The sequence below is a fragment of the Bacillus sp. FSL W8-0770 genome, assembly GCF_038008705.1.
GTDB lineage: Bacteria > Bacillota > Bacilli > Bacillales > Bacillaceae_G > Bacillus_A > Bacillus_A cereus.
In genome coordinates this window covers 1,464,731-2,387,476 of record NZ_JBBOZR010000001.1, presented here as the reverse complement: position 1 = coordinate 2,387,476, position 922,746 = coordinate 1,464,731, and the positions used below count along the sequence as shown (strand labels likewise).

The following is a 922,746-nucleotide window of genomic DNA, read 5'->3' as shown; positions in this document are numbered from 1 at the left end:
AGGTTAATAAACAAGCAATTTTTTTATTAAAACATAGAATAATATGAACACTATTGAAAGGAGGTAGAAATAAATGTCCTGGAAAAATGATTGCTGGAGTTCTCAGAAAAAGCATTGTAATGATGATTGGTGGAAATCTAAAGAAAAACATCATTGTGATGATAATTGGAGTTCTCAGAAAAAGCATTGTAATGATGATTGGTGGAAATCTAAAGAAAAGTGTCATTGTGATGACGATTGGAGTTCTAAACGAAATAAGTGTCGTTGTAAATGTTTCTTTATTTGTTGCCATTGTAAAAGAAAAAACTGGTAATATTTTTAATGTCAACTTAACGGAAAGAATATGTCTTTTGGAACCAATCGGACTTTTCCGGAAAGTTGATCCCTCACCTACTTCCTTGCTTTCGCTGAATTTTTAGGTGGGGGCATTACTGCCTGACAAATAGCGAGATAAATACTAGAATGTAATATATAAAAAGCTGACTGAGTATAGTCAGCTTTTTATATATGAACACGTAAAGGTTTAAACAGACATATAAGCAGTCACGCTTTGTCACCACCTTGTTGTTGTAAATTAGTATTCCCCCATTGAATAGACATTCTATAATATCGTATTTTGATTAAAACTATAAAACATACTTAACACTAATAGTAGAATTTTTCTTCTTCATCAACTTCACTTCTTCTCTTTTTATAAACATAAAAAAGGATCTCTATTTATATAGAGATCCTTTCTAATTTTATAATTTACTAGACTGTAACCCCTGAATAAACGGAACTACTTCAGGATTTACAAGTGAAGACAAATCACCTAATTCTTTTCCTAAGTAAGCTGCTTTAATAACACGGCGCATTACTTTAGAATTACGTGTTTTCGGTAAATCTTCTACAACGTGGATGTCTTTAGGACACAACGCTTTTCCAATATGAGAGTTTACTAAACTCATTAATTCTTTCTTTAATTCTCCTGTGAATGTTACATGATCTCTTAATACTACAAAACAATGACAAACTTCACCTTTTACTTCGTCAGGTACACCAATTGCAGCAGCTTCAATTACATCGTTATGTTTCACAAGAATAGATTCATATTCAGCAGGTCCAATACGTTTACCTGCAATATTTAACGTATCGTCTGAACGCCCTGTGATGATATATTGTTCACCATCGTAAATGACCCAGTCACCGTGGACCCATTTATTTTCAAAACGTGACCAATATGTGTTCACGTAACGTTCATCATCTTCCCAGAAGCTTTTCGTCATACCTACCCAAGGTTTCTCTAAGCATAATTCTCCGACTTCATCTCGAATTGGTTTACCTTGATCATCCAGTACGACAGCTGCCATTCCTGGTAAAGATGCGTTAAAACTAATCGGTGCGATTGGCTTAATAAGAACATTACCGAAAATCCCACCAGAGATTTCAGTTCCACCTGAGTAGTTACAGATTGGAACATTTCCTTTTCCAACTGTTTCAAACAGCCACATCCATGGATCAGGATTCCAAGGTTCTCCTGTTGATGCGAATACTTCCAAACTCTTTAAAGAATGTTTATTGACATACTCATCACCTTTTGCCATTAATGCTCGGATTAACGTTGGCGAAATACCTAGATGAGTAATCTCATATTTATCAACTGTCTCCCATAACCGGTCTGCTTCTGGGAAGTCTGGAACACCTTCGTACATAACCATCGTTGCTCCATTAATGAGTGAACCGAATAATAGAAACGGCCCCATCATCCAGCCCATATCAGTTACCCATAATACACGATCACCTTGTTTAATATTCATTCCAAATCCTGCATCAAAAGCTGCTTTCAAAGGAAATCCTGCATGCGTGTGTACTGTTCCTTTCGGCTTACCAGTCGTTCCTGATGTATAAATGAGCATCAATGGATCATCACTTTGCATTTCCTCTGCATGTATGAATGGTTTTTCTTTTTCTAGCGTACTCCACGAAAAGTCATAGTTATGTGGTGTAAAATCATTTCCTGCATGACGAACGATAACAACTTTTTCAACAGTTGGGCAATGTTCACAAGCTTTATCTACTTCATCTTTTAAAGAAACAATTTTACCGCGACGTGAAAATCCATCTGCGGTAATAATCATTTTTGAACCTGCCGCTTGCACACGTGTCATAACTGCATCAGACGCAAAGCCTGAGAATATTGGTGAAATAATTGCTCCGATTTTCATTACAGCTAGCATCGCAACAACTGTTTCTGGAATCATCGGCATATAAATTGTTACACGGTCACCTTTCTCAATACCCGCGTGTTTCAAACCATTTGCAACACGGCTTACCCAGTTGTCAAGCTCTTCATATGTAAATGATTTTGAAGTTCCATTTTCCCCTTCGTACTGAAGTGCTGGCTGTATTCTCGTCTCTTCATCCGCAAGCCAGCGGGATAAAGCTGATTCTACAACGTTACATGTTCCGCCATTATACCACTGTGCAAACGGTGTACCATTTTCTAAATCTAACACTTCTGTATAAGGTTTCATCCATTGATAGCCTACTGCTTTTTCTGCCTCTCCCCAAAACCAAGCTGTTTCCTCAATAGATTTATTATAAAAAATTTCATAGTCTTCATATCCCAATGATTTCATCCAACCATATAAACGTGTTTTTTCCTTGTACTCTTCTGTTGGAAACCAAACTGCTTGTTTCAATGTTTTCCCCTCCTTAACTTTTTGAGCAAGAAAGCCCTAAATAGGGCTTTTAAACTGGATATACAGGATGTTTACGATCTGTGAATACTTGATATTTACTCATATACATTTCGAAACGTCCTTTTAACTCTTCACGTAAATTGTTTGGATGAACAATACCATCAATCACCATCTCTGATGCTAAGTGGTATATATCAATATCTTTCTTATACTCTTCACGTTTTTCAGCAATGAAGCTAGCACGCTCTTCTTCTGGTAAAGCTGCAATTTTATTTGCATATACAGCATTAACCGCAGCTTCTGGACCCATTACCGCAATAGAAGCTGTCGGTAATGCCAGACAGCAATCTGGTTCAAATGCTGGACCTGCCATCGCATATAAACCAGCGCCATATGCTTTACGAACAACGATAGAAATCTTCGGTACAGTCGCTTCACTCATTGCAGAAATCATTTTTGCACCGTGGCGAATAATACCAGCACGCTCTACTTTTGTACCGATCATAAATCCTGGTACATCCGCAAGGAATAATAATGGAATATGATATGCGTCGCATAAATTAATAAACTTAGCAGCTTTATCAGCTGAATCATGGAATAATACGCCGCCCTTCATACGCGGCTGATTTGCAATAATACCAACTGGCTTACCATCAATACGTGCTAAGCCTGTAATTAGCTCTTGAGCAAATAATTTTTTTACTTCATAGAATGAACCTTCATCAATAACTCTATTAATGAGATCTTTCATATTGAAAGGAGCATTTTGATTTTCTGGAATGATTTGTTCTAACGTTTTATCGAATTGTTTCGGTTCTTGAGGTGTAACCAATGGAGTCTTTTCTAAGTAGTTATTTGGAAAATATGAAATGTATTGTCTTGCTTGTTTAATCGCATCTTCTTCTGTCTTACATAAAACATCTCCGCATCCTGATACAGAGCAATGCATACGAGCTCCGCCCATCTCTTCTAAAGTTACCTTCTCACCGATAACCATCTCAGCCATACGAGGAGATCCTAAATACATAGATGCATTTCCTTCTACCATCATTACAACGTCACAAAAGGCTGGAATATACGCACCACCAGCTGCAGAAGGTCCAAATAACAAGCATACTTGAGGAACTTTACCTGATAACTTCACTTGATTATAGAAGATTCTTCCTGCACCGCGGCGCCCTGGGAACATTTCTACTTGATCTGTAATACGTGCTCCAGCAGAGTCGACTAAATAAAATAACGGAACACGTAGTTTTTCAGCTGTTTCTTGAATACGTAAAATCTTTTCAACTGTGCGTGATCCCCATGATCCAGCTTTTACAGTAGAATCATTGGCCATTACACACGCAGTACGACCATGTATTTTACCCGTTGCCGTTACAACGCCATCCGCAGGTAAGCCTGTTTGTTCACAGTTAGCAAATAATGCATCTTCTACATATTCGCCATTATCAAATAGAAGCGCTAAACGATCTCGAACAAATAATTTTCCTTTTGCTTTATTTTGCTCATGATATTTCGGTGCCCCGCCTTGTTTAATTGTTTCAACTCGTTCTTCAAATGAATTAGATTGTTGTTTTTGGTCTAACATATTTACTCCCCCTTATACATCGGTTTGCGTTTTTCTTTGAATGCCTGTAATCCTTCTATTCGATCTTTCGTATGGATTACACCTTCATACGCTTGTTTTTCCATTTGTAATCCGGTATGTAAATCAACTTGAATACCATTTGAAATTGCCTCTTTTGCTAATCGAACAGCAATAGGTCCATTACTAGCAATTTTCTCTGCTATTTCAATCGCTTTCTCTTCAAGTAAATTAGCTGGTACAACAAATTCTACTAAACCGTATTCTTTTGCTTCTTGCGCTGAAATACGTCTACCTGTATAAATTAATTCTTTCGCTCTACCAACACCAATTAATCTCGGTAAGCGCTGTGTACCACCTGCTCCTGGTATAATTGCAAGTGTCGTTTCAGTAAGACCAAGACTTGCAGATTCAGCAGCAATTCTAAAATCACAAGCTAAACTTAATTCCGTACCACCACCAAGTGCAATTCCATTTATAGCAGCAATAACTGGCTGTGGTAATTGTTCAACCATCTCCATAGTAGTGCGAATCATACTAACAGCATGGCGAACTTGTTCTTCATTCATACCGGCACGCTCTTTTAAATCTGCACCAGCACAAAATGCTTTTTCACCAGCACCAGTCAAAATAACTACACGTGCGTTTGAATCTTCACTTATTTGAGTTAATATCGTTTGTATTTCATCTAATAATGCCAAAGATAATGAGTTTGCTTGTCTTGCACGATTTAACGAAATCTTTACTACGTGAGGTGTTACATAATCAACTGAAATGTTTTGTAATTGTAGCATCTTCTCACCTACTTATCGTTTTATGTTGAAGCGCTCTATACACATGACTCGGTAATTGGATATTCAACTTACTTTGAATAAATTGACTAGCTCTCAATAACTTTTCTTCGTCTATATTCGTTTGGACTCCTAATTTATGGAGCATATGTACTAGGTCATCAGTGGCAACATTACCTGATGCTCCTGGTGCATAAGGGCAGCCCCCGAGTCCACCACAAGAACTATCAAACGTTGTAATACCGTATTCTAATGATTTAACTACATTCGCTAGAGCCATTCCATACGTATTATGAAAATGCATGGCAAACTGCGAAGCATCATACTTCTTTAATAGATGTTCTAATACTTGTTCTACTTGTAATGGATTCGCTACACCGATTGTATCCCCAAGAGAAACTTCATAAATGCCGTATGAAAATAGTTGATTACATAATTCGTCAACTGCTGCGACACTTATATCCCCTTCATAAGGACATCCAAATACAGTAGAAACATAGCCTCTTACCTTTTTCCCTTCGAATAATGCCTGTTTTGTTATATCTTCAATTACAACTAATGCTTCTTTAATCGATTTATTAATATTACTTTTATTATGAGATTCACTTGCTGATAAAAAAACATTCACCTCATCTACATTTTGCAAAAAAGCTCGTTCCAAACCATTTTGATTCGGAACAAGCGCAGCATATGTAACATTTGGATCCCTTTTCAGCTCAGAAAATACATCATTTGCATCCGCTAATGCAGGGACCCATTTTGGGTGAACGAATGAGGAAACTTCAACATACGACAATCCTGCTTCTGTAAGTAGTTGAATCCATTTTACTTTATCTTTTGTGCCAACAATCTTTTTTTCATTTTGTAAGCCATCACGTGGCCCGACTTCTTTAATGACAGCAAAATTAGGTAGTTTCAATTCGCTTCCCCCTATATCTCCCTATTCAATTTCTAATAATACATCTCCTTCATTTACAAAATCGCCTTCTTGCACATTAATTTTCATAACTGTGCCAGCTTCTTCTGAAATGATTGGAATTTCCATTTTCATAGATTCCAAAATGACGACATCCTGCTCTTCCTCTACTGTATCTCCTACTCCTACAACAATCTTCCAAACGTTTCCTGCCATCGATGCGTATACTTTCGTCATCATTTTTTCCCCCTTAATATTGTTAAATCTTATTTTTTAACGAGTTGTTTCGTTACAAAGCCTGTTGTATAAATACCCTCTTTGAACACTTCGTCTTCCAAAACTTGCAGTAGCATTGGTGTGTTCGTTTTAATACCTTCTACTTTTAATTCCTCTAGAGCATCATGTAATTTTGAAATTGCTTCTTCACGAGTCTCGCCATGTGCAATGACTTTCGCAATCATTGGATCATAGAAAGGTGTAATCGTTACATGATTTTCTAAGAAGTGATCAATCCGTACATTTGACGGTAATGTTAAATCTGTAATTTTCCCAGGTGACGGGAAGAATGTTTTCGGATCCTCTGCATAAATACGAGCTTCAATGGCATGACCACTACGTTTTACATCATCCTGAGTAAATGATAGTTTCTCTCCACTTGCAATCAGAAGTTGTTGTTCTACAAGGTCTAATCCCGTAATTTCTTCTGTCACTGGATGCTCTACTTGTAATCTCGTATTCATCTCTAAGAAATAGAAGTTCTTCTGATCATCTACAAGAAACTCAACTGTACCTGCATTTGTATAACCAAGTGCTTTGGCAGCTTGTACAGCAACTTCTCCCATCGCCTTTCGTGTACCTTCATCTAAAAATGGTGAAGGTGCTTCTTCGATTACTTTTTGATTTCGGCGCTGTACCGAACATTCACGCTCCCATAAATACACTGTGTTACCATGTGTATCTGCTAAAAGCTGAATTTCAATATGATGCGCGTCTGCTATATATCGCTCTAAATACATTTCTCCGTTACCAAAGAAGTTTTGCGCTCTTGTTTTATTACTTTCGAACGCTTTGGTGAGCGTTTGCTCAGTTTCCATCAACTGCATACCAATGCCTCCGCCGCCTGCGGATGCCTTAAGCATTAATGGATAACCAATTTGTTTTGCAATTTCAATTGCTTCTTCAGCAGTTTCAATATTTGTAGTAATACCTGGGACTACTGGGACATCTGCTGCTTGCATTGCGATACGTGATTCGATTTTACTTCCCATCTTCGTAATGATTTCTTCTGAAGGACCGATAAATACGATTCCTTCTTCTTTGCAGCGAACCGGAAAAGACGGATTCTCTGATAATAAACCATAACCCGGATGAATCGCTTCTGCATTTGTCTTCTTAGCTATTTCAATAATTTTTTCAAGGTTTAAATAACTTTCTTGAACACGCGGTCCACCTACTAAGTAAGCTTCATTTGCCATTTTCACATGAAGGGCATTTTCATCTGCTTCAGAATAAATAGCAACAGTGCGAATGCCAAGTTTTTGACAAGTTTTCATAATACGAACAGCGATTTCCCCGCGATTCGCAATTAATATTTTTTGAAACATAGTGATTCCTCCCTTTTATCTACATCCTAAATGTCTAGCAATTACGAGACGTTGAATTTCAGAAGTTCCTTCACCAATTTCTAATAGTTTCGCATCACGAATATGTCGTTCAACTTCATATTCACGCATATAGCCATATCCACCATGAATCTGTACTGCTTGATTCGCAATACGGCTTGCCGCTTCCGATGCAAATAGTTTTGCCATTGCCGCTTCTTTACCGAAAGGTTTATCGTTATCTTTTAACCAAGCTGCTTTATGTACTAAATTGCGTGCTAGCTCTACTTCAGTCGCCATATCAGCTAATTTAAATTGAATCGCTTGGAAATTAGAGATTGACTTTCCAAATTGTTGACGTTCTTTCGCATATTGCAATGCACGTTCAAAGGCTGATTGCGCAATACCAACTGCCAATGCTGCGATTGAAATACGTCCTCCATCAAGTGTATATAAAAATTGTTTAAAACCTTTATTTACATCACCAAGAATATTTTCTTTCGGTACACGAACACCATCAAGTACGATTTCACAAGTATTAGAAGCGCGAACGCCCATTTTATCGTAAGGACTAGAAATCGTTAATCCTTCACTAGTAGTAGGTACGATAAATGCTGAAATGCGTTTTCTACCATTCTCTTCAACACCGTTGACAGCGGTTACAATAATGGTATTTGCATACTCTGCGTTTGTAATCCAACACTTCTCACCACTGATTACATACTCATCGCCATCTAGTACCGCTTTCGTTTGAGTACCACCTGCATCTGATCCAGCATTCGGCTCCGTTAATCCGAAGGCACCTAATGTTTTACCTGACGCCATTGGAACTAAATACTTTTGTTTTTGTTCTTCTGTACCGAAATAATAAATTGGAGAAGCACCTAATGAAATTGTTGCAGCATAGCTTAAACCAGTGCCACCACAAGCGCGACCAATTTCTTCAACTGCTAACGCATACGATACAGTATCGCCACCTGAACCTCCATACTCTTCTGGGAATGGGATGCCTAATAATCCTAGTTCGCCCATTTTTTGAAATGTTTCATATGGAAACTCTGCAGTTTTGTCATAATATACAGCTTTCGGTGCGATTTCCTTTTCAGCAAAGTCACGTACCATTTCTTTAATCATTTGTTTTTCGCGAGTTAGAGTAAATTCCATTCCGCTACACACCCCTTATCGAATATTGAGTTTCGACAGCGTGCGAGTTTCTACTACAAACATAACAACTTAAAAGACAAGAATATTAGTTAGACAATTGCTATAATTCTGTCATAACTTAATTTTAAAACAGATTCTGTACTAATGCACAAAAAAATTCCTACATTGTTCTACAACAACATAGGATATTTTGTGTCGAATTATGTAATTTATTGTTTAATAATCTCTACCTTTTCCCGAATCAGAAATTTCTACTAATGCTTCAGGGTATGGTTCGAAATACGTTTGTCTTAATAAATACTTTTCATCAAATCGAATGGCCCATGATTTTAAAATTGTAAGTAAACTACTAAGTGGTATTTTCTTTTCTGCATACTTTTGTAACAGTTCTATAAAATGATCTTTTTCTTGTTTTTTTAGCTTTGTTTTAAAGTATCCAAAAATGTGCTCGCATACATTTACATTCGATGTATAGCGGGGGGTGCGCATAAATAATTCATATAAAGTCTTCTCATAGTTTTCAAATACAACTTCAATCTTTTCATTTTTGTGATTTGCAATTATACGCCCTAATTCCTTTTGTTTCACTTGATTATATGCCATAAATAAATATTTATTGTCCGACTGAAACGATACAAGGTCTTTCATATTTTTATTATGTTTAATCATTTTGTAATATGCGATTGTAAATAGTCTTGTAAAGAAATGCTCTCTAATAATAAAATTCGACAATCTGCCTTCCTCTTCAATAGGAAGATGCGAAAATTTTTTTACTACTGCTCCGCCAAATAAGCCCGATCCTTTTCCCTTTGCTGGCGCTTTTTCAAAACCAGAATAAATTTTCACATCACGCGTACCACAACTTGGTGAACGATTCTTTAAAATAAAACCATCCACATCCGATATCGTTTGTAAAAAGTCATTTGAAAACTGCTCCATTTTTTCAGTTACATCTTCTCGTGTCGACGGTTGCACAAGTCTGTTCTCACCATTTTCTTCTACAATTCGTATCGTTTCACGAGGAGTTCCCAATCCAATCTCCACTTCTGGACAAACAGGTATAAATGTAACAAATGGCTGCAAATTTCGTATTGTTACATCTGGAATCATCTCTCCATTATATCGACAAGCATCAAATTCTAAACATTTACTTACGACGATTGTAGGTTTTGCAAATTGTCGCATCTCATTACCTCCTTAGTGCTAGTCCGTATACTATAAATTGTACTAAGATTAACATTTTAAGCAAAGTTTGATTCATTTATTTTTATGAGAAATATATATCCAATAATATATTAACAATCATTCAACTCTATTTTCAATAAATGTGCGCCCTATTATACTGGTTTAGATATTGTGAAATGAATAATACACAGATGCTCCGGAGAAATTAATGATTAAGAAAGGAGGGAATTGTTATGAAAAAGAAATTATCATCTATTTTAAGTGTTTTAGCACTCTCTATTATGTTTTTAGGTACATCTGCGCAAGCTGAATACGATGGAAATAATATGAATAGAGTGAATAACACTGATATTTCAACTCGAGTAAATGACAATAATTTAGACAGAGTTAATAATGATGTAAGAACTCGAAATGTAAATACAACAAATGATTTAAATGATAATCGTGATAGAAATAATAATTGGGCTTGGCTTGGTTTATTAGGACTAGCAGGATTATTAGGTCTTAGAAGAAGAGACAAAGAAACACGCTGATTTAGAATGTTTTTAATAAACAAGTACTTATTTATCAAAAATATATAACGAAAATAAATCGCCTTTTTAAAGGCGATTTATTTTTACTTAAAAAGTAATATATGTAATTCACACTTCGACGATTAAATTCGTGGAGTTAATCCATACAATATAAATTGAATCGTATTTTCAATTTCTGCTTCATCATTCCATTTTTCTTCAGGTAATAATAAAAATCGTGTTAATAATAAACCTAATACAGCTGATAAAGTAAGACGTAGTACGGAAGATGGTGGTATCTCAATAATCTCTCCTTCTTCTTGAAATTTCACAATCAACTTTTTGAAATGTGAAAACAGTTCTGTTTCTACTAATTGCTGTATTTCATTTTTTAGTTCTGGTTGAAATGGTACTTCTTGAATTAATATTTTTATCATAGGAAAGTGTTTTTGAGCAAATTTAAATCTATTATGAATTACAACCCTTAAAAGTCCTTCATACGATTCATACTCTGATTTAAATATTTCTTTTGCAAAGGTTTGTACGAAAAATGGTGCAACGAACTTAGTTAAAGTTGGCATTACGACCGCTAGTAATAAATCTTTTTTCGTCTTATAGTAGCGGAAGATGGTTCCTTCCGCTACACCAGCACGCTTTGCAATTTCACTTGTTGAAGTTGAAGCGTATCCTTTTTCTCCAAACATATCAACAGCCGCCTCTAATATTCGCATTTGACGTTCATTTCGTTTATCCGTATTAGTTGCAGCTATTAATTCCTCCAGCCAATCCTTCTGCATTTATAAAGCTCCTTTTTTTCATTATTATATTTTGCGATGTTTCTTTAAAGCAAATACATTTCCTACTGCAAATAATAGTGAAAAAAGTAATAATACAGTAAGATCTAATGCAATCTCTGTAAACCCTTGATTCCGAATCATCACTTGTCTCATTGCGTCAGCGCCGTATGTGAGTGGAAATACTTTCCCTAACATTTGTAGCCACTTATTCATAGATTCCATTGGAAACAATCCAGAAAAGAAGATTTGTGGCACAATAACAAGCGGTATAAATTGAATCATTTGAAATTCATTATTTGCGTATGCTGATAAAAACGTACCTAATGTTAGTGCAGTTAAAGAGAGCATACATGTAATAAGTAGCGTTAGCCATATGGAGCCAGCTACGTATAAATCTAAAATATAAACGGAAAAGCTTACGATAATAATGGATTGTATAAAGGCAAAGATTCCAAAACCAATAATATAACCTGCGACTATTTCCCATCTTCTTACTGGGGTGGATAATAACCTTTCTAGCGTACCACTTAAACGTTCTCTTACGAAAGATACACCTGATAATATAAATACAAAGAAAAATGTAAAGAAACCAATTAATACAGGACCAAGCCCATCAAACATCGTAAAGTCTTTAGAGCCATGTAAATAATTTACTTCAGGTTTCATAATCGATACATCATTCTTCTCTGTGCTTTTTTGCAATACTTGAAGTACAGCACGATTTTTTGACGAATCACTACCTTCCAACAGAAGTTTCATTTTTCCATTCTCTATACGAAATACTGCATCTACTTTTTGTTTTTCCAACTCAGAAATCGCCTTTTCCTTACTGTATTCATAAATTGACGCTTCTTGATTTTTCATCATTTTTACTATTTGAGCGGGCATATCAACAACAGCAATTTGCGGTATATAGTCTTTCTGTGTAAACACTAGTGACAAAAGCCAAAGTAATAACATCGGTGCTCCAAACATCATTGCTAACGAACGCTTATCTCGAAAAAATTGACGAATAATACGTATAATTACACCAGTAACTCTCATGATGGCACCACCTCTTCTAGCAAAAAGACATCTTCAATCCGTCCAGATGACACGCGTTTTTTCAATTCTTCAGTTGTTCCAACCGCAACTAGTTTCCCTTCTCTAATTAACCCTAGACGCTCACAAAATTCAGCTTCATCCATAATGTGCGTCGTTACAATAATCGTTGTGCCTTTCTTTTTAAGATCATAAAATTTTTCCCAAATCGTTTTTCTAAGAAGCGGATCTATCCCCACTGTAGGCTCATCTAAAATTAATATTTCTGGTTCGTGAAGGAGCGCTATTGCTAATGATAAGCGTTTTTTCATTCCACCTGAAAATTGTTGTACTTGCTTTTTCATATACTGAGACAATTGTACAAGTTCAAAAACCTCTGCAATTCTTGTCTTTTTACGTTTTCCCTTTAGTCCATACATCGTTGCTATAAAATCTGCATTTTCATATGCTGACAATTCTTCGTATAATGCATCCGCCTGGGCCATATAACCAATTCTTTTCATTTCATTTAAATTAGGCATATTAGTATTATTAACAAGCACTTCACCTTTCGTTGCCTCATTAATACCTGCAATCATTTTAATGAGCGTTGTTTTCCCCGATCCAGAAGGTCCAACAAAACCAAAAATTTCTGCTTTTTCAACTTGCAATGAAAGATTGTGTAACACTTCTTTTTTCCCAAAACTTTTTGATACAGTCCGTAAAATAATGGAAGGTTGTTGCACGTTTCATCCTCCTTTTCCAATAAAATGAGTGAGTACTCACTTTTATTTTACCCTTGCTTAATTATATGTCAAACTTCATTGATTAGTATGTTCAATCAACGATATTAAACAATGAAACAGAGTCGACATTAGAATTTCATTTCCTAAAGTCGACTCTGTTTCATTTAAACTATAAATTTCACTTTACGTTTTTAAATTCATATACTTCCGAATTCTAGCAACATCTAAAGAATATTCAATAACTAATTGCTGTAACGGTAAAATAACTGTGTCAGGATATAAATGTGCATATTGTAATGTTTCTGCATATTTTTCTAACCTTTTTTCTAAATACTTTATTATTTGATCAGGATGACTTACTAATAAACATTTACAATAATAATGTATTTGTTCCTCAATCGCTGTGTATTCTTCAATTTCATATTCTTTATGCATGTGTACACCCCTTTAAGTTTTTTACATGAATTACTTATCACAATTTTCACTCGACAAATTTTAAGTTTTTTGATTATTTACACTATAACAAACAATCAGGGTCAAATTTTGTTACTTTATGTAACGTAGAAAATTTTTAACAAAATTGTAATGTTAACTCCTGCAAAATACATAAAATCTCTTTACTCACTTTTGTATAAAAAAATCGTACAGCTTAATTTAACTGCACGACTACAATCTCTGGCCTATTCAAAATTCTTTGCGGAATGATACTATTTCCTAATCCTCTACTCACTACCATTGATGTATTTTGTTCTACATATAAACCTGCTGTATATTTAGGTAAAACACCTTGATTTGGAGCAACTAATCCACCGATAAATGGCAATCTAACTTGCCCTCCATGAGCATGTCCCGATAAAACCAAATCCAACCTCTCATTCGTATATTCCTTTATAAATTCAGGCCTATGGGATAATAATACATTATATCTATCTGGCTGCATTTCAATTTTTGCTTTTTTAATTTCATCTATTATAATATTTCCTTCATCACGGTTTCCAGTAACAAACTCTGGATCATCAATACCTAGCAAGTTTATTTCTTGCTCACCCTTTCGAATGCCTACATGTTCATTCCTTAAAACATTGACACCATATTTCTTCAACTCTTTTTCTAAACTGTTATACTTTCCAGACCATTGTTCATGGTTTCCTGTCACAAAATATACAGGATACTTATTTACCATTTTTTGTATTAATTGCATACTCAATTCTGCATCGTATGATTTACTGTCAATTAAATCACCCGTAATCGCAATAATATCTGGGTCTATACTTTTTATTTTTTGAATTAACACATCTTGATTATCGCCAAATTTTTTATTGTGTAAGTCTGAAATTTGTAGAATTTTATACCCTTTAAAAGAGGATGGTATTTTACTAGAGGTTATTTTAACCTCAGTTATACTTATTAAATTGTTCTGTAAATATAAAAAGATTGTAAAACCTACTAATATACAAATAATCATTACAATTCTATTAATTTTCTTTTTCATATTTTCTCCTTTACATTCTCATCAAACACTTCTATATGCTAACTGAATTATATTATACTTTCTTGAAATTTATTTAAATCAATATAATAATACAGTACATGAAATTTCGTATGAGATATGTCATATATATTCGTTATATTTTTACTTTTACCTTTTTAATAATAAGAATACAAAAACGACTCTTATCACAAGAAAAGAGTCGTTTTCTAACTTTATACTTTTAATACTTTCATGTTAAAAATGCGAAAACTAAAATACTATTTAAGAGCCTTAACTATAACTTTAGTTGCCTCTGCAATGAGTTGATTATCATAGGTTGCCTCTTTCTCATCTTTACTAGATAAAATTGCGATGATAATTGGTGCTCTATTTGGAGGCCAAACGATAGCAATATCATTTCTTGTCCCGTAACTACCAGCACCTGATTTATCTCCAACTACCCATTCAGTTGGTACGCCTGCACGAATAAGTTTGTCCCCTGTAGCATTTCCTTTCATCCACTCTGTAAGAATTTTACGTTTTTCAGCTGGAAGTGCATTTCCGACCGTAAAAGCTTTAAGATTCGTAGCAATAGCTTTCGCTGTACTAGTGTCACGAATGTCTCCTGGAATAGCTTCGTTTAATTCTGTTTCAAAGCGATCAGACATAGTAATCCGATCCCCCATATGCCTAAGCGCTTTTTCATATCCTTTCGGTCCTCCTATTTTATTAAATAAAATGTTCCCTGCAGTATTATCGCTTGAACGAACAGCAGCCTCAGCAATTTCTCCTAGTTTCATTCCAGTATCTACATGTTTCTCTGTAACAGGTGAATAATCCACTAAGTCTTCTTTCGTAAATGTGATTACTTCATTTAATGTATCAATTGAGTTTTGCTGTAGTAATACTCCTGCTGCTAAAGCCTTGTAGGTTGATGCGAAGGCAAATCTTTCGTTAGATCGATAAGAGATTGTTTGATTTGTACCAGTATCAATCGCATATACACCTACTCGAGCATCAAATTTTTTCTCAAGTTGTGAGAACTCTTTATGCGTCGCCTGATTTTTATGTTTCACTTGTCCAGTCTTTTCTTTCGCTTCAACTTGCAGTGCCCCTCCTGTAAAAGCTTCTAGGCTTGTAATACTTAAACCTAATATACCAACGCATATTCCTATTTTTAGCATCCTCTTATTTTTCAAAATCATCATTCCTTCCAAATTTTTAGCACCTTTTTATACGTACACATAATAGACAATCACCGAACCAAATTTGTTCCACAAACTAAAAAAATTATAGCTAGTATGAGAGTTATTAACAAAATAAGAGATAGTAGCTACGACGCCTCTATCTCTTATTTCACATTTCATTTTTTTACTTATAAATGGCTTTATATGAACAGGGTCTCTTCCCTGAGAAAAGTACTCTAATTTTGCTTAGAACTACCTGTACTAGTAGCTTCACCATGTATACGTTGCTGTTTCAAATCAAAGTATACATCTAATACTTCCTTTCCAATTATAGAATTAATTCCATTTTTATCATCATGAAGCCATGGAACTACTACGGAAAATGCTACTTCTGGATTATCATATGGAGCATATCCAACTAACGTTAAGTTGTAACATTCCATACGTTCTCCTTTTGCATTTCTACCAATCGGGTCATCTCCACCATATACAGTTTGGGCTGTTCCTGTCTTTCCTGCTGGTTTATATGGCGCGTTTTTGAAATATTTCACGCCAGTTCCATCACCTTCTTGGAATACCCATCTAAACCCTTCTTTTATCCGATCAATATGTTCTTTCTTCATATCAATTCGATTTAATACGACAGGCTCTATGGAACGTATAACTTTGCCAACCTCTTCTTTTATTGATTGTTCTCGTATTTCTTGTACAATTTGAGGTTGCATTCTATAACCACCATTCGCAATCGTTGAAATATATTGCGCTAATTGCAACGGCGTATACGTATCATACTGACCGATAGAAAAATCTAGTAAAAACCCAGGTTGACTATCTACTTTTCTCGTTTGTCCAATTATTTCATTCGGTAAATCAATACCTGTTGGGACACCTAAACCAAATTGCTTGAAATAATAGCGCATCGTATCAAATGCTCCTTGTTTAATATCCAATGAGCCATTTGGTACGTAATTGACTCCCGCAATTTTTAAAGCTGTCTGGAACATGTATACATTCGAAGATACTTGTAAAGCCCGTAAATCATTAATATTACCAAATCCGGATACATTCCACGATTTCTTAGCTTGTGTACCTTTAAATTTCATCGGCGCGTCATAAAATTGATCTCCTGGATGTATTGCCCCTGTCTCATATCCAGTTAATAAAGTAGCACCTTTTACAGCTGACCCTAGCTCATACGAAGTTGTCATGTTACCTAATGCCAAATCCTCAACTTCTATTCTTCCTTCTTTTTCTACAATCTTTTTGCCTGCCATTGATAAAATTTGTCCGTTATTTGGATTCGTCATGACAACAAAAGCTCGATCGAGCAGTGGCTCTGAACTCTTAAAAGCTCTCAAGTTTTTCTCTATACTTTCTTCCACTTTCTTTTGTAATTCCATATCAATCGTTAATGTTAAACTATTACCACTTTTTCCTTTAGAGATTATTTCTGTGCTAACAATGTTTCCTGATTTATCAGTAATATTTTTCACTTCTTCTTTTGTTCCGTGTAATACATCTTCATATCGTTGTTCAATATAACTTTTTCCAACACGATCATTACGGTTATATCCACGTACTAAATAAGAATCTAAATTTTCTTTCGGTAATCCTTCTTCACTACTCGTAATATTTCCTAATACAGAACGAAATAAATTACCATTTACATAATTACGTTCCCAATCAACAGTTGCATCTACTCCTGGAAAATTCGCAAGATTTTCACTTATCCGCGCATACTCTTCATCTGTTACATCTTTTTTAATAATTTGTGGTGTTAGTTGATAACCTGAACTCATTTTACTTTTAATAGCTAACACCTTTAAATCTTGTGCTGTTAATTCTGCTAATTCTACCTCTGTAACACGACCTCGTCTTAAGTCTTCTATTTTTTTATCTAACTCTTTTCCCTCTATACCCTTTTCTTTAAACTTTTCTATATCTTTCTTAGTAATCTTTGTCTCCGCACGTTTCAAATTCAACTGCATCCAAAAATCTTTTTTATCGATATCTGTTAATTTATTTATATCTTGTTCAGGCATTTCAAGTACTTTCGCCAAGTCTTTTGCTGTTTTTAAAATATCTTCACTCGTAATTCCCTTCACCCTTGTATACGTAATTGTGCGAAGAGATTTATTATTAACAACTGTTTTCCCTTCTCGATCTAAAATTTGTCCACGTGGAACTGGAATACTAGTTATTGCATTTTGACTACTTTCCACTTGGTTCTTATAAGCCTCTCCCTCAACGATTTGTACCTTTCCTAGCTGCATAATAATAGCTGAGAATAGTACAAATATGCAAAGGAACATTATATTTAATCGAATAGATATATATGTCTTCTGCTTCTTGCCTTTTTGTCCTTTCATAAATCCTCCATTTAATCCTTTCAGGAATTGCTACAAATACTAAAAGCATTCCTTATATATTAGATACCGATAATCGGTTATAAATATCGCCTCAATTTTTTGCTTAATCCTTGTAAGCAACCATTCCTTTTCGTTTAGCTACGGAATTAATAACTCTCCCTTCTTGTTTTCTCTCTATTTTTTTTGCCACTTGCATTAGAAGTGCTAAACTGTATAATAACTCTTATTAAACTTACCTATAAACTTGCTAGTAAATTTTCATGCTAATTATTCCTTTCTTCATGCTGTAATACTTAATAGACAACCTAAACAATAAAGTTGTTCCACATTTACAAAAAAAATAATTAAATATAAGATGAAATAGGCTACATAAGGGAGGGTTATATGTTACATACAAGAAGATGGAGATTTTTTGCGGTTCTTTCTATTGTAGGTTTGATTTTACTAATTTTATTAAAAATCAACTTCATTTCAATTACTATCGCAACTTCTTCAGCTGAAAGAGGAAAGATTTTTGATAAAAATGGTGTAATGCTAGCTACAAATAAGAAAGTTAAGTCTCTATATTGCACTTCTAATGATGAAAAGCTATCGAAACAAGATACATCAAACACATTAGCTTTTTTTAACCAATTTTCAAGCGAGTTTCAACATGATATTTCTACAGAGAACATAAAATCTCAATTACAACAATCTTGTAAAAAGAAGACTATGAATGATATACCGTTATACTCTGATATAAATGAGAATGAACTTGCATTCATAAACAAAAGCAAACCCAATAATGTAATAATTAAAGATGAATGGATTCGATATTACCCTAAACACGAAATTGGTTCACAAGTAATTGGGTATGTAGAAAATGACCTTAAGTCCAAGCATATGGCTGTTGGAAAAAGCGGGATTGAGCTGCAATATGAAAATGATTTAAAAGGAAAACCAGGCAAAACTCTTATTTTTAAATTGAATAATAAAAAGTTCTTATGGAACATTCAAAAAGTACAAAAAGGAAAAGATGTGCGGCTAGCTTTAGACTCTGAGTTGCAGCAAAAGACAGAAGAAGCATTAAAATCTCAAATTAAGAAAACACCTGATGCTAAAGCTGGTTATGCTATAGTGAGCGATGCAAAAACTGGCGCAATTTTAACTATGGCCAACTCGGTAGCTTTTAATCCAAATATATTAAATACACATGTATCTTCTAGAAAAGAAAACATTAAATCTCTTTCGCAAAATAAAGCAATTCAAAAATTAAAGTATGGTGAATCTTATGTAAATATGGCTTCTACTATAAAACCACTCACTATTTTAATTGGATTAAATGAAAAGCTTTTCCAACCAGAAGATACTTATTTAGATAAAGGTACTTTTCAGTATGATAATCAAAATAACATTACGAATGCGCCTGGAACACCAACAGGGGAGATTACACCGAGGCAGGCTATCATTAATTCATCTAACACATTTATGACAGCAAAAGTAGCTCTGCCCTTATTCAACCAAAATAATGGAAATATAGAAAAAGTGGCACATATATGGACAGATTATTTAATGCAATTCGGCCTACGTTCTAAAACTGGGATTGATTTACCCTTTGAAGAAGACGGACAATATGAATTCCATCCATCTAATAAATTTGAAAATGGGATTTCAGCTTTATTAAATGCCTCTTGGGGAGGAAATGAAGTGCATACTCCTCTTCAACTCGCTCAATATGCAGCAACTTTGGCAAGTAAAGGCGACAAATATAAACCTCAAATCGTAAGTGCGATTATTGGTCAAGATGGTAAGGAAACCAAAAAGTTTAAACCCATTTTAGAAAGTTCAAATCGTTACCCGATGAACTTTTGGAGTGTCGTGCAAGGCGGGATGAGTCAAAATATAGAGGAAATTAAAAAGTTGCCCTTTGACGTCGCAGGTAAAACAGGTATTACAGGTTTTCCAAATGAGCAAGCAAGAATGATAAATCACTCTCTTTTCATTGCGTATGCTCCTACGGAAGATCCACAAATTGCCGTTTCTGTCGTTATCCCTGGTAGTAATTCAGAAAAAAACATTGCCGCTCTCGTTACATCAGAAATTTTAGAGTACTGGAATACTCTTCAAAACGAAAATAAAAATAAAGAGGAAGGTTCACTTTAATGAACCTTCCTCTTTTACCATATAGAATCTATATTTATTATTTTCCATATACCTTCATTATTCTTTTCGAACATAAATGAATATTTAATATCAGTTAAAACATACTCTTTCTGTACATATCCAGTATTACCGTTAATTGTAGATATTTTTATATATCCATTATTCTGTACTTTTTCTGGAATCCAAGCTTTTACCATTTCATTAGATACTTCATATAAAACTTGTGATTCTCGCTTTGGTTCAGCTAAAATTTTCGTTTTATTTCCAGTAACAGTTGCATATATAAAATGCGCTTGGTTTGGTTGGTTACTTTCTGTCAATCCACTTGGTACTTTATATACTTGCTTTGTATCTTTTGCAAACTCTCCTCCCATTGTAAGGGCGACTTGCAACTCATGAAAGATATCTTCATCAAACTTCAATTCATCCTTCCTATAACTCTTTCCTTTAAATAGAACTTCATCATTTAACGCTTTGTACAAGTTATTTTCATTTTTTGAGTTCGTACTTTGATATAGTTCATTCATAAATTGTTTTAATGATGGATCTTGAGCAGACTCATCTTTTGTTTTAGGCTTAATTTGAGTACTACTTTGTACCGGCGATTTATTATCATCAAGCCAAGGTTGTTGAACAATGAAAAATAACATTGTACAAACCAAAACAACTACAATAGGTAATGCTTTTTTACGAAATGGTCTTTTATGTTTTTCAAAATCCACTTCATTATTTTCATATATAGACTGCTTTATTTTAGAAATAAATTCTTCTTCATCTTTACGATTCTCCATTGGGCCTTTTTTTATTTTTCTATACCAGTCAGGATTTTGTTTATTGTTCATCACTACTACCCTCCCCTATTAATTTTGAAACCTTACTTCTCGCTCTACTTAATCTCGATTTTACAGTTCCAATGGATACTCCTAATGTTTCAGCCATTTCTTCATAAGATAATTCATATTTTGCATCCAATATAATTATTTCACGGTGCTTTTTAGGTAGTTTTAATACCACCTTCCACACATCATTCATTTCTTCTTGCTTAAAAAATTCTTGTTCTGCTGACAGGGATTGCTTATCGTCACTAAAAAATCCTATTAAAGATATCCTTTTAAAATAGGAGGATTTCAAATAGTTTATTGCCGTATTTCTTGTGATTTTTAAAATCCACGTTTTAATAGATGACTCCTTTCGAAATGAATTCCAATTTTTAAACACCTTTATAAATACATCTTGCGTGATATCATCTGATAAGTGTGGATCTTTCGTAATAATAAATGAATAATTCCATACATCTTGCCAATAGTCTTTTATAACATAGTCCAGCTCATCATGATTACACTTTTCAATAAACGTCTGTTCCATTTCCACACCTCAAACTTATTTGAATAAACATAAAAACTGCCCTCACTTTTTTATTATGGTTTCAATATATAGACAAAATACAAGTTTCATTTGTTCCATTGTTTATCTTTTTTCAAGCAGAATAATACTACTAAAAAACAAGTAAAGCATACAATGATAAAAATCCACTCACAATAATCTATTTTTTGAATTTAACGTAACACTCTACTTGTCCATTTCAATTTGCTATTCCCTTCTATTTACCATTAACAATGTCAACTTTTCTAGAATGACAGCAAAAAAGCATTCTCGATTAGAAAGAATGCTTTTTTGAAATTTAATTGTTCTATATTTCCCCCAATTTATATCTTTGAGTTAAGCAAACATATAATAAATGTAGTGAAAAATTCACCTTATAATTAAGTATTATTTCTGAAATACATGTTTTATTTTTTCACCTGGAACGTTACTTCCTCCTCTTCCTTTTACATCTTCAATCATCATTGTAACAATCATGTCTGGCGCATTTGCATCGAAAGCTGCGAACCATCCCAGTTCTTTTCCGTCTGCTTCTTTCGACTCTTTCAGTTCTGCTGTACCAGTTTTACCAGCAAGCGTCACACCATCAACCTGTGCAATTCTCCCTGCGCCATCAGGGTCATTAATGACTTTGATTAATGCACTCTTTAATATCTCTTGATTCTTTTTAGAAACCACATTTTCTTTCCAATTCCCCGCTACTTTTGCTTCTTTTAAAAGATGTGGCGACGGAATATTCCCTTCATTTACAATCGGTGCATATGTTAATGCTAAATGAAGTGGTGTCATTAATACTTGTCCTTGTCCATAGCCCGTGTCTGCAAGTTGAATATCGTTTTTTATCCCATCTTTTGCAATGATTGAAATAGGAAGTTCGTATTCGATTGGTAATTTTTCATGAAATCCGTACTTTTTAAATTCATTTACATACTGATCTTTTCCCATTTTCAAAGCTTGTTGAGCAAAATAAATATTATCAGAGTACTTCATTGCCTTATCAAAATCAATTGGACTTGCATCCTTTACACGCGTTACATAGTAATTTCCCCAAGACGAATCTTTTGTCCACTTCAATCCTTGAATTTTAAATTCTTCCTTCGGATTTATTGTGTTTGTTTCCAAACCAATTGCACCTGTGATCGTTTTAAATACGGAACCTGGTACAAATGCTTGTGTAAAGCGATTCGTCATTGGTAGTTTCGAGTCGTTACTCCATGCTTCTCGTTGGGCTTTCGATGCTCCTCTAACTATTATATTTGGATTATAAGCAGGGCTACTTACAAGTGCGATTGTTTCACCCGTTTTAGGATTGACCGCTGCACTAGACCCTGCTTCAGTTTTCATCTCATTAAAGATTTTTTCTTGAATTGCAGCATCAATTGTTAACGTAACAGTTTCTCCCTCTTTTGCTTCTTTTTTTGCTACGTTTTTAATCTCTTTCCCCTTCTCATCTTCTATAAATACGCGTCCACCCTTTTCACCACGCAATTTATTTTCTAACACTTTCTCTAAACCGGTCTTACCTACTAAATCATCTGCTTGATAACCTTGTTTTTGAAGTGATTTTAACTCCTCCGCATTCACCTTTCCTATGTATCCAGTTAAGTGTGCCGCTGCTTCACCTAATGGATACGTACGAATATTTACTGGGTGAGATGAAACTCCTTCTAATTCAATATAATCATTCTGTCTGGTTCCCTCTTTTAAAATACCAATTGGTACAAAGGAGTCTGGTTTTATCCATTTTGCTGTGAGCTTTTGTTCGACCTCTTCTATAGACATATCAAGTAATTGTGCTATTATTGCTTTCGTTTGCGCTGCTGTTTCGCCTAGTTTCTCTGGAATAATTCCAACCTCAGTTGCTTTACCATTCGTTGCAAGCCCTTTTCCATTGAGATCATATATTTCTCCGCGTTTTCCTTGCTCTACTTGCATACGTACTTTGTAATCTTTTTTCATTCCTGGAAAAATGAAGTCCGGTGTCCAATCTATTTTCCAAGATTCTTTATCTTTCACAAGTTTTGCTTCGTGGATGAATGAAACTGGTCCTACATCCGTATCCATCTTAACTTCATAAAGAAAAAGCTCTTTATCTTTCGTATTCTCTCCTTTCATTTTAACTTTTAAATTCTTAGCTCCAATCCCCTCATAGATTTTTTGATATTTTTCTGTGAATTCTTTTTTAGAAATCGATTTTTTTGCATGATCTGATAAATGATCATACATATTTGCAAATTTTCTATCATTCCATACATTGATATATTCTTCAAATGCTTGTTTTGGCGGTTCGTTTTTATTACATCCTACCAACATAACCGCGAAACAAACGAAAAGCAGCATCCATAATTTTTTCAATTCAATCTTCTCCCTTAGTTAAAAATGATGATTCCTTTCTTAATTTATTTAATAAAAAATGTTTTAACGCTTAATAGACAGTGAAAGTAATGATATTGTTCCATATTTACAAAAAACTAAAAAAGAGTGATAAGAATTCCGTAAATTTGGAATCCTCATCACTCTCGTTTGATATTGTGCAAATCATGAATATGAAATAAGAATTTCTAGTTTTTAAAAATAATCTCAATTTTCTAACTAACGGGATAAAAATCATGTATTTGTTCTATTTTTAATAATTCATAAATTCGTTGAAATGTTCGCATCAAATTCATCTGATGTTTTGGTATCTATTTTTCTCCCATCAATTGTCATCTTTATTTTTTGTTTTTGGTTTGCTGTTACCACCCAAGCGTTCGGTAAATAACGATCTTCATGGGATAATGTAGACGGTGAATTTATAACCTTTCCTCCTAAATATAGCGTAGCAGAAGAACCTCCATCCATTGCCATTGCATTTATAGCTCCTTTTTCATATAGAATATCTTGACACTCTTTCAACGTAGCTCCTATACTATGTGTCTGTCTACCGTCAATAACTAGAAACATAATTGTACCATCTTCTTTTTGGGCCATAGTACTTCTTGGAGCCGACCCCCAACCGCCGTCTCCTTCTGTAATCATTTTTTCTCCATTTACAATTAACTGTGGCATAAATCCAGCTGCGGAAACGACTTGTTTATCCAACAGTTGTTGGGTAGAATAATTTCCTGTTATCATTTGACCAAACTTTGTTAATCCCGTAATAATTGTAGGGGCATTTCTATCCATATTTGTATCAATAGCTTTCCCATTTTCTATCACAATTCCAGTAGCAACATTTCCTCCACCCCTTCCTGTTTCGTCAGCAAATCCACTTGCATTCACAGCAACAAGTGCATGATTACGCTTTGCCATTACGCTAATTTTTTCTCCCCTGTTAGCGCCCTGTGTTCCTTGATGGCTAACAAGTTTAACATTGAAGGGATTGCTAATAGTAACTAATTTTCCTTCAAAAAGAAAGCGACTATCTTTGTTACTTTTAATCGTTTCTACATCAATTTCTAATGGCTGATTTTTAAATTCTTCTAATCTTTTTCCTGCTATTTTTTTATAAATATGCTCATCACTATTTGACCATTTCGGATGATTAATTCTATCTTGCAATTTATCTAGTTCCTTTTGGGATAGGAATGTATATTTCGCATATTGTGGATGCTGAGAAGTTAATATACTCCCAGCGATTGTTATACGAAGCTCTCGGCCATAGCTAGTACCAAATAGTATTCCTACGCCAATAATCATTAAAATAGAAAATAGAAGCAAAATTCGTTTGAAGATTTTTCTTAGATGTTTCATAGTTTTATCCTCCAGCATTCATTACATTCAATAAATCCATTAAAATATTATTTATCTAAAGACAAAAGTGTTTGATTTCCCCATGCCTGAATTCCCCACTATGTTTTAGCAATTAAGGCAACATACTTATTCCGGATTTCGTTTTTTCAGTGTATATTTATAAATTTAATAACGTTTTTGCAACCATGAAGTAAATTACTAATCCTGTTCCGTCAACAAATGTTGTAATAAATGGACCTGAAACAACTGCAGGATCTAGTTTTAATTTTCTTAGAATTAAAGGTAAAACAGCTGCTACAAGAGAGGCCCAAATAACAATAAATAATAAAGTAATTGCTACAACTTGCGCAACTTCTGTTCCAACTCCTAACATATAAGCACGAGTGAGGCCAGCTATCCCAAGTGCAAGTCCAAGAAGCATACCAATTGCAAATTCTTTTTTCATTACACGGAAAATGTCTTTAAATTTCACCTCTCCAATACCAATTGCACGAGTAATTGTTGCTACAACCTGTGTTCCTGTATTCCCTCCAGTACCTACTAATAATGGAACAAAGAAAGCAAGGGCAACTACAGTTTCAATTTCGTCTTCAAAATACTTTAATACTGTACCTGTATATGCCTCAGCAACAAAAAGAAGTAATAACCATGGTAGACGTTTTAGGAAAATGCTCCAAATACTAGCTTCAAAGTAAGATTGATTCAATGGTTCACTTCCGCCTAACTTTTGAATATCTTCTGTAGCTTCTGCTTCCATAACATTCATTACGTCATCAAATGTTATAATACCAATCATTTTATTATTTGCTGTTGTGACAGGTATTGCTGCTAAATTATAATTCAGTAGCTTTTTTACAACTTCTTGCTGGTCAACTTCAGCGTGTACTGAAATTACCTCTGGCATCATGATAGTAGATAACATCTCTTCATCTGTTGCTAGTAATAACTCATGTATGGAAACGATTCCCTCAAGATAACCATGACTATCAAGAACATAACTATAAGATATTGATTCTACATTTTCAGAATGTTCCCTAATATACTTCAATGTCATTTTTACTGACCAATTTCCTCTAACTGCAACAAAATCACTTGTAACAAGACTTCCTGCCGTTTCAGGTTTGAAAGTCATTAATTTTTTTACGTTATGTTTTGTAATTTTATCTAGATACGCCATTAATTTAGCCTGTTTTTCCGGATGAACCGCTAGAAGTAAATCTACTAATTCATCAATCGGTTGTAAATTCAGTAACTTTTTAGCTTTATTTTCAGATAAGTGAATTAAGATATTATATTTTTCTTCTGCACTCATATATTGAAGAACTTTAGAGCTTTTTAATACAGGAATCGTATTTAGTAATATGACTTGATCTTCAATTGAAAACTGTTTTACTTCTTGCGCAATATCATACGACGGAAGACGTAAAACTTTCTCTGCATCCAAGTTATTTTTGGTTATAAGTAATTCCTTTAATAATTTCTTCATGTTAACTCCTCCTCATATTGCTAAGGGAGACTCTAGAGTTTCATGAGTGGTTTTGTTTTATTTTATCTGTCTTAAATTTTTTATTAGAGCAATAATAGTTACATTGCAATCAATTCATTAGTTAGAATTACCTCCTTTTTGAATATAGACAAGATAAAAATAAATAACATTAAACAGAAAAACCTTTACTCAAAAAGGAGTAAAGGTTTTTTCACAATACAAATAAATGATTATTAAGACAGCTCTGCCGAAATCACAGAGGTGCCTTTCTATCAAATCGTATACCACTCCCTCGTTGAGTTTTAGCACTGTATAGCATAGGTTTTTATAACCAGCTACATTAAGAAGGGCCTTAATCCGACCGTTCCTGTTGACCCATTGGCGTCTCTCGACATTTTTGGGCAGCAGCGTTTCTCTATACAGGAGCCTCACCTAACAAAGTTTATTGAATTACTTCAAAATTTAAACCAGAATTTAATATTTGTCAACTGACTTTCAATTCCATTTATAAAAAAATCTTTTATAGAAAATGAAATTATATTTTATTATAAATTTAAAATTCCCCTTAAAAAACATAGAATTCAAATAGATTTAATTCGAATAAACGTAATAAAACATATGAAACTTATTGTTTTTAATCAAATTCCAACTTTATAACAAAAGATGAATAATTAGTCATTCTGTATATGAAAAGAACATTCACAAAAAAATCTTTTTTTATGATTAAAATCTTCTTTACTGTTTATCAAATTTATATGGTTAAACTACTTAATCAAACGATACACTACAAGTCAAAAATATGTACTTATACAGAATGATTACAGACATTTTTTCATATCATTTCTCAAAGGACTATAAAGCAAGAAAACAAATAAAATTAGCAATATGGTTGCTTGACAAGCAAAAAAAATATATTTATGCTTGCTACACGAAACAAACACATAAAATTTATATTGCTTAACCTGTTAGGTGAGGCTCCTATGCAAACACAGGCTATTGCCCAAAAATGTCGAAAGACGCCAATGGGTAGAACAGGAATTGTCGGATTAAGGCTCTTCTTAAGATAGCTAAGTAATGAATTTTCATTACTTTACGTTGTATAGTGCCAAAGCTCTACTAGAGGGAAAAAAGCCTTATTTAGTCATGCCATTTTGAATCCCTCTAGTTACATACTAGGGGGATTTTTTGCGTAAAGAACAGGGAATAAGCGATAGAATCTTCCTAAACAAAAGTCATATTTAGTAATTAACGAGAACAAGATTCTATTCATTAGCAAATGTAATATTATGTTTTGTTTTAAATCAGGAGGATATTAAAATGAAAAAAATATTAAAACTCGATTATCTATTGCTCCTTCCTCTATTCATAACATGTACTTTAGGTATTATCATGATGTATAGTGCAAGCTCCATTGTCGCTGTTCAACATTACGGTTATAACAGTAGACATTTTGTTGATTCTCAATTAACAAAGCTACTTTTAGGAACAATAGGATTAATAATTTGTGCTTTACTCCCATATGAAATATGGAAAAAACGAATAGTCTCAATCTGTATTATGGTTGGGGGGATTTTTTTATTAATTATGGTTTTATGGAAAGGAAAAGTGGTAAATAATGCTCAATCATGGATCTTTGGAATACAGCCAGCTGAATTTCTTAAGTTAGGAACAATCCTTGTAACAGCCCGTTTTTTTGCATTGCGACAAGAACAAGCTAAAAATAACTGGAGTGGTATCGGAAAACTTTTATTTTTTTTAGCTACAATTTTTTTTCTTATCTTTAAACAACCAAATTTAGGATCTGCACTTTTAATATTAGGTATAGGTTTTAGCATATTTCTTTGTTCAGGAATAAATATAAATCTACTAATCAAAAGAACTACCATCGGTTCTATTTTATGGTTACCTATTTTATATTATTTGATTCAATATAGTTTATCAGAAGTTCAAAAGACACGTATTACTACGATTTTCAATCCCTTTCTTGATGCGCAAGGAAATGGATACCAGCTTGTAAACTCTTTTATTGCCATGGGCTCTGGAGGAATCACTGGTCGTGGATTTGGAAATAGCATACAAAAAACAGGTTATCTTCCAGAACCACACACTGATTTTATAATGGCAATAGTTTCTGAAGAACTAGGATTTATTGGTGTATTTATTCTATTGGTTGGAGTTTTGACTATAGTACTTCGCTCCTTAAAAATTGCACAATTATGTGTAGATCCATTCGGCAGTTTTATAGCAATTGGTATAGGATGTATGATTGGTATGCAATCAGTTGTAAATTTAGGTGGTATTACGGGACTATTTCCTCTTACAGGTACTCCATTTCCATTTGTAAGTTTTGGTGGAAGTTCTTTAATGGTGAATTTAATAGCAATAGGAATATTGCTTAATATCTCAATTTTCAATAAAATAAGACTTTCTCCTTTTTAAAATCTATTGTACTATAGTCATTTTTGTTACATTTAGAGAGATTATACAGGCTTTCATAATGATTTGATCAAACTGTAGATTTATTAATTTTAAACGAACATTTAAAATATTTTATAGCATAGAATAGACAGTATACAGTAGACACCACTAATATCTACTAGGTGAATAAAAAGAAGGAGAAAATAAATGACTCTAAATATAAATAGAGTATTCCCACGTAATTGGTATGCTGTGAGTTATGTAAAAGATATAAAAAAGATTCCAGTAAAAAAAAGAGTTGCTGGCAAAGATTTTGTATTATATCGGGATGAAAAAGGCGAAGTTCAGGCTCTATCACCTTACTGCCCTCATCGTGGCGCTGACTTATCACTGGGACAAGTAGTAAATGGTAAACTAGTCTGTCCCTACCATGGTTGGGAGTTCGATAGTTGTGGTACTTGTGTAAGAATTCCATCCCAACCCAATAAACCTATCCCGAAATTTGCTCATACCTTCTCATACCCTGTAAAAGAAAAGATTGGGTTGATTTGGATATACCCTGATAGTGAGGAAAATCCACCTGAATGGCAAACTTTTCATGTAATGGAGAACACTCCTTTTAAACTCTCTTTCTTCCACGCCACTTGGAATGCACACCTTACTCGATCAATCGAATCTGTGCTGGATATTGCTCATCTTGCTTATGTACATAAAAAAACGATTGGTAGAAAAACAAAAGCCGAATCAACCAATTATAAGCTGGAGGGAACACTGGATCAGTTTATATTCTCAAATGGTGATGCTTACCTTGAATACAAATTCCCACATCAGTGGATGCTTCACAGTGGCAAACAGGAGAATGAGTCATTTATTCAGTATATTACGTTTACACCAATTGATGAAGAAGAGACATTAATTATGGGATATACCGGAAGGACATTTTTAAAGTACTTCCCTTTACTAGACCAAATTTTAGCTAAATTTAGTTTAAGAGTACTAAAAGAGGATCAAATTATTGTAGAAAGTCAACATCCTAGACCTATACCAGAAGCTTTAAAAATGGAGGCCCATGTTCATGCAGATATGGCTCAAGTTCAGTTTAGAAAACGTTGGTTTCAGTTTTTACAAAATGGGTCTTGTTTTTCACTTGATTAAAGGCACGTAACGCAGTATTAAATATAGGTGTAGTGATGTTGATAGACGGTGGATGCTACCCCATCGCCATCAAGCTAAAATTTTATAGTACCCCCTGAACCCAATTTTGTACTAACTCGTAACAAAAAATCCCTTCAAAAAAGAAAGGCGCCTATGCACCTTTCTTTTGTAATGCATTCTCACTCTCTTAGCATTCAGAATCCCTTATGAATCACTTTAATGCATCATTGTACGAACCTAATTACCCTTTAGAAAAGTAATAATTTGTCTCCTTACTTTTCAGTAACATATTTCCTCTTATTATTAAAAATAAGTCGTTTCTACTTAATATTTTTACTATAACTCTAACTAGTGCTAACCAAAGGATCATAATAAGCCAAATATAATTTATTAATCACGTTTAAAGTACATAAGTCTGCACTGATTGAAAATGCAGAACCAGCATTAATATCGTTTAGCGTATTTGTAATCCGCTAACGACTTAAATCACCTTATTTCACTCTCTTCGGTAAAGCTGAGCCTGAATGTTCAATTACTGGATGAACATAAACATTAATGTCAGCATTACTAAAATAATTTTCACCTTGATCCCAATTCTTACTTATTTTCTTTCATTCTTTATAATTATTCCGCTTATATACTTCTCCTAATGCTAATACATCCACCTTATATTTTTTTGAACAAGCTTTATTGATTTTTGAATCCTTTGCTCCATCTCTTTTGAAATATCCTTCGTTAAGCGTTTTTCATCCATAACTTGTTTATAATCGCTAAAATGCAACTCCGCCAAAGTACCTTCGAGAAACAAATGAGTATCAAACTTCGGTTTTGTAGTATTTTCAGTAAAAACCTTTATTTTTCGGTGTAATTTATGAATTTCATATGTAATAAGCTGATTCTTTTCACGTATGGTAAAATAGCCCCCTAATTTCTCACCAATTACAAAGTTCATTCCCAGTGTTTGTTCTCCGTTTAACATTCCAACACACTTGTTATCTTTCCCACGAAACAATGCAGCCCCATCCATTTCTATCCCTTGTTTTGTTGGACTTAAGATAGGTAATACAAAACTGCGTTTTGAAATTATCTTTTCCTGCACATCACCAATTCTTGCCGCCTCCACCATTTGAGCGTTTTTGGGAGGATGTTCAGCTAGCATATCAATATACTGTGCCGGTAAATTTTCTGGTTTTGCACTTTGTTTCAAGATAGCTTCTGCATTTTTTTTCAGAAACAAATAGACGGATGTTTCTTCTCATTTCATGATCACGAATATATACATCTAGCGTATTCTGTAAAGCATTAGGATTCGAGAGTAATTTTTCAGAAAAAATAATTCACGACTAATTTTTTTTAGCAATAATTCGTATTTGTTCAAATACACTATCTGCTTTTGCACTCACATTAATATAATTATTCCCTGCCCCTTTTCCACCTTGCTGCGCTAACTTACTGGGAAGTACCATCTGATACGTCCCTTTCATAATTGGATTTGATTTCTTTTCCTTAACAATATCGTAAGACGCACCTACTACAAATCCTCTTTCTTCTATCTCCACTAACTCAGAGCAACCACTGTATTTTTCTGTTTAACTGTTGGGCTTCAGTTCATAATGAAACATATTTTTACATAAAAGACTTTCGTATATAAATTTTTCAAATGATTTATTAGCGAATTGTTGACCAATATCACTTTTTTGAGTGAGTAATTTTTTAGATTGATGATGTAATGAATTTTGTTCGTTTCTTTTATGTAAAATATTCTAGTTTTGCATTAGGAAAGAACTGTTTCATATAGGAATACAGATAGTTTTTTATATCCTCTTCTTCTTCTTTTTGATAAATGTATTTTCCGATTCCATATTTCCCCCATTTATACCTCCTTTTCTCTTCATCTAATTCTAGTTTTGTCATCGGGTAGTTTTTTTCAATTACTCTCTTAGCTGGCTTTGTAAAACGATGTTGAATAAATTCAAATGTAATATCATCCCGTGCATCAAGAGGTAATTCAGCATTTAGGCGTTCAAACATATGATAGTATCCTTCCTTCCAGCCTTCATGCAGGTAAATAGGAGCTACAATGAAACCAAGAGGATATCCAGCTCTAGCTACTTTTCCTGCTGCCTCAATTCGTTTAGCTAAGGGAGAAGTTCCTGGTTCAAAGTTTTTAATCACATAATCAGCATTTACACTAAAGCGAAATCTTGTTTTTCCATTATGTTTAGCATCAAGTAAATGATCTACATGGTGGAATTTCGTAACAAACCTCAATTTCCCATATTCAGATTCTCCAAAATGCTCAATGGCCCGTTTAAGGGTATGCGTTAAATAATCGATTCCTACAATATCTGAAGTACACGACGCTTCAAATCTTGTTACTTCAGGTGCACGCTCTTTCATGTATTTATCAGCAGCATCTAAAATTTCTTCAACATTTACATACGTTCGTATATAAGGCTTACTTCCCATCGTTGTTTGTAAATAACAATAATGACAATGCCCCATACATCCCGTTGCAAAAGGAATTGCATACTCTGCTGAAGGCTTGGAAGTATCAAATTTCAGTGTTTTTCTAACACCAACAACCAGCGTGGATTTTGCTACTCGATACTTTTGAAAATCGTTATCTCCTGGCAAATCTCTTACTTGATTATGGGAAGTAGTATGTCGAATTTCAACATCCATCTTTGAAAACTTCTCAAACAGCTCTTTCCCCAAAGGATAATCTAATGCTTTCGGTTCAAAATATACGAGCTTAGGCATAAATGGCTTATTCATTCAAACATCCCCTCTGAAATATCACCATAATAGTAAGTGTAAGCTTGGTTTGCCTCATCTTCGGTAGCATATATAGCCATCTCATTTGTTAGTGGATAATACGTTTCGTAAAGAAATAGTGCTAATTCATTAGGTCTTTCAGGATTATTTACAACTGCTGCAGCTTGTATGTTAGCTACGTCTTGAGTATGAGGATTTCGGTAAAAAATATAAACAATGTCACCAGCATGATACGTATTACTTTCAGAAGAAAATTCCATTCCATCACCATCTCATTTCATAAAATTCAATGCTCACAGTTTTACTTTCTAATTTCCTTGTAGTGTAACTATTTAATTACATTGATAATGATTACGCCATACAAACATATTTTGAAAAATGAATAATAAATGTATTCCCAAAAAGGCAAGCATATATCAATGCTTGCCTTTCGTTCTAACGACGATGTTCAACAAGATCGATTACACCTAAAACGACGTGTGCTAAACCAAAACCAAATACTGTATTTGCAATCATTTTATTAGTTCCACGAGTTTGTTTAAGAGCATAACCTGCTGCTGTCACTGCTGTACCTAAAGCTGTTGGAATTAATCCTTCACGAATGTCCACAGTGATGCCTCCTTGTTTCGTAGTTAGTAAATTTGTTTTAATGACTCGAAGTAAAGTATTAAAACAAGTATTAGTATTTTTCTTTTTAATAAAATTATGTGAAATTCTTATGAATAATATTTTAAATCCATAACAGCTATAAAGATTGAAAAAATTATTAATTAACAAATAAGAAAATATCTTCAAAACGTATTTTTATATGAAAATTTTATACCTCAGACAAAAAAATATTTGCGAAAATTCTCTTCATAAAAAGTGCTCCTAAATTTATATATATAGGAGCACTTTTTATGAAACACTATTCTTTATTTGCTTATGAACCACTTTATTATAATAACCATGCTTTACAACTTGCCTAAAATCATCTACCTCGATATTCATTCTTTCCGCAATATCTACAACAATTGTATTTTGTAAAACATTCACCACAAATCCCATTAATTTCAAATTATGATTTTTACGATATGAAAATTGAACGTAATCCCCAAGTGTTACTTCTTTATTATGTTTCATTTGGCGCCCCCTAAATTATCGATAATTATACAATAGTTTCCCCCTTTTTTACTTCTACATACGGGGTCACCAGTTTATCATTTTAGCCAATTCATCTCCCACCTACTTATTTTGCGTTCCTTGAGGAAGGGGTCTTCTTGGCTAAAATGATAAAAAAAGACAAACTCTCGAATGTGAGGAGTTTGTCCAAAACCATGATTCCTTTAGTTTAACAATATAGAATTCAGTTCCGATAAGAATCTTTTTTTCATATCCCACGGTTTTTGCATCGATACTAACAATAGTGGATTAGAATAATGACTTAATACTTGCTAGGACAGTAAGAATACCTATAATAATGACAAATACATTGCTAGATTTCCCTTTGTATTTAGCAAGTACTGATACTTTATGGATTGCATACATTGGTAGTATACATAAGATAGCAGCAACTAGCGGACCGCTAAGGGCATCAATGATTCCAAGAATACTTGGATTTGTATAAGCAACATACCAGCATGTTAATACGACAAAAGTAAGAATCATTGTCTTAACTGTTTTTTCTCCTATATCTTTCCCACGTTTTTTACTGGACTTGATAATCATGTCACGCATTACCTCATACGCTCCTATATAATGACCAAGGAAAGACTTTGTAATAGCCACAAATGCAATGATAGGAGCTGCAATAGTGATTACTGGCGAATTAAGCTCATTAGCAAGATATGATAGGATTGACAAGTTCTGTTCTTTTGCCACCTTAAGATCATTTGGAGTCAAACTTAAGGTACTGCTCCAAACAAAGAACATAACAACTACGAATGTCATAATATAACAAACTTTTTGTATTTGAGCACATTTAGCATCAGTAGCATCTATTCCATACGTAGCTCTCTGTTTCATAACAAATGACGAAATCATAGGCGAATGATTAAACGAGAATACTATAATTGGAAGTATCATCCATATCGTTCCTAAATATCCTGTTCCTGTTGAAGCAGTAGAAACAGCTGAAAAACTAAGCATTGACGTATTCCACTGTGGAATCAAAGATATTGCGATAAAAAGTAGAGAAGCTATAAAAGGATACACTAGCATGCTCATGATCTTTACAGTTATATCTTGACCAAAATTTAGTATAGTGATAAGACCGAGTACTAAAACAAGCGATAAAATGGACCTTGGAGGCTCCGACATGTGCAATTGATGCACGATAAAGCTACTAGCGGTATTTGTAAGTGCGACCGAGTACATCAGCACGATCGTATAAATGGAGACAAAATATACAAGATTAAAAATGATACTTGCCTTATTTCCAAAATACTCTCTTATTGTACCTGTAATCCCCTCATCGGCAGAGTTCGAAGCGTAAATCATTTTAGCAAGCGCCCTATGTGAATAATACATAACAGGATATGCAAGTAATGTAATTAACAGCAATGATAATAAACCACCTGAACCTGCATTAATCGGTAAAAAGAGTACTCCTGCTCCAATTGCTGTTCCAAAAAGGCTCAATGCCCAGGTAGTATCCTGTTTATGCCACTTTTTAGGGTCTAAATATTTCTCATTTTTTACTGCAGTGTTATCAGCTTGAAATTCTATGTTTTTTGCAGTATTCCCATCCATATAATAATTCCTCCTTGTGTCCTATTCTTAATTCTCTTTTTAAGATATAGGAATATAGACCGTTCTTGAAAAATGAATAGCTTATATAGTGCCCCACAACGAATATCCCCCTTCTAGGTTAATAAAAATCAAAAAATTAGCGAAGCATCAACCTGAAGAGTTTGTTACCACTTATAAAATATTTTAATTATATAGTAGTATATTTTATTGATAACTCCCCCAATATACAGACATCCTTAGGCGAACAATAGAGTAAAGATTGTTAAAAACTTCACAATGTATTCGATAACTTATTGATTTGATTGTTTCTCCCCAAAGATTTTATTTTTAATGGAAATTCCTGTAGGTGTAGCTGCAATACCACCTAAACCTGTCTCTCTTAATTCGCGAGGCATCTGTCTTCCAACTCTATACATGGCTTCAATCACTTCGTCAGCATTGATGAGATTGTTTACGCCGGCTAATGCGATGTCCGCTCCTGCTAAAGCATTTGCCGTTCCAATGGCGTTTCTCTTTACACAAGGAATTTCTACCAAACCAGCGACCGGATCACAAACTAAACCGAGTAAATTTTGTAATGCAATCGAAAAAGCTTCAGAAGATTGCTGTGGCGTTCCACCCGCAGCTTCTACCGCAGCTGCAGCCGCCATCGCTGAGGCACTTCCTACTTCAGCTTGACATCCTCCATACGCTCCTGAAATACAAGCGTTGTTTGCGACTATCGTTCCAAATAACGCTGAAGTGAATAGAAAATGAATCATATCTTCATGACTTAACTGCAACGTATCTTTAATACTAAATAGGACTCCTGGAATCGTCCCACTCGCACCTGCTGTTGGAGTTGCACAAATAGCTCCTAATGCAGCATTTACTTCATTAACACCGATAGCACTTTGAATCCCTAACACCATCAAATCTCCAGAAAGAGTTTTCCTATTTTCTCGATAGTTTTTAATTTTCACAGCATCCCCTCCGGTCAAACCTGTTGGAGAAAATACACCGTCGCCCTCGATACTTTTATTTATTGCATGTTGCATAGTCGCTAAATTTCGTTCCATTTTACTCCATACTTCTTCATAAGAAGTTTTAGTTTGTTTGATTTCCTGTTCGATTGCTAATTCATAAATTTGCTTTTGGCTTTTATTAGCTGCATCCACAATTTCTTTTATGGCCATATACATATTTTTCACTCCTTAATGTGACTAAAGAATAATAAGATTAGCTATATTGCTTAAATCTCCTAATTCCTTCTGAGCATTACCTGGCAATATCGAATCCAAAGCGAATGCATATAAATATTTTGTTTTATCTTCCAAACTATGAAAGTTGTTAATTTCCACATCATATTGTTTAAAGATCCTGCGTAAAACAAATTCAAAGTCAGCTCTTTCTGAAATCGCAATAACAACTGGCAATGGCCCCTGCAGATTTAAGCTAAATCCATCAATTTCAACATTTTTGACTTCAATCAACCCACCACCGACCGAAATACCCATTACTCTAATACTTCGACTTTCATCCTCTGCATATACATCTGCCGTATTTGGATGACCAGCAGGACTATTACCCAATTGTTCAATAAAGGTAATGTCAATTCCCTTAGACTCTGCTATTTTAATAGCATCTGGCACTTTGCTGTCATCAGCAGCTAAGCCTAATATACCAGCAATAATTGCAAAATCAGTTCCGTGACCTTTATGGGTTTCAGCAAATGATTCATAATACTTTACCACAACTTTTTTGGGAAGACCTTGAAATAATTTATTAGCAACTGTTCCAATAGCCAAAGCACCTGCAGTATGTGAACTTGAAGGGCCTATCATTATGGGCCCAATCACATCAAAACAACTTTTGTATTTAACAATCTTTTTTTCTTTAATAGATGCTACATTCATGTTCATATAAGCACCCCCATAATTTATTATTTTTAGCTGTAGTTGAATCTAAGTTATTAGAATGATCGATTCAAAACAAATTTCGTTTGATAACGCTTTCTTTATTGAGTTGAATAAACTTCCCTTCTAATCCGCTATCCTCCGTATAGTAATCATATCAGTATGTCCAATTTTAAAAAATTACTGGCAAGTTCTTTAGAATTTTTAATCCAAAACGAGGTTTGATATTTTCTCTAGAGGTAATAAATTGTGTCTCGACGCCCTCATTATAACTTGTATATTTATAAGTTTAATCTTTTTTTATTTTTAGAAAGATTGAATAGACAGAATTTTGAATAGGTAATAAATTACACTTAGTATGTAGCAATTGTGTCCTTTGTTTGAAGCTGTATTAGTTAGTAAAAAAGCAAAAATAACACAGAGTTCCTTTCATAAACACATTGATTATATTGAAAAATCATTATAAAGATACTTATATTGTCTTTTGTTTGAACATCTTATTTTGAAAGGGAAACCTGTTGCAATAAATAATTCATTCATATGAAAAGGAATACATTAATAAAATTTAAAAACGTTTTAGTATATTAATTATATATTTTGTATAAATATTAATTATCAAAAAAAACTAACTTCTTATTAGGATCTTAACATAAAGGATACATTCCAAATAACAATGGAGATTCTGCTTTATCAATTTCTTTATACGTTATATTTCCCTCTTTACCTGCAACAGCAACTTGTACTTTTTCATTTGTTTTCACATCTTCTGCACCTATTGCACCACCCGCCAATAATCCTGTACTTAACAGACTATCGTGAACGAAAGTTAGAGAGTTATGGAACAAAATATAATGTGTATGTACATACATTTCTTTTAAAAGAAGTTTTGTAGTATGCAACTGAATTAAAAAAATATAGATTTTTATGACTCTTTTTAGGGGATATAGCAAAGTGAGATCTTTTATATGCACATTGCTATACCGAACTAGATTTCAGCATAGTATTTTTTTTGCAACTCATTGATTTTTACCAAACACGTATAAAAATCAACAATATGAAAATAAACGACTGGCTAAAATTTTACTTTCAATAAAATAAAAAAGAACCTGCAAATTTGCAGATTCTCCTGATAATGATTTATATGAGTAAGACTCGGAAATATAATACAATGATTCAAAAATAAGTTCAAGTAAATTCAAAGAACCGGCTAGAGTTCGAGTTCTTTCAGAAGTGATGATGTTTTCTAGGCTTCGCAAAGTGAGAAAATACAAGAATATAATACATCGAGATTTAGAGAATTTCAATACTTAAATTAGAGGTTATTTTAATGTGATGTAACATCAGCATTTTGAAGGAATAGCAATGAATATCTTATACATCCCCAGTCTACATAACGCTTTATTATCAGTAGAAAGAAAAAGGAAAATCCCTACTTCCACAATAAATCCGCCTTGCTACTCTATTCATTTTTTGATACATTCCTATCCACCGTTTTAAGGTTCTCTTTTGTACTGTGTTAGCCAAAAAATTGTATAAATCATAATTCGTTTTTCTTCCACCTGTTTCACCCTTTCTACACCCTAGTTTTACAAAATAAGAAGTCATCAAAACTTATATTTATTACTTTCTGTTATCTCCTCTCTCTTGCTCTATGCATAGCTACTAAAAAAAGAATTTACAGGACGATAAAAAAAAGCCAAGTGCATTGCACTCGGCTTTATGGTCGATTAAACAATTTCACTTCAGACGTATTAAACTGATGTAGATAGTCTTTAGTAGAAGTATAACCTGAATTCATGAGTGTTTTCTTTTCTTCTTCTGTGATATCAAAATTAAACGCCGACGTAAAGAATGTATTAATAAATACAGTGCGGGCAGCATCTTCTTTGGTGGTTTTTCCGCTCTCATGACCTTTGATCATGGTTTGAGACAAATTCCATGCAAAATGAATAAGAGAATGGCCAATATGATGTTCTGTTGAGGTTGCGATATGTTTTAACATGGCAACCTCCGCCTGAGATTCTAAACGGAAACCAAGTGTTTCTTTGTTGTAGACAATTTCATCTGTAGGATCAAAGAAAGATGCATTGTATTTCGTGTGTAAGCTTCTTAATGTAAAATGATCCTCTATATTGCTTATCAGTTTATTAACCTCGTCAATCGTATCTGTGGTCGTGAAGTGTTCTTCTTTATTCACAAAACTTTTTCGATCAAATAAACGAATTGGGTAGTTATCGAGTACACCTCCGTCTACATAATAATCTTTATCCCATTCCACAGATTTAAAAAAGAATGGGATGGACATCGAAATCCGCACAGCAACTACTAATGGGACATCAGGTGTCGTTTCGCGTGAAAACGTACGAAGCTGGTGTGTAGAAATGTTCGTTCCTTGGAAAAACACGTCTTTTCCTGTTTTGTCATACAACTGCTGAAAAGTTGTGTCCTTACTCCCTGTCCACTTTTCAACAATCTTTCCTACCCACTCAGTGAAGAAATCCCCTTTATAGATACCAAAACCATCAAAAAATAAACGAATGTTATCTTGTACAATCGAAAAATCATCATCTTTAAACGCTTTGAAATTCATGTCTTTGTGGATTTTTACAAGATCTGCGAATGGAATGGAAAGACCTAAAAGTAATGCAGTAATCGCTCCTGCTGAAGTCCCTCCAAATCGTTGTATTTCTGGTAAAATCCCTTCTTCATTTAGTGCACGGATGGCACCTATATAAGCGCTTCCCTTTACCCCGCCACCTTCAAATACTAAGTTACGAAATGGATATGCCATTATATACCTCCAATAAAGAAATTTTCGATCTGTTATAGTATCGGAAGTATATTGAAATATATTCCAAATGGTATTAAGAAAGTTTCATGTCCTCCGATACGTATGGCCGAATTATCTTTATTCAATGGATGAATTGTTTGAAAGAGAAGAAATTTGCTTGGAATGGTAATTTAGTAGGATAGGAAACAGGAAACGGAGCGCATCTTTGGATGCACTGAATAATATCCCCTTTTGAAATCGTATATAACGTAACTTCTTTTCCGATGTCCAAGTAAAATCACGAGTAAGAAATCAAGGAATAATCTACATTTCATAAATCCCTCACTCTCTTTAACATACAATTCAGTGAAATAATTTGTTTCAAATACGTAGAAATATGGTTTAACCAGCAATCAATGATCAGGTCTTCTTACCCTAAGTAAACCTAAATCTATTTGTCTCCATACAGAAAGGAATAAATAGTTTTGTTCCTATTCATGAAATAGTACAATATATGCAAAATTACATATCTAATTAATTGCTTTTAATGTTATATTTTAATAGCGATGAATGCTATTATTTCATAAGTTGTCAACAAGCGTTATGTATGTATGAGAAAAGGGAAGGAGCCAAATAGGCCCCTTCCTTTTTCTACTAATTAACTAAATTACTCTCTGGTAAAAATTTAAATAGTAATGCTCATTTACAGGCGTCTGATTATGCATTAAACATGCTAACTTTGCTTGCTGTCGGAAAAATTAAAAACGATAGCATTAAGCTATTAAGAGACAAAAATTCATCAACACGAAGACAGATTTGTCTTGGCTAGATAAATTTGGTGATAAATACAGGAAATAAATCTTACGATTCAATGATTCTTTTTCCTGCCTTCTACCCTTGCCACTTCTGTTTCATGACTTGTAAATAGAGATCTTCAAACTCGTTAAAATGGATGCGAAAAACATCTAATGTATCGATATAAGCAGAAATCACATCTTTTTCATTAAAATGGATACCTTCCTGTGCTAAGTCATAGCTATCATTAAGGCTGTATAAATCAAAATATTCTTCTTCCCAATACAGGCCTCTATTTACTAGTAATCGAGTAGAGCAAGTAATCGCTTGTTTAATATTCCATTTCTGAGCTACTAACTTTTCATTTAAGACTGAAAGAAGGATGTTTACCAAGGGTTTTTCATCAACTATGCGGCTATATGACAGTAAAGCCGATTCTATATATATCAGCTTTGCTTTAGACATTAAAGATATCTCCATAATTTCATATGGCGGGTGATCACTTGCTTCAATCAACCTATCGCACCATGAAATAACCTCCTCTCTATTCCAAAGTCCGCAGCCTAGTCCTAATGCATACAAGTGGGCTAAAGTTTGATAAGATTTCAATATGTTTGACCTTCAATTTAACTGTATAGTGGTATTGCATTCATTTTGGAAATAATCACGCTTAGTAATAAATATAATAAGCTGCCCAAACGGACAGCTTATTTGCATTAAAAACACTATACATGAACTTTTACTTTTTTTCGACGCACAAGCCACCAAACTAAAGATAGCAGTACTAGGGGAAACGGAAATACCTGAATAAAGAAAAATACTTCCCAAAAATCGTGCATCGTACTACCAGGAGAATCTGTTGCCATCCCGCCAATAAAAAAAGACAATGGAATGACAAGTATATTTATACCTAAACTAATCATTAGGAATGATAGATTCTTCTTCCAGATTACTGGTAATGCAGCTACGATTAATAAAACCAATGCAGTACCCAGTATAAGAAACAGTGCTCCAAATAAAAATACAAAGTATAGAATAGCATTGATTAAAGGTTCCACAATAGCCCTCCTAAGGATTCATTCTATAGAAACACTCATGTTATTTAGAAAGTCAGAATGCTATACCTCTTAGTTGTCTTTCAATTTCTTCATCGCGATAGTCTTCATTTATCTGCTTAGAATACTTAATCTACTTGCTTATATTCTGGACTGCGTTAGGACATATGTTTCTATTGTACAACCAGCTAGCAAGAAACCCACACTTATCCCTGCTAATACGGTACCTTTAAAGGCTCTGTTCATATTCATTTGCCCCTTTTATCTTTTCGTATTTTTTCTCCATCCATAGACAGTCCATTATGAACGTTTTCATTATAAGTATTGTCTGCTGTTACTGTTTTACTTTCCTTACTATCTGTTTCGGCACTGATTCTTCTCGTTTACCGTTTCAGTATTACGCTTCAATTCGCATTATCATCACATAAAAAGGACATACCTATTCATATATACCCCTTTATTATTTTATATTGAAATAAATAATGGTTCAAAGTTATTTTGTGAAAATCATACAAAAATTAATAATTCATCGATTACCCAACAATAGATAATATGGATAAAGAAAAAATACTAGAGAATATCACATTGTAGTAGTCTCTAGTATTTTTTCATAGTATTTTAGCGGCTATGCAATACGGAGGGATAAAAAAGGACCTCTTACGGAAAGATAAGAGGTCATCAAGAAGATAAAAATGTTGTATTTGAAACACGCGAGTTTCTAATTCACATCATAACACAATATATCCATATATTCAATATATACATTTAAGATAAAGAATATTACATCATTAAAGATTACGGTGAACCAGGAGATAGTGCTGAAAATGAACCTACTTTGCGCAACATTTTCCCGAAAAAGCATGCGGATGTCGCACCTGCTAAGACATTTTGAATAATCTTTGCAGCTGCTACATCAACGGGTAATTTACTGTATTTCCAATCTAGAGAATCAATTGTCCAATCCCATACTTTTAAAACTAGTGCAATAGATCTTTTTAATTACATACTTAATTTATTTTTTAATGTCCAATATTTTTCTCCATTAGCTTCAAAAGAGAATTCTACCCATCCATTTGGATCTTCACGATAAATAAAGATGGTTGTTCCAGGAGTTACTGTACCAACTTTATTTTCCTCGACAGCTACATCTGGTCTACTTTTAATTTTCAAATTAAATGGATAAGGTACCTGGTAGTAAGTAGCTGATGATACAACATTTGTGCTTGAACCGTCTGCATACATTTTATACGGAATTTCATTTGATAACGCTTCGACATCTAATGTTTCAGGATTCTTTGATAATTTTTTTTCATATGTATAGTCTTCTACACGAAACGGTTTAATACGTTCCATAATGCCTGCAATTTTCTTAGCCCAGCCTTTATCTGATGCATATTTCACATTCATGCCAGTTAATGTTGGCCCGTTATAATACATACCATTTTCTTCTAAATATCTTTCTCGTACATAATTAGCATTATAAGCAATGCTATCGCCGTAGCTTGGTAAATATTTCGCATATTTAAACGGATCTCCATCATATGCACGTAGACCGAATAAATTATGTTTTTGATATGCGATTTCTGATTTTCCGTATCCAGATTCTAAAATCGCATGCGCCGCTAAATAATGAGCACTCACGCCATATTGATTTTGCGCATTGATAAAATCTTGTCCATGTCCAACTAAGGGACTATCTGAATGATATTTTGCAATAAAACTATCAATCTCTTGAGCTGTAATTTTCGAAGCCACTGTTAAATTTAAATCTTTATATGAGGTAGCAGTAATAACCTCTTTTTCATCGTTTAAATTTTGTTGTAACATATCTGTTTTTGCAGTAAGTTGAGCAGCTTCAGCACGTGTTATAAATCTATTTGGTTGCCAACCGTTCTCGGTACCATTAGAAATTTTTAAATCTATTAAAATATTGGCATGTTTTTCTCCCCAATGCCCTTTTAAATCTTCAAATCTAACCTGCTCGTTATGATTTGCTGTGCTTTGTAGTTTATATGCATTTACTAGCATGGTAGCCATAGCAGCACGAGTTACTTTTCCGGATGGATTAAAGATTCCATTACCTTCACCTTTAACAATACCAGCTTTTTCAGCAGCAGCAATATAAGGAGTAGCCCAGTGATTTTGTGAATCTGTAAAAGATGGTTTTGCATTAGGATCAATTTGTATCCCTAAAACTTTTGTCATAATTTTTGTAGCCGAAGCTCTGTCTAAGGAGTCATTTGAACCAAAAGTTCCATCTGGATAACCATTTAATACCTGTTTATCAACTAAATAGTTAACGGATTTATCAGCCCATGTAGGAACATCTGGGAATTTATGAGTATCTGCTAAAATATTAGAAGAATAGGATAATATAGCTCCTGCAAGGATACCTGTTGCAATTAATTTGTGCTTCATTAAAATAAACACCTCTACCATTGTATTTATCAAATTGAAATTTTCTATTTTTATATTTACATGTTTGTAATAATAATAAAATCGTATTATCACGCATTCAATTTGATGTAACGAGTATAGTTACTTATATACACAAGTGTCAATGAATTTCTTTTACAAAAATGCATAATTTTTACATTATTTTGTAATTGAATTATGTATAAATTTTGTAAAGGACCTTTTGATAGATTTTACCTGAATAAATCTCTTTAATTGTTAATTTGCCAATCTTTCTTGTTTACTATTAATCAATTAAAAAAAGAATTTTTTTTGTTTAAGAGCTACTTTAAAATCTTAAGTTGATGGATGTGTGAACGTACCGCTACTAAAATTCTTGCTTTTAAATCATTATTACTGTATTATATTTACGTATCAATATAAGGATTATATTATATAAAAAGGAATCAAATCTATAAGTAAGATTAAAATCCTTTTCGAAATCAAAAAGACTTTGTCAAAATCTAATATAATTTATGCTTGTCTTTTTAATATGTATCTAGTAAAAACATATTTTTTATCCATAGAATTCTGTTTTCAATGATAGGAATTAGTGTTCTAAACAAGAAACCGTACAAAGTGATCTGAAAAACCTGAGAGATATTGTATGTAGTTTGCTCATCTCCAGGTACTACAATAAAAGAGCCTTACCTTTCTAGGCAAGACTCTACTAGTTAAGTTGTATACTATTTACATGATAACTAAGAAACAGAAAACATATAACACCAAATAACAGCACCCTATTACTCCTCCTACAGCTAATACCTGTTTAACCCAACTCTTAAATTTTTGATTACTGTAAATCGCTTGCACTCTTTCCATATTTCCTCCTATTAAGCAGAACCCTTAAAGACTCTCACCTCGCTATAGTACCATTAAAAAATGAATAATAGAGATCTAATGTATAAATATGCAATATTGCATACGAAAATGTATTGTTATAATTGTAAGCGCTTACTATAATAAGGTTATAAAGATTTATTACATCTTAATACGAAAAAGAGGAGAGAATAATATGGAAATCGCAATGGCAGTTTTAAAATTTATAGGTGGAGCAATCCCATTAATTCAAGAACTACTAAAAGCATTTATGTAAATTCACTATTTAGCAATTATTTATAAAAATTATCATACAAATGATCTGTATATAAAAAATGAATTGGTTTACAGATCATTTGCGTGATCAAGGTCCCTTTAACATGACTAAGGGGACTTTTTAAAATTTTTAAATAATTAAGGTTACGTCACATCACGATCAAGTTAGCAAAATAAAATGAAACTTTAACTTGATGGTGATGGGGTAACAGTTGTGATTTAGAGATAAGATCAGATTATACAAAGTTTTGCACGTCAGCGATACTGAAAATAAACTTCGCCTTTAGTAGCAAGAATCCCCAATAAAGATAGTCAACTTGCCTATTTAGGAATAAGAGTGTCAATTTAAATGATGCATTCTGAAACACTACTCTTCTTCTAAAATAGCGTAATAATATTCATCCCACCATTCATTCCCATGTGGTATACACTTCCTGAAATAGCCTTCTCTTCTCATTCCAATCTTCTCCATTACTCGATATGATGGGGTATTTTGTGGCTGACATGTAGCTATAATCCTATGTAATTTCATTTCCTTAAAGCCATATTTCAATGTAGCTTGTGCTGCTTCAGAAGCATATCCTTTATTGAAATATTTAGGATTGAACACCCAACCAATCTCATATGTATGCTCACCAAAATATTTATGAAAAACTATATGACCAATCAGGATATCCCTATCTATTAATACTACAGGAAAGTTCTTAGCATTTTCACCAATGTTTTCATTCACAAAGTTTCTTGTATTTTCTTCAGTAAAAACCCCTTCAGGTATGTATTTCATAACATTGATATCTGATGTATACTCATGAACAGCTTGCCAATCTTTGAACTCAAATCTCCGTATTAATAACCTTTCTGTTTTTATAAACATTTACTTTTCCCCCTCAAAAAATTACAACTATATTTGAAATTCACATTTAACCCTTAAAACAAAAAAACTTGTAGGAATCTCTACAAGTTCTTTTTAGTTTAAGGCGAATATAAGGACCAAACAAACTATCTTACAAATTGACCGTAGAAACTTCAAGGGTAATGCTTTGACAAATATATTATATAACAAATATTAACATCTACAGAATTTATTTTTGAAAATTATGTGAATTAATAAATAAAATAGTTTTTTTTTAGATATTATTGTTAATAACTGGGTATCATTATATTTCATTCTGCAACTTATTTAGAAGAGCTATGTACATTTCGAAGAAGTTCTTCAATAAGTTTTGTTTTTTCATTTACCTTTGTGGCATATTTGAAATCACCATAACAATATGGATACCTAAAATTATTTTTATTTCCACCACAAGTGTACATTGCTGGATTTTGATCAACTTTCATCTTAGAAAATATTTTGGCCGAATCCTCCGAGTGTTGTTTAACTTCTTGACTAGCAATAAAATCAATATACCCTGGCCCCATATTATAGCTTTGAATAATTGTATCCATGCTAACATCTTTTTCCGTTCCATACTTGTACATTTTAACAAAGTGCTTTACCCCTTGTTTAATGCTCAAGCTTGTCTCTTGAATTTCATTTGGCTTTAATCCAAGTGATTCGGATGACTGCATAGGGTCGTTTCCCTCACCTCTACTCTCTTGATACATAATTCCTAATAAAATTGGTGTTTTCTCTCCTAAATTATATTTTTCTAATTCTTTTTTTAAGGTAGACTCATATTGCAATACACGTTTTTCGGTGGCTAGCGCTTTATTTTGTTGAATATTGGTTTTATGATTAAAATATAGCATTCCAAGTATTGTTCCTAAGCCTAAAATGCTAATAAGGAACACTTTTATAATTTGTTTTTTACTTGTATCCTTCATATATTCCTCCTCGTATAAGAAATGCAATTTTTCAAAGGTAATTGGTTATATATAAACTATGTAATGAACATCTATCTCCCACCCTTTTAGACTCATACATCAATACTTTAAGGTTTCAAGTTTAATATAAAAATTTAAAGATAAGGTAAAGATAAGATAAAGATAAAATAAAGGGTATTTTTTAGCGTACTTTAAAAGATATTGCTACAAAGGGATATATGGGACAACTTGTTGATATGAATGGATTTAGTGATAATTGAAAGGTTATTGTACAAGTTATTAATTATGGAGACATCATTCCAGAAGATTTAATCCATCTTTTCAATATGCTTTATATAAAAACCACAACATAACATATAATAAAAAACGGCGAACCCTCCACCTAGGAGAATCCACCATCACAAATAACTGATTATTTCACACCTAGTTTTTTTGCTTTCTTAGGGATTCCGTCTTCCAGCACTTTCTCCCAAGCTGTTACACACCTGGAATATGATGTGATTGCATTTGAAACAGGGCTTTTGGAAGCAGCAGCTGTTCAGCAAAATTTTGATAACTCAACCGCTACAGAAGCGATGAAACAATCCTTATACTCTGTATGGAAAACTGAGGAACTTGAACAATTATTTACCTATATGAAAGAACAAAAAGAAAAAGGAAAGCCACTCACATTAGCTGGTTTTGATATGAATTTGTTTTATAAATCTTCATTCCGCTCTTATGCAAAAGAATGGTTGCAAAAAGTAAATCCTGAAGTAAAGAGTGAATTTGATACAGCAGTGTCAGAGTTGATTGAACCGGATAGGTATTACAATAAAAATAAAACATATCCCTATGATCGGTTTAAAATGGAGATACAGCCCGTAATTAACAAGTTTGAAAAGGTTAGAATGTTTATTCAGAATCATAAATCTGAATTGATTCAAGTTACACCACATCCTACGTATGATGTGAAAGTCAGAGGTGGCATCTCCTCACCTAACCTGACAGACTATTCTTTTTATATCCGAGATCAAAAAATGGCACAAAACTTCGCATGGCTAACTGAAATGCAGTATGGAAACAAACTGGCCCCCCTTTAACAAGTAATAATTTGTTCTGCACCCATGTTGATAATTCTTCTGGTAATCGGAATATAACGGAACCATGTTGCTCTTTTATAATGACATAGGGATTGCGGAATTCTTCTTGAATGCCGATTCCAATCACTTGATACAATTTCCTGCACTGACTCGGAAACAATATATTTGGAATGTCTAATGATTCAATTTCATGAAAAGAATGACGGAATCTCACATCCATTGCAAATACCATCACACCAACTCCCAGCTATACGTAAAACACAATTAGTATACCGATGAGATCTATGTTACGTGCAGAAATCCCCGTTTTCTCCCCAGACTTATCTACAAGAATAAAAAAGGAAACACAAGATATGTTCCCTTTTCACTATTTGTTTTCTACACTTTTAATTCCAATATTTCTAGATGCTGAATAGATCCGCCCCCTGGCAGGTAGACATCTTCCTCCTTCAGCAGAGATACGGAACTTTCCGTTTCTACTAGTGATGGAAGATTGCGCACGCCAAATAATAATACTTTCCCCCTATTGCCCAAATGACGTGGGGTATGCATGGAAATCGTAAGGTTGTTTATGCATGTAATTGTTCCTGTTCTTAAACATTTTCGGGTATCTATTTTTATTATGTTTTGCTTTTGTAGTATTTCTTATTTTTATTGTTTGATTGTTATGACTGGCACTTGCTCGTTTGCGGAAATTTCACTGTAACCATAATAAAGTAGAAAAAACAATAAAATAATTGTGCAAATAAATATAAACACTTTATAACTATACTTCATATGAAAAACCTCATTTTCCCTATATAAGTGAATGTACATACACCCTATAAATCTAATTACATAAATTATCGGATGTTTTAGTAGTAGAGAATCATTAAGTATTAGGAATTGTTATTCATAAACATATCCAAGAATTCTTCAAAAAAAATATCATCTAGGCATTTTAACATTTCATCAAAATGCACAGATGATATTTTGTACGTTTAGCTTGGTAATGCTTTTTATGTAATGAATTCTTATCTCTATTTCACCTCAATGTTTATATGTACAAGAGTCTGTGTAGCAATTAGGCTGTACTTTAAATATGTACTCAATTGTGTGTGGGAAAGGAAGCACATTTTATTTAAAGTGGTTACTTTAAAGCCCTTAATTAGTTGGTAGTCTTCTTCATTCAGACAAAAAGGAAATTTAAAGTGTGCACGTACTTTCAACTCAGACTTTTTACTACACACACTCCTATACACATAACAACATTTATAGTTTTTTGTAACATTACAGAAATAACAAGAAACAAAAACGAAACATTTATAATAAAATGTAACAACTTAGTAACATTAATGTAACATAACGTGTGTAATCGCACAATACTTTTTTAACTGAAAATCAATAAATTTATGTAAGTACCCATAACGTATTACATATTGTTTGTGAAACCTTTTAATGAACAAGTATAAGTGGATGGCGGGAATCGAACCCGCGGTTGTCGCCGTAAAAGGGCGATGTGTTTGGCCGCTTCACCAATGCGCTGTATTAAATATGTACCGAATGTATCCCTTTGGTACATAAATAGACCTGTAGATAGGAAATGTTCGCTACGTTTATACACTTATGGTCAGAGGTTCTGGAGGCCCCTGTCTCGCCCTTAAATTATACCCCCTCGCGGTCGGAATGACAGGACTTGAACCCGCACATTCAACAGAATACTAGATCCACAATCTAGCAAGTCTACCATTTCGCCAAAAACTCCATGAAAATAGAAAAAGACCACCGAATGTACTCGATTGTCTTTTTGCCATGCATATCTGCACAAGAAGTGTATACTTCAAACCCTTTAATATTTTTAGCTATGAGCATACTTATAAAACTCTAAAAACTATTTGAAAATCTTTTAGAATCTAACTTTCTTTTAATACTATTTGCTATTTCTTCAATATTTTCATTTAGAAAGAAATGATTACCTTCAAAAGAATGAAAAGTACACGTTTTACTTGTGTATCGTTTCCATTTTATTACTTGATCATATGTAGTAAATTCATCATTTTCCCCATTAAATATAAGAAAATCAATATCACATGGTTGTGTATTTTTGTCATGAATATACGTCTCAACGATTTTAAAATCTGCTCTTAGAATAGGGAGAAAAATCTCCATCAATTCTTCTGATTGCAGTACCCCAGATGGTGTACCTCCCATTGCAATAACTTCTCTTTTGAATTGCTCATTAGAAAGATTATGTCGGATATTTTTTATTTTACTATTTGGATGATTTCTACCGGACAAAACAAGAAATTCAGGCGATACGTTTTTAGAATCTTTTATTTTTCTGGCTACTTCATAGGCGATCAAACTTCCCATGCTATGCCCGAATAGAATGTAGGGCGAATCATCTATCTGCATAACTATTTTATTGTAGACATCATTTACTGCCTCTTCCATACTTTGGTACAAGTTTTCTTCAATTCTATATCCTCTGCCAGCTAACTCTATCGGGACTACCTCAATAGATGGATTAAAGTGATTTTTCCATTTTGCGTAACTAAACGCAGATCCCCCAGCATGTGGAAAGCAAAAAAGTTTAGTCTTCTGCATTGATTTTCTCCTTACTTTCAAATTTGTATATATTTTGGCAAATTGCATAAATGTCTTTAATTATTATCTCTTGCGGAAATTCATCCCTTGTTGCACAAGCAGATAACTTATAATTTGGATCAATGTTATATTGTTTAAAGTAAAAGTTTTTAGGTATATTCTTGTATGAAATTAAAGTTCGTGATTCTTTTTTTATAGAGAATGAATTTAATGGGGTATAAAGCCCTTTTCCAATCGTTTTTATATAGCTTTCTTTTAATGTCCATAAATCAAAAAAACAATTAATTTGTTCATCAGAATTCATATTAGATATATCATAAAATTCATCCGCTGAAAAAAATTCTTTTGCTAATTTACGCGCCTCTATCTCTGAAATCTTTTCTATATCAATACCCACATTAAAATTAGCAGTAGTACAAACCACCCATTCTCCTGAATGTGACAGATTAAAATGAAAGTCAGAAAAATTTTCAACAAAAGGTTTTCCATACTCATTATATTTAAATCTAATTTCTTCATTATTAATTTTATACTTTTGGCAGATTAGAGATCGGATTAGTAAATCCCCTATCAGGGTCCTATTAACGTCGCATGAGTTTAATAAACGCTTCATTCGTTCTTTCTTCTCATTTGAAACCAAGTTACTAAGTTGCTTAAACAAATGACTTTCAATATTCTTTGGTATTTTCACAGCTTGAATGTGTATGATAAATCACTTCCTTTTTTAAAAGATGGCTTCATATATGTGCGTTACATAAATTCAAATTAACTTTATTAAATTGCAAATACAATAGAAAAGGTGCATATTTACATATCAATGAAAATATGCACCTTTCCTCAGTAATATCATCAGGCATTCGCTTCTATTACAAAGATTTCTATGTCTCTACCAATTACTTTTTACATTATCCTCTTAAAAATTAATACTCTTGATATATTCATTATTGCCTACACTTTATTTGCAGTTATTGGGCTGCCCTTTTCGTTCATAGCGTTGCATCTTTTGCACTCTCTACTTTTCGGTTAATGAAAGGGATGTTTCTTTTATCCCTTCAAATTCATTTAATAGGTACTTAGCTATCTTTTCAACTGCGGGGAAGTCTACTATTTCCTCATGTGATCCAGGGACTGAATACCTATTTACTCTACCTTTTAATAAAGGTACCCAATCTGTAAACAACTCTTTTCCTTCCTCAGCACTAAAGTAGAGAACTTCTCCAGAGTATGGTATTAAATCATGCTCTGCCATTAAGTTCAGGCATTTCCTATGAGCATTGATAACTTGCTTCAAATTCATAAGATCTGCATCAGGCGGGAGTACTCCCTCCATAATTAGTCGCTCTACAAGCATATCTTGCTTATGAACGAGCCCTTCTTCCTGCTCAGTAAGATCTCTAGGAATGAAATGTTCAGATATATATGAGAGCATATCCTCCCTTGTTTTACGATCTTGCTCTGAAGGTACTTTAGTATCCATTAGTATCAACAACTCAACTTCCTCACCTTGATTCTTTAGCACAGTTGCGATTTCATAAGCAATTGCACCGCCTAAAGACCATCCTCCAAGGCGATATGGGCCTTCTGGCTGAACACGTTTGATTTCTTCAATGTAAAGTTGAATTAGTTCCGGCAAGGTCAATTCATCAATTTCTCCCTTTTCTATAAGAGGATTCTGTAAACCATAAAATGAACAATGGTTCTTAAGTAATCTTGCTAGTTGAATGTAACAGAATACATTCCCCATAAACGGATGAACACAGAAGAAAGGGCTTTTTTCTGATTCTTGTAGTGGAATTAGCGCTGCTACTGATTTCGTCATATCATGCTTATCACGAATAAGGCATGCGATTCCTTCCAATGTTGGATTCTTAATCAATGTTGAAACCTTAATCTCTTTTCCAAACTTCTCCCTAATTTTTGAAACTAATTTAATTACAAGGAGAGAGTGTCCTCCTCTATTAAAGAAATCATCATTTACATAGACATCTTCTATCTGTAACACATCCTGCCAGATTTTAATCAACTGATATTCAATTTCATCCCTTGGAATGATTGGTGTAGAGAAGTTACTTTCTCTATGAATAGTTAAATTGTTCAATGCCTTTCGATCAACTTTGCCATTTGTTGTAAGAGGAATCTCGTCTACCTTAATAAAGTGTGCGGGAACCATATAATTTGGTACTTGTGTCTTGAGATACTCACGCCACTCATGCATACTACCATCTCCAACTACATAAGCAACCAATCTCTGCTCTCCTAATTTATCCTCTGTTACCAAAACTACTGCTTCTTTTACCAGTGGATGCCTCTCTATACTCGCTTCAATCTCTTCAAGCTCAATACGAAAGCCCCTAATTTTTACTTGATTATCAATTCTTCTCAAGTAATCTAAATTACCATCAGGTAAATAACGAACCAAATCTCCCGTACGATATAAACGCTCTTCTTCATTAAATGGATGACGGATGAATCGCTCTGCTGTTAATTCTGGGCGATTCAAGTATCCTCTCGCTATACCTGCACCCCCAATGTATAGCTCACCTGTTACACCAACTGGAACAGGTAACAAATTTTTATCCAATACATAAGTTTGAACGTTCGGCAACGGACGTCCAATTGTTACTCTCTTACTATCTTTTTTGATATGATAGCATGTTGCATCAACCGTACATTCTGTAGGACCGTATACGTTATAAAAATCAATTTTTTCGGTCTCTACTAGCTGTTCCCATAATGACGGCATGATTGCTTCACCACCGACTAATATCTTACTTGGTACATGAACATCAGCACTTATTTCTAGCAATCCTCCATCTATTAGTAATTGAAGTAATGAAGGTGTCATATCAAACATTTCCAATTTATTCTCCCTAATATAGGACACAAATTGTTCTGGATTAGTGCGAACTTCACTTGGAATAATATATAAACTTGAACCATAAAGCAGCATTTGTAATTGCTGAATAGATACATCAAAGGCAATTGATGCATTCAAACCAACGCGCATATTACTAGGTATCTCATGTGAGAAAACTTCTTTTTGTAAACCATATGATAGGTTTATTACAGAATGGTGCTGTACTAAAGCCCCCTTTGGATTCCCTGTCGAACCAGAAGTGTAGATAACATACGCTAAGTTTCCCCCTGTTACCTCACATATTGGTGAAAGTTTGCTTTCTTGAGAAAGCATTGCTTGGTCCCTATCTAGGCAAACTGTCTTAATGTCTTTAGGTATCCAGCCTAGTAATACTTCATTTGTAACTAACACTTTAATTCCTGTGTCTTCTAAAATATATTGTAGGCGGCTTTCCGGATTCGATGGATCTAATGGAACATAGGCTGCTCCAGCCTTCCAAATTCCCATGAGACCAACAACCATCTCAACTGAACGCTCAAAGCAAAGGCCAACTAATGACTCTGTCCCAATTCCACATTTCTGTAAATGATGGGCTAATTGATTAGCTCTTTCATTCAGCTCTCGATATGTTAGTTGCTGTTTTTCATCTACCACTGCCAACGCGTCAGGCGTACGATTTACTTGCTCTTCGAATAGTTGATGGATTGCATTCTCACGTGGATAGGATATAGTATTATTATTCCATTCTTCCAATAGCTTTCTTTGTTCAGCTTCCGTAATATATACTAGCTCCGATAGATTTTGATCAATGTTTTTGAGCATTTGCATTAACACTTGGTGTAAATGACCCAGCATTCGTTCAATGGTTACTCTATTAAACTTACTACGGTCATACATTAACTTTAACGATAACTGGATTCCTGGAACTACAGCTAACCCTAATGGATAGTGGGTTTGTTCTACCCCTTCCAATTCACCAATTTCCAGATTTTCTGAAGACTCCTCTTTCACTGGATAATTTTCAAACACATATAAACTATTGAACAGCGGTATTCCTCTAGGAACTTCACTCCACCCCTGAATCTCTGTCAAAGAAGCATACTCATATTGTCTTCTTTCTATCTCTTCCTCTTGTATCTTCTGCAACCAATCTATTAATTTTATATCATCCATCAATTGAATTCGCGTCGGTGACGTTGTAATGAAAGGACCTACGATGTTTTCAACATCAATAATCTCCGTAGAACGCCCTGAGCTTGTTACACCAAAAACAATGTCATTTTCTCCACTATATCGGCTCATGATATATGCCCATGCACCTTGAATTACTGTACTCAAAGTAAGTTTATTGCGTTTCGCCCATCCTTGTAACGCTTGAGTCTGCTCTTCTGATAAATACGTAACCTTCTCTGTGTAACCTTTTTCTTCCTCTTTACTTTCTAAGCCCAGCAAAGTTGGCGCAGTAAAACCTTTTAGCTTCTCTCTCCAGAATTGTTCCGCCTGCTCCTTATCTTGCTCTCTTAACCATTGGATATATTTCTTATATGGTGAGGACTTAGGTAACTTCACAGCTTCTCCATTCATTCTCTTCTGATAGACTGTAAGTAATTCATTAAATACTAATGGTAAACTCCATCCATCCAGTAAAATATGGTGATGGGTCCAAACAATCCGATATTCTTCCTCACCTTCTTGAATGACTGTTACCCGCATCAATGGTGCTTCATCAAATTGGAAGGCTTGTTTTCGATCTAATGCCAAAAAGACTTTTCTTTTTTCCTCTATCTCTTCACTTGTCATTGTACGCCAGTCTTCTTTATTCACTTTAAATGGGATATTTTCATACACCACTTGTACAGGTTCTTCAATTTCGTCCCATACAAATGCTGTACGAAAAATTTCATGCCGCTGAATTACAGATTTCCACGCCTGCTCAAATGTAGGAATATTCATTTTTCCTCGAATCATAAAACTCAATTGCACTATATACGGTGCAACATGTTCATCCCCTTGGTCATGCAATGTGTGGAAAATCATACCTTCTTGCAAAGGTGATAGTGGATATAAATCAGTAATCTGATTGTTCTTTCCGCGATGCATTTTGTTTAGTACATTTGTCAAACCTTCTTGGCTAAGATTAGCCATTGCAAAATCCGAAATGGTCAGTGCAGATTCTCTATCTGAAAATTGAATCAATGTACTCAGTTGATATAGCATATTCTGTGCAATACTTTGAATCGTTGATTTGGCAAATTGTCCAACATTGTATACCCAAGTGAATTGAAGTTTTCCATCCGTTACAACGCCAATTACATCAATTACATGCGATCGCTTGGAACCGGCTGCATGATCTAAACGCTTAAATTCGTTCTCCGGAATAAACATTGCATCGCTAGAAAACATTTGGTCAAATTGTCCAAGATAGTTAAAACTAATAGACGGTGTATATTGGGAGCTTAATTGCTCACACATTGTTGCGTTCATGTAACGCAACACCCCATAATCAACACCCTTATTAGGAATTTTGCGAACTTGTTCTTTAACTGCTTTTAATGCTTCAATTGGCGTATTAGCACTAGTAATATTTAAATGAACTGGGTAAATACTTGTAAACCATCCCACAGTTCTCGATAAATCAACATCTTCAATAATCTCTTCTCGACCATGTCCCTCTAAATCTACGCTCAATATCGGCTGCCCCGTACATGCTGCCGTAGCTTGTACTAATGCTGCTAATAATACTTCATTGATTTGGACACGGTGAGTGCTTAAAGTCTCTTGCAATAACATACGGGTCTCATTCTCATTTAACACCACAGTAATTTCCTCAGTTACTGCGCTTACTGGATTACTTATAGTACCATCTACCGGCAATTTAACTACGTCTTGTTCAGCCTGCTCCTCCCAGTAATGTAGCACTTCTTTTGATAGTCCAGTTTCAGCGTAATGATGTAATTTCTCCGACCATTCTTTAAAAGATGTACTCTTCATAGGTAATTGAATTTTCTGCCCTTGGACTACTTGCGTATATGCTGTTTGCAAATCTTCCAATAAAATTCGCCAAGAAACACCATCCACGGCTAAATGATGAATTGTCCAAAATAATCGGCCAGCGTGCTCACCTTCATCAAAATACACCATTCTCATTAGCGGACCATCATGCAAATTCAAACTTTCTTGTGCAACATTAATCTCTTTTTGAATAACCTGATGCCAATCAGCTTCCGGCACTTCGTCTAATGAAATGACAGTAAGCATCAATTGTTCTTCTATTCCTTCATTCCACTGTTTCCAAACCCCATTAGGCAAACGTTCATATCTTAAACGCAGAGCATCATGATGAAGTAGAAGGTTACCTGCCGCCTTTTCCAGTGATCCTATGTCCAATTTCTCTTTCGTTCTAAAGAACATGGATTGATTCCAATGATGTGGGTTAGGATGATTTTGTGCAAAAAACCTTTGCTGAATAGGTGTAAGTATCGTCTCTCCAGTTATAATTCCCTGTTCAGCTTGTACACCTTGTTCTTCTTTGACTACTTGCGCCAACTCAGCAATCGTTTGGTGTTCAAATATTTGTTTTGGTGTCAATTGTAAACCAACTTGCTTCGCGCGCGAGACAATCTGAATGCTAAGAATTGAATCTCCACCAATTTCAAAGAAGTTATCATTCATACCAATACGTTTTGAACCTAGCACACGTTCCCAAATGATAGAAAGCTTATGTTCACGTTCATTTCTTGGGGCCACGTATCCTTCTTTTGTTCCTTGATAATCTGGTATAGGTAACGATTTCCGATCAACCTTTCCATTTATGGTTAGCGGTAATTCTTTCATTTCGACAAAGTAGGAAGGTATCATATGGATTGGCAGTTTTGTTTTAAGGTACTCTCGCCATTCTTCTAAACTGCCTTCGCCCACTACATAAGCTACCAGCCTCTTATCTCCCGACTGATTTTCCCTAACCATTACAACTGCCTCTTTTACTAAGTAATGCTCCTGTAAGGTCGACTCAATCTCTCCAAGTTCAATTCGAAATCCTCTAATCTTCACTTGATTATCCATTCTTCCTAAGTAGGCTATATTACCATCAGGAAGATATCTCACAAGATCACCTGTTCTATATAACCTCTCGCCTTCTTTGAATGGATGAGAAATAAATCGTTCGGATGTTAACTCTGGACGATTCAAGTACCCCCTTGCTAGACCTGCTCCTCCGATATAAAGTTCCCCCATTACACCAACTGGAACTGGCAACCTATTTCTATCTAATACATAAGTTTGGATGTTAGGCAATGGACGTCCAATTGTTACTCTCTTACTACCTTTCTTGATATGATAGCATGTTGCATCAACCGTACATTCTGTAGGACCATATACATTATAAAACTGGATTTTATCAGTCTCTACTAGCTGTTCCCATAATGACGGCATAATTGCTTCACCACCAACCAGTACCTTACTTGGAACATGAACGCCATCGCACGTTTCTAACAATCCGACATCTATAAGTAATTGAAGCAATGAAGGTGTTATATCAAAGATTTCTAACTTGTTCTCCCTAATATAAGCTACAAACTGCTCCGGATCACTTCGTACTTCGCTTGGAATAATATACAAACTTGAACCATAAAGCAGCATTTGTAATTGCTGGATAGATGCATCAAAGGCAATTGACGCATTTAAACCGACATGCATGTTAGATGGTATCTCATGTTCGAAAACCTCTTTTTGTAAACCATACGACAAGTTTAGTACAGAATGATGCTGTATCGAGACACCCTTTGGATTCCCCGTTGATCCTGAAGTATAGATAACATACGCTAAGTCTTCTCCTGTTACTTCACATTTTGGTGAAAGAATGCTTTCTTGTGAAATCATTATTTGATCCCTGTCTAGACAAACTATCTTGATTTCTTTAGGTATCCAATCTTCCAATGACTCGTTCGTAACTAATACTTGAATTCCAGTGTCCTCCAAAATATATCGTAGGCGACTTTCTGGATATGATGGATCCAATGGAACATAGGCTGCTCCAGCCTTCCAGATCCCCATAATACTAACAATCATCTCAACTGAACGCTCAAAGCAAATTCCAACTAATGATTCAGTCCCAATCCCACATTGCTGAAGATAGTGGGCCAATTGATTAGCTTTTTCATTCAGCTCTCGATATGTTAACTGCTGTTTTTCATCTACCACTGCTACCGCATCAGGTGTACGATTTACTCGCTCTTCAAACAGCTGATGAATCGTACTTTCCTGTGGATATGCTACAGTATTATTATTCCACTCCTCCAACTGTTTTTGCTGTAATCCTGATAATATAGGCAACTTAGCTAATGATTTATCAGGATTCTCCACGATTACATTCAACCAGTTCCCAAAATGTTCAGCCATGGATTCAATAGTTAAGCTGTCAAATAAATCAGTTCTATAAACAAAAGTAAGTAATAAACCCTCTTCCACTTCTGCAGCAGTTAAACTTAAATCAAACTTAGCGATCGGAGCATTACTTTCCATTACTTCTATATTTCTTCCATGTAGTTCTGGTAGCTTCTGTCCCGTATTTTGCAAAGTAAACATGGTTTGGAAAATCGGAGAATGACTTGTATTTCGTTCAGGTTGGATAACCTCTACAATTTTCTCAAACGGAACATCTTGATACTCATACGCCTTCAATGCTTTTATCCGTACTTGAGATAACAACTCTTGAAATGCCGGTGCATTACTTAAATCAGCTCGATAAACCAAGGTGTTGACAAAGAAACCAATTAGCCCCTCAATTTCTCGATAATTTCGATTTGCAATTGGGCTGCCGACAATAATATCCGTTTGTCCCGTATAACGAGCAAGGAAACTTTGATACGATGCCAATAAGGTCATGAAAAGTGTGGCCCCTTCTTGACGACTTAGTTCGTTTAATTTATCCAGTAATGAGCGTGACAACAAAACATTATGAGTTAATCCATGGTGGGTTTGCACTGGCGGACGCGGACGATCCATTGGCAACATTAAGACTGGTAACTCACCAGATAATTCTTCCTTCCAATATGCAAGTTGTTGATATAGTACTTCATCTTTCAACCAGTCTCTTTGCCACTGAGCAAAATCGGCATATTGAACTGGTAGTGGTTCCAGCTCTGCTTGTTTTTCACCAATCGCATTCTCATAAAATGCCATCCATTCTTGAAGCAAGATTTCCATCGACCACCCATCCGAGATAATATGATGCATATTACACAGAAGAATCCATTCTTCTTCTGAAATTCTTATGAGTTTCCCACGGAATAATGGCCCTTGTTCTAAATCAAATGGAGATTCGACTTCAGTTTGAATCCATTGCTCCAACTTTCTTTCTCGCTCCTCTAATGAAAGCTTAGTTAAGTCCATTTGTAGAAGCGGACGGAAAACGTACGGTTGAATCTGCTGCACAGGATGGCCATCCTCTTCATAAAATACAGTCCGCAAAGATTCATGACGCTCTATCAACTGATTCCATCCCAACTCCAATGCCTCAGGTAACCAATTCCCTGTAAGACGGCATGCCATCGGCATATTATAAAGTGCACTATTAGGTGCAAATTGATCAATAAACCATAAGCGCTGTTGGGCATAAGACAGTGGAATATTTCCCCCTCGTTCCATCGGCATCAATGGTGGAATTTCTCGTTTTTCGCTCCCCTTACGTAACTGATCTATTCGTTTCGATAATGCCTCGACCGTTGAATATTCGAACAGTTCACGTACTGGCAATTTGATTTGAAAGACTTCCTGTAAGCGTGAGACCACTTGTGTAGCAAGTAGAGAGTGACCACCGAGCTCAAAGAAAGAATCCTGAACATCAATGTCTCTTATTCCTAGCACTTGACTCCACACTGAAGCAATAAGTTCTTCCAGTGGAGTTCTTGGGTATACAGTATTTTCAGCGAATTGTTCACTAAGTATAGGCAATGCCTTCAAATCAAGTTTTCCATTCGGTGTAAGTGGTAAAAATTCCATCTCAATAAAGTTTGTTGGAACCATGTAATTAGGTAAATGTGTTTGTAGATGTTCTCGCCATTCATGGACACTTCCTTCACCAACTACATAAGCTACTAATCTCTTATCACCTTGATTATCCTCTCGCACCAATACAACAGCTTCTTTCACAGAAGAATGCGCCTGCAAAACAGCTTCTATTTCTCCCAATTCAATCCGGAAACCACGAATTTTCACTTGGTCATCTATACGTCCATGGAACTGGAGATTACCATCAGAAAGATAACTTGCTTTGTCTCCTGTATAATAGAGACGTTCTCCTGACTTGAAAGGATGTGGAATAAATTTTTCCTTTGTAAGATCCGGACGATTAGCATATCCACGTGCAAGACTCTTCCCTCCGATATAGAGATCTCCAATTACACCAATTGGTACTAGCTGAAGATGAGAATCTAACACATAAACTTCTGTATTCGCAATCGGTCGACCAATCGATGGCGTACCTGTTGTCACTCCTACAGGTACATAACAATCTGTGGTAACAACGGTATTCTCCGATGGACCATACTGATTAATTACCGCAAAAGGAATATCGTTAGATGGATACTGCGTTAATTGATCCCCACCAGTAATGATAAAACGAAGATCCGTTTTATCTGGCCAAGATAATTTCAAGAGTCTTTCCAGAATAGGCGTAGGTGCAAAGCTAGCTGTTATTCGTGAATCAATGAGCCAGTCCCTTAGTGCTTCTGGATTAATTCTCAGTTCCTCTGTTGACAAGTAGAGTGCTGCGCCAGCAGTTAGATACGGCCAGATCTCCTGGACAGCCGAATCAAAAGCAACCCCTGCAATTTGAGTCGCACGATCCTCTGCTGAAATATGATAAACTTCCTGATGCCAAGAAACCATATTCATTAGTGAGCGATATTCAACCATTACACCCTTCGGTTTTCCTGTAGAACCAGAGGTATAAACAATATAGGCTAAGTTCTCTGGATTTATTTGACGTGTAGGTGCGATTACGCTTTCCACCGTTAATTCTTCTAACCTCACCATTTCGACGTGTGCGAAATGTCCTTCTTGTCCTTCCGCCGTCACTACAAATTGAATTCCTGCATCTTCAATCATGTATTCTAACCTTGATTTTGGATACAACGGATCTAAAACGACATAAGCTCCACCAGCTTTTAAAATGCCTAGTAAACTTACCATCAGCTCAGCTGATCTCGGAAGATAAACCCCTACCACTGACTCTGGGGCTACTCCCTTTCGCTGTAAAACATTTGCCAACTGATTTGCTTGTGTATCCAATTCACCATAAGTCCACTGTTTTGTTTGATCAACTATCGCAATCGCATCAGGACGCCTTGCTACTTGCTCCTCAAATTTGTCGCAAATAAGACCCTGATGAGACATTTCCATTACAGTGTCATTCCATGTTTCTAATAACAAAGTACGCTCGGTTTCTGATAGCATGCTCAGGTCATGCAACGGATTTTGTGGGCGATGAGAAACTTCATGTAGCCATTTCTCAAAGTGTCCTGCCATCCGTTCAATAGTAGTAGCATTGAATAAATCCTTATTGTACTCAAAAGTAAAAAGTAATCCCTCTTCCGTCTCAACTGCCATTACACTTAAATCAAACTTTGCAATTGGACTATGGCTTTCTATCATTTCAATACTTCTACTAGATAACACCGGTAACTCTTGTTTCATATTTTGCAAGATGAACATAGTCTGGAAAATTGGCGAATGACTTGTACTTCGCTCCGGTTGCACAACTTCTACAATTTTTTCAAATGGAATATCTTGATATTCATACGCCTTCAATGCCTTTTGACGAACCTGATACAGTACATCTTGAAATGTCGGTCTACCACTCAAATTAGCTCGATAAACCAGCGTGTTAACGAAGAAACCAATTAGTCCTTCAATTTCTCTATAATTCCGATTCGCAATTGGGCTTCCGACCAGAATATCTTCTTGTCCCGTATAACGAGATAGAAAGCTTTGATATGCAGCTAAAAGCGTCATGAAGAGCGTAGCCCCTTCTTTTCGACTAAGTTCATTCAATTTATCATGTAGCGTGCTTGGCAGAACCATAGTGTATGTCGACCCGTGATGAGTTTGTATTGCGGGACGCGGGCGATCCACAGGAAGTTGGAGTACAGGAAGCTCCCCAGACAATTCTTCCCTCCAATATTGGAGTTGTTGATCAAGCACCTCCTCCTTTAACCATCCTTTTTGCCACTGAGCAAAGTCGGCATATTGAACCGGTAATGGTTCAAGTTCCGCTACCTTTCCATCCGTTGCTTTCTCATAAAATGCCATCCATTCTTCAAGTAGGATTCCCATTGACCATCCATCTGAAATGATATGATGTAGAGTACAAAGGAGTATCCATTCTTCCTCTCCCACGTGCAAAATACTTGTCCTGATTAATGGACCCTCTGTTAAATCAAATGGTACTTCTGTTTCTTGTTGAATTAAACGTTTAACTTCTTCTTCTTGATCTTCAGAAGAAAGCATAGTTAAATCCGTTTTCGGAATTGATTGAAAAGCATACGGTTCAATTTGCTGTACGGGTTGACCATTCACCTCTTGAAAGACCGTCCGCAGTGATTCATGACGTTCTATTAGTTGATTCCATCCCGTTTCCAATGCTTCAAGTAGCCAATTCCCTGTAAGACGGCATACCATTGGCATATTGTAAAGGGCACTATTAGGTGTAAATTGATCAATAAACCATAAACGTTGTTGGGCATAAGATAGTGGAATAGCTTCTCCTCGTTTCATTGGTATTAGTGGCGGAATCTCTCGTTTTTTATCTCCTTTACGTAACTGTACTAATCGCTTTGCCAGTGACTCCACCGTTGTATATTCAAATAGTTCACGTACTGGTAATTCGATTTGAAAAATTCTCTGTAAACGTGACACTACTTGAGTAGCTAGTAGTGAATGACCACCGATTTCAAAAAAGGAATCCTGAACACTAATATTTTTTATTCCTAACACTTGGCTCCAAACGGAAACGATGAGCTCCTCCACTGGTGTTCGTGATGAAGTAATATCTTCACTTATGAACTGTTCTTCTAATTCCAATAATGCTTTCCGATTCACTTTACCATTTGGAGTGAGTGGCATACCTTCAATTTGGAAAAAGTATGCCGGAACCATATAATGTGGTAATTGCTTCTTGAGATATTCACGCCATTCTCCAGCATCCCCTTCACCCACTACATAAGCTACTAACTGCTTATCTCCTGGTCGTTCTTCCTTCACCAACACGACTGCCTCTTTTACAGATGAGTGATCATGTAAAGCTGCTTCAATTTCTCCCAATTCAATTCGGAATCCTCTAATTTTAACTTGGTTATCTATTCTTCCAATATATTCTAAGTTACGATCATTCATATATCTCACCAAGTCACCCGTTCGATATAATCGTTCCCCGTCCTTAAAAGGATGCGGAATAAAACGTTCAGTAGTTAAATCCGGTCGATTGAAGTAGCCACGTGCCAATCCTACTCCTCCAAGGTAAAGTTCCCCTGCCACACCAATCGGGACCACTTGTTGATATTGATCTAACACATACAACTCTGTATTATCAATTGGACGACCAATCGGAATAATCATTGCTTCTTTTTCTAAATCACAATCGTAATAAGTCACATCCACAGTCGCTTCAGTAGGACCATACAAGTTAATTAACTTTGTTTGCTGAACATTGTAAAAGATCCCCTTAAACCGGCGAACATGCTCAGTGTTTAACGCTTCTCCACTAGTAAAAACTTGAATTAAAGACGATACATCCCTTTTCGAATTATATAGTTCCATATAATCTAAGAAAGTAGATAACATCGACGGAACAAAGTGTATGGTGGACACGCGATATCGTTCAATATACTCCTCAATCACCGCAGGATCTTTCTCTCCTCCTGGTGGAAGTAAACAAACACGTGCTCCAACAAATGACCACCAAAATAATTCCCATACAGAAACATCAAATGAAAACGGTGTCTTTTGTAGGATTGTATCCTCCTCGGACAATGGGTATTTTTTCTGCATCCACTGTAGGCGGTTGATAACGGAATGATGTTCAATCATTACCCCCTTTGGATTTCCCGTCGAACCCGAAGTGTATATAATATAGGCTAAGTTATTTGCTGTTACTCCACTTACCGGAGCTAAATTACTCTCTTTAGAAATCATCACTTGATCCCGGTCTAAACAAATTGCTTGAATATCTTTAGGTAACCAGTCCTGTAGTGCCTCTTTTGTTAACAGCACTTGAATTTGTGAATTCTCCAAAATATATCTCAGGCGGTTTTCAGGATAACTTGGGTCCAGTGGGACATAAGCCCCACCTGCCTTCAAAATCCCAAAGAGACCGATAATCATATCAGGAGAACGTTCAATACATATACCAACTAATGATTCGGGTCCGATACCTCGTTTTTGTAGAAAATGTGCCAATTGATTCGATTTTTCATTTAGTTCTTGATACGTTAGCTTTCCACCCTCATAAACTACCGCCACTGCGTCAGGTGTCCGTGCAACTTGCTGCTCAAATAGCTCATGAATCATACAATCATGACCATAAACTACGTCCGTATCATTCCATTCTTCTAGGAGTTGTTTTTGCTCAGTATCCGATAACATTGACAGCTTTGTATATGATTCATCTGGATGATACGTGATTTCATTTAGCCAGTTCTCAAAATGTCCTGCCATACGTGCAATGGTACTACTATCAAATAAATCCGTGTTGTATTCAAATGAGACGAATAGACCTTCTTCCACTTCGTAGGCAGTTAAGCTCAAATCAAATTTAGCAATAGACATATTACTTTCTACCATTTCAATACTTCTATCAGGCAAATCTAGTCGTTCTTGTTTTATATTCTGTAGCGTAAACATGGTCTGAAATATAGGGGAATGACTCATGCTTCGTTCAGGTTGCACAGCTTCTACCACTTTTTCAAATGGTATATCTTGATATTCGTAAGCTTTTAACGCCTTTTTCTTTGTTTGGTTCAAAATCTCCCGAAAAGTAGGGGTGCCACTCAAATCTGATCGATAAACCAACGTATTAACAAAGAAACCAATTAATCCTTCTACTCCCTTATGGTTCCGATTTGCAATCGGGCTACCAACTAGAATATCTTTTTGTCCCGTATAACGAGCAAGAAAGCTCTGGTATGCGGCCATTAAAGTCATAAATAAAGTGGACCCTTCTTGTCGACTTATATCCTTCAATTGACTGAGCAATTTATAAGGAAAAATCACATGATGCGCAGCCCCAGAGTAAGTCTGCTTAACCGGTCGAGGTCGATCCACTGGCAGTTGTAAGATAGGAAGCTCACCAGACAATTCTTCCTGCCAATACGTAAGCTGACGATTTAGCACATCACCTTGTAACCACCCCTTTTGCCACTTCGCAAAGTCTGCATATTGAATAGATAATGAACTTAATTTAGCAGGATTTCCGCCCGTTTCTTCTTCATAGAAAGCAAGGCATTCATTCATGAATATACCAATGGACCAAGCATCAGAAATAATATGATGCATCGTACACAGTAATAACCATTCATCCTTCTCTAATTGAACAAGCTGATTACGAATTAAAGGACCATTCATTAAATCAAATGGTTCTTGCGCTTCTCTCGCAATTAAACTATCTACCTCTTTTTCTTTTACTTCTAGAGGAAGTTGAGAGTAATCCCTTACAGGTAATGCTCTAGGAAGGAATTCGACAATTTGTTGCACAGGCTGTTCTCCTATTTCTTTAAAAACAGTTCGTAATGATTCATGACGTTCAATGAGTCGATTGAATCCCTTCTCTAATGCTTCAGGTATCCAATTTCCTTTTAGATGCCATACGGTTGGAATATTATATAAAGAACTGTTTGGGTTAAATCTGTCCATAAACCACAAACGTTGTTGTGCATAAGACAACGGGAGTGCTTCTTTATTCTCCTTTTTTTGCATTTGCTTCTGAAGCCATGCTCTCTTCTCAGGAGAAAGTGAACTCAGCTTTGCAAGTAAATCACTTCTCATTTTTTTACCCCTTCCTCAATCAAATTACTCTCAAATATCCCTTGTGCTTCTTCCTCTGATAACTCTTCTAATTGCTTAAGCAGTTCCAGTAATTCTTCATCATTACTCACTTCTGCTTCTTTTTGAATATAATCTTGAAGGCTTATATTCTCCTTACTATCATTCTGCATTTCTTGATTTTTGTTATCGAGCAATTGATCAATCTGTTCTGCCAATTGCTGCACCGTATGAAACATAAATAAATCATGCAATGGTATCTCGATTCCAAAAGCCTCTTTAAGATTGGAAACAGCTTGCGTAGCAAGTAATGAATGTCCACCAATTTCAAAAAACGAATCTTGAATTCCGATGTTTTCCATGCCTAAAACTTCATGCCATATCGAAACAATTGTTTTTTCCGTAGACGTACGAGGAGCAATATAACAACTCGCTATCTCCTGCTTCTCTGGTGCTGGTAAAGCCTTCCTATCAATTTTTCCATTAGGAGTGAGTGGAAATGCATTTAATCCAACAAAATAGGATGGAATCATATAATTTGGTAGTTGGTCCTTGAGATAATCACGCCACTTTTGAGAATCACCGTCTCCTACAACATAGGCAATCAAACGTGGATCGCCAGGATAATCTTCCCGCACCATCACAATAGCTTCGTTAACTAATGTATGCTTTTGTAATACCGCTTCGATTTCTCCTAGTTCAATCCGGAACCCACGAATTTTCACCTGATGATCAATTCGTCCAACATACTCCAAATTTCCATCCGGCAAATACCTTACTAGATCTCCAGTCCGGTATACTCGCTCGTCTTCTTTAAACGGATGCGGTATAAATCGATTTTTCGTTAAGTCAGGGCGTTTTAAATATCCACGTGCTAACCCTGATCCACCAATGTACAACTCACCAACTACACCAATTGGAACCATTTTTTGTTCAGCACTCAATACATATACTTCTGTATTGAAGATTGGTTTACCAATTGGTGGTACCCTATGCATGACACCCTTTTCTAATTCCAGATACGTGGAATACGTAGTATCTTCAGACGGTCCATATAAGTTGAACACCTTCTCAATCGTACTTCTCTCGTATAAATCTTGAACAAGCGGATATGGTAACGGTTCTCCAGCCAAATTCATTACCTTTACTGAAGAAGGAATTGTTTTTGCTCGAACCAGTTCCTTTGCTGCCGATGGCACAGTATTAACCAAAGTCACACCTTTGGTAGACAACTTGTCTAGATGTAGAGCATTTTCAGCGACAATCACCTTACCACCCATCGTTAAGGGAACAAATACTTCAAAAACGGATAAATCAAAAGATAGTGAAGTTGAAGCTAATACTCCCGCTAATTCCTTTCGAGAATACGTATGATGCGCCCAATGAATCATTGTTACTGTATTCCTGTGCTCAATCATTACTCCCTTTGGATTTCCCGTGGAACCTGAAGTATAGATAATATAGGCTAAGTTATCACCCGTCACTTCACTCGTGCATACCGTAGTAACTTCTTGTTCTATTTCTGCTCGATTACGATCAATACAAATGACGTTAACGAATGTAGGTATAACCATTTTTTGTTGTAACTTTTCCTGTGTCACCAGTACCTTTATTTGAGCATCTTCTAAAATGTACTGCAGTCGACTTTCCGGATACGCTGGATCAATTGGGACATATGCTCCTCCCGCCTTCATAATTCCTAAGAGACCGACAATCATCTCGGATGAACGTGTAACGCAAATCCCAACCAATGTTTCGCATGTTACACCATTTTTTTGTAAATAATGTGCCAACTGATTCGAGCGTTCGTCCAACTCTCGATATGTTAGTTCTTCATCTTCGCACACTACTGCAATTGCTTCTGGTGTTTTTTCCACTTGTTCTTCAAACATTGTATGAATCGTACTATCTTCTATATCTATAACGGCTGATTCATTCCATTCCTCTAGTAGTTGCTTATATTCCACTTTCGATAACATATTCAATTCTGATAATAAACATTTTGGATAAGAGGCAATTTGATTTAACCAATGTTCAAAATGATTTACCATACGTTTAATGGTTGTATCATTAAACAAATCAGTATTATATTCAAAGGTTAGTGATAATCCTTCTTCCGTCTCAGAAGCAAATAAACTCAAATCAAATTTGGCAACAGAAACATGGCTTTCCATGAGTTCCATTTGTCTTTCGGATAGCTGAAGAAACTCTTGTTTCGTATTCTGTAAAGTAAACATAGTTTGGAATATTGGTGAATGACTTGTATTCCGTTCAGGTTTTACGGATTCTACCACTTTCTCAAATGGGATGTCCTGATACTCGTATGCTTTTAGTGCTTTTTTTCTTATCTGCGACAATAGTTCTTGGAACGTCGGATTTCCACTGAAATCAGCTCGATAAACTAACGTATTTGCAAAGAATCCTATTAATCCCTCAATCTCTTTCACATTTCGATTAGCGATGGGGCTTCCAACTATAATGTCGTCCTGTCCTGTATAACGAGAAAGGAAGCTTTGATACGCTGCCATCAATGTCATAAATAAAGTGCATCCTTCTTGCAAACTTAAATCTTTGAGCTTTTCCTGTAAGGAATTCGCCACTATTAAGGACTGACTTGCACCACGATGGGTTTGAACTGCAGGTCGAGGACGATCCATCGGTAATTGTAAAACCGGTAGTTCCCCAGATAATTCTTCCTTCCAATATTGAAGATGCTGATTCAAACTCTCCTCTTTTTGCCATTCCTTCTGCCACATAACAAAATCTGCATATTGGATAGATAACTCCTTCAATTCCACTGGTTTTCCGGTTAGTGCTCCTTCATAAAAAGCCATCCATTCTTCAAGTAAGATTCCCATTGACCATCCATCTGAAATAATATGATGCATCGTACAAATGAGAACCCATTCTTCCCTGTCCACTTTCAATATTCGTGTTCGAATCAGAGGACCTTGTCCAAAATGAAATGGTTCCTCCGCCTCGTTTTGAATAAGGCGTTTCATTTCTCTTTCCCTATCTTCCAAAGAAAGATCTGTTAGATTCGTTTGAGGAATATGCCTGAACACATGAGATTGAACTTGTTGAAAAGGTTCACCCTCTTGTTCTAGAATTGTCGTCCTTAATGATTCATGACGCTCCAACAATTGATTCCATCCGACCTCCAATGCTTCAATTGACCATTCACCTGTTAAGCGACACGCTGCATGGATATTGTACATAGCACTATTTGGCATTAATTGATCAATAAACCATAGACGTTTCTGCGCATAGGAAAGTGGGATAACTTCTTCTCGTTTCATAGGTACAAGAGGAGCAACCTCTCGTTTTTTATCTTCTTTTCGTAACTGATCCACTCGTTTCGCCAATGCTTCCACTGTATCGTGCTTGAAAAGTTCACGTAATGGAATTTTAATTTGGAACAGTTCTTGCAATCGAGAGACAATTTGAGTAGCAAGTAGTGAGTGCCCACCACGTTCAAAGAAGGAATCCTGAATGCCAATATTTTCTGTTCCTAATACTTGACTCCAAACCGAGGCAATAAGCTCTTCCGATGGCGTCCGAGGTAGCACATTTAAATCTTCAATAGCTTGCTCATCAGGTGCTGGCAAGGCCTTTCGGTCAATTTTCCCATTTGGAGTAAGCGGGAAGTGTTCTAACTCTATAAAGTGCGCTGGAATCATATGATTCGGTAATTGTTTTTGTAAATACTCTCTCCACTCCTCGGTATTTCCATCGCTTATTACATATGCAACCAATCGTTGATCACCTGGACGATCTTCTCTAACTAATACGACAGCCTCTTTAATAAACGAACATTTTTCTAAAGTCGCTTCAATTTCTCCTAATTCAATCCTAAAACCACGCATTTTGACTTGGTGGTCCATTCTACCTATAAATTCTAAATTTCCATCAGTTAAATATCTTACTGAATCTCCTGTTCGATATAGTCGTTCCCCAAATCGATATGGATGCGAAACGAATTTTTCAGCAGTAAGATTCGGACGATTTAAGTATCCACGTGCTAAACCAGCACCACCAATATATAACTCACCCTCAATTCCTATTGATTGCAAGCGTTGATTTTGGTCTAATACATATAATTGCGTGTTCTGTATTGGCTGCCCAATAGAAACAAATTCTTGATTAGGCTGAATATCAAATGCATTCACATAAATAGTGGCTTCAGTTGGTCCATAAAAGTTGGTTAATTTCACTTGTCCACTATAATTCCATTTCTGTTGAAATCGTCTAACCAACCCTGAACTTAGTTCTTCTCCACCAGAAAATACATGGCGTACGGACGAACAATTCATGTTCAATTCAATATGATTGAAGTGGTCTAAGAAAACAGATAACATCGAAGGTACAAATTGAACTATAGTAACCTGATGTTGTTTAATCACTTCAGCTATAATAGAAGGATCTTTTTCTCCACCTGGAGGTAGGAAAGATACACTTGCACCAACGTGAATGCCCCAAAACAATTCCCAAACAGAGACATCAAATGAGAATGGCGTTTTCTGCAAGACCACATCCTTTTCAGAAAGCGGATATTTATGTTGCATCCATTCTAGATAATTAATTACTGAATGATGCTCAATCATTACTCCCTTTGGATTCCCTGTAGATCCTGAAGTATACATAACATACGCTAAATTTTCTCCTGTTACACCACTTATGCATGGGGTTGATTCTTCTTTTTCAATTGCAGTATAATCTTTATTCATACAAATCGTTTCTATTTTTTCAGATACAAACAAATTTTTAGAATTTTCTTCCGTCACTAGTACTTCGATTCCAGCATCCTCTAATATATATCGAAGTCGACTCTCTGGATAAGTAGGGTCAAGTGGAACATACGCTGCTCCTGATTTTAGAATACCTAATAACGCTATCATCATTTGTAATGAACGTTCCATATATACCCCAACTAGAGACTCTGGGCCTACACCATGCTTTTGTAGATAATGAGCTAGCTGATTTGCACGCTTCTCCAACTCTTTATAGGTAATTTGTTCATTTTCGTAACTAGCCGCGATTGCTTCCGGTGTTTTTTTAACTTGCTCCTCAAACATCGTATGAATCATGCCTTCAGCCGAATAATTAAATTGAGTATGATTCCATTCCTCTAGTAACTGTATCTGTTCTTCTTCTGTTAAATGAGTAATTTCAAATAGTTTTGAATCTAGGCTCTTCGTCATCTGAATTAATATTTGCAATAAGTGATTCTGAATCAGATTTATTGTTTCTTCATTAAAATAGCTTCGATCATACATCAACTTTAAAGTAATTTTCTTACCGGGCATTACAATGAGTGTTAAAGGATAATTTGTTTGTTCCGTGCTTGTAACATCTAGTAATCTTAAATCATCATTTCTCTCACCTTGAATTGGATAATTTTCAAACACATACAAGGTATGAAATAAGGAGCTATTTCGCGGAACCTCACTCCAGCCTTGAATATCTATCAACGAATTATACTCATACTGTCTTCGTTCCATTTCTTTCATTTGTATTTTACGAAGCCAATCTACTACTGATGTATTATCCGTTAATCGAATTCTGGTAGGTAATGTGTTAATAAATAGCCCCACCATATTCTCTGCTCCCATTAAATCAGTAGGACGTCCAGCGCTAGTTACGCCAAATACGACGTCACTGTCACCGCTATACCTACTCATCAAATAAGCCCATGCACCTTGTACTAACGTATTCAACGTTAATCGACTATTTCGTACCCACTCTTGTAACTTCTCAGTAAGTTTCTCAGATACTTGATAAACACACTCTCCATAGCCCTTCTCTTGTCCTTGATCCTTTCTTTCCATTGCTAATGGCGTAGGTGCATAGAACCCTTTTAATTCTTCTTTCCAAAATTCCTCTGCTTGACTTTGATCTTGTTTATTTATCCACTGGATATATTTTTTATAAGGAAGAGATTTAGGAAGAGTCAATAATTCTCCCTTTATCATCTTGAGATAAACTTCCATCACTTCACTAAAGACCAATGACACACTCCATCCATCTAGCAAAATATGATGATGTGTCCAAATAATTCTCGTTTCCTCTTTTGCTTCTTTAATCGCAGTGACTCTCATCAATGGTGCTTCATCCAATAAAAATCCTTTTCTACGATCTACATTCAAAAACTGTTGTAGTTTCTTCACCCTTTCCTCATGTGGATAGGTGCTCCAATCCTCTTGATGAATAGTAAAAGGAAGACGTTGGTAAACCGCTTGTAGTGGCTTTTCTACTTCCTCCCATACAAATACTGAACGTAAAACCTCATGTCGATTAATAACATATTCCCAAGCCTTTTCAAAAGTATCAACATCCAATTGCCCCCCGAGCAAGAAACCTACTTGTACAATATAGGAAAAAGAATGTTCATCATCTTGATCGTATAAAGTATGAAACAGTATTCCTTTTTGCAAAGGTGATAAACCATATATATCAATAACGTCTCCCATTTTTACACCCTCTTCTTTGTTAATTTAAGTAATACTTTGCTCAAGCTTTCTTCCGTAAGATCCTCTGCATCAGCAAAATCTGATACCGTAAAAGCAGACTCTGTTGTTGGTTTATTTATAAGTTGACGAAGATGCCTCAACATACCATCTGCTATCACTTGAATTTTTAATTTAGAAAACTGTTCCCTACTATACATCCAAATAAAATGTAACTTTTCATCTTTCACCATTCCGATAACATCAATTAGATGAGATGGTTTGGAATCTGGAGCATGATCTAAAAATGTAAATCCTGTCTCTTGCATAAACAAAGAGTCCCTTGAAAACACCTGATCAAATTGGCCCAAATAGTTAAAGCTTATTGAAGGCTTTTGCTGATAAAACGGAAGTAATCCTTTATTCAAGTAACGTAAAATACCATAGTCAACTCCGCGATTTGGGATTCGACGCAATTGCTCTTTGACTGCCTTTAACCCTTCAATAGGTGTCTGAGTTCCTTGAAAATTGAGATGAACGGGATAAATACTCGTGAACCAGCCCACTGTCCTTGATAAATCAATACCTTCAATCATCTCTTCTCTCCCGTGTCCTTCTAGATGAATAGAAACGGTTTGCTGATTTGTACAATCGACGATAGCTTGTCCTAATGCTGTTAATAGTACCTCATCAATCCTTGTCTTATGAGTGACTAGAACTTCGTGAAACAATGCTTGTGTTTCTTCTATTCCTAAAGTCCTCGTCACTTGATCAATCGATTCTTCTGTCGTTTCTTGTATTGGATAGTCCATTGGAATTTTCATCGTTTCTTTTTCTACTTGTTCATTCCAATAATCCTTTACTTCTTTTGAAATACCCGAATCACTGTATGTCTGAAGTCGTTCAGACCATTCTTTAAAAGATGTACTTTTCGCAGGTAAGCGAATTTCTTGACCTTGTTTCATTTGGTTATATACCACCTGTAAATCTTCCAATAGAATCCTCCATGACACTCCATCTACTACTAAATGATGTATCACCCAGAATATCCGATCATTTCCAGTCAAGTTATCTTCAAAGTACACTACTTTCATTAACGGACCAGTAACTATATTGAAACTAGCTTGATGAATGTTCATCTCTTCTTGTATTATTTTATTCCACTCTTTTTCATTAACTTGATTCCGTTTTACAACATGGAGTACTGACAGCTCATCAGTCTCTTCATTTCTCTGCCTCCACGTTCCGTTTGGTAACTGTTCGTACCGGAAACGTAAAGCATCATGATGTTTCAGTAAATTTAATATCGCTCTCTCTAGTAATTTCACATCCAATCTTTCTTTTACTCTTAAAAGCATTGATTGATTCCAATGCTCTGTATGTGGATGTTCTTGCTCGAAGAACCAGCACTGAATTGGAGTAAGAGGCACATCACCTATCACAATTCCCTGCTCCGCTTGTACTCCCTGCGTTTCTATAGCCACTTGTGCCAGCTCAGCGATAGTTGGGCATTCAAACATTTGCTTTGGAGTAAGTTTTAACCCCACTTGACTTGCTTGAGATATGATTTGAATACTGAGAATCGAGTCGCCACCAATTTCAAAGAAATTATCATAGATTCCCACCTTTTTAACACCTAATACTCTCTTCCAAATGGTAGTTAGTATCTGTTCGTTACTATTCCGAGGGCCAACACATTCACTATTAATCTGCGTTTCCTCCGGCATAGGTAAGGCCTCACGATCAACTTTACCGTTAGCTGTAAGTGGAATAGCTTCCATCGCCACAAATCCCGAAGGAACCATATAACTTGGTAGTTTCGCTTTAAGATACTCTCTCCACGCATCTACATTTCCATCTCCTACAACATATGCTACTAATCGTTTATCGCCTGGCTGATCTTCTCTTACAATTACAACTACCTCTTTTACATATGCATATGTATGTAAAGTAGACTCAATTTCCCCAATCTCAATTCGGAAACCACGTATTTTAACCTGATGATCAATTCTTCCACGATAATCTAGATTCCCATCTGGCAAATACCTCGCTAAGTCTCCTGTCCGGTATAATCTTGCTTTCAGATCACTACTAAATGGATGAGATATAAAACGCTCTGCTGTTAATTCAGGTCTATTTAAATACCCACGTGCAAGCCCTGCCCCGCCAATATAAAGTTCACCATCAACACCTATAGGAACAGGTTGTTGATAAGCGTCTAATATATACACTTCTAAATCGGGAATCCGCTTTCCAATATTACTTCTTGAAGCCTGCTGCACATCATCTAAAGTAATTGGATAATATGTAACATGAACTGTAGTTTCTGTAATTCCATACATATTAATTAACTGTGGGTTTTTCTCCCCATACCTTTGAAACCACGGTAACAAGCTAGTAGGTTCTAACGCTTCTCCGCCAAATATGACATAACGCAGCTGCAAATTTTTATTCTTATCTTCTTGTTCACACACTTGTATTAATTGTCGAAATGCGGAAGGTGTCTGATTTAGAACTGTGACTTCTTCCTCCACCAATAATTGATAAAAATCCTTAGGTGATCGACTAATCCAGTACGGAACAACAACTAATTTTCCACCATATAATAATGCTCCCCAAATTTCCCATACTGAGAAATCAAATGCATACGAATGAAAAAGCGTCCAAGTATCTTTTTCATTAAACTGATACCAACAATCCGTCGATTTAAATAACCGAATGACATTGTGATGCTCTATCATAACGCCCTTTGGATTTCCCGTTGATCCCGAAGTATAGATTACATATGCCAGATTTTGGGGACCGACACTAGAAACCGGCAAAGTCTTACTTTCTTTCCCAATCTCATCTTGATCACGATCCAGGCAAATCGACTCAACATTTTCTGGTAACCAGTTCAATTCTTTTAAACTTTCTTGCGTTACGAATAACTGAATGCTAGCATCTTCTAAAATATATTGAAGTCGTTGCTCTGGATATGTTGGATCAAGTGGGACATAAGCCCCACCAGCCTTCAAAATCCCTAAAATACCTACAATCATCTCGTGGGAACGTTCAACGCACAGTCCAACTAAAGTATCAGGTCCTACTCCTTTTTTCTGCAGATAATGAGCTAACTGGTTTGCACGTTCATTAAGCTCCTTATAAGTAATTTTTTCTTTTTCATACGTAACTGCAATAGCATTTGGATAAATCATCGCTTGCCGTTCGAACATTTCATGAATAGTTGCTTGAGGCGGGACATCCAGTTTAGGATTGTTGAACTCAACTAAACTTTTTCTTTTATCTTCCTCAGAAATGATTTCTATTTCAGCAACCTTCTGCTTTGGGTTTTCAAAAATATTTTCCAGTATCACTAGCATAACGTTAAAGAATCGTTCTATCTCTTCCTTAGAAAATAGCTCCTCACGATAATCAATATGTACATGTAAAGAGTCTATATCAATTAGATTTTCAATATGCACTGCAAAATCTTGTACTTCTTCACGGTTTGGAATCCATAGTGAGTCACCACTTTCATCACGATCCCTATAATCAATCGTAGTTCCGAAAAGTCTCACATTACTGTTACTCTCTTTATTAATCTGCTTTAATAACAAATCAAATGGATATTTCTGGTGTCTTAATGATTTACTTTGTTTTCTGGACACCCTACTAATAAATGAAAGTACTTCTTCTTCTGGATCAATATCCATTCTTAAAGGAACTGTACTCACCATCATTCCAATCAATTTTCGTTCCATTTTAGTCATACGGTTGCCGTAAGCCATTCCTAAACCAATATCAAGCGATGAGGTCCACCGATACATGGACAACGAGAAAGCAGCAACAAAAAGAGTATATAAACTAATTTTGTAATCTTCAGAAAATTTTTCTATCTTTCTCTTCAAATGTTCCGTTAATATAAACGTCTCACGTGATGCTTTGGTACTAACTTGGTACGTATTATAAGGCTTCAACCCGGTCACAGATGGCAGTGTTTTAAATTCCTCTAACCAGAATTTTTGATCTTTTTGAAAACGACTACTATTCAAGTATGTTTGTTCATTAGTCAGAAATTGAACATATGAATTTTTAATTTCGCCTTCCTCATTCTCGTTATGCATGTCATAATAATATTTTGCAATCTGCTCAGTAAATATTTGAATTGATAAACCATCCATAATAATATGATGAACATTTCCAAAGACCGCACATTCATTATCGTTTAATTTTATTAAAGCGAAATAGTATAAATTCGAATTAAATAATGTAAACGTTTCTTTTGTTTTCTGCTCAATCCATTCCTCAAGCAAATTTGTATTCTCCACATTACTGAAATCAAAAAACTCAAATTCTTGTTCTTCATGTTTAATAAAATATTGTTTAGGTTCTTGATGCCCATTTTCTTTTAACCTAATGCACAGACCGTCATTTTCACTGATAACGCGATTCACAACTTGGTTTAATTTTGAATAGTTCATTTTTCGATGAAGTTTAAATAAAAATCTTAAATTACATATTCCTTTATCAGAATGAATAACTTCTGTATACCATATTCTTCGCTGCGGATGGCTTAATGGATAACATTCCTCATTGGTCATAAAAATCTTCCCTTCAAAAATTATTTGCTCTTATAGGTTCGTGTTTATGTTTAGCCCATAAATATTTCTGCAGTGAAACTCCAATTACTCCAATAATAACAAGCCCAATCCCTCCATAAACATAGAGTTGAGTTACTCCAAACAAATGCACTAATGGACCACTCATAGCAGGAGAAATAATTAAAACTGCGTTTGTTAAACTGCTTTGTATACCAAATACTCTTCCTACTTGATCTTGATCCGATTCTATTTGTAAAATGACTTGATTAGATACAAGCATCAGCCCACTTCCGATACCAGCGATAAAACTAATTAAATAGGCTAAAACGAAGACCGTACCGGGCGTTATCAAACCAATCCCCCCAAAACCAATTCCCATTAAAACCATACCTCCACATACTACCCAGCCATATTGAAATTGTTTTAATTTCTGAGTTAGTAATGCACCAAGTATTCCGCCAAGACCAATAATAGAAATGATATATCCCATTTTACTTTTATCATGTGGGAATAAGCTCTTAAATAAAGTTGGAAATTGTGAGTCTACTAATTGTAATACCGCCATGGCTATTGTAACGAAAATCATGGTTGATAATATTATCCGATTAGATAACACATAACCCCACCCTTGTACCCAAGCGGTCCAAGTACTTTGTTTTTGCTTTTCAACAAATTCTTTCGATATAGTTTCTTTAAATTTTATTGTGGGTATGAGAACTAAGGTAGCTAATAAACAACTTATAGCTCTTATAATGAGGCAGAACTCTGGTTGAAACCAACTCAGCAACATGCCCCCTATAAGTGGGCCTACTATCTTTGTACCCTGCTCTACTATTCCGTTGATACTTACTGCTTTAGTAAGCAAGTCCGGGGATACAATCTGTCTTGTTAGTGTTTGCTGTGCAGGATAATAGAAAACAATAAAAATGGAACGAATCATTAATGCCACTAAGAGCCAGTGGATATCTTGTACAAATAAAAGAGCAATTGTTATTAGACCAACCATTAGATTACAGAACATCATAATTGGAATTTTTCTAAAACGATCTGCAATAACACCTGCCCATGAGCCAAAAATAATTCCAGGAAGTGCATATGCAACAGGAATCAATCCAATCATAGTAGGATCTACTTCCCATTCAAACCCAACTATAGTCATAATCGCTAACATATCAATAAAAACACCAAGCATAAGCAATGAATAGGCAGAGAAAACTTGTAAATAAACCCTATTTCCTAATAGGCCTTTTGAATCAGTAGTTTTCATAAAAGCAAGCTCCTTAGGTTACTAATATAAACGCTTTTGCGTATAAGGTACCTCTTTATTAAACTTAATTAATCATTATTGACATCTCACCTAGAATTTAACTTCGTCAAAACTCAAACCGCTCTTATTTTTCATATATTTAAAATAGTCAGACAAGCGAAAGCGTACCTATTTCTTCATTTTTATATCAACTGTTACAAAATATATCTTTACCTTACACTAATAACAGCTAAACGTTGCCTTAATATAACCCTTTACAGTCGTTTGCACATTCAATTCACATCCTTTTTAAAGTTGGCTTTTTTCTATCTCAAATACTATCACACAAATATTTCACCTACTATATTCATAAAGTTGAAATATTTGAATCAGAAAATTCGGATAAAAAAACCAAATCCACAAATCATAACAAAACTATTATTTGGTTATATTTTCATTTTATAGATAGCTTTAACCATAGGAATATTAAGAATAAAGTTTTTTAATTTTATTAATATAATAATTTATAGAGACTATAAATCCTACTAAATAAAAAGGTACATATACATTAAAGTATATGTACCTTTCCCTATCCTACATATTTTCTATTCAAATTAATTCCAATAACTAAAGTTGATAATAAAAATATAATATTACTAATCACTAATGTACTCATAACAATAATTGAATAATATAGTATTAATACTTCTGCACCTACTACCTATTTTATTTATTGGATATTTATACTTCAAAAAAATTACACATCATTCACAATTAGGATACATACCCAAAATATCATTTGAACATGTTATTATATTTTAAGATAATATAAAATCAGTTTTTCTATAAGAGAACTTAATTTTTATGTAGTACGAAATTGTTAGTAATACAGTATATACTAATTTAGTTATAAAAACATTTAAAGACCACCTATTTCCATAAGTGATCTTTCTTTGTGATTCTGTATTTGTGCACTACTGTAGAAATATATCGTAGAAACGCTTTGTTTGCTAAATGTTTAGTTCTTTCCATTTACTAAAAAACATAGCTTCATACACTTAATATCATATTCGTTACATTGCAAACTATTATTTTGTCTTCTGTACAGGCAAACTACTAAAAATCAATTCAGCAACTTTTACATATCCTTTTGAGTTTGGATGAATTAAATCCTTAGACCAAAGCGTATTGTCATTAACTAAATGATGATTCCAAAAATCAACATGATGAAGCTTATACTCTCTGCTCAGTGAATGTATAACTTCATTTGCCTCTAATAATTGTTCTTTTATTTCTTGTTTTTTTTCAGAAGCAAAAGGAAGCCTAACTGTAAAATCAGGAAGGTTTGCTATAATAATATCAGCCCCTGCTTTACTTAATGTATCTATCATAAATTCCATATCGTTCTTATATGCATCATGATTCCAACGTCCTTTTAAAACATCGTTTGCCCCTGCAATGAGACTAACCAAATCTGGATTAAAAGTTAACGCCTTTTCCAATTGCTGCAAGCGAATTTCTTCAGTTACTAACCCACGCTTTGCAAAATTGGCATATTCTATATCTTTTTCACACAGTTGAACAAAATGATCTACCCAGCTTTTTAATGCAATTCCCTCAACTTCATCCCCTATCCCCTCTGTAAAACTATCACCAATTGCTACAAATCGCTTCCACATATGTATTCCCCCTTTATTTTTAAACATATCTATACTATACAATAGCTCACACCGTAATTGTTATTTCTAAGTGGTTTTCGATTTCAATTATATTCCACTTTACTATATTTACATTTAGAATCCAAAATTGACCGATTCCCAAGTATACTAAGGAATCGGTCATATTCGTATATTTACTAAAGAAATAAAATCCCTCTAGGACTTATACTTTTTTCAAAAAATTTGTTGTTCTTTGTTTTGCCCAGTTGATACATTTCTTTTCGATTACATGATACGAAACTATAGAAAAAAGTAGTGTCATTGCAATGCACAAAGTAAGAAGAAAAAATTACACCCTGACATTCCAAGCTATCCACATAAGAATCTATAGTGCTTTGAAACCTTTTGTTTCAAACTAATATTTAGTTGTATCCTATAAAATTAGCTTTTTACTATATCAATCGTACGATCCCACATACCACTAAAAAAAGATCCTGTTTTACGTATAAAACGTGTAAGCCAATTTGCTTGTTCCACATCAGATTTTGTTACAAGGTCTATTTGTAATGAATTACCTGATAAGAACCCAGGATCTGTATTATCTTTAGACGAGATAATCATTTTACTAATTGTTACACCTTTTTTAATAGGCGCTTCTTGTTCCGTATTCGATACTTTAAATTCTTTTTTATAAATGTCTTTATTGCCCTTCGGCATTGGAAGTGAAACAGCTTGCTTCGTTTGAACTACTACATCTTTGTCTTTTGCATTTGCCACTCGAACTGTTTCATGTCCTTTTATTACTGAATCTTTTCCGTAGACATTCTTCACTTCAAAATTCGCAAATCCATAATCGTATAATTTCTTTGTTTCATCAAAACGTGCCGTATGAGATTTTGCTTTTATCACTACAGAAATTAGGCGCATACCATTTCTTTCTACTGTACCAGTGAAACAATCTCCCGCTTCTGGAGTCGTTCCTGTTTTCAAACCATCTACACCTTCATATTGCTTAATTAAACCTTTTAACATCCAGTTAAAGTTCGCCATATCAATTGGATATTTACCACCCTCTTGGAATGTTTTTTTAGGAATTTTTGCTGTATTTAATATTTGGGGAAAATCTTGAATAAGACGTTGTGCTAAAATTGCACAATCCCTTGCAGACATTTTATTTTTCTCGTCTAGAGTTGTCCCTTCTAGGTGATATCCTTTTAAATCTTGATTTGTTAAGCCGGTAGAGTTTACAAACTTATAGTCTTTCATACCAAACTCTTTTGACTTATCGTTCATCATTTTTACAAAATTGACCTCTTTACCAGCAATCTGTTCAACTAAAGCAATTGTTGCACCATTTGCAGAGTAAATTGCCATTGCCTCATATAACTCTTTTACCGTATAAGAGCCACCATTTTCTAATGGAACATTTGATAGTGAACGATCTTGCGAAATCTTATGTGCATATTCAGAGATTTTAACTTTTTGATCCCATTTAAGTTTTCCTTTATCCACCGCTTCATGAACTAAGTATTCGCTCATCATTTTTGTCATACTAGCAATTGCCAATGATTCATCTGCATTTTTTTCATATAAAATTTTTCCAGAATTTGCTTCTATTAAAATTGCTGACCCTGCTTCAACGTCTATAGCAGGATCTGTTTCCGCTGCTGCTTTTCCAATTGTAACGACCATGCTACAAAATATTGTAAGTACTGTTACTATTGCAATAACTCTATTGCAAAACATACCTTTCACTTCTGTTACCTCCAATTTCTTTGTACTTAAAAAAAGCGTTATTCTAACATAATCCCGCAAAAAAATAGAAAGTGTTCTCAAATTGTATATACATATAAAACGTTAGAATCGCTTTCATATAGACCATCTCATCCGACATTTTCAGGTGCGCTAATACTTTGTATTCCCACACATATCCTTATTTTTAATCCCCTTATATTTTTCAAAATGATTCACACTTTCATATTTTTTTAGGATTACAGTTAATAGACAATCTAAATAATACATTTGTTCCACATTTACAAAAAATAAAAAACTACACCCTATACTGGATGTAGTTTTTCTAACTGATTTATTTATTTTTCACTTCATTTTTATAAAAAGCAAATAATGGTTCGATGGATGGACTAGATAACAGCGGAATTGCCTTCTCAATCAATTTCCTATCCCAATCAAACCAACGCATTTCCATTAACATGTTTATTTCTGTATCAGTGAATCGTTTCTTTATTTCCTTAGCAGGATTTCCACCAACTATTGTATACGGCGGAACATCTTTACTTACGACTGATCCTGCAGCAACAATTGCACCTTCACCAATAGTAACGCTAGGCATTATTATAGCATTCATTCCAATCCAAGCATCACTTTTAATGACTGTATCTCCCTTAGGTTCATATGATTGTTTAATTTGCTCAGCGAATGGATATACTGTAATCCATTCTGAGTGATGATTATGATTACCACCCATTAAAATGACTACCCCGCTTGCTATGCAAACATAATTCCCAATAATGAGTTTGTCAAGGTGCCATCCCATCTGTTCAATTGGATTGAACAGTGCTTGGGACTTAGCATCTCCCCACAAATACCTTACACAGCCATCTTCAAAATTTTGATGACTATAATAGCCTGAATAATAGGAGTACTCTCCTACTTCAATGAGTGGATTTGTTACTATATCTTTTATATACTTTGTTTCTGACCAATGATTAAATAATGGATGCTTCATAACTTTATTCCTCGCTTCTAAGTATTATATATATTGCTATTTACTTAGAAGCTTACTACGACTGCTACATTTTTTAGCTTTCTCAAACGACGAATCATTATCTTCAAGCCTTTCTTTTATACTATAAAAAAGCATAACGCAATACATTACACTAGTCAAATTGTGTAATTTTGAACACATCTTAAACAGTGTAATACTGCAATAGGAACATGAAAACACTCTAACTTTGATACAAATAATATATTGATTACATTTAGTTCATATTTTGTAAAAAAATCTTAATTGCCATGACAAAGCAAACAATAACCACTATTGGTCGTATTAATGCCGTCCCTTTTGTAAGCACCATCTTCGCCCCAATATATGATCCTATTATTTGACCAAGCATCATAATCAATCCAATTGTCCAATCGATTTGGCCAAAAATAATAAAATACAACAAAGCAGCGAAATTACTTGTAAAGTTCAAAATCTTAGCATTTGCAGTCGCCCGTGTAGCACTATATCCACATAAGAGAATGAATGCTAAAGCAATTAAACTACCTGTTCCTGGGCCGAAGAAACCATCATAAAATCCCAGTAACGGAGCCACTGTTAACGCAAACAACAACATACTTATTTTTCTCGGTCGATCTTCGTTTGCTATATTTGGAGATAATAGAAAATAAATGCCAATAAAAACAAGTAAAAAAGGTAATATCATAATTAGATATTCTGCTCGTATCTGTAAAACAAGCCATCCACCGAAAACTGATCCAAAAAAGGTCATTAAGATGGACAAACGCATTTCTTTAAGATTAATTTCTTTCTTCTTAATAAAAAACACTGTTGCCATGAGAGTTCCGCTACTCCCTTGCAGTTTATTAGTTGCTATCGCTACAGAAGGAGACATACCTACTAATAACATTATCGGGATAGTTATCATACCACCGCCTCCAGCAATCGTATCTATCCATCCTGCTAATACAGCTACTAAAAATAGTAGTATGAGTAATTCAATAGTAAAATCCATACAAAGAATATGGGAAGGCTTGAGCTATTATACCCCAAACCTCCCCATCTTCCCTCCTCTCTTTAAACTAGTTAATTAAATCTTTAAAGTAACTTTCTTTCTGATCACGTAATCGGCTGGAAACGTATTGCCTGCAAACAATTCTTCTTCCGTATTTATTATTTCCAATCGGGATTTTATATTCTTCCTCAGATAACCTTTCTCTACCATGAGTTACATTTGTTTGTTTACCATAGTATGAATTTGGTATAAGTAATAAATCTTCAGATGTAAGTGGAACCTTATAAGTAGGCGTTGTTCGTAAGAGTTCTAAAAACATGTCAAATTTCAATTTTTCTTCTTCACTTTCTCCCACATAAATCAATCTATTTTCTGCTCCATTTAAACAAGTTGCAATAATATCGCCATTATCATCCAAAAATATAATTTGGTTTATTTCCCCTACAAATCCAGATATTTCACCATCAGCCATTCCTGCGATATGAGCAATAGGCATTTTACTTATCGCCAATATGTCATCTTTACTGAAGTGATTTTCTTCAAGATGCTTTTGAAGTAATTTTGGCGTTCCAATATGAGTTTGAGTTTTTAAATTTAACACTCCTTTTAATAAAAGAGCATCAACTCTAGTAAATTTGCCACAAGTAATTTCAGACACTATTCGTTCCACGGATTTATTAAGTCTATTTGATACAATTTCTAAATTTGTATTGAATGTATTCAATCTCGCTTCAATATCTGACTGGTCTTTCATATCTGTATACACTGTGGCATCGTTATGTTGATAAAAGTTCCCGCCACCGGTGCTTGCACCGACATTTCGCAAAACTTCATCGTTATTTAAAGGCGAAATAAGATGAAATCTATTTTTCCCAGCATGTTCGGATGGGTGAATTAAAGCATCATAATTAAAAAGTGTGGCAAAAAGCCAGGTGACCCATTCTGCATAAAAATATTTTTTCATTCTATCGTGTTCGTCTTCACCATAATTAAAACCTCTGCGATTTTCCCCAGGTAATAGTGTTTCTATAGGATCACATGGAGTATTTTTAATAAGGATAGGCGGTACGTTCCCGCCACAATTCGCTATTTTTATCATATGTAGTAGGTTTTTCATATCTGAATTCGGATTTTTCTTTGAATAGTCAATCAAACAATTAAGCCACTCTTTTGAAAAATATGCTGCTATTTCTTGATCACAAGTATAAGGATTATGAGTTTTTAATTCATTTTCTATCAGATTCTTCATTTTATCCTTCAATAGATTCGGAATAGTAATTTCCTCAATTTCTGTAATCTGCAGTATTCCTTTATTCATTATAAAACCTCCGTTGTTTTATTTTTTACACCCTATCTTCATTAAACAAACTATCCACTTCTTTTTTACTCCTTTACTTTTCGTCAGAGCTATTAGAATTACCGATTTACAAATAAAAAACATGGAGTATAAGAGATTTGTTCTTAGCTACATTTCCCCCACGAACCTCTATTGAATTGACAAATTTAATTTGAAAATCTGATTCATTTTCATACTTTACTTTCAAACTATGTTTATATGATTTTCAATTCAAGTAAGAGTATTTCATTTTCTAAAGTTTTCCTAATTTTAAAATCAGAATTTTCAATACAACTATGTTAACATTAAAAATATAACACGAAACCAAAAAATGTAAATGAATAGTTTTTTCTAAAAAATAGTCAGACTATTTACAAGGTAATTCGTATTCCATTGAACCAACTACGGCCCCTCAATTTTATTGATAACAATAAAAAAGCCCCCTAAATGAATAGAGGACTTTGTCCAAGTATATTCTATTTTAAAGTTCTTACTTATCTTTTACTTTAAAAGATATTGCTGTAACTTCTTTATTAACAGTTCCATCCCGTTTGGACTTACAATAATCTTCCCATTCGCTAACGAAATATTGCTGTCTGAAATATCTCCTGTAAGTGCACAAGCTCTTGGAGATTGATATTTTCGTAAAATAATCTGATCCTCTTCTATAAACATTTCAAGAGAATCTTTTTCTACAATTCCTAAACTCCGTCTTATTTCCATTGGAATAACAATACGCCCCATACTATCTGCTTTACGAGTAATTCCTCTTGATTTCATAAAATGCCACCCTTTATATTTATCTAATATTACGGTATTCATTTTAGCAATAAACAACAATTAGGAATAGTTCGTATTACAGTACTTTTTTTAGAAATAAATAACAATTAGGAATAGTTTATGTTAAAATTCTTTCTTGTTTATTCTTGATTTTTAATATATTTTTCCTTGATCATTTTTATATATTGTTTTCTTTCAGTTAGTTCAAATATAAATAATGCTTTTTTTATGTCTGTTAAACCAACTTCATTAGAGTGCTGAACTTTCAATAAAATTGCACCTTTTTCAAAAAACAATTCACCTAATAAGTATAAAGTATTCATATTTATGGCTAATTTTATACCTATTTCACTATACTTTATTGCTTCTTCATATTGATTTGCAAGGTGTAAACATTTTGTTAACGTATGAATGAGTCTTAATTTGATTTCTTTTTCTCTAGGAAATTCTATCTTATTAAAATTAATTAAACTTTGTTTTAATATATTTATACTTTTCTCATACTCTTCATTTTCTGCATGTATTATAGCAATTGAATTCATTATGCTTATTTCTTTTTCTGATAAAAAGTTAGTACTACTTAAGGTTTGTTTTAGTGCTCTATTTAAAATGTCAAAAGCATTACTTGTTGCTCCATTTACATAATATATAGCAATCGCTTCATGCCATAATAAAAATTGTTTATCCTCTTTCGATTGGAAATTATTATCATTTTTCTCTTTTTTTACTATTTCATAAAGCTCATTATATTGTTTTTGTTTTACACAATCTCTCATTACACATTTTACATTTTCAATATATTTTATTTTTTTATTTTTGGTTAGTGCGAATATATAATTTGGATCAATACCAAGTCTTTCAGATAATTGATACAACAATATGCTAGATGGATAAATAATACCTTTTTCTATCTTACTAATTTGACTTTGTGAACATATTCCATGACATAATTCAGATTGTGACATGTTTTTTTTCTTTCTAAGTTCTTTAATAATAATACCAAGATTGTAGAATTCCATCTTTCCTCCCTCAAATGTAACACTTTATGAGTATAAGAATATTTTCCAACTTTTAATGTAATGTAAAATTGATATAGTTACAATTACTAATTATATGGATTTATAGTTTCTTTTACAAACTTGTATCACAATACGAGAAATTATTAAAATATGGTTCACTAATAATCAATGTGCGTTTTATTCACCCCCACTGATTATTAGTCCACCCCAGGCAGGCTTTTACAGGGAGTCCGACTTCTTTGCCACATCTAAATTTTGAGGTCGGAGTCTTACTACCCGCAAATAGCTGGATTAAAATAAATATGATTTTTCACCTTTATTTCTTTTAATAGTTTCTTTTGATTTTTATATAAATAATTTCGAAGGAGCGTATTTTATGAAAAGAATGTTGACCGAAAGAGAGTTAGAAGTGGCTATTTATGTAGCAAAAGGATACACAGATGCAGAAATTTCAAAAAAAATATATGTTACCCCTCGAAGAATTTCAACGATAATTAATCATATTAAAGAAAAATGGCATATTAATTCTAGAGTGGAATTAGGTATTTTAGTTTATCATTATGGTTTTATAGATGCACCCTTATTTTCAAATAAAAAAATTCAGCTATGTAAAAAGGTTGTACAATAGATAGCTGAATATAACGAGTTTAAATTGCAAATAAAAATAGAAGAGCAGACAAACTTTTATTATTTGGTTTACTCCATCACTTTTTAAATTTCAGACATTAATATAAAAAGGTTAGAGAATTAACTTCTCTAACCTTTTTATATACACTATTAGGTTTCAAACAGTAAAGATGCCCTAATGCTACCATTGATCCTGTTCCCTATTCAACCTTGTATAAACAAAAAAAATCAGATATTACCACTATTCAAAACCAGTTACAATTCTCTCTTTCATTTTCTGTATTACTTCACTGCTCAATACTTTTTGACCAGCAGGAAGTTTTAATATGGCAGCGGCACCTTTACTAAGGTATATTTCTTGATCATTATTTTGATTTACTACCAATATTCCTTGCCCTTCAAATTCGAAATAACTAATATCTTTTGTTTCATTTGTATTATTTTTTATTGCTTTATATAATCCATATAAATCTTTACTTCTATTTTCTCCGCCCGTTCGAATCGGTTCAGTATCATTCGCAACAATTAGTCCTTCTGGCTGCTCACCCTTCATAATAAACCACAGCTTTTCATTTGTTGGTAATAGTAAATTCTTAAATTCAGAGCTATTTAAAATTTGCTGTGCTGGAATTGTTTCATAGATTGGTAACGAAAATGGAGATGTTGTTATTTTTTCAAAACTTAAATTTTCAGAAGAACTTCCCTTACTATATTGATAATCTTTTAATGCGATCGATTGTACTGATTCACTTTTATTTTTTGATGCATAACTAATTTTACTAGCGAAAATAATAACGGTCATTAAGCACATGCACAGTATCACAAGCTTAAGTAGTTTTCCCATTTATGAACCCCCGCTTTTAATATTATTAGTTTGCATGGATATTATAAACAGTTTCACTCCACCAAAAATTATTATTGTTATGGAACGTACTGAAATTATGATTATAATGATCACCATACCAAGGGTCCATGTATGTTATATAATCTGTTCCATTTGTCCCTTTATAAAATCCATCAAGTACTAGAAAGTGTCCGATGTTAGCTCCATTTTGCCACATAATGAGTGCAATCATCGGCTGATTACTATTAATTTGACTTTTGAACCAATCATAAGATTTTGCTCCAGAACTTATAGCTGAGCTAACACCATATCCCGATAATCCATATTGTATTTCACGTGAAGTTGCAGGATTATTATATGATCCACCTTTAACATACCTAACGTACTGATCTTGTGAAGGAGTTTTCCCAAAATAATTTAAAACTGAAACCGAAGTGCCTGCCCAACACCAATTTGATCTTTCTTGTAATATGTTAGGTACAGATAATTTACGGTCTGTTGGTGTACTTGGGGGATTTCCATTAATATACGCTGACGTTACATATACTTTTTTTTCATCTTTAAAATAATAAAACCAACGATTATCTAAATATCCTGTCCAGTAATCTTTAACCGCTTCACCATACTCCCATCCTTTAAAAGATACTTTTGTATTTCCGGGAATCACATCTACAATATTTGCATTTAAACTTTTTGCCTCTCTAACATTTACATTCAATGGAGCTGTTGTTCCTGAAAATTCAACTTCTTCTGCTATTATTTTCTGAACACCAATAAAACTAAATGTGAAAAACAATAAAAACATACAAACAATAAAATGATTTCTTCCCTTCATTTCTCCACCTCTTTATCAGTACTAAAAAACATCAACAATTCATCCTTATTAATTGTTCAAGCTTAATATTACATACTAACGAAAAATGACTTCTCATAAAGTGAAACTTTAATCAGTAGTGGTTTTATTCATCCCCCACTGATTATTAGTTGAACCAATCGGGCTGCCCGGCAAATAGTGGGATAAATTCCAACACAAAAAAGGAGCCTATAAATTTTTATAGACTCCTTTTTATTTCGTCGTTATTACTTAGCTAATTCTTTCGTACCCTTCATTACATCAATGAAGAATCCCCAGTTATTCACTACAGAAGAGATACTGATATGTTCATCTGGAGTGTGGACGTTGAAAATGTCTGGTCCGAATGAAATTGCATCTAATTCAGGCATCTTTTGAACGAATGCGCTACACTCAATCCCCGCATGTACAGCGAAGATTTCAATTTCTTTATTGTATTTTTCTTGATGTACTTTTTCAAATAAATTACGAATTTGTGAGTTTGGATTGTATGGCCATTCTGGATACTCTGACTCTATTTCAAATGTAGCACCAACTAATTCAGCAATATATTTGATTTCTTCTGCAACATGTTGTTTTAAACTACTTACAGAACTTCGCACTTCGTTACGTAATTTAATTTCATCTTGCAACGTTTCAATAACGCCTAAATTTGTTGAACTTTCTACAAGACCTTTAATATCCATGCTCATACTTTGAATGCCATTTGGAATTAAGAATAATGATGAAATAAGCTGCTTTTGTGTCTCTTTAGCAAATACTTTTTCAACTTTTTCATCCAATTTTGTCAGTGTAACATGAACATCTGGATCAACAGCACGCATTTCTTCTTGTAATACACGTGTCCATGATTCTAGTTTTTCTTCTACTTGTCCTACATCTTCTGTACGAATTAAAATTGTAGCTACACTTTCACGCGGAATTGCATTCGTTTTTAATCCGCCGTGAACTTCACTTATGTAAAACTCCGTATGTACTGATAAATCACGTAATACTCGTCCTAATACTTTGTTCGCATTACCGCGTTGTTTATCAATTTCCATACCAGAATGGCCGCCTTTTAGACCACCAACATATATACGGTATGCATCCATATTCGCTGGCGTTTCATCCCAAATTACTTGAATTGTTTCAACAGCTTTCGCACCACCTGCACTACTTACAAGTAATTTATGATCTTCTTCAGAATCAATATTTATAAATATCTTTCCTTCAAAATGATTTGGATCAATAGCAAAAGCTCCGCCCATTGTCGTTTCTTCTTCAGTAGTGATAACGACTTCAAGTGCTGGATGCGGAATTTCTTTTGAATCTAATAAAGCTAATGCATACGCAACTGCAATACCATTATCAGCACCTAAAGTTGTTTGATTTGCATATAACATGTCCCCAATGATTCGTAATTCAATTGGATCTTTTTCAAAATCATGTACTGTTGCTTGATTTTTTTCGCAAACCATATCCATATGACCTTGAATAATAATAGCTGGTACATTTTCATAACCAGCTGTTGCTTCTTTTTTAATAATGACATTTAATGCTTCATCTTGAATGACTTCTAAGTTACGCTCTTTTGCAAAGCCCACTAAATAATCACTAATTTCCTTTTCATTACCTGATCCTCTAGGAATCTTTGAAATTTCTGCAAAATGAAAAAATACAGGGTGCTTTGTTAATTGTTCTAAAGTAGAATACATTTTTCAAGCTCCTCTCAAAATGAAAAAATAATATGTAAGTCTCATATCATTATACCATGATTCATTATTTTATCTTTCTTTTAACTTTTATTGTTCATTTTATGTACAACACTCTTACAACATTGTAAGGGCGTTGTAATCTACATCGATTTTTCTCATTTAATAATAGTCGTATACTTTTTAAAGAAACACATTAAAGGAGATAAAGAAAATGAAAAAGTTTTTAGCAATTATTACACTATGTTTATTATTTTTTAGTTTTACTATTGGCTGTGAGAGAGCGTCACTAAATAGAATTGGTAAAGATGTATATTACATGCAGATAAAAGGCGAAGGAACTATCGAAAAAGTAGATCATAGAAACTTACGAAACTATACGCTGTCCGCATATGATGAAGATGGCGTCAAAAAACAAATTACATTTAGAAGTACAAAAAAAGAAAACAATCATAAATTAAATGAAGACGCGTTTTTACGCCTTTATGTAGATCAAGATGATAATAGCAACAATGAAATATCATCAATTGAAGTAAAGTCCTATGAAGAGATTCAGAAAACAGATTTACCTAAAAAAGTAAAAGATAAGTTTACTATTAAATAAAAAACAAAAGAAAATGCTCTATGCATTTTCTTTTGTTCTTTTCACCTGTATATATTTTGAACTACTATTATTCATCAGTTTCTCTAACCGATTTATATTCTCCGTTAATGCACCTTTTACAAGAGAGAAATCTGTATTGGATTCTTCTTTTTTTTCTTTAAAAAACGAAGACTTTTGTACATTGACTTCAGCCATCTCTTCTCCCCCTTTTCAAAAAGATACAACCTTTTATTTATATTATATAGCAAATGTAGAAAGAGTGTACACTTATGATTTTCTTTTTAATTCTTCTTCTAATTCTTCTACTTGCTGCAACGTATCCCCTTTTATTAAAGAGAAATCTGTTGTATCTTCGTTATCTTCTTTAAAAAAATCATTGTCATAATCTTTTACCACTACAATCACCTCTACATGCTAGTGTAGGAATGATTGTCCAATTTTATTCAACTTTGTCGGATTTTGTTTTTAATTTATGTATAGAAGAAAAGGACAGAAAAAGATTCTGTCCTTATTTACTAAAATAACTATGATGTATTGTTAAATTATATACATTTTCAAAATCCCGATCTTGCAGGTTATTTTTCTTTCCATCAATAACAATGAAAACGTCACTTACTATTTTTGCTGGTATAATCCCGACATTTTCTACTTGCACCGCTTTCTGCTCATTCAATTGCTCGATATGTTCTAACGGGACGATAATACTAAATTGTGAGCGAATACCACGAAAGTTTGTATTTAATTCCTTCGCAGCTTCAAAAACAACAATTTTCGCGCCAATCTTTTCCCCATATGAATCTAAAAATGCATTTAAGCTCTTTGTATATTCCTCTTCCGTATGCCATTCCATCGTACCGAATACTGCTGGATTAACATTTTGAATAATTGTCGTGTATATTTCTCCTCTTGCTTTAGATGCAATTAATGATCGTTTTATGGATTGAACTGTCTTGCCAATATCGCTAAATTTTGCACCCCATATTTCTGAAATATTAGGCGTTAAAATGAACGCAATATCAACAAAAATAACCATTGCAGTAAACATTAAAAGATTTTTCCAGAGGGTTAAATCGATTCCTTTTATAATGAAATACACGGTGACAGATATGATAAACAAACCATACCAAGTCTTTCTAATACGTTGCTTCTTCTCCTCGTACAACTCTTCATTTTTCCAATAAAAGAAAACAAGGACTACAAAGACAATCGCTAAAACAAATAAGCCAATTCGAATGTTAGAGATCATTAATCACATCACCCTCCATTCAAAAACTACTCACGATATCATTACATGCGCAAGCTGCTCTCTTTATGACAAAAGACGTGGACAAGCTTCTAAAATTAGCTACATCGCATATATATTAGAAGGTACCACGTCTTTTATCCTGCTATTTGTGGGCAGTAAGACCCCACTGATTAAAATTTCACTTTACCATGAGTCTATATTGTATATGTAGACAAGCATTCATTTCAAATTTTCGTATTAAAAAGAAATATGTTTCGGAATTTCCCCTTCAGGTACTTCTCCATCCATACTTAAATAATAATGACGAATCGGACGTAAGTTTTCGTCTAATTCATAAACAAGCGGAATGCTAGTTGGAATATTTAATGAAACTACACCATCACTTGAAAGGTTGTCTAAATATTTTACTAGCGAGCGAATTGTGTTACCGTGTGATGAAATAATTACTTTATTACCACTTTTTAATGTCGGCGCAATTTCTGAATGCCAATAAGCAAGTACTCTCTTCTCCGTATCCTCTAAACATTCAGTAAATGGAAATTCACCTTTTTTGAGTGTTTTATATCTTGGATCGGTCGCTTCATATCGAGGATCGTCTTCAGTAAGAGCCGGTGGTCTTACATCAACACTTCTTCTCCAAATATGAACTTGCTCCTCACCATACTTTTGAGCAGTTTCATCTTTATTCAGCCCTTGCAATGCACCATAATGTCTTTCATTTAGCTTCCAAGATTTATGTATTGGAACCCAAGTAAGATCCATCTCATGAAGTACAATCCATAACGTCCGAATTGCGCGTTTTAATACAGATGTATAAGCCACATCAAAAGTATATCCGTTTTTCTTTAATATTGCTCCTGCTTCTCTCGCTTCACTTAATCCATTCTCTGATAGATCAACATCTGTCCATCCAGTAAAGCGATTTTCAAGATTCCATAAGCTTTGTCCGTGACGAATAAGTACAAGTTTTATCATTATAATTCCCCTTTCGGAAATGTGAATTTTATTGTTCCATTGCGTACACGTATAAAGTATCTAGTAATGTATCTTTTTATCCATTCACTCTATGACCAATCGATAGTTGCCAAATGTATGGATAAAATTTGTTCTTTTTCAAACGATAAAAACAGAAGTTTTTTCATTATTTTTGATCGACTGGTATTTCACGTTTCGATATCCAAGCATCAAAACCTGATCGGCTATTTGCCATTTCATTCATAACTTGGTGCCAATTGTCCTCACATGATTCACCAAATTTTGAAAAAATAGCACCCATTTGTTGTCTTTGTACATCACTCAGTTTTTTCTCTAAATCTGTACCTTTTTCTGTTAAAGACAACTGTTTCACACGTCGATCATGCATAGCTTCATTACTCTCAATTAAGCCCTTTTCCACAAGTTGACGTAGCGGTCCGTGGAGCGCTTGCTTACTTATTTCTAATAGTGATAATAACTCATTTACACTTATCCCTGGAAAACGTGCGATGAAAAATAAAATTCGATGATGTACTCGTTGAATGCCATATTCTTTTATAATTTCATCTGGCTTTTCAGTAAATGTTTTATATGCAAAATAAAATAATGCTAATGCCTCATTCATCTGTTCTTCTTTATGTTGTGTCATCTACTTTCCCCCTGTATGTAAATTATACCACAATCTAGTAATGAATATTTTAATCAACGCATTAGAACTTGTTCAGTCTATTGAAACATTCATTGCATAATTAGGAGATGATTCATTTGAAAAAACAATATACTGTAAGTACATATTTATTGGATAGACTACACGAATTAGGAATTGAACATATATTTGGGGTTCCTGGTGATTATAATCTTGCCTTTTTAGATGATGTGGTAGCACATAAAAATTTAAAGTGGATTGGCAATTGTAATGAATTAAATGCTGCATATGCAGCAGATGGGTACGCTCGCATAAAAGGAATCGCCGCTCTTATTACTACTTTCGGTGTCGGAGAATTAAGCGCTATTAACGGTATTGCTGGCTCATATGCGGAAAACGTGCCAGTTATAAAAATTACAGGTACGCCACCAACAAAAGTAATGGAAAATGGAGCAATCGTCCATCATACGTTAGGAGATGGAAAGTTCGATCACTTTTCCAATATGTATCGAGAAATCACTATAGCACAAACAAATGTAACACCTGAGCATGCTGCTGAGGAAATTGACCGTGTTTTACGTGCATGTTGGAATGAAAAACGCCCTGTTCATATTAATTTGCCGATTGATGTGTATAATAAACCAATTAATAAACCGACAGAACCTATTATAAATAAACCTATTTTAAGTAATAAAGAAGCATTAAATAAAATGCTTCTACATGCCATTTCAAAAATAAATAGTGCCAAAAAACCTGTTATTTTAGCTGATTTTGAAGTAGATCGATTTCATGCTAAAGAAAGTTTACATCAATTCGTAGAAAAAACTGGGTTTCCCATCGCGACGTTCAGTATGGGAAAAGGAATATTCCCAGAAAAACACCCTCAATTTATAGGTGTTTATACTGGTGATGTAAGTTCGCCGTACTTGCGAAAAAGAATTGATGAATCTGATTGTATTATTAGTATTGGTGTGAAGTTAACTGATACTATTACAGGCGGCTTCACACAAGGTTTTACAAAAGAACAAGTTATAGAAATCCATCCCTACACTGTGAAAATTATAGATAAAAAATACGGTCCAGTTGTAATGCAGGATGTTTTACAACATTTAAGTGATTCAATTGAGCATCGTAATAAAGATACCCTTGACGTTAAGCCATTTATTTTAGAATCATCACCTTTTACTGAAGAGTTCAATCCAAAAGCACAAATGGTCACACAAAAACGTTTTTGGCAGCAAATGTACCATTTCTTACAAGAAAACGACGTCTTAGTTGTAGAGCAAGGAACACCTTTCTTTGGTAGTGCCGCTATCCCTCTACCTAATAACACTGCATATGTAGGTCAACCGTTATGGGGATCTATCGGATATACACTGCCCGCTCTACTTGGTACACAGCTCGCCAATTTATCACGGCGCAACATTTTAATTATTGGTGATGGTTCTTTCCAAGTAACTGCCCAAGAGTTATCAACTATACTACGTCAAAATTTAAAACCGATTATATTTTTAATCAATAACAACGGATACACTGTTGAACGTGCCATTCACGGCCAAAACCAACTTTATAATGACATACAGATGTGGGATTACAATAAACTATCAATGGTATTTGGATCCGAAGAAAAAAGTCTAACATTTAAAGTAGAAAATGAAGCAGAATTAGCAGAAGTCTTAACAAATATAACTTTTAATAAGAATCAACTTATCTTTATTGAAGTTATAATGAGCCAAAGCGATCAACCTGAATTGTTAGCTAAACTCGGGAAAAGATTCGGTCAGCAAAATTCTTAATATAAAAGCATAACCTAATTATACAACTAGTAGTGTAAAACTTGTTTTGAGAATAGTTTCGACACTCAAAATACATAAGGAAAAGGATGGAAAGTACCATCCTTTTCTATTTTAAGAGCCTTCTTCGACTAACGCCCCGTGCGACAAGCAAAAATTCTTAATCCATCTTTAATTTTATAGCTTTTGTCGCAATAAATGTTTTAATATGCTTATCCAATATCCTTGTTCCACCAAAATCATCCTCATAAAAACCTGTTATAGCAAAACCAGCATCAATTTGGCCTTGGATTTGGTCTTCTAAAGTATGCGCATATTCTATTGTTTGATTTGAATCGATGTAATCTTGAACTTCATCCTCTGGTAAATAATCCAATGTTGATGAAGGAATTGAATGTTTAACATCCAGAATACCTTTTTGCTCTTGGTTATCATCAAAAATCCATAGTAACGGATTTGTAAATCCAGCAATAAGAACACCTTTATTCTTTAAAACCCTAGAAACTTCATTCCATACAAGATGAACATCTTTTACAAACAAATAAGCTACGCTTTTTCTTTTTTATTCAGCAAGAGTTAACTGCCAAGATACACCATACTTATCATTTAACCAGCCAAACTTTTTACTAAACGGATAAGAACCTAAAGGCATAAGAATCGCTCCATCCTGCGCTAGTTTATGAAAGACCGTTTCAATTTCTTCTTCTGTCTCACAAGTTACATAAAGAGACATAGCTGGAGTGAATGTAAAATTATGATTTACATAACTATCAATACACATAAACTCTTGGCCATTTAGCGTAAAAGTTGCATGAATTACAGTTCCCTCTTTACCAGGTCCATTTTCATCGTAGCGAGAAATACTTACAATTTCTGATTGATCAAATAGCGACGTATAAAAATTCATCGCTTCCTCAGCTTTGCCCTCAAACATTAAAAACGTAGTAATTTTTTGATTTGCGTTACTCATATGGAGACAGCCCCTTGTTATGTATTTATGTAAAACATACGTCACTCAAAAACCGAACGTATATTCCTATGAACATATAGTCTATAAAAACGATGAGTTTGTCAATTATCTACTTTATTATTTCTTCTTAAATAATGCTGTCCAAAGAAATGATTCTCCAAACATTTCTTTCGGTTGTTTCATTTGTTTCATTCTTCTAATCTCAATTACCTCAAATTCTTTAAATATCTCTCTTAACTTTTCTTCCGAGTATGCAAGACCACCTTGTAGACTCCACCCTCTATATACGTCCCAATCTGTTATTTCCGATCCATTTCGCTCATCTAAATCACCTGCCGCAAAACATGTTAATCCGAAATAACCACCCGATTTTAATGAGTTTTTAATTAAATCCACATAATTTATTCTTCTATGCGGTGGAATGTGATGCAAACAGCCCGAATCGTATACAAAATCAAATTCGTTTTGAACCTCTAAATTAAAAATTGAATCACAAATAAAATGAATTGCTACCTCTTTTGCCAATGCCCTTTCTTTAGCCCAATTAATGCCTTCTACAGATAAATCCACTGCTGTTACATCAAATCCTTGAGTCGCTAAATAAATGGCATTTCTACCTGGACCACATCCAAGTTCTAATACCTTCCCTTTTGAAACTCTCTCTTTTTGTATATACGAAACTAGATTCTCATCTGGAACATTTTCAAAAAACGGAACATCCTTTTCTCTATTCTCATAAAACTCATTCCAAAATGGTTCTGCAGGTCTTAATAATGAATCAAGCATTTTTAAAATGTCTTCTTGTGTGTGTAACGTTTCATTTTTCATTAACACCCCTCCATAAATTAATAGTCAGAAAATTATTATATATCTTTTTGAACTTTCAAACAAAGAAAAAACTCCTACATTCAATAGGAGTTTTTGTCTTTAAAATCCGAGTACAGCTAACCATTTTAACAATTTCTCTTCTCACGCTTTTAAATCATCATTCCTAAACTTGCCTAGTTGTATTTCACTAACAACTTCTCCGTCCGCCATAAAAAGAACTCTTCCTGTTTTCGCTGCTACCTATACAACATGAGTCACTTAATAAGGTTACTTTGCTGAAAAATAAAGCCAATTTCGTTAAGGTATATTTTTGCTAACGCCTCTTCTTTCATACATGATATTTCATACAATCATACTTTTCTAATAAAATAACGTTTTTGTTCACTTTTTTGATACATTTACGAAACATTCATGTGTTATCTTCATTAAGTTCTTTTCTTTTTATAATGTCGTGTGAGATATACCAACAGAGGAAGCCCTAGATCCCCTAATCCTAGGGCTTTTTTTATAAGAATTTTATACATTTTATTATTTCCATCAACTTTTCAAATTGTATAAACATAATATATTTTTTTATGTTGTTATATTTTTTGATGGCCTCTTATCTTTCCTTAAAAGGCCCTTTTTTCAAATAACGCTTTTGTTTAATTTATATTTAAAAAGTTCCTTTTCATAAAGACTTCCCTTATATGCTATACTCATTCTTAAATAATTGTATAAGGAATGTTAAAAATGGATGATAGATCGTCAAGACAATGGAAATTGCAACAAAAGTTAAGAGCACTGAAAACCAAAAACAACAATGACATAAACCCTTTGTTTAGTGAATGCCTTGAATCCCTAGGAAACGAAACTCTCATTTTCTCCCAAGAAAAAAGCCAGCAGATTGCTACTATTTTAATGAATTCATTTCCTATAACTGTCTCGGGAAGAATAGATTGGGAACAGATAGATAATCAATTCATAGCTTCGAACAAAGAACAACTAATTTCCCTTATTAGAGCAAACCAACTAGATTTTGACGAACAGATTTTTATAATATGGGATAACTATGAAATCCCTGTAGTAAGTACAAATCTTGATAAAGTATTCCAATCACTAGTTGACGTTGATGCAGTCAGTTTTTATTACTGGCTATTGGACAAAGAATATAGATTCGTAATTGAAATAAATGATGAAGAATTGATTAGGGTTGGGTTTCGCTAATACTCTAAGCATATTTCCTCATTCTACTGATCTGCAAAATTTAAATTGTATTATTTATCAAAGACTTAAAATATACGAATGTCACGTAAACCGATTGGTGTTAATCATGTTTATGTTTATAATTACGTTGATTTGGATAACTTGCATTTATAAAATGTAAATGTTTTACAAATTAAAGTTAAACAAACATTGTTATATCAAGGTTTGTTTGACCTAACATGTTATATTCTTGATACTAAGACGGTTTTTATGAGCATTTCGTATAAGTGTGATTTAACTGATTAAGACTATTTTTAAAAACGACATATCAGCGATAATTTATGTCTATTCTGTATAAGTGTTAGCAAGATCGCTTGCAAACTTGTTAGCACTTTTTTAAAACTTAAACCAGAGGAGATTCATACAATTTAGTAACAATGTAAAATTGAATTTATCAAGGATAAACCATTTAACAAATAGTTTGCAGCACTGAATGATTTACAAAAGAATACCCATCGATACACTACGAATAAAAATAATCAGCTAATCGAGGGAATATAATTATTTTTATTTAATTCGCACTTGTACTTCTTGTTCTTGTATTACTTGAATGATTAACTCCAATACAATATTTTGTATTAACTGATGCTCATTATCATGAAGTTTACTTTGTTCTGATATGTATTCAATACATTGATATATATACCCTTCTACCAATAAGCTCCCTTTTTCAACTGTAAGTGTATTTTGCTCATTCTTTTTTACCTTTGGTATTAAAAATTCGGTTTTTGTCAAAATAATCTCCTGTTCAACCTCTTTTATTCCTATGACTTTTTCTTTAAATACAACCTTTTCTCGTAAACTAATTTCACCTTTATATCTTCCTATTTCTATTGGTAGTTTCGCTGTAATAAAATTATTTACGTCTCCCCCATTTTCACTCTCTAATATTATACTGTGAATAGGAATCCATGAAGATGCCTCTACCTTATTCTCTTCTTTATTCCCTTTATTTTTTTGGTTATATAATTCAAAATGAATTCTCTTCTCATGAAGATTTAAAGAAACTAATTTACAATAACTATCCGAATAATATTGTTGCACTGTAGTTAATAACTTACAATCTAATTCACGCCCTTCTACACCTTTTTCATTCCTAAATACAAATGCTTCTTGATTTTTAACATTTATTTTTGGAAATATTTTAAAACTAGTTACTTCTGAAAAAATAGAAAATGGAGTTTTGACCACCAGTGAGCGTATTAAAGGCCCTATTTGTGATCCAGACGCTTTACCTTCTTTCTCTAATTTTGATGCTACATATTCTCCCTTTAATTCAGGTGGTATTTCTTCTTTTCCCCCTCTTTTTTCGTGTAAATTATCTTGTATATTCAGTTTTTTATACTTGTAAATTTCATCCCATATCCCCTTACCAATCCATGGATTTTTCATCACCATCCCCCCGTCTGATGAAATTCAAAAAATTTGTTTTTTGTATGTGACCATTTCATCATTATATATGTTGTATAAAAATAAAAAAGAAATTGTCTTTTTAACAAAGACAATTTCTTTTTATTTTTATAGTGCTACTTGTACTTGTTGTACTTGTAAAACTTTTAAAGTAAGATCTAGTACAATTTTTTCACGAAGCGTATCAAATGGTTCGTTTAGGTTTGTAGGACAAGGTGAAAAGTCTAATTCAAAAAATTGAGCGCTTACTAATTCACAATATGGTTGTTCGTTATAAAAAACTGCATTTTCAAAGAAATATTTGTCTAGACGTGGTAAATCACCGTTTTTAGGATTTATAAAATGAGAAGTAGTGTCCGAAGAAGAAGCTACTAAAGCTAATGATAGAAAATCACCTTCTGTCAGATCTGCAAAACCAGAAAATGGAACATTTGCAATACGATCATATAGAACTCCATTACACTCGTCATTTGCATATTCAATATTTTTACGAATATAGCCTTGTACAAATAATTTCGCTCTTGTAACTCGTCGGTAAGGTGTACCTGGTACTGGTACGAATGCTACAGGCACTAACTTACATTGTGTTAAAAATACGTTTTTTAAGATGCGTTTAATTTCGACTGCTGGAGGCTCTAATGAAATATCGGACTCTACAACAATTTGAAGCGTTCTTTCAGCTAATACAACTGGAATCTTTACAATAGGTGCTCCTGGAGTAACAATTGGTGTTGCAGTCTCATCACTTAATGGTGTTTGGGTTTGTCCCGCTACCTGACATGGTACATTAATTGGACATTGTTCGCTCATGTTTTATGCTCCTCTTTTTATAAGATTTTAGAGTTTATGAAATTTTCAAACTCATAATACTTGTATATGTCTTTCTTCTACTAATGTTTGGGTTCTATAGTAGCCTTTTTAATCATTATCATTAAGTTAGTATAATCTAATCATTTTTATTGAAAATTCTGAAAATTAATATTTTTAGAGGAATACAAATTCTGTTTTCAACGTATCTCGCAGATTCGGTAAAATTATGAAGTCTTTATTACATGAGTTATCTTGAATTTAATTTTGGATATCACGATATGAACATGGTTACCAAATGATGATTTTTATTTTTATCAAGCTATATATTCGTAAAAAATCGCTTTACATATACTGAAGTTTTATTTGTTGTTACATAAAATCTTTTACCTATTCAATTTTGAAATATACATTCAAAACAGTATACTCCAAAATAAGAAATTATTTTAAATTAGAATATTTTCTTTGATAAATGTGTGTTGATTAATTTCATAATCAGTAGTTCTATCCACTCTCCCTTAAAAATTAGCATAGTTTTTATGAATTCTATATCTAGTAGAAAGCTCTCTATCATATAAAAGTATAATAATAGGTTAATAAACAAGCAGTTTTTTTACTAAAACATAGAATAATACTGACCCTAATTGAAGGGAGGCATAAAAGATTTCCTGGAATAATGATTGCTGAAAATTTAAAGACAAGCACCATTGTGATAACGATAAATTTAGATATATTATTTAAATAATTTGTGTTATAGTTTCAAATGTTAATTAATTACAATATTTTTCAAAAAGAGTATACATAGTCATATAAATCATGTTATTTTGGATAGTTTGTTCTTTAAATTAGGAATTAAATAAAGAATTATAAAAACGCGCTAGGTACAACTAAGAAAGAAACAGGATAAAGAATAAGTCATATTACCTGTAGTAATAACACTAAGTGAATTGCACCTCTTATAAGTGACTTGTGTATCTCTTACTGCGTTTGAAGTTAATTGCCAATATTTCGTGTCGTTCTTCTACAAGACATTGTGTAAAACCGTTTGGTTACCAATTCCACCAACGTAATCTTCAACATCTTTCATTCACTTCATTAAATTGTCCTGTTGCTTGATTTTGTGCTTCTTGAACTTTTTTATTCAACTCTGTTTTTGTGGTTTCAATATCTTTGTTGACTTGCTCTAAGGTATCTTCCTTTACTTTGTCCATATCAGGAACAACCGACTCCCAATTGCCATTCTTCCATAATTTGAGGATGCCAGGCTTGCCGTTTGAAATATCTAACCATAAGGTTTTTCCATTTTCTAAACCGATTGTCGGTGGTTTTGCGCTTTCAATAATTTTTGTTTGATAATTTTTAAGGTTTTCTTGTACTTTTTCTGCTAACTTTTTTGCTGCTTCTGATTCCTTTTTCACAACATCAACTTGTTCATTTGTCTCTTTCACAAGTTCTTCCAACTTATCTAACAAGCCTTTATTTGCTTTTCCAGCTAGACTGCCCATAACTTGGGCATACATGTGATCTAACAGACTTCTCGTATCTTCTACTTCTTTAAAATCACCAAAATAATATTTATCATTTGCCGCATTTGTATCACATTCATCCGCTGCGATAAGACGTGCTTCTAAAAACAAAGGTGGCGTAAATTTTGTATCTTTGAAATGGACAATATCGCCCTTATTTACTTTTTCATGAGATAAACCAAATATCTTTTCTAATGCAATTGGAGTTACTTCATACTGTACAGTGCTATTAATACGTTTCTTTAGTTCCGCTTCCGTTAGTTGTTTTAATCTTTCGGCTGACATATTTTGATCTTCTGTTTGTGGACTATAGATGTCATATTTGTGTGAACCATCTTCTGTCCAACGTTGTAAGGCATCTGCATCAGCGACGTATAACTTCCCACCGTTAATCTTTTCAAAAGTTAGATACTCACCTGTTTCTTCGTTTGCTTCAACAGTAAAATCCTGTAGCGGTTCTTTTAAACTTTTCCTAGCCACTCCGCCATGCCATGTACTACCTGCACCAAAGTTATCTATAACAAAGCGCTCACTATCTGACTTTAGAGTTCCTGTGTTTTCACCTTCGTTAGTGTTTGGACCATTTTGATTCCAACCAACCATTGTTTTCATTTCATCGTGCATAACAAGCTGTTCTTTCTCGACTGTTCGTTCTTCCACAGAAACAGGGTATCCCATACGAAAATGTTGAATTTCTTCTTCCTTTTTTCGTGAAATATCAATAAAAGTAGAGGGAGTTTCTACCTTAACTATGAACGTAGGATCAGAATATTTACTCTCATTATTCGATATATTTGTAATTAATCTACTTCCTTGTAATTTGAAATCTATTTTTCTCCTTGGGCCTAGTTTATAAGGCATTGGACAAATGAATTTTAAGGTGCCTTTTCCTAAACTCATAAAATTATCAACATTAAAATCTTCATCAATAACAGCTATATATGTTCTATCTAGTTTTGTATCAAAAGTTAGCTCGGTTGCTTGTTCAGTAATTAACCATGTCGCTATTTCTTCTTTTAACGTTTCTAAATCTGTTCCATCTGGAACGATAATTCCCACAGGGACAGAAAGTCGACGAGGATCTGTTTCCATTCCTAATAATCTTGCGCCTGGATATCCAGGCGTGTTTAAGAATTTACGTTTTAGAGGTTCCCATGTTGGCGGGCTCCATCCTCTTTCTAGTTGGATATATTCTTTTCGTTGATTGTTGAATGTAAAAGAGCTCATTTTGACACTCCGTTTTTTTATAAAATAAAAGAAACCCAAACCTAAAAGGCTGAGTTTCTCTTTTCTTCTCTTTCTTGATACTCGGTTGTATAGCCGATAAGTACCGCGTGCCACGTCTCTTCCTTCTAAATTTACGGGTACTTCAATAAATCTCCACCAAGCATTGGAATAACTCCACCGCCAGATGATCCGAAAGAATTATTAATGACTTGATTTGATACACTATTTGTCATGGCTTGTCTACTGTTTGACATACTTCCATATACACCACTCATGACGGTCTTTAATCCTCCTAATTGGCTTGCGGAAGTAGCCATCATACGGCTCATATTATCCATTAATTGATTTTATAGATTATAAAGGTATATTATGAGTTGTGTTTTCCGCCACTTCTCACAATACAAATATATCACGTTAACTCCAAAAAGACCGGCACATTTCCTGCCAAAAAACGGCCATAACCCTTTCACTTTTTATTATCTGATTTACATATAATTACAATGAAAAATGCAATTATGCTCACAAAAGAAGGGATTATTTTTAATCCCTATCTTTTGTGATTGTAGTATTTATGAAATTAGAGCTATCAAAGAGATGTATATCAATAAAGGCTGATGTTAGTTTTCATCTTTATCATTTTCTGATTTCGTAGCAGTATCTTTAAAAAAATCACCTGCTAAATTAAGTAGTTTCTTTCCACCTTCACTATTCAAAAGATTCATTAAAAATACCGGATCTTGAACCTTTTGAATAAGAGCTTGCATAAATACGGATTTAGCAACACCTAATATCTCTGTCGAAGTTATTTTTATATTAAAATAAGGAATATTAATTTGGAATGGCGAATAATCAGATGAATTATTTTTCTGTTTTTTTAATGTTTCATCAGTCGTTCCATTGATTGCTTCATTGGTTGTTTCATTATTCGTTTTGGAAAGTGTAACAGCTTCGGCCGCTATTATTCGACTTTTCTTCTGAGTTACTTCGGTTATTGGAATAGATGAAGTTTGATACGAAACATTTTTATTAAAATATGGGCTAGATCCCATTTTTTTCTCCTTTCATAACGAACACATTATATATTCTAAACATATATTAAACTATATCAATGAAGGATTACTTCACACTACGTGAAGCAACCCTTTATTTATTCTTGGTGATATAAGAAGGTTGTTACTTAAAAACCACCATATCCGCACCAGCTTGCACCAACGATAATAAGCAAGATAAACAATACGATTAGTAATGCAAATCCTCCGCCATAACCACCACAACCACTTCCATATCCTTTTTCTGCAGCCAAGATACACTCCTCCTCTCTAGAAAAAAATGAAGTTCATAAACTAGCAAAAACAAGCAGCGCCAACGATAATAAGCAAGATAAACAATACGACTAGTAATGCAAATCCTCCGCCATAACCACAACCACTTCTATATCCTTTTTCTGCAGCCAAGATATTCCCCCCCGATCCTATAACAAAGATGCGTTTCATAATAACTAACAGAAGTTCTATTAATTTAACTCGTAATAAAAACAAGCTAACAGAAAAATAATTTTTCATTGCAGTCATGTTGTACTTGCTTATCACTACACTGACACTATATGTATTGGGCTGTAAACGGTTATGTGCTTTTATATCAACTTTTCCATTTTTGAGGAAAATGTCATTGACCATTTTTAAAATCGTTATATTTATATTAATAATTTTATAACCCACATTTAAATTTAATCATTCGTATCTTTTTCTCTACTTTGACGATTTGAAATCATTATCTTCTTAATCCATACTATTTTCACTAAGTAATTAATATATTATTTCAAGTTCTCTATGACTTACCCATATCTTATATTGTGTGTAACTGAACTCTTCGTTGAATCCCTTGATATCATTGATTTCATTTCACTTTCTCTTTTGAGTTACACAGTGCGAAAATTATGAGTAACCGTATAGAGATACCACTAACATTTTGAAAAACAAGCTAAGACAAAAATAAAATAAACTGCCCATGTGGACAGCTTATTTACATAATTATCGTTATCAGTAGTCAATACTGCATAGAATTTTTGTTATGGAGAGATTTTATTACTTGGAGATAAGCTAATATATGTTCACCTGTGTTTTTAAGAAATAGCCTATTCTTGGTCCATTGGGGAAGTAATATTATCTTTATATGTGTCAATATAAATGTTTCCATTTGCTGCAAGTACAGCATACGTAACATCTTTGTAGCTAAGGTTACGTTTTTTTAGCTCACATTGTAATTCTAACTCCGTGTGATTGTTTTGCCTTAGGTTTTCTGTCATAATTTCTCCATCCATAATTAGCTCGATGGGAAGTTTACACTCTTTTTTTGTTGGTATATTTAAATCTTGTTGTGTAACAGTACGATATTCAGGTTTTTTCAAAACAGATATTTTTCCATTTGTTTCAACTACGACATAAAGAACTTCTTCAATATTAAAAATACCATTCTCTCTTAATTGTTGGTTTAAATAATCTAGAGAATAGCGCATTTTCCGCATATTATTTTCTAAAATTTTTCCGTTTTCCATAATGACTGTTGGATTTCCAGCAAATACCTTTCTGCCTATCCGACTTTTCATGGATATATAGCTAACCATTAAAATGACAAATACTAAAATAAGAAAAGCTATAACTGCATGATGAGTTTTTACATTTAAATTAAATGCTAAATTTGCAATAATACTTCCGATAGAGATAGCACCAATAAAATCAAAGGTATTCATTTCAGCGATAATCTGCTTTCCTAATATTTTAGCTCCGATAAATAAAATCGAGAAAGATAACAGTGTTCTCAAAATAATCTCTATATGTTCAGACATAAGTAGCTCCTCCTCTTAAGATTGCGTGTTAGTATTATAACGATTTACATAAGGATAGTATGTATCATTGTAAAAGAATATATTTTGTTCAATGACATTAAATAGTTCTTGTAGATGAATTAATCTCGGTTCTGTTGTCAAGTTTCTCAAGAACTAAAAAGAGACATGAATGTAAGAGGAAATATAATGATAGAGTTACTTAAATTACTTATATAAAAGCTAATGGACGAGTATTAATACTTATATAGTAACTTTTATCTGATAAGAAAGGGGTATAAGATTTATGAACAACCTTAATTTTCTTTGTGAACAATTTGCTAAAATTCTTAATGGAAAAAGCAACATAAATCAAGGTGTTTGTTCTGTCTCCTTGCGTCGTAATATTAAAGTGCTGGTTCAAGGACGACCAAGCACCTCAGTGATACCGGTTGGGATATCTTTTGAATCGCTAGATCAAAATGGCAATGCGTTGAACCTTGGAGAAATCGCTATTTTACAAGAAGAAATTCCTTTATTTATGCAATCAATTGTTCAACAAGGGATTATTGTTAGCGCCTTACATAATCATTGGTTATATATGAAACCATTGATTATGTATATTCATATCCAATCTATTGAACCACCATTGAGTTTTGCAAAAAAATTGGCAAATTCCTTTTTGGTTTTAAGTAGTTATCCAATAACTGATAACGGGAGCTAATGTTAAGTAGATCCTATTTATTGACTTTCTATATCGAGAATCATGAGAATAAAAAAAGCCCTCCAGTTAAGCAATCTGGAAAGCATTTTTATAAATTTCTAGATACATTGAATTGCGACTTATTGTATTTTTTGCTTAGCGTGAGGGGTTCCGAAATGCTGGAGGTAGCCCCTCACCACATAGTTATCAAGTTAAAATTTTTTAGTAACCCAAAAACGAATTTTTGTGCTAGCTTGTAACAAAATAGCTTATTTTTTGGTTTTGGGGTAATCCTGAATTCTTAAGTTGATAGGAATGTGGCGATACCCCTAGATTTAAAAAGAAATAAGCAGTGATTAGATTTTAAACTTAGTCATTGCTTTATCCATTGCATCTTGGTTTACCCCTATATAACGTAACGTGACCTTCTCTGACGAGTGATTGAATATCTCCATAAGTAATGCTATGTTTTTCGTTTGCATGTACATGTGATACCCGTACGTTTTTCTTAACGTATGTGTGCCTATTTCATCTAATCCAAACTCTGCTGCAGCTCCACTTAATATCTTATATGCCATACTACGACCAATCGGACGATTCCTACCTTGTCTACTTTGCAATAAGTACTCATTATCTTCTCTTTTTTCGACAAAGCATTTAAGCTCTCTTTTCAATGCTGCAGTAATTTGTATTCGTTTCTGTTTCCCTGTTTTCTTTTCTCGCATAGATATATGACTGCCTTTAACATCTCCTACCTTCAGTTTCAAAATATCCGAGATTCTCAGGCCTGTATTAATTCCCATAATGAAGAGAATGTAATTACGTAAACTCTTTTCCTTAAAATATTCTTTTAACTGCTGTATTTGCTCTGGATCACGTATCGGCTGAACAAAATTCATTATTCATTACCTCCAGTTTCATAAACTTCTAATCTAAGAGCAAAAGCAAGTTTATAAAACACCCTAGCCTTAACACGTCGATAAGTACGCTCACTCATGCCGATTTCGTTATATACCATATAATCACATACATCTTCATCTTCTAAATAACGCTTAATGATGATGTTTCTTTGATCCTTTCCTGCACGTCCATTACCCAAACGACTAAGAAACTGATCAATACGAAATGACGTTTGCTTAACCCACTCTTCTCGCTTACTTTGCTGTATATTAGCCATCGCTACATTTTCTAATGGCTTTCCTACATCATTTGTAGGTCCGTGATATTTAATTTCATAAGAAGGAGTGACTTTCATTTCTTCACGCATCATTCCAAACCGTCTATATAAACGTACGCTTTCAAGAACACCTTCTAATTTTTCTGCGTTGCTACTCTATCGATTTTTGGCAAGAAAGATAATTGTTTAGTCATGTAAGACCACTCCTTTTTATTTTTAGATTACTTTTGTCTTAATGCTCCACGTCTACGTTCATAACGAGGTCCATGAATACCCATTAAACCTTCAATCTCACGAGTATTTAACTTCTCTTTCCGTTTTTTCTTACTTTTCTTTTTTGCTTTATTCGATTGCTTTTTCCACTCGCGTAATTGGTCCTTAAGTACTTTCATAATTCCCCATCTCCCTTTTCAAAATAAAAAGGACACCTATTCCTAAAACAGCATTAATTGCTGCTTTAATGAATTGGTGTCCTCTAGTTTTCTAGCCGGACTATATTCGAATGTTATTTTAAATATCCCAATAGTCATTATTAACATCATTAGTATATTTGCTGATTTCCTTCTCTTTCCCACACTTTTCACATTTATAATAACTAACTATCCCCATCTTACCAGTTTTAAAATCTTCATTGTCATGACTTTTAATAAGTTTATATCTATGTATACATTTAGGTTCTTTTAATTTATCAAACCACTTTCCTAACATAAATTAATCCCTTTCCTCTCGAAAATATTCTTTTTATTCCCATCCCCTTAAGCATACATCGGAAAAGATTCCCAATTAATGAAACGTGGTAACTTGTTTTTTTATAAACAAAAGGATTATTTTATTAAAAAATTCATTTCAATTTATAATCGCTATCTTTTCCTTTAATTTTCCAGTAAAATCAAATGTAAATATTTTAATTACATAGGAGAAAGCAATGAAACATAACATTAATCTATGGTCCTTTATTTTTTCTTTTATTTGCATTGGTTTATTCCTCTTATATCTTGAAATTGGTTCGATAGCCTCATCTGAAACGAAATTGTTTATTATGAATTCGCTACCTATCCATCCTTTATTTTTTTTACTAGTTTTAACAATAGGAACTTTTTTTGCTGGTATGAAAGGATTTTCTAAAATAGATAATTGGGTTGCTATGCTTAGAAGCATAGCGACAGTTCTACTAACACTTTTATTATCAGTGTTTTTAACACTAACTTTGATCATTGGCTATGCATTAAGTTAAACGTCATTCCTTGTGAATAAAACTAAATATTACGTCAATACTATATTTGAAATCAGATTTTCTCCTTGTTCCCCCTTGGAGAACCTAACAGTTAGCTTTTGCTAGCTGCTTTTTACTTGTAAGAAGCACTCAATTAACTGGACTCACATATAATATTCTGAGTTCCTTTCTCTATAAAATAGTCGTTATAAAATGAGACTCGTCACGAGAGCACTTTACTAAGTGCTCTTTTTTGGTTTTAAAATAAAAATGCTTGTCCACTTCAACCCATTCACCATTGAATATTATCTAACTACTATAATCGTATAATTCTTCTTACATTTTCCATTCACTTCGATATATTCTTTAATTCGCCTTAACAATCCTTACACTTCTATATAATTGCTTTTTGCTACCTTTACCTCCTATGACGAGCAATCATAAGAGGTAAAGGTATGAATGAAGAAAATATTGTTTTACATGGTACTGCTATTAAATCAAGTTTAATCGATTCAATACTCCTATCTATTTTTCATCATTCACTTTACCAGCAGAAGCAACAGGAGCAACAGGTTCAACGGTATTGATTTAGGAAGCGGACTTCCTTATATATTAAAAGCTTTTTGGAGTGAACCCATGTTCCTTATATATTATGGAATGGGTTTATATTTGTGACATAAGGGCTTATTTTTTTATTTATTTTAATTTTCAAGGGCCTTTTTCTTATACTTGTTTGTTAACCAATTCATAAGTTGTAGTGTGTAAGTGGGTGAATGATAAGGATGGTGTAAAAATGAGTGAATTTAAAAAGAAATTTCATATTCCATGTGATTGTTTTCTCCCCCCTGTACCTCCACCTCAAGTTGGACCGACTGGGCCGACCGGAGCGACTGGGCCGACCGGACCAACCGGGGCTACAGGAGTTACAGGACCTACGGGACCAGCTGCTACGGCATGTTGCCCATGTACGAATGTTCTTGATAACCCTGGATTCGATGAACCTGTAACACCAGGTACTCCAGTTCCAGGATGGATTGTAACGGGAAATGTTTCAGAAGTAGGATTTCCAAATGCGCACAGCGGTCGTTTTCTTCCAAATGGAATCTTGAGTGCTTTAGCTGTTTCTATTGGACCTGGAGGAATTATGACCCAATCTGTTGATGTGGGCGCAGGTTGTTGCTTTACCCTTTCTTTTGCTGGGGATATAAGAGATGGAGCACTCCTTGTTGCTTCTGTATCGTTTCCAGAACTTGGTCAAGGATGTCCTCCTAACCCTACAACACTTGGACCATTAAACATTCCGCACATTGTACCTGTTGCAAATCAACAACAAGCTGGCTTCCAACATTATACCCTTGTTGTGTGTATACCTGCTGATGTAACTACAGCATGTATTAGTTTCCAAAACTTAGCTACGGGTGGAGAAGGCGCAACAGCTTTTGTTGATAATGTTGTATTCCAACCTACTGGTGGACCTTGCACTTCATGTTCACAAAATTTTTAATATATTAATGTATTTAAAGATTTTCGTTTACTGGCGAATTCAATAACTATTAAAGAGAGCATTCTAGCTCTCTTTTCATATTTGAAATCACCATAATCTGCCCCTCAACCTTGACTCCACTCACTATATATTCATTAATAATCCGTTGTTTACTCTTCATTTCATTCCAATGACTATTTTATTTTAAATCCGCACACCCCTTAGAAGCATACATACGATATCATGTGGTATTCTTTTTCAATATTAGTTTTTATCCGTGAGTGCCTTGGATGGCGCTCTTTATATTTGAAATAAATAACCCTTTTGTTCAAACATACTTACGATTTATATAAACTAAGCATATATTTAAATAGACAAAACATAGCTTTTTCTTATACATACACAATTTTTGTTTAATAAAATAACGATTTTGTTCACTTTTTTGATACATTTATGAAACATTCACATGTTATCTTCAATATGTTCTATTCTTTTTGAAAAACCATGTGAGAATACCAAAACAAGAAGCCCTAGAGCCCTAAATCTAGGGCTTCTTGTTTTCAAATAAGGATTTTGTTTAAATTTCTTTAACCTTATTAATTCCCTTGCATACAATATTATCACAAGAAATTCAATAAGTGCTCCGGTCTAGTTGCCTTGAATTTCTTGCAAACCTTGTGGGAAGAATCCGTTTAAAACAAACGGGTTCTTTTATCTATTCACCTTTTAACTGGACAAGCATATGTTATTGTATAGAGGCATCCACTCATAGTAATCTACCTTTCTTTTCATTAACACGAAATAACAATGTTATTAAAACAAAAGTGCAAAGGTAGTTATTTGCTGATTCCAAAATTAATTAAACTAATAATATATAAATGAAACATTAATAAAAAAGATTATGCTACTATTTTTCTAAACACAAAGATGAGGTGATTTTGATAGAATATAAAAATAAAGATATATTCAATACATTTTCTTTTTCAGATATTAAACCTATTATCATCCCCCACCATCCAACTGGACCGACTGGTGTTACTGGAAGGACTGGTATTACTGGGCCGACTGGCGTTACTGGAAGGACTGGTGTTACTGGACCGACTGGCGTTACTGGAAAGACTGGTGTTACTGGACCAACTGGTGTTACTGGACCGACTGGTGACACTGGATCTACTGGCATTACTGGACCGACTGGTGTTACTGGTCCTGCTGGTGTAGGTTTAACAAACTATCTATATATTTTTGATACTACCAACCAGTCAATTGTAGTAGGTGGCAGTGTCACTTTTAATACCAATGGACCTATAATAGGTAGCGCTTTTACCCATATAGCGGGCACTGGAAATATTACAATTAACACCAGAGGAACATATGTAGCAGAATTCCAGTTAGAAGCTGCTCGTGAAAACCAATTTTCCTTTGCACTAAACGGTACACCGATTCCTGGCGGTCGTTATGGAACTGGGTCTCCACATTCTATAAATCAAGGTACTGTTGCTTTCACAGTAACAACTGTTCCTTCAACATTAACTTTAATAAATAATACTTCTTCAGCAGGTACTATCACCCTATCTAATAATGATGGGGGCTCTTTAACAAATGTATCTGCAAGTATAAGTATTTTTCAGGTAGGGTAATTACTTAGGTTAAAGAGTAATCATTTATAAAGCAACTATACTTTATCCTTATAAGTCACTTTTTAATCGTTTAATTTTTTAAAATTTCGATTTGTGATAGAATAAGCACATATCAATCTTTTTACTTTCACTTTAAAGATGATACTTCGATTTTGGTCCTAGTTTCCTAGGGCCTCTTTTTAACTAAATAAAAATTTTTGTTGAACCCATTCACCAATTTCATACTTTTACATACTTTAATACTACCTTTCTGCATAATGTGAGTTTGTCACTTTCGTTATAATGAGGTATAAGGAGCGCTCTCCATCAGCGCTCTTTTTATTTGTTGTTAAATAAGAATTTTGTTTAAAAATTAATAACATTCTCTAGCAGCTTGGTGCACCCTATATCTAAAAGGAGCATTTATGAAAATTTTAAAATACATATCCCTTACTATTGGATGGATTGCATTATTATCAATTTGGTATGTGATTTTCTTTCCTTAACCCACAAGTTAATTTGTACAGTATGCGTTTCTTTTATCGCACTATTTATTAGCAACAACATATACTTATACGGACTATAAAAAATATAGTTCTTGGTCGAAGAGCACCCTTAGGGCAAATGGTGCTCTTTTTGATTAAAATAACTATTTTGTTATAAAGTAACTGCTTCTGCTGTAGGTTTATTTTTCTCTAATTGCTCAATTGCCATTTGCAATCCTAACCAGTAACCAATTAAACGATACGGTAACCTCATGTTTTACCGAATATGCAAGAAGAAGCAGTTAAAAACTTCGGTAAAAGTATCTTTGGATAACCTATGTTTGCAAAATGTTTGCATTTCATCAAAAAAAGTCAAAAAAACGTTGTCATATCAAGGTTTGTTTGACCTATCATCTTATATTCTTGATATAACGCCCTTAAATCGTTGCTCTATATTTTCAGATTGCTGTAAATCTATCCGTATATCACTTTTTCCTGCCCCCATATAAAGAGCGATATTTGAGGTGAATACTTTTGTAACAAATCGTGAAAGAATATATCCACATATACATCCGCCAGCTGAAATAACAACATATTTTGTTACATATAGTTTTTGAATATCTTTACTTGTAATGCCGATAGCTTTCATAACACTAATTTCCCGATAGTATTCTTCCATCAGTTAATGAATTAAGTGTTTTAAAAAGAGGATAAGTAATAGAGGGACCTTTTTGAGGTAAGTTCGATGACTGGTATAAATCTTCAAATTCATTTATCTAATTTACATCTGTTAACTGAAATTCAATAAGATATTCTCTTTCTCCCAAATTTCGTTTTAATCTTTCTAAGTCTTCATTGCTTATTACAAATCGCTTTGAACTAACGATTGATGGATTCATTTGAACATCACGAACACATGCTGATATCGTAAATTCTTGTTCTATATTATTTTTTATAATCCATATTTCATCTCCAATATGCAGATTGTATTTTTGCATAAAATAAATCGGTACACCTATTTCCCCTTTACTAATCTGTATCACTTTATTATTTAAATCTAATAAAAAATTAAAATTAGCGTTTTGTTTCACGGAACTAATATCTATTACGCTATTATGTTCGCCTTATTTTTATTTTGTATAAAAATGTTATACCCGTTTACTTGTACTTGGATCATCTCTGCCGTTTGCTACTTTTTTACAAAAGGAGTTTTTTCTACAAATGAATCCATTGACTTTTGATTTATTTCTCCGGTATGAATCTGTACGACGTGCGGTGCGCTTGATACTTTAAACAATCGATCATAGATTTATAACGTTACTTGAAGCACTAGCCATTAAAAACTTGATAACTTGATAAACATAAATAAAATGATAATTATCATTTTATTTTTAGAGAAATCTCTTTTTAACATTCTCCTAATCATATGAAGCTAGTTCCCTTCATTTCTTAATATTTTCTTCGTCACTATAGCTATTAATATCATTATGAAACTAATAGCAAATATAGGTAAATAAATTTTCGTACTGAATCCTTCAAACATAAAACCATATACGACTTGCCCAATTGGTGCCATACATTGAGATACCGCTGTTATAAATGCCATCACTTTTCCTAGATTTTCATTTGGTGTTTTCTTTTGGACTACAGTAATCACATAAATGGATACAATTGTCATAATCATTGCGATTAGAAGAGAAGAAAGTATAAAGAGGATAAATGGTGGATAGTATCCTAAATTAAGAATAAACGGTGTAACTGATAGTGCCACTGGCATTACTAATAAAGCTATGATAAGCATCCAATTATATAATGTTTTCATCTGTAACTTTTTAGCAAAGAAACCGATTGACAATGCCCCTAATATGGTTGCAAAATCAATTAATCCCATTCCAATTCCATACATCGTATCGCTACTCTGCATAGTTACTCGTAACATAATAGGTCCTCCAACAACAAATAACGGTGTCAAAATTAAGTTTAGTAAAGCTGCAAGTAACATAGCCTTCAAAATAAAAGGTTGCTTTAAAACATAAAGAAAACCTTTTTTCATATCTTTTACAATTGCCGGTATGATATGGCTTTCTTGCGCTCTTTTTATAAAAGGTATTGTAATAAACATTTCTAAAATTGCAGATAAAAAGAAAGCAAGACAACTTGTTATTACGAGCATTTTCAAACCAATTATGCCATATAATATTCCTCCTAGTACAGGTGCAACTATATTAGATAATGCTTGCACACCATTTATGATACCGTTTGCTTGTTCTAACTTTTTCTCTGGAACTAATTGCGGAATACTTGCCATAACAACTGGTGAGTACATTGCACTAATGACTGCTAGTAAAAACATAATTGCTCCAATCAATAAAATAGATACCGATTCAGTTAATAACAAAACTATAAAACTTAATACAATAGCAGCGTTTATAAAATCCAAAATGACCATTACATTACGGCGGTTGAAACGATCTGCTATCGCTCCGCCAAGAGGAGCTAACAAAAACGGGATACTCGTTATGGCATATAACCCTGCAAATATATCGGCACGTCCTGTTATATCTAGCACATATAAAGACAGTGCAAAACGTAATAGTGTTGAACCTAAAATAGTAATAATTTGACCACTTACCATTAAGTGAAAATCTTTCAAGGAAGATTGAATACTTGCTGGCATCTTCATCACATCCTTCATTTAGTCTAGACCGACTGCCGGTCTATAACACTCAAACAGAAAAAAGCTATTTCTGTTTCATTAAAACCTCGATCATATAATCAAAGGACCCTTCTTTCGCTCCAACAGATACTTCCATCATTTTAATATAAGCCTTAGCTCTTCTCATCATTTCTTCCGGTTTCCACTGGAATAAACCATCATCAAATATGACTTGTGCTGAAGAGAGTAATAATTCAATTGTTTCTTGTGGGTATGCAGTAGAAAATATGCCTTCTTCTATTCCTTGCTCTAAAACTTCCGTTAATACAGGAGATAAATGTATAATGGATTGCACTAAACTTTTCTGATGCATTTCTGCATTATTTGGTTGATGGAATTGTTCAATCATTTTTTCTTTGACATCTCCTGATTTTGGTGATTGTTCCATTAAAATTTTAAATAACTTATCTAAAACGGGGATATCGGGATTGGAGACAATCCTTTTCGCCTTAGTGACATCCTCTTTAATAATCCTCATAATGATTTCATCCATTACTTCCTCCTTCGACTTAAAATAATGATAAAACGTCCCCTTTGCTATACCAATTTCTTTTAAAATATCATTCACGGTTGTTTTCGTATAACCTTTCGTAAGAAACAAACGCTCAGCTGTTTCTAAAATTTCCTTTCTACGCTCCTCATACTCCTTTACAATTCGCATTCAAGTTCTCCTTCCCATCAGACCGACTGTCGGTCTATTAAAATTATATGTTTAGTTTGCAAAAAGTTTCCTATTATCGTACATATACAACACCATACTTTCTATTTCCTTTATAAATTTTTATTTTTTAACGTCCGCTCAATTTGTTTAAAACGTATCTCATGTTTCTTATCGTCACCTTTCATTTTAGGAAAAGAACGATGCCTCCGTTCGATCTATGTACTTATCAATGGAGTATTTTGTTGAGTTCCAATATGTAATATTGTATATTTCGCACTTTTAATTTTTGTATATGTGATAATTTATTTATAAAAATATAAATTATTAATAAGGGTGATTTATATGAGCAAGTTCCGAAAGAAGATGATTAAATATTTGCAAACATTTTGGGGATGCTTAGCATTTGGTGTATTAATGTTTGCTATCTTCTTAATTACGGATTTAACAGATGCATCTTTAAATACATTAGGCTGGAGAGACTGGCTAGGTTCTGTAGCAGGCGCAACCATTTTATCTGTTGGGATGTTTACTTTAAATAAATTGAATTTAAAATAAATATTCGGTCAATACTGTATGTAGGCTGTATGCCAACATTCATTTAAAGTAGTCTTCTCTGTATCTCCTTGTATTGAGCAGTTAGCTTTTGCTAGCCGCTCTTTTATTTTGTTCCGGTTCTTGCCTTTTAAAGAACTCTTTATCTACTTTCCCCCAATAAGTACACATATCTATTCTCCATTGCTACAAAATGAAATCTTTATTTTGTTTTACGCGTCGCTTTTTCAATCAGCCAAGATACAATATTAAAATCATTAGCTTCACCCTTTAAAGATGTTCCGTTCCAAAAGCATTCTTTCATCACTTCAAGTAATTCTTCAACAGCTTCAATTCATCTCATATTCATTTTCCCTTTCTCCCAAATAACTATTTTGTTTTATTAATTAACTGATTAATAAAACAAACAACTTTATTAAACATTCCATGTTTCTTCACCCCTTGAATATTTTTCAAATAAAAATACATACTATTTTCAAGCCGCCGTGTCCACGGCTAATACCTCTTATCTTTTGTTACAGCAAAAGCAGGTAGGCTCTTCACTTATCTGCTTTCTCTGTATATTTTTTAAGAAATCGAAAATAATACCAACAAGCTGTTTGAACTAGCAGCTTCACTCTTCTCGCAATGGGGATGCAAATTATCACAATTAGCTAACTCATTGAGCTCACTGGCAGACAACCAAAATCGTTGTCTGCTTTTTGTATGAGATTTTTCGTTTTACATATACTACTTTTGAACCTGCAGACCAATACGAGCCATTTTGGTGCTTGGGATTTCCCTTCCGGGGATAAGTATCTTTTACTTATCCCTTTTTTGTATAGACATGTATATTTAGGGTAAAACTAATTACAAGCAGATTTTCTGTTTATGCGTAGTTCTAAACAAGATTACTTTTTCTCCTATTAAAGGACGGCAGGTACGACTGCTAGTCCTTTTTTCTTATTTCGCATATTATCACTACATTACCTTCATCGTCATAAGCAATTTCCCCATAAGGATGGCAGTGGTGCTTCTCGAGTTCCTCATTGATCAAAACTAATAAATTAGTTTTCCAGTTTCCAACGATCGTACACCAATACGAGTTTAATCCTTCATAAACTTCTCTTGTTCTATTTCGATAATTGCGGAATATGTAATGAAAATACTCGCTCGCTTCAATACCTTTTCTTTTAATCAAAGTGTTCTGCTGAATGATTGTAATACCCTTGCTCTAATGGTTTTGGACTATAAAATTTCCTTTATAAATTTCAAATACGGTGAATGAAATTTTTGTTTTTTCTTGCCATCATCCTTGTTGTATACAAACAAAAAAAGAGCCACAATATTTTGCGACTCTTTTACAATTATAACTATTTAACGACCACGTCTTTGCTGACCTTGCTTTGTACTACCTTTTTTATTACTTGGCTTATTAAATGATCGGTTATTTTCATTTCTCGAACTATTTCTCGAACTATTTCTTGAATCACTTCTTGAGCTATTTCTGGAATCACGTCTTGAATCACTTCTTGAACCTTCGCGGCTATCTCTTTGACGATTTTGACCTGATTTCTTCGGAGCCGGCTTTGGTACCGGTTTTCCATTTTCATCTACACGTTTTATCTTCGGTTGTTCGATTATTTCTCTTTGTATTGGTGCACCAAGCGTTTTTTCAATTTCTTCTAAATGTTTTTCATCTTTCGCTGCAACGAACGTAATTGCAAGACCTGATCCACCTGCACGTCCTGTTCGGCCAATGCGGTGAATGTAACTTTCTACATCTTCAGGGATATCAAAGTTAAATACGTGCGTTACACCATCTACATCAAGTCCACGAGCTGCTACATCCGTTGCGATTAAGTACTGAATTTTAGCTTCGCGGAAACTCTTCATAACTCTTTCACGTTTCGCTTGAGGTATATCACCATGAAGTTCAGCACAATTATAACCTAATCCTTTTAAATTATCATAAAGCTTACTTGCTCTAACCTTTGTACGACAGAAAATAACAGCTAAAAATGGCTGATCACGATCCATAATAAAACGAAGTGCATCTGGCTTTGCACGGTCTGTCGTCTCAATGACACGCTGCTCAATTGTATCAACCGTTACTTCTTCACTTTGTACTTGAATCATTTGCGGCTCATCCATATAACGCTTCGCCAATTTTTTAATATCTTTTGGCATCGTTGCTGAGAATAACATCGTTTGTTTACTATCAGGTGTCTCATCTAAAATATCTTCAATATCATATAAGAAACCGAAATAAAGCATTTGATCCGCTTCATCTAATACAATCGTTGAAAGATTACTTAAATCAATTGTTTCACGTCGTATATGATCTAATAATCGCCCCGGTGTCGCTACAACAATATGTGTATTACCTTTTAATTTTCTCAATTGTTGTGCTACATCTTGCCCACCATAAATCGCTAGTACATTAATATCTTCTCTTTGAACAAGCATTTTTTTAATTTCAGTTGTAATTTGCAGAGCTAGTTCCCTTGTTGGTGCAACAATTAAAGCCTGAACATCACTAGACTCTGGATCGATTTTTTCTAAAATCGGTAACACGAATGCTAACGTTTTACCCGTTCCTGTTTTCGCCTGCCCAATAATATCTTTACCTGACATAATAACAGGAATTGCCTTCTCTTGAATTGGTGTTGCTTCTGTAATTCCATTTTCACGTAATGTATGATTAAAAGTTTCACTAATTCCTAATTCTAAAAAGTTTTTCAAATAGACCACTTCTTTTCCTTATTTTTCACATTAGCTTTCATTGTACCATTTGTTTCGCCAAATATGAAAAATAAAAAAATTCTTATCTTCTTTTTTTATATTCATCCTGTACTAGATGAACAAAATCTTTTTGCTTTTTCTCAGATTTTATTAATGCTTCCATGTTAGTAGAAGACAAAATGAACTTCTTAATTTTGCTATTACATCAAATAACGAACCCATCTTCTCCCCCCTATACCCTTGCTCAAATTATATATATTCTTCTTTACATATATATTTCAATTTTACCGAAATATAATGTTACTGATTTGGTTGAAATCGCAAAATATATGAACTAAAAAACCGATCTTTTCGATTTAGGAAAGACCGGTTTTCATTAATTTATACAGTAAGCTTTCCTCCATGATAGCAATAATACTCTGCTGCTTTAAAACTTTTAATCCTGTTTAAAGACTGTTTCGCTTTTTCTATATCCAAACAAAAATTCGGATTAGCTATTACTAACTCACGATTCTCTTGAACAGCCGCATCTCCCGTAATTACACAATCTAAATTCGGAAAATATAATGAAATATGCCCCGAAGTATGTCCTGGCGTCGCTACTATTTGACATTCATTATTCAAAATCATTTGACCATCATGCACTTTTTCATCGACGGAAATATGTTTTATATTTTTTAACTGTTGTATAAACCATTTACCAAATTCTTTTTCTTCATTTGGCATACGTTCTAACATTTCTTCAGCTTGAACTAACCTCTCTGATTTTATATCACCACTAATATAGTTAGATTCAATTTCACTAGCAATAACATTAATTTGAGGATATTTCACTTTAAAATCGTATACAGACCCTAGATGATCATCATCATAATGAGTAATAATTATATTTTTTAAGTTTTTCATCTCATATCCATGTTTTAATATTGCATTTTCAATTAAAGGTAAAAAACTTGGATATCCTGTATCGACTAACGTTAATTCATTATGTACTATAATTAAACTTGGATAAACACATTGTTTTTGCCCGTTAAATTCGAATTCAATTGGTAGTTCTATTATTTTCATTTTGCTTCCCCCATACGGCTTATAAAATGCATAATAATAACTAAATCATCCACATACATTTTACAATATATATACTATGTAACGGAACACTATGAATCGTTGCATAATCCACATTATATTATTTTAAACAGGTAATCCCCTATTTTTATGGAAATATATAATTAAGAAAAACAATAAAATTGATTAATCTCTCACTTCTTTGTCCACCCTTTTAAAAAATCTATGTTTTTGTAAAAGGAGCGTTCATATGGAGAAACAGACACTTTGGAAAAAGTTCAAAAAAAGCTCTGTAAACCTCGGTAAATCTAGCGTATATGAAAGTATTATTTTATTCTACACAATGAAAAAGAAAGAATTACCTACTAAAGCGAAATTCATAATATTAGCCGCTTTATCTTATTACGTATTAACAATCGACTTCATTCCAGATATAGCTGCTATTATTGGGATTGGCTTATTAGATGATGTTTTAGCAATCGCTGTAGCGCATAAATACGTTATGAGACACGCAGATGCTGAAATTCGAGAAAAGAGCAAAGTAAAGATGGAGTCATTATTTACTTCAGCACAAGCATAATGAAATTATCTAGTCATTTACCTACCTTTTTACTTTCAAATAAAGCTAACTGTAATTAATAATAGTTCCACCTCACTGAATATTACCCTTCACCATGAGAGCATAGCAGAATAAATTCCTAAACAAAAGCATTTCTCTTAGCTCTCAAACCGTAAACAAATAGGGAATCAGCACTTGTTCCTAAGTTCTGACTCCCTTTTATTTGTTCTTATATCTATCTGTTATACAGTTTCATACGTTCCCTTATACAAAACTGCTATTGCCGCTACTATAAGAATCATACCCATAAAAGCAGGTGCGGCATGACCAAGTGATACATAGATTTGTCCTCCAATAATCGGACCAATCATTCTTGCTAAAGCTTGAATAGATTGGCTTCCACCTTGAATCCTTCCTTGTTCATTAGAACTGACAGACTTTGAAAGCATCCCGTTGAATGAAGGCCCGAAAATTGAATCCCCAAAACCAAACATTAGCATTCCAACGATAAGTAGTGGAGAGAGTGAAAATACAGCTGATGCTGCAATAAAACTGTATCCTATAATCTCCGAAACCATCCCAAGAATTGCTATTTGTTTATCACTAAGCTTGATTAAAAGCTTTGGCATTATAAAACTTTGTGAAACAATGTCTTGAAAGCCCAAAATTGAAAACATAAGTCCGATTAATGCAGGTTTCCAACTGAAAGTATCCATTGTAAATTGCGTGAAAATTGCTTGTAAAGATCCGTTAGGTATCCAAAGTAAAAACGCTGAGATAAGTAACCATTTTAAATTTTTCATGGAAAGTATATTTGCTAGCTGTGCAAAAGGATTTAACCTTACAAAAGTAATCTCTTTTAACCTGTTATTTTTGTCAAGGCTCTCAGGCATGTATTTCATACCATATAAAACATTTAATAAAGTTATGAACGCTCCAAAGTATAAAGGTACAGAATGACCAAACTTTGCAAGTAAGCCCCCAAGAGTTGGTCCAATAATAGTTCCCGCACCTACAACTGCACTCACCCATCCAAAGTATTTCGTTCTCTGCTCTTTCGGAATGATGTCTGCAAAATATGCGAAGATAGTACTTATGCTTCCGCCTGTTATTCCTTCTATTATCCGTCCAGCAAATAATACCCATAAAGCTCCTCCTATGCCAAAAACCAAGTACCCAATTGCAGAACCAAATAAGCATATTAAAAGTAATGGACGACGGCCATACTTATCGCTTAAAACCCCGAGTGCTGGAGCAGCTAAAAACACGCAGGCCGCATATACGGAAGTTAGTAGTGTAACAACTAATGCTTGTTCTTCCGGATTACTTGTATATGGCTGTACTAAGAATGGGACTACAGGCATGATGATACTGAAACCTATACCACAAAGAAATACAGAAATAAGTCCGAATAGTAACGCATGTTTATCTATGCTTTTTTCAGTTTCCCTTTCATTTTGTGATCTAAATATAGACATTTAACTTCTCTCCTTAAAATGTTTTGTTGCTTTGTCAACAAAATGATAACCCTGTTTTGTTGATTAGTCAACAAAGATGAAATAATAAAAAAGCAGCCTATTCTCATATTAGAGTAAGGCTGCCATTTTATTATTAAAATGTATTACGATTTAATATGTATACCTTGTTTCTTTATTTCTGCATCCAAATGTCTACTATACTTTTCCACAAAGCTAATTATACTGTCGAATTCTTCTTCAGTTACTTGTTCAAATACAGCTTTATCCCGCTCTTGAAACTCTTTGTGCAGATTTTCATGGATTTTATAAATTTCTTTCCCTTGTTCGGTAAGCTTAAAATAAATTTCTTTCTTATTTTCTGACTTTTGGTAACTTTCAACAAGGCCTTTTTGTATGAGCTTCTTAGTCATTCTACTTATAGCACCGCGAGTCACATAAAAAGCCTCTGCGAGTTGCGTCACGTTAGAATCTGCATTGTTTTCAATATATTCAATGCAGTGAACTTCAGAAGACTTAAAACCTTTAAGACCTTCTTCCATCTTATCTTTATTAAGCCAAACCAGCTTATTATATAATTCCCTGAAACCGTTCATGACCTGTTCTTCTTTATTCATGACCTGCCCTCCTCACCGCTCATTAGCACATTAAAACTATTATATTAAATTTCTGCTTACGTTTCGACAATATTGAAATAATTATTGTAACATTAAAGATATGGGTAAAAATAGGCGCTTAAATAAAATAATTTTTAAACAGCAAATTTTGCAAGCTTATTGCTACTTACAGTAAATGGTAGACAAAAAGTAAGAGCTAAGATCATTTCTCTTCGCTCTTCTTTCATAAAACTAATTCACTTCATTAGCGACAAAAAAGTGCTCACATACACTTGATATGCGCTGTAAGTCTACGTTCCCACCAGATATAACCGCTACTACTTTTTTTCCTTTTATATAGCTATCAACTTTTCCTGCAAGAAGTGCAGCAGTTGCTAATGCACCTGCACCTTCTACAACAGCTTTCCCACGTTGTAATAAATCTTTCATCGCTACTTCCAGCTCTTTTTCTGATACAGTTACAATATCATCTACTAATTCTTTTACAATTTCAAATGTTAATTTTCCTGGTATTTTAACTGCGCAACCATCTGCAATAGTAGGCGCCTCATAATGTTCTACGATTGCTCCTTTATCGTAAGATGCCTTCATTCCATGAACATTATCTGCTTGGACACCAATTATATTAATCGATGGATTAAAAGATTTTAATGCTACAGAAATACCAGAAATAATTCCGCCTCCACCTATTGGTACAATGACAGTATCTACATCCCACATATCATCAAGAATGTCTAATCCAATTGTACCTTGACCAGCCATTACCTCTACATCATCATATGGATGTAAATATGTTTCACCTGTTTCCCTTATAATTTCTTCACATTTTACCTTTGCATCATCAAAGGTTTCACCATGTAAAATCACTTCAGATCCATATCCTTTAGTTGCTTCAACTTTCGCCTGCGGTGCAGAAATTGGCATGACAATTTTACTCTTAATACCGAGTAAATGAGCAGATAATGCAACTCCTTGTGCATGATTACCTGCTGAACATGCGATTACACCTCTTTCTTTTTCTTGATCCGTGAGCCGCGACATTTTATTAAATGCGCCACGAAATTTAAAAGAACCCGTTAATTGCATATTTTCTAATTTCAAATGAATTTCTCCGCCCGTTTTACTAGTCAAGTAAAAAGATTTTACTAATGGCGTTTTACGAGCATTTCTATCTAGAATTTTGTGAGCTTTTTTAATATCGTCTATATGTAATGGTAGTTTTCTAGTTATCATACTGACACCTCTTCCAAAGTTCTATTTCTAAGTTTTCGTAAGTCGTAGCTCCTTTATACGAAAAGAAAAAATCTTTATATATGTACCCCACTCTGAAATAAACACATTTGCAAACAATTTAACATCCTCTTCATATCGCGTTCTTTATAATGATTTAAACATGCAATTTGGATCCAATTATTCTTTTGTAAATAAGATGACTCATAATGAACGATGTATCCTTGTAATGCTAATGCATCGCCTACTACTTTAGAAGAATGGTCTTCGCTTAATACAATAGTAAGTATAATTGGCGCGGCATGTTCTTTAGGTGAAACAAGCTTTAAGCCCATATCAGTAATAACTTCTTCAACATACTCGTATGTCTCTTTAATTTTTACAAATACCTTTTCATCTTCAAATCTCTTCAACGCTTCTTGTAATGCATAAATTAAATTCCATGATTGTGAGTATGGAATGCTTTCATTTTCTTCATACATACCAATGTCCATATAGGCCGGCACAGCCTCGTTTATTTTTACAATGTGGTTATGAAAAACGAAAGAAATTCCTGTATATGATTTAATCGCTTTACCGCTAACACCACTTGCAAAATACACATCCTTCAAGTCTAATGGTATTGCTCCAATTGAGCTTATGCAATCTACACATAGTTTTATTTGATTCTCGTTACAAAGAGTATTTAGCTCGTTTAAATCGTTTAACATTCCAGTAGATGTTTCATGATGAACAAACCAAATCCATTCATAATTTCCAGTTGTCATGATTTCTTCTAATTCGGTATAAATAAATGGATCTCCCATTTCCTTTTTATACGTATCAAAATGTAACCGTGCTCGTTTTGCATGTCCAACTAATCTATTACCAAATTCCCCATTTGTTAATACTAGTCCTTTCCCTTTTAAAGAACGTAACTGTAAAGCAATCGCATCATTTGCTAACGTCCCTGTTCCTAACATAAGCTGTACATGTTTTGCTTTTGTCATGTAAAGTAACCGTTTTTTTACATTGCCCATCATCACTTGAAATGACTTAGAGCGATGCGAAATAGGCCGCGTAGAAAATGCCTTTCGAACGTTCTCTTCAATATCTACTGGACCAGGTAAAAACGTATATTCTTTCGTCATAATCCCCCCAACACTCGACTCTTCAAACATAGCAGGGGTAACATACATTGGCTGGAAGGCTGCTTCTTCTGTACCAACTAACGTATGGAAAGATTTGAATCCCATTTGCTCATATAAAGCTAGTTCACGTGTTGTTGCAGAAATGAGTGCTAATTCATATCCATTTAGAAGCAAATAACGATGTAGAAAACGAATTAATCCTAACAACGCTCTTCCATTTCTATATTCACGTTCTACTGAAAGCAAACGAATTTCATACATTTTTTCTCCATGCTCTTGCAAATAAACATCTAAATTTGAGATTTTATAATCTAACGAGAATGGTCGTTTTCCCCGCACTGCGACCATACCTACTAATCTATCCTCATCTAAACAAATTAAATATGTATTTTCTTTATGAAACCGATCTATACGAAACCGGTCTTTCGTTTCTTCATGTTGTGGTATCTCTTCCACAAAAGTTTTATAATTTAATTTATGTATACTTTCAAATTCCCAATCTTGATCAGCAACTTTATAAATTAACCCCATGCCTTATCTCCTTTATCTATTTAATAAAAAATGATAAGTGGAGATTATCCCCACTTATTAAACATTCATTTTATTCTCGATTCACATATAGAATAAGTACAATAATCATTCCACTTAATATAGTGGTAACAATAGAATAAGAATAAAGAATCATACAAATTGGTAAACAAGCAATTGTAATTAGTCCTGGCTTCGTAAACCCTTTAAATATTAAATAAAATACAATAAAAATGCCTAAGAGGGTAAGCGCTATCAAATAATCAAATGCGATTAGTCCTCCTATAAATGTTGAAATACCTTTACCGCCCTTGCCTTTAAATAAAACTGGATAAATATGTCCAATAATAACGGCCAATAATGTTAACATTACGAATGTAGGATCTTCAAAAAGATATTTTGCTACAGCAACAACGATTGCCCCTTTAATCGCATCACCTAAAAATGTAGCGATGAAATACCCTTTTCCATATACGCGCCCCATATTTCTTGCGCCAGGATTTCCGCTTCCTTCATCCCTAATATCAACGTTATGTCTCAATTTTGTTACTATATAAGCGGTCAATATGTTTCCAATTAAATAAGAAGCCACCAAATATAAAAACTGCATACTATTAATCATGTAATCATTCACTTTCTACATGGGATTACATATACAATATTCAATTACTACGTATATTGTACGTTTTTAACATACATCCCTTTATACATTTTAACATCATATTTTTACAAATCATACAAAAATTCTCATACACTATTTTTAAAAATATATATCCCTCATTAAATAATATGTTCCTTTCACTGCCATTTCTGCTTGTGATACGAATGTAATTTCTTTCATACTATCTTCACAGCATTTCTTAAATACAGCAAATATTTCAGGAACTAAACGCAATATACTGCCACTTACTGCAATTGGCGTTGAGTGCTTAAAGTTCAACTTGTTATAAACACTTACTGTAATCCTTGCCAATTCCTTTCCAGCTTGCATCATAATTTCATGCGCATCATCATTGCCATTTCTCGCTTCCTGAATAACTAATGGCGCGATTGCTGCAATTTTATCTTTAGAAGAAGTATATACTAAGCTTTTTATATGAGACGGTGTCAAAAGTTGAAACTGCCTTTGAATGTTCAAACTCAATGGACAAAGACTGATTCCTTGATCGAACTGAATTGCCATTTTCTTTAAAGCTTGTAATGCAATCCAATATCCGCTCCCCTCATCTCCTAAAATATGTCCCCATCCACCGCTATACTGATATACTTCCCCTTTCTTTCCTATACAAATTGCACCTGTACCACCTATAGTTAATATTCCCTCCTTACCTTTTAAAGCAGCTGCATGCGCGATCATTGCATCATTAAAAATTTCAATTTTTGTTCCGTATTTCTTTTTTAAACGTAATATTAATTCATTTGTATTCCCTCCGCTTATACCAGCTAATCCTAAACAAATACAAACGCAATGCTCATTCATTAAACTCTTCTGGCATTGATTAATTGCTTCCATAATATGCAAAAGTGCCTGATCAAAATCTATTAATACATTTCCAAATCTGCTCGTACCTCTTACAACTTCATTTCCATCTTGATCAAATGCAATTGCCTCTGTCTTCGTTCCCCCGCCATCTACTCCAATCATATACTTCATATGTTCGCCTCATTTTCATCTGCGTATGGAGGGAATGTTATATTCCCTAAAATTACGGAATTCTTAGCACCTGTTGCGCTCGGCACATTACTTGAATTACGATGATACGTTTCGTTTGCTAAAATAGCAAACGCAATTGCTTCTTTCGCTGCTGAAGAGTGACCAATATCTTCTTGTATACATATGCTACATTTCTCTTCTCTTAATCCATTCCGTAACATTTCAACAAGTGTATTATTATAACTTCCACCACCACCTAAAATCACCTCATCAATTTCATAATACGGCAAAATAAACGCCTTATAATGATGAACAATTGAACATGCTGTAAACATCGTGACAGTTGCCAATATATTTTCTTTACTATGCTTTTTAAATCGATTCAATAATCCAGTCACAAACGCTTCTCCAAACTGTTCTCTACCAGTTGATTTCGGTGGATTCATTTTCAAAAATGGATGATTCATACAATATGTCAAAACCTCTTCTACAACTACTCCTTGTTTTGCAATGTTACCATTTTGATCATATGACAACTGAAACAACCTTTGACATACTTCATCCATTACTATATTACCTGGACCTGTATCAAATGCTATAACGCTTTTCTCACTTAGTTGACTTGGTATTACAGTCACATTACCAATCCCGCCGATATTTTGTAGTAGTCTATTTTTAGTTTGGTGACGATATAAAATAATCTCTGAATATGGTACAAGTGGTGCTCCTTGTCCTCCAGCTGCCATGTCCATCGTTCGAAAATTAGAAATAACCGTCGTATTCGTTTCATACGCTATAATTGCTGGTTCTCCAATTTGTAATGTAGAAGGAATCATACCTCCATCTTGCTGTGGCTGATGATAAATCGTTTGTCCGTGAGAACCAATTAAATCTAATTGTCTCAAAGGAAAATTGGCCTCTTTACAAACTTCCTTTACAGCGTTTGCGAAGCGTAAACCGAGTTTAAAATTCAAACTGCATATAAGTTGTACATTTGAATTTTCTATTGATAATGCCTGCTGGATATCATTTTTCATATCATTACAAAATGGCACAGTAGTAAAATGGATGAGTTCAACTTTAGAATCTACACCGCTTCCATCTATATGAACGAGTGCTACATCTATTCCGTCTAACGAAGTACCGGACATTACCCCTGCAACATACATAACATGCATGACCTCCTATTTACTAAAAAACAATCATGTAAGTAACGAACGTACAACCAATCGAAAACAATATAAATCTAAAAAACAACTGAGCTTTCGATGCAAACGATCCATCAATGAAAGAAACAACTACCGTAAGCAAAACGCTTGCCGCAATACTTGTAACGAGCCAAATACTATGCATTTGTGATAAATTTAGCATGCCTAATAAAGGGACAAAAAGTAAATTTGCACAAATCACTCCAAATAGTAATAAAAACACACCTTTATAACTAAATTTTATATTCATTCTATTTCCCCCTTTCTAGTTTTAATGTGAAAGAAGTGATAGACAAAAAGTCTATCACTCAAAATAACAGCATGTAGATTAAGGATTAACCGACTCTCCGTCACCATTCTTTTCGATTTCAAGCATATTTTTGTCGTACATTTTAAAGAATGGTAAATAAATAAGGAACGATATTGTTATATTTATAAAAACTAATACAATCGCACGCCAATCTCCACCTGTTGCTAAATATGCACCAATTGGAGCAGGTAATGTCCATGGCGGCATAATATGCGTTGGTGTTACAAATCCCATTGCGGTTGCAGCATACGCTATAGTAGCTGTTACTAACGGGGTAATGACGAAAGGAATAATTAAAATTGGATTTAATACAATCGGCAAACCGAATATAACCGGTTCATTTATATTAAAAATCCCAGGGACAATACATGTTCTCGATAATGCTTTTGAATATTTTGATCGACCAAATATAATCATAGCTAACACAAGCCCTAACGTTGCACCCGAACCACCAATCCAAATAAACCATTGATAAAACGGTTCTGGTGCAATAAACGGAAAATGACTCGCTCCACTTGCTACAGCTTCACCGTTCTTTCCTAAATACACATCCCAAAGTGGCCTTGCCACAGTACCTACAACTGATACTCCGTGTATCCCGAAAGACCAGAAAAACGTAATTAAAAATACAGGTATAATAACGCCAAAGTAACTATCACCAGCTTTTACTAACGGTGCGGCTAGTTTATCTACAACGTAATGTAAATCAACTTTAAAAACGACTGTAATAAGACTCATCATAATAATAACGAATGCTGCAGGTATAAGTGCTTCAAATGAACGTGATACTGACGGTGGTACTTGTTCTGGCATTTTTATCGTTACGTTATTCTTCTTACAAAACCTTAAAATCTCAACTGATAAAATAGAGACGATCATCGTCACAAATAATCCATGACCTCCAAGATTTGTCATCGGAAGCATGAATCCTTTTTTATCAATTAACTCAGGCGTTAATGTTAAAAGTAGTGAACATACCGCAAGCTGTGCTCCTGATAAAGCATCTAATTTATAACTTTTCGCTAAATTATATCCTATTCCAAATGCTATATATAAGGACATAATAAACATAGTTAAACGATATGGTATCAATATACTTGTTTGATTCTTTAATGCCCAAACCGATATGAAACTATCTTTCGGCAGTGGTGGAAATGCTACTATTAAAAAAAAGCTTCCTACTATAATAAATGGTAACGCCGAAATAACTCCATCACGGATTGCTTGTAGATGCCTCTGCTCAGAAAGCCTTGCCATCGGGCCAGATAAGTTTTTATCAAGAAACGTGACAAACTTATTCATAACGCTTCCTCCTAACTAATTAATTCATTTACAGTTTTTAATAAAGTCGGGCCTCCAAGTGGCGTGTATGCTTGCGGTGGAATGATGCCACACGGAATAGATTCCTCCTCTGCAAATTTTTTTACAGAGTCAAATCGGTGTCTTATTTGAGGTGCCACCATTACGACATCCCAGCCATTCTTTACTTCTTCCTCTACCTCATTCGTTCCAATTGCATGCACTTCCATGTTCACACCATTTTTCTCCGCTTCTTTTTTTAAAGCGTTTACAACAATTGCACTGGACATTCCTCCAGAACAGACGAACAAAACTTTCATTTATTAATCCTCCTATACTTATAATTTATTACCCTTCAAATGAAAGGAAGTTTCACTTTACTAACAAGCATATGAAGTAGTAAATGAATTTAGTTATAATGAAAGTAAATTTCATTAAAAATATTTTTCCTATTAAATTAATGTTTCAATATGCAATTTTCTCTATTGCAAAGTCAACCTCGCCTCCTATATTATTTTAAATAATCATATGATAGGGAGGCGTATAAATGATCGTTAAACGTTTATTAATGATATGTTGTATCGTCATCTTGTTCATCCCTTTCTCTTTCATTCCCCCTCACTCTACTTATGCTGAAGTAAATACTGCATACAAAAAACATGAATTACGTGCTGTATGGATTGCATCTGTTCTGAATATTGATTGGCCCTCAAAAACTGGCTTACCCATTGAAAAACAGAAACAAGAATTTATAAGATTATTAGACGATGTAAAAAGCACTGGTATGAATGCAGTTGTTGTACAAATTAAACCAACCGCTGATGCTTTCTATCCTTCAAATTACGGTCCTTGGTCTGAATACATTACAGGAACACAAGGAAAAGATCCTGGTTATGACCCGCTTGCATTTATGATTGAAGAAACTCATAAAAGAAATATAGAATTCCACGCTTGGATTAACCCATACCGAATAACGATGAATCACACCGATATAAATCGATTATCAAATAATCACCCTGCAAGGCAACATCCCAATTGGGTTGTCCCTTATGGCGGAAAGTTATATTACAATCCCGGTATTCCAGAAGTGAAAAAATTTATAACAGAAGGTGCTTTAGAAATCGTGCAAAATTACGATATTGATGCGCTGCATATGGATGATTATTTTTATCCATATAAAGTGGCCGGTGAAGAATTTCCAGATCAGAAAACGTACGAAACATATAATAACGGTAGATTTACAAATATAGAAGATTGGCGACGTAACAATGTAAATGAACTTGTAAAAGATTTAAATACTGCTATAAAACAAGAAAAATCATATGTAAAGTTTGGCATTAGTCCGTTCGGCGTATGGAGAAATGTAGCTGACGATCCGACTGGCTCTAACACAACCGCAGGCCAAAGAAACTATGATGACCTTTATGCTGACACACGTGAGTGGATACAAAAAGGATATATTGACTACATTACACCGCAAATATATTGGAATATAGGTTTCACCCCAGCTGCATATGACATATTAGTAGATTGGTGGGTTAAAGAAACAAATAACAAACCGATTCACCTATACATCGGTCAAGCGGCCTATAAAATTAATAATAACTCCGTCCCTGCTTGGTCTGATCCAGAAGAATATCCAAGACAAATTGCATTAAACCGGCTATATCCCGAAATAAAAGGTAGTATGCATTTTAGCTTAAAAGATATTAATAACAATCCACTTGGAGCTAAAGATAGACTCTCAAAAGACATATATAAATATCCTGCATTAATTCCGCCTATGCCTTGGCTTGATCATGATCCACCAAAACAACCGACTTTAAAAGGTGCCATTCCAAGAGATGAAGGTATTGCAATCGGTATCATTGACAATAGAGATAATGATTCTACTTATTACGCTATTTACCGCGCGAATGGGAAAAATGAAGTGGATATACAAAATCCGAAAAATTTACTTACTACTGTAAGAAAAACAAAACTTGGAGAAATTTATGTAGATAAAACCGTTATTTCTGGAGAAACGTATACGTATGTCGTAACTGCAGTTGATCGATTGCATAATGAAAGTGTGGCTTCTAGTCATACTACCGTTAGTGCAAAATAAAATCTCATAACAAAAAGCGCCCTAAAGCTGTGATACTTAGCTTTTAAGGCGCTTTTTGTTATTTATTCTTAAACTTCTCAGTCGCTGCTCTCATCTTCACATTTAAATCGTGATCAATTGAGTCGCGAATATCTCGCTCTACTACTTCCATTTCTTTTTGGAAATTTTCCAAGTAGATTTTCAGTTCTTCTTCTTTCTCTGGTCTTTGTGAAGGTGGTAATTGTACTACCAACGATAACATGGCCGTTAAATCTTTCATTAAGAACGTTTCAAGTTTATGTTGTTGCTCAAACATGCGTTGTTCTTGATAATACGGCAAAGCATTTAATACTGAAATTGTAATATCATCAACCGTTCGTTGTAATGAAGGATTTATTGAGCGTTTATACGCTTGAATTGTATTTAATGCATCTGGATATCGATCATAAAAATACAATTTATAAAACGATAAATCTGTCGGTTTTACAGTTTGCTGCGTTTCTTGTCTTAAAAAATCTTTTACTTTCATCGCCGCTACATCAATATCTTCATTCGTAAGCTTTTTCGTTGTTTTTGCCATTACATGTACTTTTTTCTGTTTTTCTTTCGGTAACATCGAGAATACTTGCTCTCTCGTACGTTGACCCGATGCACAGAAAAGAGTGTTTAATGTATGTTGTTCTTTCTTTCCTTCCGTACGAATCCAACGATAAAAGAGAGGGTGTTGTGTAAATTCTTGTAGAAACGGTAATGATTTATTCGATAACTTATCTAAAGAATCGTGTGCTCTTTTATATGGCTTCGTCCATGAAAAATACAGTTTACGTCCGAAATATACAACTAATACAACGACAGTAAATGCGATTAAAAGCAATGTACCTAATAGTACTAATACAGTTTGAATGAAACTCATTTTTTCACCTCCTCTAAAAGTCTGCTATTTTCTTGGGCGCTGAATGAGTTTTTGTTTCATTTCATCATTAAATGTGTCTAGTTCAATAACAAACTTCTTACTTGACTCGATAATACGTTCTGACGATTTCTCAGAAGCTTCAATTGCAGCGAATACGTTTTGGAATGACTCGCGTAATTTATCCATGCTAATTGCAGGATTTTCAAGCAGTTTTGTTGTTTCTTCTGTATTTTGTTTTAATGCTTGAGAATTGCTTAATACCATTGATTCAATTGCTTCATTTGTCGCATTCACTGCATCGATTGTTTTCCGTTGATTTGTTAACGCTAGCTGAATAGCAACTGAAACCGTTACAACGTTTTGCGTCATCGTAATTGCATTACGAATTGCCTCCGTTAACTTTTCATTATTTTTCTTAATAATGTCTACAGATGCGATAGATTGTAATAACACACTTTTCGCTTGCTGCATATTACGTGTACGTACAAGTATCTTTTCTAACGCATCGTTAATTAATGGAATATCTCTTTGACGTTCTGGATTTTGTTTCTCAGCTTCCAGCATGCCAGCAAGTTTTCTCCCTAAGTATACTTGCTTATCAAGAGCGTGAATTTTATCATGCGATTGCTCTTTAAGCATTTCAAGACCAACTGTATCTTCTTGTAAGTTGTCACGACCAATTAGAAGGGATCTTATAATCTCCTCAATTTGCTTATCTATAGATTGATATTTATGCACGTATGTTTCAAGTGGGTTTTTCTTGAATACTTTAAACATAATTTTCTTCATACCACTTGCTTTTAATGAATTCGGATCAAGTTCTGATACCACTTTTCGTAATTCTAACAATGTATTTGGAATTTCTTCGTTTTTTCCATTCATCATCGCTGTTACAGGACGTTTTAATGCTGACAACGTTTGTCCTGCTGCTTGTTGCTCTTTATCTCCTAAATCTCCTAGCTGAGACAATACTTTTGATAAATCTGTATTTTGCTCGCTATTTAACTTTTGTACATAAAGATCAGCTTCTTTATTCAGTTCCTCTAATTCTGCATCTTTTATAACTGTATCAACCACTACTTCTACATTATTATCTTTCACGATCGATACAGGTTCTTTTTTCTCGAGTTCAGTCAACAAAATCGCTCCTTTATTTATATGTGCGAATTTATATGCACTATATTTCATCTATTATATCGTATTTCATATACATTCTGATTGCTTGAAATCGATTTTTTTAGAAATGCCTGTTTATGCAGTCATTCCCTGTTTCTTACTATAAGTATACCTGTAAACAACATAATTTTCCTCAGACTTAAGACCTAGAGAACGACATGCTGAAGGCGGATTCTTCGTATGTTACGTATATAAATTATGTTCTTCTATCCTTCTGTACTCAATCTTTTGACATACACCCTTTTTCAATGTGATAATTATATTGCGCTCACTCCTATTTCTTCTTGCGCGCTACGAATGCTCCATTTTGAAATGCCAATAACACCGTTTCAAACATTTCATCTTCTTCTATCATTTTTTTAAACTCGGCTAATTCATTTGCATGAGAGGTTGCGTTATCAACAACAAGAAAACCCTTTGGTTGTAAAATGCGTTTTATATGCTCAAGCCACCACATGTATTGCGTACGCTCTGAATCTAGGAAAATAAAATCAAATGAATGATCTAATTGCGCATCTAAAAATGCCCCTGCTTCTTGATTATGAACATCAATCCTTTGTAAAAGGTTTGCCTTTTCAAAATTGACAAGTGCCTCTCCAACTCGTTCTGAAGAAAGCTCTACAGTTGTTACATTTCCATTTGTTTCTTCTACCGCATTAGCTAACCACAATGTAGAATAGCCATTAGAAGTTCCGATTTCTAAAATGTTTTTTGCGCTACACCCTTTTACTAAAATTGATAAAAATTGCCCCATCTCACGAGTAATATTCCGTAATTTTTCTTCCCGTGTTTTTTTATTTCGATCATGCTCTTCTCCATATTGTTCAAGTTGAAATAATAATGAATCTAACGTATCCATTTTTTTCATCGCCTTTCCAAAGCAATATGATGAAAAAGCTCTTGCTGCCCGTCTACTTTTTATTATATGCGAAACAAAAACCTTTTTCCTGTTATATGACAAAGATTTATAATTTTTTATAGCATATTGTTTCGTTTTTTGGTAAAGTTAATTTCTACGTGCAATTATTCCATTCATATTATTTCATATTAAAATTGCAGTTATTAAATTATATAAACCCCATTTAAATGAATCGGTATTTCAAATTCAATTAAGCGCCCTTTTCGGACGCATTTTCTTTGTTTATATATTTCCAGAAGAAAGGATGCTTACAAATGAACGTGATTAGCTTAGATGCTGCTCGAAAACGAAAGCAGCATAAAAAATTAATGATTACTATACCGATTATTACACGTATTTATGAAGAAGACGGGGAAATTAAATTTGAGGTAGCTGGCGAAAAAGATGTACCTCTTGAAATGTTAGAAAAATAATAAAAAAACGCATTTCTGAAGAAATGCGCTTTTTTATATTTTTACATTTAAATGCATAAGTTTTTCAGGGTTAACCATCATATAAATATTTGAAATTTTCTCATCCTCAAATGCAAACGAAAGAACATAAGTTACTTTATTATTTATTGTAACTATAACTCCTGGTATACCATTGACCATTTTGAAATCAACAGTGTACTCTTCTGTCAATCGTTGTGCAATCCCAAAGAACAAACGTATAATTCGATCCGCAGAATAAATCGGGTTAATAGCAGTCGTAACTTTACCACCACCATCAGCTTTGAGTATAGCATCTGTTTTTAATACTTCTAACATACCTTCCGCATCCCCACACTGTAATGATGATACAAACTTTTCAACATAAGAAGCCATTTTCTCCGTGCTTAATTTTGATTGCTTCGGTTTCTCCAACATGCTTTTTCGAGCACGTTGAAAGATTTTCCTGCAGTTCACACTACTCTTATCAACAATTGAAGCTATTTCTTCGTATTCATAACTGAAAACCTCTCTTAATATGAAAACAATCCTTTCTACCTCAGATAATTGTTGTAAAAGTAATAAATATGCGGTGGAAAGGGATTCTTTCATTATAAATGACTTTGATGGCTCATCACTCTCTTCTACAATTGGCTCTGGCAACCACATCCCTACATACACGTTACGTTTATGCGCTGCCGATCGTAATTTATCAATTGAACGATTTGTCGCCATCTTACATAAATATGCTTTCATATTTTCTATAGATTGAGGATCTTCTATATTATTTAGCGAGATAAATACATCCTGAACGATATCCTCAGCATCCATAACACTCCCAAGGATTCTGTATGCTAACGAAAATAATAATGGTTGATACGCTTCATATAACTGCTCCGTTTCCATGATGAACTGCCTCACTTTCATATTGCTTTAAAATGTGTAACGCTGCACGTTTCCCGCTTGCTACCGCAGCATCAGCTAATATTTCATCATGACCTGCCCAATCTCCTGCAACATAAACACCTGGCATTTCAGGTATATTAGGACCCGGCTTTTCAACACGGTCAATATGAGGAAAATCATGTACTACTGTTATTTTCGGTAAATATTGCTGTGCAACAACTTCTCTTTTCCAATTTGGATGTAACAACTCCATCGTACTTTCCAACTGTTCTTTATCTTCATGAATATGATTCATCTCTAGCATAGGATTATGGTACTTAATTAGACTCACTGCAATTGATCCATCTTCACTTAATTTAGCTGCTCTCGATTGATTTGTGAAAAATATAGGTTGATCTAATCCTAATACAAATTGATGTGTAGGATTGGGTAATTGTCTCAAGCCAATATCTAATGCAGCAACAGTAACCGGTACCGATTGTTCACTCCATCTATGCAAACTTGTTCCTTCTGCACCTTTTATTATTTTACAAGCCTCTTTTGGCGGAGTCGTCACGATGACTGTACCTACTTCAAAAACCTCATCATCAACACAATGTATTCTTTGTTTATCTTCATAATGCTCTATTTCCAAAACATGCTTTTTAGCCAAAAATTTTACCCCGACATCATTCGCTAAATCTCTTAATTTTGTTATTATCGTCTCCCAACCACCATCTACATAAAGCACTCCTGCTTTTATAGAAAGCTGTATTTGCTTTAGTACAGATGATGCTAATTGTATTGTAGGAGCAAACGTATATGTTGTTGTCCGGCATAGCGCATAAAATATATTGCGAACCATTGGATCTTTTATTTCATTTTCTGCCCATGTAGTTAGACTCATTTTCGGAACTTCTCCTACATCTAAATTTCCTAAACGAATCATAAGACGTGAGAATTGTACTTTTGCAGACCACGAAAGTAGTGGTGTTGATAAAATTGAGCGAAAATCTGTTGGGATAGTGAATATATCCCCTTTCCATATTCCATGTGCTTTTGTAGATGGTATTCCACCTGGAAGATTCAAACCGAGCTCATTAAAAGTTATAAACGCTGCTCCGCCTCTATATAAAGCATGTGCACCAAGATTCATGCAGATTCCATTTTTATTTATAGTCATCCCTCGGCCACCGAATTGACTGGATTTTTCTAATACAATCACTTTCTTTCCAGCTTTCGCTAAATATATAGATGCTGTTAATCCAGCAAGCCCACCGCCAATAATTGCTACATCAAATGTATTCATAATAAAATCCCTCCTTATCGTTCTACATACAAGACGAACGATTAAGGAGGGATGTGACATGAAAATAAATTTTTATTACCCTACTTTATTTCATTACTTTTTAATTCGGTCATATTGCATACGAAATAACTCAATTGCAAATGGAATATCCTCTTCACTCTTTATATAATAACTGATCCATCCTGATTCAGGTAATACGTGATGTGGTTTTACCAATCCTTGCTTCACTAATTCATCTCGCTTTAACTTCGGAAATGGTAAATCAGCTAATTTATCACCATGAAGATGGCCAAGTTCTTTCTTACTATAATTTATTTCAATACCACCAAATCGATGCGGTTTTTCAGAAACACCCGCCCAACTGAGTACTTCATTTCTAATCATTTCACTAAATGACATGAACATTCACTCCTTATAAATGATTGATGTACTTTTAAATTAACATTTTCATTACTTTTTTCCATCAATCCAAAGTATGAATGGGAATACGAATATAGTTTAGTATTAACACCTTATTCTTTATGAAATAAGTGAATTTATTAAGCTGCCGACAACAGCACAAAACAAAGACTAGACTCATATCCTAATTTTGTAACCTAACTTCCCTATAGAAAGGCGGGTAATACAATTGACTGCCAACATCGACTATACCTCTCCCTCAACCAATTTTACTTATGATGTAAATAAAAGTAATTTTTTTCGGAAAGATGCCCAAAATTATATAAATGTACTCGGTATTAAACAATTAAATACTTTAGAAAATACTTCTTTATTAGATATTTATTTAAGTACAGGAAATGTTGTAGAACCACATATTCATCAAAATGCAGCTGAACTTGTTTATTGTATTTCAGGGTCTGCTGTTGTTTCTTTACTTAATCCATTTACGAATCAAATTTTAAACTTACCGATAAAACCGGGGCAAGTTGCCAACATTCCACAAGCGTGGTGGCATTATGAAATTGCTACAGCAGATAATACTCATTTATTAGCTATTTTCAATGCCCCAGCGCCAGAAGTTATTTTCGGTTCTGATATTTTAAGATTAACTCCGGCTCATATGATGGCCCATACTTACTGCCTCAATGAACAACAATGGAAACAAGCGGTTTCCCCTATTCAATCAACTACTGTAATTGGTCCTCCGGCAAACTGCAATCAAAACCGTGAAACGAAAAATTATCCAACCCAGCCCCTCGCTCAACAACATAATCCGCATCACCAAGATTCTTATTACTTTCCTCTTTACTGGGGCTATTAATTTGTAAATTTTCAAAAAAACATAGTTTATCTCCTAGGAAAATACCGAGGAGATTTTTTTATTGTATCTTCTCTTCCTATTAAAAATAGTAACAATTGATAGTGTACATACATATAATATTTATATATTAAATTGGAGGTGATAGTACTATGAGTAATTATAACTATCGAAAAAACTACTCTTATAATAAAAATAGTAGCTCTTCAGCATCCTCTCAATCTTCCAATTCTCAATCTTCCAATTCTCAATCTTCCAATTCCCAATCGCAAAGAGACTTAGCCGAGCAAGGCTATGTAAAGAAAAAAGGATGTAACTGCAATAAAAATAAATAGTTTATTTTATGGATGAATTCTTTTTTAAAAGAATTCATCTTTTTTTGCTGATCGGAAATTTTTAAAGTTACATAACTTATGCCTTAAATGAGAAAGGGTAAATTATACTTTTTTATACGAACTTAATAAAGAGTAATTATTCAATTGATTTATTACTTATTTCCTCAAAAAATATAGTCCTTCCTAAATTTATTAGGAAGGACTATATACAAACCCCTGTTTAATTTCCTACTAAACATTGTAACAAATTAAACGATATTAATACCTGCACTTACAAATCCAGCAACTGCAGCTATTGGACTTGCTGCTGTTAATGAAACATATAACAGTATTTTATCCCCAGCTGCTACTGGAATAGCTTCAGGTATGATTCCTGATGCTGTAGAACCAATCGCTATTGCGGCAAATGCTGGTGTTAATAAAAGAGGTGCGCCTTGTACTGTAAACGTATTGCTTGCTGCAGGTGCAGTTAATATTTGTATTTGCACTTGAACAGGTGATAATGGAGCTAATGCAGCTGTTGCACTAAAGAAACCAGCTAATGACGTAATAACCCCTGCGCGTGGTGCTACAAATGCATAATCACCTACACCTAATGCTAATGTGATACTTGTTCCACCAGTTAAAGCTACACCAGGCTGACTAAATCCAAATCCAAGAAGAGTTCCTGTATTAGCTATTAACGCGTTAACTAACGCAGATGGTGTTGTACCTGAAGCAAATGGAATAATAGCTCCGCCACCAGTTGCACCAGTTGCTCCTGTTAAACCTGTTGCTCCTGTTAAACCTGTTGCTCCTGTTGGACCTGTTGCTCCTGTTGGACCTGTCGCTCCTGTTAAGCCTGTTGCTCCTGTTAAACCTGTTGCTCCTGTTAAACCTGTTGCTCCCGTTGGGCCTGTCGCTCCTGTTAAGCCTGTTGCTCCTGTTAAACCTGTTGCTCCTGTTAAACCTGTTGCTCCACCAGTACCTGCTGGACCTGTCGCTCCTGTTGGGCCTGTTGGACCTGTCGCTCCGCCTCCTGGACCTGTTGGACCTGTTGGACCTGTTGCTCCGCCTCCTGGACCTGTTGGACCTGTTGGACCTGTTGCTCCGCCTCCTGGAGTAGCACCAATTAATTGAGTTAATAAGTTTAATAAAAGTTGTAAACTTGCAGGGTCAATAATTAAAGAGAAGAAGAATGGTGCAAGAGCACTGTAGAATTGTTGTAATAAAGAAAGTAATTGACTTAGATTTGGGTTAGGAGATTGTAGTAAATTAATAATACTTTGAATTAATTGTTTTAAGAAATTCCCTTCTGGGGAAGGTGCTAATTCATTTAGTAAGTTCAATAGTTGAGTAAACAAATTGAGTAAAGCTAATCTGTTTGCATCACTTGGATTTGCAAAAAACGCTGCAATAGCCGCTATTAAAGAGTTTAGTAAAGTAATTAATCTACCTAATTGCTCACTAGTAATCGGAACTGTTTGTGGATTGTTACAGCAATCTGGAGTGAAAACAATCGGATTATTGCAGTGGTTATGACCAAAACAATTATTGTTTGTCATTTATGTCCTCCTTACTTGTTTTATATTTGAGTTTTTCCTATTATAAGGATCATAAAGTTGTAAAAAAATATGTTATATATTCACTTAAAATAGGAAACATGAAATATAATTAAACTTACAAACGCTATTTAATTATGTTCATGACTCACATATTAATTATATGTTTTTAATAATTGACTGCTTAGATTAAATACCTAAACTTACGGGTTTATTTTATTTTTCCACGTTTATCTCTTAGGTTTAAATACACATATTAATTTGAATATACTCAACAATTAACAGTGCTATTTTTTTATATAAATATACATTATTTCTTTACTAAGATTGTGTTCTCTTTTTAAACATGAAGCCGTTTGTATTATAGAGAACTCTCATATAATATATTGAAAAATTCATTTTATATTTTATTCCAATACACTGTGAAAAGGATTGAAGTTAAAATTCCTATCATTCAACCATTTATGACAGCTAGAAATTGAATGTACCTTCACTTAATTTTAACTATTTAAATATAAAACAAAAAAAGACAGATTCCTTTTCATTAAGGATCTGTCCTTTTAATTAATAATGATAAATTGTAATATAATTGAAGATCCTTGCGATGGAGGTTGAGTATCCAATAAAGTTAATTTACCAGTACTCACCTCATATAATGGCTGTGGTTGCATTATTCCATTAATAAATAAATTAATATATGAAACTTCACTAGGCGATAATATATTCGTTGTACCATATTGAGGTATCCCATCGGCATCTGTATATATAAGTTTCTCTCCATCTGCAAAAGTATAATATAACAAATTGGTTGTTGTGATAGGACCAATACCCCCAGTAGGGCCTGTTGCTCCGGTCGGTCCCGTTTCTCCGGTTAGCCCGGTTAGCCCGGTTACTCCTGTTGGTCCCGTTATTCCAGTCGGTCCCGTTTCTCCTGTTGGTCCCGTTATTCCAATTGGGCCCGTTTCTCCGGTCGGGCCTGTTGCTCCGGTTGGGCCTGTTATTCCGGTCGGCCCCGTTTCTCCGGTCGGCCCCGTTATTCCAGTCGGGCCTGTTGCTCCGGTCGGCCCCGTTTCTCCGGTTGGGCCTGTTATTCCGGTTGGGCCTGTTGCTCCAGTCGGGCCCGTTTCTCCGGTTGGGCCTGTTATTCCGGTTGGGCCTGTTGCTCCGGTCGAGCCTGTTTCTCCGGTTGGGCCCGTTATTCCAGTCGGGCCTGTTATTCCGGTCGGCCCCGTTATTCCAGTCGGGCCTGTTATTCCAGTCGGGCCTGTTGCTCCGGTTGCTCCCGTTATTCCGGTTAGCCCGGTTACTCCAGTTGCTCCCGTTATTCCGGTCGGTCCCGTTATTCCGGTTGCTCCTGTTATCCCCGTCGCTCCGGTCGGTCCCGTTATTCCAGTTGGTCCTGTTGCTCCGGTTGGAATATAAATTGGTGGAAGAATCGGAAATGTAGGTCCAATATTTTCTGGTCCTATCATCCCCTTATTCAATGATAATTTGTCATTGCGTTTCAAGTTAATACCTCATTCCACATGTTTTTTAACTCATACATATCATTTAGACCTTATCATTAAAGAATAACTTTATAACTATTCTCTTTTCTTCTCATAATAATTATTACATGTATTAAACATTTTACCGTTGCTATAGCCACTATTATTAATATAATAAATTGATCATTCTATTTAAAAAGTAGTAAATCTATAACATTCTTATTTAAAAAGATGAGGTGATTTATATTCAAGATAATAATGAAATTAGAAAAAAGGAACTAATGTCAATGGCTCTTGACATTATTTTCCCTTACAGGCTTACTGGGCCTACCGGAAGTACTGGATCTACCGGGAGTACTGGGCCTACCGGGAGTACTGGATCTACCGGGAGTACTGGGCCTACCGGGAATACTGGATCTACCGGGAGTACTGGGCCTACCGGGAATACTGGATCTACCGGGAGTACTGGGCCTACCGGGAGTACTGGTTCAATCGTTACAACAAACTCTATGTTCGCTAATAATACATCAGGTGGTTCTGTTTCAGTCGTATTAGGAGGAACAAACATTCCACTTGCAAATAACCAAAGTCTCGGTAATTTTACAGTTAACGCTTCAAATGACGTATTTACAATTCCTGTAACTGGAAGATATCATTTAACCTATCAAGTTAATACGACAACCGCTCTACTTGCTGGAACTAGACTACTATTAAACGCTTCTACGCCAATTCCTGGCTCTATTTTTTCTCCCACTTTATCTACTTCAAATTATAGTAATAACTTAATTACTAATTTAAATGCTGGTAATACAATCTCACTACAATTATTTGGTATATTATCCGTCGTGAATTTAGTTGGAGGCGGATCAACAGGTGCCTCTCTTACAATTATACGAATTGATTAAAAAATGATTCATTCTTTTTATAATAAACAATCTAAATACTCAATTGATAAATATTACGATAGTGATTAAGTAATAAAAATAAATTTTACTATATCCATAGTAGAAAACATCTATACTAAATTTTCCGTATATATATTATCAATTTACACTTCACCCATGTCGATGTTACATTAAAGATGAAGATTGTTTCTTCTTTACAGACCATCTCAATATGTATTTGAGGAACATCTCCAATCCTATACGCGAGAGCAATACTATATTGACACTCAATTGAGTGTCTTTTTTTATATTCAAAAAATAAAAATCAGACTACTTTATATACTAATCCATCCACATACCCTATGTGGTTTAAAACTTTTAAGAGGAAACCTTCTAACAATAGGTTTCCTTCCATATCATATTAAATAAGAAGCAGGTTAAATACGGAGGTGATTTTGATTAAGACTACTTTAATTTCTCATTTTTACAATGAAGAATATTTACTTCCATGGTGGTTAATGCACCATACAAAGCTATTTGATCATGGCATTCTTATTAATCGTGGATCCACTGATCGTTCAGTTGAAATCTGTAAAACATTCGCTCCTAATTGGGAAATACGAAACTCAAAATCACTCGAATTTGATGCTTATTTAGTTGATCAAGAAGTTATGGAAATTGAAAGAGAAATTACAGGATGGAAAATGGTATTGAATACGACAGAATTCCTGTGCTGTTATAATAAAGAACAATTTTTTAAATCACTTAGCACTATGGGCGGCAATATGTTTTCAATAAGAATGATTATGATGATTGATGAACCGACTTATGGCTACACTAATCCAAGATATAGCTCTCCGCTTGTTAAACAACGTTATCACGGCATAATAATTCAACCTAATCCAAATCAACTATATCTTAACGGTAGATTAATTCACAATAATTCGCACGGCAACTATAGAGTCGGGAGACATGGCTCGCATTATCCTTATAGCATTTACATGGAACCTGCTTTTATTTTTAAATTTTTTTACAGTCCATGGAACGATCCAATGAAAAAACGAAAATTACAAATTGGGCCGACTCTTTCTCAACATAGTGTACGACGTGGATTAGGTTCTCATCACTTAACAACAATTGAAAAATTAGAAAAAAAATACAAATACTATGCAACCTTAACTACGGATCTCCGGTTATTCCCAGAATACCAAATTATATTTCCTGATCTTTGTCCTTAATGTCATGAATATTTAGTTTCGACATCTATCCGTTTTTTATTAACATACCAACTCCAACTAAATACTTTTCTCTAGTAGAAATCTGAGCTAGAACTCTTGCTGTACGCAAATTCCTCTTATTTAATCTCGTATCACTAGCCTATAATCTTTCATACCATTTCATTAAGCACTTGATGTTGGATCAGAAATAAAAAATGGTAATTCATTTGGAAAATTTTCAAATTCAGATTATATACCTTCTAAAACAAAGAATTCAAACAATAGAACCTAAACTAATGTTTTAAGTTATGGCTTTATTTTTTTTTATTATTCACTTTAAAATCTTTTTATAATAATATTGAAAAATACGGTATAATATAAATTACTGTTCTTTAGGAGGATTACAATGGCTGATAAGTATAAATTTTTCATTCTCATTGTTACCACATTTTTTTCATTCTTTTCTTTAATAAAAGATTTTCGCAACACTTCAAAAAGTTTCTTTTGGGGTAGTTTTATCATTCTTACAAGCTTCATGATACTATTAATACATGCTCTAGATTTAACTCAAATACTTTTTTATCCAAAGCAAATTGCGCTTGAATTTATTACAATACCACGGAAATTATTTTTACCATCTGTCACTGAGGCCGCCAGTCTCCCTCCAACACTAAGATAATAATTTGATTAAGAGCTCTTTCTAAAAGAGCTCTCTTTTTTTTACATAAACATACCATATACAAAATCCAACCTTAACCACTTAATTACTAATTACTTATAAGAACCTAACTTATAAAACGCATAATAATTATACTTATTTACTAGTATACAAGCCGTATCTCTTAGTAGAAGCACAGCATATTATACGATACAGGACAAAACTTTCAAAACACTTGTCCGAGTTAATTTTCAAAAAGGGGTGAACATAAATGCCTATCGTTAAACCTTTTATAGCTGGAAGACGATTTGTAAGTACAGCAGCAACAGGAACTGCTGCTGGAGCAGATTTAACTTTTGCTAACACAGACTTCACTGATGACACTGGTGCTGTAACAACATTCCCTGCTTCTTATGCCTTTTTAACACTTTATATTAATGGTGTTATTCAAACAGGTGATACTATTACTGGTGTGACTACTACAGCTGCTACTATTGTAGGAGGAGCAGTCCTAGATGGAGGCACTCCTATCGCAATTGAATTTACTATAACGTAACTTTAGTTGTCTTTTTAGAGGTTTCATTAAAAGAAACCTCTAATTTTAAAAATTCACATCAATTTTAGTAGCAACTACATAATACAGTGCAAATACTAGATAGAATGATAGAAATTTATACTCACTCTCAAAAAGAGCACTTATCTATAGTGATCTTTTATATAGCGCAATAATTTTTCGTCTATTTGCTCTTGGAGAATCGACTAAGCAGTTAGCTAAATTAGCTAACTGCTTTTTCCATATTGTATTTATTATTATTCATAGCTTTATCCGTAATAGTAACGCTTGTGCACTATCTACTATAAATTTTCATATATTGTATTATGCTTGTCCAAAATGTGAAGTTAATACTCACGAAATCTAAATACAAGAAAGGAGTGAAAATATGCGCTCATCCATTCGTAAATTCGCTAATTTTAATTGTGAAGCACAAGCACCTAGTACACTACCTGCCCTAGGTTTTGCCTTCAATGCTACTTCACCTCAATTTGCAACATTATTTACACCACTACTATTACCTAGTACAGGCCCAAATCCTAACATTACTGTCCCTGTAATCAATGATACAATTAGTACTGGAACTGGTATTAAAATTCAAGTAGCTGGTATTTATCAAATTAGCTATACATTAACGATTAGTCTTGATAACGTTCCAGTAGCCCCAGAAGCAGCACGCTTTTTCTTGACATTAAATTCATCGACTAATGTTATTGCAGGATCCGGAACCGCAGTCCGTTCTAATATTATTGGAACTGGTGAAGTCGATGTATCAAGTGGCGTCATTCTAATTAACTTAAACCCAGGTGATCTAATTCAAATTGTCCCCGTTGAAGTAATAGGTACAGTAGATATTCGTTCTGCAGCGTTAACAGTTGCACAAATTCGTTAATAAGGTGAAACTTTAATCATTGGGGTTTAGTTCATCCCCCCATGATTATTAGCCCTCACCAATTGGGTTGCCCGTTAATGCGGGATAAAAACAAAAGACTTGGCTAACTAACATTTAATGTTCCTTATACACACTAAAATATATTTTTATAGATTTGACACACATTTATATCAAACAAGCATATTTTATTGTATGTTGACTATATAGTCATACAAATCTAAAGCGTTCATAAAAGCACACTTATATGTGTGCTTTATTTTTAATTAAAACCTACAACATTCTCAAACAATATCCATATATTATCTTGATTCCTCTCTAAATATATAGTTTGTCTCAGAGCGCTTTTAACAGCGCTCTTTTTATTTAAATTCCGATTTTTAAGGTTCGATTTTATGATTTACGTTATACACATGCTACGCTACTTTTGAAACAAGGTATACATCTAAAGACTGTAAGTGAACAATTCAGTTATAAAGATATGTTCATAACATTAAATCGCTATTCACATGTTTTGCCTGGAATGCAGGAGGATGCTGTTAAAATATGTAGTGAAAAACCATTTGAATAGTAATATTTACAAATATAAAAAATGCGGTTTCTCCTCTCAAGAGAAACCGCAACATATCAATGTTTTTACTATATTTTAAACTGACTCGTATACAGATCAAAATAAAACCCTCTATCTTCCATAAGAGACTCATGATTCCCTCTTTCTAAAATTCTTCCATCCTTTATAACAAGGATTTGATCTGCTTTTTCAATTGTTTTAAGTCGGTGAGCGATCACAAAACTTGTGCGACCTCTCATTAAATTATTTAGCCCTGCTTGTATTTGTAATTCTGTTCTTGTGTCAATATTAGATGTCGCTTCATCGAGAATTAATATATCTGCATCTGCTAAAATTGCTCGTGCAATCGCAAGAAGTTGTTTTTGTCCTTGACTTAAATTCGATCCTTCTGAAGCAATTTCTGTTTCATATTGATTTGGCAAATGCTTAATAAAAGAATGTGCAGATGCTGCCTTAGCTGCAGTGATAACTTCTTCATCAGTAGCATCTAAGCGTCCATAACGGATATTGTCCATAATCGAACCAGCAAATAAATACGTATCCTGTAAAACTACTCCTATTTTACTTCGTAAAGAATTAATATCATAATCTTTTATATCTTTTCCATCAATATGAATTTGTCCTTGTTGTATATCGTAAAAGCGAGTTAACAAATTAATGATTGTTGTTTTCCCTGATCCAGTCGGGCCAACTAAAGCAATTGTCTCTCCTGGCTGCGCTTTAAGACTCACTTCTTTTAAAATCGTTTTATTCTCTGCATAGCCAAATGAAACATTCTCAAGTGCAACATGCCCTTGTAAATTTTGTACAACAAATGCGTCTTTTTTATTTTGAATTTCTGGTACCTCATCCATAATCTCAAAAACACGTTCTCCACCAGCAACTGCCGCTTGAATTGTATTCATTAAAGTCGCAAATTGACTTAACGGTCTTGAGAATTGACGAGAATAATTAATAAAAGCCGCAATAACACCTACTGTTGTCATTCCGTTTAAGACCATAACTGATCCAGTCCCAATGACAAGCCCCATACCTAAGTTATTAATAAAGTTCATACTTGGAAAAATAAAAGCTGAAAATGTATCAGCCTTCGTAGCTGAAACTCTTAGCTGTTCATTAATTTTATTGAAATTTTGTACAGTTTCTTTTTCTTTTCCATACAACGTCGTAACATCCGCACCTGTAATTGCTTCCTCAATAAATCCATTTAATTCACCTAAATCTTTTTGACGCTTCGCAAAGTTTTTACCACTATATGCAACTAGTTTTTTTGTAACGTAAAACATAATAGGTACTGTAATTAAAGTTACAATTGCTAAAATCCAATTTAAGGCGAACATCGCAATCGTTACACCTATAAAAGTTAGCGCTGATGAAATAATTTGTACAACACTTTGTGTCAAAGCTTGGTTCAAATTATCTATATCATTTGTCACACGGCTCATTAAATCACCTTGAGAACGCACATCAAAGAACCGTAAAGAAAGCGTTTGGATTTTCTCAAAAATATCTTGTCGTATTTTTTGAATTGTTTTTAATGCAACGTTAATCATGACAAATGTTTGTAACCATGTTAAAAGTACAGTTACACCGTAAATCGCGATAAGTAACATACACATTCTTGCTGTACCACTTAAATCTTTCGGTACAATATATTGATCTATAATGACTCCCATAAAATAGGGACCTAATAATCCAAGTAAAGTAGTAACAACGACTAGAAATATAACAAACATTAGAGCAGCTTTTTGATAGCCCATATAGTTCCATATCCGCATTACAGTTCCTTGGGCATTTTTAGCTTTTCCCATCTTCGGTGTGTTTCGTCCACCTTTATTAGCAAATTGCCCTTGAAAATTACGCATGTTCTTCCCCACCTTCTTTATGCAAATTACCACCTTGGGAAAGATAAATTTCCTGATAAACCTCACTTCGTTCTAACAATTGTTCATGTGTACCATTGCCAACTAATTCACCATTATCTAATACAAGTATTTTATCCGCATCCATTATGGAAGAAATTTTGGACGCGATTAATAATGTCGTTGTGCCTTTATATTTTGTTTTTAAAGCTGTTTGAATAGTAGCCTCTGATTTTGCATCAACTGCTGATGTAGAATCATCTAATATGAGAATCGGTGGTTTTCTCACAAGTGCCCTTGCAATTGATACACGTTGTTTTTGTCCACCTGATAGATTTGTCGCACCTTGTGTTAAATTATATCGATAAGATTCTTCCAGCTTATTGATAAACTCAGTCGCACAAGCTGATGCAGCTGCTACTTCCAGCTCATCATGTGTTGCATTTTCTTTACCATAACGTAAATTCTCTTCTATACTACCTGAGAACAACAAAGCCTTCTGAGGTACAAACCCTATTGAAGCACGGAGTTTTTGCAAATCATATGTTTTAACATCTATTCCATCTATACATATTTCACCTTGATCCACATCATATAGACGTGGTAACAGTTTCGCTAAGGTAGATTTACCACTTCCAGTTGATCCAATAATCCCTACTTTTTCACCTTTTTGTATGCTAAACGAAATATCCTTTAAAACGTATTCATTATTTTTCGTATAGCTATAACTAACATTTTTAAATTCGATATTCCCCTCGATTTTCTCAGGTTCGATTGCATTAGCTGCGCTTATAATATCAACCTCGGTATTTAACACTTGCTGTACACGATCCGCAGATGGAAAAGCTCGCGCAATTTGAATAAATACCATGCTAATCGACATAAGTGACATTAAAATGATATTCAAGTAATTAATAAATGCCAAAATCGCTCCTACTTGAAGCGTTCCATTGAATACTTTTTCTCCACCAATCCATAATGTTGCGACAATCCCGCCACTTACAACTAGCATAATGATTGGCATCATTAAAGAAATAAGTTGCACAGCTCGAATATTTATCTTCGTTAAATTTGTATTTACATTTCCAAATTGGGCGATTTCGTATTTTTGTCTTACATACGCTTTTATAACACGTACACCAGATAAATTTTCTTGTAACTTTGTATTCACTTTGTCCAATGCCTCTTGCACCTTTTTAAATGTACCACTTGCTTTACTTGCAATTAAAATAATCGCAAGTAATAAAATCGGAACAACTACAAGTAATATTGGAAATAACTCTCTTGCTGTTACAAAAACAATAATTATACTTCCCATAAATAACAGTGGACCACGAACGAGAACACGTAATGTCATTGTCATTGCTGATTGAATGGAAGTGATATCATTCGTCACGATCGTTAATAATTTACCTGTTCCAAATGAATCACGATTATTACTAGAAAATGTTTCTATTTTCGCAAACACATCTTTTCGTATGTCAGTAGCGAAATTAACAGCTGCTTTTGTAGAATACATCATACACCCAAGCCCTCCAACTAAACCGAGTGCTGCTGCTCCTATCATAAGAAGCCCCATTTTTATTACATAATTTAAATCCCGATTTGCAATCCCAACATCAATGATATGTTGCATAATAGTCGGTTGAATTAAGTCCATCGCAACCTCAAGTACCATAAATAGCGGTCCAATAATAGCGAAGAACATGTATGGTTTTAAATACTGTAATAACTTACGAAATGATTTCATACATAATCTCCTTTTCCCATGAAATTACCACTGAATAATTCATATCCCTCCTTATTTAAGCGATATTTTTTGTAATTTCTTCATTACTTTTATTATATTATGCAAATTAATATTTAACATTATTAAATGATAAGTATTAATGACTTTCTGGTCAATACATATGCTTTATATTATGTAAATACAAAAACCGCATTCTTAATGAAAAGAATACGGTTTTTCATCTATAATTCTTCAATTGTAAAATTTAAAAACTCAGTCTCAAATCCATTATTTTTAGAAGGACTACACGTGTAAAAACCTATTTTAATAGGCTCACTCCCTATATCCTCCATTAAATGAGCGATTCTTATTTGTTCCCATTGATGGCTCTTTTTCACATATATTGTATAATCACCGCGTTTTCGAATAATTCGAAAACGAAGTTGTTGCTTAGCTGCTTCTGTTGGATAATCTTGCGTTGACCAATCAGAATATCCATTATTCGTTACGACAGCACCTAAGTGAGATGGCCCTTCAGGGATATATTCTAAAGATGTTTTTAGCCAACAGTTCTCCGAAATCATAACAAAAAGACCTGCTTGATCGAATTTTGAATTTGGATTCATACGTAACTGAACTTCAGCTTGAAAGTCTGTCATCATCTCATTATAAAATACATGACCATTCATTACTTCAAAACCATAATGTGTTTTAAGCCAAAAATCGGTTTCTGCTTTCGAACGGACAATAAACGCATGATTATCATTAATTTTATAGTATTCAGGTACATTCATTATAGTGAGTTGCTCAATACGTTCTGGTATATATGATATATTCATAGCTCCTCCATAATAAAGCATTTATATAGACATTTAAAACTCCGCTAATACTGGGAATTTATAACCTTTAAAATCTAACTCTTTATCACTTCGAACCATTAAATACTTGCTAGACTGTAATTCTGTAAACTGTACATCCTCAACCCCTAATTGATCCGGTGAAAAATAAAATTCGATTTCCGTAAACCTTTCATTGATTTCTCCACATAATTCATCTAAAACCGGAAGTACTGGCGCAAATACTCCAAATAATTTCAACTTTTCATTGTCTACTTCATAAACGATTAAAGCATCTAGTTTCTCTGAATAATACAATTTCTCATTCCATTCCGAATCATACATATTCAAATAAAATGAAGGATGGAAGTTTAAAGTTGAAAAACTATTTGAAAGTCTTTGGCTACTATCAATCGTTTCATGTATTAACTGTCTATTCTCTATATTATAGAAATCTAACTTTTTAAGTAGTGAATGGTTATTATTAATATTTTTATCATATGGTATAGTCATCAAATATTCCTGCACAACTTTAAATCCAAATGCTGTATATAGTTCAGGTTTTTCCGTAAACAATAATGCACATTCACATTTCTTATCAATTTCTTCTATCATTTTACTCATTAATTGTGTCATTAGCCCTTGTCTACGGAAATTAGGGTGTGTCATTACTGATTGAATACCCGCCGCATTTATTTTTTCACCATTAATTAATAATGGGAGTGAAAATGCCGCAACATTTGCAATCACTTTATCTTCTTGTAAAAATGATAAAGCTTTATATGTATCATCCCAATATCCTTTATCCGAAAAATCATTCAATGTTTGAGTTGTAATTCCAAACACTTCTTCAAATAAAGGAAATAACTGCTCTCTTTTCGGTTCTTCTATTAGAAGACTTGCCAATTTTTCAACATTCCCCATGTTGTACCTCCAAATGTTAAATTCCATTAAATTAGATATACTTATATGACCTACTCTTAAAAATAGAGGTCTTACCAATCAATATACTATCATAAAACATAAAAAAAAAGTCTAATTAATTTTATGTTTCGACTATTTGAAAATAAGTCGAATAAAAAAATATTAAGATTTTCGGATATTAATTAGTTTATTTTATAAAAATAGCGCTTTCTAATTAGCTTTTACTAATAGAAATACACTATTTATAATAAAATATTTTTATTCTTTTATCCCTTCAAGTCTTTCCTTCGTATTAATTTCTTCTCCACTTATACGCTTTTCAAAAGACTTTCTCCAACTATTTGAAAGTGCATTTACTTCTAATATCCTTTTTACCCCTTCAATATTTTGTTTTTCCTTATGCATAATACGGTTAGCGAATGCTACTGAAACACCTTTTGGATCAGACTGTAGTCTTTTTAAGGTGTCGACTGATGATACCCATCCTTCTTTTAATACACGAAAATAAAATCCTGTATATCCTGTTTCTTGAAAATATAGTGGTAACTTTGGAATATTATATTTTTTTGCTAATTTAAAACAAGGTTGCCTTGGTTGTGTTACCTGTACGATTGCCTGTCCTAGCTCAAACGTATCACCAATACAAACATCCTCTTCGCTCATACCACTAACTGTTATATTTTCTCCGAAAGCCCCATATACAAGATCTTGATTCAATTCTTTTTCCCAGTATGGATAGTGATCACCAGTATAAACACAAACTGCTTTATCTACTCCTCCATGATGAACTAAGTCAGCTTGTCCATCCCCATTAAATTTTACAAAGGATAAATATACCGGTTCCTTTACTTGTTTCTTATTTATGCCTGTATGAATTACCTTTCCACCGTATGTAACCTCTTTTGGTAATCCTATATTTAAAGATAATAATTGATATTCATTAGCCATTCTATTTCCTCCTTTAAAGGTGTTACATGTATTTTCTCTCAATTAATTTTTACAACCCTCTCTGCTATATAAAGATGATTATAAAACCTTTAAAATCATTGTTCAATTCAATTATTTATATAATAATGATAGGTATAACCTATTATTATACTTGAGGTGATTCCAATCGAATTACGACAACTTGAATACTTTTTAGCTGTTTCAAAAGAATTACATTTCACAAAAGCAGCTGAGAAATTAAATATTTCACAGCCTTCACTAAGTCAACAAATACGTGCATTAGAGCATGAAGTAGGAATGCCACTTTTCGATCGAATTGGTAAAAAAATATCTTTAACTGAAGCAGGGAAGATTTTATTATCACATAGTAAAACCATTTTTCATGAAGTCGAACAAGCTCGTTCAGCTATTCAAGATCTAAACGGATTACAGCAAGGTTCCTTAACAATAGGGGCTTTGTTAACCGTCGTAAATTATTTACTACCACCAGCTATTTTAAATTTCAATAATTTATATCCCAATATAGAGCTTTCTGTATTAGGGCTTCGCACAGGAGATATTCGTGAAAAATTATTACGAAACGAACTAGATATTGGAATTACATTTCTGCCGGTGCAAGATAAAGAGATTATCTCTATCCCTCTATACAAAAGCGATCTTACATTAGTCGTGCCAACTGGTCATCGATTAGCTGAACGTAATCATGTATCTATTGCTGAATTACAGAACTACCCTTTAATTCTTTTACCTAAAAATTTCTTTTTAACCGAACTAATTACATCTCATTGTCAAAAATTCAACTTTAAACCAAGACCAATTTTAGAAATTAGCACGATGGAATCTTTAATCCAAATGGTTTCCAAAGGAATGGGAATTACAGTGTTACCCAAACCATATATAGACTTTTTACAAAATAAAAACATTCAAGCTATTAAAATAGAAAACCCTACTCCAACAATTGAAATAGGGCTAATTTATAGAAAAGATAAATATATGTGTGCTGCAACTCGAGAATTTATTGAGCAACTAAAAAGTACAGTACGTTCTTTCCAAAACTAAACAAAAGAGATTATCCTATGAAACCGTTTCACAACGATCTAGTAGAATAATCTCTTTTCAAAACAAAGTAAACATTATATTAAACTCTTATAAATTTTAATGTACCTTTTTAGATATTGGAATATATTTTGTAAAATATGCACCAACTAGCAATAATACAATTGAAAATAACCAAGTAAAAGCACCGCCAAAATGAAACCAATATGCAAACATATTTAAGATTGCGAGTAAAAAGAAGCAAATAGAAGTTAACGCACTTTTCAATCCTTTTATCCCAGATTTTTTTCTCTTTTGATAAGCAATATACATCGCAATAACAAGAAAAAAGATAAGAACAAATGGTAACATAACTTTTAGCATTGGTAATCCCTCCTGTATAAACGCACTCTTTACACTACCATATTATACCACATAGTACTAAAGAACTTTTATTCATTCCTGTTGTTTTTCACTATCTTTCCTTCACATCAGACCTCATCAAAACTCTCAACTAATGATTATTTGCTAACTGATAATTGCCTTGTTAAGATTATGGTAATAATAGAGTTCCAAAATAAAGTGATTTGACATCCGATAAACAAAAACAATACATTGTCCCCACTTATAAGCAATCATCTAATTCATGAAACTAAGAAACTTATTTATCAAAGCAAAAGGAGAATTTATGTATGAGCAATTGCAAACCAATTGATGAATTAACTATTGAAGACCTAAAACAAAACCCCATTTGGGAATGGGCAATAGATGAAGAGGAAAACGAAGAACATGACGAAACATGGGTAAAACCAGCAGCAACTACTAATTTTACAGAGGAGCTAAACGGTTCAATCGTACTAGGCAAACTATTCTTACATAATGGTGAAAAATTCCCTATGATGTTTGAAATTGACATTGAAAATAACGAGGCAGTAATTCGTTCTGTTGTTTATTATAACGAAGCAGAAAATGAGTATATTGCTATAGAAGATATTGTGAAAATGGGCGAAATGCCGTTATCGATTATTATTAACCTAACAATTCATGCAGAATCCAAAACCTTACGCTTCACTGCACATAAAGTAGATATTTGTAAAAGTTCAATAACGACTAATTTAAATTAAAGTTGGGCGAAATAAAGAAAACAATTATTAAATAAAGTGAAGCTTTAATCAGTGGGGGTCTTACTGCCCAGCAAATAGCGGGATAAAAACCGGAAAATGATTATCGATTCCCCGGTTTTTCAAACTAGATTAAAGTATTCCCTTTTCTACTAAAGTCTCTGCGATTTGAACTGAATTCCAAGCCGCACCTTTTAATAGGTTATCAGAAACAATCCAGAGGTGGAATCCGTTTGGCATATCAGGATCTTTACGTATTCTTCCGACAAATGTATCTATTTTCCCTTCTGCATATAATGGCATTGGATACAGCTGTTTACTAGGGTTATCCTGCAAAATAACACCTGGTGCATCCATTAATACTTCCTTAATTTCCGTAACGGTTGCGTCTTTTTCCAGTTCTATATAAACCGATTCTGAATGCCCTGATACAACTGGAACACGTACACAAGTAGCTGCCATTTTCAGGTTTTCATCTTCTAATATTTTCTTCGTTTCTTGAATCATTTTTACTTCTTCAAAAGTAAAATCATTGTCTGTAAATATATCTACTTGAGGCAGTACATTAAACGCTATTGGGTAATGTTTTTTATCTTTTTTCGCCGGTAATATATTACTTTTCACTTCTTCACCAGCAAGCATAGACTTAGCCTGCTCTTGTAATTCATGAATCGCATGAATGCCAGAACCCGATACGGCTTGATATGTTGAAACGATAATTCTTTCTAAACCGAATGATTTTCGAATCGGCTGAAGTGCTGTTACCATCTGTAATGCTGAACAATTTGGAACTGCAATGATACCTTTATGCTGCTTTAAAGTATGCGCATTCACTTCCGGAACAACGAGCGGTACACCTTGTGCCATTCGGTACTCACTTGTGTTATCAATTACAATCGCACCACTAGAAACTGCATGAGTTACAAATTGTCTAGATACTTCTCCCCCAGCGCTAAAAAAGGCAATATCTACACCTTCAAAGCTAGTTGTTTTTGCCTCTTTTATAATTATCTCTCGTCCTTTGAATCTTACTTTCTTACCAGCGGATCGTTTTGACGAAAGCAATGTAACTTCAACTATATTAAACTTCATTTCATTCTCTAACAGTTCAATAATTTTTTGCCCTACCGCACCTGTAGCCCCAACAACAGCTACATGATAGCCCTTTTTTTTCATCTTTTCTCCTCCAATATCACCTGAATGAATATTTCTACAATTTAATTTTATACAGAATTTAATCATTTGGAAAATTAAAATACATGATATAATCATTCACAAATCATGATAATAAAAGAGGGATCGCTTATGGAAATGAGACATGTTAAAACATTTTGCGCCATTGTGAAGTATGGTAATTTTTCTAAGGCTGCGCATGCGCTAGGTTATGCGCAATCTACTGTTACAGCACATATGAAAGCTTTAGAGAACGATTTACATATTCCTCTTTTCGATCGGTTAGGGAAAAAAGTGCTACTTACAAAAGCAGGTCATCAATTTCATCCTTATGCATTAGAATTACTTTCAATATATGAAAAAGCGCGAGAAATCCCCCAAAATAAAGATTATTTAGAAGGTACATTAAGTATTACATCTAATGAATCATTAGCGGTATACCGATTACCACAATTATTACGTACTTACAAACAGAAAAATCCAAAAGTAAATATCGTACTTGAAACAAACACAAATGAACAAGCATTACAAAAATTACGTGAAGGAGAAACAGACGTTGTCTTCATAATTGGAGAAAGTATAGAACATAATGATTTTATTACGCGTACTTTTAGTAATGAAACATTTGGATGGATTTTACCATCTTATTCCTCTGCGCATACAAATCCATTCCAGTTATTACAAGACACCCAGTTCATTTTTACAGAACAAAGCTGCGGCTATAGGCCAATGGTAGATCGTTTTTTACGTCAAAGTGGAAATATTCCAGCTAAAACATTTGAAACTTCCAATGTTGAAGTTATTAAACAATCCGTTATGTGTGAGTTAGGCATTTCAATTCTTCCTTATATCGTTGTACAAGAAAGTTGCCAAAAAGGACAACTATGTTTTCAACCTATCGAAACTCCAACAGTTATTCAAAGTTATGTAATCTATCATAAATCTAGATGGATTTCCCCGGTATTACAATCGTTCCTTTCCTTACTTGAACGAGACTAAAATATTAAGACGTACATAGAAAAAGAGTAATTGCCTAATAAGCAATTACTCTCTTTCATTAATTAGTATACTATTTATTAGTCTGTCCCCCACCTGCAATTAATTTACTACCTGAATATGTACCTTTGTTCATAAACACTTGATTAATTAATTCTTTTTGCTCAGCTTCCGACATTACTCCTTTTCCTTCTCCTAAATTCCCACTTTGTAATTTCCAAATCTTATTATGATCCCCATCAACCTTTTCATATTTCCCTTGTTTCCATCGTTCTAAAATTTCTACATATGTACTTCCCTGTACAAGATCATTACTCTTTACAATATCAATTAAGCTTTCAATCCGCTCTTGTGTAATAAAAATATAGCCCCACTTTTGATCAGCTTTCGCTTTTTGATGTGCCATTTCATGTAATGCTGTCTGTATGTTCTCATCTGTCCATTTAAAATTTTTATTAAAACCACTATTCGGCAATGAATAATTTCCATTTTCTAAAAGCTTTGCATCTTCTGCTTTTACGTTACTATCAGCTAATACTTCTACTGCTGGAGCAGCTGGTGATGCCTTTTTCGCAGCTGGTTTACTATTATTTAAATAATGCAGCATACCATATGTTAAACCTACTCCAATTACCGCCATACCAGCTATAACACCTATTATTTTCAAAAATGTTTTCATCTCGCTTGTTTCCTCCCAAATATCTCCGTTCTGACTACCTAATTATTTCTTATATAAAAACTGTTACTTCATTCAAAATATCGCATCCCATCCCCTATCATATTATTTATATATACTTCCTCATATTGTATTTCTTTTTCTTTAAAATTGAAAGATTATTCTGTTAAATAATGAAAATATTCTACAAATTTTTCCTTTATATTTATAAAGAAACAAAAAAACAACGAGCGCGTTCTACAACACTCGTTGTTTTTACTTTATGCACGATTTTCTTTTAACCACTTCGTAATAGCATCTAACTTCGAAACATCAAAACGTCTTTCTTCACACACGTTCAAATTTTGTGAGTTTCTCACTATTTCTAATTCATTATTTCTTACACTTTTTGCCTCAATTAATTTACAATACCCATCTGTAACAGTATTTAAATTTTCATAATAACGCTGAAACGATTTTGATATATGTAAATGTTTTTCAAAGTTTCTCCTTCTTTTCGTTTCATCAGATACTTTCCGTTTTCTAAGTTCTTCATCGTTCGTATATAAATAAAAATATTGATCTGGAAAACCAATTTCCCTATTTATCATCTTTTCTTTATAAAAATTTTCTATTAAAGATAATGGCTGATTAAATATATCAAAATGAAAACACCAATTATAACTAAGTGGCTGATATATATCGCCATCGAGTATTACTAATTCATATTGCTTTGACTTCTGAACAGCTATATTCCAGCGCTCAACTTGTTTTTCAAAATACCATGTTCTATGTTCATTTTTTGGTCTTTCAAATAAAGAATTCACTTCAGGTATTATATAAGCACCATAATTCTTTTCTAATTCACGGCACGTGGTACTTTTACCAACAGCGCTTGCTCCCTCAAATGCTATTATCCCCATAGTTTCTCCCTCTTTCATTAACTAAAATTTCGTTGTTTCGCTTTTCTTCCCCATAACTTTCTCCATAAAACAATTGAAGCGACAGTGAGCATGATTGTTGTAATGATACTACCTTCAATTCCGAACGTGCCTCCATGCAATGTTTCTGGTCCATTTGTTATAGACTTAAAAATTGGAGTAGAATATACAGTTGTGCCACTAACTGCAAAACCATATACATTATATTGAGCCCAGTTCCAAATTGAGTGCCATGCACATATTCCCCACAGACCGTCTTCTTTCAATACATATAAAGCTGCGAAAACACCCACTAATATTATATTCGATATAGATAATATTGTAATTCCTGGATTAAGTAGATGAAGAAATCCAAATAAAAATGAAGTTACAATTATTCCAACCCATATACGACTTCTAACAGAAAGAACCGGGAATAACCAACCTCGTACAATAATTTCTTCCGTTGCCCCTTGTATTAAAAATGCAACTAGAGATCCTACTATTCCTACTATCACTGTTGAGGTAATATGTTGTACTTGCAATTTCACACTCCCCATTAATAATAGTAGAATAACTGGCGTTGAAATAAATAAAAACCCTATTAACGCACCTTTTAAATACTTTCTCATCCATTTCTCTTTCCAAAAGCCAATGGATGAAAAAGGTCTTTTTTCTACAAAACGAACCCATATAAATAAAATAAATATAGCTCCGCCAAACGTTAACACCATTCTAACATTGTCATAAATACCTTTCATGAATATCGTTTCAGCTTTCGGTAAAAATAACATAAATAACATAAAAAGTTCGCCTAAAGTCAAAAATATAATGGCTAATATTACAGCAAAGACTGGATGGACCTTTTTTCTCCCTGCTTTTGCTGCTTCAATTATTATAAATGAATTATTTTTCACTTTCTTTTCTCCTTTTATAATATTTAACTACCAACAGTAACCAACCATATTTTACCACGAAAAATATATTATTAATATTTACTCTAAGTTTTTCTTACATGATTTTGCATAAATCCCAATTAGGAATAATATATAAATAAAAGAGGTTCCTTTGTGCCTTTACTATTATCACCCAGATTACTCAGTGGTATTACCAGCACTTGCTATTTCCCACCATTTGTTGTAAGATAGTAATTAAGGTCAATTTAACACTATATTTTCTTTGCATATTATCAAGTATCAATCAGGGACAGTTTGTACTCCTTATGGGTTTTTGATAATATGTGAAATTTTATTTTCATTCAAATAAGGCCGATCATATTGTAATTTTTCTACTTTTAGGAGGCATTACCATGACATTAACAGGTAAAGTAAAATGGTTTAACAGCGAAAAAGGTTTCGGTTTCATCGAAGTTGCAGACGGTAACGATGTATTCGTTCACTTCTCAGCTATCACTGGCGACGGCTTCAAGTCTCTTGACGAAGGTCAAGAAGTTAGCTTTGAAGTTGAAGAAGGTAACCGCGGACCTCAAGCTAAAAACGTTGTAAAGCTATAATTCAAACAATAAAAAGGTTGTTACCAGCAAGGTTAACAACCTTTTTAATATATAACTAAAATTTTTTACATAAAAGGAGTGGTTACATGTATCGCAATCGAAAGAACGATGTAGCAGAAGTACCACCAGAACAAACCCCTGTTTGGGAATGTGAATCAGAGGATTGTTTAGGATGGATGAGAAAGAACTTTTCATTTGAAGAAGAGCCTAAATGCCCTTTATGTAAAAGTAGCATGAAAAGCGGAGAACGTTTATTACCTAAATTAGGTTAATTTATAATAAAAAAAACCTCTTTTAATTAAGAGGTTTTTTTTATTATAAATTTATGTCCTCAACATCAGTTCGCACTATAGAATACAATAATGCATCGTGTTGCTTATTTCCTTGATGAATATATCCGCGCAATAGCCCTTCCTTTTGGAAGCCAATTTTAGATAACATTCTACAAGAAGTAACATTTTCAGGATATGTAATAGCTCCAATTCTAAACAAACCTAAATCTTTAAATCCATAATTAATAATTTCTCCAGCTGCTTCTGAAGCATAACCATTTCCCCAATAGCGAGGATGCAGATCATATCCAATCTCAGATCGTTTACTCCATAATTGTAAATTGTTTAGTCCAATTGTTCCTATTAAAACGTTCGTTTCTTTTAACACAATTCCCCATCGTATTGCCTTTTTCTCAAAGTAATTTTTTGAAAAAGATTCGATCATACGTGAAGCTTGTCCAAACTCCGTAAAAGAATTCATACCGTAATAACACGTCACTTCATCCAATGAAAAGATTTCATATATTTTTTGACAATAAGATTGTTCTATTTCAACTAAACGTAAGCGTTCTGTTTCTAATATAGGAAATGCCATAGGATCACTCCTTTCTCTCTACTCATTCATTATATCAGAAAAAATATGTATAATTAGTAAAGTCCTTATTGTTCCATAAGTCAAACATTTCTAATGGCGCATTCCCTCTTTATTCTATATACACGAATTGGATACCTTCTGATTGCGACTCAAACATGACACTATAATTTTCATAAATCAAATTTTAAATTATCAAGAACTGTAAAGAATTTGTTCCTTCATTTTTTCCTTCTAAACAACCACCCTAACCCATACATTTATGGTAAAATATAGTTAATCCATTTTGCGCTATGGAGGTGTAAAAATCTATGTATATATTCATCGGCTTATCCCTCTTACTCATATTACTTATTTTTTTATTCGCAAAAAAATTCACACCAAACTCATTCATGATGACTAGCTTTAAAGGTAATAGCTTTAGGACATTTTCAATCGGTATTTTAATCGCTGCCATACTCTCACTTTCATATGGAACTTATCATGCGGTAACATATCAACCTAGTTATTTAGATATTAAATTAAAAAATCAAAACTATACTGTTTTCGGTAATGTAGGCGAATTCGGTTATTTCTCCGAAGAATTATTAAAAAAAGATACAGAAGTACAACTATATTTTGTCTCTTGGAAAACAATACAGTTAAAAAATCCGGTAATACTTATAGAATATCCTTCAGGAAAACAAGAAACATGGAAGCCAAATATCATATCAATACCGGTAAATAAATTACAAGAAAAACATGATATAAAAGATATTTATCAACTATCACCGTATTCATTTAAAGAGTCTGGAGAAATAACATTAACATTAAAAGAAAACAATGTAAAAAACAATACAATTTCCATTCAAATAAAATAAATAAAAACTGTTCCTCCATTTTGCTGAAGGAACAGTTTTTATTTATTCTACAGTATTATTCATTTAATGTAGCCATTATTTCATTGGCTATATTCTTTCCATTTCCAATACACGCACCAATTCCGACACCATAATATGAGGCACCAGCTAAATATATATTTGGATAAAGATTCGTCATTTTTTCTTGCAATGCTTGAACCGCTTGATTATGTTCTAAATGATATTTCGGCATTAAATCTTTCCAATTTGTAACTTCGACTACTTCTGGTTCACCTTTAATTCCGAGACTCTTTTCAATATCATATAAAGCTACTCGTACTAATTCTTCTTCACTATAATTTTTGATTGTTTCATATACCGGATTGGTGCTCTTATAAAACATTCTTACTAATAATTTTTGTTTACCCGATGTATGTTTCCACTTTCGACTTGTCCATGTACAAGCATCACAATGTAAATCACTGTTTTCCGTTACAATAAACCCTGTGCCGTCAGCTGGTAGTTGTTCATCTAGTATGTCAAATCCTAAGTAAATACTTATAAGAGATGAGTTTTTAAATGTATTAAACTGCTCATTTAACTCATTAGACTGTAATAAAGTTTGTGCTATATCATGCGGAGCTGCTAAAACAACATAATCAGCTTGTATTGTTTCATGATTTACAAAAGAAATCTCATATCGATCTTCTTGTTTACTTACAGCCGTCGTTATAGCACCTTTTTTTACGACAGTTTCAGTGAGCACTTCTTCTAAGCGATTAATTATCGTAGATAGTCCACCTTTAAATGATACGAATTTTTTATTTCCTGCTGATTGAAATTGTTTTTTATTCTCTTCAAAACCTTTAATAATACTTCCATACTTATTTTTATAATCCAGTAAATACGGTAATGTAGATGCCATTGTAAGCTCATTCAATTTACCAGAATATACGCCTGAAAGTACAGGAGCAATTTGTCTTTCCACTAACTCTTTCCCTAAGAAACTTTCTAAAAATAGAGCAAGTGATGTATCTTTCGTAAACTCTTTATTTTTCGTTATGAAATCTTTTAAAGCTACGATTTTCCCTTTCGTTGAGACTAGCGTACTGCTAAACAAAGACTGGGCGCTCATCGGTATCCCAAATATAGTATCAGAAGGAATCGGATGTAACATGTTTTCAGAATATATGTAAGAAATACCCGTTTCATTATATACCATTTCATCTTCTAAATTTAAATCTTTTACAAGTGGCATAACATATTCATTACGAGCAACGATTGAATCCGCTCCTGACTCCATAATGAAATCCTTTTCTTCCACACTATGGATTTTACCACCTAAATACTCTTCTTTCTCAATAAGAATTAAATTTAAATCGATATTATAATCCTTTTTTAATTTTTCTAAATAAAACATAGTAGAAAGTCCCGTTATACCTCCACCGATAACAACAACTGTTTTCATATGTGCTGCGCTCCTAACCGATACAATTAATAATTCCTTTTTATTATAACCAAAAGTCCTTATATTCGACTAGCAAGTTGCGCATTCTGTAAGAAATTAGACAATATATTTGAATATATTTTCAAATTACCTAATAAAAAAGAACTATAACATTTACAAACCCCGTCATAGTTCTCTTTATTTTAAAAACATAAAGTAATTGATTAATTTGTCTAGTTCTTGACTCAATGCCAATACTTTTTCATGTTGAATTCCATAATCCGATACTAAATATAAAAGTTCTTCTTTTTTTATTTCAATTACTTTTTCCAATTTCGCTAGTTCCATGTCGTTTTACATCTCTCCAAAAATAAAATGTATGTATTTCAGTATAGCCTACTTACATAATTAGTAAAAGTAAAATACACATGTAAAATCTTACATATTTGAAAAAATAATATACTACTAACAAAAAAAGAAACTAGATTAAACATCCTTTTACAGATCATTAACGTTCATTAAGAATGAATAACATAACGGAATTTTTCTAATGTGATATCTTTATAATTTGGAGCTCTCTGTATATGATTAAAATAACTATATGAGAATTTAAATACATGACCAAAATCCCAATCGAATTCACTATAGTCTTTTATCCAAAATATATTTTCAGTTGGTAAAATATTTGCACGTTTAGATTGAATTAAAGGTAATCGATCTATAGGTGAGTGTAAAGTTATTTCCGTATTCAGCTTGAGCTTTTGGCTAGCTCTTAGTACGTATACTAGTTTTAACAGCGGACGTATCCCTCGTTGAAATATATCTATATGTCCTAAATCGTACATTATATTAATTGCGTGGGAGTATGTAAGCAAATGCCCAATTAAATCATGATGTGATTCCGCTCGATAAATACTATTAAATTTCGATAACTCATTTAAAATGAACTGAGATACTTGTGTTGGATTACTCAATTCACTTTGTATCTCCTCTTCAAAACTTAATTGTTTTACTTCTTTCGTCGTATAACCAATCCACGATCTACCTGGAATTGTTTTTCGAAATGATAAAATAAGAGTAGTAATCCCTTCAATTGCTTGATTATCACCCCATTTTTGTAGCTCTTTCATAGCTAATAAACTTAATGACGCATAAATGACGTTATGCCCCACCCAATGAAGCTCATCAATCGTTTGTTCTAAAGATTTTATAATCATATTTTCCGCAATTTTAAAATCTATTTCTTTTTTATCATCAATCATCTCACCAATTTTTTTCTTGTTCAGCATCATCCTTGTTTGCGAATACATATTACGAGCTGTTTCTTCATCAATATTATTATCTTTCATAAAAAAATAACTAGCAATTGCAGCTGCTCCAAAATGCGCATGCCAAATATCATTTGTTTCTTTTTTACATTGAGAAATAATTGAAAGGCCGCCTTTTAAAATACTTTTGTTTTCCATTTTCTTTCTCCTCTAGTTAAAATCACTATATTTTCATCCTAAAGATGGTGTCAGTACAAATAAAATGTGATTCGATTCATCACTTTTATTCAAAAATCGATGCTTCACATTTGGTGGAATACGTACAACATCGCCTTCTTCTAAAAAATATTCTTTTCCCTCCAATTCTACGTACACTTCCCCTTTCATAATAACAGCAATCTCTTCCTTATCTTCATGGGAATAATGACTTTCTGTTGTGTTTGCTTGTTTATTTAAATCCATCATTAACATTTCAATACGTGCTTTCATAAAATCAGGTGTTAATACATCATATACAATATGATCATTGTTTTCCCGATATACTTTTTTTCGATCTTTTTTCTTAGAAATGAGCGAATCTGTATCGATATCATTAATAAAAAGTGTAAATAGCGGTACATTTAATGCTTTTGCAATTAACTCCAAAACATTTAAAGAAGGATTAGCATGTCCTCTTTCAATTTGGCTAATTAGTGATGTACTAATCCCTGCATAATCAGCGAATTCACGAATTGTCATATTATTTTTCTTACGATAACTTAATACTGTTTGTCCAAGCCTATCATGTATCATAGTAAAACTTCCTTTCGTCCATCATAATGCATATTTCATTGTCTTTGTGCTGACATACTAAACAAAGGCAAATAATCCTTTCCTATTATCTCCGGGACTTATATACTTACTTTTGTACATTATATCGCATTAAGTTTATTATAATAAACATTCTATCGGAGGGACAAACTTTGAAATCACCTATTCTTTCATATTTCATCTTATTTTTTGGTGTATTCGCCTTATCAACTTCAGCAATTTTTGTAAAATTGGCAGATGCTCCTGCGACAATCATTGCTTTTTACCGATTATTCTTTGCCACACTGATCCTGTTACCGTTATTACTATTTAATAAAAATAGTCGAAATGAGCTAAAAACTTTAACGAAAAAACAATGGACATTCGGATTCACATCTGGGCTATTTTTAGCTGCACATTATGTACTATGGTTTGAATCATTACAATATACTTCTGTAGCAAGCTCTACAGTTATCGTAACGTTACAACCTTTGTTCTCAATGATTGGTGGTTATTTTTTATTTAAGGAGAGATTTACGAAAGGAGCGGTTATTGGTTGCCTCATCGCTATTTCAGGTAGTATCATCATTGGCTGGCAAGATTTCAAAATTAGTGGAGAAGCTTTATATGGAGATATTTTAGCATTTATCGCTGCCGGTATCATTACTGCTTATTTTTTCATTAGCCAACACGTTCGTAAAGATTTGTCACTTATACCCTATTCGGTAATTAGTTATGGAAGTAGTGCTGGCTTTCTTAGCATATTTGCTTTCATGCAACAAGAATCTTTCATCCATTACTCTACACAAACTTGGTTGTGCTTTATTGGATTAGCTTTCATTGCTACAATTTTAGGACAAACCATTTTTAATTGGTTATTAAAATGGATGAGTGCTACTGTAATTTCAATGAGTATTTTAGGTGAAACAATTGGCACTTGTATGCTAGCGTACTTTATATTACATGAGACTATTTCTTTACAACAAGGACTAGGAATTACTGTTATTTTTATTGGTTTAGTATTATTTTTATTACAGCCAAATTCTAATGAAAAAGCATGACAGTATACTGTCATGCTTTTAACTATTAATTATGTACAATTAAACCATTCGGTCTAAAACGACTCATCATAATTTCATTAATAAACTTTCCGTGAGCTTTCAAATTCCCTATCTTTACTCCCTCTTCTACAAATCCAAATTTTTCATATAAAGCTTTTGCTTTTGGATTCGTTTCTAACACACCTAGTTCTACTCTCTCTAACATTAACCAATTATCAGCCAGATCAAGCATCTTCATAAGAAGTGCTTTCCCAATTCCTTTATTATGATATTCACTGTCTACCCCAATGAATAAATCGCCTGAATGAGATCTTCGGCCCGGACTTTGTGTTAAACCTACAAATCCAACAACTTCTCCATCATATTCTGCAACAAATTCAAATTGATTTGGTGCTAAATTTCGAATTCTATTTTCCATAGCTTCTACACGCATGCTAGGTAAGAAAACCATATACGGTAAAACGTCATCCTGTATACATATACGATGAATTGCTCTAGCATCTTGTATTTCTACTGCTCTAACGTTGATCCCCATCTTTCTCTCCTCCGTATAAATAACAATATATTTGTTTGTGTGTATTCTAGAAACGTGTATGAATGACCTTCTCACTCGTATTTCTTTATGTCATTTTTACATAATTATTTTGATATAACACTTAATTTTCAAAAAGATTAACGACATAAATGGATTTGGTTAACTTTTCACCTTGTTATATAAATCAAGAAAATTTTCAATTGAAATACCATTTAGTTTCATGCCGACTATATCACAATTTTCTATTTCAATATTTTTCAGATTACTATTACTTATAGTGCTACCTTCCAAATCACATTTATCGAATACAATAGGTTCCTTCTCATCTCCGAGACTTGTATTTTTAAATTGCACTCCACCTAAAGTCACCAAATTAAATTTACTGCCAGAAAGATTTAAATCTGCATATGATGACCATCTAAAATTTATATTTCTAAACTTTGATTGACTTACATTACAATTACTCATATTCATATTCATTATATTGCTACCAACAAATGAACTGTTTTTTAAATTCACTTGATAATACTCTGTATTTGCTAAATTACAGTTTTCGTATTGACTATTTTTCATATCTTTATTTGTAACTACACTCTCTTTGTTTGAGCTTGTTTTTATTCTTTTCACGTAACAATACTCATCTTCCGATTCAAAAATCATTTGGTAGCCCATCTTTTTATAAAAGTGATGATTATTAATTTGTCTACTAGATGTTTCGAGATCCCAAATCTTTATGTTTGGATATTCCTTTTCTATTAATTTCATAACATGTGATCCAATTCCTTTTCCTTGATAAACAGGATCTACAAAAATACGATCAATTCGACCGTACGACTTACCAGAAATCGTAACTATTATCCCTCCAATTATTTCTTTATCCATTACAACTTTGAAAGAATCCAATTCTTCAATGGAATATTCCATCATTTCAACTGAAGAATACCCTGGCGGTTGAATGTTATAATCAATGACATCATCTTGGCCGTATAGCCATTGTTTTGCTTCTGCATCAAATGTTCTTTTCATTATTTCTGTTAATTTCTCAGCATCTAAAATTGTAGCTTTTTCTATAGATATTCTCTTCATTTTCGTTTTCCCCTTCATTATTACAAACCAACCATTTTTGTGAATGCCATAATTATCAATTCACTTTTGTTTTTAATGCTTTTCCCATTATTACATATGGAACATCATTTGTACTTGGATGAAATGGCTCCAATATATTTATCCAATCTAATCTTTCATATAACGAACGTGCTTTTTCATTGTTTATTTGTGTTGTTAAAACACTTGTTCTATTTGGAATCCCTTCTAGTAATTCATTATGTAATTTCGTTCCAAGACCTTCATTTTGATATTGTGGGTGGACTGCTAACTCTACAAATTCAAAACAATCTTGTAACCATTCGTCTACTTGCTCTAGATGTAACGCTTCTCTCATTAATTGATTATAGTACTGTCCCTCCATTGAGCGATAACCATAAGTAAAGCCAACTACTTCATTTTCATCATTTATTGCTACTATACCTTTAAAACCTGTATATTCTATATGCCTATTCATTCGCTCGATTATTTCATTGAAATTTATTTTCTCAAATACTTTACAATACAATTTTGCCATATCCCCAATTAAGATTTCATCTTTTTCAATGCTTACGAATTTCACTTTATCCCCCCCTGTTAAACATTTACATACTTAAAATTTTAAAAACAAAGAAAATTAATACTAATCACTCTCTTTACTATTAAACTACAAATCACCCTATATTTTCCACAATTACTTAGTATTAATGAATAAAAGAAGAGACCATGTAATATCAACATGGTCTCTTCTTTTATTCATTTTCAATTTTATTCCGCTATTTGCCGGGCAGTAAGACCCCCATCTCAAAATTCAGCGAAAGCAAAGAAGTTAGGTGGGGGTTGGGCTAATAATCAGCGGGGCTGACACCCCACTGATTAAAGTTTCACTTTATATAATTAAAAATTAGATATTACTTAAGCCAATCGTTGCAAGTGTTACTTAACTGCTGTAAATCTTCTATAAATTGACTCGCATCATATCCATCACAAACCGAATGATGTACTTGCAATGAAACTGGTAGCATAACCTTATTTCCTTCGTTAAAATATTTCCCACAAGTTATAATTGGCAATAGAAAATTTTCATCATTATTAATATTAAGATTAAATCCAGTAAAACTAGTCCAAGGTATGCTAGAAATCGGAAATACATTAGGAGGAATATTTTCTTTCGTGAAAAGACCATGAACACTAGCATAGCATCTCATATCGTCTTCATAATTTTTATAGAAAGTGCGGAAATCACTTGAATAATCCGTCCATATACTTGAAAAAGACTTATCATCTTTATGAAAGATTGTATAACTCGGTATCATTTCCTCCCAATAGCCTAAAACTCCTTCATCGTTAAAACATGTTCGAAATTTTTTATGATTATTTACTACTCTAGAAATTAAATATATAAAAACGGGATAAAATTTTATTCCCTTTTGATATACTTCCTCTAATAACATCGTGATATCAACATTAACAGTCATACTAAATGTACATTTCAACTTTAAATAATGCTCAAAATACTGCTCTCTATTCCAATCTTCTCTATCAATTACATGAAACTTCATTCTAATAGCCTCCTAAAATTTTCTTTTTATTTTAGAAGGCTATTTCCCTTGCTTTCACCATAATTGTTCACTCCTAACAGTTTACATTTCACCCTAATTATTTATTTAATTATATAACATATGTAAGAATCAATTCACATATTTCTTGAAATCCATCCACATACTATAGATAAATCAAATGAAATTTGGAGGATACATACATGAATAACAAAAATATGAATAAAAAAGAAAATGTTACTGAAAATACTACATCTATTCAAAATAATAATACTGCAAACCTTACTATTGAAGAACAAGCAATGAACGGCTTATACGGAATGCCCGAAACAACAATTGAAGATGCTGATCACGCTGCAGCTAATGATTTGACTTCAAAAAATTAATTAACTACATTGAAAAAAGCCAAGGAAAATACCCTTGGCTTTTTTCACTATGCATCCACCTTTTGTATTTCTTCACTCTTTCTTGAAAGTTTACCTGGCCAAAAAGCAAATCGGCCTAACACAACTGTAATTGCGGGTACAAGTAACGGTCTTACGATAAACGTATCTAGTAATACGCCAATTGCAGTTACAATACCAAATTGAACTAATACTTGAATTGGAAGTGTACCTAACACTGCAAAAGTTCCTGCTAAAATTAAACCTGCCGATGTAATAACACTACCTGTTTGTATTACACCATTTTTTACTGCATCCAAGTGATTTTGTGTCTTTCTGTTTTTCCATATTTCTGAAACCATAAAGATATTATAATCTTCACCTAAAGCAACTAAAAATACGAATGCGTACAACGGTATCGCACCTTGAATGGCCGGCGCTCCCATACCGTAATGAAGCAATATCCATCCTGCTCCTAACGCTGAGAAGAATGATAAAACGACAGTTACAATTAAATAAACCATCGCAACAACCGATCGTAAGTAGACAAGTAATAGTAAAGCGATAATGCTAATCATTACTGGAATAATTACTGATTCATCACGTTCAGTAATTTGCTTTGTATCATATAATGAAGCTGTTTCTCCACCAATCCACAATTGCTCTTCAGCATTACTAATCACAGCATCTTTTAATACTTTTTCTACATTACTTTTCAATTTAGGAATTTGATCTAACGCTTCAATTGAGTATGGATTTTCCGCTAAAGAAACTTCATACATTTGTATTTGCTTATTTTCTTTTCCCTCTTTTGGCTCTTTCACTGTATTTACGAAAGAAAATTTCTCTAGTTCTTGTTTAATAGGAAGCTCTTTTCCTTTCGTATCAACAACCACTTTTACTGGTGCTAGTTCACCAGCCGAGAAATGATCACTAATTAACGTAAACCCTTCGCGAGAAGGCATATCCTTTGGAAACGATTCTAATAAGTCATATGTGTATTGAATACGTGGTACGAACGAAGCCAATCCACCTAATACAAACACAGTTAGCATAATTATTGTCCAAGGTCTTCGTACTACTACATCTCCAAGTTTTTTACTAAAGGAGCCTTTTGATTTTTCAACTTTTACAGCCCTCTTTTTCTTTCTTGCAAACTCCTCATTCATTGAAGTTGTTCTCGGTATAAACGGGAAAAATGCAATCCTACCGAAAATTAATAATAGTGCTGGTAAAATCGTTAAAGCCGCGATTCCCATTATAAATACAGCAACACTAAATGGTACTGCAAATCGATGAAAGGCACCATAATGAGCAAGTAATAATGTCCCTAATCCAAGTACAACAGTTAACGCACTCATTATTATTGCACCGCCAGAAGCTTTAATCGCAAGTTGTAATGCTTTATATTTACTTTCTTCTTCTAACAAGTACTCTCTATATCTCGAAATTAAAAATAGACAATAGTCCGTTCCAGCACCAAACAATAATACTGTCATAATTGATATTGCTTGGGCATCTACTTTAATCCATCCATGATCAGCTAAAAAACCGAGTGTAGGACTAATGATACCATATGCAAAGCCAACAACAAGTATAGGTAAAATTGCTAAAATTGGCGAACGGTAAAGCAAAATTAATAGGACCAAGACTAATAATACAGTAGCCACTAACAATTTCACATCTGCTTGACTAAATAAACTAACTGCATCCGTTTGAATACCTACAGGTCCAGATAATCGAACATGTAAACCAGATTCACTTATTTTTTGTTTAAATGGATCTTCATCCACCTTACTATTCACTATTTTTCTAAACTCTTCAAGATTTCCTTTTAATATATCCGTACCAGCAGATTTATTAAAGAATACCGGTGTAACAAATGATGTACCATCTTTTGATGCACTTTTTGATAATACTTGCTCTGGAATTGTATCAAATGGCGGTAACGTTGATTGTTCTTTTAAAGGACTAGCTTTTAACTCTTTATAAACGTCTTGTATGAGTTTATAATCCTGTGACTGTAATCCACCATCTCTATACCATACTACTAACAACGGATTCCCTGCATTATTCGGAAACTCTTTTTTCATAAGCGCTTCCGCTTGCTGTGACATAGCTGTTTCAGGTAAATTTTTTGGATTCGGTTCTTTCGTACTGTTTACTTGTGGTAACGTAAATGAAAGTAATAATGTAATAAGAACCCATACCGATAAAGTGATCCATTGCGTATTTTTTCCTGCTACAAGCCTCCCTAACATATGTAACGGGTGCTTTTTCATAAAAACCCACCTTCCTTTTTTCCTTCATTATTAATTATATATACTGGTAGGTTAATTAATCAAGAATGATTGAAAATTATGTTATAATTATCTCAAGAATAAATGTCAGGAGCGAATGGATTTGGAACAAAAACAACGTCCTCTCGGAAGGCCACGGCAAAATAAAAATACAAAATCTACAAAAGAAACCATTTTAGAAGTGGCAACTCGCTTATTTCTTACACAAAATTATCAAGTCGTTTCTATGGGTGAAGTCGCAAAAGTTTGTGGTGTTACGAAAGCAACCGTCTACTATTACTATTCAACAAAAGCCGATTTATTTACCGCTACTATGACCCAAATGATGATACGTATACGAGAGAATATGTCTCAAATACTCTCTACAAACAAAACTTTAGAAGAAAGATTATTAGACTTCGCCAAAGTTTACTTACACGCAACGATGGATATTGATATGAAAAATTTTATGAAAGATGCTAAAATGTCGTTATCTGAAGAACAATTGAAGGAATTAAAAAATGCTGAAAATAATATGTATGAAGTGCTAGAAAAAGCACTCGATACTGCGATGCACATGGGAGAAATTCCGAAAGGAAACGCTAAATTTGTGGCTCATGCTTTCGTATCTTTATTATCAATTGGGAATTTTAAAGATGAAAATCACAATCCTATTCTGGCAAATATAGATGAATTAGCACAAGAAATCGTTTCTTTTTATTGGAATGGGTTAGGTCATTCATATTAAACTGATTTACTTTAATAAAAGAGCATGTTTAATTTTTTCAAACATGCTCTTTTATAATTTATTTATATACTAATAATCAGATTATACTTCAACGCCACTTAACAAAAAACTCCATTTTAACTTTACAAATTTTGAAGTTGAACATTTATATTCTCCTTACTTAATCCCCCATGGTAACAAACTACAGATTCAATATGTAAATTTAAATACTTCTTCAAAGACTGCTTTGCTTCCTTAATATTTATAGTTGTTGGGGCGTGAATTCCTCCTAACATCCCATTCACACTATACATAGAGTCTCCTGCAATAAGAATTTTGCTTTGTTTCAAATATAAACTAATATGACCCGGAGTATGCCCTGGAGTATGAAGAATTAGTATTCCACCGCAATACGGAAGTTCTTGCACGTCAATCACAGTATCACTCACTTTTCCTTTTGGGCGGTTCTCTACATTTCCGTCCTTCAATAAAGGTAAATCCCCCTCGATATATGGCTTATCTAGTTCGTGCGCATAAACTTTAATATTACTTCGACAGCGCTGCAACAACTCCGGAAGACTACCTATATGATCAATATCCTGATGCGTCAAAATCACGACTTTTAACTTATCAAATGATACCCCAACCTTTTCCATCTCTACTTGTATATCTTCAATTTGTCCTGGGAAACCCGTATCTATTAATACTGCCATTTCATCATCCCATAAAAGAATTGGATGAATAACAAATTCTTGAAATTCAAGTTGTAACATTTCTACTCCTTTAGCAATCTCCATACAGCCATTCTCCTTTATGTTGAAGTTTGAAAATATGTACAAGTAAACTGAAAATATAAAGTGAAACTTTAATCCGTGGGGTTTTACTACCCGACAAATAGCAAGATAAAGCACCTCTATCTTATAATATGTTTTGTCATCCCAATAGAGAATGCTTCAAAACCTATAGATTCATAGTAAGATTGCAATTTTTCTACACACATAAGTTGTGGAATAACCTTGTTTTGTTCACAGTGCTGGATTAATCGTTTCACTATTTCTTTTCCGATGCCACTAGACTGATATTTTGGCAATACACCAACTCCACAAATAATACCTGTTATGACTCCATCTGATATGACACGCCCCATCCCTACTAACCTCTTATCATCAAAAACATAAATTGCATACCAACTTTGCTTACACATTCGTTCTAACTCGTTAACCGTTAATTTAAGAGAATTCCATCCTAAAGATTCGTATAAGGATAATAATCCATTAAAATCTGTAGGGTGTTCACTTGTGTAGCGTATACTATTTTCCATGTAAACACTCCCTATTCTCTGGCTTGTTTATATTTCATAAAATTCCCTTTACACAAATGTAATCGATGTAAAAATAACTAGAACAAACTTCAATAAGAAAGATAGAATTCCTTCTCAATATAAAATAAAAAGAAGTTACCTCACTTAAGATAACTTCTTTTATATAAGACTCTCATTATATTATCAACCAAAAAATATACAACTGCATACGATTAGCACAAACAAAACTAATAACCCATTTGAGAAATAACCCATTGAATACTACCCCTTTATTAAATTATGTAAAAGATTTTATCATAAAATGATTTACAACTTAATAACTGAAAAAGACATTGTATTCATTAGTTACGTATATTTAGTAATATTTTAATTTCCAGTCATATTCTCCTTATCTAAAAACACTTCTCATAATCCTATACTTAAATTCTTATAATCTCAAAACAATAAATAAAGAAGACCTCGACATATCGATGTTTTCCTTTCAACTATGCTAATTGCTAACTCACGTTTTTTTATTAAATAGATACAAATCTTTCACAAACAGGGCATATAAGAAAAGCATTCCCTACTGCATAAATATATAATCTGAACATTAACACATTTCCTTTATATTCTTTAAATCTCATCTTCAGTTATTTTAATAGCTTTCTTATTCAAAAATAGATTTTTAAAAATTCCTACTCCCACAATTAATAAACCTATACCAACTAATTTATTTACTTGTAATGGAATACTCTCCATTCCAAATAATCCAAATGTATCAATGCATAACGCAACGACCAATTGAGTAATAAGACTAATTAGCACCGTATATGCTGGACCTAGACTCTTTATTGCACCCATTATACAAATAATTAACCCGATACCAAACAGTCCACTTACATAAAACAAATAATTTGCAGTATACACTTTAATGTTAATACTGTTTTCTGTAATGATATAAAATAGAATAGAACTAATGAGACCTATTCCAAGGACACATGTAGTCGTTAACCACTGTCCTACATTTTCATTTACTTTTGCATTAAAAACAGATTGTACGCTAATTAATATTCCTGCTAATATAGCTAAACTAAATCCAATCAAAATCTTCCTCTCCCTTTCATTGCTCATATATATTATCTTTAGCGACTTCCTTCATTCTAGAAAAATCTTTAATTACAATAACTCCATTACTCTTTTCAATTAGCTTTTCATTATAAAATCTTTGTAATACCCGAATTACGTGCCTATAACTTACCCCTATAAAATCTGCAATACTCGTTACTGAAGTTGCATCCAAATCCCCTTTATACATATTCCCGTTACTATCTGTTGAAATTGAAAGCAAATAACTAGCTACACGTACTTCTACAGGATAAAGTAAATTAAGAGCAGTAAAACGAGTCGATATTTTTAACGTGTTCGCAATGTTTTCAAGCAAGAACTTTATAAATATAGGATCATGTAATAACTTGTTTCTAATAACCGTATTAGAAATAGAGATTGCTACAACATCTGAACAAGCCTCAACGACATTATGTGCTTTGCTATTTTGAATTAGTTCAATATCACCAACAATGGCCAATGGATTGATAAAGCGAAGAATTAGTTTCTTCCCTTCAGGTGTAATCGTATAAACTTTTACTTTACCTTTAACAACAAAATATAAACGATCCATTTCGTCATCTATATTGCAAATGAGCTCGCCTTTTTCAAAGTGATTTAATTGAAAATAAGCTGTATCTATTTCTGAAAAAACCTCGAGCGTTTTATTGGTTTTCAAATAATGCGTAATTAAACCTGATCTATCCTCCATATTCATTTCTCCTTTCATTTACATATTAAATACAACAATACCTATAATCATTATTATTGTTCCCACAATATGATATCTCTCCATCTGTATCTTTTTCATTTGAAATAATCCTTTCATCTCAATAAAAGTTGCTGTTAATAATTGAGCAACCATAAGTGTTCCCGCTGTTACTGTAACTCCCATTGCATGTATCGCTACTGTTTCTGCACAAATGATTAACCCACCAAGTGCACCAGCTACTAAATATATTTTTTTCACACTCTTTAAATCCGTTATTTTCTCTTCTTTCTTTAACAAAAATACAGTTGTTGCAATAATGAATCCAATTAAATGGGTTATAATACTCGTCGACCATATACCGATATGTGAACTAAGTTTCGCATTAAAGGTTCCTTGAAGTGTTATAAATATCCCCGCAAAAATAGCAAATATAATACCTTTCAAAAAATCATCTCCTCCTCCTTTATTTCTGACTTAATTAAAAACCATCATCCTATAATGGCAAAAGGACAAATGTCACATCACTATGAAAATAACTTGGAATGAACAAAAAAACACACCTCAAAAATGCGAGATGTGTTTTTTATTATTTATATATAATGTTTTATAAATGAAAATTACGCTACATTAAAAGATTTCTTTTTCATAACAAACTTTGCAAATAAGAAACGTACAAGCGGTCCCATAATAATTAATTGTAATGGATATGCCATTATGAAATTTTTAATAAAAATCGTAAAATAAATGGAAACAAATGAATCTCCTTGTAGTCCATCATGTAAATACATCATAGCCATACCGAAAAATGACATAAAGAACACCATTCCAATTACCATAGTTGTCGCCATTGCAACGATAATATTTATTTTTTTAGATTTATCAAATGGCAATATGAATACAATTTTTTTCGCACAAGGTCCAACGATACATATTTCAATTAATAGTGCAATAATAAAGCCAATTAATAGTTCTAATGCAATCTCTTTAATATAAATTGGTCCTCCTGTTTCATTCATTAGTAAATTGTAAAACGTCATTACGATAACCATCCCAAGGCACATCATCATGCCAAATTGGAGGTTTTCCTTTCTTGTTGTTGGCAAATTTCATCATCCTTTCTCTTTGAGTCTTTGTCATTATATCGACATTGGAAACCCCTTCGTAAGTGAACATTTTGTGAACAAATTTAAAACGTTTTCATTTTTTCCTTTCTACTCAAATTCTCACTTTTACTTATAGAGGATATATATATCGCAATGTTGAATTACTAAATTTAAACATTGCATTACACTATTACTAGGAGGATAACCATGAATGAAGCAGAATTTTACGCATATCACATCGTAACAAGGAAAAAAATGCATATCGGACAAATCATTCCTTTTAACAAAAATCAACACAATACTCTATATCACTTCTTTTTTGAAAGAGAACAATTAAATGCTAGTGGTGAAGATGGCATACAAATTTTAAATAAACACTATAAAAATAACGAATTACATATAAACAATGAAAATACTAAAGTAGTTATGAGTTATATGGATCAAACAATTAGAGCAGTTAGAGAAACAATTGTAGAAATGGTTAGACTACAAGAATTCCCTGAATACCCTTCCAGGTTATCTTGCTTATATGCTGCTAAAAGCTATGAGGATGCTTTGAAATGGAGAGCGCTATTTGATTCTTACAATCGAGAAGTTTTACAGATTGTTAAACTACGAGTGATCGGAAATTATTTTGAAGGTGACGGGAATCTTTTACCGAAAGAAGATGGAATTCCTTTTTCTCAAAAAATCGAACAAGCTAGAGAGTATTGGGAAGGAAATATTAGAAATGATCTTCCTGAGCTACTGATTAATGGAGAAATTGAAGTGGTGGAAATTATTGATGACTTTTCCTCAATTCATATTTAATTTCTAACTAAATCATATAGGATGGAGATTACAATGAAGAAAAAAGTGTACTTCAATCATGATGGCGGTGTAGATGATTTAATTTCATTATTTTTATTACTTCAAATGGAAAACGTTGAGCTTATCGGTGTATCTGTTATCCCAGCAGACTGCTATTTAGAACCCGCAATGTCTGCCAGTCGTAAAATTATCGATCGCTTCGGCAAAGGTAATATTGCCGTAGCCGCTTCAAACTCTCGCGGGCAAAACCCGTTTCCGAAAGACTGGCGGATGCATGCATTTTATGTAGATGCTCTACCAATTTTAAATGAGTCTGGAAAAGTTGTAACACCCGTGGTGGCAAAACCCGCGCATCATCATTTAATAGAAACGCTTCTACAAACGGAAGGAAAAACAACTTTATTATTTACTGGGCCCCTAACTGACCTTGCTCGTGCATTATATGAAGCTCCCATAATCGAAGATAAAATTGAACGCCTCGTTTGGATGGGTGGTACATTTCTTAAAGCTGGCAATGTACATGAACCAGAGCATGATGGAACAGCTGAGTGGAATTCGTTTTGGGACCCTGAAGCAGTGGCTCGTGTATGGGATGCAAAAATTAAAATCGACTTAGTGACACTAGAAAGTACAAACCAAGTTCCGTTAACTATAAACATACGTGAACAGTGGGCAAAAGAGCGAAAGTATATTGGTATGGATTTCCTTGGTCAATGCTATGCAATGGTCCCTCCTCTCGTTCACTTCTCAACGAACTCTACTTACTATTTATGGGATGTACTAACTACCGCTTTTGTCGGAAACACTAGCCTTGCAAAAACTGAAACGATTAATAGTATCGTTCATACATACGGACCAAGCCAAGGACGTACAGAAGAAACTACTGATGGACGACCTGTAAATGTCGTTTATGATGTAAAACATGATGTTTTCTTTGAATATATTACTGAATTAGCAAAGAAAGCTTCTATCTGAACCCCTATAAAGTGATATAACTTCAGATAACGAGCCCCAATTTTAGAAATTGGTTGTAACTAGATATTTAACTATTAAAAAGAGTATTGAATTAAATTTCAATACTCTTTTTGTGCAATTTAATTATATTTGATTAATGTAGTGTCTTACAGATTATTCATTTCATAACCATTGACAAAATACGTTATTGTTTCTAACTCATCTGCATTTAATTCTCTATCTAGCTCTTGTTTATACGCTGCCTTTATCTTCTCTTCATCGCCTTTATGAGCTTCTGTATATGTTCCTACTGTTTTTATCAAATGAATTTCTTGTAAAAACTCGTCTCGATTTATAGCTGTCCCATGAGAAAGAATATATGTCTCAGCATCAAATTTCTCTAATTCATCTATCAATTTAAACGTTCTTTTCGTCGTATAGTTCCACTTTGAAGAAAAAATATCTGCATATATACAATCTCCTACAAACAATATCTTTTCTTCTTTTATATACATAACAACTGAATCATGCGCATGATCTCCGCCCACATGTTTTAACACGCATGTCACTTCACCAAGGTCTAATTCCATTTGATCCTGGAACGTTAAGGTTGGAGGAATAATGTTAATATTTCTCGCTTTTTCTTCAAACTCTTTCTTGATACAATCCGCACAAAATGCAATTTCAGTACCCTCTTTTACGCGTGCGTCCAACGCTTCATCTGTCCATTCATAAGATACTATTGCCTGCATTTCTTTTTTCGTTTCAGCGTGCGAAATAGTTAATGCATTCTGTAATACAGATAATCCAAAAATATGATCCCAATGCCAATGCGTTAATGCTACAAAATCAGGATTCGATATATTTTGTTCTTTTAACATTTCTAAAAATAATTGTGCATGTTCTTCTGAATTTCCTGCATCAATCATTAACGTTTTTTCTTGTCCAACGACCATTCCTAAGATAGGTCTATCTGTTTCAGAAACAGGTGTCATATACCAAAATGAGTTTCCTATTTTTTTAATTTGTTGCATAACCAATTCCCCTTTTCATTTTCTCACTTAAAATTAATATATAAATTATAACGAATCACTACTTTTTTCTCTATAATCAAACACAATTACTTGGACTAATCTAACTTTCCTTTTCGTAAGCTAAAAATAAGGGAATAGAATCGGAGTGTGATACTATGGAACGTTTATGGATTCCAATGATTGTAACATTTTTTTCGTTCGGTGGATTACTATTAGGAGGTGCTGTTGGAGTAGCAACACGCCAACTCATTGAAGAAAAGATGCAGCGTTTATACGCATTATGTGGTGGTATTTTATTCGGATTATTATCACTTGAAATTATTCCTGAAACATTTTCAAGCTACGAAATGATTGGGCCTATACTTGGTATAGCTATCGGTATTTTAGTTATGAGCTTATTAGATAACTATTGTCACCATCCAATGATACATAAAAAAGATCAACAAGCATGGCAAACCTTCCTTTTTCTCTCTTTCGCTATATTTATTCATAATATACCTAGTGGATTTGCGTTAGGTACAGCTTTTATAAATCATAATGACTCTGCCATTCCCTTTTTAATAGCAATCGTCGTTCACCATATTCCAGAAGGATTAGCTTTAATTATTCCATTTCTTTTTACAAAACATAAATATATTTCCTTTTTATTAACGACTTTATTACTTTCTCTTATTCTCGGTACTGGCACAGTTTTTGGCATTTTGATGGAAGGAAAAGCTCTTCACCTGCAAGGCCTCATTATGGGAAGTGCTATTGGTTCACTTGGATATGTCACAATTCATGAAATGCTTTGGAAAGCTAAGAAACAGCTCTCTTTCCTTACATTTCTAATGTGGGCAACTAGTGGTTTTTTACTAATAACATTGTTCACTTTATTCGCTGGTCATCATTAAAGTTGCTAAAGTGAAACTTTTGTTCCTCCCACACTGATTCTTGGATTACAAATAACTAGATAAATTTCTTACTTGTATATTTTTCCTTTTTATTCAAAACATAATGTTATCTACCTATTATAAGGAGGAACAATTATGTTTGGGAAAACAGCAGGTGAAGCATTAGTTGATTTATTAATTGATTGGGGAGTAGAACACATATACGGTATGCCTGGAGATTCCATCAATTCTATCATTGAAGCTTTAAGAAAAAAACAAGATAAAATTAAATTCATTCAAGTTCGCCATGAAGAAGCTGGTGCATTAGCAGCGGCCGCCTATGCGAAATTAACAGGAAAACTTGGCGTTTGTATGGCAATTGCAGGACCTGGTGCTATTCATTTATTAAATGGTTTATATGATGCGAAACTCGATAAAGCCCCTGTTCTAGCAATTTCAGGTCAAGTAGAAACCGATTTACTTGGAACGGACTTTTTCCAAGAAGTAAATTTAGAAAGAATGTTTGATGATGTTGCGGTTTATAACCAGCGTATTATGTCAGCAGAGCAACTACCTGCCGTAGTGAATCAAGCAATTCGAATGGCTTATACGAAAAAAGGTGTATCCGTTCTTACTATTCCAGATGATGTCCCAAAATTCGAAGTGAAAAATGGTGCCCGTGTTACAAATACTTCTTTTACTTTGCCTGAATTATTTCCACAAAAAGAAGATTTAGATGCAGCGAAACTCGCAATAAATGAAGCGAAAAAGCCTGTGATTTTAGCTGGAAAAGGAACAAAACATGCGAGAGAATCTTTACTTGCATTAGCAGAACATATTGGTGCTCCAATCGTACTTACATTACCTGCTAAAGGAATTATTCCTGATGAGCATCCTCTTTGTATCGGTGGATTGGGATTAATTGGAACGAAACCTTCTTATGAAGCAATGAAGCATGCAGATACTTTAATTATGGTCGGTACTTCTTATCCGTTCACCGGCTTCTTACCTGAAAAAGCAAAAACAATTCATATCGATACAGATCCTGCCCAAATTGGGAAACGTTATGCGACAGATATTGGTTTAGCTGGTGATGCTGATAAAACATTACGATGGTTAATTGAAAATGTTGAAGAACACACAGATCATTCCTTCTTAGAACAGCACCAAGAAATGATGAAAAAGTGGGAAGATAAATTACACGATCAAGAAGAAGACTCTTCCATTCCAATTAAACCACAACGCGTTATGCATGCTCTGCAGCAAGTAGCACATGATGACGCAATTCTATCAGTCGATGTTGGAAATGTAACAGTATGGACCGCAAGACACTTCCGTATGACAAACCAACAATTTATCATTTCTAGCTGGCTCGCAACACTTGGCTGCGGTTTACCTGGTGCACTTGCTGGAAAAATTGCTTTCCCGGATAAACAAGTATTTGCAGTTTGTGGTGATGGTGGATTTGGAATGACGATGAATGACTTCGTAACAGCTGTAAAATATAAATTACCAATCGTTGTCGTCGTATTAAACAATAATAAAATTGCGATGATTAAATTCGAGCAAGAAGTCATGGGTAATATCGAATTCGAAACAGACTTAACGAACCCAGATTTCGCAAAATATGCAGAGGCTTGTGGAGGTATTGGATACCGTGTTGAGAATTTAGATGAACTACTTCCCGCTTTCGAAAATGCAGTAAAACAAAATAAACCATGTATTATTGATGTAGTTGTAGATGCTAACGAAGCACCAATGCCAGCAAAAATCACATTTGGTCAAGCCGCTGGTTATACGAAGCATATGATAAAAGAATTATTTGAAGAAGGTAAGATTGATTTACCTCCACTTTAAACGAAAAAAGATAGCTGAAAACAATTTGTCTTCAGCTATCTTTTTTTATTTTTGTATCTCTTTATAAAAAGAAAAGTCATTCATAGTTGGTTGTACTTGTTTCTCTACTTGTAATTCTTTACTTTCCCTCTCTAGCTTTCTCACCTTTCCTAACTTAATCGCATCTTGCATGCTATTACTAATTAGATTTCCAGCTAAAATTGTCATACTATAAAAAGCAATCGGTATAAGTACAATCCATGTATGAGTAGTTAAATGACGGAAGTTTTGACCAATTAGGCCGGTCCATTCTTTTGTTACACTATCTGCCTCTGTACCAAAGATAATTGTTCCACCAAAAAATAACTCTAACAAGCTAAGATGCAAGAGAAGTAATAAAGTACTCACAAATTGTTGAGCAACAAGTAAAAAAAATGATGGTAATACGTGTGGCCATACGTGATTTTTCACTCTATGCCATTTACTGCCCCCAAGCACAGTTGCTGCCATCATAAATTCTTCTCTTTTTATCCGACGGACTTCCTGCGCTGTATATAACATAATTGTTGGTAGCGCTAAACATGTAAGGATAACCATTTGAAATATTACCCTTAAATGAAACGGCTCTGGTACTGTCCCATTTTCAAACACTAAAACTTCCTTTAACACAAAAAAAGAAATCATAACCATAGGTACAATGCTGAATGGATCAAAAAAAGATGCTATAACTGGAAAAGAACGTTTGCTATACATACCAAGAAGTAAACCAATACCTCCTCCAACTATAACTCGTAGAATCGCTATAATTACGCTCGCACCAACTGTCCATTTCGCTCCTTCTATTATTAGCTAGAAAAGATCGCGTCCTTTCTCATCACTACCGAACCAAAATTTATTCGACGGTGAAAACGGAGCAGCCTCTAGTTCTCCTTTTTCGTTATACATCATCGTAAGTTCACGGATATTCCCATCGAAAAATAAAGTATTTCCAATACTAACAATTATAAGTGCGCTTAAAAAAGTAACACCAAACCAAAATCTCACATCTCTTTTTACAACTTGCCACATGCTAAACACGCTCCTTTATTACATTTTGTAAAAACGTATGTAATAAACGAAATAGTATAAAAAGCGGTACGTATAATATAATTAAACTTACTGTAAATATTTCTAATTTCGAATTTTCTTTTACAAAAACAAACATACCGTACGTATTAAATATCCATTCAATAATATATAAATTTGATAACATAAATAAAATATTTGTTTTTACATAATAGATTGTTGTTAACAAAACATTTCTTGAAATATGATTTGTTAAAATATGTCGTAAACTAAGCCCTTTACTTTTAGCAAATATACTATAATCTTTCTCTAATTCTTCTCTGAAACGTAATAGTAGTAGCTTAATAAATAATAGTGTTGTAGGCAAAGTTAGACATATTATTGGCAATAGGCGAGCCTTTTCCTCCCCAATCCCCGCTAGTTTCACTGGCATAAATCCTGTCTTTTGAAAGATTATTACGACTAGAAGTTGCGATAATAAAATTATTAAAATATCTGGGATGCTTTCAAGTACAACAAAAATCCCATTCCACATTCGTTGCTTTGATTGAGACCGTTGTAATACCCACACAACGAGAACATACGCAATAAGTAATGACAGTAAAAATGCCGAAATAAATACAAACATTGTCTCTAAATAATGAATCCATATTTGCGGAAATAATTTCCTTGAATCTCGAAATCCATATGTAATTTCCCAAGGTTGGAGTAACTTTCCTCCAATAAACACAATCGTGTTCCAAAAACCAATTAAATCAATTTGTAATCCCTTAAATAATCGAGGGAGCGCACCTAAACAGATTATACATAGAATTGCGGTGAATAATTGTAAACAAGTAATCCCACACCACTTAGCAGTTCGCATCAACATAACTACTACCCCTTTAAAAGGAATATTCAGAAAAAACAAACCTCTTCAACCACACCTTGAATTCGCTTTTTCCCACTTAGTAAAATAGCTTGGAATAAACACGTAACAAAAAATAATCAACCAAACACGATAAATCCCAAAAGTAATTTTTTAAAGTTTCATTTTGGTATATATACCTAATCCCTTCTTTAAACTCTGTTATTAACATCTTCAAATTAACTTCTTTCCATTTTGTTCTACCATTTGGTAAACGAACTTTTTCTGGAATGGAGATTGTTTGAATCAAAATACCACTCGTAATAAAAGTAAGTATATTTACTAAAATGCTCCCGTAAATTCCAAAAGTCCAGTACACCATCGTTGCAATTCCTACACCAAATAAAGCATACAAACTATTTACCATTTGATTAATCCCTGCTGATTCAACTACTCCCTGTATCATCGACTGTTCTGATGGAGAGAAAAATTGTATACATGCATTTTCCAAAAATAAAAATATAAAGACGAGTATAATCATCCCGTAATAAAGCGAAATTAGAATTCCAATATTACAGAGCGAACAACATATGTTACTTACCGTGCATATACGCTGTCTATCAAAACGATCTACTACTGTCCCTACTAATAGAAAAAAGATTAATGCAGGTAATGCAATCATAATTTGTGTCATCGTTGCATAAACTGGTTGTTTTCCGTATTGATCTAGCAAATAAAACATTAAAGAAACTCCAGCTATCATAGAACCAAGTCGCTCTAAAATATTTGCTAGAAAAAAACGTGCATACACTTTGTTGCGAAATAACTGTAGCATTTCTTTCATACTTTGTATCCTTTCTCTCGACAAAATAGTATTATTTTAGTCATTTATTGGAAGTTACATTAATATTTTTTGACCATTATCCAACCTTTTCCTTCTGCATAGAGAACATTATAAAAAAGACACTTGTTTTTATACAAGTGTCTTTTTTATTTAACTTCGCTTTTTGTAATGATATATCTCGCAACTTTTTTAATTCTCTATAGTTTGGATACACTTTATTTATTTTACAAATGTATCGCACATCCACTCATAAAATTTTTCTTTCTCTTCAAGTTGCGGATAATGCGCGGATTTTTCAAAAGTAATAAATTCTTTTTTCTCTGCTTCAATCGTATTAAAATATGTTTTTGCCGCATGTAATGAAGTGTTATAATCATATTTCCCCATAAGGAAATACAATGGTAGCTTCATTTTAGTCACCTTATTAGGCAATGGATTCTTTAAATCCTTTTCTAATAAGACCGTTTGAGAATGTGATAATCCAACGTTATAACGAATTACGTCTAACAAGTTATATTCATTACTGAGTAACATTCCGATGTTATCACCATCTGGGTTTTCAATGAGTCTTGATGTTCCACCATATTTCGCAACATAATTTCTCGGAGTATATGTATCACCATTTTTTATTTTTTCAGTCAACCCATTTAAATAGGAAACCTCATCTGTATTCCGAGCATTTTGTGCCCGTTCAATCACATAGTTTAAACTATCCATTTCACTTTCTACTGTATCACTCATTTGCCCAATGCCAACATAAGATTCATATTTTTCAGGAGCTTTATTGGCAGCTTGCATTCCAATATATGTACCGTAAGAATGACCAACCAATATTACTTTTTCTTTACCTAGACGTTTTGAAACATAATCTGTCAAAGCTAATAAATCTACTACAAGAAGTTCTGATGTAAGATTCGAATAGTCTTCAAAGAAATGATACGACTTCCCGCTCGCTCTTTGATCGTAATTAACAACTGTGAAATTTTCTTCCAATAAGTTTTGGTATTTTTGAGCATATGGTATTTCTGAAGTACCTGGTCCACCATGTACAAAAATAATAACCGGATTATTCTTATCTTTACCGCGTATCATAATTTCATGACCACTTCCATTTAACTCTACTTGCTCTAATGTACTTATACTGTTTTTTCCTTTTATTTGCGAGGTCCATGTAGGAAATATTAGTGCTACGATTAATAATAGTATAGTGATGACACCAATGAGTTTAATTAATTTTTTCATCTTCTTCATAAGTAGTCTCCTTTCTTTTAAATTTATAAAAACATCAATTTAATTTTGCAAAACTACCTCAAAAAATATAAATGTACAACAATTACACTTTCCGATTTCACCTTGATCTTTTGCACATTCTTAATATCCCATACACTTCTTAACTTTCCGCTATATAAACTCTTAATATTTTCTTAATTTTCAATACGCGATTCAAAGAAATACTCAATCATAATGTATTACAAATATAGAAAAGAGCCCTTGCTTTCAACACAAGGACTCTTTTCATAAACTATTTAGCTACCTCTTCTTTCGGCATTACCATACCTTTATAAAGTTGAACAGTTATCCAGTAATACATGAAATAAATGACTAAGAAGATTCCTATTGGCACCCACACTTTCACAAACGGGTCAACTAATATAAAGCTGAATAAGTTAAGCCCAACTAAAACGTGAGAAATGCCAATGATCGCTGGGAAGATAAATAAATACGAAATTTCTTTATATATACTTTTCGTTAACATACTACGTCTCACACCAATTTTTCGTAACATTTCATAACGCCGTACGTCGCGAGAAGCACCTGTTAATATTTTGAACATAAGGGAACTTGCCATCATTGCTAAAAAGGCAATTCCGAGGAAAAATCCCATAAACATTGTTCCGCTCATGAAGCTGTTCATAAACTGATAAATTGTCATTTTCGTAAATAAGTCTACCTTTTCACCTGTTGCTTTTTCAATTTGTGCTTTTTGTCTCTTGTCTATTTCAATCAATAACGGTTTATATTTTTTCATATCATCTACTTTTGCTAATGTTACAGTATGTTCTGTTCCTTGAATCCCTTTATAATGCTCTTCGTCTGCAATTCTTACTGGTTTTCCGCTAAATTGATTATGCGTAATTTGTATCTCTCTTACAACTGCGTCTTCCCAATCCTTTGGCATTTGAGGGAATTTTGCTAATTCAGGAGCCTCTAAAGCTGAATATACAGGTTCAGTTAAAGGTTCAGTCACACGTTTGCGAACAGGCTCTTTTAAAGTTTTTGTATCAAAATGGTCTGAAACAAGTGGCGGTTTCGCAGTTAAGTCGTTACGTAAATAATAAACCGCTTCTCCATCTACTTTATATTTGTACTTGCTTTCTTCAACAATTTCCATTTCTTTTAAGGCAGCTTTGTCTTGATCATTCGGATCATGAATTACAACATCATATACACGAGAAAAGTCTGTCATAATACCTACATTTTTTTGGAACGCCATACCTGCCGTCATCGCACCTGCGCCTAATGCAATTAACATTGCTACAGTACCTAATACTCTCGATAAACTATTTACTCGAAAGCGTAGCTGTGCATATGTAAAACTATTTAGACCAGTTTCATTTCGTTTTTTATTCCCCTTAATTTTCATCACAAAAAATGGGAGTAATGAACTAAAGATAAAATATGTTCCAAGTGTTGTAACGATGGTTGCTATAATAAAACCTAATTCAGCATAAATTTTTACATTGATCATAAAATAGTACCCTGTACTTACTAGTAATACACCAAGTACTGTCATTATAATAATGCGAGTTTTACTTTTCTTCACTTCATCTAGTGTTTCATCTTCACGAATTAACTCTAGTTCAGTTTTTCGTAACAATCGGACACTGTTCATTATGCCAGTAATGAAAAATAATATTAAGAAGAAAATAGCTGTAACTAAAATTGCTGGTGTGTATACGGATGCGTAACTACCTTTTGCTGAAATTTCCATTCCATTCATTAAAAAGTTCCCTGCTACACTTGCAAGTAACATCCCTACTAAAATACCGATAATAATACTGACAATACCCATACCGAATGTTTCAATAAATAATAACTGTGCTACTTTTTTCTTTTTCGCACCAAGCATCATGTACATACCGAGTTCTTTTCTTCTTAACGTGAGCAAGAAAGAGTTGGCATATATAATATAAAATACAGTAATGAAGGATAATAGTATTGCACCTACCCAGAAGACGAGCCTTATACTACTAATTAGACTATTATCTTTTGTAAATTCACTATTCATCGCCATCGTTTGGAACATGTAGAAAATACTAATACTAATAACGAGGCCAATAAGTAAAACCATATAATCTTTTAACATCTTTTTCATACTATGACGTGATAATTTAAATAACATAGTTTCACCCCCTACTTAGACTCAGCAGCTGAGCCCATATGAGCGAGCACACCTAAAATGTCTTGATAGAAATTCTCTCGAGTACCTTGACGGTTTAATTCTTTATAAAGAAGACCATCTTGAATAAATAAAATACGCTCACAATAACTTGCACTAAATGCATCGTGTGTAACCATCAAAATACTTACATTGTGATTTTCATGTAAATCTTGCATCGCTTCTAATAAACTTTTTGCGTTTTTACTATCAAGCGCACCTGTCGGTTCATCTGCTAATACAATTGCTGGATTATGTACTAAAGCTCTTGCCGCCGCTGTTCTTTGCTTTTGTCCTCCAGAAACAGCCGTCGGATATTTTGTTAAAATTTCGGTGATGCCTAATTTCTTCGCAACGTCATTTACCTTTCCAGTAATCTCACTTGACGGTACGCCTTGCAAAGAAAGTGGTAAAGCTATATTTTCATAAATTGATAAGTTTTCTAGAAGATTAAAATCTTGAAAAATGAAACCTAATTTTTGAGAGCGAAAATCAGATAAGGCATTGCCCTTCATAGAAGTAATATTTGTACCAGCTATCGTCACACTACCACCTGTCGCTTGGTCAAGTGTACTTATCACATTAAGTAAAGTCGTTTTTCCAGACCCAGAAGGTCCCATGATCCCGACAAATTCTCCTTCTTTAATACTTAACGATACACCCCTTAATGCTTTTGACTGATTCTCATTTCTTTTCCCATACGTTTTTTCTACACTTTCTACAGTAACTACATTTGTTGACATCTCTTTCACTCCATCCCTTTTGTATAAAATTAATTTCTCACATATTTCTTATTATTTTGTCATGTGAATTCTTAAGAATTTTTTAATTATTCATTCAAGAAGAGTTACACCTGTAACATGAACCTTTTTCCTACTTCATATTCTCATTTTTCTACAACTCGTTCCCTCGATTTCGCTTACATTTACCTTACATTTTTGTAAGATAAAAAAGAAAACACACTAATTGCTAATAGTGTGTTTTCTTTACAATCAATATTTTCTATTCTTTATTTCCTCTTCAATAGTTGCCACAAATACGTCTAGCGCAATAACTTCTGACTTCTCTTCCCCATATTTACGTACATTTACAGCTCCGTTTTCCATTTCCTTATCACCAATAACAAGAACATACGGTACTTTTTGCATTTGTGCTTCTCTTATTTTATATCCTAATTTTTCATCTCGTGCATCTTGTTCAACACGAACTCCAGCTTGTGCTAATTTATGTGCAATCTCATTGGCATATTGTTCATGTACTGCATTTGAAACTGGAATTACTTTCACTTGAACTGGTGCCACCCATGCCGGGAACGCACCTCCAAAGTGCTCAATTAATATTGCTAAGAAGCGATCTAATGACCCTAAAACTGCCCTGTGAATAACAACTGGTCTTTTCTTTTCATTATTTTCATCTATATAATTTAAATCAAATTTCTCTGGCATTTGGAAATCAAGCTGGATTGTTCCGCACTGGTGGCTTCTATTTAAAGCATCTTTAATATGAAAATCAATTTTCGGCCCGTAAAATGCACCGTCACCTTCATTTAGTCTATATTTATAATTTAGCGATTGTAATACATTTTCTAATGCCGCTTCTGCTTGCTCCCATAATTTATCATCACCCATTGAATCTTCTGGACGAGTAGAAAGCTCTACTTCATATTCGAATCCAAAAGTTTTATATACGTAATCAATTTGCGCCATTACTGATTTAATTTCATCTTCAATTTGTTTTGGAGTTACAAATAAATGTGCATCATCTTGGCAGAAAGTACGTACTCTTAATAATCCGTTTAACGCACCACTAAATTCATGACGATGTACTTGACCAAATTCACACATACGAATCGGTAATTCACGATAAGAATGCAATTTATTTTTAAACATAAGCATGTGCCCTGGGCAGTTCATCGGTTTTAATGCAAAACTTTTATTATCTACTTCAGAGAAATACATATTATCTTTATAATGTCCCCAGTGCCCTGATCTCTCCCATACTTCTTGGTTCATCATGAACGGAGTGCGTACTTCTTGATACTTATACTCTTTTTGAATTTCTCTTAAAAATGCTTCCAATTCGTTACGAATCATTTGTCCTTTCGGTAAATAAAACGGCATTCCCGGAGCCTCTTCAGAAAACATAAATAACTCAAGCTCACTGCCTAACTTACGATGATTTCTTTTTGCTGCTTCTTCAACGAAATGTAAATACTCTTCTAATTCTTTTTGAGAAGAGAATGCAACACCATATATGCGCTGAAGCACTTGGTTATTACTATCACCTCGCCAATATGCACCGGAAACGTGAGTTAATTGAAATGCTTTCAAATAACCTGTAGATGGTAAATGTGGTCCTCTACATAAATCTACAAATTCACCTTGTTTATATAGTGTTACACTTTCCCCACTAGGAATTGCTTCTAAAAGTTCTAATTTCAAGCGGTCGTTCATTTCTTGAAACAGTTTAGCTGCTTCTTCTCGAGAAACCTCAACTCGTTCTATCTTTATATTTTCATTTATGATCTTTTTCATTTCTTTTTCGATTTTTCGTAAATCTTCTATGTTTACACTACTTGGAAGATCCATATCATAATAAAATCCATTTTCAATAACAGGTCCTACTCCAAGATTTATATCACCATACAATCTTTTTACAGCTTGCGCTAAAATATGTGCCGCGGAGTGTCTTGCAATTTCTACCCCTTCATTTGAATCTATAGTAATGATTTCCACTTCCGCATTTTCTTCAATATTTCGGCGTAAATCATATAATCCATCATTTACTTTCCCCGCAACTGCTTTCTTTTTCAAACTACTGCTAATGGATCCAGCAATTTCTTCTAAAGTAACTCCATTTACAAATTCTTTAACGCTACCATCTGGAAATTTAATTTCAATCATTTGTTCTTTCATTTTTCATCTCTCCATTTCATAATAAAAAGCACACTCATCCCTAAAATAGGGACGAGCGTGCTTTTACCCGTGGTTCCACCCAGATTCCCATTGTAAACAAACAATGGCTTCTTTTACGGTAACGTCGTTTATACGGCACTAGATACTTAATTTCCCCAGTGCAGCTCTAAGGTGGTAAGTTATTTTTCTGCGTTAGGAAGTTCTCAGCTTTCCTTCCTTCTCTGTATAACCGGGTAAAATAACTCGTGTCCTTTTCTTCGCTTATTATGAAATTGAATGCAAAAAAGCATATTCATCCCTAAATATAGGGACGAATATGCTTATATCCGTGGTTCCACCCAGATTCCCATCACAAAAAAACATAATGGCTTCTTTTGCGATAACGTCGCATACACGGCACTAGATACTTCATTTCCCTAGTGCAGCTCTAAGGTGGTAAGTTATTTTTCTGCGTTAGGAAGTTCTCAGCTTTCCTTCCTTCTCTGTATAACCGGGTAAAATAACTCGTGTCCTTTTCTTTGCTTTTTATAAAACATCCATTTATTGTTATTTAATATATCTTATTCATTTTATTTTTGCAAGTGTTTAAAAAAATTATTTATTTAATTTAAAAAAGTGAAACCAAATTTTTTTGGTTTCACTTCACAATTTTACCAATCTTGTGGTTCGTAATTTAAGTCTGCAAATAGACGTCTTTTCTCTTTCTTCGTTAAATCTCTCCACTGCCCAACTGGTAAATTATTCAATTCAATATTCATAATTCTCGTACGTTTTAACGTGTATACTTGATAACCTAAAGCTTCACACATACGGCGAATTTGACGATTTAGCCCTTGTGTTAAAATAATTTGGAACTCATATTTTGATAACTGTGTAATCTCACAAGGAAGCGTTTTTGTTCCTAAAATTTTAACACCCGCTGCCATTTTCTCTAAGAAATCAGGTGTAATTGGCTTATCTACTGAAACGATATATTCTTTCTCATGTTTGTTTTCAGCACGTAAAATCTCATTAACAATATCGCCATCATTCGTTAACAAAATTAAACCGTCAGAGTCTTTATCAAGACGTCCAATGTGACTAATTCGTAAAGGATGATTCACTAAATCAATAATATTACCTTTTACTGATTTTTCACTCGTACATGTAATACCTACTGGTTTATTTAAAGCGATATATACGTGATCTCGAGCAATTCGAAGCTGCTCTCCATTTACTCGTACATCATCACCTGGGTTCACTTGGTCACCAATTTTTGCAACCTTACCGTTAATAATTACTCTTCTCTCATTAATTAGTTTATCCGCTCCACGTCGAGACGCTTTTCCAGCTTCACTAATAAATTTATTGATACGCAAATTAGGCACATCCTTTTCTAAAAAAATTTCAAGCTCACACTGCTTCTACCGTACAATACAAAAGGGTAAGCCTCCTATTATAACTTAAATATATTAACATGAAAGGGTATATAACGTCTTCTATTAATTACTTGTTTATAAGAAAATCTCTTTATTATACATTCATTTATGCACTTTTTCAGCGTTTAATATACAAGCCATTCTTCCTTACATACAGCTTGTTTTCCTTTTATCTCTTCTATCTCTTCATGAATATTAGCTAATTTATATAAATCTGTGAAAATCTCTTCCACATAATGTTGGTGCGTCTTTTCATCTTTCCAATACGTTAACACTATGTAACGATTTTTATTTTTTAAAGACTTCCCAACTACTCCACCTAACATTCCTTTTGCTTTTTCCATTCCTTTATTCCAAATTGTTTCTTGCTTATGTAAAAAATGATTTTCCTTTTCCATCTTTACATCACATATAGCAACTCTTACGAATGATCCTTCTGTAACAACGTCTTTCAAATGCGTATCAGTTATATCATACAACGTTTGAAATAATTCAATTTCACATGCAAGAAACGTATCCTCTTGATTACTATTTAAATAAATTGTATCGTGAGCACCATTCATAAATGATTGATATGTACTTCTATCTTCCCATAAAGTAAATACACATGCCTCATCTTCATACCATCCACCAAATTGTCCATGAAAACCATCTAGGTGCCGTATATCACGCCATTTTCCTTGCGCATTTGAAAACAATTCCTTTTTCTCTTCTTCCACCTTACAGTAGATTGTTTTTAGTAGCATTTTTAATTTCCCCTTTAGCATATAATTTATCTTCTTCTCACAATAATTAGTTCACATAATATTTTTATAATCACCCTAATACTTTTTATAGACATATAGAACTAATCATATTTATCACTACATCTATCAAAACATCTATCGAATTTAATTTCAAATGATTCAGAATAAAAAAAGATGTAACTCTTAATGAATTACATCTTTAGCTAATCTCCCTTATTCATCTTTTTCTCAAATAAATAATACGTAATTTCTCCCGGATAATGTACTACTGCTACCTTCCGCTCCCCTTTTTTAAAACTAACAGTATGCCCATTTCCCCCTAAGTTCTCCCATCCACTCGCCTTTGTAATTGGCATTACACTTATATATTGATAGTCCTCTTCCTTATCATCGTTAATATGGATTGCTGACATTGGCACTGGAAAATCTTTAATTTTAGATTCTTTATTCATAAATATGAATGCAATTAAACCAACTAATAACATAACCATTGAAATACTTGAAACTAGTTTTCTTCTATTCATTTTCACTAAAAACCCTCTTTTCTCGCATACAACTTTCATCATTTTACTAACTTTAATTATTTATGTATAAAAAAGAAATAATTAAAATTATTTCTAACCTATTTTCTCTACTTTAAACAACATTATTGTTATATATTATAATTATAAGTTTTTAAATTTTGGAGGCGTTACATATTGCGGAAATTACTTTTTACTAAATGGACAGTTATTATTTCTATTTTCATCATTTTTGGTACAATTTTCTACGTTACTAATGTTAAAAATAACCACAAAAAAGCAACTGTAGAAACAGCGGAGACAAAAACTTTCAAAACTAAATTACAACCTAAAATTAATGAATTGACTACTCATTATAATGACATCATCGAAAAAGATTGGTTACCTGCCTGGGAAGAGATTAACACGAATGGAGATTCAGTAGATCGAAATAAACTATTAGTTACAATGAGCGCTGTTTCCAAGCAGTACGAAACAATTATGAACGAAATAGACACGCTTAAAATTGAAGAAAACATAACAGATATAGATATACAAAAACAACTACTTCAGTTCACAACTCAGTTTAAATCCGCATCAAATTTCATGAAAAATGCAGCAAATTTAATTATAGACGGAGCAAATAACTCTACTCCAACCGATGAAACTATTGAAAAAACAAAACAAGCTTTAGGACTTGCGGATCAACATATTGTCATCGCTTTATCTACTTTAAATGAAGTTGAGGATAAATTAGGACTTACAAAAAAATAAAACTATTTACTATTTTAAAATAAAAAATGATTGCAATTCACAATTTGTATGTCTATAATGTTTTTATTGATTTACAATCAATGTGTTTATAAATTTTATAATTCGGATGAACCATTCAGGAGAAGGTCTATTGATCTACCGACGGGGCAAAAAGTTGTTATACCAGCTTTGAAACTCTCAGGTCTTGGTTACAAGTAGAACTGCATGGGGACGAATCTCTGGAGAGACTCCCTCTCGCTTTCATAGAGCGCGGAGGAAAACGAGCACCGAAGGAGCAAATCCGCTACTATAGCGGATAATCTCTCAGGTAAAAGGACAGAGACAAGCGAAAGAAAATGCCGATTTGTATCGGTTTATTTTTCTATCCCTTGTTTCTCCAGAGACCATTTCATTTACTTGAAGTGGTTTTTATTTTTTCTAAATAAAGGAGAATAAAGATGGAGACAGTAAGTAAAGTATTAGAACAAATGAATCAATACGTGTGGGGATTACCAACTTTGTTGCTACTCGTTGGAACAGGTATCATTCTCACAGTGCGTTTGAAAGGTTTACAGTTTAGTAAACTATTATACGCTCACAAACTAGCGTTTAAAAAATCAGAAGATACTTCTTCTTCTGGAGATATTAGTCACTTCCAAGCACTCATGACAGCTATGGCCGCAACGATTGGTATGGGAAATATAGCCGGTGTTGCAACAGCGGTTACAATTGGTGGTCCTGGTGCAATATTTTGGATGTGGATTACCGCTTTATTCGGTATGGCAACAAAGTATGCCGAGGCAATACTTGCAGTAAAATACCGTGTTAGTAATGAAAATGGTGAATATTCAGGTGGACCAATGTATTATTTAGAGCGTGGTTTAGGTAAGAAATGGCTGGCAGTATTATTCGCTATATTCGGCACAACTGCTTCTTTCGGTATTGGTAATATGGTGCAATCTAACTCAGTTGCAGAGGCAATGCGAATTAATTTCTCTTTCCCTCCTGCTTTAACTGGTATAGTAATGTCATTTTTAATCGCAATTGTTATTTTAGGCGGTGTAAAAAAAATTGGGAAAGTGACGGGATATGTCGTTCCTATTAAAGCTTTCTTTTATATAATTGCTGGTCTTATAATTATTTTCTATCACTACGACCAAATTCCAGAAGCATTTTCACTTATTTTTTCTGGTGCATTTAATGGTACAGCAGCTGCTGGTGGTTTTATTGGGGCAACAGTTGCATCAGCTATTCAAATCGGAATGGCGCGTGGTGTATTTGCGAACGAAGCTGGTTTAGGGAGTGCCCCTATTGCCGCGGCGGCGGCAAAAACTGATTCGCCTGCAAAGCAAGCTTTAGTTTCAATGACTGGTACTTTTCTAGATACGTTTATTGTATGTACAATTACAGGACTAGTATTAATTACTACAGGTGCTTGGAGATCTGGTAAAACTGGCGTTGAAGCTACAACACTTGCATTCCAATCTGTATTTGGTACTGCTGGTAGTATGATTCTCGGTATCGCAATTATTTTATTTGCCTACTCTACTATTTTAGGCTGGTCGTATTATGGGGAAAAATGTGTAGCTTATTTATTCGGAGAAAGTGCAGTTAAATATTATAAAGCAATCTTTATTGTTATGATTGCAATTGGTGCTAATTTAAAGCTAGGAATCGTATGGACATTTGCTGATATTGCAAATGGACTTATGGCAATTCCAAACTTGATTGGTCTAATTGGATTAAGTAGTATTGTTGTTGCTGAAACGAATCGCTTTTTACAAGCAGAGAAATTGAAAGAAAATAATAAAAACCAGGCAAGTTAATCTATGAAAAAGGAATGACTCATACATGATGAGCGTTCCTTTTTTCATCCCCTCTTTTACTTAATTACTATCATTAAAAATATATTTATATCAATATTTACTCCTTTTTATTCCTCCAAAAGTTTTTCACATAAATGTCATAAATCGTATGGTCTAACTATATAGTTGAAAAGGAATGTGACATTAAAGTGTCACTGAAAAACTCATCCAAGAAAAGGGAGGAAAAATCTTTTGAAAAACAAAATCATCGTTTTCCTATCTGTTTTGTCATTTATTATTGGTGGTTTCTTCTTTAACACGAATACTTCAAGCGCTGAAACATCATCTACTGATTACGTTCCTAACCAATTAATCGTTAAGTTCAAACAAAATGCATCTTTAAGTAATGTGCAATCTTTTCATAAATCTGTCGGAGCTAATGTCTTATCTAAAGATGATAAGTTAGGTTTTGAAGTCGTACAATTTTCAAAAGGTACTGTAAAAGAAAAAATAAAGAGCTATAAAAATAATCCAGATGTGGAATATGCAGAACCGAATTATTACGTTCACGCCTTTTGGACTCCAAACGACCCATATTTTAATAATCAATACGGGTTACAAAAGATTCAAGCTCCACAAGCTTGGGATAGCCAACGAAGTGATCCTGGTGTAAAAGTAGCTATTATTGATACAGGAGTTCAAGGCTCACACCCTGATCTGGCTTCGAAAGTAATTTACGGGCATGATTATGTTGATAACGACAATACATCTGATGATGGTAATGGTCATGGTACACATTGCGCTGGAATTACTGGAGCACTTACGAATAACAGCGTCGGAATTGCTGGTGTTGCCCCACAAACTTCAATTTATGCTGTCCGCGTATTAGATAATCAAGGAAGTGGTACTCTTGATGCTGTAGCGCAAGGTATTCGAGAAGCTGCTGATTCGGGTGCAAAAGTAATTAGTTTAAGTTTAGGAGCTCCAAATGGTGGTACTGCATTACAACAAGCCGTTCAATATGCATGGAATAAAGGCTCTGTTATAGTTGCAGCTGCTGGAAATGCTGGAAATACAAAAGCTAATTACCCTGCTTATTACAGCGAAGTAATTGCAGTTGCTTCTACAGATCAATCAGATAGAAAATCTTCATTCTCTACTTATGGTAGCTGGGTAGATGTTGCAGCACCAGGTTCAAATATATATTCAACATATAAAGGAAGCACGTATCAATCATTAAGTGGTACATCTATGGCAACACCTCATGTTGCAGGAGTGGCAGCTCTTTTAGCAAATCAAGGATATAGCAATACACAAATCCGCCAAATTATTGAGTCTACTACTGATAAAATTAGTGGTACAGGTACGTACTGGAAAAACGGTAGAGTCAATGCATATAAGGCTGTACAATACGCTAAGCAATTACAAGAAAATAAAGCTTCTTAAGAAAACTTTAATCAGTCGATCTACCATGAATGCAGAATAAAATAGAAGGAGAGACTTCTATAATTAAAGCCTCTCCTTCTTACAAACTATATTACTCTCTCTGCTTTTTAACCATATGTAAATACAGTACAAAATCCATCATTGTCGATGAATGACCAAGTTGACGGATCATCGCTGTTATATTTCCTCTATGATATGTACCATGATTTACAACATGTTGCACTAATTCTAAAATCGAAGTTTCTAATTTCCCTACGTATGGATTCTCAATAACAAATACAGCATTCACATCTTGTATTGTAATTAAAAACTCTTTATATTGATTTGCCATGTTTTCAAACATTTTTTCTAATTCATGTAACGATTTAGTTTCAATTTGTTTTCGTAAATCTTCTCGGTCTTGTATTGCTTCATTCATACTTTTACCATGCAATATATGTAACCACACTTGATCTGTAATATAAATATGCACAAAAGTATCCTTAATGGATGGGAATACACTCTGTATCTGCTCATTAAAAATTTTCTCATAGTTTGGTAACTCTTTTAATCGATTGAATAATCTAGTATTAGCCCAAGCATGGTAATCACACTGTTTTAATATATAATCTTTCAATTTATATTACCTCCTTATTATATGAAACGAATGGCTTGTTTCTTCATTTCTGATTCTCTATCAGCCTTTGCAATCCCTTTTTCTTTCATTTCATGCTTATTTATCGTTTTATATTTTACATACGTATAAAATTCCGTTTGAAATGGAAATGGTGTAATCCGAATTGTTTCCTCGTCCACCCATTCAGCTTGAATAAGTTTCTCCTCTTTACTATTAAACATTTCTGTTCCTTCAAAACCATCTTTAAATAAATCAATTTCATCTTTCTTTTTGACACCAGGCTTATTCATACATACGTATAAAGAAAGTTCATCACAAAACTTTAATAATCTATAATGCTTATCGAACATCGCAAACTGTTCCTTTGTTAACGTTTTCAAAATTCTTTTTTGTCGTTCTAATTCATGTTTATAAAATGACATCATCTCTTCATCTTCCTCGTTTAGTGGAAATGATAAAAAATGTTTACTACAAAGCAATGCCCCGTATGGATTAGAATTTTCAATTTCATTCAATCCAATCGTATAAAAAACAAAACGTAATGGGCTTGGACAATCCATAAATGTATATGGAATATTTTTAGCATCATTCAAAATTGGTACTTTATCAAGCTCTATCCATCCTCTGTCATGCTCATATATTGCATCAACTGTTTCTTTTAAATATGTTTTATCTTCAAAAAAGTCTTCTTTTATATGCTTTGCAATCTCTCCAGCTAAAAAACCATGATCATGTTGACGAATTAAAATACTTTCCTTCTCATTTTTTTCACGAAAAATCATTCGTATACTCCCCCTCATCCTCATATTAAAGCTTTTTATATGCATCGATTCTTAATTAATCCCTAAATAATAGAAGGGATTCAGTCTCTTGCAACGAAATTAACATAATTATATAGTATTCTTTCTAATCATGGTGATAGCTTTATCTTTACTATCTATTATACTAAAACATTCATTCCAAAAATTTTTTTATGAGGTGAAAACATGAACAAAACAGAATTGATTAAAAACGTAGCTCAATCAGCTGATATTTCTCAAAAGGACGCTTCTGCAGCTGTACAATCCGTATTTGACACAATTGCTAATGCATTACAATCTGGAGATAAAGTTCAACTAATCGGGTTTGGAACTTTTGAAGTACGCGAAAGATCTGCTCGTACAGGACGTAATCCGCAAACTGGCGAAGAAATTCAAATCGCCGCTGGTAAAGTTCCTGCATTTAAAGCGGGTAAAGAATTAAAAGAAGCTGTTAAATAAAAACAAGAAACCAGCCATTTTATAGGCTGGTTTCTTGTTTTTATTTAAGCAATTGCTTTATATTCTCTGCATGATACACTTCACAAATATAAAATACACATTTGCAGTTACTTACAATTTGATACTTTCTAGTTGGATACACATTCGCTGTAACAGAACATCCATCAAACAATTCAATAATATTTCCAGATGGCTGATATCCTTCATATAATACATTTCTTCTTACTTCCATCTTTTCTATAAGCTTTTCAACAGGAATATTTCCACTCTCTAATTCACTCTTTATTGCGTCCGGTAAAAACGAAGTGTCTGCAAAAATTAGATTTTCAGATAACACCTTTCCTTTATAACTAACATTAGATACACGGTAAAGAAATGTTCCATCTTTATCAAAGAAATTCTTTGCTTCTTTCGGAATGTACTGTCTACCAAGTGCCTCTTGTTCAAGAACATCAAACTGAACTGTATCATTTAAAAGCTTTTCTAAAGCATGAATGGATGATGTATCTCCAGAAAATAAAATATTTTTAATTGCTTGTACATTATAAATGAATTCATTCTTTCTATTTTCCGCTACTAACATGAGGAACACCTCTTCTGTAATTTTTTTATTTAAGATTTAAAAGTGCTGCCGCGTCTAATTGCGTAATTTCAGTCACTTCCTTACTGAATATTGCAACAGAAGCCCTATAATCTAAACTAGGCCTTACATCTTCCATCATTGTATTACTTGCTAACTCTTGTCTATCCTTAAAAACCAACAAGTTTGGAGGATCATTTGGAGCTGATACTGTAATATGTACTGGTGGAATCATTAGTCCTTCACCTGTCGCTTTCAGCACCGCTTCTTTTCGAGTCCAATATGTTAAAAAACCTTCTATTTTCTGTTCATTTGGCAGTTTCATAACTTGCGCTATTTCAATTTCTGTTAATACACCTTCTGCCATTTTCATAACATCTATACTTGGATTCATTTGTTCTACATCTATGCCAACAGGTACAGATTTTGTAAATGCAACGACAACCCACTCACCTGAATGCGAAACGGATAATTGCGGCATACCTTCTGGTAATTGTGGTCTTCCATGCTGCAATTTACATACTGAGCACATTCGATCAATTGGTACTTGGACTGGTGACATAGAAAGTATCTTGCCGAGAACTAATCTACTTATTACGCAACCTATTATAAAACGAGCTCGATCTGCCGAATGATGATACGAATTTGCTTTCTCTCGCTCTATATCATTTAGTAAATTGTAATGCCATGATTGTAAATCCGAAATTCTTGCCCACCATATTTGACAATCATTCTCATTCAAAGTTGGAATAGAATCTACAACTTTACTTTCTATCATGTAAACTCTCCTTTATTCAACAAATATCAATTTTCATAAAAAAGCATACGTATATTGTTATTCATTGACAAGTACTTTCTCTTTTTCTGATACAGATAATGTTTTTTCTTTCTTCTTTGACATTACCTCTTTATCGGAAATACGTAAAGAAAATAGTAGTGCTATGAGCAAAAATATTGCTGACCCAATTAATGCTGCTTGATATGGTAAAAAATCGGATTGAACGTTATTACCTCCAAAACCAGCTAGTATACTAGCTAAAACCGCTACTCCTATTGCTGAACCTAGTCGATTTTGCACATTGAATATAGTAGTCGCTCTCCCCATAGAAGGCGGCGTGATATTGTTAAAGGCAGAAAATTGAACCGCACCGACAGATTGACCTAAGAAAATACCGATACCAAACAATAATGCCCGGATTTGCCACGGATTCGTATCATGATTTACAAAACTCAATAAAACAAATATAACCGCCGTACATATTAATCCAATAGAAATTACCTTTCGAGCTCCTAATTTCTTATATGACCATGGTACAATTTGTGAAGAAATCATTAATCCAATCGCCTCTGGAAATGTCGTAAGTCCTGATTCCAGTGCAGAAACTCCTATCACATTTTGATACATAAGAGGAAAAACAAATAACATTCCTAATAAACCAGCTGATGAAAATAATGATATAATGCTCATCTTTCTAAAGACTGGTTCTTTTAATAAGCGTAAATCTAACATCGGTTGCTTTACTTTCAGTTCTACAATTATAAACAATGTAATGAATACAACCCCAGCTATCCCAGTACTCATAATTTCTGAAGAAATCCACCCTTTTGATGGTCCCTGGCTGAGTGCATATATGAGCATCGCAAATCCTGGTGCTGATAAAATAAAGCCGAGCGAATCAAAGCGACCAGCTGATTTTTCAACATGTTCTGCTAAAAATAGAAGTCCAAATAGCAATGCAACGATTCCAAACGGTAGATTAATATAAAATGCCCAACGCCAAGACATTTGATCTACAAAGAAACCACCGATGATAGGACCAATTGCTGGTGCTACAGCAATTGGAAGTATAATGAACCGGGAAATCTTCGGTCTTTCCTCTGGTGAAAATGTTCGAAATAACATCGCCATTCCAACCGGTGTTAAAAGCCCTCCGCCAGCACCTTGAATAATACGGAAAATATTCAATGAAGTAATATCGTTAGCCATTCCGCATAAAGCAGATGCAATTGTAAATACGAAAAGAGCAATTAAAAATACTCTTTTCGTACCAAAACGATCTCCTAACCAACCAGAAATCGGAAGGAAAACAGCTAAACTAACTAAATACCCAACATTCACCGTCCCCATTGCAGATGGAGGTACTTGTAGTTCTCTACTTATCGTTTGCAGTGCTACATTTACAATCGTTGCGTCCATCGCAGCCATAAACATCGCAGTTATATAAACGATACTTACAACTACTTTTGGATTTAGTTTTTCTTTCATTATCGTTTTCCTACTAATGTTTTTTCGCAAACTTGATTACCTTGTGGATTCAAATCTTCCCAGTTATATTCAACATATTCTAAGCAACTCTGCCTACTAGCTTCTTCATATACGACATTCCAGCCAATAGGTACATCGAGAAAAGCAGGCCAGAGAGAATACTGGCCCTCCTCATTTATTAATACTTTATATGTGTAATTATCATTTTCAAATGGATTCGTCATACTCTACTTACCCCTTTCTTATTCTGCAAATATTTCGCTAATACTTGCCCAATTTCCGTAAGTGGACCTGGCTGACATAGATCTTTATGTCTACAATCAATATCGTGCTGCACAATTTGCCCGTCTAAATAATTTAGCCACGTATTTGGAGAAATAGGATCAAACCAGTCTGGTATAACAGTAGATCTAAAGAATAAGATATCTCCGTTATAAACTTTTGGTACATATTTCCCTAACAACCCTACTGAATTTACATATGTTTCTTTCAAGTTCAATATAGTCTCTTCTTCAAGACTTGCTAATGCACTTCCATCTTTACGAAGGATTTCAACTGCACTTTCCATTGTAAGTGGTTTACCATCCATGTTATCTGGGTCATATCCGCCTAAAGCAAGTAATGCAATTAACGCTTCCTCTTCAGTAGGCGCTTCCGTATTTGGTAAGAAGTGTCCAGGATAAGAATCAAGCATAACGAGTAATTCTACTTCTTCCCCTTCATTTTGTAGTTGCGCCGCCATTGCATGCACAACATTTCCTCCAAGCGACCAACCTAATAAACGATATGGTCCATAAGGCTGTACTTCACGAACATGTTTCAAGTAATCCGCCGCCATCTCCTCTAAACTTTTTGGAAGTTCTTCATTTTTAGCAATACCACGTGCTTGTACACCATAGATTGGATAATCTTTTCCTAAAGATTTCATAAGTCCTGCATAGCACCAACTTAATCCACCTGCTGGATGTACACAAAATAGTGGTAATTGATCCCCGCTTGCTCGTAATGGAAGCAACACATCAAGTGCACTTTGACCATTCCCCATCTCAAGTCTTTCAGCTAACCCTGCAACAGTCGGTGCTGCAAATAAAGTGCCAATGTTTAGTTCCACTCCAAGCGCCTCTTTCATGCGGCTCATAAGCTGCACTGCAAGGAGTGAATGGCCACCAAGATCAAAGAATCCGTCATCAATTCCAATTTGAGGTACACTTAGCACTTCTGTAAACAAGTCACATAACATTTCTTCTTGCGGTGTTCTTGGACCACGACTAGAAGATGATGCGATAAATTCTGGAGCTGGCAATGCCTTTCTATCTAATTTACCGTTTGGAGTTAAAGGTAACTCATTTACTACTACAAAAGCGTATGGAACCATATAATCTGGTAAACTACCACTAGCAAACTGACGCATTTCATTCGTATCAATCGCTTCATTATTTGATGCAACGATATAAGAAACTAACCGTTTATCCCCTGGTTGATCTTCCCGTACAATAACGGCTACTTGCTCAACTTTAGGGTGCTTCATTATGACTGCTTCTATTTCTCCTAATTCAATTCGGAACCCACGAATTTTGATTTGATGATCTGCACGTCCTATATAATCTAGCGTCCCATCTTTACGCCAGCGAGCTAAGTCTCCTGTACGATACATTCTTGTACCTGGCTTGCCAAATGGATCTGCGATAAAGCGTTCAGCCGTTAATCCTGCTCTTCCTAAATATCCACGCGCAAGCCCTGCACCTGCAACATACATTTCTCCAACTACTCCAGGTGGCACTGGTTGTAAATAGTTGTCTAACACATACACTTTAAGGTCAGGTATACTGCACCCAATTAAACTATTTGCTCGTAAAGAGACGATAGTTTCATCTATTTCAATATAACTAACATGTACTGTCGTCTCCGTAATACCGTACATATTAATAAGCTTTGGTGCGTTATGAGGATGTCGACTATACCAATCTTCTAAGCGACTTAGCTCAAGTGCTTCTCCTCCAAAAACAACATATCGTAAAGATAATTTTTGGCCAATCTCTGCATTTTCACGATCTGCTTGCATCAATTGATAGAAAGCTGATGGAGTTTGGTTTAAAACCGTAACCTTTTCTTTAACAAGAAGCTGTAAAAATTCTTTCGGCGAGCGACTTACAGTATGTGGCACTACAACTAAACGCCCTCCATATAATAAAGGTCCCCAAATTTCCCAAACCGAGAAATCAAAAGCATATGAATGGAACATCGTCCAAACATCGTTTTCGTCAAACTGGAACCAATGATCAGTTGCTCCTAAAAGTCTTACTACATTTTGATGAGGTATCATAACGCCTTTCGGTCTACCCGTTGACCCTGACGTATAAATAACGTAAGCAATATGTGATGGAGATAATGGCTTAATTCGTTCCACTTCATCAATATTGTCTTCACTATATTTCTCAACTTCTGCTATTACTTTTACATTATCAATTAAAACTTTTAGTGCCTCATTACATTCAATTTCCACTTCTGAATTCATTAAAACACATGATGGTTTCGCATCGTGTAGCATAAATGAAATACGGTCTGCTGGGTAATCTGGATCTAACGGAAGGTATCCAGCACCAGCTTTAAGAACAGCTAATAAGCTTACAACCATGTTTAATGATCTTGGCATCGCTAAAGCAACGAGTTGATCAGGACCAATCCCTTTTGCTATTAGGAATCGAGCTATTTTATTTGCTTTTCTATTTAACTCTTCATAAGTTAATTTCTTATCTTCAAAGACAACAGCAATAGAATTTGGATTTATATGAGCCTGCTTTTCAAATAATTGTGGCAATGTCATTTCTGGTGCAATTTGAAAACCACCATTCCACTTTTCTAACACTGTATTTTTCTCTGCTACAGTTAATATTTCTAATCTACCAATTGATTGATCCGGATTTGTAACTGCATCATCTAATAACAAAATGAATCGTTCTATTAGTTTTTGAACCGTTTCACGTTTATATAAATCGGTACTAAACTCTAGTAATCCATGTAAACCGTTCGGAGTACCATCAACCCCGTTACTCTCACTAATTTCAAATGTTAAATCAAATTTTGCAGAACCGACGCTTTGAATTTCAAGGCTCGCTTCTAAACCTGGTACATGAAACGTTGCTTCTGGTGTATTTTGAAAAGCTAACATAACTTGAAACAACGGGTGGCTGTTTCGAGTACGTACTGGATTTAACACTTCAACAAGCCTTTCAAATGGAACATCTTGATTTTCATAAGCTGCAAGATTTACCTGCTTCACTCTATTTAATAATTCTTTAAAACTTGGATCTCCTGACGTATTTGTACGTAACACTAATGTATTTACAAATAAACCAACAATATCTGAAAGTACATCATCATTTCTTCCAGCAATCGGACTTCCAATTGGTATATCAGTGCCTGCACCTAATCTTGTAAATAGTGCACTAAGCCCTGCTTGCAATACCATAAACAAACTAACTCCATTTTTACGTGCAAGCTCTACTAACCTACTATGCATACCTTCATCTATATGAAAATGAATTGTTTCCCCGCGGTAACTCGTCTCAATTGGACGCTGGAAATCTGTAGGTAACTCCATTTGGTCTGGTAAACCTTTAAGTTCTTCTTTCCAAAAATCTAATTGTGTTGAAATAAGACTCTCTGGTGTCGTTTCATCACCTAGCAATTGCTGTTGCCAAAGTGCATAATCTGCGTATTGAACTGGAAGTGACTCCAGCTGAACTCTGTCACCTTGACATCGCGCTTTATACGCCGCTGTAAAATCTCTCGTTAACGGCTGTAATGACCAGCCATCACCTACAATATGATGTAATAGAATTAATAATACATGTTCGTTTTCACTCACTGTAAAAAGTTGCAAACGAACTGCCGGCTCAAAATCGAGGTTAAAGCTATATCTTACCGCCTCTGAAAGTACACTTTCTAATTCATCTTTACATGTATTAGTTATAACCATTTCTAGATTTAAGTTTTCCATATCTAAAATTTTCTGATAGGAACTACCTAATACGTTAGGGAAAATTGTTCTAAGTGTTTCATGTTTCTCAACTACATCATAAAAAGCACCTTGTAATGCTTCCCGATTCAATATTCCATTCATACGAATGACTAGCGGAATATTATAAGTAGGACTTGGACCTTCTAAACAATTTAAGAACCATAACCTGCGCTGTGCAAATGAAAGTGGAACTTCATTTGGCCTACTTGCTTTCTGAATAGCTGGTCTTGCGCTTTTTGCATGGTTTAATTGTTTCGCCAGTTCGGCAACAGTTGGTGATTCAAATAGTTTCCCAATTCCTAATTCCACACTTAACGTTTCACGAATTCTTGCCATTAAACGAGATGCAATAAGTGAATGTCCACCCATTTCAAAGAAATTATCATCAATGCTAATTCGAGAAACACCAAGTACTTCTGCAAATAAATCACATAATATTTCTTCTTTCGGATTTCTAGCAACTCTCTCATTGTGCATTCCATTAAAATCAGGAGCAGGTAATTTCTTTCTGTCAACCTTACCATTTGGCGTTAATGGTAGTTCTTCTAGCACAACAAATGCCGATGGTATCATATAATTCGCTAAACTTTCTGAAACATAAGAACGAATTTCTGAAAGATTAATCGGTTCCTTTTCTTCTGCAACGATATACGCAATGATGCGTTTATCATTTGGACGATCTTCTCGTACCATTACTATCGCTTGTTGAATATTTTCATGTCGTTGTAATACCGTTTCAATTTCAGCTAATTCAATTCGGAATCCACGAATTTTAATTTGATGATCTGCGCGACTAATGTACTCTAACGCACCATCACTACGCCATTTCACGAGATCTCCTGTACGGTACATGCGCTTCCCTGATTCTCCATAAGGATTTGCAATAAACCGTTCAGCTGTTAACTCCGGTTTTCCTAAATATCCGCTTGCAAGTCCCTCCCCTGCAATATATAATTCCCCAATAACTCCAGGTGGAACTGGTTGTAACCCTGCATCCAATACATACACTTCTGTATTGCAAATTGGCTTTCCAATAGGAGGTATACCCTTTTCACCTTCATCAATGTTCATGAAAGTAGACCAAATCGTCGTTTCAGTTGGTCCATATAAATTAGTTATTGAGCAACCTAATTCTTTTAATTTATTTGCTAAATGCTCTGGAAGAGCTTCACCACCAACAAGTATATTTAGCCCTTGTAGCTTCTCTGGATAATCAGTTACTAACGCCTGCCAAAGCGTCGGTGTAGCCTGCATAATGGTCACTCTTTCTTCTTGTAAAAGTGTCGTTAATGCTGATGGCTCTTGTATGTCTTCTTTTTGCGCAATTGTTAAACTTGCACCACTAATAAGAGGTAAATAAATTTCTAGAGCAGAAATATCAAACGCAAACGTTGTAACTGCTAATAAATGATCATTTTCATTTAATGAAAACTTTTGTTGCATAGCCATTAAAAAGTTACTTAAACCTCTCATAGGAACAATTACACCTTTTGGGTTTCCTGTTGAGCCTGAAGTATATATTGTATAGGCTGGGTTTAAAAGTGATACATCATTCTTACATGCTATATTCATACGAGAATATGTATGTAACGCTAGTTTCGTTTCTTCTTCATCTAATACAATTTTTTTCATATCATTTTCTATAACTAACTTAGATGAAACAGATGAATGTGTTATGATACAAACTGGTTTTGCATCATTTACTATATAATTAATTCTTTCTGCTGGGTATTCTGGATCTATTGGTAAATACGCTGCACCAGCCTTTAAGACTGCTAGCATACTAACTACCATTTCTATTGATCTAGGGAATACTAAAGCTACAAACTGGTTTGGTCGTATTCCTTCTTCTACTAAATAATGTGCTAGTTCATTCGCTCGTTCATTTAGCTCTTTATACGTAAGGTTTACACCGTCACAAGTAATGGCTAGTTTATTGGGATTTTTTTGCACTTGTTTTTCAAATGATATAGGCAGACTGATTAACTCATCGTCTTCCTTCGTTTCATTCCATTCCAATAAAACTTTATGATTTTCTTCAGGCAGAGTAATGTTTATTTTTCCAATCGACTCGTTTTTCTCATAATTATTTACTACTAATTCAAACAGATTCATAAATCTTTCTTTATGCAATGCTAGCTCCGCGCCATTATATACTTCAGGATTTGCATCAAAATGAATCATTAGCTCATTTTGATCAAAACGTTTATATACATTTATTGATAAATCATCGACAGGTCCTGCTGATAAATTATGCGTAATACCACGATTTCCAGCAAAATTTAGCCCGTAATCAAAAGGCATAACATTCACTAACGGTCCAAACAACCTTTGATTTTCACCTAGTAACTTTAAGTCTCTTCTTAATTCCTCATGACGGTATTTATAATGGCGACGTACATCTCGGATTTCTTTAGAAACTTGTTGCAATAATTCCGCAAGAGTTATATTTGGAGTTACTGTAATACGAAGTGGCACTAAATTCATTACCATACTTGGTGTATGAATAGATACCGAACCTAGACGTCCCATCATCGGTAAACCTAAAGCAATATCATTTTCACCTGTTAATTTATGCATATAAATACTTGTTATAGCGACAATGAATTCCGGCCAACTTGTTAACGAAATATTGATATCTTCTAGTAAAGTTTTCGTGCTAGAACTAGATAAATAAGCTGTTTCTCGTGAAAATCCATTTGATGTTCTCGGTGCTCGTTCTGCCAAACTTACAACTTCTGGTTCATCTGCATACTTTTCTAACCAAAAAATACGATCTTCCTGAAATTGTTTAGACTCACGATACTCAATATCTTCTTGCACGACTTTTGCAAGAGAACCAAATGGTTTTTCATTCTTGTTTGTTTCTTCTATAAGTGATGTATACTCATTCGCTACTTTTTGGCTAAGAAGTGAAAATCCATAGCCATCCATCACAATGTGATGGATGCGCTGATACCAAAAGAAACGATTATTTTCAACTTGAATAAGTGCTTCAGTAAATAAAGTATCTTTTTTCAAATCGACTGGCATAGATAAATCATTTTTCATCCATACTTTAGCAGCTTCTTCAGGGTTTTCTTCTTTCCGAACGTCAATAAAATGCATATGAAACTGTGATTCTTCAATAACTTGCCATGGGCCAATTTCATCCTCTTCGAAGCGAACGTGAAGTGCTTCTGCTTCCATTACAACTTTACGTACAGCTAATTCAAAAATGTCTTGATGAATATTCCCGTTTATTTCTACATATTCCCCAGTATTATATATCGGATTAAGCGGATCTAATTGTTGCGCAAACCACATACCAGACTGCGCAGATGATAACGAATGACGAATCTTTTGACTGTTAGGCATTCTTTACTACCCCTTTATTATGTAGTCTATTTGTTACAGCACCTGTGCTGTTTGTGAAGATAGTAAACTGTACCAACCTGCAACAGTTGGACGTTCTGCTAAATGTGCAAAAGTGATTTCTTTCCCTTCACGACGCCACTTCTCTACTAAACTCATAATTCTGACCGAATCAAGCCCTCTATTTAATAAGTCCTCATCAATATCAATACTCTCTACTGGCTCACGAAGTAGTTGTGCAACTAGTTCATGCACTTCCTGTATAGTGATTCCTTCACTCTCATCATCTTTTACACTTTGTAAATCGTTTAACAGTAGGTTTGTTGATGTCGTTACTGCACATCTATTAGATGCATACTCCAATGCTTGTTTATGATGCTCTAGTGAAAAATCAGCAACTGCATCTGCTACAAAGAACGGCTCTATACCATCCATAAATGCTTCACAAGCTGTTAAAAGACAGCCAATATGCGCATAAATACCGCAAATAATGAGTTGATCTTTTCCTTGTTCATTTAAAATTTCTAATAGATTTGTCTTTTTAAATGCACTATATCTCCATTTTGTGAGGAATATATCATCCTCATCAGGAGTAAGTTCATCAACAATTTTCTTTTTATCTGGTCCAGCAGGTATACCGTCACCCCAAAAGTCTTGTAATAAACCTCGTTGTTCTAACGTTTGCCCACCAGGTTGTGCTGTATAAACAACTGGTATACCAAGTTCCTTACATTTTTCTCTTATCATTTTAATATTTGAAATAAGTTCTACTTTTGGTGATTCTTTATCGCTATATGCATCAAGAAAATATTCTTGCATGTCATGAATTAAAAGTACTGCACGTTTCGGATCTGGTGTCCAATTCACTTTATTTTTTGGTAGTTCTGATTCAATTGGCATTTTATATACTGAAATAGATGGGATAGCCATCTAATCACTTCCTTCCGGTTTTTATTATTGTTTTACTGTAATAAGTTTTTCAGCAATGACTTTACGTAGTTCTTTTTTGCTGACTTTTCCGACTCCTGTTTGCGGGAATGCTTCAATAAATTCAATTCGATCTGGAATTTTATAAGCCGCTATACCACGTTCTCTTAAAAACATTTTTAATTCACTTACTGCTGGAACTTGTCCGCGAGCTATAACAAAAGCACAGGTGCGTTCACCTAAATAATCGTCAGGCATAGATACAATTGCTACGTCATGGACCGAATCGTGTGCTAATAGATGATTTTCAACTTCTTCCGCAGCAACTTTCTCACCACCGCGGTTAATTTGATCTTTATCTCTTCCTTCTACAATGATGTATCCTTGTTCATTTACTTTTACAAGATCACCTGTGCGATAAAATCCATCCTTTGTAAATGATCGTGCATTATGCTCTTCGGCTTTATAGTAACCACGAATTGTATATGGACCTCTTGTTAATAAACTACCTACTTCGCCAGGTTGTACATCGTTGTCATTTTCATCAACAACTCGTACTTCATCGAGTGCAGACATTGGTCTACCTTGTGTATAAATAATAAATTCTTCCGGATCATCTAATCTTGTATAGTTCACTAATCCTTCCGCCATACCGAACACTTGCTGTAACGTACATCCAAATGTAGGACGTATACGTTTTGCAACCTCAGCGCTAAACTTAGCACCACCTACTTGAATAACCTCTAGGCTTGATAAATCGGCATTACGAGAAGATGCAGCATCAAGCCAAATCATTGCTAATGGCGGAACGAGCGCTGTAATTGTAACTTTTTCTTTTTCGATAAGAGCAAAGGCCTCATCTGGACTACCACCAGTTGCCAATACCACTTTTCCACCCGCATAGAAAGTTCCAAATGTCCCTGGAGAACTCATTGGGTAATTGTGTGCTACTGGAAGAACTGCCATATAGACGCTTTCTGCATTCAAATTACAAATTTCAGCGCTAACACGTAAACTATAAATATAGTCATCATGTGTTCTAGGAATTAATTTAGAAAGACCTGTTGTGCCTCCTGATAATTGGAGAAATGCAACATCACTTGGCTGAACTTCTGGTAATGAGACGGGATCCATATACAGATCATTTATGTTCACAAACTCTTCTTCTTCTCCCACTACAATTACATGTTGTAAAGTTGGCACTTTCTCTTTCACTTCTCTTGCTAATTTTCGATAATCAAAACCGAGAGCCTTATCTGAAATAACGTAAGCGCTCGCCTCGCCAAACTCACAAAAATAACTAATTTCACTGCTTCGATGTGAAGGTAGTGCAAAGACAGGAAGCGCTCCAATTCGAAATAGTGCAAAGCATATTTCGAAAAACTCGATAATGTTAGGTAACTGGATTACAACTCTGTCCTCTTTCTTTATTCCTAAATTCAGTAAACCTGCTGCTAAACGATCTACCTTTTTATTAAGTTCACTATATGTTATATGCTTCTTACCACTTACAACCGCGATTCGATCTCCATATTTCTCAGCCCGCTCTCTTAACACTCCTCCAAATGTTTCACCAAGCCAACATCCTGCTTCTCGGTAACGATCGGCAAATTCTTTTGGCCATTCTGTATAACCTACTAGCATTCTTTCTTCCCCCTATTTTTCATTAAGTGAACTATCTCTTAACCCTAAAGCTTTTAGCATTGTTTGGAACTTAGCTGATGTTTCTGCTAACTCATCTTCTGGTTTTGACTCAGCAACAACTCCAGCTCCTGCATATAAACGAAGTGTATTTTCTTGTACTTCAGCACAACGAATTGTAACAATCCATTCTCCATCTCCATTTAAATCGCTCCATCCTAGCATTCCTGTAAAGAACTCGCGGTCAAATGGCTCAATATGCTGTATAGCTTCTCTTGCTTTTTCCATCGGAGTTCCGCAAACTGCTGGCGTAGGATGAAGGGCAATTGCTAATTGTAAAGAAGAAGTATTTGGATCCTTAAGTTCACCTTTCACTTCTGTAGACAAATGCCACATCGCCTCACTATGAATAACTGATGGCTTTTCTGGAACATGTAATGTATGACAATACGGACGAAGTGCAGCGGCAACCGCTTCAACTACTACCGCATGTTCATGTAAATCTTTTGGCGAAGAAAGTAATTCCTCTGCTCTTCTTTTATCTTCTACTGGGTCCTCACTACGTGGCCTTGAACCAGCTAACGGGTTAGAAATAACTTGCATACCATTACGTGAAACAAGTAATTCAGGGCTTGCTCCAATTAGCGTCTTACTGTTCTCTTTTTCATCTTTCGGTAAATTTACAGCAAATGTATAACCATGCTTATTATGCTCTGCTAATTCTCGCAGAAGTTTTTGCTTATCAATCTTTTCGGAAGATTTAACATCTAACGATCTGGATAGAACGATTTTCTTTAAATCACCGTCCTGTATTTTTTCAATTCCTTGCTTCACACCATTCATATAAACTTCAGGGTCTGGCACTGGTGTCATTTCAAATGTTACATTCTCATTTGTTTCAAGCTGATTTGTTGTATCCAATTGTAAACGCTCAGAAATTCTGCTATATTCTGGTACGATGAGTTGGACTTCTTTTCTACGATCAAATGGCAAAGCACCCACAACGATAGGATTTGGATTTCCAGCTTGTTTCGCATTACTTAATGTCGCTTGCACAAGCTCTGGGAAACTTTCAATTTCACGATGCTTTACTGTAGTAAACTCTCCTTCTGCTAATATCGTTCGAGTTGGTGAAGCGAAAAAGAATGAAGATTCAGTCTTATAATCTTCTAAAAGTTTTTCTGACAATTCCTTTACAGCTATATGTTCATTCATAATATAATAACCTCCTGAATTTTTATTAAACTCCTAACGTAGCACCGCCATCAACACATAAATTGTGCATTGTAATATGACTTGCTCTATCTGAGGCTAAAAATAACACTGCTTCAGCAACTTCTGAAGGTTGTGCAATTTTTTGTAATGGAATTCCGAGTCTATATGTATTTTGAGAACCAGCAATTATATTTTTAGCTCCATTCTCATCAGCCCATAGTAATCTTTGCATCTCAGTTTCAGTAGAACCTGGAGAAACTAAGTTGCAGCGTATATTGTATGCCGCAAGCTCTAGTCCTAAACATTTCATAAACATCGTCGTTGCGGCCTTTGACGCAGCATACGCAGCCATCTCCATTCTTGGCGTATTTGCCGCATTTGAACCGACTGTAACAATTGCCCCCGATTTTCTTAACATCATATTTTTACTTACCGCTCGGGACATATTGAAAACCCCTGTAGTATTTACAGAGAATGTTTTAGTCCAATCTTCATCACTTAACGAATGAATTGGTCCCATACGTAAAACCCCTGCAACATTTATTAAAATATCTATTGGCGCTATTTCATTTGCAATATGATTTACCATGTCTTCAACAGCGGCGCTATCACTCACATCTAAACGAAACGTTTTCATACGTGTATTGTTTAATTCATTTTGATTTAAGAGTACATTTAACCCCTCTTCATTTTGATCAACCGCAATAACTGTGGCTCCTCTTTCTAAAAACATTTTGGCAACGACACTGCCTATGCCTTGTGCTGCACCTGTTACTAAAACTGTTTTCCCATCAAATTCCCCTAAGTTCATTTTCTCTATCCTTTCACATAAACATTAATTTCATTAAGTAACACCGATGATATTGATTTTCATTATCAGTTGTGTTGTAAAAAATAATACACTTACTAAACTAATTGGTCAAGTGCGCATTACTTTAAAATTCATTTTATTGATAATGTTTTTCATTTACCATCTTACACCGAAATGATAATGTTTCTCAATAAACTTGTCAATCTTTTTTTATTTTTCAGATAAACCATTTTAATGCTTCTTAATAAAATCATATGTAAACGCATTAAAAGTACTTATATTATAAATAAAATTCAAAGTCCTCTTTTTAAAATTGAAAAAACTAAACTAGAGATACGTTCATTTACAATGCTTTATAAAAAACTCAAGTATATATTTTCTCAATATTTTTCTGAAAATATATCTTACAAATACTAATGAATGTCTCCTTTATCATTTAAGATTTAATATATATTTCGAATACGATGTATCAATTTATTATATTCCAAATGGGTATTCCACTCATTTTTACATCTATAAAAATCCCAAAAGTAATTTAACCTTGTTAAAATAACTCATAAAAAAGCATCCTAATTAATAGAATAGGATGCTTTTTCGTAATCATAGTGTTATAGAAGATTTGTATACTTATGCTACGCTGCGATACTCTTCTTCTTTTTCTTTTTTCTGCTTAGGTGCTTGAATTAAAATTGCGATAATGAATGACACGACACATAATACACCTATTACCATGAACGTTGGTTTGAATCCACCTAGAAGTGCACCGATAAAGGAACCTGCAAGCGCCCCAAATCCAAATCCTTGATACACAATTCCGTAGTTCTTACTATGGTTTTTCATACCGAAGAAATCACCAACAATAGCTGGGAAAATAGTGATATTTCCACCAAAGCAAAACGCTACACTTGCTACACATACGAAGTAAATACCATAATTTAAATCTACAAAACTTAGAACTAAGACTGAACTCGCCATAACAACAAAAGTACCAGTAACGATTTTTAAACGCCCAATTTTATCCGATAACGGTCCTAAAATGATACGACCTAATGTATTGAAGATTGCAACCATAGCCACCGCATTAGCAGCTGTTGCTGCGCTAAGTCCTACAAGTTGAACCCCAATGTCTTTTACCATACCAATTAAGTATAAGCCACTCATACATGATGTAAATAACATGATAAATAATAAGTATACTTGTTTTGTGCCTAACATTTCTTTCGTTGTGTATTCCTCAGTTTTTGTTTCATGAACTGCTCCTTGATCTGCAGCTTGATGGATTAAACAAGCACCAATTATAATCATAGCTGTAACAATTAAACCCCAGTATATAAATGCTTGGGATACACCAACTGATTCAATCAACTGTGCGTTAACGTATTTAAAGATTAAGCTACCTGAACCATATGCAGAGACAGAAATACCAGCAATTAAACCTTTACGCTCTGGAAACCACTTTATTAAATTTGATAGTGAAGTGATATATGCTGTACCATCTGCATAACCTACAACAACTCCCGCTAGTACATAAAGTAATATTAATGAGGATGCTTGTGAGCTAAGTATTAATCCTAGTCCTAATGCTAATCCAGCTATCATAATAAGTTTACGAAGTCCCCATTTTTCTTGCAATTTACTCGCAAATAAAGTTGAAAATGCTAAAGAAAGACTAGTAATTGAGAAAGTTATCGCAACAGCGTTAAGACTCCAACCGTATTTACTAACTAAAGGCTGATTGAATAAACTCCATGTATATATCGTCCCAAGCCCCATTTGTACTATAACTGTGCCAAGGACAACAAGCCATGGATTAACAGTTGATTTTTTCATACCTTTCCGCCTCCTCTTTCTATTTCAATGCTATTCGCTAAATTTACTTTTTTTATGTTCATTTTGGTCACCTCTTTTGATTTAACACCTTCATTGTATAAGATGTTTTTGTTTATGTAAGCACTTACAAGACAGAGCGTCAAAAACGTAGAATCAGTTACAAAAAACGAAGGATGAAATACAAAAAACTACTGATTAAATACAATAGAAAAATTTTTTATACTTCAATCCACCTTATTTTTTATAAAATCACAAATTTTTTTCCAATAAATAAAACTAAATATTCACTAATATATCTATCCGTGGTTTAATATATATAATAAAAAAATATTTCTGTCTTTAATGAGGAGGTACTATGAAAGCAAACGTAGGGGATACTATACTTTTTCAACGAAATAATTTAAAGATTACAGGATCTGTATTAAAACTTTATACTGAATCGGTCTTAGTTGAAATTACAAATGTAAGCGGTGGTACTTTTGAATTTGATCGAACAATTGTAAATCATAAAAACTATAAAGTTTTAAATACAAATACATAAAACACCACAAAATAGCCCCTGCTCAACAGCAGGGGCTATTTTATATAAAAATATTTCACTAGTTTATATACCCTAAAACATTAACAATCTTACTCGCTTTTAAATTGTTAATATGATAATAAATTTCTAAACCTCTTCTCTCTGCTCGTAACACTTTACCCTTCATTTTTGATAAATGTTGTGAAACAGTAGATTGCGGAATATTCAGTAACTCTGTTAATTGTGTTACATTACAAGTTTTTCTCGTACTTAATTCATTTACAATTTGCAGTCGGATTGGATGCGCCATAATTTTTAAAATATCTACATCTTCTTCTGAAACTAAAGTTTTTCTCATTTCACTCGTATATGTTGTCATAAGACATTCCCCTTTTATATGAATTCCATATTCATAAGATCTATTTCCAAATTTTTTAAAACCCTTGATTAAAACTTTCATATAGAAATAAAAGGATTTTAAATTTTTGAAAACAGAACTTACATTCACTTTATTTATTTATTTGGTACATATACATAATACAATGTTAATATGTGCTCTATGTGAAGTTCACATAAATTTATGATGAAGATTTACTTAGCCACTCGCATCCTACTCATCTAATTACCCACTGCATAAAATCATCAGTTATTTTAACACATTTTAGGCGTTTGTATATACTATTTATAAAACAACTTTTATAAAGGGGGATTCATATGCCTACAGCGTTACAAGAAGAAGTCGAAGAAGCACGGGAAACATATGTCAGTCGTATCATCTTAGTTGGAGGATCCGCTTTATTTTTAGTAGGCGGGGTTATCTCAGCAATTTCAGCCTTTAAAACTTATAATCGTTTGGAGAATACGCCGCCTTCTACAGATAATTCATAGATATTTTATAAAATAAAACGTCGCCTCCAATATGAAGAGACGACGTTTTATTATTCATACATATGACACTAAAAGTATCGGTAGATTCCCTACTCCATTTTCTAAGCTTACTTCACCACAAACCTAGTCTGACTACACCCATCCTTCTGCTTCGTTACTTCTAATACAGCTGGCATTGCGTTTTTCAGCTCTTGAACGTGTGAGATGACACCGATAAATCGGCCTGATTTTTGTAAGTCAATTAAGGCATCTACCGCTTTCGTTAACGATTCTTCATCTAATGAACCGAACCCTTCATCGATGAACATCGTTTCGATGGAAATACCGCCTTCATATGCTTGAATGACATCTGCCATTCCTAGCGCTAAGCAAAGTGATGCGTTAAATTTCTCTCCGCCGGATAATGTTTTTACATCGCGCGTTTGGCCAGTGTATGCATCGTACACATCTAAGCCTAATCCACTTTGACGGTTTCTTTTTTCAACTCGTTCACTTCGTTTTAAATAAAATTGTCCATTTGATAATTTACGTAGTCGTTCGTTTGCGATTTGAACAATTTGTTCTAGATACTCAATTAAGATGTAACGTTCAAATGATATACGACTTTCGTTATCACCTTTCATTACTTCATATAAATCAACAAGTTCTTGGAATGCTTTTTCTTCCTCGTGAATTTGTTCGTCAATACGTCTAATGTTTTCATGTAAATCAGAAATATATGTTACCGCATTTTGCGCACGTTGACGTTTTTCTTTAATTATATCAAGATTAATTTCTAGATTTTTTATGTGTTCACCTAAAGATGTAATATCCATATACTCTTTATCTTTTAATTCTGAGTTTAACTCTTCAATTTGTTTTGCAAGCACTTCAAGCGATGAATAATAACCTTGAATTTCTTTTTGTAACATCTCCATCTCGGGATCGCTTAATTTGGCTTTTTTATACGTGAATTCATCTGTAAACCCGCTTTGTTCTAGCTCTTTCATAAAGCGTGCGAAAGTCTCTTCTTTCTTTAATTTTGCACTTTCAAATTGATTAGAAGCACCTTTTTGTTCTGCTTGAATACGTATATTTTCATTTTGCCAATGCTGATACGCTTCCTGCACTTTCTTCCATTCGTCCTCCATTAACCTAAGTTCCTGCATAGCTTGGTCAAACTGTGCTTTCCAAGCTTGTACTGTTTGTAAGTTTTCTGGAATATTTCGTTTATCATGTTCATATGACGTACGAAGTTGCATACACTCCATTTCTGTACGGTGCTGCATTGTTTCCAATTCTCGTTTTTGTTTCTGAAGTTCTTCTATTTTTTCTTCTACGCTTTTCATGTTCGCAGCAATCTGCTTACGTGTTTCTTCACTTGCTTTTAACGTATTAACATCTGCAGCTAATTGTTTTCCTTTTTGAACAAGTGCACTATATGTTTCAGCTAATTTTTCCGAATTGTAGCCGCGCTTCACAACTTCTTCTATCACTTGTTCATATTGTAGTCGATAGAAATTCCATTTCTCCTCTACTTGCACATGGAATTTTTCAGCAATGTTCTTCTTATCTCTTAAATCGTTTAACTCTTTTTCATCGATCGCATTACTTTGCTCTGTAGCTTTTTGTGGATGACTCGTACTACCACATACCGGACAAGATTCACCGTCATGTAAATGAAGAGCTAATATACCAGCTTGTTCACTTAACCAGCGGCGCTCCATGTTTTCATATGCACGAACTGCCACTTGCATTTTATTATTTGCCGCTTCTTTTTCTTGCTCGAATTTTTGTTTTTCTTGCCAAACATCATATGCTTGTTTTAAAACTTTTGCATCTTCTCGCATATTCGTTAGTTCTTCCACTTTAGCTACATATTGCTCAAGTGCTTGTTCTAATTGCTGCAATTCATCAGACATTCTCTGTTTTTGGTTTGTATGCTCTTCTAGTTGTTGATCTAACTTTTGCATACTTTCTTTTAATTTCCCTATTTGAATTTCGGCATTTTGTAAATTCAGCTTTCTCTCAGCTAATGATTCAATAATCGCTTGTAACTCTTCTAATCTTTGAACAAGTTTTTTAGCCTCTTCTCGTTCAGCTTCTTTATTCTTTACTACTTCATACTTCTCCTGAGCAAGTTCAAAGCTATTCATTATCTGTTCTTGTTTGACGATTATCTGTTTTAACAAACTTTCAGCTTTCTGCTCATTTTCCATCGCTTCTTCATACCATTGTTCAAATGGTAATAAGTGCTTTGCTTGTTCCGCACGTTTAAAGAATTTTTCTTTCCTTTCAATTACTGCACGGTTCTCTTGTAAAGTGTTATATTTCTCATTCTTTTGTTGTAAATCTATAAATTTCTCATTTACAGATTTTGCTGCATGAAAACGTGTTTCTGCATCCTTTAATTGCTTCGTTTGAACATCTTGTTCTACTTGTAATTGCTCAACCTCTGCCTTATACACGGTTGTTTCTTGTTCTAACGCTTCTACTACTTGATGCGTATTTACATGTTCTTGTGCCACTAATGTCTCTAATAATGCTCCATCACGGATTGGTAATTTAAAAACATTACGGAAATAGAGCTCTCTCTCTTTTTGTTTTTCTTGTAAGACGTCTTTCCATTGTTTTCTCTTTTGATCAAGTAACTCACGCATTAATTTATAACGATCCGTTTTAAAAATACGACGTAAAATCTCTTCTTTGTTTTCCGTCTCAGATGTTAATAGTTTTCGGAATTCCCCTTGGGGTAACATAACAATTTGGCTAAATTGATGTTTACTTAACCCAATTAAATCTTCCACTTTTTTGTTTACGTCTGTTACATGAAAACGATCGACGGCTGGAACGTTTTCTCCATCAATAACTTCATATAATTCTACTGCATGTCCTGTAATAGTCTTATTCCCTTGTTTTTTATGTCCAAGTTGTCGTTTTATTTCATAGCGTTTCCCTTTTAACTGAAAGGTTAATTCAACACTTGTATAAACATTATCATCAGCAAATTGACTTCGAAGCATGCTCGTATCACTACGTTCTTCTCCACTAGCCTCACCATATAACACATAACAAATCGCATCAAAAATCGTTGTTTTTCCAGCTCCTGTATTCCCAGAAATAGCGAAAATACGATGTTCTCCAAGATCTTCAAAATCGATTATTTCTTTCTGTTTATATGGCCCGAATGCTGTCATAATAAGCTGAATCGGTCTCATCCTCGTTCACCTTCCCGTTCTTGCACTGTTTGTAATACATCTATAAATAGGCGTTCTTTCTCTTCTGATAAATCTAACCCCTTCATTTCTTTATAGAAAGCCTTTAAAAGAGATAAATCATCCGTTTTATGTCTTGAAACAGTTACTTCATTTGTATCTGTGAGTTCTCGTCTTTGCATCGCTCTTTCAACGTGCATTGCATTTGGATATACAGATCGTATTTTCTCCATTGGCTGTAAGACAGGGTTTTCGTCTAATAATTTTACAAATACGTAATCTTCACTTACTGGGTGCTGTAATAATTCATCTATTTTCGCTTCTACTGTTCGCATTTTACGACGTGGTGAAAGTAACCTTTTTTCAATTGCTACTTCACCAGTTTCATTCAGTTGTACAATGTAATAGCCTTTTTTATGTTTCTCTTCAGAAATTGAATAGGCAAGTGGTGAACCTGAATATCGAATCGTCTCATTACGTACGAAATGCGCTTGATGTAAATGTCCAAGCGCTGTGTAATGAAACTTATCAAAATAATGACTATTTACATATTCAGCACCACCAATTGAAAGTGGTCGTTCTGCATCACTTGTATTCTCCTCCGCTTCTCCTGAAGAAGTTACAAATGCATGTCCAACAAATACATGTCTAGCTTCTTTATCCATCGTTTCAGAGAGCTCATTCATAAAAATGCGCATCGCATCATCATGAGAACGTATGTCTTCATTTTTCAACACGTGCCTCACTATGCTTGGGTCTGCATACGGTATTAGATGGAAGTGAACCTCTCCATATTCATCATTTAGTACAACAGGTTCATACGGGAATTGAAATTGACCTGCAATATGTAATCCTTGTTTTTTCATTAAACTACTTCCAAAATGGATACGATCCGGACTATCATGATTACCAGCTACCGCAATAACTGGTGTTTGCAAATCAATAACTATTTTTTGCAGCACATCATTTAATAAGTCTACTGCTTCTGTAGGTGGAATTGCTCGGTCATATAAATCCCCTGCAATAATTACAGCATCTGGTTTTTCTTCTTCAACAGCCTGTACAAACTGATCTAATACAATCTTTTGGTCTTCAGTCATATACACGCCATGAACAAGCTTACCTAAATGCCAATCCGCTGTATGAAATAACTTCATATTTTTCTACTCCTTTTAATTTACTGATTTTAGTGAAACGAGTTGATAGTTTATTGTAGTTTTTCCGTTCTCCCACTCTAGCTTCAATATCGTTGCACTTCCAATTCTTTCTTCATTTGATTTATATAAAGGCAATATTTCTTGAACTGTAAATAAGTGATAACCATCCAATATTAATTGAAATATATTTTCTTCAATATGTAATCTTACTTCTTTTTCATTTGAAATAATTTTTGTGTGCATCTCAAATTTCATGATAGATACAACCCCTTTTTATAATCTCTACATTTTAATAGTATAGTGGCTATGCAAGATTGACAAGTACATACACAGCAAAGTACACACTTTTCTATTGTTATATGTTTTATGTATTTTATATAAAATACGGTATGTGAAATTTTATATTTTCCCCAAAATAAAAATGTCTATTATGACATCTTTATTTTTGTATAAAGTCTTTCATTACATAATATAAAACGGTAATTAAGACGATTGCGACGAAAAATGAGAACACTGCGACAATGTAGCCATCTTTATTTAATAAAATACAGAATGAAATAGATATTATAAAAATCGGAAATACGAGACGTACTTTATCCTTCACTTCTTCTGTCGTATCTGTATGATGAAAATACTGCGTTATTCCTATCATTAAAAAAGACAAAATAATAACCGACAATAGTAAAGGTCCTGGCATTCCGATTTCTCCTTTCTCTATTTCTAATTCAGTGTAAAATTTTTTATTACAATTGTACGATTTATTTTTTCTTCAAACACACTTTTAGAATTGATAATGAACATTTCACACCTATATAATAGCGCTTTTATCATTATAACTTCAAATAATTACACTTACAGTAATGTTGTAATATTCCCCCTCAGTCTCTGAAATCCTGCAAAGATAACTCGTCAAAATATGCAGTGACCAAATTAATATTTACCGTCAACTTTTGACAAAATTTATAAAGGACATTTCAGTACATATCAAGAATTAAGAATAAGAAGATATGTAAGGGAGGATGCATTATGACTGAACAAGTTTTATTTTCTGTTAGTGAAAACGGCGTTGCGACAATTACTTTAAACCGTCCAAAAGCACTTAATTCTTTATCTTATGACATGTTACAACCTATCGGACAAAAACTTAAAGAGTGGGAACACGATGAGCGTATTGCACTTATCGTGTTAAAAGGAGCTGGCACAAAAGGTTTTTGTGCAGGCGGCGACATTAAAACTCTTTATGAAGCGCGTTCCAATGAAGTGGCATTGCAACATGCAGAACGTTTTTTTGAAGAAGAGTATGAAATTGATACATATATTTATCAATATACAAAACCGATTATTGCTTGTTTAGATGGAATTGTAATGGGCGGTGGTGTCGGTCTTACAAATGGTGCGAAGTATCGCATTGTAACTGAGCGTACGAAATGGGCAATGCCAGAGATGAATATTGGCTTCTTCCCAGACGTCGGAGCTGCATATTTCTTAAATAAAGCGCCTGGATATACAGGACGATTCGTTGCTTTAACAGCATCTATTTTAAAAGCTTCTGACGTATTATTTATTAATGCTGCTGATTACTTTATGACATCTGATTCATTACCAGAGTTTCTTACTGAACTTGAAAGTGTAAATTGGCATAAAGAAGATGATGTACATACTAATTTAAAAGAAGTTATTCGTACATTTGCAACTGCTCCAAACTTAGAAAGCGAGCTCGCTCCTTCATTAGAAGTAATCAATTCACATTTTGCTTTCGATACAATTGAAGAAATCATCCATTCATTGGAGAAAGATGAAAGTTCCTTTGCTCTAAAAACGAAAGAAACACTGTTATCAAAATCCCCTATTTCACTAAAAGTAACATTAAAACAGTTTATTGATGGAAAAGATAAATCCGTTGAAGAATGTTTCGCTACGGACCTTATACTTGCTAAAAATTTCATGAGACATGAAGATTTCTTCGAAGGAGTACGCTCCGTTGTCGTTGATAAAGATCAAAATCCGAATTATAAATATAAACAGTTAAGTGACGTTTCAGAAGAAGATGTGAATCGTTTCTTTAACTTACTTAATGCATAAAATGAAATTGTCATGAGGGGGTGTTTCGTTCATCCCCTACCTAACTTCTTTGCTTCAGCTAAATCTTGTGCGGTGAAAATCTTACTACCCGCAAATAGCGGGATAAAATCGAAGCTATATAGTAGTGTAATTACAGCTACTATATAGCCTTTTTTATTTAATTATTTTTAACAAAATTTAATTTTATTAAATCCATTTTTGTGCTACACTGATTTTAATCAAATATTCTAAAAATAAAAAGGAGGGGCGGCTATGATAGAAAATTATCTTCTTTTCATCATTATGTCTATTTGCCTTATCATTTTACCTGGTCCAGATACAGCAATGGCTACGAAAAATACATTGGTTGCTGGTAAAGTCGGTGGAGTGAAAACAGTGTTTGGTACATGTATTGCACTATTAATTCATACTTTAGCTGCTGTAATTAGTCTTTCTGCACTTATTGTAAAGTCAGCTCTTTTATTTTCTATTTTCAAGTACGTTGGGGCTCTATATTTAATTTATATTGGTATTAAAGCCCTTTTAGCAGTAAGAAATAAAGAAGGCATTGATACGAACGATATATCTTTAAATAATGAAGATGAACACACCTCTTGCTTTCGACAAGGGTTTCTTACGAATTTATTAAACCCTAAAGTTGCAGTATTCTTTTTAACGTTTTTACCGCAATTTTTAAATCCAAATCATAATACGTTTATCCAACTACTCGTAATGGGCCTTACTTACCTCGTTTTAACAGCCATTTGGTTCGCTTTTTATATATTTTTAATTGATAAAATTAGTGCTTTTATGAAAAAACCGAAGACGCAGCGTTATATTCAAGGGTTAACGGGAGTCGTCTTAATTGGTTTTGGTATTAAACTTGCTTTTGAAAAAAGTAATTAACAAGATGAAAACCACCACTATTAATAGTGGTGGTTTTCATTTAATAACTAATTTGGCTGTTTATTTTATATTAAAACCAGCGCTCAGTTACAACTTTTTTACGTGTATAGAATTGAACGCCATCTGTGCCATTTGTACCTAAATCACCAAAGAATGACGCTTTATTTCCTGCAAATGCGAAGAATGCCATTGGTGCTGGAACATTTACGTTTACACCGATCATACCAGCATCGATATTATCACGGAACGTTTGTGCATGTTTACCGTTTGACGTATAAATAACTGCACCATTTGCAAATTTAGATTGATTTGTTAGTTTAATACCTTCTTCTAAATCTTTAACTCGTACAATGCTTAATACTGGAGCAAAAATCTCATCTTGCCAAATTTTCATTTCTTGATTCACGCCATCAAAGATTGTCGCACCTACAAAGTAACCTTCTCCAACTTCTTCATTAATTTTACGGCCATCTACTAATAAAGTTGCCCCATCTGCTACACCGCTATTAATGTAGCCTAAAACGCGCTCTTTATGAGATTCACGGATTAATGGTCCAACATAGTTCTCTTCGTTAAAGCCATCGCCTACTTTTAATTTTTTCGTTTCTGCTACTAATACATCAATGAATTCATCAGCAATTTCATCCACTACTGCTACTACTGAGCATGCCATGCAGCGCTCTCCACTACTTGCAAATGCAGATCCAATTACACCTTGTACTGTTTTCTCAAGATTGCAATCTGGCATTACAATCGCATGGTTTTTCGCACCTGCTAACGCTTGTACACGTTTTCCGTGTTTCGTACCTGTTTCATATACGTAACGAGCTACCGGCTCAGAGCCAACGAACGAAACAGCCTGAATATCTTTATTTTCTAAAATGCTATTTACAACATCTTTTCCGCCTTGTACTAAATTTAATACGCCTTTTGGGAAACCTGCTTCATAGAATAATTCTACAAGTCGCTCCGCTAAAAGTGGCGTTCTTTCAGATGTTTTTAATACGAATGTATTACCGCAAGCAATTGCAAGTGGGAACATCCATAACGGAATCATCATCGGGAAGTTAAACGGCGTAATACCAGCAACAACTCCGATTGGGTAGCGCCAAATCGATCCATCAATTCCGCTAGCGATATTCGGAAGTGCTTGACCCATCATTAAATTTGGCGTAGATGTTGCAAGTTCTACCGCTTCAATACCACGCTGTACTTCACCTGTTGCATCCGTTAGCGTCTTACCATTTTCTAGCGTAATGATTTTTGCAAGCTCATCTTTGTTTTCTTGTAATAGCTGTAAATATTTATATAAATTTCTTGAACGATTTGGAACTGGTACTTTAGACCATGTTTCGAATGCTGCTTTTGCCGCTTCAACAGCTTTTTCAACATCTTCTTTTGGAGATAGTGGAACGTAAGCGATAATTTTTCCAGTCGCTGGATTTGGAACTGCTTCTACTTCCGTACCTGTCGATTCAACCCACTCACCGTTAATGTGATTTTTTACTCGTTTAATTTCAGTTGTAATCATTGTATTCTCTCCTTTGTATAATTTATTTTTGATTAGAAATTAATTGCTCGCTAACTTTCTTATATAAAGCAGCCATATCGTTTTCACCATATCCAGCTTGACTCGCTTCGTCATATACGTTTAATAACATTTCGCTTACCGGTAAATGGAGTTCGCTTTCCTTAGCTAAGTCAACTGCAAATCCTAAATCTTTCTTCAATAAGTTCATAGTAAATCCTGGCTCGTATTTTTCAGGTGCTATAAAACTTTTATAATTACGTTCATAAATTCTACTTTGACCGTAACTTACATTTAAAATATCAAACATTTTATCTAAATCCATATTGTTCTTTTTCGCTAATGTTAAAGCTTCACTCACACCAGCTGTATAAAAACCAATTAATAAGTTATTAATTAACTTAACAGTTGTACCACTATCAATCTGCTCACTAACGTGGAAAATGTTTGCGCCTAGTACGCCCATGATAGATTCCGTTTTCTCATATACTTCTTTTGATCCACCAACCATAAACGTTAATGTTCGGTTTTCGGCTCCGATTACACCACCGCTCACAGGTGCTGCTAAAAAGTCTACTTTCTTTTCCTTTGCAGCTTCCTCTAATTGTTTGTTTAACTGCGGCGATACCGTACTTGTATCAATGAAAACTATATTCGAGTGACCATTTTCAAATAATCCTTCTGCTCCAAAATATACCGCTTCAACAGCGCGAGGTGAAGGTAAACTTGTAAAAACTACATCACATGTTTCTGCTAGTTTTGAGATTGATAGACCGATAATTCCGCCTTCTTTTTCAAAGGACGCTTCCGCCTCTTTATTTAAGTCCACGCCATATACTGTGTAACCTGATTTAACTAGATTTTTTGACATTGGAAGACCCATGTTACCTAAACCGATAAAACCAATCTTTTTCATATCGCTTTCCTCCTATTTACACAATATATTTCCCACGATTTATAATAGCTTTCGCAATTTCTCTCTTCTTCGTAAATACGTTCGTGTATAAAGGTACTAATAATTGACGGATTTCAGCTAAAATCACATGTCTATCTTGTTCTTCTGTGACAGCTGCTGAAAGTACAGAAATCGCCGCTTCTTCTACTTTACGGTATCCTTCTTCACAAATAACATCCGTTATGAGTTGCTTCGTACGTTCTTTTTCCTCTCCATTTTTACGTACTGCTTTTCTCGTACGTAAAAACGCTGATTTCATGATGTACACGTCCGTCAACATATTTGATATTACACGTGAATATTCTTGTTCTTGGTCAATTTTTAGACCTGGAGTTTTAGAGAGCGTTTTCAAAGATTGTTTCAACAATTTTTTCGCTAATAAAATGTAACGATGGTTTCTTTCTACATTTGCTACATCACTGTCTACTTCAGTGTCTTCTAATTGTTCGATTTGCTTCATTAACATTTTAGCAACTGTTAATCTATTAATTTCGTTCGTTCCTTCAAAAATACGACTAATTCTTGCATCACGATATAATCGTTCTACCTCATACTCTTGCATATAACCGTAACCACCATGAATTTGTACAGCTTCATCTACGATATAAGCAAGTGTTTCAGAAGCATTTACTTTATTCAGTGCACATTCAATTGCAAATTGGGACATTTTCTTCATAAGATCTTCATCGCTCTCATGAATTGCTTCATCGATTACACCTGCTGTACGATAAGCTGCACTTTCGGCTCCATATGTAGCAATAATCATATTTGCAATTTTCTCTTGAATCATCGTAAAGTCTGCTAATTCCGTTTGGAACTGTTTTCGCTCTTTTCCATATTGAACCGACAAACCAATTGCTTGTTTTGCTGTTCCAATATTTCCAAAAGCAAGTTTAAGTCTAGCAAAGTTAAGAATATTAAGGGCTACGTGATGCCCTTTCCCAACTTCCCCTAAAACATTTTCAGCAGGGATGACAACATCTTCTAAAATAAGAGTCGCTGTTGAAGAACCTTTAATCCCCATTTTCTTTTCTTCTAATCCAATAGATACACCTTCACATGTTCTTTCGACAATAAACGCTGTCATTCCTTTATTTGTCTTCGCAAAAACAACGTATACATCTGCCATATGAGCATTTGTAATCCATTGCTTCTCACCATTTAACTTCCAAGCTGTTCCCTCTTCATTCAATACGGCGCTTGTTTTTGCACTTAATGCATCCGAACCAGCATTTGGCTCCGTTAAAGCATAAGCCCCAATCCATTCTCCCGATGCGATTTTCGGTAAATATTTTTCTTTTTGCTCTTTCGTTCCATAATATATGTAAGGCAATGTACCGACACCAGCGTGTATATTAAAAGAAACGCTAAACGCACCAGCGTAACCCATTTTCTCTGCTACAAGGCCTGAGACAGCCTTTCCTAACTCGAACCCGCCATAATCTTCTGGTACCTCAATGCCTAATAATCCAAGTTCCCCAGCTTTCTCAAATAATTGACGAGAAACTTTATAGTTATGTTGTTCAATATTCTCCATTTGTGGAACAATTTCTTGTTTAACGAATTGTTCTGTCGTTTTTGCGATTAAATCTTCATCACCTGAAAAATCTTCTGGTGTAAAGTAAGTATGATTTATATCTTTATTAAGTGAAAAAAATTCATCCCATGGTAACTTCGTTTTCTCCATATGTATCCCCCTATCATTCGGCTTTCATAGCTTTTTGCTTATGCTCGTCTACGATGAGTGGAATATCTTTTTTGAAAATAGAAGGCGATGATTTTTCACATCAAGCATTTTATTTTGCCAAAGATGTATTTTCATCGCCTTCGCTGCTTTATCTATTGATCTTCTGATAATACTGTTTTTGCAATACCAGTATCTAACTCTTCAAAGTCATGATATGAAATTGTTTCGTATAATTCACTTCTCGTTTGCATATTAGAAAGTGCATCTTTTTGAGAACCTGTTTCTTTAATTAAAGCAAACACATTTTCATACGCTTTCGCTGCAACGCGAAGTGAAGTTACAGGATAAATAACCATTTGGAAGCCCATATTCGCAAATTCCTCTGCACTATAATATGGAGTTTTTCCGAATTCAGTCATATTCGCAAGCAAAGGTGCATTTACCTTACTATTAAATAGACGGAATTCTTCCTCTGATTGAAGCGCTTCAGGGAAAATTGCGTCTGCACCTGCTTTTACATATGCATTTGCTCTTTCAATTGCTTCATCTAATCCTTCAACGCCGCGAGCATCAGTACGTGCTACAATGTATAAGCTCGGTGCAACTTCTTTAATCGCTTTAATTTTTTGAACCAATTCTTCTGTAGTAACAAGTTTCTTACCATTTAAATGTCCACATTTTTTTGGTAATTGCTGATCTTCAATTTGGACAGCTGCTACTTTCGCTTCCACCATTTCTACAGCTGTTCTCGCCACATTTAGTACACCACCAAATCCTGTATCAATGTCAACAAGAACAGGTAAGTCTGTAGCTCTTACTAAATCTCTTGCTCTCTCAGCCACTTCAGTAGACGTCACGATACCTAAATCTGGTAAGCCTTTACTTGCAGTATAAGCAGCTCCTGATAAATAAAGAGCTGAAAAACCTGTATTTTTTGCAACAAGAGCTGCCATTGCATCATGAGCACCTGGAATTTGCAAAATTTCATTTGCTTCTACTAAAGCTCGGAATCGATTCGCAAGCTCCTCTTGTGTTGACTGCTTTTTCACAACCCAAGCCATTCTAAATTCCCCCTATTATTAAATTAAGAATAGATCTACAAATTCGTTTACATTCATATTTTCTAGTTTTTCTTCATTTAAACAAACTTCATGAATTTGTTCTTGTTGCTTACTAGAATAATGACCTGCCATATTTGCAGTGAATTTTTGAACAACTTTTGGAATTGCTTCGTCTCTACGGAAGCGGTGACCAAGTGGATATTCACATTCCACATTTTCTGTTACTGTGCCATCTTTAAAGTGAACTTGAACAGCGTTGGCGATTGAGCGCTTGTTCGGGTCAAGGTAATCTAAACTGTACTGTTTGTTTTCAACAACAACCATCTTATTACGTAATTCATCTACACGTGGATCGTTTGCTACTGCATCTTCATAATCGTCTGCAACGATATCTCCTTTTAATAAACCAATTGCCGTAATGTATTGTAAGCAATGATCACGATCAGCTGGGTTATTTAATGGACCTTCTTTATCAATAATACGAATTGCTGATTCATGAGTTGTAATTGTAATACGGTCAATTTCATCTAATCTCTCTTTAATTTCCGGATGCAACTTCACTGCACATTCTGCAGCCGTTTGTGCATGGAATTCTGCTGGATATGACACTTTAAATAATACATTTTCCATTACATATGACTCTAGTGGTCTTGCTAATTTTAATTCTTGTTTATTGAATAATACATCTTGGAATCCCCATCCTGGCGCAGATAATGCTGTTGGATAACCCATTTCACCTTTTAGAGCAGTCATTGCAAGATGAACACCGCGGCTCGTTGCGTCACCTGCAGCCCATGATTTACGTGAGCCCGTATTTGGAGCATGACGATATGTACGAAGACTAGAATTATCAATCCACGCATGTGATAATGCATTAAAGATTTCTTCACGTGTTCCACCAAGCATTTTCGCAACTACTGCAGTTGTTGCTACTTTTACATATAATACATGGTCAAGACCAACTCTGTTTAAGCTGTTTTCTAAAGCAAGCACGCCTTGAATTTCATGTGCTTTAATCATCATTTCTAATACTTCACGTACTTTTAAAGCTTCTTTTCCTTCTGAAATACGAACACGGCTAATATAATCTGCAACTGCTAAAATTCCGCCTAGATTATCAGATGGATGTCCCCACTCTGCTGCAAGCCAAGTATCGTTATAGTCTAACCAACGGATCATACATCCGATATTAAATGCACCTTTTACTGGATCTAGTACATAAGACGTACCTGGTACACGTGTACCATTTGGCACGATTGTTCCTGGCACAACTGGTCCTAGTAATTTCGTACATTCTGGATATTGCAGTGCTAAAATTCCACATCCAAGTGTATCAAGTAATACGTAACGAGCTGTACTGAATGCTTCTGCACTAGTAACCTCTTTATTTAATACATAATCGGTAATCTCTTCTAATAATGCATCTTTTTGCTTAATTTCATTTGTTTTAATCATGCTATCCTTCCCTTTCTGTCGAAAATTCGTTATTATTAATGATGGGTGTCGGTCAAACACCCATCTGGCGGGCGGCGCTAACAACTCCCCAGTTGTTCTTATTTACTAAGTACATGTCGCTCGCCAATATAATTTACACGTGGACGGAACAAACGATTATTTGCATGTTGCTCAATAACGTGCGCACATAACCCCACTGTTCTAGAGCTAAAGAAGATTGGTGTGTAAAGTTGAATTGGAATACCTAGCATCCAATATACTGGAGCTGCATAATAATCAAGATTTGGATAAATTCCTTTTTCCTTCTCCATAATCTTTTCTCCAGCTTCACACATTTCATATAGTGTATAATCACCTTTTACATCACATAACTGTTTTAAAGCTTCCTTCATCATAAGTGCTCTTGGATCCATCTTCTTCATATAAACACGGTGTCCAAAGCCCATAATTTTTTCTTTGTTATATAGTTTCTTCTGTAATAACTCTTCAAATTTCTCAACATTACCAGCTTCTAAAAGCATGTACATAACCGCTTCATTTGCACCGCCATGTAAACTTCCTTTTAAAGATGCAACTGCACCTGTTAAAGCACCGTATAAATCTGATTGTGTTGATGCAATAACGCGAGCTGTAAATGTAGAGTTTGGCATTTCATGCTCACTATATAAAACAAGGGAACGATCAAAGATCTTTTCCTCAAGTTCAGTTGGTTTTTTACCAGTTAACATATAGAAGAAATTCGCACTATAAGATAATTCTTTAAGAGGTTCAATTGGCTCCTCATTATTTAAAATATGATAGCTATTTGCTACAATGTTTGGCACTTTACTTAACAGCTTGTACCCTCGGCTTTTATTCACTTCTAACGAGCGGTTTTCGATATCATTATCGTAACCAGCTAACGCTGACACACCTGTACGTAATCCATCCATGGGATGCGTCTCTTTAGGCAATGCCTTTAGTACGTTGAATACACCTTCTGGTACTGCATATTCTTCTTTTAATTTCTTTTCAAGTGTTGCTTTTTCATCTTCATTCGGTAGATGTTCCTCCAATAAAAGGTGCACAATGTCTAAATACTCTTTTGTTTTTGAGAGTTCGATTAAGTCATACCCTTGAATTACAATTTCACCTTTTACTGTGTCAAGAAACGAGATTTTCGTCTCCGCTGCCACTATACCATCTAATCCCGGGGAAAATTTCTCTTCAGCTTTCATCATTATTTCCTCCAATCCTAATAGATCTTCGTGCACATAACTGTAAGCCTTTACAATATTGTGAAACTACATTTCTATTTCAATGTATCAGAGTTTTTAGAAGATTTCAATTTATTTTATAATGATAAGTTTCCTACACTTTTCTTACTGTAACAATACAATTTTTTGAAAATAATTCTTATATTTTATAAAGAAAGGATAGACTTCTTTGCGTATTTTCAAAAACAAAATATAAAGATTTTTCATATAACACCGCCAAATATACAATTATTCTAATTTTATTTGAGAAATAGAAAAAACGAGCTGTACATAAATACAGCTCGTTACTATATGATATTTATTTCACTATCTCTTAAATATAATTTTTATATAAAACTTATTCATTTTTAATAAAGTTATTATTTTACATAATTAAATTGAATTTCTTCCATTTCCTCATGATAACTTACAAATAAATCATAGTTTTGAAAATACCAAAGATCATCAGAATCTACAAAAAATATAATACCTTCCTTCTCAACTGACACTATTTCGCCATCGGGTTTCTCAGCAACAACCCCTAAAGAATATCCGGGCTGAATTGAACTATCCCCTCCGTACCTTACAGTAAAACGTACAGATGCACCGTGCTTTATACGTAATTCTTCCTGGAACCATTGCAGAGCTTTACGATCAATTGAAATTCTCATCTTTATTCCTCCAGTTTACGCAAACTCTTTTTTTCCTAATCGTTGTTTTACAAAGAAGACGAAAATAATTAAGGATCTTCTACCATATTGATCTAACATTCCTCCAATAATCGGTCGTATTACAACAGCAGCTATTGTAAACATCCCCATCATAAGTCCAACTTGCGATTCATTGCCACCTATCTCTTTAATAAAGAGCGGGAGCGTTGGAACAAGTAAATAAAATCCTGTAAATAAAAATAACATTGCGAAAGTCATTTGAATAAATGATTTCGTCCATAATCGTTCCATAAAAATACCTTCATACACTCGTAAAATATTACGATTAACACCCTCATTGTATATTTTTTTTATCTCTTTTCCCTCCGCAAATAGACGTATTTTTTCATATTAAATAGTCCACCATCAGCTTACATTAGTCTTAAGACTTTGTACGCATGTTTTAAACGAAAGTCCTATATATGTACCTTTATACGTGTGAAAAGAATATACTAATTTATTAACTCAACTTAGGAGTGAATATTTCATGTGGGTATTATTAAGAGTAACTGCCGTAGTTCCTTCGACTCCTGGGATACATGTTCCTGCAGTTCATACAGCTAGCTCCGATGTAGGAATTGAACTTCCCGCAACTTGGCAGCAATATCAAATTCCCGGTCAAGTTACCCCATCATTTTGGCATCATGGTACACACCCCAGTAGTACTCCCATTCATAGCCATAGTTATCCTCCACTACCTCAGGCTCAAGTCTTTTATCATTTCCCTTCAATTTTTTTCCAAAATTTTCATGGTACGTTTAACATTTAATAGCTATCACTGTATTACCCCTACATTTTAATAAGGCGAACCTTTAATCCAGTTTCAACATAACAAAGTCGAATTCCTTAAATAAGAAATTCGACTTTTTAATTGTTTTCCAAACTAAAGTAACCGTTAAAGAAAGACATTTATTAAAGATTTGAATATAATTTTTACTTATTTAATACTTTATATGATTCATCATAGTTAGTCCCTTTGCGGGATAACCAACACATACCATCATTTGCAAGTAGACTTTTCTCTCTTTACGTTAATTCACTCTTTTTCTTCTATCTAGCCCTTAACATTACATTTTCTGTAGCAAAATGAAAAAAGCACTTAAGATTGTAATTTTCACAAATCTTAAGTGCTTTTTAATATTTTTTATAAATTTTTCTTATTGCCCATTATTAGCAGGGGCCTCTCCTGCATTACCGCCAGTCTCTGGTTGTGTGGTCGCTGGTGGAGTTGTATTTCCTTGACCTCCTCCATTATTTGCTGGAGGTGTCGTATTTCCTTGACCTCCTCCGTTATTTGCTGGAGGTGTCGTATTTCCTTGACCTCCTCCATTATTTGCTGGAGGTGTCGTATTTCCTTGACCTCCTCCATTATTTGCTGGAGGTGTCGTATTTCCTTGGCCTCCTCCATTATTTACTGGAGGTGTCGTTCCTTGGCCATTTCCATTATTTTGTTCTTCTTGTTTCTTTTGCTCTTCTTGTTTCTTTTGTTCTTCTTGCTTCTTAAGTTCCTCTTGTTTCTTTTGTTCTTCTTGTTTTTTCAGTTCTTCTTGTTTCTTTAATTCTTCTTGCTTTTTCTCTTCTTCAGTTTTTTGCTGTTGATCTTGTTTTGGTTGCTCTGTTGTATCCGGTACGCTAGTATTTGGCGATGAATCACGTTTTTCACCTTTTATACGTAGCTCACTACCTTCTTGAATAACACTACTTGGCATTTTAAAGCGTGATTTATCTGTAGCCATTTCGCTCATCATTTCTTTAAAGATCAACTGTGCAATTTTCGTATTTTTACTACTAATATACTCGTCTTTACCATCTTTCATATACCCAGTCCATACTGCCATCGTATATTGCGGTGTATATCCAGCGAACCAACTATCACGAGTTGCACTTTCTGGAATTTTATATTGAGCTAATTGCTTTGATGAATAGTTTGTCGTACCCGTTTTACCAGCTACATCTAAAGAGCCTACATTTGCCGATGTACCAGTACCTGATGTAACTACAGAACGAAGCATATCAGTAATCATGTATGCGGTAGAATCTGTCATAACTTGTTTTGGTTTTTGTCCAAAACTTTGTGACTTACCGTCTGGATAAACGACTTTCTTAACAAAATGCGGTTTCGTATATTTACCTTCATTACCAAATGCCGCATAAGCACCCGCTATTTCAGTTGGCGATACTTCATTTGTACCAATCGCTGTCGATTCTGTCGGTGCTGTATTAAATGTAATACCTAGTTTCTCAGAGAATTCTTTCGATTTACTAATCCCTACTTCTTTTGCAGTTTTAATTGCAGGAATATTACGCGACATTTTTAATGCTTCACGCATTGTAATTGGACCCATATGACTTCTATCTGCATTTCGAACTTCTTGACCCGTTGAATACTTAAATGGAGAGTCATCGATTTGATGATACGTAGCCCATTTTAAATATTCAATTGCAGGAGCATAGTCGAAAATTGGCTTCATCGTTGAACCAGCTGCACGATCTAATTCAATTGCCATATTATGCCCTTTAAATACAGCTTTATTTTCTCCACGGCCACTACCTATAGCACGAACTTCTCCTGTTTTCGTATCCATAAATGTGAATGCACCTTGGAATTTATCGTTTGGATAATCAATGATATTATTATTTAAAATATTATCAGCAAGTTTCTGTGCTTTCGGATCTAACGTTGTATAAATTTCTAAACCGTCAGAACCAATATTAGCATCTGGCAATTCTTTTTCTACTTCTTTCACAACTGCATCCATAAATGCAGGGTATGGCATTGTTTGTAGTTGAGCTGCAGGCTTGAGTCCCTTTTCTACGTCAACTTTTATTGCTTCTTCCATTTCCTGTTTTGTTATATATCCATGTCGATTCATTAAGTTTAGAACAACATTTCTTCTTTCTGTTGCTTTTTGAACATTTTCTTTTTTCGTTGGATCATAGTTATTCGGTGCTTTCGGTAAACCTGCAAGCATCGCAACTTCTGGTAATGTTAAGTCCTTCAATTCTTTACCATAGTAGTTTTGTGCTGCTGTTGCGATACCATATGAACGATTACCTAAGTTAATTTTATTTAAGTACATCTCTAATATTTCATGTTTTGAATACTGTTGTTCTAGCTTATAAGCTAAATATATTTCTTGCGCCTTACGCTTTGGTGTTTTGTCCATTGATAAGAAGTAGTTTTTAATAACTTGCTGCGTTATCGTACTTCCACCTTGAGAGCCATAATCTCCTTTAAGACTCACTAAAACAGCACGGGCAGTACCTTTAAAGTCTACTCCGCTATGCTCATAAAAACGTGAATCTTCTGTCGCTAAAAATGCATTTTCTACTAATTTAGGTATTTGATCATACGTAACATTCGTCCTTTTTTCTTTTCCATATTCATATACCAAATCCCCGTTTTTATCATAAATTTTTGAGGATAACGGATTAACAAGTTTTGCTTTTTCCAGTTTTGGTGCGTCCTTAATCATTACGAAAAAGGTAGCAACCCCCGCCACTAAACCTACAATACCAAGTAATAAACAAGTAATTAAAAACTTGCGGAAAAATGATGTTTTACCTTTTGGTTTTTGTGTTTTAGAAGCTGGTTGTTTTTTCTTTTTAACTTGTCGTCGCTCCTCGCGAGAACGATAATTTTCTGACATGTTACTTTCTCCTGCCTTTCAATTCTCCCGTTGATTTAATTTAAAATATTGAGGTCACTTTCGTAAATACGTTTAGGCAAGAAAGTGTACTGACCTGGAGCATTCAATATTTTCCCAATTCACAGATTACAAATTTTAGAATGGCTCTTATACATACTATTTTCACTTCTAATTTTCTAATAATGCTGCCCCTTTTAGCATAATAATGAAAGAAATGAATTTTTATTACCTCGTATAAATAATATACCTTTTTTTCAAATGGTCAATATTTTCTTATTAATAAATCAAAGGTGAAATAAAAATAGCATATCGATATGAACTTCGTGTGAACTTACTTATAATTACGTATAACCAATATTAAATATATTGAATATAGGTATAATACCTCTTTAATTATAAAGATTTCAGCACCACAATACCGTTACCTACAAAGAATTATTAAAAATGAAAAATAAGGAGTTGCATAATAATGAAGCTATCTCCGGTTACCTCAAAAAATATAGTTGCTGTTGGTTATAATCCTTTTTCTATGATTTTGCGAATCCAATTAAAGCATGGTATGTATGATTTCTTTAATGTACCAGAAAGCATTTATACCGGCCTATTACATGCACAATCTAAAAGTTATTATCATAATACTTACATTAAAAATTCTTTCCGCCACACAAAAATTTAAACTTAACACCCACTAAAAAAGAAAGGAGGTTAATCCTCCTTTCTTTTAAAAACATTTGGCAGATGAATTATCTTCGATTTCTCTTATTAATTTCATCATATGCTTGAATTTGTTTTTTCAAACGCCGATCAGCTTTTTTATCATGCACTACAAGAATTGCGTGTATAACTCCTGGAACCCAAAATATTAATGTTAATATGAAATTTATGATTGCCTGAATTGGTTTTCCACAAAATAATACAGCAACAGGTGGAAGAAAAATTGCTAATAAATACATCATCCCTTGAAAACTCCTTATTTTGTATTTTATATATCACTTTTCAAAATATACGCAAAAAAACCTACTACCATTTTAATCTTAACCTGCCTCTAAAATCAATGTATCTCCTTCTATTTATATAAGTATTTCAGACTTTTCATTGTTTTCTAGCCTATTTTCTTCCTCTATTGCAGTTATTCCAATTGCGGAAATTAACGTTCCTATCGCTTGTATCCAAATACCAATGAGTGCAATGATTCTCTCATCCTTCTTATCAAAAAGACTATCTTTATTTTCTTTCTCATCTTTCAATACATTTAAAACACCTTGATACGCTTGTAATCCAGCTCCTAAACTTTGCATGGAGTTACCCAGTATAATAATTTTCTGTAATACATTTATATCCACCAAAGCTGCTTCTACTCCTAAAAAAGCACCAATCGATTGTAAACTGTTCCCTGTAATGATAAGATAATCATTTTCTTTCAATTGTTCATTTATATTAAAATATATTCCTATTACATTTGATATATTTCCTAATGCTAATAACTCAATTCCTATTTGATCAAGTAATTTACTTTGATTCTCTCTTTTTTCTTCCCCATCATCATAATTGCTCGCAATGATTTGTAATATATACCCGAGGGCTTGTAATGAGCTTCCTACAATAACAAGTTCCGATTCAACTTTCTCTTCTCCAATAAATCCTCTTGTCGTTCCAATAGCAGCTGTAAGATTCCCCCCTACTTGAAACCATGCCCCTGTCACTTTTAAACTGCTTGGATTCATTTTTATCACCTATTCAAATATTTTCTAAAGCTTTCAAAACAAACAAATCTCACCCTTAATCTTTTATTTTATTTTTCAGATGTAATTTTGTGAATGATCTAATGTGCTACTAATATAAAAAGCACCTTAAAGGTGCTTTTTATACGCATGCTGGGCATGTCAATGAATCTCCATTTTTATCTATTGTTATATTCAATATATATTCAATTGCGTTATGTGACCAAGTTTCAGGTGTAGGCGATTCATTTATATATTGTGGCGCACATGACTTCAGCATTGGAGTACTAATACTCCCCCCAGGATCTAAAGCAACTACAGCCATGCCATGGGGTAATTCCAGGGCCATAGATTTAGTGATACCTTCAATTGCAAATTTCGAGGCACAATATGGCGCAAGCTCAGCTTCACCTTCTCTCCCCCAACTAGAACTCATATTAATGATAATTCCTTCTTTCCTAGCTACCATTGCGGGAACAAACGCTCTTATTACATTTACTACACCATTCACGTTTACATTCATTACATTTTCGAATTCTTGAGCCGTAATTTTCCAAAGTTGTGCATTTTGATTTACAATCGATGCATTATTTATTATCAGATCGGGAGCCGTATGTCTATTAAATATATAATTTGCCCAGTTATTAACTTGCTGAGAATCTGAAACATCAGTTACTTGGAAATCATGTATTTTACTGTACTGTTTTTTTAGTTCTTCAATTTTATCTTTTGAACGTCCACAACCATATATGTTCCACCCTAATTCATGAAATCGATCAACCATCGCACGTCCTAACCCTTGTGTCACACCTGTAATAATTACAGATTTACTAATTTCTTTTCGCTTCATTTCTCTCATCCTCCTTCCCTATATCTTACTCTCTTCATTTTTATTCAGCGATTTACTATAGTATCAACTCAACTCATACTTTAGTAATAGTTTTGATATTGCATACATAAGCAAAAAAAGTAACCATCATGGTTACTTTTTGCTATATATCTAAAAATTCATTGTTTATTTCATTATTGTTTTTACATTTCAACTTCTCTTTTCCACATTTCTCACACTGGTAAATATAAACTACACCTAATATACCTTTTTTTAAAATCCTCATTATCCTGCATCTTAATAAAAATATATTTATGTTTACAATGCGATTCACCCAAATAATTTTTAAACCACTTTTTCAACACAACACATTCCACCTTTATGATAGAACCTTTATTTAGCTGCTTTATTACATACTTTTATTTAAATGTTCAATCTCATCTTGCAATTTTTTAAATTGCTCAAAATGCATGGTAATAGATTGGCTACTGCCATAATCAACATTTTGTTTCACTAATATAACACCCGTGTCATGAAAAAGCGCTTCAAGTTCTTTCCTAATAGACACTTTCGCAATATGAGCTGTTTTAATTGCAGATAAAATTGCAATTTCATTAAACTTTAATTTTATTTCATTTGGACAAAATGCGTCTTCAACTAATATAACTTCATTACTATAAATTAATGCAACAAGATTACTTGATTTGGCATCTGTTAAATCAACTTTTTTCATAATATCTTTCATTACATTTTGCCTCCTTTATTTTCATATATATCAATTATACAAATTTTTAAAAAAAATTACTCAACTTTATTATATTAATTTTAACACACTTTTATTGAAATCCACGCTCCAAACGTTTTACTATTCCACAATTTTTATTGTATGAACCATCTGGACTATAACTCCATATAGTAATGTTAACAACTTATTATAAAGCAGGTGAAAATTATGCCATCAGTTGTAGGAAATTTAGTTGTACAAAATAGCAATGGATCATTTAACTTAGGTGATTTCTACAACGTATCTCCGAAAGAAAATACGAAAGCTTATAATGGTTCCGGCGCATCAAACGTTGGTTTTGTTGTTAATACTTTTAACGGTGTTAGCGCGACCAATACATTTGATTCTGACCTTGCAGATCAAAACCAAGTGGGTACAGCCTAATCTTATGTTCAACTTTCTGTATAGAAAATTTTAATTTGTCTATACTATAATCAGGCTGTTTGACAGCTCTTGTTGATTTTGGAGTACCCTATCTTTTTCTCCCTTTCCCTGGGGCTCAGCAGCTAGCACGAAGCTAGCTGCTTTTTCTTGTATTATTTGTCTCATAAATCAGAAATAAAAGAAGCTGCCATTTAATATTCAGCTTCTTTTACGTTATTTCAATAATATCCATAGCGTTAAATACGTAAGTTTTATAAAAGGCGTCTGTACAAATTACAATTTGTTTTACCGGATTGATATGTACAACAGTCATGTAGCTTGTTAGTATGTAACCATCTTCAAAATATGTTAACAATATTTCTTTCTCAGACAATAATGACGTTAATAATTTATCAGAAATTCTCTCTTTTGCTTCATTTGTTAAAAGCGGTTTTTGTACTTTTAATTTCTCTCCAATAAACTTTCTCATATTTAAAAGTTGTTCGGACATTACTGTAAACGGAACCCACTCTCTTTCTTCTTTTTGTATCTTTACATCGTTCATTTTTTATCTCCTTGATCATTTATACATTTATTTAGCCATACTATCCCTTAGTTATTTTTAATACTTACTAAACTCGGATTTACTTCTAAACTATAATTAGGTTACTTCTTAAAAGAACATTCGTTCCTATTATACACGAACTTACGTTCTTTCGAGAAGAGCCATACTTATTATTTCTTAACAAAAAACATAATTTTATTTATCTCCATACTTTTTTCCTTTATCAAATAAACTTCTCATTTCTTATATAACATGCATATAACAACTAAAAGGCGACTTCACCCAAAGTGAAATCGCCTTTTTCTAAAAAATATTTCAAAGCTTATTTTTCTATCCTAACTAATGTTCTTTCTGGAATACATAATTCATCTATATTAAAATGATTTATTTTTAAGTTCAATTCCCCTACTCGTTCCTTATCTTCATCACCAACCCAACAACTAAATAATTCGAAATAGTCTCTATCTTCCAAATAACCTTCCATAAAGTTAAAAGTTTTTCTTTCGCTTCTTTTTTTCCTTTACATTTTGCCACTCGACAAGTTCAATTCCCCAACTAGTTGAAACCTCATATGTGTAATTTGTTTGGAATTGATAATCTTGTACAATTTCAAGCATACTTTCATCTGAAAAACACGGTCCAAAAACAATTAGATTATTAGAATCCGGATCCGTTAACGGAATTTCTACATTACAGCCTATGTAACTTGCTAAACTCATTTTATACTCCTCCAGTATTCGTATAAAAAATACTTCATAGTATATTTATTTATTTAAATATAAAATCCCTGCCTAAACGAAAAAGTTTTAAATTTTTATCGTTTATTAACCATCTATAACTGAAAACATATACTATGATGAACGAACTCACAAAGCATAAGAAAAGAGAGCATTTACAACACTCTCTTTTCTTACATACTCTATGGAACTTTACAAAACTGAATCAATGATTTTTATTATTATATTTTATTACATATACTTAGGTTGTACTATTATATGTAACTCTCTCTCTGTATCCGCTTTTTTCGGATGACGAAAATAATTAAGTTCGTACTTTAACACTTTATACTCAACCATCCCGATTTTAATCCCTTTCGTTTCTTTTAATATAGCTAATAAATCACTTACATTTTCATCATATGACTCAAAAATTTTCGCGCCGCCCTCTCCTTGAAAGATTACTTTCATATATTCTCCACCACCTTAATTTATTGATGTGGTAAATGACGCGTTTAAAACGATTCATTCTTTATCCTAAAATTTTCATATGAAAAAGAACATCCTTTCCAATCGAATGCTCAGCTTTTTACTAATTATCCATGTTAAATATTTATTCAAAGACATTATATGTATTATTTTTTAAATTATGTTCGATATCCATTATTAAAGAGTAAATATATGTAATAAACTTGCATAATGAAAACCGTAGAATATCCACTTTCGTTGAAATAATTATAATCCATAATTTTCCATTGTAATTCTTAATATTTAAATGTAATATTGTATTGTCTTACTATCTATTTATAACTCACACACTAATTAGAAAAGGGAACTCTATATGAGTTCCCTTTTCTAATTATGATTACAGTCATTATTTCTTTTCTAGAAATTTAAATGTATCTTTAAATTCTTTATTATTCACTTTAATATCAGCATCTTTCAATAAATCATTGACTACTTGTTGTTTCCATTTACCTGTCGTATCTTGTAGTCTTTGTTGTTCTATATCTTTACGAATTTTATCCTTTACTTCATCAAATGGCTTCAATTCTTTTTTATCCGTCACTTTAATAATATGGTAACCGTAAGTTGTTTTAACCGGCTCACTTACTTGGCCTGCATCTAATTTATACGCAGCTTCCTCAAATTCTTTCACTGTTTGTCCAGGGGCAAAACCAGATATTTCCCCGCCCTGTTCCTTTGAACCAGTATCTTCTGAATACTGTTTTGCTAAGGCAGCAAAATCTTCACCATTATTTACTTTCTCCTTTATTTCTTTAGCCGTTTTTTCATCTTTCACTAAAATGTGACTTACTTTCATTTCTGGTTTATAGTTATCTTTCACATCTTTATCTGTAACTGTTGCTTTAATTGCTTTCTCAAATGCAATTTCTGGCTTCATTTTTTCTTTTAATTCATCTTCATTTTTCAACCCAAGTTGTTCTAAAGTCGATTTAAAGTTTTCACCCATTTTATCTTTTGCTTCTTCTACTTTCTTTTTTGCTTCCTCATCTGAAACTTTATATTTATCTAGCAATGCCTTACTTAACATCATTTGATATAAAGTACTTTCTCCATATTGTTGTCGTAATTCTTTACTTAATTCTTTCTCTGTAACATTTCCTACTTTTGATGTTACTACGTTGTCTGAGGAACCACATGCAGATAATGCTAGCATCATGCATGAAATAATTGTTCCAATAAATATTTTCTTCTTTTTCAATTCAAATACCTCACTTTTATCATTATGCAAATTAACTATACACAGTCATTGTGAAAACAGTGTGTTTTCTACATGTAATTCATTTCATATGAGTTGACTATGTATCATGTATTTTCATTTTTAAATATAAAGAGCCTTCTTACTATGCATAGTAAGAAGGCTCTTTATATAATTCTCAAAAAAATATAGCTTCTATAGTTGCTTAATAATTACATGTTTTTCAGGTATCCAACTATTCTGTCCGATATCTACCGCATTTCCCACTCTACCCCACACTCGAAAAGATGTCGATCCATCTATGTTTCCTTTATAATTCATACATTCAGGCTCTTCATAATAATTTACTCCGTAACCGACAGGATATTTTGAAGTTGCATAAAACCATTTCACATTAAAATGTTTTAAATATACCCACTGCTTATCGTTCCCTAAACAAATCATATCTTGCTCACCGCCTCCCCAATAACCTGCTAAGATTAAATATGGAATTTTTTGAGTGAGTGTACCTGTAAATTGAGGATTCATGGGGTTTTCATATAAATTTATTCCATATCCATCAGGATATTTCGAAACTGCAATACCAATGCCATTCGGTTGCTGTGTATACACTATGTTAGATTGATTTGCTTTGTTCGAATTTATAAACCAAGAAAGTGACTTATTTCCTACTAATCGATTCAGATCACATTTCCCAATCCCAGGAACATTCCCTGAATCCGTATATTGCCACATATCGCATGGATATGCTGGCTTATTCCCTCCATAACGAGGGATCCATACGAAATCAGCTTCAATATTACGTGCTCCAAATGATAGATACGTGTGATGCCCTACATATAATCCTACTTTTTCCGCACCTAAACGGCGTAATTCATCAATAAATGCCTGTGTCCCGCCTTGCATATCTACCATCGTTTGAACTTCTACGTCCGCTACCCAAAACTTAGCAGATTGATCACCACGATTCCAAAAATCTTGTGCCTCTTTCTTTGCATCAGCAATAGATATAAAACGACAAAAAGCATAATTACCGAATGGGATACTATGCTTTTTCATTTCACTAACATAATTTTGATACATAAAATCCACCGTATTAGAGCCATCTTGAACTCTAGCAATCACTAAATCTAGCTGAGATGCTGCAATATCCCAATTGATAGTTCCATTCCATTTTGAAATATCTACAATATACCCCATACATTCCAGCTCCTTTTGAATGTCCTATTCATAGCTAGTTTTATTGTAAGCCTCCTCTCTCTAAAACTAGCTATCTATAATATAAGTAAAAAGAATCTTTACTGTTTTTCAAAATATATTCTCTTTCAGAAATATTTCTATTAGCTTTAACATGTATGTCACAAAAAATATTCTCATATTCGAAATATACCTTACTATTTGTTATGTAGTCTCATCCTATCAATTTAGGTATTGAACATTTTTATAGATATTAGAAAAAATCCTCTTATATTATTAACTTAAAACTTCCAGTATCAATTCCCTTTCAGTTAATAAAAATCACTACTCATTTTCTATATATTATTAAGTCAAATGTTGAATTTTTTAATTCATTAAAATATGTGATCCACGGTGGCGAAAGCTGAGCTTGTACATTTTCTTCCAATATTTTATACTACCTCCTTATACCATTCTTACTAACATAATATGTAACAAACTAAAAAATGCATTAGTTATATTAATTAAACATTTTATTTCACATTCTCAATTTCCCCTTTACATCTTTAAGCACTTTTACTACTATGAAATTCTTTATTATAAGCAAATCCACTGAAATTTCATATTATACTAATACGACTCTATATCCTTTAAATTATAATACTCAATATTAGGAGCTGATTTCATGGAAAAAAAACCTATCGTGTTCAAAATCCCACCAAATTCAAAACTAAAAGTTACATTTTTCGGTCCTTGTAACGAAGTAATTACAAATGTGTCTATAATTAATCAACTATGCGCCCCCAAATGTCAAACTATCACGCAATATCCAGACTTTAAGAAATATGTAACTGAAGTACGATCGTTATCCCGTTGTTAATCCGCATAATGCACGATTTTCACAACTTTGTTACCTAAAATAACTGAGAAAGAAAATAACTGCATTCCTAGACTAAAATTACTCATTTTATGATATTCCATTGATAATTCATTGATTTTTTACACGTTTTTATTAAAAGAACATATATTATCGTATGGAGATTATCCACTCATAAAACCTATCTTTCTTTGGAGCGTACTTATTATGTATGCTCTTTTTTTTTATAACCGTCCCCCTTCTAAATTGACCAACAATATATTAAAATTCTTTATATACTCAAGGAGGTCAAATATGTTCAAGTTGCATCCAATACTACTCATCTTAGGATTGATTTTGTTTTTATATAGTGTAATCGCCTTTATGTTATTCTTTTCAGTGTATTAGCATTACCTATACAAAGCTGTGTTCAATATGTAATTTCTATATAGTAAAGAAAAAACGTAATGATACGATCTTTTATGTATTCCGTCTTTCTGTTCAATAAGAAAACTAGTAAACTTACTAACAATGAGTTTTCACAAGCATGTTACTTATTTGCATATTATTTTGTTCATTATCTGAAGAAGGTTGAAGCCCCTAAAAATTAAACTACACTTTACCTATTTACTTATATATATCCTAGAAAAACAATAATAATCCCCCACCATTTGGTAAGGGGATTAACTAAACCTACTAAAAAACATTTAATGATCAGTTTTATTTAGTTGGAGAAGGAAATCTTGCCGCTTCAAAATGTGCCCCATCTTCTAAAGGACTTAAAACCCCATCTATACTACTTTGTGCATAAATCTCAACTTCATCCCCTGCATTCATTTGAACAATCGTCGAAACACTTACGACATTTCCAAAACTTATTGGACCAAAAAAGTCATTATCTATAGCTATCGCTGCGTTTCCATTCACACGAATTTCTACACGCGCTCTATAATTTAAAGTTGGATCGTTTGGAAAGAAACCAATTGTTCCAATAACAGAATATACACCTTTAGTCTTCGGCATAAAAATAGATGTTGCTGGATTATACTCATTCGCTAAATCAAATTGTTCATTTTGAAATAACACTTTCACAAAAGTATTAGCAGGAACATTTTGATTCACAGTATTTCTAGCTCTAAATGCCGATGCTCTAACAAGATTGTCCTTGTTATCATGACACTTACTAGTGTTCTTACAACAATCATGATGCTTATCTTTATACTCCTGACAATACTTACAGTAGTAATAACAAGACATACTAATTCCCCTTTCAAACTTATTACTACATATTATGTAAGATTGATTTATACGGTTTGGACTAGCTATTTTTATTATTCATAAGGGCGCTATTAATCTGCACCCTTATTTATATACACCACTTCATTCCTTACTAGTTATAAGTTGTATATAGTTCCATATGGAATAGTAAGAAAAGAACTTCCGTACGGTGTAACATGATGTACTGGGTAAAAATACTCTACGGATGAGTAATATGGTTGTACTCCTTGCTGCTGCATTTGCATTTGTTGTTGCATTTGCAATGCCTGTTGAATAGCTTGGACTGTACTTTGTGCTCCACTATATGTTATAGACGTACCATACGCTGGTCGCATGCCAGCTTCAGAATTAAAATATGAATAAAACATGATCTTCAACTCACTTCCGTATAATTTATTACAAATTATATTATGATTCTTTATTTCAGTAGGTACTATAAGCTAGTCCGCTCGCTTATATTCAAATGACAAAATAAAACAGTAGCTGCTAGACTACTTTGAATTCTTCTTATTACCAAATGAAATGATATACATATTCTCCTGTTACACGCTCATCGATTCCAGCAACCCTAACGAACCTAAGTAAATCCGCCCCTTGAAGAAAATATATCGACATCGTAACCGGTACTTGTGACCACATGAATTGAAAAAGCTCATTCACCCTCTGATTCGTCGTAATGATTAAATCATTTACAGGTCCATGATTCCATGCAGAGGTTTGAACTGAAGTGAAAGAAAGGTCTTTCCCATTAACCACTATTCTTGCCACGCTTTGAGTTATGTCCACAATAATCCCCTCCAACATTACAAAAATTGGACCTTTTTTAGTTCATATTATTATAAATATTCTTGACTGTAATAAATGTTTAAGGCAAATCCCTAATAAAGTGAAACTTTAATCAGTGGGGGTCTTACTGCCCGTTAATGCGGGATACAATTTTTTTATTCATATCCCTCAATTCCCATTACAACCATATAATTTCTAACCTGATTCAATTTTTGTAATTAATATAAAAAGCATCTTAATTAGATGCCCTTTACTTATCTTCCACTACAATTCTACTATTAAAATAGCAACGCCAAATCCGATGCAAACCAATCCTATTAACATGAATAGCAATCGGAATCCCCATAAATCACTGATTATTTCTATAATATGAACCAGCACAATAATAATAAAATCTTTAAATCCACTGAAACCATGTTCCTTTGTCTCTCTGATTCCATCGATTACAGTCAGACAAACAATAAAAATACCTAAACCAATTAATATAAAACCTAATACAAGCATTCATATATCCTCTTTTTTCTTTTATCTCGCATTAACGAACATTTCCACTTTAAAATTCAGTACATACGAGGACGTAAGGTGAAAAATTAACTACCCGTAAAACCTGATTAGTGCATGCTAATAATTAGAGGGAGGTGGTCCTCTCTTCACTTTATATTATCATGAAAGGATATGAGCTTCGGAGTTATTTCTTTATAAAATAAAAAATAGCTAATTCACTACTTAAAAAGTAAAAAAGCATCAGATTGACTAGTATGTAGATTGTTAAATGCATGTAAAATGTTTTTAAATTATCTACTCTTTTTTTAGCTCGGAAGTAACTCTCATCTCGTTCCATCTTTATACACCACTTTCTTACTCACACTGAACGCAATATTCAATTGATGAGTTTGTCATTTCGTTACCTCCAATTAACGCTTTTGTTCAATGTTGTAATTTTCTTGTATAATAAAAGTTAATTAATCTAGAAGGTACTCTGAGAAAAAGCGAAAAATCAGCTGGAAAGCTTATCGATTTAAATATTTATTCGAAATTAATAAGCAATTAATTTTAGTCACTCTGCCCATACTCAATCAAAGTTTGGGCTTCTTTAATTTCTGTATAAAATTCAAAAGTTTGACACAATCCTGGAAAAAGCTTATAAAGAAAAGTGAGGTTCCGTTATTTTCACACTTAGTAGCGCAGTCATGTTACATACAATTTTATAAGTGTGAACGAACTACAAAACTAAAAAACAAATAATAAGTTTGCAACATGTTTGCAAATACGAATTTTGCATATAAATTCGTGTGATATTGAAAGGAGTTTTACTTATGAAAGAAATTAAAACAGAACAAGAATTCAAAGACATCATCGCAAGCGAGGAGCCAGTAGTTGTTAAGTTCTTTACTACATGGTGCCCAGATTGCGTACGTATGGACAACTTTATCGGAGATGTAATGGAAGAGTTCAATAAATTTGAATGGTATTCTATTAATAAAGATGAGTTTCCAAGTATCGCTGAAGAGTATCAAGTAATGGGTATTCCAAGTTTACTTGTATACCAAAACGGTGAGAAGCTAGGCCACTTACATAGTGCTAACGCAAAAACTGAAGAGCAAGTTACTGAGTTTTTAGAAGCATACTAAGATGAAAGCCCTCTGGAAAACATTTTCCAGAGGGCTTTCATCTGTTTTCATAATTATCTTTTGACGTTTTTCCTCGTTTAATGAATTACACCTTGTCATGATAAGAATAATATGTAGTAAGAAAAGTATTCGTTTCTTGATCCATCTACCCTCCTATCTCTTTAGTAAATAGACTCTAATTAGGTTTACACCCTGACTTTGTACTTTTCAACATATTTTTCCTTCACGAAACTTTGTTACCCCCTTCTTAAAAAGCTATAAAACGTCAACAATGTTTGTATAGACCCACACGACTTTCGTTTGATACTCTATTTATAGAAAGAAATTCCTTTAAAGAAAGGTGAGTGATTAAAATGGATACTCTTTCTCATAAAGAAGCTGATAAAGGCGCTATTGTCAGCATTATGGCCTACATATTTTTATCCTCTATGAAAATCATCATCAGTTATATTACCCTCTCTAGCGCATTACGCGCTGACGGTTTAAATAACTTAACGGATATCGGTGCTTCTTTAGCAATATTAATTGGTCTAAAAATATCTCGTAAACCTCGTGACCCAGATCATCCGTATGGGCATTCGCGTGCCGAACAAATCGCATCACTTGTTGCGTCCTTCATTATGGCAACAGTCGGATTAGAAGTTGTTATTAGTGCCATTCAATCTTTCTTAAATCCGAAACAAGCAGCGCCCAATGTACTCGCTGCATGGGTTGCTTTATTTTCTGCTGTCGTTATGTATTGCGTGTATTTGTATACGAAAAAAATTGCAGCACGAACAAAAAGTAAATCATTAGAAGCCGCTGCAAAGGATAATTTATCAGATGCGCTCGTAAGTATTGGTACTGTAGTAGGTATTGTCGGTTCTCAGTTCCAAATGCCTATTTTAGACCCTATTGCCGCTTTAATTGTCGGTCTTATTATTTGTAAAACTGCATGGGAGATTTTCGTAGAATCTTCTCATATGCTTACAGATGGAATTGATCCTGATAAAATGGAAGAATACGCTGATGCTATTGAGCATATTGGCGGTGTGGAAAACATTGTAGATATTCGAGCACGTATGTACGGGAATCAAACGTACGTTGATATTACAATTGAAGTAGATGCTCGCATGGATGTTGGAGAAAGTCACTGTATTACCGACAACATCGAAGCTATGCTTCGCAAAAAGTTTGGAATTTACCATGCACACATTCATGTTGAGCCAATGAAAAAAGAACCTATTATGACATAGGTTCTTTTTTTATGAACGTTTTATGGAATATAACACATAAAACGAGCCAGCTACCACCAGCTGCCCATCCTGCTAATATGTCAGATGGATAGTGCACGCCAAGATATATTCGGCTAACTGAAATAGATAATACAACAAAGCTTGCTATAAGAATAATTAACAATTTTTTATGCAACGAAATACGTTCTTCAGTAATTGTGACGTATGCAATAAATCCTAAAAAAGCAGTAGCATTCATCGTATGACCGCTCGGAAAACTATATCCAGTTGCAGTAACAAGCTGCGTGACATCAGGTCTTGCTCGTTCGTACCATAGTTTAAGCATACTGTTTAAATAACGAGATCCGTAGTAATTAATTGTTAGAAGCAACGCACTAAGCAACTTTTTTCTAACGAGAAAATACATTACAAGAATAATGAGTAATGGAAAATATATTCTTTTGGAACCGATAAAAGACACCCAAGTAAAATAGGTCGTCAAATAATCGTTTCGAAAGCTTTGAATAAAATGTGCGACTATATTGTCAAAGTTCTCAATACAAGCGGTATGATACGAAAGTGATAATACGACAAAACAAATGAGTAACGTAAAACTTAGCAAGTATAAATGTCGATATCGTTTCACATACATAACCTCACTATGCAAAAAAATGGAGCGGTTGTTTTAGTTTTCCTCTCCATTTCTTTTTTATGCATAGTTTATTAAAAAATATAATTATTAATTTTTTGCTTCATCTCAGGGATATCTTCTCTTGTTACAGTGAAGCGAATAACCTTCTCATCAAGATCAAGTGCCTCAGCGAATAAACCAGCTAATCCACGTGATTTTCTATCTACTTCCATAATTATTTCTAATCGGTCGTATGCACGTGGCAAAATTAATAATTCTAATTCATCTAATCTGCCGTAGTACTCTCCAGAAACCGGAATAAACTCAAATTCTTGTGCGAATGGAACTTGTTTACGTAATCGATGCGGTAATTCTTCACATTCTATATGACGTGCTTTAAACCCTAATTCATTTACACTATCTAAAACACTACTTAATAATGCATTAGGTAACACTTGAACGTAGTCGCGGTCACTTGGGTCTATACTACGTTTAATATCAAGACCTGTATGAATCCAAACCGTTTTCATACCAAGTGTAAGTGGTGCTTCAATTGGCATTGGAAAAGAAAATGAAATGTCAACTGTTTCATTTGGTTCTACAGAAAAAGGTTCGGTTAAGCGTACTCGCTCTAAATCATATGTTGCTGTTACTTTTTTATCATCCACTTCTCGTACATACGACGTCGATAATGTTAAGTAAATGCTTTCAATTTGTTGGCTAACTGAACCTCCAGTTATATGAACCTTTCCAACTATTTCTTCCCCAACAATATACTCATCTTTTTCAAGAACAGTATCTACCTTTGCACTTCCAATACCAACGCTTGCTAAAAACTTTTGAAACATGGAGTCTCCATCCTTTCTAAAGCAGAAGCTACATCTTGTTTTAAATCTTGTACATTCTCATAGTACGGCGTTTTTATTTGTAACATTCGCATAAGCATTTCGCGATTATAATTTTCCAAAGTTAATTCTTCGTACCATGGTTTTTCCTGTTTTTCATTAGATTCATATCCTGCATATAATAAAAATAATGAGAAATGACCGAGCGCATAAAAGTCGCTACGAAATTGAACTTCTCGCATCAAAGCTTGTTCACCTTCGTAAGTTGTAGCTCGCTCATCATCCTCACCTTTCCATTTAGCTAATCCAAAATCAATAATACTAATTTGATTTTCTTTCATTAATATGTTTGGAATGCGTAAATCTCGGTGAATAATGCCTTCACTATGAAACACCGATACAATTTCTAATATTTCATATAAAATCTCAAAAACTTCACGTTCTGTATATACATACCCATCTATGAAAATATAATCTTCAAAATTTTCACCAGGCATGTACTCCATCACAAAGAAGCTCTTTTTCTCCCATATGAAATGATCATATAGACTAGGAATTGCATGATAATTTAATGTTTGTAAAATCATTTTCTCTTGTTCAAATGATTTTCTACCAGACTCATATCTTTGTTTACTTTGTCTTAATTGTTTTAAGACTTTATATCTATTTATTTGTAAATCATTAACGACATATGTAACCCCATAACTGCCCATTCCAATTACTGATTCAATTTTATAACGCTCTGCAACAATTGTATTTTTTCGCAGTGGTCTATCAAATAATGCTAGTACACGACGCCATTTCATCAGCTACTTGAAAAGAAGCTACGGCTTTTACGTTTTCTTTTATAATGTTGATGTCCATAACCAGATGAACGTCGTTTATAATCGCTACTTGAATACGAGCGCCCTCTACGACGATAATCACTACTTGAATACGAACGATATTTTTTCTTTCCTAATAAAGAATCAATAATTTTTTTGAACATTCCTTCACCTCTTGAGTAAAATTTCCTTTTCATTATATCAATAATTATTGACTATATTTGTGACAGGTTTGTAAAGAGTAAAAAACGACGAGTTATGCCCGTCGTTACTTTCATTCATCCTCTTCATCAAAAACTTCATCAATCATGCATTTCTCTAATAAATACTCAAATGTAATATCTGCGAGATCTTCAATTTCTTCTCGTTTTGGGACGTACCCTCTTTCAATTAGTTGCTCATAAAAAAACTCCGCAATCTCTTCCGTATCAATCACGACTTCAATTTCCTTCATGAGCATCACTCCTTTATTTCTGTTTTATGAAAAAATCTCAAAATTATGTATATGAGATTAGAAAAATAGATTTTATTTTTTTATAGGTCATAAGCTTTGGACGAGATGCATACGATTGTAGTACAAGCTATTCAAAGGGGGAAATAATAATGGAAAATCAATATGAAGTAGGACAAACAAAAGAAGAGTTCATGCATGAAGATCAATGGGCAGACTCTCTTATAAAGTGGCTTTTTATTTTTTTAATAGTTGTAGGCATACCTTATACTGCATATGTTGTTGTTCAATTTATTCTCTCTTTCTAGTTAACTACTTTTTCTCTGTCAATTTAACTAAATAATTATGAACAACATCCATTACAATTTTATATTCTTCATCTTTAAATGTATCGAACAATAATTGATAATCGTTATAAATGTCAAGTAATCCATCAATGATTTCTTGACGATTCGTCTTAACACTCACTTTTTTCGAGTTGTTAATTGACTTTAACTTACCTAAATCTAATTTATTCATACCTGCTTTATCTTGTTTCATTTTCTTCAAAATTGCATTTGCCGTTTGAGCATTCGCAAGTAACGTTAAATCTGATTCATCCGCTTCTAACCATTCACCATCCGTAATCCGTGACAATTCATAAATTGTATCTTCCCATGCGTCATTCTTATATCTCCATACTTCTGTACGAAAACCAACAATACGGAAAACATCTTTATCATATCCAGTTACTTGCACAAGATCACCAAACGTGAAATTATAATTTAATTCAATCCACTCCGTATCGCCCTTTTTCATATCCTGCTCTGTAACGTGCTGCAATGTTTGCTCTACGTAAAATCCATCGTGATTATTGACTTCGTATACATAAACTCCATCTAAAACCTTCATATTTGTGATTTTCCCAACGGTTCCATATAGCGTAATCACGACTATGTCCCCTACGTTGTATTTAGGTTGTTTTTTTCTTGCCATCTCTATCTCTCCTTTTTTTGACGTCGTGATTTTGATATCAGTATATGCAACCTACATAAAAACGCTTATCACAGAAGCTTATATTCATAAATTTTTTCAATAAAAAATATAATCTTATAAAATTTACATTACACTCAAACAAAAGCTAGTAACTAGACTAGCTTCAAATCAACAAATTTCATAATAAAAAAACATACAGAATACTTCACTTTAAATAAAGTAATGTATTCTGTATGTTTTCAAATAGTTTTTATCTATCTTGTATGTATAAATCCCAGGCTTCATCAAATATAGACATACTTTCTAGCATTCCGCTCAACTCTAAGTATGAACTAATTTCATCATAGTCTTCAGATTGCTTCGGAAAACTTAAATCATCATACATCGCCTCTGCTAAATCTGAAATTTCATTTCTAAATAAAGCTGCACGATGCTTCATCATATAATGGTAAAATGTCTTTTTCAAAAATATTCCCTACCTTTCTAACTTGGGTACATTATACAAGGCAAAAAAGAAAAAAACCAGCATAAAAGCTGGTTAAAAGTCGAAATAATTTCTTTTTAATAGACGCGGTCTTCCCATTAATTCTTCATATGTTAGTTGTTTTGGTAAATCTTTCGTGTAAATTAAGAATAATTGATCTTCAATTTCTTTTACTGTATGGTCTGATTGATAGTCCATCCCACACGAGGAACAAGAAATACATGGTGTCTCTTGAATTTCAATGGCTTTCGTACCATCTGGTAATTCCCAATATACAGTATTCAAGCTTTCTTTCGCTTCTGTACTGTCACACCACATACAATTCATACTGCATCACCCTCAGTTTTTTTGTCGTTTTCTTCTAACTTAGCCATTTGTGCTTGATATTTTTTATCTTTTAATTGATCGCGCTTATCACGTTTATCTTTTAAAGATGCATGAGTATCATTATCTTCGTAGTCTTTACGACGGTTCATACGCTGTAAGTCGTCTGGAACGAGGTTAAATTTCTTATCGCTCATAAGACCTGCGATACCAACATCTGAACGTTTTTCTTCGTAGTTCGGATAAATCTCTTTAAAGTATCCTTCCGCTCTTCCTGGAATATAGCTCTCTGGCTCTGGATACGTCGTAATAACACCTTCAAAGTTACGAAGTACAACTTTATCTGCACTTTGTGAGATTAAATAGTTTGGTTGAAGTGCAATTTTACCGCCTCCGCCTGGCGCATCAACAACGAATGTCGGAACAGCATAACCAGATGTGTGTCCACGTAAACCTTCAATAATTTCAAGACCTTTAGATACTGGTGCACGGAAGTGACCGATACCTTCAGATAAGTCACATTGATAAATGTAGTATGGACGTACACGGATTTTTACTAAGTCATGCATAAGTTTTTTCATAATTGGAACGCTGTCGTTAATACCAGCTAAAATTACTGCTTGGTTTCCGACTGGAACACCAGCATTCGCTAACATTTCACATGCCTTTTTCGATTCTTCAGTAATTTCAATAGATGTATTGAAATGTGTATTTAACCATACTGGATGGTATTTTTTAATAATGTTACATAAGTTTTCTGTAATACGTTGTGGGAATACTACTGGTGCTCTCGTTCCGATACGAATAATCTCAACATGCGGAATCTCTCGTAAATTTTTTAATACATATTCTAAAATTTTATCGTTAATTAGAAGTCCGTCACCACCGGAGATTAATACATCTCGTACTTGTGGCGTTTCACGAATATAAGCAATTGCATCATCTAATTGTTTCTTCGGTACACCCATTCCAATTTGTCCACTAAAACGACGACGTGTACAGTAACGACAATACATAGAACATTGATTCGTTACTAAGAATAGTACACGGTCCGGATAACGATGTGTTAGCCCTGGAACTGGTGAATCTTCGTCTTCGTGAAGTGGGTCTTCTAAATCATATTTTGTTTTATATAACTCTTCCGAAATCGGTACTGATTGCATCCGAATCGGACAGCGTGGATCATCAGGATTCATTAGCCAAGCATAGTACGGTGTAATGTTTAACGGGATCGTTTTCGTTGAAATTTTAACGCCCTCTTCTTCTTCAGGTGTTAAGTTAATCACTTTTCTTAAGTCATCTAACGTTTTGATCGTATTCGTTAATTGCCAAACCCAATCATTCCATTGCTCTTCAGTAACATCTTTCCATAATTCGATATCCTTCCAGTGACGATTTGGTTTGTATACATCATGTAACATTGCTATTCCCCCTTTTTATACGCTCATCCTTTATATAAGCAATAGTTATGCCAACTTTACATTGTTGATAAGTAAATGTGCGGAGAACCCTATTACATAAGCAAAAAAATATTTTTAAGCGTTGTATGAAATCAATACTTAACATCATATTCATTACTTTTTATATATGTAAACGCTCTTTTATTCGTGCAAACACACAAAAACCGCCGATTATTCGGCGGTTTTGTCGTACTTGCTCAGTTTATATTGAAGCGTTTGACGAGGGATACCCAACATTTTTGCGGCTTGTAATATATTCCCTTCCGTTTCAATCAACGCTTGATCTATTAATTCTTTTTCTGTTTGATGAAGTGCTTCTCTAAGTGGCATTATACCCTTCTTCTTCGAAAACTTCTCTTTCCGAAATGTACGTGGTAAACAATTGGCTGTTAATGTATTCCCTTCTGCAATAATAACAGCATGTTCAACCGTATGTTTTAACTCCCGGACATTTCCAGGCCACTGATAAGCTTGCAGTCTATCTTTCGCTTCCTCATCAATTTGAAGTACACCTTTTTTATAACTTTTATTATATTCTTTCAAAAAATAAGATGCTAATAATAGTACATCCTCAGTTCTTTCACGAAGCGGTGGGATATATAATGAAAATACGTTTAAGCGATAATATAAATCAGTGCGAATTTTATTCTCTCGTAAACATATTTCTGGAGGCTGGTTCATTGCGGTAATAACACGAACATCTACTTTTCTCGTCTTATTATCACCAATTCTTCTAATGACTCCATCTTCTAACACTCGTAACATTTTTGCCTGCAAATCAAGAGGCATTGAATTCAGTTCATCTAAAAATAATGTACCACCATCAACAAGTTCAAATAGCCCAGCTCTTTCAATCGCTCCCGTATAGCTTCCTTTTGTCGTTCCAAACAATAAACTTTCTAATAGCGACTCTGGTAAAGCTGCACAGTTTTGTGCAATAAATGGCTTGTTTTTTCTTTTAGAAGCTTCATGAATTGCTTGTACGAACAGTTCTTTTCCTGTTCCTGTTTCACCATATATTAAAACATTCGCGTCTGTTGGTGCTACTTTTTGTGCTAACTCTTTCGTCTGTTTAAACCGCGTATCATTTGTCACTATCGTCTCAAATGCAGCGTGCTTTTTAATCACTTTTTTTCTAGATGATCGCTTTATTTTCGACTGTAAGTCAACAATTGTGTCAGTAAGTTTTTGAATTGTAGAGTAATCCTTTGCAATTTCAACAGCCCCAGCAATATTCCCATCTATAAAAATAGGTAACGTCGTATTTACTGTACAAACATCTTCACCATTTAAATTTTGATAATGTTGTACCTGATGTACGATAGGTTTTTTTGTATCTAGTACTTTCATCAATGTACTCGTTTCCCTTGATAAAGACGGGAACGCTTCTAACAGATGTTTCCCTAACACTTTTTCAATCTTGGATCCATCGTGTTTTGCAGCTACAGAATTATAAAATATTGTAATTCCATTTTCATCTACAGCGTGTATAGCCTCATCAATACTGCCCAAAATCGCTTCAATGACTTCTTGTGTCGAAACTGCTAGCAATGTCATCCCCCCTCTTGCCGAAAATCCAGCAATTACATGCCGGATTTTCGGCACACCTATGTGCGATTGTAAGCATGACGATTCCGTTCTATAATTTTGACCAATTTTATATTTTAATTAGATAACTCGAAACTCTAATTAGTACAGCTTTTCGAACACCCAGCTCCACCTAACTGTTTTGCTTTACAACCAAATTTTGAGACGGAAGTTTTACTGCTTTCGAATAACTAGATAGATCTTTCACCCATATATTCATATCTTCCAACTTATCGAAAATGTAGCAATTATTCGCCAGTCTTCCTGTATACGTATAGCCTAATTGATGAAAGGCAGCATTCATTCCAAAAGAAAGGGATCGAGCAATTGTATAGGAGCAGAAAATAGATCTTTCTCGAAGCTCTTCCTCTAATTTAATTAGTAAACTTTTCATAAATCCATGTTTACGATATTCAGGTAAAGTAGCACAATTCGTTAATTCTGCATTCCCTTCCTTTATGTTCATTTCTGCAGATGCTGTACTAATAATTTTCCCCTCAAATTCATACACGTAGTAAATTGTATCGTCTTCTTTCATCGTCTGTAATACATAACTCGCTTCATTTAAAGGTGTCGGATACACTTCAAATACTTTTCCGAAGACAGTTGCTAATTCTTCTGCATCTTCTTCAGTCGCTTTTCTCAGCAAAAATTTCTCTGGAACTACTTTTTCTTTTATTTCTTTTCCTTTTACACCGCTTAATATAGTATCTTCCTCAGTCCAATGCATACTATTTCGTCTTTCATCATTATTATATTTCACAAAAAAGTATGCATCGTGTCCTTGAAAATAATGAGGTATCGTTGCTTCCAACAAAAAACCGAAAGAGAGCCATGTTGAAACATGCTCTCCCTTTCCTTTAATAATACATTTAGTGAAAGAATGTTTCTCTGCTAGTTCGTCAATTGTCTGTATAATACTTTCAACATTTCCTGTATAGTGATCTACCCGGATACGTTTATTAAAATAATCTAAAACGCCTTCTACTGTATAACAATTCGTCTGTTCTCTAAAAGATTCATAGTATTTCATTTTTTCACCTCACACCAATCTAGTAATGTACATGCAATAATTTTTGCGGCAGCTATCATTTTATCAACTTCTATATATTCGTTTGGATAGTGTGCTACTTTCGTCTCTCCTGGACCAAATACTATTGTTGGTACGTTTGCAATTTGTGTAAATAAACCTCCATCAGTCCCCCACGGAGATGCTTCAATAATTGGTTCGTTCCCTTCGATTTCAACAAAGTTATGATGAAGTGTTGTAATGAGTTCATGATTTTCTTCTAATTCACCAGGAACCCATCTCGCTCCAAACCATTCTACTTCTACCGGATTTTCAACAAACCAATTGTCCACATCATTTAATTCAACAATCCAATTCTCAAACTCTTCTTTTGCCGCCTCTATAGTCTCATTCGGCGCAACACCGCATCTTCCTTCTAAAATTAATTCATCGGGAACAGAACTTGGCCAACTCCCTCCTTCAATTTTGCCAATGTTAATTGGAATTGGAATTGGAATTCCTTTAAATAACGGATCTGTAATTCGACTATTTCTTTTCTCCTCTAGCTTTCTTACATGTTCTATAACAAACATGCTTTTTTCAATTGCACTAACCCCTTCATAGCGCGTTCCACCGTGTGCAGCTTTCCCTTTTACACGTAGACGAAACCACATGGAACCTTGTTGTTTCGGGAAAAACTTCATATTAGTAGGCTCTGGAATAATGACACCATCTGCTTTATATCCTCGTAATATAGTTGCTAATGTCCCTGCTCCGCCACTTTCCTCTTCTATTACACTTTGAAAATAGATGTCTCCTTTTAATTCAATACTAGATTCAATGATCGCTTCCATCGCAAGCATAAGTGCGACATTTCCGCCCTTCATATCCGTCGTTCCACGGCCATATATACGATTCCCTATTTTCTCACCGCTATAAGGATGATGTTCCCACTGATTCACATCCCCTTCTGGAACTACATCAATATGCCCATTTAATATCATAGATTTCCCGTCGCCACTTCCTTTTAAAGTTGCTACAATATTTGGGCTATCTGAAAAACTTGTACGGGGTGATACAAAATAAGGATGATCTTTCATTTTAGAAAAGGAGGGCTCCCATATATCGAGATCTAAACCTAATTCACGTAATTTTTCAATCACAATTGCCTGCGCACCGCTTTCATCACCAGATACGCTCTTTTCTTGAATTAATCGCTTTAAAAATTTCACACTTTCCTCTTCATGGCTCTCAATATAATCACAAACTTGCTTTTTTAATTGCTCCATATATTACATCTCCCTTCATTCAATTACTAGTAAGTTAGAACTAATTTGAAAATCAGCTTCTGTATGTCGTTTTACATCTTCTACTGTGTATGGGCCCATTAATTCTTGTAATATAAGTCCACTCGGAGTTACCTCCATGACTGCCATATCAGTAATAATTAAATCTACACATTTCTTTGAAGTTAATGGCAATGTACACTCTGAAACAATTTTTGCATTTCCGTACTTATCAACATGATTCATCACAACAACGACCCGCTTCGCTTTTTGTGCTAAATCCATTGCTCCACCAATACCTGGAACACGTTTTCCAGGTACAATCCAGTTTGCTAAATCGCCATTTTCACTTACTTGTAATGAACCAAGAATCGTTATGTCTAGCAAACCTTTTCGAATCATCCCAAACGCTGTGCAGCTATCGAAATAACTCGCTCCTGTTATAAGAGAAGTTGGTAAACCTGCTGCATTACACAAATTTTCGTCTTCATTCCCTTTACTTGGCGTTGGTCCCATGCCCACGATTCCATTTTCGGCATGAAACATAACATTTATATCGTCAGGCAAATGATTTGGTACAAGCGATGGTATGCCAATACCTAAATTTACAATCATACCATTTTGTATTTCTTTCGCCGCACGCCTAGCAATCTTATCCCTCACTTCTACGCCCATACCCATTTCCAGTTCACTCCTTCCGACGGTACAATATAATTTACGAAAACACCTGGAACAACAATTTCCTCTGGATCTAAACTTCCAAGCGGGACTATTTCTTCCGCTTCTACAATTGTTATATCCCCAGCCATCGCTACGTGAGGATTCATATTTCGTGCACTTTTGTCAAATACAAGGTTACCAAACGGATCTGCCTTTTTTGCATATACAATTGAAACTTCAGCAGTTAATGCTGTTTCAACTAAGTAAGTCTTACCATTCATTTCAACTGTTCGTTTTCCCTCTTCCACAATCGTATCAACACCAACATCAACTAAAACACCACCAAGACCAACACCACCAGCGCGAATGCGCTCTGCTAATGTTCCCTGCGGAGAAAACTCAATTTGTAATCTTCCCTCGTTTAGTTGCCTTCCTGCATTTGGATTGGAGCCAATGTGAGAAGTAATTAGTGATTTAACTCTTTCATTTGTAACAAGACGACCGATACCTACATCAGGAAATCCAGTGTCATTTCCAATCAAATTTAAATTTGTAACGCCTTTTTCTAAAATTGCCTGTATTAAAGATGGAGGGGATCCAATCCCTCCAAATCCCCCAAACATTAATGTCATATCATCATGGAACAAAGAAATTACTTCCTCAATTTCTTTTAATTTACCGAATGTATTTGTAATAGTTGTCATGCGATACTATGCCCTCCTTTTTGCATCATCTCTTCCACACTTTTAGAGAAAATTGAAAGTAATTCATCTAACTCGGAATATGTAGTTGTCATTGGCGGTGCTACAAGCAGTGCACTATCTTCTTTTCCTGCTTGCCCTGAAACTGCTTGATATAAAAGCAGGCCGTTTTTAGCTGCAACTGAAATAAGCTCTGACGCTTTTGTAAACGGTTGCAATTCTACTCCGATTAGCAACCCTTTTCCGCGCACATCAGCAATGATTGTCGATTGTTGCTGAACTTTCTGTAAGCCTTTTATTAAATACTCTCCCTTTTCTGCTGTTTTTTCAGGAAGATTATGTTTCTCCATATATTCAATAACAGCTAAAGCCGTTGCTGCAGACAATGGATTTGCACTTAACGTATGACCGCTCATTACTGAACGTGATCCACGTAATATTGGTTCCATAACACGATCACTTACAACTGTCGCTGCCATCGGTGTATATCCCGCTCCTAACCCTTTACCAAGTGTCATAATATCCGGCTCTACGCCCCAATGCTCCATCGCAAACCATGCTCCAGTACGACCAAGCCCAGTCATTACTTCATCCGCAATAAATAAAATATCGTAATGATTACAAATCTCTTTAATGACTTTATAATAGTCTTTCGGCGGAACAACCGCGCCTCCAGCTGCTCCGATAATCGGCTCAGCAATAAAAGCAGCAATATGCTCTGCACCAATCCTTTCAATTGATCTTTCTAGTTCAGTCGCACATGCCAGCTGACAAGTTGGATATACCTTTTGAACAGGACATCTGAAACAATATGGAGCTGGTATAGTCGGATAATCTTCCAAAATAGATACGAAACGTTGTCTACGTAGTGGGTGACCAGACATCGATAAAGCACCCATCGTAATACCGTGATAACTCATCCATCTTGATAAAATTTTATGTTTCCCTTGAATACCTCGCTCTTGAAAATGCTGAATTGCAATTTTCATAGCTGTTTCATTCGCTTCCGTACCACTATTTACAAAAAAACTCCAGTTCAAATCTCCTACACTTAAATCACTTAACTTCTTCGCTAATTTTTCAGCTGGTTCACTCGTAAACTGTGATCTATAAACGAAAGCAATCTCCTCAGCTTGCTTTTTAATAACGTCTGCAATCTCCTTTACGCCATGCCCAATACCTGCCGTAATTGCTCCTGACGAACCATCAAAATATTTATTGCCATTTTGATCATACAAATAAACACCTTTTCCATGTGAAATCATTGGATACGGCTGACCAACAAGTGGTTTAATTAAGTAATCGCGCATAGCGCTCCCCCATTTCTCCAATTTGTATATATATATGAAGAAAATTGACGTTTCTTTCATAAAAAAGAATCCTCTGCAAAAGCAGTGAATTTATCAAAAAACTATTATAAAATATACAAATGAGTGCTTAAAAAAAATTATAAAACAGAAAATTCAGAACTAAAAAACCGAAGACCAACCCTTTTCTATACGCCCAAATAACCCTCCTTTTTATATGAAATGACTACATCACCAAATGTTTTTATAGCATAATGCCAGCTGTCCTTAAATGCCGACATTCTGTACACTTCGACGGAACTCCCGTTAAACTCCTTCCTATTATCCTACTTTAAATTGCATATTTTAAAACAAATTTCGACACCCACCTTACTAATCAATTCAGATTCCTATTCATTATGTAAACTTTTCATTTTTAAACTATAAAAAAAGAACCGATTAACCACACTAATCAGTTCGTCATGACGCTCTCTTATGGGTTAATACTGTCAATTGCTAAAATAAATAGAAAAATGAAGTTTACAAATTCATCCTACAGCCTATAACACAAAACCTTTTCATAACTTCATTCACATCACAATTACTATCAGGATATCCCTATCCCGAAGTGGCACCCCTTTCCTCAGATTCAAACTATCTTTCCTTTATAATTTATGTAGGACAATTATCACTTTGTATGTGTATTTGCCTATAATTAAAAAAATCTCTAGTTTTCTAGCGATTTTTGGACATGTATTCAATATGTTAATTGAAATACACTTTCAATTTGGAATTTATTTTACTTTCGTACAGTCATATGTACTGCTTTACTCTACGAAATTCTCGTAAGCACCAGCACCTCTTTATGACAACATATTTGTTGTCAATTTTTAATTTTCCCTTTATAAAATCATTTTTTTGCATAACCGCTTTCTTGCTTCGCATATAGTTTTAATGATGACAAAGGAGGAATGTTCATGTCTCAATCTGAAATCGAAAAATATGGACAAGAAGTTACGCAATACGAACAGCTCGCACGTTACTATCAGTTTCGTAATCCTAAAAAATATATAGAATTATATATGAAATATTACGATGCACTATCAAAACTTGTACAGGTGTATGAAACAAGAGACTCACAAGAAGCTACTTTACCATCACATATAAGAATTTTTCATGCCAATCCAAATATACCGGCGGTTGACATTTTAGTAAACGGACAAAAGGTTATTAAAAATATTTCATTTAAGCAATTCAGCCCTTATTTATCATTAGTACAAGGGAAATACCGTATAGATATTGTTCCTGTCGGAAATGAAACTCCAATCTTTTCAGCGTTGGTACCAATAATGGGAAATCATACTTATACTCTTGCTGCAATAAATAGTGATAATCACCTACAATTACAACCCATACTTGATAATACACATTTACCAGCTGGTCAAGCAAAAATACGCTTTGCACATTTCTCTTCAGATACCCCTGTTGTAAATGTAGATTTAAAAGATGGAGATCATTTATTTGAAAATGTACTCTTTAAACAAATAACAGATTTTTTGCAAGTTAGCCCTGGTACAGCAGATATTGAAATTTCACTCGCAGATAATAAAAACGTTTTATTGACTATACCGAAATTCAATGTTGAACCAAATGTTATTTATACAATTTCAATAGTAGGTTATTCAACTAAAGATCCTAAATTAGAAGCCGTTATACTCACAAATTAAAACAGTCTACACCATTCATTTGGTGTAGACTGTTTATTTTTGAAATGCAATTTGAAATTCTGTCCAATCGTTATCTGATCGACACATAATGGATCCATTATGTTTTTCCACAATTTGTTTACATACAAATAATCCAATACCAGTTCCTAACTTTTTAGTAGTTACAAATGGTTCAAAAATCGTTTCTACATTTTCAGTTGGAATCATTGGTCCATTATTTTTTATCACAATTCGAATAGCTTGATCTTCTTCAAATACATCAATGATAATTTTTCGTTCTTCTTTCATTGATTCAAGAGCATCAATTGAATTCATTAATATGTTTAAAAATACTTGTCTCACTTCACTTCGATAACCAACAAGCGGAATTGGATACGGTAAATTCTTTTCAATCAAAACATTCGCATTGACCAAACTCGGATATAAAAATTGTATAATGTCTTGAAACAAGTCATTAAGCCAAAACCGTTCCGATTCATTCCACATTTCTTTTTTTGATACGAGTAAAAATTGCGAAATACGAAAATTTAATTGATCTAATTCATGCGAAATAATATCTAAATACGATAAACTCGGATGATCTGCCTTTAATAATTTGACAAACCCCATAATGGAAGTAAGCGGATTACGAAATTCATGTACAAAACTAGCTGACATTTGTCCTAAAATCGTCAGTCTTTCTTTATGTGTTTCGTTAATATATTGCTGTTTTTCCTCTAAATTCTTCGATATAATTTCCGAGTATTTTAAAACGGTATAATAAATTAATTTGTCAAAACAAGTATGTATTTTTGCCATAATTGGTTTCAATTCACGAGCACTAACATCTAATTCACACATCGCTTCGAAAAGTTCATTTCTTCCCACGTTTGCGTTATAAACAAAATCTCCAATATTCGCATCTGCTCCAGCACGTTCAATAGCAATTTTCTCACATAACGGTTGAAGATAATTTATATCTTTATCTTCCATAGTAAGTTCGATAATTAACTCTAGTAAATCCTCTCCATTTTGAACTACTTCTAGTTTAAATGGATCTTTTTCGGAAATTATCATTTTGTTTTTCCAGTTCTCTACGAATTGGTGCCTATTGTTTTTCAAGTGTGAACAAAATATTTCTTTAATATCCTTATCGATTGGAAAAACCTCCATTCCCTCCATTTCCATACGACGAATACCCTTTATATTTTGAATATTAACACAAAAAATACGATTCGTTAATAGATTTTTGTCACATTTTGTTAATTTCTGTTGATAAAATTATTTTTTCTTTCTTATTTAACTAATTGTATGCAAATCCCCTTTTTCCTTCACATATTTTCATTATTTCCGTAATCAAAACGACTTTTTTGCATCATTTTTAATTCTTGCGTACAATAGAAAATGAAAGGTGTGAAAAATATGGTAAATAAAAATGTGGAAGATTATCTCCAAGAAGGCATTTACGGCCAAAAGCAAAACAAACCAGAAGAACGTAATATGTATTTAACTACATTACGTGAGCGTGTGGAAATCGCTTTAACGATCGGTCAAGTAATGCAAAGTAATGTATACTCTGAAGTGGCGGGTAGCATGCGCCCTTCTCAATCATTACAACTCCTCCTAAATGGTGGCATTGCTTACCCACATTTATCAAAATACATTAAATTAGCAAACGAAAAAAATGTTCCTTTTACAATTGTTCAAAATAAAGATACAAAAACACCCATCGGTTTAGTATTAACTCATGCTACTGCTGTAGATAAAGAACAAATTTATGTAGAAGATACTATTTTCAAACAAGAAATGAAGTAAAAGTTACACTTAATTAAATAGTTACTAGCAGCGTAAAAAACGAGTATGGAATCGTAAACATTTCCTACTCGTTTTTTAGTGCAAGTTTTAAGTTTTTCTATTTTATTTTTTAATACATACTAATTTCATTTCTGTCATTTCTTCTATTGCATATTTAATTCCTTCACGCCCCGTACCACTTTCTTTCACACCACCATAAGGCATATGATCTACTCTGAACGTTGGGATATCATTAATCATGACACCACCAACCTCTAGCTCATCAATTGCACGCATTGCTTTAACTAAATTATTTGTAAATACACCTGCCTGTAAGCCGTAACGCGAATTATTTACTTGTTCAATCGCTTCATCAAATTCTTTAAATGTATTTACTGTCATGAGTGGGCCGAATACTTCTTGGCACTGCACAGATACATGATCTGGAACATTTGTTAATACAGTCGGTTCAAAAATTCTTGCATCCCGCTTCTTACCACCGCATAAAACAGTTGCTCCTTCCTTAATTGCTTCTTGAACCCACATATCAATTCGCTCTACATCTTTTTTTGAAATTAAAGCTGATACATCGGTTTCCTCAAGCAATGGATCACCAACAACAACTGATTCCATCGCTTTCTTCAGCTTCGAAAGAAATTCATGCATTTTCGTTTTATGTACAAAAACACGTTGTACGGAAATACAAACTTGTCCATTATTAACAAATGCTCCCCATTTTACACGTTCAATTATTTCATCTGTTAACTCTACATCTTCATCAATGATAACAGCAGCATTTGATCCTAGTTCCAACGTAACTCGTTTTAGCCCAGCCTTTTGTTTTATTCCAATTCCAACTTTTGGACTTCCGGTAAAAGTAATAGAAGCAACGTAATCATTTTTGACGATGGCCTCACCAACCGTGGAGCCAGGGCCAGAAATGATATTTAAAGCTCCATTTGGCAATCCTGCCTCTTCAAATAACTCAACTAATGCATAAGATGATAATGGCGTTTGATCAGCTGGCTTTAATACAACTGTATTTCCGGCAGCAATTGCTGGTCCAACTTTATGCGCTACTAAATTTAATGGGAAATTAAATGGTGTAATAGCCCCTATAACCCCAATCGGCTTTCGGATTGTATATGCAATACGCCCATCTGCACCAGGTGCGGCGTCTAATGGCAATGTCTCACCATATATACGCTTCGCTTCTTCAGCTGCAAATTTGTATGTTTGAACAGTACGATCTACTTCTCCCCTTGCAGCACGTATTGGTTTTGCAGCTTCTTTTGCAATAATCTCTGCAAATTCTTCTCTTCTTTCATCCATTTTTTGCGCAACTTTCTCTAAAATAGTCGCACGATCATATGCAGATAATGTATTCATTTTTGTCATTGCATTTTTTGCAGCGGTAACAGCCTCTTTTACATCTTCTTCCGTGCCTTGTGCAATTTCAGCTAATGTTTCTTCAGAATATGGTGCATATAATGGTTTATACGTGTTTACAGATTTCCAATCTCCATTTATATATAAATGCTTTTTCATACTTCTTCTCCTTCCAAATATATGTATACAACAATACTTCACCTAGTGAAAGGTTTGACTTATGTCATTGTATCATAGCCCTTATCCCTCAAAAAACATTATGCTCAAAAAAACTCTGCTATATAGCAGAGTTTACGAGCTAATTTGCTCTTGTAACGAAATTTGTTTTTCATCTTCTAAAATAACAATCGATTCTACTATCTTTGTAACTTCTAATCTTTTTATATAATGTCCATCTAATTCTTTCACACAAAACTTATAATTTTCAATTTCAATGGAATCCTCTTCAGCAATCTCTATATTCTTCGTTAAAATCCAACCACCGATTGTATCAACACCATCATCATCAATCCCTAAACCAAATAACATATTCACTTCACTAACAAGTACTTTTCCCTCTAGTATCGTCTTCGTTTCACTAACCTTTTGAATTTCTGGCTGCTCATCCGTATCAAACTCATCCTGAATATCTCCAACAATTTCTTCCAGAATATCTTCAACAGTAACAAGTCCAGATGTTCCACCATATTCATCTATCAATATAGCAATATGTGTTCTTTCTTTTTGCATTTTTAAAAACAAATCATGAATTGGAATAGAATCGTTAACTAAAATAATTGGTCTCATATATTGCTCTACTGTCTTCTTATTAACAGCTTTATGTTGTACAAATTCAGTAAAAATATCTTTAAAATTCACAAAACCTATTACGTGGTCTTTGTCGCCATCAACAACTGGATACCTTGTATATTTTTCACGAGACATTTTTTGCAAAGCTTCTTCAGCAGGCATCTCTTTACTTATAATATTCATTTCAGTTCGAGGTACCATTATTTCTTTTGCAATGCGATCATCAAATTCAAAAATTTTATTCACATATTTATATTCAGATTGATTAATCTCACCATTTTTATAACTTTCTGAAACTAACAACCGTAATTCTTCTTCTGAATGAACCTCATCATGTCCCTTCGGCGGTTTCAGCCCTAGCAGCTTCGTAATGATTCGAGCTGAACCATTTAATAGCCAAATGAATGGGAATGCAATACGATAAAAGAAAATTAACGGCTTAGAAACAAGTAAACTCACTTGTTCAGATTTTTGAATTGCAAATGTTTTTGGGGCCAATTCACCTATTACAACATGTAAAAAAGTAATTAACAAAAACACTAAAATTACAGCAAAAATGTCTGCTAGTTGAGTAGAGATATTCCAATTTGCAAAAAGCGTATCAAACATTTGCTTTAACGCAGGTTTACCAAACCACCCAATTCCTAAAGCTGTAACAGTAATTCCCAGCTGACAAGCAGATAAATATTCGTCTAAGTTTGTAATGACTGTTTTGACCGATGTTGCACGATTATTTCCTTCTGCAATTAAATAGTCAATTCGTGAACTTCTCACTTTAACAATTGCAAATTCTGCTGCAACGAAAAATGCCGTTAAAGCAATTAAAACAATCACTATACTTATACTATATATGTCCAAATACTTTTCCTTACTTACTTTGTAAGCAAGGAAGCCACCTCCTACTTAATTTTATTCAAGTGAAGTAAGCATTCTAATACTCTAACAAAATTCTACATTAGCAACCACCTTTTTATATATTATATGCATACATAAAAAAGATATTTATCATTATGATAATCTAATTCATTTACACTCGTCAAATTATTCTAAATGTTACGATAAAACATTTTTATTTAAACGAACTATTCTTCTCAACTCAATTTCGTGAAAAAACACTTTCTTTGCCGATTCCACACTTCTTTTGTCGCACTAGAAGGGAACTTACTTCATAGCTCGAAATCATTCAACAGGATATATATAGGAGGGATTATTTTGGAATATAAAACACCATTTATCGCAAAGAAATTAGGTGTTAGCCCAAAGGCTGTTGTCCGGATCGCACAACAATTAAATCTTACGATAGAGAAAAACAAATATGGCCACTTTATTTTCACACAAGAGGATGTCGATCAAATGTTAGAACACCATCGATTTCAAATAGAGCAATCTCAAAATTCTCAATCTACTCAAAAGGCTTCCTCAAATGAAGTTGAGGAATTAAAAACTCAAGTTAATACAATTGTTCAAAACATATTACCCAATGATTTTGAGCAATTAGCTGATCAATTAAACACTATTACGAGAAGACTTGATCGAATGGAAGAACAAATGCAAGATAAGGCAAATGATGTCGTCACGTACCAACTTTTACAACACCGTCGTGAAATGGAGGAAATGTTAGAGCGAATTCAAAAATTAGAAGCTGCCCTAACGAAAGAAGAACCCATTTATATTACTCCTGATTCAAAACCAACATATGAACGAGAAAAGAAACCGAAGCGCCGCAAAATGATTTTTAGTATATTTGGATTATAATTTTTAGACCCTTATTAAAATAATAAGGGTCTTTTTTAATGAAGAGTTATATCCTATACAAATATTATTCTCTTTATTATACATATTCACTTCGCTTTATTTCGTTAACATAATATTTTTACTGTATTCTGCAATTAATGCCTGTGCATGAGCATTCCCTTGAATCACATCACGAAATTCTTTTAAAGAATACAAATGCGTAACCCCTTTTCGAGCATGAATTCTTACTGGTACACCTTGTAAAGTATCATGAAACTGAAATGGATTATCTATTGGCTCAATTGGAAAACCAAGTGTAAGTAAATACATATACATTCTTTTTGTTACTGCTGCAATGTACCATTCAGCTTTTGTTTCTAACGCATGTATAAATAAAATAGCTGTTAGCCTTTTGAAATGTCCTCTCCCACGAGACGTTTTCGAAATACTTAACTTGCCTATTTCATATACATTCTTCAAATCTTTCACTAAATCATTTTTAGAAAACGGATAGAAAAACTCAGAATTTGATTGTTCAGGTACCGTATACTTAATACATTCCACTGTACCAATAGGATGTTCATCTTCTATTAATAAAAATCGTGATGGATTTAAATTACGTTCTACGAACATTAAGTTTCTTTCCTCACAAAAATCTCCCCATAGTTGCTCGAACCCAAAATGTTCTTCCTTTGTTTGAACACGCTGGAACATATTTAACCGCCTTTCCCATCGCCGCTCTGTTTTTGATAACGCTTTCACTATCTATCATATAAGAACAAATCTTCGTATGCAACTAAAAATATTTATGACTTATTATATTCTGCAAAATGAATTAGATTCCAATTTAATCGACTTTTATCCCGCGCTCACATTCCTTTTAATAATACATTTGTAGCACTTTTCAAATCTAAATTACATTATGTTTCTTTCCATACAGCATATAATTCTTCTTAATCTAAAGAAATCCTTTATGAAAAAGGATTTCTTTTACTTCTTAATGCTTTTTAACCATTTTTCAAAAATTTGTACCATCCCATGTTTTCCAGCTAATTTCTCTTCCCCTTGTTTCGTCTTATATGGATATAACTGCAAGAAAACACCGCATCCAGACTCAATTTTTTTACTGTGCATATGGCTTCCTGGATATACACAAATGACTTCATAAATTGACCTTCGATAATAGACTCGCTTTCCATCCTGTTCTTCTACATACTTTATAGACCAGTACTTATACATTTGCTCAGTTGCTTTCGTATTTCCGACGTGCTGAAAAATATTGTACATTGGACTATACTTCACTTCAATAATAATAGAAGATTTATATACGTATTTCCCATCTTCTTTTACATAACAGTCTAAGCGAATATCTGGCTTCTTCGTATCCTCACCATTGTAAAAATTACTACCTTTACTTAATGCAATAAGAGGATGTGTTTCAATTAAGTCATTAAATGCAACATGCACCTTTATATCATCTCGTTCTAAAACTACTGTCGTTCCATCTTGTAATCCATCTACATAAAAATGTTCTTGTATTTGTTCACGGATAGGGTTTCTAGCTTCAAAACCAATTTGCTCTAAAATTGAAATAACGATAAAAAAAGCGTAATATTCATACACTAAAAACGTTGGCTTATAAACAAATAATAACGATGGAGATTGATCCGTATATTGCGGGAGTACTTCTAAATGATGTAGTAATTGTTGATGTGGTATCGGTAAATCATGTAAGTTCATGTTACTTGTTTCAGTAACTTCCCTCCAAAACGAAGAATGCATTAACATTTGAAAGTATTGTACATTTTCACGCACAATATGCGCCAATATTTTATATTCTTGTATTTTCATTGAGCTCTTTCGTAAATCAGCTTCTTTTAGTAAATGTATATTTTTATATTTTTGCTTCTCTCTATCAGTTACCGATCCATTACGCTCAATTGTTTGTATAATCGTTTTTACGGCTTGAAACTCTTCTGATTTTTTCTTTTTTTCTCTTTCTAAGATTTCAATTGTTTGACGTAAAAAACTTTTTGCTTCAATTAAATAATGATAAAATTGCATCGCTTTATATTTAAGAAATGCATTTTCCTTACTATTTTTTTGTTCCATAAACTTACGATTATAATGTTTGGCATAAGGTTTTCGTTCTGCCACTATAGTTCCTTTTCTTGTTGGCCTTCGCTCTTTTCCTTCCCATTTATATTCATTTATAAATTTTGAGCTTGATTCTATTTTCTTAAAGATTTGCTTTATCATTTTCATTTTTTGGGGTAACTTTCTAAGTAACACTAAATAAGAAGAATCCTCAATATCGCTAAGTGCAGAGAAGGTCTTTTTATAGTAACCTCTATCCAAAATCAACTCATTTAAAATTGACTTCACATAGTCTTGAATCATTTCAAATTGATCATCAAAAAAGTTTTTCGGTACGATTTGAAATGCGCCATAATACGTTGTATCTTCTATACGCACTTCAAAATGGTATAAACCACAGCGCCATGGATAAAAGAATTCTGTTTTCCCATGTTCATATATTAATACTCTTTGTTTTTTTTCATTTATTTCATATTGAGCCTCTTTTATATTTTTCTGTCCCTCATATACTTTATTCCATATAAAAGTAATATTCATTGGAATTTCATAATTGTACTGCAATCTTATTGGTTTTAATTCTTGTACTTTATAAATACATTGAACTAATGCTGTAGTAGATGTACAAAGACGATTTAATAAAATATAATCTCCTTTCCCCTCATTTCCAATGATTAACTTTAATACAAAAGGGAGCGTTTCATTCGTATCAACGATTTTTGTTTCGTAACGCCCTTCATTTTGCATATCCATACAGCTCCAGTTCTCTACGTTTTTCTCGTATATATGCTAAAGAGTGTTCAAATGTAGATACTCTGTTTGCAAGTGCAGATTGCAAAAGAGGTACTAAGGTCGCCCCCCTTTTTGCTTCTTCAGAAAGTAAAGGCCCAACCATCATTTCGGTCCCTCTGATTTTCGTCAATACACGCTGCTTTATTTGTAAATCAAACCCCTCTTCTCTACTGATCATATAGGTATGATTATTTTGGAAAGGTATGTTTTGCAAATAAGTCGCAATTGCATTTGCACATCGGAAAGAAATTCCCTTAGACGCGTCATGTGATGACAATACGACATGCAACTTATCTAATAGCTCTAATTCTTCTTCAGAAAACACTTCAATCATCGCTTTATTTCTCATCCAATTTATCCGAAATTCTCCCGCTGTTACTTTCAAAGGTGGATGTAATACGACTTTCCCCTGTTCCATGTCCATCTCACAAAACGGAATTTTCTGTAACGTTATTAGGTTCGTTCGATCTAATAATCGATCAGAGAGCTCTTTTGTTGTTTCATCAAAATTCACAGTACCTACAAATATAATATTTTCTCCAATTTCAATTGTTGATGGAATTGAATTCTCTATGTCCTGTACACCCTCATACAAGTTTAAAATACGATTTTTTGTTTCAAGTTCAAGAACAGATAGAAACGGAGTAAACCAATGCTCAATATGAGACATGTTCATTTCATCAAAAACGATTATATACAGTTGATTTGGATTTTCTTTCGCCTTCATTAACGTCCTAACTAACTTCGTTTCACTTTCAATAAAAGTACCATTTGGATGAAGGTAACCAAGTAAATCATGTGGTTCTTGATACGATGGCGAAATCGGAATCCAAACCAACTCTTCCCCATACTGTAACCCTAATGCTTCTGCATAAGTTTGCACAAACCGTGATTTCCCAACGCCCGGTATACCACCAAGAATCGTTAACATATTTGTTTTTACACTTATATGGAAATTATAAATATCCGTTTCATCCAAATATAACCCTTTATTATGCACCATACTTTGTACATACTGTAAAAAAGACGATTCACGCTCATCCCATTCCCATTCATCTTTTTGTACTTTTATATCCTCTACTTCAACTAGCTTACCTTCTTCATGCATTCGTTTTTTTAATTGCTCATACACATAATCACTTACAAAATATAATTGATCTTCTACCGCTATTTCTACATACTTCGTCCAGTCACTGCAGTTTATATATTTACATTCACGTTTCTGTTCAAAATAGGCAATTGAGCTAATTGATGACTTTAGGGATATGTTTCCGTAAAGTCTTCCATCGTGCCACAATAATTCGGGAGGCTCAAAGTCTTTCGGAAATTTTGGCATAAGAAATGATAAATAACCGTTGCTAAGTTTTCGTTCTAAAGATTCTCTTTTTTTATTATTTGTAACTTTAGGTGCCGGAATCATTTTATAGCTGCTTGCTATTTCTTTCGGTTCTTCTGTACATATTAACTCCACGTATACATTTCCTCTTTCATAATAAAGACGAAACATTACTAGTTGCTTTTCTAATTTCCTCTTCTTTAATTCCGAAAAGATTTTTTCATTCTTTTTATTGCTACATAACCCTTCAAATACATATGGTTCATTTGTAAATTGTTCCTGTAAAGTGAATGGTATTGGCGATAAGCATTGTACAAAGAAATTCTCTCCACTCTTCTCTTTCTCAGCTTTTGTAAATTTCCCTAAAAATCTCATATAGTACATTCGTTTTATAAAACTTGGCTGAAGAGCTTTATGTAATTTCACCTTAGTCACCTTCTTTTTTCATACTATTCTTAGTGTATGAAAGAAACGAAAAACTAGAAATAAAAAACCTGACGTTATCCGCCAGGTTCAAAATAAAAACTTATATTAATGAGAAGGAAATGCTTTTTTCTCTTGTAAAATTGCATTATGAGCAATTTTCATTTTCGCAAGTACGTAACGTAATCGATCTTCAGCGTTTTCATCTTTACTTATTTGTAATTCCGCCAAATTTTCAACAGAACTTGCTAAATTTTCAATGACTCCTCTCAGTTCAGGATGATGATTAAAAAAAGATTCTTGCACTAATACTTTCCTTAACTCACTAGCTAAATCAATTATTCTAGACAACTGTTCTTTTTTTTCCATTCTCATCCCTCCTGAATATCTTATGTAGTAAATATTCTCTAAACAAAGAAAAAAGCCCTTTAAATGAAAAGGACTTTTTACATTTTTATATTTCCAGTTAATAACATATATATGGATGTGATAGCCGCAACAATAATTGCCCACATCACATATTTCTCTGCACCTACAAAGCAACGGTTCCCTTGTTCTTTTCTTGCAAACGTGTAAACAATAATTCCAATTCCATACACAATTGAAACGAGTAGTAAATTCTTTAAACCAGCTGCATAAAGAAGCCATACAGAGTAAATAGAAGCAATTAAAGCCAACGCTCCGTTTTTTAATTTTGCGTCTTTTAGCTCGTTTGTAATGACTAATTTAAATTGGAATAACGCTGATAATAAATATGGTAATAAAATTGATGTTGATGCAATGAAATACATAATTTGATATGTCGATTCCGAAAACAAAACGATGATAAATATAATTTGGGCAACACCATTTGAAATCCATAATGCCATGTGCGGTGTTTGCTTTTTATTTGTTTTCGTAAAGACTTTCGGAAATACGCCATCTTTTCCTGCTACATGAGAAATTTCAGAAACAAGTAAAAACCAGCCAATTAATGTACCGACAAGTGAAGCAACTAATCCGATGTTAATCGCAACTGCACCCCATGGGCCAACAACGTGCTCTAATACATGTCCCATTGACGGAGTTTCTAACACAGAAAGTTCGCCTCTTGTCATAGCTCCCATTGACAGGACAGAAATTAAAATATAAATGGACATTACTAAAATAAGTCCCAATACTGTTGCCTTACCAACATCTCGACTATTCTTCGCTCTTCCAGATAATACAACCGCTCCTTCAACTCCAATGAAAACCCAAAGTGTTACAAGCATTGTATTTTTCACTTGACCAAGTATAGCGGAAAGTGAGATCGTTCCTTCTCCCCAAAAATCATGTGTAAATGTGTCCCAGCGAAAGGCTGTTACCATTACAACAATAAATAAAACGATTGGAACTAACTTCCCTATTGTTGCGATAACATTCATAATAGAAGCTTCACGGATCCCAAATAAAATTAGAAAATGAAGTGTCCATAATAAAAGTGATGCCCCAACGATAGACGCAACATTATTTCCTCCTTTGAAAATTGGAAAGAAATAACCTAATGTACTAAACAGTAACATAATTGTTGCGACATTACCTAAGATTCCTGCTAGCCAATATCCCCAAGCACTATTAAATCCAATATATTCACCAAAACCAGCACGTGCATAACTATAAATTCCACCTTCAAGTTCCGGTTTTTGTCTTGCTAACGTTTGATATACGAGCGCAAGGGGAATCATTCCCATCGCTGTAATACACCAGCCAATTATTATTGCACCACTGTTTGCTCCTACTGCTAAATCATGCGGTAAACTAAAAACACCGCCACCAACCATTGTTCCAACTACTAATGCGATTAATGGAAAAAATCCTAACTTCTTTTCTATTTGTACCACCCCATCTGTCATTCTAGGTGTTATGTTCGTTCAACTATTAAAGTCACCTTTTTCTCTAATAGACGTTTCTCTTATATTTTTTCAGGAAAACATTACTTATTCTAAAAGAAAATGAGCAAAAATGGAATACTTTTTTGAAAAAATGTATAAGTATGCACAAAAAAACCGCTCATTTTGTAATGAACGGTCATTTCAAACATATAAATTTGTATATTTCTTGTAAATTTAACGAAGTAAATTCTCTTTTTGTAAAAATTGTTTTGCGACTTCTTCACTACTTTTACCATTTACGTTAACTTCATAATTCATTTTTCGCATTTCTTCATCTGTAATCTTTCCAGATAATTTATTTAATACCTTTTCAAGTTCAGGATATTTCTGTAACGTTTCTTTTCTTAATAATGGTGCTCCTTGATAAGGTGGGAATAACCCTTTATCATCTTTTAGCACTTTCAGTCCGTATTGCTCCAATTCACTATCTGTTGAATATGCATCAATTACGTTAACATCTCCAGATTCAATTGCGCTATAACGCAGCTTCGGCTCCATCGTTTTAACATTTGAGAACTTATAGTTATATAATTTTTGCATTCCTTTATAACCATCTTCACGATCAGCAAATTCCAATGTAAATCCTACTTTGGCTTCCTGCGCAACATTCCCTAAATCAGAAATTGTATTTATATTCTTTTGATCTGCTATTTTTTTCGGCATGGCTAGTGCATATGTATTGTTATACTCCATTGGCTTCAACATAATCATATTATATTTCTTTTCCATTCCAACGCGAGCCTGCTCATATACTTCATCACGATTTGTACTCTTTGGTTCTTCTTTCACGAAAGTAGATAAAGCTGTTCCTGAAAATTCTGGGTATATATCTACTTCCCCTGATTTCAACGCTTCAAATACAAATGCTGTTTTCCCAAGACCTGGTTTTAATTGTACGTGTAAATCTGTATCTTGTTCAATAAGCTGCTTATACATTTGAATTAAAATTTCAGGTTCTGATCCAAGTTTGCCCGCAATAACAATATCTTTCTTTTCTGTACTCCAAAGAAATGGAGAAGCAATCATTATACAAACAATACATATCGTCAATATAACACGCTTAGAAGAGCGTTTCGGTCGTTCAAGTATGCGAAGTACTATATCAAAGAATAAAGCGAGTAACGCGGCTGGTACGGCCCCTAAAATGATAAGTGCATGATCATTTCGATCTATACCTAATAATATAAGCTTACCGAGCCCACCAGCACCAATGAGAGCTGCTAATGTAGCCGTTCCAACAATTAATACCATCGCTGTACGAATACCGGCCATAATAATAGGCAATGCAAGAGGAAGTTCTACCTTCCACAACCTTCTCCAACTATTCATCCCCATAGCTTTCGCGGCTTCTATTAGAGATTCATCTAATTCCCTTATTCCTGTATATGTATTTCGTAAAATAGGTAATAGTGCATACACAACTAATGCGATAATCGCTGGAAGTTTTCCGATTCCTACTAACGGAATTAAGAGTCCAAGCAATGCAAGTGATGGCACTGTCTGCATTACTGCAGAAGTTCCTATTATAAATTCAGCCATTCGTTCTTTTCTTGTTAATAAGATGCCAAGTGGCACTGCTATAATTACTGCAAAAAATAATGAAATAAGCGATATTTGTAAATGCTCACTTAATGCAGTTAGTAATTCTATTTTTCGTTCTTGGAACGTTTGTATAAAATTAGTCACTGTTTAGCCTCTTTCCTTCATTTGTTCAACAATGTAATTGACAATATGACGACTTGTTAACGCTCCAATATATTGACCGTTTTTTTCAACTGGAACGACCTCTTCATCACGCACACGAACTAGTGCTTCTTGTAAGGAAGAATGTAATGATAGCGCCTGCCCTTCTAATTGCACACTTTGATCAAGTGGTAATACATCTGCTACACTTTTCCCCTCATACCAAGTTCGCCCATGATTTCCAATGAACTCCTCTACAAATTCATTTTTCGGATTATGTATAATTCCTTCTGGTGTATCTAGTTGAACAACTTTTCCTTCTTTCATAATACAAATGCGATCTCCAAGTGATAATGCTTCTTGCATATCATGTGTTACGAACACGATTGTTTTTTGAATCTTTTTTTGCAACTGTACAATATCCTTCTGAAGCTGTTCCCTACTTAATGGATCTAACGCACTAAATGGTTCATCCATAAGAACGATTTTCGGGTTTGCGGCTAATGCTCGCACGACACCGATACGTTGTTTTTGTCCTCCTGACAATTCATCAGGCATACGATCTCGATATATATCCGGCTCTAATCCAACCATATGTAACAAGTCATCGACGCGTGCTTTAATTTCTTTTTTGCTCCATTGCCTCATTTCAGGAACAACTGCAATATTTTCAGCGATTGTCATATGAGGAAACAAAGCAATCTGTTGCAACACGTATCCTATATCCCAACGTAATTCGTTTATATTATATTGTTGAATATCTTTTCCATCGATTAAAATCGATCCTTCAGTCGTTTCGATTAAACGATTAATCATCTTCATTGTCGTGGTTTTCCCGCAACCACTCGGACCGATAAGAACAAAAAATTCTCCCTTTTTAATTTCTAAATGCAATGAATCCACTGCTTTCGTGCCATCTTCATACGATTTTGACACATGATTAAATTGAATCACAAATACAACTCCTTTACTGTTGTTTCCTTTATTTTGATGGAATATGGCATTCATTTCAAATGATACGCTTTTAAATTAAAAAAGAGCTCACATTTGAGCTCTAACGGTCGAACAATATTGTTTTCATAATAGCAGCATATTCGCGAACATACATTTTTCTCTTAGAACGAATTGGTGTTTCAGCAGCTAGTGCCTCCATCTTCATGCCTAAACGCTTTGCAATTATTTTCGTTCGATATAAATGATACGTATTACTTACAACTACCGCATGTTTCACATTATATAAATCCATACTAAACTTTAAGTTTTCATACGTATTTGTAGATTGATCTTCTATTAAAATACGACTCTCATCTATACCGCGCGCCATTAAATAGTTTCTCATGCTGTGAGCTTCCGGTATATCTTCATCTTCTCCTTGACCACCTGAAACAATTACTTTCGCTTCAGGATGGGAAAATAAATACTCCAACGCTACATCCAAACGATTTTGAAGAGATAAAGACGGTCTATCTCCAAATAACTTTGCACCCAGTATAAGAACGTACGGAGAGTGATAGCTCAACTTTTCACGAGCAACTTTGTTCATTCTAAACGTCATATAAATGATGTATAGTGGCGGTAATAATAAAATGATAAGAAAGATCCATTTGTTCATAAATAAGTTTGCACTCCCTTTCTTTTTATTATACAGAAAAAGAAAGGGCGGCAGAAGTGTTTTTTTAAACGATTGATTTATTAGAAACATTCGCCGCTACTTTACGTTGTGATAGTACATAATAAATAGCGATTCCTAATGAGAAGATCAATATGCAGCTTAATACGTAAAACGGAAGCATTACTCCGGCTTTAGATACACCCGCTGTAAACAGCATTAATAATACAATTCGTATTCCAGTACCAATTAGGCGAAATAAGCTGTCTACACGTCCCATTACTTCGTTTGGAATTTCCTCCATCATCAATACATTTCTCGCCACTCTTGTACCCGCATTTCCAACTGCTTGAAAAATTGCAAGTCCATATAAGAAAATTACGGAAGGTTCAATAATCATTACGGTAATTGAAATTACATAAATGAACATCGTCATAACGATTGAAACTTCTGTTTTTACATATTTCATTATGAGTGGAATACAGATTCCTGCAACAACCGCTCCGACACCGTACATCATCCCCTCTATTGCGTATACAGAGGCATTGGCTTTAAGTATATCCGAAATATAAACTGGTATTAAATAATTTGCCATCATAACACCTATAAACGGCATATAAGTGGCCAGTAAGAACCAAAAGAGCTTAGGACGTTTTTTCATAAAGTGAATTCCTTCAAACAATTGCTTCTTAAATGTTATTTTTCTTTTCACTTCTTTTTTCTTTACGTACGGTATACATAAGAAAAGAAAAAATGCTCCAGCAAAAGTTAACATGTCTACTAACAAAATCCACTTCAAAGATACAATTTCAATTAAGAAGCTCGCGGCCGCTCCAGAAATAACTTGTGTTAACTGTCCTTGTATTTCCATCGTTCCACTTAAACTTTTATAATGTTCTGCTTGAAATATCTCTTGGTTGAACGCAAATATTGTAGGATAAAATAATAAATAGTAGAATGATCCGGCTATATAAATAAGAATATAGTGAATAGAATGATAAGGTTGCCCAGCAAATCCCCATATAACCATTATTCCGATTACGGCTATTCCGATTCCTTCGTTACATAGCAATAAAGATTTTCTTGAAAAACGATCAATACTTTGCCCAATGAATGGTGTTAATAAAAACATAATGAGGGTTGCAATGATAGAAACATAACCAAATGTTGTCTCTCCTCCACTCTCTTTAATTAACAGCCAAGGAATCGTTATCATAACAATTCCGGAACCAATAGCAGATAGACTATTGGCTCCTAGAATGTAATACAAGCGAGAATCATGATAAAGTGAGGACATATCATTCCACTCCTAGTTGTTTTTTCACCTCTTTATATACGCTCATATATGCTTTCAATTCTTTAACTACATCATGAATTAACGGTTTTGCATCTTCCCCAAGTTCACCATCTTGCACATGTAATCCATCAAGCACAACTTGTTTTGGAATTGCATTTGCATAAACACCTCTAGCGACCGTTCGCATGCTGTTTAATGCATTTATTCCACCTTTACCGCCACCAGCAACCGCTAACAATGCAACTGGTTTATGAATAAATTCACTACTACTTAAGTAATCTAAAGAGTTTTTCAGCGCACCGCTCATCGCATTATGATATTCTGGTGTACATAATACAACCCCATCCGCAGCTTTCACTAACGTTTTTAATTTTTTTACTGCCTCTAAATCACGTTGCGACTCTTCTCCATTGTATAAAGGTAACTCCTCAATTGCTAAATCATATAATTCCCCTTCAAATTGATCCGCAATATATTTTGCCACCACGCGAGTTCTACCAAATTTTCTTGGTGTACCGTTAATAACGACTAGTTTCATGATTATTTCTCCCCTTTGTTTTCAAGTTCTACTTATATATTATCAGAAATTTCTATACAAAACACAATATAAAGAGTTAACTTGTTTCATAAAATAGTATGATAAACAAAAAAGAACTCATACTTTCGTATGAGTTTCGTACAATTACTTTGATTCATCTCTCATGCTCAATGTACCTAAACTTTCATTTGCTTCAAAATGATTATATGCTTTTTCCGCTAATCTTTTCCGTTCTTCTGGTAATTCTATATATTTCATTACGTTTTCAATTATTTTTTCGTACGGAGTAAATACAATTCCTGGCCACTCTACCTCATCTTCTGGATTACTATTTTCGGAAATAATAAATTTCTTATTCGCAACTGCATAAGACACGCGAGGTGTTTCAAGAATTCCTGATAAGTAAAAATGAATATTTAATATAATTTTAGCTCTAGCAATCAATTCATTTCTAACAATTCCCCACGCATTATTTTTAAAAACTATATTTAAATTCGGGGCAATCGCTTTTAGATGATCAAAAATAGCTTGTCGCCTCGGATTAAGAGCACCTATAAACAGAATATCAATATCTTCAATAATCTCATCTTCAAACGCATCTTTTTTTATTTCCAAAGTTGGAGCATAGTTCATTTCTACATGTTTTATTTCTTTTCCTACCCCTTTTTGTTGAAGCCATTCTATATTTTGTTTACTATAATCCCAAATCACTCTATCTTTTAATAATATTAAATAAAGGGGATGCGCATATGGACTTCCTTCGTATAGCTGTTCTAAATTATAAATAATTGCATCTTTCGGAAGAAGATTCGGGTTATATGCGTATGTATGTGCTCCAAAAACAACTGTATTCTTTGCATTTTCCAGTATTGTTTCTGATATAATTACTGTATTACCCTCCTGCTCCAACCGCCACTTTAAAGCTCGCGCAACATCTATGAAACTACCGTATGTCTTTGGGCATATAAAAAGACAATAATCATATTCTTTATTCAAATAAACTTCCATTAATCTTAAATTATTTTTATATAAATCTACATCTGGATGTTTAAGTACCAACTCATTTGCATGTTTTCTTGCTACTTTATATAATCCAGCATAATAAGCAGCGATGCATCTTCTTAATTCGATTCTTTCCCGGTCCTCATCTAATACATCCATGTTTAAAAGAAGATTTGCGATACAATACGCTTTTAAATGATCACGATCATAATAGTAGTCTAGTAGTGGCATCAATTCTTCATACGTATTTCCATGCACCGATTCTCCTAGTTCAATCGCCCATCGCATTAATTCCATGATTACTCCACTACTCCTTTAATCGAAAATGTATTTAATAAAATTTCGCATTATTCTCTACTATATTTGCTATATGAAATGGAATCTTTTCCTTTATCGATTCCAAATACTTTTGCGATACCGCCCCTAAATGTTTTTTATGAGGTATATAGAAAGCACTAATAGAAATTTCATAGTCAAATAAGTAATCATACACATGATAATCTACAAATAGTAGATCATCCTTTGGAAAAGGAATTTCCTTCCCTTGCAGAGCATACATCAAAGCAATATTGTTTTGAGATCGTAATCGATACAACCTTGCAAGTTGGTATAATGGTTCAGCCCGGGTTGGTCTATATTCCCACGCTTTTTGAAAATAAAAAACAGCTAATGCTAAATATTGCTCTTCTTGCCCTTTAACAGTTTCTTTTTCATCAGCATCTGTCACTTCATTTTGTTTATTTGCTGAACGATTTGCTAACTGCTCATAACAAAATCCTATTCGCAATAACGAATAGAATACCTCTTCAACCCATCCTCCTGCTTCCACTCGTTTTTTATACCATTTAATTGAATTCTCAAATTGACTTAAATGAAAATAAGTCTGAGCTAAATAAAATAAATATCTTATATGCAAATCTGGCGTTGTTTCTGGGTCGTTTATTCCTTGTAACAACAACCTCTCATCTCTTTCAAATTTATCAGCTTTGCTCCCGCCATCTCCGGGATCATTCACGACAAGAGTCTCTAACCGAGCTACCCTCGTATTGTAATTCGCTCCAACTTTTGAACGATCTATATCCCAATACTCATGAGTAACACCGACAGATTTCCATGGTAAAGAAGCTTTTAAAAGACGCGTAAGCCAATATTTAATATGAACATCATATTGTAATGTAAGATAATGATCTTCCGTTAAGCTCGTTTTATCGAAATTCGGATCAACCTCTAAAATCATATCCGCATCTAATATTAATAAATAATCTGCTTCTGGGTATGTTTTTTGCGCTAACGAAACAGCTAAGCTTCTGTTATAACCAAAGTTTTTAAACGGCTCATGATGAACCGTCCCAGGTATCTCATTTTCCTTACACCAATTTTCAATAATTTCAGGCGTATTATCCGTCGATCCAGTATCACAAATAGAAACAAAGTCTACAATTGATTTTGTTGCATTTAAACATCTTTCCATAATTCTAGACTCATTTTTGACGATCATACAAAGACATAACTTTTTTTCTTCCTTTACAGACTTCACTTGCTCATTTCCCATTTAACCACCTCATATTTTATTAACACGCTCTTCTCATATGTAACAACATTTCTTAGCTATACTGATGACATAAGCACCCTTTTACTATTTATGAAAACTTCATTTTATTTATTCTTACTTTTATGTTGGGACATATTTCATGCAGCGCTTTATATTTGATACAATCAATACAAAAAACATAATGCGGGAATCCGTACATTGCAAAGTCTAAGAGGAGGTTAGTGTCATTTGTGACAAAAAAACGATGATTGATTGGTATTTTTAAATTAGTAGTTTCTTAAACTATAAAAAAGAAACTTGCGCTTATACACAAGTTTCTTTTTTATAACATCCTTATTTTTTCACAACTTCATGTCCACCGAACTGATTACGTAGTGCTGAAACTACTTTTCCATGGAATGTATCATCTTCCTGAGAACGATAGCGCATAAATAATGACATAGCGATTACTGGTGCTGCAGCTTGAAGTTCAAGTGCAGTTTCAACAGTCCATTTTCCTTCTCCTGAAGAGTTCATTACACCTTTAATGCCATCTAGTTTCGGATCTTCTGCAAATGCTTTTTCAGTTAAGTCCATTAACCAACCACGGATAACTGATCCGTTCGCCCATACTTTTGCAACATCTTCATAATTGAAATCAAAGTCACTCTTATCTAGTACTTCAAATCCTTCAGCGATTGCTTGCATCATGCCGTACTCAATACCGTTATGAACCATTTTTAAGAAATGACCACTACCAACACGGCCAGCATAAGAATAGCCATTTTCTACTGCTAAATCTTTAAATAAAGGTTCTAATTGGTCGTAAATTTCTTTTTCTCCACCAACCATTAAGCAAGCACCGTATCTAGCTCCTTCTACACCGCCTGATGTACCGATATCTACATAATGTAATCCGAAGCTTTTTGCTTCTTCAGCACGGCGTAACGTATCTTTATAGAATGAATTTCCGCCTTCAATAACGATATCACCTTCATCTAATAACGGATAAACATCTTTTAGTACTGACTCTACAACTTCTCCTGCAGGCACCATTACCCAAATTGTACGAGGAGCTTCTAGTTCAGCGATCATTTCTTTTAATGTATGACGTGCAGTAATTCCTAGTTTTCCTGCCTTTTCAACAAGCTCTTTATTTACATCGTATACTACTACTTCATGCTTGTCTTCATATAAGTGTTCAGCTAATGGGAATCCCATTTTTCCTAATCCAATTAAACCTAGTTTCATATTAATCAATCTCCTATTCTATACAAATATATTTAATATCGAAATTAGCCCAAGTGCTACTACAGATAATATAGTCTCCATTGCAGTCCATGTTAATAATGTTTCTTTCACAGTCATTCCGAAATACTCTTTAATCATCCAAAATCCTGAATCATTCACGTGTGATAAAATTAATGACCCTGCACCAGTTGCAAGTGCTAATAATTCAACATTTACACCTGGTGTGCTTGCTGCAATCGGCGCAACAATACCAGCTGCTGTCATCATAGAAACAGTTGCCGATCCAGTTGCAATTCGAATAAGTGCCGCAATTCCCCACCCTAATAATATCGGTGAAATATGTGATTCTTTCGCCATATCTGCAATTGTCGTTCCAATTCCAGAATCTAATAGTACTTTATTAAATGCGCCGCCTGCACCAATAACTAATAATATGTTTGCAATAGGTCCAAGGCAATCATTTGTAAATTGTAACACTTTATCTTTTGAGAAACCTTTTGCATATCCAAGACTAAAGAAAGAGTAAATGGTTGCAATTAATAAAGCGACAATCGGATCTCCAATAAAGTGTAATACTTGTGCTAGTTGACTTGTTTTATTTAATGCAACTTCCGCTATTGATGCACCAAGCATAAGAAATACTGGAAGTAAAATTGTAAACAATGTATTCCCAAAGCTTGGAAGCTCTTTTTTATTATCTTTTTCAATAAATTGCTCCGCTATATCTAATGGTACTTCCTTATGTATACGAGCACCAATCCATTTCCCGTAAAGTGGACCTGAAATAATTGCAGTTGGAAGTCCGACAATTAATGCATATAAAATTGTCTTCCCTACATCTGCTTTAAAAATACCAACTGCCGCCATTGCCGCTGGATGCGGTGGCACTAGTCCGTGCACAACGGATAGTCCTGCTACTAGCGGGATACCGATTGTAATAAGTGATACCCCTGTTTCTAATGCAATTGTAAATACTAACGGAATTAATAGTACAAATCCAACTTGGAAAAATACCGGAATCCCTACTAAAAATGCAACGAACATCATCGCCCAGTGAACTCGTTTCTTCCCAAAACGATTAATTAATGTGTTAGCGATACGTTCAGCACCACCAGATTCGGCCATCATTTTTCCAAGCATCGTTCCTAGTGCTAAAACTATTGCTAAAAATCCTAACGTATTACCAAGTCCTAGTTTAATAGAATCAATAATTCCTGGATCTTTTGGTGAAGTTCCAATTAAAGGCATTCCCATTGCTAATCCTACACCAATTGCTGTTAAAATTAATGCGACAAATGGATGCCATTTTACTACCGTAATAAGTAAAAGTAGTATGACAACTGCCGCTAGTACGATCCCAACTACCATTTCTCCCAATCCCCCTATTTTTTACGTTGGAAAGCAGCTATACAATCAAATTCTTCTTTCAAGCGATTGTAAAGTCGTTCATACATATAAAACATTTCTAAATATATAGCCGTATTTTCTTTATTCGGTACATGATGATGGACAATATCAATCCAATCCTTTACCTCTTCAAGAGAATCAATTTTTCCTACAGCATACAAAGCAACTGCCGCTGCCCCAAGCGCAGATGCTTCATGACTTTCAGGTACAAGCAATTCTTTTCCCATCATATCGGACAACATTTGTCTCCAAAATGCAGATTTTGCAAACCCTCCTGAAACTCGTATTTCAGTAAGTGGCCCTGTACAATCCCTGATTGCGAGTGCTACTGAATATACACTCATACAAACACCTTCCATCACTGCACGTATAAAATGTTCTCGCTTATGCTGAAGATTGATTCCAAAGAATGTACCACGAGCATTTGCATTCCAGTAAGGTGCGCGTTCTCCAGATAAGAAAGGTAAGAACAATAGCCCATCCGCTCCAGCTGGTACGCTTTCTGCATATTTAATTAATAAATCATAAGGATCAATGCCGAGCTTTCTTGCTACTTCTTGCTCTGGACTACCAAATTCATCACGTAACCATCTCAGTAATATTCCGCCGTTATTCGTTGGACCACCGATTACCCAGTGCTCATCTGTTAATGCGTAACAAAACGTTCTCCCTTTCTCATCTGTATTTATATTTGATGAGATTGTTCGAACTGCACCACTCGTTCCAATCGTAATCGCAGCTGAGCCAGGCGATATTGCCCCAACGCCTACATTCGCAAGAACACCATCACTTGCACCAATAACAACTGGAGTATCTTCACGAATACCCATCTTTTGTGCTATTTCTCGTTTCATACCCGATAAAATATATGTAGTTGGTACTGGGGTTGATAATTGTTCTGGTGACATATGTAACATAGTTAAAACATCTTCATCCCAGTTTAATGTTTCTAAATTAAATAACCCTGTAGCAGAAGCAATCGAATAATCAACTACGTAGCGTGAAAATAATTGGTAAATCACATACTCTTTAATGGAAATGAATTTATAGGCACTTGTATATAACTCTGGTTCCTCTTCTTTCATCCATAACAATTTAGAAAGTGGTGACATCGGATGAATCGGTGTACCTGTACGTCTATAAATTTCATGCCCATTCATTTGTTGTAATAATTTTTCTGATTGCTTCGTACTTCGATTATCTGCCCAAATGATAGAACGCGTTAATGGCGCACCATTTTCATCTACTGCAATTAATGCGTGCATAGCTGTACTAATACCGATTGAAGAAATATCTTCTGGTAATACATTACCCTTTTCAATGGCAACGCTTACACTTTTGTATACAGCGGCACATATTACATCAGGATCTTGCTCAGCCCATCCTACATTCGGTTGAATAATTGGGTAATCGATTGCATGTGATGCAATGACTTTTCCTTTTTCTGTGAACACAACCGTTTTTGTACTTGTGGTACCGATATCAATCCCGATTACTCTCCCCCTTGTTTCCATGCGAATCTTCCCTTCATTTCTAGCAAAATACGATTTAGTAAACCGTTTACATGAATTAGTATATAAAATATTTTTTCATTTATCAAGTTATACAAAGAAAATTTTTTTCATACCAAAAAAATAAATCCCCTCATTCCATTTCACTTATATACTACATTTAGCTTTTCCATGCGGTAAACTTACGTTATATTCGTTACGCAATACACTCTTTCCTCCCATTAACAACACATACATACTCCTCCATACGTTCTACTTATTTGCATGAAGAAAGAGTTGAAACGCAATATTCATTTTTAGGGTTCACGTAACATCACCATCAAGCCAAGAAAAGTAACTAACCGCAGAATGAGAATTCTGTGCATTTTGCTCTTGTTTATTGTTTTAGGTTCACTAGTCCTTTTATCTTGATAAACATAGAGCGCGGCCCCCTACTATCACTTTTTTATCTTGTAAATATATCTTGCATACTATAAAACCGAAAAGTATTTTTATTTTTCAGAAAAATAAAAACAATAACATGAAATTTATTGTATAATGTTGTAAAAAGATGTCGGAGGGATTTAATGTTAAATAAAATATCTCAATTCACAATTAAGCTTTCATCAATTCTTTTATCACTCTTACTATTATTAAATTTACCTTATTTATTTATCACTCAACAAGGATTTACCTTTCAACCAATTTATTTTTTTAATCAGACCGTTACTATGTTAAAACAGGTTTTTTCCCCTGAATCATTAGTGATTATAGGATCAGACCCGAAGTTTGGCCATTTCAAAAAAACACCATTATTTCCAACTGTTTTAGAACCTTACCTATATTCATTTACTATATTATTTTTAGCCTTTTTTCTTGCTCTCTTTTTATCATCTAGCATGGCATTTTTTTATTTTTTAGCAAAAGATTATATAAAAAAATGGATAAACCGAATTGTGTTCATATTAGAAGCTGTCCCTGATATGATGATGATGATTTGTTTGCAAATATTTTTCATATGGGTACTTCAGAAATTTGGGGAATCTCCTGTCACTATTATTTCTTTTAATGAAAATCGAGCTTATTTACTCCCTATTTTATCATTAGCTGTCTTACCTACATTACAAATGTTTCGGATGATGGTGTTATACATAAAAGAAGAGCAAGGAAAACATTACGTAGAGGTTGCATATGGAAAAGGCCTTTCATCAAGTTATATACTATGCATTCATTTATTCAAAAATATATCTATCCACTTCTTCCACCATTTAAAAACAATTTTTGTTTTCTTACTTTCTAATTTATTCATTTTAGAATTTGTTTTTAATATGGAAGGCATTATTCAATTTTTATTTAATAAGGCGTTTGTTTCACCTCCAGCTGCATTTATCATACTTGTTATGATTGTTTTACCATTTTACGCCATTTTCCAAATAGTCTCATTCATGATGAATAGATGGAAAAAGCAATTGAAAGGAGTATCATTATGAAATCTATTTGGAAATCAAAACGCTTTTTAATCGGCTTTGCTTATCTATTCATACTTATTTCAGCTAGTTTTATTTATAGTTGGTTCTTTAAAGATAACATCCCAAAACCTCCTCAGTTACTTTACAATGAAAATAACGAATTACTTGGAAAGGCCCCCTTTCCGCCATCGTTAATTCCACCTTTTGGATCTGATCGTTTTGGAGAGTCTGTTTTCTTACAAATTGTAGAAGGAGCAAAATTCACTATTTTATTAGCCGTGGCAATTAGCTTCTTTCGAATTTTATGCGGAACATGTATAGGAATCCTCTTAAGTTTATTTGCTCCAAAACTCAAGAGATTTTTCCAGTCATGCTCAGAAGTTTTTTATTATATTCCAACTCTATTTATCGCATTCATACTCATCACGCCCGTTAATATTATAATCACATCAAATGCTGATGGGGTAGATCCAAATATTTCATTTACGTTTTATCAAGTACTCGTACTTATTTTCGTCGCTCTGCCTACACTTTCTTTATACATATCCTCAGAAGTTGATGAATTTATGAAACAAGATTACATCTTAAGTTCACAATTACTGGGGGCTAGTCGTTTTCATATTATAAAAAAACACTTACGAGTCTTATTACTTGACCGCTTATTTGTATTATTTATGGAACATATCGTCCAAACACTCATACTCGTTATCCATTTAGCGTTGCTTAACATTGTAATTGGCGGCATACAAATGCGTGAACTCTATGACGGAGTGCTCAAACCTGTTTCTCTATCTAATGATTGGGCAGGTCTTATTGGATTAAATCGTAATGAAATGAATCTTTCATGGTGGATTATTTTTTATACTCTCGCTTCATTCTTTATTACGATTCTATTTATTAAGCTTATGACCATCGGGATTCAAGATGCACTGAAAGCAAGAGATTCGCAAATTGTAGCAATTCAAAACGTTCCAGATCATAAAAAATTCGTTAAACATAAAGATTCCTTTTCGTTTGCAAATAAAGTAAACCTTTAATCATTTCTCATTAATCAAGTATTAATTGGCATTGATATTATAGAAAATAAAGAAGATGATTCCTATTAAATACAGGGATCATCTTCTTATGCTGTCTAACTTTTTTACATGTCCTTTGCTAGACTCATGCTTTTTATATTTAAAGTGAATTATTTGCAATCACAATTATGTTTTTTAAAATCAATTACCATACGCCCTTGAATTCTACCTTGTTCCATTTCTTCGAATACATTTTGTACTTTATCTAGAGAACAAGTTTGAACAACTGGCACTACTTTTCCTTCTGCCCCGAACATAAAGGCCTCTTCCAAATCTTTACGAGTACCAACTAGAGAACCAACTACTTCAATTCCATCCAGTACAAGTCGTGGGATGTTTAAGTCCATTGTTTCTACTGGTAGCCCTACTGCAACTACTTTACCGCAAGCACGTACTGCATCAACTGCTGAGTTAAAGGCTACTTTAGAGACTGCTGTTACTACCGCAGCATAAGCGCCACCAAACTCCTCTTGCACAATTTTATCAGCAGGACCTTGAGAAATTGGATTGATAGTCATATCAGCACCAACTTCTTTCGCTAAGGCTAATTTGTCGTCATTAATATCTACTGCGATTACCTTTGCACCAAATACATTTTTAGCATATTGGATAGCTAAGTTACCTAATCCACCGCAGCCATAGATTACAATAGGTTGACTAGGTTTAATATCTGATACTTTAATAGCTTTATATGTAGTTACACCAGCACAAGTAATTGATGATGCTTGAGCAGGATCTAATCCTTCTGGTACTTTTACCGCATAATCAGCTGTAACGATACATTGTTCAGCCATACCACCATCCACTGAATAACCAGCGTTTTTAACTTCACGGCAAAATGTTTCTCTACCAGTTACGCAATATTCACAACGTCCACAAGATTGGAACATCCATGCAATACTTACACGGTCACCTATCTTTAGTGAAGTAACATCATCAGCTATTTTTGTAACAATACCTACACCCTCATGGCCAAGAATACGGCCATCAGTGTTACCAAAATCATGATTCGCAACGTGTAAATCAGTGTGGCAAACTCCACAATACTCTACATCTACTAACGCTTCACCTGAGTGTAACGGACGTAATTCTTTGTCAATCACTTCGATGTTTGCTTTGCTGTTTTTATTAACCACTACTGCTTTCATATGTGATCTCCCCTTTAGTGTTTTAGCATTTTAATGAGTTTATCTCACAACTACTTTCTTCACTACTTTGGCTAGTTATTGTACCAAATTTAAGTGTTCAATCATCATTACATCTTCATCATAACATGACACTTCATAAACAACTTGTGAAATTATGAACAATATTTGAATTATTACACAAATCGGTCTTTATTTTAAATTTTTAAAAATGAGAGTTTATCATTGACTATAAGTAAGTCACATATTTCTAAAAGAAAATAAATTAACAAACTTCTTACCGATAAAAAAGCTCTTCACTCAATATTTTCTACATGTAAACACTTAGTTTCACAGTAATATCCTTTGCCACCAACATAAACTTTTTCTATTTTATTTTTGCTATTGGTTGCTAATTTAACTAATATTTCAGAAGGCGAGTGTAAAGAATAACCTTGTTCAAATACATAGACTTCTTTTTTCAAGTAGTCCTGTTCATAAAGATAGCAAGCTAATGCACCGTTCGAAGTTCCAGTCGCTGCTTCTTCATTAATGTCGTATAGCGGAGCAAAATTTCTGCATATAATTCGATTGTCATTAAAAGTATATAGATGCATCCCGACAACATTATAATACTTGCTGATTTCTTTAATTTTTTCAAAATTAGGTTGCAGTGCATGTAATTGTGTTTCGCTTTTTATAGGAATTAAAATATCTTTTAAGCCCGTGGAGACAATTTGAATTGGGTATTTATTGTCTATATCTTTACTATCAAAACAGTCGATGAACTCGTTTGGAGATACAACATCATAGAATATCGGTTTATTTTGTTCCATGAATATGATGTCATCTTTTATAGTAATAGTAAGAACACCGCTGTTCGTTTCAATCGTATAGCGATTCCTGAAAAGTTTATTTAAATGCATTAGTATCGCGAAAGAGCCAATTGTCGCATGACCACATAAATCAACTTCTTCTTTTGGTGTAAAATACTCAAATTTATAATCAGCAAGTTCAGATTCTGATATAAATGCGGTTTCCGCATAGCCCAGTCGTTTGGCTATTTCCATTTTTTGAGTAGTGGTCAATGTATTCTCAATAAATACCACTCCTGCTTTATTTCCGCCTTTATGATCCTTGCTAAATGCACTTGCAACATAAACGGATATTTTCATAAGACACCTTCCTCACTTATAGTAAATTGTAGTATAGACAGAACTACATATAAATGCTATTGGATAAATTATCTATAAATTAAGAGACAAACTATTTTTAGTATTTGAACTCTCCAAAAATAGTTTGTCTACAGTCTGAAAGCTCTTCATTTGAAGAGCTTTTTATATTCGCTTCATCGAAATCGTTTCACGTATACTTTGTAAATTTTTTAGAGTTTCCTCTTGTCGCTGCAACGACAACCCTACATACAAAGTATCTAATAAGCTTAACTGTGCTAATCTTGATGAACTTGCTTCTGTGCGGAATTCAGTCTCACGTGTTGATGTATATAACGTTATATCAGCAAGTTGACTTAATGCTGATTTCTTATAGCTCGTAATCGCAATAATTTGGGCCCCTCTTACTTTCGCTACTTCTAATGCTTCAAGTAATCCTTTATTGCTACCAGAATGAGAAATACCAATAACAACTGAATTTTCCGAGAGTAAACCTGCTCCCATAATTTGAAAATGCGAATCAGTATGAGCGATACAAGAAATACCCGTTCTCATAAACTTATGATACGCATCCATTGCAATAATACCAGAGCCACCATTTCCATAAAACTCAATTCGACTTGCTTCTTGTAAGGCTCGTACAGCCTGCTCAAGTGCCGTTTCATTAAGCAAATGTAAAGTATCTTGCAGTCCTGTAATATGCGAATGAAAAACTTTTTTAGCAACAGTTACCATACTATCTTCTGCTGATACCTCTTCATGGATATTTTGCATCGGTGTATGTACAATTTCACGAGCTAATGTAATCTTTAAATCTTGAAAACCTTGCAAACCAAGGTTTTTACATAAGCGGAATATCGTAGCTTCGGAACTATTCGTAACTTCAGCTAATTCTGTAATAGATTTATGTACAACATCTTGTGGATGTTTCAAAATATGTTCGGCAATACTTCGCAATTTCGGTGATAAACCATTTAACGAAGCCTGAATCTTTCCAATCCCACTTCTTGTACCAGGCATAGCATATCCTCCCCTTCCATCGTAGCTTTATCCTGTAAAAACCGATTAGTTAAACTAATCATCAGTGGGGATGGTCCTCCACTGATTAGAGTTTCACTTTATTGTACCTAATTATCGAAAGAAGAAAAACCTATATTAGGGATTACTATAATTTTTAATTGCTCCTATGTATTCTGTCATACGATATAACAGAATTATTCATACTTATGAGTAATTCTCCCCATGTTTCACTGCGTATAATGCGGCTTGCGTACGATCATCCACTTCCAATTTAGCTAAAACGTTTGAAACGTGTGTTTTCACAGTTTGTTCTGTAATATGAAGTTCTGCTGCAATCTCCTTATTGCTTCTTCCTTTCGCAATTTCGCGAAGTACCTCTTGTTCTCTTTTCGTTAACATTGAAAAAGGATTTTCTACTTCCTTCTTTACTGCAGAACGCCCCATTAATGCAGGTGTTACTTTCGGGTGAAAATTCGCATTTCCTTGATGTACTGCAATAATAGAAGCGACAAGTTGCTCAGGTTGTACTTCTTTTAATTGATAACCATCTGCTCCAGCTTCAAGTGCTGGTATAACATAATCTTGCTCTGAAAAACTACTTAATATAAGTACCTTTATTGTCTCATCATATTGCTTTAGACGTTTTGTTGCCTCAATTCCATCCATTTTCGGCATCGATACATCCATTAGTACGACATCTGGTCTTTCTTTTTGCACGAAATGTAATGCCTCTTCGCCATTTTCCGCTTCCCCAATAATTTCAAATTCTTCTCTCGTTTTCAAAAAGAATACAAGTCCTCTTCGAACGATATGATGATCCTCAACTAGTAGCAGTTTAATCTTCAACCTTATTCTCCCCTTCAAATCGGCAATTGAATTTCTATTTTTGTACCCTTTTTCAGCTCTGTTATAATTTGAAACGATCCCTTCATTAACTGAATACGTTCCTTCATACTTTTCAGGCCAAGTGCTGATTCCCTTACTTGTTCTTGTATAAATCCTATTCCATTGTCTTCTATGTAAAAATGTAACTGGTTATTTTCTATTTTCAAAAGAATATGTACCTTTTCACACGAAGCATGCTTTTTACAATTATGTAGCGCCTCTTGGCTAATACGCCATAAAACTTCTTCTATTTCATCCCCAATTGAAACCATCCCATCAATTCGAACTTCCACTTGAACTCCTAATAACTTCCCGTAATTTTGAATTGCTTCTGCTAATCCTTTCTCCAATCCTTCAGGTCTTAATTGCCAAATTAATAGCGTCATTTCTTGTAATGCTTCTTGTGATAATTCCCCAATATAACTTAACATCTCTTGCAATTCTCTATCTTGCGTCATATTCAGAGTACCTTTCGCTGTTAGCATAATAGAAAATAACAATTGTTTTACTGAATCATGTAAATCACGTGCAAGTCGATTTCTTTCCGCTACCACTACATATTTACGTTCTTTCTCAACTAATTGAATACGTTGTATTGTCGTTCCAATTTGAAATGCAATTGATTCTAATAATGCTAACTCTTCCTCAGAAAAATGAGTCTTATGAGGTGCAGCCACATTTAGTAGACCAAATTTTTCTAATCCAGACCTAAGCGGAATTGTCGCATGATGTGTAACATCTTCTGTCTCTCCCCAATTACATTCAATTGCATCTTCTATTCGCTTACATTCAATAATATTAGTCGCTTTTTCCAATCTCCCATTCACAAAACGTTCTACACACCAACAGTTTCCTTCACACATCGGCTTCTTCTTTTGCCACGTAAGAGCCTCTGGTAAATTTTCGTCTACAAGCATGCTGTGCTTTCCACTTTCATCAATAAAGAATATCCACCCTGTTTGTAAATTCATTACTTGTAACAATGTATGCAACACTTTTTCTAACATATCCTGTAAGTTTGTTGCTTCATTTAATAATTCAGCAATTTCTTTTAATGCTTCTAAACGACGCATCTCTTTTTCTTCAAAGTTCATTCTCATCACCAACTACAATTATAACATTAAGAAATTTCTAAATTCTATAAATAAAAAAGAACCGAATTCCTTCAGCCCTTTCTTTATATCAATCATTTTATTATTGTTATTCTATCCAATGTTGGAAGCAGAATTTTTGTTAACAAACGATTCTACTTTAGTTGTCCGATAAAGATTGTCCACCATGGATATGCTGTAAACCTTCAGTAGTAACAACCATATTCGCTGCTGGCATTTGCACTTGATTTTTATGGAACATAGACATTAATTCAAATCTTACTTGTCTAGAAGTTTCAAAATAATCTTCTGGCTTTATTAAACCTGTAATACAAAATTCATAGCCAACATATTTCAAGTTAGGATTTAAGTCTGTAACACCGACGTATTTAAATGGTTCAACAGCCTCATCCTCTACTCTATAAAGAGTTTGATTCAATTTTTCATTGCATATAACACATACTTCTTCTAACAATTCCTTCACTCTTGTTGGATCTTCCTGATAACTTACCGTGATGCGTTCAATTACACGCATCCATCCTTTATTAAAATTTTGTATCGTTCTAATCTCTCCGTGCGGGATGGTAAGTAGTTTTCCTGACCATTCACGAATTTGCATAAAACGAATACTAATCTCTTCAATAGTTCCTGAATTTGTTCCGTTAAAAGTTACAAAATCACCAACCCGAAACTCTTTGTCCGCTAATCTTGCAAAGCCTAATATAACATCTTTTAGCATCTGTTGTGCAGCAAAACCGATGACAACTCCAGCTATCCCTGCACCTGCAATAATACTTTTTATATCTACAAATTGGCTAATTAAATATATGATAAGACTGATGATAATGATATATCTAAAAATAGATCGAATTACACTTTGAATTGTCTGCTCTACCTCTTCATCAAAAAAGCTTGATTTCCTAAAAAACCAATCAATAATACGGTTTATTACAAAAGAAATAATGATTAAAACTAAAGCAAATAGTAAAAATCTTAAAAGTAAAAACTCTCGTACATAATTAAAAAATTCTTCCGTATACGTTAATAAGCTCATTTAACCACTTCCTTACTAATTAAAAAATTCATAATCGCCTAAGTTTGTTCCAGAAAAATCTATTATCCTAATCTTAAATGCCACTACCCTTACTATGTATTTTGACTCTATTACTAATTCACTTTAAACAGTATGTCTAGCTGTTCTTTTTCCTGTCCCTTTAAATATACCCTTTTTAATAATCTAAAGGGAGCTAATAGTGATTTTTTAATATTACAACTTTATTCTACTCATTACGATTTCAATTAATTTATTAACTAAGTACAAAAAAGAGCTGAAATCATCAGCTCTTTTATTCGATGTTAATTGTTGTCTTACTGTTTTTTTCTTCTTTCAGTTTTGGTAATTCTATTGTCAGTACGCCATCTTTATAATTTGCTCTAACATTTTCTTCCTCAACTTGTTTAAAACTAAAGCGTCGAGTTACAGAACCTATAGAACGTTCTTTACGAATATATGTGCCATTCTCATTTTTTTCTTCTACTTCATTATGGTTAGTTGCTTGAATCGTTAATACATCTTGTTCAAAATCAACTTGAATGTTTTCTTTTTGAAAACCTGGTAAATCTGCTTTCACAGTATATTTATCAGATTGCTCATGAACATCTACTTTAAAAGTATCCATGTTCAGTGGCTTAAAGAAAGCATCTGTCATCCCTTCTAATAAAGAAGGCCCAAAATCAAAAATACCATTTTGACGTTTTGTTATCTCTGGAAATAAATTACGCATATTTTTTCCTCCTTATTATTTATGAATGAAAGATTATCTCTTTCTGCCTTTATTATAACATTTGGTCAAAAAAGGTCAAAGGTTTTGTTTGACCTTTTTTGATGTATATTTTACCAAATAACACAAATAAGTTATATGTCTTCTCTCCCCTTATAAAGAGGAATATATTTACATAATAACGAATAGTTTATTTGCTCTTATTTTTTCTTACGGAGGTTACATACAATGGGATATATTGAAAAACTTAGAAAAGTTGTCGGATCAAGACCACTCAATTTATTAGGCGTTGCGGTAGCTGTTTTCAATGAACAAGGACAAATAAAAGAGACCTTTTTTAAAGGCCTCTTTTTTCACTTCACTTCTGCATGTAAGCATGACTTAAAATGTCCAATTGCAAATTCATGTCCTTGCGCATTAAAAGATGCAACTGCCTTTTCATAAACAACAATTTTAAACCCTTTATTATACGCATCTACTGCTGTATGAAGAACACAAATATCAGTACATACCCCTACAAGATGAACCTCTTCAATTCCTCTTTCTCTTAGCTTCATCTCTAAATCCGTTCCAGCAAATGCACTATACCGTGTTTTATCCATGTAATATACATTCTCTGCATTTTTATATGTTTCGTACACATCTTGTAATTCACCAAACAAATCTCTTCCACTTGTACCAGCTATATTATGAGACGGGAATAACTTTGATTCTGGATGATATACATCATTTTCTTCATGTTTATCAATAGCAAAGACAACGTAATCTCCATTTTCAATATATTGCTTCGTTATATGTACAATTTCCTTCTCAATTTCCTGTCCTGGTTTCCCGCATGTTAAAGCGCCTTTCTCAGCTACAAAATCATATGTATAATCAATATTTATAAGAGCTCGTTTCATTACTATCTCTCCTTCTTCTGTTTCACAGTAAACAATAGAAAATTTGTTATTACGACATCGTATGTACTATTCGACATTTCAAATGAAATACCTACATTTTTCTTCTGAAACTTACCTTAGCCCGAGTTTATCATATAATAGATAAACAATGGTAAAACAAATAGCTCCTATTAACAAGTCATGAATTTGATAATTGAGCGTTATTTGCATAAACTCTTGTATCGTAAACCAAATTACTGCCATCATTAGGCTAATCAAAATGATACGAATACACCGATTCACATCTTCAACCTCTTTCTCTGTCATAGTAGTAACAAGTGATTACTTCCTATTTAATCGTATTAGAAAATGAAATAAGTTATTCACTCTTGCACACTCTAGTCCAAACAAAAAAGCACACTACTTTTTGAGTAATGTACTTTTTATTCATATTAAGACGCTGGTTTTGTCTCAAATGTTGCTTGATTAAAACTAATAACCTTTCCTTTCGGGTCATTGTTTTCATACTGAACTGCAGTAATTGTATGACTACCTGTTTCCAGCGTTTTTTCTTTTAACTGCACTGTTGTCTGCGTTGTACTAGTTACTTGATGTTTATCCGTATACATTTGATCTACAAATACGAATGTTTCTTTATCACTTTGAAAATTAGAAAGCTCTAATTCAACTTGCTGAATTAACGTATCCTTTTTGATGAATACAGTCGGTATATTGCCGTTTTCAGAAGTACCATCTGGAGTAATAACTTTTACTTTCCCTTCTCCAATTGACATTGCTCCTTCAGGAAATACAACCATATTCTCATCACTTGCGTTTACAACTTGTTCTTCCTGTTTTGATTGCGCGTCCTCTTTTTCCTGTGGAGCACCGCAACCAACTAATAACAATACAGACAATCCAGTGATTATGAATTTTTTCAAAATTCATCCCCCCTGTAACTTCATTATAATTTATTATACAAAAATAACTTTTAAATTTTGAGACTACTTTCAACACTTTCATGAACAAATAGAATCTTGCTCACGATTAATGTATCATACTTTCCTTAATAGAACATTAATTTTTTTTATGAAATAAATAGTAATTTCCTCTTATCTATCATTTTAGCCCAACATATGAATTACATACCCTCAAAAATAAAAAGACATTGTTAGTTCAATGTCTTTTCTATACAGCAATTAAAAAACAAACGTTGTAATCTCATCTACTTCTTTTCTTGGAAGTTTCTTCGGTTTATCTTTCGGAAATCCGAGTGAAATAACCATATTTATTTGTTTTTCAGGCTCAATTTGTAAATATTGGCGCAGTTCATCTTGAGCTAGCAATACTGGCCCTGTCATTGGACAAGTACCAAGTCCCTTTGCATGTGCAGCTAACATTAAGTTTTGTGCCGCTAAACAGCTACTCTTAATGCCTTCTTCTTCCCAAACTGAATCTGGAACAAAAGCAATTGGATCAAATATCTTTTCACGGAACTTTGATTCATATGGTGTTGCCAAACATACGATTAATACTGGTGCCTCCGAGAAAGCTGTTGCATATGGTCCGAAAGAACGTGTAAGTAATTTCCCTGCTTTCTCTTCTCCATTTTCTGCTGCTTTTGTCGCAAGTTTATGTAATGCATCCCATGTCATTTGTTTAATTTCTTTAATCTTCTCTCGATTCATGATAACTACGAATTCCCACGTTTGTGAATTCGTATCACTCGGTGCGTAACGAGCACAATCAATTATTTCTTTTATATCATTAGTAGATACTTTTTGATCTGTAAACTTTCTAACACTTCGTCTTCCGTGAATTACTTCTTTAAAATCTTTATAATTCATATATTAAATCCCCTTTTTACAGCGTTTTCAAAACTTGTCCTATGCTTGAATTATATCATGAAAAAAAGCCGGAAGAATACCAGCTTTTTTCTTCATAATTAATTTGTCACTTTAAATAAACGAATACTCTCTTCGTATGCAGCTTGTAGTTTTTTCGTAATTGGTCCTCTTTCACCAGCCCCGAACTGTTCATCACCAATTTGAACGACTGGGAATATTTCAAGCGGCGTCGCTGTAAAGAAGCACTCCTCAGCGTCATATACTTCTTGTAATGAAAACTCTCGTTCCTCTACATCGATATGTAACTCTTTCGCTAATGTAATTACGTAGTGACGTGTAATACCATGTAAAATGAAATGATCCGCTGGATGTGTAATCAACTTATTATTCTTCACGATAAAGAAATTGGAATGACACCCTTCAGTCACAATACCATCTCGTACTAATATTGCTTCTTGATACCCTTGTTCATTTATTTTGTTTTTGATCATGATATTAGGAAGCAGATTTAAAGATTTTATATGGCAAAACTTCCACCTGATATCCTCTTCTACTGTCACCTTAATCCCTGCCTCCATTGAAGCAACTGGTCTTGGGAACGAAACAAGATTTGCAAAATATGTCGGTTGTAAATCTGATTCATATACATGATTGCGCGGTTGTGCCCCTCTTGATATTTGTAAATATACATTCCCATCTTCTTGAAATTGATTTTTTTTAATCATTTGATATAACTCTTCTACTAATTCTTCCTTCGTAAATGGTGGAATTAGTTTTATTTCCGCCATAGAGTTAAAGAATCGTTCCAAATGTAAATCTAATAAATGAGGCTTGCCATCGTATAGTCTAAATACTTCATAAATCCCATCACCAAATTGGAAGCCTCGCTCTTCTAATGCGACCATCGGCTGTTCTTCCTTCGTATTAATCATTCTCCCATTAAACAAGATCCAATCTTTATGAGTAGCTTTCATTCTTCCCCACTCCTTTATCACATGATTGATTTTATTGTACAACTTATGACACCCTGAAAGAAGGAATTTTCTGTATTTTCACAAACAAAAAATACATCACTTCGTAAAAGTGATGTATTTTATCATTTATTTAAGGAAATATTTTTCAATATCATCTAACATAAGGTTCGCAGCTTTAATACCGCCTGCTGTATTCCAGATTACCTCATCTACTTGGAATACTTTGTTATTTTTAGAAGCCTGTAGTTGCTTAAAGAGTGGATCTTCTGTCCATTCCTTTGCTAACGAATTTCCTTCATTATTCTTATCTGCATCTTTATCAGACGTGAAATAGAATAAGTAGTCTCCGTCCATATTTGGAATCTGCTCTTTTGTAATTCCTTTTATCGCAAAATCATCTTTATCTTGTAATGGTGGTCGTTTAAATCCAATATCATTTAAAACAACGCCCGAGAATGAGTTTTTTTGATAAATGCGAACATCACCTGGCACGAAACGAATAATAGAAACTTTAGAATTCAATTTATCGCCTAACTTCTCTTTCATTCCTTCAATGCGTTTTTTATAATCATCAAGAGCTTTTTGCCCTTCTTTTTCTTTATTTACAGCTTTTGTATAAAGTGTAAAGTTTTCTTTCCAATCACCGCGTAATGTTTCTGCATAAACAGTTGGTGCGATTTCTTTTAGCTGATCATATATTTTTTCATGACGCATTTTATTTCCGATAATTAAATCTGGCTTAAGCTTCATTACAGCCTCTAAATTAATATCACGTTCAGTTCCTACAACTTCCGTGTTTTTTAACTCTTTCGCTAAATGAGGATACCATTCATCACCAGCACGTGGTTTCGTAGTCCCCACTGGCGTTACGCCCACAGCTAGGAGAGCCTCTGCGCCTTCATTTGTTAAAACAACAACTTTTTTAGGTGTACCATTTACTGTCGTTTCACCCATTGCATGCTTTACCGTATATGAATCTTTTGCTTTCGCTGATATATTATTTTCTTTTTTCTCTTCTTTACTACATCCTGCAATTACAACCATGAGTATCATAATGCAGAACATAATTAGTTTTTTAGTATGTATCATATGTCCTCCCTAGATGAAATCGATTATCATTAACATTTAAAGATTAATGTATCTTACATACATTGTCAATGTATATAAGAAAACTTTTTTAATATATACTTTTTAGATTCTATCCGCTTTTCTAATGTTTCTTTTTAAAATATAGTGCATAAGTATGAAAATAAATGTTGTTATTAAAATGCGCATCCTTGTTATACATAACAAGGATACGCATCCATATTGCATTATCATTTCAATTCCTAATATTGAGTATATTTAATATACGCTGGGTCATTATATACCCACTGATTTCCACCAAGGTTTAACCAACCATTTTCATTTATATATACTAAATAAGATTCTGGAGAATTTAATTGGCGGATAACTGCAGATGTAGTTGATGGACCACTTCTTAAATTTACATTCATCCCTTGTATATATGCAACCCCAATCGGGCTTCCATCACTATTGCTTGTCTTTACAAAATTAATGTACGAAGGATCATTATACACCCATTGTCCATTCCCCAAATCTAGCCATCCGTTACTTTCCTGATATACAACGTAAGATTCTGGAGAATTTAATTGACGAATAACTGAGGAAGAAGTTGATGGACCATTTCTTAAATTTACATTTTTCCCAAGAATATAAGCGATTCCCTTCGTTTGAGGTGTCGGTTGTGGATTTGGAGCTACTCCAAAAATAGCTGCTATTCCATTTGCATACGCTTGACTTAGATCTTCAATAAATTGTGGATTTTTTAATAAATTTGCATCAAACGCTGTATCAATAAAAGCAGTCTCAGTTAAAATTGCATCCATTGCGGTTTCTCTTAATACCGCATAATTTTCTTTTTTTGCTCCTCGATCACGAAGACCATATTTTGTTAATACAGGATTGACAGCTGTATGCATTTTTTGTTGCTTTGCATATGCAGTGCTGCTATTGGATAACGCATTATAAATATAACTTTCAAAACCTGTACCCCCGCCGCTATTAATATGAAATGAAATAAAATAATCCGCACTGAAAGCATTAGCAATATTAGCACGTTCCGATAAAGAAATAAACACATCACTATCACGTGTCATTTTAATTGTAATTGGGTAATTTACCGTTAAAATGTCTCGAACGCGTCTAGCAATTTGAAGTGTTAAGTTTTTTTCTACTAAACCATTACCAACAGCACCAGAATCATATCCACCGTGCCCTGCGTCTATAACAAGTTTCATTTTATTGCCCCGCCCCTTTCTTGTAATATGTTTGCATTTCTACTCGTCCTATTTTATGTGAAATGTACAGGTTCTGTTACAATTGCAAATAAAAAAACCGCCTTATGTAAGGCGGTTTCTATCATCTTGCTTTAACCAATTTAAAATAAATATATACGATTGATAGTGAACATAACGTATGCAAAATAAAATAAATAAAAGTGCTATTCCAACACCACTATAAAGTAAACCAAACTTTAAAAAAACATTTACAAGTGGTGGAAAGTTCATTAAATTTTGTAATGTACTAAGCATACAAAACATAATGAAAAAGACAGGGATGTATTGTAATTCATACGGCTTTTTTTTCTTACTCATTCTTTTCCGAATGATTATATGACATAATTCTGCTACTATAAAGCACCCTCCAATTAATACAAGACCAGAAGTCATCGTCATACATCCACCTGCCTTATATTTATTGTATCGCATAAATAATCATCGTTATATTTTCTTTACATACTCTTCATCTTCTGAAGCAAAACCAAAACTCTCTATGAAAGACTTCGCCTTTTCTGTTAATTTCTCTTGTAGCACTGTTATTTCTTTCACATTTCTTTGTTTCATCATTTCTTCAAATGTAAAATACGTATTTGTACCATAACCGTAACCTTGGTAATCAAAATGAATAATTAGCTGTGATAAAACAGCCCGTTCCTCTTGTACACTATAATCTATTACACCAATATATGTATCATCAACTTTCACACAGTACTGTACCTTTTTCTCACCTAAACTATGCGATTTAAACATTTCTTTAACAACGCTTTCATTTTCTACAGTAACTTTCTCAAACGTAATCATATGTTGTCCATCCTTTTACTATTATTGTATCAATAATACTTCCTATTTATTAAAAAAACCTTAAGACCGTATGCGATCTTAAGGTTTTTCTAATTAAACTAAGCTATACGCACGTTTTGTTTCTTCATGGAACTTATTCGTATCGTATTTATGCTCAACATAAATTTGGTGCCATACCATAAACGCAAGTACAGTCCAAATTTTACGGCTATAATCGCCTTTATCTGCACAATGTGCTTCCAGTAAGTTTAATACATACTGTTTGTCGATTAAATGCTCTGTCTTACTTTCGTTTATAATATTTATAGCCCAATCATGCATTTCGTCTTTTAACCAGTGACGAATTGGTACTGGGAATCCAAGTTTTTTACGATCTAATACGTGATCTGGAACGATTCCGCGTGCTGCTTCACGTAAAATAGCTTTCGTAGTTCCGTTAGCAATCTTAAATTCAGTTGGAATTTTAGATGCAACATCGAATACTTCTTTATCTAAGAACGGTACACGAAGTTCTAATGAGTTTGCCATTGTCATTTTATCAGCTTTTAATAAAATGTCACCGCGTAGCCATGTGAACATGTCAATGTACTGCATTTTACTTACATCATCATAATCTTTAATCTCGTTATACAATGGTTTCGTGATATCCATATAGTTAACACTTTCATTGTAATACTTCATTAATTCAGCTTTTTCTTCTTCACGGAAGATTTTAGCATTTCCATAGTAACGCTCTTCAATTGGTGTACATCCACGCTCTAGGAAGCTCTTACCTTTAAATCCTTCTTTAAGAGCACCACTTAATGCTTTTAGAACGCTCTTACCTGGGCTAGGAATGTAAGAGAACATTTTTAGTGAGTTTGGCTCACGGTAAATGTTATAACCACCAAATAGCTCGTCTGCGCCTTCACCAGAAAGAACAACTGTTACATGTTTACGTGCTTCTTTCGCAACGAAGTACAATGGTACAGCTGCTGGATCAGCTAAAGGATCATCCATATGCCAAATGATTTTTGGGAACTCATCCATAAATTCTTTCGCTGAAATGAATACGTTATGGTTTTTAACGCCTAATTTCTCAGCAGTTTCTTTCGCAACATCAACTTCACTGAAACCACGTTGCTCAAAACCAACAGAGAATGTTAAAAGATTTGGATTCATTTCTCTTGCGATAGAAGCGATGATAGATGAATCGATACCACCAGATAAGAATGAACCTACTGGTACATCACTACGCATATGCACTTTTACTGAATCATATAACACATCACGAATTGCTTGGATATGCTCCTCTTTCGTTGCACTTGAAGCGTTGAAATAAGGTTTCCAGTAGCGATGGATTTCCATCTCTTTACCGATTTCTTTTACGAAATAATGACCAGGCTCGATTTTATTAACATCAATTGTTAACGTTTCTGGCTCTGGACCATATTGGTACGTAAAGTAATGTTGTAGTGACGTTGGATTAACGCCTTTATCTTCCATCACATGCATAATACTTTTCTTCTCAGATGCGAAGAATGTAGTATCACCTTGTTGTGCAATGTATAAAGGTTTAATACCGAAGTGGTCACGTGCACCGAAAAGTTTCTTTTCCTCACGATCCCAAATCATAAATGCAAACATACCACGAAGGTAGTCTACACATTTTTCTTTCATATGTGCATACAATGCAATGATAACTTCTGTATCAGATTGCGTTGCAAACGTTGCACCTTTTTCAAGTAACATTTCACGTAATTCTACATAGTTGTAAATTTCACCATTAAAAATAATTACATATCGATCATTTTCATAAGTTAGCGGCTGATGTCCTGCCTCTAAGTCAATGATGCTTAAACGGCGGAAGCCAAATTGTACATGTTCATCACGAAAATATCCTTCGTCATCTGGACCACGGTGGAAAATCATCGTGTTCATATTTTCAAATTGATGTTTTTCTGTTTCTGAAAACTCTCTAGGGTTTTCACATAAACATCCTACAAAACCACACATACTTCTTACCCTCTTTCAGTTTTCATTCTGTCTCTATACTACTATATCAACCCTATTTATACTAGCATAATCAACTGAATATGGCGACCAAAAACTATAAAAAAATCACTCCATTTCACATTTTTAACAATTTTTTATGAAAACATGAAAACTAGGCACTCACCTTTCTCCGCTTTTGTCATATGATATTGCAAATTGATTTCTAGGAGGGAATACCATGAGTGAAGAAAAAAAAGATTCTTCTCGCCCACCGGTTCGTAATTACTTAAAGCAAATTGATGATTTCTTCGAGCAAACACCTCTTCGCAATGTAATCGCTGATTTAAATCATTTTTTCCAAAAAGGAAACCGTTTATTAACATTCCCTGTAGATTTATATGAAGTTGGTGAAGAACTCGTTGTTACAGCTGAACTACCAGGTATACAAAAAGAACAAATCCAAATTGAAATACAAAGTGAATACTTAAAAGTCTCTGTAAAAGAAGAGATACTTGAAGAAGAAGAACAAACATCCCATAACTATTATCGCCGAGAACGTTCCATTTCAGAAGCATCAAGATTGATTAAATTGCCGTATTCAATTAATAAAAAAGCGGCAAAAGCTTCTTATCAAAACGGCGTATTAGAAATTCGTGCGCCGAAACTTCCCCAGCAACATGACATTTTATCGATAGACTAATACAAAAAAAATAAGGGTGCTATGCACCCTTATTTTTAACCCACTAATCGCTTCATATCACGTATAATGTCTTCGTATGGCGTATTACTAATGCCACTATACTTTTTCATTACTTTTCCGTTTTGATCAATTAAATAAAATGATGTACCATGCATGACCTGACCGTTCTCCGGCTTATCTACAAGTGATTGGAAATTATCTTTTGAAAACTTTGTAATATCTTCTAACGAATACCCCGTTAATAAATTCCAGTTACTAGTATCCTCTGTAAACTTTTGAATAAAAGCTTTCAGATTTTCTGGCTTATCAAGGTCTGGATCTACACTAAATGAAACAAACTGAACGTCTAATTTCTCTTCTTTTGCCATCTTTTGAAGCTTGGCCATATTTGCAGTCATTGGTGGACAAACTGTCTGACAATTTGTGAACATAAAATCTGCAACCCAAACTTTCCCTTTTAAATCTTTTGTACCAAATTTCTTTCCATCTTGATTTGTAAATTGGAAGGTTTCTAAATCCCAATTTAATGGTTTACGAAGCTTTGAACCTGATTCACTACATCCAGCAAGTACAAAGAGACAAAATACAACCATAAGACCAATTATTTTTTGATAACGCTTCATTTATAAACCTCTTTTCTCTATCCTAAATTTAAATAGGTTATGTTTATAATAACAAAAGTTAACACTACGAGAAAATTGTTTACTACATTTGTTCACGAAATCGTACGAATTTACGTATGTTACTTCTTTATTTCAAGCGAATTACTAGACAAAATATATTTTTTTACTATTATTTCTCTAAATAAAAGTGATAAAACTAATTTCATTGTTACTTTTGTAAATACCTCTCCCTATTTTTTAACAATTCCTTAAACATTAATCCATGTTTTACACTGTATTCCTTAACAACATTTCGGTACAATACAAATACAACGATTTTAAATGAGGTGATGTTCATGGCAAAGCGCTATGAAAATATGGATAATGTTAGTACAAAAAAATCAATTCGCTCTTTTTTACGCTGGCGTAAAGAACGAAAGCAAAACAAAAAAGATTTTTCTTTCTTAGTAGAACAATCACCCGTTAAACAAAGTGCTTTTTTGCAAAGTAATGTTGAAAAAACGACTATCACATGGATTGGGCATTCCACTTTTCTTATCCAAACGAATGGACTTAATATATTAACAGATCCAGTATGGGCTAATAAATTAAAGCTAGTTCCAAGACTTACAGAACCTGGACTCTCTATAGAAGCACTACCTAAAATTGATATTGTCCTTATTTCACATGGTCATTATGATCATTTAGATTTTTCAACTCTTCGTCAGTTGAATGATGATGTTCTATATCTTGTACCTATTGGATTAAAAAAATTATTTACTCGTAAGAAATTTAAACATGTAGAAGAGTATAAATGGTGGGAAAGTACGATAATTAACGAAGTTTCTTTTCACTTCGTACCTGCTCAGCACTGGACGAGAAGATTCTTATTTGATATGAATACGTCTCACTGGGGCGGATGGATTATTGATAATGAAACGACTATGGAAACCATATATTTTTGTGGCGACAGTGGCTATTTCCAAGGTTTCAAAGAAATTGGTGAACGCTTTTTAATTGATATTGCTCTTATGCCCATTGGCGCTTATGAACCAGAATGGTTTATGAAAGTATCTCATGTTTCACCTGAAGAGGCCGTGCAAGCTTATTTAGATTTAAACGCTACACATTTTATACCAATGCATTACGGAGCTTTTGCACTCGCCGATGAAACACCTCGTGAAGCAATAACTAGACTTCGAAATAATTGGAATTTGCGCATGTTACCGTGGGAACAACTGCATGTACTCTTTTTAGGTCAAACTTTTATTTATAGTAACGCAACAAATGATAAGCAAATAAACGAAAAAATTGAAACTTTACATGTGTAACGTAATGACTGATTTTCTATATCCAACATATAATATAGAAAATCCTATAGTGAAACTTTAATTAGTGGGATTTCTTCATCCCCACTGATTATTTGCCTTCACCAATCAAGCTTTTACGGGCAGCCCGCTACCTAACCTCTTTGCTCCAGCTAAATTTGAGGTAGAGAGTTTTACTGTCCGCAAATAGCGGGATAAAGGGTGTTTTCTATGAATGAATATTTACAGACTCGCTATATCATTAGCGGTAGTGCCTGTGTAGCTCTTCTTATTTCTTACTTTCTATTTACATAAAAAAGCTACTTGAAATATATTTTCAAGTAGCTTTTTTATTACTCTGCTAAATACATAAATCCGATTGCGCCCGGACCTGTATGAGTACTAATAATAGGCGTTGTATAGAAAATTTCTGATTGAGCAAATCCACTCACTTTTTCAACCGCCGCTTTCATACTTTCAGCTAAAGGAATTGCTTTCGCATGCGGAATTGCAACAGCTTTTACGACTTTTCCAGCCGTATCTTGCTCAAATAACTTAGCTAATGTTTTTACAATTTGGCCTTGGCTACGAACTTTCGTTACAGGATTATAAACACCGTCTTCAAGACTAGCAATCGGCTTTATATTAAGTAGCGAACCGATAAACGCTTTTCCTTTACCGATACGTCCACCCTTCACTAAGTTTTCTAATGTATCCACTACTACATATAAACGAGTATTCTTTCTTACTTCATCTACACGTTTTAAAATTTCTTCTAGTGAGCGTCCGTCATTTGCCATTTTGGCAGCTTCAATTACTTGATATGCTAAAGCATGTGTAATAAATTGAGAATCAACAACTGTTACTTTTGTATCAGTCATTGATGCAGCGCTATTTGCAGTTGCTACAGTACCGCTCATTCCACTTGTCATATGGATAGAAAGGACTTCGCTTCCATCTTCCCCTAGCTTGTCATACATTTCTACAAATGTACCCATAGCTGGTTGTGATGTTTTTGGTAATTCCTCTGATTTAATCATTTCTTCAATAAATTCGTCAGGTTGTAAATCAACGCGATCTAAATATGTTTGTCCATTTACAGAGATTGATAATGGTAAAACATGAATGTCATACTTTTCGATTACGTCTTGTGATAAATCTGCCGTTGAATCTGTTACAATTTTAATTTTTTGCATACTATACTTCTTCCCTTTCCAATACGCTCTCCTTGTTATTATACTAGTATTCCCATTGCTTTCAACAATTTGGAACGAAATTTCATCAAATTAATTATATTTTCATATCTAAAATGAAAAAGACAGAGTTTACTAACCCTGTCCGTACTTCGTATCATGCATTTTTTTCAAGGGTATTTGTTTTATATACATTTAAATAATCATTCCACTTCAAACAATTTTGTAAATATTCACGGAAAGAATACGAAAATCTTGGGTGTTTTTGTTTTTGAATTTTTGCAATAAATAATTGAAGACGAGACTGAATTAGAAACGATAATGGATGCTGTGCCTGTAGGACAGGGATTTCGAATATTTTAATGCAATCCCCTGTTGAATGAGTGAAATAAAAACTTTTCGTAATCACAATATCAATCCTCTTTTTCATTGGATTTTTGAACTTCCTCTACTTTGCGCTGTAACACGTTGTTTAAAGTGGAGTAAAATCAGACTTATATGATTTCTGTAGTCCTTATGGCTAGAAGATTTATACTCTATTCATCTCCACCTAATTCACCTTCCCGTCCTAAATATCTCTGAGACGGGAATCTCATTATCCATCAATTGTTTAATACATTTAGTATAAGCTTATAAAAGCGCAAAGTTTGTCTAAATTTTGGAGATTCTATAATTTTTTTCTTCTATATATTGTATACGTTTATAGCTATAGTATAACAAATAAATAAAAAAGTGCCTTTATAACGAGGCACTTTTCGACTGCATTTCTTCTCTTTTCTTTTTCCTCTTACTAACAACCTTTGATAACGCAATACTTACTTCATAAATACAAATAAGCGGCACTGCAACTAAACTATGAGATAAAAAGTCTGGCGGTGATATACAAGATGCAATGATAATTAATGCTACGTAAGCATACCTTCTTATTTTTATTAAAAATTCCGCCGTAAGTATTCCAATACTAGTTAAAAACATTACAACGACTGGCAATTCAAAAATCACAGCAAATGGAACTGTTAAATTAAGTACAAAATGAAAATACTTTTCTGTCGTAAACATCGTATTAAACATTTCATTACCTATCGTAGTTAAAAAGTGAAATAGAAACGGCATTACAATGAAATATCCAAAACATAAACCTGCGAGAAATAATATAGACAATACCGGTATATACATTATTGTCATCTTTTGTTCATTTGGATGTAAACCCGGTTTTACAAATAACCAAATTTGTATAGCAGCAAAAGGAATTGTACAAACGATAGCAAATACTGTAGCAATCGAGAAAAAAATCCACAATACATCACTTGGACCGAGAACAGTTAATTTCATTGGTAAATCTTTTACAAGCCAAAAATAAATATCCTTTGTAAAAGTAAATCCAATAATTAAAAATAGTACAAAGGATAACACCGTATATATTACTCTTTTTCGAAGCTCAACAATATGTTCTACTACGCTCATTTCCCGATCTTCCATCTCGTTCACCACACTTTATTTATCCATTACAAGGAAAATACACTACATTTTTTCTTTCTTTTCCTTTTCTTGAAATGCGTCATCTGTCAATTCTTTCGTTGATTTTTTAAACTCTTTTAACGTTTCCCCTAAAGCCTTCCCGATTTCCGGCAATTTTTTAGGTCCAAATAAAATGAGTACTGCTACTAAAATTAAAATTAACCCTGGAAAGCCAATATTTGAAAACATTTCCCCATCCCCTTTATTAGTAGTTTCCTTGTCCTACTATTACATAATTTTATTTTGTCAAAAAAGTTTGAAAACGTCAACAAATCCATTGTCTTTTGTCAAAAAAATTCAAAAATATAATCAATTATACAAATTTCATTTTCTATTGTTCTTGTGTATGATATGGTAAGGGAAATGACATATTATTTTATGATAGTAGAAAGGATTTGCATTATGACTGAAAAAATGACACGAATGACCCAATTTGTAAAAGAAGAAATTGCAAATGCAATTACACATGGTATCGGTGCCATTTTAAGCATCCCTGCCTTAATCATATTGATTATTCATGCTTCTAAGCACGGTACCGCATCAGCTGTAGTTGCATTTACTGTTTATGGTGTAAGCATGTTCTTACTGTACTTGTTTTCAACATTGCTACATAGCATTCATCATCCTAAAGTAGAAAAAATATTTACTATTTTAGATCATTCAGCCATTTACTTATTGATTGCTGGCACGTATACTCCTTTTCTACTTATTACACTTCGTGGCCCATTAGGATGGACGTTGCTTGCTATAATATGGACACTAGCAATCGGAGGTATCGTCTTCAAAATTTTCTTTGTACGTCGCTTTATAAAGGCTTCAACTTTATGTTACATCATTATGGGTTGGCTCATAATCGTTGCCATTAAACCACTTTATGAAAATCTAACTGGACATGGTTTTTCACTACTTTTAGCAGGTGGAATTTTATATTCTGTCGGAGCTATATTCTTCCTTTGGGAAAAGCTACCTTTCAACCATGCTATATGGCACCTGTTCGTTTTAGGTGGTAGTGCGATGATGTTCTTCTGTGTACTCTTTTATGTCTTACCTACAGCATAATAAAAAAGGATTCAGCTTATCGTAAGCTGAATCCTTTTTTATTACTTATGTAATTGTGATGCGATAACTTCCTGTGTATGCTTCGTTAATTCTTTAATATCCATATTCGCATAATCTTCAGGTGTAATCGGCTTAGAAATTGTTACTGTTGCATGAGCTGGCTTCATACGATTTCCATTCGCTTCAAACATCTTATATGTACCATCTAACGTTACAGGTAAAATTGCTACACCTGACTTTACTGCCAGATGAAAACTACCAGCCTTAAACTCTCCAACTTCGCCACCCTTACTTCTCGTTCCTTCAGGGAAAATTACGATAGAATGTCCATTCTTTAATAGTTCAATTCCATCTTTAATCGCTTGAAGAGATTGACGACGATCGCTACGATCCATAAATACACAATTCATAAGTTCCATCCAAGTTGGTACAACTGGGAACTTTTTAATCTCTGCTTTTGAAACGAATCCAATTGGTTTATTTAAGTAACCTAGTAAAACAGGGATATCCATATTACTTTGGTGATTACTTACAACTAGTACTGGCTTGTCTTTCGGAACATTTTCAAGTCCTTTCACTTCTACTGCCCCTCCAGCTACACGTACCATTTTCTTACCAAACCAATTTGTCGTTTTATACACAGCATTATCTTTTTCTTTTGGCGCCATCGTATTTACTTGTCTTTTAAGACGCCACATTCTCGGTGTAATCGCAATTACGATTAAAATTAAATAAAAGATTTTAAAAAACGTTTGAATCATACAGAACCCCCACCTATTATCATTCCGACCTTCATTATACTAGACAAACGAAGGAAAAAGAAGAAAAAAAGTCCAAACAGCAAGTGTTCGGACTTTTTAAGCATTCTATATTAGAAACGTTTTGCTAATTCACGAGCATTAGCAATTGCTGCTTCTTTAATTTCTTGTGCTTTTTCAGGGTTTGCATTCATACCTTCAACTGCGATATATTCAGTATCATTTACACCAACAAATCCTAATACAGTCTTTAAGTGATTGCGACCGAAGTCTACAGCTGCGTATGCTCCTTCAGAATATACGCCACCTGTTGCCTGAATGTGAAGTGCTTTTTTACCTTCTAATAAGCCGACTGGACCATTTTCAGTATATTTGAATGTTTTACCTGCGATTGCTACGTTATCTAAGTATGCTTTTACTACTGGTGGATAGCTAAAGTTCCACATTGGAGTTACGAATACATAACGATCTGCATTCATAAATGTTTCTAAGTTTGTGTTCATTGCTGCTACTTTTTGTTGTTGAACTTCAGTTAAAGCTTCAAAGCCTTCACCTGCTGCAAATTTACCCCAAGCAGCAAATACATCTGCATCAATTGCTGGTACTGTAGTGTTGAATAAATCAATTGTTACAACTTCGTCTTGTGGATGTTCGTTTTTATAAGCTTCGATGAAAGCTTCCCCTACTGCCATTCCGAAAGAACCTTCTGCTGAATTTGGATTTGCTGTGATAAATAGTACTTTTGTCATTGTATTCTCTCCCTTTTTTCTCTTTATCTTTAATTCAAGATTTGTTTTTTAAAAGTTAATAACTTATCTTATGTAAGTATAATACAAAAAGTTTTAATCAATGTCAATAAAAAATAGCTACTTTTTTTTCGTAAGTTAATGATTTACTTTGTTTCCTTAAAATTCAGTATACAGATATTAAGAACTCTTTCATATAAAAAGGCTACCTCTACAACTTATAGAGATAGCCTACTATTACATATTATTTTTGAAATACATGTTTTACTTTTTCAGCTGGAATATTACTTCCGCCTCTACCTTTTACATCTTCAATCATCATTGTAATGACCATATCTGGGGAATTTAAATCAAATGCAGCGAACCAACCTAGTTCTTTTCCTTCGGCCTCTTTTGATACTTTTAATTCCGCTGTACCTGTTTTTCCAGCAAGAGTCATGCCATCAATTTTAGCAATTTTCCCTGTACCATCTGGATCATTAATTACTTTCGTCATTGCAGTTTTTAATATATCCTGATTTCCTTTAGAAATTACATTTTCTTTCCAAGCTTTTGGTTGTTTATCTGTTTTAATAATATACGGTGACGGAATCGTTCCATCATTTACAATTGGCGCATACGTTAAAGCTAAATGAAGAGGAGTCATTAATACTTGTCCTTGTCCATATCCCGTATCTGCCATTTGAATATCATTTTTAATGCCGTCATTTGCAATTTTAGAAGCAGGGAATCCATATTCAATTGGTAGTTTCTCATCGAATCCGAATTTTTTTGCTTCACTCATAAACTTGTCTTTTCCAATTTTCAAAGCTTCTTGTGCGAAGTAAATATTATCCGAGTATTTCATCGCCTTATCAAGATCAATCGGATTTGCATCTTTCACACGCGTTACATAGTAATTACCCCAAGAAGAATCTTTTGTCCATTTTAATCCTTCAATTTTCAACTCTTCTTTTGGATCAATCGTTTTCGTTTCAAGACCAATTGCAGCTGTAATAGGTTTAAATACAGAACCTGGTACCGACAATTGTGTAAAGCGATTTGTCATTGGTTTTTTCGGATCATTATTCCAAGCTTCGCGTTGTGCCTTCGATGTCCCTCGTGCAATTATATTAGGATCATATGCTGGACTACTTACTAGTGCAATTGTTTCTCCACTTTTCGGATTAATTGCTGCACTTGAACCAGCTTCGCCCTTCATTTCATTATACGTTTTTTCTTGAACAGCACTATCAATAGTTAAAGTTACATTTTCTCCATCAACAGCATCTGTTTTTGCCAAGTTTTTAATTTCTTTTCCTTGCGCATCTTCTACAAAGACACGGCCACCTTTTTTACCGCGTAACTTTTCCTCTAATACTTGCTCTAAACCAGCTTTACCAACTGGGTCATCAGCTTGATAGCCTTTCTTTTGTAGCGTTTTTAAATCTTCAGCATTTACCTTTCCAATATAACCAGTCAGATGAGCTGCCGCTTCCCCTAACGGATATGTACGAACATTTACAGGTTTTGTTGAAACACCTGGTAAATCAATGTACGTATTTTGTGTTGCCCCTTCAGGCAAAATTCCAATTGGTACGAGATACCCTGGTTTTACCCATTTAGCAGCTAATTTTTGATCAATTTCTTCTACAGACATATTTAATAACTTCGCTACTGTTTCTTTCGTTTGCGGAGCAGTATCGCCTAACTTTTCAGGAATCAATCCGATTTCAGAAGCTTTCCCATTCGTTGCAAGACCTTTTCCATTACGATCGTATATTTCACCACGTTTTGGCTGTGTTGTCTGCATACGCACTTTACTATCTTTCGTCATGCCAGGGAAAATAAAATCAGGAGTCCAATCTATTTTCCAAGATTCTTTATCTCCATCTTTTTCTTTCACCATTTTTGCTTCATGACCAAATGTGATTTTACCACCAACTGTATCCATGCTTACTTTAAAAGGAACAGGACCTTCATCTTTTTTATCTTCTTTTACTTCCCCTGTTTCTACCTTTAAGTCTTTCACTTCGATACCAGAATAAATTTTTTCATATTTCTCAGTAAACTCTTTCTTTGAAATATCTTTTTTTGCATTTTTTGATAGTTGATCATACATATCTGCAAATTTTTGTTTATTCCACGCTTTTACATATGTATCAAACGCTTCTTGTGGTTTTTCTTCTTTACCACATCCAACTAACATGAATGTTAAGCAAAGAAAAAGAATCCCCCATATCTTTCTCAATCGATTCTCCTCCTCTTTCTATATTAGTACTTTTGAAAATTTTAGCATTTTTACATGCTACCTATCATTATAGCACTATCGAATCTCATCTATAAACTTATATTGGTGAATACAAATAAAAAGATTGATGTGAATTCTCACATCAATCTTTTTTATTATTGTTGCTTCTCATATACATGGTAATAATACGTATACGGGTTTTTTTCATCCGTTAAACCTTTTTCTACAAAAATCTCTTTCCAATTTGTCATATCCATTTCTGGGAAGAATGTATCTCCTTCAAATGCATGATGGATTTTTGTTATATACAACTTGTCTACATAAGGTAAAAAGAGATCGTAAATTTGCGCTCCGCCAAAAATAAAAATCTCTTCTTCATTTTTACATAGTTCAAATACTTCTTCTACAGAATGAACAACTTCACACCCTTCAACATGATACCCTTCATTACGAGTTACAATAATATTACGTCTTCCAGGCAGTGGTCTACCAATCGCTTCATAGTTCTTTCTTCCCATAATAAGCGGGTAGCCCATCGTTGTTTTCTTCACGTATTGTAATTCACTCGGCAAACGCCAAGGTAAATTATTATCTTTACCAATTACTCTATTTTCGTCCATCGCGACCATAAATGAAACAATCATTTTTTCATCTCCTCTACAATTATACTGCAACCGGTGCTTTAATTGCTGGATGCGGATCGTATCCTTCAATCGTTAAATCTTCCATTTCAAAATCAAACACAGATTTCACATCTGGATTTAATGTAAGTTTCGGGAATGGACGTGGTTCACGTGCCAATTGCTTTTCTACTTGTTCAAAATGATTCGTATAAATGTGTGCATCTCCAATTGTATGAACAAATTCTCCTACTTCAAGACCACATTCATGTGCAATTAAATGTGTTAGTAGTGAATAACTTGCGATGTTAAATGGAATTCCAAGGAATATGTCACCACTTCTTTGATATAGCTGACAAGAAAGTTTTCCGTCCGCTACATAAAATTGGAATAATGTATGACAAGGCGGTAATGCCATACTCGGTACGTCTTCAGGATTCCAAGCAGAAACGATTAAACGACGTGAGTCTGGTGTTTTTTTAATCATTTCAATTACATCTTTTAATTGATCAAGTGTCTCACCAGCTGTCGTTTTCCAAGCACGCCATTGTTTACCGTAAACGTCTCCTAAATAACCATATTTATTTGAGAACTCATCATCTTCTAAAACGTTCTTTTTAAACAATTCCATTTGCTCATCGTACTGTACTTTAAATTCTTCATCTTGTTGTGAGCGAAGACCAAAATCAGTCATGTCAGGACCAGTATACTCATCACTTTCTACCCAGCTCTTAAACGCCCATTCATTCCAAATGTTATTATTATGCTGCAATAAATAGCGAATATTTGTATCACCTTTCATAAACCAAAGTAGTTCACTTGCTACAAGGCGAAATGGTACTCTTTTTGTCGTTAATAAAGGAAATCCTTTGCTCAAATCAAAACGCATTTGATATCCAAATACAGATACAGTTCCTGTCCCTGTACGATCTTCTTTCTTCGTACCATGTTCCATTACATGGCGGCATAAATTTAAGTATTCATTTTCAGCATGTTTCATATGTAGGAAAACCTTCTTTCAATCGTATATGGAATTTATCATAACATGAAAAATGGTAAATTTAATAATCTTAATTAATAAAATTTCTTGCGCTAATTCTTACAAAATTATTAACTTTCCATATTTTAAAAGGTTTTCATTTTCTATTACCGAAAGTATAGTGCGGTAGATCAAAATTTATATTTGGAGGTTAGAAATATGTCTAAAATTGAAACACCTGTTATGACTTCTTTACAAACCACGGTTGAAAAAATGATGAAGGATTTAAATGTTCCTGGTGTTGCTGTCGCTGTTATAAAAGACGGTGAAGTTATTCTTTCAGAAGGTTTCGGCTATCGTAATATAGAAACAAAAGAGGCTGTTACACCGAATACTCGATTCGCAATCGGTTCCTCAACGAAAGCGTTTGGTACACTTTCATTAAGCTTGTTAGCACAGCAAAAAAAGTTTAATTGGGATGCTCCTGTCCCGTCTTATATACCTAACTTTACTTTATCTGAACTACTTGCTAGCTCACAAGTTACAGGACGGGATTTAGCTTCTCATCGAACTGGAGTGAGTCGTCATGAGGCTCTTTGGTACAGTTCTTCCTTATCTCGAAAAGATCTCGTTGAAAAAATAAAACATTTACCACTTGATGCACCGTTCCGGACTGCATTTCTATATAACAACTTAATGTATGCAACAATTAGCTACATTGTTGAAAACATTACAAATCAAACGTGGGAGCAATACACTACAGAACATATTTTAGAACCTTTAAATATGAGACATACAAACTTCTCTGTTAACGATTCACAAACTACAGATGATTACGCTTTACCTTACATTGAAAATGACGGTGAAATAAAAGCAGTTCCATTCCGTAACATCGATACAGTTGGCGCTGCTGGGTGTATTAATTCCACAATTGAAGATATGGCAAATTGGGTACTTCTCCACTTAAATGAAGGAAAATTTGGAGATCATGAATTAATCTCCTCTGAATTATTACAACAAATGTATACACCACACAATTCAATTCCAGACCAACCGGTTTTATCACTCCCTGAATCTCCATTAAATAGTTACGGTCTTGGTTGGTTTATTAGCGCTTATCGTGGTAAAAAAGTGATTCATCATGGCGGTAATATCGATGGATTTTCAGCGCTTGTTTCATTCATACCAACAGAAAACATAGGCCTTGTCATTTTAACGAATGCTGGAGGAACATTACTTCCTACTTATCTCGCTAATCAAATTTATGACGAACTACTTGAATTAGAATCCATTGATTGGCATAAACGTGCTGTAGAAGATACTAAAAAAATGAAGGAAATGATGAAAGAAGCAACTGAATCCCTCCCTGAACAAATTAAAGGGACTACACCTTCGCACAAGTTAGAGGATTATACTGGTACTTTTGAACATCCTGCATACGGAACATTACAAGTATACAAACGAGATGATTCGTTATATGTACAATTTATGGAAATGGATATTCAATTAGGGCATCATCATTACGACATCTTCTCCACAAAAGTTGACTTATTCCAAATGAAAATGAGCTTATTATTCGCTTATGAAATGAATGTAAGTGGTGAATTCCCATCCCTTCAGTTACATGTACCAGCTACATTAAGTACTCAGCCGCTTACATTTAAGAAAATTAAATAAGTATCTTGATGGTAAAAAATAAAGGTAGGTGCGAATCACACCTACCTTTTCTATTTCATATCAATCTTATCTGGTTGAAACCAAATTGGCTTCGATAACTCAAAGTTATTATGATCCTCTAAAACTATAGTAAGACGCTCTAACATATCATCTAACATATGCGGCGCTGCTCGTAATGTCCAGACAACTGAGGAGAAAACTGTCATGCCAACATACACCGTGTATAATTTCCAGAACTCCTCTGGTATTTTCCTATTAAAGTATCCTTCTATTTGTCCGATTGAATACGGAATACTAATATCCCTTGCAAACAGTGCAATTTTTACGAAATCATGAATTGGGTCACCCCAGTCATAGCCATTAAAATCAACAACACCTACATATTTTCCATCCCGTACAATTATATTTTCTAAATGAAAATCATCGTGTTGAAATCGATTCGGGCGGCTCTTTAAATATATTTTATTTTCCTCTATAAACTTTATGATTTTATCATCATTTTTTATTTTTATTCCGCATGTTTTGTATACCTCTACATATTTACTATGTTTTTTCATAGCTCTTTCATACCATGGAAGTATATCCTTAGGAGCTTCAAATGTATGCATTTTTGCTAAATCTTTTCCTGCCTCTATACCAATATCATATTGTTCTTTTGGTGAATACGTAGGCAATAGCTTCTTCGCATCTTCCCCTTCTAAATATGAAAAAATACTATAGCATACACCTTCTTCTTCCAATATACCTATTTCAATTGGCCTTTGTGCCTGTACGTTACGTTTTACCATTTCATTTAAAATTTGAAACTCTATTTTCTTTCTTTCATACTCTTTTATATCGCCTGTCCGAAATAAATATTTTTCATTATTTGCATTCGTAATTATATATTTCTTATCAGGCGAAAAACCTTTAGAAATTTCTTCAATATTCGCTGCATCTTTTACTATTTGTATATTGCTTTGCCGTGCTGTAATTATCTTCATATCTATTCCCCTTACATTTCTGCATTTGGTGTATAGGCAACTTCTACAATAAATCCATCCGGATCGTAAAAATCAATCGTATAGTAACCTTCCGAATAATGATTCATTTCAATTGGACCACGTATTACCTTCACTTTCGTACTAGAAAGAAAATCTGCTACTTCATCAACTACTTCTCTATGAATAGCTTGATAACAAATATGTCTAGGCCCTAACGTCCTTACAATTTCCTCATCTACTTCTTTAAAGTATATTTCACTTTCTCCTGTGCTATATGCTACTTCATTTAACTTTCTCCACCCAATTATGGAAAACAACTTATTATAAAAAGAAATGGACTCCTCTAAATTTGCTACCCAAAATTCAATATGATGAATGCCTGCTCGCAGTGTATTCATATTAAGAATACGCTCCTTGTACTACTTGCACAATTTCCATCGGCTTATGAACCATGTAATCTGGTGCATCTTTTTTCACTGTTTCAATAACATCATATCCCCAAGATACCCAAATTACGTTCACTCCAGCCTTTTTACACGCTGCTACGTCTCGCTGTTCATCACCGACATATAACATATCTTTCTCTGTTATCTTTTTCGATTTTAAAAATCTTTTTATCATCTTGTCTTTACCGAACAAATTTTTAGAACAATACACTTCTTGTATATTTTCTATATCATTCTTTTGTAAAAACGCCCGAATATGCTCTTCTGAGTTCGATGATATGACTGCAATTCCGTAGCCTTTTTTATGTAGTTCATCTAATACTTCCTTCATCCCATGGAACAAAATAAGATCTTTTATAGCAGGTTGATACAATTTATAAAACTCCAGCGCTAATATCGGTAGTTTATACAGTGGTACATCGAGTTGTTTACATCTCTCCGCCATCGTTAACTTGCGTAAATACTCAATTTCTTCTTCTCTTACCGTTTTATATCCGTGCTTTTCAGCAATTTGATTATAAATTGGTACAAATATATTTTGTGAATCTACTAATGTGCCATCAAAGTCAAAAACAATATATTTTTGCATTCCCATACTCCCTTTGCTTCTTTTTTCTAAACCTATGTTATTCAACAACATGGTTGTCTGTCCCTTCTATAAAAATAAAAAAGAACAAGATTTTCTTGTTCTTTTTAAGAAAGCCATTTCGGCGGTACATTCGTATTCCAATAAATATTTCCTAACTCATGATGTCCTGAGTATCCATCATCAAAACGATGATAATGGAAATTAAAATAATAACCATCTTGCGGTGGATGATCTCTTCTTACATGGAAACGCAATAAATCATTTCCTGATTTCGTATCGTAGACATGAAAAATCTTTTCATTATTCCCACCAGCTGGTTTTTGAGAAATCGCTAATGATTGTAGTGAATCTTCTGGTACATCACTAGCAAGCTCAGCAATTGCCTCTTCAATCTTTGGTAATATTACATCTTTAAATTCATCTTCAATTACTGGACCAATTTTAGTACCAAACTTTTGCATCGACTGCTTCTCTGCTTCTTGCATCGCATAAGTAATAAAAGTATCGGTGGTTAACCTGTCATTCGTTTCTTCATATGTATAGGACGTACTCTCCAAACTTTGTTGCCCAGCTGTGCTCGTAGGCTTGTCCGCAGCTTTGGCATTATCAAGCAATATGGAAGGAGGCGTCACTAAACCAAATGTAAATACGGTAATTAATGCGACTAAGGTTTTTCTAAACCAATTTGGCATTTATGTTCCCTCCCCTTTCACTCATTATTTTTTATATAACGGTGGTTTCTTCTATTATACAAAATGATTGTAATTTTTGCACTTTACAATTTTGTTAACGTTCACATATTTTTCACTTGAATATGAAATTGTAAGATTTCATACAATATTAATACCACGATATTGAGGAGGCACTTGAATGACTTTAGACGTCATGTATTCCGCCGCAAGCATACTCGTTTTAGTATATTTTATTTATCAATGTGTTACAGACTAGAAAAAGAGCCGTCAATGGCTCTTTTTTAATGGTAGAAATACAATCCATACAATTAATAAAATAAAAACAACGCTGCCTACCACAGCTGGCAATAAATAAAACTGTGAAAGTATAACTATTCCATATAAAAGTATTGCTGGTAGTAGTAAATAACGATCTGCCTTCCATCTTAACAATAGTAATTTCCCTTCATCACAATATAAACGAAGAAACATCTTATTCGTAAATTCATTCCAATAATCACGTGCATAGCGAGAAATTGCAACTACAGCAAATACGAGAACAATAGCTGCAATCCACCTTGGAGTCATAATTATACTTGCAGTACTGATACATACAATTTGAATATAAAATATTCGTGCAGTACTTGTACGGAAAAATTCCTTCAAAAAAGATTCGACAATACAAGAATCAGCTTTTTTCCCTAAAAGTCTTTTAGAGCGCGGAAACATCCACGGTTTTTTATTCGAACTACTCGGTTTAGCCGCATGACCACCAACTTGCATAATTCCGCTCGTCCAGCGCATGCTTTCCTCCTTTTCTTTCTCGATTTCTTTAAAAAAGAACTTTTTATAATTCATTTTCTCTTTTACTAATACACTACTTAAGAAAATTACTAGACCGATAAATAAAATTGAATACAACGGATTTTTATAAATAAAAAATAAACTAATTCCAAAAAAGGACACGCTCATAGAAAATACTACATTTTTTACAATCCATAAAACCCATCGTTTCCCCACATGTACATGAACAAATCTCGTTAACAACGACAACATAAATCGAAATATAGTAAAGAATACCCAAAATAAGAGGACTTGTATCTCTGTTACTTCGATACTTTTCATCAACACCGGTAACATAATAACGACTACTATTATATTCGTTATCGCTATTCGAACAAATGTGTACATCATGCCATACTGGACTAATTTTCGCATATGTGTTGCATACGAAATTAAAAATAAACTATCCGCTTGCTCAAAAAATGAACGAACTCCTCTTGGATATGTTACTAGATAAAATGCGAGTAATCCTAATCCGAAATAAATCGTCTCTTCCGTTGATAATTCATTTATCCATAGCGATCGATAATAGATTCCCATAAATATAAGTGCTGGAATAATAATATATAATGCGACTGTCCAATCTGTTACCGAACGTATAGACTTCCATTTCCGCTCAAGTTCATGGCGTAATCTCTTATAAAATTGTTGTTTAATCATGTTGTTCACGCCTTACAATTACATCAAAGCAGTCTAATAATGAACTACCCGGCATTTCCGCTAATATTTGAATAGATTCTAAATGTCCATCTGCGACTAATGTACCTTGTGAAATGAGTAAAAATCTTTCACAAATTTTTTCAGCAGTATCTAATACGTGCGTACAAAGTAAAATTCCTGCCCCGCGCTCTTTTTCTTTATATAAATAATTTAAAAACTCTTTCGTAGCTACCGGATCTAAACCGATAAAAGGTTCGTCAATGATATAAAAATCTGGCTCAGTTAAAAACGCCAATATTAGCATCGATTTTTGTTTCATGCCTTTTGAAAATTTCGATAAATACTCATGTTTATGCTTATTCATTCGAAAAGTATGTAATAATTGTTCCGCTCGTTCTTCCCAACTTCCCATTTCACTTCCACGAGCTGCCATTAATAATTCAATATGTTCCCAGAGCGTCAAGTAATCATAGTATGTTGGATGTTCTGGTACGTATGCATACGGATTTTTCTTTTCACCGAATGATATTTCACCGTCCATATTTACAAGTAATCCGAGTATCGTTTTAATCGTCGTACTCTTCCCAGCACCATTTGCTCCAATAAGAGCAACTAGTTCACCTTTTTCGATAGAAAAAGCTATATCATGAATTATTTTTCGCCTATTTCATATCCAGCTGAGCGGATATTTACTTTTAACATGCATTCCCCTTCTTTCCATTTCTAATACAATCAAGGAAAAGAATAACATATAACTATCTATATATCATTATAAAATATTTATTTTCATAGCAGGAAAAAACATTTTTTAACAGAATATAAAATGTTTGATTACATTTTATTGGAGTTGATAATATGTCTTTTCAAATTCGTGAAGCAACGATAGATGATATAGACGCACTTTGTTCTTTAACGAAAGAATTAAAAGGTTCCTCTATTTCCTATGAAGATATGAACAACCGCCTACAATTCGTACAAATGAGTCCGTTTGATTTTTTATATGTTTACGAGGAAGAAGAAGCTATATTTGGATTACTTGGATTTCGTATACGTGAAAATTTAGAAGATGTAACACGTTATGGAGAGATTTCAATTATTAGCGTTGATTCTAACATACGACGGAAAGGCATTGGACAAGTGTTGATGGATTATGCCGAGCAATTAGCAAAGAAACATAATTGCATTGGCACATGGCTAGTTAGTGGAACAAAAAGAGTAGCAGCTCATCCTTTTTACCAAAAATTAGGTTATGAAGTAAATGGCTACCGATTTGTAAAATATTTTTAAACTACTTTATAAAGTGAAGGGACTATAACTATGACAAACATTAAAGCAATTTTCATTGATCGTGACGGTACAATTGGTGGTGACACTACAATACATTATCCGGGATCTTTTACATTATTTCCGTTTACAAAAGCAGCTTTGCAAAAACTAAAAGCTCAAAATATAAAAATTTTCTCTTTCACAAATCAACCTGGTATCGCAGACGGGATAGCAACTGTTACTGATTTCGCACAAGAATTAAAAGGTTTCGGCTTTGATGATATATACGTATGTCCTCACAAACACGGTGATGGTTGTGAATGTCGTAAACCAAGTACAGGTATGCTGCTACAAGCAGCTGAAAAACACGGGCTTGATTTAACAAAATGCGCTGTAATTGGTGATCGCTGGACCGATATCGTTGCAGGAGCAACAGTACATGCGATAACGATATTGGTGCGCACAGGCGCTGGATACGATGCTTTACATACGTACCGAGACAAATGGGCACATATTGAACCAAACTACATTGCAGATAACTTTGAAGATGCAACGAACTGGGTTTTAAATCAACTATAATACAAATGAAGTTTTTGATTCACTCGAAATAATTTAAAACATAGTTTAAATAGCCTTTTTGGCAAATAATTGTCTTCCACAAAACGGATCACCTCAAAAGGTAGCAAGTTCCCTTTTGATACGCAAACATTGCAATTCAAATTATATTTTTTATTAGTAACAGCAATTAACGTAAAGAAGGAATAGCTTAGTGGCTATCCCTTCTTTATTGACTTCTATTATTTACATTTGTTATCTGTTTTTATTGAGTATTCTCATCGTTTTTATACTCCAAAACATCCCCTGGCTGACACTCCAAAGCTTTACATATCGCTTCTAATGTTGAAAAACGAACCGCTTTTGCTTTCCCATTTTTCAAAATAGAAAGATTCGCCATCGTAATTCCAACCTTCTCCGAAAGCTCCGTTACACTCATTTTTCGTTTTGCTAACATGACGTCAATATTAATAATGATTGTCATATCCGCCACCTCAGACCGTCAAATCATTTTCTGATTTTATGTTAATTGCCTCTTGTAGAAGTCGTTGGAGGATAGCAGCAAAAACGGCGATAACGAGCGAAGCAAAAACGATAATGAGTCCCACTAGCCCAATAGGAGGGTCCATTTTTTTCGCTATAAAATGAAAAAGTGGCAAACTTAATACATACAAACCACTGATTGTAATTGCACAGCGCTTTATATTCTTTAACGACTTTACTGATAATTCCGAGAACGCTGTGTTCTCATCAATGTACTGTAAAAGATTGAAAGCCTGATAAAGAGCAACGTAAAAAGGCACAGCTGCTCCATACATCACAATGAAAACAAGATATTTCATCGGAGCAATATTAGGATACAAATTTGCTGCGAAATTCGCCATTTCCGGCACTAAAAATATGCATAAAGCAAGTACTGAAATTCCAGCAAGAAAAATAATTACTTTTAAGAACGTTGTTGAACTTCGTTTAAGATTCATTTACAATACCTCACTTATTTAATGGCAACATAATTTTATCACAACATTTATTGTTTAACAATAAATAAATATCGTTTTATTTTTGTCATGTTTTTTAATTTAGGCAAAATAAAAAAGAATTTCTCATTACAAAGAAATTCTTTTTCTTGAAAATGTCTCTTTCAACTTAATTTTTTAAAACGTTAATTCGTAATGGAAATAACGATTATCTCTCAAATAACCATTTTCAGCGTATAATCGTTGTGCTGATAAATTATCAATCTCCGTTTGCAGCTTTACACCTTTTGCTCCATTTTCTAATGCGTATTCTTTAGCAGCTTCTAATAATTTTTTACCTGTTCCGGCTCCACGCTTCGCCGCTTGTACAAATAAATCATTTAAAATCCATAATTCTTTCATTGAAATAGAAGAAAATGATGGATATAGTTGCGTGAACCCAATATATTCGCCGTCTTCAACTGCTACGAAAATAACAGACTCTTTTTTCTCAATTCTATTTCGTAAAAATACTTTTGCCCCTTCTAAATCAGAATCTTGCCTATAAAACATGCGATAGTTATTAAAAACTGATGCTAGTCCATCTAAATCTGCAATTGTTGCCTCATATATTCTCATTTTACTCCATTCCCCTTCCAATACTGTCTCATTATATCCGTTGCCCATTTAGGCTGGTGTATTTCTTCTGTCGGCATAAACTCTTTCATTATTGGTTTTATATCCAATATAGGAGTGCCATCAATAGCATCTAATCCCTCAACAATAATTGATTTACCTTCTCTTTTGATCACCTTTACAATTGTTACAGCTATGCGATTTGGGCGATTTTTCCCGCGCTGTGCAAAAATACCTACTTCAGGATAATCCTTATTATTTCTAGGATGTCTAGCAAAATACTGAATTTGCTCGTCAGTTACTTTATGAAAATAAAAAACAACTTCAATATGAGAAAAATCTTCAACCCCTTGTATACTCTCTTCTGCATACATTTCAGTTAAAGTTATACGAGATCTTACTTCTCCCCACTCATCATCTTTTATTTCCTTTCTTTCATTATGTACAAATGCGATTGGTTGAACTGAAAACATACGCATTCCCCCTCAAATGTAACCACTTACATTATAAAATATTTTCTGAATGTTTTCCAGATATACGAATAAAGTTTACATAATATAATTATACTCTATCTAGAGCTACCTTGACTGCTTCAATTGCATGTATATGAGTTGTATCAAATATCGGGACAGATACGTTTTCTTGCTTTATTAATAACCCTATTTCTGTACAACCTAATATGATTCCCTGTGCTCCTTTTTGCACTAACTCTTCGATGACTCTTTTATAATATTCTCTAGATTGAGATACTATTTTTCCTAAACATAATTCTGTATATATTACTTTATTTATTTCTTTTCTATTTTTTTCTGATGGTACTATTACTTTTATATTATTTTCTTCTATACGTGACTTATAGAAATCTTGCTCCATTGTATATTTAGTTCCAAGCAGACCAACCTTTTGAATGTCTTTTCTTTTAATTTCTTTTGCAGTTGCATCAGCAATATGTAAGACTGGAATATCAATTTTCGCCTTTATTTTTCCAACTACCTTATGCATTGTATTTGTACAAATGATTATAAAGTCTGCTCCTCCCTTTTGTAATGAATATGCCGCATTCCCTAGAATTTCTCCAGCACCATCCCAATCTCCGCTAGACTGACATCGTTCAATCTCTTCAAAATCCACACTATTAATCAAACATTTTGCTGAATGTAGTCCTCCTAATCTCTCTTTTATTTCTTCATTAATAATTCGATAATATTCAGAAGTTGATTCCCAACTCATACCACCTATAAGACCTATCGTTTTCATATAAACAAACACCTACCTAAACTTTTTTTATAAAACTAATAACAACATTTTATTATGTATATTATACACAATAAAACAAGACTTTAAGTTTGGAATATAAAGTCTTGTTTTAACGTATATAGAATAATTGTACTTTCATTTCCAAGGAAATTTTTATAGAATATTCTGAAATTAATAATCTGATATTTTTATAAATTCTTTATACTTATAATTAAAACACTCTCGATACAACTCTTTGATTTCATCATATGATGGAACACGTGGGTTATTTGCTGGGCTACCACTTTCAATTGCATCTGATGCCATTTTAGAGATAGCATTTTCAAATTCAATTTCATCGATACCGTATTCTTTTAAATTTGGAATACGAAGATCATAGCAAAGCTTTTTTATTTCCCCAATCGTATAGTCTGCTACTTCCTCATCAGAATTCGAATACAAATCCTTATTTAAGTTACGTCCAATTTTTGCTAACCTTTTCACTGCACTTGTTTTTGTAAACTCTAACACTGTAGGTAATAGTATGGCATTTGATATTCCATGCGGTACATGAAATAATGCTCCCACTGGCCTTGACATTCCATGAACTAATGTAACTGATGCATTCGAAAATGCAATTCCAGCTTGTAAGGAAGCAATCATCATCGCTTCTCTTGCCTCCATATTATGTCCATCTTCATATGCTATACGTAAATATTTCATAATACTTTCAATAGCTGAAAGAGCAAGTACATCTGTAAGTGGTTGTGAAAATTTAGAAATATAAGCTTCAATCGCATGACATAACGCATCTATTCCTGTTGCTGCCGTAATTTGTGGTGGTAACGAACTTGTCAAAACTGGATCTATAATTGCTACTTTCGGTATAAAACTAGGATGCTTCATCATCATTTTTACATCTGTTTTTTTATTCGTAATTACTGCTACACTTGTAACTTCCGAACCAGTACCAGAAGTTGTTGGAATTGCAATAAGTGGTAGTGGATTGTTTTCTATTTCAATATCCTTTTGGACATAATCCTCAACTTCTCCACCATTTGTATATAAAACCGCTACCGCTTTCGCAGCATCAATACAACTTCCACCACCAATACCGATAATAAAATCGCACTTTTCCTCTTTACAAAGAGATAACGCTTCTAATACGTGTATATTTGTAGGCTCAGCATCCACTTTATTATATGTGCTAACAGTAATACCTTTCTTATTTAGTTGTTGTATACACTTTTCAACATATCCTAATTTCTCCATAATTGTATCAGTAACTATAAAAGCTTTTTTCCCTAACTTTTTTGATTGTTCTCCCAGTTTTTCAAGCGAATTTCTTCCATATAATACCGACTTTGGCATACGAAACTCAGAAACCTCTTGCAAGTCCCCCACCCCTTCTTATCCTAATTAATATTTTATAATATAAATTATCGATTTGATGAATCTTTACGATTCAAATTTTTTAATAGAGTCCTGTTAAAGTATAGAATGCGATAACTAAAAATACAGCAACCGTTTTCAAAATTGTAATAGCAAATATATCTTTATATGACTGTTTATGTGTTAATCCTGTTACTGTAAGAATAGTAATAATAGCCCCGTTATGTGGTAGTGTATCCATTCCTCCTGATGCCATTGATACGATACGGTGCATAACTTCTAATGGAATATCAAATTGATTGGCCGCTGCAATAAATTTATCTCCCATTGCGCTTAATACTATTCCCATTCCTCCTGATGCCGAGCCTGTAATTCCAGCTAAAATATTCGTCGTTACTGCACCATTCACTAACGGATTTGTGAAAGTAGCAGAGATGCCATCTCTCATAATTGCGAAGCCTGGAAGTGCTGCAATGACACCACCGAATCCAAACTCAGCTCCTGTATTCATCGTTGCAAGTAGCGCTCCACCAATACTTGTATTCAATCCAGCTTGGAAACCTGTTACTACTCGCTTCCAATATAATAATAACGTTGTTAAGATCCCTATAATAAGTGCCAATTCTACAGACCAAATTCCTACCACTGCACTTAATTCTACTTTTCCAAATGCTTTCATACCAATTGCAGAAAAATCAAAACCGCTTGGATACCACTTTGGTATCATAATAGTAAACACTTTATTCATTACACCTACTAAAATAAGTGGTATAAATGCAATAAGTTGTTGTGCTCTTGTGATTTCAATGTTATTAATTAATGGCATATTTTTTTGTTCTACTTGCAAAGATGCTGCCATTTCAGTATTTCCATCATTAAAACCAAAATATCCTTCACCTGCTGCTTTTGCCTTCTTACGTCTACTCTCTAAATATAGTAAACCTAATGTAAGAACAAAAATTGCTCCTACAATCCCAAGTATCGGTGCAGCATAAATATCCGTTTTAAAAAATGTTGTAGGTATTACATTTTGAATTTGTGGTGATCCAGGTAGCGCATCCATTGTAAACGTTACTGCTCCAAGAACAATCGTTCCAGGGATTAAACGCTTTGGAATATTAGCTTGTCGAAACAACTTAGCTGCGAACGGATAAACAGCAAACACTACTACATACACACTAACACCACTATACGTTAAAATAGCCCCCATTAATACAATCGCTAATATAGTACGTTTTTCACCAACTAACTCAATAATTGTTTTTGCGATAGAATCTGCAATTCCTGACATTTCCACTACTTTTCCAAATATTGCTCCTAATAAAAACACAGGAAAATATAATTTTATAAATCCAACCATTTTCTCCATAAAGATATTAGAAAAGAAAGGTAATACATAACTAGGTTCTGTCAAAAATACTGCAAATAATGCAAATATCGGCGCGAATAAAATAACAGAAAAACCTCTGTATGCTACGAACATAAGTAAACTTAGTGCTAATAATATAATAACTAACTCCAATTTTACCCCTCCGTTAAACAGAATATTCTAAATTTTATTGATAAATTTCTACTAAACTTTTAATTCTGACATCCCTCCTCTTATTCATACAAATTTTTATGCTAAAAATGTCTAATTATAATTATTCGATTACATATGAAAAATCCCTTTAAACAGAAACGAATTCATCGTCATACGTTATAAAGGGATTGCTAGAATCTATATTTACTGCTGTATTAAATTTTTCTCTACACAAAAATGATACAGTTCTTCAACATCTTTCACTATGTAGGTCGCACTAACTTCAGTCAGTTCTTTTTCACAGCCATAGCCATATAAAACACCAATTGAAGCAATTCCATTCTGATTCGCACCTATTATATCGTGCTTTCTATCACCAATCATTATCATTTCTTCTTTATTTAGTTCTTCATGTGTTTGTAAAATATGAGCAATTATTTCTTCTTTTTTTATTCTCGTACCATCTAAATTACTTCCAATGATGTCTTCGAAATAATTCGTTAATTGAAAATGCTCTATAACTTGTTTCGCAAATACAGTGGGCTTTGAAGTTGCTACGAATATGCGATTCCCTGAACTTTTTAATTGTTGCAAGAGCTTCAGAATCCCCTCGTATACATTATTTTCAAACAATCCACGCTGCTTTAAATACTCACGGAAGTAAAAAACAGCACGTTCAACCTCTCCTTCACTCATATTATATCTCTCTATGAATGATTGCTGAATAGGAGGACCTATAAATGAATCTAACTCACTTATATGTACTTCTTCAATTCCTACTTTTTTTAATGCATATAAAACCGAGTTTACAATCCCTCCTTTCGGATCCGTTAAAGTTCCATCTAAATCAAATAGAAATGTTTTATACATGCTTCATTCCTCCACTTAATTTGCTGTATAAATAAGTGCTAACATCTCTTCCACTTCTCCCTATTATACTATTATTATCTATTTTTTCGAAAAATCAATTTCCATATGTCACATACTTTCAGTTACAAAATACGATAGATATGATACAGTAAAAAAGTTACAATTATTTTAATAGAAACTGGTGAAACAAATGTCAATTACGTTAATTTTTATAATGGCTTTCACAATTGTGATCCACGCAGTTGAAACAAGCTCTTATAGTATTCGATTAGCTGGAGTACGTTTAAAAAAGATTGCGGTTGCCTTGTCTGTTGTAGGAATGGTGTTACTTATTTCAAGAACATCAAACTTACTACAAGCCTTTTTAATCGGTGGTATTGTCGATGAAGCAAAACTAGATTCTTCTATTAATTTAGAGCATATTATACGACTCGTACTATTATCGGCTTCTATCGGTACATTAATCGCGATCATTCTTTATCCAACTTTGACAAAATTATTTGGATATGTCATTCAAAACTTTGAAACAGACGGTTCTTTCATTCGAATGATGAAAACGAATAACATTCAAAAATTAAAGTACACAAAAAAATATGTCCGTTTTCCAAAGTTAGAAATGATTCATAGACTGCGTATCGGTGGTATTCCAAAGCGTATTATGCTTATTAACATGTTTGCTACTGCTATTTATACAGCAGGGGTACTTTCAGCCCTTTACGCTTCTTTTTTAAATCCAGATTATGCAACAAATGCAAGTACAGCTTCTGGCCTTGTAAATGGTTTCGCCACTATTTTATTAACTGTATTACTCGATCCACGCATTGCTCTTTTAACAGAACGTGCTCTACAATCAGAAAGCGGTGCTGAATCTATGAGTAAAATGTATGGTTGGCTAATGATTTCTAGACTTCTCGGCACATTATTAGCACAACTGCTATTTGTACCAGGTGCTTACTGGATTTTATGGATTATTGAACTGATGCATTAATTTACTAGAAAGGTGAATTTATCAATGAAGATCAAAACAGAGAAAGATATAATTCGCTTAATAGAAAACGACGAATGGATGATGAATGTATTACAAATGGCAAAATCACTAGAGCTACCTGATTGGTGGATTTGTGCCGGATTTGTTCGTTCTAAAATTTGGGATACTTTACATGACTATGAAGCTAAAACGGCTATGCCTGATGTTGATGTGATTTATTATGATAGTCTACATCAAGATGAGATATACGAACAATCATTAGAAACGAAATTAATGAATATTGATGCTACTATCCCTTGGTCTGTAAAAAATCAAGCTCGTATGCATGTAGTGAATAATATGCCACCATATTCTTCTTCTGTTAATGCTATTTCTAAATTCCCTGAAACAGCAACGGCTTTAGGAGTTACACTTGATGAACTAAACAACGTTATCTTAACAGCCCCATGTGGTATTGAAGATGTCCTTACCTTACAAGTGAAACCAACAGCTCATTTTCTTGAATCGAAAGAACGATTACATATGTACAAAAACAGAGTTATAAAAAAGAATTGGCAAAGTAAGTGGCCTAACATCACAATCACATATCCAGAAATTTAGAAAGGGTGCCTCTCATTTATAGAAGCACCCTTTTCTTCATTTCAAAAAATGTATGACTGTTTCTGCAAATCTATCTGCTTCCTCATAATGAGGTGAATGACCGCTCTCTTCAAATACGATATACTTGCCGTTTCGGGCATCTTTATTAAATGTTTTAATTTGTTCTTCACACGTTACTACATCATGTTTTCCTACTATTAATAACATTAGATTTTGTACATCTTTTATTTTTGATAATAATGATGTATGACATGCTCCCTCTAATTTTAATCTATCAAAGTGAATTTTGGAGCGATTTGAAAATTTTTCCCACTCTTCATCACTGTATAAACTCTCATCTGTCCTATCTTCCTTATTATTGTAAATCTCCATTCTTTTTTCTTCTAATTCAGCGCTTAATCTTATATAAGCTTCTAACAACTCTTCTGAACTAGCATCGCTAGATGAATAAGCAAAGCATTCTTTTGCTACTTCTTCTTTTCCATACTTTTTTAATAAATGTCCTGTCTTTTGTAACAAAGCCCTACTTGTTAATGCAAAATCAAAAGTTGGTCCTTCAAATATTATTTTCTCTATTGAACTTGGATATATCGACGCATAAAGCAATGCTACATATCCACCGAAAGAGTGTCCAATTATAGACCACTTCTCAATTTGTAATACTTTTTTTAATTCCTCACAGTCTTCAATCAAATCATTTAATCCAAAAGCTTCGTCTTCAGTAATTTCTTCTGAGCGACAAACACCTCTTTGATCTATCATAATTACATATAGAGAATCTTTTAAACGTTCCGCTTGATGAAATGAAAAATCATAACAACTTTCTCCTGGTCCACCATGCAAGTATAAGACTGGCTTATTTTTAGGATTTCCATGTGTTTCAACGTATAGCTTTTTCCCTCTAATATTCATATATTTCCCTGCTTCTATCAAATTTTCCTTTATGATCATCACACTTTTTTTACTGAATATTATAACATTTAATATTAAATAATCCCTATTACATTTAAAAAAACGATAATTATTGCAAGTGGTGCTACAAATCGAAGTAAAAATGCCCAACAAGTAAATACTTTCTTTCCATAATTTCCACCTACAAAAAACTCTGCTTCTAGTACCTTCTTTTCCATTTTGAATGAAACAAAAATACTAATAAATAGTGCTCCAAGTGGCATTAATATATTACTAGATAAAAAGTCTACTGCATCAAAAATATTCTTTCCGAAAATCGTAATATCACTCCATACTCCAAATGATAACGCTGATGGTATACCTACTAAGAAAATGCCGAAACCGATCAGCCATGATAATTTCGTTCTCTTTTCTTGTTCACCATTTGCTAATGCTGAAACAACAGTTTCTAGTAGAGAAAATGCTGATGTTAATGTCGCAAATGTAAATAGTGCAAGAAATACTGTTAAGAAAAATCCACCGAATGGGATTTGACTAAATACAGATGGTAATACGATAAACAGTAATCCAGGTCCTTCTGTTGGCTCCATTCCTAATGAAAATACGGCTGGAAAAATAGCAAGACCTGCAAATAATGAAACAAATAAATTTAATCCAACAATTGTTATTGCTGATTTTGGTAAACTTTCTTTTTTATTTAAATAGGAACTATACGTAACCATAATTGAAATCCCGATACTAATTGCAAAGAATGATTGCCCCATTGCGAACAAAATACTTTCCGAAGTAATCTTTGAGAAATCTGGTTGTAAGAAAAACTTCACACCTTTCATTGCATCATCAAGTGTTAACGAACGAATAATAAGAGCGACAAATAAAACGAACAATGCTGGCAACATATATTTACTTGCTTTTTCAATTCCGTTTTGTACACCCTTTGATACAACCCATATCGTAGTGAACATAAAAGCGAAATGTCCCATAATAGCCCAAGCAGGATTCCCAATTGTTTCAGTAAATAATGTACCGTAATTTTGTCCTGGAGTAATCAGTTGTCCAGTTATTCCTCTGAATAAATAAATTAATACCCATCCACCTACAACACTATAAAACGAAAGTAGTATAAAACAAGTTCCAACACCAAGGCGTCCAATCCAATGCCATCCTGTATTTGGTGCGATGCTTTTAAATGCTCCAACTGCTTGTTTCTGCGTACTGCGTCCAATCATAAATTCAGCTATAAGTAGCGGTAGTCCAATTAAAACAGTAAATAATATAAATATTAAAAAGAACGCTCCTCCCCCACTCTTCCCAGCGATATAAGGAAACTTCCATATCGCACCAAGTCCAATTGCTGATCCGGCTGCCGCCATTATAAAACCTAATTTTGAAGTCCATTGCTCCGTCTGTTTCATCTCATTTTCCTCCCAATTAAATCTTTTTATATAAATAAATAAATTTTATAAACCTATTCAAATAAACCCTCCATTTCTTCTTCCATATAATAAAAAAATGGCCTAGCATCTCTATATAAAGAGACGCTAAGCCATTTACTTAACGCGGTACCACCCTTATTGATTCCATTATGAATCCACCTTAGTAGTAATCGTTTGATTACAAACCTAATATCGAAGGTTAACCGTTAAGATTTACTAAGAATGTAATTCCGTTCCACCTTACTGCTCCTAGGCGAGTTCAGGATGTCATTTGACTATGTCACACCAACCCATAGCTCTCTGTACAAATACATGACCTTACTACTCCTATTCAACACATTTTAATATTTAGAATATATTTTCTTTTGAAATTAATATGAAGTATATCTGTTATATTTGTAACTGTCAAGGGTATATTGATTTTTTTGTCGAAATAGTTCATATTTCAACTGACTTTTACTAAGCTTATTAGAAAAAGAAAGAGTCTATATTTTCACCTTTTTAAACGAACTATAAAAAAAGAATCTTCGCGATAATCGCGAAGATTCTTTTTACGGTATGAGACGAGTACAATCTCTCGGAAAAGCACTCGCCTCTCGTACATTTGTTAATTCTAAAAGTTTATATACAACCCTTTCTAACCCAATTCCGAAACCTCCATGTGGTGGACAACCATATCGAAATGTATTTAAATAAGATTGAAATTTATCTGGGTGTAATCCTTTTTCTTTAAACGAAGCGAGTAACATTTCATAATTATGAATTCGCTGTGCCCCTGACGTTATTTCTAATCCTTTATATAATAAGTCGAATGAATCAGTAATAGCTGGATTCTCTTTATTCGGCATCGTATACATCGGTCTCGCTTTTTTCGGATAATGCGTAATAAAAACAAATTCACTATTATATATTTCCTTCACATATTTCCCTAGTAACTTTTCACCTTCTGTATCTAAATCCCCTACAGGAGATTCTTTACGATACTTACTTTTCAAAATTTCTTGTGCTTCTAACAATGTAATTTTAGGTATTTCAGTAATAACAGGTACTTCTATTTGTAATAGTTGTAGTTCTATTTCACATTTTTTCGCTACTTGTTGAAACATATATCGTAAAACATCCGTTTCTAGTTGCATCACTTCATAAAAATCATGAATAAAACCAAGCTCTACGTCTAACGATATATATTCATTCAAATGACGGGAAGAATTATGATGTTCCGCTCTATATACAGGTGCAATTTCAAAAACTCGTTCTAACCCACCTGCCACCATCATTTGCTTATAGAACTGTGGTGATTGTGCTAAATAAGCTTCTTTTTGGAAGTATGGAAGCTTAAAAACATTTGCTCCTCCTTCTGCCCCTTGCGAAACAATTTTCGGCGTAAATATTCGTGTGAAATCGTTCTCTATAAGAAATTCACTAAAGCTTTGAACGAGTGTAGATTTCACTTTAAAAATCGCTGCGGTTCGCTCATGCCTTAATGATATTACTCGCTCATTAAGTAGTTGATCTAAGCCAACTTGTAACTTCTTTTTATTTATTTCAAATGGAAGTGGCTCTGCACCGTTTATTACTTTCACTTCATGAGCAAGTACTTCAACACCCAATTCTGTTTTCGATGTCTCGACTATTTCACCAATTACGTGGACGACACTTTCTACATCAACTTTATATCCAGCCAATTCATTTTCTAATACACATTGAATTACTCCTGTTCTGTCCCGTAATAATAAAAAACTAACATTTCCAAGATGTCGAATCTTTTTTACCCATCCTTGAAGTAATACAACCTTTCCACTTTGCTTTTTACATTCTTTTGTGAGTGAACGCTTCATTATTGAATCCATTATTTTTCCCTCCAGTAATTTTATATTTATTTACGTTATTGTTGTCATCGTCATCATCCACGGTCACTCACCCCCTTTCAAAGAATACAAAAATCCGCCCCTATAAATAGGGACGGATTTTTTTCCGCGGTACCACCCAAATTGTCATACTGACCATCTTAGCCCTGATAACGGTAGGTACCGTTTGCTTTTACTAATAATCACGTTCAAAGCAACACTCACAGGTGTCTTTCCATCATGCGGTATCGCAACCTTCCCAGCAACCGGCTGCTCTCTGTAGACCTTTGCACCATGTACTTTTCCTGATCATCACTTTTTATATTTACAGAGTATTCTAACTCCTTACCTTATAAAACGCAAGCTTTTTTTGAAACATTCTGGTTTTATAACTCCTAACTTCTTCTAAAGTGTGAAAAGTTAATTTTGTAATACATATTCTTATGTATTACATCCAAAATTACACCTTTAATATTTTCCAATTTTTACATAAAAACTAATTCATTTACGCATATTAATAAAAATTTTAAAGCGAGGTGTGTATATGCAAAAAGCAATTAGTTTCTTTCTCCTTTTATTTTGCTTAATTGTAGTAAACGAAACGTATGCCTATTCACCAAAATCTTTACCAATCTCTCAAAACTCTGATCAATGGCAAGTGAATATTGATAAACCGAAAAAAACAAACAAGAATATGCTTCAAGCTAAAAAAGATGAATTTCAAACATATCATTTTTCAGTAAAGAATGTCGGGAATAGTGAAGTATATAATGTAAACGTCGAAGTATTCCGCAACGAACCAAATAAGAAAACGAAATATGAACTCTTTTCCCTAAAGGAAAGTCGTTTGGCAAGTGGAAAAACTGGATTTGAACACGCTAATTTACCCGTTGCTACAAAAGCAGATGAAGTTGATGTTATTATTACATGGCAAGAACACCCATTCCGATCGATGCGAAATGGTCAAAAAGTTGAATCTAGAAAATTTAAAGAGCATTTTGTTTTTAAAGAAGCTAAAAAGTAAATGGGATACGGATATATTCACACTATCATTGATATAGCTTTATTTACTAGTACCAGTTCTTAAGCAAATTAAAAAGTCGTGGCTTATAAATGCCACGACTTTTTATATTAATTCGTACTAATGCCTCTCGCTGCCCAAATGCGATCGATATCAGCAGCATGTTGTCCGCCATATAAAAGAGCATCCGCTTGCTTAATCGCTTTCGCTCCATCACTGAATTTAGAGTTTGGTGTTAATGACCAGTGTGATTGTAAAATGATTTTTGTTGCTACATCACGGCCAAAAGCTTGTGCCATTTCGTATTGGCCTTGAGCCCAAATTTCACCATCATCATGCACTTCATTCGTTATATCTTTCGGATATACTTTATTCGTATCTAATCGGCGTAAGCATGTTGGATCTGAACTAGAATAAGCTGTCGCATCCCATTCTCCAACACATGCTTTACCATATCCAGTAGTCGATACTGCGTCTTCATATGTAGCACCTAAGAAGTCGCCAAATCCTTCTCCCATCGCTCCACCTTCTGCTGAACTACCAAAGCCAGGAACTTGGTTATCTTGAATCGAATGCCCATATTCATGTGCGATAATACCAGCATCTTCTGCATCATCAACACCCCCAGTACCGAAAGTCAAAGCTTTTGTTGATGGAGAATAGAATGAGTTATCATCAGTTGTACCATTAACATTCACTTTTATCGAACGGTTATTAATATTTTTAAAACCTAGACTTTGAATGTAACGTTGCAATGTGTCGATATGATAGTACGACATAACATCTTCAAAGCTATCATTTGCGCGTGTATAGTTAAATTGTAAATTCGTAGATTTTGTTTTCGCTTTTGAAGAAATCGTTACATATTCTCCAATTAAAAATCCTGTTCCATCTAAACCTTTTAACGTAACAGTTTTCAGTTGGTTCGTTAGAGCTGTTGAATCTGCATCGTTATTATCTTTTAAGCCTACTTTACTACCGCTAGATACGACTGGGTTAGGTAAAAATACTTTTCCTGACCCTTCAGCTTTTCGGTTTATATCAACCTTTTTAATTAACTTTCCATTTTCTGCATCAATAAATGTTTCCCATGCACCAAATGGATTATTAGAATGGACTACAACTTTATATACTGGACGAGCAATTCCTTCTTCAACAATATATCCGAACTCTTTATCTGTAGGAGCCCATAAATTTTGCTCACTTGCTTCTCCAACATACGCCATTGATTTTTGTATTGCATCTTTTTCACTAATTTTTGTCGTTACTTCCTTCACACCTGTAACAGGCTGATAATCAGAAACAGCGAGTACTCCCTTTCCCTCTCCGTTAAGCGTAACTGTTATTTGTTTTGAAAATACAGGTGCACCATTAACAACTTGTTGGAACCTAACATATGAAGCTACTGACGTTTCTGTTGTAGAAATATATTGCAAGTCTGAAAGGTCTGTTTTCAATCCATACTGCGCAGCATTTTCTTTTAAATATTCAGTTGCTTTTTTCTGTGGCGAATAAGCTTCTAACTTTACTTGCTGTTGTTTTTCCAATGCCGAAACCGTAGAAATCGTCCCCATTACTAACGGCACGGTCATTGCCATTGCCACCATTTTTTTATTAAACATAGAACCACTCCCCCTAATAAAGTAGCTCAACCTTATCCCATTACCACTAGGCAATCATTCCCCGCAAAACGGATGGATAAAAATTGAATCTACGAGTAATTCTCTATGAACACTTCTATTACCTTTCCATTTAGGGTAAGTGAAATTTTCTCAATATTTATGTGTAAAGTGAACACAATACTTTAGAAAGAAATTTCTAAATCCATTCCTTATCCCTAAAGCTTTTCATATTACTGTTTAAAAAAATAGACTATTTTTTTACCTAACGGTAGGTTGAAAAAAGCACTTGTAAATGATACGATTTAAATAACCTTTTTTTAGGAGGATCTATATGAGTAAAAGTGAAGAAACACTCTCTTCAATAATGGAAGCAAGTTATCGCCTTTTTGCTACGTACGGTATTGTTAAAACAACTTATACGATGATTGGTGAGGAGGTTGGTATCGCAAAACCATCTATATATTACTACTTTAAGTCTAAAGATGCTTTAATTGAATGTATTTTTACTGAATTATGTAAAGCTATGCAGTTCTCTTCCTATTTCCATACAGAAGAGTTTACAAAATCAAATTTTATTGAAAAATGTATTGCAATTGGCCTTAAAATAATTGATGAACAGCGAAACGACCCTTATTTTAACCGAGTGTTACAAGAATATGTATTACTATCTTCAAGAAACAAGATGTACAAAGATCGATTACTAACTGTGCAAACAGAATACTTACATGGATTTGAAGTACTCCTTACAAAAGCAAATGAACTTCAATTAATTGAAAATAAAAATCTAGTTTCAAAAGCTCATATGTTAGCATTAGTGCTTGATAATATCGGAAATTTTATGATGATTGATGCAAAGATAGATTATAAACAAATTTGGATTGAAGCTGTAAATAACATTTTTGAAAGAAGGGGTTGAAGTGAATACAAAAAAACGCATTATCGGCTTAGATTTTGCTAGAGCTTGGGCGATGTTTGGTATGCTACTTGTTAATTTCATGGTGATAACAGGTGCAGAAGGAAATGGTCCCCCTTTTTTAATAACCTTCATGTCACTATTTGAAGGTAGAGCCTCTGCTTTGTTTGTTATACTTGCTGGCATTGGTATAACTTTAATGACTAGGTCAGCCGTTGCTAGCAATGAACAAATAAAAATTTCTAATAGCCGAAAGACCATATGGAAACGATCACTTTTCTTATTTATTTTAGGATTACTACTATATGTAATGGAGTGGACTGGGGATATATTACACTACTATGGTGTTTACCTTTTCGTTGCTGCATTACTCATGACAGTACGCAAAAAACTATTACTTTTTCTTTCTATCATTATTTTATTGTTCGCACAATCTCTTCAGCTTACTTTCAATACTTTCGAGGGTTGGGTAGGTCCAACTCCATTTATAAATTATGTAGACTTCTGGACAATAAAGGGTTTTCTTCGCAACTTATTCTTTAATGGCTATCACCCTATTTTCCCTTGGTTCTCGTTCTTCTTAATCGGTATGTTAATTGGCAGGTTAGATCTTCATAATAAAAAAATAAAAAAAAGATTACTCTTACTCGGTATTACAATCACAATATTGACAGAACTTTTATCAAAAGGACTTACACACTTTTTTATTCCATACATCGGCAGAGAGACCGCCACATTTTTATTTAATACAGGACCCATCTTACCAAATGTATTATATATTTTATCTGCTACAGGATCCTCTATTGCTATATTAATCATTTGCCTCTATATCGCTGAAAAATATAGAAATAATTGGTTTGTCACTTCCATTGTGCAAACAGGACAATTAACATTAACTCATTATGTCAGTCATGTATTTATCGGTATTGGGACATTAATTCTATTAAATAGAATGGAAAATCAATCACTACTATTCGTTTTATTATTTGCTACTGCATTTTTCATTTTCAGCATTTTAATTAGTGTGTTATGGAGAAAGAAATTTTCTAGAGGTCCTATCGAATGGATTATGAGGAAATTAGCCGGATAAATTTCCATCATACAAAAAGGAAGTTGGAATCATTCCAACTTCCTTTTTTCTTTAATTAGCTGCACTTAATTTAATTCTAAGTTTTGTTTCACCTAAAGAAAGTTCATCGTCTTCGTTCGTTAAGTGACCAAATGTAAATTGTTTAACGAGTAAGTTTTCTTCCAATAAATCTTTATGGTTCGTTAACGTTCGCTGTAGCTCTACTTCTGTATCAAGAATAACATCGACTCGTAAATTAACTGGTAAATTCAACTGTTTACGATATTCTTGAACCGCACGAATGAATTCACGCGCTACTCCTTCTTGCAACAATTCTTCCGTTACATTCGTATCTAACATAACCGTATATTGTCCGTTAGTCGTATTAGAGAATCCTGATTTTGCAACTTTCTCAACTAGCACATCTTCAGCAGTTACAACTACTTCTTCTCCTGGTGTTGCTTCGTAAACTGCTCTTCCTGTTGATACAAAGTTTTGTACTTCTTCTTGTGATAATTGTTTTAGCCAACCATTCACTGCATTCACATTTTTACCGAATTTCGGCCCCGCTGTTTTAAAATTAAGCTTCAATTGATATGATGTGTATTTTGTTTCATCGAGTTCAACATGGAATGCTTTTACATTTAACTCATCCATAACGATATCACGATAAGATTCCCAATCCATATCATTCTCGTTATGCTCAAGTAATACAAGTTCTGCTAGCGGCTGTTTTACTTTTAAAGAATGCTGATTACGGTTACTTCTTCCAAGTTCAACAACTTGTAAAACAGCATCCATTTCCGCTTCTAATTTCGGCTGAAGTAGTGATTCATTTACAACTGGATAATCAGCTAAATGAACGCTACTTCCTTCTAAATTAAGATGAATGTCTTCCGCGACAAACGGTGTGAATGGTGCAATTAATTTACTAATTGTTACAAGCACTTCATGAAGTGTCTCATACGCAGCTGCTTTCTCAGCGTTCATACCAGATTCCCAGAAACGATTACGTGAGCGTCTTACATACCAGTTACTCACTTCATCTACAAGTGCTGCAATTTCACGAGCTGCATTCGTAAATTGATAATCATCAAGTGCAGTTCTCACTTTTTTCGTTGTACTATGCAATCTTGATAATACCCATTCGTCTAATTTTGTAAGCTTTACATCATACTTTTCTTTCGGATTATACTCATCTAAATTTGCATATAAAACGTAGAAGCTATACACATTGACTAATGTATCTACAAATTTAGATTTCGCTTCCAGTACTGTTCTTTCAGAAAAACGCTTCGCATTCCACGGGGCACTATCAACAAGTAAAGCCCATCTTAGCGCATCTGCACCAAACTTATCTACTAAATCAACTGGATCTAGTGCATTTCCTTTGCTTTTAGACATTTTCTGCCCTTCTTCATCTAAAACATGCCCTAGTGATAACACTCGTTTATACGGTACTTTTCCTGTATATAGTGCTGATACTGCTAATAAACTATAAAACCAGCCGCGTGTTTGATCAATTCCTTCTGCAATAACATCCGCTGGAAACTGCTCTTCAAATAACTCTTTATTTTCAAATGGGTAATGATATTGTGCAAATGGCATAGAACCACTATCAAACCAAACATCAATTACTTCTGGTGTACGATTCATTGTGCCTCCGCATTTCTCGCAGCAGACTTGCACTTCATCTACATACGGCTTATGCAATTCCAAATCTTCCGGTGTTTCTTTCGTACTATGCTTTCTTAATTCGGCAATGCTCTTCGGTGCGAACTGATGATTACAACTTTCACATTCCCACACGTTTAATGGTGTTCCCCAATATCTATTTCGGCTAATATTCCAGTCCACCATATTTTCTAAAAACTTACCAAAACGTCCATGTTTCATATGATCCGGATACCAAGTAACAGAATCATTATTTTGTAAAAATGTATCTTTAATTGCAGTTGTTCGGATTAACCAACTTTCTCCTGCATAATAAAGTAGTGGTGAATCACAACGCCAGCAATGCGGATAGCTATGTTCATATTTTTCTTTATGATACAGTAAACCTTCCTTCGCTAAATAACGAACGATATCCACGTCACAATCTTTTACAAATCTCCCTTTCAAAAATGGTACCGCTTCTGTATACTCACCTTTTTCATCTACAACGTGCAAGAATGACAATCCTTCACTTTGAACGACTCTATAATCGTCCTCTCCATATGCTGGAGCAATATGAACAAGTCCTGTACCACTATCTCCCGTTACAAAATCTGCTGCAATAACGCGGTAACCATTTGTAACTTCTTTCATCGGAAATGGCGCTGTATAAGATGTGTTTAATAATTCTTCGCCTTTATGAACAGATAATACTTCATAGTTCTCTTTTAATACTTCTTGTACACGTTCTTTCGCAACAATATATACATGACCTTCTTGTTTTGCTTTAACGTATTCCATATTTGGATGGACAGCAAGCGCAACGTTTGCTGGAAGTGTCCAAGGTGTTGTGGTCCAACCTAAAAAATACTCATTTTCACTATCTTTCACTTTAAACTTCACAGTTGCACTTAAATCTTTTACTGTTTTATACCCTTGTGCAACCTCATGTGAGCTCAATGAGGTTTGGCAGCTTGGGCAGTATGGTGAGACTCTATGTCCTTTATATAACAATCCCTTTTCATGGATTGTCCCCAAAATATGCCATACACTTTCGATATATGGATTCTTTAAAGTTACATATGGATCATCCATATCTACCCAATAACCGATGCTTTCAGTGAATTCACGCCACTGCTTTTCATATGTGAAAACACTCTCTTTACACTTTTGAATAAATGGTTCAATGCCATATTCTTCGATCTCTTGTTTACCAGAAATACCAAGTTGCTTCTCAACGCCTAATTCTACAGGTAAACCATGTGTATCCCATCCCGCTTTTCTTGACACTTTATAACCAGCCATCGTTTTATATCTTGCTACTAAGTCTTTAATTGTTCGTCCAAGTGCATGACCTACATGCGGTAGTCCGTTCGCCGTTGGTGGTCCTTCATAAAATACGAAAGACTGTGCGCCTTCTCGATTCTGAATTGATTGTTCGAAAATATTTTGTTCGTTCCACTGTTTGCGAATTCGCATTTCTCTTCCTACAGCTGATTCTTTTACATCTACTTTTTCCATATACAATCACTCCTTTGAATATTTTAAAGCACACAAAAAAACCGTCCCTATAAAGTAGGGACGGGTTTACCCGCGATACCACCCTAATTCTATTAGCTTTTTCACTAATAGCACTTAGCAACGTACTATCATACGTGTTCTTTGTAACGGTAGACATCCGTCCGGGCTTACTTACTTTCAGCCTCGGCTCCTCGGAGATGATTTTCAAATAACGTCTGCACACCGGCTTTCAGCAATATACCGGCTCTCTGGAGAGCAGCTCACTATTTTACTCTTTCTCGTCTTCAGATTTGTATACTTTGTTAAAAGTTATTTTATGCCATTTAGCAACTAATTGTCAACTAATTCAAAATATATCCTTATCTTTTTTCCCTATTCTTATACAATTACTTTTCAAATTCTCGCAATGCTGCTAAATTTTCATCATCCTCAATAAGTTCAGCAAAGAATCCCGATTCATCCTCACGAAGGACAAATTCAAGCTCTTCCTTCGCCTCTTCATTTCTATTTAACTGCGCTAAATAACAAGCACGATCATATCTTGCTAACAAATCACTCGCGTCAATTATTAATACTTCATTTGTTATTTTTTCTGCCTTTATCGTTTGGCCGACACCATGATATGAAGATGCTAAAGAAAGAAGAATTGCTGTTTCATTTGGATGATGTACAGAAGCATTTTCTAATACATGAATTGCCTCTTCAAACCTTTCTTGACTTTGATATATTTCTCCTAAAGCAAGAAATGCTCTACTTACAAACGGTGTTTGCTCTGTTAATTGTAAGATAATCTTTTCTGCTTTTCTTTCTTCCCCTGCTTTAAAGAATACTTGTGCTTGCAGAAGAAGAGTATCATAATCATCTGGTAGTTCTCGAACCATTTGTTTCGTTAATTCCAAAGCATCTCTTAACATATCTTCTTCCTCGCACTCAACGAAAAGATTTACAAGTTGCTTCGCTACGTCGTAATCCCATTTATTTTCTAGTGACGTGTGCAGAATCTCTATTGCTTCTTTATTCATCTCTACATTCTCATAAAATAGCGCAAATCGCTGTGCTGCCATACTATTTTTCGGATTTAACTTTAAAGAGATTTCATATAAATCAATTATCATAGTAACCATTGAAATTTCTTTCGCACGATTTTTCATACGATAAAAAGCTCTCGTAATGATAGATCGTTTCGGCTGTTCATGCAGCTGGCGTTCAATCCATATTTCCGTAACCGCAGCTGCAGCATACATGAATGCTGTACTTCTTTCTGCTTTTTTCACCTTTAATGTATGAAGAAAATCTCGTATGTTAGACAATTTTTTATGTTGCTCTACTGCTTTTACATAAACATCAAATATACGTTCATTATCAAAATCTTTTTGTATTACTTTCATTGCAACTTCAATTGCTTTTACATTTCTTTTTTTCACTAATACTTTTGCATAATGATATAGTACTTCTATATGCTCACCATCTAATTGTAGCGCGTATTCAATCTGTGCTTGTTCTTTATCTGTTTCATTCATCGCTCCGTACACATATGCAATCGCATCTAAACGCCATATTTCAGGTACTTCGTCCGCTAATTGTTCTAGTTCAATCAGCAATTCTTCCTGAAGGTTCATTTCTACTGAAAGCTGTGCCAAATATTCCATATTAATATGCAACGGCTCTTCTTTCATCGCCTGAACCATATGACTTTGTTCTTTAGAACGGTTTTCTTCTTTTTCGTATATTTCCGCAAGCTGTAAATGTACACCTACGAAATTCCCATTAAGCTCTAAACATGTTTCATACGCCTGCTTTGCTTCCGTCAATTGCCCTAATGCCATAAGTGTTTCGCCAATTCGGTAATACGGTAATGCCGTTTCCATTTGTTCTATCGCCTTATTATATCTTTTCATCGCTTGGCCGTACTGTCCAATAGATTCATATAAAATACCTGCATAACAACCGTACTCACTTACTTCATTTCTTTCTTTGTGTAACGTTCTTAAAAATGCTATACCTCGTTGTACAAATTCCGTTCCTTTAATTCGATTCACATATTCATCTAACGCACTTGCTACATTATAATCACTTTTCTTTATACCATTTTCTAACTTAGATAGCGCTACTTTAAATCCTTCTTCATTTCCACCAAGTTCTATTTCAGCATCCCATAAAACCATTCCTGCATTCATGAGGAAATCTTGGCTCTTTTCAATTTGCTTCTCAAGACCAAGAATATATTCTTTTGCTTCCTTATATTGTTCTCTTGCCATATAAACTTGTGTAAGTCCGAAGTGAGAATAAACATCCTCATCATTTTCTTCTAAAGCACGCTTATACAATACTTCTGCTTCTTCCAAGCTATCATTTTGAAAATGATAGTCACCTAATTTTACGTAAAGAGGTGCTTTATCATCACAATTCTCAATACCGTTTAATAAAATTTCTTTCGCACTTTCCTCATCCTTCAAATCAGATTCGTATATTTCCGAAAGTTTCGTATAAATGTAAGGTGCATTACTATCCAAATGAATCGCTACTTTAAGCCCTTTTATTGCTAAATATAATTTCCCTAGTTGATGTGCACATCTCGCTCGTTCATACCATACATGCGCTTCATATTTATACTCTTTTAACAAGTCATTAAAGATTTCATATGCTTCTTCATATCTTTCTAAATCTATTAATATTAAACCGTGATTTGTTAAAGTGAACCTTTCAGGACTACGCTCTAACGCAACTTGAGAGTATTGCAATGCTTTTTCAGATTGATCAATATACATATAGGATAAAGCGAGAAAACTCCAAGCAATAGGCTGATCTGCGTCTAATTGTAACGATGAACGAAAGCTTGAAATCGCTTCTAGATAACTTTCCTGTTCAAACGCATATCTTCCGTTTATTAAATGATATAAAGCACGATTATTTTTCTTCTCAACGCTTGTCAGCATTTGCTCCGCTTTCTCTACTTCTTGAAGACGAATAAAACACTGTGCACCATGCAATTTAACAAAGTCCGAGTTCGGAAACTTTTCCATTAACTTATCGATACAATATAAAATAAATTCTTTATCTACTTCAACATCTAAGTGCTTTATCGTATATAACCACGTATTTGGATTATCACTCGTTTCTTTTAAAAATTGTACTAAGTTACTAATTCCCTCTTTGTCATGTTCATCTAAATGATCCGTAAGAGAAAAAATAGATTTAAAGTAACGATTTTCTTCTTCACTTAGAAACGCTAGTTGCTCCTTCTTTTCTTTCGGAACAAACGTGATTGCTAAACAGCCTGTATAACGATATTTTTCTTGTAATTTACTATATTCCACAAGAACTGGTTCTATAAAGTTTGGATCTTGAACATAGAAAGCTTGCAATGTATCATCATATCCAGATAGAACTTGTACGTGTGAAGCATGCTCAATATCTATACTTAATAAAACAGGAATTCCTTCGTCAATCAGTCTCTTATAATTCTCTTCATTCCCTTTAAAATAACGATATTCATAACCTAATTCTTCTAAATAAGAAACAGTATCTGAAAACTTCGAACCTGTCATATCAAAAATAAACTCTGCTATTTCATCTTGTGTACGTTTCTCTCCCCATATACGCAACATCATCTCTAAGCTTGTCGGAACACAATAATTATCCTTTTGTACAATAGGAACTATCGGCAAGTGAACCTTTTTTCCATCCGGATTTTTTTCTAAATTATGATATAAAGATTCTTTTAAACTCTTTTCTTCTTTTAATAGTTTTTGTAAATCTGCAAATTTATTCATTTTGTACAGCGCTTCTGCACGTAAATGTACAAAGTAAGTATTATAGGCATGATATGGCAGCTGAGTATTTATATTATCTATTACCGCTAACATCTCTTCATATTGCTCTAAATCTAATAAATACTTTATCTTCTCAAAATGAAAATATGGTACTTGTGGGAATTTTACAATCGCATCATCGATTAACTGTATCGCGCGTTTTTGTTCTCCTTTATTCGCATACAATTGTGATAATAAATAGGTAGATAACTCTTCACAATCTTCATGCTGCATGCCAGCAATAAATTGTTTTTCCGCTTTCTCCCATTCACCTGTATGCATATAAACGTAGCCCCATTTATCAAACACTGCGCGCGCACTGTACTCCTCTGCTTTTTGCATATACATTAACGCTTCTTCGTTTCGTTTCATTTCTAAAAGACATCGTACTAACGTAAAATATGTTTTCGCTAAAAAATCTGCATCTATTTCTTCTTTACTTAACTCTTCTAAAGAAGATTTTAACAACTGCTCTGCTTCAAGAATTTTCCGCTCATCAATTAACTCATCACAATATAAAGAGAGCGTTCTCATATTTGGGAATTTTTTATAAGCGTAACGAATGAGGAATGAACTGTATTGGTGCATAAGCCCTTCATCAGTAAGGCGAATTAATATATCGAACTCCTTATGCGAAGGAATATTGGCAAGCCAATTCTTCACATAGGATAAAGTATTCGTTTCTTTTATATATGCAATTTCATTATTTATTTCCTGTAATCCATCTACAAATCTCTTGTCTTTTAAACAAGTTTCTAACTGCTTAAAATCTAGCATGCATTCACCTCGAATTTATATTTAAACTGCTACTTGCTTAGATTTTACACACCATATAGTATGTATTCAACTAAAATCTCTTATAATAGATGTTATTAATTAATATTATTCAAATTTATAACAAAATATAGTAAAAATGATTGTTTTTCTCCGTATTTTGTTTAATTATATGGAATAACGGAACATGCGGTTTTAATCTTGTAGAAGCTGAAATTAGTACATAAAATTATATCGGCGATAATTCAAATATATCAGCGATTCTTTCATTTTATCGGCGATTTTCAAATTATATCGACCGATTCTTAACATATATCAGCGATTATATGTCGAATATCGACTTATCGACATTAAACGACAAGCCTTATACATCATACCTTTTAACAAACTATGTCACCAAATGTAATTTTCATATTGGGAGCGTATACAAAAGAAGAATACACATGAAATATTTAAAAAAATCGTAGTTCAGCTTCATATTGAGCTAGCGCATTATCATATGTTAATCCTCTGGCTATTAAACGTTCTACAAATTGTTGCTTATCACCCGGATCACCTGCAATCCCCTCTTCTTTTAATGATTGATACAAATCGTTTTTATCATTGTGATGCATATTTGAATCTAAAAAGTTCACTTTATCGCTTACTCTACATTCAATATTTTTCACACCTAATTCACTTAAATATATCGGTATTTTCATGCCTATATTGCCATCTTTACCATTTCTTTGCGTATCACTTTCAAATAATTTCTGCAAAACACCTAGCTGAATAAATTCCGATTGTTTCTCCCCATCTAGTAAATAAGAAGCCATATTAGAAATCCAATGTGGTTCAAAACAGATTATTTTCCCGCCTCCTTTTATATACAAAACTAAAGTTCTCTATATAATAGCCGTATTCCTACACTTTTCTTAAAATTTCAAAGCAAAAAAGCTAGTGTATTTTTAATAATACACTAGCTTTTTATTTGGAAGAAAAATTTAACAAGTACAATCACAATCAAAACAATCCGTACAGTCTAAATCGTCACAATCTGCTTTTCTCTTTCTTTTGTTTCTTTTAAGATAATAATACAGTAGCCCAAACAATAGTATACAAATAACAAAAGCTATTATTGCTTCTGTATACTTATTTTGAATCATAAAACCAATTCCACTTCCGCCTGAAATAAAAATTAGAATTAAATAAATCCAGAACATCTATGTAAATACCTCCATTACTATATATCTTAAGTTAATATCCATATAACACTAGAGGAAATGAATAATCCCATACCATTACCGCTTAATACACCAGTAGTTATTCTTAGCAAATTTGAGCTACTTCTCCATTTCCACTTTTGGGTGAACCCATCGATAAGTAACGGAATTTGAGCGAAAAATGATAGTATGATTGCCAAAAGAAATGAAGGTGTCATATAAAAATAAATTGGAAACATTAAAATACCAATGAGCATGCCTGTACAACGCGCACATAAAGGTATGTACTTTTGTAGTTTAAAAAAACTCCTATCTAATCTTCTATGACAAGGAATTTGTAAAATAAAAGTTCGAATCAATATGAATCACCCTCTCTAAAAAGATTTTAATTGATTTTGCAAAAAAAATATATATCCAATAAAAAAACAAACCAGGTTTATACTAGACCCAGTTTGTCAGTTTACTACTATGTTACATCTCCTCAGGTGCCCCCACCCCAAGTAAACGTAATCCTTCTTTTAATACAACCGTCACAGCATAAACCAATGCGAGTCTGCTTTCTTTTTCTTTGCTCTCTTCTAATATACGAACATTACCGTAATATTTATTGAATGATTGTGCTACATCTAATATATATTTCGAAATAATAGATGGCTCATTTTTATTGAAAGCCGCTTCAATTACTTTAGGAAATTTATTAAGTAATTTTACGACACTCCAGCTATGATCGTCTTTTAAAGCAAATGTACATGTTTCAAATTCTACACTTTCTTTTCTTAAAATAGAACAAGCACGTGCATGTGTGTACTGTACGTAAGGTCCTGTTTCTCCTTCAAATTTCAGCATATTTTCTAATGAGAATTCAATATTGTGCAAACGCTCATTTTTTAAATCGTGGAAGATGATTGCACCAACACCGACTTGCTTTGCTACTACTTCTTTCTGTTTTAAGTTTGGATTTTTCTCTTCAATATTTTGTTTTGCAAGTTCGATTGCTTCTTCGAGTACTTCTTCAAGTAAAATAACTCTTCCTTTACGTGTCGACATTTTCTTACCATCTTTTAAAATGAAGCCAAATGGTACGTGTTCCATACCATCAACCCAAGTATAGCCAAGTTTTTTTAATACGGTGAAAAATTGATTGAAATGTAAGCTTTGTTCTGGACCAACAACATATAGCGCTTTATCAAACCCATAAGTGTTTTGACGATATAAAGCTGCCGTTAAGTCACGCGTTGCATAAATCGTCGCACCATCTGATTTTCTAATTAAACAAGGCGGCATTCCTTCTTCTTCTAAATTAACGACTAATGCACCTTCTGATTCTTCAAGCAACTCATGTTCTTCTAAAATCCCAATAAAATCTTCCATTAAATTATTATAAAATGCTTCTCCCTGAAAATTAGTAAATTCTACGCCGAGAAGTTCATAAATGCGAGAAAATTCTTTAAGGGACTCATGACGGAACCAATTCCAAAGCTCTACCGCTTCTTCATCACCTTCTTCTAATTTCTTAAACCAAGCACGTCCTTCTTCTTCTAGTTCTTCGTCGTCTTTTACCTCTTCATGGAATTGGACATATAACTTAAATAGCTCACGTATTGGATCTTCTTTAACTACTGCTTCATTTCCCCATTTTTTATAAGCCGTAATTAACTTTCCAAACTGTGTTCCCCAATCTCCTATATAATTAATCCCTACAACTTCATAGCCACATTTTTCAGCGATATGTTTCAGCGAATTTCCTATCATTGTAGAACGTAAATGTCCCATCGAAAAAGGTTTCGCGATATTAGGAGAGGAATAATCAATTACTACTGTTTTTTCACAGCCAAAGTGGTTTTGACCGAACTCTTCTTTCTCCGCTAAAACTGTTTTTAATACTGCATCACTTACAGTTTCACGATTGAAAAATACATTTACATAAGGACCAACGGCTTCTACTTTCGTAAAAAACGGATTATTTAATTTCTCAGCAACTTCCTTTGCGATAAGAGCTGGTGCTTTTTTATATTGCTTCGCTAATGAAAAGCATGGGAACGCTGCATCTCCAAATTCATCTTGTTTCGGTGTTTCAATTAAATCTAAAATTTGTTTTTGCGTTAATTCATTCGTGAAAATATTAGATAAACTTTCCACAAACTGCATTTTATAATCCATGATACAACCTCCTTATTTTTTAAAACACAAAAAACTCGTCTCTAAAAAAGAGACGAGTTTTAACCCGTGGTACCACCCTTGTTGTTCGTTACGAACCACTTTCCCGTTTATAACGAGGACAGGGGGCCTCGGCTTTCTCTACTATTCGTTCAAGAAGCATCTCCGAAGTGCGCTTCATCTTTTTCTTCCGTACTAGGCTCACACCATCCCTAGCTCGCTTTCCTTCTAAAAAAGACTACTCTCTTCATCACAGACAGTATATTTAATTAATTATTGCTTATTATACATCTTTTCAAACAATTAGCAAGGGTGAATTACACCAAAGTGAAACTTAGCACTTTTTCTTTTGTATACATAAAAATTGTGTTTTTCAAATCTAGAACTACGAAAATGATCTTTTAAAACGACACGTTTTCTCGCCACTCGTTTTGCCTCCGCAATTGTTTCATCAGTAATATCATGATACAAAGCGAAGTGTTTTAATCCTTTAATTCCGTCGGATTCTATGACAGTTTCTTCAAACATCGGATCAAGGTAAACGACATCGTAACTATTGTCTTCACATTGCGCTAAAAATGAAAAATGCTCCGTTTTCTTTACTTGAATTCTTTGCATTGCTTCATCAATTTCAGAAACGGATGAAGACCATGTTTTCAAACCATTTTCCATAATATAAGCCATATACTCATTGCCTTCAAGTCCTGTTACTTTTCCGCTTTCACCAACAACATAACTAGCTACAATACTATCTGATGCCATCCCGAGCGTACAATCTAACACTGTCATTCCTCTCTCTAATTGCGTGGCTTGTACAAACGGATCGTGTTCTCCACGCATTAACCTTTTCACACGAAACATCGCTGAGTTCGGATGAAAGAAAAACGATTCTTCCGTACCTTTCGGATAAATAGCTAATCGGTTCTTCCCTACGACAAGCACATCTTGTTCATACTGCTCATGTAGCTTATGTACTGGTATGTCATTACGTTTAACGAAAGAAGCATTTAATTCTGCTGCTACCTCGTTTGCATAATCTGTCATTTCTTTGTTCGTTCTTCCTGCTGTTGTTACGATCATTGTTTCACCTCTATATAAAGAAAAGAGGGAGATTTACTCTCCCCCTTCTTTAGCAATTCTTTTCGAAAGCTTGTTCTAAGTTCGTAATAATTTCGTCCATAGTTGCACCTTCAATTTCATGACGGTGAATGAAGTGAACAACTTCTTTTCCTTTTAATAATGCCATAGATGGTGAAGATGGAGGAATTTCTCCGAAGTATTCACGCATTTTTGCAGTAGCATCTTTATCTTGACCTGCGAATACAGTTACAAGATGATCAGGTTGTTTTTCAGCACGAACAACCGCTTGACCTGCTGATGGACGTGCTAAACCAGCTGCACAACCACAAACAGAGTTTACAACTACTAAAGTTGTACCTGATGTATTTTCCATAAATTCTGTTACAGCTTCTTCTGTAGTTAACTCTTCAAACCCAGAACGCACTAACTCTTGGCGCATTGGGATTACCATTTGGCGCATGTATTCTTCATAAGCATTTGACATCTTGTAATCTCTCCTTCAACTTTCATTCCAAATTCATCATATCACGCTCTATTAATAGGTGCAAAAGAAAGATAACGATGATTTCATTTTTTTGTAGGGATTTCACAAACCCCACCGCGGCAATGTCCCACTGGAACAAGTTTTCTATTGTTAGCGATATAATCGTATACTTTACTTCCAAAACCAAGTACGATAGATAGCTTTATAAAAGGAACTGCAAACCAATAAGATGGAACGGCCTTTGCTAATACATCTATGCTCTGAATACCGTCATACCACTTATTATTTTTAAAAATATACAGTCTTTGTTCCATCTTACTTTGTAGTTCTTGAGAAAGCTCATACTTCTCAACTACATCTTCATTTCGAAATGAAACAAATTTCATCTTACCCTTTTTATCTAATTTTTTTGTACGTTCTGCAACGGCCGTACACATCGGACACCAACTATCATAGAAAACAATCATACATTATTCCCCTTTACGTGACTCCGTCATTTGTTTCCATACAGAACCTTTTGCTTCTTCTCCGCCTTCAATACGCTCTAATGCTAGACGTGCTTGCATCGCTACTTCAAACTCTGGATCATCTTGCGCTGCTTTTAATGCTGGAATCGCACTTTCATCTCCAAGTTCAAATAAGAACATCGCTGCACGCCAGCGTACTAATTTACTTGGATCTTTCAGAGATTTAATCATAACGAACATCGCTGCCGGATCACCTACATCTGATAAACAATCTCCTGCAGTACGGCGAACACTTACAGAGCGATCTAACAACGCTTTATATAATAACGGTAATACTTCATCACCTTTTACCATACCTAAATACGCTGTTGCTAAGCGGCGTATTGAAACTTTTTCATCATCTAACGCCATCTTCAACACTGGAATATCTTCTTCAGTAGGATCCATTTGTTCTAATGCTGCAAAACGGTTTTTCCAGTCAGAATCTTTCATCATCTCTTCTGTTACTTTATATGGCTCACGCTTTTGAATCGTTACTTCAACAGCACCTGCTTGATTTAATAATTCTTTAACCGTTTCATTTACACGTTCTTCTGAATAAGCAGCAACAATCTCTTCCACTACTTCTTTCCCAATTTCTTCAAAATTACCGTAACGTGTACTTTGTTCTACCCATTTACGCTCTTTTACAACGTTTGGTGCAGACATTTGCACTTTCATAATTGATTCTTTAAAACGATCTGGTAAACCAACACGTTCTTCCGTCGTTCCATCTGTTAACTTTACTTGCATTGGAATTGTAAAGAACATTTGAACAAACACTTTCACTTCTCCAAAATGAGCAAGTTGTTGTTCTTCACTTTCTTCCAATACTTCTTCGCCGAAAACAGCACGAACTTGTTGTAATACAACTTTCCAGTCATACTTCGCATTTCGCTCCACTGCTAAAAAGTCGGCTACATGATATACACCTTTAATGCCTTCAATTTTCAAAATTTCTTGCACTTGCATTGGTGCTTGTTCTTTATTTTCATTTGTATAATTATTACGCGCTCCTGATGGTAATACTTCATTCAAAATAACTTTCATTGTATTTGGACTTGGCGTCGGTTCAATTGCTTTAATCTTCACGTAAAAAACTCTCCTTTATTGCATGTTCTTAGCTGTATTGTAACATGTTATCACTCTATACTCCTACTCGGATGCTTAATTTTACTACTTTCTTCCCCCTACCATACTATTTCATTCTTTTTACATTTTAAATTAGGAACGGGATTTTAAAAACTTTCGTTTCCGATGATTTTTATTTTTTATCCATTTCTTGAGGTACCGCCAGTATTTTTGAAAAAAACACGCTAAACAAAAAAATATAATAAGCTATCCATATGGATAGCTTATTTACATAATTTTCGTTATTGGAAGACAACTATTTTTATAAATACAAAAGGCAGAAAAGTATATAGATTCTACAAAATATTTTAATTGTGATACATTTACAGAATCTCTTATTTTATAATTAATGTCTTATTATTTTTTGGAGGGAATTCGATGAAAAAGTTTGTTTTGATATTTGGGCCACAAGCAGTTGGGAAAATGACAGTTGGACAAGAACTAGCAAAGATGACTGATTTAAAATTATTTCATAACCATATGACAATTGATTTATTGGAGCCATTGTATGGATTCTCTTCGGAAATGTGGCGATTAACCCATCTTTTCCGAAAGGAAATATTTCAATCATTTTCAAAGAGTGAACATTATGGAATGATTTTTACATACGTATGGGCGTTTAATGAAAAGAAAGATTGGGATGATGTTGAAAGTATATGTAATATTTTTCGTTCCCAAGGGGTTGATATTTATTTTGTTGAATTAGAAGCTGATGTAGAAGAAAGACTTCAACGAAATAAAACACCTCATCGACTTGAACATAAGCCAACGAAAAGAAAGATTGAACAATCTGAACAAAATTTATTAAGCACATTTGAAAATTTTAGATTAAATTCAAGAGAAGGGGAAATTACAGAGAAAAATTATATAAGGATCAATAATACGAATTTAAATGCTACAGAAGTAGCTGAAATTATAAAGAAAGAATTTCAACTATAGTTTTTTTTTAACAAATTAAACAGTTCGGATTTTATGAATATCGTATACATTTCTAATTAACATAACGTCCTATTATCGGTAGCAACAAAAAGGAGGATTCCTTACGCTCAGAAGGAATCCCTTTTTTTATTTTCTATCACTCGATTCATCTTTTTATACATTCCTATCCTGTGATGGGTTTTACGATTCTCGTTTGTTACTGGATTAGCCAAAAAACGTTCTAAAATTTTGTATACTCTTTACTTGTTTTTTCAAAAAAGCTGGCGGTATCCCCTCTTTAAGTTTATTAAAATACTTTCCACAATTTTTTCCGAAGCTATTACTTAAAATCACCTTTTATTACGATGCCCCCTCCCGCCTTCTCTCCAAAAAGGTAATACTCTCAATCACAACTTCAGTTCTATATATTCTCTTGCCTTGTTCATCATCGTAATTACTAGTCTGAATACGCCCTGTAATCCCAACGAGCGACCCCTTCTTACAATATTCAGCTACATTCTCAGCCGATTTGCGCCAAACGACACAATTAATAAAATCGACTTGTTGTTCACCTAAACTATTTCGAAATCCTCTATTTACCGCAACACATATTCGTGCATAAGCGACGCCTTGTTTTGTGTAGTATAATTCTGGCTCCTTTGTCAATCTACCGATTAATACAACTCGATTCATCATAAGTTATACCACTTCACATGTTTTTCTTCATTGTAAGGAGAAATGTTTGAATGGTAAAAAGCACAAAATGATATATCCGTAAGTAGAAAGTATTATTTTGGACCTTACAAAACAAAAAAAGAAACCATACATAGTTCAAACATGTATAGTTTCAAAATTTATTACACTTCAGTACAAGATATGTAATATCCTCCGCGAGCCATCTTTATTTCAGCACGGTACATTACATTTTCTAAGTAGAAAGTAATCTGTTTAACTTTACTCTCAAATTTTAGTCTTTCATTGCATTCAGCCGCATATCTCTCTATTGCTGAAGTAATGACTTTTGATGATGGATACGTTAAAGCATCATCTAGTTCTATGAAAAAACTTTTAGAAAATAGCTTTTTCATAATCCCTTTCTTCTCTTTCATCATATTCCATCCCCCCTTAACTCAAGTTACCAATATCCATATTATACCATAAAATCAATTTATCTTTAAAAATAAAAAAATCCTGCATTTCTCATGCAGGATTTTTTATTAGTCATTTTTCGTAAAGTAAGAAACGAAACGAAGAATTTCTAAGTATAACCATACTAATGTAAGCATTAGTCCCATCGCAGTGTACCACTCCATATATTTCGGAGCTTGACTACGTACACCATTTTCGATTAAATCGAAATCTAGTAATAAGTTTAATGCAGCAACTACAATAACAACTGCACTAATAATAATACCGATTGTACCACCTTGGTGAATGTATGGAACAGTTACACCAAACATATTTAGTAGGAATACGACTAAATACATAACCATAATTCCAAGTGTTGCTGCCATAACGCCTGTACGGAATTTATCCGTTACTTTTACTACGCGTGTTGCATATAACACTAACATTGCAAATAGAATTGAGATTGTTAGTAATACAGCATTTAAAACGATAGAATCGCCAAATTTCATTGTATAAACTGCTGAAATACTTCCTAACACAACCCCTTCTACCGCTGCATAGATTGGTGCACCAAAAGGTGAAATACGCGGGAAGAACATAGACGCGAATGCGATGATTGCCGCAACGATTAAAGCACCAATTAATACTGGCATCTTCATCGTCCCCTGCATCATCTGTATGTATGAATAGACAGACGTTGCAAGTAGCAAGATAAGCATAATAAACGTTTTGCCTACTGTTCCGCCAATCGTCATCGCAGAAGCGCTTGCTCCCTCTTTACGGAATGCCTCTTTTTTCAACATTGGATTAGATGTTCTCATTTTTTCCCTCCTAAAATAGGTTCTACCAATAGTGTAAAGTTTTTCTCTTTACTTTTCAATATATGCAGCTTGTTTTTATTTTAATCCTTCAACGATGTCTGATAGTTCACTCCATCTTTCCATCTTTTTTTCTAGCTCTTCTTCTGTTTTCTGCTGTGCTTCAGATAATTCTTGTGCCTTTGTGAAGTCAGATCCAACTTTCGCAAGTTCTTCTCCAATTGACTCAATTTTTTCTTCAAGTTCGGCAATTGTATCTTCAATCGTTTCCCATTCACGCTGCTCATTGTATGAAAGTTTACGTTTACGTTGTTGTTTTGGAGCTTCTTCTACTACTTTTTTCTCTTTTTGAACTTCCGCTTTCTCCATAAGTTCTCTCGTTTTTTCCATTTCTAAATAATCTGTATAACTACCTAGAAACTCACGCACTTCGCCTCCGCCAGTAAAGATGAACAGTTCATCTACTACTTTATCTAAGAAGTAACGGTCATGCGATACAGTTAAAACGACACCTGGGAAATCCTCTAAATAATCTTCTAGTACTGTTAATGTTTGTGTATCTAGATCATTCGTAGGTTCATCAAGTAAAAGTACGTTTGGTTCTCCCATTAAAATACGTAATAAATATAAACGTCTTCTTTCACCACCAGATAGTTTACCAAGTGGTGTACCATGTGAATGCGTCGGGAATAAGAAACGTTCTAACATTTGAGATGCACCAATTACTTTTCCATCTGTCGTATGAATAACTTCTGCAATCTCTTTAATGTATTCAATCATACGCTGATTTAAATTCATCTCTTCATTTTCTTGCGTATAATAAGCAACTTTTACAGTTTGTCCTACTTCCACTTCACCACTATCAGGAGATAACTTACCTGCAAGCATATTTAATAGGGAAGATTTCCCGCTTCCATTCGCCCCAATAATTCCGATACGATCACCCGGTTTCACAATATGATTAAAATTATGTAATACCGTCTTATCGCCAAATTTTTTCGTTACATCTTTTAACTCAAGTACTTTCTTTCCTAGACGACTTCCGCTTAGTGCAATATCAACTGACTGTTTTGCAGCTGGTCCTTCTAGTTCCTTTAGCTCATCAAAACGCTGAATACGCGCCTTTTGTTTCGTAGAACGGGCTTTTGCACCACGACGAATCCAAGCAAGTTCACGACGATATAAATTTTGGCGTTTCGATTCTTGTGCCAATTCTTGCTCTTCACGAAGTGCTTTCGCTTCTAAAAATGTACTATAGTTTCCTTCGTAGCTATATAATTTACCATTATCTAATTCAAAAATACGGTTCGTCACACGATCTAAGAAATAACGATCATGGGTTACAAGTAATACCGCACCTGTATATCTTGCTAAATATTCTTCTAACCATTCAACTGTCTCATGGTCAAGATGGTTCGTAGGCTCGTCTAAAATTAATAAATCAGGTGTTTCAATAAAACATTGTGCCATTGCGATACGTTTTTTCTGTCCACCAGATAAATTCCCAACAATTGCAGTGAAATCTGTAATTCCTAATTTCGTTAAAAGAGATTTCGCACTTGCATTTGCTTCCCATGCACTCATTGCATCCATACGTTGCTGCACTGCAAATAATTGTTCCTGTACTTTTTCATTACTTGGATCTTTTTCAATATTTAATAGTGCTTTTTCATAATCACGAAGAAGACGAATTAAAGGTGTATCACCATGGAACACTTGCTCTAATACTGTCAGTTTTTCATCAAACTCTGGTTGCTGTGATAAATAACTAATTGTATACCCACGTGAATGCGTCATATCACCTGTATCAGGAGTTTCTAATCCCGCAATAATTTTTAATAATGTCGATTTACCAGTTCCGTTTACACCGATAATTCCGACACGTTGTCCTTCTGTAATACTACATGATAATCCATCAAATAACGGCTTTTCTCCATATGATTTTGATAAGTTCTCCACAGTTAACATTTTCATATTTGTGCATTCCACTCTTTCATAAATTGTTCAATAAACTGTTCCATATAAAGATGACGAATTTCAGCCTCTTGTTTTGCTGCATTCGTATTCATTAAATCTTTTAATTTCAAAAGTTTTTCATAAAAATGATTTAAAGATGGATCATTATTTTTTCTATACTCTTCTTTCGTCATTTCTTCACGCGGCGGAATAGTTGGATCATACATTAATCTCCCTTTCGTCCCGCCATATGCAAATGTACGAGCAATTCCTATTGCGCCAAGAGCATCTAAACGATCCGCATCTTGAACAATTTTCCCTTCAAGTGACTCTACTGTGCCGCCATGGCCACCTTTATAAGACATATTGGCGATGATATGAAGAATATGTTTACTTTCCTCTTCTTCAACACGTAGCTCTTCTAACCAATCAGAAACTTTTTTCATTCCTGCTTCTTCACTTTCATTTAGCTTTTCATCTGCCACATCGTGAAGTAATGCTGCCATTTCAATTATAAAACGATTTCCACCTTCTTGCTCAGATAAAGAAATCGCCATTTTATGTACACGTTCAATATGATACCAATCATGCCCACTCGCATCTTTTTCTAAAATATGTTTTACAAAAGTAATTGTTTTTTGAATTTTTTCTTGTTTTGTCATTTTATCTTCACCCAGTTACTTATTGTAACACGCCCGCATTTTTTCATCACATATTTTCTTGTCCGCCCATACACTAGGTGGTAGGCATCATCATGAAGGAGGAATAAACATGTTCTATAATAATCAACCGCCTTATCCAAGGCAACCATTGTATCCTCAACAACAAGAACAGAGATACACAGAACAATACGAAGAACAAGAGTTACAGCAGCAAGAGCCACAATATGACGAAAATCCATATGACACACGTCCAAATTATGAATATCCTCAAAATCCATATGCAGCACCACAAAATCAAGAACAGCGATATCCTCAAAATCCATATGTAATACCACAAAACCAAGAACAACAATATCAACAGAATCCATATGCAGCACCACAAAACCCATACACAACTCAACCACAACAACCGCAATACCAACAACAAATGTATCAACCAAACTACGACGCACGTGTCTCACCACCTAAACCACCAACAATAGATCCAACTCAACCACAAATCTTACCACCTGGACCAACACTAGACATTACACAACCACAAATCTTACCACCTGGACCAATTACTGAACCAACACAACAACAAATTCAACAAGTTGTCGGTACACAGTTTTTACCTTTCAAGAAACCCGTACTAGATTTCGTAAAACCATGGGTAGATTACGGTTTAAATGAAGCAAAACATACATCACATGAACACGCATTAACAGAAGTTGCTGCGATTATGTTTTTAGTTGGTAAAGGCTTCAATCCGACGATCGCACATTATATCGTTGAATCTTGGGAGAAGAATGAACAGTTTTAGAATTGTTTATTTGATAAAATATAAAAAACACAAAAGTGCCAAACCCCTTATACCACAAGGGTTTTGGCACTTTTTAATATCTAAAACAAATTTTATTGAAATAATTATTTTTATAGATTTTCATACTTTTTTATATAGTACGTGAACAAAATGTGTGCAAAATGTGTGCAAATATACGAATCGCATTTCGCTGTTGTTGCACCGGTTATTTAAACCAATTCTCAATTATGAGATTTATATGAGAAACTAACACTTTTTCCTGTTGACACTTGGACAGTTTCTTGATAGCAAGCCACACGCAGACATTATTATTGATGGAATTGATATACTAGAACATTATCCTTTATATTATTTCAAATATAATTCGGTCGTAATTAAAATAAAACAAAAAGAGGACGTATATATCACGTCCTCTTTTTGTTTTAGATATGCTCACCATGATCAATATAAGTATCGCCGTATTCGTATGCCGGCGCAGGTGGTCTACCGTGATCAAAATCGGCCACATTAGAAATATAATCTGGTCTTTGTGGTGCAGGTGGTCTACCATGATCAGCTTGTGATGTAAAAGATTCTGTAAAACTTCCAATAGTTAAAACAGCAGCAAAACTAAAAAATCCTATTAGTACTTTTTTCATTTTAACGCACTTCCCTTCTGAAGTAATTCTTTAGCATCATAAGATATATTAAAGTATTGGCTAGCCTTCTCATGATTACCTTCTTGATAAAGTTTTTTCGCTAAAATTCCAGAGTACTCTTCCATAAATCCATAAAGTTTTTGGGATTCAAAGTAATCTAGTCCATCTGCAATCGTTGTTTCTAGATTCTGCTTATAATTTTCATCGTATTGTGCTCGAAGTATTCGTAAATGATGTGTATATTCAACATCAGCTAATTCAAAGCCTTGAGTCAAAAATTCTTGTGCTTTTTCAATTTCATTTACTTTGAAATGTTCTCGAGCCAGTAAGAATACAGTTTTATGATATGGTTTTTCAGATTTATACACATCCATTAAATGTCGAATTGCAGTTGCGGATATACCTTGTTTTGCATAAAGAAAACCTAAGTTGTATTGAATTAAGGTAATTAGTCGAGTACAGTTATGTTTTTTAGCCATATCCAAGCACTTAACAAAAAGCTCTTCTCCTTGTTCAAACTGACTTAAAGTGACACTTGCCAATCCTAGGATTGTATCGCATTCAATTTGATTTATTACATAATCTTCATGTTTTTTGTATATGTCTTTTGCTTTCATAACATGCTTAATTGTTAATAAAGGTTGTTGAAGGTGGTAATATAGTTCACCAAGTTTATAATTAAATTCAGCTTTTTCAATGTCATTAGGAATATACTCTAAAAGTCGTTCAGCTTCTTCAAATTGCTCCATCGCTTCCATATAGTTAGCAATCATAGTGTTATGCACAGCTTTATAGAAATGGTAGTAGTATCTTAAATACTCATCAATAGTTTTTGTTGTAAGTTTTTCAACTGCATCAAAATCACTACGAGTTACATATGATTTATTTATTAACACTTTATAACTATAATCTAATAAGGAATAGTACAATAAGAGATTTTGATCTTGTAAATCTCGATTTTGTTCGACCATTAAGACACTAATCTTTTCATCAACTTCTTCTTTCATTCTTGTCGCCTTTGTTATTTGTTTAGATAGAATAACCTTATACCATTCATTTAATAGTCTAGTAACTTTTTCATTATTCAGAATTATCGTATCACAATCTCCTTTATTTAGTTTATATAAAAACAATCATAACAAAGTTTAATTGTAATAAGTTGCAAAAAACAATTTTATAAATAATATTCAGAATATTTAATTTTATTTTTTATCAATTGACGTAAAAACATCGGTAAATCGTTAGATTGTAAAGAAAGAATTATCTATATAAAACTAATTGTAATGCTAGTAATGGTATAGCGTGAACCTTATTTGTCGAAAAGTTTTGGTAATTATTTGGTTTAAAAGTATTTATTTCCCATTATTTCGGGGTTAATATCTGAATTATGCTAACAAATAAAGGTAAATTAGCATGATATTGTCTTAATTAATATTTTAGGAGGTATGAAAAATGAAAAAGATTAGTAAAGTTTTAAGTGTTGCAGGATTATCTCTTGCTATGTTCGGAGGAGGAACAATTGCAAGCGCAGCTGAGAATAACACAGTTGATTCTACTATAAAAAAAGGTAATGTATTAGATTTAACAGATCAATCGAATGTACAAATAGGTGAGGTACTAACGTTTGGGGAACTTGTTAATCAAATTGCTGCAGATACCAATAAACCTAGAGAAGAAATTTCTCAGCAACTCATGGCTCAGGGGAAAGCTCGTGGACAATCATCTGCTGCAACACTTGCCGCTACGTACAGAACACTAACAACCAATTTTTCAGTAACACCTTTCTATAGCCCTTCATTAAGGTTTTATTGTGAAACAAATGAATGGGGTGGAAGCTTCAGGGGTATTAAGGAAATAAAACATATCAATATGAATAGAGATGCAAATGGTCTTTCTAAAACGTTCAGTGGTACAGTTCAAGCGAATTTAGAGGATCCTAACAGAATTTTCTATATTGTTAATGGTGATTTTCATAATAATGGCACAACTACTTTTAATGGCAATGTATCCATTACTGTAGGGAAGACAGGAAGTGTAGGTTTTAGTGCATCTTATGCGACGAGTCACTATAAATATACTTATAAAGAAGGATATGTATATTTTTAAAGTTGATAAATTTTTAAATGATCGATTACTTCTTAATTACATGTTAAGTTCATTATACATGCTAATTTAATGGAGGTGATCTCTCTGCAACCTAAATATATTCTGTTCATTCAAATTCTAATAGGAATACTAATAATCATGGCACCAATTATTATTACTGGTGAATTATATGATGTTTCAAAGACTATGGGTGATTTGCTAGTTGCTGAATTAATAATAAGAACACTTTCTTTCATAATAGGACTTGTAGTTATTAGCAAGGGGTTTGAAAATTATTCTAAATAGTTATTAGTACGTTATTTTCTTGAAACTTATAAAAAAGGTCTACTCATATAATCTGTACCCTTTGTAAAGGACACTTTGAAAAAAGTTAGGCAACATCAAGAAGATGATTTCTGTATCCAACAGGAGTCATCTTTTTTAAATCCCATTGATATCTATAATGATTATAATACGTCATATATTTCTTAATCTCTTGTTTCAATTCATTAAAGGACACGCAAGGTTTTATATGAGCTTCATCTTTCAGATGACCAAAAAATGATTCTTGTGGGGCGTTATCCCAACAGTTTCCTCTTCTTGACATGGATTGTCCAAGGTTTAGCTTTTTAACTAGCTTTTGATAGGTAGGGCTTGTGTAGTGGGATCCTTGATCTGAATGAATATAAGCACCTTCAGTCAATCGAATCCGCGGATTCCTTTTTAGTTTATGGAGAGTTGTGGTTACGAGCTCTAATGTCATCTGTTCTGAAACATGGTAAGCTAAAATTTCATTAGTTGAGCCGTCTAAAATTGTAGATAAATAGGCCCTTTGATTCTTACCGTAAACTAAATAGGTGATATCTGTAAGAAGTGTTTTCCCTAGGGTATTTTGTTTAAATTCCCGATTTAATTGATTCGGTACTATTCGATGTTCTTTTGTAGCTTTAAGCATTCTTTTATAAGGATTCGCTTTGCGAACCGGACAGATAATCTCGTATTTCTTCATAATTCTACGGATACACTTTAAATTGTAGACAACTTGAAACTGACCCGCCAATGTCATCTTTATCTGACGAGCCCCCTTGTTTCTATTTCTAAATCGAAGTGCTTTTAATATGGTTTCCTTCAAGATTTCATCTCGATCACTCTTTTGTTTCCGTTGTTCTTGAGATGAAACTGAAAAGTAATTATAGTATCCCGAACGGGATACACCAGCTACTTTACACAAATGACTGACCATATTCCTTAAGTTGTATTTCATGATGACAGAACGAATCAAGATGAATTTCTGACTAGGTGGTAGTGTTATTTCCTTCTCATCCTCCCTTCCATAAGTTTGATTTTTTTTAGCAATTCGTTTTCCGCCTTTAGTAAGTTTCGTTCAGCTTCTAAACGGGCATACTTTTCTTCTAACGTAAGCTCTCTCTCAAGAGTTCTGCCAGCGTTTTCGATACGTGTATCCCTTAAACCCAATACACCATTTTTTCTATAAGCAGCACGCCATCTACTTTCCGATGACATAACTCGTTTCATTCCAATCATATCTATATCAAAACCACAATCTTCAAAAATATTTCGAGGTAGCTTTCCTTTTTCATTTTCCTCAATAAAAATATGCTTAAATTCCTCTGTATAAGTGATACCTTTCTGACTTACAGATTTTACGTATAGGTTATTTGATAGAATTTGAATTTCTCTTTCTGTAAATAGTTTTTTGTCATTTTCAACATTCTCCGATCTCAATTTTCCTTTTATTATACAAGAAATACCCTATAGAATAGACTTTTTTCAAGTGTCTATTCTATAGGGTACATTTTATATTTAATTCCATCTTTTTTAAATTTCATTATATTTCTTTTTAGAGTCTCGAGATTTCTCTACTGGATATTTTTTATTATTTTTTCTATTTTGTTTATAATAATCTCTTCTAAATCAATATCCAATTGATCTGCCAACTCATCTTTCATGTCTTCTTTTTTTGTTTCTACAGCTTCCTCACTGCTTTTCCACTGAAAATTTCCCAACAACTCACTCGCCTCTAAAGAAAGAGAAATAGCTAAATCTTTAGGATTGTGGAACTGCTTCCAGTTCCTATCGTCCCGAAATTTTAGGACTTTCTCTAAAATAGTTTGATTCATTTTTTGAATCCCCCAGTTACTTTTCATTGGTAAACTCTTCTATTTATCAGGTAAACTATCGTAAAAACGTTCAATGGCCGCTACTAAAACTAAATCTTCTAAATGAGCAGTTTTAAGGTTGTTTATTTTTAAAAACATCAAAAATGCCAAATCCCTTATATCACAAAGGATTTGGCATTTTTAAGTATCTAGAACACGCGCTAAATTTAAGGAGAAATTAACAGACATGAGTCCGGTATAATGCCGTGTCCACACCCAAGGATCGGTTACATAAAATAGCGTATCTAACCTGGGAAGTCTATTGGCCTTTTGCCCTTATAGTAACGCTCTCTTCTACTAAGACCTTTTCTTTCTAGGGCCTACAATTAATTTAATCGCTGTTCTTTCTTCATTATTGATAGAAATCTCTTGAAACGCTGGAACAAAAGCTAAGTCAATACCACTTGGAGCGACGAACCCTCTTGCAATCGCAATTGCTTTAATCGCTTGATTTATAGCTCCAGCCCCAATCGCTTGAATTTCCACATTACCACTTGTTCTTAGTACTCCTGCTATTGCACCTGCGACTGAATTTGGGCTTGATTTTGAAGATACCTTTAATATATTTTCCATGTAAGTTGCTCCCTCTATTATTTAATCTCTCTTTCGTTACAATTTTAAATATTTTAGCGTATCTTTAATTACTATTCACACCAAAAACAAACGATGCTTCATATGTACATTATTCTATATTTTCTGACTTTTTCCTGCTCAGCTACGCAAATAAAAAATAAACTGAATAACCTAATGTAAATATAGATAAATATTATAACTTCACCAAATGATAACATCCATACAGCTAAAGGTAATATTTCTGTTTTGTCAGACTAAATAAATATAGTAAAGTGAAATTTTAATGAGTGGGGTTTAATTCATCCCCCACCTAACTTCTTTGCTTTCGCTGAATTTTGAGGTGGGAGTCTTACTGCTCGGAAAATAGCGGGATAAACGTTTCCTCATTACTTCAATCTATTTAGAAATTCCATTTATTTTTCTATCAAATTATAAACCTTGTCATCTTCAAAAGGTGTTACAGGTAATACCCAAATACTACACTTCATCATTTGACCACTTTATATTCCAAATCTATCTCCTTTTATAGTACAAGCATACACGCCAATTGTGATTCATCTTCATAAACTACTATGTGATTTAAATTTATTAAGAATAGGAGGTAATATATTGGGTTCATACTATCATTCTTCAAACTCGTATAAAAAATGCTCATGCAAATCTTCTTCCAGTTCAAATAAAAAATGTTCATGTGACCATTCACATAAACGAAGCTGTCCTGCATACGGAACTTTTTGGCAAACTGAATTTATAACTGTTCCTTTTGGCGATCCTTTTCCATTTAATCACGTTGGACCTTTAGCAGGAGGTGTTTCCTTACTAAATCCTACTACTATACACTTTAGACAAGCTGGTGATTATAGAGTTTCGTTCATTTCCAGTATTAATACTACTTTAAATCCTGTATTTCCACATATCCCAGTCATAACTATATTTTTAAATAACAATCCACTTGCTAATAGTCAAGGTGACTTCGCTATTCAAATGAATACTTCATCAAATAACGAATGTCTTCAACTCGTTGGCGAAACAATTGTTACAGTGCCTGCTAATTCAACTCTTCAACTTAGAAATAATAGTGGTTTTAATCGTCAAAGTATTGTAACTTGTGACAATGGTATAAATTCAGTTGAATTAACAGTTACAAAACTAAGTTAAAATTATTTCTTCACATTCAGATGCTATTTCAGCATCTTTTTTTATTGAATAACAGTTTTTTCAACTTTTATTATCTCTCCCCACATAAAAAAGTGCAGAATTCTTTCTAACACAAGATTTCTGCACTTTTTATTATACTTATTTATTCTTCCTTATTTCTCTACATAAACCGACTTAACAATCGTACGATTATATGGTTTTCCTTCTTTATTCATCCCTTTTATATCCATCGTAACGTTGTATACTCCCGGTTGTTTTATATCTTTCAAAGCACCTGTAAATGTATTCGTATTAACATTTTGTAATTCATTAAATTCAGAGACTAACTTACCTTCTTTATTAACGACTCTTACTGTTATGGAAAGATCCCCTTTCATTTCAGGTGCTACAGGTGATTTTTTCAGTTTATACTCAGGTTTATTTATTTTAACTTTTGTAGGCATTCGAAGAACAAATGGTGCGTCATCCTTGTAATCGCTTACAACTAAATATGCATCTTTCGACTGCTTCGCCATCATTTTGATTTTCCATTCGCCTACTTCTAATTTATCAAACTTAAACGTTCTAATTGTCGCCCCATTAAAAAAAGATTCGCCTTCACCAGTAGTTATAGCGCTATCTTTATTTGCATAGATTTTTCCTTTTGGAGATACCATTTGTACTTCTACATCAGAAGAAGCAGTTAGTATAGAAACGATTCCTTCCGCTTTTTTATCAACTGTAACGGTTTGCTCTATCCACTGATTTTGTGGTAATTCGCCTCCTAAAATATTTTGATTTGAAGTTGTATTTAATTGTTCTAGATCTCCATTTGAACTAGTGCTGGATGCTACTAAAGCTGGTAATCCCACATTTGTCGTACGTAAATATGGTTCAATTCGTGCAAAAACAGCTGATCCTTTTCTTATATTGTCATGATCAAATCTGGAATCTGTAAATAAATGTGTACCGTACGATAGCTTCGCACTCCATTCATTTACTAGTCCATCATTTGAACCGTACGATGATAAATATAACCCGCCCATAGATAATGCAGAAAATGTTGGCCCCCAGCTAGTTCCAGTAGCCGTATAGTAACGGTTTAATTTAGCTGCTGGGTTGTTATCTATTATTGAACGAAACTTTGCCATTTCACCTATTTGTAACGAATACGTACCATCATCTTTTTGACCTAATATAGAAGCAAGCCACCCTGCCCACCAACTATATGACAAATCTGCTAAATTTGAGCCGTGATGCGGTGTAGCAAGTGTAATAACATTTCCAACAAATCGATTCGCACCATATTCAACTAATGCGGCTTGTGTATCAATACCACCTTTACTATGCGCTACAATATTAACTTTTTTACCGAAATGATTATATATTTCTTCAAGTTTTTGTGCTAACAACTTTCCGTTATCCCACTGACTAGCCGAACCTTTCCCTGCAGCATCATACAATTGTATAAACACTGTTTGATAGCCTGCTTTTAAAGCATAATCATACATATCATTTATATCATGATATACTGTCTTTCCATACCAACTATCAGCATTACCATTTCTTCCTTGTACAAAGAGAATTGGCGGTTTATTCTCATCATAATTAGCAGGTTTTTGGCCTAAAAACCATTCTCCAGGTGTGAATACTTCTGTATCAGGAAACCCCTTTCCAAGCTCTTTTATAACTTCTGCCTGTACATTTGTGCTAATCGTTGGAGCCATGATAAAAAATACAATTAGTAAGGCCACACATCTTCTCATCAGTCGCATATTACTCCCCCTATTTTTTTGAAAGAAGGTGTTCTTTATAATATTTTATATTTTCCCTTCCTTAATAATAGCTAATCTTTTATTTTTAAAAGATGTTAGCCCTATTTTTAGAAGGTTACTAGTTGTATACCCTCTTCCTTAACTCTCGTTATTCTCTTTGTTTCTACCTCTTCCTTTTGATAGAATACGACAAAAAAGTTTCTCAATAATTGTTACCTTCGCTACACCCAGATATTTTTTAAATCATTATTGTTTATATAAAGCATACAAATCTTGAAAAAATTTTAGTAAAAAAACATTTTATTACTAGTTAGTTATTTAAAAATATAATAAAGATATGTACTTTCTTTTCATTAAATACAAACTAATTTTAAAGGAGCTTGTATTATAAGACTTTCCTACGATTAAAAATTAAACTGAAATTTCCGAATAGAAAATCATATTTCCAGAAACATATATTATGATAATTTCCGCACACTTGAATTAACTTTTTAGAAGTACTAACCTATCGGTGAACAGAAGAAAATTCTGTAAAAAGAAAGGAGAATACTTTATGATGACCAAATTACAAAAGGAGTTTTTTAAACGCTTAGAAATTCCTGCAAAAGAAATAACATTTGATGATTTAGATGAAATTCTCTTGAAAATGGGAATGATTCTCCCCTATGAAAATCTTGATATTATGGCTGGTACTATTAAAAATATCTCAAAAGATAACTTAATAGAAAAGTTACTTATTCAAAAACGAGGTGGACTTTGTTATGAATTAAACTCCCTATTGTATTATTTTTTAATTGATTGTGGGTTTCAAGTATACAAAGTAGCCGGTACTGTTTATGACCTTTACGATAATAAATGGAAACCCGATGATGGTCATGTCATTATCATATTAAGTCATGAGGATAAAGATTATGTTGTGGATGCAGGTTTTGCATCTCATCTCCCTTTACATCCAGTCCCTTTTAACGGAGAAGTCATCTCCTCTCAAACAGGAGAATATCGAATTCGTAAGCGAAATACTCGAAAAGGTACGCATATTTTAGAAATGAGAAAAGGAGCTAACGGGGAATCTACAAGTTTCTTACAGTCTGAACCTTCAAACGAATGGAAAATAGGCTATGCTTTCACTGTAGATCCAATAGATGAGAAAAAAGTGAATAAGATTCAAAAAGTGATTGTAGAGCATAAAGAATCTCCTTTTAATAAAGGAGCTATCACTTGTAAATTAACTACTTATGGTCACATATCATTAACAAATAAAAATTATACAGAAACCTTTAAAGGCACCAAAAATAAACGACCAATAGAATCTAAAGATTATGCTCGCATTCTTCGTGACTCTTTTGGAATAACGCAAGAGAAATATGTAGGAAAAACACTAGAAAGAGGCTAGTTGACTACAAGTATTTCATAATAAAGCAGATTCTATATTTAGAATCTGCTTTATTTTATATTTTGTTATAAATTAATTTAATTTTGTTGTTACTCTTTAATTTTCAATTATATACTCATCATCATATTTATCGTATTGTAGCCCTTTCCCTATCTTTGACTCCGTAACTTGATCTTTTAAAAACGGTGCAGCATCCATTTTACTAGTTGCAATTTCAATTCCATATTTTTTCGTTAAATGAGCTAACTCTATTAAAAACCACTCTCTTCGCAATGTAACTGGAATATCCAATGTTTTTCTTTTCATATATAATAGCACCTCTTTTATTTTCATAGCTTAAAAATATCACTGGATGCACTTATTAAAACTACCTTTCACCGCTAACATCCAATGAAACATTATAGTATATGCATGTCCATTTCAAACGTGCTATCACAAATATGATATTTAAGTTTACATAATTATATTATGTAATAGTAGAAAAGGAAGGCATGTCCCTTCCCCTTCTACTATAGAGATTTAAATTAAGAACATCTTGGTACACCTAAAGCTAAAAATAAACCTGCTACTCCCGCAGTAATCGGTACTTTTAACGTAATAACATCATCTACCTTCGTTACTAAAAAGTAAGCATTACCTTCTTGTAATATACAAGTTACCAACAATTGAAATTCCATTCAAATCTCCTCCTTTCAATCGATATACTATAATTTATGAAATCTCTTTCAAAAAGTAATAGGAAATATATCCATTTTTCCTTATATATAAAATAAATGTTTATAAGTCTATTAAAAATATTAATTTTCTAAATTTATACAAAACGTGTAATATCCAATAAATTCCTATATAATCAATAAGAAGAATCTTACAAATGGAGGTATGAAAATGTCGATTTTAAGTAATATTGGTGCAGCTTTATTTTTTATTGCTTTTATTCTTTTAATCTTATGTATCATTTCATTCTTTAAGAAAAATGGAAAATCAAAACAATATGGACGTCCTACCGTTATTCTTTTTATGATTTCTATTATATTAATAACGGCCGGTACACCAAAATCGGAACACCCCGTCGTCGAGTTTTTTTCTACTTTAAGTTTCATTCTATTTATATTCTTCCTTGTTCTAGCAATCTTATCTGTTATTAAGAAAACAGGTGTAGCGAAAAAACAATTTATTATTACAGCTGTATTATTTGTCATTTTTGTTGCGTTATTAGGTATTTCAGCTCCTTCTTCTGAAAAAACGACAGCAACTAGTACAAAAGTTGCCTCTAATAATGAAGAGCCAAAAGATAGCGAACAGAAAAAAGAGCTAGAAAAGAAAGAGGCGGACGAAAAAACTCAAAAGCAAGAAGATGAGAAGCGTCTAGCCGAAGAACAAGCTCGTAAGCAAGAGGATGAAAAACGTCTGGCTGATGAACAAGCTCGTAAACAACAAGAAGAACAAAAACGTCTGGCTGATGAACAAGCTCGTAAACAACAAGAAGAGCAAAAACGTCTGGCTGATGAACAAGCTCGTAAACAACAAGAAGAACAAAAACGTCTGGCTGATGAACAAGCTCGCAAACAACAAGAAGAACAAAAAGCACAGCAAGCTCAAACACAACCAGCTAATGGTAATACTGATAGTGCATACTACAAAAATTGTGCTGCAGTTAGAGCAGCTGGGAAAGCTCCTTTACATAAAGGGCAACCAGGTTATAGCTCTCATCTTGATCGTGATGGCGATGGAATTGCATGTGAAAAATAGTAATAAAAAAGAAGCTTTTACTAAGCTTCTTTTTTATTAACGTAAAATATTACCACTTATTACTTTCCCCCTTATTTTAATAACATTCTTCTTATTATTCTCAAAAACGACACAGAATAAGTGATTTCAATCACTACATAGATTTTAATTTATCGCTATTCTTAATTCAGATATTACATTAAAATTTTATGGAGGCATTCATATGGAACATACATTTACTGAAACTTCAATTGTTGGTGAGATTGTTACACAATTTCCGAAAGCTAGTGATCTTTTTAAATCATATAGAATAGATTTTTGTTGTGGCGGTAATAAGCCACTTATTGATGCAATTCATGAAAGAAATTTATCAGCTACTGAAGTGCTTACAGAGTTAAATACGCTTTATCATAATACGAAACGATTAAATGAATCGGAAATTGATTGGAAAAATGCTTCTTATCGTGAATTGATTGATTATGTTATAAATAAGCATCACCGCTATTTAAATGAAGAATTACCACAGTTAAGTCCATATGTGACAAAAGTATTACGTGTTCATGGGGCAAGTCAGCCTCATTTAGCTCAAATTCATAAGCTATTTCATGAACTTAAAATGGAATTAGAACAGCATTTAATTAAAGAAGAAATGGAAGATTTTCCATTAATTTTAGAATTTGAACAAAATCCAACTAATGAAAACTATGCTAAGTTACGTAAAGTAGTAAATGAACTAGAAAATGAGCACAATCATGCTGGAAATATTATAAAAGAACTTCGTAAAGTGACAAATGACTTTACTCCTCCAGAAGGTGCTTGCGGTACTTATCGACTTGTTTACCAACGCCTCGAAGCGCTAGAGTCTGATTTATTTGAGCATATTCATTTAGAAAATAATATTTTATTTCCGCGTGCCATTACGAAAGCATAAATCAAGTGCAGGACATGAGTGTAAATACTTATGGCCTGCTTTTTCGTTTTGCGAAAAATATTCACATCCCCTTCACATAAAACCGAATTTTAACAATTTGTGAATCATTATAAAAATGTGATAAATATCACATCTCCCCCTTATTTGATTTTCTATAATAAAAATATAATCCTTTGTTCAATATTTCACATAAAAAGGGGAAACGAAAATGAAAAAACGTTTAGTTATGATCGGGAATGGTATGGCTGGCATTCGCTGTATGGAAGAAATCTTAAAACATGATAGTGATTCATATGAGATTACTATTTTTGGAGATGAACCGCATCCAAACTACAACCGCATTATGCTCTCTCATGTTTTACAAGGCAAAACAAATATGCAAGATATCATTATGAATGAATACAGTTGGTATGAAGAAAACGAAATAACTTTGTATACGAATGAAAGAGTTCAAAGTATTAACCGAGAAGAAAAAATTATTATTACAGAAAAGAAGCGTACTCTTACATACGACAAGCTCATTATCGCAACAGGTTCTAGTGCTTTTATTTTACCTGTTGAAGGTTCCGCACTTTCTGGTGTAACAGGATTTCGAACTATTGAAGATACACAATTTATGATAGATACCGCTAAAGAAAAGAAAAAGGCCGTTGTCATTGGTGGCGGGTTACTCGGTTTAGAAGCCGCAAGAGGTCTAATTGATTTAGGAATGGACGTACATGTTGTTCATTTAATGCCTAGCTTAATGGAGCAACAACTAGATACGAAAGCAGCTGCTCTTCTGCGTGAAGATTTAGAAGCACAAGGCATGAAGTTTTTAATGGAAAAGAAAACTGTAAAAATTCTTGGTACAGACCATGTTGAGGGCATTCAATTTGAAGATGGTGAAGTTGTAGATTGTGATTTAATCGTAATGGCTGTCGGTATACGCCCAAATACGCAAATAGCAAAAGATGCTGGTCTAATTGTAAATCGCGGTATTGTAGTCAATGACTATATGCTAACAAATGATGAGTCCATTTATGCAGTTGGAGAATGTGCAGAGCATGACGGTATCGCATATGGACTTGTTGCTCCTCTTTATGAACAAGGTGCGATATTAGCAAAACATATAACAAATTTACAAACTGATGGATATTCGGGCAGTATCGTCGGTACACAATTAAAAGTTGCTGGTTGTGATTTATTCTCTGCTGGCCAAATTTATGAAGATGATCAAACGAAAGCAATATCCATCTTTAATGAATGTAAACGTTCCTATAAAAAAGTATTAATTCGTGATAATAAAGTCGTCGGTATCGTTTTATACGGTGATACAGCTGACGGTACCCGCCTCTTTAGCATGTTAAAGAAAGAAGAAGATATACAAGAATATACACCAGCTTCCATTCTTCACAAAGCTGGTGAAGAATGTGAACTTGACGTTGCTACTATGAGTGCGGATGACACAATTTGCGGATGTAATGGTGTTACGAAAGGCACAATCGTTCACGCCATTTTAGAACAGGAGTTAAAGACTTTTGAAGAAGTTAAAGCCTGTACGAAAGCCGCAGGGTCTTGTGGTAAATGTCGTCCGCTTGTAGAACAAGTTTTATCTCATACACTTGGAGATGCTTTTGATGCTTCTGCACAGTCTACCACCGGTATGTGCGGATGTACACCTTTATCACGTGATGAAGTCGTAGCGGCCATTCATGAGAAAAGTTTAAAATCTCCAAAAGAAGTACGAAACGTTCTTGGTTTTGTACATGAAGATGGATGTTCGAAATGTCGTCCTGCTTTAAACTACTATTTACGTATGGCGATTCCAGAAGAGTATGAAGATGATAAATCATCCCGTTTTGTGAATGAAAGAATGAATGGTAACATCCAGCACGATGGTACCTTCTCTGTTATTCCACGTATGTACGGAGGCGTTACAACAGCAGATGATTTAATGAAAATTGCTGAAGTTGCGAAAAAGTACGATGTTCCACTTGTGAAAATTACAGGTGCGAGCCGAATTGGCTTATACGGTGTTAAGAAACAAGATTTACCTAACGTATGGGCTGAATTAAATATGGCTTCTGGATATGCGTATTCAAAATCTCTTCGTAATGTAAAATCATGTGTTGGCTCTCGTTTCTGCCGTTTCGGTACGAAAGATTCATTAGGACTTGGTATGTTGCTTGAACAATCATTAGAAATGGTAGATACACCTCATAAAATGAAGATGGGTGTAACGGGCTGTCCGCGTAACTGTGCGGAAGTACTGACGAAAGATTTTGGCGTTGTTTGTGTCGAAAATGGATACCAACTTTATATTGGCGGAAATGGTGGTACGGAAGTACGCGAAGCTGATTTTGTAATGATTGTCCCTACTGAAGATGATGTCCTTCGCATCGCTACAGCTTACATGCAGTATTATCGTGAAACTGGTATTTATGGAGAGCGTACTGCCTACTGGACAGAACGATTAGGCTTCGATCACATAAAGGAAATACTGCAAGATGCAAATATGGTCACTAAGTTAAATGAACGTTTCCAAAAAGCTCGTGGCACATATAAAGAAGCATGGGGACAAGCACTAGAAACGAAATCATTAAAAGCGATGTATGAAGTAGAAACTGTGAAATAAGGAGCTGTGATCTATATGATACAAACGAAAGAAAAAATAAAAGTTATGCGTGCAGAAGACCTTCCTATTCAAATCGGTAAAGAGGTACAAATGAAGGGTATGTCTATCGCCCTATTCCGCCTTTCAAATGGCGATATTCAAGCTGTAGAAAATCGTTGTCCTCATAAAAACGGGCCATTAGCGGAAGGTATTGTATCTGGAGAATTCGTCTTTTGTCCACTACATGATTGGAAAATTTCACTACTAACAGGTGAAGTTCAAAAACCTGATGATGGTTGTATTCAAACGTATGAAGTAGAAGTTATTGACGGAGATATTTATATATACATGTAATTTACAAAAGGAAGCCTCCCCTGGCTTCCTTTTAAATAAAAATAGACGAGGTGCGAATATGAACGGATATGTATATTTAGTTGGTGCAGGACCAGGTGATGAAGGGCTTATTACAAAAAAAGCGATAGAGTGCTTAAATCGTGCAGATATCGTCTTATATGACCGCTTATTAAACCCTTCCTTTCTTAATTATACAAAAGAAACATGTGAACTTATTTATTGCGGAAAAATGCCAAAGAATCATACTATGCGTCAAGAAATGATTAACGCACACCTCCTTCAATTTGCGAAAGAGGGAAAAATCGTAGTCCGCTTAAAAGGCGGAGATCCATCTATTTTTGGCCGTGTTGGTGAAGAAGCAGAGACTTTAGCATCAGCAAATATTCCATATGAAATTGTACCAGGTATTACATCTAGCATCGCCGCTAGTATCTATGCAGGTATTCCCCTCACCCACCGTGACTACAGTAATAGCGTCACTTTATTAACCGGACATGCAAAAGGTCCTTTAACCGACCATGGAAAATATAATTCATCTCACAATAGCGACACAATTGCCTACTACATGGGTATAGAAAACTTACCTACAATTTGTGAAAACTTACTACAAGCAGAAAAAAAAGAAGATACGCCAGTAGCAGTCATTGAATGGGGTACAACTGGTAAACAGCGCGTTGTCACAGGGACACTGTCTACCATTGTTTCAATTGTCAAAAACGAAAATATTTCTAATCCTTCTATGACAATTATTGGTGATGTCGTTTCCTTACGGGATCAGATCGCTTGGAAAGAACGTAAACCATTACACGAGAAAAAAGTTTTATTTGCATCTGCAACGAATAAAACAAGTTCAATGAAGCAAAAGTTACAAGAAGCCGGTGCAGAAATATATCAAATTCCTACTTTCAAAAAGGTAGAATACACATTAACACTTGAACAAATCAATGAAATTTTTAACGTTAATCGTCTTGTTTTTTGTTCAGCTGAAAGTGTAGAAATATTGATGCAATCATGTAGTAAACACCAAAAAGATATTCGTTCTTTACAAGCGCAACTACAACATATGAACGTTGCCACTCAAGAAAAACTTATGCAATATGGGCTACTAAGTAAACAAGCAGAGTTCTCTTCCAATACAACAGTTTATTTAGGACGAAACATTAACCGAATTGCTTTTATACAAGAAAAAATTGGTGCTGGTTCCTATATGATGACTCATGAGTACACAATTGATCATCGCTTCGATGAAATTCATTCACGTATGCTTTCTGAATTCTCATGGGATAGCATTGTATTTGAAGGTCGTGCTTCTATTGATACGTTTCTAGCAGAAATAAAACGCCTTGGCTTTATCAATATTCTTACTCTCCCATTCTCGTATACCGACGTTCCAACTTTATACTATGCAAATAAAGTTGGGTTTCATAACGTAGATCATCAATTACAAGAAACTCTTATGAAGAAAGACATGGTGAGACAATGAAAGGAATTGTATATGTTGGACATGGGAGCCGGCTACAAGAAGGTAATGAACAATTCATTCAATTTATTCAATCTGTTATGAAAGAGCGAAACGAAAGAATTCAAAAAATAGCTTTTCTAGAACTAACGACACCTACTATTTCGGATGCAGTTACAGAAACGATAATAGAGGGAGTAACTGAAATAATGATTGTACCTGTTTTATTATTTGCAGCAGCTCACTATAAACGTGATATTCCTTTTGAAATAGAACAACTACAAAAGAAATATCCACAAATAACATTTTCAGTTGTACCTCCTTTTAGTACACATCCACATATGGTGGAACTTGTAGTGAAAAGAATACGTGAAGCTATGCCAATGCAAAATAGTAGTATTTTACTCGTAGGACGAGGCAGTAGTGATACACAACCGATACATGAGTTACAACTAATCGGAGCAGCTGTCGAACGAAAACTTGGTATGCCAGTATCCTGTTCCTTTTTAACGAAAGGAACTCCCTCTTTTACTGCCGAGCTCAAGGATATAACATCGACTGCGTCCCATGTATATGTCATGCCATACCTTCTCTTTACCGGATTATTACTTCAAAAAATTGAATTGCATACAAAAAAATATAATCATGTTACGACTTGTAACTGTCTTCAGTTTGATACATATATGAAACTAACATTGTTAGAACGAATGGAGGAATGCATATATGTATAACATGTACCCTCTTATGTTTAATCTACAAAATAAAGTCGTTGTTATCATTGGTGGAGGTAAAATTGCATATCGAAAAGCGTCTGGATTAAAAGATACAGGCGCTTTCGTCACTGTTGTCAGCCCAGAAATTTGCGAGGAAATGAAGGAACTTTCTTATATTACTTGGAAGCAAAAAGCTTTTAGTAATGATGATATTAAAGATGCTCACCTTATTTATGCAGCTACAAATCAACACGCTGTAAATATGATGGTCAAACAGGCCGCTCATGATTTCCAGTGGGTTAACGTTGTAAGTGATGGTACAGAATCATCTTTTCACACACCTGGCGTTATAAGAAATAATGAATATGTTGTCACTATTTCAACTTCTGGTAAAGATCCATCATTTACGAAGCGTTTGAAGCAAGAACTAACATCTATATTGCCTAAACTTATAAAAAAGATTTCTCGTACACATAAATTGTAATCTATTTCTTAGTTAAAATAGTAATTACCTTTGGACAAACGTTTTTTAGGGGACGTTTGTTCTTTTTGTTGTAGTTCCGTTCTTTTATTTCACAAGTAATCTATGAAGAAAATAAATGGTGTTTGCAACTTGTAAACAAATAAATTTCATGACAAGTGTAACATTACGAGCAACTCTTTCTATTCAGTTTTTATATTGGATATTCATTCAACCAAATTAGCGCTTGTTCATAATCATCAAAAAACTCCACGGATTCTTTTGTATTGGATTGTTGTAAATACTTCAGTATCTCTCCTTCTTCAAGAAGAAATGCAATTGCCTTACTATGATTCAAAATGGTTTCATTGAAGAACTTATCTTTCCATACTTTTTGAACAGAAAAATGATTTGGGGTATACCCTTTTCTATCCACCAACACTTTGTATTTCCGACCCTCAGAAATAAATTGCTGACAAACCTGCTCAAAATCATTAAACCATTCATACACATCTTCTGTATTAATCTGGCCAATTAGATGGGTAACAATCAAATCTCCTGAAACTATTGTGCTGATATTCTGTTTACTCAACTTTTAATCATCTCCCTTAGTGGCAATTATGCATAAAATTCTTACTTGACACTCCCACCCCATCGCTATCACCCTAAGCTCATATAACTTTAATTATAAGCGAGATTGTGTCTTTTTTTCGCCAGTCTATATGTAAATACTTTAAAGATTTCCATACGAAATAAACCCTAATAAGTTTCTTTTTTTGAATTAAATCACTAGATTTTGAAACATGGTACAATTGTAAACGACACCCAATATATGAAAGACTGCTTTCTTCTCATATCTATAGGACTTCTGTCCATCATTTACCGCCTCAAATCTTTTCGTTTTTGCACGTATATTCAAAACAAAATATATGATAAATAAATAACGACAGTTACTGTAATAATGCTGAAAATTGTTGAAAATAAAACGATTTGTGCATGTAATTCAGGCTCTATTTGATATTCCATAGCAATGGTTGATGTATTTCTTGAAGTAGGAAAAGAACTTGCAATAAATAACGATTGTGCAACAATATCATCGATGTTTAGTATGTATATTACAGCAAGTGCTAATAATGGTCCCATCAGTAACCTTCCAATTAAAGCCCATGTTATGACTCGATGGAAAAAATTAAGTTTAATGTTGGATAATTGCGCCCCTAGCAATATGAGTGCTATTGCAACAAAACCATTCGCAAGCTGATTAAGAGGTAGCAAGATAGAATTAGGTATTTGAATTTTAAAAGATTGAAAGAGAACCCCTAATACGAGCGCATGAAATACAGGCAGTCTTAGAAATGATTGAATAATACCTCCGATTGTTTTTGTTGCTGATAGTAAGTTATATATCCCATATGAATAAGTTAAAAGATTCTGGAAAATCACAATAAAAATCTGAATGGAAACCCCCACTGGATTGTGACTGAAAATCAATTGACTTACTGGTAACCCATAATTACCGGAATTCATTAACGAAATGCTATTTTTTAGAGCTGCACTTTCTCCTTTTTCTAACTTTAATGTTTTTGAAATGAAATGACTTACTATGATCAGACTCAGACTATAAAGCATTAAATAGTATATTATTTGGAGCAACAAACCTGTCTCTATACTAATATCATATATATTCACAAATACAGCCGCTGGCATTAAGCAATAAGTAATAAGTGTAGAAAGCTGCTTTAAGTTAAATTGGAACTTTCTTTGTAAGATTGCACCAATTAGCATTAATATTAATATTGGTAATATTACGTCTAGTATAATAAAAACAAACATGTAAAACCTCATTCTAAATATATTTTAGTTGGATTAAACACTTTACTAAATATGAATCACATTTAATCAGTCGGAAAACCCCTTCAATTCTCAATAATCAGAAAAACTTAAACCAATAATATGAAAATGTGCATCAAAAATTCTTATTTCATTTCCCTCTCCTCTCTTTTCTTTAACATACCAAATATAAATCATAAAGAAAATTATGGATTATTTATACAAATTCATAATTTTATCTTATTGACCTAAACTATCTTCTTTATTTTAAGTATACTTTTTCACAATATCCATTAACCTTACCAAAAAATTTGGCCCTAAAAAAATCTGATAATGCAGTTACTATGCGAAGGATACTTGCATCAATCCTATACTTGTCGCTTAAACTACCTAACACACCTGATACTTGTTTATCTTGAGTGGACTTATATTTTTTTCATCTAAACATCCCGATTCAATTAAATATTTGCATTCTAAAAATGAGTTCGATCTTTAGAATAGATTTAAGATTTCCTTAACTAATCTGCCCTTTAATTGAATAACTTTTGACATCTTCATTTTAAAAGCACATTCTTATAGAAAATAAGCGTTTATTGAGAGATCAATAAAAACATGTTGAAGCCTATTACTAAAAGAACCATCCCAAAATACTTTGGGATGGTTCTTTTTCCTTATTAATGATTTTTTAACATCACTAACAGCTTTTCTTGACTATACATCCACACTGTAATGATTAAACAAGCAAGTGCGACTTCTGATAATGCCATAAATCCAATTGCATAATGGCCTGTTAGTTGGAATAGTAATGTTAAAATTAGGGGCGGGAAGAACCCTCCTAGTCCGCCTAAAGCTGAAACGAGTCCATTTACAATACCTGCTTGTTCTGAGAAGTACATTGGAACGAGTTTAAAGATTGTACCATTACCAATGCCTGCACAAAATGCGACTAGTAAGCAACCAAATGTATACACGTTCATACTAGGCATGAATGATAAAATAATACCTGAAAGTGTTAAACCGATAAATACGAAGATTAATATTTTAAATGGATTAAACTTATCGCCGAGCCAACCACCAATCGGACGCATAATTGTTGCGAGTACGATGAATCCTGCAGTTCGCATACCAGCATCTACTTTCTCTAATCCGAAGTGAGATACTAAAAAGTTTGGTAAGTATACTGTAAATGCGACGAATGATCCGAATGTTAAAAAGTAAAAGATACATAAAAACCAAAGTTTCTCATTTTTATATACACCTTTTATTTGTTCCATTAATGGTGTATTCACCTTTTTCTCCTTACGATCACCTAATAAAAAGTTCATAAGTGCAAATGCTGCAAGTAAAACTAAATAACATTGTACTGTCGTTCTCCAGCCAACTGAAGTTGCGATAACAGGCGCTAAAAATGAAGTAATTGCTGTTCCGGCGTTACCGACACCGTAAATACCATTTACAAAACCATGACTCTCTTTCGGAAAGTATTTTGGTAAAGAAGTTACTCCTACAGAGAATACAGCACCACCGATTCCTACAAATAATCCACCAATAATTAAATCCATCATAGAATTGGCAACACTAATATAAAAGACAGGAAGTAATAATAGAATAAAACTAATAAAGAATAATTTTCTTGCTCCGAAACGATTTGTCCAATAACCAATTGGAATGCGAAGAACAGAACCTAAAATAACGGGTACTGCTGTGACCATAGAAATTTGCCCCGCAGTTAATGGGATATCCACTTTAATATAAGGCATTAATGATGATAAAATGACCCATACCATAAAACCTATAATTAGATTAGAAGTTTGTAAACTTAATTGAAAATTAGGACTTTTCATCCTGTTCCCTCCTATGTATGCATATTTATATTCATTCTCTCCAGCCTAATCACGTCGTAACATGATTAAGTCGAAAAGAATCAACCACCACTTACTGGCGGAATTATCGCTATGACATCGCCAGTTTGAATGATGTCATCCTCATTTGCATACTCTTCATTTATAGCTACCATGATTTCATTTGAAATCGCTACGTTGTATTTCTTAATGAGTACCTTCTTTAGTTCAGCAACTGTAATATTTTCACAATCGATTTGTAATGCTGGCTTACTTACTTCTTCTTGTAAATGTGCAAATAATAGTACTTCAATCATATTCTCATCTCCTCTTCAGGCTCACCATTCTCATATGCTACATTCTCTAACTGATCACCAATCCATGATTCACCATCTTCCCAAAATTCTTTCTTCCAAATTGGAACGATTTGTTTTATACGCTCCATAATATATTCGTTCGCCTCATATGCAGCTTTCCGGTGTGGTGTAGAAACAGCGACGACAACAGCAAGATCAGAAATTTGTAATGTACCAATGCGATGTGTAATGGCGACAAATGTCCCAGGCCACCTCTCTCCTACTTCAGTACCAATTCTCTCAAGTTGTTTTTCTGCCATTGTTTTATATGCTACATACTCTAAATGTAGCGTACGACGCCCTTTCGTAAATTCTCTAACAGTACCAACGAAAGTAGTAACTGCGCCGCACTCACGACGAATTACTTTGTTTGTAACTTCCTCAATTGAAATAGGTGTATCAATTACTTCATAATACGTTTGTATCATTTTGCACCTCTTATCTTTGTATAAGTTAGTAATCTATTTTTCTATTATTTGTATGATCGAAGTGGTTCTTCCCACGGCCACTCACTTCCAGCGTTTGATTCTAATAACAGTACCGAAACAGTTATTCCTGCTTCAAATCCTCTCGTTCCTCCTGGCAGGACGATAAATGCGTTCGCCTCTGCAAGTGAAGAAATTGCACTAGATTTATCTAAACCAACTGGTGTAACTTGTAATTGACCATCTACAAATTCCACTCTCCCTCTTACAAAACGAGTAAACGGATTTGCTTTCGAAATGTCTTTCTGTAATATTGCCTCTGCACGATATATGTGCGGATCTTTCCTATGCAAGTATGTTCCAATGACAGGTCGAACAAACAATTCACATCCGACATAACAAGCAGAAGGATTACCAGATAGACCAAATAATAGTTTTCCCTCTAACTCAGCTACAGTTGTCACACTTCCTGGTCGCATCGCTATTTTGTTAAAAAGTACATTAGCTTGTAATCTCTCATAAATAGCCGGTAAATAATCATAGTCTCCTACTGAAACGCCACCAGTTGTAATTAATATATCAACTTCTTTTATCGCTTTTTTTACAGTGTTATAACACGTCTCAAAATTGTCAGCGAATTGCCCATAATACTGTACAATTCCACCTGCTCGTTCAATTTGAGCAGCTACCATATAAGAGTTACTATTTCGAATCTTCCCTGGCTTTAATTGTTCATGTACTTCGAGCAGTTCACTTCCTGTCGTTACAATTCCAATGACTGGCTGTTTTACAACATATACCGTACTATAACCAAACGTAGCAAGAAGCGCTGCAACTCCAGGATTAATAACAGTCCCTTTTTTCACAAGGATGCTATTTTGGTTTACATCTTCTCCTTTAAAAGAAATGTTATCGCCAGAAGAGAAAGAGCGTTTTAATACCATATAAATCTTTTCGTTTTCTTCAAATCCTTCCGTTAGCTCTAACATAACAACCGCATTACACCCTTCCGGAATTGCGGCACCTGTCATAATACGGACAGCTTGAAATGCTTTCACTTCTTCTGTAAAAACAAAGCCTGCTCCAATTTCGCCAATTACTTCAAACTGAATGGGGTTACTACTACTCGCTTCTTTTGTATCTTCCGCTCGAATCGCAAACCCGTCGTACGGAGAGCGATCAAAATGCGGAACATCATGATCTGCAATAACATCTTCTCCAAGTGTTCTACCGTAGCTTTCTATAAGAGAAACCTTTTCTATTTCACCTTGGTAAGCATATTCCATTACACGTGCAACTGCTTCTGCCACTGGAATTGGTATACGTTTTTCTAACATTCTTTTTTCACCTCGTTTTAATAAGGGGCAACTCTCTTTCTGTTCATCCTATATATTTTGCGTATAATCGTTTTGCTATTTTTACATCATTTGTCCCATGAATAAATGCCCTACCGTCTATAAATAAAACAAAACGATATTCATCAACTAGAAATGATAGTAAGTAAGGCGTTTTTTTAACATGTACACTTTTTTGTAATCGTTTTTGAATTTCGGTTAAATTAAGATTTCTCTTTATTCCTGAACGGATTTGAACTGTATTCCGTCCGCATAACACTTCCGTTTTCATTTGCGCTTCAAATATTAGGCTTGGATACGTTCGTGATTTCCCACAAGAAGGACATGTACTTTTCTTCTGTCTATTTACTTTTAATGAGAGATATTGATTGTTCCAAATATCAAATGACAACATCGTCCCTCTTAATGATTCATAATCACCCACCAATATTTTCATCGCCTCTGTAACTTGGTGAGCAACGACCATTTGTACAGCTGGCTGAATGATTCCGGCTGTATCGCATGTTGCACCGCCCATAGGATGATCCATTAGACAGCGAAAACATGGTGTTTTCCCAGGAAGAATTGTATACGTTACACCGTAACTCCCAATGCATCCGCCATATATCCAAGGTATATTTTCTTTTTGTGAAATGTCATTTATAAGTAGACGCGTATCGAAATTGTCAGTCGCATCTAATATGAGATCCACATCTTTTGTTAACTCTTCTATTTCTCGCATTGTGGCATCTGTTACAACTGGTACAATTTCCACTTCAGAATTAATCTTTCTTACATGTTCTGCTGCTGCAATTGCTTTTGGTTTACACTGCTGCGCATCTTCTTCTGTATATAACTGCTGCCGCTGTAAATTACTCCATTCGACGTAGTCACGATCAGCAATTGTCAATTTCCCAATTCCCATCCTAGCAAGTGCTTCTGCATTCGCAGCTCCTAGCGCACCCGCACCGATTAGGAGCACATGCTTTTCTCTTATTTTTCTTTGTCCCATTTCACCAATTCCAGAAAACAACACTTGTCTTGAATAACGCTCTTGCATAAGAAATCCTCCTTTCACTATCCACCAATGTAAGACATTTCAACTTTTGGACGTTTACTTGTATTCTCAACCGTTCTTTCATCTGAATATCGATCTGTTCTATATCGCCATGTATCATTTAAAATTTTTAATAGTGATGCATCAGAAATATTTTCTCGAAGAAGCGTTCGCAAATCCGTTCCTTTCGCTCCAAATAGGCACGTGAAAAACTTGCCGTCTGCCGAAATACGAGCTCTCGTACAAGAAGAACAAAATGACTCAGAAACAGAAGTAATAAATCCAACTTCTGCATTACTCCCTACATATCGATACAATTTCGCAACCTCTCCAAAATAACGAGGCTGAGCGGGCTCAATTGGATATACACGATTAATTTTCTCTATTAATTGTTCCTTCGTAATGACTTCTTCAAAATTCCATCCGTTTGTACTGCCTACATCCATAAACTCAATGAAACGGAGCTGAATTTCTTTTTCTTTAAAATAACGAGCCATATGAAGAATTTGACTATCATTCATCCCTTTTTTTACGACCATATTTACCTTTACTTCTAATCCAGCAGCATTTGCTGCTTCTATTCCTTTCAGTACAGGTTTTGTACTTACATTTCTTCCGTTAATTTTTTTGAAGACATGGTCCTCTATCGCATCTAAACTAATATTTACACGTTTTAATCCCGCGTCTTTTAGCGCCTTAGCTTGTTTTGCTAAATGAATTCCGTTTGTTGTGAGTCCAATGTCTTTTAAGCCTTCTAGATTTGTAAGTCTTGCAATTAATTTCGGTAAGTCTTTACGCAATAAAGGTTCACCGCCAGTAAGCCTAATTTTATTAACTCCCATACTTATAAATAATCTAGCTAACCTTTCTATTTCATTAAATGTTAATAAACACTCTTTCTGTAAAAAAGCATAATCAGGTCCGAACACTTCAGCAGGCATACAATATGTGCACCTAAAATTACAACGATCAATAACTGAAATGCGTAAATCTTGAAGTGGCCGCTTTAAAGAATCTTTCATGTTCTCGTGCATCTATATCCCTTCTTTTCTGCTGCAATCCTTAGTAAGCTTTCATTTTTTTATTTGCCTTCATTATAAAAAAGAAGCTACATATTCAATGTGACTTTTCTCACATCACTTTCCCCATTCAAAAAATTTTCACAAATCCGTTCGCATTTTGTTCACATCTTTAGCCACTCCTCCTTACGGTCATTGAAATTTCAATTTATTTTTAAATAGCTCTTGCATTTTCATCATACTTACACTCAAAATAGGAAATGTATTGCTTATAAGAAGAAAGGTGATCACTGTGGCAAACAGTATGACATTATCTCAAGATTTAAAAGAATTACTTGCATCTGTTGAATATAAAATGCAGATAAAAAAAGGTAGTTTTATTTTTCAAGAAGGTATGGAGGCAACAGAACTCTATATCATTCACTCAGGGAAAGTACAAATTAGTAAACTTAGTGCTGACGGACAAGAATTAACACTTCGAATTTGTTCGGAATATGACATTATTGGAGAATTAACATTGTTCACGGATAATGCAAAATATTTATTAAACTCAAAATGTCTTGAAGATGTTGAAGTAGGTGTAATAAAACGTGAAGCGTTAGAAAAAGCATTACTCCAAAAACCCGCTCTTGTATTTGAATTTATGAAATGGATTAGTGAACATTTAAGAAGAATGCAAACGAAGTTCCGAGATTTAGTATTACACGGCAAAAAAGGTGCCCTGTACTCTACTCTTATACGAATGACAAATAGTTACGGTGTATTAAAAGAAAATGGTATTCTCATCGATTTACCATTAACGAATCAAGAACTCGCTAATTTCTGTGCAACTTCACGTGAAAGTGTAAATCGAATGTTAAATGAATTAAAAAAGCAAGGTACAATTTCAATTCATAAAGGAAAGATTACAATCCACGATTTACAATTTTTAAAATGTGAAATTGCTTGTGAAGATTGCTCTGCTTCTGTTTGTAGCATTGATTAGCATCTTATTTAGATGCTAATCTTTTTTCAATTTAAACTACTTATTAACATTTATTCCCTATGTAAACAAAAACGAGGCCTTCCATATTAGACCTCGTTTCGTTTTAACCATTAGCTCCTATCAGTTTACAGCAGTATTATTTTTTCAACTCATTAGGAATACGTCTTCTGTAAATCACATAACTACGGCTTACATATTTAATTGGGGCACTAAATACATGTACAAGTCTTGTAAATGGCCACACTGCGAAAAGCCCCATCCCTGCGAGAATGTGAATTTTAAACCATATTGGTACTTCCATCATATATTCAACTTTCGGTTGGAAAATAAAGAGACTTCGGAACCAAGGGCCAATCGTTGTACGATAATCAAATCCTTTTGAATCGATATTTAAAAATGTTGAGGAAAGTCCTGCTAGCATTACGATAAGTAATAAAATAAGCGCAATATAATCTCCCTTTGTACTCGTTGCAATGATACGTTTTACAGTTACGCGGCGGTACGTTAATATAATTAAACCGCTAATAGAAGCAACACCTGCCGGAAGCCCAAAACTAATTGCTACTACATGATACATATGCTCAGAGATACCTACTGAACGGTATACAGCTTCTGGAATTAAAATCCCCATAACATGACCGCCAATTACGAACATGATCCCAAAGTGAAATAATAGACTTCCGAGTCGGAGCATTTTCTTTTCTAATAGTTCACTAGATTTTGATGTCCATCCAAATTGATCATAGTTGTATCTAAAAATATGTCCACCGATAAAGATTGCAAAAATGATATAGGGAAACAATACCCATAGAAATTGATCCATCATTTTAACAACTCTCCTTTCTAATTTGTCTGTACACCCCATGTTTCGATAGCGAGTAGAACAGCCGCAAGAATTGGTTCATACATACTGTCTGCTTCTTTTAATTGAACGTGTAACGCTTGTATATTCTCCGTGTATTTACTCATAATTGATTCACTGTCTATCTCATTTGCATTTGCAAAGAACTCAAGCAATAGCGGTAAATAATCAGGTAATTCTTTATCTGTTACTTCAAAACCAGATTTTTTATAATGCTGTTTTAACTCCAGTAATTCAATACCTCTTTCTCTTTGTTCACCAGTGTTCATATAAGTAAGATACATATTTGTTTTCTTACCAAAATCGAATGTATATACGTAACTATCAATGAGTTGATCATTCGTTTTATTTAGCACTTGCTTTATAAAGGCTGTAAGTGACGCTTTAACGTCTTCCTGTTTTATTGTTTCAACCTCTTCTTGCAATTCAGTTACAGCTTCTCTCCACCCTAGTTCAGGATAGGAGAGAAGAAAAGAAGAACAAGAAAAAGCTGTTTGTAAACTTTGTCTCATAATTTTCTGCCCCCTTTATTTAAGAAATTGTCATACAAGAGCCTGGACCACCTGTGAATGATAAACCACAGCTTCCTTGTTCGCTATATAAATCTGCCACTTGTTCACGGTGAGATGTCGGGATAACGAAGCGATCTTTATATTTCGCAATGGCAAGAAGACGATACATATCTTCTACATCCTGTTTCGCTAAACCAAGTTCTTTTAATACAGCTTCATTTGGCTCTTTATTAATTTGCAGTGCTCTCATATATGTTCGCATAACAGCCATTTTTTTCAATGTAAGACGAATGTGTGATTCATCCCCTGCAGTGAGTAAATTCGCTAAATATTGAATTGGAATACGCATATTATCAATTGCAGGGAAAACCTCTTCTGCTTGCCAGTTACTACCTTTCCCTTCCACCATGTTCATAATTGGGCTAAGCGGAGGGATATACCAAACCATCGGCATTGTACGATACTCCGGGTGAAGAGGCAGAGCAATTTTCCAATCGATAATCATTTTATAGATAGGTGACTGTTGTGCTGCTTTAATCCATTCTTCAGGAATGCCTTGTTTTTTCGCTTCAGCTGCTATTTCTGGATCATTTGGATCTAGGAAAACAGTAAGCTGAGATTCATATAAATCTTTTTCGTCTTCAACAGAAGCTGCTTCTTTTACTTTATCAGCGTCATATAGCATTACCCCAATATACCTGATACGTCCTACACATGTTTCTGAACAAATTGTTGGCATACCAGCTTCAATACGTGGGAAGCACATTGTACATTTTTCAGCTTTATTCGTTTGCCAGTTAAAATACACTTTTTTATATGGACAAGATGATACGCAGAATCTCCATGCGCGACATGCATTTTGATCTACAAGAACAATTCCATCTTCTTCACGCTTATACATCGCACCAGATGGACAAGATGATACGCAAGATGGATTCATACAATGTTCACATATGCGTGGTAAATACATCATAAAGACGTTTTCAAAATCTGTTTTAATTTCTTCTTCCATTTTCTTTACGTTTGGATCTTGCAATCCAGTTATATGTCCGCCTGCTAAGTCATCTTCCCAGTTTGGACCCCATTCAATTTTGTCGATAAATTCGCCTGTAATTGCTGATTTCGGACGAGCAACTGGCTGATGCTTACGCTGCGGACTATTTGTTAACGTTTCATAATCATAGTTCCAAGGTTCAAAGTAATCATCAATCGTTGGTTGATCTGGATTGTGGAAAATATTCATAAGACGTTTCATTTTCGAACCGGATTTTAGCTGAATTTCACCATTTTTCAATTCCCAGCCGCCTTTATATTTCTCCTGATCTTCCCATTGTTTCGGATAACCAATACCTGGTTTCGTTTCTACGTTATTGAAATACATATATTCAGCACCTGGACGATTTGTCCAGGTGTTTTTGCATGTTACGCTACAAGTATGACAGCCGATGCATTTATCTAGGTTCATTACCATTCCGACTTGTGCTTTAATCTTCAAGCCAATCTACCTCCTTCAGTTTACGGATTACAACATTTAAATCACGCTGGTTCCCAGTTGGACCATAATAGTTAAATCCATAACTTAATTGACCATATCCACCAATCATATGTGTCGGTTTTACGTGAATTCGAGTTGGACTATTATGCGTTCCCCCGCGATTACTTGTTAATTTCGTACCAGGTACGTTAATGTGACGATCTTGCGCATGATGCATAAATGCCATTCCTCTCGGTATACGGTGCGTTACAACAGCACGCGCTACAACAACACCGTTACGATTAAAGCACTCAATCCAATCATTATCTGCAACACCCGCTTCAGCAGCGTCCTCTTTATTCATCCAAACAGTTGGACCACCTCTAAATAGCGTTAACATCGGTAATGAATCGAAGTACATACTATGAATCGACCACTTATTATGCGGTGTTAAATAGTTTAATGTAATTTCTTTCCCTTCTACTTCAGGTCGTGATTTACGGAACGGTTTATGTTGCAGAATTGGTTTAAATGTTGCCATCGTTTCACCAAATTCTTTCATCATGTCATGGTCTAAGTAGAAAGATTGTCGACCAGTTATCGTTCTCCAAGGGATGAGACGTTCCACATTTGTTGTAAACGGTGAGTAACGTCGTCCACCTTTTTCTGAACCTGTAAAGGCCGGAGAAGTAATTACTGTTTTCGGTTGTGCTGTAATTTGTTCGAATGTAAAGCATTCTTCTTCACGTTCTTCTGCTAAATCACGTAGTTTTAAATCTGTTTGTTTTTCAAGTGCTTCCCATGCTTTTACTGCCATATGACCGTTTGTTGTAGAAGATAGTGTTAATACCGCTTCAGCAGCATTGATTGCTTCTTTAATGTCTGGACAACCTTTCGCGATAGAATCCGTTCGAACGACTCCTAATTTGCTCTTTAATTGCTCATACTCTTTTTCTGCTGACCAAGAAATCCCTTTCGTACCAATCGGTTGTTTTCCGGCATTTGGTCCAAGCGCAGTCATTTTGTCATAAATCGTTTTATAATCCCTTTCAACAACGTGAATTTGTGGCATCGTTTTACCCGGGATTGGTTCACATTCACCTTTACTCCAATCTTTAATCTTGCCAAGTGGTTGCGCTAATTCTTGCGGTGTATCATGAAGAAGTGGTGTTGCAACAACTTCTTTCATTGGTTCAAGATCAATTTTCTTCGCTAAATCAGACACTGCTTTAGAAAGTGAAGTGAAAATATCCCAGTCAGAGCGCGCTTCCCACGGTGAACCGATTGCCGGATTAAATGGATGTACAAATGGATGCATATCTGTACTGCTTAAATCGTGTTTTTCGTACCAAGTTGAAGCAGGTAAGACGATATCAGAATACAGTGCTGTTCCAGCCATACGGAAATCTAAATTAATGAGTAAATCAAGCTTCCCTTCTGGCGCTTCTTCATGCCACTTTATTTCTTCTGGTCGTAATGAATCACTGTCGTCATTCATTAACCCGTTTGTTGTACCTAATAAATGTTTTAAGAAATATTCATGTCCTTTACCAGAACTCGAAATTAAATTCGCACGCCATACGAATAAGTTGCGCGGGAAGTTGTTTTTGTTATCTGGATCTTCAATCGCAAATTTCAGTTCTTTTTCTTTTAATTTTTGTGCAACATATTTTCCGATTTCTTCTTGCGTTGTTGCACCAGCAGCAACAGCCTCTTTATATAATTCAATTCCATTTTTCTCGAATGTTGGATAAGAAGGTAACCAGCCAAGTCGTGCAGCTAATACGTTGTAATCACCGTGATGTTGATAACGAGAGTTACCTTCAACTGGTGATGCTAAATGTCCAACAGGTGTATCTTCATAACGCCATTGATCTGTTACGAAATAGAAGAAGGATGTACCGTTTTGTAATTTCGGTGGACCTTGCCAATCTTTTGCCATCGCGATTGTTTGCCATCCTTCTGCTGGTCTTAATTTTTCTTGACCAACATAATGAGCCCAACCACCGCCGTTTACACCTTGTGCTCCAACGAGAAGAACAAGATTTAAAACGGCGCGATAAATCGTATCAGAGTTAAACCAATGGTTAATACCAGCTCCGACAATTATCATTGAGCGACCATTCGTATCAACAGCATTTTGTGCGAACTCACGAGCGATTTGAATAATAAGCTCACGTTTTACTCCTGTCATTTTCTCTTGCCATGCAGGTGTAAACGGTATGTCATCATTGAAGTCTTTTGGTTCTTGTCCGCCAAGCCCTCGGTTCACACCGTAATTTGCTAACGTTAAGTCGTATACAGTTGTAACGAACAATTCGCCTTCTTCTGTCATAACCTTTTTCACTGGAATTGTACGTTCTAATATTTTGTTTCCATCATCAGAGAAGTACGGAATTTGTACAGTTCCAATCGCTTCCTCCATTCCAAGTAAAGAAAGACGTGGATCAATCTTTTCACCTGTTTCTTCATCTTCTAAACGCAAGTTCCATTTCTTTTCATTATCCCAACGTGACCCCATTGTGCCGTGAGGTGTTGCAAAATCATTCGTATTCTCGTTCCAAAGAACAGGTTTCCATTCCCCTAACTTCGTTTCTCGTCCAATATCAGAAGCATTTAAGAAGCGATCAGCAACGAATTGATCTCCTTTTTGTTTCAATGTGACAAAGAAAGGAAAATCAGTATATTGCTTCGCATACTTTGTGAAATATTCCACTTGATTATCCACGTAAAATTCTTGTAAGATTACGTGTCCCATTGCCATCGCAAGTGCACCGTCTGTACCTTGTTTCACACTAATCCAATCATCCGCAAACTTTGTTGATTCAGCGAAATCAGGACTGACAGAAACGACTTTCGTTCCTTTATATCGAACCTCTGCTAAAAAGTGTGCATCTGGTGTTCTCGTCATTGGTACATTTGAACCCCATGTCATAATGTAACCAGAGTTATACCAGTCACTACTTTCTGGTACATCTGTTTGATCACCCCAAATTTGAGGAGAAGCTGGTGGTAAATCCGCATACCAATCATAGAAGCTAAGCATCGGTCCACCCATAAGTTGCATAAAGCGACTACCAGCAGCATGACTTAACATCGACATAGCTGGAATTGGTGAAAAGCCAACATTTCGGTCTGGACCGTATTTCATTACTGTGTACAGTAATGAAGCTGAAACGAGTTGTAACACTTCATCCCAATTCGCACGAATGAATCCCCCTTTACCACGCGCCTGCTTATACGTACGTGCCTTTTCACGGTTTTCCACAATGCTTTTCCAAGCCTCTAATGGTGACTCGTTATTTTGCAATTCTTCTTGCCACATATTCCAAAGAACACCACGTACATACGGGTATTTCACACGAAGTGGACTATAAATGTACCAAGAAAAACTCGCTCCACGTGGGCATCCTCGCGGTTCAAAATCTGGCATATCAGGACCTGTAGTCGGATAGTTAAGCTCCTGCCCTTCCCAAGTTACAATTCCATCTTTCACATATATATTCCAGCTACATGAACCAGTACAGTTCACGCCGTGTGTAGAACGAATTACTTTATCATGCTGCCAACGCTTTCTGTACACATTTTCCCATTCGCGATCTTCATATGTTTCTTGTGTATGATTATCGTTATAACGATCTATTGGCGAAAAATATTTTAAACGTCTCATTAGTGCTGAAGTTTTTTTCTTCATACTGTTCACTCCTTTAATACGTCTCTCTTACATACCCTTACTATAAGAGAGGTTGTAAAATACAGATGTGACATTTCGCACAGTTCAAGAGATTGTCAAAAATTCCGGAAAAAATATAAAAAAGTGAAAATCTAATCAGTGTGGAGGGCTCACATCCTTCACCGACTGTTAAATTACTTCCTTGCTTCTAGCAAAGTTTAAGATGAAGTACAGATAATAATGAGCTTGCAAAAAATTTCTTATATAATAGAGGCAGTAATTTGGGAGTAGTTAAATTTAATATACCTAAATCGTTAGATGAGTTAATAAATGAAAATACAATACTTTAAATCCACCATATCAAGGGCAACTATCCTGAAAATAGTTGAACAAAAAACGCCAGGAAATCCATATGAATTGTCAGCAACTTAGATTGAATCAATAGAAGAATACAACAAGAATGGCAGGATTTTAAGATAATAATACAAGGAGTATATTATGAAATTAGAACCGCTTTACGCAGAAAACATTATAGTAGCCGTCATATATAAAAATGAGTTTAGATGGTATGTAACAGATAAAGAACTATGGTTTTTAGATTATAATAAATTAGATAATGCATATAAAAATTTAGGTATAAGCATTGAAGATAATGACGAAACGGAAGAAAGAAATGGAATAAAAGTATTAGATCATGAAAATGTAGAAGTATTTTTAGTAAGGATTAATCAATATAAAACAACTAAAGAAGAATTAAATTATTTACTACTTGAAAATATTAAAAGGAAAAATGCAGGAGAAGATCTATTAGATTTTAGTCCAATCTTATTAATTAACTTTGATAATAAAATACTATATTCAATGTTTCCAGAACCGGCATCCTACGAAAACTATTTACCAAAAGATTGGAGTGGTACATATGAAGATTTCACTGAATTCATACCTACATCAGAGAAATATTGGATAGATAAGTTTAATAATAATCTACTTTCACTATAATTTAAGTAGGAAAATAGTGATGATAGTATAAGAATTTATTACCTTAATAGAGCTTATGAGATTAATAGAGAAGTAAATAGAGTCACTAAAGCCAGAAATAAAGGAGTAAAATAGTCATGAAATATCCATATAGTTTTGAAGTGCTTAACAGTAGTGATTTAGTTATGAGACTTCCTCAAGAAATTAAACTTGTTGAAACTTTTTTAGGAATTGAAGTTACAGCTTTTGGAGATTGGATTTTAGAAGAAATACATAATGTTTTAAACGGAGAAAAAAATTATGTAGTAGTAAATGGCAATATTTGTGGTTTAGAAATTCGGAACGACACAACTACTGTGTTAGACAATTTAGCCGAAGATGGTAAAGGAGAATATTGTGAGATTGAAACAATGGAATTGGTAGAATTAATTCATATTTGGTTAAATAAACGAAAAGAATATAAGAAAGATAAAAAATAAAAGAGTGTAATAAATTAAATAGCTGACCTCTTCATGTGAAGTCGACTTTATTTTTTATTCATATACATTTTAATCACAAGGCATATTAATATATGTTCCAAACTTTACGCGTAGGGTTTCCTACGCTATTTATTTTGCTCATTGAGGACAATCTTTCCTTCCCTTCCTATATGTTTTACCCACAACAATAGTTTATATCAAGATATATTTTACATAAAACTACAAATCATTATTTACTGTATTGCCCTTAGTTACGGAAACAATTATACTAGATATAATCAAAATAAATAATCTGAATATTCTCAGAATTAAAGGTGGAAGTTTTACTATCTACAAATAGAATTAGAAATATGTCCACTAAATAGATTAGAAAACGATAATAACATTAGGAGGATTACGATGCCCCAGCTTGATTCATTACATCCCACTGTAGAAAAAATAATCAATAATATTGAAAAAATAATGGTCGGAAAACGAAAAGAAACCATCTTAGTTTTGACAGCTCTCTTAGCTGAAGGTCATGTGCTATTAGAAGATGTTCCTGGTGTCGGGAAAACAATGCTAGTACGTGCTCTTTCTAAATCCATTGATGCTGATTATAAGCGAATTCAATTTACACCTGATTTATTGCCGTCAGATGTAACAGGAGTTTCTATTTATAATCCGAAAGAGCTCCAATTTGAGTTCAAGCCTGGACCAATTATGGGGAATTTTGTACTTGCTGATGAAATTAATCGTACATCTCCAAAGACACAATCTGCTTTACTTGAATGTATGGAAGAAGGCAATATTACAATAGATGGTATTACAAGACCTTTACCAAAGCCGTTCTTTGTCATGGCTACACAAAATCCGGTCGAATATGAAGGAACATATTCTCTACCAGAAGCTCAGCTCGATCGTTTCTTATTGAAACTAAAAATGGGATATCCTACACCAGAAGAAGAATTTGAAATTTTAAACCGGATGGAAAAAACAAATCCACTCTCTCAATTACAGACCATTACTACAATAGAAGAATTACTTTATTTACAACAAAGCGTACGGGTAGTAAGTATGGACAAAGCAATTAAGCATTACATTGTAAAGCTTGTTAATCAGACTCGTACGTACAGTTCTATACAGCTAGGTGCAAGTCCACGTGGCTCAATTGCTTTAATGAAAGCTTCACAAGCTTATGCATTTATCCATGGCAGAAATTATGTTATTCCAGACGATGTTAAACTTTTAGCTCCTTACGTTTTAGCGCATAGGCTCATTCTAAAAATGGAAGCAAAATTTGAAGGAATAACTGGCGAACAAGTTATCGCAAAAATCGTTGCACGAACTACCGTGCCTACTCAAAGGGCGATGAACCCTTGATGAAACGAATGCTGCGAGCGCTATATCACGTTATGAAGTTATTGCTACTCCCTTTATGCCTAGTCTTAACATTTGTGTACGCTATGTTTCAAGGAGGGTTTGTCAGTTGGTTTTTATTTTACAGCATAATTCCCATTGCTCTTTATTCACTACTACTCCCCTTCTACGCTTTACGGGACGCTGAAGTAAAGCGAATAACAAACCAAAATGGATATGTAGCAGGAGAACAATTTGTAAGCACGATTACAATAAAAAGAAAATTTCCTTTTCCCTTACTTTATTTAGTTATAGAAGATGAACTGCCACCACAATTTATAAGTTGTAAACAAATAAAGATGAATAAGGTAGTACTCTTCCCAGGATTGAAACGAAATATTTCGTTTCAATATGTTATTGACACAATCCCTAGAGGCGAGCACACTTTTTCAAGCGTTCGTGTCAAAACTGGCGATTTATTCGGCATGATGGAGAAAGAAGTAACTTTTTCAGTTCCAAATACATTTTTAGTCTATCCCCAGTATGTAGATATAGCGTATCGACAATTGGAAAATCATTTCGAACAAGGAGCGCTTTCAGCAAATATAAATTCAGCAAAAGACTCTACAATCTCGGTCGGTGTCAGAGACTATAAACCTGGCGATCGCTTTTCATGGATCGATTGGAAAGCAACTGCACGAACAAACAATATTATGACAAAAGAGTTTGAACAACAGCGCAGCCATAATATCATGATATTCATAGACAGAACCGAGTCTCCTCTATTCGAATCAGTCGTCACATTTACTGCCTCTATCGTAAGGGCTGTCTTGAAACAAAATTCACCAGCATCATTCGTGTCTATCGGAAAAGAACAAACTATTTTCCCTTTAGACAATGGAGATACGCAGTTACAACAAATCCTTTGTCATTTAGCAAAAGTACAAGCAGACAGTGTATTCCCGCTCTCCCAGAGTGTAGACATGGAACTAAGAAAAATTTATGAGCCCGTCACGGTTATACTCGTGACCAGTAATCTTTCTCCCGATATTCAAAAGGCGGCTGATTGTGCTGCTATAAGAAATAGAAAATGTATGGTTTTTGTCGTGAAAGAAAAAGCGAATCAACTTTCACACCGAGAACTCAGTATACTAGAAACTCTAAAAAAACGACAAATATTTGTAAACACGGTTTATGAAAACCGGTATACAAACGTGTTTTTTGAGGTGAACAAATGATGATATTACAAGCAAAATACAAGTGGGATACGAACAGATTCTTCATGCATGCATGTGTATTTCTTCTTTTACTAGAATGGCTAAGACCTCTTATAGGTATTACAAATGTAGGTAGATTAGATATTTTCGTAACATTTATAGGAATTTGCTTCGCTCTCTCTTTTTTTCAAACGAGGTGGCAGATTCCTATAAAAATTGTCACAGTCTTATTTATCATTCATTCCCTATATTATAAAAATGCTTTTATAAATCCATCTTGGCTAACAACATTCTTTTCTGATATGTTTCGAAATTCCTCCCTGTTTTTCCAAGGGAATTTACTAGATATTTCTCCAGTTTTTCCGACGGTTTTATTTTTTCTCTCATTTTGGTTTTTGAGTTCTTTCACTTCATTTTGGATTATTCATAAAAAACGTGGGTTTCTATTCCTTGTATTGACTATTATTTATATCGCAACTTTTCATAACTTACATTTATACAATGCAAACTACGCTATTATTCGTACTGTTGTCATCGGCTTTTTTATGCTTAGTCTTCTTCAAGTAGAACGAATAAAAGAACGTGAACACTTACAAAATTATGCTAGAGAAATCTCAAAATTACTTAGACCACTTACAATATTTATCGTATTATTAGCAACCATTGCATACTTTGCTCCAAAATTTGGCCCTCAATGGCCAAACCCAATGGATTTTTTAAAATCCAACACATCTGAAGCAAGTAAAGAACAAAAAATTTCTACAATTGGGTATGGTTTAGATGACTCGCGATTAGGCGGTCCTTTTAAGGCGGATCCTACAGTTGTTTTCACAGCACGAACGCAAAACAAACAATATTGGAGAGTAGAAACAAAAGATTTTTATACAGGAAAAGGCTGGGAAATTTCTGAAAATCCGAAAAAGATTTCTTTTAAAAATAAAAACGACGTCGTAAGCTGGTACGAACAAAATACAAAAATGAAAACGACTGAGGCAACAATTACCATGCAAAAAAGTTACCCTCACCTTACCTATCCAGCAGGATTAGTATCAGTTGAGGCTGCTTCTGATGTATCATACAGTGTTGACCCGTTTTCAGAAAAAATTTATACAATGAATGGAGACTCTTCTACTACTTTACATTCGTATAAAGTAACATATGAGATCCCTGAGTTTTCCATAGAAAACTTGAAAGCTGTAAAAACAAATGAAGGTCAAGAAACAAATCCTTATTTTATGACAAAGTACACACAACTTCCCAAGTCATTACCACAGCGCGTAAAAGACTTGGCTGTCAATCTTACAAATGATAAAGACAACCGATATGATAAAGTATTAGCTATTGAAAATTACTTCACAGACAACTCTTTTACATACGAATCAACGAATGTCTTATTCCCTGCCAAAAGCCAAGATTATGTAGATCAATTCCTTTTCGATACAAAAAGCGGCTACTGTAATAATTTTTCGACGTCTATGATTGTACTACTTCGTTCTGCCGGGATTCCTGCTCGCTGGGTAAAAGGCTATACAGAAGGAACTCTTGACAATACACTTGCCTCTGCAGAAGGTGAGGATGTTTATACAATCACGAACGATAACGCACACTCTTGGGTCGAAGTATATTTCCCAGGATACGGATGGATTCCATTCGAACCAACAAAAGGATTTACTAATCCCTATAATTTTATAAATAATACGCCTGCTCCTATTTCACAAAATAGCGAAGCAAATAATTCTAATAACACGCAAATACAACAACGAAATAATGAAGCAAAACTTAAAAGTTTAATAAAAAATACAGAAGAAGCTTCTACTAAAAAGGTCACAAATTCTCAAACTAGTTTTTCTTGGTGGTACGTATTCCTCTCTACGATACTAATTAGTATTATGGGATACATTCTCTTCACCACTAGAATGATATGGAGGACATTTCTTATTATTCATTTCTATAAATACCGAAAAGATGATGCTGTTTATCAAAAAGCTTACGGTGCACTTTTAAAACAATTTGCGAGAATTGGCATACCACGGGGTGAAAGTCAAACATTCCGAGAATACGCTCTCCATATCGATACACTTTACAACTCGGCCGATATGCAACAACTTACTGCCAGTTATGAGAACGCTATGTATAAACAGGGGCAGGCTGCAGCAGAATGGAAGAAATCCGTACACTTATGGGAAGTGCTTATGAAAAAAGCAGCTTCTCTACCTAAATCAGATGGCTTTGATACAGTAATTTAATCTTGAAAATGTGAGTTTAAAGAAAACGTCTCAAAGAACTACATTGTTCTTTGAGACGTTTTTTAATAAAGTGAAACTCCTAATTATTCTCCAAGTACCTTCTCAATCTCAATCTCTAAATCTACCGGCTTCGTCTGTGGCGCAAAACGCCCTACTACTTTCCCGTCTTTTCCAATTAAAAACTTCGTAAAATTCCATTTCACTGCTTTCATACCGAGTAAACCTGGTGCTTGTTCTGTCATGTATGTATATAAAGGATGAGCCTTATCACCTTTCACATCAACCTTTGCAAACATTGGGAAGTTTACACCGTAGTTTAATTCACAAAAACTAGTAATATCCGCTTCTGTACCTGGTTCTTGTCCTCCAAATTGGTTACAAGGGAATCCGAGTATTTCAAGTCCTTGGTCTTTATATTTATCATACACCTCTTGTAATCCTTTATATTGCGGTGTGAAACCACATTTACTAGCTACATTTACAATAAGAAGTGCTTTTCCTTCGTAATCTTTTAACGATTTTTCTTCACCGGTAATTGTTTTAGCTGAAAAATCATAAACTGTCATTGTCTTTGCCCCTCTCTTCACTATCATTCTATGTTTATACTATACTACATTCGTGAATATACATCTCTTATTACGTACTTATAAGATATAATGATAACGCTTTATTTCCGTTCAAAATTCGACACATACTACTAGACTTTTATGATGGAAAGTTTTACAATTGAAATGTGAACAAAATGTGACAGTTTATATTCCATTATAAAAGAAAAGGATGGTGTCCATTATGAAAACTGCACAACATGAAACGATTTCAAATCGCGAGTTTTATTTCGTACTATATATGATGTTATTGTATGTTACTGGCTGGGTAATCGATGTAAATGGTTTATTCTTAAGCTCCTACTTTAATTTAGCAGGAGAAATTATGCTTCCATTAGTAGGCGGGATTGTTGGACTGTTCATTATGTCTATTAATAAACAACAAACGAAATAATAATATTACAAAAAGGCAGAAGACGAGCTTCGTTTTCTGCCTTTTTTCTATTTTAGCGTATAATAGAAACATGCAGTATATAAGGAGTGGTAAATATGAAAAAAGTAGAGCAATTATCTTCTCACCTATATCTGATTGATGATTTCGATTTACAACATAATGAACGAACTGGTACGTACGTTTTATTAGGTGACGATATTACTTTAATTGAAACTTGTGCAGCCCCTTCTCTTCCGTATATTTTAGAAGGCTTACAACAATTACATATTGATTTAAACGCAGTTAAAAACATTATCGTTACACACGTTCATTTAGATCACGCAGGGGCTGCTGGTTTAATGATGGAAAAGTGCCCAAATGCTACTTTATATGTGCATTCTCGTGGTGCTCGTCATATGATTGATCCAACAAAACTTATTTTAGGTGCAAAAGCTGTCTACAAAGAAGATTTCGATAAACTCTTTGACCCAATTCTTCCAATTGAAGAAGAACGTGTTCATATTGTACAACATGGTGATACGTTAAAAATTGCAAAAGACCGCACCCTTACATTTTATGATACACCAGGACATGCGAAGCACCATATTAGCATTCACGATTCATTAACAAACGGGATTTTTACTGGCGATACAATTGGAATTTATTATAGAGAACTCGCAGACGTTGATGTAGAGTTATATCTACCATCAACGTCCCCTTCACAATTCCAACCAGATGCGATGATTGCTTCTAAAAATCACATTCAAAGCATGAATGTAGATATTATTTATTTCGGTCATTACGGCGCATCCTCTCATGTTACAGAAGTATACAATCAATTGGAACATTGGCTACCTATTTTCGTTCAGACTGGTAAGGAAGTCTTTGACAAGTATAATGATTTCGATGAAGCGACTAAAGCTTTACAAACTTTGTTAATGGATAAAATCTCTTCTCATCTTACAAAGTTAAACGTTCCATCAGATCATTCCGTTTATAATATTTTACATTTAGATATAGAAATTAGCGCAATGGGCATTATTGATTATTTCACGAAGCAAGAAAAAGCAAACTCCACTATTAACTAACAGTAAAAGAAGAGATATACAACAGTAGTTATTGTATATCTCTTCTTTTTTTGAATATATTTTGAGTAAAGGATGGTGGAATATAATGCAAAAATTGATGCTATACCTCTGCTTTACATTATTTATCGTCTTATTATTATTTGTAGGAGTAAAAATTCAATTTTATTTAGATACAGACACGCAAGTGAACTTTAACGTTTATCCAAGATTATTCTACTTTACACTCTTCCCTCTTATAGTTGGCATTTTATTACGATTCCTTCAATCTATTAATCGCGAAACAAGTAAACAAAACTGGAGCTTTCAACCGGATAAATTTATTGCTATTACAGTGCCTACACTATTCATTTCCTTTTCCCCAGCACTACTCTTTTCACCACTTGCAGAATACCTACCTTATTTAGTTAATATTATTCTAATAAATACAACTTTTGTTACTATAATTAGTTTAATAGCTGGTTATTCACTTTTAGATTGTTTTATACAAAAAGATACTGCAAATATGAAAAAATATAATTGAACACTCTTTTTTTGTTTTAATAAAAAAGCTCAAAGCTAAAGCATTGAGCTTTTTACTTATCTCACCTTTTCATCTACATACTCCATAAACTGCTCCGCTTGAATAAATCTTTCTTTGTACGCCTCAGGTACTTCTTCTACTTTCATCCCACCAGTTGATTTTGTCTTCACTTGTACGATTTCATATGTCATTAAAGCTTCCACATAACGGTCAAACTCTTTTTGTGTTAATACTTCTTTACTAGACTTATGACCATTTAATTTATCAAAGTATGGCTGAAGACCCATACTTACCTTTTTCATTTCTTCTCTTTTTGCTGGTGATAATTGATCATAATCAATATTACCGTTCGAATCTCCGTACGTAAGTTTTGCATTTGTTAATTTTTTTAGTTCTTTTGTAAACTCTTCATATTCCTTCGTACCCATTTCATCTTTCGCCTCTGATAATTTTGCACTAAAACGCATATACGCCTCTAATGTCATCGTTCCGGCATGTTTTTTTAAATTCTCGAAAGATCCGTATATACCATCCGCCATAATAGATTGATACGCAAAACCAGTCGTCGGGATTAAAAATGCTGCCGCAAGCACTCCTGCAATAAGACGCTTCTTCCTTTTGTTCCCTCCGCGATTCATTTTAATCTGAACAATTACTTTTTCTTTTAACTCCGGCGGGGCAACAATTCCCTTCGATTCTTCTTGTATAGATTCTCTAACTCTACAATCTAAACTCATTTCACATTCCCTACCTCTCCTAAAAAGATTTCTTCTACTTGCTCTTTTTGACGTAGTTTCTTTAATGCTGCGTGAATTCTAGATTTCACAGTACCAATTGGAATATGTAATATTTGTGCTACTTCTTCTTGTGAATAATCGTGTAAGTATCTTAAGATAATAACTTGTTTCAATTTATACGGTAATTTATGAATGAGTTCAATTAGTTTTTGGTTTGATATTTTACTTACAACATCGTTAGAAAAATCAATTTGCACTGACTTTCTTTGCTCTTCTGCTTTTTTTATAATTCGTAGTCGCATCCACCTCTTTCTTCTATAAGAGTGAATTTGTTTAATCGCAAGTCCAATTAGCCAAGGACGAAATGGCTTCTCGCTATCATACTTACGAAGCGATTCATATAGTTGTATGTATATTTCTTGAACGACATCATCTACATCCGTTTTATCCTCTATTAAAAAATGTGCTGTTTTATATACTTCTTGAATCGTTTTATCATACAACTTGCTATATGCTTCTTTATTTCCTGATAAAGTTAATTGGATTAAATGTGCGTAATCTATTTCACCCTTCATATTCCAGCCCTCCTTTGTCTTACACTATATATTGGCAGGTAATTCATATTTCGTTCGATTTTTTTAAAGTTTTTTTATATAAATTAATATTATGATTCATTGAGTTCATAAGCTTCACTTATAACCACACATAACTATTATATAATTTTCCAATTTCTGATAAAGATTTAAAATAATTTATATAGTCAAATTTAGGAGGATATATGATGAAAGCTATCGTTGTAACGTCGTTCGGTGGTCCTGAAGTGATGAAATATACAGATTTGGATATACCGGCTATTTCAGAAGATCAAGTTTTAATTCGCGTTGTTGCTACTAGTGTAAATTTCGCTGATATTAAATCACGTTATGGTAAAAAAGGAAATAAAGCACTACCTTTTATTCCAGGTATAGATGCCACTGGTATTGTAGAACGTGTCGGTTCTCATGTGAAAAATATTCACCCTGGACAACGTGTCATTGCTTTTCCTCAAAATGGATCTTACGCAGAATACGTTGTTGCAAATGAAAATCTTACTTTCGTATTACCCCATGAAGTTGACTTTCAAACTGCAGCCGCTTGTCCAATCGTATCTTTTACAAGCTATAATTTACTCGCAAATGTTGCAAGGCTTCAACAAGGTGAATCTGTACTCATTCATGCGGCTGCTGGCGGAATTGGCACTACTGCTATTCAACTTGCTAAACTATTAGAGGCTGGAACAGTTATAGGCACTGTCGGAAGTGAAGCAAAAAAAGAAATTGCTTTAGATGCTGGAGCTGATTATGTTATTTGTCATCAAGATGAAGATTTTGTAGAGAAAGTCAATGAACTGACAAATGGTGAAGGGGTTGATGTAATTTTAGACTCTATTTCTGGAACGGTTTCTGAAAGAAGTTTAAACTGCCTTGCTTATTACGGTCGCCTCGTTCATTTCGGTAATGCTAGCGGTGAAATTGGTAACTTTCAAACGAAAGATTTACATGCAAGTTGCCGCTCTATACTCGGTTTTAGCTTTGGAAACACACGAAAAAAGCGTCCTGAACTGCTCCAAGAAACTGCAAATGAAGTTTTCCGTTATTTGCGTGACGGACGTTTACAAATTAAGGCTACGAAATCTTTTCCACTTCAAAATGCAGGGAAAGCACATGAATGGGTCGAAAGTAGAAAAAGTACAGGGAAAGTAATACTAACTGTTTAGTCCTCTTCCTGAAATGAATACTGGAAACAGAGGTGGCATTCATGGGATCACGAATTATGCATGTTATTATCGCTAGTGGTATTGCTGAGAAACTATCAATTCACGATAAGACTTCTTTCTTACTTGGAGCTGTAGCCCCTGATGCTGTTCATTCAAAAAAAGAAAAAGGAACCTCACATTTTTATGCCGGTACAACGAAGAACTATACGAGAAGAATAGATTATGATTCATTTTTTCATAAATATGAATCACATATAGATTCCCCATTTATTTTAGGCTATTATACCCACCTCATTGCCGATGATAATTGGCTAAGTGGATTTTTTCTACCTTGGCTAAAAAATAGAATAGAGAATGACGAAACTATCGCACCCCTGTACTATAACGATTTTAAATTGTTAAATGCAAAGTTGCTTCATCATTACGATCAAGAACAACAGCTTTTCTCTCTTCTCAATCAAGAGGCTCACATTGTGGATATTGAAGAGGTTTCTAAAGAAAACGTTTTAGCTTTTCGAAAGTATCTTTTTGAAGATATGTTGTATCCAAAGCAACATTTGCATGAAGACTTACAAGTATTTACGTTTGACCAAATCGTTGGCTATATTGAGACAGCTATTGAAAAAGGAGTATTTTTTATTAAACAACTCTCTAATGAAAAATCCACTTCAAAAATTTAATCCCCCTCAAATATATTTGAGGGGGATTTTCACATAGCAATATTATTATTGGTTCTTCTCCATAACCGCAAAATAATTCCCTTCGCTATCAGCAAAGTTAAACACTTTACCAGAAGGCATGGTTACCATTTCTCCAACAGTAACATTTTTATTTGTTAAATCTGTATATAGTTGATCAAGATTTTCTGAGAAGAACATTAGGGACGGTGTACCAAGATTCAATTCTGGGCTCATTTTCGAAATAACTTCTTTATTATGTAATATAATGCTCGTTTCCGCACCGCTTTTCGGAGCGATTTCAATCCATCTCATTCCTTGCTTATTATCTTCCTCTGCAACTACATGAAACCCTACCTTCTCCGTCCAAAAATTTACTGCCTCATCTTGATTATTTACATATAACATAATTTGTCCTACTTTATGGATCATTACATTTCCCCCTAATGGTTTTTATATTCTATGTAGCTTTCTACAAATACTATCGTTATTCCTTTTGAGTTGGTATGTACTTCTTTGCAAAATTTATCGACTGACTCATCCCATCCAGTTCATCAAAATAATCATTTCTTTCAATCATGTTATATCCATCGAATCCAATTTCATCTAATACTTTGAAAAATATATCGAAATCCACTTCACCATTTCCTGCTGCGACTTCTATATACTTAGTTGAACGATCACTTTTCACTTCTTTACAATCTTTAATATGAGTTTGTACTATATAATCTTTTAATAGTAATAAACCTTCTCCCGGATTTTCATTTACATCACTTATTAAATTTGCTGGGTCAAAGTTAACAGCTAGTCCTTTCGAGTTTGCAGTTTCTAAAAATCGTTTTAATACTATTGCTTTTTCAGATCCCGTCTCAATGGCGAAGAATCCTCCAAATCTGAACGCTAAGTTCCCTATTTCATTACAAACACGTAGCATTTTATCATAGTAGGCACTTTTTTTATCATCTGGAACTTTCCCAATATGAGCTGTTATGATCTTTGCCCCAAGCTCCAAACCTCTGTCAGTAATATATTTAAACTGATCTATTGCACTCTCAGCTTCTATTCCCATAATTCCATTTTCTCCAAAACTAATTGCTAATGATGGAATCTTTATTCCATTAAAAGATACGCTTTTCTTTAAAGCATTCCACTCTGCCATTGGAATATTAGCTAAGTTAAAGTTTTTATTCATAGCATATAATTGAATATATTCTAACCCCCATTCTCTCGCCTTTTTTATTCCTTCGTTTACTTCAATATATTTTGTATTCAAAAACATTCCTAATTTCCTATCCATATATGTACCTTCTTTTTATTATTTCGCATCATTTTAATATTCGACTTTTTTATATTATTTCCTCGTATAAACCAAATAAATAAACTACCCTTTTTTCGATACTCCCAGTAGAAGCATATATATGATAGGCACATTAAAAACACTAATACAATTCCCATTATCACTTGTTTACAAACAAAAAAGACGTAACTACAAATAGTTACGCCTTCTCCATCATTTATCTAGGCTTTTTCTTCCCAGTAAATGCTGGTTTCTTTTTCTTTGGTGCTTTCGGTTTCGTTTCTACAAATGATCCTTTGAACATTTCTTGCTTCGTAAATACGATGCCTAGTTTTTTCGCAAATTGCAGTAATTTGCGCTCTTCTTGTGGTGTTACAAGAGATACGACAGTTCCTTCTTTGCCCATACGTCCAGTACGTCCTGAGCGGTGAATATATTGGTCTACTGTGTCTGGTAATTCTAGGTGAATTACGTGTGTTAAATCGTCAATATCGATACCGCGCGCTGCAATATCAGTAGCAAGTAGAATTTCTAATTTCCCTCCGCGGAAAGCACGCATTGTCGCTTCACGCTCTTGTTTACTTGCTTCTGCATGAAGAGCCGCTGCTTTCATTTTACGGAATTTCAATTTCTCAGTAATTTCATCTAAACGGAATGGGTCGTTTAAGAAAGCAACTGCTTTTACATCGCCCATATGCATAATTCTTCTTACGTAATCATTTTTTTCGCGTCGCTCACAAATGATATACGTATGCTCAACTAAGCTTTTTGATTCTGCACGTGTTACACGTACTAATTGTGGTTCCACTGCTAAATCACGTGCCGCATCTTCTGCCGCTTTTGTCATTGTCGCCGAGAAGAATACTAATTGACGATCGCGCATCGTTGATTTAATTACATCTTGCACTGCGCCCATCATTTTTTGCTTTACAATTTGATCAAACTCATCAAATACAATTGTTTTTACTTCATGCATTTTTAGCTTTTTCATACGAATTAATTCTAAAATACGGCCTGGTGAACCGACAATTACTCTTGGGTGTTTCTTTAATTTTTCAACTTGGCGCTTAATATCTGCACCACCAATTAAAGATGCACCTGAAATTTCAGTTCCTGCTGTAAACTTTTGAACCTCTTCATGAATTTGCATTACAAGTTCACGTGTTGGCGCTAAAACAACAACTTGTGGCTGTTTTACTTCAGGATTAATTTTATGTAAAAGTGGTAATAAGTACGCTAATGTTTTTCCTGTTCCAGTTGGAGATTCAGCTATAACGTCTTGTCCTTCTAAAATAGTTGGAATCGCTTGTTTTTGAATTTCAGTTAACTCTTTAAAACCAGCCTTCTCCCAAGCTTGTTGTAAAAATGGTTGCATATCTTTTATCATTTGTTTTTCTCCTTTATCTCTATTTTTGAAGAAAATGCTGTATTGTTCGCACCGTTTCTATCATGTGTGAAATAACAGCTATTAAATCATCAACATGGTCTTCTGTAATCGCTTTTTGAAATAGAACCTCTACCTTATTATGATATGAAATCGCTTGCTTATTATATTCGTATGAAACTTTCTGCATAATCATTCTTTCTTTTCCCCATATAGAACGCATTAATGTTTCAATTTCTTCGCATTTTACTTCTGGTTGCTCTAACGGGAATGAAAATGCTAGCTTCATTTCACAACCTGGTGTAAACTGAGGCACTTCTAGTATTTCACCAGACAAGTTCTTTGCATCCACAGATAATGAAAATGTTGCTTCTACTAATGGTTCAAACGGTTCTGTTAATTGAAATGAGATATGATATATACGACTTAATGAAGCAAGATCCATCATATCTTTTCGATCTGTTACAAGAATATCTCCATGTAGATCAAAATCATACACAGCACCTTCTACGATTACTTTTAAATTGTCAAAAGCAGTTGGATCAAACATAATTTCCTCCAAAAAACAGGCGCCTTTCGATGGAAAGGCGCCACTTGATGTATATATAGTTTACAGATAAACGAGATGAATTACAACCTTTTAGAATAAACCTACTGCTTTTCCATCTTCATTTACATCCATTTGAAGTGCTGCTGGTTGTTTTGGAAGACCTGGCATTGTTAACATTGTACCTGTTAACGCAACGATAAAGCCTGCACCGATAGATGGTTTTAGCTCACGAATTGTAACGATAAAGTCAGATGGACGACCTAATTTTGTTGCATCGTCAGAAAGAGAGTATTGTGTTTTCGCCATACAAACTGGTAGGTTACTCCAACCTTCTCCTTCATATTGAGCTAATTGCTTACGTGCTTTCGGAGCAAATTCAATATCTTTTGCGCCATATACTTTTTGAGCAATTGTACGAATTTTTTCTTCTAAGGGTAATTCTAATTCATAAAGTGGTGCGTAGTTGTTTTCACCTTTTTCGATTTCTTTTAGTACTTTTTCAGCAAGGTCAACTCCGCCTTGGCCACCCTTCTCCCAAACTTCTGTTAAGGATACTGCATAGCCACGCTCATTACACCACTCTTGTAAGTATGTAACTTCTGCATCTGTATCTGTAATGAATTTATTAATTGCAATTACGAAAGGCACACCGAAGCTTTGAATTGTTTCAACATGCTTCTGTAAGTTTTCCATACCTTTTGCTAATGCATCTACATTTTCTTCTTTTAATTGATCTTTTGCAACGCCGCCATGCATTTTAAGCGCACGAATCGTCGCAACAATAACAACTGCTTCTGGTTTAATGCCAGCTGCACGAGCTTTAATATCTAAAAACTTCTCAGCGCCTAAATCAGCACCAAATCCAGCTTCTGTAATAACATAATCACCTAATTTTGCTGCCATTGTTGTAGCGATAACACTGTTACAACCGTGAGCGATATTCGCAAATGGTCCGCCGTGAATGATAGCTGGTGTATTTTCTAACGTTTGTACTAAGTTTGGTTTTAATGCATCTTTTAATAATAATGTTAACGCACCTTCTACACCTAAATCTTTAACCGTTACAGGTTGATTTGCAAAGTTATAAGCAACTACGATGCGTGATAGACGCGCTTTTAAATCTTGAATATCTGTTGCAAGGCAGAATACCGCCATAATTTCAGATGCTACTGTAATGTCAAAACCGTCTTCACGTGGTACACCTTGTACAGGTCCACCAAGACCAATTACTACGTTACGAAGGGCACGATCATTTAAGTCAACGCAGCGTTTCCAAACGATTTTACGCGTATCAATTCCAAGTGTGTTTCCTTGTTGGATATGATTATCAATAAACGCTGCTAATGCGTTATTGGCAGTTGTGATCGCATGGATATCTCCAGTAAAGTGAAGGTTAATGTCTTCCATTGGTACGACTTGTGAAAAACCGCCACCCGCTGCTCCACCTTTTAATCCCATCGTCGGTCCAAGAGATGGTTCACGAAGTGCAATTACTGTTTTCTTACCAATTTTGTTAAAAGCTTGACCTAAACCAACTGTTACTGTTGATTTACCTTCTCCAGCTGGAGTTGGGTTAATTGCTGTTACTAAAACAACTTTACCGTCTTTCCCATCTTGTAAGCGCTTAAAAATATCAAGAGATAACTTACCTTTATAATGCCCGTATGGCTCTAATTCATCTTCTAAAATATTTAAATCAGCTGCAATTTCTTGAATCTTCTTCATACTCGCTTCTTGTGCGATTTCAATATCGGATTTCACTGTTGTAGTAGTTGTCATATACCCTAGTCCCCCTTTAATTGGTTCTGATGATATTGTATCAGTTTTTTGTATTTTCTGCACTTATTTACCTCCTAAAAATTCTTTCATTTCTTTATACGTTTTTTAACATAAATACCCATAAGAATGTTAACGATTGTTGTAACTCTGTAGGTAGTTGACCTAACATCTTCTCATTTACTCCGCGCTTATATACGCCGATGCCATCTACAACTTTAAAACCTTGTTCTTTCGCTAACTGTTCAAATTCCCAAGGCATCATCGTATTACAAACAACGTCTTTTCCGTACAAGCGAGGATAACTATTCTCTCGTGGCTTTGCTGTCGGTCCTAAAATTGCAATACATGCATATCCATCTTTCTTTAACACACGCTTTATTTCATTTAACGCTCGTAATGGCTCTTCCGTCCATTCTAAAGAATTAATTGCCATAATTGATTCAAATTGCTCATTTTCAAATGGTAATGCAGAAAGATCTCCTTTTATAAAAGATAAATTCGGTCCTTCTCCGCGTTCCTTACCTTTTTGAATCATCACTTCCGATAAATCTACTCCCACTGCTTTATAGCCTGCGCGACTTAATTTATATGTACCGTAGCCATCACCACAACCAACATCGAGCACTTGTGCTTCTTTCTTCACGTATTGTTCAAAAAACGGAATAATTGTACTTCTGCTACCACTGTCCCACATTTCCTGACTATTTTGATTCCAAAACTCTGCGCTACTATCCCATTTCTTCTCCGCTGACTCGTGCCAATTAAATTTCGTCATACATTCCCCTACCTTCACGTATTATCATTCATTTCATTCTACATCATTTTCCAAAATTCCTGTTTTATCCCGCTTGCAGTAAGACACCTTCCTCAAAATTCAATGGATGCGGATCAGTTAATGGGAGAGAACTGCTCATAAAAATCCAATTGTTGCTGGCTGATAATCAGTCCTAGTGGAAAAAATCCCACACTTTATCTTCAATAGGAGATGGATATGTTAACGATGGAATGCGTATTCTCCAATTTTTGCTTTACTTGGGTTTAACTCATACTCATGCTCTTCTCATTTTGAAAGATACTATAGATACACCCAATTGAAAGAGAGGGATGTACATGCGAAGAAAGAGAAATCATCATTTTAAAAGTGGTGAAAAAAACGAAGAGTATGCTGCTGAAATATCACCAGCTGGCATTCCAATTAGACATAAGCGTAAAGAAATTGCAAATGAGATAGAAGGTACAAATACCGGCACAATGGTAGGCTATGTCGCTTTATTTCTTTCGTTATTCTCCATTGCTTTTTATCCAGTTACGCTCGGCTCCCTAGCAATTTTAGTTGGCCTATTAGCTGTCAATTTCGGAGCAAGAACACTTGGATATACAGCAATTGGTTTTGGTAGTTTTTCTGTTTTATTTACTTTACTTTATCCGCTTGCTTTGTCAGCGTTTTAAAAAAACACACCAAGTTATACTTGGTGTGTTCATTCATGATACAACATAATATGACCGCATCCACAACAATGTTTCGCTGTAATTTCTTGAAACACTGGATAATTTTCTTCATCTCGATGCTCAATAAATACTTTTTCAAATCGATACATGTTTGGTGCATATGCCCAATCTTGTTTCGTACGTGCATATAACGTTGAGGAAAAAAACTCCTCACCACCGCAAACGATACATGTGTTCTTCATCGCTATCCCTCCTATGCTTGTCTTACTTCATCTATATGAACATAAGCATAAAAAAAAGACCTTCTATTACTAGAAAGTCTTCTCTGAAACAAAAAGAAATGTACCAAACATTCCTACTCCGCTATATTCTTTTGAAACACCAGCTTCTGTTTTAAATGTTTGCTTTACAGTCATAAAGAATACACCATTTCGTGCATCTGTACTTTCAAATTGTAGTTTTTCTTTTTTACCATCTACATTTTGCGTGCATTCAAAACTACTCTCATTACAATTCAACGCATACTTATCCTCTACATACACTTTAAAATCTGATTCTTTCGGACAAGTTATAAGTAATATTGCCACGAGAATAATACTTATAATACCCACAATTGTATAATATTTCTTCATTTGTACTCCTTTCAAATGACAAGAAAACTTGACTTCATACGCCAAGTTTTCTTAGTCAACAACCCATTGCCACTCTTGTTCTTTCTTATCAAAAATGAGCCAACCTGTTTCTGTTGCTTCCTCTTTCAATTCATCGATATTATCTAACACCTCATCCGTACTTTCATACGAACCAACTACATATACCGGAATTTCAAGACCTCTTCTTGACTCAATCTTCCCTGCTAGATCTATGTAAAGACCATCTTCCATTAGTGGAATCAGTCCCATGATCAATTCTTTTGAAATTGCTGGGAAAATTTTTGATTTTTGGAAGAAAGAAAAACGTTTCTTACCGAAAGCACCGAGTTTATACGGAATGACTTTACTTAACATTCCTACAAAATCAACAATTCTACGATAATACACTTTGTTGTACCATCCGTCATCATGTGAAAAATAAACAAATCGATTTTTCAACAGCGGAAAGAATGTTCTTGCAAGTGGTTCTTTTTTGTGAGCCAAATATAATAATTCTGCAATTTCTTTCGGCTCTAATTCATCTAAATCGCTTGCATCATCAAAATCTACCCAACAAAATTCATCAAATTCATCAATCTCTGCTTGAATTAACTTATGTATATTTTCTTCCTCAACATATTCAAATAAAGTATGATAATGAAAATCCGTCCATTCAAAGTTGTGCTTCAAAAGCAACACTTGATGAAGCGGTGAAGGGATGTTACTCGCAAACTCTTTAAACGTAATTCCTGATGTAATAAAACAATGACCTCGACGATTACCATTAATATATATCATATTCTTTACTTGGTCAGATCCTCCAGACAAAGCACCTAGCCACCTTCGTTTTATATGTTTCAATTCTATAGCATATTTTAACATGAAAAATTTTAGAAACATAGAAAAAACTTCAAAAACTATTTACAATTTCATGTGTTTTATTACATAGTGATTACAAGAAAAAACGCCTGCTCATAAGCAGGCGTTTTTAAAGGATTTCATCTGGGTTTTGAGGATGATGATTTCCCTCTTTCTTTTCTTCTTTTTGGAACATCGATTGAATTTTATCAATTGTTTGTGGAGCTAATTCAATCATTTTTTCTGCTAAATGTGTCGCATTTTGTAGATGAAGAATATTTACTCCATCTTTATTCACCACAAGAAATGCTACTGGTGTAATCGAAACACCACCCGCGCTACCGCCACCAAATGCAGCGTTACCGTTCGCTCTTTGTCCATCATTCGTTTGGAAATCAGAACCTCCTGCTCCAAAACCGAACGCTACTTTAGAAACCGTTAACACCACACCACCGTCAGCCGTTTGAACAGGCTCTCCAACAATCGTATTTACATCAACCATTTCTTTTAAATTTTCCATTGCTGCTTTCATTAACCCTTGAATTGGATGATCCACCGTTCATAACCTCCTTTGTCATATCTTTCCTAGTTTTTCCGAAAGTTTGTGAACTAAACATAAAATTTAATATTGATTTCAAAAAACTTAAGTTGTAATATTTAGAAAAATAAAAAAGAGGTCGATTCGTTATGATGCGAAAATTAACAAAGAAAGATCATGAACAAGTATTCGCTTACCTAAAAGAAGAAACAGCCCTTAACTTGTTTATTATTGGAGATATTGAAGCTTTCGGTTATAACACAGATTTTCAAGAACTATGGGGAGTATTTAAAGAGAATGGAACATTAAAATCAATTTTACTCCGATTCCACGATTCATTTATACCATATAGTAAAGAAGACTTTGTTACCACTGATTATGAGGCACTTCTTTCCGCATATAAGCCACTTAAACTCTCTGGTAAGTCAACCATTGTAGAAAAGTTTGAAACTGCTCCAAGTCTACAATTAGGCGTCAAAAATGAAATGTATTTTTGTGAATGTCTAAATGACAACAACTTACCTGACACGCCTATTCATGAAACGATTAAACTTGCGTCACTCGATGATATAGAACGAATTATGAAATTACGAAGTGACATTGCTGAATTTCCGACTACCAATGAATCAGAGAAAATATTAAGGCAGGCTATCGAAACGAATACAGGACGCACATACTATATTGAAAAAGACGGCGTGATCATCGCATCCGCCTCTACTTCCGCTGAAAATTCATTATCCGCTATGGTAGTTGGTGTATGTACACACCCGAATTATCGTGGAAATGGCTACGCTTCACTCATACTACAAAAAATGATTCAAGACTTTACGAAAGAAAGCCGAACACTTTGTTTATTTTATAACAATCCAGCTGCTGGACGAATTTATAAACGTCTAGGATTTAAAGACATTGGGATGTGGACGATGTATCGATAATAAGGGGTACTTTATAAGCAGAAATAGTTATAACTTAACAATAAAAGCAGATTATACACAATTTCATACTGTTATTATGAAGATAAAGAAGCTACTTGCGGAGCAATGACTCTAACTAAAACATGTTATGTATTCAAGCTAAATTTAGATAGATAAACGCCCCAATTGTTGCATCTACTCCAACAATTGGGGCGTTTATCCTCAAATTCTTCCCACTATATTTATGAAACATTTATTCCACTTATGTCGCTATTATCATTACGTGCAAATGCTCTCCTTAATATTACTGCTTCTTATTATACTGTGCTTTAAAATCAATATATTCCTGTTTCGCATCCTGATTATTACCTTGGTGACTATCAAAAGATGTATGTATTTGCGATATGTGTTCTACTAACTTGCCCTCATCATTCCTCTTCTTATAATCCACTACAATACTTACTTCCAATATCTGCTCTGAACCATATTTAGAATCTATATGCAGTACAATCGATCCACCATCATATTCATCATATTGTATTTTCAACTTATCATTAATGATACTCTGAAACTCTAATTCAGTTAATTTGTATCCAACTGTACTAGGTTGATCAAACTTTTTTATATCATCTCCGGGCTTCATCTTTAGTTTCCCTATTCCTTTTAAACGATCAACAATTAAGTTTACGTATGAAACATCCAGATTTGAATCCGGACTTTTCACCTGTCCATTTTTATACATAATATTGGTACGATAAACACCTTCTTTTTTATTATCTTTGCTGTCTACTGCTGAAGTAACCGCTTGTGTTGTACTTCCATATAAACTTTTATCTTTCGTATTATATATCCCTTCCGAAGTTTGATAGATTGTTTTTCTATGCTCTCCATCTTCCTTTTGTTCATATGTACTATATATACCTCTTTGTTTCACATACGCATACCCATCATCACTCGCAGACATAACCTTTCTCATGTCACCTTCATCCAATGCCTTAACAAATGGCTCATACTCTATCTTTTCTTCAAAAAAACTACATGCTTGTAGTAGGCTGATTGCTATTATGATCGGAATTATTTTAGAAACACTTTTTTTGTTCATTTCATCATCACACTACCCACTCTACATTTTCGATCAGATAACCTTCTAATCACTTTAATCACCTTACATAATTAAATTTTCTTTTAGAAGTGAAAATACTCTCCTGTAAATAATTACTTTTCTATCATCCAAACGTACAATACGCACTTTTTTTATGCCTTACGTTTCGATTTACCTTTTTTATTTTTCTTTCGATATCTTGGAGTCTCTCTTTTATGTTGCTCCCACGTTTTATTAAATGATGGAAATTTAAATCTGCAATATGCTAATAGCTGAAATTCAGCTGCACCGATTGCTATCGTATACATTAAAAAGGTCCCTACTACATACATAAATAAATCATCAAACCCATAATCGTTATGAAAATATATCAAAATAAGAATAGTTACTGCGTATAGTGTAGCCCACTTCATCATCTTTCCTTTTCCTTTACTAAAAAAGGAAGCGGATCTTTCATCCATACTAAACGCACCTTCACTCGCTTGCTTAAGTGTATCAAGCGTTGTAACAATATGAACAACAACTGCTCCTAAAAATAACAATCCTGCATACAGTAATGTAATCTGATCAATTGAATTATTAGCCATTTTAGTACCAATCAAAACTACGAGTATGATTATTGCCATTTGAAATGCATTTAATAATACAACAAGTGTTTGTAGCTTTTGAAATTTAAATTGAGCTTTTGGAAATAAATATAGAATGAAAAAAATTACTTGCAGAGCATATAACAACACTTCCAGCTTAACAATTCCTATATTAAGGAGGACCATACAGTAATCCCAATCACCTGATACAATAATAGAAAAAACAGCTATTGAACTATAAAGTATTCCTCCAAACATAAATCCTGTAGCACCCTCAGGACTTAAACGATCATTACATGTCATCCTAAACTTATCTAAATCTTCTTCTTTTATATTCCACATCCTGGCCCTTCACCTTCTATACGTTTCAATTATTTTTCGCGCACTAAAATTCTATTAATATATTATTTATCCCGCTTTAATGGGCAGTAAGACCCCCACCTCAAAATGCAGCGAAAGCAAAGAAGTTAGGTGGGGGATCAACTGCCCATAAAAGTCCGATTGGTTCAACTAATAATCAGTGGGGGATGAAGAAAACCCCCACTGATTAAAGTTTCACTTTATTTTTCGTTTTGAATTTCTTATTTCGCTTTCGAATTCTCCCACGCATTCTCTTATTCTCTTCCCACGTCATATGAAATGACTTAAATTTGAATCTACAGTACGCCAATAGTTGGAATTCTGCCGCTCCGATTGCAACCGCATACATTAATACAGTTCCTACTCCATACATAACAAAAAAATCAATTGAATAATCATTTTGAAAATACATCAAAATAAGTAGTATGAATATATATATTATAGCTCCCTTTATCATAGCCCCTTTTGTCTTACTAAAAAACGATGTGGATCTTTCATCACTACTAAATGCACCTTTACTTGCTTGTTTAAATGTATCTAGCGTTGCTACAATATGGATAATAACTGCTCCTACAACTAGTAGCCCGGTATACATCCTACCAATTGAATTGTCAGCCATTTCAGAAACAATCGAAACTACCAATAATATTGTTCCAAGTTGAAACGCATATAGTAATACGATTAGCGTTTGTAACTTTTGAAATTTAAAACATGCTTTCGGAAATAGATATATAATTAAAAATATAATTTGAATACTAAATAACACAATTTCAGTTTTAACAATTGCTCTATCAAAAAAATTGTTGTAGTAATTCAAATCACCTACAAAAATAATAAACATAAATATTGAAATATAAAATATTGTTCCAAGCATAAAACCCGTAGCACCTTCAGGACTTAAACGTCCTTGACATGTTATTCGAAACTTATCTAAATCTTCTTCTTTTATATCCCACATCCTGACTCTTCACCCTCTATACAGTTTAAATAATCCTCATACACTTAATTCTATTTCACTCTTACTTACTTTTCGTTTTGGATTTTGTATTTCGCTTTCGAATTCTCCCACGCATTCTCTCATTCTCTTCCCACGTTATATTAAATGACTTGAATTTGAATCTGCAATACACTAAGAGCTGGAACTCTGCCGCTCCTATTGCTACTGCATACATAACAACATTACATATAACATAACCAAACATTGTGTTTAATGAGTAATTATTATTTATATAAATCAAAACAAGAAGAATTAACACATAAATTACAGCACCTCGTATAACATGTCCCTTTGTTTTACTAAAAAATGAAGCTGATTTGTCCCCACTACTAAATGCACCCTCGCTCGCTTGTTTAAATGTATCAACTGTTGTCACAATATGAACAATAATTCCACCTAATACTAATAGCCCTACATAAACACGTGTATGGAGATCAATTGAATGCTCTATCATCCCAGAAAGAACAAATAACGTGCATCCGATAGTTCCAAGTTGAAATGCATATAATAATATCACGAGCGTTTGTAATTTTTGAAATTTATAACGAACTTTAGGGAATAAATATAGTATTAAAAACATTACTTGCAAACCATATAACACTAATTCAACCCTAACAATTACCTTATCAAACAAGGTAGTATAATAATCTATTCCTCCCACAAAAATAATAACCATAAATAATGAAGTATAAAATATCGTTCCGAGCATAAAACCCGCAGCACCTTCAGGACTTAAACGCCCTTGACATGTCATTCGAAACTTATCTAAATCTTCTTCTTTTATATTCCACACCCTGACATTTCACCTTCTATACAGTTTAAATAATTTTCATTCACTTCAATTCTATTTCACTCTTATTTATTTTTCGTTTTGAATTTCTTATTTCGCTTTCGAATTCTCCCACGCATTCTCTCATTCTCTTCCCATGACATATGAAATGACTTGAATTTAAATCTACAATACATTAATAGCTGAAATTCAGTTGCACCAATGGCTACTGTATATAGTAAAACAATACCTACCGCATAAAGAACTAAAACATCAATTCCATAACCATTATGAATATATATCAAAATAAGCAGGATTAGCGCATATATTGTAGCCCACTTCATCACATTGCCTTTTGTTTTACTGAAAAATGAGAACGTGCTTTTGGAAATGAATATAGAATTAAAAAGATGAATTGTAAGCTATATAAAACAATTTCAATTTTAACAATTGTTTTGTCAAAGAAAGCATTATAATACTCCAAGCCCCCCATAAAAATAAAAAACATAAATACTGAAGTATAAACTATCCCTCCAATAAAGAAAACCATAGCACCCTCAGGACTTAAACGATTATTACATGTCATCCTAAATTCATCTAAATCTTCTTCTTTTATTTTCCACATATAATTACACCATCTTTTCTAAAATCATGTAATAACTCTATATTTGTAAACAAACTAGGAGTGAATAAATTTTTTGGCATTTCATATTAAACTAGCCTTTTTTACTTTTTCTAATAAACATAAAATATAACAATAACATCGATATTAACCCTGTCCCACCGCCCAACACCCCTCCATATTCTTCTAGATATATGCAAGAAATATACTACCAATAAAAAATATTATTCAGAAGATAACAATCCACTTCCCCAGAAACTCTACTACTTTATATAGAATTAAAAAGATAAATATAATCCCAACAATAATAGGTGCTATTACACTTTCAAATAAACCTTTTTCTTTTTTTACAGCTTTAGAATCTTTATTCAAGATATTACATTCCTCCCTTTACTAGTTAATTTATGAATAATGTATTCATTCTATCTTCAATATAAGTTTACGAGTATCATTTATAACTTTCTTTTCAGTTTTTGTTTCGCTTTTGTTCTTTCTCTCTTATTCTTTTTCTATTTGCTATAAATTCTTGGCGTTCCTTTTCATGCTCCTCCCACGAAATATAAAATGATGGAAATTTAAAGCGACAATACACCAATAGGACGAATTCTGCTGATACTACAGCGAATATATATAATATTATTGTTTGTGTCACATAAATTGCCATTTCATCAAATGTATAATTAAGGTTTAAAAAAATTAATACAAGTAGAACTATTACACCGATCGTTATTCCGATCAATAAATATAATTTCGTGTTAGTAAAAAATGAGACAGCCGGTCCTTCTAATTTATATCCTCCATGCTTTGCTTTTCTAAAAACATCGATCGTTGCTACAATGTGGGTACAGATTGCTCCTAATAGTATTAAACCGATATAAACCAATGTTTTATTGTCACATGGAAAATCATATATTCCTTCAACAACCATAACTATGAAAGGTAATGTCGCTAACTGAAAAGCATAAAATACAGTTACGATTGTTTGTAGTTTCTGTAATTTAAAAGCAATCTTTTTAGACATGAATAATATTAAAAAAACGAACTCCAAAACATACAACTTAACCTCAGTTTGTACAACTATCTTTTCAAAAGGAGTTAGAGAAATCTTATCACCGTTCAGCAAAACACCTAAAAACATGATGAGCATTGGTATAGAAGTATATGCAAAAACTCCCCCATAAAAGATTCTTATATAATCCGGACTTAATCGGTTTTTATTTGTAATTTGAAAAAAACCTAAATCTTCTTCCTTTATTTTAAGCATTCATCTTTCCCCATTTCGACGCAAAACTTATTTTATTTCTTTAGTTTTCTTTTTTTCCTTCTCTTCATAAAGCTTTAGTCTTTTCTGACGCTCTCTTTCATGTTCCTCCCACGAAATATAAAATGATGGAAATTTAAATCTGCAATAGGCTAATAATTGGAACTCTGCTGCACCTATGGCTACCGCGTACATTACAAGAGTTCCTGCTATATACCCTACTAATATCTCTGTTTCATAATCATTATGAAAATAAATTAAAATAAGAAGGATTAGTGCATATACCGTAACACCAATCATTACGTTGTTTTTTGTTTTACTAAAAAATGAAGCTGCCCTTTCATCCATACTAAATGCTCCACTCTCTGCTTGTTTAAAGGTATCAATTGTGGTCACCAGATGAACAAAAACTGCTCCTAGAAACAATAAACCCACATACAATAATGTAATTTGATCAATCGAATAATTTGAAATTGCTGGAAGTATAAACAATGTGAATCCTATAGTTCCCAGCTGAAATGTACATAATAATATCACAAGCGCTTGCAACTTTTGACATTTAAAACGAACTTTTGGAAATAGATATAGAATTAAAAAGATTACTTGCAAGGTATATAAAACTAATTCAATACAAACAATTATTTTGTCAAAGAGATTTGGATAATAACCCCAGCCAAATTTAACTAATGCTCCAAAAATAAAAAGCATGAATAATGAACTATAAACAGTTGCGCCAAGTATAAACACCATGGAGCGTTCTGGACTTAAACGATTTCTACATGTTATTTTAAATTCATCTAAATCTTTTTCTTTTATATTCCACATTCAGTTTTTCACCTTCTATACAGTTTAAATAATTTTCATTCACATCAATTCTATTTCACTCTTATTTACTTTTCGATTTGGATTTTTTATTTTGTTTTCGAGTTTTCCCACGCATTCTCTCATTTTCTTCCCAAGTCATATTGAATGATTTAAATTTGAATCTACAGTACACCAATAGCTGGAATTCTGCTGCACCAACGGCTACTGTGTACAGTAAAACAGTACCTATTACATATCCAATAAAAGTATCAATCGCATAATCATTATGAAAATAAATCAAAATAAGTAGGATTAATGCGTATATTGAAGTTACTTTCATCATAGTTCCTTTTGTTTTACTAAAAAAGGAAACGGATCTTTCATTCATACTAAATGTACCTTCACTTGCCTGTTTAAACGTATCAATCGTTGTCACAATATGAACAATCACTGCTCCTATAAATAAGAAGCCTACATATACTAATGTAATTCCGTCGATTGTATAATCAGACATTCCAGGAAGAATCAGAGCTGTGAATAATATTGTACCTAATTGAAATGCATATAATAACACAACAATCGTTTGTAATTTTTGAAATTTAAATCGAGCTTTTGGAAATGAATATAGAATTAAAAAAATTATTTGTAAGCTATATAGCACAAGTTCAATTTTAACAATTGTTTTTTCGAATAAAGTAGTATAGTAATCCCAACCAAAGGTTACTAAAGTACCAATAAGAAAAAACATCATAACTGAAACGTACACTATTGTTCCTATCATAAAACCTAAAGTACCCTCAGGACTTAAACGGCTGCTACATGTTACTCGAAATCCATCTAAATCTTCTTCTTTTATGTTCCACATTCAGTTTTTCACCTTCTATACAGTTTAAATAATTTCCAGGCACTAAAATCCCATTACATTCCTAACTTTTTAAGTACATTCATCTTTGCGTAACTATATTCAGATAATATTACCTCTACATTAATTACCGTACATAATCAGAATGCTTTTGATAGTTCAAATAGCCTTCTTTCTCCTCAAAAGCTCTAAATATTCTTCTCTCTTTCATTTAAGCATATCCCTCATACTCTATTTTTGTTTCTCTGAAATTGCACTCACTTAGTAAAAACGTTACTGTTATCACAATTGTATCTTCAGAAAGTTGATAACCTCCCATCGACAATATGCTAGGAGGTTATTACAGTTATTTAAAATTTGTTTTTTATTTTAATGGATTCGATTTTTGCAAATAATAATGTTATTTAATTTGAGAGAAGCGAATACTAAAAACATACTGCTTAATAACTCGTAATTAAGTCTTCACCCTCATATCTAGGGTCTTTCTCAACTTTACCATCTTTTGTTTTGATGACTTTTAGTCTACCTAACCACTCTGCTCCGTTATATGTCTCTTCACTTACCCATACATTATGCTTTTTACCATCTACCTCAACTACTAGTGTGGGGTGTGTAAACATGAATTCCTTCTCTACATGCCTACCTACAATTTCTGCATGTAATGATGTACCTTCTTCAACTAGTTTACTATTTTGATACCCTTCGATAATAGGTAATCCAATAAATACAAAGAATATCAGTCCAAATACGATTACTTTCTTCTTTGTACTCCATTTATTCTTTTCTTTCAATTCCTTCTGTCTCGCTTCTCTTTCTTCGCGTTCATCCAAACTCTCATTTAAAGCATCTTCCCATGCCTTAATTTCCGCTTCGATTTCTGCTTCAGCTCTTGCTAGTTTTTCTAGTTGTTCATCGGTTGCTACCATCTCATATGAGTTATCTCCAACCAAACGAATTTCAGTACCATTTTCTTTTACTTTTCGCAAGTCTTTTTCTGTACAATTAAACTCTCGAATGATTTCCCCTTGTGTGTTTACCAATCTAACGTAAATGTTTTTTTTCTCCTTCTTCTTAAACATCTGCACTCCCCCTTATTTGTTTCCTATCATAGATAACCCTATTGCAATTAAGAGAAAGAAAACGATAATAAGGAAAGTCTTCCCTTTGCTTACTTGTGTTGTAGAACCTTCCAAGACAGCCCATATAAAAATTGGGAAAAGAAGAATACCTAGAAGAATATCAACTAACTTTTTGCTACTCTTCTTTAGTGGTTTTTCTTCTACTATCGGTTTTATCTGAACAGCTTCTTTTCTTATTTGTTTCGGTTTCTTTTTCTTGCGTCTATGATTCACCCAACATACTCCTTTTAGAATAACTTTTTCCTAACTATAAAAATACCGAAATATCCCCATTTTCATCGTACAGTATAAAATGATTTATTTCTTCACAGATAGATTTTCACCATAAAAAACAGTCTATGACTATTATTTACAAATATTATTTCAGCTTTTGCTCTTTTTCTCTTATTCTTTTTCTATTCGCTATAAATTCTTGGCGCTCTTTTTCATATTGTTCCCACGTAATATTAGATATTTAGATTCTTATTCAATTAAAAATAGACTTTCCTCTTTCCATTTTGGAAGAGGAAAGTCTATTTATTTCCAAATATATTATAGCCTTTGTTTTATTACTAATTGTTACTTATTATTTTCAGCCTTGTTCTTTATCGTTTTTACAAATTCATTTCGCCATATTTTAAAATTATGAGCAAAATTTCCTTCAATAGAATTTTTATACCCTTCAAATTTCACTTCTGATATATCAAAGTGATTGAATAATTTATATGTCTCTCCCGTCAAACCTACTGGGTATAATACCCCACCATAGTCATAGAAAGTGTCTTCATCGAGAAGTATTCCTCTTGTAGTAATTACATACTCTACATCTTTTTCTTCCTCAGTACTCAACCTCACTACACTTCCTAAAGGCAAAACTTTCTCCATATAATCTTTCATATTAATTCACCGATCCTTTTAACACGATAATTTTCTCTTCTATTTTTTGTCGCCTTTTTTCTAATTGGCGGATACGATCAATAAAAGCATCACGTGTTTTACCTTGCAAACTATTATCAATACTATTTTCTAATCTTCTAATATCTCCGGTCAAAGATACAGCTGCTTTTTCAAGTTGCATAACAACATTAATAATTTGATCTCGCCCACCACTGTCCGGAAATGTACTATGAACCCTCGACATTATCATATTTAAATCCATCCTCATACCCCCTTCCTTAACATTTATCAATAATAAGAAACTGAAGCTAACTCTTCATCTTTTGCTATCATAGAAATTACCGCATCTGTTACATCTTGACTTAACTCTTTTAAATCATTTGAAAGTTCGTTCACATCTCTAGAAATCTCTACTAATAATGAACGATTTAACCCTCTACTACCATCATTCATAAAATAGTTTAATAATGATTGGCGATGGCTTCTTACATAATCTCCAGCAATTGAAGCAATATTTGTATCAATTTCAAAGTCACCTTTAAATACATCTAAAATATCTTGAACAAGAGAAGATGCTACTTCTTTTGCAATTGCTATAATTTCATCACGGGATAAATAAAGAATGATGCATCCTACTAAAAAATCTACAGCTGCGTTAAATACTGATTCTAACACTTCAAGTACCTTTTCCTTACATTTTGCTAATTTATTCTCTATCCAATCCACAGCCGCATTCACCTGATTTCTAACTTCTTGTATAACTTCCTTACTAAATTTCAAAGCTTTTTTTCCTGTTTCTACACCTATACTTGCTATTTTTGTTGCTAGAGCACTAGTATCTCCCACTACTGTTATTGCAACTAGAATTGCACTGACTGGGGTTCCATTTACCACTAAATCCACTACAACTTCTTCTGTTGTACTTAATGTTTTTTTTCCAGTGATTCCTTTATATAGGTCCCCAGCAGATTCTGATATTTCTAAAAAACCAAATTTCCAATCAAATCCTGTTTCGCTAACCTTTTTCAATTTATCTATTGCTACATTCCCATTCCTAAAATAAAATTTTGGATCATATAAAAAAGAATGCCCTTCCCCATTTTCCATTTTATAAACCTGTCCAGGTATTACAAAATCTGCGGCCTTAATGGCGCCATACAAAGGATCATATTCATTTATAAGACTGCGGCAATTTTTCATATTGGTCCCGTATCCGTACTTAACCACATCTTTATTTAAAACAGGCGCAGGATTTAAAGCTAATACGTTTATATTATCTTCTTGATGTCTTAATGCAACTGTATTCGCTGCTCCGCCACCTAAGGAGTGCCCTAGTAAAGTTATCTTCTTTCCTTTATTCTTCGCCTTGACTTTTTCATAAAATTTTTCTGCTTGACTATACTGAAATTCCGCTAATGACCCCAATATAGGTGAATTAGTTAAATTATGTAGCCCAATTGCTCCATCGGTTGCTAAATCACCTATTTGGCTCGGTTGGGTTCCAACGTATACAATGAAAATTTCATGCGTGTTTCTATCCTCTAAAGCATATGCCCCAAATCCAGTTACTGAATGAATATCATCAGAAGCTATAAGATTAGCATTAAAGTTGTCTTGTAACTTCTGTTTATTTATTATTGGATCAGAATTATTATATTTTTTTTCTTGTGCATTATAATCATAAATATCTTTTGCCGATAATCTTAATTTTCCTACATCACTACTTAATTTATAATCTTCCTCATTCACCATATTCTCCCCCTTATATATTAATGGCTTTCTTTAAATTTCTTTTCATATTGTAAGTAATCTTTTTTTGATTTCCGATTATTTTCTTCTTTATTATGTAAATATGTTGTTATTTCTTGATCATGCCTAATCATATTATTTTCTTCATTTCTTTGTTTATAGCCTATCGAAATTGTTATCTCTGTTATTTCCATCGGATTTTCCTTTGTATCCTTAGCAGAATTAAATTCAATTAGTAGTGTTGCATAACTAAACTTCTCATACTCTAATCCTAAATTCCCATTAAATATCTCTTTAAATTGAATTTCTGATAAATTATAGCTTATCGTAGCTGGTTGGCTGAAGCTTTTTTTATTCACATTTGGTTTCAATTCTTTTATTCCTTGCACTCTATTAAGCATTAATTTTATATTAGACATATCTTTCCCTCGATTTGAAGCTTCTAGCTGTCCATTTTCATATCTTATATCTGACTTGAATACAACTTCTTCTTTATATTGTGGGTTGTCACTATGTTTTTCATCCTCAACTGGAGTATTGACTTTCTTTTGTGCCTCACCAAAAAGAATATTATCTTTAATACTATAAATACCTTGCGTTGTTTGATAAACTACTCCTATTTGCTTATTATTATCCTCAATAAAAGTGCTATCCCTAACCTCTTCTTTCACATACGCATACCCATCATCACTCGCAGACATAACTGTCTTCATATCCCCTTCATCCAACGCCTTTACTAATCTCTCATACTCTATCTTTGTCTCTCCAAAACCACATCCACTTAATAAACTTGCCACTATTGACACGACTATCATCACCTTAACTTTCTTCTTTAATTTCATACTGTCACCTCGTTAGTTACTCTAGGCATTTTTAGTTTCATTATGTTCCCTTTTTGATAGTAATACACTTCATCTTTACCTAATGGCGCTTCGTTGCTTATATATTTTATGTTGAAGATACTTTGATCATTTAATGGCATTGCGATAATTGCTGCTGTTAGCTTACTTCTCATTTTCATAGGTAGAGCTTCACGATTTCGGTCCATGTAGTCGTGGTGACCTGCTAATACAAAGTAAATGCCTACTGTACGAGATAGATCAATTAAAGTTGCTGCATCCTCCATTTCTAAATAAACAAATTTACTAAACTCTTCAACATTTGTCATGATAATGAGTTGTTTTGTGAATGCAGGAATTTCTCTACCTTCTTGTCTTGCTTGCGCTAATTCAAGAGCTCGTTCGCGAATTACTTCCATCCAATACTTCGCATGCATATTGATTTCATTTTCGTCTACAATGTAGTGCGTCACATTATCTTTATATTGAACGAAACTATACTCTGCTGTATCCACTAACGTCACACTTTCAAAATAATCTTTATTCAATTGAGATAGGATGCTAGATACAATTTGTTTTCTCATACTATCATCTACACTATAAATCATTAAATGATCATTCACTGCAATATCATGAGCTACAACTTCTACGTTTGCAAAATCAAGCCCCATTGGAATTCTTGCTGCTTGTAGGGCTTTTGTAACATCTTTATTTTTACGATAAGTAGCAATATCAATAATTTCTGGCATCATTGGAATTGCCTTCGGACGTTCTCCATCCCATTCTCGGTCCATATCATTTGCTTCTTGTTGTAATAATTGAATTTGCTGTAATTCATCTTCTGCTTTCGTAGGTAATGCAACCTGGAATAATGTGGGAGATTCTAGTTTTATTAACGCTCTTCCTGCTGTTTCTTCCACTTTTATATCAGATCTCCCTACAATACTAGCTACTTCACTTTGATCAATCATATATAGGCAAGTTTGAATTTTAATATTATTGTACAATTGAATTCTAAGTGCATTTTGTCGCCCTGCACTAATTAAGGTATGAATTCCTAAACTTGCACCATCTCGGACAATTTGCATAATTAGCATTTCAAAGCTTTCATAGAACTTCGCTTCTTTTACTGCATCATAATTGTCGATCGCAATAATAATATGTGGTATTTCTTTCCCACTTGCCTTTTCATACATTTCAATATTTGCAACGTCATATTCACTTAATAATCGTTTACGATTTTTCATTTCTTGAGTTAATCTTTCAACAAACTTTAAACATTTTTCAGATTCATCAATCGTAATCGTATCCGCTACATGAGGTAATCCTTTCAAAGGTAGAAGACCATTTGTTCCAAGGTCCACTAAATACACATGCAAATGCTCCGGACTATGCTGACGAGCTACATCCATAATGACTGATTGTAAGAATGTTGATTTTCCGTAGCCAGGGCTTGAGAAGACCGCTACGTGTCCGTCTTTACTAATATCTAGTGTTAATGGTGTTTGTGATTGTAATTCAGGCTGATCTAGTAGACCAATTGTTGCTTGTAATGGTTTCTTTTCTTTCGTCCATGCTTCTTTGAACTGAATAGCATGTAAGTCTTGTAAATATACGCTTTCTGGAAGTGGTGGTAACCACGGTCTAGCTAACGCTTCAATTTCATTTACTTCTGCGTAATCGTGAATGTAGTCAATAACAGCATCCAGCTCAGATGGTACGCTTATTACTTCTTTACTGCTACCAAGTCCACTTAAATCTTCACTTAATATTTCATATTGTCCTAGATCATTTATTGCATATATCGTTGCGTCTAAATGTTCTTTATCCTCTTTGTTTTCTACATAGTCTGCTCCGCTCCAAGCTGATTGGAATAGTTCATAAATTTCATTATTCCCAACTTGTAAGTAAGCACGTCCTGGTAATGTAATTTCAGCAGCATCCGGTGTTTTTAAGATTTCATTACTATCTGACGTATTTTGAACTTTTAATGCTAGTTTGAATTTCGAGTTACTCCAAATTTGATCATCTACAACACCACTCGGTTTTTGCGTAGCTAATATTAAATGAATTCCGAGCGAACGACCGATACGCGCTGTTGAAACTAACTCTTTCATAAATTCTGGTTGTTCTGACTTCAGTTCTGCGAATTCATCACTAATTAAAAATAGATGCGGCATCGGCTCACTTACTAAGCCTTCTTTATACAGTTTTTGATACTGATTAATATGGTTTACATCATTTTCACCAAATAATCGTTGTCTTTTCTGTAATTCAGCTTTAATTGATGCGAGCGCTCTCATACTTTGTGCTCCATCTAAGTTCGTAATTGTTCCTAATAAATGCGGTAAGTTTTTGAATAAATTCGCCATTCCGCCGCCTTTATAGTCAATTAGTAAAAAGGCTACTTCGTACGGGTGGAAATTGACTGCTAGAGATAAAATATACGATTGTATAATTTCCGATTTACCTGAACCTGTTGTACCTGCTATTAATCCGTGTGGTCCGTGTGCTTTTTCGTGTAAGTTTAAGTTTACGATATCTTCTTTACCACGTAATCCAAGTGGTACAGCTAAAGATTTATGCGCTGCATTTTTCTCCCAACGACTTGTGATATTCAGTTCTTTTACTTTTTCAACGCCGTACATTTCTAAAAATGTTACGCTTTCTGGAATACTATTTTTTAAGTTTTGCAAATGATTTAATGGTGCTAATGCCCGTGAAATATCTTCTAAATTGAACCCTTTCGGTACGTGATTTAGTTTAAATTGACGGTTAACAAGCTCTCCTTGCTCTAAGATGATGTTCCCTTGTTTTGCATCTCTTATATCTATTACCGTTTTCACATGCTCCGGTAAACTTTGCATAACATCTTGTACAAATACAAGTGATACACCTAATTGACTCGGATCATCATTAAAGAATTCCATAACAACATGGTCTAATATTAGTTTTTCATCTGTAATGAGAACGACATAGTGCGGTGCAAAGTACATTTTTTCATTAGTAGAACTTTTTTCATCTAGTTTTAATTTTCGTTCTTTCAATATTTGATACAAACTATTTAACACTTGATCACGGCTACGATCATGGTATACAAATCCACGTACATTTATATCGCGAACACTTCCATGAGGTAACCAGCGCATCCAATCCCATTTTTCTTTTTCTTCTTCCGGAAAAATAGTAATAAACTGCAAGTCATAATAACTATGGAATAAAGCCGTTTGTGCAACTAATAATTGTAATTGCTCTAACACTAAAGAGCGTTGGCCAATATAACCGACTGGTCCATTCATTAAATCTGTTACAACTGGTACATCTTCCAATGATAGATAACGCTGTCTTAGTTCACGTGCTATATCGATTAATTCATCTTTCGTTTGACTAAACTCTTCTTCATTAAATTGAATTTCAAAACTCGTATTAGCTTGTCCTGTTCCAACGCTAAATGTTAAGAAATCATGATGTAACATTGTTTTTTCATAAATTCTAGGATTTACTTGAACTGCCATATTACGTATTACTTCTACATTTGGATTGTGATAATGTAATGCGTGACGCTGTTTTTCACTTTCTGCATGTAAATCTTTCGTTTTTTGTTTTATATACTCTCTATAGCTTTTATCTCGTTCAACAATGTCGACTTTATATTGCTTCAAATTTTTAATATACGATGTGACAGAAACAATGATTGTTACTAATGTCATCGCAATCGATGCGATAATAAACATTCCATATTTCATGAAAATAGCAAGTAATACAGTTACCACAATCATGACAAGTGAAGGTGCAATGATTCTTGCTAAATGCTCCGTTGGTTTTGATGGCATACTTGAAGGCTTTGCAATTGTCATTTTCTCTTCTGGTTCACGGTAAATAATACGTGGTGAACGATGATAGTCTGGATAACCACTTTGATAATTTGTTTCTGATTCTACTAAAATAGGTAACGCAGATTTCACTTTATTTTCTGAAGAAAGTACTTGAATGTCTTCACTACCAATCTCCAATAAAATACCATCAAAATATAATACGTCTCCTGATTCCAACATAACGCTATCTTTTAACTTCGTATAATTATGAAATACATCCCCGCCATACACGTTCACTTTAAAAGAATCGTACAACGTTTCGCGAGATAGCATTAAATCGACACTAGTCCCGGTAATAGAAATATCATCGTAATCGTTTTGACTCACTGTAAGAGAATGTTTCGTTCCAATATCAAACACTTTAGTTGTGCCAACAATAGATATAAAGATTTTCAAGCTCACATCTCTTGTTTTCCCAATCTCAATTTCCTTATTGAATTCTATTAATTGATCCTGTACCATCCAAGCATTTGCTTCATTATTCCACTTTAACTCTACCTCTTGTTCTAAACTTGGATTCGTAATATCATTTGTCCACTCTTTTCCAATCGACACTATTGATTGCTCATTTGGATGTAATGTGCACTTATATATTTTGTCTCCATAAGTCAATACTAATAGTTGCTCCATCCGTGTTCACTGCTCCTTTTCAACTGTCTCATCAAGTGCTTACTCTTTTTTCTCTGTGTCCGACAAATTTTTATCGTTTGATGAATTGCCATATTTCTTTTTATATTCATCTAATTGTTGCTCATATGTTTTTAACTTTTGATCACGTTCTTCCCCTGATAAATCTGGATTATTTTTCAGTGATTCAATTTGTTTAACAAGGCCGTACATAATAAGCTGAGGATCATCAAGTGTCTTAGCTAAATCTAATGATTTATCAAAATTACCTTTTCCGTTATACATCCAATACAGCAAATACTTTTCATCACTTTTCAAACTAATGTTTTTCATAATCGATTTCTTTTGAGCTTCACCTAGTTTTTCAGCTGTAATGTATGCGAATGCTAACTCATATTTAGATGCAATCGGTAATGATTCAAACTCCTCTTCATTCAATTGCGTAATGACTTTGTCATAATCAGTTGCTATGAAACTTGCATTTGCTTCTAACAATTTATTTTGATAAGGAAATTTTATAAAAGTGAAATATATTAAAGGAGCAGCTAAAATAACTGTCGCCGCTATGAAGGAAAAAGCTAAGTATTTAAATGATTTATAGCTTTTTTTAGGTACTAACTGCATATTTTTTTCTGTTTTTGTTTGTTCCTTCTCAAAGCTGTCATCAAGAAACTGCAGTAATGCATCTAAGCTTTCCATTTGAGCAACGGTCTGTTCAAATGTTGTTTCTTTTGCATCTTTTAGTAACCCAGCATACAAATCATCAAAGTTATGTTTTTGGGAGAATAAAGCAATAATTAGACACTTATATTGTGTTAAAAATTGCTCTTCTAATAACGGGGTTGGCGGAACAATATCTCGAATTCCTCTATGTATAATACTTGGTATTAAATTAGCATTAAAAACTATATTGTCTGGATGTAAAAAGAACGTGATTCGTTTATTTAAATATTTACGAAACTGCGCAACATTCCGAAGTAGTCTTAATTTCTCATTTCTTCCAAAACGGCTAAGATCGTCCCACTTATATAATTTTTTATCTACTTGATATAGAAACGTAAACATATCATCCGTTTCTTCTATTGTTAATGGTACAAATTCAGATGATTCGCCCGTAATTATATCGAATTGACGGAAGTCTTTTATACGTGTTTGAGATTTGGTCATCTCCAATTTCCAATTTTCTTTTTCTATTTGAAATTGATAGTTCATTGCATCAATTTGAATTATTTTTTCCGTCATGTTTATCCTCTTCTCCTTTTCTTTATAACCCGTAATAACTTATTTTCAAATAACTAAAAGTAAAAAATATTCTTTATAAAACTTGCAAAATATCTCCATCTGTTATTTGGTGATCAATTAAACGATCATTATCTGTTAAAACAATTGACTTATTTTTCACTTTAATTACAAAATGTGAACCTTCATGATTATCAATCTTTAGCGTATCTAATAAGTTTTTTAATAAATATTTAATAGATTGATGATTCGGAATACGCAAATCATATGTATTTCCATTCCATTTACTAAAATCTACTGTCACATTGATATGTGTTTGTATTGCCATCGCTTTACCTCCAACTTTTACGAAGAACCGTATAAATACCGATGCAAATAAGTAGAATGCCGCCGCCAAATAATAATATTATTGTTATACTAATTGGCTCTTCATTCATTGTTTCATTACTCGCTACTTCATCTGCACTTTTTCTGACAATGTATTCACTGCTAAACAAACTATTTTTCGTATCTTTAACACTATTATTCTCTTTTGGTTTTGTAAAAAGAGAATCTCGCAAAGCTTCCATATCTTTTTGTTCTTTCTTTTTCTTTTTCTCAATTTCTTCTTCTATATCTTTGTTAAATAACTCAATCGATGCTTTATCTAATTCTGTTTCCTTATGTTCCTTTTTATTTTTTTCTTGGTCGCTTTCTTCAAGTCGATCCACTTTAAACTTAATCTTCCCATCATCACCAAGATAACTGTCAGCCGCGCTCCTTATCGGTAGCGCGACAAACAGTAAAAGGATAGAGAGAAATGATAACTTAGCCACTATGCTCCATTGTTTGATCATTTACTTCTTTTTCCTCCCATTTCTTATGCCATACAAATAGATTACTAACCAATCCAATAATGGCAATTACAAACAATACGACAAAAATAACTTTCCCAGTATCTTTACCACTAATAAAATCATTTAGAAAACTTTCTATATACTGAAGCGGTGAGAATTGACGTATCTTTCCGACAGACGACATTTGATCTACTTTACTTCCAACTGCCTCAGTTAAAAATAGGTACATGCTTAAAAATACTAATAGTATAAACATTCCTACCATTTTTATTTGTCGTAATAAGTAGGTTGAGACCAATACAAACGCCATCATAATAAATGTGATGAACGCAATCCATAGTAAACTTTGATCCTGACCGAACTTTAAAAGACGCCCAGAAATGATACCTATACTAATCCCTTCCACAATTGATATACCGAAAGCTACTACTGTAGTTGGTACATTCATATCAATTAATGAGAATTTCTCTTCAAAATGATCTGATTGCATTCGTTTCTTTTCTTGATTCGCAATTGCGTATGCTGTAAATAATGCAACAATGAAACAAGTTAATACAATTAAGTATGGTGTAAAAGCATTTCCTGCTACAATTACTCCATCATTTTGCTTTTGAACTGGACTAGCTAAAAAGTCATATAGCATCTCATTTTGACGATCTCCAATACGGCTATTCGCTAAAATTTTCGTAAAGTTTTTGGAGAATGATTTATCATCTTCCATTTTCTTCGTAAAGTCATTTAATAATAGATCAGCTTTTGAAACAATTGTCGTTCCGCTGTCTTGAATTTCTTTTGCTTGTCCATTAATTTGATCAAATGTTTTATATACATCGTCTGAAGTTGCTAAACTATGCTTCGAACTTTCGACCAATGACTGACTTTGCATCATTAATGATTTAATACCAGAATCTAACGATAAAATAGCTGTTTGCTCACCAGCATGATTTGTTGTTAATACTTGCTGCTCTTCAACTAGCTTTAAGCTATTCTCACGCCATTTCGCTAAACCTTTTAAATACTCTCCTAAATTTTCATTCATACTAGTTGCTTGTTGCGTCGTTCCATTTAATTTCTCCGCTAGTAGCATAGAATTTTGATCCGCACTAGTAATAGATTGTTGATAAGAGTTTATTTTTTGTTTTAAACCTGACATATCTTGCTTTATTTCTGTAGTAATACTTGATGAAACAAGATTTGAAATTAAATCAATTAAACTTTGTTTATTTAATACGTGGTACAAAGATTGATCCGTCGCAATTGCATCTAAACTTCCCTCTTCTAACTTAGGACCTACATCTTTCGTTCTTAAATCAATCCCATAATACATTTCGTAAAGGCTCATTAAACCTTGATAACTTTCGACTGTATCTACTGCTTCTTTTATTAATACACTAGATATATTTTTTGTTAATACTTCTGCTTTTTGATGTACTACTTGATTCGTTGTACTTTCAGTAACTTTACCGTTATCTGTTCCCGTTTCGCCTCCTGGATTTCCTCCGGTCCCGTTGTCTGTTCCCGTTCCGCCTCCTGGGTTTCCTCCGGTTCCGTTGTCTGTTCCCGTTCCGCCTCCTGGATTTCCTCCGGTTCCGTTGTCTGTTCCCGTTCCGCCTCCTGGGTTTCCTCCGGTTCCGTTGTCTGTTCCCGTTCCGCCTCCTGGATTTCCTCCGGTTCCGTTGTCTGTTCCCGTTCCGCCTCCTGGGTTTCCTCCGGTTCCGTTGTCTGTTCCCGTTCCGCCTCCTGGGTTTCCTCCGGTTCCGTTGTCTGTTCCCGTTCCGCCTCCTGGATTTCCTCCGGTTCCGTTGTCTGTTCCCGTTCCGCCTCCTGGGTTTCCTCCGGTTCCGTTGTCTGTTCCCGTTCCGCCTCCTGGGTTTCCTCCGGTTCCGTTGTCTGTTCCCGTTCCACCTCCTGGGTTTCCTCCGGTTCCGTTGTCTGTTCCCGTTCCGCCTCCTGGGTTTCCTCCGGTTCCGTTATCTTTCCCCGTTCCGCCTCCTGGGTTTCCTCCAGTTCCGTTATCTTTCCCTGTTGTGTTTTCCATTTTTTTAATAATAGGGTTTTTAGCACTGTGTACTAACGGCATTATGCCATACTGTGATTTATGAACCACATTTTCCACCTTGCTATTTTCCGTTTGTGTTCCTTTATCTTCTTTGTTAGGTTTTTCTTTTTCAGGACTAGTTTCTTTTTTATGAGTCCCACTCAATTCCCACTGCCACATTACAGGAGAGAAAACATCTATATTGATGTTTGGATCTTTTAACTTCACATTCAGATTAATTTTTATATCCCCTTCATTACGGGGAGGTATAGTGATTTCTCCGTTTTTCTCCAGAAACATACTTGTGTAATCCACATCATCAATCTTCAAAGCTTCTGTACTTCCATATAGTTCAAACTCTTCCGGAATACTTATCTTCAAAATTTGCGGAGATTCCATTTTAATTACTTTCGCAGTATCACTAAATGTAATTCCCTCTGTATAAAGTCTATCCTTTACTTCTTTAATAGCGTTTCCTAAAGATATTTTATTTACAGGATCATAATAAAAATTATTTTCTTTATTATATTTTTTTGTAAATTGAATTACATTTTGCAGTTGTAATTTCGTTGCATCTGGTAAATCACTTTGACCGATTTCTTCCATGTTTAAACTAGGTAATTTCGCAATTAAATTCTCGATTTGTTTCTTTATTCGAGCATCTGGTTGTTTCATTAATGTATTTATGAAGATTTCTTGCTTTCCATCATTCGACATAGATTGCTTTAACTTCTTAATTACCGTCTCTTGAATATCACTTTCTAACTTTCCTGCAAGTTCTGTATCATATTCAGACACTTGTTTTTTTACATCTGCTAAATATTTTTGAATCGCTGCAGCATCAGTTAAAATATTCGGTTCTTTCTCTGAAAACGTAAATTGATTTGAAATAATTTTATTAGCGGATTCCAATGCACTTAATTGCTTTAAAGCATCGCCTGTATTCATATCATTCATATATTGATTGAATTGATTTGTGAAATTATTCGCTAACAAATTGTTATCAGTTTGCATTTTTTGAAAGTTATTAAAACCATCTAAATACGTACTGTTAGATTTATTCCCTTCATCTAATGCTTGACCGAAACCTTTTAAAACATCCTGAAATCCTTTGAAACTATTAACAGAAACACCTGTATAATCCTGTACTGTTTTAAATTGATTTGTGTAATTTGCTAACGGACTATGTATATCTTTTTTATACATAGTTGTTTGAACGTTTCCTTTTTCAATTATTTTACCTATATTATCTTGTGCACCTTGTAGCTTACCGATAATACTCGCAAAATAAACGTCGATTATTTGCTTATTGAAATCTTCTAAAATAACAGAAGCTGTATTTTCTGCCTCAGCTTTCAAATCCTTATTCCCAGTTGCATTTACTTTGTAGTTTAACGTTAATTTCTCTGGAATCTCTGAATCAATCGCAACTGCCTTCCTAGAAAAATCATTTGGAATAACAATCATCATATTGTAATTATTATTTTTTAATCCATTTTCCGCTACCCCGCGACTAACTACGTACCATTCTTGTTTCGTATTTTTATTTACATTTTTAACAAATTGATCTCCAAACGCTATTTTATTGCCCTCAAATACAGTGCCCTGATCTTCATTTACCAACGCAACTGTCATTTTTGGTGTAGTATTCTCATTAGCTTTCTTAACATTTTGATTTAATGCTAAATAGGAGACCCCTGTCGATAGTACAAGAGCTAAAATAATAAACAACAAGATGCTCCATTTGAACTTTTTCACTACTTATCACTCCTGCGACTGCGAGTCTATCTGATGAAAGACTTCGTATCTTACTCTAGTTTTAAAGTAATTTAGCCATACAACTTATGGTTGCATGGCTAAATTATATATTTCTTTTTATCTGTCTTATTGTAGACCGAAATTACGAGAAAGATCTTCGTCATGTCTAGCAACAGCTTCTGCAGTTTTATTAAGCTGCATATTAATTTCTTGTAATAGCTGTGCGAAGTTTTGTACTTTTGGCTTTAATTGATTGAACTGTTGGTCAAAACCTTCGAAAGCACGACCTTCCCATTCTCCTCTTAATTCATTTTGTAAGTTTTGTAGTTGACGTAAAATGTCCTCAATTTGATTTGCACCTTGTCCATATCGAGTCGCTTTCGATTTAAGCTCCTCTGGTGACATACGAATTTGTCCTGCCATTATTAAATCCCCCTTAAAATTAAAAAATAGTAAAATTAACCAATAATCAATTCTACAAATTGATTATATCAATAATTTAAAAATTTCTAAACAAAAAAATGATATTTTTCCAAAATTTCTCTTTTACTATAATAACGATATATTGTATAATACTAATTTATTTGTTTTTTAAGCACACTCTATAAATCGACTATAAAATAAAGGCAAACCATCTATTTTATACTTTATCGCTTTAAATTCCAGCGATAAAGTAGCCACTAAATCATTGTTTTCTCCCATTCAGAATATAATACTCACTTCAAAGTCATAATTACCTGCCTTTCAACAAACCCAAACTCTTCGTACATCTCTTTTGCAAAATTCCCAGCAAATACATTCAACCGAATTTCTAAATACTTCTCCTTTAATTCCTTAATACCAGCTTCCATCAGTTCTCGCGATAATCCTCTCCCGCGATATTCTGGGAAAACGTACAATTCATATATAAATCCAAGTTTTTCACGAGAAAAATAGTCTGTATTTTCCCCTATTAATATCCATCCCATTACTTTATTTTTTTCTTTAACGATTAAATAGTATGCTCCTTTTTCTACAATCGGCTTTGTAATTTCAATCGCTTTCTCGGTACTTAATTGACAATTGCCTCTCGTCCCTTCAAAAAGCGATTGAGCCGCACATTTTAATATTTCATTGGTATCTTCTTGATTCGCCTTAATTATCATTTTTACAACTCCCCTTGAATAATAGGCATTACTATCGCTTGTTCAAGATTCTCCGCTTCCATAACAATTGCTGTTAATCCGTGTTCTGTACTTGTTTCATGGAGCTCTCCCTTTTCCCAAAACACAGCTTGTCCCGCCTCTATCTTTATCTTTTCTTTATTTACCCCACATACATATCCTGCTCCTTTCACAATAAGAAGCAGTTGAGATACAACTGCTTCATGATTACCGATGATTCCATTCTCGTGTAAATGCATAGCACCGATATGTATATTCCCTCGATGGTTTAATATTTTCGACATGATGAAATTAGATTGAAATACTGATAGGTGCTTTCCTACTTTTTCACTAAAATCAAAAATTTTCATTACTAGTCCTCCTTATACGTATAAAACCATCCTTACTGTCTGCATCATATGTCCTTCAAAGTCTTCTTCAAATTGCTCTAATTCAGCAAAACCTTTCGCTTCATAAAAGCGTTTTCCTTTTTCATTTGCAGCTTCTACATGTATGTACAACTTCCGTATCCCATTTAATGCTTTAATTCCTTTTTGTAATAAAGCACTTCCGATCCCTTTTCCTTGCTGATCTGGTAACAAATAAATCGCACCTAATTCCGCTTCATTTTGTAGTCTAACAGGTGAAAAGTTCGCAAACCCTATTACTTCTCCTTCTTCTTCCGCAACGAATAAATGCGTATTTTTAAGACGATATTTCATTTTTTCATCAGAATATGCCTCGTCTAAAAAACTGTCTTGAATTTCTCTTGGAATAATGCCTTCATATGTATCATGCCAAGCTATTTTTGCTACTGATTGTACAGCATGAATATCTTCTTGCTTCATTTCTCTAATTATATATGTCATCTCGATGTCTCCATTCTCTTTAAATTATATTCTGCTAATATACTAGAAGAAACGGCAAAACCATTTTCATAATTCATCTTAATTAATTTTAATTTCTCAATTGAAGCTGTTGCAAAATCAAACTTTCCATAAATATATTCCATTACACTTAAAAACTGCTTTGTATGTAATCTATTTGCAATTGTACAATGCGGAACCCATTTTCCCGGTACGTAATATGAATTTGGGTTGTCATGAAAAGTTTTAAAATAATCATGATAAGAATAATGAAGTTTTAACAATTCATCAGTAACGGTCGGCGCTAGAAAGACCGTTCCATTAGTAGGAAAAATTCCAACAGAAGGAAAAGTTACTGCGTCCATATTTTCTTGAATAGCTACAAACTTCCCTAGTTTCTCAGTATACAAATGGACATCTAACTCATTATAATCCGCAATCGTTATATGAGGTTCTACTCCAGCTAATTGATTTGTTCCAATTACATTTGTTAATTCATTTTGCAATTCTGTAATTTTATTAGTAAACACACGATCAAATGTAGCAATAATAGCGTACAATCTTTCTCACCCCTTCATTACACATAGTGCTTCCCATTCTTCACGAATCATGCCCATTCGAATAGAATCATAGTATGTTCCGTTATAATAACGACACTTTCGCATTCTACCTTCTAAGCTCATTCCTATTTTCTCCGCTACTTTCATCATTCGTTCATTGCCAGACCAAGTCGTGATTCCTACTCTACCAATCTCCATTTTTTCAAATAGCAAATCTCTATATAATGTCAATGTTTCTGTACCGTATCCACCATTCCAGTATGTTGGGTCATAAATCACAAGCCCCATCTCTAACCAACGCGTCGGTTTGTATTCCCAATAAAACCCGACTGTCCCAATGATTTGACCGTTATTTTCTATAATTAAATTTGACAGTGGTTCTTCTTTCAAACGAGTTTGCATCTTCTCTTTATAGGAAGAGTATTCTTGCATTGAGAACGGGAAATATGGCGCATCCCATTTCTTCCATTCTGGGCTTTCTTCTTTAAATATGATATTCCATAATGTTTTTATATCTGATTCTTCAATTGTACGAATTGTAACTTTCTTCCCCTTTAATACAACGTTTTGCATAATTCCCTCCTGCATTCCTCTTTATTTCATATATAATTATAATATTTTTTCAGAAAAATCAAAACTAATATCATTTATTATATTGTATAATTTTGTTATTAGATACCAATTATTGATTTAGAAAGCTGGTGATTCAGTGAAGAATCGATTTAGTATTGCTTTATTTCTCACTATTGTTACGACAAATATTATTCTATATTTCTTCTTACCATCAAATATTGTTACGAAATGGGACTTTAATGGAACGCCTACATCAACAATGGATAAAAGCACTTTTGTAATCGTAAATATAATTATATGTTCCTTCTTATTCTTTGTATTTTTAGCTTTATCTAAAGCAGCGAGTAACCAGAAATTTCTCCATTGGATCGGCAACACAATGTTACTATTCTTATTTTTTGTCGATATTGTCATCGCCCTCATCGCTCTTGGCTTTTCACTTCCCCTTGATCATTTCATATTTTTAGCATTAGGGCTTTTATTTATATTAATAGGTTATTTCAGTTCCAAAATTGATACGACTAAATCAACCGTTTCATTAGAATGGAATGATAAGCACCTTGAAAAAAGAGCTTCAAATATTAGTAGTATTTCAATGATGATAGCAGGTATTTTTTTAGCGATACTTCCTTTTATCGTTTCTGCTCCCTATAGAGGTTATGGCATACTAGCAATTCTTTTAGGAATGACGCTTATCATTCTGCCGAGTACGATTTATTTACTTATTAAAGACAGCAAGCAATCTACTCCTTTAAAAAAATAGGAGGTTATATCCCTCCTATTTCAGCTTAATGTTTTATTTTTCACTTTTTCTATCTCAACTAAAATCCCTTTCTCTATCCAACCCTCTACGCCATCTTTTTTAATTAAATCATATCCTGAACAGCTATCATCAATGAGAGAAACGATATCTCCCTTCCTAACGCTTATTTGCGCACAAGAAATATCGGTTTTCACTGTATATTCACCTGACTTAAGTTGTTTCATATATTCATTTTTTACAGTGAGCACATTATTCGTTTCCTTTTGTTTACATACGGTGTAATCTTGCATCTTCTCGATAGGCTCTATGTAATAATACGGATATGTCACTCCGCCCTGCATTTCTGAATTCGCATTAAAATCCGCTATTACTTCGTACTCTGGAAAATAGTCTACATATGTATAAGAAAACGTATCGCCCGTTTGTTTCCTCTGAATAATAAATACGTTTAATTGCCCTGCTTCTTTAATTGCATTTCCTCCATCAATTGCAATAATTTTTTTCTCCTTATCAATAACTGGATTATTAGACGGTGCTTCTTCAGAATAGTTCACGACAGGCCAATGACCGACTATTACATACTTATTTGCTTTATGTGATTGATTGAAAAACTCCGGCATTGCTATCGCATTTTTGCGCTCAGTTTCTTTCCAATCTACTCTATCTTCTAGACCGGCATGCACAAAAATATAATCTTCTGTTTCAATCGCTGTTGGCAACTCTGTTAGCCAATATAGTTCTTGTGAAAATTCACTTAACAATGCTTCTTTCACTTCACGAATTGAAGTGCCCTCATGAACTGAAAAACCCAATTGCTCTAGCCATTCATTAAAAATTGAATGCTTCCTCGTACATAAATAATTAATAAGACCAGGATTTTCATTTAGAAGAGCATCAACTAAAACTTCACAATTCCCTTCAACAACGTGAACCTTTGAATTGTTCTTTACAAGATTCATAACGTAGTTTACTACGCCTACGCTATCTCGTCCTTTCTCGCAAAGATCTCCATTAATAATTAAATAATCTTCATCTTTAAAGTTAACTTTATGTAGTGCTTCTTTTAAAAGATTTAATTCTCCATGAATATCCGATATGACGATAACTCTAGCATCATTAGGGATTGATAGTTTCTTTATTTTTTTCAAGTATAAGCGCTCCAATCATTCTCTTTATTAAATTAAAACTATTCGACAAAATACACTATATAACCTTTTCAAATACATATACCATAACTTACAACCTATTTACGGTTTAATAATAACTTAAAAAATAAGAAGGAGCTGTTCCCAACTTTTGCGGGACAACTTCTTCTTATTTTTTATAATTCTTTATGAAAAGAATAACTCACCTTATCATACCCTTCTCTTTCATAAAAACGATGAGCATCAATTCTTGAAAATGCTGACGTGAGGACGATAGACTCACATCCGTTTTCCTTTCCCCAGTTCTCTATATACGAAAGTAATACTTTCCCATGTCCTTTTGAACGATGTGCTTCTGCTGTTACAAGGTCATATACGAAAACGTGTTTCTTATTATAAAAGTTCGTACAAATCGCTACACCTGCAAGGCTAACAACTTCATCATTCTCATTACGCAGCAAAAATAGTTTATAATTTTCTTCTTTCATATTTCGAAATAAAGAGCTTGTTTCCTCTTTTGAAAGTTTCATTCGTAATTGCTGTAAAACAGGTAATACTTCATGTAATTGCTCTTCTGTTACTACTTCTTTAACATTCATTTTTAACTCTCCTCTAACTATTTATTTAATTTTCTAAATGTTATATCATTATTATAGAAAGTAACTGCCCTTCACTTAAGTGACAGTTTAAGTATTTTTTATAAGGCCAGTTTTAAAGGAGAGTTTTATATGGATTTTACTATCCCATTGCAATTACAAAGTAACACACCTATTTACTTGCAAATTTACGAATATATTAAAGCTGAAATTATACAAGGGACTATTTCTGTCGGCACACGTCTACCCTCACACAGAAATTTAGCATCACAACTTAATATTAGCCGCATTACTGTTGAATCAGCTTATCAACAATTATTAGCTGAAGGTTATGTAGAAAGTAAACCGAAACGTGGTATTTTTGTAGCAAATTTCGATATTGACGTTATCCCAAATAAAAAGCGAAATGCAGCAAAGAAGACGAGCAATTTGATAGACGACAAATTTGAATATGATTGTAGCCAAGGACTTATTGATCAAAATGCATTTCCGATTACAAATTGGAAACGAGCATTACAAGAATCCATACTTACATACGAAAATGCACTATTTGCCAAAGAAGACCCTCAAGGTGAATTCGCTCTTCGAGAGCATATATCAACATATTTATATCATTCTCGCGGTGTCCATTCTTCACCTGATCAAATTGTGATTGGCGCCGGAACGCAGCCACTTCTCTGGCTACTACTTCAACTGCTTGGCCCTACAAAAGAATACGGCATTGAAAACCCTGGATTTCACCGTATACACGCAATCATTAAAAGCTGTGATAGACAAATTCATCCCATACCATTGGATGAAAAAGGGATTGATATTTCTAGTTTATACAATACAAATTCCAATGTCGCATACGTTACACCATCACACCAATTTCCGCTCGGGATTATTATGCCTTTATCTAGAAGATTAGAATTGTTAAAGTGGGCTAATGATTGCAGCGGATACATTATTGAAGATGACTATGACGGAGAGTTTCGCTACGCTGGTAAGCCGATTCCTTCTTTACAAAGTCTTGATTCAAATGAACGCGTTATTTATATGGGAACTTTCTCAAAATCTTTTTTACCTTCTTTACGAATGGGATATGTTGTTTTACCACCACACCTTTTAAAAACATATCAAGAACTGCATGGAATTTTCAAACAAACAGTCGCTACAATACAACAACTTGCTTTTGCTAACTTTATACAAAGCGGGAATTGGGAACGTCACCTTAATCGGAGTCGTACACTATATAAAAGAAAACATCATGCGTTAGTAAAATCCATTATGAAAGAAATGGGGGCTAATGTTCAAATTCTTGGCGAACAGTCCGGACTTCATATTGTTTTATGTGTCCATAACAGTATGAATGAAAATGAACTGATTGAATCCGCTAAAAAACAAAGCGTTAAATTATACCCACTTTCTCCATATGATTTCGTGAATGATTTACGTAAGGAATCATACGTATTACTCGGCTTTGGTAGTATTCCAGAAAATAAAATTGAAACGTTGGCTACATTATTAAAAGACGCTTGGTTTCCTAGTTGCAAGGAAACTTTTTAACAGTGGATTTAACTTGTAACATGTTAACAATTCAACAAAATAAAAAAGAAGGCTGTCCAAAATAACTTTTTGGACAGCCTTCTTCTAGTTATTCACCTGACCTAGCTTTCCTTCCCGGACGTTTCACACCAGTCGTTTCTGTTGAATAGGAAGCTTCGATTATAGCGGCTGGATCTACAGAGAGAACGAGATCTTTCATTTTCGGATAAATGAATCGGTTTGTAATGCAATAAATGATTCTCTTATGCTCCCCTAAAAAACCACCTTCTCCATGTAGATACGTAACAGATAGTTGCAATTCTTTCATAAGTAAATCGCCTATTTCTTTATTCTTACCAGAAATAATCATAACGCTCTTACCTTGATTAATACCATCTAATATAAAATCAATCATCTTCGTAACAATATAGAAAATTGCTAATGAGAACATCGCTTGTTCGATTGAAAATAAAATGGCAACAAAGATGAAAATAACTGCATTTACTGCAAGTAAAAATGTACTAATCGGTACATTAAAGTGTTTATTCATCCAAACTGCTAACATTTCCGAACCGTCAATTGCTCCACCCATTTTAACAACAATCCCAACACCAATTCCAAACAGTACTCCACCATAAAGTACAATTAATAACTCAGAAGTCGTAATTGCTGGAAATGGTTTTAAATAAATTAATCCGAGTGTTGTAACTACATTCGCATAAGATGTACGGATAAAAAATTTCTTTCCCATTACTTTTGCAGTAAATAATAAAATTGGGATATTAATTCCTAAGAACACACCATAAAGCGGCAATCCTGCGACTTTATTTGCCATAATAGCAATAGCCGTTACCCCGCCATCTACTAATCCATTAGGTGCTAAAATAAGCTCTAATGAACCTGCTACTATAATTGAGCCAATTGTTAATAATACGTATTCAAATACTTTCTTCATTCATTACCCCCAAAACTTATATATTTTCTTAGTATTATTTTAACGTAATTTTACTACTAATTCAAAGGTATCGATTTATATACACAAAAGTTTCTCCTTTATCGCTATTTTTATGTAACACATGTAACGCGTAATACTAAAAACACACTTACAAATTAAAAGTAAGTGTGTTTTTAACATCTATTTAATCTTTACGTACGGCTTCATTTTTAATTTGAATATTTCCTCAACTGCCCTTTGATATCCACCGGCATTTCTAAGCGACTCTCCCACTTTACGACTATTCTCCTTAAACGTCACATCATCCATTACTTTCTTTACAGTCTCACGTAACAATTCAGAAGTTAACTCGTTGCGATTAAGTCTTATTCCTGCCCCTACTTCAGTCAATCGTTTTGCAACGAATGGCTGATCTCCTGTTACCGGAATTACAACTAATGGAACACCGTAATATAACGCTTCACTCGAACTATTCATACCACCATGTGTCACGAATACATCAGCATGCTGTAAAACTTCTAATTGCGGGACATAATTATACAACTTAAAGTTTTTCGGGATATTTTCAAATTGACTTATATTTATCTTCTTACCAACGACTAATACGACTGTCGCATCAACATCTTTAAACGCTTCAAAACATTTTTCATACAAAGCAGGTTGTTCATTAAAAACTGTTCCCATAGAAATGAAAATCACTTTTTCATTTTTTAAATCTTCGGTAGGAAAACTCCCCACTTCTTTTCGAGTAGCAATTGATGGACCTACAAATTTATACGATTCATCAAATACCTCTGAACGTGGCTGATATTCTTTTGAAGTATATACAATCGTAATATCACCAGGATGGTTCATAATATCATACATACTATTACATTTCATTCCATACTGCTTATTCCATCTTTCCATTCGCGCTAAACAAGATTGATATAATGGATCCATTTCATCTACTTGTCTCGCTTCTTGTTCATCATGAAAATTAATGTACTGATTAACAGCAAACGTTGTACAGGATGAAACGCTTGGTAATTGTAAAATATTCGCTATAATACGTCCTACTGGAAAATGATTATCATATATTAAATAATCATATTTTTCCTCTTTTGTTTCTTCTACAATTTGAGTAACAATACGCTCTGATGCTTCAATCATATGAGATAGCATCGTCAAAGGGCTCCCACCTTCATTTACTCGTTCCATAATATTAATTTGAGAGAGAAAATTCTCAAACACTCGGAATTCCGCACCTGTTGCTTCAACCTTCTTTCTATAATCTTCAATACAATAAGAAACAACTGTTTCCCCTCGCTGAATTAACTCACTTACAACAGCTAAAGTCGGATTAATATGACCTTCCCCAGGAAAATTTATTACGAGTACATTTGCCATAACATTCTCTCCTATCCAATTAATATAATAAAATTAACAATTAATTATATTAATTAATTTAAGTCTATTATAAATGAATGCATTCTACTTCTTCATGCTTTTCTCTTCATTTTATTATTGAGAAATATTTTCTATAGTCTACATTATTGTGATTCACAATCTTATAAATGAATGCTTAATTTTACTTTTACTCTTCATAGATTTAAAGATACGAGTCTTACATTCAAGTATTACCACCATTATTTTTAGACAATTCATACAAAAATAGAGAAATATAATATTTTTAATGAATTTTCACTATAAATGTAAGTATGCTGTCTATCTTTTTATCTTTATCCTCATAACACATCATCTGTTATATAATGAATTTATAGAATTTACAGAAAAAGAAGCACATGCCTTTAAACGTGGTTACGAAACAATTATGTCTATTCCTCACTTAGAAGAATATAGACAGCCTTATCGTTATTTATACCGACTGTTATCTGTGCAAGGTAGTGTGGAATTAAAGGAATGGTTAAGTCACCCATCCTATTTTTAAATACGAATGAGAGGGATTATGAAATGGATATTCAGAAAAAGCGTTCTGTAACAGAAAGTGAAATACAACAAATGAAGGATTTGGCTTATATTTGCGGGCAACAAGACAATCTTGATTACTCTTCAGATTTACATATCAACTTTTTAAAAAATCGAAATGAAGATTATATAAACGATTTTCTTCTTTATAACGGTACTCAATTAATTGGCGCTTTAAATATGTATGATTTCGAAAGACCAACAAAGCTTGAACTAATAGGCTTTGTACATCCTCATTTTAGAAAACAACGTTTCGGAACTATCCTTTTACAAACTGCAATAAAAGAAATAGAAAATAGAGAGACAGATGAAGCTCTTCTTATTATTAATGGGGATTCTATTTCTGGGAATGAATTTGTAAAACATATGAAGTTACCATATTTATATAGTGAATATAGTATGGAGTTCAAAACAAACGAAATTCAAAAAACAACAGATAATAATATACAGCTTACTCTTGCACCTTCAGAATTACTTCTTGATCTTATTGAAATTTCTAGTAAAGCTTTTGGTGATTCAGTAGAAAATACGGCTACATGGTTACAAAAAATGATGAATTCATCTTCCCATCAAGTTTACAGTGCCCTTATTGCTGGAAAAGTGATAGGAACAATTACAGTTTCTAAACAAGAGCAATCTACTACACTATCAGGATTCGCCGTTCATCCTTCTTATCAAGGTAAAGGATACGGAAAAGATATTCTTTGTAATATAGTACATACTCTTATTACAGAAGGAGTTTCAACAATTGAGTTAGACGTCGAAACGAAAAATATCCACGCTTTAAAACTATATACACAATGTGGTTTTGAAATTAACACGAGGCATGACTATTATAATTTAATTAATTTTTAGGTGAATACATATGTTAAAAAAACAATTTATTCTAATTATGATATTTTAGCAGACATCTATAATAAACATTGGGACATTTTGTTGAATACTCCTATCCAGCCTCGTTTTACAAGATGCTCTTCCCTACTCTCGTATATTAGATCTTTGTTGCGGGACTGGTCATCTCTGCCGGTAATAGTTTAATTTAGTTGAACTAAAAAGTGTGTTTCGCAAAGTTTACTCCGTATTACATAACGAGGGTATATTCGCATTTGATATGAATAAAAAAATAAAAAAACTGAATCGAAATGATTCAGTTTTTTCTTAATATATTTACAATTGCAGTTGTTTCGTCATTTTCTTTATAGACACGCGGAATTCTTCTATCTAGCATACATGTAACTTCATAGTTTATTGTACCTAACATATCCGCTATTTCTTCTACTGCGATATTTTCTTCACCTTGTTTACCGTAGAATACTACTTCGTCTCCTACTTGTACTGGCATCGCTTTTGAAACATCCAACATTAACTGATCCATACAAACACGGCCAATAACAGGTACTCGAACCCCGTTAATTAACGCATAGCCTTTATTAGATAATTGACGATTATAACCATCAGCATAACCAATTGGTACAGTCGCAATCCATTCTTCACCAGTTGTTACATACGTATTCCCATAACTTACACCACGATTCTTCTTCGCATGTTTAATATGAGCTACTTTTGATTTTAACGACAATGCAGGCTGTAAAGAAACGACTGAATGATCCACTTCTTTTGATGGATACATACCGTACACTCCTATTCCAACGCGTACCATATTTTGAAATGTGTTACTTAATTCCATTGATCCCGCACTATTTGAACTATGAATATATGGTATTTGAATTCCTAATTCTTTCGCTGTATTAACAGCCTTTTCAAATAAACTTGTTTGCATATTCGTATATGATTTATCGATTTCATCTGCCGTAGAGTAATGCGTAAATATCCCTACTACCTCTACATACTCCATACGGTTTAATTCTTCTAAAAATGGTTTAACTTCTTCTTCTTGTAAACCGATACGACTCATTCCTGTATCAATTTTCACTTGAATTTGTACTTTCTTTTGAAGACGGTTTGCAATTTCATTTATACCATGTAAATCTTCTACTCTATAAACAGTCATCATAACGTCATATTGAATTACATCTTCTACAGCCGCTACTGGTGTGTATCCTAAAATTAAAATTGGTACAGTAATTCCTGCTTCTCTTAATTCTATTGCTTCATCTACAAATGCAACTGCAAGTTGATGTATTCCCGCTTCAATTGCAGCTTTGGCAACTTCAACTGCCCCATGGCCATACCCATTCGCTTTTACAGCAGCCATCATCTTAATTTCTTCATCATTTACATGTTTTTTAAATTCTTTTACATTATGTTTTACAGCATTTAAGTCAATTTCTACAATTGTATCTCTTCCATATTTCAAACTCATTGGTCTAACTCCTAACTCAATAATTGCATTCCATTCTATTTCACGTTTCATATGACCTTTTACAATATAATACTTTTCATTATGCTAGTCAAACTACTAGAATTTTCGGAATTTTGAGTATGATATAATATCCTCAAGAAACTATTATATACGGAGACGAGGAGAATTACAATGTTTGTTCAATCTGCATTGCATCAACTAAAAGTTGCTATTGATACTTCTATTTATATGCTTAACCAATATAGTGAAAACGATTTAAAAATACAACCGATTCACTCAAAACGATCATTATTTGAAATGTGTGCACATCTTTCTCTTATTTGTCATGCTGATTTACTCATTTTAAATGGTATTTCAGAAAAAGAATTACATACCTTTTATATAGAACATACGCCCGTAACAGTTGCTCACATGCAACAAACGATGATTGAAGGATACAACCTTCTCTCTAAAACATTTCTTTCCTACTCCCAAATAGAATTAGCAGAAGTTATGACTGCCTATTGGGGGATTTCTTATTCGCGCTTTGAATGGTTACTTGAAATCGTTGCACACTTTTATCATCATCGTGGACAAATTCATATTTTATTATGCGAGCATATGAAAGATCCTCGCATTCCTTTATTTGAGTGATTTTCCACTCATTCATTAATTAGCTACAAAACCAATAAAAAGTATCATTCCTAATAAAATAAATGTTTGAGCATAACCTCCTATTTTCATAAGATAAATAGAAATGATAGGTCCTATACTAGTACCTAAAAATAAAATAAAAGTATATTCCCCTCGCTTTCCCTCCTAATTGACCTCCAAGAGAAACTAAAGACGGAACGGATATAGCAATACCTATTACAAAACAGACACTCATCATTACAAGTAGAGATAGATCCGAAACAAAGCCCATTGAACTTAGACTAAAAATAACAATCAACAATCCTCCTTGAAGAACTTTCCTTACTTCAAACCTCTTTGTTAAAAGACCTGCAAGTGGTGACAGCAACATACCAAACAGCCCTGCTAAGCGAAAATAAAGGATTTGTTCTGCAGTTAAATTGTAAGTAGGAGAGCTCAAATAATTCCCTAAAACAGTATACATATTAACAAAAGCCATTATTAAAACAGGATTTTTCACACTGACTAACTATTAGTTTTAAATAATTCGCAACTTCTTTAAGGCATAAGAAATTCCGCCTTCACTCGCCTTCGTTGTAACGAAATCAGCCCTTCTCTTCAACTCCTCTCCACCATTTCCCATCGCAACTCCTAATCCTACATACTGCAACATCTCAATATCATTTCCACCATCGCCAAAAGCAATGGCTTCTAATTTACTAATGTTTAAATGTTCCAATACTTTTTGAATTGCAGTTAGCTTCGATACTTTACTATCTTCCAATACATTTATAACGTAACCATGAAAACGCTCAAACGTAAGTGCTGGATATCTTTCAATGAATTTTTGAGCTTCTGTATCATCAGCATACAGACATATGCAATACATCTCATCTGATAAGTTTCTAACTTTGTCAGGATACCGCTCTAAATTTAAAGTTTCATTTAACGCTCGCATGACACGTTCATCTTTGGAAGCAATATTATTCATTGCAAATTCTTCTGTAAAGTAAGAAACACTGTGACCATGTAATTCAGCAAAATTTGAAATATCATGAACGATTTCGCTTGAAAGTACTGATTTATGTATAACTTCTTTCCCACATTTTATATGTGCACCATTTGCTGAAATAAACGTATTTATACCTAGTTCCTTAAATTGTGAGCATAAACTATACGGTCTTCCAGTTGTAACAACTACGTGAATTCCTTTATCTATTAACCTTCGTATCGCTTCTTTTATACTTTCGTGCATGCTTCTATCAATCTCACTTAATAACGTACCGTCAACATCGAAAAATACAACTTTGTACATAAGTCTTTACATCCCGTCCAAATGATTCGTATCATTAATGAAATGCACCGTTTTTTGTTCACCCTCAATTTCAATTAAACTTATTCCCGTATCTCCCATTTTGAAATAGTAGTCCATTGAAATTGGCATTTTGAAAAATGCACGTAATAGACTATTAATTACGCCTCCATGGGCAACAATTGCAATTCGATCATATGTATTCTCTATCATAATTTTAGAAAAGATTCCTTCTATTCTCATTCGAAACTCAATAAATGATTCTCCGTTTTCAAAACGGTCATGAAGAAACTTTGGCTCTGGATATTTCTTTGCTTCTTCAAATGATAAGCCTGCTTGCACTCCATTATTAAACTCCATTAATTCCTCTTCTAATTGAATTGGACAACCAATTGCTTCTGCTAATATTTCACCCGTTTCACGAGCGCGTTTTAATGTGCTTGCCCAAATGAAATCTGGCGCAAAATCTTTTTTCACTTTCTGTACAAGTCTTTGTACTTGTTGTCTCCCTTTGTCAGTTAACTCAAAATCAGCTCGACCTTCATGCACATGTAAAATATCAGCTTCTGATTCTCCGTGGCGTATTAGTAGTATTTGCATGTTTCTCTCTCCCTTTATTTAACATTCATAAAATTCCATTATATCACATTTTAAGATTCCAAAATAAAAAAGGAACGGTCTCCCGTCCCTCATCCATTCACTTTTTCCGCATCATTCCAATAATATTTACTAAACGCTTCTGTTAACACATCAATTGTGTTATATAATTCATCTAACGTATTATCAACACCACCAACTTCAATTAACATCGCATTTTTCGATAAATCTTGATTATAAACGCCATTTCCATCTTTTTTATACTTTGGAAAAATCCCTCTACTTAATCCGTAGTAGTTTTCATCTAAATAACTATTGATCGCTCTTGCAATTTTTTCATTTTCAGCACGGCCTTCATTTTCCATCCCAATTATAAAATATAATCTTGCATACGATTTTCCGTTAATTACTTTTGTTGTTACTTTCTTACGCTGATCGTCACGGTGTATATCAATTGGAAACGCAATTTTATTATTTTGTGCTAATGCTTCTTTTACATATTCATGAGACGCTTTATATGATTGCGGCCATTTCCATTTTTTACTCGCTAATAAATCACCCATATTCGTTTTATCGTGAACTACCGGAATTCCTTGTCCTTCAAGTTGCTCTTTCATACGTTTCCCTAGTAAGGACACATTTACATCTGGACTTGATGGATCCGTAGCCCCTGGTAATAATGGAAAGAAGGATTCCCAGCTATGTGTATGATAAATATATACTGCACTTTCACCTTTTTTCGCTCCGTTCTTTTTCTGAACCGGATTATTCTTTTCCGCTTCTGTAACTTTATCTTTTGCTACTTCCCGTTCTTTCGTTACTTCTTCAATCGGTACACTAGATTCATTTGGGATATTCGTCAAGTTTGTCCCTTCCCCAGCTACGATAATATTAGAATAATACTTTGACATACCAGGTACTTCTTTACCGACGAATGTTCTTAAATCTTTAATTTTCAAATCTGTCGCAATAGAGAACATTAAATTTCCAACTGACTCTCTTTTATTCTTCTTAAAATAATCAAATCCGTAATAGCGATTCTCACTTTCTATCATTTGAACAAAACCTTGCATCGATACTTTTCCAAACCATTGATTTGCATAATTCGATTTCATTGTATGTAAAAATGACGTCAAAATCGACGCTATCATAATTACTATTAGCGCATATAAAAGGAGTAACGAAATCAGTTTCTTCCCATGTATTCGAGTTGCATACTTTTTCACTGCATCACCTTCTTTATACATGGATATGTACAAGCTTTTCGGAATATACGCAAAAAAAGAGAAATGGTATCCCATTTCTCTTCCTCACTTTTATTGTTCTTTTCCTGTATCATTTGAAGGTAGTTTCTTCACTTGTTTTTCTTTAAATATTTCTCCAATTGCCCCAAGAGTACCAAGTGTTTCAATTGCATTAGACGGGATAAAGACTTTATTTGCTGGTCCTTTTGCAACTTCAGCTAATGATTCAAATGATTTGTAAGCAAGTATACGCTCATCCAAATTCGCTTCACGAAGCAATTCAATACGATTTTGTTCTGCTTTTGCGATTTCTTCAATTGCCCTTGCTTCCCCTTGCGCTTCTAATTCTTTTGCTTCTTTTATACCTTCAGCTTCGCGAATACGCGCTTCTTTATCCCCTTCAGCCATCAAGATTTTACTTTGCTTTTCCCCTTCAGCACGAAGGACTTTATCTTGTTTTGCTGCTTCAGCTTCTAAAATAATCGCACGTTTATTACGCTCAGCCTTCATTTGTTTTTCCATTGATGCTTGCACATCTTTTGGCGGGTTAATATCAACAACTTCGACACGTTCAATACGTACGCCCCATTTTTCTGTTGCTTCATCAAGCGCTAAGCGGATTTCTGTTGAAATTTTTTCACGACCAGATAACGTTTCATCCAGTTCCATTTTACCGATAATTTGACGCATCGTTGCTGAAGTAATATTACGAACACCATATTCATAGTTTGAAATACCATATGTCGCAAGTTCTGGTTCAACAATTTGATAGAAAATAATAGTATCAATTTCTACTTGAACATTATCTTTCGTAATTACCTTTTGCGGTGGTACATTCGTTTGTTGAATACGTAAGTCATGATATACACGAACACGATCTACAATTGGTATTAAAATATTTAACCCTGGGTGCATGATACGTTGAAACTTACCAAATCTTTCAACAACCCCAACTTTTTGCTGAGGAATAATTTTAATTGTTAATGCGATAAATGTAACTACAATTAGTGCGAATACAATCGTTAACGTTAATGCTACCATATTTATTCACTCTCCTTTTTCACTTGTAATATAGTACTATGCCTCTTTATAACAACGACTTTTTCTCCAGCATCAATTGAAGAATCTGCAATAGCTGTCCAAGTATCTCCATCCACTTTCACAATACCATTCGCTTCATTTGTAATCGCTTGCATAACAATCCCTTTTTTACCAACAAGCATATCTACTGTATCAGTAAAACCTTTTGCTTCTCGAAAGTTTTTTGAAATTCTTTTCGTAAAGAATGTCAAAGTTAAACTTACAATTGCACCAACAGTAACTTGTAACAGTAGTGCATCAGGAGCAAACAAAGCAATAAGACCTCCGACAACAGCTCCAATTCCAAGCCAAAGCATGTAAAATGTAATCGACAACATTTCTGCGATAAATAAAATACCAGCTATTATAAACCAAATTACCCAAGCAGCCATATGCAACCCTCACTTTCTTTCTCATTTTCTATATGTATATGAAGAAAAGAATGGTTTATCCGCCCTTTCTTACACTTGGGCGTTTGCTACAAGCTATTGTACATACTCACTGTTACAATGATCATTAATATAATACTATATCAATATATTCTTCATTATACATGAAAATCCCTTTCAAAAAGTGACAAAAAATTAAATTCTTTAAAAATTTTAATTTTTAAATTACAATTATTCTAATTACTAAATACTATTTTTTATAGAGGTGATAATCTTATTGAGAAACCTGTCACTAATCTACTATTTAGGTTCCAAAATATGCATTACTCTCGCTGACATCGTATATGTAATGATTATTACAACTCATATTTTTATAGCAACTAAATCAGCTACTATTACTGCTCTTTTTCCATTATTACAAGTTATCACAAATCTAATTGCTAACATCTCTGCACCACTTATAATAAATCGTTTTCCATCTTATACGCTGTTATATACGCTCCAATGGCTGAAAACAGTCTTTTTACTATTATTAATGATTTTGTTCCCGGTCTTATCCACAAACATTATAGCTCTATTAACTTTTATTTTTGTCATTTCATTATGTAGTGGGTGGAGTGCTCCGTTATTATACGGTATTCTCCCGCGCCTTACACCGAAAGAAAAATTAGTAAAAGTAAATAGTATCTTTTCCTTTTCAACACAAATTGTGCAAGCCGTTGCTTATTCATTTACGAGTATTGTCGTTCTTGTCATTGGCGCTACTTCTACACTCATGATTAATAACATTTTAATGATTTTCGGATGCATTGCATTACATTTTTCATTACGTTCCATACATACTGAAAGAATAGCAGATTCTCCCTCTTCCAAAAGTACTGTTTTATTGGAAGGTTGGAAACTCCTATTTCAAAATCCTTCTCTCCGTACCGTTACATATATGGACTTAATCGAAACTTTCGCAGGGACAATATGGATTGGTGCTATTACGATGGCATACGTTACGACTATCCTTCATAAAGGCGAAGAATGGTGGGGATATATTAATACAAGTTATTATGTTGGCACGTTAATCGGTGGTCTATTAGCATGGAAAATGAGTTCCTATATTCAAAACAATTTAATACGATCTATGTCGATTGGCTCTCTTATATTTAGCATTCTTACATTTTTATATGGTATGACGAGCAGCGGATTTATTGCGCTTTTTCTATGTGTTCTAATGGGACCATGTTATCAAATTAGAGATATTTCCCAAACGACTGTTTTACAATCAAGTATCGCCCCTGCTTTATTATCCAAAATGTATACAGCACATGGTGCACTTCTTTCAACAGCCTCTGGACTATCTATGCTTAGCATTGGCATTATTACTGATATGTTCGGTGTTCGTACAATTTATATCATCGCTTCTATTCTTATTTTATGTTCCGCTTGTTTATCTTTTAGTTTATTAAAATATCATAAGACAGAGCAGAACGATATTTCACTTTAATCACTAAAACAAAGAGAACAGGGATTCCTGTCCTCTTTGTTTATTCTATTCATGATAAGTTGGGGATTTTTCTATGCTTTGTCGCTTGTTCAAAAGCATAAGCTAGCTTAATTAATATCCCTTTAAAGAAATTCACTTTCCTTATTTAAACACCTTTAATTTCCCGAAAAATAAAAAAAGTCTGAAACGGATTAAACTTCGCTTCAGACTCTTACATTACTGTGCGTATACTTCATCTAACAAATGTAAAAACTCACCTTGTTTCCCAGCTAATTCAGGGCATTTTGCAATATCAACCCATTCGTAGCAAAATACTAATCCTTTATCTTCCTCACCAGCACTTACAATATGTTCCCAAGTATCCTTTACATCTGTTAGTAAAGTTACATGAAAAAAGTGGCGTTTTTCATATTCCTGTTTTTCTTTCATATGTATGATGTAATCTGCTAAAAAACGTTCTATGCATAAATGACGCAATCCGGATTCTTCCTGTACTTCACGCAATATAGCCGCTTCTAACGTTTCACCTTCATCAACCGTTCCTCCTGGCACTTGAATACCAGCTTCATGTATATCACGATGTTTAAAAACAAGTAATTGCATAACCCCCTCTTGTTCTCTTGTAATATATGCATGTACTTTTTTCTTATATAACATCGTCATTGTACGTCTCTCCCCTCAATTGTTCACTCTGTTACTTCTTCAAGCGTCAGTTGATTATCATACAAATATGTAGCTTGTGGATTTCCCACATACCTTACGTGCCATGGTTCATATCGATAGCCCGTAATCGTTTCTTTCGCTTTTGTGTATCGAACAACAAAACCAAATTTATGGGCATTTTCAGAAAGCCACTGACCTTCTTTCGTTTCCCCAAAAACCGTCTCTAACTGAAATTTAGCAGATTGAGACGTAATATCCATAGCTAGTCCAGTTTGATGCTCACTTGTGCCAGGAACCGCGCTAGACATTGCTGTTTTTGCTACCCCGTCTTGTTTTTTATACATCGTATTTAATGCTTTTTGTCGATCAAAAGATCTAAATCCAGAAACTGCAAAAAGAAAAATACGCTCGTTGTCAGCCTGCTGAAACATATCCTCAAGCGCCCTCGCAGCCTCTTTTCTCATCTTTTTCTTTTCTTGATCACCTTCACTAGAGTAGCGCACTTTCGGAATAATTAAATCTGGCGGTCTATACCCATCTGGTAAACGCCTACTTTTATTTACAAGTACAAGCATTGAATTCGGATTATTAATTACCGCAATATCCCCATCCATATTAGCAATCGTTTCTTTCGCTTTCGGAAATATGCTATTTACACTTACTTCCCGCGCCTGCTTATCCTTATACATTTTATAATTGATTCCTGCTACTCCAATAATAATTATTGCAGCTACAATACCAAGTAGTGCCCATCTTTTTTTCATATAACGACCTCTTATTTTAATAATTTGGCCATTTCATACTCATCGATGCCCTTTCCATCGATAATAAGAGCAGCTTTTTTGACACCTTCTTTCTCAAATCCAGCTTTTTTATATAGTGCCTGAGCTCTTGTATTGTGGGCCATTACTGTTAATTCTAAACGCCATACATCATGTAATTTTGCCCACTTCTCAACCTCTTTAAACAATCTCGTCCCAATACCTCGCCCGCTATACTCTTGCAAAATACCAATTACAATGGTTGCCACATGCCTCTTTCTTTGAATGTTATTTCCATTCACTAATATAAAACCTACTATTCTCTCATCTTCAACTGCTACAAATATTGTTGCATATTCATTTTCTATAAAGCGATGGATCATTTTTTCTTGTTGCTCAGCTGTAGTTTTCCTTTCTCCTGGTTCATATAACATAAACTTCGTTTCTTCATCTAATTGCTTACTTAATTGCAAAAATGATGCTGCATCTTCTATTTCGATTTCCCTAATCACTTCAATCACCCTACCAGTTTCATAATAAAAAGTTTTCCTTATAAAAAGATTTTCTCTACTTTCCCGAAAATTCCTTTGTAAATCTCCTACTATAAATTGACAAATTTCGATATTACTATAACAACGACAAATTATGTCTATTCTGTGACGTCTCATCATTACAAAGAAAAAACGCAAGCATTACACTTACGTTTTTTCAAAAATACTGTGAACTCATCCTCATCAGGTGAGGTCTCTCACCAATTTAAAATTCACTTTATCCATTCACTTTTTCTGCCTGCCAAAAATATTCACCAAATGCTTTAGCAAGTGCATCAATTGATCGATTCAATTCTTCCTCTGTATTATCTACACCGCCAACTTCTATTAATATCGCTTGTCCTGATAGGTCTTGATTATAGATTCCATTTCCTGTCTGGAACCCTTTTTGAATGACCCCACGGCTCACTCCTGGATATTTCTTATTAATCGCCTCATGTAAAGCTGTCGCTAATTGTAAGTTTTTTTCATAGTTTTTATTTCCTTTCCCTACTACAAATGCAAGCTTTGCATATGATTTATCTCCAATTGTTTTTGTCGTTACATTCTTTCGGGCACTATCACGATGCAAATCAAAAAAGTATTGAAGATCTTTATTTCCAGCCATAGCTTGCTGCACAATTTCCCGTGACATTTTATACGAACTATTACTGTTTAAACCTTTACTTATTAACTTTTGACCAACATCACTCTTATCGTTAGTAGCTCCAATCCCTTCACCTTCTAGTTGTTCACGGAAACGATCTCCTAATATAGAAATATTCGATACAGAACTCGTTGCTTTATTCGGATTCGGGTCATTCGTTAAGTTAAGTAAAGGTAAATAAGATTCCCAGCTATGTGTATGATAAATAAACGCAACTTGTCTCTTCCCAGTCGTTTGGGACGGCTGTTTTTTCTCTTTACTCGTATCTTGTTTAGGTACTTGTCCAGTTCCACTAGTCCGTTCCTTCACCACTTCTTCAAGAGGAACACTCGACTCTATCGGTAAGTTAGAATAATTTGTACCCTCACCCGCAATAACAATTTCTGTATCGTACTTACCAAACCCCGGGAGCTCTTTCCCGACGAAACTGCGTACATCATTAAAGCGAATATTTGTAGCCATAGAAAAGAGAAAAGAAGAAATTGAAAAATCTTGATTCAAATTTCGATACTCCTGTGTAAAATAATGATTCTCTTTTCCAAGTACATACATGTAACCATTCATCGATAACTCATTTAACCAATTATATAAATACGTTGACTTTGTCTCTTTCATAGAGGTTACCATCATACTAATAAGAAAAAAAGTCGCTAGCATTGTAGTAATAACAAATAAAACTAACTTACGCATACTTGTAAACTTCATAAAAAAAAAGCCCCGATTCATACTATCACCTCTCTATTTCAAGTTATGTACAAGCCCTAGAGAATAGACCGTTAAAATTTCGGCTATATTGTTAATGAGGTGAAATGAATTGAAGCTATTAATAGGAATATTACCAATCGCTCTATCATTCATTTTTTATTTGTCCGCTAAGCAACCAAAAATCTCTATTGTGCTACATATTTCTGCGTACTTGGCACTGTATGTACTCGGTATAATTATTTCCATTAATATATACGATGTTTTAATACAAGATTTAGTTTTCATGACGAGCATTCATGGAATTTTACTGAATCCATTTTTCCTTATTGCAGGAGCGTATATAGGAACATACACTTTGTACCTACTTTTGTCTCACATTATTATGAAAATAAAAAATGGAGCGTAATGAAATGCAACCACCATTTATCTGTCATACATGCAAAAAAAGAATTATGAAAAAGAAAGATCTTATTACAGCCACATGGTACTTCCGCTTTTATTTATTTCACAGTGATTGTTTTAAACGACAGCAAGTGTTCATCTCACGATTTCTCCCTGTGAATACACTTTTCAATTTCTTTCTTATTATATATGGACTTATTTTTGGCAGTATTCTTATGATTACAGAACCATCTATTATTTGGCTGACTTTCTTTTTTCCCATTTTTTATCGGTTTCTTTCTTATTATTATGTTGAACGTTTTTTCTCTACATAACGCGCAGACTGACCTCTCGGAATACTTAAACATTCCCACTCATTTTCTTTTAACATCTTCCCAATGTAAATAATCTGACCAATATGCAATGCATAATGAGCAATTTGCCTTTCAATTGCTTGCATGACAGTATATGCTTCACTGCGAATGTATACCGTCTTCAATAAGTGTTCCGGCGTTAAAGTATTCATCGTATTAAAAACATATTTCCATCCTTCTTGCCAAGCTATAAGGGTTTCTTCTTTTGAATGATAGCATCCTTCAAATTCACCATCTCGATTACGATCTGTTTTTTCACCATCAGACGTTAAAAAATCCGTCCATCTAGAACGCATATTACCGTGCAGATGCTTAATAATAATCGCTATACTATTTGTTTCTTCATGAGAAGACCATTGTATTTGTTCATATGATAATTGAGAAAGTGCCCGTTCCCCTTGTTTCTTTGTTGCTTTAAAGTTCGAAATCGCACATTGCAAATATTCTTGTCCGATATCCATATTAGCCCCTACCTTCACCCTAGCTAATTTTTGTTCCATTTGGCAATTCCATATTAGGCTGAAGTAACACAACATCACCAGCTTCAGGAACACCACCAAGCACAAGTACTTCTGATTTGAATCCAGCTACACGCTTTGGTGGAAAGTTTACAACAGCAACGATTTGTTGACCGATTAAATCTTCTGGACTATACCTTTTCGTAATTTGAGCACTTGACTGCTTTATCCCGATTTCTCCAAAATCTATTGCTAGTTTAATCGCTGGTACTCTCGCTTCTTTAAATTCCTCTGCATGTATTACAGTTCCAATTCTCAAATCCAAATTTAAAAAATCTTCAAAATTAGCCATTTATCATTCCCCCCAATTATTACTTAGACAAAATACAAAAATCCCCTTCAAAAAAAGAAAGGTGCCTAAGCACCTTTCTTTTGTAATTCACTTGATTCATTTGATTTATAGAAGAAGAAACCGAGAATCCCGCCAATACATGATGGAATTAACCATCCGATTCCTTCGTTATATAACGGTAACATTTGTAGTACATTAGAAATCGCGTCAATTTTAATTTTCGCACTTTCTAAACCGTTAAAGAAACTAATTAACAATGCACCTAAAATAGCTCCAATATAAATTGTATTACGCTTCCCAATCCACTTATGGAAATACGAAAGTACAATTAATACAATTGCAACTGGATAAATGATCATTAACACAGGTAATGTTACTGCGATTAATTGTGTTAAACCTAGGTTAGATACAATTAAACTAAATACACATACCATTGTTACAATCGTTTTATGCGAAAGTTTTGGGAATAAGTTTGTAAAGAAACCCGCACACGCAGATGTTAACCCAACAGAAGTTGTTAAACAAGCGAGTATAATAACAAGCCCTAATAAAATTTTACCACTCGTCCCATATAGCTCATTTACAACATTCGTTAAAATAAGACCACCGTTTTCTGAGATACCAAGTGATGTGCTTGTTGAACCAAGATAAGCAAGCGATAAATAAATTAACGTTAAACCAAGTACAGCGATAATACCTGATACTACTGTTATTTTTGCAATTTGACTACTCTCTTTTATCCCTTTAGAGCGGATAACTTGTACAACGACAATTCCGAATACGAGCGCGCTAATTGCATCCATCGTTAAATATCCTTGAATAAATCCACCAAAGAAAGCATTTTCTTTGTAAGCAGCTAACGGCGCAGCTGGCTCTCCAATTGGATCAATAATTGCCTTTCCGACAATAACAGCGACAATTAATACTAATAATGGTGTAAGAAACTTTCCGAACCAATCCACTAATTTAGATGGATTTAATGATAAATACCACGTTATTCCGAAGAAAACTATCGTGAAAAGAAATAGCATGTACCACTCTGAAACCATTGCCTCTGATAAAAACGGCTTCATACCCATTTCAAACGAAACAGCTCCAGTACGAGGAATCGCGAAAAATGGTCCAATTGCTAAATAACTAATCAATGGGAAAATAAACGCAAATATAGGGTGGACTCTAGAAGATAGCGCTTTCAAGTCCCCCTCTACAAACGCGACAGCTGTTACAGCTAGTAGGGGTAATCCGACTCCCGTTACAAGGAATCCTATTGTAGCAATCCAAACATTCTCTCCTGCTTGTTGACCTAAAACTGGCGGAAAAATTAAATTTCCTGCTCCTAAAAATAATGCAAATAGCATTAAACCAATTGCTACCGTATCACCTGGCCTTAAACGTCCCTTCATGCTCTTCATTTGCATAGCACTTTTTCATTGTTTATCTCTATATTTTACAATATGCTATGCATCCTCCTCTCTGCTCAAGATGATAAAATATGCCCCTTACAAAGCAGTGTCTTTCTCCATAATTTCTCCATTCCCCTTATTTTTACTCTAATCATTAATATAATTATTATTTTAATTTTTGATTTTTTTGAATTTTTAAATCATTAGAGTGTTATTACGTGGAGTACAGTTGTCAGACCTCTTTGTTTTTATCACACATATAGTAACATATTTAGTTGCAAAATAAAAACATATTTTCAAATTGATTTTTTTGAAAATCGAAATTATCTACATTTTTTATTCTCTTACACAAATATTGTTATAATCTCACCTATTATTCAATCGTTATTTTCAAATAACTTTATACACGTAACATACAAAAGCCATCTAATATAATTTGAAGTGACCCCCGAAAGTTAGACAGGTCGTTTCATTAGGCAGCCTCTAGGGTATGAGCCCGGTATTGTACTGGGCTCATACCCTTTAATTTTGCCTTAATTCTTTTATGATTATAGTATTCTATATACTTTGCTAATTCTTGTTTGAAATGTGTTATACTTTCAAATTCTTTTCGATACAAAAATTCCGATTTCATAATACCGAAGAAATTTTCAATAACGGCATTGTCATAACAGTTTCCTTTGCGAGACATACTTTGAGTTATGCCACAATTCTTAAGAGAATGGCGGTATTGTTTCATTTGATAGTGCCAACCTTGATCAGAGTGAATGAGGAGTTTATCCGGATCGGTTACACAATAAAGGGCTTGGTCCAACATCGTTGAAACAAGGGAATAGGTCGGTCTGGAACTAATTGTATACGTGATAATTTCACCATTAAATAAATCCAACATTGGTGATAGGTATAACTTCTCCCCAAATAACTTAAACTCCGTAATATCTGTAACCCACTTTTCATTTGGTTTTTCAGCTTGGAAGTTGCGATTTAAAATATTTGGCGCAATTTTCCCAACTGTCCCTTTGTAAGAGCGATATTTTTTCATACGAACCAGACATTTTAACCCTAATTCTTTCATAAGGCGATATACTTTTTTATGATTTACTTTGTGTCCACGATTCATAAGTTCATCACGAATACGACGATAACCATAACACCCATCGTGTTCATTATAAATAGCTTGAATCAGTTCTTTTACCTCCGTATTTGGATCAGGACGATTAAAATGTTTCATCCAGTAATAGTACGTACTACGTGGAATGTTTGCGAGTTGAAGTAACTCCTTGATAGGAAATTCATGCCTTAACTCGTAGATTACTTGCGCTTTGTCTTGTTTGGTGATTTTTCTTTGTTTTGAACTAAGGCATTCAACTTTTTTAAATATGCATTTTCCATACGTAAACGCTCATTTTCCGCTTGTAAGGCTTCGATTGATCCTTCATCTACTGGTTTTATTTTTTTATCTTTCATGGTTGGACGCCCCTTTTTCTTTGATTGTAGGGCATCCAATCCTCCTGTTTCATAAGCTATTTTCCATTTCCGAAGTGTTTCATAAGACGGTATATTGAAAAGTGCCGCTGTTTCTCTGATAGATGTCCCGTGTTCATTCATATAATAAAGTACATCTAGTTTATACTGGGCTGGGTAGAATGTATAGCACTTTTCAAAGGCCTTTTCACCTGAAGACTCATATCGTCTAATCCACTCACGAAGTACGCTAGGGTTAACTCCTATAGATTTAGCAATTATTTTTCCACTTTCTGTACCATCTAAATATCGTTTCACCGCTTGGATTTTTTCTTTTGAAGAAAATTTAGCCATAAAAAATGCACCTCCAATTGTTAGACTGTGTCTAACAATTGGGGTGCACTTCAAATTTAGATGGCTTTTGTATGTTACTCTATCGTTTCAACTTCACGTGGATTTTTCATCTCTTCCACATACACAACTCTAAATCCGTGATCTTCTAAATCTTTCAATAATGTCTCTAATTCACCGTCGTTAAACTCTTCTCCTAATGTAAACATAATTCTACGAACTAATAAGGCATCATTATCAAAAGTCATCAAACTTTGAATACCAGTGTATTTCTTTAAAACTGTCGATAACTTTTGGATTGCTCCATTATAGTCTTGCGTTCCAATCATGACAGAGTATTTACTAGAGTGAACACCCCATGCATCCTCTAATAACTCAAAAACTTTTTTATGCGTTAAAATTCCAAGGAAAACCCCTTTTTCGTCAACTACTGATAAATAAGGCAATTTTTTTATTGTAAAAAATACTTTAAAGAAAGATGAATCTTCTCTCACAAATCCTTCTTTATCGTTTAATAATTGTATTACACTCTCATCAAGTGATCCTTTATATTCTAAAATATCTACTTTATATATATTCCCTAAAAATTTCTCTTTTTTTTCATCTAAAACTGGTACACAACGATACCCCGTTTTATTTAAATGCTCTAGCGCTTCCCCTATCGTAATCGAACTTGAGCACAGTAAAACTTCCCTTTTCGGTACGTAATTCCCTTTAATCCTCATAAATAGCCTCCTTATGTTAAAATACTTTCTGTGCCATAACTATATTATATTTTCAGAAAAAAATAAATAATTTATTTTATTTTTCTGAAAATTATTCATTTTCTTGTCATAATTTATTCATGAATCCTTCACTTGCATATTTTTGCTATCAAATCTTCTCTCTGAATTACTGAATGAAAAATATATTGTAACTTCTTTCAAAAAAAGCTAAAATAAGAATGAGAATTTTCTGAATATTCTAAGAGTAGGTGGTTATATGTCCTTATTACGCTCACATATATGTAAATTTATAATTGGTATTATTGTTATTTTTGCCATAAGTCCTATTCCAGCTCTTTTTATTACACACAATTATTCTTATCAAAATGGATTTATTAGCATTTTTCAAAACTTCGCACAGCTTTCTTCTATATCAATTCCAAAGGTTGATTGGATGCATGAATCTATCTTTTTCTCAGCAAACCAAATGATACATACTTCTAATCATTCAACACCATTATTCCCTTACATATGGGAAATATATTTTATATCGATTGTTCGTTTTACTTTTACCCTTGCGATCGGATTTTTCATAAGTTTGGGTATCGGCCATTTATTTTTCAAAGTACCTAATTCGTTTAAAAAGTTTACTACTGTATTGAAATGGATACCTTACTCTTTTTGCACTGTAGTATTACAATGTTCAGTCTTATTACTACTTCTATACATCGCACAATTTATAAACCTTCCTTACTACTCATCATTTATCATCGTATGTAGTACTTCCATGATTATCGTTATGCAAGCAGTAAAAAAATGGATTCCTTTCTTAAAAAACACAAATGAATATGAAATAAAACATGATGCTTTTCTTGTGGATACATTGTTTTTGGCGCTTACTTCGAATCATAAATCAATTTTAGGTTCCATTATTCTTTCATTCGTTTTTATGGAATGCGTTTTTCATGCAAATGGACTGTTACAATTTATCGTTCAATTTGGCGGAAATTCACCCATAATTGTTACAATCGGCTTATTACTACTCTATATCCCATATAGCATACTTTCTTTCCTTCAAACACTATGGACCACAAACTACTCCAAGCAACAGTCATACACTTTAACGAGAAGTGTTCCAAAACCTTAATTTAAAATAACCCTCTATAATCTAAAAGTAGGGGGTTATTCCTTTTGTATAGCGGACAAAATAACAGCAAATTCAAAAACTATTACAGAAACATACCAATATTTACCCTTTTCCTTTGACTATTCTTTTCATTTGGATTTATTATAAAAGTATAACATAATTGCAGGAGGTGACATCTTTATTCCAAACCTTGGAATGGAGAACACGCTTGGACATATTAAATATTTTTCTCATCTTTGTACTTATTCTTATTTCTGGCTTTTTCGTTGCATCAGAATTCGCTGTTGTAAAAGTACGAAAAAGTCGAATTGACCAACTTGCAAATGAAGGTAATAAACAAGCTTTAGCTGCAAGAAGCGTCCTATCTAATTTAGATGTTTATTTATCAGCTTGTCAGCTCGGAATTACAATCACTTCTTTAGGGCTTGGTTGGCTTGGTGAACCGACTGTGGAACATATACTACGACCGCTCTTTGAAAAAATTAATATTACTGGAACAATGGCTAACACTTTATCTTTTGTTATTGCTTTTAGTGTTATTACATTTTTCCACGTTGTATTAGGTGAATTAGTTCCAAAGTCTTTCGCAATTCAAAAAGCAGAAGCAATCACACTCAAATTTGCAAGACCGCTTATTTTATTTGATAAAATTATGTACCCATTCATTTGGCTACTCAATAGTACAGCTATATTTTTCACAAAATTACTCGGATTAGAACCTGCGAAAGAAAGTGAACTTGCTCATTCTGAAGAGGAATTGCGACTCATTTTAGGTGAAAGTTTTAAAAGCGGTGAAATAAACCAAACCGAATATAAATATGTAAATAACATTTTTGAATTTGATGATCGAGTTGCAAAAGAAATTATGGTTCCTCGTACCGAAATGATTTGCTTATCTACTGAAAATACGTTAGAAGAAAATATGGATATCGTCGCTACTGAAAAATATACACGCTATCCAATTATCGAAAAAGATAAAGATGATATCATTGGGATGATCAATACGAAAGAAGTATTCCATGATCAAACGAAAGGTATTTATAAGCCACTTGAATCTTATATACATCCTGTTCTAACTGTATTTGAAACAGTTCCAATTCGTAAAACGTTAGTCCATCTTCAAAAAAATCGCGTTCAGATGGCAATCGTTATGGATGAATATGGTGGTACTGCCGGACTTTTAACGATGGAAGATATTCTTGAAGAAATCATTGGAGAAATTCAAGATGAATTCGATGCGGATGAATCACCTATGATTGAAAAGCGTACACCTAAGCTTACTGTTTTAGATGGAAAGGTGCTTATTTCTGAAGTAAATGATATGTTTGGCCTACATATTGATGATAGTGATTTAGATACAATCGGAGGATGGCTTCTTTCTCAAGCAGTTGACTTAAATATTGAAGCTGGCTATTCCATTGAATATGCTGGTTTTCAATTTAAAGTATTAGAACTTGATGGCCATCAAGTCAAAAAAGTTGCTGTACATAAACTAGATATTAAAAAGGAGCTATAAAGTGACTGTTTTATTAACAATTTGTATCATTGCCTGTTTCGTTGTTTCATTTCTCGCCTTTATTTATCCAATTATCCCTGGCATACTAGCTGTCTGGGCTGGATATTTGATTTACCATTTCGGTATAAATGGAGGCGAATTAACAACTTCTTTTTGGATTATTCAAGTCATTTTCACTCTTTTCATTTTCGTTGCTGATTTTATTGCAAATGGATATTTCTTAAAAAAATACGGTAGTTCTAAATGGGGCGAACGTGTCGGAATGATTTCTATCATTGTCGGATCGTTCTTCTTCCCACCATTCGGACTTATTATCATACCGTTCTTATCAGTATTTATAACAGAACTAGTGCATAAAAAAGCGCCAAAAGATGCCTTTCTAGTTGGAGTCGCTACTGTAGTTGGTTTTTTAAGCAGTACAGTAGCGAAAGCAATTCTCCAAATCATTATGATTATCATCTTCTTGTGTTATATCATCTTTTAACCATCCCGACTTCGGGATGGTTTTTTAATATGCAATACCTACTCGACTATTTTCATATATGTTTTTCTTACATAGATCCCATGCAAAGTGTGCTGTATCACCCACTGTAATTTTTGATCCACCCTCTGGCAATATATCTTTTTCAGTTCGATATACCTCTGTCGCCTCACCATCTATTAAATGTGTCGGACAAACAACTGTCCAACATAAATTATTACTATTACTTAGTACTTTATATGCAGCCAAATGATCTTCCGCTGCCGTTGTCGTTTTCCTTTTTGATTCCGTTGATTGAAAACGATATAAATTTAGATTTGTTCTTGCTTGTAAAATACCAGCTGTTCCTATTGTTATGATTCTACGAACCCCTTCTTCTTCCATTTGCTTAATGATTTGTGGCATACTCTTCCCTAATGTTCCATTTTGATCCGTTCCAAGTGCACTAATTACTATATCGCTTCCTTCTATCACTTTCTTTATATCATTTTCGTTCAATACATTACCTTCTATCACTCGTAGCCTTTCATGTTGTATTTCTATTCTATTTAAATCACGCGCTAATGCAGTCACTTCAGCTGAATCCTTTAATGCTAAATTAATTATGTTTGAACCTACTCGTCCTGTTGCTCCCAATATACATACTTTCATTTGTTTTCCCCCTCTTTCATTCTCTTTCTATTTTTCAATAATCTCAGTCAATTTACAACAAAAAAGCTTCCTCATATATGAGAGGAAGCTTTATTATTACTTTATTTCTTTTCTTTAGAATCAGTAGACTTCTCGGTTCCGCTTGTTTCTTTATCCTTTTTATCCTCTTGTTGTGTTGTTGTGTCGTCTTCTTTCTTCTTGTCCTCACCTTTACTACAACCTACCATTAATAAAGAACTTGCAAGTGCCATAGCAGTTAATGATTTAACCCATTTATTCATTTGCGTTTCCTCCTTGTGATAGAATATGTACAACCTCATATTACTCTCTATTTTTAAAGGAGAGATTGAAAAACAGTAAATATACGGTAAATTTTTGTAAATCTTCTGATAACAAATCCTAATTTTAATTTATATATTTCATTTCCAATCGATACACAATAAAATTAGTTTTTTCTCTCAATGGACGTAAAAAAACTAAGGCGCATACCATTTCGCCTTAGTTTCTCATGCAAACTTTTCATTTTCATATAGATGTGTAATCTTATATTCCTTCTTCATAACATATTGCCACACACTATAAGCGTAACGGTTCATTTTCAGGAAACAATTTTCCAAAAATGAGCGAAACTCTGGATTAGCAACTTCCACTGCAACTTGAGCAAACTTTAAAGCTAATCGTTTCAAGTGCGCAATATAACTGGTTGCAATATGAATATCCCCTGTATATTTACTAACTGTTTCCTTTTCCATTTCATGCAAATCAAACTCCGTTGTTTCACAGGTTATATGTTGCACATTCTCTCCTTCTTGAAAATTTACTTGTTCATTATATGCTTGTAACATATATGGTAAATGGTGCTGTAATAGATTTTTTAATTCTTCGTCTCTGACCTTTCCAGCATACTCTCCAACCTTGTATATTAGTATATAACTATATCTCATTAATTCTTTCATACAGTCCATTAAAGCGCCTCCCTTCTCTTTTGTCCATATACTATAAATATGATGCTAAAACATTCGCTATTCTTGCTAAAAACCAATCCCATCTACTAATTTTCTCAAAATCTTCTTCAGAAAATCGTTTTGATTTATGAAAGTCTACCTGTAATCGACTCCATACTTCATCAACAACGGTTTTATCATATATGATACAGTTAGACTCACAATTTAAATAAAAACTTCTATTATCAAAATTCGCTGTCCCAATATCAACAATTTCTCCATCAATAATTGTTACTTTCCCATGAAAAAATCCATTTCGATATTGATAAATCTCCGCTCCAGCATGTAACATATCTTTCAAATATGGATAGGCAGCTTGTTTTAACAATATGGCATCACTTTTAAATGGCACGAGAATTTTCACATTAACACCACGATTTAATGCAGCTTTTAACTCTTTCACCATTTCTTTACTTGGTACAAAATATGGTGTAGCGATAATTAAAGACTTTTTAGCCTGCTTTAATAGTGCTCCATATTTTTCCCATAAGCCTTTTCCATTTGAAAATAAATATTGATATTTCACATTCCCTAATGTAGGTATACTTTCATGTATAGGCATTTTTTCTCCTGTATCTTCTTTCCAATCTTCGGCGAACTTTCTTTCCATATCCACTGCACCCTCACCATGGATACGCACGTGATAATCACGCCATGGCCCAAACTTTGGATCTTGTCCAAGGTACTCCTTTCCGATATTAAAGCCACCGACGTATGATACCTTTCCATCTATCGTAACAATACGTCTATGATTTCGTTGATGCAAAGAATAGAACATATTTTTCAGTTTCGGTTTTTTACTAAATGTAAACTTCACACCGTTTTCTTTTAATCGGCTAATTACCTTTTTCTTCAGCTTATATCCGCCTACCCGATCGACTGACAATTTCACTTCTACTCCGCTAGATGCTTTTTTCTCTAATAACTGTAAAAACTCTTGGCTTATTTCGTCTTTTCCTACAATATAAAAATGGATATATATATACTTTTCTGCATCGTTTATATCGTCAAATAATTTTCTATATAACTCTTCACCGTTCGTATATAGTTGAAATTCACCTAATCGAACTTGTCCTAATTCATATTCACTAGCCATTTCCTTCCCCATTTCCACATCGATGTTCATCCAAATGAATACACCTATTAAACAAAGGATTATAGCGAAAAAGTGCTTCATGGATAAATTCCTTTCTCCACTTACTGTTATTTCTATATCTTCCCTTTTTTATTACATTATCATTCAAGAAAATATGTCATTGCATGATATATGTCCATATCAAACAATAGCTCATTTGCATATTGTATGTTGTATCTTAAAATAAAAGGAGGAAATAACAATGGGCTTCGCACATGGTAATGGATTTGCGCTATTAGTCGTATTATTTATCCTCTTAATCATCGTCGGTGCTGCTTGCTTCTGCTAAGTAGCTACTGTCATATGATATGTGGATGAAAAAACTATAAAAGCGGACACCTATTTTTAGGTGTCCGCTTTTCATTTTAAAACCATTTCTGACTGCTATAGTAACTTAAATGGCTAAATATTCATCTCAAAAGGTTAACAATGTGGCTACTTTCTTACTCTCTGCCTTACGTATATGACGCTGTTCTGCACGTAACACAGCAATACGATGTAATTCTTTCTCTTCTTCTGTTTCAGGGATAACACGCGGTACTGGAACTGGATTATTTTCCTTACTAAGTGCCACAAAAGTAACGAATGACGTTGCCGCTATACGCTTCTCACCTGAAATTAAATCTTCAGCCACTACCTTCACAAACACTTCCATCGAAGTTCTTCCCGTCCAAATTACGAAAGATTCATAACTAACACAATCTGAAGAACGAACAGGATGTAAGAAATCGACCCAGTCCATAGATGCTGTGACACATTCCTTTCTTGAATGTCTGGATGCTGAAATAGAAGCAACCATATCCATCTCCGCTAATATCTTCCCACCAAATAGCGTGTTATGATCATTTAAATCTGTTGGGAAGACTCGGCTCGTTTTGAACACCCTTGACTCATTGGCTGTTTTCCCCTTTACTTCTGTCATTGTTATCACCCCTTTAATGATCTATCCCTAATATTTCAATAATCACTATACTAAATGAACTACACGTTTAATATTAACAACATTCAGAACTTTTAGTCCACAAAAAAGAACCGATTTTATCAATCGGCTCCTCTAAATACATATTGTTCTTTCGGCTGTTCAACTTTATTCCATTTTGTTACTTCTAATACAGGAATATTCGCATGAAACGGCTGATAAAACTCAGTAGTTATCTCTCCTTCTACTTGAATCCAGTCATCATTATTCCACTCTACGCCTTCTGGTTTTTTCACTAACATACCATACACACCAGAATCTGCTACGCAATGTATAATACCGAAACGGAATAAGAAGTATTGTTCTTTTTTAGAAGAATCATCTCTAAAAACAAACCCTTTAAAAGATAATTTTTTCCCAGTAAACTCGCCAGGATAATTATAAATTGTTTCCATACCCTTTAGGAAGTCTTCATCTTTCAAATTAATATTGTCTTTCGTAACAAACTCTTTCTTCCCTTTTTCCATTACACCGCGGTATCCTTCTTTCCCGTAATAAATGCTCGTATCAGGTCTTAGGAATTGTCTTGTCATAAATGGATCCTTACTTTCTGCTTGTGCAACAGGAAAGTGAAAGCCCTTCGCTTTAACAATATCCGAATCTAGCGTCGCAATTGGGAAAAATAACCCTGAGATAATTGGAAAACAAAACAATGAGTACGAAAATGCTTTTTTCCACCATGTATTCTCATCTTTTGAATGATCATGCCCGCAATGGCTATGGTCGCAACTGCAATCATTTCTCTCTTTTTCCTTTTGGTGCTCTTTTTGGAAAACGACGATAATTTGTACAATCGTTAAGAAACCTAAAATAATTGCTGCTGTTGTTGATAAATAGGCATACTTCATATTGATATACTTCGTAATGTTACCGGAAATATGAAGTTGCGCAATTAATATTGTAAAACCTAATAATATATATGCTCGAAACATAACCTACCACCCCATCGCATAAATGAGTAGTGAGCTTGCATAAACAACAAGAGTAACTGTAACTATAACAACAATTACAAATTTCGTTTTAAATGTCGCAAGCATCATAAACATATTTTTAATATCCACCATCGGTCCGTAAACGAGGAACGCGACAAGTGAAGCTGTTGAAAACGTACTTTGGAACGAAGAAGCGATAAATGCATCTGCCTCTGAACAAAGTGATAATATATAAGCAAGTCCCATCATAACAGCTGATGAAGAAAACGGACCTTGTCCAATAGCAAGAAGTGTTGAAGTTTGTACAAACGTTTGTACCGCTGCTGCAATTAACGCACCTAGTACTAAATATTTTCCCATTGAGAAGAACTCCTCAACAGCGTGTGTACATACATCCCACATTTTTTTACGCAGTGGACGCTTATTATTCACTTCTGGGAAGTGATCATCTCTTAATTGATGTTCTTTAAACATAAAGGATAATATAATTCCAACGATAATGGCTACGATAATCGCTACAATAGAACGATACCATACCATGTGCATACTACTCCCAAAGGCAACATAAGTAGCAAATAATACAACTGGATTAATAATAGGTCCAGTTAACATAAATGCAATCCCTGCGTATGGTGGAACACCTTTTCCAATTAATCGTCTTACAATCGGAACAATTCCACATTCACAGCCCGGAAACAACATACCTAAAAAAGTAGCTAATAAAACAGACAGAAATCGGTTTTTCGGCATCCATTTTGCCACCATATCTTCTGTCACGAACATTTGAATGAATCCTGAAATAAATACACCAATGAGCACGAAAGGAAGTGCTTCGATCAATATGGAGATAAAAATTGTATTCATTTGCAGGAATGCTTTCGGTAATTGAAACAATTCCATGATGTATTTCCTCCAACTTTTCATTAACAATATGTAATTTTAACCCCATTTCATTAATTGAACAAGGCTTATATGGAATACATACCCTTTATATACATTACATTGTACAAGTTATATTCTATTCAAAATTTGAGATTTCATAGCAAAAAAGCTGCTCTAGCGTAGTTGTATAACTATGCTAGAGCAGCTTTCTTATCGTTAAAAGTAACGTTTCTTCCAAAAAACAAAAGCTAACGTGAAAGATAGTGTTACACATATGATGAGTACAATTACAAAACCGTGGGCTTCCCCTTCAAACGGAACCTTTACGTTCATTCCAAAGAAACTAGAAACCATCGTCGGTAAAGATAAAATGATCGTAATTGACGTTAACAGTTTCATAACACTATTTAAATTATTTGATATAACGGAGCTAAAAGTATTCATCATTCCACTTAAAATGTGACTATATATTTCCGCCATTTCAATAGCCTGTTTATTTTCAATTAATACATCTTCTAATAAATCTTGATCGTCTTCATACATTTTTAAAAATGTACTATTACGCATTAACTTTTGAATTACAATTTTATTAGCCTTTAATGACGTTGTAAAGTATACTAAACTTTTCTCAAGGCCTAACAATGTGAAAATCTCTTTATTTTTCATTGACTGATTTAATTGATGCTCTAAATCAATTGTTTTTCGATTTATTTGCTTTAAGTATCTTAAATAATAAGTAGAAATTGTATATAAGAGCTGAAGTGCAAAGCGCGTCTTCTTAAACGTATAAAATTCTTTAATACGTTGATTAATAAAACGTTCAAAAATTGGATTCTCTTCTAAGCAGATTGTAACAAAACAATCCGGCATCACAATCATACCTATTGGAATCGTGTCATAAATCGAATTTCCTTCTTCGTCATGTCTAACTGTCGGAATATCGACGATAATTAAAGTATTATTGTCTTCCTTTTCAATACGAGAGCGTTCTTCATCATCCAAAGGGTCTTTAATGAAATCTAAGTCTACATTTAAAGTTTGTACTAGATATTGAATTTCTTCTTCTGTTGGATGAAGTACATTAATCCAGCACCCCTTTTGCATTTCCTCAATCTCTTGTAGTTTTCCGTTTCGGTCTGTTAAATATATATTTAACATACTATCACCCCGATTCTTTTTACATGTAGGAATCTACCTCTCTTAAATCACAGTTTTTAAACCGCCATTCTCAGCATATGAAACATACGTTTAAATTTCAATAGAAAAATTATTTTGAAAACGTTTTTATAAGAAAAATATTATAAAGTGAAACTTTAATCAGTGGGGGCTTCATCCCCCACTGATTTTCAGCCCTCACCAATCGGGCTTTTACGGGCTGCCCGCCCCCAACCAAACTTCTTTTCTTTCGCTGAATTTTGAGATGAGGATCTTACTGCCCGTTAGAGCGGGATAAACATAGAAAAAGACAGAGTGCTCTCTGCCTTAAAAGCTTATGTTGCCTTTATAACATATTTAGAAAGCATCCACAAGTTAAACCCAACTGAAATCGTATAGCCCGCGTATGTTGAAATGATAAAACTTACATAATCGAAATACGGAAGCAATACAATATTTAAAACTATCTTCACAATAATTCCAATCACTAGTCCTAGCACCGTCTTCTGCTGTTGATTGATTCCTTGTAGCATAGCAGCCGTTACTGTAAAAAGAGAAAATAGTATGCAAGCAGGAGCATAATACTGTAAAATGATTCTCCCCATCTCTGGATCATTTCCAGCACCAAATAAAAGGGTATATACAGGCTTGGCTAACACCATCATTCCAATTGCCGCCGGTACCGTAATCGCTACTACTAATACATTTGTTCTCGTAAAATGTTTGTACAATAGCTTCGTATTTCCTGCTGTATAAGCTTTCGTCATCTCTGGTACGAGAGACATACTAAAAGCTGTCGCAACGGATACCGGGATAAGCACAACCATTTGAACAAGGCCAATTATTGCATTAATTTTTTCCGCTTCGCCTTGCATATACCCTATCTGTATAAGTAGTTTATTAATTGTAAATGTATCAATCGTCTGATACAACGGAATTGCTAAGCCTACTACAACAAAAGGAATAGAATATGTAAAGAGCTCCTTATAAAGCGAGAAAAAAGATTTCGTTGTTTGTGGTATACTTGCCATTTCTTTTTTCTTTAAGTGCCTTCTCCTTCTCATATAATACGCACTTAAAACAGTTAATCCACCTACAGCTCCCATAAAGGCACCGAACGTTGAAATACCAACTGCTAGCGAAACAGAAGCTTTTAAAACATATAAAACGACAAAGCTTCCTATTAAAATGGTTAAAACCCGAAAAAATTGCTCTACAACTACACTTAATGCAGAAGGCCCCATCGATTGGAATCCTTGAAAGAAGCCCCTTAATAAACTCATTACTGGCACAAGTATTAACGCAAAACTTACAATTCGAATATTAGTAGTAACCGCTCCTACACTATTCCCCGTTTGATCATTCCCATCGATGACAAGTTTAGCTAAATGCGGAGCTAGCATATATAACGTAAAACACGAAATGACTCCCATTATAAACATAAACACGATTCCACTTTTCAACACTCTCTTAACCGTATGATAATCATTTAGTTGATCATATTTTGATACCATCTTTGAAACAGCTAGCGGTAATCCCATTGTTGCTATGCTGAGCATGATGGTATAAGGACGATATGCGTATGTGTATAGAACGTAACCACTCGTACCGACCATCGCTGTAAATGGTATAACATATATAAACCCTAACATTTTTGATATCATCGTTGCCATCGTTAAAAATATCGTTCCACGTATAAACGGTGACCCTTTCATCACATTCCTCCGCTACGCTTTATTATTACACATTATGGACAACTCCTTTTCTTTAGAACTGAAACAAACAAAAAAAGCCAATGAATTATCATTGACTTTAACGCGCTGCTTTTTTCTTTTTGAAATACTTTAAACCAAAGTATAGAGCAATAAAAAGAACAGCTCCTATAATTATGTAATGTGTGTAATCAGATGCATACTCTTTAATTTGTCGCCAATTCCCACCAAGTTTTTCACCTAAGTATATAAATAGAATTGACCATGGAATGATCGCTACAACCGTATAAAGTGTAAATAGTTTTAATGGCATCTTAGCTAGTCCTGCTGGAATAGAGATCGCATGACGTACTACTGGGATAAAGCGCGCAGAAAATATTACGCCTGCTCCATAACGCTTAAACCAACCTTCCGCTATGTCTAAATGATGTTTATTAATAAGTAGATATTTCCCATATTTCTCTACAACCGGACGCCCTCCGTAGTATCCAAGCCAGTATAAAAAGATTTGCGCTAAAGTACCACCAATCGTTCCGGCGATAACTGCACCCACAAAACTAATTTTACCATTCGCTACTAAAAAGCCAGCATACGAAAGTACAATTTCACTCGGGATTACTTCAATCATTAAAGCAAGAGCTACTCCAAAGTAACCTAAGCTTGCAAAAAATTGCAATAACTGATCTATTATGTTTGCTAACATGTTCTTTTTTATCTCCTTTTTTCTTCACATACCATCCCATTATTACATAAAGGCTGCAATCTGCCAATATCTTCATTTTAACAATATGTACAATTCAAGCAGGATTAATCTATTAATTTCTCTTTCTGCGGATCTTTCATGTAGGCAAACATCTCTTTAATTTGGTCTTCTGTATTTCTAGCAATTGATAAATTAGGCAATTCATTTTCACCAAAAAACTCCACCTCTTCTGTTTCAATGCTAGTTTTCTTTTCTCCACCAATAATCTCACATCCAATGAAAATCTTATATACATGCGTCGCCGATGGAGATGGTTGATGTTTTTCTTTATCAAATATAGCTAGTAACTTAAAATGATCTACCTCATAACCAGTCTCTTCGAAAACCTCTTTTGCTGCAACTTCGGTTGGCGTATAACCGACATCAGCCCATCCACCTGGCAATGCCCATTTCCCATCGCTTTTTTCTTTCACAAATAATAACTTTTCATTTTGAAAAACAACCGCTCTTATATCAACTTTAGGTGTTTGATAGCCTGTCTCACTTGCAAATAATTTCTCTACGACTTCCCAATCTGTTTTCGTGTAATGTGACATCATTGAAATAGAAATATCTCGTAATTGCTGGAAACGCTCAATATCATACACATCCTTAGAATACGTTAAACCCGCTTGAGCTATAGATTGTATTTGTTTTACCCAATCAATCCATTTAATCGTCATATATCCGCATCCCCATTCTCTATCAAATATATTACTTCATTTTCATTGATACATCTTTATTATACAAAAAAAAGAGATTGATAACGTCTCAATCTCTTTCAAAATTAATCCAATTCATGTAAGTGGTCTTGTATATACTTTCTTCTTTTATTTATATATTCATAAATCATATCAGCCTCTTGATCAAATGTTTCTAATTTTTCTTTCATGTATGGATCTTGTAGTAAATATGGACGAATCAATTCACACAACCCTTCTACTTTCGGCCTCATAAACGAAACTGTAAATTGATCTTCTAATATTTCTTCTAAAATACTTCGATACTGCTTTCTAAATACAGGTATGTCTAGCAATCTTGCACTCAACGTATTATAACCTTGAATGCGAATATATTCATGATTAAGCGGTCTCCCTTGTACATCTCGCCCCCAAGTCGCATCATAATCCCACGGTATAACTTCGAATAAATTTGTTTCATCGTTATGATATAGTGCATAATTATGAACAAAACCATCAAAGTTTTGCGTAAAAATAACTCCTGCTAACCATCGTAAATATTTATCTACATGTAGAAACTTCCCAATCTCTTTTTCATAGGCTTCCCTCGTCAAAGTATTCGCTTGAAATACAAATTCACTCAGCTGTTCTTCACTATTTTTATTCGAATATTTAAATTCATAACCCGCAAAGAGCTCTGTCTTAACATCTTTATCTCGTTCACTCATTAATGAAAAATTCGCATCATCATCTATCGCATAATAAATAGAACCACTCGGTAATCCTCTATTTTTTAAAAAATTTTCATCAACCGATTCTAACTGTAAGTACACACCTTGAATTTGACCATTAATTTTTATAAATACATGTTGTGATTTTGGCGAAAGTACACCAATATCATGAAAAAAATCTAAAGATAATTTATTTCTTATGAGAGACGGATCCATAAACTCCGAATTCAAATGAAACTCTTTCGCACCTTGAAATTTTTTAGGCTTATAAAACATAACATGATAAGACTTTTTCTCAAATTCGCGAATATGAGCTCCTCGGTATACGATATCAATATCATACTTCTTTTTTCCATAAGTTAATTTTGCTGGCACTGGACTATCTGACCAAATGTCCTTTTTCAATTCCACTAAGTACATTGGATGAACAAAAAAATCATATGAAGGCAGCATGTTTTCTCATCCCTTCTCAGTTCTCTTCCTTCAATGTATGCGCCTTTTCTTGTCCATACATCCGCAATCATCTATTTATATAAAATTACACTCTTGTCCTGTTCAGAAAGATGCCTACATACATATCATGTTAAGGAAAAAGAATACCTTTTCACTTTAATACATGATAAGGAGGATTTCTATGAAACGTGATATTAGAAAAGCTGTCGAAGAAATCAAAAGTGCTGGGATGGAGGATTTCTTACACCAAGATCCAAGTACTTTTGAATGCGATGATGATAAATTCACTCATCATCATTGTACAACTGGATGTAAATGTACAACTGGGGGTAAATGTCCAAGAACAAGATGTACTCGCGTGAAACATTGTACGTTCGTTACAAAATGTACGCATGTGAAAAAATGGACATTTGTTACGAAATGTACTCGTGTACGTGTTCAAAAATGGACGTTCGTTACGAAAGTAACGCGTAGAAAAGAATGCGTATTAGTTACGAAACGTACTCGCAGAAAACATTGTACATTCATTACAAAATGCATACGCTTTGAAAAGAAATTTTTCTGGACAAAACGAAGTTTCTGTAAAAAATGCGAATTCTTCCCTAACAGACACGGTCACTCTTGCGATGATTCATGTGATCATGGTAAAGACTGTCACGATAGCGGACACAAATGGAATGATTGCAAAGGCGGACATAAATTCCCATCTTGCAAAAATAAGAAATTCGATCACTTCTGGTATAAAAAACGTAACTGCTAGTTTTTATACCACCAAAAAAAGGCCGTTTTGCGGCCTTTTTTACATTTATTGAAAGTGACTTATATCTGCAAATTGTTTCACTTTACCGATACCCTCTTCAAATTCTATTATGCTCAAACTGGCACTATGCATAAATGGATCATCCCACACATTTTCTATTTCAATTCCCGCGAAATGCCCTACAAGTAATTTTGCTGCTGCCGCATGAGAAACAATCAATATGTTTTGTCCTTTATGCTTCTCTAAAAGAAGCTGCATCCCTTCAATTACTCTTTCATAAACAGCCTCAAAATTTTCGCCTGATGTTGACTGAAAAAGATGTGGCTCATTCCAAAACAGATGTACTTCTTCTGGAAATTGCTTTTCTATATCCGCGATTGTTTGTCCTTCCCATATACCCATGTTGATTTCATAGAAATGCTCATCCGCTATAATGGGTATATCACGTTCCCCCTTTATTAACTCTGCCGTATGAAGTGTTCTTTCGCTCGGACTACTATAGATCGCATGGATTGGTAAATCTTTCATTCGATTCCCTAATTGTTTCGCCTGAACTATACCATTTTCAGTTAAAGCAGAATTTTTCCGTCCCTGCATTCGCTTCGCTACATTCCACTCTGTTTCACCATGCCTTGTTACATATATAGTTGTTTTCATTTCTTACTCCCCCTCACCATGTTGGTCGTAATTCCCACGGTTCAACTCTCCCTACAATCCACTCCGCTCGTTTACTTTCAATCCCTTTTATAATTCCATCAGCTATCTCTTCATGAGTAAGCCATCTTCCATATGTATCTTCTAAAATAAAGCCTAAAATAATTCTATGATAAATACATCGCGTACTCCCTATTTTTTGTGCAGGCATACGTGATGCTTTATTACCTAAAATATGAAATAAACTATATGTTTTAGACGACAAATCTAGTTCTTTACAAATATTTGATAGTGCATGCTTTGCACTTGTGTGTACCCATGCAACAACTAATGTGATTGGGCCATTTTTCTTAATTGTACTTTTAATAGCTAGCTTTACATCTTCATCATTATGATAATCTAACGAAAGGCATGTAATATTTTCTGGTGCAGAACTCATTCGCTTAACATTTTCTAATTTCACTTCATCTCGCCCGATAATAGAAACATAAAATCCTTTCTCACAAAGCCACATAGAAACTTTCTTTAGCATTCCTGTTCCACCAATTACAAGTGCATGCAAATGCTATCCCTCCCTAATAAAATGTCATATGAGGTTTCTCATCTCTATAATAATTTAAACGGTCTTGCAGTGTCCCTGAGTGAAACTCAAATTTATGACCGTCAGGATCAACAAAGTATATAGATTCGCAATCTCTTACATCACGTTCTCTTCCTTGTAAAATATGAACATCATTTTCTTCTAATCGCTGTATTAGACATTTAAAGTCTTCTTGTTCAACAGAAAATGCAATGTGCGTATAAGATTGATGAATCTCATTTCTCGGAATATGCGTCTCTTCATTAAGCGCTATCCATACTCCACATATGTTAAAATAAGCTAATTTTCTTCCTTTAACTAATAATTCTCCTTCTAATACTTTTTCATAAAACATAATAGAGTTTTCTAAATTAGATACCGAAAAACAAATATGATTGATTCCTCTTAACAACTATAATTCCTCCTTATACAAATAAAAGATGAGCGAAAATTCACTCATCTTTTATTATACTATTTTTTTGTAATATATGCCCATTTATAACTGAAGTCCCCGCCAAACGTATGGTTAGCAATGCCTTTTACAAATGGCTTCTCTAAATAAGCTGTACTTTGTTGGTACGTAGGAGAAATTGCTGCGTCTTGACCAATTAAGATTTTTTCAGCTTCCGCAAGTGCATTCCAGCGTGCTTTATCATCTTTTAATAGCTCTCCTTTTGATTTCGCTACTAAATCATCATACTTCGGATTAGAATAATCCATTTCATTAAATGAGCTTCCAGTAACAAACATATCAATATAAGTCATTGGATCCGGATAATCAGGGCTCCATGCAGATAATGAGAATTCATATTGGAATTTCTTTTCTAAATCTAGCTTCTGCTTGTATGGTTGCTGTTTCAAATTCACTTTAATACCAGGCAAGTTTTTCTCTAGTTCTTCCTTAATAAAGTCGCCTACTTTTTTACGGCTACCGTTATCATCGTTTAGTAATTCAACCGTAATTGTATCTTGACCAAGCTCTTTCTTCGCTTCTTCCCATAATTTTTTTGCTTTCTCTGCGTTATCTTTACTATCACGGAAGTTTTTATTTACAGAGCGGAAATCTTTTCCATCCGGACCTGTCGTGAATTTTTCAGGTACTAAGAAATATGCTGGCAATGAACCGTCATTTAAAATGACATCAGCAATTCCTTTTTTATCGTATGCTAAATCAATCGCTTCACGTACTTTTTGGTTTTTAAATGTTGCATTTTTTTGGTTAAAACGTAAGAAATATATGCGTGGATCTAACTTCGTTTTAAATTCATCTGGCTTATTCTTTTTATATTTATCAACAAATTCAGAAGTTAAAATAACTCGATCTGCTTGATCACTATCATATAAATTTACTCCCGTGCTTGTTTCCTTCACAATACTTACATTAATTTCGTCTAACTTTACAGTATCTTTATCCCAATAATTAGGATTTTTCTTTAACTGATAATTTTGTTCATGTTTCCATTGACTCATTGTAAATGGTCCATTATATACTAATTTATCTGCTTCTAATCCGTATTTATCTCCTTGCTCTTTCACATATTTTTCATTTAATGGGAAAAATGTAGGGAACGACGTAAGCTCAAGAAAATAAGGTGCTGGTTGCTCTAATTCTACTACCAACGTTTTATCATCCTTCGCTTTAACACCCAATTGATCTGCTGGTAATTCACCTTTATTTACTTTCTGTGCATTTTTCACATCAAATAAAATGAATGCATATTCTGCCGCTATTGCTTTGTCTAATGTACGTTGCCATGCATATACAAAATCTTGTGCTCGAACTGGATCACCATTTGACCATTTCGCATCACGTAATTCAAATGTATATGTCTTTTTATCTTCACTAATCTTCACATCTTTTGCCATACCTGGTGTTGGTTTATTATCTTTATCTAGACGATATAAACCTTCCATTGCATTTACAAATACACGGAAAGATACAGAATCCGTTGATTTAGATGTATCCATTGAAGGAATTTCAGCTGTTTCTAGCAAATTTAAAACTTGTTTATCTGCCATTCCCTTATTCGATTCTTTCTTCGTTGTCGAAGCCTTCTCACCATTCCCACATCCTGCAACCAATACACTCGTCGTTAACGCAAGTGCAGCAATTGTTGTTGTCTTTCTCTTCATTCTTCCTTCCCCCAATCTATATGTATAAGTTAAATCCTATATAATACATTTCATTATACAAAAGATTCTGATTATTTTAAATATTTATTTTAACAAACATAGAAAAAAGCGATCGGAAATTTCTTTCCAGCCGCTTTCTTGAATAGCATTTACTTGTAATCCATCCTCTATATCAAATGGATTTTGAACTTTAAATATTTCTTCCATCAGCTTCAAAAACTCTTCTTCAGTTTTAGATTCACCATTAACCATAAATGAGTATGGTTCCACTTCACCTAATTTATAATCGACAACAAATTGAATCTTCACCTTTTGTCTTGGCGTTCCGGTGTTATATCCTTGGAATTCTACTAATTCTAACCCTTCCGTTCCACGATAATATATCCAACCTGAATTTTGAAAATAATTTTCGAAAGATTCACCTATTGAAAAGAAAGGATATTCATAAAGCGAGCTTGTACGAACCTTTTGAATAACGTCTCGATCAGTCGGAAAAAAGAAATGACTAAAAAATATGCTGGCAACTGCTAAAATAGTAACAATTGTCGCTCCCATTTTGCTCGTTCCGCCGCTATCATTGATTAGATAGTTTTCAACTGATTTATCTTTTATTTCTCTTGCTTTTATTCGGTATATACGTCTTTCCGCAAATTGATAGTATAATCCATTTGCAAAAATCCCCATTCCAAACAGAATAAAAATGAGTAATAAAAACGTAAGAGGCACCATATTAATGATTGGCAACGCTACATTAAATCCCATATAATACGAAAATGCATCACACGCTACTAATAACAACATAAATAAAGCAGCTGGTACATAATACTTACGATATCCTAGCCAGCCTATATTGAAAATAGCAGCCCAACCATTCCAACTCCACCTAGCAATCCGCTTATTCTCAAGTTCCCATTTCCTTTTGTAATACGGATATTGTCTCCCTACATATACTTCTAGTTCTTTATCTATTAACGAACTACCTTCCTCTTGTTCATTATCCAAGTTTCGCTGACAACTTGCACAATTTAACTGTTCCTCCTCGCAAGATTGCCCACAATTTATACATTTCAAAACAATCCCTCTTCCCATTCATACGTCATTTCAAAATACCTTCGTGTTTTAATAACCACTCTTTCCTCCATAAACCACCAGCATATCCAACAAGCTTTCCACTCTTTCCTATTACACGGTGACATGGAACAATTATTGAAATTGGATTCCGACTATTTGCCCCTCCTATTGCCCGTACAGCTTTTGTATTTCCAACTTTCTCTGCAATATCTAAATATGAAGCACTTACGCCGTATGGAATAGTATAAAGTGCATCCCATACATTTTTTTGAAATGCTGTTCCCTCCGCAGACAGCGGGACCGTAAACTCTTTTCTTTTCCCTTTAAAATATTCATCTAACTCATTTATACATTGTTCTATCATTTCATTTTTATTTTCTTCTTGTCGTTCATCAACAAATATAACAGACGTAATTCCTTCTTGATTCGCTGTAATTTCAAGCAAACCTACTTCGCTTTCATAATAAGCCTGGTACATATGCCATCCTCCAATTCAGTTCATATTAGTCATTGTAACACGAATATACAAAATTTTTCGTATAAGCGTTTTATTAGAGAAACAAAAAAGAGAATGATACAATGTAAGAAAATTCAATTTAGGAGGCTATTGGATGAATTCCGAACTTTTTTCACCTTATACAATTAAGGACGTTACATTAAAAAACCGGATTGTTATGTCACCTATGTGCATGTATTCATCGGAAAACGGGGATGGCCAAGTAACGAATTTCCATCTCATTCATTATGGAACAAGAGCTGCCGGTCAAGTTGGTTTAGTTATGATTGAAGCAACAGCCGTGTTACCTGAAGGTCGAATTTCAAATAAAGACTTAGGCATTTGGGATGACAACCTAATTGAAGGCTTACATAAAACGACTACTTTTATACATGATAATGGTGCAAAAGCTGCCATTCAACTCGCTCACGCCGGAAGAAAAGCAGAATTAGAAACAGATGCGTTAGCTCCTTCAGCCATTCCATTTAATGAAACAATGAAAATGCCAATAGAAATGAGCAAACACCAAATTAAAGATACTGTATTAGCTTTTCAGCAAGCTGCAGTACGATCAAAACAAGCTGGATTTGATGTTATTGAAATACACGGTGCTCACGGTTATCTTATTAATGAATTTCTTTCTCCGCTTTCCAATGAGCGGACTGATGAATATGGTGGTTCACCTGAAAACCGCTATCGTTTCTTACGCGAAATCATTGACTCGATAAATGAAGTTTGGAACGGACCGTTATTTGTCCGTATTTCAGCAAATGATTATCATCCTGACGGGTTAACAGTTCAAGATTATGTTCAGTATACAAAATGGATGCAAGAACAAGGAGTAGATTTAATCGATTGTAGCTCTGGAGCTGTTGTCCCTGCACGCATCGATGTTTATCCTGGGTATCAAGTACAATATGCTAAACATATTAAAGAGCATACTAAGATTGCAACTGGTGCAGTTGGATTGATTACGACTGGGCCACAAGCAGAGCAAATTTTAAATAATAACGAAGCAGATTTAATTTTTATCGGACGTGAATTACTTCGCAATCCGTATTTTCCGAGAATAGCGGCCAATGAACTTGGCTTTGAATTGCAAGAACCTCACCAATATAAGCGAGCACCAGGAAAAATTCATACGAATAAATAAAACCGAGAAGTCATTCTTCTCGGTTTTATTTATTCTATCGTTGTAATTTCATTTGAATTATAAGTATGGATACCCGATTCTTCTCGCAGCGCGGTTATATACATCCCTTTCGCCACATCTTTAGCTGAAATTGGTTTATATTTTTTGAAAGCTCCTTTAAAGATAAACGGAATAATACGAGATAACTTTTCGGCCATTCGTTCGCCGAAACGAAATTCTTGTCGATTTCCTACTAATAATGATGGTCTAAAAATGTGAATACCACCGATCACTAACTTTTGCAATTCTTCTTCCATTTTTCCTTTCACTTGTGAATAAAAGAAGAATGATTTAGGATTCGCTCCCATAGAAGACACGACAAGGAAATTTTGTACCCCTTGTTTTTCAGCTAAACACGCAGCTCGTAACGTATATTCATAATCTACTTTTTTAAAATTTGCTTTTGTTTTTGCTTTTTTTATTGTTGTTCCTAAGCAACTAAAAACATCATCCACAGCAAAGAACTCTTTATATTCCTCTAATACCGAAAAATCAACTTGTTTCTGCTGTAACTTCTCATGTTGTAATTGCATTGGCTCTCTTACAAAAATAGTAACCGAATCGTAGTAATCTGATTCAAGTAATAGACGCGTTATCTCTTGTCCAACTAAACCACTTGCACCAAGTATTAACGCTGTTCGCTTATTCATATATGCATATACCTCTTATTTTACTTTTCTCTCCTTCAGTAAAATACAACCTTTAGGAGTTTCCTGCTCTTATTTTACCACAAGTAAAACACTATGCGTACGCATAGTGCTTTACTCACTCTTTTTTCTCATTTCTCTCTTGTAATTTCGTTATTGTTGTAGCGTCCCCTAAATTACTTATTAATCTTCTTAAAAAAATTAATACGAAAGATAATGGCAATACTACCGCTAATATTAATAAAATAGCTTCCATTAAGTAACCCAAGCGCTCATCCCCCTCTTTACCTCCTTTTCAATATATGAAAACAGCGTTGTCACATATGCATGCATTTGCAAAAATAATACACCTATATTTGACAACTTTATAACAAAAACAAATCGGAATGATTATTATTTATTGCAACTTTATTAAAGATGTATTATACTAAGTTCGCAAACTAAAACGTAATTATTCCGTTTTGTATTAAAATGATATTTTTCTTCTATAATTGGGGAAAATATATCCGTAAAAAAAGAAAAGAGGAGAACTTCATGCCTAAAAGATTGACTATATTTTCATTCTTACTTATTTTTACCTTAATTTTCGCTGGCTGCTCAAATAAAAAAGAAAGTAATGCCAAGAAAGATGGAAAGCTAACAGTTTATACAACGATTTTCCCACTTGCTGATTTCGCAAAGAAAATCGGTGGCGACTATGTAAATGTTGAAGCGATTTACCCACCTGGTGCAGATTCACATACATTTGAACCAAGTCAAAAACAAACAGTACAAGTTGCAAAAGCCGATTTATTTGTTTATAACGGCGCTGAATTAGAACCATTTGCTGAAAAAATGGAAAAAACATTACAAAAAGAAAATGTTAAAATTGTAAATGCATCTAAAGGTATTGAGCTTCGTGCTTCTACTGAAGAAGAGCATCATGATCATGGAGATGGCCATAAAGAAGATGAACATCATCACGATAAAGACCCGCATGTTTGGTTAGATCCTACTCTAGCAATGAAACAGGCAGAAAAAATTAAAAATGCACTTGTAGAATTACAACCTGAACATAAACAAGAATTCGAAAAAAACTTTGCAGCACTTCAAACTAAATTTACTGATTTAGACGATGGATTTAAGGCAGCTGTAGCGAACGCAAAAACGAAAGAAATTTTAGTTTCTCATGCTGCCTATGGTTACTGGGAACAACGATACGGCCTAAAACAAATTCCTATCGCTGGAATTTCAGCTTCTGATGAACCATCTCAAAAGCAGCTTGCTGACATTACAAAAACAGTAAAAGAACATAATCTAAAATATATTTTATTCGAAACATTCTCTACTCCAAAAGTAGCATCCGTAATTCAAAAAGAAACTGGTACAAAAGTTTTACGCTTAAATCACTTAGCTACTATTTCTGAAGATGATGCAAAAAATAATAAAGATTACTTCACTTTAATGGAAGAAAACGTAAATACATTGAAAGAAGCAACAAACTAATCCATTATATTTTCTAGGCAGCTGAATCTGTTATTCAGCTGCCTTTTTATGTATTTATCCTTGACTTGACCAAAATAACAAGTAAAATTATCCATATTAGCTTTAAAGCTATATTAATTTAGAAGGTGAGTTGGAATTATGAATCTTCACATTTGTGAAGTAACAGCAAAAAATTGGCGTTCAGTAGTTGCTTTAGACGTCGCAAAAGATCAGCAACAATTTATTGAAAGTAACGCGTTTTCTTTAGCAGAATCATTATATGAAGGAAACGGAACGTCAGTAGGTTTATATGATGGAGAAACACTTGTAGGATACGCAATGTATGGATGGTATTCAGTAAAACATAAAAGTGTATGGCTCGATCGCTTTATGATTGACCAACAATATCAAGGAAAAGGATACGCAAAATGTTTCCTTCGCTTACTCATTCAATTCTTACAAGAAAAATTTGAATGCAAAATAATTTACTTAAGTTTACATCCAGACAACAAACTTGCAATGGGACTGTATGAATCATTTGGTTTCCGCTTAAATGGGGATATTGATGATGAAGGTCCAGTTGTAGGTGTTGTAATGGAGTTACTAATAGACGAAAATACAAGCCTGTGAAAACAGGCTTTTTATTATACATTTATCAATTTTTAGTTTCTTTCCCTTATTTAATTCTGTTTTGCAATCTAATAGAATGTTCATAAAAAATAAGCCTGCAATTTACGCAGACTTATTTCACACACTCCTCGAAATGTTCTTGGAACCACTCTTTATTAATATCTCTTCCGATAAAAACTACTTCACTTACTCGCTCTTCGCCCTCTTGCCACTCTCTATCATACGAAGCAGCAAATAACGTATGTACGCCTTGGAAAACGATACGTTTATCTACTCCGTCTATCGATAAAATTCCTTTGTAACGATATAAATATTCCCCTAGCTCTTGAACGACAGCTGACATCCACTCATTAAGCTTTTGTAAATCCAGCGGACGTTCTTCACGTAATACAAATGATTTCACACCTTCTAAGTGGTTATGTTCTTTATGAGGGTAAATTTGCAACGTATCTTTCGTTTTAAACGTTTGGATTTGTAATAAAGATGGTATATCTACCTCACAGTTAGTCGCCTCAATTAACTTTGCAGTCGGGTTAATCCCTTGAATTTCATGCAAGAGATTTTCTTTCTCATTCTCTTCAATTAAATCTAATTTATTTACTAAAACGACATCAGCAAACGCAATTTGCTCTTTTGCTTCTAATCCTTTTTCAAAATGTTTATGTATATGATAACTATCTACCACCGTTACAACACCGTTAATTTGGTAAGCAGATTGGATGACTGGATCTAAAAAGAATGTTTGAATAATCGGCCCTGGATTTGCAAGGCCAGTCGTTTCAATTACTAAACCATCAAAATCCATTTTCCCTTCTGCTTTTACGTCCAGTAATTGTTTTAAAGCGACGAGTAAATCTTCACGTACAGTACAACATAAACATCCATTTGTCATTTCCATAATTTCTTCTTCCACATTCATAATCAACTGATTATCAATGCCAATTTGCCCTATTTCATTTACAATCACCGCTAATTTCTTACCGTGATTTTCTGATAAAATACGATTTAATAAAGTCGTTTTCCCTGATCCAAGAAAACCAGTTAATATTGTTACTGGAATCATTTCGTACCTCTCCTTATACCTATATGTTTCTACATTATAGCATATGAACACTCCCCCACTTAACAAAGCTTGAAGTGGGGGTTTCTAACGTTTCGACCTAACGAACGATTAACGTCAGGGGAGTTAACACATTAGCGAGCTGTTTCACGCCTAACCCCTCTCTCCCATTTGTCCATGCATTTGGGATTACTTTTCGTAAAATGTTAGCCGCAGCATTTACATCTGCATTAATTAAAGTTTTATTTGCTGAACGATATATACCGCGCTTTATTCGTTTTCCTGAAAAAGTTGTATTTTGGTCATTTTCTCCATACGTTGGAATGAAGTCGTTATCCAGAAAACTTGCTTTCGATGTATATGATTCTTCAGTTACAACAACTTGAATGCCTACAGCATTTGCTTTGTATGTAATCATTTGAATCAGTAAATTATGCGGGATATGACAAAACGATTGGTTATTTCTTTTTCCCATATTCGTTTCTTGTTTCCAACTTTTGTTTTGACCAATAACGATTTTACAAACTTCTTCTTCTTGAGCTAGTTTTACGATGTGGTGACTAACTTTATGGAAGACGTCTTTTATTTTCAAGTAACGTTTTTGATGAAGTTTTTCTATCCTTTTAGAAGTAAAAGGTCCTTCATTCGTTTGTTTTCCATTTCTAAGAATGCTTGTAAAATGACTCTTCATTTTGTTGTAATATTGATTTATGCTTTTGACATGTTTGCCCTTAACAAGGACAGGTTTCATACCTGTGTTTGTTACGATGGTTGCAAGGTTATCAATCCCTAAATCAATACTCATATAACGAGCATTCGCTTCAATCATTTGTTGTTCAGAAGGAACATCAATTACCAATTCCACTACATATTCATTGTATTTTGGAATCACACGAACTTGTTTCAGTTTACCTTCAGTGAAACCTAGTTTCCCAATATTTAATTGCAATTTCGTCTTTGGAAACTTTAAAAATCTACCGTTTTTAATGATGCAATCTTGGTTTGTATACAGAATCTCTTTTTCAGAAGAACGAATATACTTTGGAATCCTAGGCATTCCATCATATTTGTTTGGATTCTTTTTATAGTCTTTTAAACTAGCAAAAAAAGATTTCCAATTTTGGAACAAACCTTTCATGATGGACTGGCTACATTGCGTAGGCAAAGCTCGATAATCATTTTGAATCATAGCCTTAAATAGTGCATCTAGAAAGTTGTAATCTACATAAGGTTTTTCAAAATTAGGTTCTGAAAACAAATTACATGTAATCTCTTTCTGTTCTTCTTTAGGCTTTACTTTCTCTTTTTCCAATTCCTTCCGATAGACAAGACGTTGTGTGTCATTCATCTTCCCAATATTTTTATGAATATTATCCAGAACTTCTTTTTGCAAAGGCTGCAACTCTTTTTCTTGTGTTAATCCAGTGTACACCTGGCGTATATAAAAGTTTGTGGTGTTGTACATATTCTTAGCGTTATGACAACATTCTTGAAAATAAGAATACATACGATGCCCTTTTTTTATCCAGATTTGAAGAGTTTTATAGTTTGATGGATTTTCTTTTGCCATTTTATTCACCTCCTAGTTAAGGATATTATAGCAAAAAAGAACATACGTTTCCGTTTTTTTCTCAAAAATAAAATATTTCTTTCGATTCACCTCACCACCTTCATTTACGTTTAGAGATGGGAGTCCTCTCGAAAGGCATGATAGAAAAAATCGTTTTTATAGCAAAACATATTTATTGTCTGTACACCTAATTAACTATATAATAACATGTAGTAAAAAAGCCTTTTCAAAACATTATTATTCATCAAGGGGGTACTTATAATGGAGCGAGTTCAAATGGCTGAAACGCTAGAATTTTCTCGTATTATTCAAGGATTTTGGCGTTTAGCAGAATGGAATATGACAAAACAAGAATTACTTTCTTTCATTGAAGATTGTATGGATATGGGAATTACTACTTTTGATCACGCTGATATTTACGGCGCATATACGTGTGAAGGGGTATTTGGCGAAGCTTTACAATTAAAGCCTTCCTTACGAGAAAACATGCAAATTATTACAAAGTGTGGAATCGCTCCCCCATCACCGAAATTTCCAGAGCGATATGTTGCTCACTACAATACTAGTACAGAGCATATTATGCAAAGTGTAGAAGCATCACTTAAAAATTTACATACAGATTATATTGACGTATTACTTATTCATCGTCCCGATCCTTTTATGGATCCAAATGAAGTGGCAAAAGCATTTTCACAATTAAAACAAGAAGGGAAAGTTCGTCACTTCGGTGTATCTAACTTCTTACCTTCACAATTTAATATGTTAAGTTCGTACTTAGATTTCCCACTTATTACGAACCAAATTGAAGTTTCTGCATTACAGCTTGAGCATTTTGAAAAAGGGACAATTGATTTATGCCAAGAAAAACGAATCAATCCAATGATTTGGTCACCTCTTGCTGGTGGGGAGATTTTTACTGGTCAATCAGAACGCGCCGTACGTGTACGTGAAACTGTGCAAAAAGTTGCCACTGAGCTAGGTGTTTCTAGTATCGATACGGTTATGTATGCTTGGTTACTTGCTCATCCAGCTAATATGATGCCAATCGTTGGCTCTGGTAAATTAGATCGCGTAAAAACTGCCGCTCTTGCTACAAAAGTTAACTTAGACCGTCAACAATGGTTTACAATTTTCGAAAGCTCTAATGGACATCCTGTACCATAATGCATAAAAAGAAGAGCTATTTTCTTACAGCTCTTCTTTTTCATATGTATTTCTAGTCATGGCAAATACACACATATCCCTTAATCCGTTTCCATCTACCGCAACACTCGCACTTTCTAACGTACCTTCTAACTTAAAACCTAATTTCTCAGGTATCGCTCTACTCTTCTTATTTAAAGAATCACAACGAACTTCTACACGATTTGCTTTTAATTCAGAAAAAGCGTAATCCGTTATACCTTTCGCAGCCTCTACCATATAGCCTTTTCCGCTAAACCTTGTATCAATCCAATATCCGATTTCAAATTGAGGTATATCCCAATTAATACGATGTAATCCAGCTGATGCAATAAATTCACCTGTTTCTTTCGAAAATACTAGTAATCTTAAATCCTCACGTTGCAAAAATTGAATATGTGATTTTCTAATACTTTCTTCTACTTCTTGCTCTGTTTGCTCTTTTTGTGCAAACACCATCCAAGGTTTTAGTTCTTGTATTGAAGCCTGAATTGCATCATATACAACTTTACCATCTCCTGGTTTCGGCATTCGAATAAAAAGTCTATCAGTATAAAATTCAGAAGGAAAATCGAATAATAACGGATTCACTGTAAACACTCCCTATATTTCTTTTATATATAATAATATCCATCTGAAGTTATATAGCAAAGAATTTTCTGAATTGAAAACCTTTTACTCATTCACTTCCACCGCTACACGAATTCCAGATTCAATCGCACCTTGAATCCATCCGTGATATAGCGTTGTATGATCTCCAGCGAAGAATATTCTCCCCTCTGGTTTGACAATCGCTGGTTGCAGCTCAGATTCTTGACCTGCTTGAAAAAGTGCAAATCCTCCAAGCGCATACGGATCCAATGTCCAGCTTTTTGAAATTCCAGATATGAACTCATCATACACTTGACCACCTAATATTGTTGCTAAGTTGTGTAATGCGTAATAAATACGATCCCCTTTTGATAAACCATCCCATAACAACGCGTCATAAGACCATGTATAGCTACCTAACATCATAGCCGGTCCTTTCTCCCCAATTCCATAACTTGGATAATAGGCATAACGAATTGGCAAATCTGTTATAATTCTGCCACCTAATTGTCCTTGTTCTTCCCAAAATCGGCTTTTAAATTGAATTCCTATTTTCGTCGCAGGCATATAATGTAATTCACGAATTGCTTTCCATTTTTCATGAGATATAGAATCAAACGGATCTACTTCTACAAAACGCATTGTCGAAAACGGAATGGTAACAATAACTAAATCTCCTGTAATACTACTATATTCAAAAGTTTCCTCGTTCCGATAGAAAGCTGTCACACCATTATCGTGTTGATGTAACTTCATTAATTTTTGATTATATATAATATTCTCTTCTAATTGCGGTAAAAATGACTTTGGCAATCTATCATTCCCGCCCACAATTTCACAAAATCCGCTCTCCTCTTGCATAATGTATAGAAAGCGTAAAGTCTCTACAAACGACCGTTCCAAAAAACCTTCTAAATCTAATAAAACACCAATCATCTCAATTGTTACTGGTGAAAAGTAAGTATTATACTGATAAGGATGATACTTTAAAAATTGTCCAGTAGAGTATCTCCCAAAATCCTTTACAACAACGTCCCAATTTTTTTCTGGGTTCTTTTTTATAAAATTTATAATGGGCTGTACCGCTAACAATAATAATTCCTCTGACGTTTTTCCAACTTCATTCATTTCCACAGGATATCTTAGAATACTTGGGTCTTTTTCATATTGTTTTAACGTCGTTTTCCGTCCATTTACGTATATAATATCCGTCTCATTCCTATTAATAAAAGGTCTCACCTGTAGCCTAAATTTTCTTATATATGCCATCGTTAATGTATGTGAATAAGGAATCCTCATTGCTCCAACATCTAAATATAATCCGGTATCTTCCATTCTAACTGTTTCTATACGACCACCTACCCGGTTATTTGCTTCAAAAATTTTCACATCATGTCCTGCAGCCTTTAATAAAGAAGCTGAAACTAACCCAGCCATACCAGCTCCCACTACAATAATTTGTTTTGGGCTTATCGTCTTCTTCAATCCTTTATCTATAACTTTTAACGCTTCATCCATTTCAGTATTATACATTATATCTTTCTGCACAATTCCACCCCTTACTTCATCAAATGGACGTTAGTGGTTTAGTGCATTTTATTCATAAATCCCCATAAACATAACACCATTGCAATTTGAATATTCACTAAAAGTACATAAGAGACAGATCTCACTTTTCTTTATACTTCGTATAATATAGCAACTACAAAGAAGGAGTGGTTAAAAATGAAACATACTTATGACTACGATGCTACAAAAAAACATTTAGAATTAAAGAAACAAAACTTATGTAAAAAACTTAGCAATATGACACTATCTGAAAAAGAACGTGAACAACTAAAGCGTGAAATTGACAACTATGAATATATTTTAAATCTAGTCGAAATGAATCATTATGAACGCGGATTTTCTCGTTAAAAGCGGAAATAAGATTATCCGCTTTTCATTTTGAGCATTTCACTACGCATTTTTCATAAGTAAATATATAATAGGATGTACATTAAGATTGAGAGGTATATTCTATGATCAAGTTAAGTGTATTAGACCAATCACCTATTTCAGATGGTAGCACAGCAGCCCAAGCTTTTTCACATACAGTTACGCTTGCACAAGAAGTTGAAAAACTCGGATTCACACGTTTTTGGGTATCCGAACATCATAATTCCGTAAGCTTAGCTGGTTCAAGTCCAGAAATACTTATTTCTCATATTGCCGCAAAAACGGACCGTATTAGAGTCGGTTCAGGTGGTGTTATGTTACCGCATTATAGCCCATATAAAGTTGCTGAGAATTTCCGTGTTCTAGAAGCATTGTATCCGAACCGCATCGATCTCGGTGTTGGTAGAGCGCCTGGTGGTATGCCAATAGCAACTCGCGCACTTCAAGAAGGGAAAATGGTCTCACTTGATCAATACCCAGAACAAATTGCAGACGTTGCAATGTACTTACATGATCAAGTACCAGAAAACCATCACTATGCAAACTTAAAAGCCACTCCAGTTATCCCAACGTCTCCTGAAATGTGGATGCTCGGTTCTAGCGGAGAGAGTGCTAAAATTGCTGCAAACAACGGAGCTTCTTTCGCATTTGCACAATTTATTAACGGCTTCGGAGGCCCTGAAGTTATGAGGGCTTACCAAGAACAATATGAGCCTTCATTTTTAGGAGATAAGCCTAATTCAATCGTTGCCATCTTTGTTATATGCGGAGAAACAAATGAAGAAGCGGAAAAAATTGCTTCTAGTTTAGATTTATCAATCTTATTATTAGAGCAAGGAAAACGAACTACTGGTACACCTTCTATTGAAACTGCTCAAAATTATTCATACAGCGCTTATGATTTATTCCGTATAAAAGAAAATCGTCAACGTATGATTGTTGGTGATCCGTCTTCTGTAAAAGAAAAAATAATAAACTTAAGCAAAGCATACAATACTGACGAATTTATGATTGTCACGATTACTCATCAATTTGAACATAAATTAAATTCTTATCGCTTACTAGCAAATGCTTTTAATTTATAATTCTAAAAAGAGATGCATCACATGTGATGCATCTCTTTTTCTTACTACTTATTGTTTTCATTTCCTATATATTCAATAGCTTCTTTTAATAGCTCTTCAAAGTTAATAGGATAATCATGATCTAAGTCAGGCACAACTTTATACTTATGTTCTATATTTTTCTCTCTTAATAGTTGTACAAATTGCTGCGTGGATTCGAAACAATCTTCATCTTGATCCCCGCATACTATATATCCTTTTATATGTTTATCCTTCAGCACTCTTAGCAACTCATCCCACTCTTCAATCTCAGGAAGCCATGGTGCCATAAAAATAAAACCATCTACATTTATATCTTTTTGTAAAATCGTATATAAAGCTACTCTCGCCCCTGCAGAAAAACCACCAATGATTACACTTTCTACTGTATGACTTTCTATAAACTTATTGTAATGCTCTTTTAATTCCTCTTTCCCTCTCTCTATATCCTCCCAAACAAATCCATCTGAAAACTCAATTTGTGAAGACTGTGGTAAAGCTAACGTATAATCTTGTATCAAAACAGATTTCCAATATGGTTCTACTATTTGCATATTTTCTTGGTTACCATGCAATGTAAGTAGTAGATTTCCTTCTTTCTTGCTGTATATATATTTCACATCTGGTCTTTCCTTTTTATGTGCTAATTCTTCTCTTTCTTTACATAATTGCACCATTGTATGAAATTCTTCAAATTTATGTAGTGATTTTAAATCTTCGTCGGAAATTAAATACTCATTTCCATACCAGAATCCCTTTTCTATAATGGCCTCTCTCATTAAATGTAATGCTTCTTTTTCAAGTCCCGATGCACTTGCGAGTGCATACTTAAAATTATATATTTGCGCCTCATTCCCTATTACACCTGTAGCGTTTTCCATTATATAATTGTACGCTTCAAAACTTCCTTTATTTGCATAACAACGTAACGTTTCATTTAATAATTGAATGTAAGTCATACTATTTTTCATGTACCAATTCCCCCGAAACCTTTTATAATATTTGTTTGCGAATCTTTATACCACTTTGTATAACCCACGCTAACAATACCTTATTCTCAGAATTATGCTTAATAGTTACTCTTCCCTGTCCAATACATTTAGTATAAATAAGAATAGACTGAAAAATCAATATTTTAATAAACAAAAAAAGACAACAATATATGTATTGTTGTTTTCATTACATCTACCCGCTCTTTTGTTTTTTTCTATCTGGTTTACTTGAAACTAAATAATGTTTTTCTGAAATATATAAGTCTCTTTTTAAGCTACGATTTAAGTAAGGTCCTAGTTTCATTCCGCATATGAGGCGATCTTCGCTACCTTCAACAATTGGGAACATTTCTTTTTCTGTTACGTATTGATCTACTGCTTTTTGTACGACATCAATTTCTTTCACTAGGTTTAAATTTTCTGCTGTATGTTCAAATACCTCAAGCGTTTCCTTCGTTATGAGAAAAACATTTGTTGGAAATGCAGGTAAATATGGTTTTAACAAATCATAATTTACTGTATAATCATCATTTACTAATACTGTATAAACGATATTAGCATTCGTTTCTAAAAACTGAGCCATCGCTTGTTCTAATTCATCTTTCGTAATTTCCCGCTCTTCTTTTCCAGTTCTGAAAAAGCGAAACATCGCATCGCCTCCTTTTTACTATATTATAGCATAAAAGAAAACTGAAAAATCATAAAAAAACCCATTGAAATAATTTTTCAATGGGTTTCTATATATTTATCGTTATTTTAAGAATGCACTTAGCATCCATACATGCTGTTCTAATGTTGTATGAATTGCTAACAGCATGTCAGCTGATGTTTCATCGCCAGCTTCACCCGCAACTTCCATACCTTCTTTTAATTCTTGAATAAGTGCAGAATAATCATTCACTAATGTTTGTACCATTTCTTCTGCAGATTCTTTGCTTGTCCCTTCGCTGACACTAGATGTTGCGAGATATTCTTTCATTGTCGCTAATGGTTTACCTTCTAAAGCTAAAATACGTTCTGCTAACTCATCAATATACGTTCCAGCCTCATTATAAAACTCTTCAAATTTCTCATGTAATGTAAAGAAGTGTGGCCCTGTCACATACCAGTGATAATTATGTAATTTAACATATAACACATTCCAGTTTGCTACCTGCTTGTTTAATACTTCAACAACATTTGTTTTCGTACTCATACAATCACTCCTCTTATCATTTTGTAATGTTTATCTTTTAATAACTTAATTACATTTTACCATACATTCCCTTTCCTTTCGAACAATTGGCTTATATGTAACAAAGTTTTAACACCTTTAATGCTTCCCTAATATCATTTAATTCATGTATTTTTTCAACCACTTCATACGTCTAATTGTCCAAGCTCATACATATGCATAATAGTACATCAAGCTCATCATAGTAGAAAGAGGGATAACATGGACAATCAACAATGGCAAGTAGCAAAGAAAGTAGCTGCTACTTATATCGGAACTGTCGTTGGAGCTGGATTTGCTACTGGACGAGAAATTGTTGAATTTTTCACAGTGAATGGATTATACGGGACAATTGGCATATGTGTAAGTGGATTTTTTTTTATTTGGCTTGGCACAAAGATGATGTTACTTTCATCACAAATCGGGGCATTTTCAGCGCAAGAATTTAACAAATATTTATTTGGGGATGTATTTGGGAATGTTGTAAACACATTATTATTACTCGTTTTATTCGGCGTAACGAGCGTTATGTTATCAGGGGCTGGTGCAGTATTTGAAGAGCAACTTCGCTTACCAAGACAACTCGGTATTCTCATTACAGTTATCGCTTGTCTCATTATAAGTAGCCGCGGGTTACAAGGTGTTTTTGAAGTAAATACACTTGTCGTACCTATTATGATGATTTTTATTATAGGACTTGCTATTACAACCTTTTTTCACGGTACACCTCCTATTAATAACACTATTCCTGCAGAGAGCTGGAATATGAAATGGATTACTAGCCCTATTACATATGTCGCCTTAAACCTTTCTCTCGCCCAAAGTGTTCTGGTCCCATTAGCCAGTGAAGTAAAGGATCGAAAAGCCATTTTTTGGGGTGGGATTTTAGGTGGTGCTGGACTTTCTTTAATTTTATTATGCAGCCATTTAGCAATCTTATCAGTCGATCAATTTTATCAATATAACATCCCAATGGCTGAAGTCATAAGAAGATTTAATGCAACTTTTCACTTCTTCTTCGTTCTCATTATTTTCGGTGAAGTTTTCACAACTTTAGTTGGTAATGTGTTCGGAATGACAAAACAGATGCAATCTATTACTGGGTGGAAAAATCACAATATTATTTTCTTCATTTTACTAATTAGTTATTGCTTTAGTTACATCGGTTACAGTGACTTACTTCACATTCTATATCCTATCATCGGATGGGTAAGTATTGTTATACTTCCAATCATTGCGTTTAAACAACTTCAAAAAACATAAAAAAGCATCCATGTTATTGGATGCTTTTTTATGTTCATTCACAATCATCACATACTTCCCAGTACGGTCCCATTTCTAATGCTAAATACGGCTTTAACTGCAACCGAATCATTCGACTAGGCATGCGTTCTAAAACAAATTGAATACCTTCTTCATCTTCGTCTAATTCAACTTTTGAAATCGTAATTTTTTGCATAGTCGTAATGGGAATTCCATCTTTATATAAAGTGATTTTCACCTCATCGTATTCATTAAAATACAATTCGACACTCATTTGATTTTTCAGTATTTCATCACCAATTTTAAATGTATCATTTTGTTCTTGGATTATATATTTCCATCCGCCTCTATCTTCTTTCGGAGCTGTTTGAAATAATGTCTCCAAATCCTCGTATAGCATAAGATAACCCCTCTCTTACTAAAAAACGATGAGTATTTTATATACCCTTTATCTCTATCACTATCCATAGCTATTGTACCATATATCACCGTTCTTACCGTATTCATTTGCTTCATACACACTTATAAAATAACTAATTCTATCTCCATTATTATGTATATTACCTCATTACTCCATACACTCTTACAAGTTCAAATAACGACAGACTTTAATCCATGCAAATATTGTCTACTCTCCGCTTTTATTAGCTCACAGCATTCACACTTTTACATATAGTAAGACTACCACAAATAAAAAAGGAGAGTGACTTATACCACTCCCCTTAAAAGAACTTCCCTATAGCTGCTAAAACTAATACGATTATTAAAATTGCAAATAATAATGAGACAATGAAACTAAAAATAGGTAACGCTTTCTTTTCATTCTTCTTAAATAGTAACTTTAAACTAAGAAAAATATTTACTGGTACAAGTATAAAATAAAAATATTTAACAATTTGCACCGAGCTATTCGAAAGTGTTTTTAATATAAACACTTCAATTAGAAAAACAATAAAAAATGAAATACTTAGCCAAAATGAGACGTAACTAAGCCAAGAATGTCTTTTTGTCCCCCAATACACTCCCATAATACTCTCCTTTTATTTGTATTCTATAGGTTAATAATTATACACAAAGCTAACAAACACCTCTATTTTTCGACAAATATTATGCAAAATACCATTTTAAACGTCATAAAGGAAGTTTACATCTCCATTTGATTTTACATAATAAAACAGACTACCCTCTAGTGTCATAATGCTACTAGGGGGAGTCTGTTCTCTATTAAACTTTAAATCTCTCAATTAATACTTGCAATTCTTCAGCCATTTGAGATAGCGTACCCGCCGCTGATCCAATTTCCTCCATCGAAGCTAGCTGTTCTTCAGCTGAAGCCGCAACATTTTGTGTGCTTGTCGCATTATTTTGTGCTGTCATTGCAATTTGTCCTACTGAAATAGATACTTCATTTGCCCCTTTTGACATTCCATTAGCCGTTTCAACCATCGTCTTAATTTGATTAGCTATTTCATTTGTAGATTGTAAAATTTCAGCAAAATTTTGCTTCGTTTCATTTGCAATAACAAGTCCAGATTGAACTTCTTCATTTACATGATTCATTGATTTGACTGTCTTACCCATATCGTCTTGTATTTCGCCTATTAATTTACTAATTTCACTGGAAGATATGCTAGACTGCTCTGCCAATTTACGTACTTCATCTGCAACAATTGCAAAACCTCTTCCATGTTCACCAGCTCTTGCCGCTTCAATTGCCGCATTTAAAGCTAGAAGATTTGTTTGATCTGCAATGTTTTGAATTACTTCCAATATATCACCAATTTGTTTTGATTTATTATTTAATAACTGTATAACAGCATCTGATTGTGAAACCGATTCTGCAATAGACTGCATCTGGTTTACTGTTCTTCCTACTAGTTTCCCACCATCTTCTGCTTTTTCACGAGTATGAGCAGAAGCGATATTAATAGATGATGAACTATTTGCTACATGCTGAATTCCTTCCGTTACATCAAACAGTAACATAGCACCATTTTCTACACTTGTTGTTTGCGTCGTTGCCCCACTTGATATTTCATCCATTGCTGTTGTAATTTGCTCAGTTGCTTCACTCGCTTGTCTTACACTTGCAGTTAGTTCTTCTGATGCTGCTGCAACATGTCCTGCCGAAGTGTTAATCCTTCCAATTAACGTCCGTAATGAATTTGTCATCTCGTTAAAACCTTTCGCAAGTTGACCAATTTCATCATTAGAATGAATTTCAATTGTTTGCGTTAAATCCCCTTCACTTATTTCTTTAGAAGTGATAACTAGTCTCTTTAAAGGCTTCGTAATTGAAAGTGTCACCAAATAAATAAGTACTCCACCTACTACTAACGAAATAAGCATAACAATTAACATATTATAAAATACAGGTTGAGCAGCTTCAATTACTTCAGTTGCGTACATCGTCCCACCAATTTTCCAACCTGTTTTTACGTTTGTAGCAAATACCATATTCTTTTCACTACCACCATAAGAATATGTAAAAGCACCATGATTATCTTCATAAATTTTCTTTGCCCAAGAATCAGCTGCTTTATCCCCTGATTTTTCTTGTGGATGAGCAATGATTTTTTGCTTTCCATCTAAAATGAAGGCATATCCTTTTTTACCAATATTGATTAACTTTGTTGTTTTTAATAAATTGTCTAAACTTAAATCTAGCGCAACAACCCCATTTTTATCTTCTGTTTGTTTTGCAATCGTTACGACAATATGTCCATTTCCTTTTGCCTTATATGGCTCGCTAACAACAATACCACCTTGTTTTGCCACTGCATCTTTATACCAAGGTCGTGTTGTTGGATCATAATCTGCTGCCATTTGTATATTTGGTTCCTGTACAAATTTCTTATCATTACCGGCAACATACACTTGTTCAACATCTATATTCAAATTGATATACTGAGATAATGTCTTTCTTAGCTCATCCTGATTATCCCCTTGATACATATTCCCTTGAATTACTCGTGCAAAGTTATTCACATCGTTAAATTTTGCTTCAATCATTTGATTGATTAAATTATCTAATATTTTTATATTATCGTTAGCACTACTCGTAATTTGTGATTCAAAATTCTTTTTAGCAGTTTGATAAGACATGCCCCCGATTATAGAAACGGCTGCAATTAAAATTACAAAGAATGAAATTAATAGCTTTTTTGCTACTTTCATATCACGAAACAAATTTAATAGTTTACCCATTATAAACCTCCTAATTTTCAAATTTAAAAGTTAAATTGAGTTAATTATGAATATTTCCCGTTCCCTAATTATTATTTTCATAACCTATTATGGTGAATACTTTGTAAAGTTTAAACAATTAATTTCCTTTTGTCTATATATACGAATAATATTATTATAAAATTTACAAATAGAAAAAACCAAAGGGGCCCCTTTGGTTTTTACATTTTTTTATGTTGTTTAGAAATTTTCTTCCATTTATCACGCTCTGCTCTGGCAAGGATTGCATCTTGTTTCCTCATAAAATACGCCAGTTCTCTTTGTAATTTTTTATAGCTTTTCAAACGATCTATCGTAATAAGTCCATTTTCAATTGCACTATACACCGCGCATCCTGGTTCATTCTCATGCTTACAATCACGGAAACGACATGTTGTCGCAAATTCTTCAATATCAGAGAATGCTGTTTGAATCGCTTCGCTGCCTTCCCAAAGTTGCAATTCCCTCATGCCAGGCGTATCAATCACGAGAGCGCCACTAGGCAATTGGAATAATTCTCGATGCGTTGTCGTATGCCTCCCCCTACTATCCTCTTCACGTATATCTCCCGTTTTTGCTACATCAATTCCTATTAGAGCATTTAACAAAGTTGACTTTCCTACCCCTGATGATCCAACTAAAGCAATTGTTTTCCCTGAAGAAACGAATTGTTTCAACGAATCTATACCTGTATGCTCTAAACTATCAACAACGAAAATAGGAACACCAATTGCTATAGCTTCCGTTTCTACAATTTTCTCTTCCACATCATTACATATACTACTCTTTGTTAAAACAATAACTGGCATAGCGCCGCTTTCATACGCTAATAATAAATAACGTTCCATCCTTCTAACATTAAAATCATGATTAAGTGCATTCACTAAAAATAAATAATCTACATTTGCTGCTATAATCTGTTCTTCTGTTCTTGTTCCAGCCTCTTGTCTTGAGAAAGAGCTTCTTCGCTGGAAAATACGATGAATAATCGCTTTCTTTTCATCTTCTATTTTCTTTATATACACCCAATCACCAACTGCTGGATAATCGCCTTTCGTAATCGCTTCATGCCGAAACTTCCCAGACAGTTCTGCCATATATTCACCATCATTACAAATAATGCGATATATATGCTTATGCTCAAGTGAAATACGACCTACTTCATAATTTTTCTCTGTAACTTGTTCTTCAAAAAATGAATCCCAGCCGAAAGATTCTAAAATATTTTGATTCAAATAAATATCCTCCCTAGTTTGTACTAAGTGGAAGGATTGCGAATTACCTTATATAATATCGCCCTTTCCATCCACCTTTGTATTTGGTTGATTATTCATATAAGTTATTTTCGCCATAATACATCACCCCGTTCTTATTTTAATTATTCTCATTATATGGAATTCTCCTATAAAAAGCTACATTATTTTACGTAATTTTCAAATAACTTGTTTTTGAGCATTCTAATTTGTCCTCGATGACTAATTTCATCTTCTAGCACATGAAACCATAGTTAGGCCACTTTCTTTCTAACATGAGCCACTCATCACCTTGTTCACTTAAATACTTCAGAGATTCTTCTCGAACACTTTGTAGAAGTTGTACATAATATTGTATTTCATGACCACGGATTGCTCTACCCGCTTCCCCTAAATACAGTGCATCTTCCCATATTTCTAATTCTTCTTTTGTAAAGTCATGATCTTGAAATGAAATAAGCTGATGAACTTTTTCAATAGCTGCTATATGCTTTAATAAGGCGCCAATTGAATTTCCGCTGCTTTGCATAATTAAATCTAATTGCTCAACTGATAAATTTTTTACTTCGCCTAATGTTACAGCTCTCGTATGCTCAAGCAGGCTTACTAATTCCCCTATTTTTTTTGTATAACCATCTACACTTCTTATTCGATAATCTATATTCATATCACGCACCCCTTTCTGCATTCATATTATTGTAAAAATGATTCATATAATAGACTGAAATATATCTAAATTTTCTGTTACAATTAATTTGAATACAAATTATACCCAAACAAACTTTCTCAATATGCTTATATGAAATATTAAAAGGAATCAATATAAAATAATCGAATCTTATTCACTAAAAGGAGTGGATTCGATGGAGATGTATCAATGGCTAACCGCTGTTCTCGTTGGTGGCATTACCGGCTTCGTTTCCCATCTAATCAATAACCAAGGTAAGTTATTGCTTCCACGCCGTTTGAAAACATTTTTTCATTTTGGATTTTTAACTGATATTTTTACTGGTAGCCTAGCCGCACTTCTTGGGCTCGTTTTATTCGATGTCACCGCAATAAAAGAAATTATAAAAGTATCCATTGTAACTGCTATTTCCGGTCAAACTTTTTTACTACATCAAGCTCTTGGTGGCGAACAGGCTAAAAATACGCAAATTGGGAAAGCTGATGAGAAGATTCAAGAAATTGACAAATTATTGCGACGTTAGTGTATACTTTCTTTTAAAATTATTGTTATAATGAGAAATAAATATTTTCTATTGCGTCGTTTGTCAGGAGAAAGGGTGTTTCGTATGACAAAAAAGAAAATAGAAGATTTCTTAACAAACTCCGAAAAAGAGGAACTGCTAGAAAACTATAAATGTTTACGAGAAGCCCGCACAAAAAGCGAAGCTAACTATTTTGGCGAAGCAGTAAACCATCTATTAAATAAAGCAAAACAACGAATTATAAAAGATGCAGGTATACATGATGAAAATGCTGCAACTGTTCAATCAAAGAGAAAAGCACTGTTTTAGCTACATTAGCTAAAACAGTGCTTTTTATTACAATACTTTTCACATTACTTTCACATCTATTTCACAATTATAAGTACTCCTATATGTTAAACTAAGTATATCCTTTTCCAAGGAACTATATGCCGATATATAAATCCCTATCTTTATAGGGATTTTTATTTTTTGATTCCTCATAACTTTGTTACAATACATTTCTTCTACTATTTCTATACTTTTAGTAACCACTTTAATTAAAAGCACATTCATGTATTCACACTCTTATTAATTCTGATTTGCGAAATATTTATACAAGCTTTATGATGCAATTCCTGTTTCACTATTTTCAGTAATTTTTTCACTTTTTCTAAACAAAAATAAAGCTCCTATATATAGTAACGCAGTAAAACTACCTATAAGTATAAAATTGTGAGATATTGCAAATAACATTCCAGCTATTGCCGCACCAATCATTTGACCAATGTACATAGAAGCATTTGCAAGCACGGCTCCTGTTCCTCTTGCTACACTAGACATGTTTTGTAAGTGCCTCATCATTAATACAAACAAAATTCCTGTCACAAAAAATAAAGCAAAGAACAATAACTCCACCAATACAATGTTCTTTACATGAGGAAGTAATACATATAGCACTGCTGTAAATATAATTCCACCATAGAAAGAAAGGTTATAACCAATTTTATTTACGATTCTAGGACCAAAAATATTACCAATTAAATTTCCTAATCCTAATACGAGCATAGCTGTACCTACTTCATCAACTTGTAAGCCAAATTGAATGGAAAGCCATACACCAAAAAATGAAAATGCAGCAAAATTTCCGGTTTGAAAAACAAAGTATGCAAAATAAGAAAGTGAAACCTTTGAATCTGTAAGTAATTGTTTATAACGCTGTAAAATCGCTTTTTTATTTCCACCTATATGAACCGACTGTATTTCTGGTAATACAACATAAATAAGAATGACAAGTAGTGCTGATAATATACCAATGAAATAGAATGGAATTGTATAATGTATCGTTGCTAAATAAGCTCCCAGTGGCAGCCCTAAAATTTGAGAGATTGATAACCCTGCTGTTGCAACCCCAATTGCTTTCACAATTTGCTTCTTCTCTATAAGGAGCGGAATAGATGCCCACACTTGTGGAGATACAAAAGCTGCACTTACACCTGCTAAAAATCTAAATGTTAGCATCCATAAAAAACTCGGTGCAATTCCACAAAAAAACGTACTTATTGCAAAAAAACTCATACCTAGTACCATTACTTTTTTTCTGTTTAATCCATCTGATATAGGACCAGCCACAAGTGCAAATCCAGCATACCCTAAAGCATACGAACTCACCATCCATCCTGACAACTCAGTTGAAACATGATACACCTGTTGCAATGTCGGCAACAGTGGTGAAATTAAGAACGTATCTGTACCGATCATAAACATTATCATAAAAAATACAGCTAGTACTCTGTTCATTTAGACCTTCTCCTTATATAAACAGAGGGTACTCTCCCTCTGTTTAACTAATCTTCTAAAATAGATTGGATTTCTTTCATGACTCTTTCATTCAATGCAACATCTACCGCTTTCACACTTTCTCTTACCTGCTCTGCCCGCTTTCCACCAGGTATAACAGTATCAATCCCTTCTTTATTTAATAACCATGCTAACGCTAAATGAGACACTTCAATATCATTTTCTTTAGCTAGCCCTTTTAACTTATTCACTTTCTTAAAATTACTCTTATATGTATTTTCTTCAAATAGATTTACATTTTGACGCCAATCGACTTCATTTAATTTAAAATCTTCTGTATATTTTCCGCCTAATATTCCAAAAGCAAGAGGCCCATATGGAATAAATGAAATACCCGCTTCTATACAATACGGCAACAGTTCTTCCTCAGCTGTACGTTCTAACATATTGTATGGAGATTGTACAACATCTATATGACCATGTTGATTCGCCTCTTTTAATTGTTCTATGTTTACGTTCGATATTCCAATTGAACGAATTTTCCCTTCTTCTTTTAAATGAGTAAGCTCTCCGATTGAATCTATGTAACTTGTTTCAGGATTTGTAAAGTGTAAATAATATAAATCAATATATTCAGTCTGTAATCTTCTTAAGCTATTTTCCACAGCATTCCTTAAATAACTTGGTTCATTGTTAATATAAGTTTCTCCATTTAACAACGGTTGAATTCCACCTTTTGTAGCAAGTATAAACTCATGACGTTTTCCCTTTAATACTTCTCCTACTAATTCCTCCGATCTACCGAAACCATATGAATCTGCTGTATCAAAAAATGTAATCCCTTGCTGAATAGCTTCTTCTACTAATCGCTTTCCTTCTTCTTCATTCACATCAGCATATAAATTATGTCCCCCTACTGCATTTGTACCTAAACCCAACTTTGAAATATTTAATCCTGCCTTTTGCAATTTTATATACTTCATTTTTTCTCCCCCTATATTTCTATTGTTCGAATATATTCGAACAATAGAAATATACCACTTTATATGTTATAGTGCAAATATCTTAACTTATACAAGTAGGTGAAATATGCGTACACTCTATCATCCAAATCGAGAAGAAATTCAATTTTCTTCTGTCTTATATGCACTTAGCGATCAAATTCGTTTACAAATTGTAAATATGTTACTAGAGAAAAATGAACAATCTTGTGGTGCTTTAAACATCCCTGTTGCAAAATCAACTTTATCTCACCATTTCAAAGTTTTACGTGAGTCAGGTGTTATGTACACGCGCCTTGAAGGAACACAACGTTTCATTTCAATTCGTGAAGAAGATTTAAACGCTAGATTCCCAGGTTTATTACAAGTTGTATTACATGCGACAGAGCCATATTAAAAAAACATCTCATATTCATATGAGATGTTTTTTTAATATGGCTATTCTTTTAATAAATCTATTAATCCATTCCCTTCAGATGTACGTTCGTACCCTAAAGGTACAGTTCTTTTAATGAGTTGTGCATATATTTCCGGCTCCGATAACTTTCGACCGTATTCTTTCTCACACTGTTTAATGAGCAAGGCGAGCGCTCCAGCAACATGCGGCGTCGCCATGGAAGTTCCACTTAACACAGCATATTTTCCTTCTGGATACGTAGATAATATTTTATCACCTGGCGCTACTAGATCAATTTCTTGATTTGAATTACTAAAACATGCAATCTTCCGCTCTAAATTAACGGCACCAACTTCAATTACCTCGGAGTACGCACCCGGAAAGTCTAGTTCCTCTGTTTCATCATCGCAATCTCCATTATTTCCAGCAGCACATACAACGAGAACATCCTGCTTTACCGCATTTTGAATTGCTTCATGTAATTCTGGAACATCTTCCGGACCACCAAGTGACATTGAAATAATTCTCACTTTCTCTTGATTCGGCCCTCTCCAATTTACAGCATAATGAATTGCCTCAATAATTTGCTCATAACTTCCAGAACCATCTCCCGCTAAAACTTTTAATACTAACATTTTAGCAAGTGGTGCAACTCCTAATACACCGACACCATTTTCAGTCGCGGCAATCGTTCCCGCAACATGAGTACCATGTCCGTTATTATCAAGATACACATTTGGATCAGCTTCATAATCTTTTGTGAAATTTCTTCCGCCGATAATACGATCTTTTAAATCTATATGATTAGTATCACACCCTGTATCTAATACGGCAACGACTACATCTTGCCCCTTCACACTCTTTTCCCATACTTGCGGAGCGTGAATCAGTTGTACACCTGGTGGAATTTCATTTACTTGTTCTACCACCTTATTTACGGTAAACGGAATCAATTGTATACCTTTTTGTTTATTCACTGTACTACTCATCGTAATCCCTCCTGAAAATGTATTATTTTCATTTCAGACCACTTTTGAATACGTGTAAATGTAACATTCGTTTTATTCTTTTTGTTTTCCTTCTTTTCAAATATTTCTCAACATCATTTACTACCTCTATAATACTTCTTTATTTTCCCTATGATTTGTAGGAAGTAACAACCCGAGTCGTTCAACTACTAACCAAAATAAGAGGACCAATTAATGGTCCTCTTACAGTCTTTTAAAAGAATGATATGTATTTGAAAAATAATATAAATTAAGACTAAACCTCACTCTTGTTTAAAAACTTTTCTATTTCTTTTACTAAATATTCCGCTCCCTCTATGCCAACTGTAATATTTCCATTTGCTAATGTAATATTCTGCCCTGAAACATCACCTGTGATTTGGCAAGCATTGTAAGGTTGATATTTTTGTAAAATGATTTTATCTGCTTCTACAAAAATTTCAAGCGGTGATTTGATTTGTATTCCCAATACATCGCGTAATTCTTTAGGGATAACAATTCGTCCTAATTCGTCTACTTTTCGAATAACTCCTGTTGCTTTCATATTTCTCCCCCCTTACTCTCTATTAATTTTTTCACCTCGCTTTTTCCATTTTATCACTTTTTGACAATACTTGCCTCTTTTTAGAAAATTTTGTACTCGAGTTAAAAAAACACATTTAATGCATACGTAATCTCTCTTTCAATTGTTTTACATAACGGGATCTTATAAGTAAGAAGTATACAACTTGAATACCTATGAAAATACTTAATACAACTGTATTTTCTTTAAACAATGAGTACTCAAACATTTGCCCTAACGCCGTTAAAGCTACTGCTCCATGTAATGTTGCAACACCAATTGGAACGAAGAATAAAAGCGCCAATCGAATTGTAACTACCTTCGATAATTCCCTACTTGTCAATCCAACTTTACGAATCATTTCGAACAAACGAACATCATCCTCCAAATCGGAGAATAAACGGAAGTAAAGGAAACTTCCTGCGCAAACGAAAAATACTATACCAATAAAGAAACCTACAAATAAAATCGGTCCTGCAATTTGTAAACTTTGGTTTTGCTCGTACTCTTCCGCACTAAACGTTGAATATTCTTGATACGGTTTAATTTGATGCGTAAGCTCTTTACCAATTTCAATCTCATCTTTCGTCCTTTCAGTTTTATACATATAATCTTTTGTCTCTATAAATCCATCTTGTAATGAATCATATTGATTATTAGAGATTACATAAACATTTCCTCTTAATATTTTCCCCAATGAAGATGAAGTAACTTTTTTCACTTTTAAATTTTCATTCATATTAGGTAAAGTAATTTCTTTTCTTTCTTTCATCGTTGGCCCTGGTATATTAGCTGACAAAAATACAACTTCTTTATTTGCTACAGTATTAAATGGTTCTCCTGTTAACTTTGCATATTTCTTATAGTCTGATTCTTTTATAAAAGTGGCGCTTCTTAACGACTGTTCCTCCGTTTTCTTTGTCGAAATATTAGTTTTTGAAGCTGCTATACTATGTTTCTTTAATCCTTTGTCAATCATTTGTATATGTTGTGATTCGTTACTATTCCCTTGCTTAGAATGGTAATGAAACGCAATTGGTCTCTCCATTATCCCTTTCGTCATGGATGCGAAGCCGACTAATGTCCCTATTGCGGAAAATGCTACAGTAGAAATAATGGTTACAATAAAGAACATTCTTGCGTTATCTCTCATGCGATACGCTAAATCTGATAACGTAATAATATTAGTCTGTGTCCAATAGAAACGTTTACTTTTTTTACATAATCGAATAATAAAGACACTCAGCTGCTTGTACAACAAATACGTCCCAATAATAACTACCGTTGTAACAGGAATCATCATAATAAATACCATTGCGCCATGCGATAGAAGAGCTCCTACATAGCCAGCACTAAGCAATACTACTGCTAATATTGAAGAAATGATTGATGCTTTCGGTTCCGGTTTTGCCTCTGCTGACCCTCTAAACAACTTCATAATTTTATTTTTACGAATCATTCCTGCACTAAACAATGATATGATCATAAATAATATGAAAAACATAATACTTGTTACAACAATTGCTTTCATCGGTATGTAATAGGATAAGGAGATATCTAGTTTTAATATCATCGGGGCGACAAATAGTAATACCCCTGAAAATAACATACCTGAAATAATACCAAAAATAATTGCCCCTATTCCAATCATAATATTTTCAAAAAAGATAAGACGCTTTAATTGATATTTCGTCATACCTAGCATCATTAAAATTCCTAGCTCACGCTTTCTCGTTTTTAAAAACATTCCCATCGAATATAAAATAAAGAAGAATGTAAATAAGTAAATAATAGACTGTGCAAAAGACATACTTACGAATACGTACTGACCTAATTCTCCTGCACTTAATGCCGGATGAAACGCAAAAAATGAATACACAAAAAAGGCCATAATAGCAAATGCACTACTCAAAAAATAGGCTGAGTATGTCCGTCTATTTCGCGTTACATTCCGATATGCGAGTTCTCTAATGTTCATATTACTTCTCCGCCCTTCTTTCTACTAACTATGTTTTTATATTAGTAAAGTACGGAAATACCTTCCATCGATTCAAATGACAAAAACCTTACAGTTTTGAAAGGTTTAAAAAAATTGCTTATACGTAGTACTTTATTTATAATGACTACATTCATATTCATACACACATCCTATTGTATATTCGTTAGTTTTGCGAAATAATAAAGGATAGAAGTATGTACCATTATACATATAAACTTATTTACCGCTTTAATATGAATAGGAGGAAAACATAATGACATTACAAGAACAGATTATGAAAGCATTACATGTTCAGCCTGTAATTGATCCAAAAGTTGAAATTCGTAAACGAGTTGATTTCTTAAAAGATTATGTAAAAAAAACAGGTGCAAAAGGATTTGTACTTGGTATTAGCGGCGGACAAGACTCTACATTAGCAGGACGCTTAGCACAACTTGCAGTTGAAGAAATTCGTAACGAAGGTGGTAATGCAACGTTTATCGCCGTGCGTCTTCCTTATAAAGTACAAAAAGATGAAGATGATGCACAATTAGCATTACAATTCATTCAAGCAGATCAATCTGTTGCATTTGATATAGCTTCAACTGTTGATGCTTTTTCAAATCAATATGAAAACTTATTGGGTGAATCATTAACAGATTTCAATAAAGGTAACGTGAAAGCACGTATCCGTATGGTTACTCAATATGCAATTGGTGGACAAAAAGGGCTACTTGTTATCGGAACAGATCACGCTGCAGAAGCTGTAACAGGGTTCTTTACAAAATTCGGAGATGGTGGTGCAGATTTATTACCATTAACGGGATTAACGAAGCGCCAAGGACGTGCATTATTACAAGAGTTAGGCGCAGACGAGCGACTGTACTTAAAAATGCCAACAGCTGATTTATTAGATGAAAAACCAGGTCAAGCTGATGAAACAGAGTTAGGTATTACTTATGATCAATTAGATGATTATTTAGAAGGTAAAGCAGTTCCAGCTGACGTTGCAGAGAAAATTGAAAAACGTTACACAGTGAGTGAGCATAAAAGACAAGTACCAGCGTCAATGTTTGATGATTGGTGGAAATAAATGAAACATAAAAAAGAAGCTAATCTTCATTTAGCTTCTTTTTTATATGTTAACGATATACCCCTACTCTTTTCTCCAATAAATCTTGCAGGCAATCTTCATGTTGTTTACAAAATAACGGTGGCATGTCGTCTAACGGGAAAAACTTCAAATCCAACGTTTCATCACCATCTACTTTTTTGTCACCTCCAACTATTGTGAATGAAAAGAACATCACAATTGACTGGGCCTTGTCTCCATTTGGATATGATTGAAAATATTTTGTATACACTCCAATAAGCTCATTTATTTCTACATCATACCCGGTTTCTTCTTTTATTTCTCGGATTGCAGTTTCCGCAGCTGATTCCCCTATCTCCATTGCGCCACCTGGAAATCCCCAAGCGTTAAAGTCTCCTCTTTTTTGCAGTAATACTTCTCCTTCTTTATTAAATACACAACCACCGGCAAAGTTTAAGAAAACATAATCATGTCCTACTTTTTCACGTAATTCTTTTATATAATTCGCCATTCTCTTTCCCCCTTTTCATACTTCTTCTATCGCTATTTCTTATCTTTTTCAAGCAATTCAATGATTCGATCTAGCTTCTGGTTCATATTAATCACGTGGTGTTTCTTTGCAGCACTGCTTTGTAATACTCTTCTAATAAACAAAATAAATGATATGAAAAACAAAACGATAAGCCCGATTACTAAACAAGCATATATCAATGTAAAAATATTGCTTTCGAACAAGTTCATTCCACATTCACATCCTTATCCTTTTATTTTATCACACAATTCTTAATATTTAAAAGCAATCAATTAATAAAAAAAGCACCTTTTACAGATGCTTTTTCCCATTGCTTAATACGTAAATGTAATTGTCGCTAATGAATAACCCGCCAATGCACTATAAGGCGCTACTTGATAAGACACACGCTTTGCACCTTTTGGCCAATTTATTTCATTTAATACTTTCTTTATATCTTGCATCGTCCCATCCATGGACTGCTTATATCGTACTTCTACTTTTTCTGGTTTGGCTGCAAACTTTTGCTGCAACTTTTGCTTAAATTCATTATAATTTTCTGCTCCGTATTCTGCAGATAAGTATTGTAAATTTGTTTCTTTTAACATCTGCTCATATACGACAGTTTTTGAGCTACCAGCTTTTATTTTATTTGTTAATTCACCAAAATAACTTGTAGTTGCCGCTGGATATTTGCTACGATCCCATTCATGATCTTTACTTAACTGTTCGTCAGACATATTAAAATATGAGTAAGTTGCACGCCCTGCTTTATCTGGTACTGGATCATCAAATGTAGTATCTAGGTGATACCATTTGTTTTCAATGTTCACTAAATTCCACGCGTGAGCTTGTCCGTTTCCTGTGCCTGTTACAATATGATTTTGAATACCTGCCTCTTTTAACAACTCATACGTTAATAATGTATATCCTTGGCAAACGGCAGAACGATTCGCTAATGCTTCATATGCTGTATACGCTTGATAAGACGTATCATAAGACACATGCTTAACAACGTAATCGTGAATAGCTTTTACTTTCTCATGCTCATCCATCCCTGGTTTTACAATTAATCCAACAATTGATTTCGCCTGATCTTTTACATATTGAGTTTGTTCTTTTGATTCACGGTATTTTACTTGCAGTGTAAACGTATAGTCCCCTGGCATTCCTTTAATGGAATATCTAGTAGACGCTACATTATATTTTACATACTCATCAGCATCTACAATTTTATTAAACTCACCATACAATTGATCCATAATATTTCTAGCATTTCTATCTTTTGTTTTATATGTGATTGTAATATTTTCTTCTCGATTATCAATCTGTTTTTTTAATTCTTTTCTGAAATCATCTAATAACTTTACATCTGATTGTGCTGTCACTGTAGTCGGATTTGTAGCTGCATAAGATACAGATGACGCTTGTAAGCCTCCCATTACTATAGTTGAACAAAGTGCGGCAGCTGTCACATACTTACTTGTCTTTCCCATCTTGTCACTCCTTATATTCTATAACTATACGAAAAAGTATCGTATAGTTTCAGAGTATACAATACTTTTTCGTATAGGTCATATGAGATTATGCATATTAACTAATTCACATAAAAAGGTTGTTCTTTTAAAAGAACAACCTTTTTTCATTAGCATGTTTGTAATACGCAGCATGTATTTTCAAAACGTTGATTTTTCAAATCTTCATTACTAATACAGAAATATAGCATCCCTAGTTCTCCCCAAACCATATTACAATTTTTATGATCTGAATCAATTTGGAATAAAAGAGTCATTTGCTGCGGGTCTACTCCCATATATTCTCCCGTCTCATATAACACTTCTTCTTGTACAGAGAATGGCTCACCAAACATTTGATGGTTATCGTAGTTATCCGGAATTAGCTCTTCAAGTAATTGCAAGAAACGATCTGAATCAGCCTCATCTTCAATGAAAAGTTCTGGTAATTTGTATGTCAGTTCAAAAGTAATTGCACACTGGTTATATTTCGCTTGTACTTCATTTCCTCTTCGTAATTGCTCTACAGGAACATCATAATAAAGTACACGCCCACCCTCTGTTAGCTTCACATTTTCTTCAAAATAATTTTCAATGCAAAAGAAATACAGGATCCCCGTCTTAGGAAGATTGTGATCCATACCAACGTTTTGTAAATCACTTAAGTTAAATTGCGCGATAAATTGTAGTGGATTTCCTTTATGCTTTGGATATTCAAATAAAGCTGGTAAATCAGGAACTCCTCCCATTTTCGAACTACCTATCGCAACAGTTTCCTGCTGCTTTGGCACAACTTTTATACAAGGAAATACAGTATTAATAAGTTCCTCTTTCAAGTGTGTTAGTTCATATTTATCAATTAATACTTCAATTTTTTTATTCATAAATTCTCCTTACATTTACATACTTATTTATATCATAGTACAAAGATTATACTTCATTCTTTACAAAATCAACAAGCCTCCAAAAAACGGGCTTATCCTTCGTACGCGAACAAGTTTAAAAAAGCATACTATACATTGTTCCTACAAACACGATAGTTCTTTAGTTCTTCCAGTACATTTTCCCCTCGTTCATTTTTATTTTTAATATAAGGAGGAATTCCACATGGGTTACGGATATAGTTGCGGCGGTTACGGTTACGGCGGTAGCTGTGGTGGTTGTGGTTACGGAGGTTTCGCTTTATTAATCGTTTTATTCATCCTTCTAATCATCATCGGAGCTAGCTGTTGGGGCGGCTTTGTAGGCTGCTAGTAAACTTAAAAACCATTGTAAAAAAGCACGTACAATACGTGCTTTTTTTCATTTCCAAATCTTTTATTTGAAAGGAAGTATGTTTAATGAAGATTGATGGTGTTTTTGAAGGAGGCGGCGTGCGCGGTATTGCGCATGTTGGGGCAATTTGCGCGTTAGCCGAAAAAGGTTATGAATGGGAACGTGTAGCTGGAACATCAGCTGGTGCAATTATCGCGGCACTTTTAGCTGCAGGATATTCTTGTTCAGAGCTAAAAACCATTATAACTGATATCGATTATAACAAATTTACGAAGAAAACCTTTATTGACAAAGTCCCCTTTATCGGAAAAGGACTAAGTGCATGGACTACTCTAGGTATATACTCTAATGTATTTATAGAAGAATGGATTGAAGAATTACTTCGAAAAAAAGGTGTTCATTTATTTACTGATTTACCGGATCTAAACAAACTCAAAATCATCGCTTCTGATATTAGTAATGGTAAAATGGTTGTCTTTCCTGACGACTTACCAAACTATGGATTTTTAAATTATCGCTTCTCTATCGCTAAAGCGGTAAGAATGAGTAGTACAATCCCCTTCTTCTTTGAACCCGTAAAATGGAGAACTCCAAAATGGAAGCAGCCTTGTTATATGGTTGACGGAGGAATTCTAAGTAATTATCCAATTTGGATCTTCGATTCACCTACCGCTCCTCGCTGGCCGACTTTCGGATTTCATTTTGTAAAAGATGAGATTCAAGCTGACCCTGCTCACTATAACGAGCCTATTTCTATGTTCAAAGGACTATTTAAAACAATGATGCAAGCTCATGATTTACGTCATTTAGATAAGGAATCAAAAGCAAGAACGATTACAATTCCAACAGGAACGATTACAAGTACTAATTTTGAACTGACGAAGGAAGAAAAAGACTGGCTTTACAATTCTGGTTATAACTCTGCTAATAAATTTTTACAAGCTTGGAACTTTAGGCAATATATTGATGAGTATAGAAAAGGAAATCAAGACCGAAAGACAAATCGATTTTTTCGTCAACTTGACTCATAATATTATTACTTTGCGTATAAATACGAGAACGTTTAACAACTTAATAGTAAATAAGCCTAGTAAATTCTTATATTACTAGACTTATTTACTTCCTATATAATCTCATACATTGTTTAAGGATACGTTAAGCCTTCGGCTTCTTCTGCAGTTATAACTATGTAACGATTTCCCGTTCTTAATCCTAACAGTTCTGCTTTTTCAATCGCCTCTTGCTTCGTCTCCGCATAAGCAGCTAAATATTTTTCTCCATTGATCATTTGGCAAATTACATATTGTTTCATTACTTTCTCCTCTTACTTTTTCATTAGTTGTGCAAGTTTTTTTATACCTATTTCAATTTCTTCTAACGTTGCGTATGAATACGATAGGCGCAAAAATTGATTTGCACTTCTATCATATAAAGTACCTGGGTTTAATAAAACCTTTTCTTGCAGAGCTTTATCAAATAAACTGCGATATGAAATGGGTACTTTTATATGTACCCATATATAAAACCCGCCTGTTGGTTCATGCCAAGTTGCTATTTCACGAAGATATTTATCTAACATTAGTAACATAAAATCTCTTCGTTTTTTCAATTCACTTCTTACAAATCGCAAATGCTCATCATATAGACCATTTGTAAACCACTCTGCTGCAATTTGCTGGGATATAGTGCTTGAACCATAATCTGTTTGCATCTTTATGTCTGACAATCTTTGAATTACTGGCTCGGGTCCAACAATCCATCCAATTCTTAAACCTGGACTAATTACTTTGGACATGCTTCCAATATGTAGTACGATTCCATTTTTATCATAGGCTTTTAAAGGTTTCGAACTAGGTGCATCAAACCATAAGTCTTGATACACTGCGTCCTCTATAATAGGTAATCCAATTTCATTACATATTTCCATCACTTCTATTCGTTTCTTCGCATTCATACTAAAGTTCGTTGGATTATGAAAAGACGGGATTGTATATAAAATAGAGGCATTAAATTGCTTCTTATATTTCTTAATATATGATGTATGTAACCCGCTTTCATCCATTGGGATTCCAATTAAACGTACTCCTGCTGATTGAAAAACATTAAGCGAATATAAATAGGATGGTTTCTCTAATAAGATTGATGCCCCTTTCGAAAGAAGCCCCATAGAAATAAGTTGCAGCGCTTGAATTGCTCCTGAAACAATTAATATAGAGTCAGGAGATACATATACACCATGCTCCTTTAAGTATTCGGAAATCTTTTCCCTTAAATAAAGATTTCCTTTCGGCTCTTCATACCCAAGCGTCACATTTGACTTTAAAAGGTTATTCATAATTTCTTTCATCTTTTTCTCAGGTAAGAGACTCGGCGCGAGCTCACCTGTTCCTAACCGAATTACATGTGGGTAAAATTCAGCTTGATTAATCTCTTGAATAGCTGGGAGATTCGGATAATGAAGTCCTGTTTCTACATAAGACTGCCAATTAGGCGGGGGTGCGTAAGTTGAAACATTCTCATTATTATTTACAACAATTGTTCCTTTCCTGCCATTCCCTTCAATATATCCCTTCGCAACTAGTTCATCGAAAGCCATTACAATTGTGCTTCGATTCACACCAAATGTATGGGCCAAATCTCTTTGTGAAGGTAATTTCGTTCCAACGGTCCATTCTCCATTAACGATCCTTTCTTTTATATACGTTTCTATTTGTTTATACAGCGGCGTCGCTAGAGACATATCCGGTTTCCAAACGAATCTTTCCATCATATCACCTTATATTCTTTTTGGTTGGTAACCTCCCCAACCATATGGATGGATACAAATTTTCATTTCTTCTATACAATATACACTATCATAATGAATTAAAATAGGAGGTAATATGATGAGTGAAGCAATTATTCATGGTATCATTCTTGCATTTGGACTTATCATTCCATTAGGTGTACAAAATGTTTTTGTCTTTAACCAAGGTGCGAGCCAACCAAACATTTGGAGGGCAGCCCCTGTAGTATTAACTGCCTCTATATGTGATACGTTACTCATATTGATTGCAGTGCAAGGTGTCTCCCTTGTACTCCTTACTTTTTCTTGGCTAACTAACTCATTATATATAATTGGATTTTTCTTTCTCCTATACATGGGCTTTGTTATTTGGAGAAGTAGCCCTTCCAACGATGTAACACAAGAAAAAAGTATGCCCTTAAAAAAGCAAATCCTTTTCGCAGCATCAGTTTCGTTATTAAATCCACATGCTATTTTAGACACAATCGGTGTAATTGGAACAAATTCTATTCAATACATAGGAAGTGAAAAATGGGCTTTCACACTTGCAACTATTATCGTTTCTTGGATTTGGTTTATAAGCTTAGCTTTAGCGGGGAAATTTCTAAAAAGACTAGACTCAACCGGAAAGACAATTTTATTATTAAATAAATTTTCTGGTCTCATCATATGGGGTGTCGCACTTTATATGTTAAAACAAGTTATTTATTCTTAATGAACGAAAGAGAATTGCATGTTACTCAAAACATCATGCAATTCTCTTACAAATTATGAAGTAGGTTCCGGTTTCTGTTTTACCGCCTTTGCATCCTTTGCTGGTTTAATCCAAATGATTGCTATGACAGCACCAATGGCAGCGAAAATACTAGTCAAATAAAACACTTCATGGTCCGCCCCTTTCATGAAAAAAGAATATAAAGGTGGTCCAGCTGCTACACCGATAAATCGCATTGAACTGTAAAATGACGTAACTGTTCCCCTTTGCTCCTTTTCAATTCCTTGTGTAATGAGGGCATCTAAACATGGGAGTGCCATACCAATCCCTATCCCCATAATAACGAGACAAAGAAGTAGTAAATAAATCCCTTTTATAAATAAAGGAATGATGACTGATGCAGCTGCCATTAAAAAACCAATATAGATACACTGCTTCATAACATTTTGATTATCTCCAATTTTTTTACCGGCCATATATGAACTAAGTGACAGTACAAGTAACGGGATAGCAAGCACACACCCTTTCCATATACCATGAATGTCATACTTTGATTCCAGTATAGTCGACAAATAAAAGAGAATTCCGAATAAAATAAGCATAATAATTGCACCTAATGCAAAAATGGCAATTAACCATCTTCCTTTTTCTCGAAACGTAGACAGAATAGATTTTATAAACTCTTTAAGTGGTGGTACTTCTCCTTCTTGTTTCTTTGCCTTTACTAGAACAAGTAATAAAACAATTGATACTACGCATAAAATTGGAATCGCCCAAAATGGTAAGAACCATACAACGGCAGCAAGAGCAGACCCTAAAATAGGGCTCAGCACTTTCCCAAATGTATTGGATGTTTCTATGATTCCTAAACCTGTACTAACTTGTTTTTCGTCTTTGTATAAATCACCAACACACGGTATAACAACTGGCATTGCACCAGCAGCACCAATACCTTGAATCGCTCTACCAATCAATATCCAATTGTAGGGATTATCAACTTTCCAAGATACCCAACCAGTTATCGCTCCTCCTATAGCTGCAATCAGCAAACTCGGAACCATTACCATCTTTCGTCCCCATCTATCTGATAAATAACCAGCAATCGGTATAAGTAGAATGGCTACGATAGAGTAAATTGTAATAATCATGGATACTTGAAACGATGAAATATGTAATTTCTTTTCAATAGTCGGCAGAATTGGGATGAGCATTGAATTCCCTAATGTCATAACAAGTGGAACTGATGCAAGCGCAATTAAACAACAGTTTTCTTTTTTTAACATGTTGGCTTCGAAACCTTTCATCATATATTTCTTACCATATAATAGCCCCGCTGGAACGTAACTTTTCATTCCACCAGGGCTATTACATCTTTACTACTTCCCATTCACAACAAAAGAAATTGGGGAAATTATAGTATTATTCCTATTCTTTGAATCCAGTTCACAATATATCCATACCAATTAATTGAAAAAAAAAGAAAGGAAGAATCCTTCCTTTCTCCTATAACCTTCTACAATTAGCGAGTATATCCGCCACCAAGTTGTTGTTCTGCCATCGCTACAAGGCGTTTTGTAATTTCACCGCCTACAGAACCGTTTGCACGTGAAGAAGTATCAGCGCCAAGTTGTACACCAAACTCTTGTGCAATTTCATATTTCATTTGATCTAAAGCTGCTTGTGCTCCATGTGATGCTAATTGATTAGAATTACGATTTCTAGCCATTACCAATCACCTCCTTATTTATATATAAATTGTGTTAAATTCAAATTAAAATACATGGAAATTTTTGGTTATTTTTTACCATAAAAAAAGAGCCTCTAAAACGAGACTCTCACATCATTTCACATTACGAAGTTACTACTTCTAATTTTCTATTTATTAATACTTTCATTTCTTCTTTTAATATCTCTTTTGCATTATGTCCAAACCATTCTAAGGAAGCAAAAAGATCCGTACCTCTCACTTCCTGAATAATCTCATCATAATTTACAATACCTTCAAATAACGGAACCATACCAATACGACTTCCTGCTGCAGCATATACATTATTAGGTTCAAACACATGCAAATAATCCGCTGAAGATATATTCTTAAAATGGTAATGTAGTGTCCACGGCTTTAATCGATGGAAACTGTCTATTGGATCTGCGCCAGACTCCCATATATGAAGAAAATCAAGATTTATTTTTAAATTCGGATGATTTACTTCTTCTAATAGTTCTATAGTAGAAGGCAATGTGTCTGTTAGTGTATTGGGATGTGTTTCTAACAGCACATACATATTGTGCTGAGCAAACACATCACAAATCTTACGTATTCGCTTCACATACTCTTTTCTCTCTTGTTCCGAGAAGTCCTTGCTCCCTTTTTGCCCAGCAAACGTGCGAATTTTATTCGTATTAAACCAATTAGCTAGTACTACAAGTTGTTCACTTTTCTCTATCGTTTTTTCAAAATCTGCTGATAATGATATATCTAAGTAATCACTTATCATCGTAATTTCTAAGTTTTTATCCTTTAGAAAAGTCAATTCTCGTTCTGTCGTTTCGCGTTCTTGTATATACAAATTTTGTGCATGAGTCCCCCACAATTCAATTCCTTCAAAACCGTTTTCATATGCAAATTGAACAATATCAGTAAATGAAATTAATTGATGACGAAATGAAATGGTACATAGCGAATATTTCATAGCATTAAACTCCCCTATCTTAAATTCAGTTAGCTTATTAAAAAGTTGCGACAGACTGATTTGTTTTCATACCTTTCCATGATAGAAACTGTCTCTCTAATTCCTTCTTAATTTGCAGTTCAATTGCATTCATTTCATCCAGTTTTTCAATAATCGATACTAGCATACCTTTATTATTCGTCATTGCCATTTTAATTGCACGATACTGTACATTTGTAAATCCTTGTACAATATCCTCTACCCGATCACACCAATAATCAAATTCTTGCTCCGAATATTGCAACGTTTCACGGAAGTATGCAAAGGCATGCTCATAACTATATTTACGAATTGCAAGTACTGGTATTTGTTTTACTGCTGCTACAAGTCCAGAAAGCGCATATCCTTCTTCCTCATTTGCCATTTTTACAATTAAATTTTTCAGCTCCATAGTCAGTTCATTGTCGTTCTTTTTGAATGTTTCTGTGAAATAACTAGCTACTGTTTCTTGCGTTGGCTCCCCAATTCCTTCTATATCAATGAAATACCCTCCACCAAATGGGTTATCTTGAATAGAGTGAAGTACTTTTTCTCTTTCCATATTTCCTTCCCAACGAAAATCAGGATCTAGCATGAACCACTCTTCTTCTTTCTCTGTTTTTGATATCATTAAATAATGTGGAAACGGTTTTTGATGAAATTTATTTTCCCTCTCTGGTAATAGAGACATATCAACCATTACAATGACATAACGATTTTCCGGCTTGTTTTCTACTAATTCTAAAAACGTTTCTACATTGCTATCTTTATCTTTTGCATGATCATACCATTCGTTTACTTTAATACCGTACAATTTTTCAAACCAAAGTAAATAATGATCATGGTTAATGTTTTCAGAGTGATATGAAATAATTCCGCCTTCTGTTATATCAAAATCTCCATCCCATAGTCCAAAATAAAATGGACGAAAATCAATGTCGCTACGCCTTTTTATAATTTCACAAAAACAACTCACTAAACAGTGCACTTTAATTGAAGTCATACTCTCATCCACTTTCCTAAAGGTTAGTTATTCACATTTATTTCCTGTAACTCCTCCATAAAATCAAGCAAAGATCCTACAGTAAGAAATGCCTTTGGATCTACCTCATCCTCTGGAACGCATAGCTTTACATCCATTTCTATGTATACAATAAGCTGTAACATCATTACCGAATCTATATATAAATCTTGATTTAAGCGCATCGTTTCTTCTAAATGCGTTACATTTTTCAGTTCCATTTTTTCAATCATAATTTTTAACACGGCATTCTTTAACTCTTCCCGTCTCATGTTGTAACCTCTCCCATCTCTAGTAACTTTCTACTTACTTTTCCAGTTTTATTTTTAGGAATTTCATTTACACTTTCAATTTCATGGGGAACTTTATAAGAAGGTAAGTGCTGAATACACCATTCTCTTATTTGTACTGGATCAACATGAGAGATCACTTTCGCTTTAACTATTTCGCCCATGACAGGATGTTTCCCTCGATATACAATTGCCTCTTGAACACCTTCCAATCGAAGCATCGTTTCTTCTACCTCTATAGGAAAGACTTTTAATCCCGAAACATTAATTACATCGTCCATACGCCCCATAAAATGAATGCCACGCTCAGATTTATACCCTAAATCTTTCGTGAAGATTTCCTTATCATTCATTTTCACGACGATTTCTTCCGGTGCATTTTCATCTGAACCTATGCTTATACTCGCATGAGGTAGAGGGTTTCCTAAATCTAAATGGCTCTTCATATCATGACATATACTAATACAACCTGCTTCAGAACAACCATATTGCTGCATCATATATGTTGTCATTTCTTTTAGTTTATAAAATAGTGCTTCTGGCAAAGGCGATCCTGATGTCATAATTTTATGAAACTGGAACGTTCCTAATGGAAAACTCCCCATAATGTGTAACATAAGTGGTACTGCATATATAATATGTTTTTCTGTATTGCGAACTATATTTAATGCGAATTTAGGATTTTTATTCGTAATGATTACAGGCTGGCTCCCCCTCGTAATTGCTGATAAAGTACCACATATTAGTCCGTATGAATGTGAAACAGGAGCCATAACGATTGGCACTTCATCTACTTCACAGTTTAAAGCTTCATTATAAGCGGTAATTTCCGTATCAACTTCCGTCCATGCTCTACGAATTAGTTTCGGTTCCCCTGTAGTTCCAGAACTATATTGCAGTAAAGAAGGCTCTTCTAGTAAAAAGTTCCCTACTTCTAATTTTGTACAATCGCCATATTCTCCATATAAAATTCCTACACAATTTGCACGCTTTGCCATTTCAATAGCTGTTTCTTTTGGTGTATCTTCATGTATAAGTAATACTGATGATTTCTTTTCTTTTAAGAAAAACACAATCGTAATAATATCGAATGGATCTTTCAGACAAAGTGCAAATCTATTTCCTTCTGCTTCTTTAAATTGTTCCATTTCCTCATAAACTTGTAATCTCAATTCAAAATCACTTTTGCTATACTCTTGTTTATTAACGATTAGCATAATTTCCCCCTGTAACAGCTGATTTTTGTTTCATAAGTTGTCTTACTCTATACAATGGATTTGGAACTTCATGAACAAGCGATTCCACATCCATATATAATCGACGTTTCGTTAATTGTTCAGCATAGAATGTAGGTGCATATAATTGAATATTTTCAAATCTACCTTTCAAATGTGGATATATTCTTAAATGATTTTCAATTTCTTCAACAACCATCATCCAAAAATGTTCTTCTTTCAATCCATATTCATCCGCAAGTACGAATGCTAATTCTCCTAAATTAAACAGGAATAGTGCATCTAACACCATCTCTTGCAAACATTCAATGCGATCCATTTCAAAGAAATCATTCATTTTTCCATTCGCATATGTTTTATGCATTTTAGTAAAGTCGGGACATTTGTCAACCGTTTTCAAATATGGACGATAAAACTCAAGCCCTTCATGAAAATCCTTTAACGCAATACGAACAGGCACCCCTTCTTTATGAACTAGAATCATATTTTGTCCATGTGATTCCAGTGCGATGCCATGCTCTACAACAAGATGTATAACTGGTATTATCGCTTTTTGAATAAGTAATTGTAGCCAATCCTTCATTCCATATTTATTCAACCACGCATCAATAATTGGTGTACCATCTTTCTCTTTAGCGTATAAACCATTAAAAGGAATTGCATCTTCTTGTGCATCTAAATACTTATGAATGCTTTCGCGCCAAATACATCCTAATGAACCATATATAGCTTTTTTATTCGTGTCATACGTTACACTGGAAAACTCATTTAACAAGATTAAACGTGCTTCATCCATTAAATAGGCGTCATTACTTACAACATCATTTAACCAATTTGATATTGCTGGTGCACTCACAACAGAGTATGGTTTCAGCGTACGAAGTGTTGAAGTGTTGAGTAAATTCATCGATAATTTAACGTACGGTTTCTTTGGACTCGTAATATTTCTTAATGTTCTCATTGACTGTTGCGCGCAATAATCGTCCTCTGATGTTCCTAAATAAATAATAAATTTCCCCTGTATATGATCCGCATAATTTGAAATGATGAAATTCACCCACTGCCATGGGTGAACAGGTATAAACACGTACTGTTTTGGATTACATCCCTTATTACGAATTCGTTCCATAAATTCTTCTAATTTACGATCGCCAATCTCCTCTTTTAAAAGGTTGTTATAGATCACTTCATTCTCATAACCTACAGTCGCATAATTCTTATGCGCTGCAATCCATATGAGTTTTATTGGCTGCATAAATTCATAACCATATTGAAAATTGTCACGATATTGAAATCCAACACGTGCTTTATAACTAGGATGATATGGATGGCCGTCTATTAAATGGCTTTCAAACTCATCGTAAGATTTTTGAGTATATTCTCTCTTATTATTTCTTTCATATTGTGCAATCGTGTCTTTAAATATTGTTTGTTCTAATTCGTGTATAAAAGAATCTAATTTAGCTTGTTCTACACTAGTAACCCGAAAAACTTCTTCTAGAAATTGCGAGACAGATTGTATTTCTTGCTGTTCATCTTGAACTCTTACTATTAATGAGTCTAACGAAATACGTCCAAATGTCATCCGTTCCCTGCCATAGCATTTGTACGTGACACTTTTGCCTTCTTCATCAAGTCCTTGTATTAGAAAAAGAAGTTGTTCTTCTTTTTCTATGCGAACCGGTGTAATAATCCCCTCATAAATTAACGATTCTACTAATTGACGTAGCACTCTTCTTCGTACTGAAATGTAATCTTCTGATTCGAGCGCCTTCAATACTTTCGTATGATACATGTCCACTCTCATAAAACCCTCCACTTTATGACAAAATACCATTATTTGTATTACGTGAAATTTTAACGTTATTTATGAACGAACAGCCACTTCTCTAACGAGTGGATTATGTACTTGCACATAAATAGCTTGCTCCAATGGATTACTTAACTCATCGACATCGAAAAATCTCGTTAGTAAATTTGCTTTACACGCTAACTTATCTTCGTCCAATAATTCTCTTAAAAATGTAGAAGGTTCCCGGTTATATGGAAGAAATGATTCAAGTACAGACCTTAATTCCGAGAGAAGAATTTCCTCCTTAATTAATCCTGCTGTGCCAAAACCATTAATGAGGCCAAACATATGATTGAAAATTAAGTAGTAACGAAATCTCTCATCCACAATATAGTCGTCATATAAATTTCCAGTACGTTCTCCAATACCAGCTAATTCATTATTAAGCATCTCTTTCATTGAATTACAGAAATAAAATCCTTGATTATCACGGAAATAATATTTGACCGGATAACCATCTTTTAGCTGAACAACGCTATTTTGCTGATGAGCTTCTAATGCAACACCATACTGTAAATACATCCATACCATTGGCTTTAAAGAAATATTCATATATCGTCTAAACCACTCTAAGCTTACTTCTTCACAGCTTTTACTTTCTAAATCTGCTAGGCGATGAATAATATTCGATAACCGCGTACGCTCCCCAGGTATAGCGTCTTGAACTAGCCCAGCAATTAATGTTGCGTCGTTTGCATGTTCGCTATAAAAAGGATTCTCACGAATAATCACTTCAAATCCAGATTCTTGTGTTCCATAATTTAATGTAATAACGGCTGGATCACAAATAAAATCAAATCCTGGAAATCTTTCTCGTACTTCACCAATAGCCGTATTTAACATTTCCTTCCCTTCAAGACCACTCTCAAGTTCTTTCAGTTTATTAATACGCATTGAATTCGTTACTTTCACCGGAAATGAAAACTTAAGCATATACTTCGAATTGGGATGATATAGCGTCCTTAGTGATGATGTTGCCATATAATACTTACCTACAGGACCAATATACTCAAGCAATTCTTGAATTATCCAATCTTGTACGTAAGCTTGATGCAAGAGCCATTCTGCCTGAAGCGGATGAATTGGAATTAATGCATATTGATCTTCCTTACAGTACTTCGCTATAAATTCCTTACTAACCATCTCATCATTACTTAATTCTTCTTTTATAATCGTTGTTGTAGAATCTGATAATAATGATTTTTCATTTACTATACTTTTATGTGCCCGAAAATAATGAAGCTGACATTCCCCTTTTAATTCTGGAGAATACATTGCACTTTTCCAATCCAATATCCCCTGTCTACTCTTTGGTGTAGGATGAGTTAAATGCCCAAATAATAAAGACTGCTCCGCTTCTATAAAAGTTGTATGGAAACCGTATAATGCGGATGTATCTTCTATTCTCTCTTTTGTAAATTCCTCAATATTTTGACAACTACGGATAACTCGAAGCATAAGTTCCGCAGGATTCGTTCCTTCTCCGTAGTTGATCGACATCTCTTTTATTAAAAACGTAATAACTGTAACGTAATCTGCTGTAATAACAGAATTACTATCTCCAATTTGATAATAAAATTGTTCTCCAAACAAATGGCGATCTGTTGGTGATTTATATATAACTTCTCCATACAAAGTAACGTTCTGTGCCGATAGCCGACAACATAAATATATGGGGACTGTATCTCTATTCAACGTATTACTGAAGATACTTTTCATTCTTTCATCCTCTGTAATCCATTCTCCACTCCCTGTTTCTCTTAAATAACAGTTTAAAAAGCTTTGTAATGTTGCATGTTCTGCGATTTGTTTCGCAAGCTGCATGTTGGTCCTCCTCTTTATATTAAAGCTATCGAAATTTTATATAATAAACGATAATTGAATGTCGTTATCAATTATGATTCTAATTGATAATAATATTCAATTCAAGAGTATATTTCAGAATTTTTTTATCTGATTTAATTTTCCTTGTTTTCCCCCTTTTCTTTAATCTAGTTAAAAATACACAAAAAAAATACTCAGCTTCAAACTACATACTTACTATTTTTCATTAGTAATCTATCCAAAATGGTTAAACAAAAGAGGTATACCTTAATTGGTATACCTCTTTCAAACATAAAGTTTACATAATAATATTATTTATATCTCTCCAGCAATATGCTGTCTCTTCTACCTGTAATCGCTCTAAAAATTTTGTATCAATTTTTTCTGGGTTAAATTTTTCATAAAACTTTTTAGAAGGATTATTCGTAACAACCCAAACTAAAAGTGATTGCATATCATTCTTTACACATTCTGATAGTAACGCTTGAAATAACTTTTGTCCTATTTTCATTCCTTGATACTGTGGTAAAAGGTAGATTGCATATAATTCTCCATCACAATTATATGTATCAGTTCTTTCTATCCCCCCATCGATGAATCCAACTATTTCTCCATTTAAATTCTCTGCTACAAATCTAAATTGATGATTACCTTCTTTTTGAAAAATATCTTCCCATTGTTTTTCTCGTTTCTCATATGCTATATTATCTAGAATTTCGTCAGCAAATATCCCTTTATACGCTGTCTTCCAACTATCAACATGCACCTTTGCTATACCTGGTATATCATCCTTTATTGCTCTTCTAATATGTATTCCCATCATTTCTCCCCCCTTATTACTCATCATTATATCAATTTCATTCCTTAAAAATCCAAATAAAAAAGAGTGAATTTGAACTTCACTCTTTTTTATCACAATTATCTACTTTCCACTTCAACTGAAACTACTCGATCAATCTCTTTCAGGGAACTATATAACTCTGTTGTATATAAATCTTCTGGAGCTAAAATAACCATCTCCAGTTGCTGAAATGCTCCACTATCTATATCTTTAATTTTCACGCGTTTCACATGCATGCCTAAATTTTTAATTTGCTTAAATATACCATCTAACTCATGATGCTCTTTAACAGTAATTTTTATAGATAAATCCTTTTGTCTTAATGAATACGGTCCTGCAATTTTCACAAGTTGTGGAAGTACATTAATCGCTAAAATAATTAAAACCATAGCAACTGTCGCTTGTAAATAAAATCCTGCACCAATTGCGATTCCTAAAGCTGAAGCAGCCCACACCATAGAAGCTGTTGTTAATCCAGAAATAACGTCATTACTTCTTCGTAAAATGACACCTGCTCCAAGAAAACCAATTCCACTAACAATTTGAGCGGCCAGTCGCATCGGATCCATATTTGTATGTCCTGGAACAGAATATACATGCACAGATTCAATTGAAACCATCGTAATTAAACAACTTGCTACAGAAATAACCATACTTGTTTTCACACCAAGTGGTTTATTCTTTAGCTGCCTATCTATCCCGATGAATAATCCTAAAAAGAGTGCTAAACCTAATTTGAGTAAAAATTCATATGACATATTCCCATTCTCCTTACTTTACAATGTTTCCCTTAGAATAACTCACTATAACTCTTTTATGATATCAATTCCAGTCTTTTCTATTCATTTAACGTAAAAAACCGAAAAAACATTTATAACGATGTTTCTCCGGCTTTTTATTACACTTTAGATTCTTCTTTATTTCTGATCTTTAATCTTAATTTCTGCATCTTTGTAGAATGCTAATTTACTGTCATTATACTCTTTTGTAAATTTGTTAAACTGCTCTTTCGACTTTTGTGCTTCCACATTTAATTCATTAACAGTTTTAACTTTTTCACCGATTTCTTTTAATTTCGTTTCTTTTACTTTTAATTTTTCATACAGTTCTTTTTCAGTCGCTAACACTTTCGTGTAATTTTCATTCATCTTTTGGAATGCATCATAACGATTCTTATACGACTCTTCTACTGCTTTTGCTTGTTTTTGTAACTTTTTATCTTCAAGCTTCTCTATATTTCCTTGTACAGATTTTGTTTCTTTCTGAGCTTTTTCTAGCATTTCTTTTTCATTTTTCAATACTTTTTCACGATCATCTACATTTGCAGTAGCTTGCTCTAGTTTCTTCACAACTGCTTCATTATGATCTTTGCCTTCTTGCAAAATTTGAGAATATAATTCTTGGCCTTGTTTCTCTAACTGCTCTAATTTTTTTGCTTCATCCACTAAAGATTTTTCTTGTGTTGCTGCTGTTTCAAAAGCTGTATATAAATTTTCTTCTGGCTTTTCACCGAAACAACCTGTTAACAACCCTACTGATAACGCTCCAACTACTGCTACTTTTCCATACTTCAACGTCAATTCCTCCATTACATACGGTTATCATGCCAGAAGTTCACTGGGAAGTGACTCTCTTCATGATAAGCTTCAAACTCATAACCTTTTTCTTTTAGCCCCTTTAAAATTGCTGGCACAGCAGCAACTGATTGCGGGTGAATATCATGCATTAAAATTACTTCTTGTGGTTTTGTTGCGTTTGTTAATACGTTTTGAGCAATTTGTGCTGCAGCTGCATCAACTGGCATTTTATTGTATCTCCAATCTAATGAATCAATTGTCCAATCCCATACTTTAAATCCGCCTTCTACCACTTTATTTCGAAGACCTTCATTCAATCCAGGCATCGAACCATATGGAGGACGTGTTAATTTAGGTGATTTCCCAATAATATTAGCGATTAAACCTTGATCTTCTTTCATCTCATTTACATACTCGCCATTTTTATATAACTTTGCGAAATTATGTGTCATACTATGCATGCCTACATAATGACCCTCAGCATTTTCACGTTTCACTAAATCAGGAAATTCTTTTACATTCGCTCCAATTAAAAAGAACGTCGCCTTCGCATCATGTTGTTTTAGCGTATTTAATAATTCAGCCGTATATTTCCCTGGCCCATCGTCAAATGTAAGATAAGCAACTTTTCTTTCTTTTCCATTAAAACGACTTGGTGCCGTTTTATTCATTTCAACTTTCGGCTGTTCACTTGCAAGCTGCACTACATTTTCTTGTTTCGCAACAGCTTTTGCTGGTGAAGTAATTGATTGGAACATGTAATACCCAATAGCTACTGCGGCAATCGCTATTAAAACGACTACTATTTGTTTAATTTTTAAAGCTTTTTCCATTCTATCGAATTCCTCTCCCTATTAATCTTATATATAAATCGCCCAATATAATTATACATCTATTTATTTTTATTTCACCATATAAATAGATTTTATTTGTATTATAATGGGAGTTTTATCAAAATTGTTGTTCCTATTCCTTCTTTGCTTGTAACACTAAGCACACCACCATGAAGCTCTACCATTTTTTTAACGATAGCTAAACCAATACCTGCACCTGCAGCATGATTATTAATTTGGTAAAATGATTGCTCAATATATGGTAAATGTTCTTTAGCAATTCCAATCCCTTCGTCTCTTACCTTAATCACTGCTTGTCCTTCTATTTTAGTCGCTTCAATGTGTATTGTACTTTTTTTATGTGAATACTTAATTGCATTTTGAACAATATTCAAGAAAACTTGCTTTAACCTATTTCGATCTCCCATCAATTCAATTCGGTCTATAGTAGTAATAAATTGAATTTCCTTCTCTTCCGATTTAGGAGTTAATTGCCAAATCGTCTCCTCTAGTATATCGTACAACTGCACCTTTTGTTTATATAAATTAAAATGATTTGATTGTAATCTTGAAAAATCTAGCAATTCTTCTACTAAATGAATCAATCTATCTGTCTCACCTGAAATAATGCCCATACCTTGCTTTATTTCTTCTTCTGTTAAATAATCTACTGTTTTTAACGTCTCACTCCAACCTTTAATTCCTGTTAAAGGCGTTCGTATTTCGTGCGAAATAGAAGCAATGAATTCATTTTTCATCTGCTCAGCCTTATCTATTTTATAGGCCATATAATTTAAACTATGTGCCAATTCACCTAATTCTCCAGGATAATCTTCTTTAATTTTTTGCTTTAATGTGCCTTCTGCAATTTGTGAAGAGGCTTGAATAATGGATTCAATTGGCTCAACAAATGAATTTGCCAAACGTCTACTAATTAAGAAGGCGACTCCCGAAATAACAATACCTACAGAAATAGTAAACGTAATAATTTCAATAATCTTTTTATTTACATTTGTTAAAACAGTCGTATATTTTAAAACACCAATAGTTTGTCCTTGATGTATAAGTGGGCTTAGCACCTCTAGTTGTTTTTTATTACCTTTCGTAGTAACTTGATTATACATTTCACCTTCTAATAATGATTGTGGAATATTCACTTTACCTTCTACCTTTTCACCACTTGAAGATTGTATAACCGAGCCGTGACGATCAATTAACTGTAATTCTGTTCCTTCTAATTGAAAGCTACTAATTATGTCACCACTATATTCTTGTAATCGAATAAAGTATAGTGAATTGTATTCTGAAAAAAAACGTGTACTCGTTTTCGCATGAGACTCTATATATTGCACAATACCATTATAATAGTATCGATAAATTGAGACTGAAAATACAACTTCAAATAATACAAGCATAAGTGTAATGACCGTCATAAAATATAAAGTCACTTTCCGTTTCATCTCATACTTTCCTTCCACACATATCCTTTTCCCCACACCGTAAGAATAAATTCAGGTTCTGATGGATTACATTCTATTTTTTGACGTAACCGTCTCATATTTACATCTACTACTTTCGTCTCACCTACGTAATTGGTTCCCCAAATCATATTTAAAATTTCATCACGCGAAACTGGCTTTGAAGCCTGATTCATTAAATACTGTAATATCATATACTCTGTAGGTGTTAAATCGACTAATTGTCCATCTTTATACAATCTTTCTTCTATAATATTTAACGAAAATGGACCTGACGTAACAATATTCGTTTTTTCTTCATGTACTTCTATTCTTCTTAATAAAGACTGTATACGTGCAGTTAATACTACTGGACTAAACGGTTTTGCAATATAATCATCTGCACCTATTCCTAGTCCTTGCACCTTATCTTCATCTTGTACACGTGCGGTTAACATAATAATACCCATTTTTTTATTTTCTTTCCTGATAGCCTTACAAACTTCTAAACCATCAATCCCCGGTAACATTACATCCAGCAGTGCTATATCAACAGTTTGTTCACTCAAAATCTGTAACGCTTCTTCTCCAGTAGTAGCTTCTATTACATAAAATCCAGCACGTTTTAAATTTAAAACAATAAAGCTACGGATCGTTAATTCATCTTCTAAAACTAAAATTTTTGACATAATTCCCACCTCCTACTCTTGTTGATAATCCGCTAGCGGTTTTATATATGCTTTCACTTTTTCAAATTCCGATTGCTTCGGTACTGCATATACGTGAGAAGCCGTTTTAATTGCTGCGCTGTAGCCTTTTATATTGAACCATTCTTTCCGCTTAAAAATATGAACTTCAAGCCATATTTTATTTGTTCTTGTATCCAAAAACTTTTGAGAATTTGATTCTTTTTGCTGATCTGGTATTGTAATTTTCCCTATTAACTCTTTAGGAATTTTCACATAATACCCTTTTTCTATATCTATATATCGTTCTTCAATTGGTTTAATTCCAGATTCACTCCACTGTATGTAACGTTCAAAAAGCGGACTATCACCATGTGATTTATCCTCCCAACCTTTTGGACGTACAGTACGAACAAATTCAATAATGCCGTCTTCATTAACATCTTTACTTTCTACAACATATTCATTAAATAAATCTTCTTTCCCACCTATAGGTAATACTTCATAATGATCCTGATCAAATTTTGCTACATAAGTTATACCTGAATGAGCGCCAACTCCTGCATCAATTACTACCGCCTTTAGTGATTTAGATATACGACCCATTTGTATTCTTTGAATACTATTTATATACGGATCAAATGTAACCTCTGACAATACCTTAAACTTTTCAATGAACTGAACCTTCAACTGTTCATCTTTCATATGCGAAACAAGGCTTATGTCTTTAAAACCATTTTTGTTTAAATCATCTATAAATAACTTTGTATACTTCTGTCTATAAAATTCCTTTATATCGTCACTCTCATCGGAAAAAACATACATTGTGTTTTCTAATAAATCACGATTGGTAGTTATTCCTATCAATAGTTCCCTTTTCCCACTCCCTGTGAAATCTCCTACCTCAACAATATCTACTTCTTCCCCATCAAATGTATAGGTTGACTTCATATTCCATCCATTATTTTTCTTCTCATATACGGCTAAATATATATGATAATCTTCATTAGGTATTTTATATACGATGACAGCTTCTTTTTTATTATCTCGCTCGAAATTCATTGACCATGTCGTCTGTTTATCTCTATTAGACATTGGAGTAAGTAAGCGATAATTAACAGGTAAATCTTTATCAATTTGTTCCTTTAATTCATTAATCCATTTTTCATTTGTAGGAGCTTCCATTAGACTTGTTGGAGCTTCAGACATTTTACATCCAGTCAATATAAAGATAATTCCCATCATGCTTAACCATTTCTGCATATGATATCTTTCCTTACCACAAATTTTGAATATGTCCTTTTACTTTTTTACCTATCCATTATACTCATACATATGAGTATAATTTTTCTAAACTAAAAAATCGTTACAGAAAAGTTACAAATACATTCCAAAAAAAAAGATTGGCAAAAGCCAATCTTTTTTTATTATTCGTTTCGGACTGATTTTGGCGTTACACCTAAATGATCATTTAATTTTTTGGAAATATCTTTTACATTTTTTTCATTTGGAATGTAATAATAAATACCACCGATACGTTTATCTGTACCTTCTATTTGCATTTTTTCCATTTCCAAATTAGATCCTGCCATATTTTTTGTAATAGCAAGCATATCGTCAAATGTTAAGTTCGTTTTCATGTTTTTATCAACCGCATCTAGTAAAGAGCCCATTTTGCTAATTGATTGAACAGACATCGCTTTTTTAGCAATTGCTTCTATTACAAGTTGCTGTCTCTGTCCACGCATTGCGTCACTATCAATTTTACGCGTTCTTGCAAGTGCAAGAGCTTGTTCTCCATTTAAATGTTGGTAACCTTTTTCTAAATGGATCATACCAGCTTGGTCTTTACTATCTTGTTCAGTGAAAGTAACTGGTACATCAATATCAATACCACCAATTGAATCGACAATTTGTACGAATGATTCAAAGTTAAACTTCACATAATAATCAACAGGTACATTCAAAAATCTTTCCACCGTATCGCGTGTGCTTTCTACGCCACCAAATACGTGAGCATGAGTAATTTTATCTAATTTTTTTCTAGTTGGAATGTAAACACGTGAATCACGTGGAATACTTACTAGCTTAACAGACTTATCATCTTTATTAATTGTTGCTAATAAAAGTGCATCTGTTCGAACTGCTTCGCCATATTGGCTTTTTCTCATTTCACTTCCATCTACACCCATGATTAATATTGAAATATTATCCTTTAAAGGTTCGACCTCTTTATCACGCTTTGATGACTTATCAATTTTTGCATACGCATCATTTACAACAGCTTTTGCTTTATTATATATAAACGAACCATATCCTACTCCTCCAAAAATAAGTAGGAAAAATGGAATTAATATGAACCATTTTATTGACTTTCTTTTAGAACGCTTTTTATTACTTCTCGTATTTTGTTCTAATTCAGAGCTCATACCCATTCGCCTCTCTTTCTCTTTACCAAGTATAATGTAAGTCTATTTATCTTCATATTGAATTTCCTTTCACTAACCTTACAATTTTGTAAGGTTACTACTTAAACCCAATACGTATTCCATTTCACATTATACTCTCGTACTTATTTTTGGCAAGTCACTATTTACCAATTTCAAAAATTTAGCACTTCGCAACATATGAATTTACAAATTTATTAACTCTTTCATTTTAAATTAGGATGTCTTTTTCTTAACAAACGATATGAATAAAGAATCCAGCTAATTATAAAATCTCTATGAATACAGTATATTTGACGTTATTATTTCTCAAACGGCGTATACACGCTTTTCTTCCCCTGATTATCAATGTAAGCCGACTTTGCTTTTATTTTTGTTTTTTCTACTTCCATGTCTTCATTTGAGAAGTTCACAATGATTTTAATATCTTTTCCATAAGAAACAGATTGTACTAGCTTATCTTCTGACAAATACGCAAAATTCGTCATCTCTTCTTTTACTGCTTTTTCATGAACTTCATTCCAAACTTTTAGATGCTCTGTAATTTCTTTTTTATGCTTATTCCACTCTACTTCATCTAAATGGTACAACGGAGGAACATTATACAATAATTCAGACAGCATTCGATTTCCAACTTCATCTTTTGCCTTTAAACTTCCCCATTCCCAATGATGTGTTGTAATAACGGAATCATTGTATACTAATTTATATAATGGTACCGAATATACTGGGTTTAAATATACTTGTTTATATTCTTCTTTCAATGGTACTTGTTTTGCATATTTTTCAGGCACATTTTGATTTGGTGACCAATATCCACCGACATAATACGGACTTGTTTTATTTTTCCGCATATCTTCATCGTCCCATTTAATAACAGGTGTTTCAATTCCATGTGCAAATGCAATCGTACTACTAGCAAAATCATTTCCGCCTTCAGAACCAACGACCATACCCTTTTCTTGCGCAATGTAGTCCATTCGTTTTAAACGTGCTTTTAAATCTTGCTCTTGCGTCGTTATATGTTTCGCTGAATAGTCATCGTAAATTTCACCTGTCGCATCACAATCAATAAACCATGAATTATATTTAGGACCATTTTGTAATATATCATTCATGCGTTCCTTTACACTAGGCAGCGATAAAGTCGGGTTTAACTTGCGACCTCTTCCTAAAAAGCCTTGCACCTTTTCTCCGTTTTTCTTCGTTACAGTAGCCTCTTCGTATAATGACGGGTCATTAAAGGATGCTGTGTTCCAATTTTTATCACTTTTTTCGTGAATGGAATGATACGAATCATACGGACCAACTAAATACCCCATTTCCTTAGCTTTTGTTACGAAATTAGGTTGCATAAATCCTTGTTCCCAGTTCGGCAGACCAATCCACGCTTTTTCTATTCCTGCCTCTTTCATTTCCTTTAATATATCCGTTCCATCTGCATTACCCCATTTACTTACCTCTTCAACCGCATCACCAAGTAGCGACTTTAATAAATGCTTATTTAAGCTATACAATTCTGTATTCGTTAAGTGACCTACACCTTTCTTTAATAGCACACTAGCTTCCTGATTAACGTTTTGAAAAATATCCTCTTTATAAAATTCCTTCATCGATAATACTTCGTTTATATAACGTAAAATAACATTTTTTTGATACTTATCAATGATATCTTGTTTACTTACTTGATCCAATACATTCAGTTCCCCAGGCTCGGAACTATTCTTTTGAATAAGTTCTTTTATATGACTAAACAGCGGGCTATTTATTTGCTCCCTTAGTTTTGGCCAATTTATATTATTTTCTGATAAACCATTTTGATTCCAAAAATAAAAATGCGCCGCTCCATATAACTTTTCAATTTCTTTATTTTTTCTAGCCTTTTCTTGTAATGTTTTAAATTCACCTTTTCGAACAATATCATCCTTATACAGTTTAGCAATGCTTACCGCATCATTATTTGTCACATATAATTGAAATCCATATGTTTTATTTTTATTTATGCTCGGAAATTCATGTGTAAAATCAAATCCTATTTTCGGATCCGAATGAAATTTCAATTCATTATTAAACATATTCGTTGCAATATATACAATTGAATATTTCGAACCATTTAATGCGAAAAACTTCATAGAAAATGATTCAGCAAATGAATATGCATCATCCTTTAAAAACTTCTTCCAATTCTCATCATTGCTCGGAATTTGCTTACCCTCCCATAACGGAAGTGTATAATTTTCAGCTTCTACTTTCGGCCATGTAAAGCTTTCTGCACCAGTCGATTCCACTTCAATGTTTAAGTGGTCTTTTTTCTTTTCTAATTTTATTTTTACTTTTTGATCTGGATATTCCCACGATGTACGATCCTTTTCTTTTTTTACATTCGATACCTTCATTTTCGGTAGGGGTTGTGATGCCTGTTCCTTTGCCCCCTCATGTTCTACAGTTAATGTGAATGTTTCTGGATTTACATCATAAGTAAAATCTTTATACGTCGCTTTCTTTATTTTAGACTCTTGTACAGCATTACTACCTTTTACGTCACAACCGACTAAAGTCGAAAACGACATAGTTGTAAGAAGACATATCGCTATCGTTTTTTTCATCCTCTGCACCTCCACCAATGAATATACAGATGCTTTGTTACAGGAATGTGGCAAAAAATAATAGAGCTAGCATTTTGCTAGCTCTGTTTGGAGTATTAAAAGTTGATATGAACAACTATAATTCGCTTAGAAGATATGTAATACAGTAACTACATTTTTTCTCAACAATTATGAAACTAAACAAATCAAAATTTTAACAAGCATTCTTCAACTGAAAAAATAAGTGTATACAATGTATCCTAAAAGTAGTACTAAAATGATTATTCCTGTACCTTTCCAATTCATACCGCCTGCTATATCAACTGGACTACCCGTTTCCGCTCTATTGAGTCCGTCACGTAAAGAACCCGTAGGATTACTTTTTAATTCACTTTGTCTCATACGCTCTCTTTTTTCTTCTGGTGACTCTTTATTCATTTAATCACCTCCAAAATGAATGCACTCTTTACTTACATTATTCAAAATCAACATTTGTTTTATATTTTTCCGAAAAAACCTAATTTAAAATAGGTTTGCAACGTAAAGAAAGCTAGCCATGCCAGCTTTCTTTACGATCCAATATGCTCTTCCTTATTTACAATAATACCTTTATGGTCGATTTCAAGCTCACATACTTTCATATCTGTAAATACTCTCGCTAATTGCTCAGCGATTTCTTGACGCTTCTCATATGGCGTTAATATAAAAATAGATGGCCCCGCACCACTAAGTGCTGTGCCGTACGCACCAAATTCTTTTGCGCATTTACGAATAGATGGTAATAATGGTACGAGTTCTAAACGATATGGTTCGTGAAAATGGTCTCTCTCCATCATTTCACCTACAACTTCCCACCGCTTTTGACATAATGCAGCTACTAATACGTTACTTATCGCACTAGCTTTAACTGCCTCATGAAACGGAAACATCTTTGGTAATACAGATCGACTTTCATCTGTATTTAATTCTGCATTCGGAATGAGAGAAATTACACCCAATTCCTTGCTCTCAATTCTTACGACGGAAACATCCTTTCCATCAAGTGCTCCAATTACAGTTCCACCTAATATAGAAGCAGCAACATTATCAGGATGTCCTTCAAAATTTGTAGCAATTTGAACTTTTTGATCAGCAGTTAAGTTCAAATTGCCTAGTTGATTCGCAAGCTCTATCCCAGCTACAATCGCTGATGCACTACTTCCTAGCCCTCTCGTTAATGGGATATTACTAGTAACTTCTATTATATGGGGTGATATAGAAGGACATACTTTACATGCCGTGCTAACGATTAAATTTTTATCGTCTGTCGGAATTGATTCTTCAAAGGAATGGATTACTTGCCATTTATCAGCTTTTTCTTTAACCACCACACCTAAATACAATGACAAAGCTATTCCAACTGAATCAAATCCAGGACCAACATTCGCCGTACTAGCAGGGACACGAACGCTAAATGGTATCACGACATAATCACCCCTTTAATATGATCTTTAATTTGTTCTATATCATTTGACACACTTGCGATGTCTAGTTGATTTGAAGAAATAGCGATATCAGGATCCTTCAAACCATTTCCAGTTAATACCGCAACAACTGTTTCTCCCTTTTTGATTTTCCCAGATTGAACATGTTTAATTACGCCGGCTAATGAAGCATTTGATCCTGGTTCAGCGAAAACTCCTTCAGTTTTTGCTAATAACCTATACGCATGTAAAATTTCTTCATCTGATACCATATCTATTTCACCACGAGACTGCTCGGCAGCCTCTACTGCATACGACCAACTTGCTGGGTTACCGATGCGAATCGCTGTTGCAATTGTTTCAGGCTCTTCAATTACATGTCCCTTTACAATTGCAGCTGCTCCTTCCGCTTCAAAGCCATGAATTCTTGGCTTTTTATAACCTTTTTCTTTCTCATATTCACAGAAGCCTTTCCAATACGCTGTAATATTCCCTGCATTCCCAACAGGGATAGCTAGAACATCTGGTGCATTTTGCAATTGGTCACAAATTTCAAACGCTGCTGTTTTTTGCCCTTCAATTCGATAAGGATTTACTGAGTTTACTAACGTAATCGGCTCTTCTGCAGCAATATTTCTTACAGCCTTAAGCGCATCATCGAAATTCCCTTCTATTGAAATAATTTCAGCTCCATAAGCGACCGCTTGCGCTAATTTTCCATGTGCAATCTTTCCTTCTGGTATTACGATAATGCATTTCATCCCAAGACGTGCCGCATATGCTGCAGCTGACGCTGATGTATTACCTGTTGATGCACAAATGATTGCTTCTGAACCTTCTTCTTTCGCCTTAGCAACTGCCATGACCATACCACGATCTTTAAAAGAACCTGTCGGATTCGCTCCTTCGTACTTACCATATAGCTGAATCCCTAATTGTTTTGATATATTTAATAATGGAATAAGTGGTGTGTTTCCTTCCATTAAGCTGACATCAGGTGTATTTTCATTCACCGGTAAATAAGACGCATATTGTTTTAATAGTCCTTTATACATATTGTTTTTCCTCCTCAATAATGTAGTAACTGTTTATTTCACTTGCGACAGCTTCTATCGCTTCTAAAACTCGTTCAAATTGATACTTGGAAGTTCGATGTGTCACAACAACGACTTCTGCCAGTTCACGGTTTAAAGGTAATTGAATAACCTCTTTTAAACTTACAGAATAATTAACGAAACATTCTGTTATTTTTTGTAACATCCCAGGCTCATCTTGTAATGAAATGCGTAAGAAATATTTCGAAACTACTTCTTCATCACCTTGTAATTCATAAGGAACTGGTTCTTTTAACGCACTTTTATTTTTTGGAACTTGATTCATATTTTTAACGATTGAAATAATATCACTTACTACAGCAGAACCAGTCGGTAACTTCCCAGCTCCGGGTCCATAAAACATCACTTCTCCTACCGCTTGGCCATGGACATACACCGCATTAAATTCATTATTCACATTTGATAATGGATGCTGGCTCGGTAAAAGCGTCGGTTCTACACTTAAATGAATGGCTGGTCCTTGTTTTTCAGCCTTACCAATTAACTTCATAGTAAATCCTAACTTTTCAGCCATTTGTAAATCTTCTTTTTCGACCTTTCGAATCCCTCTTACTTGCACATCATCTAATGAAACATTCATCGAAAAACCTAAGTTTGCAAGAATTGCTACCTTTCTCGCCGCATCTAGTCCATCTACATCTGCTGTCGGATCCGATTCTGCAAAGCCTAATTTTTGTGCTTCCTGTAAAGCCTCTTCATAAGACCATCCATTTTGACTCATTTTTGTTAACATATAATTTGTTGTACCATTTACAATTCCCATTATTTTTTCAATTTGATCTGATGCTAGCCCATCAGTTAGTCCTCTTAACACTGGAATACCGCCCGCTACACTCGCTTCGTAACATAAATCACAATCATTATCGTTCGCCAGTTGAAGAAGCTCTGCACCATATACAGCCATTAAATCTTTATTTGCTGTTACGACATGTTTTTTATTTCGTAAAGCCTTAACAATATGCTGTTTTGCTTCTTCAATTCCGCCCATTACCTCTACTACAATATCAATATTTGAATCATTTAGAACTTTATCTGCATGACTTGTTACTGCAATCCCGTCAATACAAACATCGCGTTCTTTTTCCAAATCACGTACAACGACTGTTTTCACTTTCACTTCGTATCCTGTATCAAGAGCGATTTTTTTATAATGTTCTTTCAAAATATGGACAACACCACTTCCGACCGTACCTAAACCTAATACCCCAACATTTATAACGTTATTCATCTTCTAATCTCCTCCTACAATTTTATTATTTATCTCTATCAATCACCTTACTCTGCTTTTTTGTCATGCAGGTGGTGGTTATTTCCGTACTTATAAATCGTTTCATGTTACCGCACCTCCTTTCAAAGTAATAAAAAAACACATTCATCCCTAGGAAAGGGACGAATGTGTTTTCGTGGTTCCACCCTTGTTCCAATCTAGACGTATCTCCTTCTAGATTGCTCAAGTTCAGATAACGGCTGATACCGCCAATAATTACTAGATTACTCGTTCACTATTGAAGTTCAAAGGTGGTAAAATCATTTCTCGTGTTAGGAAGCTCACACCCTTGGCTTCCCTCTCTGTAAACCGTAAAAATGATTTCGTGTCCTTATCGTTACTTTTTTCGTTCATGTTTATTTGTTAACTCATTATACTCGCATAAAAAACAAAATCAATACTATTTTTTAATTATTTTAAATTTTCAATCCTTTATACCATAAAAAAACACACTCATCCCTAGGAAAGGGACGAATGTGTTTTCGTGGTTCCACCCTTGTTCCAATCTAGACGTATTTCCTCCTAGATTGCTCAAGTTCAGATAACGGCTGATACCGCCAATAATTACTAGATTACTCGTTCACTATTGAAGTTCAAAGGTGGTAAAATCATTTCTCGTGTTAGGAAGCTCACACCCTTGGCTTCCCTCTCTGTAAACCGTAAAAATGATTTCGTGTCCTTATCGTTACTTTTTCGTTCATGTTTATTTGTTAATTTATTATAGTTATCAAATTTTTAAAAAGCAAGCCTATTTTTACTAACTATTTTCAAAATAATTTTTTATTATATTTCACAATAGCATTATGCAACTGCCACTCAATTTACCTATTTTGTCATTTCTTCAGTTTATAAATCAACGGTTCATATATAAAGTGAAACTTTAATCAGTGGGGATTTTGTTCATCCCCACTGATTATTAGCCTTCACCAATCGGGCTTTTACGGGCAGTTGATCCCCACCTAACTTCTTTGCTTTCGCTGAATTTGGAGATAGGGGTGTTACTGCCCGTTAATGCGGGATAAATTCCCATTCTAAACCCCGTACATACTCACCTTACAAAATTATATCAATAAAATTTTTAATACAATCTTTTTGTATAACTTTCTTCTAAAGAACGTGCAACATCTTCTTCTGAAGCATTCACTTTCGCATGCTCTAACAACATTTTTGCTGCTGAAGGTAACTCTTTTTTATGTAACCAAGATTCTGGATCCCACATCTTAGAACGAATAAACGCTTTTGCACAATGAATGTAACACTCTTCTATTTCAACAACAATTCCAAGCAACGGATTACGTCCATTCGCCTGCATTTCTTTCAAAATTTCTTCATCGTTTGTAATATACGCTCGGCCATTTATTCTAAGTGTCTCCCCAAGACCTGGAATAAAAAAGATTAGTCCTACACGTGGATTTGAAATAATATTCAAAATGGAGTCTATACGACGATTTCCTGGCCTTTCTGGAATGATAATTTTATTATTATTGAGTACGTATACAAATCCAGGTGCGTCTCCTCTCGGCGAGGCGTCACACTCCCCCAACTTATTTGCAGTAGATAATACTAGAAAAGGCGATTTAGAAAGGAAATCTACACAATGGTGGTCTAATGATGAAATAACTTTTTTCAATGCTCGCTCACTTGGTTTCCTCAATATTTTCCGTAACTCTTCCTCTGTTGAAATAATCGATTTTATTTCCATACGCTCTATCTCCACTTATAATCGCCCCTTTTTCTTTATTTTCCCAAAATTCAATACGAATATTGTATAATAAAATTTGCAGAAAGGGGAATTAAAATGACAGAGTGGTTAACAATATTTGATTCTGAAAGAAATACACTTGGGAAGAAATTACGCGATGAAGTGCATCGTGACGGTGATTGGCACGAAACATTTCATTGTTGGTTTGTAGAAAAAAATGATGAAGATATGTTTTTATATTTCCAATTACGCTCTAAAAATAAAAAAGAAGCTCCACTTATATGGGATATTACTTCAGCTGGACATATTATGCATGATGAAGATGTACAAATTGGTGGTCTTCGTGAAATCGAAGAAGAATTGGGGCTTTCCTTTCAAACTACTGATTTAGTATACAAAGGAATCTTTAAAATAGATTATGAAATTTCAAATCTTACTGATCGTGAATTTTGTCATATGTATTTTCACAATGTCATCAATCAACTTCCATTCGCACCAGGTGAAGAAGTAGACGATGTGATGAAAGTACATGCAACTTCTTTTCTACAACTATTAAATGGTGAAATTTCATCTTTTACAGCTACTTCTGTTTTGAGCAATAAACCCATAACGATAACTTTTGATGATATTTATCCATATGATCTTGCATACTATGAATTTGTTATAGAGAAAGGAAAAGAATTATTAAAAAATAATAGTTTATAAATAAAATAGGACTCTTAGCATAATATTGCGTAGAGTCCTTTTTTTATTATTGTTCAAGTATCTTTAATTTATTCTCTACTTGTATAAATAAACGAATAATTAATAACAGCATAACCACCATAATCGCTATTATTGTATGTGGATATCTAAACAGTATACTAATAACACTTCCAATTAACATCATGATGAATCCATTTTGCTTCATCACTTCTGCACTATACCTGTTACCCGCACCCCATAATTCCTTATTTTTCATAGATCGTTTCGTACGATAACCATATGCCGCATTAATATCGGTCGGTGGATTCTTTTGAAGAATAATTGCCGCAAGTATAAAAATAATACTAATCAATATGCTTATTCCTATGTTTACTAGTGCATAAATCAATTATATCCCCCCTAACTTACACTTTCATTATACGATACAAACCTTATTTTCCCAATTTATAACACATTTACTTTCTTTCTTTTGATGTCTGGAACATACTTGGAAGTGTTACAAAACGTGCCCCTTTCGTTTTTAACTGCGGAATGATTTTGTCTAGTGCATCTACAGATCCTTGTAAATGCCCACCTGGTGTTGAATGTTGGAGGATGACACTTCCAGGAAATGAATTCCCTAACACATTATTTGTAATCGTATCAGCACTCACACCTTTCCAATCAACCGTATCAACACTCCACTGTACAATCATAAAATTTTGCTCTGTGGCCCATTTTAATTGATTTTCAAGTATTTCACCGTATGGCGGACGTATAAACTTCGGTGCATAACCAGCTAAACGATTTAATATTTCTTCCGTTTTTATAATTTGATTACGGTACTCATCCTCATTTACTTTCGCTAAGTTCGGATGACTATACGTATGATTACCAATTACATGCCCTTCATTCGCAATACGCTTTACTACGTTCGGAAATTTTTCTGCGTTTTCACCAAGTAAGAAGAAAGTCGCTTTTACATTATGTTGTTTTAACTTATCTAAAATTTTTGGCGTAAATTCTAAATCTGGTCCATCATCAAATGTAAGAGCTACTTCCGCTTTATTATACGGTCCGGAAAATGCGTACGCATATTTTTCGACCCATGAAAATGGTGTCCACGATCCACGCTCATATGCTTTCATTTGTACTTCATAGTTTTGAGGGGTATATACGTATGGCAATGAACTTATATAGTCTCCATAATAAAATGAGTTATATGGCATATAAGCATACGAAACATCTCGTTCTAGTCCCCATTGATATGGAGCAAACATTTGTGGCGAATAAAAATAATACATGATAAAAAAACCTCCCTAATTTTTCATATGTGATTCCTCTGCACTTTGTTAGAGAAATTGTTATTCATAAACAAAAAATAAGACTGTCCTTAATTAGGACAGTCTTGCTGCTTTATATTATTAATAAATCGATGTACTATCTTTCGGCAAAGCTTTCACATGTTTTAAATAGTTCGTCACTTTATCATCATCATCTTGCGGATATTGATATTCATACGTGTTAGCAATTTCGTTCGCCACTTCCCTAAATAAATCACCCATGACAAAGAATGAATCCCATATGTTTTCATATTCTGCATTAGAAAATGTCCTTTTAAATTGCTCCCACATATCTTCTTCAATATATTGCTCAAAATGCTTTCCAAACTTCCCTGTATTAACTGTAAAGTCTGTTTTCATACCAATATACCATTCTAGCATTACGATGAACATATCTCGCACTGGTCCTTCAAGCATTCCTTTTGCATAAGAAAGCTCTTCTCTCCATAGCCCTTTTGCCACATTCGTACTACACCACCAAAATTCATTACAGCAATCCAAAAACTCTTTTTCTGTAGGCTTTTTTATTAAGTAATCCTTATCGCTTGCTGGCGGGAATCCTTCCATACAATTATCTTTATCAAGAAGCAGTTTACTTAAACTATCTTGTCCAACGAACTTTTTTATTAACTCAACTGGAACTAGCGTTAAATCAATCCGATTCCCATCCATGAACTGCATTAAATATGGAAACTTCCCATCTTCATCTGGTTGAACTAACGACATTTCTTCTGGCATTTGTACTATCATTATTTCTCCAAATCTATGAACCCAATTATGATTAGACGTAAAAGATTGTATATCATTTACAACATACATAATATCATAGTCTTGAAAACAATCTCTTTTCACATTTGGATTTACACGCGATCCATTCATGATAACTGCTCGAATTCTTTCATCCTCTTTTGCTATATTTATAATTACGTCTAACATTTCTTTTTCAGTTCTCATCTACTTATATCCTCCAATTTTTTAATATATAATATAGTGTTATGTATATTGGAGGTCCACGAGCTAATCTCGTTATACACGATACATGTTATAATTTTTGAAACTTCTTTTTCATCCCTTTTTCCTCCTTACATCACTCTTTTACAACTGCCATCCCTTTCAATTTCCCAATGCTTTCTACCATTCACTTTTAATTATACCGAAAATTCTGTCTCGAATACAAAAAATAAAGAAAGGACATCTACCCCTTACAGAATAGATATCCCTTCTTTTAAAGTTAAATTTAATTCCTATGGATTAGTAGACCAAAGCCCAGCAGATTTAATAAATGTACGTTTATTTAATTTCAGCTGCGCTACGATAAATTCTGCAATATCTTCCGCTTGCATTACTTTATCAGGGTTTCCATCAGTTAATCCTAAATCTACAGCCATATCAGTTGCTACTGTACTTGGAGTTAAAGCTGTTACACGAATGTTATGTTTGCGAACTTCCATCGCTAACGATTCTGTTAAGCCAAGGACACCAAATTTAGAAGCACTATATGCACTTGTTAAAGGTGCACCTTTTTGTCCTGCTGTAGATGAAATGTTAATGATATCACCAGATTGTTGTTCAATCATGCTCGGTAAAGCTGCACGAGTTGCATAGTATACACCCATTAAGTTTACTTGAATGATTTTTTCCCAATCAGCAACGTCTAGTTCTAAAAACTTACCGAATTTAGAAATACCAGCGTTATTAATTAAAATATCAATAGATCCTAAACCATTTTTTAACGTTTCAATCGCAGTTGTTACTTCTTCGTATGAAGAAACATCTGCAGTTGCAATAACAGCTTTTACGCCTTCTACTTCTTTCGCTACAGCTTTTAAGTTTTCTTCTGAGCGAGCTAAAAGTCCTACATTTACGCCTTCTTTCGCTAATGCAATCGCTACAGCGCGACCAATCCCTCTACCGGCTCCTGTAATTAAAGCATTTTTACCTTGTAATAATTCTGCCAAGTATAACACTCCTTAATCATTTCAGTTATGTATTATATTAAAATTGTATCTATGTTTATGTAAAAAGGCAATGATGCACTTTCATGTGCGTAGGTTACTTGTAGGTAACTATAGAAAGTTTTTATTTATAAGTTTCATTTTTTTACCATTATTCATGTAAAATAAAAACAAATCCAGCATAGGGGAGTGTATGAGTATGAAAAGCGAAGGAAAAGCTTATCAATATAATTGCAGTAACGGCAAATGCATTTTTAAAGAGAAATAGTGTTAGAAGGTTCTCCTTCTAACACTATTTCTCTTCATGATTCGGCATACGCACAATAAATTCAGTACCTTTTCCCTCCTCACTCTCCACTTTTATCTCTCCTTGATGAAGGTCGAGTACTTTCTTTACAATAGCTAAACCTAAGCCACTTCCTCCATAGGCACGATTTCGTGAAGAATCCGCTTTATAAAAACGTTCAAAAATATGTTGTTTCTGTTCTTCTGATATACCAATTCCTGAATCACGGATACGCACTTCCACTACTGTCTCATGTTCCTTTAACTGAATAGTAATCGTACCACCGCTTGGAGTAAATTTAATACTATTATGAATTAAATTAATCCACACTTGACTCATACTTTCTTGGTCAGCAATAACATGTACTTTTTCTAAATCTAGTTCTAACTCAATTTCTTTTTCAGCCCAGAGTGGTTCACTATTTAACACAATTTGCTTTAACTGTTGATCTAATCGATAACCCACTCTTTCTGGTGTATACTCTTCTGATTCTAAAAGAGTTAGCTTCAATAAGTTTTGACTTAGTTTAGATAATCTCGTTGTTTCAGTTTCAATAATGGTAAGATAATGCTTTCTTTTTTCCTCAGAAAAATTATCTTCTTGTAGTGCTCTAGCAAATCCTTTTATAGAAGTTAATGGTGACTGTATTTCATGAGAAACATTCGATACAAATTCTTGTCTCATTTTCTCCATCGTATTCAGTTCATCTGTCATATCATTTATACTTTTTACGAGCACGCCAATTTCTCCATCATACTTTTCTTCATTTCGTATTTTTACGGAGAAGTCTCCTTTTGCAATTTTTTGTATCGGTTCAATAATAGTCCAAATCATCGCCTCTCGTTTTGGTCTCATTAATATTCCAATCAATGTCCAAATAAGAATAATAAATACAAAACCGACCATATCACTAATTAGAAAGGCAACAAACGGCGATACGTTTACGTCAAAAGCATTCAATATACTAGTTGCTACATAAAATGCGATAGACCAAATGATAGTAAGAAAAGAAAAGAGCGCTAATACCGCTCCAAATACTTTCAGCATCTTCAACTTACTCATTCGTTTTCTTTTTCTCATTTACTTACCTCTAAGCGATACCCTAATCCTCTTATTGTTTTAATACTAAATTTCGACTGCTCTTCTTGAAACTTCTCACGTAACCGATTAATATGAACGTCTAGTGTACGCTCATTCCCTTCAAAATCATATCCCCATATTTCTTCAATTAATTGCTCTCTCGAACAAGTTCTTCCCGATTTAGACCCTAAAGTAAAGAGCAGCTCAAATTCTTTTAACGGTAATGTAACCGTTTGTTCTCCAGATGTAACTTCGAATGTTTTACGATTTAATAATACATTTCCAACTTGAATCGATTGGGAAACTGTAATTTGGTAACGTTTCAATAATGCCTTTACTCTCACTACTAATTCTATAGGGTCAAATGGTTTTACAAGATAATCATCTGTCCCAAGGTGAAATCCTTTTACTTTTTGTGATGTTTCCCCTTTGGCAGTTAGCATCAGAACCGGGATATCATAGTATTTTCTTAATTCAAAACATACATCAAATCCATCCATATTTGGCATCATGATATCAAGAATAACCATATCGACTTTTACGTCATCCATTTTCTGAAGTGCATCTACTCCATCAATTGCCTCATATGTTTGAAAACCTTCTCGTTCTAAAAATACCGAAACGAGTTCTCTAATGTGTGGATCGTCATCTACTATTAAAATTTTAGGTATCAAAGGAACCATTTCCTTTCTACTTAGCATCTAATATATTGTTTAAAAATGAATCATCAGTTGAGTAAAATCCCACTGATGATTCATTTTATAATGCCCCCTCTTTAATTTTCAATTGCTGCGTTGCAAACTCACGATACATATCATGCGTCTGTAATAATTCATCATGCGTACCACTACCTGTAAGATTCCCTTTCTCAATAAAGACAATTTTATCTGCATCTACAACAGTAGAAAGTCTATGCGCAATCACTAACGTTGTTCTGCCTTTCATTAAGTTATTTAACGCTTTTTGAACGACAGACTCAGATTTACTATCTAAGCTTGAAGTCGCCTCATCTAACATAAGAATTTGCGGATTTCGAAGTAACGCTCGGGCAATGGCAATTCGCTGTCTTTGTCCTCCAGAAAGTTTCACACCGCGTTCTCCAACTTCTGTTGCATAACCGTTTGGTAAGTCATGAATAAATGCATCAACATATGCCATTGCAGCTACTTTTTCAATTTCTTCATCCGTTACTTCGCCCTCGACACCATAACAAATATTATCACGAATCGTTCCATCAATTAACGGACTATCTTGTGATACGTAACCAATTTGACGTCGCCATGACTCTAATGAATAACTCGTAATTGATTCTTTTCCTAATTTAATGGCACCACTAGTTGGCTCATAAAAACGTTCCAGTAATGAGAATAACGTTGTTTTCCCACTACCACTTGGTCCTACAATCGCTGTCACTTTTCCAGATTCAATTGTGAAATCAATATTTTTCAAAACTTGCTCTTCTTCGTTATACTCAAAATGTACATTCTCAAGAACGATCGGTTGCTTAGCATTTGTCACTTTCACACCAGTTTCATGATCTTCTACTTCATATTCTAAAATCGTACTAATTCTTTCCGTTGCACCAATTGCCTTTTGGAATTGTGTAAAGAACATAGATAATTGACTCATTGGCATTACAATTTGAACTAAATACAAAATAAACGCTACAAGTTCACCGGTTGTTAATGCACCGCTAGAAACTCGCATCCCGCCATACCCTACGATAATAACAAGTAGTGCCATTAAAACAAACGACATAACTGGCGAAATTAATGCTTGCACTTTTCCTTCTTTCAAACCAAATTGTAATAACTTTTGTATACCTGTATTACCCGTTTCATATTCTCTCTTTTCTGTATTTGAAGATTTCACTAAACGAATTTCTGATAACACTTGCGTTAACACACTTGTAAAAGATGCAGTTTCATCTTGAAGCGCTTTTGAAATCTTATACATTTTTCGTCCAAGTGGAACTAAAATTAACACAGACAGCGGAATAACCGTTAAAAGTAACGCAGTCATTTTCCAATCTAAAACAAATAATACAATTAACGATCCAACAATTGAAATACCACCTGTTAATAAGTTTGACAAATGCTCAGAAATTAACGTTTTCACAACACCTGTATCATTCGTCATACGGCTAATAGTATCACCTGTTCTATTTTGATCGTAATAAGATACCGGCAAGATAAGTACCTTTTTCCACAAACGTTCTCTTAGTCCCGCTACAATCTTCTGCCCAATATAATTTAGTAAATATATAGACAACCCTGCCGCAATAGTTTGCATTACAAAGAAAGCAACTAACCCAACAATTTGTCCTGCACTAATTGAAGAAAGCGAAAAATTATCTACTAATCCTTTTGTCAGCATAGGAATAAATAAACTCGCTCCCGTAGAAAGCAAACTCATTAACAACGCAAAAACTAAAATTCCTTTCGGAGGATTTGTATCTTGAATAAGGCGTAAAAACTGCCTCCAACTCCCTTTTTTCTTTATTTCATTTCTAACTTCCATTCCTGTTCATCTCCTCATGTTAAACAAAACTGTTCTTTCTAAAATTAGAATACGATACAAATGTAAACTGAATGTAAACACACTTTTTCTATTTTTACAAAATATACATAAAAACTCATCTTTACAACAGATATAAACATCTGATATTATTACCTGGTACTTAATATTATTCTATGTAAATTATAGATAAATAATTTAAAACACGATATAAATCTCCAGTTAGTGAAAGGAGTATCCTTTTTGCAAACAAATATACATTCTGAAAAGGAAACAATTATTTTTATTCATGGATTAGTTGGCAATCGTCGCGCCTTCAAAAAAGAGCAAAAACGATTTTCTGCCTCCTACAACATTATAACTTATGACTTATTAGGTCACGGTGATGATAAAGGAGAAGCAATCGACTTTTCATTACAGCGCCTCGTAGATCAATTATTAAACTTATATGAACAAGAAGGTATTAAAAAAGCACATATTTGTGCGCTAAGTTACGGCTGTTACATCTCTACAATTTTTGCACAAATGCATCCAGAAAAAGTATTAAGTATTTGTCATATTGGAGGACATTACAATAACCCTTCTCGTTTATATAATGTATTTCAAAATTTTTGGGAGAAGCGAGGAGATGAATACTCTAAATGGCTCTCTCAATACGCAAATACTATTTTTCCAAGCGGTATATTAAAAGCAAATCCGTTCGCAGTCATTTCAAGAAATATTTACTACCGTTTCGGATTACAATTACATTCATCCATAATTGCCCAGTCATTACGACATAGGTTAGAATTCGATTTAAAATCTAAATTAAAATCACTTCCTCACCCTATACTATGGGTAATGGGAGAGCATGATCATCTCTATAAATCTTGTCTATTTGATTTGAAATCTATTTTGCCTAACGTTCTATATAAGGAAATACCGTTAGCGGGACATGCAGCGAACTTATTTCGTCCTAACTATTTCCATGACTTATATGATCGATTTTTAAATGGAAAGTTAAAATAAAAACTATTAAACTTCCAATTTATTCAACTATAAAAAGGCTTCCCAAGTTTCCTTGGAAAGCCTTTTCTCTATACGAAAAGTATATAAAACTACTTTTTCTTAGTATGCTTTTGTGTAACCTAATAGGTGCTTGCTCCAGTAAGAGTTACTTACAGAACTAATACGTACACCAGTTGCATCTGTTTCTGCACTAATGAACTGACCGTTTCCTAAGTAAACACCCATGTGAGAAGGACCTGATTTATAAGTATTTTGGAAGTATACTAAATCACCTGGTTGTGGATTGCTAGTTTTTGTTTTAGAGCTCCAGTATCCAGCAACTGTTTGACGAGCGCCTTTATGACCAGTTTGATTTAATACGTAGTGAATGAATCCACTGCAGTCAAAACCAGCAGGTGTTGTACCAGCAGTTCTGTATGGTGAACCATTTAAAGATCTAGCGAATCCAGCGATTGAAGATGTATCTCCACCTGTTGTTGGTTTTTGTACGTCTTTACCTGGTTGTTGAACGTTATTTGTAACATTATTGTTATTTGTAACGTTGTTTACTCCGCCTTTTACAAACTTAACGAAGTCTGCACTTACGTAACCTGTGCGGCCGTTATGGTTAATTTTGTACCAACCATTTTCAGCACCAGTAACGTTTAATACTTTACCATTTGTTACTCCACCGATTACAGCGTTGTATGTAGCTGGGCCTGTACGTACTTTTAAAGCACCAGTGTTAACAACATAAGAACCACCAGTTTGAACTGTTGTAGTATTGTTGTTTGTAGTTGGTTGTTGTGTTTCGTTAGATACAGCAGAACCACCTTTTGTTACGAAGTCTTTGCTTACGTATCCAGTTCCACCATTGAAGTTGATTTTAAACCAATCTTGTACTTCACCTACAACTTGTACTGTTTTACCTTTGTTTACAGAACCTAATACTGTATGAGATGTACTTGGGCCTGTACGTACGTTAAGTGAAGAAACGTTTACTGTGTAAGTACCTGTTCCTTGTTGAACAGTCGTTCCTGTTTTGCCACCAGTCGTTACGAAGTCACCACTTACATAACCTGTTTGACCATTTACGTTTACTTTGAACCAACCATTTTCTTGTCCAACTACTTGTAGCACTTGGCCTGACTTTACTTTAGAAATAACGTTATGTCCTGTACCAGCACCTGAACGAACATTTAATACATCAGCAGTTACTGTGTATTTTAATTCAGAAGTTGTTTCTACAGTTTTTGTTTCAGTTACAGTCGTTTGAGTTTGAGTTTGTCCATTAATTTCTTTTAGCGCTTCATTTGAAACTTGTGCATGAGCAGAATCCATTCCTGGAACTGCAACGCCAGCTACAGAAGCTGCTGCTAAACCTGCAATTACTTTTTTCATAAGTTGTCTTTACTTCCTTTCCCTACTATCCTCTTAAAAAAAAACTAAAACTTTAATACTTTACAATATTATCAAAGTAAAATATTCATCCAGTTCCATTTTTTAGCAAGAGTTTTATTTTTCACACAGAGTTCATTTTAAACGAACGAAGTGAAATCTGTGTGAACTTCATGTGAACTTTATCATTAATTATAGTATTTTTGCAATGATTTTTTCAAATTTCTCATATATCGCATGAAAATTCGACATTCCATTTAATATCTTAATATAAAACATCCCTTTTCTATCTTCTATAAAAAATTCTATTAACCTAATACAAACCACATTATGTATTTCCTTATAAAGCTCCTTACATGAAGTATACTTTCATCATGACAAAAATCACTCTATTTATCAATAGTATAATATTTTTAGAAAACTAAATTTCTATACTATCTACAATTTTGAAATAATTTGACGAATTGTAAGATTTATTTCAAAAAAGCCATTTCTCCTTTAAAGAAAACACACACTATATCAACTGTTCTCTTTTTCCCATAATGGAATTTATAGGATATTTATAGTATTATATACATATCTTAATAAAAAAGAATTTTAGCGAATTGATTAAAGTTTCATTCCCTTATAAAATGAAACTTTAATCAGTAAGGGTTTTATACATCCTCCGCTAATTATTAACCCTCACCACTCGGGCTTCCCATTAATACGGAGTTTTATTGGAATAAAAAGAGGAGGCATATTTGTGAAAAATATAATAGATGATCCAATACAAAAAAATATAGAGCTATACTATGCTTTTATTCAATTCGTTTCAATGATAACATTACAAAAAGTATCAGCTATTGAAACACGTAAAAATGAATTAAAAAATCAGATGAAAAATGCCAGACAAAAAAACCCTTATTACGTATAAAAAAAGGTGAACAGGTTATATTCCTGTTCACCTTTTATCAAATTATTTATAAATTTTCACACGGTCCTCTAGCGGTTGGAATTCTTTTTCACCAGCATGTACTACCGGTTTACCAAATGGCATTTGTGCAATAAGTTTCCAATTCTCTGGAACATCCCACTCTTTTCTCACTTCTTCATCAATTAGCGGATTGTAATGCTGTAACGTAGCACCAAACCCTTCAATTTCTAAAGCTGTCCAAATTGCAAATTGTAACATTCCTGATGATTGCTGAGACCAAGTTGGGAAATTATCTTTATATAATGCAAAGTTAGCTTGAAGGCTTTCCACTACTTCACTGTCTTCAAAATATAAAACCGTTCCATAACCACTTTTAAATGCATTCATTTTTTCTTCAGTAGGTGCAAAGTTATTTTCAGGTACAATTTTTCGTAACGTTTCTTTCGTAATATCCCATAATTTATCATGTTGTTCTCCTAATAAAACAACAACGCGAGCACTTTGAGAATTAAAAGCTGAAGGTGTATGTTTTACAGCATGATAAATCACTTCTTGAATTTTCTCATCAGAAACTACTTGCTCTTTACTAATTGCATAAATAGATCTTCTGTCTTCAATTGCTGAGTAAAAATCTTTTGCCATCATAATTCCCTCCAATTTTCAATTGAGGCTATTTCATATGTATATATCATATTACGCCCCTCAAACTTATTATTAATAAGCTTATAACTTTATAATATCACAGCAACAAACAAACTCAAATAATAACACTTATATTTAGAAGCTTTTTCCTTTTTAAAATAAAAATAAAAAGACTGTTTGTTGTTATCTAAAATTAGTAACAACAAACAGTCTTACTTATGTAGCGATCTAGATTCGTATTTTACTTACTTAATTAACTAATCCAAATGCATACGACATTAACTTATTTGTCTCTGTAAAACGTTTTGTTTTACTTGATGTCCCCATGACCACTGTAATAATTCGATTATCACCTTGCTTTGCAGTCCCAGTAAAACAGTATCCTGCGCTATCTGTAAATCCAGTCTTTAGTCCGTCCATTCCTTCTATATATAAACTTTTATTATTTTTGTTTAACATGTCGTTTGTGCTTATAACATTAATATTATTAAATGCTAGCTGACTTTGACGTAAGTGAGTCACTTCTAATATTTCCGGATAATCTTTTATAAGATGATACGCCAATTGCGCTACATCAGCAGCCGTCATTTTTGTTTCACTTCCATCTGGCTCTTGTAATCCAGAAGCATTTGCAAATTTAGCATGTTCCGACATTTTTAACTGTTTCGCTTTTGCATCCATAAGCTGAACGAAATCTTTCTCCGATTTTGCCATATGTTCTGCTAAGGCCACAGCCGAATTATTAGCTGACTCAATCATTAATGCATGATATAAATCTTTAACAGTTAATGTGTCATTAACTTGTACTGGGATTCTCGCTCCTTCTGTTTGTGCCGCCTTCGCACTCATTTTTACTGGATCTTCCCAGCGAACTTTCCCGTTATGTATACTCTCTAGTAAGAGATACGCTGTCATCATCTTAGACATACTAGCCGGTGCAAAAGCTTCATTTTCATTATATTGATAAATAATATCTCCATCACTCGCATCGATAATCATAGCTGCTTTTGCGTTAATTTCTGGTGGGATGTACTTTGGCGGGACTACTTTTTCAGTAAATCCTGCTTTAGGTAGTTCTGCCACTTGCAAAGGTTGTCCCTCTACATTCGCTATGCTCTTTTGATTTCCTTGGAATAAGAACCAACATATCCCTAAAATAATAACTAATAGGACTGTCATCCTTCCCCATTTTAACCGATTCATTTCAAAACTCCTTTAGCAAACCTTTTATACACTCATATTTAACCTTAACAACAATTCCTTTATATAGTCAAGGTAAAAGGTATATTTATTCATATACAGCAATGATTATTTTAATTTATTTATGTTAAACTTACAATATTGAAACGTAAGAATATTCAATAATAAAATCTCGTAAATAAAGCGAAACTTTAATCAGCCCCCCAATCGGGCTACCCGTCAAATAGCGAGATAAACTATTTAATAGAAGGGATTCATACAAATGCTACTTCCAAAATCATTAAAATACGGAGACACAATTGGGATCTACTCCCCTTCTTCACCAGTAACCTACACTTCTCCAAAAAGATTTGAACGAGCAAAATCTTACTTACAACAGAAAGGGTTTCATATATTAGAAGGTTCATTAACAGGTCGATATGATTTTTATCGTTCTGGTAGTATACAAGAGCGTGCTGAGGAACTAAATGTCTTGATAAGAAATCCTAATGTTTCTTGTATTATGTCAACAATTGGTGGGATGAATTCAAATTCAATATTACCTTATATTGATTATGATGCTTTTCTAAAGAACCCTAAAATAATGATTGGGTATTCAGATGCAACTGCTTTATTACTAGGAATTTACGCCAAAACAGGAATCCCTACATTTTATGGACCAGCTCTCGTCCCTTCCTTTGGCGAATTTGAACCTTTTGTTGATTGTACATACAAATATTTTGCTGAAACTTTACTACATGATCATTCTCTTCCTTATCATATAAAACAACCATTATTTTGGTCAGATGAATTTATTAATTGGGAAGAAAAGACGAAGGAGAAAGAACTTCGACCAAACGATTGGATTTCAGTAATTGATGGAAAAGCTACTGGGCGTATTATTGGCGGGAATTTAAACACGATACAAGGAATTTTGGGTAGTCCCTATATGCCACATATTCAAGAAGGCGACATTCTCTTTATTGAGGACAGTTCAAAAGATGCAGCTACTATTGAAAGAAGCTTTTCATTACTTAAAATTAACGGTGTATTCGATAAAATTTCAGGTATCATTCTTGGAAAACACGAGCAATTTGATGATTGTGGTACCAACCGAAAACCTTTTGAAATACTATTAGAAGTACTTCAAAATCAAAGAATTCCTTTTCTAGCTGACTTCGATTGTTGTCATACACATCCCATGATTACCATACCTATCGGTGTTCAAGTAGAGTTGGATGCAACAAATAAAACGATACATATTGTAGAACCTTGGAAAAAATGAATTCATAGATAGCTTCTATTGTTTTACAATAAAAGCCATGATACTATATAATTTGGAATGTGAAAGGTTAAACAAAATACGTTCCAATATATATCATTAGAAAAATTAGGTATAAATATATATTTATATGCAAAAGAGAGTGAATAAATGAAACCAACTATTAAAAATTACGTATTTTTACATGTAGCTTTTTTGATATATTCTATCATTATGGTTTACATGAAATGGGCAGCTAAATTCCCCATTGCTTCCATCTCATTTTTTGTTGCTTATTTCGGACTAGTTATACTTTTATTCGGATATGCAATTTTATGGCAACAAGTAATTAAACATTTCGAAATTTCAAAAGCATATTCACATCGCGGAATTATTATACTGTGGTCAATGCTTTGGTCAGTATTTCTATTTGGAGATACGATTCAGTGGAATCATTTACTTGGTGCAGCTATTATTATCGTCGGGATTGTGGTGGTGACAAAAGATGAATAGTTATATGTTATTATTTATTTTCGGGATAATTTTAGCTAATTACTCACAAATATTATTAAAAAAAGCTACTTTGCAACAATACGATTCTAGAATAAAAGAATATGTGAATCCTTATGTTATTATCGGCTACTCTTTATTTGTAATTAACGCCGGATTAAATGTTATCGCCATGAAGGGCATGGCATTAAAACAAGCATCAGCATTAGAATCCTTAAGTTATATCATCATATTAATTTTCGGTTGGTATTTCCTAGGAGAAAAAATAACGAAACGTAAACTCATCGGCAACATGATTATTATCGTTGGTGTAATCGTTTATTGTATCCAATAGTAAAAAGCTCCGTTTATCACAAACGGAGCTTTTTACTATTGACCTAAATTTTGCACTTTATCTTTCAAATCTCGAACTTGATCTACCGTCTGCATAAGCTCAGAGTTTTTAAATTGCTCTACATCCACTTTGCCTTCTTCTATCTTTGTCTTCGCCGTATCAATTAACGTATTTAACTTTTCGTTATATCCGACGATTTGTTGATGAAGATCCTTTGCTACATCAGGTGGCGTTAATTCATTGAATGCGGGTATATCTTGTTTAATTTCACTAAGCTTCGTTTCTAATTCTTTTCGAGCCTCGCTATCATTAACGGCCTTTTCTGCTAATGCTGGTGCATCATTTGCAAATGCACTTATTTCATTTACATAGTCTGTCGCCTTTTGAGCATAATCTATGGAGTTCTTTCCTTCTTCCACTATTGAACATCCCATTAAACCAATTGAAACTATGAATACTAATACAATTGATTTTATTTTCATTTTAGACCCCCTTCGTCCTTATAATTGTCTGTAATTTTCTCTATACATAACTTCTAGCTAAATTGTTTATAACCTTTTTCAAATAGCTATTTACCCTCTTACATGCCCTATTATCGTTACAACATCTATTTCTATATGTACGCTTATAATATCTTCAATTATATCCATATACCCTTGTCCTATAGCTGTTCCATAGTGCAATGTAAGCCCCTTCTTTTCATACACTGACTTTGGCACTGAAAAAATAAATCTCCTCAAGTTTCTTTCATCAGCTGGTTCCATAATTAAAACAATCCCATCCTCATCAAACATATACGCTCGCCCTCCAACTTTACATTCACTATGGCTCAGTATTGCCTTGGTCAGCAAAATTTAAAACATAATAAGTTAAGATACACTCTGCTCTATCATAAAGTGAAACTTTAATTAGCCCTCACAAGTCGACTCTTTATCGGCAAATAGCGGGATAAAAATAAAAAGCATTCATTCTTTTTTGTTAAGAATGAATGCTTTTTAAAAAATCAATTTCTAACTCTAGCATCTTTTTTTGACGAGGTTTTACTTTCCTTACGGGAACTCCAGCGTAAATATACCAATCATCTAAACTCTCTTTTACCATACTCATCGCACCGACTGCCGTACCTTCTCCTACCGTTACATTTGGAAAAATAATAGAATTAGCACCAATAATCACATGTTTTTTAAAAATAACTTTTTCTGCTTTCACATTCCTATATTGATTTGGGACGGTTGGCCCCATTAATGTATTTCCACTGAAATCATCAAGTACTGCATATACGATTGTTTTAGCTGAGATGTTTGCAAAATCATGCATTTCAATCCCAACTTCCCCTCCATATAACGCTGTATACGCTGATATGTGCGAATAACTTCCAATTGTGATTTTGCCACTTAAAATGCAAAAATCATCAATTCTTACATGATTGCCAACTGATATAGCACTCGGATTATATATACTTGCTTTTTTACTAACCAATACATTTTTCCCAACAGATAAAAATCCAATTTCCTTTAGTTCTTCTTGACTATAAAAACTATTCATCTACCGACACCACCTTCTGCTCTAAACAGATTACAATTTGCTCTACTAGTTCTTTCGTCATTCCTTCCCATAAAGGTAAACTTACGATTCGTTTTGCTATTTTATTCGTCTTTGTTAAATCTGTAGACTTATAGTTTTTAAAAAGAACTTGTTGGTGGCAAGATGGTGAAAAGTATAATCTAGCTTCTATTTTCTGTTTTTTCAGTTCTTCTATTACTTGTATGTTGCGAACTTCTTCTGGACAAATGATAGGCATAAATTGGTGAATAACTGCTTCTGTCTTTTGGACTTTCCACCCTTTTTTCATTAACCCAGTATTTTGTAACAACTGTTTATACCATTCAGAAATACGAGTGCGTTCTTTTAATTTTTGATCCCACTTTTTTATAGTCGCAATCCCAATAGCTGCTGCGTATTCAGACATTTTACAATTAAACCCCATCATCGTGCATTCACGATTTTTATCAAATCCGAAATTCCCCATTCTTTTAATACGTTGTATATCTTCTTCGTTTTTACTATATATGAGCCCTCCTTCACCAATTCCGAAAGGCTTTGTTGCATGAAAGCTATATACGATCATTCCACTAAAATCTTGACCGTAATGCATTCCTCCATTCATTAAACCAAATCCTGGCGCCGCATCTACGACAACCGGAATCCCCTTCTTCTCTAATTCTTCATATTCTTCTAAGTTCATCCATGATCCAAAAGTGGCGTACGGGACAACAATCGCAACCTCTTCTTTTAATTCTTCTATCTTATCCAAAAGTACGGTTTTATCCATATACCAATCATCTATTGAAATATCAATAAAGTAAGGTTCCAATCCACACCAAATAGCGGCTAAGGCAGTCGCAGGGAATGTAAAGCTAGGCATGAGAGCATACTTTCCCTTTCTTCTTTTCTTTAGTTGAATAGCCGCCATTAACCCTAACGTTGCGTTTGCTACTGTTGTAACAGCTCCCCTGTTTTGAAAAAATGACGACATAATTGTTTCCTCAAAACGTTGATTTATAGGTCCATAATTCGTATATATGTGAGATGTATCAATTTCCTTCAATTCATCCAAATACTCACTTACAGGTACAGTTGAAGCACGTAAAAAAGGAATACTCTCCATATCTATCTATTCCTTCCTATCATTTTCGGACAATATAGAGCATATCTGTTTCAGATAATCCAAATTTCCTAGCACTTTTCATTCCTTGTTTTTCCGCTATGTTATATAATTCTACCTTAAATCCTGCATTCATTAATCGTTGAATAAATCCCGATTGATTATAAATTCTCACATGATCTTCTTGACCAAAAGCTAATTTCCTCAATTGTGGTGTTACAATTAATTCATTCTCTACAATAAAATCTACATTCATTACGATTGGTACTTGAATAATTCCCCATCCATTTGGCTTTAACACTCTATATAACTCTCGCATTGCTTTATCATCATCAGGAACGTGTTCTAACACATGACTACATAATATTACATCAAAAGTATTACTATCATATGTAATCCTTGTAACATCAATTTCCTTCATTAATGGATCCTTTGGTTCTAAGTCACCACATACATACGTAATATTTTTATACTCGTTAAACCAATCTCTTAACTTCGCTTCAGGTGCAATATGAAGCATAGTATAGTTTCTATTTAACAAGTCCGTTTCCGTTTCAATGTACGCACGATACAATCTTTCACGATCCATCGAATTACAAACTGGACATATCCCTGTATCTTTATTCCACATTTCAAATTTATATTTCGGAAAATCATATTGTGCTGGCCAAGGTGAAAATTTTTTAAATTGTTGATTGCAATATTGACAATAACAACATTCTTTCTCGAACATATGAGCAACTAACTTGTTTAAGCCTTTTTTTATCTTTTCATTATAAATTTGATCTAGTTCGCCATTTCTTACTGCATCCTTAACTATAAATCCCGCATTTTCTAAACAATAAGATAAACTCTCTTTATACTCACTTTCGGAGCTTAAAAACCCACTATTATATGCATCTATAATTAATTCAATCCACTCTTCAATTGTCATTAAAATAAAATGCATTTGTTTTTGATTTTGTCCACTATGCTGTCTAAAATAACTAAGAGGTTCTTGTATATAAACTACTTTTCCTTTCCTCATCATATCTAGCCAAGTTGCAATGTCATTAATAGCAGAATAAGCCTTTCCTTTAAAATATCCAAACTTCCCGTCAAACAAATTCCGATTAAACAAAACAGTTGTCGGCTCACCAACTACATTTTTCAAGTTTTTTAACATATAATTCCCTAATTCTTTTCCTTCAAAAAGTGTAGTTTCTTTCGCGATTTTCATATTTAATGTTGAAGGTGGTAATATCTCTCCATTCTCATCAATCAGTTCACGATATGACGTCACAAATGAAATATTTTCTAACGTCAAAAAGTATTTCATCATTCTCTCGATCTTTTCATGATGAAATAAATCATCATCTAATAAAAAGTTTATATAGTCCCCATTCGCAAGTTCTACACACTTATTAAAGTTTTCAGCAACTAACGGCGTTTCATTTTTAACATATGTAATACACTCATATTCACGTAAGTACGGTTGAATCATAGCATTGACTTCATCATTTGTACTGTCGTCAGAAATAATAATTTCAATATTTTCATATGTTTGATTCAAAGCGCTGTTGAGTGCTAATTCCAAGTAATAAGGTCTATTGTATGCAGGAATAAGTATACTTACTTTCGGTAAAGAAGAATTATTATTTATATGTTGTTTTTTCTTTTCTATGTTTATTTTCTTCGCTCTAATTTTTTGGTAATAGTCTAATGTATATAATATTGATGATGGAACTATCCTTCTTGCATAATCTAGAAAATTAGTTATCGCTTTGTCTAACTCTTTTTCAGTGGATAAGAAACCATATTGTTCTCCTGCTATAATACTGTGTGAAAAATCTTCTAACCCATCCATCATTTTATTAGATTCATTTAACTGTTGATCTGGATGTAATCGAAAGTAACTAAGTGTCTCTGCTATATATACAGCTTTTCCTTTACTTAATAAAGATAACCATGAAGCTATATCTACGTTACATAAATACCGCCTCTTATCAAAAATCCCAAACGGTTCTTGTAAATCATTTTTACGAAATAAAACTGTTGTCGGTTCTCCAATATAATTTTTTTGATCCACAATTACCTTATTTCCTAATTCTGTTCCCGCTATAATGGTATCCTCTTCAAATAAACGGACAGTCGAATAAATATGTCGTAGCTCTTTCCCTTTATCATCAATGACTTGACGATGAGATGTTACAAGCTTAATTTCATTATCTAAATCATCGAAAAAATACTTCATCATTTTTTCAATTTTATTCACATGAAATACATCATCATCCATTAAAAAATTTATATACTCACCGTTCGCTTCATTAAATAACATTAACGCATTTTCAAACTGTCCAAGAGTTGATTTATTTTTTATATAAATAATATTTGAATGATCACATAAGTATTTTTGTAACACTTTTTCTGTTTCATCATTCGTGCTGTCATCTCCAACTATAATTTCTATATTAGGGTACGTTTGTTCTAACACACTACATAGCGCCTTTTCAAAGTAACGAGGACGATTATACGTAGGAATTAATACACTTACCAACGGCAGTTGCTCTACCACCTCTTCAGTTCTTTCGATACGAGTTCTCATTTTAACTCTCTCACCTCTTCGCATATTATTTATATACGCGACACAAAAATCACATTACTTTAACTGTATGGAGCCTATATACTTTTATGCAAACATGAAACAAATTATCATACTTTTCGTTCCTGAATAAACATATTTAATAATGCGGACATTTTATTTGCACCTTTTTTATTCATATGATCACTATCATAAAAATCATCATCACAAAATAATGGTGAATCAAATAGATCTATAATTTGAAAAGAATATTGAGTTTGAAAATCATTTATAACTTTATAAAAATCTTCTTTTAATTTCTTACTACTACAATTGAAATAATGTGAAGTAACTGGGAATACAACAATTAATGGTTTTATATCATTTTTTAACAGTAATTCTAAATATTTTTTAAAAATTATTTTATTTTCAACTAAAGTTTGAGGATACGCCAATTTAGCATGTGAAGCTGCTCTTATTTTCCCGTGTTCTTCAAAAGGAATATGAAGAGGAGTAGTATTCCATTCAGCATTTACCCAAGGCAGTATCAATGATTCATCTTTTAGTTCATCTAATAAAATATATTCAAAATGCAAATTAAAAATAGAAAGAAGTGGTTTCGGAGTATTTAGATGGGAGAATCCATCAGTGGGTAGAGGAGAGTGAACTACAGTATGATGACCATCTTGAAACAATGGATAATATACTTTGTGAATTCTATATGATTCGGAGGATAACGACATATCAAAGTAAAACGAGAAATAGGCTATTCCTATTAAACAATATTGAAATGAATGATTGTTTGATAAAAGTTGTGACGCTATTAAATAATCATAGTATAGATCTTGCGATGGAAGTGTTAATTTTATTGACTTTTTTGAGAGAAGCTCCGTACTTATGCCACAATGCGGATAAGACAAACCGGTAGCAAACAATTCATACGTCGGATCACTCTTTGCTTTTTTCATAGAAATGTATAAAGACATAAGATCCGGATTTATTTGATAGATAGAAATTAATTTATCCTTCCATTCATACATGTATTTTGTTAAATTAATAATTTTTGAACTTTGCACGCCCCTATTTATCAAGTCATTTGTAAGTTTTTCTGCGTCCCCTCTCCAAATGACTATATATTGAAAAGAACTTTCTAGACGAACAACATCTGAAACGTCCACAACATGAACTATTGTTTTACATTTATTTTTGTCTAACGTATTTCGAATCCTATCCCCTGATAATTCATCACTTAAAACAATGATTTTATATTGCTCCTTCATGTACATCCCCTCCATTATATGTATAATATGAAATTCATTTTTAATTCGTAACAATCATATACACCTGCAATCTAACAAAAAAAATAGCTCCACCATTAGGCGTAGCTATTTTTACAATTATTGCTTATTCAAATTATATTCCTTTATCTAACTGATAAAGTTTACGATACTTTTCATTTTCTTTCAGAAGTTGTTTATGACTACCTTGCATGACAATTTGGCCACGATCAAGGAATATAACTTCGTCTACATGTTCTATTCCTACAAGATGGTGCGTAATCCAAATAACCGTCTTTTCTTCCGTTGCAGAAAACATTGTTTCAATTAAAGACAATTCTGTTTTTGGATCTAAACCGATAGTCGGTTCATCAAGTACAATAATTGGTGTTTCTTGCATAAGAGTTCTAGCAAAAGCAACCCTTTGTCTTTCTCCACCAGAAAACCGCTTTCCCATTTCATGCATTTTTGTTTGTAATCCGTCTGGAAGAGAAGTAACATGTGAAGCTAATTGTGCTTTCTCTAAAGCTTTCCATATCTCTTCATCCGTCGCCTCTGGTTTGCCAATTCGTACATTATTTCCAATTGTCGTATCAAACAAATGCGGCTTTTGATTTAATACAGAAATATATTTAGATAAAAGATTCGTATGAGCTCGTTCACCATTTAGTACAACTTGGCCATTTACTGGGCTTAACGCCCCTGTTAACAATTTTAGTAAAGTAGATTTCCCTGTCCCACTTCTCCCTAAAATAGCAATTTTCTTCCCTGCTTTTATTTGTAATGATACATCTTTTAATACAATCTCATTACTATCTGGATAACTATACGATACGTGATTCAGTTCAATATCTACATGCTTTGGTTCAATATAATCTTTCTCTCCATGCAAATCCGTTTCATCATGTAAAACACTATCACTTTCTACGCCATTAAGACGATGGGTAGATTCTACATACGACGGTATTCGATCGATGGCATCTGCAATAGGAATAAGCGCGTTCGTTACAGATAAAGTCATTAATACGAAAGCTGCGATAACTGTAGGAGCAATTTGTTCACTTGCCGCTTCATTCCCAGTCCATATGATCATCGAAATAACTACAATACCTACTACTAATTGAATGATACTGTCCCGAATATGATACCAGCGTTTCACTCTCTTTTCGATTTTTAACAACTGATCATTTTGTTTTACATACTCATTAATAAATTCATCTTTACGACCACTTGCTTGCCAATCAGATAATCCAAAAACAGCATCTGTCAGTTGTTGATACAAACGGTTTCTTCCTTGCTTTAAAGTAACATGATGTTTCTTCATCAAAAGTAATGATACAAACGGAAGAAGAAAAACGATAATAGCTAACATACAACCTACAATAAGTGCAAAAACAAAATCAAATGCACCGATAACAAGTACGAAGATACTATAAACAACTAGCGCTAATATGCTAGGAAATATTGTACGTAAATATAGGTTTTGCAAATGCTCTATATCTTCGGATAACACTCCTAACATATCACCCGTTTGAAATCGAGAACGGAAAAATAACGCCTGTGGTTCTACTATTATATATAGCCTCGTTCTCATTTTTTCTAATATACGTAGTACGACATCATGTCCGACTAAGCGCTCTATATAATGAAATACAGCTTGCCCTATACTAAACGCTCTTGTTGCAACAATAGGAACATATACAGCCATTACATTTTCTGGTCTAAGGGCAGATTTTGAGATCAAATAACCTGAAATAAAAAGTAACATCGCTCCTGAACTAACTCCAAGAAGACCAAGGAAAATAGTTAAAGTCATTCTACCTTTATTTTGTTTTATATAAAGTTTAACCCAGTTACTCATTTCTCTCCCCTCTCTTCCCTATGAAAATGTAATGTCTCATTCTCTAAAAGTTCTTCATACGTCCCACTTTCTTTCATTTCCCCTTTATTTAAAATAAGAATATGGTCCATTTGTTTCATCCAATGTAGACGGTGGGTTGCTAAAAATACTAACTTTCCATTAAATAGACGTAACATCGCTTGCTTTATTTCAAATTCGGTTTCAATATCAAGATGTGCCGTAGGCTCATCTAATAAAATGATTGGTTTTTTACTTAAAAGCGCACGCGCCATAGCAACACGCTGTTCTTGTCCGCCACTTAGCATACGTCCACCTTCCCCAATTCTTTCGTGTATCCCATTTGGAAGTGATGTAACGAGTGAACGAAGGCCGACTTCATTAATAACTCTTTCAACTTCTTCATCTGTTGCATTTGTTTCATAAAAACGAATGTTATCCTTTAATGAAAGCGGAAAAATATAAGGTTGCTGCGGAATATAAGCGATATTTTTTTGCCAATCTTCACGAGTAGATCCATCAACTTCTACACCATTTACTAACATCTTTCCACTCGAAGGAGATAAAAATCCTGCTAATACGTCGATTAACGTCGATTTGCCTGCACCACTTTCACCAATAACACCAATAGCACCGTTACCTTCCCAAGTAAAATTAATTCCTTCTAATATAGCCTTTTCAGATTCAGTATTATTAACTTTGATGTCTTGTAATTTCAAGCTACTAGAGGCATTCCATACTATATCTTCATTTAAATCTTTCTTTTGTATTCCTTTTTGTTGTTGCAAAATCTCTTCTATTTGCTCCATCGCAATTTGTCCATCTAATGTCGCATGATAATTTGCTCCCACTTGTTTAATCGGCAGAAAATATTCCGGAGCTAAAATCAAAATTGTAAGGGCTGGTAATAGTATAATCGTTCCATCTATTAAACGTATCCCTAATCCAACTGCCACAAACGCAATTGATAAACTCGTAAAGAAATCTAATGCAAAAGAAGAAAGAAAAGCAACTCGCAAAGTACGCATCGTTGCTTTTCTATACCTTTTACTTACTTTTTCAATCTTTCCTTCGTGCTGTTCACTTTTCCCTAAATACTTTAATGTTTCTAAACCTTTTAACGTATCTACAAAATGGTTCGAAAGTACACGATATATCTCGTACTGACTATCTGCCATTTTTTGCGCTGCTAATCCGAGAAGAATCATAAATATGATCACGATAGGAATCGTTACAACTAAAATGATTCCAGACTCAATATCTAGCGTAAAAACGTATAGTACAATTAGACCTGGAACGATGCTACTTCTAATCATTTTAGGAATCGTTAATTCAATATATGTTTTAAATTTCTCAATCCCTTCAATTGATAAGGTAACCAGATGACCAGTCCCAACAGTTTGAACATACCTTGGACCTAATGTGAAATATGCCTCTACTAGTTGTTTTCTTAGTAACGACCCTGTTTTTTCAGCAAAACGTTCCACTAATATTTGTGATGTTCGAACTACTATATGACGCGCTGCAAACGCGATACCAAAATAAACAATTTCACTTAATATTGTTTGTACTGTCTCTCCATGAAATAAAAACGTAATAGCTCGTGCTAAAAAGATTGTTTGCGCAATAATACTAAAAGCTTCTAAAATACTAATAATCGTTAACGCTACATATAAAATACGGCTACCGGGATAAGACGGAAGTCCTCTTTTTCTTTTCATTAGTACTCCAAATCGTTGTCTGACTTAACAGGTTGTCTAAATACATAATAACTCCATATTTGACTTCCGATAACGAAAGGCAAAATAGCAATCGCAAAGTAAGTCATAAGTTTTAATGCATAAGCTCCTGATGCTGCGTTGTAAATTGTCAAATCATTCATTGCTCCTAAAGAGCTAATCATAACACGTGGGAACATACCGATAAATACACTCGCACTTAGTAAAATGATTGTTAAACTCGTCATAAAGAAAGCCCAACCATCTCTTCTTCTTTTATTTAATAAAGTGGACACTAATAGTGCTACAAAAGCTCCGATTGGCACCATAATCCATTCTGTTCCATGAGCAGTGAAAATGTCGGTTTTCCATAACCCCACACCAGCAAAAACAAGAAGTGTAATTAATGAAAATGGTGCAATTTTTATTGCAGCAATTCGTGCACGTTCTCTCAATTTACCAGTTGTACGTATCGTAAGAAATTGTAATCCGTGAACAATACATAGCAGGAGAAACATTACTCCTCCAAGTAACGCAAATGGATGAAGTAATTGCAAGAATCCACCTACAACATTTTTACTCTCATCAATAGGTACACCTACCATAAAGTTTGCAATCGCAACTCCCCAAAGGATAGGAGGTAACATACTTCCAATAAACATCCCCCAATCCCATGCACTCTTCCATTTATGATTATCTATTTTCGCGCGAAATTTAAAAGAAACACCTCTTAAAATTAAAGCAAGAAGCATAAATACAAATGGAATATAAAAACCACTAAATAAAGTTGCATACCAGTGCGGAAATGCTGCAAACATCGCTCCGCCAGCACAAACAAGCCATACTTCATTCGCGTGCCAGAACGGTCCTATTGTATTTAAGTAAACTCGTTTTTCAAAATCATTCTTTCCTAAAAACCTCGAAACCATTCCTACCCCAAAGTCGAAACCTTCCAGTACAAAGAATCCAACAAATAAGATTGCAATAACTAAAAACCATAACTCATTAAGAGATAACATACTCTTCCTCCTTATCAAATGGATCATGGCTTTGATAATCCTTTTTCGTTTTCTTATTCGTGTGGCCCTTAATGGTACGAACAAATAAGTACACACAAATTCCACCCATAATTAAATACATTGATGTGAATGAAATAAGTGAGAATAATACTTCACCGAATGTTACATTTGGTGATACAGCATCTTCTGTTTTCATTACACCAAATACAACCCAAGGTTGACGGCCCATTTCAGTCATAATCCACCCTACTGTATTACCGATGAATGGAAGAGAAATTGCATACACCATTAATTTTAAATACCACGTTTTTTCCGCTAAACGATCTTTTCTTGATAAGAACCATCCGTAAGCTCCTAGAAGAAGCATGAATGTTCCACTCATTACCATCGCTCTAAAACTCCAAAACATTGTATGCACTGGAGGAATATAATCTCCAGGTCCATATTTTTCCTCATATTGTTTTTGAATTTGATTCATCCCTTCAACTTGACCGCTAAACTTATCATACGATAATAGACTTAGCATATAAGGGATTTGAATTTCAAACGAATTTTCTTTCTTCTCTGTATCAATTTTCGAAAATACTGTAAATGGTGCTGGATCCTCACTTGTATTCCATAGCGCTTCAGCTGCCGCCATCTTCATTGGATGTGTCTTAATTAATTGTTGCGCTTGTGCATGACCGAAGAATAATACAAGCGCCGTTGTAATTGTTCCAACAATGATAGAAATTCGGAAAGATTTTTTAAATACTACAGTTTCTCGTCCTTTTGTAATTTTCCATGCACTTACACCAGCAATAAAGAATGCACCTGTTGCAATTGCCGCTGTAATTGTATGCGGGAATTGTACCCATAGTTGTGGGTTTTGAATAATGGCTAAGAAATCATTCATTTGCGCACGACCATCAGCTGCCATTTCATACCCGACAGGTGACTGCATAAATGCACTTGCAGTTAAAATCCAGAATGCTGATAACATCGTTCCAATTGAAAGGAGCCAAATACACATTAAGTGAATTCGCTTCGGTAATTTATCCTCACCGAATACCCATAACCCCAGGAATGTAGACTCAATGAAAAATGCCAGTAATCCTTCAATCGCAAGTGATGGACCAAATACATCACCTACAAAACGTGAATACGTTGACCAGTTCATACCAAACTGGAATTCTTGTAAAATACCTGTTACTACACCTACTGCAAAGTTAATAAGGAATAATTGCGTCCAAAACTTTGCCATCTTCTTATATACTTCTTGCCCTTTTACCACATACAACGTTTGCATGATCGCAATAATAAAAGCTAAACCAATTGACAGCGGAACAAAAAAGTAATGGAAAATCGTTGTTGATGCGAACTGTATTCGTGCCAATTCGAGCGTTTCCATACTAAAATCACTTCCTTCATAGTTTTTATAATAAAAGTTAATTGAGCAATCTTATCAAACTCAATTATTAAGAAATACGAAAAGACAAAAACATTTTGTATGTATTTTCGAAAAATATGAAGTTTCAGTTTTTCAAACTATTGTAATGCTATTTTTTACCTTTTCACTATTTCTGTAGTGTTTTATTCGTTAATCGAATTGTATAATATACCTGCATAGTAAATTCGGGTTATTTTTGACGTATTATTGACATCATTTTGTCTGAAATATGTCTTTTGTCATTTTTTGAATCAGATTTTTCTCATTAGAAAAATGTGTTTTTTCAATATACTTCTTACTTTTATATCTATAAAACAATCGTTTTTCTCTTCATACACTTGACTTTCACCCGAAAAAATGTCCTTGAAACTACCCTCGATAAATGCTTGTTTTTTGTCAAGAGAAAAATATATTTTTAAAATTCAAACTCGAAATAATGTTATTCAAAAATAGAAAATAACTTCCCTCTTCCTCGACTAAAAGTTCATTTTTTTGTCATTTTTCCAGAATAAATAAAAAAAACTGAAAGTCGATTAGACTCTCAGTTTTTTATTTATTTTGCTGTATGTTTTCTAACGGCTGGTAAAATTTCAGTAGCAATTAATTCAATATTTTTCTCAATTTTATCAAATGGTACACCGCCAAAATCAATTTGTGCCATAAAGCGTTGTTGGCCAAATAATTCATATTGGTAAAGCATTTTCTCAATGATTTGTTGTGGGCTACCAACCATTAAAGCATCACGGTAATCTATTGCATTTGTAAATTGCTGTTTCGGATACCCACCACCGCGCAGTGTAAGCATACCAGCATTAATGTGAGGGTAATATTCACTAAGTGCATCTTGTGAATTTTTTGCCGTATAAAATAAACTCGTTGTCGCAACTGGTAAACTAGCTGGATCAAATCCACTTTGTACAGCAGCCTCGCGGTAAGCATCTACTGACACTTTAAAGTTAATTGCTGGACCACCAAGTGTTGTTATCATCATTGGCACACCTGCACGTCCCGCTTTAATTGCACTAGCTGGTGGACCTCCAACTGCACGCCAAATTGGTAAGTTATTATTTTTCGCTCTCGGAATAACCGATGCATGTGCGAGCGGTGCTCTGAACTGTCCATTCCATGTTACATGTTCCTCGTTATTAATTTTTAATAAAAGATCCATCTTCTCTTCAAATAATTCTTCATAATCATTCACGTCATAACCAAGTAAACTATATCCTCCAATACGAGATCCACGACCAGCCACAATTTCTGCACGTCCATTAGAAATCAAGTCAATGGTAGCGAAATCCTCATATACTCGAACTGGGTCAGATGTACTTAATATCGTTGCGGAACTTGCAATTTTTATATTTTTCGTAGCTTGTGCAATAGCTCCTAAAATAACTGTATGAGCTTGTGTTGTAAAATGCGTTTGATGACTTTCGCCGACAGCAAACACATCAAGCCCTGCCTCATCTGCTAACTTAGCTGTTTCAATTAGTTCGTGAATTCTTTTTTCTGGCGTAATTTTCTCCCCATTATGTGGATTTAAAACATGATCACCAATTGAATATAATCCAAACTCAATTCCTTTTCTTATATCTATACGGTATTTTTCCATAGTTACTCTCCTCTTTAATAAAGTAGTATTAGTTTTTTTCTAAAAACGTTGGTAAGTCAAGTATATCTCCGTATTACCTATACCTTCACTTGATTAGTCAATTGATAGTGTAAAAAAAATTACTCTTGCGGTAATTCTTTTTTTTCACTATGCTTATGAACTTTCGTCATTAGCTCGTATAATATTTTCTGCTCTTCTTCATTTAATACATCATCAAAAAACGAAGATTGAAATGCAAGTTGCTCTGGCAATGCTTTCTCTAAGGCCGATTCCCCTTGCTCTGTAAGACTAATTGTTTTCGTTTTCCAATCTTGTTTTCGTACAATATATCCTTCTTTTTCAAGACGAGTTAACATTCGAGAAATGCCACCTTGTGTAACAGTTACCTTTTCAGCTAACTCCATTTGTGTTAGTGGTTGATACGTACGTATTTGCAAAAGCACATCAAATTGAGCTGTCGTTAAATCAAAACGTTTTAAAAACTCATTTGACATTTGATTACTTTGGTTCGTAAATCGTATTAAACGTAACCATATTAATGATCCTATCGTATTATCACGCATGTTTGATCACTTCCTATCGTGAATCTTACTATCACTTTACTACGCAAGTGATAAAAAAGCAAGAGAAAATGTAATAAATATAGCGATAGAGTATTGTATAAATAATGATAAGTAAGAATTCATATAAACATGAATTCTTACTTATCATTATTCTTAACTTTTCATTTCATTCATTACTATATTTAAAGCTGCCATAGCTTTTGGCCAACCAACGTAAAAAGCCATATGTGTTATTAATGCAACCAATTCATTCTCCATAACCCCATTTTGTTTAGCTAGCTTCAGATGAAATTGTAATTGTTCTGTATTACCGAGACTGATTAGTGCTGACACAGTACACAAGCTTCTTTCTCTTAATGTTAAAGTGGCATCCCGCCACACTTCCTCAAATAATATCTTTTCACTATAATGAGCAAATGCAGGTGACATTTCTCTCATTTTCTTTTTAATATGTACTTCAATAAGTTCGTTTTTCATTTTTTTCTCCCTTTATTTTCACCATTTGTGCTATTCCTTGACCAAATGACCAGTTTTCAGCAGCTGTCTCATTTAGTGTAATAAAAATATCCGAAGTTTCAAAATCGGAATATTCCGTAATTTTTAAGGATACGGATTGATACAAATCTTTTTTCTGTTGCACCGTTCTTCCCGGTCCACATGTAATAGAAACATAAATCATATTCTCTGTTCTCTTTTCTCCTCTTTCCAACAAATAATATGGATTATATAAAAATTTGTTTTGTTGGTAAGGTAGGAACATTTGAAAATAATCATTTTCAGGGATGTTAAAATGTTCAATTAATGAAAGATGGATACATTCACCCATTTTTTCCAACTCTTCTTCATTTAATATGTTTTCAGAATAATAAATCTTCACAAAAGGCATAGACTTTCATTCCTTTTCTTATTTTTAATATACAACAAAATTTCATCGTGAAATGTGTAAAATCTCATATACTGTAACACCTTTATTCACTACAATATCAGGTTTCTCTTCATAAAACTCAAACCTACTATATCTCCATTTATCCGGATTATAAACGATTACATCCCCTAAACACTTTTCATTGTTTTGTACATTTTCATTCATCGTGTTTAATTGAGTCCCAACCAGCGTTTTACTTTGAGAAATACTTCCCGCATATTCAACAACATATCTACTTTTCTTAAATCCATCACTTAGATTAACAACTAATGGAACACCTATATTTATTTGTTGCCATCCAAAAGATTGTAAAATATTATCATAATATCCTTCAAAGATAAATTTGTTCATTCCTTCATGGCCATTCCAAATATATAAAGGTGCATAACAGTTATAGAAATTCCCGTCCTTGCCTACCTCAGTAATTAAATAAGCTTTAAAATTCAGATCTTGAAAACCATCAGTTTTATGCCCATTATCCTTTACCCTATTCCTAATAATCTTTATATCATAATCCTTTGGCAAAATGACCTTATATTGCATTCCAATCATGTTTATCACTCACTTTCTATCCTATATACATAATGATAAACCGATGATTGACTAACGTAAAATAGGTATAAATTATGTTTGGTATCATTTATAATGATAGTGCATAAGGGGCTGAGATATATGGAAATAAATGATCTTATTATATTCAAAACTGTTGCCAGTGAGGGTTCTATTAGTAAAGCTGCTAAAGAGTTAGGATATGTTCAACCGAACGTAACTGAGCGAATCAAAAAATTAGAACAAGAATTAGAAACGCCTTTACTACATAGAGATAACAAAGGCGTTTCCTTGTTACCTGCTGGTGACATTTTATTAGATTACACGAATAAAATATTAACTCTATTAGAAGAAGTAAAAAATGAAATTAAAACGAGTGGTTCTTCTTATATAATAGCGACGTCACAATCTATTTTGACAAATTATTTAAGTAAGCGTATTGAAGAAAACTTCAGAAATTATCAAATATATGTAGAAAGTAGTAGTCATTTGCAAAAATCACTTCAGCAACAAAAAGTTGATATGGTCATAACTTATGAGGATTATCCTGACGCATCGTTTAAAAAAGTGTTCACAACCTCAATTTCTGTAGGCTTATTAAAAGCGAAAGAAAAATGTACCATTGATTATTCAAAAGAAATTTTCTTCGTTAGCAATGACAAAAAGTGCCCTTTTAGGAATAAGACAATACAATTTCTAAAAGAAAATAATCTATCTCAGCAACAACTTCAACAGTTGGATTCTTATTCGCTTATGGAAGCGTTTATTGATGATGGAAAAGGAATAGCTTTTTTACCGATTAAAAATGATAAATTGGTACCAATTGAAGATGTTCCAATTGAGAAATTAGCTGTTCATTTTTTTACAAATCAAAACTCTTTCAAACAAATCCCTGATGAACTATTTGGTTAATAAAAAATCCCTCCTTTATGAATCTAAAAGAGGGATTTTTATATTCTATACAATTGATTTTTCACACATTTTGCTCCACTTCTGCACTTTTCTCCTTCTTATTCCGTTTCATATTCTTCAGTCCCTTAACCGTGCCAACTAATCCTTTCGGGAAAACTAGCAATACGATAATGTACAATAAACCAAGAATAATCGTCCATCGTTCAAAGATCGGATACTCTGTAGCTAGTTCTGATAAATAATATTTTAGGGATTCAATAATCCCAGATCCAGCAATAGCTCCAATTAATGTTCCGACTCCTCCAATCATTGTCATCAAGAGTGCATTTAGTGTCATTTCAATTGAAAATACAGTCGTATTGACAAAGCGTAATGTAATAACAAATAAACCACCGCTAATTGCAGCTACTATTCCTGCTACTACACTTGCGATTATTTTATAATGGAGGACTTTATATCCAAGTGCTTCAACACGTTGTTCATTTTGTGAAATTGCCTTTAATACTTTCCCAATAGAAGACTTTGTAAAAAGACGTAATAGAATAAAAATGAAGCATAAACATACAAGTGATACATAATAAAAAGTAAAACGATCACGGAATATTTCTGGTACACCAAATGTAAAACCATCTCCTCCGTGAGTGAGCCCACGCCATTTTTCAGCAAGGACGAAAAACAACTGTGAAATAGCAAGTGTTAGCATCGCATAAAAATGACTTTTCAGCCGTAAAGAAAGTAAACCAATTATATAACTAACTATTGCTGAAATGATAATTGCAGCTACTATTCCAATTAAAAAGTTCGTTATTGATACGCCTTGTCGATCAAATAAAAGCGCTACCCCATATGCTCCTATCCCAAAGAACATACAATGACCGAACGATACAATTCCTGTATACCCAAGCAATACATCAAAACTCATTGCAAAAATAGCAAAGATGAAGATTTGAGTGAACAAAATTAACAAGCTCCTTGAATCATTTACGAACGGAAATACACTTAAACAAATGAGCATACATACTCCAAAGTATACTTTAATTCGGTCCGATGTGTTGTTCACCATTTCACCCCTTTTCACCAACAAGTCCAGTTGGCTTCACTATTAAGAAAAATAGTAACATTAACATATTAATTGCAAGTGATAAATCTGGTATAAAATACGCTGTAAAAGCACCAGCTAATCCGACAATTAAAGAAGCAATAGCTGAACCTTGGACGCTTCCTAATCCACCGATAATTACTACTATAAAAGCTAAAATTGCATACTGCATGCCCATCTCGGCGAAAATAACGCCCGAATACGGCGCTAATAAGAATCCTCCCAAAGCTGCCATCCCTGCTCCTAATAAAAAGACGAAAGAAAATATCGCTTTTACATTAATACCAAGCGCTTGAACCATTTCTTTATCCATTACACCTGCACGGATCATAAGACCTATCTTCGTCTTTTTGAGTAATAGTAGTAGTGCAATGTAAATAATTATCCCAATCAAAATAACAAATAGACGATATTTAATTAATATAATACCTCCGAATGTAAAACTTCCTTGTAACCATAACGGTAATTTTGCACTAATAGGGTTTGGCCCCCAAAATATTTTAATACACTCACTAAGAACGAGCATTCCTCCAAGCGTAACGAGCAGCTGTCGAACATGATTTCCATATACCGGTCTAATAAGAAACCTTTCTAAAATAAATCCTAGGAACATTCCCATGGCTACTGCTCCAACTAAAGCTAATATATAACTTCCTGTCATATTAAATAACCAAACACCTGTAAATGCTCCCCATGCAAATAAACCACCGTGTGCAAAGTTTAAAACGCTCATTAGACCGAAAATAAGTGAAAGACCTGATGCTAACAAAAAAATGAGCATCCCTGTTGAAATCCCATTTACAAATAAATTGATTAACACATCCATCCTTTTCACCTCGGATTCATGTTAAGAGATTCCTAAATATTTATGACACATTTCCTTATCCTTTTTTAATTCATTCATAAAACCGTTATGAACAATTCGTCCGTTATCCATAATGTAAAAATAATCACCAATTTGACTAGCCATCATAAAATTTTGCTCAACAAGTAAAACTGTTGTTTTCTCTTTCATCTTCAAAATAGCTACCATTAATTTCTCCACCATTATCGGGGATAGCCCTTTGCTCGGCTCATCAATAAGTAATAATCCATCACTATTAATAAACGCTCTTGAAATAGCCAACATTTGCTTTTGCCCTCCGCTCAAGAGCCCACTTTTCTTATTCCAAAACTGCTTTAAATCCGGAAATAGTTCCAGCATCCACTCTATTTTCCCTTCTACTTCTTCACCTTTCCCCCTAGCAAGAGCGAATGTTTCTTCTACTGTCAAATCATGAAAAATACCTTGATTTTCTGGTACATACCCTATTCCTTTCCTTGAAATTAAATGTGTAGGTAATCCACTTACTTTTGCACTATCATAATAAATTTCACCATCTGCAATCCGGTGAAACCCCATAACTGAACGTAATGTCGTTGTTTTCCCTGCCCCGTTTCTACCAAACAGTACAGTAATCGTCCCTTTCTCAACAGTAAGAGATACTCCTTGCAAAATATGAAACTGATCTAAATACGTTTCTATACTATTCACTTGTAATAGTGCCACTATATAATCCCCCTAAATAAGCACTTTGTACACGCTCATCTTTCATAATTTCTTCTGGCAATCCTTCAGCCAATAACTCTCCATGAAATAAAACGATAAGATGATCTGACAAACCTAGTATCATATCCATTTTGTGTTCGATAAGTACAATTGTGCTCTCTGGATGTTTCTTAATATTTTCAATCACTTGTAATATAGCAGGGACCTCCTCAACCGAAATACCTGCCGTCGGCTCATCAAGCAATAACACATCCGTTTTTAAAGCTAATAACATCGCAAGTTCTAGCTTTCTTTTCTCTCCATGTGCCAAATCTTTCGCTAATACGTTCTCTTTCTCGTGAAGTAATACTGTTTTTAAGAAACGTCTCGCCTCTCCAACTTGTTGCTTTAATTTTGCTGAACTCGGGAAAAAACTATAGTAATCTTGTACGAATGATTGAACACTTAAACGGACATTTTCAAGTACCGTTAATTCTGGGAATATGTTTGTAAGCTGAAAAGAGCGACCGATTCCTAAGCGTGTTCGATCTGAAATCGATAGTTTTGTAATATCTTGCCCTTTAAAATACACTTCACCTGTTGTAGGTAAAATCTGTCCACTTAGTAAATTAAATAATGTTGTCTTCCCCGCACCATTTGGCCCGATAATAGAAATGAGCTTTCCTTTTTGGACAGTTAAATTTACATCTTTAATAACATGATGTTCACCAAAAGATACGCTAAGATTTTTCGTCTCTAGCAAATGTGTCACGAAATCCCTCCCTTTAAAGCCGTGAGTATGAAAGAAATATGTATAAAGAGGGTCCCCCCCTCTTTATACAAAAACAACAGAAAATTCAGTCTATTTATTTTGAACTGGTGGTTCTGTTTCTTTCATCGTTAATTCTCGCTCTAACACTGGCACCGGATAATCAACACCATCTTGCTTTTTCAATGTGATAGAATACAGTGTCTGCATTGCTTGGTGGTCCTTCTCTCTAAACTTCATCTTTCCTTTCGGTGTATCAAATTCCATTCCTTCCATTTTCTTAATCAATGTATCTACATCTGTATCACCTTTTGTTTTCTTTAAGGCTTCTACAATAGAAATTGCTGCCGACATTCCTCCCGCTGTAAACAAATCTGGCACTGCACCATTAAAACGTTTTTTATGCTCTTCAACTAGCCAATCATTCACTTTATTTTTTGGAAGTGTGTGATAATATACAGAAAAACCTTGCATACCTACTAATGCATCCATTGTTTTTAATGCTGGTATATCTGGCGCACCTGTAGAAATTTTAATACCTTGCGCTTCCACATTCATATCTTTCAACTGTTTCCAAGGTGAATTTGCCCCTGCCCAAACGATAAATAAATAATCTGGTTTTGAACTAATGATATTTTGAATATTCGCTGTAAAATCTGTTGAATTTGTATCCGCGTATTGCTCATTCACAATGTTCGCACCTAATTTTTTCGCACCCGCTTTAAATGCAGCAATCCCTTCACGACCAAAAGCGTTATCTGGGGCAAATGTCGCAATCTTTACATCTTTTTTCGCAATTGCTGCTGCTCCTGCAATCGCATCTTGTGAGGAACTTCTTCCAGTTCTAAAAATATATTTATTCCAGTTCTTCCCGGTAATACTATCCGCAACTGCCGGTTCTACAACCATAATCTTTTCATATTCCCCGGCCAGTGGTAAAACCGCTAACGTATCACTTGAACTAGACGATCCAACTAAAAAATCAACTTTCTCTTCTTCTAATAACTTCGTAGCTTTTTTAACTGCTACATCAGCTTTCGTTTCTGTATCTTCTACAACAAACTTAATCTTTTTCCCATCTACTTTCCCAGTTCCACCAGTTGCATAGTCTAACCCTAATTCAAATCCGTTCACTGTTTGTTTTCCATACGATTCTAGCGGTCCTGTTAAAGAAGCAAGAACTCCTACCTTAATCGTTTTTTCATCCTCTGTACTTGTTTTCTTTCCTGAACAAGCTGCCGTTATTAATAACGAACCTAAAACACAACCAGTAAACATTGTCTTTAGCCACTTACGTTTTTTCATCGACATTGTGATCCTCCCCATACTTTACTTTCTGATAGAATCAAACACGCCAAAATCCCCTGTCCGTAATCATGACTAACTAATTCGATAGATAATGGAAAACTCTTGTAGTACCCTCTACATTCGGCACAAATATATAATCACCTTCCTATGTAATGGAAACGGACATACAATCAATATATATTCTGCAATCCAATTGAAAATACTGTTTCATTTCAGTAATGATCATACAAAAAGACTAACTTATTTTTTAAGTTAGTCTTTTCACCTTAATTAGAGTTAAGTTCTACTTTCTCTAACCCTTCAGCCAATTGTTTCTTATCTAGTCCTTCTCCTATTACTACTAAGTTTGTCGGGAAACCGAAGTCTTGTTCTAATAAAGTTGGTACTCCGAACGAATATTGGAATAGGTGAGGGTATTTATCTCCACGGAATTTCACAAAACCTTTCACTCGATAAATACTATCTGGTAAATTCGAAAGCCATTCATATAATTTGTCTTGATCAATCGGTTTCGTAAATTGATATGTCATCGTTTGTATATGTAAATGCTGTTTGACATGTAGTGTCTCATGTTCCTCATTATTTGGAAATTCTGCTTCTTCTATATCTTTTAAAGATATATTACAATACTTTGTCTCATACATTTTCGCATGATTATTTATTGCCTTTACTTCTTCAAATACTGTGTTCTTATCTTCATCTGTTAGTAAATCTGCTTTATTAACAAGAATGTGACTACCAAATTTAAGTTGCTCATGCAATAGCTGTTGTACATTTGCACTTAATATACTTCGATTTAACCACCTTACTGCATCTAAAACGACTACAATTGATTTCACTTCCAGAAAAGGAGCTAAAATTGGCGAGACACACGCGTCTAACACTTCAATTGGATGCGCAACACCTGTCGTTTCTATATAAATTACATCTGGTCTTTCTTGTTGGTATAACGAATGTAATTGTATTTCAAGCTCTTCTTTTAATGTACAACAAATACATCCTTTAAGAAGTTCTCTTAAAACATTCTCTTTTCCAATAATATCTGTATCTACCGAGTATTCACCAATTTCATTCATTAATACTGCAACTTTTCTATTCTTCTTTTTCTCTGCTAACAATAAATTTTGTAATAATGTTGATTTTCCACTACCTAAAAAACCACCTAATATATGAATCTCCACTTTATTCATTCAACCGACCATCCATTTCTTTACTTCAAATGTATTCAAAGCGTAATAATTACGATTTATATTTATCATTTTATTAAAAGAATGACCATTTGTAAATATAAGAGATTCACTGTTCATTTACTTCATATGCAACTCTAACTCCAGACTCAATTGCCCCTTGCATCCATCCATGTGTTAATGTCGTATGCTCTCCTGCAAAGTGTACTTTTCCAGATGGTGGTGTAATATACGGAAATAACTCGAGCTCTTGGCCTGGTTCGAAAGCTGTAAATGCACCGCAAGAATACGGATTTTTACTCCAGCTAAAAGATGTTCCAGTGACAAACTCACTATAGACGATGTCACCGTATATTTCCGCTAAATTTTTTAATGCGTAACGAATACGATCTCTTTGCGGGAGACTATCCCATGTTAACGCCTCATCTGCCCACGTATAACTTGCTATAACGATAGCTGGTCCTGGAGTATGAATGCCATAACTCGGATAGTATGTAAAACGTATCGGTAAATCAGTAATAGATTTACCTCCACACTGTCCCGCTTTCTCCCAAAATCTACTTTTAAACTCTATTGCAATTTTAGTTGCAGCAATATAATTTAATTCACGAATTGCTCTTTTTTTAAAATAAGAGAATAAATAGTATGGCTGAACTTCTACAAACCTTAACGCTGAAAATGGAATTGTAATAATAGCAAAATCACTTGTTATTGTAAATTGCTCTAACGTTTGTTCATGATTTCCTTGTAACATTACTTTATTATCTTCTTGTATAATTTTATCAACCTTATACTGCATTAAAATATGTTCCCTTAATTGTGGTAAGAATGCATTCGATAACTTATCCATTCCACCAGTTATTTCATAATATTTCGTTGTTGAAGTAAAGAAAATCATTTCACGTAATACTTCAATTAAGGACATTCCCATATAAGCTTCCATATCAAGAAGTACCCCAATCATATCTATTGCACCATCTGAATAATACTCCATTAAAAATGAACCAAGCGAATACGTTTTATACTTTTTTTCAACGATAAGCCAGTTTTTATCAGGATCCTTCTTAATATAATTTAGTATTGGTTCTAATACCTCAATCATTAGCTCTTCTGCCGTTTTTCCTCTTTCTTTATCCAAAACCGGATATTCAAGTACACTTGGATCATTTTCAAACACATTCAATCTCGTTTGAATGTTATTCGTATAAATGATATCTGCAAAAGTTTTATTTATAAAAAGGTTTAAAGGTAGTTTAAATTTATGAATATACGCTAAGGTTAACTTATGGGTGTCAGGGATTCTCATCGGTCCCGCATTAAAATATAAACCCACACTAAATGGTTCCCGAATCGTATACACTCTGCCACCTATTCTGTTATTTGCTTCTATAATCGTTACTTCGTGCCCAGCCTCTTTTAATAAAGAACCTGCAACTAATCCAGAAATCCCTGCACCTGCAATCGTAATCCGTTTTGGGTTATTCTGTTTAACAAGCCCTGCATGAATAATATGAAGCATTTCTTCCATTGTTAATGGGTTCCCCATACCATTTCCCCTTTTACAAAGGATTTTACTGAATTATATTCGGTTCACTGAATTCCTATGTTTTGTTCGCAGATTTGCACGGATACATTTTCAAATACTTGAATATCTTTTATAAAATGTAATAAACTAGATATGACTCTATAGAAGTAAGACGTATTATCTTACATAACAAAACCAATGAAATTGCGAGGAATTTTGAAATGAAAAAAGGTATTAACCGTGTTGTATTAGTAGGAACAGGAGCAGTTGGATGTAGTTATGCTTACTGCATGATTAACCAAGCCGTAGCTGAAGAATTTGTTTTAGTCGATGTAAATGAAGCAAAAGCTGAAGGGGAAGCAATGGATTTAAGTCATGCTGTTCCATTCGCACCAGCTCCAACTAGAGTATGGAAAGGCAGCTACGAAGATTGTAAAGATGCTGACCTTGTAGTTATTACAGCTGGATTACCACAAAAGCCAGGCGAAACACGTTTAGATTTAGTTGAGAAAAACGCCAAAATCTTTAAACAAATCGTTCGCAGTATTATGGATAGCGGATTTGATGGCATCTTCTTAATCGCAACAAACCCTGTAGATATTTTAACTTATGTAACTTGGAAAGAATCTGGTTTACCGAAAGAACGTGTAATCGGTTCTGGTACAACGCTTGATTCTGCTCGTTTCCGCTATATGTTAGGTGAGTACTTCGATATTGGTCCACACAACATTCACGCTTATATTATCGGAGAACACGGCGATACTGAACTTCCAGTTTGGAGCCATGTTTCCGTTGGTATCCAAAAACTACAAACACTGCTTGAAAAAGACAACACGTATAATCAAGAAGATTTAGACAAAATTTTCATAAACGTCCGTGATGCAGCTTACCATATTATTGAGCGTAAAGGCGCAACTTATTATGGTATCGGCATGTCACTTCTACGTGTTACAAAAGCAATTTTAAACGACGAAAATAGTGTATTAACTGTATCAGCTTACTTAGAAGGTCAATACGGTCAAAAAGATGTTTATATAGGGGTACCTGCTGTTTTAAATCGCGGCGGTGTTCGTGAAATTTTAGAGGTTGAATTAAGTGAAGATGAAGAATTAAAATTCGATCACTCTGTTCAAGTATTGAAAGAAACAATGGCTCCTGTACTTTAATCGTATACCCACAAAGGGGCTGTCCCATAAGTCGGTGAAACCGGCTTATGAGTCAGCCTCTTTCATGTATTAGTATTTAGGTCCCACATTACTTGATTACTAAGTACAAAAAGCACATCCTCTAATTGATTCTTTTCCCTTTCACCGATTGTATGCTCTCTCATATAATTATCTCACTCATATATTATCATTTTGGCTACAATGTATCCGCTTCTAGCCCTCGTAATTAGTGGAATCCCCTCCTAGATAACAATTGAATTCATATAATTATACAGCCTTAGCCATTTCTACAAGTAATCTCATAGCCAGTACCTTGTGCAATCCTTTGTTTTGTTCTTTTTCCGCCATCTTCCTCCCCGACTCTCCTCAAAAGAGAGTTATAGGAACATCTTTTCAGTCTACAACTATTTTTTAATAGTCTAAAGCATTTTTTTAATACGACAAAAGTAATTTTTTGATGTATCTTCACTCAAATAAGTGATATTTTTAAGCTAACTCATTCCCTCTGCCTTTAATTTTCTATAAAAGCAGTATATATATTTTATAGAAGCTTCTTTTATTTCAACCTAACATTCAGACAATTATCGCTATTATTTCTTTTATTAAATGGATTCTATTTGCTTATTTGATTGAGGAAAGGTTTTATAAAGGTCTGAATCCCTTTTACATTTACTTTTTCAGGGAATTCATCTGTAAGAGCACAAACGGATAACTTATAATTCCTATCGAATTCGTACTGTTTGAAGTGGTAATTCTTTTGGGCTCCTACAACATGAAAACTATTGTTGATATCTACTATTGAAAACGAATTTAATGGAATATATAGTCCGCGCCCATCAGCCTTAATATAGCTTTCTTTAAGGGTCCATAAATCATAAAAGAATATTTTTCTTAGATCTAAAGACTTCTTTGCCAACATCTCATATTCTTTCATGGAAAAAAACTGTTCAGCAATTTCTAAATCTACTGTACAAATCTTCTCAATGTCAATTCCAACCTGGCTATTGTTACCGACAATTACAACCCATTCATTAGAATGAGAGATATTAAAATGAAAATCTTTAATGCCTTCAACATAAGGTTTCCCGTAGTCATTAGTTGCAAAAGATATATCTTCTGGTTCAATACCAAAACGTTCAAGAATCATACTCCTGATAGCAATTCGTCCAAGGAGATTACTTTGGGCGTCTTGCCACCTTAGAAACCGCTCATTTTTCTGGCGTTCTCGAGGTGTTAAGATACATAATAATCTTTGTTTAACGTCTGGATCTAACTCTTTATCATTATGGATTGCAATAATTTCTAGTTTTCTCGTTGGCTTTTTCAATCCAAACACCCTCCACGTCTTCTTTAAACACAAATTAAACAAACATTGTTAGCAAGATAGAGCAACCAGTAAGTTATAAAAGTATAACCTGTCACGACACCCTTTAACTTACCGGTTTATATCCTACTGTTTGTGCACGAACTTACTACCTTTCATTCATCGATTTAACTAACCACACTACTACCACTATATAATTCCCTTTTAGATAAAAATTTCCTCAATTCATTTTCGAGGGAATTAGAAATCGTCTTCCAACTAAATTACCATTCTTCAACATAAGCATTTTCTTCAATCTTGAAATCTGTAGGCACTGTCTTTTTCTTAGTGATTAGGCGTTCAATTTCTTGGGCGATTTCTCTCACTGTCTGTATGCGACTAATCTCTTCAAGAGTAAAATCTACACCGTACTTCTTTCGAATATTGTTTAAGAGTTTTATATATAACAACGAGTTTCCTCCAACAGAAAAGAAGCTGCGATCAATCTCTTTATGAATACCTTCACCTAACAACTCGATCCATAGATCTAAAACTCCAGATTCTACCTCCGTAAAGGATTCTTTTGGCATAGGTTCAATATGCTCGCCGTTATTTATAATACTTCTAAGCTTTTTAAAATCAGTTTTCCCATTATCCGTAATTGGAACTTCACTAATTGATATAATCCTTGATGGAATCATATACATAGGTAATTCTTCAGCAAGGTCACTTTTAAGGATATTTATTAGCTCTTTTTCTTCCAATGCATTAGGCTCCATCTGCACAAAAAGTACAATAGCAGAAGACGAGTTTACAAGATTATGAAGCATTACAGTCGCATTTCGAATGTAATCTTTTTTACCCGCTGCATTGGATATTTCGGATAAAGATATTCGATGACCATTAATTTTTACCAAATCGTCTTGCCTACCCAAAAATTGATATTCACCACTTGGCATTTTTCTAACTATATCATTTGAGTTATAGACTTTAATTGAATTTTCACCAAATGTTAAATGGAAAATCCCATTATTGTTACTATTCACATAACCGCTCATAACTTGAGGACCTGCAATGTACAAATATCCTGGCACACCATTTGGAACAATATTTCCATACGAATCACAAACTAAATAAATATTCTCTCCAATTGGCTTACCGATAGAATTCTTTTCTTTTCGGTTCTGAACCGAAATAGAACTAGAACATACAGCACACTCCGTCGGCCCGTAAGAAATATAAAATTCGCATATACCTTTCCATTTTTGTAAAAGGTCTTCTGGGCAAACTTCACCACCAATATTAATCGTCTGAAGTGAATAGCTTTTTCTTATCTCAATTGTTGACAATGAAGGTGGAGCAATGTTTATATGTGTAATACCTTCTCTCTCTATTTCATCACTGATCCTTTTAGACGAATATAAAGTATCCTTATCAATCAAATGAAGTCTTCCACCACATGTTAAACTGCAAATTATATCACTCGTCGCCACGTCAAAATTAAGAGATGAATATTGTAACGTTACAGTTGAAGAATTCATGTTGTATTGATTATGTGCTGATTGGACATGTGATAATAATGCCTGGTGTGATATTCTTGCGCCTTTTGGTAGTCCTGTAGTCCCTGATGTAAAAAGTACATATGCCAAATCTGTTTGATGTACTTTAGAAGGATTTTCACTTGTACATTGATTAATCTTTTCTTCAATAGATCTATCGTTAAGGTTTATTGTTTTAAACTTTCCATCTACTGTTTCAAGATGGGTATCAGTTATTATAAATCCCAATTTAGTTGAGTCAATAATATATTCTAACCTCTTCTTTGGAACATTATTTTCAATTGGTAAATATGCTGCACCTGCTTTCATTACTGCAAGTATAGAAACAATTGCGTCGACCGATCTACCAAATAAAACACATACTATCATTCCTGGCTTCACACCAATGTTAGAAAGGTAACAGGAAAGTTTATTGGCCCTTTCATTAAGTTCAATATACGTCAAATCAAGATTATCTTTACTTAGAGCAATTGCATTTGGTTGCCTTTTAGTAATTTCTTCAAACCATGCTGTAACTGAGGGAAACGGCAATCTATCTTGTTTACTCGTTGTTAATTCAGGCAGTTTTGCTGCGTTTAGAAGTGGCGCATCGAATGCAAGTGCCTTTGGTGATAAGGAAAAATAATTTAACATTAAGGTATATAATGAGCTTAGCGCAACTATAGATGATTCTTCAAAGAGGTTATTGTCATATTCAATAACTAATTCAAATACATCATTTTTTTGTCTAACTAAAAACGTCAAGTCAAATTGTGTTCTATTATTATAATAATCCTTCTTTTCAATTGTACATCCAGTAATATTAAGCAATTCATCTTGTTCTTCTTCATAAACAAATAACGTTTGAAGAAGAGGAGAATAAGAAGTATCCCTATCAATATCAAGTACACCTATGATATCCGTTAACGGAGTTCGTTGATGCTTAAGAGATCCTAGAATTACGTTTGAACATTTTTCAAGAACTTCTTGAAAGGTTTCAGCTTGATTTAGATCTACGAATAGAGGTACTGTATTAACAAAAAAGCCTATCAAGTTACTATACTCTGCTGTATTTCTATTTGCTACTGGCGTGCCAATACAAATTTCTTTCTCAAAGCTATACTTTTCAATAGCTAAACATAAAATAGCGTAAAATCCAGAAAATAGGGTTGTATTATTTTCTTGGCAGACCCATTTGAGCCTTGAGATAGACTCTGTTGATAGCTTAGTAATATGTCTTGACCCACAATATTTTGGAGTCTTTTCACGTCTATGATCCAAAGGGATTGAATGAACATGAGGTGCTTTATTCAAAGTTTCTTTCCAATATGCAAGACTAGACTCATATTCAGGTGTTTTTAACCAACTCTCCTCGTCAGTACAATAACTGTAATAAGAATTTGAAACTGGTTCAAATGAAGGAGATTCATTAAGTAAGAGACTTCGATATACCTCATTGAGCTCGGAGAAAAAAATCCCTTCTGAAATACCATCAAAAGCAATATGATGTATTGTAATAACGCATGTAAATTTACCTTGTTGCTTAAACAAAGTACATCGAATAGATCTCTCATTTAGTAAATCAAAACCTTTATTAATTTCAGACATAATACGTGTATCCAGCATTTTTGGATCTGAGATCTCTTCTACATTAATTCTAACATCATCTTCTATCTTACTTTGCCAAAACTCCCCGTTAATAATTGAATATTTGGTATTTAAGGGGGAATGTCTTTCTATAACTAGATGCAATGCCTCTTCTAGCTTTTCTGCTATAATTGAACCTTTAATTTCAAATACATAGTATTCATTAAAGTGAGAATCATTCGAATTCAGCTTTTGGTTCATATATAGAAGACGTTTCTGAGCAGAAGAACAACGCTGTTTTTTTTCATTTTTAATTTCAACATCTATTTTTTTTATCGTTTTATCCCATCGATTATTATGATACTCAGTAGCAACTTTCTTCGGTGTTTTTAGGGAAAATAAATCAACTAATGGAATAATACAACCGAATTTTTTTTGGATTTCTATTGATAATCTCATCCCTAGAAGAGAATTACATCCTACCTGATAGAAATTGTCATCTGCATTTACGGACGAGTTATTTAGCTGCTTTCTTAGAAATAAAACAATAAAGTCCTTGAGGTTATTCTCATCTAACTTCTCATCCAGCTTTTCATCACGAGACATTAGTTGCACTTTTGAAAGCAAATAATCGGTGTCCAACTTCCCATTATGGTTCAATGGAAACGACTCAACTATATGAAGCTGATTAGGTATACAATATCCTGGCATCTCATCCTTATATGTTTTTAAAATCTCTTCTTTATCTATTAAAATGTTATTTTTAGTTTGAATAAATGCATGTAAAACATCCCTACTACCGTTTTGTTCTACTAGAAAACAACATTTTTGAACCACAGATTGATTCTCCATAACAGCTTCCAACCCAGTTAAATCAATCCTAAACCCTCTTAATTTAACTTGTGTATCCTTTCTGCCATATATCTCAATAAGTCCTTTATTATTATAAAAACCTAAATCTCCACTCATATAAAATGGTTGCCCAGTTTCCTTGTCAAAACCGAATGATTTTTTTGTATTTTCAGTTTCTAAGTATCCTAGAGATACATTTTTTCCGTATATAACAATTTCACCAATCTCTTCGTTCTGGCAAATTTCATTGTTTTTGTTAAGGATTCTTATATCTGTATTTGGGATTGGTTTGCCTACTGGGACACTCTTCCCATTCAATGAGTCTCTAGTAACTAAATGAGAGGTTGCCAAAATTGTTGTCTCGGATGGACCATAAGCATTAATAAGGCGAATATCTCTATCTAAAATCTTTTCGACCATGTTCTTTGGTAAGACCTCTCCCCCTAAGATAAGTGTCTGTAAACTGGAAGGGACTCGATTCTGTACCAATAATTCTCCAAATCCACTTGGAGTTACAAACATGGCTGTAGGTAATAGTTTTTTAGAATTTATAACGTCTAGAACAGACTCCACTACAACTAACGTACCATGATGATATAATGTTGCAATCATTTCCATCAATGATATGTCAAACGACACTGCACCAGAAAAGAGACACCTGCTTAATTCTTCTGGTTGAAAGTATTCATCACACCATGCTAGATAATTACTTACATTTTCATGAGAGACCATTATCCCTTTTGGTTTTCCAGTTGTCCCAGATGTATGAATAATATAGGCAGGTTGTTTCCCAACAGACTTCCCACTTATTTGATTCATGGGTGATATCCGTTCATTCTTATACTCTTTGTTCCTTTCAGCATTAATATCAATAATCGAAACTGAACCATTCCTCCATTGAGTTGGGGCTTCTTCATTGACTAAGATGAATTCAATTTTAGAACTGTCTATTATATTTCTGTTATGCTTTTCTGGAAGTAATTTATTCAATGGGACATAAACTCCACCAGCTTTCCAGATAGATAAAATTGAAATAATAGTGTAAACAGAACGATCCATGTATACTCCTATCAAACTACCGTTATTAACACCATTCTTTCTTAACCCCATTGCTAATAAGTCAACTTTACTATGGATATCTTGATAGGTATACTGTATTCCATTATGCTCTATTGCTACACTTTCCGGATTGGCCTCTGATAATTTTGTGAAAAAATTTAAATTTTTCATATTCCCTCCAAGTAAAATCGATTTCATTTAATTTTTCTCAAAAAGAGGGTTATTGATATAACCCTCTTTTGCAGTTTGAATCCCATCTATAGTTGCTAAATTTGCAAATTAAAATAACCCCTGGCATCAAATGTTTTAATATATTTTGAAAACATAACTTCATCACAACATGGTAAATGTGAGTCTTCTTCAAGCAAAAGCTTATGTTGATCATTTGGCAATCTTAGAAATTCAGATTCTTTACTACTACTTCCAGTATCACTATTCAGTTCCATATTATCAACAACCCAAATACCTTGTTCCCTATATTTATTTGCTTCTACAAACCAAGCTTCATCATCGACGGGAGTTAAATTAGTATAACCAGCATATTCCAATGCCTTTAACAATTCTTTAGATGTAAACGATGTGTCTGGCACTAAATTAGCTATCACCTGTCCATTAGCAGATTCCAATGCAATGTTCAGCATAGTCTTCACTAACTTATCAACTGGTGTTATATAATAAAGCGGTACTGGACTCTCTACAAAACTTTTTGGACATTTATTTGTTAGGATAACAGCTTTAATCCAGTTCCACAGAGCATCTTTTTTGTTGTTTATATACGATTCAGTACTTCCTCCAATATTCCCTGGACGAAGAATATTTATTGGATACCCCTTTTCCATTAGTGGATACAAATAATGTTCAGCAAGGCTCTTTGAAACACCATATCCGTTTTCTGGAGAAGGAAGGCTAACTAATTTCCCCTCGAATGTATGATTCCCTAACTCGTACACATCAATTGTAGAGATAAAATTCAACGAGGACAGTTTATGCCGAAAAGCTAAATTAATGAGAGTCTTAATTGAATAGGTATTAATGTCAACAAGTTGTTCTAAAGGGTAAGCGTGATTTACGCTAGCGCCTGAATGTATAACCATGTCAACTTTACTAGAAAGTTGGTCAAACTCATGGTTCGATAAACCAAAATTTTCTCTAGATAAATCCCCTGTTATGACTTCAAAATATCTACTTAGACCATCTTCCCACAAAGAATAGTGCTTCAATACATCAACTATTCTTTCTTGGTTACCGTCTCGAACCAAGCAATATACATACATTCCTTTATCAATCAAAGACTTCAATAAATGTGCACCTAGAAAACCAGTTGAGCCAGTTAAAAATACGGTTTTAAAATTTCTGAATTCCTCGATATTATAATTTGATACGTACGGCCATTTTTCCCCTACACTATCAATATCTTTAAAAATATGCTCAATAACATCATTTGTAGTTTCAAATGGAGATATGGTTCCATCTTTCTCAAGACATGAAAGTACCCCGTTGATAGTCGGATTCTTTAAAAAATCCCTAATAGTAATAAAGTTACCAAGCTCTTTGTTTAAGTCAGCAATCAATGATATTAGATGCAATGAATCCCCACCTAGTTCGAAGAATTTACCATTTTCTAACTCACTGTGATCAACTATATATTTACTAAAGATTGAACTAATGACGTCTTTGCAGGCATTCAGCTCTAACTTGGATGTTCGTTGCTCCTCCTTGGCAATTTTGCTATCTCTTTTAGCAACAGGTATAGAGTCAACTTGATGCCAGTAAGATTCTTTATCAAGCCTTTCAAAACAAAGACCATCTAATTTACCGAGCTCTGGATCTTGATATATTTCACTCCATTCTACTTCGTTCATAGACCATAAAGAACTGACAATAGTCACAAAGGACTGTTGAGTGAAATTCCCATTTAAACTTCCTCGTACTAGTCCAGTTTTGATTTCTTCATGTTTGTTAGTAACGGTTGATGTTATAATAGGACACCCTAATTCGATTAATGTAATAGGTTGATTATTAATCACCCCTTTAATACACTCGTAGAATAAAACTGGCTCCATGACATGCCTTCTCCAATAATTTTGTCCAATGGAGGTTGCGTCGCTGTGTAATTCACCATATACACATGAATATAATGGGAAGCATGGTTTGTGAAATGAAATATCCGAAATACTTTTTTCAAATTCCATCGCTGCCTTTTCCATATCAGGCGAATGGAATGCACGATTGGTACTGAGTTGTGTACACTGTATTCCTTTTTGTTTCAGATGAATTATTAAATCGTCTACATTTTTATCTTTTCCACTCATCACTATATCAATAGGTGAATTCAAGGTAGCAATTGCTACTTCATACTTTTGAGCTAAGTCTGCAATTGTTGAAGAATCCGCTCTAATAGCTACCATCTTACCGGTTGGAGCTAATTCATGCATAACTTTCCCACGTAAAAATACCAATTTAATTGCATCTTCTTCATTAAAAACTTGAGATACAGTAGCTCCAACTATTTCACCTAAACTATGTCCAATAATTGCTTGTGGTTTGATGCCTAAAGAAAGGAGAAGGTTTCCGTATGCCAATTCAGAGATAAAAATAGCTAACTGGTCTATCTGAGTATGCTTTATGTCATTTCCTTCTCCAAACATTTCCTTACGCACATGAATGGCAATATTACTATCAATCTCCTCGAGTTTAGCAAGCAATCTTTCTACTTCATTATTGTAAAAAGAATTTGTATTATATAAATCAGTAATATTAGGTATTTTCCCTTGACCTGAAAAAACAAAAACTGGCTTCCTGCCTCTTAACTCAGAAAAATTCTTAATAATCCCTTTTTTTGGTTCACTTGAAACAATCAAGCATCCTCGATGAAAATCATGTTTAACTGATGTTCTATATGTTATAGCAAGTTCATTTATTTTATTCTGCGAATATCCAGTAGCTTCAATTCTTTTCAATAAGTCCTCCATTTGAGAGGTAACCTTTTCGGGTTCCTTGGAGCTTACAGGAATCACATTCAATGTGTCGTTTCCTGTAGTAACCTTATTTTTTTTATCTAGTATTTCAAATGGTCTTCTCAGAACAACATGGACATTTGTTCCGCCAACACCTAAAGAAGTTACACCTGCATACCACATATTAGAATTCCATGACTCTGGGTTCGTATTTACACGTAAACGAGAATTCTTCCAATTAAACCTTTCATTTTCAGATGCAAAATTAATTGTAGGCGGTACAATACCCCAGTATGTTGATAAAGCTGCCTTGATCAACCCAAAAATCCCCGCTGCACTATCAGTATGCCCAATATTTGATTTTATTGAACCAATGTATACTGGTTGATTAGTTCTCTGCTCATATTTACCGAGTGTTTCGGATAATGCAACTAACTCAATCGGATCTCCAACTAGAGTTCCTGTGCCATGCCCCTCTATGAACTGGATTCTATTAGGATCAATTTCAAATGTCTCATAGGCATCTTGCAGAACTTCCATCTGTCCATCAATACTAGGTGTGGAAAAACCTGCCTTTCTGTTACCATCATTGTTCATTGCACTAGCAGAAATAACTGAATAAATATGATCACCATCTTCAATTGCTTCATCCAGTCGTTTTAATAGAACCATACCCGCACCTTCACCGGGTATCGTTCCTGATGCATCATTGGAGTATGGTCTACAGAATCCATCGCGACTATTTATTCCACCCTCTTTATATAAGTAACCTCGTTCCTGAGGAGGTCGGACGCTTGCTGCACCAACAAGGACTAAGTCACTTTGAAAACTCAACAATGACTGAACACCTTGCACAACCGCCGAAAGTGATGAAGAGCATCCAGAACCAATATGCATAGAGGGACCATGTAAACCTAACTTATATGAAATTCGCGTTGGAATATTATCTGGATGATTTCCATTTATAATTTGGTTACTTGACTGTTCAAAGAGAGAATGATTGCTAGTTAGAATCTCTATTAAATAACTAGAAATAGAAGATGATGTAAATACACCTACTCTATTTCCTGAATCTATGTTGACTCCTGCATTATCAAAACATTCCTTCGCAAGCTCAAGTAGAATCCTTTGTTGTGGATCCATTAATTCAGCCTCCACCCTAGGAATTCCAAAATAAGGAGCAGCAAATTGATCCACATTTTCAAGTTTTGAGTATACCTTTAAATAATCTCCCTCATTCTGCCCTCTTACAAAAAAGTCTTTTTTATTAATCAAACTTTCCCAAAGTCCATCTGGCGACGAAATATTATGTGGTAATCTTAATGACATTCCTATTATAGCAATATCAGATTCCTTTCTAATCGACATAAGTATCCTCCCAATTCATCAAGAGATTATCGTAAAACACTTGATGTTTTACGTTTAATATCTCCCATGATATTCTTTCGAATTCTTTTTTTACGTTCTTCACTCGTCTTAGCATCGACTGTATCGTTTTTTAAAAAAGATACGATTTCATTAACTGTTGTAAATCTGTAAAGATCAATTACGGTTAATTTCCTTCCAACTTTCATCTCAAGCTTTTTTGAAAGTTTAAGAACTGCTAAAGAAGATCCTCCAGCATCAAAGAAATTTGTATCGTTATCGAAACTTTCATGCCCAAGAGTTTCCTTCCACGCTTCATAAACAGCATTAGCAACACTGTCATTTTTTAAAATCTTTTCATTTTTATTTCTATAGATCTCGCAATTTAAAAGATTATATTTATCAATTTTCCCATTATTGTTTAATGGAATCTTATGAATAAACTTCACAGATACTCGCCTCATGAAAGGGGGTAATTCCAATAAAAATAATCTTTTAATTTCATCATTAATTAGATCTATTTCCTCCTCATTCCCTGGAACAATAAAAATGAAAAAGTCATAAATACTATGATGAATTTCTTGCATAGAGTTACTGAAATCCTTTTTGGAAAGTAAACAATAATTTTCAACACCTGAAATTTTCCTTAAAACATTCTCATACTCTTTAGGTTCCACACGAAATCCACTTATTTTAACTTGACTATCTTTCCTTCCAATGAACTGTAGGTCCCCATCTGCCGTTTGACGAACCAAATCACCTGTAAGATATTTGTGTGATTTTAATTTAGACCCTTGATAGCCACTGAATAATTGAGGACCATTTAAAACTAACTCCCCTACAGCACCAGAGGGAACTTGTCCACCATATTTATTCACTATTTCTATATCGATATTAACGAACGGTTTCCCAATATTGGACTGTACCTCAAGATTACTAATATCTTTATAAGTTGAGACAGGGCAATTTTCTGTTGGCCCATAAGTATTTAGTAACCTAATCCCTTCCGGAGTATTCATTTGCCACTTCCTAAGAATATCTAACCTATAATCTTCTCCACCAATTACAACGGTTTCAAGAGAAGTCAGTGTCCTTAATAATTCTTTCGGAATTTCAGTGACAATAAAATGCCAATATGTTGTAGGTAATGTAACAAAACTTACTTTCTGTTTGTTCAGAAAATTAACAACGAGCTCAGGTTCAGATTTTAGATGCTCAGGCAATATTATCATTGTAGAACCACTAATCAGCCAAGAAATCATCTCTTCAATGAAAATATCAAAAGAGATATTGGAAAAACTAAGTATACTAGTAGGTCTATCCAATTTATATGCAGCCGCAATTTCACCCGCATAAAATGATAATGCTTCTCTAGTAATCTTTACACCTTTTGGATTACCAGTGGAACCTGATGTATACATAATATATGAGACACCATCAAGCTTTTCACCCAAACGGCTTCCTTTATTTCTACAACTCAGTTTTCCATTTTGTAATATCTTTAGTTGTGTTAATCCTTGCGATTTTTCTAATAAGGTTCCATCCGAATCCATAATTAAAAATGATGCACATGAGTCTTCAATCATATGATTCAATCTATTCTTCGGATAACTAGGGTCAAGAGTTACAAAACAAGCTTTTAATTTTAATAAAGCTAACAATAAAGTGAATAAATTTTGCCCCTTGTCTAGTAACAACGCTACAACTGATCCTTCCACTACCCCATTTTCCTTCAAGGCGATTGCAAGTTCTTCTGATTTTGTATCTAGTTCAGCGTAGGATATTTTTAAACCATCCATTTCAAGTGCCGATTTTCCTGGATTCATGTACACGCTCTTTCGAAATTCGTTTAAAAAGTCAATTGGTAAAACCTTTTCTGTTATTGATTGGGTCACTTGATTGGGAAACGAAAATTCAAGTACATTAGTTTCCGGTAACTCAATGAGTGTCCGCAAAACTATTTGAAAGGTCTTTGCAAGTTGTTCGATGAAATCTCTTGAAAAAATATCTTCACTGTATTCCCAAAAAAGCTTCATTCCTGATTTACTAATATGACAATTCAACGCTAAATCAAATTTAGATGTATTGTGTTCAAATGAATATCTCTCAAAAGTAACGCCATCAAATCCGTATTTAAAATCTGTTTCATTCTGAACCGATAGCATAACCTGAAAAATAGGGTTACGTGATAGATCACGGGGTGGATTTAATACTTCTACTAACATTTCAAACGGATATATTTGATGCTCTATTGCCTCCATGAAATTTTGACGACACTGAACAAATAAATCTTCAAAGGTTGTTTTCTCATCTACATTGGCTCTTAATACTAAAGTATTTACGAATAATCCAATACAATCTAAGAAATCAGCGTTTTCACGATTCATAGACGGAACTCCAATAACTACATCATCTTCGTCACTGAATCTCATCAATAGTGCTGAGAATACTGCATAAACACCTTGCAATAATGTTGCCCCACGACTTCTACAGAATGTCTCGAGATCATTTAATAAGTGATATTCAATCGCTGACTCAATAACTCCACCTTTATATGTTGGGATTGGTTTTCGGCTATAATCTTCGGGGAGATTATGATAAAACGGTATACCTTGAAGCTGATTTAACCAATAGTCTTTGTGCTCTTCAAATGCTCCACTTTGAATGGATGCAAACTCTAATTTTGAGTATTTCGAATATTGAGGAGCAGATCTTGAGAAGGTGAATTCATAATTTTTTTTCAGTCCATTATACGCTTCAATTAGTTCCTTCATAAGGACATTTTCAGACCAACCGTCAAATACAATATGATGCAGTGATATAAGTAGGAATGAGGCAGTTGATGTATGTTTTACAAGACGAACTCTTAATAATGAATCATGAGAAATATCAAATTCAGCTTTATATGATTCTAATAGATACTGGTCTACTTCTTGCATAGAATCTTTATAAACATATTCAAAGTTTAAATTGATCGTATCGTTAATTCTTTGATAGAACTGATCATCTTGCTTAACAAAGCTTGTCCTAAGAGCCTCATGCCGTTCGACAAGTAATTCAAATGCCTGCTTTAGCACATCAATCTCAATTTCTCCATGTAACTTATATATTGATCCTAAATTATATTGATTTTGGTTATGACTAAAACTATCCAATAGGCACATTCTTTTTTGAGCGGAGGTGACCGAAATCAATCCGGTCCCCTCCTCATCATTATGCACTTCCGAAAGTTTTGTATCCTCTGAATCATACTGCAATAAACTCAATAGACTATTTTTATTAGCTCTGACTTCATCGAGGATATCACTAGGTATTTTGTTCTTACTTCTTACCTTCAGTTGACCTTGCTGGATTGACAAAAATACTCCAGCAGCTTTTAATTTTTCAAGCAAGGCTGTTACGTTCATATCGTTACCTCCTCTCCTGTCCCTTCATGAACTTCTTCATATACACTTAATAGTAAAATTTCCGTCTTAAAGTTGTTATCAAGAAAATCAACAAACTGTCTAAAACTACTATAAATAAAAACATCACGAATCTTGACTTTGATTTTATATTGAGATGCAAGGTTTCCAACAACTTGGGTTGCGAGCATTGAGGAGCCACCCAAAGAGAAAAAAGTATCGGTATCATTAGGTATATTATTGATTTCTAAAACCTCACGCCATATTCTGTATACTATGGCTTCCACAGGATTAAGTGTGCTCTCATCTTTTCCCGATTTTATTGGATTGAATATATGCCTTTTAGATAGCAATTCTTGTTTATCCACTTTTCCATTAGAAGTGAGAGGAAACGACTCCGTCCAAAATATACCATTAGGTATCATATACTTAGGAAATTTTTGTGAAAGCTTACTAATCAAAACATCTTGCGTTTCCTTTAACTTCAATGTTTCATCTCCTGTAACAAACCCTATTAACTTTGATTGCTTTTTATCAATCAGCACTAAAGCACTCTCTACTTGTCCTTCTGATATCAAGGCTTCCTCAATTTCACCGGTATTTATCCGATAACCATTTATTTTGAACTCATCAACCATACGTCCAATATATGTGAAGCCCTTTGAATTCCTAGTTACTTTATCACCTGTTTTATAGATTCGTTTTTTTTCAGAACCTATTTCTACAAATTTTTTATTCGTTTCTTCAACAGAATTAATGTAACCTTTACTCAGGCCTTCTCCGGCAATGCAAAGTTCACCTGTTGCTTCACCCGTTAGCAATCTATCATTGTCCATTATAAATAACTCTGTATTGTTAATTGGTGTACCTATGGAAATATTTCTTTCCTTAAGATCGTCAACACATACTTGCCTTACACAACATCCTACAGTTGCTTCAGTTGGTCCATATTCATTAAAGAATACAGAGTTAGGAAATGCTTGCATCCATGGTGCTAGGGTTCTGCTAGTCAGTGCATCACCACCAATTACGAATGTATGTTTCATATCCCTAACTTTTTCTGTACACCCTAGGACATGTAATGCATCTAAATGTGCTGGTGTGATTTTTAAAAGCAAGTTCATATTACTTGTCCTAATGAGCTCTTCAAGGCTTCCAAGGATGTCTTCTCCAGAAATAATAGTTACCGGTTTTCCTATAAATAAAGGAAATAATGATGAGGTTATCGTTGCATCAAAAGACAATGGACTATGCATTATTGCCATATCAAAATCATTTTGTGTGTACATTTCTTTACACCAATTCAAATAATTAAGTAATGAACTCTGAGTAATTTGAACTCCTTTTGGTTTCCCAGTCGTACCAGAAGTGAAAATGACATAGGCAGTATTATCCATGCTTGGAACATAACCTGTAATACTTGGTCCTCGTCCGGTGAGAATCTTATCTAACTCCTCATCTGTTATCTGCAAAGTTGACGTTAAGTCAACTTCCAGAATATCCCCAACAATTAGATCGATCTTTGTCCCCTCGAACGTTTCTTGAGAACGCATCTTCAAGTATTCCGAGTCAAGTGGTACAAATGAAGCCCCTAACTTCAATGTTGCTAATACACTTACAAGTTGCTTTATTGATAGATCAAAACTAATCGCAACCAAAGAGCCTTCTTGAACACCTTTTTGTAACATAGCAAAAGCAAGTTTTGATGCTAATTGATCAAGTTCACCAAATGTAACTTGATTTCCCTCATACGATAAGGCATTATTCTTTGAAATATTTTTAATATTCTCTTCCACTCTGCTAATTAGTGGGAATTCATTAATTAGATCGGTACTTTTCGTCATTTCGTCCTCCTTCTCTTTGTTTCCGATTTCCCCTTTGTCCAAAGGTACTTCAAAAATATTTTGAGAGGTGTCTTTTATACACTCATCCAGTAGAATTTCAAAGGACTCTGCTAGATTCTCAATTGTCCCAGGTTCAAAAAGGTCGGTAGCGTATTCCCAAACCATATGCAATTCCCCATCGATTTCTTTGGAATTTAACGTGAGATCAAACTTTGCTGAATCATACCATAATGGCATCGATTCAACATTATTCCCTTCAAGTGTGAACTCTGATTCATCCGTATTCTGTAGTATAAACATAAGCTGAAATAACGGAGAATAACTCAAATTCCTGTTTGGAGCATACTTATTTACAAGATAATCGAAAGACACTGCTTGATTTGAGAAAGCGTCTATATCAGTTTCTTTGATACATCTAAACAAGTCATCGAATGTAAATCCTTCGTCAAGCTTAGTACGGAGTACAAGTGTGTTTACAAAAAAGCCAATAAGGTTATCCAACTGCGGTGTGTACCTACCAGCTGTGGGTGTACCTACACACACATCATTACATCCACTTTCTTTTGCAACTAACTGAACGAATATCGCATGGAGCCCCATAAACAAGGAAATCCGATGTTCATTACAAATTTTCTTGAAATCATCAATTTTAGATTTACTAATAGATTTCGTAATATACCCACCTTGATAACTTAGAAACTGTGGTCTTGGAAAATCAAGTGATAATCCATGAAGTTCAGGTAAGTTTCTCAACTGCTTATCCCAGTATTCTTTAGAAGCATCTAGTCCTTGTTGAACCTCTTTTGAACGATCCCAATTTGCATAATCTGCAAATTGAATCGGAAGTGGTTCTAAATTGACATCCAAATTATTATTAAATTTGCTGTAGATCTGCGATAGCTCGTTAAAAAATATACACTCTGATGAACCATCAAAGATAATATGGTGAAATGCAAATAATAAGTAAAAAGTACTTGTGTCCTTAATATGAATGACAGTAACTCTAAAACAATTTTGGCTTAAATCAAAAGGACGGCTATAATGTTCATAAACTAATTCCTTTAAGTTTTTGTCTTCATGATCTTTTCTAATTGATATCTCATCAATAGTTAGCTCAATTTCTTCTTTTATATCTTGATATACTTTTGTATTATTCAAGGAGAATGTTGTTCTAAGAATTTCATGGCGCTTTATTAAATACAAAAGAGATTGTTTAAAAGTTTCTAATTCAAAGTCACCTTCTATCCGAAATAAATGACCTATGTTATATGGACTTGATTCAACCATTAGTTGTTCCAATATCCATAGTCTCTCCTGTGACCAAGAAGCAAGAACCGGCGTTGTTACTGTACGTTTTACAATATTCTCGGTGATTGGGTAGCTGATATTCTCCGAACGTTCATCTATTACTTTAGCTAGCTCTTGAATGGATGGTGTATCAAAAATGTCACCAACATTTATATCGGCAAAGAATTCTTTTTGGATTAAATAAGAAAGTCTAGTTGCCATTAATGAATTTCCACCCATTTCAAAGAAACTAACGTGACGACCAAATTGAATCTCTTTCCCAATAACCTTGGAAAAAAGCCTAGACAAGGTTGCTTCTGTAGGTCCTTCCGGTAAATCGATATCTAACGAATCATGACTCATAGACAATGTAAGAAGTTTTTTTGTATCAAGCTTTCCAGTGCTGTTTAAGGGAAAATTTTCAACCTGAATATGTTTTGTTGGTATCATATGTTCAGGTAAAACCGAATTCAAGTGCTTTTGAATAATACTAGTATCTGAAAAAGCACTATCCGCTCTTTCGAGAATAGGATTACTAGCAAATTCCTTTACCATCTTCCCTTTATAACTTCTTCTACTCTGATATCTAAGGTATCTATCTACTAGATTTTCGTTTCGATCCCCTTTGTAAATTATTAACTCAATAAATTTATTGTCTTCCAAATCGGGTTGAACAATTAAGTTGAACCCTTTTTCCTTAGCAAAAGAATCCAGCATATAAATATCTGTAGTTTCAATTACATTTTCACTCTCTATAAAGGTTAGCGCTTGAGCAAACTGATGATTTTTAAGTTTTTCATATATCCACGATTCTTTTAAGTGCGGAATTTTTTGTATTACTGTCGCTTTTGGAAACGAGGATAAAAAGTGTTCAAACTTATTTAAATTAGTTAGTAACCCGAACTCCGCTTTATAGTCTTCGTAAGTCAATGTATTCATTACATCATCACTCTCAGAACAATCCATAAAACAATCTTTATCAGTATTCAGTGAAATCTTAACATCATATCTAAACCTTACTAGCTCATTTGAATGCGAACTCTTCCTTGGAATAATTTCAATGTTCTCTATCCCTGGGAATTTGTTCTTTAGAGCATAAAATGCTTGTGGTGAAAGTAAAAGTTCGTTTTCCTCTTTAACTTTAATTTTTACTCTTTCGGTCAATAAAAATAAATCTTCCTCACTTAATTGGTCTTTTTTCTGATATAAATGATGCAATTCAACAGAGATATGAAATGCTTCTAAAAGGTCGTAATTCCTAACATCACCAATAATAATTTCTTTAACAGTATTAACTTTCGAAATATTACAAATGACATTCTCTAAGTACTCAAAAGAAGGGAAATACTGAATAACAGAATTAATCACAACGGTATCAACGTTTTCTGTTTCAAATAAATCAATATGCTTTGATATTCCATCCGCTTCTTCACATAAAAACTTCAAATTCTTTAAACCAAAATGCTCTTTAATATTGTTATTATGTTCGATAATGTTTTCCGAGAAATCAATACCAATATACCTATCACAAAGTTTATTTAAAGCAAAGGCAAAAATACCAAAACCACAACCAATTTCTAGGATTGAAGAAGGTTTACTAGACATAATAATCTCAATGATATCGTCTAACCACGATTTCATTTCAGTTTGTGGAATTTGATTACCATCGTATGAACTTAACCATCCACTTGTATTAAATGTGGAAAGTTCGGCTTTCTCTCCATAATTATAGTTATAAAAATCTTTCCATAGCTGTACAAATTCCTGACCATCATCCTGCTTTTCAACGTCATATGTATTTTTTGCTTTTGTATAGAAGAGAATCAACTCTTGCGTAGGAGACATCGTGTTGATCAATGCCTTAGAATCCGAAATAAATGGTAATGTATTTGAATGTGCTTCAATTTCACTCAATTCAACTCGAAAACCTCTTACTTTAATCTGGTTGTCCTTTCTTCCCTTATATTCAAAATAACCTTTATTCGTCCATCGAACTAAGTCTCCGGTATTATAGGCTCTATATTCCTTACCTAAAACTATAATAGTTCTAAACCTTTTGGAATCCTTAGAATCTCCATTTAGATAACCACTTGATACTTGGTTGCCTGAAACATAAAGTTCACCAAAAACACCTGGTGGAACAATATTACTCTTACTGTCAAGTATAAAATATTTGTTTCCTACAAAAGGTGTTCCAATAGGTACTGGTAACTTTGGGTTGTGGTCCGTTATGTCCATGGACAAACAACCTATAGTAACCTCTGTAGGCCCATAATGATTGATCAGTCTAACCCCATTCGACTTACAACTTCTCTGAACCTGTGTCAGTAAATCCTTTTCTAATTTTTCTCCACCAAATACAAGTAAACTTTTAGGTAATAACGAGGCTACTGAATAATCTTGAATGAGCGCCTTAAAATGACTAGGTGTAATCTTTAAGAAATCAATCTGTTTGTTTAAAATAAAAGACGAGAAAGAAATTTTATCTAGCTTAACGTGGTCACCTTCAGGGAGAACCAGAGTTCCACCTGTGCAAAGCGATAAATAAAGAGTAGTATTTACAAAATCGGTAAGCATATTAGAATGCCATGAGAATCTCATCCCATTGTTAAGTGAATATTTTTTTAAAAATGCGGACACATAGTGTGAAATATTTTTTCTACTTACTTTTACGCCTTTTGGAAGTCCCGTTGTTCCAGATGTAAACATAACATACGCAATTGACTCAGGGTCTGGTTTAGGTAAAGCTACGACTGATTTAGGTGATGAAAACAATTCAACTAAAGAAACTTGTTTAACACCTGAATCTTGAAGTCTTTCAATAATTTTTGGCGTCAATAACCATTTAACATTTGCCGTATGAAGCATATGTTGTAAACGAGGCTTCGGAATGTCTCCATCTATAAATGTATAACTGAAACCAGCTTTTAATACTGCAATCATTGCAATTACTGCATCACTTGACGTTGGGTAGTTAATAGCAATTGTCGCTTCACCTTCAGGTATAAGTCCCCTCAGCCGTTCAGCAAGTACGCTAGATTCTCTAGCAAGAGTATTGTAACTTAGTTTTTCTTCCCCTTTCTCAACCGCTATATTATTTTTATTTGTAGCGAAATTATCAATATATGAACAAATATCACAGACAGAAAAATCAGACAATTCCCCTTCAACCCAATCATCAATCACTAAATTCTCAGACGTAAGTTGTAAATCATATATTTTCATATTCATATTTATCAGGAAATTATCCAAAATTGTTTCAAAGTATCCTAGCCATAACTCCATTGTTGAACGATCAAAATAATTAACGGAGTAAATCCATTCAATATTAAAATCTGCACCTTCAAAAACATGAATTTCAATATCAAAACGTCCAAAAGGCTGTCCCTCATATATCAACATACTCTCAATACCTTTAAGCTTTGGATCAGGTCCTAAGTTATTTTGATATGCAAGCACTGTCTGAAATAAAGGATTAACATCTTTCTTTCTTTCAGGTGCCAGCTTTTCTACAATTTTCTCAAAAGGTGCTTGCTGATATTCTAAGCAAGAACTGACATTTTTCTTTGTGAGTTCAAGTAACTCTTCAAGCGTTGCATGTACATCAATTGAGGACCTAACAGCAATCATATTTACAAAAAAACCAACTAAATTAGCGATTTCTTCTTGCTCTCTATTAGCGACCGGGCTACCAATCACAATATCGTTATCACTAGATAACTTATGCCATAGAACTGCTAAAACTGCATGTAAGCCTACAAATGGTGTCGTTCCATATCTATAACAAAGTTCTTTAAACTTATTAACTTTTTCGGAAGGGATTCTATATGATATTGAATCACATTCTTTTGAATCGTTATGAAAGTCATCATAATCAAACGGGAGATTATGATTTGTAGGGATACCTTCCAGATATTCTCCCCAGTAATTTAAGAGGGATTCTAGTACATCATTTGAAACATGATTTCTTTGCCATTGCGAATATTCTTTATATTGAAACACTAAAGGGTCAAGATTAATCTCCCGGCTCTCAACTTTTGCATTATAATATTCACCTAGATCTGACATAAAGACACCAATTGACCAGCCATCCCATACAATGTGGTGCACATTTAATATAAAATAGCACTCTTCCTTAACTCCTTTAATTAAACTAGCACGTACTGGAATTTCCGATGCCAAGTCAAAATTCCAAGCACCTTCTTTTCGTGCTTCACTTCTAACAAACCCTTCAATGTCATCGCCTTCAAAATGTCGCACAGAAATATTACAGACTGGATTATCAAGTACCATCTGATTAATTCCGTTAGAGTCTTCTTTATAAATAGTTCTTAGAACTTCATGACGAAATAAAACCTTTTTAAAACTCTCTTGAAATGACTTTATGTCAAGAGTACCTCGAAAGTGGAAAATAGCAACGGAATTGTACTCCTGTCCTACACTAGAAATTTTATTAGTCAACCAAAGTCTTTCTTGCTGAAAAGAAAGCGGATTTTCGAAATTGTTAGTTTCCGGAACTTCAACTTTTTGATGCCCTTTAAAAATTGAAGCAATTATTTTGAGCTTATTCTTCTTAATAAAAAATCGTTCATCTTCCGATAGTTGATAGGATTTCGAGTAAGTTTTTAGTTTCCCGGCAGAAGTAGATAGATATACCCCTTTATTTTCTAAATCATTAATAAAATCTCTAATGTAATTCATTTAAAAACTCTCCTTTCAAAGAGACATGAACATCATGCCTTTAATTTTACGGTAGCGGCTTCTTGCATTTTTGCTTTATCTACGATTAAGAAAGGAATGTGAATTATTACCTTCAATAACATTCCGCCAATTAGTGCTAAAACTGCTATCTCTATAGAATTATTAAAAAGGTATCCAAATAAGGAAAATCCAATCATTCTACCTAAACTATTAAACATCATTACAGCCGACATTCCCTTACTCATATTACTTGAGCTAATGTTTTGCTGTAAGAAACTACTAAAATAGACACCGTAATAACCAAAACACAAGTAGATTACAAACATACAGGCCGAAAAAAACGTAATTCTAAGTAGGAAATGGTTTTCCAAAATCAATAAGAAGTTACCACTTAATAAGAACACATATAGCAATGATCCGATAATCATTCCAACCATTCCAACAAGTAAATTCTTCGCTACACCTAATTTTTTAAAATAGGGAATAAATAATACTGAGACAAGGCCACCAATTGAGGCAAACATTTCTACCATACCATACTCTGTTGGATGACCTCCTAAAACTGTATTTATTAGAAACGGTGTACCAATCAAAATAAATGGGAGTAGGAAAAGATGTGTAGTAAAACCATTCACAAAAAGAGATGTAATCCTAATGTCTACAGTGAACAAATCCCTAAATCCCTTTAGTTCTTGTTTAACAATACTTCCTAATCCCTCTCCTTCGGAATCTCTCTTTTTCATTTTGTAAGGTATTCCTATTTCAAATACAACGGAAATAAAAAAACACACAATAATAAACCCCACTACAGTGTAAATTCCTAAAAACGAATAAAGGACTGTTCCTAGGACAGGGCCAATCAATCTTGCAACTTCACCCAAACCACTCAATGAACTATTTACATCAACGAGCTTTTCTTTGTCTATAATCTCTGGAAGAATACTTGAAAAGCTTGTTTGTAAAAAAGCCTCAAAAACAGAAAACAGTATTACGACAACATAAATAATACTTATTTGATCTTCTTGTTCAACAAAAAACAAACTCAATAAGAATAGGGCGCCAATAATTATTCTGGCTATATCACATACAACTACTATTTTCTTTTTATCAAAGCGGTCGCAAATAACCCCTGTTAATAACCCTAGAGCAAAAAAAGGAAGTGTACCCATTAGTAATGTTAATCCGAGGTCACCTGGGTTTCCTGTTATTTGTAAAACATATAAAGAAAGTGCTGCTGTAAATGACAATGTGCCTATTCGTGAAGTTAATGCCCCTACTATAATCTGCCGATTAATTTTTTCTCGAAAAACATCTACAAAATATTCATATGCTAGTTTCATAAATCCTCCTCTAATCGTTACACATCACATTCTTTAATATTATAATAATTATGTATACAACTGATATTTCAATACGTTTTTTGGTATAGCTTCTTTTGTAACTATCTCCCAAGCAGCGTCTCTTCACTACCAACATTCATGTTCAACCTAAATTTTTCCGATTACACATTCCTTCAATAACTCACCCTTCATTTTGTTTGTATAAGATACATCAAATACACCCTACCCTTTATCAATCGTCACAAAAATCTATTGTCATCACTATCGAGTCGAAATTTTTGAAATGAGCAAAATGTTTAATTCCTAATTCATCTATACTGAAAATCGGTTTTTCCAACGGTAGTAAAGGAAATAATTCTCGATACCAATAATTATTCTTGAATATTCAGTCATATATAAGTAGCTTCGTTTAATATCAGATATAAATTCATGATATCTTCCATTCTTAGTTTCCTTCAAATGATCCAATCTTCCCGTTGGTGACACATCTTGTATTTTTAGACATGGAATATTTTCTAAACCAGTAGCAATGTCTCAAAATTGTATTTTCACTTAAAAAAGAGGGACAAACTGAATTAGATAATAAAGTAATTAGAGCAACTAGAGGAATCATGTTTTAAATTTTCACGAAATTCATTTTAATATCTCCTTTTAATGAGTGTTATTATCAATGTTCGTATTCATATTCTGAATATTAGTTCCAGTCAACATTTTTAACAATATTTATTTTTTAAAGAAATGTTACTAGAGGTGACTTATCCATAATAAACGACATACCTTATACAGATTTAAATTTCAAGATTAATCACAATAATTCAAGAGACTGAAATATCAATATATTTATATTATTCTAAATTTTATTTCCAGTCAACATTTTCCAGAAAATATATTCAATTTCTTATTAAAGTACAAAGATGGTTAGATTTATTGAAAATGAAATGATATATACTTCCCTGGTAGTGTCAATAACTTTTTGTAAATGACTAATAAACATTTTTAGATAGCTCTTCTCCCACTTTTAACAGCAAGCGTTCAGGGCTTCTTATCCGAATTCCAGACTTATTGGATTGATACACACTCTTGAAATCATTACATACAGCTTAGCGATCTTATACCAGAAAATCATGTAGTAAGGGTAATCCATGAGATGGTTAAACAATTCAATGATGATTTATTCTTTTCTCATTATCAAGGTGGTGGTCGTAGTTCGTATCATCCAAAAATGATGACAAAAGCGATTCTCTACGCTTATACGCAAAAAGTCTATTCTGGTCGTGAGATAGCCAAATCATTACGAGAACACCTACCAATGATGTGGCTATCAGGGCAACAAATTCCAGATTTTTGAACGATTAATCGCTTTCGTTCAGAGCGAGTGACAGACATGATTAAACCTCTTTTCTCAGAATTAATTCAACTATTATTGAAACAAAACTACATATCTATGGAGAACCACTTTTTGGATGGAACGAAAATTGAAGCCAATACCAATAAGTATTCTTTCGTATGGAAAAAGTCAACAGATAGCTATGAAGAAAAGATCCAACATAATATCCAGCACACGTTCCAACAAATCAAAGAAGCGATTGAGCTTGATCAGCAATTACTAGCGGATTCAGAAGAAAAGATCAAAAAGGTCACATCTGAACAATTAGCATAAGTGGTGAAGCAAGCGAAAGAGAAACGCTCGTTTGTGGGGAAAAATCCACAAAACAACAAAACCCACGGAGAAAATTTATTTTCTCCGTGGGTTTTAGTCATTTAAAGGAGCTTTTTGGACAGCCCTTTTTATTTTGATTGTTCGCCACCCCTTCATTCCAATAATTACCCTTTGCCAATTAGGATTTTTCGGAATAAAAATAACCGATACATCGGTTATTTCTATCCCTTATTACTCTTAATCGGTTCATCATTATTAACGTCAAGTACATCTAATAAAAAGATAAAGATTGGAATCCCAATAATAAGCCCCCATATTCCGAGGAAATGCTCTGAAAAGATAAGAATCATAAATGTATAAAAAACAGGCAAATTCGTTTTTGCAGACATAAATTTGGGATTTAAAAAATAACTTTCAAGAGCATGGATTACTGTAATGAATACTAGTATGTATACAACATACATAACCCCACCGACGTTATAGGCAATTATACAAAGTGGAAACAAGGAAATAATAACACCAGCAACTGGAATCAAACCGAGTAGAAAGACCATGACAGTTAATACAAGAAGCTGCGGAAATCCTAAAATGACAAGTGCGATTACAGTGAGAACACCATTTACAACCGCAATTAAAAACTGTGCTTCAATCACCTTTCCAAACGATCTTGCAAATCTTTCGCCGAAATATGCAATCTCCTCATAAAAAATCTTTAATTTACTATCTTTAAATTTGGACGTGAATGAAATAATTCGCTCTTTTTCTAATAAGAAAAATAAGCTTAGAATAAGAGACAATATTATTTGCAAACTTACTTTTCCTATGTTTGCTATTGATTGATAAATGACATCCACACCTTGTTCAATATATTTTGATACTTCCATTTCATTAATTGCTGAAAGTATGTATCTAATCATCTCATTATCAGGTGGATGTTGAAAAAACAATTTAAATTGATAAATTAATTGTGAAATTTGTATCGTTAGTACCGGTAAATACTTATACAATGTTGTGACAATAAAGGTCACTAATATTATATATAAACAAGCAATAACTACCTTCCTATTCACTTTCAACTTCTTTGAAATAAAGCGTTGAAACCGATTCATTAAAAATGTCAGTATAAACGTAATTAAGATTAAATTGATCATACTTTTTAATCCATATAATACAAGTGTTAATATTATTAAAACGAGAAACCGTTGAAACCCTCTACTTCGAAAGAAATTTTTCACTTCATTCATTAAGAATTAACCTCCCCCTTCAATGGATGGAATTGGATATATTACAACACACACTTATTCATTGTAATACTATTCCATTTTATGAACTTCTATAGACAATCTTTCTTACTAATTGGGAAGAATCCTTTTTTCTTTTTTATTGTCGGATTTTTTCATCTAATACTTTCTAAAAACTACTTTATCAATTCTATCTTTATCTTTCGTTTTTTCTGTCATAGTATCTTTTTCGTCATAACCTACCATTACGATTACAGGAATACTATATAAGTTCGATTTCTTATTTAACGCTCTCTCTTTGTCTAACTTTCGCGCCACTTCCATCGCATTAGGATTAATCTCTGTAACAGCATTTAATGCTATTCCATTTTTTCATGTTGTTCCCTCCAATCTACAAGTTGCTCACTAGTAAATTTTCAGATTGAAAAAAAGAGAGTTATCTTCTTAACTCTCTCTAGACAAAATGCTAAATGATACAATTAATTATTCCAATCAAATCATTGCTTTTTTTCCATTCGCTTCGCTAACAATTCCTTCACTTGGTTATAGGTTAACCCTGAATTTTTATTTAAACGTTTTACTTCCTCAACATCAGTACCTACCACTGTATATTTTTTATCATCACTCATATTTTCACTTCCTTTTTCACCGTATTATTTCTTATATTTCTTCCCTAAATGCGCATAAATTAACACCACTACAAAAAAGGAAGCTGTTTTTAAGCACAGCTTCCTTCTCGTTACATATTGTATTTCTTAATAAAATTTCACTACATCTTCAGTAGGCAAGAACGTTCTTTCTGCTGGTTGTTCGTTTGGTTCACCAAATGGCATTTGACCTACTAAGCTCCACTCTGCTGGAATGTTCCAAGTTTCTTTCACTTCAGCATCTACGATTGGGTTGTAATGTTGTAATGACGCTCCAATTCCTTCAGCAGATAATAGCATCCACACAGTATGTTGTAACATCGCATTTCCTTGATGAGACCAGAATGGGAACTGATCTTTATATAATGGCGCATTTTCTTGCATTTTTTGTACAGTTGCTTGATCTTCAAAGAATAGAACTGTTCCTACACCTGCATGGAAGCCTTTTAGTCTTTCTACAGTCGCTTCAAAGTTTTCTGCTGGTACGCGAGCTCTTAGTGTTTCTTTAACGATATCCCAAAACTTTTCATGCTCTCCATCCATTAATACAACCATACGACCACTTTGCATATTGAAAGATGTTGGTGCATGTAAAGCTGTTTTTAACACTTCTTCAATTCTGTCTTTCGTAATTGCATCGTTTTTTGCTACTTTACGAATTGAACGGCGGTTCACAATTGCTTCTTTTAAGTTTGTTGTAGTTGCTGACATTTTAATTCCTCCAAATGTTTGTTTTATAATTTATTTTGTTATTTCATAACAAGCGAATTAGCAATATCCATCGGTATTACATTGCATACCTTCAAATGAATTTGTTTTACCCTTTTCAATTTCTTTATCAATGACCCTTTCTAGTGTTTCTTTACTAGCAAGCCCTTGAATGACTTCATCTCCAATCATGACAGTTGGAACGGCCATAATATTCGCTTCATCATATGCGTGCTGAATTGCTTCTTGATGCTTTTCTTTATATTTACGAGTTACTAAAGCATCTTTAAATTCCGCCTCAGGAAGTCCTACTTCTACCGCTAATTTTGTTAACACATCAATATCTTCAATGTTTTGCTCTTCTTGGAAAAATGCTGTGAATACGCGGTGATGATACTCATTACCTAGTCCACGTTCTTTCGCAAATTGACATCCTTCGAAAGCTAAATGTGTATATGGATGTGGTGAAACACGTGGCAAGCGCATATCAATTCCTAACTTCTTCGCTGTCGGAAGAATGAAAGCATCCCATGAACCTAATTTTTCTGGCTCATTCCATGGATCTATTTTTGCATATGGACTTGGACGTAATTCAAATGGCATCCATTCAATCTCTACATCTTTCTCTTTCGCTACCTCATCTAATGGACCTTTTGCTAAAAAACAAAACGGACATATAAAATCTGAGTATACTTTCATTTTTACAGTCATAACTTTTACACCTTACCTTTATAGTTGTAATCAAATCAGTTACATTAATGATAAAAAAATATAAATATTATTTAAGCATTCATTTTTTCTTGCAAAGTTTCAAACAGCTGCCCCATCGTAATATTTCTCAAAACTTCTTCCATCGCGGATTGTGCTTGAATTAAAATAATTTCTAACACCGCTTGAATGTTCGCCCCAATTGGACAATCTGGATTCGGTTGCTCGTGAATATGAAATAGCTTGTCTTCTTCTACTACATTTACTGCATGATACACATCTAACAATGTGATTTCATGTAAATCCTTTAGTAATCCCGCGCCACCCGGTCCACGATTTACGTAAACAAAGCCAGCTTGTTTCAAGTACGACATGATTTTACGAATGACTACTGGATTTGTATTGACACTCTCAGCCATATAGTCTGAAGTACAAAGTGAAGATGGATTGTTTTTCAAAATAGATAAAATATGAACAGCTATGGAAAAGCGGCTACTAATTTTCATCGTAATCACCACCTCGATGTAATCATTATAGTTACAACTAAAAAATAAGTCAATCCTTTTCATAGATTTTTTATAAGTAAATTAAAAAGTGTCCCATTATGATATATGAGACACCTCTTTTTATTCTGCAAATAGCGATTGAAATTCTTCAATAAATAGCTGCACAGCGATTGAAGAATCCTTTAATGAAGGAACAGCTAAAGCAATTTCTCTCCATACTTGTGGTTCCAATTCTCTCGTTTGCACATTTTTTGGTAAATTCGTTAAAGATAATTCAGCTAATATTGCAATGCCCAATCCTTCTTGAATCATATTTAAAGCTGTAGTAACTGTCGAAATTACATATTCAGCCCGAAGTGGTACGTTTGCTTGTTTAAACATATCAATAATGGGTGGTTCGTATCCACCCTTACATAATATGATCGGTTCATTCTCTAAATCACAAATTGTAAGAGCGTTCTTCTTACAGAGAGGATGATCCTCTCTTAAGATAGCAACCATTTTCCCCTTCGTTAATGGAACAATCTCCATATCTTTATTAGGCAAAATAACAATTCCTATATCAATAACCCTCGATACTAACCAATCTTCAACTTCTTTAATCGTTCCTTCACAAAGAACTACTTCTAAGTTCGGATACTTCTCCTTAAAAAGGTTTATCATTTTGGGTAAGAAATGTGCAGAAGCGCTCGGAAAACTCCCAATTCGAATCGTCCCAACTTCGTGCCCTTTCTCCATCGCAACTTCTTGTTCAATCTTCTCTACACCGTTCAAAATCTCTCTAATATGTACAAGAATTCTGTTTCCTACATCCGTAACAATTAATCCTTTTCGTTTATCACGTATAAGAATCGTAACTCCTATCTCTGACTCAATACTTGAAATCGCATGACTAACAGCTGGCTGCGTCATATTTAACACCCGAGCTGCCTTCGTAAAACTACCTAACTCAACGGTTTTTATTAATACTTGCAGTTGTGTAATGGTCATAACTAATCACTTATACTCCTCATAAAAAAGATTCATTTTATTTATTACAGTCGATATCATATCATAGTGAAATGAATAACAACAAGGAGGTCTTTCAGTGACACAGCTTTCTCGAACTAAGACGGCCATCATCCTTACCTTTCTCGTTTTCATGTGGGGAATCAATTGGCCTTTATCAAAGTTTGCCCTGCATTATACACCACCTGTTTTATTTGCAGGCGTTCGAACTTTAATTGGAGGATTCATTTTACTCCTGTTCGCATTACCGAAATACAAAGAGTTACATTTAAAAGAAACATGGCATTTATACGTTATTTCTTCCTTACTTAACATCATTATATTTTACGGATTACAAACTGTCGGCCTTCAATATATGCCTGCTGGGCTATTTTCCGCCATTGTATTTCTACAACCAGTTTTACTCGGTATTTTCTCGTGGATATGGCTTGAAGAATCAATGTACGGCTTGAAAATTTTCGGGCTTGTTCTCGGATTTATTGGTGTAGGTGTTATTAGCTCAAGCAGTTTAACAGGACATATTTCTATTATTGGAATCCTTCTCGCGTTAGGATGCGCTATTGGCTGGGCACTTGGCACAGTATTCATTAAGAAGACTGGTCACCGTGTTAATGCCATTTGGATGGTAACACTTCAGCTTATTATTGGCGGCCTTTGCTTAATTGGATTTGGTTCAGAGTTTGAAAGCTGGTCTAGTATCGCTTGGAGTATGCCATTTGTTAGCGTACTTCTCTTTATTTCATTCTTTGTTATTGCAATGGGGTGGCTTGCATACTTCACACTTGTTGGAGCTGGTGAAGCAAGTAAAGTTGGGGCTTATACATTCCTCATTCCACTAATAGCTATTATTGTAAGTTCAATTTTCTTACATGAGGCTATTACCATTAGCTTATTCATCGGACTATTATTTATTGTTGTGAGTATTTGTTTTGTAAATATAAAACCGAAAACACTTGCTGTAAGGCAGCAAGTTGAATTGAAATAAACGTAAGAAAGAGCCTACTGTTTGTAGGCTCTTTCTTACGTCTTACTTTTTACGACGTACTACAAAAACACACGCACTTACCGACGATACTATGGCAAAAATAGATAAGACAATTGCTATCAATTGCATATTACTAGTACCTTCATTTTTTTCTACACTAGACACTTCACCATGTTCTCCTGTTAATGACGTACCTTTTGCAATTGTAGTAAGTGAATGCGGTTTTTCAGCTTTTTCATCCCCTGTCCATTCAACAATTTCTTCATCTTTATATTGTTGATATGCGTCCCAAGCTATTTTTTGCTCTTTATCCGGATTTTTAGCGACGAAAGTAAATCGCTGGAACTGACCGGGTAAAATCCCTTCTCCTGTTGCTTCCCATACTACAGTTTTAACTTTTCCAGTTGTATCTTTTTGCTCCTCAACTTTCCATCCTGGCACTGGTTCATACTGCTGGAACTCTACTCCAGACGGTATTTTCAGTGTAACTTTTGTTGTTGCTACATTTTTTTCAACTGGTACTTTTATCGTATATGTCTCCCAAGAACCAACGTCAGAAGTTGCTGGTTTTACAGTGACGTGCGCACTAACAGGTAACGAAAACATTCCCATTGCAATAATTGTTGCGATCATTGTTGTTCCTAATTTTTTTATACGTTTCATTTTCTATTAGCTCCTTTTCATACATAGCTTCTTTTTATCTGCCACCGACAATAAATTTAAAATCTGTATCGAGACTATCAAGAGATTTTGTTAATCCATGAACATGTATATTCCAGTTTCCTGTCATATTAATATACATACCTTCTGTTTCATATTCTCCTGGTGAAACTACTGAAACTTTAAATGAACCTTTTCCCATGTTCATATCTAATGATTGAGTCGTCAATATCATTTGTTCTATATCAGTAACAGGCTGTCCCTTTTCGTCCTTTAGTGTAATATGGAATTTATTTTGTCCTACCTTATTCGGACTTACATTTAGCGTAAGTTCATATCCATTATCTAATTGCTTACTCTCTGTAAATGGTCCAGTAGGAGGCATCGGTGGTGTTTGTACGTTTGTCATAAAAGCTACGATTACGAAAATGATAATTCCAATGACAAACTCTACTTTCACCGTAGCTCCTAATCCTTGCTGCGCTCTTATTCTCCCTTTCACATAATGAATAATTCCCAATATCCCCATGAAAATAAATAATAGTATCTTTGCTAATAAAGCCAATCCATACTTCGTATCAAATAACGAGTGGATTGTTGGAATAAAAAATGTACTATTAAAAAGGCCTGTTATTAAAATCACAATGACAGCACCTGTTGCCCACGGTGAAAAACGCTTAATCATATCCCAATACATATGCCACTTATTATCCTCTTTACATAAAAGAAGAATAATAGATGATAAACCACCAACCCATAATGAAGCTGCTAATAAATGTAGAAAATCCATAACGACAGCAATGTTTTTAAACTTTAAACCGTATGCGTGACTATTAAAGGCCTTCATAACAAGTAGCCCTATAAACAATAGTATTGGAATACTCCATACTTTAAACGACGAAAACTTCTCATGCTTCACCGCAAAATACGTAACAATTATAAGCGTACTAATGAGAACCATTTGAGTAATCCATACATAACCAAAAACAGAAAGCTGTAATGTTTCTTTTAATAGTAAAGGATTGAATGCTTCTAGCCATGAAACATCAGCATTTATTTTCGCTTGCAGTGGTAGATTGAATAACAAGCTAATCAATATCCCAAATAAAGAGATCCATATTATGTTCTTACTCCTTGATCGAACCGAGGTTGCATTGCCTTTATACATAATAAGATTAAAGAATAGCACTCCTATAAATAGTGAGAAACTTGTATATAAAATTCCACGTTCCATAATCATATCGATTTGTGGGACGTAGCCCATCTCTTCCACTTGTATATCGTCTGTTTCCGCTTCCGCTAATCCAACCCGGAACGGGATAACTCCTTGAATTGGATGTCCATCAGCTGAAATCACTTTCCACTGAATAGAGTAAAGACCATTTTTGAGATTGTCTTTTAATCCAGCTTCTAATAGCTTTTTATTTTTTTTATCAATATGAGCATCTTTTAAATCGACCCTTTTACCTGATGTATCTCTCACGTACAATGTATTAAAACTTGAAACTTGTATGTCCTCATCGAATTCAATTTTCACAACAGATGGTGCTTTCTTCAATGTTTCATTTTCAGTAGGGTTTGATTTCACAACGTACGCATGAGCAGATGCACTTTGCGGTATCAATATGATAAGCACACACACAAGTAATAGCCATGTCCCTAATCTTCTCATTACTTTCACACTCATTTCACTTCTTTCTTCCTCATCGCTCTATTTTCATTACTTTAACTTCCGAAGTTTGATTCTCGGGCGAAATATTAACCTGATTAAATATAAACTTCTATAAAGTATAACTCTTATTTCTTTTCCACCTCTAAACTTCTAATATAATAGTAACTATCACTATAGATACAACTTACATTTTTAAAGTCGATTGTTATTATATCATAAAATATATTTATATAAGTTATCAAAGAAGAAAAGTTATCGTGAATCATTTGTGAAGAAAATGTGAAATGCATAAATAAAAAGGTGTTACGTAATAACGTAACACCTTTTTAAAAATATCCTTCTTCTATTTCTCTTCCGGATAATCACAATACTCGATAATCGTTCCTTCTGTATCCGCTGGGTTAAGATATATTAATCTTCTACCGTGCTTATTAATCCGAAGTGTATGCTCTAACGTTCGAATTCCTTGTTCTTTCAATTCCTCTAAAGCCACATCTAAATCATCTACTCGATACGCAACGTGATGAACACCTTTACCTTTTTGTTTAATAAAACGGGCAATTGGAGATGTCGTATTATTCGTCGGTGCAAGTAATTCAATTCTATCTCCAGCCACTTCAAGAATGGCTACTTCACTTTCCACACCAGGAGCTTCACTTACGTAACGATCTATTAAAGTTCCTAGTAACACATTTTCATAAAAACGTATCGTACTATCTATATCTCGAACTGCGATTCCGATATGATCAATTGTTTTTTTCATTTTATTTCCCCTACTACTTTATTTTTTCTCATTATTAATAGTAACAAAAAAAGCTATAGAAACAAGTCTATAACTTTTTTTATTTAACCTATTTTCTTATCCGCTCTAGTTGCTGGTTGAACTTGGTTTTTCACTTTTAAAATGCTAAGTCCATATCCGATAAATCCACCGATAATGGCTGGGAAGATCCAGCCTAATCCTACTTCCTGCATCGGAAGGAATTTAGTGAACACTTGGCTTACTACTTCAATGTTAACTCCAGCTGCACTTAATCCATCGAATAAGCTGATGATAAATGTTACGATTAAGCTCACTTGATAAACCTCAGCTCTTCCTTTAAATAATGAATGGAAGAATGTTAAGAAAATCAATACGATTGCTAGTGGATAAATTGCTGTTAATACTGGAACAGAAACTGCGATCAATTGTGTTAATCCTACGTTTGCAACAATTGCACTAAATACACATAGCGTGATTGCAATTGCTTTGTAAGGAACATTTGGGAATAACTTATGGAAGAATGAAGAACATGCTGATACAAGTCCCACACTAGTTGTTAAACAAGCTACTGTAATCATTAATCCTAATAATACTCCGCCATATGATCCGAAATAATAGTTAGAAACTTTCGCTAATACTTCTCCGCCGTTCTCTAAATGTCCAAGCTTTGCAACACTTGAAGCACCCATATAAGAAAGTGCTGTATAGATAATTGCTAAAATAGATGCTGCAATAATTGTCGCTTTTGCACAAACGACCATAATTTGTGTTTTCGTTTTCGCACCTTTTTCTTTAATAGCATTGATAATGATAATCCCGAATACAAATGATGCTAGCGTATCCATCGTTAAGTATCCTTCTTGGAATCCTTTAAAGAATGCATGTGATGTATAAGCTTCCACTGGTGCTTGCATATCTCCAATCGGATGTATAAAAGCAACGATTACTAAAATACCGATGAAAGTCAACTTAATTGGCGTTAAGATTTTTCCAACAATATCGACAATTTTCGCGGGATTTAGCGAAAAAAAACAAGTGATACTAAAGAATATAATTGTGAAAAGAATTAAAGGTGTAGAACCTACTCCTTCTGGCATAAACGGCTTAAGACCAATTTCATAAGAAACATTTCCTGTTCTTGGTATTGCAAATAACGGACCAATCGCTAAGTATAAAACTGTTGTAAACACAATCCCAAACACTGGGTGAGCACGACTAGCTAACGACTGCAAATCATCTTTACCTGAAAAACCAAATGCTAGTACACCTAGTAATGGTAATCCAACACCAGTTACTAAAAATCCAGCGTTAGCAATCCATACATTCTCTCCAGCTGATTGACCAAGCATCGCTGGAAAAATTAAATTTCCCGCTCCAAAAAATAGTGCAAATAACATTAATCCAATAACTACTATGAACGAAAACGGTACTTTATTCGCCATAATATAACCCCCATTCAAGTTTCCTTATCTCATTTTCCAATTTTAACTAATTGAATTTTCTGAATATTTAATTTAAGTATCAACTATTCTTGAATTCATTATAGTTTGCTATATAATATTTTGCAATACTATTTTCGAACTTTTCTTTTATTTTATAAATATACATTTTTTAACATGAAAAATAGACTAAAAAACCAACATGGTCATCCATGTTGGTTTTTCCATTTACTATCATGAATTAAAATTTTGCTGCTACTTTTTTAACGTTTTCTAGACCTTCTTCAACAATTTGTTGTGAACGATCTGGATATTGATTGTGTCCTTCAATTACAACTGTCTCTGGATTTGTAATTCCCCAGAATCCAAGTACAGTTGTTACGTAATTAACTGCCATTTCCATAGGAGCCATTTGTTCTGAAGAGTAATCTGAACCACGAGCACCTAACACAACTACTTTCTTACCACCAACTAAACCTTCTGGGCCATTTGCTGTATATTTAAACGTTTTTCCAGCTTGAGATAAGTATGAAATATATGTGATTAATGGTGCTGGTACTGTAAAGTTCCATAATGGGAATGCAAATACAACCTTATCAGCTTCTAAAAACTGATTTAAATATTGAGCTACTGTAGCAACTGCCTTCTCCTCTTCAGCTGTTAACTCCATACCTTGGCTACGTTTATATCCACCTGAAATCGCGATATTTCCGTAATAAGGAAGATCTAATGCAAATAAATCTAATTCCGTAATTTCTGTATTTGGATTTGCTTCTTTATAAGTACTTACAAATGTTTCATACATTTTTGAACTAACTGCTTGCTCCGCTGGACGATCGTTTGCTTTTACAAATAATACTTTTGACATTTTTTTATTCCTCTCTACATTCTTATTTTCTTCTTTTTTACCAAATAATGAGCTAAATAGTCCCATTTTCTTCACCTAATCTTTCTTTTCATATTCATTATTCATCATCATAAAAATTCTTATTCTAAGAAAAAGTTCCAATAGATACCTTAAGTTACGCCATTGCAACTTTTTGTTATTTAATTACCTTATGTAAGTGATTGTAATATAGTCACTTACTTTAGTCAAGTAACTTTTAATAAAAAATAAAATCTCGATTTAAAAATATTAAGCGAGATACAATTGAACACCAAATACATCTTTATTACTTGTATAATAAACTTAGAGAGGAAAATTCATATATAGAAAGGATTTATTCATGAGCACTATAGAAAAGATTCAAACTTTTATTATTCTTTTTGCTGTTACATGCGGCATCGTACTCGGACAATTTAATATGATACATACGTATTCAGACAAATTTATTGTCCCCTTCTTATTTTTCATGCTATATGGATTATTCCTCAGCATCCCATTAAAAGAAATAAAAAAAGGATTTCGCAATTTAAAATTTGCTGGAACAAGTCTTACTATTAACTTCTTATGGACACCTTTACTCGCTTGGGGGTTAGGGGCACTATTTCTTTCCGATCATCCAGCACTTTGGGTTGGATTTATAATGTTAATGGTTACTCCATGTACAGATTGGTACTTAATCTTTACTGAAATAGCGAAAGGTAATGTAGTACTTTCTACTGCAATTTTACCTGTAAATTTAATTTTGCAAGTACTGCTCCTTCCCATTTATTTATTTTTATTTGCTGGTGTCATGAAAACTGTAGCGGTTTCTGTTTTAGTAGAAAGTATTGTTATCGTAATCGTCTTACCATTTATACTTGCACACGCTACAAAATTCATTATGAATAAAATAAAAAAAGCTGAAACTCTCGAGAATAAACTCATTCCGTTTTTTAGCTCTGCTCAAATTGTATTTTTAAGTTTAGCAATAGTAGCGATGTTTGCATCACAAGGTAAATATTTACTACAAAATATGAATGTTGTTTTATTATTACTCGTTCCTGTTCTATTGTTCTTCATCATTAATTTTTTACTAGGACAATTTATCGGGCGCATGATGCATTTATCTTACAAAGATACAGTAAGTCTAAGCTTAACAACGTTAGCAAGAAACTCACCTGTTGCACTCGCTATCGCTGTGACCGCTTTTCCAGATGAGCCTCTTATCGCACTTGCACTCGTTATTGGACCATTGATTGAGTTACCAGTACTAGCTTGTGTGTCACAAGTTTTGTTGCTTATTAAGAAAAAACGGCAATACGCATAATAAAAAACGTCCCATTTTGGGACGTTTTTTATTATGGAAAGATTACATACAACACTTATTTCTTATTTATCATTACAAATGAAATTACCGAAACTACAAACATAATACTACCAATTATAAATCGATGGGCTCTAAAAATTTTATATGTTATAGAGAATTAACTTTTCGTTACATTAACAGATCCTTTCTAATTAAAAATGATAGGAAACGTAAATATAACGAAAGCTGCCCAAAGTCCGTAGATTGGCAAATACTTCGTAATGGCATCTTGGATAGCTGTCGGTCCTGATTTGTTTTGCAAGAAACGCATATAGGAAAACATAATCCAAATTAGATTTGCCCAGATCAATATGTTTACACCTAAAACAGCTAGTCTATTAGGTGTAATCCCGTAAGATGAAAGTCTAAATACGATGGCTGACAATGCAACAGTATCAATAATAAGTGCCAGAACAATTAAGGAAAAATTTATATAATCTGAAATGTTCTTTTTCTCGTCCGAGTCACTCTCAACGATAGAAAATATAGTAACAGCCAATACACCAAGGAGTATTCCGTTGAAAGCCATTAGGAAATTGCGATCCAAGAACGGATTTTTCCCCACCCAAATTACCGTTATAAGATAGATAAGCAACGTGATCAGGACGAGAGGACTAAAAATTTTAGATATGTATGGTGTAATATTTTTAGCAAGCTTAAGATTCATTGATACTAAGTATGCAGCCACAATAGCGAGAGCCGCTGCTCCAAATAAAACAACATTACTAAAATAGAATTCTCCTATATCTAAGTCAACAAAGCTAAATAAACGCATGGTGAATATTGCTAGTATCATTCCGCTCACTGCCATGCTCCCGTAGAGAAGACAATATTCTAAATTAAATTTAATATAGGCTAATCTTGTACCGCCTTTTGAATATTCATTTCCTGTAAACGCAAGCCCTACTAAGACCCATAAAAATATAGGAAGATGTAAATAAGCAAGTATGGTACTGTCTTTATAATTTATTGGCAATGTATTAAGATACACCCCGGAAACTAGGAATAACGCTATAAGGGAATAAATAATACTTTTTTTCGGCTTATTATTGTAAACAAAATAAGCAGCAATAAAGGGAATTACACCAAAAGCCAAGTTTATTGGAGCAATTGCTTCCTGCTCAACAAAGTGGAAAATGATCCTGGTGCTTATGCCGGCCAGAATAGCTAAAAGGCCCATGAATAAGAAACCTTTTTGAAACAAAGATGTTTTTTCTTTATTTACTTTCTCCTTGAAATGCAACCTTTCATACCAAGCAGCTAGAACCTGGGAATCAGGGTTTTGGTCCCATGCTTGTGAGAATGCTTTTTTAAAAGCTTTCGGATCTTTTCTATACATCTTCTCCAACTCATGGGGGTTATCCATATGTTTAACAATCAAATTGTTACTGTTCATAATTATACCTCCTCTAATTTTAAAAATAAGGTTGTTACCTTTTAACAAAAGCACCTCACTCATTTATTATGATTTTGATTTTAATATAAAATTTATCGTTTTACAATAAAATTTTATTATTTAAAGCATTTTTTTTATCGTTAAATTTCATTTCAAAGAAAAACAAAAGAGCATAACAATTTTATGTCATGCTCTTTTAACAAATTAATTCTCAAATACAAAATTAATCTTATTATCTTTCCACTCTAATTTCGCATCAAACGTTTTCTCGCCCTTTTTAAAGCCTTTAATTAAATCGGTCTTTTCACCTTTTAAGAGCTTTGTCATATTCTTTTGCGAAATTGTTTTACTTAATATCTTCTTTGAAATGGTGAAATCACATTGCGTTGTATTATAGTTAGAACAACCGTAAAACGTTGACTTATCAATTACATCGCCATCACATTTTTTACAGCTACCAACCTTTTTACCCGTTGTAAATTTCGATCCTTTTCGTTCAATCGATTCAACATGTAGTCCAGTGAAATCCCACTTCTCAGACATTTCCACTGCATCTTCAATAATTTTAGCTGATAGCTTTTTCGTTTGTTCCATAAAAGTTGCTGGTGATGCTGTACCTTCACCAATTTCCGCAAGACGTTGTTCCCATTTCGCAGTCATTTCCGGTGAAGCTAGTATTTTGTCACCAATTGCGGTAATTAATACTTTTCCTTTATCAGTCGCATACACTTGGTTTTTCTTTACATCTATATATTTACGGTCTTTCAACATCGTAATAATACCCGCGCGAGTCGCTTCCGTACCTAAACCTTCTGTTTTCTTCAATACCTTCTCTAGCTCTTCATTCTCTAAATACTTACCAGCTGTTTTCATTAACGTAATAAGTTGTCCTTCTGTATAACGCTTCGGTGGCTGTGTTTTTCCTTCTTTCACTTTCACCTTTACAACTTTTCCTTCTTCACCTTCAGCTACAATTGGAAGAATGGTTTCGTCATCTTTATCGTCTTGGAAAATAACTTTACGCCAACCTTCTTGAATTTGCTGTTTTCCTTTTGAAATGAATTCAGCACGTTCATCTACAAGCGTTACAATCGTTGTATAGTCAAAGATTGCAACTTCATAATGAGCTGCAATAAGCCTTCTTACGATCATATCGTATATTTTCTTTTCATCACCTGATAGTCTGCTTGGGTTTGTAACTTGCTCTGTCGGAATAATCGCGTAGTGATCTGTTACTTTCTTTTCATTTACATAACGCTTATTGTTCATAATGGATTCAACCGGAGCCGGTAATAAACCTTTATATTCATCAAACTGACTTAACTTCTGTAAAATATCAGGGAACGTCGCTGCTTCTCCTTGAGTAACATAGTTAGAATCTGAACGTGGATAAGAAACAATCCCTTTTTGATAGAGTGCTTGCGTTATATCAAGCGTCTTTTTCGGTGAAAACTTAAAGGCTTTATTTGCCGTTGCTTGCAGTGATGATAAGTTGAATAAAAGCGGCGGCTGAAACTCTTTACGCTCCGTTTTCATTTCCTTCACAACAGCCGGTTTCCCTTGGCAAAATGCCGCAATTTTATTCGCCATATCAGGGACTTTTAAGCGGGATTCATTATCCTTCTCCCATTTCCCGTCATATTTCTTTCCTTCTATATTAAAGGTTGCAAACACTTCCCAGAAAGGCTCTGACTTAAAGTTTTCAATTTCTTTCTCACGCTTTACAATCAATGCTAACGTTGGTGTTTGGACACGACCAGCAGAAAATACATCATTCATTCCTTTTTTCTTTAGCAAAATACTAAACACACGTGATGCATTCATACCAACAACCCAGTCAGCACAAGATCTTGTGTATGCTTCGTAATACGTATTAATTGTATCTGATTCGTCAAGTAAATTTTTAAACCCTTGATAAATAGCTTGCTTCGTTAAAGACGAAATCCATAGACGCTTCATCGGCTTTTGCACGTTACAAAGATTAATAATATTTCGTACGATTAGTTCCCCTTCACGCCCAGCATCGCCTGCGTGAATAATTTCTGTTACCTGTGGATTATGTAACAGCTGTTTCACAACGTTAAATTGCTTATACTTTGACTTTGTTACTTCAAATTGAAAACGCTCTGGAATCATCGGTAATGTATTAAGTGACCATTTTTTCCACTCTGCGTGATAATGCTCTGGATTACATAACTGCGTCAAATGACCAATTGCCCATGTACAGTACGCTCCATTTGGAAATAACTCATTCGCTTCTACCTCTAAATATCCATCTTTCCGGCGATATTTAAACTGTGAAACAAGAGCCAACCCTTGATCTGGTTTCTCGGCAATAATTAATTTCATTTTATAACTCCCTATCTGTATTCCAGTGTTACTTTCATTGTCTATATGTTTAGAAGCGATGATAAAACAACAATCTTATTTATCATTCGCGGTTTGTCTCGCAAATGGGAGACCTATAATATTATACGCTTATTCTTTATGGCTTCACAATAGAAACTCATAATATAACAATTTCTTTCACATGCTTACAATTAAAAAAGACGCCCTAAAAAATCAAGCGTTCCTTTGCTTACATCTATGAAATTGTGCAGATAATATGCAGATATAAATTATCATAAGTACACATATGATGAAATGAACGATAGGACAAGGAGGTATCATAATGTTTGCTTATACGTTAACTGCCCTAACACTTTGCTGTACCTCAATTCTTATTGCATCCAATATTTCTAAACGTAAGGGTACCCTAATGGAGTATATGGTATTTATTATGTCTTTTAGTATGAGTATCGGTTTAAGTATTGGTTTTTATTTAGGCATTCTCTTTAAGGGGGAATTACTATATTCTACTTTACTTGCTATTTTAATTAGTGGTTTTATCGGTTTTTTAGTGGGTCTACGTTTTCACCTATATACTGCTTTAGAAGGAATGTTCTCTGGATTAATGGCAAGTATGATGGGAGCAATGATTACAGAAATGTTAAACGCTCAACAAGCTCATAGTATATTGTTCATTAGCCTTTTACTTACTATAACGATTACTATGTCCTGTGTGATTCAATTGTTATCGGAGAACTTTTCTACTTTTATCCAACAGCGTTTTTTGTTATTACTTTCAATTAGTGTAGTAATTATCGTTGCCGTATTCGCGACATTCCCAGATCATACTCCTGCGCCTTCACCTGGGCATAATCAACATATACATTAGTACTTGCAACAAAAATGAATAAGCAGCTATCCATAGGATAACTGCTTCCTATTATTCTGGCTTATTAGGAATATTTTGGTTTGGAACATAGTCAGATTTATAATCTGTATAGTTCACTTCCGTTACCATCCCTGCTGAAGCATGATGTAGGTCGTGACAGTGGAACATCCACTCACCGGGATTGTCTGCTACAAAGGCTACTTCATATTCTTCTCCTGGTTTTAAGTTCAATGTATCTTTTACAATTGGAGAACCTTCTATCGGTTTTCCATCTTTACTCAACACCTGAAAGAAGTGCCCATGTAAATGCATTGGGTGATCATCCATTTTAGAACGATTTACCAACTTCACTTTTACTAAATCACCCTTTTTTACTTGAATTGGGTCAATATCCGGAAATACCTTTCCGTTAATTGTATATACCATTTCATTTTCATTCATTTGCGTATTTAAGTCCATATTATATGTGGCAGTATACTCTTGATTTAACGTGAAACTACCTAATTTTTTAACACCATATTTCGTCATATCTAATTTCGCTAATTTTCCCTTTTCATCTGCTTTATCTTTCATCTCTTTGCTGCCATCATACTCAATAACAGCTTTCATTCCTTTTGCACCTTTATTTTTTGAATGGTCCTCAACATACCATTTCCCAGTTTTATTAGCAGTAAATTCAATATCATAACGTTCACCCGGTGCGATTGAAATTACTTTATCCTTTATAACTTTTGGATTGTTTATTGGTTGACCATCTGTCGCAATTACTTTTATATCATGACCGTGAACATGTATATCATGTGATAGATAACCAGCATTAACAAGTCGAAGACGAACTTTATCTCCCTTATTCACTTTCAATGGCACTACTAAATCACCGCTTTTTCCATTGATTGTGAATAAATCATACATACTCATATCATGACCTTCCATCTTCATATTTCCATGGTCCATTCCTGCCATATTGCCAGAGTCTTTTTGATCACTGCCCATGTCCATACCAGAATGATCCATGCCGTTCTTATCATCATTCTTTTTCGTATTTTCATCACCTTTAGATTTATTACCTATTTGCCCTTTTGTCATTTCTTTTAACTGCTTTTTAATTTCTTCTTTATCTGTAACCCATTCATCCAACAGTAATGTGTAATCTTTATGATATTTTTCCTTTGTATCCTCTACAATGAGCGCTCCATACAAACCTCTATCTAATTGATTTACAGAATCTTGATGCGAATGATACCAGTACGTTCCTGGTACGTTCGCTTCAAATTCGTAAGTGAAACTTTTTCCTGGTTCAACTGCATCTTGTGTCACGCCCGGAATTCCATCCATGTTATTTGGGACAGGATATCCATGCCAATGAATAGATACTGGTGCAGATAATTCATTTTTTAATGTCACTTTCACCTTTTCACCTTTTTTCACCCGAATTTCTGGACCAGGAGATGAGCCATTAAATGTCCAGACTGGAACAATAACACCGTTACTTAATTTTTGCTTTTCTTCTTTCGCTATTAAAGTAACTTCTGGCCCTTTTTCAACCTTCAATGGTGTTGTAGCTGTTTCAGTCTGTAGTGTTTTGTTATCATTCATATTTTTATGATCATTTGTTGTATTTGTCGTCACAGAACAGGCAGCAATTAAAAATATTACAGAGACAGTAACGGCTGCTAATACAACTCGCTTCATGGACAATCCCTCCTTATTCTTTTTCAAAATCATTATAGAAGTTGATTTTCAAGAAAATAAGGAGATGTAATTAGATCTTACGTAAGCTAATTGGAAAATTACTAAAAGCGGAGACATTACAAGAGACGAATATTTTAGTAATACAAAATGCTTTCCTTGTAGCGACTATATTAGCCGTTCTCGTATTTGTTTTGACGTTATTTCTTAAGAAACAATAACACTGCTATTATTAAATAAGAAAAATGTAGCTAAAATGCTCTTCACAAAAGAACTTAGATTTCTGTATAATAAGAACTAATGTTCCTCACAGACAATGGACTCAAATTACACAAATATATCAAATAGAAGAGGATTGATATACGATGAAAATTGATAGACCAAAAATTTCACCAGAGTTATCTTCAAAGAATTTTCAAGATATTTTTTATGAAGAAGATCCAACATTGGAAGTGTGTGAAATTATAGACTCCACTTTCGAAAATGAATCTGTAGATAGAGTGCGGTTATATGATGCGGTGATAAAAAACTGTAAGTTTACTAATACAGACTTTAGCAATATTGATATTACAGATGTTTGTTTTGAAAACTGTGATTTATCAAATGTTAATTTAAGCAATTCTTCTGTTCACAGAGTCGAATTTAAAAACAGTAAATTAATCGGAGTAAATTTCACAGGATCTAGCTTAGGAAATGTTAAATTTGAGAATTCAATTTTGAATTTAGCGGCATTTGGAAATTCTAAACTAGAAAAAATCATCTTCAATGAAACTTCATTAAATAATGCAGATTTTTTTGACTGTAAACTTAAAAAAGTTGAATTCCAATTATGTAGTCTTGATGAAGCTAATTTTGATCAGACATCACTGAAGGGGATAGATATTAGTTCTTCTACCTTTGATACACTTACAGTTTCAGTGAACGATTTAAGAGGATGTAAAGTATCGACATATCAAGCTGTTCAGTTTGCTACTTTATTAGGATTAATAATTAAAGATTAGTATTTCGAAGAAAAGAACCCTATCCCGAATCATGGATTTTTTAATTGTCCACGATTCGAGATAAAGTTCAAATAAATTAGTGATGACTCTTTTATTATTTTACTACAGCTTGGTTTCCTTTTACATGTTCATTATTTACACTCATAAATTCTTCAATTTCTTCAACTTCCCTAATGATATCTTTTGACAAGTTTTCATACCCGTCTTTCGTTACAAGAATGTCATCTTCAATACGAATTCCAATTGATTCTCCTTCAATATAAAGACCAGGTTCAATTGTTATAACCATACCTTCTTCTAACACTCTATCTTTATATGTTCCTACATCATGTGTATCTAAACCAAGGAAATGGCTGACACCATGATAATAGTATTTTGATAACTCTTCATCTTCTTGAATTAAACCAATTGCTTTACACTCTTCTGCCAGTACCTTTTTTGTATGCTCATTTAATGCAGCGAACTTTAATCCTGGCTTAATAATGTCTGTTGTTTCTTTTAATGTTTTTAATACAATATTATAAATTTGTTTTTGGCGACTAGAGAATGTTCCATTTGCCGGGAATGTATAACTAATATCAGCGTTATAGTAGTCTTTTTGAGCACCTAAATCTAGTAATACTAAGTCACCATTTTGAATTTGTGCATCATTATCTTCATAATGAAGAACTGTAGCATTTTTCCCACTCGCCAAAATTGTATTGAACGCATGGTACTTAATGCCAGATGACTTCAGTGTAAAATCAAATTGTGCTTCTAATTCATACTCCATCATGCCTGCTTTTGCATGCTTAAGTACGTTGTAAATACCGTCTTTCGTTATAGCAATCGCTTCTTTAATAATTTCAATTTCTTCCTCTGTTTTAAATACTCGTAATTCACAAATGTTCGGATATACATTACCAATTGTTACGTGTGGGTATTTTTCTCTTACATGTTTAGCAAATGCTAATGTTTTTGTCTCCGTACCATTCCAATCACGACGTTCTATATCTAAATATAGATGCTTCGCATTTTCTGTAAAAAGTATATTTGACATCGTCTTTTCAAAGCTATCTAAATATACAACTTTCTTTATACCTGAAATTTTCTCTGCTTCTTCGTTAGAAACTGTTTTACCGACCCATTTTTCCATTACTGGATCTGACTTTTCAATGAAAAGTGTTTCTTCAACACTACTTCCAACCTTTTTCAGCATAAAAATAACATTTGGTTCATCGATTCCCGTTAAGTAGTAAAAATTACGATTCGGTACAAATTTATAATGTGCATCAGCTGACATATGCGGTGCTTGTCCCGCAAATAAAATCGTAATAGACCCCTCTGGTAATGTGTTTGCTAATCGTTCTCTATTTTGAGCAAAAAATGTTGATTTCATAATAATCCCCCTAGCGTTTTATGTATAATTGTGAAACTAATTATTCAATACACTTCATTCTATTATTGTTATAATTTTTCGTCAATTTTTAACTAAATTTTAGATAGTATTGACACAGGCAACTAAACAAGTTACAATAACTATAAATTAGTAAGTTACTAATTTAAATTTAAATAAGAGGTGAACAAAATGCAAAACATTTTATTCCGTATTAACGAATTGTCAAAAAAAGAAAAAGCGAATGGATTAACAGTTAATGAAAAACAAGAACAACAAATGTTGCGCCAAAACTATACACAAACATTTCGTGGAAGCTTAGATTCCATTTTATTAAACACAAAAATTGTTGATCAAAATGGTCTTAACGTTACACCTGCTGCATTACAAGATGCTCAAATACGTTTAAAATTAAGCAAATGAGTTCCGAGCTAAAGAATTCTAATAAAACATAAAAAGAGCTGGATTTCCTATATAGAAATTCCAGCTCTTTTTATTGTCTTTTTTAATTTAGTAAACGAGCGATACATTGCAATTCTCCACGACACAATCATCGCAAATGCAAGTAAGAAAAACATGCCGCTTAACTCTGCCAAATCAATTGATTGGCTTAAATATGACTTTAATGCCACGCGTACAGCTAATAAGCCTACTAAAATAAATATGAATGCTTTTGACGGTTTCATAAATATATGTTCGCCTTTTATTTCGAACTTAGTTGTTTTAATAAGAAAAATAGAAAAGATAAGCCCTATACTAATTGCCTCAACTATTTCTAACGATGTTAATCGAAACTCTGGTAAAAAGTACATCGTTGCGCCTGTACTCATAAAAATTGGCGGCAATATAATTTTCTTTTTCGTTACCGGCTTTTTCGCTGCTTTAAAGCGCAGAAACATGACACCAACAGCCATACAAACCGCTAAAATACTTGATAAAAGTGCTATCATACTCTTCCCACTCCTATCTATTTAAAAGACTTTTTGAGCAAAATCATAAACCAAACGAGCCCGACACTTATAATAACATGACCTAATCCAGCCATATGGCTTAAACCGTAAAAGTCAGTTCCATTTACTTGTAGAAGACCTCTCCATAGCATTGTAGCAATAGTAAAGATTACTCCTACATTATAAACAACAAACCATGCACAAAAGCTCTTTGTTTCTTGTACATGAAACACTTTACATAAGGCTAAAGCAATTAAAAAGAATACAAAACCGAGCACTAATACATGTGTATGCACTAATTGCAACATTGTGGATCCTTTAATTCCTTGTGCTTTCGAATACTCTCTTGCAAATACACCTGATAATAAACCAATAATTAAGTAAATAAATGCCGCATTATATAATTTCTTCATTCTATTCCTCCTGTTGTAAACTTTCTATATTCGCTGCAATTATTTTAAGCAAAGTTTATGAACGGAGTATGAACAAAATATTACATTCAATTTTTGAAAATAAAAAAGCCATTCCACAAATAATAATTGTAGAATGGCTTTTCAATTTATTTTAAATCTTCTATTGAGAAAGCACCTGGCAGTAACTGCTCAACAGTCACTTCTTTTTCATCACCTTTTACATTCGTTAATAATACAGGCATTTTCGGATCACAGAATTCAGCAATTACTTGTCTACACGCACCACATGGTGAAATCGGTCCATCAGTTTCTCCTGTAATAACTAAGTAACTAAAATCGCGCTCACCTTCTGATACTGCTTTAAATATTGCTGTTCTTTCTGCACAGTTACATAAACCGTAAGAAGCATTTTCTATATTACAACCAGTATAGATTTTCCCTTCTTTCGTAACTAACGCTGCGCCAACAGGAAATTTAGAATACGGAATATACGCTTTCGATAACATCTTGTTTGCTTCTTCAATATATTTTTTCTTACCCATATTATTTCCCCCTCAAAGTAAACGAAATGATGATTAGTCAGTAATAACTGTATGAACTAATTTAGGAGCCACTGCTGTTTCAGCGATAGAGATGTTCTCATAAATTTTTGCTTTTACATCTTCTACATTTTCACGATTTGCGTAGATTGTTACGAATGGCTCGCCTTCTTTTACTGCATCGCCAACTTTTTTACGTAACATTAATCCTACTGCTAAATCGATTTCATCTTCCTTCGTTGCACGACCTGCACCAAGTAACATAGCTGCAATACCAATCTCATCTGCAACAATGTTAGAAATAACACCTGAAGTTTTTGCAGGTACATCAATTACATACTTCGCCTGTGGCATTTTTTCTGGATTGTCTACAATTGAGCTATCTCCGCCTTGATTGCTTAAGAACTCTTTAAACTTCTCAGTTGCTTTTCCGTTTTTCATCACTTCAATTAGCATTTCACGAGCTTCTTCTAACGTATTTGCTTTTTTCGCAAGTACGACCATTTGGCTACCTAATACAAGTACTAATTCTGTTAAATCTTCTGGACCTTCACCTTTTAACGTATCAATCGCTTCTTTTACTTCTAGAGCGTTACCAATCGCAAAACCAAGCGGTTGTGACATGTCTGAAATAACAGCCATAGTTTGACGTCCTACATTATTTCCGATACGTACCATTGCATGTGCTAATTCTTTTGCATCTTCTTCTGTTTTCATAAATGCACCAGCACCTGTTTTTACATCAAGTACGATTGCGTCAGCACCAGCTGCAATTTTTTTACTCATAATTGAACTTGCGATTAAAGGAATTGAGTTAACAGTTCCTGTTACGTCGCGCAATGCATAAATCTTTTTATCTGCAGGTGTTAAGTTTCCTGTTTGTCCAATAACAGCTACTTTGTCACGGTTTACAATATCAATAAATTGTTCTTTTGTAATTTCAACGTGGAATCCTTCTACCGCTTCTAATTTATCAATTGTTCCGCCTGTATGTCCTAAACCACGACCAGACATTTTTGCTACTGGTACATCTAAAGCAGCAACTAATGGTCCTAATACTAAAGTTGTGGTATCACCAACACCGCCAGTTGAATGTTTGTCTACTTTAATTCCTTCAATTGCTGATAAGTCGATCGTTTCACCAGACTCAACCATCGCCATCGTTAAATCTGCACGTTCGCGATCTGTCATATCTTTAAAGAAGATTGCCATTGCAAGCGCACTCACTTGATAATCAGGAATACTTCCGTCTGTATATCCATTAATAAAGAATTTGATTTCTTCAGTCGTTAATTCTTTGCCGTCACGTTTTTTTGCAATAATATCTACCATTCTCATTACAATCACCATTCCTTTTTATATTATACGAATCTATTAAAATAATAAGCCAACGATTGTTGCTGATAAGAAACTTACTAACGTTGCACCGAATAGTAATTTCAAACCAAATCTTGCCACTACATTCCCCTGCTTTTCATTTAAGCTTTTAACTGCCCCTGCAATAATTCCAATTGAAGAGAAGTTTGCAAATGAAACTAAGAATACAGATATAATCGCTGTCGTTCTATCTGAGAAATTAAAGTTTCCTTGTGCTAAATCTGTCATAGCGACAAATTCATTTGATACTAATTTTGTTGCCATAATATTTCCTGCATTAACTGCTTCATGCCAAGGCACACCCATAATAAATGCAAATGGTGCAAATACATAACCAAGGATTTCTTGGAATGAGATACCAATTACACCTTTAAATACTGCATTGATGAATGCGATAAGAGCAACGAAACCGACTAGCATAGCTGCTACTGTAATGGCAACTTTAAATCCGTCTATAATGTATTCACCTAATACTTCAAAGAAAGTCTTTTTCTCTTCTTCTTGCACTTCTAACATATCTTCTTCCTCAGTAACTTCATACGGGTTAATAATAGAAGCAATGATGAAGCCACCGAATAGGTTAAGCACTAAAGCGGTTACAACATATTGTGGTTTTAATAACACCATATATGATCCAACGATAGACATAGAAACTGTAGACATTGCAGATGCACATAATGTATACATTCTTTTCTCTGGCAATAACCCTAGTTGTTTCTTAACTGAAATAAACACTTCAGATTGTCCTAAAATCGCAGAAGCAACAGCATTATATGATTCTAGTTTCCCCATTCCATTTACTTTACTTAATGCTAAACCGATAGATTTCACAATAATAGGTAATACTTTAATGTGTTGTAATATACCTATTAGTGCCGAGATAAATACGATTGGCATTAATACACTTAAAAAGAACGAAAACTCTTTTTGATTTACTAGTCCACCAAATACAAAATTCACACCGTCAGCAGCATATTTTAATAACTCTCCAAAACCATCTGCTATTCCGCTAATTAATATATTCCCTACACTTGTATTTAATAATAAAAATCCCAAAATGAATTGTAATATAACCATCGTTATGATTGGGCGATATTTGACTTTTTTTCTATCATTACTAGCAAGCCAAGCGATACCTAAAATCAATACGAGGCCTAAAACACCGATTAAGTATTTCATAAGCCGTCTCCTCCCATTCGTATCCGCTTACATTTTTTTCAATTATTAAAGCAATAGATACACTTTACTTTGTGTATCTATCGCTTTTGACTTCATTAATGATTAGTAGTTATCTGTAGCACCTTTTGCATCATTTAATACGATTGCAACACTAGCACTTGCTCCAACGCGAGAAGCTCCAGCAGCTACCATTTTTTCTGCATCTTCACGTGTACGAACACCACCAGATGCTTTTACACCAACGTTTGGTCCTACTGTTTTACGCATTAATGCGATATCTTCAGCAGTTGCTCCGCCAGTTGAGAATCCAGTTGAAGTTTTTACGAAGTCAGCACCAGCTTTTACTGATAATTCACAAGCGCGTACTTTTTCTTCATCTGTTAATAGGCAAGTTTCAATGATTACTTTTACAAGAGCTTTTCCTTTTGCTGCTTGTACTACTTCATAAATATCTTTTTCAACAAGTTCGTTGTCGCCATCTTTTAAAGCGCCTACGTTGATTACCATATCAACTTCAGTTGCACCTTTTGCGATAGCATCTTTTGTTTCAAATGCTTTTGTTTCAGTAGTGCTTGCTCCTAATGGGAAACCGATTACAGTACAAACGTCTACATCATGTCCAGCTAGTTCATCAGCCGCTAATTTTACCCATGTTGGGTTAATACAAACAGAAGCGAATTTATATTCCTTTGCTTCTTCAATTACTTTCATAACATCTTCTTTAGTAGTATTAGCTTTTAAAATTGTATGGTCAATTAACTTTGCAATGTTCATTATCTTCACTCCTCATATCTTTTAACAACTTCATTCTAACTCTTAGTTGAACAAATGTAAATACACTTTTGAAATTTTGTTCATTATTTTTTAAAAGGAATTTTCTTGTAGTAAATAAAGCGCATTCTAACAAAGAACATTTCAAATATATAATCAAAATTTTTATGTTAACAATGGTAGTATGTATCTCCATATCCATAATTATTTTTAAAAAGGCAACTTGTGTTCAAAAAACTCCTATCATTCATACATAACAAAATAAAAGGCGTTCTCAAAATTAACATCTTGAGAACGCCTTTTATTTCTAATCTTTTTGATAATGTAACAATTCTTTTGCTGTATGCTGATCGATAATTAATACATTTGCATACCCGCCACGTAACGCACCATCAATTGCTTTGATTTTTCTATTACCACCTGCAACTAAAATAGAACGTTTCTTTAATTTCAGTTCTTCTAACTCAATTCCAATGGTCCGCTTATTAATTTCTTCACTACTAATATTTCCGTCCCCATCAAAGAATCGTGAACAAATGTCACCGACCGATTGTTTTTTGAGTAAACTCGTTTCACCCTTATCGAAATAACCTAATCGGAATAATAGCGCTTCGTCTCGCACTGTTCCTACAGTGAAAATTGCAATATTCGCTTGCTTCCCCATTTCGATAATATGATGAATATGTCGATCCTGCTCTACTAATTCTTTTGTCACTGCATTATCAAATATAACTGGAAGAGGTAGATTTCTTGGCGTCGTTTGAAAAGCATCTGCAAATAAAGCTATCGTTTCATTCGCATATGTATTTACACTTGAATGACTAATACCACCTTTTAGCTGGACAACCTCTACCCCTTTTACATGTTGCGGTACGATTTTTCTAGCGATTTCATACATCGTCATTCCCCAGCTTACACCAACAATATCACCGTTTTTAACTGTCTTTTCCATATACTCAGCTGCATATTTACTTATATACTCTGTAATCGTTGCATATTCCGGTACTGGAGAAAATACAACATGTGCCTCTAACAAGTTGTATTTTTCTTTCAGTAAATTCCCAACGTTATCTAAATCCGCAAATGGATCAGCGATGCTAATTTGAACAAACCCTTTTTCTTTCGCATACTTTAACAATCTAGAAATTGTTGGTCTTGAAATATTTAATTTGTTAGCAATTTCTTGCTGACTATAATCTGATTGATAATATAATCTTGCAACTTCAACGCTTAATTGTTGTTTATCTTTTTCCATAGTAACTCATTACAAATCCCTTCCTGTATTTCCCTTTCGTTACAAGCATTATACAGCTTTATGCAAAAAAATTCGACTACCGAATTTTATCTATCTGAACTTCTACTACACTTAATATATAATGAAAACTTATTGTGTAGATTTACAAACTCAATATAGATACGCTTGAAACATGTAAATCGATTAACATTTAATTCACATTTTTCTGTAGTAACGATAACAAAGCCGTTCAAGTTGTATATGAGGCTTAGGATATCAAAGACTATTTTTTCTCCTATCTATGGCATTTTCGCCCGTTTTTCTATAAGGGATTAAACTGATGAAGCAATAATTCGATTATCTAGAATACAAATGCTCTACAGAACAAAGAATATGGATTATGTATCCATGGAGATACAATCCCAATCTTCATTTTTATAATTGATTAGCCAAAACAAGCCTCTTCGTCTTTCAATAACAATACTTTCATGCATACCTGCAGTTGCTTCTCTCGCATTAATTCTATCATGTACACAAGCCCAATGAAGCCGATAAATAAGGTCGGCCTCGTCCAAAATTTCTTCTGCATTTCGCAATTTTGTTTTTTGATAAAATTCATTAAAAGAACTACAATCAGAAACAAGTTTAATTGCATAATGACAGTCACAGATTTCTCTTGGGAATTTCAGTGTATTCACGAGGCCTATTGACCAAAGCAAAACCCATTGGGCTTCATACTGCCATGCAATCTGTATCGCTTCTTTCTCATCAGGTTCCTCTGAATTTAGAAAATTCCTTTCCTGCATCGTTAATGATTCAACCACATCAAATTGATTCAGCAGCTCCATGACGAACTCTTTGGAAGTTTTCAAATCTCCTTCTTGGACAACATCACAAGCATATTGTATGACAATCAACAAAGCTACTGCTCTCTTCGTAATCTCTTCTCGGCTTCTTAACTGAATACTTGTCAAAGGAGGCAATCCTTCTATATATGGAATCCCTTTATCTTGCAGATAGCTTATCGATTTCTGTTTTCTTTTCTCCCCATCGGTAGAAGTACTATTCTGTCCCCTTATTTTGTTCGTACATGCTTGAGGAGTAAATTCTGAAGGACCAGAGGATCCATCCGGAAATACAATTACTTTTCCATCCTTCCCGATGAGAGTTCGATCAGGAATAAAACCAATACCGTTCACCTCATTAAGTAATTTAAGAAACAGCTCCACGTATTCATCACTATAATCCTTCTTCGTCTCTATAGCGATTATGGTATTAATTACAGAAATCTGTGCCAAAACCATCTTCTTAAGATGTTCTTCTTGAAATTCGATTTGATCGTACATGTGCATCATTCCAGGAATATTATTGAAAAAATAATCAGGAGATGATTCTTCAGAATCCACCCGAATAATAATTTTATTTTTGCCAAATAGTCTTTTCGATTGAATCGTATATTCATTTTTATTGCGTTCAACCTTAAACCCATTTTGAAAAACTTGAGTAATGAAACCTTCTATATCACTTGTATCATTCCTTGATGCAAATATCGTAAAAAATTTCAATTTTCCCCCTCCTCTAATTCTTATATTCTTCTTAGCTATAAACTTAGAAAAACAAAATAACATAAGTTTTTTAACATATGATACATAATTAGTATATTAAAACAGCTTTTTCATTATGGCTTGCTCTTCAACTAAAGTTCGTATTAGTGAAATAATCCAAACAACGTGTAAAAAGCTCCCTTTGCTAAAGTCTATTCAAATACCTCTTATAAACAGAAGATACTATTTATAAGGGGTATTTATTCAATTTAATTTTATAAAAATTGGATGGAAACAATGCAAGTTCTCACTTATTTAGAATAAGTGAAAAGATGATGTTTTATTTGTTCAATAAAATAATGATGGTGTATATTATCGTTAGATACTCGACTTGCCATAATAGCCCCCTCCATTGAAGAGGCAAGAAAGGAAGCGAGTGATATAACCTCTATATCTTCTTTAAATTCTTGTTTCTCTATTCCTTCTTTTATGAGAGAAGCCATTAACATTACTGTATCATCATAACCTTTTGCTGCTGCTTTTTGTAATTCTGGAAATACTCCAGTACTTTCAATGGCACTATTAAGTAATGGACAGCCTCCAGCAATAGGAGGATTATTAGCTGCATCTTGATATACAAGGAAAATTGCAAGGATTTTATCAATTGCTGTCTTTTTATTTTCCATTGCTTTATGAAAATGACTCCACATAATCTCACCACTTTTGTCGTAGGCAGCAAGGACAATTTCTTCTTTACTTTTGAATCTACGATAAATAGATCCTTTAGGTAGTTCAGTAGCTGTCATTATATCCTGGATGGATGTGCGAGTTATCCCATTAGTATTAAATAAATATAAAGATGTTTCAATAATTTTTTCTTTAACCTTATCAACTTTAGTCATGCTTTGTAATCCTCCTAATGAAAACGATCCTAATATTCTAGGTAATGTTTACCCTCTATTTTCTTAATTTTTTTGTAAGTATAAATAAGTTGGGAACAGAAATATCTTATCAATCCCTATCTTATGGAAACCTCAAACAATACAGTTTGAAAAGAAGTTAATCAAATTGTATTACCTACATAACTTAAGTGAATTTTCTGTCAAAACAACATGACCAATTGTTTAATTCAGTCATATTATACAACTAATTTCATCTAAAATCGTAGAGGTGTAAAAATATATAGTTAATTTTAACGTATAGACATATGATTATTATATATAATTTTTATCAATATGTTTAGCTAAAGTGTTTGAACTACTCCCACTTTCACTTCATTCTATAAAAGATTAACCATTAATGATTACTGGAATTAAATTGTAACAAAGCAACTGAAATATAAATATATTTGCTTTTTTCCATTTTGATTTTGTTAATACTTTATAAAATGGGTTTAAAAAACTAGAAACTTGTAGTATCATTAGATTTCGATTCGGACCGAACCGTCCGGTTTATAATCTTATATAAATATATTTAGAAGGAGAGCGTTATGCAGAAAGAAAAATCAAAAATTATAGGTAATTTAATTATGGGGGCAATACAGTGAACTTTATAAAAATGAATAAAAAAGAAATCATTATGCTAATAATCTTTACACTGTTTGTACCATTTCAAATTGGCTTGTACATACTATTTGGCATATCACTTTTAGCTAATGTCAATTTAGTTGAATCAGAATTTGTTCTGAGTGCCATCGGTTTTACTGTACCTGCTATTGTAGGAATCATTTGCTTTAGGAAAGAAATTATTGAAAGTTTTACTTATTTTAAAGAGAAGACAATTTTGAAAATAGTAAGTATTCCTATGGTAGTTTTATTTACGTTAATTGTGGAACAGTGTGTTATGTATTTTCTAGCAACTGGTCAACCAGAGAACCAAGAGCAGCTCCTTGAAACGGGTGCAGAGGTACCTCTTGTATTTACATTGCTTGTATTTGGTATTCTGGGTCCAATACTTGAAGAAATTGTGTTTCGCCACATATTAATAAATCGTTTTTCTTACCATATTGGTACCGCTATTGCATCTATCATTTCGATTATGATTTTTACACTTCTTCATACGAACCAACTTTCGGATATTGCTATTTATTTACCTGGATCGTTGATACTTACTGCGGCTTATCTTATTTCTAAAAGATCCATTGCATATGTTATAGCGATACATATGTTAAACAATTGTCTTGGTTTCATTCTGTAAGAAACTAGACTTGTTTCTGGTGCCAAAAATACTTTTTCTATGACATAAGAAAGCTAATCAAAAATTATAAAATATTAGGAGAGTGTCAGTCATGATTGTAACAACAACTTCTGGAATTCAAGGTAAAGAGATTATTGAGTATATTGATATTGTAAATGGTGAAGCTATTATGGGTGCAAATATTGTCCGCGATGTATTCGCTTCCGTTCGTGATGTTGTCGGTGGCCGTGTTGGTGCTTATGAAAGTAAACTAAAAGACGCTCGTGATATTGCAATGGGCGAAATGAAAGAACTTGCAAAAGAAAAAGGTGCGAACGCTATCGTTGGTATTGACGTAGATTACGAAGTTGTTCGTGATGGAATGTTAATGGTTGCTGTCAGTGGTACAGCTGTGCGTATATAAGTAAATAAAAAACGGTTCCTCCCTTGGAATTTATACTTTGATGGGAGATCCTGGTTCTGTTGCAGATTTTAAAGAATAAAACGAGAAATAATCAACTTTTTTATTTCTCGTTTTATCTACATATTTATTTTTGGAAAAATAACCTAACTCCAAATACTAACAATACTATGCCCGTAATACCCTCCATTGTACGGTTCACTCTTTCTTTTCTTAAAAAAGTTCTTAATTGACGTATGAGTGAGATGTAAAGTAAATACCATATTGCTGTCAAAGTCGTAAATGTGACTCCTAATAAAAGAAATTGGAGGAAATGATTTTGATTACTCACAATAAATTGGGGTAAAAAACTAAGGAAAAATACAGCGGTTTTTGGATTTAAAATTGCCGTAGTAAATCCTTGTCTAAAGCTTTTAATTGCCCCAATATCCTTAGAGTCCATTTCTGCTGAACCTGACATATCTTCTTTTTTATGTAAGGCACTTTTAATTGACTTTACAGCTAAATAAATTAAATAAACAGCCCCAGCATATTTTATAAATGTAAATAACATAGCAAATTTCATTAAGATAGCAGAAAGTCCTAACGTAGCCATTATTGTATGAATCATCATTCCAGATATCGTTCCTAAAACAGTCTTTATCCCGCCATTTTTACCATGCGAGATAGTATTTTTTGTAACTAGTGCAAAACCAGGACCAGGCATCATTATGATTAGCATTGCTGTAAGGATAAATAATAGATAATTTTCCATGTTGTAGTATTTCCTCTCCAATTTTTAATTTTGCTTACAGTATAGCTTTTTTCATTAAAACATTACATATAAAAGACTTGATCAGAAATTTATTTAGGTTATTCGTATCAATTTGATTAAATATTACCCAATAGCCACATTGATAAAACATATGACAAACTTATATATAATTACAAGTTCAACTCTCACAAAAAAACAGGATAAAAAAATAAACAGCAGAACTAGTCCACTGTTTACTTTGCCACACCTTCATGTAATTTTTCTGTATAATCCTTTACATCTTTCCAGCTATCTTTCGCTGTATGTAAATCTTCTTTTATAAACGTAAACTCTTCCGGACTAATCCCTTTTACGTTTTGTAGTAAATTATTATATTTTGCACCTACTGTATACCATTGATTTGATATGTTTTGTAGTGCTGTAATTGCTGCATCGATTGTTTCTGTCATGTTTGTTGTTTTATTTTTTACATCAGTCAAAATTACGACTTCTGCTTGTGCTCCTGAAATTCTATCTTTTAAATTGGCGATTTCTCTTTCTGCATTTGCGATATCTTTTTTCGCAACCGCAATCATCGGCCCGCCAGCAAGACATGTTATTAGAGCTACGCAAAGTACGCCACCAGCAATGACCATATCATTACTCTTTTTAATCGAATCGTTATATGTATTTATTTGTTGCTCTAGAGCTGGAATACCAGCATTCGTACTTGCCAATATCGCTGTTAACTGATTTGTATCCTCTTTGAAACTATTTGTATCTTTCGCCATTCTATCGCGAAAAGCTTTCAAATTTCCTAATAATCCATCTACCTCATTTTGATTCTTTACAATATCCGCATACAACTTTTCTAAATCCGCTTTTAATTTTCCGCTATCCTTTTGATCAATCGCTATTAACATGTCATTATAATACGATTGAAAAGTATTATTGTAATTTATAATATTTTGATCCGTTTTCATAATTTGAGGCTTCATATTATTTAACCAATATGCTGCATTAATTTTTGCATCTCTTTGATGCTGAATCATATTCCCTTTAAATTCACTATTAATCGAACTTATTTTACTTAAATCCGTCTCTTGTTGATTTTGAATTAATTTTGCATATGAATCCATTGCAAATATGCTTGATGTCGTTTGTGCCATTACATCTTGGAATCCTGCTGGTCCAAGAGAATAGTTTTTCACATTTTCTTGTAGCACCTTTGCATTTTGTTCTGCTGCAAAAGGATGTAAAGGAAATGCGTTACTCGTTGCCACCCCAGCAATCATTACCGCTAAAAGACATTTTTTATAAAATCGTTTCTGCATATTTTTCACCTATTCTCTTTATAAGGATATCAAAAGCTCCTGCTCACAACTGAACAGGAGCTTCAAATCATTCATCAACACTTAACGCTCTAACGATTCGTATTCAATTATGCTTTTTTCGTGTCTACTACTTTAATATCTTCAGCATAAATCTTTTCTGCATAGTCTTTAATGTTTTTCCAGCTATCTTTCGCAATGTTTAAATCTTCTTTAATGAAAACAAGATCGTTTGGACTAATTGAATCCACATTTTGAAGTAAAGAATTGTATTTTGATCCCATTGTATACCATTGGTTTGAAATGTTTTGCAACGCTGTAATTGCAGTATCAATCGTATTTGTTAAATACTCAGTTTGTGTTTTAATGTTCGTTAACCCAGCTACTTCTAATTGAGCAGTTGTAATTTGTCCAGTTATTTTTTGAATTTCAGCTTGTGCATTGTCAAGTTCTTTCTTCGCTAATACGATACCAGCTGTACCACCGCCTACAGCTGCTGCACCACCTGCAATTAATGCGACTCCTAGCGGTGTTCCTGCGCCCGTAGCAATAACTACTGCACCACCAATAATTGCAATTGGTCCTAGAGCTGTCGCAACAGATGAACCGATAATAATTGCATTATATTTACTAATTGCCTCATTGTACGTTGTAATTTGATTTTGCAGAAGCGGAATTCCTGCATCTTGACTAGCTAATATAGATGTAATTTGATTTGCATCACCCTTGAAGTTTTGCGTATCCGACGTCATTTTATTTCGGAATTTTTTCAAGTCTTCTACTAACTGATCCACTTGCGCTTTATTTTCATTAATACTACTTGATAATCTAGTTAGGCCTTTCGTAAGAGTCGTTTTATCTTTTGCATCTACCGCAGTAACTAAAGTATCATAATAGTTTTGGAATTTAGTATTGTAGTTAATGATGTTTTGATTCGTTGAAATAAGCTGTGGCTTTAATACATCTAACCATTGCTTCGCATTTCCTCTAGCTGTATCTTGGTGCTGAATCACTTTTCCTTTTAAAGCTGCATCAACAGTCGATACATTTCCAAAGTTAACATTACCTTGTTTAATAATTGTTAAAGCATACAGATCCATTACTAAAGCATTTGAACCTGTTCTTTCCATTGCATCTTTCAAGCCTTCTGGTCCTAATGAATATTCTTCATAGTCATTATAAGCTTTTGCTACCGCATGAACTGGAGCTTGTTTCACTGTACTTTCAGCTGCATACGTATGAGCCGGCATAATATTTCCTGCTGCAAATACTGCCATCAGTGCTGATAGAGCCATTACTTTATATGGTTTTTTTGTCATTTTTTCTTCTCTCCCTATATCGCTAATTATTTTTCTATTTAATGTACTTCAACGTTTGTAACGTAATCTTCAAATTGATTTGTTTGCTTATTCATTTCATCACTTACTTTTTTAATTTGATTAAAATGTTTTTGAAGTAAACTACTGTCTGTATACGTGCCTTCTTCAACATTTGTTTGAATTTGGATCATATTATTATTTAAAACTTTCCAATCCGTTAATAACGTTTCTAAAGTTGTAATTTGACGATCAATTAATTCTGTAAAGCTATTTACTTGATCTTCAACGAATGTAATTTGAGTCGCTTCTGCTTCAGTTTGTGATAACTTTTGAATAAGTGGCAATAACTCTTTTTGCTTTTGTTGAATGCGAAGAGCTGCTTCCCTCGTTTGACTATCTGCAGCATTTACAATTTCATTACTTAAAGTACCGATAGAAACAAAATCGATTGTTTTCGTTTGTGCAGTTTGATTTGTGATTGTAAATACTTGTTTACCGATATTAATAGAACCTTTAATGATTTCTTGAGGTCTATTCAAAATAGTAGTTAGTTCAGCTTGAATTTCCCCTTGAATTCTTTTAATATCTTCTCTTAATTTCACAATATCTCCACTTGATCCTTGCAGTGTTTTTATTGCTTCATCGGCTTTAATTGATAAGTTGTTACTATCTTTGTCTAATACTGTTTTAAATCGATTTAACTCTAATAAATCTTGCTCCATACTCTCTTGGATGCTCTGTACTTGCAATTGTAATTTTCCATATGCACTCATAAAATCTGTTTTTGCTTGCTGATCTTCATTTACATTTCCTGCTAGTTCATAGAGCTTACTATAATAACTATTGAATCTAGTGCTGTATCTCATCATCTCTTGATTTAAGTCAATTAGCTTCGGATTATATTCATCAATCCACTCTCGTACATTCGCCTTTGCAAACTTTTGATGATTCGTTAAGCTACTCATCGCATTTACCTTAATGTCTGGCTGTTGCAAAATAATTAATCCGTATGCTTGAATAAGCGGTGATTGTGATCCTAACATTCTAATTGAATTGGATAATGTATTTGGAGCAATTACATTTTGCGCATATACTGTTTTCACTTCCGTTTGCCCCTCCTTAGCGTAAGCGCTTACAGGAATGAAGCAACTCGTAGATACCGCTGTAACCAATAACCCTGTAATTAAAGTCTTTTTCACTTTAACTCCTCCTATGTATTAGCAACTATTACTATCGCATTTTATTATTCTATTTTCTTGCCCATAATTTGAGATGGTTAAAATAGAGAACGTTCTCAACGTGATCTATGTATGAACCACCTCTCTCGTATTGCTACAGTACTTACTTATCGTCACAAAACATTTTATTATTTTTCATATGTGTTTAGTATGAATAATATTGTATAAATTTTCTATTTCATCGAAATTCCCACATTCACACAGTGAATATATTACATAAAAATATTATTCATTTTAAACTAAACAACATACGTAAATATGAAATTTCATTTTGTTTTCATATAAGTTTTGTACTGTAAGGTCATTTAAACACAGCTGTTTATATATCGTAAAGAAGTATTTTCATTCCCTTTATTTTCAAGCTTTCATGTCCTTATTTCAAAATATAATCCGATTCACTTTATCGATTGAAATATCTATATATCACAACAGAAAACACTACTTTCAAATAACTAATGAAGTTATATTAATATAGTTTTTAACCCCATATGCAATTATGCATAGCATATACACAAAAGGATAGCTTCATTTTCGCGAAGCTATCCTTAAAAAATTTTCTTATTTTTTCAAATGATATGGAACTGTCGTAATAACAACATTTCTTTTATAAAGTAAATACGCACGTATAAGTAAACTGGATTGATTATGAAGAATGTTATGCCAACCTTTTTTCGGAATGAACTGTGGTATAACGACCGTAACACGGTAATTCGATTCACTTGCCTTATATTGCACTGTATCGATAAACTTCGTTAGCGGCTGAATAATACTTCTATAATGAGAATGTAATGTAACAAGCCTTACTTCAGGTTGCCACTTCTTCCATTTCTCCTCAAATTTCTTTTCCTCTTCTCTGTCAAAAGCAACATATACTGCGATAACTTGATCTGCCGAAAGCGATTTCGCATAGTTCAATGAATTTTCTACTACATGCGTCATACCTGCTACAGGAACGACAATTACATTCCCCTCAATTGGAATAAGAGGCTCGCAAGTTTTTAAACTTAATTGATCACCCACTGCATCATAATGCTTCTTAATTCGATGGAATAAGAAGATAATAACTGGTAAGAAAATAAGAATCGACCAAACTTGTGCAAATTTAGTTAAAAAGAACATGCTCATTACGATAAAACTAATAACTGCACCAATTAAATTAACCGTTAATCTTAAAGCCCATCCTTCAGGCTTTTCGCGAAGCCATTTTAATACCATCCCTGTTTGAGAAAGTGTAAATGGAATAAATACACCTACTGCATATAGTGGAATTAAATGTTCTGTTTGTCCTTGGAAAGCTACAATTAAAATAATCGAAGCAACTCCAAGTATAATAATACCGTTTGAGTAACCTAGGCGGTCTCCTCTAATCGTAAACATTCTCGGTATGAATTTATCTTTTGCAAGGTTAACCGCTAATAAAGGAAATGCAGAATAACCTGTATTAGCAGCAAGAATTAATATTAAAGCTGTTGTACCTTGTATGAAATAGTACATGAAATTACGTCCAAATGTTTGTTCAGCAATTTGAGAAACAACTGTTACTTCTTTACTCGGAGTCACTCCGTAATAATAAGCTAAAAATACAATTCCTGAAAATAACACAGCAAGTAATGCACCCATTGCAAGCAATGTTTTTGCAGCATTGTTTGGCGCAGGATCTTTAAAGTTCGGAATTGCATTTGAAATTGCTTCAACACCTGTTAAAGCAGAACTACCTGATGCAAATGCTCTTAGTAATAAAAATAAACTAATCCCTGCAACTGGTGTACCAATTGGCGCATGTAAAGTGGGTGAAACATGACCAGTTAAAATATTATATATACCCACACCAATTAATATAAATAGTGCTAAAACGAATAAATAAACAGGATATGCTAAAACGGAAGCTGATTCCGTTACTCCCCTTAAATTTAATATCGTAATTAATATAACAAATATAACCGCAATAATTACGTTGTGTGCATGTAAGCTAGGAAACGCAGACGTAATTGCATCTGTACCAGCGGACACACTTACCGCAACAGTTAAAATATAGTCAACTAATAAAGATCCTCCAGCAATTAAGCCTGGATTCATCCCTAAATTTTCTTTTGATACAACATACGCTCCCCCGCCATGCGGATAAGCAAAAATAATTTGACGATAAGATAAAATAAGGGCTGTCAATAATACTAATACCCCAACAGCGATCGGAATGGAATACCAATAAGCGATCGCTCCAACACCTGCTAAAGCAATTAAAATTTGCTCTGGACCGTAAGCAACTGATGACAATGCGTCAGAAGATAAAATAGCTAAAGCTTTCGTTTTATTAAGCTTTTGTTCTCCAAGCTCCGTTGATTTTAACGGTCTTCCAATTAAAAATCTTTTAATAGATGAAACCAATGCTGTCCACTCTCCAATAATTTTGTACGAACTTTTCTGCTTGTTGCAGCCAGTAAACTATTTACTCAGAAAACAAAAAATGTCTACAAGCCATAGCGAAATAGACTTGTAGACATTATTTTTTTTGTCGCACAAGCTCCACCTTCCTTCTCAATATAACGCTTACGAGGTTAGCTGTCGGATTCGGGCCTATGAGTAGCCCTACCTTTTTTAAGGATTCACCCCATCGGATTATGTACTAATCCGTAAAAACGGGTCCCCCGTACCATGCGGTTTCAGCGATTTAGAAAATTGAAACTGTGGATTATAATACTCCTTTATTTTCAAAAAGTAAACAAAAATTTTTAATAAGAAAAAAATTAAAATGATTGTGCATAATCCACTGAGAAATATACATAATGAATACTAAAAAATCCGCAAAGGAGACCCCTATGTCTAAAGAAAAGAAGCCTATTTTTTCCGATTCATATTTAGATGCAGTAGCAAATGAAATTAATCAGTTATATGGTAAACGTGAACAGGAAATAAATTTGACAGATAGAACGAAAAGAAATAAATAATTTGTCATACAAAAAAATAAAAAAGATAGCAATACACTTATATATTGCTATCTTTTTTATTTTTTCATACATCTAATTCTATTACAGATCTGTTAAAGGTCATCTCTTCATACACCTTTAAATTTTGATATATAGTGCCTAATAATGGTGCCGCTATAGAAAATTGCTCTGCTACATCCAGTAAATATCCTTGCAAGTGCTTCCCTTCAATAAACGAACCCTTCTCCATATCACGTTGCATCGATGACTTCATATCATACGAAATTTTATCAATCGTTTTCATATGTTCCTGGGCAATATTAACCTTTATTGGAGCTCCTAATACTTTCATAATTTGTACAGATTCCTCAAATACATTACGGATAAAATCACGACCGCCTTCACTTTCACGAATTGGTCCAATTGGTGCACGCATTAACGTTGTCACACCGGACATTACAGTAATAAATAAATATTTATGCCACATATCTTGCGTAATATTTTCACTTAAAACAAAACTAGATTTCGTACCTGCAAATACTTTAGAAATATGCTTTACTCTCTCTGAATTTTGAGACTTAATTTCTCCAAACACAAGTCTGTTGGCAGCGCTAGTTTGTACAATTTCTCCTTGATCGTTTAACGTCGTCTCGATAAAGCATAAACCGCCAAGTACTTTTTCTTCTCCGAATTCTTTTTGTAATAGTGATAAATGAGCGATACCATTTAACAATGGAATGATTACAGTACCTTCGCCAACAAACGGCTTCAAATCTTGAATTGCCTCGTTTAAGTGATACGCTTTTGTTGAAAATAAAATGACATCAAATGGAGAAGTTCTCTCTTCCTTCGTTATTAATTTCGGTTGAAAGGAAAAATCCCCGTTAACACTTCGGATTACAAGTCCTCTTTCCTCTAATTGTTTTTTCCGTTTACTACGAACAAGAAATGTAACATCTTCTCCCTTTTCGACTAATCTGCCACCAAAAAATCCTCCGACTCCACCAGCGCCTAATACTAAAATCCGCATACAGCATCCCCCTTTTCAAAATACAATTTTATAACTTTTAGTATACATAACATTATACATGTCCTCTGCTAAATAAGCTGAATTTTCACTCTCAATCGAGTATAAAACAGTGGTTATTTTCAAATAAATTTGGGCATGTTGTTTCTATAGCATATATGGAAAGGAAACAATGTAGATGGAGGCAATACAAGCAATTGAGGAAAAAGATGTAGCAACAGCTATATTTCAATTTATATTCCCGTTTTCGTTTAAAGCTGGATATGAACAAAATATGTTCCCTTTCTTACAAAAAAACGATTTCCGTCCTTTTCGGCTCGATCATCTCTATGATGAAAATACATATTATGGGGAATTTAAAGTTTCACATCAAAATATGGAAGCATACTATCTTTCATTTACAAATAAAATTCTCTTTCCTCACTCAGAGCATCAAAAGGGCTTGCAACGTTATTCAAAGGACCTTAACTTAACTGGACATTTAACAACAAACCTTATTTCAATCCCATTCAAGATACACTCTATTGATGTAACACTTTGTCCTTATGAACTTGGCTTCTTAACAATTCGAACAGAAGTAAACACTGCTCCAAGCATGACTTTATCTGAAGCAATCGAATTCGCTGCTCGCTTCCGTGTACTTGAAACTAAAAATGATACAAATGAGACTATTTGTATTGAATGTAACGGAAAAAAGTATTCCCAAGTTGAAAAATTCATTTTTGGTTATTTATTTCATGGCGTAACTGATTTCTTTGAAAAGAAGAGATTAAGAAGTTCATACTTTCAAACCTTCCCTTTCTTCGAAGACCAAAGAATGTACGTCCAAACTTTATTGTCACTAAAAGAAGGTATGGAACTTAATGAAGTGGATGTTTATCGTACTTCTAGTCTTTCCGGATTAACAAGTGATGGTAAGCCATGTGTGAGTGCAAATAACCTTCCTTACATTCATGACTATTTAAAAAAACACGCTTACCAGAGATGGGCTCCAAATCGTTATTTCATAATGGAAGAACATATTTTTACATGTGTAACAAATGAAGGAGAACGCGAAATCGCTAAACTTGCTAGTCAAATGTACGGGGAATTTTATTACGCTTTATTATTAAACCTATTCCATAAAATTGTTTTATTAAAAATGGCAAACGCCTATGCTGAGCTAAACATTGAACAGGATACTAATGAAATAGAGAAATTAATTTATTCGATCAATTCGTTCACTGCTAATTATTTTTCTTTAGAATTAGTATCCCAATCACAAAGTGAAGATATTTTCTTCCGCTTAAGAAAACTTTTTAATATTGAGGTTCTATACTCGAACGCGAAACAAAATCTTGATAGTTTGTTTAAATATCAAGAAAATGTCGCCTCTAAAAAAGATAGCCTCTTATTATTAATTTTAACGCTCTACTCTGTAGTGGGCCAAATGTTAGGGTTTACTATGATTGACCTTTTAAGAAACACCGATTCAAACAAAATATCGTCACCTCTTGAATTTTTCGCTCTATTAATTGCGATTAGCGGCATTGTCATTTCACTTATTTTAGGAGCCCAAAGTTTATACCAATGGGGTTTACAGCATAAACGAAGAAAAGCTTGGGTAAAACAAACTGTACTTTCTGCCGTTAAAGAGAAAGAAGATAAAAATTAAAGAAAGTTATTTTCAAATTCTTGGCGCACTGCAGTAAGTGAAATCTTTATCAGCGATTTTCCGATTATATCGGCGCAACTCGAAATATATCAGCGATTTTTAAGATATATCGACTTACCGACAAAAACCGACAAATGACAGAACCGTATAATAAAAAAAGGGTGCTCCAAAATTGAACTTGGAGTACCCTTTTTACTATAAGAATTCAGTTTACTTCCCTGCTTCGATTTGCTCTAATGCAGCAGCTACTTGCTCTTCCGTTAATTCATGTTGTATTACGTAGCGGTTACGTGGACTTACACGACATTCATGAGAACATGCACGTAAATATTTCGCTTCGTTTTCTTCAGAACATAAAATTTTCTTATTACATTCTGGATTTGAACAGTTTACATAGCGCTCACAAGGTTCACCTGTAAAGTGGTCTTTACCAACGATAACATGTTCTTTTTGGTTTACTGGTACAGCGATACGCTCATCGAACACGTAACATTGTCCATCCCAAAGCTCACCTTGTACTTCTGGGTCTTTTCCGTACGTTACAATTCCGCCGTGAAGCTGACTTACATCTTCATAGCCTTCACGAACTAACCAACCAGAAAACTTCTCACAACGAATTCCGCCTGTACAATAAGTTAAAATCTTTTTACCTTCAAGTACTTCTTTATTTTCACGAATCCAATCTGGTAATTCACGGAAGGATTCGATATCAGGTTTAATCGCACCTTTGAAGTGACCTAAATCAAATTCATAATCATTTCGTGCATCAATGATAACTGTATCTTCTTGTTTCATTGCTTCATAAAAATCTTTTGGCTCTAAATACTTCCCAGTTATTTCGTGTGGGTTAATGTCATCTTCTAGACGAAGTGTAACTAACTCTGGACGAGGACGCACGTGCATTTTCTTGAATGCATGACCATCAGCTTCATCTATTTTAAATACGATACCGTCAAAACGTGGATCATTGTTCATTGCTTCCATGTATTTCTCTGTTTGTTCTACAGTTCCAGAACAAGTTCCGTTAATACCTTCTTTTGCTACAAGAATTCTTCCTTTTAATTCAAGTGAATTACAAAATGCTAAATGCTCTGCCGCGAATTCTTCTGGGTTTTCAATTGTTGTGTACATGTAATATAGTAATACTCTGTATGGTTTTGTAGTTGCCAATGTATTTCTACCACCTATCTAATTTTTTAAATCATGTATAAGTTAACGTTCATATCAAAACATATATAATAAGAAAATGAATCCCATTTTCTTTTCTTTATACTATTTTCTATCAGTTAACAAAAATAAAAAACAAGATTACACACCAAAACACTATGGTTATGTTGTAATCCCAATATATTATATATCATACAAATGCAATTCCATCAATTAATATGCTGTATTATCGGCTTTATGTTCACATAAATTTCAAAAACAGCCCTTTAATTCACTATGTTTCCCCATGTCATCACACCATAAACTCCCAATTCATTTTACGTTATCACACCATCCATTGCATAAAGGCATATAATTTGCATTAAGGAAACTTTCGTGTTCAAATGAAATTACCATATAATATATTTAAATGTATTGAAATAATGAGTAAGAATAAATACAATAATTTCATCAAGTTAACATTTTAAAGGGGAAAACTACTATGAATAAAGATATAACAAAAGATGAACATCTCCCTTCTGAAAGTACAACTGTACAATCAGCTCACTTAGCTTTAAGTGGAGAAACAAAAGGCTGGAAAAGACTGTTACCATTTTTAGGACCCGCTTTTATCGCGTCCGTTGCTTATATTGATCCTGGCAACTTTGCTACAAATATCGCAGCTGGTTCACAATATGGATATTTACTATTATGGGTTATACTCGCTTCTAACTTAATGGCTGTATTAATCCAAACTTTATCAGCTAAATTAGGAATTGCTACAGGAAACAATTTACCCGAAATAGCTCGTGAAAACTTTCCAAAGCCTGTGTCTATCGGCTTATGGATACAAGGTGAACTAGTTATTATGGCTACAGATTTAGCGGAATTTATTGGAGCTGCTTTGGGGCTTTACTTACTATTTGGAATCCCGATGCTACCTGCCGCTTTAATTACTGCAGCCGGATCATTTATTATTCTTGAGTTTCAACGTAGAGGATTTCGTCCACTAGAAGCTATTATTACAGGAATGATTTTCATTGTAGTAATTGCTTTTGGGATTCAAGTTTTTTATGCAAAACCAGAATTAAGTCCCCTTCTTTCAGGACTATTTATTCCAAAATTCCAAGGTGTAGACAGTATATTACTTGCAGCAGGGATTTTAGGTGCAACAGTTATGCCACATGCAATATACTTGCATTCTGCATTAACACAACGCCGCGTGGTCGGAACAACTGACGAACAAAAGAAAAAGATTTTTCGTTTCGAATTTATCGATATTATTATTGCAATGGTTATTGCTGGAGCAATTAATGCAAGTATGTTAATTGTTGCTGCTGCACTATTCTTTAAAAACGGCTTGCACGTTGAAGATTTAGATGTTGCTTACACTCAATTTACCAATTTAGTAGGTCCTGTATCGGCTGCATTATTTGGGATTGGACTTTTATCAGCAGGACTATCTAGCTCTTCTGTCGGTACAATGTCGGGTGATATTATTATGCAAGGTTTCATTCGCATGCATATTCCGTTATACTTACGCCGATTTATTACAATGATTCCACCATTAGTTATTATCGCTTTAGGTGTAAATCCAACTTACGCTCTAGTCATGAGCCAAGTCGTCTTATCATTCGGTATTGCATTTGCGCTAGTACCACTTATTATGTTTACAAGTAACAAAAAGATTATGGGTGCACTCGTTAACCACCGTATAACAACATTTATCGCTTGGATAATTGCAGCACTCGTTATCATTTTAAATATCTTCTTACTGTATCAAACATTTGTAGGATAATGAAAAAGGGTATTCCAATTTTAATTTGGAATACCCTTTTTTCATTATTTGTATTAATCCTATAAAGTCTTTTTAAAATAAATTTTATAATCTATTTCCAGCCAATAACTTCCTTACACCTTGAATAATCTTTATTTTCAGATTAAATTATATAATAACAAATACATTCTATTTTCATGTGAAAAGGAGCGAAAATATGTTTCCTTTATTAAAAACTGAAAGACTCATTTTAAGAGAACTTACCGAAGAAGATGCACCGCGTATACTACAATGCTTTTCTAATACTAATGTACTGCGCTATTATGGCCAAAAACCGTTACAAGATGTTGATCAAGTGAAACAAATCATTCATAACTTTAAGTTGAGTTACAATGCAAGAAGCGGTATAAAATGGGGAATCGAATTAAAAGACACGAAAGAACTCATCGGTACCATTGGTTTTCATGATTGGTCTTCTGAGCATAAACGAGCCAATATAAGTTATGCCTTTTTGCCTGAACACTGGGGACAAGGATATGCGACTGAAGCTGTTTCTGAGGTTATATCATACGGTTTCCATACGATTCATTTAAAGCGGATCGGAGCAATTGTATTTCTTGAAAATGAAGCTTCCAATAAAGTACTATTAAAATTAGGCTTTGAAAAAGAAGGCGTTCTAAAAAATTATATGTATCAAGATGATGTCCCATATGATACGAATTTTTACGCTTTATTAAAATCGGTTTAATAGAATTCATGTGTAAAAAACCTTACTTTTAAAAAGTAAGGTTTTTTGTATTTATTCATTAGCAATATAAGCATTCTTATAAGTATAAATACCACCAAATTGATGCTTTTCAATTCCTTTTACATAATCCTTTTGTACATATGCTGAGCCAATATGATAAAGCGGCGCTACCGCAGCATCTTCTAATAATACCTGCTCGGCTTCTCGCAACGCTTCCCATCGGTTTTCCGTATCTAGTACAAAATCCGTTTTCGCTTTCTTTATTAATTCATCGTAATGAACATTAGAATAATTCATTTTATTATTCGGATTCCCTGTCGTAAATAACTCTAAATAACTAATTGGGTCTTTATAGTCAGGTCCCCAATTTGCCATAGTTATATCGTAATCACCTGTTTGTTCTAACTGTAATTTTTGCTTAAATGGCTGTTGTTTAATTTGTATCGCGATTCCTTGCAAATTCTTTTCTAAATCACCTTTTATATATTCTGCCATCCGTTTTGCATTATCTTGTTCAAACGTTAAAAACTCGAGGTTTACTTGCTCTACTTCAAGCTCTTTTTTCGCTTCTTTCCAAATCTTTTGCGCATTTTGCAAATCATATGAAGAAAGATCTCCGTTTTCTTTTCTAAAATCTTTACCGGTCACTTCATTTACATGACCAACTGGTACAAGCCCGCTTGCAGGTTTTGCTCCGTTATTAATAAAGTGAGCAACAAAATCATCTTTATTTAACGCTAATGAAATAGATTGACGCACTTTTTTATTTGCTAACGCGGTATTTTTTTCATTAAAACGAAGCATGGCAATTCCAGGATCACTCGACATATGTAATTCCTTATTCCCTCTATACTTGTCTACAATTTGCGAATTAATAGGTACTCGATCCAAATCTCCGGCTTCATATAAATTTACAGCTGTCATTGTATCCTTTACGATATGAAAGTTTATTTCGTCTAATTTCACTTTCTTTCGATCCCAATATGCAGCATTCTTCTTTAATTGAAACTCTTGTTCATGCTTCCATTTTTCTAATACAAATGGCCCGTTGTATATGAGATTACTAGGTTCCAATGCATAATTGTTTCCTTGTTCTTTCAAAAATGATTCATGCTGTGGTAAGTATATAGGTAGTGCTAACAGCTGTAAAAAATACGGAACTGGCTGTTCCAGTTCAACTTCTAACGTATAATTATTTATTGCTTTAACCCCAAGTGCATCAAGAGGCATTGTTCCCTTATTAATCTCTTTCGCATTTTTCACATAAAAGAGCATGTATGCATATTGAGATGCCGTTTCAGGGTTAATTGCACGTTTCCATGCAAATATAAAATCATTTGCTGTTACATTATCTCCATTTGACCATTTTGCATCTTTACGCAAGTTAAATGTATATTTCTTACCATCTTCACTTCTTTTAAACGATTTTGCTACTGCTGGAGTAGGCTGATCTTGATCATTTAATACATATAACCCTTCAAATATGTTTTGCATAACGTGTGCTGATGTACCATCCATCGTTTTCGCAGTGTCCAGAGAAGGAATTTCTTCTGATACTGTTACATTTAACACTTGTTTTTTAACCTCTGTATCACTTTTATTCGCTTTATTATTACAAGCTGTTAATAATAAAGATGTAACAAGTGCCATTACCATTAAATGGCTCTTTTTTCGCTTCATGAGTTGTTCTCCTTAAGTATAAAATATTATAAAGCGTAATATATTATAGCAGAAATATGAACAGAAAGATGCGACATTCTTTTGAATATTTATTCGTTCAAGAAAAAAGCTATCCTTTTAAAAGGATAGCTTTTTCAACTGCCACATAATTATCTATCTTTGCAAACCTCGTTTATAACGACTTGCTTCAAATATAATACGCTCTTCATCTAACGTTTTACATTCGCCATTCCAAACGACACGTTTTCCGTTAATAATTACATCGCTTATATCTTTTCCACTAGCAGCATACACAAGATGTGATAACACTTCATCTGCTGGTTGTAAATGCGGCTTATTAGATGGATCAATCGTAATAAAATCAGCACATTTTCCAACCTCAAGTGATCCTGTTTGTTTCATCCCGATTACTTCAGCAGCCCCTTTAGTCGCAAGTGTAAGAGCTGTTTCAACTGGTAAAGCTGTTGCATCTTGGTGAATACCTTTTTGTAGTAAAGTCGCTATGCGCATTTCTTCAAACATGTCTAAATTATTGTTAGATGCAACACTATCTGTTGCAATTCCTACTTTTATTCCTGCTTCTAGCATCGCTTTTACATTCGCTATACCAGAACCTAGTTTTAAATTACTATTTGGATTATGAGCTACTCGAACATCATGCTCTGCTAAAAATGCACGCTCATCGTCATTTAATACTACACCGTGTGCAATAACTGTTGGGCGTTTAAACAATCCGCAGCTCGCTGCATATTCTACTGGACGTTTTCCATATTGTGCTTCAATATCACGTACTTCACGCTCTGTTTCAGAAAGGTGGATATGAACCATCGTTTGATTCTCTACTGCAATCCGTGCGCACTCTTCTAACAATTCTGTACTACATGTATATGGACTATGTGGTGCAACCATCGTAGTTAACATGCCACTTTCGTTATAGTAACGCTTCACATATTTCTCAGCTTCTTCAATCGCTTTCTTTTCATCGTCTTTCGTTCCGAAGCTAAATAAAGTCCTTGAAACAGCAGCTCGCATCCCGCTCCTTGATACCGTTTCCATAATTGCGTCTTGATCTACTCCAATTGGATTAAACATGTCAGAGAATGATGTTGTACCACTTTTCACCATCTCAAGTAATCCTAATTCCGTACTAGCGACCGCAATTTGGGGAGTAAATTGACTTTCCAGTGGCCAAATTCTCGTCTCAAGCCATGGCTGTAATAACATATCATCTCCAATACCTCTTAAAAGACTCATTACAACATGTGTATGTGTATTTACAAGCCCTGGTAAAACCCACTTTCCTTTCATGTCAATTACTTCATCTACTTCAAAATCATTAGCGAATTCTCCGCTCTTTACATCTATAATTTGATCATTTTCTACAATGATATATCCATTTTCTATCACTTCGTTTTGTTCATTCATCGTTACAATTGTAGCGTTTACATAAGTTGTTTTCAAAAGTATTTCCCCTTTCAACTCTATGAAGTTCCCTTTAATGAGTTACCACCATTATAGTAACTTATTAAAGATTAAGAGTCAAAAGATAATTTTAATTCTTTCGTTATTTTTCCCTTCAAAATGCTATATTGTTTTTCATTTGTATCTGCAAATGCTTATTCCCGATTTGATTCCACATCCAAATAATTCGGGTTTTCATTGAATTGAGCCTCTGTAAAATCAAACCTCTGCCCATCTATAAAGTTATAAAAATGCCACACCTCCCCTATTTTTGTCTTTTTGATTTCACCTCCGCATATATCTTGAACGACTAAAGCCGTTACACCACACTGTCCCTTTGCTGGATTTTCGATTGTCCACTTTGAACTTGTTTCAATCGACCACGATTTTATTAGTGCTTCATATATTCTTTTTTCCTTTACATCATCCATTCTAATCTTCCCCTACTATTAATAGTTTTACACATCATATTTCAAAAGAGGCAGTAAACGATCCTTAAAGACAGTTGATGGTGTCTCTCCTATTAACTGTGCTCCCATTTTCAAGTAATATCCTTTTGCATTCGGATCACTATCAATCGTAAAACTTTTTAATCCTAGTTCATTGGCTTTTTCTATTACATACTCCCAAAGTATTTTCCCGTAACCTTTTCCTTTGTAATCAGGATGAATGTACAAGAAATCGAGAGCTTTATCATTACGTAAAAATGAGAAAAAACCAATCTTCGCATTATCGTTTTCTAAAACATATACAAAATTATTTTTTATGTATTCTTCTGTAATTGTTAAATCTTCCTTACAAGCAAGTATGAATTCTTCACTATAATCCCACGTTGCTTTTGATTGTAGTGCGAATTCACTTAATTCATTTGCTTCTCTTAATAACGCTTCTCTTATCTTCATGATTCTTTCTCCTCACCTTCGATATGTAAACTACTAAATTGATTCGAAAAGCACTTCAAAAAACCTTTTTTTCATAAATTAGAGGTTATTTTTATAAATCTTTATTATAACCAGTACAATTTTTTTAAAGAAAAAGAACACCATCCCTAAAAGTTGGTGTTCTCTTTTTCTAAAATTTAATCTTCAAACTCACTCATTCGTTTTACTATTTCGTACGATACAAACCTATACAGTTTCTACTACCGCTTCAAGCATTGTTCCATTTTTAGCATAATTCGTATGCCAAGAAAAAGCTTTTTCTAAAATATGAGGAGTTTGTCCACCTCTTGTTTTTGCTTCTTCGTAATAAGCACGTAGTTGATCACGATACATTGGATGTGCGCAATTCTCAATAATAAGTTCCACTCTTTCTCTTGGCGCAAGTCCCCTTAAGTCGGCATACCCCTGTTCAGTAACAATAACATCTACATCATGTTCAGTATGGTCTACATGAGAAACGAAAGGAACAATACTTGAAATGTTACCACCTTTCGCAATCGATTTAGTAACAAAGATAGCTAGGCGTGCATTTCTTGCAAAATCACCAGACCCACCAATTCCATTCATCATTTTTGTACCTAAAACGTGAGTAGAGTTAACATTTCCGTATATATCTAATTCTAATGCAGTATTAATTGAGATTAATCCAAGGCGACGAATGATTTCAGGATGATTGGAAATCTCTTGCGGACGCATCATTAATTTGTCACGATATTTTTCAAAGTTAGAAAATACTTGTTGCATTTTCTCTTCAGAAAGCGTGATAGAACAACAAGAAGCAAAATTGACTTTTCCAGCATCCATAAGATCAAAAACTGCATCTTGTAAAACTTCAGAATACACTTCTAAACCTTCAAATTCTGAATCTAACATTCCATGCAATACTGCGTTAGCAACTGAACCAATTCCTGATTGTAACGGCGCTAAACGATTTGTTAATCGCCCTATTTTAACTTCTTCTCGAAGGAATTCTATTAAATGCTGTGCCATAATGACCGTTTCTTCATCCGGAGGAACAATTGTCGATGGCGAATCCAATTGATTCGTAAACACAATTCCCTTTACTTTTTCAGGATCAATTGGAATACCGATTGTTCCAATTCGGTCATCTGTTTTCACAAGCGGAATTGGAAGCCTCTCCCCTTGTTTACCTGGTTCATATAGATCATGTAGTCCCTCTAATTGCGTGGATTGAGCCATATTCATTTCAATAATAATAGACTTAGCATTTAAGGAAAACGCTAAGGAATTTCCAATTGAAGTGGTTGGAATAATCATTCCGTCCTCTGTAATCGCAACCGCTTCCAAAATAGCGAAATCTATATCCAGAACGTCAGCGCGGAGTAACTCTGCTGTATGAGATAAGTGTTGATCCACAAATAAAAAGTCTCCGTTATTAATTCCTTTTCGCATCGTCGCGTCAGCTTGGAAAGGTAATCTTTTCCCTAAAATTCCTGCCTCAGCAAATAATTTGTCTACATCCGAGCCTAAAGAAGCCCCAGTATAAACATTTACTTTAAAAGATTCATCATTCTTAACTCGGTTTACAAGCGCAAATGGGACTGCTTTTACATCACCTGCTCGTGTAAACCCACTTAAGCCTAAAGTCATTCCACTTTGAATCCAGGAAGCTGCTTCTTCAGGTGTAACTACCCGATCTTTTAGACGTTGATCTCTGATTCTATCTAAATTATTCTCCATATGTAATCCCTCTCTCATTGAATATTCATAATTATTTTACACATTTACACTATCAAAATAGGGATTTTAGTATACAATAACGAAAATTCAGACAGAACAGCAAATCTAGATTCTAAAGCAGAAAAATTTAGAATCCTAGAAGCTTACGGAAATAACTAGCGTATGATTGACTAACTGGTACTCTCTCACCATTATCCATCGAAAGTACAAAAGTAGAATGGGTATCAGGATAAATCGCTTTAATATGATTAACATTTACAATAAACGAACGGTGACATCTAATAAATGAATCTTTAGGAAGCAAGTATTCGAATTCTTGCAGAGAGTATTTATGTGTTCCTGATAACTCTTCTGAATTCACATACGTCTTTTTATCTTTAGCCTCTAAATACATAACCTTTGAAAAAGGAACTGGAATCCAGCCATCTGTTGTTTTTAAAGTAACGACTGACTTTCCATCCGTTAAAGCTGGATAAATTGCCGTTACGCACCCTTCAAGCTTTCCATTGTTTGAAAATGGTACAGCCATTCCATGATAAGGAATACCAAAAACATCCCGATTCATAAACTCAGATGTTTTTTGATTCATCACCATCGCTTTATGAGCAATCGTTCCTTCCTTTATAGGATCCCCAGCGCTAATCTTTAAATCAATTCGTTTACTTGGCCGATAGTAAATATATTCTTTCGTATTCGAAACAGCAATTGAAATTTCATCTGAAAATAATTCACCAACAACATCTAGTAATAAACCTAATGTTCTATCTTCCATTCTATTAACACCTCATTCACTATTATACTACTATTATGAACAGGCATCTGTTTCTTTATAAATAGTTTGATTTTAAATTATTTTTAAAATTAGTTTTATTCACTATTACTTCGTTACTACAAAAAACCTCACTTCAGAAAAGTGAGGTTTTTTGTAGTACAATATTTCTTTATTTTTTTAACGACTCTAGAATAAGATTTATTTTTTATTAAGTAAAGTAAATTTAAGAATTTATTGCCCGTATTTCTGTAAAATAAATAATCCCAAACTACAAACAGTTTGGGATTATCTTTCTCATTTATTATGCGCATCTAACCAAGAAATTAAATCTTTAAATACTTCATCCTTATTTACTTCATGAAACATTTCATGTCTACCATTTTCATATAAACGTAGTGTCACGTCTTTCACACCACATTTTTTATAGTTTTCATATACTTCTTTTACACCTTTCCCCATATCGCCAACAGGATCACGATCACCAGAAAATATATGTATTGGAAGATTCTTTGGCGTCTTCTTGTATTCTTCTAGTTTATTTACTTCTAATACACCAGAAAATAATTCTCGGTAAAAACTCGTCGTACAAATGAAACCACATAACGGATCCGCAATATATTTATCAACTTGATTATTATCTGAAGATAACCAATCAAATTTTGTACGATTTGGCTTAAAGTTCGAATTGAAGTTTCCGAAAGATAAAAAGTTTAACATTGGACTTTTCGTTTTTGCCCCGCGCAACTTCATTTCGATTGTTGCTACTTTATGACCAATAGCTCCTAAAAGCCCTGGATTTCCACCTGTTCCTGAAATCAGAAATCCATCATATAATTCGCCTCTAAGTTGCACAGCACGTCTTGATAAAAAAGAACCCATACTATGGCCAAGTAAAAATAACGGGCATGTCTGCTCTTTTCTTACCGTTTCTGATACAAAAATAACATCAGACACAGCCTCATTCCAACCTACATTTGGTTTAAAATGACCATAATCTTCTTCTCTTTTCACTGTTTTCCCATGACCTTTATGATCATGTGCATAAACACCATACCCTGCTTCTAATAACGCAGCAATAAAGTCTGTATAAACACCTGCATGTTCTGTCATACCATGTGCAATTTGAATAATCCCTTTCGGTTTACCTTCTGGCAACCACTTGCGTAAATAAATTTCTGATCCATCCAATGCCGTAACGAAACTTTCCTGTACGTTCATTTCGTCAGCTCCCAACTCTATTATGTATACCTTTAAGAGAAATGAATATCCATTCACTTTTCTTATTTTATATTATATGTAATTGCTTTCATTATGACAAATGATGTATTTTTCAGACTTGCTTTCAAACTGATCTCTTGACGAACCTGAAATAAAATTATATAGTTACTTACATAAAGTAACTATATAATTTTTAGGAGGTTTCTACTATTATGATGCCATCATTATTTTTAGCACATGGTTCGCCTATGCTCGCTATTCAAGATACAGACTATACACGATTTTTAAAAACACTTGGAGAAACATATAAACCGAAAGCAATTGTTATTTTCACTGCTCATTGGGAAAGTGAAGTATTAACGATTTCCTCATCAGATAACGAGTATGAAACAATTTATGATTTTGGAGGTTTTCCCCCTGAGTTATACGAAATCAAATATCGTGCGAAAGGCTCTTCTAGCATTGCATCTATTTTAGAAACAAAATTTAAGAACAAAGGTATTTCAGTCCATCATAATATGACGAGAGGTTTAGATCATGGTTCATGGACACTCCTGCACCGCATGTATCCAGAAGCAAATATTCCTGTCGTGCAAATATCAGTCAATCCATTCCTTTCTGCAAAAGAACAATTTGAAATTGGAGAAGCACTTAAAGGACTCGGACAAGAAGATATTTTAGTAATCGGGAGTGGCGTTACCGTTCATAATTTACGAGCACTGAAATGGAATCAAACTACACCTGAAAAATGGGCAATTGAATTTGATGATTGGATTATTAAACATATGCAGAATAACGATAAAGATGCATTGTTTAATTGGGAGGAAAATGCTCCTCATGCACAATTAGCAGTACCAAGAGCAGAGCATTTTGTTCCTTTATTTATCGCTATGGGAAGTGGTGAAAATAGCGGTGAAGTCATTCACCGTAGTTACGAGCTTGGTACATTAAGTTATCTTTGTCTTCGATTTTAAAGAAAAGGATGAAGCACATGCTGCTTCATCCTTTTTCTTTTTCATTCACTTAGTTAACTAACTTCCAAATGTCGTTTCTCTGATACCTCTTCGTTCTTATTATGAAAATAAACCCAAATACACGCAATAAATAATAGTGATGATGTAGAGAGGAAAACATATTGGAAACCTGCATGCGCTGCAATTTGTCCCCCGAGCACTGGACCAATCATATTTCCTAAAAACTGAAATGATTGATTATATCCAAATATCCGTCCCGTAACATGGGTTGGTGTATGTTGTTTTAGTAGAGTTTGTACGGAAGGTAATAATCCTGCTTGTGCGATACCTAATAAAAATCGAAGAATTAATAGTTGCCAAGCTGAGGTTACAAATGCTTGCGGGATAAAAATAATTCCTGCAGCAAATAACGCTACAACTAACGTTTTTTGAGGACCGATATGATCTGATAATCTTCCTAGTCTTGGTGCTGCCAAAATAACGGCTAATCCTGTTGCTGACATAACTGCTCCCGCAATTGTTTCAATATGTGCAGTATGAGGACCTACTAAATTTTTCACGTACAATGTAACAATTGGTTGAACTGACATATTAGCAAGTTGAATAATAAATGTTGTTACAAATAAACTAATAATTAAATGCTTCGCTGGGACCATCGTCCATACTTTTTTCGGCTGTGTTTTTTTTGCTTGAGCAGAGTGATTTTCTTCATGCAAGAAGAAAAAAACGATGAGAAAGGAAAGGAATAAAAAAGCTCCTGTAACAAGAAAGACATGACGCATTCCAATTAACTCAGACAAATATCCACCAAGTAATGGACCAAGTAAAGAACCGCTCACGCCACCAGTTGAAATTGTAGAAATTGCCCAACCTGAATGTTCTTTCGGAGTTTCTGCTGCAATAAATGTCATTGCGGTTGAAAGGAAACCAGATACTGCTCCCATTAAAAATCTTAGTGCGACTAATTGATATACATCCGTTACAAACCCCATAAGCGTCATAATAATCGCCATACCGAGGCTAGCACGAATAAGCATCAGTTTCCGTCCATGTATATCACCAAGCTTTCCCCATATTGGCGATACGATCGCACCCATTAAAAATGTTACACCAAATGCAAGTCCCGACCACTGTGCAATACTTGAAGTGCCAGTTACTCCTAATTCCTCAATATAAAAAGATAAGAAAGGAATTACTAAACTCATACCGGCTGCAGTGGTAAAACAACCTAGCCAACAAATCATTAAATTTCGTTTCCAGCTGGCCATTTTCACACCTTCTTTCTTTAGATACCCATTCTACACCCTTTCTTGTAAAAAGTTTAGTAATTTGCTTTTTATGCAAGATTTACTACAAAACCCGCTATTTTCTAGTAAAAACCACTACATCTCTACATCATTTTCATAATAAAACCAACTCCTCTATATGAAGTTGGTTACTTATTATCTATCGGTATTAAACGAGCATTACAATTTCTCTCGTAAAACTCAATGGGACCTGCTTGTCCAATAATCGCATATTCATATCCATCTTGCTTCATATTATATAAACAATGATACAATAATTCTTTTCCTACACCTTTCACACGATTTTGTTTCGCTATGCCCATTGGACCAAACAATCCTTTCTTTCCTCTCACTACATCGTAACAGGCGAAACCAACTATTACTTCCTCCTGCTGTGCAATATAGATAGGTAACTTTTCATTATATGTCCGAAATCCGTAATCAACCGACTGTAACCACCGTTCACCAAATTCAGCCGCCACAAATCGTGATAACTTATCAAAATCAGAAGGACTAGCTCTTCTTACATGACAAAATAATGTATTATAAATAGATTTAAAACTATTTAAATCAACCGCTAAGTCTCTCGGTGCAGCTGTAATACGTAATATATCTTTTTGCATTTGTGTATGTATAAATTCACCAATATCTGTATCTACACGAAATAATGCATACATAACATGTCCTTCATTGATTACTACTTGCTGAAAGCGTTCCATACGTTTCTTCGCTATTTGTAAAATTTCTATCGCCTTATAAGATAGTTTATATTGCCCTATTTTTTTATACTCTTGATGATGTAAATCGAATCGTTTTCGTAACGAAAGTTTTTCTAAAAAATCTGGACCGACTTTATGAAACAAATACATAAATAACTCAGCGCAAACTCCTGTACCTTCTTTACACATACCTATGAACAGATGGACTGGTTGAATTATGTTATACTCACTCTCTTCTGCTGCAATCTCCAATATTTTATGCACACGTTTTGTAAATTGAAATTCCTCCATATGTGTTTCCACCCTCTACTAATTTACTAACAAACCGTAACCATAAATAATTGAAACAATTACACCTACTACCAATATACCTGGAAGTAAATTTGCCACCTTGATTTTAATAATACTAAGCAAGTTCAATCCAATAGCAGATATCATAATGCCGCCCGTAGCCGTCATCTCCACTATAAATTGGTTCATTAATTCTTCCGGGACAAAACTATTAATTTGTGTTGCAAAAACTGCAATACCACCTTCATATAAAACAACTGGAATCGCCGAAAATACTACGCCAATTCCTAGAGTTGTCGTTAATATAATAGAAATAAATCCATCGATAATTGCCTTGGTAAATAAAATATTATGATTTCCGCGAATCCCACTGTCAAGTGCACCAAGTATCCCCATCGCACCAATTGCAAAAATTAAAGTAGCTGTTACAAAACCTTCTGATATGCTTCCTTTCCCCTTCGATCCAACTTTATTTTCTAGCCAATCCCCTAAATTTTTTAACTTTTCTTCTAATTGTAACCATTCTCCAATTACCGTACCAATCACTAAACTCAGTATGACAACAAGAAAGTTTTCACTTTTTAATGCCATTTGAAGCCCAAGCACAGTAACCGCTAAACCGATTGCATGCATTATCGTTCCTTTCATACTTTCTGGAATCCTACTAAATAATTTACCAAGTAAAGTACCAAATATAATGCAAATTCCATTTACAACTGCTCCTAATATAACCATTTCTCATTCTTCACCCTTCGAATTCTTTATTTCTATATTTTGGTTTATACATTGATTTACAGGTTATCTATATGTTAACTTAATATTGAGAATATTAACAAATGTTTTCCACTACATAACCCGCTGTTTTTTTGTAACTTTAATTACCTTTAATAGATTCATTGTTAATTTAATTGCGGGATAATATTAAAAGGGAAGGTATATATGAAAACTTTACTAAAACGATTTTTGTTAATAGCCTTTTTCATTACACCGATTGTTTTATTAATCAATTACTCTTTTATTTCAAAAGCAAAAGACAAACCCGATTTACAAAACAAATCTAGTAAAACCGCTTCAAAAAGCGAAAAGAAAATAGAAGACCAAGAAATCACACTCACCTTCTCTGGTGATACAATGTTTGATTGGCAATTACGTCCTATAATCGAAAAGAATGGGGCTGATTACCCATTCCAACATGTAAAAGAAGAAATAAAAAAAGCTGATATTTCTTTTGTGAATTTAGAATCGGCATTTACAACGAAAGAAAAGAAAGCACCTGGGCAACTGTTTTGGATTAAAAGTGATCCATCTACACTACAAGCTATTAAAAACACTGGATATGACATCGTAAATATTGGGAATAACCACACACTTGATTATGGGCAAGATGGATTATTAGATACGATTTCTCACGTAGAAAAATTAAAGTTCCCTTACATTGGAGCCGGAAAAAATGCGAAAGATACATATACAGCACGAGAAATGACCGTAAAAGGGAAAAAGTTTAAATTTCTTTCCTTCGTTCGATTTATGCCTGATTCTAATTGGGTAGCTGGTGAGAATAAACCTGGCGTTGCGAATGGCTATGATTTAAATCTTGTAACAAAAACAATTAAAGAACAAAAACAAGATGCAGACTATTTAATCGTCTATATGCATTGGGGCGTTGAAAAATCAAACCGTCCGGTAGAATACCAAAAGCAATATGTACCTAAAATGGTTGAAGCAGGAGCTAACGCGATTGTCGGAAGCCATCCACATTGGTTACAAGGGTTTGAGTATTATAATAAAGTTCCTATCGCTTACTCATTAGGTAACTTTTTATTCCCAAGTTATGTGAATGGAAAAAGCGCCGAAACTGGCGTATTAACTTTAACTTTTAAAGGAAAGGATGTCCAAATGTCATTCAATCCTTATATCATTCGCAACAACCAAGTTTCCCCTGTAAATGAGGAAGAAAAGAAAAAAGCTCTTCAATATTTACAAACAATTTCAACTGATGTAGAAATTGATGATACAGGGAAAATAAAAAATAAACGAAACTAGACAGCTCAAGATCTATTTCTCTGTAATCTACTTTACAGAATAGGTGATAAACATGCTGAAAAACTTATTAGAAAATGTAAGTTTGTTAGAAAATATTTATAAAATGTCTATAGCCGTTCTACTTTTATGTTCAGTTTTTTCTGTTAGATTTCTAAAAAAAATAAAACGCGAACGAAAACTTACTACCTTTGAATTTACTATGTATGTAATTATTCGCATTGCGATATTTTTTTGGTTAACTAGCTTTATTCTTCTTGAATTTAATGAGTATCTAGTTTAACTATAAAAAAGATAGAACAAGCACTATATTTCTTTGCTTGTATCTATCTTTTTTATTTAGATGCTTATTCTTCCCTTCTATTAAATAAGCAAATCAAACAAAACAGGGTTTTTATTAAGCTCCATAAATTGAATATTATTTTCTTTAAAGCGAGTAATTAATTGCTCATAATCTTCTTTATGTTTTAACTCTACTCCGACTAATGCTGGACCATTTTCCTTATTATGTTTCTTAATATACTCAAAACGAGTAATATCATCTTCTGGCCCCAATCCTTTATCAAGAAATTCTCTTAACGCGCCTGAACGCTGTGGGAATTCAATGATGAAATAATGCTTTAACCCTTCGTAAATGAGAGATCGTTCTTTCATTTCTTGCATTCTATCAATGTCATTATTTCCACCACTTAGCGTACATACAACTGTTTTACCTTTTATTTCATCCCTGTATAAATCAAGTGCTGCAATAGAGAGTGCACCAGCCGGTTCAGCTACAATCGCATTTTTCTTATACAGTTCTAAAATCGTCGTACAAACTTTCCCCTCTGGTACTAAAACGATGTCATCAATTACATCTTTACAAGTTTCAAAAGTTAACTTTCCTACCTTTTTAACCGCTGCCCCATCAACAAAACTATCTATTTTCTCTAATGCGACATTATCATTTTGAAGAAAAGCCTCTTTCATAGAGGCAGCTCCCATCGGTTCTACACCAATAACCTTTGTAGTAGGACTAACACCTTTTACATATGTACCAACACCTGATGCTAATCCACCACCGCCGATTGCCGTAAAGATATAATCAACCGGTTTCTCCATATCATGCATAATTTCAACTGCCACTGTCCCTTGACCAGCAACTACATACGGATCATCAAACGGATGAACAAATGTCATTCTATTTTCTTCACAATAACACTGTGCTTCTTGGAAAGAGCTATCGAATGTATCACCAACTAATACAATCTCTGCGAAATCACCACCGAAAAATTGTACTTGTGATACTTTTTGTTTCGGTGTTGTTGTGGGCATAAATATTTTCGACGGAATCTTCAATAAATTACATGTATAAGCAACTCCTTGCGCATGATTACCAGCACTTGCACAAACAACACCGTTTTGTAACTTTTCTTTCGGTAAACTTTGAATCAAATTGTATGCACCACGAATTTTGAAAGAGCGAATTAATTGTAAATCTTCTCGTTTTACATAAACGTCACAATCATATTTCTCAGATAAAACTGTATCACGTTGTAACGGTGTTTTAATAACGATATCTTTCATGCAATTATGAGCCATTAAGATATCTTCAATTTTCACTCTCTCCTTTACCTTTTGCACCATTATATATCATCCTTATCTTTTTTAAATTGGCTCAATCAAAATGTGGGATTTTCAGAACAGCCCCTGTATTCGCCGATGTTACCATTTGTGCATAACGTCCAAGCCAGCCAGCTTTCACTTTCGGTTCTGGTCGTTTCCATTCTTTTTTACGCTTATCTAATTCTTCATTACTCACTCTTACTTCTAGCAAGCGTTCTTCAACATCAATACATACAATATCCCCTTGTTCAAGAAGTGCGATCGTTCCACCAGCTGCTGCTTCTGGTGAAATATGTCCTACTGAAATTCCACGTGAAGCTCCAGAGAAACGTCCATCCGTTAATAATGCAACCTCAGCACCTAATCCCATTCCAGCAATTGCTGATGTTGGTGCTAACATTTCTGGCATACCAGGGCCACCTCTTGGTCCTTCATAACGAATGACAACTACATCTCCTTTTTTCACTTTCCCAAGCATAATGCCAGCAAGTGCCTCATCTTGTGAATTAAAAATAACGCAAGGTCCTTCAAAACGCTTTACCTCTGTTGCACCGCTTTTAATAACCGCTCCATCTTTCGCAAGGTTGCCTTTTAATATACGCAATCCTCCTTCCTCACTATGAGGGTTTTCAAGAGAGTGAATAACTTCCTTATCTTTAATCTCTGCCTCAGCAATATTTTCTCTTAATGTTTGCCCAGTAGCAGTTATTCGATCAAGATGAAGTACTCCTTCTTTCCGGCTCATCTCTTTCAAAATTGCACTAATCCCGCCCGCACGATCAATATCTTCCATATGCCAATTGGAAGCAGGGCTTACTTTACATAAATGTGGTACACGTCTTGAAACGGCATCAATACGGTTCATATCGTAATCTAATCCAGCCTCTTGCGCGAGCGCCAATGTATGCAACACTGTATTTGTTGAACCGCCCATCGCCATATCAAGCGCAAACGCATCATCAATTGCTTCTTCCGTTACAATGTCTCTTGGTTTAATATCTCTTTCAATTAAAATTTTCAATTTCTCTGCTGCTTGTTTAATTAACTCTTCACGTCTTGGATCAATTGCTAAAATACTCCCGTTACCAGGAAGAGCTAAACCTAACACTTCACATAAACAATTCATAGAGTTCGCGGTAAACATACCCGAACAAGAGCCACAAGATGGACAGCCATGATCTTCAATATCTTTTAATTCTTCTTCTGAAATTTTCCCAGATTGATAAGCTCCTACTCCTTCAAAAACGGAACTCAGATCAACAACTTCTCCTTTAGATGTTTTTCCTGCTGCCATTGGGCCGCCTGAAACAAACACAGTCGGAATATTAATACGTAGTGCAGCCATCATCATACCTGGTGTAATTTTGTCACAGTTTGGAATACAAATCATGCCGTCAAACCAGTGTGCATTTACAACCGTTTCTACTGAATCTGCAATTATTTCACGACTCGGAAGAGAATAACGCATACCGATATGTCCCATCGCAATACCATCGTCAACTCCAATTGTATTGAATTCGAATGGTACCATACCTGCCGCACGAACTGCCTCTTTTACAAGTTTCCCAAACTCGTTCAAGTGTTTATGCCCTGGAATAATTTCAATAAAAGAATTACAAATCGCTATGAAAGGTTTATCAAAATCTTCATCTTTCAAACCAGTTGCTTTTAATAAACTACGGTGCGGCGCTTTATCAAAACCTTTTTTAATCATGTCACTTCTCATCTTGTCAAATCCCCTCTTACATATTTTTCATTTATACTCTCTTACTCTATTTCTTTACTAATTCTTTCGGTGCATGAATCCAACTCATCATTTCACGAAGCTCTGCTCCCACTTTTTCTAATTGATGATTTTGTTCTGCTTTTTTCATTGCGTTATACGTCGGACGCCCTGCTTGATTTTCTAAAATCCATTTCTTCGCAAATTCACCTTGCTGAATTTCTGTCAGAACACGCTTCATTTCCTTCTTCGTTTCATCTGTAACAATTCTCGATCCTGTTACATAATCTCCAAATTCTGCCGTATCTGAAATAGAATGGCGCATATTCGTTAATCCACCTTCGTACATTAAGTCAACAATTAGCTTTAATTCATGCAAACATTCAAAGTATGCAATTTCAGGACGATATCCACCTTCCGTTAACGTTTCGAACCCGGCCTTCACAAGTGCAGTTACCCCGCCGCAAAGTACAGCTTGCTCACCGAATAAATCCGTTTCGGTTTCTTCTTGGAATGTCGTTTCAATTACACCCGCACGTGTACAACCTACACCTTTTGCATACGCTAATGCTACATGTAGCGCTGTTCCCGTCGCATCTTGATGCACTGCGACTAATGCCGGAACACCATTTCCTTCTTGATATACACGGCGAACGAGATGACCTGGACTTTTTGGCGCAACCATTGCTACATCTACGTAACTTGGCGGATTAATTTGGCCGAAGTGAATGTTAAATCCATGTGAGAAAAGTAACATTTGTCCTTCACGGAGATTCTCTTCTACTTCTGATTTATATACATGTGCTTGCTGTTCATCTGGCAATAACATTTGTACAACTTGTGCGGTTCGAACCGCTTCTGAAACAGACATTACTTCAAATCCATCTGCTTTTGCTACTTCATACGATTTACCAGGTCTAACACCAACTACAACTTCCACACCTGAATCACGTAAATTTTGTGCCTGCGCATGCCCTTGAGATCCATAACCAATTACCGCAACTGTTTTCCCTTGTAATAACTCTACATTTGCATCTTTCTCATAATACGTTTTCATACTCCATACACCCCTTATAATTTATTTACTTGCAGTACATCAATTAATTTTTTCAACTGACTAACAAGTAATGTCGCTTCATTTTCAGTACAAACTGCTGTGAGTTTCATTTCAGAAACGCCACTCGTATCTCTTTCGTTTAAATGTAAAGAAGAAATATAATAGCCACGCCGAGCAAAAATTCCACTTATACGTAATAAGACACTTGGCTCGTTATGAATAACGAGTGAAAAAGTATGACTCATTCTTCCCACCTCTTCATAATCATTTCGTTATTCCCTTTGTTTGGCGGAACCATCGGAAATACGTTTTCACCTTCTTCTACACAAAAATCAACTACGACAGGACCTTCGTGAGCAAATGCTTCTAACACCACTTGTTTCGCCTCTGTTGAATTTGTCGCCCTTAATCCCTTCACTCCATAAGCTTCTGCCACTTTCACAAAATCTGGTGAGCCAATTTTTGACTCTGATAAACGATTTTCATAAAACATTTCTTGCCATTGCCTTACCATCCCTAAAAATCTGTTATTTATGATAAATACTTTTACAGGGATGTTATTTTCAGCAATTGTTTGTAGTTCTTGAATGTTCATTTGAAAAGAAGCATCACCTGCAATACAAACGACGAGTTCTTCTTCTTTTGCAAGCTGAGCACCAATTGCCGCTGGGAACCCAAACCCCATTGTTCCTAATCCTCCAGAGGTAAGGAACGTCCGAGGTTTTCTTGCTTTATAGAAGTGAGCAGCCCACATTTGATGCTGTCCTACTTCTGTTGTGACAATCGCTTCACCATTCGTTAATTCACTTACTAAGTTGATCACATGCTGTGGTTTTAACTCAGATTCTTTTTGCTTATAAGAAAGTGGATATTCTTCTTTCCATGCCTTTACTTTCTGAAGCCATTCATCTGTTTGTGTATAAATAGACATATGTAACAACATGTGTAACGCTTTTTTCACCTCACCAACAATCGGATGCTCTACAGTTACATTTTTATGAAACTCAGAAGGATCAATATCAATATGTACTTTTTTCGAGTGCGGAGAAAAAAGTTCTAATTTCCCTGTTACACGATCATCGAAGCGAACACCTAATGCAAGTAGTAAATCACATTCTGTTACCGCCATATTAGCAGCGTATGTCCCATGCATACCAAGCATCCCTAGAAACAATGGATCTCCCGGTGGATATGCACCAAGTCCCATTAAAGTTGAAACGACTGGAATACGGTTCTCCCTTGCGAATTCGAAGAGTTCATCGGATCCACCTGAATGAATGACACCTCCTCCAATATAAAGAAGTGGACGCTTTGATTTTGAAATTGCTTTAGCCACCTCTCTAAGTTTCATGCTGTCTGGTACAAGTTCTGGTTTGTACCCCGGAATATCAACTTCTTCATTAAAGAAACTGGTGACTTTTGCATTTTGAACATCTTTTGGAATATCGATTAATACTGGTCCCGGTCGTCCGCTTTTGGCGATGTAAAAAGCTTCTTGCACAATTCGTGATACATGATTTACATCACGAACTTGGTAATTATGCTTCGTAACAGGTACTGTAATTCCGACAACATCCGCTTCTTGAAATCCATCTTTACCAATTAAAGGCGTTGCAACTTGGCCGGTAATGACAACTAAAGGAATCGAATCCATATAAGCGTCTGCTAAGCCCGTAACTAAATTTGTCGCCCCTGGGCCAGAGGTAGCAAAGACTACCCCGACCTTCCCAGAAGCTCTCGCATATCCTTCAGCCGCATGAATGGCAGCTTGTTCATGACGAGTTAAAACATGTTTCAAACCACTTTCGTATAACGCATCGTATACTGGTAAAATCGCTCCGCCTGGATAGCCGAAAACGGTCGTTACACCCAATTTCTTCAAACCTTGAATCACGTGCCCAGCGCCTGTCATTTCTTCACACTGTAACTTCTCATACGCTGTATACTGCTGCTTCATTTCAATTAACTCCTCTCCTTATTTATGCTAAGCTTTCCGTCAGCCCGGGAACACGTACTCCTCTTTCTCTCGTTAATTTTTTAAATTCTTCGGTCAATTGTTTCGTTACACTTCCTGGTTTCCCATCTCCAATTTCTCTCGAATCAACTTTTACAACTGGAATTAACTCCGCTGCTGTTCCTGTTAAAAATACTTCATCCGCTACATATACGTCATGGCGAGTGAATGGTCTTTCCTCACACGGAATACTCAGTCGTTCACATAGCTCGATAACACTATTTCTCGTAATACCTTCTAATGCCCCTAAATAGGATGGCGGGGTTAATACTTTTCCATCTTTCACAACGAAAACATTATCGCCAGAACCTTCACAAACATATCCTTGTTGATTTAACATAAGAGCCTCTAACACTCCTGCTTGTGCCGCCTCAATTTTTACAAGTACGTTATTTAAATAATTCATTGACTTAATACGTGGATCTAACGCGTCTGGCGTATTACGTCTTGATGCAACAGATACAACGCTTAGCCCATTATCATAAAATTCTTGCGGGAATAACTTTAATTGTTCTGCAATGATAATTACGCTCGGCTTCACACAACTTCTCGGATCAAGTCCTAAGTCACCTTTTCCTCTTGAGACAATTAAGCGAATATAAGCATCAGCGTATTCATTTTTTTGGAGTGTATGTAAAACTGCTTCTTCCATTTCTTCTACCGTCATTGGAATTGTTAGTAAAATAGATTTCGCTGATTCATATAATCGTTTCACATGTTCTTTTAAACAAAATACATTTCCTCCGTAACTACGAATCCCTTCAAATACACCGTCTCCGTATAAAAAACCGTGATCATACACTGAAACAACTGCCTTTTCTTTTTCTACAAATTCCCCATTCATGTAAATGTACTGGTTTCCCATCTCACATCGCTCCTCTTTTTTCTCTATTTTTGCAATCTATTTCTACATCGATTGCTGAGATGAGTACTTTTAACAGAATATTCAGTATATAAACCTTAAAAATATACTCGTCTCAACAATCGATTACTTACATACTTGTAGCAATCCATTGCTGAGACGAGGGAATCGTGGTACCACTCAGCTTCCTTATACTTCTCACGAAACATAAGCTCTGCAAGTCCAATTAGACTTTTGTTTTTCTATCGGGAACAACCCCGCTACTTTTTACTAGTTTTCAAAAGTAGTGCTCCAAGGTGATTTTCAATGAGTGAATTGTTACCACCCTCACAGCCTCGGGGCAGCTCTCTGAAACAATCTTTATCATTTACTCTCCTCTTCTACGCATTCTCTTCTTCTATTTTTAAAAATAAAAACTCTCGCCTCAGCAATCAACTACTACAATTTAGTAGCTTTGATTGCTGAGGCGAGAGTTTCGCGTTACCACTCAGCTTCCTTATACTTCTCACGAAATATAAGCTTTGTAGGTCCAATCAGACCTCCGTCCTTTTACCGGAGACGATGCCGCCGCCCTCTACTCAGTTTCCCTTTCGCAAGCGATGCTCCGAGGTGATCTTCAATGATTCGATTGTTACTACCCTCACAGCCTTGGAGTAGCTCTCTGAAACGATCATAATCATCTACTTTCCTCTTCTTTGCATATACAACATATAAAGTTAGAAAATTCTTAATTAACTTTTATTTGTTACACGTATTATAGGACGTTGTTCTTTTTGTTGTCAACATGTTTTTTCAAAAAAATCAAAATTCATTCTATTTATTTTTTCTCAAATCAAAATTGGAATGCATTACTTACATACACTCATATATTACTTAAGTATGTTCGCATTACTACATAAAGAAAAACTTATAAAGTTTATGAGGAGATGAGGAAACTATGTTAAAAGGGAAAGTAGCGTTAGTTACAGGAGCAAGCCGAGGAATTGGACGAGCGATCGCTAAACGTTTAGCAAATGACGGTGCATTGGTTGCTGTTCATTACGGTAATCGAAAAGATGACGCTGAAGAAACTGTTCATGAAATTCGATCAGATGGTGGCCAAGCTTTTTCTATCGGCGCAAATCTAGAATCCTTACACGGTGTAGAAAACCTTTATAACGCTTTAGATACTGAATTACAAAAGCGCACTGGTGAAACACAATTTGATATTTTAATAAACAATGCTGGCATTGGTCCTGGTGCTTTTATTGAAGAAACGACTGAACAATTTTTTGATAGAATGTTTTCAGTAAATGCAAAAGCACCATTCTTTATCATTCAACAAGCACTGCCACGTTTACGTGACAATAGCCGAATTATTAATATTTCATCCGCTGCCACCCGCATTTCTTTACCTGATTTTGTTGCATATAGTATGACGAAAGGCGCTATTAATACAATGACTTTTACGCTAGCAAAACAGCTTGGAGCACGAGGAATAACGGTGAATGCAATACTTCCAGGATTTATTAAAACAGATATGAATGCAGAACTCTTGAGCGACCCGATGATGAAGCAGTACGCTACTACTATTTCCGCTTTCAATCGCTTAGGTGAAGTAGAAGACATTGCCGATACTGCTGCATTCCTTGCTTCTCCAGACAGCCGCTGGGTAACTGGACAATTAATTGATGTGAGCGGAGGATCTTGTTTATAAAAAACATATATTTTCAAATCTTTTTTATTGCGCAATAAAACAATTTATATAATACTATATAAAACATATACATTTAGGAGGATTACAGCAATGTCCGAAAAAACATACGAACTCGCAACCTTCGCAGGCGGTTGCTTTTGGTGCATGGTAAAACCATTTGATGAACTTCCTGGTATTCATAAAGTACTTTCTGGCTATGCAGGAGGTCATGTAGAAAACCCAACATATGAACAAGTAAAAGCTGGAACATCTGGACATTTAGAAGTTGTTCAAATTACATTCGATCCTTCTATTTTTCCTTATCAGAAATTACTAGACTTATATTGGCCACAAATCGATCCAACTGACGATGGCGGACAATTTTTTGACCGTGGTCCATCTTATCGTACCGCTATTTTTTACCATAACGAAACACAAAAAGGGCTTGCTGAAAAATCAAAACAAGCTCTTGCTGAAAGCGGTATGTTTAAAGATCCAATCGTGACTGAAATTCGTCCTGCTGCACCTTTTTACGAAGCAGAGGAATACCACCAACATTTCTATAAAAAGAATCCAGAAAAATATGCTACTGAACAAAAAGAATCTGGGCGTGAAGACTTTATAAAAGAAAATTGGCAAAAAAAATAATAAAAACGCATCGTGCTTTTTTAGTACGTTGCGTTTTTATTTTTGATAAAAGTACCATACAATTAACAGAACAATTGCTGTTAGTGACCAAAGTACTATCTCGTTTTTTACTCTATTCTTTTTCTTAGTCATTTCATTTCCTCCTAATAACTATTAAACATATTCAAGTTTTTCTTTGTTTAATTGTCCACCTTATATACGCGAATACATCCTTACAAATTCTAATAGCAAGACCACCAATAATTCCGATTGCAATTGAAATTACTAACATCTGTCCAAAACTAAAAGAATTTGTGTACGTTATGTAGAGAACGATACATATAAGTAAAACATCCGGTAAAGAAAGCAAAAACTTTTTAAGCATTTCTTTATCTCCTCTATACTTTATTTATATCTTCTACTGTAATTTTGAAATATAGTTTGTTCAAAAATTCCATTTAGACCCTCATTTTATGAAAAATAATAAGAATCCCTTTTCAAAAGAGATTCTTATTCAGTAGATTTAAGTTTAATTATTTTCTACATATCCTATTCCATAATTACTCCTAAAATAGAATAATATTACTAATCATTTATTGTAAATTGACTATTTGCCAGGCAACCGAATGTCGCGCCAGCTACCTACATCGCATTGGCCAAATTCATTATTACCTACCGCGACCACCGTGCCGTCTGATTTTAGTCCGACTGTATGTGCACAACCAGCCGCTATCGCTACAATATCGCGCCAATCGCTTACGTTACATTGACCATACTCATTCCAGCCCACTGCGACTGCTTCAATATCTCGCCAGCCACTTACATTACATTCCCCTTCTTTATTCCGGCCCACCGCTACTACCGTGCCATCCGATTTAAGGCCAACAGTATGACAACGCCCCGCCGCTATCATATCTTTGGGCCATCGCTTCACTTTTTCTTTCGATAAAAGGTAATCCATGTTTTACCTCCTTGCATATAAGCAACTGTATCATAATAGATATTTTTATCAAATTTCATTATAAATCTACATTTACAAAGAAAGCTTATTTTACTTCTTTAAAAAATAAAAACCTCCAGTTTAAATACTAGAGGTTTTCTCGTTATTTCTTCAAGCGGTCAATAAAATCGTTCAATTTATCTAGCGATTTCATATTCTGATTGCAAGCTACACCATCTTTGCAAATGTAGTTTCCCTTTTTAACGAAAGTTCCTGGTACATCGCCTTTAATTTCAACTAAAAACATTCCTACTTCTTCATGCCCGTGACATAATGAACAAATGCTTTTTTTATTTAAACTTTGGAACGTTCCTTGCAGACCAACAAATTTATTTTTATCATTTTTCGCTATAATAAATTTCCTGCTTGATCCCTTATCAATCCAGCTTAAATAAGATATTTCTTTCATATCTATTTCTTCCATATCAGGAAGTTTTAACTTTTTCGCCTTAGGAAATAACTTTTTTAATGTTTGTGCTGTAACTTCTTGAAACGGAATTACATACGGATTTATTTTCATTAAAAATGATTCTGCATCTTCTCTATTTTGAACTGTTAATACCGTATCAATTAACTCTTTCTGTTCATCCGTTAAATTCTCAAATACATGTATTATCTTTTCAATCGCAAGCGATTTTAACGCTTGAATTACACCTCTATCATTTCCCGTTGCATGCCCGTTTGCTAAAATATAAGCTTGTGATTTTATAAAATTATATTGATCACTTCTAATAAACGCTTCCATCTTTATCACTCCATACAAATTGTTGATCTAGTTTTATTGTATACAATGATTACGTTTTTTGATATGTAAAAGATAACTTAGAAACAAACATTACATATATCACTTATTCTCTACCGCTGCATTTCCTGACAAAAGAAGCCATCATCTGTTTTCCATTCCGCATATAATACGTCTTCAAATTTAGTAATTCCTTTTTGCTTTATTTGTTTATAAAGCCACCCTTCATCAAATCCCGCTTCCCTCAAATTATCCTTAACTACTTTTCCATCACTAATTAATGAAATTGGTAAGTATACAGGCTTATGTTTTAAACTTAAATCATTTACAGTAGGAGATTCGTATTTACTTTTTTTCAAAACGCTTATGTTTCCGTTAGGTTCCAATATCATATATTCAACTTCTCGGATTGAAAATATATCTTTTTGTTGCCTAAGCATTTGTTGTAATTGGTTTATATCCAAATGATTTACGCTTAATTGTTCACGATCAATCTTTCCATTACGAATAATAATTGAAGGATATCCTTCAAAAAACCTTCTTGTCCCTCTTACTTTTTGTGTTATCACTTCAATAGTATAAATTAAAATTACCCAAACAAATACTGAATATAAAATAGACCATACTTTAATTTTAGGATCATATATTGAATTTCCAACGAGCTCACCTAGGACGATTGCAGAAATAAAATCAAAGGGCGTTAGCTGAGATATTTGTGTTTTTCCTAATATTTTTGTAGCAATTAATAGAACAAAAAAACCAACTAAAAGCTCTATCGTTATTTGTCCAATATGATTCATATATGTTCACCTTTCTACTCTTCAAATGTTCTGTATAGCATTTAATAAAAAAACGGCACATTTTTTCTATTATCATGCCCGTTCACACTTCATATATCCAATACATATAAAACAAAAAGAGTCTGATTCAAAGTAATATATGAATCAGACTCTTTTCCTCTTATTTAGAATACACAATCTTTTTAATCGTTTCCCCAGAAAGAAAATATTCTTCTGCAAGTTGATGAATAGCAATCCCACTTTTAAACGCTTCTTTAATTGCTTTATTTCTTTCATCTAATTGTTTTCTTCCGCCAGATCGTGTACCCCATTTATAATGTTTCGTTTCTTGTTTCGGAATGTAAATTGTTTCACCTTGTATATACTTTTGAATTTCAGTAATTAAACTCTCCGGTAAAACAGCATTAGCTTTTACGTATTTCATTTCTGCTCGCCCCTTATTTTTTATGGTTCATTTCAATAAGGTGCAAAGCCAAATATAAAAAATGATACGAGCTCATATAGGCGATTGTATATTACTTGTCTACCTCACGCAAAGTATCGCCATTTCCATACTTGGCTTTGCATGAGACGTTGCAGTGTCTGGCAATTGAATTATAATCGCCATATAAACACCTCCTAATATACCTTTTGTATTTTATTATATGATAAATTCCTTCTCCTTGCATCCACACCCTTCTTAAAGCACGAAATTACTTAGTTTGATATAATACTTTTTAATTGAATCAAAAATCATTGTGAGGTTACATTATGAAGAAAAAAATTATCATTACAATCGTTACACTATTCTTTATTATCACGGCATTATTCGGAACATACAAATTGATGAACTCAAGAAGCTTTCAATTATTTGGAGATTTAACACAACGTGTAGAAACAAATGAAAAAGTGATCGCTTTAACTTTTGATGATGGCCCTACTAACAATGTAAAACAAATATTACCGCTACTAGATAAATACAACGCTAAAGCTACTTTCTTTTTAATTGGAAATGAATTAGAGAAAAATTTATCGTTAGGAGAAGCTATCGCGCAATCTGGGCACCAACTTGGAAATCATACATATTCTCATAATAGAATGGTTTTCAAAACACCTTCTTTTATTAAAGGTGAAATAGAAAAAACGAATTCATTAATCCGCCAAACAGGATTTACAGGCGAAATTGATTTTAGGCCCCCTAACGGTAAGAAGTTAATAGGGCTGCCATATTATTTAAATAAAAACAATATCGAAACAATCACATGGGATCTTGAGCCCGATACTTTTTATAAATCTGCGGCTGATAAAATTAAATACGTTAATAAAAATGTAAAACCAGGTTCTATCATTTTACTGCACTCTATGTATGATGAGTCTAATGAAAATTTACAAACGATTGAAGGTATTTTAGATTCTTTATCTAAGAAGGGCTATCAGTTCGTAACAGTAAATGAATTGCAAAAAAGAGCAAAATAAAAAGGTAGCGTATCTTTGTATGATACGCTACCTTTTTTTATATAATGCCAAGTACATTTAAGAATACGATAATAATCGCAATTGGTGCGATATAACGAAGTAAGAATAACCATAATATGAATAGTTTATAACCTTTATTTTTACTTACACCTAGCTCTTTCATTAATACATCTTTCTTCATTTTTAAAGGAACAAAGATAGAAACTAATAATACACCAAGTGGCATTAATACGTTACTTACCGCATAGTCCGCTAAATCAAAGACTGTCTTCCCGAAAATCTTCAGATCACTTAATATACCGAATGATAACGCTGATGGTACCCCAACAACGAAGATTAATAACCCTACGATTAAGGCCATTTTTTCACGTTTCCCTTTACCTTTTGATGTTAACGATGCAACACTAATTTCTAACATCGAAATTGCTGATGTAATCGTAGCGAAGAAGAATAGTAATAAGAAAACGATGAAGAATAATTTTCCGAATGCCATTTTACTGAAAATAGCTGGCAATACGATAAATAATAGTCCCGGTCCTTGAGATGGTTCCATTCCAAATGCGAACACAACTGGGAAAATTGCAAGTCCTGCAAGTAATGTAATAACAAGAGTTAAGGCCACGATAGAAAATGCTGAACGTGGTAAGCTTTCTTCTTTCGGTAAGTATGAGCTATACGTTACCATAACGGCTACCCCGACAGATAACGAGAAGAACGATTGCCCCATTGCGTATAATATAACTTCTGATGTTACATGTGAGAAGTCAGGTTGTAAGAAGAAACGAACTCCTTCTCCAGCACCATCTAACGTAAGTGCACGAACGATTAAAACAAAGAATAAAACGAATAATGCTGGCATGAAATATTTATTTACTTTTTCAACACCATTTTGTACACCTTTACTTACGATGAAAATAGTAATTAGGATGAATAATAGCTGTGACCCAACTGCTAAATATGGATTGGAAATGATTTCACCAAACGTAGCTTCGTATGCCCCATTTCCTTCCCATAGTCTACCTGTAATTGCATTCCATAAGTATAATAAAATCCAGCCTCCCACAACACTGTAGAAAGAAAGTAATATGAAACATGTTACAATTCCTAATTTACCTAACCAAGGCCATAACGTTTTAGGAGCAATCTCTCTATATGCATCAACAGCCTCTTTTTGTGTACTTCTTCCAATAACAAATTCAGCTAATAATAGCGGTAAACCAATTAATAATGTGAAACCGATGAAAATTAGGAAGAACGCTCCGCCTCCTCCAATGCCGGCCATATATGGGAATTTCCAAATCGCCCCAAGACCAATTGCCGAACCTGCTGCAGCTAATACGAAACCTAATTTCGATGTCCATTGCTGTGAATTCATTTGTTAATCTCCTCTCTATCTCTTTTTCTTTGTTACAATTCGGTATTTATATTGTTCTATCAATACTCTTTTCTAATACGTTCACTTCCTCCCTAATAATAAAAAAACGCCCCTACGTAAATACGTAGGGACGACAAAAATATCGCGGTACCACCCTAGTTGTGAAGAACACTAAGAAACCACCTAAATAAAAACGCCCCTACGCAAAAACGTAGGGACGATAAAATATCGCGGTACCACCCTAGTTATGAAGCCACACCAAAGTTAGGACCTAAATAAAAAACGTCCCTACGTAAATACGTAGGGACGATAAATATCGCGGTACCACCCTAGTTGTGAAAAAATCTTCACCACTTTATTTGATAACGGTATAAACTACCGTCTTTCATTTCCTCAAAATATGAGATTTATGAAAGATGCTCCAGGACGAACTTCATGAATAATCTATATACTGATTCACACCAACCATCAGCTCTCTGAAATAGGGAGATATTCACTACTATACCCTTTCATTGCCCAAATATTATTTTCCGAATTGATTACTATCATTTTTATCACACATTAAAAATAGTGTCAACTTATATTTCGAATTTTTATGTATTACAATCTATTTAAAAATTCGAAATATAAGTTTTAGTTTAGAAAACAAGTAGCTTAGTACATAGCGAATTCTAACAGGCAATAGAAAAAGAATTACGTATTATTGATACTTATTCAATAATACAAATCATCTAGAAACATAACCTGTCTCTCTGTATTCATTTTTTAAGAGTTTGATGGATACCAAGAAAATTTCGCATCACTATCCAGTGGTCTATTTTTCGTTTCTTCTTTAATTACACGAAACCATTCATTTAGAATTTGAGTTTTGGGCAATTGAGCAGCAAGGCTATCTTCCCAAATTATATGTGAGAACCAGGCTTTCGTTTCCCATTCAAACTGCAATTGTGCGAACGAAATTATAGGGTGATCAGCTCCACGAAATTGCTCATTTACTGCATTGGAAACTTCTGGAACTTGCGGTAACAACTCGTTCTGAATTCTATTTCTTATCGTCTCATTTTCTAGCTGATCCCAGAAATACAATTGCCCATTTATTTGATAAAAAATATCAAATGAAGCCTCACCTTTCTTCAAATTCAATAACACGAAGGCACGTTCCACATCATTGTCAGCCGCCTTTACAGCATTAACAATTATATTTTGTGCCATTGATACCCAGTAACTAGTCGCTTCCTCTACCGGTGATTCAACATACAATTCTTCACTTAATTCATGAAGAGTAGCTTCTTGCTCATTTACTTTTTCAACTTTTTTAAAAAACCTATTAAAAAAACCCATAACTTCCCCCTTATTACTATTTTCTATTTCACAAAACAAAAAATAGATTTTTCTTGCTCATCCACATTTACTCCTGGCGCGTATGTATGGACTTGTTGCAACACTTCTTCTATTAGCAACTCTAACTCCTGCACACTTTTTTCTGGATTCCCTATTAATGTGTCCGCCATACGTTCATATAATTTTTCAGGTTTAATAGTCATTCGTTCCACATTATTAGGCATCCATTTAAACGCTGGATGATGTACGTACATTTTATTCAAACCAAATAAAACACCGAATACGTTCCTTTGTACTTCGCAAATAACGTCATAAAGCATAAGCCAATCTTTCCGTTTTAAAAGCGCCTTTCGATTGTGCCAACGATTACTTAACCATAGATTTTCTGAAATCATCCGTTTTACTAGTTCATCTGGATATGCCGCTACTTTTTCTTTTAATTCATTCACTTTCCCTTCTCCATACAAACTAACACCATCATGAATGGATGATACAATACATTGTTTTTCATAATTTATATCATATTGATCCACCACATCCGAAATTACTTTCTCTACTGTCTCTGTTAAAAAGTTACTAATCTCTAATTTAATTCCCTCTTTCGTTAAATACGTTTCCGACCATTCTTCTTCCTCATACGGATGATACGATAATATTTTCCCATCAATATGATAAATAGGGGCCCTACGATCCTCATCTTCCGGCGGTGTTGACCATAAAATATGTAATTCTATATCTGAATGTTCATCTTCAAGCTTTCTAGCTACTGAACCCGCTAAAATAATGGCTTCTACTTTCGGATTTTTCCTATAAATCTCTGACATCTCTATCGCTTTCTCTTTTAATCCCATTTCATTTCCCCCTAAAATTGCAGTAATCCCCTATATTTCATTTATCTATTTCAATATTACAGCTTGCATTACCTTGTCAAATTCCTACTTAATCATATTTCTATCCAATAGCGCTGAATAACTTCATCAGTACGAGAAGAAACTACTTCATTTTCTAACACACCGCCAACCTTTTGAATCGTTTTAGCAGAACCGATATTGGATTTATCGCAAGTTATTAATACTTTCTGCAATTCTAACTTTTGCGCTTCAGCTAATGCAAGTTGTAGTTGTTTCGTAGCGTAACCGTGGCGACGTTTATTTGGATGGACACTATATCCAATATGACCGCTTTCCCGTAATAATTCTGGATTTAATCTATGTCTAATATTCACAAAACCTATAAGTTCTCCTTTTTCAAAACTTAAAAACTGACTAGATGGCACTCGATTAGCTAGTAAATTTTCTCCTAGTTCTTGTTTACTCACTTTTTCAAACCATTCATCAAGAGAATCAAAGTTTTGTAAAGAACTACTTCCATGTGGTTGTTCCCCTGAGTGTAAAAACGCTTGTCTATACGCCGTAATATGCTCACTATATTCATGTATTGGTTTTAATAGTTTCATTGTTCTTCTCCCCCTCTTCATTCCATAAAACAAACACCTTAATAGCAGCTATTCACTATTAAGGTGTTTCTATCCTTTTTATTCAAATAACCCCATGCTCAAATAACGTTCACCTGTATCAGGCGCAATACATAAAACTTTTTTACCAACGCCTAGACGTTTCGCTATCATGATTGCAGCGTAAACAGATGCTCCAGAAGACGGCCCAACTAATAATCCCTCTTGTCTAGCTAAGTTTCTCATTGTCGTTAAAGCCTCTTCGTCTGCAATTTGAATAATTTCGTTATACACTTCTGTATTTAAGTTTTTCGGGATAAACCCTGGGCTTGTTCCTACTAGTTTATGAGGACCTGGTACACCACCTGATAAAACGGGAGATCCTTTCGGTTCCACTACTGCAATATATAAGTTTGGTAATTTCTCTTTTAACGTTTCACCAGTCCCTGTAATCGTTCCGCCTGTTCCTGCCGTTGCAACAAAAGCGTCCAGCTCTCCATCCATTTGTTCGTAAATTTCAAGCGCAGTCGTATAACGGTGAATATTCGGATTAGCTGGATTTTCAAATTGTTGCGGGATAAAACTATTCGGTATTTGTTTTTGCAGTTCTAACGCCTTCGCAATTGCTCCTGGCATTCTTTGTTCTGCTGGTGTTAAAACTACTTCTGCTCCGTATGCTTTCAATAAATTAATACGCTCTTTTGACATATTATCTGGCATAATTAAAATCGCTTTATACCCTTTAGCTGCTGCATTCATCGCTAAACCAATCCCTGTATTCCCGCTTGTCGGTTCAATAATTGTATCTCCTGGTTTGATGAGACCATTTTCTTCTGCAACGTGAAGTAAATTATAAGCAGCACGGTCTTTCACACTGCGCGATGGATTAAACATTTCTAGTTTCACATACACATCTGCTGCGTCTTCCGGAATAAATTTAGATAATCGGACGACAGGTGTATCTCCTATTAATTCCGTAACGTTTTCACACAATTTCATAGCGCATCCCCTATTCTATCGTTTTCTTATCACTTGGCAGTAACCATGAAGTGAGTCCAATTAATGGTAGACAACTACATAATAGCATAATAAATTGCAGGCTATATATATCTGCTAATTTCCCAAGAACTACTGCACCTAATGCTCCAAGTCCAAACGCAAGACCTACGATTAATCCTGACACCATTCCCACTTTTCCAGGTACAAGCTCTTGTGCATATACAACAATTACACTAAAACTACTTGAACTAATAAAACCAATACATAAAAATAACGGTACGACCCACACAAGTGAGACATGTGGTAATAACAGTGCAAGTGGCGCTGAACCTAACATTGAAAATACGATGATATTTTTCTTACCAAATCGATCTGCTAACGGTCCTCCGAAGAAAGTTCCTAACACACCAGCAATCATAAATGCGAATACGAAATACTGGGCATTTTTTATAGATAAACCGTAATGCTCTATTAAGTAAAATTGATAGAAATTCCCGATACCAGCACCGTACCAAGAGCGTACAAAAGTAAGAAAAACAAGAAGTATAATAACGAATTTAATGTGTGTGCTTACAATTGCATTTTCCGCCTCAAGTGCAGCCCTCTTCTTCCTTCTTACAGCACCGGTTGCTAATTCATTTTTGTACCAATTCGATACGAAAATTAATAATACAATTCCTACTGCTGCAAATGCTGTAAAACCTAATGAACCAATTTGACCGAGTGGAACGAAAATTAGCGCTGTAAAAATAGGAGCTAAAGAATTCCCCGTGTTTCCCCCAACTTGATAAATCGCTTGCGCTAACCCTCGTTTTGCACCTGCCGCCATATACGCAACACGAGCGCCTTCTGGATGAAAGACTGCGGAACCTAAGCCAATAAATAAAACAGAAATAATAACAATAATAAAGTTTGGTGCAAACGCGAGTCCAATCATTCCAAGCATACTTGAAAACATACCGAGTGGTAATAAAAATGGTGACGGCCTCTTATCTGAATACATACCAAACACCGGTTGCATAATCGATGACGTCATATTTAACGCAAACGCAATCCACCCTACTTGCATATAGGATAAATTCATCGTTTTTTCCAAAATAGGAAACAACGCCGGCACAACTGCTTGCATCGAATCATTTAAAAAATGTCCGAAACTAATCGCAAATAATATTCGATATATTGTCGGTGTTTCTACTGTGTTTTTTTGTGAAACTGCCTGCATATGTGAATCGCTCCTTTCTGTACAAAATATATATTTATTACAGTAGGTGTAATAAATTCTGATTTTTGAAACATTTCTATTTTATACTGCTTTCATTTCTTTTTCCAGAAATATAACTTAACTCTCATCATTGACTTGCATCCTTGTAACTTTCAGCAGTAAAACATTATAGAAAAAGGCAACCCAATCACAAACTGGGTTGCCTCTTACATTAAATTGCAAAACGCTTATACTTCTCGTAATCGCTCGTCTTACATTCCACTTCTAGTTTCGTACCTTCATTTTCATAACTCGTTGATAAAACGTGCGCATGATTATTGAAATACGAAACTACCTGTCCTTGATCATACGGAATTAACATTTCACATTTCGTATATTCTTTATAAATATGGGAACGAATCATTTCTACAAGCTCTTCAATTCCAACATGTTTCTTCGCAGATAAATACACGCGGTCTTCTTGTACTTTCGGAATTTCAACATCCACCATATCTGATTTGTTATAAGCATAGATCGTTGGAATATTTTCTACTCCAATTTTCTTTAACGTTTCATTTGTAATATCAATTAATTGTTCATAATTTGGATTTGCGTAATCTACGACGTGAATAAGTAAATCTGCTTCCGCTACTTCTTCTAACGTTGAACGGAACGCCTTCACAAGATGATGTGGTAATTTACTTACAAATCCAACTGTATCTGTTAATAAAAATGATTTATTATCTGGCAAATCAATATTTCGTACAGATGTTTCTAACGTCGCAAATAACATATCTTTTTCAAATACTTGTTTTTCTTCTGTACCATTATAAATTTCAAGCATTGCATTCATCGTCGTTGATTTTCCTGCATTCGTATAACCTACTAATGCTACAACAGGTATTTCATTTTTCTTACGTTGCTTTCGCTGCGTTTGACGCTGGGCAACGAGCGCTTCTAAATCTTTATTCAAAACTGAAATTTGTTCTTCAATTTTACGACGGTCTAACTCTAACTTCTTCTCACCGACACCTTTATTTTTCGTACCAACGCCGCCGCTCTGTCTCCCTAACGATTCACGAAGACCAATTAAACGAGGCATCATGTACTGAAGGTGTGCTACTTCTACTTGCAGCTGTGCTTCTTTCGTTTTCGCACGTTGCGCAAAAATATCTAAAATTAAAATGGTACGATCAATTACCTTACAATCTAAATCCTCTTCTAAATTTCGAATTTGTGAAGGAGATAATTCATCATTAAAGATGACCATATTCGCATCTATTTCTTGTACATACGCTGCTACTTCTTCAATCTTTCCTTTTCCGATATAATGCGATGGATTTACTCGTTGTAAATTTTGCGTTACTTGCCCAATTACCTCTACATCACAAGCTTCCGCAAGATTTGTTAACTCTTCCATCGAATATGCAAAATCATCTTCATTACCTACATTTACTCCAACTAAAACTGCTCTTTGTAATACTTCTTCCATATATTTATTCCTCCATTTCGATTACGTAAAATAAAAAACACAGGTCGCTGCCTGTGTTTTCGTAAACGGATAAGGGTTCACCAAAGAAATAGAAGAAAGCTATGCTTTCATCCTATTTTATAGTCAAAAAGTCCCAAGATCATATACGTATCCACAATAAGCGTTCACCTATACAATCCCATTCTATTTATAAAGGCAAAACAAAAAGAGGGCGTATTCGTCCCTCCCTCTTTTTCACATATAAGCTTAATAAAGGGTTCCTTTAAAATAGGCAGACCAATCCCGTTCACTCTGTACACAGACAGAGCCTTTGAGCGCTATTCAATTATTGGCACAAAGTATTGAGACGTAATCTGATTAAGATCAAAGGAAGCCCCTCCGTTCATTTTAAGTTACATAAAGTGTAGCATAAGTAATTCGCTTTCACAAGGTTTAACAACCTATATCACACTAAAGAAAATCGTTATTTTTTTACTTTAATCGTCATTTTTTGCGAGTTTTTCTCACAATAAAAATAACAAAAGCAATTATCAATTTTAGAAACTTCTCGTATATTATTTTTACAGCACTCGCCAAATTCCTTGTAAGTTAAGTATTATCGTTTTAATACAACAAAAATCTATATTGACATTTTTATAGTCTGATATTAGTATCAGGTTATAAAAATAAAAATTAGGAGATGTTCCTATGCATTCTAAATCTCGTATTACTGCAATTGGTACTTATGTTCCAGATCAAATATTGTCTAATAACGATTTAGAAAAGATGGTCCATACGAATGATGAATGGATTGTACAAAGAACAGGAATGAAGGAAAGAAGAATCGCTAGCGAAGAAGAATATTCCTCAAACTTAGCCATTAAAGCAATAAAAAATTTATGTACAACATATAAGAAAAACTTAGAAGATGTCGACTGTATCATTGTCGCTACTACTACTGCTGATTACGTTTTCCCTAGTGTTGCTTGCCAAATACAACAATACTTCAACATACCTCATACACTAGCTTTTGATTTAAATGCAACTTGTGCTGGTTTTACATATGGACTACACGTCGGTAATAGCTTAATCACTTCTGGATCACATGAAAAAGTACTTGTCGTAGCGACAGAGACATTATCTAAAGTTACTGATTATACCGATAGAACGACCTGTATTTTATTCGGTGGTGGTCTTACACATTTAGGGCTTATTGTAGAGTGGAATTTAATTTAAGTGTATAAAAAGAGGCTCTAGTCAGTAACTAGAACCTCTTTTTCATTTAATTTCTTGCCCCTTTTCGAGACCATATCACAACAGGAATAAGTAATAACGCTAACACGCCTCCAGCCAATGACAATGCCGCATAACTTGAATTCGCTACTACCATACCTGACATCGCTCCACCAGAAGCTCCAGCTAGCGCAATAAAAACATCTATTTTCCCTTGTGTTTTAGCACGTGTAGACGGTGTTGTGGAATCAACGATTTGTGCTGTACCACTAATCAATCCGAGGTTCCATCCTAGCCCAAGTAAAGACAGAGCAACGATTAATAGTAATAAAGAATCACTTGGTGCTATCGCAGCTATGACACCCGCTGCAAGTAAAATCACTCCACCAGCTATGCTCATTGTAGTTCGGCCAATTTTATCAATTAACATTCCTGTAACGAGAGATGGAAGATACATTGCACCTACATGAAAACCTATCACAAGTCCTACTGCACTTAAACCGTGACCGTGGTGTCCCATATGAACTGGCGTCATCGTCATAATCGCAACCATCACGATTTGCGTAAGTATCATTACGATTGCTCCAACTGTAATATCTCGTTTATTTTCTTTCACTTCTTCTGTTATTGGTTGCCCTTTATATGTATGTTCCTGTTTATATCTTTCTATTATGTTAGCAATAATTAACGGATCTGGACGAAGCATAACAAAAAGAACTAGACCCGCCAGTATAAATGCTGCTGCCGATAGTATGAACGGACCTGCAAGTTTAGGAACTCCAATTGAATGCGCAAAACTACCCATTACTCCTACTAAATTTGGTCCTGCAACTGCACCGAAAGTCGTCATTACCATCGTAATACTAACAGCCGTTGCTCTCTGCTTCTTATCTGCTAAATCTGTACCTGCATAACGAGCTTGTAGATTCGTGGCTGTACCGGCACCATATATGAGTAAAGAAATAAGTAAAAGAATAATGCTATTCGTTAAAGCTGCCATTACAACACCAATTGCTCCAAATCCACCTACTATAAACCCTGTTGCAAGACCTATCCGGCGTCCATATCGTTGCGAAAGCTTCCCTACTATGAAAGCTGCTAATGCTGATCCTAATGTAAACATAGCAGTTGGTAATCCTGCAAATGCATCTGTTCCAAGCATTTGCTGTGCAAGAAGTGCTCCCACTGTAATACCAGCAGCTAGTCCTGCACCGCCAAACATTTGTGAAATGCTGACGATTATTAACGTTCGTTTGTATAGTTTTTGTTGCTCTTCTTCTGTGTACACATGATTATCTATTAAAGCCCCTGCCTTATCTAGCAATTCCCCTTCCTCCTTTTAAAATTAATCCCTCTTGTTAATGTACTATGTATAACGTTACATATTCAATGGCATTTTCCATTCATCCCTTTCATTCTAAAAAACTTTCTAATCATACTCGACTTATCCCATGCTATATTAAAAATACTACTATTCACAATATGCAAGGAGAAAACAATGAAAAAACAGGCTAATAGCAGCCTGTTTTCCTTTACGCTTCTTCTACTATCCTTCCCTTTCTCTTTTTACTCCAAGCTTTCCCTTCCCAAAACAACAAACTTACGAAAGCACAAATTAAAATAATTGGCACACTTGCTTTATATAAATCTGTAAAACTCATTGCCATCTGATTCTTGGCATAATGATTCACATCACTCGAAAATGTGAGTACCTCTTTCTTTATACTTTCCTCTTGTTTTTCAACTTCTTTTGTTACTTGCCTCATAACTTCTTCTCTTTTTACATCCCTATATTCTACTGGAACTTTTCTTAATATTTCATCCGTCTTGTCGCGAATCAATTCTTCCTTTTTCTCTTTACTTAACCCCATTGTCATTGCATTTTGTTTCTTATTTATATTCGACTCTAAACTTTGATTCTCTATTTTTTCTTTAGTCATTTGTAAAATTTCAGTTTGCTCAGTACTATTCACATGAATATTCCGCACCTTTTCTTCTGCATAACGATATACTTTTTCTTTATTTATAGTTAAATTATGAGTTAAGTTAGAGACAAATATTGCGACCGCCAATACAATTCCAACCTGTCGTAACATTGATACAACACTTTGAGAAGCAGTTAATAATTCTCCTTCAAACGAAGACGCACTTAAAACTGTAATTGGCCCCACTACTAAGCCATATCCGACACCTAATATCATACATGGAATAATAATTTCTATATTTGTTGAATGAACATCAATCATTTGCAACCAATAGTAGGAAAGCCCCATAACAAGAAATCCTGACAAAATAATAGTTACTTTTCCGAGTTTTTTAATTAAAGTTGCTGCAACTGGTGAGACAAAAAATATCATCGCTGAAATAGGTGTCACTAAAAAAGCCGCTTCAATTTCCGTTCGACCTTGTAGTTTCGTCAAGAACGTTGGAAGCAATACAGTAACTCCAATTAAAAATAAATTACTCAATATAACAACGATTGACGCTCCGACAAACATTCGATCTTGAAATAACTTTAAATTCACCATTGGGTTATGAATCTTTCGTTCTACTAAAATAAATAAAATAAGAGAAATAGTGCTAATTGCATAACAAGACAAAGCAATATTACTTTGCCATCCCCATGTATTACCTTTTACTAATATGAGAGTAAATGAAAAAATTGCTGTGCTACTTAATAGTAGTCCTATCCAATCTATTTTTGAGATAATACGTTCTTCATTTTTTATTTGTAGCATGATGCAACATAACACGATTCCTATTATACAAACCGGAACATTAACGAAGAACACCCATCTCCATCCTAAATTTTGCGTAATAATTCCACCTATTACTGGCCCCATAGCAGCTGACAATCCTTGTGTTACTCCTAAAATTGCAAGTGCAACATGCCTTTTAGCTAACGGCATAGCTGATACACCAATTACCATACTTGTTGGAAATAAAATTGCTGCCCCAATACTTTGTATAAAACGAGAAAAAATAAGAAAATCACCTGTATTAGCAAAAGCGCAAAGTATCGATCCACCCCCAAAAATCACCAGACCAAGAATATACATCTTTGCTTTTCCAAAGATATCAGCTATCCGCCCTAACGGAATGGCAAGTACTGCAATCGTCATTGTATAAACATTTAATACCCAAGACATCTTTTCTAATGAAGTATTTACACTCGATTGTATTGCCGGTAAAGCTATATTCATAATTGTCGTATCAATCATACAAAGAAAGATACCTAGACACATTAAAAAGACAATCTTAATACCCTTTGATTGCTCCATCTTTATATACCCCTTTATTTATTGTGAATGCGTTTTTCATTCTTCTGTTTTATTGTTTTCTTTCGCCTCTAACTCTTCTAATTTTTTCTTCAAAGTCTCCACTTGTGCACTATACGATGCAATACCTACATCTAGTGAAATTTCTTCGACGAAAGTAATACCTATTCTCCACTTTTCATATTTCAATCGAAGATCTGCAATGTACGCTTCTTTTCTTTCAATTTCATCTTTAATCCATTTTTTTATTGTTACATCATCACTATAGTTGCCAAAATACATTCTCATTAAAAAATCCGAACGTAAAACATCCTTCTCTATAGGCGTCTGCATGTATTGATAAAATTCTTCACGCCCCTCATCTGTAATAAAGTACATTTTCTTATTCGGTTTTCCCTCTTGCATGACAACCTCTTTTTTTATTTTCCCTTCATTCTCCAATTGCCGTAATGTTGGATAAATCATTCCAAAACTTCCATCAAAAAAATGAGTAAATACGTCTTCAAACACAATTTTAATATCGTAACCAGACAATTCCTTTTCCATTAATAAACCTAAAACAACATCTCTTCCCTTCAAAGTAAAACCCCCACATAGTATATAATCAATAATCATATTAACATTGTTAATATGATTATTGATTATATATCTTATTCTGTTAATTGTAAAATGTTTCTAAATAAAAAAGCCCCATAATTTGGTTTCACCAATTCACAGGGCCATTTTCTTATTTACTCTTTAACACCTACACCTTGCAAAACTTCAATATCCTCTTTCATTTCATAATAATAAGAAGGCAATTCTATACCATGTTCTAAGAAATAATCCTCAATGAATGAAATAATAATTTTTAACGTTTTCACACGAGCATACAATTTATCGTTACTTTCAATAATATGCCACTTTGCATTTGGCTTACTTGTTTTTTCAAACATGTCTTCCATTGCTTCAACATACTCATCCCATTTTTCACGATTACGCCAATCTTCGTCTGTAATTTTCCATCTTTTCAAAGGATTTTTCTCTCTATCTTTAAATCTCTTTAACTGTTCCTCTTTACTTATATGGTAGAAGAACTTCCCTATTATGTAATGGTCATCTGTTAGTAGTTTTTCAAAATCATTAATCTCATCATATGCTCTCATCCACTCTTCCTTTGTAGCAAATCCTTCAACACGCTCAACTAACACACGACCGTACCATGAGCGATCAAAAATGGTGATTTGCCCGTACTGTGGAATTTTGCGCCAGAAACGTTGCAAATAATGGTAACGTTTCTCATGAGGTGCAGGCGCTCCAATTGGATTTACTTGGAACCCACGCGGGTCAAGATGTTCCGTCACCCGCTTAATTGCCCCACCTTTACCAGCCGCATCCCATCCTTCCATAACAAGCATAACCGCGATTTTTTCTTCTTTCAAAATTTGCTGTAATGCTAATAAGCGCCTTTGATATTTTTCTAATTTCTTATTGTACTTAGATTTTGATTCAATTTTTTTCGTTAATTCTACTTTAGCAAGATGTCCATTTTCCATAAAACAAATCCCCCTTGTTGTATGACAATGTTATTTTAACATATTTTTGGTAATTTTTTCATATCCTAAAAAAACTGTGTAGAAACATCTCTACACAGCTTCCTTCTCTAATTTCACATATATAAGCACATTTAACTACATTAAAATAAATAATTTATACTGAACTCTTAGTATATTCTTTTTATTAAAACGTAAAAATAGTCCTTTTAAAAAGGGCAGCAATCTAAGTATAGAAAAACAAATTTATTCTTTTTTACTACATACGTAATTATGCCGGCTATAAGAGTATTGAATAAGATATTGATTCACTACTCTTATAGCCACTTTACATTATATGGTATATTTACTCGTAAAAAGAAGATAATAACAAGTAAATCCATTAAAGAATGGGAGCTCTAAAAAAATGAAACGAAAAATATTAACTCTCTTTACACTTTTATGCTTAGCACTACCAATACAAGCTAGTGCTTACACATTTCAGTCACTACCGATTGCGTCAAAGTCTAAACAATGGTATGTCGAAATTGATAAATCTCATAACTCAAACAAGCAAGCAATCCAGCCAAAGCAAGGTGTATTTGATACGTATAGTTTACTCGTAAAAAACATCGGTCATGATGTATCAAACGTATCTGTGGAAATACTTGATAACAACCCTACCTCTAAAGCTACCTTTAAACCTACTACACCTAATGAAAATATTTCTAAAAGTCATACAAGCTTTGACTACATGGTATTCCCATTAGACTTTAATAGTCATAATTTTAAAGTTGTAATCACTTGGGAAGAAAAGAATTTCTCTTACAATGGCCATCCGGTAAATGAAGGTAAAAAAATGAAACAAACATTTGTATTTAATGAAGACTAAGTCCTAATTTCTTTAGGGCTTAGTCTTCTTTTTTGAAACCTGCTTGTATCGCTTCCGTCACTTCTTTTGTGATTTCTAATTTTGTTGTGCCAAATATGTACGGACAGTTTTTCATTACAAAGGTGTTTTATTAATACTAGTTGATTATATGCTAAGTTATTTTCTATATAGGTCTAGCCCTCTTTTCCCATATAATCAATTAAATCGACGAATACTCGGTACAGACAATGCTATTCCAATTGTTAAAATTACTAAACTAGCTAGTGTTATAATAGTTATTTCGCCACCTATGACAGTAGCTAACCAGCCTACAACTACATACCCTAATGGCAATAAAGCAAAAGAACCCAACATATCAAGGCTTGCCACTCTTCCGAATGCTTCTTCTGGTACAAGCTCCTGTAAACTCGTTTCCCAAATAAGTCCAAATATCATCATGCCAAATCCTTCAATTGCCATTAAGAATATTAAAGCGGGTGCCCAAGAAATGAATGGCATAATTAATAAAGCAATGCCACTCATTAAAACACCTCCATAAGCCAGTAATCCTCTCTTATGCCATCGCTCTTTCCCACCAAATATTACTGCGGCAATTATAGCCCCACCACCAGAAAAGGCCATGCCAAGCCCATACACGTAAGCTTCAAAATGATGATGAACATTAAATAACCATGGAATTAATACGACGATAATGCCGGCATAACAAATATTTATAAAAGAAAAAACTAAAATTGTAATCCACAGCCACGGATGACTTTTTAAAACTAAAACACCTTCCATAAACTCTTGTTTGTAAGTAAGCTTACTCTTTTCAATGGGTTTTACTTTTTTAAACTTAATTTCTTTTAAAAATAATAAACATAAAAATGATAATAAGTACGTTGCTGCATCTAGTCCGAAACCTATCCCTGCAGATGCAACCGATACGATTAACCCACCAAGTGCTGGCCCAATCAATCGTATACCTTGATTACTCATTTGAGTGAGTGCGTTAGCTGCATTACGAATTTCAGGAACGAATACTTTCGCCCTTACAGCAGAATATGCTGGTTGGAATATCCCTTCCATAATTCCGTATATGGCAACGAGAATATATAAAATCGTAATTGTTAATAAATCCATAAATATAAGCGATGCAAGTAATAGCATTAATATACAGCGGATTATATCCGTAAATAACATTAATTTAACCCGATCAATTCGGTCTACAACTAAACCTGCAAACGGTAAAGCAAGAATATTAGGTAGCATGTACATTGCCATCGTCATCCCCATTACAACTGTTGAGCCAGTTAATGAATACACAACAACTGGAAGTATGACCATAGTTATCGAACTACCTAAGGCCGAGAGTAATTGTCCAATCCATAAAAACTTAAAGTGCGTTGATACTTTAACTGGTAATAATAATTTTCCAATATAACTTAAACTTTTCTCCTTTTGTATTTCCCCTTGCATGTCTCTCTCCTCTTTTCAAATGACTATAGAATACATAATATACGACTGAAAATTCATAATATTATATTTCCAATTATATAAGAAACCATTATGTTATGGTAAAATTATCAAAAAAATATAAAGGAGAATGCATCATTATGCCTCCAAATTCACATAACATCGAACACCAAATCTATACAATGTGTATGATCCAGCGCAACAATGAAGTTTTACTCGTAAAACGACCCAATCATCGAGGTTTCCCTGGCTACATAGCTCCTGGCGGCAAAGTAGATTTTCCCGAAAGTATCGTTCAAGCCGCTATAAGGGAAGTAAAAGAAGAAACCGGATTACTTGTTTCGGATTTAAATTTTAAGGGATTAGATGAATATGTAAATCCGAAAGGGAATGTTCGGTACATGGTATTTAACTACTGGACAGACTCATTTGAAGGTGAACTTCTTTTAAACCCACCTGAGGGCAAATTATTATGGATACCAATCGATACAGCACTAAAGCTTCCTATGCAAGATTGGTTTAAAGAAAGATTCCCATTATTTTTTGAAAAAGGCACCTTTGAAATTCAACGTGTTTGGGATAATGAGCTAGATAAACAAGTTGCTATAACAATTACACATACGTAAAAAAGCTTGGAATCTCTCCAAGCTTTTCTTACTTCTCCTCTCCTTTCTTAATCTTATAATCAATTTCTAAAAACTTAACTCCAAATATCCACATTCTATGATTAGCTTCTAGTATGTGATCCGTGCGCTCTTTTATAATAAAAGTCTCTGCTAACGGTAAACGGATTGTCAAGAACCGAGTATGTAAATAAATCCCCTCATCTCCCTGACCATTTTCTCTTAACTTACTAGTAATAATTAAATCATGACTATCATTATATAGTTTCAAAATACCAGTCATATTCGAATAAGGTAAAGGTAAGGCGATATTCATATATGTCTCATTCTTATTTGTATGCTTTGAATAAAGAGCTACAAAAATAGATTTACCTGCTTCATTTTTTCTTAGCCAAGCCCTTACATTCTCTCTTCCATCTTTCTCATCTATGACACTAATGATAGAGCCATGCATCGTTTCCCAATTGCCGCCCATTCCTAAATGTATTTGTTCTACACGCTTACTCATTTTCTCATAGCAAAGTGCGAACGGACGGAACCAACGAGCCCATTTAATATTCGATTGCAATTCATACTCTGCTGTATTTTCATAAAAATGAATAATACTTAAAGGAACCTTTGTCACATCAAATGCCTCACTATGAAAGTCATTTACTTTATCAACTAAACCGTTGTATTCCTTACTGTCTACTAAATTGCTGCTATATAAATAAGCCTCACCAATTGCCATATTTCCTCTTAACTTACTTATTGGTTTCCCATAGTATTTATAATTCGGAACACTCTTTTCAATCACCCAGCCGATAAATGCCGGTAACGCTACTCCAATTCCGTTGACAACACCATGAATCCAAACCATTTGAGCAATTGTAATCGTCAAGACATGCTTCAAATTCCCGTATGAATATATAAGTGAGAACATAATTGTAACCATGAGTGTACTAGACGAAACGATTAGAAGAATCTTTGCACTGATAGCATTAAATTTTGCTCTCCAAACATAAAATCCATACCCATAAATTGCACATAAATATAGGAACACTGCAAAAAATTCAAATATTCTTGAGTATGTAATTCCTATTGCAACTGTCATAGGTGAAATCATGATGATAAACATAATAGCATCATACACTTTACTTCTCTTTTCTCTTTTTCTCCCTATTAAACCAGCTGATAATGGCAATAGAAACGCCGAATAATGAAAATGTGCAGCTGTGAGTAAAACAATGTCAGAGCTAAAATGCATAATTGAAAGTTTTGCTACTGAAGCAGAAAACCAAAAACCACCTAAAAACAAATAAATAAACGCACTATCTATGGCGATCTCTTCTAACGGCTTCCATCCTCTTTCTAGCAATCTACTTACACCAAATAACGCAACAATTCCTGTATATACAAACCAAACTAGCGCAAATAAATAGTGATTTGTGACGAAAGCTAACATTGCACAAATTGCTGCGATTGGATATAAAAATGATACGGATTTATAAAATAATAATTGCGATCCATCTCTTTTTCTTTTATCAATAATACAAAATGACATTGGTATAAATAATAAAACAGATAATAATATAATTGCTTCAACAGGATTTATATTCGACCACTCACATATTAGAAAAACAACATAGCAAGCAAGCCCAAATATTATATTTTTCATATCGTCTATTCCCTTTCCACAAATGTTCCCTTATATGAAAAAAGCGAACCAATTAACGGGTTTCGTACTTGTACATGAATTCGAAAACATTGTAGTGTTTCATCATAACTTTCAACAATTTTTGCCTCACCATACAAAAATTTTGGTAACGGCATTTTTCTTCCAAACATATAAAACCATTGTTTCTTTGAAGAAATATGCATTGCCCCTAACTCATCGATATGAAAATGCAGTGTAGAAACGAGTAAATGTGGTTCACCAAAATAATCTACAATTTCATTTTCGTTTTCATCCAATTGCATAACTGCATTAAAATATCTTTTCTTATTATGAAAATAAAAAGTACGGTTCCACCTTACTAATTCTTGTCCATATTCATCTCGCTCAGCTATGTTTTGTATCGTAAATGGAATTTCCTCTCCTCGTTCCGAGAAAAACATTCGAAACTTCGATGCAATTTTCAATATAAATTTCACGAAAAAAGAGCCACCGTAAATTTCATCCATCTTTCCTTCCCCTGTAAAACTATTCTCTTCTGTAATCGCATAACGCTTCTGCAATTCAGGATGAAGATTTTTATAGGTATCCCCTAATAATCGTTCATACATATTAGCCATATACTTATCCCTTTCTCGTCCTCTTGCAATTTTTCGCGCTTGGTAAATCGAAACTATTTATATAACCGACAATTGATAACCCCATTAAAAGAACATTTAATGTAATCGGATTAAACGGTCCTGTAAAGCTTGCGATATTCGTAAATCCTGCCGCTAACGTTAAAACTAGTAATACAATAATATGCAGTATAAATAATTTTCGTTTTGTTAGTGGCAACAGCCATACGACACCGAAAATTATTTCTAACCCCCCAATTATTTTAAGTATACATACACTACTTTCATTTGAACCGATTAATAAAGAAAGCATCTTTACTTCTTCTGAATGAGTAAACAGTAGTTTTGGCACTATCCCTTGATATATCCATACAAAAGCAAATAAAGAACATACGAGCCAATACGTCATTGTTCTTCTAATTAGTAACCTAGGATGAAGCCCCTTTTCTAACCATAATTTTAAGGCATCAAAACTCCAAGCAGTCGCCCAACCTAATAACGGACGAAAAATATAGGAATCTATCACATTTCCTATACGACCAAATCTTGTATCATAATCATATTGTGTCTCAAAATGGATGTATTCTTTATTGGGCGTATACTTCCAATAACCACGTCCTATTTGAATAAGAGATAATGTATTATCCGTCCAAAATTTTAAAGAAGAAATTCTTTCACCAGTTTCTTTTCTTATTTCACCTATTGATTCCCCTTCTCCAACTATTTCAAGCCCAAATCCAATCTTTGTTTTATACAAAAACTTCTGTGGTTCTCCTTCTTTTTTCTCTAAATACGAAATTTCAGTAAAGCGAGCATCCCACTCTGTATGTATATCTGGTTCTTGCGTATATTCCCATAATTTTTCCATCGTCGTGTTCATTTTTGTCGCAACATAAATAGGCTGTTTCCTTTTCATTCTCCCCACCTCCTATGCACTATAAGTTTAATGTACATGCAATGAATTTATTTTGCTACATTTTTCACAAACTTCCTCAAAAAAGAAAGAATTTTTAAAATATATATAAAACACTTGATTCCCCGAAAAATTTAAATTATTATAAAACAAATGTTACCAACAACTTCATAAATCAAACACTCTCGCCTAAAACGTGAGATAGAGGTTGCGATACTTATGAGTATTCTAATGGAGACACAGAGATGTCTATGAACTTAGATGAAAGGAAGTATTGCCGAAATTGATAAATTTCTCTGCATTTATCAATTGGGGCTGTTTTCGAATAGAAACAGAACTGTCATATGTACAGACATGTACGTATGAAGAGCTATCTACAAAAAAGAGATATCATTTTTTTATGATATTCCTTTTTTGGCGGTTTTTTTATTAGCTCCGTTTTCTGTTTCCCTTTTCCTGTAACAGCACCATCCTCACTTATTTGAGATGGTGTTTTTTGTTTGTCTTTCTGGTAACTACAGGAGTATTGGGATTTATATATTTCCTAATCTATTCTTAAAAATAGACGAAAGAAGGAATTTGTAATGGAAACAATTGTTCAAAAATTTGGTGGCACTTCTGTCGGAAGCGTCGAACGCATTCAACATGTAGCAAATTTAATTATTGAAGAATATGAACGAGGTCATAGCATTGTCTCTGTCGTTTCAGCAATGGGAAAAAGCACAGATGAACTTGTCGCACTCGCTAACGCTATCACAGAAAATCCAAATAAACGTGAAATGGATATGCTTCTATCTACAGGAGAACAAGTAACTATTTCATTATTAACAATGGCACTGCAAGCAAAAGGCTATCATGCAATTTCATTAACAGGGTGGCAAGCAGGTATTACGACAGAATCTGTACATAGTAGTGCACGGATTACTGACATTCATACAGATCGTATTCAATCTTATCTTGCTGAAGGTACGATTGTTATCGTAGCTGGTTTCCAAGGTATAAGTGTAGAAAATGAAATTACAACGCTTGGCCGTGGTGGCTCTGATACGACTGCTGTCGCATTAGCTGCTGCACTTAAAGCAAAAAAATGTGATATTTATACGGATGTGACAGGTGTATATACGACGGACCCACGAGTTGTAAAAGATGCTTACAAATTAGACGAAATTTCTTATGACGAAATGTTAGAGCTTGCTAATCTCGGTGCCGGCGTATTACACCCGCGCGCTGTTGAGTTTGCTAAAAATCATAACGTAGTTTTAGAAGTTCGCTCAAGTATGGAACAAGAAAACGGAACAATTGTAAAAGGAGAATGTAACATGGAACAACAATCAATCGTTAAAGGTATTGCATTTGAGGATAACATTACACGTGTCACAATTAAAGGATTAGAACAAGGCTCGCTTTCAACAGTTTTCTCTACATTAGCAGCAGCACACATTAATGTAGATATCATCATTCAAAGTATTACAAATGAAGGAACTGTACACCTCTCCTTCTCCATTCATTCGAATGATTTAAGAGAAACTTTAGAAGTTTTGGAACAAAATCAAGAAACTCTTCACTATGAATCTGTAGAACATGAAAATCACTTAGCAAAAGTATCAATCGTAGGATCTGGCATGGTATCTAACCCAGGTGTCGCTGCAAATATGTTCACTACTTTAAAAGAAGAAGATATTCATATTAAAATGGTAAGTACATCAGAAATTAAAGTGTCTGTCGTTATTGACCGCCTTCATTTAGTAACAGGCGTTGAGGCGCTGCATCAATCATTTATGGCGAAAATTGAGCCTTTCGTGCAAATGAGCTAATCTGATATATTTAGTAATACTAAAAAAATCTGATTAATGTATTACATTCCTATTAAATAAAAAGCTGTTCGTTAACAAGATGCTATATGACATATTAAAAAACACCTTGTCACATTTTCCTATACTGTGACAAGGTGTTTTTGACTGAAAGGAATTTGTAACTACTTAGTAGTATAATTACGGGGATAATTAAATAATAGACTTTTATACATAAGGAGATAAGACTATGGCAAAAAACAAATTACTACGAATGGACAATGTCAGCATCGTTGTAGAATCCCTTGATAACGCAATCTCTTTCTTTGAGGAGATTGGCTTGAATCTCGAAGGTCGAGCCAATGTCGAAGGTGAATGGGCTGGTCGCGTAACTGGACTCGGTTCTCAGTGCGTAGAGATCGCTATGATGGCCACTCCAGATGGCCACAGCCGAATTGAACTTTCGCGATTTCTCACCCCTCCTACTATATCAGATCACCGAAATGCTCCTGTAAACGCCCTCGGTTATCTACGCGTCATGTTCACCGTTGAAGACATTGACGAAATGGTATCGAGACTCACTAAGCATGGTGCAGAGCTCGTTGGTGAAGTAGTTCAGTACGAGAACTCGTATCGTCTCTGCTACATTCGTGGAGTCGAAGGAATTTTAATCGGTTTAGCGGAAGAACTCGGTAATAAATAAGTAATGTTTTATAAAAAAGAGGGAATAGCTCTATATTTAAGCTATTCCCTCACTTCTATTAAAACAGATGAATGTTTTCTTTCTTACAAGCTGCACGTAAATCGTCAGGCCATACAGAAGATTGAACTTCACCGATATGAGCTTTACGTAAGAAGTACATGCACATTCTTGATTGTCCAATGCCACCGCCGATTGTTAATGGTAGTACGTCTTCTAGTATACCTTTATGGAAATCATACTCACGTTTGAAGTCTTCACCAGTTTTCGTTAACTGCTCATCAAGTGATTTACTATCAACACGAATTCCCATTGATGATAATTCAAATGAAGATTGTAGTACTGGGTGCCAGAATAAAATGTCACCGTTTAATTTCCAATCGTCATAATCAGCTGCGCGTCCGTCGTGCTTTTCACCTGAACGAAGTGCATCACCAATTCCGATAATGAAGACTGCACCATGTTCTTTCGCAATTGCATGTTCACGATCTTTCGGTGTTAATTCTGGATATTTATCTTCTAATTCTTGAGAAGTAACGAAAACAATTTCTTCCGGTAAATACTTTCCAAGGAACGGATATTTTTCAAATAAGTGATCTTCTAAATCTTTGAATATTCCATAAATTGTTTGTACTGTTTTTTGTAAGTAATCGACAGTACGCCATTCTTTTTGAACGATTTTTTCCCAATCCCATTGGTCAACGTAAATGGAATGCGTTGCATCAAGTTCTTCATCACGACGAATCGCGTTCATGTTTGTATATAAACCTTCACCAGCTTCATATCCATATTCATGTAATGCAAATCGTTTCCATTTCGCTAGTGAATGAACAATTTCTAATTCTTCTCCTGAATGTAACATATCAAATTCAATTGGACGTTCTACACCGTTTAGGTGATCGTTTAATCCTGATTTTTTCGTTACGAATAATGGTGCAGATACGCGGAATAGTTCAAGGCGTTTTGCTAATTGGTCCTCGAAAAATGTTTTAACTTCCTTAATTGCAATTTGAGTCTCTCTTACTGTCATTAATGATTGATACATGGTGGTTTCCCCCTAAAATGTTTGGATGTTGTGAAAAGAAGCCAACAAAAAAAGCCCTTCTTTCCCAAAAAACTGGGACGAAAGGCTTTGGTTCCGCGGTACCACCCAAATTAGCAACAGAGGTTGCTCACTTATACAATACGGAGATGAAATATCTCGATACTGTTCTTCTTGTAACGGCGAAGTTCCCGGCTAAGTCTACTTTCCTATAAAGGATTTCGGTTAGCAACTCCAGGAGGTTCTTCATAATAGGCTTCGTATCAGGCTCACACCACCCCTGACTCGCTTAAACTACGTCCTACTACTACTCGTCCTTTCATAGTCGTTTTGTTGTCACATCTCTGAAACATTTTATTAATGATTATTCTATACAAAAAATAAAGAAAGTCAACAAAAAGTTTTAAAATATTTTTCAATTCTTTATTTTACGGCTTTATTGATTGTTGTTAATTTAACATCTTTACTTTTTCTGCCTCGTCAATCCAAAAAATGTTTCACTGACCGAAACTAACGTATACACAATAATTAATGTGATCGTTCGGAATATAGAATCCGCAGTATTTCTTATTATTTTCATTTTCTTTATAATTCCTTTCAGTTTACTTGCAATTTCATGATATACTATAGCATTCAAGCAGTTTATTTTTACTTAAAGCAATCATAGTCATTTATAAAGAGTATTTTCTAAATCATTGACTATTATCAAATAAGATTTTTATATAACGGAGTGATCATATGAGTAAAACGAAAGCAAAACCGAAAAAAGGTGTAGGACAAGGTACAGGAAGTAAAGGATGGAACCGTTGGCAATCAAGTGCAAAGAAAAAGGCAGCTGCAAAGCCATACAAAAGTAAAGGTACAAAGAAGTAATTTAAATAACATTTGATTTCTTTACTTTGCACAAAACAAAATATAATTATTACAACAAAAAGCTATGCTTTCACATGTGAAAGCATAGCTTTTTCATATTAAATCATTAAAATATCTCGTATTTCTTCCTCCGTGATGGATGCTAATTTTTCTTCTCCCGGCTCAATCACTTCAGCAATTAAATTTTTCTTACTTTCTTGCAGTTCATGCATTTTCTCCTCAATTGTTCCGTGGGCTACTAGCTTTATAACTTGCACTGTATTTTTTTGCCCCATTCGATACGCTCTATCGGCCGCTTGTTGTTCAACAGCTGGATTCCACCATAAATCGTATAATATTACTGTATCTGCACCAGTTAAATTAAGTCCGGTACCACCAGCTTTTAAAGAAATGAGAAATAGATCCCCTTCTCCTTCGTTAAACCGATCGCACAGCTCTACACGTTCCTGCGCTGGTGTACTCCCGTCTAAATAAAAGTATGGAATTGCTTGGTGATTTAACTCACGACCAATAATGGAAAGCATCTTCGTAAATTGAGAAAAAATTAATATTCTCTTTCCTGTACTTCTACATTCCTCTAAAATCTCTAACAGTTGTTCAAATTTAGCTGAACTTCCTTTGTAATCATCAACAAATAAAGCAGGATGACAACAAATTTGTCGCAATCTCGTTAAACCAGCTAAAATTCTAATTTTATTTTTACGTAACGTATCTTTGTCTAAATGCTTTAACGTTTCTTCCCTTAGCTTCGCTAAATAAGCAGCATAGAGACTCTTTTGATCGGGTAATAACTCCGATGATTGTAAGTGCTCTATTTTCTCTGGCAACTCATTTAATACGTCCCCTTTTAATCGTCTTAATACGAATGGTTTCACTCGCTTCGCTATATCTTCACGCCTTAAATCACCGAACTCTTTTCTTCCTGGTAATAATTCTGGGAAGACGACATGGAAGATAGACCATAGCTCTTCTAATGAATTTTCTACAGGTGTACCCGTTAGCCCAAAACGGTATTCAGCTTGAATTGTTTTCACAGCTCTTGCCGTTTGCGTTGTAGGGTTTTTAAACGCCTGCGCTTCATCAAGGAATAGTGTATGAAATGGTCTTGCATACAATCTTATATCTCTTCTCAGTAATGGATATGACGTAATTACGACATCAAATTCCGTTATATCTTTCAAAATTTTCCGGCGCTCTGCTTGGTTTCCATCTGCAATAACTGCTCTAATATGCGGGGCGAATTTTTTCAATTCACTAAACCAATTATAAACAAGAGATGATGGTGAAACGACTAATATAGGTAGTTTCTTTTCTCCAATCTCAGGCAAAACAGAATCTATAAACGCAATGCTTTGCAACGTTTTTCCAAGTCCCATATCATCTGCTAAAATACCCCCAAAACGGTAATGAGCAAGTGTTTTCATCCATTCGAACCCATATACTTGATACTTTCTCATTTCTGCATTTAAAGTATTTGGCACAGCAAAATTTAATTTTTTCGGGTTTTGAATGTTTTCTACTAACTCTTGAACAGAATCATCTAAACTTAAAACATTGCCTTCATGAAGTCCGTTCATCCATTTTACACTCCGAATAAGTGGAACATTTACCTCTTCTCCATGTAAAAATTCTTTCCGAATACCTGATTCTTTTATAAACTGATTAATTTCATTAAACTCTTTACTCTCTAGCGATAAAAACGAACCATTCGCCAATCGATAATATTTACGTTTCTCTTCAAGGGCCGCTAATACACCTTTAATTTCTGCTTCTGGTATTCCTTTTATATCAAAACGAAATGACAACCAATCAATTCTTTCTTTTCTTCTCACTCTAATAAGAGGAACTGCATCCCCTTTACTAATTCGCAATTTGATTGCTGTCGTCGCATAAATATCAACTAAACCTTTTAATGTTGGCACGACGTGATATAAAAAATTATACTCAGCTTCTTCATTATGCATAAAGTAACCGCCTTCTGTTTTTGCAAAAGCACTTTCACTCATAATGTCTAAAATCTCTTTTTCCTTTTTCTCATCACGATTAAAAACAGACGGCTGTCCATCCTCTTCTAGCGGATTAATCATGACGTTCCCATAGTGAAATTCAAGACCTGCTAATAAGCGATTTTTCACGCGGTCTAAATACAATTTCGCTTTTAGCGAAGGTGTTTCAACACGATCCGATATTACTTCATCAATGTGTACAGTTCCGAGCTTCATTAATCCTGGTACAACTTTCGCGACGAAATGTTCCATCTTACTTTCTGGAATATAAAACTGATTACTATTTGAGCGACTCATCATCTTTTGTAATTCAATAAGTCGCATACAATCTTCAATGTGTAAGTGATATAATTTCCCATCGTAAAGTGCATTGTTATACATATCCATAACTTGTACACGATTTAAACCATCTATATGAAGTGTAAATCCGCCATTATTTCCCTTCGTAAATTCAAAGTGTAACGGCAACAACCCTTTTGAAACTTGTAATCCCTGAAACAGTTGTTCATTTTGTTTCAGCTGTACATATTCAACTTTAGAAAGTGAAAAGAGCATATCTTTCCATGAAGCTGGTGGTATAAATATCATACTTTCATCTTGTTTCGCATGTACTTCTAGCGTATCTTCATACATTTTTTCATTATGATACATTTTAATGAGCTGCTGAATAATTGCATCCGTTTCTTGTTTAAAACTATGTACATCTGGTGTATATGTAAATTCATTTGAACAATGAAAAGCTTCCCTTTTCTCCACCTTAGAAAGAAATTCTCTAATATGATTTATGAAATACACTTTGGCAAGTTTCAATTGAATTCCAAGAAGAGCCCCACCACTTCTCGTAGCTACTGGTGTACATATAAACTCAATATCTAATATTTCACGTGTATCAAAACGGTGTTGTTTACTTTTTGGCCTCAGTGGTTTGTCTGCAAACAGCTGAAACATACCACTTGTCAATTGATCATTTCTGCTACTAGTGGAGCTCATTCCACCTGTTTGTTGATTATAGTTTATTTGTATTAATACTGCTGCAACATGTTGACAGTACGTTTGAAAAGACGCTAATGAAGGACAACTACATTTTGCAACAACATCACCCTTTTTGGCTTTTGCTACTGTAACATGGAAATCCTCGTTCCCTTTTACTGTCGCCTCACAAATTTCTTTATTTTCATCGTACTGATCTATTATCACTTTATTTGATTTATAATAGGCTTCACCTCTTTTATATGAGGTCTCTCCGCACACTTCTTTAATAATCGATTTATTCAATGTGAAACTCATCGCTTTGACACTTCCTTAATATAAAACCATTTTCTCTTACTTAACATTTTACATGCTCCACGAGAAAATATAAAATGTTGATTTAACAAAAGAAGATGCTTATTTATAAGCATCTTCTTCACTCTATCTCCATCAACCTCTTCGCCTCAAAATACAATACTTGAATAAACTTCTTCGTATTAATTCGCGTATGACCAGAAGATGCGAGTTCATCTTTCGTCATTTCTGTCATCCGTTTTCTAACTACGGTAAAATCGAAAAATTTTGGAGCATAGCTTTCAAATTTTGGATTTGAAAAGTCTGTTAGTCCTAAAGAAGCCAAATGATTTAACGACTGATAAATAGCTCGACGTACTCTTTGTTCAGACGCTTTTTTCTCTTTATCAATATCCGCCTCTAAAGCTATATCCCCTAATTTCCTTATCGTAATATGATGAAAAATTTCTTTTAACGCAGGAAAGCCAAAGTCAAATGTCTGTGCCTTTTCTTGACCATATAAATATTCCAGCATACTAAGTAAATCTTTACTTCCATTCTCTCCCGCAATACCGAGTTCTGATAGTAAAAAGCGCCCTAAATCCCCTATCTTTTTTCCTTCTTGTACTGGTTCAGTACGCAATTGCGGTTTTTCCCACTGAAACACGTTATTCAATGATTTTTGAATATCATGTATAGAACGCTCCAATCTAATACGCTCTATCACTTTGCGTACAACAGATACAACTTCGATTTTGTTTAATGGTTTTGTAATATAATATTCTACCCCAAGTGTATATGCCTCACCTATAAGCTGCTTCGATTCCACTTGAGAAATCATAATAATTTTCCCCGTGAAAGTTGACACAATGTGACGAACTGTTTCAATTCCGTCCCTCATCGGCATCAACAAATCAATAAATAAAATATCTACTTTTTTAAAATTTAGTTGATCCGCTTCAATAAAAGCTCCGTCATCCGCCTCACCAATTACTTCTCCAAGATCTCCATCTTCAATAATTTGCGAAAGCATTGAACGAAAAACTTCATCATCGTCTACGATATAATAAAACAAATCTATTCCCCTTCCCGCTTTAAACTATCCTCTGGTAAACAAACGATAAACTTACATCCTCTTTTATTTTCTCGGTCTTCTAATTTCACTTCTCCGCCTAGCTCTGTTACCATTTCATTTATGTAAGAAAGCCCAATACCAGTTGACGGTGTTCCCGTTTGATCATACTTGGAAGTAAATCCTGGCTTAAATACTAATTTCTTATACTTTTGTGTAATACCAGGCCCATCGTCAATTACTTCAAAAAATATATGCTGATTTCTTTTATATAGCTTAATAATAACGAAACCTTTATCTTCAATTGCTTCAACTGCATTTGCAACTAAGTTATTAAAAATTGATAGCACTGTATACACGTGGTATGCAGCATGCTCACCTTCTATATGTTTAGAAAAACGTATATCCTTTTCTAGCATTTCAGCATACTTCTCGTTTATTCTAACAATCATCTCTGCTAACTCATGTCCTTCTACATATTCAGCCACATTTTTATCTAATAACAGTTTAGATAACCCTGCAAATATCCTTTGATTATCCTTTTTTATTTCATGCACTTCCCCCGCTATTTTCAATGCTGTTTTACTACTTGAATCAGCGCTTACTTGTAAATTTCGATATAGTTGATATGCTTCTTGTGTAATTAACTCCGCATTTTGTAACGTCTTTTTCAAATGAACAGATTCCACATATAAATTAGAAAGATGCATTAACATATTTTCATTTTCTTTTCGAACTTGCGATTCTTTTAATTTCGTTTCATATAAATTCATCATATTTAAAAAACCAAGTGCAAAGAAACTACGAAAAATAGCAATAATAATAAGTTTATTCACTTCAGAAATCGTTATTGTTGTACCTAGTACTAACATGTGATAAAACGCAAGTTCTGACATACTTGCAACAATTTCAATTGAAATTCCAAGGCATCCAATAATGATTGGTTTCTGATGGAACTTATTTACCCTACAAAGCGAAAAAAAACTGCCATAAATAAAATAATAGAAGAACACAGGATAACGCAAATAAAATGATTCTGTCATATGAAATGAACCTTGCATGATCCAGTCAAGACATACTCGGAATAAGACTACAGATATACCAACAAGAATACCTGCAACTCCTGCTGGTACTCTTCTTAAAAATAATAATAAAAAGAAGAATAGCGGTGTACCGAAGCTAACTCGAAACGTATCATTAAAGGGATGAAAGTTCAGCTCCCCAGCAATCGGAACAACGACCATTAATATAATTAAAAGGGACATATCTTTCTTCCATAATTGATTCCAATTCAAAGGTGCCACTTCCTATACTTTTTTCAGTAGTAAAAGCGAAAGCCCGCTTATTGTTATAAACGGGCTTTTTTTCTATATTCTAACCTTTTCTACCGCTTTTATTTGGCGATACTCTGGCTTCCACATTGCTTCTTTCACTGCCATCTTGATATCGTTATCACTTAAGTTCACTCTTGCAACACCTTCTGCAACTGCAACTTTAGCTACTTCAATTGCAACCATTTCTGAGATATTACGTAATTCTTCGACCTCTGGTAAAATAGGTGCGCCTGGCTGACTTGTATCTACCATACTTGCAACTGCTTCAGCAGCTGCTGCGAACATCCCATCCGTCATAACGCTTGCACGTACTACAATTGTTCCAAGACCAAGCCCTGGGAAAATAAGTGCATTATTTGATTGCCCGATAACGTACGTTACACCGTTATACGTAACTGGTTCAAATGGACTTCCTGTTGCAACTAACGCTCTTCCTTCTGTCCACTCGATTAAATCTGCTGGTTTTGCTTCAGCAAGTGGCGTCGGATTCGACATTGGTAAAATAATTGGTCTTTCTACGTGAGAAGCCATTTCTTTAATAATCTCTTCTTTAAATGCACCTGCAACAGTAGATGTACCAATTAAAATTGTCGGTTTTACATGTTTCACAACTTCAGCAAGTCCGATCACATCATTTTGCTTCCACCCACTTACTTCTACTTCTTTTCTTGCGTACGGAATTTGGAAATCAAGAAGATCTTCCATATTATCTGTAACTAACCCGTTACGATCAATACACCAGAAACGCTTATATGATTCTTCTTCAGATACGCCTACGCGAACCATTGCATCTCTAACTTGATCTGCGATACCGATTCCAGCCGTACCAGCACCAAATACAACAACGCGGTGTTCACTTAGCGGTACACCAGAAGCTTTCACTGCCGATAATACTGCCGCAAGTGAAACTGCACCTGTACCTTGAATATCATCATTAAACGTACAAACATCATGACGATATTTATCTAAAATTTTTCGTGCATTACGAGAGCTAAAGTCTTCCCAATGTAAAAGTGCTTTCGGGAATTGTTTGTTTACCGCTTGAACAAATGTATCAATAAATTCATCGTAAGATTCACCTGTTATACGAGGGTGACGATTTCCAATATAAAATGGGTTGTTTAATAGTTCCTCACGGTTTGTACCTACATCTAATATTACCGGTAATACGCGGCTAGGATCGATTCCAACTGCGGCAGTGTAAACAGCTAATTTTCCGATTGCGATATTAATACCGCCAACACCCCAATCACCAATTCCTAATATACCTTCTCCATCTGTTACAACGACTAAATCAATGTTCTCAGCTGTTGCACCAATATTGGCAAACGCTTCTTCAATACCTGATGGGTCGTTAATTGATAAGTAAATACCACGTGGTTTACGATATTCATGACTATACCTTTGAATTGCTACACCGACAGTTGGTGTATATACAATCGGTAACATTTCACGTAAATGATCTGTTAATATACGATAAAATAATACTTCATTTCGATCATGTAACGCAGTTAAGTATACATTCTTTAATAAATCATCCGGCTGCGAACTAAATTGTTCGTATGCTCGGCGTGCCTGTTCTTCTAACGTTAAAACCGCTGGCGGTAATAACCCTTTTAAACCTAACTCTTCTCTTTCATTTTGTGTGAAAGCTACCCCTTTATTTAAAAGTGGTGTTGATAATACTTCTGCTCCTCTTAATGTTGTTTCTAATGCACCATTAGAAGCTACTGTAAACTTGCTCATAACATCCCTACCTCTATTCATATATAGCATTTCTATATTGTAAACAAAAAAGAGGGGTTTGTCCCCCCTCTTCTTTTAATTTTTCTTTAAAAGAGTTGCTCCTGCAATCCCTGGGTGTGTCATTTCGAATGGATCTAGAATTAACTCTAAGTCTTCTTGTGACAGTACACCATTTTTCACACAAAGTTCTCGAACGGATTGCCCTGTCGCGATTGCTTCTTTCGCAACGCGAGCTGCTGCTTCATAACCGATATGAGGGTTCACGGCTGTAATAATTCCTACACTTTTCTCAACATACTCTTTTAAGCGATCTTCATTCGCTTCAATTCCTTTTAAGCAATTATCTGTAAAGGCACGGAAACCGTTATTCATAATGCTAATTGATTGCAGTAAGTTGAAAACAAGTACTGGTTCCATAACGTTTAATTCTAATTGTCCTGCTTCTGAAGCAAGGCAAATTGTATGGTCATTACCAATTACTTGGAACGCAATTTGATTAATAACTTCTGGCATAACAGGGTTTACTTTCCCTGGCATAATAGATGAACCTGGCTGACGAGCTGGTAACATAATTTCTGCTAAACCAACACGTGGACCTGATGCCATTAAGCGAAGGTCATTCGCAATTTTAGACATATTCATCATACATACTTTAAGCGCTGCAGATACTTCAGTATAAGCATCCGTATTTTGTGTCGCATCCACTAAATCTTCTGCACCAACAAGCGGTAATTCACTAATTGCAGCTAAATGTTTTACAACTGCTTCAATATATTCTGGATCTGCATTTAAGCCTGTACCAACTGCAGTTGCCCCCATATTTACTTCATATAAATGTTGACGCGATTGTTGAATTCGTTTCATATCACGTTCAAGTACGCGAGAGTATGCTTTAAACTCTTGTCCAAGACGAATTGGCACAGCATCTTGTAAATGTGTACGACCCATTTTAATCACATGATCGAACTGTTCTGCTTTTAATTCAAATACATCGTGCATATAACCCATCGTTTGTAATAAACCTTCTAATGCGTTTAATGTAGCGATATGAATCGCTGTTGGGAATGCATCGTTTGTTGATTGCGCCATGTTTACATGACTATTTGGACTAATATAGTGATAGTCTCCCTTTTCCATTCCTAATAATTCAAGAGCACGATTGGCAATGACTTCATTTGCATTCATGTTCATTGAAGTACCTGCTCCGCCCTGAATTGGATCTACGATGAAATGATCATGCCATTTTCCATCAAGAATTTCTTGAGCAGCCTCTGCGATTGCGCCACCCTTGTTCAATTCCAATCTTCCTACATCTGTATTAGCAAGCGCTGCTGCTTTTTTTACAATTGCGAACGCTCTAATTAAGCCTTCATGGATTTTGTATCCTGTAATCGGGAAGTTTTCAACTGCACGCATCGTTTGCACGCCGTAGTATGCATAGTTTGGTACTTCTTTTTCACCTAAAAAATCTTTTTCAATTCGAACACCATTTTTAACTTCAGTTAATGTTGCCATGATTATTCACTCCTTAACGATTTCTTATGCTGCTTTTGTTTCTTTGACTGTTTCTACATATTGTTTTGCTTTCTCATTATCGAATTCGCCTTCCCACTTCGACATAACAATGGCCGCTAATGCATTTCCTAATACATTGACAGATGAGCGAATCATATCTAAAATGCGGTCAATTCCCGCAATTAACGCGATACCTTCTAGTGGTAACCCCATTGAACCTAACGTTGCTAATACAACAACGAACGATGCACCTGGAACTCCCGCCATACCTTTGGATGTTAACATGAGAACGAATAATAACGTTATTTGCTCTGTCAGTGACATGTGCACACCGTACATTTGTGCAACAAACAATGCCGCTAACGCTTGATAAATAGCCGATCCAGTCAAGTTAAATGTATAACCTGTCGGAATTACGAAAGAAGCAACTGCCTTTGGACAACCGAACTCTTCCATTTTTCTCATTATATTAGGTAAAACAGCTTCTGAACTTGCTGTCGTAAATGAAAGAATCAGTTCTTCTTTTAAAATTTTCATTAATGTAAAAATGTTTACGCCAACCATTCTTGCATTAATACCTAATACAATCACAACGAATAGTATAACAGTTACGTATACAGCTAGCACTAGTTTTCCTAAAGGAAGTAGTGTTGCTACACCAAATTTTGCAACCGTAACGGCAATTAATGCGAATACACCAAATGGTGCAAATTTCATAACTTGATTTGTAACCCAAAACATCGCTTCGAGTACACCTTCAAAAAAGTTAAAGACAGGCTTTCCTTTTTCCCCAATTGCTGCAACTCCTAAGCCGAATAGTACTGAGAAGAATATAATCGGTAATAGGTCACCTTGTGCAATCGATTCAAATACGTTTTTCGGTACAATGTGAACAATTGTATCAGCAAAACCTTTCTTCTCTGTTGCATCTGCAGTTTGTTTATAAGAAGAAATATCACTTTGCTGTAAATTACTCATATCAACACCAGTACCTGGTTGGAATATATTCGCTGCAAGTAATCCCATTAAAATAGCAATCGTCGTAATAATTTCGAAATAAAGAATTGTCTTACCACCCAGTTTCCCAAGCTTCTTCATATCTCCTACACCAGCTACTGCAACAATTAATGCTGAAATAACAATTGGTACTACAATCATCTTAATTAAGTGAATAAATATATCCCCAATTGGTGTGATATAAGAAATCGCCGTTTTATTGCCATAAAAGACTGCCCCTACTACAATCCCTAAAACAAGCGCGACAAAAATTTGTGTTGCCAATCCGAATTTTTTCATTTATGTTCATCCCCTTCATGCGAACGCTTTCAATTTGAATTTATAAAAGCTACTCACACATCTTATAAGCGAACCTACAAAATCATACAAAAACCTACAAGTTCGTCACAAAAAATTCAAATATTTTTCTTCTTTTTTTCATTGACACCATTTTGTTAAAAAACGATAAAATAAACTTGATAAGTAATCAGATTGTTTCGTATAATCAAAAAGATATATACTTAAAACAAATCAAAATGAAAAGGAGTGGATGTTATGAAAAACTATACAAAGCAATTCGTCCTATCTTCTTCTTTTCTTTTTCATTTTCTTAAAAAGGAACAAAGGCATTCGCCTTTGTTCCTTTTTTATTGCGATCTATATAGGGGGAATTGTTATGAAGCCATATAAACGTGTCTTAATTAAATTAAGCGGCGGTGCACTTGCCGATCAAACTGGAAATAGCTTTAACTCCAAACGATTAGAACATATCGCAAACGAAATTTTATCCATTGTTGATTTAGGTATCGAAGTATCCATCGTCATCGGTGGCGGTAACATTTTTAGGGGGCATCTAGCTGAAGAATGGGGAATCGATCGCGTAGAAGCTGATAATATCGGTACGTTAGGTACAATCATTAACAGCTTAATGCTTCGCGGTGTTTTAACAAGTAAAACAAATAGAGAAGTACGCGTTATGACTTCCATTCCATTTAATGCAGTAGCTGAACCATACATTCGCTTGCGTGCAGTCCACCATTTAGATAACGGCTATATCGTTATCTTTGGAGGCGGAAACGGGCAACCGTTCGTGACGACAGATTATCCAAGCGTACAAAGAGCTATTGAAATGAATAGCGATGCCATATTAGTCGCAAAACAGGGTGTCGATGGCGTTTTTACAAGTGATCCGAAGCATAACAAATCAGCAAAAATGTACAGCAAACTAAACTATAATGATGTCGTTAGACAAAATATACAAGTCATGGATCAAGCGGCATTACTGCTTGCCCGGGACTACAATTTACCAACGCATGTCTTTAACTTTGATGAGCCTGGAGTCATGAAAAAAATATGTTTAGGTGAACATGTGGGGACGTTGATTAATGATGATGTTACGATGCTGGTGCATGAAAAATAATGATTTCCCACCAAAAAGGGTGCCTTTTGTAGGCACCCTTTCCTAATCCATCATCACAAATAGAACTCAACCAATCCCGCCACTTTCTCCTTACAACGCTCCCAAAAAGATAACTTCTCAAAAAACTCTTTCGTCATTTCTTTCGAATCATGAAAATCCTCTGTTAACGCCTTATTAACTTGTCCTACAATAGGACCGCCATAAATATAAAAATTCATTTCATCATTTATATTGAAGCTACGCGAAGTAAAGTTTGTTGTACCAATAACAGTTAATTCATTATCAATAAGCATTAATTTGCCATGGAACATTCCTTTTTTATACCCATATACAGTAATCCCATTATTAACAGCTTGACGTATGTATGGATACGCCGCTTCTTTTATAAGAGGTAGATCTGGTTTATATGACCAAAGTATTTTTACTGTAACACCACGCTTTTGTGCTGCGATTAAAGCATTCATGGATTCTTTATTTTTTGCTATAAAATACGGCGTTGCAATTACAATGGAGTGCTGAGCTTGTTTTATGAGCTCTATATATTTTTCAGCAACGTAATGCCCATTGTAACTAGTCATAGTATGTAATGTATTCCCTTTACTAGCTTTATTCGTACTCCTCTTTATCTCTTCTTTCGTATCTCGTTTCCAATCTAAAGCAAACTGCTCTTCTAAATCTTTTGCTCCTTCTCCTTTAAGCCGTACATGATAATCACGCCAATATCCAAATCGCTTATCTTTCCCTAAGTACTCATCTCCTATATTAAATCCGCCTGTATAGCCAATATCCCCATCAATCGTCGTAATACGGCGATGATTACGATGGTGAAGTGAATAAAATCCGAATGGCAATGCAGGTTTTCTACTATATGTAAAATGCACACCACTTTCCCGCAATTCATTTATCATCTTTCTTTCAAATGATAAATCATTAATGCGATCAACTGATAAATAGACGTTTACTCCTTCTTTTGCTTTCTCTTTTAATAAGTTTAAAAAAGTATGACTACTTTTATCATCCGACAAAATGAAGAAATAAGTGTAGATGGAGCTTTTGGCTTCTCTTATATCAGTAAATAATTGTTTATAAAAAGACTTCCCTTCTACATATAATTGAAAGTCACTATAATGAGGCGCATACTCTGTCGGCATGTTTTTTCCAGCTTCCATTTTCCTACCTAAGGTAACATCGATATGCATACAAATTACAATAAAAACGAAAATAGCAATAATAATAGAAGTAACTCTTAATATTTTTTTAATCATTTTGGTTTCCTTCCAATCATATTCCTTACTATTTCGTAGTGTTTCATTTAAATATGTTTTCATACGAAATGTATTTCTTATTTTTATTGATACTAAACAGTTAAAGGAGATACGAATATGAGAAAAGGAAAAACTCCTATTGTTTTTATCCCAGGTCTTTTCGGTTCAATGAGCAATATTATTATTCCCGGCACTGGTAATTGGAGTTTTGGACTTTCTGCATTTGTTTACGAACCATTCATCATGATGCTAGAAAGTATGGGGTACGAACGAAATAAAGACTTCTTCATCTGTTTTTATGACTGGCGGCAGCGTATTGTTTTTTCTACACAAAAATATTTATTACAAACGATTGCTTATGCTAAAAAGATTACAGGTTGCGATAAACTAAATTTAATTTGTCATAGTATGGGCGGCCTTCTTGGACGTTCTTACGTTCAAAGTGACGAATATAAAAATGATGTGAATCAACTTATAATACTCTGCACACCAAACGCTGGATCTCCACCAAATTATAGTTATTGGACTGGAGGCAGTCTCCCTATCCATGCCTCTTCTAAAATAAATATCGTTCATTTTTATATGGAACAATATATTTGTTACTTAAGCATCTTACATAAAATGAATAAAGTTGAGGCAATACACATTTACTTTCCAGGATTACAAGATGTTATTCCTTGTAAAGATTACGGAAATTATTTATTTATAAAATCCAACTCTTCTATTACATTTCTTCCTTATAGTAAGATGGAAACGAAAAACCCTTTCCTCGATACATTAAATAAAAATAGATTTATTATACAAAAAAGAAATATTGAAACGACACTCATTGCCGGAGATGGAGAGGAAACAACTCAATATTTACAAGTCGTCCCTTCACATTCCAAACTGAAATGGACAGACGGCAAAGTCGTCGGTGATTTACTTACAAAACATGGTGACGGTAACGCTGTTCTACATAGCGTTTTTCTTCTAGAGGGAAATAAATATGTTTTGCATGCTTCACATAACGAAGTGCTCTACAAAAGCATTCCTATACTACAAAAGATACTCTAAGTTTCAAACAAAAAAGGTATGGCATTAAGCCACACCTTTTCACATTAAACAAAATTTCTCGCATCATTATTTCTTCCAAACTTATAAATAGCAATTAAGAAGAATGCAATTGCGAAAGCGAATAAAATTAAAATGTTTAAATACAACTCCGAGAATGGTATTCCCTGCTGTAGTTTTGATATCGTATCTAACAACCAGCGCTGCGGAAGAAAATTAGCTACTTTTTGTACTGCACTTGGCATAATATCATATGGGAAATAACATCCAGCAAGTAAGCATGTTGGTACAATGATCATATTTTGCATCGCATTTGCCGATGCTGAGTTTTTCGAAAAAGCTACAAGGACTAATGATATTCCAATTGCGATTAATGCAAATAGCATTAGTACGCCCATCATCACTATGAAAGGCATATTGATATTCGTATGAAAAACATTCGTTAGGAATAGGATTGTAATCAAAATTTGTACTGTTAGTATTATCATATTTACTCCGACATTAGATAATATAAACTTCTTCCCATCTATCGGCGTTGATAATAGTCTAAAGTACGTTCTATTCTCTTTTTCTTTTAAAATATGACCTGATAAGTTCGCTGCTGAAAACAGCATAAACATAATAAGGTAACCCATCGTTTGATTTGTCATATCTTTATTTTTCGAAGTATCTTCTAGCGTCTCAGTTTTCATTTTAAATGAACTTTTTTGATACCCTGCGTACATATTGTCGAATGTGCTTTGATCTGTTCCTGCTATTTTACTAATAGCTGCTATATTATCAATATAATTATATAAATATGATTTTATAAATCCTGTTACTTGATCACCTTTAATCGATGAAATTTCAATATGCTCTGGTTTCCCTTCTCGAACACTTTTTGAAAAACCAGAAGCTAATGTAATAACTCCATCAAGTTTTTTGGAAGTGAGTTTATCTTCTACTTCAGACTCCTTCACCTTACTCACATTCACATGATTTAATCCTTCTAAAAACTTTATCGTATCATTTGCTATCGGCTCATTTTCTTTATTTACAATCCCGATATTTAACGTTCCTTGCCCTGCATTTCCGTATATCGAGAAGGAAATGAGCGTCCCTATTATCGGCAAGCTAATTATAATGAGTAAACTTTTTTTATTTTTCAAAAGCACAGATAACGTTTTTTGTATGAGCCATAAAATATCCTTCATACTATAGCCCCTCCCGTCTACGTAATGCAATAATTGCAATTAATAAAAAGAGTGCTGAAATTCCAAGGTTTAAAGAAATGACTGGTAGTGCTGCCCCTACATCATTTGCATAAATAATTTTCATAACAGCTGTATTTGCCCAAGTTAATGGCGATAAATTCGTAACGAAATTTTCTTCTATTACGAAATATGCACCTCCAAAAATAGAAGCTAATTGCACACCAACCATAATAATTGCCCTGGACGCTTCAGCTGTTTTCGTAATATATCCGATTCCTAAACCGAAACTAATTGCTAGAAAGACTTGTGTTAATAAAATAAGAAATATGATTCCAAGATGGTCGCCCCAATTCGCTTGAAAAACAAATTTACTAAATAACATGACGAGTAATATGCACAGGGCATTTGCTACTAGGCTACCAAGTACTTTTCCAATGAATATTTCAGCTTTACTTATAGGTGCAGCAATGAGACGATCTCCTGTTTTACGTATTCGTTCTCCTCGAATTAAAGAACTCGCTCCCATCGCAGCATACAGTGCAATCATCGTTGTCATTACAACCGCATAGTAATCCATAGAACCTGGTTTTTTCGCAGCTTGTAAGGATGTTTCTTTTATATAATCATTATGATTTCCGTTTGAAATAACTGTGCTCACCTTAGTAGGATCTACTTTTGCAACTTCGACCGCTACATTGTACTTATCAACAAATGTTGTAAGCATTCCTTCCACAATACTCCCCTCAATACTACTTTTATCACTTCCGTAAAATTTTGCACCATCTTTATTTAACTCTACATAAGCAGCATATTTATTTTTCTTCACTTCTTCTTTCCCATCTATACTGCCGGAAGCTTTTTTAAAATGAATACCTGATTTATCCACTTCTTTCGTAAATGCTGCAAATGATTGAGAAAACGTGCTACTCGCTTCATCTTTATATAGCACTTGTATATCTTTAATCGAATGACTATCACTATTAAATGCGTTGGTTAACGCTGTTCCTAACACAAGCATAAGTACAATCGGAAATGCTAACATAAAAACTAAAGTTCTTACGTCTCTGAAATCTCTTTTAATATGCATAATTGCAATATTGAAGATGTTCAATTGATGAACCTCCCTTTACCTTTTCTTCATTTACCTTTTATTTATCTCGTAAGTTTCTTCCGGTTAACGTAAGAAATACTGTTTCTAAGTTTGGAGCCTGCTCCTCTAACGAACGAATTTCAATGTCATGATTAATGAAATGCTGAATAATTTGATTTAAATTATTTAATCCTGCATCCGAGTTTACCTTGATTACGTTCTCTTCAATTTGAACAGCTTTCACACCGTTTATCTCTTTTAACTTTTCTACATCTAAATTTTCTACTGACTTCACTTCAATCCAAATATCTTTCGTATCTGTAATAATCGCTTTTAACTGTTCTTTCGTACCTTCTGCAATCACTTTACCGTGGTCGACAATTGCGATTTTCGTACAAATCTCTTCTACTTCTTCCATGTAGTGGCTCGTGTAAATAATCGTACTTCCCATTTCATTTAATTTACGTACTGACTGCAAAATGTAGTTTCTTGACTGTGGATCAATTCCAACTGTCGGCTCATCCATAATAATTAACTTCGGTCTATGAGCAATCGCACAAGCGATATTCAGTCTTCGTTTCATCCCGCCAGAAAAGTTTTTCGGATAACTTTTATGTTTATCACTAAGTCCTACAAATTGAAGTGCTTCCTCTACCCTAGCTTTTAATTCGGCTCCTCGTAATCCGTACAACCCAGCAAAGAATTTCACATTTTCATAGGCAGTTAACTCTTCATAAATCGCAATATCTTGCGGAACGATACCGATATTCATCTTCGCAAATCGGTTATGTTTCTTTATATTTTTTCCTAGTATGCTAATTTCGCCTTCATTACTTCTTAACAAACCAGCAATCATATTTATCGTTGTACTCTTACCAGCACCATTCGATCCTAAAAAGCCAAATATTTCTCCTTCTTTAATAGATAAAGACATATTATCAACTGCGATGAAATCACCAAATTTTTTCGTTAAATTTTTAATTTCTAATGTATTCATCATTTCACCCCTATTTCGGTTTCTCTGCTTTTAGTATAAACAAAAAGAATGAACCTGCTCAGTGCAGAAGTTCATTCTTTTCACATGAGAATATTCACTTTTTTCATATGAGATGGTTCATCTTCGTCCCATTCTCTTATATCGGCAACAACATCGTCACTGAAAAGCCACTTGTTCCATCTACAATAATTTTTCCGTTTACTGAAGCTGTTCGCTCCTCCATCCCCATAACACCGAGACCTTTTTTAACAAGAGCTGCCCCTTTTCCGTTATCCTTCACTTGCACCTTAACCATCTTGTTAAGCACATGAATATCTATAGAAATAACTGTAGCATCAGCATATTTCATTGCATTTGTTAGTGCTTCTGTAACATTCTCACCGATAATTTTCCACTGAATGGGAGAAATCATATCTAAGTTCCCTTTATATACAAAAGGAATATTCACATCATTCTTACCGGCAAATTCCTCTATGAATAATTTCATACGATGAATACCAATTTGCTCAGTTGGTGGCTTCATATTTTTTAATGTAATGCGAATACTTTCAATTCCATCTTTTGAAATGTGAATTGCATTTTGTAATAACTCCGCAGATTTTTCTTTATCTATTTCCATTAACCTTTTTGCTGCTTCCATTTGAATAAGCGCACCCGTCATCGAGTGACCAATTTTATCATGAATTTCTTGCGATAACCGATTTCTCTCTTCTAGCTTAAATGTGTATTCAGATTGTCTTATGTACTCTTTATTTTCATGTAAGCTTTTCGTAAGTCGTTGCATATCTTTTCGCATCTTATCATTTTGCGATTCAAGCTTTACTACACGCGATATATATCGATCTGCAATAGTTAAAACGAGAAAAGAAAATGCAACAATTAATCCATAAGTCATTCGAATACTTTCATCTGCAATCGTAATTGGGAGCATCATAACGACAAAGCGTGGCCAATTCTTTTCTATGTAATAGAATGTAATTTCGTATAAGTTCAAAGGTAAAAACAAAATAAAAAATGGATGAACCCTCCATGTAAATAACATAACTACGCCAATGGACATACAGATTAATATTTTTTTATACGTATCTTTTTTAAATATAGAAATCATTACGTTTACAGAGAGGTAAATAAGTAAAGTAAATATAACCCACGGTAAATTTGCTATATTTGCGTAAATATAACTGAACACAATATATAAAAAGACAATTAATTTACTTACAGTTAACCAAAATTCCATATCATTAATCTACTTTCCCTGTTAAGTAATAAATCGCAATTTGTGTGCGATGTTCAAGTCCAGTTTTCCCTAAAACTGACGTAATATAATTTGCAATTGTTCCCTCAGATATAAAAAGCTGTTTCGAAATTTCTTTATTTGAGAAACCTTTTGCAATTAATGCAATAATACTAAGCTCCCTTTCTGTGAAAAGGCTCTTATCAATTTTAAATTCTTCCTCTTTACTTTCCATTAAATTAGACTTAATTTTATCGAGAATAACATCTTGCATAACAGTTTGACCGTTATATACTCCTTTTATCGCATCACGAATACGCTCCGGATCGTTATTTTTTAATAAATAACCTTTCGCTCCATTTTTTACTGCATCCAAAATATATTCATCATCATCAAACGTCGTTAAAATAAGCGGTTTTGTTTTCGTCTCTTCACAAATGAACTTCGTCGCCTCTACCCCGTTCATATTTGGCATACGAACATCTAAAAGAGCAATATCAACTTCATGCTTTTTACAATACGCTACAGCTTCTTCCCCATCATTTACAGTATCTACTACTTCAAACTCTTCGTATGTATTTAAAATAATTTTCATGCCTTCTCTAATAAAAGAGTTATCATCTGCTATTAATATTTTAATTTTCATGTTTGTTAGTATGGACCTTTCCCTACTAACATTCACATCCTTTCTCCGTGTAACATTTCCTACTTGCTCATTATATACTTCTCTTTACCATTTTTTCACACCTTTTTTCATCTAGCTCTCCCGCAAAAAATATATTATTCTTTTTTTACAAAATGTGTAGGGTGACTTATCATTCTTTACGTCTATATAATAGAATGCGTCAAAAAGGAGGGAGAGACCGATTGAGGAAAAACAATTAATTGAAAAAGCACAGCAAGGAAGCGAGCATGCTTTTCGTATCCTTGTACAAACATATCGTCATTATATTTTTCAAGTTATCTTTTCTATTTTAAGACATGAAGAAGATTCGAAAGATGTTACACAAGAAGTATTCGTAAAAATTCACACCTCTCTCCCAAATTATCAATTTCGCGGATTAAAAACGTGGATGGCACGTATTGCCACCAATCACGCTATTGATTATAAGAGAAAGAAAGCTAGAGAAAGTGAAGAACTCTCCTTATGTAAAGAAGCTGAGGAAAATATACAGTCCTCTCATAATATTGAGGCTTTATTATTGACGAAAGAGCAAAAATTACTCATTGCTCAAAAACTGCGAGAACTTCCCGAAAATTACCGTGACGTCGTTCTCGCACATTACTTAGAAGAAAAGAGCTATCAAGAAATTGCTTTACAGGAAAACATCGAAGTAAAAACAGTCGAAATGAAACTGTATCGAGCACGAAAATGGATTAAAAAACATTGGAAGGAGGAAGAGTTTCTATGATGCATTATTCAAAAGAAGATTGGCGCAATTATACATTAGATTTTATAGAAAGTAATGAACGTGAATCTATGGAAGAACATCTTTATGAATGTGATCATTGTTTAGCACTTTATATGGAAAGTATTGATGAACAACATGAAAACCTTCCAATGATAAATGATGATTCATTTACGAACGAAGTTATGACGCAAATTAATTTTGAAACACTACAGTCTAATGAAAATATAAAAACAACCTCACTAAAGCGCACGATCATTCATTACATAATTGCGACTGCGGCTACAATTATTTTTATGGTAAGTGGTTTATTTCAGTATATTTTTACAGCGACATCAAATTTAGAGAAATCTTCAAAACATAACGAGTCTTCTATTTCACAACAAATTGTAAACAAATCGGTAGACACATCGAAAAAGGACGGAGGTTCAAAGCATGAATAAAAATCCCTTTTTAGCACTTGTATTAGGGCTAATTCCTGGGCTTGGACATTTATACTTAAAAAAGCTAGGACGGTTTATTTTATATAGCGGGGGATCACTATTTCTATTCTCCTTTGCAGTATTTTGTACCATAGTAGTAAGAGAACGTGATATTGCTTTTCTTTCTCTATTTTTACTAGCTGTTCTATGGGTAATTAACTTACTAGATTTAGTTATCACCATTATAAACCAAACGAAAAAGCAAGAAGCTGGAGAAGTGATAAATTCCTCTAAAGAGAGCGAACGATTTTATATCATTCTCTTATCCATCATCCCTGGGCTTGGCCATTTCCAATTAGGACTTATGCAACGCGGACTTACATTTTTAGTAGCTTGCACAGGAATCGGAAGTATGATCATTTTCGTTGCACTTTTAACATCGCAAGAAAGTTTTCTTATCTTCCTTATTACGTTACCTGTTTTATGGATTTATAATTTCTTTGACGTTGTTCAGCAACTACAGAAAAAAGAACGTGGCGAGCAACTAGATGATCGTACTATTTTCGAAGAGTTTGAAGAACATCGTGAACAAGGAAAGAAGAATAAAACATTCGCTTCTATTTTAGCGATGTTCCCCGGAGCAGGACATATGTATTTAGGCTTACAACGCCGCGGCCTTCAGCTTATGGCAGCCTTTTTACTTTCAATATATTTACTCGATTTATTAAGACTTTCTGCGTTTTTATTTTTAGTTCCAATCATTTGGTTCTATAGCTTCTTTGACGCTTTACAGCAAACTGCAAAGTATGGAAAAGAACGTGTAAATGACGAGCCTATCATTGATTATTTTATCAATCATCAAAGATGGATTGGTATCGGGTTAATTACACTCGGTGGTTATTATTTATTAGATCAAACAGTCCTTCCTATTTTGAATGATTACTTTGCAACTATATTTAACATTCATCTTAGCGAGCTATATTATCGCTATTTCCAAACATCTATCGTTGCACTCCTCTTAATTGGCGGCGGCTTTAAATTGTTACTTGGAAATAAAGAAAACAAAGGTGGTACAAAAGAATGAGAACATGGCGTGTTGGAACATTCTCAATGGGGCTTTCTATTATATCGTTAGGATGCTTTTTACTTTTTTCAGTCGTAAAAGGAATTCAAGTATTAGATACACTAACTGCATGGTGGCCAGTTTTACTTATCATACTTGGAGCTGAAGTTTTACTATACCTTCTATTCTCTAAAAAAGAGCAATCTTTTATTAAATATGATATTTTTAGTATTTTCTTTATCGGCGTTTTAGGAAGTGTCGGAATTGCTTTTTACTGTTTATTATCAACTGGATTACTAGAAGAAGTTCGTCATTCTATTAATACAACGAGGCAAACGAGTAATATTCCAGACGGACAATTTGATATACCTGAATCTATCAAAAAAATCGTAGTAGATGCAGGACATCAGCCTCTAACGATAGAGGGAAATAATACAAATCAAATTCATCTTTTGGGAACTTATGAAATGACAACGAAAGCAAATGAAAAACTCAATTTAAAACGAGATGATTTCCTTTCAGTTCAAACGGCTGGAGAAACGATGTATATCACTTTAAAATCATTACCTGTTCAGCATACGTTATTTAATTCAGCACCACAGGTGAAACCAACGCTTGTTCTTCCACAAAATAAAAATGTGGAAATCCGTGCTTCAAATAACGAACTATCTCTTTATCCAGGTCAATTGCAAAATAATTGGTTTGTACAGGAAAGCTCAAGAGTGTCTGTCCATCTTGCAAAAGAGAGTGATGTTTCTTTAACAGCAGTAACGAATCAAAAAGAAACACATGGAAGTACACCTTGGGAACAAGTAGAAGATTTAACGAAAAACGAAAATACTTCTTCAGAAGAACATCCAGAATTAAACACCCAAGAACATTGGTATAAAAATTCGATTAAAACTGGAAATGGGACGTACAAGTTAAATATTGAGAAAGCTTATAATTTGAATATGAGTGTTCTCGAAAAATAAAAAACCTTCCGCAATTGCGGAAGGTTTTTCTCATATAATCGCTTTAATTCCTTCTAACACCAATCCAATCATAAATCCGCAAACCGCCCCGTTCACTCGGATCCACTGTAAATCTTTACCGACGTTATTTTCAATCATTTCGATTAACGTCTTATCATCTAACTTATCAAGGTTTTCTTGTACAAGCTTACCAATTTTCGAATGGTTCTTCTCAACAAGACTTACAACTTGTTTTTGTAACCAATCTTCTATTTTTTGAACTGTCTGTTCATCTTCTTTTATTTTATTCATTTGTTTTTGTAAAAATGGAATAACATATTTATCAGCAAATTCTTCATTATTTACAAAAGCAACTGCTCTTTGTTGTACTTGCTCCAGCATCTCTTTTATTTTGTCAGTAGCATTCCAATTGGCAATCCATTTTTCTTTCCAATTTTCTAATTCTTGTAGTAACGCTTCATTTTCTTTTACATTTATAATTTCTTGACGAATTTTCGATAAAATAAGTTGTCTCGTACTATTATCTGCATCTTGTAAGCTGTTAATATTACTAATGATAAACTTCTGCAAAATGCCGCCAATTTTATCTTCATCTACAATATTCATAAATGATTTCAAAGTAAACTGCAAGAATCCATCTACTTTTATATTTTCCATCGCCTTCATACCTAAGCTACCGAGCTGGTAACGAGCTTCATCTTGCGCTGTCCAATCTTTTACCTTCACTAATATGTAATCAAGTGTCTTTTCATCATATTCTTGCACAACTAATTGATCAACAAGCACTTGTAAAATGTTATTTGTATTAATTGTATGTAAATACGTCTTTAATTCTTTTTCAATAATAACCGCTAATTTTTCTGTATCGATTGAAACAATCGCCTTCTCAGCAATCGTTACAATGCCTTTTTTCACAGCATCAGACTGCATTTCTCTCTCTGCAATTTGTAGCACCATTTGTGCTAGCTGCATTTCTTTTACTTTATTCGTAATACTTTCTTTCGTTAGCCACTCATTTTCTAACGTATTGATGAGCCCTTTCGTTACTCGTTTACGGTTTTTAGGTAACAAAGCTGTATGCGGAATTGGAATTCCCATCGGGTGACGGAATAATGCTGTAACTGCGAACCAATCTGCAAGCCCGCCAACTAACCCAGCTTCAAATCCCCCTTGTATAATCTCTCCAGCTATCGTTCCTTGAAAAGGGATAGAAGCCGCAAAGCCTACACCCATAACCCCAAGCGAAATACCCGCTATATATTTAGTCTGTAATGACATCGTATACACATCCTCTTATTATGTAAAATAAAGCTTTTTTGTTGTATTTATTCAATATTAGTTATCCTTTATATATACTATAAAGAACTATTGTGAAAATAACAAAGATTTTTATGTACATGAAAAAATGAGGCTACAATTAGCCTCATTTTTCTTATACCGTTAACTCCAAACCTTTCCTATAATATTCATTCATTACATCTTTTGGAACCATACTTCCACCCGTTCCCCACACAATATGAGTACCTTTTTTCACCTTCTCTGTTAACTGTTGCTTTTGTAAATACTCATCTTCTTTATATACTTTCACTGGCCCAATCATACCTGCTAGTGCAGAAGGCTCTAAATAAATATTCTCCGTGTCAGCTAGTTCTTTTAACAATCTATATAACTCTTCATCGCTTACTGTGTAATTCCCACTCAAAAATGGTTCCATCGTTTTACCGACAAATCCAGACGGTCTTCCTACCGCTAGTCCGTCCGCGTCTGTTACATTATCGATCCCGATATCTTGAACAGTAATTTTATCATGAAGTCCTGTCATTAAACCGAGTAACATGCATGGAGAGTGCGTAGGCTCCGCAAAGAAGCAGTGCACGTTGTCTTTATACAATAACTTTAAACCAAATGCGACGCCACCAGGTCCGCCTCCTACCCCGCACGGAAGGTAAACGAATAAAGGATGCTCTTCATCTACTACAATCTCTAACTCTTCTAATTGCTTTTGTAATCGCGATGCTGCTACTGCGTATCCTAAAAATAAATCATGGGAATTTTCATCATCTACAAAATAACAGCTAGGATCGGCATCTGCTTGCTGACGCCCCTCTTCTACTGCTTTACTATAATCAGCTTCATACTCAATAACGTTTACACCTTTACTTCTTAATAAATCTTTTTTCCATTGTTTCGCATCTGCTGACATATGAACCGTTACGTTAAAACCTAGTTTCGCACTCATAATCCCAATGCTTAGCCCTAAATTTCCTGTTGAACCGACCGCAATTGAATATTTGGCAAAAAACTCTCTACATGTATCACTATCTAAAATGGAATAATCATCTTCTTCTGTTAACATACCGTGCTGCAAAGCTAGTTGTTCAGCATGTTTCAACACTTCATAAATGCCGCCCCTAGCTTTAATTGATCCTGATATCGGAAGATGACTATCACATTTTAATAATAATTCTCCTAAAATAGGTTGCTTGTAATTTGTCTCTAAAGCTTCTTTCATAGAAGATATTTTCACTAAAGGTGATTCGATTATGCCATTCGTCCCTTTCGTTTCAGGAAAAACTTTCGCAATATATGGTGCAAAACGCTTTAATCTCTCTTCCGCATCTTTTACATTCTCTTCATTAAGTGGTGAATCTTTTATTGCCCTTTCATACTTTTCTATGTTTGGATTTATCCAAAATACTTCTTCTGTTGCAATAAGTTTATTCACTAATGGGTATTCTGCTTGTAATGCCCCTATTTCTTTCATTTTGTTTCCTCCTTATATCCTTGTAGCTCACCATATAATAAATTATAATTAAATTAATTTTAATATAGTTTAACACAAATCGTTAACTTTAGTTAATTTTAATTTAATTTATTTAAATATAATTTAATAACCCTTAAGGAGATTTTCATTATGGAAAATATAGATATTGGTAAAAAAATTGAAAAACAAAGAAAAGAAAAAGGTTTAACTAGTAAAGAACTAGCAAAGATGGCCGATATTACACCATCTATGTTAAGTCAAATTGAGCGTGGGTCTGCTAACCCTTCTATTCAAACATTAAAAGTGCTTGCTAAAGCTCTTGATGTGCCAACATTTAGCTTTTTACTTGAAGATACAAATACAGACGATTTAATTGTACGTTCCCATAAACGAAAGAAAATGATTATTGATAATTTATCATATGAAATGCTTTCACCTGATTTCACTGGAAATTTAGCAACAGCAATTATGACCGTCCCGCCTAATACAGCTTCATCAGAAAATGTGCTAGAACATAAAGGAGAAGAATTAGCATTTGTCTTAGATGGGAAAATCACATTATATTTAAATGAGGAAGAATACGTATTAGAAACTAGCGACAGTGTAAAAATACCTGCTTATTTAAAGCATAAATGGGTGAATCATTTTGAAAAAAATGCCATTGTTTTGTTTTCTGTTACTCCGCCGATTTTTTAATGTATCAATAAAAACAGGATGATTCTTATAAAATGCGGATTATCCTGTTTTTATTAAATAAGAAAGTGAAATTTTTGTTAAAAACTTAACAGTTGGACCCAATCCGAACAATCCTCCTAAAAACATTTTTACAAGTGAAGCTATCCCTCCCATTGATGCTAACGTATCATGAGTCAGATTCATCCCACCACTACCAGAGGCACTTGTAATATTCACATAAAAATAAGAAATACGTAAAAATTAATTAATTTTTCAGAATTTTGTTGAAAAATATGGTAAAATTACTCTTATACTTCTTCTATTTTGCTATTATAGAAATAATTAAATTAGGATACTTTTATCGGATGGGGGAATATATAATGAGTGTGTTATTAAAAGGGCATGAACAGATTGTCAACGAATTAAACATTTTATATCAAGTAATGGTAGCGGAGCAATTAATTGAAGCGAAACAATTAAAAGAAAAAATAGAGAAACAGATTAATAAAATTGAAGCTGATCAAAATCTATCGCTTTACTACTCCCTACTAAACTTTAAATATAAGGTCCTAACCGATTGGACAAACATTAAGTATGATACTTTTAGTCAAATTGTTCGTTTAGACAATCCAATAACTGAAGACTTTATTACTTATTATTATCACTTTTTTAAAGCTGAACATGCTACCATTATTGGAAATTATGATGAAGCAAAAAAAGAATACGAAAAAGCTGAATCCCTTTTAAAACATGTACCAGGCGAACTAGAAGAAGCTGAATATAAATATAAATTTGCTATATTTAATCACCATACAAACAAACCACTTACAGCAATCAATTATGCAAATCAAGCGAAAGAGATTTTCTCAAAATATCCACGTTATGAAATTAAAATAGCTCTATGCGAAAACATTTTAGGCTCATGTTCTGTTTATTTAAAACAATTCGAACAAGCCGAAGAGAACTATAATTCAGCAATCAATATTTTACAAAAGCTGAAAGACGATACACTAATCTTAAAAGTTCGAAATAACTTAGGTTGGCTCTACTCTTCTCAAAATCTATCAACCCTTGCTATTAGACATCTTACAATAGTTACAAACAAATTACCTAAACACCTAAAAGCCAATTTTCTACAAGCCAAAGAACATTTTAGTTTAAATGAAAAAGAACTTGCAAACGATTGGGTTCAAAAAGGCTTAGAAATTTGTAATGAATTAAATAATCAAGAATATAAACACCATTTCACTATCTTAAAAACACAACACACTGGTATTCTAGACGACTTAGAAAACGCAATCATTGCAGGCACTACATATTTTAACAGTAAAGAATTATACGATTATGCACAAGAATATTACGAATTATTAGCAGTAGAATTTCATAAAGTGAATAAAATAGAGAAATCTCAAAAATATTTTTTCAAAACTTACGAAGCAAAACAAAAATTATTAACTAAGGAGGCACTAAGATAATGAAAAAGATTAGTTTAGCTATTTTAACCTTTACATGCATACTTGCTTTTGGCTTTAATAATTTCACTGAAAATCAACAAGCAAAACAACTTCCAAAATGGGATACAGATAAACAAGAAACACATGCAGACCTGTAGAAACCTAAAAACCCCTAATAAAGGGGTTTTTAGGTTTCTACAATATAATAATACGCTTATAAAAGATAGCCATACACAGATACTCTCTGTACATGGCTATCTTTTATTTTTTCGGCACCAACAAAATCCCTAAACTAATAATACAAAAGCTCATTATTTGCTGTGCTGATAGACCAAACAGAACCGAATTTTGTTCACTAACAAGCGAAATAATGATTTGAGCAAAACCCTCAATAATTAGAAAAACACTTATATTCTTTCCATTTCCGAGCCTTTCATTTTTCATCCATAACAAGCCCATTATACAAAGAGCAAGGATGATCTCGTATACGAATATAGGGTGATATAAAAGTTTAGATTCATATATTTTCATTCCCCATGGTAGTGTCGTTGGTGCACCTACTTCATGATGTAATAGAAAATAAAAGATAGTGCACACACACAATCCAAAAGGGAGTACATCAAGTAAAATACGAAGCGAAAATTGTTCCTTTTTACTTTTCCAAACAATGTATACACTAGCAATTACGCATCCTACTACAATATGTTGCATACTTCCAATAGCTAATATTGCTTGCACTGGCGCCCCAAAAGCCCATACAGGATTTAAAATTGCTGGTGCAAACTTCCATACAAATACGATGATAAGAAAAGCATTTGTTAAGGCATCTATCATTTTTTCATATGATACATTTTGATACTTCATCTTTCGTTTCATCAACATAAAACCAAATAGACTTCCAATTATAAGAGATATGGGTTGTAACCTCACGATCCACTCCATCGTCACGAAATCTCCTTTTAATTCTCAATCAATTTCTTAAATTTCTTTTCTAATTGATCTGGTGGTAATACACCTCGTACATGATCTACTATAATTCCATCCTTATTAACAAAAAATGTCGTCGGTAAAGAGAATACTTTATAATCTAGTCCAGCTACTCCGTCCATATCTAGTAGAACCGGAAACTCAAATCCATAGCGATTAGCAAATGCGCTTGCTTCTTGTACTGGGTCACTAACAGTTGCATTCACCGCAAAAATTTCAACATCCTTTTTATATTTATCATACATATGAACTAAGTCAGGTGCCTCCATTTCACACGGCCCACACCATGATGCCCAAAAATTAATAATATATGGTTTTCCCTTGGCATCATTTAACGACTGCAACTTTCCGTCTAATCCTTTTAATGTGATGCCAGGTGCTTTAAAACCTACTTGTGGTAATACTTCTTTCTCTTGTAACTCTGCTTGCTTTGCTTTTCTTTCCTTTTCTTCTTTCTTTGAATTATAAAAGTTAACCCCCGCCCAAACGAGAGCACCTACTAGTATAATAGCAATTAGTTTCTTCACTTTTCTTCCTCCTCATTTTAAAAAACCTGTAAATCCACCGAATAGACGAATAAAGAATGCTGTAATTTTCGTCATTTGATTTGTATACAATAAAATACCTGTTACAATCATCATTCCACCGCCAATTTTCACCATGACATTGGCATATGTAACAATCCATTTTACCTTCCCAATAAAGAATGCTATCACGAAAAATGGAATCGCAAATCCAAGAGTATACGCTGTAATATAAAGAAGTGCCCTTTCAGGATTCGTCGCGCCAAGCATGAGTACAGCTGAAAATATCGGTCCAACACATGGCGTCCAACCCGCTGCATATGTCATACCGACTAAAATCGAGCGAATATATCCAGTCGATTTACTTCTATACTGCACCTTTTTCTCTGCCATAAGCCACTTAGGCTGAAACAAGCCCGTCATAAATAGCCCCATTAAAACAATAAAAATCCCACCAATTTGTTGAATCAATTTTTGGTTAGATGAAAATGTTATTCCAATCCAGCTTACCGATAAACCTAACGCGTAAAATATAACCGAAAATCCGATCATAAAAAATACTGTATGTATAATCGCTGATTTTTACATAATCCCACGATTTTCTTTTAAATCTTGAATAGACACACCTGTAATATAAGATAAATAAGATGGATATAGCGGTAAAGAGCACGGTGATATAAATGACAATACTCCCGCCCCAGCCACAAGCCAAATTGTTAAATTTGCTGCATTCATTTTATTCCCCCTAAAACACTACAATGAGTAGTGTTTATTCTTAAAAAAAGAGGCTATATGCACTCTCCGACAATAAGTACAATCGACACACAGAATAACCCTACTGTTACATATACCGAGTTCGTATGTAAGGGAATAGTAAGCTTAGCAACCTTTTCATTTAACACTTGCTCGATTCGTAAATTTATTGCTGTTTTTGCAAATGAAGCTGTAACACATCGATTTTCCATTGTCTTTATTTTAATTAATTTTAATAACGCGCTACCTAACTCAAATGAAGATTCCATTTTTTGCATCGCATATTTATCTGCTGCTAACTCTTGATACGTATGATATCGTTGTAACAATTCTTTTAATATCGGGATGTACATCATTCCTTCTGCTAATAACGTAAAACAAAATAATTTTAGCGGATCCCAATTATTTTGATGATATTCTTCATGGAAAATAATCGCATCAATCTCTTCATCTGAAAACGTCTGAAGCAAACCTTCCGACATGACAACTTTCGGACGGAATAATCCAATTGTAAACGCTGCAACTTCCGCAGTCGGCAGTATATATATTTGTTTCCCTTTTCTAATAAATGGGATAAGTACTTTTTGTACTTTTTTACTATAGAAAAATTGCCGCCAAATTCTTTTACACACAATCAATACAGTAATTAATAATAACCCCGCTATTATTATACGAACCATTGATAGTTCTTTCATATGTTTTTCTAACTGAAACAAGCAAAACTTTGAAAGGAAGAATGCCTTATTTTGAAAGAGAAATGGATATGTAACATAATACAATAACAAGCTGAAAAAGAGGGTACTAACAATGAGCGCTAACAATACGATTTTACGCATTTGCCATTTCATTTCATCGATCCTCTTTTTTTAACTGATTCAATTTGTCTTCTAATTTTTTTATTAAATTCGGATTAGCCTGCTCTAACTCATCTATCATATGTGTTATAACTAAATCTCCAAATTCCCCCACTAATTCCTGTGTCATTTTCTTCGTTTGATTGGATAAGAATTCTTCTTTCGTTTGTATAGCACGATATATGCCACTTCTTTTCACAGTCTGTTTTTCTAAGTGTAATTTCTCTACTAACCTGTTCATAACTGTCATAACAGTATTAAAATTCACAGGCGATTCTTCACTTAATTTCTGCTGGACTTCTTTAATCGTAATACCATCGCTAGACCAAACAATCTCCATAATCTTCGCTTCAAGCGGTCCAAAGAAATGATTTAATCCTTGCTCATTTAACCTATAGTTTTGCGTAAACATCGTATGACTCCTTTCACACTACGAATTGTAGTACAAATTAAATGAGAGGTCAAACGCAAGTAATACAAACTAAAATTCACTACCTATAAATACGTACCACATTCTATTCATTATAAGCCTAACTTATCTCCAAATGTATCAAAGAGATACTGCTCTAATATTTGTACACTAAACTTTTCATTACGCCCAAGGGCAAATAATTCCCGATCCTTCGCTACGATAGTATCTAACGGAATAACTACATTATCCACTATTTTTGTAATTTCAATTATATTACTTTTTACATTTACTTCTGTTTTAAATTCAACGTTTTCTAACACTATATGTGAACGTCTTCCTGATGCAAAAAAAGTAAAATTAGGATTTTTAACAACGCCAATTTCAGTCTCTAACGCATATAAATAGTGAAAAATTACATCTCTATGTCCATCTTTTATTATTTTTTCATCCTTCTCATCGTCTAAGTATTCTTTCAGCTTCGTTGTAAATTCAAATCGAAAATCCACTTTTTTCACGCTCCTTCTTTGTATTTCATATTAAATAAATATATTGAAATAATTTTACCATATTGTAATACAACTTCCTATTAAAAGTAAAAACTGTTTTAGAAAATCGCTATTATTTCCGATACCCTTTTAAAATATAAGTATAAATTCAATATGAATGAATGCTTCATTACATCTATTTAAACATATTTTTTCCATTTTTTGAAACATTAGTATGAAATATTATATATCAATGAATGGTTTCTAATGTATTGGTATATATAGTCAGTAGTTTCTTTACTATTCCGATATACTTAAGCTACATTTTCTAATTATTGATTACATTACGGAAGGAATGTAACTCTCTTCTATCGAATTTTTATATAACAAAAATGATTAGGTGGTGCTTTACTATGAAATTAGCTGTCATTGGTGGCGGTGATTTACAAGATTCAAATCACTTGCCTATTAATGAACGCCTTATAGAATTAACAAATAAACAGTATCCAAAAGTATTGTTTATTCCAACGGCTAGTCATGATGATGAAAGCTATATAAAATTATTTTTAGACACGTTTGAAAAACAATTACATTGTGAAGTACAAATTTTACGCATTACAACAGATTCACCTTCTAAGTATGAAATAGAGGAGATGATTCATTCAGCCGATTTAATTTATCTAGGTGGCGGAAACTATATTCACATGCTTACGCAATGGAAAGAACATAGACTTGATGAAAAATTATTATTGGCTCTGCAACAAGGAACACTTATTGCTGGTTATAGCGCTGGTGCTATGTGTTGGTTCACGTCTAGTATCCGATCAGATTATGAAGGTTCTGGTTATATAGAGAGTAACGGCTGGGGTATTGTTAATAAAAGATTTTGTCCACATTATAATCAATTAAACAGAATGAACGCCTTCCATTCCTTTTTACAAAATCATCAAGGGAATATAGAAGGAATTGCACTGGAGGATAATTGCGCTTTATATATTACAGAGGAATCCTTTGAGATTATCGGTGAACCGGAAAAAGCGTGGGAGTTTTATATGAGTGATAAAACACTCATTAGACAACATTTTGATATAACTTTAAAAAGCTATTTGTAAACCTGCACTTACGAAAAAATGTCCCTAAGTCTAATAACTTAGGGACATTTTTCTATTTAACTAACTAATCGTGTAATTCGTTTCTTTTGCCATGAAAGCTTATAATATGCATACTGCAATAGTAAGCTGACAATAAATGCTGCTGGATACCCGATCCAAATGCCTTCTATTCCAAGACTTGTATGGTAAGAAAGATAATATGCTACGGGTACTTCTACAAGCCAAATTGAAACAACTCCAATAACAGTTGGCCAAAGTACTGTACCGCTCGCTCGCATTGTCGCACTAATAATTTGTGCATGACCGAAAATTAAATAACTCCATAACGTAATCATAACTAAGCTATGAGCAATTTCAATTGTAGTTTGACTCGTTAAAAATAGTGATAAAATGTCTCTTGAGAATAAATAAATAAGAGATATTAACACACCACCGATGACGTAGTTCATAATAATTCCGGCCTTCACAACTTTCTGCAATCGATCAAATTGATTCGCCCCAATTGATTGTGCTGCAAAAATAGAAACTGTAATACCAAGGCTAACTGCTGGCATTTGTACATAACTTGCAACTTGATTCACAACGCCGTAAGCAGCTGTTGCATCCGAACCGTAACGATTTACAAATGCGATTACGGCAATCTCAGATAATGAAACTAATATCATATTTATACTTGCCGGTATACCGAGCCTTAGCAATAGCTTTAATAACTCCCCATCCATTCGAAGGTATTTTCTAACCGTTCCATCTAGTTGTAATGGGTGATTTTTCTTCTTTAAATACACAAGCATGACAATAAACGTAATAACTGTAGATATAACAGATGCATAGGCTGCTCCATACACATCTAATTTCGGAGCTCCTAACCATCCAAAAATAAGAACTGGTAATAAAATCATATTTAGTGCTGTACTTACAATTAAAAAGTAAAATGGCGTTTTAGAATCTCCTGTACCTCTCATAAATGTTGTATATGCGAAATATAAAAATAATACTGGCATCGATATAAATAAAATCCGTGCATAATGTACACTTATTTCAATAATATTTTCTGGCGTTCCCATTAGACGCATAATATCCATCGCAAAAATACTTCCTATTATCGCCAACACAACTCCAATAATAAAGGTAAATGTCAGCGTCGTACCAACGATAGCTTTTAAACGATCTTCGTTTTTAGCACCAAACGCCTGACCAATTAAAATAGAGCTCCCTGAACCGATACCAATTACAAATGAAACGAGCAAGAAAAATAATGGAAAGAATGCTGATATGGCCGCTAAATCATTAACTCCAAGCCATCTTCCTACTACTACCATACCAAATAATTGTCCAACTGATTGTAGTACATTACTTAATAATAACGGTACTAAAAACATCGACATCGATTTCCAAATTGGTTTACTCTCACTTTCCAACTTATGTGACTCCGCACCTTCTTTATTGTTATCTGCAGGTGGTTTCAAATTTCATTTCTCCTTTTATTAAAAATCTATTTTCAATATCTATCTCTTTGTATAGTTGTTATAATACTGTGCTTCTATTCATTTTCTTTTCATATGATTATAACTTCACCCAATATTGACTTCCATCGGCTGTTCGATCTAAAAATCCATATTCGATTAAATATCTTCTTAACGTTACGAAATCAGGGTATACATTTTCTATCACTGTATTTACTTCTTTTTCAGTATACTTTTTATTACTATCAAACTTCTTCACTAAATGACGCAATATAATTAATTTACGCTTTTGTTTCTTCGGAAATTTAGAGAGAGGTCCATCTAACCCTTCTGTAAAATGAGCTTTTAATACTTCATCATTTTCTTCTTCCGTAATATTGTATCGATCATCCACCATCGTTGCTGTTCTATGAATTGGTACAAATTTCGTTTGTACTTTTGATTTTTCTTCTGATAATTCCATTAGCGCTAAAAATACTTTTGCTTGCTTCATTTTCTCTCGCAGTGTAAATCGATGATTACGAATTGTTGATGTACTTCCGCCATCCAACTCTTTTACAATTTCTTTATCATTCAGTCCCATATAGAAAAACTGAACCATTTTCTTTTGTAAATCCGTTAATCCAGTAAATTTCTTATCCATATTTAGCAAATAATCAAACATAGACGTATGCTCATTTTGAATATGCAATTGGACGAACTTCTCTGCTTCATACAAAACTTGATTATCTTGATAAATAACACCTTTAATAAATGTTTCACCACAAGCTAAGCAAATGTACTCCTCTTTTTCTTCATCAAACACATACCCTTTCTTTAATTCCTCTATTGACGCATCCCAAAACTTCTCTGAAATATCACTCATACTAAACACTCCTTTAAAATGTTTATTTAAAACCAAACAAATAAGCATAACGTTTATTATCACTTCACCATCTTATCACAACGCAAACAAACATTTCAATGTTTCGTTTACCCATTTTATAAACTTTTATAAAAACATCTAACAAAAGGGTTTAATACAACGAAAAGCGAATAAGTTTATACAAATTCATTTTATAGGATGTGAAATAGAACATAAATATTCTTCAAGACCCTTAGTTTACCGTTAAACAAATTGCACAGAATACATATGCGATTAGTGAATATGGAACTGGTATTCACTCATTCCAAAACTTCAGTATTCAATTTTAACTACAAAAAAGATGTTTTCGTATAAGAAAACATCCTTTACTTTTTATATATTCTATTTACAGTCTCTACTAAAACCTTACTTGCTTTTACAAATGTATGCTTTCGATTTCTATCTTCAACAAATTTATTAGCACAACTACTCATAATCATCATACAACTAATTATGACTAACGCTATCTTTCTATTCTTGTAAGTCACTTCATGCCACTCCACTATTACAAAACTTCTTTTGAATTTATCCCATCAAGAAATTTTACATGAATAATAAAACGTGCGAATATGCAATTCTGCATATTCACACGTTTTATCACAATGTTATGATTTAATTTAGTTAAAGAACAAGTATACCGAGGTGACTAACTTGAAGTTTAAAGCGAAAAAAAATCCATTCCACGTCATTTTCATTACATTATTTATAATTATTTTTTTCGTTTCGTTATTCTTCCAAAATGAAAATTCTATTTTTTTCACTCTCATGATGCTATTAAATATCGTGAATCTTTCTTCATTCTATTTCTCTCACTACAACGTAACGGAATCATCTCTTGTTGTAAAACACGGTTTCATACTTCGTACTGAAATCCCATTTAAAGACATTCGCCATATTAAGTACTCTGGCAAAAAACTTCGTTCAAAAAAATGGACTAGGCAACAATTAGAAATTAATTATAATTTATTTGACTCAGTGACCACTTTCGTACCACAAGAAGAAGAAAAATTCATTTCACTCTTAAAAGAGAACTGCCCACAGATGAAAGTAATGAATACGCCTGCTAACAAATAATATATTTTGAAGCTTGCATTATTGCAAGTAGATGAAACTTAAAAATGGACATCAAAAAAGCCAAGATTCTATACTAAGAATCTTGGCTTTTTCTATTACTCTTTTGGAGCAATCATTTTCTTTGGATCTACAATTTCATCAAATTGCTCTTCTGTTAGTAGTCCAGATTGCAACGCTGCTTCTTTTAAAGTTAATCCTTCTTTATGAGCATGCTTCGCAATTTTCGCTGCATTTTCATATCCGATATGTGGGTTTAGCGCTGTTACAAGCATTAGTGAACGATTCACATTTTCATTAATTACTTCTTCATCTGCTTCAATACCAACTGCACAATTGTCATTAAACGAAACAATTGCATCCGCTAATAAGTGAGCTGATTGTAAGAAGTTATAAGCAATAACAGGTTTAAATACATTTAACTCAAAGTTACCTTGGCTCGCAGCAAATCCGATTGTTGCATCATTCCCCATCACTTGCGCTACAACCATCGTTAATGCTTCACTTTGCGTTGGATTTACTTTACCAGGCATAATAGAGCTCCCTGGTTCATTTGCTGGAATAATAATTTCTCCAAGACCACTACGTGGACCACTTGCAAGCCAACGTACATCGTTAGCAATCTTCATTAGATCCGCAGCTAATGCTTTTAATGCACCGTGAGTATATACAACTTCATCATGGCTCGTTAATGCATGGAACTTATTTGGTGCAGAAACAAATTGTTTACCTGTAAATTGACTAATTTCCTCTGATACCATCTCACCAAATTTAGGATGAGCATTAATACCTGTTCCAACCGCAGTTCCACCAATTGCTAACTCTTTCATATATGTATTGCTCTCTGCAATCATACGCTCTGTTTTTTCAAGCATACGGTGCCATCCGCTAATTTCTTGCCCTAAAGTTAACGGCGTTGCATCTTGTAAATGTGTACGACCAATTTTTATAATATGTTCAAATGCAGTTACTTTTTCTGCTAAAGTTTCTTTTAATTTCGTAATTGCTGGTAATACGTGATTTTCTACTGCGATTACACAAGCTACATGAAGAGCCGTTGGAAATGTATCATTTGAACTTTGTGACATGTTCACATCATCATTCGGATGAATATGTACGTCAGATCCCTTCTCTTTCAAAATTTGATTCCCACGATTTGCAATTACTTCATTCACATTCATGTTTGACTGTGTACCACTACCTGTTTGCCATACGACAAGCGGAAAATGTTCATTCCATTTCCCTGCAATCACTTCATCCGCAGCTTCTACAATTGCTTCTGCTTTTTCTTCTGATAGCTTTCCTAATTTTTGATTGCTAAGCGCTGCACTCTTCTTTAAAATTGCAAATGCTTTTACAATTTCAAGCGGCATTTGCTCTGTTCCAATCGGAAAGTTTTCTTTACTACGTTGTGTTTGTGCTGCCCATAATTTATCAGCTGGAACTTTTATTTCTCCTAATGTATCTCTTTCAATTCTGTACTCCATGTTTTCATCCCCTTGAAAATATAATACCTACATCTCTTATAATAACAGACTTTCTCTTAAATGATAAGAATTCTCACTCTTATATATAGATATTCTATATTTATTTAAAAAAATTCCTCTTGACCTAAACTTAAGTTTAGGCTGTATCCTTTCCATTGTAACCTACTATAACACTACTGGAGGAATTCAATATGAAAAAATATGCTTTTATAACAGGTGCGAATAAAGGAATTGGATATGAACTTGTTCGTCAATTAGCAGAAAAAGATTATCACGTATTTTTAGGTGCTCGTAATGAACAACTTGGACAACAAGCCGTAGAATCTTTAAATGTTTCAAACGTTTCCTATATTCAAGTAGATATTTCAAATTCACAATCCATTCAAGAAGCAACAAAGAAAATTTACGAAACGACTGACCACTTACATTTATTAATTAATAACGCAGGCATAGCGCTAGACTTCAATACGCTACCTAGTGAATTAAATATTGAAACTTTACGCCAAGGATTTGAAGTTAACTTTTTTGGAACTTTCCAAATGATGCAAGCCTTTTTACCATTATTAAAGAAATCAAGCAACAGTAAAATCATAAATCTAACAACTGACATGGCCTCACTAACAATGTTTGCTAATGGTGAAACACATCCAATTAATACACTAGGATATAATTCTTCCAAAACAGCTATTAATGCTTTAACATTAGCTTTTAGTAAAGAATTTGCCACTAACGGTCCAGAAGTATTTGGAGTAACTCCTGGTTTTACAACTACGGATCTTAATGGAAATTCCCCCGGTGGCCATACAACCACTGAAAGTGCTAAAATTATTATTAAATATGCATTAAGTGAAACAAACTATAATGGCAAAATACTAAATAAAGATGGCATTATACCTTGGTAATAAAAGGATGAATGATATGTATTATACAATTGGACAAGTCGCCAAGATGCAACACTTAACAATTTCTCAAATACGTTATTACGATAAACAAGGACTGTTCCCTTTTCTGCAAAGAAACGAAAAAGGAGATCGAGTTTTTGATGAAGAAGCACTGAAATATTTAGAGATGATTTTGTGTTTAAAAAACACTGGTATGCCAATTCAAAAAATAAAACAATTTATCGACTGGTCTATGGAAGGAGAATCTACCATCCTTCAAAGGTTAGAATTAATGAAACAACAGGAGACCAATGTCTTACAGCTCATTCAAGACACTGAAAAAAACTTAAAAAAGATACAACAAAAAATTGCTAAATATGAGAATGAAATAACTTCAGCAAATGCTATTAAAAAATAAAAAAATCACCTTCTACATATTGTAGAAGGTGATTTTTATTTTATGATGCTTGCTTTCCTTTATCTGCATCATCTACATACCAGATGAATTTGCCTGTATATCCGTAAATAACTGCTAAAATTAACGATACGAAGCTTAACCACATAAACGGAACGTATGAGAACGTTGCTACACCTAAAATACCAGCCATAAAAATACCATTATCAGACCATGGAACCATACCTGAAGTTAACGTTCCACCTACTTCTGAGTTACGCGCTAATACACGACGGTCTATTTTTAATTTATCATAGCTATCTTCCATAATTTTTGGTGTTAAAATTAGTGATACATACATCGCACAACCAAATATATTAGCTAAGAATGCCACGATTAATGTAGACAATGTTACATTACCTGCAGAATTTAATTTCTTCTCAAATTTTGATACGATTACTTTTAAAACACCTAGTTTTTCAAGTAATCCACCAAATCCTAAACCGAAAATAATAACGGCTACTGAGCCAAGCATGCCGTTAATTCCACCACGGTTTAATAACTTGTCAACAAACTCAACACCAGATTGAATTGAGAATCCGTTATAAGCTGTTCCAATCGCCTCTCCAAAGTTCATCCCTTGGAAAAGGGTTGCCCAAATTGCACCAATTAAAGCTCCCATTGCAATTGTTGGCATAGACGGTTTCTTCATCGCTAATAGAACGATAACAATGACCGCCGGAACAAGCATCCATATTTTAATATCAAATTGCTTTAATAAAGCTTCTTTTAAAAATTCTACTCGATTCAAATCTACATTATCGCCGCCATACATCCAACCAGCTACAGTAAACATAATACTAGTAATAATATAAGCTGGAACATCTAATACGAGCATAGCTCGAACGTGAGCAATAACATCTACTTTCGCCATAGAAGCTGCAAGAACTGTGCTATCAGAAAGTGGTGATAATTTGTCGCCGAAATAAGCTCCTGAAAGAACTGCACCAGCAACAAGCGGAAGTGGTAAACCAAGGCCTTCACCAATCGCCATCATAGCAATACCTGCTGTTCCCACTGTTCCCCAAGACGTTCCTGTTGCGATAGAAGTTATAGAACAAATAATTAATGTTGCTAATAGGAATATGCTAGGGTGAATAAATTCTAATCCATAATAGATTAATGTTGGTACTACCCCACCAGCAATCCATGTTCCAATTAAAGCACCTACTGCAACTAAAATCAGTATCGCTTCTAATCCGTTAGAAATCCCTTTCGTAATTGCATCTTGCAATTCTTGATAACGAAATCCTAATCTTAATCCAAGCGCAATTACTAAAAACCATGAAATAAATAGCGCTAATTGAATTGGGAGATCAAAAATCGTTTGGAAGGAAAAGACAACAGCAAGAAATAGTAATAAAAGAACTATGATTTCTAGCATCGATGGTAATCTTACACTTTTCATTTTTTTCTCTCCTTACAAGTCGATAACATGACGTATGTCGTCTTACATGTATGTAATATACAATTAGCGAAGACAAAACAAAATTTTCATATTATTTCGATTTATTTTTCCAGTATAATATATTCACAACCCTTTCTATTGTAAAAGTAGATTACGTTTTTCGCAATGAAAAATATAAAAAATGTTGTATTTTTATTTATCCCGATATTTTCGGCCAATAAGACCCCCGTCTCAAAATTCAGTAAGTGCAAAGCACTTAGGTAAGAAATTAACTACTGTAAAATTCCGAATTGATATGAACGTATTAAAGCTTCACTTTATTTACAAAGAAAAATCCCATACTAACTTTTTTAATATTTGCTGCAATAAAACTTTTTACAACTATCTTCACTTTTTAATTCACACTATTATTTTCCACACAAAAATAGGACACACATCATTAAAATGATGCATGCCCTATCTTTATTTATACATATTTTGTATTTCTTCTTTATTTTCAAGTATTTCCTCAAACTTATCACTACAACCCTTCGGAAATAACACTCCCAGTCCATATGAATGCGCAAATTGAAAATGAGGGTACTTCGCTTTTACCTCATCCCAAAACTTATATACGCCGAAATCACTACTTCTAACTTCAATATCATGAAATAATACAATACCGTTTTTCGCGACTTTCGGTAGCCATGTATTATAATCGTGAGAAACAGCTTCATACGTATGATAGCCATCAATATGCAAAAGATTTATCGTTTCATCTTGAAACCGGTCTACAGCATCATCAAAAGTAGATCGAATTAAATTTCCTATATTAAGGTAGTTATCGCTCACTACTTTTTCTACTATTTGAAAAACCCCTTCTCCATATGGACCTGTATGCCCATCTCCAGCCCAAGTATCTACTGCAAAGCATTTAGTCGATAACCCTCCATCTTTTACTCCCTGACAAAAACTAAAAAAGGAAGCTCCTAAATGTGTACCTAACTCAACTAAAGTTTCTGGTTTTTCAAATCGTACTAAGTCATATGCAAAATCTAAATGTCCACTCCACGCAGATTGTGACCGAATAATAGGACTAAATGTTTCAAATTCAAATGATGGTTTATGAGTAACCCAGTTCATCGCATAACTCCTTCTGCACATATTTTTAACAAACCAAATTACTCTTATCTTTATTTTTTTATCGCCTTGATTATGATTCTATTTCATGAAAATATGAAGAATTTATTCTTTTCTATTGAGGTAAAGCATCATATACATATGGGTCAGTTGGCTTATTAATTTTCTCGATTTTGTTTACTTTTACAAGTGGAAAAACTGTTCCTTTATATGTCGTTTCATCTAATAATCCTGTTATTTTCACCCATGTTTCTTCTGGAATTTTTTCAATATTTTTCCCGGTAACAATCATACCCCAGACTGATGCATCCGCAATACAACAAGTTATGCCATATCGAGCCACTACTGCTTTATTACCCGTCACATCTTTATCCTTATATATAAACCCTAAGAATGTAATTTCTTTCCCTTTAAACCAATTAACATTTTGACCAATTACATTCATTGTTTGAACATAATCCTTATCCTTTACTTGTAGTTTACGCTGTCCTAACATACTTTTTATTACTTGCTCTTCCGTTTTATAAGTCGTTGCTAAATTTGATGTTTCTTCTGAATCAACTAATACTTCTCGCTCATCAAACTTAACCTGTTTCCCCTCTTTTTCGTTTCTTTCCAGACTTCTCGCCTGTACACTTTGATTCATACCCCTTTTTCCTGCTAAACTTCCATCAATTGTTACACTTCCAAAGAGAAAAGCACTAACTATCGGAACAACAAATAAAACATATACAAAGAAACTTTTTATCCCTGATTTTGATGTTGTATGATGTTTACAACAATTATAATCATGCTGTTTTTCTCTTCCATCCCCCCAAACTTGTACAATACCAAAAATTAAAATTACTACAAAAGCTATATACGTAAATTTGATCATTTTTGGAGCGATAAAATTATAAATATTCCCTGTTACAAGTAGTTTAAATAAGAGCATTGCTAAACCAATTAAAATAATGCCACGAATATAGCGATGATATGCCTTCTGCTCCTCTTTCTCCATTCTTTCTCACCTCCTATAACATTATGATTTGCACGATGGTATACACAGATACAATGACAATTCCCATCAAAAAGAATACAAATCTCTTTTGAAAATACGCAAATAGCATTAACGTATTTTTCATATCAAGCATAGGCCCAAACACAAGAAATGCGAGAAGTGCCTTTATCGAGAAAACATGTCCAAAAGACGCAGCTATAAAAGCATCGGCTGCAGAGCAAATTGATAAAACATAACCAAACCCCATCATAATAATGGGAGCAATTACTTCGTTATGTGCTACTGCATCCAGTACATTCCGATCAAAAAACGTTTGAAATACACTTGCTAAAAAAGCACCAATCAATAAATACTTACCAGTATCAAAAAACTCATCTACAGTGTGATTCATAACATCTTTCCAACTCTTTTTTTTGCTTGTTTGAACTGAAACCTCTAAGTCTTTTAAAACATTTCTTTCGCGATAGCAATAATACACAATTAGACCTATGAATAGAGCAACTAGAATTGTTATCCCAAAGCGTGCATATACAACGTAATCATTTTTTTGAAACGCATATACAGTAGATAAAAAAACGACTGGATTCATAATGGGTGCACTCAGTAAAATAACAATGCCTACATGAAGTGGTAACCCCTTTTGAATGAGCCTTCTTACAATTGGTATAATGACACATTCACACATTGGAAAAAGAACTCCCACAAATACTGCTGGAATCATTGCAACAATTGGAGATTTCGGCATTACTTTTTGAATCATATCTTCCGTCACAAACACTTGAATAAATGAAGAAACAATTACCCCTAATAAAATAAAAGGTATTGCTTCAAAAATGATACTTAAAAATACCGTATTCACATTCAGCCATTCCTGCGGTATATTTTTGTGCAAATTTACTAGACTTGTAAAATCTACAAAAAATAATAAAAAGAGAAACATAGCGATAAGAGCTATGCCTACTAATTCTTTTGAAACTCTATTAAAGACCAAGCTTCTCGCCTCCATTTTATTTATATGTAAACATGTGCTTGTCCAAATCCTTCATACTACAGCACAAATTTTATAGTCTATTTCTATTCTTAAATCGTAATCATTATGATTTATTATTGATTTTTCTTTTCCTATCGTTTAATATAAAACGTAATCATTACGATTTAAAGGAGAGATCATTTCATGAAAAAAGTACCTATCACTGTATTAAGTGGTTTTTTAGGATCTGGAAAAACTACCTTACTACATCACATTTTGACTAATAAGAATAACTTAAAAGTAGCTGTTATCGTTAATGATATGAGCGAAGTAAACATTGATGCATCTCTTATAAAAAAGGGTGGTTTTTCACGTACGGAGGAAAAACTAGTAGAAATTCAAAATGGCTGTATTTGTTGTACACTACGAGAAGATTTAATGATAGAAGTGAATCGTCTTGTGGAAAATGGTGATATTGACTATATTATTATTGAATCTTCTGGTATAAGTGAGCCTATTCCAGTTGCTCAAACGTTTACTTATACAGACGAAGTTCTTACCATTGATTTAACGAAAAATTGTCGCCTCGATACGATGGTTACAGTTGTAGATGCAAATAGATTTTGGGATGATTTTGCAGATGGAGAAAGTTTATTAGACCGAAAACAAGCAATCGATGAGAATGATACCCGAGAAGTTATTGATTTATTAATAGATCAAATTGAGTTTGCAAACGTAATTATTCTTAATAAGATAGATTTGCTAGAAAAAGAAGATGTGATAGAGCTTCATCATTTACTAAAAAAATTAAATCCTAATGCAAAAGTTCTTGAATCTTCGTTTAGCAAAGTACCATTACAAGAAATTTTAAACACAAATCTATTTAATTATGAAGAAGCTAGTCAATCGGCCGGCTGGATACAAGAATTAAACAGTGATCATCATACACCGGAAACAGAAGAATATGGTATCACTTCTTTTGTTTACCGCCGCAAATATCCTTTCCATCCCGAGCGCCTTATGAATTGGCTAGAAAAATGGCCTTTAGATGTTGTAAGAGCGAAAGGATTCTTCTGGTTGGCATCTCGTAATAATATGATAGGGCTTCTATCTCAAGCAGGCTCCTCTATTACAATTCAAGGAGCCGGTGAATGGATAGCGGCATTACCTGAAACTGAAAAAAATCAAATGATTACAGAAGAACCAGAAGTATTGAAAAACTGGGATAAACAATATGGAGATCGAATAACCGAACTCGTATTTATCGGAATTGATATGAACTGTTCTTTAATTGAACAATCATTAGATGATTGTTTATTAACAGAAAAAGAAATGCAACAAAACTGGAATACATTTATTGATCCTATCCCGGCTTTTACTTATACTTCATAACAATTAATAAAAGGCTTCAGTAGAATGAAGCCTTTTTACTTTATAGCACTCTTATTTAATAGGTTTGCTTTAATTATGAATACAATTGTACCTAAAACAATTAATATAGCATATACGATACCAACTACATTACCTATTTTTTCTAAGCCAAGCGGTAATATTATAGTAGCAACTCCAACTATATAAGAAAATGCTCCTGAAAGCTTCGCTAATTTATTTTTATCTCCAACAAACGTTTCTTCTTGATATCCTGCTAACAAAAACAACCTCTTTTTCACATGTATTTGATACCCTAAAAAAATGATAAGTAACCCAACAAATAAACAAACTAAAAATCCAGCTAACATATCCTCCCCCTCCTCTACAATATTTTACTATACATAAAAAACAAATTAGAAATTTCAGTTTATTAACACGGCATTCTGTGATATATTGCATATTGTATTCAATTTGTATTTTTAGAAAGGAGAATTTTAGATCATATGGATTCAAATCGATTAAAAGGAATTATAATGGTCATAATCGGTGCTTGTTTATGGGGCTTGTCTGGTACAGCTGCACAACAACTTTTTCAATATGACAATGTTTCAACCGAATGGTTAGTTACGATCCGTTTACTTATATCTGGAATTATTTTGCTCATTATTTCCTCATTCGGAACGAGAAAAAAAGAGATATTTAGCATTTGGAAACAAAAATCTGATGCTATTAAAATGATTTTGTTTGGTCTATTCGGTATGCTTGCTGTACAGTATACGTATTTCGCTTCAATTAAAGAAGGAAATGCTGCCGTGGCAACATTATTACAATATTTAGCTCCTATATTCATCACTGTATACTTACTTTTCAAATGGAACGTTCGTCCATCAAAAATTGATTTCATTTCAATTACCCTTTCATTAGTAGGCACTTTTCTCTTACTAACAAACGGGTCTGTTCATAACTTGGCTGTTTCTACACCAGCTATTATTTGGGGGATTTTATCTGGATTATCTCTCGCTTTTTATAGTTTATATTCAAAGGAATTGTTAGAAAAATGGTCTTCCTCCGTTATCGTTGGATGGGGCATGATTATTGGGGGTATTGGTGTAACGATTGTACACTTTATTTCTACAAACGAATTCATTTTATTATCAACTATGAAATATGTAAAACTAAGTACCCTACCGCTCATCACATTTGTCGTCATTTTCGGGACACTTATTGCCTTTTATTTATACTTAGACAGCATACGATACCTGACTCCGAAAGAAACAACATTATTTGGTTGCACAGAACCACTCGCAGCTATTATTTCTTCTGTACTTATATTGCAAGTGCCATTTCAATCTTTTCAGTTATTAGGCGCTTTTTGTGTCATTGTAATGGTGCTCATCTTAAGCCAAAAGCCGGATGAAGGGAAACAAAAATTAAAGCTTGTTCATGCAAAAAAGGAAAATATACAATGAAAGGATTGAATTCACTATGCCTGTCCCTCAAAATTATAAAAAACCAGGAAGAGTTTCAGCAAAATCACTCGTTTTAAATCAACTACAAAATTGGATTATTGAAGGTGTACTGAAGCCCAATGAAAAAATTAATGATGGGGAATTGGCTGAGGCACTAGGAGTAAGCAGAACACCTGTAAGAGAAGCACTTCAAATATTAGAGCTTTCTGGATTAGTGGAAATGGTACCAGGGCAAAAAACGAAAATTGCTCCTATTAAGTTAGACGACGTATCTATCATTTATGAAACGATGGCTGGTCTTCACTCTATTATAGGAAAGCAAGCTCTTCAAAACATTACAAACGCTGATATTCAACTACTTTCTGAAATAAATGAGCATTTTCAGCAATCTATAGAGAAAAAAAACGCAAAACAAGCTTTAGAATTAGATATACAATTCCACAATACAATTTCTTCTATTGCTAAAAACCAATATATTGAACCCTTTCTAGAAAATATGCAACTTCACGTTTTACGTCTTGAATATTTGTTTTTCCAAAACTTTGTTCCAGCAAGTCAATCTATTGAAGAACATCACTCTATCATTCAAGCATTACAGAAGCAGGACGAAAAACAAATGGAACAAATAATGACCCAAAACTGGCTCCGTCCCATGAAAGAAATACAAAAAATAATTTCTACGAAATAAAAAGAGAGCTGGTTACACAAAATCGTAACCAGCTCTCCTTTTACTAATCTATATAGCTACGCCTGAATATTCGCATAATCTTCCATATCTTCGTACTCTTTTTCCAATTCCTCTAAAGACAGCTCGTATAATTGTCGGTCGCGAATCTTAAACACACCTGCTCCAATTAACTCATCAATTAAATGCCTCTTACGATTTTCAACAGCAAAACGGAGTTGACTACTCATCTTTTAAAAAACTCCTTTCTACGATCATTGAAAATGATAATCTCTATCAATTACCACTTTTGATTATAAAAGATGACTCTTTATAAGTAAAGTAATTTCATGAAATATTTACCTTGCAAAGTACTTGTGGCCACATTATATATATGTATGCCGTGCGAAAAATGTTATGACACTTTTTCTTATCCTTTTTCTTTCATACTTTGCAAGTTGTCTCATCATGATTAAATTCACCATCTATTTCTACTTGAATGGTGACATGTTCTACATGAAATTTCTCCTTTAATACATACGTAGCCTCTTTTAATACACTTTTCGTTTCATTCCCTTTAATAATAAGATGACATGTTAATACTTGAAAATCTGATGTGACAGACCATATGTGCAAATCATGAACTTCTTTGACAATCGGAATATTTAATAACGTACTTTTTACCTCTTCAACATTTATGTGCTGTGGTGCACCTTCCATTAATATATGAACCGTATCACGTGTTACACGCCATCCACTAATAATGACTAAAATAGACACAAGAATACTAGCAATCGCATCTGCAGCAGTCCATCCGAAAAATTTAATAAGTAACGCAGCAATAATCGCTCCGACGGAACCCAATAGATCGCCTAGTACGTGCAGGAAAGCACTTCTTAAATTCAAATTACCTTTCACATCTCCGCCTCTCATTAATATCCAAGCTGATAAAATATTAATAAGCAGACCCAGGACTGCAATAATGAGCATCCCATTACTAGCAATCTCAACTGGTTCTTTAAAACGACGGATTGCTTCAATAAAAATGTATACCGAAATGACAATAAGAACGACACCGTTACATAATGCTGCTAACATTTCGACTCGCTTATACCCGTATGTTTTCGCAGTTGTTGCTGTTTTTTCTCCGAGTTTAAACGCAAGTAAACTTAAAGCTAAAGATACTGCATCACTTAGCATATGCCCCGCGTCAGATAGTAGTGCTAAGCTATTTGTTACAAATCCACCAACAACTTCTGCAATCATAAAACTTGTTGTTAGTAGGAAGGCAATTAGTAACGCCTTTTTATTTTTTGAATGACCATGATCATGCGAATGTCCCATACTTATACTCCTTTAAGTACAATATCTGTATGTTAGTATGAAACAAACTCCCCATCTTTATCCCGAATTGACTGATTGTAAACGCCCGCTTCCTCTGTATACACACTTCGCTATTTTTTAAACAATCCCTTTTTCTCAAATAAAACAAGACTACTTCTTTTTTATTTTCATATTGTTTACTAATGAAAGAATTTTTAAGGAGGGGACGAAATTGAAAAGACTGTTTCTCTGTATGGAGCGTGAACTTGTTGTAGTGAAAGAACTATATGGTCACTTTGAAACAACATATCACTTACAAAATATGCAACCTACCTGTATTGCAGTTGATCCATTCCAACAAAACCGTGTATATTGTGGTACATTTGGACGAGGTTTATGGTTAAGTGACGATAGTGGGGATTCATGGAGACCAATTGGAGATTCTTATCGTTACTTTGATTTCCCTAAAGAAGATGGTATTTTGCACTCCTCTATCACTTCCATAACAATAAGCTCAAATGAACAAGTTAACGGATATGGGGTCGTTTATGTCGGCACAGAACCGAGCGCTTTATTTCGCTCTGAAAATGGTGGTGAAACGTGGACTGAACTTAAAAATATGAAATCATTATTATCTTCTTATACATGGGCTTTCCCGCCTAGACCTTTTACCCATCACGTACGCTGGATTACAGTTGATCCAAACAACCCTAATACAATACACGTTTCAATCGAAGCTGGTGCTGTTATTCAAAGTAATGATAAAGGGCATACATGGATTGATAAAAAATTCGGTGCTCCTATCGATGCTCATCAATTACTTATGCACCCTGAAGCACCAAATCGCCTTTATGCATCATGTGGTGACGGATTTATGGGCGGACCTGATCGTGCTTATCTTGAGAGTTATAACAATGGAAACAGCTGGATCTCATGTAGTGCAGGACTTGAACATCATTATTTATACAGCATGGCTATTGATCCGGCTGATTGCGATACAATTCTCGTTTCTGCCGCACCAAGTGCTGACCTCGCTCATCACCGTATTCCTTATGAATCTTATATTTATCGTAAAACGAAAGATACTCCTTTCGAGCAAGTACAACAAGGTCTACCATCTGCAATCGGCACAGTCATCTCAATGTTTGCGACAAATCCTGCAGAACCACATACATTTTACACTTTAAATAACAACGGCGTGTTTCAATCCAATGATAGCGGCAAATCGTGGGAACAACTAAATATTCCTTGGAAAGATGAATATAAAACGCAGCATCCCCATGCGTTACTCGTAACTAGTTCTTAACGAAAAAAGACTGCCTACTTGTTTTAGGCAGTCTCTCTTTTATTTCTTTAAATCAATTACGATATCATCTAGAACAATATCTTTACTCTTCGCTTCTTTTTTCGGCACTTCAATTTTCTTCTCTTTTCCATTCACATATTCCACTCCACCATGATTTTCAGGTGTATGCACTCGTAAGTGTACGCGTGGTGTAACGATAAGCTTTGTTGCATTTTCGTTTAACTTTTGGAATGTAGCACTCCAACTACTTTTATGTGGCTCTGCTACTGTACTACTTCCGCCATTTCCTTCACCAGCATAATGATTTCCTAAATCATCTTTTATTTCTAACTCAACATCCGCACTATCCCATATACTTCTTAATACCTTAGATTCTTCCTGATTGAAAAAAACGATAAATGACATCGGAGTTACTTCCATTTTGTCTATATTTACTTTTATTAATTCATTTTCAGAAACCCCATTAACTTTTACTTCCTTACTATCCATTGCTTTTAAACTAAGCGCGAAATTCCAGTTTCCCTTTATTACATTACCTTCATAATCCAACTCAATTGCCTCTATATCCCACCAAACATTTGCAACATCTAACCTTTCACTACCATGACCACTCATCGTAGTCATACCTACATATTTTCCCTCTCCAACTTTTGTAACATTCGAACTACCTCCTCCGCCATTAAAGCCCATAACTTGCGGACTTCCAAATGGGAACGGTTTCTCTCCTAAATCTTTTTCGCTCTCAATAGAATATGTAATTGTAATTGTTCTACCATCGAATACAGCATCATTAATTGTAACCTTAACCCCATTACTCTCTTTTGTCATATTCAACTCAGTCGAAAATTCCTTATAATTTTCATATAACCCTGTTCTACCATTATCTAAAAATCGGAATATGTCACCTACAATTGGCAATCCCCCGGCATATGTAGGAAATCCGATACCAAGAGTTGCAACCGATAACCCTACTAAAATTGATGCAGCAGCGACACCCTTCTTCCAACTTTTCATCTTTTTCTTCGTACGTATCGATTGTTTTACATTTCGTTTTACTTTTTCCTTTTCAATTTCAGAAGCCTCAATTTCTTCTAATTCTTTTTCATCTATATCAATATCATTTAATAGTTCATAAATGTCTTTCATATTGCACTACCTCCAAAACTAATTTTCGTAGCATTTTGTTGTAGTTTCTTTTTCCCCCGGTACACTCGATTATCAATTGCTGCCCGAGTTAATCCTAACTTGTCACCTATTTCCTCTGTCTTCATACCAAGTAAATATTTCATAATGAACACCTTTTGATCTAGCGGTTCTAATTGATTAATGAGCTTCAATAATTCTTCCCTATCTTCCATAACGATTAATTCGTCTTCTGCTGATTTTTCTGTACTGATATGAAACTCATCTGAAATGATTTCTACTGTTTTAGTCGATTTCCGGTAATAATCAATTGCTTTAAACTTCGCAATCGCTGCAATCCACTTTTTAAAATCACTCGGCTCTCCATGGAATTTATTTGCGTTATTCCAAATGGAAAGAAATATATCGTTTATACATTCCTCTATGAGTCCATCATTTTGAATGGGAAGTAGAACTTTATGCGTGATCCCCTTTATGAGTGGTAAGTATGTATCGACAACGAATTCTAACGCGTCTTCTTTTTGCCGCTGTAATCTTTTTATAAAATTTTTCTCATTTGATTTCATGTAGCGATTCCCCTTATTGTTTTGTAAAAGCTTTTACACCCTATATAACGTCTGAGAAAATTTTTTCTCTCATCTTTTTTATTTTTTGTATGTAATGGAATACTTTCCCTTAGCCATTTTCTCACATAACTATGCATTCAAAGAAAACTTTCTCAAGTCTGTAATTTAATTCATGTAGTACACTATTTATATAGTCACTCTTTAATTTAGTGTACATTTTATTTCATTAATCTATTTTAAAAATTAGGAGATGAGATGTGTATGTGTGGAATTACAGGTTGGGTAGATTGGAAAGAAGACCTTTCAAATCAACATGTTATTTTAAAAAAGATGGCAAATAGTATTGAGCATCGTGGTCCGGATGCTGAAGGATTTTGGTTTTCACCTCATGCGGCCTTTGCACACCGGCGTTTAATTGTAATTGATCCAGAAGGCGGGACACAGCCTAAGACATTTCGTGCTGGTGATTATACGTATGCTCTTACTTATAATGGAGAAATTTATAATTTCCGTGAACTGAGAGAGCAGCTTCAAAAATGTGGGCATGCATTTGAAACCCATTCAGATACAGAAGTATTACTACATGCTTATTTAGAATGGAAAGAAGACTGCGTACGACATTTAAACGGAATTTTCGCTTTTGCCTTATGGGATGATCAGAAGCAACAATTGTTTTTAGCACGAGATCATTTAGGTGTAAAACCACTCTTTTTTACAGAAAGAAATGGCAGTATTATTTTCGGCTCTGAAATTAAAGCATTATTAGCGCATCCATCTGTCCCTGCTGAAATTGATGCGAATGGAATAAATGAAATATTTGGATTAGGCTTATTTCGCACTCCAGGATGTGGCGTCTTTAAACATATTCAAGAAGTACGTGCTGGACATTCTATAACATTTACACGTCATAAAAAAGTAGTTACTAAGTATTGGCATTTAGAAAGTAAGTTCCATACAGACTCTATAGAAGATACATCTTCGCATATTTTATCTATTTTACAAGATACAGTAAAAAGACAATTAATTGCCGATGTTCCTCTCGTTTGTATGTTATCAGGCGGATTAGACTCTAGCGGTATTACTGCACTTGCGGGTAAAGAATTTGCTGCTGAAAATAAAACACTTCATACGTATTCTGTTGACTTTGTAAATAGCGCAAAAGATTTCGAACTGACATTTGCTCGCACTGGTTTAGACGCTCCTTGGGTAAAACGCGTTTCTGAACATGTCGGGACAGCGCATCATGATATTATTGTGAATGCTGAAGAATTAGCAAATCACTTATTCGTTCCCCTTCATGCAAAAGATTTACCGAGTGCTGGTGAAATGGAAACTTCACTATATTTACTATTTTGCGAAATGAAAAAAGATGCGACCGTAGCTTTATCCGGCGAATCGGCTGATGAAGTATTCGGTGGATATCCTTGGTTTCATCAAGAAGAACTACTATATGTAGATAAGTTTCCTTGGCTAACAAATTGGAAAAATACATCTCCTCTTCTACTAAATGAAGTAAGTAACCAATGTAATCTAGAAGACTATATTGATACACGATTCCAAGAAGCGATACTTGAAGTACCTACTCTTGAAGGCGAAAGTAAAAAATCCGCGAAACAACGTCAAATGTTTTATTTATTTTTAACAAGATTCCTTCCTTTCTTACTTGACCGTAAAGATCGTATGAGTATGGCTGTTGGATTTGAAGTTCGTGTACCGTTTTGCGATTATAGATTAGTTGAATATTTATGGAATGTTCCTTTCAACATAAAAAGTATTGATAATATTGAAAAAGGCATTTTACGTAGAGCACTACAACCAGCTTTACCTGACGATGTACGCAATAGAAGAAAAAGCGCTTATCCAACTTCACAAGATCCACACTACTTACAAACAATCCGTAATTTAACACTTGATATGTGTAACAATAAAAACAATCCTATTTTCTCACTTATTAACCATTCCATCTTACTTTCAATTGCTGATCAAAGTAATAAAGTGATTAACAATTTTGAAGCAAGAAGTGCCATGGAGTATATGCTACAAGTAAATGAATGGTTGAAAACATATCACATCCATATTGCTTAACAAAAAGGAGTTCAAGGATAAAAACCTTGAACTCCTTTTATATTAATTAGCACATTGTTTATTATCAGTATCAATAGACCATCCAATAATCGTGGCACAGTCTCTACCTTTCCACTGCAGTACATTTGTTAATACGGGCTCAATCTGCAAGCTATTTCCGTCGTGTAATATTTCTACTAAAGATTGATCATCATCAAACCTTCGTTTGTCACACTCTAAAATACCGTCCGTTGCCATTACAATGTGATTCATTCCTTTTTCTAATCCTCTTACACCTGACGTAAAGCAAGGTGTATTTGCTGCAAAAATATTTTTCCTGCCAATATATTCGTAATTTTTCCGTTTATTTAATCGTCCTTTTCCATTTTTCGTTTTCTCAGAATGGAATAAATACGCGAAACAATCACCAACTGATAACCAATATAAAAATTCGCCTTTTCGTAAACAAATTAAGCAAGCGAGTTCCTCATCATCTTGATCACACTTTTTAATAAATAACTCATCTGTAAATAACGCTAATAAGTACATATGTGTATGATGAAAAGCTAAATGTATTGGATAGGAAAATAACTCTTTTAATTTCTCTTTTCTTTCTGAAATCGCTTCTATTATATAATCAATATTTTTTGTTTTGTGGTGTGTATCAAAAATCATAACAAATTCAAATTGTAATTCAGGGTCCCACCAAGCAAGTACCGCATCTCCTCGTTCATAGGCATCACTTTCTTGATTTCCCCCATATACGCCGACTGAAAGAGGACCACATTTTTCAACATGTATTTCATCTACATACATCTGTTCATGACTCATCCATTTGAATGTATTCACAACTATCATCCTCTCTCTTGCTAAATGTATACCTTTACACATAGATTACCTTATATTTCAATAAAAATAAACTTTTTCAACATTTTTTATCCAAATAAAAGGATTTTATTTCTAAAACAACGAATATATCTTACTATACGATATAAAAAAGGGGATTTATTATTATGAACAACATTAATCAACATTGGGAGAGCATTTATTATCACTTACGATACGAATACGAGGACAATCTTTCCCACCAAGCAATTCGTATTTTACAAATCGTTTCTCGTGAGAAAGATATAACAATTGGAAAAGTCGCTACTGAGCTTAGCCTTTCTCATAACACAGCATCTGAACATATAAAGCGCCTTATTCAAAAGGGGTTCATCGTTAAAGAGAGAAATAAAAAAGATGAAAGAGTGGTAAACCTTACATTAACAATTGAAGGAATTGAAGTATTAGAAAAACATACTTTACTAGATAAAGAAAAGATAAAAATATTAGAATCACAGTTATCAAAAGAAGAACAACAATTAATTGAAAAAGCATTTTCGTTATTAGCGAAGGAGGCAAAATATGCATTTCCTCGTTAAAGTAATCGTTTCGGCACTTATTATCGGCGTTATCACTGAAGTCGCTAAACACTACAGTACGATAGGTGGCTTTATTGCTGCCCTTCCTCTCGTGAGTTTAATTAGTCTATTTTGGATTTCATTTGAAGGCGGGAATAAACAAGAATTGAGTCAATTTGCTTTAGGGGTATTATATGGATTCCCCGCATCAGCACTACTATTATTTATCGTCTATATTGGTTTAAAAAATTCATTTACACTTAGTACATCTGTCCTACTCGGTATAGGTGTTTGGTGTATCGTTTTTGCTTTTCAAAAATTATTTCAAGCTTAGGGGGAATTAACATTCATAAATTTGTAGAAATAATGGGGCAAAATATAGAAGTACATATAAAAGGAATTGGTAAACAAACTGTAGTCATTCAAACCGGAATGAGTTGCTCATTTTATGATTGGTTTCCTATTATAGAAAAGCTTTCAGAGCACTTTACAGTCGTTTCATACCATCGCCCAGGTTACGGGAAAAGTGATTTAGGCAATCAGCCACGTACAATAAGGCAAGTTACAAAAGAGCTACATATGTTACTAAACAAACTAGCTATTCAAGAGCCATTTATTCTAATCGGTCATTCCTATGGAGGATTATGTGCACAACATTTTGCAATGTTACATGAAGATAAGCTGCAAGCACTTATTTTAGTTGATTCTACTTCGATGAACTTACACCGTTTAGATGAACTTCATTTACCAATTTCTGATCAAACTGACTCGGATGATATGTGGCTTAAAAAATATAATACATACTCCAAAATGGATGTAGACACACTTTATAATGAACTAAAACCTATTCTCACCGATCAATCAAAACAGCAAATTGGATTCTCTACCTCGCCTTCATTATATAAAGCGACAGCTTCTGAACTATCGGAGTGGAAAAACTGTGCTCTCTCACTAAAAGAGCTATGTAAAACATTAGAAATACCATTAATCGTTATCGGTAGAGATCCTCAATATTCTATTACTCAATTGACTAATGGTGGCATGCCAGAAGAGGAAGCAACACAACTTGAAGCAATGTGGCAAGAACTGATCCATGAACAATTACAACTCTCAATACATAGCCAATATATACTTGCCGAACATGCTGGTCACGGAATCGAAATTGATCGGCCTGATATTATTATTGGGGCTGTTCAATCTCTATAAATAAAAAAAGGAAGCAACTAAAGTTGCTTCCTTACTTATCTATTCATAATCTTCTTCATCATCGATTTCTTCGTAATAAGCATTCCCATTACTTACATAAATAGGGCCATTCGCAACATCAATACGTAATACCCATGCCCATGGCACAGCTAAACGCTTATGTATTGCTCGCCAAAAGCTCATTGATTTTCTTTCGTACTCCTGGAACTCCTGAAGTAACTCTTTATAGGAGGAACCGTCTAACTGAATATTTGCTTCTAGCAAACGAGAATGGGCATAGTACTGCAGCTCTAGTTCAGCAGCAATTTCCATTTCTTCTTCTGTTGCCATACCAATAATTGTTCCATCTGCTGGTGCAATTTCATATACGTTGTGAACTTCAATAAGCCCTTCTTTCTCTTTCTCAAACATGTAAACAGCCTCCTTTAACATATATTTTTTATGTTACAAAGTCATACTTCTACAATAACTTCTCTCTTTCCTCTTTTTTTGATAAACTTTTACAAAATATTTAACCGATGACCTGTTTTCTCTATTCTTTCAGCAGAAATGAAACGATTTTTATCAAAATTTAATTTATACACATCAGGCATATGAAGTGTTTTCCAAAACTCCAAATCATATTTCGAATTAAAATAATTCATTAGTAATACCATAATATTCCCATGCGTACCTATTACAATATTCTTACCTTCATATTTTTTTAATATATTTTGTATACATATTACAGCGCGCTTTTGTGCTACAGTATTTGATTCTCCGCCTTCGTATGCAAAACTCCAATCTTTCCACATATTCTGCATAGCATCATTAAAATTTGATACTGGCTCTGTGCTCAATAATCTTTCACGCAAATCTTCTTCAGTTTGTATTGATAATTTATATGTATTCGCAATTCCTTGTACAGTTTGGATTGCTCTTTTGTAAGGACTAGAAATAACAACATCAATATGTTTATCTTTTAATAAATGCGTTACATTTTCTGCATCACAGTGCCCTTTTTCAGATAAAGGTCGTTCCCGTTCTTCTTTTGTATATGTAGAATGGGCATGGCGAACGAAATATATTGTTGTCATTTTTCAACCTCCTTTCTTATTTTCCATCTATATTCAATAATAAGATTGGAAAATCCTGTATTACAAAAGAGCACTTTTCATAAGTGCCCCTTTGTTTACATAATAAAATTATTTCATTATAATTTATTTCTGAATTCCTCACTTATGACAATATCTCGAATAAAGTAATCCATATTACTTAGAAGTTTTTCAAATGCTTTTTCACTCAAATTGTTCATCATAAAGACAATCTCAATCTTATTCCCTTTTTTATCAGTACCATAGAAACTATTTGTTAATACAAATGCCGTAGAACCACCTTTCTGTCCAGCAAATTCGAATATACCCTCTCCTACGGTTCCTTTAAATATATTCTCAACCTCACCTTGCATTTGTGGTGTAAAATAATTTCTGCTATTTATCTTTTCCAATAAACTCATGTAATCCTTCGCATTTGCACCTATAAACCGATCTGACCAAATACGCTGAAAATCCATATCGGCTTTTAACGATATCTCGCGTTTTGTCCATTCTTTCTCGTCTTTCATCCATTCATGTATTTGCCATACATGCTTAACATATTCATCATTAGACATATTACGTAGCTTGTCCAATGCTTTATTTTGAGGAATATGCAGTTCTTTTTCAACATAGCCCCTCATATATAATGCCCCTGTATACGTTGGATAAAATTCATCGTGACTATTTAAGCCTAACTCTTTCAAACTTTCATTTATCCGCGCTGCTCCAAGCTTGTCCAATAAATATGATGCATTCGCATTCGAACTATAATGGATCATTCCTTTCACTACTTCTTCTAAAGAAGTTTGACCACCCTTCACTAACTCTTTACCTTTTACATCATCTAGCCATGCAGGGTGTGCACCACCATCAGTATTTTTCACATAGTATTTTTCTAATTCTTTCAATGAAATTTTCTCGTCTTTTCTTATTTTCCCTTCAGCTACTTGCTTAGCATATTCAATTGCTATAACGATTTTCGACATACTTGCTAGCGGTAATTTTTCTTTTTCATTTATTGATGTCAATGTTTCACCATTTCTTTTAACAATTAAAGAAGTTGTTTTATCATCCTTATGTTCTTTTATGTAATTTAGCACATAATTAGAGTCTTCTTTGGAATTGACATATTCCTTCACTGAAAAGAAAGCTATACAGCCTACTATAGTAATTCCAGCTATAATTCCAACAACTTTTAATCCCCTCATGATACTCCCCCTAAAATAAACATATTATATATTATACTAAATAAATTTCCCTTTTTAAGTAATAATTAGATTATTTATACAAAAATACCTCTTTTCTTAAACAACAAAAAAACATGCCTTCATTAGGAAAGCACGTTTTGTGATATTCTTCACATTGTTTAGTTAAAAAATAAATGTTTACTTACCATGATGTAACATTAAATCACTAAGTTCTTCTTCAATGTGATTTAATTTCGCAACGCCTTCTTTCCATTTATGAATATAACGTGAAACCCCAACGAAAAACAAAACAATAATTGTGGAAAGAATAATACCATATACGATTGCTACAGTACTCATAGTTACACTTCCTTATAATTAGTAATGTGGTTATTAGTTATATTTTTATTATAAACCTTTTTCTTTTAAAATACTTCGATTTCAACTTTTTGTAACAAAATTGATTTTTCTAACATTTCGTTCGTGAAAATGGCATATTTTTCACAAATTATACAAAACTTCACCATATGTACTATTACCATATGAGTTATATTATTAAATAGAATAAAGGGGATGATATACTATGACGACTTGGTTTATTGTAATGTTAGTTGTATTTGGAGCATTTAAAATTATCGTTTCTAGCCTTCCTAACACTGTTATTGAATCCATTATTAGCAAGTACGAAACACATCCAAAACTTGAAGAAGAGAATGTGACTATTACAATTCATGGAAATAACGTAGAAGGCGAACAGAAATCAAAAATTATTCATGATTTTAACGAAGGTTTATTTTTAGATCGCTATTATGCACCACCACACAATGAGGGTACGCCTTTAATTATCAATGCAAAACGTGGCAAAAAGAATTTTACATTTTATATTTATAGTCACGAGGAGCATGTTGATGTTGTAAAACAATATAAAAAGAAGGTAGTTGCTTATAGTTTACGCTCTAAAAACCTTCAAAATAGTGATATGTTCGTGTCAGCTGACTTAGCTTAATACTCATATATTAGAAAAAGGAATCCAAGAAATATGGATTCCTTTTTTTCTCATTTACTGAAAAATAAGCTCTGTCTTCAAACTATCTTTCGGTAATAACCAGCCTTTTTTCTCTAAACTCGCCATTAATAATTCCCTTTGTTTTGTCGCAATACTTTCTTCATTTGTTTTAAATGACACTTCTATTACGAAGTCATCTTCTAATTTTCCGGTATTACTTAATGGCCAAATTTCAATATTTGCTTTTATGTTTTCAAACTCTCCTGTATATCGTTTCATTAATACAGGACCGTAAATACGGGAATTCTTTAACATTTCCTCTCCCCAATTTGTATACAACCATTTGTTCATTTTCCCTGGTAATTTTTCTATTAACATGTTTTGAGCAGCTTGTTCATTTGGTAAATCAAGTATCCCATATCCTTTAGCGCTGTAACTTTTCTTATTTGAAATGCTTAATGTTTTCTTCTCAAATCCCCAATCTATTTCCGCCTCATAACTATCCGTATTACTATCGAATCCTTCTTTTTTAGCTACTTCTAGTGCATCTTGAATTACACCATTTGGAATAGGATATCTTTTTTTATATGTTAATTCAAAATCTTTACTAAATTCTTTCTTTCGAATTCTAGCAAACCAACCTTCCTCGCTTAAACTTTTATTCGCAGTATCTAAAAATTGCACTTGTATTCTTTCATATTTTGTACCAGCCTGGAAATGTTCTAGCACCTCTTGCTTCATCTCTTTGTTATCACCTAATACTTGTTCTGGCTTCAATAATAACTTTACTTCAAAACTAGGTTTCATTGGACTAGCTGCAAACCCTTCCTTAACGTTATAAAGGAAACAACAAAAGAAAATGCTGACGAATACAAATACTTTTTTCATATACCTATCCCCTTTACATTTCAAATGACTTCTATACGTTCCATTGCAAGTGAATATACATTTTCATACCCTGCTGTACTTAGCTTTTGTTGTAATCGATCCGTATCCTCTTTCAAAGCGTGCACTAACACCGTATGTTCTGGTAATAATGTATTTAACATCTCTTTAACGTCTCTTATACTTTGGTGAACTTTATACGGAACTCGCTTCACCCTACATGTACTCCTTACATGTTCTTTCATAACTTTTTCTGCAAAACTCCCTTTCGCAATATGCCCAGTAAAAATAACGGCATTCCGTTTTTCATTCCGAAGTTGTTCATAGTATAACTGTGCTCGTTTCGTTTGCATATTCGCATCACTCATTACAACTATTCCGTAACTATTTTGCATACTAATGTCATTATCCATCACTATTATGTTTCTTTTTAAACTCTCCATAATCCATTTAAGTTCTTCATTATTTTTTATCCAACCTTTATATATGAACATCTCTTCAAATCCAGCCAAAATTTCTTTATCTACTATAAGCGGAAATTCTTTATATCGTTCATATAAATACAATACTATATCTTGCGCCCTACCAAGTTGTGGCAGCGGTAATAATGCTATTCCTTCATTTTGCATAACTCGTTCAATTTCTGCACATAGATCGTCTAATCTATCATTTTGCGAAACATCATCTGTGTGATAAGCGGCATCTACAATTGCAACTTTTATATTGTGGCCCAATTTCTCAGGTAAATTAGCTCGTAGTATATTAGACTCTGCTGAATAGTCGCCTGAATAAAATACGTATGTATTACACATATCAACTAAAAACCAAACAGCTCCTAATACATGCCCACTATACCCCCACTGAAACCGCAATGTAGGAGTAATTTGTATCCATTCATTTGGATTACTAATCTCATCAATACATACATAATTTAAATCTTTTATATGTTGGTCGCTATAAGGTAACTTCCACCCTTGCATCACATTATAGTTTCTCCATTTCTCATAATATAACGGCAGTTGCTCCTTCGTATAACGAGTCGTCCAAATTTTTTTCTTATATCCATACTTCGCCAATAAAGGTAAACCCATCGTATGATCTTCATGAATATGTGATAAAAATACCGCATCTAAAAATTGAACAACTTCTCCCTCTATTTTTGGATAACTATTCTCATATGATCGATTAATACCACAATCAAATACTATTTTCGTCTCTTTATTTTTTACAAAATAGCAAGAGCGACCGTATTCTCCTGCTCCTCCCCATACTTCCACTCTCATCATGCTACCCCTTTTCGCTTTTGCTCCATATGTTGCAGCAGTAATAAGCACATTGTTGTAAGTCCAACAGAAACAACGGCCATCGCCATTCCTATAGATACTTCACCCTGTTCAAATTGAGCAAAAATAAACGTTGCTGACGTTTCTACTGATGGAGGTAATACGAGAAGTGATGCTACTAACTCTCTTATTGAAATTGTAAATGTCATCGCCCATCCGGCAAGAATGCCTGGGATAATAAGAGGCAATATTATTTTTCTAAAAATATAAATATAATTTCCAGAAAAAATACTTCCTGCCTGCACGAGAGAATCATCAATTTGTCCGAGTGATGATTTTACATATTGCACCGTGTAAGGTAAAAACAGAACAACATACGTTACGATAACCATGATTGGTGTATTATAAATTGACATAGGCATATATGGTGAATTCCAAAATAGAATAAGACCTACAACCATAACGATTCCTGGTACCATATTCGGTAACATACCGCACATATCAAGCCATTTTTCAGAGGTTTTTTTCCCCTTTCGAATCATAAGTGCCAAAAAGACTCCAATCATTACCGCAATAATCGCTGTTACGAGTGAAAAAAGAAAACTATTCCATAAAGCCTCTAATCCCGGAGACCCCATTGTAAACAATGCCTCATAATGACTTGTTGTAAAGTTATTTACATGTAAACCGCCGCCTCTTAATTTTGAAAAAGAAGCAATAAGTATAGAAAAGTATGGAATTCCAATCGATACGATTAATAAACCAATTACATACATCCATGCTACAACGCGCGTAAATATAGACAAAGTATATCTTTTAGATTTCACACCTTTTCCACTAACCATTGCATATGAATACTTTCGATTCAATACATTTTGTATATACCACATGAGCATACAAGCACTAAGTAATAAAGAAGATAATGCTGTTGCACTACTGAAATCAATTGGCCAACTCGAAATAAATTTATGAATTTCTGATGTTAACACGTGGAATCCTATTCTACGTCCGAATGTAGCCGGTGTTCCTAATTCAGCAATCGTCTTTACGAAAATGAGTAAAGCACCCATTACATAACTTGATACTAATAACGGCAATATTATTTTTCTTAAGCGATAGAAAAAACTTCCGCCATGAACTGCTGCAGCTTCTTCTTTACTACTCCCAATCTGAAGCAACGTGTTTTTCAGCATGAAATAAAGGAATGGGAATAAATGCAGACTCATAATTAATACCATACCTCCTAAACTAAAAAACGATGATGAAACTGTCTTTAACATCGGGAAAAATTGTTCAAAATAGCCGTTAGGTTGCATGAACAAAATCCAGCCCATCGATCCAATATACGGCGGTGTCATAAATGGAATCATAAAAACAATATCTAACTTACTATACTTTCCTACATCTGTTTTGCTCATAATAAATGCCAATGGAAATGCAAATATTGTAGCACCTATTACAACGAGTGCACCTAGAAGCATCGAATTTAGAAAAATCCCAGCTAATCCACCACTCTGCATCACTTCAAAAGGCTTTAAAAAATTCCAACTGCTATTTTCATATACACTAGAAAATAAAATAAGAAAAAGTGGAATGACGATTAACATCGCCACAAGTAATAACGCTACCGTCATTCCAACTTGTCTTACTGATACGAATCGATTTACCATGGAATCACCATCTTATTGAAATACTTTCTTAAATTGTTTTCCTATTTCATCTTGCTCTTTCTCAACTGTTTTCCAATCAATATTTAATACTGGAATCTCTTCTATATTTGGTCTATTTTCAGCTTTTATATCTGTTCTACCAGGCAATAAATACGCTTTAGAAACTTGTTTTTGTACATCATCGGATAATAAATAATCAATAAACTCTTTTGCACCTTCAACATTTTTACTATCCTTCATAATCCCCGCTGCACGTGGGCTAATAACTGTTCCGCTTTTTGGATATACAATATCAACAGGTTCACCCTTTGCTTTTGCGCTATACGTCATATAATCAACACCCGCAATGACCATATCTTTCGCACCTGTTACAACTGGGTCTAACGCTTCCTGGTTTGCTCCTGCTACTGTAACTTCATTTTTCTTAAGCTGCTCAAATAAATTCCATCCATCTTGTCCATTCTTTTTCACGTATCCTGTTACAAAGTCTAAAGCTGAACCTGAAAGTGCTGGATCTGGAAGATTCACTTTCCCTTTCCATTCTCCTTTCGTTATATCGCTCCAATCTTCAGGCGCCGTCTTCACATTTTTTGTATTGTACACAATCCCTAATGCTGAAGCACTATACCCGAAATAATGGCCTTTATCATCTGACCATTCAGAACGCAGCTTATCAGCTTGTTTCGCCTCTTTATAAGCTAACGTTTGACCCTCTTTCTTTAATCCTTCCATCGCTGGTAAGGAAGCGAGTACGACAACGTCAACGACTGGATTTTTCTTTTCAGCTTCCATTCTCGCTAAAATTTTACCAGTTGTCCCTTGAAACATTTCCACCTTTATACCAGTTTTCTTTTCAAAGTCTTTTTGAATTTTTTCTGCTAACCCTTTTGGCCCTGCACTATATACAACAATTTTCTTTTCATTCATATTTTTACTTTTTGCATCTGCATTACCTGTCTTTGAACTACAACCTGTTACTACAGTAGAAAATAGTAAAGTACATACAAATAAAGACTTAAGCGAACTGAATTTCTTCATACGATTCTCCCCCTATATGATGAATACATTTTTTGGGTACATATAACGATACTGGTTTCCCGATGCTTAGCTTACTATTGTGATAGGCTGTCCAGATGCCTAAAGTCCCCATATTTACTTTCACTTCATAACGCTCTCCTACGTATGTAACGTGCTGAATTTCACCTGTATACATTTCGCACACATCATTTTTTGTCCAACTCACATGCTCTGGACGAATCATTTTTTCACCCTCTACAAGCCAATTCGCCTTACCAACAAATTTGGCAACAAATTCATGAGACGGTTTCACATAAATATCTTCCGGTGTTCCTTTTTGTAATACTTCTCCTTGTTTCATGACAATAATTTGGTCTGACATTGACATTGCTTCTGTTTGATCGTGAGTGACATACAGTGCAGTTAAACCAATGGAATGAACGATATCCATAAGCTCTATTCTCATTTCTTCTCGCAAAATTGCATCGAGTGCACTTAGCGGTTCATCAAACAAAATAAAATGAGGTTTTGTTACAATTGCTCTAGCGAATGCGACACGTTGTTGCTGTCCACCAGAAAGTTCGTGTGGATACCTTTTCTCCATACCTTGCAGGCGAACTCGCTTTATCGCATCCTCTACTTTTTCTCGTAAATGATTCGTTTGCTTTGTAGCTCTTAAACCAAATGCAACATTTTCAAAAACAGTCATGTGCGGCCATAAAGCAAAATCTTGAAATACCATACCGATATTCCGTTCATGAGGAGATGTCTTTATCTTTTTTGTAGCAGAATACATGCATTGGTCTCCAAAACATATTTCTCCCTTATCCGGTTCTTCAAGTCCTGCTATCATTCTAAGTAAAGTCGTTTTCCCACATCCCGAAGGTCCTAAAAGTGTAGTGAATTCCCCTTTTTTCATTACAATCTGCAACGGCTTTAACGCTTGTGTTTTTCCAAATGTTTTTTCTAATCCATTAATTTTAATATCCATCGTCTCACCTCTCTCCCCTCATTCTTAACCTGCTTTCATTCTATATGGAAGATTTATACTGAATGTTAATGCACTGTAAAGATTAAATTAAAAAACTTCTAATAAACTATTTATTTCTATAGATTTTTTCTATAGTTAAAATAAAAAAGGCGGCAATTCATAATGAATCTCTTAAAATTAGAAATTGTAGTACTTATTAAGAAATACAAAAAGCTTACAATCGTTGCAGAAAAACTTGGCGTTAAACAACCAACTATTACTTTTCATATAAAAAGCTTAGAAGAAGAACTCGGTGTGTCTTTATTCGAATTACGTTCTGGAAGGTATTTCTTAACAGAGGCTGGTGAGGCTTTGCACCATTATGCTTGTAAAATAGATGCACTTATGAAAGAAGCTAGACGTGTCACGCAAGAGTTTAAAGATTTTCATAAAGGTGCTATAACAATTGGCGCTAGTTATGTACCAGCGACTTATCTTTTGCCAGCAGTCGTTCATCAATTTCAATGTGAATTTCCCAATATAAAAATAACGCTACTAGTGAAAACAGCCCCTGAAATTCGAATGATGCTACAAAATCACGAAATCGATCTTGGGATAATTTCCGCTGCTCCATTTGATGAACCACTTTTAAAACAAACGAATATAATGCCCGATACACTTGTTCTTGCTTTTTCCAAAGAACATCATTTTTCAAAGAAAGACAATGTATCGTTACAAAATATAGAAAAGGAACGCATACTATTGCATCGTAACCCATCTACAACGAGAGATTTACTTACACAATGGACGTTAGCGCACAACATTACATTCCAATCAGAAATTGAATTAGATTCATTAGAAACGATGAAACAAATTTTAAAATATGGTAATGGAATTGCCTTGATTTCTAAACTTGCTATCGAACAAGAAATACAACGAAATGAGCTATGCTATATACCAATCCCTGAATTTGAATTTCAGCGTAATATTTATACGATTCATCATGAGGACAGATGGAATTCTAAAATCATTTCTTTTTTATTACAGAGCATCACTTCATTTGCAACAAAAAATTAAAAGGCTGTCGTTATGCACGACAGCCTTTTAAACTATAAATCTATTTATTTTTCTTTGCCTCAATTTTCGCTTGCGCCTCTTCAGCCTTATCTAATGCTTCTGATACTTTCTTCTCTTTTTCTTTCACTTCATCTATACTATCGACAGCTTTAATAATTTTATCGATTCCTTCTTCTTCTACCTTTCTACGCTTTGCCACTCTTTCATTTACTTTCTCTTCCACATCTTTTGCTTTTTGAAGCATATTCTCTGCATTTGATGTTACAGCTTTTTCAAGTGCATCGTCTTTTTTCATTTGTAACACTTCATTTGCAATGTCTTTCGCTTCTAAATACTTACCGTCTTTTAATGCTGTTGCTCCGTGATCCATTTTCTCGGCCATTTCTTTATATGATTTCGCTTCATTCCCGGATTTCTCTTTTTCTGCTTTTTCAAACCACATTGTTGCATCACTATATTTTTCATCTTTCAATGATTGCATACCTGTTTCAATATATGTGTCATAATTGCTACATCCAGCCATTACGACTAATAGAAAAAGCATAACAAAACTTAATTTTTTCATGCTGTTGTCTCCTTTTCTTTGCAAGCTCACTTTACTTTAACATACATGAAAAAGAGTTTCAAAAACTAAAATACTAATTTAGTCATTCTTATAATGATAAGTCAAATTTTTATTATTTTTAAGCGGACACATCTAGTTGTTTTTTCGCCATATGTTGCTTTACTCCAACTAATACAACTAACAATAAACCTACGCCTAATGTCATCATAACAATGCTAGTTGGCAACATATCTAATAGTAGTCCATATACAATCATACCAAGTGGTGCGATTGCAGTCGCAATTGTTTCAAGTAGGCCAAACACACGCCCTAGGTAGTTCGGATCTGTCGTTTTTTGCATATGTACTTGCATTGGAATGTTTACAATCATAATTGCTATACCAGTTAACATCATAAAAGCAATATAGTAAATAAAACTTGCTACTTTTGGAATGATAACTAACAACGGAAAGACTGTACATAAACTTAAACCTGCAAACAAAAACAGTCCAGTATAAATTGAACGAAACGGATTATTCACTTCTTTACGCACCGATAAAGCAATCGCACCAATTAACATCCCGACTGCTAACATTCCCTCTACAGTACCAAGTTGCTTTGAAGATAAATGTAATGTATGTACGATAATGTATGGAAGTGCAACGGTTAGACCACACGCAAAAAAGTTTACCCACAATGCTATTTTCATTAAACCATATATTTCATGTTTTCGTTTTATATATGAAAAACCTTCTTTTATACTCGTCAAGAAATGCTCTTTACTCTCAGCCACTTCTTTTTTATATAAATCAAATACAATAAATAATTGCAAAATAACCGCTAAAAAGAATGTAATGCTATTCAACAAAAAGAACGACTGAATTGAAAAGAAACCAAATACAACTCCGCCAATAATCGGCCCTAAAATATTTGATAAAGAAGCCGCCGTTTGATTTAAAGCACTCGCTTTTTGAATACGTCCTTCATCTACTAAACTCGGAATAGACGAAGTTAATGCAACGGAATAAAAACTTGCACAAATTGATAATAATGCTGCTGAAATATAAATAAAAAGAAGTGATGGTCCAAATATAGTAGCAAGAATAAACATACTAAGCATCGTTAAACTACTTAATAAATCAGTACCAATGACAAGCCATTTTCGATTGACGCGATCTGCTACAGCACCAGCAATTGGACCACAGATCATCCTTGGAAGTGATCCGCAAACGAGCGTAGTTGCAAACCCCATCCCTGAACCAGTAGTCTTTAATACGTATAACCCCATTGCGAACGTATAAATACCTGCGCCTAATAAAGACGTCATTTTTCCAATCATCATTAAAATGATGTTTCTCGTTGCAATCTTCATTCTTGAATCATGTTGTCCTATACTTATATCTCCCATTTTTGACTCTCTCCCCTTAAAAGTTAAATTGTGTTAAACTTATTATATAATCAATTTTCCGATTTCCACAACATAAAGTTAAATATAATTTAACTTTTTAAATATAAAGGAGCAATAATATGGCAACTCTCGGCGAAAAAATTAAAACATTAAGAAAAGAAAAAAAGCTTACACAAACAGAGCTGGTAGGTTCGGAACTGACAAAAAGTATGCTTAGTCAAATTGAAAATGGAAAAGCTACACCTTCTATGAAAACATTACAATATATTGCTGAAAAACTTGAATGTGAAATGAGCTTTTTATTAGAAGAAGATGAAGGAGAAATTGTAGAACTCATTCAAAAAATGGAGCCATTAATAAAAGCAAATAAATGCGATGAAGTATACAAGACTTTACTACCTATCGTTCAAACAGAGCTACCTTCTACTTTAAATACAGCTCGCTTATATAAACAGTTCCTAACAGGAGCAGTTATTATGAACGATTATCATATTGAATATTACGTTGAAACTGCTGTTTCTATATTTGAAAAATATACTTTATATCGAGAAAGCACTGAAACGAAACTACTGTTTTACTATATGCTCTTCAAACGTAAAAAATATAAAGAATGTTTACAGATGATTGCTACAATTCGTGATGAATATAAAGCAAAGAATTTAGAAATGGATCTGATTACACATATACAACTATACTTAAAAGAAGCCATTATTTTACTCGCATACGGCAATTATGAAAAATGTGAAAAAGTCATTTTAGATGCACTTGCATTTTCAAAAAAGCATCAAGTGTATTATAAAACAGATGAATTTTACCGGATTTTATCTTACCAAAAAGTCATTACAGCTGATAAAGAACAATATTTATATTACATAAAAAAATCTGAGCAATTTGCCATTTTTACAGAAGATATTCTATCCATCGCAATTATTGATATTTTAAAAGCATACTATTACAACACAATTACTAATGAATATACAATCGCATTAAAACATCTAGAACAATTTCGAGAAAAACTAAAAGATGAACCAATCTTTCAAGACGATGGATTATATTATCTTGAAAAAGGAAAATCTTTGTATGGCTTAAAACGTTATAAGGAAGCTTTGGCAATATTAAAACACGCTACCATACCAGATTATATGAGTCATCCACTTGATCAATCGTGGGTATTAACAGCTGGGTCTTATCGTGCCCTTTGCTATATAGAACTTCAAGATAAAAAATCTGCCTTAAAAGAGGCAAAAGAAGCCGTTCAAGCAATAGATAGCTATCCTGATTCCATCTTCACTTCATTTATTAAAGAAACATTACAAATAATACAAAAACTTTAAGAATGTCTCTAAATGGTATATTATTCCTCTTTTTTAGCAAAGATAATAATGATGGGAGGAATATAAATGAATATACAACGTGCAATAGAGCTTTCTATGTCAGCAGAACAAGCCAATGTCAATTTTCAAGGCATGCCTGTTATGATTCAACACGTCGATGAAAGCAATGAAACCGCCCGCATATATGAAGTAAAAAACCCAGGACGCGAATTAACTGTTCCAGTTAATAGCTTAGAGGAAATATAAGAAATGCCACTTCTCTTTTGAAGTGGCATTTTTCTTCTTTCAGATTACTTATTATAAATTTCTTCAACTCTTTATTTTACATGAGCTGAAAAAATAAGAATTTTCTACTTCTTTTCTCTTTGTGACCTGCTAAAATACAAACTATGGATTAATTATTCGTACTATACATTAAGGAGGAAAAATAATGGCATCTAATTTAGAAAAAAACAAGCCTTATTATGCAGTTATATTCACTTCTAATTTATCAAATAATACAACTGACTATAATACCGTTGCCGAAGAAATGGAGAAACTTGCAAAGCAACAATCTGGATTTTTAGGTGTAGAAAGTGCACGAGGTAATTCTGGACTCGGAATAACAATTTCTTATTGGGAATCACTTGATGCGATTGAAAATTGGAAGAAGAACACCTTACATAAAGAAGCGAAAAAAAGAGGTCGTGAGCAATGGTATGAAAACTTCCATCTGCGTATTTGCCTTGTTGAGAAAGAATTTAAGTTTCATAGAGGTAATTTATAACTATGAAGGAAAAATTAGCTCTCGTTATTGTTCATGAAATATATGGTGTGAACGACCATATGCATCACGTTACCCAGCACTTTACTTCATCTCATATAGATGTATTCTGTCCTAATCTTCTACAATCACAACACGCATTTCATTATCGTGATGAAGAAAAAGCATATGAATATTTTGTAAATCATATTGGATTCGATGATGGAAAAAAGCAAATTGAAGAATTCATTTCTCATCTTTCTAGTAGTTATACACATATTGGACTTATAGGCTTTAGTGTTGGAGCTACCATCTCATGGCTATGTAGTAACAATCCGAAAATAGATTTTATTATCGGGTGTTACGGTTCTCGTATACGCGACTATGTCCACATAAAGCCTACATGCGCTACATTACTTATATTCCCTGAAAAAGAATCTAGTTTTTCAGTATCCTCTTTAATTCACACATTGCAGCAACAAAAGAATCCTTTATTAGAAATCAAACAACTACACGGTGAACATGGATTTCTAAATCCGTACACTGAAAAATATAACGAGCACTCTACAAAACAAGCATACAATTTAATAGATTCATTTCTTGTAAAGTGAAACTTCAATCAGTGGGGGGTCATCCCCCACCTACTCTCTTTTCTTACGTTGAGTTTTAAGGTGTGGGTCTTACTGCCCATGCGTGATAAAAACAATCTTATACAGGAGACTCAAAATGACGCTGACATTACTCTTACTTGTTTTCATACTCATTGCCTTTATCTCAGCGCTAACTATCATTTTTATAACCGTAAAAAAAGGGAGATTTTTCAACCGCCTCTACTTACAATCTATTATCGTTTGCATTTTATTTTTTACTAATTGGATCTTATATGTAACAACTTTTTATTCGCTACTCCCCGAGAAAGTTAGTGAGTTCCTATTCTTACCCATTTGGTTTTTCCTTTGTATTTTAGGTTTTATAACTTTCTGGCGCGAATGGGGAAATAATCGTGTATTCTCAATATGTATCGGTTTTCTTTCCTTGACTAGTTTTTTATTTGGATTATTGTTGTTAATTCTTTCGGGGATGTAATAGAAGAAGGAAGAAAAGCCAACTTTCAACTTTTCTTCCTTCTATGTTTACCTTTAGTTTTCACTGTCACTGATTCACAAGGTGTATAATATATTTGAGGTGTCGCCTTATCAACAAACATCATAAACGTAACGAAACCGATAATAAAGAAAATAAACAACGTTAACAAAATTGCTCCTATCGTTAAAAGTATCATAACACCACCCCTATATTTTTTATGTTATTACACTTTTCGCTATGATATGAGCGTAATCCTTTTTAGAAAAGGAAACGTAACAAAATAATCACAATCACTCCCGTTAATACTGTACCTAATAAACTACGAGTATATATCGCTACAAGAAATGTTGGAATTGCTGCAATAAGATAATCCCACTGCATCGTCTCGTGCATAAATAAAACTTGTGCTAAAAGTGCTGCTAATATTGCAATTGGTATGTAATTTAACCATTTTAAACCCCAGTCTGGAATTTGTAGTTTACTAAATACGAGTAGAGGTAAAATACGTGGCACGAGTGTAACAGCTCCTGCTGCTAGTAAAAGTAATAATACATCTAATCTCATTTCCATTTTTCAATCAACACTCCAATCGTCGCAGCTAGTAAGGTTGCGATAATAACCGCTATACTATCTGGCATAAATAAGTGTGAAACGTATGCGATAATAATCGCTACGATTGCAACACTTAAATGAATTGCTAGTTTCGGTTTACTACTTATGAGCTGAAGAACAAATAATCCGATAAACATCGCTGGTAATGCATAATCCATGCCGTATGTATGTGGATCTGGTATCCACTCACCAAATAGCCCGCCAATGATAGTGGCAAGAATCCAATTTAAATACGCTGTTACATTAAGCCCTATCATCCATCTTTCACCTAAATATCCTTTTTGCGCAGCATGCTGCACTGCAACGCCGAAAGTTTCATCTGTAATTTGCGAACCGATGATTAAGTTTTTAAATAGAGGAATTTTCGTAAAGTACGGTGCAAGTGCAGCACTCATAAGAAGGTGGCGCAAGTTAACAAAAAATACAGTAAAAATAATTGCGGAAGCAGGAGCACCGGCTGCATACATACCAGCTAATATAAATTGGGCAGAACCTGCATAAATTAAAGTGGACATAAATGCAATTTCAATGATGGAGAAACCAGCTGTTTTTGCAATTACACCAGCTGCTATACCGATGCTCAAGTAACCAAATACAGTTGGTAAACAATCTTTTACTCCTTGCTGAAATGTATCGTCACTCTGCAAAGCTACATGTGCCTGAGCTTTACTCATCTCTATCATCCTCCATTCCTTCTAAAGTTCGTTTTCCTGTTACAACATGAACTAAATCTATATTTTCACGCCATAACGTATCTAACTTATCAGCTCCAAATTCCTTTGTGATTTCTTCAACCATAATATCGTGCCGCACATACTCTGTAGCAACGAGAACTAGCGCTGGGTCATACGTTGTAACGGCCCATGAAGTGCTATCATTTGAGAAGTTCGCAATTAATACTTCCTCTCCATCACGAGCAATAACAGTTAAATGACCACCCATTCTCTTTTCAACAACGTGGGGCGTCATATAATTATGATGAAACGTCGCTCCTATTTTTGTTTCTGGAGCTCCAAATAAGATTGAAAATATATGTACGCCTTCCTCTTCCTTTTGATGAATGTATGGCTCAATTTCATGCACTTGTTCTTCCCATACAGAAATCCATAATTCTTCCTTTGCCCTATTAATTATATTGCATATTTCTTTTAAAACACGATCATTTGAGCGAATATGCGAAATTACATCTATTTGTCGCTCTTGTTCTAAACAATTTAATTTCTCATCTAAAAATTCAAAGGACTTTTCAAAGTCTTTTCGCATTCGATTCATTAATTCGGTAGCTGGTACTGGTACATATTTAACTGGTTCAGAAGGTACAATATGCACCGCTCCTTTATCCATTAACTTACCGAGTACCTCGTAAATCATAGAACGAGGTACTCCTGTTTGTTTACTCACTTCATAGCCCGTTACTGGGGAATGTTTTAGTAGTCCAATATACGCTTTACATTCATACTGAGAAAATCCTAACTTTTGTAATTCCTTTATAATTTCATCCATCGGTAACCCCTCACAATCTAAATCGCCCTTACTTCAAAACGACGATTTTGCTTCCCTTTACTTTTTACTTTATCAATAACAAGTGTTCCTATTTCACTCGTATTTTTCACATGTGTGCCTCCACAAGCTTGTTCGTCTAAATTTTCAATTGTAACAATGCGGATTTCTTGGATAGTAGTTGGCAGGAGATTTATTGCTGTTTTAATCATTCCTACAGCATTTTCTGCTTCTTCGCGGCTCATATAACGAGTGGAAATTTCTTTATTTTGCTTAATAAGTTTATTCACTTCCTCAACAATTTCTTCTACTTCCACGCTCGATAACTCTTGTAACTCATTAAAATCGATACGTGCTTTATCAGGATAAATTTGATTTCCAGTGCATAGAGCTCCATACTTTTCATAAACAACAGCTCCGATAAGATGCAGTAAAGAGTGATGACACATTAAATTATGACGTCTTTCCCAATTTATCTCTAATTTAACTGGACCTAACTTTACTTGAGCTTCATCTTTTATATAGTGAACTATTTCTCCTTGCTCCTTCTTTACTTTTTCAACTTCAAATACAGACCCATCTTGTACAATGACACCCGTATCACATTCCTGTCCTCCACCAGTTGGATAAAAAACTGTTTCTTTTACAAATACTTTATTCCCTTCTACTCTTATCACTTCTGTTTCGCAACTCGTTTTGTATGCATCTTCTAAATATAATGCCGTTGTCATACTCTCACCTCTTTAGTAGTTATAGTTATACCTACTAATATAAAAAAGAAGCTCCATAAAGTCAATTGATAATTCTGAAATTTTAAATTAATAAAAGACTCCTTTATTAGGAGTCCACTATCTCAATATTTCATTCGCTTCTTTTTCATAAATTTTATCAAATGACGTCATAACACGCTGTGATGCTTGAATCATCTTTTGATCTGTCATAAGATCTGCCATCTCTTTCGTCATATCTACATTTGAATTTTCTAGCATATGATTTTTTACTATTCCTGTTCCGTTCGGTAAATTAGCAATGTTTCCTTCTGCTAGTGTAAAGCTTTTGTTTTCACGTTGCACGAGACGTGCATTCGTTTCTGCATCTACTGTTTTTGTTTGCAAACGACCAATATTATTTTGTGTTGCTTCATCATATAATGTACCGTCTGCTTGTACAGCAACCTTTGCTCCTTCTGGAATACGAATACGCTCATTATTCTCTCCCATTACGAAAGCACCTGAAGATGTTTGTAAATATCGATCACTATTTAATGTGAAACTACCATCTCTCGTTAAAAACGTTTCATCATTTTTAGAAGTAACAAAAAATGATGTTGTGCCGGCCGCGCCGTCATCTAAAAAGAAATCTGTAGCGCTATTTGTCATTTGTATATTTCCTTGTACTAAATTCACATGCGTTGCAGCTGGTACTACAGCGTAATCGACCGAACCGATATTTGTTACCGCCCCATCTCCGCGGCGATATGTGTCTTGTACATCAAATACTTTAGACGTCATATTTTCTGCTTTAAATCCTGTCGTTTGAGCATTTGCAACGTTATTCGAATGAACATTAATGCGCTGCATGTAATTCATCATGCCCATAGAACCTATATAAAGACCGTTCATATTCGTTTGAATAAGGCAAGCGCCTTATTCTTCACCTCTTTTCTACGATGTTTGTAACATTTGTTTTGCTAAATGTTCAGCTGTAGCGATATGTATATTTTTCTTTATGTCTTGGCCATCTGTCATTAATACAATAGGAGCTGATGATACCGCTGGAATTTTCAACAATTCGCCACTACTTGCTGTTTCATCAAATTTCGTAAACACAATACCATCTATATGAATATCTTTAAAGTTTGTAATGATTTCAATCATATCTTTACTTTTCATAGAAGCTGATAACGTTAAACAAATATAATCTGGTTCTACTTGTCCCATCGTTTCAATCATTTCTTCCACTGTTTCTGACGTACGATAATTTTTTCCGGCTGTATCAATTAAAATATAATCGACGCGTGCTTCTTCTTTAAAATACGTAAGCGCTCTTGTCATTGCAGCTTCATCACGCACAGCAATTACTTCAGATCCAATTGTCTTTACGTTATCTTGCAATTGCTGTACTGTTCCTATGCGCGAATGATCTGTCGTTATAAAACCAACTGTTTTTTTCTTACCGTGAAATTGCCATGCCATTTTCGCGAGTGTCGTCGTTTTACCAACGCCAGTTGGACCGATTAATGCAATTGTTTGTACTTCTTTTTCAAAGACGTTTTCCGTATTGAAATGAGATTTCATATCTTCCAATATGTACCTGATAACTTCTTCTTCCGTAATCATCGTTGCATTTTCAAACTTTATTTTTAACTTTTCAGCATATGCATGAATGAAATATTGTTCCACATCGTTTTGTTCTAGCATCCGAATTACTTTTTGAATAATAAACGGTACAGATTCTTGATTTTCTTTATTTGGAGCTACTTCTTCTTTCTTTACTGGAACGACTTGTTTCACAACTTTTTTCTTTTTCGTTACTTTCGTTACTTCCGTTTCTTTCATCGGTTTCACAACGACGATTCCTTTTTCAAACAGCTTTAATAGTTTCTCTTTTTTTCTTGCCCATTCTTCACTATTTCCTGTTTGCATCGTCGCGTATGACATAGAAGTCGTTACGTTTTCTAAATTGTGCAGTACTGATTGAATTCCATTCGCCTTCACAATTTGTTCTGAAGGATCATTCACAACATCCATTAACTGTTCATGAAATTGAGCTGTACCTTCATTCACTTCTTCCTGTTTTTCTTCTGGAAAAGCAACTAACATTTCATAATCCTTTTTCCAAAAAAACGGTATATTTCGTTTTACACTTTCATCGACAACGTAATAATAATCTGTACCATATTGGTCAAATAACTTTCGATACAATTCATTTTTCGAAGCTGCTTTTATTCGCATTAACGCTTCTTTTTTTTCTGTACTTTCCATTACTTCACCCCCTACTATTCAATATAGGCAATTTGATCCACAACAATTTCTGGTGCTAATTCGCTAATACAAAGTACTTGTGCTTCCACTTGATAACGTTCTAGCAGTCTTACAATCGCAAATCTAAAATCTTTTCTACGTGTTAATAACACTGGTTCTCTTCCCATTAAACGTGCTTGCTTAAAGACGCGCTGCACTTGCTCAACGACACGTGTTTCTAAATCTAAATCCCAGTTTAATAGGTAACCTTGATATGAATTATTCACAACATCCGCATCTAACTCAATTGAATCAGAGAAGAGCGCTGCATATATTTTTCCGTCTGGATTTTTCGCATTTTCACAAATAACTTTTGAAATACATTCACGAACAAATGATGTTACACCATCCACGTGGTTTTGATAAATTTCTTTGCCGTCAATAATACCTTCAATAATTGTTGGTAAATCACGAATAGAAATACCTTCTTTTAGAAGTTGTTTAATAACATTTTGAACAAGTGATAAATCAATTTCTTTTTTCTTAATCTCTTCTAATAGAACGCCATTATCATTTTCAAGCGAGTTAATTAAGTCTTTTACATGTTGGCGCTGAATTAATTCATGAAGATTACGTCTAACGACAACATCTAAATGTGTAATTAATATGCTAAGTGGCTCTAAAACTTGATAGCCTTTCATTTGTGCATCTTGCACCATATGCTCTAAAATCCAATATCCATCTTCACCGAAAATTGGATCTTTCGCTGGCTCTGCATCTAAATCAGCCATTACGTTTGGTGTTTTCAGTGCTAATAAATAACCTGATTTTAAAACACCTTCAGCCGCCTTCGCACCTTTAATTCGAATAATGTAACGTCCGCGTGGCCTAAAGCTCGTATTATCTTTAAAGTTAATTCCAGGAACGTTAATACCAAGGTCAGTAATAATTGACTTCCTCATAAGAACAACTTTATCACGCGCTGTTTCCCCGTTAATTTTTTGCTTTACAAGTGCTGCTAAATCTAAACCGAGTTCTACTATAATTGGATATTTATCCGTAAATACTCCGAATGAATCTTCCACTTGTTGCAGTTGTTCATCTTCGCCTTGGATCATTTCTATTTCTTTTTGAAGCTCGTCTTCTTTTTCTTTCTTTATTCGATTTTTATTACGAATTCCTAAGAAGATAATTGTTCCGCCAACGAGTGCGAATGGTAGAAACGGTAGCGGAGTAAAAATACCCATTGCGATAAATAAACCACCGAGCGCATATACAACGACTTCATGCGCTAATAACTCTTTAAAGATACCTTCTGTTACTGTATCCGGTGAACCGTCAAATACACGCGTTACGATAATACCTGTTGAAATTGCAAGCATAAGCGATCCAATTTGGTTTACGATTCCGTCACCGACAGTTAACTGTGTATAATGAAGAGCCGCATCCGCAAAGCTCATCCCTTGCTGCATCATTCCGACAATTAAACCGAAAATAATGTTTACGAATAAAATGACAATCCCGAAAATAACGTCCCCTTTAATGAACTTTCCGGCACCATCCATCGCCCCGTAAAACTCTGTTTCCATATTTAATTTTTTTCGTTTTGCTTGTGCATCTTTTTCTGAAATAATACGCTGGTTTAAATCAGCATCGATAGACATTTGTTTCCCTGGTAAAGAATCAAGTGTAAAACGAGCTGCAACTTCAGCTGTACGAGACGCACCGTTTGCAACGATAAACTGGAATATGATTAATACTGTAAAAATAACGATACCAATTAATAAGTTTCCGCCAATTACGAACTGGCCGAACTCTTCAATAACATGACCTGCATTTCCATCTGTCAAAATCGCTCGCGTCGTCGAAACGTTAATCGATACGCGGAAAATCCCGATTAATAACAACATCGTTGGAAATGACTTTAATTCATCCCACTCGTTAATACTTGTCGCTCGCATATAAATAAGCACTGACATACTTAGTAGAAAAACGATAATGATATCAAGTATAAATGGTGGAAGTGGAATTAAGAGCGCCACTACGAATGACGCTGCTAAAAAGATAGAAAAATAGGTTCTTGCAGAATCTATCTTAAACAAAGAGATCTCCTCCAAACGCGCTATTATACTTCAAGTTCATTCGTCTGAATTAAATAGCGCATAACTTCAATTACAGCTACATATAAATCTTCTGGAATCGTCTCATCTTCCTCGACTTGATAATATAAAGAACGAGCAAGCGGACGGTTTTCCACCATTGGTATTTCTTGTTCACGGGCAAGCGTTCGTATATATAATGCGAGCTCATCTTCCCCTTTTGCAACGACAATTGGTGCTGCATCAACGTGTTTATTGTAACGAAGTACGACCGAAATATGAGTCGGGTTGTTTACAATAAACGTTGCGCCATCCATCTTCTTCGCAATTGTTCCTTGCAAGATTGCATGCATAAAGTTTTTTCGTTTCCCTTTAACTTGCGGGTCCCCTTCATTATCTTTATGCTCTTGTTTCACTTCTTCTTTTTTCATCTTAATATCTTGCTCGTACTCCCATTTTTGATAAATGAAATCAATAATAGAAAGAACGATTAAAATAATTAAAATTGCTAAGAAAATAAATTTAATTTCCCTAATAATTTCAGTAAGTGATGCAGTCCAGTTAAATCCAATCATACTGACAATTTTCTCTAAATTCTTTTTAAAGAGAACGTAAGCGACGTAACCGATTAATCCCATATAAAATAGTGATTTCAAAATATCTACTAAACTTTTACGACTAAACAGTCTCGTAAAATAGTTTTTCGGATTAATACGTGACGCTTTCGGTTTAATGACTTTAGAAGAAAATAGGAAGCCGACTTGAATCATATAATTGAATAAATGAAAAGCGTATACGAGTATTAATATCGGAGCCGATACTTTCAGTAATAAAATCCCCATTAAATAAAAATACTCGGTTGAATCTGTATTTTTTCCAATTTGATCAAACAGCACCGCTACGGAATTTGCAATCTCATACCCTAGCCAATCTCCGAAGAAATAAACGACAACTGCTAATACGAGAATGGAAAATAAATTATTTAAATCTTTACTCCGGGCAATATTCCCTTCTTCACGCGATTTTTTACGCTTCTGCGGGGTGGCCTTTTCTGTTTTATTATCCTTTGCCATGCGCGTCCCCCTACTTCGTTAAGAAAAAGTTAAATAGTTTCGTATACTCTTCAAGTAATACATCCGTCATATTTTTAAACACATAACCGAGCATCGGTACACTCATTGCAATAAACAAAATACCGCACGTAATTTTAATTACGTATGCATTCATAAAAACGTTTAATTGCGGAGCGTTTTTTGCAATTAAAATAAGAACAAAGTTAATGATGAATAAACTTCCCATAAGCGGAAGAGCAATTTCAACCGCTGATGTGATCGCAAATAATAGCGTTGCGAGTAGACTATCTAAAAAACTAGTCGTCAGCAATTTTGAAATCGCCTCTGTATATTGAAACGACTTTAAAATCGTGGCAACGAAATAATTAATGCCGCCAAGTGAAATAAAAATAATGAGGAAGAACATATCAAAAAGTGTTGAAAGTAAAGTAGACTGTGATCCTGCATTCACATCAAACAAACTCGCCTGTGATAAACCGATATCAAAGTCTAAAATATGTCCAGCCATTTTCGGAATGTTCCACAGCATTTCTACAATTTTTGAAAGAGATAATCCAATGACAATTTGCGTCGCTGCATAAGCAGCTACATCCCAAACCGTCTTTATATGAGAAACATCAACTTGATCGGCAACTGTAATCGACAGACCGAGCCCAAATGTAACCTTCGCCATAGCTGGAATAGATCGTCCTGAGAAAAACGGTAAAAAATATAAAAATGAAGTAATGCGGCAAAACGCAAAAAACGTCGCCGCCCATAATTCCATATTCATTTCAGTTCACCTATCTTAGTACGAACGCAATAGCGATGGGATTTTATCAAATAAATCTAAAATAAGCGTCGTTAACTCTTGGAACATCCACGGACCTAAAATGATAATAACGAGGACAATACTCGCCATTTTCGGTAAAAACGTCAGCGTTTGCTCTTGAATTTGCATCATCGCCATAATGACAGCGATGATAATAACGACAATCATACTTACGCCGGCAACCGGCATTAAAATCATAACCCCTTTATAAAAAAAGGTTTGAAAAATATCTATAATTGGTGACGTATTCATTTATATGACTCCTATCACATAGCATCAAACGCTTCAGGCGACCGTTTTAAACATAATGTCGACGATTTTTGTATATCCACCTAAATATACGAAAACGAGTATTTTAAACGGTAAACTTAAAATCATCGGCGGTACCATCATCATCCCGAGGTACATTAAAAGTGTACTAATAATCAAATCTATAAATACAAACGCTAAATAAATGAACATCCCTGTCAGTAAACCTTTTTGAATTTGCGTTAACGTAAAGGATGGTACGAGCGTAAATAGTGAAAGATCTTTCAAATCTTTCGGCAACTCTTCTCCGCGTACTTTCAGCATCATTTTTAAATCATGCTTATACGTATGCTTTGACATATATTCTTTCATAATAGGAGCTGTCGTTTCCGCAGCTTGACTTACTGTTATTTTCTCTTTCGTCATCGGATCCCACACATCACTCTTCAGTTGCCCAAGTACAGGCTGCATCGTAAAGAGTGATAAAAATAATGCAAGTCCAACAAGCACTTGGTTTGGTGGTAAATTCATTACCCCAAGTCCTTGGCGTGTAATCCCTAGAACGATCATAAAATAAGTAAAATGTGTAAATAATAGAACGATAGAAGAAGATAATGATAAAAGGGTAACGAGCGCAAATAGTTGTACACTTGAATTACTCGTAAACTCTTTCCCATTTTCGAAATTAATAAAACCGTTCGGGGCTGCATACGCTGGATTTACAAAAATAATTGAAAAAACGATAGAAAATACGAAAATAACGGCTAATAATGGTAACTGTTTCTTTATTCTCATGATGGATCCTCTACTTTTTTCGTTTCACTCTTCACCGCGTCTTCTAGTGCTTGTTGAAACTGATTTCCTGTTCCGGTTAATTGTACAGACTGCACACCGTTATTACTAATAACAGTAAACACTTGCTTTCCGTCCACTTCAAATAAAAAGGCACTCGTTTGATGATTTAAATAAACGCCGTCTTTTACTTGTATATGGCCATTTTCACCCTGCTTAAAAAACTGCTGTTTGCGCGTCTTTTTCGTCATATAATATGCACCGTAGCCGAGCGCACCAAACAGTAAAACGACTTGAAATAAGGTCGTCATATACGACATATGACTCCTCCTCTACTCTTTATCTTGCATTTGACTTTGCGCTTTCATAAGCGCCGCTTGTTTCTTATCAGCTTCAATTTCAGAAATGATAATACCGAATTTCTCGTCCATTACGATTGCTTCACCGATGCCGACTTTCATATTACTTAAATACACATCTACTTTATGTCCTAAGTTTTTCTCTACTTCAAGAACATCGCCAACTTTTAACTGCTTTACATCACCAAGTGTAATAGATGACTTTCCAAGCTTTACACCAAGTTCAATCGAAATATCTGAAACAGTATCAATATGTGCTTTGCCTGCTTCATTTCGCTTTCCTGCAAAATCTTCTAATCCCATTAATGACACGGGAGATACTTCATGCTTCATATGGATCCTCCTACTCTACAAAACTTTTAAATAGGAGCGCCTTACGCGTTCCATCTTTTCCAATAAAACAATTAAATTTATGCTTTCCATCTACATAACCAAGTAATTCATCCGAAACTTTCGTATGAAGCGGAATGATATCGCCTTCTTCAATTTGTTCAATCTCACTCATTGTCATTTTCTGCTCGCCAATTGCAACGTGAACAGGTTTGTACACTTGATTTACTTTCACTTCCACTTCAGACGTATACTTTTTACGCTTGTCTGAAGAATGTTCGACAATATTTTCAGACGTTAACTTATCCATAATTTCTTCAACAGATAAGAATGGAATCCCGATACGCACCGTCGTATTCCAAAAATCTGTTTTCATATTTACGTTAAGTAATGAAATGATATCGCTCGCTGTCGTAATCTTTAGTGCATTCGGATCTGTTTCTGTCGTTACAAATTTCGGTTCAATCGCAACAACACTTTCAAATGATTGCTCTAAATTTTTACAAAGAAGCAAGAATATATTATCAAGCGTTAAAAACTCAAATGCTGTTAACGGTCTGCGCATCGTAAAGTTACGCTTACTATCTCCGCCAAGCCAACATTCATGAATATAAATAACGAATGCTAAATCAATCTCAATAACAATTTCTCCAAGCTCTGGTAAACCGAGATCAATTACACAATATAAATAATAATCTTTCGGCATTTTCTCCACATACTCACTCGTAAATGGAACTTGCTCAACCGTTGAAGGCTCTAGTTCAATTGGAATACGCATACGCGCTGATAACGTCTGTGACGTCTGTTTCCCAAACGTAGAAGCAATCGCTTGCAAACTACGTAAATGCTCAACACCGAACTTCTCTGGTCTATTAAAATCATACTCTTGAAATTTCTCTTGCTTTCCTGCTTCTTGTGCGAAAGCTGGCATTTCCTCGCCTTCATTTACCGCCTTCAGCAGGGCATCAATTTGCTCTTGGCTTAATTTTTCGCCACTCATGACAATCCCCTTCCCTACCTTTTCAATTCAACGATTTCAACGTACATCTTTCCATTCTTCGTCAAAATCTTTCCGGTTCCAATCTCTTCATTCTCAAGCATAAGACGCACCGTATTTTTCGTTGAATTTTCAAGACGATACAATGTACCTTTCGTAATATGAAGCAGATCTTCAATTTTCTTTTTCGTATTTCCGATTTCAAAATAAATTGTTAACGGAATATCATCTTGTAATTTCAAATCTAGCCAACTCCCATATCATGTTCACGAAAATTTCATGTTCTCTCTATATATGAAACTTCTTATTTTGAAACGTCGATATTTAATATTTTTTTAATATATCCTTGCGTTTCTTTAAATGGCGGTACGCCTCCGTACTTTCTCACATTACCAGGACCAGCATTATAAGAAGCAAGCGCCAATACTAAGTCGCCGTTATTTTTCTTTAAATAACCGCTTAACTCTTTCACGCCACCTTCAATACTTTCATCTGGTGAAAAGGGATTCTTCACACCCATCTCCTTCACATTCGCTGGCATAAGCTGCATAAGACCCATCGCACCGGCATGTGACACCGTTTTCGGATTAAAATTAGACTCTACTTCAATCATTTTTTGAATTAACGTTTTTGGAATTCCATATGTACGACTTACACGATCAATAATATCCTCATACTTCCCTTCATTGGAAGAACGTATTTTTTGAATATTATACTTCTTCGTTAATCCCCACGTATCAGCAGCCTCATTTTTCGTTTCTGGGAAACGTCGTCCAAACTCTTTTTGCGCAACTTGCACTTCATCTGCTTTCTTCGTTTCACCCTTTTCTTCGGGCTTACTCGCTTCATCTACTTTATTAATAGATTGTTCCGGCTTATTAACAACCGTTTCTATTTTCGTAGATTGTACCGGCTGACTCATATCCTCTACTTTTGCTGGCTGCGTAGTTTCTTTCGTCTCCTTCGCAGGCTCACTCTGCAACTTCTCTTGAAAACGACTACTAACAAATGCTTGTGGACTACTTAGCTTTTGCTGAATTTGCCCTTTCTTATATGCAAGCACTTCTTTTACTATATTTCCAACTATCATAATATCACCTTTTCGGAAAACAAAGATAATCTAATATTAGAGTTTTTTTTTAAAGTTTGCAATAATCCTTTTAATAATTATGTAATAAAAAAATGAATATATTGTTAAACTGTTATTTTTTTATATTTATTAATTCGAATTTTTAGTTGACACCCGCTATGACAGGGATTACAATAAATCTCGAAATTGATTTTTTCGCATATTATCGTTTTTCAATTTGCAGAAAAGTCAATATAAAAAAATGGGGGTTTCTTAACATGAGAATTAATACAAACATTAACAGCATGCGTACTCAAGAGTACATGCGCCAAAACCAAGCTAAAATGAGCAACGCTATGGACCGTTTATCAAGCGGTAAACGTATCAACAACGCTTCTGACGATGCAGCAGGTCTTGCAATCGCAACTCGTATGCGTGCTCGTGAAAGTGGATTAGGAGTAGCAGCTAATAACACGCAAGACGGTATTTCATTAATCCGTACTGCTGATTCAGCAATGAACTCAGTATCTAACATCTTACTTCGTATGCGTGACCTTGCAAACCAATCTGCAAATGGTACAAATACTAACGAAAACCAAGCTGCATTAAACAAAGAGTTTGATGCATTAAAAGAACAAATCGATTATATTTCTACAAACACTGAGTTCAATGATAAAAAATTATTAGATGGTTCAAATAAAACTATCGCAGTTCAAACATTAGATAATGCTGATACAAGTAAGCAAATCAACATCAACTTATCTAATGTTTCTACTAAAGAATTAGGACTTGATACTTTATCTATTGGAACTGATAAAGTAGAAAAAACAGTATATGATGCAACTACAAAAGCATTTGCTGATCTTGGAGCAAAAACAGGTGCTGATAAGGCCGCATTTGATGCAGATGTAACTGCTGCTATGAAAGAATTCGATAAGGTTAAACCATTCATGTCTGCAGACGATGTAAAGAAAATTGAAACGAAACTTGAAGACTACAATAAAGCAAATGATGCTGGTGCACAAGCTGCTGCACAAGCACTTGGTAAAGAATTTGCTACATTAACAAAACTTGAGACTACAGATCTTAAAGCTAATGCTTCTGGTGCAATCGCATCTATCGATACAGCATTAAAAAATATTGCTTCTAACCGTGCAACTCTAGGTGCTACATTAAACCGTCTAGACTTTAACGTAAACAACCTGAAGAGCCAATCTTCTTCTATGGCTTCAGCTGCTTCTCAAATCGAAGACGCTGACATGGCGAAAGAAATGTCTGAAATGACTAAGTTCAAAATCTTGAACGAAGCTGGAATCAGCATGCTTTCTCAAGCAAACCAAACTCCACAAATGGTTTCTAAATTATTACAATAAGCCATTTGAGTTAGTTTCCTGAATAAACCTCTCTGCTTGCGGAGAGGTTTATTTTTTCTATATAGATAGATTGAAAGATTTTTTAACTTAAAGAGAAGCTCTAGCCATATTTAGTAGCGGTCAGGGCCTATTTTATTCTCGTTCGGTGTATGAAAACAAAAAGATAAAGTGAGAATAAGTCTCTTTTTCTCTTCATAGCCGTTTATTAGCTTTTGAATATTGATTATATCAATCTATAAGGAGTGTCTATTATGCGTATTGGTACGAATGTTTTGAGTATGAATGCTAGGCAGTCGTTGTATGAGAATGAGAAGCATATGAATGTTGCAATGGAGCATTTGGCGACTGGTAAGAAGTTGAACAACGCTTCGGATAATCCCGCAAATATCGCAATTGTTACTCGGATGCATGCGAGAGCAAGTGGTATGCGTGTGGCGATTCGTAATAATGAAGATGCGATATCGATGCTTCGCACGGCGGAAGCTGCCCTTCAAACTGTGACAAATATTTTACAGCGTATGCGTGATTTAGCCGTTCAATCTGCGAACGGTACAAATTCAAATAAAAACCGTCATTCGCTGAATAAAGAGTTTCAGTCTTTAACAGAACAAATTGGCTATATTGGCGAGACGACTGAGTTTAATGATTTATCTGTATTTGACGGTCAAAACCGCCGTGTTACATTAGACGATATCGGTCATACGGTACATATATCAAAATCTATTTCCCCTTCCCCTACACAACATGACATCAAGATTTCAACGGAACAAGAAGCAAGAACGACAATTCGTAAAATCGAAGAGGCTTTGCAAAGTGTGTCACTTCATCGTGCCGACCTTGGCTCTATGATAAATCGTTTACAGTTTAATATTGAAAATTTAAATAGCCAAAGTATGGCGTTAACAGATGCTGCATCTCTAATTGAAGATACAGACATGGCGCAGGAGATGAGTGATTTTTTAAAGTTCAAATTATTGACTGAAGTTGCAACTAGTATGGTTTCACAAGCGAACCAAATTCCACAAATAGTCTCTAAACTACTACAATCATAAAAATTCATCTTCCTTCTTTGGAACGATTCCATACAAAATAAAAGGGAAATACATATAAACTATGTATCTCCCTTTTATTTTGTACCCAAATTTTATTACTGTGTTACCGTCATAACTTGTCCGCTACGGTCAACCATTATTTTCATTTTTCCGTCTTGTGCATTATATAGCCCGAGTTTATGTAATTCCATTTTACAATCTTGTACGAAAGTTGGTAATTTACGAATTTGATCGATATCAGAACTTGTAATGAAATGAATTAAAAGCTGCGTCATACCTTTAATATCTTGTACAAGCTCTTCTTTCTCTCGTTTTAGCCTTTCATTTTCTAGTTGTAACGACTGCAATTCACCTTCTAAGCTACGTGTATTCTTTGCTTCTCTAGAACGCCCTGCCGCCATGCTAGAAAGCTTATAAATACCTTCCATAAACTGATGTAGTTCGTCTTCTTTCCTTTCACTACATTGATTAATTGTTTCAAAGTTATCAACGATACCAGATATAACTGTTACAAGATTTTTTTCATCCTCTTTATGCTGGATTTCTTCTTTTAATTCGTACTCGTTTTCTTGTTTTCTTGCAACGATTGTCTCTTTTACTGGTATATATTTTCGCTTTCGTCCCGGTTTTTGTTTTTCAATATTTTCAAACGGTATTTCACGTTTTTTCAATTTATAATACGTATTTTGCAATTGACTTTCCGTTTTAGGAAAAAGATTTAGTTCATTTTTACTTACGTATTTTGAAATATTTAAAATGTTTAAACCGTGACGTTGACAAAATTGATACACTTCATACAGTAGCTCTAGTTCAGACTTCAGCCATGTAATTGTTGATTTTTCATATGCTCGCATCCCGCCATTTTTTTCTATATCTATTTGGAATAATACCATTCTATTATGTAAATCAACTAATTCTTCATACTTTACTTGGAATTCTTTTTCTATTTTTTTTAATTCCGCCTCTAGTTGCATATCGTTCATTTTATTATTTGACATGTTTTGTAAAAGACCTAATACATTAATTGCTGTGTGGTGATACATAATCTGTGCCACTCCCCCTCATCCTTTCACAATTCTCATCTGACTCCCATGTCTTTTAAGAAAATAGCAATTTTTACATATCCATATTATAACAGTTCGAAATTATCTGTCAAATAATAAACATACAAAAATGTATAGAAAGTATAAAAATTTGGAAAATATTTTTTAATTAATATGTAAAATTGCATATTAATTACATTTAATTATATTATATGGTATTTTAAATGTTTTTTCACCGAAAAAATTTGCGTTACCACGAAAATATTACTAAAATAATCCAAAAAATACGTTCTCTTATATTTTCAAATCAAAAATCTTCAAATGAAGATTTTACTTACATTCAGCGACAAACACCTCAGAAACCTTTTATTTTTCTGCCAGCTTAAAGTATAGAATACTAAAAAGGAACTAGCCAATGCTACACATGGCTAATTCCTTCCTCTCTCTAACAGAATAGAGTTATAAACCCAGTCTTCAAATCCTCAATCGAAGTCTCACTTCTTCTTACCTAAAACTACTTCATACCTCTGAACTCACATCGCATGAGACTCTATTAAGCACTGAAAACTTTCTTACATAAGTAGTTCCTCTATTCCTACTAAATAGAAAAATGTTATACACCAGCTCTTCTACTTACCTATAACCACTCCATATCTCTGTTCTCAACATCGCATAGGGCTCTATTAAGCGCTGATCGCTCAACACTTGGCTAGAGCTTCTATTCCGGCTAAATAGAAACTTTTAAAGTACTAACTTATCAACTAAACCAATTAGCTCTTGAATATCTGGCTTACTTACTTGAGCATTTGCTCCTACAGCTTCACCTTTATGGAATAATTCATTTGTAATTAATGAAGAGAAAATAATGACTGGTAAACGATTCATTACTTCACTATCCTTAACCACTTTCGTTAAATGATGTCCATCCATTTTTGGCATTTCAATATCCGTAATTAGCAAGTGAATATGTTCAAACATTTTTTCGCCTTGCTCTTTCGCTAATTTTTCAATTTGTGCTAACGCTTCTGCACCATTGCTGAAGAAGTTCATTTTCGTATATCCAGCTGATGATAATGTTTCTTCTAATATTTGGCGAAGCATCGCTGAATCTTCTGCAATGTAAATTACTTTTTCAGCTCGATCTGTTTTTTGTTCTAATCCTGCAATTGATTTATTGTCATAACCAGTGCCGCTAATTTCACATACAATTTTTTCATAATCTAATAGTAAGATGATTTTTCCATCTAGTTTTACAATACCAGATGTCGTTTCTTCTAGTCCCATAGATAATGAAGCTGGTTCATCAATTTGTTCCCACGAAATACGTTGAATACGATGCACTTCATCAACGCGGAAAATAACTTTCATTTGGTTTAATTCTGAGATGATAAATTTCGTTTGATCAAGTGGCTTTGTTGACTTTAAATTAAGAGCCATTGCCAAGTTAATAACAGGTAAAATTTCACCACGTACTTGAACAACACCTTCAACTGCATGATGAGATTCTGGCACAGTTGTAACAGGGAATGGATTAATGATTTCACGTACTTTCATTACATTAATACTAAATAGGTTTTCACCAACAGTGTACGTAACAATCTCTAATTCATTTGTTCCGCTTTCTAATAAAATACTTTGTGCTTGTGACATAAAGGTGTCGCTCCCCTTCCATTAATTCCGTATATCTAATTATTAAGCTTTATAAAAGCGAAAAAGTCAACTACCTATATAAAAAATATAGATAGTCGAACGATTCATTTTATTAAAAAACAATTAATCTTGTATAAACGAAGCAAGTGCCTCTAATAACACTTCTTGTGCTCCTACAATTTCCGTCGGCATTGCTTCCCATTTTTTCGAAAGCTCCGTCTCTACTCTTATTCTCAGCTCAGAATTCATTTCTGCTAGCACATATTCTTTCGTTGCTATATCAACATCAAGTAGCGCAAGTGCATATAATTCCGGGTCATTTATTTCTTCGAATAATCGTTTTAATACTACCGGTGCTATATGTTTTAATTTTTCAATATGAATTTCCTTATCCGAAAATAGTAACTCATATTGAATAAACGTAACATTTTCTTTAATCACTTTAAAATAACAATTATTTTTTTTATCATTCACAAAATAACCGTTTGGATCTGCGATAATACTCTCTACTTTACGAATTAAATCTGGCAAACTATTCGCCGCCATTACAGTCCGCTGCTCAACCTCACTCGGCGAAATGAATGTAACGCGATACTTATTTTGCGCCATCCTCCTCACCTCTCCTTTTATAGAAATTCAGTCTAATTGTATACTAAAACTACCTTAAATTAACTTAAAACTATTTTATATTACCACTTCTTACACTACCATACTACTCTAGTAACGCTACATATCTCTGGTCTTACACATCGGTCGGGACTCTATTAGGCACTAACCGCTCCAAAACATCGCCAGGTCCTCTCTCAAAACCTAAAAAGTGCTTTTAAGAACCTTTCAATAACTCTATGTTATTAAACCAAAACGCTATCTGCTGATCCGTAATATTTGGCAACATAACAAAAAACTCACGACACTTCATCTCATCCTTAAACAGTTGATACTTCCAAACAGTATCGCTACCAACACTTATGAAATAAAACTCATGGATACGGCCAATGATTGCTTGTTTTTCGCCAAATGAATACGGAGGCACTTGCTTAATTTCAAATTGATCTGGTAAATATACATGCTCTTCTCGTTCTATTTTTAATACTTGCTCGGCAAGTTCACGTTTATTTTCGAAAAAAGGCAATTGTAAAATTCGCTCTTGTCTTGTCATACGAATAAAAAACCCTTTCTACTCCATTACATTTTTTCCATGCGATATATTATCTAATTAAGTTTACAACTTCATTTAATACTTCATCTGAAACTTTAATTACTTTCGCATTTCCTTGGAATCCGCGTTGGTATAACATTAAGTCAACGAATTCTACAGATAAATCTACGTTAGCACCTTCTTGTGCACCACCGCGTACTTTACCTGCACCGTTTTGACCAGATGTACCAAGAGCTAAAATACCTGTTGTATTCGTCGCCGTATAGTTACCATTACCTGTTTTCATTAGTCCACCTTCGTTCGGGAACATCGCAACAGCTAATTGGCCAGCAGATTTCATACTTCCATCAGAATATTTTACCATCACATATCCACCGTCAGCAATGAAGCAATCTTTAACCGTCGCTGCTGCTCTACCATCTACGTCTGTTACTGATAATGTTTTATCTGTTGGATGATTTGTTAAATGGCTTAAGTCTAATTTTATAGAGCCGCCATCAAATGGAATATTAGCTCCTTGCTCTTTCGGATTTGGATTTCCAACAGCATCAAATGTCATATTACCACCTGCACCTGGAACATCTTTAAACTCTGTTTCTTTTTTCGAGTCATTGCGCATTTGTACTTTATATGTATAGTTATGTTCGCTCGTTTGTTTAAACTCTACACGCATTGTCCATGTATTCCCCGCATTATCATATACAGGTAAATCTTGTGTAATTTGTTTTTCACCAGTTGGAATATTCCCTTTAATGGTCCCTTTCGATGTTCGAATACCACCAATTGCTGTTCCCATTGGAATTTGCAACGGTCCTGGAATTCCAGATAAATCAACTTCACCAGTTGCCTCATTTGCAGGGTAGGCAAATACGTATTGACCTTCAGTATTCGTAATATAGTAATCTGAAGATATCCCAAACGTACCTTTACGAGTAAATTCCATATTTCCGCCTTTTGAATCACCTACAACGAAGAAACCATTACCTTCCATTGCTGCTTGTGTTTTGCCACCTGTTAACGTAATTGTACCATCACTATAATCCGTAACCGTACCACTCATTTTCACACCGTTACCAATACTTTTCGGATTCGTTCCTGCGTATTTACCGTCACCTTTTGCACCAATCGAATTGTTATATAGTAAATCATCAAACATTGCTTTTTGTTTTTTATAACCTACTGTTTGTGCATTGGCAATATTATTTGAAGTTACACTTAATGCATTTTGTGTTGCATTCATCCCTGTAATACTTGTATATAACGCTTTAATCATAACGTATGGACACTCCTTATGAATTTGTATTTTTTACTTCTTCAGTTACTTTTTGATCGTCTTTCTTTGCGTCTTCTGGATTCGTTTCCCCAATCGGTTTATCAGACACTCTCTCAACGAAACGAAGAGAGACAACTTTATTATTAATAACGAGCTGTACATCGTTATTTTCCGCAAGACGAACCGTTTCTACTTGACCGGTTACTTTGTTTCCGTCACCGTCAACACCTCTTACATATTTCCCTAAAAACTTCATTCCACCATCAAGTGCTGTTGAATACATCGTTGATTGCAGCTTATCTACTGCTTTCGTCATATTCTGTACTTGTTCCATAAGAGATAACTGCGCTGTCTGATTCATCATTTGATTCATATCCATCGCATTAAATGGATCTTGATGTTGGAAACTTGATAAAAACAATTTTAAGAAATCATCTTTCCCCATTACCCCAGGAGTCTTTTGCGCTCCTGCTGAAACTCCATTACTTTGTTGCACTGGCGATTGTACACCATTAACAGGTACATTACTTTTTTGCGCTCCTGCTTGTAACGGAATATGATTTGTACTCGTTGTATTTAATCCAACTGTTGGCACGCTTTATTCCTCCAATAATCCCGCAAATTCTGTTGATTGTTGTTTTTCATGATTTGTATTTGCTAATTTCTGTTTTTGCCTTTGCTCTTGTTCTCGCTGTTCTTTACGATTTTCATCTTTATCTGAATAGCTAATTTGAATATTGATTTCTTTTTCTTTTAACTTTAATCTCAATTCATCAAAAATGATTTCAACACGTTTTTTCGCATCGTGTTTTTCCATTTCTACGTGAACGTCAATTTGATCTCCGTGTTTTTTCATAAACACTGTTAATGTACCAAGTTTTTCTGGATTTAACTGAAATAAAACACGTTCTTGTTTCACTACAAATTTTTGCAGCGCTTCTACTTGCGCTTCCATTTTCTTTCCTAAGTCAGGTAATGAAACTTTCTCAGCACCACTATTTGATTTCCCTATTTGTTCGGTACTCGTCGTTTTATTTAATAATTCTGCACCTGCAGAGCTCGAATCGTTTAATGCATCAACTTCTGGCAACTCTATCTTTGCATCATCGCTCTCAGCTTTCGGAAGATCTACGTCTTTAAACTCTTCTTGTTTCTTTGCAATATTACAAGTTTCTGTTTCTACAGCCTTCAATGCTTGCATCGCTTGCTCTGGCATCTTCATTTTGTCTAATACCATTTGCATTGTATCTTCTAAACATATAGCATTTTTGATATTCATATTTGAAAGAAGTTCTTGTAATTGTTGTAATTCAGCTGCAGGTAATTCATTAAGTTTAATATTGCCATATTCTTTATATAGCTCTTGTATTTTTTGTATGTATTGATATAACAATTCCGGCTGCACATGTAATTGCTCAATTGCAACCATTTGCTCAGATACAGCTAATAACAACTGTTCTGTCTCTTTTTTTTCTTCTTTCTTTACAATAGGTTCTTCTTCCGTTACCGATTTTTTAGAAAGAATATAATCTTTTCTCTCTTCTTTTGGTGCTTCTTCTCGTTTCGTTTTCTCCGTTTGCGGCTGTTTTTTATTTTCCATTCTCATCGTACGATCGAATGAAGAATCTTCATTTTTTGATTGTACTTCTAGCCCTTTTTCTTTTTGCGGAGGTAAACTTTGTTGCACCGGTAATACAGACTGTATCACTACATTCACCTCATCCATTCATACACATTTTCAAATCCAGAAGCATTTTTTCTTCCAGCTTTTCTTGTGCTTTCGCAAGCTTTTTGCAATCTTCTTGATACATCTCATCAATGACACGTTCTTTTTCTTTTACTTGCTCTAAAAGGCTTTCATTTTTTTGAATAAAACCTTCCGTTTTTTTAATTTTTCGATTCCATTCTTCTATTCTTTCAGGTGAAAACGTATGTGAAGAAAGCATTCCAGCCATAATACGTTGCCCAGTTTGTACGACTTTACTACGCGATTTCACAACATATAAATCATATTCTTTTTTTTGTTCTATTTTTCTTTTTTCAGCTGTTAATTCATACACTTCTTTTAAAATATGTTCTTTTTCTTGGTTTATTTGCAATTTTATTGTGTCGTACTGCTGTTTATCCACCTGTTTTCATAGCCCCTTTCTATTATAACGTTCTCTTTTTCTATTATATAGTTTTTTTCCAAAAAAATCTGTGAAATATTAAAAAACAAAAAAATAAGACCTCTTGGGCAGAGGCCTTATACTATATGCTGTATCGCTTCAACGATATCATCAAATTGGAAACTATCCGATCGACCTTGCTTTAAAAATGTATTTATGCCTTCTACTTTATTTTTACATTCAAAAATATAAGCATTTTCTTCATTTTCTTGAATCGTTCCTAGCTTAAAATACAATTCATTTTCTTTATAAATTGATAAAATCTTTCTCATTTCATTTGCAAGTTGCCAATGATGTGGCGAAACAATTTCTTCCATAATCCTACTTACTGAATCTAATACTGAAATTGCAGGATAATGACTAAGCGTTGCAAGCTCACGCTTTAATACGATATGTCCATCTAAAATACCACGTGCTAAATCTGGTACAGGACCATTTAAATCATCCCCATCAACAAGCACCGTATAAATACCTGTTATAGATCCCTTTTGTGTTTTTCCGGACCGCTCTAACAACTTCTTCATATAACTTTCCATTAACAGTGTTTTACCACCAATCGGTAATTCTTTAACAGCAATATCAACACTTCTTCGTGCATCGGCAAAACGAGTAACAGAGTCCATCATAAGTAATACGTTATTACCTTGATCACGGAAGTATTCAGCAATAGACGTTGCGAGTTTCGCTGCACGAAGTTGCATAAGGTGACTTTCATCTGACGTCGCTACAACAACGACGCTTTTTCGCATACCTTCCTCGCCTAACTCTTTTCGAATAAAGTCTTTTACTTCCCGGCCACGTTCTCCTACTAAACTAATAACATTTATATCAGCTTTTGCATTTTTTGCTATCATTCCAAGTAAAGTTGATTTACCAACACCTGACCCAGCAAAAATACCAATCTTTTGACCGATACCAATTGTTAGCATAGAATCAATTGATTTTATTCCTGTTTCAAATACATCGGTAATCTCTTCACGTTCAAATGCATGTATAGGTGGTGCATCTAGTTTTATTTTCTGTAATGGAATGTTTTCAGCTTCCTCATTTAACACTTCACCATTTGCACTTAACACTGTTCCGAGCAAGTGATTACCACGTGGTACAACAACATCTTCTGAAACTAATGTCACTGAATCTCCATAACATACTTTTTCTGTCTGTTCAAATGGAAGTAGCATATTATTTTCTTTTTCAATGGCAATCACTTCACATAAGACGTTATGTTCTCCAACGAAGCAAACATCTCCGATCTTCGCTTTCGGCCCTTTTGCTACGAAAAACTGTTCTTGTACACTATGAACTTTGCCTACTTTCGTATACAGCGGTGTTTCAATGAACTTATTCCATTTTTCGTTCTCATTCATTAACAGGCGGCTCATACATTTTGCTCCTCAAATAACTTCTCTTCTTCCCATTTCTGACGAAGTTTCGCAAATATAGGTGCAAATTTAAATTCAAAGAACTCTTTCTCTTCTTCCAGAACAAATTCACCAAACTGCAGGGAGAAATCATATTTCCATTCTACTAATTGTAGTAACCAATATTCTTTCGTATTCTCCTTCTCTTCTTGAATACGTTCAAACGTTTCTGGATGTACTGTAATGATTAATTTTTCAAACGAAGTTGGCAATGTTTGCACGATGCCAGTTAAAATAGGTAACACATCAAGCAATCGTGAATCTACCGCTTGATTCACGATTTTTTCTGCTAGATGAAAAGATTGATTCCATAACAACTCTGTCCATTCATACGCTGTTTCTTGTTGTTCTTTTTGAAATTGCACACGCGCTGCTTCCATCTGTTCCATTTGCTCATGAATATGCATTTGAAATTGTTCTTTATCTTGTAATAACTGCTGCCGCTCTCGTTCTAGCATTTGCTTCTCTTGCCTTAGCTGATTCATTTCCATATGTAACGATTCTTGCTGGGCGCGAAGTTCTGCATGATCAGCTTGTAATTCTTCCTCTTCTATTTGAACTGAAGCTGGTTTTGGAAATTGTAATTCATACGTTTCTTCAGAAAAAGAAACAGAATTCTTCGGAATTCTGTTTTTAAATAAGGACATCCTCTTCACCTCTTTGAACGATAATTCTTCCTTCTTTCTCTAGCTTTTTCACTGTACCAGTGATCGTTTGCTGCGCTTTTTCAGCATCCGTCATCTTAAGCGGTCCTAAGCCATCTAATTCTTCTAGAATCATCTCTTTACGGTTTGAAGACATACATGTAAATAATTTCTCTTTAATTTCTTCTTTTGCAATTTTAAGTGCTTTCGCAAGAACACCGTTATCTGTAATTTCTTCTAATACACGGCGAAGCGCAAGATCTTCAAGACCAAGTAAGTCTTCAAAGACAAACATATTTTCTTTAATTTTCTCAGATAACTCATAATCGACTTCATCCAGCTTTTGAAAGACTGTTTTTTCAACACCTCGTGAAACATTATTTAAAATATTTACGATTGTTTTCAAGCCATCAGTTTTATTAATTGCACTAAATGCCATATTATTTAATTTCGATTTTAACAACTCACCAATTTGATTAATTAACTCACCATCAACTTGTTCTAGTTTCGCTATACCCATTACCGTTTCAACGCGCTTATGATCTGGCAATCTCTCAATTAATTGAGACGCAAGTTGCGGTTTAATATAAGAAGCGATAATTGCAATTGTTTGTGGTGACTCATCATTAAGCACTGTAAGAAGTGGCTCTAAATCTGTAAGTGAATTTAAGAATTCAAACGGATTATCTTTGTTATACCAAAGATCTTCCAATAATTTTTCCAGTTCGTCTTCTGGCATGTTTTTAAATATGCGACGAATGTATTCTTTATCTGGAGTGACTAAGTTCAATTCTTTTACATTTAGTTCATATAAGAACTCTCCTAGTACATTTTCTAACGTTTCTGGTTTGTATACACGAAACTTTGCGATTTCACGAAGTAATACTTCTTTTTCCTCAGCTGTCATATATTCTATGACTTTTGCTGCCACCCCTTCTTCTAATGTACGAATAAGGATGGCAGCTTTTTCTTTGGAGGAGATTTCATCTAACATCGTTGTTCCTCCCTTACTGTCCGTTTAACCATTTTTTAATTACTTTTGCAGTTCCTTCTACATGTTCTTTCGTAGCATCCTGCACTTGTTCATCTAACGTTGGTTCTTTCGGTTCTTCTGGTTCAGGTTTTGGCTCTGGCACTATTTTTTCTTCAGGAATTTCCAAGATACTTTCATTACTTGCAGCAATTTCCTCTTCTGCTAAGTATTCTTCATATTCCTCTTCTTCTTTCTTTCTCTTACGTCTTGCTAATAAGAACCATACTAGGCCACCAATCGCTAATAAGCCAGCTGTAATTCCACCGAATAACCACCAGTTCATACCACTTTTTTCTGGCTCTTTCTCTTTTTCGGCTTTCGGCTGATCGAACTGAACAGTTACAACGTTAACTTGACCATTTATAAAGTTACCGTTCGGATCAGCTTGAAGTCCTGCCGCTGTTCCGATTGCTTCTTTAAAAGTTGTCATATCAATTCTACGTTTTACTAGCGTATCATTATCTACCCATACAACAACATTTGTTTTCGTTAATTCTGGGTGTTTCTTAATTGTTTCAACTGTTTTATCTATTTCATAGTTTTCGATTTTGTTACCATTTTTATTATCATAAACAACTTTACCATTTTGATTATTGTTCGTACCGTAGTTTGGCACTTCACCGTTCGCTGTAATACCAGCACCTTGCTTCGTATCTGCCCCTTCTTGCGCAGTAGAGCTTTCCTCTTGCTCTTGTTTACTACGAAGTACACCTTTATCACCATACTTTTCTGACTGACGTGTAACTTCATCGTAGTTTACAGATACTTTCGTATTCACTTTATATTCATTCGGTTTAAACATCGTCATTAACGTTGCATCAATATCTTGCTTTAATTTACCTTCAAGTTGGTGCTGCATCTCTACTTCTTTCTCATAAGAAGAGGAACTACTAGAATGTGCTTCATCTGCTCCTTTTGAGATAACACCTTTTTTACTATCAATAACACTTACTTCTTCTGCTTTCACACCAGGAACCGCTGCACTAATCATTTGCTGTATACCCGCAACTTGATCAGCTGTTAGCAATTGTCCACGCTTCACTCCAACCGTAATCGCCGCTGTTCCTTTTGCTTTTTCTTCATCAAAAATTGTCTCTTTTTCAGGCAATGTAATTTGAACATTTGCCGTTTCAACTGTCGCAAAATTTCTTACAATATCTTGCTCCAATTGCTTCTTCGTACCGACAATTTGCTTCATTTTTTTATCTTGCTCACTTGAACCGAGAGAGCTTTCTAATAAAATTTCCTCACCGCTTTTCGAATTAAACGGTAAGCCCATCCCATTCATTTCTTTTCGAACCCATGGAGCATCATTCTTTTGCACACGAATCGAACCATCGGCCGCTAATTGATAATCGACACCTAACTTCGATAATTCTGCTGTAATCTCTTGTTTATCTGTATCATTTAAATTTTGATATACAACAACATATTTATCTGGCAAGGTGAAGTATAAAAGTGCTCCTGTTACAATCGCTAAAAGCGCAGCACCAATTACTAACTTATGCCACGTTTTTAACGATTGAATAACATTTTTCATCTTTTCCATTTAAACACACCCGTCCACTTTCCTAAATTTGCATATTAATTAGTGACTTATAATTTTCAATAAGATTATCACGTACGAGAGCAGCTGTTTTCATTTGAGACTCAGCTTTCTTTTGCTGAATTAAAACGTCATGTGTTTCTCCTACCCCTTTAGTTAGTAAATCATATACTGCTGTTTGCGCATTGTTTTGCGTTTGATTCATATCTTCCAATAAATCAATAAACTTTTTCTCCGGAGCTACAGATGTTTGAGAAGTTTTCGGTGCACCAATTGACTGAATTGCTCCAAATGGTTGTGTATGTAACATTGGTTGAATTTTCATATTACTATCTTCCTCCTTATCCTCGGCCGATTTCTAAATCTTTATCAAGCATTTTTTTATTCGCATTTAATACACTCGTATTCGCTTCATACATTTTTTGAGCAACCATTACATTCGTCATTTCAGCAGTTACATCAATATTGGGATAACGTACATATCCTTCTTCATTTGCGTGCGGATGCGTCGGATCATACACTAAATTTTCCGTTTTGTCTGCTTCAATACTTTTTATTTTTACTCCGTTAGTAGGAGCCCCATCTAACATACTTGCAAAACTATTGTTTGATTCTAGCACCACACTACGCCGCTCATATAAATCTGCCCCCGGAGCCGCCGTCGTATTTGCATTTACAATATTGTTAGAAGTAACTTCCATCCACTTTCTCGCTGTCGTTAGTCCTGAGCCACTTGCATTAATTGCCTGAAACATCCGTTGTCTCTCCTTCTACTTTTAACGTCCGCGTGCCGCTTGGTTAATTGCATATTGTGTATTAATTGCGTTAACTGAAATACCGTATAACTGATTTGCTTTCATTAAATCTAGCATTTCTGTCGTTACATCCACACTATTTCCGTCTTTATTCGTTTGCATTGATTTTGTTTGAATCTTTGCATATGTATTTTTCGTATTTACTGTCGGCAAGTGCATTTCATTCGTTTGATATAAATCTGGATTACTCTTTAAATCAGCCGCATTGTTTTTATATAACGCACTACTTTTATTCATCTGCTCAGCAAATGTTACATCTTGTGCTTTATAGCCAGGTGTATTCGCATTTGCAATATTACTAGAAACCGTATTTCGTTTCGTCACTAAATAATTCATATAATGGCTTACATCACTCACTAAATCTGGCATATTCCACACCCTTCCTTTTCTAACTTAATGATCCACTGATAGAAGTTTCACTTCATTATTTATTTTCTTATATGCATTTATTAAAATATTTACTATTATGTACCCTTACATATTTTATTCCATTTTTTCATTGTTGTCTTTAGAAAAATATAAAAATATAAAAAAGAATGCAAAAAACTGTATACACACAGTAACCTATAGAACATTTCAATATATAAACTAAAGTCCATTTTTCTATTATTTAGATTACAATTATTATTTCATCACAGTCATAAAATGAAACCTCAATCAGCGGGTTCTTTATGTAAACGAAGGAATAGACCCCCTTTTAAAAGGGGAACCTGTTTCCAGACGTTATTATTAATATTTACCGTAAAATGAATTAGCCTTCATTCGCCCATCATTTGTCATAATCATTTCTTCCAAAATCTTTTGCTTATCCCGAATATGCTGTGCTGCCTTAATAATGAACGGGCTTACTTCTGCTGCAACTTGTGCACGCGTTTCTTCATCCAATGTCATCATCCAGCGATTTAACATCTCACTCTTCTCAGCAAACTCTCTGTCTGACACTTGCAATTCACCGATTTCATTAAAACAGCTGACAAACGTCCGATAAATATCATTGTTCATTTTCAAGTGCTCCGCGGTAACCGTCTATTAAATCTTGTAACACTTTCACAATTGCATCAATATCTTTCGCTTCACGCGTTACTTTCATCGTTTGAATTTGAATGCTAATCCAATCATATAAACCATAGAGACTATCATATAAATCTTTCGTAATCTCAGGATTTAATTGAAGCTTTAGTTCTTCAAAAATACGTTCTAATTTTTCAAGAAGTGCGTCCCCTTCTTGAAGTTTAAAAGTATGTAAAAGTTCTTCTAAATTACGAAACTCTACAATACATCTTTCATAAATAAAAATTGTATTTTTAATCGGATTACTCGTCATAATATCATTTTGCATATAACGTTGCCATGCTTGCATACGATCACTTCCTCAACTTTCATTAATCATCACTTTTTTGTTTTGTCATTGCTTTAATTGTTTTTAGTTGGCTATCAAGCGCCGCCAATGTACTCTCTAGCTTTTGATACTTCTTCACGATTTCATCTTGCTTTTGCAAGTTTTGCGTCTCAATATCTTTAATCTTTTTATCTAAATCACTTACACGTGAGTCAATGTTTTTAACTCTCTCGCCGACTACACCTTTATCACCGAATAGTTTATCAAGCGGTTCTTCCATCATTTTTCCTAAACCGTTAGAACTAAAGAAAAATTGCTTCGCTGCATCGGGTTTTTCTTTTAATGCTTGTGTTAATTTTTCATCATTAACTTCCATCGTTCCATCTTGCTTTAATTGAATACCAAATGTGAATAAATAATTACCATCTTGAGAAAATGTTACGACATTGTTCATTGCCTGACGTACACTTTGCATAATAGCTTGACCTTGGAAAGCTCCACCTTTTCCAGCAAAGATATCTACTGTAGAAACAGCTTTATTATAATCAGCTACCATTTTTTTAATAACATTCGATGCATCTGTTACGTTTGAGTCATTTACTGTAAATTTTAGATCTATACCTTTTGCTTTTGGATCTGTTGTTGTACCAGCATCTGGCGCTCCTTCTACTTTCGGCTCAGTTACCTTTAACAACTCAATTTTCACACCAGGAAGAGCTTCAATTGTATTAGTAGAACCTTCCCCTTTGATACCATTAATAGTATACATAGCATTTTGTGCTTCATTGATTGTATTAAGCGCTACGCCATCCGCATTAGCTAAACCAATATCTTGAAATAGTGTAGATGTGTTCCCCTCAAACTTAATTACTCCATCTGTTCCTTCTTTTTTCGAGGTCATGAAAATTTTATTTCCAAGTGTATAAGCTGATACGCCATAATCTCCATCATTAATCTTATTAATTAAATCTTTATATGTCATATCAGTTGTTACTTTTAGTTCTTTACCACCTAGTTTTAATGTTTCATCTTTAGGAAGCTTCGCATTTATATCTTTAATGTCATTTGAAGCTATTTGATGACGCTGTGCAAGCTGTGTAATCGTCATATTAAAAGTTCCTGCAATCGCACCACCATCAGCTTTTACATTAATATAACCGTCTTGTGTTGTCGTTACTTTTTTCTCATTTCCTTTAAAAGCCGCTAAGTTTTTAAAAGTTTGTGTAAAAGAACTAAATTCTGATTTTAAACTTGTATATAGTAGTTTATCATTTGTAAGGTCATTCTTTTCTTTCGTATACGGTGTTTTTCTCATATCTAAAGCATTCATTTCTAATTCGACGAAGTTAGAAGTATCGATCATATTATTTCCGAGGTTCCAAATTTGTTGTCTACCACCAATACCTGTCATCGTTGTTCCTGCCATTTTTCTCACTCCTTATAGATTACATGTAGTCTAAAATACTCGTTTTACTCATCGTACTAACCGCTTTAAGCGTCGCTTCATACGTCGCATTTATATATGCCAAGTCAGAAATTGCGACCGCTAAATCAACATCCTCAATTTCTTTACGGTTTTCTTGAAGCGCTAAATTTTGCTCACTTAAAATTGTTTTAAACGTCTCCATTGTGTTCATTGTTGAACCAACTTCAGTTGTACGGTTAATGATGCCATCTAAGTTTTTCTTATTTTCTCCTAATAACGGTTGTAACGCTTTTTGGTCACCTTTTTGCATCGCTTCGCTCATCTGTTTTAACGTTTTTATAACCGGTGATAATAATGCTTCTCCGTTACGAAATGCCTTTAATTCATAACCATCATTTAATTGCCAGTTCACATCATTTTGTCCACCCTGGTACGTACCATCTTCTGTAAATGGTGACTTTTCTGCACTATCACCACCGAAAATATAACGACCTTGCTCTTTCGTATTCGCTAAATATACAACTTGTTTTAAAATTTGATCAATCTCTGCACCGATGGCTTTCAATTCTTTTTCACCATTTGGCTCATTTAATGCCTGTACCGTTAATTGATCTGCTCTCGTTAAAGATTTAAAAATACCTTGTAAAGTATTTTCAGTTTGTGTTAATACATTTTTTGAGTCAGCTAAATCTTTTTGCATTTGTTCAATATTCGCCAATGAATGTTGAATCGCAAATGATTTACTCGCTGCAAGTGGATCTTCACTCATAAGAAGATTTTTCTTCCCTGAAGTTACTTGGTTTCTATGGTATTGTTGTTGCACATTCAAATCCATTAACTGATTCTTTGCCCAGTTTGCATTTTGAAATGTAGATACTCTCATTTCTATCTCCTCCTTATATATTTCCAATCAATTATTATCACTTATCGAATAATCGAAAATAGACTATCAAACACTTCATTCATCGTAGTAATAGCTTTAGAGTTTGCGACGAAATATTTTTGGAAGGCCATTAAATTTACCATTTCCTCTTCCATATTTACACCTTCAACGCTCATTTTTTCTTGCTGAATACCTTCTAGTAAATCGCCATGAATTTTTTGATAACCATTTACTGCACTTTTATCAGATGCAACACGAACTATAAATTGGTCTAATGCTTGTTTATAAGAAAGACCTTCTTTATAATCTCCATCTGTAACTGCTGCTAGTTTATTTGCTGTTTCAGCAGACATTTTCATTTTCGAAACATCTTTTTGGAATTCTGGATTTAACTTCATATCTTTTGCATAATCTCCAACGAAGAAATCTTTTCCCATCACTGTATTCACTTGATTTTTCACTGAACTCATTAAGTCTTCGAGATTTTTTTTATAATCAACAATCTTTGCTTTCGTATCAATCGCTGATTTTATCGCTCCGCTAGTTACAGAGATTTCTGAACCGTAAATCTCAACTGACATTGGGTCTTTTTCTTTATTTAATTGAAGTGGATATGTATCTTGTCCATTTACTGTTAAAATACCATTCATTCTAACACTCGCGATATTAGGATTCATAGATTCATAAGATACTTCTATGTTTGCATACTTAGACATCTCTGTAACGATGCGATCTCGTTCGTCTAAAAGTTGATTCGGCACTTGTGTACCCGCTTGTCCAATTTTATGATTCGCTTCTGCTAAACTAGCAGCAAGACGATTAAATTCATTAACATGCGCTTCAATATCTTCTGCTGTCTGTGCTTCCACTGTATCTAAGTTTTTCGCAAGACGATTCACTTGACTTGTGAACTTCCCAGTTTCAGAAATTAATGTATCATAGTAGTTTGGTTGCTCTGGATTTTTTGCTACTTCACGAAAGGCATTAAAGAAACCGTCCATTAAACTAGATAATGAATTCTTCCCTGTCGTTCCAACCATAGACTCTACACGTGATAAAGTTGAATTCATGTAGTTATAGTAAGAGAGCTGAGATAATTGATCATTAAACTGCTTCGTCTTTACCTCATCAGTAATACGGTCAACACCTAGCGTTTGTACACCGTAACCAATTCTCTGTTCTGGCGTATGACCATTGCTTGCTCCAACAGATCCGTAATTCACCATTTGACGCACATAACCCGGTGTATGAATGTTAGACAAGTTTTGTTTCGTTGTTTGTAACCCCATTTGAGCCGCTAACATGCCCGATAGCGGTGTATTATAATCAGATAATCTCATAAAGCTTCACTTCTCCTTTACAATAGTTCGTTCATAAAGATTTGCGAATTATTGTTTCGCTCTAAGTTATATTCAGAAACAGAATCCACAATACTTTCTGTAGTTTTTAATAGTACGTTTAAGTAATATTGATTTTTCAAAAGAAGCATTTTTACATTCTCTTCTAATTCAGTTACGTTTTTTTGTAATTCTTCCATTTTTTCAATTTCTTCTTGAGAAAAATACGAAAATAACGCACTTACACGAAACGCTTCAACTCCTTGTTCTTTACAGAACTGAACAACCATTTCTTCTAATGAGCTTGATAACCCTTTTAAACCATCAATGTACTGCAATTGCTCTACTTGCAATTTTTGAACTGCATTTACATTTTTATTTTTTAAATTCTCATATATTTGCTCTCCAAGCGCTTGAATATTTTCATACGCTTTTTGAATAATAACGAGTTTTTCATATAATTGTATGTACATATAGCTTCCTTCCTTTTACAAGACTAAATTCACAATTAAACCATGGATTTCTCCAATTTGATTTAACATTTCTAAATGTCCTGTTTTCGTATTAATTAAATTCATAACATCTTCTAATTCATTCAATCCCATTTCTGCCTGTTTCACAATCGTCATTTTCTGTGAATATCCGTAACGCGGGTGACGAGACATGACATCTTTATACTGCAATACATTATCCACGTAAAAATTCAAAAATGATTTTACTGTATTTTTGTATTCCATTACATTATCAAGCGTTAATTCCATTTCAATTTTCTCTTTAATTTCTCCAATATTATCGACAAAAGCTTCCATTTGTTCTAGTAATTTATCTTTTTTCGGATCTGCATGCAAATTATCCGAAAATGCAAGTCCTGTTCTGACATTTGCTTCTTTCGGCATTTGAGTAGCAGGCGGTATATGCGATAAAATTGGATTATGCGAGATAGAACGTAGCATATATATCACCTATTTATTTTTTTATTTCTTCCTAAACTTAATCGTAAAATCCAGTTATTTATAATTATACTCTGAACAGTAATATTTTGCAGTTATTTTTTATAAAAGATATGTTACAATTTAGCATGAGGTGGCACAATTCTATGAATATTTTCCTTTGTGGTTCAAATCAATTAACAGCATTAGATCAAGAAGAAATTAAAAAATTTTTAACTGACTATGCTCACAAACATAAAATTTACATATTATGTTATAAATCTATTGAAAATGAGGTTCTTCGTTTTTTCGTTGAGAATGAAAGACTCGCTCAAAATTTATGCCTTTACACGCTGCAACCATTACAAGCAATAACAGATGAATTTCAAGAAGTCGTTGATTACTTAAAAAAACACGGAGCCGAATATGTTGCTTTTGATCATCCTTCTGACTCCATTTACCGATCAGATTATATGTTTTTTGTTAAACAAATTATTGAAGACACTGATTTAGTTCTCTGTTTTTATAACGGGGACAAACATACATCTGTCATCCCTGTCGATGTTGCAAAAGAAGCAGGTATTGATGCTGTCATTTATGATTTACCAGGATTACATGAAAAGCAAATGAAAAAAAGCTTTGAACAAAAAATTCGTATGATGTAAAGGGGGAGGCACAATACCATTATTGTGCCCATTGTAAATATGATAATTGAACAAGATTATGATCATTTTATCGCGAGTTTTAAACAACAATTCAATATGGACATCGCTTCATATAAACAAGATAGAATGCGCCGTAGAATCGATGCTTTCATTTCGAGAAAAGGCTTCGAAAACTACACTAATTTTTTAAACAAATTACGCGCTGATCAAAATTTATTTTTAAATTTTATTGACTATATTACAATTAACGTTTCAGAGTTTTTTAGAAATAAAGAACGATGGCAAACTTTAGAGTCGAAAGCACTACCAAAATTACTCGAACAAAATAGCGGAAAATTAAAGGTATGGAGTGCCGCTTGCGCTGCTGGTGAAGAACCATATACACTCTCTTTAATTTTATCAAAGCATCTAGCTCCATTTCGTTTTGAAATTCAAGCAACAGATCTTGATTTCCATATTTTAGAAACCGCAAAACGCGCTCAATATACAGAACGTTCGTTAAAGGAATTACCTACTGATTTGAAAGAACGTCATTTCACAAAAGAGAATGATCTATATTCATTGCATCAAAACATTAAACAAAACGTCTCGTTTAAACAACACGACCTTTTAATGCAGTCATTCGATACAAATTATGATTTGATTATTTGTCGTAATGTAATGATATATTTCACAGAAGAAGCAAGAGTAAAACTTTACGAAAAATTTAGTCGTTCTTTACGAAAAGGCGGTGTACTATTTGTTGGTAGTACGGAACAAATTTTAACACCTGAACGTTACAATCTTCAGCGATTTGATACATTCTTCTACGAAAAAATATAAAAGAGGTCGTCACAATGGAGTGACGACCTTTTTACATAACTCGAATTAAAATAATACCGACAATCCATATGAAGAGAAAAACAAACGTCATAGACCATTTATGTTCTTGCATCGTTTGTTTCAATGCCTGTGATAATTGTGTCATGTTCATTTCCGCAAGCGCTCTCCATACACTTACATCCCGATCTTTAGCAATGCGGTCTGTAACGCTAATTAAAATCGTTTCGTTAGACAATTTCGTTATATAAGCAGTAATAACCGTTACCATCAAATTTATATTTCCTTCTGAAGAATCACTTTCCACTCTAGAGATAAGTGCACTTACATCTAGTAAAGGAATATGTACTTTTCTACCAAATGATAGTTGTACTTCAGCGAAATCATATGTTCCATCTAACAAAGGAAGTTCTTTTATATGCGCCTGCTTAATAAGTCCTTGCAGACTTCTAATTACTTGTTCAAACACTTTTTCTGATTGCTTTCCTTCTTCAGATAACGTATGTAACTTTTTAAAAAGTTGTAACACTGTATCCATCTCTTTAGAAAGCATTTCCTTCATAATCCTTCCATCACTTAAACTTGCAAGTAAAATACCTATCTCATTATTTTTCGAAATAATTTTAGACTGTCCAGTAAACACTAAATTGCTACGCTTTCGTTCTTTCTGGATTTCATGTTCCGAAATAGCTGCAGGCTGTTTTAATGGTTGTAGCGTCTTATCTTCAATTGTCGTACGTTTAATCTCCATTTAAGCGCCTCCACTACTATGAAATAATTAGCCCCATTCTTTATTACTCTTTAAAACTAAAAACAGTACGAACAAACCTGACATGATAGTAAATACATCCGAAGCTTGTACTCCCTGTTCACCTTTTTCTTCTTCCTTGTCTTTCGTTTCTTCTTTTTGTTCTTTCTTTTTAGAGACAACTTGTTTGTTATTTTTCTCTTTTTGGTCCTTCGCCTTATGTACTTCCTTGTTGTCTTCGAACGGCTCTTTTATAACGTAAGTAAATTCCTCTTTCTCTTTCAACGGTTCTTTTATAAACTTATTTACTTTCTCATCTTGCTTCGGAATTTGAACAACTGGCAATTTTTCTTCTGGAAGCGGGTTTTTGATTTTCAAATCTTCTTGCTTCTCATTTTCTTTCTTATCTTCTAATTCATTTTCTAGTTTATTATCTAATTTCTCTTCTTTCTCTTTCTCTTCTATCTTTTTATCATCTTCGTTTTTTGGCGCCAAAACAGAAATGGTATATTCACTTTCTTCAACAAGTTTATTACCTGCTGCATCTATTATCTCTACAAGTAATTCGTATGGCCCAGCCGGCAATGCTTCTGTTATTTCAAATACTTTTTGCCAATCCATATCATGCTTGTTGTAGTCTAATAAAAACGAAAGCTCTTTATTTTCTTTCCCTTTTAATGTAACGCGCACTTCTTTTACAACCGATTCTATATCTGACGCTTTTACTCGTATATGTATAGAATCTCCCTGTTTTCGTTCAACTAAGTTCTCTTTTACTTCATCAATAGTAACTTTCTGTAACTTTGGCAATTCTTTATCTATAGTTGGCGTTTCATTTTTAATACGAATGAGCGGGACTTTCACTTCATTTTTTACGATCTCTTCTTTCTCATTCTCTTTGTAACTTTGAACGAGCTGAAGATTCCAATCACCTTGCAAATCAAAATCCCCTGCTTTATAGTTCGCAACCCAGCTCTTCGTTTCTTCATCATACTCAAAAGATAGTATTCTTTCTTGCGCATATTGCTCGCCATTTTTTTGTAACTGCAATATACCTTTCATGCTTTGAATGTTTTTCCCATTTGGTTCTACAGCAATTCGCATTTCTTCGCCAACTTTAAGCTCCGGCTTATTTACTGTAATAATTCCCTGTTCTGTTTCTATCTTTCTTTCATTCAATTGTTTATTTACTACTACTTCTTGTTCTGCTTCTTTTTGTTTCTCTTCATCTTGTTTCGTTTCCACTTGCTCTGAAGATTCTTGAGATTCCTTATTTTCTTCTTGTACATTCACTTCATTTATTTTTTGATCTGGCTCAATTTGTTCCTCAGCCTGACTTTGCAAGGGGAAGAACAAGCACACATGTATGCATAGCCAACTCATTAGAAAAAACTTTACGTTTTTCATCTACTAGTTCAAACTCCTATTTCAATGCCTTATAGTGATTTCGTCACTTTTACTCCAAAAAATCCATTTACATTTACAAGTTCACCATACGCTACTAATACATCATTTACATAAATACGAATCGGTTCATCAATATCCTCATCTAGTACAACTGCTTCATTTTCTTGTAAACTTAATATATCTTGAATCGTTTTCACTGTACTTCCAAATACAAATTTCACGTTCATTTCTACATTTTGTAGAATGGACGTGTCCATATATACTGGTTCCATTTGTTTTACTTCTTTAAATTCAATAGGTTGCACAACTGGTTCTACAATTTTTTCTTCTTCAATTTCTTCTGTGGCAATCTCTTCTTCTTCCACCATCGGATACAGAAGTCGCCTTACCATTTCTTTCGCTTCGGAAATTGGCAAAATTTGATACATCTTCGATTGAAGCAAATCGCCAATTTCAAGATTGAACGTAATTTGAACGAGTTCGTCCACTTCCATTGACTCTCCCAAATATTCCATTTCTTCTTTTAACGTTACAAATTTAACATTTGGCGGCGTCATGTCCATTTTTTCTTGAAACATTTCTGACATCGCCGTAGCAGCATGACCCATCATTTGGTTCATAATTTCTTTAATACCGCTCAGTTCTAATTCAGTAAGCTCTTTTTCTGGGTCAACTTCCCCTGTTCCCATCATCATTAAATCTACCATTGTTAAGGCGACATCTTTCGTAAATACGAATACATTCTCATTCTTTAGCCCTTCAACAAAGTCGACATTTAAAATAACAAATGGTACTGGTACTCCATCATAATGACGAACATTGATTGCTTCCACATTTGGTGTACTAATTGTAACTGGCTGATTTAAAAGCGTTGATAATACTGTTGAAGCGGAACCAATTGAAATATTTGCAATTTCACCAAGCACATCTTTCTCTTCTTGTGTTAAATGCTCTTTTTCAACTTCTTCTACAATCTCAGTTTCCACTACTTCTGCTGGTTCGTCTGTTTCTTCTACTCCACCAGATAATTGCATTAATTTATTTACCATTTGTTTCGCATGCTCAACTGAAACAATTTGTACAAGTTTAGAGTTTACAAGATTATCTATCTTTAAATCAAACGATACTTTAACAATCGTATGATTCCCATCGATTTCAGAGATTTTCTCCATTTCTTCTGATAACTTTACAACTTTAATCGTCGGCGGAGACATATCTACTGTATCTTGGAAGAATTCCGACATAGATGTAGCTGCGAATCCCATCATTTGATTCATCGCTTCTTGTACAGCACTTAGCTCTAATTCACCAAGTTCTTTTCCGTCCTCCACTTCACCTGTTCCCATCATCATTAAATCTGCAATGGACAATGCAACATCTTGCTTAAGAACAAGAAGGTTTTCCATATCTAATCCTTTTGTAAAATGAATGTTTAATACAACATGCGGAACTTCGACATCTCTTGAATCATATAAATCTACCAACTCTATACGAGGAGCAGTAATGCTTACTTGCCTATTTAAAATTGTTGATAATACAGTCGAAGCTGAACCAAATGATATATTTGCAATTTCGCCAAGAATATCGCATTCTTGGGGCGTTAAATGCTCATTTTCTTTTTCTAGCACAATCGTGCTCGTATCCCCTTTTGTGTGTTGCTCAGGCATTTTCCCTGCCTCCTCATTTCTGTTTTTCTATCAAATAATATAAACTCTTATTTTATTTTAGCAAACTCATTAGTATAAAACGTTACTATGTATCCCATTATTAGATTCGTAACGATTAGCCAAAAAGCTCCCCAATTGTATACAAGTGGGGAGCTTTCCTTCATTCCTATTATAAACCTTCTGGGTTTAAAATGAGGACCACTCGTCCATCACCGAGAATCGTCGCACCAGAGAAATAGTTAGAACTCTCTGCAAAGAAGTCACCTAATGACTTTAAGACTATTTCTCTTTGACCGATAATTGTGTTTACAATAAGTCCATAGCTGCGATGTGTGTTACGAACAATTAACACAGGAACCATTTGACCATCATATGACGCAAACGCCTCATCTACTGTTTTTTCACCAAATACAGTACTTAAATGTTTCACTTCAATAATTTGATTACGATAATTTAATACATCTTTTCCTTGTAAGGATTGGATGTCTTCTCTCTTAATTCGAATTGCTTCAACGATATTTCCAAGAGGTAAAGCATAACGCTTATCATTCGTTTGAACAAGCATAGATTGAATAATAGATAACGTTAATGGAAGTTCAATTCTAAATGTACTTCCCTTTCCTTCCTCAGAATCAATAATTAAATGTCCACCTAAACTATGAATCGTATGTTTTACAACATCTAATCCGACACCGCGTCCAGAAAGATCTGATACAACTTCAGCTGTACTAAATCCCGGTTGGAAAATAAGATCAAACACTTCACGATCTGTTAATCTGTTCGCATCCGCTTCAGTTACAACGCCATTTTTAATCGCTTTTTCTAATACTTTCCCTTTATTAATACCGTTTCCATCATCCGTAATTTGAATAACGACATGATTTCCACTATGAAAGGCTTCTAATTTAATCGTACCTGTCTCATTTTTACCTGCATCACGTCGTTTTTCAACAGTTTCAACACCGTGATCGATTGCATTTCGAATTAAATGAACGAGCGGATCGCCGATTTCATCAATAACAATTTTATCTACTTCAGTATCTTCACCTGTAATTTGTAAATCAATTTTTTTCCCTAAATCTTTCGCTAACATACGTACCATACGCGGGAAACGATTGAACACAGTTTCAATCGGCACCATACGCATATTTAATAGTACATTTTGAATATCTTTTGAAATATCGCCTAATCGATTTAAATGTTCAATTAGCTCCTTGTTTTGAATCGTTTGAGCCAATTCATCAATGCGCCCACGTTCAATTACACTTTCTTCAAACATATTCATTAATCTTTCGATTTTCTCTAATTGAACACGAATTGAACGATTCTCCACTTTAGCATTTTTCGTTTTTGTAGTACTTTTAGCTGGCATAGTACTTGAAGGTTGATTCGTTGCCTCTATCGGTGAGTTTACTTGCGTAACCACAGCAGGTTGTAGCTTTTCTTCTACTTGCACAACTTCTTGTGTCACGACTTTTTTAGAAGCTACTTCCTTCGATATAGGTTCTCCTTGCTTTACTTCCACTTTCTCAATTTCAGAAACATGAAGTACTACTTGTTTCAATTCTTCTATACTACAATCAGTATCCATAAATACTGTAAATTCAAATCCGAAAGCATCTGCTTCAATTTCTTCAATACTCGGAGCTGTTTTTTGTATATTCCCTACATTTTGCAATGCTTCAATACACATAATAGCACGTACCGCTTTTAAAATTGCTTGCTGTTCAACTGTTATATGCACTTCATGCGAAACTCCATCATCGGTGTCTATATGATTTTGCTCTATATGTTCCGTAGGAGTTTCTACATTGCCGTTCAATAATGCTTCTAATTTCTGTTTAGTTGAGGCTACATCAATATTGCCCATTCCACCTTGTTGCACATCTGCAACCATCTTCTCCAAATTATCAATGCACTCAAAAATCACATCAATAATATCCGCATTTACAACTATATTTCCATGACGAATTTCATCTAACACATTTTCCATCTTATGCGTTAAATCAGCCATTTCCGTAAATTCCATGCTCGCAGACATACCTTTGAATGTATGAGCGGATCGGAATATTTCTCCTACAACATCCATATCAGCAGGATTTTGTTCTAACACTAGCACATTTTCATTTAGCGACTGTAAATGTTCTTCTGACTCTTCGAAAAATATATTTAATAGATCTGTTTGCATTTTTATCCCCTACCTGTCTAACAAACATTTCATTTATGTATAACAATTTAGTGTTTTACAATGAGAAAAAAGGGGGCCACACGTCGATCCGCTATCACTGTTTTGATTCCTTGTGGCACCCCTTCTATATTAACTATTTGCTACTTTTGTTAAAGCTTCAATTACACGATCCGCTTGGAATGGCTTTACAATAAAGTCTTTTGCCCCGCCCTTAATTGCATCTAATACCATACCTTGTTGTCCCATTGCAGAACAAATAACAACCTTTGCACTTGAATCAATTTTAATAATTTCTTTTAATGCTTCAAGCCCGTCCATTTCTGGCATAGTAATATCTAATGTTACAATATCAGGTTGAAGTTCTTTATACTTTTGAATTGCTTCTACCCCATTCTCTGCTTCGCCAATAACTTCAAATTCAGCATTACTTTTTAATAAGTTTTTAATCATCGTTCGCATAAACATCGCATCGTCTACTACTAAAATTTTATGTGCCATTCTTTTTAATTCTCTCCTTCTATGTATAAATATATCTTAATATTTCACCTTATCATTCTCACTCATTATACAAAATAAAATGATAAAATTTAATATTTTTTTAAAAGAATTTTCGTGTTTTTATTATTTTATTATTAAAATAATAATATACTACTCTTTTATATAAATAACAACGCGACGGTTTTTTTCCCAGTTTTGCGGTGAATCATTTGGTACAATTGGCTTTGTGTCTGCATATCCTACCGCAGCTAGCCTTTTATCGTCCACATTATACACTTCAATTAAATGGTGAATCATATTTGCCGCTCGTGCTGAAGATAGCTCCCAATTAGAAGGGAATTTCTCGTTATGAATAGGTCTACTATCTGTATGTCCCTCTACAACAATTGGGTTAGGTACGGATTGAAAAAATCCAACTAATTGACTTATTATCCCTTTCGCTTCGGGCTTAACGTTCGCATCGCCTGTATCAAATATTAAATTATCTACTATAACGACGCTTACCCCTGTATCCTCTCGATATACATTCACTTGACTAATACCGTTATTATCTACATACGCTTTTAACTTCTTATATAATTCATCCATTCTCTTTTTTGAAATCATTTTTTCATCATTTTTTTCATGTGAAATATCCGGTATTGTATTTTCCATTACTTTTGCATCTACTTGCCCCGTATCACTAAACTTTTCAAGCATCTTTGACAATTTTACTGCATCTTGCTTTGATGTAGCAACTAGTAATACAAAGAAAGTTAATAATAACATCGTTAAATCTGTAAAAGTCGTCATCCAACGAGGCGATCCCTTTTGCGGTCCTTTACTCATCATACCACTCCTTGAAATATTAGGCTGCTCCTTTTACCTTTTTTACCTTTGTTTCGTATACGTATGTATCCAGTTTCAACTTTAATTTAGAAGGGATTTGTCCACGATACAATTCTGAAATTGCTTCTATTACAAACTTCTTCTCTGTATATAAATCTTCAATACCACGATATACTTTTTCCGCAAGAGGGATTGCAATCATATTCGCAAGTACAGACCCATATAATGTCGTTAACATCGCAACTGCCATTCCTGTACCAATTTGCGATGTATCTTGTAAGTTTTGGAGCATAATGATAAGACCGATTAACGTACCAATCATTCCCCAAGCTGGAGCAAAATCACCAATTTTATCTAATAATGCTGCTCCTTTTCTTAACTCATACACTTCCGTTTCAATATCTTTCAATAACACTTCTTTTAATTCATCTTCATCGTAACCGCTTAACATTAATCGAATTCCTTTTTGAATAAAAGGATTGTCTACTTGCTCTCCATCTACCTCTAAAGAAAGCAAGCCGTGCTTTTTAGACTTTTTCGAAAAATCGACAAACAAATCCGTTAACTGTTCTAAATCTTCTTCTCTTCTATGTAAAACAGTAAAAATGCTTTTCGTATATTTTTTTATTTCTCCAAATCGATATGCCACAACAATTGTCGCTGTTGTTCCCCCTATGACAATTAAAATAGATGAAACATCTAAAAAGTTTTTGAAAGCTTTTATTCCACCGCCGCCAAGCATAATTGCCGCTATCACTATAATGAAACCTACTATAATGCCCACTGGGCTAGAAATATCAAACTTCCTTTTTCTTCTTTGTGGTCTAGCTAATACTTGATTTTTCTCTCCCATATTTCTGCCCTTTCCTTTCCATTTTTATATAACATTTTTTTATTTTAATAATACGTTTTCACATATAACATGTATTATACGCTTATCATCTGTTTATCGCAATATACTCATGAAATTGACACATTTCATTTCTATATTAGAATTATGGTATGAATAAATGAGGAGGATCACGATGGAACACAACATTTTACAAGTCATTGCATTAGCAGAAAAACTAAAATATGAAATGCGACATAGCTGGCTTTCCAACGGACGTCAAGAAAGTGTTGCCGAACATACATGGCGGATGTCTCTAATGGCCATTTTAGTTGAACCTTATTTGGATCAAAAAGTAAGTATTGAGAAATTACTTAAAATGGTTATTATTCACGACCTAGTCGAAGCCGAAGCTGGTGATATTCCTGCTTTTGATACAATGAATAGTCACGAATTACAGCTACAAAAACAAAAAAATGAACTGGAGGCTATTTTAAATATTAAACAAACGTTAACAGGTTCTCTCGGCGAGGAATTATATGACTTATGGATGGAGTTTGAAGCGAAAGAAACGTACGAAGCAAAAGTTGCTAATGCACTCGATAAACTTGAGGTGAAAATCCAGCATAACGAAGCTGATATTGATACGTGGCTACCAATTGAACATAAAATGACATTCCAAGTAGCAAAGCATACAAACTTTGATTCTTTCCTATCTAAATTACAAAAAATTATTGAACAAGATGGAGAAAAGAAGTTAATTGCTGCCGGCATTGATGTTGAGGCATGCAAGCAATAATGAAATAAGACACTCAACAAGAGTGTCTTATTTCATTATTGTTGATATAGCCTGCTTATAAATAAGCTGTTGTTTTCCATCCACTAAGATTAAAACTGTAAATTTATCCACTCCAACAACTTCTCCTACTATTCTAACGCCACTCTTTAAGAAAATTGTAACTGTACCTTTTTCTTCTTTTATTTGTTTATACAATTCTTCCTGTAAATGTTCCAATTACTGTCCTCTCCTTTCTGTGAAACATCTTAATATAAAAAACTATAAATTTTTTATTTATGCACTTTGTCTTTTATGTTCATAAACTTATTAATAAGTATATCTAAATCACGACTAAATAACAAAACTTTATCATGATCCAATCCGTGTCTCGCAACAAGTTGAATTAACTCTTTCTTTTTGTTTTCTATTTTATTTTTTAATTGTCCCATCTCCATCTCTATACTAAAACTCCCTTTTCCCATAATATTACTTGTAAAATTATAGTACATATTCTCTCATAAAAAAATAAGAAAATGGTTTTTTTTACAATTTTTTATTTTTTATGCCTAAATTATGAATTACGTAAAGGTTTATTTACAAATCACTAACATGCAATCCTAATGAATCTACAGGCATTTGTCTAATTATAAATGAGACTGGCTCGTTTTCTATACAAAAAACATACTGTATATAGTAGTCCATGAACCATATAGATTAACTTACTAAAAAGGAGGAAAACATATGAGTTATGGTGGAAGTTGCGCTGGTTTCGGCGGTGGATTTGCTTTGCTTATCGTACTATTCATCCTTCTAATCATCATCGGATGTAGCTGTTGGGGTGGCGGCGGATACGGATATTAATATATCCTATCCTTGAAAAATGAACTAAAAACTATAGAAAAACAGCTCAAATATGAGCTGTTTTTTTCATACTTTCGTATGAATTTATATCCCTCTTATTTGCGATTTCAACTAGCAACATATTGTTTACTATGGAATAAGAAACATTTTTACTAAGGGGGATTACAATGATTAGAGGTCTTTACGAAGCACATTTACCTGTCCGCAACTTAAAAGTATCAATACCTTTTTATGAATCACTAGGGCTAAAATTATATAAAAGAGGAGATAATATTGCTTTCTTTTGGATTAAAGAAAATGAGAGTTGGCTCGGCCTTTGGGAAGGCACAGAATACAAAGTGAATTATCACCCCTCTTTACGACATATCGCCTTTCAAGTAAGTTTACATGATTTAGAAAATGCGATTCATTGGCTAAATCAAAAAGGAATTTCAGCACGAAAAGACTTTGGAATGGAACCAATTGAACCGATTGTTTTTCCGGAATTAGCACATGCAGCCGTATACTTTAACGACCCTGATGGAAATAGTTTAGAATTGATTGCACAATTACCTGTTGGACTTCCCACAGCGGAAAAAGTGTATTTAAGTGAGTGGAAAGAACAAATTCAAACATCGTCATTACATAAGGATTAATCTATTTATGTCAGTTTCTTATTCCACACTTCTTAAAACAAATAAAAACTTCAATAAACTATTTTATGGGCAAACATTAAGTGTACTTGGGGATTGGTTCCATACGGTAGCTTTATTAACATTTGTCTACAACATAACGGAATCGCCGTTTATGATCGCACTTACTTTTATAAGTAAAAGTTTACCACAGCTTCTTCTTAGTCCATTCATAGGCGGAATTGTAGATCGTTTCTCTAAAAAGAATATTATGATTTTTACCGATATTACACGGGGAATTCTAGTCCTTACATACTTACTCGCAGGCTATAAAATTGAGATTATTTTCATTGCTAATATATGTTTATCTGTACTTTCTTGTTTATTTGAACCGGCTAAACAAGCAACTCTAAAAAATATCGTACACCAAAATCATTTCGTAACTGCTAACTCTCTTTCTAGTACAATTAATGGTTTTATGTCTATTATGGGGGCTTCTTTGGGCGGAGTAATTGCACAATCTTTACATATTGAGTTCGCTTTTTTAGTAAATAGCCTATCATACTTTATTTCAGCCTATTTTATTTATAACATGAGTATTCCTGCTCATGATACTTGTAACAAGAACAAAGCATTTTTCACTGATATAAAAGGTGGTTATACATACATATTACAAACAAAAATCATTTTAACATTAATTCTTGTCGGCATTTCATGGGGGATTATTGGAGGTGCTTATCAACTACTTCTAACGATCTATGCCGAAAAAATTTTCCATACGAACATTGGGATTTTATATACGGTTCAAGGGGCTGGGCTTATGATAGGAAGCCTTCTCGTTAATCTTTATATATCCCATAATAAAGAAAAAATGAAAAAAGTATTCGGTTGGGCCTACTTATTACAAGGAATTTTCTTTCTCGGATTCATTCTATCCGATCAACTTATTATCGGTATCATTACTTTATTCTGTATGCGCATAGCAGGAGGAATCATCGTTCCACTTGATACGACATTACTTCAAACTTACACACACGAAAATATGATAGGTAAAGTTTTTTCATTCCATTATTCCATTTACGGATCTCTTATTCAGTTATCGATGTTTTTTACAGGAGGGCTGTTAGAAATTCTTTCTCCTCAAATGATTGGCTGTTTATTAGCTACATGCTGTATTTTTGTAAGTTTTATATGGCTGTTCTTGTTTTATCGCGGGGATCTCAGTGAATAATTTAATGATAATCAATACATTTTGATCCCATTCATTATTTGTTTCCCCATAATAAAATTGTTTAAAAACACAAGTCAGATTTTTTAGTTAAAGAGCCTTATATGGCAACACTATTTGAGAAAAAACTAGATATTTATGTTAAAATACAAATAAGTTTGTGAAACATTGCACTTAAATAATAGACTTTAACTAGTTAAACTTGATTAAATAGGAGGGCTGTTTTGGGTATCACATTCTTTTTCATATGTATTATATTAGTGGCTTCTATTCTGCAAGCAAGTACAGGTTTTGGCTTTTCCATAATGGCAACCCCTTTCTTACTTATGTTATTTCTACCACAAGAAGCTATACAAATAAACATTATTTTATCTTTAATTATCTCCATTTCACTCATTTGGAAAATAAGAATGGACGTTGATTTTGTTCTACTGAAAAGGTTTATTTTTGGAAGTATAGCTGGTGTTCCTTTTGGCATTTTAATTTTCATTTCCGTTAACATAAACACTTTTAAATTAGCAGTTAGCATCCTACTCTTACTATTAACATTGTTGCTAATATGCAACGTTAAGGTTAGATCAACACAATCTAGAGATTTCATAGTTGGCGGATTATCTGGTCTTTTAACGACAAGTATCGGTATGCCAGGTCCACCCCTGTTACTTTATTTTACAGGAACTAATACTGAAAAAGAGAAGTTAAGAGCAACTACATTAGCTTTTTATCTGTTTATATATTTCATTAGTCTAGTAACTCAAATACTCTTTACTGGCACAAACAAAACCATTTGGGAATCAAGTTTTTATGCCATTCCAATTGTATTTTTAGGTTTGTTTATAGGTCAAATTATTTTTAAATGGCTTAATCAACGGATTTTTAAAATATTTACGTACATTCTTTTAAGTTGTACAGGGGGTTATCTTCTTATTGAAAGTTTGAACTTGTTATAGAGGATGCTTTAGATCGTGCAATAACAGATATGTTCAAACGAAATTATTACTGTATTTTCCGGCGGGGTATTCCATATCAAAACTTAAATAACTTTATTGACAGTTTACAATTAGCAATAATCTTTCTTTCATAAGGAAAATATTTCAAATCAAATACTAAATAAAACGATAAAAAGCGGCTATTATGCCGCTTTTACTTACTATTGGCATTTCATTCTCATTTTCTATCACTTTTGTAAAAAATTATTAATTTTTATTTCTATGTACATGATAACAAACAAAATACCTAAGTTCAGAAAGAATAAACAACTTTCTGGCCTTAGGTATTTCTCCTTCTCAAAAAAGGCAAACCCGCATCACAGGTTTGCCATTTCACTCATTTTTTATTTAGTCCTTTTTCACTTAAAAACTCTTTCATATGCATTCTTTTTTCTTTAGACATAAACGAACTCATTGATTCCGTCCATGTTACGTTTTTCTTGTTTGATGATCTTTCTTTATAATACGCGTTCATCGTTTCATCATATTCGTTTAGTAATTCATCATATTTTTGTTCATCATATCCATTTTCATGAAGAACTGCTACTACTGGTAAACGTGGTTTAACTCCATGTTCTTCATCTGGTACACCGACTGTCATTCCGAATACAGGATATACTTTATCCGGTAAATGAAGCAGTTCACTCACTTCTCTCGGATTATTACGAATACCACCAATATAACAAATACCGTATCCTAACGATTCTGCTGCTAGTGCTAAGTTTTGCGCAAAAAGTGAAGCATCTACCGTCGCAACGATAAAGTCTTCTACTCCCTCATGCTTTATCTCTGTACTATGTTTTTCACATGCAATTTCAAGTCGTTTTAAATCTGCACAACAAACAAAAAATGCTGCACAGTCCTTCACATGGCGATTTCCGGATAGCTCTGCTAGTTTAGCCTTTAATTCCTGATCTGTTACATATATAACAGAATACGCCTGTACAAAATGTGATGAGGCTGCATGTTGCGCAGCATGCACCATCTTTTCTACTACATCTTTCGGAATTGATTCTTCTTTATATTTACGAACTGAAACATGTTGCTCCATCTTATGTATGATCTCATTCATGAAAATCACTCCTTTTTTCTCTTCATAATGAAAAATTAACATATCTTTTTCAATTTTCACAACTTATAAGCACAAAAAGAGCAATTCTTTTTGAATTGCCCTTTTTTAAAACGTTTATCGATACGGTAAATGAAATTATAATTATCTTATTACGCCGTTTTCAAAACTTTAATACCTTTTACGATATTCCAAATGAAGTAGTAAATTCCTACAAGAATGAACACTGCATATGTGATAGCCATTCCAATTCCAGCACCGTCAGATTGATTGAAACCTAAACCGTACATGCCTGATACTGCTAGTCCTCCAAATAAGATTGCGTATGGGAAAACATGTGACCAAAATGCTTTTTTCGCGTGATACTTCACTTCATCTTCTGCAACAAAGTACACGATAATTGGTAGTAAAAATGGTGCAAAAAAGATACTAAAGTAACATAACGAAGATAAAATATTATTTCCTTTCATCCGATTCACCTCTAAATAGTTTTTGTTACCTTCATTATGTCAGGAAATCATTCTAGAAACTATCGCTTTACCTTTCACGAACGTGACATATTTGTAAGATTTTCCTCAAACTAAATCCCGCCTGAGTTTCAGACGGGATCACTTTCACTATATTCGATTCATAAACCAATACTGTGTAATTGCTAAATATTCTCGTACATTCGATGGAATGATGATTGGTTTCGGTGTTTTTGCCGGAAGACCTTCTAATTGTAAACCTTGTTTGGCCGCTATTTTTTTCGCTCTAAACATGTGAAAATCGTTTGTTACGATCATACCTTTTTTCATATCGGCTGGAATTAACGGTTTTGAGAATGTAATATTCTCATCTGTACTCGTAGATTTGTCCTCCATTATAATGCGGTCTTCTGCGATATTTTGTTTTATTAGTCCTTGTTTCATTGCTAATGCTTCTGAAATGTCTTCGCCTTTTCCTTGTCCTCCAGATACGATAGCGATTGTTTTCTCATGTGATTTTAAATATTCAGCTGCTTTATCAATACGATATTGCAATGAATAAGATGGTTTCGTCCCATTTACTTTCGATCCTAGTACAATTATGTAATCAGCATCGTATGTTGCATTCATATGCCCATGCTTATAAATGTGATATTGTAAAAACCCCGCATACACGGCGCAAATCATTATAACAACTAAAATGCCCTTCATTATTTTCTTCTTTCTCATATTCATATACTCCTATTTTCTTTTACTTCCTTCATGATAATATCCATTTATTTGTTTGTATACAGACAAATTCCAATAAACCCTAATTTATCCTCTGAAAGGTAATATTTATATTACTTTCGGGAATAGTAAGTACAACTTTACACGAAGGAGTGTCTCTATTGCTTCTCTTTTTATGTAACGTGTCGTTCTTTTTCATCTTATTTTTGCTATCGCTTAAGTTACTCGGTAAATCCGCGTTAGCGCAACTAACTCCTCATGATTTTGGGGCTATAATTTTTTTATCTTATTTAGCTTTCCAGGCCATACCCGTCTCTGGTGCTTTACAAGCATTTCTCGGTATGGTTGTTATCACATGTTTACATTTACTCCTTACAAAATTAAGCCTATTCAACAAACTAAATCGTTTTATTCTCGGACACCCTATCATTTTAATTAAACATGGTGATATTATTTTTGAGAACTTACAAAAAAGTAGATACCCCATTGCAGAACTGCTTTCTAATCTTCGCGTTGCAGGATATCCAAGTGTTCATGAAATTGAATACGCTATTTTAGAAGCGAACGGCGCTATTAGTATTTTACCAAAAAGAGAACTTGTACCATTAACTCCAAAAGATTTAAACATAGATGTTAAGTATGCTGGATTACCAATTGCACTTATCGTCGATTCACAAATTCAATATGATAACTTAAAGTTAATACATAAAGATGAAAAATGGTTATATAAAGAATTAAAAGAAAAAGGAATTACAAATATTAAAAACGTTGCCTTTGCTTCTGTTCAAGAAACGGATGGATCTTTTGCTATTAGTTTAAAGGAATAAGAAAATCCCCTTAATTGCTTAAGGGGATTTTTTATCATATCGCTTCTTTCTCTCCTGCCATATTTAATGGAACAGGATGTTTCATACGATTCATCGTAAATACGATAATCGCTGTCATTACTTCTGCAACTGGCATAACGAGCCAAATTCCATTTATACCAAATAGTTTCGGCATAATCCATAACAATGGAATAATAAATAGTAATCCTCGGCTCATTATAATAAGTACTGATTTCTTCGTTTGTCGCACTGATTGGAAGTACTCTCCATACACAATGTTATAACCTAAAAATACGTATTGGATAAAGAATAAACTAATACCTGTTAAGGTTAACTCCAATAATTCTGGAGATTGAACATCAAATAAACCAATGATATATTTCCCGAAGAATAATCCGACAATTATCGCAACGCCTCCAAGGACAACTGCAATTTTCACAGCAAACTTCAATCCTTCACGAAGTCTCTCTGATAAATTTGCCCCGTAATGGAAACTAGCAATTGGCTGTAATGCTGCTCCAACACCAAAGAATAATAGTAATGTCATTGCATGAATACTATTCACCATCGCATAGGAAGCTACTCCTACTTCTCCTGCATATTGGACAAATGCGATATTAAAACCAATCGTTACGATTGCAACCGTACTTTCTGCTGTAAAACTTGGGAAACCAATCACCATAATTTGTTTGACAGTATCCCATTCAAAATGAAATTTCGTCCACTTTAAAATACTACTTTTTCTAAAGAAATGGGTTAATAATACAAGGAAACCAATCGCTGCCGAAAGAATAGTCGCTGAGGCAGCACCTGTTACGCCCCATCCAAAGATAAAAATAAAGATATAGTCAAACACTATATTTAATACAGCCGTTACAACAAGACCAGCCATTGCTAAATTAGGATTTCCATCATTTCGTATAAATGTACTTAAAATATTTTCTAAAACGTATATCATTCCAAATGTTAATAATACGTGTAAATAGTCTAACGCATATGGTAGAATCACTTCGTTTGCACCAAATAAGTATGCTAAATCTTCTATTCTCCATAAGCAAATCGCTGCTAAAATCCCTACGATAACAACTGCTACCGTCATTGATTGAGTAAAAATAGACCTTGCTCTTTCTCGTTTATTTTCACCTAATGCAATGGAGTATAACGTTGCCCCGCCCATTCCGATCCATAATGAAATAGAGAAGAAAATCGAAAAGGCTGGAATAGCCACGTTCACTCCTGCTAAACCGTTCGCCCCAACTCCTCTACTAATCATAACCGCGTCAATTACAATATTCACTGACATTAATACCATTCCAAGAACTGCTGGTATTAAATAAGAAATAAATAAGCTTTTAATTGGTTTTTCTCTTAATTTTTCTGTTGCTTCCATACTCTAATATGCTCCTTTTTTTCAACTCTCTTTTCTTAGTTTAAACCTTCAAGTAACTTTAAGGTCAATAGAGAATTAAAAAATAGGTGACTTAATTATCGCGTTTGATGCTCATTTGTAATTATACGAGTCCTATAACTTATTGCTTTGTTTTTTCATTATAGGAATTTGAATTTCTGTTACTTGCTCCTCAGGATCTTCTGTTACAGACCAATCAATTAATGCAATCTCAATTGCATCTCCACTTATTTCGTATCCTTCTTGATCAATATATTTCATTAGCTTCTTATATGTTTCATCAGTTTCTTCATATGGCCCATGATGATATACACAGGCAAACATACCTTCTTTAATTTCATCTGAACTCTGTACTTCAAAAGGCATATAATCCAAAAGAATAAATACACTGCTATATGCTTGAAACTCATTTTGCATTAACCCTTTTTTCGCAACAGTTACACCAATATCTCCAGAAAATAAGCTATCATCCATTTGCCTCATATTTTTTTGCAACGAATGAATGTAGTACTCAAACATATCATCCGTCGTATTCGGGGCAACCGCAATAGCTGTTATTTTTCGCTGCGGGATCTCTTTTATTACCATTTGTTCAGCTTTTGCTTTTGTTGCTTCCTTAATTAAATGAATTCTATGCTCCATTTTCGCTAAAGCATACTCAATTTCTCTTTGTTTCTTCAGCATCATCTCTTGTTGTTTTTCCAGTAAATTGAGTGCGTATGCTGGATTTCTTTCATCAATATATTTCTTAATTTCCTTTAACGGAATGTTTAATTGGCGTAAAAACTTAATCGTATCTAATAGTGAAAATTGATCGATTGTGTAATAACGATAATTTGTTTGCGAGTCCACAGTAGACGGATGAAAAATTCCTTTTTCATCATAATACCTTAATGTAGATTCTGCGATATTATGCATTTTTGCCATTTCTCCAATTGTAAAACGTTTATTTAATAACATCTTTTATTTCCTTCCATTTCTATTTATTTCATTATATGTTCATTCTGTCTTCAAAACAAAAAAGAATTCCCCTACGAGAATTCTTTTTTACTATTAAACCTCTATTATTATAGGGAGGATCATCGGTTTTCTTTTCGTATTAGTATATATAAACTTCCCTAAAGCCTCTCTTACTTCTTTTTTCAAAATACCCCAGCTATTCACATTCTCTTTCTTCAAATTATTAATTGTAATAACAGCTAATTTATTTAATTCCTTCAAAAACTCTTCTGAATCACGAACATAGATAAATCCACGAGAGATAATATCAGGACCGGAAATAATTTCTCCATCGACTTTATTAAAAGTAATAACTATAACGAGCATTCCATCTTCCGAAAGTTGTTTACGATCACGTAATAAGGCATTTCCAACATCACCAATTCCTAATCCATCTACATATATATTTCCAGCCTGTATTTTTCTAGATTGAACGGCCACTTCATTACTAATATCTACAACATCTCCATTACGAACGATAAAGATATTTTCCTTTTCAATACCAATTGATTCTGCTAACAAACTATGGTGATGTAGCATTCTAAACTCTCCATGAATTGGAATAAAATATTTTGGCTTCATTAATGTAAGCATTAACTTCAACTCTTCTTGATATGCATGACCGGATACATGCACTCCAGTAGAACTACCTGATCCGTAAATCACCTTTGCTCCTAATGCAAATAAATTATCGATAATTCGAGAAACGTTACGTTCATTTCCTGGGATAGGGGTCGCGGCTATAATAACCGTATCTTCTGGTAAAATATCCACTTGTCTATAGTTTCCACTAGCTAAACGCGCTAAAGCTGCCATCGGTTCTCCTTGACTTCCTGTACAAAGTATCGCTACCTGCTTTGAATCTAAACGATTTATCTCACTCGCTTCAATTAACATGCCGTCTGGAATATGTAAATACCCTTCCTCTAGAGCAACTTCTACTACATTTACCATACTTCTCCCGAGCAAAGCCAATTTTCGATTTGTTTTTATGCAAGCTTCAACTATTTGCTGAACACGATTCACATTAGAAGCAAATGTAGAAATAATTACTTTTCTATTTGCTTTCATAAATATTTCCTCTACCCGTTCTCCTACTGACCTTTCTGATGGAGTAAAACCTGGGCGTTCTGCATTTGTGCTTTCAGATAATAAAGCTAGTACACCTTCACTTCCTATTTTAGCCATTTTATGAATATCAGGATGTTGATTATTTACTGGTGTTAAATCAAATTTAAAATCACCTGTATGTACTACAGTACCTTCTGGTGTATGAAAAACAATACCGAGACAATCCGGAATACTGTGGTTCGTTTTAAAAAAGGTTGCCTTAATAGAACCACAATCAATTTCTGATTTTGAATGAATAACGATTAATTCCGTATCATTTTGAAGATTGTGTTCCTTTAATTTAATTTCAATTAAACCTAACGTTAACTTTGTTGCATAGATTGGTACATTTAGTTGTTTTAAAAAATATGGTATTCCGCCAATATGGTCCTCATGCCCGTGCGTTACTACTAAACCGCGAATTTTTTCTTTATTTTCTTGCAAATATGTGACGTCTGGAATTATTAAATCAATCCCTAATAAACTTTCATCTGGAAATTTAGATCCACAATCAATGACGACAATATCATTTTCATATTGGATAGCATACATATTTTTTCCTATTTCATTTACTCCACCTAAAGCAACAATAGACAAGTTATTTTTTAATGAATTCAAATGATAAAACCTCCTTTTCACATTTATAATTCGTGAAATAGCATTTAGGCTTTATTATTTGTAATGAAAAAGGACTTCATACTATTTTATACATATAAAAATTCACACACTATTCTTATATGTATATCCCTAATAACACCATCTCTCTCTAAAAAAGCTCCCATTTTTTCATTGATTTTTTTCAAAATATATTATATATTAATTACAGGTTCAAATTACAAGTTCAAAAGAACTTGTAATCAGAACCTTTTGTTTAATGGGTTTTACATATTTTCATTAGGCAAATTCCGAGAAATCGTATGATAAAACTAAAAATGATGAGGAGAGGATCAGATGGAATTCGAATTTTTCTTTCAAATTGCACTTATTTTATTAAGTACAAAGCTTGCTGGTGATCTTAGTGTTAGATTAGGTCAACCTTCTGTACTAGGTAAATTAATTGTCGGTATCGTTATCGGTCCAGCTTTATTAGGTTGGATTGAAAATTCAGAGCTTCTAACTCAATTAAGTAATGTCGGGGTTATTCTTCTAATGTTTATGGCTGGACTTGAAACAGACTTAGAAGAATTAAACGCCAATCGTAATTCTTCTTTAGCAGTTGCACTCGGAGGTATTATTCTTCCATTCATAGGTGGTTACGTTTCTGGCCTTGTTATGGGAATGGAACAAGGAAACGCTGTATTCTTAGGATTACTTTTATGTGCGACAAGTGTTAGTATTTCCGTACAAACACTTCGTGATTTAGGTAAAATGAAAACACGTGAAAGTACGACGATGCTTGGAGCCGCTGTATTTGATGACATTCTTGTTGTTATTTTATTAGCATTCGCAATGAGCTTCTTAGGCACTGATGATGTTAACTTAACAATGATTATCTTGAAGAAAGTAGTATTCTTCGCTTCTATTATTTTAATCGGATGGAAAGGTGTTCCAGCAATTATGCGTTGGTTATCACCACTGCGCGTATCTGAGTCTATCGTGAGCGCAGCTCTTATCATCTGTTTCTCATTCGCATATTTTGGCGAACTATTAGGAATTGCTGGTATTATCGGTGCTTTCGCTGCTGGTATTGCAATTTCTCAAACAAACTACAAACATGAAGTAGAAAAGAAAGTAGAACCAATTGCTTACGCTATGTTCGTTCCAGTATTCTTCGTTAGTATCGGTATGAATATTACATTTGACGGTATTGGCAATCAAATTTGGTTCATCTTAGCATTAACAGTAATCGCTGTATTAACGAAACTAATTGGTTGTGGTGTTGGTGCACGCATGACTGGATTTGATGCTAAGTCTTCTGCAATTATCGGTTCTGGTATGGTTTCTCGTGGTGAAGTTGCACTTATCATTGCAGGAACAGGACTTTCTTCAGGTCTATTGGCACAAGATTACTTTACAGCAATCGTTATTGTCGTTATTTTAACTACAATGATTACACCACCAATGTTAAAATACACGTTTGGTGCAAAAGATAAAGCAATGAAAGCAAGTAAATAAGTTTACTATAATAAAAGGAGATTGCTATTTTATAAGATAGCAATCTCCTTTTTCATTTTATCTTTAAACAATTCCATTCGTTTTTAACCATTTTTCAAAAATAGTTCGTGCTTCTTCATCATTGATATCATTACTAAATGAATACACCTTAATACCATAATCATCTATATATTCACCCAGTTTCATTTCCTCCACTTTCTTATAAAAATCGTCCACCTCATAGTGCGGAATATAAGCATCCCAAACTGGTTCATGTATTCTTTTGTACGCTGTCACTTCTAAATCATATCCATCTTCATAATATCCGATGTGATAATGTTGATTAGGATCATATTTCTTCATAATAATTCCCCTCCCTTTGAAAAATTTATCATATTTCACATAATAAACAAAAGCGAGCTGTATATTACAGCTCGCTCGATTCATTAAATACGTTCCATCGCCGTCTTCAACGTTCCAACAACAAAGGCAATTTCTTCACTTGAAATAATAAGCGGCGGTGCTAATGTTAAGACGTTATTATATCCTGCTGTCGTCATACCGTTTCGTCCTATAATAAGCCCTTTTTCTTTACAAGCATTTACGACACTTGCGATTTTGTCGTTATCAATTGGCTCTTTCGTCTCTTTATCATTTACTAATTCAATTCCAACTAATAGACCTTTTCCTCTAATATCCCCAACAAGCGGATGTTCCCCAATTTCATCTTTTAGTTGCTCTAATAAAAGGGAACCCATTTGTGCAGATCGCTCAATTAAATTTTCATTTTTCATAATCTCTAAATTTTTAAGTGCTAATGCACAAGCTGCTGGATTTCCACCAAATGTATTAATATGGCGGAAAAATTCATATTCTCCTTTACCTTTAAAAGCCTCATATATTTCTTTTTTCACAGCTGTTGCAGATAATGGTAAATATGCGCTCGTAATGCCTTTTGCCATTGTAATAATATCTGGCTTCACATCATAATTCATAAATCCGAATGCTTTTCCTGTACGACCGAAGCCGCAAATCACTTCATCACTTATAAGCAAGGCACCGTGTTTTTGACATGTCTCATGAACAGCTTTCATATAGTCTTGTGGTGGCATTAATATGCCCCCGCCTGTAATAATAGGTTCCATAATAAACGCAGCAATTGTTTCACTTAATTCCCACGTCATAACACGATCGACTTCTTTCACACATTCTACATCATAGATATGCTGCCCTTCAATTTCAGGCATACGGTAACAATCCGGTGGTGTTACGTGTAAAAAGCCTGAAGCAAACGGCTCATATTGATATCTACGCTGCGCTTGTCCCGTCGCTGCCATTGTCGCCATTGTATTCCCGTGATACCCACGATAACGTGACATAAATTTATAACGATGTGGTTCACCTTTTTGCGCATAGTATTGCCTTGCTATTTTAAAAGCTGTTTCGTTCGCTTCTGAACCACTATTTGAGAAGAAAATAACATACTCTCCCCCAAGCCACTCATTTAACTTTTCAGCAAGCTTTATAGCTGGTTCATGAGATTGTGACATTGGAAAGTATGATAATGTTTGTAATTGCTTATAAGCCGCTTCTGCGAGCTCCGTTCTTCCATATCCACTATTCACACACCAAAGACCACTCATACCATCTAAATATCTTTTTCCTTGTATATCTTCAACCCAGCACCCTTCAGCTTTTGCCCCTACCATTGTACTATTTGGACTAAAGGGACGCATTCCGTGCCAAACATATTGCTCATCTTTTGCTAATAATTCATCAGTTTGCTTCGTTTTCATCATTACTTCCACCTTCCATAACAACTTATTTTTCACAAAAGCTGCGCTGGTGCCATGATGACTTAAATTTCTCCCTGCTATTTTCATTCCACAAAATTAAGACAAATCCTACTTACAAATCAGTAATATTTACAAGAAAATGACAAAAGAAAAAAGAGCTTTTCTTATCTATCGAAAAGCTCCTCTTTTATTTAATGTGAAGACGCATCACTAATACCGTGACCAGTATTAGATTTCACAAGAATTTCATCAAATTTCGCTGCATCTTCTTTCTTACTAGATAAAACAGTTCCTAAATATGCTGCAAGAAATCCGAGCGGAATTGAAATAATTCCTGGTGTCGTATATGGGAATATCGCTTCCCCAACAAAAATAGCTTTTCCAGCTACAGGGTTCCAAACATTCGGACTCAACGCTACGAGAACAATTGCTGATACGAGCCCTACAATCATACCGGAAATAGCACCCGTTGTATTAAAACGCTTCCAATATATTGTAAATAAAATCACTGGTAGATTTGCACTCGCTGCAACTGCAAATGCTAATGATACTAAAAATGCTACGTTTAATGTTTGGGCAAATAATGCAAGTATGATAGATAATATCGCTACCCCAATAGATGCATAACGAGCCATAGATACTTGCTCTTTTTCCGTTGATTTCCCTTTGCGAATAATCTCATTATAAAAATCATGAGCGAATGCTGATGCTGCCGTTAATACGAGACCTGCCACTACAGCCAAAATTGTTGCAAAAGCAATTGCTGATACGAAAGCAAATAAGAAGTCTCCACCTAACGCTTTGGCTAATAAAGGTGCTGCCATATTACCCGCTGGGTTCGCTTTAATAATCGCTTCATTTCCTACAAACGCTGCCGCACCAAATCCTAAGAAAATCGTCATAATATAAAATGCACCAATTAACCATGTCGCATATACGACAGATTGACGTGCAGTTTTTGCATCACGTACTGTAAAAAAGCGGACAAGTATATGTGGTAATCCAGCTGTACCAAGTACTAGTCCTAAATTTAAAGAAAGTGTATCAAGGCCATCCTTATACTTTACACCTGGATTTAAAAATGAATCTTTTAATGGTGTAGCTGTTTTCATTTGGGCAAACATTTCAGTCACGCTGAAGTTGAATTTTGCGAAAACGATAACAGAAATAATAAACGTACCGGCCATAAGTAATACAGCCTTTACAATTTGTACCCAGCTCGTTGCTGTCATACCACCAAAAATAACATACACCGTCATAAGTGTTCCAACGATTAATACAGATGTCGTATATTCAATCCCTAATAATAATTTAATAAGTGCACCCGCGCCAACTAATTGTGCAATCATATAAAAGATAGAAATCGTCATCGTATTAAGAGCTGCAACTCCGCGAACTTTTTTCGCGTCAAAGCGTGCTGCAATCATATCCGCCAAAGTGTACTTTCCTAAATTTCTAAGCGGTTCTGCAACAAGATATAGTACAACTAAATAAGCAACTAAAAAACCGATACTATAAAAGAATCCATCAAACCCAGTTAATGCGATTGCTCCAGCTATACCGAGAAATGAAGCAGCAGACATGTAATCTCCAGCAATGGCCAGACCATTTTGCCAACCAGTTAATCCCCCTCCAGCCGTATAAAATTCACTCGCATTTTTCGTTTTTTTCGATGCAAAATAGGTTATGACGAGCGTACCAAGAACAATAATTAAAAATAGTGCAAATGCAGTAGTATTCAAGTTCAGCCCCTCCCTTTTTGCATATCTTGCAAAATTTTTCGGGAGATTTCATCAAATGATTCTGCTTTTTTGCTATAAATCATACATAGTGCCCATGTCATAATAAATTGGGAAAAAGCAAATACCCACGCCCATGTAACGTCTCCAAATGCAGGTGTATTAAGCACCTTTGAATACGATGTTAGAATAGGTAATGCGATAAAAAAACTAAAAAAGAAAATACTCATTGGAATGATAAACTTCTTTTTCGTATTTAATAACAATTGAAATTCTTCCGACTGAACGACCTCTGTATAATTCACCTCATTTTGCAACTTACGTGCTGACGTATCGTCTCGTTTCATTAACCGATCCCCTCTCTTACTTAAAATACACTTCCCCCTTGCATACCTAAAGACTAAATTTTATAAATATTCAGAAACTTATATTCATTTTAGACAATCCATGCATTCATGCAAAGATTTTTTGATAGACATTTTTCGGCAATTTCCCCTAAATTTTTAATATACTTTTTCAAAATAAAGTGACACCTTACTTATTTATCCTCATTAAGACAAAAGCAGTGCTTACCGCACTACTTTTGTCTTTTTTTCCTTTTCTAAATTACGAGCCGTTTCGCTTAACTCAACATCTTTTCCGTCTTTAAGTGTTCCAAATATAAAATCGAATACTGGATTTGAAACACCAAACCAAAACTTTTCGTTTTTATAATGGTGTAATATATGTTGTTTTTTTAGCCATCTTCCAAACTTAGTGACGGGACGAATCGGTCTATGAGCAATATAATGTTTCCATTCGTAAACGAGCAGCATGATAATCATTCCGATTCCAAATGAAAGTGCAATAGTAACACTTTTTGTAATACCATATGCTATAAGTAAATATATAGTAAAACTAGGTATACTAAACCATACAGGTAAAAACAAAAGTTTTAAATCATCTGGATATACGTGGTGATCATAATGCAATCTTCTTAACATTTTTAATAGAAATGTGTTTTTAGGTGGCTTTATATGGAATAAAAAACGATGTGTCATATATTCATTAAGTGTATAGAAAACAATCCCAAACATACATGCTAACATGCCAAACCACGTAAAAAATTGCATTTTTAAAATAATAATGAAAATAAATAGAATGCTATACATAATAACAATATCATGTTGTAAAAAGAACTCTTTCCCCACTTTCTTCATCTTGTTTCCCCCTTTTCCAAAAAAACAGCCGCAACATATCGTTACGACTATTTCTTTTCTATTCTTATTCTATTCACTTTACAAATTTGCCTGCTGTTCTATTGCCGAGAAAAAATTGTTTGATCCAAATATATTTTGCTTCGGAATAATATGTTCCACTGCAAACACTGTTACTTCTCCTCTTTGCACTTCTCCAATAATGAGCCCAAATATTTCATGATTTACTGCAAACGTCGGTTGCTTTGTTTGTAACAATCTTGCAGCATTATGAAATACCGCTTCATATAGTGGATTTCTATCAGTAATTTCTTTTCGGATTTTTGGCGCTAACGTAATTATAATTTCTTTTCCGTCAATAGTGGTTCGATACATAAAAATCTCCCCTTCAATCTTATGTGAACAACTGTAAAGCTTTGTATGCAAAATGTATAGAGTAACCTACTAAAATAATACCTGCTCCGGCTGTTATGTAGCCAAGCGCTTTTGGTTTTAATAAAGTTCTTCCAAAATGTACAGAAAAAGCAATATTTAAATTCCATAAAATAATACCAACAATAATGCAAAGACTGTACAAAAAAGCTTCTTGTTTCGTTACCTTCGTAAGTAATGAGCTAAGTGTACTTCCGTATATACCAAACCAAAAAACAAGATTTAATGGATTGGATATCGCAATTAAAAATCCTGCCATAAACGATTGCTTAAGGCCACCTACCTCTTCTTTTTTATATTCCATATTCGATTCGAAAATTCCTTGTTTTACACTTTGAAATCCTAAATAAAATAACAAGAAAAAACCCGTGCAATACATGAAGGCTTGTACATATGTATACATAAACACAGAAGATAAACCGAAATAAATGAGAAGCATAAATAAAACATCTGCAGTCATTCCACCAATTCCAACAACCCAAGCGTGCCAAAACCCACGTTCAATTCCTCGTTTTAACATTTCAATATTAATCGGCCCTACTGGCGCAGCTAATGATATACCTAATACGATTTGCTGTATAATTGCTCCAATCATCGCTCTATCCTTTCTACTCTCTTTACTACTAGTTAATGATGTAATTTTAAAAAATAGACTAGCTTTCATAATAAAATACCCTTTTTTATCCAAAATATACAAAAGAGCCATCTAGATGATGGCTCTTACTTTTCTATCCTATGAATAAAAGGACATTTCCCTTTTATTGGCTCTACATCGTCTCCTATGAAATATTGTTTCCATTCACGATGCTCTGGGTCACCATAATGACTAATGTTAGGATGTTTCGGCAATTGATCCCACTTTTCAACTCGCTCACGGACCATTTGTCTTGAATATGTTCCTTTAGGACGATCTCCCTCTAATCCATCAAAAATAGTGCGTGGCTGAAACCCAATAACGAGAGAATTCCCTAAATGTCTAGTTTTTCGTTGTTTATAAGCTGGCGCATTTCCAAATGCGAATATTGGCTCACCACCAAATGAAAATTCCCATAAATAATGGTCTGGGTCTTCAGGAATTTGCTTTGGCCATGCTTGATTATCGTTTTCATGTAAATACTGTAACACTTTCCAAAAAGAATCACGGTAATATTCGAGTGATCGTTCTTCACATTCCGGTTCTACAAAAAGGAAAAAGCCCCTTCTTACAATCGGTCTCTCTTTCATTAAGTCTAAAAAAGATAACATTGTATGCGGCAAATGACTCCAATCATTATGAGAAAGAAATGAATAACGAAGTTCATTCTTTTTCAAAGCTGTTAAACCGAAATAACATGGAAAAGTTGGTTCTAACACAACATTTGAAAAAATCTCAAATTCTTTTGCAACCCAATCCGGTATGTCGGTTCTCGTTCTCATTCCTTCATTATCTAATAAGTAAGACTTATTCATTCTTTCACCTCATTATGTATAGCATTCAATTAAGAATATTACGTACAAGGCCTGTCCTATACCTATTTAAAAATTTGACTGGAAAATTATTTAAAAATACAAAAAAATAAAATCGCTTACTTGACTAAATTCTCCCAATTCGTGTATATTTAAATTAATCATTTAGCAGAATATTCAAGAATATAGCATTTTTAGTTTATATTATTTTTTTAATGAATTTCACTAAATGAAAATAGTAAACGCTTTTAGGAGGAATTGTAACATGCAAGGAAAAGTAAAATGGTTTAACAACGAAAAAGGTTTTGGATTTATCGAAATGGAAGGCGCTGACGATGTATTCGTACATTTCTCTGCTATTCAAGGAGACGGCTACAAAGCTTTAGAAGAAGGTCAAGAAGTATCTTTCGACATTACTGAAGGTAACCGCGGACCTCAAGCTGCTAACGTAGTAAAACTTTAATCCAACATATAACAGGAGGTTGCCTTACTTGGTAACCTCCTTTGTTATTCCTTTGTATATTTCCGTTTTACAGAGCAAAAACTATGTGAAATGCGCACTATACAAAGGAGGAATTATTAATGGGATCAGAAGTAAATGATTTTGAAGAAGTGAAATTCCGTGTAGAAACAGCACAAAAAATGGTAGGATCAGCAACAATTTCAATGGATCCAGATACATTAGAGCATGCTACTACTGCTGTAGAAGCAGCTCGCTCTCAGCTTGAAATTATGAAATCTGTTGCAACTGATTTAGATGAGCCATTTTTAATGAATGAGGAAAAGAAATTAAATAAATGTGAGCATCAACTAAACGAAGCAAGACACTAAAAAACATCCAGAGAATTTTCTCTGGATGTTTTTTCATGACAACCGTTCTCCATACTTTTTCAATGTTTCTCCAACTGTACATTGCCGTATACAAAATGAATGGGCATAATATTTACTATTTGTCTTTCGATTATGTTCTCGCAAGAAACATCCTTCACAATACGTTTCTAATAAGTCATTTACCTCTGTAATGAGTTGCTTTTTATCCACCTTTGCACCTCTCTATTCAGTTATTTCTTTATGACTATCAATAACTGTCCCTTCCAATGCTTGCGTAGCTAATTGATGTGCTTCTTTATTTTGTTTTCTAGATATTGGTTCACATATAAGTTTTAATTTCATTTGCTTCGCCTTTTGTTCAATTTGATCTAAATAATGGTTTAAATGCTCATCATAACAAGGCCATTCTCCGGCTAATTGCTGCAGTACAACTTGAGAATCACCGTGAAGTGTAACTGCTTCATACTTAATCCCTAATTCCTCGAGTATATTCATACCGTATAGTAACGATGCATATTCCGCTTCATTATTATCATATATACCTTCTATATATGCATTGCGGCGAATCCGGTAGTTTGTATTTCCTTTTTTATAATACACACATATACCAACGCCAGCTTCTTTCGTTTGCACATCATACCCCCCATCAAAATAAACGAGTATTTCTTGGGGCTCTTCCTCTACTTGCTTACTTAACTTTTTCATCTCTTTTAATGACCATTCCGCGTCCATTTCATCATAAAATGAAAATTCTTTTACTCTTCCTGTTTTCTCAAAATCCTCTGCAAATTGAAGTACTTCTTCTATGTTCATATACTCTGTCGTTAATTCCGTCTGCAATCCGCGCTTTGTTTTATACAACCAATGAATTTTATATTTCATACTTCATTCCCCTTATGTAAGACTTCTTATTTATCCGGCTAATTGAAGCCTCACTTTATTTTATTATATTTTATCAAGAGTCAAAGAATTATATTCAATATAATCACATACAAAAAGAGCCATCCTATATAAGGAATGGCTCTTTCATCTATTACATAAATCTTTCAAATTGTACTCGCTTATTAATCCAGTACATTACAGGCATACCGATCGCCATTACTACGAATTCACCTGCTGCACATGTTAACCAAGTCCACATAAATGGTAGATCAAATGCAAGATGAAGTTCAATTGCAATCATAAACATTGTAATCGTAAAGATAACTGTATTAAAAATCATACGAGCCCAAACACCTTTAATAAATCGCATAGAAATAATCGTTGCAACTAATGCAAGAATAGATTGACCTACTCCAAATACTAAATCATAAGCGATCATAGGTGAGAAAAAGAGATTCGTTAAAAATACACCTAATACAATTCCGTAAATTGCTTTCTTGTTAAATACAACGAGATGATTAAACATCTCTGAAATACGAAACTGTACATTCGTAAAGCCAAATGGCTGAATAAGCATAGAAACAGCAATATATAATGCCGCTAAAATACCATTACCGACTAATGTTCTAATATTCATGACAAAATCTCCTTAGTTTTTTTACGTGGGATGGTTTCGAACCACGTTATTCGTTTTTAAGCAACAAGATTATATTTTACGTGGTAGCCCCTCTTTCGTCAATAGATTCCTATCGTGAACTACCTTTTTTCTTTTAGACAACGTATAATGAAACATATGAAAGATTTAGGAGGTTTCACTTCATGACAGCAACAATTCAAAATGAAAAAGTGATCGTTTCCATTTCTGACAAAGGTGCAGAATTACAGAGCGTTCGCTTAAAAGAAGACAACATAGAATATTTATGGCAAGGTGATTCTGCTTATTGGGGACGCCGTGCACCAATTTTGTTCCCAATTGTCGGTCGATTAGTAGATAATACATACTACGTAGACGGTAAACCATATTCATTAACACAACACGGTTTCGCTCGTGATCTTACTTTTTCTGTGAAAGAACAAAGCGAAACAAAGATCACTTATATCGTTACTAGTAATGAAGAAACATTAAAAAAATACCCATACGAATTCGAATTACTCGTTTCTTATGAGCTAGATGGACAAAGTGTTCATGTAACATATGAAGTAAACAATCCTACTTCTAAAGAAATGTTCTTCTCAATCGGAGCACATCCTGGATTCAACTTCCCTTTATTGGACGGTGAATCATTTACAGATTATCACTTATCGTTTAATGGTTCGGAACGCTTAGAAACAAGCGTATTAGAAGGACCTTATCTTTCAAACAAAAAGCAATTAATCGCTGAAAATACGACTGAATTGCCACTTACATACGATTTATTCAAAAATGATGCACTTATTTTTGAACATATGAATACGAATGAAATTTCGATTCGTTCTCATAAACATAATAAATTTGTAAAAGTAGAATTTGATGGATTTCCATTTGTCGGCGTATGGACACCAGGGGATAACGCACCTTTCTTATGTATTGAACCTTGGTATGGAATCGCTGATGAAGTAAATCCAGCAAAAGATTTCAAGGACAAAAAGGGAATTCAATCTTTACAAGCGAATGAAACATTTACATGTCGTTACAGCATCACAATCGGATAACTACTCTATCCCCTACTTCAAAAAAATATTTAAGTAGGGGATAATCTTATAATTTGGAGGTTTCTCATTTTGATTGAAGTATATATTGATGGTGCATCAAAAGGAAATCCTGGTCCTTCTGGTGCAGGAGTGTTTATTAAAGGCGTTCAGCCGCCTGTACAATTATCAGTACCACTTGGAACAATGTCCAATCATGAAGCAGAGTACCGCGCTTTACTTCTAGCATTAAAATATTGCATTGAGCATAATTATAGCACTGTCTCTTTTCGTACAGATTCGCAGCTTGTTGAGCGGGCTGTTGAAAAGGAATACGCAAAAAATAAAATATTTGCACCTCTTTTAGATGAAGCACTACAGTACATAAAAAACTTCGATCTCTTTTTTATTAAGTGGATTCCAAGTAGTCAAAATAAAGTAGCTGATGAATTAGCTAGAAAAGCTATCTTACAAAATTAACGGGGGTATGAGTGTGAAAAAAGAGTGGATTGCTCCTCTTGCTTTATTATTTGTCTCTTTTATTTGGGGAGCTACGTTTGTTGTCGTTCAAAACGCTATGTCTTTCGTTGGTCCATTTACGTTTAATGGTATTCGCTTTTTATTCGCTGGAATTATTTTATTATTCGTTCAAATTATTTTTTCACAGAAAACTTCAAAACAAGAATTAAAACATAGTAGTTTAGCTGGATTAATGGTTGGGTTCTTCTTATTTGTCGGCTATTTATTACAAACATTTGGCTTACTTTATACAACTTCTTCAAAAGCAGGTTTCTTAACTGGGCTAAGCATTGTTATGGTCCCAATCTTATCCTTTATCTTTTTAAAACAAAAAGCCACCATTTTCATCGTACTTGGCATTGCTGTAGCTACAACAGGTTTGTACTTATTAACAGCTGCTGATTCTTTCCAATTAAATATAGGAGATATACTTGTTCTCGGTTGTGCAGTCGCTTTCGCTGCCCATATTCTTATTAACGGCTTCTTTTCTAAAAAAATATCACCTTTATTATTAAGCACATCTCAAGTATTAGCTGTTGGTATATTTTCTTCTATTTGCGCTTTCTTGTTTGAAGATTGGAAAAAGTTATTTTCAGTATCACTATGGACGAATCAATCCTTTTTATTCGCACTCTTTCTAACTGCCCTGTTTGCAACATCTATTGCTTTTTTCATTCAAACATCGGCACAAAAACACACTTCTCCAACGAGAGTAGCAATTATTTTTGCAATGGAGCCCGTTTTTGCTGCATTAACAGGCGTTCTCGTTGCAAATGAACAACTTTCTATTTCTGCTATTATCGGATGTCTATGTATTTTTCTAGGCATGATTTTTGTTGAATTACCTTCCAAAACAAAAAAAGAAGCGCAGGCTGCGTGAAGTTACGCTTGTAACTTCCGCATAAAAGCCTTAGCGCTTTTTTTATCTGTAATTTCTTCCTCTTTCAATCGTTCTAATAACGCAACGAAATAACTACCATCAAACTGCAATTGATGTTTAATTGTCGCTTCTATTGCTGCGTTCACAATCCCATCAGACGCACCAGTATATCCTTGTCCAAACATAATAAACCCTTGTGCTTCCTCTGATAATTTAAATCCTTTCGTATGTAAGAATGAAAGATAATCTTCTACTGTTTGCATGTTATTCCCACCTACTCAAAAATTCTCCATCTCCTATCATACATGTTTTTACACGCTATGAGAATGAAATTTCTTTGACAACTTTGTAAATCAATCTTCTACTTCTCTTACAATAGAGGATTTCCTAACAATCTGAAGGAATATGTACAGTGGAACTTATTTCATATTAAAGGGGAGACACGATGAAACAAGCACTATTAATTATCGACGCTCAACAAGAATTAATTGATGGAAATGAGCAAGAAAATGAAGTTTTTCGTAAAACCGAGCTATTATCTACACTAAATATAGCCCTGCAGAAAGCAATAGATTCAAATGCTCTTATTGTTTTTGTAAGAGATATCGATGTTGCTTCAGGTAGTGGCGAAGGATTTGAAGTACATAATCAAATTCAAGTACCCCAGTCTGCAATCTTTATTAATAAAGCAGCAACCAATTCATTCTACGGTACTTCTTTACTTGAACTTTTAAAAGAAGAAAACATTAATCATATTGTTATAGGCGGATGTAAAACAGAACATTGCATTGACACTGCCGTTAGGACAGCAACTGTACAAGGATTTGACGTTACATTAATTAAAAACGGTCATTCAACAACTGATTCTAACGTATTGTCTGCAGAACAAATTATTGGTCATCACAATAAAACTTTACACGGTCATTATAACGTTGATCATTTTTCTATGGTGCGAGATATCGAGGAAGACCTCTTTCAGCCAACTCATGACCAATATCGTGATTAAATTGGCTCAAAAAAGAATCCTTCATTTAAAAGGATTCTTTTTTATCCAAAAATTTGCGCTGCAATACTATATAGTTCACTATTTCTTTTTAATAACCGATTACTATTTTTCATCATAATTGGTGGTATATTCACTTTTTTAAAACCAGCAATCTCTAATTCTTTCATGAAATCGTTCTTTCCTTCTAGTACATCAATTCTTAATTTACCATTATGCCCTCTTGCTAAATCATGTACTATTCTCATTGCCATCTCATCATTTTTAGCAACAACCGGCCCTATTATCTTATTTTCTGGTGTTTGTATGCTTAAACCGTAACCTAATACATTTTGTTCCTTGTCCCTTACAACGATACACTGTTCACTTTGCATAATTCTTTTCTTTAAAAACTCTTTTCTATTTGTTCCAAACGCATATTCATCTATTTTTATTATTTTTTCTAAATCACCCTCTTCATAATTCATCACATAATCTTCATTTCTTACACAATAATCTTTCGCATTGTATGAGTTACATATGTATTTAGAAACATAACTTACTGCCCTAAATCCTAACTTTTCATATAAAGGTTTCCCTTCATCCGTAGCAATCAGCATAATTGGAGTATGAGCTGATACGCTTTTAACGCACGCTTCCGTTATTATCTTTCCAATCCCTCTCCCCTTATAATCTGGATGTACAATCACCATTCCGATAGACGCTAATTTCTCCCCATATAATATTATTGCCGCGCTAGCAATTAGTTCCTCTCTCTCATTCCAAACACCGTATACAATCCCTGCGTTAAAAATAGTCTCAATTTCTTCTCTGTTATAATCCCACCCAATATAAGAAGATAATGATACAATATTCCCTGTTTTTGCTTCCCTAAGACGCTCCACTCTAATTTCCAATTCAATCATACTCCATCCCCTTATCTAGACATTTAAATCATTATTATCAAATCAACTTGTACATGTTTCCATTTATTTATCACACACATATCCTATTTTGACCAAGACTATATTGGAAATGAGGTGACAACATGCCCATTACGAATCGATTTTCTACCACCACTAACGGCGCACTCGCTATTACAGGTAATACTTTAGGATTAAGTAAAATTAGTAATCAAAACCGTGCTGGTACAATCGGGGCAATTGGTGCGTTTATAACTACGAATACCGCTTTACAAGTACCTACTTTTCCCGCAGGTACAACGTTAACCTATACACAAAATAGTTCTACCGCTATTTTAAATATCCCTGCTGGTAGCACTATTCTTTACGCAGAACTCGTTTGGGGAGGAAACTATTTATCTCGTGATCAAAACATTACGAGTGTTCTAGGTAATCCCGTTTCATTTACAACACCCGTTTCAACATACTCAATTACTCCTTCAGCTGTTACAGCTTCAAATCAAACGTTCGTTTCAAACTCTATTACATTTGGCTTTTATACTCGTTCAGCAGACGTAACAACTCTTATTCAAGCTGGCGGTTCTGGTTCTTATACTACAGGAGCTGTCCCTGGACTTGTTGATCCTTTAGATGCTTCAAATGGATCCATTAACTCGGCCGGATGGACACTCATTGTCGCTTATCAAAACGGGACATTACCTGCAAGAAATTTAACTATTTACGTAGCTGGTAACCGTGTTTCTGCTGATACTGGTAGTGCAGATGTAGCTGTTTCAGGATTTTTAACACCCGCAGGAGGGCCTGTAAGCGGGAGATTATTTTTAAGCTCCACTGAAGGAGATGCAGATTTAATCGGGGATCAAGCTTTATTTGGGCCAAATTTCAGTTCATTAAATGCCTTATCTGGGCCAAATAATGCTGTAAATAACTTCTTCGGTTCTCAAATTAATAATGCCGCTGGAAACTTAGATACAACTGGGACATTTGGAACGCGAAATCAAAGTGCTTCTACAGGCACAAACATCTCAGCAGGAAGACAGGGCTGGGATATTACTTCTATTGATATTTCTCCTTATTTAACAAACTCACAAGTGTCCGCCGCAATCCGTTTAACTACTAACGGAGATGCGTATATGTTAAATACAGTCGGTTTACAAATCAACATAAATTCACCTACTATACAAGCAACGAAAAGCGTGAATAAAAGTGTTGCTGCAATTGGAGATATTCTCACTTATACAGTTACGATCCCTAATACCGGGCTTCTTCCTGCCAATAACGCTATTTTTATAGATAGTCTCCCTAACGGTACTTCTTTTATACCCGGCACTGTAACAGTAGATAACGTACCACAAACAAATGCTAATCCTGCGGCTGGTATATCTCTTGGAACAATCAATAATGGTGCTTCTCGTACAGTAACTTTCCAAGCTACCGTCGTTTCTCTTCCAAGTCAAAATCCTATCTCTAACACTGCTAATATTACATTTCAATATACACCAATCGCTGGAGGAACAACCTTTAACGGCCTTGCAACAAGCAATTCTGCTGGAACACAAATTAATCTGGCAGATATTAATGGAACAAAATCAGTTAACAAACTTTTTACCGATATTGGTGAAACATTAACTTACAGTATTGCCTTAGCTAATATAGGAAATATCGCTGCAACGAACGTTATATATACGGATCCGATTCCTAGCGGAACTACTTTCATTCCAGGTAGTGTAACTGTTAACGGAGTTACTCAAGCTGGAGCAAATCCCGCTAATGGTATACCAATTGTTTCGATTGCAGCAAATTCCACTACTACTGTTTCATTCCAAGTGCTCGTTCCTTCTATCCCTCAAACAAACCCAATATTAAATAGTGGAACAACAACATATCAATACATTCCTGTACCTAATCAACCAGCAGTAAGTGGGACTGATACGACAAATATTGTCTCCACTCAAGTGAATAATGCTACTGTATCAATGACGAAGGCAGTAGATAAAAATTTTGCAGATATTGGTGATACGCTAACGTACACCGTTTCCTTTACAGGTACAGGTAATACCAATGCAAATAACGTTATTTTTACAGATGTCATTCCTACTGGCACAACTTTTGTTCTAAACAGTTTAACAATAGATGGCACGACACAAGTAGGCGCAAATCCCGCTAACAGCGTGAATATTGGATCTATCCCAACAGGCACAACAAAAAATGTTACATTTCAAGTAGTAGTAAACACAATACCCGTGTCAAATGTCGTATCTAACGGATCAAGCGCTTCTTATCAATATACCGTCAATCCTAGCCAATCACCTGTTACGAAAAACATTTCTTCTAATCTCGTTTCCACTCAAATTAACAATGCGAATGTAACATTAACAAAATCAACTAATAAACAATTTGCCACAATTGGCGAAACGATAAGTTATACAATTCTTATTACAAACAGTGGAAATACATCTGCTACTAACGTACAACTAACAGATCCACTTCCAAATGGAACGATATTAAATCCTGGTACTGTAACACTAAACGGAGTTTTGCAAAATGTAGATTCTCTCGTCGCCTTACCTATTGGCACAATTCCTGGTGGAGCTACTTTTACCCTCTCTTTCCAAGTAACAGTCATCAATATTACCGCCCAAAACCCTATCATTAATAATGCCTTTGCTTCTTATCTGTATACTGTAAACCCAAGTCTGCCACCAACTTCAAAAACAGCAAATTCTAATTCTGTTACATCAACAATTAGACTAGCAAATCTCCACGTTAATAAATCTGTAGATAAAACATTTACGGAAGTTGGCGATGTATTAACTTACACCTTTGCTCTTACTAACGATGGAAATGTTGCAGCGAACAATGTATTACTATCTGATTCAATTGCGAATGGAACCGCCTTTGTCCCAAACAGCGTTATAGTTAACAGTGTTACTCAGCCAGGCGTTACACCAGCTAGCATCAATATTGGTAACATCAATGCTAATACTACAATTACAGCTTCATTCCAAGTAGTAATAACTAGCATTCCAAATCCAAACCCTATTTCAAATAGCGCTTCCATCTCCTATAACTTTATCGTTGATCCAAACACTTCACCTGTAAGTAAGAACACTACTTCAACCACTACATTTACTCAAGTAAACGATGCAAATGTCATTTCAGCCAAAACAGTGGATCGAGAGTTCGCTACCGTAGGGGATATATTAACTTATACTGTTACTTTGACGAATGCAGGAAGTGTTTCTGCTGATAGCCCTACTTTCGTAGATACGAATCCAGACGGTACTACCTTTATTCCAAACACTTTTCTTATTAATGGTGTACTTCAAAATAACGCAGATCCAAATATAGGTGTTCCGCTACCTTCCATTGCTGCTAACGGCTCACTTACCGTCTCTTATCAAGTAACCGTCACCTCTTTACCAACACAAAATCCAACATTAAATTCATCTAGTACACAGTATAGCTTTATTTTAAATCCGGGCGATCCACCAACTATAGAAACATCTGTAAGTAACACTGTAAGTACACAAATTAATTTAGCAAATGTAGTTATTGTCAAAGAAGTAGATTTAACTATCGCCGACGTCGGGCAACCAATCACATATACAATTTCTTTAGCTAATCTTGGCAATACTACAGCAAATAATGTTATTGTTACCGATATAATCCCTAATGGCACCACTATCGTTCCAAATAGTATTTTTATAGGTGGTGCTTTACAACTAGGTGCAGACCCTAGTGCCGGTCTTCAAGTGGGCTCCATTCCTTCGGGTGGTTTTACAACGATTGTGTTTCAAATAAGTGCAAATGGGCTACCTTCACCAAACCCAATTCAAAACAGCGCTGCACTTCAATATAGCTTTATCGCTGATCCAAACTTACCTGCTCTTGTTAGAAACACTGCTAGCAATATAGTAACTACACAAATTAATACTGCTAATATCGTTGCTACAAAACTAACGAGTACAAACTTCGCTGATATTGGTGATGTCATACTATATGCGACTATTTTAACGAATAACGGGAATATCCCTGCTGCTAATGTAACATTTACAGATATCATTCCAGCGGGTACCCTCTTCATTCCTAATACTGTAACGATTAATAATGTCCCTATAGCTAATGCAAATCCTGCTACCGGCATTTCGATTGGTACGATAGGAGCGAATTCATCACGCACCGTTGCATTCCAAGTTTTTGTACCAACTATCCCTGCTGTAAACCCAATTACAAATCAATCAGGCACAACATTCCAATATACGTATGATCCATCCAAACCAGCTGTAATGCAGATGGTTGCTTCTAACACTGTACAGACAACTATTAATAACGCCTCAATTGCCGCTACTAAATCGGCAGATAAACAGTTTGCTAACGTAAATGATATTATTACGTACACAACTACTTTAACGAATAACGGGAATACACCTGCATCAAATATAGTATTTACAGATGCTATCCCAAGCGGGACGTCTTTTATTCCAAATAGTGTAACAGTAAATAGGAATACACTGCCTAATGTAAATCCAGCAAGCGGAATTGCCATTGATCCAATAAATCCGAATGCAAATACGATTATCTCGTTCCAAGTACAAGTAAATTCTATCCCGAATCCAAATCCAATCCCGAACCAAAGCAATACAACGTACCAGTATGTCGTAGATCCTAACTTACCTCCAGCATCCGCTAATACGTTAAGTAACGTAATAACAACTCAAATTAATAACGCTACTATTGTCGCTACGAAGTCTGTGAATACACCGACAGCTGCAATTGGTGATATCGTTACCTATACGATTGCAGTAACAAATACAGGTAATATCCCTGCTAGTGCAACTGTTTTAACAGATGGGCTTGGCGCAGGAGCTTCATTTATCCAAAACTCCGTAACTATCAATAATGTTCCACAACCAGGATTAGATCCTTCACTTGGTGTTCACTTGGCAGATATTTCGCCAGGAGATACTGTATTCATTACTTTTCAAGCACAAATTTTAGCGATACCACCTAGTGGCACATTAACAAATAATGCTCTTGTAAATTATGAATATACCGTGAATCCAAACCAATCTCCTGCTGTTGGTAGCACCGTAACAAATACAACAGTTACACCAATTATTGACGCTACTTTAGTAATAAATAAAAGCGCTAGTACAACTTTCGCTACAATTGGTGATACAATTACATTCACTTCATCTATTACAAACACCGGAAATACTATTGCGAACAACATTATTTTTACTGATACAATTCCAAACGGTACTACCTTTATCCCAAATAGCTTTAAGATAAATGGTGTAACCGTTCCGAATGCAAATCCACAAAACGGTATCAATATTGGTAACTTGAATTCAAATGCATCTGCTACACTCAGTTTTCAAGTAAACATTACAACACTTCCAAACCCGAATCCCATCCCGAACAAATCATCGCTTCAATATAGCTTTATTGTAGATATAAATGAACCGCCAGTTTCACGAACAGTTCAATCTAATAAAACTTTTACACAAGTAAATACTGCTTCTGTTATCGCAACAAAAACTGCAAGCAGTGCTTTTGCTGCTGTTGGAGATACAATTACGTATACAACTACTCTCACTAATAGCGGAAATACTACCGCAAACACACCTGTTTTTATCGATATATTACCACCTGAACTTTCATTCGTTCCTGATAGCGTACAAATTAATACCATCCCACAACTTGGATTTAGACCAGATAGCGGGATTTCTTTAGACTCAATTCCAGTTGGAGGAACGACAACAATTAGCTTTCAAGCTATCGTTGGCTCAATACCAGCTACCAATCCAACTTTGAACCAATCTAGCACAACATACTTGATCATTGTTGATCCTACCCAGCCGCCTGTGACAGAAACAGCTACAAGTAATCCAACTTTAGTTCAAATTAACGAAGCAATTATTCAAGCAACGAAAAGTGTGGATCGACTATTTTCTGACGTAGCACCTGGAAATTCATTTTTAACGTATACTGTTTTATTGGAGAATATAGGAAACACAACTGCTACGAATATCATTTTTACAGATCCAATTCCAAATAATACAGTGTTTATAGAGGATAGCGTTCGAGTAGGCGGGGTTTTATTACCTGGGGTAAATCCCGCGAATGGGATACCAATTGGGGATATTATTGCAGGAGATTTTACAAACGTTACCTTCCGTGTGCAAGTAGTTAGCATTCCAAATCCAATTTTCACAATTGGACCTGGGGGGCCAAACTCACCAGTTGTAAACGGAGCTTCCATTGATTATCAATTTATGACAGGACCTAATTTACCACTCGTTTCAAGAAATACGACATCTAATCCCGTTTCGACACAAATAAATTCTGGGGAAATTGTGGCAATCAAATCTGTAGATAAAACTTTCGCGACAATTGGCGATACAATTTCTTATACGATTACATTAAATAACCCTGGAAATGTCACTTCACAAAATATAATTTTCACAGATATTTTACCTGACGGAACGACATTCATATCTGGCACTCTTACAAACGATTCTGGTACACAGCAAATCGGAAATCCAGCTAACGGGATTCAGATTGGAAATATAAACCCAAATGGAACGGCCGTTATTACCCTCAACGTGCTTGTTACAAACATTCCAAGTATAAATCCAATTTCTAATTCTAGTTCTGTACAATTTTCACATGTGGTCGACCCTAGCCAACCTGCCGTATCACAAACGAATGTATCTAATACGGTTTCGACAACTATTAACAGTGCGATATTAACAACCCAAAAAAGTGTGGATAAATCTATTATTTCCGTCGGGGATACACTTACGTATACAACAACTATTACAAATACAGGAAATACACCAGCTACAAATATAACTTTTACAAGTGCAATTCCTCCTAGTACTACTTTTATACCAGATTCCGTCACAATAAATGGCATCCAACAGCTTGGTGCACAGCCAGCACTCGGAGTAAATATACCAAATATCGCGCCTGGTGAAACAGTAACTGTTACCTTCCAAGTAAATGTTATTTCTGTTCCTCCTTCAAGTTCAATTATGGGTAACGATACAATATTATATTCTTATACTGTTGATCCAAACGGAACTCCTGCTACTACTTCTACTTCAACGAATATTGTCACAAACCCAGTATTAGATGCTATGATAACGATGATAAAATCGGTCGATCAAACGCTTGTAACACTAGGCGATACCATTACCTATACGACAATTTTAACGAATAACGGCAATACAAATGCAACGAATATTACTTTCACTGACCTTATACCAGATGGTACAACATTTATTACTGACAGCGTTACAATAAATGGAATCACACAAATTGGATTGAATCCTAATACAGGCATAACGATTGGATCAATTGCCCCTAACAGCTCAATATCTATAGCATTTCAAGTGACTGCTACTTCTACCCCTGTTCAAAATCCTATTGCCAATTCCGCTAGTGCTTCTTACACATTTATCGCTGATCCCAATGCACCTATTGTTTCAAGAAATGTTACTTCAAACACAACGTTTACTACAATTAATACTGCTACCATTCTTTCATCGAAACAAGTTGATAAAGCTTTTAGCCACATCGGAGATACACTCACTTATACTGTCACTTTAACAAACAATGGAAATTCCTCCGCACAAAATGTTATTTTCACAGATGCTATGTCGAGCGGAACGACATTTATTACAAATTCATTTTCTATTAATGGAATTCCTCAAAGTGGTGCAGATCCAACAAACGGTGTAAATATTGGGCCGATAACAGCTGGGGCTACAGTAACTGTTTCATTCCAAGTAAATGTGACCTCATTACCAACCCAAAACCCAATTGTAAATTTCTCATCAACATCGTACCAATTAGTCTCACCACCTGATGCAGAAACTTCAATTAGTAATCCTGTTTCAACACAAATTAAAGAAGCAATATTATCTATGACGAAAAATGAAAGTGTATCCTTTGCAGATATCGGGCAAACTGCTTTTTATACTACTTCTATTACCAATGTAGGCAATTCCGATGCAACTAATATTGTATTCACAGATGCATTACAAAGTGGACTCACATTTGTTCCTAACACATTAACTGTCGATGGCGTTTTACAACCTAACGCGGATCCAAATACAGGTGTATTACTTGCAACACTTCCACCAAATGAAATATATAGTATCGTCTTTCAAGTTACAGTAAACAATATTCCCCCTAGTAACCCAGCACCAAATACAGCAGCAACGACGTATGAGTTTACTGTTGATCCTGTTAATCCCCCCATTTCAAGTGCAGCTACTTCCAACACTACACTTCTTCAAACAAACAACGCAACTATTATTAGCACAAAAACAGCAGATCTTACTTTCGCGGACATTGGTAATACAATAACATTTACACTTAACCTCCCTAATACCGGGAATGTGACCGCAACTGATGTAACTATTATCGATATTCTTAATAGCAATTTAAGTTTCGTTCCAAATAGTTTCACAGTTAATGGGCAAACCATTCTAAACGCTGATTTATCAACGGGGGTAAATATTGGTTCCATTAATGGTGGTAATACGGCAATCGTTACATTCCAAGCAACTGTTATTACACTTCCAACACTTAATCCTATTTCTAATTCTGCTTCTACCACATATCATTATGTCGTTGACCCTAACCAGCCACCTATTACAACTTCCAATCAATCTAATACAACGACAACACAAATTAATAGCGCTATCCTTACTGCACAAAAAAATTCAAATGTATCAACGGTAGATATCGGGCAGGATATTACCTACACCGTTACAATTACAAATGGCGGAAATGTTAGTGCAACGAATGTTATTTTTACCGATCTTATTCCAGACGGAACTTCCTTTGAACCGAATAGCTTTACACTGAACGGAACTACCATCCCAAATGCAGACATCATTACAGGCGTTCCAATCGGTGATATCGCGCCAAACGAATCTGTCATCGTAGCATTTCACATTATCGCCAATGAAATTCCGCCTATAAATCCAATTACTAATCAAGCTAGCGTTAGCTTTCAACATATCGTTAATCCAGCTAATCCTCCAGTTTCAAAAAATATTATTTCTAACAACGTGACAACAAAAATTGAAAGTGCTATTTTAAATACTATTAAAATAGGAGATAAAACTTTTGCAACGATTGGTGATACAATTACGTATACAACGACTATTACGAACACAGGCAATATTCCTGCTAACAACGCTATATTCTCAGACCCTTTACCATCGTGGACACAATTTGTTGCAGGATCAGTTATTGTTGATGGCACTCCATTACCATCGGCTTCTATCATTGACGGTGTTGGCATAAATACAATCAATCCAAATCAAACTGTTACAATCATATTCCAAGTACAAATCGTAAGTAATCCAACAACGTTCACACCTGAACTCCAAAACTTAGGATTTGTTAACTTCCAATATAACGTAGGCAATGCATTACTAGCTCAGCCTGGCAATGTGGAAACGAATGTCTTCGTTACTTCTATTAATACAGCCATACTTTCAGCTGTAAAAACTGCTAATACAGCCTTTGCAAATATTGGAGATAGGATCACTTATACAGTTTCGATTCAAAATAACGGCAATACAAACGCTACGAATGTAAATTTCTCAGACCCAGTTCCAACTGGAACGACCTTTGTTGAAAATAGTTTTGCTGTAAATGGAAGTACTATTCCAGGCGCAAATCCAAATAACGGAGTGAATATCGGAACAGTTAGCGCAGGTAGTTCCTTAACCGTTACTTTCCAAGTCATAGTTACATCTACTCCACCTTCAAATCCGATTACAAACGTAGCATCTATTCAATACGCATTCATCGTTGATCCGGCCTCTCCTCCTGTTACAGGCACGATAAATTCTAATAGCGCTTCAACACAAATTAATAACGCGACTGTTACAACTGTTTTACAAGCAAATCGTTCAATTGTATCTATCGGGGATGTAATTACGTATACAGCAACATTAACGAATACTGGAAACTTCCCTGCAAACTCTGTATTACTCATTAACGGAGTTCCTGAAGGAGCATTATTTGTTCCAAATAGTGTTACGCTCAACGGGAGTTCACTTCCAGATGCAAGTCCAACTCTCGGTATTCCAGTTGGTATTATCGCACCAGGTGATTCCGCTACTATTACGTTCCAATTTCTTGCAAGTTCTATTCCACCGCAAGGAGCGATTATAAATCAAGCACTTACAAGTTACACGTATATTGTCGATCCAAGTCAACCTCCTGTTACAGCAACATCCTCGTCTAATACGGTTAATACAGCTGTTGTTGATGCATCGTTATCCGTAATTAAAAGTACAGATTCTCTCGTACAATCTACTGACGGTACAATCACTTACACAGTAGTCGTTCAAAATAACGGAAATACTACTGCAAATACAGTTACTTTAACAGATTTGGTCCCAGAAGGAACTGCATTTATTCCGAATAGCGTTACCATTAATGGTGTTTCTGTTCCAGGTGCCGATCCTAACGTAGGAATACCATTAAACTCCATCACACCGTCAGAAATCGTCACTGTAACATTCCAGGTTATCGTTCAATCTATACCAAGCGTGAACCCAATTTCTAATACAGCCCGTATTGACTATACTTTTATCGCCGATCCAACTGCTCCTATCATCTCTCGAACAATTACGTCTAATCCTGCTTTCACACAAATTTCGGATGCGACTATCCTTTCTTTAAAAGCAGTCAATGCACCTCAAGCAACAACAGGTGATATTTTGACTTACACAATAACACTAGAAAATACCGGAAATATTCCAGCTACTAATCTCATATTTTCAGATACTATCTCCCAAAATACTACATTCGTAGAAAATAGTTTTACACTTAACGGAACAACTATACTTGGTGCTAATCCAAATGTAGGTGTTACTTTACCTACCCTAGCAGCAAACGCTACTCATCTTATTTCGTTCCAAATTCTTATTAACGATTCATTCTCGCAAGAATCGATTACAAATCAATCCAATACAACATATACAATCCAACCAGACCCAGGGCAACCGCCTATTACTGAAACATCTACTAGTAATATCGTCATTACAAATTTCGTGCAAGCACAATTGACAATTACTAAAACATCCAATCCAACAACTGTAGATATTGGCGGAACTATACTTTATATTTCTGAAGTGAAAAATATCGGTAATGTTGACGCAATAAATATTAATTTCACAGATTTTATTCCAGCTGGGACTACATTCGTTCCCGATAGTGTCACAATTAATGGTGTCCTTCAGCCAGGTGTAAATCCTGAAAACGGAATACCGATTGGAACAATTCCAGCAAACAGTTCCAAAACGATACTATTTCAAGTGCAAACAAATAATCCACCTACTGAAACCGAAATTGCAAATCAATCTTCAGCAACTTACCAATATGTAAGTATTCCTACAGCCCCACCAGTAAATCGCTCTGCAAATTCTAACATTGTTACAACATCACTTCAAAATGCAAATATTATTTCTGTTAAAAGCGCGGATGTAAATTTCATATCAATCGGGCAAATTATTACCTACACAAATACACTACAAAATATAGGAACCGTTCCGGCTAACAATACCGTGTTCATTGATAACATTCCAGAAGGTACTATATTCATTGAGGATAGCTTAGCAATAAATAATGTAACTCAGCCTGGCGCTAATCCTGAAAACGGAGTAACTCTCGGCACGATACAACCAAATGAAACAGTCACTATTTCATTCCAAGTACAACTTACAAATATACCAGAGGGCAATACAGTCATTAATATTTCAGACACTTCGTACGAATACCAAATTGACCCTAGTTCTCCAATTATTCAGCGTAGATCGTTATCAAATGCAGTAAATACTGAAGTGCGAACGGCAAATGTTAGTGCAATTAAATCCGCTAACAGATCCATTACACGTATCGGTCAAATCATCACATATACAGTCGCAGTTACAAACGCCGGTACAATACCTATTACAAATACTCTCCTACTTGACGCAATTGCTTCTGGCACCACATTCGTTCCAAATAGCATTCTTGTAGATGGCGTACCAAGACCTAACGAAAATCCAATTACCGGTATTAATCTTGATATAATTCTTCCAAATAATACGATTATTGTTACGTTCCAAGTAAGCGTAGTCTCTATACCGCCACAAAATAACATTAATAATATCGCCGTCATTCACTATGAGTATCGACCAGACCCAAGCGGACCACCAATTTCAGAAACAACCTCTTCCAATAGTACAAATATACAATTTATTGATGCTATTCTTATTGCTACAAAATCCGCTAATACTGTATTAGCTAACATTGATGAAACCATTGAATATACAGTATTCATTCAAAATAATGGATCGACTACAACTAACTCCATCTTTTTTACAGATACTATAGCGGATGGAACAGTATTTATTCCAGGAAGTGTAATAGTTAACAATACTGTACTTCCTGCAGCAGATCCGAATATCGGCTTTTCCATTCCTAATGTCGCAGCAGGTCAAATGGCTACAATAACATTCCAAGTTTCCGTTACGAATTTACCTGCTGTAAATCCAACACCTAATACTGCAAACATCGTTTACGACTTTATTTTCAATCCTGACTTTGCGCCAATTCAAAAATCTACTACTTCCAATACTACTTTCGTTCAAATTAATGATGCTGATATCATTTCACTTAAAACTGTTGATTTGACCTCTGTAACAATTGGTGACATTTTAACTTATACAACAACTTTAACGAATACAGGGAATACGGATGCCACTACTGTTGTATTTACAGACAATATACCTGATGGAACAACCTTTATTGACGGTAGCGTTTTAGTAAATAACATTCCTCAGCTTAACGCCAACCCAAGTGTAGGTATACTTGTAGGAACGATTGCTCCTAATATTTCTATCCCAGTCACATTTTCTGTTACCGTCGTAGCTCTTCCTGCTAGCGGCCATGTTCAAAATCAATCAACTTCTCGTTATACAATAAACGTGGAAGAACAAATATCGACTAGCAATATTACCTTCACTGAAGTTATTTCTGCTAATGTAATTGCGACAAAAACAACGCCTATCCAATATGCTGACTTACAAACTATCATCCCTTATACAATTTCCATCATAAATAACGGAAATATACAAGTCGAAAACATTATTGTTACAGATATCATCCCAGCAAATACGAGCTTTATAGAGAATAGTGTTATCGTGAACGGCAACGCTCGGCCAAATGACAACCCTCTTAACGGTATACAAATTGATAACATTCCGCCTAATACGACAGCAACTATTCTATTCCAAGTACGGGTTACTTCGATTCCACAAACAAATCCAATCTCTAACACGAGTACAATTGAATATGAATACACGGTACCAGATCGACCACCTATTACCGAAACTATTATTTCATCAGCTGCCGCAACAGAAATTAATCACGCGAATTTGAATAGTAATAAAGCTGTTGATCTTGCATTTGCAACGGTTGGTGATACGTTAACGTATACGATTACACTAAATCAAACCGGTAATGTTGCAGTAAATGATGTAATCATTCAAGATATTATCCCTCAAGGTACTACGTTTATAGAAAATAGCGTCATTGTAAACGGAGAAACTCTTCCAGGAGCGAATCCAGTAAGTGGCATACCAATTGGTACTATAATTGTAGGTGGAGACGCTATCGTTTCATTCCAAGTAACTGTGACTTCTATTCCAACACCAAATGAACTAAACAACAACGCAATTACTACTTTTAACTATATAGTCAGCCCAAATAACGTACCCGTTACAAATACGACTATAACAAATACCGTCACAACTACTGTCCAAAATGATAATGTCATTGCCATAAAATCTGTTGATGTAACGAATGCCTTACCTGCTCAAACTTTAACGTATACAATTACGATTACGAATAGCGGTAATGTAACGATTGAAGACCTTCTTGCCATAGACACCGTACCAATAGATACGACTTTTGTTGCTGGTAGTGTTACGATTAACGGAATCAATCAGCCTAATGAGAATCCTGAAAATGGTATTACGTTAGGAAATCTTGCTCCTAATGACTCTGTCATTATTACGTTCCAAGTGACAATATCTTCTTCTACTCTTCAACCTACAATTAATAACGATGCTTCTGTTTCCTATACCGTTATCATTGATCCAACAAAACCACCTATTACAATTACAAAGCAAACAAATACCGTTACAACGACAGTCATTGATCCAATGGTTCGTATTGAAAAAACAGCTGACAAATCTATTGTCGTTATAGGAGATATCATTACATTCACATTAGCGGTATTTAATCACTCCCCAATTCCGACAATCAGCACTTCTGTTATAGACACAATTCCAGCTGGTACAACATTTATAGAAAACAGCGTAACAATTAACGGTACTCCCGTTCCAAATGTTCGTCCAGACACTGGTATTAATATCGGCTCTTTACCTGCAGATTCAGTAGCAACTATAACATTTCAAGTCCTCGTAACTTCTATTCCTTCAAACAGTACAATTATAAATTCTGCAACAGTTACCGCTGCCTTTCAATTGACACCACAGGATCCAATTATTACTTTCATTGTTAATTCAAATATCGTTCGTATACCAGTTCAATTTATAACTACAACAGTCACGAAAAATGCTTCCGTCAGCTCTGCTTATTTAAATCAATATTTTGATTACACGGTGCGCATTACGAATACTTCCAAAATTTCACTCTCAAATATTTCATTACAAGATACTATTCCAGCAGGTTTACAATTTATAAACGGCACTGTCTTTATTAACGGTGAACGCTCTCCACTAGCGAATCCGAATATCGGTTTCCTAGTCGCTACTAATTTGGAACCAAACGAAACAATTATCGTGTTATTCACAGTACAAGTAATAAGTCCACCTGTTAATAATGAATTTAAAAATACGGCCAATATTTCGTTACAACTTCAAGTCTCACCTACCGACCCACCAATTACAGTAACCGTTACAAGTAACGAAAACATCGTCACCTTTGTTTCAGAAAATCCAGATGAAACACTTCCAAATTTAAATTGCTTCTTTGACGGTGAGCGCTTCATTCGTATTACTCCTCGAAATGTACGAAATTACCTTTGGACTTGGATTTGGTGGAAGTAATTGAAACAAAAAAGAGATTGTAGTTTGGTTGAAACCAAATTACAATCTCTTTTTCATTACCTATATTCCACTACGTTGTAACTCGTCCAATGATATACGATTAAACACCATCTCAAGTTATTTTAGTCGTAATAAGTTGGCCAGCTTCATTAATAGTAACTTTCCATTTCACTCCACTAGCAGTCTTCATGATTATACCTTTACTTGCCTCTATTTCAATATCTCCAAACATTCTTCCTCCAGTTGTCGCTAACCAAGCACTCCCATTTTCCATAGAAGATCTTGCAAAGATACGATTAATTCGAAAACGCTTATGGTCTTGAGAATAACCACTTAATGTAATTCTAACTTTATATAACTGACTCGCCTTCATATTCGATATAATTGTATCGCCAACATTTAATGGAACATCCAACGCGATAACCCAACTTCCAGTTGCACTTAATGCATATTCAATTTTAATTTTCTTTGGACTCTCTCCCCACCCAAAATACATTCCAAAACAATTTAACATTTGTATTGGTTTTTTCGTAAAATCAAGTTCAATGACAACTGGGTTACTATCTGGAACGTCAATATAGTTTACACTTTGCTCATCTATTAAATTAAAGCAATTGGCTAGATTTCCCCCATACGGTACTTTCCCACTTACTTGTTTAACATTATATTTCTGCTGAGCATTTACTAAAATATCATCTTGATTTCCTATTAAATGAGGTCTATTTAACGTCAAAGGTAACTGAATTCGTAGGGATTCTTCATAAGTAGACTTACAAACATTGTATTGTCCTTTATCTACAATAGTTGTCGAAAGCAGATTTGAAAAAAGGTAGTTACGATGAGAATTGGAAGAAAATTCAATAACAATTTGTTCACTACTCATCCGGTACGTATCCCAAATCATACAATCAAATGTATTATACGCACCTGAACAACGAATTACTTTTTCCGTTTGTTGTCTACATTGCACTTGAATATCATGAAACGTATTTCCTGAACTTTCATTTGGCAAATCACTATTTCCATCTACTTCAATCCCATACACACATCCATCAATAAATATAGATTGAAATACATTGGCGTTAATCCAGCAAGGTGTATTGATATCATTTATATATTCTGTCTTCAAATGTATTGCAGTTTGAAAGTTTTTAATTTGAATAAATTTAACTTGAAAGAAACTAATAAAATCCCATGCCTTTTGACAATAAAAATGTATAGCTTTTCCTTTATACGATGGAGTTGTATTTATTATATTTATATTTGATATAACAGATTGATTAGGTACTTCGATTTGTTGTGAACCAGAAACATAAATAACAGCAGATTGAAACAATGGATTTATAACTTGAAGAGTACCACCAACTATCGAAGCGTTACTTTGTAGCTCAAATGCATTAAAATCCCCATCAATTTGCAGTGTTACGGTAGGATCCAACTCTAATCTTACGTTTGATTTAATAACAATTGGCTTTACAATTTTGTACGTATTTACCCCTGTAATTCTAACCGTCGAAATTCGATTCGCTACACAATAATCAATAGCTTGCTGAATTGCTAATGAGCTATCATTTCCCGAGTTTGGAACTGCGCCAAAACAATCAATATGAACGCTACTTTCTGGCGCACAATCTTCTTGGGATGAAATATATTCTGACAAAATAAATTCACTCCTCATATTACCTTTTTCATATAATATGTGAGTTGTCTCTTAAAAGTTTCTATAATAAAAAAAACAAACGACCTACTCGGTCATTTGTTTAATTCATATATATTTTTCGTTTCCTCTATCATTTTAGTTAACGAGAAATATCTCATTGCTTTCTCTCGTGCTTTCAATCTAATAGCAGTTACCTTTTCTTCATTCCCTTGTAGTTCCTCAAGCGCACTTGCGAATTTGGATTCGCAATATTCAGATATCAAAACACCTGACTCTCCATCTATTACCGCTTCATGTATTCCGCCAACATCTATTGAAACAATTGGTGTCCCTGTAGCCATCGCTTCAATTACTACCATTGGAAACACTTCACGAAAAGATAATAAAAGTAAGGCATCCATATTCCCTATAAACTCATGCGGCTCTGAAATATTCCCTAGCATCTTCATCCTTTGCTGCAATCCATATTTTTCTATTTCTTTCATAATCGATTCTTTCTCTGGTCCATCACCAGCAATATAAAACATAAAATCATTTCTCTTTTTCAACACATTTGCAATTTTGACAAATAGTTGATGGTTTTTCTCTTTGGATAATCTAGCTAATATCCCTATTTTATATGTAGGTTCTTTCTTTTTCTGCTGGAATAAAAACTTTTCAATATCGACACCGTTATAAATTGTATTTATTTTTTCTTCTGCTACATGAATTGAAATTAAATTATTCTTTTCAAACTCACTTACTGTAATAATATTGTTTACATATTTATTCATGAAATAACGAAAAAGCGTTGGCATTTTCTTTTCTAATATCGTTACATTATGCTTCGTATAAACAATTTTCATCTTTTTTTTAATAAACTTTTGAATTAGAAAAGCATATAATACCATTCGCAAACTATTTGCATGAATAAGTTCTATCTTTCGTTTACAAATTTCGTTTCGTAAATAATAAATATTTCTCAAATGATTCCATCGACTAAGTAATATAAAATTTTCTTTTCTAGTAAGAGATTCATATAGTTCTCCATCACCTGCAGCTGTATAAATCTTAAAATCATCATAACGCAAATTACTTTCCAATTTACAGAAATAGCTTTCGGCTCCGCCAGTTATCAATTTATCTGTCATCAACAGTATATTCATAATTGCGTCTTCCCAACTACATTGATTTTATTTTTTTTATAAGCATGATAAGCATACTTACTAAAATAGTAAAAAATTTGCACCGAATTCAGTCGTTCTTGTTCCCTTAACAATTTCCAATACCGAAAAGCTGCTCTAATTTTATTTCTAGAAACAGAATTTGTAACAATTCTATATTTTGCTAACACTTGCTGTATCCCTTTTGCTTCATACCCTTCATGTAATAAGTTCAGCCATAACGCTGTATCCTCCGGCTGTATACTAGGCATTTCGACATACGGAATTTTTTCACGATCAATCATCACTGTTAAACACCCGATAATTGTATTTCCTACTAAATAATGATAGTCAACAGATTTTGGTACACTCACTTCACGATTTAATTCATTACCATTTTCATCAATTAAACTATACGACGCATATGAAAAAGCTATATTCATTTCTTCCATAAATAACAATTGTGTCTTCAATTTATGTGGCAACCATATATCATCACTATCTAAAAAGGCAATGTACCTTCCTCTTGCCTCTTGGATCGCTAAATTCCGAGCTTTAGCAGCACCAACATTTTCTTTTAATGATAATAACCTAATTCGTGAGTCTCCTTCTATTATCTCTTTAATTTTTGCGGCAGATTGGTCGGTTGAACCGTCATCAACGATAATCATTTCCCAGTTTTCATACGATTGATTCTGTACAGATGAAATTGTCTCACCTATAAATCGTATACTATTATAAGAAGGTGTTATTACAGAAACATAAGGCGGCTCGTTATGTGCTGATAGACATTTTACCATCTATCTTTCCCCTTCCTTCATATATTGAAATATACTTCACAACAACTGCTAAAAATAAAAAGAACGCTTCGTTAATAATGAGTGACAATGACATCATCTGAAATAAAAATGCAATCATAGTCAATAGAAGATATGGTTTTTCACGAAACAAAGTATGCTGCGCTAGCTTGAACATTAATATGAATAAAAACGCGCTATATAGAAGAAAACCAATTGTACCCGATTCAGACAAAATTTCTAAAAATGTATTGTGTACATATAATTTTTCATTAAATTGATACTCATAATAATTCGAAAAGTTAAAAGCGCCGATTCCAATATATGGATTGGATAAATAATATTTAAAAGCAGCTTCCCATAATGTAAATCTACCACTTCCATTATCATGGGAAAAATCAGAAATTCGTTTATTTAATATATCATCTAATTGGCCCCCCATTACACTATTCGATAAACTAAAAATAACTACACTAAACAATACTAAACTCATAATTATTTTTATTTTTTTGGCGAAACTAGACATACATATATATACAAAAACGACAAGTACAAGCGCTAATATACCGCCCCTTGAAAAGGTTAATAGACTTGTCGTAACACATAAAATCAATCCTAAGATGTTAGTAATATTTTGTAAATTCGTCATATAGTACATAAAAAATATTGTATTATAAAAAATAAAAATGTTAGGATCATCTAGCAATCCAATTAATCGTGGATATCCTCTATCCACTAATAACCCAGCAAAAATTTCTCTCTCTTCTCCACCGTATAAACTAAAGTATTGTAAACCAATTATATATAGTATTAGACTTACAACATTAAATACTACTCCTACATAAGCAATAGATGATTCAAGTACCACTATTTCAGTATTCCTCAATAAATTCCTCATTATAAAATAGCATCCTAAAACGAGTAGCACGCCAAAAATCATACGAATACTAGCATTTAAATACATAGAAAGAATTCCACTTAAACAATAAATGAAATAAAACAGTAAAAATACAACTTCATGAAAATATAACTTTTGAATATGAAAGTTTTTAATTGTTAAACAAAAATATATGCCTAAAAAAATCATATATATCTTCAATGAAAATCCAATATATAAATTGTATTTACTTAACATAACAAATAATATTAGAAGAATAATCCATCCCATCGATACTTTCATATTATTTTCCATAGGCTATATCCCCTGTTTCGTAATATAATCCTTTTTGCGTATTTTTCTTATAAAAGAAAGAAGAAGTTTTTTCAGCTCATAATCATATAGGAATATGGCAGCTACTACGATTAATATATTAAGAACAAGCGCAATTAAATGATATGTATGCAATATATATTGCACTCCAATAAAGGTTACACCAAAATAAATTGTATACGGTATTACAATTTGCAATACAATTTTTTTCTTCACTACACTTACCGCTATGTATCCCACTAAAGCGACGATTTCAAATAAAACCATAGCGTATGCCGCTCCTATCACTCCACCAATACTACTAAAGCTATAAAGCATAACCCCACCTATCACCAATGCTACACACTGCACAACAGTCCTCTTATTTTGACATCCACTCGTCGTTAAACCGTCAGCAATGGCAACATTTAAACTTTGTAGCACAATAAGAAATGATAATATTTGGAGTGGTTCTACTGCATCGCTCCATTCTTCATGAAAAAATATAGAAATAAAGTATGGTGCTAAATGATATAAACCGATTGTCATACATATTCCTACAATCGCCATTGATTTAATTTGAAGCAAATTTAATTTCGTATGCTCTTCTATATTATTCTGGTTATAATGCTTAAAAAGCACTGGAAAAAATGCACCTGCAATTACCCCTGGTACTTGATATAAAGCTGCCGGCATCCGGTACGCCACTGCAAAAACACCTACCATACTTAATGGCAATGTATAGTTAAGCAAGATAGGCGCTAATTGTGGCGTACTCATTATTAAAAAACCGCTTATAATAAAGGGAGTTAATTGCCAAAATAACGCTTTATGAATTACGACTTTCATATTCATTTTCGTCTTTCTTCTCATGATATATATACTGAATAAACCGCCGATCATATACCCAAAAGCATATAAGCGAGCCGTTACATACACCGGTAACTCTCCGAAAATACAAAAACATGTAATTATAATGACAACTGATGCTGATACAACTTTTATGAGCGCTATATACTTCATACGTTCCGTCAGTTGAAAATAGGCAATCCCTATGTTTTGCCAAGTTAATCCTATTAACATGAAAAACATTACGTTTATCATCATATAAATTAAATTTTTATCCGCATACATATAATGAATAGCAATATAACCGATGATAGAAATAAAAATAAGTAGAATCATCCTTATTTTTATATACGATGATAAAATCTGCTCTAAATCTGCTCCATCCTTTGCCCCTTCTCGAAGAAACGTATTACTAAGTCCTAAGTCTGTAAAGAATAACATAACAAACGTCACTGCTATGGCAACACTAAACATCCCATAATGTTGTGCGTTAAAAAAGTTTGCTAAAACAATTAAACTGACGGCCTGAAGAAGGTTAGCTAAAATCGTACTATAAAATAGATGGATAATATTGTTTAGAATAGATCTACCCATACAAGTTCTCCTTTGCAAGTAACCTACTTACATATGTTGTTTGTTTACCTTTATATTTATCTTGCACCGTTACCGTTCAATACAATTAAAACGGTTTTACATAAAATACGGATGTCCATCCGAATCGTTTTCATTTCAATATACTCCATATCCAGCCTCAACTTTTCCTTTGGATCAAGATTATACCCTCCATTTATTTGTGCCCATCCGGTTAATCCTGGTTTTACCATTAAACGTTCCTTAAATTCTGGAATATACGCATCAAATTCATTATAAAAAAACTCTCTCTCTGGTCTAGGACCTACAAAAGACATATCTCCTCTTAAAATATTTAAAAGTTGCGGTAATTCATCAATTCTCGTTTTCCTTATAAACAATCCAACTTTTGTAATTCTTGGATCATGTTCTTTTGCCCATTGTGGGCCATTTATTTCAGCATCCTTTACCATTGATCTTAATTTAAATACATTAAACTTCTTCCCGTTTATACCTAAACGTTCTTGAAAGTAAATTGGAGCCCCTGATGTTTCTAAAGTAATCATAATACAAAAGAACAACATAATTGGTATCGTTAATAGTAACAATATGATTGAAAATATAATATCAAACAAGCGTTTTACACTTCGATTCAATATGCTAGGCTTTTCTTGAGCTGGAATCGTATACAACTTGGCTTGATTTGTTTCACGAATCATGGATCGTTACCCCCACATTCAAGAATATAAAATTATCCCTATTAATTCACATTCTTTTCTATTTATATTCGCTATTACTTTTTGCACTGTACGTAGTGAATCTTTTCGCTTTTTAACTGCTAAGACTACTCCATCGCATTTCCCTGCAATAATGTGCGTAGCAGGAAGATCAAATACTTCAGAAGAATAAAAGAAAATGTAATCAAAATCTTCTTTCCACTTAGCAATTGCATTATCAAATTCATCCATAGCAACTAAGGGCGTCCCTGTGTGTACTGTTTTTTTTGCAGGAATACAATATAAGTATTTAGACAAATTACTAGAAAAAGATTCATAATTACAGGGGGAAGAGCTTATTATATCGTTTACTGTTATCATGTGATCACTTTGTAATAATACATGTAATTTTGGGTCAGAAAAATTCACATCAATAAGTAACACCTTTTTCTTCATTTCAGCAAACACTAGACCCATATTTACTATAAGCGAGGCAACAACACCTCTGTCCTTCGTTGAACTAACTGTGAACAGTTGTTTTCCAGATTTTTTCAACTCGTGATACACCGTATAAAACTGCTCTTTCATCAGATCATCATGCAGATCGAATGGCAGCTGTTTCTTTGTCCTAAACATCGACATGTTCACCTCGATATATAGATGATTGTTTATCAACCTCTGTAGATTTCTGTTTTCTATTCGGTTTCATATTTATGTGACCAATAACAGAGACTGTTGTTATTTTCTCTAAATCTTGTTCCGTGTATATACGTTCATCAAAATAATCTCGAAATACAGCTAAACCTATCCCAACAAAAAAACTAACAATTAAAGAAATAGGAATGATCAGTTGAAATTTCGGAAACAATTTTTCAGCCTGTTCCTGTAACTCAGGATCCGTCAACACTTTCACACCTTGTACATTTGTGTACTGTTGAAAACTTTTTTGTGATTGCTCTGCCAATGTCTTTACAATGTCTTTCACGACTTTCGGATTGGAATCTTTTACTGTAACAGTTACAATTTGTGAGTTGTCCGTATTCACTACCGAGATTTTTTGTGCTAATTCATAACTTGATTGCTCTAATTTCAAAGTTTTTTTGACTGTTGAAATAATTAATGGGCTTTTTAAAATATCAACATACGATGTTACTAGTTGCTTATTTTCTTGTGTTTTATTTGTTGAATTTTCCTTATTAAACTCATCTAAATTCCCAACAAGAATTTGCGTTGAATATTGATATGACGGCTTTAAAACATACATAGAGATAAGAACTAAAGAAGCGGTTAAACAACACATCGTTAAAATAATCGTTACGAATCTTCTTTTCAATAATTGTTGAAAATCTTTTATACTCATTTCTTGCTTCAATTATTTCACCGCCCTTTTCTGAATAACATCCTGCAAGTCACTCTTTACAGATACCCCTCTCTTCTTTCTATCCACTTGTTTTGTTACATACTTTCCGACTCTGAATGCAAATTTTTCTACATATATATACGAAAGCATTGCAAATATAAACGAAAATATAAGTGAAAAAATTAAAATAATAGGCAACGGTAATATTTCATGGAGCATGTATATAAGGGAAAACAACGATATAATATGGTATAAATAAAGACTGTAAGAAATCTTCCCCAAATATAACAAGTATTTATTGCGTAGCAAGGATGACAAAGTTGATATTGACAAACTTAATATGACAAATAGACTTGCACTTATCGCCACTACGTAGTCTCGAAATATAAAATTATTGAGTACTTTAATTTCTCCAATAAGTCCTTCATACATAAAAAGTAAAATCGCAAATAAAAACCATGCAATTTTCGTATTTTTAGTACAATTACTATAAAAAACTATTAAATTATTTTTATACTTCGCAACTAGTGCCCCCAATAAAAACAGCACCGTATAATGCAACGTTAATGCATAGCTTGTTAATGTTAAGCCCGAGCGAAACAAAAATAATATTACGACAGAACATATACTAAAACTAAACAATAATAGTAATGAACACCTTAACGTTTTTCGTAAACAAATCATCAAAATTAACGGAAAAATTATTGATATTCGCATTTCATGGACAAGTGACCAAATCACACCGTTATATGCATCTGTATTATATTTCCCAACCAATAAAATATGTTGCGCTATTAAGCTTGGAGAACTTTCAATCGTCCATGAGCGATTAAACCATTCACTTAAATAAGAAATACCATATTCACTAATTGTAGCTTGGCATATAATAGCTATAATTATTGCCACAATATAGGGAATATATATTCTGCATATACGTTTTAAAAGGTATGACCCATAGCTACTATAGGTTTTTTGAATAGATTCATACAAAACAAATCCGCTCAAAACAAAAAAGATAATAACAGATTCGTTACCACTACTAAAAATAAGACGAGCAGGCGTTTCTTTTAATAGATACACAACAAATGGTTTATTATCTTCATAGCTGTAATTTTGAAATGCTGAAAAAATCATTAAATGATGACCGATCATTACTATTAATGAAGAAATCCCTCTTATAGAATCCAATTCCTCGTATCTCTTCATCTTTTTACATCAACTCCTAATGAAATGATAATAATCATTTCAAAGCGACATCTTTATTCATATTCCTCTCCTTTCTTTTCATTCCAATTTTTCATATTAAAATGATTTTATAGTATAAATTTGAGTGTATTGTAACATTTTTTGTAATATTATGAATAGCGAATCTCAAAAATTGGTATATACCAATTTCAACCTCGAAAAATGAGTAATATTGATAGAAAAACACTATAAAAATTTCTTGCATATTTACAAAATTAAAGAGATGAATAGCGTTTTTTCAATATAAAATAAAAAAGATAGCCTACATAGGCTATCTTTTTTATTTTATTTAATTACTAGCACCACTATATGCTACATGTCGTTTCTCAATTCTCTCTTCAATTTCTTTCATATTTTCTTTATTATTTAATAGTGATTGTTTATTTTCAATTAATAATTGTTTAAAAGATTTTCTCACTTTTTTTCTCATTTTCATTGTCCTCCTTGGGGGATGGTTTATATAAAAGATAAAGAATTATCTGTGTGTCCTTATAATAATTGATTGTTGTGAATTCTATTTGAACTTCATATGAAAATTCCGTTTATTTTCTGACAACTTTGTGAACACGAAAAAAAGACTCTCTAAAACTATGTTGAAATTAATTCACTTCATTATAAAAATTACTATTCCCCTCAACTTTTATCATTATATCTTGTCGAAACATTTATATATTTAAAATTGAGTTCGACATAATTTTATTTACTATAATACTGTTTACAAAAACAAAAAGAAGGTGTCACCAAGTCAAATTTCGACTTATGCAACATCCCTCTTTCCAAACTATTTATAGCATATTTATTAATATTTCAGGTCTTCCCCAATTCATTTCTTCACAAACAAATCTAAGTTTTTCTTCATCCATTGTGTGTAATCCCTCTTCTAGTAAACATGAAATTGGAACTTCACAGTGAATTTGTGCTAATTGCAACGAAATATTTAAGTTCTCTAAATCACTTTCAATCTTCGTACGCTGCGCTTTTGTTAATGATTCTACATTTTCTAGTACAGCGGATACTGTTCCGTGCTCTTGAATAAGCTTATACGCTGTTTTTTCACCGATACCTTTTACACCTGGATAATTATCACTTGTATCTCCCATGAAAGCTTTTGCATGGACGATTTGCCACGGCTCTACACCTTTTTCTTCCATGATTTTCTCCGGTGTGTAATATTCGTAATTTCCAATTCCTTTACGCAGAAGCATAACTGTAACGTTCTTATCAACAAGTTGAAGTAAATCCGTATCACCTGTTAAAATATAAACTTCAGCTTCATTGCAATATTGTTTTGCAAGCGTACCGATACAATCATCGGCTTCGTAGCCTTTCATACCGATAACTGGAATGGATAATTTTGCAGTCATTTCTTGCACTAAATCAAATTGAGGAATTAATTCTTCTGGTGGCGCTGCACGATTTGCTTTATAATTCGAGAACGATTCTGTTCTAAATGTCGTACTTCCCATATCCCAGCATGTAACGATATGTGTTGGTTCGATCGCTTGCGTAGCTGTTAATAAGTGTTTCATATAACCATGAATCCCGTTCGTAGGGGTTCCATCTTGTCGTTTCATAAATTGTCCGTAGACACTTGTTGCGTAAAAAGCACGAAATAATAGTGCCATACCATCAACTAATAATACTTTTTTCATAATTCCTCTCCTATTAAAAAAATAATAACCTTACGTTATCACGTAAGGTTATATAAATAGATTACCATTCTACGTTTTTGCTCAACTTTGTCTATTATACATTGTTTTTGTATATTTAGCATCATTAACACATTAAGACGTTCTACTACAACAAGTATGCAAGATACCTGAATACGTATTTTTTCCAGTAGAAACAACGATAGCTTTTGCATTTCCACTAACGATATGCGAACCTTTAAAACATACATTTTCAAGCTCAAGTGGATTATAATCTTTCATCCGTTTTAATGGAATAAATCGTTTACGTTCAAGGTGATAGCAGCTCTCAAACTTCTCTATATTCGCTTCGTTTCCCGTTAACACAGACTCATTCACTAATAAATCATCTGCATAAATAATACGTACATCAGCTGGCACAGCATCTCCAGCCGAAAGAAAAATCATATCTCCAGGTACAAGTTCTTGCACAGGTATCTCCATCATTTTCAGTTCACTATTTAGCCCTGTACTACTAGAATATTCTACTCTAGATACAGTAATCGTTTCACGTTGTAATTCATCACACACACGTTGTTTTGAAAAACCTGGAATCATGCCACCTAGCTTCATCATTACTTCCGCAAGAAGTGCTCTTTTTGAAGTTAGTTCATTTCGGCCATATACTTGAATACGTTTTTGTGCCTCTTTCATTGATAGTCCGTCTCTTGTTGTTTTAAAATATGCAAATACAGATTTTACATCTCTTGTTGCAATTTCAATTAATAAATCTTTATTTTTTTGGAGCATTGTTTGTTCTTTTATTGATTTTTTACTTAGTTTATATGACGTGTTACCCACAGTTTTGTTTGCATATAACATATTATCGTCTCCTCCTTTACAACATAGGAAGAAACGCTTTGTTTCTCAATTTATCCACTTTACTGTGAAAGTGTCTCGCGCTTTATAAACGCTACATTGTGATAAATATAGAGGGAGGAACAAATCGTTTCCTGCCTACATCATATATTTTTGATTTGAAGTATATGGGTAACGGAACCGAGTCAGAATTTGACATGCTCCTCACCTCCTCGTTTAATTTTATAGTTTATAATATGAAATTACTCATAGCTTGGTAACAAAAAAGACCCCTACCCTTAAGAGAGTAGCGGCCATTACATACACAAATAAACGATTTCTAATATAATTAGAAATCTACGGACCTCTCCCTCACCGAGTTTTAGCACTGTATAGCATAGGTACATTACCAGCTACGTTAAGAAAAACCTTAATTCGATCATTCCTGTTGACCCATTGGCGTCTCTCGACATTTTTGGGCAGTAGCATTTCTCTATACAGGAGCCTCACCTAACAGAGACTTATTTTCATTACATTGAAAATGTTACTCTTATTTAAAATAGATGTCAACCGTAGCCTACAATTTTTTCAAATGGTATGGCAAACTAACGTATATAAAGTGAAACTTTCATCAGTGGGGGTTTTGTTCATCCGCCACTGATTATTAGCCCTCACCAATCGGGCTGTCCGGCAAATAGCGGTATAAAATAAAAAACTTTACGTTTAAACGTAAAGTTTTTAATAAGTTATACAACCAGCGATTACAATCCCAATTGAAAGCGATAAAAACATAAGAAAAAGACCGACTGCTTGATTATCTTCTTCAAGACTTTTGTTTATATTAAAGCGTGGTGTAAGCCACTCAGCTAAATAAAAGACGATAATTTGAGCCAAAATCCCAACTGCTCCCCACGAAATCATATCAAGAAGTGAAATTGAATTAGCTGCTGTCGAATATAAAACGATAGCTAACCCAAGTAATCGCCCTCCAAGCACATAGCTTACCGCCTTATTCCCTTGAGCCATTAACTTAAATTCCTTAACTTTCGTTGTCACTTCCATCAAGAACAGACCAATACATAAAAGTCCAAGTGTTACTGCTAAATATAATAAAAAATTAATCATTTTTCCTCCTCCTTTTTATACCTACCGGTAAATAGTACGATTCATTTCCTGTAATCTTTTCTCCCGCGCGAATACCGATACTACTCGCTTTTCCAGCAATTAAAAAAGAACCAAACACATAGGACAGTTTCTCCATCCCCTTTTCTGTTTGCAAGGATACGACTGGCAGTTCTGTATACTTTTGAAATATCGGCAGTGCAGTTTTATACGTTTGATGTGCATTTTGAAGCATAATATTTTCATCCTTATCACGAATCGTAATTGTATCTCCTTCTCTACCAAATGAAGGTTTTTGAACGAAAGAACCTTTTCCTAAAAATAAATCTGGTTCTAAATATGTAGGTAACATATATTCTTTAATCCACTGTTGTTCCTCGTTTGTATAAAAGACCTCTTCTTCTGCTAACCCCCAAATAAGACACTGAATCGATTTTGGCTGAAGTAAAAATGCTGACAAAGGATTTATTATAAAAAGCTTTCCGGCTTTTACAAGTTGCAGCAGTTCCACACCTACCAAATCTCCTGTTTCAGGATCTTGATCCTCAATTAAATCTTCTATCGGATATGTTTGGCGATATAAAACATCAATCTTCGCCCCATCTTTATCAACTAGAGCATCTTTTGTAATTCTAAGTTCTGACATTGGCACTACTTTATTTTCAACATGGCATAGCTGACTCAAATACATAGTCGTATTCCAATCCTCGATATGTTCATGATGTGCTGTAAAAACAACATTTGGATTGTCTAATTCCTTTGTCGCTTCCATTACAGCTTTCGTAACACCAGAAGATAGCAATCGTTCTTGATCTGAGTTTGGATCATCATAGCCTAGATTTTCACAAACTTTTCCATTCATTTGAAAACATTCCACAATAAAAGTTGGTGTATCACTATTAAACTCAAGCATTTTAATTTTGTTATCCTCTGTTACAGCAAAATCAAATCGCGAAATTACAGATTCAGGATAAAGCCCTTTCATTCTAATGAATGATAAACTCGCGGATGGAAAGCCAAGATCTAGAAGCTGTTCGTCACTTAAATTACGCAGCAGTCTAGCAGTCTTAAAAAATATTTTCCCCATTCGTTCAGTCGCTAAGTGTAATTGGTCCAAAGTCTGATTTGTTATAGAAAAAACATGAAACAAACTATACTCACATTCATATAAATCCGACCAAAAATTCGGATATTTTAAATAAAATTCTTTTCGATCCCTTATGTATTGCGACATATTTTAGCCCCCAAATCCTCCCTTTGAACCGCTTCCAATTCCACCTTTAAATTCAGCAGACGATTGATACGATTTAAACGCCGTTGAATTTTTAAAAGTGGATTTATTTTGATAGTATCGCCCACCATAGAAATAATGCCCACGATAACCTGAACTACTATCATCACACTGCCATACCCCAAGTTCATCATCCCAATCCCAATCAGAACAACTATTATCATTCGGTTTTGGGGGAAGATCTTGTGCGCAACCAAATAAAGTGCCAGTCATTAAAGACGTTACGACACCACCTACTAACCATTTCGTTTTTGTCACCTTCGCACTCCCCTTTTTAAATTCTATTCCTATTATATAGGATGGCATGATAAAGTAGAAGAAAAAGGAAGAAGAGGGATTAAATGCGCTTAGAATATCGACTTAATGATGAAACGAAAGGGTATCCTGCTTTATGGAACTACGCCAATATTTCTAATTCTGAAATTATCGCACGCATGACTTGTGAATATTTTATTAAAGAGAAAAATACTTATGTTGTTACTGCAACTTCGGTTGATCCAGACGGAACAGCAGTTATTTATATTCAAAAAGAAGTTTTCGCCAATGACCCTTCAGACCCTACATACTCCCACATCGGTTTTGAAATTAGAGAACTAAGTGAAACGAGTTCAAGCTTAGTAGATAGTCAAGATGTATGGAACTACGAAGAAATTTTACCATCTCTTCATTCAGATATTATATATATTCAGCGAGACGGCATGTCTATGGAATTCTCCTTGGATTCAAGAGAGATTGATGAAGACAGAAAGTGCTACATTTATTACGGAAACTTCACAGGTGAATCAAGATAATATTAATATATCTATGCAACAAAAAAACCTTACGTATAAAACGTAAGGTTTTTATATAGCCCCACATATGCCGTTCTCTCTAGATGTCCATAAACCTGCTCTCACAGGTGGATGCCCTCACAAATGTTTGTAACTTCCTTCTTAAAAAGATGGCATGTTAGCTACATTTAAATATTGAACTTCCATATTAAACTTATTGGTTTAAGACATGCATAAGCTACGTACACCGTAGGAATTTTATATAAGGTTAGTTGAAATAAGACCCCCGCACGTGCCGCTCCTCGTAAATGTCCAAAAACCCGCTACTCGCAGGTGGATGCCCTCACAGTTACCGTACATCTTCCTCCACAAGGAAGGCTTGATGATGGTCGCTAAATATTGAGCTTCCGTATAACTAACATCGGTTTTAGACATAAATAAGTTACGCACACCGCAGGATGTATTATTTACTTGTCGTTATATTATCACATTGTTTCCAATGTGTAAAATACAAAGTTTTTCGAGCAATCTCTTGCTTGTGACCTTATTTTAATACAAATTATTTTTGCATGCAAGTGATTAATCTTCTTCTTTTGCAATTTGATTTTCTGGATAAGAAATCCAATCACTCCAGCTACCTGCATACAATTTAACATTTTGGAATCCAGCTAATTTTAATGCAAGGATGTTTGGACACGCTGTAACACCAGAACCACAATATACAATGGTTTCCTTATCTTTCGACAGGTTTTGGAATCGTTCTTGTTGCTCAGCTTTATTCTTAAATTGTCCTGATTGCAACATTCCATCCTTCCAAAAATGGTTTACTGCTGTTGGAATATGTCCTGCTTTATGATCGACAAGTTCCTCTACACCAGCATAACGTTTCGGCTCTCTTGAATCAATTAATGTAACATCCGCACCTGCACGGATATTCTCTCTGACCGTTTCCATCGTTACAAGCATATGATCTTGTATATTAGCTTTGAATGTTTTTCGTATAGCAACAGGAATTTCCGCTGTTGTCGGTAGTCCATTCTCTTTCCAAGCCTGGAAACCACCATCTAATATATATACTTTCTCATGTCCTACATAGTTACATAACCACCATAAACGAGCAGCATTTGCACCGGCTTGACTGTCATACGCAATTACTGTCGTATGTTCATCAATACCAGCCTTCGAAAGCTTGTCTGCAAACTCCTCAATATTTGGTAAAGGATGGCGGCCACCATGTTCTGCTATAGGACTTGATAAATCTAAATTCAAATCAAAATATAACGCATGAGGAATATGTCCTTCTTCATACTTTTCTCTACCCCAATTAGGATTCGCTAAATCAAAACGACAATCGATTATACGGACATTCTCATCTTCTATATGCTCACGTAACCATTCGACTGTAACTATCATCTTTAACGACCTTCTTTCTCTTTCAAACGACTTACATACTCCATAACCATTTCTTCTGTAACATATTTACGCTGCAAGGTAACACCATTTTTTGCAAGATCATTAATCTGCTTCGTTACAACATTAATTACATCAACCGAAAATTCTTTCCCATTTGACGCAAGAGATACGGCAGCTTCAATAGCTGCTTCACGCTGTGCATCTAATTGTAAACATGCTTTTACACTTTCATTTTGTTTACGAGAATGTGCTGTAATTGCTTTATGTACTTCCATCTTCTCTTCCCCCTAAATAGTTATACGTTTTTATTCAATTCCATTGCAAGGCGGATCATATCACGACATACAATTCCATTTTCAATAATCTCTTCTTCATAATGCTTCGAAAAGTAATCAAAATCAATAGAAAAAATACGAAATCCACATTTTTGATATAAAGCAAGTTGTGAAACACTAGAATTGCCTGTACCAACTTCAAGTTTTGACATACCATATCCTTTAGCAGTTTCTACAGCATGCCTTAATAGCTTCTTCCCAATCCCTTTTCCTTGCAAATGCTCTGCAACCGCAATATTCATGATTTCCATCGTCTTTGGCCTTGTTTCCAAAAGAACATATACACCGATAACGCTCCCCCCCTGCTTAGCTACGTATGTTAATCCTCTTTGTACATACGTAGCTATTTGCCGTTCACTTGGATCAGCAAGTAACAATAAAGCCTTCGGTATAGCCTCTTTTGGAATACGTTCTATTACAACAGACATAAAAAATTCCCCCTTCTCTATTGTTCTAAACCCTCCTTGTCTACCATAAATAATAGAAAGGAGGGATTCACCATGGACAACAATGAGAAAAAATGCAACGTCATCTCTATTGATGGAAAGAAGAAGAAAAGCGACACGTATTCCTATCCAAAATTAGTAGTTGAAAACAAAACATATGAATTTTCTTCATTCGTCTTATGCGGTGAAACACCAGATGGCAGACGACTCGTTCTTACTCATATGATTTCTACCGATGAATTTGCTGGATTTGTAAAATCTTTAGATACTGTACTTCAAAAGAAAATTGAACGAATCTTTTTCTCATAACGACTATATAACATAAATTTCTTTTTCAATCTCTACTAACTGCTTTTGCAATTGTTCTTTACTTTGTTCATATAGAGATACATCGATCGTTTCAGCCAATGCAAACAATATACTTTCATAATAGTTCATCACATCTTGCTGCATCACTTTTTCGAATAAATTCCACTTCATATCCCACTCTTGCTTATAATGATGAACAAATAAATGTTTTTCATCAGCTACATAGTTTGATACGAGCGGTTCTAATACAGATTTAGCGTCTTCTTGCATAAAAGCCTTGTCATTCTTTTCAAAAAAGCTTTTCTCATTTTTAAAATGTGCCAGTGCTTTTTTGAAATCTTTTATTTCAACTGAAGGGAACGGTTCTTTATGTGTAATATCTTTGTATTCATACTCCACTGTTCCATTCATAGAAATTGATTCATTTTCTACTTTACAGTTCACTACAATTTCATCCTTTGCACGCTTCATCGCTTCGTCTATCCATTTTTCAAGGCGTAATGATGTCGCACGCATTTCTTGTAATAAATCATGCTGAATAAATGCTACTAATTCCATAACACACTGTTGCAATTGTGTTTTCACATTTCCATCCGTTCGAAGTGATGCCGGATTAATAAATTCAGTAAACACATCATTATAGCGGAGGAATAGACGCTGTTGCACGTAATAAAGCAACTCTTTCACTTCATTTTGCATCGCCTGTTCTTCAGCAAGTACACTATATGAAGAAATGATATGAAGTAGTTGATCACGCTCTGCTTCATATTTTTTCGTTTGCTTCTCTTTCTCTTCATTCCCCTGCTTTGCACCCTTTATCATGTTTACTAAAAGCTGATCTGCCCCTTGCAACGCACCATATAGAGCATGCACAGAAACAAGCATTAAATCTCTCATCATAAAGGACGTAAATGATTCCTCAAACTTAGTAATCCCAGAGTTTTGTAAAATACCATACTTCTCTTTTTCAACATTCTTTCCTTGTTTCTCTTCAAGCGCACATAAACTTGAAATTGCAAATAAACGTGGATTTCTAATACCGTATTGCAGTAGCTGATCTGCGATATAACCTTTTACCATTTCAAGTTCTTCTTCAGACTCTGCTAAATCCGCAGCATTAATTAAGAAGAACATTTTATCAAGGGCAAAAGTATCCTTTACACGACCAAGCTGAATTAAAAATTCACGGTCAGCACGAGAGAATACATGGTTATAATATGTTACAAATAAAATAGCATCTGCGTTTTTAATATACTGAAATGCAACATCCGTATGGCGAGCATTGATAGAATCCGCTCCAGGTGTGTCTACAAGCGCTACTCCCTGCCTTGTTAAAGCACAATCATAATAAAGTTCCATATACTCAACGAAGCATGATTTCTCTTCATTCGCTACATAATCAGAGAACTCTTCTAATGTAACTTGTACTTGTTCTCCTAAATAAGTAGAAACTGCATCATACCCTTTTTGTACCGCTCGTAAAAAGCTAAATGTTGTTTTTTGCTTCCCAGTTGGTGAAGGATATTTCATAACTTTATCAATTTGTGCTAACGCTTCATCTAACGTAGCAATCTCATAATGAAACAGCTTATAAACAGCTTTCATATCTTCTAATAACGCTTGCTTTGATTTAAACTGAACAATTACTGTTCCATGTGGTTTTTCCTCTGTAACCGGCAAAATTTGATTAATCGTTGCCGTCGTCGGGTTTGGTGATACAGGAAGTACTTTCTCACCGAGTAAGGCATTGGCAAATGATGATTTTCCAGCACTAAATGCCCCGAATAACGCTACTGTAAATTGTTTTGTTTCTACACGTCTTCTTTTCTCTATTACCTCTTGCTGTACATGTTTCAGCGCTGGCAATGGCTCTAATATCGTTTCAGCTTTTTTCACTTTCTCTAATATCCGCTGAATATTTAAAGCCGCCGTTCCTTTCAGCTCTTCTTCATGAATCGCTACGTTATCATTTACGATTTTCTGCTCTTGTAGTGTAAATTTCTCACTAACAATTTGCTTTTCCCTTTGCAATATCTCATCTATTTGCAAACCTTCAGGCGTAGCAACATGATCGTGCCAAACATTTCGTAAATAGTCTTCATATGCCGCCAAATTGTTATTGTATTGTAATTGTGTTTCTTTCGCCGTTTGCAACATCGTATATGTTTCAATCTCTTCTTCAATACGAGCAACTGCTTCCCTCACCTTTTGCTTTAAAACGACCGCACTTTTATCAAAAATTTGCTGTGCTTTTATAAAATAACGCTTCTTTAGTTCATTCGCTACATCCGCTGTATAAAGAAGTAAGTAATCACCTGTGAAACCTGCGCCTTGTTTAATTACCTCAGCCAACATTTCTGGTCCGAAAGCAATTTCTAACCCATATATGTCTTTCCCAATTTCCTCCGTGAACAATCCTTCTTCTTTTAAGAAGGCTACAATAAATTCCTTCACATGAAAATCAAGCTGCGTTTCAACAGTCTTTTGAAGGGCAGAATAAAACGCCTCTACACGCCTTTGTTTTTCTTGCTCCGTCTTTCCTTTCGCAAATAGAAAACCGACTTTAAACTTTGTTAATTTCGTTTCTAAGTACGCATTTGCCAATTCTCTCATTTCAAATGGCATTAAATACGCGTTATCTAATATAGCTTGTAGGCCTTTTATAAATTCATTTCTCACATGAGACTCTTTACTTGCCTCACGATTTTTCGCTTCCGTTAACTCTTCCTTCTTTTCAACTACCTCTGAAATAGAAAGTGGTGATGCTAACTCTTCCTCATATTTCAAAAGAGCTTTTTCATTTTCAGAAACAATAAACGAGAAATGTTCCCCCATTAAATATTCTGTTTCTCGCTCCATTCCAGTCCTTACATACTGCTCTTTTTCTTTCATAATAGAAGTAATTAACGTTTCTAAGCTTCCAATTTCATTATGTGGATGGTTCATCATTCGTAATGACGTATAATATACTCCATCTACTTCAATATCCCAGTTAGAGAACGATTGCTTTACACTATCTTTATAATTCTCAAACGACAATTCATTTTCTTTATGTTTATCTATTTGATTGACAACGAGATAAACCGTTTTATTACGTTGTTTCAATTCTTTAACAAATTGCAAATTCACTTCCGATTGGACGTGATTATAATCCATCATATAAAAAATTACGTCTGCTAGATGTAGCGTTGATTCTGTCGCTAATTGATGGGCATCATCTGTTGAGTCAATCCCTGGTGTATCTACTAACATAACACCTTCAGGAATTGGCGCATCATTCCGATAAATGTGAACACCAATTACCTCATCACCATCTTTACAAATTTGTTTTAATTCTTCAGCTGAATATGCACCGTCATACTCGTACTGTTCTCCAGATTTAACCGTTACAACAACACGATCCATTCCTTTTTCAATTTTGACAACGTTAGCGCTTGTCGGAATTGGACTTGTTGGTAACAACTGCGCTTTATATAGATGATTCATCATCGTTGATTTCCCTGCAGAGAAGTGACCACAGAACGCTATCATAAGCTGTTCTTGTTTATATTTTTGAATCACCTCAAACAACTTTAAACTATTCTCTGCATCGCCGTGTTTTTGCCACTCTTCATAAAAACAAACAAGTTTTTTCATACCGTTTGTCTGTACTATGTTTGTCATCCCCTTGTTCCCCTTTATCCAAGATGTATATACTTTTCCCCGCTATTTGCGAGCTCATAACCAGTGAGAGTTACACCTACCCATTGATTACAGTTTCACTTTACTATCATACTAAATTTTCAGCATATTCTCATTAAAAATAAAAAATCCCTTTCATTCTTTTTACAAATGAAAGGGATTTTATGTCATATCACTCATTTTGCTGTTCCTACTCCATTTAAAACATACTTCGCAATAACTGCATATACAGCGACTGTACCTGCTACTAATGCATATACCATACTTACACACCAACCTTTTTGATAATGATTATCAATTTTAAATATATTTTATCATTAAAGAGAATCATTATCAACACTTTTCATAAAGAAAGCTCCTTATAAGAAGGAGCTTTACTGCTTGTTTTGAAAAAGGTTAAAACTTGTTGTGCACTCTTATTATATCTCATCCTACATAACTTAACAGTTTAAAAAAATGGAAATATCCCCTATCCCCTCCATCTTACATTTTGTATAATAAAAGGGAATTACTTAACAAGGAGGAAAAAAATGACACAAAATATTTCACAAGGCGAGAGGATCCACTCCATCGATATTATTAGGGGAATAGCTGTACTAGGTATTTTTCTTGTGAACTGGCCTGTTATCGCTGGGATTGACTCACGTGATATTTCAGGAGTTTATGAAGGGCTAGATAGCTATATCCGTCTATTTTACGATATGTTTATTCAAACAAAGTTTTATACTATCTTTTCGTTTTTATTTGGCCTAGGCTTTTACATTTTTATGACTCGTGCTGAAGCAAAAACAGATCATCCGAAAATTTTATTTGTTCGCCGCTTACTTATTTTATTATTATTTGGTTTCTTACATTACGTTCTTTTATGGGACGGAGACATTTTACATACTTATGCGATTGCTGGATTTTTCTTATTTTTATTTTATAAGAGAGAACCTCGTACTATTTTAATATGGGCTATCGTTTTATTGAGTATTTTTCAATTCATTATGCTAATGGCTGGTATTACAGTTGCATTGGTACCAAAGGAAGAGCTAGGTTTTTCCTTACCTATCATGCCATTAGAAGATTGGCTGTCACAAATACAAAATCGTTTCCATGCATTTTACGCTGATGGAATTGGATTAAATTTACTTATGCTTCCAGAAACAGTTGGGCTGTTTTTACTTGGTTTATACGCCGGGAAAAAGGATATTTTCCGCCGCGCGAAAGAGTTAGATTCAAAGCTTAAAAAATGGCAAATTATTATGTTCCTTTTTACATTACCAATGTGGTTCTTCATGGTCCGTTACTTCTTATCAAAACCATTTTATGAACCAATTTATATGCAGGTCTTTACAATGTTTAGCGGAAAAACGTTATTCATATTCTACATTTTCACACTAATGCGTTTATTACAAAAAGAAAAATGGCAAACGTTATTACGTCCGTTCCAACACGTTGGACGAATGGCATTAACAAATTACATCTCGCATACAATTGTTACATTACTTGTATTTGGTCTATTCCTTAAAAATTATTATCCTGCTCCATTATGGGTTGGACCAATATTCTGCATTAGTTTCTACACGTTACAAATCTTTATTAGCCGCTGGTGGCTTTCACATTACCAATACGGGCCACTTGAGTACATTTGGCGTCTTGGTACGTACGGGAAAATGATGCCACTTAAAAAGAAAAGCAAGGTCTCATAACGAGACCTTGCTTTTTCACGCTTCTCTTACTGCACTTTGCATAGATACTGGCTCTTCTTCTACTTTCACTTTGCGCTGCGGCACCATATTAAATACGATATTTAAAAGTACTGCTGACGCACTTCCAAGTACAATTCCGTTATCTGTTAAAATACGAATGCTTTCTGGAAGTTGTGAAAATAATGTAGGAACGACTGTTACGCCAAGCCCAATTCCGACAGAACATGCAACGATTAATAAATTTTCTTGTTTACCAAAATCAACGCTACTTAACATTTTAATACCATATGCCATTACCATACCGAACATTGCTAACATCGCACCGCCCAGTACTGATTTCGGAATGATTGTTGTAATAGCTGCGATTTTTGGAATGAATCCAAGAACGATTAACATACCACCACAAGTATAAATAATAACGCGATTTCTTACTCCAGTTAATTGAACAAGCCCTACGTTTTGAGAATATGTTGTATATGGGAACGCGTTGAAAATACCACCTAACACCATCGCTAATCCTTCTGCTCGATAGCCTTTTGTTAATTCTTTTTCACCAATCTTTTTATTGCAAATATCAGATAATGCAAAGTATACACCTGTTGCTTCTACAATCCCTACGCAAGCAACTAAAATCATCGTAATAATTGGCGTCAATTCAAATGTTGGTGTACCGAAGTAAAATGGCTGAATACCATGGAACCAATCTGCTTCTCCAACTGCTTGCAAGCTTACTTTCCCCATAAATGCTGCAACGATTGTACCGAACAATAAACCTAGCAAAATAGAGATTGAACGAATAAATCCGTCGAAGAAACGATACATAATGATGATAAATAGTAACACACCAAATGCTAATGCTAAATTTTCAAGACTACCGAAATCTTTACTTCCTACTCCTCCAGCCATATCATTAATAGCAGCTGGAACAAGTGTAACTCCAATTACAGTAACGACAGATCCTGTGACAACAGGGGGAAACAGTTTTACAAGCTTTCCAAATAATTTTGCAAAAATAACAACGAATAACCCGGCAGCAATAATTGCTCCATAAATAGAAGACACACCGTATTGTTTCCCGATTGCAATCATCGGTCCAACCGCTGTAAATGTACAACCAAGTACAACGGGAAGTCCTATACCGAAAAAGCGATTTGATAATGCTTGTAAAATTGTCGCAACGCCGCACATTAATAAATCAATTGAGACTAAATATGTTAACTCTTTTTGATTCAAACCAAGTCCACCGCCCACAATAAGCGGAACGATAATTGCTCCAGCATACATTGCAAGCATATGCTGCATACCAAGCGATGCAATTTTAAATGGATGCTGCTTCATCGTTTATTTCACCTCCGCAGTTTCTTGCTGTACAAATGTAACTGTGCCGTTATCAAGTGATGCAATTTCTGCTAGTGATTCAACACGAACGCCTTGTTCACGAAGCTTCTTTCCTCCATCTTGAAATGCTTTTTCAATAACAATTCCAATTCCTGCAATACTCGCTCCGGCTTGCTCTACTAAACTCATTAAACCTAAAGCAGCCTGACCGTTTGCTAAAAAGTCATCGATGATTAATACACGATCATTTTCATCGATATGATTTCGAGATAATGAAATTTCATTTGTTTCTTGTTTTGTAAATGAATATACGTTTGCAACGTACATATTATCTTGTAACGTTAACGATTTACGTTTTCGTGCAAAAATTACTTTTACACCAAGCTCTAATGCAGCCATAACCGATGGTGCAATGCCTGAAGATTCAATCGTCACGATTTTTGTAATGTTCTCTTCTTTAAAACGTTTAGCAAATTCTTTTCCGATTTCTTGCATAAGTACTGGATCAATTTGATGATTTAAAAAAGCATCTACCTTTAATACGTCACCAGATAAAACCTTTCCTTCGTTCAAAATCTTTTCTTGTAATACTTTCATGTTTGTTCCCCCTCTTATGCAATAAAAAAACTCCAAAAGCCGCCACCACTCGTTACAAGTGAGAGACGCGCTTTTGGAGTTTCGCAAAAAAAGAATGCTAAACAAGCAATTATATTCGTCCTCACTCATAGTCAAAGTATTTACGGTACTTCGGTAGAAACTTGCAGGCCATATCCCCGCGATTATATGAGTGTAGCTAACTATTTATTTTATAGAAGGATTATAACGTACTTTTTATGCTTTGAAAAGCATTTATCAAAAAAACACGTACAAATTTTTAAAAACCACTATCTTTGTTCGAGTTTTGCAAACTCTTTCATTCCCAATTACAACTTCGTTAAAATGATTGGCCCATCTTTTGTAATCGCAATTGTATGCTCATATTGAGCTGATAATTTCCCGTCCATCGTTCGTACAGTCCACCCATTTAAATCTACTTTAGAATATCGCATACCTATATTTACAATCGGTTCAATTGTAATTACCATTCCTTCTTGTAACTGAGGTCCTTGTCCTTGTTTCCCAAAATGAAAAATTGCTGGTTCTTCATGAATCTCTTTACCAATCCCATGTCCCGTAAAGTCTCTTGCGACAGAAAAACCTTCATTTGTTACATAACTTTCAATTGCATAGCCAATGTCTCCTACATGATTACCAATTACCGCCTGATCAATCCCTTTATACAAAGCATTCTCAGCTACTAACAACAACTTTTCTGCTTCATCAGAAACTTTTCCAACTCTATACGTCCAAGCAGAATCTGAAAGCCCCCCATTTAAGTTTACTACCGTGTCAATTGTTACAATATTACCCTCAGTTAAAGGAACATCGGCCGGAAACGCATGACACATTTCATCGTTTACAGATGCACATATCGCATATGGATACCCGTTGTAACCTTTCTGTTCAGATGTGGCACCATGCTTTTTTAAATACATTTCAACAAACGTATCAATCTCTTGTGTCGTTATACCTGGCTTTATCATTTTCGCAATTTCTTTATGACATGAAGCAAGTAATTTTCCAGATTCATGCATCAAATCTATTTCATTTTTCGTTTTAATTGTAATCATACTACCTCTACCTTTCCTTGCTAAACCTACTATTTGCTACTAAACTTCTATCATACACACCCTCTACCAAAATTTCAAAAGCCTCAATTACAACAAGTAAACAATATGTATCATATATTTCTAAATCAGAATAAAAAAACAGAAGATCCTCTGTTTTTTAATCACGTTTACATATATAGTTCATTTTCAAGAACTCAAAACAACCACCATTTGTTTTCTGTATAAACGTTCCAACCGCTTCAAATCCCGCCCTTTTATACACTTTTATCGCTCTCTCATTAAATGTCGCTACTGATAGTGTTATATATTTGCATCCGTATTTTTCTTTGCTAAAAGCTAGTCCAGCATTCACGAACTGTAAACCAAATCCATTACCAGTCATATTAGGTCTCATTCCAAGTCCTATATCAACCGTTCCATTATTTATTTTACAAACCGTAAAGAACCCAATGAGAGTACCATTTTCTTTCACAGAAAACACATGATTCCCTCTACTCTCACCCTCTAAAAACTCAGCTAAATCTTCTTCATCTGCCTCTATATCGTAAAAGGAATATTCCCCTTTATAATGCCAGTTATACGCGATTTCCTCCGCTTCTTCTTGCTTCATTACTGTATATGTATACCCCATTCTCTCATCCCCTTTAATAAAAAGAGCTGCAATTAAGCAGCTCTTTTTTTACAACTCATAAATCTCTTTATATTTCGTTTCTAAATAATCTGCTAAGTAATTTGCATTTAGCCCTTCGCCTGTTACATCTTCTAAAATTTCAAGTGGCTTTTTCGTTTTACCATATTGGTGAATATGTTCTGTTAACCATTCACGAATTGGTGTTACGTTTCCTTCTTCTAACAATGCATCAAAGTTCGGAATGTCTTTTAACATTCTTTGCTTAAATTGCGCTGCATACATGTAACCAAGCGCATAAGATGGGAAGTATCCAAATGAGCCACCAGCCCAGTGAACATCTTGCAATACACCTTGCGCATCATTTTCCGGACGAATTCCTAAATATGCTTCCATCTTATCATTCCAAGCTGCTGGTAAGTCCTTCACTTGTAATGTACCATCAAATAATTCTTTCTCTAATTCATAACGCACCATAACATGAAGCGGGTATGTAAGCTCATCTGCTTCTATACGAATGAATGACGGCTTTGATTCGTTAATTGCATCATAAAATTCATCGACTGACATATCATCAAATTGACCATTGCTATACTCTTTTAATAAATCATAATTTTTCTTCCAGAATGATTTATTACGGCCGATAAAGTTCTCAAAGAATAACGATTGTGACTCATGAATACCCATAGATGTTCCACTACATAACGGTGTACCTTCAAATTTCTCTGCAATATTTTGTTCATATACAGCATGACCACATTCATGAATTGTTCCAAACACAGCCATGCGGAAATCCTTTTCGTCATAGCGTGTCGTAATACGAACATCCCCTCTATTTAATGTAATCTCGAATGGATGTACTGTTTCATCAAGACGACCTGCTTCAAAGTCATAATTCAATTGCTTTAATAGTTCTAATGTAAAGTTCTTTTGTTTTTCTTTTGAAAATTTTTCCGATAAAGCACTTGTTTTTAATCCTTTTTTAGACTCAGAGATTTCTTTTACAAGCGGCACGATGCGCTCACGAAGTTGACCAAATACGTGATCTAAAACTTCTACTGTAATACCTGGCTCATACATGTCTAATAATGTATTGTATTTATATGTTTCGTAACCCCAATATGTAATAAATTTCTTTTTAAATTCAACAATTTTTTCTAAGTACGGGCGGAACATTTCGAAATCAGATTTTTCGCGAGCTTCTTCCCACACACTCTCTGCTTTCGCTTCTAATTTCACATACGCTTCGTATTCCGCTTGTGGAATTTTCTTATTTCTATCATATTCTTTACGACACTCTTCAACCATTTTCTTCGTCGTTTCAGAAAGTTTATCTTCACGTATTAAAGCTTCAAGCTCTGTTAAATAGTTCCCCATCTCATCTGAAGTCGACATGGCAAATACTTCTGATGAAAGCATGCCAATTACTTCTGAACGCTGGTCTACACCTTTTTTAGGCGCCCCTGTTCTCAAGTCCCAAAACATTAAGCTTAATGCTTCTCCGTAATTTTGTATCTTCTTCACGTATGTTAAAAATTGTTTTTCTACTTCATATGTAGCTACTGTCATTGTATAAAAACCTCCTTTTTCTACCTCAAACTTAATTCGACATGAAAATCTAATTTCCTTTTATAATAGAAAAAAAGCTTGGCAAGCGCCAAGCTTTCTCCTTATAATTCTTTACCTTCTACTGGTAGTACGTTTTTCACCGCTTCTATCACTTTCTCATCTTCTGTATCAGATAAGAAGATTGATATAGCACCTTTATCGTCGCTCGTACGAATTAAACGGCCAATCCCTTGACGAAGACGTAAAATCATATACGGTACATCTACATCCCAGAATGGATCATTTACGTGCTTACGTTTCGCTTCAAACACAGGATCGTTTGGAGGGAATGGTAATGACCAAATGATAACATGTGATAATGATGAACCAGGAATATCTAAACCTTCCCATAAATGAACGGCACAAAGTACAGTCTCTTCTTCATTTTGGAAACGAGAAACGAGCTGACTAATTTCTTGATCCCCTTCATATAAGAACGGAACTGACATTTGTTCTTTACTTACATATTCTTTAAACGCTGCAAGTTCTTGCGTTGTACGGAATAATACAAGTGTACGTCCGTTTGTTTTCTGTATATTTTCAAGTGTATATTGACACTTTCTTTCCCACTCATTTTCTTTCGTATGCGATAGTAAGTTTACTGCCATTTGCTCTTCATAATCAAATGGTGAGGCAACTGAGAATGATAAGTAATCTTTTACCCCTAGGCTATTTGCTGTAAATGCGAATGAATCGTTATTAGATAATGTAGCAGATGAGAAGATATACGGGATTTTCTTCGAGAATACTTTCTCTTGTAATACTTCTTCAACTGCACGTGGCATAATTACTAACGTGAAGGCTCCATCACCTTCTTCACCCCATGTAATTACATTTTTCTCATGCATGAATAGACGAAGTGAATGTTCTAATACATCTAAATGTTCATCAACGATATTTAAATCATACGTATTTACTGTATGCATTTCACTTTCAAATACTAACGCATCACCGACTTCACCAATTTTCGCATAAAGTCGTTTTGCTTCAGCTGTTACTTTTTCTGTCACAGTAATTTCTAAACGATCAGAACCGGCAATTTCTTTTTTGTTTTCTTGTAACACATCAAAGAATCGCTCTGTTTGCCAAATTGTTTCTTCTACTAAATGTGCAAACTCTTCACGAATATCGTTTTGTAATAATCTCGTTAAAAGTTGTTCCATCATCGTTTGCTTTAAACGATATGTTAAAGCTTTTTGAGCTGCATATTCTACAAGATGTCCTTCATCGAATACAACACAACTACTTTCTGGTAATAATGGAATTTGTCCTTCACGCTTTCGAGCATCGTACGTCCAAATATGATCCATATAAAAATCTTGAGAACAAATAATTAAATCTGCTGCTTTACGATAATGTTCACGTGAAAGAGTTTGACCGCAACGATGACGAGAATCACAAGTGAAGCAATCTTGGAAGTAATCCCAATTTACTTTTGACCATTCTTCGTCATTTAATAGTGGAAATTCTTTTCGGTCACCATAGTGAGTAAAGTTTTGCATCGTACCATGATCAAATACGAATTGTGGTAATTCATAATATACGTCTTCAATTACTTCTGGAGCTCGTCCACTCATAACATCTTCAAGCTTACGTAAACATAAATAATTATCCATTGATTTCGCAAGTCTTACATCTACAGATAAGCCTAACGCTTCAGATAATTTCGCAATGTCTCCTTCTTCTTTCACAAGCTGCTCAATTAACGTTTCATCTGCACAAGCAATTATAGCTGGTTTTCCAGTATAACGCGCGTAGCAAATTGCATATAGAAGATATACAATAGTTTTCCCTGTTCCTACACCCGCTTCTGCGAACATAACTTTCTTTTCTTGGAAAGCACGCTCTAATTGAAACGCCATAAAAATTTGTTCATCACGCTCTTCAAAACCTTTTTCCGGAAGGATGTCGTAAAACACATCTCCAATCCACTCATTCAACTTATCATAAAAATTGTCTTGTTTTCCTACTTCAAATGGTAATCTCTTCTCAGTAAACATCCTTAGCCTCCAACCAAAAAGTTTTTCTATAAAAAGATATAGTAACCGCTACTCATATGTGTGCAGCTACTTTCCCCTGTTGCCATACATATAAATACACGAAAAAAAATTTTCCTTTCGAAAAAGGAAAATTTTCTTCTATATTAATGACTTTAAATACCTTTTATCAATCGCTGTTTCATGTGAAAGAGCTGACAAATATTCTTCTTGTGCTTTTTGTATTTCATCTACAATCGCATCTTGACTATCCACTTCTTTTCCGAGCTCATCATACGTACGGTGAATAGCTTTTTGAATCATTGATAATTGGAAATTATCCATATCACTTCCTCCTTTACGCATTACATAATAGCCAGTATATGCGCGCTGGAGGAGTTTTATACTATGAATTACGCGGTGGACGTTTTCCGAAGTACTGATAGTAATCTGTACGGATAAATCCGTTAAACAGTTTACGTTTCTTCGATGCATCTTTTCCATAGCACTTCTCAAATGCTTCGTAACTTGTTAATACATACGCTGACCATGTATCTAATGGGCGGAATACTTGTCCCATTTCTTTGTACAATTGTTCAACAAGTGCTTTTTCACTTAAACGTTCTCCGTATGGAGGATTCGTTACAACATAGCCATAATCCTCTTTTGTTGTGAAATCTTTTACTTGCATTTGTTTAAATGTAATTAAATCGCCTAAGCCTACTTCTTCTGCATTATCTTGAGCAACTCGAATCATACGATGATCAATATCTGATCCAATGATTTGTAATCGTTGATCATAGTTCGCTAAATCTTCAGCTTCTTGACGAGCTTCACGCCAGTTTTGTTTACCTACCCAGCCCCACTCGTCAGATGCGAAACCACGGTTAAATCCTGGTGCGATGTTTTGTCCAATTAATGCTGCTTCAATCGGAATTGTACCTGATCCACAGAATGGATCAACAAATGGACGATCTGGCTTCCAGTTTGTTAATTTAATTAAAGACGCAGCTAATGTTTCTTTTAACGGAGCTTCCCCTTGATCCATACGGTATCCACGTTTATGAAGTCCAACACCGCTCGCATCAATTGTTAATGTTGCAATATCCTTGAGCATTGCAATCTCAATACGGAATAATGGACCATCTTCTTCAAACCAAGTTGTACGTTTATATGTTGTTTTTAATTTTTCAACGACAGCTTTTTTAACGATACGTTGGCAATCCGAAACACTGAATAATTCAGATTTTAAAGATTTACCAATAACAGGGAATTCACCATTCTCTGGAATATAATCTCCCCAGTTTAATGCTTTCGTTTTTTCAAATAGCTCATCAAATGTTGTTGCTTTAAATTCGCCAACTTTAATTTTTACACGGTCCGCAGTACGTAACCATAAATTCGTACGACAAATCGCCTTTTCATCTGCTTCAAATGTTACTTTGCTGTTTTCTACTTGACATTCATAACCAAGATCGCGAACTTCTCGGGCAACTAACGCTTCAATACCCATTGCCGCTGTTGCAATTAAAGTAACTTTTCCCATTTGCATTCACCTCTTATGTATATTCAAACAATAATTAATAGCAATTGGTCCTATTAATCATTACATTTTACGAAAAATTTTCTCATTAACCATTTTAACTCATACTTTATAACTTCATACAAATAAAAAGCCCTCCTCTAACAAAGGAGAGCTGAGTTATTTCATAGTTGGTTCATAACGTTCTGTAAGCCATGTTCTGTTCCTTTGTACTACAAACGGCCCACGCCTCGTACTCCGGTGGCAATCATCTATCTACAGGTTATAAAACCTGTCCTTTCCCGTCGTTCATTTCCTTGGAAAAGATTCCCCTACCATTATTTGGGTTTCTCGCTCGTGGGGTTTACCTCGTTCCACTCCTATCATTTCTTCAAGGACTTCGTCACTGTGGCACTTTAAAGGTAGTCAAACCATATCCGAAAGGACTTAGGTTTTTTCCCTGCCGTTAAACCAGCCTTACAGCCAGAATACCCTAGCTTATGAATTGGCTAGGCACGAACACTACAGCCATCTCAGGCCGTGCGAGCATGGACTTTCCTCTACAACGTTGGCGTTGCAGCGATTACCCAAACGTTATGACATCCATTAGTATAGTGGAAACAAAAAGATTTTGCAACGTTTTTTTCTATGTAAAATGCTTAAACCTTTTCCCACCTTACATCATTCGTATAACTTACTTCCAAATACAGCTTTTTCTAAGTTAGATAAGCGTTTTAAAATATCCGTATTCGTGTTGTTATAAACTGGTTGTGCAACTGGTGTTTGTACAGGTTGTTGTGGAACTTGCGTTACTGCTAGTTTTTGTTCCTCTAATTCACGCTTTAAACGAGCATTTTGTTGCTTTAATTGCTCAAACTCTTTGTGGAAAGCTTCATAGTCTTTAATGATCATATCAAGAAACTTGTCTACTTCTTCTTGCTGATAACCTCTCATACCTGTTTTAAATTCTTTTTCTAAAATATCTTTCGCTGTTAATTTAATTTTATCCGAAATCATTTTCTTCACCTCAAATTTTTACCAAAACTTTCATTAACTAAATTTTTTCAGAAACAATGCTTTTTGTCAATCATATATACGAGTACTATATTACATATTTACTCTGCATTATTCCACTGTTCCTCTTCTATTATATCTTGTAAATCAGAAAAAAGAATGAAATAACTGTGATAATTTTCTATTTCTCCTTTTTTCTTTGCTGCTTCTACAATATATTTGGGACTTCCTGGTTTTTCTTCATCGTATACCGCTAAAAGCGCATCACTTTTTTCAATAAAAAATTGATTTTTTAATTTAAATTGCTCTGGACTTTCATACTTCCGTTTCGTGATACTATCAACATGGTCTGCTTGAGAAAGGATAAATTCGTAATATTCACGATTATCTTCTTTCCAATTTTCTTCTTGTTCTAAAAACGGAGTGAATACCGCTAATTTTAAATCTGGATATTCTACTTGAATTTCAAAAACAACTTCAGCAGCCCATAATTCTACACCTAATTGGCCACTTATTATAACCCACTCTAAACCATCTTCTACAAAATTGGTTAATTTACGGTGTAACGCTTTCTTTATACACTCCACCCCTGGATGATCATTTTTAAATATTCCAAGTTCAAATGGCTTATATCCTGTTACTGCAATAACTTTCATATCAACACTCCAATTACAAAAAAAGAACTAGCATTTCGCTAGTTCTAACATATCATTTACTTTTTAAATATTCCACCAACGTTTGGTCCGATATTTGGACCTACTGGTGATACATTGTTTGGTAAAAACGGTGATACATTTGGTCCTGGTCCAAACGGTGATACATTCGGTCCTGGCCCAAATGGAGATATTTGATGACCGTGGTGGTGATGATGATGACCATGGCCACACGGTCCACATCCGCCGCCGAATCCTGGGTCGATTGGGTCCACAACATTTACATTTGAATTTGTTTGTGGGAAGAAGTTTTGGTTTTTAATTTGTTGATGATGTACATGTGTTGTATGTGTTGGGAAAATGTGTGGCACCACCGTTGTTGAAAAAGAGTGTGTTACGCATTGTTTCGTCGGATGAATGACAGGAGCAGTCGTACAAATAGGTCCTGTAGGCTTATGCCCTCCAAAGCAAGGATGACAATGATGCATAGTTTTTCTCTCCTCTCTCGTTAAAAAAATCTGATTACACTTTACAGTATGAGAAAAGAGAGAAAGCCGTTTGTTATATATACCCATTTATTACAAGGAAATTTGTCTAGTCCTTTATTTCATTTACATTATTTTTATAGACAATCCTTCAACATCACTTACCAAAAAAGCCTCCAACTTGCTTTACAATACCTGTCACTTGATTCATCGCATTCATCATTTGTCCAGCTGTATTCATCATTTTATTTACATCATAGTTCCCATCTGATGTTTTAAATTGAGAAACAAAACTAGAAAACTGACTTGGCTGTTGTTGCTTTTGCTTACCCTGCGTCGGGTACGGTTGTTTTGGTGGATAAAACATCGCTTGTTGATTAGCATACGGCGATGGTGGTGGCATATAATATTGCGAATTCATATAAGGCTGCTGCTGTTGTGGTTGTTGAACTTGACTCACATAAGGTTGCTGCTGTTGTGGTTGTTGAGCTTGATTCACATAAGGTTGCTGCTGTTGTGGTTGTTGAGCTTGATTCACATAAGGTTGCTGCTGTTGTGGTTGTTGAGCTTGATTCATAAAGGACACTTCAAACGGTTGATAATAATTTTGATTTCCATAATAAGGCTCGAAAGGATACATATTATACCGTAAATATGTATCCGTATTATATTGGTACATATTTTGCTGTGCATATGGATTCGTTTGCTGATATACGTTAGGTTGTTGAAACATGCATTCTCTCCTCCTTCACATAAGTTTCTACATATATAATATGTACCTATAAAATAATATGTGTGATGGAATATATGTCTATTTTTGTCGGAAGTTTAAATTTTTAAAAAATTAAAAAAGAAAACCCTTCCATGCTATGATAATTAAGAAGAAGATTCTCATGGGGGAGGAATCAACATGGTATTAGGGGATTTAAAACAAGCGTTTTCTCAAAAAAAGGGGTATTGCACAGAGAATGCAAATGAATTATTAGACTTTGCGAGACATTGGTATCTCGAAGGAAAAATATGCATATCAGATTATCGAACATTAATAAAAGAATTAGAAATAAACGGCGCAACAAAACCTACAACAATGACAGAAGCATAAAAATAACAAGAGGGCTCTCCCTCTTGTTATTTACATTGCTCAACTATATTTTGCAAAGTATACGAAATGGCTTGGTGTGTTTCAAAGAATCGTTTACCTTTACCTTTATTTACAAAGCATTGCAACACATTCGTTTGTAAATTATCGTATACTTGATCAATTTGCTGTACATGTATATACTTTGGCTTTTCTTCTTTAATCCACTTATAAGCTAGTTCTTTCCACTTCTTTAATTCCTCATCTACTATATCTACAAACGGTTTCATATCCTTATAAAAGTCGTATTCAGTTAGTTCTCTTTTTTTTACATTCGCTTCATTATTATACTGCATGAGTTTTTCTGAAGACTGTATTAATGCTTCATTCTTCATTTCTTTCCCACCTTATTATGCACTCACTACGACGTTTTGAAATGTCTTCACCCAATTCCCTTTTTCTTCGTGATGCACTAATTTATTTTCCATATGTTCAATATGCATTTCTGTTATTTCTATCTTATTACATATTTTTTCACTCGCATCCTTTAACGCATGATTCATTCTAATCCCTATATTCATTTCCAGCAAATCGAGAGAACTTAACATTTGATCCATTTTTTTCATTACATCTTCTTTCTGAACCATCGCCATATACAAAACGCCTCCTTCTTTGCTTTTCCTTTGTCATGTAATTTCGCCGAATGATTCACCACTCCTGCCCACATGACAAAACTAGTTGTTATTCGTCAAAGAAATCATTTCGTATGTCATTTATAGAAATGGTAACAATACAAAAAGGAGGTGTATTACAATGGCAAAGAACAAAAATGAAAAAAAGAAAAACCAAAACAAACAACAAAATAAACCCGAGACTGGCAATCCAAAGCTAGATGGTCCAAACTTCCCTGCTACATAAAGCGAGACTTTATTACGAACATTTAAATTTCAAATCATCCTTAATCTCCTACTAGCATTACGTTTTGAAATTAAAGTTGTAGCACGCATAGCAGGATTTTTTCAAATTAAGAAGTCCCGTCTTCAAAATGGAAGACGGGACTTCTTTTTTATTATATCATGAACTCATCGATTCTTTTAGCAAAACGGTTTACGATAGATAGCCTATAGATTTGTTCTCTCTTTCTTCTATACCATTCTGTTATATTAACTTCCCCTTTAGGTTCTTCAAGTACAAATAGCACATTCATTTTCATATTTGCACAAAACCAATCTCTCATTTTTATTTCTTCATGTAAAATAACAGGATAAATATCTCTAAGTGTTGGCGTATAAGACTTTCGAGTTTCCTTTGCGTAAACTTCATAATCTTCTCTAGACCCAGTATGTGTAGTTTGCAGTGCAAACTTATAAAACGAACCATTATAAATTGGATGAAACAATAACCATGCTAATTTTTTTCCTAGTTCTATACGCTTTTGTAACGTTTCAAATTGATAAACCGAAAACCCATACATTCTCCCTTCAATTGTTGGGAAGATAACTGCACTAATATGAAGTCTTTCTTGTACTTTAAAAAGCGCAGTATGGAATACATGTTTTTTAAAATATGTGTTCTCAATGACTGGTTTTTGAATTTTATTTTGTTCATTTATAATAAGCGCTGTCATAAGTCTATTCATATCTCTTCTTTCCCAGAAAAGTAACCATTCTTTTTCCATAAAAATTGATACATTGAAGTATTGCAACAAATGAAAGAGAGGTGCATGTCTCTTCTTACTTTCCTCATACAATAATAGCTGAGGAAATGCATCTAAAAAAATAATCCAATTAGCCTGTTCGTACAGAAGAAATAAATGTTTTTTTACCGTTCTAGGTAAAACAGTAGCATAATATCTCCCTTCTAAATCAGTCATATTCCAGCCCGCATTTCTCGAAACCATACTCGCTAAAAAGGCCCACCTGATTTCACTATTTCTTAAATAATATTCTTGATAAGATTGTGTCCGAGAAATATTGTCCACATTAGCTATTTCTGTTTTCTTTTTAATATTGTGAATGATTGCTTTTTCTTCCTCTGTACAAAAATTTTTTTCTCGATTTTGTTTAATTTTTATATAATCATTCCATGTAAACATAAATAAGTCATCATACCTTTCATCAAAAAGGTCACATCTTTTTTCATTTTTTGATATAATCACCTTTGTAAGTAATTCTTAGCAAGTTGGGGGTGGACACACTATGACCATTCGTTACCCAAATGGAAAAAGGTATAATCAAGCTTCACAACCTCAAAAAACACCTATAAAAACACATACTTATAGTAATAGAGGTATGTCCCTTGAAGAGGAATTGAATGAAACAAATCAATATTACTTAACCCATAATATTGCATGTGTACATAAAAAGCCTACACCTCTTCAAATTGTAAAAGTAGATTACCCCGCTCGAAGTGCTGCAGTGGTAAAAGAAGCGTATTTTAAACAACCTTCTACAACAGATTACAACGGTGTATACAAAGGGAAATACATCGATTTTGAAGCAAAGGAAACCAAAAATAAAACTAGTTTCCCACTTCAAAACTTCCACCTTCATCAAATTGAACATATGAAGCAAGTGGTTGCTCATAATGGAATTGCATTTGTTATTATTAAATTTACACTTTTTGATGAATTTTATTTACTAGATGCAAAACATATTATTGCATTTTGGAATCGTCAAAATACTGGTGGACGCAAGTCGATTACGAAAGAAGAAATAGAAGAGCATGGATCCTTATTATCATGCGGTTATCACCCTCGGATTGACTATATCCGTGTACTAGACATGGTTTATTTTTCGTGATAGAGTCATCACTAAGGCTCTTTTTTCGACTTTTGGGGGAGAGAATGAAAGGTAGGAGAAAGTATAATGTCAGATAATTATCGTTCTCGTACAGAACGAAATCATGTGAAAAATCAAGAGAAAAAAACACATAAAGAAGAAAAACCAAAGAAAAAAGGCTCCTTTTTCAAGAAATTCCTTATAGGTTGTCTACTTCTTGGTATCGTTGGTCTTGTAGCCGGCGTTTCCGCTTTCTTTGTTATGGTAAAGGACGCTCCAAAATTAGACAAATCCAAACTTGTTAATCCTTTATCAACAAAGTTTCTCGATAAAAACGGAAATTTCTTCTATGAATACGGTGCTGAAAAACGAACACATGTTACTTATGATCAAATTCCAAAAGTAGTTGAAAATGCATTTCTTGCAACTGAGGATTCGCGTTTCTATGATCATAATGGAATTGATTTTAAACGAACTACAAAAGCAGTTATGGAAAATGTCACTGGTGGTTTCGGTTCCCAAGGTGGTAGTACGATTACACAGCAAGTCGTTAAAAACTACTTTCTAACGATGGACAAAACTGCTAAAAGAAAAGTGCAAGAATGGTACTTATCTTACAAATTAGAGCAACAATACTCTAAACATGAGATTTTAGAAATGTACTTAAATAAGATTAATTTAGGTAACCGTTCATACGGTATTGCGACAGCAGCGCAAAAATATTATGGTAAAGATTTAAAAGACTTGCAATTACATGAAGCTGCTATGCTCGCTGGTTTACCCCAAGGTCCAAACATTTATGATCCAACAAAAAAGGAAAATGTTGAACGAGCAACAAATCGTCGTAATGTCGTATTATCATTAATGAATCGACATGGTTATATAACAAAAGAAGAAATGAATAACGCCGTTAAGATTCCAGTAACTGAGGGCCTTCAACCGTCTTCAGAAGTAACTGAGATGAAGTATCAAGCATTTTTAGATGCGGTTGTAAAAGAAGTTGAAAAAGAATATCCTGATGTAAATATCGGTTCAGATGGTTTAACGATTCATACAACACTTGATCAAGATGCTCAAGATTACGCCGACAAAATTATGGATGGCAATCTTATTAAGTATCCGGACGATCAATTCCAAGGTTCATTCGTATTTATGGATACACAGTCTGGAGAAGTTCGAGCAATTGGTGCTGGACGTAAAGAAAGTAAGTCTACTTTCAAAGGTCATAATATGGCAACTGATTTAAAACGCCAAGTTGGTTCAACAATGAAACCAATTTTCGACTACGGTCCGGCAATTGAAAATTTACAATGGTCTACATACCATCAATTAAACGACTCAGAGTATACGTATTCCAATGGTAAGAAAATACAAAATGCAACAAAGAGTTACAAAGGTGACGTTTCACTACGTGAAGCTTTGAAAAAGTCATTAAACATTCCAGCTTTAAAGACAGCACAAACAGTTGGTCTTAATAAGTCAAAAGAATTTGCTGAAGGTTTAGGCATGACCTTTAAAGAAGGAAAAGTCTACGAATCAACAGCAATCGGTAGTAACGATAGTTCTCCATTAGAAGTAGCAGGTGCATATGCAACCTTTGGTAATAGTGGTAACTATAATAAACCACACTTCGTAAAAGAAGTAACCTTCCCGGACGGGAAAAAGAAAAGCTTTAAACCGAAAGAACATCGCGCAATGCAAGACTATACAGCTTATATGGTTACTGACGTTCTTCGTGACGTAGTAAAACCTGGTTCTGGTGGTACAGGTCCAACAGCATACGTTTCAGGTGTTGACGTAGCAGGTAAAACAGGAACACAAAACTTTGATGAATCAGTTCTTCAAAAATATGACATCCCAGCTGATGCAAACAGAGATAGCTGGTTTGCTGGATATACGCCACAATACACAATGGCTGTTTGGACCGGTTACGAAAAAGATGGTCCAAAAAATTATGTTAGCGATCGCTCCACTAGAATTGCACAGCAAATGTTCCAAGTAATGATGAGCAAATTCGCTACAGATAAATCACGCTTTGAACGTCCTTCTTCTGTACAAGAAATAAACGGAGAGTTATACGTAAAAGGTGCGAAAAAAGATGCAATTAAACAAATTAAAGTAGATGCCCCTAGTGGTCTGAATGTCACTTTTGATGGCGCTAGCACAGTTACACTAAACTGGTCTGGACCAGCAGAAGTTGATGCATATGCAGCCAGCTATAAAGCAACTGACGGTTCAAGTGGTAGCCTATCAATAAGTGGTACGACAGCTACTCTTGGTGGTATTAAACCAGGTGTTACTTACAGCTTCTCTGTAGTAGCGAAAAAAGGTACTGGCACAAGCCCAGCAGTTGGTGCATCCTTCACTGCGCCTGGCGGAACTCCAGATGCAAAAAAAGCTGAAGAAGAGGCTAAGAAAAAGGCCGATGAAGAAGCTAAGAAAAAAGCTGATGAGGAAGCCCAGAAAAAGGCTAATGAAGATAAAGTAAAACAAGACGAAGCTAAGAAAAAGGCTGAAGAAGAGGCTAAGAAACAACAAGAACAGCAACAGCAAGAACAACAACGTAAACAGCAAGAAGAAGCTCAAAAGAAAGCTGATGAGGAAGCTAGAAGGAAAGCTGAAGAAGAAGCTAAGAAAAAAGCTGAAGAAGAAGCTAAGAAGAAAGCTGAAGAAGAGGCCAAGAAAAAAGCTGAAGAAGAGGCTAAGAAACAACAAGAACAGCAACACCAAAATCCCGGAGGAGATACACCTCACGCAGACGGTGCTGTTGTTACAACAGAGTCCTAATATACAAAAAAAGAAGTCCGTTTCTCTTAACGAGAAGCGGACTACTTTTTTGTTATCATTTTCTTTACATACAGCTTTTCTATTTCGATATACAACTGCGCTAATTGAATATAAGAATGATAATTACTCGGTTTCTTTATAATGAATGAATATCTTTCCATAAAATTAACAGGTTGCACTTTTAATTTATTCGTATTTATTTGCATTTCATTCAAACTATGAACAGGTTGTTCATTTAGCCAATAGACAACCGATAACAAGTGAGCTGCAAAAAGAATCATTGGTCCCTCAGCCTCTTGCTTATTTCTATTTCGAAACAGTATAGCAATGTCTTCATGCTTATTTTTCCATACATTCAACATCGCTGGAATGCTGTTTTCAATTTCCTTCCATGGCTCATACTGTCTTTCAATATCAAATATAAAGTAAGTATTTTGTATTATCTCTTCAAAAGAATTGTCTGTATGATACTTAATTAAATTTACACTTTCTTTAAAAAATGGTAAACAGTGAAATTCTTTCGGTATTTCTATAACTCGTTCCATCCTTTATTTCACCTTCATTCGCTTCTTTCCTTCACGACATACTTCTAACAGTCTGCATTCCTCACATTGCGGTCGTTGTGCTTTACAATGATAACGTCCAAAGAAAATCATACGATGATGTGTAACTCCCCACTCATCCATCGGTACTTTCTTCATTAATGTTTTTTCTACTTCTAACACAGAGTCTTTCCATCTACACATAGCTAATCGTTTACTCACTCGCTCCACATGTGTATCAACAGCAATTGCCGGAATTCCAAACGCTACGGAAACTACAACATTTGCTGTTTTTCTCCCTACTCCTGGTAATTTCGTCAACTCGTCACGGTCTTCTGGAACTTTTCCATTGTAATCATCCAGCAACATCTGACATAATTTTTGAATGTTTTTTGCTTTATTTCTATACAACCCAATAGAACGTATATCTTGTTGTAACTCTTCTAAAGATACACTTAAATAATCTTCTGGTGTTTTATATTTTTGAAATAAATTTCTTGTCACTTTATTTACAAGTACATCCGTACATTGTGCAGATAACGCCACCGCGATTACAAGTTCAAATGGATTATCATGAACCAATTCACAATGTGCTTCTGGATACATATCCGCCATTGTGTCTAAACAATAACGGATTTGCGTTTTGTTAAGCATATTTTTCCTCCTATATTACTGCTCCAACCAATTATAAAAAGGCACTTTTCCAGTAAATTTCGTCTCTTGTTTTGTCATTTGCTGTGCCCTTTGTTGATTCGCTCTAAATTTTTGACCTTGATTTTGAGCCTGATCTACTGTTTTAATTCCATTCTTTTTCCACTCAAATAAAATACGATCAATATATCGGAAATTTAGTTTTCCACTCATTACAGCTTCTCTAAGAGCCGCTTGAATTAAATTTGGATGATGTTGATCTTGGTCCTCCCACATCCCTAACGTTTCACATTCGAACGGCGAAAGTGGTCTTCCAAATTCTTTTTCAAATACTGTATATAAATTTACTTGTAGCTGTTTTTTTTCTTTTTGCTCTTCCTCTATTGATTCATCCATTAAGAAATGTAATATTTTTTCCCATAACGGTTGTAAAGAATAACTTTCGCACATCATCGCTTCTGATCTTTGTCCACCTTCTAGTGATAAAAAACCTTTTTGAATCAACGTCTGAATTACTTCCATACATTTCATTTCCGTTATCGTCATCCGTTCAGAAATCTCTGAAGGAGTCGGAAACGAATTACCTGATTCTAAAAATGTGTGTACATGAAGTACAACCATAAATTCCGTCTCATTTAAACCTAATTTTTTATAATGCATCATAAGCAATTTTGGAATTGCAATGCTTCCCTGCTCAAACCACTGTAACATCATTTTCTTTTTCATCACCAAACACCTCGCTCTCTAGTATAACACACCTTTAGCTATTTCTTTTTGCCACAATCCGTCAAAAAAACCTCCCCATTAATAGGGAGGTTTTTTATATTACATGAATGAAATATAAAATTAAGCTTGCACTTTACTTTTCATAAATGTATGGATGCGCTCTAATGCTTTCTCTACTTGTTCAAGAGATGTCGCATATGATAAACGAACATTATTTGGAGCGCCAAATCCTGTACCTGGTACAAGAGCCACTTTTTCCTCTTCTAATAGAGCTTTTGCCCAATCATCAACTGTTGCATATCCTGATAAAGCTACAGCTTCTTTTACGTTAGGAAATAAGTAAAATGCACCTTGCGGTTTAATACAAGTAAAGCCAGGGATTTGGATTAATTTATCATAAATGATGTTTAATCTCTCTTCAAAGGCTTGACGCATTGTTTCCACAGGTTCTTGTGAGCCTGCGTATGCCGCAATTGCGCCGTATTGAGCGATTGAAGTAGGGTTTGACGTACTATGACTCGCTAAGTTCGTCATCGCTTTAATAAGCTGCTTATTTCCTGCAGCATATCCAATACGCCATCCTGTCATAGAATGAGATTTAGATACACCATTAATAATAAGTGTTTGTTCTTTTAATGCATTAGAAAGCTGGGCAATTGAAGTATATTCTACGCCACCATAAATTAATTTTTCATAAATTTCATCAGAAACGATTAAAATATCATGTTCTAAACATACTTCTCCAAGCTGTTGTAATTCTTCTTTGCTATAAATCATTCCTGTTGGATTGCTCGGTGAATTAATAATAACTGCTTTCGTTTTCTCTGTAATTGCCTCACGCAGCTGCTTTGCTGTAATTTTGTACTCATTGTCTTCTAAACCTTCTACATAAACCGGCTTACCGCCAGCAAGCTTTACTTGCTCTGGATAGCTTACCCAGTAAGGAGTTGGGATGATAACTTCATCTCCCTCATCAAGTAATACTTGGAATAATGTATATAATGCATGCTTTGCACCATTACATACAATAATTTCAGATGGATCATACGCAATACCTTGATCGCGAGTAAATTTCTTCACAATTTCTTGTTTTAACGATTGTAATCCACCTGTTGGTGTATACTTCGTATGCCCTTCTAACATCGCTTTATGTGCAGCATCCATAATATGCTCTGGTGTATTAAAGTCAGGTTCCCCTGCCCCTAATGCAATTACATCATGACCCTCTGCTTTTAATGCTTGTGCCTTTGCTGTAATTTCTAAAGTTGAAGACGGTGTTAAAGCAGCTACTCGCTTTGCTAATTTCATTTGTAGTTCCCCCTACATCTATTTTTCAATGCTATATCGTCTTAAAAATTTTCCATCTTTAAATTCAAGATAGTAATAACTATAACGATTGTCATCATCAATATATGTAACTTCCCATAGTGGTACATCATTTTCAAAGCCTAATTTCACTTTCATAATCTCTTTCGGCTTACTTTTTGATTCCTTACTTTCATTGCCGACTTGCTCTATTGTTCTTTGTATAGCCTCTTTTTCAGAAATACCTTCGCTCTTTTTCCTTACTACAGTATCCCCTTTTTTCTCAGGCACCCAAACGATAAGTTGTTCTCCCTTTTCATCTGTACCTTGCACGACTATATATGCAGATTTTCCGTTGTAATAATCAACAGATTTCACCTTTGTAAGCTTTGCTTTTTCTTTAGCAATTTCTACAAATTTCGACTCTTTTGGAATTTTCTTTCCCATCGCTTTATTATAAACATACGCCCCATATATTCCGCTAGCAACGGTAACAATAATGATTGCAAAGATCCACTTTTTCATTGTATCACTACGTTCTGTAAATCGTAAATACAGCTGTTTCTTTATCTTTTTCGTCTAATGCTAGTCCGAACATGAGGTCCTGCTCTTTTAACGTACGATTTAAACTATCAACAATTTTATACAAATCCGACGAATATTTAATACGCGTCGTTGATAGTACTTCGATTTTCTTATCCATGAAAAAACTCCTCCGTTACACAAAAATTTCTAATTATAGAAGAACGCAATGCGGTTACAATAAGAGTACATTCTTTACAACCCCTGCTTCATCACCCATCTATTATAGCAGGACATGTACAGCAAAAAAAGGTTTCAAGTCGAAAACCAACACATTTTGTATACAAGAAGTAAGAAAAATAAAATTCCTCCTACCCACATTTTTTACGCCTGAAGTTTATAAGTACTTCAGGCGTATTTTTCTTCCATTTTTATTCATTTGATGGTTCTTCTAATTGTACTAACAATTCTTCTAATGGTCCTTCATAAAGAGGTACGTTAGGAATCGATTGTAGAAATCGTTTTCCATAGGAAGAACTCGTCAAACGACGATCTAACACTACTACCGTTCCTGTATCTGTATTCGTTCGAATTAAGCGGCCGAATCCTTGTTTGAAACGTAATATTGCTTGTGGGAGCGCTAATTTAGCGAATACATCTTCACCTTGATTTTTTAGCCACTCACCTTTCGCTTCCATCATCGGCTGATGAGGAGGTGTAAATGGTAGACGGACTATAACAAGACAACTTAAGGCATCTCCAGGAATATCTATTCCTTCCCAGAAACTGCTCGTCCCTAATAAAATTGATTTGTCGAACTCTTGAAACTTTCGAATTAAGCGGCTTCGACTTCTATTATTCACACTTTGGGTGAGTAATAAATAACCCTCTAATTCATCATTATTTTTTAAATTCGCATACGCTTCTTTTAACATTTCATACGAAGTGAATAAAACGAGCATTCTGCCTTTTGTGGCTTTTGCTATCTTTGCAATATGTTCCGATACAGATTCAATATATCGCTCATTACTTACTTGCTTAATAAAAGGTACATCCGTTGAAACCATTAATTTCATCTGTTCATCATAACGAAATGGTGACGGAACCTTTAAAGTATTTGGAGCGAAATCATGTAAACCAAGTTCCTCTTTTATATAATCAAACGTATCGTTAACTGTTAGTGTTGCGGATGTAAAAATAACACTCTTTTTTTCTGTTAAAAATTCATCAGCAAATCTTTCACCAATATGGACAGGCTGTGCGTATAGAACTGTTGAATGAATCGTCCCTTTCGTTTCAGTCTCCATCCAAGTTACATACGAATTCTTTTCTAATACGAGTAACTGTAATGATTCTGCCATCTTTCTCAGCAACTCAATTAAATGCATAAATTCACCTGTTACAACATGCATCTCCCATTCTAACTTACTTTGCAATATATCCACTTGCTTCTCAAGAGCAGTTACTACCCTTCTTAATTCATATATAAAACGATTTGTTAATTCGACGATACTATCCCACAACTTACCTTTTTCTAGTTCTGCGTTATACCTATAGATGAGCGGCATATTATTCGTTCCTTGCTCTTGCTTTGTTTGTTTAAATATAAAAGTACGTAACATTTGGAAGAGTTCATCCGCATCAAACTTAAGTTCCTTCAAACTATAACTTATCATACGGAAAGTTGAACGAGATGCTTGCTCTGATTTTTTCATCATTTTATATACTTTGGAGAGTACATCTTCTGTTTCTAGCGTCCCAAGACGAGATATAACCAATTGAAAATACATACAAGAGAACTGTTCACCCAATGTTCTACTCGCAGCTTCTTCAATATGGTGAGCTTCATCAAAAATAATATGTTCGCATGAAGCAAACAACGGTTCTTCACTTGAAAAATCTTGAAATAATAACGCATGATTTGTAATAACGATATCTGCAAATAAAGCTTTATTCTTCGCTCGCTGATAAAAACAACGACTAAACCAATTACTTTGCATACCGCCTGGACTATACGCATCGCTACAAATACGATTCCAAAGTAACTTTCCGCCCTCAGGAATATTTAATTCGTCTCGATCACCTGTTTCAGTTTGCAATAGCCAAACTAAAATCTTCGCCTTCGTAAGTGCCATATCATAATTTTTTTCTTCCTCTTGCAAAGCATACTCAAATTTATGTAAGCATAAATAATGCTTTCTTCCTTTTAGAAGAGCTGCCTCAAATGAAAATGGCATTATTTTTTGTAATAACGGAATTTCTTTTTCTAATATTTGTTGTTGGAGTTGTACCGTTTGTGTACTTATAATGACAGGTTCTTCTTTTCTCTTTGCAAAATAAAGACTAGGAAGCAAATAAGCAAGAGTCTTTCCTGTTCCTGTACCCGCTTCAATTAGTGAAAAACGAGAATCTCTTAACGCCGTATATATCTCTTTCATCATCAGTTGTTGACTTTCTCTTCTTTCAAACTTTGGCATATGTGATTCCAATTTATCCATCGTTTTATTCAAGAAAGCATCAAACTTTGATGAACACGTTTCTCCAAGGTTTAAGGAATAGTTCCGCTTTTTCAGCGCAATATTTCGATGTATTTCATACTCCGCTATATCTTCTTTACCGTGCATTACTTTCTTTAAAATATTTTCAGAAAGCACATCAGCTATATCGCTTTGGAACACATCACTTAATTCATAAAGCGATTGCAACGTGACAAGTGGTAACTTTTCAATTTCATTTAAAAATTGTAAAAATAATTCCGCTGTTGCAAGAGCATCACTATCCGCACGATGCGGTTGATCGTGCTCTAGTTCATGCTTCTTAGCTAAATCACGTAATTTATAACTATCGGCTGTCGGCAAAAGAATTTGAGCCAATTCAACCGTGTCGATTTTCGGACAATGTATTTCTGTATATCCAGCTTGCCTTAATTCTTCATTTAAAAAATTCCAATCAAAGTGAACATTATGCGCAACGAAAGCCGCACCTTGTAATAGCTCAACAATCATCGGGGCTACATCTTGAAATAACGGGGCTTGTTTTACAAGACTTTCATCAATCCCTGTTAATTCTGTAATAAATGGTGGGATCTCTCTCTTTGGGTTAACAAAAGACGAAAAAATCTCCAATATCTCTCCATCTTCTACTACAACAGCTGCAATTTGGGTAATTTTATCCTTCCCATCTTTCCAGGAGTTCCCTGTCGTCTCTAAATCAACAACGACATAACGCTTACTCATATATGTAACACCTCAATTTCTTACCTTTCAAACAACAATAATTTATATAATGTTACTATACCACGTTTTATCTCATCTTAATGAAAAGATGCACAAAAAAGCTATCTCCGCAATGGAGATAGCCTTTCTACTTATAATATCGTACCCGCTTTTTCAGCACCTAACATTTCAATAATTTGATTATTATCGTCTAATACTGCAATTTTTGGTTCTTGTTTATGAATCTCTTCTTCCGTAACTAGCCCATAACAAATAATAATTACTTTGTCCCCTGGTTGTACAAGCCTTGCCGCAGCACCGTTTAAACAAACAACACCACTACCGCGTTCCCCTTTAATAACGTATGTCTCTAAGCGAGCACCATTATTATTATTTACAATTTGGACTTTTTCGTTTTCTACAATATTTACTGCATCCATTAAGTCTTCATCAATTGTAATACTACCTACATAATTTAAATTTGCCTCCGTTACAGTTGCACGATGTAACTTTGCTCTCATCATTGTGCGAAACATAGATGCTCCCCCTTATTTAACTGTTAATGTTATATTGTCAATTAATCTTACATTTTCAAACTTAACTGCAATAGCTAAAATGATTCTTCCTTTGACTTTCTCTACCATTGTTAATGACGGATATGCATATAAATCTGCATAATCTACAGTGCCTTTCGTATGCGTCTCAATATACTCTTTCACAAGATTTGTAATGATTTCGGGATTACGTTCACCTGCCTCAATTCTTTCTTTCGCTATACATAGGCTGCGGTATAAATGAAGAGCTTCTTCACGTTCATCTTGTGATAGGTACACGTTACGAGAACTTTTCGCTAAACCATCTTCTTCCCTTACAATATCAACTGGTACGATTGTAACTGGAATATTGAAATCAGTTACAAACCCTTCAATTACTGCAACTTGTTGAGCATCTTTCATACCGAAATAAGCACGCTTTGGCAGCGTAATATTAAATAGTTTCATTAGTACAGTTGCAACACCAGCAAAATGACCAGGTCTTTGTTGACCGCATAATACGTCCGTGCGCTTCACAACTTCTACCGTTGTTGTTTGTTCTGCTGGATACATTTCTTCTACACTCGGATAAAATAAATAATCTACACCGTTTTCTTTTGCTACATTTTCATCTCTATCAATATCACGAGGATATCGATCTAAATCTTCATTTGGGCCAAATTGTAGTGGGTTTACAAATACACTTAAAACTACAGTTTCATTTTCTTCTCTTGCCTTACGTAATAAAGTAGCATGGCCTTCATGTAAATAACCCATTGTTGGAACAAAACCAATACTCTTTCCACTTGCACGAAGTTCGCTCGTAATTTGCTGCATCTCTTGCACTGTAGTTACGATTTTCATTATTGTTTTCCTCCATATAACGCTAAGCATTCTTCCTCTTTCATTGTGAACGAATGTTTTTCTTCAGGAAATTGCCTTGTCTTTACTTCAGTAACATATTGTGAAATCCCACGCACAATCTCCTCTTGAACAGACGTATATTGCTTCACAAATTTCGGAACACGATTTACGCCGTATGAGATAAGATCATGATAAACAAGCACTTGCCCATCTACTTTTTGTCCTGCGCCAATCCCAATTGTCGGTATTGTTAGTTGCTCTGAAATAAGTTCTGCTAACTGCATTGGTACACATTCTAACACAAGCGCTATTGCACCAGCTTCTTCACATTTCTTTGCATCTTCTATTAATTTTTTTGCACTCTCCGCATCTTTTCCTTGCACTTTATATCCACCCAACACTCCTACAGATTGAGGGGTTAAACCTAAATGCGCTACAACAGGAATTCCTGCGTTCGTCAAATATTGAATCGTCGATATAACTTCTCCAGCACCTTCTACCTTCAGTGCGTGTGCCCCGCTCTCTTGAACGATGCGGCGTGCATTCACCATCGTTTCTTGTAATGATACGTGATACGACATAAATGGCATATCAGTTACAATAAACGTCTCTTTCGCTCCGCGGCGTACAGCTTTCGTATGATGAATCATATCCTCTACTGTTACAGGTACTGTTGAATCGTATCCGAGTACAACCATTCCAAGAGAATCTCCAACTAGAATCATATCAACTTCAGCTTCTTCTGCTAATTTAGCAGATGGATAATCATACGCCGTTAGCATTGTAATCGGCTCACCTTGCTCTTTCATCTTCAAAAAATCTGTTTTTGTTTTCAAAAACTACTCCTCCTTTATGCAGGAGAGAGGAGATGGCCGAAATCATATAAAAAAACCCCTCTGGCCATAAAAGGGCAGAAGGGTTGTGTGTTAGTCGGCATTATTCATCCCTCTGTCCCAGTCCGTTATTGGATCAAGGCAGAATCCAAGTTATTATTTTTCGTATGACTTCGAATCATGGTGCAGTTCGCTCTGATACTGCCCACATTCGAACTAATTATAGCAAACTACAAAAAGGAATTACTACATTTTTTCGAAAAAATAATTTTTTATTCTTATTACGGTATATGAAATTTAACACGAGAGTATATATGCTATACAGTTTTTATGGATAATTCAATCCTGAAAAGATACATGTTTTTTCAACGCATGTTAAAAAAGTCCAAGTTAATTTTTTCTGTAATCAATTTAACTATATAGTATAACTCTTAAACTAATGATGCAGGTTAATTGAGGAAAGTACTTAACAAAGGAGAATTGCAGATGTCTATGAACAGGTGGTTATTTCGATTCAGCAGTTTGCTTGTAATGATTGTATGGTGGATGTCTTTAGGATCCTCCCAAGTATTTGCCTCAGTTCATGTCGTAACACAACCCACCGATTTAACGAAAGTGATTGAGGTTGAACTAAATGATGATTACTTTAATCCAAATGTCATAACGATTCCGCTTGAAGGATCAACAACATTACTATTGAAAAATAAAGGTAAAAACGAGCACACCTTTACAGTGAAAAAACTCGGTATTGACGTCGTAGTCCAGTCAGGAAAAGAAAAGAATATTACCGTGAAACCTAAAAATACTGGTACATATGAATTAATATGTCGATACCATCTTCTTAAAGGAATG

Annotated in this window: 866 protein-coding genes, 1 tRNA gene, 3 other RNA genes, 33 pseudogenes, 8 riboswitches and 11 other annotated features (1 of these 922 running past the window's edge); of the genes and pseudogenes, 215 read left to right on the top strand and 688 right to left on the bottom strand. The window is 34.1% G+C overall.

What is annotated here, in order from left to right:
- The first annotated feature begins 86 nt into the window (after positions 1 to 86).
- Complete coding sequence (locus NST27_RS12205; protein WP_047386147.1) at positions 87 to 419, top strand: hypothetical protein; 333 nt, start codon at positions 87 to 89, stop codon at positions 417 to 419.
- Between the two features lie 321 nt (positions 420 to 740).
- Here NST27_RS12205 and NST27_RS12200 read toward each other — a convergent pair whose 3' ends face one another.
- The 8 genes from NST27_RS12200 to NST27_RS12165 form a co-directional block, all read right to left on the bottom strand.
- Positions 741 to 2,681 carry an AMP-binding protein gene (locus NST27_RS12200; RefSeq protein ID WP_000806459.1) on the bottom strand — a complete coding sequence of 647 codons (1,941 nt, stop codon included), beginning with the start codon at positions 2,679 to 2,681 and terminating at the stop codon, positions 741 to 743.
- 49 nt (positions 2,682 to 2,730) lie between these two features.
- The gene (locus NST27_RS12195; protein ID WP_000886742.1) at positions 2,731 to 4,272 is read right to left on the bottom strand and encodes an acyl-CoA carboxylase subunit beta; all 1,542 of its coding nucleotides are present in this window, start codon (positions 4,270 to 4,272) and stop codon (positions 2,731 to 2,733) included.
- A gap of 2 nt (positions 4,273 to 4,274) precedes the next feature.
- Complete coding sequence (locus tag NST27_RS12190) at positions 4,275 to 5,063, bottom strand: enoyl-CoA hydratase (RefSeq protein ID WP_000939791.1); 789 nt, start codon at positions 5,061 to 5,063, stop codon at positions 4,275 to 4,277.
- A gap of 4 nt (positions 5,064 to 5,067) precedes the next feature.
- A complete protein-coding gene (gene mvaB, locus NST27_RS12185) occupies positions 5,068 to 5,979 on the bottom strand; it encodes a hydroxymethylglutaryl-CoA lyase (RefSeq protein ID WP_000775433.1) in 912 nt (303 codons plus the stop codon).
- 21 nt (positions 5,980 to 6,000) lie between these two features.
- Positions 6,001 to 6,216, bottom strand: a complete 216-nt coding sequence (locus tag NST27_RS12180; protein WP_001987345.1) for an acetyl-CoA carboxylase biotin carboxyl carrier protein subunit — start codon at positions 6,214 to 6,216, stop codon at positions 6,001 to 6,003.
- Between the two features lie 26 nt (positions 6,217 to 6,242).
- Positions 6,243 to 7,580: an acetyl-CoA carboxylase biotin carboxylase subunit gene (locus NST27_RS12175; protein WP_000486742.1), complete on the bottom strand. Its 1,338-nt coding sequence runs from the start codon at positions 7,578 to 7,580 to the stop codon at positions 6,243 to 6,245.
- A gap of 15 nt (positions 7,581 to 7,595) precedes the next feature.
- Positions 7,596 to 8,741 carry an acyl-CoA dehydrogenase gene (locus tag NST27_RS12170; protein ID WP_000397282.1) on the bottom strand — a complete coding sequence of 382 codons (1,146 nt, stop codon included), beginning with the start codon at positions 8,739 to 8,741 and terminating at the stop codon, positions 7,596 to 7,598.
- A gap of 216 nt (positions 8,742 to 8,957) precedes the next feature.
- Positions 8,958 to 9,926 (bottom strand): YbgA family protein, encoded by a 969-nt coding sequence (locus NST27_RS12165; RefSeq protein WP_001248645.1) that lies wholly within the window; start codon positions 9,924 to 9,926, stop codon positions 8,958 to 8,960.
- A gap of 233 nt (positions 9,927 to 10,159) precedes the next feature.
- Here NST27_RS12165 and NST27_RS12160 point away from each other — a divergent pair, with 233 nt between their 5' ends.
- On the top strand, positions 10,160 to 10,459 hold the full coding sequence (locus NST27_RS12160; RefSeq protein ID WP_000728151.1) for a WGxxGxxG family protein: 300 nt from the start codon (positions 10,160 to 10,162) through the stop codon (positions 10,457 to 10,459).
- A gap of 122 nt (positions 10,460 to 10,581) precedes the next feature.
- Here the strand turns inward: NST27_RS12160 and NST27_RS12155 are convergent, their stop codons facing one another.
- The 7 genes from NST27_RS12155 to NST27_RS12125 all read right to left on the bottom strand — a co-directional run bounded on the left by NST27_RS12155 (position 10,582) and on the right by NST27_RS12125 (position 18,028).
- Entirely contained in the window at positions 10,582 to 11,235 is a 654-nt protein-coding gene (locus NST27_RS12155; RefSeq protein ID WP_001168198.1) for a TetR/AcrR family transcriptional regulator, read from the bottom strand.
- A gap of 24 nt (positions 11,236 to 11,259) precedes the next feature.
- The gene (locus NST27_RS12150; RefSeq protein WP_001266719.1) at positions 11,260 to 12,279 is read right to left on the bottom strand and encodes an ABC transporter permease; all 1,020 of its coding nucleotides are present in this window, start codon (positions 12,277 to 12,279) and stop codon (positions 11,260 to 11,262) included.
- Entirely contained in the window at positions 12,276 to 13,001 is a 726-nt protein-coding gene (locus tag NST27_RS12145) for an ABC transporter ATP-binding protein (RefSeq protein WP_001187071.1), read from the bottom strand. The genes NST27_RS12150 and NST27_RS12145 overlap by 4 nt, the downstream gene beginning before the upstream one ends.
- A gap of 183 nt (positions 13,002 to 13,184) precedes the next feature.
- Positions 13,185 to 13,436, bottom strand: a complete 252-nt coding sequence (locus NST27_RS12140; protein ID WP_000548621.1) for a hypothetical protein — start codon at positions 13,434 to 13,436, stop codon at positions 13,185 to 13,187.
- A gap of 214 nt (positions 13,437 to 13,650) precedes the next feature.
- Positions 13,651 to 14,493, bottom strand: a complete 843-nt coding sequence (locus NST27_RS12135; RefSeq protein ID WP_000727184.1) for a metallophosphoesterase — start codon at positions 14,491 to 14,493, stop codon at positions 13,651 to 13,653.
- 257 nt (positions 14,494 to 14,750) lie between these two features.
- The gene (bla, locus tag NST27_RS12130; RefSeq protein ID WP_002098388.1) at positions 14,751 to 15,677 is read right to left on the bottom strand and encodes a class A beta-lactamase Bla1; all 927 of its coding nucleotides are present in this window, start codon (positions 15,675 to 15,677) and stop codon (positions 14,751 to 14,753) included.
- 218 nt (positions 15,678 to 15,895) lie between these two features.
- Positions 15,896 to 18,028, bottom strand: a complete 2,133-nt coding sequence (locus NST27_RS12125) for a peptidoglycan D,D-transpeptidase FtsI family protein (RefSeq protein WP_000678283.1) — start codon at positions 18,026 to 18,028, stop codon at positions 15,896 to 15,898.
- A 384-nt stretch (positions 18,029 to 18,412) separates the two neighbouring features.
- Between NST27_RS12125 and NST27_RS12120 the strand changes: the two genes are divergently transcribed.
- The gene (locus NST27_RS12120) at positions 18,413 to 20,170 is read left to right on the top strand and encodes a peptidoglycan D,D-transpeptidase FtsI family protein (protein WP_000903424.1); all 1,758 of its coding nucleotides are present in this window, start codon (positions 18,413 to 18,415) and stop codon (positions 20,168 to 20,170) included.
- A 14-nt stretch (positions 20,171 to 20,184) separates the two neighbouring features.
- Here the strand turns inward: NST27_RS12120 and NST27_RS12115 are convergent, their stop codons facing one another.
- From NST27_RS12115 to mgtE, 5 genes are all read right to left on the bottom strand, one after another.
- On the bottom strand, positions 20,185 to 21,012 hold the full coding sequence (locus NST27_RS12115) for an SH3 domain-containing protein (protein WP_001060751.1): 828 nt from the start codon (positions 21,010 to 21,012) through the stop codon (positions 20,185 to 20,187).
- Positions 21,002 to 21,535: an RNA polymerase sigma factor gene (locus NST27_RS12110; RefSeq protein ID WP_000438329.1), complete on the bottom strand. Its 534-nt coding sequence runs from the start codon at positions 21,533 to 21,535 to the stop codon at positions 21,002 to 21,004. The genes NST27_RS12115 and NST27_RS12110 overlap by 11 nt, the downstream gene beginning before the upstream one ends.
- A gap of 405 nt (positions 21,536 to 21,940) precedes the next feature.
- Entirely contained in the window at positions 21,941 to 23,908 is a 1,968-nt protein-coding gene (locus tag NST27_RS12105) for a penicillin-binding transpeptidase domain-containing protein (RefSeq protein WP_000737775.1), read from the bottom strand.
- 279 nt (positions 23,909 to 24,187) lie between these two features.
- Positions 24,188 to 25,285, bottom strand: a complete 1,098-nt coding sequence (locus tag NST27_RS12100) for a phosphodiester glycosidase family protein (protein WP_000681822.1) — start codon at positions 25,283 to 25,285, stop codon at positions 24,188 to 24,190.
- A 157-nt stretch (positions 25,286 to 25,442) separates the two neighbouring features.
- Positions 25,443 to 26,771: a magnesium transporter gene (mgtE, locus tag NST27_RS12095; RefSeq protein ID WP_000734823.1), complete on the bottom strand. Its 1,329-nt coding sequence runs from the start codon at positions 26,769 to 26,771 to the stop codon at positions 25,443 to 25,445.
- Between the two features lie 281 nt (positions 26,772 to 27,052).
- Positions 27,053 to 27,218: riboswitch (M-box (ykoK) riboswitch) on the bottom strand.
- Positions 27,219 to 27,725: 507 nt separating this feature from the next.
- Positions 27,726 to 27,902: riboswitch (M-box (ykoK) riboswitch) on the top strand.
- A gap of 186 nt (positions 27,903 to 28,088) precedes the next feature.
- Between mgtE and NST27_RS12090 the strand changes: the two genes are divergently transcribed.
- Positions 28,089 to 29,210, top strand: a complete 1,122-nt coding sequence (locus tag NST27_RS12090; RefSeq protein ID WP_000722116.1) for an FtsW/RodA/SpoVE family cell cycle protein — start codon at positions 28,089 to 28,091, stop codon at positions 29,208 to 29,210.
- Positions 29,211 to 29,396: 186 nt separating this feature from the next.
- Positions 29,397 to 30,344 carry an aromatic ring-hydroxylating oxygenase subunit alpha gene (locus tag NST27_RS12085; RefSeq protein WP_000174200.1) on the top strand — a complete coding sequence of 316 codons (948 nt, stop codon included), beginning with the start codon at positions 29,397 to 29,399 and terminating at the stop codon, positions 30,342 to 30,344.
- A 241-nt stretch (positions 30,345 to 30,585) separates the two neighbouring features.
- On the opposite strand, the pseudogene NST27_RS12080 reads toward NST27_RS12085, so the two are convergent.
- The 14 genes and pseudogenes from NST27_RS12080 to NST27_RS12020 form a co-directional block, all read right to left on the bottom strand.
- Positions 30,586 to 30,654, bottom strand: a pseudogene (locus tag NST27_RS12080) (HXXEE domain-containing protein); the annotation flags it as partial.
- Between the two features lie 342 nt (positions 30,655 to 30,996).
- Entirely contained in the window at positions 30,997 to 31,581 is a 585-nt protein-coding gene (locus NST27_RS29590; RefSeq protein ID WP_033689669.1) for a Ger(x)C family spore germination C-terminal domain-containing protein, read from the bottom strand.
- Positions 31,505 to 31,903: pseudogene (locus tag NST27_RS29585) on the bottom strand (Ger(x)C family spore germination protein). Before NST27_RS29585 ends, NST27_RS29590 begins: the two are co-directional and overlap by 77 nt.
- A gap of 190 nt (positions 31,904 to 32,093) precedes the next feature.
- A complete protein-coding gene (splB, locus tag NST27_RS12070) occupies positions 32,094 to 33,122 on the bottom strand; it encodes a spore photoproduct lyase (protein ID WP_001039638.1) in 1,029 nt (342 codons plus the stop codon).
- Positions 33,119 to 33,382, bottom strand: coding sequence for a transcriptional regulator SplA (locus NST27_RS12065; protein WP_000396090.1), 264 nt, complete (start codon positions 33,380 to 33,382; stop codon positions 33,119 to 33,121). Before NST27_RS12065 ends, splB begins: the two co-directional genes overlap by 4 nt.
- Positions 33,383 to 33,557: 175 nt before the next feature.
- Entirely contained in the window at positions 33,558 to 33,731 is a 174-nt protein-coding gene (locus NST27_RS12060) for a hypothetical protein (RefSeq protein ID WP_000354585.1), read from the bottom strand.
- A gap of 288 nt (positions 33,732 to 34,019) precedes the next feature.
- The gene (locus NST27_RS12055) at positions 34,020 to 34,244 is read right to left on the bottom strand and encodes a DUF2187 domain-containing protein (protein ID WP_000682215.1); all 225 of its coding nucleotides are present in this window, start codon (positions 34,242 to 34,244) and stop codon (positions 34,020 to 34,022) included.
- A 288-nt stretch (positions 34,245 to 34,532) separates the two neighbouring features.
- Complete coding sequence (locus NST27_RS12050) at positions 34,533 to 35,852, bottom strand: aromatic amino acid transport family protein (RefSeq protein WP_000348960.1); 1,320 nt, start codon at positions 35,850 to 35,852, stop codon at positions 34,533 to 34,535.
- Positions 35,853 to 36,142: 290 nt separating this feature from the next.
- Positions 36,143 to 37,033 (bottom strand): L-serine ammonia-lyase, iron-sulfur-dependent, subunit alpha, encoded by an 891-nt coding sequence (sdaAA, locus tag NST27_RS12045; RefSeq protein WP_000281780.1) that lies wholly within the window; start codon positions 37,031 to 37,033, stop codon positions 36,143 to 36,145.
- Between the two features lie 21 nt (positions 37,034 to 37,054).
- Positions 37,055 to 37,753, bottom strand: coding sequence for a serine dehydratase beta chain (locus NST27_RS12040; RefSeq protein WP_001056999.1), 699 nt, complete (start codon positions 37,751 to 37,753; stop codon positions 37,055 to 37,057).
- A gap of 638 nt (positions 37,754 to 38,391) precedes the next feature.
- Positions 38,392 to 38,616 carry a hypothetical protein gene (locus tag NST27_RS12035; RefSeq protein WP_098878368.1) on the bottom strand — a complete coding sequence of 75 codons (225 nt, stop codon included), beginning with the start codon at positions 38,614 to 38,616 and terminating at the stop codon, positions 38,392 to 38,394.
- Positions 38,617 to 39,464: 848 nt separating this feature from the next.
- Positions 39,465 to 40,538 (bottom strand): patatin-like phospholipase family protein, encoded by a 1,074-nt coding sequence (locus NST27_RS12030; protein ID WP_000331129.1) that lies wholly within the window; start codon positions 40,536 to 40,538, stop codon positions 39,465 to 39,467.
- Between the two features lie 870 nt (positions 40,539 to 41,408).
- Positions 41,409 to 41,921 (bottom strand): hypothetical protein, encoded by a 513-nt coding sequence (locus tag NST27_RS12025; protein WP_033689675.1) that lies wholly within the window; start codon positions 41,919 to 41,921, stop codon positions 41,409 to 41,411.
- 116 nt (positions 41,922 to 42,037) lie between these two features.
- Positions 42,038 to 42,370, bottom strand: coding sequence for a hypothetical protein (locus NST27_RS12020; RefSeq protein ID WP_000433524.1), 333 nt, complete (start codon positions 42,368 to 42,370; stop codon positions 42,038 to 42,040).
- A 778-nt stretch (positions 42,371 to 43,148) separates the two neighbouring features.
- Here NST27_RS12020 and NST27_RS29580 point away from each other — a divergent pair.
- Positions 43,149 to 43,241: pseudogene (locus tag NST27_RS29580) on the top strand (peptidase M56); the annotation flags it as partial.
- Here NST27_RS29580 and NST27_RS12015 read toward each other — a convergent pair.
- Both NST27_RS12015 and NST27_RS12010 read right to left on the bottom strand, forming a co-directional pair.
- Positions 43,229 to 43,342, bottom strand: a pseudogene (locus NST27_RS12015) (polysaccharide deacetylase); the annotation flags it as partial. The pseudogenes NST27_RS29580 and NST27_RS12015 overlap by 13 nt on opposite strands.
- A gap of 24 nt (positions 43,343 to 43,366) precedes the next feature.
- Positions 43,367 to 44,785 (bottom strand): S-layer homology domain-containing protein, encoded by a 1,419-nt coding sequence (locus NST27_RS12010; RefSeq protein ID WP_000680984.1) that lies wholly within the window; start codon positions 44,783 to 44,785, stop codon positions 43,367 to 43,369.
- A gap of 946 nt (positions 44,786 to 45,731) precedes the next feature.
- Between NST27_RS12010 and NST27_RS12005 the strand changes: the two genes are divergently transcribed.
- Entirely contained in the window at positions 45,732 to 45,917 is a 186-nt protein-coding gene (locus NST27_RS12005) for a hypothetical protein (RefSeq protein WP_001987408.1), read from the top strand.
- A 366-nt stretch (positions 45,918 to 46,283) separates the two neighbouring features.
- Here NST27_RS12005 and NST27_RS12000 read toward each other — a convergent pair whose 3' ends face one another.
- Both NST27_RS12000 and NST27_RS11995 read right to left on the bottom strand, forming a co-directional pair.
- Complete coding sequence (locus NST27_RS12000) at positions 46,284 to 46,790, bottom strand: GNAT family N-acetyltransferase (RefSeq protein WP_000470155.1); 507 nt, start codon at positions 46,788 to 46,790, stop codon at positions 46,284 to 46,286.
- Positions 46,791 to 47,092: 302 nt separating this feature from the next.
- The gene (locus NST27_RS11995) at positions 47,093 to 47,740 is read right to left on the bottom strand and encodes a lysozyme family protein (RefSeq protein ID WP_000655731.1); all 648 of its coding nucleotides are present in this window, start codon (positions 47,738 to 47,740) and stop codon (positions 47,093 to 47,095) included.
- A gap of 497 nt (positions 47,741 to 48,237) precedes the next feature.
- Here NST27_RS11995 and NST27_RS11985 point away from each other — a divergent pair, with 497 nt between their 5' ends.
- Positions 48,238 to 48,822 (top strand): erythromycin esterase family protein, encoded by a 585-nt coding sequence (locus NST27_RS11985; RefSeq protein WP_001987336.1) that lies wholly within the window; start codon positions 48,238 to 48,240, stop codon positions 48,820 to 48,822.
- A gap of 1,456 nt (positions 48,823 to 50,278) precedes the next feature.
- Here NST27_RS11985 and NST27_RS11980 read toward each other — a convergent pair.
- From NST27_RS11980 to NST27_RS11910, 15 genes and pseudogenes are all read right to left on the bottom strand, one after another.
- Positions 50,279 to 50,338, bottom strand: a tRNA-Lys gene (locus NST27_RS11980).
- Between the two features lie 347 nt (positions 50,339 to 50,685).
- Positions 50,686 to 51,408, bottom strand: a complete 723-nt coding sequence (locus NST27_RS11975; protein ID WP_001172931.1) for a thioesterase II family protein — start codon at positions 51,406 to 51,408, stop codon at positions 50,686 to 50,688.
- A complete protein-coding gene (locus NST27_RS11970) occupies positions 51,395 to 52,099 on the bottom strand; it encodes a 4'-phosphopantetheinyl transferase family protein (protein ID WP_000701217.1) in 705 nt (234 codons plus the stop codon). The genes NST27_RS11975 and NST27_RS11970 overlap by 14 nt, the downstream gene beginning before the upstream one ends.
- Positions 52,100 to 52,420: 321 nt before the next feature.
- Positions 52,421 to 67,303, bottom strand: coding sequence for a non-ribosomal peptide synthetase (locus tag NST27_RS11965; RefSeq protein WP_001255740.1), 14,883 nt, complete (start codon positions 67,301 to 67,303; stop codon positions 52,421 to 52,423).
- Positions 67,300 to 73,770, bottom strand: coding sequence for a non-ribosomal peptide synthetase (locus NST27_RS11960; RefSeq protein WP_000503039.1), 6,471 nt, complete (start codon positions 73,768 to 73,770; stop codon positions 67,300 to 67,302). The genes NST27_RS11965 and NST27_RS11960 overlap by 4 nt, the downstream gene beginning before the upstream one ends.
- Positions 73,771 to 73,772: 2 nt before the next feature.
- The gene (locus NST27_RS11955; RefSeq protein WP_047386139.1) at positions 73,773 to 78,329 is read right to left on the bottom strand and encodes a non-ribosomal peptide synthetase; all 4,557 of its coding nucleotides are present in this window, start codon (positions 78,327 to 78,329) and stop codon (positions 73,773 to 73,775) included.
- Between the two features lie 13 nt (positions 78,330 to 78,342).
- On the bottom strand, positions 78,343 to 79,596 hold the full coding sequence (locus NST27_RS11950; RefSeq protein ID WP_000858613.1) for an MFS transporter: 1,254 nt from the start codon (positions 79,594 to 79,596) through the stop codon (positions 78,343 to 78,345).
- A 1,067-nt stretch (positions 79,597 to 80,663) separates the two neighbouring features.
- Positions 80,664 to 81,254 carry an SGNH/GDSL hydrolase family protein gene (locus NST27_RS11945; RefSeq protein WP_000265873.1) on the bottom strand — a complete coding sequence of 197 codons (591 nt, stop codon included), beginning with the start codon at positions 81,252 to 81,254 and terminating at the stop codon, positions 80,664 to 80,666.
- Between the two features lie 202 nt (positions 81,255 to 81,456).
- Positions 81,457 to 81,582, bottom strand: a pseudogene (locus NST27_RS11940) (acyltransferase family protein); the annotation flags it as partial.
- Between the two features lie 92 nt (positions 81,583 to 81,674).
- Positions 81,675 to 82,988, bottom strand: a complete 1,314-nt coding sequence (locus NST27_RS11935) for a D-alanyl-D-alanine carboxypeptidase family protein (RefSeq protein WP_000677705.1) — start codon at positions 82,986 to 82,988, stop codon at positions 81,675 to 81,677.
- Positions 82,989 to 83,319: 331 nt separating this feature from the next.
- Positions 83,320 to 83,979 (bottom strand): CatB-related O-acetyltransferase, encoded by a 660-nt coding sequence (locus NST27_RS11930; RefSeq protein WP_000682539.1) that lies wholly within the window; start codon positions 83,977 to 83,979, stop codon positions 83,320 to 83,322.
- Positions 83,980 to 84,232: 253 nt separating this feature from the next.
- On the bottom strand, positions 84,233 to 84,991 hold the full coding sequence (locus tag NST27_RS11925) for a TSUP family transporter (protein WP_000347986.1): 759 nt from the start codon (positions 84,989 to 84,991) through the stop codon (positions 84,233 to 84,235).
- 67 nt (positions 84,992 to 85,058) lie between these two features.
- Complete coding sequence (locus tag NST27_RS11920; RefSeq protein WP_001032365.1) at positions 85,059 to 86,309, bottom strand: hypothetical protein; 1,251 nt, start codon at positions 86,307 to 86,309, stop codon at positions 85,059 to 85,061.
- Positions 86,310 to 86,828: 519 nt separating this feature from the next.
- Positions 86,829 to 87,107, bottom strand: a complete 279-nt coding sequence (locus NST27_RS11915) for an AbrB/MazE/SpoVT family DNA-binding domain-containing protein (RefSeq protein WP_000842216.1) — start codon at positions 87,105 to 87,107, stop codon at positions 86,829 to 86,831.
- 140 nt (positions 87,108 to 87,247) lie between these two features.
- Entirely contained in the window at positions 87,248 to 88,126 is an 879-nt protein-coding gene (locus tag NST27_RS11910) for a helix-turn-helix domain-containing protein (protein WP_000397984.1), read from the bottom strand.
- Between the two features lie 376 nt (positions 88,127 to 88,502).
- Here NST27_RS11910 and NST27_RS11905 point away from each other — a divergent pair, with 376 nt between their 5' ends.
- A complete protein-coding gene (locus NST27_RS11905; RefSeq protein ID WP_000827560.1) occupies positions 88,503 to 88,754 on the top strand; it encodes a response regulator transcription factor in 252 nt (83 codons plus the stop codon).
- Between the two features lie 240 nt (positions 88,755 to 88,994).
- Here NST27_RS11905 and NST27_RS11900 read toward each other — a convergent pair whose 3' ends face one another.
- The 3 genes from NST27_RS11900 to pepD all read right to left on the bottom strand — a co-directional run bounded on the left by NST27_RS11900 (position 88,995) and on the right by pepD (position 92,147).
- On the bottom strand, positions 88,995 to 89,597 hold the full coding sequence (locus NST27_RS11900) for a hypothetical protein (RefSeq protein WP_000517260.1): 603 nt from the start codon (positions 89,595 to 89,597) through the stop codon (positions 88,995 to 88,997).
- Positions 89,598 to 89,622: 25 nt separating this feature from the next.
- Positions 89,623 to 90,432 carry a papain-like cysteine protease family protein gene (locus tag NST27_RS11895; protein ID WP_000678511.1) on the bottom strand — a complete coding sequence of 270 codons (810 nt, stop codon included), beginning with the start codon at positions 90,430 to 90,432 and terminating at the stop codon, positions 89,623 to 89,625.
- A 245-nt stretch (positions 90,433 to 90,677) separates the two neighbouring features.
- A complete protein-coding gene (pepD, locus tag NST27_RS11890) occupies positions 90,678 to 92,147 on the bottom strand; it encodes a beta-Ala-His dipeptidase (protein WP_000287515.1) in 1,470 nt (489 codons plus the stop codon).
- A gap of 211 nt (positions 92,148 to 92,358) precedes the next feature.
- Between pepD and NST27_RS11885 the strand changes: the two genes are divergently transcribed.
- Positions 92,359 to 92,748 carry a YxeA family protein gene (locus NST27_RS11885; RefSeq protein WP_000713866.1) on the top strand — a complete coding sequence of 130 codons (390 nt, stop codon included), beginning with the start codon at positions 92,359 to 92,361 and terminating at the stop codon, positions 92,746 to 92,748.
- A gap of 18 nt (positions 92,749 to 92,766) precedes the next feature.
- On the opposite strand, the gene spoIISB is transcribed toward NST27_RS11885, so the two are convergent.
- From spoIISB to NST27_RS11860, 5 genes are all read right to left on the bottom strand, one after another.
- Positions 92,767 to 92,943, bottom strand: coding sequence for a stage II sporulation protein SB (spoIISB, locus tag NST27_RS11880; protein ID WP_000852629.1), 177 nt, complete (start codon positions 92,941 to 92,943; stop codon positions 92,767 to 92,769).
- Positions 92,944 to 93,015: 72 nt separating this feature from the next.
- The gene (locus tag NST27_RS11875) at positions 93,016 to 93,144 is read right to left on the bottom strand and encodes a hypothetical protein (protein WP_000237818.1); all 129 of its coding nucleotides are present in this window, start codon (positions 93,142 to 93,144) and stop codon (positions 93,016 to 93,018) included.
- A gap of 112 nt (positions 93,145 to 93,256) precedes the next feature.
- The gene (locus NST27_RS11870) at positions 93,257 to 93,994 is read right to left on the bottom strand and encodes a type II toxin-antitoxin system SpoIISA family toxin (RefSeq protein ID WP_000624973.1); all 738 of its coding nucleotides are present in this window, start codon (positions 93,992 to 93,994) and stop codon (positions 93,257 to 93,259) included.
- A gap of 237 nt (positions 93,995 to 94,231) precedes the next feature.
- Positions 94,232 to 94,969 (bottom strand): 2,3-diphosphoglycerate-dependent phosphoglycerate mutase, encoded by a 738-nt coding sequence (gene gpmA / locus NST27_RS11865; protein WP_000594150.1) that lies wholly within the window; start codon positions 94,967 to 94,969, stop codon positions 94,232 to 94,234.
- 166 nt (positions 94,970 to 95,135) lie between these two features.
- On the bottom strand, positions 95,136 to 95,618 hold the full coding sequence (locus NST27_RS11860; RefSeq protein WP_000191888.1) for a MarR family winged helix-turn-helix transcriptional regulator: 483 nt from the start codon (positions 95,616 to 95,618) through the stop codon (positions 95,136 to 95,138).
- Positions 95,619 to 95,725: 107 nt separating this feature from the next.
- Between NST27_RS11860 and NST27_RS11855 the strand changes: the two genes are divergently transcribed.
- Positions 95,726 to 97,411: an alpha-keto acid decarboxylase family protein gene (locus NST27_RS11855; protein ID WP_033689678.1), complete on the top strand. Its 1,686-nt coding sequence runs from the start codon at positions 95,726 to 95,728 to the stop codon at positions 97,409 to 97,411.
- A gap of 157 nt (positions 97,412 to 97,568) precedes the next feature.
- Here the strand turns inward: NST27_RS11855 and NST27_RS11850 are convergent.
- The 4 genes and pseudogenes from NST27_RS11850 to NST27_RS29575 all read right to left on the bottom strand — a co-directional run.
- A pseudogene (locus NST27_RS11850) lies at positions 97,569 to 97,958 on the bottom strand (SAM-dependent methyltransferase); the annotation flags it as partial.
- A 12-nt stretch (positions 97,959 to 97,970) separates the two neighbouring features.
- Complete coding sequence (locus NST27_RS11845) at positions 97,971 to 98,378, bottom strand: VOC family protein (RefSeq protein ID WP_000063589.1); 408 nt, start codon at positions 98,376 to 98,378, stop codon at positions 97,971 to 97,973.
- Between the two features lie 117 nt (positions 98,379 to 98,495).
- The gene (locus tag NST27_RS11840) at positions 98,496 to 99,206 is read right to left on the bottom strand and encodes a class I SAM-dependent methyltransferase (RefSeq protein WP_000787493.1); all 711 of its coding nucleotides are present in this window, start codon (positions 99,204 to 99,206) and stop codon (positions 98,496 to 98,498) included.
- Positions 99,207 to 99,347: 141 nt separating this feature from the next.
- Positions 99,348 to 99,446: pseudogene (locus tag NST27_RS29575) on the bottom strand (ABC transporter ATP-binding protein); the annotation flags it as partial.
- 492 nt (positions 99,447 to 99,938) lie between these two features.
- Between NST27_RS29575 and NST27_RS11830 the strand changes: the two are divergent.
- Entirely contained in the window at positions 99,939 to 100,412 is a 474-nt protein-coding gene (locus NST27_RS11830; RefSeq protein ID WP_000342720.1) for a CDI toxin immunity protein, read from the top strand.
- Between the two features lie 546 nt (positions 100,413 to 100,958).
- Here NST27_RS11830 and NST27_RS11825 read toward each other — a convergent pair.
- The 8 genes and pseudogenes from NST27_RS11825 to NST27_RS11790 form a co-directional block, all read right to left on the bottom strand.
- Entirely contained in the window at positions 100,959 to 101,843 is an 885-nt protein-coding gene (locus NST27_RS11825) for a BC_2427 family protein (RefSeq protein ID WP_047386133.1), read from the bottom strand.
- Between the two features lie 126 nt (positions 101,844 to 101,969).
- The gene (locus NST27_RS11820; protein WP_001294982.1) at positions 101,970 to 102,671 is read right to left on the bottom strand and encodes a CsxC family protein; all 702 of its coding nucleotides are present in this window, start codon (positions 102,669 to 102,671) and stop codon (positions 101,970 to 101,972) included.
- Between the two features lie 1,070 nt (positions 102,672 to 103,741).
- Positions 103,742 to 105,421 (bottom strand): distal tail protein Dit, encoded by a 1,680-nt coding sequence (locus tag NST27_RS11815; RefSeq protein ID WP_002098405.1) that lies wholly within the window; start codon positions 105,419 to 105,421, stop codon positions 103,742 to 103,744.
- 41 nt (positions 105,422 to 105,462) lie between these two features.
- A pseudogene (locus NST27_RS11810) lies at positions 105,463 to 105,768 on the bottom strand (phage tail tape measure protein); the annotation flags it as partial.
- A gap of 270 nt (positions 105,769 to 106,038) precedes the next feature.
- The gene (locus tag NST27_RS11805) at positions 106,039 to 106,470 is read right to left on the bottom strand and encodes a hypothetical protein (protein WP_000535863.1); all 432 of its coding nucleotides are present in this window, start codon (positions 106,468 to 106,470) and stop codon (positions 106,039 to 106,041) included.
- Between the two features lie 128 nt (positions 106,471 to 106,598).
- Complete coding sequence (locus NST27_RS11800) at positions 106,599 to 106,724, bottom strand: YjcZ family sporulation protein (RefSeq protein ID WP_000718599.1); 126 nt, start codon at positions 106,722 to 106,724, stop codon at positions 106,599 to 106,601.
- Between the two features lie 40 nt (positions 106,725 to 106,764).
- Complete coding sequence (locus NST27_RS11795; protein ID WP_000718602.1) at positions 106,765 to 106,875, bottom strand: YjcZ family sporulation protein; 111 nt, start codon at positions 106,873 to 106,875, stop codon at positions 106,765 to 106,767.
- Between the two features lie 680 nt (positions 106,876 to 107,555).
- Positions 107,556 to 108,266 (bottom strand): DUF421 domain-containing protein, encoded by a 711-nt coding sequence (locus tag NST27_RS11790; RefSeq protein ID WP_001289211.1) that lies wholly within the window; start codon positions 108,264 to 108,266, stop codon positions 107,556 to 107,558.
- 283 nt (positions 108,267 to 108,549) lie between these two features.
- On the opposite strand from NST27_RS11790, the gene NST27_RS11785 reads away from it, so the two are divergent.
- Complete coding sequence (locus NST27_RS11785; RefSeq protein WP_001061495.1) at positions 108,550 to 108,966, top strand: DUF1259 domain-containing protein; 417 nt, start codon at positions 108,550 to 108,552, stop codon at positions 108,964 to 108,966.
- Positions 108,967 to 109,301: 335 nt separating this feature from the next.
- Here the strand turns inward: NST27_RS11785 and NST27_RS11780 are convergent, their stop codons facing one another.
- From NST27_RS11780 to NST27_RS11765, 4 genes and pseudogenes are all read right to left on the bottom strand, one after another.
- Complete coding sequence (locus NST27_RS11780; protein ID WP_001012157.1) at positions 109,302 to 109,844, bottom strand: site-specific integrase; 543 nt, start codon at positions 109,842 to 109,844, stop codon at positions 109,302 to 109,304.
- Positions 109,844 to 110,316 (bottom strand): annotated as a pseudogene (locus tag NST27_RS11775) (ArpU family phage packaging/lysis transcriptional regulator). Before NST27_RS11775 ends, NST27_RS11780 begins: the two are co-directional and overlap by 1 nt.
- A gap of 27 nt (positions 110,317 to 110,343) precedes the next feature.
- Positions 110,344 to 110,514 carry a hypothetical protein gene (locus NST27_RS11770; protein ID WP_000866155.1) on the bottom strand — a complete coding sequence of 57 codons (171 nt, stop codon included), beginning with the start codon at positions 110,512 to 110,514 and terminating at the stop codon, positions 110,344 to 110,346.
- Between the two features lie 118 nt (positions 110,515 to 110,632).
- Positions 110,633 to 110,830 (bottom strand): hypothetical protein, encoded by a 198-nt coding sequence (locus NST27_RS11765; protein WP_000900886.1) that lies wholly within the window; start codon positions 110,828 to 110,830, stop codon positions 110,633 to 110,635.
- A 217-nt stretch (positions 110,831 to 111,047) separates the two neighbouring features.
- Between NST27_RS11765 and NST27_RS11760 the strand changes: the two genes are divergently transcribed.
- From NST27_RS11760 to NST27_RS29570, 4 genes and pseudogenes are all read left to right on the top strand, one after another.
- On the top strand, positions 111,048 to 111,356 hold the full coding sequence (locus tag NST27_RS11760; protein ID WP_043310152.1) for a hypothetical protein: 309 nt from the start codon (positions 111,048 to 111,050) through the stop codon (positions 111,354 to 111,356).
- 772 nt (positions 111,357 to 112,128) lie between these two features.
- Complete coding sequence (locus NST27_RS11755) at positions 112,129 to 112,839, top strand: hypothetical protein (RefSeq protein WP_047386116.1); 711 nt, start codon at positions 112,129 to 112,131, stop codon at positions 112,837 to 112,839.
- Between the two features lie 911 nt (positions 112,840 to 113,750).
- Positions 113,751 to 114,455, top strand: coding sequence for a collagen-like triple helix repeat-containing protein (locus NST27_RS11750; protein ID WP_043328318.1), 705 nt, complete (start codon positions 113,751 to 113,753; stop codon positions 114,453 to 114,455).
- A 735-nt stretch (positions 114,456 to 115,190) separates the two neighbouring features.
- A pseudogene (locus tag NST27_RS29570) lies at positions 115,191 to 115,253 on the top strand (transposase); the annotation flags it as partial.
- Positions 115,254 to 115,400: 147 nt separating this feature from the next.
- On the opposite strand, the pseudogene NST27_RS11745 reads toward NST27_RS29570, so the two are convergent.
- From NST27_RS11745 to NST27_RS11735, 3 genes and pseudogenes are all read right to left on the bottom strand, one after another.
- Positions 115,401 to 116,345, bottom strand: a pseudogene (locus NST27_RS11745) (ABC transporter permease); the annotation flags it as partial.
- A 6-nt stretch (positions 116,346 to 116,351) separates the two neighbouring features.
- Positions 116,352 to 117,596: an MFS transporter gene (locus NST27_RS11740; RefSeq protein WP_001111712.1), complete on the bottom strand. Its 1,245-nt coding sequence runs from the start codon at positions 117,594 to 117,596 to the stop codon at positions 116,352 to 116,354.
- A 64-nt stretch (positions 117,597 to 117,660) separates the two neighbouring features.
- Positions 117,661 to 118,296, bottom strand: a complete 636-nt coding sequence (locus NST27_RS11735; RefSeq protein WP_001223579.1) for a TetR/AcrR family transcriptional regulator — start codon at positions 118,294 to 118,296, stop codon at positions 117,661 to 117,663.
- A 342-nt stretch (positions 118,297 to 118,638) separates the two neighbouring features.
- Here NST27_RS11735 and NST27_RS11730 point away from each other — a divergent pair, with 342 nt between their 5' ends.
- Entirely contained in the window at positions 118,639 to 118,851 is a 213-nt protein-coding gene (locus NST27_RS11730) for a hypothetical protein (protein ID WP_000033159.1), read from the top strand.
- A gap of 1,353 nt (positions 118,852 to 120,204) precedes the next feature.
- Here the strand turns inward: NST27_RS11730 and NST27_RS11725 are convergent.
- Positions 120,205 to 121,581, bottom strand: coding sequence for a DEAD/DEAH box helicase (locus NST27_RS11725; protein WP_001987322.1), 1,377 nt, complete (start codon positions 121,579 to 121,581; stop codon positions 120,205 to 120,207).
- A gap of 372 nt (positions 121,582 to 121,953) precedes the next feature.
- Positions 121,954 to 122,640 (bottom strand): MBL fold metallo-hydrolase, encoded by a 687-nt coding sequence (locus tag NST27_RS11720; RefSeq protein WP_000691171.1) that lies wholly within the window; start codon positions 122,638 to 122,640, stop codon positions 121,954 to 121,956.
- 247 nt (positions 122,641 to 122,887) lie between these two features.
- On the opposite strand from NST27_RS11720, the gene NST27_RS11715 reads away from it, so the two are divergent.
- Positions 122,888 to 123,217, top strand: a complete 330-nt coding sequence (locus NST27_RS11715; protein ID WP_000415089.1) for a YkvA family protein — start codon at positions 122,888 to 122,890, stop codon at positions 123,215 to 123,217.
- Between the two features lie 221 nt (positions 123,218 to 123,438).
- On the opposite strand, the gene NST27_RS11710 is transcribed toward NST27_RS11715, so the two are convergent.
- From NST27_RS11710 to NST27_RS11665, 10 genes are all read right to left on the bottom strand, one after another.
- On the bottom strand, positions 123,439 to 124,674 hold the full coding sequence (locus NST27_RS11710; RefSeq protein WP_000021822.1) for an MFS transporter: 1,236 nt from the start codon (positions 124,672 to 124,674) through the stop codon (positions 123,439 to 123,441).
- A gap of 143 nt (positions 124,675 to 124,817) precedes the next feature.
- A complete protein-coding gene (locus tag NST27_RS11705; RefSeq protein WP_001030901.1) occupies positions 124,818 to 125,288 on the bottom strand; it encodes a MarR family transcriptional regulator in 471 nt (156 codons plus the stop codon).
- 231 nt (positions 125,289 to 125,519) lie between these two features.
- Positions 125,520 to 126,521, bottom strand: a complete 1,002-nt coding sequence (gene tdcB / locus NST27_RS11700; RefSeq protein ID WP_000632961.1) for a bifunctional threonine ammonia-lyase/L-serine ammonia-lyase TdcB — start codon at positions 126,519 to 126,521, stop codon at positions 125,520 to 125,522.
- Between the two features lie 74 nt (positions 126,522 to 126,595).
- On the bottom strand, positions 126,596 to 128,179 hold the full coding sequence (locus tag NST27_RS11695; RefSeq protein ID WP_000523048.1) for an aminotransferase class V-fold PLP-dependent enzyme: 1,584 nt from the start codon (positions 128,177 to 128,179) through the stop codon (positions 126,596 to 126,598).
- A gap of 70 nt (positions 128,180 to 128,249) precedes the next feature.
- Positions 128,250 to 128,798: a glycerol-3-phosphate 1-O-acyltransferase PlsY gene (plsY, locus tag NST27_RS11690; RefSeq protein ID WP_000610871.1), complete on the bottom strand. Its 549-nt coding sequence runs from the start codon at positions 128,796 to 128,798 to the stop codon at positions 128,250 to 128,252.
- A 138-nt stretch (positions 128,799 to 128,936) separates the two neighbouring features.
- Positions 128,937 to 129,830, bottom strand: a complete 894-nt coding sequence (locus NST27_RS11685; RefSeq protein ID WP_000876618.1) for a BadF/BadG/BcrA/BcrD ATPase family protein — start codon at positions 129,828 to 129,830, stop codon at positions 128,937 to 128,939.
- On the bottom strand, positions 129,827 to 130,999 hold the full coding sequence (gene anmK, locus NST27_RS11680) for an anhydro-N-acetylmuramic acid kinase AnmK (RefSeq protein WP_000289007.1): 1,173 nt from the start codon (positions 130,997 to 130,999) through the stop codon (positions 129,827 to 129,829). The genes NST27_RS11685 and anmK overlap by 4 nt, the downstream gene beginning before the upstream one ends.
- Positions 131,000 to 131,021: 22 nt before the next feature.
- A complete protein-coding gene (locus tag NST27_RS11675) occupies positions 131,022 to 131,288 on the bottom strand; it encodes a hypothetical protein (RefSeq protein WP_001021963.1) in 267 nt (88 codons plus the stop codon).
- 78 nt (positions 131,289 to 131,366) lie between these two features.
- Complete coding sequence (locus NST27_RS11670; RefSeq protein WP_001032294.1) at positions 131,367 to 132,650, bottom strand: PTS sugar transporter subunit IIC; 1,284 nt, start codon at positions 132,648 to 132,650, stop codon at positions 131,367 to 131,369.
- An 11-nt stretch (positions 132,651 to 132,661) separates the two neighbouring features.
- Positions 132,662 to 132,967, bottom strand: coding sequence for a PTS sugar transporter subunit IIB (locus NST27_RS11665; RefSeq protein WP_000865907.1), 306 nt, complete (start codon positions 132,965 to 132,967; stop codon positions 132,662 to 132,664).
- 227 nt (positions 132,968 to 133,194) lie between these two features.
- Between NST27_RS11665 and NST27_RS11660 the strand changes: the two genes are divergently transcribed.
- A complete protein-coding gene (locus tag NST27_RS11660) occupies positions 133,195 to 134,754 on the top strand; it encodes a glycoside hydrolase family 10 protein (RefSeq protein ID WP_000636007.1) in 1,560 nt (519 codons plus the stop codon).
- Between the two features lie 58 nt (positions 134,755 to 134,812).
- Here the strand turns inward: NST27_RS11660 and NST27_RS11655 are convergent, their stop codons facing one another.
- From NST27_RS11655 to NST27_RS11645, 3 genes are all read right to left on the bottom strand, one after another.
- Complete coding sequence (locus tag NST27_RS11655; protein WP_000008381.1) at positions 134,813 to 135,646, bottom strand: DUF3974 domain-containing protein; 834 nt, start codon at positions 135,644 to 135,646, stop codon at positions 134,813 to 134,815.
- 24 nt (positions 135,647 to 135,670) lie between these two features.
- Positions 135,671 to 136,783: a toxic anion resistance protein gene (locus NST27_RS11650; RefSeq protein ID WP_047386109.1), complete on the bottom strand. Its 1,113-nt coding sequence runs from the start codon at positions 136,781 to 136,783 to the stop codon at positions 135,671 to 135,673.
- Positions 136,784 to 137,096: 313 nt separating this feature from the next.
- Positions 137,097 to 137,690 (bottom strand): O-methyltransferase, encoded by a 594-nt coding sequence (locus NST27_RS11645; protein ID WP_002005067.1) that lies wholly within the window; start codon positions 137,688 to 137,690, stop codon positions 137,097 to 137,099.
- A 305-nt stretch (positions 137,691 to 137,995) separates the two neighbouring features.
- On the opposite strand from NST27_RS11645, the gene NST27_RS11640 reads away from it, so the two are divergent.
- The gene (locus tag NST27_RS11640; protein ID WP_001100984.1) at positions 137,996 to 138,154 is read left to right on the top strand and encodes a hypothetical protein; all 159 of its coding nucleotides are present in this window, start codon (positions 137,996 to 137,998) and stop codon (positions 138,152 to 138,154) included.
- A gap of 33 nt (positions 138,155 to 138,187) precedes the next feature.
- Here the strand turns inward: NST27_RS11640 and NST27_RS11635 are convergent, their stop codons facing one another.
- From NST27_RS11635 to NST27_RS11625, 3 genes are all read right to left on the bottom strand, one after another.
- Positions 138,188 to 139,057 (bottom strand): sigma-70 family RNA polymerase sigma factor, encoded by an 870-nt coding sequence (locus tag NST27_RS11635; protein WP_000447142.1) that lies wholly within the window; start codon positions 139,055 to 139,057, stop codon positions 138,188 to 138,190.
- Positions 139,035 to 140,345: a phytoene desaturase family protein gene (locus NST27_RS11630; RefSeq protein ID WP_001091200.1), complete on the bottom strand. Its 1,311-nt coding sequence runs from the start codon at positions 140,343 to 140,345 to the stop codon at positions 139,035 to 139,037. Before NST27_RS11630 ends, NST27_RS11635 begins: the two co-directional genes overlap by 23 nt.
- Before the next feature lie 93 nt (positions 140,346 to 140,438).
- Complete coding sequence (locus NST27_RS11625) at positions 140,439 to 140,744, bottom strand: luciferase domain-containing protein (protein WP_000010326.1); 306 nt, start codon at positions 140,742 to 140,744, stop codon at positions 140,439 to 140,441.
- Positions 140,745 to 140,973: 229 nt separating this feature from the next.
- On the opposite strand from NST27_RS11625, the gene NST27_RS11620 reads away from it, so the two are divergent.
- The gene (locus NST27_RS11620) at positions 140,974 to 141,606 is read left to right on the top strand and encodes a cupin domain-containing protein (protein ID WP_000126321.1); all 633 of its coding nucleotides are present in this window, start codon (positions 140,974 to 140,976) and stop codon (positions 141,604 to 141,606) included.
- Between the two features lie 149 nt (positions 141,607 to 141,755).
- Entirely contained in the window at positions 141,756 to 141,938 is a 183-nt protein-coding gene (locus NST27_RS11615) for a hypothetical protein (protein ID WP_089170973.1), read from the top strand.
- Between the two features lie 248 nt (positions 141,939 to 142,186).
- Here NST27_RS11615 and NST27_RS11610 read toward each other — a convergent pair whose 3' ends face one another.
- Both NST27_RS11610 and NST27_RS11605 read right to left on the bottom strand, forming a co-directional pair.
- Entirely contained in the window at positions 142,187 to 143,482 is a 1,296-nt protein-coding gene (locus NST27_RS11610) for an exosporium glycoprotein BclB-related protein (RefSeq protein ID WP_016117910.1), read from the bottom strand.
- Positions 143,483 to 144,039: 557 nt separating this feature from the next.
- A complete protein-coding gene (locus tag NST27_RS11605) occupies positions 144,040 to 144,987 on the bottom strand; it encodes a DUF4183 domain-containing protein (protein ID WP_061662020.1) in 948 nt (315 codons plus the stop codon).
- A 215-nt stretch (positions 144,988 to 145,202) separates the two neighbouring features.
- Between NST27_RS11605 and NST27_RS11600 the strand changes: the two genes are divergently transcribed.
- The 5 genes from NST27_RS11600 (at position 145,203) to exsF (ending at position 149,170) form a co-directional block, all read left to right on the top strand.
- A complete protein-coding gene (locus NST27_RS11600; RefSeq protein ID WP_341035079.1) occupies positions 145,203 to 145,871 on the top strand; it encodes a BclA C-terminal domain-containing protein in 669 nt (222 codons plus the stop codon).
- A gap of 434 nt (positions 145,872 to 146,305) precedes the next feature.
- Positions 146,306 to 147,088, top strand: coding sequence for a glycosyltransferase family 2 protein (locus NST27_RS11595; RefSeq protein WP_000598287.1), 783 nt, complete (start codon positions 146,306 to 146,308; stop codon positions 147,086 to 147,088).
- 385 nt (positions 147,089 to 147,473) lie between these two features.
- Positions 147,474 to 147,746 (top strand): hypothetical protein, encoded by a 273-nt coding sequence (locus tag NST27_RS11590; RefSeq protein ID WP_000774119.1) that lies wholly within the window; start codon positions 147,474 to 147,476, stop codon positions 147,744 to 147,746.
- 250 nt (positions 147,747 to 147,996) lie between these two features.
- The gene (locus NST27_RS11585) at positions 147,997 to 148,281 is read left to right on the top strand and encodes a DUF4183 domain-containing protein (RefSeq protein WP_001123247.1); all 285 of its coding nucleotides are present in this window, start codon (positions 147,997 to 147,999) and stop codon (positions 148,279 to 148,281) included.
- A 385-nt stretch (positions 148,282 to 148,666) separates the two neighbouring features.
- Positions 148,667 to 149,170 (top strand): exosporium protein ExsF, encoded by a 504-nt coding sequence (gene exsF, locus NST27_RS11580; RefSeq protein WP_001257877.1) that lies wholly within the window; start codon positions 148,667 to 148,669, stop codon positions 149,168 to 149,170.
- 636 nt (positions 149,171 to 149,806) lie between these two features.
- On the opposite strand, the gene NST27_RS11575 is transcribed toward exsF, so the two are convergent.
- From NST27_RS11575 to NST27_RS11555, 5 genes are all read right to left on the bottom strand, one after another.
- The gene (locus tag NST27_RS11575) at positions 149,807 to 151,603 is read right to left on the bottom strand and encodes an ABC transporter ATP-binding protein (RefSeq protein ID WP_001243556.1); all 1,797 of its coding nucleotides are present in this window, start codon (positions 151,601 to 151,603) and stop codon (positions 149,807 to 149,809) included.
- Positions 151,596 to 153,350 (bottom strand): ABC transporter ATP-binding protein, encoded by a 1,755-nt coding sequence (locus NST27_RS11570; protein ID WP_000834788.1) that lies wholly within the window; start codon positions 153,348 to 153,350, stop codon positions 151,596 to 151,598. Before NST27_RS11570 ends, NST27_RS11575 begins: the two co-directional genes overlap by 8 nt.
- A gap of 221 nt (positions 153,351 to 153,571) precedes the next feature.
- Positions 153,572 to 154,168: a DUF1349 domain-containing protein gene (locus NST27_RS11565; RefSeq protein WP_001027681.1), complete on the bottom strand. Its 597-nt coding sequence runs from the start codon at positions 154,166 to 154,168 to the stop codon at positions 153,572 to 153,574.
- Between the two features lie 33 nt (positions 154,169 to 154,201).
- Positions 154,202 to 155,089 (bottom strand): GNAT family N-acetyltransferase, encoded by an 888-nt coding sequence (locus NST27_RS11560; protein WP_000528676.1) that lies wholly within the window; start codon positions 155,087 to 155,089, stop codon positions 154,202 to 154,204.
- Positions 155,090 to 155,347: 258 nt separating this feature from the next.
- On the bottom strand, positions 155,348 to 156,037 hold the full coding sequence (locus NST27_RS11555) for an MOSC domain-containing protein (RefSeq protein WP_001262998.1): 690 nt from the start codon (positions 156,035 to 156,037) through the stop codon (positions 155,348 to 155,350).
- 156 nt (positions 156,038 to 156,193) lie between these two features.
- Between NST27_RS11555 and NST27_RS11550 the strand changes: the two genes are divergently transcribed.
- Positions 156,194 to 157,096 carry a LysR family transcriptional regulator gene (locus NST27_RS11550; RefSeq protein ID WP_000612241.1) on the top strand — a complete coding sequence of 301 codons (903 nt, stop codon included), beginning with the start codon at positions 156,194 to 156,196 and terminating at the stop codon, positions 157,094 to 157,096.
- A gap of 96 nt (positions 157,097 to 157,192) precedes the next feature.
- On the opposite strand, the gene NST27_RS11545 is transcribed toward NST27_RS11550, so the two are convergent.
- Positions 157,193 to 157,456 (bottom strand): hypothetical protein, encoded by a 264-nt coding sequence (locus NST27_RS11545; protein ID WP_000921856.1) that lies wholly within the window; start codon positions 157,454 to 157,456, stop codon positions 157,193 to 157,195.
- 308 nt (positions 157,457 to 157,764) lie between these two features.
- Between NST27_RS11545 and NST27_RS11540 the strand changes: the two genes are divergently transcribed.
- Entirely contained in the window at positions 157,765 to 158,196 is a 432-nt protein-coding gene (locus NST27_RS11540) for a hypothetical protein (RefSeq protein ID WP_000063765.1), read from the top strand.
- Positions 158,197 to 158,325: 129 nt separating this feature from the next.
- On the opposite strand, the gene NST27_RS11535 is transcribed toward NST27_RS11540, so the two are convergent.
- Entirely contained in the window at positions 158,326 to 159,369 is a 1,044-nt protein-coding gene (locus tag NST27_RS11535; RefSeq protein WP_000726548.1) for an aspartate-semialdehyde dehydrogenase, read from the bottom strand.
- Between the two features lie 129 nt (positions 159,370 to 159,498).
- Between NST27_RS11535 and NST27_RS11530 the strand changes: the two genes are divergently transcribed.
- Positions 159,499 to 160,365 carry a LysR family transcriptional regulator gene (locus tag NST27_RS11530; RefSeq protein ID WP_000425904.1) on the top strand — a complete coding sequence of 289 codons (867 nt, stop codon included), beginning with the start codon at positions 159,499 to 159,501 and terminating at the stop codon, positions 160,363 to 160,365.
- A gap of 70 nt (positions 160,366 to 160,435) precedes the next feature.
- On the opposite strand, the gene NST27_RS11525 is transcribed toward NST27_RS11530, so the two are convergent.
- The 3 genes from NST27_RS11525 to NST27_RS11515 form a co-directional block, all read right to left on the bottom strand.
- Positions 160,436 to 161,041, bottom strand: coding sequence for a PRK06770 family protein (locus tag NST27_RS11525; RefSeq protein ID WP_000846982.1), 606 nt, complete (start codon positions 161,039 to 161,041; stop codon positions 160,436 to 160,438).
- 257 nt (positions 161,042 to 161,298) lie between these two features.
- The gene (locus NST27_RS11520; protein WP_002005064.1) at positions 161,299 to 161,958 is read right to left on the bottom strand and encodes an AAA family ATPase; all 660 of its coding nucleotides are present in this window, start codon (positions 161,956 to 161,958) and stop codon (positions 161,299 to 161,301) included.
- Positions 161,958 to 162,854: a CPBP family intramembrane glutamic endopeptidase gene (locus NST27_RS11515; RefSeq protein ID WP_000794817.1), complete on the bottom strand. Its 897-nt coding sequence runs from the start codon at positions 162,852 to 162,854 to the stop codon at positions 161,958 to 161,960. Before NST27_RS11515 ends, NST27_RS11520 begins: the two co-directional genes overlap by 1 nt.
- 392 nt (positions 162,855 to 163,246) lie before the next feature.
- Between NST27_RS11515 and cspD the strand changes: the two genes are divergently transcribed.
- Positions 163,247 to 163,450, top strand: coding sequence for a cold-shock protein CspD (cspD, locus tag NST27_RS11510; RefSeq protein WP_000176366.1), 204 nt, complete (start codon positions 163,247 to 163,249; stop codon positions 163,448 to 163,450).
- Positions 163,451 to 163,536: 86 nt separating this feature from the next.
- The gene (locus NST27_RS11505; protein ID WP_000286203.1) at positions 163,537 to 163,722 is read left to right on the top strand and encodes a cold-shock protein; all 186 of its coding nucleotides are present in this window, start codon (positions 163,537 to 163,539) and stop codon (positions 163,720 to 163,722) included.
- Between the two features lie 43 nt (positions 163,723 to 163,765).
- Here the strand turns inward: NST27_RS11505 and NST27_RS11500 are convergent, their stop codons facing one another.
- Positions 163,766 to 164,317, bottom strand: coding sequence for a GNAT family N-acetyltransferase (locus NST27_RS11500; RefSeq protein ID WP_000885392.1), 552 nt, complete (start codon positions 164,315 to 164,317; stop codon positions 163,766 to 163,768).
- A 308-nt stretch (positions 164,318 to 164,625) separates the two neighbouring features.
- Between NST27_RS11500 and NST27_RS11495 the strand changes: the two genes are divergently transcribed.
- Positions 164,626 to 165,174, top strand: coding sequence for a hypothetical protein (locus NST27_RS11495; RefSeq protein WP_000275249.1), 549 nt, complete (start codon positions 164,626 to 164,628; stop codon positions 165,172 to 165,174).
- Positions 165,175 to 165,229: 55 nt separating this feature from the next.
- Here NST27_RS11495 and NST27_RS11490 read toward each other — a convergent pair whose 3' ends face one another.
- The 4 genes from NST27_RS11490 to NST27_RS11475 all read right to left on the bottom strand — a co-directional run bounded on the left by NST27_RS11490 (position 165,230) and on the right by NST27_RS11475 (position 168,660).
- On the bottom strand, positions 165,230 to 166,621 hold the full coding sequence (locus NST27_RS11490; protein ID WP_000860361.1) for a protoporphyrinogen oxidase: 1,392 nt from the start codon (positions 166,619 to 166,621) through the stop codon (positions 165,230 to 165,232).
- A 177-nt stretch (positions 166,622 to 166,798) separates the two neighbouring features.
- Entirely contained in the window at positions 166,799 to 166,948 is a 150-nt protein-coding gene (locus tag NST27_RS11485; RefSeq protein ID WP_000417698.1) for an aspartyl-phosphate phosphatase Spo0E family protein, read from the bottom strand.
- A 170-nt stretch (positions 166,949 to 167,118) separates the two neighbouring features.
- Positions 167,119 to 168,066 (bottom strand): hypothetical protein, encoded by a 948-nt coding sequence (locus tag NST27_RS11480; RefSeq protein WP_000428899.1) that lies wholly within the window; start codon positions 168,064 to 168,066, stop codon positions 167,119 to 167,121.
- 33 nt (positions 168,067 to 168,099) lie between these two features.
- Positions 168,100 to 168,660 (bottom strand): helix-turn-helix domain-containing protein, encoded by a 561-nt coding sequence (locus tag NST27_RS11475; protein WP_000581029.1) that lies wholly within the window; start codon positions 168,658 to 168,660, stop codon positions 168,100 to 168,102.
- 170 nt (positions 168,661 to 168,830) lie between these two features.
- Here NST27_RS11475 and NST27_RS11470 point away from each other — a divergent pair, with 170 nt between their 5' ends.
- Positions 168,831 to 169,718 (top strand): DMT family transporter, encoded by an 888-nt coding sequence (locus NST27_RS11470; RefSeq protein WP_000841812.1) that lies wholly within the window; start codon positions 168,831 to 168,833, stop codon positions 169,716 to 169,718.
- A 25-nt stretch (positions 169,719 to 169,743) separates the two neighbouring features.
- Here NST27_RS11470 and NST27_RS11465 read toward each other — a convergent pair whose 3' ends face one another.
- The 4 genes from NST27_RS11465 to catA form a co-directional block, all read right to left on the bottom strand.
- Entirely contained in the window at positions 169,744 to 170,253 is a 510-nt protein-coding gene (locus NST27_RS11465; protein WP_000512616.1) for a GNAT family N-acetyltransferase, read from the bottom strand.
- Between the two features lie 159 nt (positions 170,254 to 170,412).
- Positions 170,413 to 171,357, bottom strand: coding sequence for a GNAT family N-acetyltransferase (locus tag NST27_RS11460; protein ID WP_001987418.1), 945 nt, complete (start codon positions 171,355 to 171,357; stop codon positions 170,413 to 170,415).
- 37 nt (positions 171,358 to 171,394) lie between these two features.
- Complete coding sequence (locus tag NST27_RS11455) at positions 171,395 to 171,919, bottom strand: GNAT family N-acetyltransferase (RefSeq protein WP_000673964.1); 525 nt, start codon at positions 171,917 to 171,919, stop codon at positions 171,395 to 171,397.
- 328 nt (positions 171,920 to 172,247) lie between these two features.
- Positions 172,248 to 172,898, bottom strand: coding sequence for a type A chloramphenicol O-acetyltransferase (catA, locus tag NST27_RS11450; RefSeq protein ID WP_000668532.1), 651 nt, complete (start codon positions 172,896 to 172,898; stop codon positions 172,248 to 172,250).
- Between the two features lie 200 nt (positions 172,899 to 173,098).
- Between catA and NST27_RS11445 the strand changes: the two genes are divergently transcribed.
- Positions 173,099 to 173,281 carry a DUF4021 domain-containing protein gene (locus NST27_RS11445; protein WP_001060659.1) on the top strand — a complete coding sequence of 61 codons (183 nt, stop codon included), beginning with the start codon at positions 173,099 to 173,101 and terminating at the stop codon, positions 173,279 to 173,281.
- A 47-nt stretch (positions 173,282 to 173,328) separates the two neighbouring features.
- On the opposite strand, the gene NST27_RS11440 is transcribed toward NST27_RS11445, so the two are convergent.
- Entirely contained in the window at positions 173,329 to 175,560 is a 2,232-nt protein-coding gene (locus NST27_RS11440; RefSeq protein WP_000716580.1) for an MMPL family transporter, read from the bottom strand.
- A 121-nt stretch (positions 175,561 to 175,681) separates the two neighbouring features.
- On the opposite strand from NST27_RS11440, the gene NST27_RS11435 reads away from it, so the two are divergent.
- On the top strand, positions 175,682 to 176,305 hold the full coding sequence (locus NST27_RS11435) for a TetR/AcrR family transcriptional regulator (protein WP_000436044.1): 624 nt from the start codon (positions 175,682 to 175,684) through the stop codon (positions 176,303 to 176,305).
- A 122-nt stretch (positions 176,306 to 176,427) separates the two neighbouring features.
- Here NST27_RS11435 and NST27_RS11430 read toward each other — a convergent pair whose 3' ends face one another.
- From NST27_RS11430 to NST27_RS11405, 6 genes are all read right to left on the bottom strand, one after another.
- Positions 176,428 to 177,081: an MBL fold metallo-hydrolase gene (locus NST27_RS11430; protein WP_000401503.1), complete on the bottom strand. Its 654-nt coding sequence runs from the start codon at positions 177,079 to 177,081 to the stop codon at positions 176,428 to 176,430.
- A 116-nt stretch (positions 177,082 to 177,197) separates the two neighbouring features.
- Positions 177,198 to 177,605 (bottom strand): GNAT family N-acetyltransferase, encoded by a 408-nt coding sequence (locus NST27_RS11425; protein WP_000431735.1) that lies wholly within the window; start codon positions 177,603 to 177,605, stop codon positions 177,198 to 177,200.
- 615 nt (positions 177,606 to 178,220) lie between these two features.
- Positions 178,221 to 178,691 carry a DMT family transporter gene (locus NST27_RS11420; RefSeq protein WP_000579022.1) on the bottom strand — a complete coding sequence of 157 codons (471 nt, stop codon included), beginning with the start codon at positions 178,689 to 178,691 and terminating at the stop codon, positions 178,221 to 178,223.
- Between the two features lie 16 nt (positions 178,692 to 178,707).
- The gene (locus NST27_RS11415) at positions 178,708 to 179,403 is read right to left on the bottom strand and encodes a Crp/Fnr family transcriptional regulator (RefSeq protein ID WP_000390202.1); all 696 of its coding nucleotides are present in this window, start codon (positions 179,401 to 179,403) and stop codon (positions 178,708 to 178,710) included.
- Positions 179,404 to 179,421: 18 nt separating this feature from the next.
- Positions 179,422 to 179,847 carry a DMT family transporter gene (locus tag NST27_RS11410; RefSeq protein ID WP_000676010.1) on the bottom strand — a complete coding sequence of 142 codons (426 nt, stop codon included), beginning with the start codon at positions 179,845 to 179,847 and terminating at the stop codon, positions 179,422 to 179,424.
- A 173-nt stretch (positions 179,848 to 180,020) separates the two neighbouring features.
- Positions 180,021 to 180,506 carry a hypothetical protein gene (locus NST27_RS11405; protein ID WP_001987380.1) on the bottom strand — a complete coding sequence of 162 codons (486 nt, stop codon included), beginning with the start codon at positions 180,504 to 180,506 and terminating at the stop codon, positions 180,021 to 180,023.
- Positions 180,507 to 180,713: 207 nt separating this feature from the next.
- Here NST27_RS11405 and NST27_RS11400 point away from each other — a divergent pair, with 207 nt between their 5' ends.
- Positions 180,714 to 181,316 (top strand): DUF2441 domain-containing protein, encoded by a 603-nt coding sequence (locus NST27_RS11400; protein ID WP_001001046.1) that lies wholly within the window; start codon positions 180,714 to 180,716, stop codon positions 181,314 to 181,316.
- Between the two features lie 21 nt (positions 181,317 to 181,337).
- Positions 181,338 to 182,291 carry a nucleoside hydrolase gene (locus NST27_RS11395; protein ID WP_100619868.1) on the top strand — a complete coding sequence of 318 codons (954 nt, stop codon included), beginning with the start codon at positions 181,338 to 181,340 and terminating at the stop codon, positions 182,289 to 182,291.
- 146 nt (positions 182,292 to 182,437) lie between these two features.
- Here the strand turns inward: NST27_RS11395 and NST27_RS11390 are convergent, their stop codons facing one another.
- Positions 182,438 to 183,304: an MBL fold metallo-hydrolase gene (locus NST27_RS11390; RefSeq protein ID WP_001184109.1), complete on the bottom strand. Its 867-nt coding sequence runs from the start codon at positions 183,302 to 183,304 to the stop codon at positions 182,438 to 182,440.
- A gap of 155 nt (positions 183,305 to 183,459) precedes the next feature.
- On the opposite strand from NST27_RS11390, the gene NST27_RS11385 reads away from it, so the two are divergent.
- Positions 183,460 to 184,197, top strand: coding sequence for a ZIP family metal transporter (locus NST27_RS11385; RefSeq protein WP_000440633.1), 738 nt, complete (start codon positions 183,460 to 183,462; stop codon positions 184,195 to 184,197).
- A 135-nt stretch (positions 184,198 to 184,332) separates the two neighbouring features.
- The gene (locus NST27_RS11380; protein WP_000467235.1) at positions 184,333 to 186,033 is read left to right on the top strand and encodes a pyruvate oxidase; all 1,701 of its coding nucleotides are present in this window, start codon (positions 184,333 to 184,335) and stop codon (positions 186,031 to 186,033) included.
- 45 nt (positions 186,034 to 186,078) lie between these two features.
- On the opposite strand, the pseudogene NST27_RS11375 reads toward NST27_RS11380, so the two are convergent.
- The 10 genes and pseudogenes from NST27_RS11375 to NST27_RS11330 all read right to left on the bottom strand — a co-directional run bounded on the left by NST27_RS11375 (position 186,079) and on the right by NST27_RS11330 (position 197,852).
- A pseudogene (locus NST27_RS11375) lies at positions 186,079 to 187,080 on the bottom strand (ABC transporter permease subunit).
- 1 nt (position 187,081) lies between these two features.
- Entirely contained in the window at positions 187,082 to 187,948 is an 867-nt protein-coding gene (locus NST27_RS11370) for an ABC transporter permease subunit (protein ID WP_000929108.1), read from the bottom strand.
- Between the two features lie 119 nt (positions 187,949 to 188,067).
- Positions 188,068 to 188,768, bottom strand: a pseudogene (locus tag NST27_RS11365) (MFS transporter); the annotation flags it as partial.
- A 219-nt stretch (positions 188,769 to 188,987) separates the two neighbouring features.
- Entirely contained in the window at positions 188,988 to 190,019 is a 1,032-nt protein-coding gene (locus NST27_RS11360; protein ID WP_000738324.1) for an alpha/beta fold hydrolase, read from the bottom strand.
- Between the two features lie 271 nt (positions 190,020 to 190,290).
- Positions 190,291 to 192,171, bottom strand: coding sequence for an FtsX-like permease family protein (locus NST27_RS11355; protein WP_000897848.1), 1,881 nt, complete (start codon positions 192,169 to 192,171; stop codon positions 190,291 to 190,293).
- An 11-nt stretch (positions 192,172 to 192,182) separates the two neighbouring features.
- Entirely contained in the window at positions 192,183 to 192,950 is a 768-nt protein-coding gene (locus tag NST27_RS11350; RefSeq protein WP_000106426.1) for an ABC transporter ATP-binding protein, read from the bottom strand.
- A 249-nt stretch (positions 192,951 to 193,199) separates the two neighbouring features.
- On the bottom strand, positions 193,200 to 195,122 hold the full coding sequence (gene thrS, locus NST27_RS11345) for a threonine--tRNA ligase (protein ID WP_000663093.1): 1,923 nt from the start codon (positions 195,120 to 195,122) through the stop codon (positions 193,200 to 193,202).
- A 44-nt stretch (positions 195,123 to 195,166) separates the two neighbouring features.
- Positions 195,167 to 195,389, bottom strand: a binding site (T-box leader).
- A 36-nt stretch (positions 195,390 to 195,425) separates the two neighbouring features.
- Positions 195,426 to 195,650, bottom strand: a binding site (T-box leader).
- Between the two features lie 122 nt (positions 195,651 to 195,772).
- Positions 195,773 to 196,480, bottom strand: a complete 708-nt coding sequence (gene rluF / locus NST27_RS11340; RefSeq protein ID WP_001222170.1) for a 23S rRNA pseudouridine(2604) synthase RluF — start codon at positions 196,478 to 196,480, stop codon at positions 195,773 to 195,775.
- A 185-nt stretch (positions 196,481 to 196,665) separates the two neighbouring features.
- The gene (locus tag NST27_RS11335; RefSeq protein WP_000925168.1) at positions 196,666 to 197,286 is read right to left on the bottom strand and encodes a YdbC family protein; all 621 of its coding nucleotides are present in this window, start codon (positions 197,284 to 197,286) and stop codon (positions 196,666 to 196,668) included.
- 203 nt (positions 197,287 to 197,489) lie between these two features.
- The gene (locus tag NST27_RS11330; protein WP_001987291.1) at positions 197,490 to 197,852 is read right to left on the bottom strand and encodes a hypothetical protein; all 363 of its coding nucleotides are present in this window, start codon (positions 197,850 to 197,852) and stop codon (positions 197,490 to 197,492) included.
- A 132-nt stretch (positions 197,853 to 197,984) separates the two neighbouring features.
- Here NST27_RS11330 and NST27_RS11325 point away from each other — a divergent pair, with 132 nt between their 5' ends.
- From NST27_RS11325 to NST27_RS11315, 3 genes are all read left to right on the top strand, one after another.
- Positions 197,985 to 198,560 carry a hypothetical protein gene (locus tag NST27_RS11325; RefSeq protein WP_001228755.1) on the top strand — a complete coding sequence of 192 codons (576 nt, stop codon included), beginning with the start codon at positions 197,985 to 197,987 and terminating at the stop codon, positions 198,558 to 198,560.
- 208 nt (positions 198,561 to 198,768) lie between these two features.
- A riboswitch (glycine riboswitch) is annotated at positions 198,769 to 198,889 on the top strand.
- A gap of 108 nt (positions 198,890 to 198,997) precedes the next feature.
- Positions 198,998 to 200,365: an alanine/glycine:cation symporter family protein gene (locus tag NST27_RS11320; protein WP_000451050.1), complete on the top strand. Its 1,368-nt coding sequence runs from the start codon at positions 198,998 to 199,000 to the stop codon at positions 200,363 to 200,365.
- Positions 200,366 to 200,596: 231 nt separating this feature from the next.
- A complete protein-coding gene (locus NST27_RS11315; protein WP_000790937.1) occupies positions 200,597 to 201,790 on the top strand; it encodes a S8 family peptidase in 1,194 nt (397 codons plus the stop codon).
- Positions 201,791 to 201,881: 91 nt separating this feature from the next.
- Here the strand turns inward: NST27_RS11315 and NST27_RS11310 are convergent, their stop codons facing one another.
- Together NST27_RS11310 and NST27_RS11305 are read right to left on the bottom strand one after the other, a co-directional pair.
- A complete protein-coding gene (locus NST27_RS11310; protein ID WP_000656261.1) occupies positions 201,882 to 202,406 on the bottom strand; it encodes a DinB family protein in 525 nt (174 codons plus the stop codon).
- Positions 202,407 to 202,423: 17 nt separating this feature from the next.
- On the bottom strand, positions 202,424 to 203,188 hold the full coding sequence (locus tag NST27_RS11305) for a DUF3891 family protein (protein ID WP_000577281.1): 765 nt from the start codon (positions 203,186 to 203,188) through the stop codon (positions 202,424 to 202,426).
- 204 nt (positions 203,189 to 203,392) lie between these two features.
- Here NST27_RS11305 and NST27_RS11300 point away from each other — a divergent pair, with 204 nt between their 5' ends.
- Positions 203,393 to 203,665, top strand: coding sequence for an HU family DNA-binding protein (locus tag NST27_RS11300; protein WP_001043905.1), 273 nt, complete (start codon positions 203,393 to 203,395; stop codon positions 203,663 to 203,665).
- A gap of 40 nt (positions 203,666 to 203,705) precedes the next feature.
- On the opposite strand, the gene NST27_RS11295 is transcribed toward NST27_RS11300, so the two are convergent.
- The 10 genes from NST27_RS11295 to NST27_RS11250 all read right to left on the bottom strand — a co-directional run bounded on the left by NST27_RS11295 (position 203,706) and on the right by NST27_RS11250 (position 220,310).
- Entirely contained in the window at positions 203,706 to 204,248 is a 543-nt protein-coding gene (locus NST27_RS11295) for a hypothetical protein (protein ID WP_000959119.1), read from the bottom strand.
- Positions 204,249 to 204,273: 25 nt separating this feature from the next.
- Positions 204,274 to 205,023 (bottom strand): 4'-phosphopantetheinyl transferase Sfp, encoded by a 750-nt coding sequence (gene sfp / locus NST27_RS11290; protein ID WP_000573002.1) that lies wholly within the window; start codon positions 205,021 to 205,023, stop codon positions 204,274 to 204,276.
- Positions 205,024 to 205,080: 57 nt separating this feature from the next.
- Positions 205,081 to 206,511, bottom strand: coding sequence for an MDR family MFS transporter (locus NST27_RS11285; protein WP_000660202.1), 1,431 nt, complete (start codon positions 206,509 to 206,511; stop codon positions 205,081 to 205,083).
- Positions 206,511 to 206,735, bottom strand: coding sequence for an MbtH family protein (locus NST27_RS11280; RefSeq protein WP_000184056.1), 225 nt, complete (start codon positions 206,733 to 206,735; stop codon positions 206,511 to 206,513). The genes NST27_RS11285 and NST27_RS11280 overlap by 1 nt, the downstream gene beginning before the upstream one ends.
- Positions 206,732 to 213,889 (bottom strand): amino acid adenylation domain-containing protein, encoded by a 7,158-nt coding sequence (locus NST27_RS11275; protein WP_001133898.1) that lies wholly within the window; start codon positions 213,887 to 213,889, stop codon positions 206,732 to 206,734. The genes NST27_RS11280 and NST27_RS11275 overlap by 4 nt, the downstream gene beginning before the upstream one ends.
- A 33-nt stretch (positions 213,890 to 213,922) precedes the next feature.
- Positions 213,923 to 214,816 (bottom strand): isochorismatase family protein, encoded by an 894-nt coding sequence (locus NST27_RS11270; RefSeq protein WP_001007253.1) that lies wholly within the window; start codon positions 214,814 to 214,816, stop codon positions 213,923 to 213,925.
- Positions 214,817 to 214,840: 24 nt separating this feature from the next.
- On the bottom strand, positions 214,841 to 216,457 hold the full coding sequence (locus NST27_RS11265) for a (2,3-dihydroxybenzoyl)adenylate synthase (protein WP_000960119.1): 1,617 nt from the start codon (positions 216,455 to 216,457) through the stop codon (positions 214,841 to 214,843).
- A gap of 12 nt (positions 216,458 to 216,469) precedes the next feature.
- Positions 216,470 to 217,669, bottom strand: a complete 1,200-nt coding sequence (gene dhbC, locus NST27_RS11260) for an isochorismate synthase DhbC (protein ID WP_001002075.1) — start codon at positions 217,667 to 217,669, stop codon at positions 216,470 to 216,472.
- A gap of 25 nt (positions 217,670 to 217,694) precedes the next feature.
- A complete protein-coding gene (gene dhbA, locus NST27_RS11255) occupies positions 217,695 to 218,480 on the bottom strand; it encodes a 2,3-dihydro-2,3-dihydroxybenzoate dehydrogenase (RefSeq protein WP_001048432.1) in 786 nt (261 codons plus the stop codon).
- A 627-nt stretch (positions 218,481 to 219,107) separates the two neighbouring features.
- The gene (locus NST27_RS11250) at positions 219,108 to 220,310 is read right to left on the bottom strand and encodes an L-lactate MFS transporter (RefSeq protein ID WP_000750125.1); all 1,203 of its coding nucleotides are present in this window, start codon (positions 220,308 to 220,310) and stop codon (positions 219,108 to 219,110) included.
- Between the two features lie 355 nt (positions 220,311 to 220,665).
- On the opposite strand from NST27_RS11250, the gene NST27_RS11245 reads away from it, so the two are divergent.
- The gene (locus NST27_RS11245; RefSeq protein WP_000646793.1) at positions 220,666 to 220,851 is read left to right on the top strand and encodes a YkvS family protein; all 186 of its coding nucleotides are present in this window, start codon (positions 220,666 to 220,668) and stop codon (positions 220,849 to 220,851) included.
- Positions 220,852 to 220,909: 58 nt separating this feature from the next.
- On the opposite strand, the gene NST27_RS11240 is transcribed toward NST27_RS11245, so the two are convergent.
- A complete protein-coding gene (locus NST27_RS11240; RefSeq protein ID WP_000214801.1) occupies positions 220,910 to 221,209 on the bottom strand; it encodes an ArsR/SmtB family transcription factor in 300 nt (99 codons plus the stop codon).
- A 335-nt stretch (positions 221,210 to 221,544) separates the two neighbouring features.
- Here NST27_RS11240 and NST27_RS11235 point away from each other — a divergent pair, with 335 nt between their 5' ends.
- A complete protein-coding gene (locus NST27_RS11235; RefSeq protein WP_001141667.1) occupies positions 221,545 to 221,718 on the top strand; it encodes a hypothetical protein in 174 nt (57 codons plus the stop codon).
- Positions 221,719 to 221,825: 107 nt separating this feature from the next.
- Here the strand turns inward: NST27_RS11235 and NST27_RS11230 are convergent, their stop codons facing one another.
- The 4 genes from NST27_RS11230 to NST27_RS11215 all read right to left on the bottom strand — a co-directional run bounded on the left by NST27_RS11230 (position 221,826) and on the right by NST27_RS11215 (position 226,766).
- Positions 221,826 to 224,915 (bottom strand): AAA family ATPase, encoded by a 3,090-nt coding sequence (locus NST27_RS11230; RefSeq protein ID WP_001247419.1) that lies wholly within the window; start codon positions 224,913 to 224,915, stop codon positions 221,826 to 221,828.
- Entirely contained in the window at positions 224,912 to 226,069 is a 1,158-nt protein-coding gene (locus NST27_RS11225) for an exonuclease SbcCD subunit D (RefSeq protein WP_000765146.1), read from the bottom strand. Before NST27_RS11225 ends, NST27_RS11230 begins: the two co-directional genes overlap by 4 nt.
- Positions 226,070 to 226,084: 15 nt before the next feature.
- Positions 226,085 to 226,324, bottom strand: coding sequence for a DUF2584 family protein (locus tag NST27_RS11220; RefSeq protein ID WP_000667346.1), 240 nt, complete (start codon positions 226,322 to 226,324; stop codon positions 226,085 to 226,087).
- Positions 226,325 to 226,508: 184 nt separating this feature from the next.
- Complete coding sequence (locus NST27_RS11215) at positions 226,509 to 226,766, bottom strand: hypothetical protein (protein ID WP_001119404.1); 258 nt, start codon at positions 226,764 to 226,766, stop codon at positions 226,509 to 226,511.
- 329 nt (positions 226,767 to 227,095) lie between these two features.
- On the opposite strand from NST27_RS11215, the gene NST27_RS11210 reads away from it, so the two are divergent.
- Both NST27_RS11210 and NST27_RS11205 read left to right on the top strand, forming a co-directional pair.
- Complete coding sequence (locus NST27_RS11210) at positions 227,096 to 228,151, top strand: enoyl-CoA hydratase/isomerase family protein (RefSeq protein WP_000139776.1); 1,056 nt, start codon at positions 227,096 to 227,098, stop codon at positions 228,149 to 228,151.
- A gap of 252 nt (positions 228,152 to 228,403) precedes the next feature.
- The gene (locus NST27_RS11205; RefSeq protein WP_061661956.1) at positions 228,404 to 229,036 is read left to right on the top strand and encodes a LysE family translocator; all 633 of its coding nucleotides are present in this window, start codon (positions 228,404 to 228,406) and stop codon (positions 229,034 to 229,036) included.
- Positions 229,037 to 229,106: 70 nt separating this feature from the next.
- Here NST27_RS11205 and NST27_RS11200 read toward each other — a convergent pair whose 3' ends face one another.
- The 8 genes and pseudogenes from NST27_RS11200 to NST27_RS11165 form a co-directional block, all read right to left on the bottom strand.
- Positions 229,107 to 230,567: a CoA-acylating methylmalonate-semialdehyde dehydrogenase gene (locus NST27_RS11200; RefSeq protein WP_000633347.1), complete on the bottom strand. Its 1,461-nt coding sequence runs from the start codon at positions 230,565 to 230,567 to the stop codon at positions 229,107 to 229,109.
- 22 nt (positions 230,568 to 230,589) lie between these two features.
- Positions 230,590 to 231,480, bottom strand: a complete 891-nt coding sequence (locus NST27_RS11195; RefSeq protein WP_000719407.1) for an NAD(P)-dependent oxidoreductase — start codon at positions 231,478 to 231,480, stop codon at positions 230,590 to 230,592.
- A 16-nt stretch (positions 231,481 to 231,496) separates the two neighbouring features.
- Positions 231,497 to 233,206, bottom strand: coding sequence for an acyl-CoA dehydrogenase family protein (locus tag NST27_RS11190; protein WP_000415988.1), 1,710 nt, complete (start codon positions 233,204 to 233,206; stop codon positions 231,497 to 231,499).
- Positions 233,207 to 233,358: 152 nt separating this feature from the next.
- Positions 233,359 to 234,267: a methylisocitrate lyase gene (gene prpB / locus NST27_RS11185; protein WP_000312639.1), complete on the bottom strand. Its 909-nt coding sequence runs from the start codon at positions 234,265 to 234,267 to the stop codon at positions 233,359 to 233,361.
- Between the two features lie 18 nt (positions 234,268 to 234,285).
- Entirely contained in the window at positions 234,286 to 235,722 is a 1,437-nt protein-coding gene (prpD, locus tag NST27_RS11180; RefSeq protein WP_000598123.1) for a 2-methylcitrate dehydratase, read from the bottom strand.
- A gap of 98 nt (positions 235,723 to 235,820) precedes the next feature.
- Entirely contained in the window at positions 235,821 to 236,942 is a 1,122-nt protein-coding gene (mmgD, locus tag NST27_RS11175; protein WP_001987369.1) for a citrate synthase, read from the bottom strand.
- A gap of 395 nt (positions 236,943 to 237,337) precedes the next feature.
- Positions 237,338 to 237,628 (bottom strand): HesB/YadR/YfhF family protein, encoded by a 291-nt coding sequence (locus NST27_RS11170; RefSeq protein WP_001222841.1) that lies wholly within the window; start codon positions 237,626 to 237,628, stop codon positions 237,338 to 237,340.
- Between the two features lie 51 nt (positions 237,629 to 237,679).
- Positions 237,680 to 237,919 (bottom strand): annotated as a pseudogene (locus tag NST27_RS11165) (MFS transporter); the annotation flags it as partial.
- Between the two features lie 235 nt (positions 237,920 to 238,154).
- On the opposite strand from NST27_RS11165, the gene NST27_RS11160 reads away from it, so the two are divergent.
- On the top strand, positions 238,155 to 238,436 hold the full coding sequence (locus NST27_RS11160; RefSeq protein WP_000270091.1) for a hypothetical protein: 282 nt from the start codon (positions 238,155 to 238,157) through the stop codon (positions 238,434 to 238,436).
- 388 nt (positions 238,437 to 238,824) lie between these two features.
- On the opposite strand, the gene NST27_RS11155 is transcribed toward NST27_RS11160, so the two are convergent.
- On the bottom strand, positions 238,825 to 241,317 hold the full coding sequence (locus tag NST27_RS11155) for a PBP1A family penicillin-binding protein (protein ID WP_001293945.1): 2,493 nt from the start codon (positions 241,315 to 241,317) through the stop codon (positions 238,825 to 238,827).
- Between the two features lie 469 nt (positions 241,318 to 241,786).
- On the opposite strand from NST27_RS11155, the gene NST27_RS11150 reads away from it, so the two are divergent.
- Positions 241,787 to 241,993, top strand: a complete 207-nt coding sequence (locus NST27_RS11150; RefSeq protein ID WP_000777843.1) for a KTSC domain-containing protein — start codon at positions 241,787 to 241,789, stop codon at positions 241,991 to 241,993.
- A 67-nt stretch (positions 241,994 to 242,060) separates the two neighbouring features.
- On the opposite strand, the gene NST27_RS11145 is transcribed toward NST27_RS11150, so the two are convergent.
- The 5 genes and pseudogenes from NST27_RS11145 to NST27_RS11125 all read right to left on the bottom strand — a co-directional run bounded on the left by NST27_RS11145 (position 242,061) and on the right by NST27_RS11125 (position 244,612).
- On the bottom strand, positions 242,061 to 242,273 hold the full coding sequence (locus NST27_RS11145) for a YqaE/Pmp3 family membrane protein (protein ID WP_000990219.1): 213 nt from the start codon (positions 242,271 to 242,273) through the stop codon (positions 242,061 to 242,063).
- 114 nt (positions 242,274 to 242,387) lie between these two features.
- Positions 242,388 to 243,041: a DUF6944 family repetitive protein gene (locus NST27_RS11140; protein ID WP_001070043.1), complete on the bottom strand. Its 654-nt coding sequence runs from the start codon at positions 243,039 to 243,041 to the stop codon at positions 242,388 to 242,390.
- 139 nt (positions 243,042 to 243,180) lie between these two features.
- Positions 243,181 to 243,888, bottom strand: a complete 708-nt coding sequence (locus NST27_RS11135; RefSeq protein WP_047386092.1) for an SDR family oxidoreductase — start codon at positions 243,886 to 243,888, stop codon at positions 243,181 to 243,183.
- 142 nt (positions 243,889 to 244,030) lie between these two features.
- Positions 244,031 to 244,232 (bottom strand): annotated as a pseudogene (locus NST27_RS11130) (hypothetical protein).
- Between the two features lie 44 nt (positions 244,233 to 244,276).
- Positions 244,277 to 244,612, bottom strand: a complete 336-nt coding sequence (locus tag NST27_RS11125) for a hypothetical protein (RefSeq protein WP_000651907.1) — start codon at positions 244,610 to 244,612, stop codon at positions 244,277 to 244,279.
- A 207-nt stretch (positions 244,613 to 244,819) separates the two neighbouring features.
- Here NST27_RS11125 and gerPF point away from each other — a divergent pair, with 207 nt between their 5' ends.
- Positions 244,820 to 245,035, top strand: a complete 216-nt coding sequence (gene gerPF / locus NST27_RS11120; RefSeq protein ID WP_001141565.1) for a spore germination protein GerPF — start codon at positions 244,820 to 244,822, stop codon at positions 245,033 to 245,035.
- 208 nt (positions 245,036 to 245,243) lie between these two features.
- Here the strand turns inward: gerPF and NST27_RS11115 are convergent, their stop codons facing one another.
- The 5 genes from NST27_RS11115 to NST27_RS11095 form a co-directional block, all read right to left on the bottom strand.
- On the bottom strand, positions 245,244 to 245,579 hold the full coding sequence (locus NST27_RS11115) for a YolD-like family protein (RefSeq protein WP_047386090.1): 336 nt from the start codon (positions 245,577 to 245,579) through the stop codon (positions 245,244 to 245,246).
- A 488-nt stretch (positions 245,580 to 246,067) separates the two neighbouring features.
- Positions 246,068 to 246,298: a hypothetical protein gene (locus NST27_RS11110; RefSeq protein WP_000050517.1), complete on the bottom strand. Its 231-nt coding sequence runs from the start codon at positions 246,296 to 246,298 to the stop codon at positions 246,068 to 246,070.
- Between the two features lie 249 nt (positions 246,299 to 246,547).
- The gene (locus NST27_RS11105; RefSeq protein WP_000864279.1) at positions 246,548 to 246,766 is read right to left on the bottom strand and encodes a hypothetical protein; all 219 of its coding nucleotides are present in this window, start codon (positions 246,764 to 246,766) and stop codon (positions 246,548 to 246,550) included.
- A gap of 403 nt (positions 246,767 to 247,169) precedes the next feature.
- Complete coding sequence (locus NST27_RS11100) at positions 247,170 to 248,021, bottom strand: peptidylprolyl isomerase PrsA (RefSeq protein ID WP_000727342.1); 852 nt, start codon at positions 248,019 to 248,021, stop codon at positions 247,170 to 247,172.
- 192 nt (positions 248,022 to 248,213) lie between these two features.
- Positions 248,214 to 249,218, bottom strand: a complete 1,005-nt coding sequence (locus tag NST27_RS11095) for a glycoside hydrolase family 25 protein (RefSeq protein ID WP_000540659.1) — start codon at positions 249,216 to 249,218, stop codon at positions 248,214 to 248,216.
- Positions 249,219 to 249,879: 661 nt separating this feature from the next.
- Here NST27_RS11095 and NST27_RS11090 point away from each other — a divergent pair.
- Positions 249,880 to 250,074 (top strand): hypothetical protein, encoded by a 195-nt coding sequence (locus NST27_RS11090; RefSeq protein WP_000412556.1) that lies wholly within the window; start codon positions 249,880 to 249,882, stop codon positions 250,072 to 250,074.
- Between the two features lie 696 nt (positions 250,075 to 250,770).
- On the opposite strand, the gene NST27_RS11085 is transcribed toward NST27_RS11090, so the two are convergent.
- The 5 genes and pseudogenes from NST27_RS11085 to NST27_RS11065 all read right to left on the bottom strand — a co-directional run.
- Positions 250,771 to 251,307 carry an ABC transporter permease gene (locus NST27_RS11085; protein ID WP_033689681.1) on the bottom strand — a complete coding sequence of 179 codons (537 nt, stop codon included), beginning with the start codon at positions 251,305 to 251,307 and terminating at the stop codon, positions 250,771 to 250,773.
- A gap of 137 nt (positions 251,308 to 251,444) precedes the next feature.
- Entirely contained in the window at positions 251,445 to 251,696 is a 252-nt protein-coding gene (locus NST27_RS11080) for a DUF3947 family protein (RefSeq protein ID WP_000500092.1), read from the bottom strand.
- 142 nt (positions 251,697 to 251,838) lie between these two features.
- Complete coding sequence (locus NST27_RS11075; protein WP_000355689.1) at positions 251,839 to 252,114, bottom strand: hypothetical protein; 276 nt, start codon at positions 252,112 to 252,114, stop codon at positions 251,839 to 251,841.
- A gap of 264 nt (positions 252,115 to 252,378) precedes the next feature.
- Positions 252,379 to 252,618, bottom strand: a complete 240-nt coding sequence (locus NST27_RS11070) for a hypothetical protein (RefSeq protein WP_000960638.1) — start codon at positions 252,616 to 252,618, stop codon at positions 252,379 to 252,381.
- Between the two features lie 232 nt (positions 252,619 to 252,850).
- Positions 252,851 to 252,955: pseudogene (locus NST27_RS11065) on the bottom strand (2TM domain-containing protein); the annotation flags it as partial.
- 129 nt (positions 252,956 to 253,084) lie between these two features.
- Between NST27_RS11065 and NST27_RS11060 the strand changes: the two are divergent.
- The 3 genes and pseudogenes from NST27_RS11060 to NST27_RS11050 all read left to right on the top strand — a co-directional run.
- Positions 253,085 to 253,165: pseudogene (locus NST27_RS11060) on the top strand (GNAT family N-acetyltransferase); the annotation flags it as partial.
- 265 nt (positions 253,166 to 253,430) lie between these two features.
- Positions 253,431 to 253,745: a thioredoxin family protein gene (locus NST27_RS11055; protein WP_000658787.1), complete on the top strand. Its 315-nt coding sequence runs from the start codon at positions 253,431 to 253,433 to the stop codon at positions 253,743 to 253,745.
- Between the two features lie 353 nt (positions 253,746 to 254,098).
- A complete protein-coding gene (locus NST27_RS11050) occupies positions 254,099 to 254,980 on the top strand; it encodes a cation diffusion facilitator family transporter (RefSeq protein WP_000380385.1) in 882 nt (293 codons plus the stop codon).
- Here the strand turns inward: NST27_RS11050 and NST27_RS11045 are convergent.
- From NST27_RS11045 to NST27_RS11025, 5 genes are all read right to left on the bottom strand, one after another.
- Positions 254,970 to 255,605, bottom strand: coding sequence for a phosphatase PAP2 family protein (locus tag NST27_RS11045; protein WP_000833370.1), 636 nt, complete (start codon positions 255,603 to 255,605; stop codon positions 254,970 to 254,972). The two genes, NST27_RS11050 and NST27_RS11045, sit on opposite strands and share 11 nt — an antisense overlap.
- Positions 255,606 to 255,682: 77 nt before the next feature.
- Positions 255,683 to 256,438, bottom strand: a complete 756-nt coding sequence (locus NST27_RS11040) for a sporulation protein (protein ID WP_047386086.1) — start codon at positions 256,436 to 256,438, stop codon at positions 255,683 to 255,685.
- Positions 256,420 to 257,241, bottom strand: a complete 822-nt coding sequence (locus NST27_RS11035; protein ID WP_061661747.1) for a serine/threonine protein kinase — start codon at positions 257,239 to 257,241, stop codon at positions 256,420 to 256,422. The genes NST27_RS11040 and NST27_RS11035 overlap by 19 nt, the downstream gene beginning before the upstream one ends.
- Positions 257,241 to 257,423 (bottom strand): hypothetical protein, encoded by a 183-nt coding sequence (locus NST27_RS11030; RefSeq protein ID WP_000473371.1) that lies wholly within the window; start codon positions 257,421 to 257,423, stop codon positions 257,241 to 257,243. Before NST27_RS11030 ends, NST27_RS11035 begins: the two co-directional genes overlap by 1 nt.
- 110 nt (positions 257,424 to 257,533) lie before the next feature.
- A complete protein-coding gene (locus tag NST27_RS11025; RefSeq protein WP_000658451.1) occupies positions 257,534 to 257,713 on the bottom strand; it encodes a YozD family protein in 180 nt (59 codons plus the stop codon).
- Between the two features lie 149 nt (positions 257,714 to 257,862).
- Here NST27_RS11025 and NST27_RS11020 point away from each other — a divergent pair, with 149 nt between their 5' ends.
- Positions 257,863 to 258,018 carry a DUF3930 family protein gene (locus tag NST27_RS11020; protein WP_000431486.1) on the top strand — a complete coding sequence of 52 codons (156 nt, stop codon included), beginning with the start codon at positions 257,863 to 257,865 and terminating at the stop codon, positions 258,016 to 258,018.
- 4 nt (positions 258,019 to 258,022) lie between these two features.
- On the opposite strand, the gene NST27_RS11015 is transcribed toward NST27_RS11020, so the two are convergent.
- The 10 genes from NST27_RS11015 to NST27_RS10970 form a co-directional block, all read right to left on the bottom strand.
- A complete protein-coding gene (locus NST27_RS11015) occupies positions 258,023 to 258,685 on the bottom strand; it encodes a hypothetical protein (RefSeq protein WP_000101499.1) in 663 nt (220 codons plus the stop codon).
- 250 nt (positions 258,686 to 258,935) lie between these two features.
- Positions 258,936 to 259,151: a YozE family protein gene (locus NST27_RS11010; RefSeq protein WP_000750717.1), complete on the bottom strand. Its 216-nt coding sequence runs from the start codon at positions 259,149 to 259,151 to the stop codon at positions 258,936 to 258,938.
- A gap of 72 nt (positions 259,152 to 259,223) precedes the next feature.
- Positions 259,224 to 259,496, bottom strand: a complete 273-nt coding sequence (locus NST27_RS11005; protein WP_000995763.1) for a YokU family protein — start codon at positions 259,494 to 259,496, stop codon at positions 259,224 to 259,226.
- Positions 259,493 to 260,914, bottom strand: coding sequence for a lysine 2,3-aminomutase (gene ablA, locus NST27_RS11000; RefSeq protein WP_000902142.1), 1,422 nt, complete (start codon positions 260,912 to 260,914; stop codon positions 259,493 to 259,495). The genes NST27_RS11005 and ablA overlap by 4 nt, the downstream gene beginning before the upstream one ends.
- Before the next feature lie 210 nt (positions 260,915 to 261,124).
- A complete protein-coding gene (gene rocR, locus NST27_RS10995) occupies positions 261,125 to 262,510 on the bottom strand; it encodes an arginine utilization transcriptional regulator RocR (RefSeq protein WP_074643110.1) in 1,386 nt (461 codons plus the stop codon).
- A 163-nt stretch (positions 262,511 to 262,673) separates the two neighbouring features.
- Positions 262,674 to 263,573 carry a putative beta-lysine N-acetyltransferase gene (gene ablB / locus NST27_RS10990; RefSeq protein ID WP_000878603.1) on the bottom strand — a complete coding sequence of 300 codons (900 nt, stop codon included), beginning with the start codon at positions 263,571 to 263,573 and terminating at the stop codon, positions 262,674 to 262,676.
- Positions 263,570 to 264,838, bottom strand: coding sequence for a peptidase (locus NST27_RS10985; RefSeq protein WP_000436691.1), 1,269 nt, complete (start codon positions 264,836 to 264,838; stop codon positions 263,570 to 263,572). The genes ablB and NST27_RS10985 overlap by 4 nt, the downstream gene beginning before the upstream one ends.
- Positions 264,839 to 264,853: 15 nt before the next feature.
- On the bottom strand, positions 264,854 to 265,516 hold the full coding sequence (locus NST27_RS10980) for a CoA transferase subunit B (RefSeq protein ID WP_000525275.1): 663 nt from the start codon (positions 265,514 to 265,516) through the stop codon (positions 264,854 to 264,856).
- Positions 265,501 to 266,199 carry an acetate CoA-transferase subunit alpha gene (atoD, locus tag NST27_RS10975; protein ID WP_000208107.1) on the bottom strand — a complete coding sequence of 233 codons (699 nt, stop codon included), beginning with the start codon at positions 266,197 to 266,199 and terminating at the stop codon, positions 265,501 to 265,503. The genes NST27_RS10980 and atoD overlap by 16 nt, the downstream gene beginning before the upstream one ends.
- Positions 266,196 to 267,506: an aspartate aminotransferase family protein gene (locus NST27_RS10970; RefSeq protein WP_001205884.1), complete on the bottom strand. Its 1,311-nt coding sequence runs from the start codon at positions 267,504 to 267,506 to the stop codon at positions 266,196 to 266,198. The genes atoD and NST27_RS10970 overlap by 4 nt, the downstream gene beginning before the upstream one ends.
- A gap of 953 nt (positions 267,507 to 268,459) precedes the next feature.
- Here NST27_RS10970 and NST27_RS10965 point away from each other — a divergent pair.
- On the top strand, positions 268,460 to 269,209 hold the full coding sequence (locus tag NST27_RS10965; RefSeq protein ID WP_000083288.1) for a DUF4397 domain-containing protein: 750 nt from the start codon (positions 268,460 to 268,462) through the stop codon (positions 269,207 to 269,209).
- A 33-nt stretch (positions 269,210 to 269,242) separates the two neighbouring features.
- On the opposite strand, the gene NST27_RS10960 is transcribed toward NST27_RS10965, so the two are convergent.
- The gene (locus tag NST27_RS10960; protein WP_080296739.1) at positions 269,243 to 270,376 is read right to left on the bottom strand and encodes a BA2291 family sporulation histidine kinase; all 1,134 of its coding nucleotides are present in this window, start codon (positions 270,374 to 270,376) and stop codon (positions 269,243 to 269,245) included.
- A 234-nt stretch (positions 270,377 to 270,610) separates the two neighbouring features.
- On the opposite strand from NST27_RS10960, the gene NST27_RS10955 reads away from it, so the two are divergent.
- The gene (locus NST27_RS10955) at positions 270,611 to 271,003 is read left to right on the top strand and encodes a YueI family protein (protein ID WP_000247557.1); all 393 of its coding nucleotides are present in this window, start codon (positions 270,611 to 270,613) and stop codon (positions 271,001 to 271,003) included.
- A gap of 102 nt (positions 271,004 to 271,105) precedes the next feature.
- On the opposite strand, the gene NST27_RS10950 is transcribed toward NST27_RS10955, so the two are convergent.
- Together NST27_RS10950 and NST27_RS10945 are read right to left on the bottom strand one after the other, a co-directional pair.
- Positions 271,106 to 272,530, bottom strand: coding sequence for an aldehyde dehydrogenase family protein (locus NST27_RS10950; RefSeq protein WP_000716461.1), 1,425 nt, complete (start codon positions 272,528 to 272,530; stop codon positions 271,106 to 271,108).
- Positions 272,531 to 272,662: 132 nt separating this feature from the next.
- The gene (locus NST27_RS10945; RefSeq protein WP_047386083.1) at positions 272,663 to 274,018 is read right to left on the bottom strand and encodes a hemolysin family protein; all 1,356 of its coding nucleotides are present in this window, start codon (positions 274,016 to 274,018) and stop codon (positions 272,663 to 272,665) included.
- Between the two features lie 354 nt (positions 274,019 to 274,372).
- On the opposite strand from NST27_RS10945, the gene racA reads away from it, so the two are divergent.
- Positions 274,373 to 274,915: a chromosome-anchoring protein RacA gene (racA, locus tag NST27_RS10940; RefSeq protein WP_000456021.1), complete on the top strand. Its 543-nt coding sequence runs from the start codon at positions 274,373 to 274,375 to the stop codon at positions 274,913 to 274,915.
- Positions 274,916 to 275,011: 96 nt separating this feature from the next.
- Here the strand turns inward: racA and NST27_RS10935 are convergent, their stop codons facing one another.
- The 15 genes from NST27_RS10935 to gntK form a co-directional block, all read right to left on the bottom strand.
- Positions 275,012 to 275,608: a hypothetical protein gene (locus tag NST27_RS10935; RefSeq protein WP_000487795.1), complete on the bottom strand. Its 597-nt coding sequence runs from the start codon at positions 275,606 to 275,608 to the stop codon at positions 275,012 to 275,014.
- Positions 275,609 to 275,884: 276 nt separating this feature from the next.
- A complete protein-coding gene (locus NST27_RS10930) occupies positions 275,885 to 277,735 on the bottom strand; it encodes a hypothetical protein (protein WP_047386082.1) in 1,851 nt (616 codons plus the stop codon).
- Positions 277,725 to 279,542 carry an AAA family ATPase gene (locus tag NST27_RS10925; protein WP_000766197.1) on the bottom strand — a complete coding sequence of 606 codons (1,818 nt, stop codon included), beginning with the start codon at positions 279,540 to 279,542 and terminating at the stop codon, positions 277,725 to 277,727. Before NST27_RS10925 ends, NST27_RS10930 begins: the two co-directional genes overlap by 11 nt.
- 105 nt (positions 279,543 to 279,647) lie before the next feature.
- Positions 279,648 to 279,908, bottom strand: a complete 261-nt coding sequence (locus NST27_RS10920; RefSeq protein WP_000412089.1) for a hypothetical protein — start codon at positions 279,906 to 279,908, stop codon at positions 279,648 to 279,650.
- A 77-nt stretch (positions 279,909 to 279,985) separates the two neighbouring features.
- Positions 279,986 to 281,413 carry a basic amino acid/polyamine antiporter gene (locus tag NST27_RS10915; protein ID WP_000129444.1) on the bottom strand — a complete coding sequence of 476 codons (1,428 nt, stop codon included), beginning with the start codon at positions 281,411 to 281,413 and terminating at the stop codon, positions 279,986 to 279,988.
- A 213-nt stretch (positions 281,414 to 281,626) separates the two neighbouring features.
- The gene (locus NST27_RS10910; RefSeq protein WP_000181015.1) at positions 281,627 to 283,138 is read right to left on the bottom strand and encodes an ABC transporter permease/substrate-binding protein; all 1,512 of its coding nucleotides are present in this window, start codon (positions 283,136 to 283,138) and stop codon (positions 281,627 to 281,629) included.
- A gap of 3 nt (positions 283,139 to 283,141) precedes the next feature.
- A complete protein-coding gene (locus NST27_RS10905; RefSeq protein ID WP_000614080.1) occupies positions 283,142 to 284,089 on the bottom strand; it encodes an ABC transporter ATP-binding protein in 948 nt (315 codons plus the stop codon).
- A gap of 100 nt (positions 284,090 to 284,189) precedes the next feature.
- Positions 284,190 to 284,747, bottom strand: coding sequence for a YdcF family protein (locus NST27_RS10900; RefSeq protein WP_001987388.1), 558 nt, complete (start codon positions 284,745 to 284,747; stop codon positions 284,190 to 284,192).
- 64 nt (positions 284,748 to 284,811) lie between these two features.
- Complete coding sequence (locus tag NST27_RS10895; protein ID WP_000097163.1) at positions 284,812 to 286,041, bottom strand: MFS transporter; 1,230 nt, start codon at positions 286,039 to 286,041, stop codon at positions 284,812 to 284,814.
- Position 286,042: 1 nt separating this feature from the next.
- Complete coding sequence (locus NST27_RS10890) at positions 286,043 to 286,579, bottom strand: NADPH-dependent FMN reductase (protein ID WP_000780355.1); 537 nt, start codon at positions 286,577 to 286,579, stop codon at positions 286,043 to 286,045.
- A 144-nt stretch (positions 286,580 to 286,723) separates the two neighbouring features.
- The gene (locus NST27_RS10885) at positions 286,724 to 287,878 is read right to left on the bottom strand and encodes a hypothetical protein (protein WP_000422324.1); all 1,155 of its coding nucleotides are present in this window, start codon (positions 287,876 to 287,878) and stop codon (positions 286,724 to 286,726) included.
- 34 nt (positions 287,879 to 287,912) lie between these two features.
- Positions 287,913 to 289,133 carry a glycosyltransferase gene (locus NST27_RS10880; protein ID WP_000526219.1) on the bottom strand — a complete coding sequence of 407 codons (1,221 nt, stop codon included), beginning with the start codon at positions 289,131 to 289,133 and terminating at the stop codon, positions 287,913 to 287,915.
- A 333-nt stretch (positions 289,134 to 289,466) separates the two neighbouring features.
- Positions 289,467 to 290,363, bottom strand: coding sequence for a phosphogluconate dehydrogenase (NAD(+)-dependent, decarboxylating) (gene gnd, locus NST27_RS10875; protein ID WP_000765995.1), 897 nt, complete (start codon positions 290,361 to 290,363; stop codon positions 289,467 to 289,469).
- Between the two features lie 18 nt (positions 290,364 to 290,381).
- The gene (locus NST27_RS10870; protein ID WP_000260202.1) at positions 290,382 to 291,731 is read right to left on the bottom strand and encodes a GntP family permease; all 1,350 of its coding nucleotides are present in this window, start codon (positions 291,729 to 291,731) and stop codon (positions 290,382 to 290,384) included.
- Positions 291,732 to 291,745: 14 nt separating this feature from the next.
- Entirely contained in the window at positions 291,746 to 293,284 is a 1,539-nt protein-coding gene (gntK, locus tag NST27_RS10865) for a gluconokinase (protein ID WP_000450001.1), read from the bottom strand.
- Between the two features lie 563 nt (positions 293,285 to 293,847).
- Here gntK and NST27_RS10860 point away from each other — a divergent pair.
- Together NST27_RS10860 and NST27_RS10855 are read left to right on the top strand one after the other, a co-directional pair.
- Complete coding sequence (locus NST27_RS10860; protein WP_000932684.1) at positions 293,848 to 294,750, top strand: ABC transporter permease subunit; 903 nt, start codon at positions 293,848 to 293,850, stop codon at positions 294,748 to 294,750.
- Positions 294,747 to 295,766, top strand: a complete 1,020-nt coding sequence (locus NST27_RS10855; RefSeq protein WP_000836558.1) for an ABC transporter permease — start codon at positions 294,747 to 294,749, stop codon at positions 295,764 to 295,766. The genes NST27_RS10860 and NST27_RS10855 overlap by 4 nt, the downstream gene beginning before the upstream one ends.
- Before the next feature lie 149 nt (positions 295,767 to 295,915).
- Here NST27_RS10855 and adhP read toward each other — a convergent pair whose 3' ends face one another.
- From adhP to asnB (NST27_RS10770), 17 genes are all read right to left on the bottom strand, one after another.
- Positions 295,916 to 296,953 carry an alcohol dehydrogenase AdhP gene (gene adhP, locus NST27_RS10850; protein ID WP_000649109.1) on the bottom strand — a complete coding sequence of 346 codons (1,038 nt, stop codon included), beginning with the start codon at positions 296,951 to 296,953 and terminating at the stop codon, positions 295,916 to 295,918.
- A gap of 293 nt (positions 296,954 to 297,246) precedes the next feature.
- Positions 297,247 to 298,104, bottom strand: a complete 858-nt coding sequence (locus NST27_RS10845) for a PhzF family phenazine biosynthesis protein (RefSeq protein ID WP_047386078.1) — start codon at positions 298,102 to 298,104, stop codon at positions 297,247 to 297,249.
- A 162-nt stretch (positions 298,105 to 298,266) separates the two neighbouring features.
- On the bottom strand, positions 298,267 to 299,121 hold the full coding sequence (locus tag NST27_RS10840) for a MurR/RpiR family transcriptional regulator (RefSeq protein ID WP_047386076.1): 855 nt from the start codon (positions 299,119 to 299,121) through the stop codon (positions 298,267 to 298,269).
- Between the two features lie 204 nt (positions 299,122 to 299,325).
- Positions 299,326 to 299,967: a two-component system response regulator CasR gene (gene casR / locus NST27_RS10835; RefSeq protein WP_000694629.1), complete on the bottom strand. Its 642-nt coding sequence runs from the start codon at positions 299,965 to 299,967 to the stop codon at positions 299,326 to 299,328.
- A gap of 14 nt (positions 299,968 to 299,981) precedes the next feature.
- Positions 299,982 to 301,079 (bottom strand): two-component system sensor histidine kinase CasK, encoded by a 1,098-nt coding sequence (gene casK / locus NST27_RS10830; RefSeq protein ID WP_171817213.1) that lies wholly within the window; start codon positions 301,077 to 301,079, stop codon positions 299,982 to 299,984.
- A gap of 178 nt (positions 301,080 to 301,257) precedes the next feature.
- Positions 301,258 to 302,151, bottom strand: coding sequence for a mechanosensitive ion channel family protein (locus tag NST27_RS10825; protein WP_000055433.1), 894 nt, complete (start codon positions 302,149 to 302,151; stop codon positions 301,258 to 301,260).
- Between the two features lie 292 nt (positions 302,152 to 302,443).
- Positions 302,444 to 302,881, bottom strand: a complete 438-nt coding sequence (locus NST27_RS10820) for an Hsp20/alpha crystallin family protein (RefSeq protein ID WP_001245052.1) — start codon at positions 302,879 to 302,881, stop codon at positions 302,444 to 302,446.
- A 350-nt stretch (positions 302,882 to 303,231) separates the two neighbouring features.
- Positions 303,232 to 303,780, bottom strand: coding sequence for a cysteine hydrolase family protein (locus NST27_RS10815; protein ID WP_047386073.1), 549 nt, complete (start codon positions 303,778 to 303,780; stop codon positions 303,232 to 303,234).
- A gap of 111 nt (positions 303,781 to 303,891) precedes the next feature.
- Positions 303,892 to 304,086 (bottom strand): hypothetical protein, encoded by a 195-nt coding sequence (locus NST27_RS10810; protein ID WP_000136531.1) that lies wholly within the window; start codon positions 304,084 to 304,086, stop codon positions 303,892 to 303,894.
- A 125-nt stretch (positions 304,087 to 304,211) separates the two neighbouring features.
- On the bottom strand, positions 304,212 to 304,700 hold the full coding sequence (locus NST27_RS10805; RefSeq protein WP_000713496.1) for a hypothetical protein: 489 nt from the start codon (positions 304,698 to 304,700) through the stop codon (positions 304,212 to 304,214).
- A gap of 258 nt (positions 304,701 to 304,958) precedes the next feature.
- Positions 304,959 to 305,606, bottom strand: coding sequence for a nitroreductase family protein (locus tag NST27_RS10800; protein ID WP_047386072.1), 648 nt, complete (start codon positions 305,604 to 305,606; stop codon positions 304,959 to 304,961).
- A 98-nt stretch (positions 305,607 to 305,704) separates the two neighbouring features.
- The gene (dat, locus tag NST27_RS10795) at positions 305,705 to 306,580 is read right to left on the bottom strand and encodes a D-amino-acid transaminase (RefSeq protein ID WP_000648387.1); all 876 of its coding nucleotides are present in this window, start codon (positions 306,578 to 306,580) and stop codon (positions 305,705 to 305,707) included.
- A gap of 126 nt (positions 306,581 to 306,706) precedes the next feature.
- Entirely contained in the window at positions 306,707 to 307,669 is a 963-nt protein-coding gene (locus NST27_RS10790) for an ABC transporter substrate-binding protein (RefSeq protein WP_000581989.1), read from the bottom strand.
- 239 nt (positions 307,670 to 307,908) lie between these two features.
- Entirely contained in the window at positions 307,909 to 308,880 is a 972-nt protein-coding gene (locus NST27_RS10785) for an N-acetylmuramoyl-L-alanine amidase (protein ID WP_047386071.1), read from the bottom strand.
- Between the two features lie 102 nt (positions 308,881 to 308,982).
- The gene (locus NST27_RS10780) at positions 308,983 to 309,312 is read right to left on the bottom strand and encodes a hypothetical protein (protein ID WP_000200459.1); all 330 of its coding nucleotides are present in this window, start codon (positions 309,310 to 309,312) and stop codon (positions 308,983 to 308,985) included.
- A 51-nt stretch (positions 309,313 to 309,363) separates the two neighbouring features.
- The gene (locus tag NST27_RS10775) at positions 309,364 to 309,723 is read right to left on the bottom strand and encodes a GNAT family N-acetyltransferase (protein ID WP_000627525.1); all 360 of its coding nucleotides are present in this window, start codon (positions 309,721 to 309,723) and stop codon (positions 309,364 to 309,366) included.
- Between the two features lie 93 nt (positions 309,724 to 309,816).
- Positions 309,817 to 311,718 (bottom strand): asparagine synthase (glutamine-hydrolyzing), encoded by a 1,902-nt coding sequence (gene asnB / locus NST27_RS10770; RefSeq protein WP_000333816.1) that lies wholly within the window; start codon positions 311,716 to 311,718, stop codon positions 309,817 to 309,819.
- Between the two features lie 217 nt (positions 311,719 to 311,935).
- On the opposite strand from asnB (NST27_RS10770), the gene NST27_RS10765 reads away from it, so the two are divergent.
- Positions 311,936 to 312,397 carry an Hsp20/alpha crystallin family protein gene (locus NST27_RS10765; protein WP_001288087.1) on the top strand — a complete coding sequence of 154 codons (462 nt, stop codon included), beginning with the start codon at positions 311,936 to 311,938 and terminating at the stop codon, positions 312,395 to 312,397.
- 35 nt (positions 312,398 to 312,432) lie between these two features.
- Here the strand turns inward: NST27_RS10765 and NST27_RS10760 are convergent, their stop codons facing one another.
- Positions 312,433 to 313,020: an SCO family protein gene (locus tag NST27_RS10760; RefSeq protein WP_000833331.1), complete on the bottom strand. Its 588-nt coding sequence runs from the start codon at positions 313,018 to 313,020 to the stop codon at positions 312,433 to 312,435.
- Positions 313,021 to 313,355: 335 nt separating this feature from the next.
- On the opposite strand from NST27_RS10760, the gene NST27_RS10755 reads away from it, so the two are divergent.
- Entirely contained in the window at positions 313,356 to 314,330 is a 975-nt protein-coding gene (locus NST27_RS10755) for an MBL fold metallo-hydrolase (RefSeq protein WP_001129628.1), read from the top strand.
- Between the two features lie 329 nt (positions 314,331 to 314,659).
- Here the strand turns inward: NST27_RS10755 and NST27_RS10750 are convergent, their stop codons facing one another.
- The 4 genes from NST27_RS10750 to NST27_RS10735 form a co-directional block, all read right to left on the bottom strand.
- Positions 314,660 to 315,502, bottom strand: coding sequence for a DegV family protein (locus NST27_RS10750; protein ID WP_001169470.1), 843 nt, complete (start codon positions 315,500 to 315,502; stop codon positions 314,660 to 314,662).
- A 154-nt stretch (positions 315,503 to 315,656) separates the two neighbouring features.
- Positions 315,657 to 315,908: a DUF2535 family protein gene (locus NST27_RS10745; protein WP_000629012.1), complete on the bottom strand. Its 252-nt coding sequence runs from the start codon at positions 315,906 to 315,908 to the stop codon at positions 315,657 to 315,659.
- 329 nt (positions 315,909 to 316,237) lie between these two features.
- Entirely contained in the window at positions 316,238 to 316,978 is a 741-nt protein-coding gene (tatC, locus tag NST27_RS10740; protein WP_000390120.1) for a twin-arginine translocase subunit TatC, read from the bottom strand.
- Between the two features lie 42 nt (positions 316,979 to 317,020).
- Positions 317,021 to 317,206: a twin-arginine translocase TatA/TatE family subunit gene (locus tag NST27_RS10735; protein ID WP_000492443.1), complete on the bottom strand. Its 186-nt coding sequence runs from the start codon at positions 317,204 to 317,206 to the stop codon at positions 317,021 to 317,023.
- 213 nt (positions 317,207 to 317,419) lie between these two features.
- Here NST27_RS10735 and trhA point away from each other — a divergent pair, with 213 nt between their 5' ends.
- Positions 317,420 to 318,076 carry a PAQR family membrane homeostasis protein TrhA gene (gene trhA / locus NST27_RS10730; protein ID WP_000136889.1) on the top strand — a complete coding sequence of 219 codons (657 nt, stop codon included), beginning with the start codon at positions 317,420 to 317,422 and terminating at the stop codon, positions 318,074 to 318,076.
- Between the two features lie 41 nt (positions 318,077 to 318,117).
- Here trhA and NST27_RS10725 read toward each other — a convergent pair whose 3' ends face one another.
- From NST27_RS10725 to NST27_RS10705, 5 genes are all read right to left on the bottom strand, one after another.
- On the bottom strand, positions 318,118 to 318,837 hold the full coding sequence (locus NST27_RS10725) for a lysophospholipid acyltransferase family protein (protein ID WP_000616577.1): 720 nt from the start codon (positions 318,835 to 318,837) through the stop codon (positions 318,118 to 318,120).
- A gap of 110 nt (positions 318,838 to 318,947) precedes the next feature.
- On the bottom strand, positions 318,948 to 319,583 hold the full coding sequence (locus NST27_RS10720; protein WP_000170025.1) for an FMN-dependent NADH-azoreductase: 636 nt from the start codon (positions 319,581 to 319,583) through the stop codon (positions 318,948 to 318,950).
- Positions 319,584 to 319,824: 241 nt separating this feature from the next.
- Positions 319,825 to 321,810, bottom strand: a complete 1,986-nt coding sequence (gene pbpC / locus NST27_RS10715) for a penicillin-binding protein 3 (protein WP_001227243.1) — start codon at positions 321,808 to 321,810, stop codon at positions 319,825 to 319,827.
- A 155-nt stretch (positions 321,811 to 321,965) separates the two neighbouring features.
- Entirely contained in the window at positions 321,966 to 322,454 is a 489-nt protein-coding gene (locus NST27_RS10710) for a dihydrofolate reductase (protein ID WP_000637218.1), read from the bottom strand.
- 19 nt (positions 322,455 to 322,473) lie between these two features.
- Positions 322,474 to 323,430 (bottom strand): thymidylate synthase, encoded by a 957-nt coding sequence (locus NST27_RS10705; RefSeq protein ID WP_000679609.1) that lies wholly within the window; start codon positions 323,428 to 323,430, stop codon positions 322,474 to 322,476.
- Positions 323,431 to 323,628: 198 nt separating this feature from the next.
- On the opposite strand from NST27_RS10705, the gene NST27_RS10700 reads away from it, so the two are divergent.
- Entirely contained in the window at positions 323,629 to 325,086 is a 1,458-nt protein-coding gene (locus NST27_RS10700; RefSeq protein WP_000034348.1) for a serine hydrolase, read from the top strand.
- A gap of 50 nt (positions 325,087 to 325,136) precedes the next feature.
- Here NST27_RS10700 and NST27_RS10695 read toward each other — a convergent pair whose 3' ends face one another.
- From NST27_RS10695 to NST27_RS10670, 6 genes and pseudogenes are all read right to left on the bottom strand, one after another.
- Positions 325,137 to 326,069, bottom strand: a complete 933-nt coding sequence (locus NST27_RS10695) for an aminoglycoside phosphotransferase family protein (protein ID WP_047386068.1) — start codon at positions 326,067 to 326,069, stop codon at positions 325,137 to 325,139.
- An 11-nt stretch (positions 326,070 to 326,080) separates the two neighbouring features.
- Complete coding sequence (locus NST27_RS10690) at positions 326,081 to 326,467, bottom strand: VOC family protein (RefSeq protein WP_047386066.1); 387 nt, start codon at positions 326,465 to 326,467, stop codon at positions 326,081 to 326,083.
- 1 nt (position 326,468) lies between these two features.
- Positions 326,469 to 327,104, bottom strand: a complete 636-nt coding sequence (locus NST27_RS10685; protein WP_001987851.1) for an HAD family hydrolase — start codon at positions 327,102 to 327,104, stop codon at positions 326,469 to 326,471.
- Between the two features lie 104 nt (positions 327,105 to 327,208).
- Entirely contained in the window at positions 327,209 to 327,796 is a 588-nt protein-coding gene (locus NST27_RS10680; protein WP_001134421.1) for a YpjP family protein, read from the bottom strand.
- Positions 327,797 to 328,063: 267 nt separating this feature from the next.
- Positions 328,064 to 329,278, bottom strand: coding sequence for an ABC transporter permease (locus NST27_RS10675; protein ID WP_047386065.1), 1,215 nt, complete (start codon positions 329,276 to 329,278; stop codon positions 328,064 to 328,066).
- A pseudogene (locus tag NST27_RS10670) lies at positions 329,271 to 329,980 on the bottom strand (ABC transporter ATP-binding protein). The gene NST27_RS10675 and the pseudogene NST27_RS10670 overlap by 8 nt, the downstream one beginning before the upstream one ends.
- A gap of 153 nt (positions 329,981 to 330,133) precedes the next feature.
- Here NST27_RS10670 and NST27_RS10665 point away from each other — a divergent pair.
- The gene (locus NST27_RS10665) at positions 330,134 to 330,565 is read left to right on the top strand and encodes a GNAT family N-acetyltransferase (protein ID WP_047386063.1); all 432 of its coding nucleotides are present in this window, start codon (positions 330,134 to 330,136) and stop codon (positions 330,563 to 330,565) included.
- Between the two features lie 30 nt (positions 330,566 to 330,595).
- Positions 330,596 to 331,123 (top strand): HAD-IIIA family hydrolase, encoded by a 528-nt coding sequence (locus tag NST27_RS10660; RefSeq protein ID WP_000181778.1) that lies wholly within the window; start codon positions 330,596 to 330,598, stop codon positions 331,121 to 331,123.
- Between the two features lie 241 nt (positions 331,124 to 331,364).
- On the opposite strand, the gene NST27_RS10655 is transcribed toward NST27_RS10660, so the two are convergent.
- From NST27_RS10655 to NST27_RS10620, 8 genes are all read right to left on the bottom strand, one after another.
- Positions 331,365 to 331,583 carry a helix-turn-helix domain-containing protein gene (locus NST27_RS10655; RefSeq protein WP_000152535.1) on the bottom strand — a complete coding sequence of 73 codons (219 nt, stop codon included), beginning with the start codon at positions 331,581 to 331,583 and terminating at the stop codon, positions 331,365 to 331,367.
- A gap of 10 nt (positions 331,584 to 331,593) precedes the next feature.
- Positions 331,594 to 332,079: a DUF2975 domain-containing protein gene (locus tag NST27_RS10650; protein ID WP_047386061.1), complete on the bottom strand. Its 486-nt coding sequence runs from the start codon at positions 332,077 to 332,079 to the stop codon at positions 331,594 to 331,596.
- A 174-nt stretch (positions 332,080 to 332,253) separates the two neighbouring features.
- Entirely contained in the window at positions 332,254 to 332,694 is a 441-nt protein-coding gene (locus NST27_RS10645) for a GNAT family N-acetyltransferase (protein ID WP_001223866.1), read from the bottom strand.
- Positions 332,691 to 333,164, bottom strand: coding sequence for an SAM-dependent methyltransferase (locus NST27_RS10640; protein ID WP_000493253.1), 474 nt, complete (start codon positions 333,162 to 333,164; stop codon positions 332,691 to 332,693). Before NST27_RS10640 ends, NST27_RS10645 begins: the two co-directional genes overlap by 4 nt.
- A gap of 88 nt (positions 333,165 to 333,252) precedes the next feature.
- Entirely contained in the window at positions 333,253 to 333,948 is a 696-nt protein-coding gene (locus NST27_RS10635; RefSeq protein WP_000848571.1) for an aspartate/glutamate racemase family protein, read from the bottom strand.
- 171 nt (positions 333,949 to 334,119) lie between these two features.
- Entirely contained in the window at positions 334,120 to 335,322 is a 1,203-nt protein-coding gene (locus tag NST27_RS10630; protein ID WP_001158661.1) for an iron-containing alcohol dehydrogenase, read from the bottom strand.
- Positions 335,323 to 335,401: 79 nt separating this feature from the next.
- Positions 335,402 to 336,841 carry a GntP family permease gene (locus NST27_RS10625; protein WP_000424327.1) on the bottom strand — a complete coding sequence of 480 codons (1,440 nt, stop codon included), beginning with the start codon at positions 336,839 to 336,841 and terminating at the stop codon, positions 335,402 to 335,404.
- A 204-nt stretch (positions 336,842 to 337,045) separates the two neighbouring features.
- Positions 337,046 to 337,711 (bottom strand): HAD family hydrolase, encoded by a 666-nt coding sequence (locus NST27_RS10620; protein ID WP_047386058.1) that lies wholly within the window; start codon positions 337,709 to 337,711, stop codon positions 337,046 to 337,048.
- 190 nt (positions 337,712 to 337,901) lie between these two features.
- On the opposite strand from NST27_RS10620, the gene NST27_RS10615 reads away from it, so the two are divergent.
- Positions 337,902 to 338,699 (top strand): lipid II flippase Amj family protein, encoded by a 798-nt coding sequence (locus tag NST27_RS10615; protein WP_000028915.1) that lies wholly within the window; start codon positions 337,902 to 337,904, stop codon positions 338,697 to 338,699.
- Between the two features lie 24 nt (positions 338,700 to 338,723).
- Complete coding sequence (locus NST27_RS10610) at positions 338,724 to 339,299, top strand: nucleotidyltransferase family protein (protein ID WP_047386056.1); 576 nt, start codon at positions 338,724 to 338,726, stop codon at positions 339,297 to 339,299.
- Positions 339,300 to 339,335: 36 nt separating this feature from the next.
- Here the strand turns inward: NST27_RS10610 and NST27_RS10605 are convergent, their stop codons facing one another.
- From NST27_RS10605 to aspS, 3 genes are all read right to left on the bottom strand, one after another.
- Positions 339,336 to 340,211, bottom strand: coding sequence for an alpha/beta fold hydrolase (locus NST27_RS10605; protein ID WP_047386054.1), 876 nt, complete (start codon positions 340,209 to 340,211; stop codon positions 339,336 to 339,338).
- Between the two features lie 74 nt (positions 340,212 to 340,285).
- Complete coding sequence (locus NST27_RS10600) at positions 340,286 to 341,626, bottom strand: sodium-dependent transporter (RefSeq protein ID WP_047386052.1); 1,341 nt, start codon at positions 341,624 to 341,626, stop codon at positions 340,286 to 340,288.
- A 116-nt stretch (positions 341,627 to 341,742) separates the two neighbouring features.
- Positions 341,743 to 341,991: a binding site (T-box leader), on the bottom strand.
- A 207-nt stretch (positions 341,992 to 342,198) separates the two neighbouring features.
- Positions 342,199 to 343,497, bottom strand: a complete 1,299-nt coding sequence (gene aspS, locus NST27_RS10595) for an aspartate--tRNA(Asn) ligase (RefSeq protein ID WP_047386050.1) — start codon at positions 343,495 to 343,497, stop codon at positions 342,199 to 342,201.
- A gap of 105 nt (positions 343,498 to 343,602) precedes the next feature.
- Positions 343,603 to 343,816: a binding site (T-box leader), on the bottom strand.
- A 222-nt stretch (positions 343,817 to 344,038) separates the two neighbouring features.
- Here aspS and NST27_RS10590 point away from each other — a divergent pair.
- Positions 344,039 to 344,518, top strand: coding sequence for a hypothetical protein (locus NST27_RS10590; RefSeq protein ID WP_001167912.1), 480 nt, complete (start codon positions 344,039 to 344,041; stop codon positions 344,516 to 344,518).
- Between the two features lie 107 nt (positions 344,519 to 344,625).
- Here NST27_RS10590 and NST27_RS10585 read toward each other — a convergent pair whose 3' ends face one another.
- Positions 344,626 to 346,137, bottom strand: coding sequence for a M36 family metallopeptidase (locus tag NST27_RS10585; protein WP_000482274.1), 1,512 nt, complete (start codon positions 346,135 to 346,137; stop codon positions 344,626 to 344,628).
- Between the two features lie 331 nt (positions 346,138 to 346,468).
- Between NST27_RS10585 and NST27_RS10580 the strand changes: the two genes are divergently transcribed.
- Both NST27_RS10580 and NST27_RS10575 read left to right on the top strand, forming a co-directional pair.
- Entirely contained in the window at positions 346,469 to 347,053 is a 585-nt protein-coding gene (locus NST27_RS10580) for a TetR/AcrR family transcriptional regulator (RefSeq protein ID WP_000045224.1), read from the top strand.
- 1 nt (position 347,054) lies between these two features.
- Positions 347,055 to 348,140 carry a DUF418 domain-containing protein gene (locus NST27_RS10575; protein WP_001093123.1) on the top strand — a complete coding sequence of 362 codons (1,086 nt, stop codon included), beginning with the start codon at positions 347,055 to 347,057 and terminating at the stop codon, positions 348,138 to 348,140.
- 51 nt (positions 348,141 to 348,191) lie between these two features.
- Here NST27_RS10575 and ileS read toward each other — a convergent pair whose 3' ends face one another.
- The 10 genes and pseudogenes from ileS to NST27_RS10525 all read right to left on the bottom strand — a co-directional run bounded on the left by ileS (position 348,192) and on the right by NST27_RS10525 (position 362,400).
- Positions 348,192 to 351,293, bottom strand: a complete 3,102-nt coding sequence (gene ileS, locus NST27_RS10570; RefSeq protein WP_047386048.1) for an isoleucine--tRNA ligase — start codon at positions 351,291 to 351,293, stop codon at positions 348,192 to 348,194.
- A 53-nt stretch (positions 351,294 to 351,346) separates the two neighbouring features.
- Positions 351,347 to 351,587 (bottom strand) — a binding site (T-box leader).
- Between the two features lie 92 nt (positions 351,588 to 351,679).
- Positions 351,680 to 355,882 (bottom strand): bacteriocin-processing peptidase family protein, encoded by a 4,203-nt coding sequence (locus tag NST27_RS10565; protein WP_047386046.1) that lies wholly within the window; start codon positions 355,880 to 355,882, stop codon positions 351,680 to 351,682.
- Between the two features lie 377 nt (positions 355,883 to 356,259).
- A pseudogene (locus NST27_RS10560) lies at positions 356,260 to 356,745 on the bottom strand (class I SAM-dependent methyltransferase); the annotation flags it as partial.
- A gap of 117 nt (positions 356,746 to 356,862) precedes the next feature.
- Positions 356,863 to 357,081 (bottom strand): hypothetical protein, encoded by a 219-nt coding sequence (locus NST27_RS10555; protein ID WP_000498601.1) that lies wholly within the window; start codon positions 357,079 to 357,081, stop codon positions 356,863 to 356,865.
- A 29-nt stretch (positions 357,082 to 357,110) separates the two neighbouring features.
- Positions 357,111 to 357,440, bottom strand: coding sequence for a DUF2085 domain-containing protein (locus NST27_RS10550; RefSeq protein ID WP_000621476.1), 330 nt, complete (start codon positions 357,438 to 357,440; stop codon positions 357,111 to 357,113).
- Between the two features lie 112 nt (positions 357,441 to 357,552).
- Entirely contained in the window at positions 357,553 to 359,241 is a 1,689-nt protein-coding gene (gene argS / locus NST27_RS10545; protein ID WP_047386044.1) for an arginine--tRNA ligase, read from the bottom strand.
- 45 nt (positions 359,242 to 359,286) lie between these two features.
- Positions 359,287 to 359,501 (bottom strand) — a binding site (T-box leader).
- 40 nt (positions 359,502 to 359,541) lie between these two features.
- Complete coding sequence (locus NST27_RS10540; protein ID WP_047386042.1) at positions 359,542 to 360,318, bottom strand: class I SAM-dependent methyltransferase; 777 nt, start codon at positions 360,316 to 360,318, stop codon at positions 359,542 to 359,544.
- 49 nt (positions 360,319 to 360,367) lie between these two features.
- Positions 360,368 to 360,802, bottom strand: a complete 435-nt coding sequence (locus tag NST27_RS10535) for a BrxA/BrxB family bacilliredoxin (protein ID WP_000063706.1) — start codon at positions 360,800 to 360,802, stop codon at positions 360,368 to 360,370.
- Between the two features lie 83 nt (positions 360,803 to 360,885).
- Positions 360,886 to 361,269 (bottom strand): thiol-disulfide oxidoreductase DCC family protein, encoded by a 384-nt coding sequence (locus tag NST27_RS10530; protein ID WP_000634884.1) that lies wholly within the window; start codon positions 361,267 to 361,269, stop codon positions 360,886 to 360,888.
- A 3-nt stretch (positions 361,270 to 361,272) separates the two neighbouring features.
- A complete protein-coding gene (locus NST27_RS10525; protein ID WP_047386040.1) occupies positions 361,273 to 362,400 on the bottom strand; it encodes a conserved virulence factor C family protein in 1,128 nt (375 codons plus the stop codon).
- 417 nt (positions 362,401 to 362,817) lie between these two features.
- Here NST27_RS10525 and NST27_RS10520 point away from each other — a divergent pair, with 417 nt between their 5' ends.
- Positions 362,818 to 363,378: an AAA family ATPase gene (locus NST27_RS10520; RefSeq protein WP_000714950.1), complete on the top strand. Its 561-nt coding sequence runs from the start codon at positions 362,818 to 362,820 to the stop codon at positions 363,376 to 363,378.
- A 339-nt stretch (positions 363,379 to 363,717) separates the two neighbouring features.
- On the opposite strand, the gene NST27_RS10515 is transcribed toward NST27_RS10520, so the two are convergent.
- From NST27_RS10515 to NST27_RS10495, 5 genes are all read right to left on the bottom strand, one after another.
- Entirely contained in the window at positions 363,718 to 364,053 is a 336-nt protein-coding gene (locus tag NST27_RS10515; RefSeq protein ID WP_000982014.1) for a single-stranded DNA-binding protein, read from the bottom strand.
- A gap of 161 nt (positions 364,054 to 364,214) precedes the next feature.
- On the bottom strand, positions 364,215 to 364,469 hold the full coding sequence (locus NST27_RS10510) for a DUF4318 domain-containing protein (protein WP_000975131.1): 255 nt from the start codon (positions 364,467 to 364,469) through the stop codon (positions 364,215 to 364,217).
- Between the two features lie 105 nt (positions 364,470 to 364,574).
- The gene (locus tag NST27_RS10505; RefSeq protein WP_001260655.1) at positions 364,575 to 365,306 is read right to left on the bottom strand and encodes a Bax inhibitor-1/YccA family protein; all 732 of its coding nucleotides are present in this window, start codon (positions 365,304 to 365,306) and stop codon (positions 364,575 to 364,577) included.
- A 75-nt stretch (positions 365,307 to 365,381) separates the two neighbouring features.
- Positions 365,382 to 367,277 (bottom strand): ABC-F family ATP-binding cassette domain-containing protein, encoded by a 1,896-nt coding sequence (locus tag NST27_RS10500; RefSeq protein ID WP_000783177.1) that lies wholly within the window; start codon positions 367,275 to 367,277, stop codon positions 365,382 to 365,384.
- Positions 367,274 to 367,921, bottom strand: coding sequence for an HD domain-containing protein (locus NST27_RS10495; RefSeq protein ID WP_000165967.1), 648 nt, complete (start codon positions 367,919 to 367,921; stop codon positions 367,274 to 367,276). Before NST27_RS10495 ends, NST27_RS10500 begins: the two co-directional genes overlap by 4 nt.
- Before the next feature lie 109 nt (positions 367,922 to 368,030).
- On the opposite strand from NST27_RS10495, the gene NST27_RS10490 reads away from it, so the two are divergent.
- Positions 368,031 to 368,723, top strand: a complete 693-nt coding sequence (locus NST27_RS10490) for a hypothetical protein (protein ID WP_000499724.1) — start codon at positions 368,031 to 368,033, stop codon at positions 368,721 to 368,723.
- Positions 368,724 to 369,145: 422 nt separating this feature from the next.
- Here NST27_RS10490 and NST27_RS10485 read toward each other — a convergent pair whose 3' ends face one another.
- Entirely contained in the window at positions 369,146 to 369,361 is a 216-nt protein-coding gene (locus NST27_RS10485; protein WP_000756629.1) for a hypothetical protein, read from the bottom strand.
- The gene (locus NST27_RS10480; RefSeq protein ID WP_033689713.1) at positions 369,358 to 370,494 is read right to left on the bottom strand and encodes a response regulator aspartate phosphatase; all 1,137 of its coding nucleotides are present in this window, start codon (positions 370,492 to 370,494) and stop codon (positions 369,358 to 369,360) included. Before NST27_RS10480 ends, NST27_RS10485 begins: the two co-directional genes overlap by 4 nt.
- Positions 370,495 to 370,813: 319 nt before the next feature.
- On the opposite strand from NST27_RS10480, the gene NST27_RS10475 reads away from it, so the two are divergent.
- Both NST27_RS10475 and NST27_RS10470 read left to right on the top strand, forming a co-directional pair.
- Positions 370,814 to 371,467, top strand: a complete 654-nt coding sequence (locus NST27_RS10475; protein ID WP_000724008.1) for a hypothetical protein — start codon at positions 370,814 to 370,816, stop codon at positions 371,465 to 371,467.
- A gap of 69 nt (positions 371,468 to 371,536) precedes the next feature.
- Positions 371,537 to 371,752, top strand: a complete 216-nt coding sequence (locus tag NST27_RS10470) for a hypothetical protein (protein ID WP_033665752.1) — start codon at positions 371,537 to 371,539, stop codon at positions 371,750 to 371,752.
- Positions 371,753 to 371,837: 85 nt separating this feature from the next.
- On the opposite strand, the gene NST27_RS10465 is transcribed toward NST27_RS10470, so the two are convergent.
- The 3 genes from NST27_RS10465 to NST27_RS10455 all read right to left on the bottom strand — a co-directional run bounded on the left by NST27_RS10465 (position 371,838) and on the right by NST27_RS10455 (position 374,199).
- Positions 371,838 to 373,192, bottom strand: a protein-coding gene (locus NST27_RS10465) for an IS3 family transposase (protein WP_423249691.1) whose coding sequence is annotated in 2 segments (ribosomal slippage) — positions 371,838 to 372,785 and positions 372,788 to 373,192 — 1,353 coding nt in all. Because the reading frame shifts where the segments join, the coding sequence is not laid out codon by codon here.
- A gap of 134 nt (positions 373,193 to 373,326) precedes the next feature.
- Positions 373,327 to 373,614, bottom strand: a complete 288-nt coding sequence (locus NST27_RS10460; RefSeq protein ID WP_002023995.1) for a hypothetical protein — start codon at positions 373,612 to 373,614, stop codon at positions 373,327 to 373,329.
- 309 nt (positions 373,615 to 373,923) lie between these two features.
- Positions 373,924 to 374,199 (bottom strand): stage V sporulation protein S, encoded by a 276-nt coding sequence (locus NST27_RS10455; protein ID WP_000427801.1) that lies wholly within the window; start codon positions 374,197 to 374,199, stop codon positions 373,924 to 373,926.
- Positions 374,200 to 374,808: 609 nt separating this feature from the next.
- Here NST27_RS10455 and NST27_RS10450 point away from each other — a divergent pair.
- On the top strand, positions 374,809 to 375,357 hold the full coding sequence (locus tag NST27_RS10450; protein ID WP_000536153.1) for a hypothetical protein: 549 nt from the start codon (positions 374,809 to 374,811) through the stop codon (positions 375,355 to 375,357).
- Between the two features lie 152 nt (positions 375,358 to 375,509).
- Here NST27_RS10450 and NST27_RS10445 read toward each other — a convergent pair whose 3' ends face one another.
- The gene (locus tag NST27_RS10445) at positions 375,510 to 377,111 is read right to left on the bottom strand and encodes an esterase/lipase family protein (RefSeq protein WP_001238691.1); all 1,602 of its coding nucleotides are present in this window, start codon (positions 377,109 to 377,111) and stop codon (positions 375,510 to 375,512) included.
- Positions 377,112 to 377,664: 553 nt separating this feature from the next.
- Between NST27_RS10445 and NST27_RS10440 the strand changes: the two genes are divergently transcribed.
- Complete coding sequence (locus tag NST27_RS10440; RefSeq protein ID WP_000988427.1) at positions 377,665 to 378,504, top strand: arylamine N-acetyltransferase family protein; 840 nt, start codon at positions 377,665 to 377,667, stop codon at positions 378,502 to 378,504.
- A gap of 96 nt (positions 378,505 to 378,600) precedes the next feature.
- Here NST27_RS10440 and NST27_RS10435 read toward each other — a convergent pair whose 3' ends face one another.
- Positions 378,601 to 378,810 (bottom strand): hypothetical protein, encoded by a 210-nt coding sequence (locus NST27_RS10435; protein WP_000824205.1) that lies wholly within the window; start codon positions 378,808 to 378,810, stop codon positions 378,601 to 378,603.
- 218 nt (positions 378,811 to 379,028) lie between these two features.
- Complete coding sequence (gene exsG, locus NST27_RS10430) at positions 379,029 to 379,181, bottom strand: exosporium protein ExsG (protein WP_000395679.1); 153 nt, start codon at positions 379,179 to 379,181, stop codon at positions 379,029 to 379,031.
- A 208-nt stretch (positions 379,182 to 379,389) separates the two neighbouring features.
- Here exsG and NST27_RS10425 point away from each other — a divergent pair, with 208 nt between their 5' ends.
- The 7 genes from NST27_RS10425 to NST27_RS10395 all read left to right on the top strand — a co-directional run bounded on the left by NST27_RS10425 (position 379,390) and on the right by NST27_RS10395 (position 386,769).
- Positions 379,390 to 380,253, top strand: coding sequence for an excalibur calcium-binding domain-containing protein (locus NST27_RS10425; protein WP_098378969.1), 864 nt, complete (start codon positions 379,390 to 379,392; stop codon positions 380,251 to 380,253).
- 202 nt (positions 380,254 to 380,455) lie between these two features.
- Complete coding sequence (gene ric / locus NST27_RS10420) at positions 380,456 to 381,163, top strand: iron-sulfur cluster repair di-iron protein (RefSeq protein WP_000401361.1); 708 nt, start codon at positions 380,456 to 380,458, stop codon at positions 381,161 to 381,163.
- 208 nt (positions 381,164 to 381,371) lie between these two features.
- Positions 381,372 to 383,780: an NADPH-nitrite reductase large subunit gene (gene nirB, locus NST27_RS10415; protein ID WP_000746947.1), complete on the top strand. Its 2,409-nt coding sequence runs from the start codon at positions 381,372 to 381,374 to the stop codon at positions 383,778 to 383,780.
- Positions 383,781 to 383,795: 15 nt separating this feature from the next.
- Positions 383,796 to 384,113, top strand: a complete 318-nt coding sequence (nirD, locus tag NST27_RS10410; RefSeq protein WP_000616684.1) for a nitrite reductase small subunit NirD — start codon at positions 383,796 to 383,798, stop codon at positions 384,111 to 384,113.
- 58 nt (positions 384,114 to 384,171) lie between these two features.
- On the top strand, positions 384,172 to 385,596 hold the full coding sequence (locus NST27_RS10405) for a uroporphyrin-III C-methyltransferase (protein WP_001014972.1): 1,425 nt from the start codon (positions 384,172 to 384,174) through the stop codon (positions 385,594 to 385,596).
- Positions 385,593 to 386,303 carry a sirohydrochlorin chelatase gene (locus tag NST27_RS10400; protein WP_000676474.1) on the top strand — a complete coding sequence of 237 codons (711 nt, stop codon included), beginning with the start codon at positions 385,593 to 385,595 and terminating at the stop codon, positions 386,301 to 386,303. Before NST27_RS10405 ends, NST27_RS10400 begins: the two co-directional genes overlap by 4 nt.
- A complete protein-coding gene (locus NST27_RS10395; protein ID WP_000282595.1) occupies positions 386,296 to 386,769 on the top strand; it encodes a precorrin-2 dehydrogenase in 474 nt (157 codons plus the stop codon). The genes NST27_RS10400 and NST27_RS10395 overlap by 8 nt, the downstream gene beginning before the upstream one ends.
- Positions 386,770 to 386,959: 190 nt before the next feature.
- On the opposite strand, the gene NST27_RS10390 is transcribed toward NST27_RS10395, so the two are convergent.
- From NST27_RS10390 to moaA, 9 genes and pseudogenes are all read right to left on the bottom strand, one after another.
- Positions 386,960 to 387,337: an STAS/SEC14 domain-containing protein gene (locus tag NST27_RS10390; protein ID WP_000043364.1), complete on the bottom strand. Its 378-nt coding sequence runs from the start codon at positions 387,335 to 387,337 to the stop codon at positions 386,960 to 386,962.
- Between the two features lie 323 nt (positions 387,338 to 387,660).
- Positions 387,661 to 388,578, bottom strand: a complete 918-nt coding sequence (locus NST27_RS10385) for an AEC family transporter (protein ID WP_000497507.1) — start codon at positions 388,576 to 388,578, stop codon at positions 387,661 to 387,663.
- A gap of 304 nt (positions 388,579 to 388,882) precedes the next feature.
- Positions 388,883 to 389,011, bottom strand: a pseudogene (locus NST27_RS10380) (PspC domain-containing protein); the annotation flags it as partial.
- Between the two features lie 238 nt (positions 389,012 to 389,249).
- Complete coding sequence (narK, locus tag NST27_RS10375) at positions 389,250 to 390,419, bottom strand: nitrate transporter NarK (protein WP_000841857.1); 1,170 nt, start codon at positions 390,417 to 390,419, stop codon at positions 389,250 to 389,252.
- Between the two features lie 80 nt (positions 390,420 to 390,499).
- A complete protein-coding gene (moaD, locus tag NST27_RS10370; RefSeq protein ID WP_000573681.1) occupies positions 390,500 to 390,733 on the bottom strand; it encodes a molybdopterin converting factor subunit 1 in 234 nt (77 codons plus the stop codon).
- Positions 390,730 to 391,200, bottom strand: a complete 471-nt coding sequence (locus NST27_RS10365) for a molybdenum cofactor biosynthesis protein MoaE (protein WP_000616829.1) — start codon at positions 391,198 to 391,200, stop codon at positions 390,730 to 390,732. Before NST27_RS10365 ends, moaD begins: the two co-directional genes overlap by 4 nt.
- A 44-nt stretch (positions 391,201 to 391,244) precedes the next feature.
- Entirely contained in the window at positions 391,245 to 392,534 is a 1,290-nt protein-coding gene (locus NST27_RS10360) for a molybdopterin molybdotransferase MoeA (RefSeq protein ID WP_000890781.1), read from the bottom strand.
- 43 nt (positions 392,535 to 392,577) lie between these two features.
- Entirely contained in the window at positions 392,578 to 393,591 is a 1,014-nt protein-coding gene (locus NST27_RS10355) for a molybdopterin-synthase adenylyltransferase MoeB (protein ID WP_001158127.1), read from the bottom strand.
- Between the two features lie 17 nt (positions 393,592 to 393,608).
- Entirely contained in the window at positions 393,609 to 394,622 is a 1,014-nt protein-coding gene (gene moaA / locus NST27_RS10350) for a GTP 3',8-cyclase MoaA (protein WP_000545033.1), read from the bottom strand.
- A 277-nt stretch (positions 394,623 to 394,899) separates the two neighbouring features.
- On the opposite strand from moaA, the gene NST27_RS10345 reads away from it, so the two are divergent.
- The gene (locus NST27_RS10345; RefSeq protein WP_000013866.1) at positions 394,900 to 395,592 is read left to right on the top strand and encodes a Crp/Fnr family transcriptional regulator; all 693 of its coding nucleotides are present in this window, start codon (positions 394,900 to 394,902) and stop codon (positions 395,590 to 395,592) included.
- A 136-nt stretch (positions 395,593 to 395,728) separates the two neighbouring features.
- On the opposite strand, the gene narI is transcribed toward NST27_RS10345, so the two are convergent.
- Genes narI through NST27_RS10325 form a run of 4 tightly spaced genes read right to left on the bottom strand, consistent with a single transcriptional unit; the run spans position 395,729 to position 402,134 of the window.
- On the bottom strand, positions 395,729 to 396,418 hold the full coding sequence (narI, locus tag NST27_RS10340) for a respiratory nitrate reductase subunit gamma (RefSeq protein WP_000969222.1): 690 nt from the start codon (positions 396,416 to 396,418) through the stop codon (positions 395,729 to 395,731).
- Positions 396,419 to 396,435: 17 nt separating this feature from the next.
- Positions 396,436 to 396,966 carry a nitrate reductase molybdenum cofactor assembly chaperone gene (narJ, locus tag NST27_RS10335; protein WP_001249926.1) on the bottom strand — a complete coding sequence of 177 codons (531 nt, stop codon included), beginning with the start codon at positions 396,964 to 396,966 and terminating at the stop codon, positions 396,436 to 396,438.
- A gap of 19 nt (positions 396,967 to 396,985) precedes the next feature.
- Positions 396,986 to 398,461: a nitrate reductase subunit beta gene (gene narH, locus NST27_RS10330; RefSeq protein ID WP_000692663.1), complete on the bottom strand. Its 1,476-nt coding sequence runs from the start codon at positions 398,459 to 398,461 to the stop codon at positions 396,986 to 396,988.
- A complete protein-coding gene (locus NST27_RS10325) occupies positions 398,451 to 402,134 on the bottom strand; it encodes a nitrate reductase subunit alpha (protein WP_000730781.1) in 3,684 nt (1,227 codons plus the stop codon). Before NST27_RS10325 ends, narH begins: the two co-directional genes overlap by 11 nt.
- A 477-nt stretch (positions 402,135 to 402,611) precedes the next feature.
- On the opposite strand from NST27_RS10325, the gene NST27_RS10320 reads away from it, so the two are divergent.
- The 5 genes from NST27_RS10320 (at position 402,612) to NST27_RS10300 (ending at position 408,371) form a co-directional block, all read left to right on the top strand.
- The gene (locus NST27_RS10320) at positions 402,612 to 403,112 is read left to right on the top strand and encodes a hypothetical protein (protein WP_000764325.1); all 501 of its coding nucleotides are present in this window, start codon (positions 402,612 to 402,614) and stop codon (positions 403,110 to 403,112) included.
- A 116-nt stretch (positions 403,113 to 403,228) separates the two neighbouring features.
- Positions 403,229 to 403,570 (top strand): hypothetical protein, encoded by a 342-nt coding sequence (locus NST27_RS10315; protein ID WP_000877039.1) that lies wholly within the window; start codon positions 403,229 to 403,231, stop codon positions 403,568 to 403,570.
- A 399-nt stretch (positions 403,571 to 403,969) separates the two neighbouring features.
- Positions 403,970 to 404,932 carry an AAA family ATPase gene (locus NST27_RS10310; RefSeq protein WP_047386026.1) on the top strand — a complete coding sequence of 321 codons (963 nt, stop codon included), beginning with the start codon at positions 403,970 to 403,972 and terminating at the stop codon, positions 404,930 to 404,932.
- On the top strand, positions 404,932 to 406,146 hold the full coding sequence (locus NST27_RS10305; protein WP_000827537.1) for a DUF58 domain-containing protein: 1,215 nt from the start codon (positions 404,932 to 404,934) through the stop codon (positions 406,144 to 406,146). Before NST27_RS10310 ends, NST27_RS10305 begins: the two co-directional genes overlap by 1 nt.
- Positions 406,143 to 408,371 (top strand): transglutaminase TgpA family protein, encoded by a 2,229-nt coding sequence (locus NST27_RS10300; protein ID WP_047386024.1) that lies wholly within the window; start codon positions 406,143 to 406,145, stop codon positions 408,369 to 408,371. Before NST27_RS10305 ends, NST27_RS10300 begins: the two co-directional genes overlap by 4 nt.
- A gap of 83 nt (positions 408,372 to 408,454) precedes the next feature.
- Here the strand turns inward: NST27_RS10300 and bsaA are convergent, their stop codons facing one another.
- Entirely contained in the window at positions 408,455 to 408,937 is a 483-nt protein-coding gene (gene bsaA / locus NST27_RS10295) for a glutathione peroxidase (protein ID WP_000219433.1), read from the bottom strand.
- Between the two features lie 223 nt (positions 408,938 to 409,160).
- On the opposite strand from bsaA, the gene NST27_RS10290 reads away from it, so the two are divergent.
- The 3 genes from NST27_RS10290 (at position 409,161) to NST27_RS10280 (ending at position 410,957) form a co-directional block, all read left to right on the top strand.
- A complete protein-coding gene (locus NST27_RS10290; RefSeq protein WP_000844984.1) occupies positions 409,161 to 409,370 on the top strand; it encodes a DUF3925 domain-containing protein in 210 nt (69 codons plus the stop codon).
- A gap of 95 nt (positions 409,371 to 409,465) precedes the next feature.
- On the top strand, positions 409,466 to 410,437 hold the full coding sequence (locus tag NST27_RS10285; RefSeq protein ID WP_061661841.1) for an MBL fold metallo-hydrolase: 972 nt from the start codon (positions 409,466 to 409,468) through the stop codon (positions 410,435 to 410,437).
- An 85-nt stretch (positions 410,438 to 410,522) separates the two neighbouring features.
- Positions 410,523 to 410,957, top strand: coding sequence for a hypothetical protein (locus NST27_RS10280; protein WP_001170917.1), 435 nt, complete (start codon positions 410,523 to 410,525; stop codon positions 410,955 to 410,957).
- A gap of 56 nt (positions 410,958 to 411,013) precedes the next feature.
- Here NST27_RS10280 and NST27_RS10275 read toward each other — a convergent pair whose 3' ends face one another.
- Together NST27_RS10275 and NST27_RS10270 are read right to left on the bottom strand one after the other, a co-directional pair.
- On the bottom strand, positions 411,014 to 411,694 hold the full coding sequence (locus tag NST27_RS10275) for a DUF3600 domain-containing protein (RefSeq protein WP_000050697.1): 681 nt from the start codon (positions 411,692 to 411,694) through the stop codon (positions 411,014 to 411,016).
- The gene (locus tag NST27_RS10270) at positions 411,691 to 412,269 is read right to left on the bottom strand and encodes a sigma-70 family RNA polymerase sigma factor (RefSeq protein WP_000675563.1); all 579 of its coding nucleotides are present in this window, start codon (positions 412,267 to 412,269) and stop codon (positions 411,691 to 411,693) included. The genes NST27_RS10275 and NST27_RS10270 overlap by 4 nt, the downstream gene beginning before the upstream one ends.
- Positions 412,270 to 412,475: 206 nt before the next feature.
- Between NST27_RS10270 and NST27_RS10265 the strand changes: the two genes are divergently transcribed.
- Positions 412,476 to 413,450 (top strand): quinone oxidoreductase family protein, encoded by a 975-nt coding sequence (locus NST27_RS10265; RefSeq protein WP_000644631.1) that lies wholly within the window; start codon positions 412,476 to 412,478, stop codon positions 413,448 to 413,450.
- Positions 413,451 to 413,491: 41 nt separating this feature from the next.
- On the top strand, positions 413,492 to 414,130 hold the full coding sequence (locus tag NST27_RS10260; RefSeq protein WP_000535630.1) for a zinc dependent phospholipase C family protein: 639 nt from the start codon (positions 413,492 to 413,494) through the stop codon (positions 414,128 to 414,130).
- Between the two features lie 45 nt (positions 414,131 to 414,175).
- Here NST27_RS10260 and NST27_RS10255 read toward each other — a convergent pair whose 3' ends face one another.
- The 6 genes from NST27_RS10255 to NST27_RS10230 all read right to left on the bottom strand — a co-directional run bounded on the left by NST27_RS10255 (position 414,176) and on the right by NST27_RS10230 (position 419,912).
- Complete coding sequence (locus NST27_RS10255) at positions 414,176 to 414,559, bottom strand: VOC family protein (RefSeq protein WP_000581467.1); 384 nt, start codon at positions 414,557 to 414,559, stop codon at positions 414,176 to 414,178.
- A gap of 55 nt (positions 414,560 to 414,614) precedes the next feature.
- Positions 414,615 to 415,424: a sugar phosphate isomerase/epimerase family protein gene (locus tag NST27_RS10250; RefSeq protein WP_000375212.1), complete on the bottom strand. Its 810-nt coding sequence runs from the start codon at positions 415,422 to 415,424 to the stop codon at positions 414,615 to 414,617.
- Between the two features lie 217 nt (positions 415,425 to 415,641).
- Positions 415,642 to 416,811, bottom strand: coding sequence for a DEAD/DEAH box helicase (locus NST27_RS10245; protein WP_000588613.1), 1,170 nt, complete (start codon positions 416,809 to 416,811; stop codon positions 415,642 to 415,644).
- A 19-nt stretch (positions 416,812 to 416,830) separates the two neighbouring features.
- Positions 416,831 to 417,358, bottom strand: coding sequence for a hypothetical protein (locus NST27_RS10240; RefSeq protein ID WP_000460219.1), 528 nt, complete (start codon positions 417,356 to 417,358; stop codon positions 416,831 to 416,833).
- A 90-nt stretch (positions 417,359 to 417,448) separates the two neighbouring features.
- Positions 417,449 to 419,137, bottom strand: coding sequence for a formate--tetrahydrofolate ligase (locus tag NST27_RS10235; RefSeq protein ID WP_002194954.1), 1,689 nt, complete (start codon positions 419,135 to 419,137; stop codon positions 417,449 to 417,451).
- Positions 419,138 to 419,231: 94 nt separating this feature from the next.
- Positions 419,232 to 419,912 carry a class I SAM-dependent methyltransferase gene (locus NST27_RS10230; RefSeq protein ID WP_000160044.1) on the bottom strand — a complete coding sequence of 227 codons (681 nt, stop codon included), beginning with the start codon at positions 419,910 to 419,912 and terminating at the stop codon, positions 419,232 to 419,234.
- A gap of 335 nt (positions 419,913 to 420,247) precedes the next feature.
- Between NST27_RS10230 and NST27_RS10225 the strand changes: the two genes are divergently transcribed.
- Positions 420,248 to 420,586, top strand: coding sequence for a hypothetical protein (locus tag NST27_RS10225; RefSeq protein WP_001253202.1), 339 nt, complete (start codon positions 420,248 to 420,250; stop codon positions 420,584 to 420,586).
- Between the two features lie 29 nt (positions 420,587 to 420,615).
- On the opposite strand, the gene NST27_RS10220 is transcribed toward NST27_RS10225, so the two are convergent.
- The 4 genes from NST27_RS10220 to ytfJ form a co-directional block, all read right to left on the bottom strand.
- Positions 420,616 to 420,828: a hypothetical protein gene (locus NST27_RS10220; RefSeq protein WP_000798747.1), complete on the bottom strand. Its 213-nt coding sequence runs from the start codon at positions 420,826 to 420,828 to the stop codon at positions 420,616 to 420,618.
- Positions 420,829 to 420,897: 69 nt separating this feature from the next.
- Positions 420,898 to 421,218 (bottom strand): hypothetical protein, encoded by a 321-nt coding sequence (locus NST27_RS10215; protein WP_000761171.1) that lies wholly within the window; start codon positions 421,216 to 421,218, stop codon positions 420,898 to 420,900.
- A 51-nt stretch (positions 421,219 to 421,269) separates the two neighbouring features.
- Positions 421,270 to 422,046, bottom strand: coding sequence for a hypothetical protein (locus NST27_RS10210; RefSeq protein ID WP_000014096.1), 777 nt, complete (start codon positions 422,044 to 422,046; stop codon positions 421,270 to 421,272).
- A 160-nt stretch (positions 422,047 to 422,206) separates the two neighbouring features.
- Positions 422,207 to 422,632 carry a GerW family sporulation protein gene (ytfJ, locus tag NST27_RS10205; RefSeq protein ID WP_000349986.1) on the bottom strand — a complete coding sequence of 142 codons (426 nt, stop codon included), beginning with the start codon at positions 422,630 to 422,632 and terminating at the stop codon, positions 422,207 to 422,209.
- Between the two features lie 131 nt (positions 422,633 to 422,763).
- Between ytfJ and NST27_RS10200 the strand changes: the two genes are divergently transcribed.
- Positions 422,764 to 423,549 carry a GNAT family N-acetyltransferase gene (locus NST27_RS10200; RefSeq protein ID WP_000984777.1) on the top strand — a complete coding sequence of 262 codons (786 nt, stop codon included), beginning with the start codon at positions 422,764 to 422,766 and terminating at the stop codon, positions 423,547 to 423,549.
- Between the two features lie 283 nt (positions 423,550 to 423,832).
- Here the strand turns inward: NST27_RS10200 and NST27_RS10195 are convergent, their stop codons facing one another.
- From NST27_RS10195 to NST27_RS10070, 27 genes and pseudogenes are all read right to left on the bottom strand, one after another.
- A complete protein-coding gene (locus NST27_RS10195; RefSeq protein ID WP_001036520.1) occupies positions 423,833 to 424,630 on the bottom strand; it encodes a DUF3952 domain-containing protein in 798 nt (265 codons plus the stop codon).
- 152 nt (positions 424,631 to 424,782) lie between these two features.
- A complete protein-coding gene (locus tag NST27_RS10190) occupies positions 424,783 to 425,559 on the bottom strand; it encodes a hypothetical protein (RefSeq protein WP_000267126.1) in 777 nt (258 codons plus the stop codon).
- 205 nt (positions 425,560 to 425,764) lie between these two features.
- Positions 425,765 to 426,535 (bottom strand): hypothetical protein, encoded by a 771-nt coding sequence (locus NST27_RS10185; RefSeq protein WP_000263483.1) that lies wholly within the window; start codon positions 426,533 to 426,535, stop codon positions 425,765 to 425,767.
- A gap of 61 nt (positions 426,536 to 426,596) precedes the next feature.
- Entirely contained in the window at positions 426,597 to 427,367 is a 771-nt protein-coding gene (locus NST27_RS10180) for a hypothetical protein (RefSeq protein ID WP_000267135.1), read from the bottom strand.
- A gap of 62 nt (positions 427,368 to 427,429) precedes the next feature.
- Positions 427,430 to 427,968: pseudogene (locus tag NST27_RS10175) on the bottom strand (hypothetical protein).
- 91 nt (positions 427,969 to 428,059) lie between these two features.
- A pseudogene (locus tag NST27_RS10170) lies at positions 428,060 to 428,337 on the bottom strand (hypothetical protein).
- 94 nt (positions 428,338 to 428,431) lie between these two features.
- Positions 428,432 to 429,229: a hypothetical protein gene (locus tag NST27_RS10165; RefSeq protein WP_000912761.1), complete on the bottom strand. Its 798-nt coding sequence runs from the start codon at positions 429,227 to 429,229 to the stop codon at positions 428,432 to 428,434.
- 27 nt (positions 429,230 to 429,256) lie between these two features.
- Positions 429,257 to 430,051 carry a hypothetical protein gene (locus NST27_RS10160; protein WP_000267181.1) on the bottom strand — a complete coding sequence of 265 codons (795 nt, stop codon included), beginning with the start codon at positions 430,049 to 430,051 and terminating at the stop codon, positions 429,257 to 429,259.
- A gap of 61 nt (positions 430,052 to 430,112) precedes the next feature.
- A complete protein-coding gene (locus tag NST27_RS10155) occupies positions 430,113 to 430,895 on the bottom strand; it encodes a hypothetical protein (protein ID WP_000267106.1) in 783 nt (260 codons plus the stop codon).
- Positions 430,896 to 431,332: 437 nt separating this feature from the next.
- On the bottom strand, positions 431,333 to 431,971 hold the full coding sequence (locus tag NST27_RS10150) for a hypothetical protein (protein WP_000473568.1): 639 nt from the start codon (positions 431,969 to 431,971) through the stop codon (positions 431,333 to 431,335).
- Between the two features lie 12 nt (positions 431,972 to 431,983).
- Positions 431,984 to 432,244 carry a hypothetical protein gene (locus tag NST27_RS10145; RefSeq protein ID WP_001016543.1) on the bottom strand — a complete coding sequence of 87 codons (261 nt, stop codon included), beginning with the start codon at positions 432,242 to 432,244 and terminating at the stop codon, positions 431,984 to 431,986.
- A 345-nt stretch (positions 432,245 to 432,589) separates the two neighbouring features.
- Positions 432,590 to 432,907, bottom strand: a complete 318-nt coding sequence (locus tag NST27_RS10140) for a DUF4176 domain-containing protein (RefSeq protein WP_000656389.1) — start codon at positions 432,905 to 432,907, stop codon at positions 432,590 to 432,592.
- Between the two features lies 1 nt (position 432,908).
- The gene (locus tag NST27_RS10135; RefSeq protein ID WP_000365338.1) at positions 432,909 to 433,169 is read right to left on the bottom strand and encodes a hypothetical protein; all 261 of its coding nucleotides are present in this window, start codon (positions 433,167 to 433,169) and stop codon (positions 432,909 to 432,911) included.
- A gap of 26 nt (positions 433,170 to 433,195) precedes the next feature.
- Positions 433,196 to 434,659: a lipase family protein gene (locus NST27_RS10130; protein WP_044797222.1), complete on the bottom strand. Its 1,464-nt coding sequence runs from the start codon at positions 434,657 to 434,659 to the stop codon at positions 433,196 to 433,198.
- Positions 434,660 to 434,676: 17 nt separating this feature from the next.
- Positions 434,677 to 435,498, bottom strand: a complete 822-nt coding sequence (locus NST27_RS10125) for a DUF3952 domain-containing protein (protein WP_000768497.1) — start codon at positions 435,496 to 435,498, stop codon at positions 434,677 to 434,679.
- Positions 435,495 to 439,724, bottom strand: a pseudogene (essC, locus tag NST27_RS10120) (type VII secretion protein EssC); the annotation flags it as partial. The gene NST27_RS10125 and the pseudogene essC, both read right to left, overlap by 4 nt.
- Positions 439,719 to 440,000, bottom strand: a pseudogene (locus tag NST27_RS29565) (FtsK/SpoIIIE N-terminal domain-containing protein); the annotation flags it as partial. The pseudogenes NST27_RS29565 and essC, both read right to left, overlap by 6 nt.
- Before the next feature lie 39 nt (positions 440,001 to 440,039).
- Positions 440,040 to 441,239 carry a type VII secretion protein EssB gene (gene essB / locus NST27_RS10115; RefSeq protein WP_000136611.1) on the bottom strand — a complete coding sequence of 400 codons (1,200 nt, stop codon included), beginning with the start codon at positions 441,237 to 441,239 and terminating at the stop codon, positions 440,040 to 440,042.
- A gap of 73 nt (positions 441,240 to 441,312) precedes the next feature.
- A complete protein-coding gene (locus NST27_RS10110; protein WP_001007571.1) occupies positions 441,313 to 441,564 on the bottom strand; it encodes an EsaB/YukD family protein in 252 nt (83 codons plus the stop codon).
- A gap of 4 nt (positions 441,565 to 441,568) precedes the next feature.
- Complete coding sequence (gene essA / locus NST27_RS10105; RefSeq protein WP_000595655.1) at positions 441,569 to 442,072, bottom strand: type VII secretion protein EssA; 504 nt, start codon at positions 442,070 to 442,072, stop codon at positions 441,569 to 441,571.
- Complete coding sequence (gene esaA, locus NST27_RS10100) at positions 442,044 to 445,868, bottom strand: type VII secretion protein EsaA (RefSeq protein ID WP_000713821.1); 3,825 nt, start codon at positions 445,866 to 445,868, stop codon at positions 442,044 to 442,046. The genes essA and esaA overlap by 29 nt, the downstream gene beginning before the upstream one ends.
- A 126-nt stretch (positions 445,869 to 445,994) precedes the next feature.
- The gene (locus NST27_RS10095; protein ID WP_000918601.1) at positions 445,995 to 446,291 is read right to left on the bottom strand and encodes a WXG100 family type VII secretion target; all 297 of its coding nucleotides are present in this window, start codon (positions 446,289 to 446,291) and stop codon (positions 445,995 to 445,997) included.
- Between the two features lie 293 nt (positions 446,292 to 446,584).
- Positions 446,585 to 447,013 carry a GNAT family N-acetyltransferase gene (locus NST27_RS10090; protein WP_000584232.1) on the bottom strand — a complete coding sequence of 143 codons (429 nt, stop codon included), beginning with the start codon at positions 447,011 to 447,013 and terminating at the stop codon, positions 446,585 to 446,587.
- 2 nt (positions 447,014 to 447,015) lie between these two features.
- Entirely contained in the window at positions 447,016 to 447,381 is a 366-nt protein-coding gene (locus NST27_RS10085; RefSeq protein ID WP_000688078.1) for a hypothetical protein, read from the bottom strand.
- Positions 447,382 to 447,393: 12 nt separating this feature from the next.
- The gene (locus NST27_RS10080) at positions 447,394 to 447,879 is read right to left on the bottom strand and encodes a GNAT family N-acetyltransferase (RefSeq protein WP_000221048.1); all 486 of its coding nucleotides are present in this window, start codon (positions 447,877 to 447,879) and stop codon (positions 447,394 to 447,396) included.
- Positions 447,876 to 448,436 (bottom strand): 2'-5' RNA ligase family protein, encoded by a 561-nt coding sequence (locus NST27_RS10075; RefSeq protein ID WP_000270888.1) that lies wholly within the window; start codon positions 448,434 to 448,436, stop codon positions 447,876 to 447,878. Before NST27_RS10075 ends, NST27_RS10080 begins: the two co-directional genes overlap by 4 nt.
- 6 nt (positions 448,437 to 448,442) lie before the next feature.
- Positions 448,443 to 449,009, bottom strand: a complete 567-nt coding sequence (locus NST27_RS10070) for a GNAT family N-acetyltransferase (RefSeq protein ID WP_001181855.1) — start codon at positions 449,007 to 449,009, stop codon at positions 448,443 to 448,445.
- A 136-nt stretch (positions 449,010 to 449,145) separates the two neighbouring features.
- Between NST27_RS10070 and NST27_RS10065 the strand changes: the two genes are divergently transcribed.
- The gene (locus tag NST27_RS10065; protein WP_000797172.1) at positions 449,146 to 449,772 is read left to right on the top strand and encodes a DUF1648 domain-containing protein; all 627 of its coding nucleotides are present in this window, start codon (positions 449,146 to 449,148) and stop codon (positions 449,770 to 449,772) included.
- Positions 449,773 to 449,792: 20 nt separating this feature from the next.
- Here the strand turns inward: NST27_RS10065 and NST27_RS10060 are convergent, their stop codons facing one another.
- Both NST27_RS10060 and NST27_RS10055 read right to left on the bottom strand, forming a co-directional pair.
- Entirely contained in the window at positions 449,793 to 450,920 is a 1,128-nt protein-coding gene (locus NST27_RS10060; protein ID WP_000721385.1) for a metallophosphoesterase, read from the bottom strand.
- A 173-nt stretch (positions 450,921 to 451,093) separates the two neighbouring features.
- Positions 451,094 to 451,516, bottom strand: a complete 423-nt coding sequence (locus NST27_RS10055; protein WP_001101109.1) for a GNAT family N-acetyltransferase — start codon at positions 451,514 to 451,516, stop codon at positions 451,094 to 451,096.
- Positions 451,517 to 451,645: 129 nt separating this feature from the next.
- On the opposite strand from NST27_RS10055, the gene pdxR reads away from it, so the two are divergent.
- Positions 451,646 to 453,061: a MocR-like pyridoxine biosynthesis transcription factor PdxR gene (pdxR, locus tag NST27_RS10050; protein ID WP_047386013.1), complete on the top strand. Its 1,416-nt coding sequence runs from the start codon at positions 451,646 to 451,648 to the stop codon at positions 453,059 to 453,061.
- 88 nt (positions 453,062 to 453,149) lie between these two features.
- On the opposite strand, the gene NST27_RS10045 is transcribed toward pdxR, so the two are convergent.
- Positions 453,150 to 453,995 carry a YitT family protein gene (locus NST27_RS10045; RefSeq protein ID WP_000755125.1) on the bottom strand — a complete coding sequence of 282 codons (846 nt, stop codon included), beginning with the start codon at positions 453,993 to 453,995 and terminating at the stop codon, positions 453,150 to 453,152.
- 180 nt (positions 453,996 to 454,175) lie between these two features.
- Entirely contained in the window at positions 454,176 to 455,384 is a 1,209-nt protein-coding gene (locus NST27_RS10040; protein ID WP_000024487.1) for a macrolide family glycosyltransferase, read from the bottom strand.
- Positions 455,385 to 455,763: 379 nt separating this feature from the next.
- Here NST27_RS10040 and NST27_RS10035 point away from each other — a divergent pair.
- From NST27_RS10035 to NST27_RS29560, 3 genes and pseudogenes are all read left to right on the top strand, one after another.
- Positions 455,764 to 455,925: pseudogene (locus NST27_RS10035) on the top strand (nitrate reductase); the annotation flags it as partial.
- Positions 455,926 to 455,948: 23 nt separating this feature from the next.
- The gene (locus NST27_RS10030) at positions 455,949 to 456,818 is read left to right on the top strand and encodes a GNAT family N-acetyltransferase (protein WP_000354416.1); all 870 of its coding nucleotides are present in this window, start codon (positions 455,949 to 455,951) and stop codon (positions 456,816 to 456,818) included.
- A pseudogene (locus NST27_RS29560) lies at positions 456,819 to 456,990 on the top strand (class I SAM-dependent methyltransferase); the annotation flags it as partial.
- Positions 456,991 to 457,110: 120 nt separating this feature from the next.
- Here NST27_RS29560 and alr read toward each other — a convergent pair.
- Positions 457,111 to 458,286 carry an alanine racemase gene (gene alr, locus NST27_RS10020; protein WP_001987589.1) on the bottom strand — a complete coding sequence of 392 codons (1,176 nt, stop codon included), beginning with the start codon at positions 458,284 to 458,286 and terminating at the stop codon, positions 457,111 to 457,113.
- 171 nt (positions 458,287 to 458,457) lie between these two features.
- Here alr and NST27_RS10015 point away from each other — a divergent pair, with 171 nt between their 5' ends.
- Complete coding sequence (locus NST27_RS10015; RefSeq protein WP_000498002.1) at positions 458,458 to 458,919, top strand: DinB family protein; 462 nt, start codon at positions 458,458 to 458,460, stop codon at positions 458,917 to 458,919.
- Between the two features lie 118 nt (positions 458,920 to 459,037).
- Here NST27_RS10015 and NST27_RS10010 read toward each other — a convergent pair whose 3' ends face one another.
- The 6 genes from NST27_RS10010 to NST27_RS09985 all read right to left on the bottom strand — a co-directional run bounded on the left by NST27_RS10010 (position 459,038) and on the right by NST27_RS09985 (position 463,523).
- On the bottom strand, positions 459,038 to 459,397 hold the full coding sequence (locus NST27_RS10010) for a hypothetical protein (RefSeq protein ID WP_003284084.1): 360 nt from the start codon (positions 459,395 to 459,397) through the stop codon (positions 459,038 to 459,040).
- 39 nt (positions 459,398 to 459,436) lie between these two features.
- Positions 459,437 to 460,213 carry a Cof-type HAD-IIB family hydrolase gene (locus NST27_RS10005; RefSeq protein ID WP_000278944.1) on the bottom strand — a complete coding sequence of 259 codons (777 nt, stop codon included), beginning with the start codon at positions 460,211 to 460,213 and terminating at the stop codon, positions 459,437 to 459,439.
- Between the two features lie 6 nt (positions 460,214 to 460,219).
- Positions 460,220 to 460,810 carry a histidine phosphatase family protein gene (locus tag NST27_RS10000; protein ID WP_001166433.1) on the bottom strand — a complete coding sequence of 197 codons (591 nt, stop codon included), beginning with the start codon at positions 460,808 to 460,810 and terminating at the stop codon, positions 460,220 to 460,222.
- Positions 460,811 to 460,899: 89 nt separating this feature from the next.
- Positions 460,900 to 462,108 (bottom strand): stage II sporulation protein P, encoded by a 1,209-nt coding sequence (spoIIP, locus tag NST27_RS09995; RefSeq protein WP_002098533.1) that lies wholly within the window; start codon positions 462,106 to 462,108, stop codon positions 460,900 to 460,902.
- A gap of 15 nt (positions 462,109 to 462,123) precedes the next feature.
- Positions 462,124 to 463,092 (bottom strand): SPFH domain-containing protein, encoded by a 969-nt coding sequence (locus NST27_RS09990; RefSeq protein ID WP_000226265.1) that lies wholly within the window; start codon positions 463,090 to 463,092, stop codon positions 462,124 to 462,126.
- A gap of 2 nt (positions 463,093 to 463,094) precedes the next feature.
- A complete protein-coding gene (locus NST27_RS09985; protein ID WP_000741974.1) occupies positions 463,095 to 463,523 on the bottom strand; it encodes an NfeD family protein in 429 nt (142 codons plus the stop codon).
- A 274-nt stretch (positions 463,524 to 463,797) separates the two neighbouring features.
- On the opposite strand from NST27_RS09985, the gene NST27_RS09980 reads away from it, so the two are divergent.
- Complete coding sequence (locus NST27_RS09980; protein ID WP_001245219.1) at positions 463,798 to 465,015, top strand: MFS transporter; 1,218 nt, start codon at positions 463,798 to 463,800, stop codon at positions 465,013 to 465,015.
- A 216-nt stretch (positions 465,016 to 465,231) separates the two neighbouring features.
- Here NST27_RS09980 and NST27_RS09975 read toward each other — a convergent pair whose 3' ends face one another.
- The 4 genes from NST27_RS09975 to spoIIP (NST27_RS09960) form a co-directional block, all read right to left on the bottom strand.
- On the bottom strand, positions 465,232 to 465,678 hold the full coding sequence (locus tag NST27_RS09975) for an NUDIX hydrolase (protein WP_000178293.1): 447 nt from the start codon (positions 465,676 to 465,678) through the stop codon (positions 465,232 to 465,234).
- A 23-nt stretch (positions 465,679 to 465,701) separates the two neighbouring features.
- Positions 465,702 to 466,442, bottom strand: coding sequence for a M15 family metallopeptidase (locus NST27_RS09970; protein WP_000747644.1), 741 nt, complete (start codon positions 466,440 to 466,442; stop codon positions 465,702 to 465,704).
- An 11-nt stretch (positions 466,443 to 466,453) separates the two neighbouring features.
- Positions 466,454 to 466,951 carry a GNAT family N-acetyltransferase gene (locus NST27_RS09965; protein ID WP_000617572.1) on the bottom strand — a complete coding sequence of 166 codons (498 nt, stop codon included), beginning with the start codon at positions 466,949 to 466,951 and terminating at the stop codon, positions 466,454 to 466,456.
- Between the two features lie 256 nt (positions 466,952 to 467,207).
- Positions 467,208 to 468,362: a stage II sporulation protein P gene (gene spoIIP, locus NST27_RS09960; RefSeq protein ID WP_001079280.1), complete on the bottom strand. Its 1,155-nt coding sequence runs from the start codon at positions 468,360 to 468,362 to the stop codon at positions 467,208 to 467,210.
- 88 nt (positions 468,363 to 468,450) lie between these two features.
- Here spoIIP (NST27_RS09960) and NST27_RS09955 point away from each other — a divergent pair, with 88 nt between their 5' ends.
- Both NST27_RS09955 and NST27_RS09950 read left to right on the top strand, forming a co-directional pair.
- Positions 468,451 to 468,747: a hypothetical protein gene (locus NST27_RS09955; RefSeq protein WP_000770736.1), complete on the top strand. Its 297-nt coding sequence runs from the start codon at positions 468,451 to 468,453 to the stop codon at positions 468,745 to 468,747.
- Positions 468,748 to 468,751: 4 nt separating this feature from the next.
- Complete coding sequence (locus tag NST27_RS09950; RefSeq protein WP_047386009.1) at positions 468,752 to 469,057, top strand: hypothetical protein; 306 nt, start codon at positions 468,752 to 468,754, stop codon at positions 469,055 to 469,057.
- Here NST27_RS09950 and NST27_RS09945 read toward each other — a convergent pair.
- From NST27_RS09945 to cbpA, 5 genes are all read right to left on the bottom strand, one after another.
- Complete coding sequence (locus NST27_RS09945) at positions 469,030 to 469,596, bottom strand: DUF1572 domain-containing protein (RefSeq protein ID WP_000435823.1); 567 nt, start codon at positions 469,594 to 469,596, stop codon at positions 469,030 to 469,032. The two genes, NST27_RS09950 and NST27_RS09945, sit on opposite strands and share 28 nt — an antisense overlap.
- A complete protein-coding gene (csaA, locus tag NST27_RS09940; protein ID WP_001263017.1) occupies positions 469,577 to 469,906 on the bottom strand; it encodes a chaperone CsaA in 330 nt (109 codons plus the stop codon). Before csaA ends, NST27_RS09945 begins: the two co-directional genes overlap by 20 nt.
- A gap of 65 nt (positions 469,907 to 469,971) precedes the next feature.
- Positions 469,972 to 471,309 (bottom strand): branched-chain amino acid transport system II carrier protein BrnQ4, encoded by a 1,338-nt coding sequence (gene brnQ4, locus NST27_RS09935; protein ID WP_011110049.1) that lies wholly within the window; start codon positions 471,307 to 471,309, stop codon positions 469,972 to 469,974.
- Positions 471,310 to 471,781: 472 nt separating this feature from the next.
- A protein-coding gene (locus NST27_RS09930; RefSeq protein ID WP_085962496.1) for an IS3-like element ISBth10 family transposase occupies positions 471,782 to 473,127 on the bottom strand; the annotation gives its coding sequence in 2 pieces (ribosomal slippage) (positions 471,782 to 472,686 and positions 472,686 to 473,127; 1,347 coding nt in all).
- A gap of 74 nt (positions 473,128 to 473,201) precedes the next feature.
- Positions 473,202 to 473,849 (bottom strand): cyclic di-AMP binding protein CbpA, encoded by a 648-nt coding sequence (gene cbpA / locus NST27_RS09925; protein WP_001220526.1) that lies wholly within the window; start codon positions 473,847 to 473,849, stop codon positions 473,202 to 473,204.
- A gap of 256 nt (positions 473,850 to 474,105) precedes the next feature.
- Between cbpA and NST27_RS09920 the strand changes: the two genes are divergently transcribed.
- From NST27_RS09920 to NST27_RS09910, 3 genes are all read left to right on the top strand, one after another.
- Positions 474,106 to 474,975, top strand: coding sequence for a hypothetical protein (locus tag NST27_RS09920; RefSeq protein WP_000055259.1), 870 nt, complete (start codon positions 474,106 to 474,108; stop codon positions 474,973 to 474,975).
- Between the two features lie 208 nt (positions 474,976 to 475,183).
- Complete coding sequence (locus NST27_RS09915) at positions 475,184 to 476,491, top strand: hemolysin family protein (protein ID WP_000353738.1); 1,308 nt, start codon at positions 475,184 to 475,186, stop codon at positions 476,489 to 476,491.
- 1 nt (position 476,492) lies between these two features.
- A complete protein-coding gene (locus NST27_RS09910; RefSeq protein ID WP_000217338.1) occupies positions 476,493 to 476,975 on the top strand; it encodes a DUF456 domain-containing protein in 483 nt (160 codons plus the stop codon).
- Between the two features lie 24 nt (positions 476,976 to 476,999).
- Here NST27_RS09910 and NST27_RS09905 read toward each other — a convergent pair whose 3' ends face one another.
- The 4 genes from NST27_RS09905 to cls (NST27_RS09890) form a co-directional block, all read right to left on the bottom strand.
- Positions 477,000 to 477,623: an NAD(P)-dependent oxidoreductase gene (locus NST27_RS09905; protein WP_000861653.1), complete on the bottom strand. Its 624-nt coding sequence runs from the start codon at positions 477,621 to 477,623 to the stop codon at positions 477,000 to 477,002.
- A gap of 101 nt (positions 477,624 to 477,724) precedes the next feature.
- A complete protein-coding gene (locus NST27_RS09900) occupies positions 477,725 to 477,904 on the bottom strand; it encodes a hypothetical protein (RefSeq protein ID WP_001045960.1) in 180 nt (59 codons plus the stop codon).
- A gap of 225 nt (positions 477,905 to 478,129) precedes the next feature.
- On the bottom strand, positions 478,130 to 478,588 hold the full coding sequence (locus NST27_RS09895) for a spore coat protein (RefSeq protein WP_000340535.1): 459 nt from the start codon (positions 478,586 to 478,588) through the stop codon (positions 478,130 to 478,132).
- A gap of 31 nt (positions 478,589 to 478,619) precedes the next feature.
- Positions 478,620 to 479,804 (bottom strand): cardiolipin synthase, encoded by a 1,185-nt coding sequence (gene cls, locus NST27_RS09890; RefSeq protein WP_033689718.1) that lies wholly within the window; start codon positions 479,802 to 479,804, stop codon positions 478,620 to 478,622.
- 160 nt (positions 479,805 to 479,964) lie between these two features.
- Between cls (NST27_RS09890) and NST27_RS09885 the strand changes: the two genes are divergently transcribed.
- The gene (locus NST27_RS09885; protein WP_000505094.1) at positions 479,965 to 480,051 is read left to right on the top strand and encodes a YjcZ family sporulation protein; all 87 of its coding nucleotides are present in this window, start codon (positions 479,965 to 479,967) and stop codon (positions 480,049 to 480,051) included.
- Between the two features lie 126 nt (positions 480,052 to 480,177).
- Here NST27_RS09885 and NST27_RS09880 read toward each other — a convergent pair whose 3' ends face one another.
- The 8 genes from NST27_RS09880 to cotH form a co-directional block, all read right to left on the bottom strand.
- The gene (locus tag NST27_RS09880) at positions 480,178 to 480,684 is read right to left on the bottom strand and encodes an acyl-CoA thioesterase (protein WP_000141164.1); all 507 of its coding nucleotides are present in this window, start codon (positions 480,682 to 480,684) and stop codon (positions 480,178 to 480,180) included.
- 119 nt (positions 480,685 to 480,803) lie between these two features.
- Entirely contained in the window at positions 480,804 to 481,673 is an 870-nt protein-coding gene (locus tag NST27_RS09875; protein WP_000488060.1) for a TIGR03943 family putative permease subunit, read from the bottom strand.
- 3 nt (positions 481,674 to 481,676) lie between these two features.
- Entirely contained in the window at positions 481,677 to 482,573 is an 897-nt protein-coding gene (locus tag NST27_RS09870) for a permease (RefSeq protein WP_000418716.1), read from the bottom strand.
- Positions 482,574 to 482,771: 198 nt separating this feature from the next.
- The gene (locus NST27_RS09865; protein ID WP_000932389.1) at positions 482,772 to 483,713 is read right to left on the bottom strand and encodes a magnesium transporter CorA family protein; all 942 of its coding nucleotides are present in this window, start codon (positions 483,711 to 483,713) and stop codon (positions 482,772 to 482,774) included.
- A 332-nt stretch (positions 483,714 to 484,045) separates the two neighbouring features.
- Positions 484,046 to 485,425: a putative polysaccharide biosynthesis protein gene (locus NST27_RS09860; RefSeq protein ID WP_000678847.1), complete on the bottom strand. Its 1,380-nt coding sequence runs from the start codon at positions 485,423 to 485,425 to the stop codon at positions 484,046 to 484,048.
- A 97-nt stretch (positions 485,426 to 485,522) separates the two neighbouring features.
- Entirely contained in the window at positions 485,523 to 486,125 is a 603-nt protein-coding gene (locus tag NST27_RS09855) for a DedA family protein (RefSeq protein WP_000880691.1), read from the bottom strand.
- A gap of 104 nt (positions 486,126 to 486,229) precedes the next feature.
- A complete protein-coding gene (locus NST27_RS09850) occupies positions 486,230 to 486,847 on the bottom strand; it encodes an NUDIX hydrolase N-terminal domain-containing protein (protein ID WP_000153584.1) in 618 nt (205 codons plus the stop codon).
- Positions 486,848 to 486,951: 104 nt separating this feature from the next.
- Positions 486,952 to 488,028 carry a spore coat protein CotH gene (gene cotH, locus NST27_RS09845; RefSeq protein WP_000937999.1) on the bottom strand — a complete coding sequence of 359 codons (1,077 nt, stop codon included), beginning with the start codon at positions 488,026 to 488,028 and terminating at the stop codon, positions 486,952 to 486,954.
- Positions 488,029 to 488,209: 181 nt separating this feature from the next.
- On the opposite strand from cotH, the gene exsB reads away from it, so the two are divergent.
- Positions 488,210 to 488,788: an exosporium protein ExsB gene (exsB, locus tag NST27_RS09840; RefSeq protein WP_000817498.1), complete on the top strand. Its 579-nt coding sequence runs from the start codon at positions 488,210 to 488,212 to the stop codon at positions 488,786 to 488,788.
- Between the two features lie 45 nt (positions 488,789 to 488,833).
- Here the strand turns inward: exsB and NST27_RS09835 are convergent, their stop codons facing one another.
- From NST27_RS09835 to NST27_RS09810, 6 genes are all read right to left on the bottom strand, one after another.
- The gene (locus NST27_RS09835) at positions 488,834 to 489,445 is read right to left on the bottom strand and encodes a phosphoserine phosphatase 1 (protein ID WP_000858827.1); all 612 of its coding nucleotides are present in this window, start codon (positions 489,443 to 489,445) and stop codon (positions 488,834 to 488,836) included.
- Positions 489,446 to 489,458: 13 nt separating this feature from the next.
- Positions 489,459 to 490,004, bottom strand: a complete 546-nt coding sequence (locus tag NST27_RS09830) for a short-chain dehydrogenase (protein WP_000543116.1) — start codon at positions 490,002 to 490,004, stop codon at positions 489,459 to 489,461.
- Between the two features lie 13 nt (positions 490,005 to 490,017).
- Positions 490,018 to 490,434 carry a FosBx1 family fosfomycin resistance bacillithiol transferase gene (gene fosB / locus NST27_RS09825; protein WP_000943769.1) on the bottom strand — a complete coding sequence of 139 codons (417 nt, stop codon included), beginning with the start codon at positions 490,432 to 490,434 and terminating at the stop codon, positions 490,018 to 490,020.
- Between the two features lie 59 nt (positions 490,435 to 490,493).
- Positions 490,494 to 492,155, bottom strand: a complete 1,662-nt coding sequence (locus NST27_RS09820; RefSeq protein ID WP_000824273.1) for a peptide ABC transporter substrate-binding protein — start codon at positions 492,153 to 492,155, stop codon at positions 490,494 to 490,496.
- Between the two features lie 84 nt (positions 492,156 to 492,239).
- On the bottom strand, positions 492,240 to 493,244 hold the full coding sequence (locus tag NST27_RS09815) for a DUF2628 domain-containing protein (RefSeq protein ID WP_080009045.1): 1,005 nt from the start codon (positions 493,242 to 493,244) through the stop codon (positions 492,240 to 492,242).
- 7 nt (positions 493,245 to 493,251) lie between these two features.
- Entirely contained in the window at positions 493,252 to 493,704 is a 453-nt protein-coding gene (locus NST27_RS09810) for a methylated-DNA--[protein]-cysteine S-methyltransferase (RefSeq protein ID WP_000283913.1), read from the bottom strand.
- A gap of 133 nt (positions 493,705 to 493,837) precedes the next feature.
- Between NST27_RS09810 and namA the strand changes: the two genes are divergently transcribed.
- Positions 493,838 to 494,875: an NADPH dehydrogenase NamA gene (gene namA, locus NST27_RS09805; protein WP_001083643.1), complete on the top strand. Its 1,038-nt coding sequence runs from the start codon at positions 493,838 to 493,840 to the stop codon at positions 494,873 to 494,875.
- Between the two features lie 29 nt (positions 494,876 to 494,904).
- Here the strand turns inward: namA and NST27_RS09800 are convergent, their stop codons facing one another.
- Together NST27_RS09800 and NST27_RS09795 are read right to left on the bottom strand one after the other, a co-directional pair.
- Positions 494,905 to 495,564 carry an oxidoreductase gene (locus tag NST27_RS09800; RefSeq protein ID WP_001042736.1) on the bottom strand — a complete coding sequence of 220 codons (660 nt, stop codon included), beginning with the start codon at positions 495,562 to 495,564 and terminating at the stop codon, positions 494,905 to 494,907.
- A gap of 115 nt (positions 495,565 to 495,679) precedes the next feature.
- Entirely contained in the window at positions 495,680 to 495,829 is a 150-nt protein-coding gene (locus tag NST27_RS09795) for a hypothetical protein (protein ID WP_000540933.1), read from the bottom strand.
- A 266-nt stretch (positions 495,830 to 496,095) separates the two neighbouring features.
- On the opposite strand from NST27_RS09795, the gene NST27_RS09790 reads away from it, so the two are divergent.
- Together NST27_RS09790 and NST27_RS09785 are read left to right on the top strand one after the other, a co-directional pair.
- Positions 496,096 to 497,046, top strand: a complete 951-nt coding sequence (locus NST27_RS09790; RefSeq protein WP_001126151.1) for a metal ABC transporter substrate-binding protein — start codon at positions 496,096 to 496,098, stop codon at positions 497,044 to 497,046.
- Positions 497,047 to 497,184: 138 nt separating this feature from the next.
- A complete protein-coding gene (locus NST27_RS09785) occupies positions 497,185 to 497,655 on the top strand; it encodes a GNAT family N-acetyltransferase (protein WP_001048675.1) in 471 nt (156 codons plus the stop codon).
- A 112-nt stretch (positions 497,656 to 497,767) separates the two neighbouring features.
- On the opposite strand, the gene NST27_RS09780 is transcribed toward NST27_RS09785, so the two are convergent.
- Complete coding sequence (locus NST27_RS09780; protein WP_000613422.1) at positions 497,768 to 498,718, bottom strand: CobW family GTP-binding protein; 951 nt, start codon at positions 498,716 to 498,718, stop codon at positions 497,768 to 497,770.
- 97 nt (positions 498,719 to 498,815) lie between these two features.
- Positions 498,816 to 500,285, bottom strand: coding sequence for an RNA-guided endonuclease InsQ/TnpB family protein (locus NST27_RS09775; protein ID WP_001040869.1), 1,470 nt, complete (start codon positions 500,283 to 500,285; stop codon positions 498,816 to 498,818).
- Positions 500,286 to 500,546: 261 nt separating this feature from the next.
- On the opposite strand from NST27_RS09775, the gene NST27_RS09770 reads away from it, so the two are divergent.
- Positions 500,547 to 501,449, top strand: a complete 903-nt coding sequence (locus tag NST27_RS09770) for an aldo/keto reductase (RefSeq protein ID WP_000442787.1) — start codon at positions 500,547 to 500,549, stop codon at positions 501,447 to 501,449.
- Between the two features lie 24 nt (positions 501,450 to 501,473).
- Here NST27_RS09770 and NST27_RS09765 read toward each other — a convergent pair whose 3' ends face one another.
- The gene (locus NST27_RS09765) at positions 501,474 to 502,058 is read right to left on the bottom strand and encodes a GNAT family N-acetyltransferase (RefSeq protein ID WP_047385993.1); all 585 of its coding nucleotides are present in this window, start codon (positions 502,056 to 502,058) and stop codon (positions 501,474 to 501,476) included.
- A gap of 84 nt (positions 502,059 to 502,142) precedes the next feature.
- Entirely contained in the window at positions 502,143 to 503,606 is a 1,464-nt protein-coding gene (locus NST27_RS09760) for a flavin monoamine oxidase family protein (RefSeq protein WP_047385991.1), read from the bottom strand.
- Between the two features lie 177 nt (positions 503,607 to 503,783).
- Here NST27_RS09760 and NST27_RS09755 point away from each other — a divergent pair, with 177 nt between their 5' ends.
- Both NST27_RS09755 and NST27_RS09750 read left to right on the top strand, forming a co-directional pair.
- Positions 503,784 to 503,975, top strand: coding sequence for a DUF3896 family protein (locus NST27_RS09755; RefSeq protein WP_000683359.1), 192 nt, complete (start codon positions 503,784 to 503,786; stop codon positions 503,973 to 503,975).
- A gap of 104 nt (positions 503,976 to 504,079) precedes the next feature.
- On the top strand, positions 504,080 to 505,081 hold the full coding sequence (locus NST27_RS09750; protein ID WP_000594042.1) for an LLM class flavin-dependent oxidoreductase: 1,002 nt from the start codon (positions 504,080 to 504,082) through the stop codon (positions 505,079 to 505,081).
- Between the two features lie 44 nt (positions 505,082 to 505,125).
- Here NST27_RS09750 and NST27_RS09745 read toward each other — a convergent pair whose 3' ends face one another.
- The 3 genes from NST27_RS09745 to NST27_RS09735 all read right to left on the bottom strand — a co-directional run bounded on the left by NST27_RS09745 (position 505,126) and on the right by NST27_RS09735 (position 507,286).
- A complete protein-coding gene (locus tag NST27_RS09745; RefSeq protein WP_000798322.1) occupies positions 505,126 to 506,070 on the bottom strand; it encodes an alpha/beta hydrolase in 945 nt (314 codons plus the stop codon).
- A 214-nt stretch (positions 506,071 to 506,284) separates the two neighbouring features.
- Positions 506,285 to 506,740 (bottom strand): DUF3939 domain-containing protein, encoded by a 456-nt coding sequence (locus tag NST27_RS09740; protein WP_000488206.1) that lies wholly within the window; start codon positions 506,738 to 506,740, stop codon positions 506,285 to 506,287.
- A gap of 102 nt (positions 506,741 to 506,842) precedes the next feature.
- Complete coding sequence (locus tag NST27_RS09735) at positions 506,843 to 507,286, bottom strand: Dps family protein (RefSeq protein ID WP_000105199.1); 444 nt, start codon at positions 507,284 to 507,286, stop codon at positions 506,843 to 506,845.
- 240 nt (positions 507,287 to 507,526) lie between these two features.
- Between NST27_RS09735 and NST27_RS09730 the strand changes: the two genes are divergently transcribed.
- A complete protein-coding gene (locus NST27_RS09730; protein ID WP_000370203.1) occupies positions 507,527 to 508,567 on the top strand; it encodes a YkvI family membrane protein in 1,041 nt (346 codons plus the stop codon).
- A 34-nt stretch (positions 508,568 to 508,601) separates the two neighbouring features.
- On the opposite strand, the gene NST27_RS09725 is transcribed toward NST27_RS09730, so the two are convergent.
- The 6 genes and pseudogenes from NST27_RS09725 to NST27_RS09705 all read right to left on the bottom strand — a co-directional run bounded on the left by NST27_RS09725 (position 508,602) and on the right by NST27_RS09705 (position 513,712).
- Complete coding sequence (locus NST27_RS09725) at positions 508,602 to 508,967, bottom strand: DUF3979 family protein (protein ID WP_000965059.1); 366 nt, start codon at positions 508,965 to 508,967, stop codon at positions 508,602 to 508,604.
- A gap of 322 nt (positions 508,968 to 509,289) precedes the next feature.
- A complete protein-coding gene (locus NST27_RS09720; RefSeq protein ID WP_000539571.1) occupies positions 509,290 to 509,595 on the bottom strand; it encodes a hypothetical protein in 306 nt (101 codons plus the stop codon).
- 196 nt (positions 509,596 to 509,791) lie between these two features.
- Positions 509,792 to 510,610: a methyl-accepting chemotaxis protein gene (locus NST27_RS29555; RefSeq protein WP_408732993.1), complete on the bottom strand. Its 819-nt coding sequence runs from the start codon at positions 510,608 to 510,610 to the stop codon at positions 509,792 to 509,794.
- Between the two features lie 123 nt (positions 510,611 to 510,733).
- Positions 510,734 to 511,672: pseudogene (locus tag NST27_RS29550) on the bottom strand (HAMP domain-containing protein); the annotation flags it as partial.
- Positions 511,673 to 511,974: 302 nt separating this feature from the next.
- The gene (gene rsgA / locus NST27_RS09710; RefSeq protein WP_001073081.1) at positions 511,975 to 513,027 is read right to left on the bottom strand and encodes a ribosome small subunit-dependent GTPase A; all 1,053 of its coding nucleotides are present in this window, start codon (positions 513,025 to 513,027) and stop codon (positions 511,975 to 511,977) included.
- A gap of 182 nt (positions 513,028 to 513,209) precedes the next feature.
- Positions 513,210 to 513,712, bottom strand: a pseudogene (locus NST27_RS09705) (DinB family protein).
- Positions 513,713 to 513,908: 196 nt separating this feature from the next.
- Between NST27_RS09705 and NST27_RS09700 the strand changes: the two are divergent.
- Both NST27_RS09700 and NST27_RS09695 read left to right on the top strand, forming a co-directional pair.
- On the top strand, positions 513,909 to 514,256 hold the full coding sequence (locus NST27_RS09700; protein WP_000426317.1) for a DUF4257 domain-containing protein: 348 nt from the start codon (positions 513,909 to 513,911) through the stop codon (positions 514,254 to 514,256).
- Positions 514,257 to 514,340: 84 nt separating this feature from the next.
- On the top strand, positions 514,341 to 514,565 hold the full coding sequence (locus NST27_RS09695; protein ID WP_000162602.1) for a hypothetical protein: 225 nt from the start codon (positions 514,341 to 514,343) through the stop codon (positions 514,563 to 514,565).
- Between the two features lie 39 nt (positions 514,566 to 514,604).
- Here NST27_RS09695 and NST27_RS09690 read toward each other — a convergent pair whose 3' ends face one another.
- From NST27_RS09690 to NST27_RS09680, 3 genes are read right to left on the bottom strand one after another with little or no spacing between them, the layout of a single operon-like run.
- A complete protein-coding gene (locus NST27_RS09690) occupies positions 514,605 to 514,811 on the bottom strand; it encodes a hypothetical protein (protein ID WP_001101742.1) in 207 nt (68 codons plus the stop codon).
- 48 nt (positions 514,812 to 514,859) lie between these two features.
- Positions 514,860 to 516,035: an MFS transporter gene (locus NST27_RS09685; protein ID WP_001082496.1), complete on the bottom strand. Its 1,176-nt coding sequence runs from the start codon at positions 516,033 to 516,035 to the stop codon at positions 514,860 to 514,862.
- A gap of 47 nt (positions 516,036 to 516,082) precedes the next feature.
- Complete coding sequence (locus tag NST27_RS09680) at positions 516,083 to 517,018, bottom strand: aldo/keto reductase (protein WP_000874082.1); 936 nt, start codon at positions 517,016 to 517,018, stop codon at positions 516,083 to 516,085.
- 106 nt (positions 517,019 to 517,124) lie between these two features.
- Here NST27_RS09680 and NST27_RS09675 point away from each other — a divergent pair, with 106 nt between their 5' ends.
- Complete coding sequence (locus NST27_RS09675) at positions 517,125 to 517,433, top strand: ArsR/SmtB family transcription factor (RefSeq protein WP_001259906.1); 309 nt, start codon at positions 517,125 to 517,127, stop codon at positions 517,431 to 517,433.
- Positions 517,434 to 517,474: 41 nt separating this feature from the next.
- On the opposite strand, the gene NST27_RS09670 is transcribed toward NST27_RS09675, so the two are convergent.
- The 3 genes from NST27_RS09670 to NST27_RS09660 form a co-directional block, all read right to left on the bottom strand.
- A complete protein-coding gene (locus tag NST27_RS09670; protein ID WP_047385986.1) occupies positions 517,475 to 518,422 on the bottom strand; it encodes a serine protease in 948 nt (315 codons plus the stop codon).
- Positions 518,423 to 518,696: 274 nt separating this feature from the next.
- Positions 518,697 to 518,984, bottom strand: coding sequence for an AbrB/MazE/SpoVT family DNA-binding domain-containing protein (locus tag NST27_RS09665; RefSeq protein WP_000648325.1), 288 nt, complete (start codon positions 518,982 to 518,984; stop codon positions 518,697 to 518,699).
- Between the two features lie 115 nt (positions 518,985 to 519,099).
- Positions 519,100 to 520,980, bottom strand: a complete 1,881-nt coding sequence (locus NST27_RS09660) for an ABC transporter permease (protein WP_001025971.1) — start codon at positions 520,978 to 520,980, stop codon at positions 519,100 to 519,102.
- Between the two features lie 274 nt (positions 520,981 to 521,254).
- On the opposite strand from NST27_RS09660, the gene nadE reads away from it, so the two are divergent.
- Positions 521,255 to 522,073, top strand: a complete 819-nt coding sequence (gene nadE, locus NST27_RS09655; RefSeq protein WP_000174901.1) for an ammonia-dependent NAD(+) synthetase — start codon at positions 521,255 to 521,257, stop codon at positions 522,071 to 522,073.
- A 49-nt stretch (positions 522,074 to 522,122) separates the two neighbouring features.
- On the opposite strand, the gene NST27_RS09650 is transcribed toward nadE, so the two are convergent.
- The 4 genes from NST27_RS09650 to NST27_RS09635 form a co-directional block, all read right to left on the bottom strand.
- Positions 522,123 to 522,584, bottom strand: a complete 462-nt coding sequence (locus NST27_RS09650; protein WP_000025000.1) for an NUDIX hydrolase — start codon at positions 522,582 to 522,584, stop codon at positions 522,123 to 522,125.
- A gap of 32 nt (positions 522,585 to 522,616) precedes the next feature.
- Positions 522,617 to 522,814, bottom strand: a complete 198-nt coding sequence (locus NST27_RS09645; protein ID WP_001048097.1) for a DUF4083 domain-containing protein — start codon at positions 522,812 to 522,814, stop codon at positions 522,617 to 522,619.
- A gap of 105 nt (positions 522,815 to 522,919) precedes the next feature.
- On the bottom strand, positions 522,920 to 524,080 hold the full coding sequence (locus NST27_RS09640; protein ID WP_047385984.1) for a transglutaminase domain-containing protein: 1,161 nt from the start codon (positions 524,078 to 524,080) through the stop codon (positions 522,920 to 522,922).
- A gap of 149 nt (positions 524,081 to 524,229) precedes the next feature.
- Positions 524,230 to 524,982 carry a YwqG family protein gene (locus tag NST27_RS09635; RefSeq protein ID WP_001034834.1) on the bottom strand — a complete coding sequence of 251 codons (753 nt, stop codon included), beginning with the start codon at positions 524,980 to 524,982 and terminating at the stop codon, positions 524,230 to 524,232.
- 223 nt (positions 524,983 to 525,205) lie between these two features.
- Between NST27_RS09635 and NST27_RS09630 the strand changes: the two genes are divergently transcribed.
- Positions 525,206 to 525,352, top strand: coding sequence for a YjcZ family sporulation protein (locus NST27_RS09630; protein ID WP_000540425.1), 147 nt, complete (start codon positions 525,206 to 525,208; stop codon positions 525,350 to 525,352).
- 86 nt (positions 525,353 to 525,438) lie between these two features.
- Positions 525,439 to 526,404, top strand: a complete 966-nt coding sequence (locus NST27_RS09625) for a patatin-like phospholipase family protein (protein ID WP_000686791.1) — start codon at positions 525,439 to 525,441, stop codon at positions 526,402 to 526,404.
- A gap of 113 nt (positions 526,405 to 526,517) precedes the next feature.
- Here NST27_RS09625 and NST27_RS09620 read toward each other — a convergent pair whose 3' ends face one another.
- Together NST27_RS09620 and NST27_RS09615 are read right to left on the bottom strand one after the other, a co-directional pair.
- Positions 526,518 to 526,685, bottom strand: coding sequence for a DUF3933 family protein (locus NST27_RS09620; protein WP_000816389.1), 168 nt, complete (start codon positions 526,683 to 526,685; stop codon positions 526,518 to 526,520).
- A 12-nt stretch (positions 526,686 to 526,697) separates the two neighbouring features.
- Positions 526,698 to 528,140: an aminotransferase-like domain-containing protein gene (locus NST27_RS09615; protein ID WP_000439399.1), complete on the bottom strand. Its 1,443-nt coding sequence runs from the start codon at positions 528,138 to 528,140 to the stop codon at positions 526,698 to 526,700.
- A gap of 118 nt (positions 528,141 to 528,258) precedes the next feature.
- Here NST27_RS09615 and NST27_RS09610 point away from each other — a divergent pair, with 118 nt between their 5' ends.
- Complete coding sequence (locus NST27_RS09610; protein WP_001287305.1) at positions 528,259 to 528,873, top strand: LysE/ArgO family amino acid transporter; 615 nt, start codon at positions 528,259 to 528,261, stop codon at positions 528,871 to 528,873.
- 53 nt (positions 528,874 to 528,926) lie between these two features.
- Here the strand turns inward: NST27_RS09610 and NST27_RS09605 are convergent, their stop codons facing one another.
- The 22 genes from NST27_RS09605 to NST27_RS09500 form a co-directional block, all read right to left on the bottom strand.
- Complete coding sequence (locus tag NST27_RS09605; RefSeq protein ID WP_033689723.1) at positions 528,927 to 530,156, bottom strand: MFS transporter; 1,230 nt, start codon at positions 530,154 to 530,156, stop codon at positions 528,927 to 528,929.
- Between the two features lie 236 nt (positions 530,157 to 530,392).
- Entirely contained in the window at positions 530,393 to 530,599 is a 207-nt protein-coding gene (locus NST27_RS09600) for an alpha/beta-type small acid-soluble spore protein (RefSeq protein ID WP_000113545.1), read from the bottom strand.
- Between the two features lie 124 nt (positions 530,600 to 530,723).
- Positions 530,724 to 531,566, bottom strand: a complete 843-nt coding sequence (locus tag NST27_RS09595) for a sugar phosphate isomerase/epimerase family protein (RefSeq protein ID WP_000877670.1) — start codon at positions 531,564 to 531,566, stop codon at positions 530,724 to 530,726.
- 37 nt (positions 531,567 to 531,603) lie between these two features.
- The gene (locus NST27_RS09590; RefSeq protein ID WP_000200704.1) at positions 531,604 to 532,587 is read right to left on the bottom strand and encodes a DUF6005 family protein; all 984 of its coding nucleotides are present in this window, start codon (positions 532,585 to 532,587) and stop codon (positions 531,604 to 531,606) included.
- Between the two features lie 23 nt (positions 532,588 to 532,610).
- The gene (gene asbD / locus NST27_RS09585; protein WP_001250570.1) at positions 532,611 to 532,877 is read right to left on the bottom strand and encodes a petrobactin biosynthesis protein AsbD; all 267 of its coding nucleotides are present in this window, start codon (positions 532,875 to 532,877) and stop codon (positions 532,611 to 532,613) included.
- Positions 532,874 to 534,112 carry an AMP-binding protein gene (locus tag NST27_RS09580; protein WP_000909569.1) on the bottom strand — a complete coding sequence of 413 codons (1,239 nt, stop codon included), beginning with the start codon at positions 534,110 to 534,112 and terminating at the stop codon, positions 532,874 to 532,876. Before NST27_RS09580 ends, asbD begins: the two co-directional genes overlap by 4 nt.
- On the bottom strand, positions 534,099 to 535,937 hold the full coding sequence (locus NST27_RS09575) for an IucA/IucC family protein (RefSeq protein ID WP_001261831.1): 1,839 nt from the start codon (positions 535,935 to 535,937) through the stop codon (positions 534,099 to 534,101). Before NST27_RS09575 ends, NST27_RS09580 begins: the two co-directional genes overlap by 14 nt.
- Positions 535,938 to 535,997: 60 nt before the next feature.
- Entirely contained in the window at positions 535,998 to 537,806 is a 1,809-nt protein-coding gene (locus NST27_RS09570; protein WP_001175119.1) for an IucA/IucC family protein, read from the bottom strand.
- A 298-nt stretch (positions 537,807 to 538,104) separates the two neighbouring features.
- Positions 538,105 to 538,629, bottom strand: a complete 525-nt coding sequence (locus NST27_RS09565) for a GNAT family N-acetyltransferase (protein ID WP_033689725.1) — start codon at positions 538,627 to 538,629, stop codon at positions 538,105 to 538,107.
- A 95-nt stretch (positions 538,630 to 538,724) separates the two neighbouring features.
- The gene (locus NST27_RS09560; RefSeq protein WP_000119510.1) at positions 538,725 to 539,405 is read right to left on the bottom strand and encodes an MgtC/SapB family protein; all 681 of its coding nucleotides are present in this window, start codon (positions 539,403 to 539,405) and stop codon (positions 538,725 to 538,727) included.
- Between the two features lie 159 nt (positions 539,406 to 539,564).
- On the bottom strand, positions 539,565 to 540,221 hold the full coding sequence (locus tag NST27_RS09555; RefSeq protein WP_000873574.1) for a YkyA family protein: 657 nt from the start codon (positions 540,219 to 540,221) through the stop codon (positions 539,565 to 539,567).
- 14 nt (positions 540,222 to 540,235) lie between these two features.
- Positions 540,236 to 541,057, bottom strand: a complete 822-nt coding sequence (locus NST27_RS09550) for a peptidoglycan-N-acetylglucosamine deacetylase (protein WP_000409484.1) — start codon at positions 541,055 to 541,057, stop codon at positions 540,236 to 540,238.
- A 101-nt stretch (positions 541,058 to 541,158) separates the two neighbouring features.
- Positions 541,159 to 542,517, bottom strand: a complete 1,359-nt coding sequence (locus tag NST27_RS09545; RefSeq protein ID WP_000824533.1) for a sensor histidine kinase — start codon at positions 542,515 to 542,517, stop codon at positions 541,159 to 541,161.
- The gene (locus NST27_RS09540) at positions 542,514 to 543,203 is read right to left on the bottom strand and encodes a response regulator transcription factor (protein WP_000036071.1); all 690 of its coding nucleotides are present in this window, start codon (positions 543,201 to 543,203) and stop codon (positions 542,514 to 542,516) included. Before NST27_RS09540 ends, NST27_RS09545 begins: the two co-directional genes overlap by 4 nt.
- Positions 543,204 to 543,215: 12 nt before the next feature.
- Positions 543,216 to 544,463, bottom strand: coding sequence for a hypothetical protein (locus NST27_RS09535; RefSeq protein WP_047385978.1), 1,248 nt, complete (start codon positions 544,461 to 544,463; stop codon positions 543,216 to 543,218).
- Positions 544,464 to 544,627: 164 nt separating this feature from the next.
- Positions 544,628 to 545,629 (bottom strand): LCP family protein, encoded by a 1,002-nt coding sequence (locus NST27_RS09530; protein ID WP_001987131.1) that lies wholly within the window; start codon positions 545,627 to 545,629, stop codon positions 544,628 to 544,630.
- Between the two features lie 320 nt (positions 545,630 to 545,949).
- Positions 545,950 to 548,253: a glycoside hydrolase gene (locus tag NST27_RS09525; protein WP_047385976.1), complete on the bottom strand. Its 2,304-nt coding sequence runs from the start codon at positions 548,251 to 548,253 to the stop codon at positions 545,950 to 545,952.
- 207 nt (positions 548,254 to 548,460) lie between these two features.
- Complete coding sequence (locus tag NST27_RS09520; RefSeq protein WP_001031483.1) at positions 548,461 to 548,670, bottom strand: DUF6366 family protein; 210 nt, start codon at positions 548,668 to 548,670, stop codon at positions 548,461 to 548,463.
- 131 nt (positions 548,671 to 548,801) lie between these two features.
- On the bottom strand, positions 548,802 to 549,695 hold the full coding sequence (gene thrB / locus NST27_RS09515; protein ID WP_000612105.1) for a homoserine kinase: 894 nt from the start codon (positions 549,693 to 549,695) through the stop codon (positions 548,802 to 548,804).
- Entirely contained in the window at positions 549,692 to 550,750 is a 1,059-nt protein-coding gene (gene thrC, locus NST27_RS09510; protein WP_000276439.1) for a threonine synthase, read from the bottom strand. Before thrC ends, thrB begins: the two co-directional genes overlap by 4 nt.
- On the bottom strand, positions 550,743 to 552,038 hold the full coding sequence (locus NST27_RS09505; protein WP_047385973.1) for a homoserine dehydrogenase: 1,296 nt from the start codon (positions 552,036 to 552,038) through the stop codon (positions 550,743 to 550,745). The genes thrC and NST27_RS09505 overlap by 8 nt, the downstream gene beginning before the upstream one ends.
- 154 nt (positions 552,039 to 552,192) lie before the next feature.
- Positions 552,193 to 552,424, bottom strand: a binding site (T-box leader).
- Between the two features lie 116 nt (positions 552,425 to 552,540).
- Positions 552,541 to 552,772: a binding site (T-box leader), on the bottom strand.
- A gap of 383 nt (positions 552,773 to 553,155) precedes the next feature.
- Positions 553,156 to 553,794: a pyridoxamine 5'-phosphate oxidase family protein gene (locus NST27_RS09500; RefSeq protein ID WP_061661732.1), complete on the bottom strand. Its 639-nt coding sequence runs from the start codon at positions 553,792 to 553,794 to the stop codon at positions 553,156 to 553,158.
- Between the two features lie 81 nt (positions 553,795 to 553,875).
- Here NST27_RS09500 and NST27_RS09495 point away from each other — a divergent pair, with 81 nt between their 5' ends.
- Entirely contained in the window at positions 553,876 to 554,484 is a 609-nt protein-coding gene (locus NST27_RS09495; RefSeq protein ID WP_000141391.1) for an NUDIX hydrolase, read from the top strand.
- Positions 554,485 to 554,530: 46 nt separating this feature from the next.
- Here NST27_RS09495 and NST27_RS09490 read toward each other — a convergent pair whose 3' ends face one another.
- The 4 genes from NST27_RS09490 to NST27_RS09475 all read right to left on the bottom strand — a co-directional run bounded on the left by NST27_RS09490 (position 554,531) and on the right by NST27_RS09475 (position 557,764).
- Positions 554,531 to 554,872 (bottom strand): SdpI family protein, encoded by a 342-nt coding sequence (locus NST27_RS09490; protein WP_000638563.1) that lies wholly within the window; start codon positions 554,870 to 554,872, stop codon positions 554,531 to 554,533.
- A 67-nt stretch (positions 554,873 to 554,939) separates the two neighbouring features.
- Positions 554,940 to 555,767, bottom strand: coding sequence for a peptidoglycan-N-acetylglucosamine deacetylase (locus NST27_RS09485; protein ID WP_000291224.1), 828 nt, complete (start codon positions 555,765 to 555,767; stop codon positions 554,940 to 554,942).
- Positions 555,768 to 555,887: 120 nt separating this feature from the next.
- On the bottom strand, positions 555,888 to 556,760 hold the full coding sequence (locus NST27_RS09480; protein WP_001258543.1) for an aminoglycoside 6-adenylyltransferase: 873 nt from the start codon (positions 556,758 to 556,760) through the stop codon (positions 555,888 to 555,890).
- Positions 556,761 to 557,050: 290 nt separating this feature from the next.
- On the bottom strand, positions 557,051 to 557,764 hold the full coding sequence (locus NST27_RS09475) for a 3-ketoacyl-ACP reductase (protein ID WP_047385970.1): 714 nt from the start codon (positions 557,762 to 557,764) through the stop codon (positions 557,051 to 557,053).
- Positions 557,765 to 557,960: 196 nt separating this feature from the next.
- Here NST27_RS09475 and NST27_RS29545 point away from each other — a divergent pair.
- A pseudogene (locus tag NST27_RS29545) lies at positions 557,961 to 558,029 on the top strand (DUF3139 domain-containing protein); the annotation flags it as partial.
- 24 nt (positions 558,030 to 558,053) lie between these two features.
- Here the strand turns inward: NST27_RS29545 and hitS are convergent.
- From hitS to NST27_RS09460, 3 genes are all read right to left on the bottom strand, one after another.
- On the bottom strand, positions 558,054 to 559,127 hold the full coding sequence (gene hitS, locus NST27_RS09470) for an envelope stress sensor histidine kinase HitS (protein WP_047385968.1): 1,074 nt from the start codon (positions 559,125 to 559,127) through the stop codon (positions 558,054 to 558,056).
- Positions 559,124 to 559,801, bottom strand: coding sequence for an envelope stress response regulator transcription factor HitR (gene hitR / locus NST27_RS09465; protein WP_000612414.1), 678 nt, complete (start codon positions 559,799 to 559,801; stop codon positions 559,124 to 559,126). Before hitR ends, hitS begins: the two co-directional genes overlap by 4 nt.
- A gap of 85 nt (positions 559,802 to 559,886) precedes the next feature.
- Positions 559,887 to 561,647 carry an ABC transporter ATP-binding protein gene (locus NST27_RS09460; protein ID WP_000453867.1) on the bottom strand — a complete coding sequence of 587 codons (1,761 nt, stop codon included), beginning with the start codon at positions 561,645 to 561,647 and terminating at the stop codon, positions 559,887 to 559,889.
- A 240-nt stretch (positions 561,648 to 561,887) separates the two neighbouring features.
- On the opposite strand from NST27_RS09460, the gene NST27_RS09455 reads away from it, so the two are divergent.
- Positions 561,888 to 562,652 (top strand): alpha/beta fold hydrolase, encoded by a 765-nt coding sequence (locus tag NST27_RS09455; protein WP_001194306.1) that lies wholly within the window; start codon positions 561,888 to 561,890, stop codon positions 562,650 to 562,652.
- Between the two features lie 99 nt (positions 562,653 to 562,751).
- Here the strand turns inward: NST27_RS09455 and entFM are convergent, their stop codons facing one another.
- Complete coding sequence (entFM, locus tag NST27_RS09450; protein ID WP_000755525.1) at positions 562,752 to 564,032, bottom strand: enterotoxin EntFM; 1,281 nt, start codon at positions 564,030 to 564,032, stop codon at positions 562,752 to 562,754.
- A gap of 742 nt (positions 564,033 to 564,774) precedes the next feature.
- Between entFM and NST27_RS09445 the strand changes: the two genes are divergently transcribed.
- Positions 564,775 to 564,945, top strand: coding sequence for a hypothetical protein (locus tag NST27_RS09445; RefSeq protein WP_000789344.1), 171 nt, complete (start codon positions 564,775 to 564,777; stop codon positions 564,943 to 564,945).
- A gap of 42 nt (positions 564,946 to 564,987) precedes the next feature.
- Here the strand turns inward: NST27_RS09445 and NST27_RS09440 are convergent, their stop codons facing one another.
- Positions 564,988 to 565,590 carry a nitroreductase family protein gene (locus NST27_RS09440; RefSeq protein WP_001987122.1) on the bottom strand — a complete coding sequence of 201 codons (603 nt, stop codon included), beginning with the start codon at positions 565,588 to 565,590 and terminating at the stop codon, positions 564,988 to 564,990.
- Between the two features lie 246 nt (positions 565,591 to 565,836).
- Positions 565,837 to 566,790 (bottom strand): D-alanyl-D-alanine carboxypeptidase family protein, encoded by a 954-nt coding sequence (locus NST27_RS09435; RefSeq protein ID WP_001080870.1) that lies wholly within the window; start codon positions 566,788 to 566,790, stop codon positions 565,837 to 565,839.
- Between the two features lie 259 nt (positions 566,791 to 567,049).
- Here NST27_RS09435 and NST27_RS09430 point away from each other — a divergent pair, with 259 nt between their 5' ends.
- The 3 genes from NST27_RS09430 to NST27_RS09420 all read left to right on the top strand — a co-directional run bounded on the left by NST27_RS09430 (position 567,050) and on the right by NST27_RS09420 (position 568,871).
- Positions 567,050 to 568,051 (top strand): S66 family peptidase, encoded by a 1,002-nt coding sequence (locus tag NST27_RS09430; protein WP_000926324.1) that lies wholly within the window; start codon positions 567,050 to 567,052, stop codon positions 568,049 to 568,051.
- 147 nt (positions 568,052 to 568,198) lie between these two features.
- The gene (locus NST27_RS09425; RefSeq protein WP_000805125.1) at positions 568,199 to 568,540 is read left to right on the top strand and encodes an EamA family transporter; all 342 of its coding nucleotides are present in this window, start codon (positions 568,199 to 568,201) and stop codon (positions 568,538 to 568,540) included.
- The gene (locus NST27_RS09420; RefSeq protein ID WP_001089868.1) at positions 568,533 to 568,871 is read left to right on the top strand and encodes an EamA family transporter; all 339 of its coding nucleotides are present in this window, start codon (positions 568,533 to 568,535) and stop codon (positions 568,869 to 568,871) included. The genes NST27_RS09425 and NST27_RS09420 overlap by 8 nt, the downstream gene beginning before the upstream one ends.
- Positions 568,872 to 568,906: 35 nt before the next feature.
- Here the strand turns inward: NST27_RS09420 and NST27_RS09415 are convergent, their stop codons facing one another.
- The 15 genes from NST27_RS09415 to NST27_RS09345 form a co-directional block, all read right to left on the bottom strand.
- Entirely contained in the window at positions 568,907 to 569,353 is a 447-nt protein-coding gene (locus tag NST27_RS09415; RefSeq protein WP_000695229.1) for a DUF6376 family protein, read from the bottom strand.
- A gap of 90 nt (positions 569,354 to 569,443) precedes the next feature.
- Positions 569,444 to 569,665, bottom strand: coding sequence for a hypothetical protein (locus NST27_RS09410; protein WP_000459099.1), 222 nt, complete (start codon positions 569,663 to 569,665; stop codon positions 569,444 to 569,446).
- 184 nt (positions 569,666 to 569,849) lie between these two features.
- Positions 569,850 to 570,416: an acyltransferase gene (locus NST27_RS09405; protein ID WP_001084164.1), complete on the bottom strand. Its 567-nt coding sequence runs from the start codon at positions 570,414 to 570,416 to the stop codon at positions 569,850 to 569,852.
- On the bottom strand, positions 570,409 to 571,539 hold the full coding sequence (locus NST27_RS09400) for a DegT/DnrJ/EryC1/StrS aminotransferase family protein (protein WP_000443944.1): 1,131 nt from the start codon (positions 571,537 to 571,539) through the stop codon (positions 570,409 to 570,411). Before NST27_RS09400 ends, NST27_RS09405 begins: the two co-directional genes overlap by 8 nt.
- Positions 571,540 to 571,558: 19 nt before the next feature.
- Entirely contained in the window at positions 571,559 to 574,120 is a 2,562-nt protein-coding gene (locus tag NST27_RS09395; protein WP_001260420.1) for a glycosyltransferase, read from the bottom strand.
- Between the two features lie 107 nt (positions 574,121 to 574,227).
- Positions 574,228 to 575,376 (bottom strand): hypothetical protein, encoded by a 1,149-nt coding sequence (locus NST27_RS09390; protein WP_047385955.1) that lies wholly within the window; start codon positions 575,374 to 575,376, stop codon positions 574,228 to 574,230.
- A 133-nt stretch (positions 575,377 to 575,509) separates the two neighbouring features.
- Positions 575,510 to 577,234 (bottom strand): thiol reductant ABC exporter subunit CydC, encoded by a 1,725-nt coding sequence (gene cydC, locus NST27_RS09385; RefSeq protein ID WP_047385953.1) that lies wholly within the window; start codon positions 577,232 to 577,234, stop codon positions 575,510 to 575,512.
- Entirely contained in the window at positions 577,231 to 578,952 is a 1,722-nt protein-coding gene (cydD, locus tag NST27_RS09380) for a thiol reductant ABC exporter subunit CydD (RefSeq protein ID WP_000824026.1), read from the bottom strand. Before cydD ends, cydC begins: the two co-directional genes overlap by 4 nt.
- Entirely contained in the window at positions 578,952 to 579,968 is a 1,017-nt protein-coding gene (gene cydB / locus NST27_RS09375; RefSeq protein ID WP_000950083.1) for a cytochrome d ubiquinol oxidase subunit II, read from the bottom strand. The genes cydD and cydB overlap by 1 nt, the downstream gene beginning before the upstream one ends.
- Positions 579,955 to 581,358, bottom strand: coding sequence for a cytochrome ubiquinol oxidase subunit I (gene cydA, locus NST27_RS09370; RefSeq protein ID WP_000448873.1), 1,404 nt, complete (start codon positions 581,356 to 581,358; stop codon positions 579,955 to 579,957). The genes cydB and cydA overlap by 14 nt, the downstream gene beginning before the upstream one ends.
- Positions 581,359 to 581,950: 592 nt before the next feature.
- Positions 581,951 to 583,006 carry an LLM class flavin-dependent oxidoreductase gene (locus NST27_RS09365; RefSeq protein WP_000417537.1) on the bottom strand — a complete coding sequence of 352 codons (1,056 nt, stop codon included), beginning with the start codon at positions 583,004 to 583,006 and terminating at the stop codon, positions 581,951 to 581,953.
- Between the two features lie 119 nt (positions 583,007 to 583,125).
- Complete coding sequence (locus tag NST27_RS09360) at positions 583,126 to 583,569, bottom strand: MarR family winged helix-turn-helix transcriptional regulator (protein WP_001205528.1); 444 nt, start codon at positions 583,567 to 583,569, stop codon at positions 583,126 to 583,128.
- 153 nt (positions 583,570 to 583,722) lie between these two features.
- A complete protein-coding gene (locus NST27_RS09355) occupies positions 583,723 to 584,046 on the bottom strand; it encodes a carboxymuconolactone decarboxylase family protein (protein ID WP_000787201.1) in 324 nt (107 codons plus the stop codon).
- Complete coding sequence (locus NST27_RS09350) at positions 584,027 to 584,455, bottom strand: tautomerase family protein (protein WP_001117235.1); 429 nt, start codon at positions 584,453 to 584,455, stop codon at positions 584,027 to 584,029. Before NST27_RS09350 ends, NST27_RS09355 begins: the two co-directional genes overlap by 20 nt.
- Positions 584,456 to 584,497: 42 nt before the next feature.
- Positions 584,498 to 585,046: a DUF4865 family protein gene (locus NST27_RS09345; protein WP_000579876.1), complete on the bottom strand. Its 549-nt coding sequence runs from the start codon at positions 585,044 to 585,046 to the stop codon at positions 584,498 to 584,500.
- A 120-nt stretch (positions 585,047 to 585,166) separates the two neighbouring features.
- On the opposite strand from NST27_RS09345, the gene NST27_RS09340 reads away from it, so the two are divergent.
- A complete protein-coding gene (locus tag NST27_RS09340; RefSeq protein WP_000404996.1) occupies positions 585,167 to 585,955 on the top strand; it encodes a LysR family transcriptional regulator in 789 nt (262 codons plus the stop codon).
- A gap of 61 nt (positions 585,956 to 586,016) precedes the next feature.
- Here the strand turns inward: NST27_RS09340 and NST27_RS09335 are convergent, their stop codons facing one another.
- The 7 genes from NST27_RS09335 to NST27_RS09305 form a co-directional block, all read right to left on the bottom strand.
- Positions 586,017 to 586,970 (bottom strand): branched-chain amino acid ABC transporter permease, encoded by a 954-nt coding sequence (locus NST27_RS09335; protein WP_009326792.1) that lies wholly within the window; start codon positions 586,968 to 586,970, stop codon positions 586,017 to 586,019.
- 49 nt (positions 586,971 to 587,019) lie between these two features.
- Entirely contained in the window at positions 587,020 to 587,880 is an 861-nt protein-coding gene (locus NST27_RS09330) for a branched-chain amino acid ABC transporter permease (RefSeq protein WP_000382787.1), read from the bottom strand.
- Between the two features lie 21 nt (positions 587,881 to 587,901).
- Positions 587,902 to 588,603 (bottom strand): ABC transporter ATP-binding protein, encoded by a 702-nt coding sequence (locus NST27_RS09325; RefSeq protein ID WP_001196718.1) that lies wholly within the window; start codon positions 588,601 to 588,603, stop codon positions 587,902 to 587,904.
- On the bottom strand, positions 588,581 to 589,354 hold the full coding sequence (locus NST27_RS09320) for an ABC transporter ATP-binding protein (protein WP_000149321.1): 774 nt from the start codon (positions 589,352 to 589,354) through the stop codon (positions 588,581 to 588,583). Before NST27_RS09320 ends, NST27_RS09325 begins: the two co-directional genes overlap by 23 nt.
- 90 nt (positions 589,355 to 589,444) lie before the next feature.
- Positions 589,445 to 590,662: a substrate-binding domain-containing protein gene (locus tag NST27_RS09315; RefSeq protein ID WP_000062000.1), complete on the bottom strand. Its 1,218-nt coding sequence runs from the start codon at positions 590,660 to 590,662 to the stop codon at positions 589,445 to 589,447.
- Between the two features lie 263 nt (positions 590,663 to 590,925).
- Positions 590,926 to 591,849 carry a CobW family GTP-binding protein gene (locus NST27_RS09310; RefSeq protein ID WP_001044946.1) on the bottom strand — a complete coding sequence of 308 codons (924 nt, stop codon included), beginning with the start codon at positions 591,847 to 591,849 and terminating at the stop codon, positions 590,926 to 590,928.
- 106 nt (positions 591,850 to 591,955) lie between these two features.
- Positions 591,956 to 593,392 (bottom strand): flavin monoamine oxidase family protein, encoded by a 1,437-nt coding sequence (locus NST27_RS09305; RefSeq protein WP_000528029.1) that lies wholly within the window; start codon positions 593,390 to 593,392, stop codon positions 591,956 to 591,958.
- 200 nt (positions 593,393 to 593,592) lie between these two features.
- Between NST27_RS09305 and NST27_RS09300 the strand changes: the two genes are divergently transcribed.
- Positions 593,593 to 594,537, top strand: coding sequence for an L-lactate dehydrogenase (locus NST27_RS09300; RefSeq protein ID WP_000715321.1), 945 nt, complete (start codon positions 593,593 to 593,595; stop codon positions 594,535 to 594,537).
- Between the two features lie 613 nt (positions 594,538 to 595,150).
- Here the strand turns inward: NST27_RS09300 and NST27_RS09295 are convergent.
- From NST27_RS09295 to NST27_RS09270, 6 genes are all read right to left on the bottom strand, one after another.
- On the bottom strand, positions 595,151 to 595,864 hold the full coding sequence (locus NST27_RS09295; protein WP_000743287.1) for a 4'-phosphopantetheinyl transferase family protein: 714 nt from the start codon (positions 595,862 to 595,864) through the stop codon (positions 595,151 to 595,153).
- Positions 595,865 to 596,124: 260 nt separating this feature from the next.
- Entirely contained in the window at positions 596,125 to 601,047 is a 4,923-nt protein-coding gene (locus NST27_RS09290) for a non-ribosomal peptide synthetase (RefSeq protein WP_047385951.1), read from the bottom strand.
- 95 nt (positions 601,048 to 601,142) lie between these two features.
- Complete coding sequence (locus tag NST27_RS09285) at positions 601,143 to 605,201, bottom strand: type I polyketide synthase (RefSeq protein WP_001987113.1); 4,059 nt, start codon at positions 605,199 to 605,201, stop codon at positions 601,143 to 601,145.
- A gap of 26 nt (positions 605,202 to 605,227) precedes the next feature.
- A complete protein-coding gene (locus NST27_RS09280; RefSeq protein ID WP_033689525.1) occupies positions 605,228 to 608,605 on the bottom strand; it encodes a non-ribosomal peptide synthetase in 3,378 nt (1,125 codons plus the stop codon).
- Positions 608,602 to 616,434, bottom strand: coding sequence for a non-ribosomal peptide synthetase (locus NST27_RS09275; RefSeq protein ID WP_001987073.1), 7,833 nt, complete (start codon positions 616,432 to 616,434; stop codon positions 608,602 to 608,604). The genes NST27_RS09280 and NST27_RS09275 overlap by 4 nt, the downstream gene beginning before the upstream one ends.
- A 32-nt stretch (positions 616,435 to 616,466) precedes the next feature.
- Positions 616,467 to 617,774, bottom strand: coding sequence for an MFS transporter (locus tag NST27_RS09270; protein WP_000762243.1), 1,308 nt, complete (start codon positions 617,772 to 617,774; stop codon positions 616,467 to 616,469).
- 1,147 nt (positions 617,775 to 618,921) lie between these two features.
- Between NST27_RS09270 and NST27_RS09265 the strand changes: the two genes are divergently transcribed.
- Together NST27_RS09265 and NST27_RS09260 are read left to right on the top strand one after the other, a co-directional pair.
- Entirely contained in the window at positions 618,922 to 619,122 is a 201-nt protein-coding gene (locus NST27_RS09265; protein ID WP_000240603.1) for a transposase, read from the top strand.
- Positions 619,123 to 619,158: 36 nt separating this feature from the next.
- Complete coding sequence (locus tag NST27_RS09260) at positions 619,159 to 619,434, top strand: transposase (protein WP_142292666.1); 276 nt, start codon at positions 619,159 to 619,161, stop codon at positions 619,432 to 619,434.
- Positions 619,435 to 619,655: 221 nt separating this feature from the next.
- Here the strand turns inward: NST27_RS09260 and NST27_RS09255 are convergent, their stop codons facing one another.
- From NST27_RS09255 to NST27_RS09225, 7 genes and pseudogenes are all read right to left on the bottom strand, one after another.
- Positions 619,656 to 620,678 (bottom strand): AI-2E family transporter, encoded by a 1,023-nt coding sequence (locus tag NST27_RS09255; RefSeq protein WP_047385948.1) that lies wholly within the window; start codon positions 620,676 to 620,678, stop codon positions 619,656 to 619,658.
- Positions 620,679 to 620,921: 243 nt separating this feature from the next.
- Positions 620,922 to 621,047: pseudogene (locus tag NST27_RS09250) on the bottom strand (amidase family protein); the annotation flags it as partial.
- A gap of 125 nt (positions 621,048 to 621,172) precedes the next feature.
- Positions 621,173 to 621,304, bottom strand: coding sequence for a hypothetical protein (locus NST27_RS09245; RefSeq protein WP_001278569.1), 132 nt, complete (start codon positions 621,302 to 621,304; stop codon positions 621,173 to 621,175).
- Positions 621,305 to 621,430: 126 nt separating this feature from the next.
- Entirely contained in the window at positions 621,431 to 622,033 is a 603-nt protein-coding gene (locus NST27_RS09240; RefSeq protein WP_047385946.1) for a nitroreductase family protein, read from the bottom strand.
- Positions 622,034 to 622,090: 57 nt separating this feature from the next.
- Positions 622,091 to 622,741, bottom strand: a complete 651-nt coding sequence (locus NST27_RS09235; RefSeq protein WP_000216655.1) for a DsbA family oxidoreductase — start codon at positions 622,739 to 622,741, stop codon at positions 622,091 to 622,093.
- A gap of 71 nt (positions 622,742 to 622,812) precedes the next feature.
- Complete coding sequence (locus NST27_RS09230) at positions 622,813 to 623,244, bottom strand: Rrf2 family transcriptional regulator (protein WP_000704073.1); 432 nt, start codon at positions 623,242 to 623,244, stop codon at positions 622,813 to 622,815.
- 120 nt (positions 623,245 to 623,364) lie between these two features.
- Entirely contained in the window at positions 623,365 to 624,234 is an 870-nt protein-coding gene (locus tag NST27_RS09225) for a LysR family transcriptional regulator (protein WP_000156762.1), read from the bottom strand.
- A gap of 97 nt (positions 624,235 to 624,331) precedes the next feature.
- On the opposite strand from NST27_RS09225, the gene NST27_RS09220 reads away from it, so the two are divergent.
- A complete protein-coding gene (locus NST27_RS09220) occupies positions 624,332 to 625,237 on the top strand; it encodes a DMT family transporter (RefSeq protein ID WP_000192805.1) in 906 nt (301 codons plus the stop codon).
- Positions 625,238 to 625,279: 42 nt separating this feature from the next.
- Here the strand turns inward: NST27_RS09220 and NST27_RS09215 are convergent, their stop codons facing one another.
- From NST27_RS09215 to NST27_RS09195, 5 genes are all read right to left on the bottom strand, one after another.
- Positions 625,280 to 625,900: a YcnI family copper-binding membrane protein gene (locus NST27_RS09215; RefSeq protein ID WP_047385944.1), complete on the bottom strand. Its 621-nt coding sequence runs from the start codon at positions 625,898 to 625,900 to the stop codon at positions 625,280 to 625,282.
- Between the two features lie 34 nt (positions 625,901 to 625,934).
- Positions 625,935 to 627,584, bottom strand: coding sequence for a copper resistance CopC/CopD family protein (locus NST27_RS09210; protein ID WP_000114339.1), 1,650 nt, complete (start codon positions 627,582 to 627,584; stop codon positions 625,935 to 625,937).
- A 328-nt stretch (positions 627,585 to 627,912) separates the two neighbouring features.
- Positions 627,913 to 628,332: a VOC family protein gene (locus tag NST27_RS09205; RefSeq protein WP_000750846.1), complete on the bottom strand. Its 420-nt coding sequence runs from the start codon at positions 628,330 to 628,332 to the stop codon at positions 627,913 to 627,915.
- Between the two features lie 83 nt (positions 628,333 to 628,415).
- The gene (brnQ, locus tag NST27_RS09200) at positions 628,416 to 629,774 is read right to left on the bottom strand and encodes a branched-chain amino acid transport system II carrier protein (protein ID WP_001284786.1); all 1,359 of its coding nucleotides are present in this window, start codon (positions 629,772 to 629,774) and stop codon (positions 628,416 to 628,418) included.
- A 238-nt stretch (positions 629,775 to 630,012) separates the two neighbouring features.
- Positions 630,013 to 630,705, bottom strand: coding sequence for an FMN-dependent NADH-azoreductase (locus NST27_RS09195; protein WP_047385942.1), 693 nt, complete (start codon positions 630,703 to 630,705; stop codon positions 630,013 to 630,015).
- Positions 630,706 to 630,997: 292 nt separating this feature from the next.
- Here NST27_RS09195 and NST27_RS09190 point away from each other — a divergent pair, with 292 nt between their 5' ends.
- A complete protein-coding gene (locus NST27_RS09190) occupies positions 630,998 to 631,963 on the top strand; it encodes an arsenic resistance protein (protein ID WP_047385940.1) in 966 nt (321 codons plus the stop codon).
- Between the two features lie 187 nt (positions 631,964 to 632,150).
- On the opposite strand, the gene NST27_RS09185 is transcribed toward NST27_RS09190, so the two are convergent.
- On the bottom strand, positions 632,151 to 633,398 hold the full coding sequence (locus tag NST27_RS09185) for a DUF4153 domain-containing protein (protein ID WP_047385939.1): 1,248 nt from the start codon (positions 633,396 to 633,398) through the stop codon (positions 632,151 to 632,153).
- Between the two features lie 204 nt (positions 633,399 to 633,602).
- Positions 633,603 to 635,747, bottom strand: a complete 2,145-nt coding sequence (gene topB, locus NST27_RS09180; protein ID WP_047385938.1) for a DNA topoisomerase III — start codon at positions 635,745 to 635,747, stop codon at positions 633,603 to 633,605.
- A 322-nt stretch (positions 635,748 to 636,069) separates the two neighbouring features.
- On the opposite strand from topB, the gene NST27_RS09175 reads away from it, so the two are divergent.
- Positions 636,070 to 636,615 carry a hypothetical protein gene (locus NST27_RS09175; RefSeq protein WP_047385935.1) on the top strand — a complete coding sequence of 182 codons (546 nt, stop codon included), beginning with the start codon at positions 636,070 to 636,072 and terminating at the stop codon, positions 636,613 to 636,615.
- Positions 636,616 to 636,666: 51 nt separating this feature from the next.
- Here NST27_RS09175 and NST27_RS09170 read toward each other — a convergent pair whose 3' ends face one another.
- On the bottom strand, positions 636,667 to 638,307 hold the full coding sequence (locus NST27_RS09170; protein ID WP_047385933.1) for a multicopper oxidase family protein: 1,641 nt from the start codon (positions 638,305 to 638,307) through the stop codon (positions 636,667 to 636,669).
- Between the two features lie 362 nt (positions 638,308 to 638,669).
- Here NST27_RS09170 and NST27_RS09165 point away from each other — a divergent pair, with 362 nt between their 5' ends.
- The gene (locus NST27_RS09165; protein WP_000687273.1) at positions 638,670 to 639,305 is read left to right on the top strand and encodes a pentapeptide repeat-containing protein; all 636 of its coding nucleotides are present in this window, start codon (positions 638,670 to 638,672) and stop codon (positions 639,303 to 639,305) included.
- A gap of 94 nt (positions 639,306 to 639,399) precedes the next feature.
- Here NST27_RS09165 and NST27_RS09160 read toward each other — a convergent pair whose 3' ends face one another.
- Positions 639,400 to 640,683, bottom strand: coding sequence for an aminopeptidase P family protein (locus tag NST27_RS09160; protein WP_047385931.1), 1,284 nt, complete (start codon positions 640,681 to 640,683; stop codon positions 639,400 to 639,402).
- A gap of 189 nt (positions 640,684 to 640,872) precedes the next feature.
- On the opposite strand from NST27_RS09160, the gene NST27_RS09155 reads away from it, so the two are divergent.
- Positions 640,873 to 641,103, top strand: a complete 231-nt coding sequence (locus NST27_RS09155; RefSeq protein ID WP_047385929.1) for a DUF896 domain-containing protein — start codon at positions 640,873 to 640,875, stop codon at positions 641,101 to 641,103.
- 47 nt (positions 641,104 to 641,150) lie between these two features.
- On the opposite strand, the gene NST27_RS09150 is transcribed toward NST27_RS09155, so the two are convergent.
- The 9 genes from NST27_RS09150 to NST27_RS09110 all read right to left on the bottom strand — a co-directional run bounded on the left by NST27_RS09150 (position 641,151) and on the right by NST27_RS09110 (position 649,589).
- Positions 641,151 to 641,630: a CcdC family protein gene (locus NST27_RS09150; protein WP_000561046.1), complete on the bottom strand. Its 480-nt coding sequence runs from the start codon at positions 641,628 to 641,630 to the stop codon at positions 641,151 to 641,153.
- A gap of 17 nt (positions 641,631 to 641,647) precedes the next feature.
- Positions 641,648 to 642,043, bottom strand: coding sequence for a DUF2871 domain-containing protein (locus NST27_RS09145; protein WP_000737863.1), 396 nt, complete (start codon positions 642,041 to 642,043; stop codon positions 641,648 to 641,650).
- A gap of 146 nt (positions 642,044 to 642,189) precedes the next feature.
- On the bottom strand, positions 642,190 to 642,585 hold the full coding sequence (locus NST27_RS09140; RefSeq protein WP_000516778.1) for a cytidine deaminase: 396 nt from the start codon (positions 642,583 to 642,585) through the stop codon (positions 642,190 to 642,192).
- A gap of 33 nt (positions 642,586 to 642,618) precedes the next feature.
- A complete protein-coding gene (locus tag NST27_RS09135; protein ID WP_001983022.1) occupies positions 642,619 to 643,920 on the bottom strand; it encodes a pyrimidine-nucleoside phosphorylase in 1,302 nt (433 codons plus the stop codon).
- Positions 643,921 to 643,956: 36 nt separating this feature from the next.
- Positions 643,957 to 645,138, bottom strand: a complete 1,182-nt coding sequence (locus NST27_RS09130) for a NupC/NupG family nucleoside CNT transporter (RefSeq protein WP_000876192.1) — start codon at positions 645,136 to 645,138, stop codon at positions 643,957 to 643,959.
- A gap of 102 nt (positions 645,139 to 645,240) precedes the next feature.
- Positions 645,241 to 645,912, bottom strand: coding sequence for a deoxyribose-phosphate aldolase (gene deoC, locus NST27_RS09125; protein ID WP_001017442.1), 672 nt, complete (start codon positions 645,910 to 645,912; stop codon positions 645,241 to 645,243).
- Positions 645,913 to 646,216: 304 nt separating this feature from the next.
- Positions 646,217 to 647,164, bottom strand: coding sequence for a sugar-binding transcriptional regulator (locus tag NST27_RS09120; RefSeq protein ID WP_000409785.1), 948 nt, complete (start codon positions 647,162 to 647,164; stop codon positions 646,217 to 646,219).
- A gap of 377 nt (positions 647,165 to 647,541) precedes the next feature.
- A complete protein-coding gene (locus tag NST27_RS09115; RefSeq protein WP_047385925.1) occupies positions 647,542 to 648,708 on the bottom strand; it encodes a DUF4272 domain-containing protein in 1,167 nt (388 codons plus the stop codon).
- A gap of 290 nt (positions 648,709 to 648,998) precedes the next feature.
- Positions 648,999 to 649,589 carry a TetR/AcrR family transcriptional regulator gene (locus tag NST27_RS09110; RefSeq protein WP_000169648.1) on the bottom strand — a complete coding sequence of 197 codons (591 nt, stop codon included), beginning with the start codon at positions 649,587 to 649,589 and terminating at the stop codon, positions 648,999 to 649,001.
- A 640-nt stretch (positions 649,590 to 650,229) separates the two neighbouring features.
- Between NST27_RS09110 and NST27_RS09105 the strand changes: the two genes are divergently transcribed.
- The gene (locus NST27_RS09105; RefSeq protein ID WP_001009301.1) at positions 650,230 to 650,883 is read left to right on the top strand and encodes a CPBP family intramembrane glutamic endopeptidase; all 654 of its coding nucleotides are present in this window, start codon (positions 650,230 to 650,232) and stop codon (positions 650,881 to 650,883) included.
- Between the two features lie 91 nt (positions 650,884 to 650,974).
- Positions 650,975 to 651,286: a heavy metal-binding domain-containing protein gene (locus NST27_RS09100; RefSeq protein ID WP_000637518.1), complete on the top strand. Its 312-nt coding sequence runs from the start codon at positions 650,975 to 650,977 to the stop codon at positions 651,284 to 651,286.
- Between the two features lie 124 nt (positions 651,287 to 651,410).
- Here the strand turns inward: NST27_RS09100 and NST27_RS09095 are convergent, their stop codons facing one another.
- From NST27_RS09095 to NST27_RS09075, 5 genes are all read right to left on the bottom strand, one after another.
- A complete protein-coding gene (locus NST27_RS09095) occupies positions 651,411 to 652,037 on the bottom strand; it encodes a LysE family translocator (protein ID WP_000433001.1) in 627 nt (208 codons plus the stop codon).
- Between the two features lie 233 nt (positions 652,038 to 652,270).
- Entirely contained in the window at positions 652,271 to 653,350 is a 1,080-nt protein-coding gene (nheC, locus tag NST27_RS09090) for a non-hemolytic enterotoxin NHE subunit C (protein ID WP_001171981.1), read from the bottom strand.
- Between the two features lie 107 nt (positions 653,351 to 653,457).
- Complete coding sequence (nheB, locus tag NST27_RS09085) at positions 653,458 to 654,666, bottom strand: non-hemolytic enterotoxin NHE subunit B (RefSeq protein WP_047385921.1); 1,209 nt, start codon at positions 654,664 to 654,666, stop codon at positions 653,458 to 653,460.
- Between the two features lie 38 nt (positions 654,667 to 654,704).
- Complete coding sequence (nheA, locus tag NST27_RS09080; RefSeq protein WP_000751833.1) at positions 654,705 to 655,865, bottom strand: non-hemolytic enterotoxin NHE subunit A; 1,161 nt, start codon at positions 655,863 to 655,865, stop codon at positions 654,705 to 654,707.
- A gap of 597 nt (positions 655,866 to 656,462) precedes the next feature.
- Entirely contained in the window at positions 656,463 to 658,289 is a 1,827-nt protein-coding gene (locus NST27_RS09075; RefSeq protein WP_000254887.1) for an APC family permease, read from the bottom strand.
- A gap of 144 nt (positions 658,290 to 658,433) precedes the next feature.
- Positions 658,434 to 658,580, bottom strand: a riboswitch (cyclic di-AMP (ydaO/yuaA leader).
- A gap of 140 nt (positions 658,581 to 658,720) precedes the next feature.
- Here NST27_RS09075 and NST27_RS09070 point away from each other — a divergent pair.
- Positions 658,721 to 658,849: a hypothetical protein gene (locus NST27_RS09070; RefSeq protein ID WP_000031873.1), complete on the top strand. Its 129-nt coding sequence runs from the start codon at positions 658,721 to 658,723 to the stop codon at positions 658,847 to 658,849.
- 64 nt (positions 658,850 to 658,913) lie between these two features.
- Here NST27_RS09070 and panE read toward each other — a convergent pair whose 3' ends face one another.
- Complete coding sequence (gene panE / locus NST27_RS09065) at positions 658,914 to 659,858, bottom strand: 2-dehydropantoate 2-reductase (protein ID WP_001221897.1); 945 nt, start codon at positions 659,856 to 659,858, stop codon at positions 658,914 to 658,916.
- A gap of 175 nt (positions 659,859 to 660,033) precedes the next feature.
- On the opposite strand from panE, the gene NST27_RS09060 reads away from it, so the two are divergent.
- Positions 660,034 to 661,509 (top strand): hypothetical protein, encoded by a 1,476-nt coding sequence (locus NST27_RS09060; RefSeq protein ID WP_000387422.1) that lies wholly within the window; start codon positions 660,034 to 660,036, stop codon positions 661,507 to 661,509.
- 210 nt (positions 661,510 to 661,719) lie between these two features.
- Here NST27_RS09060 and trhO read toward each other — a convergent pair whose 3' ends face one another.
- On the bottom strand, positions 661,720 to 662,679 hold the full coding sequence (trhO, locus tag NST27_RS09055; protein WP_000246214.1) for an oxygen-dependent tRNA uridine(34) hydroxylase TrhO: 960 nt from the start codon (positions 662,677 to 662,679) through the stop codon (positions 661,720 to 661,722).
- A gap of 478 nt (positions 662,680 to 663,157) precedes the next feature.
- On the opposite strand from trhO, the gene NST27_RS09050 reads away from it, so the two are divergent.
- Positions 663,158 to 664,453 carry an Nramp family divalent metal transporter gene (locus tag NST27_RS09050; RefSeq protein ID WP_001030677.1) on the top strand — a complete coding sequence of 432 codons (1,296 nt, stop codon included), beginning with the start codon at positions 663,158 to 663,160 and terminating at the stop codon, positions 664,451 to 664,453.
- A 196-nt stretch (positions 664,454 to 664,649) separates the two neighbouring features.
- Complete coding sequence (locus NST27_RS09045; RefSeq protein WP_047385919.1) at positions 664,650 to 665,180, top strand: GNAT family N-acetyltransferase; 531 nt, start codon at positions 664,650 to 664,652, stop codon at positions 665,178 to 665,180.
- A gap of 51 nt (positions 665,181 to 665,231) precedes the next feature.
- On the opposite strand, the gene NST27_RS09040 is transcribed toward NST27_RS09045, so the two are convergent.
- The 7 genes and pseudogenes from NST27_RS09040 to NST27_RS09010 form a co-directional block, all read right to left on the bottom strand.
- A complete protein-coding gene (locus NST27_RS09040; RefSeq protein ID WP_000823519.1) occupies positions 665,232 to 666,860 on the bottom strand; it encodes a peptide ABC transporter substrate-binding protein in 1,629 nt (542 codons plus the stop codon).
- 153 nt (positions 666,861 to 667,013) lie between these two features.
- Entirely contained in the window at positions 667,014 to 668,339 is a 1,326-nt protein-coding gene (locus NST27_RS09035; RefSeq protein ID WP_001999581.1) for a bifunctional S-methyl-5'-thioadenosine deaminase/S-adenosylhomocysteine deaminase, read from the bottom strand.
- A 53-nt stretch (positions 668,340 to 668,392) separates the two neighbouring features.
- A pseudogene (locus NST27_RS09030) lies at positions 668,393 to 668,752 on the bottom strand (YunG family protein).
- 27 nt (positions 668,753 to 668,779) lie between these two features.
- Positions 668,780 to 669,223 (bottom strand): GNAT family N-acetyltransferase, encoded by a 444-nt coding sequence (locus NST27_RS09025; protein ID WP_047385917.1) that lies wholly within the window; start codon positions 669,221 to 669,223, stop codon positions 668,780 to 668,782.
- A 225-nt stretch (positions 669,224 to 669,448) separates the two neighbouring features.
- Positions 669,449 to 670,963 carry an acetyl-CoA hydrolase/transferase family protein gene (locus NST27_RS09020; protein ID WP_047385915.1) on the bottom strand — a complete coding sequence of 505 codons (1,515 nt, stop codon included), beginning with the start codon at positions 670,961 to 670,963 and terminating at the stop codon, positions 669,449 to 669,451.
- A gap of 127 nt (positions 670,964 to 671,090) precedes the next feature.
- A complete protein-coding gene (locus NST27_RS09015; RefSeq protein ID WP_000390207.1) occupies positions 671,091 to 671,735 on the bottom strand; it encodes a LytTR family DNA-binding domain-containing protein in 645 nt (214 codons plus the stop codon).
- A gap of 294 nt (positions 671,736 to 672,029) precedes the next feature.
- Complete coding sequence (locus tag NST27_RS09010; RefSeq protein WP_001102598.1) at positions 672,030 to 672,953, bottom strand: alpha/beta hydrolase; 924 nt, start codon at positions 672,951 to 672,953, stop codon at positions 672,030 to 672,032.
- Positions 672,954 to 673,165: 212 nt separating this feature from the next.
- On the opposite strand from NST27_RS09010, the gene NST27_RS09005 reads away from it, so the two are divergent.
- The gene (locus tag NST27_RS09005) at positions 673,166 to 673,927 is read left to right on the top strand and encodes a DODA-type extradiol aromatic ring-opening family dioxygenase (RefSeq protein WP_047385913.1); all 762 of its coding nucleotides are present in this window, start codon (positions 673,166 to 673,168) and stop codon (positions 673,925 to 673,927) included.
- 53 nt (positions 673,928 to 673,980) lie between these two features.
- On the opposite strand, the gene NST27_RS09000 is transcribed toward NST27_RS09005, so the two are convergent.
- The 3 genes from NST27_RS09000 to NST27_RS08990 form a co-directional block, all read right to left on the bottom strand.
- Positions 673,981 to 675,195, bottom strand: coding sequence for a multidrug efflux MFS transporter (locus NST27_RS09000; protein WP_000179303.1), 1,215 nt, complete (start codon positions 675,193 to 675,195; stop codon positions 673,981 to 673,983).
- Between the two features lie 167 nt (positions 675,196 to 675,362).
- Positions 675,363 to 676,223: a GNAT family N-acetyltransferase gene (locus NST27_RS08995; RefSeq protein ID WP_047385911.1), complete on the bottom strand. Its 861-nt coding sequence runs from the start codon at positions 676,221 to 676,223 to the stop codon at positions 675,363 to 675,365.
- A gap of 18 nt (positions 676,224 to 676,241) precedes the next feature.
- A complete protein-coding gene (locus NST27_RS08990) occupies positions 676,242 to 676,958 on the bottom strand; it encodes a DUF554 domain-containing protein (RefSeq protein WP_000236039.1) in 717 nt (238 codons plus the stop codon).
- Between the two features lie 204 nt (positions 676,959 to 677,162).
- Between NST27_RS08990 and NST27_RS08985 the strand changes: the two genes are divergently transcribed.
- Together NST27_RS08985 and NST27_RS08980 are read left to right on the top strand one after the other, a co-directional pair.
- On the top strand, positions 677,163 to 678,266 hold the full coding sequence (locus NST27_RS08985; protein ID WP_000854542.1) for a CapA family protein: 1,104 nt from the start codon (positions 677,163 to 677,165) through the stop codon (positions 678,264 to 678,266).
- 52 nt (positions 678,267 to 678,318) lie between these two features.
- Positions 678,319 to 678,546 (top strand): hypothetical protein, encoded by a 228-nt coding sequence (locus tag NST27_RS08980; RefSeq protein ID WP_000916802.1) that lies wholly within the window; start codon positions 678,319 to 678,321, stop codon positions 678,544 to 678,546.
- 80 nt (positions 678,547 to 678,626) lie between these two features.
- Here the strand turns inward: NST27_RS08980 and ilvA are convergent, their stop codons facing one another.
- Genes ilvA through ilvE form a run of 6 tightly spaced genes read right to left on the bottom strand, consistent with a single transcriptional unit; the run spans position 678,627 to position 685,527 of the window.
- Positions 678,627 to 679,889: a threonine ammonia-lyase IlvA gene (gene ilvA, locus NST27_RS08975; RefSeq protein WP_000250323.1), complete on the bottom strand. Its 1,263-nt coding sequence runs from the start codon at positions 679,887 to 679,889 to the stop codon at positions 678,627 to 678,629.
- 31 nt (positions 679,890 to 679,920) lie between these two features.
- A complete protein-coding gene (ilvD, locus tag NST27_RS08970) occupies positions 679,921 to 681,594 on the bottom strand; it encodes a dihydroxy-acid dehydratase (RefSeq protein ID WP_047385909.1) in 1,674 nt (557 codons plus the stop codon).
- 46 nt (positions 681,595 to 681,640) lie between these two features.
- Positions 681,641 to 682,648, bottom strand: coding sequence for a ketol-acid reductoisomerase (ilvC, locus tag NST27_RS08965; protein WP_000861136.1), 1,008 nt, complete (start codon positions 682,646 to 682,648; stop codon positions 681,641 to 681,643).
- Between the two features lie 14 nt (positions 682,649 to 682,662).
- On the bottom strand, positions 682,663 to 682,893 hold the full coding sequence (locus tag NST27_RS08960; RefSeq protein ID WP_000019916.1) for an ACT domain-containing protein: 231 nt from the start codon (positions 682,891 to 682,893) through the stop codon (positions 682,663 to 682,665).
- Positions 682,890 to 684,605 (bottom strand): acetolactate synthase large subunit, encoded by a 1,716-nt coding sequence (ilvB, locus tag NST27_RS08955; protein WP_047385907.1) that lies wholly within the window; start codon positions 684,603 to 684,605, stop codon positions 682,890 to 682,892. Before ilvB ends, NST27_RS08960 begins: the two co-directional genes overlap by 4 nt.
- Before the next feature lie 22 nt (positions 684,606 to 684,627).
- Positions 684,628 to 685,527, bottom strand: coding sequence for a branched-chain-amino-acid transaminase (gene ilvE, locus NST27_RS08950; protein WP_000528156.1), 900 nt, complete (start codon positions 685,525 to 685,527; stop codon positions 684,628 to 684,630).
- A 149-nt stretch (positions 685,528 to 685,676) separates the two neighbouring features.
- Positions 685,677 to 685,916 (bottom strand) — a binding site (T-box leader).
- A 545-nt stretch (positions 685,917 to 686,461) separates the two neighbouring features.
- Between ilvE and NST27_RS08945 the strand changes: the two genes are divergently transcribed.
- The gene (locus tag NST27_RS08945; RefSeq protein WP_000911808.1) at positions 686,462 to 687,220 is read left to right on the top strand and encodes an SDR family oxidoreductase; all 759 of its coding nucleotides are present in this window, start codon (positions 686,462 to 686,464) and stop codon (positions 687,218 to 687,220) included.
- Between the two features lie 90 nt (positions 687,221 to 687,310).
- The gene (msrA, locus tag NST27_RS08940) at positions 687,311 to 687,847 is read left to right on the top strand and encodes a peptide-methionine (S)-S-oxide reductase MsrA (protein ID WP_001291883.1); all 537 of its coding nucleotides are present in this window, start codon (positions 687,311 to 687,313) and stop codon (positions 687,845 to 687,847) included.
- A gap of 163 nt (positions 687,848 to 688,010) precedes the next feature.
- On the opposite strand, the gene NST27_RS08935 is transcribed toward msrA, so the two are convergent.
- From NST27_RS08935 to NST27_RS08915, 5 genes and pseudogenes are all read right to left on the bottom strand, one after another.
- Complete coding sequence (locus NST27_RS08935; RefSeq protein WP_047385906.1) at positions 688,011 to 688,211, bottom strand: hypothetical protein; 201 nt, start codon at positions 688,209 to 688,211, stop codon at positions 688,011 to 688,013.
- Positions 688,212 to 688,451: 240 nt separating this feature from the next.
- Positions 688,452 to 688,787 (bottom strand): annotated as a pseudogene (locus NST27_RS08930) (hypothetical protein); the annotation flags it as partial.
- Between the two features lie 142 nt (positions 688,788 to 688,929).
- On the bottom strand, positions 688,930 to 689,571 hold the full coding sequence (locus NST27_RS08925; protein WP_047385903.1) for a FusB/FusC family EF-G-binding protein: 642 nt from the start codon (positions 689,569 to 689,571) through the stop codon (positions 688,930 to 688,932).
- Between the two features lie 110 nt (positions 689,572 to 689,681).
- A complete protein-coding gene (locus NST27_RS08920) occupies positions 689,682 to 690,368 on the bottom strand; it encodes a DUF421 domain-containing protein (protein WP_047385901.1) in 687 nt (228 codons plus the stop codon).
- Positions 690,369 to 690,528: 160 nt separating this feature from the next.
- Positions 690,529 to 690,792, bottom strand: a complete 264-nt coding sequence (locus NST27_RS08915; RefSeq protein ID WP_000878325.1) for a CD3324 family protein — start codon at positions 690,790 to 690,792, stop codon at positions 690,529 to 690,531.
- 326 nt (positions 690,793 to 691,118) lie between these two features.
- Between NST27_RS08915 and NST27_RS08910 the strand changes: the two genes are divergently transcribed.
- Complete coding sequence (locus NST27_RS08910; protein WP_000726867.1) at positions 691,119 to 691,823, top strand: polysaccharide deacetylase family protein; 705 nt, start codon at positions 691,119 to 691,121, stop codon at positions 691,821 to 691,823.
- A gap of 37 nt (positions 691,824 to 691,860) precedes the next feature.
- Here the strand turns inward: NST27_RS08910 and NST27_RS08905 are convergent, their stop codons facing one another.
- The 7 genes from NST27_RS08905 to hflX form a co-directional block, all read right to left on the bottom strand.
- On the bottom strand, positions 691,861 to 693,198 hold the full coding sequence (locus NST27_RS08905; RefSeq protein ID WP_001088184.1) for a sodium-dependent transporter: 1,338 nt from the start codon (positions 693,196 to 693,198) through the stop codon (positions 691,861 to 691,863).
- 299 nt (positions 693,199 to 693,497) lie between these two features.
- Positions 693,498 to 693,720 (bottom strand) — a binding site (T-box leader).
- Positions 693,721 to 693,963: 243 nt separating this feature from the next.
- A complete protein-coding gene (locus NST27_RS08900) occupies positions 693,964 to 694,539 on the bottom strand; it encodes a hypothetical protein (RefSeq protein ID WP_047385899.1) in 576 nt (191 codons plus the stop codon).
- 23 nt (positions 694,540 to 694,562) lie between these two features.
- Positions 694,563 to 695,390 carry a DUF4037 domain-containing protein gene (locus NST27_RS08895; RefSeq protein WP_000523175.1) on the bottom strand — a complete coding sequence of 276 codons (828 nt, stop codon included), beginning with the start codon at positions 695,388 to 695,390 and terminating at the stop codon, positions 694,563 to 694,565.
- Between the two features lie 92 nt (positions 695,391 to 695,482).
- Positions 695,483 to 695,995 (bottom strand): GNAT family N-acetyltransferase, encoded by a 513-nt coding sequence (locus NST27_RS08890; protein WP_047385897.1) that lies wholly within the window; start codon positions 695,993 to 695,995, stop codon positions 695,483 to 695,485.
- Positions 695,996 to 696,073: 78 nt separating this feature from the next.
- Positions 696,074 to 696,991 carry a cysteine synthase A gene (cysK, locus tag NST27_RS08885; protein WP_000762273.1) on the bottom strand — a complete coding sequence of 306 codons (918 nt, stop codon included), beginning with the start codon at positions 696,989 to 696,991 and terminating at the stop codon, positions 696,074 to 696,076.
- Between the two features lie 10 nt (positions 696,992 to 697,001).
- Positions 697,002 to 698,213, bottom strand: a complete 1,212-nt coding sequence (locus NST27_RS08880; protein ID WP_061661687.1) for an MFS transporter — start codon at positions 698,211 to 698,213, stop codon at positions 697,002 to 697,004.
- Positions 698,214 to 698,424: 211 nt separating this feature from the next.
- Positions 698,425 to 699,684, bottom strand: a complete 1,260-nt coding sequence (gene hflX, locus NST27_RS08875; protein ID WP_000393282.1) for a GTPase HflX — start codon at positions 699,682 to 699,684, stop codon at positions 698,425 to 698,427.
- 687 nt (positions 699,685 to 700,371) lie between these two features.
- On the opposite strand from hflX, the pseudogene NST27_RS08870 reads away from it, so the two are divergent.
- Positions 700,372 to 700,857 (top strand): annotated as a pseudogene (locus NST27_RS08870) (ketoacyl-ACP synthase III); the annotation flags it as partial.
- A gap of 88 nt (positions 700,858 to 700,945) precedes the next feature.
- Here the strand turns inward: NST27_RS08870 and NST27_RS08865 are convergent.
- From NST27_RS08865 to NST27_RS08850, 4 genes are all read right to left on the bottom strand, one after another.
- Entirely contained in the window at positions 700,946 to 702,220 is a 1,275-nt protein-coding gene (locus NST27_RS08865) for an MFS transporter (RefSeq protein ID WP_000884516.1), read from the bottom strand.
- Between the two features lie 208 nt (positions 702,221 to 702,428).
- Complete coding sequence (locus NST27_RS08860; protein WP_000438105.1) at positions 702,429 to 704,177, bottom strand: MDR family MFS transporter; 1,749 nt, start codon at positions 704,175 to 704,177, stop codon at positions 702,429 to 702,431.
- Positions 704,178 to 704,213: 36 nt separating this feature from the next.
- Positions 704,214 to 704,753, bottom strand: a complete 540-nt coding sequence (locus NST27_RS08855; RefSeq protein ID WP_000678329.1) for a PadR family transcriptional regulator — start codon at positions 704,751 to 704,753, stop codon at positions 704,214 to 704,216.
- Positions 704,754 to 704,905: 152 nt separating this feature from the next.
- On the bottom strand, positions 704,906 to 705,709 hold the full coding sequence (locus tag NST27_RS08850; protein WP_000427332.1) for a polyphosphate kinase 2 family protein: 804 nt from the start codon (positions 705,707 to 705,709) through the stop codon (positions 704,906 to 704,908).
- Positions 705,710 to 706,112: 403 nt separating this feature from the next.
- On the opposite strand from NST27_RS08850, the gene NST27_RS08845 reads away from it, so the two are divergent.
- The gene (locus tag NST27_RS08845) at positions 706,113 to 706,577 is read left to right on the top strand and encodes a hypothetical protein (protein ID WP_000823343.1); all 465 of its coding nucleotides are present in this window, start codon (positions 706,113 to 706,115) and stop codon (positions 706,575 to 706,577) included.
- Positions 706,578 to 706,772: 195 nt separating this feature from the next.
- On the opposite strand, the gene NST27_RS08840 is transcribed toward NST27_RS08845, so the two are convergent.
- A complete protein-coding gene (locus tag NST27_RS08840) occupies positions 706,773 to 708,035 on the bottom strand; it encodes an MFS transporter (RefSeq protein WP_001161171.1) in 1,263 nt (420 codons plus the stop codon).
- A gap of 137 nt (positions 708,036 to 708,172) precedes the next feature.
- Between NST27_RS08840 and NST27_RS08835 the strand changes: the two genes are divergently transcribed.
- A complete protein-coding gene (locus NST27_RS08835; RefSeq protein ID WP_001134949.1) occupies positions 708,173 to 708,658 on the top strand; it encodes an 8-oxo-dGTP diphosphatase in 486 nt (161 codons plus the stop codon).
- Between the two features lie 28 nt (positions 708,659 to 708,686).
- On the opposite strand, the gene NST27_RS08830 is transcribed toward NST27_RS08835, so the two are convergent.
- Genes NST27_RS08830 through NST27_RS08820 form a run of 3 tightly spaced genes read right to left on the bottom strand, consistent with a single transcriptional unit; the run spans position 708,687 to position 711,842 of the window.
- Positions 708,687 to 710,312 carry a YndJ family protein gene (locus NST27_RS08830; RefSeq protein ID WP_000789372.1) on the bottom strand — a complete coding sequence of 542 codons (1,626 nt, stop codon included), beginning with the start codon at positions 710,310 to 710,312 and terminating at the stop codon, positions 708,687 to 708,689.
- A gap of 5 nt (positions 710,313 to 710,317) precedes the next feature.
- Positions 710,318 to 710,929, bottom strand: coding sequence for a DUF4166 domain-containing protein (locus tag NST27_RS08825; protein WP_000002650.1), 612 nt, complete (start codon positions 710,927 to 710,929; stop codon positions 710,318 to 710,320).
- 4 nt (positions 710,930 to 710,933) lie between these two features.
- The gene (locus NST27_RS08820; protein ID WP_000823949.1) at positions 710,934 to 711,842 is read right to left on the bottom strand and encodes a DoxX-like family protein; all 909 of its coding nucleotides are present in this window, start codon (positions 711,840 to 711,842) and stop codon (positions 710,934 to 710,936) included.
- A 191-nt stretch (positions 711,843 to 712,033) separates the two neighbouring features.
- Positions 712,034 to 712,220: riboswitch (Lysine riboswitch) on the top strand.
- Between the two features lie 203 nt (positions 712,221 to 712,423).
- Between NST27_RS08820 and NST27_RS08815 the strand changes: the two genes are divergently transcribed.
- Complete coding sequence (locus NST27_RS08815; RefSeq protein ID WP_000448025.1) at positions 712,424 to 713,653, top strand: aspartate kinase; 1,230 nt, start codon at positions 712,424 to 712,426, stop codon at positions 713,651 to 713,653.
- A 226-nt stretch (positions 713,654 to 713,879) separates the two neighbouring features.
- Positions 713,880 to 714,332, top strand: coding sequence for a VOC family protein (locus NST27_RS08810; RefSeq protein WP_001107257.1), 453 nt, complete (start codon positions 713,880 to 713,882; stop codon positions 714,330 to 714,332).
- A 58-nt stretch (positions 714,333 to 714,390) separates the two neighbouring features.
- Here NST27_RS08810 and asnA read toward each other — a convergent pair whose 3' ends face one another.
- A complete protein-coding gene (gene asnA, locus NST27_RS08805; protein WP_000284914.1) occupies positions 714,391 to 715,374 on the bottom strand; it encodes an aspartate--ammonia ligase in 984 nt (327 codons plus the stop codon).
- Between the two features lie 70 nt (positions 715,375 to 715,444).
- Positions 715,445 to 715,703: a binding site (T-box leader), on the bottom strand.
- Positions 715,704 to 716,109: 406 nt separating this feature from the next.
- On the opposite strand from asnA, the gene NST27_RS08800 reads away from it, so the two are divergent.
- Positions 716,110 to 716,244 (top strand): DUF3934 domain-containing protein, encoded by a 135-nt coding sequence (locus NST27_RS08800; RefSeq protein WP_000047588.1) that lies wholly within the window; start codon positions 716,110 to 716,112, stop codon positions 716,242 to 716,244.
- A gap of 98 nt (positions 716,245 to 716,342) precedes the next feature.
- Here the strand turns inward: NST27_RS08800 and NST27_RS08795 are convergent, their stop codons facing one another.
- The 6 genes from NST27_RS08795 to NST27_RS08770 form a co-directional block, all read right to left on the bottom strand.
- Positions 716,343 to 719,537: a DEAD/DEAH box helicase gene (locus NST27_RS08795; RefSeq protein ID WP_061661819.1), complete on the bottom strand. Its 3,195-nt coding sequence runs from the start codon at positions 719,535 to 719,537 to the stop codon at positions 716,343 to 716,345.
- 118 nt (positions 719,538 to 719,655) lie between these two features.
- Positions 719,656 to 720,588, bottom strand: a complete 933-nt coding sequence (locus NST27_RS08790) for a response regulator (protein WP_061661818.1) — start codon at positions 720,586 to 720,588, stop codon at positions 719,656 to 719,658.
- Positions 720,589 to 720,590: 2 nt separating this feature from the next.
- Positions 720,591 to 721,889 carry a sensor histidine kinase gene (locus NST27_RS08785; RefSeq protein WP_001999566.1) on the bottom strand — a complete coding sequence of 433 codons (1,299 nt, stop codon included), beginning with the start codon at positions 721,887 to 721,889 and terminating at the stop codon, positions 720,591 to 720,593.
- Positions 721,890 to 721,952: 63 nt separating this feature from the next.
- Positions 721,953 to 723,665 carry an oxaloacetate-decarboxylating malate dehydrogenase gene (gene malS, locus NST27_RS08780; RefSeq protein WP_001987072.1) on the bottom strand — a complete coding sequence of 571 codons (1,713 nt, stop codon included), beginning with the start codon at positions 723,663 to 723,665 and terminating at the stop codon, positions 721,953 to 721,955.
- A 75-nt stretch (positions 723,666 to 723,740) separates the two neighbouring features.
- Entirely contained in the window at positions 723,741 to 725,180 is a 1,440-nt protein-coding gene (aspA, locus tag NST27_RS08775) for an aspartate ammonia-lyase (protein ID WP_000224194.1), read from the bottom strand.
- A 24-nt stretch (positions 725,181 to 725,204) separates the two neighbouring features.
- Positions 725,205 to 726,476 (bottom strand): cation:dicarboxylate symporter family transporter, encoded by a 1,272-nt coding sequence (locus NST27_RS08770; protein ID WP_000713290.1) that lies wholly within the window; start codon positions 726,474 to 726,476, stop codon positions 725,205 to 725,207.
- Positions 726,477 to 726,852: 376 nt separating this feature from the next.
- Here NST27_RS08770 and pyrH point away from each other — a divergent pair, with 376 nt between their 5' ends.
- Positions 726,853 to 727,596: a UMP kinase gene (gene pyrH / locus NST27_RS08765; RefSeq protein ID WP_000806138.1), complete on the top strand. Its 744-nt coding sequence runs from the start codon at positions 726,853 to 726,855 to the stop codon at positions 727,594 to 727,596.
- A gap of 53 nt (positions 727,597 to 727,649) precedes the next feature.
- Here the strand turns inward: pyrH and cls (NST27_RS08760) are convergent, their stop codons facing one another.
- Positions 727,650 to 728,861, bottom strand: a complete 1,212-nt coding sequence (gene cls / locus NST27_RS08760; protein WP_000591931.1) for a cardiolipin synthase — start codon at positions 728,859 to 728,861, stop codon at positions 727,650 to 727,652.
- Between the two features lie 117 nt (positions 728,862 to 728,978).
- Between cls (NST27_RS08760) and NST27_RS08755 the strand changes: the two genes are divergently transcribed.
- Complete coding sequence (locus NST27_RS08755; protein WP_001225396.1) at positions 728,979 to 729,917, top strand: esterase/lipase family protein; 939 nt, start codon at positions 728,979 to 728,981, stop codon at positions 729,915 to 729,917.
- A 44-nt stretch (positions 729,918 to 729,961) separates the two neighbouring features.
- Here the strand turns inward: NST27_RS08755 and NST27_RS08750 are convergent, their stop codons facing one another.
- The 5 genes from NST27_RS08750 to NST27_RS08730 form a co-directional block, all read right to left on the bottom strand.
- Positions 729,962 to 731,107 carry an ABC transporter permease gene (locus NST27_RS08750; RefSeq protein ID WP_000651878.1) on the bottom strand — a complete coding sequence of 382 codons (1,146 nt, stop codon included), beginning with the start codon at positions 731,105 to 731,107 and terminating at the stop codon, positions 729,962 to 729,964.
- Between the two features lies 1 nt (position 731,108).
- Entirely contained in the window at positions 731,109 to 732,218 is a 1,110-nt protein-coding gene (locus NST27_RS08745; protein ID WP_001020149.1) for an ABC transporter permease, read from the bottom strand.
- Between the two features lie 37 nt (positions 732,219 to 732,255).
- Entirely contained in the window at positions 732,256 to 733,194 is a 939-nt protein-coding gene (locus NST27_RS08740) for an ABC transporter ATP-binding protein (protein WP_001093811.1), read from the bottom strand.
- A gap of 136 nt (positions 733,195 to 733,330) precedes the next feature.
- Complete coding sequence (locus NST27_RS08735) at positions 733,331 to 734,431, bottom strand: sensor histidine kinase (RefSeq protein WP_000397679.1); 1,101 nt, start codon at positions 734,429 to 734,431, stop codon at positions 733,331 to 733,333.
- A gap of 4 nt (positions 734,432 to 734,435) precedes the next feature.
- Positions 734,436 to 735,074, bottom strand: a complete 639-nt coding sequence (locus NST27_RS08730; RefSeq protein ID WP_001999532.1) for a response regulator transcription factor — start codon at positions 735,072 to 735,074, stop codon at positions 734,436 to 734,438.
- A gap of 220 nt (positions 735,075 to 735,294) precedes the next feature.
- On the opposite strand from NST27_RS08730, the gene NST27_RS08725 reads away from it, so the two are divergent.
- From NST27_RS08725 to exsE, 4 genes are read left to right on the top strand one after another with little or no spacing between them, the layout of a single operon-like run.
- Positions 735,295 to 735,840 carry an RNA polymerase sigma factor gene (locus NST27_RS08725; RefSeq protein WP_306302920.1) on the top strand — a complete coding sequence of 182 codons (546 nt, stop codon included), beginning with the start codon at positions 735,295 to 735,297 and terminating at the stop codon, positions 735,838 to 735,840.
- Positions 735,837 to 736,280, top strand: coding sequence for a hypothetical protein (locus NST27_RS08720; protein ID WP_000972351.1), 444 nt, complete (start codon positions 735,837 to 735,839; stop codon positions 736,278 to 736,280). The genes NST27_RS08725 and NST27_RS08720 overlap by 4 nt, the downstream gene beginning before the upstream one ends.
- On the top strand, positions 736,273 to 737,343 hold the full coding sequence (locus NST27_RS08715; RefSeq protein ID WP_001039119.1) for a hypothetical protein: 1,071 nt from the start codon (positions 736,273 to 736,275) through the stop codon (positions 737,341 to 737,343). Before NST27_RS08720 ends, NST27_RS08715 begins: the two co-directional genes overlap by 8 nt.
- The gene (gene exsE / locus NST27_RS08710) at positions 737,340 to 738,296 is read left to right on the top strand and encodes an exosporium protein ExsE (RefSeq protein WP_001261429.1); all 957 of its coding nucleotides are present in this window, start codon (positions 737,340 to 737,342) and stop codon (positions 738,294 to 738,296) included. The genes NST27_RS08715 and exsE overlap by 4 nt, the downstream gene beginning before the upstream one ends.
- Positions 738,297 to 738,326: 30 nt before the next feature.
- Here the strand turns inward: exsE and NST27_RS08705 are convergent, their stop codons facing one another.
- Both NST27_RS08705 and NST27_RS08700 read right to left on the bottom strand, forming a co-directional pair.
- Entirely contained in the window at positions 738,327 to 739,574 is a 1,248-nt protein-coding gene (locus tag NST27_RS08705; RefSeq protein WP_000058296.1) for a DUF445 domain-containing protein, read from the bottom strand.
- A 154-nt stretch (positions 739,575 to 739,728) separates the two neighbouring features.
- Positions 739,729 to 741,060, bottom strand: a complete 1,332-nt coding sequence (locus NST27_RS08700; RefSeq protein WP_000658535.1) for a D-serine ammonia-lyase — start codon at positions 741,058 to 741,060, stop codon at positions 739,729 to 739,731.
- A 150-nt stretch (positions 741,061 to 741,210) separates the two neighbouring features.
- On the opposite strand from NST27_RS08700, the gene NST27_RS08695 reads away from it, so the two are divergent.
- The gene (locus NST27_RS08695) at positions 741,211 to 741,756 is read left to right on the top strand and encodes a helix-turn-helix domain-containing protein (RefSeq protein WP_000427639.1); all 546 of its coding nucleotides are present in this window, start codon (positions 741,211 to 741,213) and stop codon (positions 741,754 to 741,756) included.
- A 39-nt stretch (positions 741,757 to 741,795) separates the two neighbouring features.
- On the opposite strand, the gene NST27_RS08690 is transcribed toward NST27_RS08695, so the two are convergent.
- On the bottom strand, positions 741,796 to 741,972 hold the full coding sequence (locus tag NST27_RS08690; RefSeq protein WP_001999537.1) for a hypothetical protein: 177 nt from the start codon (positions 741,970 to 741,972) through the stop codon (positions 741,796 to 741,798).
- A gap of 143 nt (positions 741,973 to 742,115) precedes the next feature.
- Here NST27_RS08690 and NST27_RS08685 point away from each other — a divergent pair, with 143 nt between their 5' ends.
- On the top strand, positions 742,116 to 743,210 hold the full coding sequence (locus NST27_RS08685; protein ID WP_000114846.1) for a response regulator aspartate phosphatase: 1,095 nt from the start codon (positions 742,116 to 742,118) through the stop codon (positions 743,208 to 743,210).
- Complete coding sequence (locus NST27_RS08680) at positions 743,210 to 743,347, top strand: hypothetical protein (protein ID WP_000724010.1); 138 nt, start codon at positions 743,210 to 743,212, stop codon at positions 743,345 to 743,347. Before NST27_RS08685 ends, NST27_RS08680 begins: the two co-directional genes overlap by 1 nt.
- 103 nt (positions 743,348 to 743,450) lie before the next feature.
- Here NST27_RS08680 and NST27_RS08675 read toward each other — a convergent pair whose 3' ends face one another.
- The 7 genes from NST27_RS08675 to NST27_RS08650 form a co-directional block, all read right to left on the bottom strand.
- On the bottom strand, positions 743,451 to 744,131 hold the full coding sequence (locus NST27_RS08675; protein WP_000454843.1) for a prolipoprotein diacylglyceryl transferase family protein: 681 nt from the start codon (positions 744,129 to 744,131) through the stop codon (positions 743,451 to 743,453).
- Positions 744,132 to 744,148: 17 nt separating this feature from the next.
- Entirely contained in the window at positions 744,149 to 744,703 is a 555-nt protein-coding gene (locus tag NST27_RS08670; RefSeq protein ID WP_000733184.1) for a TlpA family protein disulfide reductase, read from the bottom strand.
- A gap of 12 nt (positions 744,704 to 744,715) precedes the next feature.
- Positions 744,716 to 745,252: a cytochrome c biogenesis CcdA family protein gene (locus tag NST27_RS08665; RefSeq protein ID WP_001999541.1), complete on the bottom strand. Its 537-nt coding sequence runs from the start codon at positions 745,250 to 745,252 to the stop codon at positions 744,716 to 744,718.
- Positions 745,253 to 745,282: 30 nt separating this feature from the next.
- Positions 745,283 to 745,435 (bottom strand): cytochrome c biogenesis CcdA family protein, encoded by a 153-nt coding sequence (locus tag NST27_RS29540; protein WP_001999542.1) that lies wholly within the window; start codon positions 745,433 to 745,435, stop codon positions 745,283 to 745,285.
- Between the two features lie 53 nt (positions 745,436 to 745,488).
- Positions 745,489 to 746,301, bottom strand: coding sequence for a M56 family metallopeptidase (locus tag NST27_RS08660; RefSeq protein WP_000871928.1), 813 nt, complete (start codon positions 746,299 to 746,301; stop codon positions 745,489 to 745,491).
- A gap of 1 nt (position 746,302) precedes the next feature.
- Positions 746,303 to 746,719: a BlaI/MecI/CopY family transcriptional regulator gene (locus tag NST27_RS08655; protein WP_000495080.1), complete on the bottom strand. Its 417-nt coding sequence runs from the start codon at positions 746,717 to 746,719 to the stop codon at positions 746,303 to 746,305.
- A gap of 110 nt (positions 746,720 to 746,829) precedes the next feature.
- Positions 746,830 to 747,225, bottom strand: a complete 396-nt coding sequence (locus NST27_RS08650) for a DUF3942 family protein (protein WP_000347526.1) — start codon at positions 747,223 to 747,225, stop codon at positions 746,830 to 746,832.
- A gap of 392 nt (positions 747,226 to 747,617) precedes the next feature.
- On the opposite strand from NST27_RS08650, the gene NST27_RS08645 reads away from it, so the two are divergent.
- Positions 747,618 to 748,316 carry a peptidase E gene (locus NST27_RS08645; RefSeq protein ID WP_000762121.1) on the top strand — a complete coding sequence of 233 codons (699 nt, stop codon included), beginning with the start codon at positions 747,618 to 747,620 and terminating at the stop codon, positions 748,314 to 748,316.
- Positions 748,317 to 748,372: 56 nt separating this feature from the next.
- Here NST27_RS08645 and NST27_RS08640 read toward each other — a convergent pair whose 3' ends face one another.
- The 3 genes from NST27_RS08640 to NST27_RS08630 all read right to left on the bottom strand — a co-directional run bounded on the left by NST27_RS08640 (position 748,373) and on the right by NST27_RS08630 (position 751,171).
- Positions 748,373 to 749,782: an MATE family efflux transporter gene (locus NST27_RS08640; protein WP_000804128.1), complete on the bottom strand. Its 1,410-nt coding sequence runs from the start codon at positions 749,780 to 749,782 to the stop codon at positions 748,373 to 748,375.
- 97 nt (positions 749,783 to 749,879) lie between these two features.
- Complete coding sequence (locus NST27_RS08635; RefSeq protein ID WP_001280275.1) at positions 749,880 to 750,644, bottom strand: DUF2087 domain-containing protein; 765 nt, start codon at positions 750,642 to 750,644, stop codon at positions 749,880 to 749,882.
- Between the two features lie 365 nt (positions 750,645 to 751,009).
- Positions 751,010 to 751,171 (bottom strand): hypothetical protein, encoded by a 162-nt coding sequence (locus NST27_RS08630; RefSeq protein WP_000221431.1) that lies wholly within the window; start codon positions 751,169 to 751,171, stop codon positions 751,010 to 751,012.
- 163 nt (positions 751,172 to 751,334) lie between these two features.
- On the opposite strand from NST27_RS08630, the gene NST27_RS08625 reads away from it, so the two are divergent.
- Positions 751,335 to 751,757: a PH domain-containing protein gene (locus tag NST27_RS08625; RefSeq protein WP_000669072.1), complete on the top strand. Its 423-nt coding sequence runs from the start codon at positions 751,335 to 751,337 to the stop codon at positions 751,755 to 751,757.
- A gap of 95 nt (positions 751,758 to 751,852) precedes the next feature.
- Here the strand turns inward: NST27_RS08625 and fumC are convergent, their stop codons facing one another.
- Positions 751,853 to 753,241, bottom strand: a complete 1,389-nt coding sequence (gene fumC, locus NST27_RS08620; protein WP_000456608.1) for a class II fumarate hydratase — start codon at positions 753,239 to 753,241, stop codon at positions 751,853 to 751,855.
- 191 nt (positions 753,242 to 753,432) lie between these two features.
- Between fumC and NST27_RS08615 the strand changes: the two genes are divergently transcribed.
- Together NST27_RS08615 and NST27_RS08610 are read left to right on the top strand one after the other, a co-directional pair.
- A complete protein-coding gene (locus tag NST27_RS08615; RefSeq protein WP_000759551.1) occupies positions 753,433 to 754,143 on the top strand; it encodes an SDR family NAD(P)-dependent oxidoreductase in 711 nt (236 codons plus the stop codon).
- 16 nt (positions 754,144 to 754,159) lie between these two features.
- Positions 754,160 to 754,540 (top strand): MerR family transcriptional regulator, encoded by a 381-nt coding sequence (locus NST27_RS08610; protein WP_000291861.1) that lies wholly within the window; start codon positions 754,160 to 754,162, stop codon positions 754,538 to 754,540.
- Positions 754,541 to 754,580: 40 nt separating this feature from the next.
- Here NST27_RS08610 and nhaC read toward each other — a convergent pair whose 3' ends face one another.
- The 4 genes from nhaC to NST27_RS08590 form a co-directional block, all read right to left on the bottom strand.
- Positions 754,581 to 755,984, bottom strand: coding sequence for a Na+/H+ antiporter NhaC (gene nhaC, locus NST27_RS08605; protein ID WP_000843992.1), 1,404 nt, complete (start codon positions 755,982 to 755,984; stop codon positions 754,581 to 754,583).
- Between the two features lie 462 nt (positions 755,985 to 756,446).
- Positions 756,447 to 757,106 (bottom strand): class I SAM-dependent methyltransferase, encoded by a 660-nt coding sequence (locus NST27_RS08600; protein WP_001104672.1) that lies wholly within the window; start codon positions 757,104 to 757,106, stop codon positions 756,447 to 756,449.
- Positions 757,107 to 757,218: 112 nt separating this feature from the next.
- The gene (locus tag NST27_RS08595; RefSeq protein ID WP_000409937.1) at positions 757,219 to 758,103 is read right to left on the bottom strand and encodes a TIGR03943 family putative permease subunit; all 885 of its coding nucleotides are present in this window, start codon (positions 758,101 to 758,103) and stop codon (positions 757,219 to 757,221) included.
- 13 nt (positions 758,104 to 758,116) lie between these two features.
- Positions 758,117 to 759,109: a permease gene (locus NST27_RS08590; protein WP_001999547.1), complete on the bottom strand. Its 993-nt coding sequence runs from the start codon at positions 759,107 to 759,109 to the stop codon at positions 758,117 to 758,119.
- Between the two features lie 168 nt (positions 759,110 to 759,277).
- Between NST27_RS08590 and NST27_RS08585 the strand changes: the two genes are divergently transcribed.
- Positions 759,278 to 760,465 (top strand): GTP-binding protein, encoded by a 1,188-nt coding sequence (locus NST27_RS08585; protein WP_000757681.1) that lies wholly within the window; start codon positions 759,278 to 759,280, stop codon positions 760,463 to 760,465.
- A 35-nt stretch (positions 760,466 to 760,500) separates the two neighbouring features.
- On the opposite strand, the gene NST27_RS08580 is transcribed toward NST27_RS08585, so the two are convergent.
- Positions 760,501 to 760,812, bottom strand: coding sequence for a DUF3784 domain-containing protein (locus tag NST27_RS08580; protein ID WP_000879375.1), 312 nt, complete (start codon positions 760,810 to 760,812; stop codon positions 760,501 to 760,503).
- Positions 760,813 to 760,947: 135 nt separating this feature from the next.
- Here NST27_RS08580 and NST27_RS08575 point away from each other — a divergent pair, with 135 nt between their 5' ends.
- Both NST27_RS08575 and NST27_RS08570 read left to right on the top strand, forming a co-directional pair.
- Positions 760,948 to 761,913 (top strand): DMT family transporter, encoded by a 966-nt coding sequence (locus NST27_RS08575; protein WP_000378087.1) that lies wholly within the window; start codon positions 760,948 to 760,950, stop codon positions 761,911 to 761,913.
- A 16-nt stretch (positions 761,914 to 761,929) separates the two neighbouring features.
- On the top strand, positions 761,930 to 762,601 hold the full coding sequence (locus tag NST27_RS08570) for a GntR family transcriptional regulator (RefSeq protein WP_001987091.1): 672 nt from the start codon (positions 761,930 to 761,932) through the stop codon (positions 762,599 to 762,601).
- A gap of 56 nt (positions 762,602 to 762,657) precedes the next feature.
- Here the strand turns inward: NST27_RS08570 and fbpA are convergent, their stop codons facing one another.
- Positions 762,658 to 762,828 carry a Fur-regulated basic protein FbpA gene (fbpA, locus tag NST27_RS08565; RefSeq protein ID WP_000098302.1) on the bottom strand — a complete coding sequence of 57 codons (171 nt, stop codon included), beginning with the start codon at positions 762,826 to 762,828 and terminating at the stop codon, positions 762,658 to 762,660.
- A gap of 193 nt (positions 762,829 to 763,021) precedes the next feature.
- Positions 763,022 to 763,921 (bottom strand): cation diffusion facilitator family transporter, encoded by a 900-nt coding sequence (locus NST27_RS08560; RefSeq protein ID WP_000510033.1) that lies wholly within the window; start codon positions 763,919 to 763,921, stop codon positions 763,022 to 763,024.
- A gap of 211 nt (positions 763,922 to 764,132) precedes the next feature.
- Here NST27_RS08560 and NST27_RS08555 point away from each other — a divergent pair, with 211 nt between their 5' ends.
- A complete protein-coding gene (locus tag NST27_RS08555) occupies positions 764,133 to 765,206 on the top strand; it encodes a WD40/YVTN/BNR-like repeat-containing protein (RefSeq protein ID WP_001987089.1) in 1,074 nt (357 codons plus the stop codon).
- A 39-nt stretch (positions 765,207 to 765,245) separates the two neighbouring features.
- Here the strand turns inward: NST27_RS08555 and NST27_RS08550 are convergent, their stop codons facing one another.
- Complete coding sequence (locus NST27_RS08550) at positions 765,246 to 766,352, bottom strand: DUF4179 domain-containing protein (RefSeq protein ID WP_000653124.1); 1,107 nt, start codon at positions 766,350 to 766,352, stop codon at positions 765,246 to 765,248.
- On the bottom strand, positions 766,349 to 766,915 hold the full coding sequence (locus tag NST27_RS08545; RefSeq protein WP_000840006.1) for a sigma-70 family RNA polymerase sigma factor: 567 nt from the start codon (positions 766,913 to 766,915) through the stop codon (positions 766,349 to 766,351). The genes NST27_RS08550 and NST27_RS08545 overlap by 4 nt, the downstream gene beginning before the upstream one ends.
- Before the next feature lie 261 nt (positions 766,916 to 767,176).
- Here NST27_RS08545 and asnB (NST27_RS08540) point away from each other — a divergent pair, with 261 nt between their 5' ends.
- Complete coding sequence (gene asnB / locus NST27_RS08540) at positions 767,177 to 769,000, top strand: asparagine synthase (glutamine-hydrolyzing) (protein WP_000333935.1); 1,824 nt, start codon at positions 767,177 to 767,179, stop codon at positions 768,998 to 769,000.
- Positions 769,001 to 769,042: 42 nt separating this feature from the next.
- Here asnB (NST27_RS08540) and NST27_RS08535 read toward each other — a convergent pair whose 3' ends face one another.
- Entirely contained in the window at positions 769,043 to 769,870 is an 828-nt protein-coding gene (locus NST27_RS08535; protein ID WP_001999549.1) for a protein phosphatase 2C domain-containing protein, read from the bottom strand.
- A gap of 122 nt (positions 769,871 to 769,992) precedes the next feature.
- Between NST27_RS08535 and NST27_RS08530 the strand changes: the two genes are divergently transcribed.
- From NST27_RS08530 to NST27_RS08520, 3 genes are read left to right on the top strand one after another with little or no spacing between them, the layout of a single operon-like run.
- Positions 769,993 to 770,403, top strand: a complete 411-nt coding sequence (locus tag NST27_RS08530; RefSeq protein ID WP_001059785.1) for a MarR family winged helix-turn-helix transcriptional regulator — start codon at positions 769,993 to 769,995, stop codon at positions 770,401 to 770,403.
- The gene (locus NST27_RS08525; RefSeq protein WP_000545626.1) at positions 770,387 to 770,716 is read left to right on the top strand and encodes a DUF3147 family protein; all 330 of its coding nucleotides are present in this window, start codon (positions 770,387 to 770,389) and stop codon (positions 770,714 to 770,716) included. Before NST27_RS08530 ends, NST27_RS08525 begins: the two co-directional genes overlap by 17 nt.
- Positions 770,677 to 771,588 (top strand): alpha/beta fold hydrolase, encoded by a 912-nt coding sequence (locus NST27_RS08520; protein ID WP_002098609.1) that lies wholly within the window; start codon positions 770,677 to 770,679, stop codon positions 771,586 to 771,588. The genes NST27_RS08525 and NST27_RS08520 overlap by 40 nt, the downstream gene beginning before the upstream one ends.
- 39 nt (positions 771,589 to 771,627) lie before the next feature.
- On the opposite strand, the gene NST27_RS08515 is transcribed toward NST27_RS08520, so the two are convergent.
- From NST27_RS08515 to NST27_RS08495, 5 genes are all read right to left on the bottom strand, one after another.
- On the bottom strand, positions 771,628 to 771,999 hold the full coding sequence (locus NST27_RS08515) for a hypothetical protein (RefSeq protein ID WP_000461766.1): 372 nt from the start codon (positions 771,997 to 771,999) through the stop codon (positions 771,628 to 771,630).
- An 89-nt stretch (positions 772,000 to 772,088) separates the two neighbouring features.
- Positions 772,089 to 772,664, bottom strand: a complete 576-nt coding sequence (locus NST27_RS08510; RefSeq protein WP_000208264.1) for a histidine phosphatase family protein — start codon at positions 772,662 to 772,664, stop codon at positions 772,089 to 772,091.
- A 116-nt stretch (positions 772,665 to 772,780) separates the two neighbouring features.
- Positions 772,781 to 773,872 carry a serine hydrolase gene (locus NST27_RS08505; RefSeq protein ID WP_001214673.1) on the bottom strand — a complete coding sequence of 364 codons (1,092 nt, stop codon included), beginning with the start codon at positions 773,870 to 773,872 and terminating at the stop codon, positions 772,781 to 772,783.
- Between the two features lie 177 nt (positions 773,873 to 774,049).
- A complete protein-coding gene (locus NST27_RS08500; protein WP_000108701.1) occupies positions 774,050 to 774,211 on the bottom strand; it encodes a hypothetical protein in 162 nt (53 codons plus the stop codon).
- 65 nt (positions 774,212 to 774,276) lie between these two features.
- A complete protein-coding gene (locus NST27_RS08495; RefSeq protein ID WP_001987133.1) occupies positions 774,277 to 774,393 on the bottom strand; it encodes a hypothetical protein in 117 nt (38 codons plus the stop codon).
- 41 nt (positions 774,394 to 774,434) lie between these two features.
- On the opposite strand from NST27_RS08495, the gene NST27_RS08490 reads away from it, so the two are divergent.
- Positions 774,435 to 774,857 (top strand): YfmQ family protein, encoded by a 423-nt coding sequence (locus NST27_RS08490; RefSeq protein ID WP_000214592.1) that lies wholly within the window; start codon positions 774,435 to 774,437, stop codon positions 774,855 to 774,857.
- Between the two features lie 54 nt (positions 774,858 to 774,911).
- Here NST27_RS08490 and NST27_RS08485 read toward each other — a convergent pair whose 3' ends face one another.
- Genes NST27_RS08485 through NST27_RS08465 form a run of 5 tightly spaced genes read right to left on the bottom strand, consistent with a single transcriptional unit; the run spans position 774,912 to position 780,703 of the window.
- On the bottom strand, positions 774,912 to 775,745 hold the full coding sequence (locus NST27_RS08485; RefSeq protein WP_000755309.1) for a hypothetical protein: 834 nt from the start codon (positions 775,743 to 775,745) through the stop codon (positions 774,912 to 774,914).
- A 20-nt stretch (positions 775,746 to 775,765) separates the two neighbouring features.
- The gene (locus NST27_RS08480; RefSeq protein WP_033689534.1) at positions 775,766 to 777,028 is read right to left on the bottom strand and encodes an MBL fold metallo-hydrolase; all 1,263 of its coding nucleotides are present in this window, start codon (positions 777,026 to 777,028) and stop codon (positions 775,766 to 775,768) included.
- Positions 777,025 to 778,695 carry an ABC transporter permease gene (locus NST27_RS08475; protein WP_047385844.1) on the bottom strand — a complete coding sequence of 557 codons (1,671 nt, stop codon included), beginning with the start codon at positions 778,693 to 778,695 and terminating at the stop codon, positions 777,025 to 777,027. Before NST27_RS08475 ends, NST27_RS08480 begins: the two co-directional genes overlap by 4 nt.
- A 12-nt stretch (positions 778,696 to 778,707) precedes the next feature.
- Complete coding sequence (locus NST27_RS08470) at positions 778,708 to 779,733, bottom strand: ABC transporter substrate-binding protein (RefSeq protein WP_000714716.1); 1,026 nt, start codon at positions 779,731 to 779,733, stop codon at positions 778,708 to 778,710.
- A complete protein-coding gene (locus NST27_RS08465; protein ID WP_000351795.1) occupies positions 779,711 to 780,703 on the bottom strand; it encodes an ABC transporter ATP-binding protein in 993 nt (330 codons plus the stop codon). Before NST27_RS08465 ends, NST27_RS08470 begins: the two co-directional genes overlap by 23 nt.
- 162 nt (positions 780,704 to 780,865) lie before the next feature.
- Between NST27_RS08465 and NST27_RS08460 the strand changes: the two genes are divergently transcribed.
- Positions 780,866 to 781,759 carry a LysR family transcriptional regulator gene (locus NST27_RS08460; protein WP_001050594.1) on the top strand — a complete coding sequence of 298 codons (894 nt, stop codon included), beginning with the start codon at positions 780,866 to 780,868 and terminating at the stop codon, positions 781,757 to 781,759.
- A 40-nt stretch (positions 781,760 to 781,799) separates the two neighbouring features.
- Here the strand turns inward: NST27_RS08460 and NST27_RS08455 are convergent, their stop codons facing one another.
- A complete protein-coding gene (locus NST27_RS08455) occupies positions 781,800 to 782,324 on the bottom strand; it encodes a DUF4398 domain-containing protein (RefSeq protein ID WP_000736428.1) in 525 nt (174 codons plus the stop codon).
- A 118-nt stretch (positions 782,325 to 782,442) separates the two neighbouring features.
- Complete coding sequence (locus NST27_RS08450; RefSeq protein WP_000502480.1) at positions 782,443 to 783,711, bottom strand: MFS transporter; 1,269 nt, start codon at positions 783,709 to 783,711, stop codon at positions 782,443 to 782,445.
- A 119-nt stretch (positions 783,712 to 783,830) separates the two neighbouring features.
- Here NST27_RS08450 and NST27_RS08445 point away from each other — a divergent pair, with 119 nt between their 5' ends.
- From NST27_RS08445 to NST27_RS08425, 5 genes are all read left to right on the top strand, one after another.
- The gene (locus tag NST27_RS08445; protein ID WP_000212388.1) at positions 783,831 to 785,045 is read left to right on the top strand and encodes a helix-turn-helix domain-containing protein; all 1,215 of its coding nucleotides are present in this window, start codon (positions 783,831 to 783,833) and stop codon (positions 785,043 to 785,045) included.
- A gap of 66 nt (positions 785,046 to 785,111) precedes the next feature.
- Positions 785,112 to 785,291 carry an H-type small acid-soluble spore protein gene (locus NST27_RS08440; RefSeq protein ID WP_001025731.1) on the top strand — a complete coding sequence of 60 codons (180 nt, stop codon included), beginning with the start codon at positions 785,112 to 785,114 and terminating at the stop codon, positions 785,289 to 785,291.
- Between the two features lie 184 nt (positions 785,292 to 785,475).
- On the top strand, positions 785,476 to 785,811 hold the full coding sequence (locus NST27_RS08435; protein ID WP_000157880.1) for an antibiotic biosynthesis monooxygenase family protein: 336 nt from the start codon (positions 785,476 to 785,478) through the stop codon (positions 785,809 to 785,811).
- A gap of 2 nt (positions 785,812 to 785,813) precedes the next feature.
- Positions 785,814 to 786,398: a dienelactone hydrolase family protein gene (locus NST27_RS08430; RefSeq protein WP_000660127.1), complete on the top strand. Its 585-nt coding sequence runs from the start codon at positions 785,814 to 785,816 to the stop codon at positions 786,396 to 786,398.
- A 115-nt stretch (positions 786,399 to 786,513) separates the two neighbouring features.
- Positions 786,514 to 786,873: a hypothetical protein gene (locus NST27_RS08425; protein ID WP_033689538.1), complete on the top strand. Its 360-nt coding sequence runs from the start codon at positions 786,514 to 786,516 to the stop codon at positions 786,871 to 786,873.
- Between the two features lie 25 nt (positions 786,874 to 786,898).
- Here NST27_RS08425 and NST27_RS08420 read toward each other — a convergent pair whose 3' ends face one another.
- The 17 genes from NST27_RS08420 to NST27_RS08340 form a co-directional block, all read right to left on the bottom strand.
- Positions 786,899 to 787,069, bottom strand: coding sequence for a DUF3951 domain-containing protein (locus NST27_RS08420; protein WP_000602244.1), 171 nt, complete (start codon positions 787,067 to 787,069; stop codon positions 786,899 to 786,901).
- 62 nt (positions 787,070 to 787,131) lie between these two features.
- Positions 787,132 to 787,443 (bottom strand): AzlD domain-containing protein, encoded by a 312-nt coding sequence (locus NST27_RS08415; RefSeq protein ID WP_000425943.1) that lies wholly within the window; start codon positions 787,441 to 787,443, stop codon positions 787,132 to 787,134.
- On the bottom strand, positions 787,434 to 788,159 hold the full coding sequence (locus NST27_RS08410) for an AzlC family ABC transporter permease (RefSeq protein WP_000030478.1): 726 nt from the start codon (positions 788,157 to 788,159) through the stop codon (positions 787,434 to 787,436). Before NST27_RS08410 ends, NST27_RS08415 begins: the two co-directional genes overlap by 10 nt.
- Positions 788,152 to 788,988 (bottom strand): TrmB family transcriptional regulator, encoded by an 837-nt coding sequence (locus NST27_RS08405; RefSeq protein ID WP_000343357.1) that lies wholly within the window; start codon positions 788,986 to 788,988, stop codon positions 788,152 to 788,154. Before NST27_RS08405 ends, NST27_RS08410 begins: the two co-directional genes overlap by 8 nt.
- A 17-nt stretch (positions 788,989 to 789,005) precedes the next feature.
- On the bottom strand, positions 789,006 to 789,716 hold the full coding sequence (locus NST27_RS08400; protein WP_000205395.1) for an alanyl-tRNA editing protein: 711 nt from the start codon (positions 789,714 to 789,716) through the stop codon (positions 789,006 to 789,008).
- Positions 789,717 to 789,833: 117 nt separating this feature from the next.
- The gene (locus NST27_RS08395; RefSeq protein WP_001013932.1) at positions 789,834 to 790,607 is read right to left on the bottom strand and encodes a flagellar basal-body rod protein FlgG; all 774 of its coding nucleotides are present in this window, start codon (positions 790,605 to 790,607) and stop codon (positions 789,834 to 789,836) included.
- A gap of 42 nt (positions 790,608 to 790,649) precedes the next feature.
- Positions 790,650 to 791,969: a flagellar biosynthesis protein FlhF gene (gene flhF, locus NST27_RS08390; protein ID WP_047385840.1), complete on the bottom strand. Its 1,320-nt coding sequence runs from the start codon at positions 791,967 to 791,969 to the stop codon at positions 790,650 to 790,652.
- 14 nt (positions 791,970 to 791,983) lie between these two features.
- Entirely contained in the window at positions 791,984 to 794,050 is a 2,067-nt protein-coding gene (gene flhA / locus NST27_RS08385; protein WP_000472534.1) for a flagellar biosynthesis protein FlhA, read from the bottom strand.
- 23 nt (positions 794,051 to 794,073) lie between these two features.
- On the bottom strand, positions 794,074 to 795,120 hold the full coding sequence (gene flhB / locus NST27_RS08380) for a flagellar type III secretion system protein FlhB (RefSeq protein WP_001030111.1): 1,047 nt from the start codon (positions 795,118 to 795,120) through the stop codon (positions 794,074 to 794,076).
- A gap of 10 nt (positions 795,121 to 795,130) precedes the next feature.
- The gene (locus tag NST27_RS08375) at positions 795,131 to 795,892 is read right to left on the bottom strand and encodes a flagellar biosynthetic protein FliR (protein WP_001055706.1); all 762 of its coding nucleotides are present in this window, start codon (positions 795,890 to 795,892) and stop codon (positions 795,131 to 795,133) included.
- A gap of 15 nt (positions 795,893 to 795,907) precedes the next feature.
- A complete protein-coding gene (locus NST27_RS08370; protein WP_001098085.1) occupies positions 795,908 to 796,183 on the bottom strand; it encodes a flagellar biosynthetic protein FliQ in 276 nt (91 codons plus the stop codon).
- A 33-nt stretch (positions 796,184 to 796,216) separates the two neighbouring features.
- A complete protein-coding gene (locus NST27_RS08365) occupies positions 796,217 to 796,975 on the bottom strand; it encodes a flagellar type III secretion system pore protein FliP (protein ID WP_001220573.1) in 759 nt (252 codons plus the stop codon).
- Positions 796,972 to 797,292, bottom strand: coding sequence for a hypothetical protein (locus NST27_RS08360; protein ID WP_000121176.1), 321 nt, complete (start codon positions 797,290 to 797,292; stop codon positions 796,972 to 796,974). Before NST27_RS08360 ends, NST27_RS08365 begins: the two co-directional genes overlap by 4 nt.
- 12 nt (positions 797,293 to 797,304) lie before the next feature.
- Complete coding sequence (gene fliN, locus NST27_RS08355) at positions 797,305 to 797,664, bottom strand: flagellar motor switch protein FliN (protein ID WP_000680010.1); 360 nt, start codon at positions 797,662 to 797,664, stop codon at positions 797,305 to 797,307.
- A gap of 10 nt (positions 797,665 to 797,674) precedes the next feature.
- The gene (gene fliM, locus NST27_RS08350; RefSeq protein WP_000012360.1) at positions 797,675 to 798,661 is read right to left on the bottom strand and encodes a flagellar motor switch protein FliM; all 987 of its coding nucleotides are present in this window, start codon (positions 798,659 to 798,661) and stop codon (positions 797,675 to 797,677) included.
- 14 nt (positions 798,662 to 798,675) lie between these two features.
- Entirely contained in the window at positions 798,676 to 798,900 is a 225-nt protein-coding gene (locus tag NST27_RS08345) for a flagellar motor switch protein FliN (RefSeq protein ID WP_000775712.1), read from the bottom strand.
- Positions 798,901 to 798,962: 62 nt separating this feature from the next.
- Positions 798,963 to 799,748 carry a lytic transglycosylase domain-containing protein gene (locus NST27_RS08340; protein ID WP_047385835.1) on the bottom strand — a complete coding sequence of 262 codons (786 nt, stop codon included), beginning with the start codon at positions 799,746 to 799,748 and terminating at the stop codon, positions 798,963 to 798,965.
- Between the two features lie 257 nt (positions 799,749 to 800,005).
- On the opposite strand from NST27_RS08340, the gene NST27_RS08335 reads away from it, so the two are divergent.
- Complete coding sequence (locus tag NST27_RS08335; protein ID WP_001222338.1) at positions 800,006 to 801,100, top strand: flagellin N-terminal helical domain-containing protein; 1,095 nt, start codon at positions 800,006 to 800,008, stop codon at positions 801,098 to 801,100.
- A 251-nt stretch (positions 801,101 to 801,351) separates the two neighbouring features.
- Positions 801,352 to 802,152 carry a flagellin N-terminal helical domain-containing protein gene (locus tag NST27_RS08330; RefSeq protein WP_001219687.1) on the top strand — a complete coding sequence of 267 codons (801 nt, stop codon included), beginning with the start codon at positions 801,352 to 801,354 and terminating at the stop codon, positions 802,150 to 802,152.
- Positions 802,153 to 802,247: 95 nt separating this feature from the next.
- On the opposite strand, the gene NST27_RS08325 is transcribed toward NST27_RS08330, so the two are convergent.
- The 22 genes from NST27_RS08325 to NST27_RS08220 all read right to left on the bottom strand — a co-directional run bounded on the left by NST27_RS08325 (position 802,248) and on the right by NST27_RS08220 (position 820,842).
- On the bottom strand, positions 802,248 to 803,195 hold the full coding sequence (locus NST27_RS08325; RefSeq protein ID WP_000274677.1) for a DNA-binding domain-containing protein: 948 nt from the start codon (positions 803,193 to 803,195) through the stop codon (positions 802,248 to 802,250).
- Between the two features lie 741 nt (positions 803,196 to 803,936).
- The gene (locus tag NST27_RS08320; RefSeq protein ID WP_000075943.1) at positions 803,937 to 804,845 is read right to left on the bottom strand and encodes a chemotaxis protein; all 909 of its coding nucleotides are present in this window, start codon (positions 804,843 to 804,845) and stop codon (positions 803,937 to 803,939) included.
- A gap of 123 nt (positions 804,846 to 804,968) precedes the next feature.
- Positions 804,969 to 805,454, bottom strand: a complete 486-nt coding sequence (locus NST27_RS08315) for a hypothetical protein (protein WP_000068298.1) — start codon at positions 805,452 to 805,454, stop codon at positions 804,969 to 804,971.
- 214 nt (positions 805,455 to 805,668) lie between these two features.
- On the bottom strand, positions 805,669 to 806,004 hold the full coding sequence (locus tag NST27_RS08310) for a DUF3964 family protein (RefSeq protein ID WP_000198169.1): 336 nt from the start codon (positions 806,002 to 806,004) through the stop codon (positions 805,669 to 805,671).
- A 49-nt stretch (positions 806,005 to 806,053) separates the two neighbouring features.
- Complete coding sequence (locus NST27_RS08305; RefSeq protein WP_000588321.1) at positions 806,054 to 807,277, bottom strand: flagellar hook protein FlgE; 1,224 nt, start codon at positions 807,275 to 807,277, stop codon at positions 806,054 to 806,056.
- 16 nt (positions 807,278 to 807,293) lie between these two features.
- Positions 807,294 to 807,872 carry a flagellar hook assembly protein FlgD gene (locus tag NST27_RS08300; protein WP_001143460.1) on the bottom strand — a complete coding sequence of 193 codons (579 nt, stop codon included), beginning with the start codon at positions 807,870 to 807,872 and terminating at the stop codon, positions 807,294 to 807,296.
- Positions 807,873 to 807,875: 3 nt separating this feature from the next.
- Positions 807,876 to 808,985, bottom strand: coding sequence for a flagellar hook-length control protein FliK (locus NST27_RS08295; protein ID WP_000616454.1), 1,110 nt, complete (start codon positions 808,983 to 808,985; stop codon positions 807,876 to 807,878).
- A 10-nt stretch (positions 808,986 to 808,995) separates the two neighbouring features.
- A complete protein-coding gene (locus NST27_RS08290; RefSeq protein WP_000360855.1) occupies positions 808,996 to 809,406 on the bottom strand; it encodes a hypothetical protein in 411 nt (136 codons plus the stop codon).
- A 116-nt stretch (positions 809,407 to 809,522) separates the two neighbouring features.
- Positions 809,523 to 810,827, bottom strand: a complete 1,305-nt coding sequence (locus NST27_RS08285; protein WP_000088698.1) for a flagellar protein export ATPase FliI — start codon at positions 810,825 to 810,827, stop codon at positions 809,523 to 809,525.
- Positions 810,824 to 811,513: a FliH/SctL family protein gene (locus tag NST27_RS08280; RefSeq protein ID WP_000051692.1), complete on the bottom strand. Its 690-nt coding sequence runs from the start codon at positions 811,511 to 811,513 to the stop codon at positions 810,824 to 810,826. Before NST27_RS08280 ends, NST27_RS08285 begins: the two co-directional genes overlap by 4 nt.
- Positions 811,500 to 812,504, bottom strand: a complete 1,005-nt coding sequence (fliG, locus tag NST27_RS08275; protein ID WP_000883364.1) for a flagellar motor switch protein FliG — start codon at positions 812,502 to 812,504, stop codon at positions 811,500 to 811,502. Before fliG ends, NST27_RS08280 begins: the two co-directional genes overlap by 14 nt.
- A 13-nt stretch (positions 812,505 to 812,517) precedes the next feature.
- On the bottom strand, positions 812,518 to 814,092 hold the full coding sequence (locus tag NST27_RS08270; RefSeq protein ID WP_000413953.1) for a flagellar M-ring protein FliF C-terminal domain-containing protein: 1,575 nt from the start codon (positions 814,090 to 814,092) through the stop codon (positions 812,518 to 812,520).
- Between the two features lie 22 nt (positions 814,093 to 814,114).
- Positions 814,115 to 814,414 (bottom strand): flagellar hook-basal body complex protein FliE, encoded by a 300-nt coding sequence (gene fliE / locus NST27_RS08265; RefSeq protein ID WP_000701670.1) that lies wholly within the window; start codon positions 814,412 to 814,414, stop codon positions 814,115 to 814,117.
- Between the two features lie 16 nt (positions 814,415 to 814,430).
- The gene (gene flgC, locus NST27_RS08260) at positions 814,431 to 814,844 is read right to left on the bottom strand and encodes a flagellar basal body rod protein FlgC (protein ID WP_000484680.1); all 414 of its coding nucleotides are present in this window, start codon (positions 814,842 to 814,844) and stop codon (positions 814,431 to 814,433) included.
- Positions 814,845 to 814,865: 21 nt separating this feature from the next.
- Positions 814,866 to 815,273, bottom strand: a complete 408-nt coding sequence (gene flgB, locus NST27_RS08255; RefSeq protein ID WP_001113109.1) for a flagellar basal body rod protein FlgB — start codon at positions 815,271 to 815,273, stop codon at positions 814,866 to 814,868.
- Between the two features lie 360 nt (positions 815,274 to 815,633).
- Positions 815,634 to 815,906, bottom strand: a complete 273-nt coding sequence (locus tag NST27_RS08250) for a hypothetical protein (RefSeq protein ID WP_001058088.1) — start codon at positions 815,904 to 815,906, stop codon at positions 815,634 to 815,636.
- Positions 815,896 to 816,264 (bottom strand): flagellar export chaperone FliS, encoded by a 369-nt coding sequence (locus NST27_RS08245; RefSeq protein ID WP_001149516.1) that lies wholly within the window; start codon positions 816,262 to 816,264, stop codon positions 815,896 to 815,898. Before NST27_RS08245 ends, NST27_RS08250 begins: the two co-directional genes overlap by 11 nt.
- Before the next feature lie 22 nt (positions 816,265 to 816,286).
- A complete protein-coding gene (locus tag NST27_RS08240) occupies positions 816,287 to 817,669 on the bottom strand; it encodes a flagellar hook-associated protein 2 (protein ID WP_000929291.1) in 1,383 nt (460 codons plus the stop codon).
- Between the two features lie 19 nt (positions 817,670 to 817,688).
- Positions 817,689 to 818,552, bottom strand: a complete 864-nt coding sequence (locus tag NST27_RS08235) for a flagellar hook-associated protein 3 (protein ID WP_001266405.1) — start codon at positions 818,550 to 818,552, stop codon at positions 817,689 to 817,691.
- A 41-nt stretch (positions 818,553 to 818,593) separates the two neighbouring features.
- Positions 818,594 to 819,892, bottom strand: a complete 1,299-nt coding sequence (gene flgK / locus NST27_RS08230; RefSeq protein ID WP_001239714.1) for a flagellar hook-associated protein FlgK — start codon at positions 819,890 to 819,892, stop codon at positions 818,594 to 818,596.
- A 17-nt stretch (positions 819,893 to 819,909) separates the two neighbouring features.
- Positions 819,910 to 820,362 carry a hypothetical protein gene (locus NST27_RS08225; RefSeq protein WP_000275882.1) on the bottom strand — a complete coding sequence of 151 codons (453 nt, stop codon included), beginning with the start codon at positions 820,360 to 820,362 and terminating at the stop codon, positions 819,910 to 819,912.
- Positions 820,363 to 820,377: 15 nt separating this feature from the next.
- Positions 820,378 to 820,842, bottom strand: coding sequence for a YaaR family protein (locus tag NST27_RS08220; protein WP_000946323.1), 465 nt, complete (start codon positions 820,840 to 820,842; stop codon positions 820,378 to 820,380).
- Between the two features lie 143 nt (positions 820,843 to 820,985).
- On the opposite strand from NST27_RS08220, the gene NST27_RS08215 reads away from it, so the two are divergent.
- Together NST27_RS08215 and NST27_RS08210 are read left to right on the top strand one after the other, a co-directional pair.
- Positions 820,986 to 821,483 carry a flagellar motor switch protein FliG gene (locus NST27_RS08215; RefSeq protein ID WP_001020110.1) on the top strand — a complete coding sequence of 166 codons (498 nt, stop codon included), beginning with the start codon at positions 820,986 to 820,988 and terminating at the stop codon, positions 821,481 to 821,483.
- Positions 821,484 to 821,522: 39 nt separating this feature from the next.
- On the top strand, positions 821,523 to 822,305 hold the full coding sequence (locus NST27_RS08210; RefSeq protein ID WP_000582873.1) for a CheR family methyltransferase: 783 nt from the start codon (positions 821,523 to 821,525) through the stop codon (positions 822,303 to 822,305).
- Between the two features lie 31 nt (positions 822,306 to 822,336).
- Here the strand turns inward: NST27_RS08210 and NST27_RS08205 are convergent, their stop codons facing one another.
- From NST27_RS08205 to NST27_RS08175, 7 genes are all read right to left on the bottom strand, one after another.
- The gene (locus tag NST27_RS08205; protein ID WP_000403968.1) at positions 822,337 to 823,053 is read right to left on the bottom strand and encodes a hypothetical protein; all 717 of its coding nucleotides are present in this window, start codon (positions 823,051 to 823,053) and stop codon (positions 822,337 to 822,339) included.
- A 27-nt stretch (positions 823,054 to 823,080) separates the two neighbouring features.
- Complete coding sequence (locus NST27_RS08200) at positions 823,081 to 824,457, bottom strand: hypothetical protein (protein WP_000800064.1); 1,377 nt, start codon at positions 824,455 to 824,457, stop codon at positions 823,081 to 823,083.
- A gap of 29 nt (positions 824,458 to 824,486) precedes the next feature.
- Positions 824,487 to 826,124 carry a flagellar motor switch protein gene (locus NST27_RS08195; RefSeq protein ID WP_001115015.1) on the bottom strand — a complete coding sequence of 546 codons (1,638 nt, stop codon included), beginning with the start codon at positions 826,122 to 826,124 and terminating at the stop codon, positions 824,487 to 824,489.
- A gap of 169 nt (positions 826,125 to 826,293) precedes the next feature.
- Positions 826,294 to 828,312 carry a chemotaxis protein CheA gene (locus NST27_RS08190; RefSeq protein WP_001192619.1) on the bottom strand — a complete coding sequence of 673 codons (2,019 nt, stop codon included), beginning with the start codon at positions 828,310 to 828,312 and terminating at the stop codon, positions 826,294 to 826,296.
- Positions 828,313 to 828,441: 129 nt separating this feature from the next.
- Positions 828,442 to 828,810 (bottom strand): response regulator, encoded by a 369-nt coding sequence (locus tag NST27_RS08185; RefSeq protein WP_000940568.1) that lies wholly within the window; start codon positions 828,808 to 828,810, stop codon positions 828,442 to 828,444.
- Positions 828,811 to 828,960: 150 nt separating this feature from the next.
- On the bottom strand, positions 828,961 to 829,638 hold the full coding sequence (locus NST27_RS08180) for an OmpA family protein (RefSeq protein ID WP_000033627.1): 678 nt from the start codon (positions 829,636 to 829,638) through the stop codon (positions 828,961 to 828,963).
- 19 nt (positions 829,639 to 829,657) lie between these two features.
- Entirely contained in the window at positions 829,658 to 830,491 is an 834-nt protein-coding gene (locus NST27_RS08175; protein ID WP_000504191.1) for a flagellar motor protein MotP, read from the bottom strand.
- Between the two features lie 172 nt (positions 830,492 to 830,663).
- On the opposite strand from NST27_RS08175, the gene NST27_RS08170 reads away from it, so the two are divergent.
- Positions 830,664 to 831,266: an HD domain-containing protein gene (locus NST27_RS08170; RefSeq protein WP_000400780.1), complete on the top strand. Its 603-nt coding sequence runs from the start codon at positions 830,664 to 830,666 to the stop codon at positions 831,264 to 831,266.
- A 27-nt stretch (positions 831,267 to 831,293) separates the two neighbouring features.
- Here NST27_RS08170 and hfq read toward each other — a convergent pair whose 3' ends face one another.
- Positions 831,294 to 831,482, bottom strand: a complete 189-nt coding sequence (gene hfq / locus NST27_RS08165) for an RNA chaperone Hfq (RefSeq protein WP_000400665.1) — start codon at positions 831,480 to 831,482, stop codon at positions 831,294 to 831,296.
- Between the two features lie 53 nt (positions 831,483 to 831,535).
- Positions 831,536 to 831,754 carry an aspartyl-phosphate phosphatase Spo0E family protein gene (locus NST27_RS08160; RefSeq protein WP_000291688.1) on the bottom strand — a complete coding sequence of 73 codons (219 nt, stop codon included), beginning with the start codon at positions 831,752 to 831,754 and terminating at the stop codon, positions 831,536 to 831,538.
- 232 nt (positions 831,755 to 831,986) lie between these two features.
- On the opposite strand from NST27_RS08160, the gene NST27_RS08155 reads away from it, so the two are divergent.
- The 4 genes from NST27_RS08155 to NST27_RS08140 all read left to right on the top strand — a co-directional run bounded on the left by NST27_RS08155 (position 831,987) and on the right by NST27_RS08140 (position 834,895).
- Entirely contained in the window at positions 831,987 to 832,106 is a 120-nt protein-coding gene (locus NST27_RS08155; RefSeq protein WP_000120179.1) for a YjcZ family sporulation protein, read from the top strand.
- 167 nt (positions 832,107 to 832,273) lie between these two features.
- Complete coding sequence (locus NST27_RS08150) at positions 832,274 to 832,741, top strand: VOC family protein (protein ID WP_000617953.1); 468 nt, start codon at positions 832,274 to 832,276, stop codon at positions 832,739 to 832,741.
- Positions 832,742 to 832,748: 7 nt separating this feature from the next.
- The gene (locus tag NST27_RS08145; RefSeq protein ID WP_000117053.1) at positions 832,749 to 833,948 is read left to right on the top strand and encodes an MFS transporter; all 1,200 of its coding nucleotides are present in this window, start codon (positions 832,749 to 832,751) and stop codon (positions 833,946 to 833,948) included.
- A 221-nt stretch (positions 833,949 to 834,169) separates the two neighbouring features.
- Positions 834,170 to 834,895, top strand: coding sequence for a sulfite exporter TauE/SafE family protein (locus NST27_RS08140; RefSeq protein ID WP_047385829.1), 726 nt, complete (start codon positions 834,170 to 834,172; stop codon positions 834,893 to 834,895).
- A 376-nt stretch (positions 834,896 to 835,271) separates the two neighbouring features.
- Here the strand turns inward: NST27_RS08140 and nfsA are convergent, their stop codons facing one another.
- From nfsA to NST27_RS08125, 3 genes are all read right to left on the bottom strand, one after another.
- Entirely contained in the window at positions 835,272 to 836,006 is a 735-nt protein-coding gene (nfsA, locus tag NST27_RS08135) for an oxygen-insensitive NADPH nitroreductase (RefSeq protein ID WP_001002394.1), read from the bottom strand.
- Between the two features lie 149 nt (positions 836,007 to 836,155).
- Entirely contained in the window at positions 836,156 to 836,473 is a 318-nt protein-coding gene (locus tag NST27_RS08130) for a DUF4870 domain-containing protein (protein ID WP_000678055.1), read from the bottom strand.
- Between the two features lie 147 nt (positions 836,474 to 836,620).
- Positions 836,621 to 837,199 carry a YdcF family protein gene (locus NST27_RS08125; protein WP_001227676.1) on the bottom strand — a complete coding sequence of 193 codons (579 nt, stop codon included), beginning with the start codon at positions 837,197 to 837,199 and terminating at the stop codon, positions 836,621 to 836,623.
- Positions 837,200 to 837,360: 161 nt separating this feature from the next.
- Between NST27_RS08125 and NST27_RS08120 the strand changes: the two genes are divergently transcribed.
- Positions 837,361 to 838,026, top strand: a complete 666-nt coding sequence (locus NST27_RS08120) for a DUF421 domain-containing protein (RefSeq protein ID WP_000923922.1) — start codon at positions 837,361 to 837,363, stop codon at positions 838,024 to 838,026.
- A 34-nt stretch (positions 838,027 to 838,060) separates the two neighbouring features.
- Here the strand turns inward: NST27_RS08120 and NST27_RS08115 are convergent, their stop codons facing one another.
- From NST27_RS08115 to NST27_RS08105, 3 genes are all read right to left on the bottom strand, one after another.
- A complete protein-coding gene (locus NST27_RS08115) occupies positions 838,061 to 839,416 on the bottom strand; it encodes an MATE family efflux transporter (protein WP_000388390.1) in 1,356 nt (451 codons plus the stop codon).
- A gap of 132 nt (positions 839,417 to 839,548) precedes the next feature.
- Positions 839,549 to 840,394, bottom strand: coding sequence for a MerR family transcriptional regulator (locus NST27_RS08110; protein WP_000925956.1), 846 nt, complete (start codon positions 840,392 to 840,394; stop codon positions 839,549 to 839,551).
- Between the two features lie 93 nt (positions 840,395 to 840,487).
- Positions 840,488 to 842,161: a ribonuclease J gene (locus NST27_RS08105; RefSeq protein WP_001086705.1), complete on the bottom strand. Its 1,674-nt coding sequence runs from the start codon at positions 842,159 to 842,161 to the stop codon at positions 840,488 to 840,490.
- A 333-nt stretch (positions 842,162 to 842,494) separates the two neighbouring features.
- Here NST27_RS08105 and NST27_RS08100 point away from each other — a divergent pair, with 333 nt between their 5' ends.
- The gene (locus NST27_RS08100) at positions 842,495 to 843,658 is read left to right on the top strand and encodes a cation:proton antiporter (RefSeq protein ID WP_000393877.1); all 1,164 of its coding nucleotides are present in this window, start codon (positions 842,495 to 842,497) and stop codon (positions 843,656 to 843,658) included.
- A 63-nt stretch (positions 843,659 to 843,721) separates the two neighbouring features.
- Here NST27_RS08100 and NST27_RS08095 read toward each other — a convergent pair whose 3' ends face one another.
- The 8 genes from NST27_RS08095 to NST27_RS08060 form a co-directional block, all read right to left on the bottom strand.
- Positions 843,722 to 844,084: a DUF3986 family protein gene (locus NST27_RS08095; protein ID WP_165852336.1), complete on the bottom strand. Its 363-nt coding sequence runs from the start codon at positions 844,082 to 844,084 to the stop codon at positions 843,722 to 843,724.
- Positions 844,084 to 845,433, bottom strand: coding sequence for an aspartate aminotransferase family protein (locus NST27_RS08090; RefSeq protein ID WP_000850984.1), 1,350 nt, complete (start codon positions 845,431 to 845,433; stop codon positions 844,084 to 844,086). The genes NST27_RS08095 and NST27_RS08090 overlap by 1 nt, the downstream gene beginning before the upstream one ends.
- A gap of 191 nt (positions 845,434 to 845,624) precedes the next feature.
- Positions 845,625 to 847,175, bottom strand: a complete 1,551-nt coding sequence (locus NST27_RS08085; RefSeq protein WP_001098235.1) for a solute symporter family protein — start codon at positions 847,173 to 847,175, stop codon at positions 845,625 to 845,627.
- A gap of 2 nt (positions 847,176 to 847,177) precedes the next feature.
- Positions 847,178 to 847,519 (bottom strand): DUF485 domain-containing protein, encoded by a 342-nt coding sequence (locus NST27_RS08080; protein WP_000817366.1) that lies wholly within the window; start codon positions 847,517 to 847,519, stop codon positions 847,178 to 847,180.
- A 222-nt stretch (positions 847,520 to 847,741) separates the two neighbouring features.
- The gene (locus tag NST27_RS08075) at positions 847,742 to 848,371 is read right to left on the bottom strand and encodes a sterol desaturase family protein (protein ID WP_000755396.1); all 630 of its coding nucleotides are present in this window, start codon (positions 848,369 to 848,371) and stop codon (positions 847,742 to 847,744) included.
- A 78-nt stretch (positions 848,372 to 848,449) separates the two neighbouring features.
- Entirely contained in the window at positions 848,450 to 848,743 is a 294-nt protein-coding gene (locus tag NST27_RS08070) for a hypothetical protein (protein ID WP_000286362.1), read from the bottom strand.
- Positions 848,744 to 848,762: 19 nt separating this feature from the next.
- Positions 848,763 to 849,506 carry a LysE family transporter gene (locus tag NST27_RS08065; RefSeq protein WP_001196839.1) on the bottom strand — a complete coding sequence of 248 codons (744 nt, stop codon included), beginning with the start codon at positions 849,504 to 849,506 and terminating at the stop codon, positions 848,763 to 848,765.
- Between the two features lie 14 nt (positions 849,507 to 849,520).
- On the bottom strand, positions 849,521 to 850,249 hold the full coding sequence (locus tag NST27_RS08060; protein ID WP_001043763.1) for a YqcI/YcgG family protein: 729 nt from the start codon (positions 850,247 to 850,249) through the stop codon (positions 849,521 to 849,523).
- Between the two features lie 262 nt (positions 850,250 to 850,511).
- Between NST27_RS08060 and cspB the strand changes: the two genes are divergently transcribed.
- Positions 850,512 to 850,709: a cold shock-like protein CspB gene (gene cspB, locus NST27_RS08055; RefSeq protein WP_001161731.1), complete on the top strand. Its 198-nt coding sequence runs from the start codon at positions 850,512 to 850,514 to the stop codon at positions 850,707 to 850,709.
- 119 nt (positions 850,710 to 850,828) lie between these two features.
- A complete protein-coding gene (locus NST27_RS08050; RefSeq protein WP_000534392.1) occupies positions 850,829 to 851,077 on the top strand; it encodes a DUF2564 family protein in 249 nt (82 codons plus the stop codon).
- A 33-nt stretch (positions 851,078 to 851,110) separates the two neighbouring features.
- On the opposite strand, the gene NST27_RS08045 is transcribed toward NST27_RS08050, so the two are convergent.
- From NST27_RS08045 to NST27_RS08035, 3 genes are all read right to left on the bottom strand, one after another.
- Entirely contained in the window at positions 851,111 to 851,287 is a 177-nt protein-coding gene (locus tag NST27_RS08045) for a zinc-finger domain-containing protein (RefSeq protein WP_001987028.1), read from the bottom strand.
- 12 nt (positions 851,288 to 851,299) lie between these two features.
- Complete coding sequence (locus tag NST27_RS08040) at positions 851,300 to 851,959, bottom strand: ribonuclease H family protein (protein ID WP_000875551.1); 660 nt, start codon at positions 851,957 to 851,959, stop codon at positions 851,300 to 851,302.
- A gap of 151 nt (positions 851,960 to 852,110) precedes the next feature.
- A complete protein-coding gene (locus NST27_RS08035) occupies positions 852,111 to 852,596 on the bottom strand; it encodes a QueT transporter family protein (protein ID WP_001026471.1) in 486 nt (161 codons plus the stop codon).
- 6 nt (positions 852,597 to 852,602) lie between these two features.
- Positions 852,603 to 852,647: riboswitch (PreQ1 riboswitch) on the bottom strand.
- Between the two features lie 131 nt (positions 852,648 to 852,778).
- Here NST27_RS08035 and NST27_RS08030 point away from each other — a divergent pair.
- From NST27_RS08030 to NST27_RS08020, 3 genes are all read left to right on the top strand, one after another.
- Positions 852,779 to 853,651 carry an aldose 1-epimerase family protein gene (locus NST27_RS08030; RefSeq protein ID WP_000127390.1) on the top strand — a complete coding sequence of 291 codons (873 nt, stop codon included), beginning with the start codon at positions 852,779 to 852,781 and terminating at the stop codon, positions 853,649 to 853,651.
- Positions 853,652 to 853,720: 69 nt separating this feature from the next.
- A complete protein-coding gene (locus NST27_RS08025) occupies positions 853,721 to 854,107 on the top strand; it encodes a reverse transcriptase-like protein (RefSeq protein WP_000573880.1) in 387 nt (128 codons plus the stop codon).
- A 13-nt stretch (positions 854,108 to 854,120) separates the two neighbouring features.
- The gene (locus NST27_RS08020) at positions 854,121 to 855,026 is read left to right on the top strand and encodes a DMT family transporter (protein WP_000712611.1); all 906 of its coding nucleotides are present in this window, start codon (positions 854,121 to 854,123) and stop codon (positions 855,024 to 855,026) included.
- A gap of 2 nt (positions 855,027 to 855,028) precedes the next feature.
- On the opposite strand, the gene NST27_RS08015 is transcribed toward NST27_RS08020, so the two are convergent.
- On the bottom strand, positions 855,029 to 855,289 hold the full coding sequence (locus tag NST27_RS08015) for a DUF6123 family protein (RefSeq protein ID WP_001195212.1): 261 nt from the start codon (positions 855,287 to 855,289) through the stop codon (positions 855,029 to 855,031).
- A 182-nt stretch (positions 855,290 to 855,471) separates the two neighbouring features.
- Here NST27_RS08015 and NST27_RS08010 point away from each other — a divergent pair, with 182 nt between their 5' ends.
- Complete coding sequence (locus tag NST27_RS08010; protein WP_000806320.1) at positions 855,472 to 856,032, top strand: cysteine hydrolase family protein; 561 nt, start codon at positions 855,472 to 855,474, stop codon at positions 856,030 to 856,032.
- A gap of 41 nt (positions 856,033 to 856,073) precedes the next feature.
- On the opposite strand, the gene NST27_RS08005 is transcribed toward NST27_RS08010, so the two are convergent.
- Entirely contained in the window at positions 856,074 to 856,934 is an 861-nt protein-coding gene (locus NST27_RS08005; protein ID WP_000571011.1) for a GNAT family N-acetyltransferase, read from the bottom strand.
- Positions 856,935 to 857,056: 122 nt separating this feature from the next.
- On the opposite strand from NST27_RS08005, the gene NST27_RS08000 reads away from it, so the two are divergent.
- Positions 857,057 to 872,089: a DUF11 domain-containing protein gene (locus NST27_RS08000; RefSeq protein WP_047385823.1), complete on the top strand. Its 15,033-nt coding sequence runs from the start codon at positions 857,057 to 857,059 to the stop codon at positions 872,087 to 872,089.
- A gap of 112 nt (positions 872,090 to 872,201) precedes the next feature.
- Here the strand turns inward: NST27_RS08000 and NST27_RS07995 are convergent, their stop codons facing one another.
- The 15 genes from NST27_RS07995 to NST27_RS07925 all read right to left on the bottom strand — a co-directional run bounded on the left by NST27_RS07995 (position 872,202) and on the right by NST27_RS07925 (position 886,774).
- Positions 872,202 to 873,749 (bottom strand): hypothetical protein, encoded by a 1,548-nt coding sequence (locus NST27_RS07995; RefSeq protein WP_000006061.1) that lies wholly within the window; start codon positions 873,747 to 873,749, stop codon positions 872,202 to 872,204.
- Between the two features lie 92 nt (positions 873,750 to 873,841).
- A complete protein-coding gene (locus NST27_RS07990; protein ID WP_001023699.1) occupies positions 873,842 to 874,894 on the bottom strand; it encodes a glycosyltransferase family 4 protein in 1,053 nt (350 codons plus the stop codon).
- The gene (locus NST27_RS07985) at positions 874,891 to 875,691 is read right to left on the bottom strand and encodes a glycosyltransferase family 2 protein (protein WP_000237686.1); all 801 of its coding nucleotides are present in this window, start codon (positions 875,689 to 875,691) and stop codon (positions 874,891 to 874,893) included. The genes NST27_RS07990 and NST27_RS07985 overlap by 4 nt, the downstream gene beginning before the upstream one ends.
- Positions 875,666 to 876,880 (bottom strand): O-antigen ligase family protein, encoded by a 1,215-nt coding sequence (locus tag NST27_RS07980; RefSeq protein WP_000429866.1) that lies wholly within the window; start codon positions 876,878 to 876,880, stop codon positions 875,666 to 875,668. Before NST27_RS07980 ends, NST27_RS07985 begins: the two co-directional genes overlap by 26 nt.
- Positions 876,881 to 876,883: 3 nt before the next feature.
- Positions 876,884 to 878,320 (bottom strand): oligosaccharide flippase family protein, encoded by a 1,437-nt coding sequence (locus NST27_RS07975; RefSeq protein ID WP_061661827.1) that lies wholly within the window; start codon positions 878,318 to 878,320, stop codon positions 876,884 to 876,886.
- A 56-nt stretch (positions 878,321 to 878,376) separates the two neighbouring features.
- Positions 878,377 to 879,015, bottom strand: coding sequence for a sugar transferase (locus NST27_RS07970; protein WP_000617642.1), 639 nt, complete (start codon positions 879,013 to 879,015; stop codon positions 878,377 to 878,379).
- 18 nt (positions 879,016 to 879,033) lie between these two features.
- Positions 879,034 to 879,654 carry a CpsD/CapB family tyrosine-protein kinase gene (locus NST27_RS07965; RefSeq protein WP_002093924.1) on the bottom strand — a complete coding sequence of 207 codons (621 nt, stop codon included), beginning with the start codon at positions 879,652 to 879,654 and terminating at the stop codon, positions 879,034 to 879,036.
- Complete coding sequence (locus tag NST27_RS07960) at positions 879,641 to 880,384, bottom strand: YveK family protein (protein ID WP_000807059.1); 744 nt, start codon at positions 880,382 to 880,384, stop codon at positions 879,641 to 879,643. The genes NST27_RS07965 and NST27_RS07960 overlap by 14 nt, the downstream gene beginning before the upstream one ends.
- Complete coding sequence (locus NST27_RS07955) at positions 880,385 to 881,578, bottom strand: acyltransferase family protein (protein WP_000833039.1); 1,194 nt, start codon at positions 881,576 to 881,578, stop codon at positions 880,385 to 880,387.
- A 328-nt stretch (positions 881,579 to 881,906) separates the two neighbouring features.
- Positions 881,907 to 882,047, bottom strand: a complete 141-nt coding sequence (locus NST27_RS07950; protein WP_001228048.1) for an FbpB family small basic protein — start codon at positions 882,045 to 882,047, stop codon at positions 881,907 to 881,909.
- A gap of 355 nt (positions 882,048 to 882,402) precedes the next feature.
- Positions 882,403 to 883,269 carry a 5'-3' exonuclease gene (locus tag NST27_RS07945; protein ID WP_000757069.1) on the bottom strand — a complete coding sequence of 289 codons (867 nt, stop codon included), beginning with the start codon at positions 883,267 to 883,269 and terminating at the stop codon, positions 882,403 to 882,405.
- A 132-nt stretch (positions 883,270 to 883,401) separates the two neighbouring features.
- Complete coding sequence (locus tag NST27_RS07940) at positions 883,402 to 884,127, bottom strand: P-type ATPase (protein WP_000964951.1); 726 nt, start codon at positions 884,125 to 884,127, stop codon at positions 883,402 to 883,404.
- A gap of 335 nt (positions 884,128 to 884,462) precedes the next feature.
- Positions 884,463 to 884,628: riboswitch (M-box (ykoK) riboswitch) on the bottom strand.
- Between the two features lie 213 nt (positions 884,629 to 884,841).
- Entirely contained in the window at positions 884,842 to 885,228 is a 387-nt protein-coding gene (locus NST27_RS07935) for a DUF350 domain-containing protein (protein WP_000606857.1), read from the bottom strand.
- The gene (locus tag NST27_RS07930) at positions 885,221 to 886,459 is read right to left on the bottom strand and encodes a glutathionylspermidine synthase family protein (RefSeq protein WP_000084936.1); all 1,239 of its coding nucleotides are present in this window, start codon (positions 886,457 to 886,459) and stop codon (positions 885,221 to 885,223) included. The genes NST27_RS07935 and NST27_RS07930 overlap by 8 nt, the downstream gene beginning before the upstream one ends.
- A gap of 3 nt (positions 886,460 to 886,462) precedes the next feature.
- A complete protein-coding gene (locus tag NST27_RS07925; RefSeq protein WP_047385819.1) occupies positions 886,463 to 886,774 on the bottom strand; it encodes a hypothetical protein in 312 nt (103 codons plus the stop codon).
- Between the two features lie 83 nt (positions 886,775 to 886,857).
- Here NST27_RS07925 and NST27_RS07920 point away from each other — a divergent pair, with 83 nt between their 5' ends.
- Positions 886,858 to 887,307 carry a hypothetical protein gene (locus tag NST27_RS07920; protein ID WP_001235522.1) on the top strand — a complete coding sequence of 150 codons (450 nt, stop codon included), beginning with the start codon at positions 886,858 to 886,860 and terminating at the stop codon, positions 887,305 to 887,307.
- A gap of 54 nt (positions 887,308 to 887,361) precedes the next feature.
- Here NST27_RS07920 and ssrS (NST27_RS07915) read toward each other — a convergent pair.
- The 5 genes from ssrS (NST27_RS07915) to NST27_RS07895 form a co-directional block, all read right to left on the bottom strand.
- Positions 887,362 to 887,545, bottom strand: a non-coding RNA gene (ssrS, locus tag NST27_RS07915) — 6S RNA.
- A 21-nt stretch (positions 887,546 to 887,566) separates the two neighbouring features.
- Positions 887,567 to 887,749: non-coding RNA, 6S RNA (ssrS, locus tag NST27_RS07910), on the bottom strand.
- A 116-nt stretch (positions 887,750 to 887,865) separates the two neighbouring features.
- Positions 887,866 to 888,699: a sulfurtransferase gene (locus NST27_RS07905; protein ID WP_000637564.1), complete on the bottom strand. Its 834-nt coding sequence runs from the start codon at positions 888,697 to 888,699 to the stop codon at positions 887,866 to 887,868.
- A 2-nt stretch (positions 888,700 to 888,701) separates the two neighbouring features.
- Positions 888,702 to 888,974: a YpbS family protein gene (locus NST27_RS07900; protein WP_000451818.1), complete on the bottom strand. Its 273-nt coding sequence runs from the start codon at positions 888,972 to 888,974 to the stop codon at positions 888,702 to 888,704.
- Positions 888,975 to 888,994: 20 nt separating this feature from the next.
- Complete coding sequence (locus tag NST27_RS07895; protein WP_000117686.1) at positions 888,995 to 889,462, bottom strand: GNAT family N-acetyltransferase; 468 nt, start codon at positions 889,460 to 889,462, stop codon at positions 888,995 to 888,997.
- Between the two features lie 72 nt (positions 889,463 to 889,534).
- Between NST27_RS07895 and NST27_RS07890 the strand changes: the two genes are divergently transcribed.
- Positions 889,535 to 889,789 (top strand): DUF3931 domain-containing protein, encoded by a 255-nt coding sequence (locus NST27_RS07890; RefSeq protein ID WP_000369740.1) that lies wholly within the window; start codon positions 889,535 to 889,537, stop codon positions 889,787 to 889,789.
- Between the two features lie 3 nt (positions 889,790 to 889,792).
- Here the strand turns inward: NST27_RS07890 and NST27_RS07885 are convergent, their stop codons facing one another.
- On the bottom strand, positions 889,793 to 893,452 hold the full coding sequence (locus NST27_RS07885) for a dynamin family protein (RefSeq protein ID WP_000182130.1): 3,660 nt from the start codon (positions 893,450 to 893,452) through the stop codon (positions 889,793 to 889,795).
- 548 nt (positions 893,453 to 894,000) lie between these two features.
- Between NST27_RS07885 and NST27_RS07880 the strand changes: the two genes are divergently transcribed.
- Positions 894,001 to 895,164, top strand: a complete 1,164-nt coding sequence (locus tag NST27_RS07880; protein ID WP_000193089.1) for a DUF418 domain-containing protein — start codon at positions 894,001 to 894,003, stop codon at positions 895,162 to 895,164.
- Positions 895,165 to 895,179: 15 nt separating this feature from the next.
- Here the strand turns inward: NST27_RS07880 and pbuX are convergent, their stop codons facing one another.
- The 13 genes from pbuX to NST27_RS07815 all read right to left on the bottom strand — a co-directional run bounded on the left by pbuX (position 895,180) and on the right by NST27_RS07815 (position 906,791).
- A complete protein-coding gene (gene pbuX / locus NST27_RS07875; RefSeq protein WP_000809223.1) occupies positions 895,180 to 896,502 on the bottom strand; it encodes a xanthine permease PbuX in 1,323 nt (440 codons plus the stop codon).
- 3 nt (positions 896,503 to 896,505) lie between these two features.
- On the bottom strand, positions 896,506 to 897,099 hold the full coding sequence (locus tag NST27_RS07870; protein ID WP_000866496.1) for a xanthine phosphoribosyltransferase: 594 nt from the start codon (positions 897,097 to 897,099) through the stop codon (positions 896,506 to 896,508).
- A gap of 108 nt (positions 897,100 to 897,207) precedes the next feature.
- Positions 897,208 to 897,309: riboswitch (purine riboswitch) on the bottom strand.
- A 116-nt stretch (positions 897,310 to 897,425) separates the two neighbouring features.
- Positions 897,426 to 898,172 (bottom strand): type I methionyl aminopeptidase, encoded by a 747-nt coding sequence (locus tag NST27_RS07865; RefSeq protein WP_000628415.1) that lies wholly within the window; start codon positions 898,170 to 898,172, stop codon positions 897,426 to 897,428.
- Between the two features lie 157 nt (positions 898,173 to 898,329).
- Positions 898,330 to 898,803, bottom strand: a complete 474-nt coding sequence (locus tag NST27_RS07860) for a GNAT family N-acetyltransferase (protein ID WP_000542517.1) — start codon at positions 898,801 to 898,803, stop codon at positions 898,330 to 898,332.
- Between the two features lie 48 nt (positions 898,804 to 898,851).
- Positions 898,852 to 900,369: a carboxypeptidase gene (gene ypwA, locus NST27_RS07855; protein WP_000215068.1), complete on the bottom strand. Its 1,518-nt coding sequence runs from the start codon at positions 900,367 to 900,369 to the stop codon at positions 898,852 to 898,854.
- Positions 900,370 to 900,470: 101 nt separating this feature from the next.
- On the bottom strand, positions 900,471 to 902,408 hold the full coding sequence (locus tag NST27_RS07850; RefSeq protein WP_000493698.1) for an ATP-dependent DNA helicase: 1,938 nt from the start codon (positions 902,406 to 902,408) through the stop codon (positions 900,471 to 900,473).
- A gap of 138 nt (positions 902,409 to 902,546) precedes the next feature.
- Positions 902,547 to 902,729, bottom strand: coding sequence for a DUF3921 family protein (locus NST27_RS07845; protein WP_000368569.1), 183 nt, complete (start codon positions 902,727 to 902,729; stop codon positions 902,547 to 902,549).
- Between the two features lie 61 nt (positions 902,730 to 902,790).
- Positions 902,791 to 903,930, bottom strand: a complete 1,140-nt coding sequence (locus NST27_RS07840; protein WP_000521224.1) for a THUMP domain-containing class I SAM-dependent RNA methyltransferase — start codon at positions 903,928 to 903,930, stop codon at positions 902,791 to 902,793.
- Positions 903,931 to 904,110: 180 nt separating this feature from the next.
- An RNA gene (rnpB, locus tag NST27_RS07835) (RNase P RNA component class B) lies at positions 904,111 to 904,501 on the bottom strand.
- Positions 904,502 to 904,587: 86 nt separating this feature from the next.
- Complete coding sequence (gpsB, locus tag NST27_RS07830; protein WP_000622431.1) at positions 904,588 to 904,923, bottom strand: cell division regulator GpsB; 336 nt, start codon at positions 904,921 to 904,923, stop codon at positions 904,588 to 904,590.
- Positions 904,924 to 905,021: 98 nt separating this feature from the next.
- On the bottom strand, positions 905,022 to 905,576 hold the full coding sequence (locus NST27_RS07825; protein ID WP_000862912.1) for a DUF1273 domain-containing protein: 555 nt from the start codon (positions 905,574 to 905,576) through the stop codon (positions 905,022 to 905,024).
- A gap of 56 nt (positions 905,577 to 905,632) precedes the next feature.
- The gene (locus NST27_RS07820; protein ID WP_000546270.1) at positions 905,633 to 906,061 is read right to left on the bottom strand and encodes a CotD family spore coat protein; all 429 of its coding nucleotides are present in this window, start codon (positions 906,059 to 906,061) and stop codon (positions 905,633 to 905,635) included.
- A 154-nt stretch (positions 906,062 to 906,215) separates the two neighbouring features.
- The gene (locus tag NST27_RS07815) at positions 906,216 to 906,791 is read right to left on the bottom strand and encodes a YppG family protein (protein ID WP_025967080.1); all 576 of its coding nucleotides are present in this window, start codon (positions 906,789 to 906,791) and stop codon (positions 906,216 to 906,218) included.
- A 177-nt stretch (positions 906,792 to 906,968) separates the two neighbouring features.
- Between NST27_RS07815 and NST27_RS07810 the strand changes: the two genes are divergently transcribed.
- Entirely contained in the window at positions 906,969 to 907,160 is a 192-nt protein-coding gene (locus NST27_RS07810; RefSeq protein ID WP_000242652.1) for a YppF family protein, read from the top strand.
- Positions 907,161 to 907,186: 26 nt separating this feature from the next.
- On the opposite strand, the gene NST27_RS07805 is transcribed toward NST27_RS07810, so the two are convergent.
- Both NST27_RS07805 and NST27_RS07800 read right to left on the bottom strand, forming a co-directional pair.
- Complete coding sequence (locus NST27_RS07805) at positions 907,187 to 907,531, bottom strand: YppE family protein (RefSeq protein WP_000786938.1); 345 nt, start codon at positions 907,529 to 907,531, stop codon at positions 907,187 to 907,189.
- Between the two features lie 15 nt (positions 907,532 to 907,546).
- Positions 907,547 to 907,789 (bottom strand): hypothetical protein, encoded by a 243-nt coding sequence (locus NST27_RS07800; protein ID WP_001252036.1) that lies wholly within the window; start codon positions 907,787 to 907,789, stop codon positions 907,547 to 907,549.
- 85 nt (positions 907,790 to 907,874) lie between these two features.
- On the opposite strand from NST27_RS07800, the gene NST27_RS07795 reads away from it, so the two are divergent.
- Entirely contained in the window at positions 907,875 to 908,054 is a 180-nt protein-coding gene (locus NST27_RS07795) for a hypothetical protein (RefSeq protein ID WP_001987054.1), read from the top strand.
- 151 nt (positions 908,055 to 908,205) lie between these two features.
- On the opposite strand, the gene NST27_RS07790 is transcribed toward NST27_RS07795, so the two are convergent.
- Complete coding sequence (locus tag NST27_RS07790; RefSeq protein ID WP_000495645.1) at positions 908,206 to 909,231, bottom strand: DUF2515 domain-containing protein; 1,026 nt, start codon at positions 909,229 to 909,231, stop codon at positions 908,206 to 908,208.
- Positions 909,232 to 909,334: 103 nt separating this feature from the next.
- Between NST27_RS07790 and recU the strand changes: the two genes are divergently transcribed.
- Both recU and NST27_RS07780 read left to right on the top strand, forming a co-directional pair.
- Positions 909,335 to 909,937 carry a Holliday junction resolvase RecU gene (gene recU, locus NST27_RS07785; protein ID WP_000155598.1) on the top strand — a complete coding sequence of 201 codons (603 nt, stop codon included), beginning with the start codon at positions 909,335 to 909,337 and terminating at the stop codon, positions 909,935 to 909,937.
- A 66-nt stretch (positions 909,938 to 910,003) separates the two neighbouring features.
- Entirely contained in the window at positions 910,004 to 912,703 is a 2,700-nt protein-coding gene (locus tag NST27_RS07780; protein ID WP_001283099.1) for a PBP1A family penicillin-binding protein, read from the top strand.
- 41 nt (positions 912,704 to 912,744) lie between these two features.
- Here NST27_RS07780 and NST27_RS07775 read toward each other — a convergent pair whose 3' ends face one another.
- The 10 genes from NST27_RS07775 to panB all read right to left on the bottom strand — a co-directional run bounded on the left by NST27_RS07775 (position 912,745) and on the right by panB (position 921,897).
- Positions 912,745 to 913,248: a YpoC family protein gene (locus NST27_RS07775; protein ID WP_000442649.1), complete on the bottom strand. Its 504-nt coding sequence runs from the start codon at positions 913,246 to 913,248 to the stop codon at positions 912,745 to 912,747.
- 3 nt (positions 913,249 to 913,251) lie between these two features.
- Entirely contained in the window at positions 913,252 to 913,899 is a 648-nt protein-coding gene (gene nth / locus NST27_RS07770; protein WP_000933033.1) for an endonuclease III, read from the bottom strand.
- A 15-nt stretch (positions 913,900 to 913,914) separates the two neighbouring features.
- A complete protein-coding gene (gene dnaD / locus NST27_RS07765; RefSeq protein WP_000728552.1) occupies positions 913,915 to 914,622 on the bottom strand; it encodes a DNA replication protein DnaD in 708 nt (235 codons plus the stop codon).
- 120 nt (positions 914,623 to 914,742) lie between these two features.
- Complete coding sequence (gene aspB / locus NST27_RS07760) at positions 914,743 to 915,930, bottom strand: aspartate transaminase AspB (protein WP_000761560.1); 1,188 nt, start codon at positions 915,928 to 915,930, stop codon at positions 914,743 to 914,745.
- A gap of 18 nt (positions 915,931 to 915,948) precedes the next feature.
- On the bottom strand, positions 915,949 to 916,452 hold the full coding sequence (locus tag NST27_RS07755) for a cell wall elongation regulator TseB-like domain-containing protein (protein ID WP_000758743.1): 504 nt from the start codon (positions 916,450 to 916,452) through the stop codon (positions 915,949 to 915,951).
- A 7-nt stretch (positions 916,453 to 916,459) separates the two neighbouring features.
- On the bottom strand, positions 916,460 to 916,630 hold the full coding sequence (locus NST27_RS07750; protein WP_000358352.1) for a YpmA family protein: 171 nt from the start codon (positions 916,628 to 916,630) through the stop codon (positions 916,460 to 916,462).
- A 250-nt stretch (positions 916,631 to 916,880) separates the two neighbouring features.
- Positions 916,881 to 919,685: an ATP-dependent DNA helicase DinG gene (gene dinG / locus NST27_RS07745; RefSeq protein ID WP_000044957.1), complete on the bottom strand. Its 2,805-nt coding sequence runs from the start codon at positions 919,683 to 919,685 to the stop codon at positions 916,881 to 916,883.
- A gap of 131 nt (positions 919,686 to 919,816) precedes the next feature.
- Positions 919,817 to 920,200: an aspartate 1-decarboxylase gene (panD, locus tag NST27_RS07740; RefSeq protein WP_000490182.1), complete on the bottom strand. Its 384-nt coding sequence runs from the start codon at positions 920,198 to 920,200 to the stop codon at positions 919,817 to 919,819.
- A gap of 12 nt (positions 920,201 to 920,212) precedes the next feature.
- Positions 920,213 to 921,061: a pantoate--beta-alanine ligase gene (gene panC / locus NST27_RS07735; RefSeq protein ID WP_000707027.1), complete on the bottom strand. Its 849-nt coding sequence runs from the start codon at positions 921,059 to 921,061 to the stop codon at positions 920,213 to 920,215.
- The gene (gene panB / locus NST27_RS07730) at positions 921,061 to 921,897 is read right to left on the bottom strand and encodes a 3-methyl-2-oxobutanoate hydroxymethyltransferase (protein WP_000851108.1); all 837 of its coding nucleotides are present in this window, start codon (positions 921,895 to 921,897) and stop codon (positions 921,061 to 921,063) included. Before panB ends, panC begins: the two co-directional genes overlap by 1 nt.
- A gap of 483 nt (positions 921,898 to 922,380) precedes the next feature.
- On the opposite strand from panB, the gene NST27_RS07725 reads away from it, so the two are divergent.
- Positions 922,381 to 922,746: the 5' portion of a cupredoxin domain-containing protein gene (locus NST27_RS07725; RefSeq protein ID WP_000062393.1), read on the top strand. 24 nt of this gene lie beyond the right edge of the window; only the first 366 of its 390 coding nucleotides appear in the window; it begins with the start codon at positions 922,381 to 922,383; its stop codon lies off the right edge, out of view.

Bases quoted from the DNA above. Each gene is read 5' to 3' on its own strand.
- NST27_RS12205 (WP_047386147.1), top strand. From the start codon at position 87: ATGATTGCTGGAGTTCTCAGAAAAAGCATTGTAATGATGATTGGTGGA.
- NST27_RS12195 (WP_000886742.1), bottom strand. From the start codon at position 4,272: ATGTTAGACCAAAAACAACAATCTAATTCATTTGAAGAACGAGTTGAA.
- NST27_RS12190 (WP_000939791.1), bottom strand. From the start codon at position 5,063: ATGCTACAATTACAAAACATTTCAGTTGATTATGTAACACCTCACGTA.
- NST27_RS12180 (WP_001987345.1), bottom strand. From the start codon at position 6,216: ATGATGACGAAAGTATACGCATCGATGGCAGGAAACGTTTGGAAGATT.
- NST27_RS12175 (WP_000486742.1), bottom strand. From the start codon at position 7,580: ATGTTTCAAAAAATATTAATTGCGAATCGCGGGGAAATCGCTGTTCGT.
- NST27_RS12170 (WP_000397282.1), bottom strand. From the start codon at position 8,741: ATGGAATTTACTCTAACTCGCGAAAAACAAATGATTAAAGAAATGGTA.
- NST27_RS12165 (WP_001248645.1), bottom strand. From the start codon at position 9,926: ATGCGACAATTTGCAAAACCTACAATCGTCGTAAGTAAATGTTTAGAA.
- NST27_RS12160 (WP_000728151.1), top strand. From the start codon at position 10,160: ATGAAAAAGAAATTATCATCTATTTTAAGTGTTTTAGCACTCTCTATT.
- NST27_RS12155 (WP_001168198.1), bottom strand. From the start codon at position 11,235: ATGCAGAAGGATTGGCTGGAGGAATTAATAGCTGCAACTAATACGGAT.
- NST27_RS12150 (WP_001266719.1), bottom strand. From the start codon at position 12,279: ATGAGAGTTACTGGTGTAATTATACGTATTATTCGTCAATTTTTTCGA.
- NST27_RS12140 (WP_000548621.1), bottom strand. From the start codon at position 13,436: ATGCATAAAGAATATGAAATTGAAGAATACACAGCGATTGAGGAACAA.
- NST27_RS12135 (WP_000727184.1), bottom strand. From the start codon at position 14,493: ATGAAAAAGAAAATTAATAGAATTGTAATGATTATTTGTATATTAGTA.
- bla (WP_002098388.1), bottom strand. From the start codon at position 15,677: ATGATTTTGAAAAATAAGAGGATGCTAAAAATAGGAATATGCGTTGGT.
- NST27_RS12125 (WP_000678283.1), bottom strand. From the start codon at position 18,028: ATGAAAGGACAAAAAGGCAAGAAGCAGAAGACATATATATCTATTCGA.
- NST27_RS12120 (WP_000903424.1), top strand. From the start codon at position 18,413: ATGTTACATACAAGAAGATGGAGATTTTTTGCGGTTCTTTCTATTGTA.
- NST27_RS12115 (WP_001060751.1), bottom strand. From the start codon at position 21,012: ATGAACAATAAACAAAATCCTGACTGGTATAGAAAAATAAAAAAAGGC.
- NST27_RS12110 (WP_000438329.1), bottom strand. From the start codon at position 21,535: ATGGAACAGACGTTTATTGAAAAGTGTAATCATGATGAGCTGGACTAT.
- NST27_RS12100 (WP_000681822.1), bottom strand. From the start codon at position 25,285: ATGAAACATCTAAGAAAAATCTTCAAACGAATTTTGCTTCTATTTTCT.
- mgtE (WP_000734823.1), bottom strand. From the start codon at position 26,771: ATGAAGAAATTATTAAAGGAATTACTTATAACCAAAAATAACTTGGAT.
- NST27_RS12090 (WP_000722116.1), top strand. From the start codon at position 28,089: ATGAAAAAAATATTAAAACTCGATTATCTATTGCTCCTTCCTCTATTC.
- NST27_RS12085 (WP_000174200.1), top strand. From the start codon at position 29,397: ATGACTCTAAATATAAATAGAGTATTCCCACGTAATTGGTATGCTGTG.
- splB (WP_001039638.1), bottom strand. From the start codon at position 33,122: ATGAATAAGCCATTTATGCCTAAGCTCGTATATTTTGAACCGAAAGCA.
- NST27_RS12065 (WP_000396090.1), bottom strand. From the start codon at position 33,382: ATGGAATTTTCTTCTGAAAGTAATACGTATCATGCTGGTGACATTGTT.
- NST27_RS12055 (WP_000682215.1), bottom strand. From the start codon at position 34,244: ATGAAACATAATAAAGAAGTAACACTTGGGGATTACGTTCAATTTTCA.
- NST27_RS12050 (WP_000348960.1), bottom strand. From the start codon at position 35,852: ATGGATGGGAATACTGCAAAAAACATAGAATTTCAAGCTGATAACACT.
- sdaAA (WP_000281780.1), bottom strand. From the start codon at position 37,033: ATGTATATGGCCATAAAAGAAATTGTGGATGCAGCTAATAAAAGCCAA.
- NST27_RS12040 (WP_001056999.1), bottom strand. From the start codon at position 37,753: ATGAACATGAATGTAGCATCTATTAAAGAAAAAAAGATTGTTAAATAC.
- NST27_RS12035 (WP_098878368.1), bottom strand. From the start codon at position 38,616: ATGTATGTACATACACATTATATTTTGTTCCATAACTCTCTAACTTTC.
- NST27_RS12030 (WP_000331129.1), bottom strand. From the start codon at position 40,538: ATGGCATATCCATTTCGTAACTTAGTATTTGAAGGTGGCGGGGTAAAG.
- NST27_RS12010 (WP_000680984.1), bottom strand. From the start codon at position 44,785: ATGAAGCACAAATTAATTGCAACAGGTATCCTTGCAGGAGCTATATTA.
- NST27_RS12005 (WP_001987408.1), top strand. From the start codon at position 45,732: ATGCAATATTGCATACGAAAATGTATTGTTATAATTGTAAGCGCTTAC.
- NST27_RS12000 (WP_000470155.1), bottom strand. From the start codon at position 46,790: ATGTTTATAAAAACAGAAAGGTTATTAATACGGAGATTTGAGTTCAAA.
- NST27_RS11995 (WP_000655731.1), bottom strand. From the start codon at position 47,740: ATGAAGGATACAAGTAAAAAACAAATTATAAAAGTGTTCCTTATTAGC.
- NST27_RS11975 (WP_001172931.1), bottom strand. From the start codon at position 51,408: ATGCAGAAGACTAAACTTTTTTGCTTTCCACATGCTGGGGGATCTGCG.
- NST27_RS11965 (WP_001255740.1), bottom strand. From the start codon at position 67,303: ATGAGAAGTGATTTACTTGCAAAGCTGAGTTCACTTTCTCCTGAGAAG.
- NST27_RS11960 (WP_000503039.1), bottom strand. From the start codon at position 73,770: ATGGGAGACGTTATTGATATATATGGTTTATCACCTTTGCAAAAAGGA.
- NST27_RS11955 (WP_047386139.1), bottom strand. From the start codon at position 78,329: ATGACCAATGAGGAATGTTATCCATTAAGCCATCCGCAGCGAAGAATA.
- NST27_RS11950 (WP_000858613.1), bottom strand. From the start codon at position 79,596: ATGAAAACTACTGATTCAAAAGGCCTATTAGGAAATAGGGTTTATTTA.
- NST27_RS11945 (WP_000265873.1), bottom strand. From the start codon at position 81,254: ATGTGGAAGCGATTTGTAGCAATTGGTGATAGTTTTACAGAGGGGATA.
- NST27_RS11930 (WP_000682539.1), bottom strand. From the start codon at position 83,979: ATGAAGCATCCATTATTTAATCATTGGTCAGAAACAAAGTATATAAAA.
- NST27_RS11925 (WP_000347986.1), bottom strand. From the start codon at position 84,991: ATGGATTTTACTATTGAATTACTCATACTACTATTTTTAGTAGCTGTA.
- NST27_RS11920 (WP_001032365.1), bottom strand. From the start codon at position 86,309: ATGAATAAAGGAATACTGCAGATTACAGAAATTGAGGAAATTACTATT.
- NST27_RS11915 (WP_000842216.1), bottom strand. From the start codon at position 87,107: ATGAAATCAAGAGGAATTACTCGTAAAGCAGATAGTATGGGGCGTATT.
- NST27_RS11910 (WP_000397984.1), bottom strand. From the start codon at position 88,126: ATGGAATTCTACAATCTTGGTATTATTATTAAAGAACTTAGAAAGAAA.
- NST27_RS11905 (WP_000827560.1), top strand. From the start codon at position 88,503: ATGAAAAGAATGTTGACCGAAAGAGAGTTAGAAGTGGCTATTTATGTA.
- NST27_RS11900 (WP_000517260.1), bottom strand. From the start codon at position 89,597: ATGGGAAAACTACTTAAGCTTGTGATACTGTGCATGTGCTTAATGACC.
- NST27_RS11895 (WP_000678511.1), bottom strand. From the start codon at position 90,432: ATGAAGGGAAGAAATCATTTTATTGTTTGTATGTTTTTATTGTTTTTC.
- pepD (WP_000287515.1), bottom strand. From the start codon at position 92,147: ATGTATTCTACTTTAGAACAATTAACAAAGCACCCTGTATTTTTTCAT.
- NST27_RS11885 (WP_000713866.1), top strand. From the start codon at position 92,359: ATGAAAAAGTTTTTAGCAATTATTACACTATGTTTATTATTTTTTAGT.
- spoIISB (WP_000852629.1), bottom strand. From the start codon at position 92,943: ATGGCTGAAGTCAATGTACAAAAGTCTTCGTTTTTTAAAGAAAAAAAA.
- NST27_RS11870 (WP_000624973.1), bottom strand. From the start codon at position 93,994: ATGATCTCTAACATTCGAATTGGCTTATTTGTTTTAGCGATTGTCTTT.
- gpmA (WP_000594150.1), bottom strand. From the start codon at position 94,969: ATGATAAAACTTGTACTTATTCGTCACGGACAAAGCTTATGGAATCTT.
- NST27_RS11860 (WP_000191888.1), bottom strand. From the start codon at position 95,618: ATGACACAACATAAAGAAGAACAGATGAATGAGGCATTAGCATTATTT.
- NST27_RS11855 (WP_033689678.1), top strand. From the start codon at position 95,726: ATGATTCATTTGAAAAAACAATATACTGTAAGTACATATTTATTGGAT.
- NST27_RS11845 (WP_000063589.1), bottom strand. From the start codon at position 98,378: ATGAGTAACGCAAATCAAAAAATTACTACGTTTTTAATGTTTGAGGGC.
- NST27_RS11840 (WP_000787493.1), bottom strand. From the start codon at position 99,206: ATGAAAAATGAAACGTTACACACACAAGAAGACATTTTAAAAATGCTT.
- NST27_RS11830 (WP_000342720.1), top strand. From the start codon at position 99,939: ATGGATGATAGATCGTCAAGACAATGGAAATTGCAACAAAAGTTAAGA.
- NST27_RS11825 (WP_047386133.1), bottom strand. From the start codon at position 101,843: ATGAAAAATCCATGGATTGGTAAGGGGATATGGGATGAAATTTACAAG.
- NST27_RS11820 (WP_001294982.1), bottom strand. From the start codon at position 102,671: ATGAGCGAACAATGTCCAATTAATGTACCATGTCAGGTAGCGGGACAA.
- NST27_RS11815 (WP_002098405.1), bottom strand. From the start codon at position 105,421: ATGAGCTCTTTTACATTCAACAATCAACGAAAAGAATATATCCAACTA.
- NST27_RS11805 (WP_000535863.1), bottom strand. From the start codon at position 106,470: ATGGGATCTAGCCCATATTTTAATAAAAATGTTTCGTATCAAACTTCA.
- NST27_RS11790 (WP_001289211.1), bottom strand. From the start codon at position 108,266: ATGTCTGAACATATAGAGATTATTTTGAGAACACTGTTATCTTTCTCG.
- NST27_RS11785 (WP_001061495.1), top strand. From the start codon at position 108,550: ATGAACAACCTTAATTTTCTTTGTGAACAATTTGCTAAAATTCTTAAT.
- NST27_RS11780 (WP_001012157.1), bottom strand. From the start codon at position 109,844: ATGAATTTTGTTCAGCCGATACGTGATCCAGAGCAAATACAGCAGTTA.
- NST27_RS11770 (WP_000866155.1), bottom strand. From the start codon at position 110,514: ATGAAAGTACTTAAGGACCAATTACGCGAGTGGAAAAAGCAATCGAAT.
- NST27_RS11765 (WP_000900886.1), bottom strand. From the start codon at position 110,830: ATGTTAGGAAAGTGGTTTGATAAATTAAAAGAACCTAAATGTATACAT.
- NST27_RS11760 (WP_043310152.1), top strand. From the start codon at position 111,048: ATGAAACATAACATTAATCTATGGTCCTTTATTTTTTCTTTTATTTGC.
- NST27_RS11755 (WP_047386116.1), top strand. From the start codon at position 112,129: ATGAGTGAATTTAAAAAGAAATTTCATATTCCATGTGATTGTTTTCTC.
- NST27_RS11740 (WP_001111712.1), bottom strand. From the start codon at position 117,596: ATGCCAGCAAGTATTCAATCTTCCTTGAAAGATTTTCACTTAATGGTA.
- NST27_RS11735 (WP_001223579.1), bottom strand. From the start codon at position 118,296: ATGCGAATTGTAAAGGAGTATGAGGAGCGTAGAAAGGAAATTTTAGAA.
- NST27_RS11730 (WP_000033159.1), top strand. From the start codon at position 118,639: ATGAGCAAGTTCCGAAAGAAGATGATTAAATATTTGCAAACATTTTGG.
- NST27_RS11720 (WP_000691171.1), bottom strand. From the start codon at position 122,640: ATGAAAATAATAGAACTACCAATTGAATTCGAATTTAACGGGCAAAAA.
- NST27_RS11715 (WP_000415089.1), top strand. From the start codon at position 122,888: ATGGAGAAACAGACACTTTGGAAAAAGTTCAAAAAAAGCTCTGTAAAC.
- NST27_RS11710 (WP_000021822.1), bottom strand. From the start codon at position 124,674: ATGTCTATATTTAGATCACAAAATGAAAGGGAAACTGAAAAAAGCATA.
- NST27_RS11705 (WP_001030901.1), bottom strand. From the start codon at position 125,288: ATGAATAAAGAAGAACAGGTCATGAACGGTTTCAGGGAATTATATAAT.
- tdcB (WP_000632961.1), bottom strand. From the start codon at position 126,521: ATGATAACTAGAAAACTACCATTACATATAGACGATATTAAAAAAGCT.
- NST27_RS11695 (WP_000523048.1), bottom strand. From the start codon at position 128,179: ATGGGGTTAATTTATAAAGTTGCTGATCAAGATTGGGAATTTGAAAGT.
- plsY (WP_000610871.1), bottom strand. From the start codon at position 128,798: ATGATTAATAGTATGCAGTTTTTATATTTGGTGGCTTCTTATTTAATT.
- NST27_RS11685 (WP_000876618.1), bottom strand. From the start codon at position 129,830: ATGAAGTATATGATTGGAGTAGATGGCGGGGGAACGAAGACAGAGGCA.
- anmK (WP_000289007.1), bottom strand. From the start codon at position 130,999: ATGTATGTTGCAGGGGTAATGTCCGGTACTTCGTTAGACGGAATAGAT.
- NST27_RS11675 (WP_001021963.1), bottom strand. From the start codon at position 131,288: ATGAATATAAAATTTAGTTATAAAGGTGTGTTTTTATTACTATTTGGA.
- NST27_RS11670 (WP_001032294.1), bottom strand. From the start codon at position 132,650: ATGAATAAGTTTGTCACGTTTCTTGATAAAAACTTATCTGGCCCGATG.
- NST27_RS11665 (WP_000865907.1), bottom strand. From the start codon at position 132,967: ATGAAAGTTTTGTTCGTCTGTTCTGGAGGAATGTCCAGTGCAATTGTT.
- NST27_RS11660 (WP_000636007.1), top strand. From the start codon at position 133,195: ATGATCGTTAAACGTTTATTAATGATATGTTGTATCGTCATCTTGTTC.
- NST27_RS11655 (WP_000008381.1), bottom strand. From the start codon at position 135,646: ATGAGTTTCATTCAAACTGTATTAGTACTATTAGGTACATTGCTTTTA.
- NST27_RS11645 (WP_002005067.1), bottom strand. From the start codon at position 137,690: ATGAAAAAAATGGATACGTTAGATTCATTATTATTTCAACTTGAACAA.
- NST27_RS11640 (WP_001100984.1), top strand. From the start codon at position 137,996: ATGAACGTGATTAGCTTAGATGCTGCTCGAAAACGAAAGCAGCATAAA.
- NST27_RS11635 (WP_000447142.1), bottom strand. From the start codon at position 139,057: ATGGAAACGGAGCAGTTATATGAAGCGTATCAACCATTATTATTTTCG.
- NST27_RS11630 (WP_001091200.1), bottom strand. From the start codon at position 140,345: ATGAATACATTTGATGTAGCAATTATTGGCGGTGGGCTTGCTGGATTA.
- NST27_RS11625 (WP_000010326.1), bottom strand. From the start codon at position 140,744: ATGTCATTTAGTGAAATGATTAGAAATGAAGTACTCAGTTGGGCGGGT.
- NST27_RS11615 (WP_089170973.1), top strand. From the start codon at position 141,756: ATGAGTAATTATAACTATCGAAAAAACTACTCTTATAATAAAAATAGT.
- NST27_RS11610 (WP_016117910.1), bottom strand. From the start codon at position 143,482: ATGACAAACAATAATTGTTTTGGTCATAACCACTGCAATAATCCGATT.
- NST27_RS11590 (WP_000774119.1), top strand. From the start codon at position 147,474: ATGGCTGATAAGTATAAATTTTTCATTCTCATTGTTACCACATTTTTT.
- NST27_RS11585 (WP_001123247.1), top strand. From the start codon at position 147,997: ATGCCTATCGTTAAACCTTTTATAGCTGGAAGACGATTTGTAAGTACA.
- exsF (WP_001257877.1), top strand. From the start codon at position 148,667: ATGCGCTCATCCATTCGTAAATTCGCTAATTTTAATTGTGAAGCACAA.
- NST27_RS11575 (WP_001243556.1), bottom strand. From the start codon at position 151,603: ATGCGTAATTTTCAAGGGCAATTTGCTAATAAAGGTGGACGAAACACA.
- NST27_RS11570 (WP_000834788.1), bottom strand. From the start codon at position 153,350: ATGAAATCATTTCGTAAGTTATTACAGTATTTAAAACCATACATGTTC.
- NST27_RS11565 (WP_001027681.1), bottom strand. From the start codon at position 154,168: ATGAATATATCATATATACCAGAACGTATTGAGCAACTCACTATAATG.
- NST27_RS11560 (WP_000528676.1), bottom strand. From the start codon at position 155,089: ATGGGGAATGTTGAAAAATTGGCAAGTCTTCTAATAGAAGAACCGAAA.
- NST27_RS11555 (WP_001262998.1), bottom strand. From the start codon at position 156,037: ATGGCTAATGAATATCAATTATTATCTTTAAATATAGGATTACCAAAA.
- NST27_RS11545 (WP_000921856.1), bottom strand. From the start codon at position 157,456: ATGCTAAAAGTTATGTTACCATTTGTTCTTATCTTTTTTCTTGTTATT.
- NST27_RS11540 (WP_000063765.1), top strand. From the start codon at position 157,765: ATGAGCAATTGCAAACCAATTGATGAATTAACTATTGAAGACCTAAAA.
- NST27_RS11535 (WP_000726548.1), bottom strand. From the start codon at position 159,369: ATGAAAAAAAAGGGCTATCATGTAGCTGTTGTTGGGGCTACAGGTGCG.
- NST27_RS11530 (WP_000425904.1), top strand. From the start codon at position 159,499: ATGGAAATGAGACATGTTAAAACATTTTGCGCCATTGTGAAGTATGGT.
- NST27_RS11525 (WP_000846982.1), bottom strand. From the start codon at position 161,041: ATGAAAACATTTTTGAAAATAATAGGTGTTATAGCTGGTATGGCGGTA.
- NST27_RS11520 (WP_002005064.1), bottom strand. From the start codon at position 161,958: ATGAAAGAGGGAGAAACTATGGGGATAATAGCATTTGAGGGAGCAAGC.
- cspD (WP_000176366.1), top strand. From the start codon at position 163,247: ATGACATTAACAGGTAAAGTAAAATGGTTTAACAGCGAAAAAGGTTTC.
- NST27_RS11505 (WP_000286203.1), top strand. From the start codon at position 163,537: ATGTATCGCAATCGAAAGAACGATGTAGCAGAAGTACCACCAGAACAA.
- NST27_RS11500 (WP_000885392.1), bottom strand. From the start codon at position 164,317: ATGGCATTTCCTATATTAGAAACAGAACGCTTACGTTTAGTTGAAATA.
- NST27_RS11495 (WP_000275249.1), top strand. From the start codon at position 164,626: ATGTATATATTCATCGGCTTATCCCTCTTACTCATATTACTTATTTTT.
- NST27_RS11490 (WP_000860361.1), bottom strand. From the start codon at position 166,621: ATGAAAACAGTTGTTGTTATCGGTGGAGGTATAACGGGACTTTCTACT.
- NST27_RS11485 (WP_000417698.1), bottom strand. From the start codon at position 166,948: ATGGAACTAGCGAAATTGGAAAAAGTAATTGAAATAAAAAAAGAAGAA.
- NST27_RS11480 (WP_000428899.1), bottom strand. From the start codon at position 168,066: ATGGAAAACAAAAGTATTTTAAAAGGCGGCCTTTCAATTATTTCTCAA.
- NST27_RS11475 (WP_000581029.1), bottom strand. From the start codon at position 168,660: ATGATACATGATAGGCTTGGACAAACAGTATTAAGTTATCGTAAGAAA.
- NST27_RS11465 (WP_000512616.1), bottom strand. From the start codon at position 170,253: ATGGGGATCAACGTTAGAGCAGTAGAAATACAAGATGCTAGAGCAATT.
- NST27_RS11460 (WP_001987418.1), bottom strand. From the start codon at position 171,357: ATGAAGGGGAAAACGAAAATGAAGAGAATATCTATAGAAAAAGCTACA.
- catA (WP_000668532.1), bottom strand. From the start codon at position 172,898: ATGAAGTTTCATGTAATTGATAGAGAAGATTGGAATAGAGAGCAGTAT.
- NST27_RS11445 (WP_001060659.1), top strand. From the start codon at position 173,099: ATGAATAACAAAAATATGAATAAAAAAGAAAATGTTACTGAAAATACT.
- NST27_RS11440 (WP_000716580.1), bottom strand. From the start codon at position 175,560: ATGAAAAAGCACCCGTTACATATGTTAGGGAGGCTTGTAGCAGGAAAA.
- NST27_RS11430 (WP_000401503.1), bottom strand. From the start codon at position 177,081: ATGGAGATTGCTAAAGGAGTAGAAATGTTACAACTTGAATTTCAAGAA.
- NST27_RS11425 (WP_000431735.1), bottom strand. From the start codon at position 177,605: ATGGAAAATAGTATACGCTACACAAGTGAACACCCTACAGATTTTAAT.
- NST27_RS11415 (WP_000390202.1), bottom strand. From the start codon at position 179,403: ATGGAGGATAGATCAGGTTTAATTACGCATTATTTGAAAACCAATAAA.
- NST27_RS11400 (WP_001001046.1), top strand. From the start codon at position 180,714: ATGAATGAAGCAGAATTTTACGCATATCACATCGTAACAAGGAAAAAA.
- NST27_RS11395 (WP_100619868.1), top strand. From the start codon at position 181,338: ATGGAGATTACAATGAAGAAAAAAGTGTACTTCAATCATGATGGCGGT.
- NST27_RS11390 (WP_001184109.1), bottom strand. From the start codon at position 183,304: ATGCAACAAATTAAAAAAATAGGAAACTCATTTTGGTATATGACACCT.
- NST27_RS11385 (WP_000440633.1), top strand. From the start codon at position 183,460: ATGGAACGTTTATGGATTCCAATGATTGTAACATTTTTTTCGTTCGGT.
- NST27_RS11380 (WP_000467235.1), top strand. From the start codon at position 184,333: ATGTTTGGGAAAACAGCAGGTGAAGCATTAGTTGATTTATTAATTGAT.
- NST27_RS11370 (WP_000929108.1), bottom strand. From the start codon at position 187,948: ATGTTGATGCGAACTGCTAAGTGGTGTGGGATTACTTGTTTACAATTA.
- NST27_RS11360 (WP_000738324.1), bottom strand. From the start codon at position 190,019: ATGAAGAAGATGAAAAAATTAATTAAACTCATTGGTGTCATCACTATA.
- NST27_RS11355 (WP_000897848.1), bottom strand. From the start codon at position 192,171: ATGTTATTTAAATTATCACGTCATAGTATGAAAAAGATGTTAAAAGAT.
- NST27_RS11350 (WP_000106426.1), bottom strand. From the start codon at position 192,950: ATGTCAACAAATGTAGTTACTGTAGAAAGTGTAGAAAAAACGTATGGG.
- thrS (WP_000663093.1), bottom strand. From the start codon at position 195,122: ATGAAAGAACAAATGATTGAAATTAAATTTCCAGATGGTAGCGTTAAA.
- NST27_RS11335 (WP_000925168.1), bottom strand. From the start codon at position 197,286: ATGCTACTAAAAACAATCTACTGTAAGGTGGAAGAAGAGAAAAAGGAA.
- NST27_RS11330 (WP_001987291.1), bottom strand. From the start codon at position 197,852: ATGATGAAAGTTGTATGCGAGAAAAGAGGGTTTTTAGTGAAAATGAAT.
- NST27_RS11320 (WP_000451050.1), top strand. From the start codon at position 198,998: ATGGAGACAGTAAGTAAAGTATTAGAACAAATGAATCAATACGTGTGG.
- NST27_RS11305 (WP_000577281.1), bottom strand. From the start codon at position 203,188: ATGATTTTTCGTGAAAAAAATGAGAAGGAAAGTATTTTAATTCGTCAA.
- NST27_RS11300 (WP_001043905.1), top strand. From the start codon at position 203,393: ATGAACAAAACAGAATTGATTAAAAACGTAGCTCAATCAGCTGATATT.
- NST27_RS11295 (WP_000959119.1), bottom strand. From the start codon at position 204,248: ATGTTAGTAGCGGAAAATAGAAAGAATGAATTCATTTATAATGTACAA.
- sfp (WP_000573002.1), bottom strand. From the start codon at position 205,023: ATGATAGAAAGTAAAGTTGTAGATTCTATTCCAACTTTGAATGAGAAT.
- NST27_RS11285 (WP_000660202.1), bottom strand. From the start codon at position 206,511: ATGAAAGAAAAACTAAATCCAAAAGTAGTTGTAAGTATCGTTTATATA.
- NST27_RS11280 (WP_000184056.1), bottom strand. From the start codon at position 206,735: ATGACGAATCCATTTGAAAATGATAATTACACATATAAAGTATTAATA.
- NST27_RS11275 (WP_001133898.1), bottom strand. From the start codon at position 213,889: ATGCCTAACAGTCAAAAGATTCGTCATTCGTTATCATCTGCGCAGTCT.
- NST27_RS11270 (WP_001007253.1), bottom strand. From the start codon at position 214,816: ATGGCTATCCCATCTATTTCAGTATATAAAATGCCAATTGAATCAGAA.
- NST27_RS11265 (WP_000960119.1), bottom strand. From the start codon at position 216,457: ATGCTAGTAGGTTATACAGAATGGCCAAAAGAATTTGCCGATCGTTAC.
- dhbC (WP_001002075.1), bottom strand. From the start codon at position 217,669: ATGAATGAACATATAGCTGTAAAGGAATTGTCAGAAAAACTTTTAGAA.
- dhbA (WP_001048432.1), bottom strand. From the start codon at position 218,480: ATGAACTTAGGGGAATTTGATGGGAAAACAGTTTTAGTAACAGGTGCA.
- NST27_RS11250 (WP_000750125.1), bottom strand. From the start codon at position 220,310: ATGAAAAAATCAACTGTTAATCCATGGCTTGTTGTCCTTGGCACAGTT.
- NST27_RS11245 (WP_000646793.1), top strand. From the start codon at position 220,666: ATGAAAGCAAACGTAGGGGATACTATACTTTTTCAACGAAATAATTTA.
- NST27_RS11240 (WP_000214801.1), bottom strand. From the start codon at position 221,209: ATGACAACATATACGAGTGAAATGAGAAAAACTTTAGTTTCAGAAGAA.
- NST27_RS11235 (WP_001141667.1), top strand. From the start codon at position 221,545: ATGCCTACAGCGTTACAAGAAGAAGTCGAAGAAGCACGGGAAACATAT.
- NST27_RS11230 (WP_001247419.1), bottom strand. From the start codon at position 224,915: ATGAGACCGATTCAGCTTATTATGACAGCATTCGGGCCATATAAACAG.
- NST27_RS11225 (WP_000765146.1), bottom strand. From the start codon at position 226,069: ATGAAGTTATTTCATACAGCGGATTGGCATTTAGGTAAGCTTGTTCAT.
- NST27_RS11220 (WP_000667346.1), bottom strand. From the start codon at position 226,324: ATGAAATTTGAGATGCACACAAAAATTATTTCAAATGAAAAAGAAGTA.
- NST27_RS11215 (WP_001119404.1), bottom strand. From the start codon at position 226,766: ATGCCAGGACCTTTACTATTGTCGGTTATTATTTTGTCTTTTTTAATG.
- NST27_RS11210 (WP_000139776.1), top strand. From the start codon at position 227,096: ATGACTGAACAAGTTTTATTTTCTGTTAGTGAAAACGGCGTTGCGACA.
- NST27_RS11205 (WP_061661956.1), top strand. From the start codon at position 228,404: ATGATAGAAAATTATCTTCTTTTCATCATTATGTCTATTTGCCTTATC.
- NST27_RS11200 (WP_000633347.1), bottom strand. From the start codon at position 230,567: ATGATTACAACTGAAATTAAACGAGTAAAAAATCACATTAACGGTGAG.
- NST27_RS11195 (WP_000719407.1), bottom strand. From the start codon at position 231,480: ATGAAAAAGATTGGTTTTATCGGTTTAGGTAACATGGGTCTTCCAATG.
- NST27_RS11190 (WP_000415988.1), bottom strand. From the start codon at position 233,206: ATGGAGAAAACGAAGTTACCATGGGATGAATTTTTTTCACTTAATAAA.
- prpB (WP_000312639.1), bottom strand. From the start codon at position 234,267: ATGGCTTGGGTTGTGAAAAAGCAGTCAACACAAGAGGAGCTTGCGAAT.
- prpD (WP_000598123.1), bottom strand. From the start codon at position 235,722: ATGATTAAAACAAATGAAATTAAGCAAAAAGATGCATTATTAGAAGAG.
- mmgD (WP_001987369.1), bottom strand. From the start codon at position 236,942: ATGATGAAAGCTGAAGAGAAATTTTCCCCGGGATTAGATGGTATAGTG.
- NST27_RS11170 (WP_001222841.1), bottom strand. From the start codon at position 237,628: ATGAGAATTTCAATTGATCGTAAAGCTCTGCAATGGTTCCAGGAAGAA.
- NST27_RS11160 (WP_000270091.1), top strand. From the start codon at position 238,155: ATGTGGGTATTATTAAGAGTAACTGCCGTAGTTCCTTCGACTCCTGGG.
- NST27_RS11155 (WP_001293945.1), bottom strand. From the start codon at position 241,317: ATGTCAGAAAATTATCGTTCTCGCGAGGAGCGACGACAAGTTAAAAAG.
- NST27_RS11150 (WP_000777843.1), top strand. From the start codon at position 241,787: ATGAAGCTATCTCCGGTTACCTCAAAAAATATAGTTGCTGTTGGTTAT.
- NST27_RS11145 (WP_000990219.1), bottom strand. From the start codon at position 242,273: ATGATGTATTTATTAGCAATTTTTCTTCCACCTGTTGCTGTATTATTT.
- NST27_RS11140 (WP_001070043.1), bottom strand. From the start codon at position 243,041: ATGAATCCAAGCAGTTTAAAAGTGACAGGGGCATGGTTTCAAGTAGGG.
- NST27_RS11135 (WP_047386092.1), bottom strand. From the start codon at position 243,888: ATGAAGCGAAAAGAAATTAGTAAATCTGTAATTATTACAGGTGTGACA.
- NST27_RS11125 (WP_000651907.1), bottom strand. From the start codon at position 244,612: ATGAAAGATATTATGAAAAAAGTTGATTTAACAGATGCCAAATCAAGT.
- gerPF (WP_001141565.1), top strand. From the start codon at position 244,820: ATGCCATCAGTTGTAGGAAATTTAGTTGTACAAAATAGCAATGGATCA.
- NST27_RS11115 (WP_047386090.1), bottom strand. From the start codon at position 245,579: ATGAACGATGTAAAGATACAAAAAGAAGAAAGAGAGTGGGTTCCGTTT.
- NST27_RS11110 (WP_000050517.1), bottom strand. From the start codon at position 246,298: ATGAGTTTAGCAAGTTACATAGGCTGTAATGTAGAAATTCCGTTAACG.
- NST27_RS11105 (WP_000864279.1), bottom strand. From the start codon at position 246,766: ATGAAAGTAATCTTTCAAGGAGAGGGCGGCGCGAAAATTTTTGAGTCA.
- NST27_RS11095 (WP_000540659.1), bottom strand. From the start codon at position 249,218: ATGGGGTATATTGTAGATATTTCAAAATGGAATGGAACTATCAATTGG.
- NST27_RS11090 (WP_000412556.1), top strand. From the start codon at position 249,880: ATGGAAAAAAAACCTATCGTGTTCAAAATCCCACCAAATTCAAAACTA.
- NST27_RS11085 (WP_033689681.1), bottom strand. From the start codon at position 251,307: ATGTCTTGTTATTACTACTGTAAGTATTGTCAGGAGTATAAAGATAAG.
- NST27_RS11080 (WP_000500092.1), bottom strand. From the start codon at position 251,696: ATGTTTTATTCATATTTTAATTCTGAAGCTGGCATGCGACCAGCGTAT.
- NST27_RS11070 (WP_000960638.1), bottom strand. From the start codon at position 252,618: ATGCTTGTATTAGGTTTTATATTAATTGGTTTAGGTATTTTTATTGTT.
- NST27_RS11055 (WP_000658787.1), top strand. From the start codon at position 253,431: ATGAAAGAAATTAAAACAGAACAAGAATTCAAAGACATCATCGCAAGC.
- NST27_RS11050 (WP_000380385.1), top strand. From the start codon at position 254,099: ATGGATACTCTTTCTCATAAAGAAGCTGATAAAGGCGCTATTGTCAGC.
- NST27_RS11040 (WP_047386086.1), bottom strand. From the start codon at position 256,438: ATGTTTCAAAAGTTTTTAGCAAGCGTTGGTATTGGAAGTGCAAAGGTA.
- NST27_RS11035 (WP_061661747.1), bottom strand. From the start codon at position 257,241: ATGAAATGGCGTCGTGTACTAGCATTATTTGATAGACCACTGCGAAAA.
- NST27_RS11030 (WP_000473371.1), bottom strand. From the start codon at position 257,423: ATGTTCAAAAAAATTATTGATTCTTTATTAGGAAAGAAAAAATATCGT.
- NST27_RS11025 (WP_000658451.1), bottom strand. From the start codon at position 257,713: ATGAAGGAAATTGAAGTCGTGATTGATACGGAAGAGATTGCGGAGTTT.
- NST27_RS11020 (WP_000431486.1), top strand. From the start codon at position 257,863: ATGGAAAATCAATATGAAGTAGGACAAACAAAAGAAGAGTTCATGCAT.
- NST27_RS11015 (WP_000101499.1), bottom strand. From the start codon at position 258,685: ATGGCAAGAAAAAAACAACCTAAATACAACGTAGGGGACATAGTCGTG.
- NST27_RS11005 (WP_000995763.1), bottom strand. From the start codon at position 259,496: ATGAATTGTATGTGGTGTGACAGTACAGAAGCGAAAGAAAGCTTGAAT.
- ablA (WP_000902142.1), bottom strand. From the start codon at position 260,914: ATGTTACATGATGTATACAAACCAAATCGTCACTGGAAGGATATCGAA.
- rocR (WP_074643110.1), bottom strand. From the start codon at position 262,510: ATGACATTGCTAGCAGTTTCGACACAAGAAGTCATTGAAGCGATTTTG.
- ablB (WP_000878603.1), bottom strand. From the start codon at position 263,573: ATGAAATACTATGAATCTTTTAGAGAACAGACGAATTGTTATACAGTA.
- NST27_RS10985 (WP_000436691.1), bottom strand. From the start codon at position 264,838: ATGGAGCAATTAAAAAAGCAAGTTTGTGATTATATTGAGAGCCATGAA.
- NST27_RS10980 (WP_000525275.1), bottom strand. From the start codon at position 265,516: ATGGGTATGGGCGTAGAAGTGAGGGATAAGATTGCTAGGCGTGCGGCG.
- atoD (WP_000208107.1), bottom strand. From the start codon at position 266,199: ATGACAACTATTACAAATACATTCGGTAAATTAAAAGAAATTGAGGAA.
- NST27_RS10970 (WP_001205884.1), bottom strand. From the start codon at position 267,506: ATGCGCGATTACTTAATTAAACCACTTGTTGGTCAGCCGTATCCAATG.
- NST27_RS10965 (WP_000083288.1), top strand. From the start codon at position 268,460: ATGTCTCAATCTGAAATCGAAAAATATGGACAAGAAGTTACGCAATAC.
- NST27_RS10960 (WP_080296739.1), bottom strand. From the start codon at position 270,376: ATGGAAATGGAGGGAATGGAGGTTTTTCCAATCGATAAGGATATTAAA.
- NST27_RS10955 (WP_000247557.1), top strand. From the start codon at position 270,611: ATGGTAAATAAAAATGTGGAAGATTATCTCCAAGAAGGCATTTACGGC.
- NST27_RS10950 (WP_000716461.1), bottom strand. From the start codon at position 272,530: ATGAAAAAGCATTTATATATAAATGGAGATTGGAAATCTGTAAACACG.
- NST27_RS10935 (WP_000487795.1), bottom strand. From the start codon at position 275,608: ATGTTCCAGCGTGTTCAAACAAAGGAAGAACATTTTGGGTTCGAGCAA.
- NST27_RS10930 (WP_047386082.1), bottom strand. From the start codon at position 277,735: ATGCAAAATGAAGGGCGTTACGAAACAAAAATCGTTGATACGAATGAA.
- NST27_RS10920 (WP_000412089.1), bottom strand. From the start codon at position 279,908: ATGGAAAAAAAAGAACAGTTGTCTAGAATAATTGATTTAGCTAGTGAG.
- NST27_RS10915 (WP_000129444.1), bottom strand. From the start codon at position 281,413: ATGACAGATGGGGTGGTACAAATAGAAAAGAAGTTAGGATTTTTTCCA.
- NST27_RS10900 (WP_001987388.1), bottom strand. From the start codon at position 284,747: ATGAACAAATGGATCTTTCTTATCATTTTATTATTACCGCCACTATAC.
- NST27_RS10895 (WP_000097163.1), bottom strand. From the start codon at position 286,041: ATGTCCTCACTTTATCATGATTCTCGCTTGTATTACATTCTAGGAGCC.
- NST27_RS10890 (WP_000780355.1), bottom strand. From the start codon at position 286,579: ATGAAACTAGTCGTTATTAACGGTACACCAAGAAAATTTGGTAGAACT.
- NST27_RS10885 (WP_000422324.1), bottom strand. From the start codon at position 287,878: ATGGAATTAATGCGATGGGCGATTGAACTAGGAGAATCGGTGCATGGA.
- NST27_RS10880 (WP_000526219.1), bottom strand. From the start codon at position 289,133: ATGGGAAATGAGCAAGTGAAGTCTGTAAAGGAAGAAAAAAAGTTATGT.
- gnd (WP_000765995.1), bottom strand. From the start codon at position 290,363: ATGAAACTAGGTTTAATTGGATTAGGAAAAATGGGATTCCCATTAGCT.
- NST27_RS10870 (WP_000260202.1), bottom strand. From the start codon at position 291,731: ATGGTAGTTGGGATCGTACTAGCGGCAGTTGTCATACTACTTTTACTT.
- gntK (WP_000450001.1), bottom strand. From the start codon at position 293,284: ATGGAAACAAGGGGGAGAGTAATCGGGATTGATATCGGTACCACAAGT.
- NST27_RS10860 (WP_000932684.1), top strand. From the start codon at position 293,848: ATGTTAAATAAAATATCTCAATTCACAATTAAGCTTTCATCAATTCTT.
- NST27_RS10855 (WP_000836558.1), top strand. From the start codon at position 294,747: ATGAAATCTATTTGGAAATCAAAACGCTTTTTAATCGGCTTTGCTTAT.
- adhP (WP_000649109.1), bottom strand. From the start codon at position 296,953: ATGAAAGCAGTAGTGGTTAATAAAAACAGCAAAGCAAACATCGAAGTG.
- NST27_RS10845 (WP_047386078.1), bottom strand. From the start codon at position 298,104: ATGAAAATATCCGTTTATGTTGCAAGTGCATTTAGCAAGGATCATAAA.
- NST27_RS10840 (WP_047386076.1), bottom strand. From the start codon at position 299,121: ATGCCTGGTACAAGAAGTGGGATTGGAAAGATTCAGGCTTCGTTAAAT.
- casK (WP_171817213.1), bottom strand. From the start codon at position 301,079: ATGCGTCGTTTAGAAGCATTAAAAGAAATTGCTGAATTATTAAATGAA.
- NST27_RS10825 (WP_000055433.1), bottom strand. From the start codon at position 302,151: ATGAGCTTATTAACGTATACGGAAGAATTTTTTAATTATGTACGAGAG.
- NST27_RS10820 (WP_001245052.1), bottom strand. From the start codon at position 302,881: ATGCGTAATTTATTTCCAGAGATAACAAAACGTCAAAATGGTATTTTT.
- NST27_RS10815 (WP_047386073.1), bottom strand. From the start codon at position 303,780: ATGAAACGAGCTCTTATAAATATTGATTATACATATGATTTTGTAGCT.
- NST27_RS10810 (WP_000136531.1), bottom strand. From the start codon at position 304,086: ATGACAGAGAAAGAGGTTGAAGATGTGAATCGGTGTATTCGTATCATT.
- NST27_RS10800 (WP_047386072.1), bottom strand. From the start codon at position 305,606: ATGAATTATAAAGATTTTAAAGAAGTAATTCACGGAAGACGAAGTGTT.
- dat (WP_000648387.1), bottom strand. From the start codon at position 306,580: ATGAAAGCTACTCATAAAGATTGGATCTTGTTTAATGGGAGAATGATT.
- NST27_RS10790 (WP_000581989.1), bottom strand. From the start codon at position 307,669: ATGATACATACTAAAAAACTAATTATGTTCTGCATTATGATACTCATG.
- NST27_RS10785 (WP_047386071.1), bottom strand. From the start codon at position 308,880: ATGAAACTTGTTATAGACGCAGGGCACGGTGGATATGATTCTGGTGCT.
- NST27_RS10780 (WP_000200459.1), bottom strand. From the start codon at position 309,312: ATGACTTCTGGTCTTGTATTAATTGGAGGGTGCTTTATAGTAGCAGAA.
- NST27_RS10775 (WP_000627525.1), bottom strand. From the start codon at position 309,723: ATGATTACGTTTGAGAAAGTTACTGTAGAAAATGAAAGCGTTGTTAAA.
- asnB (WP_000333816.1), bottom strand. From the start codon at position 311,718: ATGTGTGGTTTTGTAGGATGTTTATGTGAAAACCCTAGAGAGTTTTCA.
- NST27_RS10765 (WP_001288087.1), top strand. From the start codon at position 311,936: ATGAGTGAAGAAAAAAAAGATTCTTCTCGCCCACCGGTTCGTAATTAC.
- NST27_RS10760 (WP_000833331.1), bottom strand. From the start codon at position 313,020: ATGAAGCGTTATCAAAAAATAATTGGTCTTATGGTTGTATTTTGTCTC.
- NST27_RS10755 (WP_001129628.1), top strand. From the start codon at position 313,356: ATGGCAAAGCGCTATGAAAATATGGATAATGTTAGTACAAAAAAATCA.
- NST27_RS10750 (WP_001169470.1), bottom strand. From the start codon at position 315,502: ATGCAAAAAATTAAAATTGTAACAGATTCAACGGCAGATTTATCACAA.
- tatC (WP_000390120.1), bottom strand. From the start codon at position 316,978: ATGGAAGATCGGGAAATGAGCGTAGTAGAACATATTGTTGAGCTTCGA.
- NST27_RS10735 (WP_000492443.1), bottom strand. From the start codon at position 317,206: ATGTTTTCAAATATTGGCTTTCCAGGGTTAATTTTAATTTTAGTAGCA.
- trhA (WP_000136889.1), top strand. From the start codon at position 317,420: ATGACTGAAAAAATGACACGAATGACCCAATTTGTAAAAGAAGAAATT.
- NST27_RS10725 (WP_000616577.1), bottom strand. From the start codon at position 318,837: ATGATTCAAACGTTTTTTAAAATCTTTTATTTAATTTTAATCGTAATT.
- NST27_RS10720 (WP_000170025.1), bottom strand. From the start codon at position 319,583: ATGACAAAAGTACTATTTATCACAGCAAATCCAAATTCAGCAGAAGGT.
- NST27_RS10710 (WP_000637218.1), bottom strand. From the start codon at position 322,454: ATGATTGTTTCATTTATGGTCGCGATGGACGAAAATAGAGTAATTGGT.
- NST27_RS10705 (WP_000679609.1), bottom strand. From the start codon at position 323,430: ATGAAACATGCTGAAAATGAATACTTAAATTTATGCCGCCATGTAATG.
- NST27_RS10700 (WP_000034348.1), top strand. From the start codon at position 323,629: ATGTCTAAAATTGAAACACCTGTTATGACTTCTTTACAAACCACGGTT.
- NST27_RS10695 (WP_047386068.1), bottom strand. From the start codon at position 326,069: ATGAAGATAATTACAGCACGGCAAAGCAATATACAAATAGTAAAAGAT.
- NST27_RS10690 (WP_047386066.1), bottom strand. From the start codon at position 326,467: ATGAATACACTGCGAGCAGGCATTCATCATATTGAATTTTGGGTAGCA.
- NST27_RS10685 (WP_001987851.1), bottom strand. From the start codon at position 327,104: ATGCAAAAATATATTGTTTTTGACTTTGATGGCACATTAGTAGATTCA.
- NST27_RS10680 (WP_001134421.1), bottom strand. From the start codon at position 327,796: ATGCCAAATTGGTTTAGAAAAACCTTAGTCGCATTAATTACCGTATTT.
- NST27_RS10675 (WP_047386065.1), bottom strand. From the start codon at position 329,278: ATGATTAAACAACAATTTTATAAGAGATTACGCCATGAACTTGAGCGG.
- NST27_RS10665 (WP_047386063.1), top strand. From the start codon at position 330,134: ATGTCTTTTCAAATTCGTGAAGCAACGATAGATGATATAGACGCACTT.
- NST27_RS10660 (WP_000181778.1), top strand. From the start codon at position 330,596: ATGACAAACATTAAAGCAATTTTCATTGATCGTGACGGTACAATTGGT.
- NST27_RS10655 (WP_000152535.1), bottom strand. From the start codon at position 331,583: ATGACAATCATTATTAATATTGACGTCATGTTAGCAAAACGAAAAATG.
- NST27_RS10650 (WP_047386061.1), bottom strand. From the start codon at position 332,079: ATGAATCTTAAACGAAGTTCAACAACGTTCTTAAAAGTAATTATTTTT.
- NST27_RS10645 (WP_001223866.1), bottom strand. From the start codon at position 332,694: ATGAGAATATATGAGGCAACAATTGCAGATTTAGATGGACTAGCATCA.
- NST27_RS10640 (WP_000493253.1), bottom strand. From the start codon at position 333,164: ATGTTTTCAGTTCAACCAATCGCATTTGTACATAATGAAAGAAAGGAA.
- NST27_RS10635 (WP_000848571.1), bottom strand. From the start codon at position 333,948: ATGAAAACGATAGGTCTTATAGGTGGTATGAGTTGGGAATCAACTTCT.
- NST27_RS10620 (WP_047386058.1), bottom strand. From the start codon at position 337,711: ATGTATAAAACATTTCTATTTGATTTAGATGGAACTTTAACGGATCCG.
- NST27_RS10615 (WP_000028915.1), top strand. From the start codon at position 337,902: ATGTCAATTACGTTAATTTTTATAATGGCTTTCACAATTGTGATCCAC.
- NST27_RS10610 (WP_047386056.1), top strand. From the start codon at position 338,724: ATGAAGATCAAAACAGAGAAAGATATAATTCGCTTAATAGAAAACGAC.
- NST27_RS10605 (WP_047386054.1), bottom strand. From the start codon at position 340,211: ATGAATATTAGAGGGAAAAAGCTATACGTTGAAACACATGGAAATCCT.
- NST27_RS10600 (WP_047386052.1), bottom strand. From the start codon at position 341,626: ATGAAACAGACGGAGCAATGGACTTCAAAATTAGGTTTTATAATGGCG.
- aspS (WP_047386050.1), bottom strand. From the start codon at position 343,497: ATGGATTCAATAATGAAGCGTTCACTCACAAAAGAATGTAAAAAGCAA.
- NST27_RS10590 (WP_001167912.1), top strand. From the start codon at position 344,039: ATGCAAAAAGCAATTAGTTTCTTTCTCCTTTTATTTTGCTTAATTGTA.
- NST27_RS10585 (WP_000482274.1), bottom strand. From the start codon at position 346,137: ATGTTTAATAAAAAAATGGTGGCAATGGCAATGACCGTGCCGTTAGTA.
- NST27_RS10580 (WP_000045224.1), top strand. From the start codon at position 346,469: ATGAGTAAAAGTGAAGAAACACTCTCTTCAATAATGGAAGCAAGTTAT.
- ileS (WP_047386048.1), bottom strand. From the start codon at position 351,293: ATGGAAAAAGTAGATGTAAAAGAATCAGCTGTAGGAAGAGAAATGCGA.
- NST27_RS10565 (WP_047386046.1), bottom strand. From the start codon at position 355,882: ATGCTAGATTTTAAGCAGTTAGAAACTTGTTTAAAAGACAAGAGATTT.
- NST27_RS10555 (WP_000498601.1), bottom strand. From the start codon at position 357,081: ATGTTCTGGATTTATTTAATTCTAATTTTTATTTCAGGCGGAAGTGGA.
- argS (WP_047386044.1), bottom strand. From the start codon at position 359,241: ATGGATTATAAAATGCAGTTTGTGGAAAGTTTATCTAATATTTTCACG.
- NST27_RS10540 (WP_047386042.1), bottom strand. From the start codon at position 360,318: ATGATCGTAACAACAGCAGGAAGAACGAACAAAGAAATGACAGATTAT.
- NST27_RS10535 (WP_000063706.1), bottom strand. From the start codon at position 360,802: ATGTCAAATGCTTATGAAGAATACATGCGCCAAATGGTAATCCCAATG.
- NST27_RS10530 (WP_000634884.1), bottom strand. From the start codon at position 361,269: ATGATTGTTTTCTATGATAGTTGGTGTCCGATGTGTACGGCCGTTGCA.
- NST27_RS10520 (WP_000714950.1), top strand. From the start codon at position 362,818: ATGAAAAAGTTTGTTTTGATATTTGGGCCACAAGCAGTTGGGAAAATG.
- NST27_RS10515 (WP_000982014.1), bottom strand. From the start codon at position 364,053: ATGATGAATCGAGTTGTATTAATCGGTAGATTGACAAAGGAGCCAGAA.
- NST27_RS10510 (WP_000975131.1), bottom strand. From the start codon at position 364,469: ATGATGAAAGAGAAGAAAGGGATTATGAAAAAGCTATTTTCTAAAAGT.
- NST27_RS10505 (WP_001260655.1), bottom strand. From the start codon at position 365,306: ATGAGAACATCTAATCCAATGTTGAAAAAAGAGGCATTCCGTAAAGAG.
- NST27_RS10500 (WP_000783177.1), bottom strand. From the start codon at position 367,277: ATGAAAATGTTAACTGTGGAGAACTTATCAAAATCATATGGAGAAAAG.
- NST27_RS10495 (WP_000165967.1), bottom strand. From the start codon at position 367,921: ATGACAAAACAAGAAAAAATTCAAAAAACAATTACTTTTGTAAAACAT.
- NST27_RS10490 (WP_000499724.1), top strand. From the start codon at position 368,031: ATGTTCTATAATAATCAACCGCCTTATCCAAGGCAACCATTGTATCCT.
- NST27_RS10485 (WP_000756629.1), bottom strand. From the start codon at position 369,361: ATGAAAAAAGTACTAATAGGATTTTTTAGTTTTGCTGCTGTTTTAACT.
- NST27_RS10475 (WP_000724008.1), top strand. From the start codon at position 370,814: ATGAAAAAGATTAGTAAAGTTTTAAGTGTTGCAGGATTATCTCTTGCT.
- NST27_RS10470 (WP_033665752.1), top strand. From the start codon at position 371,537: ATGGAGGTGATCTCTCTGCAACCTAAATATATTCTGTTCATTCAAATT.
- NST27_RS10460 (WP_002023995.1), bottom strand. From the start codon at position 373,614: ATGAAAAGTAACTGGGGGATTCAAAAAATGAATCAAACTATTTTAGAG.
- NST27_RS10455 (WP_000427801.1), bottom strand. From the start codon at position 374,199: ATGGAAAATATATTAAAGGTATCTTCAAAATCAAGCCCAAATTCAGTC.
- NST27_RS10445 (WP_001238691.1), bottom strand. From the start codon at position 377,111: ATGCGACTGATGAGAAGATGTGTGGCCTTACTAATTGTATTTTTTATC.
- NST27_RS10440 (WP_000988427.1), top strand. From the start codon at position 377,665: ATGATGACCAAATTACAAAAGGAGTTTTTTAAACGCTTAGAAATTCCT.
- NST27_RS10435 (WP_000824205.1), bottom strand. From the start codon at position 378,810: ATGAAAAGAAAAACATTGGATATTCCAGTTACATTGCGAAGAGAGTGG.
- exsG (WP_000395679.1), bottom strand. From the start codon at position 379,181: ATGGAATTTCAATTGTTGGTAACTTGTATATTACAAGAAGGTAATGCT.
- NST27_RS10425 (WP_098378969.1), top strand. From the start codon at position 379,390: ATGTCGATTTTAAGTAATATTGGTGCAGCTTTATTTTTTATTGCTTTT.
- ric (WP_000401361.1), top strand. From the start codon at position 380,456: ATGGAACATACATTTACTGAAACTTCAATTGTTGGTGAGATTGTTACA.
- nirB (WP_000746947.1), top strand. From the start codon at position 381,372: ATGAAAAAACGTTTAGTTATGATCGGGAATGGTATGGCTGGCATTCGC.
- nirD (WP_000616684.1), top strand. From the start codon at position 383,796: ATGATACAAACGAAAGAAAAAATAAAAGTTATGCGTGCAGAAGACCTT.
- NST27_RS10405 (WP_001014972.1), top strand. From the start codon at position 384,172: ATGAACGGATATGTATATTTAGTTGGTGCAGGACCAGGTGATGAAGGG.
- NST27_RS10400 (WP_000676474.1), top strand. From the start codon at position 385,593: ATGAAAGGAATTGTATATGTTGGACATGGGAGCCGGCTACAAGAAGGT.
- NST27_RS10395 (WP_000282595.1), top strand. From the start codon at position 386,296: ATGTATAACATGTACCCTCTTATGTTTAATCTACAAAATAAAGTCGTT.
- NST27_RS10385 (WP_000497507.1), bottom strand. From the start codon at position 388,578: ATGTTTGTTTTTATTATACTAGACGTAATATTACCAATATTAATATTA.
- narK (WP_000841857.1), bottom strand. From the start codon at position 390,419: ATGAAAAGTCCTAATTTTCAATTAAGTTTACAAACTTCTAATCTAATT.
- moaD (WP_000573681.1), bottom strand. From the start codon at position 390,733: ATGATTGAAGTACTATTATTTGCACATTTACAAGAAGAAGTAAGTAAG.
- NST27_RS10365 (WP_000616829.1), bottom strand. From the start codon at position 391,200: ATGATACAAACGTATTATGAAGTAATTGATACACCTATTTCAATTGAG.
- NST27_RS10360 (WP_000890781.1), bottom strand. From the start codon at position 392,534: ATGTTAGAAAAACGTATACCAATTCCAGTGGCAGAAGCAGTTGCACGT.
- NST27_RS10355 (WP_001158127.1), bottom strand. From the start codon at position 393,591: ATGCAAGAGCGTTATTCAAGACAAGTGTTGTTTTCTGGAATTGGTGAA.
- moaA (WP_000545033.1), bottom strand. From the start codon at position 394,622: ATGCACGAGAACATGAAAGATTCTTTAAAGCGGCCACTTCAAGATTTA.
- narI (WP_000969222.1), bottom strand. From the start codon at position 396,418: ATGATGGATCAATTTCTATGGGTATTGTTTCCCTATATCATTTTTGCA.
- narJ (WP_001249926.1), bottom strand. From the start codon at position 396,966: ATGAGACAAAGTTTACAAACAGCTTTTTCTTGTTCTTCTTTTCTTCTC.
- NST27_RS10325 (WP_000730781.1), bottom strand. From the start codon at position 402,134: ATGAAGAAAAAAACTTCAGCACTAATGAGACGTTTAAAATATTTTTCG.
- NST27_RS10320 (WP_000764325.1), top strand. From the start codon at position 402,612: ATGAAATTAGAACCGCTTTACGCAGAAAACATTATAGTAGCCGTCATA.
- NST27_RS10315 (WP_000877039.1), top strand. From the start codon at position 403,229: ATGAAATATCCATATAGTTTTGAAGTGCTTAACAGTAGTGATTTAGTT.
- NST27_RS10310 (WP_047386026.1), top strand. From the start codon at position 403,970: ATGCCCCAGCTTGATTCATTACATCCCACTGTAGAAAAAATAATCAAT.
- NST27_RS10305 (WP_000827537.1), top strand. From the start codon at position 404,932: ATGAAACGAATGCTGCGAGCGCTATATCACGTTATGAAGTTATTGCTA.
- NST27_RS10300 (WP_047386024.1), top strand. From the start codon at position 406,143: ATGATGATATTACAAGCAAAATACAAGTGGGATACGAACAGATTCTTC.
- bsaA (WP_000219433.1), bottom strand. From the start codon at position 408,937: ATGACAGTTTATGATTTTTCAGCTAAAACAATTACCGGTGAAGAAAAA.
- NST27_RS10290 (WP_000844984.1), top strand. From the start codon at position 409,161: ATGAAAACTGCACAACATGAAACGATTTCAAATCGCGAGTTTTATTTC.
- NST27_RS10285 (WP_061661841.1), top strand. From the start codon at position 409,466: ATGAAAAAAGTAGAGCAATTATCTTCTCACCTATATCTGATTGATGAT.
- NST27_RS10280 (WP_001170917.1), top strand. From the start codon at position 410,523: ATGCAAAAATTGATGCTATACCTCTGCTTTACATTATTTATCGTCTTA.
- NST27_RS10275 (WP_000050697.1), bottom strand. From the start codon at position 411,694: ATGAGTTTAGATTGTAGAGTTAGAGAATCTATACAAGAAGAATCGAAG.
- NST27_RS10270 (WP_000675563.1), bottom strand. From the start codon at position 412,269: ATGAAGGGTGAAATAGATTACGCACATTTAATCCAATTAACTTTATCA.
- NST27_RS10265 (WP_000644631.1), top strand. From the start codon at position 412,476: ATGAAAGCTATCGTTGTAACGTCGTTCGGTGGTCCTGAAGTGATGAAA.
- NST27_RS10260 (WP_000535630.1), top strand. From the start codon at position 413,492: ATGGGATCACGAATTATGCATGTTATTATCGCTAGTGGTATTGCTGAG.
- NST27_RS10255 (WP_000581467.1), bottom strand. From the start codon at position 414,559: ATGATCCATAAAGTAGGACAAATTATGTTATATGTAAATAATCAAGAT.
- NST27_RS10250 (WP_000375212.1), bottom strand. From the start codon at position 415,424: ATGGATAGGAAATTAGGAATGTTTTTGAATACAAAATATATTGAAGTA.
- NST27_RS10245 (WP_000588613.1), bottom strand. From the start codon at position 416,811: ATGATAAAAGATATGCAACCATTTTTACAACAAGCTTGGGAGAAGGCT.
- NST27_RS10240 (WP_000460219.1), bottom strand. From the start codon at position 417,358: ATGTTTGATCCAACTGCTTTTGACAATTTAAAAGTAATCGTAGAAGGT.
- NST27_RS10235 (WP_002194954.1), bottom strand. From the start codon at position 419,137: ATGACAACTACTACAACAGTGAAATCCGATATTGAAATCGCACAAGAA.
- NST27_RS10230 (WP_000160044.1), bottom strand. From the start codon at position 419,912: ATGACGAAATTTAATTGGCACGAGTCAGCGGAGAAGAAATGGGATAGT.
- NST27_RS10225 (WP_001253202.1), top strand. From the start codon at position 420,248: ATGCGAAGAAAGAGAAATCATCATTTTAAAAGTGGTGAAAAAAACGAA.
- NST27_RS10220 (WP_000798747.1), bottom strand. From the start codon at position 420,828: ATGAAGAACACATGTATCGTTTGCGGTGGTGAGGAGTTTTTTTCCTCA.
- NST27_RS10215 (WP_000761171.1), bottom strand. From the start codon at position 421,218: ATGAAGAAATATTATACAATTGTGGGTATTATAAGTATTATTCTCGTG.
- NST27_RS10200 (WP_000984777.1), top strand. From the start codon at position 422,764: ATGATGCGAAAATTAACAAAGAAAGATCATGAACAAGTATTCGCTTAC.
- NST27_RS10195 (WP_001036520.1), bottom strand. From the start codon at position 424,630: ATGAACAAAAAAAGTGTTTCTAAAATAATTCCGATCATAATAGCAATC.
- NST27_RS10190 (WP_000267126.1), bottom strand. From the start codon at position 425,559: ATGTGGAATATAAAAGAAGAAGATTTAGATAAGTTTAGGATGACATGT.
- NST27_RS10185 (WP_000263483.1), bottom strand. From the start codon at position 426,535: ATGTGGGATATAAAAGAAGAAGATTTAGATAAGTTTCGAATAACATGT.
- NST27_RS10165 (WP_000912761.1), bottom strand. From the start codon at position 429,229: ATGCTTAAAATAAAGGAAGAAGATTTAGGTTTTTTTCAAATTACAAAT.
- NST27_RS10160 (WP_000267181.1), bottom strand. From the start codon at position 430,051: ATGTGGAATATAAAAGAAAAAGATTTAGATGAATTTAAAATAACATGT.
- NST27_RS10155 (WP_000267106.1), bottom strand. From the start codon at position 430,895: ATGTGGAACATAAAAGAAGAAGATTTAGATGGATTTCGAGTAACATGT.
- NST27_RS10150 (WP_000473568.1), bottom strand. From the start codon at position 431,971: ATGTTTAAGAAGAAGGAGAAAAAAAACATTTACGTTAGATTGGTAAAC.
- NST27_RS10140 (WP_000656389.1), bottom strand. From the start codon at position 432,907: ATGAAAGATTATATGGAGAAAGTTTTGCCTTTAGGAAGTGTAGTGAGG.
- NST27_RS10135 (WP_000365338.1), bottom strand. From the start codon at position 433,169: ATGGATTTAAATATGATAATGTCGAGGGTTCATAGTACATTTCCGGAC.
- NST27_RS10130 (WP_044797222.1), bottom strand. From the start codon at position 434,659: ATGGTGAATGAGGAAGATTATAAATTAAGTAGTGATGTAGGAAAATTA.
- NST27_RS10125 (WP_000768497.1), bottom strand. From the start codon at position 435,498: ATGAAATTAAAGAAGAAAGTTAAGGTGATGATAGTCGTGTCAATAGTG.
- essB (WP_000136611.1), bottom strand. From the start codon at position 441,239: ATGACGGAAAAAATAATTCAAATTGATGCAATGAACTATCAATTTCAA.
- NST27_RS10110 (WP_001007571.1), bottom strand. From the start codon at position 441,564: ATGGCAATACAAACACATATCAATGTGACAGTAGATTTTAGTAAATGG.
- essA (WP_000595655.1), bottom strand. From the start codon at position 442,072: ATGATCAAACAATGGAGCATAGTGGCTAAGTTATCATTTCTCTCTATC.
- NST27_RS10095 (WP_000918601.1), bottom strand. From the start codon at position 446,291: ATGGCAGGACAAATTCGTATGTCACCAGAGGAGCTTAAATCGAAAGCG.
- NST27_RS10090 (WP_000584232.1), bottom strand. From the start codon at position 447,013: ATGATAATTAAGGCGAATCAAGAAGATACCAATGAAATATTAAAATGT.
- NST27_RS10085 (WP_000688078.1), bottom strand. From the start codon at position 447,381: ATGAAAATTTTTGATTTTAGTGAAAAAGTAGGAAAGCACCTATCAGTA.
- NST27_RS10080 (WP_000221048.1), bottom strand. From the start codon at position 447,879: ATGACATATATAATTAGAGAAATGAAGCAAGAAGATATTCATGCTGTA.
- NST27_RS10070 (WP_001181855.1), bottom strand. From the start codon at position 449,009: ATGCAAAACGTTGTATTAAAGGGGAAGAAAGTTACAATTCGTACAATT.
- NST27_RS10055 (WP_001101109.1), bottom strand. From the start codon at position 451,516: ATGAATGTTAAAGAAGTAGTAACAGAAGAGCAATTACATGAAGTATTA.
- pdxR (WP_047386013.1), top strand. From the start codon at position 451,646: ATGGATTTTACTATCCCATTGCAATTACAAAGTAACACACCTATTTAC.
- NST27_RS10045 (WP_000755125.1), bottom strand. From the start codon at position 453,995: ATGAAGAAAGTATTTGAATACGTATTATTAACAATTGGCTCAATTATA.
- NST27_RS10040 (WP_000024487.1), bottom strand. From the start codon at position 455,384: ATGGCAAATGTACTCGTAATAAATTTTCCTGGGGAAGGTCATATTAAT.
- NST27_RS10030 (WP_000354416.1), top strand. From the start codon at position 455,949: ATGGATATTCAGAAAAAGCGTTCTGTAACAGAAAGTGAAATACAACAA.
- alr (WP_001987589.1), bottom strand. From the start codon at position 458,286: ATGAGTTTGAAATATGGAAGAGATACAATTGTAGAAATTGACTTAAAT.
- NST27_RS10015 (WP_000498002.1), top strand. From the start codon at position 458,458: ATGTTTGTTCAATCTGCATTGCATCAACTAAAAGTTGCTATTGATACT.
- NST27_RS10010 (WP_003284084.1), bottom strand. From the start codon at position 459,397: ATGGCTTTTGTTAATATGTATACTGTTTTAGGGAATTATTTGAGCTCT.
- NST27_RS10005 (WP_000278944.1), bottom strand. From the start codon at position 460,213: ATGTACAAAGTTGTATTTTTCGATGTTGACGGTACGTTATTAAGTGAG.
- NST27_RS10000 (WP_001166433.1), bottom strand. From the start codon at position 460,810: ATGCAAATACTACTAATACGCCACGGAGAATCAGAAGCTGATATTTTA.
- spoIIP (WP_002098533.1), bottom strand. From the start codon at position 462,108: ATGGGATACCATTTCTCTTTTTTTGCGTATATTCCGAAAAGCTTGTAC.
- NST27_RS09990 (WP_000226265.1), bottom strand. From the start codon at position 463,092: ATGGTAGCATTAACGTTAACGATTGTATTCGCACTAATTGTAGTTACA.
- NST27_RS09985 (WP_000741974.1), bottom strand. From the start codon at position 463,523: ATGGCTGCTTGGGTAATTTGGTTTATAATAGCTGGTATTTTATTTATC.
- NST27_RS09975 (WP_000178293.1), bottom strand. From the start codon at position 465,678: ATGACGATGTTATATAAGAAAAAAGTACATGCATATATTACAAGAGAA.
- NST27_RS09970 (WP_000747644.1), bottom strand. From the start codon at position 466,442: ATGAAAAAAAGATGGGCACTACTTGGTATTGTAGCTGCAATAATTATT.
- spoIIP (WP_001079280.1), bottom strand. From the start codon at position 468,362: ATGAATCGGGGCTTTTTTTTTATGAAGTTTACAAGTATGCGTAAGTTA.
- NST27_RS09950 (WP_047386009.1), top strand. From the start codon at position 468,752: ATGCAACCACCATTTATCTGTCATACATGCAAAAAAAGAATTATGAAA.
- NST27_RS09945 (WP_000435823.1), bottom strand. From the start codon at position 469,596: ATGGAACAAAAATTAGCTAGGGTGAAGGTAGGGGCTAATATGGATATC.
- csaA (WP_001263017.1), bottom strand. From the start codon at position 469,906: ATGGCTAATTTTGAAGATTTTTTAAATTTGGATTTGAGAATTGGAACT.
- brnQ4 (WP_011110049.1), bottom strand. From the start codon at position 471,309: ATGAAGGGACGTTTAAGGCCAGGTGATACGGTAGCAATTGGTTTAATG.
- cbpA (WP_001220526.1), bottom strand. From the start codon at position 473,849: ATGAGGATTAAAGGGAATTACGTACCGAAAAGGGAAGTTTTACTGTGC.
- NST27_RS09920 (WP_000055259.1), top strand. From the start codon at position 474,106: ATGTCCTTATTACGCTCACATATATGTAAATTTATAATTGGTATTATT.
- NST27_RS09905 (WP_000861653.1), bottom strand. From the start codon at position 477,623: ATGAAAGTATGTATATTGGGAGCAACAGGACGAGTAGGTTCAAACATA.
- NST27_RS09900 (WP_001045960.1), bottom strand. From the start codon at position 477,904: ATGAATAAATGGGTTAAATCATTAACTGCTATGGCACTTGCAAGTTCT.
- NST27_RS09895 (WP_000340535.1), bottom strand. From the start codon at position 478,588: ATGGACTGTATGAAAGAATTAATGAGATATAGTTATATACTAATATAC.
- cls (WP_033689718.1), bottom strand. From the start codon at position 479,804: ATGAAGCACTTTTTCGCTATAATCCTTTGTTTAATAGGTGTATTCATT.
- NST27_RS09885 (WP_000505094.1), top strand. From the start codon at position 479,965: ATGGGCTTCGCACATGGTAATGGATTTGCGCTATTAGTCGTATTATTT.
- NST27_RS09880 (WP_000141164.1), bottom strand. From the start codon at position 480,684: ATGACAGAAGTAAAGGGGAAAACAGCCAATGAGTCAAGGGTGTTCAAA.
- NST27_RS09875 (WP_000488060.1), bottom strand. From the start codon at position 481,673: ATGTTTCGAGCATATATATTATTAGGTTTTACAATATTAATTGCGCAA.
- NST27_RS09870 (WP_000418716.1), bottom strand. From the start codon at position 482,573: ATGGAATTGTTTCAATTACCGAAAGCATTCCTGCAAATGAATACAATT.
- NST27_RS09865 (WP_000932389.1), bottom strand. From the start codon at position 483,713: ATGTTAAATATATATTTAACAGACCGAAACGGAAAACTACAAGAGATT.
- NST27_RS09860 (WP_000678847.1), bottom strand. From the start codon at position 485,425: ATGAAAGGGTCACCGTTTATACGTGGAACGATATTTTTAACGATGGCA.
- NST27_RS09855 (WP_000880691.1), bottom strand. From the start codon at position 486,125: ATGTTAGCAAACATAATAGATCAGTTATTGCAATTTTTTGCAAGCTTA.
- NST27_RS09850 (WP_000153584.1), bottom strand. From the start codon at position 486,847: ATGACGATTAAATGGATTGATTGGGTAAAACAAATACAATCTATAGCT.
- cotH (WP_000937999.1), bottom strand. From the start codon at position 488,028: ATGCTGCCTTCATATGATTTTTTTGTTCATCCAATGTACTTAGTGGAA.
- exsB (WP_000817498.1), top strand. From the start codon at position 488,210: ATGAAACGTGATATTAGAAAAGCTGTCGAAGAAATCAAAAGTGCTGGG.
- NST27_RS09835 (WP_000858827.1), bottom strand. From the start codon at position 489,445: ATGAAAACAACTATATATGTAACAAGGCATGGTGAAACAGAGTGGAAT.
- NST27_RS09820 (WP_000824273.1), bottom strand. From the start codon at position 492,155: ATGAAGAGAAAGACAACAACAATTGCTGCACTTGCGTTAACGACGAGT.
- NST27_RS09815 (WP_080009045.1), bottom strand. From the start codon at position 493,244: ATGGGAAGAGGGATTGTTTTGAAATGTATAAATTGTGGGCAATCTTGC.
- NST27_RS09810 (WP_000283913.1), bottom strand. From the start codon at position 493,704: ATGTACCAGGCTTATTATGAAAGCGAAGTAGGTTTGCTTGAAATTACA.
- namA (WP_001083643.1), top strand. From the start codon at position 493,838: ATGAATTCCGAACTTTTTTCACCTTATACAATTAAGGACGTTACATTA.
- NST27_RS09800 (WP_001042736.1), bottom strand. From the start codon at position 495,564: ATGAATAAGCGAACAGCGTTAATACTTGGTGCAAGTGGTTTAGTTGGA.
- NST27_RS09790 (WP_001126151.1), top strand. From the start codon at position 496,096: ATGCCTAAAAGATTGACTATATTTTCATTCTTACTTATTTTTACCTTA.
- NST27_RS09785 (WP_001048675.1), top strand. From the start codon at position 497,185: ATGAATCTTCACATTTGTGAAGTAACAGCAAAAAATTGGCGTTCAGTA.
- NST27_RS09780 (WP_000613422.1), bottom strand. From the start codon at position 498,718: ATGATTCCAGTAACAATATTAACTGGTTTTCTTGGATCAGGGAAAACG.
- NST27_RS09775 (WP_001040869.1), bottom strand. From the start codon at position 500,285: ATGGCAAAAGAAAATCCATCAAACTATAAAACTCTTCAAATCTGGATA.
- NST27_RS09770 (WP_000442787.1), top strand. From the start codon at position 500,547: ATGGAGCGAGTTCAAATGGCTGAAACGCTAGAATTTTCTCGTATTATT.
- NST27_RS09755 (WP_000683359.1), top strand. From the start codon at position 503,784: ATGAAACATACTTATGACTACGATGCTACAAAAAAACATTTAGAATTA.
- NST27_RS09750 (WP_000594042.1), top strand. From the start codon at position 504,080: ATGATCAAGTTAAGTGTATTAGACCAATCACCTATTTCAGATGGTAGC.
- NST27_RS09745 (WP_000798322.1), bottom strand. From the start codon at position 506,070: ATGAAAAATAGTATGACTTACATTCAATTATTAAATGAAACGTTACGT.
- NST27_RS09740 (WP_000488206.1), bottom strand. From the start codon at position 506,740: ATGTTTCGCTTTTTCAGAACTGGAAAAGAAGAGCGGGAAATTACGAAA.
- NST27_RS09735 (WP_000105199.1), bottom strand. From the start codon at position 507,286: ATGAGTACGAAAACAAATGTTGTTGAAGTATTAAACAAGCAGGTAGCA.
- NST27_RS09730 (WP_000370203.1), top strand. From the start codon at position 507,527: ATGGACAATCAACAATGGCAAGTAGCAAAGAAAGTAGCTGCTACTTAT.
- NST27_RS09725 (WP_000965059.1), bottom strand. From the start codon at position 508,967: ATGCTATACGAGGATTTGGAGACATTATTTCAAACAGCTCCGAAAGAA.
- NST27_RS09720 (WP_000539571.1), bottom strand. From the start codon at position 509,595: ATGGGAGTGTATTGGGGGACAAAAAGACATTCTTGGCTTAGTTACGTC.
- NST27_RS29555 (WP_408732993.1), bottom strand. From the start codon at position 510,610: ATGGATGAAATATCAAGTGGGGCAACGACGCAAACAACAAGTGTAGAA.
- NST27_RS09700 (WP_000426317.1), top strand. From the start codon at position 513,909: ATGGAGATGTATCAATGGCTAACCGCTGTTCTCGTTGGTGGCATTACC.
- NST27_RS09695 (WP_000162602.1), top strand. From the start codon at position 514,341: ATGACAAAAAAGAAAATAGAAGATTTCTTAACAAACTCCGAAAAAGAG.
- NST27_RS09690 (WP_001101742.1), bottom strand. From the start codon at position 514,811: ATGAATGTGCTTTTAATTAAAGTGGTTACTAAAAGTATAGAAATAGTA.
- NST27_RS09685 (WP_001082496.1), bottom strand. From the start codon at position 516,035: ATGAACAGAGTACTAGCTGTATTTTTTATGATAATGTTTATGATCGGT.
- NST27_RS09680 (WP_000874082.1), bottom strand. From the start codon at position 517,018: ATGAAGTATATAAAATTGCAAAAGGCAGGATTAAATATTTCAAAGTTG.
- NST27_RS09675 (WP_001259906.1), top strand. From the start codon at position 517,125: ATGCGTACACTCTATCATCCAAATCGAGAAGAAATTCAATTTTCTTCT.
- NST27_RS09670 (WP_047385986.1), bottom strand. From the start codon at position 518,422: ATGAGTAGTACAGTGAATAAACAAAAAGGTATACAATTGATTCCGTTT.
- NST27_RS09665 (WP_000648325.1), bottom strand. From the start codon at position 518,984: ATGAAAGCAACAGGAGTTATTCGAAAAGTAGACGAATTAGGACGAATT.
- NST27_RS09660 (WP_001025971.1), bottom strand. From the start codon at position 520,980: ATGAACATTAGAGAACTCGCATATCGGAATGTAACGCGAAATAGACGG.
- nadE (WP_000174901.1), top strand. From the start codon at position 521,255: ATGACATTACAAGAACAGATTATGAAAGCATTACATGTTCAGCCTGTA.
- NST27_RS09650 (WP_000025000.1), bottom strand. From the start codon at position 522,584: ATGGCGAATTATATAAAAGAATTACGTGAAAAAGTAGGACATGATTAT.
- NST27_RS09645 (WP_001048097.1), bottom strand. From the start codon at position 522,814: ATGAACTTGTTCGAAAGCAATATTTTTACATTGATATATGCTTGTTTA.
- NST27_RS09640 (WP_047385984.1), bottom strand. From the start codon at position 524,080: ATGGGAAAGACAAGTAAGTATGTGACAGCTGCCGCACTTTGTTCAACT.
- NST27_RS09635 (WP_001034834.1), bottom strand. From the start codon at position 524,982: ATGAATAAAAAAATTGAAGTATTAATTGATAAATATGAACTAACACAC.
- NST27_RS09630 (WP_000540425.1), top strand. From the start codon at position 525,206: ATGGGTTACGGATATAGTTGCGGCGGTTACGGTTACGGCGGTAGCTGT.
- NST27_RS09625 (WP_000686791.1), top strand. From the start codon at position 525,439: ATGAAGATTGATGGTGTTTTTGAAGGAGGCGGCGTGCGCGGTATTGCG.
- NST27_RS09620 (WP_000816389.1), bottom strand. From the start codon at position 526,685: ATGAAACAATATGTAATTTGCCAAATGATCAATGGAGAAAAATATTTA.
- NST27_RS09615 (WP_000439399.1), bottom strand. From the start codon at position 528,140: ATGGAAAGATTCGTTTGGAAACCGGATATGTCTCTAGCGACGCCGCTG.
- NST27_RS09610 (WP_001287305.1), top strand. From the start codon at position 528,259: ATGAGTGAAGCAATTATTCATGGTATCATTCTTGCATTTGGACTTATC.
- NST27_RS09605 (WP_033689723.1), bottom strand. From the start codon at position 530,156: ATGTTAAAAAAAGAAAACTGTTGTTTAATTGCGCTTGCATCAGTTCCA.
- NST27_RS09600 (WP_000113545.1), bottom strand. From the start codon at position 530,599: ATGGCTAGAAATCGTAATTCTAATCAATTAGCATCACATGGAGCACAA.
- NST27_RS09595 (WP_000877670.1), bottom strand. From the start codon at position 531,566: ATGAAATATTCGCTATGTACCATTTCATTTCGTCATCAATTAATTTCA.
- NST27_RS09590 (WP_000200704.1), bottom strand. From the start codon at position 532,587: ATGACTTCAATTAAAGTGCACTGTTTAGTGAGTTGTTTTTGTGAAATT.
- asbD (WP_001250570.1), bottom strand. From the start codon at position 532,877: ATGAGACGGGAAGAGTTAAAGAATGCCGTGTTAAAAATTATGATTGAA.
- NST27_RS09580 (WP_000909569.1), bottom strand. From the start codon at position 534,112: ATGCTAATCGTTAATAAACAAGAGTATAGCAAAAGTGATTTTGAATTG.
- NST27_RS09575 (WP_001261831.1), bottom strand. From the start codon at position 535,937: ATGAGAGTGGACATGTATCATACGAAAGTATTGAAGGCGCTCGAATCA.
- NST27_RS09570 (WP_001175119.1), bottom strand. From the start codon at position 537,806: ATGCAGCTTGCGAAACAAATCGCAGAACATGCAACATTACAAAGCTTT.
- NST27_RS09565 (WP_033689725.1), bottom strand. From the start codon at position 538,629: ATGATGGGAATACATATTAGAAGAGCAATAAAGGATGATATACCAGGT.
- NST27_RS09560 (WP_000119510.1), bottom strand. From the start codon at position 539,405: ATGTCATATGAATTTTTACTCAAATTAGGTTTAGCACTCTTTTTAGGA.
- NST27_RS09550 (WP_000409484.1), bottom strand. From the start codon at position 541,057: ATGGAAAAAGCTTTAAAAATTAAACAAATAGTAGTCGTTTTAATAGCG.
- NST27_RS09545 (WP_000824533.1), bottom strand. From the start codon at position 542,517: ATGAAACGGAAAGTGACTTTATATTTTATGACGGTCATTACACTTATG.
- NST27_RS09540 (WP_000036071.1), bottom strand. From the start codon at position 543,203: ATGTCAAAAATTTTAGTTTTAGAAGATGAATTAACGATCCGTAGCTTT.
- NST27_RS09535 (WP_047385978.1), bottom strand. From the start codon at position 544,463: ATGCAGAAATGGTTAAGCATGATGGGAATTATCTTTATATTGACTGGA.
- NST27_RS09530 (WP_001987131.1), bottom strand. From the start codon at position 545,629: ATGAGCTCTGAATTAGAACAAAATACGAGAAGTAATAAAAAGCGTTCT.
- NST27_RS09525 (WP_047385976.1), bottom strand. From the start codon at position 548,253: ATGAAAAAAACGATAGCGATATGTCTTCTTACAACTATGTCGTTTTCG.
- NST27_RS09520 (WP_001031483.1), bottom strand. From the start codon at position 548,670: ATGAATAAAGAGTCACCAGAAGAAAAAAGAGAGCGTATGAGACAAAGT.
- thrC (WP_000276439.1), bottom strand. From the start codon at position 550,750: ATGTATAAAGGACTATTAAAACAATATGCGTCTTATTTACCGGTGAAT.
- NST27_RS09505 (WP_047385973.1), bottom strand. From the start codon at position 552,038: ATGAATAACGTTATAAATGTTGGGGTATTAGGTTTAGGTACGGTCGGA.
- NST27_RS09495 (WP_000141391.1), top strand. From the start codon at position 553,876: ATGACAGAGTGGTTAACAATATTTGATTCTGAAAGAAATACACTTGGG.
- NST27_RS09485 (WP_000291224.1), bottom strand. From the start codon at position 555,767: ATGTATTATTTTTATTCGCCACAAATGTTTGCTCCATATCAATGGGGA.
- NST27_RS09480 (WP_001258543.1), bottom strand. From the start codon at position 556,760: ATGAGAACTGAAAAAGAAATGTTAGACGTAATTATAAATATAGCAAAA.
- hitS (WP_047385968.1), bottom strand. From the start codon at position 559,127: ATGAGAAAAAGAAAACGAATGAGTAAGTTGAAGATGCTGAAAGTATTT.
- NST27_RS09460 (WP_000453867.1), bottom strand. From the start codon at position 561,647: ATGGAAGTTAGAAATGAAATAAAGAAAAAAGGGAGTTGGAGGCAGTTT.
- entFM (WP_000755525.1), bottom strand. From the start codon at position 564,032: ATGAAAAAAGTAATTGCAGGTTTAGCAGCAGCTTCTGTAGCTGGCGTT.
- NST27_RS09440 (WP_001987122.1), bottom strand. From the start codon at position 565,590: ATGATGGCAAAAGATTTTTACTCAGCAATTGAAGACAGAAGATCTATT.
- NST27_RS09435 (WP_001080870.1), bottom strand. From the start codon at position 566,790: ATGAATCGGTTAAAATGGGGAAGGATGACAGTCCTATTAGTTATTATT.
- NST27_RS09430 (WP_000926324.1), top strand. From the start codon at position 567,050: ATGCTACTTCCAAAATCATTAAAATACGGAGACACAATTGGGATCTAC.
- NST27_RS09425 (WP_000805125.1), top strand. From the start codon at position 568,199: ATGAAACCAACTATTAAAAATTACGTATTTTTACATGTAGCTTTTTTG.
- NST27_RS09420 (WP_001089868.1), top strand. From the start codon at position 568,533: ATGAATAGTTATATGTTATTATTTATTTTCGGGATAATTTTAGCTAAT.
- NST27_RS09415 (WP_000695229.1), bottom strand. From the start codon at position 569,353: ATGAAAATAAAATCAATTGTATTAGTATTCATAGTTTCAATTGGTTTA.
- NST27_RS09410 (WP_000459099.1), bottom strand. From the start codon at position 569,665: ATGTTTGATGAGGATGGGATTGTTTTAATTATGGAACCAGCTGATGAA.
- NST27_RS09405 (WP_001084164.1), bottom strand. From the start codon at position 570,416: ATGAATAGTTTTTATAGTCAAGAAGAACTAAAGGAAATTGGATTTTTA.
- NST27_RS09400 (WP_000443944.1), bottom strand. From the start codon at position 571,539: ATGGAGAGTATTCCTTTTTTACGTGCTTCAACTGTACCTGTAAGTGAG.
- NST27_RS09395 (WP_001260420.1), bottom strand. From the start codon at position 574,120: ATGAGAACTCGTATCGAAAGAACTGAAGAGGTGGTAGAGCAACTGCCG.
- NST27_RS09390 (WP_047385955.1), bottom strand. From the start codon at position 575,376: ATGAAGGAGCAATATAAAATCATTGTTTTAAGTGATGAATTATCAGGG.
- cydC (WP_047385953.1), bottom strand. From the start codon at position 577,234: ATGAGTAACTGGGTTAAACTTTATATAAAACAAAATAAAGGTAGAATG.
- cydD (WP_000824026.1), bottom strand. From the start codon at position 578,952: ATGAAAAGAAAAAGAGGACTTCCGTCTTATCCCGGTAGCCGTATTTTA.
- cydB (WP_000950083.1), bottom strand. From the start codon at position 579,968: ATGTTATCTCTTAATGAGTTATGGTTTTTAGTTATTGCAATCTTATTT.
- cydA (WP_000448873.1), bottom strand. From the start codon at position 581,358: ATGGAAACGCTCGAATTGGCACGAATACAGTTCGCATCAACAACGATT.
- NST27_RS09365 (WP_000417537.1), bottom strand. From the start codon at position 583,006: ATGGAAAAATACCGTATAGATATAAGAAAAGGAATTGAGTTTGGATTA.
- NST27_RS09360 (WP_001205528.1), bottom strand. From the start codon at position 583,569: ATGCGTGATAATACGATAGGATCATTAATATGGTTACGTTTAATACGA.
- NST27_RS09355 (WP_000787201.1), bottom strand. From the start codon at position 584,046: ATGAAAAACGAACTTATTGAAGTACATATTAAAAAGAAAATGAGAGAA.
- NST27_RS09350 (WP_001117235.1), bottom strand. From the start codon at position 584,455: ATGCCTTTTGTGAAGATTTATTATTCTGAAAACATATTAAATGAAGAA.
- NST27_RS09345 (WP_000579876.1), bottom strand. From the start codon at position 585,046: ATGATTGGAATGCAATATAAGGTCATTTTGCCAAAGGATTATGATATA.
- NST27_RS09340 (WP_000404996.1), top strand. From the start codon at position 585,167: ATGGAAATAAATGATCTTATTATATTCAAAACTGTTGCCAGTGAGGGT.
- NST27_RS09335 (WP_009326792.1), bottom strand. From the start codon at position 586,970: ATGCTCATTTGTTTAAGTGTATTTCCGTTCGTAAATGATTCAAGGAGC.
- NST27_RS09330 (WP_000382787.1), bottom strand. From the start codon at position 587,880: ATGGATGTGTTAATCAATTTATTTGTAAATGGGATTTCAACAGGGATG.
- NST27_RS09315 (WP_000062000.1), bottom strand. From the start codon at position 590,662: ATGTCGATGAAAAAACGTAAGTGGCTAAAGACAATGTTTACTGGTTGT.
- NST27_RS09310 (WP_001044946.1), bottom strand. From the start codon at position 591,849: ATGAATAAAGTGGAGATTCATATATTAGGTGGTTTTTTAGGTAGTGGA.
- NST27_RS09305 (WP_000528029.1), bottom strand. From the start codon at position 593,392: ATGGGGAACCCATTAACAATGGAAGAAATGCTTCATATTATTCATGCA.
- NST27_RS09300 (WP_000715321.1), top strand. From the start codon at position 593,593: ATGAAAAAAGGTATTAACCGTGTTGTATTAGTAGGAACAGGAGCAGTT.
- NST27_RS09290 (WP_047385951.1), bottom strand. From the start codon at position 601,047: ATGAAAAATTTAAATTTTTTCACAAAATTATCAGAGGCCAATCCGGAA.
- NST27_RS09285 (WP_001987113.1), bottom strand. From the start codon at position 605,201: ATGTCGATTAGAAAGGAATCTGATATTGCTATAATAGGAATGTCATTA.
- NST27_RS09280 (WP_033689525.1), bottom strand. From the start codon at position 608,605: ATGAACGTAACAGCCTTGCTTGAAAAATTAAAAGCTGCTGGAGTATTT.
- NST27_RS09275 (WP_001987073.1), bottom strand. From the start codon at position 616,434: ATGAATTACATTAGAGATTTTATTAATGATTTAGAAAATAAAGGGGTA.
- NST27_RS09270 (WP_000762243.1), bottom strand. From the start codon at position 617,774: ATGAAACTAGCATATGAATATTTTGTAGATGTTTTTCGAGAAAAAATT.
- NST27_RS09265 (WP_000240603.1), top strand. From the start codon at position 618,922: ATGGTTAAACAATTCAATGATGATTTATTCTTTTCTCATTATCAAGGT.
- NST27_RS09260 (WP_142292666.1), top strand. From the start codon at position 619,159: ATGATTAAACCTCTTTTCTCAGAATTAATTCAACTATTATTGAAACAA.
- NST27_RS09255 (WP_047385948.1), bottom strand. From the start codon at position 620,678: ATGAATGAAGTGAAAAATTTCTTTCGAAGTAGAGGGTTTCAACGGTTT.
- NST27_RS09245 (WP_001278569.1), bottom strand. From the start codon at position 621,304: ATGAGTGATGATAAAAAATATACAGTGGTAGGTACTGATGTTGAGGAA.
- NST27_RS09240 (WP_047385946.1), bottom strand. From the start codon at position 622,033: ATGTCAGCAACTACAACAAACTTAAAAGAAGCAATTGTGAACCGCCGT.
- NST27_RS09235 (WP_000216655.1), bottom strand. From the start codon at position 622,741: ATGACTGTAAAAATGAAAGTATACTCAGATTTTATATGTCCGTTTTGT.
- NST27_RS09230 (WP_000704073.1), bottom strand. From the start codon at position 623,244: ATGAAAATTAGTAGCCGCTTTTCCATAGCTGTTCATATTTTATCTATT.
- NST27_RS09225 (WP_000156762.1), bottom strand. From the start codon at position 624,234: ATGACCATTACACAACTGCAAGTATTAATAAAAACCGTTGAGTTAGGT.
- NST27_RS09215 (WP_047385944.1), bottom strand. From the start codon at position 625,900: ATGAAACGTATAAAAAAATTAGGAACAACAATGATCGCAACAATTATT.
- NST27_RS09210 (WP_000114339.1), bottom strand. From the start codon at position 627,584: ATGAGTGTGAAAGTAATGAGAAGATTAGGGACATGGCTATTACTTGTG.
- NST27_RS09205 (WP_000750846.1), bottom strand. From the start codon at position 628,332: ATGAAAAAAACAATTGATCATATCGGAATCGCAGTTCGAGATATAGAT.
- brnQ (WP_001284786.1), bottom strand. From the start codon at position 629,774: ATGGCGAATAAAGTACCGTTTTCGTTCATAGTAGTTATTGGATTAATG.
- NST27_RS09195 (WP_047385942.1), bottom strand. From the start codon at position 630,705: ATGGGACTATTTAGCTCATTATTTGGTAAAAAAGAAGAAAATAAGAAT.
- NST27_RS09190 (WP_047385940.1), top strand. From the start codon at position 630,998: ATGAGCACTATAGAAAAGATTCAAACTTTTATTATTCTTTTTGCTGTT.
- NST27_RS09185 (WP_047385939.1), bottom strand. From the start codon at position 633,398: ATGAACAGTAACAATTTGATTGTTAAACATATGGATAACCCCCATGAG.
- topB (WP_047385938.1), bottom strand. From the start codon at position 635,747: ATGAAATTAATTATTGCCGAGAAACCAGATCAAGGGTTGGCTCTTGTT.
- NST27_RS09175 (WP_047385935.1), top strand. From the start codon at position 636,070: ATGTTTGCTTATACGTTAACTGCCCTAACACTTTGCTGTACCTCAATT.
- NST27_RS09170 (WP_047385933.1), bottom strand. From the start codon at position 638,307: ATGAAGCGAGTTGTATTAGCAGCCGTTACTGTCTCTGTAATATTTTTA.
- NST27_RS09165 (WP_000687273.1), top strand. From the start codon at position 638,670: ATGAAAATTGATAGACCAAAAATTTCACCAGAGTTATCTTCAAAGAAT.
- NST27_RS09160 (WP_047385931.1), bottom strand. From the start codon at position 640,683: ATGAAATCAACATTTTTTGCTCAAAATAGAGAACGATTAGCAAACACA.
- NST27_RS09155 (WP_047385929.1), top strand. From the start codon at position 640,873: ATGCAAAACATTTTATTCCGTATTAACGAATTGTCAAAAAAAGAAAAA.
- NST27_RS09150 (WP_000561046.1), bottom strand. From the start codon at position 641,630: ATGATAGCACTTTTATCAAGTATTTTAGCGGTTTGTATGGCTGTTGGT.
- NST27_RS09145 (WP_000737863.1), bottom strand. From the start codon at position 642,043: ATGAAGAAATTATATAATGCGGCATTTATTTACTTAATTATTGGTTTA.
- NST27_RS09140 (WP_000516778.1), bottom strand. From the start codon at position 642,585: ATGGGTAAGAAAAAATATATTGAAGAAGCAAACAAGATGTTATCGAAA.
- NST27_RS09135 (WP_001983022.1), bottom strand. From the start codon at position 643,920: ATGAGAATGGTAGATATTATTGCAAAAAAACGTGACGGCAAAGAATTA.
- NST27_RS09130 (WP_000876192.1), bottom strand. From the start codon at position 645,138: ATGAAATACTTAATCGGTGTTTTAGGCCTCGTATTGATTTTAGGTATC.
- deoC (WP_001017442.1), bottom strand. From the start codon at position 645,912: ATGAACATTGCAAAGTTAATTGACCATACAATTTTAAAAGCTAATACT.
- NST27_RS09120 (WP_000409785.1), bottom strand. From the start codon at position 647,164: ATGGAAAAAGATAAACAACAATTAAGCGTTGAAGTTGCAAGATTATAT.
- NST27_RS09110 (WP_000169648.1), bottom strand. From the start codon at position 649,589: ATGACTAAAGTTGATAAGGTTAAAGAAAAAATTATTGAAACATCTTTA.
- NST27_RS09100 (WP_000637518.1), top strand. From the start codon at position 650,975: ATGATTGTAACAACAACTTCTGGAATTCAAGGTAAAGAGATTATTGAG.
- NST27_RS09095 (WP_000433001.1), bottom strand. From the start codon at position 652,037: ATGGAAAATTATCTATTATTTATCCTTACAGCAATGCTAATCATAATG.
- nheC (WP_001171981.1), bottom strand. From the start codon at position 653,350: ATGCAGAAACGATTTTATAAAAAATGTCTTTTAGCGGTAATGATTGCT.
- nheB (WP_047385921.1), bottom strand. From the start codon at position 654,666: ATGACAAAAAAACCATATAAAGTAATGGCTCTATCAGCACTGATGGCA.
- NST27_RS09070 (WP_000031873.1), top strand. From the start codon at position 658,721: ATGTCTAAAGAAAAGAAGCCTATTTTTTCCGATTCATATTTAGATGCA.
- panE (WP_001221897.1), bottom strand. From the start codon at position 659,858: ATGCGGATTTTAGTATTAGGCGCTGGTGGAGTCGGAGGATTTTTTGGT.
- NST27_RS09060 (WP_000387422.1), top strand. From the start codon at position 660,034: ATGGAGGCAATACAAGCAATTGAGGAAAAAGATGTAGCAACAGCTATA.
- NST27_RS09050 (WP_001030677.1), top strand. From the start codon at position 663,158: ATGAATAAAGATATAACAAAAGATGAACATCTCCCTTCTGAAAGTACA.
- NST27_RS09045 (WP_047385919.1), top strand. From the start codon at position 664,650: ATGTTTCCTTTATTAAAAACTGAAAGACTCATTTTAAGAGAACTTACC.
- NST27_RS09040 (WP_000823519.1), bottom strand. From the start codon at position 666,860: ATGAAGCGAAAAAAGAGCCATTTAATGGTAATGGCACTTGTTACATCT.
- NST27_RS09025 (WP_047385917.1), bottom strand. From the start codon at position 669,223: ATGAAGATAAGAGAAGCGTTATTAAGAGAAGCAAATGAATTAAGTGAA.
- NST27_RS09020 (WP_047385915.1), bottom strand. From the start codon at position 670,963: ATGGAGAATAATTTAGATAGAATCAGAGATCAACGTCTAAAAGATCGG.
- NST27_RS09015 (WP_000390207.1), bottom strand. From the start codon at position 671,735: ATGGAAGATAGAACATTAGGTTTATTACTAGATGTTGTTGGTGAATTA.
- NST27_RS09010 (WP_001102598.1), bottom strand. From the start codon at position 672,953: ATGAACGTACAGGAAAGTTTCGTTACGGCATTGGATGGATCAGAAATT.
- NST27_RS09005 (WP_047385913.1), top strand. From the start codon at position 673,166: ATGATGCCATCATTATTTTTAGCACATGGTTCGCCTATGCTCGCTATT.
- NST27_RS09000 (WP_000179303.1), bottom strand. From the start codon at position 675,195: ATGGCCAGCTGGAAACGAAATTTAATGATTTGTTGGCTAGGTTGTTTT.
- NST27_RS08995 (WP_047385911.1), bottom strand. From the start codon at position 676,223: ATGGAGGAATTTCAATTTACAAAACGTGTGCATAAAATATTGGAGATT.
- NST27_RS08990 (WP_000236039.1), bottom strand. From the start codon at position 676,958: ATGGTTATATTAGGAGCAGTTGTAAATGGAATTTGCATTATATTTGGT.
- NST27_RS08985 (WP_000854542.1), top strand. From the start codon at position 677,163: ATGAAAACTTTACTAAAACGATTTTTGTTAATAGCCTTTTTCATTACA.
- NST27_RS08980 (WP_000916802.1), top strand. From the start codon at position 678,319: ATGCTGAAAAACTTATTAGAAAATGTAAGTTTGTTAGAAAATATTTAT.
- ilvA (WP_000250323.1), bottom strand. From the start codon at position 679,889: ATGGTGCAAAAGGTAAAGGAGAGAGTGAAAATTGAAGATATCTTAATG.
- ilvD (WP_047385909.1), bottom strand. From the start codon at position 681,594: ATGAGAAGTGACATGATTAAAAAAGGTTTTGATAAAGCGCCGCACCGT.
- ilvC (WP_000861136.1), bottom strand. From the start codon at position 682,648: ATGAAAACGTATTATGAGAAAGATGCAAATGTAGAGTTATTACAAGGG.
- NST27_RS08960 (WP_000019916.1), bottom strand. From the start codon at position 682,893: ATGAGTCATACTTTTTCACTCGTTATTCATAACGAGCCAAGTGTCTTA.
- ilvB (WP_047385907.1), bottom strand. From the start codon at position 684,605: ATGAAGCAGCAGTATACAGCGTATGAGAAGTTACAGTGTGAAGAAATG.
- ilvE (WP_000528156.1), bottom strand. From the start codon at position 685,527: ATGGGAAACCAGTACATTTACATGAATGGGGAATTTGTAGAAAAAGAA.
- NST27_RS08945 (WP_000911808.1), top strand. From the start codon at position 686,462: ATGTTAAAAGGGAAAGTAGCGTTAGTTACAGGAGCAAGCCGAGGAATT.
- msrA (WP_001291883.1), top strand. From the start codon at position 687,311: ATGTCCGAAAAAACATACGAACTCGCAACCTTCGCAGGCGGTTGCTTT.
- NST27_RS08935 (WP_047385906.1), bottom strand. From the start codon at position 688,211: ATGCTTAAAAAGTTTTTGCTTTCTTTACCGGATGTTTTACTTATATGT.
- NST27_RS08925 (WP_047385903.1), bottom strand. From the start codon at position 689,571: ATGGAAGCGTTTATTAGAAGTGATCAATATAATTTTATAAAATCACAA.
- NST27_RS08920 (WP_047385901.1), bottom strand. From the start codon at position 690,368: ATGAATCATATTGGACAAATAACGATAGAGCTTTTAGTTGGTTTTTTT.
- NST27_RS08915 (WP_000878325.1), bottom strand. From the start codon at position 690,792: ATGAAATACGTAAAAGCTAATGCTGTTTTACCGGAGAGTTTAATTACT.
- NST27_RS08910 (WP_000726867.1), top strand. From the start codon at position 691,119: ATGAAGAAAAAAATTATCATTACAATCGTTACACTATTCTTTATTATC.
- NST27_RS08905 (WP_001088184.1), bottom strand. From the start codon at position 693,198: ATGAATTCACAGCAATGGACATCGAAATTAGGTTTCGTATTAGCTGCA.
- NST27_RS08900 (WP_047385899.1), bottom strand. From the start codon at position 694,539: ATGGGTTTTTTTAATAGGTTTTTTAAAAAAGTTGAAAAAGTAAATGAG.
- NST27_RS08895 (WP_000523175.1), bottom strand. From the start codon at position 695,390: ATGGGATTAAAAGAGAAAGCGATAGAGATGTCAGAGATTTATAGGAAA.
- NST27_RS08890 (WP_047385897.1), bottom strand. From the start codon at position 695,995: ATGAAACTATTAAAACCAATACATGAATATAGTGAGCATATTACGGCG.
- cysK (WP_000762273.1), bottom strand. From the start codon at position 696,991: ATGAAATTGTGTGAAAACGTTACGGAATTAATAGGAGATACACCTGTC.
- NST27_RS08880 (WP_061661687.1), bottom strand. From the start codon at position 698,213: ATGCAGGCAGTTTCACAAAAAAACACAGTAGAAACACCGACAATATAT.
- hflX (WP_000393282.1), bottom strand. From the start codon at position 699,684: ATGGAAGAAGTATTACAAAGAGCAGTTTTAGTTGGAGTAAATGTAGGT.
- NST27_RS08860 (WP_000438105.1), bottom strand. From the start codon at position 704,177: ATGGAGCAATCAAAGGGTATTAAGATTGTCTTTTTAATGTGTCTAGGT.
- NST27_RS08850 (WP_000427332.1), bottom strand. From the start codon at position 705,709: ATGGAAAATGGACATCTTGCTAAAGTAGAATTAACGAAAAAAATTGAA.
- NST27_RS08845 (WP_000823343.1), top strand. From the start codon at position 706,113: ATGAAACGAAAAATATTAACTCTCTTTACACTTTTATGCTTAGCACTA.
- NST27_RS08840 (WP_001161171.1), bottom strand. From the start codon at position 708,035: ATGCAAGGGGAAATACAAAAGGAGAAAAGTTTAAGTTATATTGGAAAA.
- NST27_RS08835 (WP_001134949.1), top strand. From the start codon at position 708,173: ATGCCTCCAAATTCACATAACATCGAACACCAAATCTATACAATGTGT.
- NST27_RS08830 (WP_000789372.1), bottom strand. From the start codon at position 710,312: ATGAAAAATATAATATTTGGGCTTGCTTGCTATGTTGTTTTTCTAATA.
- NST27_RS08825 (WP_000002650.1), bottom strand. From the start codon at position 710,929: ATGGCTAATATGTATGAACGATTATTAGGGGATACCTATAAAAATCTT.
- NST27_RS08820 (WP_000823949.1), bottom strand. From the start codon at position 711,842: ATGAAAAGGAAACAGCCTATTTATGTTGCGACAAAAATGAACACGACG.
- NST27_RS08815 (WP_000448025.1), top strand. From the start codon at position 712,424: ATGGAAACAATTGTTCAAAAATTTGGTGGCACTTCTGTCGGAAGCGTC.
- NST27_RS08810 (WP_001107257.1), top strand. From the start codon at position 713,880: ATGGCAAAAAACAAATTACTACGAATGGACAATGTCAGCATCGTTGTA.
- asnA (WP_000284914.1), bottom strand. From the start codon at position 715,374: ATGTATCAATCATTAATGACAGTAAGAGAGACTCAAATTGCAATTAAG.
- NST27_RS08800 (WP_000047588.1), top strand. From the start codon at position 716,110: ATGAGTAAAACGAAAGCAAAACCGAAAAAAGGTGTAGGACAAGGTACA.
- NST27_RS08795 (WP_061661819.1), bottom strand. From the start codon at position 719,537: ATGAGTTTCACATTGAATAAATCGATTATTAAAGAAGTGTGCGGAGAG.
- malS (WP_001987072.1), bottom strand. From the start codon at position 723,665: ATGAGCAAGTTTACAGTAGCTTCTAATGGTGCATTAGAAACAACATTA.
- aspA (WP_000224194.1), bottom strand. From the start codon at position 725,180: ATGGCAACATTAACTGAAGTTAAAAATGGTGTTCGAATTGAAAAAGAT.
- NST27_RS08770 (WP_000713290.1), bottom strand. From the start codon at position 726,476: ATGAAAAAATTCGGATTGGCAACACAAATTTTTGTCGCGCTTGTTTTA.
- pyrH (WP_000806138.1), top strand. From the start codon at position 726,853: ATGAAGCCATATAAACGTGTCTTAATTAAATTAAGCGGCGGTGCACTT.
- cls (WP_000591931.1), bottom strand. From the start codon at position 728,861: ATGATTAAAAAAATATTAAGAGTTACTTCTATTATTATTGCTATTTTC.
- NST27_RS08755 (WP_001225396.1), top strand. From the start codon at position 728,979: ATGAGAAAAGGAAAAACTCCTATTGTTTTTATCCCAGGTCTTTTCGGT.
- NST27_RS08750 (WP_000651878.1), bottom strand. From the start codon at position 731,107: ATGAAGGATATTTTATGGCTCATACAAAAAACGTTATCTGTGCTTTTG.
- NST27_RS08740 (WP_001093811.1), bottom strand. From the start codon at position 733,194: ATGAATACATTAGAAATTAAAAATTTAACGAAAAAATTTGGTGATTTC.
- NST27_RS08735 (WP_000397679.1), bottom strand. From the start codon at position 734,431: ATGGAATTTTGGTTAACTGTAAGTAAATTAATTGTCTTTTTATATATT.
- NST27_RS08730 (WP_001999532.1), bottom strand. From the start codon at position 735,074: ATGAAAATTAAAATATTAATAGCAGATGATAACTCTTTTATTAGAGAA.
- NST27_RS08720 (WP_000972351.1), top strand. From the start codon at position 735,837: ATGATGCATTATTCAAAAGAAGATTGGCGCAATTATACATTAGATTTT.
- NST27_RS08715 (WP_001039119.1), top strand. From the start codon at position 736,273: ATGAATAAAAATCCCTTTTTAGCACTTGTATTAGGGCTAATTCCTGGG.
- exsE (WP_001261429.1), top strand. From the start codon at position 737,340: ATGAGAACATGGCGTGTTGGAACATTCTCAATGGGGCTTTCTATTATA.
- NST27_RS08705 (WP_000058296.1), bottom strand. From the start codon at position 739,574: ATGTCATTACAGACTAAATATATAGCGGGTATTTCGCTTGGGGTTATG.
- NST27_RS08700 (WP_000658535.1), bottom strand. From the start codon at position 741,060: ATGAAAGAAATAGGGGCATTACAAGCAGAATACCCATTAGTGAATAAA.
- NST27_RS08695 (WP_000427639.1), top strand. From the start codon at position 741,211: ATGGAAAATATAGATATTGGTAAAAAAATTGAAAAACAAAGAAAAGAA.
- NST27_RS08685 (WP_000114846.1), top strand. From the start codon at position 742,116: ATGAGTGTGTTATTAAAAGGGCATGAACAGATTGTCAACGAATTAAAC.
- NST27_RS08680 (WP_000724010.1), top strand. From the start codon at position 743,210: ATGAAAAAGATTAGTTTAGCTATTTTAACCTTTACATGCATACTTGCT.
- NST27_RS08675 (WP_000454843.1), bottom strand. From the start codon at position 744,131: ATGGAGTGGATCGTGAGGTTACAACCCATATCTCTTATAATTGGAAGT.
- NST27_RS08665 (WP_001999541.1), bottom strand. From the start codon at position 745,252: ATGATCGGATTTTCGGTTATATTTTACGCGTTAGGTTTATCGGTAAGC.
- NST27_RS29540 (WP_001999542.1), bottom strand. From the start codon at position 745,435: ATGAATGCAGCAAATTTAACAATTTGGCTTGTGGCTGGGGCGGGAGTA.
- NST27_RS08660 (WP_000871928.1), bottom strand. From the start codon at position 746,301: ATGAAATGGCAAATGCGTAAAATCGTATTGTTAGCGCTCATTGTTAGT.
- NST27_RS08655 (WP_000495080.1), bottom strand. From the start codon at position 746,719: ATGTTTACGCAAAACTATAGGTTAAATGAGCAAGGATTAAATCATTTC.
- NST27_RS08645 (WP_000762121.1), top strand. From the start codon at position 747,618: ATGAAATTAGCTGTCATTGGTGGCGGTGATTTACAAGATTCAAATCAC.
- NST27_RS08635 (WP_001280275.1), bottom strand. From the start codon at position 750,644: ATGAGTGATATTTCAGAGAAGTTTTGGGATGCGTCAATAGAGGAATTA.
- fumC (WP_000456608.1), bottom strand. From the start codon at position 753,241: ATGGAGTACAGAATTGAAAGAGATACATTAGGAGAAATAAAAGTTCCA.
- NST27_RS08615 (WP_000759551.1), top strand. From the start codon at position 753,433: ATGAAAAAATATGCTTTTATAACAGGTGCGAATAAAGGAATTGGATAT.
- NST27_RS08610 (WP_000291861.1), top strand. From the start codon at position 754,160: ATGTATTATACAATTGGACAAGTCGCCAAGATGCAACACTTAACAATT.
- nhaC (WP_000843992.1), bottom strand. From the start codon at position 755,984: ATGAAAAGTGTAAGATTACCATCGATGCTAGAAATCATAGTTCTTTTA.
- NST27_RS08600 (WP_001104672.1), bottom strand. From the start codon at position 757,106: ATGAACTGGGTTACTCATAAACCATCATTTGAATTTGAAACATTTAGT.
- NST27_RS08595 (WP_000409937.1), bottom strand. From the start codon at position 758,103: ATGGAGAAAGAGGAGCAGAAGGCATATCATCGCTATATTCGTGGCATT.
- NST27_RS08590 (WP_001999547.1), bottom strand. From the start codon at position 759,109: ATGGAGGCGAGAAGCTTGGTCTTTAATAGAGTTTCAAAAGAATTAGTA.
- NST27_RS08585 (WP_000757681.1), top strand. From the start codon at position 759,278: ATGAAAAAAGTACCTATCACTGTATTAAGTGGTTTTTTAGGATCTGGA.
- NST27_RS08580 (WP_000879375.1), bottom strand. From the start codon at position 760,812: ATGTTAGCTGGATTTTTAGTTTGTTTATTTGTTGGGTTACTTATCATT.
- NST27_RS08575 (WP_000378087.1), top strand. From the start codon at position 760,948: ATGGATTCAAATCGATTAAAAGGAATTATAATGGTCATAATCGGTGCT.
- NST27_RS08570 (WP_001987091.1), top strand. From the start codon at position 761,930: ATGCCTGTCCCTCAAAATTATAAAAAACCAGGAAGAGTTTCAGCAAAA.
- fbpA (WP_000098302.1), bottom strand. From the start codon at position 762,828: ATGAGTAGTCAACTCCGTTTTGCTGTTGAAAATCGTAAGAGGCATTTA.
- NST27_RS08560 (WP_000510033.1), bottom strand. From the start codon at position 763,921: ATGGGACATTCGCATGATCATGGTCATTCAAAAAATAAAAAGGCGTTA.
- NST27_RS08550 (WP_000653124.1), bottom strand. From the start codon at position 766,352: ATGAAAGACATTTATGAACTATTAAATGATATTGATATAGATGAAAAA.
- NST27_RS08545 (WP_000840006.1), bottom strand. From the start codon at position 766,915: ATGAAATCAAATGAGAAAAATTTTATAAAAAGATTACAGCGGCAAAAA.
- asnB (WP_000333935.1), top strand. From the start codon at position 767,177: ATGTGTGGAATTACAGGTTGGGTAGATTGGAAAGAAGACCTTTCAAAT.
- NST27_RS08535 (WP_001999549.1), bottom strand. From the start codon at position 769,870: ATGTGTAAAGGTATACATTTAGCAAGAGAGAGGATGATAGTTGTGAAT.
- NST27_RS08530 (WP_001059785.1), top strand. From the start codon at position 769,993: ATGAACAACATTAATCAACATTGGGAGAGCATTTATTATCACTTACGA.
- NST27_RS08525 (WP_000545626.1), top strand. From the start codon at position 770,387: ATGCATTTCCTCGTTAAAGTAATCGTTTCGGCACTTATTATCGGCGTT.
- NST27_RS08515 (WP_000461766.1), bottom strand. From the start codon at position 771,999: ATGTTTGAGAAAGAGAAAGAAGGGCTTATTGAAGTTCACAACGTATAT.
- NST27_RS08510 (WP_000208264.1), bottom strand. From the start codon at position 772,664: ATGACAACAATATATTTCGTTCGCCATGCCCATTCTACATATACAAAA.
- NST27_RS08505 (WP_001214673.1), bottom strand. From the start codon at position 773,872: ATGAGGGGATTAAAAGTTGTTGGAATTATAGCTGGAATTACTATAGTA.
- NST27_RS08500 (WP_000108701.1), bottom strand. From the start codon at position 774,211: ATGAGTACTGTAGCAATCGTATATGGTATTATTCTTTCCACAATTATT.
- NST27_RS08495 (WP_001987133.1), bottom strand. From the start codon at position 774,393: ATGGTAATAGTACATATGGTGAAGTTTTGTATAATTTGTGAAAAATAT.
- NST27_RS08490 (WP_000214592.1), top strand. From the start codon at position 774,435: ATGACGACTTGGTTTATTGTAATGTTAGTTGTATTTGGAGCATTTAAA.
- NST27_RS08485 (WP_000755309.1), bottom strand. From the start codon at position 775,745: ATGAAAAAAGTATTTGTATTCGTCAGCATTTTCTTTTGTTGTTTCCTT.
- NST27_RS08480 (WP_033689534.1), bottom strand. From the start codon at position 777,028: ATGATGAGAGTGGAAGTATGGGGAGGAGCAGGAGAATACGGTCGCTCT.
- NST27_RS08475 (WP_047385844.1), bottom strand. From the start codon at position 778,695: ATGGTAAATCGATTCGTATCAGTAAGACAAGTTGGAATGACGGTAGCG.
- NST27_RS08470 (WP_000714716.1), bottom strand. From the start codon at position 779,733: ATGAAGAAATTCAGTTCGCTTAAGTCTTTATTTGTATGTACTTTACTA.
- NST27_RS08465 (WP_000351795.1), bottom strand. From the start codon at position 780,703: ATGGATATTAAAATTAATGGATTAGAAAAAACATTTGGAAAAACACAA.
- NST27_RS08460 (WP_001050594.1), top strand. From the start codon at position 780,866: ATGAATCTCTTAAAATTAGAAATTGTAGTACTTATTAAGAAATACAAA.
- NST27_RS08455 (WP_000736428.1), bottom strand. From the start codon at position 782,324: ATGAAAAAATTAAGTTTTGTTATGCTTTTTCTATTAGTCGTAATGGCT.
- NST27_RS08450 (WP_000502480.1), bottom strand. From the start codon at position 783,711: ATGGGAGATATAAGTATAGGACAACATGATTCAAGAATGAAGATTGCA.
- NST27_RS08445 (WP_000212388.1), top strand. From the start codon at position 783,831: ATGGCAACTCTCGGCGAAAAAATTAAAACATTAAGAAAAGAAAAAAAG.
- NST27_RS08440 (WP_001025731.1), top strand. From the start codon at position 785,112: ATGAATATACAACGTGCAATAGAGCTTTCTATGTCAGCAGAACAAGCC.
- NST27_RS08435 (WP_000157880.1), top strand. From the start codon at position 785,476: ATGGCATCTAATTTAGAAAAAAACAAGCCTTATTATGCAGTTATATTC.
- NST27_RS08430 (WP_000660127.1), top strand. From the start codon at position 785,814: ATGAAGGAAAAATTAGCTCTCGTTATTGTTCATGAAATATATGGTGTG.
- NST27_RS08425 (WP_033689538.1), top strand. From the start codon at position 786,514: ATGACGCTGACATTACTCTTACTTGTTTTCATACTCATTGCCTTTATC.
- NST27_RS08420 (WP_000602244.1), bottom strand. From the start codon at position 787,069: ATGATACTTTTAACGATAGGAGCAATTTTGTTAACGTTGTTTATTTTC.
- NST27_RS08415 (WP_000425943.1), bottom strand. From the start codon at position 787,443: ATGGAAATGAGATTAGATGTATTATTACTTTTACTAGCAGCAGGAGCT.
- NST27_RS08410 (WP_000030478.1), bottom strand. From the start codon at position 788,159: ATGAGTAAAGCTCAGGCACATGTAGCTTTGCAGAGTGACGATACATTT.
- NST27_RS08405 (WP_000343357.1), bottom strand. From the start codon at position 788,988: ATGGATGAAATTATAAAGGAATTACAAAAGTTAGGATTTTCTCAGTAT.
- NST27_RS08400 (WP_000205395.1), bottom strand. From the start codon at position 789,716: ATGACAACGGCATTATATTTAGAAGATGCATACAAAACGAGTTGCGAA.
- NST27_RS08395 (WP_001013932.1), bottom strand. From the start codon at position 790,607: ATGAACGGTCTTTATATAGGTTCTATGGGCATGATGAATTACATGCAG.
- flhF (WP_047385840.1), bottom strand. From the start codon at position 791,969: ATGGAAAGTACAGAAAAAAAAGAAGCGTTAATGCGAATAAAAGCAGCT.
- flhB (WP_001030111.1), bottom strand. From the start codon at position 795,120: ATGGCAAAGGATAATAAAACAGAAAAGGCCACCCCGCAGAAGCGTAAA.
- NST27_RS08375 (WP_001055706.1), bottom strand. From the start codon at position 795,892: ATGAATATGGAATTATGGGCGGCGACGTTTTTTGCGTTTTGCCGCATT.
- NST27_RS08370 (WP_001098085.1), bottom strand. From the start codon at position 796,183: ATGAATACGTCACCAATTATAGATATTTTTCAAACCTTTTTTTATAAA.
- NST27_RS08365 (WP_001220573.1), bottom strand. From the start codon at position 796,975: ATGAGAATAAAGAAACAGTTACCATTATTAGCCGTTATTTTCGTATTT.
- NST27_RS08360 (WP_000121176.1), bottom strand. From the start codon at position 797,292: ATGTCGTATATGACGACCTTATTTCAAGTCGTTTTACTGTTTGGTGCG.
- fliN (WP_000680010.1), bottom strand. From the start codon at position 797,664: ATGAAGCATGAAGTATCTCCCGTGTCATTAATGGGATTAGAAGATTTT.
- fliM (WP_000012360.1), bottom strand. From the start codon at position 798,661: ATGAGTGGCGAAAAATTAAGCCAAGAGCAAATTGATGCCCTGCTGAAG.
- NST27_RS08340 (WP_047385835.1), bottom strand. From the start codon at position 799,748: ATGATAGTTGGAAATATAGTAAAAGAAGTGCTTGCATATAAGAAAGGG.
- NST27_RS08335 (WP_001222338.1), top strand. From the start codon at position 800,006: ATGAGAATTAATACAAACATTAACAGCATGCGTACTCAAGAGTACATG.
- NST27_RS08330 (WP_001219687.1), top strand. From the start codon at position 801,352: ATGCGTATTGGTACGAATGTTTTGAGTATGAATGCTAGGCAGTCGTTG.
- NST27_RS08325 (WP_000274677.1), bottom strand. From the start codon at position 803,195: ATGTATCACCACACAGCAATTAATGTATTAGGTCTTTTACAAAACATG.
- NST27_RS08320 (WP_000075943.1), bottom strand. From the start codon at position 804,845: ATGTCACAAGCACAAAGTATTTTATTAGAAAGCGGAACAAATGAATTA.
- NST27_RS08315 (WP_000068298.1), bottom strand. From the start codon at position 805,454: ATGGCGCAAAATAAGTATCGCGTTACATTCATTTCGCCGAGTGAGGTT.
- NST27_RS08310 (WP_000198169.1), bottom strand. From the start codon at position 806,004: ATGACAAGACAAGAGCGAATTTTACAATTGCCTTTTTTCGAAAATAAA.
- NST27_RS08305 (WP_000588321.1), bottom strand. From the start codon at position 807,277: ATGATTAAAGCGTTATATACAAGTATTACAGGGATGAATGCAACACAA.
- NST27_RS08285 (WP_000088698.1), bottom strand. From the start codon at position 810,827: ATGAGCCGCCTGTTAATGAATGAGAACGAAAAATGGAATAAGTTCATT.
- NST27_RS08280 (WP_000051692.1), bottom strand. From the start codon at position 811,513: ATGTCCTTATTTAAAAACAGAATTCCGAAGAATTCTGTTTCTTTTTCT.
- fliG (WP_000883364.1), bottom strand. From the start codon at position 812,504: ATGTTAGATGAAATCTCCTCCAAAGAAAAAGCTGCCATCCTTATTCGT.
- NST27_RS08270 (WP_000413953.1), bottom strand. From the start codon at position 814,092: ATGGAAAAGATGAAAAATGTTATTCAATCGTTAAAAACGTGGCATAAG.
- fliE (WP_000701670.1), bottom strand. From the start codon at position 814,414: ATGAAAATTCAACCAATGTTACATACACAACCATTTGGAGCAATTCAG.
- flgC (WP_000484680.1), bottom strand. From the start codon at position 814,844: ATGTTTCAGGCAATTAATGCAAGTGGCTCAGGACTAACGACAGCGAGA.
- flgB (WP_001113109.1), bottom strand. From the start codon at position 815,273: ATGCCAGATTTAGTGAGTGATGTAAGCCATTATATGAATTATTTAGTG.
- NST27_RS08250 (WP_001058088.1), bottom strand. From the start codon at position 815,906: ATGAACAATGATATTTATCGGACGTTTGTCAGCTGTTTTAATGAAATC.
- NST27_RS08245 (WP_001149516.1), bottom strand. From the start codon at position 816,264: ATGCAAGCATGGCAACGTTATATGCAAAATGATATTATGACGAGTAAT.
- NST27_RS08240 (WP_000929291.1), bottom strand. From the start codon at position 817,669: ATGGCAGGAACAACGATGACAGGTATTGGTGGTAGACAACAAATTTGG.
- NST27_RS08235 (WP_001266405.1), bottom strand. From the start codon at position 818,552: ATGAGAGTATCTACATTTCAAAATGCAAACTGGGCAAAGAATCAGTTA.
- flgK (WP_001239714.1), bottom strand. From the start codon at position 819,892: ATGAGATTATCTGATTATAATACACCGCTATCGGGCATGTTAGCGGCT.
- NST27_RS08225 (WP_000275882.1), bottom strand. From the start codon at position 820,362: ATGTACATACAATTATATGAAAAACTCGTTATTATTCAAAAAGCGTAT.
- NST27_RS08220 (WP_000946323.1), bottom strand. From the start codon at position 820,842: ATGCTACGTTCTATCTCGCATAATCCAATTTTATCGCATATACCGCCT.
- NST27_RS08215 (WP_001020110.1), top strand. From the start codon at position 820,986: ATGAATATTTTCCTTTGTGGTTCAAATCAATTAACAGCATTAGATCAA.
- NST27_RS08210 (WP_000582873.1), top strand. From the start codon at position 821,523: ATGATAATTGAACAAGATTATGATCATTTTATCGCGAGTTTTAAACAA.
- NST27_RS08205 (WP_000403968.1), bottom strand. From the start codon at position 823,053: ATGGAGATTAAACGTACGACAATTGAAGATAAGACGCTACAACCATTA.
- NST27_RS08200 (WP_000800064.1), bottom strand. From the start codon at position 824,457: ATGAAAAACGTAAAGTTTTTTCTAATGAGTTGGCTATGCATACATGTG.
- NST27_RS08195 (WP_001115015.1), bottom strand. From the start codon at position 826,124: ATGCCTGAGCAACACACAAAAGGGGATACGAGCACGATTGTGCTAGAA.
- NST27_RS08190 (WP_001192619.1), bottom strand. From the start codon at position 828,312: ATGCAAACAGATCTATTAAATATATTTTTCGAAGAGTCAGAAGAACAT.
- NST27_RS08185 (WP_000940568.1), bottom strand. From the start codon at position 828,810: ATGGCACATAAAATTTTAGTAGTAGACGATGCGATGTTTATGCGAACG.
- NST27_RS08180 (WP_000033627.1), bottom strand. From the start codon at position 829,638: ATGAGTAAAGGACCGCAAAAGGGATCGCCTCGTTGGATGACGACTTTT.
- NST27_RS08175 (WP_000504191.1), bottom strand. From the start codon at position 830,491: ATGGGAGAGAAAAATCAAGTATTAGCTAGACCACAAAGAAGAAAAAGG.
- NST27_RS08170 (WP_000400780.1), top strand. From the start codon at position 830,664: ATGGAACACAACATTTTACAAGTCATTGCATTAGCAGAAAAACTAAAA.
- NST27_RS08160 (WP_000291688.1), bottom strand. From the start codon at position 831,754: ATGTACTATAATTTTACAAGTAATATTATGGGAAAAGGGAGTTTTAGT.
- NST27_RS08155 (WP_000120179.1), top strand. From the start codon at position 831,987: ATGAGTTATGGTGGAAGTTGCGCTGGTTTCGGCGGTGGATTTGCTTTG.
- NST27_RS08150 (WP_000617953.1), top strand. From the start codon at position 832,274: ATGATTAGAGGTCTTTACGAAGCACATTTACCTGTCCGCAACTTAAAA.
- NST27_RS08145 (WP_000117053.1), top strand. From the start codon at position 832,749: ATGTCAGTTTCTTATTCCACACTTCTTAAAACAAATAAAAACTTCAAT.
- nfsA (WP_001002394.1), bottom strand. From the start codon at position 836,006: ATGAATGAGATCATACATAAGATGGAGCAACATGTTTCAGTTCGTAAA.
- NST27_RS08130 (WP_000678055.1), bottom strand. From the start codon at position 836,473: ATGAAAGGAAATAATATTTTATCTTCGTTATGTTACTTTAGTATCTTT.
- NST27_RS08125 (WP_001227676.1), bottom strand. From the start codon at position 837,199: ATGAGAAAGAAGAAAATAATGAAGGGCATTTTAGTTGTTATAATGATT.
- NST27_RS08115 (WP_000388390.1), bottom strand. From the start codon at position 839,416: ATGGAAGCAACAGAAAAATTAAGAGAAAAACCAATTAAAAGCTTATTT.
- NST27_RS08110 (WP_000925956.1), bottom strand. From the start codon at position 840,394: ATGTTATTAAATAAACGTTTTACAATTGGAGAAATGGCAAAAATGCAT.
- NST27_RS08100 (WP_000393877.1), top strand. From the start codon at position 842,495: ATGGAATTCGAATTTTTCTTTCAAATTGCACTTATTTTATTAAGTACA.
- NST27_RS08095 (WP_165852336.1), bottom strand. From the start codon at position 844,084: ATGAATCGAGCGAGCTGTAATATACAGCTCGCTTTTGTTTATTATGTG.
- NST27_RS08090 (WP_000850984.1), bottom strand. From the start codon at position 845,433: ATGAAAACGAAGCAAACTGATGAATTATTAGCAAAAGATGAGCAATAT.
- NST27_RS08080 (WP_000817366.1), bottom strand. From the start codon at position 847,519: ATGAAACGAGACGATACGTCAGCACGTAAGTTGCAAAATGAGGTGAAT.
- NST27_RS08075 (WP_000755396.1), bottom strand. From the start codon at position 848,371: ATGAAGAAAGTGGGGAAAGAGTTCTTTTTACAACATGATATTGTTATT.
- NST27_RS08070 (WP_000286362.1), bottom strand. From the start codon at position 848,743: ATGTATCGAACCACTATTGACGGAAAAGAAATTATAATTACGTTAGCG.
- NST27_RS08065 (WP_001196839.1), bottom strand. From the start codon at position 849,506: ATGGCTCTTTTGTATATTTTGGATAAAAAAGGGTATTTTATTATGAAA.
- NST27_RS08060 (WP_001043763.1), bottom strand. From the start codon at position 850,249: ATGAATAAGTCTTACTTATTAGATAATGAAGGAATGAGAACGAGAACC.
- cspB (WP_001161731.1), top strand. From the start codon at position 850,512: ATGCAAGGAAAAGTAAAATGGTTTAACAACGAAAAAGGTTTTGGATTT.
- NST27_RS08050 (WP_000534392.1), top strand. From the start codon at position 850,829: ATGGGATCAGAAGTAAATGATTTTGAAGAAGTGAAATTCCGTGTAGAA.
- NST27_RS08040 (WP_000875551.1), bottom strand. From the start codon at position 851,959: ATGAAATATAAAATTCATTGGTTGTATAAAACAAAGCGCGGATTGCAG.
- NST27_RS08035 (WP_001026471.1), bottom strand. From the start codon at position 852,596: ATGAATATTAGAACATTAGTCGGTAATGGTATTTTAGCGGCATTATAT.
- NST27_RS08030 (WP_000127390.1), top strand. From the start codon at position 852,779: ATGACAGCAACAATTCAAAATGAAAAAGTGATCGTTTCCATTTCTGAC.
- NST27_RS08015 (WP_001195212.1), bottom strand. From the start codon at position 855,289: ATGCAAACAGTAGAAGATTATCTTTCATTCTTACATACGAAAGGATTT.
- NST27_RS08010 (WP_000806320.1), top strand. From the start codon at position 855,472: ATGAAACAAGCACTATTAATTATCGACGCTCAACAAGAATTAATTGAT.
- NST27_RS08005 (WP_000571011.1), bottom strand. From the start codon at position 856,934: ATGATTGAATTGGAAATTAGAGTGGAGCGTCTTAGGGAAGCAAAAACA.
- NST27_RS08000 (WP_047385823.1), top strand. From the start codon at position 857,057: ATGCCCATTACGAATCGATTTTCTACCACCACTAACGGCGCACTCGCT.
- NST27_RS07990 (WP_001023699.1), bottom strand. From the start codon at position 874,894: ATGAATATACTGTTGATGACAGATAAATTGATAACTGGCGGAGCCGAA.
- NST27_RS07985 (WP_000237686.1), bottom strand. From the start codon at position 875,691: ATGGTAAAATGTCTATCAGCACATAACGAGCCGCCTTATGTTTCTGTA.
- NST27_RS07980 (WP_000429866.1), bottom strand. From the start codon at position 876,880: ATGGAAAATAATATGAAAGTATCGATGGGATGGATTATTCTTCTAATA.
- NST27_RS07975 (WP_061661827.1), bottom strand. From the start codon at position 878,320: ATGGGTAGATCTATTCTAAACAATATTATCCATCTATTTTATAGTACG.
- NST27_RS07970 (WP_000617642.1), bottom strand. From the start codon at position 879,015: ATGATTCGTGAAACAAATCAAGCCAAGTTGTATACGATTCCAGCTCAA.
- NST27_RS07965 (WP_002093924.1), bottom strand. From the start codon at position 879,654: ATGTCGATGTTTAGGACAAAGAAACAGCTGCCATTCGATCTGCATGAT.
- NST27_RS07955 (WP_000833039.1), bottom strand. From the start codon at position 881,578: ATGAAGAGATACGAGGAATTGGATTCTATAAGAGGGATTTCTTCATTA.
- NST27_RS07950 (WP_001228048.1), bottom strand. From the start codon at position 882,047: ATGAGAAAAAAAGTGAGAAAATCTTTTAAACAATTATTAATTGAAAAT.
- NST27_RS07945 (WP_000757069.1), bottom strand. From the start codon at position 883,269: ATGAAAAAAGTATTATTAGTTGATGGTATGGCACTATTATTTCGTGCT.
- NST27_RS07940 (WP_000964951.1), bottom strand. From the start codon at position 884,127: ATGTTATATGCAAACAAAACTGTGGGTAACACGTCATATAAACTAAGT.
- NST27_RS07935 (WP_000606857.1), bottom strand. From the start codon at position 885,228: ATGATTAATTTTTTATTATATTTAGCAGTAACACTTGGACTTTTATGT.
- NST27_RS07930 (WP_000084936.1), bottom strand. From the start codon at position 886,459: ATGTCGCAATACATAAGGGATCGAAAAGAATTTTATTTAAAATATCCG.
- NST27_RS07920 (WP_001235522.1), top strand. From the start codon at position 886,858: ATGCGCTTAGAATATCGACTTAATGATGAAACGAAAGGGTATCCTGCT.
- NST27_RS07905 (WP_000637564.1), bottom strand. From the start codon at position 888,699: ATGATAGTTACAGTCGAATGGTTACGTGAGCATATAGAAGATGAGAAT.
- NST27_RS07900 (WP_000451818.1), bottom strand. From the start codon at position 888,974: ATGGAAGTACATAAAGCAATTACAGCACATTCTCGTAAACAAAATGAA.
- NST27_RS07895 (WP_000117686.1), bottom strand. From the start codon at position 889,462: ATGTCTGTTGTAATAGAACGTATTCCAAAAGAGGCTATACCGAAGGCT.
- NST27_RS07890 (WP_000369740.1), top strand. From the start codon at position 889,535: ATGGACAACAATGAGAAAAAATGCAACGTCATCTCTATTGATGGAAAG.
- NST27_RS07885 (WP_000182130.1), bottom strand. From the start codon at position 893,452: ATGACAAACATAGTACAGACAAACGGTATGAAAAAACTTGTTTGTTTT.
- NST27_RS07880 (WP_000193089.1), top strand. From the start codon at position 894,001: ATGACACAAAATATTTCACAAGGCGAGAGGATCCACTCCATCGATATT.
- pbuX (WP_000809223.1), bottom strand. From the start codon at position 896,502: ATGAAGCAGCATCCATTTAAAATTGCATCGCTTGGTATGCAGCATATG.
- NST27_RS07870 (WP_000866496.1), bottom strand. From the start codon at position 897,099: ATGAAAGTATTACAAGAAAAGATTTTGAACGAAGGAAAGGTTTTATCT.
- NST27_RS07865 (WP_000628415.1), bottom strand. From the start codon at position 898,172: ATGATTACAATTAAAACGAAAAATGAAATAGATTTGATGCATGAATCT.
- NST27_RS07860 (WP_000542517.1), bottom strand. From the start codon at position 898,803: ATGGGGTATACATATACAGTAATGAAGCAAGAAGAAGCGGAGGAAATC.
- ypwA (WP_000215068.1), bottom strand. From the start codon at position 900,369: ATGACAGTAGCTACATATGAAGTAGAAAAACAATTTTTAACATACGTG.
- NST27_RS07850 (WP_000493698.1), bottom strand. From the start codon at position 902,408: ATGTTTACTGAGAAGAGATTACCATTTGAAGTAGGAAAACAAGACAAT.
- NST27_RS07845 (WP_000368569.1), bottom strand. From the start codon at position 902,729: ATGGATAATTTCCAATTATCAATGATTCAAAAAGCTATTCACCGTACG.
- NST27_RS07840 (WP_000521224.1), bottom strand. From the start codon at position 903,930: ATGGGAAAAGTTACTTTAATTGCAACAGCGGCAATGGGTATTGAAGCG.
- gpsB (WP_000622431.1), bottom strand. From the start codon at position 904,923: ATGATTTCGGATAAAATTAAATTAACAGCGAAAGATATTTTAGAAAAA.
- NST27_RS07825 (WP_000862912.1), bottom strand. From the start codon at position 905,576: ATGAAAGTTATTGCAGTAACAGGATATAAGCCATTTGAACTTGGAATA.
- NST27_RS07820 (WP_000546270.1), bottom strand. From the start codon at position 906,061: ATGCATCATTGTCATCCTTGCTTTGGAGGGCATAAGCCTACAGGACCT.
- NST27_RS07815 (WP_025967080.1), bottom strand. From the start codon at position 906,791: ATGTTTCAACAACCTAACGTATATCAGCAAACGAATCCATATGCACAG.
- NST27_RS07810 (WP_000242652.1), top strand. From the start codon at position 906,969: ATGGTATTAGGGGATTTAAAACAAGCGTTTTCTCAAAAAAAGGGGTAT.
- NST27_RS07805 (WP_000786938.1), bottom strand. From the start codon at position 907,531: ATGAAGAATGAAGCATTAATACAGTCTTCAGAAAAACTCATGCAGTAT.
- NST27_RS07800 (WP_001252036.1), bottom strand. From the start codon at position 907,789: ATGGCGATGGTTCAGAAAGAAGATGTAATGAAAAAAATGGATCAAATG.
- NST27_RS07790 (WP_000495645.1), bottom strand. From the start codon at position 909,231: ATGTTTACATGGAATGATTATATAAAAATTAAACAAAATCGAGAAAAA.
- recU (WP_000155598.1), top strand. From the start codon at position 909,335: ATGACCATTCGTTACCCAAATGGAAAAAGGTATAATCAAGCTTCACAA.
- NST27_RS07780 (WP_001283099.1), top strand. From the start codon at position 910,004: ATGTCAGATAATTATCGTTCTCGTACAGAACGAAATCATGTGAAAAAT.
- NST27_RS07775 (WP_000442649.1), bottom strand. From the start codon at position 913,248: ATGGAACGAGTTATAGAAATACCGAAAGAATTTCACTGTTTACCATTT.
- nth (WP_000933033.1), bottom strand. From the start codon at position 913,899: ATGCTTAACAAAACGCAAATCCGTTATTGTTTAGACACAATGGCGGAT.
- dnaD (WP_000728552.1), bottom strand. From the start codon at position 914,622: ATGAAAAAGAAAATGATGTTACAGTGGTTTGAGCAGGGAAGCATTGCA.
- aspB (WP_000761560.1), bottom strand. From the start codon at position 915,930: ATGAAATTAGCAAAGCGAGTAGCTGCTTTAACACCGTCTTCAACTTTA.
- NST27_RS07755 (WP_000758743.1), bottom strand. From the start codon at position 916,452: ATGAAAAAGTGGATCTTTGCAATCATTATTGTTACCGTTGCTAGCGGA.
- NST27_RS07750 (WP_000358352.1), bottom strand. From the start codon at position 916,630: ATGGATAAGAAAATCGAAGTACTATCAACGACGCGTATTAAATATTCG.
- dinG (WP_000044957.1), bottom strand. From the start codon at position 919,685: ATGAGTAAGCGTTATGTCGTTGTTGATTTAGAGACGACAGGGAACTCC.
- panD (WP_000490182.1), bottom strand. From the start codon at position 920,200: ATGTTTCGCACAATGATGAGAGCAAAGTTACATCGTGCAACTGTAACG.
- panC (WP_000707027.1), bottom strand. From the start codon at position 921,061: ATGAAAATCGTAACTACAGTGCAAGAGATGCAGCAAATTACGAGCGAA.